766 protein-coding genes, 10 tRNA genes, 3 rRNA genes, 1 other RNA gene and 8 pseudogenes (1 of these 788 cut by a window edge) are annotated in these 922,746 nt (G+C 32.3%); 347 read left to right on the forward strand and 441 right to left on the reverse strand.

Annotation, left to right across the window (positions count from 1 at the left end):
* Window positions 1-429: 429 nt before the first annotated feature.
* The 4 genes from FBFL15_RS08220 to FBFL15_RS08235 form a co-directional block, all read right to left on the reverse strand.
* The gene (locus tag FBFL15_RS08220; protein ID WP_014084150.1) at window positions 430-663 is read right to left on the reverse strand and encodes a helix-turn-helix domain-containing protein; all 234 of its coding nucleotides are present in this window, start codon (window positions 661-663) and stop codon (window positions 430-432) included.
* 3 nt (window positions 664-666) lie between these two features.
* Entirely contained in the window at window positions 667-5,088 is a 4,422-nt protein-coding gene (cas9, locus tag FBFL15_RS08225; RefSeq protein ID WP_014084151.1) for a type II CRISPR RNA-guided endonuclease Cas9, read from the reverse strand.
* 738 nt (window positions 5,089-5,826) lie between these two features.
* On the reverse strand, window positions 5,827-7,125 hold the full coding sequence (locus FBFL15_RS08230; RefSeq protein WP_014084152.1) for a DEAD/DEAH box helicase: 1,299 nt from the start codon (window positions 7,123-7,125) through the stop codon (window positions 5,827-5,829).
* Window positions 7,126-7,253: 128 nt separating this feature from the next.
* Entirely contained in the window at window positions 7,254-8,792 is a 1,539-nt protein-coding gene (locus FBFL15_RS08235; RefSeq protein ID WP_014084153.1) for a DEAD/DEAH box helicase, read from the reverse strand.
* Window positions 8,793-9,158: 366 nt separating this feature from the next.
* Here FBFL15_RS08235 and FBFL15_RS08240 point away from each other — a divergent pair, with 366 nt between their 5' ends.
* The 4 genes from FBFL15_RS08240 to FBFL15_RS08255 all read left to right on the forward strand — a co-directional run bounded on the left by FBFL15_RS08240 (window position 9,159) and on the right by FBFL15_RS08255 (window position 12,555).
* A complete protein-coding gene (locus FBFL15_RS08240) occupies window positions 9,159-9,437 on the forward strand; it encodes a DUF3817 domain-containing protein (RefSeq protein ID WP_014084154.1) in 279 nt (92 codons plus the stop codon).
* Window positions 9,430-10,683 (forward strand): mechanosensitive ion channel family protein, encoded by a 1,254-nt coding sequence (locus tag FBFL15_RS08245; protein WP_014084155.1) that lies wholly within the window; start codon window positions 9,430-9,432, stop codon window positions 10,681-10,683. The genes FBFL15_RS08240 and FBFL15_RS08245 overlap by 8 nt, the downstream gene beginning before the upstream one ends.
* A 114-nt stretch (window positions 10,684-10,797) precedes the next feature.
* The gene (locus FBFL15_RS16325) at window positions 10,798-11,262 is read left to right on the forward strand and encodes an SRPBCC family protein (protein ID WP_014084156.1); all 465 of its coding nucleotides are present in this window, start codon (window positions 10,798-10,800) and stop codon (window positions 11,260-11,262) included.
* A 6-nt stretch (window positions 11,263-11,268) separates the two neighbouring features.
* Window positions 11,269-12,555, forward strand: a complete 1,287-nt coding sequence (locus FBFL15_RS08255) for a cryptochrome/photolyase family protein (protein WP_014084157.1) — start codon at window positions 11,269-11,271, stop codon at window positions 12,553-12,555.
* On the opposite strand, the gene FBFL15_RS08260 is transcribed toward FBFL15_RS08255, so the two are convergent.
* The 5 genes from FBFL15_RS08260 to folE are packed head-to-tail and all read right to left on the reverse strand — an operon-like array spanning window position 12,547 to window position 16,410.
* Entirely contained in the window at window positions 12,547-13,044 is a 498-nt protein-coding gene (locus FBFL15_RS08260; protein WP_014084158.1) for a GNAT family N-acetyltransferase, read from the reverse strand. The two genes, FBFL15_RS08255 and FBFL15_RS08260, sit on opposite strands and share 9 nt — an antisense overlap.
* Before the next feature lie 6 nt (window positions 13,045-13,050).
* Window positions 13,051-13,995, reverse strand: coding sequence for a prolipoprotein diacylglyceryl transferase (lgt, locus tag FBFL15_RS08265; protein ID WP_014084159.1), 945 nt, complete (start codon window positions 13,993-13,995; stop codon window positions 13,051-13,053).
* Window positions 13,996-14,018: 23 nt separating this feature from the next.
* On the reverse strand, window positions 14,019-14,234 hold the full coding sequence (gene yidD, locus FBFL15_RS08270; RefSeq protein WP_044032221.1) for a membrane protein insertion efficiency factor YidD: 216 nt from the start codon (window positions 14,232-14,234) through the stop codon (window positions 14,019-14,021).
* An 11-nt stretch (window positions 14,235-14,245) separates the two neighbouring features.
* On the reverse strand, window positions 14,246-15,724 hold the full coding sequence (gene cysS, locus FBFL15_RS08275; RefSeq protein WP_014084160.1) for a cysteine--tRNA ligase: 1,479 nt from the start codon (window positions 15,722-15,724) through the stop codon (window positions 14,246-14,248).
* 14 nt (window positions 15,725-15,738) lie between these two features.
* Complete coding sequence (gene folE, locus FBFL15_RS08280) at window positions 15,739-16,410, reverse strand: GTP cyclohydrolase I FolE (protein WP_014084161.1); 672 nt, start codon at window positions 16,408-16,410, stop codon at window positions 15,739-15,741.
* Between the two features lie 495 nt (window positions 16,411-16,905).
* Here folE and FBFL15_RS08285 point away from each other — a divergent pair, with 495 nt between their 5' ends.
* The 10 genes from FBFL15_RS08285 (at window position 16,906) to FBFL15_RS08330 (ending at window position 25,244) form a co-directional block, all read left to right on the forward strand.
* Complete coding sequence (locus tag FBFL15_RS08285) at window positions 16,906-17,859, forward strand: isopenicillin N synthase family dioxygenase (protein WP_014084162.1); 954 nt, start codon at window positions 16,906-16,908, stop codon at window positions 17,857-17,859.
* A 6-nt stretch (window positions 17,860-17,865) separates the two neighbouring features.
* Window positions 17,866-18,546: a VOC family protein gene (locus FBFL15_RS08290; RefSeq protein ID WP_014084163.1), complete on the forward strand. Its 681-nt coding sequence runs from the start codon at window positions 17,866-17,868 to the stop codon at window positions 18,544-18,546.
* Between the two features lie 16 nt (window positions 18,547-18,562).
* Window positions 18,563-18,895, forward strand: coding sequence for a translation initiation factor (locus FBFL15_RS08295; protein ID WP_014084164.1), 333 nt, complete (start codon window positions 18,563-18,565; stop codon window positions 18,893-18,895).
* A 31-nt stretch (window positions 18,896-18,926) separates the two neighbouring features.
* Complete coding sequence (locus FBFL15_RS08300; RefSeq protein ID WP_014084165.1) at window positions 18,927-19,793, forward strand: nucleoside phosphorylase; 867 nt, start codon at window positions 18,927-18,929, stop codon at window positions 19,791-19,793.
* 4 nt (window positions 19,794-19,797) lie between these two features.
* Complete coding sequence (locus FBFL15_RS08305; RefSeq protein ID WP_014084166.1) at window positions 19,798-20,325, forward strand: GNAT family N-acetyltransferase; 528 nt, start codon at window positions 19,798-19,800, stop codon at window positions 20,323-20,325.
* Between the two features lie 24 nt (window positions 20,326-20,349).
* Complete coding sequence (locus FBFL15_RS08310) at window positions 20,350-21,201, forward strand: substrate-binding domain-containing protein (protein ID WP_014084167.1); 852 nt, start codon at window positions 20,350-20,352, stop codon at window positions 21,199-21,201.
* Between the two features lie 15 nt (window positions 21,202-21,216).
* On the forward strand, window positions 21,217-22,149 hold the full coding sequence (locus FBFL15_RS08315) for a hypothetical protein (RefSeq protein ID WP_014084168.1): 933 nt from the start codon (window positions 21,217-21,219) through the stop codon (window positions 22,147-22,149).
* A 138-nt stretch (window positions 22,150-22,287) separates the two neighbouring features.
* A complete protein-coding gene (locus FBFL15_RS08320) occupies window positions 22,288-23,307 on the forward strand; it encodes a quinone-dependent dihydroorotate dehydrogenase (RefSeq protein WP_014084169.1) in 1,020 nt (339 codons plus the stop codon).
* 79 nt (window positions 23,308-23,386) lie between these two features.
* Complete coding sequence (locus FBFL15_RS08325) at window positions 23,387-24,253, forward strand: beta/alpha barrel domain-containing protein (protein WP_014084170.1); 867 nt, start codon at window positions 23,387-23,389, stop codon at window positions 24,251-24,253.
* Between the two features lie 157 nt (window positions 24,254-24,410).
* Complete coding sequence (locus FBFL15_RS08330) at window positions 24,411-25,244, forward strand: GIN domain-containing protein (RefSeq protein ID WP_014084171.1); 834 nt, start codon at window positions 24,411-24,413, stop codon at window positions 25,242-25,244.
* Window positions 25,245-25,544: 300 nt separating this feature from the next.
* Here the strand turns inward: FBFL15_RS08330 and trxB are convergent, their stop codons facing one another.
* Window positions 25,545-26,486: a thioredoxin-disulfide reductase gene (gene trxB, locus FBFL15_RS08335; protein ID WP_014084172.1), complete on the reverse strand. Its 942-nt coding sequence runs from the start codon at window positions 26,484-26,486 to the stop codon at window positions 25,545-25,547.
* Between the two features lie 317 nt (window positions 26,487-26,803).
* Between trxB and FBFL15_RS08340 the strand changes: the two genes are divergently transcribed.
* The gene (locus FBFL15_RS08340; protein WP_014084173.1) at window positions 26,804-27,370 is read left to right on the forward strand and encodes an LOG family protein; all 567 of its coding nucleotides are present in this window, start codon (window positions 26,804-26,806) and stop codon (window positions 27,368-27,370) included.
* Between the two features lie 69 nt (window positions 27,371-27,439).
* On the opposite strand, the gene FBFL15_RS08345 is transcribed toward FBFL15_RS08340, so the two are convergent.
* From FBFL15_RS08345 to FBFL15_RS08410, 14 genes are all read right to left on the reverse strand, one after another.
* Window positions 27,440-27,514 (reverse strand) — tRNA-Pro (locus FBFL15_RS08345).
* A gap of 167 nt (window positions 27,515-27,681) precedes the next feature.
* A complete protein-coding gene (hisIE, locus tag FBFL15_RS08350) occupies window positions 27,682-28,281 on the reverse strand; it encodes a bifunctional phosphoribosyl-AMP cyclohydrolase/phosphoribosyl-ATP diphosphatase HisIE (RefSeq protein WP_014084174.1) in 600 nt (199 codons plus the stop codon).
* Between the two features lie 327 nt (window positions 28,282-28,608).
* Window positions 28,609-29,364: an imidazole glycerol phosphate synthase subunit HisF gene (hisF, locus tag FBFL15_RS08355; protein WP_014084175.1), complete on the reverse strand. Its 756-nt coding sequence runs from the start codon at window positions 29,362-29,364 to the stop codon at window positions 28,609-28,611.
* 47 nt (window positions 29,365-29,411) lie between these two features.
* Entirely contained in the window at window positions 29,412-30,140 is a 729-nt protein-coding gene (gene hisA / locus FBFL15_RS08360; protein ID WP_014084176.1) for a 1-(5-phosphoribosyl)-5-[(5-phosphoribosylamino)methylideneamino]imidazole-4-carboxamide isomerase, read from the reverse strand.
* Window positions 30,141-30,218: 78 nt separating this feature from the next.
* The gene (gene hisH / locus FBFL15_RS08365; RefSeq protein WP_014084177.1) at window positions 30,219-30,803 is read right to left on the reverse strand and encodes an imidazole glycerol phosphate synthase subunit HisH; all 585 of its coding nucleotides are present in this window, start codon (window positions 30,801-30,803) and stop codon (window positions 30,219-30,221) included.
* Window positions 30,804-30,889: 86 nt separating this feature from the next.
* Window positions 30,890-32,023: a bifunctional histidinol-phosphatase/imidazoleglycerol-phosphate dehydratase HisB gene (hisB, locus tag FBFL15_RS08370; RefSeq protein WP_014084178.1), complete on the reverse strand. Its 1,134-nt coding sequence runs from the start codon at window positions 32,021-32,023 to the stop codon at window positions 30,890-30,892.
* A gap of 4 nt (window positions 32,024-32,027) precedes the next feature.
* The gene (hisC, locus tag FBFL15_RS08375; RefSeq protein ID WP_014084179.1) at window positions 32,028-33,077 is read right to left on the reverse strand and encodes a histidinol-phosphate transaminase; all 1,050 of its coding nucleotides are present in this window, start codon (window positions 33,075-33,077) and stop codon (window positions 32,028-32,030) included.
* A 122-nt stretch (window positions 33,078-33,199) separates the two neighbouring features.
* A complete protein-coding gene (gene hisD, locus FBFL15_RS08380; RefSeq protein ID WP_014084180.1) occupies window positions 33,200-34,492 on the reverse strand; it encodes a histidinol dehydrogenase in 1,293 nt (430 codons plus the stop codon).
* A gap of 49 nt (window positions 34,493-34,541) precedes the next feature.
* Window positions 34,542-34,889 carry a cupin domain-containing protein gene (locus FBFL15_RS08385; RefSeq protein ID WP_014084181.1) on the reverse strand — a complete coding sequence of 116 codons (348 nt, stop codon included), beginning with the start codon at window positions 34,887-34,889 and terminating at the stop codon, window positions 34,542-34,544.
* 298 nt (window positions 34,890-35,187) lie between these two features.
* Window positions 35,188-36,045, reverse strand: a complete 858-nt coding sequence (gene hisG, locus FBFL15_RS08390) for an ATP phosphoribosyltransferase (protein ID WP_014084182.1) — start codon at window positions 36,043-36,045, stop codon at window positions 35,188-35,190.
* 532 nt (window positions 36,046-36,577) lie between these two features.
* Entirely contained in the window at window positions 36,578-37,090 is a 513-nt protein-coding gene (locus FBFL15_RS08395) for a DinB family protein (protein ID WP_014084183.1), read from the reverse strand.
* A 41-nt stretch (window positions 37,091-37,131) separates the two neighbouring features.
* Window positions 37,132-39,717, reverse strand: a complete 2,586-nt coding sequence (locus FBFL15_RS08400) for a phosphoenolpyruvate carboxylase (protein ID WP_014084184.1) — start codon at window positions 39,715-39,717, stop codon at window positions 37,132-37,134.
* A 98-nt stretch (window positions 39,718-39,815) separates the two neighbouring features.
* The gene (locus FBFL15_RS08405) at window positions 39,816-40,295 is read right to left on the reverse strand and encodes an Lrp/AsnC family transcriptional regulator (RefSeq protein WP_014084185.1); all 480 of its coding nucleotides are present in this window, start codon (window positions 40,293-40,295) and stop codon (window positions 39,816-39,818) included.
* Window positions 40,296-40,342: 47 nt separating this feature from the next.
* Complete coding sequence (locus FBFL15_RS08410) at window positions 40,343-41,503, reverse strand: M14 family metallopeptidase (RefSeq protein ID WP_014084186.1); 1,161 nt, start codon at window positions 41,501-41,503, stop codon at window positions 40,343-40,345.
* Window positions 41,504-41,825: 322 nt separating this feature from the next.
* On the opposite strand from FBFL15_RS08410, the gene FBFL15_RS08415 reads away from it, so the two are divergent.
* The 3 genes from FBFL15_RS08415 (at window position 41,826) to FBFL15_RS08425 (ending at window position 47,891) form a co-directional block, all read left to right on the forward strand.
* Window positions 41,826-42,302, forward strand: a complete 477-nt coding sequence (locus FBFL15_RS08415; RefSeq protein WP_014084187.1) for a helix-turn-helix domain-containing protein — start codon at window positions 41,826-41,828, stop codon at window positions 42,300-42,302.
* 250 nt (window positions 42,303-42,552) lie between these two features.
* On the forward strand, window positions 42,553-44,325 hold the full coding sequence (gene rpsA / locus FBFL15_RS08420) for a 30S ribosomal protein S1 (protein ID WP_014084188.1): 1,773 nt from the start codon (window positions 42,553-42,555) through the stop codon (window positions 44,323-44,325).
* A gap of 608 nt (window positions 44,326-44,933) precedes the next feature.
* Window positions 44,934-47,891, forward strand: coding sequence for a VIT domain-containing protein (locus FBFL15_RS08425; RefSeq protein WP_014084189.1), 2,958 nt, complete (start codon window positions 44,934-44,936; stop codon window positions 47,889-47,891).
* 36 nt (window positions 47,892-47,927) lie between these two features.
* Here the strand turns inward: FBFL15_RS08425 and FBFL15_RS08430 are convergent, their stop codons facing one another.
* From FBFL15_RS08430 to FBFL15_RS08440, 3 genes are all read right to left on the reverse strand, one after another.
* Window positions 47,928-50,828: an FAD-binding and (Fe-S)-binding domain-containing protein gene (locus FBFL15_RS08430; protein WP_014084190.1), complete on the reverse strand. Its 2,901-nt coding sequence runs from the start codon at window positions 50,826-50,828 to the stop codon at window positions 47,928-47,930.
* A gap of 135 nt (window positions 50,829-50,963) precedes the next feature.
* Window positions 50,964-52,304 (reverse strand): DEAD/DEAH box helicase, encoded by a 1,341-nt coding sequence (locus FBFL15_RS08435; protein WP_014084191.1) that lies wholly within the window; start codon window positions 52,302-52,304, stop codon window positions 50,964-50,966.
* Between the two features lie 35 nt (window positions 52,305-52,339).
* Entirely contained in the window at window positions 52,340-52,924 is a 585-nt protein-coding gene (locus FBFL15_RS08440; RefSeq protein ID WP_014084192.1) for an NUDIX hydrolase, read from the reverse strand.
* A gap of 7 nt (window positions 52,925-52,931) precedes the next feature.
* Between FBFL15_RS08440 and pyrE the strand changes: the two genes are divergently transcribed.
* Window positions 52,932-53,573 (forward strand): orotate phosphoribosyltransferase, encoded by a 642-nt coding sequence (pyrE, locus tag FBFL15_RS08445; protein WP_014084193.1) that lies wholly within the window; start codon window positions 52,932-52,934, stop codon window positions 53,571-53,573.
* 34 nt (window positions 53,574-53,607) lie between these two features.
* The gene (locus FBFL15_RS08450; protein ID WP_014084194.1) at window positions 53,608-54,000 is read left to right on the forward strand and encodes a hypothetical protein; all 393 of its coding nucleotides are present in this window, start codon (window positions 53,608-53,610) and stop codon (window positions 53,998-54,000) included.
* A gap of 47 nt (window positions 54,001-54,047) precedes the next feature.
* Here FBFL15_RS08450 and fsa read toward each other — a convergent pair whose 3' ends face one another.
* Window positions 54,048-54,704 (reverse strand): fructose-6-phosphate aldolase, encoded by a 657-nt coding sequence (fsa, locus tag FBFL15_RS08455; RefSeq protein WP_014084195.1) that lies wholly within the window; start codon window positions 54,702-54,704, stop codon window positions 54,048-54,050.
* A gap of 49 nt (window positions 54,705-54,753) precedes the next feature.
* Window positions 54,754-55,554 (reverse strand): SDR family oxidoreductase, encoded by an 801-nt coding sequence (locus FBFL15_RS08460; protein ID WP_014084196.1) that lies wholly within the window; start codon window positions 55,552-55,554, stop codon window positions 54,754-54,756.
* A gap of 155 nt (window positions 55,555-55,709) precedes the next feature.
* Between FBFL15_RS08460 and FBFL15_RS08465 the strand changes: the two genes are divergently transcribed.
* Entirely contained in the window at window positions 55,710-55,922 is a 213-nt protein-coding gene (locus FBFL15_RS08465; RefSeq protein WP_014084197.1) for a hypothetical protein, read from the forward strand.
* A 435-nt stretch (window positions 55,923-56,357) separates the two neighbouring features.
* On the opposite strand, the gene FBFL15_RS08470 is transcribed toward FBFL15_RS08465, so the two are convergent.
* Genes FBFL15_RS08470 through FBFL15_RS08485 form a run of 4 tightly spaced genes read right to left on the reverse strand, consistent with a single transcriptional unit; the run spans window position 56,358 to window position 60,454 of the window.
* Window positions 56,358-57,644, reverse strand: coding sequence for an O-antigen translocase (locus FBFL15_RS08470; RefSeq protein WP_014084198.1), 1,287 nt, complete (start codon window positions 57,642-57,644; stop codon window positions 56,358-56,360).
* Window positions 57,645-58,736 carry a DegT/DnrJ/EryC1/StrS family aminotransferase gene (locus tag FBFL15_RS08475; RefSeq protein WP_014084199.1) on the reverse strand — a complete coding sequence of 364 codons (1,092 nt, stop codon included), beginning with the start codon at window positions 58,734-58,736 and terminating at the stop codon, window positions 57,645-57,647. It lies immediately after the preceding gene.
* A gap of 7 nt (window positions 58,737-58,743) precedes the next feature.
* The gene (locus tag FBFL15_RS08480; RefSeq protein ID WP_014084200.1) at window positions 58,744-59,688 is read right to left on the reverse strand and encodes a hypothetical protein; all 945 of its coding nucleotides are present in this window, start codon (window positions 59,686-59,688) and stop codon (window positions 58,744-58,746) included.
* Between the two features lie 22 nt (window positions 59,689-59,710).
* Window positions 59,711-60,454 (reverse strand): RDD family protein, encoded by a 744-nt coding sequence (locus FBFL15_RS08485; protein ID WP_014084201.1) that lies wholly within the window; start codon window positions 60,452-60,454, stop codon window positions 59,711-59,713.
* A gap of 21 nt (window positions 60,455-60,475) precedes the next feature.
* Between FBFL15_RS08485 and FBFL15_RS08490 the strand changes: the two genes are divergently transcribed.
* From FBFL15_RS08490 to FBFL15_RS08520, 7 genes are all read left to right on the forward strand, one after another.
* Window positions 60,476-61,465 (forward strand): stage II sporulation protein M, encoded by a 990-nt coding sequence (locus FBFL15_RS08490; RefSeq protein WP_014084202.1) that lies wholly within the window; start codon window positions 60,476-60,478, stop codon window positions 61,463-61,465.
* Between the two features lie 136 nt (window positions 61,466-61,601).
* Entirely contained in the window at window positions 61,602-62,390 is a 789-nt protein-coding gene (locus FBFL15_RS08495; protein WP_148267907.1) for a hypothetical protein, read from the forward strand.
* Window positions 62,383-63,123 (forward strand): hypothetical protein, encoded by a 741-nt coding sequence (locus FBFL15_RS08500; protein WP_014084204.1) that lies wholly within the window; start codon window positions 62,383-62,385, stop codon window positions 63,121-63,123. The genes FBFL15_RS08495 and FBFL15_RS08500 overlap by 8 nt, the downstream gene beginning before the upstream one ends.
* The gene (locus FBFL15_RS08505; protein ID WP_014084205.1) at window positions 63,116-64,306 is read left to right on the forward strand and encodes a DUF4350 domain-containing protein; all 1,191 of its coding nucleotides are present in this window, start codon (window positions 63,116-63,118) and stop codon (window positions 64,304-64,306) included. The genes FBFL15_RS08500 and FBFL15_RS08505 overlap by 8 nt, the downstream gene beginning before the upstream one ends.
* Before the next feature lie 22 nt (window positions 64,307-64,328).
* Window positions 64,329-65,315: an AAA family ATPase gene (locus FBFL15_RS08510; protein ID WP_014084206.1), complete on the forward strand. Its 987-nt coding sequence runs from the start codon at window positions 64,329-64,331 to the stop codon at window positions 65,313-65,315.
* Window positions 65,316-65,326: 11 nt separating this feature from the next.
* A complete protein-coding gene (locus FBFL15_RS08515; RefSeq protein WP_014084207.1) occupies window positions 65,327-66,655 on the forward strand; it encodes a DUF58 domain-containing protein in 1,329 nt (442 codons plus the stop codon).
* A gap of 88 nt (window positions 66,656-66,743) precedes the next feature.
* The gene (locus FBFL15_RS08520; RefSeq protein ID WP_014084208.1) at window positions 66,744-67,532 is read left to right on the forward strand and encodes a TrmH family RNA methyltransferase; all 789 of its coding nucleotides are present in this window, start codon (window positions 66,744-66,746) and stop codon (window positions 67,530-67,532) included.
* Between the two features lie 38 nt (window positions 67,533-67,570).
* On the opposite strand, the gene FBFL15_RS08525 is transcribed toward FBFL15_RS08520, so the two are convergent.
* The 4 genes from FBFL15_RS08525 to FBFL15_RS08540 form a co-directional block, all read right to left on the reverse strand.
* Entirely contained in the window at window positions 67,571-68,011 is a 441-nt protein-coding gene (locus tag FBFL15_RS08525) for a hypothetical protein (RefSeq protein WP_014084209.1), read from the reverse strand.
* A gap of 100 nt (window positions 68,012-68,111) precedes the next feature.
* Window positions 68,112-69,230, reverse strand: coding sequence for a VIT1/CCC1 transporter family protein (locus FBFL15_RS08530; protein WP_014084210.1), 1,119 nt, complete (start codon window positions 69,228-69,230; stop codon window positions 68,112-68,114).
* Between the two features lie 8 nt (window positions 69,231-69,238).
* Entirely contained in the window at window positions 69,239-70,351 is a 1,113-nt protein-coding gene (locus FBFL15_RS08535; RefSeq protein WP_231847456.1) for an efflux RND transporter periplasmic adaptor subunit, read from the reverse strand.
* 12 nt (window positions 70,352-70,363) lie between these two features.
* Window positions 70,364-74,707: a CusA/CzcA family heavy metal efflux RND transporter gene (locus tag FBFL15_RS08540; RefSeq protein WP_014084212.1), complete on the reverse strand. Its 4,344-nt coding sequence runs from the start codon at window positions 74,705-74,707 to the stop codon at window positions 70,364-70,366.
* 221 nt (window positions 74,708-74,928) lie between these two features.
* Between FBFL15_RS08540 and FBFL15_RS08545 the strand changes: the two genes are divergently transcribed.
* The 8 genes from FBFL15_RS08545 (at window position 74,929) to FBFL15_RS08580 (ending at window position 83,985) form a co-directional block, all read left to right on the forward strand.
* A complete protein-coding gene (locus FBFL15_RS08545; RefSeq protein WP_014084213.1) occupies window positions 74,929-75,708 on the forward strand; it encodes a Rossmann-like and DUF2520 domain-containing protein in 780 nt (259 codons plus the stop codon).
* A complete protein-coding gene (locus FBFL15_RS08550; protein ID WP_014084214.1) occupies window positions 75,701-76,210 on the forward strand; it encodes a KdsC family phosphatase in 510 nt (169 codons plus the stop codon). The genes FBFL15_RS08545 and FBFL15_RS08550 overlap by 8 nt, the downstream gene beginning before the upstream one ends.
* 36 nt (window positions 76,211-76,246) lie before the next feature.
* The gene (locus tag FBFL15_RS08555) at window positions 76,247-77,191 is read left to right on the forward strand and encodes a geranylgeranylglycerol-phosphate geranylgeranyltransferase (RefSeq protein ID WP_014084215.1); all 945 of its coding nucleotides are present in this window, start codon (window positions 76,247-76,249) and stop codon (window positions 77,189-77,191) included.
* A complete protein-coding gene (locus FBFL15_RS08560; RefSeq protein ID WP_014084216.1) occupies window positions 77,184-77,768 on the forward strand; it encodes a Maf family nucleotide pyrophosphatase in 585 nt (194 codons plus the stop codon). Before FBFL15_RS08555 ends, FBFL15_RS08560 begins: the two co-directional genes overlap by 8 nt.
* Window positions 77,769-77,905: 137 nt before the next feature.
* On the forward strand, window positions 77,906-79,636 hold the full coding sequence (locus FBFL15_RS08565; protein ID WP_014084217.1) for a sodium:solute symporter family protein: 1,731 nt from the start codon (window positions 77,906-77,908) through the stop codon (window positions 79,634-79,636).
* Window positions 79,637-79,704: 68 nt separating this feature from the next.
* A complete protein-coding gene (locus tag FBFL15_RS08570; protein WP_014084218.1) occupies window positions 79,705-81,636 on the forward strand; it encodes an LTA synthase family protein in 1,932 nt (643 codons plus the stop codon).
* A 22-nt stretch (window positions 81,637-81,658) separates the two neighbouring features.
* A complete protein-coding gene (locus tag FBFL15_RS08575; protein WP_014084219.1) occupies window positions 81,659-82,861 on the forward strand; it encodes an LETM1-related biofilm-associated protein in 1,203 nt (400 codons plus the stop codon).
* Between the two features lie 179 nt (window positions 82,862-83,040).
* Window positions 83,041-83,985, forward strand: coding sequence for a hydrogen peroxide-inducible genes activator (locus FBFL15_RS08580; protein WP_014084220.1), 945 nt, complete (start codon window positions 83,041-83,043; stop codon window positions 83,983-83,985).
* 31 nt (window positions 83,986-84,016) lie between these two features.
* Here the strand turns inward: FBFL15_RS08580 and FBFL15_RS08585 are convergent, their stop codons facing one another.
* The 8 genes and pseudogenes from FBFL15_RS08585 to FBFL15_RS08620 form a co-directional block, all read right to left on the reverse strand.
* Complete coding sequence (locus tag FBFL15_RS08585) at window positions 84,017-85,030, reverse strand: COX15/CtaA family protein (protein ID WP_014084221.1); 1,014 nt, start codon at window positions 85,028-85,030, stop codon at window positions 84,017-84,019.
* Window positions 85,031-85,042: 12 nt separating this feature from the next.
* Window positions 85,043-86,461 carry a CCA tRNA nucleotidyltransferase gene (locus FBFL15_RS08590; protein ID WP_014084222.1) on the reverse strand — a complete coding sequence of 473 codons (1,419 nt, stop codon included), beginning with the start codon at window positions 86,459-86,461 and terminating at the stop codon, window positions 85,043-85,045.
* Window positions 86,462-86,514: 53 nt separating this feature from the next.
* Entirely contained in the window at window positions 86,515-87,081 is a 567-nt protein-coding gene (locus FBFL15_RS08595; RefSeq protein ID WP_014084223.1) for an L-threonylcarbamoyladenylate synthase, read from the reverse strand.
* Window positions 87,082-87,401: 320 nt separating this feature from the next.
* Window positions 87,402-87,482 (reverse strand) — tRNA-Tyr (locus tag FBFL15_RS08600).
* Window positions 87,483-87,893: 411 nt separating this feature from the next.
* Window positions 87,894-88,280 (reverse strand): annotated as a pseudogene (locus FBFL15_RS16790) (TlpA family protein disulfide reductase); the annotation flags it as partial.
* Between the two features lie 18 nt (window positions 88,281-88,298).
* Window positions 88,299-89,063: a DUF4369 domain-containing protein gene (locus tag FBFL15_RS16795; RefSeq protein WP_014084225.1), complete on the reverse strand. Its 765-nt coding sequence runs from the start codon at window positions 89,061-89,063 to the stop codon at window positions 88,299-88,301.
* A gap of 65 nt (window positions 89,064-89,128) precedes the next feature.
* On the reverse strand, window positions 89,129-89,569 hold the full coding sequence (locus FBFL15_RS08615; protein WP_014084226.1) for a KTSC domain-containing protein: 441 nt from the start codon (window positions 89,567-89,569) through the stop codon (window positions 89,129-89,131).
* A 197-nt stretch (window positions 89,570-89,766) separates the two neighbouring features.
* Window positions 89,767-90,015: a hypothetical protein gene (locus tag FBFL15_RS08620; protein WP_014084227.1), complete on the reverse strand. Its 249-nt coding sequence runs from the start codon at window positions 90,013-90,015 to the stop codon at window positions 89,767-89,769.
* Window positions 90,016-90,121: 106 nt separating this feature from the next.
* Between FBFL15_RS08620 and FBFL15_RS08625 the strand changes: the two genes are divergently transcribed.
* Window positions 90,122-90,664, forward strand: coding sequence for a hypothetical protein (locus FBFL15_RS08625; RefSeq protein ID WP_014084228.1), 543 nt, complete (start codon window positions 90,122-90,124; stop codon window positions 90,662-90,664).
* Window positions 90,665-90,708: 44 nt separating this feature from the next.
* Here FBFL15_RS08625 and capA read toward each other — a convergent pair whose 3' ends face one another.
* On the reverse strand, window positions 90,709-91,749 hold the full coding sequence (gene capA, locus FBFL15_RS08630) for a cysteate synthase (RefSeq protein ID WP_014084229.1): 1,041 nt from the start codon (window positions 91,747-91,749) through the stop codon (window positions 90,709-90,711).
* Window positions 91,750-91,828: 79 nt separating this feature from the next.
* The gene (locus FBFL15_RS08635; RefSeq protein ID WP_014084230.1) at window positions 91,829-93,889 is read right to left on the reverse strand and encodes a S9 family peptidase; all 2,061 of its coding nucleotides are present in this window, start codon (window positions 93,887-93,889) and stop codon (window positions 91,829-91,831) included.
* A gap of 155 nt (window positions 93,890-94,044) precedes the next feature.
* Between FBFL15_RS08635 and FBFL15_RS08640 the strand changes: the two genes are divergently transcribed.
* Window positions 94,045-94,365 carry a YbaB/EbfC family nucleoid-associated protein gene (locus FBFL15_RS08640; RefSeq protein ID WP_014084231.1) on the forward strand — a complete coding sequence of 107 codons (321 nt, stop codon included), beginning with the start codon at window positions 94,045-94,047 and terminating at the stop codon, window positions 94,363-94,365.
* Between the two features lie 432 nt (window positions 94,366-94,797).
* Window positions 94,798-95,391, forward strand: coding sequence for a murein L,D-transpeptidase catalytic domain family protein (locus tag FBFL15_RS08645; protein ID WP_014084232.1), 594 nt, complete (start codon window positions 94,798-94,800; stop codon window positions 95,389-95,391).
* A 12-nt stretch (window positions 95,392-95,403) separates the two neighbouring features.
* Here FBFL15_RS08645 and FBFL15_RS08650 read toward each other — a convergent pair whose 3' ends face one another.
* Complete coding sequence (locus FBFL15_RS08650) at window positions 95,404-96,171, reverse strand: sulfite exporter TauE/SafE family protein (protein ID WP_014084233.1); 768 nt, start codon at window positions 96,169-96,171, stop codon at window positions 95,404-95,406.
* An 81-nt stretch (window positions 96,172-96,252) separates the two neighbouring features.
* Between FBFL15_RS08650 and FBFL15_RS08655 the strand changes: the two genes are divergently transcribed.
* A complete protein-coding gene (locus FBFL15_RS08655; protein WP_014084234.1) occupies window positions 96,253-96,774 on the forward strand; it encodes a DUF7935 family protein in 522 nt (173 codons plus the stop codon).
* On the opposite strand, the gene FBFL15_RS08660 is transcribed toward FBFL15_RS08655, so the two are convergent.
* The 3 genes from FBFL15_RS08660 to FBFL15_RS08670 all read right to left on the reverse strand — a co-directional run bounded on the left by FBFL15_RS08660 (window position 96,767) and on the right by FBFL15_RS08670 (window position 102,182).
* Window positions 96,767-97,657, reverse strand: a complete 891-nt coding sequence (locus FBFL15_RS08660) for a patatin-like phospholipase family protein (RefSeq protein WP_014084235.1) — start codon at window positions 97,655-97,657, stop codon at window positions 96,767-96,769. The genes FBFL15_RS08655 and FBFL15_RS08660 overlap by 8 nt on opposite strands.
* A complete protein-coding gene (locus FBFL15_RS08665; protein ID WP_014084236.1) occupies window positions 97,654-99,717 on the reverse strand; it encodes a M1 family metallopeptidase in 2,064 nt (687 codons plus the stop codon). Before FBFL15_RS08665 ends, FBFL15_RS08660 begins: the two co-directional genes overlap by 4 nt.
* Window positions 99,718-99,794: 77 nt before the next feature.
* Window positions 99,795-102,182 (reverse strand): heavy metal translocating P-type ATPase, encoded by a 2,388-nt coding sequence (locus FBFL15_RS08670; protein ID WP_014084237.1) that lies wholly within the window; start codon window positions 102,180-102,182, stop codon window positions 99,795-99,797.
* Window positions 102,183-102,335: 153 nt separating this feature from the next.
* On the opposite strand from FBFL15_RS08670, the gene FBFL15_RS08675 reads away from it, so the two are divergent.
* Window positions 102,336-103,019, forward strand: a complete 684-nt coding sequence (locus tag FBFL15_RS08675) for a Crp/Fnr family transcriptional regulator (RefSeq protein WP_014084238.1) — start codon at window positions 102,336-102,338, stop codon at window positions 103,017-103,019.
* A 41-nt stretch (window positions 103,020-103,060) separates the two neighbouring features.
* Window positions 103,061-104,758, forward strand: a complete 1,698-nt coding sequence (gene ggt, locus FBFL15_RS08680; RefSeq protein WP_014084239.1) for a gamma-glutamyltransferase — start codon at window positions 103,061-103,063, stop codon at window positions 104,756-104,758.
* 44 nt (window positions 104,759-104,802) lie between these two features.
* Here ggt and FBFL15_RS08685 read toward each other — a convergent pair whose 3' ends face one another.
* Window positions 104,803-105,477, reverse strand: coding sequence for an SCO family protein (locus FBFL15_RS08685; RefSeq protein WP_014084240.1), 675 nt, complete (start codon window positions 105,475-105,477; stop codon window positions 104,803-104,805).
* 173 nt (window positions 105,478-105,650) lie between these two features.
* Between FBFL15_RS08685 and FBFL15_RS08690 the strand changes: the two genes are divergently transcribed.
* Both FBFL15_RS08690 and FBFL15_RS08695 read left to right on the forward strand, forming a co-directional pair.
* A complete protein-coding gene (locus FBFL15_RS08690; RefSeq protein WP_014084241.1) occupies window positions 105,651-106,904 on the forward strand; it encodes a DEAD/DEAH box helicase in 1,254 nt (417 codons plus the stop codon).
* 474 nt (window positions 106,905-107,378) lie between these two features.
* Window positions 107,379-108,530 (forward strand): IS110 family RNA-guided transposase, encoded by a 1,152-nt coding sequence (locus FBFL15_RS08695; RefSeq protein ID WP_014083827.1) that lies wholly within the window; start codon window positions 107,379-107,381, stop codon window positions 108,528-108,530.
* Between the two features lie 678 nt (window positions 108,531-109,208).
* On the opposite strand, the gene FBFL15_RS15760 is transcribed toward FBFL15_RS08695, so the two are convergent.
* The 8 genes from FBFL15_RS15760 to FBFL15_RS08745 all read right to left on the reverse strand — a co-directional run bounded on the left by FBFL15_RS15760 (window position 109,209) and on the right by FBFL15_RS08745 (window position 122,381).
* Window positions 109,209-113,555: an SMI1/KNR4 family protein gene (locus FBFL15_RS15760; RefSeq protein ID WP_014084242.1), complete on the reverse strand. Its 4,347-nt coding sequence runs from the start codon at window positions 113,553-113,555 to the stop codon at window positions 109,209-109,211.
* Window positions 113,556-113,671: 116 nt separating this feature from the next.
* Window positions 113,672-114,271 carry an SMI1/KNR4 family protein gene (locus FBFL15_RS08710; protein ID WP_014084243.1) on the reverse strand — a complete coding sequence of 200 codons (600 nt, stop codon included), beginning with the start codon at window positions 114,269-114,271 and terminating at the stop codon, window positions 113,672-113,674.
* Window positions 114,272-114,304: 33 nt separating this feature from the next.
* On the reverse strand, window positions 114,305-117,397 hold the full coding sequence (locus FBFL15_RS08715) for a DUF6493 family protein (protein ID WP_014084244.1): 3,093 nt from the start codon (window positions 117,395-117,397) through the stop codon (window positions 114,305-114,307).
* A gap of 222 nt (window positions 117,398-117,619) precedes the next feature.
* The gene (locus tag FBFL15_RS08720) at window positions 117,620-118,954 is read right to left on the reverse strand and encodes an SWIM zinc finger family protein (RefSeq protein WP_014084245.1); all 1,335 of its coding nucleotides are present in this window, start codon (window positions 118,952-118,954) and stop codon (window positions 117,620-117,622) included.
* Window positions 118,955-119,223: 269 nt separating this feature from the next.
* Window positions 119,224-120,183: a DUF6620 family protein gene (locus tag FBFL15_RS08730; RefSeq protein WP_014084246.1), complete on the reverse strand. Its 960-nt coding sequence runs from the start codon at window positions 120,181-120,183 to the stop codon at window positions 119,224-119,226.
* A gap of 27 nt (window positions 120,184-120,210) precedes the next feature.
* Window positions 120,211-121,155 (reverse strand): hypothetical protein, encoded by a 945-nt coding sequence (locus FBFL15_RS08735; RefSeq protein ID WP_014084247.1) that lies wholly within the window; start codon window positions 121,153-121,155, stop codon window positions 120,211-120,213.
* A 21-nt stretch (window positions 121,156-121,176) separates the two neighbouring features.
* Entirely contained in the window at window positions 121,177-121,428 is a 252-nt protein-coding gene (locus FBFL15_RS08740; RefSeq protein WP_014084248.1) for a hypothetical protein, read from the reverse strand.
* A gap of 5 nt (window positions 121,429-121,433) precedes the next feature.
* A complete protein-coding gene (locus FBFL15_RS08745) occupies window positions 121,434-122,381 on the reverse strand; it encodes an SPFH domain-containing protein (protein ID WP_014084249.1) in 948 nt (315 codons plus the stop codon).
* 90 nt (window positions 122,382-122,471) lie between these two features.
* On the opposite strand from FBFL15_RS08745, the gene FBFL15_RS16330 reads away from it, so the two are divergent.
* Entirely contained in the window at window positions 122,472-122,663 is a 192-nt protein-coding gene (locus FBFL15_RS16330; protein ID WP_148267908.1) for a hypothetical protein, read from the forward strand.
* Between the two features lie 787 nt (window positions 122,664-123,450).
* Here the strand turns inward: FBFL15_RS16330 and FBFL15_RS08750 are convergent.
* From FBFL15_RS08750 to FBFL15_RS08765, 4 genes are all read right to left on the reverse strand, one after another.
* Window positions 123,451-125,052, reverse strand: coding sequence for a helix-turn-helix transcriptional regulator (locus tag FBFL15_RS08750; protein WP_014084250.1), 1,602 nt, complete (start codon window positions 125,050-125,052; stop codon window positions 123,451-123,453).
* 71 nt (window positions 125,053-125,123) lie between these two features.
* A complete protein-coding gene (locus FBFL15_RS08755; protein WP_014084251.1) occupies window positions 125,124-126,569 on the reverse strand; it encodes a leucyl aminopeptidase family protein in 1,446 nt (481 codons plus the stop codon).
* Between the two features lie 12 nt (window positions 126,570-126,581).
* Window positions 126,582-127,622 (reverse strand): RluA family pseudouridine synthase, encoded by a 1,041-nt coding sequence (locus tag FBFL15_RS08760; protein ID WP_014084252.1) that lies wholly within the window; start codon window positions 127,620-127,622, stop codon window positions 126,582-126,584.
* The gene (locus FBFL15_RS08765; protein ID WP_014084253.1) at window positions 127,612-128,229 is read right to left on the reverse strand and encodes a PASTA domain-containing protein; all 618 of its coding nucleotides are present in this window, start codon (window positions 128,227-128,229) and stop codon (window positions 127,612-127,614) included. The genes FBFL15_RS08760 and FBFL15_RS08765 overlap by 11 nt, the downstream gene beginning before the upstream one ends.
* Before the next feature lie 70 nt (window positions 128,230-128,299).
* On the opposite strand from FBFL15_RS08765, the gene FBFL15_RS16990 reads away from it, so the two are divergent.
* The 4 genes from FBFL15_RS16990 to recQ all read left to right on the forward strand — a co-directional run bounded on the left by FBFL15_RS16990 (window position 128,300) and on the right by recQ (window position 132,158).
* On the forward strand, window positions 128,300-128,434 hold the full coding sequence (locus FBFL15_RS16990) for a hypothetical protein (RefSeq protein WP_262493550.1): 135 nt from the start codon (window positions 128,300-128,302) through the stop codon (window positions 128,432-128,434).
* 22 nt (window positions 128,435-128,456) lie between these two features.
* On the forward strand, window positions 128,457-129,425 hold the full coding sequence (locus tag FBFL15_RS08770) for a D-alanine--D-alanine ligase (RefSeq protein ID WP_014084254.1): 969 nt from the start codon (window positions 128,457-128,459) through the stop codon (window positions 129,423-129,425).
* Window positions 129,426-129,576: 151 nt separating this feature from the next.
* Entirely contained in the window at window positions 129,577-130,032 is a 456-nt protein-coding gene (gene coaD / locus FBFL15_RS08775) for a pantetheine-phosphate adenylyltransferase (protein WP_014084255.1), read from the forward strand.
* 17 nt (window positions 130,033-130,049) lie between these two features.
* Window positions 130,050-132,158: a DNA helicase RecQ gene (gene recQ / locus FBFL15_RS08780; protein ID WP_014084256.1), complete on the forward strand. Its 2,109-nt coding sequence runs from the start codon at window positions 130,050-130,052 to the stop codon at window positions 132,156-132,158.
* On the opposite strand, the gene FBFL15_RS08785 is transcribed toward recQ, so the two are convergent.
* The 6 genes from FBFL15_RS08785 to FBFL15_RS08810 form a co-directional block, all read right to left on the reverse strand.
* Window positions 132,155-132,895, reverse strand: a complete 741-nt coding sequence (locus FBFL15_RS08785; protein ID WP_014084257.1) for a M15 family metallopeptidase — start codon at window positions 132,893-132,895, stop codon at window positions 132,155-132,157. The two genes, recQ and FBFL15_RS08785, sit on opposite strands and share 4 nt — an antisense overlap.
* A gap of 2 nt (window positions 132,896-132,897) precedes the next feature.
* Window positions 132,898-133,716, reverse strand: coding sequence for a DUF4846 domain-containing protein (locus FBFL15_RS08790; protein ID WP_014084258.1), 819 nt, complete (start codon window positions 133,714-133,716; stop codon window positions 132,898-132,900).
* A 5-nt stretch (window positions 133,717-133,721) separates the two neighbouring features.
* Window positions 133,722-135,749 (reverse strand): hypothetical protein, encoded by a 2,028-nt coding sequence (locus FBFL15_RS08795; protein ID WP_014084259.1) that lies wholly within the window; start codon window positions 135,747-135,749, stop codon window positions 133,722-133,724.
* Window positions 135,750-135,795: 46 nt separating this feature from the next.
* Window positions 135,796-136,542, reverse strand: a complete 747-nt coding sequence (fabG, locus tag FBFL15_RS08800) for a 3-oxoacyl-[acyl-carrier-protein] reductase (RefSeq protein WP_014084260.1) — start codon at window positions 136,540-136,542, stop codon at window positions 135,796-135,798.
* 162 nt (window positions 136,543-136,704) lie between these two features.
* Window positions 136,705-137,142, reverse strand: coding sequence for a hypothetical protein (locus tag FBFL15_RS08805; RefSeq protein ID WP_014084261.1), 438 nt, complete (start codon window positions 137,140-137,142; stop codon window positions 136,705-136,707).
* Between the two features lie 77 nt (window positions 137,143-137,219).
* Window positions 137,220-138,239 carry a helix-turn-helix transcriptional regulator gene (locus FBFL15_RS08810; RefSeq protein ID WP_014084262.1) on the reverse strand — a complete coding sequence of 340 codons (1,020 nt, stop codon included), beginning with the start codon at window positions 138,237-138,239 and terminating at the stop codon, window positions 137,220-137,222.
* A gap of 396 nt (window positions 138,240-138,635) precedes the next feature.
* On the opposite strand from FBFL15_RS08810, the gene FBFL15_RS08815 reads away from it, so the two are divergent.
* From FBFL15_RS08815 to FBFL15_RS08855, 9 genes are all read left to right on the forward strand, one after another.
* Window positions 138,636-139,964 (forward strand): reverse transcriptase domain-containing protein, encoded by a 1,329-nt coding sequence (locus FBFL15_RS08815; RefSeq protein ID WP_014084263.1) that lies wholly within the window; start codon window positions 138,636-138,638, stop codon window positions 139,962-139,964.
* 1 nt (window position 139,965) lies between these two features.
* A complete protein-coding gene (locus FBFL15_RS08820) occupies window positions 139,966-141,066 on the forward strand; it encodes a hypothetical protein (RefSeq protein WP_014084264.1) in 1,101 nt (366 codons plus the stop codon).
* 1 nt (window position 141,067) lies between these two features.
* The gene (locus FBFL15_RS08825; RefSeq protein ID WP_014084265.1) at window positions 141,068-141,766 is read left to right on the forward strand and encodes a hypothetical protein; all 699 of its coding nucleotides are present in this window, start codon (window positions 141,068-141,070) and stop codon (window positions 141,764-141,766) included.
* Window positions 141,738-142,973 carry a response regulator transcription factor gene (locus FBFL15_RS08830; protein WP_014084266.1) on the forward strand — a complete coding sequence of 412 codons (1,236 nt, stop codon included), beginning with the start codon at window positions 141,738-141,740 and terminating at the stop codon, window positions 142,971-142,973. The genes FBFL15_RS08825 and FBFL15_RS08830 overlap by 29 nt, the downstream gene beginning before the upstream one ends.
* Window positions 142,974-143,399 carry a hypothetical protein gene (locus tag FBFL15_RS08835; RefSeq protein WP_014084267.1) on the forward strand — a complete coding sequence of 142 codons (426 nt, stop codon included), beginning with the start codon at window positions 142,974-142,976 and terminating at the stop codon, window positions 143,397-143,399.
* Window positions 143,400-143,578: 179 nt separating this feature from the next.
* Window positions 143,579-148,165 (forward strand): DEAD/DEAH box helicase, encoded by a 4,587-nt coding sequence (locus FBFL15_RS16800; RefSeq protein ID WP_014084268.1) that lies wholly within the window; start codon window positions 143,579-143,581, stop codon window positions 148,163-148,165.
* Between the two features lies 1 nt (window position 148,166).
* On the forward strand, window positions 148,167-149,141 hold the full coding sequence (locus FBFL15_RS08845) for a hypothetical protein (protein WP_014084269.1): 975 nt from the start codon (window positions 148,167-148,169) through the stop codon (window positions 149,139-149,141).
* 74 nt (window positions 149,142-149,215) lie between these two features.
* The gene (locus FBFL15_RS08850) at window positions 149,216-151,339 is read left to right on the forward strand and encodes an ATP-dependent DNA helicase (RefSeq protein ID WP_014084270.1); all 2,124 of its coding nucleotides are present in this window, start codon (window positions 149,216-149,218) and stop codon (window positions 151,337-151,339) included.
* Window positions 151,329-152,828, forward strand: a complete 1,500-nt coding sequence (locus tag FBFL15_RS08855) for a DUF7017 domain-containing protein (protein WP_014084271.1) — start codon at window positions 151,329-151,331, stop codon at window positions 152,826-152,828. The genes FBFL15_RS08850 and FBFL15_RS08855 overlap by 11 nt, the downstream gene beginning before the upstream one ends.
* Window positions 152,829-152,964: 136 nt before the next feature.
* Here FBFL15_RS08855 and FBFL15_RS08860 read toward each other — a convergent pair whose 3' ends face one another.
* The 25 genes from FBFL15_RS08860 to FBFL15_RS08980 form a co-directional block, all read right to left on the reverse strand.
* Window positions 152,965-155,001, reverse strand: coding sequence for a M3 family metallopeptidase (locus FBFL15_RS08860; protein WP_231847457.1), 2,037 nt, complete (start codon window positions 154,999-155,001; stop codon window positions 152,965-152,967).
* A gap of 747 nt (window positions 155,002-155,748) precedes the next feature.
* Window positions 155,749-156,600 (reverse strand): BadF/BadG/BcrA/BcrD ATPase family protein, encoded by an 852-nt coding sequence (locus FBFL15_RS08865; protein WP_014084273.1) that lies wholly within the window; start codon window positions 156,598-156,600, stop codon window positions 155,749-155,751.
* A 221-nt stretch (window positions 156,601-156,821) separates the two neighbouring features.
* The gene (gene gap / locus FBFL15_RS08870; RefSeq protein WP_014084274.1) at window positions 156,822-157,826 is read right to left on the reverse strand and encodes a type I glyceraldehyde-3-phosphate dehydrogenase; all 1,005 of its coding nucleotides are present in this window, start codon (window positions 157,824-157,826) and stop codon (window positions 156,822-156,824) included.
* Window positions 157,827-157,872: 46 nt separating this feature from the next.
* Window positions 157,873-158,859: a 6-phosphofructokinase gene (gene pfkA / locus FBFL15_RS08875; RefSeq protein ID WP_014084275.1), complete on the reverse strand. Its 987-nt coding sequence runs from the start codon at window positions 158,857-158,859 to the stop codon at window positions 157,873-157,875.
* Between the two features lie 620 nt (window positions 158,860-159,479).
* On the reverse strand, window positions 159,480-160,142 hold the full coding sequence (locus FBFL15_RS08880) for a spermidine synthase (protein ID WP_014084276.1): 663 nt from the start codon (window positions 160,140-160,142) through the stop codon (window positions 159,480-159,482).
* Window positions 160,143-160,162: 20 nt separating this feature from the next.
* The gene (locus FBFL15_RS08885) at window positions 160,163-160,783 is read right to left on the reverse strand and encodes a hypothetical protein (RefSeq protein WP_044032226.1); all 621 of its coding nucleotides are present in this window, start codon (window positions 160,781-160,783) and stop codon (window positions 160,163-160,165) included.
* 119 nt (window positions 160,784-160,902) lie between these two features.
* A complete protein-coding gene (locus tag FBFL15_RS08890; RefSeq protein ID WP_014084278.1) occupies window positions 160,903-161,382 on the reverse strand; it encodes a DUF1648 domain-containing protein in 480 nt (159 codons plus the stop codon).
* A gap of 214 nt (window positions 161,383-161,596) precedes the next feature.
* Window positions 161,597-161,827: a pepsin/retropepsin-like aspartic protease family protein gene (locus FBFL15_RS08895; protein WP_014084279.1), complete on the reverse strand. Its 231-nt coding sequence runs from the start codon at window positions 161,825-161,827 to the stop codon at window positions 161,597-161,599.
* 346 nt (window positions 161,828-162,173) lie between these two features.
* Window positions 162,174-162,776: a hypothetical protein gene (locus FBFL15_RS08900; RefSeq protein WP_014084280.1), complete on the reverse strand. Its 603-nt coding sequence runs from the start codon at window positions 162,774-162,776 to the stop codon at window positions 162,174-162,176.
* A 164-nt stretch (window positions 162,777-162,940) separates the two neighbouring features.
* Window positions 162,941-163,429, reverse strand: coding sequence for a DUF5984 family protein (locus FBFL15_RS08905; RefSeq protein WP_044032227.1), 489 nt, complete (start codon window positions 163,427-163,429; stop codon window positions 162,941-162,943).
* The gene (locus FBFL15_RS08910) at window positions 163,410-163,742 is read right to left on the reverse strand and encodes a DUF5984 family protein (RefSeq protein WP_044032228.1); all 333 of its coding nucleotides are present in this window, start codon (window positions 163,740-163,742) and stop codon (window positions 163,410-163,412) included. The genes FBFL15_RS08905 and FBFL15_RS08910 overlap by 20 nt, the downstream gene beginning before the upstream one ends.
* A gap of 292 nt (window positions 163,743-164,034) precedes the next feature.
* Window positions 164,035-164,523 carry a hypothetical protein gene (locus FBFL15_RS08915; protein WP_014084281.1) on the reverse strand — a complete coding sequence of 163 codons (489 nt, stop codon included), beginning with the start codon at window positions 164,521-164,523 and terminating at the stop codon, window positions 164,035-164,037.
* A 291-nt stretch (window positions 164,524-164,814) separates the two neighbouring features.
* A complete protein-coding gene (locus FBFL15_RS08920) occupies window positions 164,815-165,675 on the reverse strand; it encodes a carboxypeptidase-like regulatory domain-containing protein (RefSeq protein WP_014084282.1) in 861 nt (286 codons plus the stop codon).
* 967 nt (window positions 165,676-166,642) lie between these two features.
* Window positions 166,643-167,389, reverse strand: a complete 747-nt coding sequence (locus FBFL15_RS08925) for a hypothetical protein (RefSeq protein ID WP_014084283.1) — start codon at window positions 167,387-167,389, stop codon at window positions 166,643-166,645.
* A gap of 972 nt (window positions 167,390-168,361) precedes the next feature.
* Window positions 168,362-170,104 carry a DUF262 domain-containing protein gene (locus tag FBFL15_RS08930; protein WP_014084284.1) on the reverse strand — a complete coding sequence of 581 codons (1,743 nt, stop codon included), beginning with the start codon at window positions 170,102-170,104 and terminating at the stop codon, window positions 168,362-168,364.
* Window positions 170,105-171,078: 974 nt separating this feature from the next.
* Complete coding sequence (locus FBFL15_RS08935) at window positions 171,079-172,302, reverse strand: peptidylprolyl isomerase (RefSeq protein WP_014084285.1); 1,224 nt, start codon at window positions 172,300-172,302, stop codon at window positions 171,079-171,081.
* Window positions 172,303-172,370: 68 nt separating this feature from the next.
* Window positions 172,371-173,447, reverse strand: a complete 1,077-nt coding sequence (locus FBFL15_RS08940; protein WP_014084286.1) for a peptidylprolyl isomerase — start codon at window positions 173,445-173,447, stop codon at window positions 172,371-172,373.
* Window positions 173,448-173,491: 44 nt separating this feature from the next.
* Complete coding sequence (gene gldI, locus FBFL15_RS08945; RefSeq protein WP_014084287.1) at window positions 173,492-174,031, reverse strand: gliding motility-associated peptidyl-prolyl isomerase GldI; 540 nt, start codon at window positions 174,029-174,031, stop codon at window positions 173,492-173,494.
* 163 nt (window positions 174,032-174,194) lie between these two features.
* Window positions 174,195-175,190, reverse strand: a complete 996-nt coding sequence (locus tag FBFL15_RS08950) for a DHH family phosphoesterase (RefSeq protein ID WP_014084288.1) — start codon at window positions 175,188-175,190, stop codon at window positions 174,195-174,197.
* A gap of 88 nt (window positions 175,191-175,278) precedes the next feature.
* Window positions 175,279-175,941: a thiamine diphosphokinase gene (locus FBFL15_RS08955; protein ID WP_014084289.1), complete on the reverse strand. Its 663-nt coding sequence runs from the start codon at window positions 175,939-175,941 to the stop codon at window positions 175,279-175,281.
* A gap of 58 nt (window positions 175,942-175,999) precedes the next feature.
* On the reverse strand, window positions 176,000-176,833 hold the full coding sequence (locus FBFL15_RS08960) for a DUF4249 domain-containing protein (RefSeq protein ID WP_014084290.1): 834 nt from the start codon (window positions 176,831-176,833) through the stop codon (window positions 176,000-176,002).
* A gap of 94 nt (window positions 176,834-176,927) precedes the next feature.
* Window positions 176,928-179,297, reverse strand: coding sequence for a TonB-dependent receptor (locus tag FBFL15_RS08965; RefSeq protein WP_014084291.1), 2,370 nt, complete (start codon window positions 179,295-179,297; stop codon window positions 176,928-176,930).
* Between the two features lie 464 nt (window positions 179,298-179,761).
* Window positions 179,762-180,694 (reverse strand): peptidylprolyl isomerase, encoded by a 933-nt coding sequence (locus FBFL15_RS08970; protein ID WP_014084292.1) that lies wholly within the window; start codon window positions 180,692-180,694, stop codon window positions 179,762-179,764.
* Between the two features lie 95 nt (window positions 180,695-180,789).
* The gene (locus FBFL15_RS08975) at window positions 180,790-183,330 is read right to left on the reverse strand and encodes an ATP-dependent Clp protease ATP-binding subunit (protein WP_014084293.1); all 2,541 of its coding nucleotides are present in this window, start codon (window positions 183,328-183,330) and stop codon (window positions 180,790-180,792) included.
* Between the two features lie 185 nt (window positions 183,331-183,515).
* Window positions 183,516-185,750: a M20/M25/M40 family metallo-hydrolase gene (locus tag FBFL15_RS08980; protein WP_014084294.1), complete on the reverse strand. Its 2,235-nt coding sequence runs from the start codon at window positions 185,748-185,750 to the stop codon at window positions 183,516-183,518.
* 389 nt (window positions 185,751-186,139) lie between these two features.
* Here FBFL15_RS08980 and FBFL15_RS08985 point away from each other — a divergent pair, with 389 nt between their 5' ends.
* Both FBFL15_RS08985 and FBFL15_RS08990 read left to right on the forward strand, forming a co-directional pair.
* Window positions 186,140-186,616, forward strand: coding sequence for a DinB family protein (locus tag FBFL15_RS08985; RefSeq protein ID WP_014084295.1), 477 nt, complete (start codon window positions 186,140-186,142; stop codon window positions 186,614-186,616).
* A 155-nt stretch (window positions 186,617-186,771) separates the two neighbouring features.
* Window positions 186,772-187,134 (forward strand): DUF2200 domain-containing protein, encoded by a 363-nt coding sequence (locus FBFL15_RS08990; RefSeq protein WP_014084296.1) that lies wholly within the window; start codon window positions 186,772-186,774, stop codon window positions 187,132-187,134.
* Between the two features lie 334 nt (window positions 187,135-187,468).
* Here the strand turns inward: FBFL15_RS08990 and hutH are convergent, their stop codons facing one another.
* Window positions 187,469-188,974, reverse strand: coding sequence for a histidine ammonia-lyase (hutH, locus tag FBFL15_RS08995; protein ID WP_014084297.1), 1,506 nt, complete (start codon window positions 188,972-188,974; stop codon window positions 187,469-187,471).
* 435 nt (window positions 188,975-189,409) lie between these two features.
* On the opposite strand from hutH, the gene thrA reads away from it, so the two are divergent.
* The 6 genes from thrA to FBFL15_RS09025 all read left to right on the forward strand — a co-directional run bounded on the left by thrA (window position 189,410) and on the right by FBFL15_RS09025 (window position 197,692).
* The gene (thrA, locus tag FBFL15_RS09000) at window positions 189,410-191,857 is read left to right on the forward strand and encodes a bifunctional aspartate kinase/homoserine dehydrogenase I (protein WP_014084298.1); all 2,448 of its coding nucleotides are present in this window, start codon (window positions 189,410-189,412) and stop codon (window positions 191,855-191,857) included.
* A 328-nt stretch (window positions 191,858-192,185) separates the two neighbouring features.
* Entirely contained in the window at window positions 192,186-193,109 is a 924-nt protein-coding gene (locus FBFL15_RS09005) for a homoserine kinase (RefSeq protein WP_014084299.1), read from the forward strand.
* A 28-nt stretch (window positions 193,110-193,137) separates the two neighbouring features.
* Entirely contained in the window at window positions 193,138-194,430 is a 1,293-nt protein-coding gene (gene thrC, locus FBFL15_RS09010) for a threonine synthase (RefSeq protein ID WP_014084300.1), read from the forward strand.
* A 316-nt stretch (window positions 194,431-194,746) separates the two neighbouring features.
* On the forward strand, window positions 194,747-195,841 hold the full coding sequence (gene gcvT, locus FBFL15_RS09015; RefSeq protein WP_014084301.1) for a glycine cleavage system aminomethyltransferase GcvT: 1,095 nt from the start codon (window positions 194,747-194,749) through the stop codon (window positions 195,839-195,841).
* Between the two features lie 67 nt (window positions 195,842-195,908).
* Entirely contained in the window at window positions 195,909-196,940 is a 1,032-nt protein-coding gene (locus FBFL15_RS09020; RefSeq protein ID WP_014084302.1) for an LIC11966 family surface protein, read from the forward strand.
* Between the two features lie 41 nt (window positions 196,941-196,981).
* Window positions 196,982-197,692: a YebC/PmpR family DNA-binding transcriptional regulator gene (locus tag FBFL15_RS09025; RefSeq protein ID WP_014084303.1), complete on the forward strand. Its 711-nt coding sequence runs from the start codon at window positions 196,982-196,984 to the stop codon at window positions 197,690-197,692.
* 264 nt (window positions 197,693-197,956) lie between these two features.
* Here FBFL15_RS09025 and FBFL15_RS09030 read toward each other — a convergent pair whose 3' ends face one another.
* The 3 genes from FBFL15_RS09030 to FBFL15_RS09040 form a co-directional block, all read right to left on the reverse strand.
* Window positions 197,957-198,952 carry a hypothetical protein gene (locus tag FBFL15_RS09030; RefSeq protein ID WP_014084304.1) on the reverse strand — a complete coding sequence of 332 codons (996 nt, stop codon included), beginning with the start codon at window positions 198,950-198,952 and terminating at the stop codon, window positions 197,957-197,959.
* Between the two features lie 35 nt (window positions 198,953-198,987).
* Window positions 198,988-199,968 (reverse strand): GSCFA domain-containing protein, encoded by a 981-nt coding sequence (locus FBFL15_RS09035; protein WP_014084305.1) that lies wholly within the window; start codon window positions 199,966-199,968, stop codon window positions 198,988-198,990.
* A gap of 91 nt (window positions 199,969-200,059) precedes the next feature.
* Window positions 200,060-201,226 carry a proline dehydrogenase family protein gene (locus FBFL15_RS09040; RefSeq protein ID WP_014084306.1) on the reverse strand — a complete coding sequence of 389 codons (1,167 nt, stop codon included), beginning with the start codon at window positions 201,224-201,226 and terminating at the stop codon, window positions 200,060-200,062.
* A 341-nt stretch (window positions 201,227-201,567) separates the two neighbouring features.
* Between FBFL15_RS09040 and FBFL15_RS09045 the strand changes: the two genes are divergently transcribed.
* The 9 genes from FBFL15_RS09045 (at window position 201,568) to acs (ending at window position 212,448) form a co-directional block, all read left to right on the forward strand.
* Entirely contained in the window at window positions 201,568-201,987 is a 420-nt protein-coding gene (locus FBFL15_RS09045; protein ID WP_014084307.1) for an IS1/IS1595 family N-terminal zinc-binding domain-containing protein, read from the forward strand.
* Between the two features lie 104 nt (window positions 201,988-202,091).
* Window positions 202,092-203,381, forward strand: coding sequence for a hypothetical protein (locus FBFL15_RS09050; protein WP_014084308.1), 1,290 nt, complete (start codon window positions 202,092-202,094; stop codon window positions 203,379-203,381).
* A 50-nt stretch (window positions 203,382-203,431) separates the two neighbouring features.
* A complete protein-coding gene (locus tag FBFL15_RS09055; RefSeq protein ID WP_014084309.1) occupies window positions 203,432-205,000 on the forward strand; it encodes an MFS transporter in 1,569 nt (522 codons plus the stop codon).
* A 36-nt stretch (window positions 205,001-205,036) separates the two neighbouring features.
* On the forward strand, window positions 205,037-205,264 hold the full coding sequence (locus tag FBFL15_RS09060; protein WP_014084310.1) for a DUF6814 family protein: 228 nt from the start codon (window positions 205,037-205,039) through the stop codon (window positions 205,262-205,264).
* Window positions 205,265-205,320: 56 nt separating this feature from the next.
* Window positions 205,321-205,515 carry a hypothetical protein gene (locus tag FBFL15_RS09065; RefSeq protein ID WP_014084311.1) on the forward strand — a complete coding sequence of 65 codons (195 nt, stop codon included), beginning with the start codon at window positions 205,321-205,323 and terminating at the stop codon, window positions 205,513-205,515.
* Entirely contained in the window at window positions 205,508-208,219 is a 2,712-nt protein-coding gene (locus FBFL15_RS09070; RefSeq protein WP_014084312.1) for a sensor histidine kinase, read from the forward strand. Before FBFL15_RS09065 ends, FBFL15_RS09070 begins: the two co-directional genes overlap by 8 nt.
* Window positions 208,216-208,578, forward strand: coding sequence for a response regulator transcription factor (locus tag FBFL15_RS09075; RefSeq protein WP_014084313.1), 363 nt, complete (start codon window positions 208,216-208,218; stop codon window positions 208,576-208,578). Before FBFL15_RS09070 ends, FBFL15_RS09075 begins: the two co-directional genes overlap by 4 nt.
* A 30-nt stretch (window positions 208,579-208,608) precedes the next feature.
* Window positions 208,609-210,504 (forward strand): acetate--CoA ligase, encoded by a 1,896-nt coding sequence (locus tag FBFL15_RS09080; protein WP_014084314.1) that lies wholly within the window; start codon window positions 208,609-208,611, stop codon window positions 210,502-210,504.
* Window positions 210,505-210,540: 36 nt separating this feature from the next.
* Window positions 210,541-212,448: an acetate--CoA ligase gene (acs, locus tag FBFL15_RS09085; RefSeq protein ID WP_014084315.1), complete on the forward strand. Its 1,908-nt coding sequence runs from the start codon at window positions 210,541-210,543 to the stop codon at window positions 212,446-212,448.
* Between the two features lie 137 nt (window positions 212,449-212,585).
* Here acs and FBFL15_RS09090 read toward each other — a convergent pair whose 3' ends face one another.
* From FBFL15_RS09090 to FBFL15_RS09165, 17 genes are all read right to left on the reverse strand, one after another.
* Window positions 212,586-215,624: a type I restriction endonuclease subunit R gene (locus FBFL15_RS09090; protein ID WP_014084316.1), complete on the reverse strand. Its 3,039-nt coding sequence runs from the start codon at window positions 215,622-215,624 to the stop codon at window positions 212,586-212,588.
* 6 nt (window positions 215,625-215,630) lie between these two features.
* Window positions 215,631-217,463: a DUF262 domain-containing protein gene (locus tag FBFL15_RS09095; protein ID WP_014084317.1), complete on the reverse strand. Its 1,833-nt coding sequence runs from the start codon at window positions 217,461-217,463 to the stop codon at window positions 215,631-215,633.
* A gap of 19 nt (window positions 217,464-217,482) precedes the next feature.
* Window positions 217,483-218,766, reverse strand: a complete 1,284-nt coding sequence (locus tag FBFL15_RS09100; protein WP_014084318.1) for a DUF262 domain-containing protein — start codon at window positions 218,764-218,766, stop codon at window positions 217,483-217,485.
* A 1-nt stretch (window position 218,767) separates the two neighbouring features.
* A complete protein-coding gene (locus FBFL15_RS09105; protein ID WP_014084319.1) occupies window positions 218,768-220,045 on the reverse strand; it encodes a restriction endonuclease subunit S in 1,278 nt (425 codons plus the stop codon).
* A 1-nt stretch (window position 220,046) separates the two neighbouring features.
* Window positions 220,047-220,916, reverse strand: coding sequence for an ORF6N domain-containing protein (locus FBFL15_RS09110; RefSeq protein ID WP_014084320.1), 870 nt, complete (start codon window positions 220,914-220,916; stop codon window positions 220,047-220,049).
* Window positions 220,907-221,242 (reverse strand): DUF1016 N-terminal domain-containing protein, encoded by a 336-nt coding sequence (locus tag FBFL15_RS09115; protein ID WP_158309094.1) that lies wholly within the window; start codon window positions 221,240-221,242, stop codon window positions 220,907-220,909. The genes FBFL15_RS09110 and FBFL15_RS09115 overlap by 10 nt, the downstream gene beginning before the upstream one ends.
* Window positions 221,243-221,253: 11 nt before the next feature.
* Window positions 221,254-223,602 (reverse strand): type I restriction-modification system subunit M, encoded by a 2,349-nt coding sequence (locus FBFL15_RS09120; protein WP_014084322.1) that lies wholly within the window; start codon window positions 223,600-223,602, stop codon window positions 221,254-221,256.
* A gap of 398 nt (window positions 223,603-224,000) precedes the next feature.
* Window positions 224,001-224,085 (reverse strand) — tRNA-Ser (locus tag FBFL15_RS09125).
* Between the two features lie 146 nt (window positions 224,086-224,231).
* A complete protein-coding gene (gene ribB, locus FBFL15_RS09130; RefSeq protein WP_014084323.1) occupies window positions 224,232-225,365 on the reverse strand; it encodes a 3,4-dihydroxy-2-butanone-4-phosphate synthase in 1,134 nt (377 codons plus the stop codon).
* Entirely contained in the window at window positions 225,358-226,797 is a 1,440-nt protein-coding gene (locus FBFL15_RS09135) for an LptF/LptG family permease (protein WP_014084324.1), read from the reverse strand. Before FBFL15_RS09135 ends, ribB begins: the two co-directional genes overlap by 8 nt.
* Window positions 226,798-226,805: 8 nt before the next feature.
* Window positions 226,806-227,447 (reverse strand): outer membrane lipoprotein periplasmic chaperone LolA1, encoded by a 642-nt coding sequence (gene lolA1 / locus FBFL15_RS09140; RefSeq protein WP_014084325.1) that lies wholly within the window; start codon window positions 227,445-227,447, stop codon window positions 226,806-226,808.
* A gap of 6 nt (window positions 227,448-227,453) precedes the next feature.
* Complete coding sequence (locus FBFL15_RS09145; protein WP_014084326.1) at window positions 227,454-229,877, reverse strand: DNA translocase FtsK; 2,424 nt, start codon at window positions 229,875-229,877, stop codon at window positions 227,454-227,456.
* Window positions 229,878-229,896: 19 nt separating this feature from the next.
* Window positions 229,897-230,271, reverse strand: a complete 375-nt coding sequence (locus FBFL15_RS09150) for a diacylglycerol kinase family protein (RefSeq protein ID WP_014084327.1) — start codon at window positions 230,269-230,271, stop codon at window positions 229,897-229,899.
* 3 nt (window positions 230,272-230,274) lie between these two features.
* Entirely contained in the window at window positions 230,275-230,772 is a 498-nt protein-coding gene (gene tpx, locus FBFL15_RS09155; RefSeq protein WP_014084328.1) for a thiol peroxidase, read from the reverse strand.
* A gap of 150 nt (window positions 230,773-230,922) precedes the next feature.
* A complete protein-coding gene (locus FBFL15_RS16625; RefSeq protein WP_165766325.1) occupies window positions 230,923-231,066 on the reverse strand; it encodes a hypothetical protein in 144 nt (47 codons plus the stop codon).
* A gap of 50 nt (window positions 231,067-231,116) precedes the next feature.
* Window positions 231,117-231,701: an RNA polymerase sigma factor gene (locus tag FBFL15_RS09160; protein WP_014084329.1), complete on the reverse strand. Its 585-nt coding sequence runs from the start codon at window positions 231,699-231,701 to the stop codon at window positions 231,117-231,119.
* A 306-nt stretch (window positions 231,702-232,007) separates the two neighbouring features.
* Window positions 232,008-233,867 (reverse strand): SPFH domain-containing protein, encoded by a 1,860-nt coding sequence (locus tag FBFL15_RS09165; RefSeq protein ID WP_014084330.1) that lies wholly within the window; start codon window positions 233,865-233,867, stop codon window positions 232,008-232,010.
* A gap of 1,191 nt (window positions 233,868-235,058) precedes the next feature.
* Between FBFL15_RS09165 and FBFL15_RS09175 the strand changes: the two genes are divergently transcribed.
* From FBFL15_RS09175 to FBFL15_RS09190, 4 genes are read left to right on the forward strand one after another with little or no spacing between them, the layout of a single operon-like run.
* A complete protein-coding gene (locus tag FBFL15_RS09175) occupies window positions 235,059-236,381 on the forward strand; it encodes a histidine kinase (protein WP_014084331.1) in 1,323 nt (440 codons plus the stop codon).
* A gap of 5 nt (window positions 236,382-236,386) precedes the next feature.
* Window positions 236,387-236,677 carry a 2TM domain-containing protein gene (locus FBFL15_RS09180; RefSeq protein ID WP_014084332.1) on the forward strand — a complete coding sequence of 97 codons (291 nt, stop codon included), beginning with the start codon at window positions 236,387-236,389 and terminating at the stop codon, window positions 236,675-236,677.
* A 19-nt stretch (window positions 236,678-236,696) separates the two neighbouring features.
* On the forward strand, window positions 236,697-237,452 hold the full coding sequence (locus tag FBFL15_RS09185) for a LytR/AlgR family response regulator transcription factor (RefSeq protein ID WP_014084333.1): 756 nt from the start codon (window positions 236,697-236,699) through the stop codon (window positions 237,450-237,452).
* 47 nt (window positions 237,453-237,499) lie between these two features.
* Window positions 237,500-239,935: an alpha-L-rhamnosidase-related protein gene (locus FBFL15_RS09190; RefSeq protein WP_148267909.1), complete on the forward strand. Its 2,436-nt coding sequence runs from the start codon at window positions 237,500-237,502 to the stop codon at window positions 239,933-239,935.
* Window positions 239,936-240,229: 294 nt separating this feature from the next.
* On the opposite strand, the gene tnpA is transcribed toward FBFL15_RS09190, so the two are convergent.
* From tnpA to FBFL15_RS09205, 3 genes are all read right to left on the reverse strand, one after another.
* Window positions 240,230-240,691, reverse strand: coding sequence for an IS200/IS605 family transposase (tnpA, locus tag FBFL15_RS09195; protein WP_014084335.1), 462 nt, complete (start codon window positions 240,689-240,691; stop codon window positions 240,230-240,232).
* Window positions 240,692-241,111: 420 nt separating this feature from the next.
* Window positions 241,112-241,351: a DUF7149 domain-containing protein gene (locus tag FBFL15_RS09200; protein WP_044032230.1), complete on the reverse strand. Its 240-nt coding sequence runs from the start codon at window positions 241,349-241,351 to the stop codon at window positions 241,112-241,114.
* A gap of 267 nt (window positions 241,352-241,618) precedes the next feature.
* Window positions 241,619-242,308, reverse strand: coding sequence for an NUDIX hydrolase (locus FBFL15_RS09205; RefSeq protein ID WP_014084336.1), 690 nt, complete (start codon window positions 242,306-242,308; stop codon window positions 241,619-241,621).
* 322 nt (window positions 242,309-242,630) lie between these two features.
* Between FBFL15_RS09205 and FBFL15_RS09210 the strand changes: the two genes are divergently transcribed.
* The gene (locus FBFL15_RS09210) at window positions 242,631-243,608 is read left to right on the forward strand and encodes a YitT family protein (protein ID WP_014084337.1); all 978 of its coding nucleotides are present in this window, start codon (window positions 242,631-242,633) and stop codon (window positions 243,606-243,608) included.
* A 22-nt stretch (window positions 243,609-243,630) separates the two neighbouring features.
* On the opposite strand, the gene recG is transcribed toward FBFL15_RS09210, so the two are convergent.
* A complete protein-coding gene (recG, locus tag FBFL15_RS09215; protein WP_014084338.1) occupies window positions 243,631-245,736 on the reverse strand; it encodes an ATP-dependent DNA helicase RecG in 2,106 nt (701 codons plus the stop codon).
* 562 nt (window positions 245,737-246,298) lie between these two features.
* On the opposite strand from recG, the gene FBFL15_RS09220 reads away from it, so the two are divergent.
* From FBFL15_RS09220 to trpS, 3 genes are read left to right on the forward strand one after another with little or no spacing between them, the layout of a single operon-like run.
* On the forward strand, window positions 246,299-247,777 hold the full coding sequence (locus tag FBFL15_RS09220) for a lipopolysaccharide biosynthesis protein (RefSeq protein ID WP_014084339.1): 1,479 nt from the start codon (window positions 246,299-246,301) through the stop codon (window positions 247,775-247,777).
* Window positions 247,774-248,208, forward strand: a complete 435-nt coding sequence (gene dut / locus FBFL15_RS09225; RefSeq protein WP_014084340.1) for a dUTP diphosphatase — start codon at window positions 247,774-247,776, stop codon at window positions 248,206-248,208. The genes FBFL15_RS09220 and dut overlap by 4 nt, the downstream gene beginning before the upstream one ends.
* A gap of 28 nt (window positions 248,209-248,236) precedes the next feature.
* The gene (trpS, locus tag FBFL15_RS09230) at window positions 248,237-249,226 is read left to right on the forward strand and encodes a tryptophan--tRNA ligase (protein ID WP_014084341.1); all 990 of its coding nucleotides are present in this window, start codon (window positions 248,237-248,239) and stop codon (window positions 249,224-249,226) included.
* Between the two features lie 397 nt (window positions 249,227-249,623).
* On the opposite strand, the gene FBFL15_RS09235 is transcribed toward trpS, so the two are convergent.
* The 3 genes from FBFL15_RS09235 to porQ are packed head-to-tail and all read right to left on the reverse strand — an operon-like array spanning window position 249,624 to window position 252,740.
* On the reverse strand, window positions 249,624-250,949 hold the full coding sequence (locus FBFL15_RS09235; protein WP_014084342.1) for a nucleoside permease: 1,326 nt from the start codon (window positions 250,947-250,949) through the stop codon (window positions 249,624-249,626).
* Window positions 250,950-251,009: 60 nt separating this feature from the next.
* Window positions 251,010-251,699: a (d)CMP kinase gene (gene cmk, locus FBFL15_RS09240; protein WP_014084343.1), complete on the reverse strand. Its 690-nt coding sequence runs from the start codon at window positions 251,697-251,699 to the stop codon at window positions 251,010-251,012.
* Window positions 251,700-251,717: 18 nt separating this feature from the next.
* Complete coding sequence (gene porQ, locus FBFL15_RS09245; protein WP_014084344.1) at window positions 251,718-252,740, reverse strand: type IX secretion system protein PorQ; 1,023 nt, start codon at window positions 252,738-252,740, stop codon at window positions 251,718-251,720.
* 401 nt (window positions 252,741-253,141) lie between these two features.
* Between porQ and FBFL15_RS09250 the strand changes: the two genes are divergently transcribed.
* The 4 genes from FBFL15_RS09250 to FBFL15_RS09265 all read left to right on the forward strand — a co-directional run bounded on the left by FBFL15_RS09250 (window position 253,142) and on the right by FBFL15_RS09265 (window position 260,146).
* The gene (locus FBFL15_RS09250) at window positions 253,142-254,077 is read left to right on the forward strand and encodes a malate dehydrogenase (RefSeq protein ID WP_014084345.1); all 936 of its coding nucleotides are present in this window, start codon (window positions 253,142-253,144) and stop codon (window positions 254,075-254,077) included.
* A 223-nt stretch (window positions 254,078-254,300) separates the two neighbouring features.
* Window positions 254,301-257,315 (forward strand): protein translocase subunit SecDF, encoded by a 3,015-nt coding sequence (secDF, locus tag FBFL15_RS09255; protein WP_014084346.1) that lies wholly within the window; start codon window positions 254,301-254,303, stop codon window positions 257,313-257,315.
* A 239-nt stretch (window positions 257,316-257,554) separates the two neighbouring features.
* The gene (gene dnaK / locus FBFL15_RS09260; RefSeq protein ID WP_014084347.1) at window positions 257,555-259,435 is read left to right on the forward strand and encodes a molecular chaperone DnaK; all 1,881 of its coding nucleotides are present in this window, start codon (window positions 257,555-257,557) and stop codon (window positions 259,433-259,435) included.
* 132 nt (window positions 259,436-259,567) lie between these two features.
* The gene (locus tag FBFL15_RS09265; RefSeq protein ID WP_014084348.1) at window positions 259,568-260,146 is read left to right on the forward strand and encodes a hypothetical protein; all 579 of its coding nucleotides are present in this window, start codon (window positions 259,568-259,570) and stop codon (window positions 260,144-260,146) included.
* On the opposite strand, the gene FBFL15_RS09270 is transcribed toward FBFL15_RS09265, so the two are convergent.
* Window positions 260,147-260,833 (reverse strand): carboxypeptidase-like regulatory domain-containing protein, encoded by a 687-nt coding sequence (locus FBFL15_RS09270; protein WP_014084349.1) that lies wholly within the window; start codon window positions 260,831-260,833, stop codon window positions 260,147-260,149. It abuts the gene before it with no gap.
* Window positions 260,834-261,133: 300 nt separating this feature from the next.
* Window positions 261,134-261,667 (reverse strand): DUF4136 domain-containing protein, encoded by a 534-nt coding sequence (locus tag FBFL15_RS09275; RefSeq protein ID WP_014084350.1) that lies wholly within the window; start codon window positions 261,665-261,667, stop codon window positions 261,134-261,136.
* A gap of 294 nt (window positions 261,668-261,961) precedes the next feature.
* Between FBFL15_RS09275 and FBFL15_RS09280 the strand changes: the two genes are divergently transcribed.
* Window positions 261,962-262,261 carry a c-type cytochrome gene (locus tag FBFL15_RS09280; protein WP_014084351.1) on the forward strand — a complete coding sequence of 100 codons (300 nt, stop codon included), beginning with the start codon at window positions 261,962-261,964 and terminating at the stop codon, window positions 262,259-262,261.
* 6 nt (window positions 262,262-262,267) lie between these two features.
* The gene (locus FBFL15_RS09285) at window positions 262,268-262,621 is read left to right on the forward strand and encodes a tRNA-binding protein (RefSeq protein WP_014084352.1); all 354 of its coding nucleotides are present in this window, start codon (window positions 262,268-262,270) and stop codon (window positions 262,619-262,621) included.
* Between the two features lie 63 nt (window positions 262,622-262,684).
* Here FBFL15_RS09285 and FBFL15_RS09290 read toward each other — a convergent pair whose 3' ends face one another.
* Together FBFL15_RS09290 and FBFL15_RS09295 are read right to left on the reverse strand one after the other, a co-directional pair.
* Window positions 262,685-263,053 carry a PUR family DNA/RNA-binding protein gene (locus FBFL15_RS09290; protein ID WP_014084353.1) on the reverse strand — a complete coding sequence of 123 codons (369 nt, stop codon included), beginning with the start codon at window positions 263,051-263,053 and terminating at the stop codon, window positions 262,685-262,687.
* 76 nt (window positions 263,054-263,129) lie between these two features.
* The gene (locus FBFL15_RS09295; protein WP_014084354.1) at window positions 263,130-264,890 is read right to left on the reverse strand and encodes an ABC transporter ATP-binding protein; all 1,761 of its coding nucleotides are present in this window, start codon (window positions 264,888-264,890) and stop codon (window positions 263,130-263,132) included.
* Between the two features lie 212 nt (window positions 264,891-265,102).
* Here FBFL15_RS09295 and nusB point away from each other — a divergent pair, with 212 nt between their 5' ends.
* Together nusB and yajC are read left to right on the forward strand one after the other, a co-directional pair.
* Window positions 265,103-266,014 (forward strand): transcription antitermination factor NusB, encoded by a 912-nt coding sequence (gene nusB / locus FBFL15_RS09300; RefSeq protein ID WP_014084355.1) that lies wholly within the window; start codon window positions 265,103-265,105, stop codon window positions 266,012-266,014.
* A gap of 54 nt (window positions 266,015-266,068) precedes the next feature.
* Window positions 266,069-266,335, forward strand: coding sequence for a preprotein translocase subunit YajC (gene yajC, locus FBFL15_RS09305; protein ID WP_014084356.1), 267 nt, complete (start codon window positions 266,069-266,071; stop codon window positions 266,333-266,335).
* A gap of 32 nt (window positions 266,336-266,367) precedes the next feature.
* Here yajC and rimK read toward each other — a convergent pair whose 3' ends face one another.
* Window positions 266,368-267,741 carry a 30S ribosomal protein S6--L-glutamate ligase gene (rimK, locus tag FBFL15_RS09310; protein WP_014084357.1) on the reverse strand — a complete coding sequence of 458 codons (1,374 nt, stop codon included), beginning with the start codon at window positions 267,739-267,741 and terminating at the stop codon, window positions 266,368-266,370.
* Between the two features lie 864 nt (window positions 267,742-268,605).
* Here rimK and prs point away from each other — a divergent pair.
* The 7 genes from prs to FBFL15_RS09345 all read left to right on the forward strand — a co-directional run bounded on the left by prs (window position 268,606) and on the right by FBFL15_RS09345 (window position 275,442).
* Complete coding sequence (gene prs / locus FBFL15_RS09315; protein ID WP_014084358.1) at window positions 268,606-269,433, forward strand: ribose-phosphate diphosphokinase; 828 nt, start codon at window positions 268,606-268,608, stop codon at window positions 269,431-269,433.
* Between the two features lie 96 nt (window positions 269,434-269,529).
* Entirely contained in the window at window positions 269,530-269,907 is a 378-nt protein-coding gene (locus FBFL15_RS09320; protein ID WP_014084359.1) for a GxxExxY protein, read from the forward strand.
* 743 nt (window positions 269,908-270,650) lie between these two features.
* Window positions 270,651-272,141 carry an O-acetyl-ADP-ribose deacetylase gene (locus FBFL15_RS09325; protein ID WP_014084360.1) on the forward strand — a complete coding sequence of 497 codons (1,491 nt, stop codon included), beginning with the start codon at window positions 270,651-270,653 and terminating at the stop codon, window positions 272,139-272,141.
* On the forward strand, window positions 272,128-272,664 hold the full coding sequence (locus FBFL15_RS09330) for an NADAR family protein (RefSeq protein WP_014084361.1): 537 nt from the start codon (window positions 272,128-272,130) through the stop codon (window positions 272,662-272,664). Before FBFL15_RS09325 ends, FBFL15_RS09330 begins: the two co-directional genes overlap by 14 nt.
* 11 nt (window positions 272,665-272,675) lie before the next feature.
* Window positions 272,676-273,230 (forward strand): RNA 2'-phosphotransferase, encoded by a 555-nt coding sequence (locus FBFL15_RS09335; RefSeq protein WP_014084362.1) that lies wholly within the window; start codon window positions 272,676-272,678, stop codon window positions 273,228-273,230.
* A 4-nt stretch (window positions 273,231-273,234) separates the two neighbouring features.
* Complete coding sequence (locus FBFL15_RS09340; protein WP_014084363.1) at window positions 273,235-273,963, forward strand: metallophosphoesterase; 729 nt, start codon at window positions 273,235-273,237, stop codon at window positions 273,961-273,963.
* A gap of 24 nt (window positions 273,964-273,987) precedes the next feature.
* Entirely contained in the window at window positions 273,988-275,442 is a 1,455-nt protein-coding gene (locus FBFL15_RS09345; RefSeq protein WP_014084364.1) for a nicotinate phosphoribosyltransferase, read from the forward strand.
* 607 nt (window positions 275,443-276,049) lie between these two features.
* Here the strand turns inward: FBFL15_RS09345 and FBFL15_RS09355 are convergent.
* The 13 genes from FBFL15_RS09355 to FBFL15_RS09415 form a co-directional block, all read right to left on the reverse strand.
* Window positions 276,050-276,754, reverse strand: a complete 705-nt coding sequence (locus FBFL15_RS09355) for a response regulator transcription factor (RefSeq protein WP_014084365.1) — start codon at window positions 276,752-276,754, stop codon at window positions 276,050-276,052.
* Between the two features lie 3 nt (window positions 276,755-276,757).
* Complete coding sequence (locus tag FBFL15_RS09360) at window positions 276,758-278,341, reverse strand: sensor histidine kinase (RefSeq protein WP_014084366.1); 1,584 nt, start codon at window positions 278,339-278,341, stop codon at window positions 276,758-276,760.
* A gap of 127 nt (window positions 278,342-278,468) precedes the next feature.
* Complete coding sequence (gene coaE / locus FBFL15_RS09365; protein ID WP_014084367.1) at window positions 278,469-279,050, reverse strand: dephospho-CoA kinase; 582 nt, start codon at window positions 279,048-279,050, stop codon at window positions 278,469-278,471.
* Window positions 279,050-280,048, reverse strand: a complete 999-nt coding sequence (locus FBFL15_RS09370; RefSeq protein WP_014084368.1) for a glycosyltransferase family 2 protein — start codon at window positions 280,046-280,048, stop codon at window positions 279,050-279,052. Before FBFL15_RS09370 ends, coaE begins: the two co-directional genes overlap by 1 nt.
* Window positions 280,049-280,136: 88 nt before the next feature.
* Window positions 280,137-282,563, reverse strand: a complete 2,427-nt coding sequence (locus tag FBFL15_RS09375; RefSeq protein ID WP_014084369.1) for a T9SS type A sorting domain-containing protein — start codon at window positions 282,561-282,563, stop codon at window positions 280,137-280,139.
* Between the two features lie 457 nt (window positions 282,564-283,020).
* The gene (gene fabV / locus FBFL15_RS09380) at window positions 283,021-284,217 is read right to left on the reverse strand and encodes an enoyl-ACP reductase FabV (RefSeq protein WP_014084370.1); all 1,197 of its coding nucleotides are present in this window, start codon (window positions 284,215-284,217) and stop codon (window positions 283,021-283,023) included.
* A gap of 20 nt (window positions 284,218-284,237) precedes the next feature.
* A complete protein-coding gene (gene recN / locus FBFL15_RS09385) occupies window positions 284,238-285,893 on the reverse strand; it encodes a DNA repair protein RecN (protein WP_014084371.1) in 1,656 nt (551 codons plus the stop codon).
* 21 nt (window positions 285,894-285,914) lie between these two features.
* Window positions 285,915-286,799, reverse strand: coding sequence for a type IX secretion system protein PorD (porD, locus tag FBFL15_RS09390; protein ID WP_014084372.1), 885 nt, complete (start codon window positions 286,797-286,799; stop codon window positions 285,915-285,917).
* Window positions 286,792-288,003 (reverse strand): bifunctional phosphopantothenoylcysteine decarboxylase/phosphopantothenate--cysteine ligase CoaBC, encoded by a 1,212-nt coding sequence (gene coaBC, locus FBFL15_RS09395; RefSeq protein ID WP_014084373.1) that lies wholly within the window; start codon window positions 288,001-288,003, stop codon window positions 286,792-286,794. The genes porD and coaBC overlap by 8 nt, the downstream gene beginning before the upstream one ends.
* Window positions 288,004-288,018: 15 nt before the next feature.
* On the reverse strand, window positions 288,019-288,324 hold the full coding sequence (locus FBFL15_RS09400) for a DNA-directed RNA polymerase subunit omega (RefSeq protein WP_014084374.1): 306 nt from the start codon (window positions 288,322-288,324) through the stop codon (window positions 288,019-288,021).
* A 4-nt stretch (window positions 288,325-288,328) separates the two neighbouring features.
* The gene (locus FBFL15_RS09405; protein ID WP_014084375.1) at window positions 288,329-289,126 is read right to left on the reverse strand and encodes an outer membrane protein assembly factor BamD; all 798 of its coding nucleotides are present in this window, start codon (window positions 289,124-289,126) and stop codon (window positions 288,329-288,331) included.
* A gap of 127 nt (window positions 289,127-289,253) precedes the next feature.
* Window positions 289,254-290,132: a 4-hydroxy-tetrahydrodipicolinate synthase gene (gene dapA / locus FBFL15_RS09410; protein WP_014084376.1), complete on the reverse strand. Its 879-nt coding sequence runs from the start codon at window positions 290,130-290,132 to the stop codon at window positions 289,254-289,256.
* A 1-nt stretch (window position 290,133) separates the two neighbouring features.
* Window positions 290,134-290,652, reverse strand: a complete 519-nt coding sequence (locus FBFL15_RS09415; protein WP_014084377.1) for a DUF6913 domain-containing protein — start codon at window positions 290,650-290,652, stop codon at window positions 290,134-290,136.
* 47 nt (window positions 290,653-290,699) lie between these two features.
* Between FBFL15_RS09415 and FBFL15_RS09420 the strand changes: the two genes are divergently transcribed.
* Entirely contained in the window at window positions 290,700-291,488 is a 789-nt protein-coding gene (locus FBFL15_RS09420) for a 5'-nucleotidase C-terminal domain-containing protein (protein WP_014084378.1), read from the forward strand.
* A gap of 54 nt (window positions 291,489-291,542) precedes the next feature.
* Entirely contained in the window at window positions 291,543-292,457 is a 915-nt protein-coding gene (locus FBFL15_RS09425; protein WP_014084379.1) for a bifunctional metallophosphatase/5'-nucleotidase, read from the forward strand.
* On the opposite strand, the gene FBFL15_RS09430 is transcribed toward FBFL15_RS09425, so the two are convergent.
* From FBFL15_RS09430 to rpsF, 6 genes are all read right to left on the reverse strand, one after another.
* On the reverse strand, window positions 292,443-293,123 hold the full coding sequence (locus FBFL15_RS09430) for a hypothetical protein (protein WP_044032233.1): 681 nt from the start codon (window positions 293,121-293,123) through the stop codon (window positions 292,443-292,445). The two genes, FBFL15_RS09425 and FBFL15_RS09430, sit on opposite strands and share 15 nt — an antisense overlap.
* Before the next feature lie 2 nt (window positions 293,124-293,125).
* Window positions 293,126-295,120 carry an NAD-dependent DNA ligase LigA gene (gene ligA / locus FBFL15_RS09435; RefSeq protein ID WP_014084380.1) on the reverse strand — a complete coding sequence of 665 codons (1,995 nt, stop codon included), beginning with the start codon at window positions 295,118-295,120 and terminating at the stop codon, window positions 293,126-293,128.
* A gap of 58 nt (window positions 295,121-295,178) precedes the next feature.
* Window positions 295,179-295,652 (reverse strand): DUF6495 family protein, encoded by a 474-nt coding sequence (locus FBFL15_RS09440; protein WP_014084381.1) that lies wholly within the window; start codon window positions 295,650-295,652, stop codon window positions 295,179-295,181.
* Between the two features lie 70 nt (window positions 295,653-295,722).
* Entirely contained in the window at window positions 295,723-296,166 is a 444-nt protein-coding gene (gene rplI, locus FBFL15_RS09445) for a 50S ribosomal protein L9 (protein WP_014084382.1), read from the reverse strand.
* A gap of 15 nt (window positions 296,167-296,181) precedes the next feature.
* A complete protein-coding gene (gene rpsR, locus FBFL15_RS09450) occupies window positions 296,182-296,478 on the reverse strand; it encodes a 30S ribosomal protein S18 (protein WP_014084383.1) in 297 nt (98 codons plus the stop codon).
* 5 nt (window positions 296,479-296,483) lie between these two features.
* Complete coding sequence (rpsF, locus tag FBFL15_RS09455; protein WP_014084384.1) at window positions 296,484-296,825, reverse strand: 30S ribosomal protein S6; 342 nt, start codon at window positions 296,823-296,825, stop codon at window positions 296,484-296,486.
* Window positions 296,826-297,616: 791 nt separating this feature from the next.
* On the opposite strand from rpsF, the gene FBFL15_RS09460 reads away from it, so the two are divergent.
* The gene (locus tag FBFL15_RS09460) at window positions 297,617-298,429 is read left to right on the forward strand and encodes an FRG domain-containing protein (protein WP_014084385.1); all 813 of its coding nucleotides are present in this window, start codon (window positions 297,617-297,619) and stop codon (window positions 298,427-298,429) included.
* Between the two features lie 115 nt (window positions 298,430-298,544).
* Here the strand turns inward: FBFL15_RS09460 and FBFL15_RS16810 are convergent.
* Both FBFL15_RS16810 and FBFL15_RS09465 read right to left on the reverse strand, forming a co-directional pair.
* Window positions 298,545-298,805 (reverse strand): annotated as a pseudogene (locus tag FBFL15_RS16810) (group II intron reverse transcriptase/maturase); the annotation flags it as partial.
* Window positions 298,806-299,004: 199 nt separating this feature from the next.
* Window positions 299,005-299,202 carry a hypothetical protein gene (locus tag FBFL15_RS09465; protein ID WP_044032234.1) on the reverse strand — a complete coding sequence of 66 codons (198 nt, stop codon included), beginning with the start codon at window positions 299,200-299,202 and terminating at the stop codon, window positions 299,005-299,007.
* Window positions 299,203-299,406: 204 nt separating this feature from the next.
* On the opposite strand from FBFL15_RS09465, the gene FBFL15_RS09470 reads away from it, so the two are divergent.
* The 3 genes from FBFL15_RS09470 to FBFL15_RS09480 all read left to right on the forward strand — a co-directional run bounded on the left by FBFL15_RS09470 (window position 299,407) and on the right by FBFL15_RS09480 (window position 301,516).
* The gene (locus FBFL15_RS09470) at window positions 299,407-299,961 is read left to right on the forward strand and encodes a hypothetical protein (protein ID WP_014084386.1); all 555 of its coding nucleotides are present in this window, start codon (window positions 299,407-299,409) and stop codon (window positions 299,959-299,961) included.
* A 307-nt stretch (window positions 299,962-300,268) separates the two neighbouring features.
* Complete coding sequence (locus tag FBFL15_RS09475; protein ID WP_014084387.1) at window positions 300,269-300,778, forward strand: Pycsar system effector family protein; 510 nt, start codon at window positions 300,269-300,271, stop codon at window positions 300,776-300,778.
* Window positions 300,779-301,516, forward strand: a complete 738-nt coding sequence (locus FBFL15_RS09480) for a nucleotidyl cyclase domain-containing protein (protein WP_014084388.1) — start codon at window positions 300,779-300,781, stop codon at window positions 301,514-301,516. It abuts the gene before it with no gap.
* A gap of 373 nt (window positions 301,517-301,889) precedes the next feature.
* Here the strand turns inward: FBFL15_RS09480 and FBFL15_RS16505 are convergent, their stop codons facing one another.
* Window positions 301,890-302,039, reverse strand: a complete 150-nt coding sequence (locus FBFL15_RS16505; protein ID WP_158309095.1) for a hypothetical protein — start codon at window positions 302,037-302,039, stop codon at window positions 301,890-301,892.
* A 411-nt stretch (window positions 302,040-302,450) separates the two neighbouring features.
* Between FBFL15_RS16505 and FBFL15_RS16700 the strand changes: the two genes are divergently transcribed.
* The 13 genes from FBFL15_RS16700 (at window position 302,451) to FBFL15_RS09540 (ending at window position 312,116) form a co-directional block, all read left to right on the forward strand.
* Complete coding sequence (locus FBFL15_RS16700; protein WP_083839246.1) at window positions 302,451-302,723, forward strand: cupin domain-containing protein; 273 nt, start codon at window positions 302,451-302,453, stop codon at window positions 302,721-302,723.
* 18 nt (window positions 302,724-302,741) lie between these two features.
* Window positions 302,742-303,287, forward strand: coding sequence for a helix-turn-helix transcriptional regulator (locus FBFL15_RS09485; RefSeq protein ID WP_083839247.1), 546 nt, complete (start codon window positions 302,742-302,744; stop codon window positions 303,285-303,287).
* A 228-nt stretch (window positions 303,288-303,515) separates the two neighbouring features.
* Entirely contained in the window at window positions 303,516-304,916 is a 1,401-nt protein-coding gene (locus FBFL15_RS09490; protein WP_014084389.1) for an anthranilate synthase component I family protein, read from the forward strand.
* Between the two features lie 61 nt (window positions 304,917-304,977).
* Window positions 304,978-305,595, forward strand: a complete 618-nt coding sequence (locus FBFL15_RS09495) for an anthranilate synthase component II (RefSeq protein WP_014084390.1) — start codon at window positions 304,978-304,980, stop codon at window positions 305,593-305,595.
* Between the two features lie 173 nt (window positions 305,596-305,768).
* On the forward strand, window positions 305,769-306,761 hold the full coding sequence (trpD, locus tag FBFL15_RS09500) for an anthranilate phosphoribosyltransferase (RefSeq protein ID WP_014084391.1): 993 nt from the start codon (window positions 305,769-305,771) through the stop codon (window positions 306,759-306,761).
* A 76-nt stretch (window positions 306,762-306,837) separates the two neighbouring features.
* Window positions 306,838-307,620 carry an indole-3-glycerol phosphate synthase TrpC gene (trpC, locus tag FBFL15_RS09505; protein WP_014084392.1) on the forward strand — a complete coding sequence of 261 codons (783 nt, stop codon included), beginning with the start codon at window positions 306,838-306,840 and terminating at the stop codon, window positions 307,618-307,620.
* Window positions 307,621-307,675: 55 nt separating this feature from the next.
* Window positions 307,676-308,080, forward strand: a complete 405-nt coding sequence (locus FBFL15_RS09510) for a hypothetical protein (RefSeq protein ID WP_148267910.1) — start codon at window positions 307,676-307,678, stop codon at window positions 308,078-308,080.
* Window positions 308,081-308,091: 11 nt separating this feature from the next.
* Window positions 308,092-308,760: a phosphoribosylanthranilate isomerase gene (locus tag FBFL15_RS09515; RefSeq protein WP_014084394.1), complete on the forward strand. Its 669-nt coding sequence runs from the start codon at window positions 308,092-308,094 to the stop codon at window positions 308,758-308,760.
* 8 nt (window positions 308,761-308,768) lie between these two features.
* Window positions 308,769-309,956 carry a tryptophan synthase subunit beta gene (gene trpB, locus FBFL15_RS09520; protein ID WP_014084395.1) on the forward strand — a complete coding sequence of 396 codons (1,188 nt, stop codon included), beginning with the start codon at window positions 308,769-308,771 and terminating at the stop codon, window positions 309,954-309,956.
* Between the two features lie 362 nt (window positions 309,957-310,318).
* Complete coding sequence (locus tag FBFL15_RS09525; RefSeq protein ID WP_014084396.1) at window positions 310,319-310,639, forward strand: gamma-glutamylcyclotransferase family protein; 321 nt, start codon at window positions 310,319-310,321, stop codon at window positions 310,637-310,639.
* A gap of 88 nt (window positions 310,640-310,727) precedes the next feature.
* Window positions 310,728-311,489, forward strand: a complete 762-nt coding sequence (trpA, locus tag FBFL15_RS09530) for a tryptophan synthase subunit alpha (protein WP_014084397.1) — start codon at window positions 310,728-310,730, stop codon at window positions 311,487-311,489.
* Window positions 311,490-311,499: 10 nt separating this feature from the next.
* Window positions 311,500-311,784: a DUF2752 domain-containing protein gene (locus FBFL15_RS09535; protein ID WP_014084398.1), complete on the forward strand. Its 285-nt coding sequence runs from the start codon at window positions 311,500-311,502 to the stop codon at window positions 311,782-311,784.
* An 11-nt stretch (window positions 311,785-311,795) separates the two neighbouring features.
* Window positions 311,796-312,116: a CCC motif membrane protein gene (locus FBFL15_RS09540; RefSeq protein WP_014084399.1), complete on the forward strand. Its 321-nt coding sequence runs from the start codon at window positions 311,796-311,798 to the stop codon at window positions 312,114-312,116.
* On the opposite strand, the gene truA is transcribed toward FBFL15_RS09540, so the two are convergent.
* Entirely contained in the window at window positions 312,117-312,863 is a 747-nt protein-coding gene (truA, locus tag FBFL15_RS09545) for a tRNA pseudouridine(38-40) synthase TruA (protein ID WP_014084400.1), read from the reverse strand.
* Between the two features lie 218 nt (window positions 312,864-313,081).
* Between truA and FBFL15_RS09550 the strand changes: the two genes are divergently transcribed.
* The 6 genes from FBFL15_RS09550 (at window position 313,082) to FBFL15_RS16510 (ending at window position 318,472) form a co-directional block, all read left to right on the forward strand.
* A complete protein-coding gene (locus tag FBFL15_RS09550) occupies window positions 313,082-314,092 on the forward strand; it encodes a DUF2157 domain-containing protein (RefSeq protein ID WP_014084401.1) in 1,011 nt (336 codons plus the stop codon).
* Window positions 314,073-315,212 carry a hypothetical protein gene (locus FBFL15_RS15765; RefSeq protein WP_014084402.1) on the forward strand — a complete coding sequence of 380 codons (1,140 nt, stop codon included), beginning with the start codon at window positions 314,073-314,075 and terminating at the stop codon, window positions 315,210-315,212. The genes FBFL15_RS09550 and FBFL15_RS15765 overlap by 20 nt, the downstream gene beginning before the upstream one ends.
* A gap of 167 nt (window positions 315,213-315,379) precedes the next feature.
* Window positions 315,380-315,919, forward strand: coding sequence for an IS1096 element passenger TnpR family protein (locus FBFL15_RS09560; RefSeq protein WP_014084403.1), 540 nt, complete (start codon window positions 315,380-315,382; stop codon window positions 315,917-315,919).
* Between the two features lie 36 nt (window positions 315,920-315,955).
* The gene (locus tag FBFL15_RS09565; protein ID WP_014084404.1) at window positions 315,956-317,014 is read left to right on the forward strand and encodes a nucleoid-associated protein; all 1,059 of its coding nucleotides are present in this window, start codon (window positions 315,956-315,958) and stop codon (window positions 317,012-317,014) included.
* Between the two features lie 47 nt (window positions 317,015-317,061).
* Window positions 317,062-318,255, forward strand: coding sequence for a pyridoxal phosphate-dependent aminotransferase (locus tag FBFL15_RS09570; protein WP_014084405.1), 1,194 nt, complete (start codon window positions 317,062-317,064; stop codon window positions 318,253-318,255).
* A 52-nt stretch (window positions 318,256-318,307) separates the two neighbouring features.
* Window positions 318,308-318,472: a hypothetical protein gene (locus FBFL15_RS16510; RefSeq protein ID WP_158309096.1), complete on the forward strand. Its 165-nt coding sequence runs from the start codon at window positions 318,308-318,310 to the stop codon at window positions 318,470-318,472.
* Window positions 318,473-318,503: 31 nt separating this feature from the next.
* On the opposite strand, the gene FBFL15_RS09575 is transcribed toward FBFL15_RS16510, so the two are convergent.
* Window positions 318,504-319,730 (reverse strand): chloride channel protein, encoded by a 1,227-nt coding sequence (locus FBFL15_RS09575; RefSeq protein WP_014084406.1) that lies wholly within the window; start codon window positions 319,728-319,730, stop codon window positions 318,504-318,506.
* Between the two features lie 150 nt (window positions 319,731-319,880).
* On the opposite strand from FBFL15_RS09575, the gene FBFL15_RS09580 reads away from it, so the two are divergent.
* Complete coding sequence (locus FBFL15_RS09580) at window positions 319,881-321,263, forward strand: radical SAM protein (protein ID WP_014084407.1); 1,383 nt, start codon at window positions 319,881-319,883, stop codon at window positions 321,261-321,263.
* A 41-nt stretch (window positions 321,264-321,304) separates the two neighbouring features.
* Window positions 321,305-321,484 (forward strand): hypothetical protein, encoded by a 180-nt coding sequence (locus FBFL15_RS09585; RefSeq protein WP_044032235.1) that lies wholly within the window; start codon window positions 321,305-321,307, stop codon window positions 321,482-321,484.
* A 20-nt stretch (window positions 321,485-321,504) separates the two neighbouring features.
* On the opposite strand, the gene FBFL15_RS09590 is transcribed toward FBFL15_RS09585, so the two are convergent.
* The gene (locus FBFL15_RS09590) at window positions 321,505-321,720 is read right to left on the reverse strand and encodes a VF530 family protein (protein ID WP_014084408.1); all 216 of its coding nucleotides are present in this window, start codon (window positions 321,718-321,720) and stop codon (window positions 321,505-321,507) included.
* 63 nt (window positions 321,721-321,783) lie between these two features.
* Here FBFL15_RS09590 and smpB point away from each other — a divergent pair, with 63 nt between their 5' ends.
* Window positions 321,784-322,236, forward strand: coding sequence for an SsrA-binding protein SmpB (gene smpB, locus FBFL15_RS09595; protein WP_044032519.1), 453 nt, complete (start codon window positions 321,784-321,786; stop codon window positions 322,234-322,236).
* Window positions 322,237-322,296: 60 nt separating this feature from the next.
* Window positions 322,297-323,343, forward strand: a complete 1,047-nt coding sequence (locus FBFL15_RS09600) for a Fic family protein (RefSeq protein WP_014084410.1) — start codon at window positions 322,297-322,299, stop codon at window positions 323,341-323,343.
* Window positions 323,344-323,405: 62 nt separating this feature from the next.
* Here the strand turns inward: FBFL15_RS09600 and FBFL15_RS09605 are convergent, their stop codons facing one another.
* Window positions 323,406-324,047 (reverse strand): protein-L-isoaspartate(D-aspartate) O-methyltransferase, encoded by a 642-nt coding sequence (locus FBFL15_RS09605; RefSeq protein ID WP_014084411.1) that lies wholly within the window; start codon window positions 324,045-324,047, stop codon window positions 323,406-323,408.
* Between the two features lie 144 nt (window positions 324,048-324,191).
* Between FBFL15_RS09605 and FBFL15_RS09610 the strand changes: the two genes are divergently transcribed.
* From FBFL15_RS09610 to FBFL15_RS09640, 6 genes are all read left to right on the forward strand, one after another.
* Window positions 324,192-325,160 carry a Gfo/Idh/MocA family protein gene (locus tag FBFL15_RS09610; protein WP_014084412.1) on the forward strand — a complete coding sequence of 323 codons (969 nt, stop codon included), beginning with the start codon at window positions 324,192-324,194 and terminating at the stop codon, window positions 325,158-325,160.
* 486 nt (window positions 325,161-325,646) lie between these two features.
* Window positions 325,647-326,537, forward strand: coding sequence for a 3-hydroxyacyl-CoA dehydrogenase family protein (locus tag FBFL15_RS09620; protein ID WP_014084414.1), 891 nt, complete (start codon window positions 325,647-325,649; stop codon window positions 326,535-326,537).
* Between the two features lie 336 nt (window positions 326,538-326,873).
* The gene (locus FBFL15_RS09625) at window positions 326,874-327,536 is read left to right on the forward strand and encodes a YggS family pyridoxal phosphate-dependent enzyme (protein ID WP_014084415.1); all 663 of its coding nucleotides are present in this window, start codon (window positions 326,874-326,876) and stop codon (window positions 327,534-327,536) included.
* A 76-nt stretch (window positions 327,537-327,612) separates the two neighbouring features.
* Window positions 327,613-328,974, forward strand: coding sequence for an exonuclease domain-containing protein (locus tag FBFL15_RS09630; RefSeq protein WP_014084416.1), 1,362 nt, complete (start codon window positions 327,613-327,615; stop codon window positions 328,972-328,974).
* Window positions 328,975-328,990: 16 nt separating this feature from the next.
* Window positions 328,991-329,911 carry a tRNA (adenosine(37)-N6)-dimethylallyltransferase MiaA gene (gene miaA / locus FBFL15_RS09635; RefSeq protein WP_014084417.1) on the forward strand — a complete coding sequence of 307 codons (921 nt, stop codon included), beginning with the start codon at window positions 328,991-328,993 and terminating at the stop codon, window positions 329,909-329,911.
* 7 nt (window positions 329,912-329,918) lie between these two features.
* On the forward strand, window positions 329,919-330,665 hold the full coding sequence (locus tag FBFL15_RS09640) for an acyl-[acyl-carrier-protein] thioesterase (RefSeq protein WP_014084418.1): 747 nt from the start codon (window positions 329,919-329,921) through the stop codon (window positions 330,663-330,665).
* A gap of 115 nt (window positions 330,666-330,780) precedes the next feature.
* Here FBFL15_RS09640 and FBFL15_RS09645 read toward each other — a convergent pair whose 3' ends face one another.
* The 5 genes from FBFL15_RS09645 to FBFL15_RS09665 all read right to left on the reverse strand — a co-directional run bounded on the left by FBFL15_RS09645 (window position 330,781) and on the right by FBFL15_RS09665 (window position 334,439).
* Window positions 330,781-331,452, reverse strand: a complete 672-nt coding sequence (locus FBFL15_RS09645) for an HAD family hydrolase (protein WP_014084419.1) — start codon at window positions 331,450-331,452, stop codon at window positions 330,781-330,783.
* 22 nt (window positions 331,453-331,474) lie between these two features.
* Window positions 331,475-332,215 carry an LPS export ABC transporter ATP-binding protein gene (gene lptB / locus FBFL15_RS09650; RefSeq protein ID WP_014084420.1) on the reverse strand — a complete coding sequence of 247 codons (741 nt, stop codon included), beginning with the start codon at window positions 332,213-332,215 and terminating at the stop codon, window positions 331,475-331,477.
* A gap of 109 nt (window positions 332,216-332,324) precedes the next feature.
* Complete coding sequence (locus tag FBFL15_RS09655) at window positions 332,325-332,672, reverse strand: carboxymuconolactone decarboxylase family protein (RefSeq protein ID WP_014084421.1); 348 nt, start codon at window positions 332,670-332,672, stop codon at window positions 332,325-332,327.
* Window positions 332,665-333,474 (reverse strand): twin-arginine translocase subunit TatC, encoded by an 810-nt coding sequence (gene tatC, locus FBFL15_RS09660; RefSeq protein ID WP_014084422.1) that lies wholly within the window; start codon window positions 333,472-333,474, stop codon window positions 332,665-332,667. Before tatC ends, FBFL15_RS09655 begins: the two co-directional genes overlap by 8 nt.
* Window positions 333,474-334,439: a KpsF/GutQ family sugar-phosphate isomerase gene (locus FBFL15_RS09665; protein WP_014084423.1), complete on the reverse strand. Its 966-nt coding sequence runs from the start codon at window positions 334,437-334,439 to the stop codon at window positions 333,474-333,476. Before FBFL15_RS09665 ends, tatC begins: the two co-directional genes overlap by 1 nt.
* Before the next feature lie 87 nt (window positions 334,440-334,526).
* On the opposite strand from FBFL15_RS09665, the gene FBFL15_RS09670 reads away from it, so the two are divergent.
* A complete protein-coding gene (locus tag FBFL15_RS09670; RefSeq protein WP_014084424.1) occupies window positions 334,527-336,722 on the forward strand; it encodes a RecQ family ATP-dependent DNA helicase in 2,196 nt (731 codons plus the stop codon).
* A gap of 46 nt (window positions 336,723-336,768) precedes the next feature.
* On the opposite strand, the gene FBFL15_RS09675 is transcribed toward FBFL15_RS09670, so the two are convergent.
* The gene (locus FBFL15_RS09675; protein WP_014084425.1) at window positions 336,769-337,599 is read right to left on the reverse strand and encodes a glycoside hydrolase family 25 protein; all 831 of its coding nucleotides are present in this window, start codon (window positions 337,597-337,599) and stop codon (window positions 336,769-336,771) included.
* A gap of 9 nt (window positions 337,600-337,608) precedes the next feature.
* Window positions 337,609-338,322, reverse strand: coding sequence for a CDP-alcohol phosphatidyltransferase family protein (locus tag FBFL15_RS09680; RefSeq protein WP_014084426.1), 714 nt, complete (start codon window positions 338,320-338,322; stop codon window positions 337,609-337,611).
* Between the two features lie 107 nt (window positions 338,323-338,429).
* Here FBFL15_RS09680 and FBFL15_RS09685 point away from each other — a divergent pair, with 107 nt between their 5' ends.
* Window positions 338,430-339,497, forward strand: a complete 1,068-nt coding sequence (locus tag FBFL15_RS09685; protein WP_014084427.1) for a putative type IX sorting system protein PorV2 — start codon at window positions 338,430-338,432, stop codon at window positions 339,495-339,497.
* A 17-nt stretch (window positions 339,498-339,514) separates the two neighbouring features.
* Entirely contained in the window at window positions 339,515-340,666 is a 1,152-nt protein-coding gene (locus FBFL15_RS09690) for a lipoprotein N-acyltransferase Lnb domain-containing protein (RefSeq protein ID WP_014084428.1), read from the forward strand.
* Here FBFL15_RS09690 and FBFL15_RS09695 read toward each other — a convergent pair.
* From FBFL15_RS09695 to FBFL15_RS09770, 16 genes are all read right to left on the reverse strand, one after another.
* Window positions 340,625-342,019, reverse strand: coding sequence for an exopolysaccharide biosynthesis polyprenyl glycosylphosphotransferase (locus FBFL15_RS09695; RefSeq protein ID WP_014084429.1), 1,395 nt, complete (start codon window positions 342,017-342,019; stop codon window positions 340,625-340,627). The two genes, FBFL15_RS09690 and FBFL15_RS09695, sit on opposite strands and share 42 nt — an antisense overlap.
* A 59-nt stretch (window positions 342,020-342,078) precedes the next feature.
* A complete protein-coding gene (locus tag FBFL15_RS09700; protein ID WP_231847459.1) occupies window positions 342,079-342,828 on the reverse strand; it encodes a glycosyltransferase family 4 protein in 750 nt (249 codons plus the stop codon).
* Between the two features lie 271 nt (window positions 342,829-343,099).
* Window positions 343,100-344,446, reverse strand: coding sequence for an O-antigen ligase family protein (locus tag FBFL15_RS09705; protein WP_014084431.1), 1,347 nt, complete (start codon window positions 344,444-344,446; stop codon window positions 343,100-343,102).
* Window positions 344,447-344,473: 27 nt separating this feature from the next.
* Window positions 344,474-345,556, reverse strand: a complete 1,083-nt coding sequence (locus FBFL15_RS09710) for a glycosyltransferase (RefSeq protein ID WP_014084432.1) — start codon at window positions 345,554-345,556, stop codon at window positions 344,474-344,476.
* On the reverse strand, window positions 345,549-346,673 hold the full coding sequence (locus FBFL15_RS09715) for a glycosyltransferase family 4 protein (protein WP_014084433.1): 1,125 nt from the start codon (window positions 346,671-346,673) through the stop codon (window positions 345,549-345,551). Before FBFL15_RS09715 ends, FBFL15_RS09710 begins: the two co-directional genes overlap by 8 nt.
* Before the next feature lie 2 nt (window positions 346,674-346,675).
* Window positions 346,676-347,437, reverse strand: a complete 762-nt coding sequence (locus FBFL15_RS09720) for a hypothetical protein (protein ID WP_143394613.1) — start codon at window positions 347,435-347,437, stop codon at window positions 346,676-346,678.
* A 125-nt stretch (window positions 347,438-347,562) separates the two neighbouring features.
* The gene (locus tag FBFL15_RS09725; RefSeq protein ID WP_014084435.1) at window positions 347,563-348,996 is read right to left on the reverse strand and encodes an MBOAT family O-acyltransferase; all 1,434 of its coding nucleotides are present in this window, start codon (window positions 348,994-348,996) and stop codon (window positions 347,563-347,565) included.
* A 3-nt stretch (window positions 348,997-348,999) separates the two neighbouring features.
* Entirely contained in the window at window positions 349,000-350,100 is a 1,101-nt protein-coding gene (locus tag FBFL15_RS09730; RefSeq protein ID WP_014084436.1) for an HAD hydrolase family protein, read from the reverse strand.
* 34 nt (window positions 350,101-350,134) lie between these two features.
* The gene (locus FBFL15_RS09735; RefSeq protein ID WP_044032522.1) at window positions 350,135-351,175 is read right to left on the reverse strand and encodes an NAD(P)/FAD-dependent oxidoreductase; all 1,041 of its coding nucleotides are present in this window, start codon (window positions 351,173-351,175) and stop codon (window positions 350,135-350,137) included.
* Between the two features lie 71 nt (window positions 351,176-351,246).
* Complete coding sequence (porN, locus tag FBFL15_RS09740) at window positions 351,247-352,233, reverse strand: type IX secretion system ring subunit PorN/GldN (protein ID WP_014084438.1); 987 nt, start codon at window positions 352,231-352,233, stop codon at window positions 351,247-351,249.
* A 47-nt stretch (window positions 352,234-352,280) separates the two neighbouring features.
* A complete protein-coding gene (gene porM / locus FBFL15_RS09745) occupies window positions 352,281-353,822 on the reverse strand; it encodes a type IX secretion system motor protein PorM/GldM (protein WP_014084439.1) in 1,542 nt (513 codons plus the stop codon).
* 50 nt (window positions 353,823-353,872) lie between these two features.
* On the reverse strand, window positions 353,873-354,508 hold the full coding sequence (porL, locus tag FBFL15_RS09750) for a type IX secretion system motor protein PorL/GldL (protein ID WP_014084440.1): 636 nt from the start codon (window positions 354,506-354,508) through the stop codon (window positions 353,873-353,875).
* Between the two features lie 47 nt (window positions 354,509-354,555).
* Entirely contained in the window at window positions 354,556-355,944 is a 1,389-nt protein-coding gene (gene porK, locus FBFL15_RS09755) for a T9SS ring complex lipoprotein PorK/GldK (RefSeq protein ID WP_014084441.1), read from the reverse strand.
* A 181-nt stretch (window positions 355,945-356,125) separates the two neighbouring features.
* A complete protein-coding gene (locus FBFL15_RS09760) occupies window positions 356,126-357,277 on the reverse strand; it encodes a formimidoylglutamase (protein ID WP_014084442.1) in 1,152 nt (383 codons plus the stop codon).
* A 3-nt stretch (window positions 357,278-357,280) separates the two neighbouring features.
* Entirely contained in the window at window positions 357,281-359,815 is a 2,535-nt protein-coding gene (gene topA, locus FBFL15_RS09765; protein WP_014084443.1) for a type I DNA topoisomerase, read from the reverse strand.
* A gap of 74 nt (window positions 359,816-359,889) precedes the next feature.
* On the reverse strand, window positions 359,890-360,663 hold the full coding sequence (locus tag FBFL15_RS09770) for a hypothetical protein (protein ID WP_014084444.1): 774 nt from the start codon (window positions 360,661-360,663) through the stop codon (window positions 359,890-359,892).
* A 300-nt stretch (window positions 360,664-360,963) separates the two neighbouring features.
* Here FBFL15_RS09770 and miaB point away from each other — a divergent pair, with 300 nt between their 5' ends.
* From miaB to groL, 9 genes are all read left to right on the forward strand, one after another.
* Entirely contained in the window at window positions 360,964-362,409 is a 1,446-nt protein-coding gene (gene miaB / locus FBFL15_RS09775; protein WP_014084445.1) for a tRNA (N6-isopentenyl adenosine(37)-C2)-methylthiotransferase MiaB, read from the forward strand.
* An 80-nt stretch (window positions 362,410-362,489) separates the two neighbouring features.
* Entirely contained in the window at window positions 362,490-363,125 is a 636-nt protein-coding gene (locus tag FBFL15_RS16165; RefSeq protein ID WP_014084446.1) for an ApaLI family restriction endonuclease, read from the forward strand.
* Entirely contained in the window at window positions 363,115-363,495 is a 381-nt protein-coding gene (locus FBFL15_RS09790; protein WP_050881291.1) for a DNA methyltransferase, read from the forward strand. Before FBFL15_RS16165 ends, FBFL15_RS09790 begins: the two co-directional genes overlap by 11 nt.
* A gap of 124 nt (window positions 363,496-363,619) precedes the next feature.
* Window positions 363,620-364,879, forward strand: coding sequence for a sigma-54 interaction domain-containing protein (locus FBFL15_RS09795; RefSeq protein WP_014084447.1), 1,260 nt, complete (start codon window positions 363,620-363,622; stop codon window positions 364,877-364,879).
* Between the two features lie 14 nt (window positions 364,880-364,893).
* Entirely contained in the window at window positions 364,894-365,397 is a 504-nt protein-coding gene (locus FBFL15_RS09800) for an LptE family protein (RefSeq protein WP_014084448.1), read from the forward strand.
* A 22-nt stretch (window positions 365,398-365,419) separates the two neighbouring features.
* Window positions 365,420-366,355: a hypothetical protein gene (locus tag FBFL15_RS09805; RefSeq protein ID WP_014084449.1), complete on the forward strand. Its 936-nt coding sequence runs from the start codon at window positions 365,420-365,422 to the stop codon at window positions 366,353-366,355.
* A gap of 5 nt (window positions 366,356-366,360) precedes the next feature.
* Window positions 366,361-366,693 carry a preprotein translocase subunit SecG gene (gene secG / locus FBFL15_RS09810; RefSeq protein WP_089080435.1) on the forward strand — a complete coding sequence of 111 codons (333 nt, stop codon included), beginning with the start codon at window positions 366,361-366,363 and terminating at the stop codon, window positions 366,691-366,693.
* A 234-nt stretch (window positions 366,694-366,927) separates the two neighbouring features.
* A complete protein-coding gene (locus tag FBFL15_RS09815; RefSeq protein ID WP_014084451.1) occupies window positions 366,928-367,203 on the forward strand; it encodes a co-chaperone GroES in 276 nt (91 codons plus the stop codon).
* A 77-nt stretch (window positions 367,204-367,280) separates the two neighbouring features.
* A complete protein-coding gene (groL, locus tag FBFL15_RS09820; RefSeq protein ID WP_014084452.1) occupies window positions 367,281-368,912 on the forward strand; it encodes a chaperonin GroEL in 1,632 nt (543 codons plus the stop codon).
* 95 nt (window positions 368,913-369,007) lie between these two features.
* Here groL and FBFL15_RS09825 read toward each other — a convergent pair whose 3' ends face one another.
* Together FBFL15_RS09825 and FBFL15_RS09830 are read right to left on the reverse strand one after the other, a co-directional pair.
* Window positions 369,008-369,244 carry a hypothetical protein gene (locus FBFL15_RS09825; protein ID WP_014084453.1) on the reverse strand — a complete coding sequence of 79 codons (237 nt, stop codon included), beginning with the start codon at window positions 369,242-369,244 and terminating at the stop codon, window positions 369,008-369,010.
* Between the two features lie 3 nt (window positions 369,245-369,247).
* On the reverse strand, window positions 369,248-370,411 hold the full coding sequence (locus tag FBFL15_RS09830) for a THUMP domain-containing class I SAM-dependent RNA methyltransferase (protein WP_014084454.1): 1,164 nt from the start codon (window positions 370,409-370,411) through the stop codon (window positions 369,248-369,250).
* 127 nt (window positions 370,412-370,538) lie between these two features.
* Between FBFL15_RS09830 and FBFL15_RS09835 the strand changes: the two genes are divergently transcribed.
* From FBFL15_RS09835 to FBFL15_RS09855, 5 genes are all read left to right on the forward strand, one after another.
* On the forward strand, window positions 370,539-371,300 hold the full coding sequence (locus FBFL15_RS09835; protein WP_014084455.1) for a class I SAM-dependent methyltransferase: 762 nt from the start codon (window positions 370,539-370,541) through the stop codon (window positions 371,298-371,300).
* 11 nt (window positions 371,301-371,311) lie between these two features.
* Window positions 371,312-371,980, forward strand: coding sequence for a ZIP family metal transporter (locus tag FBFL15_RS09840; protein ID WP_014084456.1), 669 nt, complete (start codon window positions 371,312-371,314; stop codon window positions 371,978-371,980).
* A gap of 35 nt (window positions 371,981-372,015) precedes the next feature.
* Window positions 372,016-372,840 carry an N-acetylmuramic acid 6-phosphate etherase gene (gene murQ / locus FBFL15_RS09845; RefSeq protein WP_014084457.1) on the forward strand — a complete coding sequence of 275 codons (825 nt, stop codon included), beginning with the start codon at window positions 372,016-372,018 and terminating at the stop codon, window positions 372,838-372,840.
* Window positions 372,830-373,057, forward strand: a complete 228-nt coding sequence (locus FBFL15_RS09850) for a DUF6095 family protein (protein ID WP_014084458.1) — start codon at window positions 372,830-372,832, stop codon at window positions 373,055-373,057. Before murQ ends, FBFL15_RS09850 begins: the two co-directional genes overlap by 11 nt.
* 100 nt (window positions 373,058-373,157) lie before the next feature.
* On the forward strand, window positions 373,158-374,462 hold the full coding sequence (locus FBFL15_RS09855; RefSeq protein ID WP_014084459.1) for an MFS transporter: 1,305 nt from the start codon (window positions 373,158-373,160) through the stop codon (window positions 374,460-374,462).
* Window positions 374,463-374,563: 101 nt separating this feature from the next.
* On the opposite strand, the gene FBFL15_RS09860 is transcribed toward FBFL15_RS09855, so the two are convergent.
* Window positions 374,564-376,663 (reverse strand): LTA synthase family protein, encoded by a 2,100-nt coding sequence (locus FBFL15_RS09860; RefSeq protein ID WP_014084460.1) that lies wholly within the window; start codon window positions 376,661-376,663, stop codon window positions 374,564-374,566.
* A gap of 161 nt (window positions 376,664-376,824) precedes the next feature.
* Here FBFL15_RS09860 and FBFL15_RS09865 point away from each other — a divergent pair, with 161 nt between their 5' ends.
* From FBFL15_RS09865 to FBFL15_RS09890, 7 genes are read left to right on the forward strand one after another with little or no spacing between them, the layout of a single operon-like run.
* Window positions 376,825-377,259 (forward strand): thioredoxin family protein, encoded by a 435-nt coding sequence (locus FBFL15_RS09865; RefSeq protein ID WP_014084461.1) that lies wholly within the window; start codon window positions 376,825-376,827, stop codon window positions 377,257-377,259.
* Window positions 377,260-378,255, forward strand: a complete 996-nt coding sequence (locus FBFL15_RS09870; RefSeq protein ID WP_014084462.1) for an FAD:protein FMN transferase — start codon at window positions 377,260-377,262, stop codon at window positions 378,253-378,255. It abuts the gene before it with no gap.
* Window positions 378,256-378,269: 14 nt separating this feature from the next.
* Window positions 378,270-378,479 (forward strand): DUF4266 domain-containing protein, encoded by a 210-nt coding sequence (locus FBFL15_RS09875; RefSeq protein WP_014084463.1) that lies wholly within the window; start codon window positions 378,270-378,272, stop codon window positions 378,477-378,479.
* Between the two features lie 27 nt (window positions 378,480-378,506).
* A complete protein-coding gene (locus tag FBFL15_RS17140; RefSeq protein ID WP_338030102.1) occupies window positions 378,507-379,142 on the forward strand; it encodes a DUF3570 domain-containing protein in 636 nt (211 codons plus the stop codon).
* Window positions 379,139-379,948, forward strand: a complete 810-nt coding sequence (locus FBFL15_RS17145) for a DUF3570 domain-containing protein (RefSeq protein ID WP_338030103.1) — start codon at window positions 379,139-379,141, stop codon at window positions 379,946-379,948. Before FBFL15_RS17140 ends, FBFL15_RS17145 begins: the two co-directional genes overlap by 4 nt.
* Before the next feature lie 10 nt (window positions 379,949-379,958).
* Complete coding sequence (locus FBFL15_RS09885) at window positions 379,959-380,630, forward strand: response regulator transcription factor (RefSeq protein ID WP_014084464.1); 672 nt, start codon at window positions 379,959-379,961, stop codon at window positions 380,628-380,630.
* Window positions 380,627-382,015: a sensor histidine kinase gene (locus FBFL15_RS09890; RefSeq protein WP_014084465.1), complete on the forward strand. Its 1,389-nt coding sequence runs from the start codon at window positions 380,627-380,629 to the stop codon at window positions 382,013-382,015. Before FBFL15_RS09885 ends, FBFL15_RS09890 begins: the two co-directional genes overlap by 4 nt.
* A gap of 226 nt (window positions 382,016-382,241) precedes the next feature.
* Here FBFL15_RS09890 and FBFL15_RS09895 read toward each other — a convergent pair whose 3' ends face one another.
* The 3 genes from FBFL15_RS09895 to FBFL15_RS09905 all read right to left on the reverse strand — a co-directional run bounded on the left by FBFL15_RS09895 (window position 382,242) and on the right by FBFL15_RS09905 (window position 385,242).
* A complete protein-coding gene (locus FBFL15_RS09895; protein ID WP_044032239.1) occupies window positions 382,242-382,844 on the reverse strand; it encodes a hypothetical protein in 603 nt (200 codons plus the stop codon).
* Between the two features lie 345 nt (window positions 382,845-383,189).
* Window positions 383,190-383,813, reverse strand: coding sequence for a CatB-related O-acetyltransferase (locus FBFL15_RS09900; RefSeq protein WP_014084467.1), 624 nt, complete (start codon window positions 383,811-383,813; stop codon window positions 383,190-383,192).
* A gap of 697 nt (window positions 383,814-384,510) precedes the next feature.
* On the reverse strand, window positions 384,511-385,242 hold the full coding sequence (locus FBFL15_RS09905) for a hypothetical protein (protein ID WP_014084469.1): 732 nt from the start codon (window positions 385,240-385,242) through the stop codon (window positions 384,511-384,513).
* 120 nt (window positions 385,243-385,362) lie between these two features.
* On the opposite strand from FBFL15_RS09905, the pseudogene FBFL15_RS09910 reads away from it, so the two are divergent.
* The 3 genes and pseudogenes from FBFL15_RS09910 to FBFL15_RS09915 all read left to right on the forward strand — a co-directional run.
* A pseudogene (locus FBFL15_RS09910) lies at window positions 385,363-386,946 on the forward strand (type I restriction-modification system subunit M); the annotation flags it as partial.
* 45 nt (window positions 386,947-386,991) lie between these two features.
* Window positions 386,992-387,564 carry a restriction endonuclease subunit S gene (locus FBFL15_RS16815; protein WP_231847507.1) on the forward strand — a complete coding sequence of 191 codons (573 nt, stop codon included), beginning with the start codon at window positions 386,992-386,994 and terminating at the stop codon, window positions 387,562-387,564.
* A 1-nt stretch (window position 387,565) separates the two neighbouring features.
* Window positions 387,566-388,978 (forward strand): annotated as a pseudogene (locus tag FBFL15_RS09915) (type I restriction endonuclease subunit R); the annotation flags it as partial.
* Between the two features lie 249 nt (window positions 388,979-389,227).
* Here FBFL15_RS09915 and FBFL15_RS16590 read toward each other — a convergent pair.
* Both FBFL15_RS16590 and FBFL15_RS09925 read right to left on the reverse strand, forming a co-directional pair.
* Window positions 389,228-389,470 carry a hypothetical protein gene (locus FBFL15_RS16590; protein WP_044032015.1) on the reverse strand — a complete coding sequence of 81 codons (243 nt, stop codon included), beginning with the start codon at window positions 389,468-389,470 and terminating at the stop codon, window positions 389,228-389,230.
* Window positions 389,415-390,566 (reverse strand): IS110 family RNA-guided transposase, encoded by a 1,152-nt coding sequence (locus FBFL15_RS09925; protein WP_014084471.1) that lies wholly within the window; start codon window positions 390,564-390,566, stop codon window positions 389,415-389,417. Before FBFL15_RS09925 ends, FBFL15_RS16590 begins: the two co-directional genes overlap by 56 nt.
* A gap of 259 nt (window positions 390,567-390,825) precedes the next feature.
* Between FBFL15_RS09925 and FBFL15_RS09930 the strand changes: the two genes are divergently transcribed.
* From FBFL15_RS09930 to FBFL15_RS09940, 3 genes are all read left to right on the forward strand, one after another.
* Window positions 390,826-392,244 (forward strand): type I restriction endonuclease subunit R, EcoR124 family, encoded by a 1,419-nt coding sequence (locus FBFL15_RS09930; protein ID WP_083839249.1) that lies wholly within the window; start codon window positions 390,826-390,828, stop codon window positions 392,242-392,244.
* 83 nt (window positions 392,245-392,327) lie between these two features.
* Window positions 392,328-393,359, forward strand: a complete 1,032-nt coding sequence (locus tag FBFL15_RS09935; RefSeq protein ID WP_014084472.1) for a hypothetical protein — start codon at window positions 392,328-392,330, stop codon at window positions 393,357-393,359.
* A 313-nt stretch (window positions 393,360-393,672) separates the two neighbouring features.
* A complete protein-coding gene (locus FBFL15_RS09940; protein ID WP_014084473.1) occupies window positions 393,673-393,963 on the forward strand; it encodes a thermonuclease family protein in 291 nt (96 codons plus the stop codon).
* A gap of 71 nt (window positions 393,964-394,034) precedes the next feature.
* Here FBFL15_RS09940 and FBFL15_RS09945 read toward each other — a convergent pair whose 3' ends face one another.
* The 5 genes from FBFL15_RS09945 to gltB all read right to left on the reverse strand — a co-directional run bounded on the left by FBFL15_RS09945 (window position 394,035) and on the right by gltB (window position 405,265).
* Window positions 394,035-397,211, reverse strand: coding sequence for a T9SS type A sorting domain-containing protein (locus FBFL15_RS09945; protein WP_014084474.1), 3,177 nt, complete (start codon window positions 397,209-397,211; stop codon window positions 394,035-394,037).
* A 157-nt stretch (window positions 397,212-397,368) separates the two neighbouring features.
* Window positions 397,369-397,872: a hypothetical protein gene (locus tag FBFL15_RS09950; protein ID WP_014084475.1), complete on the reverse strand. Its 504-nt coding sequence runs from the start codon at window positions 397,870-397,872 to the stop codon at window positions 397,369-397,371.
* 10 nt (window positions 397,873-397,882) lie between these two features.
* Complete coding sequence (locus FBFL15_RS09955; RefSeq protein WP_014084476.1) at window positions 397,883-398,422, reverse strand: Riean_0653 family protein; 540 nt, start codon at window positions 398,420-398,422, stop codon at window positions 397,883-397,885.
* 826 nt (window positions 398,423-399,248) lie between these two features.
* Entirely contained in the window at window positions 399,249-400,703 is a 1,455-nt protein-coding gene (locus FBFL15_RS09965; RefSeq protein WP_014084477.1) for a glutamate synthase subunit beta, read from the reverse strand.
* 56 nt (window positions 400,704-400,759) lie between these two features.
* Window positions 400,760-405,265 carry a glutamate synthase large subunit gene (gene gltB, locus FBFL15_RS09970; RefSeq protein ID WP_014084478.1) on the reverse strand — a complete coding sequence of 1,502 codons (4,506 nt, stop codon included), beginning with the start codon at window positions 405,263-405,265 and terminating at the stop codon, window positions 400,760-400,762.
* Between the two features lie 472 nt (window positions 405,266-405,737).
* On the opposite strand from gltB, the gene sucC reads away from it, so the two are divergent.
* Window positions 405,738-406,931 carry an ADP-forming succinate--CoA ligase subunit beta gene (gene sucC / locus FBFL15_RS09975; protein ID WP_014084479.1) on the forward strand — a complete coding sequence of 398 codons (1,194 nt, stop codon included), beginning with the start codon at window positions 405,738-405,740 and terminating at the stop codon, window positions 406,929-406,931.
* Window positions 406,932-407,241: 310 nt separating this feature from the next.
* On the opposite strand, the gene FBFL15_RS09980 is transcribed toward sucC, so the two are convergent.
* From FBFL15_RS09980 to FBFL15_RS10035, 11 genes are all read right to left on the reverse strand, one after another.
* Window positions 407,242-407,787: a YceI family protein gene (locus FBFL15_RS09980; protein ID WP_014084480.1), complete on the reverse strand. Its 546-nt coding sequence runs from the start codon at window positions 407,785-407,787 to the stop codon at window positions 407,242-407,244.
* Between the two features lie 265 nt (window positions 407,788-408,052).
* On the reverse strand, window positions 408,053-408,391 hold the full coding sequence (locus FBFL15_RS09985) for a hypothetical protein (RefSeq protein WP_014084481.1): 339 nt from the start codon (window positions 408,389-408,391) through the stop codon (window positions 408,053-408,055).
* A 191-nt stretch (window positions 408,392-408,582) separates the two neighbouring features.
* On the reverse strand, window positions 408,583-409,449 hold the full coding sequence (locus tag FBFL15_RS09995) for a DUF5777 family beta-barrel protein (protein WP_014084482.1): 867 nt from the start codon (window positions 409,447-409,449) through the stop codon (window positions 408,583-408,585).
* Window positions 409,450-409,557: 108 nt separating this feature from the next.
* Window positions 409,558-409,941, reverse strand: a complete 384-nt coding sequence (locus FBFL15_RS10000; protein WP_014084483.1) for an OB-fold protein — start codon at window positions 409,939-409,941, stop codon at window positions 409,558-409,560.
* A 67-nt stretch (window positions 409,942-410,008) separates the two neighbouring features.
* Window positions 410,009-410,755 (reverse strand): T9SS type A sorting domain-containing protein, encoded by a 747-nt coding sequence (locus FBFL15_RS10005; RefSeq protein ID WP_014084484.1) that lies wholly within the window; start codon window positions 410,753-410,755, stop codon window positions 410,009-410,011.
* 3 nt (window positions 410,756-410,758) lie between these two features.
* Window positions 410,759-411,295 carry an ankyrin repeat domain-containing protein gene (locus FBFL15_RS10010; RefSeq protein WP_014084485.1) on the reverse strand — a complete coding sequence of 179 codons (537 nt, stop codon included), beginning with the start codon at window positions 411,293-411,295 and terminating at the stop codon, window positions 410,759-410,761.
* A 522-nt stretch (window positions 411,296-411,817) separates the two neighbouring features.
* A complete protein-coding gene (locus tag FBFL15_RS10015) occupies window positions 411,818-412,492 on the reverse strand; it encodes an ABC transporter ATP-binding protein (protein WP_014084486.1) in 675 nt (224 codons plus the stop codon).
* A 4-nt stretch (window positions 412,493-412,496) separates the two neighbouring features.
* On the reverse strand, window positions 412,497-413,720 hold the full coding sequence (locus FBFL15_RS10020) for an ABC transporter permease (protein WP_014084487.1): 1,224 nt from the start codon (window positions 413,718-413,720) through the stop codon (window positions 412,497-412,499).
* 2 nt (window positions 413,721-413,722) lie between these two features.
* Window positions 413,723-414,811, reverse strand: coding sequence for an efflux RND transporter periplasmic adaptor subunit (locus FBFL15_RS10025; protein WP_014084488.1), 1,089 nt, complete (start codon window positions 414,809-414,811; stop codon window positions 413,723-413,725).
* Between the two features lie 362 nt (window positions 414,812-415,173).
* Window positions 415,174-416,517 carry a TolC family protein gene (locus FBFL15_RS10030; RefSeq protein ID WP_014084489.1) on the reverse strand — a complete coding sequence of 448 codons (1,344 nt, stop codon included), beginning with the start codon at window positions 416,515-416,517 and terminating at the stop codon, window positions 415,174-415,176.
* Window positions 416,518-416,537: 20 nt separating this feature from the next.
* Window positions 416,538-417,119, reverse strand: a complete 582-nt coding sequence (locus FBFL15_RS10035) for a TetR/AcrR family transcriptional regulator (protein WP_014084490.1) — start codon at window positions 417,117-417,119, stop codon at window positions 416,538-416,540.
* A 578-nt stretch (window positions 417,120-417,697) separates the two neighbouring features.
* Here FBFL15_RS10035 and FBFL15_RS10040 point away from each other — a divergent pair.
* From FBFL15_RS10040 to FBFL15_RS10055, 4 genes are read left to right on the forward strand one after another with little or no spacing between them, the layout of a single operon-like run.
* Window positions 417,698-419,299, forward strand: coding sequence for a T9SS type A sorting domain-containing protein (locus tag FBFL15_RS10040; protein WP_014084491.1), 1,602 nt, complete (start codon window positions 417,698-417,700; stop codon window positions 419,297-419,299).
* A 7-nt stretch (window positions 419,300-419,306) separates the two neighbouring features.
* On the forward strand, window positions 419,307-422,804 hold the full coding sequence (locus tag FBFL15_RS10045) for an RHS repeat domain-containing protein (protein ID WP_014084492.1): 3,498 nt from the start codon (window positions 419,307-419,309) through the stop codon (window positions 422,802-422,804).
* Window positions 422,805-422,815: 11 nt separating this feature from the next.
* The gene (locus FBFL15_RS10050) at window positions 422,816-426,427 is read left to right on the forward strand and encodes a DUF6443 domain-containing protein (RefSeq protein ID WP_014084493.1); all 3,612 of its coding nucleotides are present in this window, start codon (window positions 422,816-422,818) and stop codon (window positions 426,425-426,427) included.
* A gap of 2 nt (window positions 426,428-426,429) precedes the next feature.
* On the forward strand, window positions 426,430-426,639 hold the full coding sequence (locus FBFL15_RS10055) for a hypothetical protein (protein WP_014084494.1): 210 nt from the start codon (window positions 426,430-426,432) through the stop codon (window positions 426,637-426,639).
* A gap of 12 nt (window positions 426,640-426,651) precedes the next feature.
* Here the strand turns inward: FBFL15_RS10055 and FBFL15_RS10060 are convergent, their stop codons facing one another.
* Both FBFL15_RS10060 and FBFL15_RS10065 read right to left on the reverse strand, forming a co-directional pair.
* Entirely contained in the window at window positions 426,652-427,146 is a 495-nt protein-coding gene (locus FBFL15_RS10060; RefSeq protein WP_014084495.1) for a hypothetical protein, read from the reverse strand.
* A 95-nt stretch (window positions 427,147-427,241) separates the two neighbouring features.
* Window positions 427,242-427,493, reverse strand: coding sequence for a helix-turn-helix domain-containing protein (locus tag FBFL15_RS10065; protein WP_014084496.1), 252 nt, complete (start codon window positions 427,491-427,493; stop codon window positions 427,242-427,244).
* Between the two features lie 219 nt (window positions 427,494-427,712).
* Between FBFL15_RS10065 and FBFL15_RS17205 the strand changes: the two genes are divergently transcribed.
* From FBFL15_RS17205 to FBFL15_RS16520, 24 genes and pseudogenes are all read left to right on the forward strand, one after another.
* A complete protein-coding gene (locus FBFL15_RS17205; RefSeq protein ID WP_083839250.1) occupies window positions 427,713-427,868 on the forward strand; it encodes a CHC2 zinc finger domain-containing protein in 156 nt (51 codons plus the stop codon).
* The gene (locus FBFL15_RS16515) at window positions 427,834-429,504 is read left to right on the forward strand and encodes an RHS repeat-associated core domain-containing protein (protein ID WP_044032243.1); all 1,671 of its coding nucleotides are present in this window, start codon (window positions 427,834-427,836) and stop codon (window positions 429,502-429,504) included. Before FBFL15_RS17205 ends, FBFL15_RS16515 begins: the two co-directional genes overlap by 35 nt.
* A 3-nt stretch (window positions 429,505-429,507) precedes the next feature.
* Complete coding sequence (locus FBFL15_RS10075; protein WP_014084497.1) at window positions 429,508-430,080, forward strand: hypothetical protein; 573 nt, start codon at window positions 429,508-429,510, stop codon at window positions 430,078-430,080.
* Window positions 430,081-430,377: 297 nt separating this feature from the next.
* The gene (locus tag FBFL15_RS16820) at window positions 430,378-431,682 is read left to right on the forward strand and encodes an RHS repeat domain-containing protein (RefSeq protein WP_044032244.1); all 1,305 of its coding nucleotides are present in this window, start codon (window positions 430,378-430,380) and stop codon (window positions 431,680-431,682) included.
* Window positions 431,682-432,287 (forward strand): hypothetical protein, encoded by a 606-nt coding sequence (locus tag FBFL15_RS10085; RefSeq protein ID WP_014084498.1) that lies wholly within the window; start codon window positions 431,682-431,684, stop codon window positions 432,285-432,287. The genes FBFL15_RS16820 and FBFL15_RS10085 overlap by 1 nt, the downstream gene beginning before the upstream one ends.
* Before the next feature lie 150 nt (window positions 432,288-432,437).
* The gene (locus FBFL15_RS16825) at window positions 432,438-433,553 is read left to right on the forward strand and encodes an RHS repeat domain-containing protein (protein WP_050881293.1); all 1,116 of its coding nucleotides are present in this window, start codon (window positions 432,438-432,440) and stop codon (window positions 433,551-433,553) included.
* Window positions 433,554-433,573: 20 nt separating this feature from the next.
* Complete coding sequence (locus tag FBFL15_RS10095) at window positions 433,574-434,197, forward strand: hypothetical protein (protein ID WP_014084499.1); 624 nt, start codon at window positions 433,574-433,576, stop codon at window positions 434,195-434,197.
* 468 nt (window positions 434,198-434,665) lie between these two features.
* Window positions 434,666-435,838 carry an RHS repeat domain-containing protein gene (locus FBFL15_RS10100; RefSeq protein ID WP_044032245.1) on the forward strand — a complete coding sequence of 391 codons (1,173 nt, stop codon included), beginning with the start codon at window positions 434,666-434,668 and terminating at the stop codon, window positions 435,836-435,838.
* Between the two features lie 702 nt (window positions 435,839-436,540).
* Window positions 436,541-437,812 carry an RHS repeat protein gene (locus FBFL15_RS16830; RefSeq protein ID WP_231847460.1) on the forward strand — a complete coding sequence of 424 codons (1,272 nt, stop codon included), beginning with the start codon at window positions 436,541-436,543 and terminating at the stop codon, window positions 437,810-437,812.
* A gap of 567 nt (window positions 437,813-438,379) precedes the next feature.
* The gene (locus FBFL15_RS17150) at window positions 438,380-438,667 is read left to right on the forward strand and encodes a hypothetical protein (protein WP_050881294.1); all 288 of its coding nucleotides are present in this window, start codon (window positions 438,380-438,382) and stop codon (window positions 438,665-438,667) included.
* A gap of 18 nt (window positions 438,668-438,685) precedes the next feature.
* A pseudogene (locus tag FBFL15_RS17155) lies at window positions 438,686-439,570 on the forward strand (RHS repeat-associated core domain-containing protein); the annotation flags it as partial.
* Window positions 439,570-440,223: a hypothetical protein gene (locus FBFL15_RS10120; protein WP_014084502.1), complete on the forward strand. Its 654-nt coding sequence runs from the start codon at window positions 439,570-439,572 to the stop codon at window positions 440,221-440,223. The pseudogene FBFL15_RS17155 and the gene FBFL15_RS10120, both read left to right, overlap by 1 nt.
* A gap of 485 nt (window positions 440,224-440,708) precedes the next feature.
* The gene (locus FBFL15_RS16840) at window positions 440,709-441,896 is read left to right on the forward strand and encodes an RHS repeat domain-containing protein (protein ID WP_044032248.1); all 1,188 of its coding nucleotides are present in this window, start codon (window positions 440,709-440,711) and stop codon (window positions 441,894-441,896) included.
* A gap of 15 nt (window positions 441,897-441,911) precedes the next feature.
* On the forward strand, window positions 441,912-442,400 hold the full coding sequence (locus FBFL15_RS10130) for a hypothetical protein (RefSeq protein ID WP_014084503.1): 489 nt from the start codon (window positions 441,912-441,914) through the stop codon (window positions 442,398-442,400).
* Between the two features lie 396 nt (window positions 442,401-442,796).
* The gene (locus tag FBFL15_RS10135) at window positions 442,797-443,003 is read left to right on the forward strand and encodes a DUF2683 family protein (protein WP_044032249.1); all 207 of its coding nucleotides are present in this window, start codon (window positions 442,797-442,799) and stop codon (window positions 443,001-443,003) included.
* Complete coding sequence (locus FBFL15_RS10140) at window positions 442,994-443,257, forward strand: Txe/YoeB family addiction module toxin (protein WP_014084505.1); 264 nt, start codon at window positions 442,994-442,996, stop codon at window positions 443,255-443,257. Before FBFL15_RS10135 ends, FBFL15_RS10140 begins: the two co-directional genes overlap by 10 nt.
* Before the next feature lie 15 nt (window positions 443,258-443,272).
* The gene (locus FBFL15_RS16845; protein ID WP_044032250.1) at window positions 443,273-443,929 is read left to right on the forward strand and encodes a hypothetical protein; all 657 of its coding nucleotides are present in this window, start codon (window positions 443,273-443,275) and stop codon (window positions 443,927-443,929) included.
* An 18-nt stretch (window positions 443,930-443,947) separates the two neighbouring features.
* On the forward strand, window positions 443,948-445,075 hold the full coding sequence (locus FBFL15_RS16850; RefSeq protein ID WP_231847461.1) for an RHS repeat domain-containing protein: 1,128 nt from the start codon (window positions 443,948-443,950) through the stop codon (window positions 445,073-445,075).
* A 512-nt stretch (window positions 445,076-445,587) separates the two neighbouring features.
* Entirely contained in the window at window positions 445,588-446,925 is a 1,338-nt protein-coding gene (locus tag FBFL15_RS10160) for an RHS repeat domain-containing protein (RefSeq protein WP_148267911.1), read from the forward strand.
* Window positions 446,903-447,688 carry a toxin-antitoxin system YwqK family antitoxin gene (locus tag FBFL15_RS10165; RefSeq protein ID WP_014084507.1) on the forward strand — a complete coding sequence of 262 codons (786 nt, stop codon included), beginning with the start codon at window positions 446,903-446,905 and terminating at the stop codon, window positions 447,686-447,688. Before FBFL15_RS10160 ends, FBFL15_RS10165 begins: the two co-directional genes overlap by 23 nt.
* Before the next feature lie 674 nt (window positions 447,689-448,362).
* On the forward strand, window positions 448,363-449,964 hold the full coding sequence (locus tag FBFL15_RS10170) for a T9SS type A sorting domain-containing protein (protein ID WP_014084491.1): 1,602 nt from the start codon (window positions 448,363-448,365) through the stop codon (window positions 449,962-449,964).
* 7 nt (window positions 449,965-449,971) lie between these two features.
* Window positions 449,972-453,436 carry an RHS repeat domain-containing protein gene (locus tag FBFL15_RS10175; RefSeq protein ID WP_014084508.1) on the forward strand — a complete coding sequence of 1,155 codons (3,465 nt, stop codon included), beginning with the start codon at window positions 449,972-449,974 and terminating at the stop codon, window positions 453,434-453,436.
* 11 nt (window positions 453,437-453,447) lie between these two features.
* On the forward strand, window positions 453,448-456,924 hold the full coding sequence (locus FBFL15_RS10180; RefSeq protein WP_014084509.1) for a DUF1990 family protein: 3,477 nt from the start codon (window positions 453,448-453,450) through the stop codon (window positions 456,922-456,924).
* Window positions 456,925-457,257: 333 nt separating this feature from the next.
* Entirely contained in the window at window positions 457,258-457,431 is a 174-nt protein-coding gene (locus FBFL15_RS16520) for a hypothetical protein (protein ID WP_158309097.1), read from the forward strand.
* Window positions 457,432-458,095: 664 nt separating this feature from the next.
* On the opposite strand, the gene FBFL15_RS10190 is transcribed toward FBFL15_RS16520, so the two are convergent.
* Window positions 458,096-459,589, reverse strand: a complete 1,494-nt coding sequence (locus tag FBFL15_RS10190) for a sodium:solute symporter (RefSeq protein ID WP_014084511.1) — start codon at window positions 459,587-459,589, stop codon at window positions 458,096-458,098.
* A 63-nt stretch (window positions 459,590-459,652) separates the two neighbouring features.
* The gene (locus FBFL15_RS16525) at window positions 459,653-459,814 is read right to left on the reverse strand and encodes a hypothetical protein (RefSeq protein ID WP_158309098.1); all 162 of its coding nucleotides are present in this window, start codon (window positions 459,812-459,814) and stop codon (window positions 459,653-459,655) included.
* 1,064 nt (window positions 459,815-460,878) lie between these two features.
* Here FBFL15_RS16525 and ccoS point away from each other — a divergent pair.
* The 6 genes from ccoS (at window position 460,879) to FBFL15_RS10235 (ending at window position 467,146) form a co-directional block, all read left to right on the forward strand.
* Window positions 460,879-461,046 (forward strand): cbb3-type cytochrome oxidase assembly protein CcoS, encoded by a 168-nt coding sequence (gene ccoS, locus FBFL15_RS10205; RefSeq protein WP_014084512.1) that lies wholly within the window; start codon window positions 460,879-460,881, stop codon window positions 461,044-461,046.
* A gap of 24 nt (window positions 461,047-461,070) precedes the next feature.
* Window positions 461,071-463,248 (forward strand): cytochrome-c oxidase, cbb3-type subunit I, encoded by a 2,178-nt coding sequence (gene ccoN, locus FBFL15_RS10210; RefSeq protein WP_014084513.1) that lies wholly within the window; start codon window positions 461,071-461,073, stop codon window positions 463,246-463,248.
* A 286-nt stretch (window positions 463,249-463,534) separates the two neighbouring features.
* Window positions 463,535-464,437, forward strand: coding sequence for a cbb3-type cytochrome c oxidase N-terminal domain-containing protein (locus tag FBFL15_RS10220; protein ID WP_044032254.1), 903 nt, complete (start codon window positions 463,535-463,537; stop codon window positions 464,435-464,437).
* Window positions 464,438-464,512: 75 nt separating this feature from the next.
* Window positions 464,513-465,925 carry a cytochrome c oxidase accessory protein CcoG gene (gene ccoG, locus FBFL15_RS10225; RefSeq protein ID WP_014084516.1) on the forward strand — a complete coding sequence of 471 codons (1,413 nt, stop codon included), beginning with the start codon at window positions 464,513-464,515 and terminating at the stop codon, window positions 465,923-465,925.
* Between the two features lie 18 nt (window positions 465,926-465,943).
* Window positions 465,944-466,420 carry a FixH family protein gene (locus FBFL15_RS10230; RefSeq protein WP_014084517.1) on the forward strand — a complete coding sequence of 159 codons (477 nt, stop codon included), beginning with the start codon at window positions 465,944-465,946 and terminating at the stop codon, window positions 466,418-466,420.
* 24 nt (window positions 466,421-466,444) lie between these two features.
* The gene (locus FBFL15_RS10235; protein ID WP_014084518.1) at window positions 466,445-467,146 is read left to right on the forward strand and encodes a sulfite exporter TauE/SafE family protein; all 702 of its coding nucleotides are present in this window, start codon (window positions 466,445-466,447) and stop codon (window positions 467,144-467,146) included.
* Window positions 467,147-467,153: 7 nt separating this feature from the next.
* Here the strand turns inward: FBFL15_RS10235 and rlmH are convergent, their stop codons facing one another.
* The 6 genes from rlmH to FBFL15_RS10265 all read right to left on the reverse strand — a co-directional run bounded on the left by rlmH (window position 467,154) and on the right by FBFL15_RS10265 (window position 473,683).
* Window positions 467,154-467,627 carry a 23S rRNA (pseudouridine(1915)-N(3))-methyltransferase RlmH gene (gene rlmH / locus FBFL15_RS10240; protein WP_014084519.1) on the reverse strand — a complete coding sequence of 158 codons (474 nt, stop codon included), beginning with the start codon at window positions 467,625-467,627 and terminating at the stop codon, window positions 467,154-467,156.
* Between the two features lie 415 nt (window positions 467,628-468,042).
* The gene (locus tag FBFL15_RS10245) at window positions 468,043-468,774 is read right to left on the reverse strand and encodes a DUF2490 domain-containing protein (RefSeq protein ID WP_014084520.1); all 732 of its coding nucleotides are present in this window, start codon (window positions 468,772-468,774) and stop codon (window positions 468,043-468,045) included.
* Window positions 468,775-468,783: 9 nt separating this feature from the next.
* Window positions 468,784-469,275, reverse strand: a complete 492-nt coding sequence (locus FBFL15_RS10250; RefSeq protein ID WP_014084521.1) for a DUF6691 family protein — start codon at window positions 469,273-469,275, stop codon at window positions 468,784-468,786.
* Window positions 469,276-469,291: 16 nt separating this feature from the next.
* Window positions 469,292-469,861: a YeeE/YedE family protein gene (locus tag FBFL15_RS10255; RefSeq protein ID WP_014084522.1), complete on the reverse strand. Its 570-nt coding sequence runs from the start codon at window positions 469,859-469,861 to the stop codon at window positions 469,292-469,294.
* Between the two features lie 386 nt (window positions 469,862-470,247).
* Window positions 470,248-472,830: a TonB-dependent receptor gene (locus FBFL15_RS10260; RefSeq protein WP_231847462.1), complete on the reverse strand. Its 2,583-nt coding sequence runs from the start codon at window positions 472,828-472,830 to the stop codon at window positions 470,248-470,250.
* Window positions 472,831-472,906: 76 nt separating this feature from the next.
* Entirely contained in the window at window positions 472,907-473,683 is a 777-nt protein-coding gene (locus FBFL15_RS10265) for a GLPGLI family protein (RefSeq protein ID WP_014084524.1), read from the reverse strand.
* A gap of 1,186 nt (window positions 473,684-474,869) precedes the next feature.
* Between FBFL15_RS10265 and FBFL15_RS10275 the strand changes: the two genes are divergently transcribed.
* Both FBFL15_RS10275 and mfd read left to right on the forward strand, forming a co-directional pair.
* Window positions 474,870-475,472 carry a hypothetical protein gene (locus FBFL15_RS10275; RefSeq protein WP_014084526.1) on the forward strand — a complete coding sequence of 201 codons (603 nt, stop codon included), beginning with the start codon at window positions 474,870-474,872 and terminating at the stop codon, window positions 475,470-475,472.
* Between the two features lie 17 nt (window positions 475,473-475,489).
* A complete protein-coding gene (gene mfd / locus FBFL15_RS10280) occupies window positions 475,490-478,819 on the forward strand; it encodes a transcription-repair coupling factor (protein WP_044032539.1) in 3,330 nt (1,109 codons plus the stop codon).
* A gap of 78 nt (window positions 478,820-478,897) precedes the next feature.
* Here the strand turns inward: mfd and FBFL15_RS10285 are convergent, their stop codons facing one another.
* The 3 genes from FBFL15_RS10285 to FBFL15_RS10295 form a co-directional block, all read right to left on the reverse strand.
* Window positions 478,898-479,389, reverse strand: a complete 492-nt coding sequence (locus FBFL15_RS10285; RefSeq protein WP_014084528.1) for a hypothetical protein — start codon at window positions 479,387-479,389, stop codon at window positions 478,898-478,900.
* 219 nt (window positions 479,390-479,608) lie between these two features.
* The gene (locus FBFL15_RS10290) at window positions 479,609-482,374 is read right to left on the reverse strand and encodes a hypothetical protein (RefSeq protein ID WP_014084529.1); all 2,766 of its coding nucleotides are present in this window, start codon (window positions 482,372-482,374) and stop codon (window positions 479,609-479,611) included.
* Window positions 482,375-482,441: 67 nt separating this feature from the next.
* Window positions 482,442-482,738, reverse strand: coding sequence for a hypothetical protein (locus FBFL15_RS10295; RefSeq protein ID WP_014084530.1), 297 nt, complete (start codon window positions 482,736-482,738; stop codon window positions 482,442-482,444).
* Between the two features lie 850 nt (window positions 482,739-483,588).
* Here FBFL15_RS10295 and FBFL15_RS10300 point away from each other — a divergent pair.
* A complete protein-coding gene (locus tag FBFL15_RS10300) occupies window positions 483,589-483,879 on the forward strand; it encodes an antibiotic biosynthesis monooxygenase family protein (protein WP_014084531.1) in 291 nt (96 codons plus the stop codon).
* 30 nt (window positions 483,880-483,909) lie between these two features.
* Here FBFL15_RS10300 and FBFL15_RS10305 read toward each other — a convergent pair whose 3' ends face one another.
* A complete protein-coding gene (locus FBFL15_RS10305; RefSeq protein ID WP_014084532.1) occupies window positions 483,910-486,303 on the reverse strand; it encodes a M28 family peptidase in 2,394 nt (797 codons plus the stop codon).
* A 72-nt stretch (window positions 486,304-486,375) separates the two neighbouring features.
* Window positions 486,376-486,729, reverse strand: a complete 354-nt coding sequence (locus FBFL15_RS10310) for a DNA gyrase inhibitor YacG (RefSeq protein WP_014084533.1) — start codon at window positions 486,727-486,729, stop codon at window positions 486,376-486,378.
* Between the two features lie 240 nt (window positions 486,730-486,969).
* Between FBFL15_RS10310 and FBFL15_RS10315 the strand changes: the two genes are divergently transcribed.
* A complete protein-coding gene (locus FBFL15_RS10315) occupies window positions 486,970-487,305 on the forward strand; it encodes a single-stranded DNA-binding protein (protein ID WP_014084534.1) in 336 nt (111 codons plus the stop codon).
* 636 nt (window positions 487,306-487,941) lie between these two features.
* On the opposite strand, the gene FBFL15_RS10320 is transcribed toward FBFL15_RS10315, so the two are convergent.
* Together FBFL15_RS10320 and FBFL15_RS10325 are read right to left on the reverse strand one after the other, a co-directional pair.
* On the reverse strand, window positions 487,942-494,223 hold the full coding sequence (locus FBFL15_RS10320) for a T9SS type B sorting domain-containing protein (protein ID WP_014084535.1): 6,282 nt from the start codon (window positions 494,221-494,223) through the stop codon (window positions 487,942-487,944).
* 2 nt (window positions 494,224-494,225) lie between these two features.
* Complete coding sequence (locus FBFL15_RS10325; RefSeq protein ID WP_014084536.1) at window positions 494,226-494,597, reverse strand: hypothetical protein; 372 nt, start codon at window positions 494,595-494,597, stop codon at window positions 494,226-494,228.
* A 407-nt stretch (window positions 494,598-495,004) separates the two neighbouring features.
* Between FBFL15_RS10325 and FBFL15_RS10330 the strand changes: the two genes are divergently transcribed.
* From FBFL15_RS10330 to secA, 3 genes are all read left to right on the forward strand, one after another.
* The gene (locus tag FBFL15_RS10330) at window positions 495,005-495,574 is read left to right on the forward strand and encodes a cob(I)yrinic acid a,c-diamide adenosyltransferase (protein ID WP_014084537.1); all 570 of its coding nucleotides are present in this window, start codon (window positions 495,005-495,007) and stop codon (window positions 495,572-495,574) included.
* Window positions 495,575-495,763: 189 nt separating this feature from the next.
* The gene (locus tag FBFL15_RS10335) at window positions 495,764-495,985 is read left to right on the forward strand and encodes a DUF2795 domain-containing protein (RefSeq protein WP_007138072.1); all 222 of its coding nucleotides are present in this window, start codon (window positions 495,764-495,766) and stop codon (window positions 495,983-495,985) included.
* Between the two features lie 84 nt (window positions 495,986-496,069).
* Window positions 496,070-499,423 carry a preprotein translocase subunit SecA gene (gene secA, locus FBFL15_RS10340; RefSeq protein WP_014084538.1) on the forward strand — a complete coding sequence of 1,118 codons (3,354 nt, stop codon included), beginning with the start codon at window positions 496,070-496,072 and terminating at the stop codon, window positions 499,421-499,423.
* A 75-nt stretch (window positions 499,424-499,498) separates the two neighbouring features.
* Here the strand turns inward: secA and FBFL15_RS10345 are convergent, their stop codons facing one another.
* The 8 genes from FBFL15_RS10345 to fahA all read right to left on the reverse strand — a co-directional run bounded on the left by FBFL15_RS10345 (window position 499,499) and on the right by fahA (window position 511,323).
* Window positions 499,499-500,074 carry a PhnA domain-containing protein gene (locus FBFL15_RS10345; protein WP_014084539.1) on the reverse strand — a complete coding sequence of 192 codons (576 nt, stop codon included), beginning with the start codon at window positions 500,072-500,074 and terminating at the stop codon, window positions 499,499-499,501.
* A 175-nt stretch (window positions 500,075-500,249) separates the two neighbouring features.
* On the reverse strand, window positions 500,250-501,098 hold the full coding sequence (locus tag FBFL15_RS10350) for an alpha/beta hydrolase (protein ID WP_014084540.1): 849 nt from the start codon (window positions 501,096-501,098) through the stop codon (window positions 500,250-500,252).
* A 7-nt stretch (window positions 501,099-501,105) separates the two neighbouring features.
* Entirely contained in the window at window positions 501,106-501,582 is a 477-nt protein-coding gene (locus tag FBFL15_RS10355; protein WP_014084541.1) for a GyrI-like domain-containing protein, read from the reverse strand.
* 5 nt (window positions 501,583-501,587) lie between these two features.
* A complete protein-coding gene (locus tag FBFL15_RS15795) occupies window positions 501,588-502,382 on the reverse strand; it encodes a transposase (protein WP_014084542.1) in 795 nt (264 codons plus the stop codon).
* Window positions 502,383-502,532: 150 nt separating this feature from the next.
* Window positions 502,533-505,976 carry a methylmalonyl-CoA mutase family protein gene (locus FBFL15_RS10365; protein ID WP_014084543.1) on the reverse strand — a complete coding sequence of 1,148 codons (3,444 nt, stop codon included), beginning with the start codon at window positions 505,974-505,976 and terminating at the stop codon, window positions 502,533-502,535.
* A 63-nt stretch (window positions 505,977-506,039) separates the two neighbouring features.
* Complete coding sequence (gene bshC, locus FBFL15_RS10370) at window positions 506,040-507,638, reverse strand: bacillithiol biosynthesis cysteine-adding enzyme BshC (RefSeq protein ID WP_014084544.1); 1,599 nt, start codon at window positions 507,636-507,638, stop codon at window positions 506,040-506,042.
* Window positions 507,639-507,751: 113 nt separating this feature from the next.
* Entirely contained in the window at window positions 507,752-509,851 is a 2,100-nt protein-coding gene (locus FBFL15_RS15800; protein ID WP_158309099.1) for an ATP-binding response regulator, read from the reverse strand.
* 188 nt (window positions 509,852-510,039) lie between these two features.
* Window positions 510,040-511,323 carry a fumarylacetoacetase gene (gene fahA, locus FBFL15_RS10380; RefSeq protein WP_014084546.1) on the reverse strand — a complete coding sequence of 428 codons (1,284 nt, stop codon included), beginning with the start codon at window positions 511,321-511,323 and terminating at the stop codon, window positions 510,040-510,042.
* Window positions 511,324-511,433: 110 nt separating this feature from the next.
* On the opposite strand from fahA, the gene FBFL15_RS10385 reads away from it, so the two are divergent.
* From FBFL15_RS10385 to FBFL15_RS10400, 4 genes are all read left to right on the forward strand, one after another.
* Window positions 511,434-512,708, forward strand: coding sequence for a serine hydroxymethyltransferase (locus FBFL15_RS10385; protein WP_014084547.1), 1,275 nt, complete (start codon window positions 511,434-511,436; stop codon window positions 512,706-512,708).
* A 288-nt stretch (window positions 512,709-512,996) separates the two neighbouring features.
* Window positions 512,997-513,494 carry a GNAT family N-acetyltransferase gene (locus tag FBFL15_RS10390; RefSeq protein WP_014084548.1) on the forward strand — a complete coding sequence of 166 codons (498 nt, stop codon included), beginning with the start codon at window positions 512,997-512,999 and terminating at the stop codon, window positions 513,492-513,494.
* Window positions 513,495-513,498: 4 nt separating this feature from the next.
* Complete coding sequence (locus tag FBFL15_RS10395) at window positions 513,499-514,386, forward strand: OmpA family protein (protein ID WP_014084549.1); 888 nt, start codon at window positions 513,499-513,501, stop codon at window positions 514,384-514,386.
* Window positions 514,387-514,399: 13 nt separating this feature from the next.
* Complete coding sequence (locus tag FBFL15_RS10400; protein WP_014084550.1) at window positions 514,400-514,840, forward strand: DUF4268 domain-containing protein; 441 nt, start codon at window positions 514,400-514,402, stop codon at window positions 514,838-514,840.
* Between the two features lie 87 nt (window positions 514,841-514,927).
* On the opposite strand, the gene FBFL15_RS10405 is transcribed toward FBFL15_RS10400, so the two are convergent.
* From FBFL15_RS10405 to FBFL15_RS10415, 3 genes are read right to left on the reverse strand one after another with little or no spacing between them, the layout of a single operon-like run.
* Window positions 514,928-515,674, reverse strand: coding sequence for a head GIN domain-containing protein (locus FBFL15_RS10405; protein ID WP_014084551.1), 747 nt, complete (start codon window positions 515,672-515,674; stop codon window positions 514,928-514,930).
* Between the two features lie 4 nt (window positions 515,675-515,678).
* Complete coding sequence (locus FBFL15_RS10410; RefSeq protein ID WP_014084552.1) at window positions 515,679-517,412, reverse strand: PspC domain-containing protein; 1,734 nt, start codon at window positions 517,410-517,412, stop codon at window positions 515,679-515,681.
* Between the two features lie 2 nt (window positions 517,413-517,414).
* Entirely contained in the window at window positions 517,415-517,747 is a 333-nt protein-coding gene (locus FBFL15_RS10415) for a PadR family transcriptional regulator (protein ID WP_014084553.1), read from the reverse strand.
* A 203-nt stretch (window positions 517,748-517,950) separates the two neighbouring features.
* Between FBFL15_RS10415 and FBFL15_RS10420 the strand changes: the two genes are divergently transcribed.
* From FBFL15_RS10420 to FBFL15_RS10505, 18 genes are all read left to right on the forward strand, one after another.
* Window positions 517,951-518,421 carry a DUF4442 domain-containing protein gene (locus FBFL15_RS10420; RefSeq protein WP_014084554.1) on the forward strand — a complete coding sequence of 157 codons (471 nt, stop codon included), beginning with the start codon at window positions 517,951-517,953 and terminating at the stop codon, window positions 518,419-518,421.
* Between the two features lie 4 nt (window positions 518,422-518,425).
* Complete coding sequence (locus tag FBFL15_RS10425; RefSeq protein WP_014084555.1) at window positions 518,426-519,331, forward strand: TIGR01777 family oxidoreductase; 906 nt, start codon at window positions 518,426-518,428, stop codon at window positions 519,329-519,331.
* A gap of 730 nt (window positions 519,332-520,061) precedes the next feature.
* Window positions 520,062-520,679 (forward strand): GNAT family N-acetyltransferase, encoded by a 618-nt coding sequence (locus FBFL15_RS10430; RefSeq protein WP_014084556.1) that lies wholly within the window; start codon window positions 520,062-520,064, stop codon window positions 520,677-520,679.
* A 26-nt stretch (window positions 520,680-520,705) separates the two neighbouring features.
* Window positions 520,706-521,893 (forward strand): argininosuccinate synthase, encoded by a 1,188-nt coding sequence (locus FBFL15_RS10435; protein WP_014084557.1) that lies wholly within the window; start codon window positions 520,706-520,708, stop codon window positions 521,891-521,893.
* 323 nt (window positions 521,894-522,216) lie between these two features.
* Window positions 522,217-523,194, forward strand: a complete 978-nt coding sequence (gene argC, locus FBFL15_RS10440; protein ID WP_014084558.1) for an N-acetyl-gamma-glutamyl-phosphate reductase — start codon at window positions 522,217-522,219, stop codon at window positions 523,192-523,194.
* A 124-nt stretch (window positions 523,195-523,318) separates the two neighbouring features.
* On the forward strand, window positions 523,319-524,449 hold the full coding sequence (locus tag FBFL15_RS10445; protein ID WP_014084559.1) for an aspartate aminotransferase family protein: 1,131 nt from the start codon (window positions 523,319-523,321) through the stop codon (window positions 524,447-524,449).
* Window positions 524,450-524,520: 71 nt separating this feature from the next.
* Window positions 524,521-525,717: a glutamate-5-semialdehyde dehydrogenase gene (locus tag FBFL15_RS10450; protein ID WP_014084560.1), complete on the forward strand. Its 1,197-nt coding sequence runs from the start codon at window positions 524,521-524,523 to the stop codon at window positions 525,715-525,717.
* Window positions 525,718-525,857: 140 nt separating this feature from the next.
* Window positions 525,858-526,619: a glutamate 5-kinase gene (gene proB / locus FBFL15_RS10455; RefSeq protein WP_014084561.1), complete on the forward strand. Its 762-nt coding sequence runs from the start codon at window positions 525,858-525,860 to the stop codon at window positions 526,617-526,619.
* 42 nt (window positions 526,620-526,661) lie between these two features.
* Entirely contained in the window at window positions 526,662-527,612 is a 951-nt protein-coding gene (locus tag FBFL15_RS10460) for an N-acetylornithine carbamoyltransferase (protein WP_014084562.1), read from the forward strand.
* A gap of 370 nt (window positions 527,613-527,982) precedes the next feature.
* Complete coding sequence (gene argB / locus FBFL15_RS10465; protein ID WP_014084563.1) at window positions 527,983-528,777, forward strand: acetylglutamate kinase; 795 nt, start codon at window positions 527,983-527,985, stop codon at window positions 528,775-528,777.
* 60 nt (window positions 528,778-528,837) lie between these two features.
* Complete coding sequence (locus tag FBFL15_RS10470) at window positions 528,838-529,908, forward strand: M20 family metallo-hydrolase (protein WP_014084564.1); 1,071 nt, start codon at window positions 528,838-528,840, stop codon at window positions 529,906-529,908.
* A 120-nt stretch (window positions 529,909-530,028) separates the two neighbouring features.
* Window positions 530,029-531,309, forward strand: coding sequence for an argininosuccinate lyase (gene argH / locus FBFL15_RS10475; protein WP_014084565.1), 1,281 nt, complete (start codon window positions 530,029-530,031; stop codon window positions 531,307-531,309).
* A 203-nt stretch (window positions 531,310-531,512) separates the two neighbouring features.
* Window positions 531,513-532,361 carry an Rpn family recombination-promoting nuclease/putative transposase gene (locus FBFL15_RS10480; protein WP_014084566.1) on the forward strand — a complete coding sequence of 283 codons (849 nt, stop codon included), beginning with the start codon at window positions 531,513-531,515 and terminating at the stop codon, window positions 532,359-532,361.
* 61 nt (window positions 532,362-532,422) lie between these two features.
* Complete coding sequence (locus FBFL15_RS10485; protein ID WP_014084567.1) at window positions 532,423-533,295, forward strand: Rpn family recombination-promoting nuclease/putative transposase; 873 nt, start codon at window positions 532,423-532,425, stop codon at window positions 533,293-533,295.
* A gap of 262 nt (window positions 533,296-533,557) precedes the next feature.
* Window positions 533,558-534,712, forward strand: a complete 1,155-nt coding sequence (locus FBFL15_RS10490) for an aminotransferase class V-fold PLP-dependent enzyme (RefSeq protein ID WP_014084568.1) — start codon at window positions 533,558-533,560, stop codon at window positions 534,710-534,712.
* A gap of 106 nt (window positions 534,713-534,818) precedes the next feature.
* Window positions 534,819-535,148 carry a membrane protein gene (locus tag FBFL15_RS10495; protein ID WP_014084569.1) on the forward strand — a complete coding sequence of 110 codons (330 nt, stop codon included), beginning with the start codon at window positions 534,819-534,821 and terminating at the stop codon, window positions 535,146-535,148.
* 13 nt (window positions 535,149-535,161) lie between these two features.
* Window positions 535,162-535,800 (forward strand): alpha/beta hydrolase, encoded by a 639-nt coding sequence (locus tag FBFL15_RS10500; protein ID WP_014084570.1) that lies wholly within the window; start codon window positions 535,162-535,164, stop codon window positions 535,798-535,800.
* A gap of 192 nt (window positions 535,801-535,992) precedes the next feature.
* A complete protein-coding gene (locus FBFL15_RS10505) occupies window positions 535,993-537,165 on the forward strand; it encodes a cytochrome-c peroxidase (protein ID WP_014084571.1) in 1,173 nt (390 codons plus the stop codon).
* Between the two features lie 175 nt (window positions 537,166-537,340).
* Here FBFL15_RS10505 and sucD read toward each other — a convergent pair whose 3' ends face one another.
* The 4 genes from sucD to efp form a co-directional block, all read right to left on the reverse strand.
* Window positions 537,341-538,213 carry a succinate--CoA ligase subunit alpha gene (gene sucD / locus FBFL15_RS10510; protein WP_014084572.1) on the reverse strand — a complete coding sequence of 291 codons (873 nt, stop codon included), beginning with the start codon at window positions 538,211-538,213 and terminating at the stop codon, window positions 537,341-537,343.
* A 105-nt stretch (window positions 538,214-538,318) separates the two neighbouring features.
* Window positions 538,319-539,458 carry a hypothetical protein gene (locus FBFL15_RS10515; protein WP_014084573.1) on the reverse strand — a complete coding sequence of 380 codons (1,140 nt, stop codon included), beginning with the start codon at window positions 539,456-539,458 and terminating at the stop codon, window positions 538,319-538,321.
* Window positions 539,459-539,469: 11 nt separating this feature from the next.
* Window positions 539,470-540,402, reverse strand: coding sequence for a UDP-3-O-(3-hydroxymyristoyl)glucosamine N-acyltransferase (locus tag FBFL15_RS10520; RefSeq protein WP_014084574.1), 933 nt, complete (start codon window positions 540,400-540,402; stop codon window positions 539,470-539,472).
* Window positions 540,403-540,509: 107 nt separating this feature from the next.
* A complete protein-coding gene (gene efp, locus FBFL15_RS10525) occupies window positions 540,510-541,076 on the reverse strand; it encodes an elongation factor P (protein ID WP_014084575.1) in 567 nt (188 codons plus the stop codon).
* A gap of 351 nt (window positions 541,077-541,427) precedes the next feature.
* Here efp and FBFL15_RS10530 point away from each other — a divergent pair, with 351 nt between their 5' ends.
* Window positions 541,428-543,206 carry an AMP-dependent synthetase/ligase gene (locus tag FBFL15_RS10530; protein ID WP_014084576.1) on the forward strand — a complete coding sequence of 593 codons (1,779 nt, stop codon included), beginning with the start codon at window positions 541,428-541,430 and terminating at the stop codon, window positions 543,204-543,206.
* A gap of 10 nt (window positions 543,207-543,216) precedes the next feature.
* Window positions 543,217-543,717, forward strand: coding sequence for a DUF456 domain-containing protein (locus FBFL15_RS10535; protein WP_014084577.1), 501 nt, complete (start codon window positions 543,217-543,219; stop codon window positions 543,715-543,717).
* A gap of 621 nt (window positions 543,718-544,338) precedes the next feature.
* On the opposite strand, the gene FBFL15_RS10540 is transcribed toward FBFL15_RS10535, so the two are convergent.
* The 3 genes from FBFL15_RS10540 to alaS are packed head-to-tail and all read right to left on the reverse strand — an operon-like array spanning window position 544,339 to window position 547,468.
* Complete coding sequence (locus tag FBFL15_RS10540) at window positions 544,339-544,638, reverse strand: hypothetical protein (RefSeq protein ID WP_044032257.1); 300 nt, start codon at window positions 544,636-544,638, stop codon at window positions 544,339-544,341.
* Complete coding sequence (locus FBFL15_RS16530) at window positions 544,638-544,805, reverse strand: hypothetical protein (RefSeq protein ID WP_014084579.1); 168 nt, start codon at window positions 544,803-544,805, stop codon at window positions 544,638-544,640. The genes FBFL15_RS10540 and FBFL15_RS16530 overlap by 1 nt, the downstream gene beginning before the upstream one ends.
* Before the next feature lie 14 nt (window positions 544,806-544,819).
* Window positions 544,820-547,468, reverse strand: a complete 2,649-nt coding sequence (gene alaS, locus FBFL15_RS10545) for an alanine--tRNA ligase (RefSeq protein ID WP_014084580.1) — start codon at window positions 547,466-547,468, stop codon at window positions 544,820-544,822.
* A 344-nt stretch (window positions 547,469-547,812) separates the two neighbouring features.
* On the opposite strand from alaS, the gene FBFL15_RS10550 reads away from it, so the two are divergent.
* From FBFL15_RS10550 to FBFL15_RS10570, 5 genes are all read left to right on the forward strand, one after another.
* Window positions 547,813-548,793: a M23 family metallopeptidase gene (locus FBFL15_RS10550; protein ID WP_014084581.1), complete on the forward strand. Its 981-nt coding sequence runs from the start codon at window positions 547,813-547,815 to the stop codon at window positions 548,791-548,793.
* A 26-nt stretch (window positions 548,794-548,819) separates the two neighbouring features.
* Window positions 548,820-549,152 (forward strand): MerR family transcriptional regulator, encoded by a 333-nt coding sequence (locus FBFL15_RS10555; RefSeq protein ID WP_014084582.1) that lies wholly within the window; start codon window positions 548,820-548,822, stop codon window positions 549,150-549,152.
* A 28-nt stretch (window positions 549,153-549,180) separates the two neighbouring features.
* The gene (locus FBFL15_RS10560; RefSeq protein ID WP_014084583.1) at window positions 549,181-549,765 is read left to right on the forward strand and encodes a LemA family protein; all 585 of its coding nucleotides are present in this window, start codon (window positions 549,181-549,183) and stop codon (window positions 549,763-549,765) included.
* A 71-nt stretch (window positions 549,766-549,836) separates the two neighbouring features.
* Window positions 549,837-550,277, forward strand: coding sequence for a TPM domain-containing protein (locus FBFL15_RS10565; protein WP_014084584.1), 441 nt, complete (start codon window positions 549,837-549,839; stop codon window positions 550,275-550,277).
* The gene (locus FBFL15_RS10570) at window positions 550,274-551,065 is read left to right on the forward strand and encodes a TPM domain-containing protein (protein ID WP_014084585.1); all 792 of its coding nucleotides are present in this window, start codon (window positions 550,274-550,276) and stop codon (window positions 551,063-551,065) included. Before FBFL15_RS10565 ends, FBFL15_RS10570 begins: the two co-directional genes overlap by 4 nt.
* Before the next feature lie 628 nt (window positions 551,066-551,693).
* Here the strand turns inward: FBFL15_RS10570 and FBFL15_RS10575 are convergent.
* From FBFL15_RS10575 to xrtF, 9 genes are all read right to left on the reverse strand, one after another.
* Complete coding sequence (locus FBFL15_RS10575; RefSeq protein ID WP_014084587.1) at window positions 551,694-552,389, reverse strand: YiaD family glycine zipper/OmpA-like lipoprotein; 696 nt, start codon at window positions 552,387-552,389, stop codon at window positions 551,694-551,696.
* Between the two features lie 17 nt (window positions 552,390-552,406).
* Entirely contained in the window at window positions 552,407-552,877 is a 471-nt protein-coding gene (locus FBFL15_RS10580; RefSeq protein WP_044032258.1) for a lipocalin family protein, read from the reverse strand.
* Window positions 552,878-552,977: 100 nt separating this feature from the next.
* Window positions 552,978-553,433 (reverse strand): tRNA (cytidine(34)-2'-O)-methyltransferase, encoded by a 456-nt coding sequence (locus FBFL15_RS10585; RefSeq protein ID WP_014084589.1) that lies wholly within the window; start codon window positions 553,431-553,433, stop codon window positions 552,978-552,980.
* 3 nt (window positions 553,434-553,436) lie between these two features.
* Window positions 553,437-554,009, reverse strand: coding sequence for a pseudouridine synthase (locus FBFL15_RS10590; RefSeq protein WP_014084590.1), 573 nt, complete (start codon window positions 554,007-554,009; stop codon window positions 553,437-553,439).
* Window positions 554,010-554,062: 53 nt separating this feature from the next.
* Complete coding sequence (locus FBFL15_RS10595; protein ID WP_014084591.1) at window positions 554,063-554,704, reverse strand: O-methyltransferase; 642 nt, start codon at window positions 554,702-554,704, stop codon at window positions 554,063-554,065.
* 12 nt (window positions 554,705-554,716) lie between these two features.
* Complete coding sequence (locus FBFL15_RS10600) at window positions 554,717-555,871, reverse strand: 5-(carboxyamino)imidazole ribonucleotide synthase (protein ID WP_014084592.1); 1,155 nt, start codon at window positions 555,869-555,871, stop codon at window positions 554,717-554,719.
* Between the two features lies 1 nt (window position 555,872).
* Window positions 555,873-556,541, reverse strand: coding sequence for a DedA family protein (locus tag FBFL15_RS10605; RefSeq protein ID WP_044032543.1), 669 nt, complete (start codon window positions 556,539-556,541; stop codon window positions 555,873-555,875).
* A gap of 164 nt (window positions 556,542-556,705) precedes the next feature.
* Window positions 556,706-557,134, reverse strand: a complete 429-nt coding sequence (locus FBFL15_RS17210) for an exosortase F system-associated membrane protein (RefSeq protein WP_014084594.1) — start codon at window positions 557,132-557,134, stop codon at window positions 556,706-556,708.
* Complete coding sequence (xrtF, locus tag FBFL15_RS10615) at window positions 557,131-557,667, reverse strand: exosortase family protein XrtF (protein WP_044032259.1); 537 nt, start codon at window positions 557,665-557,667, stop codon at window positions 557,131-557,133. The genes FBFL15_RS17210 and xrtF overlap by 4 nt, the downstream gene beginning before the upstream one ends.
* A 70-nt stretch (window positions 557,668-557,737) precedes the next feature.
* Between xrtF and FBFL15_RS10620 the strand changes: the two genes are divergently transcribed.
* The 10 genes from FBFL15_RS10620 to ftsY all read left to right on the forward strand — a co-directional run bounded on the left by FBFL15_RS10620 (window position 557,738) and on the right by ftsY (window position 564,549).
* Window positions 557,738-558,202, forward strand: coding sequence for a GAF domain-containing protein (locus tag FBFL15_RS10620; RefSeq protein ID WP_014084596.1), 465 nt, complete (start codon window positions 557,738-557,740; stop codon window positions 558,200-558,202).
* Between the two features lie 283 nt (window positions 558,203-558,485).
* A complete protein-coding gene (locus FBFL15_RS10625) occupies window positions 558,486-559,259 on the forward strand; it encodes a 3'-5' exonuclease (protein WP_014084597.1) in 774 nt (257 codons plus the stop codon).
* Window positions 559,260-559,299: 40 nt separating this feature from the next.
* Window positions 559,300-559,911 carry a fumarylacetoacetate hydrolase family protein gene (locus FBFL15_RS10630; RefSeq protein WP_014084598.1) on the forward strand — a complete coding sequence of 204 codons (612 nt, stop codon included), beginning with the start codon at window positions 559,300-559,302 and terminating at the stop codon, window positions 559,909-559,911.
* Window positions 559,911-560,258 (forward strand): Hpt domain-containing protein, encoded by a 348-nt coding sequence (locus FBFL15_RS10635; RefSeq protein WP_014084599.1) that lies wholly within the window; start codon window positions 559,911-559,913, stop codon window positions 560,256-560,258. The genes FBFL15_RS10630 and FBFL15_RS10635 overlap by 1 nt, the downstream gene beginning before the upstream one ends.
* Before the next feature lie 8 nt (window positions 560,259-560,266).
* Window positions 560,267-561,517, forward strand: a complete 1,251-nt coding sequence (locus FBFL15_RS10640; RefSeq protein WP_014084600.1) for a competence/damage-inducible protein A — start codon at window positions 560,267-560,269, stop codon at window positions 561,515-561,517.
* A gap of 74 nt (window positions 561,518-561,591) precedes the next feature.
* Window positions 561,592-561,828 carry a 50S ribosomal protein L28 gene (gene rpmB / locus FBFL15_RS10645; protein WP_014084601.1) on the forward strand — a complete coding sequence of 79 codons (237 nt, stop codon included), beginning with the start codon at window positions 561,592-561,594 and terminating at the stop codon, window positions 561,826-561,828.
* A gap of 27 nt (window positions 561,829-561,855) precedes the next feature.
* Complete coding sequence (gene rpmG / locus FBFL15_RS10650; protein ID WP_008253902.1) at window positions 561,856-562,038, forward strand: 50S ribosomal protein L33; 183 nt, start codon at window positions 561,856-561,858, stop codon at window positions 562,036-562,038.
* A 9-nt stretch (window positions 562,039-562,047) separates the two neighbouring features.
* Window positions 562,048-562,200, forward strand: coding sequence for a DUF4295 domain-containing protein (locus tag FBFL15_RS16180; RefSeq protein ID WP_014084602.1), 153 nt, complete (start codon window positions 562,048-562,050; stop codon window positions 562,198-562,200).
* Between the two features lie 80 nt (window positions 562,201-562,280).
* A complete protein-coding gene (locus FBFL15_RS10660; RefSeq protein WP_014084603.1) occupies window positions 562,281-563,522 on the forward strand; it encodes an MFS transporter in 1,242 nt (413 codons plus the stop codon).
* A 73-nt stretch (window positions 563,523-563,595) separates the two neighbouring features.
* Complete coding sequence (ftsY, locus tag FBFL15_RS10665) at window positions 563,596-564,549, forward strand: signal recognition particle-docking protein FtsY (RefSeq protein ID WP_014084604.1); 954 nt, start codon at window positions 563,596-563,598, stop codon at window positions 564,547-564,549.
* A gap of 11 nt (window positions 564,550-564,560) precedes the next feature.
* Here ftsY and FBFL15_RS10670 read toward each other — a convergent pair whose 3' ends face one another.
* The 10 genes from FBFL15_RS10670 to proS form a co-directional block, all read right to left on the reverse strand.
* The gene (locus FBFL15_RS10670) at window positions 564,561-566,066 is read right to left on the reverse strand and encodes an ATP-binding protein (RefSeq protein ID WP_223302253.1); all 1,506 of its coding nucleotides are present in this window, start codon (window positions 566,064-566,066) and stop codon (window positions 564,561-564,563) included.
* A 319-nt stretch (window positions 566,067-566,385) separates the two neighbouring features.
* Entirely contained in the window at window positions 566,386-567,735 is a 1,350-nt protein-coding gene (locus FBFL15_RS10675) for an ATP-binding protein (protein WP_231847463.1), read from the reverse strand.
* A gap of 391 nt (window positions 567,736-568,126) precedes the next feature.
* Complete coding sequence (locus tag FBFL15_RS10680) at window positions 568,127-569,563, reverse strand: response regulator (protein WP_044032261.1); 1,437 nt, start codon at window positions 569,561-569,563, stop codon at window positions 568,127-568,129.
* A 9-nt stretch (window positions 569,564-569,572) separates the two neighbouring features.
* Window positions 569,573-569,905, reverse strand: coding sequence for a hypothetical protein (locus FBFL15_RS10685; protein WP_044032262.1), 333 nt, complete (start codon window positions 569,903-569,905; stop codon window positions 569,573-569,575).
* Between the two features lie 144 nt (window positions 569,906-570,049).
* Window positions 570,050-571,810 (reverse strand): ATP-binding protein, encoded by a 1,761-nt coding sequence (locus FBFL15_RS10690; protein ID WP_014084607.1) that lies wholly within the window; start codon window positions 571,808-571,810, stop codon window positions 570,050-570,052.
* A 79-nt stretch (window positions 571,811-571,889) separates the two neighbouring features.
* Window positions 571,890-573,686 carry a translational GTPase TypA gene (gene typA / locus FBFL15_RS10695; protein WP_014084608.1) on the reverse strand — a complete coding sequence of 599 codons (1,797 nt, stop codon included), beginning with the start codon at window positions 573,684-573,686 and terminating at the stop codon, window positions 571,890-571,892.
* A 400-nt stretch (window positions 573,687-574,086) separates the two neighbouring features.
* Window positions 574,087-574,338, reverse strand: coding sequence for a 30S ribosomal protein S20 (gene rpsT, locus FBFL15_RS10700; RefSeq protein ID WP_014084609.1), 252 nt, complete (start codon window positions 574,336-574,338; stop codon window positions 574,087-574,089).
* Between the two features lie 35 nt (window positions 574,339-574,373).
* Window positions 574,374-574,445 (reverse strand) — tRNA-Glu (locus FBFL15_RS10705).
* 34 nt (window positions 574,446-574,479) lie between these two features.
* Window positions 574,480-574,551, reverse strand: a tRNA-Glu gene (locus tag FBFL15_RS10710).
* 356 nt (window positions 574,552-574,907) lie between these two features.
* Window positions 574,908-576,386 carry a proline--tRNA ligase gene (gene proS / locus FBFL15_RS10715; protein ID WP_014084610.1) on the reverse strand — a complete coding sequence of 493 codons (1,479 nt, stop codon included), beginning with the start codon at window positions 576,384-576,386 and terminating at the stop codon, window positions 574,908-574,910.
* 100 nt (window positions 576,387-576,486) lie between these two features.
* Here proS and FBFL15_RS16630 point away from each other — a divergent pair, with 100 nt between their 5' ends.
* Entirely contained in the window at window positions 576,487-577,569 is a 1,083-nt protein-coding gene (locus FBFL15_RS16630; RefSeq protein WP_014084611.1) for a hypothetical protein, read from the forward strand.
* A 341-nt stretch (window positions 577,570-577,910) separates the two neighbouring features.
* The gene (locus tag FBFL15_RS10725; protein ID WP_014084612.1) at window positions 577,911-579,452 is read left to right on the forward strand and encodes an OmpP1/FadL family transporter; all 1,542 of its coding nucleotides are present in this window, start codon (window positions 577,911-577,913) and stop codon (window positions 579,450-579,452) included.
* Between the two features lie 73 nt (window positions 579,453-579,525).
* On the opposite strand, the gene FBFL15_RS10730 is transcribed toward FBFL15_RS10725, so the two are convergent.
* From FBFL15_RS10730 to FBFL15_RS10755, 5 genes are all read right to left on the reverse strand, one after another.
* Window positions 579,526-579,993, reverse strand: coding sequence for a hypothetical protein (locus FBFL15_RS10730; RefSeq protein ID WP_014084613.1), 468 nt, complete (start codon window positions 579,991-579,993; stop codon window positions 579,526-579,528).
* A gap of 70 nt (window positions 579,994-580,063) precedes the next feature.
* Window positions 580,064-581,365, reverse strand: coding sequence for a 30S ribosomal protein S12 methylthiotransferase RimO (gene rimO, locus FBFL15_RS10735; protein ID WP_014084614.1), 1,302 nt, complete (start codon window positions 581,363-581,365; stop codon window positions 580,064-580,066).
* A gap of 542 nt (window positions 581,366-581,907) precedes the next feature.
* Window positions 581,908-581,990, reverse strand: a tRNA-Leu gene (locus FBFL15_RS10745).
* Window positions 581,991-582,023: 33 nt separating this feature from the next.
* Window positions 582,024-582,099 (reverse strand) — tRNA-Lys (locus FBFL15_RS10750).
* 25 nt (window positions 582,100-582,124) lie between these two features.
* Window positions 582,125-582,197, reverse strand: a tRNA-Lys gene (locus FBFL15_RS10755).
* 126 nt (window positions 582,198-582,323) lie between these two features.
* On the opposite strand from FBFL15_RS10755, the gene FBFL15_RS10760 reads away from it, so the two are divergent.
* On the forward strand, window positions 582,324-582,842 hold the full coding sequence (locus tag FBFL15_RS10760; RefSeq protein ID WP_014084615.1) for a shikimate kinase: 519 nt from the start codon (window positions 582,324-582,326) through the stop codon (window positions 582,840-582,842).
* Here the strand turns inward: FBFL15_RS10760 and FBFL15_RS10765 are convergent.
* The 4 genes from FBFL15_RS10765 to FBFL15_RS10780 form a co-directional block, all read right to left on the reverse strand.
* On the reverse strand, window positions 582,834-583,331 hold the full coding sequence (locus FBFL15_RS10765) for a phosphoribosyltransferase family protein (RefSeq protein WP_014084616.1): 498 nt from the start codon (window positions 583,329-583,331) through the stop codon (window positions 582,834-582,836). The genes FBFL15_RS10760 and FBFL15_RS10765 overlap by 9 nt on opposite strands.
* A 73-nt stretch (window positions 583,332-583,404) precedes the next feature.
* Entirely contained in the window at window positions 583,405-584,172 is a 768-nt protein-coding gene (locus FBFL15_RS10770) for a HincII family type II restriction endonuclease (protein ID WP_014084617.1), read from the reverse strand.
* Window positions 584,163-585,770 carry an HsdM family class I SAM-dependent methyltransferase gene (locus tag FBFL15_RS10775; RefSeq protein WP_014084618.1) on the reverse strand — a complete coding sequence of 536 codons (1,608 nt, stop codon included), beginning with the start codon at window positions 585,768-585,770 and terminating at the stop codon, window positions 584,163-584,165. Before FBFL15_RS10775 ends, FBFL15_RS10770 begins: the two co-directional genes overlap by 10 nt.
* 102 nt (window positions 585,771-585,872) lie before the next feature.
* Window positions 585,873-586,256, reverse strand: a complete 384-nt coding sequence (locus tag FBFL15_RS10780; protein WP_014084619.1) for an RNA-binding S4 domain-containing protein — start codon at window positions 586,254-586,256, stop codon at window positions 585,873-585,875.
* A gap of 81 nt (window positions 586,257-586,337) precedes the next feature.
* Here FBFL15_RS10780 and FBFL15_RS10785 point away from each other — a divergent pair, with 81 nt between their 5' ends.
* The 3 genes from FBFL15_RS10785 to FBFL15_RS10795 all read left to right on the forward strand — a co-directional run bounded on the left by FBFL15_RS10785 (window position 586,338) and on the right by FBFL15_RS10795 (window position 589,362).
* On the forward strand, window positions 586,338-587,279 hold the full coding sequence (locus tag FBFL15_RS10785) for an FKBP-type peptidyl-prolyl cis-trans isomerase (RefSeq protein WP_014084620.1): 942 nt from the start codon (window positions 586,338-586,340) through the stop codon (window positions 587,277-587,279).
* Between the two features lie 62 nt (window positions 587,280-587,341).
* Window positions 587,342-588,274 carry an ABC transporter ATP-binding protein gene (locus tag FBFL15_RS10790; protein WP_014084621.1) on the forward strand — a complete coding sequence of 311 codons (933 nt, stop codon included), beginning with the start codon at window positions 587,342-587,344 and terminating at the stop codon, window positions 588,272-588,274.
* 77 nt (window positions 588,275-588,351) lie between these two features.
* Window positions 588,352-589,362: a 3-oxoacyl-ACP synthase III family protein gene (locus FBFL15_RS10795; protein WP_014084622.1), complete on the forward strand. Its 1,011-nt coding sequence runs from the start codon at window positions 588,352-588,354 to the stop codon at window positions 589,360-589,362.
* Between the two features lie 2 nt (window positions 589,363-589,364).
* Here the strand turns inward: FBFL15_RS10795 and FBFL15_RS10800 are convergent, their stop codons facing one another.
* Window positions 589,365-590,525 (reverse strand): lycopene cyclase family protein, encoded by a 1,161-nt coding sequence (locus FBFL15_RS10800; protein ID WP_014084623.1) that lies wholly within the window; start codon window positions 590,523-590,525, stop codon window positions 589,365-589,367.
* Window positions 590,526-590,652: 127 nt separating this feature from the next.
* Here FBFL15_RS10800 and FBFL15_RS10805 point away from each other — a divergent pair, with 127 nt between their 5' ends.
* The 4 genes from FBFL15_RS10805 to FBFL15_RS10820 are packed head-to-tail and all read left to right on the forward strand — an operon-like array spanning window position 590,653 to window position 594,374.
* Entirely contained in the window at window positions 590,653-591,549 is an 897-nt protein-coding gene (locus FBFL15_RS10805; protein ID WP_014084624.1) for a MerR family transcriptional regulator, read from the forward strand.
* Window positions 591,550-591,603: 54 nt separating this feature from the next.
* The gene (locus tag FBFL15_RS10810) at window positions 591,604-593,061 is read left to right on the forward strand and encodes a phytoene desaturase family protein (protein WP_014084625.1); all 1,458 of its coding nucleotides are present in this window, start codon (window positions 591,604-591,606) and stop codon (window positions 593,059-593,061) included.
* Window positions 593,062-593,077: 16 nt separating this feature from the next.
* A complete protein-coding gene (locus tag FBFL15_RS10815) occupies window positions 593,078-593,917 on the forward strand; it encodes a phytoene/squalene synthase family protein (protein WP_014084626.1) in 840 nt (279 codons plus the stop codon).
* A 13-nt stretch (window positions 593,918-593,930) separates the two neighbouring features.
* Window positions 593,931-594,374, forward strand: coding sequence for a sterol desaturase family protein (locus tag FBFL15_RS10820; protein WP_014084627.1), 444 nt, complete (start codon window positions 593,931-593,933; stop codon window positions 594,372-594,374).
* Here FBFL15_RS10820 and FBFL15_RS10825 read toward each other — a convergent pair.
* From FBFL15_RS10825 to FBFL15_RS10835, 3 genes are read right to left on the reverse strand one after another with little or no spacing between them, the layout of a single operon-like run.
* A complete protein-coding gene (locus FBFL15_RS10825; protein ID WP_044032264.1) occupies window positions 594,371-595,219 on the reverse strand; it encodes an alpha/beta hydrolase in 849 nt (282 codons plus the stop codon). The two genes, FBFL15_RS10820 and FBFL15_RS10825, sit on opposite strands and share 4 nt — an antisense overlap.
* Window positions 595,220-595,266: 47 nt before the next feature.
* The gene (locus FBFL15_RS10830; protein WP_014084629.1) at window positions 595,267-596,046 is read right to left on the reverse strand and encodes a zinc ribbon domain-containing protein; all 780 of its coding nucleotides are present in this window, start codon (window positions 596,044-596,046) and stop codon (window positions 595,267-595,269) included.
* A 5-nt stretch (window positions 596,047-596,051) separates the two neighbouring features.
* Window positions 596,052-597,167: a Nif3-like dinuclear metal center hexameric protein gene (locus tag FBFL15_RS10835; protein WP_014084630.1), complete on the reverse strand. Its 1,116-nt coding sequence runs from the start codon at window positions 597,165-597,167 to the stop codon at window positions 596,052-596,054.
* Between the two features lie 318 nt (window positions 597,168-597,485).
* On the opposite strand from FBFL15_RS10835, the gene lpxK reads away from it, so the two are divergent.
* Complete coding sequence (gene lpxK, locus FBFL15_RS10840) at window positions 597,486-598,556, forward strand: tetraacyldisaccharide 4'-kinase (RefSeq protein WP_014084631.1); 1,071 nt, start codon at window positions 597,486-597,488, stop codon at window positions 598,554-598,556.
* On the opposite strand, the gene FBFL15_RS10845 is transcribed toward lpxK, so the two are convergent.
* Genes FBFL15_RS10845 through lipA form a run of 3 tightly spaced genes read right to left on the reverse strand, consistent with a single transcriptional unit; the run spans window position 598,498 to window position 601,908 of the window.
* Complete coding sequence (locus FBFL15_RS10845; RefSeq protein WP_014084632.1) at window positions 598,498-599,973, reverse strand: ATP-binding protein; 1,476 nt, start codon at window positions 599,971-599,973, stop codon at window positions 598,498-598,500. The two genes, lpxK and FBFL15_RS10845, sit on opposite strands and share 59 nt — an antisense overlap.
* Window positions 599,974-600,011: 38 nt before the next feature.
* Window positions 600,012-601,019, reverse strand: coding sequence for a type I glyceraldehyde-3-phosphate dehydrogenase (gap, locus tag FBFL15_RS10850; protein ID WP_014084633.1), 1,008 nt, complete (start codon window positions 601,017-601,019; stop codon window positions 600,012-600,014).
* Between the two features lie 22 nt (window positions 601,020-601,041).
* Window positions 601,042-601,908 (reverse strand): lipoyl synthase, encoded by an 867-nt coding sequence (gene lipA / locus FBFL15_RS10855; protein ID WP_014084634.1) that lies wholly within the window; start codon window positions 601,906-601,908, stop codon window positions 601,042-601,044.
* A gap of 569 nt (window positions 601,909-602,477) precedes the next feature.
* On the opposite strand from lipA, the gene FBFL15_RS10860 reads away from it, so the two are divergent.
* The 5 genes from FBFL15_RS10860 to FBFL15_RS10880 all read left to right on the forward strand — a co-directional run bounded on the left by FBFL15_RS10860 (window position 602,478) and on the right by FBFL15_RS10880 (window position 606,157).
* Entirely contained in the window at window positions 602,478-603,041 is a 564-nt protein-coding gene (locus FBFL15_RS10860; RefSeq protein WP_014084635.1) for a hypothetical protein, read from the forward strand.
* A gap of 317 nt (window positions 603,042-603,358) precedes the next feature.
* The gene (locus FBFL15_RS10865; RefSeq protein ID WP_014084636.1) at window positions 603,359-604,381 is read left to right on the forward strand and encodes a hypothetical protein; all 1,023 of its coding nucleotides are present in this window, start codon (window positions 603,359-603,361) and stop codon (window positions 604,379-604,381) included.
* A gap of 21 nt (window positions 604,382-604,402) precedes the next feature.
* Window positions 604,403-604,975, forward strand: a complete 573-nt coding sequence (locus FBFL15_RS10870) for a hypothetical protein (protein WP_014084637.1) — start codon at window positions 604,403-604,405, stop codon at window positions 604,973-604,975.
* Window positions 604,976-604,980: 5 nt separating this feature from the next.
* A complete protein-coding gene (locus tag FBFL15_RS10875) occupies window positions 604,981-605,544 on the forward strand; it encodes a hypothetical protein (protein ID WP_014084638.1) in 564 nt (187 codons plus the stop codon).
* A 34-nt stretch (window positions 605,545-605,578) separates the two neighbouring features.
* Window positions 605,579-606,157, forward strand: a complete 579-nt coding sequence (locus FBFL15_RS10880) for a hypothetical protein (RefSeq protein ID WP_014084639.1) — start codon at window positions 605,579-605,581, stop codon at window positions 606,155-606,157.
* Between the two features lie 72 nt (window positions 606,158-606,229).
* On the opposite strand, the gene xrtN is transcribed toward FBFL15_RS10880, so the two are convergent.
* Together xrtN and FBFL15_RS10890 are read right to left on the reverse strand one after the other, a co-directional pair.
* A complete protein-coding gene (gene xrtN, locus FBFL15_RS10885; RefSeq protein ID WP_083839257.1) occupies window positions 606,230-607,465 on the reverse strand; it encodes an exosortase N in 1,236 nt (411 codons plus the stop codon).
* Window positions 607,465-609,957, reverse strand: coding sequence for an XrtN system VIT domain-containing protein (locus FBFL15_RS10890; protein ID WP_014084641.1), 2,493 nt, complete (start codon window positions 609,955-609,957; stop codon window positions 607,465-607,467). Before FBFL15_RS10890 ends, xrtN begins: the two co-directional genes overlap by 1 nt.
* 486 nt (window positions 609,958-610,443) lie before the next feature.
* Here FBFL15_RS10890 and FBFL15_RS10895 point away from each other — a divergent pair, with 486 nt between their 5' ends.
* Window positions 610,444-613,215: a bifunctional aconitate hydratase 2/2-methylisocitrate dehydratase gene (locus FBFL15_RS10895; protein WP_044032547.1), complete on the forward strand. Its 2,772-nt coding sequence runs from the start codon at window positions 610,444-610,446 to the stop codon at window positions 613,213-613,215.
* Window positions 613,216-613,455: 240 nt separating this feature from the next.
* Here FBFL15_RS10895 and FBFL15_RS10900 read toward each other — a convergent pair whose 3' ends face one another.
* Window positions 613,456-614,619 (reverse strand): iron-containing alcohol dehydrogenase, encoded by a 1,164-nt coding sequence (locus FBFL15_RS10900; RefSeq protein WP_014084643.1) that lies wholly within the window; start codon window positions 614,617-614,619, stop codon window positions 613,456-613,458.
* Between the two features lie 752 nt (window positions 614,620-615,371).
* On the reverse strand, window positions 615,372-615,662 hold the full coding sequence (locus tag FBFL15_RS10905) for a PD-(D/E)XK nuclease family transposase (protein ID WP_044032267.1): 291 nt from the start codon (window positions 615,660-615,662) through the stop codon (window positions 615,372-615,374).
* 199 nt (window positions 615,663-615,861) lie between these two features.
* On the opposite strand from FBFL15_RS10905, the gene FBFL15_RS10910 reads away from it, so the two are divergent.
* Window positions 615,862-617,838 (forward strand): alpha-ketoacid dehydrogenase subunit alpha/beta, encoded by a 1,977-nt coding sequence (locus tag FBFL15_RS10910; RefSeq protein ID WP_014084644.1) that lies wholly within the window; start codon window positions 615,862-615,864, stop codon window positions 617,836-617,838.
* A gap of 417 nt (window positions 617,839-618,255) precedes the next feature.
* Here the strand turns inward: FBFL15_RS10910 and FBFL15_RS10915 are convergent, their stop codons facing one another.
* From FBFL15_RS10915 to rlmD, 3 genes are read right to left on the reverse strand one after another with little or no spacing between them, the layout of a single operon-like run.
* Window positions 618,256-618,999, reverse strand: a complete 744-nt coding sequence (locus FBFL15_RS10915) for a DUF6048 family protein (protein ID WP_044032268.1) — start codon at window positions 618,997-618,999, stop codon at window positions 618,256-618,258.
* Entirely contained in the window at window positions 618,971-619,522 is a 552-nt protein-coding gene (locus FBFL15_RS10920; protein WP_014084646.1) for a DUF6452 family protein, read from the reverse strand. The genes FBFL15_RS10915 and FBFL15_RS10920 overlap by 29 nt, the downstream gene beginning before the upstream one ends.
* A gap of 7 nt (window positions 619,523-619,529) precedes the next feature.
* Complete coding sequence (rlmD, locus tag FBFL15_RS10925; protein ID WP_014084647.1) at window positions 619,530-620,945, reverse strand: 23S rRNA (uracil(1939)-C(5))-methyltransferase RlmD; 1,416 nt, start codon at window positions 620,943-620,945, stop codon at window positions 619,530-619,532.
* A 490-nt stretch (window positions 620,946-621,435) separates the two neighbouring features.
* Here rlmD and pyrR point away from each other — a divergent pair, with 490 nt between their 5' ends.
* From pyrR to FBFL15_RS10945, 4 genes are read left to right on the forward strand one after another with little or no spacing between them, the layout of a single operon-like run.
* Window positions 621,436-622,002: a bifunctional pyr operon transcriptional regulator/uracil phosphoribosyltransferase PyrR gene (gene pyrR, locus FBFL15_RS10930; RefSeq protein ID WP_014084648.1), complete on the forward strand. Its 567-nt coding sequence runs from the start codon at window positions 621,436-621,438 to the stop codon at window positions 622,000-622,002.
* A complete protein-coding gene (locus tag FBFL15_RS10935; protein WP_014084649.1) occupies window positions 622,002-622,928 on the forward strand; it encodes an aspartate carbamoyltransferase catalytic subunit in 927 nt (308 codons plus the stop codon). Before pyrR ends, FBFL15_RS10935 begins: the two co-directional genes overlap by 1 nt.
* Before the next feature lie 45 nt (window positions 622,929-622,973).
* Window positions 622,974-623,792, forward strand: a complete 819-nt coding sequence (locus tag FBFL15_RS10940; protein WP_014084650.1) for a DUF3822 family protein — start codon at window positions 622,974-622,976, stop codon at window positions 623,790-623,792.
* Window positions 623,789-624,352: an RsmD family RNA methyltransferase gene (locus FBFL15_RS10945; protein ID WP_014084651.1), complete on the forward strand. Its 564-nt coding sequence runs from the start codon at window positions 623,789-623,791 to the stop codon at window positions 624,350-624,352. The genes FBFL15_RS10940 and FBFL15_RS10945 overlap by 4 nt, the downstream gene beginning before the upstream one ends.
* A gap of 81 nt (window positions 624,353-624,433) precedes the next feature.
* On the opposite strand, the gene rnpB is transcribed toward FBFL15_RS10945, so the two are convergent.
* The 11 genes from rnpB to FBFL15_RS10995 form a co-directional block, all read right to left on the reverse strand.
* Window positions 624,434-624,753: RNase P RNA component class A (gene rnpB, locus FBFL15_RS15965), an RNA gene on the reverse strand.
* A 132-nt stretch (window positions 624,754-624,885) separates the two neighbouring features.
* Entirely contained in the window at window positions 624,886-625,827 is a 942-nt protein-coding gene (locus tag FBFL15_RS10950) for a polysaccharide deacetylase family protein (RefSeq protein ID WP_014084652.1), read from the reverse strand.
* A gap of 45 nt (window positions 625,828-625,872) precedes the next feature.
* Window positions 625,873-626,895 carry a cytochrome-c peroxidase gene (locus tag FBFL15_RS10955; protein WP_014084653.1) on the reverse strand — a complete coding sequence of 341 codons (1,023 nt, stop codon included), beginning with the start codon at window positions 626,893-626,895 and terminating at the stop codon, window positions 625,873-625,875.
* Entirely contained in the window at window positions 626,892-627,593 is a 702-nt protein-coding gene (locus tag FBFL15_RS10960) for an MbnP family protein (protein ID WP_014084654.1), read from the reverse strand. Before FBFL15_RS10960 ends, FBFL15_RS10955 begins: the two co-directional genes overlap by 4 nt.
* Window positions 627,594-627,651: 58 nt before the next feature.
* The gene (locus FBFL15_RS10965) at window positions 627,652-628,992 is read right to left on the reverse strand and encodes a T9SS type A sorting domain-containing protein (protein WP_014084655.1); all 1,341 of its coding nucleotides are present in this window, start codon (window positions 628,990-628,992) and stop codon (window positions 627,652-627,654) included.
* A gap of 225 nt (window positions 628,993-629,217) precedes the next feature.
* Window positions 629,218-629,973, reverse strand: a complete 756-nt coding sequence (locus FBFL15_RS10970) for a LytR/AlgR family response regulator transcription factor (RefSeq protein ID WP_014084656.1) — start codon at window positions 629,971-629,973, stop codon at window positions 629,218-629,220.
* Complete coding sequence (locus FBFL15_RS10975; RefSeq protein ID WP_158309100.1) at window positions 629,970-630,656, reverse strand: sensor histidine kinase; 687 nt, start codon at window positions 630,654-630,656, stop codon at window positions 629,970-629,972. Before FBFL15_RS10975 ends, FBFL15_RS10970 begins: the two co-directional genes overlap by 4 nt.
* Window positions 630,657-631,019: 363 nt before the next feature.
* Window positions 631,020-633,356, reverse strand: a complete 2,337-nt coding sequence (locus FBFL15_RS10980; RefSeq protein WP_014084658.1) for a TonB-dependent receptor — start codon at window positions 633,354-633,356, stop codon at window positions 631,020-631,022.
* Window positions 633,357-634,455: 1,099 nt separating this feature from the next.
* Window positions 634,456-635,100: an SCO family protein gene (locus FBFL15_RS10985; RefSeq protein ID WP_044032270.1), complete on the reverse strand. Its 645-nt coding sequence runs from the start codon at window positions 635,098-635,100 to the stop codon at window positions 634,456-634,458.
* Complete coding sequence (locus FBFL15_RS10990; RefSeq protein WP_014084660.1) at window positions 635,069-635,638, reverse strand: toxin-antitoxin system YwqK family antitoxin; 570 nt, start codon at window positions 635,636-635,638, stop codon at window positions 635,069-635,071. Before FBFL15_RS10990 ends, FBFL15_RS10985 begins: the two co-directional genes overlap by 32 nt.
* Window positions 635,639-636,403 (reverse strand): YHYH protein, encoded by a 765-nt coding sequence (locus FBFL15_RS10995; RefSeq protein WP_014084661.1) that lies wholly within the window; start codon window positions 636,401-636,403, stop codon window positions 635,639-635,641.
* 415 nt (window positions 636,404-636,818) lie between these two features.
* On the opposite strand from FBFL15_RS10995, the gene FBFL15_RS11000 reads away from it, so the two are divergent.
* A complete protein-coding gene (locus FBFL15_RS11000; protein ID WP_014084662.1) occupies window positions 636,819-639,788 on the forward strand; it encodes an Eco57I restriction-modification methylase domain-containing protein in 2,970 nt (989 codons plus the stop codon).
* Window positions 639,789-639,982: 194 nt separating this feature from the next.
* Here FBFL15_RS11000 and FBFL15_RS11005 read toward each other — a convergent pair whose 3' ends face one another.
* Both FBFL15_RS11005 and FBFL15_RS11010 read right to left on the reverse strand, forming a co-directional pair.
* The gene (locus FBFL15_RS11005; RefSeq protein WP_014084663.1) at window positions 639,983-640,345 is read right to left on the reverse strand and encodes a hypothetical protein; all 363 of its coding nucleotides are present in this window, start codon (window positions 640,343-640,345) and stop codon (window positions 639,983-639,985) included.
* 791 nt (window positions 640,346-641,136) lie between these two features.
* Entirely contained in the window at window positions 641,137-641,634 is a 498-nt protein-coding gene (locus tag FBFL15_RS11010; protein ID WP_014084664.1) for a hypothetical protein, read from the reverse strand.
* A gap of 237 nt (window positions 641,635-641,871) precedes the next feature.
* Between FBFL15_RS11010 and csx27 the strand changes: the two genes are divergently transcribed.
* Both csx27 and FBFL15_RS11020 read left to right on the forward strand, forming a co-directional pair.
* Window positions 641,872-642,561, forward strand: a complete 690-nt coding sequence (gene csx27, locus FBFL15_RS11015; RefSeq protein ID WP_014084665.1) for a type VI-B CRISPR accessory protein Csx27 — start codon at window positions 641,872-641,874, stop codon at window positions 642,559-642,561.
* Between the two features lie 15 nt (window positions 642,562-642,576).
* Window positions 642,577-646,029, forward strand: a complete 3,453-nt coding sequence (locus FBFL15_RS11020) for a hypothetical protein (RefSeq protein ID WP_014084666.1) — start codon at window positions 642,577-642,579, stop codon at window positions 646,027-646,029.
* 1,106 nt (window positions 646,030-647,135) lie between these two features.
* Here FBFL15_RS11020 and FBFL15_RS17215 read toward each other — a convergent pair.
* The 6 genes from FBFL15_RS17215 to lysA form a co-directional block, all read right to left on the reverse strand.
* Complete coding sequence (locus tag FBFL15_RS17215) at window positions 647,136-647,444, reverse strand: hypothetical protein (protein WP_420834434.1); 309 nt, start codon at window positions 647,442-647,444, stop codon at window positions 647,136-647,138.
* A 580-nt stretch (window positions 647,445-648,024) separates the two neighbouring features.
* A complete protein-coding gene (locus FBFL15_RS17220; RefSeq protein ID WP_415711131.1) occupies window positions 648,025-648,492 on the reverse strand; it encodes a hypothetical protein in 468 nt (155 codons plus the stop codon).
* A 419-nt stretch (window positions 648,493-648,911) separates the two neighbouring features.
* Window positions 648,912-649,037: a hypothetical protein gene (locus FBFL15_RS16995; RefSeq protein ID WP_262493558.1), complete on the reverse strand. Its 126-nt coding sequence runs from the start codon at window positions 649,035-649,037 to the stop codon at window positions 648,912-648,914.
* Between the two features lie 149 nt (window positions 649,038-649,186).
* Window positions 649,187-649,426, reverse strand: a complete 240-nt coding sequence (locus FBFL15_RS11025; protein WP_014084667.1) for a hypothetical protein — start codon at window positions 649,424-649,426, stop codon at window positions 649,187-649,189.
* Window positions 649,427-649,717: 291 nt separating this feature from the next.
* Window positions 649,718-650,137, reverse strand: a complete 420-nt coding sequence (locus tag FBFL15_RS11030; protein ID WP_014084668.1) for a nucleoside-diphosphate kinase — start codon at window positions 650,135-650,137, stop codon at window positions 649,718-649,720.
* Between the two features lie 275 nt (window positions 650,138-650,412).
* A complete protein-coding gene (gene lysA, locus FBFL15_RS11035) occupies window positions 650,413-651,618 on the reverse strand; it encodes a diaminopimelate decarboxylase (protein ID WP_014084669.1) in 1,206 nt (401 codons plus the stop codon).
* A 183-nt stretch (window positions 651,619-651,801) separates the two neighbouring features.
* On the opposite strand from lysA, the gene FBFL15_RS11040 reads away from it, so the two are divergent.
* The 17 genes from FBFL15_RS11040 to FBFL15_RS16535 all read left to right on the forward strand — a co-directional run bounded on the left by FBFL15_RS11040 (window position 651,802) and on the right by FBFL15_RS16535 (window position 661,219).
* Entirely contained in the window at window positions 651,802-652,428 is a 627-nt protein-coding gene (locus FBFL15_RS11040) for a hypothetical protein (RefSeq protein WP_014084670.1), read from the forward strand.
* A 295-nt stretch (window positions 652,429-652,723) separates the two neighbouring features.
* The gene (locus tag FBFL15_RS11045; protein ID WP_014084671.1) at window positions 652,724-653,077 is read left to right on the forward strand and encodes a hypothetical protein; all 354 of its coding nucleotides are present in this window, start codon (window positions 652,724-652,726) and stop codon (window positions 653,075-653,077) included.
* A 12-nt stretch (window positions 653,078-653,089) separates the two neighbouring features.
* Window positions 653,090-653,560: a hypothetical protein gene (locus FBFL15_RS11050; RefSeq protein ID WP_014084672.1), complete on the forward strand. Its 471-nt coding sequence runs from the start codon at window positions 653,090-653,092 to the stop codon at window positions 653,558-653,560.
* 274 nt (window positions 653,561-653,834) lie between these two features.
* Window positions 653,835-654,080 (forward strand): hypothetical protein, encoded by a 246-nt coding sequence (locus tag FBFL15_RS11055; RefSeq protein ID WP_044032271.1) that lies wholly within the window; start codon window positions 653,835-653,837, stop codon window positions 654,078-654,080.
* 11 nt (window positions 654,081-654,091) lie between these two features.
* Window positions 654,092-654,649 carry a hypothetical protein gene (locus tag FBFL15_RS11060; protein WP_148267912.1) on the forward strand — a complete coding sequence of 186 codons (558 nt, stop codon included), beginning with the start codon at window positions 654,092-654,094 and terminating at the stop codon, window positions 654,647-654,649.
* Window positions 654,609-655,163, forward strand: coding sequence for a hypothetical protein (locus FBFL15_RS11065; protein WP_014084673.1), 555 nt, complete (start codon window positions 654,609-654,611; stop codon window positions 655,161-655,163). The genes FBFL15_RS11060 and FBFL15_RS11065 overlap by 41 nt, the downstream gene beginning before the upstream one ends.
* Window positions 655,105-655,719, forward strand: a complete 615-nt coding sequence (locus FBFL15_RS11070; RefSeq protein ID WP_044032273.1) for a hypothetical protein — start codon at window positions 655,105-655,107, stop codon at window positions 655,717-655,719. Before FBFL15_RS11065 ends, FBFL15_RS11070 begins: the two co-directional genes overlap by 59 nt.
* A 2-nt stretch (window positions 655,720-655,721) precedes the next feature.
* Window positions 655,722-656,462, forward strand: a complete 741-nt coding sequence (locus tag FBFL15_RS11075; RefSeq protein ID WP_014084675.1) for a hypothetical protein — start codon at window positions 655,722-655,724, stop codon at window positions 656,460-656,462.
* Between the two features lie 93 nt (window positions 656,463-656,555).
* Window positions 656,556-656,762, forward strand: a complete 207-nt coding sequence (locus FBFL15_RS11080) for a hypothetical protein (RefSeq protein WP_148267913.1) — start codon at window positions 656,556-656,558, stop codon at window positions 656,760-656,762.
* Between the two features lie 11 nt (window positions 656,763-656,773).
* The gene (locus FBFL15_RS11085; protein WP_148267914.1) at window positions 656,774-657,286 is read left to right on the forward strand and encodes a hypothetical protein; all 513 of its coding nucleotides are present in this window, start codon (window positions 656,774-656,776) and stop codon (window positions 657,284-657,286) included.
* Window positions 657,286-657,945: a hypothetical protein gene (locus FBFL15_RS11090; RefSeq protein ID WP_044032275.1), complete on the forward strand. Its 660-nt coding sequence runs from the start codon at window positions 657,286-657,288 to the stop codon at window positions 657,943-657,945. Before FBFL15_RS11085 ends, FBFL15_RS11090 begins: the two co-directional genes overlap by 1 nt.
* Window positions 657,946-657,952: 7 nt before the next feature.
* Complete coding sequence (locus tag FBFL15_RS11095) at window positions 657,953-658,138, forward strand: hypothetical protein (protein ID WP_014084679.1); 186 nt, start codon at window positions 657,953-657,955, stop codon at window positions 658,136-658,138.
* Window position 658,139: 1 nt separating this feature from the next.
* Entirely contained in the window at window positions 658,140-658,697 is a 558-nt protein-coding gene (locus FBFL15_RS11100) for a hypothetical protein (protein WP_014084680.1), read from the forward strand.
* A 148-nt stretch (window positions 658,698-658,845) separates the two neighbouring features.
* Window positions 658,846-659,520 (forward strand): hypothetical protein, encoded by a 675-nt coding sequence (locus FBFL15_RS11105; RefSeq protein ID WP_014084682.1) that lies wholly within the window; start codon window positions 658,846-658,848, stop codon window positions 659,518-659,520.
* 85 nt (window positions 659,521-659,605) lie between these two features.
* On the forward strand, window positions 659,606-660,088 hold the full coding sequence (locus FBFL15_RS11110) for a hypothetical protein (protein WP_148267915.1): 483 nt from the start codon (window positions 659,606-659,608) through the stop codon (window positions 660,086-660,088).
* 13 nt (window positions 660,089-660,101) lie between these two features.
* Window positions 660,102-660,719, forward strand: a complete 618-nt coding sequence (locus FBFL15_RS11115) for a hypothetical protein (RefSeq protein ID WP_014084684.1) — start codon at window positions 660,102-660,104, stop codon at window positions 660,717-660,719.
* A 350-nt stretch (window positions 660,720-661,069) separates the two neighbouring features.
* Entirely contained in the window at window positions 661,070-661,219 is a 150-nt protein-coding gene (locus FBFL15_RS16535) for a hypothetical protein (RefSeq protein ID WP_014084685.1), read from the forward strand.
* Window positions 661,220-661,364: 145 nt separating this feature from the next.
* On the opposite strand, the gene FBFL15_RS16540 is transcribed toward FBFL15_RS16535, so the two are convergent.
* From FBFL15_RS16540 to FBFL15_RS11145, 5 genes are all read right to left on the reverse strand, one after another.
* Entirely contained in the window at window positions 661,365-661,541 is a 177-nt protein-coding gene (locus FBFL15_RS16540; protein WP_158309101.1) for a hypothetical protein, read from the reverse strand.
* 334 nt (window positions 661,542-661,875) lie between these two features.
* The gene (locus FBFL15_RS11130; protein WP_014084687.1) at window positions 661,876-662,361 is read right to left on the reverse strand and encodes a hypothetical protein; all 486 of its coding nucleotides are present in this window, start codon (window positions 662,359-662,361) and stop codon (window positions 661,876-661,878) included.
* Between the two features lie 89 nt (window positions 662,362-662,450).
* Window positions 662,451-662,906 carry a hypothetical protein gene (locus FBFL15_RS11135; protein ID WP_014084688.1) on the reverse strand — a complete coding sequence of 152 codons (456 nt, stop codon included), beginning with the start codon at window positions 662,904-662,906 and terminating at the stop codon, window positions 662,451-662,453.
* A gap of 24 nt (window positions 662,907-662,930) precedes the next feature.
* On the reverse strand, window positions 662,931-665,033 hold the full coding sequence (locus tag FBFL15_RS11140) for a hypothetical protein (protein ID WP_014084689.1): 2,103 nt from the start codon (window positions 665,031-665,033) through the stop codon (window positions 662,931-662,933).
* Window positions 665,034-665,099: 66 nt separating this feature from the next.
* Complete coding sequence (locus FBFL15_RS11145; RefSeq protein WP_014084690.1) at window positions 665,100-666,608, reverse strand: GH3 auxin-responsive promoter family protein; 1,509 nt, start codon at window positions 666,606-666,608, stop codon at window positions 665,100-665,102.
* A gap of 136 nt (window positions 666,609-666,744) precedes the next feature.
* Here FBFL15_RS11145 and FBFL15_RS11150 point away from each other — a divergent pair, with 136 nt between their 5' ends.
* The gene (locus FBFL15_RS11150) at window positions 666,745-667,542 is read left to right on the forward strand and encodes a DUF2797 domain-containing protein (RefSeq protein WP_014084691.1); all 798 of its coding nucleotides are present in this window, start codon (window positions 666,745-666,747) and stop codon (window positions 667,540-667,542) included.
* A 228-nt stretch (window positions 667,543-667,770) separates the two neighbouring features.
* Here FBFL15_RS11150 and FBFL15_RS11155 read toward each other — a convergent pair whose 3' ends face one another.
* The 8 genes from FBFL15_RS11155 to FBFL15_RS11190 all read right to left on the reverse strand — a co-directional run bounded on the left by FBFL15_RS11155 (window position 667,771) and on the right by FBFL15_RS11190 (window position 677,898).
* The gene (locus FBFL15_RS11155) at window positions 667,771-669,171 is read right to left on the reverse strand and encodes a PepSY-associated TM helix domain-containing protein (RefSeq protein ID WP_231847464.1); all 1,401 of its coding nucleotides are present in this window, start codon (window positions 669,169-669,171) and stop codon (window positions 667,771-667,773) included.
* 194 nt (window positions 669,172-669,365) lie between these two features.
* The gene (locus tag FBFL15_RS11160) at window positions 669,366-671,513 is read right to left on the reverse strand and encodes a TonB-dependent receptor (RefSeq protein ID WP_014084693.1); all 2,148 of its coding nucleotides are present in this window, start codon (window positions 671,511-671,513) and stop codon (window positions 669,366-669,368) included.
* A 90-nt stretch (window positions 671,514-671,603) separates the two neighbouring features.
* Complete coding sequence (locus tag FBFL15_RS16375; RefSeq protein WP_148267916.1) at window positions 671,604-671,816, reverse strand: hypothetical protein; 213 nt, start codon at window positions 671,814-671,816, stop codon at window positions 671,604-671,606.
* A gap of 168 nt (window positions 671,817-671,984) precedes the next feature.
* Entirely contained in the window at window positions 671,985-672,938 is a 954-nt protein-coding gene (locus FBFL15_RS11170; RefSeq protein WP_014084695.1) for a transporter family protein, read from the reverse strand.
* Between the two features lie 757 nt (window positions 672,939-673,695).
* Window positions 673,696-674,733 (reverse strand): cytochrome-c peroxidase, encoded by a 1,038-nt coding sequence (locus FBFL15_RS11175; protein WP_014084696.1) that lies wholly within the window; start codon window positions 674,731-674,733, stop codon window positions 673,696-673,698.
* Between the two features lie 52 nt (window positions 674,734-674,785).
* Window positions 674,786-675,586 carry an MbnP family protein gene (locus FBFL15_RS11180; RefSeq protein WP_014084697.1) on the reverse strand — a complete coding sequence of 267 codons (801 nt, stop codon included), beginning with the start codon at window positions 675,584-675,586 and terminating at the stop codon, window positions 674,786-674,788.
* A 114-nt stretch (window positions 675,587-675,700) separates the two neighbouring features.
* Entirely contained in the window at window positions 675,701-676,072 is a 372-nt protein-coding gene (locus FBFL15_RS11185; RefSeq protein WP_014084698.1) for a hypothetical protein, read from the reverse strand.
* Window positions 676,073-676,137: 65 nt separating this feature from the next.
* Complete coding sequence (locus FBFL15_RS11190; RefSeq protein ID WP_014084699.1) at window positions 676,138-677,898, reverse strand: response regulator; 1,761 nt, start codon at window positions 677,896-677,898, stop codon at window positions 676,138-676,140.
* A 463-nt stretch (window positions 677,899-678,361) separates the two neighbouring features.
* Here FBFL15_RS11190 and porG point away from each other — a divergent pair, with 463 nt between their 5' ends.
* The 6 genes from porG to murI all read left to right on the forward strand — a co-directional run bounded on the left by porG (window position 678,362) and on the right by murI (window position 684,871).
* Window positions 678,362-679,042 carry a type IX secretion system protein PorG gene (gene porG / locus FBFL15_RS11195; protein WP_014084700.1) on the forward strand — a complete coding sequence of 227 codons (681 nt, stop codon included), beginning with the start codon at window positions 678,362-678,364 and terminating at the stop codon, window positions 679,040-679,042.
* Window positions 679,043-679,045: 3 nt separating this feature from the next.
* Entirely contained in the window at window positions 679,046-679,786 is a 741-nt protein-coding gene (locus FBFL15_RS11200) for an isoprenyl transferase (protein ID WP_014084701.1), read from the forward strand.
* Window positions 679,719-682,445 (forward strand): BamA/OMP85 family outer membrane protein, encoded by a 2,727-nt coding sequence (locus FBFL15_RS11205; protein ID WP_050881302.1) that lies wholly within the window; start codon window positions 679,719-679,721, stop codon window positions 682,443-682,445. The genes FBFL15_RS11200 and FBFL15_RS11205 overlap by 68 nt, the downstream gene beginning before the upstream one ends.
* Before the next feature lie 43 nt (window positions 682,446-682,488).
* Complete coding sequence (locus FBFL15_RS11210) at window positions 682,489-683,499, forward strand: OmpH/Skp family outer membrane protein (RefSeq protein ID WP_014084703.1); 1,011 nt, start codon at window positions 682,489-682,491, stop codon at window positions 683,497-683,499.
* A gap of 20 nt (window positions 683,500-683,519) precedes the next feature.
* Window positions 683,520-684,017, forward strand: coding sequence for an OmpH/Skp family outer membrane protein (locus tag FBFL15_RS11215; RefSeq protein WP_014084704.1), 498 nt, complete (start codon window positions 683,520-683,522; stop codon window positions 684,015-684,017).
* 74 nt (window positions 684,018-684,091) lie between these two features.
* The gene (gene murI / locus FBFL15_RS11220) at window positions 684,092-684,871 is read left to right on the forward strand and encodes a glutamate racemase (RefSeq protein ID WP_014084705.1); all 780 of its coding nucleotides are present in this window, start codon (window positions 684,092-684,094) and stop codon (window positions 684,869-684,871) included.
* A gap of 210 nt (window positions 684,872-685,081) precedes the next feature.
* On the opposite strand, the gene FBFL15_RS11225 is transcribed toward murI, so the two are convergent.
* From FBFL15_RS11225 to FBFL15_RS11245, 5 genes are all read right to left on the reverse strand, one after another.
* The gene (locus FBFL15_RS11225; protein WP_014084706.1) at window positions 685,082-686,002 is read right to left on the reverse strand and encodes a geranylgeranylglycerol-phosphate geranylgeranyltransferase; all 921 of its coding nucleotides are present in this window, start codon (window positions 686,000-686,002) and stop codon (window positions 685,082-685,084) included.
* Between the two features lie 9 nt (window positions 686,003-686,011).
* Window positions 686,012-686,950: a mevalonate kinase family protein gene (locus FBFL15_RS11230; protein ID WP_014084707.1), complete on the reverse strand. Its 939-nt coding sequence runs from the start codon at window positions 686,948-686,950 to the stop codon at window positions 686,012-686,014.
* Window positions 686,951-686,978: 28 nt separating this feature from the next.
* The gene (locus FBFL15_RS11235) at window positions 686,979-688,076 is read right to left on the reverse strand and encodes a diphosphomevalonate decarboxylase (protein ID WP_014084708.1); all 1,098 of its coding nucleotides are present in this window, start codon (window positions 688,074-688,076) and stop codon (window positions 686,979-686,981) included.
* Window positions 688,077-688,254: 178 nt separating this feature from the next.
* On the reverse strand, window positions 688,255-689,154 hold the full coding sequence (locus FBFL15_RS11240) for a helix-turn-helix domain-containing protein (protein WP_014084709.1): 900 nt from the start codon (window positions 689,152-689,154) through the stop codon (window positions 688,255-688,257).
* 33 nt (window positions 689,155-689,187) lie between these two features.
* Entirely contained in the window at window positions 689,188-689,928 is a 741-nt protein-coding gene (locus FBFL15_RS11245) for a hypothetical protein (RefSeq protein WP_014084710.1), read from the reverse strand.
* Window positions 689,929-691,080: 1,152 nt separating this feature from the next.
* Between FBFL15_RS11245 and FBFL15_RS11250 the strand changes: the two genes are divergently transcribed.
* Window positions 691,081-691,266, forward strand: a complete 186-nt coding sequence (locus FBFL15_RS11250; RefSeq protein ID WP_044032278.1) for a hypothetical protein — start codon at window positions 691,081-691,083, stop codon at window positions 691,264-691,266.
* A gap of 313 nt (window positions 691,267-691,579) precedes the next feature.
* Here the strand turns inward: FBFL15_RS11250 and FBFL15_RS16190 are convergent, their stop codons facing one another.
* From FBFL15_RS16190 to FBFL15_RS11310, 12 genes are all read right to left on the reverse strand, one after another.
* Window positions 691,580-692,338, reverse strand: coding sequence for a DUF2806 domain-containing protein (locus FBFL15_RS16190; RefSeq protein ID WP_083839258.1), 759 nt, complete (start codon window positions 692,336-692,338; stop codon window positions 691,580-691,582).
* 865 nt (window positions 692,339-693,203) lie between these two features.
* Window positions 693,204-694,427 (reverse strand): BaiN/RdsA family NAD(P)/FAD-dependent oxidoreductase, encoded by a 1,224-nt coding sequence (locus FBFL15_RS11260; RefSeq protein ID WP_014084712.1) that lies wholly within the window; start codon window positions 694,425-694,427, stop codon window positions 693,204-693,206.
* A gap of 207 nt (window positions 694,428-694,634) precedes the next feature.
* Window positions 694,635-695,312, reverse strand: a complete 678-nt coding sequence (locus FBFL15_RS11265; protein WP_014084713.1) for a glycerophosphodiester phosphodiesterase — start codon at window positions 695,310-695,312, stop codon at window positions 694,635-694,637.
* A gap of 4 nt (window positions 695,313-695,316) precedes the next feature.
* Window positions 695,317-695,544, reverse strand: coding sequence for a hypothetical protein (locus FBFL15_RS11270; RefSeq protein ID WP_014084714.1), 228 nt, complete (start codon window positions 695,542-695,544; stop codon window positions 695,317-695,319).
* Window positions 695,534-696,076 carry a DUF420 domain-containing protein gene (locus FBFL15_RS11275; protein WP_014084715.1) on the reverse strand — a complete coding sequence of 181 codons (543 nt, stop codon included), beginning with the start codon at window positions 696,074-696,076 and terminating at the stop codon, window positions 695,534-695,536. The genes FBFL15_RS11270 and FBFL15_RS11275 overlap by 11 nt, the downstream gene beginning before the upstream one ends.
* Window positions 696,076-696,759, reverse strand: a complete 684-nt coding sequence (locus tag FBFL15_RS11280; RefSeq protein ID WP_014084716.1) for an SCO family protein — start codon at window positions 696,757-696,759, stop codon at window positions 696,076-696,078. Before FBFL15_RS11280 ends, FBFL15_RS11275 begins: the two co-directional genes overlap by 1 nt.
* A complete protein-coding gene (locus tag FBFL15_RS11285; RefSeq protein ID WP_014084717.1) occupies window positions 696,746-697,402 on the reverse strand; it encodes a hypothetical protein in 657 nt (218 codons plus the stop codon). Before FBFL15_RS11285 ends, FBFL15_RS11280 begins: the two co-directional genes overlap by 14 nt.
* 225 nt (window positions 697,403-697,627) lie before the next feature.
* The gene (locus tag FBFL15_RS11290) at window positions 697,628-697,978 is read right to left on the reverse strand and encodes a cytochrome C oxidase subunit IV family protein (RefSeq protein ID WP_014084718.1); all 351 of its coding nucleotides are present in this window, start codon (window positions 697,976-697,978) and stop codon (window positions 697,628-697,630) included.
* 18 nt (window positions 697,979-697,996) lie between these two features.
* Window positions 697,997-698,971, reverse strand: a complete 975-nt coding sequence (locus tag FBFL15_RS11295; protein WP_014084719.1) for a cytochrome c oxidase subunit 3 — start codon at window positions 698,969-698,971, stop codon at window positions 697,997-697,999.
* Between the two features lie 42 nt (window positions 698,972-699,013).
* On the reverse strand, window positions 699,014-699,598 hold the full coding sequence (locus FBFL15_RS11300) for a cytochrome c oxidase subunit 3 (protein ID WP_014084720.1): 585 nt from the start codon (window positions 699,596-699,598) through the stop codon (window positions 699,014-699,016).
* A 2-nt stretch (window positions 699,599-699,600) separates the two neighbouring features.
* Window positions 699,601-700,470 (reverse strand): heme o synthase, encoded by an 870-nt coding sequence (gene cyoE, locus FBFL15_RS11305; RefSeq protein ID WP_050881346.1) that lies wholly within the window; start codon window positions 700,468-700,470, stop codon window positions 699,601-699,603.
* Window positions 700,471-700,695: 225 nt separating this feature from the next.
* Window positions 700,696-702,936, reverse strand: a complete 2,241-nt coding sequence (locus tag FBFL15_RS11310) for a carboxy terminal-processing peptidase (RefSeq protein WP_014084722.1) — start codon at window positions 702,934-702,936, stop codon at window positions 700,696-700,698.
* Between the two features lie 220 nt (window positions 702,937-703,156).
* On the opposite strand from FBFL15_RS11310, the gene surE reads away from it, so the two are divergent.
* From surE to FBFL15_RS11350, 8 genes are all read left to right on the forward strand, one after another.
* The gene (surE, locus tag FBFL15_RS11315) at window positions 703,157-703,927 is read left to right on the forward strand and encodes a 5'/3'-nucleotidase SurE (RefSeq protein ID WP_014084723.1); all 771 of its coding nucleotides are present in this window, start codon (window positions 703,157-703,159) and stop codon (window positions 703,925-703,927) included.
* Window positions 703,928-703,967: 40 nt separating this feature from the next.
* Entirely contained in the window at window positions 703,968-704,240 is a 273-nt protein-coding gene (locus FBFL15_RS11320) for a hypothetical protein (protein ID WP_014084724.1), read from the forward strand.
* A gap of 5 nt (window positions 704,241-704,245) precedes the next feature.
* Window positions 704,246-705,358, forward strand: coding sequence for a lipid-A-disaccharide synthase (gene lpxB / locus FBFL15_RS11325; protein WP_014084725.1), 1,113 nt, complete (start codon window positions 704,246-704,248; stop codon window positions 705,356-705,358).
* 49 nt (window positions 705,359-705,407) lie between these two features.
* Window positions 705,408-706,034 (forward strand): C40 family peptidase, encoded by a 627-nt coding sequence (locus FBFL15_RS11330; RefSeq protein WP_014084726.1) that lies wholly within the window; start codon window positions 705,408-705,410, stop codon window positions 706,032-706,034.
* 241 nt (window positions 706,035-706,275) lie between these two features.
* Window positions 706,276-707,022 carry an electron transfer flavoprotein subunit beta/FixA family protein gene (locus FBFL15_RS11335; protein ID WP_014084727.1) on the forward strand — a complete coding sequence of 249 codons (747 nt, stop codon included), beginning with the start codon at window positions 706,276-706,278 and terminating at the stop codon, window positions 707,020-707,022.
* 46 nt (window positions 707,023-707,068) lie between these two features.
* Entirely contained in the window at window positions 707,069-708,034 is a 966-nt protein-coding gene (locus FBFL15_RS11340) for an electron transfer flavoprotein subunit alpha/FixB family protein (protein WP_014084728.1), read from the forward strand.
* 294 nt (window positions 708,035-708,328) lie between these two features.
* Window positions 708,329-708,949, forward strand: coding sequence for a bifunctional nuclease family protein (locus FBFL15_RS11345; RefSeq protein ID WP_014084729.1), 621 nt, complete (start codon window positions 708,329-708,331; stop codon window positions 708,947-708,949).
* A complete protein-coding gene (locus FBFL15_RS11350; protein ID WP_014084730.1) occupies window positions 708,946-709,770 on the forward strand; it encodes a thymidylate synthase in 825 nt (274 codons plus the stop codon). Before FBFL15_RS11345 ends, FBFL15_RS11350 begins: the two co-directional genes overlap by 4 nt.
* Before the next feature lie 14 nt (window positions 709,771-709,784).
* Here FBFL15_RS11350 and FBFL15_RS11355 read toward each other — a convergent pair whose 3' ends face one another.
* The 14 genes from FBFL15_RS11355 to FBFL15_RS11420 all read right to left on the reverse strand — a co-directional run bounded on the left by FBFL15_RS11355 (window position 709,785) and on the right by FBFL15_RS11420 (window position 728,986).
* Window positions 709,785-710,861: a glycosyltransferase family 4 protein gene (locus FBFL15_RS11355; protein ID WP_014084731.1), complete on the reverse strand. Its 1,077-nt coding sequence runs from the start codon at window positions 710,859-710,861 to the stop codon at window positions 709,785-709,787.
* Window positions 710,862-710,867: 6 nt separating this feature from the next.
* Complete coding sequence (locus FBFL15_RS11360) at window positions 710,868-712,079, reverse strand: DUF1972 domain-containing protein (RefSeq protein WP_014084732.1); 1,212 nt, start codon at window positions 712,077-712,079, stop codon at window positions 710,868-710,870.
* A gap of 169 nt (window positions 712,080-712,248) precedes the next feature.
* Window positions 712,249-713,328, reverse strand: a complete 1,080-nt coding sequence (locus FBFL15_RS11365; protein ID WP_014084733.1) for a glycosyltransferase family 4 protein — start codon at window positions 713,326-713,328, stop codon at window positions 712,249-712,251.
* A 2-nt stretch (window positions 713,329-713,330) separates the two neighbouring features.
* The gene (locus FBFL15_RS11370; protein WP_014084734.1) at window positions 713,331-714,551 is read right to left on the reverse strand and encodes a glycosyltransferase family 4 protein; all 1,221 of its coding nucleotides are present in this window, start codon (window positions 714,549-714,551) and stop codon (window positions 713,331-713,333) included.
* Window positions 714,552-714,556: 5 nt separating this feature from the next.
* Window positions 714,557-715,243, reverse strand: a complete 687-nt coding sequence (locus FBFL15_RS11375; protein WP_014084735.1) for an acyltransferase — start codon at window positions 715,241-715,243, stop codon at window positions 714,557-714,559.
* On the reverse strand, window positions 715,243-717,621 hold the full coding sequence (locus tag FBFL15_RS11380; protein ID WP_014084736.1) for a nucleoside/nucleotide kinase family protein: 2,379 nt from the start codon (window positions 717,619-717,621) through the stop codon (window positions 715,243-715,245). Before FBFL15_RS11380 ends, FBFL15_RS11375 begins: the two co-directional genes overlap by 1 nt.
* Window positions 717,622-717,718: 97 nt before the next feature.
* Complete coding sequence (locus tag FBFL15_RS11385; RefSeq protein ID WP_197535527.1) at window positions 717,719-718,993, reverse strand: O-antigen ligase family protein; 1,275 nt, start codon at window positions 718,991-718,993, stop codon at window positions 717,719-717,721.
* Window positions 718,994-719,031: 38 nt separating this feature from the next.
* Window positions 719,032-720,153: a glycosyltransferase family 4 protein gene (locus FBFL15_RS11390; protein WP_014084738.1), complete on the reverse strand. Its 1,122-nt coding sequence runs from the start codon at window positions 720,151-720,153 to the stop codon at window positions 719,032-719,034.
* Window positions 720,144-721,376, reverse strand: coding sequence for a lipopolysaccharide biosynthesis protein (locus tag FBFL15_RS11395; protein ID WP_014084739.1), 1,233 nt, complete (start codon window positions 721,374-721,376; stop codon window positions 720,144-720,146). Before FBFL15_RS11395 ends, FBFL15_RS11390 begins: the two co-directional genes overlap by 10 nt.
* Window positions 721,376-723,550 (reverse strand): exopolysaccharide transport family protein, encoded by a 2,175-nt coding sequence (locus FBFL15_RS11400; protein ID WP_014084740.1) that lies wholly within the window; start codon window positions 723,548-723,550, stop codon window positions 721,376-721,378. The genes FBFL15_RS11395 and FBFL15_RS11400 overlap by 1 nt, the downstream gene beginning before the upstream one ends.
* Before the next feature lie 9 nt (window positions 723,551-723,559).
* The gene (locus tag FBFL15_RS11405; protein WP_014084741.1) at window positions 723,560-724,309 is read right to left on the reverse strand and encodes a polysaccharide biosynthesis/export family protein; all 750 of its coding nucleotides are present in this window, start codon (window positions 724,307-724,309) and stop codon (window positions 723,560-723,562) included.
* 14 nt (window positions 724,310-724,323) lie between these two features.
* Window positions 724,324-724,764 carry a response regulator gene (locus FBFL15_RS11410; RefSeq protein WP_014084742.1) on the reverse strand — a complete coding sequence of 147 codons (441 nt, stop codon included), beginning with the start codon at window positions 724,762-724,764 and terminating at the stop codon, window positions 724,324-724,326.
* A gap of 25 nt (window positions 724,765-724,789) precedes the next feature.
* Window positions 724,790-727,840 carry a PAS domain S-box protein gene (locus FBFL15_RS15810; protein WP_014084743.1) on the reverse strand — a complete coding sequence of 1,017 codons (3,051 nt, stop codon included), beginning with the start codon at window positions 727,838-727,840 and terminating at the stop codon, window positions 724,790-724,792.
* Window positions 727,841-727,843: 3 nt separating this feature from the next.
* A complete protein-coding gene (locus FBFL15_RS11420) occupies window positions 727,844-728,986 on the reverse strand; it encodes an FIST signal transduction protein (RefSeq protein WP_014084744.1) in 1,143 nt (380 codons plus the stop codon).
* A gap of 564 nt (window positions 728,987-729,550) precedes the next feature.
* Between FBFL15_RS11420 and FBFL15_RS11425 the strand changes: the two genes are divergently transcribed.
* Together FBFL15_RS11425 and FBFL15_RS17225 are read left to right on the forward strand one after the other, a co-directional pair.
* Window positions 729,551-730,246 (forward strand): PH domain-containing protein, encoded by a 696-nt coding sequence (locus FBFL15_RS11425; RefSeq protein ID WP_014084745.1) that lies wholly within the window; start codon window positions 729,551-729,553, stop codon window positions 730,244-730,246.
* A gap of 17 nt (window positions 730,247-730,263) precedes the next feature.
* Window positions 730,264-730,428: pseudogene (locus tag FBFL15_RS17225) on the forward strand (GNAT family N-acetyltransferase); the annotation flags it as partial.
* Between the two features lie 36 nt (window positions 730,429-730,464).
* Here the strand turns inward: FBFL15_RS17225 and FBFL15_RS11430 are convergent.
* From FBFL15_RS11430 to mnmA, 4 genes are all read right to left on the reverse strand, one after another.
* Window positions 730,465-731,274: a lysophospholipid acyltransferase family protein gene (locus FBFL15_RS11430; protein ID WP_014084746.1), complete on the reverse strand. Its 810-nt coding sequence runs from the start codon at window positions 731,272-731,274 to the stop codon at window positions 730,465-730,467.
* A gap of 51 nt (window positions 731,275-731,325) precedes the next feature.
* Window positions 731,326-731,967, reverse strand: a complete 642-nt coding sequence (locus FBFL15_RS11435) for an NUDIX hydrolase (RefSeq protein WP_014084747.1) — start codon at window positions 731,965-731,967, stop codon at window positions 731,326-731,328.
* Between the two features lie 83 nt (window positions 731,968-732,050).
* Complete coding sequence (locus tag FBFL15_RS11440) at window positions 732,051-733,694, reverse strand: S8 family serine peptidase (RefSeq protein ID WP_050881303.1); 1,644 nt, start codon at window positions 733,692-733,694, stop codon at window positions 732,051-732,053.
* An 88-nt stretch (window positions 733,695-733,782) separates the two neighbouring features.
* Entirely contained in the window at window positions 733,783-734,970 is a 1,188-nt protein-coding gene (gene mnmA, locus FBFL15_RS11445) for a tRNA 2-thiouridine(34) synthase MnmA (protein ID WP_014084749.1), read from the reverse strand.
* 294 nt (window positions 734,971-735,264) lie between these two features.
* Between mnmA and FBFL15_RS11450 the strand changes: the two genes are divergently transcribed.
* Window positions 735,265-735,888 (forward strand): hypothetical protein, encoded by a 624-nt coding sequence (locus FBFL15_RS11450; RefSeq protein ID WP_014084750.1) that lies wholly within the window; start codon window positions 735,265-735,267, stop codon window positions 735,886-735,888.
* Window positions 735,889-735,975: 87 nt separating this feature from the next.
* On the opposite strand, the gene FBFL15_RS11455 is transcribed toward FBFL15_RS11450, so the two are convergent.
* Window positions 735,976-736,173, reverse strand: a complete 198-nt coding sequence (locus tag FBFL15_RS11455; protein WP_014084751.1) for a hypothetical protein — start codon at window positions 736,171-736,173, stop codon at window positions 735,976-735,978.
* A 93-nt stretch (window positions 736,174-736,266) separates the two neighbouring features.
* On the reverse strand, window positions 736,267-736,935 hold the full coding sequence (mnmC2, locus tag FBFL15_RS11460; RefSeq protein ID WP_014084752.1) for a tRNA (5-methylaminomethyl-2-thiouridine)(34)-methyltransferase MnmC2: 669 nt from the start codon (window positions 736,933-736,935) through the stop codon (window positions 736,267-736,269).
* A 376-nt stretch (window positions 736,936-737,311) separates the two neighbouring features.
* Between mnmC2 and FBFL15_RS11465 the strand changes: the two genes are divergently transcribed.
* Complete coding sequence (locus FBFL15_RS11465; RefSeq protein ID WP_014084753.1) at window positions 737,312-738,376, forward strand: branched-chain amino acid aminotransferase; 1,065 nt, start codon at window positions 737,312-737,314, stop codon at window positions 738,374-738,376.
* Window positions 738,377-738,530: 154 nt separating this feature from the next.
* On the opposite strand, the gene FBFL15_RS11470 is transcribed toward FBFL15_RS11465, so the two are convergent.
* Window positions 738,531-739,217 carry a DUF4294 domain-containing protein gene (locus tag FBFL15_RS11470; RefSeq protein WP_014084754.1) on the reverse strand — a complete coding sequence of 229 codons (687 nt, stop codon included), beginning with the start codon at window positions 739,215-739,217 and terminating at the stop codon, window positions 738,531-738,533.
* Window positions 739,218-739,301: 84 nt separating this feature from the next.
* Between FBFL15_RS11470 and FBFL15_RS11475 the strand changes: the two genes are divergently transcribed.
* The gene (locus tag FBFL15_RS11475) at window positions 739,302-740,390 is read left to right on the forward strand and encodes a M42 family metallopeptidase (protein WP_014084755.1); all 1,089 of its coding nucleotides are present in this window, start codon (window positions 739,302-739,304) and stop codon (window positions 740,388-740,390) included.
* Between the two features lie 371 nt (window positions 740,391-740,761).
* Here FBFL15_RS11475 and FBFL15_RS11480 read toward each other — a convergent pair whose 3' ends face one another.
* The 3 genes from FBFL15_RS11480 to FBFL15_RS11490 all read right to left on the reverse strand — a co-directional run bounded on the left by FBFL15_RS11480 (window position 740,762) and on the right by FBFL15_RS11490 (window position 744,411).
* The gene (locus tag FBFL15_RS11480; protein WP_014084756.1) at window positions 740,762-742,810 is read right to left on the reverse strand and encodes a T9SS type A sorting domain-containing protein; all 2,049 of its coding nucleotides are present in this window, start codon (window positions 742,808-742,810) and stop codon (window positions 740,762-740,764) included.
* Between the two features lie 145 nt (window positions 742,811-742,955).
* The gene (gene ribH, locus FBFL15_RS11485; protein ID WP_014084757.1) at window positions 742,956-743,531 is read right to left on the reverse strand and encodes a 6,7-dimethyl-8-ribityllumazine synthase; all 576 of its coding nucleotides are present in this window, start codon (window positions 743,529-743,531) and stop codon (window positions 742,956-742,958) included.
* A gap of 76 nt (window positions 743,532-743,607) precedes the next feature.
* Window positions 743,608-744,411: a tetratricopeptide repeat protein gene (locus FBFL15_RS11490; protein ID WP_014084758.1), complete on the reverse strand. Its 804-nt coding sequence runs from the start codon at window positions 744,409-744,411 to the stop codon at window positions 743,608-743,610.
* Between the two features lie 142 nt (window positions 744,412-744,553).
* On the opposite strand from FBFL15_RS11490, the gene recF reads away from it, so the two are divergent.
* Window positions 744,554-745,633 carry a DNA replication/repair protein RecF gene (recF, locus tag FBFL15_RS11495; protein ID WP_014084759.1) on the forward strand — a complete coding sequence of 360 codons (1,080 nt, stop codon included), beginning with the start codon at window positions 744,554-744,556 and terminating at the stop codon, window positions 745,631-745,633.
* Window positions 745,634-745,636: 3 nt separating this feature from the next.
* Here recF and FBFL15_RS11500 read toward each other — a convergent pair whose 3' ends face one another.
* Window positions 745,637-746,371 (reverse strand): shikimate dehydrogenase family protein, encoded by a 735-nt coding sequence (locus FBFL15_RS11500; RefSeq protein ID WP_014084760.1) that lies wholly within the window; start codon window positions 746,369-746,371, stop codon window positions 745,637-745,639.
* Window positions 746,372-746,444: 73 nt separating this feature from the next.
* The gene (locus tag FBFL15_RS11505; protein ID WP_014084761.1) at window positions 746,445-747,851 is read right to left on the reverse strand and encodes a tetratricopeptide repeat protein; all 1,407 of its coding nucleotides are present in this window, start codon (window positions 747,849-747,851) and stop codon (window positions 746,445-746,447) included.
* Between the two features lie 188 nt (window positions 747,852-748,039).
* On the opposite strand from FBFL15_RS11505, the gene FBFL15_RS11510 reads away from it, so the two are divergent.
* The gene (locus FBFL15_RS11510) at window positions 748,040-748,414 is read left to right on the forward strand and encodes a DUF779 domain-containing protein (protein ID WP_014084762.1); all 375 of its coding nucleotides are present in this window, start codon (window positions 748,040-748,042) and stop codon (window positions 748,412-748,414) included.
* A gap of 1 nt (window position 748,415) precedes the next feature.
* On the opposite strand, the gene FBFL15_RS11515 is transcribed toward FBFL15_RS11510, so the two are convergent.
* From FBFL15_RS11515 to FBFL15_RS11610, 19 genes are all read right to left on the reverse strand, one after another.
* Window positions 748,416-749,336: an AraC family transcriptional regulator gene (locus FBFL15_RS11515; RefSeq protein WP_014084763.1), complete on the reverse strand. Its 921-nt coding sequence runs from the start codon at window positions 749,334-749,336 to the stop codon at window positions 748,416-748,418.
* A 296-nt stretch (window positions 749,337-749,632) separates the two neighbouring features.
* Entirely contained in the window at window positions 749,633-750,742 is a 1,110-nt protein-coding gene (locus FBFL15_RS11520; protein ID WP_014084764.1) for a HigA family addiction module antitoxin, read from the reverse strand.
* A gap of 24 nt (window positions 750,743-750,766) precedes the next feature.
* Window positions 750,767-751,087 (reverse strand): type II toxin-antitoxin system RelE/ParE family toxin, encoded by a 321-nt coding sequence (locus tag FBFL15_RS11525; protein WP_014084765.1) that lies wholly within the window; start codon window positions 751,085-751,087, stop codon window positions 750,767-750,769.
* A 531-nt stretch (window positions 751,088-751,618) separates the two neighbouring features.
* Window positions 751,619-753,523 carry a DUF3732 domain-containing protein gene (locus FBFL15_RS11535; RefSeq protein ID WP_014084767.1) on the reverse strand — a complete coding sequence of 635 codons (1,905 nt, stop codon included), beginning with the start codon at window positions 753,521-753,523 and terminating at the stop codon, window positions 751,619-751,621.
* The gene (locus tag FBFL15_RS11540) at window positions 753,520-753,975 is read right to left on the reverse strand and encodes a three component ABC system middle component (protein WP_014084768.1); all 456 of its coding nucleotides are present in this window, start codon (window positions 753,973-753,975) and stop codon (window positions 753,520-753,522) included. Before FBFL15_RS11540 ends, FBFL15_RS11535 begins: the two co-directional genes overlap by 4 nt.
* On the reverse strand, window positions 753,962-755,164 hold the full coding sequence (locus FBFL15_RS11545) for a hypothetical protein (RefSeq protein WP_014084769.1): 1,203 nt from the start codon (window positions 755,162-755,164) through the stop codon (window positions 753,962-753,964). Before FBFL15_RS11545 ends, FBFL15_RS11540 begins: the two co-directional genes overlap by 14 nt.
* Window positions 755,165-755,255: 91 nt before the next feature.
* The gene (locus tag FBFL15_RS15815) at window positions 755,256-759,134 is read right to left on the reverse strand and encodes an Eco57I restriction-modification methylase domain-containing protein (protein ID WP_014084770.1); all 3,879 of its coding nucleotides are present in this window, start codon (window positions 759,132-759,134) and stop codon (window positions 755,256-755,258) included.
* A 232-nt stretch (window positions 759,135-759,366) separates the two neighbouring features.
* Window positions 759,367-760,083, reverse strand: coding sequence for a hypothetical protein (locus FBFL15_RS11555; RefSeq protein WP_014084771.1), 717 nt, complete (start codon window positions 760,081-760,083; stop codon window positions 759,367-759,369).
* A gap of 12 nt (window positions 760,084-760,095) precedes the next feature.
* Entirely contained in the window at window positions 760,096-762,582 is a 2,487-nt protein-coding gene (locus FBFL15_RS11560) for a DEAD/DEAH box helicase (protein WP_014084772.1), read from the reverse strand.
* A gap of 1 nt (window position 762,583) precedes the next feature.
* Entirely contained in the window at window positions 762,584-763,378 is a 795-nt protein-coding gene (locus FBFL15_RS11565; protein ID WP_014084773.1) for a Hachiman antiphage defense system protein HamA, read from the reverse strand.
* A 91-nt stretch (window positions 763,379-763,469) separates the two neighbouring features.
* Window positions 763,470-764,369, reverse strand: a complete 900-nt coding sequence (locus FBFL15_RS11570) for a hypothetical protein (protein WP_014084774.1) — start codon at window positions 764,367-764,369, stop codon at window positions 763,470-763,472.
* 426 nt (window positions 764,370-764,795) lie between these two features.
* Window positions 764,796-766,100: an ATP-dependent DNA helicase gene (locus FBFL15_RS11575; protein ID WP_014084775.1), complete on the reverse strand. Its 1,305-nt coding sequence runs from the start codon at window positions 766,098-766,100 to the stop codon at window positions 764,796-764,798.
* Between the two features lie 67 nt (window positions 766,101-766,167).
* On the reverse strand, window positions 766,168-767,055 hold the full coding sequence (locus tag FBFL15_RS11580; RefSeq protein ID WP_014084776.1) for a hypothetical protein: 888 nt from the start codon (window positions 767,053-767,055) through the stop codon (window positions 766,168-766,170).
* The gene (locus FBFL15_RS11585; RefSeq protein WP_158309102.1) at window positions 767,048-767,380 is read right to left on the reverse strand and encodes a helix-turn-helix domain-containing protein; all 333 of its coding nucleotides are present in this window, start codon (window positions 767,378-767,380) and stop codon (window positions 767,048-767,050) included. The genes FBFL15_RS11580 and FBFL15_RS11585 overlap by 8 nt, the downstream gene beginning before the upstream one ends.
* Window positions 767,381-767,844: 464 nt before the next feature.
* Entirely contained in the window at window positions 767,845-768,852 is a 1,008-nt protein-coding gene (locus tag FBFL15_RS11590) for a hypothetical protein (RefSeq protein WP_014084778.1), read from the reverse strand.
* Between the two features lie 63 nt (window positions 768,853-768,915).
* The gene (locus FBFL15_RS11595) at window positions 768,916-769,989 is read right to left on the reverse strand and encodes a site-specific integrase (RefSeq protein ID WP_014084779.1); all 1,074 of its coding nucleotides are present in this window, start codon (window positions 769,987-769,989) and stop codon (window positions 768,916-768,918) included.
* A gap of 285 nt (window positions 769,990-770,274) precedes the next feature.
* Window positions 770,275-771,114, reverse strand: coding sequence for a hypothetical protein (locus tag FBFL15_RS11600; protein WP_014084780.1), 840 nt, complete (start codon window positions 771,112-771,114; stop codon window positions 770,275-770,277).
* A 448-nt stretch (window positions 771,115-771,562) separates the two neighbouring features.
* Window positions 771,563-771,832, reverse strand: coding sequence for a helix-turn-helix domain-containing protein (locus FBFL15_RS11605; protein ID WP_014084781.1), 270 nt, complete (start codon window positions 771,830-771,832; stop codon window positions 771,563-771,565).
* 110 nt (window positions 771,833-771,942) lie between these two features.
* Window positions 771,943-773,082 (reverse strand): tyrosine-type recombinase/integrase, encoded by a 1,140-nt coding sequence (locus tag FBFL15_RS11610; protein WP_014084782.1) that lies wholly within the window; start codon window positions 773,080-773,082, stop codon window positions 771,943-771,945.
* An 865-nt stretch (window positions 773,083-773,947) separates the two neighbouring features.
* On the opposite strand from FBFL15_RS11610, the gene FBFL15_RS11615 reads away from it, so the two are divergent.
* A complete protein-coding gene (locus FBFL15_RS11615) occupies window positions 773,948-774,952 on the forward strand; it encodes a hypothetical protein (protein WP_014084783.1) in 1,005 nt (334 codons plus the stop codon).
* Here the strand turns inward: FBFL15_RS11615 and FBFL15_RS11620 are convergent, their stop codons facing one another.
* From FBFL15_RS11620 to FBFL15_RS11630, 3 genes are all read right to left on the reverse strand, one after another.
* Window positions 774,953-775,285 carry a helix-turn-helix domain-containing protein gene (locus tag FBFL15_RS11620; RefSeq protein ID WP_014084784.1) on the reverse strand — a complete coding sequence of 111 codons (333 nt, stop codon included), beginning with the start codon at window positions 775,283-775,285 and terminating at the stop codon, window positions 774,953-774,955.
* 264 nt (window positions 775,286-775,549) lie between these two features.
* Entirely contained in the window at window positions 775,550-776,953 is a 1,404-nt protein-coding gene (gene mnmE / locus FBFL15_RS11625; RefSeq protein WP_014084785.1) for a tRNA uridine-5-carboxymethylaminomethyl(34) synthesis GTPase MnmE, read from the reverse strand.
* A 200-nt stretch (window positions 776,954-777,153) separates the two neighbouring features.
* The gene (locus tag FBFL15_RS11630; protein ID WP_014084786.1) at window positions 777,154-778,908 is read right to left on the reverse strand and encodes an ABC transporter ATP-binding protein; all 1,755 of its coding nucleotides are present in this window, start codon (window positions 778,906-778,908) and stop codon (window positions 777,154-777,156) included.
* A 180-nt stretch (window positions 778,909-779,088) separates the two neighbouring features.
* Here FBFL15_RS11630 and FBFL15_RS11635 point away from each other — a divergent pair, with 180 nt between their 5' ends.
* On the forward strand, window positions 779,089-779,532 hold the full coding sequence (locus tag FBFL15_RS11635) for a nucleoside deaminase (RefSeq protein ID WP_014084787.1): 444 nt from the start codon (window positions 779,089-779,091) through the stop codon (window positions 779,530-779,532).
* A gap of 1 nt (window position 779,533) precedes the next feature.
* Here FBFL15_RS11635 and FBFL15_RS11640 read toward each other — a convergent pair whose 3' ends face one another.
* The 4 genes from FBFL15_RS11640 to FBFL15_RS11655 all read right to left on the reverse strand — a co-directional run bounded on the left by FBFL15_RS11640 (window position 779,534) and on the right by FBFL15_RS11655 (window position 782,125).
* Window positions 779,534-780,160, reverse strand: a complete 627-nt coding sequence (locus FBFL15_RS11640) for a chloramphenicol acetyltransferase (protein WP_014084788.1) — start codon at window positions 780,158-780,160, stop codon at window positions 779,534-779,536.
* Between the two features lie 494 nt (window positions 780,161-780,654).
* Window positions 780,655-780,948: a hypothetical protein gene (locus tag FBFL15_RS11645; protein ID WP_014084789.1), complete on the reverse strand. Its 294-nt coding sequence runs from the start codon at window positions 780,946-780,948 to the stop codon at window positions 780,655-780,657.
* 143 nt (window positions 780,949-781,091) lie between these two features.
* Window positions 781,092-781,274: a hypothetical protein gene (locus FBFL15_RS11650; RefSeq protein ID WP_044032280.1), complete on the reverse strand. Its 183-nt coding sequence runs from the start codon at window positions 781,272-781,274 to the stop codon at window positions 781,092-781,094.
* 413 nt (window positions 781,275-781,687) lie between these two features.
* Window positions 781,688-782,125 carry a barstar family protein gene (locus FBFL15_RS11655; protein WP_148267917.1) on the reverse strand — a complete coding sequence of 146 codons (438 nt, stop codon included), beginning with the start codon at window positions 782,123-782,125 and terminating at the stop codon, window positions 781,688-781,690.
* Window positions 782,126-782,291: 166 nt separating this feature from the next.
* On the opposite strand from FBFL15_RS11655, the gene FBFL15_RS11660 reads away from it, so the two are divergent.
* Window positions 782,292-783,188 carry an IS1595-like element ISFbr1 family transposase gene (locus tag FBFL15_RS11660; RefSeq protein WP_014082661.1) on the forward strand — a complete coding sequence of 299 codons (897 nt, stop codon included), beginning with the start codon at window positions 782,292-782,294 and terminating at the stop codon, window positions 783,186-783,188.
* Between the two features lie 310 nt (window positions 783,189-783,498).
* On the opposite strand, the gene FBFL15_RS11665 is transcribed toward FBFL15_RS11660, so the two are convergent.
* The 11 genes from FBFL15_RS11665 to FBFL15_RS11710 all read right to left on the reverse strand — a co-directional run bounded on the left by FBFL15_RS11665 (window position 783,499) and on the right by FBFL15_RS11710 (window position 792,600).
* A complete protein-coding gene (locus FBFL15_RS11665; protein ID WP_014084792.1) occupies window positions 783,499-783,729 on the reverse strand; it encodes a hypothetical protein in 231 nt (76 codons plus the stop codon).
* A gap of 409 nt (window positions 783,730-784,138) precedes the next feature.
* Window positions 784,139-784,648 carry a hypothetical protein gene (locus FBFL15_RS11670; protein ID WP_014084794.1) on the reverse strand — a complete coding sequence of 170 codons (510 nt, stop codon included), beginning with the start codon at window positions 784,646-784,648 and terminating at the stop codon, window positions 784,139-784,141.
* Window positions 784,645-785,286 (reverse strand): hypothetical protein, encoded by a 642-nt coding sequence (locus tag FBFL15_RS11675; protein WP_014084795.1) that lies wholly within the window; start codon window positions 785,284-785,286, stop codon window positions 784,645-784,647. The genes FBFL15_RS11670 and FBFL15_RS11675 overlap by 4 nt, the downstream gene beginning before the upstream one ends.
* Window positions 785,283-786,347, reverse strand: coding sequence for an RHS repeat-associated core domain-containing protein (locus FBFL15_RS16710; protein WP_197535529.1), 1,065 nt, complete (start codon window positions 786,345-786,347; stop codon window positions 785,283-785,285). The genes FBFL15_RS11675 and FBFL15_RS16710 overlap by 4 nt, the downstream gene beginning before the upstream one ends.
* A 148-nt stretch (window positions 786,348-786,495) precedes the next feature.
* Window positions 786,496-786,750 (reverse strand): hypothetical protein, encoded by a 255-nt coding sequence (locus FBFL15_RS11685; RefSeq protein ID WP_014084796.1) that lies wholly within the window; start codon window positions 786,748-786,750, stop codon window positions 786,496-786,498.
* A gap of 108 nt (window positions 786,751-786,858) precedes the next feature.
* Entirely contained in the window at window positions 786,859-787,035 is a 177-nt protein-coding gene (locus tag FBFL15_RS16545) for a hypothetical protein (protein ID WP_158309103.1), read from the reverse strand.
* A gap of 318 nt (window positions 787,036-787,353) precedes the next feature.
* A 5S ribosomal RNA gene (gene rrf / locus FBFL15_RS11690) occupies window positions 787,354-787,462 on the reverse strand.
* Between the two features lie 172 nt (window positions 787,463-787,634).
* Window positions 787,635-790,514, reverse strand: a 23S ribosomal RNA gene (locus FBFL15_RS11695).
* Window positions 790,515-790,743: 229 nt separating this feature from the next.
* Window positions 790,744-790,817 (reverse strand) — tRNA-Ala (locus FBFL15_RS11700).
* A 95-nt stretch (window positions 790,818-790,912) separates the two neighbouring features.
* Window positions 790,913-790,986 (reverse strand) — tRNA-Ile (locus FBFL15_RS11705).
* A 102-nt stretch (window positions 790,987-791,088) separates the two neighbouring features.
* A 16S ribosomal RNA gene (locus FBFL15_RS11710) occupies window positions 791,089-792,600 on the reverse strand.
* The 16S, 23S and 5S rRNA genes sit together here with 2 tRNA genes alongside, the layout of an rRNA operon.
* Window positions 792,601-793,537: 937 nt before the next feature.
* On the opposite strand from FBFL15_RS11710, the gene FBFL15_RS11725 reads away from it, so the two are divergent.
* The 4 genes from FBFL15_RS11725 to FBFL15_RS11740 are packed head-to-tail and all read left to right on the forward strand — an operon-like array spanning window position 793,538 to window position 797,600.
* Window positions 793,538-794,473, forward strand: coding sequence for an ABC transporter ATP-binding protein (locus tag FBFL15_RS11725; protein ID WP_014084797.1), 936 nt, complete (start codon window positions 793,538-793,540; stop codon window positions 794,471-794,473).
* A gap of 29 nt (window positions 794,474-794,502) precedes the next feature.
* On the forward strand, window positions 794,503-795,792 hold the full coding sequence (locus FBFL15_RS11730; protein WP_014084798.1) for an ABC transporter permease: 1,290 nt from the start codon (window positions 794,503-794,505) through the stop codon (window positions 795,790-795,792).
* A 9-nt stretch (window positions 795,793-795,801) separates the two neighbouring features.
* Window positions 795,802-796,965 (forward strand): sigma-54-dependent transcriptional regulator, encoded by a 1,164-nt coding sequence (locus FBFL15_RS11735; RefSeq protein WP_014084799.1) that lies wholly within the window; start codon window positions 795,802-795,804, stop codon window positions 796,963-796,965.
* A gap of 8 nt (window positions 796,966-796,973) precedes the next feature.
* Complete coding sequence (locus tag FBFL15_RS11740; RefSeq protein WP_014084800.1) at window positions 796,974-797,600, forward strand: DEAD/DEAH box helicase; 627 nt, start codon at window positions 796,974-796,976, stop codon at window positions 797,598-797,600.
* Between the two features lie 475 nt (window positions 797,601-798,075).
* Here FBFL15_RS11740 and FBFL15_RS16595 read toward each other — a convergent pair whose 3' ends face one another.
* A complete protein-coding gene (locus FBFL15_RS16595) occupies window positions 798,076-798,318 on the reverse strand; it encodes a hypothetical protein (RefSeq protein WP_044032015.1) in 243 nt (80 codons plus the stop codon).
* Complete coding sequence (locus FBFL15_RS11750) at window positions 798,263-799,414, reverse strand: IS110 family RNA-guided transposase (protein WP_014084471.1); 1,152 nt, start codon at window positions 799,412-799,414, stop codon at window positions 798,263-798,265. Before FBFL15_RS11750 ends, FBFL15_RS16595 begins: the two co-directional genes overlap by 56 nt.
* Window positions 799,415-799,920: 506 nt before the next feature.
* Here FBFL15_RS11750 and FBFL15_RS11755 point away from each other — a divergent pair.
* Window positions 799,921-800,139: a putative signal transducing protein gene (locus tag FBFL15_RS11755; protein ID WP_014084801.1), complete on the forward strand. Its 219-nt coding sequence runs from the start codon at window positions 799,921-799,923 to the stop codon at window positions 800,137-800,139.
* A gap of 38 nt (window positions 800,140-800,177) precedes the next feature.
* Here FBFL15_RS11755 and FBFL15_RS11760 read toward each other — a convergent pair whose 3' ends face one another.
* The gene (locus FBFL15_RS11760) at window positions 800,178-803,264 is read right to left on the reverse strand and encodes an SbcC/MukB-like Walker B domain-containing protein (protein ID WP_014084802.1); all 3,087 of its coding nucleotides are present in this window, start codon (window positions 803,262-803,264) and stop codon (window positions 800,178-800,180) included.
* Entirely contained in the window at window positions 803,261-804,505 is a 1,245-nt protein-coding gene (locus FBFL15_RS11765) for a metallophosphoesterase family protein (protein WP_014084803.1), read from the reverse strand. Before FBFL15_RS11765 ends, FBFL15_RS11760 begins: the two co-directional genes overlap by 4 nt.
* A gap of 151 nt (window positions 804,506-804,656) precedes the next feature.
* On the opposite strand from FBFL15_RS11765, the gene FBFL15_RS11770 reads away from it, so the two are divergent.
* Window positions 804,657-805,565, forward strand: coding sequence for a hypothetical protein (locus tag FBFL15_RS11770; protein ID WP_014084804.1), 909 nt, complete (start codon window positions 804,657-804,659; stop codon window positions 805,563-805,565).
* A 663-nt stretch (window positions 805,566-806,228) separates the two neighbouring features.
* Window positions 806,229-806,666, forward strand: a complete 438-nt coding sequence (locus tag FBFL15_RS11775; RefSeq protein ID WP_014084805.1) for a VOC family protein — start codon at window positions 806,229-806,231, stop codon at window positions 806,664-806,666.
* A gap of 472 nt (window positions 806,667-807,138) precedes the next feature.
* On the opposite strand, the gene FBFL15_RS11780 is transcribed toward FBFL15_RS11775, so the two are convergent.
* Both FBFL15_RS11780 and FBFL15_RS11785 read right to left on the reverse strand, forming a co-directional pair.
* Window positions 807,139-811,740: a T9SS type B sorting domain-containing protein gene (locus FBFL15_RS11780; RefSeq protein WP_014084806.1), complete on the reverse strand. Its 4,602-nt coding sequence runs from the start codon at window positions 811,738-811,740 to the stop codon at window positions 807,139-807,141.
* Window positions 811,741-811,956: 216 nt separating this feature from the next.
* Window positions 811,957-816,537, reverse strand: a complete 4,581-nt coding sequence (locus FBFL15_RS11785) for a T9SS type B sorting domain-containing protein (protein WP_014084807.1) — start codon at window positions 816,535-816,537, stop codon at window positions 811,957-811,959.
* Window positions 816,538-816,844: 307 nt separating this feature from the next.
* Here FBFL15_RS11785 and argS point away from each other — a divergent pair, with 307 nt between their 5' ends.
* The 8 genes from argS (at window position 816,845) to FBFL15_RS11825 (ending at window position 827,296) form a co-directional block, all read left to right on the forward strand.
* Window positions 816,845-818,644 (forward strand): arginine--tRNA ligase, encoded by a 1,800-nt coding sequence (gene argS / locus FBFL15_RS11790; RefSeq protein WP_014084808.1) that lies wholly within the window; start codon window positions 816,845-816,847, stop codon window positions 818,642-818,644.
* Between the two features lie 62 nt (window positions 818,645-818,706).
* A complete protein-coding gene (locus tag FBFL15_RS11795; RefSeq protein WP_014084809.1) occupies window positions 818,707-820,188 on the forward strand; it encodes an SGNH/GDSL hydrolase family protein in 1,482 nt (493 codons plus the stop codon).
* The gene (locus tag FBFL15_RS11800) at window positions 820,188-821,612 is read left to right on the forward strand and encodes a LysM peptidoglycan-binding domain-containing protein (RefSeq protein ID WP_014084810.1); all 1,425 of its coding nucleotides are present in this window, start codon (window positions 820,188-820,190) and stop codon (window positions 821,610-821,612) included. The genes FBFL15_RS11795 and FBFL15_RS11800 overlap by 1 nt, the downstream gene beginning before the upstream one ends.
* Window positions 821,612-823,306, forward strand: coding sequence for an MBOAT family O-acyltransferase (locus FBFL15_RS11805; protein ID WP_014084811.1), 1,695 nt, complete (start codon window positions 821,612-821,614; stop codon window positions 823,304-823,306). The genes FBFL15_RS11800 and FBFL15_RS11805 overlap by 1 nt, the downstream gene beginning before the upstream one ends.
* An 825-nt stretch (window positions 823,307-824,131) precedes the next feature.
* Window positions 824,132-825,481 carry a signal recognition particle protein gene (gene ffh / locus FBFL15_RS11815; RefSeq protein WP_014084812.1) on the forward strand — a complete coding sequence of 450 codons (1,350 nt, stop codon included), beginning with the start codon at window positions 824,132-824,134 and terminating at the stop codon, window positions 825,479-825,481.
* 58 nt (window positions 825,482-825,539) lie between these two features.
* Window positions 825,540-825,911 carry a DNA adenine methylase gene (locus tag FBFL15_RS16855; RefSeq protein WP_231847465.1) on the forward strand — a complete coding sequence of 124 codons (372 nt, stop codon included), beginning with the start codon at window positions 825,540-825,542 and terminating at the stop codon, window positions 825,909-825,911.
* A gap of 178 nt (window positions 825,912-826,089) precedes the next feature.
* Entirely contained in the window at window positions 826,090-826,245 is a 156-nt protein-coding gene (locus FBFL15_RS16860) for a hypothetical protein (RefSeq protein WP_231847466.1), read from the forward strand.
* Between the two features lie 163 nt (window positions 826,246-826,408).
* Entirely contained in the window at window positions 826,409-827,296 is an 888-nt protein-coding gene (locus FBFL15_RS11825; protein WP_014084813.1) for a bifunctional 5,10-methylenetetrahydrofolate dehydrogenase/5,10-methenyltetrahydrofolate cyclohydrolase, read from the forward strand.
* Window positions 827,297-827,384: 88 nt separating this feature from the next.
* Here the strand turns inward: FBFL15_RS11825 and FBFL15_RS11830 are convergent, their stop codons facing one another.
* The 12 genes from FBFL15_RS11830 to FBFL15_RS11885 all read right to left on the reverse strand — a co-directional run bounded on the left by FBFL15_RS11830 (window position 827,385) and on the right by FBFL15_RS11885 (window position 846,132).
* A complete protein-coding gene (locus FBFL15_RS11830) occupies window positions 827,385-827,651 on the reverse strand; it encodes a hypothetical protein (RefSeq protein ID WP_014084814.1) in 267 nt (88 codons plus the stop codon).
* Window positions 827,652-827,780: 129 nt separating this feature from the next.
* Window positions 827,781-827,975: a 30S ribosomal protein S21 gene (gene rpsU, locus FBFL15_RS11835; protein ID WP_014084815.1), complete on the reverse strand. Its 195-nt coding sequence runs from the start codon at window positions 827,973-827,975 to the stop codon at window positions 827,781-827,783.
* 250 nt (window positions 827,976-828,225) lie between these two features.
* Entirely contained in the window at window positions 828,226-829,365 is a 1,140-nt protein-coding gene (locus FBFL15_RS11840) for an acyl-CoA dehydrogenase family protein (protein ID WP_014084816.1), read from the reverse strand.
* Window positions 829,366-829,380: 15 nt separating this feature from the next.
* Window positions 829,381-830,259, reverse strand: a complete 879-nt coding sequence (locus tag FBFL15_RS11845) for a ComEA family DNA-binding protein (protein ID WP_014084817.1) — start codon at window positions 830,257-830,259, stop codon at window positions 829,381-829,383.
* Between the two features lie 10 nt (window positions 830,260-830,269).
* Window positions 830,270-830,491 carry a hypothetical protein gene (locus FBFL15_RS11850; RefSeq protein ID WP_014084818.1) on the reverse strand — a complete coding sequence of 74 codons (222 nt, stop codon included), beginning with the start codon at window positions 830,489-830,491 and terminating at the stop codon, window positions 830,270-830,272.
* 2 nt (window positions 830,492-830,493) lie between these two features.
* Window positions 830,494-831,765, reverse strand: coding sequence for a DUF2851 family protein (locus tag FBFL15_RS11855; protein ID WP_014084819.1), 1,272 nt, complete (start codon window positions 831,763-831,765; stop codon window positions 830,494-830,496).
* 125 nt (window positions 831,766-831,890) lie between these two features.
* Window positions 831,891-833,252 carry a pyridoxal-phosphate dependent enzyme gene (locus tag FBFL15_RS11860; RefSeq protein WP_014084820.1) on the reverse strand — a complete coding sequence of 454 codons (1,362 nt, stop codon included), beginning with the start codon at window positions 833,250-833,252 and terminating at the stop codon, window positions 831,891-831,893.
* Window positions 833,253-833,285: 33 nt separating this feature from the next.
* Window positions 833,286-835,217: a putative porin gene (locus tag FBFL15_RS11865; protein ID WP_014084821.1), complete on the reverse strand. Its 1,932-nt coding sequence runs from the start codon at window positions 835,215-835,217 to the stop codon at window positions 833,286-833,288.
* A gap of 256 nt (window positions 835,218-835,473) precedes the next feature.
* Window positions 835,474-838,368, reverse strand: coding sequence for a M4 family metallopeptidase (locus tag FBFL15_RS15830; RefSeq protein ID WP_014084822.1), 2,895 nt, complete (start codon window positions 838,366-838,368; stop codon window positions 835,474-835,476).
* A 140-nt stretch (window positions 838,369-838,508) separates the two neighbouring features.
* A complete protein-coding gene (locus tag FBFL15_RS11875) occupies window positions 838,509-841,253 on the reverse strand; it encodes a T9SS-dependent M36 family metallopeptidase (protein WP_014084823.1) in 2,745 nt (914 codons plus the stop codon).
* A 159-nt stretch (window positions 841,254-841,412) separates the two neighbouring features.
* Window positions 841,413-842,972 carry a SusD/RagB family nutrient-binding outer membrane lipoprotein gene (locus tag FBFL15_RS11880; protein ID WP_014084824.1) on the reverse strand — a complete coding sequence of 520 codons (1,560 nt, stop codon included), beginning with the start codon at window positions 842,970-842,972 and terminating at the stop codon, window positions 841,413-841,415.
* Between the two features lie 19 nt (window positions 842,973-842,991).
* Complete coding sequence (locus FBFL15_RS11885) at window positions 842,992-846,132, reverse strand: SusC/RagA family TonB-linked outer membrane protein (protein WP_014084825.1); 3,141 nt, start codon at window positions 846,130-846,132, stop codon at window positions 842,992-842,994.
* Window positions 846,133-846,302: 170 nt separating this feature from the next.
* Between FBFL15_RS11885 and FBFL15_RS11890 the strand changes: the two genes are divergently transcribed.
* Window positions 846,303-846,974 (forward strand): ribonuclease HII, encoded by a 672-nt coding sequence (locus tag FBFL15_RS11890; RefSeq protein WP_014084826.1) that lies wholly within the window; start codon window positions 846,303-846,305, stop codon window positions 846,972-846,974.
* A 25-nt stretch (window positions 846,975-846,999) separates the two neighbouring features.
* Here FBFL15_RS11890 and gldC read toward each other — a convergent pair whose 3' ends face one another.
* Together gldC and gldB are read right to left on the reverse strand one after the other, a co-directional pair.
* The gene (gldC, locus tag FBFL15_RS11895) at window positions 847,000-847,329 is read right to left on the reverse strand and encodes a gliding motility protein GldC (RefSeq protein WP_014084827.1); all 330 of its coding nucleotides are present in this window, start codon (window positions 847,327-847,329) and stop codon (window positions 847,000-847,002) included.
* Window positions 847,329-848,291 (reverse strand): gliding motility lipoprotein GldB, encoded by a 963-nt coding sequence (gldB, locus tag FBFL15_RS11900; protein ID WP_014084828.1) that lies wholly within the window; start codon window positions 848,289-848,291, stop codon window positions 847,329-847,331. The genes gldC and gldB overlap by 1 nt, the downstream gene beginning before the upstream one ends.
* Before the next feature lie 242 nt (window positions 848,292-848,533).
* On the opposite strand from gldB, the gene nadE reads away from it, so the two are divergent.
* Both nadE and FBFL15_RS11910 read left to right on the forward strand, forming a co-directional pair.
* The gene (gene nadE / locus FBFL15_RS11905; protein WP_014084829.1) at window positions 848,534-849,325 is read left to right on the forward strand and encodes an NAD(+) synthase; all 792 of its coding nucleotides are present in this window, start codon (window positions 848,534-848,536) and stop codon (window positions 849,323-849,325) included.
* A gap of 102 nt (window positions 849,326-849,427) precedes the next feature.
* The gene (locus FBFL15_RS11910) at window positions 849,428-850,057 is read left to right on the forward strand and encodes a LuxR C-terminal-related transcriptional regulator (RefSeq protein WP_014084830.1); all 630 of its coding nucleotides are present in this window, start codon (window positions 849,428-849,430) and stop codon (window positions 850,055-850,057) included.
* Here the strand turns inward: FBFL15_RS11910 and dnaG are convergent.
* The 5 genes from dnaG to FBFL15_RS11935 form a co-directional block, all read right to left on the reverse strand.
* Window positions 850,054-852,036 carry a DNA primase gene (gene dnaG, locus FBFL15_RS11915; RefSeq protein ID WP_014084831.1) on the reverse strand — a complete coding sequence of 661 codons (1,983 nt, stop codon included), beginning with the start codon at window positions 852,034-852,036 and terminating at the stop codon, window positions 850,054-850,056. The genes FBFL15_RS11910 and dnaG overlap by 4 nt on opposite strands.
* A gap of 274 nt (window positions 852,037-852,310) precedes the next feature.
* A complete protein-coding gene (locus tag FBFL15_RS11920; RefSeq protein ID WP_014084832.1) occupies window positions 852,311-854,338 on the reverse strand; it encodes a M3 family metallopeptidase in 2,028 nt (675 codons plus the stop codon).
* Between the two features lie 208 nt (window positions 854,339-854,546).
* Window positions 854,547-855,026 (reverse strand): 5-(carboxyamino)imidazole ribonucleotide mutase, encoded by a 480-nt coding sequence (gene purE / locus FBFL15_RS11925; protein ID WP_014084833.1) that lies wholly within the window; start codon window positions 855,024-855,026, stop codon window positions 854,547-854,549.
* A gap of 900 nt (window positions 855,027-855,926) precedes the next feature.
* Window positions 855,927-856,898 carry a J domain-containing protein gene (locus FBFL15_RS11930; protein ID WP_014084834.1) on the reverse strand — a complete coding sequence of 324 codons (972 nt, stop codon included), beginning with the start codon at window positions 856,896-856,898 and terminating at the stop codon, window positions 855,927-855,929.
* A 65-nt stretch (window positions 856,899-856,963) separates the two neighbouring features.
* Complete coding sequence (locus FBFL15_RS11935) at window positions 856,964-858,946, reverse strand: urocanate hydratase (RefSeq protein WP_014084835.1); 1,983 nt, start codon at window positions 858,944-858,946, stop codon at window positions 856,964-856,966.
* 212 nt (window positions 858,947-859,158) lie between these two features.
* Here FBFL15_RS11935 and FBFL15_RS11940 point away from each other — a divergent pair, with 212 nt between their 5' ends.
* Both FBFL15_RS11940 and FBFL15_RS11945 read left to right on the forward strand, forming a co-directional pair.
* Window positions 859,159-859,614, forward strand: coding sequence for a hypothetical protein (locus FBFL15_RS11940; protein WP_014084836.1), 456 nt, complete (start codon window positions 859,159-859,161; stop codon window positions 859,612-859,614).
* Window positions 859,615-859,682: 68 nt separating this feature from the next.
* Window positions 859,683-860,033 carry a hypothetical protein gene (locus FBFL15_RS11945; protein ID WP_014084837.1) on the forward strand — a complete coding sequence of 117 codons (351 nt, stop codon included), beginning with the start codon at window positions 859,683-859,685 and terminating at the stop codon, window positions 860,031-860,033.
* Between the two features lie 86 nt (window positions 860,034-860,119).
* Here the strand turns inward: FBFL15_RS11945 and FBFL15_RS11950 are convergent.
* From FBFL15_RS11950 to FBFL15_RS11975, 6 genes and pseudogenes are all read right to left on the reverse strand, one after another.
* Window positions 860,120-861,196, reverse strand: a pseudogene (locus FBFL15_RS11950) (peptidase domain-containing ABC transporter); the annotation flags it as partial.
* 205 nt (window positions 861,197-861,401) lie between these two features.
* Window positions 861,402-863,771 (reverse strand): outer membrane beta-barrel family protein, encoded by a 2,370-nt coding sequence (locus FBFL15_RS11955; protein ID WP_014084838.1) that lies wholly within the window; start codon window positions 863,769-863,771, stop codon window positions 861,402-861,404.
* A gap of 559 nt (window positions 863,772-864,330) precedes the next feature.
* Window positions 864,331-865,617 (reverse strand): glutamate-1-semialdehyde 2,1-aminomutase, encoded by a 1,287-nt coding sequence (hemL, locus tag FBFL15_RS11960; RefSeq protein WP_014084839.1) that lies wholly within the window; start codon window positions 865,615-865,617, stop codon window positions 864,331-864,333.
* A gap of 1 nt (window position 865,618) precedes the next feature.
* Window positions 865,619-867,043, reverse strand: a complete 1,425-nt coding sequence (locus FBFL15_RS15835; protein WP_014084840.1) for a glucosaminidase domain-containing protein — start codon at window positions 867,041-867,043, stop codon at window positions 865,619-865,621.
* The gene (locus tag FBFL15_RS11970; RefSeq protein WP_014084841.1) at window positions 867,040-867,942 is read right to left on the reverse strand and encodes a 1-aminocyclopropane-1-carboxylate deaminase/D-cysteine desulfhydrase; all 903 of its coding nucleotides are present in this window, start codon (window positions 867,940-867,942) and stop codon (window positions 867,040-867,042) included. Before FBFL15_RS11970 ends, FBFL15_RS15835 begins: the two co-directional genes overlap by 4 nt.
* Window positions 867,939-868,271 (reverse strand): hypothetical protein, encoded by a 333-nt coding sequence (locus FBFL15_RS11975; RefSeq protein WP_014084842.1) that lies wholly within the window; start codon window positions 868,269-868,271, stop codon window positions 867,939-867,941. Before FBFL15_RS11975 ends, FBFL15_RS11970 begins: the two co-directional genes overlap by 4 nt.
* A gap of 23 nt (window positions 868,272-868,294) precedes the next feature.
* On the opposite strand from FBFL15_RS11975, the gene FBFL15_RS11980 reads away from it, so the two are divergent.
* Window positions 868,295-868,474: a C1orf53 family protein gene (locus tag FBFL15_RS11980; RefSeq protein ID WP_044032288.1), complete on the forward strand. Its 180-nt coding sequence runs from the start codon at window positions 868,295-868,297 to the stop codon at window positions 868,472-868,474.
* A gap of 16 nt (window positions 868,475-868,490) precedes the next feature.
* Here FBFL15_RS11980 and FBFL15_RS11985 read toward each other — a convergent pair whose 3' ends face one another.
* Window positions 868,491-869,468: a polyprenyl synthetase family protein gene (locus FBFL15_RS11985; RefSeq protein WP_014084843.1), complete on the reverse strand. Its 978-nt coding sequence runs from the start codon at window positions 869,466-869,468 to the stop codon at window positions 868,491-868,493.
* Window positions 869,469-869,659: 191 nt separating this feature from the next.
* Between FBFL15_RS11985 and FBFL15_RS11990 the strand changes: the two genes are divergently transcribed.
* The gene (locus FBFL15_RS11990; protein ID WP_014084844.1) at window positions 869,660-870,538 is read left to right on the forward strand and encodes a hypothetical protein; all 879 of its coding nucleotides are present in this window, start codon (window positions 869,660-869,662) and stop codon (window positions 870,536-870,538) included.
* 549 nt (window positions 870,539-871,087) lie between these two features.
* Here FBFL15_RS11990 and FBFL15_RS11995 read toward each other — a convergent pair.
* Window positions 871,088-874,114 (reverse strand): T9SS type A sorting domain-containing protein, encoded by a 3,027-nt coding sequence (locus FBFL15_RS11995; protein WP_014084845.1) that lies wholly within the window; start codon window positions 874,112-874,114, stop codon window positions 871,088-871,090.
* A gap of 626 nt (window positions 874,115-874,740) precedes the next feature.
* Between FBFL15_RS11995 and FBFL15_RS12000 the strand changes: the two genes are divergently transcribed.
* The 3 genes from FBFL15_RS12000 (at window position 874,741) to FBFL15_RS12010 (ending at window position 877,614) form a co-directional block, all read left to right on the forward strand.
* Window positions 874,741-875,721, forward strand: a complete 981-nt coding sequence (locus FBFL15_RS12000) for a LuxE/PaaK family acyltransferase (RefSeq protein WP_014084846.1) — start codon at window positions 874,741-874,743, stop codon at window positions 875,719-875,721.
* A gap of 49 nt (window positions 875,722-875,770) precedes the next feature.
* A complete protein-coding gene (locus FBFL15_RS12005) occupies window positions 875,771-876,388 on the forward strand; it encodes a hypothetical protein (protein WP_014084847.1) in 618 nt (205 codons plus the stop codon).
* Between the two features lie 320 nt (window positions 876,389-876,708).
* A complete protein-coding gene (locus FBFL15_RS12010; protein WP_014084848.1) occupies window positions 876,709-877,614 on the forward strand; it encodes a pseudouridine synthase in 906 nt (301 codons plus the stop codon).
* Between the two features lie 275 nt (window positions 877,615-877,889).
* Here the strand turns inward: FBFL15_RS12010 and FBFL15_RS12015 are convergent, their stop codons facing one another.
* From FBFL15_RS12015 to FBFL15_RS12050, 8 genes and pseudogenes are all read right to left on the reverse strand, one after another.
* Window positions 877,890-878,558 (reverse strand): DNA alkylation repair protein, encoded by a 669-nt coding sequence (locus tag FBFL15_RS12015; RefSeq protein ID WP_014084849.1) that lies wholly within the window; start codon window positions 878,556-878,558, stop codon window positions 877,890-877,892.
* A gap of 56 nt (window positions 878,559-878,614) precedes the next feature.
* Window positions 878,615-879,808, reverse strand: coding sequence for an ATP-binding protein (locus tag FBFL15_RS12020; protein ID WP_014084850.1), 1,194 nt, complete (start codon window positions 879,806-879,808; stop codon window positions 878,615-878,617).
* Between the two features lie 219 nt (window positions 879,809-880,027).
* Window positions 880,028-881,863, reverse strand: a complete 1,836-nt coding sequence (locus tag FBFL15_RS12025; protein WP_014084851.1) for a glycoside hydrolase family 13 protein — start codon at window positions 881,861-881,863, stop codon at window positions 880,028-880,030.
* A gap of 10 nt (window positions 881,864-881,873) precedes the next feature.
* Window positions 881,874-882,782 carry an alpha/beta hydrolase gene (locus FBFL15_RS12030; RefSeq protein WP_014084852.1) on the reverse strand — a complete coding sequence of 303 codons (909 nt, stop codon included), beginning with the start codon at window positions 882,780-882,782 and terminating at the stop codon, window positions 881,874-881,876.
* Between the two features lie 143 nt (window positions 882,783-882,925).
* Window positions 882,926-885,229 (reverse strand): glycoside hydrolase family 65 protein, encoded by a 2,304-nt coding sequence (locus FBFL15_RS12035; protein ID WP_014084853.1) that lies wholly within the window; start codon window positions 885,227-885,229, stop codon window positions 882,926-882,928.
* A gap of 81 nt (window positions 885,230-885,310) precedes the next feature.
* Window positions 885,311-885,964: a beta-phosphoglucomutase gene (gene pgmB, locus FBFL15_RS12040; RefSeq protein ID WP_014084854.1), complete on the reverse strand. Its 654-nt coding sequence runs from the start codon at window positions 885,962-885,964 to the stop codon at window positions 885,311-885,313.
* A 6-nt stretch (window positions 885,965-885,970) separates the two neighbouring features.
* A pseudogene (locus tag FBFL15_RS12045) lies at window positions 885,971-887,308 on the reverse strand (MFS transporter).
* A gap of 204 nt (window positions 887,309-887,512) precedes the next feature.
* Window positions 887,513-888,550: a LacI family DNA-binding transcriptional regulator gene (locus FBFL15_RS12050; protein WP_014084855.1), complete on the reverse strand. Its 1,038-nt coding sequence runs from the start codon at window positions 888,548-888,550 to the stop codon at window positions 887,513-887,515.
* 488 nt (window positions 888,551-889,038) lie between these two features.
* On the opposite strand from FBFL15_RS12050, the gene FBFL15_RS12060 reads away from it, so the two are divergent.
* The 4 genes from FBFL15_RS12060 to FBFL15_RS12075 all read left to right on the forward strand — a co-directional run bounded on the left by FBFL15_RS12060 (window position 889,039) and on the right by FBFL15_RS12075 (window position 897,874).
* Window positions 889,039-892,098: a SusC/RagA family TonB-linked outer membrane protein gene (locus FBFL15_RS12060; RefSeq protein WP_014084856.1), complete on the forward strand. Its 3,060-nt coding sequence runs from the start codon at window positions 889,039-889,041 to the stop codon at window positions 892,096-892,098.
* Between the two features lie 98 nt (window positions 892,099-892,196).
* The gene (locus FBFL15_RS12065) at window positions 892,197-893,771 is read left to right on the forward strand and encodes a RagB/SusD family nutrient uptake outer membrane protein (RefSeq protein WP_014084857.1); all 1,575 of its coding nucleotides are present in this window, start codon (window positions 892,197-892,199) and stop codon (window positions 893,769-893,771) included.
* 19 nt (window positions 893,772-893,790) lie between these two features.
* Window positions 893,791-894,900, forward strand: a complete 1,110-nt coding sequence (locus FBFL15_RS12070; protein ID WP_014084858.1) for a SusE domain-containing protein — start codon at window positions 893,791-893,793, stop codon at window positions 894,898-894,900.
* Window positions 894,901-895,027: 127 nt separating this feature from the next.
* On the forward strand, window positions 895,028-897,874 hold the full coding sequence (locus tag FBFL15_RS12075) for an alpha-amylase family glycosyl hydrolase (protein WP_014084859.1): 2,847 nt from the start codon (window positions 895,028-895,030) through the stop codon (window positions 897,872-897,874).
* A gap of 363 nt (window positions 897,875-898,237) precedes the next feature.
* Here FBFL15_RS12075 and FBFL15_RS12080 read toward each other — a convergent pair whose 3' ends face one another.
* Window positions 898,238-905,653 carry a T9SS type B sorting domain-containing protein gene (locus FBFL15_RS12080; RefSeq protein ID WP_014084860.1) on the reverse strand — a complete coding sequence of 2,472 codons (7,416 nt, stop codon included), beginning with the start codon at window positions 905,651-905,653 and terminating at the stop codon, window positions 898,238-898,240.
* A gap of 1,097 nt (window positions 905,654-906,750) precedes the next feature.
* Window positions 906,751-907,827, reverse strand: a complete 1,077-nt coding sequence (gene prfA, locus FBFL15_RS12090; RefSeq protein ID WP_014084862.1) for a peptide chain release factor 1 — start codon at window positions 907,825-907,827, stop codon at window positions 906,751-906,753.
* A 705-nt stretch (window positions 907,828-908,532) separates the two neighbouring features.
* Here prfA and FBFL15_RS12100 point away from each other — a divergent pair.
* A complete protein-coding gene (locus FBFL15_RS12100; RefSeq protein WP_014084863.1) occupies window positions 908,533-909,021 on the forward strand; it encodes an RNA polymerase sigma factor in 489 nt (162 codons plus the stop codon).
* Between the two features lie 2 nt (window positions 909,022-909,023).
* Window positions 909,024-909,632: a hypothetical protein gene (locus tag FBFL15_RS12105; RefSeq protein WP_014084864.1), complete on the forward strand. Its 609-nt coding sequence runs from the start codon at window positions 909,024-909,026 to the stop codon at window positions 909,630-909,632.
* A gap of 301 nt (window positions 909,633-909,933) precedes the next feature.
* Here the strand turns inward: FBFL15_RS12105 and rlmB are convergent, their stop codons facing one another.
* From rlmB to pdhA, 3 genes are all read right to left on the reverse strand, one after another.
* Window positions 909,934-910,671, reverse strand: coding sequence for a 23S rRNA (guanosine(2251)-2'-O)-methyltransferase RlmB (gene rlmB, locus FBFL15_RS12115; protein WP_014084865.1), 738 nt, complete (start codon window positions 910,669-910,671; stop codon window positions 909,934-909,936).
* 101 nt (window positions 910,672-910,772) lie between these two features.
* A complete protein-coding gene (locus FBFL15_RS12120; protein ID WP_014084866.1) occupies window positions 910,773-912,359 on the reverse strand; it encodes a dihydrolipoamide acetyltransferase family protein in 1,587 nt (528 codons plus the stop codon).
* 4 nt (window positions 912,360-912,363) lie between these two features.
* Window positions 912,364-913,365 carry a pyruvate dehydrogenase (acetyl-transferring) E1 component subunit alpha gene (gene pdhA, locus FBFL15_RS12125; protein ID WP_014084867.1) on the reverse strand — a complete coding sequence of 334 codons (1,002 nt, stop codon included), beginning with the start codon at window positions 913,363-913,365 and terminating at the stop codon, window positions 912,364-912,366.
* Window positions 913,366-913,675: 310 nt separating this feature from the next.
* On the opposite strand from pdhA, the gene pyrF reads away from it, so the two are divergent.
* On the forward strand, window positions 913,676-914,503 hold the full coding sequence (gene pyrF / locus FBFL15_RS12130; protein ID WP_014084868.1) for an orotidine-5'-phosphate decarboxylase: 828 nt from the start codon (window positions 913,676-913,678) through the stop codon (window positions 914,501-914,503).
* A gap of 12 nt (window positions 914,504-914,515) precedes the next feature.
* On the forward strand, window positions 914,516-915,316 hold the full coding sequence (locus tag FBFL15_RS12135; RefSeq protein WP_014084869.1) for an ABC transporter substrate-binding protein: 801 nt from the start codon (window positions 914,516-914,518) through the stop codon (window positions 915,314-915,316).
* 385 nt (window positions 915,317-915,701) lie between these two features.
* On the opposite strand, the gene FBFL15_RS12140 is transcribed toward FBFL15_RS12135, so the two are convergent.
* The 5 genes from FBFL15_RS12140 to FBFL15_RS12160 form a co-directional block, all read right to left on the reverse strand.
* Window positions 915,702-916,451, reverse strand: a complete 750-nt coding sequence (locus tag FBFL15_RS12140; RefSeq protein WP_014084870.1) for a DUF4197 domain-containing protein — start codon at window positions 916,449-916,451, stop codon at window positions 915,702-915,704.
* Window positions 916,452-916,649: 198 nt separating this feature from the next.
* Window positions 916,650-917,162, reverse strand: a complete 513-nt coding sequence (locus FBFL15_RS12145) for a hypothetical protein (RefSeq protein WP_014084871.1) — start codon at window positions 917,160-917,162, stop codon at window positions 916,650-916,652.
* 209 nt (window positions 917,163-917,371) lie between these two features.
* The gene (gene lpxD / locus FBFL15_RS12150; protein WP_014084872.1) at window positions 917,372-918,358 is read right to left on the reverse strand and encodes a UDP-3-O-(3-hydroxymyristoyl)glucosamine N-acyltransferase; all 987 of its coding nucleotides are present in this window, start codon (window positions 918,356-918,358) and stop codon (window positions 917,372-917,374) included.
* Window positions 918,359-918,839: 481 nt separating this feature from the next.
* The gene (locus FBFL15_RS12155) at window positions 918,840-919,178 is read right to left on the reverse strand and encodes a hypothetical protein (RefSeq protein WP_014084873.1); all 339 of its coding nucleotides are present in this window, start codon (window positions 919,176-919,178) and stop codon (window positions 918,840-918,842) included.
* Between the two features lie 105 nt (window positions 919,179-919,283).
* Window positions 919,284-919,895, reverse strand: a complete 612-nt coding sequence (locus FBFL15_RS12160) for a hypothetical protein (protein ID WP_014084874.1) — start codon at window positions 919,893-919,895, stop codon at window positions 919,284-919,286.
* A gap of 128 nt (window positions 919,896-920,023) precedes the next feature.
* Here FBFL15_RS12160 and FBFL15_RS12165 point away from each other — a divergent pair, with 128 nt between their 5' ends.
* Together FBFL15_RS12165 and FBFL15_RS12170 are read left to right on the forward strand one after the other, a co-directional pair.
* Window positions 920,024-921,613 (forward strand): glycoside hydrolase family 32 protein, encoded by a 1,590-nt coding sequence (locus FBFL15_RS12165; RefSeq protein ID WP_014084875.1) that lies wholly within the window; start codon window positions 920,024-920,026, stop codon window positions 921,611-921,613.
* 51 nt (window positions 921,614-921,664) lie between these two features.
* On the forward strand, window positions 921,665-922,746 hold the 5' portion of the coding sequence (locus FBFL15_RS12170; RefSeq protein ID WP_014084876.1) for a sugar porter family MFS transporter. 259 nt of this gene lie beyond the right edge of the window; the window shows 1,082 of its 1,341 coding nt (coding positions 1-1,082); its start codon is at window positions 921,665-921,667; the stop codon falls past the right edge of the window.

Raw genomic sequence — 922,746 nt, forward strand, 5'->3', positions numbered from 1 at the left:
TATAAACTATTATAGCCTTTATTGTGATTAATAGGTGTTTATTCTTTAATAATAAGCATTTATAACAAACATCAACTCCCTTCCTCTAAACTAATAAGTGTTTATAATAAATGCTCACTAGTTACTTCTAAACTAGTAAGCGTTTATATTAAACGTTAGCTCATTATCTTTAAAGGAGTAGGCGTTTATTAGAAACTTTAATTACTATCTTTTAAAACAGTAGTCCTTTACAAGAAACATTAGCTACTTTCTTCTATACTAGTAAGCGTTTATTAGAAATGTTTAGAATTTTTTTCTAAACTAGAAAGCTTTTTTAAAATTAATATCTAAACTTTAAAGAACTTTGTATTATTGCATTCAATATTTTAATTAAATTATATTTATTTAATCAGAACAGCTCAAATTCAATATATAGAGAAAAAAAACAGTTTAAATCTTAAACTCCTTTCCTTTAGCTAAAATGGTACATTCTAGATTTTTCAAAATTAACAACAATAATTCTGCATTAATTGAAAATTTACCTTGTTCTATTCTAATCATTGTGTGTTCTTTAATTCCTATTTTATTTGCTAACACTTCTTGAGAAATTCCATTTAATTCTCTAAGATGTCTGATTAACAATGCTAATTGATTTCTTAAAATTATTTTATCTTCTAATTCCATAATCTATATTTTTTCAAATTTACCTGAAGGTAAAACTTTAAAATCAATTCCCTCAACAAAGGCTGTAAATTGATTATGATTCATTTTTCTTGTAGGTTTGTTTTCTCCTAATTTAAAAACACCATCTGGCTTAAAATTATCTTGTTTAATATCATCAGCTTTTCTAGCTTCTTTGAAATATCTTAACATAATTACACCATATTCATCAACTTTTCCTGACGGTCTAACTATTCTTTGAATAGACAAACCTTCTATTATGTATATTCTTCCTTTAAAATCAACTATTTCAGAGATGTCTTTTGGATTTTCAACTTCCTTGTCATAAAAAACAACCTGTTGACCTCTTTTTAAAACAACATCTCTTTTGTTTCTTTTTTCTATAGGAACAAAAACTATTTTTCCTTTTATTTCTTTCTTTTTATGTAAAGGGTAAAATCCTTGTCCTTGTTTAATCAATTTTGCTAAATTGAAAATATTAATTAATTCAAAATCTCTTTTACCATCTAGCTCATAAATAGCCATTGCATAATTTTCATCGTTTTGCCCATACACTTTCTGTTTGTGTACGTGTTTGGACTTTGATAACAAACTATGTTCTTTTATATGTAGCGGGTTTTTAACGGAATTTGCATAAATTCGAACTTTATTAATAGCTATTCTTTTTTCTTCATTCATCCAAACCGTGCCAACAAGTTTGTTTTTTTGTTGTGCATTTGATGAAAGCAATAAAACTTTGTTTGCAATTGCCTCTTTTATCTTTTCTTTTACCACTTCGTCCACAATACTTTCAACATCTGAACCTTTGATGCTTTCTAAATCTTTTCGGATAACATATTTTATTTCATCTGTATTTAATGGGTTTTTAATCGCTCCATAAATACTATCCTGGTGCAAAGAACCCCGAATGGTGTCTCCTTGTTGTAATCTTGGGAGTTTTTTACCTTCTCCATCAAGTTTGTAAATTGTTTTACCTGAAGCAGCTTTTTTTGGAACAGCTTTTCCGTTTACATCTCTTTCAACTTCTGCTACAAACTGTTTCTTTCCTCTAACTCTAACAATTTTTTTAGCTTGTTTCTTAACATTATCTGGCGTGTAATGTGATACTAAAATTTCCTCTTCAATTTTTAATAAATCTTCTTTAAAAGTTTTCCAAGGTTTTGATGCCTCAATTATTGAACGAGCTTCTTTTTTATTTTGTTGGTCTTCTAAAGTCCAAGCGTGAGCCAAAACATCATATTTCTCTTTGGTCATACAAGCAATAGTGATGGCATCAATAGTATGATGCGTATGCTTGCTTCTATCCTTTACTTTATAATGTTTCATTCCGTTTTCGTCAATAAAACTTTCTTGAATGCCCCATATTTTTCTAAATTCAGCCACCATTCCGCCTTTTACGCTTTCTACTTTTTTAAAGTATGATTTTAAATAGGCTTGTGCATATTTTGTAATGATTCCAGTATCTGGAATTTGACTATTTTTAAAACCTACTTTAGGCTCTTCCCAAATAAAACGGTCATACTTGCCTTGTAAATAATCTCGTTTTAAAGTTAAATAATGCCTTCTTCTTATTTTTTTGTCTTTTATTTCTTTTGTTGCAGCCGCTTTTATTGAACGAGAAATAATTTCAATTTCTCTAGTTAAGTTATCGGCTTCTTCTTTCCAATGTGCTATTCTAGGTAAAATTTCCAAATGATTATTTAATTCAATTGGCATACTTTGTTTTTTAACCTCTCTATTAAATCGTTGGCTGCATAAAGTTTTATTCATTTGCGAATTATCTTGCGAACGGCTCCTTGGAATAGTATGCTCAATATCATAAGCTGGATTGCTACCTATAATATCGCAAATACTTATGTTTTTTCCTTCTTCGTAAATTTCGCTTCTGTTTTGTTCCATCCACAACTGGTATCTTAAAATATCGTCTTCGGTAGGCTCTACTTCTTTTTTACAATCTTCAAAATAAAGTTTCTTAATTTCTTTGATAGCATCTTCTCTGAACTTTTTATTATCATTTTGATAATCTTGTATTCCTTTTCTTTTGTTGGCATCATTTAATTCACGTGCCATTTCAATGTGAATAATCGTTTTTTCATCTATTTGACCTTCTAAAATTAAAGCATTTAGCACTTTACGTAATTGGTGTAAAGCTCTCATTGCCATTGGGTTTTTAATTGAGGGTGTTAATGGACTTCCTAAAACTATTTTTTCATTTCCAAACTCATCTTTAATTATTTTCTTTTTGAATTTTTCAATATCTGATGGATGGTAAAGTTTTTTTAATCTGTTTTTTATCTTCTTTTCCTTTTCTTCAGCTGTTCCCTTCTCCTCAGTACAAAAAATTTGACCTGTTTCGTTTTTCCCTTTCAGAAAAATTAACACTTTTTGATCAAGGCGTTGAATTTTAATAAATTCATAATCTTTTAATTGCTGAATGAAAATAGGTAACAACTCATTAAAAATAGTTTCTTGTTGTTCTTTATTTTCTATCTCATTAGACTTATAAAATAAAACAAGTTTTTTCTTTAAATCATTTTCAAAACTTTGTTCTGCTTCCTTTGAATAATAAACTCTTTTTCCATCTTCATTTTCTGATTTGTATTCTTTGAGTAAGCCGTTTATTATTTCAAATCGACTTTTTTCCAAAGTATAGTTTTCTATAATTTCAGAAATTTGTGTTTTAATGTAGTCTCTTTGTTTTTCATCTTTCCAAATATTTTCATCAACAATGTTTTCAATATTTGCAACAAAAACAGCATGAGAATACAACAATCCTTCTTTTAAATAAGGAAGAATTTTGTTAATTGCAGACAAACTCAAACTTGCAAAATCTTTTTTGAGCTTAGTTTTGCTAAATGCTTTTGCGTTTTTCTCATCTAAGCCTAATTTATCTATAGCAAATTCATATAAATAAACATCAGATGTTGCTACAGTGAGCAAATGCCATAAATCCTTGTAATCAACTGTTCTTGAAACTTGTTCTTTGTTAGAATTTATTGTTTGATATTTAAATGATTTTGTTTTCCAATCTTCACCTATAGCATTTTTCAATGAAGCAGCGACTTGACATGCAGCTACTGTATCTGTCGGCTTGTAATTAAACCAATAAAAAAAATCATTCTTTTTGGATGATTTGTAAAAACCAAAACTTGAACCTTTTTCAATTAATTCTTTGGCTAATACATCAAAATTAAAATCATTTTTTCTGTAGAATTTAGGCACCAATTTTAATTTTTCATCTTGGGTTAAAAATCGTAATTTTTTATCCGATTGTGTACCAATTTTTATGGTATTCAAATAAGTCCACATTCTATACTCTTCAAAATCAGGATGCGAAATTGCACATCGAGATTTGCTTTTCTCAAAGGAACACTTTCCAATTAATCCTTTTTGAGATTTTAAAGGTCTTTGGAAGAAGATAGCTTTGTATAAATCTTTGGCAAGACCATCAAATTTCTTTTCATTTATTTTTTCTTCTTCATTAATTTGATCAATGCCTTGAACTTTACAAATTGTTATGAATTCTGAAAGATAATGCTCTTCTCTTGAAGTATATTGATTTCTTATTTTTTCTTTGCTATACAAACTATAAAAGTATTGACCTAATGTTTTATAGTTTCCATCAAGCATAGCTTGTGAAATATCTTTTATTTTACCTTTTACTTTGCCTAAAACATCTTTTTTATTTAATCGTTCAATAATTTCACTTTTACAATTTTCAAAATCCGATTCATTTTTTTTCAGAATAGCCAATAAAGATTTATATAAAGAAACTAATTTTTTATCGCCTTCATCTAAATCTTTGGCATAACCATTTTTTTCATTACTATCTAAAATTCCTGTTTCAAAAAAATAATCTGTTATGTTTGTTGAAATTTCATCAATTGAAATTAAATCTTCAACAATTGCTTCTATTTTTGGGCAATGCTCCTCCAAAATTCCTTCTGCTGATTGATCCAATCGATTACTCAAAAAACCACGTCTTTGTGCGATATGGTAAAATGCTCTACCTAATTCAAATAAAGATACTTTGTGTTTGCTTGCTCGGTCTCTAAAAAAATATGGATTAACATTTGATTCTTCGTCAGTACTCAACCATTTCAAAAATTCTGGATTTAATGGATAATCTTTAAACCCAGATTTTTTCCATTCTTCAACTTCTTCAATTGAAAGCGGACACATTCTATTTAAAGAAAGTACTTTTAGAGTCTCATATTTTCTTAACTTTCTTCTGTACTTTATTTTTCTAGCACTTCTGTAACCAGTTCGTTCAGCTGCTCTTGAACTTTCAATCCCTTTTTCAGATTTCACTCCTTCAGAAAATATTCTAACTCCCTTGTCAATTAAAGAAAAATCAATGTTTTCTCTTTCAACCACCGCCCAGCCAATGCTGTTTGTGCCTAAATCTAATCCTAATATTTTTGCCATTTTTGTGTTTTCATATTTTTTGTAAATATATTGGAAAAAATATTTTAAAAAAAAAGTTTTTTCGCTATATACATTTAAAAATGTTTTATATATTTGCAGCATGATTAATATTTCTAATCTTTAATCTTATCACAATAAGGCTATATGCCGTAGATGAAAATCTTTAGTCCTGCTTCGGTGGGACTTTTTTTTGTAATAAAATACCACGAAAAGAGTAGGGGGGGGCAGCTTTTTTGGGGTAGTTTGTTGTGTTATTTTTACCTTGTTTCAACTGTTTTTTTATCCATTTCTCATAAAAAAAAGCTCCTAATCAATTGCTTTATACTTTTGTAAAAAACAGCTAAATATTAAATTCAAATATAAAAGATAAATAAATTCGATATTATAGACTCATTTCACATTTGCAAATGATTTCCTGATAAAAAAATGAAATCAAATAAGTTAGATTTAGGTAAATATAAATTTACTATTACATTTATAATTGAAATCATGTGAAAAATCAAGTTTTGAGTTACACAAATTTTCAAAAAAGCATTTATTTATTGATAATGCTATCTTTATAAAATTGTATTTATTTTTTTAACTATAATTTTAAAATAAATCTGTAACAATGCTCTGTATCATGTGAAAGGCATGCGATAGGCAAAATGGATAAATGTAATTTTCTATTTTACATAATATTAATTATAGTTCAAAATAATAGAACCAAAAATAGGAGCACATTGGCTTTGATATTGGTTACTTTTTAGCGTTTTGTTGCAAGTGATTCGCCAAAATTTTATCAATCAATTCATCTTTTGTTAAATGATGAAAAATTGCTTTAATGTCGTTTTTCAATTCATTAGATATTTGATGATTGGGTTTGGTTTTAAAAATTTGTTTGGCCCATATCATCGTATTATTATCTTCAATACTTTTATTGTCAGGTTTTTCATATTTTAAAATGGGCAACTCAATCGCTTTTTCAATAGTTTGCAATTGGGCTAATTCCTCTTCTTGTATGATATTGTAAACCAAGCCTTTGTGAGTATTTCGGGCACTTCTACCACTGCGGTGAATGTATGTTTCTAAAGTATCTGGTAAGTGATAATTTACAATATATTGGATGTCATCTATATCGATACCACGTGCAGCCAAGTCTGTGGCCACTAAAATAGGAATATGTCCTGCTCTAAATTGCGACATCATTTTGTCTCTTATAGGCTGTGTCAAACTACTGTGAATGGCACCCGAGGTAAACTTTTTGATGGCTAAATTTTTGGCTAATTTATTGACAGCTGCTTTTGTTTTACAAAAAATAATTCCTTTTTGATTTGGTTTTGAATTTAATAAATGTAATAATACTGCTAATTTTTCTATTGGATCTACTATTACATAATGGTGTTTGATGTTTGTATTGGTTTTTGTACCTACAACCGATGTAATAATAGCAGTATTTTTTGAAAAATTTTGTTGTACCAACTGTTTTAATCCCACCGAATATGTTGCTGTAAACAAAAACTGTCGTTTATTTTTGGGCAAATATTGTTCGATTTTGGTCAAACTGTCGTGTAATATGGCCATCATTTCGTCTGCTTCATCCAAAACTACAAATTGCACGTGTTGCAAGTTGAGTACCTTTTGTTCGAGTAAATCTAGCAATCGCCCTGGCGTAGCCACCACAATTTGAGGGTTATTTTGCAAGGCCGCAATTTGTGGTTTTATTGGATTGCCTCCACAAGTAGCCAAAATGTTGATTGACGAATGATGTTGAGCAAATTGTTGTAGTTGGTGCGTAATTTGTTGTCCAAGTTCTCTGGTTGGTGCTAATATAACAGCTTGAACATGAGGGTTTTGCACGTCTATTTGTTGCAAAATGGGTACACCAAAAGCAACTGTTTTTCCGTGACCAGTGTGTGCTATGCCTACTACATCATGTTGTGCTTGTAGGATTTGTGGAATAACTTGTTGTTGAATTTCAGTTGGAGTATTGATATTCAGGCTTTTAAGCGTTTCAACAAAAGCATTTGTTAAACCTAAATCGATAAAATTTGACATGAAAATATTGTTTTAAGAAAGCGTTACTTTTGAAAATGAATCTAGCCCCGATTGTAGTGAAAATCCTTTTGTGGCGGGGTTCGCCACAAAAGATTGTAACGAAAAGCGGGATCAAGCTCCCTAAAAAATTAATCTGGTTCGTTCATAATTTTTTCACGATACTTCTTCCCTATCAATAAATTGAGGTTTTTAATATAATCATCGACTAGCCATTCTCTATAATTTTTACTACATTGACTCAAACAATTTGAATATTTTTTTATTCTACTTTCTATATCTGCTAATAATTCTTTGGCTAATGCACGGGCTTCTTGAAGTGTTTCGGTATTATCTACACACATGGCCGCATGCTGGTCGAGCGATTTTTCGAGTACAATTTTTGAACGCAAATTGAACTTGATGGCCAATTTGTGTTCGTCGTCCACATCAAAAGTAACATCGGGAGTTTTACTGAATTTTTGACGTAATTCATCAGGCATTACATATTTAAAATTCATTTCAATTTCGGCATCGTCTCTTAGATTTTCGAGGTAAAACTCTGGCGATTTAAAAATATGTTGCCAATTGATGGGCTCGTTCCACAAACCAAATCGGGCAGCATTGTTACCCAAATCGATTACCGTAAAACTGTCTTTGTTGGGCAATCGACGAGAGCCCCGCCCTATCATTTGGTAATATAACGTTAATGATTTTGTAGCCCTATTTAGGATGATGGTTTCTACGGTAGGTTCGTCAAAACCTGTTGTCAAAATTCCAACAGAAGTAAGAATAGCATGAGGCGTTTTTTTAAACCAATGCAAAATTTCTTTACGTTCTTCGTTACTATTGGTATTATCTAAATGTCTAATGTCATAGCCTGCTTCTCTAAAAGTTTCATAAACATATAGCGAGGTGTTGATACCGTTGTTGAAAATTAATGTTTTTTTGCCTAAAGATTTCTCGGTATAAGCATGCAATAATTTTTCCTGCATTGCCATATTAGTATATAAATCATCTGACGATTTTACTGTATAATCGCCATTTATACCTACTTTTAATGAAGTAAGTCCAACATCATAACTATAGGTAGTAGCTTTTGCTAAAAAACCATTATCTATCAAGTTTTGTATGGTATCTCCTACGATTAATTCATCATAATTTTCGTGCATGGGAAGCCCAACATTGGAACTTAAAGGAGTGGCCGTAACGCCAAGAATAAAAGAATTTTCAAAAGAACTAAATAATTTTCTAAAAGAATTATAATGAGCTTCGTCAATTATTAATAAACCTACATCATCTATCAATAATTTTTCATCATTTAACCTATTTTTTAAGGTTTCTACCATGGCTACAAAACAAGAATATTCATGCTGGTCTGGCAAATCTTTGATTTTGCTGTTTACAATTTTATTTTTTACACCAAAACCCTTGAGCATTTTTGAAGTTTGTTTGCAAAGCTCTATTCTATGAGTTAAAATTACTACTTTTTTATTATTTTTTTTAATATACCTTCTAACTATTTCAGAAAAAACGACTGTTTTACCACCACCCGTAGGCAATTGGTACAGCAAATGAAAGTTGTTTTTTTGGTTGTCTATTCTTTCAAAAATGGCATCAATATCGTATTCTTGATAATCATATAAAACTTTTTTTTCGTCTAATTCGGCTTCAACTAATGGGTATGACATTTGATAAAAATTGATTTTTGCAAAAGTACGTTTAAAAAACCTATTATTTGATAATAATTTAAAAAAAGTGATTTAAAGCAGATGTAAAATCAATAAATTTTATAAATAATGTTAAATTTATGTATATATATTATTTTATTGAACTATTATCAATATAAATTTTAATTTTATTTAATTATTGATGAATTATACTCAATATAGTATTATTATTTGTATTTTAAAATAAAAACAATAAGTATAATATTATATTATTATAAACAAATTTGATTTTGCTGTTTAGGAATCAATTATTAAATAATTCATAAAAAACAGCTAATTAGCAGCAGAGTTGATTGCAAATTATTAATTTTGTACTCAAAAAAAACTATGTTAAAATTATTTAAATACATTGCTATTTTAGAAGGGTTGTCGTTGCTTGCCTTGTTTTTCTTTGCTATGCCCATGAGACGTTTTTTTCAAAACGATGCCTATATTAGACCTATAGGTATGGCACATGGTATTTTGTTTATTGCTTATATTTTGCTTGCAATTATAGTAAAATACAAACAAAATTGGTCATTTAAAATATTTTCGATAGTATGTTTGGCTTCTTTTGTACCGTTTGGAACATTTTATATTGAAAATAAATATTTAAAAAATGCTTAAATTTATAAACAAAATATTTGGGTGGTGTTATCCGCTTTTCAAAAAAATAGGATGGCATGATACGGTTGCATCTTATAGTAGTTTGATAGTGAATATCATTATTTTATGGTTGTTTGCCTATCTAATTTATAAAATTTTTAGATTTATTTTAGTAAGTGTTTTGGCAATAATTGCACAAAAAACCCACTCAAAGTTTGATGATTTTTTAATTGCAAACAAAACAGCAAAATACATTTCCTATTTAATACCACTTTTATTTATTTATAAATCAGTTCCTATAATTTTAAATGATTATGTATATTGGGAAGGTTTTTTTGGTAAATTTATAGGTATTTATATTGTTTTGCTTACTTTATGGATCATCAGAACCATATTCAATGCGTTAAGAGATTATTTAAAATTAATACCCCAATATAGCGATAAACCCATAGACAGTTATATTCAAGTATTTATGATCATCCTTTGGATGATAGGATTATTTGTAATTATATTAGAATTATTTGAAATAAAAACAAATACTTTATTTACAGCTTTTGGAGCTGTTTCTGCTGTTATATTATTGATTTTTAGAGATACTATTTTGGGTTTTGTAGCTAGTGTTCAGGTGTCATTAAACGATATGGTTCGCATTGGCGATTGGGTAACATTCGACAAATTTGGTGCAGATGGCGATGTGATTGAAATTAATTTAGCTACGGTAAAAGTTCGTAATTTTGATTTGACTACTACAACTATTCCTACATATAGTTTGATATCAGATTCATTTAAAAACTGGCGAGGGATGCAAAATTCATCTGGAAGGAGGATAAAACGTTTTTTATTGATTAAATCGCATAGTGTTCATTTTTTATCAGACATAGAAATCGAAAATTTATCAAAAATTCAATTGATTCATCATTATATTTCCCAAAAACAATCAGAAATTGACATCTATAATGCGAATCATCAAATTAATAAAGACGTATTAGTAAACGGAAGAAATCTTACTAATTTGGGTTTATTTAGAGTTTATATAACAAAATATTTAGAAAGACATGCCGCAATCAATCAAGATATGTTTTTGGTTTGCAGACAATTACAACCCACACAACATGGAATTCCGCTTGAAATATATGCTTTTTCAAAAGATAAAAAATGGGAAAATTATGAATATATCGTATCTGATTTATTCGACCACTTTATTGCTGCCGTGCCCTATTTTAAATTAGAAATTTTTGAGTTGCCTTCTGAAAAGCATGATGTTTAAAAAAAAATATATTGTTTAATCTTTTTGTGTTTTAATTAAACATTTTTATTACTTTTACACCAAAAATAGATTCTTAAATTCATTTTAATCATTTTTGACCCAATAAAAGTAACCATGAAAATATACAGATTAGAATCCAAACAAAAACTTCCTATTAGTTTAGATCAAGCTTGGGAGTTTTTTTCAAATCCAGCCAATTTAAAAAAAATAACGCCTCCATATATGGGTTTCAAAACCCTATCGGGCGATGACAAACCCATGTTTGCAGGACAAATTATTCAATATATTGTAACCCCCATTGCAGGAATACCTACAAAATGGGTTACAGAAATTACTCACGTAGATGATAAACATTATTTTGTAGATGAACAGCGATTTGGCCCTTATTCATTATGGCATCATAAACATTTTTTCAAAGCAATTCCAGGAGGAATAGAAATGGAAGATATAGTAGATTACAAATTACCATTAGGTATTTTAGGACAAATGGTACATCCCATATTAGTAGCACCTAAACTTAAGGAGATTTTTGAATTTAGAAAAGCGATTTTAACAAGCATGTTTGGCGAATTAAAATAAAATAATATGACAATATTTTGGTTTAGAAGGGATTTAAGATGGACAGATAATGTTGGTTTGTATCATGCGTTACAAGAAAACCAATCCGTATTCCCGATATTTATTTTTGATCATAACATTTTGCAACAACTCGAAAAAAATGATGCAAGGGTTGATTTTATACATGATTCATTACAAAAAATGAATGATGAATTCCAAAAATACAATAGTTCAATTGCAACTTTTTATGGTGACCCTATTGAAATATGGAAAGAATTAATTACAAATCATAATATTACATCAGTATATATAAACAAAGATTATGAACCTGCTGCTCGAGAACGAGATAAAAAAATTTATTATTTATTACAAGAACATCAAATTCCATTAAAAGCTTATAAAGATCAGGTCATTTTTGAAAAAAATGAAATTGTCAAAGAAGATGGCAGCCCGTATGTTGTTTTTACACCATATTCAAAAAAATGGAAGCAGAAATTCGATAAAAATTTAATTAATGTAGCATATTCTGAAGATTATTTGCAACATTTACAACCTCACTCCTACCCTTTTTTATCATTAGAAAAAATTGGGTTTAAAAAATCATTGCAGAAAGTTTTACCTATTGCTATTGGCCATGAATTGGTTGATAACTATGAATTGAATAGAAATTTTCCACATCTTGCAAAAACTTCTAATGCAGCGCCTCACCTACGGTTTGGGACAATATCTATAAGAGAAATTATTAGAAATATCATTGATATTGAAAATGAAACTTATCTTAATGAATTAATTTGGAGGGAATTTTTTATGAATGTTATTTGGCATTATCCACACACAACCCACTTATGTTTTAGACCAAAATATGAAAACATACCATGGGATAACAATGAAATGTATTTTGAAAAATGGTGTTTAGGACAAACTGGTTACCCTATTGTGGATGCAGGCATGCGTGAGTTAAACGCCACAGGATACCTACATAATAGAGTTAGAATGATAGTTGCAAGTTTTTTATGCAAACATTTACTTATAGATTGGAGATGGGGAGAAGCCTATTTTGCATCAAAATTATTAGATTATGAGCAATCAAGCAATGTTGGAAATTGGCAATGGGCAGCAGGTTGTGGTGTAGATGCTGCACCCTATTTTAGAATATTTAACCCAATGGAGCAAACCAAAAAATTTGATGCAAATTGTAAATATATTCAAAAATGGGTTCCAGAATATCAAGAATTAAATTACCCAAAACCTATTGTAAACCATCAAGAAGCCAGAGCAAAATGTTTGAAAGTGTTTAAAGAAGCGTTATTGTAAAATTAATTGCATCAAAACCAAATCCAGCCATTGGTTAAATTTAAAACCTACTTCTTTGATATGACCTGATATTTGGAATCCAAATTTTTGATGAAATTGAATACTATTTTGGTTTGTTGCATCGATAGCCCCAATCATGCAATGATATCCTTGTTTTTTTGCAAGATAAATTAATTTTGATAATAATAACTTACCAATACCTTTTCCTATATAATCATCTATTACATAAACCGAATGTTCTATGGTATATTGGTAGCCTATTTTTTCTCTAAAACTTCCATAAGTTGCAAAACCAAGCACTTGATTTTGAAATTCGGCAACCAAAATAGGTAACCCTTTATCTTTTTTATCGATAAACCATTTTTTTTGATCAGCTAAAGATTGAATATCATAAGAATAATTTGAAGTAGTATGTAAAATAGCATGATTGACAATTTTCAAAATGGCCTCTAAATCATTTTCAACTGCATTTCTGATAATTATTTCCATATTGTATTAATATATTTCATCTTTTTTTGTATTATTTCTAAATACATACACCAAACCTAAAATAATAAAAGGAATACTTAACCATTGTCCAGTTGAAAAATGACCTAAAGTATTTTCAAAACCTCCTTGACTGGCTTTTACAAACTCTACAACAAATCGAATGGGCCAAAGTGTGATTAAAAACATACCAAACAAAAATCCCTCTTTTTTGCGAGCATCTGTTTTCCAATAAAGAAAATATAATATAAAAAACACAAAAATATAAGCAAAAGATTCGTATAATTGAGATGGATGTCTGAAAGGTATTTCATTTAAAACTTCAGTAAATTTTGAGTTATTGGCAATTACATTATAGGCCTCATTTTCTGATTGTGCTTGAGTCATTTCCATCAAATTATGGTTTTGCCAAAATTCTTCTTCTCTTACAAATTTTATAGCATAAAAATGATTACCATCTGTTGGTTTTCCATAAATTTCTGAATTAAAGAAATTTCCAAGTCTTACAAAAATAGCACCACTTGCTACCGGAATAACTACCCTATCCAAAACCCATAAAACAGATTTTTTCATGATTTTTTTGCTAAAAAAATACATCATAATTATAATAGAAATAGCAGCTCCATGACTTGCAAGTCCTGCAAATCCAGTAAATTTAAAATCTGGTTGCGTTCTTATTGGTAATAAAATACTTAAAGGATCGTCTAAAAATAATTCTGGCTGATAAAAAATAACATGACCTAGTCTTGCACCAAGCAAAGTAGCAACAACTGTCCATACAAATAAGCTATCCAGTTTATCAATAGATTCGTTTTCTCTATCAAATATTTTTTTCATGATCCACCAGCCTAATCCAAAAGCAACGACAAACATCAAACTGTAAAACCTAATCATAAAAAAACCCAAATCTATTCCTTCAGAAGGATTCCAAACTATACTAAAAGCTGTATTCATTATTAATATTATTATTTAATTTATTATTTTATTGGATCATATCCTGATTTTCCCCAAGGATTACACCGAAAAATTCTTTTGATACCATAATATCCCCCTTTTATTAATCCATGCTTTTGCAGGGATTGAATCATATAAGTAGAACAAGTTGGTTCAAACCGGCAAGAGGCTGGAGTAAATGGTGAAATGGCCACTTGATAGAACCTAACTAGAAAAATAAAAGGTTTTGTTACATTCATCAAAATTATTTTTAAACACTAAAAGTTGTGCCTTCTTTACCGTCTTTAAGTTGAATACCTATGGCTAACAATTGGTTTCTGATTTGATCAGACAAAGCAAAATCTTTATTGTCTCGGGCTTCTTTTCTCATTTCGATGAGTATTTGAACCACATTTTCAAGTTTGTTACTATGATTGGTACTTGCTTTTGTGTCTTCGAGTCCTAAAACATCAAAAACAAAGGCATGTAACGTTTTTGTAAAATCGGCTAAATCGTCTGAATGAATTGTTTCTTTTTTGTCGTTGAGCCAATTGATATATTTTACAGCTTCAAATAGATTTGCTATTAAAATTGGGGCATTAAAATCGTCGTTCATAGCCTCATAACAATTTGATTTCCAAGTTTTTAAATCGATAGAGGTTTGCTTTTGAGGTTGAATATCTTTTAGCAAATGTAATGCTTCCATCAATCGATTAAATCCTTTTTCGGCAGCCAAAATGGCCTCGTTTGAAAAATCTAAATTGCTACGATAATGGGCTTGCAACATAAAAAAACGAGCGACCGTAGCAGGAAAAGCTTTACTTAAAAAAGGATTTTCTCCTGTAAGTATTTCGCCAGGTAATATATTATTACCTGTTGATTTCGCCATTTTTTTACCATTTAAAGTCAGCATATTGGCATGCATCCAATAATTGACTGGTGTATGGCCTGTTGCGGCTTGATTTTGAGCTATTTCACATTCGTGATGCGGAAATTTTAAATCCATTCCGCCGCCGTGAATGTCAAAATGAGTGCCTAAATATTTGGTACTCATGGCAGTACACTCTAGGTGCCAACCTGGAAAACCATCGCTCCAAGGCGAAGGCCACCTCATGATGTGTTCGGGTTCGGCCCGTTTCCATAAGGCAAAATCTTGTTGGTTTTTTTTATCAGATTGGCCATCAAGCTCTCTTGTATTGGCTAACATGTCTTCGATATTTCGTCCACTTAGCTGTCCATAATGGTGTTTTTCATTAAATTTGATTACATCGAAATAAACAGATCCGTTAATTTCATAAGCAAATCCTTTGTCTATAATGGTTTTGATGATTTCTATTTGTTCAATAATATGCCCTGTTGCGGTGGGTTCTATGCTTGGTGGCAAAAAATTGAATGCTTTTAGAATTTGATGAAAATCAACAGTATAACGTTGAACAACTTCCATTGGTTCAAGTTTTTCTATACGTGCTTTTTTTGCAATTTTATCTTCTCCTTCATCTACATCATCAACAATATGTCCGACATCGGTTATATTTCTTACATATCTAACTTTGTAACCCAAATGTTTGAAGTAACGAAAAATCAAATCAAAAGACATAAAGGTGCGTACGTTTCCTAAATGTACATTGCTGTACACAGTGGGGCCACAGACATACATTCCAATGCTGCCTTCGTTTATGGGATTGAAATCTTCTTTTACTGCTGTAAGTGAATTATATATTTTTATTTTATTTATTTTATATAATGACATTATATTTTTAATTTTTAAAATTTTGTATCAAATTTTATATAATCTAAAAATTCTCGTTTGGTTTGTTCATTTTTGAATTTTCCACCAAATTCTGAGGTAACCGTGCTGCTTTCTATGTCTTTGATACCTCTTGAATTGACACATAAATGTTTGGCATCTATTACACAGGCTACGTCATCGGTGTTTAATACTTTTTGTAGTTCTTGAACAATTTGCATAGTCAAACGCTCTTGAACTTGTGGTCTTTTTGCATAATATTCTACAATTCTGTTCATTTTTGAAAGTCCAACTACTGTGCCGTTGCTGATATAAGCTACATGTGCTCGACCAATAATGGGCAATAAATGGTGTTCGCAGGTAGAATAGACTACAATATTTTTTTCGACCAACATTTCTCCATATTTGTAATTGTTTTCAAAAGTTGAAGCGCTTGGTTTTTTGTTTGGATTTAATCCACCAAATATTTCATTAACAAACATTTTTGCTACCCTATTTGGTGTTCCTTTCAAACTGTCGTCTGTTAAATCCATACCTAAAGTTTGTAATATATTTGTTACGTCTTTTTTTATAGATTCAATTTTTTCTTCGTCTGAAAGTACAAAGGCATCGGGTCTGATGGGATTTTGAGCATTTGTTGCAATATGATTATTACCTATTTCGTCGTTGAAATTTTCAGCGTTTTTCATTTATTTTAATTGCTAATTTATGTTATATATGAATTTTCAAAGATAAAAAGAATATTTAAAATGATTCTATTTAAGTTTTGTTTTTTTATTAAAATTTCCATAAAATTTGGAATTGGAATTTATTATACAGTAATAGACTAAAATTCAGTGAATTAAAAGGAAAAGAAATATAGATTTTGGAACCATTAAAATTTTATATTTTGGTGGCACAAACGGAAGTTGCGATTTAGCCCCGACAGCAGCGATATCCTTTTTGTTTTTTCTTTAAAAACAAAAAGATAAAGCGAATGGCGGGAACAGGCCATGGTGAAAATGCCTGTACATGATGCTTCTTATTCAAAAAATGGGTATTGTTTTGGAAAATATACCCATGGTGTTGGTTTTTGAAATTGATATTTTCACAAGATTTTGGAGATATTATTTGAAAAATTAAAATAAAATCTATTATATTTGCTTATCTTTTAAGAATAAAAAAAATAAATTAAGTATCGTATTATGCAACAGATTCCAAGTGTTGATTTGCGTGATTTCCTTTCGGATGATCCGAAACGTAAACAAAAGTTTGTAAATGAAATCGGAAATGCTTACGAAAATATAGGTTTCGTAGCTTTAAAAGGTCATTTTTTAGATGACGAATTGGTAAACAATTTGTATGAAGAAGTTAGAAATTTTTTTTCGCTTCCAATAGAAGTCAAAGAAAAATATGAGATTCCAGGCATTGGAGGTCAGCGGGGTTATGTATCGTTTGGGAAAGAGCATGCCAAAGGAAGATCTGCTGGAGATTTGAAAGAGTTTTGGCATTTTGGTCAGTATGTGGCGGAGGGTTCAAAATATAGTGAAGCATATCCATCGAATGTTGAAGTTGCGGAATTGAAAAATTTTAATACAATTGGCAAAGAAGCATATAAAATGCTTGAAAAAACAGGTATTTATGTACTACGAGCTTTAGCCTTGCATGTGGGATTGGATGAATATTATTTTGATGCTTTTATAAAGGATGGTAATAGTATTTTGAGGCCTATACATTATCCGCCGATAACGGATGAGCCAAAAGATGGTGCTGTGAGGGCTGCTGCACACGGAGATATTAACTTGATTACTTTATTGATGGGGGCTCAGGGCAAGGGGTTACAGGTTCAGAATCATGCGGGGGTTTGGCTAGATGCCATGGCAGCTCCAGATGAATTGATGATAAATGTTGGCGATATGTTGAGTAGGCATACCAATAATAAATTGAAATCTACGATACACCAAGTGGTAAATCCGCCAAGAGCGTTGTGGGGTACGTCTAGATATTCTATCCCGTTTTTTATGCATCCGGTGAGTGATATGCCTTTGAATTGTTTGGAAAAATGTATAGACGAGGCCCATCCGAAACAATTTGAAGACATTACTGCAGGTGATTATTTGAATGAACGATTGATTGAATTGGGGCTGTTGAAAAAATAAATATATATGCACAATTACATTGCTCATGTTGCTATTGTAGTACAAGATTATGATGAAGCGATTGCTTTTTATACTCAAAAATTAGGTTTTGAATTGATAGAAGATACTCCACTTACAGCTGAAAAAAGGTGGGTTTTGGTTAGACCAAAATATACAAAGGGTACTGCCCTATTGTTGGCCAAGGCTTCAAACGATAATCAAAAAAAATATATTGGTAACCAAGCTGGTGGTAGGGTATTTTTGTTTTTATATACTGATAATTTTGATATTTTTTATCAAAATTTACTAAAAAATAATATAAAAATTATAAGACAACCAAAAGATGAAAATTATGGTAAAGTGGCTGTTTTTGAGGATTTGTATGGTAATTTTTGGGATTTAATAGAATCTAAATCCTATAAAAAATTGTTTTATACAAATGCCATTTTGCAAATTAATGAAACTGTACCAATTGAAGTAGCGCTTGAGGCTTTAAAAAATTTACGAGAAGCAACCCTACTAGAATTGGGTTGCCTTTCGTTTGAAATACATCAAATGAAGGACAATCCTAGAAAAATGGTTGTAATGGAATGTTTTGATGACGAATCGCATTTTCATCAGCATTTGAATTCCCTACATTTGCAAAATTTTTTAGCTCAAAATATAGTAAGTATTGAAAAGACTTATGAAACCCAAAATATAATGTAACACCAATTGAAACTATATGGACTTGCAAGACCAATTGAAAAAATTGTTTCCAGAACATGTTGAAAGTGAAACAAAAACGGAAGATATTGAAGAAAACATCAGCCTTTTTATTCAAAAAGAACCCATAATTTGTAAGTATGAAAAACGAAAAGGGAAAGCAACAACAATTATTGAAGGCTATACAGGGGCTGCTGCTGACTTTAAAATATTAGCTAAAGAATTGAAAACAATGTTGAGTGTAGGCGGCACTTTTAAGGATGAAGCCATCATTATACAAGGAGATTATCGGGATAAAATTATGAATTTTTTGAAAGAAAAAGGATTTAAAGTAAAACGTGTTGGTGGCTAATAGACTATTAATTTAATACATTATACATATTATGATTGCACAATCGGAACTTATACTTAATGCAGATGGTAGCGTGTATCATTTGAATTTGAAACCAGAAAATATTGCAAATGACATTATATTTGTGGGCGATCAAGATAGGGTTGAAAAAATCACATGCTTGTTTGACAGTATAGAATTTACACAACAAAAAAGAGAATTCAAAACCCAAACGGGTTGGTATAAAGGCAAAAGAATTACTGTATTGTCCACAGGAATTGGTCCAGATAATATAGATATTGTAATGAATGAATTGGATGCTTTAGTAAATATTGATTTACAAACAAGGACTATAAAACCTGAATTAACCTCGTTGAATATCATTAGAATAGGTACCTCAGGATCGTTACATGCAAACATACCCGTTGGTAGTTTTGTGATGTCAAAATTAGGTATAGGACTAGATAATATGTTGCGATCGTATCAAATAAGTGCCGTTTCTAGACTAGATTATGAAGAAGCCTTCATTCAACAAACACAATGGGATAGCAAAAAAGGACGTCCTTATGTGATTGAATGTTCAGAAAAATTAGAAAAAAAAATTGAATCTGAAAATATTTTCAAAGGAATAACGGCAACATGTGGTGGGTTTTATGGGCCACAAGGAAGGATTTTAAGATTGCCCATTCAAGATGAACATTTGAATACAAAGATGGATCAATTTTTGTATGAAAATTATCAAATTACAAACATGGAAATGGAAACAACCGCTATTTATGGCTTGTCTGCATTGTTAGGCCATCATGCCCTTTCGTTAAATGCTATTATTGCCAATAGAGCTTCGGGAACTTTTAGTGAAGATCCGTTAGCCGCAGTAGATCAATTAATTGAATATATTTTAAATAAAATAACAGCTTAAAAATATGGCAATAATTGAAACCAATAGGCTAATTTTAAGACCTTTAGCATTAGATGATGCTCCTGCGATGTTTGAAATGGACAAAAATCCAAAAGTGCACCAATACCTTTGGAACAAACCTGTATGCCACATCCAAGAAACTTTGGACACCATTACTTATGTTAGGCAACAATATGTAGATTATCATATTGGTAGATATGCCGTTGTTTTGAAAGAAACTATGGAATTTATAGGTTGGGCTGGACTGAAATGGAATTCCGAAGAAGTGCAAGAACAAATCCATTTTTACGATATTGGCTATCGATTATCAGAGCCAAATTGGGGTAAGGGTTATGCGACCGAAGCCTCAAAAGCATGGATGGAATATGGATTTAAAACCATGAAAATCAATATCATAAAAGCTGCAGCACAATTGGAAAATGCAGCCTCAAATCAGGTGCTGAAGAAAATAGGAATGCAGCATACTTTTCCTTATACCGAAAATAACGTAGTTTGGAATTGGTACGAAAAAGTTAATAGTTTTATAGAATAATACAAAACAAACAGTAGTTTTAAAATGATAAAAGTAAAAATTGCAGGAGTTCCAGAGCATTTTAATTTTCCATGGCAAAAAAGTATTTCCGAAGGACAGTTTGAACAACACCAAATAGACTTAGAATGGACTTCTGTGCCAGAAGGAACAGGAAAATTATGCGAAATGCTACGCCATAACGAAACAGATATTGCTATAATACTTACAGAAGGCATCATAAAAGATATTATAGCTGGCAATTGTTCAAAAATTGTTCAAATTTATGTGGATTCGCCCCTTTTATGGGGTATTCATGTGTCTGCATCGTCCAAATTTCAAACCATTTCAGATTTATACCAAACTAGAGCTGCCATTTCAAGAAAAGGATCTGGGTCTGAATTGATGACGTATGTACATGCAAAGGAACAACATTGGCCCATTGATACTTTGCAATTTGAAATTGTTCATACGATAGACGGTGCAGTAAAAGCTTTAATAGAGGAAAAAGCAGATTATTTTATGTGGGAACATTATATGACAAAACCACTTGTAGATAATGGAATTTTCAGACGATTAGGAGACTGCCCTACTCCATGGCCCAGTTTTGTAATTGCAGTAACCGATAATTTTTTAGAAAAAAATACTGAAATTATAAAAATAATTTTAAATATTATTAACGATGTTACTTCAAAATTCAAATTAATTCCTAATATAGATCAAATAATAGCTGAAAAATTTTCATTGCAACAAGCAGATGTTGCTGAATGGTTAAAAATTACCAATTGGTCAGACAAACAAATAGCACCAGAAATGTTAAATTCTATTCAAAATCAATTAGTAGCATTACATATTATCAATAAAAAAGGTACATTTGCTGAAATTATTAAAGCCATTTAGCTTTTTTAAAATACAATGAACCTATCCACCCAAGACAAGTATAACCAAATCATAAACCAACTCAAGGTAGCTAAACCTTGGGATAATATCATTATTTTTTTATTAAATATATTGATAACCATACCTGTATTTATTATTGTCCATCAAAATACAATGTCGTTTGATGGATATTATAATTTAGACAGAATTTTATTATTTATACTTATACTTGTAGTTTTTCAATTGATTTTAAGAGCAATGAGAAAAATTACATTCATTAGTATTTTTTTGTACATTATTGCTTTAATTTATGGAACATTATTTGGCGGTTATGGTTTTGAAAGTGTATATGAAGATTACCAATCTATATTATATTCAATGAATGAAAATCCGTATCCACAAGATATAATAATTGAAAAATTATTACCTTTTCCAAATAAAAATAAAATAATTGCTGCAGTTGAATTTGAAAATCCAAAAGTTAGAAATTTTGCAATGAAAGCCATTAATAAAAATTTTAAAAATATTAAAGGCTATTCAAAATACCGCACCATTATTCAAAGTTTTGCTGTATTTAAAGAAATTAACAGCCAATGGCATTATGTGAGCGACCCCAAAGGACATGATTATATTGCCAAAGCAAGCGAGTCCTTGTTGTATTTTTCTGGTGATTGCGATGATTATTCGGTTTTGATGGCCGCAAGTATCAAATCAATTGGTGCCATTCCACGCATCATCCATACAGGAGGACATGTGTATCCCGAAATTTTAATTGGCAACAATATAGATTTAGAAAACATCAATTATTTAATAAAAAAAATATTATTTAATTCTGAAAGTTTAAACAAAAAAATACATTTTCATAAAGATGAGCGAGGGCAAATATGGGTTAATTTAGATTATACCGCCAAACATCCTGGTGGCCCATTTTTGCATGAAGAAATATTAGGAGCCTTAACTTTAGAGTAAAAATAGATTAAATTTATTGAAAATGTGTTTTTATATTACAAAAAAATTATAAATGAACCTACTCAAAATACAATAATTAAAGCCAAAAAAAATAATGTTACCAAAATATTTATTACTTTTGCCCGATAAATTTTTTGTATGTATCAATCTATTATAAGACCAATACTTTTTAAGTTCGATCCAGAAAAAGTACACCATTTTACTTTTTCATGCATCCGTTTTTTTTCAAAAATACCAGGTTTTACAACGTTTGTCAAGTGGAAGTATCAAGTAGAAAATCCAAAATTAGAACGAACCGTTTTTGGATTAAAATTCAAAAATCCTGTGGGTTTAGCTGCTGGATTTGACAAAGATGCCAAACTATATCAAGAACTATCACAATTTGGATTTGGATTTATAGAAATTGGGACACTCACACCAAAACCGCAAGAGGGCAATCCAAAAAAACGATTATTCAGACTTCAGTCAGACCAAGCCATCATCAATAGAATGGGATTCAATAACGGAGGAGTTTTGGAAGCCGTTTCAAGATTAAAAAAAAATAAAGGAGTGCTAATTGGCGGCAATATTGGAAAAAATAAATTGACTTCAAACGAAGAAGCCAATACAGATTATGAAATATGCTTTGAAGCCCTTTTTCCGTATGTAGATTATTTTGTAGTAAATGTGAGTTCGCCAAATACTCCAAATTTGAGGGCCTTACAAGAAAAAGAACCTCTAAAAAAGCTATTATTGCAATTGGAAAATAACCCATTGCAACATCAAAACCACAAACCTATTGTACTAAAAATTGCTCCCGATTTATCAAACGAACAATTGATAGACATTATTGAAATAGTACAAGAAACACAAATTGCAGGCGTAATAGCAACTAATACTACCATTGCTAGAGACGGATTAACTTCAGAAAATAGACATGAAAATGGTGGTTTATCAGGAAAACCTTTAAGAGATAGAGCAACCGAAGTTATTCGTTTTTTATCAGAAAAAAGCAATAAATCATTTCCAATTATAGGCGTAGGAGGTATTCATTCTGCTGCTGATGCACTTGAAAAACTCGAAGCAGGAGCCAGTTTGGTACAGCTTTATACAGGATTTATATATGAGGGGCCTGCTTTAATAAAGCAAATCAACAACGCTTTATTAAACAAAAAATAATTTTTGCCTAAAAATTTGATAAATCAATAGAAAAGTATTATTTTTATACCAAAATTTAGGAAATTTAAAAATTGTAGCATTGTCAAAAATAGTCAAAATAATCGAATGTCCTCGAGATGCAATGCAAGGCATCAAACCTTTTATTCCTACTACTGAAAAAGTAGCCTATTTGCAATCATTACTTCGTGTAGGTTTTGACACTATCGATTTTGGAAGTTTTGTATCACCAAAGGCCATTCCACAAATGCAAGACACTGCTGCCGTATTGTCGCAATTGGATTTGTCGCAATCTAACAGTAAATTACTTGCCATTATTGCCAATACTCAAGGGGCTATTGCAGCAGCTCAATTTCCTGAAATTCAGTATCTTGGATTTCCTTTCTCAATTTCAGAGAATTTTCAAATGCGAAATACACACAAAACAATTTCAGAAAGCATAATAACTTTACAAGAAATTTTAAATATTGCACACCAAAATAATAAAACAGTTGTTGCCTATTTGTCTATGGGATTCGGAAATCCGTATGGCGACCCCTGGAATGTAGAAATTGTAAGCGAATGGACAGACAAATTATCTGCTATGGGAGTTCCAATTTTATCATTGTCAGACACAATTGGTAGCTCAACTCCAGAAGTTATTCAATATTTATTTTCCAATTTAATACCAAAATACCCCAATATCGAATTCGGAGCACACCTTCATACCACGCCCGACAAATGGTTTGAAAAAGTAAATGCCGCTTACATATCAGGTTGTAACCGTTTTGATGGGGCTATTCAAGGATTTGGTGGCTGTCCTATGGCAACCGATCATTTGACTGGAAATATGCCAACTGAAAAATTATTATCCTATTTTACAACACAAAAAGCCTATACCAATTTAAACCCAATGAGTTTTGAAAGTGCTTATAATGAGGCAACTAACTTGTTTAGCCTGTACCATTAATACAGCCATCATACAAAGTATTTACTTAAAGTATTACATCAACATAAAGCTTTACTTAAATAAAAAAAAGGGACTCTACAAGTCATTTTTTTGATTTTATAACATTATTTGATTTTTTTTTTTATTTTTGATAAAAATAATTTAAATAAATAATCAAATGAAAAAACTGTATGCAATCCTTTTGGCTTTTGCAACTTGCATAGCAATGGCCCAACAAAAAGAAAAAATCAAAGGATCAAAAAATGTAACCATCGCATCCAAAACGCTTACCGATTTTGAAAATGTAGAAATTGGCGACGCATTAGAAATTACCATCGTTAAAGGGATAAGTCCTAGCCTAGATATTGAAGCTGATGACAACTTACACGAAATTATTATTGCCGAAATCAATGGCAAAACACTAAAATTAGGCCTAAAAAAAGACATTTCAAGTTCAAAAAAGTGCTTAATCAGATTGAATTATACCGCATCATTAAAACAAATTCTTGTCAAAAACGAGGCTAATGTAACTGCAAATGCCCGTATAGAATTGCCAGAAATTTACATCAAAGCAATAGATGAATCTAAACTCAATTTGAATATCGATTGCAAAAATGTAACTTTAAACTTAAGTGATAAATCTGAAACAGAACTGCACTCTAAATCAGAAAGCATGACTATAGAAGCCAGCAAATCGGCCGAATTAAAAGGAAATTTAGTAAGTCAAAATTTAAAATTTGATTTATATCAAAAAGCCGAAGCCAACGTAGAAGGCGAAATTTCAGATTTTATATTAAGATTAGACGCAGATACAAACCTGAAAGCAAAAAAATTATTGGTTAAAAATACCAATATCCTAGCCGAAGGTGATTCAAAAGCCAGTATCCAAACGGCTAATCAACTTACTATAGAGGCCACTGGAAGTTCAGAAATTGAAATTTATGGCGATCCTAAAATAGATTTAAAAAGATTTGCTGATAATGCTAAATTAATCAAAAAAACTACAAAATAAAATTAGAAACAAAACAGTATTAATTAATTATACATGAATTTTGATTCAAATAATAATTTTTTTTAAGTAAATTTTTCAATTAATTCATTTTGTGCTTATAGATTTTTTTCAAAATCCTTGTCAAAACTATAAATTTTGACAAGGATTTAGTATTTATACTTTGTAAGTAAAATATATAATTTTTAATTTAAGTAAAATTTACAAATAATAACATTTTTTTTATAAAAAAGTTTATATTTTTAATAATAATTACTGAAATTACTTTAATTTTAGATTATAAAAAATCACCTTTTTTACTATTTATAATGATGCTAAATACCGTTCAGCATCCAATGCCGCCATACATCCTGTACCTGCAGCCGTTATCGCTTGTCTATACACATGATCTGCTGCATCACCTGCCACAAAAACACCTGCTACATTGGTTTTAGAACTTCCCGCAATATTTTTTATATAACCCGTTTCGTCCAAATCAATAAAATCTTTAAAAATAGCAGTGTTCGGTTGATGTCCAATAGCAACAAAAAAACCTGTGGCTGGTATTGTAACCAACTCGTTTGTTGTTTTATTTTTGGCCAAAATAGACGTTACAACTTGACCATCGCCCTGAACTTCTACCGTATCATGATGCATTAAAATTGTAATATTTTCTGTTTTTCTTACACGTTCCTCCATGATTTTCGAAGCTCTAAATTTTTCACTTCTTACCAACATGGTTACTTTTTTACACAATTTAGACAAGTAATGTGCCTCTTCACAAGCAGAATCGCCAGCACCAACAATTACTACCTCCTGATTTCTATAAAAAAATCCATCGCAAACCGCACATGCAGAAACACCTCCACCCAGTTGCAAATAATGTTGCTCCGATGGCAAACCCAAGTATTTTGCCGAAGCTCCAGTAGAAATAATCACCGTTTCGCACTGTAATGCTACCGTATCATTAATCCAAACTTTGTGTAACCCTCCCGAAAAATCGACTTTCGTGGCCCATCCATCTCGGATATCAGCCCCAAATCGTTTAGCCTGAGCTTGTAATTGCAACATCATTTCAGGCCCTGTTACACCATCCACATATCCTGGAAAATTTTCAACCTCATTGGTTGTTGTCAATTGCCCGCCTGGTTGCATTCCCTGATACAATACGGGATTCAAATTGGCTCTCGAAGCATAAATCGCAGCCGTATAACCTGCTGGCCCCGAACCAATGATCAAACATTTTACTTTTTCTATTGTTGCCATTTGTTCAAATTTAATTTAAACCGTAAAATTACATTATTAATTGAATTATAAAATATAAATCCTATTTTTTATATTGAAATTTCAATCAATTGTCTATCACACACCAATCATCCCACCTACATTGCACCCGATTTTAATTTTTATTTGTAATTAAATTATTATAAATAAAATAATAATTACAAATGTTTTATGATTTTAAAATAAACAAGTTATTCGTATTTTTAATATCGTTTTCAAAAAAAAATCAAAATCATTTCATTACAAGCAAATTATTTCACAATTAATACTTATTTTTGAATATCAAAAAATGAAATGAAATGAAAAGAATCTGTATTTTTTGCGGCTCAAGCACAGGAACAAATACTAATTATGAAATTCAAGCAACATTATTAGGAAAATATTTAGCTCAACAAAACATCGAATTGGTATATGGAGGTGCAAATGTAGGATTAATGGGAGCCATTGCTCATGGTGTATTAGATAATGGTGGAAAAGTAATAGGTGTATTACCTATTTTTTTAAAATCAAAAGGAATAGCTCACAATAATTTAACAAAACTTATTGAAGTAAAAACCATGCACGAACGAAAAGCCAAAATGTTTGAATTGAGTGATGCCTTTGTTGCTTTACCAGGAGGATTTGGCACAATTGAAGAAACTTTTGAAATGCTCACATGGGCACAATTAGGTTTGCATCAAAAACCAATAGCGCTTTTAAATCTCAATGGCTTTTATGATGGACTAATTAATTTTATTCAAAATATAGCAAACAATGGTTTATTAAAACCTGAAAATAAAGATATGCTTTTAATATGCAATAATATTGAAGAATTGTTTGAAAAAATAAACCATTATAATCCAAAAAAAGTTACAAAATGGATTTGAATTTGGTTATTTGAACTTTCTGATATTTTAAAAAAATAAAACCTGTTAAATAAAATTTAACAGGTTTTGTCGGGGTGGCAGGATTCGAACCTGCGGCCTCCTGCTCCCAAAGCAGGCGCGATAACCGAGCTACGCTACACCCCGTATTCGCATGGCAAATATACAACTTTATTTAATTAGAACAAACATATTTTAATAAAAATATTTTTTTTCTTATGTAATTCAATTACAATGAGTTAGCAACAAATGTATGTAACATTTGAGCTCTTACTATGGACTTATTTTATATTTGAAACCTAAAAAAACTACTTTTACTTCTGTCTTTTCTTCAAAACTTCAATGACATCATTCATTTGAAAACCTTTGGCTTGTAATAAAATAAGGTAATGAAAAAGTAAATCGGCACTTTCGCTTAAAAACAAATCATCATTATCATCTTTGGCTTCGATTACCACTTCTACTGCTTCTTCGCCAACTTTTTGAGCTATTTTATTAATTCCTTTTTCGAATAAAGAAGCCACATAACTTTTTTCAGCATCGGCATTGTCACGACGGGTTTTGATGGTTTGTTCCAAAGTTGAAATAAAACCATAATTCGGTTGGTTTTCTTCTGCCCAACAAGTATCGGTTCCGTTATGACAAGTTGGTCCAACAGGCTGTACTTGAATCAGTAGCGTATCGTTATCACAATCTTTTTTGATACTTACTAAGTTTAAGAAGTTTCCGCTTTCTTCTCCTTTTGTCCAAAGACGTTGTTTGGAGCGACTATAAAAAGTTACTTTTTTTATTTCTTGTGTTTTGGCGAAAGCCTCTTCGTTCATATAGCCCAACATTAATACGGCTTTGGTTTCACTATCTTGAATAATGGCTGGGATTAATCCGTGAGCACTTTTTGAAAAATTGATGTTCATGTGATTTAAAGTTAGAAATTAGAGGTTAGAAATTAGAGGTTAGAGGTTTAAAGTTTAAAAGTTATAAATCGTTACTTTCCTGTTTCGGCTCCCTCTCCTTCGGGTGCCAGTCCCGACTTCTCGGGAAGGGCTGGGGAGGGGTAAAAAAGGTTAGAAATTAGAAATTAGAGGTTAGAAATTAGAAAATAGAGGTTTAAATCTAAATTCCTTTTACTTTTTTTTACTTCGTATTTCCCACTTCTAAATTCTAACTTCAAAAGGTTAGAAATTAGAGGTGTAATTCTAATTTCCTTTTCATTTTTTTTTTTTACTTCGTATTTCCCACTTCTAAATTCTAACTTCAATATGATTATTTTGTAATTCTTTTTTTAAGGTCTTAATTTCAATTTCTTTGAAATGGAAAACACTGGCTGCCAAAGCGGCATCTGCTTTTCCTTCGACAAAGGTATCAATAAAATGCTGCATATTCCCAGCTCCACCTGAGGCAATAATAGGAATATTTACCAATTGCGACAATGTAGCCAAAGCTTCGTTAGCAAATCCATTTTTAGTTCCGTCATGATCCATTGAGGTAAACAAGATTTCTCCTGCACCACGCGCTGCTACGTCTTTTGCCCAATCGAAAAGTTTAATTTCAGTAGGCACCTTCCCTCCTACTAAATGCACCATCCATTCACCATCAATTTTTTTCGCATCAATGGCTATAACTACGCATTGGCTGCCAAATTTCTGAGCGATATCTGTGATCAATTGTGGATTTTTTACCGCTGAAGAATTGATAGATACTTTATCCGCACCGTTTTGCAGCAATATTTCTACATCTTCAACCGATGCGATTCCGCCACCCACAGTAAACGGAATATTAATTGTAGCCGCTACTTTACGAACTAAATCCACCAAAGTTTTACGGCGTTCTTCTGTAGCCGAAATATCTAAGAAAACCAATTCATCCGCACCTTCATCAGAGTAGATTTTCGCCAATTCGACAGGATCTCCCGCATCGCGTAAGTCCACAAAATTGACCCCTTTGACCGTTCTTCCGTTTTTGATATCCAAACAAGGAATGATTCTTTTTGTAAGCATAGTATTAATGTAACAATTGATTAATTTAAAATTGTTCAATTGTTGAATTATTTAGTTTCTAAAATATAATTTTCTAATTGTTTCAACGAAATTCTGCCTTCGTAAATCGCTTTCCCAATAATAGTTCCTTCACAACCTAACTCGGCTAATTGTGGTAATTCATCAAAAGTAGAAATGCCACCCGATGCAATTAATTTGATTCCTTTGGCTGTTGCCAAAATTTTAGCATATAAATCAAAACTTGGCCCAGCCAACATGCCGTCTTTGGCAATATCAGTGCAAATAACGTATTGAATTCCTTTGTTTTGATAGTCTTCAATGAATGGTACTAAGTCTTCATCAGAATCTTCTAGCCAACCTGAAACCGCCACTTTTTCATTGGTTGCATCAGCTCCTAAAATGATTTTATCCGAACCATATTCGGCAATCCATTGTTCAAAAATAGCCCTGTTTTTCACAGCAATACTTCCGCCTGTGATTTGGTTCGCTCCAGATTCAAAAGCAATCTTCAAATCAGCATCGGATTTCAAGCCACCACCAAAATCTATTTTTAATTTGGTTTGTGTAGCAATCTGTTCGAGAATTTTATAATTCACAATTCTACTTGACTTGGCACCATCTAAATCAACAAGATGCAGATATTCAATCCCATGTGCTTCAAATGATTTGGCTACTTCAAGCGGATTTTCGTTATAAATGATTTTAGTGTCGTAATCCCCTTTGGACAAACGAACACATTTTCCGTCAATGATATCTATGGCTGGTATTATTCTCATATTAGCCCCCTAACTCCCCAAAACTCGGGACAAGCTCCCAAAGGGGAACGCCTACTAGGGGTGAGTAGGTTTATTTAATTATTTTAATTTCAAAAAATTCCCTAAAATTTGTTCGCCCACATCGCCACTTTTTTCTGGGTGGAATTGCGTGCCGTAAAAATTATTTTTTTGCAAGGCTGAAGCATACTCTACATCATAATTGGTATTGGCAATGGCCTCACTGCAATTGGGAACATAATAACTGTGTACTAAATACATGTATTCGTTATCGTTAATTCCTTCAAACAAAGGCGATTTCAAATTGTATATTTGGTTCCACCCCATTTGAGGTACTTTTACATTGTTAGAAAACCGAATGACATTGGCATCAAAAATACCTAAGCCTTCTGTATTTCCTTCTTCAGAATGTTGACACATCAACTGCATACCCAAACAAATTCCTAAAACGGGTTGTTTTAATGTTGGAATCAAACTATCCAATCCGCTTTCCTTGAGTTTTTGCATAGCATAACTCGCTTCGCCAACTCCAGGAAATATGACTTTATCCGCTCGTTGAATCTCGTCTGGATTATTAGTTAACACGGCTGAATATCCTAAACGCTCTATAGCAAACAGAATACTTTGGATATTTCCTGCACCGTAATTGATAATTACTATTTTCATTTGTTTTTTTGTTTCAAGTTTAACGTTTCAAGTTTAACGTTTCAAGTTAATTGAGTTAACCTGAAACGTTAAACTTGAAACAATTTTTATAGCATCCCTTTTGTACTTGGTAAAATCATTTTCTCGGTATCCCGTTTCACGGCTACTTTAATCGCTTTGGCGAATGCTTTGAAAATAGCTTCAATCTTATGATGTTCGTTAGTTCCTTCTGCTTTGATGTTGATATTCGCTTTGGCACCATCAGAAAACGATTTGAAAAAGTGGTAGAACATTTCTGTTGGCATTTTACCGACCATTTCGCGTTTGAATTCGGTTTCCCAAACCAACCAATTTCTTCCTCCAAAGTCAATGGCTACTTGCGATAAGCAATCGTCCATTGGCAAACAAAAACCGTAACGTTCAATTCCTAATTTGTTTCCTAATGCTTTCGCAAAAACTTCTCCTAAAGCAATCGCAGTATCTTCAATCGTATGGTGTTCGTCCACCTCTAAATCGCCTTTTACCGTAATTTCTAAGTCCATTTGACCGTGACGTGCAATTTGGTCTAGCATGTGATCAAAAAAGGCAATGCCAGTGTCGATTTTACTTTTTCCAGTTCCATCTAAATTCAGATTGATAAAAATATCTGTTTCGTGTGTTTTTCTTTCAATAGTAGCAGAACGGGCTTCTAGTTTTAAAAACTCATAAATGGTTTTCCAATCGGTGGTTTGTAATGCAATAACATCGCTAAAATCTTCATTCTCTTTTAATTCGTCACTTCCTAAACCTTCTTGTTGTTTTAGAAATATAGCTTTTGCTCCTAAATTCTTTGCTAAGGCAACATCGGTAATTCGGTCGCCCAATACAAATGAATTGGCTAAATCATATTTCGGATTGTCAATGTATTTGGTCAACATTCCAGTACGTGGTTTACGTGTTGGTGCATTGTCCGCAGGAAACGAGCGATCGATAAAAATATCATCAAATAAAACGCCTTCGTTTTCAAACGCTCTTAAAATAAAATTTTGCGTAGGCCAAAACGTATCTTCTGGAAAACTATCCGTTCCCAATCCGTCTTGGTTGGTTACCATTGCCAATTCGTAATCCAATTCGTTGGCAATTTTAGCCAAATACTGAAACGCTTTTGGATAAAATTCTAATTTATCTAAACTGTCCAACTGAAAATCGGCAGGTTCAATTACGATAGTCCCATCACGATCTATAAATAATACTTTTTTCATGTTTTTATTTCAAATTTTTTAAAACGTACATTAAAATCTTATTTTCCTCTTCTGTTCCAATAGTCAAACGCAAGGTGTTTTCACATAGCGGCTGGGTCGTTCTATTTCGAATCACAATTCCTTTGGCGATTAATTCGTCATAACGTTGGTTCGCATTATCGACTTTAATTAAGATAAAATTGGCCTCTGTAGGATATATTTTTGAAACAAAATTTACTTCATTCAATACTTTAAGTAACTGTTCTCTTTGTCTTATTATTAAGCTAATTTCTTCTTTTATTTGATTTGGATTAGCCAAACGTTCCAATGCTCGTTTTTGTGTCAATTCGTTAACGTTGTAGGGTGGTTTTATTTTATTCAAAACCCCAATAATGGCAGCCGAAGCGTAACAAATTCCCAATCGAATTCCAGCCAATCCGTATGCTTTTGACAAGGTTTGGGTAATAATTAAATTTGGAAAATCATTGATTTTTTGAATCCAAGAGGCTTTGTCTGAAAAGTCAATATACGCCTCGTCAATGACCACTAATCCATTGAAATTTTCCAATAAATAGTGAACACTTTCTTCAGAAAAAGAATTCCCAGTTGGATTGTTGGGCGAGCAAAGGAAAATCATTTTGGTGTTTTCGTCCACCGCTTTCATAATCGATTCCAATTGCGGTTGAAAATCTTCCGAAAGCAAAATTTCTCTATTTTCAATCGCATTCAAATTGGCCAAAACGCCGTACATTCCATAAGTTGGCGGTAGCGTAATCACATTGTCTATTTTCGGTTCGCAAAAAGCACGGAACAATAAATCCAAGACTTCATCGCTTCCATTTCCTAAAAGGATTTGATTTTTATCCACACCATTTTGTTGGGCCAAAACCGATTTAACCGTCGCTTGTTGTGGGTCTGGATACCGATTCACCCCATTTGCAAATGGATTTTCATTGGCATCCAAAAAAATCATGTCCGCCGTGTCAAAATCTTCAAATTCATCACGTGCCGAAGAATAGGGTTTCATGGCTTTGACGTTTTCTCGAACTAATTTTTGTATATCAAAATTACTCATCTTTTTATCTTGTATTCCTGCAAGGTTTCATAAAACCTTGTAGGTTTGATTTAAATTGTTTCATTTTTATTTTTTATCTTATACCTACAAGGTTTTAAAAACCTTGTAGGATTAGGCTAAACTTACAAAGTTTTTTTACATGATAAAAGACGTAATGTAACCGCATTTTTATGCGCTTGCAATCCTTCTTTTTCTGCCATAATTTCAATGGCTTTACCAATGTTTTGAATTCCAGTTTCTGAAATTTTCTGAAACGTCATCGATTTCATAAAACTATCCAAATTCACACCGCTATAATTTTTAGCATAACCATTCGTTGGTAAGGTATGATTGGTCCCAGAAGCATAATCACCTGCACTTTCGGGCGTATAATTGCCAATAAAAACCGAACCCGCATTTTCGATATTATCGACATAAAAATCATTGTTCTCGGTACAAACAATAAAATGTTCTGGGCTATATTCATTAATTAAATCTAAGGCTGTTGCTGCATTTTCGACAAAAATCAATTTGGAATTGGCTATGGCTTTTTCGGCAATTTCTTTTCTTGGCAAAACCGTCAATTGCGATTGCACTTCTTGCTCTACAGCATCGATCATTTTTTTAGAAGTTGAGACTAAAATTACTTGACTGTCTGTTCCGTGTTCGGCTTGACTTAATAAATCAGACGCTACAAAAGCAGGAACAGCACTATCGTCGGCTACGACTAACAATTCCGAGGGACCCGCTGGCATATCGATGGCAACACCAAATTGAGTTGCTAATTGTTTGGCAACCGTTACATATTGATTACCGGGACCAAATATTTTATACACTTTTGGAATGGTGGTTGTTCCAAAAGTCAGACCAGCTATCGCTTGAATGCCGCCTACTTTTATTATTTTGGTTACTCCACATAAATTTGCAGCATACATAATGGCAGGATTCAGATTGCCAGTTGCATCGGGTGGCGAACACAAAACCACTTCTTTGCATCCAGCAATTGCAGCAGGAATAGCGAGCATCAAAACCGTTGAAAACAAAGGTGCTGTTCCGCCAGGAATGTACAATCCTATTTTTTGAATAGGACGTTTTTCTTGCCAACATTGTACTCCTTCAGTAGTTTCGACACTAACACGATTGGTTTTTTGGGCTGTGTGGAATTTTTCTATATTTGATTTGGCTAATTGAATTGCTGCTTTCAATTCATCATCAACTGCAGCAATAGCTTGTTCTATTTCGGCATTGGAAACCAAATTATTTTCCAAAGCAATTCCGTCAAATTGAGCCGTATAGTGTTGTACCGCTTCATCTCCTTTGGAATGTACCGCAGCAAAAATTTCTTTTACCGTTGCTTCAATATCGTTCACTGTTTTAGTGGGTCTTTCTAATAAAGCAGCCCAGTTTTCCTGTTTTGGATTGTATATTTTGTTCATTAATTTTTATTTAAAGATTGAAAAATATAAAAATTTAAAGATTCAAAGACTATTCAACTATTATTCTATCATTATTTGTTGTAGGTTGCGAGATTACCAAAAAATGGAGTACTTCCTCGCTTTCATTTGCAATATAATGTTTTGACTGTGGTTCAATTTGTATTCCTTTGGACGAACCAACTATAAATTGATTTCCATCAATATAAAAAGTTGCCAAACCTTTCAAAATATAAAAAAATTGTTTAGAATTAGTATGAAAATGTAGTTTTTCTTTAGTACCAATTGGCATACTTTCTTGCTTGATAGATAATTCTTGCGAATCCATCAAAACCCAGCTGTCGCAATTATCTCCCCAAACATAATGTTTTGAAGTTTCAATTTCTATAATTTTCTGCATTATTATTTTTTCTCTATTTTAATACGTGCCATGTTCAATTGCTACTCCGGCAAGGTCTTTTTTTGACCTTGTAGGTGTTAAAACTATCTATATCGATTCCAACCAAATATTGAAAACCTCATAGTCTTACATTTGTTTACATCTATACCTACAAGGTTTTGAAAACCTCATAGACTTACATTTGTTTACATCTATACCTACAAGGTTTTGAAAACCTTGCAGGATTAAAATTTTAAAATCAGTGTTTTATTAATCCAACTCTGTTTTTTTGTCATTCCCCCTTCGGGGGTTTGGGGGCTTACAATACCATTTTTTCAATTGGGCAAACCAAAATACCTTCTGCACCCGCTGCTTTTAATTCGTCGATTACTTCCCAAAAACGGTCTTCTTCAATCACGGTGTGAACACTGGACCAACCTTCTTGGGCTAATGGCATCACCGTTGGACTTTTTAAAACGGGTAAAATAGAACTAATTTCTTTTATTTTTTCGTTCGGTACATTCATTAAAATGTATTTTGATTTTCTTGCTCTCAAAACCGATTGGATTCGGAACTGTAATTTGTCTAAAATCACTTTGTTTTCAGGAGTCATTTTTGGTGAAACTGCTAAAACTGCCTCACTTTTAAATATCACTTCAACTTCCTTTAAATTGTTTTTAAACAAAGTACTGCCGCTAGAAACAATATCTACAATAGCATCCGCCAAACCAATGTTTGGTGCAATCTCTACCGAACCTGAAATTTGGTGCAAATCAACGGTTACATTTTTAGAATTGAAGAAATCCAAAACAGTAATGGGATAGGAAGTGGCAATTCGCAAGCCGTCTAAATCCTTAACCGAAGTATAGTTGAAACTTTTAGGTACAGCCACCGAAACCTTGCATTTTGAAAAACCTAATTTCTCTGCAACTACAATGTTTTTTCCTTTTTCAACTAAAAGATTATCGCCTACAATAGCCACATCTACCACACCATCAATCAAATATTGAGGAATATCTGAATTTCTAAGGTATAAAACTTCTAAAGGGAAATTAGATGCGGTGGCTTTTAGTTGGTCATTTCCGTTGTTGATAGAAATCCCGCAGTCTTTTAGGATTTGGATGCTGTCTTCGTTGAGGCGTCCTGATTTTTGAATGGCAATTTTTAAAGTACTCATGGTTTACATTGATTGGATTTGAGTACAACTATAACTCGTTTTTTTTAATAAAAAACCCGCTTGAAGTACTCAAACGGGTTTTAAATTATTGTATAATTATACACATCACATTAACACATCGCTTGAGAGCCATATTGTAAATGATGATGATGCAAATTATTTGTTGTCATTGTTGTTGTTGTTTTCGTCAATTGTTTTGCAAATGTATTGAATAAAATTTAATAAACAAGTTAAAAACGACATTTTTTTTCAATTATTTTCAATAAAAATAGCGAAAACGATATAGAATAATATATTAATTTAAAAATCATTGCATTTTTATGAATTCAATAAAAAAAATGAAAAAAAAATGAAAATTGATAATCGATTGTTGATGGTTTGAAAGGAGTATGTTTTAATTTTGGTTTTTTGCATGAGGGATTGAGCAAGGTGCCATGCACTCGTGAAAGCCCGACGGCTCAAAAGAAAAGGGCCTTATCGACAGTATTGCTGATGAGGCCCTTTTTTTTTGAGGCGGCATGCCCTACTGTACTTAATAACGCTCTTGAAACACTTTTTGATGGTGTTTTTGATGTCCGATGGTAATAAATCCGATAGCCCTAACACTGATTTTGTTGTTGGAAGCTGTACCCTCTCTGAGTAATTGGTCTTGACTAAAACTTTTGAACAACAACAAAGTAGCTTGTCTGACGGCTGCAAACTCTGATAATAAATCTTGTACACTTCTCAAATTTGCATCGGAATATGTTACAAAATCATTTTCTTCAAAACCAGGCAAAGGGGTTTGATCGTTGCGAGAAAAACGAAGTGCTCTGTATGCAAAAATACGTTCAGTATCAATAATATGTTGAATAATTTCTTTAATTGTCCATTTGCCTTCGGCATAGCGGTAATCGAATTTTTCTAAAGGAACGTTTTGAACAAATTTAATAAAATCATGTCCGCTTATTTCGAGTTCTTCTAGCAAACTGACATTATCGAGGGCATTGATGTAGGTTTGAAAAAAGCCTGCATATTCTTTGATGGGCAATTGATCGAGTTTCATAATTTTAGGAAATTTATTATTAATATTTTATATTATTGATGTTAAGCAGAATTTCTACTTGCATTGGTATTGCCAAATAATGAACGAGTTACAATTTTTTCATATACTTGAATCAATTCAAGATTTGGCTGGGTTTCTGCAGATAACTCTTTGATTTTCAGCAAAGCATATTGTTGAATGGTTAATAAGGGCATCACAATTTTTTCTCTCATTTCGATAGATGCTTTACCGTCTGGATAATTTTCCATGAGTGATTGGTGATTGGCAATTTTGAGTAACAGTCGTTTGGTTTCTAAAAATTCGTTGTAAATAATTTGCCAAAAATCGCCAAAAACGGGGTCATTTTTCATATATTCAGTAAGAGGGAAAAAAGATTTGGCAAGAGCCATCATACTATTCTCCAAAAGTGTTTTAAAAAACAAAGAATTATCATACAAATTTTGGACTTCAATCCAACGATTTTCGTCTTCAAAAAATTTGAGGGCTGCCCCTACTCCAAAAAATCCAGGAACGTTTTGTTTGAGTTGGCTCCAAGATCCAACAAAAGGAATGGCTCTTAAATCGGCAAAATCCAAATTTTCTGATTTGCTTCTTTTAGAAGGTCTGCTACCAATATTGGTTTTGGCATAATATTTTAGGGTACTCATTTTTTCCAAATAAGGGATAAATTGAGGGTGGTTTTTGAAATTGGTATATTTTTCGTAACCTTTTTGAGCCAATTCGTCCAAAATATTTTTATCTTTTTCAGACAAAATATTGTCTTCTTTATTAAAAACCTGATTTGCAACACCGGCACTTAATAAATTTTCGAGGTTGTATCGGCAAGAATCTAAAATACCAAAATTGGAACTAATAGTTTGACCTTGAACAGTAACTTGAATTTCTTGGTTTTCGATGTTGGGGCCTAACGAGGCATAAAACTTGTGAGTTTTGCCACCACCACGGGCAGGAGGGCCACCACGACCATCAAAAAAGATGACTTTGATGTTGTATTTTCTAGAAATTGCCGATATGGTTTCTTTGGCTTTATATATACTCCAATTGGCCATGAGGTAGCCACCATCTTTTGTTCCGTCTGAAAAACCGAGCATAACCGTTTGCTTGTAGCCTCTATTTTTGAGGTGTTCAGCATAGGCTTTATTGGTGTATAATTGTTCCATAATTTTGTCGGCACTTTGCAAGTCGTCTATCACTTCAAAAAGTGGCACAATATCTACGGTAGGATTTTGCCAGCCGCACAAACGGAACATGGCAAAAACTTCCATCACATTGAGGGCACTTTCATTGTTGCTAATGATGTATCGATTGGCACCAAATTCGCCATTTTTGTCTTGAATTTGTTTGATTGCATAAATGGATTCGATAGTAGATTGTACAATTTTATTATCTGAAAAATGAATATCTGTTTTGGCTTGTACCCTACCTAGTATATCTAATTTTTCGTTTTCGGACAATTCAAAATAATTTTTTGGGAAAATATTTTGAACAGATAAACGGTAATAATCGACTAAATTTGTGAAAACTTCGTTGTGAATTTTGCTGTTTTGACGAATATCTAAAGTAGCAAAATGAAATCCGAACAAATTTACTTTAATTAAAAGTGCTTCGAGTTCGTCCAAATAAAGCGATTGATGTTCGGCAATAATTATGTTTTTGATGAGATTTAATTGGGTTAGAAATTCCTCCAAAGTAATAAAAATATCGCCTTTAGAATAAAATACAGAACGATAAAGTTTTTCTTCAATATCGGACATCAAAGTCTCTATGTTATAGAAAGTTAGCTTACGTTTGAGTTTTCTAATTTCGAGGTAATAACACTTTAAGATAGAAGTTCTTAATCGATCTGCTACTTTAAGTGTAATTTCGGTAGTTACAAACGGGTTTCCATCTCTATCGCCACCTGGCCAAAAGCCTAATTTGATTAATTTATTTTGAATAGATTGGCCTTCAAAAATATTTTTTTGCAAATAATGAACCATTTCGCCCGAGGTTTCATAAAAAACATTTTCGAGATACCATATTAAACTTACTGCTTCGTCAAAAGGGGTTGGTTTTTCTTTTTTAATAAAAGGTGTTTTGCCCAATTGTGCCAAAAGTTGTTTGATGTATAGTAAATCGTTGGCTCTAATGGCATCGGTCAAATCGTTGATGATACCTAAAACAGATCCTGGATAAAATTGCGTGGGGTGCGCTGTTAAGACAGTTCTAACGCTAAAATTTTCAAGAAAATCAATTAACTCCGTTTGTTTGTTTTTTACATCGGCTTTTTCTTTGATATCCCTCAAAGAGCCCCTTCCTTCCATATTGTTTACAACAGGAAAAGCGGCATCTTCAATAGCATCAAACAAAACAATTTGTCTTTCGATGTATTGAATAAATCTAAACATCAATTCGATGCGTTGGGCTTCGTTGTTGTGGTCTAAATACTTGGCAGCAAAAGTTTCTACAATTTCAACGGGGGTTTGATGATTTTTGAAACCATTTTCGCAAATATCTGAAAATAAGGGTAATAATGCCCCTGTATTGTTGATAGAATCAAAAGGCAAGGTAATAAACACACTATTATAAATGTGGTATTTAGACAATACACCTTGATTGAAACGTTCGATTTTGGGTAATGTGTACATGAGTTGTTTTTATTGTTGTTTAGTTGTGGATAAAAATAATAAAAAAACCTCAAGTAGCAGCTTGAGGTTTGAATAATTTACAAAATATATAAAAAAAGTTAAATATCTTTGAAAATAGTGTGCATCAAACGTTTTTTGTCGTTGATGCTTTCCTCAAGAGAAATCATGGTTTCGGTTCTGTAAACGCCTTCTATGGCATCGACCATAAAAATTACATCCTTGGCATGTTTGGTATCTTTGGCTCTAATTTTACAAAAAATATTGAATTTACCAGTAGTAATGTGAGCAACCGTTACAAAAGGAATTTCGCTAATTCGTTCCAAAACAAATTTGGTTTGTGAGGTATTATTTAAAAAAACACCTACATAAGCTATAAAAGAATAGCCTAATTTTTCGTAGTCCAAAGTCAAAGAAGACCCCATTACAATACCAGCATCTTCCATTTTTTTGACACGAACGTGAACAGTACCTGCCGAAATTAGTAATTTTTTGGCAATGTCTGTAAATGGAACACGTGTATTATCAATCAACATATCTAAAATTTGATGATCTACTTCATCTAAACGGAATTTACTCATAAAAACTGATTTTATATTATTTAATTTATTAATTTAAAAAAATGAAATCATAACTCCTCGATTAGAACTCCATTTTTAACTTCGATTTTATTACCAATAGTAAAGGTAGCAGGATTATCTATAATAGGACAATTTCCAAATTGGTCTTTGTATAATTGATGTTGAGCATCGACTTCAATATGACCAAAAATGCCTTCTAAATCGTCAATCCGAACTATGTAAGAATTAAAATAGAGCTTGTTATCTATTAATTCTTCCTTGTACTGCGATGCAAAATTCGTAATTTTTTCGATACAATCATAATTTATTTTAACTTTTTTACAAACAAAATCATAAAAACACACGTTATTTTGAGGAATATTCAAATAATCATCAATATTATTAGCAACTAAATCGTTTTCGCTAATACAAATAAAACTCGAAATCAGTGCAATAAATATCATTTTACGGGTTACTTCTCTTTCATAATCATTAGGAAAATGTCCAGCTTCAAATAAAATTGTAGGAATACCAAGCTCTTGAAAGCAATCGCCAACACAATTATTGTTAAATGAATCGTCAAAACGGCCCACCTGACCTGGAATTATTTTTTGAAGGGTTACATTCATGGCATTTATAACCCCAACGGCTTTTAATCGGGTGCTATTATAGTCGCAAGAAGGATTGTAGGCAGGAGCCAAAAATGAAACAGTAGCTGGCTTTCCCGTTGTACCTACTCCAAAAATAGTGCGTTGATCATGCAAATTATAACAAAAATGGGGTTTATAATCATCAAAAATGGTTCTTAGCAGTTGACTTTCGGGCTGTGAAAGGTTTTGAAAATCACGATTTAAGTCAATTTGATTGGCATTGACACGGGTATATGCCAACGCCCCATCTGGATTGAGCATGGGAATACAGCAAAAAGTAAAGTCTTGTAACCATTGTTGGACTAATGGTATATCAGATTGCAACATTTGCAAAAAATCAATCAAACCTTTTGTAGTAGTACTTTCGTTTCCGTGCATTTGAGACCAAAGTAAAATTTTAGTAGGGCCAAAGCCCATTTTATATTGGTAAATTGGTTTGTTTTGAACCGAATAACCAATAATACTTAACTGGTTTTGAGTGTTTAAAGATTGTAAAATAGGCTCAATATCGGACAACGTAATGTAACGTCCAGAAATGTTTTGAGCTTTAAAGTCGAGGTGTAGTTGATCCCAATTCATAAGTTGTATTTTAATTTTACAAATGTAAATATCTTTAAGTTTACATTTGTAAATATTTAAAAACAATCCGATTGTTACATTTGTAAACTGTATGAAATGTCAAAATCCCTAATTATACAAGCAGGTCATAAAGAAATGTAACAAATGTTAATAAGTTGTTATAAAACTATATAAAACACTCATTTTCAGTACATTAAACCCAATTAATTAAAGTAAAATTAAGGTTGTTTAGTGTATGAATTTACAATTTACAACTGTAAATTTGGTGGTTTCAATTAAAATGATTACATTTGTAAAATGAACGATTTAAAACAAGTTTACAATGTTAAACATAGACGAGTTTACAAAAAGATTAGAAAAAATATTTGATTATTATAGTATATCAGCCTCAGGATTTGCAGATAAAATTGGTGTACAACGCTCAAGTTTATCGCATTTGTTATCTGGTAGAAACAAGCCCAGTTTAGAATTTATCCTAAAAATAGTAGATGTTTTTCCTGAAGTGGATTTGTATTGGATATTAAATGGAAAAGGGACATTTCCAAAAACCATTACCCCTCCGCCCCCACCGGTTGAAAAAAAATCTATACCACAAACCACGCCAAAGGTTATTCAAGAAACCTTGTTTGATACAACCACCGATTATCCAACAATCGAACCAACCCCAATCAAAAATCCCGTATTTGAAAAAAAACAAGATTCAATTTCAAATACGGCAACTATGGAAGGGTCTCTTGAAATAGAAAAAATTGTATTTTTTTATAAGAATGGCACATTCAAAACCTATCAACCGCAATAGAACAATAGTGAATGATAGACCTATATATAGGTTTAAAGTTGTGAAATAAATAGGTCGAAAATAAAAAGTGTACAAAATCAATTATAATTAGGATAAAAAATTTGTAACTATCTAAAAAAGAATTATCTTTGCACACCATTTTGCGATTAGAGTTTCAATTTGGTAATCAACACATTATGTAAAACACTTTTGATTTTACTTTCGCATTAAGAAACTCGGCTAAAATTCAAAATACAAATTTATTATCAGCATGTCTGAACAAGTACCATCACAAGAATCGTTTTTAGAAAATTTTAACTGGCACAATTTTGAAGAAGGAATTGATGCAATTGATCAAAAAAATTTAGAAGAATTTGAAGCATTAGTGTCTAAAACATTTATTGCAACAGATTTAGAAGAAGTTGTAGAAGGAGTTGTTGTTAGAATTACCGATAGAGACGTAATTGTTGACATTAACGCAAAATCAGAAGGAGTAATATCTTTAAATGAATTTCGTTACAATCCAAATTTAAAAGTAGGAGACAAAGTAGAAGTATTAATTGATATTCGTGAGGATAAAACAGGACAATTAGTATTATCTCACAAAAAAGCAAGAGCTACCAAATCATGGGAGCGTGTTATCAATGCCAATGAAACAGGAGAAATTGTTAATGGTTTTGTAAAATGCAGAACAAAAGGCGGTATGATTGTAGATGTTTTTGGTATAGAAGCATTTTTACCAGGATCGCAAATTGATGTGAAACCAATCCGTGATTATGATGTTTATGTAAACAAAATGATGGAATTCAAAGTTGTAAAAATCAACCACGAATTTAAAAACGTAGTAGTTTCTCACAAAGCATTGATAGAAGCTGATATTGAAGTTCAGAAAAAAGAAATCATTGGTCAATTAGAAAAAGGTCAAGTATTGGAAGGTGTGGTTAAAAACATTACATCTTATGGAGTATTTATAGATCTTGGAGGCGTTGATGGATTGATTCATATTACAGATTTGTCTTGGTCTAGAATTAATCATCCAAGTGAAGTATTAGAATTAGATCAAAAACTAAACGTTGTAATCCTTGATTTTGATGATGAAAAAACAAGAATTCAATTAGGTTTAAAACAATTGAACGCTCATCCATGGGATGCTTTGAGTGCCGATTTGAAAATTGGAGACAAAGTTTCAGGAAAAGTAGTAGTAATTGCAGATTATGGAGCATTCATTGAAGTAGCTGAAGGTGTAGAAGGATTGATTCACGTATCTGAAATGTCTTGGTCGACACACTTAAGATCTGCACAAGATTTTGTAAAAGTTGGCGATGTAGTTGAAGCAGTTGTATTAACTTTAGATAGAGAAGATCGTAAAATGTCTTTGGGTATCAAACAATTGACTCAAGATCCATGGACAGATATTACGGCCAAATATCCTGTAGGTTCTAAACATTTAGGAACTGTAAGAAACTTTACAAATTTTGGTGTATTTGTTGAATTAGAAGAAGGTATTGATGGATTAATTTACATTTCTGATTTATCTTGGACTAAAAAAATCAAACATCCATCAGAATTTATTGCAGTAGGTGAAAAATTAGATGTTGTAGTTCTTGAATTAGATGTTGAAGGACGTAAATTATCTTTAGGTCACAAACAAACTACTTCAAATCCATGGGATCAATACGAAGATTCATTTGCAGTTGGAAGTATCCATAGCGGAGAAATTTCTGAAATTGTGGACAAAGGAGCAACAGTTGAATTTGGAGATGATATTGTAGCATTTATTCCTACACGTCATTTAGAAAAAGAAGACGGTAAAAAATTGAAAAAAGGAGATACTGCCGATTTCAAAGTTATCGAATTTAATAAAGAATTCAAAAGAGTTGTAGCATCACACACTGCTATTTTCCGTGAAGAGGAAGAGAAAAATGTGAAAGCTGTTCAAGAAGCAGTTTCAAATAATACCAATGCTCCTGCTGCTACACTAGGAGATAACAACGACATTCTTGCTGGTTTGAAAGCAAAAATGGAGAAAAACGAGAAAAAATAATTTTTTTAAATAAAATTATACCTCAATAACTGCCCATATATTGGGCAGTTTTTTTTTGTTTTAAAATACCAAAAATAGTTATTTATTATTATTAATATAAAATCAATAACTAAAAACAATGTATTTTAAAATAACGGATTAGAAAAAAAATGTGAAATAAAATAAACAAAGCTTGATAAATTATAATTTATTTTGAACCTAATATTTTTCAAATATATAATAGTTTCAATAAGTTTCTAAAAAAGTATTACTAAAAAATATGCTATAAAATTGACAATCAAATACATAGCAATATAGTATAAACATAAAAAAATACAATAATAATTGTTTTACGACATGAAACTTGCCATGATTGTTTATAACGTTACAATGATATAAAATATGTAAATAAAAATTCGTTGAATACCAAATAGTAATACACATTTATTTTAATACCAAATATACATTTAAAAAATATATTTGGTATAAATTAAAAAAAAATTAAAAAAAAAATTTTTGTCCCAACCTTTTTACTATTTTTATCATCTTAAATTATAGTACCAATAGGTTTGTCTAGTATGAAATCAATGTACTAATGATTTATAATATCAACTTAATTATACAAAAACATGAAAAATATTAGAATTATTATTGTTTTATTATTTGTCAATTTTTCATTTAGTCAAAGTCCAAAAGTAACCATTAAATCTGGAGACACACTAAAGGTAAAGATGAATAAAATGATTACAAATGTAAAAATAGTAGGAAATATTGCCTATACTACTACTGAAATGCACTTTGTAAATACCAGTAACAGACAAATGGAAGCAGCGTTAGTTTTTCCATTACCCGAAGGTGTTACAGTGTCGAGATATGCAATAGATATTAATGGCAAGTTAAGAGAATCGGTTCCTGTAAATAAAAATAAAGGCAAACAAGTGTTTGAAGCCATAGAACACCGTCGAGTAGATCCTGGATTATTGGAAAAAGTAGATGGAAACAACTTTAAGACCAGAATTTACCCTATTTTACCTAATACTGAAAGAATTGTTGTAATCGGATACGAACAAGCTTTGCAGCAAACAGAAGGAAATCAACTAGATTATCACATATTAAGTACATTTTCAAATGCATTGGATCGTTTTGAAATCAATATAGATATTTTAAATCCAAGTAAAAAACCAGAAATTCATCAAGAAAGTTCAGAAAATAATATAATACTTACTGAAAATTCATTTACAAATAGCTATCAAACCAAAATAATAAAAGAAAACTATAAACCAAATGAAAATATTAATATAAAAATACCTATTAATAAAGACATACCCAACGTATATTGTCAAAATAAGAATGAGCAAGTATATTTTTATGGGAATATATTTTTAAATAAACAAAAAATAGCAAGAAAAAAACCAAATACTATTGCTCTAATTTGGGATAATTCATTAAGTTGCAAAAACAGAGATTTGAACAAAGAATTTGCATTATTGGATGCTTATTTCAAAAATTTGAATCAAGTACGAGTTCAATTGTATTATTTGAATTATAAATTTCAAAAAAATGAATCATTTGAAATAACTAACGGAAATTGGGAGGCCCTAAAAAATACTTTAAAAACTGCAATTTATGATGGTGGTACCCGATTTTCTGAAATACAATGGGGTACTGAAGACGAAATATTATTTTTTACAGATGGATTATCTAGTTTAAGTAGTTCCGATTTGCCAAAAACCAATAAACCTTTATACACGATTTCGAGTTTGGCATCATCAGATTTTGCTTATATGAATTACCAATCATTGGTAAACAAAGGAGCATTTATCAATTTGAATCAAATCAATACCAACGAGGCTATTGAGGAATTAACTTACCAAAAATTAAAATTTTTAGGAATCAAGGAAAATAATTTTATTACAGAATTATACCCTATTGCTGGTGTAAATGTATCAAATAATTTCAATTTTAGTGGCATTTCGTTAAAAAAACAACAAGAATTGACATTACTTTTTGGTTATCAAAATGAAATTGTACTAGAAAAAACAATTGTACTAGATGCTGAAAAAACCGCCACACAGGATATAGACATCGAAAAATTATGGGTTCAAAATAAAATCAGTAGTTTAGACTTACAATACGATAAAAATGAAGAAGCAATTGAGATTTTAGGTAAGAAATATGGCATAATAACAAGAAATACATCGTTGATCGTATTAGAAACTGTAGAAGATTACATACGATACGATATTGTACCACCGGTAGAGTTAAAAACTGCTTATGACCAAATAGCCAAACAAAATAAAGAAGCCATGTTAGCCCAACAGAAAAATAATTGGATTAATATTGCACAATATAATAAAGAATTAGATGACTGGTGGAATAAAAACTTAAAATTTGTTAGCACAAAAGTACCAAAAAATAAAAAAGATAATAAAGAAGTTGTTGTTGGCTATGGATATAGTAGAACAAATGCAGGTGAAACTATAAAAGGTGACGCTGATGCTCTGACTGTAACAGAAGCTCCTAGTTTAGCAAATAAAATAACAACATCAAAAAGTGAACTACAAGAAGTAGTAGTAAGTTCATCAAATAATAAAGACGGAATTGCCGATGAAATAACAAATAAAAGCAAAGAAGTAGCTGTAATAGCACCAAATGCTACGTCCAACACAACAAAAAAACCTAAAACAAAGGTTACTTCTTGGAGCCCTGATCGGGTGTATTTGAAAGTTTTAGAACAAACACCAGCCGAAAATAAATATGCAGTGTATTTAGAATTAAAAGAAGAACAAGAAAATAATCCAAACTATTATTTTGATGTAGCACAATATTTTTATCGTCTTGGACAAAGAGATAAAGCATTACAAATACTAAGTAATATTGCAGATTTAGGATTAGAAAATCACCAATTATACAAGACTTTAACTTATGTTTTTAGACAATGGAAATCATTTGACGATGCTGTGTTTACTGCGAGTACTGTTGCAAAATGGCGAACTATAGAACCACAAGCCCATCGAGATTTAGCGATGGCACTGGAAGACAACAAGCAAATTCAAGCTGCATTTGATGAATTAATTAAAGCATTAAAAACCAATTATTTACAAGAAATGAGTGGTCAATATGAAGGTATTGAAGATATAATATTGATGGATTTGAACCGATTATCAGCCGAAAATCCTAGTTTGAACACCAATCAAATTAGTAAAAGATATTTGAACAGTAAACCTATTGACGTACGAATTATATTAAATTGGAACATGATGGACACCGATATTGATTTGCACATCATAGAGCCAACAGGCGAAGAATGTTATTATGCCCACAAAGAGACCGCTTTAGGAGCAAGATTTAGTAAAGATTTTACACAAGGTTATGGACCAGAACAATATTTACTTAGAAACGCTGTAAAAGGTAAATACCAAATAAAAACGAACTATTTTGGAGAATCTAGCCTTACAGAAAATGGCCCTTCAACGGTAATGGTAGAAATATATACTAGTAAAAATGGTAAAACCGAAAAGAAAATTCATACTATTCAACTAGGTAAAGTGAAAGAAAATCATAATTTAGCCGAAATAAATTTTTAAAACATGAACAAAAAAAGCCCTTTATGAGGGCTTTTTTTATTTGATAAATTGTAGTAAAATTGTAGCAGGATGCACCGCTTTTCTGTTAGTGCCATCAAAAATTTGATGTCGACAACTTGTTCCAGCAGCCACAATGATAGTATCTTGGTTGGTATTTCTAACTTTACTAAATATAGACTCCTCCCCTATTTTCATGCTTATCGAATAGTGTTCTTTCTCATAACCAAATGAACCAGCCATTCCACAACATCCTGAATTATAAATAGTTACATTTGTATTTTGAGGCACATTTAACATGGCAAATGTAGCTTGAATGGTACTCAAAGATTTTTGATGACAATGTCCATGTATTTTAATATTTTTACATTCTTCGGAAAAATCATTAGAAGTAATTCTTTTATTTTCAATTTCTTGTTTAAAAAATTCTTCAATAGTAAATATATTTTTTGATAGATTTTCTGCTTCTTTTTTATTATCTGCCAGTCTAATGTACTCATCTCTAAAAGATAAAATAGCAGAGGGTTCTATCCCAATCAAAGGGGCATCACTCGATATAATGTCTTTAAAAATATTAATATTGGCATTGGCTATTTTTTTGGCTTGTTCTAAAAAACCTTTAGATATCATTGCTCTTCCACTTTCTTCATGATCCAAAATGATGACTTGATATTGTAATGCAGTTAATAAATTATATACATCAATACCCACATTTACATCATAAAAATTAGTAAATTCATCACAAAATAAATATACTTTTTTCTCAAAATTACTATAATTTCTATTTTTTTGATACCAAGTTCTAAATGTTTGTGGTGCCAATTGGGGTACTTGCCGTTCCGGTGCAATACCTAACTGTTTTTTTACAAAATTAGTATTTTGAATCCAATTGGTTAATTGTGGAAAAACACTACCCAATTGATTTAACTTAGCATTATTTGCAAAAATTGTATTTCTAAAAGTATAACCATTTTCTTTTTGATATTGGTATAAAAATTCAGCTTTTAGAGCAGCCATGTCCACATTACTTGGACATTCACTTGCACAAGCTTTACAACTTATACATAATTTAAGAATATCATACAACTCTTTGTGATTGAATTTATTTTCTTTTTCAGAATGAGTAAGGTAATTTCTAAGCATGTTTGCTCTTGCTCGGGTAGTGTCTTTTTCATCTCGAGTGGCCCGATAACTAGGGCACAAAGTACCACCTGCGGAGTACATTTTTCTACAATCGCCAGAACCATTACATTTTTCTGCCGCTCGTAGTACCCCTAAACTATCCGAAAAATCTTGAATGGTTGCAATATTGGGTTCAACCCTACCCGATTCAAATCGCAAATTTTCATCCATTTTTGGCGTATTTACAATTTTACCTATGTTAAATACTTGATAAGGATCAAAATAATTTTTTACTCTTTTCAGTAATTCATAATTTTTTTCTCCAACCATAAATGGTATAAACTCACCTCTTACCATACCATCACCATGTTCTCCACTCAAAGAACCCTTGTATTTTTTTACTAAAATGGCAACTTCAGTAGCAATATTTCTAAATTGTTTTTTTCCTTCGAGTGTTTTCAAATTCAAAACAGGTCTCAAATGCAATTCACCTGCACCAGCATGTGCATAATAAATGGCTTTTTGTCCATGTTTGTTCATCATTGCTGTAAAATCTGCAATATAATTAGGTAAATCACTCAATTCTACCGCAGTATCTTCTATAGAATCGGCCGCTTTATTATCGCCAACAATACTACCTAAAAGCCCTAACCCTGCTTTTCTGAGTTCATTTACTTTATTAATATCATCCTGATATAATTTTACAGAAGCATATCCAAAATGATTATTATTTAAGTCTTCAATTAAGTTATTTGCTTGATTTTCAGCATCTTCAATAGTATCAGATGCCACTTCAAACATCATTATTGCTTTTGGATTACCTTGAATAAAAAATCTGTTTTTGGCTTGTTCTCTATTATTTTTAGTACAGTCAAGTATTACATCATCAATCATTTCACAAGTATATAACTTATGTTTCATGGCTATCATAACTGCCTTCAAACTCTCTTGAATATCATTAAAATGTGTTACAACCATAATATTATGAGCAGGGGGCAAATCATCAACTTTGAGCGTAATTTCTGTAGAAAATGCAAGAGTACCTTCGCTTCCACATAACAACTTGGCAACATTAATTTCAGTTTCGTACCCTGCAAACAAATCTGATTTCAACAAAACATCAACTGCATAACCTGTGTTTCGGCGATGAATTTCGGGTTTTGGAAATTCTTTAATTATTTCTTGTTGTATATTTTTATCAGAAAGTTCTTCATATATTGATTTATAAATATTATTTTCTAACAAATTACCTTTTGTTTTTTCAATAAAAGCTTCAGATTTTAAGGATTCAAAATTGGCAATAGAACCATCACCTAAAACTGTTTTGATTTGTATTACTTTATCACGTGTAACGCCATATCTAATAGAGGTTGTACCCGATGAATTGTTGCCAACCATACCGCCAATCATACATCGATTTGTAGTAGAAGTATTAGGACCAAAAAATAAATTATACGGTTTTAAAAACAAGTTTAACTCATCTCGAATAACACCAGGTTGAACAGTAACTGTTTTGTTTTCAATATCTAACGAAAGAATTTTATTAAAATACTTTGAAACATCTACAACAATTCCACTTCCAACAGTTTGACCCGCAAGGGATGTTCCTGCAGTTCTGGGTGTAAGAGATATTTTATTATTTTTAGCAAATAAAACCAATTTTTGAATATCAGAAACCGATTTTGGGGTTGCTACAGCCAATGGTTTTATTTGATAAGCAGAGGCGTCTGTGGCATAAATTGTTTTATGAATTTCATCACAATACAACTCCCCTTCTAATGATTTTTGTAAGTCTAAAAAAATGTTATTTTGCAACATTGTATTTATTTTTTTAATTTTAATATTTTTATTTTAATATTAAATAATAATTTTATTTGTAAAAATTATATGTTAATATTGATTTATATTTAAAATAATACTTTACTTTTTTTATTTTTTTTTAAATTTTAAATATTATTTATAATCGGTTGCTAAAACTTTTCTAGCAATATTGATTTTGTATTTTTTGCCTTTTATTTTATGATTAGAAATATTTTGCAATAAAATAGAAGACTTTTTTGCATTAATAGCCACAAAAGAAATAAAATCTTTGACTTCTATCAAACCAATATCAGTTTTTTCCAATTGACCTTTTTGTAATATAAAACCAACAATATCAATTTTATTTAATTTGTTTTTTTTACCACCACTTATATATAAAGTTTGAAAATCTGGTTTTTTAGGTAATTGGATGGTTTTTGAAAGATGTTGAATTGGTATATTTTCGTCTAAATATAAAACGTCCTTATCGGATTCATGAGCAATAATGTAAGCGGTTCCACTTGCAAGCATTCTTGCCGTACGACCATTTCTGTGTGTAAATTCTTCTTTTTTTGAAGGTAAATGATAATGAATCACATGGTTTAATTCGGGTATATCCAACCCTCGTGCAGCCAAATCTGTTGTAATTAAATATCGAATACTCCCGTTTCTAAATTGTATTAATGCCCTTTCACGTTCTTCTTGTTGCATACCTCCATGATAAAATACGGTATCTATTCCTTTGTCTATCAATATATTGGATAATCGCTCGGCTGCTTCTCTGTGGTTACAAAAAATAATGGCAGACTCAGAATTCAAAGAACAAATCAATTCAAAAAGGGTATTGACTTTGTCTTTATCTTTTGAAATTACTTTTTTGAGAGTCAATTGAGGAGGCTCTTGATTGTCATTTAGAAAATCTAAAATATTTGGATGCCAAACACCCGTATATTTAGGAATTTTAATATTTGATGTAGCCGATACCAAAACTCTTTTATTAATTTTAGGTAATTTACTAATTATATAAGACATTTGTTCATGAAAACCCAATTCGAGTGCTTTGTCAAATTCGTCTAAAATCAAAGTTTGCACCTGACCAAATACATCATAATTTCTATCAATGTGATCGGCAATCCTACCAGGAGTACCTATTAAAATTGCGGGTGGATTGCTCAAATTTTTGATCTCAATCTCAATATCATGACCACCGTAACACGTATTTACTTTAAATTGAGTACTTATTTTTTTACAAACTTGTTCAATTTGCAATGCTAACTCTCTAGAAGGCACTATAATCAAGCATTGAATATTTTGAATTTGCGGTTGCAACATTTGAAAAACAGGCAATAAATAAGCCAAAGTTTTTCCAGAACCCGTTGGAGAAAGCAATAAGGTATTTGTTTCAGCTAGAATGGATTCCTGAGCTAAAACTTGCATTTCGTTTAAAAAATTGATACCCAAATTTTTTAATAAATCACAATCGTTATATTTCATTGAAACATTTTTTGTTTAAGTTTTAGCTTATTTTTTTACTCAAAAAGTAATTTAATATTTTCGTATGAATTTTGCAAAGCCTCCTTTATTTGATCGTCATTGAGCCATGCTACTTTTTCTATGCCCTCTTCAATTTGACCATGAGGCAATCCTTCAAAATCAGAATACATTTCATACCAATGTGTAATCTTAAGTTTATATATACCATTTCTTTTAAAAATATGATAAGTTTTTTGAAGTTTGTTTATAATTTTAAGTTTATTTACAGCTGTTTCTTCTTCAACTTCTCTTAAAGCTGTATCTTCAATATCTTCCCCTTTTTCTATTCCACCTTTGGGCAAATCCCATTTTCCATTTCGAAAAATAAATAAAACTTCGCCTTTTTTGTTGCGAACCAAGCCACCTCCAGCCTTGCAAACAGGTATTTTAGCCTTCAAAGTCTTCATTATTTCCTTCTCATCAGGATGATATAGATAGGCTTTTTGAATTTTATTTTGAAATATTTTTACAATAAGTTGCTCAATATCAATACTTTCGAGCAAAAATAACTGGAAATCAGTTTCTTTACTGATTTCATTTGTTAAAAAAAGTGGTTTGTCGTTTATAAAAACTTTGTACATTTGCAGTATGATTTTTAATAAAGATACAGCCGAAAAAACAGCCGAATTGCTTTTGCAAATTAATGCAATTAAATTGAATCCACGAAATCCTTTTTTATGGGCTTCGGGTTGGAATTCACCAATTTATTGCGATAATAGGCTAACTCTTTCATTTCCAGCCATTAGAAATTATGTGCGAGATGAATTTGTAAAAAATATTGAGAAAAAATTTGGGAAACCCGATGTAATTGCAGGTGTTGCCACTGGTGCAATTGGAATTGGAATCCTTGTGGCAGAGAGTTTAGGACTTCCGTTTGTATATGTAAGACCTGAACCTAAAAAACATGGAAGACAAAATCAAATTGAAGGGTTTTTGCAAAAAGGACAGAATGTAATTGTAGTGGAAGATTTAATTAGCACGGGCAACAGCAGTTTACAAGCCGTTGAAGCTTTAAAAGCTGCGGGAGCAAATGTTAAGGCCATGGTGGCTATATTCAACTACGGATTTGATGTAGCAAGTAACAATTTTAAAAATGCCAATTTAGACTTATTTACTTTGAGTAATTATGAAAGTTTATTGACACTTGCTGTTTCAAAACAATACATTACCGAAGAAGAAGAGGAAACTCTTAAACTTTGGAGAGAAAACCCAGCAACATGGGGTAAGTAAAATTTATTTTAATTTAAAATTTTAAAAAAACAATATGAATTTACAAAGTCCTTGTGTAACAGTTCAAAAATCTAGTCAAGAGATGTTTGAAATGTTAAGTGATGTTAAAAATTTTGAAACTTTAATGCCAGATGATATGGCAAAATTTGAAGTGATTGGTACAGATGCTTTTATTTTTGGATTGAAAGGAATGCCCGAAATTAAACTAAAAATGAAAGAAAAAATTGCTCCAAATAAAGTTATTTTAGGTGCTGCTAGCGACAAGTTACCATTTACATTAACTGCAAACATTAAAGAATTATCTGAAAAATCATCTGAAGTCCTTTTAGATTTCAATGGCGATTTTAATCCGATGATGGCCATGATGATTAAAGGACCTATTGGAAAATTTTTAGAAACCCTAGCAGGAAATATGAATAAATTATAATTAAAAAAAAGCATTAAAATTAATTTAATGCTTTTTTTTATTATGAATTATTTATTGCCTTTTTCAAAATCAGCTACAAATTGTGCTAAACCAATGTCTGTTAAAGGATGTTTTAATAGTCCCAAAATGGCAGACAATGGTCCTGTCATGACATCTGCTCCTATTTTGGCACAATTAACAATGTGCATTGTATGTCTTACAGATGCTGCTAAAATTTGTGTTTCGTAACCATAATTATCATATATTTCTTTGATTTCTTGAATTAAATTCAAACCATCCGTAGAAACGTCATCTAACCTACCAATAAAAGGTGACACATAAGTAGCTCCAGCTTTTGCAGCCAAAAGTGCCTGACCAGCAGAAAATACTAACGTAACGTTGGTTTTAATACCTTTTTCAGAAAAATATTTAGCCGCCTTAATGCCTTCTTTTGTCATTGGTAATTTAACTACAATTTGTTCGTGCAAATCTGCTAATTCTTCTCCCTCTTTGACCATCCCTTCAAAATCTAAAGCATTCACTTCAGCACTCACATCGCCTGCAACTAAATTACATATTGCTACATAATGTTTCAAAATGTTGTTTTTGCCAGTAATACCTTCCTTGGCCATCAAACTTGGGTTTGTAGTTACACCGTCCAAAACTCCAAGAGCTTGGGCTTCTTTAATTTGTGCCAAATTGGCTGTATCTATAAAAAATTTCATACAATAAAAAGATTTGATTATAATTTTTAAAATTTATTTGTGTGCAAAATTACAACTTATAATGATTCATCAACATTTTTTCATACCATTTATCTGGTAATATGCGTTTGAGTACAATTGAAAATTTTTGTAACTTGGAACCAATTTTATAGTGTATTTTTGGTTTTGGACATGTTATGATTTGTAAAATAGCTTTTGCCATCAGTACAGGATGTTGCCCACTATGAACATGATTATTCATCAAATCGAGTGTTTTTTGATATGTTTTTTCATAATCAGAGCCAGAAATAACGGGAGCATGATAACGTCCCGAAGCAATATTGGTAGCAAAATCGCCAGGCGCTACATTGACTATATTAATACCAAAAGCTTTAACCTCCATGTTCAAGGCTTCAGAAACTAATTCCAAAGCCCCTTTAGACGCCGAATAAACGCTTCTAAAAGGCAATCCCATATAACCCGCAATAGAGGTTATATTGATAATCAAACCGCTTTTTTGACTACGCATACTAGGCAAAACCGCTTTTATCACTTCGATTGGGCCAAAAAAATTAGTTTCAAAATTATTTTTGATTTCAGTTGTAGGTATTTCTTCCAAAGCACCTGTAATACCAACTCCAGCATTGTTAATCAAAACATCTATTTTACCCTCTTTTGCTATTACTTTTTGTATAATTAAATGGATGTTGTTTGAATTTCTAACATCCATTTGATACAATGGAAAAGAAGTTTGTGGGTATTTTTCAGGGTTTCTACTTGTGCCAATTACTTTATAACCAGCTTGTTGCAAATATTCGCCTATGGCTTTTCCAATTCCTGATGAACCACCTGTTATGAGTATTACTTTCATATTCAAATTTTATTTTCAACAAAAATACAAAATAGAAGTCGTAATAATAAATGAAATTTAAAAATTAATTTTTACTTAAATTTTTCATAAAAAAGCTTGTAAAATTAAAAAATGTGTTAAATTTGTAACTATATTCTAACCTTAAAAATTCAAAAATGAAAAAATTAATTTCCATTTTGGCTGTTGCTGCATTTTTATTTTCTGTAAATATCAATGCACAAGAAACTACTCCAAAACAAAAAGAGAAAAAAGAATGTTGCAAAGGAAAAAAATCTTGCGATAAAGATAAAAAAACTTGTTCTGCAGAAGAAAAAAAGTCTTGTGAAAAAGACGGAAAAAAAGCAGGAAAATGTTGTAAAAAAATGTAATATTCAATATTTTTATAATAAAAGCCCGATATTATTTCGGGCTTTTTTTGTATTAAAAATCTAAAAATTCTTTCAAAATAATTAAGAAAAAGCTATTTTTTTTTGCAATAAATATATTTTTATATATAAAAATATATTTAACCGTAATTATCTATTATATTAATCAAATTATATATAAAAAATAAATTAAATGAAGCTTGTTTTGGGCGTTCCCTAAGGTTTGGGCTATCCGTTTCAAACAATGTTCATTAAACTCCAAAAGAAATATAATATTGTGAAATAATCTTTTTTTTTAGTCAGATAAAGCCTCAAAAAAGTAATTTCCACTACTATCCCTATCGCAAAAAATGCAACAACTAACAGCATTTAGTCATATCATTAAATATTCTTTTAAAAAAAAAATTTATTGATATTAAAAAAATAATAAATGTTTTTTTAGATATTTTTCATAAAAATAATCTTTCTAAAAACAAATAACAAAACAATAAAATAACTTACAAATGTTATACAATGACCAATAACGATACCTTGAAAACCAAAATATTGTATGGCAAATAATGTAGAAAAATACATCACTGCTAACGAAACTAATTCTGTAACAATATACGTTTTAGTCATTTTTTGAGCCAATAAATTATAACCCAAAATAAGCGATGCAACCTTGAAAACATCTCCAATAAGTTGTCCCAAAAACAAATTTTCAACGGGTTGAAATTCAGATGTAAATAGCCCATTGATGATATAAAATCTAAATAAATATATAAAAACACTACCAATAATAAAAACAGGTAATAATGTTTTGTAATATAACATAAATGTTTTTTTAATGTCTTTATTACTAGGAAAAGCGGCTAATTTAGGCAAAAAAAACAAACTTAAAATAGTTGTAATAAACATCATATAATAATTTGATATTCTAGTCATAGTTTCCCAATACCCCGCATATTGCAATCCTATTTGCAATACAACAACATTTCTTAATGTAAGTAAAACAATAGGTGTTCCAATAGCTGAAACTAAAGACATTAAAGAAAAATCTAACAAATTAATTAATAATTGACTATTAAAAAAAGTCCATTTACAAGATTTTATGATATTAATTTGTTGATTTAAATAATAATAAGCAATAAAAAAAAGTACTGTTGGTGCAAAAATACTTGCAAGTAAACCACCATAAACATGCCAATTTCCTACTAAATAAACTGTAAAAACCAACCCTAGAACATTGCCAATCATATTGAGATAAATGATTTTTTTGAAAGCACCTAATCCATTTAAAAATGCCATCATGACAATTGACAAGGCATATAACGGCAAAACCAATGCTAAAACACGAATAATCGAAATAAAATCAAATGGATAGCCAAAAATTTGGTTTTGAATATAATTTGCTAAAAAAAATAGTAAAAATGATAGAAAAATTGATAAAAATATAGTAGAAAATAGTAAGGTAGAAAGAATTGATTTCAATTTATCATCCTCTTTTTGATGCGTTGCAGCCAATTTGATAATACCATTAGATGTACCAAATGTAGAAATACTTTCAATTACATTTAAAAAATTTCTAAAATTACCTATCAAAGCCATACCAGAAGCCCCAACTGCAACGGCTAATATTTTTGATGAAATAATTCCTATTACAATTTTTATTAAAACACTAATACTATTTAAAGAAGTAACTTTAAACAATTTAGATTGTAGTATTTTATGTCTTATTTTCAATTAATATTGATTTAGAGTTTGAATAATATAATGGATTTCATTTGATGTCAAAACAGGACTCATAGGAATACTAAGCACTTGATTATGAATCATTTCAGTAATAGGAAATGAATTTGAATTCCAACATTTAAAAGCCAATTGTTTATGAGGTGGTATGGGGTAATGGATCATGGATTCTATCTTTTTTTCTGAAAGATAATTTTGTAAATCCAATCTGTTTGCAGTTCTAATTACAAAAAGGTGGAAAACATGTTGGGTTTGATAATCCCATTTTGGCAATATTATTTTATCATTTTTAATATTTGTTAGATATTCTTTTGCAATATTTTGTCTAATTCTATTATCTTCATTCAAATTTGGTAATTTTATATTCAAAAATGCAGCTTGCATTTCATCTAACCTAGAATTAACACCAATAATTTCGTTTTGATATTTTACTTTTGAACCGTAATTTCTTAATAATTTTATGGTATTTGAAAGCTCAGAGTCGTTTGTCAAAACGGCTCCTCCATCGCCTAAAGCCCCTAAATTTTTTCCAGGATAAAAACTAAAGCATTTTGCACTTCGTATATTGTCATCTATTTCAAAAAATGTTCCTACTGCTTGTGCCACATCTTCCACAATTACAAGTCCGTTATGATGTGCTATTTTCTGTATTTCAGACATTTCTGCTAATTGACCATATAAATGAACAACTAAAATGGCTTTCGTATTTGGGGTTAAATGGGTAATTATTTCATGAGGATTTATATTATACGTGTCTAAACAAGGTTCTACCAACACAGGAGTTAAACCCGCTTCAACAATACTAATAATACTTGCAATATAAGTATTAGCAGGAACAATTACTTCGTCTCCAGGTGCTAATATTCCCAACTGAAGATAGGCTTTAAAAGTTACTATCAAAGCGTCTAAACCGTTGCCAACGCCAATAGCATGATTCATATTATAATATTTTGCAATACTATTTTCAAAATTTATAAGCTCTTCACCCAAAATATACCATCCATTATCTAAAATTTCTTTAAACTTAGATTGAAACATTTTTTCGTACGGTTTGTTTATTTGATGTAAATCAAGAAATTTTATCATGTTTTTTTTATGAAATATTTATCTTATAATATTCTTGTAAGTACACACTACATCCTAATTCTTCTTTTTGTTGAATCAGTCCAATATTGTAACTTTTTCCTTCATTTTCATTGACGGTACCCATATCAAAATATTTTTTTTGATGTTGAAACATGTCAATTAAAGCAATAAATGCAAAATCTAATGCTCTGTATTTCATACCTTTAGATGTTGTGGCACCATATTGAGATTTGACAACAAAACCAAAGTCAAACAATGTGATGCCCGCTAACAATTCGTTTTGTAAATACACATTATATTGCAATATTTTATCTGGAAATTTATCATGCAAATAAGATATTTCTTCAACTGAATGTACTGGCTTGGTTTGGTACTTATCTGCTAATTTTGGGATCAAAACTTGATTCCAAAAGCTATCAAATGTAGTTTCTTTTTTTAGAATTAAACCATTTTGAACCGCTTTTTTATAATGTTTCCATTTGCTTTTGGAGCCATGCCAATTAGCAAAATCAATGGCCAAATTCATTTCTTTTCGGTATAAAACACCTTGGTTTTTAACCATTAAATACTCCATTCCGAAATCTATTTTTTTCTTATAAATTTGAACTATGGGTTTGATATACAATTGTTTAAAATGTGCCTCTCGCAAAAAAGATAAAACTTTTTGAAGTATTTTTTCTTTATCAACTGTGGGCAATGTTTTAGAAAACACGAATCCCCCATAAGTTAAACCAAAATGGGAAAACAAATTATTTTCTAAAGAAAAAGCTGGCAGTATTGCAACCCATGCCTTATTTGTATAGATAATTAAAGAATAATCTGTAAATCTATTTTTATGGTATTCCATATAATTTCGATCAAATAAAAAAGACGATTCTGTAGCATCTGCAACAAAATTATTCCATTTTTGAAAATCTGAAGGTTCGTACAACCTAATGTTTAGTTCTTCCAATTGCTCTTTTTTTTATTTGACATTACATATTTTGAGTATAAAAATTGTAATCTTTCAACACTGTTCTTATGAAATCAGTTACATTTCCAGATTGATTTTTGATACCTGAAACAGATTCAATTTTTGAAACTAATTTTTTCAATGTTTCATAATCGCCTTTTACACGAGCATTTTCAAAAGTTTCCTTAATAATTCGCATATCGTTATCAGAAAGTTTGATGACTTGAGGGTAAATTGGCACGTATTGATTATCAATATTTTCTAAAATAGTGCTATTAATTGTAATATTATTTTTTAGAGTAATAACCGCCGTTCCAGCAGCCATATCGCCAAATCGTTGCACTTTTTTGCTGATTATCATGGCTATTAAACCAATTAATCCACCCATTAAGTTATTTTCTACAATTCTAAAAAGCCACCTAATAAAAAAATCACCAATATGGGCTTGATAGCCTTCCATTTTTACAACTTTTATTTTTACAATTTTTTTTCCAATGGTTTGCCCTTCAAAAATACTTTCTAAAACTAAAGAATAAATCAAAATCGGAAAAAAAATCACGATATAAATAGCAAATTTCGACCAATTATCCCATGTTTGCATCCAATTATCAAAATTAAAAACATCAAAAACTACATAAGAAACAGCTATACCGTAAGCTATTTTTATCAGTAAATCCAATAGACTTGCCAACATTCGTTCGCCTATGGAAGCAGCCGTAAAATTGATTGTAACATTTTGTGTAGTATTTATTGTTAAATCTGACATAATTTTATAATTTAGCCCTCTATGAGAGAGATTGCATTTATTAAACAAAATAAAGAAAAATGGCTTGATTTTGAGCAAGCTATTTTTGGTAAAATTAAAAAAAATCCTGATGAAATGGCTAGTTTGTACATTCAAATTATGAATGACTTAGCTTATGCTCAAACCTATTACCCAAAAAGTAAGACGGTTTTGTACATCAATTATTTGGCTTCGCAAATTTATCAAAAAATTTATAAAACCAAGCGAACAGAGCAAAACAGATTGGTATATTTTTTTAAAACAGAAGTTCCGTTGTTGTGTTATCAGTATCGGTATTACATTTATTTTGCATTTACTACCTTTATGATTACCACTTTTATAGGCGTAGTATCTGCCAAATATGATCCAGATTTTGTACGTTTAATATTAGGTGATGAGTATGTTAATACCACTTTAGAAAACATTAAAAAAGGAAATCCAGTGGCTATTTACAAATCTGGTAGCAATTGGGGTAGTTTTATTGGTATTACCATAAACAACTTATATGTAGGAATGTGTTGTTATATTTTTGGCATTTTTGGCGGTTTAGGAACCTTTTATTACTCGTTAAATAACGCCATCATGCTCGGATCTTTTCAATATTTTTTTGTTCAGCAAGGTGTTTTTATTAAAAGTGTTCGAGGCATTTGGATACATGGAGCTATGGAAATTTTTGCCATAGTTATAGAAACGGCTGCAGGCTACATTTTAGGGGCGTCCATATTGTTTCCTCAAACCTATTCTAGAATGAACGCTTTCAAAATTGGTTTAAAAAACAGCATCAAAATCCTGATTAGTACCATGCCTTTTACAATTGCGGCGGGTTTTTTGGAAGGTTTTATTACAAGATATGCACTAGAAATGCCCATGAGTTTAGGTTTTTTTATTATTATTTCAACATTGTTTATTATTACCTATTATTATTTAATCTATCCAATAATTATTAACAAACAAATACATAAAAAAAATGTTTCAACTATACAAAAAACGTAACTTTAACGATTATATTTCTGATAATATATCATTTTTTAAAATATATGGTAAAAATTATTTTAGTAATTTTATAAAAATTAATGGTATTTTTATAATAATATTAGTATTTACTCTGTATTTTTTATCTAAATTTTATATGGAAATCATCATGAAATCCATGAATACAGGTGAAAGTCCTAGTGTAATAAATGACTATTTTCAGAATAATGCTCCATTATTTTTTAGTGTATTGGCTATTTTTATCATTTTAACACTCTTTTTATCAATAGTCAATTATACTTTTCCAATTATATATTTAGAACTTTTAAATCAAAATAATGAAAAGGAAATTTCTGCAAAATCCATTATCAAAGCATTAAAAGAACAAACCTTTAAAATGATAAAATTTACTTTAGGTATTATATTTATCATCATGCCTTTAGGTTTTATCTTCTTTGGAATATTGATATTGCTGTGTTTTATTATAATTGGAATTCCATTATTGTTTATTATGCTACCCGCATTTATGTCGTGGATATCAATTAGTTATCATGAATATATTGTAGATGATTGCACATTTTTTGAATCATTAAACAACGCTTTAACCACGGTGAGGTCGCAATTTTGGCCAATAATCGGATCTACTCTTACCACTATATTTTTAGTACAAACCATTCAAGGATTTATTACCGTGATACCCTATATAATTACGGTAGTTTGGATGATGTTTTCTTTAGAAAATATTGAAAATAATCCCAAAAATGATTTATTTTCTATTATTTCTATTATATTTACAGTCATTATCATATTTTCATTTTTATTAAGTATAATATTTCAAAATTTTATATTTATTCAACAAAGTTTGATATTTTATAGTCATAAAGAAATGAATGAAGCACACAACGTAACTAGTCAAATTGATTTAATTGGTACTGATTTTGAATAAATTATTAAAAATAACATCGATTTTTTTATTGGTTTTGAATTTTGGATTGGTTTTTTCAAAAAATTTAAAAACAAATCCAATACAAAATGATACAGCACATATAAACATACGTCAATATAAACCATTATTTAAACAAGAATATACAGATAAGGAATTTATTTATGAAAATAAATCTTCTGAAAAAAATATTTGGGATAAATTTATAAATTGGCTGCATGAATTATTTGGAGGTAGCAACCATAATCAACATTCAGTCCTAAATTATGCTACAATTGATGTTATATTAAGAATTTTATCTATAATATTAATCATTTTTGTAGTGTATATGATTGTTAAATCATTTTTAAATAAAGAAGCTCAATGGATTTTTGGAAAAAATTCTGAACAAAAAGTAATACAGCAAGAAATGTTTACACAAAATATCCATGAAATTGACTTTGAAAAATTGATTCAAAAAGCCATAAAAAACAAATCCAATCGATTGACGATCAGATATTATTATTTGTGGTTATTGCAAACATTATCAGACCAAAAATTAATTGAATGGGACAAAGAAAAAACCAATTCAGATTATATTTATGAATTAAAATCTACCAAACATAAAAATGATTTTTCTTACTTATCTTATTTGTACAACAATATTTGGTATGGCGAATTTCAAATAACCGATTATACGTATGAACAAGCTATTCATACATTTAAAAAAGCCCTAAAAGAATTTAAAAATGAGTAATACTTTTAAAATATATTTTGGACTTTTGCTAATCATTATTGTAGGTATTATAATTATAGATAGTAATATTCCTAAACCAATTGATTGGACAGCAAGCTATGATACTGATGACAAAATTCCTTATGGATTATATGTATTTGACAAAGAAATAGTTGGGTTTTTTAAGGATCAAAAGGTAGAAAAAGTAACCGAAACCCCTTACGAGTTTTTTTCAAAACATGAATCAGAATCCAGCAAAGTTGCAAAATATACTATTTCGGGAACCTATATTTATATTAAAAATTATTCTGATTATGATACAGAATCATGTAAATCATTATTGCAATTTGTAAAAGAGGGTCATACTGTTTTTTTAAGCCATAAAGTATTTCCTAAAACAATATTGGACACTTTACATGTGGTATTAAAACAAGATTTTCATAAAAAAAACAGTACTTGGATGGCCAATCCTAATGTAAGTTCGGTAAAATATGCCATAGCAGAAGGATCAGGAAATTATTATTTTTCTAAAATTGATACATTGAAAACGTTGGTTTTAGGATACCAATCGGGCGATAGTACAAGAGTAAACTACATCAAAGTGCCTTTTGGTAAAGGTCAGTTTTTATTACATTCTTTACCCATTTCATTTACTAATTTTTATTTATTAAAAAATAACAACTATGAATATTCAGAAAAAGTGCTTTCCTATATTCCAAAATCAACAATATATTGGCATACAAAAAACCAAAAACGAACGAGCATTTCGTCATCGCCCATGCGATTTATATTAAGCAAGCCTGCACTTCAATGGGCATGGTATTTTGTATGGATTGGATTACTTTTATTTGTTATTTTCAATTCAAAACGCAGGCAACGTAGCATTCCAATACTAGAACCACTTACAAATAGTACTATAGAATTTACACAAACCATTGGAAATTTGTATTTTCAAGAAGGAGATATTAATTATATTTTTGACAAAAAAATAATTTATTTCTTAGAAAGAATCCGAACCGAATTTTTGATTGACACCACCCATTTAGATGAACATTTCATAAAAAAATTACAACAAAAATCAAATAAAAACTTGATTGATATTGAAAAAGTAGTGTTTTTAATACAGCAATTTAACCAAACAAACCGAAATGCTACACAAGATGATTTGATAGCATTAGATCGAGCAATAGAAAAAATTATATAAACAAAATTAAAAATGATAAACAATGGAAAATATTGAAAACGTCAATTTTGAATCTAGAATTAATTTAAGTCCGTTATTAGACAGTATTCAAGCCATAAAAGCAGAAATCGGCAGCGTCATTGTAGGGCAAGAAAAAATGATTGATCAATTGTTGGTTGCCATTTTGTCTAACGGCCATGTGTTGTTAGAAGGAGTGCCTGGAGTTGCAAAAACGATTACAGCCAAATTATTAGCCAAAACATTGAATATCCATTTTAGTAGAATACAATTTACACCAGATTTAATGCCGTCTGATATACTAGGCACCTCTGTATTTGACTTGAAAAAATCGGTTTTTGAATTTAAAAAAGGCCCCATTTTTTCTAATTTGGTTTTGATAGACGAAATTAATAGAGCCCCTGCCAAAACACAAGCCGCTTTGTTTGAAGTAATGGAAGAAAGGCAAATAACGATAGATGGAAACGAATACCAATTGGAGGCCCCATTTTTAGTTATTGCTACGCAAAATCCTATAGAGCAAGAAGGAACTTATCGGCTTCCAGAGGCACAATTGGATCGGTTTTTGTTTAAAATTGCGGTTCATTATCCTAATTTAGAGCAAGAAATTGCTATTGTTCAGAAGGAACATTTGCTTCAAGATAAAAACAAATTGGCCAATATACAGTCTATATTGTCCCACTCCAACATCATGGAATACCAGCATTTGGTAAAAAAAATAATTGTAGAAAATCAACTTATTTCCTATATTGCACAAATTGTAATCAATACCCGTCAGAATGCATTATTATATTTAGGAGCCTCGCCAAGGGCATCTATCGCTATTTTAAATGCTGCTAAAGGCTTTGCAGCAATACGAGGCAGAGACTTTGTAACGCCCGAAGATATTAAGGAAGCCGCTGTTCCCGTTTTGCAACATCGAGTAATTGTGGCACCAGAACGAGAAATGGAAGGAATAACTAGCATAGCAATTATTAAACAAATCATTGAAAGTATCGAAATTCCAAGATAACCAGCCATTATATGAATTTTTTCAAAAAAACCTATATAAATAATTTATTTTTTTATATAATATTAGTTATTATAAGCATTTTTGTATTGTCATTTATTTTTCCAGCATTATATAGAGCAACATGGATAATTGTAATTGCGGTAATAACATGTGTTGTCATAGACGGCATACTTTTATACAGCATTACGGGGATAAACGCCCATAGAAGTATTCCTGAAAAACTATCAAATGGCGATGAAAATGAGATAGTTATTACTATTAAAAATAAATATTCATTTACAATACATATTAAAATAATTGACGAAATTCCATTTCAATTTCAAATTAGAGATTTTGAAATAAATAAAAAAATAAAACATGCAAAAGACCTTAATATCAAATATTTTTTAAGACCAACAGAAAGAGGGGCTTACCATTTTGGACATTTGAATGTATATGTAAGTTCCCCTTTGCGATTGATTTCAAGAAAATTTGTTTTTGATTCAGATAAAATAGTGCCTACATACCCATCATATATTCAATTAAGGAAATACGATTTGATAGCATTTTCGAATAATTTATTTCAATATGGAATAAAAAAAATAAGAAAAATTGGTCATTCTATGGAGTTTGAACAAATAAAAGAATATGTAACTGGAGACGACATTAGAACATTAAATTGGAAGGCCACAGCCAAAAAAAATGCTTTGATGGTCAATCAATTTCAAGACGAAAAATCGCAAACAGTATATATGGTAATAGACAAAGGAAGGGTTATGAAAATGCCTTTTAATGGTTTAAGTTTATTAGATTATGCCATCAATGCCACTTTGGTATTATCAAACGTAATTTTGAAAAAACAAGATAAGGCAGGAATGTTTACGTTTTCAAAAAAAGTAGAAAATAGGGTTTTTGCGGAACGAAGAGGCTCGCAAATGAATCAAATTTTGGAAACCTTATACAACATCAAAACAGATTTTTTTGAAAGTGATTTTGGTAGGTTGTATGTGGATATTAAGACAAAAATTAACCAAAGAAGTTTGATAGTTTTATATACCAATTTTGAAACATTAGAAGGCTTGCACCGTCAAATGCCATATTTAAAAGGAATTGCCAAAAACCACTTGTTAGTAGTTGTATTTTTTAATAATACAGAGTTAAATAATTTAATACATAAAAAATCAAAAAATATACAAGAAGTTTATGATAAAGTAATTGCTGAAAAATTTGCTTTTGAAAAAAAATTAATTGTCAATGAATTAAAAAAATATGGCATCCATGCTTTGCTAACGTCTCCAGAAAATGTAACTTTAGATACCATCAACAAATATCTTGAAATCAAATCAAGAGGCATATTATAAAGCAGTAAAACAAATATAAACGCAACTGGCTAAACAAATACCCCTAATAATATTACAAGATATAACTTCCAAAAAAATTAATATATTTATGAAAAAAATTACTTCTATACACAATAGTTATATCAAATCGTTGGTTTTATTACAAGAAAAAGCCAAAAGTAGGAAGCAAACAGGTTTGTTTTTGATTGAAGGTAAAAGAGAAATTGAATTAGCTATAAAAGGTGGTTATCAAATAGAAAATATTTTATTTGTACCCGAATTGGCTTCCATGGAATCCTACAAAAACGTGATAAAAAACGAGGATCAAATCATTGAAATAAACAAAGAAATTTATCAAAAATTAGCCTATCGAGACAGTACAGAAGGCATTATTGCGGTGGCAAAAACCAAAAAAATGTTGCTTTCTGAATTAAATCTTTCAAAAAACCCTTTAATTTTAGTGGCAGAATCGCCAGAAAAACCAGGAAATATTGGAGCATTACTTCGAACCGCCGATGCTGCCAATTTAGACGCAGTTATTATTGCCAATCCAAAATCGGATATGTATAATCCTAATATAATAAGATCAAGTGTGGGCTGTTTATTTACAAATCAAATAGCAACTGCAACTACTTCTGAAATTATCGACTATTTGAGTACACATAATATTGCCATTTATGGGGCTACATTGCAAGATGCTACCAGTTATCATACCGAAAATTATACCCAACCTACCGCAATTGTTGTTGGTACAGAAGCAACAGGGCTTACAGCCGAATGGCGTTTAGCTGCAAAGCAAAACATTTGTATTCCAATGCAAGGAGCAATAGATTCCATGAATGTATCTGTGGCAGCTGCCATTTTGATTTTTGAAGCCAAAAGGCAGAGAGGTTTTTAAAATATACTATTAAGTTAAAAAATAATATAATTTTGTATTTATTTTCTTAATTCAATGTGTCGAATAGCTCCACCCGTAGTACCAACTTGGGTTGCAATGGCTATTCCAATTATCCCTAAAACTGCTGCAATATAGCTTATGATATGGGCTCTAACATGGTTTTTCAAATTGAGAAATAAACCAAAAATAGCTACCAATCCCAATATATTCAAAGTAAGTGCTAATTTTTCGGCAATTTCTTCGTGCTCATGTATGATTTCATGACCAATATTAGGCAATTTTTCAACCAATTCTTCTGCTTCTTCGCCAGTGGACATACTTGCTATTCCAAACAAAGAAGATATAATAAAAATGATGTATGCTGTATTTTTTAGAGTATTATTTTTTAAAAAAATACCTATTAATAGTATTCCAAACCCCAAAATAGGGCCAATGATTGGAAAATGATTGATGACTAAATGTAAATGGGCTTCATTCATAATATATAAATTTAATTAATAAAAAACTAAAAAATTGGTATAAATATAATACAAAATTTGAAATAAATATCAAAATTTGAAAACTTTTTTAAAAAAAATACTAACCCGCCAACGAAACTCCAATTAAAGATCCAATGCCATAAGTTATAGCAGCAGCGGCCAGACCAAAACCAACTTGTCTGAATCCAGAAAACCAAATATTTTTGCCTGTCAATAAAGTTATAGAGGCTCCAATTCCAAAAAGACCTACGATACTACTTGCAATACTTAATAAAATAGCAGATTTACCTTCAAAAATTATAAAAGGATATAACGGAATTATAGCACCAATAGCAAATAAAAGGAAGGAGGCTATTGCCGCCTCCCAAGCCGACCCTCCAAGTTCTTCTTTGTCTATGCCTAATTCCTCAGTAATAATGGCATCAAGAGCCGTTTCGGAGTTTTCAAATGCTTTGTCGGCTAGTTTTTGTGCCTCGTGTAATGACATGCCCTTTGCTTGATACAACAATACCAATTCTTTTTTCTCTTCTTCGGGTGAGGCTTCCAATTCTTCCATTTCTAACTCTATTTGTCTCATATTCAACTCTCTAGAACTTTGAACAGACAACCATTCTCCTAGTGCCATCGAAATAGCCCCTGCAAGCAAACCCGCACAACCTGTAAGTAAAATAGAATTATTTGAAACAGCTGCCCCTGCCACTCCCATTACCAAACTCATATTGGAAACCAAACCATCGTTGGATCCCAAAACGGCAGCCCGCAAGGCATTGCCACCAACAGATTTGTGTCTGCTTTCAAATTTTGATAAAAATCCGCCCGATACATTTAAGGCTTCATTTTGATTAATGGCCTCAATGATATTCAAATGATTGTGTTCAAACCCTGTTAATTTTTCTCCAGTTTTGATTTTATTTTTTATAGTATTTTCAGCAAATTGTTTTTCAATACTAGACAAATTAGTAATAATAGAACTATATCCAAATATTTTACCTACTTTTAATTGTATTTTTGCTCTTCCAGATTCTGCAGGCATAGATACCTCTGGATGTGTCAATTTGATTTTTGTCAAAAGATGATTGGCATGTCCCTCTTCTATTTTGGCCAAACTTAATAATACTTTTTTTAAGTTTTCGTCGTTTTGAATAGTTGCAATACTGGTATATAAAAAAGCAGTATCTACTTCTGTTTGTAACTGATCTTTAAGTTTTTTTATATTCATTTTGTTTTTTATTCGATCACATCAAATACACCTGTTGTCAATATTTTAGATGATTTGCTAAGTAATGCGTTTGGAATTATTTCTATATATTTATCATTTTTAGCACCAATTTTCACAGATACTTTTTGAAATTCATAATTTGTTTTACTATTTTTTAGTAAAAGTACATAATTTTTATTGTTCTCATTGATTACGGCTTCTTTTGCCACCGCTAATCCTTTTTGAGCATCGACAACAATTTGTGCTTCAACAAACATTCCGGTTAATAATTTTTGTTTCAATTTGTCGTCTAAATGACCGTGCACATTTATAGTTCTATCAGGACCTTCTATAGATTTTCCAATCAAATGCACACTCCCTTTGAAAAATTCTTTTGATGCTTCGGGTACTTGAAACCAAATGGCTTGATTGGCTTTTATTTTGAGGATGTCTTTTTCAAAAACGTTCAATTCGACATGCAAATCATTGTTATTAATTATTTCAATCATCACATCCGAAGGGGCTACAAATTGGCCAACATTTGCATTAACAATAGTTACATCACCTGATATTGGAGCATAAATAGTGATTTCTGAAGTTAATTTTCCATTTTGAACCTGTTGTGGATTGATATGCAACATGGTTAATTTAGCTTTAAGACTTTGATACATTCCTTTTGCCTTTTTGTAATCACTTTCTGCTTTTAAATAGTTTTTTTGAGAAGTAATTTTTTCGTCAAATAGCGTTTTTTGCCTATCATATTCTGATTTTAAATATTGAATTTGTTCTGAAATTTCCAAAAACTCTTTTTGAATATCTAAATACTCTGTGCTTGAAAGGGTAATCAATGCTTGCCCTTTCACCACTTTATCTCCAACTAAAAGTTGGGTTTTTTTAACATATCCTCCAATAAATGTAGTTATTTTAGATCTATTTTGTGGCGGAACATCAATTCTTCCTGATGTTTTTACAACAACATCAAAGTCTTGCTCTGTAGGAGTACTGATGATCATTTTTGCTGACTCAAATTGTTGTTTTGTAACTTTTATTAATCCATCATTAACAATTATTTCTTTTTCACTTGTGTTTTCCTTACAAGAAAAAATGATTGCTAAAGCTAATAAACACCCTATTTTTTTCACTTTTTGTTTCATTTATAAATTATTAATGTTTTGAGTATATTGTATTTCTAATTGTATCTTATTGAATTCTAATACATTATCCAAGTAATCTGATTGAATATTGGTTACATTTTCTAAACTTTGAATGTATTGGAAAAAATCAATTTCGCCATGCTTGTAACTGCTATTGGCTACTTTTAAAATTTCGTTTGCCAATTTTTTTCCAACTTGATTATAGTAATTTATGCCTTCTTGAAATTTATTTAGTTCATTGATTTTCTGAAGGTTAATTTGATTTATTTGATTTATTTCATAGTCTTTTTGGTATTCAAATCGATCTTTTTCTAATTGAGCCACTTTTATTTTTGATTGATGACCAAAATATAATAATGGTACCGCAATCCCAATTTGAAAACCATGCACTGGGGATGTAGCACGGTTTTTACCTTGAAAATATTCTAAATTGATTTCTGGTAATAATTGTTTTTTATGCCAATTCAATTGGGCTTTATTTTGGTTTGAAATACTTTCTAAATAATTGATATACAATTGTTTATTACCCATTTGTTCAAGATTAGATATTGGCTCTATGGATTGATTAACAATTACAATAGGTTCATTTTGAGGTACATACACTTTTATCAATTCATATTGAGCCTTTTTTTCTTGATTGATTTGAGCCAACACTGTTCTGATTTTTCTAAATTTAGCTTGAGCAGTCATTTTTTCAAGATAATTGGTTTCGCCCAATTCAAATCGTCTGTCGCTGGCTTTTGAAAAATTCTGATACAAACTATCCAAATAAATATACAATTTTTCTTTATGTTGAAGATAAACAATTTGATGATACAAAGAGGCAATTTGCCATTTTAATTTATTTTTTTGAATGTCAAATCGGGCTTTTTCAGTTGCTGATTCGGATTCAAGCCATTTTTTTTGAGCATTATACACACTGGGCAAACTCCATCTTTGTTGAATCCCCAAAACATTCAAGGGAACATTATTGAGACCTAAATTATTTTGATCGTAGCCATAATACAGGTTTGTTTTATCAAATGTATAAGCTGATTTGACATTTTCATTCATTTTTTGAATTTGCAATTCACCTGCTTTTATCATTTTATTATGTTCTAAAGCATTGTTAATCAATGAGTTTAATTCTGTATTAGAGGATTGAGAAAACCCAAAAGAAGAGAATAGCATCAATAAGACTACCATTAAAGTAGGTTTTTGAGTATTTAATTTTGAAAATTTAAGTGTTTTTTCATTCATTACTTTAAATAATATAGGTAAAACAATCATCGTTAATATGGTTGCAGAAAACAAACCACCAATAACCACCGTGGCAAGTGGTCGCTGTACTTCTGCACCTGCCGATGCCGAAATGGCCATAGGCAAAAATCCTAAAGCTGCTGCGGCAGCGGTGAGTAAAACGGGTCTTAATCTATCAGAAGTTCCTTTCAAAATTAAGTCATCCATTGTTTCAAAACCTTGATGTTTAAGTTCTTTAAAATGTTCTATCAAAACAATTCCGTTTAAAACCGCTATGCCAAAAAGTGCAATAAAACCTACACCAGCAGAAATACTAAAAGGTAAATCTCTTATCCAAAGTAATAAAATGCCTCCAACAGCCGAAAGTGGAATGGCAGAATATACCATTAACGCCTCTTTGATAGAACCAAAAGCAAAATAAAGTAAGATAAATATTAAAAATAAAGCAATCGGTACAGCAATCATCAAACGGGCTTTGGCACTTTGTAAATTTTCAAATTGACCGCCATAAGCTATCCGATAACCTGTAGGTAATTTTATTTTGGATTCTATAATTTGTTGTATATCAACTACTACACTTTGCATATCACGGTTTCTGACATTGATACCAACTACAATTCTGCGATTGGTATTGTCTCTGGAAATTTTGGCGGGCCCTTCGGTATAGCTAATCATAGCCAGTTCATTTAACGGAATTTGATGGCCAGATGGGGTTGTAACATACAAATTTTGAATGTCTTCGATGCTGGTTCTATTAGATTTGTCCATACGGATGACCATGTCAAAACGTTTTTCACCTTCAAATACATTGCCCACCGTTTTACCAGCAAAGGCCAAGGCAATGTGGTCGTTCAAATCGGCAATGTTCATGCCATAACGAGCTATTTTAGACCGGTCATATACAATAGCCATTTGAGGCAATCCTTCTGTTTTTTCGACAATAATATCAGAAGCCCCTTCAACATGTGCGATTGCCTTTTTAATTTCGTCTGCTTTTTGTGCCAAAATTGACAAATCTTCGCCAAATATTTTTATAGCAACATCTGATCTTGTACCAGAAATCAATTCATTAAACCGCATTTCTATGGGTTGTGTAAATTCTATATCCATATTTGGAATTTGATTTGTAATAGCTTTCTTTATCATATCGGCCAATTCGTCTTTTGAACTTGTAGAAACCCATGCTGATTTGGGTTTTAGTTTGACAATTATATCACTTTCTTCCATGCTCATAGGGTCTGTTGGCACTTCTGCAGCACCAATTCTACTGACAACTTGATTGACTTCAGGAAAATTTTTCAAAATAATATTCTCTATTTTGGTAGTTGTTTCGATTGTTTTACTCAAAGTGGTGCCTGTTTTTAAAACAGGTTGAATGACAAAATCGCCTTCATCCAATGTAGGAATAAACTCTCCACCCATGGTAGAAAATAATACAATAGACAAAATTAGTAAACCCAATGCAGCATACAACACTTTTTGAGTATGAGCCAAAGCCCATGTTATAATAGGCAAATACCATCGATTTAGTTTTCGTATAAGCCTGTTTGACAAACTGTTATGATTTTCTACCGTGGGTTTCAAAAACAACGAGGCTACAACGGGTACGTATGTAAAACAAAACAACATGGCACCTAACAATGCAAAACTAAATGTCATGGCCATTGGTTTAAACATTTTGCCCTCGATACCCGACAATGATAAAATTGGAATAAAAACTATCAAAATAATTAGTTGTCCAAATACAGCAGAATTCATCATTTTTGATGCACTTTTGTATGTAATTTCATCTATTTTTAATTGTTTGTCCTGTTTTGTTAGCGTGTTTAGTTGGTGTGATTGGTGGGCAATTTGAAACGCAATAAACTCCACAATGATGACTGCACCGTCTATAATAATACCAAAATCAATGGCACCTAAACTCATCAAATTGGCATCTATTCCAAAAATGTTCATAAATGAAATGGCAAATAGCAAACACAAAGGAATTACCGAAGCCACAACAAGTCCTGAACGCCAATTTCCAAGCAATAATACTACTACAAATATGACAATTAAACAACCTAATATTAGGTTTTCTGCCACTGTAAATGTTGTTTTACCAACCAATTCGCTTCTTTCTAAAAATCCGTTGATATAAACACCTTCAGGTAAGGTTTTTTGTATAGTTGCAATCCTATTTTTAACATCTGTAATTACTTGTTTTGAATTGCCTCCTTTTAGCATCATAACTTGACCCAAAACTTTTTCACCTTCGCCATTACCTGTAATTGCCCCAAAACGGTTGGCACTTCCTAGCTGCACTTGAGCCACATTTTTTATATAAATTGGACTACCGCTATGGTTTTCAACTACAATATTTTCAATATCTTCAATCGATTTCACCTTGCCTTCTGCTCTAATAAAATAGCTCTGATTCACTTTTTCGATATAAGCTCCACCTGCAATTCCATTGTTTTTAGACAAGGCTTCAAATACTTTGGCTACACTAATATTCATTGCTTTCAATTGGCTTGGATCAATTGCAATTTCATATTGTTTTAAAAACCCACCCCAAGTATTAATTTCCACAACTCCCTTTATACCAGACAATTGCCTTTTGACAACCCAATCCTGAAGCGTTCTTAAATCGGTAACAGTATATTGAGCCTTAAATTCTGGTCGTACCTCTAATGTATATTGATAAATTTCGCCTAAACCAGTAGTAATAGGCCCCATTTCGGGAGTGCCAAACCCTTCAGGTATTTTTTCTGAAGCCGATTTTATTTTTTCAGCTATCAATTGTCGAGGCAAATAGGTACCCATGTTGTCATCAAAAACAATTGTAACCACAGACAATCCAAATTTTGAAATAGACCTAATTTCATGAACGCCAGGCAAATTAGCCATCTCTATTTCAACAGGATAAGTGATGTATTGCTCAATGTCCTGTGTAGATAAATTTCGAGACGTCGTAATCACCTGAACCTGATTGTTTGTTACATCTGGAACTGCTCCAATAGAAATTTGCGTAAGTGAAAATAGCCCAAAACCAAGCACAAAAACAGTAAATAAAAGCACAATGAGCTTATTTTTTAGACTAAAAGCAATGATTTTTTCGAGCATTGTATATTTGATTTATTTTTTTACAAAATTATGTCATTTTTTTAATTTTTATCTTAACAATTGCTTAAGATAATAGTTCAAAATAAAAAAATAAAACCTAAAAATAAATAATCAGAAATAAGTATAAAAAAGAAATTTGACATGGCATTGTTTATCTTTGGATATTAATGTAAATTTGCGACATACATATTTAATAAAGTTTATAAAAAAATATCAATATTTTGTCAAATTTGGATCCCTTAAAACCTTTATATACCATTTCAATAATTGGTTATGGCAATGTGGCACAGCAACTTATAACTGCTTTTTCAGCTATTAAAACCATAAAAATAGTACAATTATTAGTAAGAAATCATAATAAAACTACTATTTCACATAATCAAATTGAGATCATTTCAGAAATGCATCAACTAAAACCAGTAGATTTGATGATTATTGCCGTTACAGATGAAGCAATTGCTAGTGTTTCTGAACAAATACCTATTGAAAATCAGCTAGTTGCCCATACATCTGGCACTGTTTCTATCAACAAATTAGCCAACCATCTTCAAAAAGCCGTTTTTTATCCATTGCAAAGTATTTCTAAAAATATAAAAATGAATTTCAAAAATGTTCCTATTTGTTTAGAAACAAAAGATGAATCAAAAATGGATCTATTGAAACATATAGCACAAAAAATTAGCGATAACACTGTAAAAATAGATTCCAAACAACGAAATACACTACATATAGCAGCTATTTTTGCAAATAATTTTACAAATTTAATGTATGATATTGCTCATGAAATATGTAAAGAAAACAACATCCCTTTCAGTATTTTAAAACCATTAATTCAAGAAACAGCCTTGAAAATCAATGACTTAAATCCTAAAGAGGCACAAACAGGTCCAGCAAAAAGAAAGGATTTTGAAACCATTGAAAACCATATCAATATGTTGCAGAATGACACCTATAGAAAAATTTACCAAATATTAACCCAAACAATTATAGACAATGCCTAAAAGTTATAAACAAATCATGAATCAAATTACTACATTTATTTTTGATGTAGATGGTGTTTTAACAAATAATATGATACAAATTACCAGTCAAGGTGAATTATTAAGACAAATGAACGTACGAGATGGGTATGCAATGCAAAGAGCCTTAGCATTAGGATATAAAATTGCAATTATATCAGGAGGTAAAAATGAAGGGGTAAGAGAAAGGCTTAAAAATTTAGGTATTTATGATATATATTTAGGAGTTCTTAATAAATTAGAAATATATGAAGAATTTATAGACATATATAAAATAAATTCAGAACATATTTTATATATGGGTGATGATATTCCTGACTATGAAGTGATGAAAAAAGTTGGTTTAGCCTGTTGTCCACAAGATGCTTGCCCAGAAATAAAAAATATTTCGCATTATATTTCACACATCGAAGGGGGAAATGGAGCAGTAAGAGATGTAATTGAACAAGTATTGAAAGTTCAAGAAAAATGGACAATATTATAAATAAATAAAAATATTATTCTATTTTAATTATTTTAAATGAAATATTTAGTACTCATACGGTATCAAAATTTATTGATGTTGGCCCTGATGCAATGGCTTTTTAGATTTGGAGGTTTTGATGGAATAGGATTCTTAAAAAACCATAATAATCCATTGGCATTAAACGATTTTCAATATTATTTACTAATTATGGCAACAGTTTGCATTGCGGCAGGCGGATACATCATCAATAACATCCATGATGTGGAAACCGATTTAAAAAACAAGCCCCATCAAGTTGTAGTAGGAATAGCAATTAATGAAAATTTAGCTTATAATTTATATTTCTTATGCACAATAATTGGTGTTTTAATTGGTTTTTACATTTCAAATATAGTAAATAAGCCAAATTTAGCTATAATTTTTATAATTATATCATCTTTATTATACTTTTATGCAACCAATTTAAAACAAAGTTTGATAATCGGGAATATTCTCACTGCATTTGTTTTATCAATGAGTGTCATCATTATTGGTATTTTTAATTTATATCCCATAATCAATAATAATAATATTATATTGATGAAAGTTTTATTTTCTATAATATTTGATTATGCAATATTTACATTTATCATAAATTTTATAAGAGAAATAATTAAAGATATAGAAGATATAGAGGGAGACCGTGAGCAGGACATGCAAACCATACCTATATATTTTGGAATTTCAATTACATTAAAATTAGTATTTATGTTGTTTATTATTTCAATACTAATGATAATATATTATATATACTATTATTTATATGAAAATAATTTATTTTATGCTACTTTTTATAGCTTAATGACTATTTTAGCACCATTATTATATGCAGCAATCAAAACAAGTTTTGCAAAAAACAAACAAGATTATAGTCATTTAAGTTGGGTTTTGAAATGGCTACTTTTATTTGGCATTGGATCAATTGCAATTATTACCTTAAACATACAACAAAATGCTTAAAGAAAAACTTTCAAAATATAACATCATCTTGGCTTCAGGTTCCCCCCGAAGACAACAATTTTTTAAGGAACTTGATATCGATTTTACAATCAAGGTCAAAGCAATTGATGAAATATATCCGAATGAATTAAAAGCAGCTGCAATAACCAATTATTTGTGTAAATTGAAAGCCAAAGCCTATGAAAATGAATTAGAACTAAACGATATCGTAATAACCAGTGATACGATTGTATGGCTAAACGGGGAAGCACTTGAAAAGCCAAAAAATGCTGAGGAAGCAATGACAATGTTACAAAAATTATCCAATCAAACACATGAAGTCATCACATCTGTTTGTTTTAAAACATGTCAATCAGAAATCGTCGTAGAAGACAAAACTTATGTTACTTTTGCAAAACTAAACCAAGAGATGCTAACTTATTATTTACAAAATTATAAACCTTATGACAAAGCAGGAAGTTATGGCATTCAGGAATGGATAGGTTTGGTTGGAATTACAAAAATCGAGGGCTCTTACTGTAATGTTGTAGGACTTCCTACTCACAAAGTATTTGACTATTTTTATCATTTAGATTAAATATTTATTTAAAATAGTTTATGATTATGAACAAAAAAAGTGATAAAAAATGGAAATCTAGCTATACATGGGTGCTTATAATAAATACCCTTTATATTGTTATTTTTTATATTATCATGCAAATTTATGCTTAGACTATGCAACAAATCGATTGGATTGTTTTAATATTAACCTTATTATTTATTGTAATTTATGGAACATGGCGTACAAAAGGAAGTACAAATGTTCAAGATTACCTGTTAGGCAATAGACAAACCTCTTGGAAAGTTGTCGGATTGTCTGTTATGGCTACTCAAGCCAGTGCAATTACTTTTATATCTACTCCAGGACAAGCCTATCAAGATGGTATGGGTTTTGTTCAATTTTATTTTGGTTTACCATTTGCTATGGTAGTGATAGCCATGACATTCATACCTATTTTCCACAAATTAAAAGTTTATACTGCTTATGAATACCTCGAAAAAAGATTCGATTTAAAAACCCGAACCTTAGCAAGTGTACTTTTTTTATTACCCAGAGGTTTAGGAACAGGACTTACAATATATGCACCTTCTATTATATTATCAACATTATTAGGGTGGAATATTACATATTTAAATATAATAATAGGTATTTTAGTAATTATCTATACCTATACCGGTGGTACAAAAGCACTTAATATTACACAAACACAGCAAATGTTTGTTATCATGTTGGGCATGTTTATTGTATTTTATTTGGTTTTACATTTTTTGCCCAACGACATGACGTTTATCAATGCCTTACAAATTGCAGGTGCCAATGATAAAATGAATATTTTGGATTTTTCATTAGATCCCGAAACCCGTTATACCTTTTGGAGTGGAATTACAGGTGGGTTTTTTCTAATGCTTTCTTATTTTGGTACAGATCAATCGCAAGTTGGACGGTATTTAACGGGTAAAACAATATTAGAAAGCCAGAAAGGACTTATTATGAACGGTTTTTTGAAAGTACCAATGCAATTTTTTATTCTTTTAACAGGTGTTATGGTCTTTGTATTTTATCAGTTTAATAATGTCCCCTTAAACTTCAATCCGAATAATAAAATAATAGTTGAGAAAAGTAAATATAAAGAAGAATATAATCTATTAGAAAAAGAATTAACTGCACTAAACGAAGAAAAAAAGGAATATAATTTGCTTTATATAGACCATTTAAAAGAAAATTATGATAATCCAATTTTAAGAAAAAAATTAATTTCATTATCTGCAAAAGAAAAAGATTTACGAGATCAAGCTAAAGAAATTATTTCGAAGGCAGATGATAAAGCAGAAACAAATGACAAGGATTATGTATTTTTACATTTTATATTGCACAATTTGCCAAAAGGTATTTTAGGGTTGCTTCTTGCCGTAATTTTTTCGGCTGCCATGTCTGGTACAGCCTCTGGCATCAACGCTTTGGCCACATCTACTACTTTTGATATTTTTAAAAGAAATATAAAAACAGAAAAAGATGATCAATATTATGTAAAAATAACAAGAATTTTTATATTAATTTGGGGCATAATTGCCATATTGTTTGCCTGTATTGGGTCTTTATTTGAAAACTTGATTCAACTTGTAAATATTATTGGTTCAATATTTTATGGAACCGTTTTGGGCATTTTTATAGCTGGTTTCTATTTTAAATTCATACAGTCAAAAGCCATTTTTTATAGTGCAATTATCAGTCAATTAATAATATTTGTAATCTATTACTTTACTTTTTATAGTTATCCAAACGGACAAGAAAAATTAGGTTATTTGTGGCTTAATTTTATTGGTGCCGTATTAACTTTAGGTTTTGCAAGTTTGTTTCAACTCTATTTAATAAACAGAAATTCAGTATTAGATAAAACCAATTAATTCCATTATACAAATATTTTAATTTATATTTGCATCTATTTTAATTACAATTACAGTATTGCAAATACATGACAAAAAATTTTAGAATTTCAGAATATAAAATCTTATTTATAAGAATATTACTTGCCTATTTATTTTATTTTGTAGCAAGATTATTGTTTTTTATTTATAATTTAGATCTATTAAAAATCAATTCAATTGCAACATTTTTTGAACTATATTATTATGGACTAGCATTTGATACAACAGCCATTCTATATGCCAATAGCCTTTTCATTTTATTATCTATTATTCCGTTTTGGACAAATACAACTCCCAAATACCAGCAAATTTTATTTTATATCTATTTCCTATTCAATAGTATAGCTTATTCATCTAATTTTATAGATTTTATTTATTACAAATATACATTTGCAAGAACAACAATAGTTGTAAAAAATATATTAGAAAATGAAACAAATAAACTCAAACTTTTTAGTGGTTTTCTGATTCACTATTGGCATGTTTTTTTATTATTAATCATTACGTTGTATTTATGGGTTTATATTTATAAAAAAATTAATATAAAAAAATATTTACCCTCAAATAAATTTCAATATTTTGGATCTTCAATAGTTAGTTTTTTAATCATCGTAGCCTTTGTAATAGCTGGAATAAGAGGAGGTGATTTTGATAAATCTACTCGACCAATAAATATTCTTGATGCCAGTAAACATGTAAAATATCCCGCACATTCCGATTTTGTTTTAAATACACCATTTGCAATAATTAGAACCATGTTTAGCAATAGCTTTCAAAAAACTAATTATCCAGAAATAAACCCAAATCTGATACAAAAAACCATTCGGCCTATCAAATTTTACAAAAATAATCCAAGTACTAAGCCAAATATTGTAATATTTATATTAGAAAGTTTTGGTAAAGAATATGTTGGGGCTTTTAATAAAAACACTACAATTCCAAAATATGAAAGCCATACTCCATTTATTGATTCGTTGGCAAAAAATAGTCTAATATTTACAAATGCTTATGCTAATGGAAGACAATCCATACATGGCATGTCGTCTGTTTTGGCAGGAATTCCTTCATTTAAAGATGCATTTACATCATCGCCATATCCTAAACAAAAAATAGAATCTTTGGTATCTACATTAGAATCAATAGGTTACGAAACAAAATTTTTTCATGGAGCAGCCAATGGTTCTATGGGGTTCTTAGGTTTCTCAAACATATTAGGAATCAACCAATATTATGGAAGGACAGAATATCAAAATGAAGCAGATTTTGATGGATTTTGGGGCATTTGGGACGAACCTTTTTTACAATTTATGAAACGTAATTTAGATAATACTAAAAACCCTTTTTTGGCAACAATATTTACAGTAAGTTCTCACGAACCATATAATATACCAAACCAATACAAACAAAAATTTACAGAAAAGCAATTACCCATACACAAATGTATTGCCTATTCTGATTATAGTTTGAAGCAATTTTTTAATACTGCCAAAAAGACTTCGTGGTTTCAAAACACTATTTTTGTGTTTGTGGCAGATCATTGCAATCAAATTTATTATGAAGAATATCAAAAACCAATCAATCATTATGCCATTCCAATCATGTTTTATAAACCTGGAAATCAATATGTTGGTGTAAATGATGACTATGCCCAACAGATTGATATTTACCCAACCATATTGGACATGATAGGTTATCCAAAACCATTTAGAAGTTGGGGGCGCAGTTTAGTTGCACAATCAGAAACTCCTTTTGTAATCAATTCAAACGGAACTTATTATCAATTTTTAGAAGGGCCTTACATTTGTATTTTTGATGGTAAAAAAGCAATTGGGTTTTATGACAAATCAGATAAATCATTGTCTATCAATTTGATAACCAAAAGAAATGCCACGATGAATCAAATAGAAACCAAATGTAAAGCCTTCATTCAAGATTATATGGAGCGAGTTATTGACAAAAAATTAAGTAGTAAAAATTGATTTTTATATATAAATTAGTAATATGATTAATCCATCGGCACCTGGTTGGGTAGAAAAATTTTTTCAGGAACAAAATTTTGAAAACATAAATACAGAAATATCTACTTTCAAATTTTATGAAAATATCAGAAAAACAGGATTAATTTTTGGACACATAGTCTCATTTGATACACCAAAGCAAATGGATAGTTTGCATTGGAAACCCGATGAAAAAACAAAAATTGCTTTGTTAAATACGTTGTATCAGTTGTACTTACGGAATTCAAATATTAAAAATCATACTGATTTTTTGAAAATAATTTCAAAATATTATCTAGAAATTATTCCAAATTCAAATAATATTATTACAAAATTATTTTCAACACAAGATCATAGTTTAAAGTTAGAACAAATTATAGATAGTCGTGTACAAACCAATCAAGATCTTTTAAGTAAAAATTTTTCCAATATTTTAACAAATGCACTTTTATTTATCGACGTATTGGGTTTTGAAAGATATATACATAACGGCTTTATATCTAACAATTATTTTCAAAAAACTGAAGAAATTATTACAAGTATTATATCATTAGCATTAAAATTTAAGCAGCATAAAAGTAAAAATGATGAATTAATTTCAAAATTATTTGAATCTTCTGTAAGATATACCAAATTTTCTAAAATTAATGTTCAAAATATGGAACAACTAGAAGTTGGGTATTTTGATCATATTTTGGAAAAATATTATATGATAGATTTAGCTGGACTGTCGATGTGGAGTGATTTTCAAATAGAAAATGATGAAATCTATTTTTTACATAAATTAGCCGAACTGATGCAAATTGATGATTCATTTGTTGAAAATAGTATTGAGGAAACAAAAATCTATTTTCAACAAAATAAATCTGAAATTCCTTATTTTAATGATGCCAATCCCGTCAAACATTTCTATGACAATACAGCTTTGACTATTGAAGTTTTGATCATTCGCAATAAAAATAGATTATTAAAAGAATTATCTCAAAGCAAAGAATTATTGAAATTATTGGCTATTTCAACACAAAGGGATTTAGATGAAAAAGAAAAAAAGAAAATTAAATTACAACTATTAGATTTATGCAAAACAATTCCTTCTTTAACAATTTTTTTAATACCTGGAGGCAGTTTGATTTTGCCGCTTTTAATTAAATTTATCCCTAAATTACTCCCTTCGGCATTTAATGAAAATTTAACAGAAGAAGATTAAATTTTCATTTACATTTTAAATTACATTAAGATATTCATATCTACCTCAAGCTGTTTTAAGATTTTTTAGTTGCCTTATGTTCACAAAATATTTTAAATTTTTATTGAACCAAAATAAAATTGATTAAAGTATCAATTAAATTGATTTGTTTATATATTTGCATCAAAATACTTTATTTTATGACAATCACACAATTGAAATATGTTTTAGCAGTAGCTGAGCATAAAAATTTTACTTTGGCTGCAGAAAAATGTTTTGTTACCCAACCAACTTTAAGTATGCAAATACAAAAGATTGAAGAAGAATTGAATATTCTTATTTTTGATAGAAGTAAAAAACCCATTCAACTTACAGATATTGGTATTAAAATAGTGTCGCAAGCAAAAAACATTGTAAATGAAGCAGATAGAATTCAAGATATAGTTGAACAACAAAAAGGCTATATTGGTGGTGAATTCAGATTAGGGATTATACCCACCGTAATGCCTACTTTGCTACCTATGTTTTTAAATAATTTCATAAAAAAATACCCTAAAATAAAATTAATAATAGAAGAACTTAATACAGACGAAATTATAACTAGATTAAATTCTGGCACTCTTGATGCAGCAATTGCCGCTACCCCTTTGATGGAGGAAAAAATAAAAGAAATTGTTTTATATTATGAACCTTTTGTAGCATATTTACCAGAAAATCACACCCATACAAATAAAAAAGAGATAGAAATATCTGATTTGAATATTGAAGAAATTTTATTATTACAAGATGGACATTGTTTTAGAGATGGTATTTTAAATTTATGTAAAAATGACAAGAATTTTAACACAAATCATTTTCAAATTGAAAGCGGGAGCTTTGAAACTTTAATAAAATTAGCCGACGAAGGTTTAGGTATGACCCTCCTACCCTATCTACATACTTTGGATTTGAATGAAAATAACAAACTAAAATTAAAACACTTTTCAGAACCGAAACCGGCACGAGAAGTAAGTTTAATTTTTCCTAAAAATGAACTCAAAATCCATATTATAGAGGCGCTTCGTGCTTGTATTTCTGGTGTAATCAAAGGTGCAATTGCATTTCAAAACGTGCAAATCATTAGTCCTTTACAAAAAAATAAATAGTTTGATGTTTTCAAAATGATAATTTGGTTAATTATTTTTTTATCAATTGTATTACTAATTGATATTGTAATCCAAACAAAACAGAAGCAAATACCAAATGTACTGGCTGTGAGGCAAATGGAAAATGTAAGTAGGTAATAATGATGCCGCTTAAAGCTTCAAAAACAACTGCAAGCATGATCCAATTAACCAATTTTAATTGTACTGCAAAGCTTTTGTTTTGAATATAAAGATAAATTGTTGAAAACAAAACCAACATTGACAGCGTTCGATGGATATAGAATGTAATAGTTGGGTGTTCTAATATTATGTGCATTTGATCATACCCCAACATTTTTATTTGATCATCAACAAATTGTCTTACTTGTGTACCTAAAATAATTTGAATTAGTGTTAAAAATATTGATAATATTAATATTTTTTTAAATAAAATATTATTCTCATGTTGAAAAACTTGCTTTTTTGCAGCATCAATTGCTGATAACATAACAGCTACTATGAGCAATGCCACAAAAGTATGTAAGGTAATTTTTATTGGATTTAATACAGAATAAACCACTTTTGCCCCTAACCAACCTTGAAATCCCATTAAAATTACTGTAATCCATGACCAAATGGTAACTTTTTTGTTGGTTTTCCAAAATCCAAATGAGCAAACAGCCATCAAAAAAACTACTATTCCAGCCAAGGCACCTGCTAGTCGATTAAGGTATTCGATCCAAGTGTGTTTGGCATTAAATATTGCATAGTCATGTTTAGTATATGGTCGCCATTGTGTTGGGTCAAATGTCGTTTGGGTTTTAAAATTGGCCACTGCAACATACAACTTTTCGTCTTTTATAATCACTTGATTTTCAAGATATAGATGTTGGGGTTGCCACAACAACTGTTTGATGTCTGTGGGTGGAATGTAATAACCAAAGCATTTTGGCCAATCTGGACACCCCATTCCTGAGCCTGTCATTCGTACTAAAGCTCCCGCTATGATAACTAAATAAACCAAAATCAGGGCAGTTTTTGCCGTTTTTATATAATATTTTTGCATTCCAATTGTATTTTATTTTATAATGTGTAATCCTAGTTTTGCTGCTTTTTTAATAACAAAATCGTATGCTTGATCATAATTATTGGGTATTTCTCCATCTAAAATAGCTTCTTTTACAGCTTCTTTTAATATTCCTATTTCTTTTGAAGGTTTTATATCAAATATTTTCATAATTTCCTCGCCCGATATGGGTGGTTGAAAATTTCTTATGGCATCTCGTTCTTCAACTTCTTGAATTTTTTGTCTTACTATTTCAAAATTTTTATGATATTTCTTATATTTAGATGGATTTTTAGTTGTGATATCTGCCTCACATAATGTCATTAAACTTTCAATATCATCGCCTGCATCAAAAACCAATCGCCTTACAGCCGAATCGGTAACTAAATCTTGTGATAAAACAATTGGTCTGGAACTCATTGCAACCATTTTTTGTACAAATTTTAATTTATGATTTAAAGGCAAATGCAACCTTTCAAAGATTTTTTTTGTCATTTTTCCGCCTAAAAATTCATGCCCATGAAATGTCCATCCTTGTTTTTTATGGAACTTTTTTGTTGGTGCTTTGCCAATATCATGCAATAAAGCCGCCCATTTTAGCCAAACATCTTCAGTATTTTGACTTATATTATCTACAACTTCTAATGTATGATAAAAGTTATTCTTATGTGTATGTCCTTCTATTTCTTCAACTTCATTTAGGCTTGTTAATTCTGGCAAAATGTAATCCAATAGTCCTGAATGGTATAATAATAAGAACCCAATTGATGGTTTTGAGGTATCTAATATTTTATTCAACTCATCGACAATTCTTTCGCCTGAAATAATTTTAATACGTGAGGCATTCTTTTGAATTGATTCGAATGACAGGCTGTTGATGTCAAAATGCAATTGTGTGGCAAATCTAATTGCCCGAAGCATCCTTAATGGATCGTCAGAAAAAGTAATGTCGGGATCTAAAGGTGTTTGAATAATTTTATTTTTCAAATCATAAACACCATCAAACGGGTCAATTAAATCGCCATAGTTTGATTGATTTAAAGACAGAGCCAAAGCATTAATAGTAAAATCCCTACGGTTTTGATCATCCTCAAGCGTGCCATTCTCTACAACTGGGTTTCTACTTTCAAAATGATAGCTTTCTTTTCTTGCACCAACAAATTCAATATCAGTATCTTTAAAACGCAGCATGGCGGTGCCATAAGTTTTAAATACTTGAACTTTTGGATTATTGGGCAACATTTCGGCAACTTTTAGAGCTAATGCAATGCCACTACCAACGGCCACAACATCGATGTCTTTTTTAAAAGCTCTATTTAATAATAAATCCCTTACAAATCCACCGATTACATAACATTCTATTCCCAAATGGGTACTAGCTTTAGTAATTATTTCAAATATAGGGTGACTTAATGATGCTTTATAATTCATTTTTTTTTAAACTATTTTATTTTAAATATAAAAAAATACTTGCAATTTAATATTTATTTTCTTATGATTTTAACTTGAGCGTCCAACGATATTTTAATAATCGTAGAAGGCTTTGTTGTTTTTTTATCTCTATTAAAATCGACAACATAATCAACTCCATTGATAATTTCTTTTGAAATTTCGAGAAAGTTTTGAGGTGTTGGTTGTCCAGTAATGTTTGCAGAGGTTGAAACTAATGGTACTTTCATTCGTTCTAATAGTTTAAAACAAAAAGGTTCTTTAACCATCCGTATGGCCAAAGTTTGGTCTTGAGCCATGAGATTGGGTGCTACATTTCGGGGTTTGTCTAATATCAATGTTGTTGGTTTTTCGGACAAATCGATAATTTGCCAAGCTACTTCTGGAATATCTTTAAAAATATTATACATCATTTTTTCGCCATTTACTAAACAAATCATGCTTTGTGTTGCGGCTCGTTTTTTGAGCTGAAATATTTTATTTACAGCATTTTCGTTTGTTGCATCACAGCCAATACCCCAAACCGTATCGGTAGGATATAATATAATCCCTCCGTTTTTAATAATTTCGTAAGCATTAAATACTTCTTGACTCAAGTCCATTTTAAAAAAATTTGTGTATATGAATTAACCAACAAAAGTACGGCTAACTATTAAACAAAAAAAATGTTTCTAAATATTTTAGTTGTAATTTTTATTATAGGCTTATTTGTAGCATTATTTTAGAATATTTTATACATTCGATGTTTTGATGCTAACTCGTTTTGTTGAACGAAATATAATAATTGCAGATGATCTTTGTCAAAGTTTAAAACTTTGACAATGATGATTGATTTGAATAATGCTTAACTATACGACATTGATTTATAATGACATTTTAAAATAGGATATAAAAAAAGCTCCATATAATATGGAGCTTTTTGTGGGGAGAGCAGGATTCGAACCTGCGAAGTTTTCACAGCAGATTTACAGTCTGCCCTCGTTGGCCGCTTGAGTATCTCCCCAAATTGTTGGTTTCTCAAAAGCCGTTGCAAAGATACATTTGTTTTTTGTTTTTGCAAATAAAATTGTTGTTTTTTTTCAATTTTATTTGTTTTTAATACTATCTGTTTGATAATTAATCAACTAGAGTTGTGCTGATTTTTTGCATTTGGGTTTTTTTTAGGAAACTTAAAATGAAGGATGTTTGTATTTTGAAAATATGGCTTGTAATAATCATTTTTCTATATTGAAAAAAGGTTCTTTGAAAGGAGGAATGCGTTAGGGATAGTAGCGGCATCCTTTTTTTATCTAGGCTTTTTTTTGGGCCTAGATAAAAAAAGATATAGCGAATAGCCCGACCCCTTGTGGGTAACGCCCTTTTTATACATATTGTTTGAAGCTAAAAAAAACTCCTTTTTAGGGGAGTTTTTATTTTATTTGGATAGTAGTTCTTGAATTTTATTTCTGAGTTCTTGTCCTCTTAAATCTTTGGCTACTATATTGCCTTGGCTATCGAGGATAAAAGTGGCTGGAATGGCTTCTACTTGATAGGCTTTTGCGATGGGATCTTGCCAACCCATGAGGTTTGAAACTTGATTCCAAATGAGGCCGTCTTTAGCAATGGCATTTTTCCATTTTGCAGCATCTTCATCTAAAGAAACACCAATTATGTTCAATCCTTTTGAATGAAATTCCTTATAAATAGCCACAACATTTGGGTTTTCGGCTCTACAAGGACCACACCAAGAGGCCCAAAAATCGACAATGGTTACTTTTCCAGCTATCGATTGTAATGAAATGGTTTTGCCTTCAGGCGTTTTGGCTTCAAAATTGGCTCTTCATTTGCCTTGTGGCTGTGGCCCAACTTGAGGGGCTGCAGCTTGAGGGGCTTTGTAATTATCAATAGCTGTTTTGATTATTTTTCCAGATTTGGTATTTTTTAGTTCCTCTGTTAAGCTGTTGTATATTTTTTTTCCTTTTTCAAAATCTAAACCTGGTTGTTTGAACATGCCTTCAACAATAAGTACACTTATAAAAGATTTTGGATGCGATTCGGCATAAGTTAAATATTTATTTGTAAGCGATTCTTGAATTTTACCATATTCTTTCATCAATTTGTTGATAACTACCGTGTCTTTATTTTTTTGAGCATCGGTCATGGCTTGCATATTTTTGGTTTGAAAGTCCATCATTTCTTTTTGAACTTTTTTGCCAACAGTTTTCATTTCTTCGTTGAATTTTGTAAATTCATCGTTGTTATAGGTACCCGACACTTTTGATTTTTGGATGCTGTCTTTGTCTATGGTTACTTTGATTTCTTCGTTTTCGATAATCACAGGTACTTTGCCTTGTGCTTTGTCTAATTGAATGGTATAAATAGACAATTCTGTAAATTTTCCAGATAATTCAAATTTACCGTCTTTTACTTTTGCAGTATCTACGGGTACTAACGACATGCCTGCTTCGTCTTGTTTTTCTAATACTATAGATGTTCCGTCTGCTACACCTTTTGCTTCGCCTGTGATTAAAAATTCTCCTTTTTTTACTTTGCTACAAGAGAAAATCGCTACAGAAATAGTAGCTAATAATAATATTTTTTTCATTTGTTTGGTTAAAATTAATTTTTGTAAAGTTACTTGAATAAATATTGTTTTTTCTAAAAATTTTGTTAATCTTGGTTAATTGTTTTTCTATATGGATAGGCTGAAAGTATGTGTCTTTTGGCATAACGTGCTGGTGAATCGGCATTTACCATTTTTACATAGATGGCTCTTGGCACGCTGATGTACTCGTAAACACTACCGTTTGAAAAATTAATTATCAATCGGCTATCTACATATTTATAGTCGGTTATTGTTGCATTTGCAATGGTATCTTTGTATTCTGGTAAATTTTGTTGAATGGTTTCGGCATTGATGCTTACTAAAAAGTGATAGGCTTCAATTATCGTTTTACTGTTTTCTTCTGCGGCTTTTAATCCTGCATCGTCTCCCTGAAATTTATCTGGATGTGCTTCTTTCATCGCATTTCGATAAATATTTTTCAACTCTTTAAGGGTTACTGTTTTTTCAACATTTAGTAACTTTCTGTATTCAACTATTTTTTTCATAAATAAAAATTAAATGGCTTTTGAAGTTTTGTTGTACTTTTAAGGGTTAGTTTATTGTAACACAAACTTCATAACTTATTGTCTTTTAATTGTTTAACATTTTTTTTAGCTTTAAAAATGCACAATTGGGTGCAAAGGTACATTTTTTTGTTTTGAAAGCAAATTCAATTTAGCAATATCCTAAAATTTAGATCAATTTATTGTTTTGGTTTTCTGTTGGCCAAATCAAATCGTTTGGATTTTTTAGGGTATTGGTTGTAGCTTTTATCGCTTGGATTTTCGATTATGGTTTTGATGGTTATCAAATCGCCTACTTGAAAATTTTGTGTAACTTGCTTGTAATCTAATAAATACTCTCCACAAAAATAGTTGTTATCGTTGTCTTTTTCGATGTTTCCTGTATAAATCCCTTTTTGCAGTATGTCGTTTTCTTGTAATTTGGTCATGGTTTTTTAATTTTTTGCAAATATACGTTTTTATGTTTAGTTTCAATCCATTACTTTTGCCATACAATATGGCTTGTTGCAATTTATTTTTTAAAACTTGTATTTAATGAAACCTTTCAAACCCAGCGCTAAAGCATTCAAACACACTTTTTGTGTTTTTGAAGAAGTTCCTACTTCGACTATTACCCACATAAAACCTGATTTTATTAGTTTGTCTGGAAGTCAATATTTTTATCATTCGGATGGAATGTTTCGGTTGTCTAATCATTGGGGGCGATTGGCCAATAGCAAATGGCGGTTGATTAACAAAGGTTTTTCTGACGGGAAATTCAAATTAGGCTTTGCCAAATGGGAGGCGTTTTTTGAAGATAATGATCATGACAAATTGTATTATTTGGAATTAGATATTAATCAAAATGACATCCATTACCAACATAAAAACAATTCTAATTATGATGGAAAAGCCATTTTGAGAACGAGCTTTGAAACGGCAAAACGACTCAAACAAGCAAGAAACATTTGGACATTAACCAATTGGTTTAAACATTTTGAGCATTTTGAACTTGAAGATTTGAGAATTAAAATAGTCCTAGATTTGATATATACAAACAAGACTTTAGAAGCTATCAAACGACATTATATTACATAAAAAACTCCAAATATTGGTTTGGAGTTTCTTATTTTCTTATTTTTTTATTTGATAAATTCAATTTTTTGAGCTTCTTCTGCATTGATACTATCAAAAAAACCTTGCTCATTCATCCAGTCATCGCTATAAATTTTACTCATATATCGAGAGCCATGATCTGGAAAAATAGCTATTACATTTGCGTTTTTGTCAAATTCGCCCTCGGCAGCATATTGTTTGATGGCTTGTAAAACTGCTCCAGAAGTATAGCCTACAAACAAACCTTCTTTTTTTGTAATTTCTCTGGCTGCATGGGCACTTTCTTCGTCGGAAACTTTCATAAAACAGTCAATTACATCAAAATCAGTAGCTGTTGGAATCAGATTTTTGCCTAATCCTTCGATTCGATAAGGATAAATTTCGTCTGTATCAAATTCTTTAGTTTCGTGGTATTTTTTTAAGACCGATCCGTACGCATCAACACCTAAAATTCGGATGTTTGGATTTTTTTCTTTTAAATATTTAGCAGTGCCCGAAATAGTACCGCCTGTACCACTACAACACACAAGGTGTGTAATTTTTCCATTGGTTTGTTCCCAAATTTCGGGACCAGTAGAATTATAATGTGCCTCGATATTCAATTCATTGAAATATTGATTGATATACACTGAACCTTTTGTTTCCTCATGTAATCTTTTAGCTACATTATAATAAGAACGTTCATCATCTGCAGAGACATGTGCAGGACAAACATACACTTTTGCTCCTAAGCTTCGCAGCATATCAATTTTATCTTTAGAGGATTTTGAACTTACTGCTAAAATACAATTATACCCTTTGATGATACTTACCATTGCCAAACTAAATCCAGTATTTCCAGAGGTAGTTTCGATAATTGTATCGCCAGGGGTTAAAATACCTCTTTTTTCTGCGGCTTCAATAATATATAAAGCAATTCTATCTTTTGTAGAATGTCCGGGATTGAAAGCTTCTACTTTTGCAAAAAAGTTGCCTTCCAATCCTTCTGTTACTTTTTTTATCTTAATAAGTGGCGTATTACCTATTAATTCTAGTATATTATCGTATGCTTTTATTTCTTCTTTCATAAAAAAATACTTAATCTAAGGTTTTATTTTTCATTTTGCAACCTCTGAATATGTGCAAAAATAAGTAATTTATTTTTAATTAGTTATTTATTTTTTCTAAATCTAATAAAAAAGTAAATTCTTTGGCCAATTCTCTCAATGCTTCAAACCTTCCAGACGCTCCTCCATGTCCTGCAGACATGTTGGTATCCAAGTATAATTGGGTATTATTGGTTTTCATTTTTCGTAGTTTTGCTACCCATTTGGCGGGTTCCCAATATTGTACTTGCGAATCATGCAAACCTGTAGATACATACATATTAGGATAATTTTGAGCTTTTACATTATCGTAAGGCGAGTATGAAAGCATATAATCATAATAAGTTTTGTCATTTGGATTGCCCCATTCGTCATATTCGCCAGTTGTAAGCGGAATAGCATCGTCGAGCATGGTAGTTACAACATCTACAAAAGGTACCTGAGCAATTACACCTTGATATAATTCGGGTGCCATATTAACAACTGCCCCCATCAAAAGGCCGCCTGCCGAACCGCCTTCGGCATATAAATGGTCTTTTGAAGTATATTTTTGATCGATTACATATTTTGAACAATCAATAAAATCTGTAAAAGTGTTTTTCTTTTGCAATAATTTCCCTGATTCATACCATGTTCTACCCAAGTCCTCTCCGCCTCTAATGTGTGCAATGGCATATATAAAACCTCGGTCGAGCAAACTCAATCTAGTTGAAGAAAAATAAGGATCCATAGAGCTGCCATAAGAGCCATAAGCATACATCAAAAATGGGTTTTTACCATTTTTTTGCATCCCTTTTTTGTAAACAACAGACATGGGTACTTTGGTTCCATCTGTAGCTGTGGCCCAAATACGCTCTTCTATATAATTTTTTTTATCAAATTTGCCTCCCAATACTTCTTGTTCTTTCAATATTGTTTTGGTTTTTTTACTCATATCAAAATCAATAATAGAAGGGGGCGTAGCCATCGATTGGTATCCATACCTTAATATCGACGTGTCAAAATCAACATTGGTTGTTGTATAGGCGGTATAGGTTTCTATTTCAAACGGCAAATAATAGGCTCCTTCCCCACTCCATGGTCTTATATTGATTTTATTTAATCCATTAGAACGCTCTTCTACAACCAAATAATTTTTAAAAATTTCAATTCCTTCTATCAATACCGCTGCTCGATGCGGAATTAAATCCACCCAATTTTCTTTAGAAGTTTGTGTTTCGGGTGTTTTCATTACTTTAAAATTGGTAGCTTTATCTTTATTCGTAACTATATAAAAATCAGAACCATAGTGAGATATACTGTATTCTAAACCTCGAGTTCGTTTTTGAAATATTTGAAAATTTCCATTTGGGTCATTGGCATTTAAAATTTGATATTCTGATGTTAATGTACTAGACGACCCAATAACCAAATATTTTTTGGACTTCTCCTTATATATATATGTAGAAAAAGTATCGTCTTTTTCATGATAAACCAATACATCTTGTGATGCCTCTGTACCCAATTGGTGTTTGTATATTTTGTCTGAACGCAACGTTACCAAATCTTTTCTGGTATAAAACAAGGTTTTATTGTCATTTGCCCATGTAGAACCGCCTGTGGTTTTTTCTAATTTTATGGGCAATATTTCATTGGTTTCCAAATTTTTAATCATAATAGTATATTCTCGTCTGGAAACGGTATCTACACCAAAGGCACACCATTTATTATCTTCGCTAATGTTTAGTCCCGATAATTTGAAATAGGAATGTCCTTTTGCCATTTCATTACAATCAAACAAAATTTCTTCGGCTGCACTTAACGTTGCTTTTTTTCTAGAATAAATAGGGTAATCTTTACCTTTTTCGTATCGGGTAATGTAATAATATCCATTGTATAAATAGGGTACGGAGCTATCATCTTCTTTGATACGGGATTTCATTTCTAAAAATAAATTTTCTTGAAATGCTTTAGTATGCAAAGTAGCAGCTTTATAATAGTCATTTTCTTGATTCAAATAGTCAATAACTTCAGGATTTTCTCTTTCATTGAGCCAATAATAAGGATCTATCCTTACATCGCCGTGTTTTTCTAATTGCTTTTCTATTATTTTTGCAACTGGAGCTGTTTGTGGGTTTGTCATTGCTTTTGTTTTATTTTGTGCATTTGAAGGGGCAAAAATAAGGGATAAAATCAAAATAATAGGTAGCGTTTTCATAAATATTGCTTAAAATTTGTTGCAATGTACTAAATTTGTCAATTGAAAAAATTATTTATTAATAAAAAAGTAAAAAAAAGATGGATTTAATGGGAATGATGGGTAAATTGAGAGACACCCAACAAAAAATGGAAGATACAAAAAAACGCTTGGACCAAGTGTTGATTGATCAAAAAAGTTCCGATGGCTTTCTAAAAGTTAGTGTTACTGCAAATGGTAGCATCAATAGTTTGACTATTGCCGAAGCACTTATGGAAGACAAAGACCAATTAGAAGATTATTTGATACTGACAATCAATAAAGCACTTGCTGAGGCCAAAAAAGTAAACCAAGCCGAAATGGATGCCGTTACTAAAATTGATATGCCAATGATGCCTGGTATGGAAGATTTATTTAAATAATATTTTAATTATTTATTTTATAATAATTTTATTTAAAATAAATATAAGTCAAATATTTTTATAAATATTTTTATACCTAAATAAATTAAGCTACAAAATAGAGTGTAGCTTAATTTATTTTTGATTGTTTTAATGACTTCATTTTATTATTCACCGTATTTTGCGTTAGGAATAGCAGTGAAAATCCTTTAGAAGCCCACCAGCCCCACAAAGGGGTTTTGTAATAAATAGTTTATATAATTTGCTGTTTTATTTGACATTTAGTCTTTTTTTTTGAATAAATAAGTCGGTTTATAGCAATAAAATACTTTGAAATTCGTTGAATTAAAAGTTGGTTTTTGTTATGAAATCTCTATTAACAACAAGTTTGCATAAGCGGACTTTTATAAATAAAAGGCGGTAGGATAAATGGCTGCAAAAAAATAAGTTTTTATGAAAAATATGATATTCTTAATGTATTTTATGAGCTGGACTTGCCATCAAGCACAAAGTAAAATGCCTGAAAAAAATTACAAAAAATTTCATCTTGAAGCTCAAAATTATTGTAAATCCCATGAAATGAATACTGAATATTATTTTTTGTTGGATTTGAGTTTGCATCCAGGTCGTAATCGTTTTTTTGTAATCAATATAAAAGAACAAAAAATTATTGATCGGAATTTAGTTACCCATGGAAGTTGCGATGTTTTTTCGGACAATCCAAATAAATGGGAAAAATCCAAATTTGACAATCGATTAGACAGTCATTGTTCTATGAAAGGCAAATATAAAATTGGGAAAAGAGATTGGAGTGCATGGGGAATTAAGGTCAAATATTGGCTTGAAGGTTTGGAAGAGTCTAACCAAAATGCAGTAAAAAGGGTGGTTGTGTTACATTCATGGGAGGCCGTTTCCAATACTGAAATATATCCAGAAGTTAGCCCACTTAGCTGGGGTTGTCCTGCAGTATCGGATGTTTTTATGCAAAAATTGGATGCTAAATTAAAAGCCTCCAAAAAACCCGTTTTGCTATGGATTGTCGATTAAAATTGGTTTACATTATTGATAAAAAACATCATAACCAAATCGGAACAAGGTGCCAACTACTACAATTATAAAAAATATTCTTATAAAAGCATTTCCTTTTTGAATTGCTAATTTGGATCCTAAAAATCCACCAAAAGCGTTGCAAATTGCCATAGGCAAAGCAATACTCCAAATAATTTTGCCTTTACAGCTAAACAATATGATAGACCCTAAGTTGGTAGCTAAATTGACCATTTTGGCATTTGCCGATGCTTCTAAAAAATCATAACCCAAAAGTGAAATAAATGCCAAAACAAAAAAACTTCCTGTGCCTGGACCAATAAAACCATCATAAAAACCTATCACCACACTGCTAACGATGGCTCCTTTAATCTGTTGTTTTTTTGTAAGATTTAAAATACTTTTTTGACCAAAATTTTTTTTAGTATAAGTGTATATCAAAAGGCCTACTAAAATGATCAGCAAAATGGGTTTCATAAAATTGTTATTGACTTTTGTTAGTAATAATGAGCCCAAAAAAGCAGCTGGAATTGCCAATAAAATCATGATAATCAGTAAGTTCCATTTTAGTTTTACTTTTTTTAAGTATTGAATAGCTGCCAAAAATGTTCCTGAAAATGAAGGAATTTTTACACTTCCAATGACCGTTGCTACTGGAAATTGAGGCAATAATACCAAACTCATAGGCGTTTGAAGCAAACCACCTCCTCCAACAATAGCATCTATAAATCCTGCAACAAAAGCAGTACAACACAATATAAACAAAACAGTGGCATCCATAAAAAAAAATTTGCTCAAAAATACTCAATAAATGCTTCAAATGATTTGTTTTTTTGTTTATTTGCATTCAAATTCAAAATCATGACACCAACCCCATTTATTCAAATATTAGCCTATACCTTACCCTCCATAATTACAGGATGTGTGGCCTATTATTTATTTAATTTACATTTCAAAGAACAACAAAAAATCAGGAAATGGATGCTTCAAAAAGAGAGTCAAAAATCGGTTTTGCCATTGCAATTACAAGCTTTTGAAAGAATGATTTTGTTTTTAGAGCGTATATCTTTATCTCAATTACTAATTAGAATTCAGCCTATATCCGAAAATAAATGGGATTATGAAAATTTTGTTGTTGCACAAATCGAACAAGAATTTGAACACAATTTAACCCAACAATTGTACCTTTCTGAAGAGGCTTGGACTATCGTTATGGCTGCTAAAAATACAACCATTCAAATTATTAGAAACACCAATAAAGAAACTTCAATAACAAATGCCAACCAACTTAGGGAGTCGATTTTGAAAGCACTTTTGGATAAAAAATCACCAAGTGTAGAGGCAATTTCTTTTATTAAAAATGAGATAAAAAGTATTATTTAATACCATTATTTTTGCTGGTAGCATATTGAAACCCTTCGTCCCACCAGATTTTCATTTTATTTTTATTAAATATCAATGGATTGTTTGTTAAAGAAGAAGGAGTGTAATATAAGTTTAATTTTACATTTTTATTATTTGCTGCGAGTTTACCAATGGTAATATCGTGTTTTTCAATTTGGTCTAAAAGGGTTTGAAACAAATCAACCATCAACGAAAATGGGTTTTTTCCGATGTTTCTGGGTTGTAATAATTTTTCTGTTTCCAAAATAATAACATCTATTTCTGTGGCTCCTCTATTAATAGCCTCTCGGATTGGAACTAAGCTAGAAAATCCGCCATCGCCATACAAAGAGCCATTTCGTGAGCTTAAACTCATAAATGGTATATAATTACAAGAAATCCAAACCCAATCACAAAAATCTTGATAATTAAAATCTTTAATCGATTTGTATTCTACTTCGTTTTTAGACAAGTTGGTAACTGTAACTACAATATCTTTTGAGGAGTTTTTAAGTAGATTAAATTCTTCTTTTGTAAAATTATCTTTAATGTATTTTCTCAATCTTTGGCTTTCGCCAAAAGTTCGTCGGCCTCTAAAAAATTGTTTGATTACATTAAAGTGATTGATGCTAACTACTTCTATTCCATTCTCCATTTTAATTTTAAACGGATTGATGTCAAAAATTTTCGACATATCAACACTTGTATAAATGCCAAAAATTTTGTCCACTTTGCTTAATGCCAAATGTGGAATTAGCAAACTGCCGGTAGAAGTACCTAAAAAAAGGTCGTATTCAAACCCCCTATTTTCGATAAGGTATTGGGCTACTCCGCCCGCAAAAGCCCCTTTGCTGCCGCCGCCTGAAATTACTAATGCTCTCATTTTTCTAATAATAAATGATTTAAAATTGTTTTTTGATCATTTGGAAGTGTAACCAATAAAGTTTGAAAATAACTTCGATGGGAGCTATTTTTGAGCATCAAACGGATTTTTTCTCTTGCAAATTTTGAAAATTGCCATTTATGACTGGTCAAAGCTTGAACTAAATGTGGCAAATAATTGAAATCATTTTTGTTTAAAAAAATCAAATTATTTAAAGCATTTTGTCGGGTAGCACTTTCATATTTTTCGGACGAATATTCAATTAACTCGTCATAATATGAAGTTTTGATTTGAGGGTTATAATTAGACGTTTTTAATGCCAAGGTAAGCCACAAAATACGTAAATTTTTATCATTAAAACCTATCCATTCCTGGGTTTGATTTAAGAGTGCGGTTTGGTCTTCGGGAAATTTTCGCCATAAATTAGTCAATACAATTTCTTTTGTAATATAGGAATTATCATTTAATAATTGAGTATAAAGCGGTTTAAAATCTTCCGAATGAATACCCAGTCGGGCAATATCTTGTTTGATAGACAAGTTTTGTGTTGCAAAAGCGGCTTGTATAATGTCTGATTTTGACTCGTAAGGAATATCTTTAATTTGAAACAATATTTCTGATTTGATAGGGTAAAAAGCATTGGACTTCATAAGCTCTAAAAAGGTACTTTTTTTGTCTAAATAACTAACATTTTCCATAGAAGCCACATCAAAATATTGATTCATGAACGGGCTTTGATTTAAAATTTTCATGGCTTCAATGATGTCAAATTTGCCGTTTTCGAGCCATTTTTTCTTAAAAACAGCCTGATCAAATGGAGCTACTTTGTTCATTTCATCTAAAAATTCATTTGTATTGACATTTAAAAATTGATATTTTTGTAAATAATTTTTTATTCCTTTTCGAAATGCTTCTGGCCCAATTTGATGTTTTAGTGCATGAAGTGCCCATGCTCCTTTTTTATAATAGGTTAGCGAACTGGCCTTGTTACTTAAAATGGGTATCGAATCCGTTTCAGATGCTTTTTGTAATTGTTCGGCCATGTTGTATAATTCCCAATCCATTTCATTTTGACCATACAAATGTGCTTCTGCCAAAAGGGCATAATATGTTGCAAATCCTTCGTGTAACCAATGATCTACATCTGATTTTGAAGTAATTAAGTCTCCAAACCAATGATGGGCCAATTCATGTGTATTGACATTGACATAACTTTTATCATGAAAACCAATAGCATCTATAACAAAATCTTGCGAAAAAATAGTTGCTGTAGTATTTTCCATACCTGCATATAAAAAATCTTTCACGGGAATTTGTTTGTAAACAGACCAAGGATAGGGAACTCCTATTTCTTTTTCAAAAAAGTCAAATATTTCTTTAGAATACCGGTAAGTGGCTTCATATTTTGAACGGTCTTTGGGCTGATAATACAATGATAAAGGAATGCCCGATGAAGTATTTATTTTTTGATGTTCAAATTGACCAATTGCCAACATCAACAAGTAGGAACTCATGGGTTTTTGCATCTCATAAGTCCAATATTTTTTATTTTTTTTGAAAAAAGTCTTTTTTAGTAAGCCATTTGAAATGACTTCAAATTTTTTGTCAAATCCAATCGTGAGATTAAAAATCAATTTTTCGTTCAAATCATCAAAACTTGGAAACCAAGCGCTGCTATTTTTGCCTTGCCCTTGTGTCCAAATTTGCAAATCGTCATTATTACCTACAAAATACATGGTTTGTTTGGGCTGTACTTCATATTTAAATGTAAGGTAATTGGTAGCCCGTTTGATGTTGTCAAACAAGAGAATTTGTTTATTGGTAACTAAATATTTAACTTTTTTGTTATTTAACCGAACATCATCAACTTTCATATTGACGGCATCAATTTTTATAGTATCTATTTCATTCAATACCTCAAATTGAAAAGCAACATGCCCTATAACTTTTTTAGTTGCTACATCTAAGTCTAAGTTTGCTTTAACAGATTGAAAATCAACATTTTTTAATTGTTGGGCCTGAGTTCCAATTGCGATAAATAACCAAAGAAAATACTTCATATTGCTACTTTTTTTCATCAAAACAAATATAGCAAAATTTAGGTTTTATTGATAAAAAAAATAATAAAATCGTTTTTTTATAATTTTTTTGCAAAATAAGTACTCATTATCGTTACAAAACTTACAATGGTAATGGTGCTTAAAGGCATAATAATGGCTGCAACTAGAGGTTGCAATTGTCCCGTGAGTGCAAAACCTAGCCCCACAATATTATACAATATTGAGAGTGTAAAACTCCATTTGATAGTAGTCATGGCTTGCTGTGAATATGCTAAAAATGCAGGAATTTTTTCAAACTTTGAAGCCGCTAAAATAGCATCGCAAGCAGGAGAAAAAACATTGACATCTTCGGAAATTGAAATACCAACGTGACTTTGAGCCAATGCTCCTGCATCATTTAACCCATCGCCAATCATCATGACCCGTTTTCCTTCGATTTGAAGCTGTTTGATAAAATCAAGTTTTTGCTCGGGTTTTTGGTTAAAAACCATTTCAACATGTGGAGGCAACCATTTTTCTAAACGCTCTTTTTCGCCTTCGTTGTCTCCAGAAACTATTTTTAACTCAAATTGTGTACTCAATTGTTGAAAAAGCTTGGTTAAACCCTTGCGGTAATTATTTTTGAAAACAAATTTACCTTGATAAACTCCAGAAATGGCTATATGAACGGCTGTTTGCAGGTGGTTTTCATTTTCAATAATAGAGGCTGCTCCAACAAATGATTTAGAACCCAGTGTGATGGTTTTATTTTGGAATGTAGCTTTCAATCCTTTGCCCGTAACTTCTTCATAATCAGTTAATTTAATAGATGGAAATGCAGGTAAAAAATCATATAACAACCTACTCAATGGATGGTTTGAACTTCTCAAAGTACTTTTTACAATTGCCATATCGGCATCCAATATAGTGCTACCAATATATGAAATTTCTGATTTTAAATTGCTCGTTATGGTGCCTGTTTTGTCAAAAACAATAGTGTCTATTTGTGCCATTTGCTCTATTACTAAAGCATTTTTAAGATAAAATTCATTTTTTCCTAATATTCGTAATACATTGCCAAAAGTAAACGGTGCAGTAAGTGCCAATGCACACGGGCAAGCAACTATCAAAACGGCCGTAAAAACGTTGAAAGCGGTATTGGTATTTTGAAAAATCCAAAATACAAATCCTGCAAATGCCGTGATTAATAATATAGGAGTAAAATATTTGCTAACAGTATCTGTAATTGTTTTATACTTTTGATTGACCGTTTTTTGAAAAACATCGTTGCTCCACAATTGTGTCAGATAACTTTGCGAAATCGTATGTAAAACCGTCATTTCTATTGGTTTTCCTATTTGCTTGCCTCCTGCATACAGGGTGTCGCCAGATTTTTTAAAAACGGGTTGCGATTCGCCTGTTACAAAACTATAATCAATAGCCGCTTCTTCAGACAATAAAATACCATCAACAGGTATCAGTTCTTGATTGCGTATGAGCAACATATCGCCTTTTTGAATATCATATACCGCTATACTTTCCTCAAGGGTATGGGTTGGGTTTACTTTGGTAACTGCAATAGGAAAATAGGATTTGTAATCTCGTTCAAAACTTAAAAAATTGTAAGTTTTAATTTGAAACATTTTACCCAAAAGCATAAAAAATATCAACCCTGTTAAACTATCAAAAAAACCCGATCCATAATCCATTATAATGTCAAAAGTACTACGAACAAACATGACAATGATGCCCAACGCAATTGGGATATCCATATTGAGCATACCGCTTTTTAGGCTTTTGAATGCTGAAACATAATAACTACTGGCCGCATATACAAAACTAGGAATGGACAAAGCAAAAATAAGCCATCTGAAAAAATTACGATATTGGTTGAGCCAAAATTCATCAACCTCAAAATATTCGGGAAAAGACAATAACATGATGTTGCCAAAACAAAAAAAGGCTACTCCAAGTTTGTAAGTCAATGATCTATCGATAGATGGAGTTCCTGTTTCATAATTTTCGAGACTGATGTAGGGTTCATAGCCAATTGAACACAAAACAAGTACAATTTCATGAAGAGAAACAAGATCATTATCAAAATGAATTCTTACTTTTTTTTGATTAAAATTGACTTCAGATTTTGAAATGCCTTGATTTAATCGTTGTAAGTTTTCTAAAACCCAAATACACGAGCTGCAATGAATGTGAGGAATAGTTAAAGTTATGATACAGTTTGAATTTTCTTTAAAATCTAATATTTTTATAATAATATCTTCATTTTTTAAGAAATCATATTTGCCCTGAATGTCATTGGGTGTACTGCCAGGTGTTTTTTCAAAATCATAATAACAGCTCATGTCGTTGATGGAAAATATTTCGTACACTGTTTTGCAACCATTGCAACAAAATTTTTTTTGATCAAATTCAATTTCATTATTTGCATCCGTATCCAAGCCACAATGAAAACATTTTTTGACAACCATAAAAAGCATTTTTAGTATAATGCAAATATTCAAAAAAACATTCTAAAAAATGATGATAATTATCATTAAAAGTTATATTTTTGTTATAAAATTTAGAATAATTATTTTTTAAATATATTACTTACAAATATTTCAACACTTAATACATCAAATATGACAATCTGCGAACAATGCGATGTAAGAAAATACAGTTCTTTAAACGCTCTAACCGATACTGAATTGGCGAAAGTTGCCATTTGTAAAACGACATACAATTTAAAAAAAGGGGATGCCATATTTAATGAAGGCGATGCAACAAATGGGGTGTTTTGTGTTAAAGAAGGAGCTTGTAAAATGACCAAACTTGGCACAAATGGCAAAGACCATATAATAAAAATTGTCAAATCGGGCGAACTACTGGGGCAACGCTCGATGATTAGCGACGAAAATGCCAATTTAAGTGCAGTAGCTTTGGAAGAAATGAAAGTATGTTTTATACCCAAAAGTGAGATGATGCCCTTTTTTCAGGAAAATCAAAAATTTTCGATGGCGGTACTCAAAACAATATGCAACGATTTGAAAGAAGCCGACGACCACACCATTTCATTAGCTCAAAAAACAGTCAAGCAACGGTTGGCAGAAACATTGATTTATTTGTATGAAAATTTTGGCGAAAATCCAGATGGCAGTCTCAAAATTCAATTGTCGAGAGAGGAAATGGCTGGCATGATTGGTACGGCAACAGAAAGTTGCATCAGGTTATTGTCGGAATTTAATAAAAATAATGATATTGATATTATTGGAAAAAAAATAATCATTTTGAACGCAAACAAATTAAAAATGTTAGCATTAGGTTAAAATCCTGACTACTATTTTTTTAAATCTCACCCTTATTTTTGATGACTATACCTACTAAAAATACATTTTTTATATTTATTTTTTTATTAATTAGCAATTTCATTTTGGCACAAGACCAAACACCAAAAGGATTGATTGCCTCCAAAGCCATGGTGGTTGCTGCTCGGGAAGAAGCGGCACAAATAGGAACAGCTATCTTACAAAAAGGGGGCAATGCTTTTGATGCTATGTGTGCAACAGAATTGGCTTTGGCAGTAGCATATCCGTATGCCGGCAACATTGGCGGAGGCGGTTTTATGGTTTATAGAAAAGCAAATGGGAGTGTAGGCACGTTAGATTATCGAGAACAAGCACCTTTAGCCGCTCATCGGGACATGTATTTAGATGCAAACGGCAATGTTATTCCAAATTTAAGCGTACATGGTGGACTTGCCATTGGAGTTCCAGGCACTATTGCTGGCATTTTTGCAGTACACAAAAAGTTGGGTTCGTTACCCTTGTCCGATATTTTTCAACCCGCAATTCAATTGGCACAAAAAGGAATTGTAATAACCGAAAAACAAGCGGCTCAATTTCAAAAACATCAAAAAGATATTGCAGCTATTAGTGGCATAAATGTAAAAATGGCCAGAGATTTTCAAAAAGGAGATACCTTAAAACAACCCGAATTGGCAGCAACGCTCTTACGAATTTTACAAAAGGGTCAAAAAGAATATTATCGAGGCAAAACAGCTCAACAATTGGTAGCCTTTATCCAAAAAAATAAGGGTATTATTACTTTAAAAGACTTAAAAAAATACCGTGTCAAATGGCGGCAACCCATTGTTTTTCCTTATAAAAATTTGAATATTATTGCTATGGCACCACCATCTAGCGGCGGTATCACTTTAGCCCAAATCTTAAAACAAATAGAACCCTTCGATATACAAACATTAGGGTACCATTCTACACAAAGTATGCAATTACTTACAGAGGCCGAACGTAGGGCTTATGCAGATAGAAATTATTTTTTAGGAGATCCTGATTTTGTAAAAATTCCTCAAAACACCTTGCTCAACGAAAATTATTTAAAATTGAGAATGAAAGATTTTAGTTTTGATAAAGCAACCAAATCTTCTGAATTGAACCATGGAACTATCTCATTTTCAGAAAGTAATGAAACTACACATTATTCTATAATAGACCCTTTTGGAAATGCAGTTGCCGCTACTACCACTTTAAATGGGGCATTTGGCTCCAAATTATACTCAGAAGATTTGGGATTTTTTTTGAATAACCAAATGGACGATTTTAGTATAAAACCAGGTGTAGCCAATATATATGGGCTAATTGGTGCAAAAGCCAACAGTATTGCTCCTCAAAAGCGGATGCTCAGTTCCATGACACCAACTATAGTTGAAAAAAATGGCCAGTTGTATATGGTTCTTGGTTCACCTGGAGGTTCTACGATTATCACTTCGGTATTGCAAACGCTGTTAAATGTTTATGAATACAATATGAGTATGCAAGAAGCTGTGGATGCTCCACGATTTCATCATCAATGGTTACCCGATGAAATTTTGGTTGAACCTCATCGTTTTGACCCTCAAATATTAAATGAGTTAGTCAAAAAAGGCTATCTCATAAACGAAAAAACAGCACCCGTTATAGGAAAAGTTGATGCTATTTTGGTTTTGCCAAACCAGCAATTAGAAGGCGGTGCAGATTTTAGAGGAGATGATAAAGCAGTTGGATTTTAATAAAATCCTACTTTCAAAACATAACGTTTATTTATTTGTAATAATTATTCGTTATTTTCCAAAAGCCAATGGATGTCTTCAATAAGTTTTTGAATTTCCTCTGGTTTTGTTCCATCATAAAACCCCCTTACCCGACGTTTGGTATCCACTAAAACAAAATTTTCTGTATGTACCATGTCATACAATTCATTGGGTTTGCCCAACTTGACTGCCAAATAGGATTTACGAGCCATCGTATAAATATCTTTCTTGTCGCCCGTTACTAAATGCCATTTTAAATCGTTTACGCCATTTTTCAAAGCATATTTTTTTAATGCTTTTACATCGTCTGTATCTGGCAAAACAGAATGAGATAGTAACATTACTTGAGGATTATTTGCGAATGCTTTTTGGATTTCAACCATATTTGTAGTCATTTTTGGACAAATAGAACCGCAAGTCGTAAAGAAAAAATCGGCAACATATATTTTGCCCTCAAAATCTTTTTGAGTTATGGTTTTACCATTTTGATTGGTAAATGAAAAATCCGAAATTGTATGATATTTACTTATATATTGAACAGTAGAATCTACCAATTCAGGATTTACCATATCTGGGTTATAAACTGTTAAGTGTTTTTTGGGTTTCAAAGCCATATAAAAAGCCCCTATGGTAAGTGTAGAAAAAACAAACAATATAATAAAAAACCATCTGTATTTTTTTATAAATAATAAAACCATAATCTTAATAAATTTAAGGCAAAATTAGTTTTTTTGCTTGAAATAAACAATTAAAATTCCATAAAACCATTCAAAACAATAAGTGTCCTTAAATTCAACACCTTCTTTTGTTTAAAAATCACTATATTTGCCCATAATTTAAGTAATATACTTAAAAATCTTAATCAGACACCATGTTATTCGAAGCATTTTCACTATCAAAAAGTATTCAAAAAGCCATTGTCGAGCAAGGCTATACCACTGCAACTCCCATTCAAGAACAATCGATACCCATTATATTAGCAGGAAACGATTTGGTTGGATGTGCTCAAACAGGTACAGGAAAAACTGCAGCTTTTGCCATTCCTATCATCCATCAACTACATCGAATTGTGGGTTCGTCAAAAAAACCAAAAGTGATAAGAGCACTAGTTGTAACCCCAACTCGTGAATTGGCAGTACAAATTGGTCAAAATTTTGATAGCTATGCTCAATATACCAACCTAACGCAACTCACCATTTTTGGCGGGGTGTCGCAGTTGCCGCAAGTTGAAACCTTAAAAAAAGGAGTAGATGTTTTGATAGCAACGCCTGGGCGATTATTAGATTTGCATAAACAAGGCTTTATACATTTGCACGATTTGCACACCCTTGTATTGGACGAAGCAGACCAAATGCTGGATATGGGATTTGTAAACGATGTAAAAAAAATTGTTAAATTAACACCAAAAAACCGACAAACCTTACTTTTTTCAGCCACTATGCCCATTGCAATTCGGGAATTAGCCGAAATGTTTTTAAACAATCCCGAATCTGTAACGGTGTCGCCTGTATCTTCTACCGCAGAAAAAGTATCGCAAAAAATATATTTTGTAGATAAAACAGAAAAAAGAAATTTATTATATCATTTAATAAAAAATGAAAATATTTCTGACGTGTTAATTTTTTCAAGAACCAAACACGGGGCAGACAATGTTGTCAAAGCGCTCAGAAAAAACAATATTCCTGCAGAAGCTATTCATGGAGACAAATCGCAAAATGCCCGTCAAAGGGTTTTAGAAGCATTTAAAAATAAAGAAATTGGTGTTTTGGTTGCCACCGATATTGCTGCAAGAGGTATAGATATCGACCAATTGCCGTTTGTTATCAATTTTGATTTGCCTAATATTCCCGAAACGTATGTACACAGAATTGGTAGAACTGGCAGGGCCGGAAATGGTGGTATAGCCATCTCTTTTTGCAGCAAAGATGAAGAACCATACTGGAAAGACATCCAAAAATTAATCAAAGTTGATGTTGCCATCGTAACCGATCATCCTTACCCTTGGCATAGTGGTAGCCCAAAAAGTGTGCCCGAAACTGCACCAAAAAACAGCAATCGAAGCGGCGGTGCTCACAAATCAAGAAAATCTGCTGGCTCTAAACAGAATAAAAAAAGATGGTACTAAAAGCGTCCAGTAAGTTTTATGCCTCAATATCTTAAATTTATATAAAAAATTTTACACACTTTTTTAGGACAGTATCAAAGTATTTTTATTTGAAGCTATTCCCGCTTTTTGTTTCAAGTCCTCACAAAAAAAGGGGTGGTTCTAAGGCAAAAAAAGAGCTTCTTTGGTCGCTTTTTTTTGCCAAGAACCACTCCCTTTTTTTGTTCCGGGCTCATATCTTTGCATCTGATAATAATTTACAAAAAAAATGTATTTTTGAAAATTAAAAATTGATAATAGATAACAAAACAAAGTTGCATAATTGTTTGCGGGCTAAATACATTTAATGATATTCATGCGAAAGGAAAATCAACTTTGTTTTTATTACAAAATAACCACAATTAGTACTTAAGCACTATACTATTTAGTTTAGATGTTGTATAAAAAATGAGCAAAGGTAAATGTAATATTTTGTTATCCTAAAAAGAAATAATTATGAGCATTAAGTATTCAGTAGGATTGGACGTTGCAAGTAAAAAAATTGATATTTGCATGTCTGTAATTGATTGTAATCAAAAAGTAACTGTAGTAGCAAGTACTTCATTTCCAAACACTTTGAAAGGATTTCAGAGCATGGACGAATGGATTGTCAAAAAGAAAAAGTTGCAAGAAATTCCCTTGGTTATGTGCATGGAGGCTACAGGTGTTTATCACGAAAATTGTGCCCTTTATTTTTCAGAAAAAAAGTATGCCGTTTCCATTATTTTGCCAAATAAGGCAAAGCATTATTTAATTTCTTTAGGATTAAAATCTAAAAACGACAGCATTGATGCCAAAGGATTGTCAAAAATGGGAGCAGAACAATGTTTGGAACTTTGGCAACCCATGGGTAAGTTGTATTATGAATTGCGACAATACACAAGACAGTATCAAAATTTACAAGATCAAAAAACAGTCATTAACAATCAACTCCATGCTTTAGAAAACAGCATGTATATGAGTGAAATGATGATAAACCAACAAAAGGCAATCATTGAATTGTTCAACGAACAGCTTAAAGAGCTTGAAAAATTAATGAAAAATTTGATTAATTCAGACCAGGTTCTAAAACAAAAAGTGGACAACATTTGCAAAATAAAAGGGATTGCATTGCTTAGTGTATCAACCATTATAGCTGAGACAAATGGCTTTGAATTGTTCAAAAATTACAAGCAATTAGTGTCGTATGCTGGATTTGATGTTGTTGAAAGAGAATCTGGGATGAGTGTTGGAAAGACAAAAATTTCTAAAAAAGGAAATAGTCGTATTCGTAGGGCTTTGTTTATGCCAGCATTTGTAGCTATAAAATATAAAGAAAAACCATTGGTGAGTTTATATGAAAGGACATTTGCAAAACATGGCATAAAGATGAAAAGCTATGTAGCAGTTCAAAAAAAACAATTGGTTTTAATATATCATATTTGGAAGAAAAATGAACCCTATAATCCTGATTATAAAAAAGATAGCCCCGAAATGAATTCCGAGGCTATACAAGATAACAGCTTAAAAAGCGGTTTCTCAGAGGTGCAAAATTATGAAAAAAAAGAAGATAATGAAACAAAAGATAAAAAAAAAGAAAAAATACATAGCCATTGTGAAGTTGCGTAACAACGCTGATGGAACAGCAAAATGTCTAAAATACAGGTTCGATGATTTAATAAAATTCACACTATTTTTAGACACAAATTGGTCAGAGTGGAAGTGGTTTAATTTATATTCAAATAAAGAAGAAAACAAAGGAATGCAGATTGGCAATTATACAAAAAATAACAAACCAACAACAAGAAATGTCTAATTCTTTTTTAAACTCTTATAAAAAAACTGCCCAATTAATAAATTAAAGGAGCAGTAAAATGAATTTCATTTTTGCATGGCAAAAGTACAAAAAAATAGAAAGTATGACCTGAAATGATTCAATTAATGACATTCATTTTTGCACCATCCATCAAAAAAACAATATTAAAAACGAATTAAATGAAAATAAAAAAAAGTCAATTTTTTATGAAAATTATGGAAAAAAATTTGGATTTTAAGATAGTACCTTTACACTTCAATCGGGGCTAGAAAACCCGTTTTCAGCAGAATAATTTATATTAAAAAGAAATAAATCATTAAAAAGTAATACCAAATATATTTATAAAATAGTCCAAAGATGCGTAGTTATTTTTTAGAAAAAATTTTCAAAAAAAATCGTTGCATAGCTGGGCTACGGAACTATTTTTTATGAATAATTTTAGCAAAAAAGAACAAGTAGATTGGACTATTTTATATGTATATTTGGTATAATTACAAAACCCACTTCTCAGCCTCCCGAAAAATGCGTTTGGCAACTAATGTGGTGATGTAATCGTCTTCTAATTTGGTTTCAAAGGAATATTTCAAAGTGCTGTTATCGTCTTGATAATAATTGACATTGAGCAAGGTTTCTTCTTCATAATAATGTGAAATATAAACCGCAATGTGCTGATTCAGAAACCATTTGCCTATTTGGAAATAATTATCTGCTTTGAAGAAATAATAATTTTCTCCTTCTAAACCTTTGTACAATATATCATTTACATTTAAGTTTTTTATTTCGGTTTGGTCCAAAATGGCTTGGATTCGGGACTCAAAATTATCCACAAGTTCATCGTTTACCGCATTGAGTTTGTCATAGTCCATGGGGCTTCCGCCTTTTTCGATAAACTCAACAAAAGTTTCTTCCTCTTCGCCATATTGATTTTCTCGAAGGTAGCCATGATCTTTGATTTTGAAACCATATTCATCTTCATATAGAAAGCGGTCGTGAAGCACTTCTTCTAAATTATGAGTAGCTAAATACTGATTCTGAACGGGTATTTCTTCATTTTTTTCGTTCAAAACGGTATCAAAAGCCGTTACATCATATTCATCACAAACCAGTGCCCAACAAACAATTTTATTGAAATTCATTCGGAAATCATCGGCATAAATCAGGTTGATGGTGGCTTTTTGTTTTACATACAATTCGCCGTGGTTGTAGTGCCCTTGCAAGAATTCGGCATCTAAATTTTGATGAAAATAATGGGTAGTTCCACTAAGATACATACTGAAAATATCAGCATCGGCAAGGCAAATAATTGGTGGTGAAAAGTCTAAATCATAAGCACTTAGATGTTTTTTGATCGTGATTTTTTCTTTAAAAATATACCCTAAAATGTATAAATCTTCAAAATCATCTAAATAGGTGTCCAAATACAAACTTTCGAGTTCCATTTCATTTTCTGCCAAAAGGAAAAAGCTGTTTTTCATATACGCTTCATCGCCATCAATAGAAAACATATTAAAAGCATCATAAATTTCATTTCCTTCAAAATCCGTGCATTGCTTCAAATACATTTCGGCTTCTTTTCTGTGAATCACCTTGAAAGTTTGCCCTTGAATGCTAACGGTTTCAAAAGGTTTATGATTCCCATAAAGTGAAATATAATTCGCAATTCGTTGCTTGTAGGATTCAAATTCTTTTTGTTCTTTTTTGGCTTCTTTTTTCAACCGTTTTTTCTCTTTTTCAACAAATTCCAGCAGCTTGAAAAGCAAAAATTTCATGTTTTTTTGAGGTGAAAAATCCTGTTTGGAATTATGCCACAACGTCACATAATTAGTATCATCAATTTCGATATCATAATCCAAAGCGGCATAATTTTCTTCATTAGTATCATTGCCAAAAGGTTCGTCCAGAATAGCCAAACGGAAGAGATTGTTATAATCTGGCTCTTTGCGCTTAACAGAAATCCTATGATTTTCTCGAATAATTGTGAAAAAATCATATTTATAATTTCGATTTTGCTTTTCACAAAAATCAGCTATAATTTGCAAGTTTTCACAAATCAATTCGGCTTGTTCTTCATCTGAAAAAGGCTTTTCTTCATAATAACTATGGTATTTTCCTTGAATGTTTTTGAGTAGATATTTTTCATTATCTTTTTGAATTAATTGCTCGCATGCTATAAAATTTTTGGTCGCTTTTTTAATCAAATCATAATCCAAAAATTGAATGGCTTTGTTTTCATTTGTATAAATATCATTGGTTGCCTGATTTTGACTTGACCAATACCGAAAGCGAGAATCTCCATCTGTAAATGCATCAAAGTAAAAATGTTTGGCATCAAATTCGGAAGAACTTTCTATTTCTTCAGAAATTCTAAAGGTTACATAATCCGTTAGCGACCAATCGAAAGACAAATTGTAATCGCCCAGCCAAGGCATTTTGTCGGCATCTTCGTAATCATTGTATTTTTCCTGCACCACCTCCAAATTTATGATACTTCTAATGCGTTCAGGAGTTGCAATTTGCTGTAATTGAGTGAAATAAAAATGACTTCTTTCTACATGAATTAAAAATTCTGCCCAAATTGGTGTAAAACGTTCTAAAGCATTTGGCACCTCTTGAATCGTTTTAAATTCATATATCTTTTCATCGGTATTTTTATATATAATTTCAAAATGATCTGTTTTTGAAAAGAGTTTTTGCAGCATTTTTTTTGGTGAAACCCAAATGTAAATTTCTGCTCCATCTTCCAATAAAAAAAAGATACTTTGTGGCACATCGGCACCATCCGAAGCTCGTTGATGTGGCTTGTTTACAAACACATTGGTTCTTGAAAGCGGTAAATAGAGAGCCACTTCGTTATGATGCGCTTCCTGATAATTTTCAAAAAAACGATTGTAATTTTCAAGAGTAAGTGCTTTGTTTTCAAATAGAATCGGAATATTTTTATGATTGTGCGCCTCCAAAAAGTCCGAATCGTGAAAATAACTTTCAAACCCTAGTGCATCTAAAATACTTTCTACGGTCCATTTATCTAATTCGTGATGTAAAACAATAAAATAGGAATCGGTATCGGTTTCTAAAAAAGTCAATTGTAAACGGGAATCAATCTCTTTTAAAGCCAACTCAAAATCAATCCAAATGTCCTTTAAAACATAAGGAAGCCCATGGTAGTCGGCTTTTTTTGGAAGTGTAAAATCATGTAAATCAAAATTTTCTTGTAATGTTTTTGAAATATTAAATGCCACATCTTCCACCGAAAATTTATGGTCTATAGTGATGAAAAGATGAGGCCATTCTGGATCTAAATGATCACAAATAGCATCCAAAACTTCCTGCGGATTATCCAAAATAGCTTCTTCGATTTCAAAATTTTGAATCCATTGATAAAGTCGGTTTTTCTTTTCACTATTTTTGACACAAATCGGAACTAATTCTTTCAAAGTGGCCTTGATTTTTTCTAAAGGCGTTTTATCTTGATACGATTCAACGCCATCAAAAACCGTTTTTAGTACATTTTTGTCTTGTTTCAGACTTTCAATAACCGAATCCCGATTGACAATATTGCCCCAAAACACAATATCTTCCATTTCTTCATCGGTTATAGTTGCGATGGAATAATATAAATGTTCGGGTTCAAACAAACTTTCGGCAGCTTCGATATAATATTCGGTGTCGTCTTCATAATCTGCACTGTTTTCGTTGAAATAATATTCCGATCTGTATGACGATTGCTCTTCGTCAAAATGGTATTCTTCACTGAAAATAATGACTCTAGCAAAGATTTCCAAATCAACATATAAACTCCCATGATTGTAATTTCCCCAAAGTAAATCGGACACCTTGAGGTCTTGTAAAATATGAATTTCGCTTCCGCCTACAACCATATTTTGGACTTCGACATCTCCCAAAACGACCAAACCAAAAGCGCCATCATCATTGCTCGAAAAGAGATTTTTGGCTTTCAAATCGCCTGTAATTAATAGAAACATTCCCGTTTGTTCCCTCAAATAGGTTTCATAATCTTCAGTTCGACGTTCATATTCAATGAAAGGTTGTGCCAAATCGATGTAATCTATTTCTAAATCGCCTTCATAAAAATGAACCATCATCTCGTTTTCAGTAGCTTTTGAACATTCTTTGTATAACCAAGAATCCTCAGGAACAAGATGTTTTACGTCATTAAATGGAACTGTTTTTAGCAGGTTTTTGAGTTCGGACGCAGGAAGAAAAAGGGTAGTTGTTTTGGTTTCATTTTTATGAGTTAGAAAATCAAAAAAATCTTTTGGTTCTCTTTTATTTACTTTTTCAATTTGCGATTCGATTAATTCTTCGATAGAATTCGCAATTACAATTCGTTCCCAAGATTCATTTTCGAGAAGGATAATTTGACCATACTTGCCTTCATCACTTGGGTCGGTATCAAAAAGCAGGTAATCGCCATTGTCGCCATCTGCAAAAGGGATCCAACGCGGATTAGCATAGTCGTCTGCTTTTACTTTTGGGTCAAAATTTTCTAAATTGCCTTCTTCAAGACTATCTTCAAAATACAAATTTTGAATGCCTTCCCATTCTTGTTTTATTTTTTTGAATGGAATCAATTGATACCAGCCCCCGTTTTCTGGTGTAAAACTGAAAGCGGAGGCAACATGGTTATCTTTTACATTATATATTTTGTATAAATGGATTAATTCAACGGGAATTTCAAGTCCATTTTCGAGGGTTTTATGTGTTTCAATTTCCATTTCCGAAATACCAGAAGTCAAATTGAAATACGGATTGTGTTCCGGAACGATTTTATGGATTAAGTCAATCCAATTGGTGAAGAGTTGGGATAGGATTTGCATGTTTTCATTTTTTAAATCATTTTTTTATTTTGAACCATTAAGATATTAAGTTTCATTAAGTCTTAATTACCTTAATTTCTTAATGGTTTAAATTTTCGAATAGTTGTTTTTTATAATTACTCCATCATATCATCCACAATAAACTGAAAATCAGCCTCAATTAGCATTTTTAAATAAGCATCAAAACTATCTTCAATAACAATCAATTCATCGGGATCGTGGGTGTAGCGAACAATTTGACCTACTTTTCCTTTTGCCGAAGGAGAAAAATCTATATACAATTGCGAAGTACCTCCATTGTTCATACAATTGGAAAAATGAAGCCAATTGAGTGCTTTGGAATCCGAAATAATGCGATTATCTACTTCAATAAAGGCATTTACTCTGTTGATATATTCACCAAAATAGATATAATCTTTACTAGTCATCATCTCTTCGGCACTCAAAATATAATACGGATATTCAAACATATCCGATCCCAAAAAGAAAAAGGCAATTTTTTCATTTTGAAATTTTCTCCAATGTGTGCCATCTACAAATTGCAACAATGCAATTAAACTTTCGGGAATTTGTGGGAAAGCCTGCTTCAATCGTTCTTCATCTTCTTTATGAATTCCGTGTTTGATAGACTCAAAATGTTCCCAAATCTCTTGTCCTTCTCGGTCGTAGTAGGCTTTTTTTAAACCATTGATGTATTTTTTTGATAAATTTTCCATTGTTTATAATTTTTAAAAATAATTTATCAAATATTATTTTGTTAGTGCTTGAACCAACTTCTTCAAACTCGTATTTTCTTGAAAAGGCATCAAAAATTGCTTCGCTTTATCTGATGGTTTTTGATTTAATTTGGTTGCCAAATCATAATAATTCTCCATAAATTTTTTGAAATTGGTTGGCAATTTTTCAACTAAAGTCCAATTGGAAAGTACGCCATCTAGCAACAAAAACAACGCCTGATTGTGTAATGGCGAACTGTCTTTAATGCTCAAAACTGCATCGGAAAACCGTCCAAACACCCCATAATTATTTGAAATTAAATAGGCAAATACCAAATACAACTGTTCCATTGGAAGGGTTTGATTTTCAATTTTTTGATACATCACTTCCGATGCCAAAAGCCGAACATCTTTTTTATCCATAAAGAAACAACAGGCAAAAACGGTACTACAATAATTTGAAAACACAAAATCGGTACGGTTTGCCAAATGCAAAAAGGCAGTAAGTATATCGGAACCTGAACTGGTATTCACACAAGCAGCAAGCAATAACTTCAGTGCTAGTGGTTCTTTGTTTTGTGGCATCAAATCGTTCCAATAGTAAACCGAATCGCCCCCATACAAATGGTGGTACCAACTGTTTTTTCCAACAAAATAGCAATCCAAACTATACAACAAATGATTTGGAATTTTTTTATAACCTGGCAGTTCCACAGCCAACTCCATCCAAGAATGACGCATTTTTTCTTTGGTGCGATAATCCACCCATTCATTGTGTTTTTCAACAAAATTGATCGGATTTTGAAAGGGTTTCCCCGCAAATGCAACTCCTGCAATAGTCGTTTTCTCAAAGGCTTCAAAAGTTTCATTCGGATAAAACGTTTGTGCCGCCACTGCCCAAAGTGCGGTATATTTTGATTGCAACGTTTCGCCTCCCGCTTTTTGAAATAAAGTATTCAAAATACCTTCTTTCGGAATTTTTATCTCTTTGTGCATCCCAAAACAAAATTCAAACAAATTTTTCATCTCGGTTTCCAATTGGGACAGTAGCGGTATCGCATCTTCAACCTGTTCCAAAGGCATTCTCGAAATGGCCAAGGTCAAATCATTAAAATCTATAGTTTCATTTGCGTTTTGATAAGCAATTAGGCGTTCCAAAATCGTTTTTGGTGCTACCCAATGCGGTTCGTGGGTTGGAAAACTCAATAAAGGCAACGCACGTTTCGATTGGATTTTTTCATCGATGCATTCTAAAATGGAAATATAGAAATACATCGTTTTCACCGTATTATAACTTTTAAATTTGGTATCGGCTTTTTTATCCAAATGCATTATTTTTTGGGTCAAATAGCCTTTTACAAAGTCTTTTGCGGCACAACTAAAATACGTTTTATGTAATTGTTTTTCATAAGGCTCCAATTGTTTTTGGTAATCCGCTGGAAACAAATGCCGCTGCAACACCAACGAATGCATCAAGATTTCTGCATCTAAAATGCCCTCATTAGTTATGAATTTTCCAAATTGAAACAAAATTTCGTTCCAATCGGTTGGTAAATGTACCTCACTTACTAATTTGTTGACCTTCTCAGGTTGATAATGGTACTTTTCAACTTCAAAAACGGCATTTTCATCGGCTTCATTGCCTAAAAAATCGCCCAATTGCAATTTTACCGAACCTTGCATTTGACCCACATATTCCAATAGTTTTTCTTTAATCGTTTTATCTTTTTTATTGGCAGTTTTTAGTAGGGTTTTCAAAGCGCGTTCTTGCAAAGTCAAATCGGAAATCACAAAAACGTTGCTTACCAAATGGGCAATTCTCGTGCTGGTTTTGGTATTGGTTTTTGAAATTTTTTCCAAGATTGGCAATAGTTTTTTAATGCTTCCTTTGGCGTCTTCTCTATAAAACATAGGTTCTAACCATTCCAAAAAATCGTTGATTTTGAATTTCTTATCTTCAAAAATTGTTTTGCACAAGTCCACTCCAAACGTGATTATTGGAGCATAAGCATTTTGCAAAAAAGTAAAGATAACATTTTGGTTCGCAATCAATTCTTCTGTCGTAGGTTTTATTTCTTCAACTACTTTTTTGAAGAATGTTTTTATTCCGTTGTTCCATTCTTTGGTCTGTATCAACAAACTATTCTCAATAATGGTGGCTCTTTTCAAGTTGCCATCGTTCACAAATTGCAATAAAGCAACATGCCACAATTTGAATTGATTATAGGGTTGATCGTTATTGGTTCGGAAATACACATTGTTTATAGCGGTTTCATATTCAAACAATAAAGGCACATCGCGTTGCAATGCAAGGGCATCTAGTGCCAATTTTTTGATGAAATTTTGTGCCGAATCCTTAACTTGATATTCGTTGTATTGTGCCAAACTAATGGCATACAATTCTGCATGAAATGCTATTAATTTTTCCTGTTCCAAATAGCGCAAGGTGTAATAGGAAATGGAAGCCCATTCGTTTCTTTTTACCAAATTCAACAAATATTCGGCAATCCAGTTGGGTTTTGCCCAAAAAATTAGTTCTTTAATTATAGCATCGGTTGTCATGGCTTCCAAATACGAAGCAATTCCATCAAAAGCATTGATTTCGGTCTTGTCCACTACCGCCATTGCTGTCAAATTGATAATTTTGGTTTGGATTTCATCGCCGCGTCTTCCCCAATTATAGCTTGCCTTCTTTTTAAATTCAGGTTCATTGGTCAAATCGGCATAATCACACCAATATTTTTTACATTTTTTCAAATGTTTTTTGAACTCGGTTACATTTCCTTTTACTTTTTCTTGTAAAAAAGGCAACAACGCTTCCATTCTTTTTTCTTTGATGAGCTGGTCATATTCCGCTGTGATTTCTTGAATTGCTGTTTTGGCTTTTCCTGCTTTGCTACTGCTGTCCACAATCACTTCGCCCGATTCGGAATAGCCTTTTTTTATTTTTTCAGCTACTAATTTCTCAGCCATTTTCAAGCATTCGGCTTCGGTCGAAAATGTTTTGGTTTGTGAGGTACCAGAAGTGCCATTTTTGCCATAAGTTACCGTAAATTGAATCCCTTGTGCTTCAATTTGCCAAAATTTATCCGATGTACCGTCTATATATTTTAAATGTTTTTTCATGTTTATTTTATTTTTAATCTATTTTTTTTTGGCATTCCCCTACGGGTCGGGCTTTTCGTTGCAATCTTTTTGTTACAGTGTTATTAGATATTTATATAAATTCCCGTACAACAACTCCCCCTTCGGGGGCTGGGGGGCTCAAAAAGGATTTCCACTTCAATCCCTAATGCGACCCCTTCATAATAGAACCAATTTCTAATTATGGAAGCTTTTTTCTATATATTATACTTCATTTTCTAATAATTTAACACCCAATATGTGTTTGCAAATCCCTCTTTTTCCTTGATATGAAGAAAACCAATCACAAGTGCATCTCGCTTCTCCATTTTGAATTACCACTTTGTGTTGCACACCTGTCCCTTTTACAAATGCTTCAATCAAGGTGTCATTTTTTGTAATAAACTGAATATCATTGTTTTCAATAAGTTTTTTAGCATTTTTCAATCTTGGGTTCAAGCTCAATATGCGTTCGGTTTTAAATGGCAAGCGTCTGTAAAAATGAGAATTATCTAGCAAATCAAAACCCAAAAGCCCCATTGATGACAAACTAGCGCTGAGGTTGTCCATTGTACCGAAATCAATATCATTTTCAATGGATAACAAAGTAGGGTTGAAGGTTTCGTTGGCTTTCAACAAGGAATTTAAACCATACACCCATTCCAATGGCAAGTTTTCGGTCATCTGTTCCAATGCCTTTCCTTCTCCTGAAAACCCTCTATAATTATCGGGTGAAAACGCCATTAGCAATTGCATACTCCCAAACTCACACACCAAAGCACAAGTCTCTTTATCCGAAGATTCATAGATAAATACCTTATCCAATAGTGGCAAAACGCCTTCCAATAATCGCAATCGTTGCACCCCGCCTATACGAACACAATCGGCACTCAACAAAGTAGAAAACATCATTTTACCTGCCCGTTTCGATATGTAAAAATCGCCTTTCACATTTCCTTTTGGCAAGGAATTAAAGAGTTGAATGGTTTGTAATTTGTTTAATTCATATTTTTGTTCCATGTCTGCCAAATACAATTGCACACTTGTCAAACCCTTAATCCATCGGATGGGTAGTGTTACTTTCCGTTCGGTAACTTTGGCTTTTGTTGTGATTACTTGTAGCTCTTGTTCGCCCACCGCAAGGGTAACTTTTTCCGATTTTTGTATAGCATTCAATGCATTAAGCATGGGTTCGTTAAAATCTACATTGGTTGTGCCACTTGCAATAAATTCTCCATCAATGGCATTGGGTTTCATGTCCAAACGCACATACACACCATTGCAAGACGAAAATCCTTCAAACCGAATTTGTTTTTCACCTGCCGTAACAATTGGGTCACGCAAACTTGCAGGAATGGGACCAAAACTTGACCGCACCACTTTGGCAATCGTGCTCCAACATTTAGCCGTTAAATACGGTTGTGTCAAATTGCCCCAAAAAAAGCAAGGAATGTTATTCACTTCCTGCAATTCCGATTGATGTGCCAGCACCAAATTATGAATACCCTTGGTTTTGCTTATCGTAGAAGCGGTTTTGAAATCAAATGCTAAGTCGTTCATTTATATAGGTTTATTAGGTTTGTATGTAAAAATAAAAGTTGAAATAGAAAATGGTTTAAAGATAAGTTGTTTTTTTCTTTTGGCAAAATATATCCTTTTACCGTAAACTGCGTTAGGGATGGAAGTGGAAATCCTTTTTTTTATGGTTGTTTGAATTTGTTTTGTAAAAATGATTTTTGTTTTTATCGAAATCATTCAACTGAAAACTACAACCATAAAAAAAAAATTGAAACGGACAGCCCGACCCTTGTGGTAACGCCCAAAAACAATTAAAACTCTACATCATCTGCCACATTTCCGCCTTGTTCTGCTGCGAAAATTTTGGCATATTCCTCTTGTTTTTGATTTTGATAATCTAGGTAATGTTGGATGTCGTTTGAGTTGAAATTTTGGTTTTGAATCTCCATATATTTCATAGCTACGCCTTGAAAATCGCCCAATCCAATGCCATAATTATCCAAAATCCACTGCGCACCGTCCATGCCATATTCATAAGCGGCTTGGCGAGCACCCGTTAGTTCATAATAAAAATAGATATCATTTTTCAAACGTTCCAAATTGGCCTCTCCCTCTTCGGATAGATTGGTTTTAACTCCTTGAAGTTTAGGGTGTTGGTCGGCTTCAGCATAATATTGTCCAAACAAAACCGAAACGCTAAAAGTGGTGTCTTCTGCCATTCGAGCAGGCCAAACCGTGTTCACTTCGCCCCAAATTGTGGCATCAATTCCGAAAGCTTTGTAGATATCTTCTTCGGCAACGCTAGAACCTAATTTGGCACAAATAGCCGAATAATCTCTAAGTGAAATGCCGTGAACAGGCGCTAAAAGTGGGTTGTTTTCGTCCTCTTGCATGTTGTTGCCCATTTGTGCAACGCCGTGGTGTGCCAATGAATTTCGGTTGTCAAAACGGATATATTGGTCGGAGTCGCACTCGTTCCAAGCCATATAAACGTCTCTTCGATAGTTGTGATACACATTGTTGATTTCAGATTGGCTGGTAATGCCTTCTTGTTCAATCCAAGCTTGGGATAAGCGTTCTACTTCTTCATCAAAATCTTCAACATCATAATGCGTTCCGTGGAGGGTTTCTGGGTCGTATTCTTCATAGTCTTCGTCCTCATAATCCTCTTCATAAGATTCATTTTGGGTGTTTTCAAATACTTGATTTTGAGTATTTTGCACTTTTTTTTCTTCGTTGCCTGTAATAGAGCCAAATAGTTTTTTGAACATAATAATAAAATTTTAGGGGTTAATGAATTAAATATTTGATAAATCGTTTTGTAATCTGGTTTCGAGATGGGCTTCCATATCGGGGGTGATTTTTTTCCATTCGGCATATTTTTTATGCAAATAGTCTTTGTGAAAAATGGGGGTGTTTTGAATAGATTCTTGCCTTTTGGCTTCCAAATCAGCAATTTTTGATTCAGTTTCGGACTTTATTTTCGCATCTTTTTCAAAATTTAAACTCAATTTCAGCGGGTGCATTTCGTGATAAAACAAACGTTCTTTTTCGGATTCTATTTTGTATTTTTCATATAAATCAGCCGCTCTTTGGTGGGCCAAATCTTGTGCAAAATGTTGTACCATTCTGGCTTGAGTACTAGGCTCAAAGGTATTTTGGGTTTGACAGGCGGAACAAGCCAAATGCACATTGATAAAAAATATTTTCTCAATAGAAATGGGACTTCCGCATTGTTTGCAATGAAATTTATCTTTGATAGCGGCATATTCGTCTAGCACTTTTTGATAGGCAATTTCATAATCTTCATAATCGGTTGCGTCTATTGCCTCCCTTGCTGCTTGATACTTTTCTTCAAAGAGATTGTATCGACTTCTACATTCATTTCTAAAGGTGTCTAGTACCTCTTTATCTTTGTCTTTTGGCGAATAATCGTGTTTGATTTCTTGGTATAAATCTAATATTTTTTCGTTGTGAACGTCATAGACTTTCTTACGAATATTCTCTAATTGCCCGTCTATACCTGATTTCATACGATGAAAATCCATTTTGAAGCTTTCTTCAGTGCTGTTTCTCATTTCAGTCAATTCGGGAATGGCCGCATCGGTAAGTTCTTGCATTTTTATTTCTAATTTGTCCAAAAAATCAAAAAAACGTTGTTGGTTTTCTTGAATTTGGGGCAGCCATTCACTCGATTGCGAATGGGAGGAAGAATTGTCTTTTTTGTTGAATAATCCAAACATAATTTTTAATTTTTTATGAATTTAAGAATTGGAATTGTCTTCTTTTTTGATAAAAATGCCATCGGTTAATTTGACAGCTAAAAATTCGTGACCGCAGTAAGCACAATGGGTTAAACCCTCTTGTTTTGCTCTACCTGCTCCACAATTTGGGCAATCGGCAGCATCCATTTTTGCTTCTTTAAACGCATTATTTTCGTCTATCCCATACGTTTTTTGACTTTGGGCTTTTAATTTCATTTTCTCAACAAATGAAAGTGGTTTTTTATCCTCCATTCTGATTAAAGTTTGCTTAATAAATCGGCTTTTTTTGCTTTAAAATCATCTTCTTCAATAATTCCTGCATCAAACAAATCTTTCAGTTGTTTTAATTTTGCTGGAATGGCTTCGGTTTGAGTAGTAACTAGCTGATTTTGTTGCATTTGTTGCATCATCATATTGAGCATAGCACCTTGTTGTACTGCATCATTTAGCCCGCTTTTTCCATCGCCAATAGCGGTAGCGGTGTTAAATTGGGTAAATTTATCCATATCTTTCACCATATTGATATTGGTCATTTTGTCATAATGAGCAGTAACTTCTTCGGGCAGCGTTACACTGGTGATGATGAATTGTGTCAGTTCAATTCCCAATTGTGAAAAATAAGTTTTTAGTTCTGGTTCTACTCTTTTGCTCAAATCTGAAATATTGCCTGCTACATCGGTGACAGCAAGGTTTTGATTGGCCAAAACTTCGCCAAATTTTGGTGCAACAAAATCACGCAATTGCGATTGCAATTCAAATAAAGTCAACTGAAAATATGTGCCACAATATTGACGAAAAAAGGTAGCAACATCGGCAATTTTGAAGTCAAAACTTCCAAAAGCACGAATGCGTACTTGACCAAAATCAGGGTCTTTCATCAAGATTGGTGCGGGTGTTCCCCATTTGTTATTGATGAATTGATGGGTATTGAAGAAATAAATATCGGCTTTAAACGGACTTTCAAAACCGTATTTCCAGCCTTTTAATTGACTTAAAAGCGGAATATTTTCGGTAGAAAGGGTGTGTAATCCTGGTCCAAAAACATCTGCCAATTGTCCTTCATTGAGGAACATAGCGTGTTGGGTTTCTCTAACGGTTAGTTTTGCGCCGTTTTTAATTTCTTTGTCTTCGTCTTCATATTTCCACATCAAAAGATTGGGGTCGGGAGTGGTGGCTTCAATAATTTCGATAAAAGGAGCTTTCATAAAGTTTTGATTTTAATTAAAATTAGAATTAACTTTAAATTAATTCACAATTACATTTTTGAACATCATCAAAAATGTATTGCCAAAACTATGAATACTTTAGAATTATACTGTTTTTCTTTAGTCTATTGTGCGTCTATGCAAATAGAACCATTGTCTATTTGGCGACTACATGCTTATTTGTATCAGAAAATCAGAAAGTTACATTTTGTAATGCCAAATAAAATTTATAGTATTTTAATCAATTCAAACAGCTTTATTAATAATCAATTAGATCATTAAAAAAAATTTATTTAATGATAAATGATTTTTTCATATAAACTTATGAAATTCTTACTTTAATTTCATTAAAATTAGTAAGTTAATAATAGTATTTGAAAATAGAAAAATATATAAATGAAGTATTTCTGAATGTTAAACATTGTTCATTATAGTTGACAATGAATTTCATTTGAGGAGTAAATTGAAAGAATTAGTAATTTCAACAAATCATATTGTTGATACCATTTGTTTGAATAAATTAAATAATATTATAATATAAAAATATTTGTAAGATAAAATTTAATAATTCATATTTTACAAAACAGGATATTAAGAGGGGTTATTCCGTAGGTCGTCTCATTTATTAATTTATAAATCAATTATTCAATTGAAAATTCTACAAAACAATTTTAATAATTTTAATATTAAAAATTAATAAATGAGAAATTCAAAGCAAATTTTGGGGCAAAGTTTTATTGCTTTCAATGTTGTTTGTATATTGCAAATGTAGGTTAGTTTTCGGTTTCAATAATAAAACTAAAATTCAATTATAACTTTTGAGTGTCTATTAGGCGACTACAAAAAATTAAGTTGCTGATTTACAGTTATTTAAAAAAATAACAAAAAGTAGCAATTGTTTTTTTGATTTAAAAAAAATAGAAAAAATTAATAAAATAATTGATTCCATTTTGTAGTAACAAAAAAATAAATATAATGATTTAAAACCCAATTTTGAAAGTAATTAATTAACAAGAATTATAATATTAAAAAAAAATGAAATTGCTTTTAGGCTCCAACATAAAAAACTTTATTCAATCGTATTTTGAATAAATTCATCTAAATCTTCCTCTTTCGATAAATTTAATTTTTGTTTAATTCTGTATCTAGCCATTCTTATACTTTTGGGTTCTACATTCATTTGCGAAGCCATTTCTTTGTTTGTAACTTTCATTAAAATAAAACCACAATATTTTAAATCCAATTGAGTAAGATTATTAGAAGCTTTTTGTTGTAATTTATCAAAAAATTCAGGGTAAATAGTGTTAAAATTATTTTTAAATTTCTGAAAATCATCATCAATCACCAATCCTTCATCTATTGTTTTAAAGATAACATTATTTATAGTAGCATTTTGCTCTTTATTTTGAATTAATAATTTATCCTTGAGTTCATTTAAAATTTCATTTTTCTTTTCTAAATGCAATACACTATTCATTAACTCTTTTTGGGTTTGTTGTTTTTCTTTTTCTAACTTTATCCTATTTTGTTCAAAATATTTTTGATTCATTTTTATGTTTTTATAATAATAAAAAAACATACCTGCACCTAGCAAAATAGCCAAAAGTGAAGCTATTATCAAGGCATCTTTTAGTTGATTTTCTTTAGATAATAATGTGATTTTTTCTTCTTTTGATTTTAAATCATACTTGGCAGTTGCATTTTGAATCAAGCTTTCTCTTTCACTTTCATTTGCTAATGTAGTAGCTTCTTGAAATAATAGATCATATTCATAATATTGTTTGTAATTATTATTATACATAGCTATTAATTTCAAATCCTGATAAAACTTTTTTTCTGTTGGATAGTCTTTAAATGGGAGTTTTTTTAAATATTGGATTCCTTCTTTAAACGAAAGCGCTGCTTGGTCATATTTTTTTTGTTCTAATAAATATAGCCCCCTAATGCCATAACAATTTCTTACTACACTTACTATGCCAAATTTTTCAGCATAATATAAGGCTTTTTGTATTAATGGTAAAATTTCGTTCGTTTTTTGATGAGTAGATGCCAAAAAATTTGCGTAGTTCAAATAGGAAACCGCTACATTCATTTTATTATATGTTGGTTTTTGAGCAAGTACTATAGCTTTTTGATAAGCCTCAAAAACCTGATTGATTTGTAATTTTGAATTAGGAGCTTGGTATTTTTCTTTCAAATAAGTAGCATGACAAATTTGGGTTTCTAATTGAATATCATTATTTGTTGTTAATTTTGAAAACTGGGTGGCTTTCTCCAAAAAATGAACATCAATTGTAGCACCAGAATTGGCAATACCCAAAGCCGCTAATGCAGCAAAATCATAATTTTTAGATTTTTCAAATAAATCTAAGGCTTTCAACAAATCATTTTCATAACCAAGTACATCTATATACAGTTTATATCTATACAATGCGTAATAATAATATCCTAAAACAGTATTATTAGTAATTTTTGGCAATATTAAACTTGCATTTTCTATATGTTTTTGAGACAAAGGAAGTTTTTTAAACCTCAAATATGTTAATGACAAAAAGCAATTTGACATCAATTCGGTTTCTGTATTTGATGTTGAAACTGCTTCTTTATAAATTTTTTGTTGTAATTGTATAGATTTAGAACTATCTATAAATCTTAAATTTATAGGCTTCAATAATTTGATTTTGTTGTGCAAATGTGCTCAACGTCAAACCTATAAAAATAAAAAAAAAGTAAAAATATTTTTTATAAATTAGCATTTTCTATTGTTTTTTCAATAAAATTTAATAATAATTGTACTCCAAAAGCCGTAGCGTGTTTTGTTTTCGCAAATTCATCATCCACAAAACTTACACCAGCAATATCGATATGAGCCCATGCTGGGTGCTTTTCTGTAAAAAATTCCAAAAATTTTGCTGCTGAAATAGCTCCAGCAAATGGTTTTCCTGAATAGTTTTTTACATCTGCAAATTCACTTTCTATATCTGATTGATAACAATCCCATAGTGGCAATGGCCATAATTTTTCATTAATAGATTGTCCTATTTCTTGCAAATTTGCTAGTATTTCTTTATTGTTTGAAAATAAAGCTGCTGTTTCAAACCCAAAAGTACCAATGCAACTGCCTGTTAAGGTAGCCAAATCTATAATAATTTCGGGTTTATAATTTTGAATCAAATAGGATAAACCATCTGCCAAAATCAACCTTCCTTCCGCATCGGTATCTACTATTTCGATAGTATGACCGCTGTAACTTTTGATAATATCGCTAGGCAAAAATGATTTTGCATCTACCGCATTTTCACACGCAGGCACAATGGCAGTTACACAAACATCCAATCCCAAATCAGCAATCAATTGCATAGCTCCAATAACGGCAGCACCTCCTGCCATATCTGTTTTCATTTGTACCATTGCAGCTGTTTTGATATTCAAGCCGCCTGTATCAAATGTAATCCCTTTACCTACAAGTCCAATGTGTTTTGTTTTTTTACTATAAGTTTTTGGAACATATTCCATGATGATAAATTGAGGCTCATGCTGACTTCCTTTTCCAACAGATAAAAAAGCCTCTAAACCCGCTGTTTTACAGGCATCAAATCCTAAAACTGTTGTTGTAAAACCAACTTTGTCTGACAGTTCCTGAACATGTTGTGCTAAATATTTTGGTGTTACTACATTGGGTGGCAAATCAACCAATTTCATGGTGTCTATTTGGGCTTTTGCTATTTTAATACTCTTTTCAATAACACTTGTATTAGCATTTTTAGCATGAATGTTCAGTACAAAGCTTGGGTCTAAAAATGGATGTAATGGATTATTTTTATAAAATCCCAAATCATAAGTACCCCAATACAATCCAATGAAAATAGCTTCTATTTGATTGTCATTCATAGAATCTGGCAAAACCAAAAGGGTTTTTTCCTCAAATAAGGTTTTATTTTTTCGAGAAACATTACGAAAAATTTTGCGTAAAATGTCATATTCTTGCCCCACTCCTACTCCAACTAATAATACAATATTTTGAGGGGTTTCTATACAATATTGAGTATCTTTTTTTCCTGAAAATATTTTTTTATTAACTTTAATATCCTGATAAACAATATGTTGCTCTTCAGATACTTCAAAAAAGGGCATAATAATGGTTCCTTCAAAATTTTGATCTATTGGGTTTATAATGGAGGTCTTCATATTTTTTTTGTGTTATATTTCGTCTTCAACTAAGTGGTTATTAGAATATTGTCGCCATTTTTCAATACAATTTTTCATATCAATGGGCAATGCAGTGTCAAACCGCATCATTTCATTGGTAGTCGGATGAACAAAACCTAATGTTTTGGCATGCAAAGCCTGCCTTGGCAATATTTTAAAACAATTGTCTATAAATTGCTTGTATTTTGTAAAAGTAGTCCCTTTCAATATCAAATCGCCGCCATATCTTGCGTCATTAAACAACGGATGTCCTATATGTTTTAAATGAACCCTAATTTGATGGGTTCTTCCTGTTTCCAACTTACAAGATATTAAAGTAACATAACCAAATCTTTCCAAAACTTTATAATGTGTAATCGCTGGCTTACCAACATCTGGATCGTCAAAAACGGCCATTTGCATTCTATCTTTCAAATGACGGGCTATATTTCCTTCTATAGTCCCAAAATCTTCTTTCAAATTTCCCCAAACCATAGCTATATATTCCCTTTCAGATGTTTTTTGTTCAAATTGTTTGGCCAAATGGGTCATGGCGGCCTCGGTTTTTGCAATCACTAACAAGCCCGAAGTATCTTTGTCTATCCGATGGACCAGTCCTGGCCGTTCACTACTATTCATAGGCAAATTCTGAAAATGAAATGCCAAGGCATTCACCAACGTACCCGTATAATTGCCATGTCCTGGGTGTACTACCAAGCCAGCAGGCTTATTGATAAGCAACAACGCTTCATCTTCATATACAATATCTAGCGGAATATCCTCTGGATCTATCCTGTTTTCAAATGGTGGATGCGACAACATGATTTGAACCAAATCCAAAGGCTTTACCTTGTAATTCGATTTTACAATTTTTCCATTTACATAAATATTACCCGAAGTTGCTGCTGTTTGTATCTTATTTCGGGTAGCATTTGGAATCAAATTCATCAAAAATTTATCTATCCGCAACAGCAATTGCCCCTTTGGCACTTCAAATTTAAAATGCTCAAATAACTCATCCTCAGGCTCAAAAACGGCCATATTATTGTTCATCTGCAGGTTTTTCTGTAGTTTCTACTTTTGTACTATCCAGTTCACTTTCGTCAAAAAGGGATTTCCCGTCCCCAACAAACAAATCAATTTTTGACGATTTCAATACCTTGTCGCCTGGTCGCAACACTTTGCCATTCAATCGCATTTCCAAAACCATGTCTTTTCCAATATCTGGCACATACGTTTTGGTTCCCTCGCTCAATCCCATAGCTCGCAACGTAGGAACGGCTTGTCGATACGTTTGCTGAATCAAATTCGGAATCCTAACCATCGTATAGCCATTATCATTTATCCGAATATACACTTTTCTGCCCTCTTTTACCTGCATACCCGCAACAGGATCCTGCTCCAAAACACTCAATTTTGGATAATCAGGATTATAATCCATCGTATCCAAAAGGACATATTCCAAATTCAATCGATCCAATTTTTCTTCTACCTGCTCCTCACTCAATTTCGACAAATTAGGTACAACAACCACTTCACCATGTTTTGTAGCATATTCCAACCAATACATAAACAAAAATCCAATCACCGCAAAAATGCCAATAGCACTCCATATTTGGACAAAAAAAACCTTACTTGTTAAATATTTTCTTAAACTCATAACTCAATATTAATTTTATCGCAAATATATAAAATACTATGTGCATTTCTTTTCAAAAAAAATGATAATTTTGTTTAAATTTTTATTAGGAGCCATTTCCAGCTATCCGTTGCAATCTTTTGTGCCAAACCCTGGCACAAAAGGATTTCCACTACTATCTGGGCTAGGGCAATCCTTTTCAAAAGCAACATTTTTTATAAAATAAAATTCATAACAGCAAAACAACCATGAAAAACATTGCCATCATCATGGGAGGTTATTCCTCCGAATACAAAATTTCTTTAATAAGCGGAAACGTTGTATATAATTATATAGATAAATCAAAATTTAACGCCTACAGAGTCCATATTTTTAAAGACAAATGGGTATATGTAGATCCTCAAGACCAAGAATTTCCCATAGATAAAAACGACTTTTCTACAACTGTCGATAACAACAAAATTACTTTTGATTGCGTTTTCAATGCCATACATGGCACTCCTGGCGAAGACGGTTTGATGCAAGCTTATTTTCAACTCATCGGACTCCCTCAAACTTCTTGCGATTATTATCAAGCTGCACTTACTTTTAATAAACGAGATTTGCTCTCTGTCTTAAAACCTTATGGAATCAAAACAGCCACTTCCTATTATCTAAATAAAGGCGACCTGATTGAAACCCAAAAAATTGTCGAAAAAGTAGGTTTACCTTGTTTTGTAAAACCCAATAAATCTGGATCTAGTTTTGGCATTTCTAAAGTAAAAACCGCTGCCGAACTCCCAATAGCCATCGAAATGGCCTATAGAGAAGACAACGAAATCATCATCGAAAGTTTTTTAGATGGTACCGAGGTTTCTGTTGGAGTAATTAATTATCAAGGAGTTACAACCGTATTGCCCATCACAGAAATTATTTCAGAAAACGACTTTTTTGATTACGAAGCCAAATACCAAGGCAAATCAAAAGAAATTACTCCAGCCAGAATTTCTGAAGAGCTTACGCAAAAAATTGCCGAAACAGCCAAAAAAGCGTATGACATTCTAAAAATGAAAGGCTTTTCTAGAAGCGAATTTATTATTGTAAACAACGAACCTTATATGCTCGAAATGAACACCATTCCTGGACTTACCACCGAAAGTTTATTGCCACAACAAGCCCGTGAAGCAGGAATTTCATTACAAGATTTGTTTACAAACGCTATCGAATTGGCATTATAATTGAAATAATTACACCATAATCAACCAAACCTATTGTAAATTTGTCAAATCATTAATTTTCAACTATTATTTACAAAAAAATATAATTTGTTATTATAATTTTATTTTAAAATCAAAAAATAAAATTTATATTTGCATAAATACAACATCTATGACTAGAAAAGCCATATTTCCAGGATCTTTCGACCCAATTACGCTGGGACACGAAGACATCATCAACAGAAGTCTGCCGTTATTTGACGAAATTGTTATTGCCATTGGTGTAAATGCCGATAAAAAATACATGTTTACCTTAGAAGAACGTTTGCATTTTATCAAAAAAACATTTGAAAAAGAACCAAAAATTTCAGTAATTACATACGAAGGACTCACCATAGATTTGTGCAAAAAACTACATGCCTCATTTATATTGAGGGGCTTACGAAACCCCGCCGATTTTGAATTTGAAAAAGCTATTGCACACACCAACAGGAAGTTGGCCAAAATTGAAACTGTATTTTTACTTACAGCTGCCAAAACGTCGTTCATCAGTTCCAGCATCGTAAGAGATGTTTTACGAAATGGAGGCCACTATGAACTTCTTGTACCTGAAGCCGTTAGAAAATAACCCTATATAATAAAGCCATGCAAACAATAACACTAAAACAAAAACTAAAAGATCATTTTGGATTTGAAAATTTTCGCCCCAACCAAGAAGCCATTATCCAATCTGTTCTCAACGGACAAGACACCGTAGCGATAATGCCTACAGGAGGTGGAAAATCGATTTGTTTTCAGCTTCCAGCCCTCATATTTCAGGGGCTAACCATTGTAGTTTCGCCCTTAATTGCCTTGATGAAAGACCAGGTAGATAGCCTTAAAGCTAACGGCATCAACGCTTGTTTTATTAATAGTTCGCAACAGGCCATGGAGCAACATTATTATTTAGAACAAATTCACAACGGCAACATCAAATTGGTATATGTAGCGCCCGAAAGTTTGAACTATTTAGAACCCCTATTTGCCAGCATCCAAGTGAGCCTTATAGCCATAGACGAAGCCCATTGCATTTCGGCCTGGGGACATGACTTTAGACCCGCATATTGCAATTTAGGATACCTAAAAAATAAGTTTGCCAATACACCCATTTTGGCTCTAACAGCCACTGCCGATAAAGCTACCAGACAAGACATTTGCGATCAACTGAATTTGCAAAACCCTCATGTTTTTGTAGCCTCATTCGACAGAAAAAACCTAAGTCTCGAAGTAAGACCAGCCCTCGATAGGGTGAAACAAATTGTACAATTTATTGATAAAAAAGCCGATGAAGCTGGTATTATTTATTGTTTAAGTCGTAAAACTACCGAAGAATTATCAGAAAAATTACAATCAAAAGGTATTTCGGCTATGGCCTATCATGCTGGTTTGGACAACCACAACCGAACAAAAGTGCAAGATGCGTTTATTAATGATACCTGCCAGGTAGTTTGTGCCACAGTTGCCTTTGGTATGGGCATAGATAAGTCCAATGTGAGATGGGTGATACATTATAATTTGCCCAAAAATATCGAAGGCTATTACCAAGAAATTGGCCGTGCCGGCCGAGATGGACAACCCGCAGAAACAATCTTATTTCAAAGTTATGGCGATGTCATTCAGCTTCAAAAATTTGCACTTGAAGCCCAAAATGCTGAAATTCAATTAGCTAAACTAGATAGAATGAAACAATTTGCCGATGCCCAAAGTTGTCGTCGCAAAATATTATTATCCTATTTTGGAGAGCTCGTTTCTGAAAATTGTGGCAATTGCGATGTGTGCAAAAACCCTCCTGCTTTTATAGATGGCACCATAATTGCCCAAAAAGCATTATCTGCTATTTACCGTTTAAAAGAATCAGAACCCATTGGAGTAGTTGTCGATTTTTTGAAAGGGTCAAAAAATGCAAACATCTATGACAAATCATACCAAAACTTAAAAACTTATGGAGTGGGTGCCGATATCGCTTGGTTTGATTGGAGCCAATACCTTATTCAATTGGTAAATTTAGGTTATTGCGAAATAGCATTTCATCAAAATAACCAACTAAAACTAACATCTAATGCAAAAAATGTGCTTTTTGAAAATGAAAAAGTACTGCTAACCAATGTTCAAAAAGTAAAATTTGAAACGCCAAAAAGTAAAGAAAAAGCAGTTAAAAAAATTACAAATACTCAATCTTTATTTGACATTTTAAGAAAATTAAGAACCGATTTAGCACAAGAAGAATCAATTCCAGCTTATGCTGTATTTAACGATGCTACTTTACGACAAATTGAAGCTGAAAGACCCATGAGCGATGAATCATTTTTGGCCATTGACGGTGTTGGTAGAGCCAAACTCGAAAAATATGGCACTATGTTTATTGAAGCCATTAGACAATTTCAAAGTGATAAAATTGAAAAACCAAAAAAAGAAAATACATACAAAATTACATTAGAAATGTTTCAAGCAGGCGAAAGTGTTGCGGCCATTGCAGCCAAAAGAGAACTCAATCCTGCAACTATTATGTCGCATTTGGCCAAGCTATATTTAGATGGTAATGCAATCAATATCCATCAATTTATTGATAAATCCGAAATAGAATTGATAAAAAATGCCAAAGAAATATTGGAAAATCCAGCACAACTTAAAACCTATTTTGATTATTTTGAAGAAAAAATTCCTTATGAAAAAATCAGAATCGGTTTAAGTATTTTAGAAAAAGAAGCACTTTAAAACAATTCGGGGCGGTATTCAAAGTGCATTGTATCATAATGTTTCCACCTTCCGCCCCAAATAAAACCATTTTTTTCAAAAATTTGAACCAACCCCATTGGTATGGCATTTCGGTATTTTAGTTTTGTAAATTCATTTTTACACTTACAATCCCACTGCCAATAATGGGCATTTTTTATATTAATATCTATTGTTATTCCAAAACTATGATTGCTTAAACGGTTTGTACCCGCTATTTTTCGCCATACAAAGGTGCCCGCAATATTGGTCAGATACGCTTTCCATTCTGGGTGTTCATCTAATGCTTTTGAAATATTTTGCATTTTTTCGGCAACACCATTTATTCGACTAACCAACAATTTTTGACCAACCAATTTAGGACACCATGTGATGCTAACTAAATTCTTGCGAACCTTATTTTCAGTATCTCCATACATTTTTTTAAAAAAAAGTTCATTTCTAACCCTTCCCGCATCGTTATGATCTGTTTTGGACGTATCATATCGATAAGCAAATTGATCTTCGACATCTGGATTGTCCAATAATTCTTGACTGTTTTTAGTTTTAAAATCATCATAAATCAAAAATGATTTGTCTGCAAAAAAAAGTTTATTATCTCGAAATTCAATAATTTGATCAGGATAGGCTTGCATCAACTTCAATACTTGAGGGGGTGGTTGTTGGCCCATCAATGTATTTGACATCGTAATTAGTATAGATATTAAGAATAATTTCATATTTAAAACCTTTTGAGTTGCGATGAATCAAAACGCCATTCTGGAGTTTCCAATGTGGTTCCAAAATCCAAATCGTACCAAGGACTTCCGTTGGCCCGATTGGGATTTTGTAAAACTTGTAATTCTTGAGCGGGCATATAGCTTTGTGCTAACATAAATATCGTATGATTATTTTGAATATTTATTGCTTTATCTACAACTATTACTGCATGTCCTGGAAAACCACCCTTTATAAAAACATCGCCAATTTGAATATCTTTAACAGCAATGGTTTTCAATTCTTTTTCTAATGAGGCTGTGCCCGCATATTGAAAAATTTGTTCCAAATATTGCCAATATACATTTTGATCTGCTGCTGGAACAGTGGCTTTTTTCCAATAAGTTTTGTTGCCTTGCAAAACAATTCTTTTTCCTTTAATCCATTCCGAAAAATCAACTCTAAAACCATTTGTAAAGTTAAAATGAATGGCATTAAAGTCCTTTTTTTGGTACAAATAATCAGCTCTCAATCGCATAACAGCATCAGCACATTGGTGCAAATCTTTATTGCCAATTGGCAAATCTATAACAGCTACATACACATTGGCTTTATTTTTATAAGTCCCATTATAATATTTAACAAGACTATTTTGAGGTTTTAATTTTAAATTTCTTAAATAATTAGCAAAAGAATTGGGGTTTTCTTGAGTTCTAACAAAACCCTGAGGCACAGGAAAACGATGTGCTATGGTATTATAATTTTGATTTAAATACGGAACAAAATTAACAGAAGGTAAATAAATAACTACTAATATTAAAAAAATATATGTTTTATTTTTCATAAAATCTATAATAAACCATTATACTTACGAACAAACCATTCTACAGACAATACTATAGCTAATAATGCCAAAAGCCACTCCCAATCAATCAACGGTGTTTTTTTGACAATCGCTTTTTCGGTAGGTTTATAATTGGGGTTATCCAATAATTGTTTGATTAATGCAGGTGTTTGCGTTGGATAAAAGCATTTTCCGCCATAATTTTGAGCGAGTTGTTGCAACTTGAGCACCTCTGGATTTACAAATTGCTTTTCAATATCAAAAGGAGCAATTTCAAAAAAACTATTATATACTGCATTTGTATTAATTTCTTTGACAATAAACTGGTAATGGCCTGCTTCCAAACCTTCTAAATTTACTTTAAAACTATTGTTGTTTTTTAAGAAATCATATTTAATTTGTTTTTTATTGTCTTTATTTATTATCGAAATAGTCAACTTTGCTTTTTCGTCAAACTCATAATTTTTATTAAAAAATTCTGCCGTAATCTCAATCAAATCAGAGGCATTATAAAAATGTTCATGATGAACAATTAACGATTTTTTTCGGTCGTTTGAAGCTAAAAATTGGATGGTTTTGTCTAAAAACTGATCAAATTTTTCAAAACTTTTTTGATTTAGATGTTCTTGCAAACGCCATTTCCAAATATTTTCTCCAAAGAGGTAGGCATTTCGCTGGGCTGTATAGGATACAAAGGTGAACAAAGGTTGCTGCGTATTAATATTCCTTATTTTAGCATTCAAAAGTACTTGATTTGGTGCTTTTGAAATAATTTTTCCAAAAGGATTTTGTAATGGTGGTAACTCGTTAAAAATGTGGGGCTCTATGGCAAATAAATTAAACTGCTCTTCAAAAGCAGCGAGATAATCCTCTTTTTGAGTAGTCATTTGAAACACAAAATCTGTTTGGTTTTGATTCAAAAAATTAAAATCGGTATGTAAACCCGTAATAATCAAGGCATTTAACTTCATTTTTGCCTTTAAATCAAAAATATTTTTAAAACTTTCGTTTGGTTGATATAAAAGTAGCACATTAAAATCCTGCAACGATTGGATGGCTGTGGGTTTTAGGATGGTAACTTTTCTTTGATTATTGGTTTCGATGGCCCTTTTTATAGCTCCTAAATCAGGATGGCTGATTGCAGAAACCAAGGCAATATTGGTTTTTTGATCAATAATATCAATAGCAAAATTCTTAATGTTATTATGTATATTACGTTCTTTTTCTGAAGAATTTATTTGAGCTTTATATATTTGAAGGCCCATTTTATCTGCTGGCAAAAGTACTTGTAGAACTGCCGATTTTTTGTTTTTTGAAAATGAAATGGCTTGTTTGACTAATGTATTGTTGCCATTTGTTATACTAAAATTAGCATGAACAGGCTTATTCCCAGAGTATTGTAAAAACACCTCTACAGGAAATTTATTTTTATAAAAAGCATATTTATTGACATTCAGTTGATTGATTTTCAAATCTAAAAAAGTAGTCGTATCGCCAACAACTATGGGCAAAATTTGAGCGTGTTTTGGAAAACTAAATGTATAATCATTGCCAGATGTTTGATTTCCATCTGTAATAATAACCGTAGGAAAATAATTGTTTTTTAAAATATTTTTTAAATATGTACCAACTCCATCAATATTAGTTTTAGTACCTTTGAAATCAATTTGTTGCGACATTTCGGTTTTGTCATCAAATTTCAATAATTGCACATCAAATTTGGTTTTCAAATCAGCGTTTTGAGCCAATTGTTGGTAAACGTCTGTAGCTGTTTTTTGTGCAAATAAATTTTTAATAGAGCTAGAATTATCCATAACAATTGCCAAAGGAGTTTTGACAATTTCAAAAGTATTTCTTGAAATTACTGGATTTATTAACAATAAAAGGAGTATAAAAACGCTAAAAAAACGCAAACAAGCCAAAAACAAAATGGTTTTTGACTTGTTTGTATTTTTATATATGTATTGGTAAAAAGCAATCCCAATTGCTATAAGTACAGCTAAAAAAATGAGCAATATTGTAGTAGTATTCATTAATATATTGGGGTTTTTACCTTAAATTACAACTTATAACTTCAAATTAAGTAAGCATACCTCCGCAAACATTCAATACCTGACCAGTAACAAAACTGCTCATATCCGAAGCAAAAAACAAGCAAGCATTGGCCACATCTTCTGTAGTGCCGCCACGTTTCAATGGAATGCCATCTCGCCATCCCTGAACCACATCTTCGTTTAATTTTGCAGTCATTTCTGTTTCAATAAAACCTGGTGCAATGGCATTACAGCGAATGTTTCTTGACCCCAATTCTAAGGCAATCGATTTTGTAAAACCAATAACTCCCGCTTTTGAAGCTGCGTAATTGGTTTGTCCAGCATTACCTTTGACTCCCACTACACTACTCATATTGATAATAGAGCCTTTACGGTTTTTCAAGAATGTTTTTTGAACGGCTTTGGTCATGTTAAAAACAGATTTCAAATTGACATCTATAACTTGATCAAAATCATTTTCGGTCATTCGCATCAACAAATTATCCTTTGTAATTCCTGCATTATTAATCAAAATATCTATGTTTCCAAACTCTGCCAATACGGCTTCTACAAAAGTTTGAGCCTCATTAAAATCAGCGGCATTAGATTGATACCCTTTTGCTTTTATGCCCAATTGGTTCAATTCATTTTCTAATTCTTGAGCAGATGCTGCCGATGAACTATAAGTAAAAGCTATATTTGCTCCATTTTTTGCAAATATTTCCGCAATTCCTTTTCCAATTCCTCTGCTGGCACCTGTAATAATGGCCGTTTTCCCTTCTAGTAATTTCATTTTTAAATAATTATAATTGATTCAATAATTGAAGTGTCAAATATAAACAAATAATTTAAAACCAATACAAAACCTAAATCAATAAAATCAAATTTTTAAAAATATAGTAAAAATAATAAATTATGATTCAAATTTTAACTAAAATCTTAAATATATAGTACACTACCCCTTAAACTTCCAATCAAATTCGTTTTCATTTTTAATCATAGCACCCAATTCCAACTTGACTACTTCGTCAAACTCTACCTGAAACAACAACCAATTGTCTTCATTAAAAAAATTATGGAAAGAGTCCACTTGTTCTTCAGCAAAATGATTGATTTTTTTTGAAGCTAAAAATTTTTTTACATCACTTATTTTTCTTCCCATTATTTTTTCGCCAAAAAGAGTTAAATCTTGGCTAGATGCCACCAAATAACCTAACTTAAAGTCTTCCTCTTCATAAAAAGTTAACCTTATTTTGTATTGATTATATAAATAAATTCTGTTTTGATCATCATCCAAAAACGACAAATCTGGCTTTCCATATTTTGCCATTACATCAGCTTCTTTCATGCCAAAAATTAAGGAATCGATCCCATTTTTTAAATTAACCTGCATATAAAATTGTTTAAATAAGTGTTGATTTTAGCTTACAAATGTACTGCTTTTTTGATAATGATAAAATAACTACTGAATTATAATTTGTATAAATTTTGGGCACCATTTATTTTATTTTTAATTAAATCCACCAAATGAAGCGGTGCAATTACTTTTACACTATCGGCATAACTCAAAATAAACCTTACTAATTCGTAATTAATTATTATATTTAGCTTAATTTCTAAAGTATTTTCATCAATCCATTTATTTTTTTGAGATTCATGAATTGGCTTATTCACCATATATTTACCCGTTAAGGGTTCAAAATGCAGGATTACAGTTTCAATAATTGAATTTTCGGGTTTAGAAACACCAATCATGTCTGAAAAATATTCCTTAAAATCAATTTTTTCATTTTCTATAAAACCCTTATCAATACATTTGTAACTTACAATTCTATCCAACGCAATATTCCAATCATACTTATTTTTGGAAGGATTTAAACCCAATATAAACCATCTGTTATTATATTGTTTTAAATAATATGGGTGGAATTCAAATTTATAAGACTCTGGAAACGAAAAATCTTTATATTCAATTTCTAATGTTAGTTTATCTTTCACTGCTTGAAACAACATACCAAAATTGTCTATACCCTTCAAATCTGCATTTTGTTCAAACCCAATAAATGGTTTTTCTATAATATTATTTTTAAATTTCATATCTAGTTTTGCAATAATTTCAGAAATCCCTTCAAATTGAGGCATTCCCTCAAAATGGCTTAAAGTTAATAATGCAGCTTGAAATTCGTTGGTTTCTATATCATTTAAAGCTAAGTTGTTGATAGAAAAATTAATGTTTTCGTAGCGGTAAATTTTTTTTTTACCATCACTTAAATCTGCAAATTCTATACCCCAACCTTCAGTAGATTTCATAAAGGCAATATCTTCTTGTAGTTGTCTTAACTTTATGGCGTTCTTGTGATTGTCAAAAATTTCAAATAATTTATCGTTTAACTCTTGAAGTAAAACATCAATAGTATAAATCTTAAACGGATGTCGAAAAAAAGAGTCTAAAATTTTATATCTTATAAAAGGATTTTTTGTAATTGCCATATTAAAAAAATGGTTTAATTTTGCTTGAATTTTGGTGCAATATAAAAAATATTTTGCTATGCAGCAAAAATGCAGAGAAGGAATATAAATTTGCAGCATCAAAATAAGTTCTTTGAAAACCGTAGTTAAGATATTGAATCGCTCGTTTTTATAACGGGCTTGCTTGCTGGATTTTTTGTTTCCAATATGTTGTAAACAAAATATCAAATCGGCAAGTTCTATAACGCAAGTTATAATGGAATGTTTAGTAATGAACTAATTATAATATATTTATTATTTTATGTTGGATACTAATCAAGACCCTAACTTCTAGTATTTATTGATGAAAAATTTGTTGATGAAGAAAAAGAATATACACTACGGTTTTTCAAAACATATAAAACAATGTAAGTTACCATGAAAACAAATGTAGATCAACAAACTGAGATTAAAGAATTATTTCAGAATATGAAAAAAGAAGCTGATTTGTGGCATTTAATCAATGTAGCCAAAAAACATATTCATGGAACAAAAGCCTCAAACTTTAAACCTAAATTATTACAACACCTCATTTTAAAAGATGCGAAAGAGTTCAATTTAGAAAACTCAACTTCTGTTTTTTATCATCAATTTGAAATAAAAAAGAAATCTGGGGGTATTAGGACTATACATGCACCACATCCAAAATTAAAAGAAGTTCAAGAAGCCTTGAATTATATTTTTCAATGTGTATATCTACCTCATCCCAATGCAACTGGATTTGTGGTGGGCAAATCAATTGTAGATAATGCCAAGAAACATGTCAACCAAAAATATGTTTACAATCTTGATTTGAAAGATTTTTTTCCGAGTATTGATAAATCAAGAGTTTGGGGAAGACTTTTAATAGCTCCGTTTAATTTAAAAAACAGTCCCAAAGGTATTAAAATAGCCAACATGATTGCCTCTATTTGTTGTACAAAACTTGATGTAGAACGAATTAAAGATGGTGTTAGTCATACTATTTTGACATCGGTTTTGCCACAAGGTGCACCAACATCTCCTACATTAACAAATGCTATTTGCGAAAAAATGGACATTCGACTAGCAGGTGCAGCCAAACGATTTGGTTTGCAATATTCTAGATATGCAGACGATATTACCTTTAGTAGCAACCACAATGCTTGTGAGTATGCAAAAGGAAAATTTGAAAAAATATATAAAAAAAATAGTGTTTTTGATAAAGAAGTTAGAAGAATAATTACAGATCAAAATTTTCGTATAAACGAAAGTAAAGTTCGATTGCAGGTAAAAAATGTAAAACAAGAAGTTACAGGTATAACGGTAAACGAAAAGTTGAATGTTTCTAGAGATTATATCAAGCAGTTAAGAAAATGGTTGTATTATTGGGAATCCTATGGATTTGACAAAGCAAGTACTTTTTTCACACAAAATTATATGGCAGAAAAAGGGCATTTAGTTTCAAAAAAGCCCAATATGACCCATGTTTTAGAAGGGAAATTGTTATATTTAAAGATGGTAAAAGGCGCTGAGGACAGTACTTATATAGGGTTAAAAACCAGATTTGAAAAATTATCAGGAAGAGTAAACAAAATTGATCAGTTGCTAGACGTTTGGGAAAAAGAAGGTGTTGAGGCAGCGATTTCATTTTACAATTTTGGAAAAAAGGCAAAAAAGATAGCTACAATTGTTGACTTTGAAAGTTTTTTAATTGATAATATAAATATAGATAACAAAATTTTATAAAATGATACAAGATTCATTTGATTTAGTCCATCATTTATTAGCCGATAAAAAATTAACACTCGCTCAAAAAGAGCGGGTTTTTCAGCTTTCAAGCAACTTTATGAAAACCGATTCGGAATTAATAAAAACCTTAGACAAGCAGTTGAAAAACATCAATGAAAAAGTGGAGGGGTTGGAGAAGAGGAGCGGTTTGGGTGAAGTATTGGGTGGAGCAAAGAAAGGTGAAAAAAAAATAGTTGTAAAAAAACATAAACCTAAAGATGTTGCCAATTTCATGTATTTATTTAACAATCCAAATGGGCTAAAATATCTAACACATGATTTTGACCAACAAAAGGATTTCGATATAGAACTATTTTTAGAAAACACAAAGAAAGTTTTTGAGAGAGAAACTAAAAAACTAAAAATACCATCTTATTTGTATAGCATTGTAAATGAATTTTCATTTAATGAAAATCCAAATTGGGGAAACGGTATGAACGAAGGGTTTTCATGTAATAAATGGAAAAATTGGTCAAAAGAATATAAATTGTCACCATTTAGAAATCCAGAATTTATAACTACTATAAATGAATTCAGAAAATTGACGAGGATAGAGGCTCCTGATTTAAAAAATTATACAGAGGATATAATCCAGGAAGTGTTTCAAAATACAGATGTGGAGTATTCTTTAAATAGATTAGAAAACGCGGATTTTTATACAAATACACCTTTTTTTATATCCGCAATAAAAAGTATTTTAGAAATCATACGGGATAAAAGTTCAAAATTGCCTATTGCAAAATTCAACATTACATATAAAGGCACATTAATAGACAATTATTATCAAATTCAAATTCAAATTTTGCATTTTAATTCTTTTCCTACCAAAGATTTCAACCAATTACACCCTGAATGGAAAAGTGGAAAAGGAACAATTGGCGAAATAAAAGAGAAACTTTTTGGTTATTGCAATTGGTCAATAGAATCTAAATTTGACAATGGACATTATAGAATTAATTTATTAAAAGACACTAATGATCCTGACTATGAGTTAATTTCCGACGAAAATTGCATTGGAACAAAACACATTTTAACATTTTACTATAAAACTTCAGAATAAAATGATATACTTGATAGACGATAATCGACACAACCAACAAGTAAATAATTATGGAATACATTATATCAAAAATAATGATTTTTCAGATATTTTGATTTACATTGAGAAAATTGAGAAAAACCAAGATTTAAGTTTTTTAAATGAGGCAAGTTGTGTATTAATTCATGCAACAACTGCTGATGTGCTTAATGGTGAATTTATTGATGGATCCAAAAGTAACGTAATAAAAATTATGGAAACTATTTGTGAAAACGGCGATAAAATACCTTTGGTGACCTTTAGTGAAGGAAACACAAAACCAAATCTAGAACCAATTAGCAACAAACGAATTGATTTAAAAAAATCATTGTTTTATTCTAATTTATATGATTTTTTGATACATTACAGAGAAAATAAAGAATTTGAATTTGAAATACTATTGAATGGAAAGCATTATAAATCCATTAAAATAGTAAGAAAATCAAATCTATTAATTGAAATGCTACAATTCAAAGACCAAAATGAGATTTTGAAATTAAGAGACATTAATCTTATTGCTTTTAAGGAAATTATAGAAATGGCTTCTATTTCAATTAGTTTTGATGAACTACTTGAGGAATTAGAAGATAATCCAATTACGGTTTTGAAATTTATTGACAATTTAAACACTATAAATAACAGCTTTACAAAATATGGAAAAAACATATACGGTTGGCTTTAGCCAAGAACAAGTAAATTATTTAGGTTTTAAAAACCTAGACTTACCCATTTTGCATGAAAACGACACAGAATATCACAACTACATCACTAGTATTTTTGCAAATAACGACATTGACGTAATTGTTTTCGATCTGAATAAAAACCTAATTCAAAGTTTGAAACTTTCACTTCATATACGATTGTCGTTAGCCGAACTTAAAGAAAAAACCCTTATTCCCATTGTATTTCTCACAACTCAAAGTTTAGAGAGTATTATCAAATTAAGTGATATTTGGTATCAAATTATTGCTACTGGCAGTGTTTATTTTACAGAGCTAAAATTAGTAAAGCATGATGTGCAACATGTGGAAGGTTTAAACGAAAGTTCCTATAAAAATTCATTTCTAAATAAAATTACTATTCGACCCGACGAAAGCATTGGCAAACATTCTATTGCAAATGAATGGGGTGCGTTTTCACTCGATAAAGCAGCACATACCGAAGTTTTGAAAAGCAATGAAAACTTAAAACAGACGTTTCATAAACTGTATTTCAAATACATACAAGCCCTTCAATTTGATTTGGAAACATTAAACAAAAAATCACACATCAAAGGGTATATTAATGTAGAAAAAGCCGATTTAATTGAATCCAATGGCAAAAAAATTGTTTTGATAGACGACGAATCCGAAAAAGGATGGGGTTTGGTTTTAGGAAAATTATTTAAAAACGCTGATTTTAAGGTTATTAATGAAAAAATAAAGTCTTTTGAAGATTTATCTGACACCTCAAAAAAAATGATTTTAGAGGAAGAAATTGATTTGTTTCTAATTGATTTAAGGTTAAATGGAGTTGATGAAGATGATAATTTACCAATTGAGAAATTTTCGGGATATGATGTTATTTCAAAAATAAAAAAACAAAACAAAGGCAATCAAATCATTGTATTTACAGCATCAAATAAAGTTTGGAACATAAAGCCATTATTAGATTTTGGTGCAGATGCGTTTTATGTAAAAGAATCTCCAGAATATTTATTTTCAAAGGAAATCTCACAAAATAATTATCAATCCTTCAAAAAAAATGTGGCATTTAGTTTAAACCGTTCCTATTTGAAAGCCATTTATTCAAGAATAGACAATCTTATTTCAATCTTGGCTATTAAAAAAACAGAGCAAAATGGAGATTTTATAGAAGAAATTTTGGTTTTATTAAATCAAGCAATATAAATGCATGATTACGCCAAAACAGAAAAACAATTTGCTTATGCTTATGTTACGCTATATATGATAATTGAAATTATGAATAAAGAATATGCCAAAGAAAACGAAGAAAAAAACTGGTGCATTGATGGTGAAAATATAAAGAAATGGAGGAAAATAGATCATACAATTGATTTTGATGATACAGATGAAAAATATAGATCGGAAGCAAATAAAATTCTTGGAATTGCCATACAAAAATTAGAAATAGAAAAGACAAATGAAATTCTTTTGACAGTGAATAGATGTGTAACAAGGCGTACAATTTTTATTCACCCTAAGGCAACAAATAAAGAAGGGGAGTTGATGAAAGCTGATGGCAAGATTTATACAAAAGATGGTTTTATAGAGCTTTTTAACCTAATTGAATTGCTTTTAACAAAAATTAACTAACTCACCAAACCCATATAAAATTTAACTATTTTTGCATAAAATTGAGAAACTATGGCTAATATTATATACCCTTATCAGAAATCAAATGAATTATTGAAACAATCAAAATGTCTTGGGGTTGATTATAGTTTGAAAAGTATTTATTGATATAATGAAAAGTATTTATAAAAAAATATAAAATGAAACAATTTAAAGCAGGATATATAGTAGATGCAATTAGCAATTTAATTACCGACAACTTCAAAACATTGAATTATTTCAATGAAAAAGAAAATAATGAAATCAACAAAGTTAAAGGGTTACTTCAAAACTTGAGTGCATTTGATGTACAATTCCCATATACCCATAAAGTTGATTACAACAATATCCATCCCGTTTTAGCTACTATAAATAATATCATAACAAGAGGTTTACCTACTAAAGCGCCCATTAATGTAGAAGATATATTTACTCAAATAGGATTGACAAAAAAAACAAAAGACGATTCAAAATTAGAATATTCCAAATCAATAAATGAATTAAATTACAATACAATTTTTGAATTATTACATGTAATTGAATCTGGATTATCCTTTGAAAAAGCTAATTACTGTGGCGATTTAGGAAGTAAATTAGAAGAGAAATTTTTAAAAAAGAATCCTTTTGTTTTTCAATTGTTTCAAGCCCAAAGGGATTTTTCAACTATTACTCCCCAATTAGCTGGAGGCAAAACTGTAGATTTTAGTTTTACTTCGCCTTATTTACATTGGAATGAACAAAATAATAGTACCGATTATAAAACTAGGTTTTTTGAAATAGATGGACCACATCATTTATTAGAAGAGTATGTTTTTTATGACACTAAGCGGGATTTAGCTGCAATTGATGCAGATGTTGAAACTTTTAGATTAACTGAAAACAATCTTGCAAAAAATGAAATATCATACGAAACTTTGTTTTCTAAAAATTTATATAAAATTTTTGAAAAGAATTTCAATCGTAACCCAAATGATTTTTTAAACGAATACAGCTTAATTTTTATTCCATTTGCAGTTGCAAGAATACAAAAAACGCTAATTGAATATTTCATAACTAATAGTGAGCAATTAAAAGAAAAAACACTTAAAATTGCGATAATTGAACGTGATTTTCCATGTGGTGCATTGGCAATTGAAGGATTAAAAGATTTGTTTGTAAATCTAAATGCACTCCTCGAAGAAAGCGATAATTTAGAATTCCCAGAAATTGAATTAAATATTTTTGAAAACCAAGAATGGGTAATCCATCCCGATTTACATTGTGGCTATTTCCCAAAAAATGAAATTTATTTTGGGTCAAATGATTTTGATGTAATTTTAGATCATTCTATTTTAAGACGTTCCCACATATATAAAGAAAAAAATTTTACATTACGTAATGCAATTATAATTCGTTCTGTTCATTATTTTGAAAACAATTTTGAAAATGGAAAGAAAATTTATTGTGCCAATCTTCTAAATTATAAAAACTTAGCTAACAAAAAAGGAGACGGTGCTTATGAGGAAATCCCTGAATTTAAAAAAAACATCGACTTTTTTATTCAAAATATTTTTAGAAAGAAATCTTTCCGACCTGGTCAATTACCTATTATTTCTAGATCATTACAACGGAAACCTGTGATTGGATTACTACCAACAGGTGGCGGAAAATCATTAACCTATCAATTACCAGTTTTCTTGCAACCTGGAATATGTTTGGTTGTTGATCCTATTAAATCCCTAATGGAAGACCAAGTTAGAGTCTTAAATAACAATTGGATAGATTGTTGTGATTTTATAAACTCCAATTTAAAACGAGAAGAAAAGCAAGCTAAATTTATTGATTTTAAATTTGGTCAAACCCAATTTTTATTTGTTTCTCCTGAAAGATTTGTAATGGAAGAATTTAGAAATTTGGTCGAAAATATTGATAATACAAAACACGCTATGGCTTTTTCTTATTGTGTGATTGACGAAGTACATTGCTTGTCTGAATGGGGTCATGATTTTAGAACAGCATATTTAATGCTTGGGAAAAATGCGCAAAAATTTATTAAAACTAAAAAAGACAAAGTCACTTTAATTGGCTTAACCGCTACAGCTTCATTTGATGTACTTACAGATATTGAAAGAGAATTAGATATTAAACATGAAGATGCTGCCGATGCTGTAATTTCTATTGACAACACCATTAGAAAAGAACTGTTTTATGATTATGTAGAATGTAATAAGAATTTTAAATTAATTACTATTACAGATTTGGATATTAAAAAAACTATTGGCGAACATAAACAATCCCATTTAAATAATTATGTTAAGAATGTAAATATTGAATTATCAAACATTAACAATGGAGTAATAATAAAATCATTAAAACAACATTATAACGAGTTTGAAGAAATCAAGAAAAAAGATGAGGAAATCGAAAAAGAAGCTATTGAAATTTGCAATTTAGAAGAGATAAATGACTTTGAAAAAATGCCTTCAATTATTTTCTGTCCTCATAAATCTGGTAGTTTAGGGGTTACATTTGAAGCAGGTAAAAAAAAGGCTCCCAGTGCAACTGAAGTTTTTGAAAATTTAATTGTAACAAAACCCAATAAAGGTTTTTTTATTGGAAGCGATGAAGGAAGTAGTTTACACAAAGATATTCAAAGTCATTTTCAAAATTTCCTCAGCGGTCATATTAACTATATGGTAAGCACAAAAGCTTTTGGAATGGGAATTGATAAAGAAGATGTACGACTTGTTTATCACATCAATTATTCGTCATCACCCGAAAGTTATATTCAAGAAGCAGGAAGAGCAGGTAGGGATAAGAAAAAAGCCTTGTGTGTGAATTTAATAAATTCGCAACAATTTTATAGTTTAAACCCCTTGTTTATCAATAGATATACAAATTCTGAAGCAAGAAGCAAATTGAGACATTTGATGGAAATTTTTAATATTAATTTTGAAGGTAAATATATTTTTAACCAAAAAAGATATGTAAACAAAGAAAACTTAATTAACGAAATAAAATTAATTGTTCCAGATTTTGCAGAAACTTTTGAGATTGCCTCTAAATACGAAAAGGATGAAAATGGTGAACCAAAAAAAGAAAAAATCTTTACGATTTTAGAATACAATCTTGATGAAAGTGTTCATGATTATTTTCATCAAAATAGTTTCAAAGGAATAGAAACGGAAATATACCATTTAGAACGTTTTTTTACTCGTAAAGAAGAAGTTGAAAAAACGGTTTTCATGCAATTATCTGAAATTTACAACAAAGAAAACGATAGGAATATTGATTTTTATATAACTCCTCCGGGTCATGATTATGAAGGAAATATCTGGTTGAAAACGGAAGAAAAAATAAAATTTGGTAGAATAATTAATACAACCGGATTAGGGAAATTAACTGTTGATTTCAACCATATTTTACCTGAAGGAGTTATTGATGTACCACTAACAAATAATATCTTCGATTTTATTACTGAAAATTGGAGAAAAGACAGTCCTGACACTACACTTTTTGAATATTTAAACAGCCCTGTTGTAAATGTTATAAATAATGGATTGTCGTTAGAAGAGTATTATGACAAATACGACAAACAACTCGAATTTTTTATTGTTCCTTTAGATTTAACAAATGACAATTTAGCAAATCTTTTGATAGAAGATTTTGGGTTAATTCCAACACCTCCTATTGCCGATATCGAAAAATATCTTAAAACATTAGAAAATCAATCTAATAATTTTAAAGATTTTATACAAAGAATAGAAGAAACATGGAACTTTTCTATTTTTGAGCATGATACTTATAAAAAGAATAAAAATAAATATCGAATTTGCTATTATTCTAATATGTCATCTCAAGATGTTTTGCGTGTTATTTATCGTTTGTATAGTATTGATTTTATCTCTGATTATACTTTAGATTACAACAAAGGTTTGGTCAAGATTTTTATTAACAAAAAAGACAAAGATTTTTATTTTAGAGCAACAGAAAAACATCTTTTAAAATATTTATCCAAAGTGAATACAAATAAAATAATCGTAGATCTTGAAAAACTATGTGAAAAAGAAAATGTTTTTGCTTCAATAAAACAAGCTGTTAAAGTTAATTTGCTATTTACATATTCTGACATTGCAGGAAAAAGAAAATTAGCCATAAAGGATATTAAAGATTTTATAAACGAAAGTATTGAGCAAAATGTTTCAAATGGCGAAAGTTTTAAAAGTGAAAATTATAATAAAAATTTTAAGCAGTTAATGTTTTACTATTTTAATGCAAAATATGCGAAAGTTGGGTTTATCGAAAAAAGCGAAAATAGATCATTAATTGATGATTGGAAAAACAAAATAATTGATGATTGGGATATTTTTATAAAATATTCCAAAATCCTTAATTCAGAAAATTCTTTTATAAACGAATGTAAAATGATGCGTGGTTCGTGCAAAAGAATTTGGCGATCTGTTGCTTTAGAAGACACTAAAGATGATTATGTTTTAAATTTGCTTTATGCTTATGCAAGTTTTGGTTTAAATAATCCCTATTATTTTGAAGAAGCAGAAAAATATTTTTTAATAGGTTTTGAAAATTTATATTTAAAAAGCAATTATAGAAACTTAGAAAATAAATTAAATGAATTTTTAGAAATATTATCAAATAGTGTGAAATATGAATATTCGAATGAGTATATGAGACGAATCAAACATAAATTAATGCTTAAAATTTCAACAATAAACACTCAAAATTTAATTAAAGAACTAAACAATATATAAAATGAATAATATAGATCAAATATTAGAAAAGAATTATGAACAATTAGATATTCTTAAAAATGAATTGACAAATCTAAAAGAAATAAAAGCTAAAATTACTGAATTAAGCGAATTACCACTAATTTTTAATGAAAGATTTAAAAAAATAATCAAAACAACAAATGATTTTACTACTACTTTGGGAGGCTCTGTTAATGTTTTTTTAAAAGGTAATAATGATTTATTAGTGAAAAACAACTCTAATTTTACCAACAAATTAAATGAACTCAATTCAGAAATAACACGTCTAAATAAAGTAGATTTCAAAGATTTTTTTAAAGATTTAGAAAGAAAATTTTTAGAAAGTACCAAAGTAGAAATAAGCAAAGAATTAAAGAAATTTGATGAGAAGGTAGCAAATTTTCAAATGAAAATTTCAGAACTCAATTCGGAAATAACACGACTAAGTGAAATAGATTTCAATGCTTTATTTGAAGATTTAGAAAGAAAATTTTTAGAAAATTCTAAATTTGAAATCGGAAAAGAATTAAAGAAATTTGATGAGAAAGCAACAAATTTTCAAACTAAAGTTGATGATTTAGGGAAAGAAGTTTCTCGATTATCTAAAATTGACTTAGAAAAACATTTCAACAAACATCAAAATAAATTGTCTGAAATTTTTATTGCAATAAATGGCATTAATACCATAATTGCAAATATTTCTCATAACATTAATTCATTGATACAGAAATTTGGTGATATTGAACAAACACTTTCTAAAAATCAAAAGGAAATTAATAAAGGTTTTGATTCCCTAACCCAAAGTCATGAAAAAACAACAAACGATTTATTAAATAAAATAAAAGAATCAGATAGCAAATTAGATGCAATAGTTTCTCAAAATGAACTATTAAAAAAAGAACTAGATTTCAATAAAAAATTAAATTTTGCAATTATTATTTTTGTTATAATTTCAATTATTGTAAAGTTTATTTAATTATATTTTCAATTTATTAAGTACGCACCAAATCTGCACAACTACAAATTAATTTTGCATCAAATAATAAAAACATGAGCATTTTCAACTATTTTCATAATTTAAAATTAAGTGAAGGGCAATCGACTGCATTGACAAAGTTGGAACAATTTATCAACGGAACCAATCAAATCTTTGTATTGAAAGGCTATGCTGGAACTGGAAAAACAACACTCTTGGCAGGTGTTACAAAATATTTAGAAAACGAGAAGAAAATGTTTCAAGTTATGGCTCCTACAGGTAGAGCCTCAAAAATTTTAAAAGAAAAAACAGGACATGGCAAAACCATTCATAGTTCCATTTATAATCTTGAGAAAATAGATTTTAAAAACCAAAAGGAAGTTATTGAAAAACAATCATTTTTATATTCCTTTCCGATTCGAGAACTTGAGTGCGAAACGATTCTGATAGTTGATGAAAGTTCCATGATTTCAAGCCGTGAAAACAAACAAGAATTGTTTTCGTTTGGCACAAATATATTACTTCAAGATTTGCTAACATATTCAAAAGTTAAAACAACAAACAATAAAATAATTTTTGTTGGTGACCCTGCCCAATTACCTCCTGTTGGGGATAATAAATCTTGGGTGTTTTTTAAAGAACTATTCCAGAAAAAGGGATTGTCTTATGAAGATTATGAGCTTACCGAAGTAAAAAGACAAAAAGACAATTTAATTCTTAAAAACGCAGGTGTTTTTCGTGATTGTATTCATTCCGAGAATCCAACCACGCTTGAATTATATTCAGATACTGAAAGTTTTATAAAAATAAAACCTGAAGAAGCTATTGATACTTATGTTTCTCTTAGCCCAATTCCCGAAGTTGATAGTAGCGTAATTATTTGTTATTCTAACAAACAATGTTATGATAACAATATTGCAATCCGAAATAGAATTTTTCCAAACAATCCTAAAGTATGCCCAGGTGACATCATTCAAATCATACATAATAATTATAGAACCTATGGAATAGATATAATGAACGGTGATTTTGCTAAAATTTTAAAGGTGTCAGAAGAAATAGTCAAATTAACCGCTCCTGTATGGAATGAAAAAAATGGAACTGCAAAAGCAGAGAAAATACAAGTTACAAATACGTTTAGAAAAGTAACTATAAGAATCAATAATATCGAAATTGAAGCAATGGTATTTGATGATTTGTTGCATTCAATAGATAGGGATTTGTCTGTTTTGCAAATGAAATCACTTTATATAAATTTTATCATGCGTTTTGATGAAATACAAAATGAAAGAGAGAAGAAAGGACTAGTCAAACACAAAAAATATAGCCAAGAATTTTCAGATATGCTTGTTAATGACAAATATTATAATGCATTAAGATGCAAATTTGGTTATGCTATAACTTGTCACAAAGCCCAAGGTGGAGAGTGGAAAAATTGTATTGTTGATTATTCAGGGAGAGTAAGTTTAAAAAAAGACCCGCTTAGATGGTCTTATACAGCCACAACACGTGCTTCAGAAAAATGTTTTGCTATTAATGCACCTCAATTTAATCAGTTTTCTAAATTTGAAATACTGGAAATAGATCAAATCGCTAATTTTCCTAAAAACGCTTTGGATTTTAGTAATACTCTTTTTTCGCCTATTCATTTGGAAAGTGCTCCTTTGTGTGTTCATCATAAATATTGGGAAATTATTGAAAAATTAGAAGATACCAATTTTAGAATAAATACCGTAAACTCGTTTCCTTGGCTCGAAAGATACCAATTAATGTATGATGAAGATACGTTAATAACTTTAGATGGTTCATATAACGGTGCAGGCTTTTTCAAAAATGGATTTGTGGTAACTTCTGCTTGTGAAAAATCAATTAAATTAGAAATTGAAACTATTTTTAACAAAAATTATATTTTTAACACCAATTTAAAAATTGAATTTAATCAAAAGCAACTAATAGAATTATTTGCTGTTATGCAGGATTTCTGCGACGAACTAAACATAGTTATCACAAATATAGCTCATAATGAAGGACAATTTTATGTTAATTATTACCTAAAAACAGATGCTATTTGTGCTTATATTCAATTTTATTATAACATCAACTTTCAACTTACAATAGCAATGCCTAAAAGCATTGAAGGAAAAGAAGATGAAAAATTAGTTCAATTAATAGAAAAATTAAAGAATTATGCCTGCTAAAGAAATTAAAGAACTAAAACTAGCTGGTAAGTTAAAAGAAGCTTATGCAATGGCTAAATCAGAGCTTGACTTACAACCTGAAAATATTTATGCCAAACGAAATATCAGTTGGGTATATTATGAATATTTGAAAATCAATGCAAGTGCAGAAAAGATTGATAATTTTCACACCTCATTATCAGAAATAATAAAATTAAATTTACCTGAAGAAGACAAATTACTTGGTGATACAATATCCTTTCAAATTGGTAAGTTCTTTTTCAATTTATTAAAAACTGAGAAGTTTAATCATGATAAAGCGTTTAAGATTTACGAATTAACAAAAAGATTATCCTTTAGCGGGAAAACAGATGGATATAGTTTTTTATTCAAAAGCCTTCATAAGTTTCATAAAGACAGTAATAATTATATATCTTTTGCAGATTGGTGGGATTTTGATAATTTTAGAACAGAAGATTTTCAAAAAGAGAAACTTCCTGATGGTAAAGAGGTAATGTCTATTGTGGAACAAGCATATATTGCTTATGCAAAACATTTGTTACCAAAACAAAATGGTGATGGAACTATAAGCTTTGACAAAGAAAAAGCATTAGTATTTATTGAAAAGTTATCAGCATTAGAAAATTCACATACAGAATATGAATATCCCCCATTTTTCAAAGCCAAATTGTTATTGGCATGTGGAAAAAGAAATGAAATGTTAGCTACTTTTATTCCATTTGCAAAAACAAAAAGAAATAACTTTTGGATTTGGGAACTTTTTGCAGATGTTTATTCTCCAGAAAAAGATATTGTTTTTGCTTGTTACTGTAAAGCATTAACTTGTAAAAGTCCTGGTGAAATGCTTATTGGTTTACGTCAAAAAATGGCTAAAGAACTTATTTCAAGAAATCTACTTAATGAAGCCAAAACAGAGATTGAAGCTCTTGTAAAAATTAGAATTGAAAAAGAATACAAAATACCAAACGAAGTTTTCACTTGGCAATCTCAAGATTGGTATAAAAATGCCGTTGCACTGAAATCAAATTTTAAACTTTATGAAAAATATGCACATCATGCGGAGTCCGTTTTATTTTTTGATATTCAAGAAGAACTTATTTTTGTTGAATTTGTAAATTACGATAAAAAAATATTGAATTTTATTGCTTCTGAACAAAAATTTGGTTTTCTAAAATATGATAAATTTTTCAAAAATATAAATGCAGGCGATGTATTGAAAGTCCGTTTTCAAGAATCTTCAAAAGATAAATTCTACAGTTTATATACTGCTGAAAAGTTTCAAAATGAAGAATTTAAGAAGAATTTTTATAAAGATGTGCAAGGTAAAGTCAATATTCAAAACAATAAAAATTTTGGATTTGTAAATGATATTTTTATTCATCCTTCGTTAATTATCAAATATAATCTAGTGGATGGTATGGATTTTATTGGAAAAGCGATTAAATCATACAACAAAGAAAAACAAAAGTTTACTTGGAAATTAATTTAGTTTTTATATTTCTAAATTCGTTATTGGCTCCTCCACAACAACAAACACCTTTTTATTAATAGAAATCAAAATCAATTTGTTTTTTATAATTCCATCTAAAAAAAAACCAGTAATTTTTGTTACTGGCTTTTTTTTGTTAGTTTTTGCTTAATCCTCGTTTTTTTAATAGGGGTTGAACGCTTGGCTCGGCACCTCTGAAACGTTTGTATAATTCCATTGGTTCTTCAGTGCCTCCTTTTTCTAATATGTTTTTTCTAAAGGATAATGCTTTCTCGGGATTGAATAAACTCGTGGTTTTGAACACTTCAAAAGCATCGGTATCCAAAACGCCTGACCAAATGTAACTGTAATATCCCGCTGAATAGCCTCCTGCAAATATATGATTGAAATAGGTTGATTTGTATCGTGGAATTATAGCATCAATCAACCCGATTTTTTGCATTGCTGTTCTTTCAAAAGTAGCGGCATCTGTTGTAATTGCTTGTTTTTGTGTGTGGTATTCCATGTCTAACAACGATGCTGCTAAATATTCAACTGTAGTAAATCCTTGGTCAAAAGTGCCTGCTTTTTGCATTTTTTGTACCAAAACATCTGGAATTATTTCGCCCGTTTGGTAATGTTTGGCATACATTTTCATTACTTCTGGCTCAGAAGCCCAATTTTCCATTATTTGCGATGGTAATTCCACAAAATCTCTAGGCACACTTGTTCCGGCTAAACTCTCGAAAGTTACATTCGACAACAACCCGTGCAAAGCGTGTCCAAATTCATGGAAAAAAGTACTCACTTCATCAAATGTTAATAAAGCTGGTGCATTTTCAGTTGGTTTTGTGAAATTACAAACTATAGAAACCACCGGTGCAATGCGTTTTCCATTTTCGGTTTTTTGCTCTCTATAAGAAGTCATCCAAGCTCCACCGCGTTTCGATGCTCTCGGATGAAAGTCCATATAAATGACCCCAACGTGGTTGCCGTTTTTCTCGGTTACTTCCCACACGGTTACATCTTCGTGGTATTTTGGAACATTTTTCAACTCTTTAAAATGCAAGCCATATAATTTTTGACAAACCGTAAATACACCTGCTCTAGTTTGCTCCAAACTAAAATAAGGTTTCAGTTCTTGTTCGTCCAAATCAAAACGTTCTATTCTGATTTTTTCGGTATAATACCGCCAATCATAAGGTTGTACCGCTTCGTTTATTCCATCTTTTTGCATCATTATCGCAATATCTGCTGCTTCTTTTTTTGCCATTTCCAATGCAGGTGTCCATAAATCTTGCAACAATTTCATTGCTGTTTCCGGATTTTTTGCCATCGATTTTTCCAAAACATAATCGGCATGTGTTGCATATCCTAATAATTTGGCTTTTTCCAAACGTAAATTTGCAATTTGTATTGCTAATTCTTTATTGTCTTTATCATTTCCATTGTTCGCTTTTTGTTGGAAAGCATTCCAAATTTCTTGACGTAATTTTCTATTGCTGCTATATTGTAAAAACGGCATCACACTAGAATTGGCAAGTGTAAACACCCATTTTCCTTCTAATCCTTTGGCTTTTGCATCAGCAGCAGCACTTTCTACCAAACTTTTTGGCAAACCTGCTAACTCTTTTTCATCAGAAATAACTAATTTATACGAATTGGTTTCCGAAAGTATATTTTGACCATATTTTAATGTGGCAACTGCTAATTTTGAATTGATTTCTCGCAATTTTTCTTTTTCAGCAGCATTCAAATTGGCACCACTTCGAACAAAACTTTTGTATAAATTATCTAAAATTTTGGCTTGCTCTTTGCTCAATTTCCATTTTTTTTGATTGTCAAAAACGGATTTTATTCGAATAAATAAAGCTTCATTCAAACTAATATTATCACTATGAGCTGATAATTTCGGAGCTAATTCTTTGGCTAAAGCTTGCAATTCATCATTCGTATTGGCACTGTTCATGTTTGAAAAAACGGTGCGAACTTTTGATAAAAATTTACCTGAATTTTCCATGGCTAAAATGGTGTTTTCAAAATTTGGCTGTTCTTTGTTTGATACAATCGCCTTGATTTCAGCTTCTTGCTGCTTGATACCTTCTAAAATAGCTGGTTTATAATGTTCATTTTCAATTAAATGAAATGGTGGTACCTGAAAAGGTGTTGTGTACGCTTCAAAAAAAGGATTCATAACTTGTTTTTTTTCTTGGGATTGAACTGACATTGCTTGGCAAATAACAATAAGTAGTAGTATTGATTTTATTTTCATAGGACATATTTATTTGTTTTCATAGCTCAAATGGAATCGCCTTTTTTTCATTGGTGTTTGCAAGCAAACATGTTTGTTTTTGGTGATTTCATATTTTTATTTTTTTGTAAATTTATAAAAAAAAACACAACTATTCTTTTTTAAAATTAATTTTTGAACCAACATTCATTTTTTTAGTTTTTGCAAAAATAAAATATTTCTCAATTAAATATCTTTTTTAAAAAATAATAGATATATTTTAAATTAACTGGTAATAAATATTTAAGTGCAGCAAACAGTCTGTGTAAATTATTTGAGGGTGACCATTTTCTTGAAGATTCATTCATTTTTTATGGGATTTCATTTTAGGTTGAAAAGTGAATCTTAAAAAATTATGGTACTAATATCAAATATTCATATAAAATAGTCCAATCTATTGGTTCTTTTTTGCTAAAATGAGTCAAAAAAAATAGTTCCGTAGCCCAGCTATGTAACGATTTTTTTTTTAATTTTTCTCTAAAAAATAACTACGCAGCTTTGGACTATTTTATAAATATATTTGATATAAATTTAGATTGAATTATACGGCAGGCTCCATTTTTTAATTTGAAGCTGTATGGGTTTGTTGGGTGCAAAAAAAAGGGCAAACCTTTAGTAAAAGTGTTTGCCCTCAAAAAAAAAATATAACATTTATTTATTCAAAACGTGGTATTGGATCAAACCGTCTATGGGTCTTCTTAATACTGTTCCTAATTTTATTCCGTGTTTGTGAAGCATTTCTGCCAATTCGTCTTTCAAGTAGAAAGCTATTGATCCTACAAAATGCACGGGTACTTCTCTGCAATTGTCGAATTGCATGATGTAGTTTTCTACAAAATCTTCAAGTTCTAGGTTGATGTATTTTTTGCAAAAATCTGTTTCTTTGTGTCTGATTAAAAATTTGGCAAAAGTGGCCAAATAAGCGTTGGGGTTGGGTTCTTTGTACAAATTGTGTTTTACGTAATCGGCATCTACGTTGTATTCTTCTTCAAATTCTTTGGCCAATTCGGTGGGCATTTTATTGAAGAAATAGCCTCGTAAGAGGTGTCTTCCAAAACGGTTTCCGCTACAATCGTCCATGGCAATATAGCCTAGCGATTGTACTTTTTGATGCAATATTTTGCCATCAAAATAGCTGCAATTGGATCCTGTTCCAAGGATGCTTACAATGGCTTTTTCGTCTTTTGGGGTGGTTGCAAAAACTGCTGCATAAGTATCTTCGTACACGTGTACTGAAGCGTTTGTAAAGTAAACCTGAAAAACTTCTGCCAAAAAGTTTTTCATTTTATCGGTGCCACATCCTGCACCATAAAAATAGAGTGCCGAGGCTTTGTCTTTGTTTTGAAGTATATCAAATTTGTCATTGAGTCGGTGGATGATTTCTTCTTTTTCTAAAACTTCGGGGTTTAGTCCGAGGGTTTGGGTGGTGTATAATACCTTTCCGTTTTCGTCTATGGCTATCCAATCAGCTTTTGTTGAGCCACTATCTACAAGTAATTTCATAATTTTGTTTTTTAAGTTTTTAGTTAGTAGAAAACTAATTTTTGGTTTGTCTTGTTTTTTGGTTTGTTGCTAGTATTGGTTTTTAGCCCCGATAGTAGCGGCATCCTTTTCTTTTTTTTCTTTAAAAAAAGAAAAGATATAGCGAATAGCGGGATTGGCTCCAAATAAAAAAACAACCCGTCAAATGATTCATAATCAACGGGTTGTTATGTTTTGTATTGTTATTGTATTGCGGCAATGTGTACTGCCAAATCGATTAATTTGCTAGAATAACCGTATTCGTTGTCGTACCAAGATACGATTTTGAAGAAGGTAGAGTTGAGTCCTATACCTGCTTTTTCGTCCACGATAGAGGTTCTAGAATCTGAAACAAAATCTTGAGATACTACGTCGTCGTTTGTATAACCCAAAATGCCTTTCATGGTAGTTTCAGACGCTTTTTTTAGTACGGCCATGATTTCTGAGTATGAAGTTTCTTTGGCCAATTTTACGGTCAAATCTACTACAGATACGTCTGCGGTGGGTACTCTCATAGACATTCCTGTAAGTTTGCCATCGAGTGCTGGTATTACTTTTCCTACTGCTTTTGCAGCACCTGTGCTTGAAGGAATCATGTTTACCAAGGCAGAACGACCGCCACGGAAATCTTTTCGAGAAGGACCATCGTTGGTCATTTGTGTAGATGTTGTGGCATGTACTGTTGTCATCAAACCTTCTACTATTTCGAAATTGTCGTGTATCACTTTTGCTAAAGGAGCCAAGCAATTGGTAGTACAAGAGGCGTTTGAAACTACTAAATCTTGAGCGGTTGCAGTAGTATGGTTTACGCCCATTACAAACATTGGAGCGTCTGCAGATGGGGCCGAAATGATTACTTTTTTGGCACCTCCAGTAATGTGGGCAGCGGCAGTATCTTTTGTTGTAAAAAATCCTGTACATTCTGCTACTACATCTACACCTACTTCGTCCCATTTGAGGTTGGCAGGGTCTCTTTCGGCAGTGATTCTGATGTGTTTGTCGTTTACAAAAAGTTTGCCGTCTATTACTTCAACTTTTCCTGCAAATCGACCGTGTACTGAATCATATTTTAATAAATAAGCCAAGTGATCTACTTCTAATAAATCGTTGATGGCTACTACTTCAACATTGTCTCTGTTGAAAGTTTCTCTGAAAACGATACGTCCGATACGGCCAAAACCGTTGATTCCTAATTTTACTTTTGACATTTTTTTTAGTTTATAGGTTTGCGTTACAATTTTGTTTTTAAATTTATTACGTGGACATGATGTCTGATACTCGAAGGAGTTCTCTATCTATTTCGCAATGTCCTTTGATGGCTTGTTCGAGCGGCGTTAGGCAAACGGCGTCGCAAAGTATGCCCACCATAAAGTTTGATTTGCCTTCTATTAAGGATTCTACAGCTTTGACACCCAATCTGGAGGCCAAAACCCTATCAAAACACGAAGGCGACCCGCCACGTTGCATGTGTCCTAGTACAGAAACTCTTACATCGTATTCTGGTAAATTTTCTTCGACATAGTCTTTGAGTTCAAAAACATTTTTGCCAATTTTGTCGCCTTCGGCAATAACTACTATGCTCGAAGATTTTCCTGAGGCTTTGCTTTTGCGTAGCGATTCTAAAAGCCTTTCTAGCCCTAAGTCTTCTTCTGGAATAAGTATTTCTTCGGCACCAGCTCCAATACCTGCATTTAGGGCAATATGGCCAGCATCTCTACCCATAACTTCGACAAAAAACAAACGGTTATGAGAACTTGCTGTATCTCTAATTTTGTCGATTACTTCGATAACGGTGTTGAGTGCGGTGTCGTATCCTAAAGTATGGCTGGTTCCAAAAATATCATTGTCGATAGTTCCTGGAATTCCCATTACAGGAAAGCCATATTCTGCATTAAAAACTTCGGCCCCCGTAAAACTTCCATCGCCACCAATTACAACAAGGGCATCAACACCTGCAGCTTTGAGGTGGTCATACGCTTTTTTTCGTCCTTCAACGGTCATAAATTCTTTTGAGCGTGCAGATTTTAATATAGTACCCCCTTTGTTTACGATGTTGTTTACAGAACGAGGTCCCATTTCTTTAAAATCGCCTTCAATCATACCTTGATAGCCTCTGTATATTCCAATACATTCAATATCATGAAATGCACAAGTTCTAACAACCGATCGGATGGCAGCATTCATGCCTGGTGAATCTCCACCCGATGTTAAAACGCCTATCTTTTTAATTGTATTTGACATATTTTGAATTTTAAAGTTGTAAAATTAACAAACATGAATCATTTTACGAACGTATTTTTAATTATTTTTAGATATTCATCAAAATTCAAACGTTTTCGTTAATAAGTTTTCAATAATGAAGGGGTTTTATGCGTAATATTTTAATTTTGAGTGATGATGCAAACGTTGTAGTAAATTTGTTTAGCAGCATATTGTTGCAACCATTTTGAACTTCTTCTTAATTTTTTGAAGGCAAATTTGATAAAATAGCTCAAAGTTGGTTCAATCTATTGGTTGAATTATACTTTGGATAGTTATATTTTGGGCGTGTCCCTTCGTAAAAACTTCGGGTCGGGTTTTTCGTTTCAAACAACGTTCATTGAACTCCAAAAGAAATATAATATGTGAAATAATCTTTTTTGTTTTTAAAGAAAAAACAAAAAAGGATTTCCACTGCAATCCCTCACGCAAAAAAAAATAATAATAACGTTACATAATGATTACATTCCTGAACACTCCTTTTCAAAAAAAATAGTTGCATAGCTGGGCGACGGAACTATTTTTTTTATTCATTTTAGCAAAAAAGTACCAATAAATTGGGCTGTTTTATATGTATATTGGGTATTATACATTAATAACGTTTATTTTTTCTTTAAAATAAACAATTCATTGTACTTTTCGAGCTTTGCTATTTTTTGAATTGACTCAAAATGTTGTTCCCAGTAATTGGCTAAGGCTTGGTTTCTTTTTTGATGTATGTCATGCAAAACAATAGTGTTGAACACTACAAATCCGTTGCTATTTAAGGCGTCTTTTACATTATTCCAAAATTGATGTTCAAATAAAAAAGCAGGCATTTCCAAATCATGAAAAACATCAATGATAATCAAATCATAAGACCATTGTTTTTTTTGAATAAATACAGACGCATCGGCCAATTCGAGTTTTAAATTATGGTATTGGCTTAATTTAAAATATTTTTCAGATAATTGAATCACTTTTTCATCTATTTCTACGCCCGTAATGCAACCCTTATACCCCACTTCGTCCACCAACGTTTTAATGACAGAGCCCCCTGCAACACCCAACAACAAAACATCATTCATCTTATTAATAGTCTGATAACCAATCACTTTCAATCCTTTTTTTAAAATCCTTTGCAAACTACCGTAAGAATAATTAGCATTTTTTGAATCTAAAACCAATGTGCCATTGTTCCAAGTAACCTCGAGTGTTTTGCTAATTGCTGAACGTTCTTCCCAAACTTTGATTGGAAATAAATAACTTGCTATTTTTTTGAACATCGTTTTATATATTTTTATAATTATTCTTCTTCCGTAATTCCATATTTTATACCACTTTCTTCAAAAATTTTTTTAATTATATCAAATTTTTGTTTGCAATATGTGCCAAAATTAATATTTACGTTACTAGATCTTAGATGCTTGCAACTGAAACAAATTTCAATATAACCAATTATTATCTTATTTTTGTCTAAAAATAAGATAGCATTTCTTGGATTATAACATTTCATATCCTCAATACTATAAAATTTTGATTGGTATCCATAATTAAAAATAACATCTGTAAGTGCCTCAATTTGTTTACTAGTTAGATATTTTAATTCCAAAAAATCATTCTCGTTAATTATTTCTTGAGCTACTTTTATTGAATTAAAATAATTAATCATTTCCTTACCCACGATTTCATTTTTATTTTTATTTTGAAATGAAACAATTAAAATTTCAACTGCCTTGTTGTATGGGAAAATTTTTTTTCGATCGTCAAATTTGATATGCCTTTTTTTGATACAATTAGCATTTTCATCAAAATTAGGGTAATTATTTTTTTTTACTTGCGATATAGACAAATGATGTAAAAAAAAGAAAAGAAAATATATAGGGTACAAAATGAATGTATTGTTTGTTTTATGTATCAAATTCATGATCTAATTCATTTTTATGTTTTTAACGAATGGAAAATACTTTTTTTGTGAGTTATTTTTTTCAAATAATTAAAAATTATTATTACAATAATATTTTATTTAACAATTAAATTCTTTTTTTATTTGAATTTTAAATAGCTTTTATAACCAAAATATACAATAGGAATTAATAAAATCCCACACATTATCATCAAAAACCACTTACCAAGCCCTTGTGATTTTCCCAAGGCTGATTCAATTGTAAAATAATCAATTGAAAAAAATATAATGATAATTATTATTTTAACAAATCTTACTAATTTATCAATATTTACATCATTTTCAAAAGTATCTAAATCTTTATCCTTATTTTTTTTATTTAAAATTAAAGGCAAAATATATAGTAAAATAGCCATAAATGGCAATATAAAGATTGTATTTTTTGAACCATAATGGTCTATTTCGCCTTTTATATTATAATGAATTGGGATTCTAGCTGGTAATTTATGATATGAAATATAAATTGTACTACAATAAGCCAATAAGAGAATGAAACCCAAAACTTCAATCATTTGTTCGGTTGGGTTTAGTTTTGATGTTATTTTAAATTGATTCTTCATTTTAATTAGTTTCAAAATTAATCTTTACATGATTTGATTACAGCATTTTATAACAAATGATGCGTCAATTTTTAAACTTACGAATTTAAGTATAATTTTTTGGACAATATCACACAAATTGGTTTTAATTTTTAATCATGTTTTTTTTATAAAAACAACCACAGAGGAGTGGTGCATTTGTTTCATGAACTATGGATGCTTGTATATTAAACAACTATAAGCCTCCTAGTTCAATTTCTGTAATGTTTAGTTTTGTTCCTTTAGCAGAAGTTCCATTTGCGACACTATAATCCGAGATCTTCATTTTTAAGAAATCCATTCTTATCATAAATGATGCTTCCGTCAAAGATATAGACACATCAGTTGACCCCATATTAAACATGAAATTTAGTGGAATTCCATTTACTTTACAAGGAATAGGGTAAACATCGTTATTTCTTTCCATTTGTAAAACTGTTTGAAACAATGTTTATAAGGAAAAAATGCAGATAGAAAAAAATAATAATTTCTGTTTTATGCGTTTTTTTGGCAAACTAGCCACTAACGTCAGTCTGTGAAAAAACTGCCGTTAAATATTTTTTAAATATAATAAAAAAATTATGAAATAAAATAGTTTTTATTTACAAATTTTGATAAAAAAAGAGGAACTAAATCCTCTTGAAATGCAAACAAAAAACTTTTCGACAAACCCATAAGGGGTGTGCATGTAATCGGTTTAACTGATGGATTTTATTTTTTATAGGTATTCGTTGATTACAATTTATTGCTCGGCTTGCAGCCGCAACGAGAGGCTAGCTGTTATGTGCAGTATTTTTCTTTAGTCTTATTATGCGTCCAAATTCATCACCTTGAGGAATTAATTTTATTATTCTGTCTGCTGTAATTGAATTAGATAATACAATTTGATAGTCTTCTAGTGAATAAGTCATAAAATCAAGGTCATTTAGTTTTTCATTTAAAACACTTGGATTTTTTTCAAGTTCCTTTTCAACGAGTTCTAAATATAGTTCTGTCCTTTTTTCGTGATCAAAAATGTCTTTTCCAATATTTTCTTTTTCTGCAAGTTCTTCACCAAGTCTCCATATAATTGTTTGTTTGAACTCTTTTCCAAGTTCTTTTAAATTCGTTATTTCTTTTTTGAAGTTGTCTTTATTTGTTGCACTTATCCAATGTCCAAAATATGCAGGCAAATCACTTTGTTTAATTCTAAAAACAACACCATTGTATTTTTTTCTTTGTCTAACACTACATTGATTAAAAAAATAAATCCACCATTTATCCAATGATTTGTGTCCTGTCAAAGGAAAGCAGTAAAGTCCTTTCTTTGATTTTGTAATTCCGTTTTTTAGAATATTTTTTGTCTTACCTACTGGTGTCCAATGAACTGCTAGCATAGTTTTGTAGGTTTTTTCTAATATGACACATAACGTTTTGCATATTTATGAAGTAGCGGTTTTTGAAAACTGATGCTTCATTTTAGCACTTAACTTTCTTTGATTCACAAAGTTTACTTTTAGCACTAAACCCGCCATTTCATAAATATGCGGTGAGGCGATCGTTATTTAAATTCGCTTTCCATTCGATTAAATATTTGTTCAATTTCTTTCCAGTTAGTTTTATTAGTAGGTGCTTTGTCAAGTAGCAAAAGTTTTGAGTAAAATTCTTCTTTTCTTTCTTTATGCTCTTCAACTAATCTTTGTTTGTCTATTTTTATAGGTCCCCACTCTTTAGAAACAGTTAACTCAACTTGCTTGTCCATTTCAGCAAAGAAAGACTGACCAAATATTTTAATTTTAGTTACAAAATCAGAATAGTCCATTTCGAAACTGCCGTCCTTCGCTGTCCACAAATTTATTCCATTTTCTAAAGTATGTTCTGTCTCCCAAACAAGTCTCACTATATCATTTCTTCTAAAAAAAGACAAATTTGGTCCGCCAATTAAGTGTATAGAATTAAAAGATCTTTCACAAGTCCAAGAAATTAGTTTTTCGTATTCGTCAAAATAAACATCATTATTTTCTTCTTTGTCAGTGTCTAATATTTCCAACCATTTTTTTTGCGTCAGTTTGAATTTTTTTTAAATCCTCAGTCAAATCGTAAAGTTCTTTGGGAATTGTCTCTCTTATTTTGTCAAAAATCCCAGTGAAGTCCTCTATAAATCTCGACAACTGATAGTCATTATATGGTGTAGGTTTATCTCCCCAATAATTCATTACCTCTAATGAATATTCATAAATTATTTCGTTTCCGAATTTCAACCATAAGTCTCCATCTGTTAATGCAAACCAATGTAATGACAATTCAGTCTCTTGTCCCCAAGGAATAATGTTTTCTAATTCTCTTAATTTAAAATTTATCACTGTCGTTTTTTATAATATATCCAACGTCAGTCTGTGAAAAAACTGCCGTTAAATATTTTTCAAAAATAATAAAAAACATTGAAATAAAATAGCATTTATTTATAAATTTTCATAAAAAAAGAGGAACTAAATCCTCTTGAAATGCTAGCAAAAACTTTTTGATTAACCCATAAGGGGTGTGCATGTAATCGGTTTAACTGATGGGTTTTATTTTTTATAGGTATTCGTTGATTACAATTAATTGCACGTCTTTCAGTCGCAACGAAAGGCTAGCTGTTGGTGGCAGTAGCTTTTATTTTTTTCTAAATAGTAGTCTTTCACCAGAATCTGGATCTCCAACAAAATGCCACAGAATCAATTTTTCTTCTTCCATAAATAACTCGAATTCAATTCCAAAAGCATCTTCTTTTTTAAGACTATTTTCAAAATTTAGAAACAAAATCCAGTTTTCATCTTCAAAATCTTTTCCTATTTTCCAAGTTCCTTTTTTATTTATAAAATCTTTATTTTTATTCTCTCTAAATACTTCTACAAAGTTTGGTAAATTTGTTGTTTCAAATTCTCCATTGCTATTTAAACTCAATTCAACTTTTCTATTTTCATATTCCATTTTATTAATCAATGCGTAACTATATTTATCTATTTCCCAAGTTCCAATAAAATCTCTTTCCACTGGTTTTTCAGTTAGATTTTTTGTAGTAATTCCGTTAACTGGACTTACATTAAAATATCTACAACTTGTGATTGACAAAATAACAATTACAAATAATAATTTTTTCATAAGTTTCTGTTTTTAAGCATTTTGGGTAAACTTACTGCCAACGGCAGACTGTGAAAAAACGAACTCAAAAAGAGAAAGAATTCGGATACCTGTCGGAGAAAAATTCCATACAGCCAATTCTCAAAGACTCATTTTGAGTTTTTTCACAGTCTGACGGTCCTCGGCTTGGCGATGTGGCGGATAATAAGCACAAATGTACATAAAAAATCCAAATGTTCGAACTGGCACTAATGTTTCTAAAAAAGCACTAAACCCGCCATATCGCCAAACCGATGTTGTGCGTTCGTTTTTTTATTTACACATTGCATTTAAATAAAAACTTAAACTTTGTCCACTTTTTTTCCAACTATCCATTGATTTTTCTCTGAAAAAGCTTGTTTCTGTCGCTGACATTGCCGTTGATATTCCAAAATATTTGCTTTTCTCGTTTGCTTTTTTGCTTTCAACCCATTGAATTGTAATTGCAATATCTTCTGTTTCCTTATCTAAATAAATTTCATATGGTTTTAAGTCTAAATTAAACCAACCTTTAAATTCATCTTTGATTTCAAAAACAATATCTTTTTCAACAATAAGTTCTGCTGGAAATCCATTTTCTATTTTATAAAAATTCAACCTAAATTTTAGAGAACTAAATTCATTAGAAGTTATGTTGAAATTTAAATCATTTATTTTGCAATCTTTCTTTAGTTTGAATTTCATTCCTATTTCTTTACTCAATCGGTCATCAACATCTTTTTCGTAATAATTATAAAAATTAAAGTGCATAAGTCCAAAACCTTTTGAATTTCTTCCAAGTGTTTTTGGTTTTGGTTTTACAAGTTTCACTACAACTTCATCTAATTGGTTTTCTTCTGGTTCTAATTCAATTACGTTATTTGAAAGATTAAGTTTTGATATTGCAATTGTTTTAGTTTGATAGCCAACATAAGAAAATGAAACTAAATCATTTTCATTAATCTTTTCATTAATTTTTAAAGAAAATTTACCGTCAGAATTTGATACAGTTCCTGTATTTTTATTTGAAATTCCAATATTAGCATATTGTAAGTTAGTTTTGTTTTCAGCATCTTTAATTTCTCCGTTTATTATTTTTTCTTGAGAAAAAGAATTAATTGATATTGCTAATAAAAGAAAAATGTATAATTTCATAAATTGTTGATTTTCTGTTTCGTTCAGCTAAAATAACGCACAATCGAGTCACGCAGGGGAATTTCACCCCTACGTTCTCACGGAACCGTGCTTGAAAGTCTCCCTTCACACGGCTCTTCATAGTATTAAATCACACAAATATAAATATATTTATGGATGTACCAATAACCAATGTAAGAATAAATTAGTTATTGGCTGTGATTTTGTTTCGTAATAATCAATCATCCCATTTCTGGTTGTTAATTGTTAGTAAAACTTACTATGCCTAGCCCTTTGCTCCATACTCATTACAAGTACTTCATCACTACTACGACTAGGTCTGCCCCCTATATCTCAACCACATCCTTTGTTGTCTGTTTCCTCTTGCGATTTGGCAGAACGATATAGAGTTCACTTGTTCCTTAAAACAGCCTATTGATGCGTCTTGCCAACTTAACCCCGGATGCCGTGTATTCAGTAATCAGGTTTCCAATACACTCTATCATAGGTACAAACGTAACTACCTATTTTTGACATCGCCTTTTGCGCTTACGAGGCTTCATCATTGGTTCAGAGCTACGCTCGCCTCCTTCTAAATAAAGTGTTTTTACACATTATTTCTCGGACATGTTCAACTCACATAAACACACCTACAGCAATCTTGTTGCCGTTTTTCTTTGTCGCTCACCACACCATAGTTTCCTAATAATGCAGCACAAAGTGGTTTACGGATTATTTTTTAATGTTTTTTTGGTATCCGTGCATCCGCTTCGCTCAAGTAGTAACTACTCCTGAAAGTCGTCACTGAGAGACCTACTCTCATCTGTTTTAAAGCATCAACAACTACGTTGTTGTTCAAGTCACACACGTTTTGCATATTTATGAAGTGGCGGACTTTTGAAAACGGATTTTTCAGTTTAGCATTAATGTTTATTTGAAAACCAAATGTTCAATTTAGCACTGAAGCCGCCATTTTGCCAAACTGCTGTTAGCCGTTCGTTGTTTTTTCGTTCGTTATAAATTCTGTTTTATATTTCATTAATTGTCTAATTGAAGTCAAGTGTCCAAATAATACGATTGGTACAATAAAAGTCGGCAACCAACTAAATGGAAAATTTAAAATCGCAATGTTCGGTTGGTCAAAAGCAAATTTTTGAATAGGTGAAGGTGCTGAAAATAAAGCATTCAGAACAATGTTTGCTAAAAGCCCAAGGCATATAAAATTCCATAGTAAAATTGTTTTTTTGTTCAGTTTTGTTTTCGTCAGTCCGAAGTACGCAATAATTGGTGCAGAAAATCCAGCAAGAATGTCAAAGTTTCTACCTTCAAAAGTCATCAGTTCTGGAATAGCTTTGTTGATAAATAGCCAAAATAAAACTATTTCAACTGGTATTCTCACAATGTTTATGTAAGTCAAGTTTTTAAGTGGTAAGCTGTCAATAAATTGTCTGCCTTTTGACGTTGCGAACAATAAAATAATTGTCAAAATTGTTGGCAAAATTCCTGTCAATATAATTTTTGGTGGAAACGTTTTTGTGTCAGAGTTGTAAATATTTTTTAAAGTCAAAACTGCTTGAATTGTCAACCAAATTGTTAAACCGATAAAAATTGGCATTGCTTTTTTTCGTGTTAGTTCAGAATTTGAGTTCTTAATTGTCCAAATAAATAGGAACAAAGTTGTAACTGTTGTCAGTCCAAAAGTCAACGAAATATATGTCGGTAAATTCTCAATCATTTTTCTCTTTGTTTAATTTTGGCAGTGTCGTTCTACAATGACGGCTAATCGAGTCACGCAGGGGAATTTCACCCCTACGTTCTCACGGAACCGTGCTTGAAATGAAATTCGACGTAGTCAAAGACTCCCTTCACACGGCTCTTCATAGTATTAAATCACACAAATATAATTATATTTATGGATATACCAATAACCAATGTACAAATAAATTAGTTATTGGCTGTGATTTTGTTTCGTAATAATCAATCATCCCATTTCTGGTTGTTAATTGTTAGTAAAACTTACTATGCCTAGCCCTTTGCTCCATTTCCATTACAGAAACTTCATAACTACTACGACTAGGTCTACCCCCTATATCTCAACCACATCCTTTGTTGTCTGTTTCCTCTTGCGATTTGGCAGAACGATATAGAGTTCACTTGTTCCTTAAAACAGCCTATTGATGCATCTTGCCAACTTAACCCCGGATGCCGTGTATTCAGTAATCAGGTTTCCAATACACTGGGTCATAGGTACAAACGTAACTACCTATTTTTGACATCGTCTTTTGCGCTTACGAGGCTTCGTCATTGGTTCACTCACGTTCAACTCACATAAACACACCTACAGCAATCTTGTTGCCGTTTTTCTTTGTCGCTCACCACACCATAGTTTCCTAATAATGCAGCACAAAGTGGTTTACGGATTATTTTTTAATGTTTTTTTGGTATCCGTGCATCCGCTTCGCTCAAGTAGTAACTACTCCTGAAAGTCGTCACTGAGAGACCTACTCTCATCTGTTTTAAAGCATCAACAACTGCGTTGTTGTTCAAGTCACACACGGTTTTCGGCTTTAAGAAGTTGGGGATTTGTAAGCCCGAAACTTTCGATTAATCACTAACTTCAAAAGTACAAAACAAACTTTAAATTAAGCCCGAAAACCCCAATTTCTTAAAACCGCTGTTACCAGCTGTTTTTTTTCTGAACGTGAATTTAAAATTTAAGTTCCTTTTCTAATTTAGATTTTAGCATTTCCCATCTCGTATCTACAAATTCTACAAATTTTTCAAAATCAGTAATTTTAGGCAAAATTTGTTTTTCAAAATCAACTTTATTTGTTTTTGCCCATTCTTCAAAAGTTTTGTCTCCTTTTGATTTATTCTCATTACTATCTAGCATTTGCAGATTTACGATTCCATTATAACACCAACTTTCAGTGTAATATTCTCCATTTTCTTGGTTTAAATTAATTCCAACTTTTTTTAAGTTTTTATTACTGAAATGGCTAATTGGAAAAATATGGTCTTTGTTAAAGTCGTTATTTTTATAATCTAAATGTGGATATAATAGTGCTAATATTGGAAAAGCATACCTGTCTTCGTAAGTTGTATGTAATAAATTATGGATGGATTCTTCATCCATTGTTATAGATTTTCTAGTTTTTGATAATCTTTTAGCTATTTCTTTTGCTGGAAATATATCTATTCCTTTTTTTACTTCTTCTTTTACAACATCACGAATAAGCTTTAGTATAATATCTGCTTGTCCTCCAAAGATTCTTTTCAAAAGAACTGTATGAAACCAACGTTTTATCATTTCTCTATCTTCTTTGTAAGCGACTTTAGTAGTAAATTGGTTTGTACGTTTATTGACATACAAATAATGGATTATGGGAAGTAGAGCATTTTTTGATGTTATTGTTCTTTCTACATATCCAAAATCCTTAACTAATTCTAAAGTTTCTACAATTGCTTCACGAATATCTGTCCAATTGTCTTTAAATTCTTTAGCATTTGCAAGTGAAAAATTTGTTACTCGAAATTTAATATCATCACTAAAGATGAGTAAGTAGGCTCTAATTATTAAGTCTTTGTCAATTACAACTTCTGTAGAATTCCAGATTTCATCAATTAAATTGTTGAATTCGTCTCTTGCCGAGACTGTTTTTGAAGACCAACCTGAAATAAGTGTTGACATTATTAAGTCTGAATATGATAACTTTTCCCCACCGCTGTTAATACGAATGAAAATGTTTAACGCTTTATCATAATCTTGTTCTAGTTCCAAGTAATAATTTATTAAAGTTTTAACGTGAATCACGTCGAAAAGTTTTGATAATGTATTACTTATATATTCGTTCGAATCCCATTCTTTTGTTTTAAGATATTGATTTAATTCAAATGTTCCATTTAACTGTAATATTTGACCAACTTCAAACCAAATTTTTTCTGAATTTTCTAACTCCTCATTGGTTAGAAATCTGAAATCAAAAACTCTTCCATCTTCATTTTCATCTTCATCAATAGAGTTTTTGGTTAAGCAAAGATATAATTTCTTGTTTGGCAACGAATGTTCATTATCTTTCCACGCAAAATTTTTCTTTTTGTTTGCGTATGACCCTTTTAGTCCAATATATAATGCCGTAAGTCTTTGTTGACCGTCTAACACTGCTTCAAAGTCAGGAATTGAATTTGTGTTTACTTCTTGACAATGTACATTATATTTTTCTCTATAATTCTTCAAAACACTATAAAAACGAAGGTCTGTTTTGTTTTCTCCTTGAACTTTCCACATTAATAACGAACCAATAGGATAGTTTCTCATTAGACTGTCAAATAACAATTCTATTTGGTGTGAACTCCATACAAATTCTCTTTGTATTGCAGGAAGTAAGTATTGATTATAATCTATTTTGTCGATAGCTTGTTTTATAGAAATTGGTGGATAATAACTCATTGTCTTAATTGATTTTCTTTTGTTTATATATTATTTTCTATCGAGTTTTTTTAGCAAAATAGCTGGTAACTAGTAGATATACGAAAGTTATTGCGTTTTTAACATTCTATATCCACTTCACAAAAGTACAAACAAAAAAAATACTTTGCAACTTTTTTATAAAAAAGCCACATGAATAAATATTATCGTAAAACAAACGTATCATTACAACTTATTTATTTTCAAAAAAGTGCCAGCAGTTTGTTGCTGTATGTTCAGGGTTACTCTTGTGGAGTCTAACTGAAGGTCGCCCTTGGGCTATGGATGAAAGGTCGCTACATTTTTTGTAGGTCATCTTGTTTTTGAAAAAAAAGCTGCTTGAATAGGGTTTGTTAAAAATGGTTTGCTAACTTTAATTTATTTTTAATGTAAAATTTGCTTTTGCTTTTATCACTCGTATATCCACTACAAACATAAAACTATTTTTTTATTTCTGAAAACTATTTTTACATTTTTTTGTTCCAATACCATGAGGGAAGTTAGAGGTAAGAGGTACGAGGTTAGAAATTAGAAGCAAGAAGTTAGAAACAAGAAGTTAGAAACAAGAAGTTAGAAACAAGAAGTTAGAAATTAGAAGTTAGAAACAAGAAATTAGAAGTGGGAGAACGAAAAGAAAGAAGTTTGAAAAAAACTTTGGTGAGTGGAGACTGTCTGTTGGGGGTTGCCCGCATGAGGGATAGAGCAAGGCACCATGTGCTCGTGATAGCCCGACGGCAAAAAAAGGAAGCCCCGCCTGAAGGGTTTGGGGCGTGGGGGCTTTCTTTTTTTTGCCGGCATGCCCTAATGGTTTTGGTGTTTGTTTGATACTGTCCTAAAAAAGTGGTAGTGTACTAAATAGCTTATGTCTTTTAACTTGATGGATACAAACTAAAAAAACCTTTGTCATTTTTTGTTGAAAAATAGACAAAGGTTTTGTGCTTCATTTTGGTGTAAGGCTATTTTGTTGGGGGTGTTTCAACTATTTCTAGTTCAAAAATGATGTTTGAATTTGGCGGAATAATGTTTCCTGCTCCTCTTTCGCCATAAGCTAATTTTGATGGGATAAAAATGGTGGCTTTGTCGTTGTAGTTGAGCAACTCAATGGCTTCTATAAAACCTGGTATCAGGCCTTGTTTGTTGCCATATTGAAAAGGAAAAGGTTGGTAGCCGTTTTGATTGGCTCTGTTTTGGTCGAAGGTGCCAAACTCTTTGGTTACGGCTTCGTAGTTACTGTCAAACAGGGTGCCGTCTTCTAAATAGCCCGCATAATATACATAAACATTGGTACCTGTTGTTGGTTTTTTGGCTGCGGCATCTTTTTTAATTACATATTGAAGCCCCGACTCGGAGGTAGCTGCAGTGGCTTTTATGGCTTTTAAGGCCATGGCTTTTTGTGCCAAAACAGCTCCATATTGTTCAAGGTACAATTTTTTGGCGGCCATGTCGGCTTCTGCTTTCTTTATTCGGGCTTCTTCTTGTATGGCTGCTTGTTTTTTGTCTTCTTCTGCTTTTCCTGCGTAATAAGCGGCAAATACTTTTGAGGCATCAAATTTGGTGGCAGCTATTCCTTTGCGTTTGATGGTTATTTTTTTGATGACATCGTCTTGTGCTATGCTATTTACAACGTTTTGTCCGCTGGTTACATAACCAAAAATGGTGTGTTTGCCCGTAAGCCAAGGAGTGTCTTTGTGTGTAATAAAAAACTGTGACCCGTTTGTAGCGGGGCCTGAATTGGCCATGGCCAAAATACCTGCTTTGTCAAATTTGGCATCGGTTATTTCGTCTTTAAAGCTGTAACCTGGTCCACCAGAGCCATTGCCTAGAGGGTCGCCCCCTTGAATCATAAAATCTTTGATGACTCTATGAAATTTTAATCCATCATAAAAAGGTTTGTTTTTGACATTGGGTGTTGTTACATATTCATTTTTTCCTTCGGCCAAAGAGATAAAACTGGCAACTGTAATAGGGGTTTTTGTAAATTCGAGTTGAACTACTATTTTACCTTTGGAGGTTTCTATTTCTGCAAAAATTCCTTGGTTGGTTGTTTTTGAAGGCATTACCGCTTTTTTTGCAACTCCTTGTGTAGGTGCTGCTTTTTTTGGACCTGGTTTGATTTTGTTTTGAGCTTGTAGTCCTGCAAACCCTAAAAATAATAGGGCTAATAAAAATTTGTTTTTCATATTTTGGTGTTTTTTATGTTATTATTATTTTAATATATACCTAAATTCAGGGCAACTTTTTTGCTGGATTATTTGTTTTCTTTTAATTGTACTTCAAAAATAATATTGGCATTTGGAGGAATAACATTTCCTGCACCTGCCTCGCCATAGCCTAAATTAGCTGGAATAAATAAGACCCATTTATCGCCAAAATTCATTTTTGAAACCCCTTCGTTAAATCCAGGTATAAATGGATAATTACCCGCAATACATTCAAAAGGAAGATACTGATGGGCATCGGCACGACCTTGATCAAACTTTCCATTTTCTTTTGCGGCACTTTCCATACTTGTATCAAAAAGGGTTCCATCTTCTAAAAAACCTGCATAATCTACATAAACTGTTGCTCCATTATTTGGTTTTTTGCCTGTTCCTTTTTGAATAATACAATATGATAATCCCGAACTTGTTTTGATGGCTTTTGCTTTTAAGGATTTAAAATAGTTTACTTTTTCTGTTTGACTGATTTTAGCATTTTCGGTATTGCTTTTTTTCAATTGGGTTTCTGAAGCAAAATAATCACTAAAAACTTTTACTGCATCAAATTTTTTAGCAGACTCGCCTACTCTTATAATACTTACTCTAGAAATAACATCATTTGTAACAATTTTATTTACAACTTCGATCCCATTTTCTATTACTTGCCCAAAAATGGTATGCTTGTTGTCGAGCCAAGGTGTTGGAACATGAGTTATAAAAAACTGTGAACTATTGGTTGCAGGTCCAGAGTTTGCCATGGCCAAAATACCTTCTTTATCAAATTTTAAATCACAAAATTCGTCTTTAAAACTATATCCTGTGCCTCCTGCACCAGTGCCATCGGGGTCTCCACCTTGTATCATAAAATTAGGAATCACACGATGAAACAAAAGTCCATCAAAAAAAGGTTTTCCCTTGCGATCTCCGTTTACAAAAGTGTTTTTACCTTCGGCCAAAGTTACAAAATTTGCCACGGTAACAGGAGCTTTTTGATAATTCAAGTCTAATAAAATGGTACCTTTGCTGGTAATGATTTCAGCATACAGTCCATCTTTCAAATTTTTGTGCTCTTCTTTACAAGAAAATAAAGCAATTGTTAAAAATAATAATAATCCTATTTTTTTCATATTTTTGTATTTTTTGTTTGTGTTTTCAATTGTATAATTGATAATTATTTAATGTCATTTAGAGTAACAGTACAAATCAATGGCTGGTTACTACCAATTTTATGATTATCGCCATGGTATCCAAAAGCAATATGAGATGGAAAAATAAATTTAACCGTTTCGTTTTTGTGCATTAATTTGATTCCGTCTCGAAGTCCCATCATGATATTTTGTTTATCCACAAGATAATTTTGGGTTTGTAATTCGTTTTTAGAATATATAACTGCCCCATTCAATTGTTTAATTTCATAATCAAAAATAGCAACATTACCCCTTTTTGGCTTGAGAGTATCCTTTGTATTTTGATTTTCATAAGCATACCAATACCCTTTTGAAGAGGCTATGTAATGAGATGCTGTATCGGCTTTTATCAGTTGGGCAATGGCACTTTCTTCTTGAGCAATTAACTTTTTGTTTCGTTCTGCGGATTCTTTCATAAAAGTTCCAGACGATTGCGATACGGGTTTTCTGGCCTGCTGCTGTTGGGAACAATTGATAAATAAACAACTAGTTATGGCACAAATTAGGACTGTTTTTAAACTCATCTTTTTTTTATTTTATTTATAAAGGGTATTCTGTTTCATACATTTAAATGCTTTTTTTGCTAGTGTAACAACATTATAAATCCCATTTTTGATTATTGATTTCAACTTCAACAGAACAAAAATACACTTTTGAATTGAAATTTACAAAAATGAATCTGGCAAATTACATATTTTGAATAATAGCGATAAATCGTTGGATGGTTTCGTTTAATGGAAGTACCGATTTGCCACCTGCGGCATTGATGTGCCCGCCACCATCAAAATATTGTCGAGCAAATTGATTGACATCAAAACTACCTTGGCTTCTAAACGAAATTTTTATCAAACTTTCGTCTTGTTGTTCTATAAAAATGGCCGAAAAATGTATGCCTTTGATAGACAAACCATAATTGACAATGCCTTCTGTATCTCCTTTTACATAATTAAAGGCTTTCAAATCTTGATGTGAAAGTACAAAATAAGCTGTTTTTAGCTCTGGCAAAACAATCATTTTTTGCAAAGCTCTACCTAATAATTGTAGTCTATCATACGAATTGTTATCAAATAATAGTACCGGAATTTGGGTATTGTCTGCACCTAAATCTATCAATTCTGCTACAATTTGATGTGTTCGACCCGTAGTTTTTGGAAATTTAAAACCGCCAGAATCTGTCAAAATGCCAGTATAAATACATGTAGCTATAATTTGATCTAAAAAATGTTTTTGATTTAAACCTACAATAAAATCATACACCATTTCGCACGTAGAACCTTTACTGGTATCCGAAAATGTAAACTCAGCATAGTCATCTGGCGTTTGGTGGTGGTCTATCATTACAAAAACGGCTTGTAATGTTTTCAAAACCTGTTCCATATCGCCCGTTCGGTGAAACGCATTAAAATCTAACGTAAATATAACATCCGAAGTATTTAATATATTTGAAGTAAATTCTTTGTTTTCTTCATAAATCAGTACCGCATCTGCACCAGGCATCCAGGCTAAAAAATCAGGAAAACGGTTTGGAGCAATCAAATATACGTCGTGTCCCCATTTTTTTAAAAAATGATACATGGCCAATGTAGATCCCATGGCATCGCCATCTGGGTTGCGATGTGGTATTATACTTATTTTTTGTGGAATTGATAGCTTTTGTTGTAAGGCTGTAAATCTGTTTGTCATTAGTTAAATATTTTTTGCAAATGTAATACGAAATGGAATGAATTTGCCAATGAATTGAATTTGTATGAAAAAATTAACATCCTATTTATCAATCAGTACATTCCATCAAGAGTAAATCTCCTTCGGAATGACTAATGGTTACGATGCCATCTGATGCTACATGATTGCTATTTCCTGCCCGATAGCCTAAAATTAGCGTGTCGTCTTGAAGGGAATAAAATAAATTTTGTGTATGAATTCCTTTTACAACTCCAATGGGAATTAATGAAATAATGCTGTCTTTGGGATACCATTTTTTAAACTGTTTGGGCAATAAAAATATTTTGGAATAATCGTCCAAAATCACAATTTTAAGATATTCTCTATACCTTACAATATTAGATATATTTGTAAAATTATGATCTGCTCTTCTACCAGTTGCCCAAACCACATTTACAGCCGTAAATTGTGCTGCTATCAAATAGTCAAATGCTTTTTCTAAATCGGTTTTATTTTGATCAGGTGTTGAAATTATTGTAATATTATCTTGTAAATTTTGGTAATAATTAGCGTCAAAATTTCTATCAAAATCTCCTAATAATACATCAATTTTTATATCTAAACTCAAAACTCTCTCAATTGCAGCATCTAGCACAATAACTTTGGGCGACCATTCTAATAATTGTGCTAACAACTCCATACTACACGAAGCCCCATTTGCAATGATTAATGCAGGCTCTTGATCGCCTTTGATGATGTGGTGTGAGGACATGTATTAATATTAATTCAGAGTTTAAAAAAAAGGTTAAATATTGATAAAAAAAATCACTTTATTGAACCGTATAGGTTAAATTATCAGTTTCGCCCAAGGAAAAATAGCCTAAAGGATAGTTTGATTCGTTGGTTTGATTTGTAATATTACCCCTCAAAGTAGCAGGAGGTGTACTAAAAGGGCTACCACCACTTGAGCCCGAAACTTCTATCAATTTATTCATATAATTATAATATTCTAATGAAATACCTTGCAAACTGTATTGCAAAATGGAGCCTGTTTTCAAATCTATATCAGTATAAAAACGAAACATTTGATTGCCTTGAAAAAATTTGTCGTCTATGGCTCTATAATCCGTTGTTACTTTAATATCTTGTTTGACACCCGTCAAATAATAATTATTTTCAAGAGGATTGTCTTGAAAAAAACATTTCACTTGAATAACATTTGTACCTCCAAACCCCGGTAATTCTATTTGTTCTACATTAGTATTAAAACTTGGTGCTGCCATCAACCTGTCAGTTGCAGAATAAGTTTCGCCTTTATATAGGATATACAATTGATAATTTTGATTTATAATTGGTACAAAATTATTACATATATACACACCCGTATTAGCATTTGTTTCAATAAAGTTAAAGGTTGTTCCATTATTTGTAGTTATATACACCGTAGCTCCCGAAACTACAGGCACAGTATTGCTATAATAATCATTTGTTGTAGATAATTTAATCATTTGTGTAGCTCCAGAAGTGCCTTTTTGCCATTTGATTACAGCATCAACTACTAATTTTGGAGTGGCAGTATCCAACTTGACATCTACAACATCTTGGCATCCGATCAACCAAAACAAACTGAACAAAATGCTCGTTTTTAGAAATATTTTTTTCATAATTAATGTTATTTATTATTATTTTATTTAAAACAAAATATTCTTATTTTTTTTATATTTATCATCCTAATTTAAGGTATAATAAATGTAATAATTAAAATTTAAAATTATACGAAACAGAAGGTACAATTCCAAAAATAGAAAGTCTTACAGCCTCGTTATTGCCCGTTTCACTATTTTGATTAAAACTCATCGAAGCTGTATTTTTTCGTCCATATACGTTATAAATACTAAAAACCCATTCGCTTTTCCATTTATTTACACTAGCCGATTTTGGAGTGAGTGTGGCCGATAGATCCAAATGGTGGTAAGCAGGCAATCTATTTTCGTTTCTGGCACCATAACTAGGCACTACAATGCCTTGAAATTGGTATTGTCCATTTGGATAGGTTACGGGTTGTCCGCTTTGCAATGTAAAATTGGCACCAAAAGTCCATTTTTTGTTCCAATTATACGAAGCTGTTACAGCCAAATTATGCAGTTTATCATAAGCTGATTTGTACCAATTGCCGTTGTTGATTCCTATTTCGCTTGCCGTTCTTCCTGGAGTTTGTTGTTCTGATTTTGATATAGTATATGCCAACCAACCATTTAATTTACCAGTGTTTTTTCGTATTAAAAATTCCAAACCATAAGATCGCATTTTACCATTCAAAATCACTTGTTCTAATGCCTCATTTGCTACCAAATCGGCTCCATCTATGTAATCAATTCTATTTTTAATTTTCTTATAAAAAGTTTCTAACTCAAGTGAATAAGCATCGTCCTTAAAATTTTTGAAATACCCAATTGCCACTTGATCTGCTAGTTGCGGGTGTATATAACGGTCGCTTGGTGTCCAAACATCTAGCGGTGTTGGCGATGCCGTATTGGAAATCAGTTGTAAGTATTGCACCATTCTATTATAACTTGCTTTAATAGATTCGTTGTCGTTGATTTCATAAGCAGCAGCAAATCGGGGTTCTAAATTGTTAAAAGAAGCCATGATTTGATTTTTGCTAAAATCCTGTGAAGCAATTGGTGTTGCTTTTTGATAAATTTTCAAATTAGCATCATATAATACAGGATTGTCGTTTGAGTAAATATTTTCTTTGGAAGCACCAATTCTGTAAAACATACTATAGCGTAATCCATACTGAATGGCTAACTTTGAATTGATTTTTTGCTCTGCATCAAAATATACTGCTGGTTCAAATGCGTATTTTTTGTCTAATTGTCTGAAATTAATAAACGAATTGCTGCCAGATGGAGCAATTGTTCCTGGATTAAAATGATAATAAATAGCATTGGCTCCAAAATTAAATTTGGTTTTATTTGATAAATAATATTTAAAATCGTATTTAACATTTACATTTTTAATGCCAGAATCCCAATTGAATCCAATAAAATCTAGTATTAAACCATAATAATAATCACTATAAATTAATGATAGATTTGAAAATAATTTATCATTAAATAGATGGTTCCATCTCAAATTTAAAGTAGCATTCCCATAAGTATTTGTAAATGATTGATTTAACGAAAAAACATCACGACCAAAGTAGCCCGATAAATATAAACTGTTGTTTTTGTCGAGTTTGTAATTTAATTTGGTATTCAAATCATAAAAATAGGCTACATTTTTATTGTTTGCTAATTTCAAAAACAAATGTGCATACGACGCTCTACCTCCAATTAAAAAAGATCCTTTGTCTTTTACTATGGGTCCTTCGGCTAATAATCTACTGGTAATCAAGCCAATACCTCCATTCATTTCAAACTTTTTGCTGTTGCCATCTTTTTGATAAATATCCAAAACGGCCGAGGCTCTGCCGCCAAAACGGGCAGGAATTCCTCCTTTATACAATTTTAAATCCTTTATGGCATCAGGGTTAAAAACAGAAAAAAATCCAAAAACATGTGATGAATTATAGATGGTTGCTTCGTCTAGCAGGATTAAATTTTGGTCTGCCCCCCCACCCCTAACATTAAATCCAGAGGCTCCCTCGCCCGCATTGGTTACACCAGGCAAAAACAATAATGATTTGATTACATCTACTTCGCCCATAACCACGGGCATTTTTTTGATGTTTGCGATAGACAGTTTATTGACACTCATTTCTGGTTTTCGGGTGTTGGTGGATGTTTTTTCAGCAACTACTACTTCTTTCAAAACCTCTTCGCTTGGCAACAATGCAACATTCTTTTTGGTGTTTTGAGTAAGTTCAATTTGTTGCTCTATCGTTTGATAGCCAATAGCACTTATACTTATTTTGTATGTTCCTTTGGGCAATGTTATCGAGTAAAACCCATACTCGTTGGTAACAGCAGTAGATTTTGCATTGACCACTACATTTACACCAATCAAAGTTTCGTTATTTTGAGCATCGGCAACAATACCACTTAGGGTATATTTTTCTTGTGAAAATGCTTCAAATGAAAATAATATTACCGTAAGTAAAAATACTATTTTAATAAATTTCATAATATATTTGATTTTAATATTTTAACATTCATATAGCAATGACGTTTGGTTAAGCATTAATTTATATCAGTAATCTTTGTCAAAGTTTTTATCATTTACAAATATTAAGTACAATCATTACTTTATTTCATTTTACCAAACAACATTAAAATTTAATGGTATTGTTAATTAATTTATAAGACTTCAAGCTTCACTCCTATTATAATGATAAAGGTTAGTTCCATTATAGCAGTGTTTTTGCGTTGAGGAAAGCAGTGGAAATCATTTTTTGAGGCTTTTTCTGCCACAAAAAAGATTATTTCACAATATTTCATTTCTTTTGGAGTTCAATGAACGTTGTTTGGAACGAATAGCCCGACCCTTGTGGTAACGCCCAAAAAATATTAATGCTATTTGTTTCTTTATTTAAAATTTAGCTAAAAAAACCTAATCAAGAAATGATTAGGTTTTATAAGCAACATTTATTATTTTACATCCATTAATTCTACATCAAAAATAAGGGTAGCATTTGGAGGAATTACCCCCCCTGCTCCGTTGGCACCATAGCCAAGGTGAGAAGGAATTACAAATCGGGCTTTGTCGCCAACTTGCAATAAGGCAATACCTTCGTCCCAACCTTCAATAACATGTCCACGTCCCAGCGGAAATTCAATTGGTTTTTTGCGAGTATATGAACTGTCAAATACTTTACCGTCTTCTAATTGACCCGCATAATGAACAGAAACCGTTTTGCCATTTTCGGCTTTTTTTCCAGAGCCTTTTTGAATCATTTGATAACGTAAACCACTTGCTGTTTTTTCAAATCCTGCGGCTAATTTTTCCATTTTAGCCTCAGCCTCTGCTCTCAATTGGGCTTCTCTTTTAGCTCTTGATCCTTCAAAAACTCTAAAAGCTTCCACAGCATTCCACTTTTGGGCATCGTCGCCTTGACGAATAATTTCTAATTGTTCCAACACATCACCTTGTGCAATTGCATCTACAATATCCTGACCTTCAACTACATGACCAAAAACGGTATGTTTGTTATCTAACCAAGGTGTTGCTACATGGGTTATAAAAAATTGAGATCCATTGGTGCCAGGGCCTGCATTTGCCATAGACAAAACGCCTGGTTGATCGTGTTTCAAAGTGGGATGAAATTCGTCATCAAATTTGTATCCAGGGCCGCCTGTTCCAGTACCTTGAGGGCATCCTCCTTGAATCATAAAATCAGGAATGACTCTATGAAATTTCAATCCATCATAATATTTTGTACCTTGTGGTTTGATGCTATTTTCTAAATTACCTTCGGCCAAAGCAACAAAATTGCCTACTGTTCCTGGTGTTAGATCATGTGTAAGTTTTACTAAAATACTTCCTTTTGAAGTGTTGAATTTAGCATATATTCCGTTTTCCATTGCTAATTGTTTATTGTTTTTTTTAAAAAAGGCAAATTTAGTATTATAAATATGAAAATAAAAATTTATGTAAAGATTATTGAGCAAAAAACCTACTAATTAGTAGGTTCTTCTGCTTTTTGTACCTGAACAAACAAAGTTTGATTGGCTTCGTCTAAATCCATAAAAATGTCGTCGCCACTGTCTATTTTTGAGGTAATGATTTCTTCAGCTAATGCGTCTTCTACATATTTTTGAATGGCTCTTTTAAGCGGTCTGGCCCCAAACTGTTTGTCAAAACCTTTGTCGGCAATATAGGACTTGGCTTTGTCAGACATCGTTAATTGATAGCCTAAATCTTTGATTCGAGCATATAATTTGGACAATTCAATATCTATTATTTTATCTATATCATGTTTTTCCAATGCGTTAAAAACAATGACATCGTCTATTCTATTTAAAAATTCAGGTGCAAATGCTTTTTTTAGTGCATTTTCTATGATGCTTTTAGAATTGTCATCGGCTTGTGAAATTTTGGCTGCCGTACCAAAACCAACGCCTTGTCCAAAATCTTTCAATTGTCTGGCACCAATATTAGAAGTCATGATAATAATGGTATTTCTAAAATCAATTTTTCGCCCTAAACTGTCTGTCAAATAACCATCATCGAGTACTTGGAGCATCATATTAAACACATCTGGATGGGCCTTTTCTATTTCGTCCAAAAGTACTACACAATATGGTTTTCTTCTTACTTTTTCTGTCAATTGACCACCTTCTTCATAACCAACATAGCCTGGAGGAGCACCAATTAATCGAGAGATAGCAAATTTTTCCATATATTCACTCATATCGATTCTGATTAAGGCATCGTCTGCATCAAATAATTCACGGGCAATCACTTTGGCCAATTGTGTTTTTCCAACACCTGTTTGTCCTAAAAAGATGAACGATCCAATGGGTTTGTTTGGGTCTTTAAGTCCTGCTCTATTGCGTTGAATAGACCGTGCAATTTTCATGACAGCATCGTCCTGTCCAATTACCTTACCTTGTATGAGTTCTGGTAATTTGGCTAATTTGTTACTTTCTGTTTGGGCTATTCTGTTTACAGGAATACCTGTCATCATGGATACTACATCTGCAACATTATCTTCTGTAACTACAATTTTATTATTTTTGGCATCCGTTTCCCATTGTTCTTGAGCAATAGCCAATTCTTTTTCAATTCTTTTTTCGTCGTCTCTCAATCGTGCTGCTTCTTCATACTTCTGTTTTTTCACGACTTCATTTTTCAATACCTTGATGTCTTCTAATTGACGTTCAAAATCAATTATTTGTTTTGGCACTTCTATGTTTGTAATGTGCACTCTCGATCCTGCCTCGTCTAGTGCATCAATCGCTTTGTCTGGCAAAAACCTTTCAGACATATAACGGTCTGTTAATTTTACACATGCTTCGATGGCTTCAGACGTATAAGTTACATTGTGGTGGTCTTCGTATTTGTTTTTGATGTTGTTCAATATTGTAATCGTTTCTGGCACAGTTGTAGGTTCTACAATTACTTTTTGAAAACGTCTTTCCAAAGCACCATCTTTTTCTATATATTGTCGGTATTCGTCTAGAGTAGTAGCACCAATACATTGAATTTCGCCACGAGCCAAAGCAGGTTTAAACATATTAGAAGCATCCAACGATCCTGCGGCTCCACCAGCTCCAACAATGGTATGAATTTCGTCTATAAACAAAATAATATCATCATTTTTTTCAAGTTCGTTCATTACTGCTTTCATACGCTCTTCAAATTGGCCTCGGTATTTTGTTCCTGCTACAAGTGTTGCCAAATCTAGTGTAACTACACGCTTGTTGAACAAAATTCGAGATACCTTTTTTTGAATAATTCGCAATGCCAAACCTTCGGCAATTGCAGATTTACCTACTCCAGGTTCACCAATCAATAACGGGTTGTTTTTTTTACGACGGCTTAAAATTTGAGACACTCTTTCGATTTCTTTTTCTCGACCAACAACTGGGTCTAATTTGCCTTCTTCTGCCATTTCGGTTAAATCTCTTCCAAAATTATCTAAAACAGGGGTTTTCGATTTTTTATTGGTTCTAGATACTGGATTATTAAAATTAGCTTCACGGCTGTTGTCATCGTTTCCAATGTTGTCGCCAAAAGCATCATTTTGAGGTAAATTCTCTAAAAATTCTTCTTGTTTTGGGGTCATATTGATATATTGTTCTTTTGCTGCATCATAATCGATATTCATTCGATTGAGTAATTTTGTGGTGGCATCTCCATCATTTCTTAAAATACATAACAATAAATGGGCTGTATTGATGGATGAACTCTGAAAAACTTTTGCTTCTAAATAGGTAGTTTTCAAAGCACGCTCGGCCTGGCGGGTTAAGTGCAATTTTTTATTCAAATTTGTTTCAAAAATTGGATTTGCCGGACTTAAAATTTCAAACTTATGTTTTAAAATTTCTAAATCAACATCTAAATTTTTTAAAATTTCAACCGCTTTTCCTGCTCCAATATGCAATATTCCAAGCATGAAATGTTCTGTTCCAACAAAATCATGACGCAAGCGTAAAGCTTCACTTTGACTAATTTCAATAACGTCTTTTACTCTAGGCGAAAAGTTTTCATCCATGATAATTTATTTCTTGATGTGATTTGATTTAATTTAATACAAATATACAAAAACCATTCCTTATTCAAACATGCTTTTGCTTTCTATCTTTTAATATATTGAATTTTCCCAAATTTGTATTACTAAAAACTGTTTGATAAATAAAATTGTGTATGCTATTTTAATTTAAAAAAAACTTAATTAAATTAAAATTTCACAAGAAAAGTTTTTATTTCGAAACCTCTTTTAACAGTAACACTTACTTCATCTCCTGCATTATATAATGCCAAACATTCCATATAACTATACACTTCTTTTATTTCGCAAGTACCGATTTTTGTAATGACATCTCCAGACAAAATACCTGCCAATTGGGCAGGTCTGCCATCTGTAACCCCGTCTATATGAAGTCCATCGCCATGGTCTGTATAATCTGGCATAACGCCTAGTGTTACTTTATATTTTGCGGTTGTTTTTCCTGCATTTAATTTTGTTTTAGTAAATGGAATTTCAGGAGCATTTGCTAACATATCCGTTATTCTAAAAACATAGTCGATAATAGTCGATACCCCAAAATAATTGATTTTGTCTTCGTCGTCACTTGGCTTGTGATAGTCTTCATGAGTACCCGTAAAGAAAAATAAAACTGGAATATCCTTCAGATAAAAAGAGGTATGATCTGATGGCCCTACGCCGCTTTCGTCTAAAGTGATATGAAATCCCGCTGGTTTATTTTTTTCGATTATACTTTTATACAAAGGACTAGTACCCGTTCCTCCAATTGTAAGTTCTTTTTTAGCATTAAGCCTTCCAATCATGTCCATATTAAGCATCGAAACACAATTTTGATAATTACTTTTAACTTGTTCCGCAAAATGTTTAGAACCCATTAACCCGTCTTCTTCTCCAGAAAATAAAACAAATACAAAATTGGCTTGTTCTTGCGTTGTATTGGAAGCTAGTATTCTGGCCAATTCCAAAACTCCAGCTACTCCAGACGCATTGTCATCTGCTCCGTTATGAATTTCGCCTTCTGAATTGGCTTTTGTAGAATGATGGTGTTCATTTAAACCTAAATGATCATAATGTGCTCCAATAATAATTGTTTTGGAGGCATGATTGTCTAAATAGCCTATGACATTTTGTCCTATAATTTCTTGGCCATTTGATACTGATGTATCGTGTGGATTTGTATTGAACTTATAATGAAATTTTTGACTATAAGACTTGTCTTTCAATGGTTTTAAACCTATTTTTTTAAACTCATTTGCTAAATATTGTGCCGCAATTGCTTCTTCCTTCGACCCCGTCAATCTGCCCTTCAAGGCGTCGGAAGCTAAATAACTGATATGTGATTTTACATTTGTGCTATTTACTTGTTCCATAACGTCTGTTTCTACCCAATCTGCAATAAAAACGTTGGTTTCTCTGGGTTTGTCTTGTTGTCTATTACTCGAAAAAACCAATTTTTTACCATCGGGCGAAAACATAGGAAAGGCATTAAACTCGCTTTCAAAAGTAATTTGTTTTAAATTTTCACCATTTGTATCTATCATATACAACTGAAAATCATAGCCTCTTGTGGCATGATGGTTGGAAGAAAATATTATTTTTTTGTCTGATGGATGAAAAAATGGAGCCCAATTGGCTTTGCCTAAATGTGTAATTTGCTTCAAATCAGAGCCATCAACATTGCAAGTATATATTTCCATTTCAGTAGGTGCCACTACATTTTCGCTCAACAACGATTTATACTCTTCGATTTCTTGGGTTGTTTTGGGTCTTGATGATCTAAAAACAAGTTTTTTACTATCATGCGAAAAAAAACTGCCTCCATCGTATCCTAAACCGCTTGTGATTTGTTTTAAATTTGATCCATCAATATTCATAGTCCATAATTCCAAATCACCACTTCTAATGCTTGTAAATGCTATTTTTTTTCCATCGGGCGACACCACAGCTTCCGCATCATATCCTGGAGAGTTGGTCAATTGTTTAACTATATTTCCTTGTAAATCAGCAATATAAATATCAAATTCAGGATATACAGCCCAAAGGTATTTACCATCTTTAGCCTTTGGTGGTGCAGGACATTGCTCTGAAACTCCGTGGGTAGAAGCATATAATATATGTTTGCCATCGGGCATAAAATAAGAACAAGTAGTCCTTCCTTTGCCGTTTGAAATGCGTTGCAAACTATTGGTATTAAGGTTTTTTTGTTGTAAATCCAGTAAATAAATTTGATCACAAGCAGCTCCAATTGTAGTATTGGTAACTTGTAGGGTTAGTTTTTGACTATCTGGGCTAAAATACGCTTCTGCATTATCGCCACCAAAAGTAAGTTTTTTGATATTTTTTAAATTCTTTTCTTGTGAATAAGAAATATTAATAATATTAAATATTAATAAAATACATACAAATACTATTTTTTTTAAGTTCATAGTTTATAAATTTTAATTCAAAATACAAGACCTCGGTGGTTATATTGCAAAATTATTAAAAATTATATAATATTTCAATTTTTTAAAACAAATAATTCAATAGCAAAGGACATTTAAAATAAAATTTTTATTTTTTTCCTGTATAGTCGCTTTTTTTAATCTTTAGCATGATTTCAAAAGACCCTATCCTTTTTTTAATTAAGACATTATTTGTATTTTTGTTAAAAAAATATCAATTTATTAATTAAATATATTTTTCTTACTAAATACTGTGAATAATATGTGTTTAAAAAAGTAAAAAACAACAATTAGGTTGATAATATACAATACAAAAATTAAACAATTAAACCATAAATTGATTTATTTATAAAATAATTTATACAAAAAATATGAAATTAAGTACCTATTTATCGGATCGACTTCGAGCGGTTTATTTAGACGGATATTGGATAGCCAATACCAATTTTAAAACGCAATTGGAACTTACCAATTGGCAACAGGCAACACAAAAATTAGACAATCTCAATACCATTGCGGCATTAATATTTCATATTAATTATTATTTAGAAGGATTGTTAAATGCATTTGACAGCGGAAAAATTGAAATCAGCGATGCTTTTAGTTTTGATTGTCCGCCCATACAATCTGATGCTGATTGGAATAATATGATAAGAATATTTTTAGATCATGCCGAAAAATTTTCTGTTTTAGTTGAAAATTTAGATGAAAGTGTATTTGAACAACCATTTTTTGACGATCAATATGGAAGTATGATCCGAAATATTGAAGGGGTTATTGAGCATAGTTATTATCATTTAGGACAAATTGTTTTGATTAACAAATTATTACAAAAAAATAATAAGTAACAGCTTAATATGATAAAAAAATTTAATTTTTTATCATTATTAGTTAATAAATTATCACTTTAGATACGAATTAGACTAAAATAAATTTTTATTTTTTCATCATAAAAATAATCTAAAATTTATTAATACATTAGAAATATATTAAATAAAAAAATATGGTTGATTTAAAAAAACAAGAAGAACGCATAGCAAAAATGACATTTGCAAAAGTTTATCCACTATATGTAGCAAAAATTGAAAAGAAAAACCAAACCAAAAAAGACTTGGACCACATCATTACTTGGCTTACTGGTTTTGATGAAAATTGCATACAACAGCACGTAAAAAACAACATTAATTTTGAAACTTTTTTTGATCATGCAGTACTAAATCCAAATGCAAAACTTATCAAAGGGGTTATTTGTGGCTATAGAATAGAAGACATTGCAAGCCCATTAGTTCAAAAAGTTCGGTATTTAGATAAACTTGTTGATGAATTAGCCAAAGGAAAATCATTAGACAAAATATTAAGAAAATAGTATTTTTAATTTTAAATTAATAAATAATTATTTTATTTAATGAAAATATTATAAATTTCATTTTAAAATATTTGACAAAATAAATTGCTTCCTACAGGACATCCAAAGTGCCACTTTCGATGCCAATAGCACTTTATTCCCGTTTTAATATTTTGATATGGCCTCTATTGATATGGGTTCCGTTTGCAATATTAAAATAGAAATTAACCACGTAAATACTTACATTAATTTTAATTAAAATAAACTTACAAATACATATAGCAATGTCCTTTTCGATACCATAAGGTAATCGAATGCGTTTTTTATGTAAAAAATTTCTTAAAAAAATTCCATTTTACAAATCCAAATCATCTATTTGAAAACTATTCAAAAAAGCTATTGCATTTTCAATATCATAATGCAATATCCTATCTTGCTCAACAATTGGCACAACTTCTCTAAATGATTTTACAAACATTTCAATAAAACCAGACGATTTTAAAGGGTGTCTAAAAGTCAGAGCCTGTGAAGCGTTCATCAATTCGATGGCTAAAATTCGTTCTAAATTTTGCATGATTTTGAAAGCCTTGGTGGCAGCATTTGCCCCCATACTCACGTGGTCTTCCTGCCCGTTTGACGATACAATACTGTCTATACTGGCTGGAGTTGCCAATTGTTTGTTTTGACTTGCAATGCTTGCAGCGGTATATTGCGGAATCATAAACCCTGAATTTAATCCTGGATTACTTACAAGAAAAGAAGGCAAACCTCTTAATCCAGACACTAATTGAAATATTCGTCTTTCAGAAATACTTCCTAATTCAGACAATGCAATAGCCAAAAAATCAAGTGCTAAAGCCAATGGTTGTCCATGGAAATTGCCTCCTGAAATAATTTGATCCTGATCGACAAAAATGTTTGGATTGTCTGTAACAGCGTTAATCTCTGTTTTAAAAACTTTCTTACAATAATCAACTACGTCTTTTGATGCTCCATGTACTTGGGGCATACATCTAAAAGAATATGGATCTTGGACATGATTTTTCTCTTGAGCAATTATCTCACTTCCTTCTAAAAATGCAAGGATACGGTTTGCCGTAACAATTTGTCCTTTATGCGGCCTAACCAAATGGATCAATTCATTGAAAGGGTCTATTCGTCCGTCAAAAGCTTCAAGAGAAATGGTGCCAATCAAATCGGCCAAATAAGCCATTTTTATTGACTTTAAAGTTAAATATATACCATAAGCACTCATAAATTGGGTCCCGTTTAACAAAGCCAACCCTTCTTTTGATTGCAAAACAATAGGTTGCCAACCAAAATGATGCAACACCGTGGCTGCTGGTGTTTTTTGACCTTGAAAAACCACTTCGCCTTCGCCCAAAAGTGGTAATGCTAAATGGGCCAAAGGAGCCAAATCGCCAGAGGCACCAAGTGAACCAAGGGTATATATTACGGGCAAAATATCATGATTATAAAAATCAATTAGCCTTTCAACGGTTTGAAGCTGCACCCCCGAATGTCCATAACTTAAGGATTGAATTTTTAAAAACAACATGATTTTAACAATTTCAGTTGGAACAGGATCTCCCGTGCCACAAGCATGTGATTTAACTAAATTTTCTTGTAATTTTGTTAAATTTTCTTCTGAAATTTTCACATTACACAACGAACCAAAACCCGTGTTGATCCCATAAATTGGGGCTGTATTTTGAGCCATTTTCTCGTCCAAGTAGGTTCTACACTTTTTTATTTGAAAAGCGGCCTCTTCAGACAATGCTATTTTTTTTGATTCCAATACCAGATCCTGAATTGTTTGAAGCGTTAGTATTTCGGATGAAATATAATGTGTGTTGTCCATTTTTTTGATTGAATTAAAGTCCAAAATTCCATAAATCTATCCAAATAAACAAATAATATGTTAATTATATTTAAAAATATTTTCGCTTTCTATATTTATTAAGGAGTTAAATTTACATATACTTAAAATAACTACTTTATAACCAATCAATTTTAATATATTCGCAAAAGTAAAGTGAATGTTTTTGAAAACAAAAATTAAACCCTACTTTTGCTTCATCAATTTTGATATCCTAGAAATGAACTTTTGTAGCAACTTTTTTACTTCTTATAATGCAGCCACTATTTTGGTTGCCATTATTGCTACAACAATTATTATTACCCCATTAGGGGTATAAATTCATCATATAATCCATTTTATGTATTTTTTCAACAAACGAAAAAATCAATTCGACAGTATGATATACTTAATAAATCCTTTATATAAAAAAATAAAATGAAAGTTTTAAAATTTGGCGGTACATCCGTAGCAAACGCAACAAATATAAATTTAGCCCTTGATATTGTAGAAAAAAAATCGGAAAATGACCGATTGGTCGTAGTAGTTTCTGCTTTAAGTGGTGTTACAGACTTGTTAGTACAATCGGCACAATTGGCCTCTGCTAATAATAAAGATTACGAAAAAATTGTAGAACAAATTTTACAAAAACACCAAGAAGCCATTTTGAATTTGATTGACAAAGAGGCACAACAAGCGCTATTAGAGCTCATTCAAAAAAACATATCCCATCTCAAAACCCTTTTAGACGGTTGTTACCTCCTTGGTGAATTATCTGCAAAAACAGCGGATACAATTTTAGGATTTGGCGAATTATTTTCATCTCAAATCATTGCAAAATCATTACAACAACGTCAAAATAATGCCACTTTCAAAGACAGTCGCGAGCTCATAAAAACCAACAACCATTTTGGAAAAGCAGCCGTTGATTTTGACATTACAAATCCATTAATAGCATCCTATTTTAAGGAATCAAATGCTAACATAACATTAATGCCCGGTTTTATTGCCTCATCTGTAGATGGATTTGCAACAACTTTAGGCAGAGGAGGTTCTGATTATACCGCAGCCATCATAGCGGGTGCCATACATGCTGCTGAGTTAGAAATTTGGACAGATGTAAATGGTATGTTTACTGCCAATCCAAAAATAGTCAAGCAAGCCAAACCCATCGATACTATTTCCTATCAAGAAGCTATGGAATTATCACATTTTGGGGCCAAAGTCTTGTATCCGCCAACTATTCAGCCTGTTTTGAAAAAAAACATTCCAATTTGGATTAAAAACACTTTCGATCCAGAAGCTGCTGGAACATTAATTACTTTGAAAGCTGCAGATAATGAAAATCCAATTAAAGGAATTTCACACATAGACGGCATCAGTTTATTAACTTTGGAAGGCCCAGGAATGATTGGAGTTTCTGGTTCGTCTAAACGTTTGTTTGAAGTTTTGTCCCATGAAAATGTAAATGTCATTTTTATTACTCAAGCGTCTTCAGAACATTCCATTTGTATTGGAATTTTAAATAACGATGCTCAAAAAGCCGAAATAGCCATCAATAAAGCCTTTGAAATTGAAATCAACCAACATAAAATCAACCCTTGTTTGGTAGAACAAAATTTATGTATCATGGCACTTGTTGGCGAAAACATGAAAAACCATCAAGGTATTAGTGGCAAAATGTTTAGCACTCTTGGCAAAAATAATGTAAACATTAGAGCCATTGCACAAGGAGCTTCTGAAAGAAATATCTCTGTTGTAATTGAGGAAAAAGATGTAAAAAAAGCACTAAACGCAATCCATGAAACTTTTTTTGAAGATAATGCCAAACAATTGAACCTTTTTGTGATGGGAGTTGGCAATGTTGGTGAAAAATTTATAGAACAAATAAGACAACAAAAGAAATTTTTAAAAGAAAATCTTAGAATTAATTTGAGAGTTATTGCCTTGTCAAATTCTCGAAAAATGCTTTTTGACGAAGAAGGTATTGCTTTAAAAGATTGGCAAAATAGTTTACAAAAAGGTGAAATAGCAAATCAAGAAGTATTTATTGAACGAGTAAAAAACTTGAACTTTAGAAACAGTATTTTTGTGGACATTACTGCCAATGCTGCCATAGCTCAAAACTATAAAGATTATTTGAAAAAAAATATTGCTGTAGTTACTTGCAATAAAATTGCTTGTTCGTCTCAATATCAAAACTACAACGAACTCAAAACATTGTCTCGAAAATTTAATGCCCCATTTTTGTTTGAAACCAATGTGGGTGCGGGTTTACCAATAATAGATACACTAAAAAACTTGATAGCTTCGGGCGATAAAGTACACAAGATTCAGGCAGTATTGTCGGGAAGTTTGAATTTTATCTTTAATAATTTTAATGAGAATAACCCATTTCATGAAGTTGTAAAAGAAGCTGGTGTTCAGGGTTTTACAGAGCCCGATCCAAAAATTGATTTGAGCGGAGTAGATGTGGCCCGAAAAATTCTAATTTTGATTAGAGAAAGTGGTTATCAAATGGAAATTGAAGACATTGCAAACGAATCGTTTATTCCACAAGAATGTTTAGCAACTACCTCAAATGAACAATTTTTTGAAACTTTAATTAAAAATAACGAGCATTTTCAAAATATTTATAAAAATGCCGTTTCAAAAAACTGTCGATTAAAGTATGTAGCCCAATTTGAAAACGGAAAAGCAAATGTCGGATTACAATTAATACCTTCAGATCATCCATTTTATAATTTGGAAGGCAAAGACAATATCGTGTTATTTTTTACAGACCGTTATGTCGAACAACCTTTGTTGATAAAAGGAGCTGGAGCTGGGGCAGCCGTTACGGCATCTGGAATATTTGCAGATGTCATTAGAATTGGCAATAGATAAGCTAATAAAAAATTGTAACTAGTGTATTACAAAAAATTAACATCCAAAAACACAATATTTTACGTAAGAAAAATTACAAATTAATTTTAAATATAATATTGTGTTTTTTGAAAAAATTTGTTTTTTTTGCAAAATAAAAATATGTAAGTAAAAAATAATGGTTTTCTATTCCTAATTTATGAAATTGAAAATCGTTATATCAATCAATTAGTATGGTATTTTATTTATAAATACAACACAATTAATGTAATTATAAAGTATAATACATTATTAATGAAGGATTTAAAAATAAAATAATAATATAACATGCTATAAAATATATTCCATTATGAATGAAATAAAAATATTTTGCCCTGCTACCATAGCCAATTTATCATGTGGGTTTGATGTATTAGGACTTTGTTTAGAAAACATTGGCGACGAAATGGTTATCCGAAAAACCACAGCAAAGGGCATTAAAATTTCAAAAATAGAAGGGGCACAATTGCCACTAGAAACAGAAAAAAATGTGGCTGGAGTAGCAGCATTGGCTATCTATAATGCCGTAGATGTAGCTTATGGTTTTGAAATTGAAATTTATAAAAAAATAAAAGCAGGAAGCGGTATTGGAAGTAGCTCTGCTAGTGCAGCAGGAGCCGTTTTTGGAATAAATGAACTTTTGGGTAGGCCGTTTACCAAACACCAATTGGTAGATTTTGGAATGAAAGGCGAGGCAGTGGCTAGTGGTAGCGAACATGCCGATAATGTTGCACCATGTGTTTTGGGTGGATTTACGCTTGTTCGGGGTTATAACCCGCTAGATGTCATTCGGATAGATAGTCCAAATGAGTTATGGGCTACGGTCATCCATCCGCAAATAGAATTAAAAACCTCTGAAATGAGGGCCGTATTACAACCCATGATTTCCTTAAAAAGTGCCATTACACAATGGGGCAATGTTGGAGGATTAATTGCTGGATTGTACACCTCTGATTATGAACTCATTAGCCGTTCATTACACGATGTAGTAGTAGAACCGTTGAGAGGTAAATTTATTCCAAATTTTGAAGAGGTTAAAAAATTGTCTCTCGAAAACGGAGCTTTAGGAGCTGGTATTTCTGGCTCTGGCCCCTCAATTTTTGCTTTAAGCAAAGGATTTGACACGGCTCAAAAAGTAGCCAATGGCATGCAAACAATTTTTGAAAAAACTACCATTCCGTTTGAAATTCATGTATCCAAAATCAATGCGGCTGGCGTTACTATAATTGAATAAACACAACTAACACAAATTATTTTTTACAATGAAATATTATAGCTTAAATAGACAAGCAGCCCAAGTAAGTTTTCAAGAAGCTGTTATACAAGGACTTGCACCAGACAAAGGGTTGTATTTTCCTGAAAAAATTACCCCATTATCGACTACTTTTTTTGAAAATATAGAAAATTTGTCTAACGAAACCATAGCTTTTGAGGTCATTAGGCAATTTGTTGGTGACGAAATTCCTGAAATGGATTTGAAACAAATTATCAAAGAAACATTGTGTTTTGATTTTCCGACTGTAAAAGTAGAAGAAGGTATTTATTCATTAGAACTCTATCATGGGCCAACTATGGCTTTCAAAGATGTTGGTGCCCGATTCATGTCGAGATGTATAGGCTATTTTAATAAAAATAATGCCAACTCAAAAAATACAGTTTTAGTAGCCACATCGGGCGATACAGGTGGAGCTGTTGCAAGTGGTTTTTTGGGTGTAGATGGCGTAAAAGTAGTGATTTTGTATCCTTCGGGAAAAGTAAGCGACATTCAGGAACGACAATTGACTACCTTGGGACAAAACATTCAGGCGCTAGAAGTGGCAGGTGTTTTTGACGATTGTCAGGACATGGTAAAAAAAGCCTTTTTAGACGACACCTTGGCCCACCATAACTTAACTTCGGCCAATTCGATTAATATTGCACGTTGGTTGCCACAAATGTTTTACTTCTTTTTTACTTACAAACAGTTAAAATCTATGGGCAAGCAAATGGTTTTTTCATGTCCTAGTGGCAATTTTGGCAATATTTGTGCAGGTATCATGGCCAAAAAATTAGGATTGCCAATCAAACATTTTGTTGCGGCTACCAATATAAATGACACAGTGCCCGAATATTTATCCACAGGCATTTACAACCCAAAGCCATCCAAAGCTACAATGTCAAATGCAATGGATGTTGGTAATCCAAGCAATTTTGTTAGAATCCAAGAAATGTACCAACATGATTTGAATGAATTTTCAAAAGATTTTTCGTCTTTTTCCTATAATGATTTAGAAACAGCGCAAATTTTAAAGGACGTTTATAGTAAAACAGGTTATGTTGCAGAACCACATGGTGCTGTAGGTTATTTAGGTTTGAAAAAAGAAATGCCCAATCATGAAGGAGCAATTGGAATCTTTTTAGAAACAGCACATCCAATCAAATTTTTAGATGTTGTAGAACCCATATTAAATACCAAGTTAGACATACCTGAACAAATTGAAAGCGTATTGAACAAGGAAAAAGTAAAAACACCAATAAGAACATACAACGATTTGAAAAATTTCTTAGATTTATAACACACAAAAATAGGTGTTTGATTAATGATTTCTTAATAAAATATATTAAAATTGATTATTAAAAAAAAAAATCCATATTTTTAAATAATTGATTAAAATTCGATAATTTTGCAAAAAAAATCAACCTTAGTTTTTAGGTATTTGAAATTAAAAAAAAGTTTAAAATTTAACAAAAAAAAACCTCTTATTTAAAAATAAATAATATTTTTGAAAAGTTAAAAAAAAAGTTTTTTTTGGACCCAAATAGCACAAAAAACTGTTGGTACAATAAAAAGAGAATATAAAAAAACAACCTATAACGAATAAAGATACATTTATGAAAAATACTGCTTTAACAACTATACATGAAGCTTTAGGTGCAAAAATGCTTCCATTTGCTGGATTTAATATGCCAATATTGTATGAAGGAGTCAATGCAGAGCACGAAATTGTAAGAAATGGAGTTGGTGTATTTGATGTGTCTCACATGGGTGAATTTTTGATAACAGGAAAAAATGCTTTAGATTTAATTCAAAAAGTTACCTCAAACGATGCTGCTGTACTTACAAACGGACGAGTACAATATTCGTGTATGCCAAATGAAACGGGCGGTATAGTAGATGATTTGTTGGTATATAAAATAGCAGATGAATCCTATTTATTGGTTGTAAATGCGTCTAATATAGAAAAAGATTGGAATTGGATATCCAGTCATAATGATATGGATGCCAAAATGGTAAACGCATCAGACGACTATTCATTATTGGCCATTCAAGGACCAAAAACCATAGAAGCCATACAGTGTTTGACGAGTGTTGATTTGTCTCAAATTGCCTATTATCACTTTCAAATAGCAGATTTTGCAGGATTTGAAAATATCATGATTTCGGCAACGGGTTATACGGGAGCTGGTGGATTTGAAATATATTGCAAAAATTCAGAAGTAGAAACCATTTGGAAAAAAGTATTTGAGGCAGGAAAACCTTTCAATATCAAACCAATTGGGTTAGCAGCACGCGATACTTTAAGATTAGAAATGGGTTTTTGCTTGTATGGCAACGACATCAACGACACCACTTCGCCATTAGAAGCAGGATTAGGATGGATTACAAAATTTAATAAAAAATTCATCAATTCAGAAGCATTAAAATTACAAAAAGAACAAGGAGTTTCAAAAAAGTTAATTGCATTTGATATGCAAGAAAGAGCAGTTCCAAGACATGATTATGAAATTGTAGATGCACAAGGCAATCAAATAGGAATTGTAACCTCGGGAACAATGTCGCCATCTCTGAATAAAGGCATTGGATTAGGATATGTAACCTCACAAAATAGCACAATAGGTCATGAAATTTTTATTAAAATTAGAAAAAACAATGTTTTAGCAAAAGTAGTTAAACTACCTTTTTTAAAAATAATAGAAAGTCAATAATAATAAAATAATTCAAATCTAAAGTTCTGTTACGTTATGTTACTCTTAAAATTAAAAAACACTTATTATGAAACAAGTAGTACTTTTTATTGCCTTATTTATTAACTTTACCATATCTTGTTTGGGACAAGATTATAAAAACCCGACGGTTTATTTGAATAGAATAGGAGAAATTCAACAAGTAGTAGCCATGCACACTTGGCAATTGAACAAAACATTGGCTACACTAAACCATGATCGGATTGAAAAAGAAAGACTTTCATTTGTAAGAAGTTTAGAGGGTATCAAAATCAAAATTAAAAATTTAGACAGAGGTTTTGAAGGAGACGTTACTTTTAGAGACAAATTATTAATTTATTTGAATAATATTCAATTGTATATCAAAAATGATTATGGTGAATTGATAAATACATATCCTGCTTCTACACTTTCATTAAAAAATATGGAAACCTATATTGAGGCCGAAAATATTTTTAAAAAGAAAATGTCAGCTGAAGTAGCAAAACTAAATGAAGAGCAAAAAATATTTGCTCAAAATCATGGCCTAAAAATTATTAAAAACAATTCTGAAGTAGGTAAAAAACTTGCCGAATCTAATGAATTTTTTGATTATTCAAAATCATTATATCTTATATTTTTTAAATGTAATATTACTGAAAGTCAAATGACTTCCGATTTTGACAGTAAAAATTATGAAGAATATCGTAAAAATGCTGACTTTTTCAAAAAATATGTAGAAGATGCTAAAGTAAAATTAAACAACATTGGCGATTATAAAAATGACAGTACACTGAAAAAAACCGTATTGAACATTGTAACCATGTATGATAATGAAATTAAAATGTTGCTCCCAACTATTAATGAATATATTACAAATTATAAAAATTTTACAGATTACGATAATATTTTTAAAACAAAAATAAAAAATAAAACACAAACTGATATCCTCATGTATAACGATTTATTAAAAAAATTAAATACTTCGATTACAAATTACAACAGTTTGAATTCCAGATTCAATGTGCAAAGAAAAGTGATCAAACAAAGCTGGGAAGAAAATCAAAAATCATTTATAGATAAATACACTCCTTTAGATTAACATTAAAATAATTTATAATAAAATACATAGTATAACACAAGATGGGAAGAGCGTTTGAATTTAGAAAAGGTAGAAAAATGAAACGTTGGTCTGCAATGGCCAAAACATTTACAAGAATTGGAAAAGACATAGTGATGGCCGTTAAAGAAGGTGGGCCAAATCCTGATGCCAATTCCAGATTACGAGCCGTTATTCAAAATGCAAAAGCGGCAAACATGCCAAAAGACAATGTAGAAAGAGCCATTAAAAATGCCAGCAACAAGGATACTGCCAATTATAAAGAAATTCTTTTTGAAGGATATGCTCCACACGGTATTGCATTATTAATTGAAACCGCCTCTGACAATAATAATAGAACTGTAGCCAATATTAGAAGCTATTTTAATAAATGTAATGGAACACTGGGAACTCAAGGCTCCGTAGAATTTATGTTTGATCATACTTGCAATTTTAGAGTGCCTAAAGATAATTTAGATCCCGAAGAATTAGAATTAGAATTAATTGACTTTGGTGCAGAAGAAGTATTTGAAGACGAAGATGGTATTTTGATTTATGCCCCGTTTGAAAGTTTTGGAGCCATTCAAAAAGAACTGGAAAACCGAAAAATAGAAATTTTATCTTCTGGTTTTGAAAGAATTCCTCAAATTACAAAAGAATTGACAGAAGATCAAATTGCTGACGTAGAAAAACTTATAGAAAAAATAGAAGAAGATGATGATGTTATGAACGTTTACCATACCATGCAAGAATAAAGACATTTAAAAAAAAATCCCAATTTTTATGTAAAATTGGGATTTTTTTTTGACAAACATTCAAAAATTCAGTACGTCATATCTATTATATTTTGGGGCGTTCCCCAAGGGTCGGGCTATTCGTTTCAATCTTTTTTGCCCCAAAAAGAGGGGCAAAAAAGGATTTCCACTGCTATCCCTAACGCTATTGAACGTATATAATAAAGTTATTAGTATCAAATAAATATTCTTTTTTCGATATAATTTTAAGGCAAATCTTTTTTTTTAATTCAACTTCCAAATCAATGAAGGAGTGATGAAAAATTTTCGCTCTAAACTATCAGTATATAAATCTTTCTTTACAATTGGTACACCAGCATATACTCTAATTTCTATTTGATCTTTCAATTGATAATTAAATTGAACCACCCCATTTGCTGATAAACCTTTTGTGCCTTCAACATCGTGGTAGCCATTTCCTGGATAATAGGGATTGGTTCCATTATTTGTATTGTTGTACCGATCATTTCTCAGTCTATAAAAACCAGTAATACCCAAGTTCAAAAACATGTCGCTAGTATTGATGACTTTATATCCTAATCTGGTATAAAAATCGCTAGAATATTTAATTTCGTTTGTAGCATGATAATAATTTGAAACTATGGCTTGATCTTCAGGATTATTTTTATCCAACCCAAGTCCCCAATAGCTTGGAAAAAAATAATTTCGATTTCTAATAGTCAAAGGCTGAATGTATCCAAAACTGGCATTAAAATAGTCATTTGCAAATGTATAACCCACAAAAATGTCTAATGTACCTCTATTCCCTTGGTATTCCATAGGCAAAATGGTTTTTTTACCATTAGCTGGGTTTTCTACTTCTTTTTTGGCAAAGTTCAAAGTAATAAGCGTTCCAAAATTAATATCGCTAATAAAATCACCATTTTTATTCAAATGATAATCACTATTAAAATTGATCTCGTTCAAAGTAAATACTTTTGCCAAAACACCAGATGTATAGCTTGTTTTTAGTCTGAATTGTGTAGCAAAATTTTCTTGAAAATTGTTTGAATATGTAAATGATTGGCTAATTAATGTTACATTGTTCTTACCTGTTGCATAGCCTAAATCGACACTTACAAAATGCTCGTCATTTTGAAAACTATTGGATGGTACTATCGACCCCATACTCGTAACACCCTGGTCTCCAGAACCTTGTGCAAAGTATTTTGGTGTAATAAAAACTAGTATTAATGTAAATTTTAGTATAAATTTGGTCATTGGGATTATTTTATCTGATTATTAATTTTGCAAATTTACACTATTTTTTTATTTGATGTTATTTCAAAATCAATAAATCCGTATATTGTTTGCAATTGTTTGATTTCGGATGATAATTTCTTTAAAAAATTTTGATGCGATTCAGAATTGATATTAAATGGTTTATGAAGTAAGCCTTTTTGAATTTTATATACTTGTTGCATCGTTTTTTCACAACTTTTTGATATACAAGTGTTTACAAAATGATTCCAAATATATTCAATAGCTAATTCATTGGGATGCAGCATGTCATTTGCATAAAATCTATAATCCCGCAACTCATCCAAAAGGATTTCAAATGCTGGAAAATAATAGTTTTTGGGGTTGTTTGTTTCAAACAATACCTGGTGCAAGGCTGCAATTAAATGCGATTTACTGATTTGATTTTCGATAAATCCATCTTTCAAATGCCTAACAGGCGATATTGTAAATATAAAATTACAATTAGGATTTAAAAAACGGATCATTTCTATTGTTTTATGAATGCTTTGTGCTATATCTGCTATGGATAATATTATTTTTTCAAAAAGTTGTTGAGGCATTTTATGGCAATTGGCAACCACAGTGGCAGTTTCTTTCAATTGATATACCCATGATGTGCCATAAGTAATTACTATATGATTTGCAATTTGCACTTGGTTTTTCAAATCCAATAGTTTTTGGTTACAATTTTTTAAAAAATCCATGGCATTTGGATGATTTAGTTCCGAATGTATTTCATAACAATGCCAACAATCATTTTGAAAAAACACATCATTTTCTGTAAATTCTACATTATTGATCGCTCTTTCTAATAAATTTTGAATTGAAATGGGATTGAAAATTATGCCGAATGGATTACAAACCGATTTGAATTTATAAAAATCTAATTGTTGAGCTATATTTTGAGCAAAACAAGACCCCAACAATAACAAGTTGGAGTGATACTCTATTTGAAAAGTATTGGGCTGGATTTGTATTTTGGTAGAAAATTGCATATTTTGATAATTCAGAATAAATCACAAAGAAACAACAGAAATTTACAATAAAAAAGCCTTTGATATACAAAGGCTCTATAATTGTTGGTGTTTATTTTTTACGCCTATTGCGTTCTGTTTTAATCAAATTCAATTCACGACTGGTTTGACCTGCCACCGATGTATTTTCTTCTGCCCGTCTGATCAGATAGGGCATAACATCTTTTACGGGGCCAAAAGGCAAATATTTTGCTACATGATAGCCATTTGCAGCTAAATTATAAGAAATATTATCGCTCATACCATACAATTGACCAAACCAAATTTTTGTAGATTGGCTTGGAATGTTGTTTTGTTGCATCAAATCCATTAATTTATAGGACGAAATTTCGTTATGGGTGCCTGCAAAAATAGCCATTGTATCCAAATGTGCCATCATGTAAGCAACTGCTGCATCATAATTTTGGTCTGTGGCTTCTTTTGAGCTGCAAATTGGCGATGGATATTGATGGTCTAAAGCACGTTGGATTTCTTTTTCCATATAAGCACCTCGAACGAGTTTCATACCTATATGAAAATGGTGTGCTTTTGCTTTTTCATGTAATTGTTTTAAATAATCCATTCTATCCCAACGGTACATTTGTAAAGTATTGAATATCAATGCTTTATTTTTATTAAATTGTACCATCATTTTTTCGACCAATGCATCTGCAGCATCTTGCATCCAGGATTCTTCACCATCAATCAATAGAGCAACATCATGATCAAATGCGGCCTGACAAACTTTTTGAAAACGGGCTTCTACCCTATCCCATGCCGCACTTTCTTCGTCAGAAAAAGGAATGTTGGCCCCTTTTTTTTCATATAATTCAAATTTTCCAAAGCCTGTTGGTTTAAAAACGGCAAATGGGATGGATTTTTTTTCTTGGGCAAAAGAAATGATTTTGAGGGTCATATTCATGGCATCGTCAAAATGCTGTTCGTCTTCTTTGCCTTCAACAGAATAATCTAAAACAGATGAAACTCCTTTAGCATACATTTTATCGACAACGGGCAAACAATCATTTTCATTTACTCCACCACAAAAATGGTCAAAAACGGTGGCTCTAATCAAACCTTCTACGGGTAAATTTGCTTTTAAAGCAAAGTTTGTTACAGCAGTTCCAATGCGAACTAGTGGTTGGCTGTCGATCATTTTGAATAAAAAATAAGCTCTTTCGAGTGCTGTATCACTCTTTAGTGCAAAGGCAACTTGGGTGTTATCAAAAATTTTTTCCATAAAATATATTATTGTAACAACAAATATAAAGATGTTTTTTAAATAATTGCAACAATTCAAACGATTTCGGTTGATAAAAATGAAATGAATAGTCGAATTAATTTTTGATAATAAAAATAAAATGAAAAAAAATAAGGATTTAAAAAATATTGCATAAAAATCAATTATTGTTAATAAAGGAACGTCATAAACGATGTAATTTGATATTTTTGCAAAATTATTTAACAATATTCAATAAAAAGCACAAAAAATTAATTGTTCAATAAAAATAAAATTAAATCATTGAGAATATTATTTTTGTATATTTGCAAAATTAATATATTTATGCAAAATTTATATACATGGAGATTTTAGCCTGCCCAAAATGTCAAAACACTACGTTGTCTAAAAGTGGTGTAATTAATAGCAAACAAAGGTACTTATGCAAAAAGTGTAATTATTATTTTACAGTAAATAAACTAGGGAAAAAGATAGATGATTACTATGTTACAAAATCGTTACAACTCTATTTGGAGGGGCTTAGTTACCGTGAAATTGAGCGTATTATAGGGGTTTCACACGTTACGATAAGCAATTGGGTAAAGGCTTTTAAGATCAAAAAACCGTCTCATGGCAACTACCACCCCACTTATAAGATATTTAACCATACAGAGTTGGTTGAATTCATCAAAAAGAAGGAACAATTGTCTGGTGCGGGGATGATAATTACAGAGCTTGGGGACAAGTTTATGCTAATAAAATGGGAACGTTTCAAGGATTAACTATATCATTTTACAAAATAATATATATCTTTTTTTTTAATAAATAAAAATGTTGAATTTGGCACTGTTAAAACAAACCAAAACAATAACTAAAAATTTTTAAAATGAAAAAACGTTACTTAGTACTTTTAGCAGGTTTAGCGTCTCTAAAAGGAATTTCGCAAACAGCTCCAGCTGCTCCAGCTGCTGCACCTGCGGCAAATGATTATAGCCTTTCTTGGTATGGATTTGTTCGCACAGACTATATTTGGGATACCCGAAAATCTGCTCAAGTAAGAGAGGATCATTTGAATTTATATCCATTGGACGAGTCAATCAATGGTGGAGATGGTAAAGACGCTAATGCTGTTGGGCAATCAAACTTTTTATCTGTTGTATCAAGACTAGGAGTAAAAGCCAAAGGACCAGATGTATGGGGAGCAAAAGTGAGTGCTACTTTAGAAGGAGATTTCTTTGGAAACTTTGAAAATGCAGCTGCAAATTCTTCATCAGTTGGTTTATTAAGATTACGTCATGCGTATGCTCAATTAGATTGGAAAAAAACCTCTTTGACAATGGGTCAAACTTGGTATCCGACTTTTATTCCTGAAGTATTTCCTGGAGTAGCTAACTTTAGTACAGGAATTATGTTTAATCCTTTTGGATGGGCATCACAAGTAAGATTGAAACAAAGTTTAAGTAAAGATGTTGCTGCTGTGTTTACAGCTTATAAAGAAAGAGAATTTACAACTTCTGGCCCTGGAACACAAAACTCGGCATCTATCAATTCTGCACTTCCATCTTTAAATGCACAATTGCAATATAAAAATAAAAACTTATTTTTAGGAGCTGGTATTGAATACAAATCATTACAACCAAGAACCGACAATGGTTTAACTGGTACAAGTAAAATGATGACAACTAAAAAAGCCAATAGCACTACATTTTATGGATATGGAAAGTATGCAAACGACAAAATTACCATCAAAGCTTATGGAATATCTGGTGGCAACATGTTCAATATGGTAATGCTTGGTGGATATATTGGTTCTACAACTAATGGAATTGAAACATACGAAGCTACAAAAGCAACTGCTTTTTGGATTGATATTGCAAGTAATGGTAAATCTGTGGCTCCAGGATTGTTCTTTGGTACAACAAAGAATAATGGTGCAGACAACGCAGGAACAGTGGCTTATGGAAGAGGAATTGGTGTAAACGGTGCCAGAATGGTAGATAACGTATGGAGACTTTCTGGAAGAGTAGATTTTAAGAAAAATAAATTTAGAATTTCACCAGAATTAGAATTAACTTCAGCAGATTGGGGCGCTTCAGATGCTTTTGGAAAAGTAACAGGTGCTACTACATCAGTAAGCAATTTTAGAACTATGTTATCTTGTGTATATACTTTCTAATAAAAATATTAAAAATAAACCAACTAAATTAAATTAAATACATTAACATTATGGAAGAGAATAAAAAAAGCTCCTTGTGGTCAGTAATCGGGGCATCTTCGGTAGGTACCATGATCGAATGGTATGATTTTTACATCTTTGGTAGTTTAGCTACTATTATTTCAACTAAGTTTTTCCCAACAGACAATCCAACTGCGGGATTCTTATCAACACTAGCAACATTTGCTGCTGGATTTGTAGTTCGTCCGTTTGGGGCATTGTTCTTTGGTCGTTTAGGCGATTTGATTGGTCGTAAATATACTTTCATGGTAACATTAGTGTTAATGGGGGGTGCTACTTTCTTAATTGGATGTATTCCTAGTTATGCTACTATTGGATTTATGGCTCCTACATTAGTATTAATCCTTCGTTTGCTTCAAGGTTTGGCTCTTGGTGGAGAGTATGGTGGTGCTGCTACTTATGTGGCAGAACATGCTGGAACAGGTCAAAGAGGATATTGGACTTCTTGGATTCAAACTACGGCTACTATCGGATTGTTTATCTCTCTTTTAGTTATCATGAGTACCAAAGCCTCTATGAGTAAAGAAGCTTTTGAAGATTGGGGTTGGAGAGTACCGTTTTGGGTATCTATCTTGATGATTTTTGTATCGTACTTGATTCGTAAAAACATGGGAGAATCTCCTGAGTTTGCAAAAGTAAAAGCTGAAGGTAAAGTTTCTACAAATCCATTAAAAGAAAGTTTTGGTAACAAATTGAACTTCAAATTTGTATTGTTAGCTTTATTTGGAATCGTTATGGGGCAAGGTGTTGTTTGGTACACTGGACAATTTTATGCCATGAGTTTCATCGAAAAAGTAATGGGTGTATCAGACCAAGTTGGAGATATTATGATGTATGCTATTTTGATGGCTACTCCTTTCTTTGTAGTATTTGGATGGTTATCTGATAAAATTGGAAGAAAATGGTTGATGCTTGTAGGAATGTTAATTGCTGTGGTGATATACAGACCAGTTTATAGAGCGATGTACGAAACTTCAAACATCAAAAACAAAACTGAAATCGTTGAAAAAACAGTTAAATTAGCTGAGTTGAAAGAAAACAAAGACAAAGCAATGGATTCTGTTTATACAACTACAAAAGAGTTTACCGATGGTGCTACTTATAAAGAAGTTAAAACTGTAACTTTAGAAAATGGAAAAGCCAAATTGGGCGATGATGGAAAAGTAAAAGCAGTTACCAAAAAAACTGTTAAAATCAATGATTCAGACAAATGGACTTTGGTTTGGTTAGTATTCATTCAAATCTTTTTAGTAACTATGGTTTACGGGCCAACTGCAGCTTTCTTGGTTGAAATGTTCCCAGCAAAAATCCGTTACACTTCTATGTCATTGCCATATCACATCGGAAATGGAATTTTTGGAGGATTATTGCCAGCAGTAGCTACATCTCTTGTGGCAGCCGCTACAAAAGCCAACGAAGCAGCCACTGCAGCTGGTGAAGCATTGCCAGTAGCCGAACCATATTTACAAGGACTTTGGTATCCAATCATCATTGGTGCTGTATGTTTTGTAATCGGAGTTATTTATGTAGATGGTAAAAGTTCTGCTCATAAAAACTAATCAAAAAAATATTTATAACTTATAAAATTAAAAATTATGAACTCCATAAAAAAATTATTAGGCATCGTATGGATTATCCTTGGATTAGCTGCTACCTACTTCTTATTAGTTGATCAAGCAATTCCAAAATTCAAATCAGGAAAACCAGAAGACATGATTCCTGCAATTATCTACAGTTTTGTATTGGCACCAATTATTGTTGGTGGATTAGGAATCTTTGGATGGTACTCATTATCTGGAGAATACAACAACTTAGAAGAATAAATTTTTATCACAAAACAATCTCTACAGCAATGTAGGGATTGTTTTATTTAATATAAATGAAAAAAAGACACCAACAAAAGCTCATTATTTTATCAGTGCTCGTTATTTTAGCATTGAATATGCCTCTTGTACTGTTATTTGACAGTTCAAAACCTTTTTTAGGTTTTCCTGTTGTCATCATTTATATTTTTTCGGCTTGGCTCTTTTCTATTGGTTTTACTTTTTTAATTATCAAAAAATACAATGAGTAGCCTTGGCCTTTTAATTATTTTGGCTTTATACCTGTCTATTCTATTTTATATAGCTTATTGGGCAGAAAAAAGAAGTCAAACCAAATGGACTAACAATCCATATATCTATTCTTTTTCGCTTGCCGTATATTGTACTGCTTGGACATATTATGGAAGCATTGGAGTAGCTGCCAATTCGGGTTTAAATTATTTACCCATTTATTTGGGTCCCATAATGATTGTTCCTGTTTGGTTGATTATATTAAAAAAAATTATCCGAATTTCGAGAGTAAATAAAATATCTAGTGTTGCCGATTTTATTTCGTTACGATATGGAAATAGCAGATTTCTTGGCGCTTTAGTTACCATGATATGTATCGTTGGAATCCTTCCATACATATCATTGCAACTCAAGTCTATATCTGAAACATTTCATATAGTTACCAAAACACAGTCTAATTCATTGATATTTAGTGATACCACCACTTATGTTTGTCTAACCTTGGCACTTTTTGCTTCGTATTATGGCACTCGATATGTGGATGCTTCCGAAAAACGTCGTGGTATTGTAACGGCCGTGGCCATGGAATCTATTTTGAAATTGGTCTTTTTTTTAATCATAGGTATTTATGTAACCTATTTTGTATATGATGGCTTTGAAGACATTTACATCAAAGCTTCCGTTCTTAAAAATTTTGATAAAAAAAATACAATTGGAGGACTATCCAACGCAATCAATTGGTTTTTCTTGTGTGTTCTTTCTATGTTTGCCATTTTTTTGTTGCCCAGACAATTCCAAACTACAATTGTCGAAAACAATAAAGAATCTCACATCAAAACCGCCATTTGGTTGTTTCCGCTTTACTTGCTTTTGTTTAATATTTTTGTTTTTCCAATAGCTTGGGGAGGCAACATTTTATTTGAAGGTAAAGGGTTCAACTCTGATACTTTTTCGTTGCTTATCCCACAACATTTTAACAACAATATTTTAACTGTATTGGTTTTTTTGGGTGGTTTTTCTGCGGCTATTTCAATGATTATTGTCTCGTCAATTGCACTTTCAACTATGCTTACAAACAATCTTTTAATTCCTTATGGTTTTATAGGATCGCTAGAAAATGTATCGCAAGACAAAAACAATCAACGAATTATCATCAGTAGAAAAGTAGGTATTTTTTCGTTAATAATATTAGCCTATATCATTTATAGGTTTTATATTGTTGATTATTCGTTGGTATCAATCGGATTGGTATCGTTTGTAATTATTGCACAACTAGCTCCTTCTTTTTTTGGAGCTTTGTTTTGGCGAAGAGGTTCTCAAAAAGGTGCCATAATAGGTATTCTTTTAGGTTTTTTAATTTGTGTTTATACCTTAATTGTACCATACACCATTGGCATTTCAAAATCAACGAGTCACTTTATTCAGGATGGGCCTTGGAGTATTGCTTTGTTAAAACCATTTCAATTGTTTGGGTTAAATTATTTAGATCCTATCCCACATGCAGTATTTTGGAGTTTTTTCTTTAATATATTGAGCTATTTAGCCATTTCTGTAAGTTTTAAAGGCAATTATAGAGAACGAAATTATGCCGAAATGTTTGTAGATATCAACCGTTATATATCAAACCACGAAGATGCATTTATTTGGAAAGGAACCGCTTATATATCTGATATTCAGAAAGTATTAGAACGTTTTTTGGGTGTAGAAAGAACCAAAAGGGCATTAAGCATTTTTAATGTAAAGTACAACATCAATAAAGGCGAAACTATGGCCGATGCTCGTTTTATTAAATTTGCCGAAAATTTACTAACAGGACACATTGGAACTGCCTCGGCCAGAATATTGATATCAAGCGTTGTTAAAGAAGATAAAATTTCCTTTACAGAGGTTTTGAATATATTGGAAGAGTCCAAGGAAAATATTATAGTAAACAAAAAATTGATTGAAGCTTCAAATGAATTGACTAAAATTTCCAATCAGTTGAAAATTGCCAATCAAGAATTGATTAACAAAGACATTCAAAAAGACGAATTTTTAGATACTGTAACACACGAATTGCGAACCCCCATAACAGCCATAAGAGCAGCCAGCGAAATTTTGCATGACGATGATGATGTACCAGAGGAAATAAGAAAACAATTTTTGCAAAACATCATTTCAGAATCTGATCGTTTGAATAGATTGATTGATAAAATATTGGATTTGGAAAAATTTGAAACGGGTAAACAAAAAATATATTTATCCAAAAATAATATTGTCAAAACCATTAAAAAAACATTGGCATCTGTCAATCAATTGATTATAAATAAAAATATAAGTGTTCATTTTAATGATGAAAACCACGAAATAAAAGCTTTTTATGATGAAGAACGCATAATACAAGTGGTCAACAATTTATTATCTAATGCAATTAAATTTTGTTCGCCCACATTTGGAATGATTATCATCAGCATCAAAGAAAAAAAAGATCATATAGAAATACAAATATATAACAATGGAAAACCAATTAATCCAGAAGATTTTGAAGCCATTTTTGATAAATTTTATCAGGCTCGAAATCAAAATGTCAAAAAACCGATTGGAAGTGGGTTGGGTTTAGCCATTTGTAAACAAATTATTGAACATCATAAAGGAAAAATTTGGGCCGAAAACAATGAAACTGGAGGTGTTACTTTTTCATTTACATTGCCCAATTATATCACTTTAGAAAAAAATAAAACATGAAAAAAATATTAATCGTTGATGACGAACCCAACATCATCATGTCGCTTGAATATACTTTCAAAAAAAATAATTTTGAAGTATTCATTGCCAGAGATGGACAGGAAGCCTTAGATTTATTAGAAAATCAGCTTCCAGACCTCATCATTCTCGACATCATGATGCCTATGGTTGATGGATATGCAACATTGGAACAAATTAAAAAAAATAAAAGTTTAGAAAATTGCAAAGTCATATTTCTAACTGCAAAAAATAAAGAAAAAGATATTGAAAAAGGGCTATCATTAGGTGCTAATTTATATATGCTTAAACCTTTTTCTATAAAAAAGTTAGTAGAACAAGTACAATTTCTATTAAATTAATAAACAAACAACAAAAATTAAAACAAAAAAATGAATTACAAAAATTTCTATTCTGAAAGTGTTGACAATCCAGAAATTTTTTGGAAAGAGCAATCGGACAATATTGAATGGTTTAACAAACCAAGCACTATTTTATCTAAAGACGACAATGGGTACCCCCTTTGGTTTGAAGATGGTGAACTGAATGTTTGTTATTTGGCCATCGACAAGCATATTCAAGACGGATATGGAGATCAAACTGCCATTATTTATGATTCACCCGTTACGCAAACCATCAAAAAATATACTTTTTCCGAAGTAAAATCTGAAGTTGCCAAACTTGCTGGCGGTTTACTTTCTTTAGGATTTAAAAAAGGAGATACTGCTGTTATATATATGCCAATGATTCCTCAAGCTGCTTTTGCAATGCTGGCTTGTGCAAGAATTGGGGTTACGCACTCTGTAGTTTTTGGAGGTTTTGCGCCACATGAATTGGCTGTTAGAATAGACGATTGCAAGCCTCGAGGCATCATTACTGCATCGTCTGGAATTGAAATCGAAAGATTAATTGCCTACAAACCTTTGGTGGACGAAGCAATAGAATTGGCATCTCACAAACCTAAAAAAGTGGTAATATTGAATAGAAAATTAGGAGCCAAAATTCCTTTCAAAAAATATGATGTTGATTATGATGCCTTGGTTTATGGCTCAGAAGAAACCCCTTGTGTACCCGTAGCGGCAAGCCATCCATTGTATGTTTTATACACCTCTGGAACTACAGGAAAACCAAAAGGAATTGTAAGAGATACTGGTGGATATGCCACAGCTCTTAAATTTTCGATGGAAAAAATTTATAACTCAAAACCCGATGAAGTATTTTGGGCGGCCTCGGATGTAGGCTGGGTTGTGGGGCATAGCTATATTGTATATGGGCCATTAATTAATAGAAATACTACCATTATTTTTGAAGGAAAACCCATCAAAACTCCAGATGCTTCAACTTTTTGGAGAATCATTGAAGAGCATCAAGTAAGCACCATGTTTACGGCACCAACTGCTATTCGTGCCATCAAAAAAGAAGATCCTAATGGCGAGTTTATCAAAAAATTTGATTTAAGTTCATTGAGAACCCAGTTTTTAGCTGGCGAACGATGTGATGTAGCTACTTTAGAATGGTACCAACAACACATTCCGGTTCCTGCTATTGACCATTGGTGGCAAACAGAATCTGGATGGCCCATGATTGCAAATTTAATGGGGGTTGAATATTTACCTATAAAACCAGGCTCTGTTGGAAAAGCTGTTCCTGGATATGACATTAGAATTTTTAGCGAAAGTGGCGACGAATTAGGTCCAAATCAAGAAGGATTTGTGGTCCTAAAACTGCCTTTGCCTCCTGGAGCATTATTGGATTTATGGAAAGATAATGGCCGTTTTGTAGATGGTTATTTAAGTATTTTCCCAGGCTATTACTTCTCTGGCGATGGTGGATTTAAAGACGAAGAGGGGTATATTTATATTACAGGTCGTGTAGATGACGTGATAAATGTAGCGGGACACCGCCTTTCTACTGCCGATATGGAAGAGGCTGTGGCTGCTCATCCATCGGTTGCAGAGTGTGCTGTGATTGGTATAAACGACGAATTAAAAGGACAAAATCCGCTGGCTCTTGTAGTAACCAAACATGGCGAAGTTATCGAACATTTTCAATTAGAACAAGAGGTAGTAAAATTGGTACGAAACCAAATTGGGGCAGTTGCTTCGCTTCGCAATGTTGTAATTGTGGACAGATTGCCTAAAACACGATCTGGAAAAATATTGAGAAAACTCATGAGAGGCATTGCCGATGGCGAAAATGTTCAGGTACCTTCTACAATAGACGATCCTGCTATTATTGATGAAATAAAAGCAGTTTTACAAAAAAATAAAATTGGATTTTTCAAATAATACATTAATTTTACACATCAAATAAATATTTTAAAAATGAGTTACTATACAATTGATAATTTAGAACAATATTTCAAGCATTATAACAAATCTATTAGAGAACCAAGAAAATTTTGGGGCAAAATAGCCGAAGAAAACTTTACTTGGTACCAACAATGCGACAAAGTAATGGAATTTGATATGGCCGAAGCCAAAATCGAATGGTTTAAAGGGGCTAAAGTAAACATCGTAAAAAACTGTATTGACAGACATTTAGCCAAAAGAGGCGATAAAACTGCCATTATATTTGAACCAAACAATCCAGACGAAGCCGCTCAACACATTTCATACAACGAATTGTATGTAAAAGTATCTAAAATGGCCAATGTATTGCGTGAACAAGGCATCAAAAAAGGCGATAGAGTTTGTATTTATTTGCCAATGATTCCTGAATTAGCCGTATCTGTATTGGCTTGTGCCAGAATTGGAGCTATTCATTCTGTGGTATTTGCTGGATTTTCTTCTTCGGCAGTAGCATCAAGAATTATGGACAGCGAATGTAAAATGGTCATTACATCAGATGGTGGATACAGAGGCAACAAATCTATTGATTTGAAAGGTATTGTAGATGAAGCCCTAAACAGTTGTCCAAGTGTTGAAAAAGTATTGGTTTGCAAAAGAACCCATACCGCTGTAAACATGAAAGAAGGCAGAGACCAATGGGTAGAGCCACTTTTGGAAGCTGCAATGGACAATAACGTGGCCGAAATTATGGACGCAGAAGACCCATTGTTTATCCTTTATACCTCTGGTTCTACAGGAAAACCAAAAGGAATGGTACACACAACTGCTGGCTATATGGTTTATTCAGCATATACATTTAAAAATGTTTTCAAATACGAAGACGATGATATTTTTTGGTGTACTGCCGATATTGGATGGATTACAGGACACTCTTACATCCTTTACGGGCCATTGTTAAACGGAGCTACCACGGTAATTTTTGAAGGAGTACCTTCTTACCCTGATTTCAGCCGTTTTTGGGAAGTAATTGAAAAACACAAAGTTACACAATTTTATACTGCTCCAACTGCCATTCGTGCTTTAGCCAAAGAAAGTTTGGATTATGTACAAAAATTCCCTCTAGCATCCTTAAAAGTAATTGGATCTGTGGGCGAACCAATTAATGAAGAAGCTTGGCACTGGTACAACGACCATGTGGGTGGCAAAAAATGCCCTGTAGTGGACACTTGGTGGCAAACCGAAACGGGAGGTATTATGATTGCACCTTTGGCTTTTGTTACACCTACAAAACCTACTTATGCCTCGTTGCCGTTACCTGGAATTCAACCCGTATTGATGGACGAAAAACGTAATGAAATAGAAGGCAACCAAGTAACGGGTAGCTTGTGTATTAAGTTCCCTTGGCCTGGAATTGCCCGTACTATTTGGGGCGACCACCAACGATATAAAGAAACCTATTTTAGTGCTTTCCCAGGCAAATATTTTACAGGTGATGGAGCTTTAAGAGATGAAGTGGGCTATTATAGAATCACTGGTCGTGTGGACGATGTCGTTATAGTATCTGGACACAACTTGGGTACTGCTCCTATCGAAGATGCCATCAACGAACATCCTGCAGTGGCCGAGTCTGCCATTGTTGGTTTCCCTCACGACATCAAAGGAAACGCCCTTTATGGTTATGTAATACTTAAAGAATCTGGCGAAAATAGAGACCGAGATAATTTGGCCAAAGAAATCAACCAACACGTGTCAGACCACATTGGTCCTATTGCCAAATTGGATAAAATTCAATTCGTTTCTGGATTACCAAAAACACGTTCTGGTAAAATCATGCGTAGAATATTGAGAAAAATTGCCGAAGGCGACTTCTCTAATTTTGGTGATATTACCACATTATTAAATCCTGAAATTGTAGATGAAATTAAAGACGGCAAACTTTAATCTTTTTTAAATCTTATTTTATGTTTTATTAAAAACCGATTTGTAATTAGCAAATCGGTTTTTTTTCATATTTACATGTGAAATCTCATAACTTTTATAACAAACACAAGACTTACATATCATTTTTCAATACTGAACTAAGCACTCAAAATCCTTTTCAAAGTATCTTGCATCGCAATTCTAAAAGAATCGTCTTGGGTTACTTTTTTGTATAAATCGAGTTCTATTTTTCGTTGTTGTGCCATAACCTCATCGAATATTTTTCTAAATGCAATTTCTCTGTTTTGAACATCAGTATTTTCAGAATATTTTTCTAAATAATCGGGATGAGCTTTTATGCTTTTGGCTAATGTAACAAATTTTACTCTTTGTTCTTCTGGCGTTGCTTCCCAACCTTGAAACCATCGTTCATTAAAACTATTGATAATTAAATCCAAAGGATCTTCTTCTTTGTCAGTACCGTGTGCTCCTCTTGGATTTGGATTTTGTGGATCCAATTCTGTTTCGGAATCATCTAAACCAATGCTGGAATTTAGTTTTACTCTTTCTAAACCATACGTTGACAAATCTACTGAATTTAATAGTTCATCTAAAGCATCAATATTACCATCAACTATAATCAATTTTGGAATTAAAAATTTTAAAAACCAAAATAGCTTTTCCCAATTTACTATTTCATAAGGCAATATCGAAGCCATTTGACCATAAATCTTAACAAATTGTTTGGCTTTGATTTTGAAATCGGCTTTTTCGCTGTCTTCTAATTCTAATTGAAAATTGAATCGATCAGCGGCTATATCAATGATTGGACTTAGGAGTTGTGCATCTACTTTTTTGAAATATTTATCTACAAAATCTTCTACTTCCGACCATTCGTAAACACCAACATCGTCTAAAATGGCTTTTATTTCGTGTAAAACATTTACATCTGTAGCTTTGTTTAGTGAAGTGGCAGTATAAAATGGGTCAAATGCATCTTTCATATCTTCCGTAGAATTAAAGAAGTCCAATACAAATAAATCTTCTGTTTTCTTCCCTAATTTATTGGCTGCACGGTTTAGTCTGGATAAGGCTTGCACGGCTAAAACACCTTGCAACTTTTTATCCACATACATGGCTGTTAATTTGGGTTGGTCAAAACCAGTGAGATATTTGTTAGCCACAACTAATATTTTATAATCGTCGCTATCAAACTTATCTCTGGTGTCTTTTTCTGCAAAACCATTGATACTGTCTTCCGTATATTCGATACCATCTATTTTTTTCTTTCCAGAAAAAGCAATTACTGCTTTGAAAGGTGTTCCTTTTTCTTGGAGTATTTTTTGTATAGCAAAGAAATACTTTATAGCCGATTCAATACTTTGTGTAACCATCATGGCTTTTGCCTTGCCTTTTAACTTTTTAGTATTGACAATCTTAGTAATAAAATGATCGACCACTATATCTGCTTTAATGGCAATAGTTTGTTTATGTTGTTCCACAAAAGCACGAAGCTTTTTTTGGGCTTTATTCGTGTCAAACAAAGGATTTTCTTCTATTGATTTTTCAATTTCATAATAACTTTTGTAGGTAGTATAGTTTGCCAAAACATCAAGAATAAAACCTTCCTCAATGGCTTGTTTCATGGAATACAAATGGAACGGTTTGAATTTTCCATCTTCTTGTAACTCCCCAAATTTCTCTAATGTATTTGATTTTGGTGTTGCTGTAAATGCTAAATAAGAGGCATTCTTACTCATTTTGCGTGAACGCATAATTTCCAAAATCTTATCTTGTGGGTCTTCTTCGTCTTCTTCTGAACTATTACTCCCCATAGCACGGTTCATATTATCGGCAGCAGAACCACTTTGACTGCTGTGTGCTTCGTCTATGATTACTGCAAAACGTTTGTCGCTTAAATCGGCAATTCCATCTACAATAAATGGGAATTTTTGAATGGTGGTGATAATAATACGTTTCCCGCTTTCTAAATTTTCTTTGAGTTCTTTGGAAGAATAAGCTGGAGCGACTATGTTTTTTACTTCAGAAAATTCTTTGATATTTTCTCTAAGTTGCTTGTCTAAAAGTCGTCTATCAGTAACCACAATAACAGAATCAAATAGCGGATTATTTACACCTCTGCTTCCTGGTGTGGTTTCACTTTCTGGATAGGTTTCTATCAATTGGTAGGCTGCCCAAGTAATGGAATTTGATTTACCAGAACCCGCAGAATGTTGAATTAAATAGGTTTGTCCAACGCCATTTTTGCTGGCATGGGCAATTAGTTTTCGCACGACATTCATTTGATGGTAACGTGGAAAAAACAAATTCTTTTTGCTCAAAACATCGGTTTCTTTACCGTCAAAACGAACAAAATGCTGAATGATATTTGCCAAACTTTCACGTGTTAAAACCTCATCCCATAAGTAAGCCGTTTTGTGACCAAATGGATTGGGCGGATTGCCTTTACCATAATTGTGTCCTAAATTGAATGGCAAGAAAAAAGTATTTGCACCGTCTAGCTTGGTTGTCATGTAAACTTCGTCAGTATCTACTGCAAAATGCACTATACAACGCCCAAAGTTTAATAAGGGTTGGGTAATATCTCTTTTGGTTTTGTATTGATTTTGACCATGCAATTTGGCATTTTGCCCAGTCCAATGGTTTTTGAGTTCCATAGTTGCAATAGGCAAACCATTTACAAAAACAACCATATCTATTTCTTCACGAGGATTTAGCAATGAATACCTAATTTGTCTGGATACGCTGAACTCATTATTTTCAAAATTTGTTTTTGCTGCTGCACTGCTACTTGCTAATGGCAAAACATACATCAATGTAAAATGAGCATCATCAACCTCCAAACCTTTACGTAGTAAACGCAAAATACCATACTTTTTGATCATTCTATCCAAACGGTCTAGAATTTTGAGTTTCCAGTCGTTTTGTTTTTGGATTTTAGCCAGTTCTTCTTTTTGAGTGGTTTCTAAAAAATGCCAAAAACGCACTTCATCAATGGCATATTTTGCATTGAAATCATTGGCAAACCCTATGTAATAGCCTTTGCCAGAGCGGTATAGTTCTACTCGCTCATTAACGGTATTTGAACTATCGCTTTTTAATTCTTCAAGACAAGTACCTGTGAGTTTTTTTTGTATGGTGGCTTCTAGAGCGGCTTCGTTGGTTTGGGTAGGCATGTTATTTTAGCTTTTATTGGTTATAAAATTATTTAACTGTTTCTTAATATCTATATAATTATCAGAGAAAGAATTTATTAGAATAGATACCATTACATCGTTATGATTATTCAAATTTTCATCGTTCCATGTATCATAATTATAAATATGTAACATTTTCAAACTTTCAATTGTTCCATTCCTTCCAGTGATAAATTCTTTAATATGTGCTTTTTTCACTTCAAATGATTCATTTTGAAGTGATGAATTTTGTCCGGATGAAATCATAACTAGGTTACCAAAAGTATCTAATTTTTCATCACTAATTCTTCGAGTATCACCTTCCATTATAGTTTGAGGTGAAATATGTTCGATAGACCTATTCGCCTTAAATAAATATTTATCCGCAATATCTAATAAGGGTTTATTATCTTTAAACCAATTTTTTCGATTTTCCCAAAAATAATAATCTAGACGCCAAAACCAATAACGATCTATTAATCTATAGTTTAGTGAAATAGATTTGTTTTTGAGTCGTTCATTATCCCAATTTTTCAAGAATTCAAGTAAGCTGAAATCTTTAGAATTGTTGCAATTTTCTTTAATCTCATTCAGTAAAGGTGTAAGCCATAAATAGTAAGAAATGCTAACATACAACATAGATTGAAATTGAATCAACTTTTTGTTTTCTTCCGTTTCATCCTCAGTATAGTTTATGAAATAATTTGTAATACTTTGTTCATCGTGAGATATTCTTAGAATATAATGATCAAATATTACTCTATACCTCAATAAATTATCAATAAATGTCGATGCTTTATTCTCATTTAAATATAATTTAAATGTTTGCAACAATTTATTTGTGTTAAAGAAGTCAATAGAATTTGATTTTTCTTCTTGAGTGATTTGTAACCATAAAACTTGTAATAAAAACTCAGTAAAACTTAATATTGCTCTTTCATTTCTAGTTGCCAGTTTTTTATCAGGTCGTTTATTACTTGGAGCAATATTTTTAATACTATCTATGTTGTCATTGATTTCAAATGATACTAAATCGTTACATTTTTTACATAAATCATCAATTGAATTTATAAAAAGGGCTTCTTTTCTTCTTTGGTTAAACACATCCATGCCTTCATTACTCCAAGTTTTTTGGCGAATGAGACATTTGTCCATTTCACTGATGGCATTCCATATTTTTGTATAAAATACTTTTTTGTCGTTTGGTACTTTTTTTAAAATTTCTACTTTTAAAATTTCATGGTTTTCAAGTCCTCTTCCAGTTGCATTCATTGCTTCAAAATACCGATTCAAATCTTGCATTTGATAATTTTTGGGCAATTCTGAAATGAAGAAAGTTGCTTTATTATAGATGTAATTAATAAATTCTTTTTTTCTTTCGACTCTTTCTGAATTTTCAATAAAATCTGTAATGGTTTTAATGCCATTAGCCATTTTAACATTTTCATACAAAGGATCAGATAAACCATCAATTTTATATTTCAAATAATCAGTATCTTTTTTTCGTGCAAAAAAGCTTAATCGAGGATTATCGTTAATTTTTAAAAAATGAAGCCATTCTTCTGTTTTAAATGCAATAGCCATTAAGGTTAATACAGTAAATCGTTGTTGCCCATCAACAAGACTGTATTGGTTGTTATTTTTTTCGTTATAAACGGTAAACATTCCGATATAGTATGGCTTATTTTCAGGTTCATTTTGCTCGAAATTTTCATATAAATCATTCAAAAGTTGATTGATTTGAGATGTTTCCCATTCAAATAATCTCTGATACAACGGTATTGAAAATTCTAAATTTCCTACTGTAGATGGCGTAAATTTATTTGTATTCTGTTCCATTTTGATTTTTGATTATTTATTAAGAATGAGAATTCTGATCTATTTCTTTTTCTATTTTTTTGATGGCATCATTGTACCTAAATCTTGTACCGTTAAGATCTTTTGGAATTGAAAGTGTTTTTGCTGTATTTTTTAGTTCTGCCAATATAAAAGTTGGAGATGTAGCCTGATCAATCATCATAGCTATTTCGATTTCTCCAGCATATTTTAATAATGTTTTTAAATATGCTCTGCTGTTATTGTATCTATGATCAGAAACGATAATAGCTATACACTTTAAGGCTTCACCCAGATATATCGTTCCAAATTTTAAATAATAAGCAAATAAAAATGCTTCTATTACATCTCTATACCACCAATGATTTTCATTTGATAAATGCTTTTTTAATAAATTATATTCACTTGTTTGAGAGAATGTTTTGAATTTGTAAATAAACGAATCTGTGTAAGCAAAAAAATGAGAACCTCCTTGAATTGACTCATAATAATTAAATTGCTCTCCAAAAGCTGGAATCTCTTTGATTACGGATGCAGCTTCAAATTCTGCTTTTACTTTGTATTTCTCGTCATTACTCCACTCTCGTTTTCGCATCCATTTCCGCAATCTAAACAAGTAAATACCTAAAGTTCTAGCCAAATCTTTGGTGCTGTCATCGTTGTCAGAATTTATTATGATAGAATCCCAACGAGTAGCTAAATGTTCGGCTTGTTCCTGAATATGAACAAATCGTAAATGATGTGCTTTCAAGAGGTCATAATCTGTAAGTGCTTTTCCTCTTGAGTTTTGATTTGAAAAAAAAGTATATGCTAAATCCAATGAACCTTCTTCAATGATTAACACACTAAATTGAATATTCGTAATTAATTTAGAAGTAAGCTCTTTGATACGTAAATTATTCTCGATATAGTTTCTAATCAAAAATTTATTGTAAGCGATATAATCTCTTGCTTCTTCAGATTGAAAACATTCATCTAAAAGCGATGTTTTAATATCTGGCTGTAAAATAGATAGTAATAAGGTTAAAGTAACTAAACGTTGTTGTCCATCAACAATATTGTATTTAATATCGTTTTCAAAACCTGTTTTGTGTAAGATAATATTTCCTAAATGATAGTTAGAATCTGTAAAATCAGAAATATCATCTAACAACTTTAAAACATTTTTTTCTTCCCAGCAATAAATTCGTTGATAGTCTGGTATACTTAATAAATAAGTTGATTGTTGGGTTGCTAAACTTTCATTTTCGAATTTTAACCCTAATAAATCACTAAGGTTTTCGGTTTTTAATAATACTTCTTCCATACTAACAAACCTTTACCTTCCCACTCACAACCCCATCTATCAAACTCATTTTATACTCCTTCAACTTTTCTATCTCTTGCTCTTTTAATGAAATAGCGGTGGCGATTTTGGTAGTGGCGGTTTCTATGTATTCTACAATTTCTTTTTGTTCTTCAATTTTTGGTTTTATCAATCGAAACGATTTGAAGAATTCATTATTTAATATTGGTAAAGTAGTATAACTAGCTGTGTTCAACATCACTTTTGATAAGCTATGAAATAAATAGAAGTAATATTTATTATACTGCTTATGGCTATGAAATCCTGTTATTTGTTGATTAAAAGTGCCCGTATTAATAAGATAAGATGTTTTTCCAGTGGTACCACCGATACCAACAATCAAAATTGAATCAGATGGGAATAAACTAATTTCTTTTCGATTAATTGCAAGTTTACTTATTTTTTTTTCTGAGTAATTCAAACTTTCATTGTTTAAATCTTTGGGATTGTACCAATCTATTTCTCCATCATAAAATTTGGGATTACTTGTGCTTGGTGTAGTTCCAGTTTTAATTTGTTCAAATATGTGCTTTATTTTCTTCACCTCCCAACCCTCCGGAATCTCCCCAATCCATTCCACACCGCTGTCTTTAAACTTTACAGTATCATTTAAACCTCTGGTAACGGCTTTGTGAATGAGTATTTGTCGGCGTTCTTTGAGCAGTTCTATTTGTTGTTGCTTGATGGCAATGGCTTGGTCTATTTTGGTGGTTTTGTCGTCAAGGAAATGGGCAATGGCGGTTTGTTCTTCGAGTGGGGGAAATGGAAAAGAAAACCTTCTAAAATCAAGATAGCTAATATTTTGGCGAAGACCAGAACCCAAGCCATAAATGATTTTATTATTATCTATTGAACGAAAAAAGTAATGATAAAATTTTGAATCCGCTTTTGATTTAAAACGTAAATTTAAATAAGCATTGGTTATAATTCCATCATATTCAGAAATTGAACTTCTTAAGCTTACTGTGTCATTTTGTAAATCAGTAGGTCTAAATATTAAATCGCCTTTGTTTACAAATTGATAAGTTTCAAATGATTCAGGAACAAGTCCAGTTAATTCATTTTCTCCTTTAACTCGAATGTTTCCATAACTTAATGAAAGAACAGTATTTCTAACCATTCCTTTATTTCTGTCTTTATTCTCGTAAATAAAACTTAATCCAGGTAGAATTTCCCAATGCTCAGGAATTTCTCCTAACCATTCCACTCCGCTGTTTTTGTAGTTGTTGTATTTTTTCATTTTATTTTTTTAGTTGGTTGAGAATAGTTTCTGTCAAATGATCCATTTTAGAAAAAGCAAACCATTTCTTTCCCAAATCTTTTAATGAAGCTCCCAAATGATAGAGTTCTTGGCGATCGATGATTAAAAAACGATCGTGGCTTGATTTAAGCTCAAAGCCTTCAAAGCTATTGCCATATTGCTCGTTGGCTTTTTGGAGGTCAAGCTCCAATTGTTTACTAATTGTTTTGGTGTATAAAACCACATTTACATACTTGGTTTTTTTTGCCAAATGGGTAATTGTGCTTTCATCTATGTAATTGTCTATCAAAATGATTTCTTTTTTGGCTTTCTTAATCAAGTCAGATGCAAACACATAAGCGTCAAAAATTTGACCATCAAAGAAAATGCCTTGTTTGGTTTGGGCTTGTCCTGTTTCTAGAGCCTGAAAAATCTGTTCCATTTTTTCATCTGTTTTGAGTAGCTTCAATTCCACTTGGTCTAATCGCTGAAATAAAGAGGCATTGCTCATCAGAAATTTGCGCATACCTACAAATGCACGAGCTATCGCCACACTAACTTCATCTGCCTTTTCGCTTTTTAAAACACCTGAAACCGCTGCTACCCCTTGCTCGGTAAAAACCAAAGGCATAGCACCTCCGAGACTTTGCTTAGAAGGTATCGCATTTTGCGATACCATGTAATCAACCTCTTTTTCCTCCAAAAAAAATACAAAATCTTCAGGAAAACGACCTGGGTTTCTTTTCACTTGCTCACGAAGTCGTATGGGTTTAACACCAAAAAATGATGCCAAGTCTTTGTCTAATAGTACCTGAACACCTCTAATCGTAAAGATTCTATTTTGTATTTTTTCTAATGATATTAATTCCATAAGTACTTTGTTTTAAAACTAAAGTTAATACAAATAGATAGTTCCTGTGATATTTCTTTGAATAAATGCCTTATCTTTTTCTTTAAATTAGATCCTGAAAAACCTCTTAAACCAGGCAATTCTTGTTGTAATTTTTGAGAAATCGTTTCTAATACTTTTGAACCCCAATCTTCATTTTTAGCTTGAATCTCTAGCTGTTTTCCAATAGTGTAATATAATTTCAAAGATTCTGCATTTGCAATTTTAGCAACAATAAATCTGATTTTTAAAATTTGTTGTTTAAGTTGTAAAATAAAATCAATAGATATGTTTGTTGCAGCTTCCATATTCATTACAATTATAAGGCTAAAATTTCAGCAATTAACCCATCGCTTTCTTTTTCCAATGCTAATATATCAGCTGTTACTTCTTCAATGCTTCGCAAGGGTTTGTGTTGGTAAAAATATTTATTAAAACTAATTTCATAACCAATTTTTGTAGCATCAAGGTTAATCCAAGCTTCTGCTACATGCGGTTTTACTTCCCGTAAAAAGTAAATATAAATGTCTTCTTTTAAAGGGATGTTTTCGGTGTCACGTAAATCACTTTCGGTTTCGTAGGTGATGTATTCGCCTTTTTTATCCGTTGGAAAATAGCCGTAATCTGCTAATTCATTTTCGGTACAACCCAAATGAATTAAAAGTTTTTCTAGTTTGTCGCCAGTTAGTTTTACGGTGCTTTTAACTACTTTTTCGGCATCGGCATCGTACCAACTTATTGCATTGAGGATTGCATTTTTTTCAGAAGCTGAAAGTTTTAGTTTTTTTGCTTTTACAACTTCATCAACCTTGTCTTTGAAGGTATTAAAATCAGTAGATAAATCGGTTCCAATCTCTTTTAGCAGTACTTGTGCATTTTCTAACAAAAACAATTGTTTGTTCCAAAGTGTTTCACTACACAAAGCTTTTAACTGTTTGGTATTGAGGTTTAATTCTTGTTTTTCAGCCCAATCAGTCAGTTCTTTTTCGTGTTTTGCAATTTCGGTATATACTTTTTCGCCATACATTTTATAAGCATACACCATGGCTTCTTTCAAGGTTTTGTCAAAACGCAATTCAGCTATTCGTTCTTCAGTAAATTGGGCATTCAATCGTTTTGGTCGTTCAATAGTTACTTTATGATACCCAAAATCGCTATTGTCAAAAACTTTAGACGCTATACTATCATCGGTAGTACGTTCTATCGCTTTTAAATCGGTATAGGTTTTTACAATTTCGGTAATGTGTTCGGGAGCAAATTCACAGTTTTTATTCCCTAAATTTTTACGGAGTTTACGATACAATTGTCCTGCATCAATCAGTTGCACTTTTCCTTTTCGGTTAGCCGTTTTGTTGTTGCTTAAAATCCAAATGTAGGTGGTAATTCCAGTATTGTAAAACAAATTGTTGGGCATTTGCACAATGGCTTCCAACCAATCGTTTTCTATAATATAACGACGAATGTTGCTTTCGCCACCACCTGCATCGCCCGTAAATAAACTACTTCCGTTATGAACCGAAGCGATTCGGGTTCCTGTTGGACTTTGCGAAAGCGGTTTCATTTTGCTCACCATTTCCATCAAAAACAGCAATTGACCATCAGAAGAACGTGGAATTGCATCAGCATCATCGGCAACACCCCAATAATTTTTTAATTGAATTTGAAAGCGTGTGTCAATCACGTCTTTCCCATCTTTGATGTATTTTTGCTCACTCGCCCATGATTTTCCATAAGGCGGATTAGAAAGCATAAAGTCAAAAGTTGTACCCGCAAATTCATCAGTTGAAAGCGTAGAACCCACACGAATATTTTCAGGATTATTTCCTTTAATCATCATATCCGATTTGCAAATGGCATAAGTTTCGTCATTGATTTCCTTACCATACAAATACACGTCTGAATTAATAGCTCGTATTTCGCCTTCTTCATCTTTGATGAAATTTTGTGCTTCGGTCAACATACCGCCGCTACCACAAGCAGGATCATAAATCGTCATTACTGGAGGTAAATTGTTTTTGATTGGGTCAAAAATAATATGTGTCATCAAGTCGATTACTTCACGAGGCGTAAAGTGCTCTCCAGCTTCTTCATTATTATCTTCGTTAAATTTTCTGATTAATTCTTCAAAAACATAGCCCATTCCTAAATTAGAAAGTGCGTGTAATTTTCTGCCATTACTATCGTTTTTATCGAAAGGCGTTAGATTAATATCAGGCGAAGTAAATTTTTCTAAAACATCCAACAACACATCTTTAGCTGCCATGTGTTTGATTTGGCTTCTTAATTTGAATTTTTCTATGATTTCTTTTACGTTGGTACTAAAACCATTCAAATAATCTTCAAAATTAGCTTGTAGCAATTGTTGACTATTGGTTGCGGTGTCGTGTAAACGTTGTAAAGTCCATTCACTTGTATTATAGAACACATAACCTGAAGCAGCACACATTCCGTTTTCTTCCCATTCTGTTAATCCTGCTTCATCTCTTTGAAAAGCTAACTCTTCCATGACGGCATCTTTAGTAGGTTCTAGTAAGGCGTCTAATCTTCTTAATACTACCATTGGTAAAATTACATCACGGTATTTTCCACGAACGTAAACGTCTCGCAAACAGTCGTCCGCGATAGACCAAATAAAAGAAACTAATTTATTGTGTACGGATTGATTCATTTGTTTTTATTATGGATTCAAAAATGTAAAAATACAAAAAAAAAATAGCTTATAAAAACCTAATTATTTAAAAAAAACAATTTCTAATACTATTGTAGTACATATAATTCAAAAATAATTATTATTTATAAGGTTTTATTACACGCCATAATGAATTTTTTAAATTGACACCAAATGATACTAAATTGAACTTATCTTATAATAGTTTTCAGAGCAGCTTCTGATTTTAGGATTTCATTTCCGTAAAAATGAAAATTGTTTCGTAGTAGGTAAATATTTTTTTTATTCATTATTATAAATAAATTACTATAAATAAGTGTAATAAAATACAAGAACAATAAAATTACCTTAAATAAAAAAAGCAACTACCTAATAATAAGATAGTTGCTTTTAATTTGCGGAGAAAGAGGGATTCGAACCCCCGGACCTGTTACAGTCAACAGTTTTCAAGACTGCCGCAATCGACCACTCTGCCATTTCTCCAATATGATTCGCTTTACTTCCGTATTGCGAGTGCAAATATAAGACCTTTTTTTGATTTTCAAAAACTTTTTAGCAAAAAAATTATTTTTTTTTACAATTATTTTATAAGTTACTTTAAATGAAATTGTTATAAAAAAATATTTTTTTTAATACGAAATATATTCTGATATTTCTAATCCATATCCTATCATCCCTACTCGCTTGGTTTGTTCGGTATTGGTTATCAATCGAATGTTTGTAAGGTCTAAATCATGTAATATTTGAGCTCCAATGCCAAAATCTTTTTTATCCATCTTGAGTTGAGGTGCATGATATACCCCAGAGCCTTGCAAAACTTTAAGTTCTGTTAATCGATGCAATAAATCCGACGACTGAATTTCTTGGTTGATAAATAAAACAGCTCCTTTTCCTGTTTGATTAATTAATTGAAATACATGGTCTAATTTTTTATCGGCATCATTGGTCAAAGTACCTAATATGTCTGTGTTTACGGCAGTAGAATTAATTCTGGTCAAAATAGGGTCGCCTATATTCCATGTCCCTTTTGTCAAGGCCAAATGCACTTGTTGATTGGTGGTTTGTTTATAAGCTCTTAATCGGAAAACACCAAATTTTGTAGTTATTTCAAAATCTTCTTTTTTTACAATTAAGCTATCGTGCAACATTCGATAAGCCACCAAATCTTCGATAGATACCAATTTCAAATGAAATTTTTTGGCTACTTCTACCAATTGTGGTAGTCTTGCCATTGTACCGTCTTCGTTCATGATTTCTACAATTACACCCGCAGGTTTCAATCCTGCTAGTCTTGCAAAATCAATTGCAGCTTCGGTGTGTCCTGTTCGTCTTAAAACACCACCTTGTTTGGCAACTAATGGAAATATATGACCAGGTCTGGCCAAATCGGCAGGTTTTGTATTTGAATTAACCAAAGAGAGAATGGTTTTGGCTCTATCTGCAGCAGATATCCCTGTAGTTACTCCATGCCCTTTCAAATCTATCGAAACCGTAAAGGCAGTTTCCATGTGGTCGGTGTTGTGAGCTACCATGGGTTTTAAATCCAATTCTTTACACCTACTTTCAGTTAAGGGGGCACATATCAAACCTCGTCCGTGAGTAGCCATAAAATTAATCATTTCGGGCGTTACTTTTTCAGCGGCTGCCAAAAAATCGCCTTCGTTTTCTCGATCTTCATCGTCCACTACTATGATAATTTCTCCTTGTCTAATGGCCTCTATGGCCTCTTCGATGGTATTGAGTTGAATGTTTGATTCAGACATTTTTTTGTTTTTTTGATGGTATTATTTTTTTGAAAAAATTTGAAATAAAACTTAATTTATTAAAAATTTTGATTTCTCCCATATCATTCGTTGCCTTATAGGTCAGAAAAATAGCTAATGGCAATAGTACCATTGTGGACATCCAGGTGCCTAAAAATGGGGTCATGCCGTTTTCTTCGGCTACTTTTTTGCCAAAAGTATTTATAAAATGGAAAATGATAAATATTAAAACTGCAAATACTATTGGCAAACCTAATCCGCCTTTTCGGATAATTGCACCCAATGGAGCCCCAATAAAAAACATCAAAATACATGAAAACGAAATCACAAATTTGACGTATAATGAAATCAAATGGCTGTTAATATTGCGTTGTTTGTATTCTAAATCGTTTTTTGAACTATCAATAGAAAAATTGATGCTTGTCAGATTGTTTAAAGCTATTTTTACAATTTCTGCTTGTTCTGTTGGGCTAAAGTTATCTAAAATGGCTTTTTTTTCAGATGTTACCAAAGGATTTGTTTTAGACAAAAATACAATTCCTGTTCGTTGGTATATATTATCAGTAAATGAGATTACATCTTTTTTATAGTTTTGATTTAATGAATCAAGTGTGTACTTTAATTCGCTAACATTGAGCATGTTATCTGAATTTACCACACTTTCATCATTCAAATTCACATTATCAAGTTTGGTCAAATCAATGTTGATAACATCAGTTTTAAAACTGGCTTTTGCAAATGGAACTTTGTTTCGGTCTTCGTATTTAGTAGGAACAATGTCTTCATAATAATATCCATCATGTAATTCTAGTTTGAGCAAGTTAGATTTTTCATTGCTTACTAAAATGCCATCTTTTGCTTTAATTACCACTCGCAATCCTTCGCCATTGGCTGATTTTTGATGTATCGTTACCCCTTTTAAAATATTGCCATCTTTGCCTAATTTTTTTTCAACCTTAATGGTATAGAGCCCAATATTGCTAAATTGACCTTCGGCAATGGCCAAAGCTGGTTTTTTTTGAGCTATATTTTTCCTAAAATTCACAAATTTAAAATCTGCATAAGGTATGATATTATTGGCAAAAAAAAAGGTGGCAATTGTCAATAATAGTATAAAAACGGTACTGCTATATAAAGCTCTTTTCAAAGAAATACCAGAGGATTTCATGGCTGCTAGTTCATAATTTTCGGACAAATCTCCAAAAGTCATAATAGATGCCAACAAAACCGAAAGCGGCAAGGCTAAAGGCACAAGACTAGGCATTTTAAGAAGTAAAAACTTAATAATCAATCCCGTATCTAAATCTTTTCCAGCTAAATCAGCTATAAAAAGCCAAACGGTTTGGAGTATAAAAATTAAGATTAATATAGCAAATACTGTAAAAAAAGTAAATGCAAATGTTTTTAATATGTATTTATCTAATATTTTCACGCTTGTGTTTAGTCAATTTTGTTTATATAGTAATTTTTATATTTACTAGCCACAAAGGTAAATTGATTTTTTGATAATGGTTGATTTGTTTTGAAAGAATTAACAGTTAATGTGGTTTTGGTGCCATTTTTTCCAACTTCGATCAAATTATAGATGTTTTTAGTTTGGATGTCTATGCCCAATAATATTTCTTTTCTATGGTCTTTTGGATTGTTAGCGTTCAATTTAATATACTGTATTTTGCGTCCTTTTACATTTTGAACAATATCCCAAGTGTATCTGTAACCCGTATTAAAAAAAGTTAACATTTTTGAAGGAGTAATGGCATTATCTTCTTTTTCGTTTACTTTCGAAATTGTTACTTCTTCGTCTTCTGGATTGATGGTATAACTTTTTGATCCATCAAATATTTTGGTTACTCCCATAAGATTCAATACATATTGATTGCCTTGCATCATGACAGTGCCTTTGCTTTCTTGATTGATGTTTTCTTTTTGATTATTCAACACATATTTAAAATCAATAACAATATTTTTATACGTTTTGATTTTTGAAGTAACTTGGTCTAAAAGTTCTTTTGCTTTTTTGTCTTGAGCCTGAGCTGCAAAACTACATACTGTTAATAAAAAAACAGAAATGATTTTTTTCATTTTTAATTAATTTTGTTCGTTTTTAAAAAATTCATCTAATGCGGTCATGTCCAAAATATTTACAGATCGTGCTTTACTACCTTCAAAAGGGCCCACTATTCCAGCAGCTTCTAGCTGATCTATCAATCGTCCGGCTCTGTTATAACCTAGCTTTAATTTTCTTTGCAATAATGATGCCGAACCTTGTTGCGAGGTAACAATTATTTCGGCTGCTTCTCTAAACATCGAATCTCGTTCTGATATATCAAACTCTAATTTTGAGGCTCCTTCTTCGCCAACAAATTCTGGCAGCAAATAGGCATCTGGATATGCTTTTTGAGCCCCTATATATTCAGTGATTTTTTCTACTTCGGGTGTGTCTATAAAGGCACATTGCACTCGCACTACATCGTTACCATTGGTATATAACAAATCTCCTCTACCAATTAACTGGTCGGCTCCTTGGGTATCTAAAATAGTTCGAGAATCAATTTTTGACGATACTCTAAAAGCAATTCGAGCAGGAAAATTGGCTTTAATCAATCCCGTAATGACATTTACCGATGGTCTTTGTGTTGCAATAATCAAGTGAATCCCAATGGCACGTGCCAATTGAGCCAATCTGGCAATGGGCACCTCAACTTCTTTGCCCGCCGTCATGATCAAATCGGCAAATTCATCAACTACCAATACGATATAAGGCAAAAACTGGTGTCCTGCTTCTGGATTCAACTTCCGAGCTTTAAATTTGTCATTATATTCCTTAATATTTCGTACCATGGCATCTTTCAATAACAAATAACGGTTGTCCATTTCCACACAAAGTGAGTTCAATGTAGCCACAACTTTAGCATTATCTGTTATTATAGCTTCCTCTGTATCAGGGAGTTTTGCCAAATAATGTCGCTCTATCTTACTAAATAAAGTTAATTCAACTTTCTTTGGATCTACCAACACAAATTTGACTTCTGCTGGATGTTTTTTATACAACAACGACGTTAATACCGCATTTAAACCAACAGATTTTCCCTGTCCTGTAGCTCCTGCCATCAATAAGTGAGGCATTTTTGCTAAATCTACAACAAATGTTTCATTTGAAATTGTTTTGCCTAATGCAATAGGCAATTCCATTTCGGCTTCCTGAAATTTTGCAGAACCAATAACACTTCGCATCGATACTACCGATGGATTCTTGTTTGGCACTTCAATTCCAATTGTACCTTTTCCAGGCATTGGGGCTATGATACGAATACCTAGTGCAGCTAAAGAAAGTGCTATATCATCTTCCAAACTTTTTATTTTTGAAATACGGATACCCGCTTCAGGTACAATTTCATATAGCGTTACCGAAGGCCCAACGGTTGCCTTTATTTGTGCAATTTCAATTTTATAATTGCGAAGGGTTTCTACAATTTTATTTTTGTTTTCTTCTAATTCTTGTTGATTGATTGTTATACCGCCTGATGAATGTTCTTTCAACAAATCTAAATTTGGAAATTTAAAATTGGATAATTCTAAAGTAGGATCAAATAATCCAAAGTCGGCCACTAGTTTTGAGGCCAAATTCTCTTCAATTATGGTTTCCTCTGCTACCTTTTCAATCAAAAATTCTTCTTCAACAGGAATATTGATTTCTAACTCTGAATTGGTTATTTCGAGTTTTGTTTGTTTGTTTGCCCCAATTGTCAAATCTGATGGATTTAAAATGGTGGGTTTCAAATCGTCTTTATTGATTTCAAATTGCGATTTTTTGGTGGCAAAATTGTCTGACTCATCCAAATCATCTACTGCAAATTCTTCTAAATTATATTTGCCAGAAGTACTCGTTTCAGCTTGAGACTGATTGATTTCATTGGCAATAGACGTTTTTTGTTGGGTAATAAATGAGGTGATTTTTTCTGGCGAAATTTTCAATTTCAATACAAGATATAGTAAAATGGTAAATAGTAAAACAAAAAAAGTACCCGTTTTTCCAATAAAATCTTGCAATATCATGTTCATTTCATAACCAACTGCGCCTCCTAGTTCTGGTAATGAAGTCGCAAAAAAACCCAAAACAATCGACAAAATCATGATGGCAAAAATATCCCAAAACCATACGTTTTTTAATTTTTTGAGTGGAATATCTAAAAATAAAAACGCACCTGTTGTAAATAAAAGTTTAACAAATATAAATGATGCTATGCCAAACCCTTTAAAAATAAACAAATCTGCGATAAAGGCACCTAGTTTACCAATCCAATTTTCAACGGCTGCGTTTCTATCAGCTACCAAGGCTACAGCACTTTGATCAGCTTGTCCATTTATAAAAAATGACACAAAAGCAATACCCAACGCTATCGACAGCAATACTAAAAAACTACCCCATAACATTTTTTTTTGTCGGGGTGAGGTTTGTATTGGTGTAGCATTTTCGTTGTTGGAATTTTTTTTATTTGCTTTTTTTGCCATTATTTACTTTTTTTAACACTTATAAGAACCTTGGAACATAAATAAACATGCCTATGGCTATGGCTGTCATAGCTGCAAAAAATACAGCACCCGCAGCAATATCTTTGATAAATCCAATTCGGCTATGAAATTCTGGATGAATAAAATCGGCTATTTTTTCAACGGCCGTATTAAGTCCTTCTATGCTCAACACCAATCCAATAGCCATCGTTTGAAACATCCATTCTGTTTTGGAAATGTCAAAATAAAAGCCTGCAAGTGTCATAACAATTCCTATTGAAAATTGCGACATTACACTGTGTTCGGTTGTAATTAACTTGAACATACCTACAAAGGCATATTTGATACTTTTTAACCTTCCCGTAAAAAAACTATTATCTTTTTTAAATTCCATTGCTTAAAGTACTTTTAAAGCAGCTTCATAATTGGGTTCATTTGCTATTTCTGAAACTTGTTCTGTATATACAATTGTTCCTTTTTCGTCTATAACAATTACTACTCTGGAATGTAATCCTGCTAATGGACCATCTACAATTTCTAAACCATAATTTTTTCCAAAATCACCATTTTTAAAATCAGATAAATTGTGCACGTTTTCTAACCCCTCTGCACCACAAAAACGTTTTTGGGCAAAAGGCAAATCTCTAGAAATACACAATACTTTTGTATTTTCCAATTGACTGGCTTGTGCATTAAATTTTCTAACTGATGTGGCACAAGTTCCCGTATCGATACTAGGAAAGATATTTAAAACCAGTTTTTGACCTTCAAAATTAGACAAACTTACCTCTGATAAATCATTGCTAATTAGTTTAAAATCAATTGCTTTTGAACCTACTGTTGGCAAATTGCCATTTGTATTAATAAGATTTCCTCCAAGTGTAATTGTAGCCATAATGTATATTTTTTAGTTTGCAAAAATAATCATTTTAGGTTTATAATTTTAAAGCACAAAATTTCTTTTTCAACAATTATTAATTTATGGAATAATCAAGCAAAAAAAAAGAGCTATCAAATTGGTTTTGATAGCTCTTTGCAATACAATTTAGTTTCTAATCACTTCTATTTGAATACCTTTTGCAGTAACAACCTCTAAAGCTTTAGAATAATTGAGCAAAAAATCAATGGTTTTTTTTGGTGGTTTCATTTCTTTTGCCACAACTTTTTTGGGTGTGTAAAGTTTTGCCATTTAGCGTTTATTTTAGTTTTTATACTAACGCTAATGTTTTGAAAATATTGTTAGTTTGTCAAAATTATTTGTTTTTCTTCCATAATTTTTCTAATTTTCAAAATGGCATAACGCATTCTGCCCAATGCTGTATTGATACTAACGCCCGTATGTTCTGATATTTCTTGAAAACTCATATCTTGATAGTAGCGAAGCAGCAAAACTTCCTTTTGATCCTCGGGCAATTCTTGAATTATTTTTCTTAAATCAACATCAATTTGCTCTTTAATCATTTCATTTTCAACATTTAAGGCACTGTCTGTAATTAGATTAAATATTTGAAACTCATCTGTTTCTCTGGACAAAGGCATTTTTTTGTTGTGTCTGAAATAATCAATTACTAAATTATGTGCAATCCGCATGACCCAAGGCAAAAATTTGCCTTCTTCATTATACGTTTTTGATTTTAAAGTTTTGATTACTTTTACAAAAGTATCCTGAAAAACATCATCGCAAACTGTTCTATCTGGAATTTTTGAATAGATAAATCCATAAATGCGGGATTGGTGTCGTTCAATTAATGCAGCCAAAGCTTGCTCATTACCAGCTACATAATTTTTTATCAATAAAGCATCGGAGGTTTGATTAATTGCCATAACATTACTTTTTTTAATTAATATTAAAATTTTAAGAAATTTTCTATAAAATAAAGTAATGTTTTGCTATAGGCTTTTAGTGTTTTTATTATGGTGTAAAGATTATAAAATTTATTTTGATTTTCCAAATTTTAAGTTAAAATTAACTTAAAAAATATAATAAAATGGTTTTTTATAAATAATTTGACTAATTTTTGTGTATATTTTTTTTATTTTTCTTAAAAAAAAGGCTTGAAAGCAACTTTTTTGTCAATTTGAAAAAAGTTGATTCAAGCCAATTTAAACCAAAAAACTAAAAAAATACGATTATTTGTCTTTTTTGCTATCCATCATTTCCATCAATTTCATGCCTAAAAGACCAGATATGGAGCCATCAGCACCATTGGCACCCGAAATTAATACATCAGGAATAACTTTTATGTTGCCTTTGCCAATTTCTTCTGTGATTTTATATTTTGTAAAATTGTCGCCACCCATAGCCGCTACTTGCAATTGATATGATTCTGCAGTAGATTTACCAATAGCCATAATTTTTTCGGCTTCGGCTAGTCCTGTTTTAGATATTTTTTCGGCCTCGGCGCTGGCATTCAATCTGGTGGCTTCGGCTTGTGCCCCTGCTCTAGCTTTTGTAGCTTCGGCTTCGGCATTAACGTTTAATTTCAAACTGGTGGCATCACCTTCGGCTTTTTTTACAGTGGCATCGGCAGTACGTTGTGCAATTTCAACACTTTGAGATGCTTTTACAATTTCTCTTTGCATATCGGCAATGGCGGTTTCTTTTTCTACGCCTTGTCGTTGTTCTTGAGCCATTTTTTGTGTTTGATAGGTTTTTTGCTCTTCTTCTGCAATTTTTCTATCGGTTAATGTTTTCATTAACGATTCTGGTGGCACAATATCGCCAATTAAAGTATCTACAGCGTTTACATTATACTCGTCTAAAACGGCTTTGATGTGTGTTTTTGCAGATTCTTGTCTTTCTTTTCGGGTTGATAAGAAAGATATTACATCTGAATCTTGTGCCGAGTTTCTGAAATAGTTTCCAATGGTTGGTTCCAAAACTTGAGATACTAAATTGGTCATGCTTCCAAATCGTGCAATGACTTTTGGAGCTTCATTTGCCGGCACATGAATTATTTGAGCAACATCTAAATTGAATGGAAAACCATCTTTTGAACGCACAGTAATGGTAGATAAATTTTTATCTAAATCGTGCGATTCGCTGCGGGCATTGGCCCAGTTTAGCACCAAATTGGTTGTTGGCACGGGTTCGAGTTTTGTGGTATATTTGTTCAAAGCATATTTACCTGGACCAAGTGGCTCCATCCAAACCCCTCTTTGTCCTTTTGAAACTATGTTGCCGTGTTTAAAGGTGTCGCCTGTAACATCTTGTCCGTCTTCGCCAATGTATGAAATGACTACCCCAACATAGCCAATAGGTACATCGGTCATGGGGTTTTGTTCTATTTGTACAGCCCATGTGTTGATGTAATATGATCCTGCCAACATTACTTGAGGTTGCAATCCACGGTTGCCCCCATGTTTTAAAAACTGGTCAAAATCCTGAAAATTGTTATGTCCTTCTACATATTTACCCGCAATTTGACCAATTGGAATGGGTTCACCGTCCATGGCGGTTACGATACCTACCATGTTTTCAAAAATAACGGTTTGTGGAGCTAAAACTACTTCAAATAAATAGGTGTTTATTCTATAAGATCCTGTTGTAATAAAAGCAGATTGTCGGCCTTTTTGTCCACCGTTGTTTAAAAATAAGGTGGCATCCTGAAAATTATCTGAATCAATTTTTTGGGCTAAAATCCTTCCTGTTGGTATTTCGGCACCGTCTTTACTTAATACCAATCCGATGTTGCCCTCTGGAATAATTGTAAAAGGTGTCATATCTACACCATATTGCCATGGCCACATCATCCAATATAAACCAGGTGCCAATGTTTTGGCCTGAAATCCTGCCTCGCCTTTTGTAGCAATTATCCTGCCATCGGGCAATGATTTTTCTGCTCCAAACAAAACAAATTTTTTGGTTACTAATCCAATTCTGTTTTCGGGAACGATGACCATACCAAAAAACACACGCAATACAAATTTGTAAAACACGATAGAAAGTATCAAAACGATGACCCACCAATTAGATAAAATATCTGTCATTTTAATGTTATTTATAAATTAAAAATTAATTTTTTTTGAATAAGATATTTTCTTGAAATCAATAATAATTCTAATTATTTATTTTAATAATTTTATTCTATATAAAGAATTTCTATTTTTTGAATTATTCACAATCTGTGTTATCTTTCTAAAAAATATTTTAGGTTCAAATTCCTTAATTATACGAAGTCTTGAAATAAATGTTACAAAATAGTATGTTTTTTTTGTAAAAAAAGTGTAAGTCTAGTAAAAGCTTGTTTGTGGGCAAGTTAGCGTTTGTGATTGGTTTGTAGTCGAGCAAGCCGCTTGGTAGGAGTTGCGGATAGTTGTAAAACGTATTTTGGGAAAAATTTAAGTGGCTTTTGTTTTGCGAGATTGTCCTGTTGGGGTTTTATACCAAATATACCTACAAAATATCCCAATCTATTGGTTGTTTTTTGCTAAAATCATTCTAAAAAAAATAGTTCCGTAGCCCAGCTAAGCAACGATTTTTTTTGGACATTTTTTTTCTAAAAAATAACTAGCCTCTTTGGACTATATTATAAATATATTTGGTATTGGCAAAGTTCAAAGGTTTGAAAAAATTTGTTTTTTTTAAATTTAGCTTTAATATTACAATGGTAACAGGTACTGCAGCTGCAATATAGCCCCGACTGCAGTGGAAATCCTTTTTGTTTTTTCTTAAAAACAAAAAGATTGAAACGAAAGGCGGGAACTGACCCAGCGTGAAAATGCCTATTGTGGCTGCTTCTAATAAAGGACATGAATTTGATATGTACTGAAATTTGGTATAAATTGCATTTCAAATGGTTTTTTTGACTCTTGAATTTGTACTGATACTGCTTTTAGAAATAGGGAAAATAGGGTTGAAACAAAGGATTGAAGTACTGTTTTTTGGCAATTGGGTCGTTTAAATTGACAATTGGGTAGAATAAAATAGTTTGTTTGAACTGGCTGTATTAGTTTTGCTTCAAAATAGTAACCTAAAATAACAAATGATGGTAAAATGTATTACAATGTTGATGGTGTTTTGTTGTGGTTTTATTTGTAAGGAAGATATGAATAAAAAAACTAACAGCAGGGCAACGATTAAAAAAAACTTAATTTTGTGTAAAAAAAACGGTTTGGAGCAAGAGTCCTGTGGTGGGAGCATGAAAAATAAAAAAAAAGTTACAAATAAATATACAATTTATGAAAAATAATTATGATTATTATTTAAAAATCATCCTAAAAGGTTTTTTAGTAAGTATTTTTATAGCGGTAGCAATAATAACATTCGAAATTTTATTTGGAAGAAAAATAATATTTAATAAAGAGTTTTATACAGAAATAGGCTATTACATTTTGTTTGGTAGCGTTTTGAATTTTGTAAACACCCTCTATTTTGATTATTTGAATCATCAATTGGTTTGGGACAAATTCAAGCGCTTTAGAATGTTAATTGGAGCATTTGGGAGCATGATGCTGTCTATGTTTGTCATATTTTTATTGCGGCTGTTGGTTGCGGTATTGGTTTATAATCAGGATGTTAGCCGTTTTTTATTGCATGAAAGTGCAAGTGTTTATGGGGTGTATTTGATGATTGTATTGGTAGTATCCCTTTTTTTTCATGCTGTATATTTTTACAAAAAAAGCAAAGATACAGAAGTTCATACCCATAAAATTATGGCTGTTACGGCATCGGCAAAATTTGAAAGTTTGAAGAATCAGATAGATCCCCATTTTTTATTCAATAGTTTGAATGTGTTGAGTGCATTGATAGAAGAAAATCCTACAATGGCACAGAAATTTACAACATCGTTATCCAAAGTATATCGGTATGTTTTGGAGCAAAAGGATAAGGAATTGGTTACGGTTTTGGAAGAATTGGATTTTGCAAAAACCTATATGAGTTTGTTGCAAATGCGATTTGAGGATAGTTTGACGTTTGAGATATTTAATTATGAAGAATTTTCAGATGAAAAAATAGTACCGTTGGCATTGCAATTATTGCTAGAAAATACCGTAAAACACAATATTGTGAGTGAGCAAAAGCCATTGCACATACAAATATATGTTTCGGAAGGGTATTTATGTATAAAAAATAATTTACAAATAAAGAATAATTTAGAGAACAGAAAAGGGGTAGGTTTGCAAAACATCCAAGAAAGGTATGGTTTGATTTGTATGCAAAACATTCAAATACTGAAAACCAACGATTCGTTTGAAGTAAAACTACCCTTGTTGAACCAATTAATTTTAAAAAACGAAGTAATGGAAAAAGCCACACAAAATGCTTATTGGAAAGCAAAAACTAGAGTAAAGGAGTTGAAAGAATTTTATGTTAATTTACTTTCATATTGCTGTGTAATACCCGTGTTAGTGATAATTAATTTAGTAGTAATGCCACATTTTCATTGGTTTTGGTTCTCGGCTTTGGGCTGGGGTTTTGGATTAATTATGCATGCACTGCGGGTATTTGGATTTAGTAGTGCGTGGGAAGAAAGAAAAATGAAAGAAATATTAAATAGATAAAAAAAATGGAAAATTACAATCAAATAGACGAGCGCTATATTGCAGCTCAAAAAAGAGTACAAGAAATTAAAGGATTTTATGGTCATTTGGCCTCTTATGTATTGGTTAATTTATTTTTGCTTATATTAAATTTGGTAAGCTCTCCTGGACATTTATGGTTTTTTTGGCCAGCATTGGGTTGGGGAACGGGCTTATTGGCTCATGGAATTAAAGTATTTCAGATTATGCCATTTTTGGGCAAAGATTGGGAAGAACGAAAAATAAAAGAATTACTTAACAAAGAGGAATATAAATAATATTTTTAAAACATTTATTTTGAGAGCCATAATAATAGAAGACGAAAAACCAGCTGCCCGATTATTGCAACGCAAATTACAAAAATTGGAAGTAACCATAGAAACCATGTTACATTCTGTAGAAGATGCTTTGACTTGGTTTGGCAGTAACGAACAACCCGATTTGATTTTTTTAGACATTCAGTTGTCCGATGGTTTGTCGTTTGAAATATTTGAAAAAATAAACATTCAGTCGGCCGTTATATTTACAACGGCTTATGATGTTTATGCGCTTAAAGCCTTTAAATTGAACAGCATAGACTATCTTTTGAAACCTATAGACGAGGTAGAATTAGAGCAAGCATTGTCAAAATTTAAAACTCGAGTTCAAAATAAAGAAGCCTTAACGTTTGATTTAGACTTGATACAAAAATTATTATTACCACAAAATGTTAAAACTTACAAAAAAAGATTTACGATAAAAATTGGGCATCAAATCAAAATCATTGTAACAACAGACATAGAATGCATTTTTAGCGAAAATAAAGGTACCTATATTCATACGCTCGATAACCGAAGTTATTTGATAGACAGTACATTAGAAGTTTTGGAAACAGAACTGGATCCGCAACAGTTTTATAGAGTTAGCCGAAAATTTATAATTCCAATGGCCGTTATCAAAGAAATTCAAGTACATTCCAATTCAAGATTAAAAATTATTTTGCCAACATATCAATCAGAAGACATTGTGGTAAGCAGAGAAAAAGTGCATGATTTTAAAAATTGGCTTGGCTAAACGATAGACATTTGAAATTGTAAAAGATATTGAAAAAAATGTTATATTTGAAAACATTAAAAAATGGAATAAACATGCTTCAAAAAAAACAATTTCGGGTTTTTATTTTTTTATTTTTTATTACATATATGGTTGTGGCTCAGCATGGTAATGTACATTTATTTCGCAGTTTTTTTGAACAATCTGAAGGAATAAAAGGACAGTCTAAAAATTTATCAACCCCTTTCAACACGGCAGGTAATAAGTTGTATATGATTGGGCATCAAGATGGTACTTTTCCTGATATGGGCTGGCATATCCCTGGCGAAATGGGGGGCATTTGGCACCATCCAATCAAACTAATGGATGGTTTTGAGGTGGCTATAGCATTAAATGGAAGTACCTTAAAACTAGACAAAGCCCATTCGTTTATTAATTTTCCATTTGGCAATCAGCAGCTTTATACTCCTGTATCAGATGTTATTGAAGTAGAGAGATTACAATTTGTACCAGACAATATGAATGGTATTTGTATTTATTTTTATATAAAAAATAAATCAAAACAAGTAATCAACATAAAATTTGAAATGACCAATCAAGTCAATTTGCGACCAGTTTGGCTTGGTGAAAGAACAAAAATGATAGATTCTGAGGATATTTCGACGTTTGATGAACGCCAACAATATTGGATCTCAAAAGACCAAAACAATCCATGGTATGTAGTTTGTGGCAGTACATTGCCTGCTGTTTCCCATCACGTTTTAGGCAGTAAACCTAACAAACCCAATACGTCTATCATAAAAAGTGTATATGAAATTCAAATTCAACCCCAAGAAATGTTTGAAGTGCCCTATTTTATTGCGGGTTCCTCTACTGGACTTTTAGAAGCTACACAAACTTATAAAACCATTAGTAGTACTACAAACCAACTTTTGATAGCTAAAAAAAATAGGGTTTTGTCTTTAGACCATTACTCAACTTTAACTATAGACGACAAAGCATTAGAAAACACCTTTAGATGGCTCAAGTATGCATCTGATTGGCTTACACAAGAGGTGTCGGGCGTTGGTCGGGGTATTGTGGCAGGATTGCCTGATTATCCATGGTGGTTTGGTGGCGATTTGAGTTATACCCTAAAAGGTTTGATCCGAATGGGACAGAAAGATTTGGTGTACAGTTCTATCGATTTAATTTTAAATATTTCTGATAAAAATAATGGTAATGGACGAATTGTTCATGAAGTATCTACCAATGGGGCTGTTTATAATTTAGGAAATGTATGCGAAACGCCACAATTTGTTTCATTAATTTGGGATGTATATTGTTGGACAGGCGATGAAGCTTTTTTGAAGAAATATTTTCCAAAAGTAACAAGTGGACTCACCTGGTTGATGCAAGAAAATGATTTTGACAAAAATGGATTGCCCGATGGCAATGGCATGATGGAAATACATGGTCTGAATTCTGAAATGATAGATGTGGCGGCTTATAGTCAAAAAGCATTTGATGATGCCTCTAAAATGGCATTGGTTTTAAATAATGAAAATCTTTCAAAAAAATATAAAAAACAAGCTGTTTATTTGAAAAATAAAATCAATAACGACTTTTGGGTAGCAAATTTTAATTCGTATGCCGATTTTATTGGTACCAAACAAGAGGCTTTGCATTTAGCAAAAGATGCCATCGTAAGGGCAGACACCCTTCAAAATGATTGGGCAGTAAAAGAATTGCAACAGAGCCAATCGATCATTGAAAACGAAACATCAAATCAAAAAAAAGGATTTGTATTATTTCATAATTGGGTGGTCAATACTCCAATGGAAACAGGGATTGCCAGTTATAACAACGCCATTAAGGCCTTAAACACTGCCTCGGCCTATACCAATCAGTATGGCATGTATGTAACGGGTATTGATAAAAATAAATTATCAGAATCAGAAAATACAATCAACAGAAAATCGTTTACCTATACAGGCACCGTAATGACCTTGCCAACAGGTGTACAAATTATAGCCGAAAACAACTACGGAAGACAAGATAAGGCTTATGAATTAATGAAAAAAGTAGTTAAAACTTTTAGTTATGCATTACCTGGCTCGATGTATGAAGCCTCGCCAGATTATGGAATGATGACACAAGCATGGAATGTTTATGCGTTTGGCACCCCAATTGTTTCGCAATTTTTTGGAATTCAACCATTGTCATATAAAAAATTTGTTTCAATATCTCCCCAATTGCCTTCTGTTTGGCAGCATGGGGCCTTGGAACATATTTGCATGGGGCAAAACGAAATTGATATCCGTTTTGAAAAACATCAAAATAGACAAACCTTTAAGATTATTCAAAAAAAGAAAGATTGGACAATACATTTTGAACAACCAGCAGGCAACTATAAAATATGGATTCTTAACGGAAAAAATGTTAAGCCTATAAAAAAAGGTACTAAAGAATACATTGTATTAAAGGGAAATAATACAAAAACAATAAATTTATATTATAATTAATAAATATTTTAATTATTATACAAAATTTTTCATAACAAAAACAAATGAAATCCGTTGAAACAACATATCTTTCAACGGATTAAAATCCGTTGCTACAAAATGCGTCATCCCTACGGGATTTATATGTTGCAAATTAGAGCCGTAGGCTCGACCGATATTATAAGGCTGGACTTTAGTCCAGTCGATACAAAATGATAAACGATAAAAGAGCCGTAGGCTCGACCGATATTATAAGGCTGGGCTTTAGTCCAGTCGATACAACATGCTAAACGATAAAAGAGCCGTAGGCTCGTTCTATTTTAAATCCTCAAAAATATATCGTTCATCAAAAGGAATTTCAAATTTCTCCAAATAGTTTAAATACTCTTCTTTAAAACTTTCTTTTTGATGGTGCTTTTCTTGATTTGCTACATAATTATAAACTTTTTTTATATGAGATTGACTATAAGAAAAAACCCCATAACCTTCTTGCCATTCAAAACGGTTTGATAAAAGTCTATTATCATTAATATATTTTGAAGATTTAGCTTTAATCGTTTTCATTAATTCTGATATAGAAACAGTTGGTTTCAATCCTAAAAAACAATGTACATGGTCTTCAACTCCATTTACTATAATGGTTTTGCAACCTGTTTCATTGATTAGTTTCCCAATGACAGCAAAAACGTCTTTTCTCCAGTCTTTATGAAGAACAGCTTTTCTGTATTTTACCGCAAAAACAGCTTGAATATATACTTGGTGATAGGTATTTGCCATATCTTTAAATTAATAAAATTATTTATTTCTATTTTTTTTCATCCCAACGGATTAAAATCCGTTGTTACAAAATGCGTCATCCCTACGGGATTTATACGTTGCATATTAGAGCCCTAGGCTATTTTCAACGGATTAAAATCCGTTGTTTCAAAATGGTTCATCCCTACGAGATTTATACGTTGCATATTAGAGCCCTAGGCTATTTCAACGGATTAAAATCCGTTGTTACAAAATGGTTCATCCCTACGGGATTTATACGTTGCATATTAGAGCCGTGGCTCGATTCATATTATAAGGCTGGACTTCAGTTCAGTCGATACAACATGTTACACGATAACAGAGCCATAGGCTCGATCCATATTTATTTCCCACGGATTAAAATCCATTGTTACAAAATGCGTCATCCTATAAGATTTTTTTTCATTTCAACGAATTAAAATATGTTACTACTACATGTTTGATTTCAAGGTTTTTGTGGGTAATGCGTTCCCGCAAAAAGTACAAAGCGAGTTCTTGCAAGGCTTTGTTATTGAGCTTGTCCTCGGTGAGCATTTCTGCTTTATTACTCGGACTTTTTGCTTCAATAATCACTCCAACATTGGTTTTGGCGTCCTTGCCTGTATGAATTACTAAGTCGTTTCGGCCTTTATTCTTTTTCATCTTAAAAAGGGGTAATCATACATTAATGAACTACAAAAAAAGAATATTAAAAAAGTAAATTATGTATTTAATTACTTCGCTAATTAGTCTTGTGGTCGAAGTATTTTTTATTTTATTTTTGAAACCAAATGTTGTTTCAAACATAAAAAAATTTTTATCTTAAAAAAACATCAGTAAATACAGTTTATAAATTATTAATGGAAAATATTTTAGTAAAATTAATCTATAAAATACACTTTTTTTTAGATAATATTAGAATGAGATTGATTAAGTAAAATTTATTTCAAAATGAAACCCTTTTACTTCTAACGCTTTATAAATCATATTATTAAATCGAAATAATTTTGCTGGCCTGCCACTTTTCAATTGTGGTGCTATTTCGTTTGTTTCAACTACTATCCCAAAACTCAATATTTTTTTTCTAAAATTTCTACGGTCTATTTCTTTTTCTAAAATGATACAATATAAATTTTCGAGTTCAGAAAAAAGAAACTTTTTAGGAAGCAAATCAAATCCAATGGGCTGATAAGTCAATTTGTTTTTTAGGCGAAGATGTGCCATTGCAACAATTGATGCGTGATCAAAAGCTAGTTTTGGTATTTCGTTTATGGCTATCCATTGTGCATTTACGGCGTCTGTTGCTGCCACGAGTTGAAATTTTGAAGGATCGACCAAACCAAAATAAGCTACCGAAATAACCCGATTTCGATGGTCTCTTTGTACATCATCTCCAAAAGTATATAACTGTTCAAGATAATTAACTTCTACATTGGTTTCCTCTTTCAATTCTCGTAAAATGGCTTCGTGCAAAGTTTCATCATTTTGAACTAATCCGCCTGGTAATGCCCATTGCAAAACAGCTGATCCAAATTTCTGTTGAATTAATAGTACATAAAGTTGGTTATTTTTAAACCCAAAAACCACAGCGTCCACAGCTATTCTTATGTTTTGCATCATCTTTTTTAAACTATTTTGAAAAAATTAAATTTCAATAGCAAATATACTAAAAACAAAAATACCTAACCAACCTACTAATCATAAAAAAATAGAAACTACAAAACATTGGATTTCATATATCAGAAGCTCAAAAATGTATTGGCATATCATGAAATCCATTTCACCTCAAATATTTAGTAATATGCCTATTAAAGGTATCAATATAATATTAAATAAATACAAATTAAAATTGTATATGTATGAAAAAATATTATATTTGTTAAAATTCAAATTTTTTTTATAACTCTGAAATTCAGATTTTTAGAAATTAAAACATCACATTATGAACCATATCTGGAAAAAAATTATATTAAAAACCACTTTAAGAGATCAAAAATATACTACCCTTGGAGCAGATAAACTGTCTAATTTTATTTTAGCAAAAGGATATCGTAAATTTGTAGTAATATTCAAACATTTTATAAAAGATATTTTATTAATTGGATTAGGCATTTTGTCTGCTGCTTTTGGATTCAAAGGGTTTTTATTAAATAATCATTTTATTGATGGTGGGGCTACAGGTATTTCATTATTGTTGGCATCTTTAACAAATATTCCACTATATATTCTTATTTTATTAGTAAATATTCCTTTTATTTTTTTGGCATATCATGTAATTAGCAAGGAATTTGCAGTCAAAACAGCACTTTCCATCACAGGTTTGTCCATAGCATTAGCTACTATTTCGTTTCCAGCGGTTACAAACGACAACTTATTAGTGGCCCTTTTTGGTGGTTTTTTTCTTGGGGCAGGCATCGGATTTGCCATCAGAGGCGGTGCAGTTATCGATGGCACAGAGGTTTTAGCCATATTTTTAAGTCGAAAATTGGGCATGACCATTGGCGATATTATTATTCCTATCAATGTTTTAATTTTTGGGGTAGCTGCTTATTTTTTAGGGGTCGAAATTGCCCTATACTCTATGATTACCTACTTGGCCGCTTCAAAAACACTCGATTTTATTATAGAAGGTATAGAAGAGTACATTGGCGTTACCATTGTATCTACCTACAGCGATCAAATCCGACAAATGATTATAGACGTCATGGGGCGGGGTGTTACGGTATATAGTGGCAAACGAGGACATGGAAAAAACGGCGAAACCAAGGATACCGACATTATTTATACGGTAATTACCCGATTAGAACTCAATAAACTCATAACTGAAATTGAAAAAATAGAACCCGCCGCATTTGTTGTCATGAACAGCGTAAAGGACACCAAAGGAGGCATGATTAAAAAAAGACCCTTAAAACATTAATTAAGGTATAAATACTTAAAATCTAACTAATATAGTTCCATATATTCTTTTTCTTTGTCATTTCGATGTAAGCATTTTTTAGGCTAAAATGGGCTTGTTTTTGCATCTGAGGATCGTCTTTTAGCAATTTCATTGCTTGGTTTCGGGCCAATAGTAATATATCCTGATCTCGAACCAAATCGGCTATTTGCAAATTCAAAACCCCACTTTGTTGTTTGCCCATAATGTCGCCAGGGCCTCTTAATTTCAAATCTACTTCTGCAATTTCAAATCCGTCATTGGTTCTTACCATAGTGTCCATACGTATTTTACTATCATTAGACAATTTTACAGACGTCATCAAAATACAATAACTTTGCTCGGCACCTCTACCCACCCTTCCTCTCAATTGGTGCAGTTGCGACAAGCCAAATCGTTCGGCACTTTCAATAATCATAACACTGGCATTGGGTACATTTACCCCAACTTCTATCACAGTTGTAGCAACTAAAATTTGGGTTTTGCCCTCGGCAAATCGTTTCATTTCTGATTCTTTTTCAGCGGGTTTCATTTTGCCATGAACAATCGAAATGGCATAATCTGGTAGCGGAAAATCCCTCGAAAGCCCTTCAAAACCATCCATCAAATCCTTGTAATCCATTTTTTCCGATTCCTGAATCAGCGGATATACAACATATATCTGGCGGCCCTTGGCCATTTCTTGTCTTATAAAATGCCACACTTTGAGCCGATTACTATCAAACCGATGTACGGTTTGAATAGGTTTTCTGCCAGGAGGCAATTCATCAATAACTGACACATCCAAATCGCCATACAAACTCATCGCTAAAGTTCGTGGTATAGGAGTGGCTGTCATAACCAAAATGTGGGGCGGAATGTTGTTTTTTTTCCACAACTTTGATCGTTGTTCTACTCCAAATCGATGTTGCTCATCAATAATAGCCAATCCCAAATTCTTAAAAACCACTTTGTCTTCCAATAATGCGTGTGTGCCTATAATTATTTGAAGTGTACCATCTTCCAACGATTCATGTATTTGTCGTCGTTCTTTTATTTTGGTTGAACCAGTCAATATTTTGATTCGAATATCCATTTTCAAAGCCAATTCTGACAAGCCTACAAAATGCTGGTTGGCCAAAATCTCTGTTGGTGCCATCAAACAAGCCTGAAATCCATTATCCAATGCCAACAACATACTCATAAATGCCACTATCGTTTTGCCCGAACCCACATCGCCTTGCAACAACCGATTCATTTGTGCATGGCTCCCCATATCGTTCCTAATTTCTTTTATCACCCGTTTTTGGGCATTTGTCAAATCAAATGGCAAATGATTTTTATAAAATTCATTAAAATAAAGTCCAACTTGTGTAAAGGAATGTCCTTTTATTTTATATTTTTGAATCAAATTTTTGGTAATTAATTGCAATTGTATAAAAAATAACTCCTCAAACTTCAATCTAAATTGAGACTTTGCTAACGAATAGGCATCCTTTGGAAAATGGATATTAAAAATGGCCTCCTTCTTAGACATCAATTGCAACTCTTCTATCAAATACAATGGCAAATGTTCCGTAAAATAATGTTGAGTTTCTATCCATAATTGCTCCATCATTTTGCCAATAACTTTATTTGTAACCCCTCTGTTTTGCAAGCTTTCTGTAGATGGATAAATGGCTTGCATAGCCGATCGGAGGCTCTTTTGATGCTCTGTCATGAGCTCCATTTCTGGATGAGACATACTAAAATGCTGGTTAAATTTTGTAATTTTCCCAAACACAACATACATCTCATTCAGTTTAATGCTGTCCTTTATCCATTTAATCCCCTGAAACCAAGTGAGTACGATTTGTCCAAAATCATCTGCAAATGTAGCCACAAGCCGCTTCTGGTTTTTACCATATTCAACCGTTTGTAAATGAATTATTTTTCCTATAATTTGAACTTCAGCTGTCGTATTTTGCAACTGATTTGTGGTATAATATTTAGTTTTGTCAATATACCGATTCGGAAAAAAATGAACCAAATCGCCATACTTAAAAATGCCCAATTCCTTTCGCAACAAAGCCCCTCGAGCAGGACCAACGCCCTTCAAAAATTCTATTGGAGTATCAAAATAATGGGACATACGTCAAATAATATTAATAAAGTAAACAAAATCAAAAGACTACAAATATACAAAAATATACCATAATAAGCAGCTTCAACATAATTTTTTGGGCACCTCATCCGCCCTCCACTCCCGCTTTTTTTTCTTGCCGCAAAATCAACAAACCGCTTAGCGGCAAGAAAAAAAGAGCTCCGTTCAGGTCGGGGTGCAAAATACTTTCTTACAAATTAACATATTACCTAATCAAACAGCCATTTTCTCTTAAATTTACAAATAAATTCCTAATTTTTCAAAACCAACATCTCTGAGTATAATTGCCTTACATGCTAATCATTTTCAAAAAACAAAGCCTCCCCTACCCTTGCAATAAATTTTGATAATACATTCGTTAGATATAATGTAATAATATTTATAATTTTAAATAAAAATAACAGCTTATATCATCAATAAATAAGCAAATATTTATATTATTAAAAAAATTGTTGCAATATACCAAATTTCCATTTTGGTATTGTTTGAATAAAAAAAGGATACATTCAAAAAAATGATTATTTTTGTCGATTATTTAAAAAAATGTATTTTGAGCTTATTTAAAAATCTTTTCAAACAAACCATGATTTATGGGCTTGCTACGGTGTTGCCCAGAATGTTTAGTTTTATCTTGGTTCCGCTTTATACTACACAGTTGCCTCGTGGCGAATACGGACAAGTTACGGTTTTGTTTGCATATTTGGTTTTTTTAAATGTTATCCTTTCTTATGGCATGGAAACGGCTTTTTTTCGGTTTTACAACACCGAAACCGACAAAAAAAATGTCATTGCCACCAGTACCATAAGTATTTTTTGGACCTCGCTTTTATTTTTACTTTTAGGACTGGTTTTTAGAAAATCAATTGCCAATTTTATAGACAAAGAGGTGCAATACATCACCTATTCCATTTGGATATTGGTGTTAGATGCCTTAGTTATTATTCCTTTTTCTAAGCTTCGGGCCACACAAAAACCTATTGTATATGCCCTAATTAAAATTGGTAATGTATTGATAAACATGGGGTTAAATATTTTTTTATTAATTTACTTACCCCAATTGGCCGCAGCCGATCCTGAGGGCTTTTGGAATACAGTATATCTTGAAAATTTTCAAATTGGATATATTTTTATGGCCAATGTAGTGGCGAGTTTAGCTACATTTATCATATTGTCCCCACATTATTTTACCCTAAAATGGCATTTTGATGTCCGTTTATGGCTCAAAATGATGCAATACGGGCTGCCCATACTAATTGCAGGCATCGCTTTTGCTATCAATGAACATTTGGATAAAATTATTTTAGAGCACATGTTGCCCAAAAATAGTTCCGAAGTTCAAGTGGGTATGTATGCCGCTTGTTACAAAATTGGCTTGTTTATGGTACTGTACAGAACGGCTTACTCTCTTGGCATAGAGCCTTTCTTTTTTAGCCATGCCAATTCAGATAATCCTCAAAAAACCTATGCTACAATTACCAAATATTTTGTCATTTTTGGATCTTTAATTCAACTGACCGTCATTGTTTTTGCTGATTTACTTAAAATTTTCATGATTCGAGACGCCTCTTATTGGGAAGCCATGGATGTAGTGCCGCTTATTATTTTGGCAAACTTTTTTTTAGGCATCTATACCAATCTTTCGGTTTGGTACAAGCTAACCAATCAAACCCACTTTGGTGCTTATATTTCCATTGCTGGAGCTGTTATTACATTGATTCTCAATTATTTATTAATACCAAAAATCGGATATTACGGCGCTGCTGTTGCTACCATTGCAGCTTACGGAACTATGATGTTTATATCCTATTATTATGGCAATAAATACTACCCTATTCCTTACGAATCCCAAAAAATATATGGCTATTTGGCAGTTTCTATTGTGTTTTCTATCCTGTCATTTTATGTTTTTAGAGCCAATTATTTTGTAGGAATACCACTTATTTTTATATTTCTTATTTTCATTTATGTCAATGAAAAAAACACCCTTTTAAGCCTGCTCAATCGAAAAAAAAATAACAACATCACATGAACATAGCTATTATCAACCAATCATCAAACGAATTGCCTCATTACGAAACTGCTTTTTCTGCAGGAATGGATTTGAGAGCCCATACCACAGCAACTATTTTACTAAAACCCTTAGAAAGAGTAATCGTAAAAACAGGACTTTTTATTGCCTTACCTCAAGGCTACGAGGCTCAAATTCGACCTCGAAGTGGTTTAGCAGCCAAAAATGGCATTACCGTTTTGAATGCTCCAGGCACTATTGATGCCGATTATAGAGGAGAAATTGGTGTCATTTTAATCAATTTATCATCAGAAAATTTTGAAATAAACAATGGCGACCGCATTGCTCAAATGGTTATTGCCTCACACGAACGAGCCACTTGGAATGTAGTAGATACACTCGATCAAACCGATAGAGGTACTGGAGGTTTTGGTAGTACAGGGGTTCAATAATATTATTAATTTACCAAAAGACTTTAAAATGTCAAAAATACTTACAGGTGTTCAAAGCACAGGAACACCACATTTAGGAAATTTATTAGGTGCCATAATGCCCGCCATTGCCCTATCTAACCAACCCGAAAACGAATCGTTTTTATTTATAGCCGACCTACATTCTGTAACGCAAATCAAAGATGGCAATACCCTTAGGGCTAATACTTATAGCACTGCAGCCGCTTGGTTGGCCTGTGGTTTAGATGTAAATAAAGTGGTTTTTTACAGACAGTCTGATGTGCCTCAAACCGCCGAATTATCTTGGTACTTGAGTTGCTTTTTTCCGTTTCAACGATTAAGATTGGCACACTCTTTCAAAGACAAAGCAGATAGATTAGACGATGTCAATGCGGGTTTATTTTCCTATCCAATGCTCATGGCCGCAGACATCCTTTTATACGATGCCAACATTGTTCCTGTGGGCAAAGACCAATTGCAACACCTCGAAATTACTCGAGATGTAGCCTCAAGATTCAACCACTTGATGGGGGAAACTTTTGTAATACCTGAATCAAAAATTCAAGAAGAAACCATGTATATTCCTGGAACAGACGGTCATAAAATGAGCAAGTCCAGAGGCAATATCATCAATATTTTTCTAAACGACAAAGCCCTCCGAAAACAAATCATGAGCATCGAAACAGACAGCACCCCGCTCGAAGCTCCCAAAGACCCGCAAACTTGCAAAATTTTTGCCATTTATAAATTGTTGGCCAACGAATCGCAAATCAACGATATGTTGTTAAAATACCAAAACCTTCATCAAGATTTTGGATACGGTCATGCCAAACAAGCGTTGTATGATTTGATCATCGAACAATTCAAAACCCAACGTCAACTATATAATTATTATATGTCAAATCTCAACGAAATAGACCATGTATTACAAATTGGAGCCCAAAAAGCCCAAAAAGTAGCCCTTTCCGTGTTGCAAAAAGTACGAACCAAGTTGGGTTTTGAAAACCTAAACAGCTAAAAATGTCAAATCAAAAGTGCAATCAATTTGGGCGTTACCCACAAGGGGTCGGGCTTTTCGTTACAATCTTTTTTGTTTGAAAAAAACAAAAAAGGATTTCCACTTCAATCCCTAACGCAGTCTTGGGTTTTAAACAACAGCAGACAAAAAAAACACCATAATTCAAACAAGAATTAATGGTGTTTTTTATTAAAATATGTAATACCCTAACAAGGCTTTTCAAGAAATCATACCAAACACTTATATAAAATAGTCTAAAAATGCAATGCTATTTTTTTTCAAGATTTTATAAAAAAATCATTTCATAGCTGGGCTACGTAATTATTTTTTTGTGAAATATTTGGAGAAAAAGAGCTAGCAGATTGGGCTATTTTATATGAGTGTTTGGTATTATAGTCTAATGTTGAACCACCAATGCATCCTGACTTTGATGCTTGTGTTTAAAAAACAAGGCAAACAATATGGCAATGATCAAAGCATAAATGGCAAACGAAAACCATATTTGATGCCAATCTTTTTCAGTACCCTTAGTAAAAAAAGCATCTATAACCTGACCACTGATTTTACTGCCCAAAAAAGCCCCCACACCATTTGTCATCATCATAAATAAACCTTGAGCACTCGATCTAATATTAGAATCGGTAGTAGTTTCTACAAAAAGGGAACCCGATATATTGAAAAAATCAAATGCCATTCCATAAACAATATTGGAAAGGATAATCATCCAAAGCCCGTCTAAAGGATTGCCATAAGCAAATAGTCCAAACCGCAACACCCAAGCAACCATCGAAAAAAGCATAACCTGCTTGATTCCAAACTTTTTTAGAAAAAAAGGAATCGCTAAAATAAATAACGTTTCGGATATTTGTGAAATTGACATGATCATTGTTGAAGAATTTACAACAAAAGAATCTTTATAAGCAGGTATATTTTTAAAATCATTCAAAAAAGTATCGCCATACATATTTGTCAATTGCAAAGCAGCTCCCAAAAACATTGAAAATATCAAAAATAAAGCCATTTTATAATTCGTAAATAATGTAAACGCATGAAGCCCCAATTGCTCCATAAAAGTAGCATTTTTTGAAATGAGTTTTTGTGGAGGGCATGCAGGCAACGTAAAGGCATAAATACCCAGAAAAATAGCAAAAAAGGCAGCAAAATAAAATTGATTGGCATAAATCAAACTACCAAACTGGCCAGCTATGGCCTTGCCTACAGACAACCCAAAATCATGAATAAACAAAGGTGGATTTTCTGAACTAAAAATATTGGTAAACCACATAGCCAAAATAAATCCAATGGTTCCCCAAACTCTAATGGGCGGAAACACCTTAACCACATCAAAATGGTTGTTTTTTAAGATATGATAGGCTATAGAATTTGAAAGTGAAATCGTGGGCATGTAACAAATCATGGCACCAAAAATAACGTAATACAAAGTTTCTGGATTATTTACTTGCGGTACATATAACATGATTAAACCATACAATATATGTAAAACACCGTACAATTTCTCGGCATTGATCCATTTATCTGCAATAATTCCTGTAATTGCTGGCATAAATAAGGAAGACAAGCCTAATGTAGAAAAAATAGCACCAAATTGGTTTCCTGTCCAACCTTTTGCATTAAAACAATAGGTTCCAATGGTAATCAGCCAAGCGCCCCAAACAAAAAACTGTAAAAAGCTCATGACTATTAATCTGTTTTTAATTCCCATAATTTTTTCGTTAAAATAGATTGTAAAACTACTATTTATATTGAGAAAAACAAAAAAATATCACATTTTAGTCTTTTTTTTTGCCAAATCAAAAATAATATCAAATTGTTGCTCTTTTGTCAATGTGGAATTGTCTATCAAAATAGCATCTTTTGCTTGAATCAATGGCGAATCTTCCCGATGAGTGTCTATATAATCACGTTGTTCAACATTATCCAATATTGCTTCAAAAGTAACATCTTCGCCTTTTGCTATCAATTCGTCATACCTCCTTTGGGCTCTTGTGGTGGCACTAGCAGTCATAAAAATTTTGAGTTCGGCCATTGGAAACACCACCGTACCAATGTCTCGTCCGTCCATTACAATACCTTTTTGCTGTCCCATAGCTTGTTGTTGTTCAACTAATTTACTCCTAACTTCCGATATTTCTGCTACTTTACTTACATAATTTGACACTTTCAATGTGCGAATGGCTGTTTCTACGTTTTGATCATTCAAATAAATTTCACCAAAACCAAGGGTTTCATTCCAAACAAATCGCAATTTTATAGCTGGTAAATGTGTTATTAATAATGGAATATCAAAAAATTCGTTGGAAATAATTCCTTGCTCTAATGCATACAAGGCAACTGCCCGATACATGGCACCAGTATCTACATAAACGTAACCTAATTTTTGAGCCAATTGTTTAGCTATTGTACTTTTTCCTGTAGAAGAAAACCCATCAATGGCTATGATTATTTTGTTCATTTTATCATGTAAATTTACTTATTCATTAAAGTTTATGGTTATTCCAAACAAACTGGTATTGGCAGCAAGCGTATATCTTGAATAGGAATAATTGAATTTTAAATTATTAATTTTTAGGCCAAACCCCAATGAAACTCCCGAAAAATTTCTTTGATCTATAATTCTTAGCTCTTCGGCCCTTCTAAAATTATATCCTAATCTTAAATTAATTCCTTTTTGTGGAAACAATTCAGCTCCAATAATGACATGTCGCAAAGCATTGTTTAAAAACGAAACTCTTTCGGGTGTGCTGCTGCCATCCAACGATCCAATGGCCCTATTGGGATTAGAAAAAGCAATATTCCATTGTTGTAAATTTTCAAGGGTCAAATGCCATCGTAAGGGTACATTTTCAACTTCTTGAGATATACCAATCATGATTTCGGTAGGCAATTTTTCATAAACTCCCGCATAAGTTGTAAATTGAGTGCCTAAATTTCGGATAGATAAAGCCCAATTGACATCATTTTTTTCGTCGATAAATAAAAATCCTAAATCGACTGCCCCGCCAAACGAACTGTAGTTTTCCAATCCAGAGGTTATCAATTTAGCATTTGCACCTATATATATATTAGAAAACGGAAAGTTATAAGCATATCCAAATGACAAAGCCCCCTCGCTACCCGAAAAATTATTGGTTTTTTGGCCAATTTCATTATAGCCATCAAAATTGCCATAATTAACAAAATTGGCTCCTACAAAAAATGTTTGAACATGCCTGTCAATAGTATAAGCATAGGCAGCAGTCCCATAATTTACTTGACCAAAATAACTTCCATAATTAACTGCTAATTTATTGTCCATTGCTTCATTGATTGTAGCAGGATTAAATTGGGCCTGATTGACATCGTCGTCAAAAAAAGTAACCACTTTGCCACCTAATGCAGCTTGACGAGGCGAATTTACTAAACTAAGAAATTGATAAACAGACCGCCCACCCACTTGTCCAAAAACAAAAGAGGATGTAAAAAAAAGCAAATTATAAATAAGAAATTTTTTCATTATTGGGTTGAAATAAATGCTTATAACGGCTTTTCAAAGATAAAATTATATTTTTGAAATCAAATAAAAAAGAACATCAATTTATAAACAACATTTTAAATAATATAATACTTAAAATTTATTATAAAAAGTAATAAATAATAATAATAATTATCAAATTCTTTTTTTTATATCCTTAATTTTGTTACTATTTTAAAAATTACTATAATTATAGTAATTTGATGATGGCCATATATAAAGGCTTAGATTAAAAGAATATTTTTTTTGAAATGATCATAAAAAAAGGAATAAAAAATTGTATTTTAAAAAAAATAACCTTATATTTGGAGCAAAATAATTAAATTTGTATAGGACCAATTTTTTATTTTTAAAACATAACTTAAACAAAAAATCAAATTATAATGAAAGTAACAATTGTAGGAGCAGGTAACGTTGGGGCTACCTGTGCAGACGTAATTTCGTATAGAGGAATTGCAAGTGAAGTAGTATTATTAGATATTAAAGAAGGATTTGCCGAGGGTAAAGCATTAGATATCATGCAATGTGCTACCAATACGGGTTTTAATACCCGAGTAAGCGGAGTAACCAACGATTATGCCAAAACAGCGGGCAGTCAGGTAGTAGTAGTTACGTCTGGAATACCAAGAAAACCAGGCATGACACGTGAAGAACTTATTGGTATTAATGCAGGAATCGTAAAAACAGTTGTAGAAAATGTATTGGCCCATTCTCCAGAGGCTATCATTGTAATAGTCTCTAACCCAATGGATACTATGACTTATTTGGCTTTAAAATCGACTGGACTACCAAAAAACAGAATCATTGGTATGGGTGGTGCCCTAGACAGTTCAAGGTTTAGAACTTATTTATCATTAGCATTAGACAAACCAGCCAACGATATTTCGGCTATGGTAATTGGAGGACATGGCGATACCACAATGATTCCACTTACACGATTAGCTTCTTATAACGGTATTCCAGTTTCAGAATTTTTATCAGAAGAAACCTTAGCAAAAGTAGCTGCAGATACCATGGTGGGGGGTGCAACTTTAACAGGATTATTAGGAACATCAGCTTGGTATGCTCCAGGAGCATCTGTTGCTTATTTAGTAGATAGTATTTTGAACAACCAACGAAAAATGATAGCCTGTTCAGTGTTTGTAGAAGGAGAATATGGACAAAATGATATTTGTATTGGTGTACCTTGTATTATTGGTCAAAATGGTGTAGAAGAAATTGTTGATATACAACTCAACGACAACGAAAAAGCATTATTTAGCAAAAGTGCCGATGCTGTAAGGTCTATGAACGAGGCTTTAAAAGATATTTTAAGCTAAAATGGCTATAAAAAACATGAAAGACTGCCAAGTGCAGTCTTTTTTTTTATTTTTATTTCAAAATAAATTGGTATATCATAACGTTAATTATATATTTGCACGTTTAAAAAATCATTAAACGAATTTTATCTCTATATTTACATCCAAAATATACCAATAAAAAAGCGTTTATTTTTTTTTAGAGGATATTAATCAAAAACAAAAATTAATTAATTTTTTAGTAATGCAAAATAAAGGACTTATTAAATTTTTCGCAATTCTATTTGCATTGGTAAGTATTTACCAACTTTCTTTCACGTTTGTTTCAAATAAAGTAAAATCTGATGCAAAAGCATTTGCAAAAGGTGATTCTAAAAAAGAATTTAACTATTTAGATTCTATTGGAAAACAAAAAGTCTTCTTAAACTATTTTACATTTAATGAAGTAAGAGACAAACAAATCAACAAAGGTCTTGATTTGGAAGGCGGAATGAATGTTATCCTCGAAATATCTGTAAAAGATATTCTAAAAGGATTGGCAAACAATTCAAAAGACCCTGTTTTTAACAAGGCCCTTGCCGATGCAACTGCAGAAAGACAAGGAAATGAAGATTATTTAGATGTATTTTTTAGAGTTTTTGAAAGAGAAGCTGCTGGAAAAACACAATTATCATCGCCAGATATTTTTGCAAACAAAAATCTAGGAGAAGAGATTAATTTTAAAATGACAAATGCTCAAGCTCAAAAAGTAATTAAGAAAAAAGTGGACGAATCCATTATATCTGCATTTGAAGTTTTGAGAAAACGTATTGATAAATTTGGGGTAACCCAGCCAAACATCCAACGATTAGGTGAATCTGGTCGTATTTTAGTAGAATTACCAGGAGTAAAAGATGCCGAACGTGTGTCTAAATTATTGCAAAGTACAGCCCAACTAGAGTTTTGGGAAACGTATAAAGTTGCAGATATGGGTAATTTTTTGATGGCTGCCAACGAAGCATTGAAAGCTACAGAAAAAGCAGCACCAGTGGCTAATAATACACCAAAAACAGCTAACGACAAGAAAAAAGATTTAACAGCACTTTTGGTAGATGAGAAAAAAGACAGCACCAAAGCAGCGAAAGATAATGGCCCCATTTTAAGTAAATTTGTGGCTTATAGTCCTGGTGGACCCGTTTTAGGATATTTTAATCCAAAAGACACTGCAACAGTTGGAGGGTATTTTAAAAGAAATGAAATCAAAAACTTATTAATTGGCGAACAAAGATATGCTAAATTTTGTTGGGGAAAACCAACAGAAATACATGTGAAAGACCAACAAATAGTAGATCCATTAAAAGTTAAGGATGCTGCAAAAGTACAAGTTGTAGAGTTATATGCTTTAAAAGGCAATAGAGAAAACTTGCCACCAATGAGTGGCGGTGTGGTTGTAGATGCAAAAGATACATTTGATCAATTAGGTAAACCAGCCGTATCGATGCAAATGAATAGCAAAGGTGCCAAAATTTGGGAAGAATTAACAGGCAAAGCTTATACCACACAAGGTAACATTGCCATTGCATTAGACAATGTAGTCTATTCTGCCCCTGGTGTAACAAGTGGTCCTATTGCAGGTGGAAATTCTGAAATTACAGGTAATTTCACTTTAACAGAATCTAAAGATTTAGCAAATGTTTTAAGAGCGGGTAAATTACCAGCAGCAGCAGATATTGTTCAATCAGACGTAGTGGGGCCTTCTTTAGGCCAGGAAGCTATAGACAATGGAACTTATTCCTCAATATTTGGATTGTTATTAGTATCCTTGTGGATGATGATTTATTACGGAAAATCAGGTTTTTATGCTAACATTGCATTGGCCGTAAATTTATTATTCTTGTTTGGTGTATTATCTAGCTTGGGTGCTGTACTAACCTTACCAGGTATTGCAGGTATCGTTTTAACCATGGGAACTGCAGTGGACGCCAACATTATTATATATGAAAGAGCCAAAGAAGAATTGCGAAGAGGACAATCATTAGCCGATGCAATTGTAACTTCATTTGGTTGGAAAGGAGCTATGCGATCTATAATTGATGCGAATGTAACCCACGTATTAACAGGTTTAGTTTTGTATATTTTTGGATCAGGACCAATTAAAGGTTTTGCAACAACCTTGTTAATTGGTATATTTACATCGTTGTTTACCTCAATTTTTATTACTAGAATTTTATTAGATTGGAGCGTAAAACGTGGCAATGTATTGACATTTGTAACTGGTTTTTCAAAAAATTGGTTTACCAATATCAATATCAATTTCTTGAAAATGAAAAAAGGATTTTATGCTTTTTCATCATTAGTTGTAGTAGTAAGTTTGGTTTCTATTTTTATGAACGGTTTCAATCAAGGTGTTGATTTTGTTGGTGGAAGAACTTACCAAGTAAGATTTGATAAAGCAGTAGAGGCAGAAAAAGTAAAAGCCGATTTGACTAGTGTTTTTACAAATATTGAAGCCAAAACATTTGGAAATAGCTCTCAATTGAAATTGACTACCAACTATAGAGTTAAAGAAAATGGAGCTGAAGTTGATGCAGAAATCAATAGAAAACTTTATGAAGGATTGAAAAAATATTATTCAAACGGCATGACTTATGAAAAATTTGTTAATGCTTATGACGGTAAAACATTGGGTATTTTACAATCTTCAAAGGTAGGACCTAGCGTTGCTGATGATATTAAAACGAATGCTTATTGGGCAGTTATTGGTGCCATGCTAATAGTATGTTTGTATTTGATGGTAAGCTTTAGAAAATGGCAATACAGCCTTGGTGCCATTGCTGCTGTGGCACATGATGTGATATTTGTATTAGGAATTTATTCTTTATTATGGAAATACATGCCATTTGGAATGGAAATAGACCAACATTTTATTGCTGCTATTTTAACAGTTATTGGCTATTCTATGAATGATACTGTAATTGTATTTGATAGAGTTAGAGAATATTTAGCAGGAAAAACAAAAGGAACATTTGAACAAATTGTAAACGAGTCTATTAATACTACCATGTCTCGAACAATCAATACTTCGCTTACCATGATTTTAGTATTATTAATCATGTTTATATTTGGCGGAGAATCTATCCGAGGATTTATTTTTGCAATGTTAATTGGTATTGTAGTTGGAACATATTCTTCTTTATTTATTGCAACTCCAGTATTAGTGGACACTATATCTGCTGCAGATAAAGATATTATAGAACACCAACACAATGATGCTGAATAATTAAATTTCAAATTATACTCTTTAAGCCCAACAAAAGTTGGGCTTTTTTTATGTCAGGCCTAGTCACACTAACAAACTTTGTCAGCATAGATGCTTATTATGATGACAAAATGACACAAAAATAATGGTCATTAAATAGAAAATATGACAATTATAATAAAAAAACTATTTGGCACAAAGATTGCATTTCGGACATTGAGTTTTTAATCGAATATATCATTAAATTAAATATAACAAAAATGGGTAAAATAATCGGAATCGATTTAGGTACAACTAATTCATGCGTTTCTGTAATGGAAGGTAATGAAGCTGTTGTAATTCCAAACGCAGAAGGAAAAAGAACAACTCCATCTATCATTGCATTTGTAGAAGGTGGCGAAATTAAAGTAGGTGATCCTGCAAAAAGACAAGCAGTAACCAATCCTACTAAAACAATTGCTTCTATCAAACGTTTTATGGGACAATCTTTCTCTGAAACTACAGGCGAAGCTTCTAGAGTTCCATATTCAGTAGTAAAAGGCGACAACAATACTCCACGTGTAGATATTGACGGTCGTTTATATACTGCACAAGAATTGTCAGCTATGACACTTCAAAAAATGAAAAAAACAGCTGAAGACTATTTAGGTCAAACAGTTACTGAAGCAGTTATTACTGTTCCAGCATATTTTAACGATGCACAACGTCAGGCTACAAAAGAAGCAGGTGAAATTGCTGGTTTAAAAGTTATGAGAATCATCAATGAGCCAACTGCAGCAGCTTTGGCTTATGGATTAGACAAAAAAGGAAAAGACCAAAAAATTGCAGTGTACGATTTAGGAGGAGGTACTTTTGATATTTCTATCTTGGAATTAGGAGACGGAGTTTTTGAAGTATTATCTACAAACGGAGATACACACTTAGGTGGAGATGACTTTGACCAAACAATCATTGACTGGTTGGCAGACGAATTCAAAGCCGAAGAAGGTGTAGATTTACGTCTAGACCCAATGTCGTTGCAACGTATTAAAGAAGCAGCTGAAAAAGCAAAAATTGAATTGTCTTCTTCAGCCGAAACAGAAATCAACTTACCTTATGTAACAGCTACAGCATCTGGACCAAAACACTTAGTTAAAAAATTAACAAGAGCTAAATTTGAACAATTGTCTGATACTTTAGTAAAACGTTCTATGGAACCAGTAGCTAAAGCTTTGAAAGATGCAGGTTTATCAACTTCAGATATCGACGAAGTAATCCTTGTTGGTGGTTCTACTCGTATGCCAAGAATTGCTGATGAAGTAGAAAAATTCTTTGGTAAAAAAGCATCAAAAGGAGTAAATCCTGACGAAGTTGTTGCTATTGGTGCAGCTATTCAAGGTGGCGTTTTATCTGGAGATGTAAAAGATGTATTGTTATTAGACGTAACACCGCTTTCATTAGGTATCGAAACTATGGGTGGGGTTTTTACAAAATTAATTGAGTCTAACACCACAATCCCAACTAAAAAATCACAAGTATTCTCTACTGCTGCTGATACTCAACCATCTGTTGAAATCCATGTTTTGCAAGGAGAAAGAACTATGGCTGCCGATAACAAAACCATTGGTCGATTCCATTTAGATGGTATTCCACCAGCACCAAGAGGAGTTCCTCAAATCGAAGTTACTTTTGATATTGATGCAAATGGTATTATCAAAGTTTCTGCAACCGACAAAGGAACTGGAAAATCTCATGATATCCGTATCGAAGCTTCCTCTGGATTGACTGCCGAAGAAATCGAAAGAATGAAAAGAGATGCTGAAGCCAATGCCGATGCTGATAAAGCTGCTAGAGAAAAAGCTGAAAAATTGAATGAAGCTGACAGTATGATTTTCCAAACTGAAAGCCAATTGAAAGAATTAGGAGATAAAATATCTGACGATAACAAAGTAGCTGTAGAATATGCTTTAACTGAATTGAGAATGGCTCACCAATCACAAGACGTTGCTGCAATTCAAACTGCTTTAGACAACATCAATGCAGCTTGGAAAAAAGCTACTGAAGCGATGTATGCTCAAGGTGAACAAGCTCAAGCAGCTCAACCACAAGCAGAAAACCAAGGAGATAACGTAGAAGATGTTGATTTTGAAGAAGTAAAATAATATTTTCTTTGATTATATTGACAATCATACTATAAAAACCGAGTTATTACTAACTCGGTTTTTTTTTATATTAAAATCACTAAGTATCTTATTTTTTTGTACCTTGCTTCTCTAAAAACCATTAAAAAAAATATGAAATATTTTAGTATTGTTTACCTCGTTTTGTTTTGTGCCTTACATTCATTTTCACAAAAGAAAAAACAAATTCCAAAACCTACACTAAATCTTATTGCAAAAGCAGATCCCGCAAAAGCAGCAATAATCAAAGATAATTTGTATTTTTTTATTTTAAATAAAACGGTAAATGATACCATTTTTATAAAAAAAATGGATGCTATTCTACCCATAGATGCAGCTATAACACCATTTAATGCAAACGGAACCAAATTATATTTGCTTACTTGGGCTGAAAAATCAACAACGAAAACCAATTTAAAATCAGAAGATAAAACCTTGAAATATTTTTATATTTTAGAAGAAAATACTAGTAAAATTGTTTTTAGTAACATACAATTAACTAACATCATTATAGAAAAAGTTTTTTTAGACCAAAATAAAAATGCTTCAGAAACACAAACCCGCAGCCGCAAAGAAGGTTTTGAATGTATATTAAATCCCGATGGAACAATTACTCAAAAAACGACAAAGCAAGTCAATATTTTGAAATACAATGCGGTAACTAGCTCATTTGTAAGTAGTAACAAAAAATAACTAACGAAACCAATTGCCAATGGAGTGAAAAATCCTACCCAAAAAAGTTCGTTTTTTGCAAATTATCAATTCGCCCATTAATTGATTTTCAGATGGCTTTAATTCAATTTTGTAAAAATTATTTTCATCAACTTTTTGCTCAATTGTAGTAAGCCCTAAAAACGAAACCACTATCACGTCATTTTCTTTGGCTTCTATACTAAATTTACCATCCATATCCGTTTGGGTACTGGTTTTGGTACCTTTTATCACCACATTTGCTCCTGGAATTGGACCAACATTATCGCTCACAACCCCTTTTATCACTTTAGTTTGTGGCTTCACAGGAGCTATCATTTTGCCTTTTACATACCCATCATTTTGCTCGGTTTTTGGTTTTTCTTGAGCCAAAACCGCACTACTTTCAACCCCCACAAGCGTCATAATTGCACTTGTAGTTGCCAACCAAACGGTCGATTTTTTTTCCAAAACCTCAATATCTCTGTTTAGTTGGTCTGCTTTAAATCGGCCACAAAGTTTGGCATCTTTTGTATAGGCTTCCAAAATCTCACGGTCGGTTTTTGTGGTAAAATCTACCACATTTTTCATACACTTATCACAAAAACGCCCTTTTGTAGCAGGTGTCATCGCTTGCCAATCTTCGTGGCAAGGTTGCGGGATCGATATTTGAAGCATCGTATTTTTCATATCTAATTTTTTAAGTTGGCCTTTTATATATAAAGAGTACTTTTTATTCAAAAAGGTTGGTAATGTTTATTTTTAACATTTGCTAATTTTAAAATAAAGATATACGAAATAAAGATATGTAGAAGCATGAAAGATATACGTAATATTTACAATATAGAATGATTTGTAATATAAATAAAGTACAATAATATATATCTAAAATAATAATAATAAATTATTTTTTTAAATACATAATACAGTACTTTCAATTATATTCAAAAAAAAAGGCTATCTAAATGAATTGATAGCCTTTATTTATGATTAATTTTTGATCATTGGAGGATATTGTTCTAATATTTTGGTAACAAAACCTTTTATATTTTCGTCTTTTTTGTCCACGTTTTGAGTTAAATTGCCTGTTCCTTCTCCTTGCCAAATCAATTCTTTTTTGGAAGCATCTATCAAATCAATTGTTAAAATGCCTTGAGTAGATGTTGAAACCATATTGGAAGTACCAAAATATGGATTCCAACCCATACCCCAACCGTATCCAAATCCAGCATTAAACTGATTTATATTGATGTTTTTTTCTGCCTTTGTATTGATGTTTATCAACAAATCGGGCGTTTCGCTAAGGGTAAATCCTTTTGCAATCATTTGATTTTCAATGGCATGCAAAATTCTTTTCTTATCTAAATCAGAAATTTCAACTTTATCAATTCCTGCTTTATAAAAAGCAAATGTTTTAAATTTTGAAAAGTCAACTTTTTTATCATAATCAGTATTGACCCTAACTGAGTTGCAAGAACTAAGTGCTAAAATTAAAACAAAAGTAAGTATTTTAATTGTTTTCATAAGAAATTATATTTAGGTTTATAATAATGTTGAGTTAATAATTGTTTTATATTTATAAAATTATTATCATATCAATAAATTATTCTCAAATGTTATGCCAAATGTATAAAAAATAGGTTCATCTTTATTAATTTTAACATTTTAAGTTGTAATATAATATATTACTTATTAAAATAAAAAGATTGATTTTTTTTAAGATATTATTTAGTAGAACTTTATTTTTTTTTAATGATAAATAAAATAAATTGACTACATTAGCCCATAAAATAATGTATTAATCAAAAAAAAATTAGGATGAAAAAAGGGATTTTAATTTTAGGTTTATCAATTGTATTGGTATCCTGTAACAGTTCAAAAAGTACAACAAGTTCCGCAAGTGCAAACCCTTCAGAAAAAGCTATGGTATTGACTCCGGCATTGGCAGAAGGAAAATCATTGTATGAAAATAATTGTGCCAAATGTCATAAATTGTATGCTGCAAGCGAATATACTAAGCAAGAATGGAAACCGATTTTGTTGAAAATGCAAAAAATGGCTAAAATAGATGATGCACAATTGGCCAGAATATCAGAATATATTGATGCTCAATTATAATAAATCATGGAAAGTAGTATTGATGCAACAATCAATTGGCATGATTTTGAAAAAATCAACCTAAGAGTAGGTACTATCATTGCAGTTCAGGATTTTCCTGAAGCCAGAAAACCTGCCTATCAATTGACTATTGATTTTGGTTCGGAAATTGGAATCAAAAAAAGTTCAGCCCAAATTACAAAAAGGTATGAAAAAGACATTTTATTGCATCGTCAAATAGTAGCGGTAGTAAATTTTCCAAAAAAACAAATTGGAAAATTTATGAGTGAGTGTTTGGTATTAGGCTCTGTGGGATTAGAAAACGATATTGTACTGCTAGCTCCTGACTATAAAGTTGCAAACGGTTTGAAAATTGGATAAAAAAACCTCGCTATCTATAAGCGAGGTTTTTAATTTACTAATTAATATAGTATTTTGAATATATTAAATATCATCAAAATCTACATCAGTAAAATTTTTGTTTTTTGGGTAATCAAATTCGTCGTTTGATTCTTTTTTATAGTCTTTTTGATGCCGTTCCGAAATGACTTCTTCCCCTTTGTTATTCCAAACAAAAGCGGTCATTTGGTTTAAAATATCTGTAAAAGCATTAAAATCTTCTTTATACAAATATATTTTGTGTTTTTTAAAATGAAAAGAACCATCTTCTTCAGTAAATTTTTTACTTTCAGTAATTGTAATATAATAATCGTCTGCTTTTGTTGATCTTACATCAAAAAAATAAGTTCTTCTGCCGGCTCTTAAAACTTTAGAAAAAATTTCTTCTTTTTCTAATAAATCATTTTCTCTCATATTCCTATTTTTCAAAATTTGTTATATCATGTAACCAAGCCCAAAAATGCTAAAATTTATCTAAATAAACAAATATTTAGGACATTTCTTTTTCAGAAAGTTGCTTGAGATATAAATCTTGATAATACCCTGTTTGGTTTACTAACTGATTATGAGAGCCTTCTTGAATGATTTGTCCATCTTCGATGATGATAATTTTATCTGCATTTTTAGCAGACGACACCCGATGGCTTACTATAATTGTAGTTTTATTTTTGCAAATTTCTAATAAATTATGTAATATTTGCTCCTCAGTTTCTGTATCTACTGCCGATAAACAGTCGTCAAAAAGCAATATTTCGGGATTTTTTATCAAAGCTCGGGCAATAGACACTCGTTGCTTTTGACCACCAGAAAGTGTAATACCTCTTTCGCCCAATATGGTTTGGTAACCGTTATTAAATTCAATGATATTTTGATGCACTACTGCCATTTGTGCAGCATTTTCTACTGCCGCAAAGCTTGCCTTTTCGTTGCCAAATTTGATATTATTTTCAATTGTATCGCTAAACAAAAAGGCATCTTGTGGCACAACGCCAATGTTATTTCGCAAATCAAACAAATTTATTGTAGAAATGGGTTTTCCATCAATGAGAATTTGTCCAGAATTTACATCATACATGCGACTGATTAGCCCCAGAATGGTAGATTTTCCTGATCCTGTTTTGCCTAAAATGGCCAATGTTTCCCCTTTTTTGATGGAAAAACTGATGTTTTTTAGCGCAGTTATTTGTGTATCATTATAAGTAAATGAAACGTTTTCAAATGCGATTTCGCCATGTATGTCTGTTTTTTCTGTACAATTATTTTGTATTTCTGGCACAATTTTCAAAAATTCGTTTATTCTTTTTTGAGATGCTTCGGCTTCTTGCACCATCGACGAAACCCACCCCAGCGAGGCTACAGGCCATGTGAGCATATTGACATATAAGATAAATTCTGCAATGGTTCCTATGCTGGCGATACTACCATTGATGTACATAAGACCACCAAAATAGATGACCACCAAATTACTAATACCTATTAAAGCCATCATTAAGGGACCAAAAAGGGAATTGACTTTTGCTAAATCCAAACTTTTTTGCTTGCTTTCGTCTGAAAGTTGGTTCATATTGTCTTGGAACTGTGCTTCTAATGAATAAGCTTTGATTACCCGAATACCAGAAAACACTTCTTGTGTAAAACTAGAAATTTTTGACAAATATTGTTGAAAAATACTACTTCTTTTATTAATTTTTTGACTTAATTTGAATATAAAATAAGATAAAATAGGAAGAGGTAGTAAGGTATAGATGGTTAATTTTGTAGAAACATTTAACATATATGTAATAACAATTGCAAATCTAATAAAGGTATTGATGGTGTACATCACAGCGGGTCCAGCATACATGCGTACTTTGGCTACATCTTCACTTATTCGATTCATCAAATCACCTGTTCTATTTTTTTTATAAAAATCTTGCGTTAAATTTTCATATTGTAAAAAAACTTCATTTTTCAAATCAAACTCGATATGTCTGGACATGACAACTAAAGTCTGACGCATTAAAAAAGTAAGTATTCCTGCAATAATTGTAGTACCAATGACTAATAATATGTTGTGTAACAATTCTTGTTGGATAAGTTGTGTATTTTCTGGATTGGTTTTAACATATTCTTCAATAGTTTTGAACGATTTACTAATTAGTTTAGGAGTAAAAAGCGAAAAAAATTGGGCAACAATTGTAATGAAAATGCCTAATAAAAATTTTGATTTGTATTTAAAAAAGTATTTATTGATATACTGTAATTCTTTCATTTGGATGTGATTAATTTAAAAAAATTAAAAAAGCAAAGATACAAGATTGTGATCAATATCTGTACAATCAAATGACAGTTTTCAAATAAATCAATTTTGTTTCAATAAATTCAAACAATTGTATTATTTTTGCACCGCAAATTATTTTTGCAGTTTTAATTTTTAAATGTTCTTATCAAGTGCTAAACAGACGACATATCCGTATTAAAGTGATGCAAACCATTTTTGCCATGCATCAAAATGGTTCTGATGATTTATTAAAAGAAGAAAAGTTTTTGAAGTACAGTATTGATAGTATAAAAGATTTATATTTGACAATATTGGCTGCTTTAATTGAATTGAAAAAAACAGAAGCCGTTTTTCTTCACAAAAGTAGCCTTAAACATTTGGCAACCAAAGATGAAAAAAATCCTAATAACAAATTTATTAATAATGGTATATTGTTGTTTTTGGAAGAAAATAATCCATTAGGTATAGCCCTCGAAGGCCGCAAAATTAATGATTGGTCTATGAATAATGATGCTATTTTGATGCTTTTAGAAGATGTAAAAAAATCTGAAATTTATCAAAATTACATGTACAATAGGGTAAATAATTTTGAAGAAGACCGAAATTTTATACTGAATTTATTTGAAAATATTATTGTTCCAAATGAAAAATTTTACAGTTATTTGGAAGAAAAAACCCTTACATGGGTAGATGATATTCCGCTTGTAAATACCTTTATTTTAAAACAATTGGCAACTATACGAGGCATAGAGGATCCAAAATTTAAAATCCCAACCATTTACAAAAACGAAGATGATAAGGAATTTGCCCAGCATTTATTTAGAAAAACAGTATTAAATGAAGCAACATTTGCTAAGGAATACCACGATAAAACACCAAATTGGGACATTGAACGTATAGCAGAAATGGATACTATCATTTTGAAAATGGCCATTTGCGAGTTTTTAAAATTTCCATCAATTCCTACCAATGTTACCATAAACGAATATTTAGAATTAGCCAAAGAATATTCTACACCAAAAAGTAGTGTGTTTATCAATGGTATTTTAGATAATATTTTGAAAGATATGAAAAATACCGACAGACTTCAAAAAATAGGCAGAGGTTTGATGTAATTATTTATATTTTACATTTAATAATAATAATAATAACAATTAAATTACTATAATATGAATTATCCTATAATAATCCAATTAGGTTTGGTGGCCTTGGTTTTTTATTTTTTTATGATCAGACCTCAACAAAAAAAGATAAAAACAGAAAAAGAATTTGAAAAATTACTAAAATTAGGAGATAGAGTGGTTACCAAAAGTGGCATACACGGTAAAATTGCAGAATTGGGCGAAACAACTATTGTATTAGAAACAATGTCGGGAAAATTAAAAATGGAACGGTCCTCAATTTCGTTAGAGTTGAGTGCATCATTAAAAAAATAAATATAAAAAAACCTCTTTTAATAGAGGTTTTTTTATTGATTTTTCTCAAATTTACGCTCTATTGCAGCAATCATTTCGCCTGCAATATCTTTATTAGTAGCAGATTCAATACCTTCCAATCCAGGAGAGGAATTGACTTCTAACAACAAAGGCCCTTTTGAAGATCGGATAATGTCCACTCCTGCTACTTTTAAATCCATTGCTTTTGCTGCTTTTATAGCAATTTTTTTCTCTTCGGCAGTAATTTTAATTACAGATGCAGTGCCCCCCAAATGTATATTGGCTCTAAACTCGCCAGGCAAAGCCTCTCTTTGTATGGCAGCAACAACTTTGCCGTCTATAACAAAACATCGAATGTCTTTGCCATTTGCTTCTTTTATAAATTCTTGAACTAATATATTGGCATTGAGGCTTTTAAAGGCATTGATAACACTTTCGGCTGCTTTTTTGGTTTCTGCAAGTACAACACCTTTACCTTGTGTGCCTTCCAATAATTTGACAATTAAAGGAGAACCACCAACCATTTTGATCAAATCATCTGTATCCAAAGGCGAATTGGCAAAACCCGTTGTTGGTATTTCTACCCCATTATTAAGTAGCAATTGCAACGAAAAAAGCTTATCTCTTGATTGGGTTATGGCAGCTGCAGAGTTTAAACAATATACTTTCAAAGCTTCAAATTGTCGGGTTAAGGCACATCCATAAAAGGTAATACTAGGTCTTATTCTTGGAATTATTGCATCAAAATTGTCTAAAACCCTGCCCCCCCTATAATGAATTTCTGGAGTTGTAGCATCCAGTTTCATATAACATTCTTTGATATTCAAAAAGTGCATTTCGTGTCCTCTAATAGTTCCTGCCTCCATAATCCGCTTGTTGCTATACAGTTCGGGGTTGCTGGCCAACAAGCCAATGCGAAGGCCTTGTATGTTTTTATTTGCATTTTTATAATATAAATGTAAATTTTCTGACGTAGGTTGCCCTAATAAATATTTTTGCTCTGGATCAACTAATATTCTACCACTCATGGCTTCTCGACCTAAAAGCATTCTAAATCCCATGGAGTCTCTATTGGTTAGCGTCAGTTCGATACTCCAATTTTTGCCACCAATTTCTAAATCGGCACTAATAACATAACGTTGTTCTCTAAAACCGCTCGAACTTTTTACAACCCGTTTATCTATCAATTTTGATTCGCAATGGATAATGGTTTTTACATTATTTTGAATGGGATTGATATCGAACTTGACCCAATTTTCACCATTTTTAATAAAAGGAGCAATATTAATGGCATGCAAAGCCGATGTTTTTGCTCCAGAATCAACACGAGCTTTAATTGTTGGTATTCCCAAATTTGGAAACGAACACCACTCTTCACTACCCACTATCACTTTTTCTTGAAACATAGTATCTTATTTTGATTTGAAGTCAAAAATATTTAATTTTTTGCCAATATCAATCCTATTTTGATTTTATTTTATTTTTTTTAAAGTAGTGTGCTATGCTCATTAAAAATCCCTTTTATTTTTAAAAATTAATACTACATTTTTGAATAAATTATAATTTTAAAAGTAGCTTATAACTTTCGATATTGCGAGTTACTTTTTAAGCAATAGTTTAGAAACTCTAAGCAAATGATGAAATTTGACTATTTTGGTATGGATACCAAATATACATATAAAATATATTTGGTATGAGTTATGGTTAGTTATAAAAATTATTTCTTTTTTGTAATGGAAATATGTATTGATAGTCCAAATAATTGAAGTACATTTTGTTATATTTCTTAATATCTTTGAATAATTAAATTTTATAAATATTTTTGAAATACAATTAAAAATAAATAGTATTTATTTTATTTATTTAAAATAAAATACATTAATATTTGTTATAATAGAATTATAGTTCTTCATTTAATTTAAAAAAAAATTAAAAATTATAAAATTACTTTATTTTTAAAATTACAGGAAATCATTTATAAAACGGTTCATATAAGATTATTCATTTTAATTTACCTAAGACTATTGAAATCACATTGCATGTAAATATTTACTATATAATTAGCAGTATAAAATACACTTAAAATTAATAAGTTATTACTTGAAAAAATAATTAATACATATTTTTAGTTTAATAAAATTATTACATTTTTTTTCAGCCATGTTTCAAAAAAAATAAAATAAATTTTTAGTGTAAAATATACACAAAACATTTGGTGGTTTCAAAAAGTAGTTTTATCTTTGCGTAATAATAACACAAAATAGAAAATTATGTTACTCCATTTAGACCCCAATTTCAAACCATTTGCAGGAGAAGAAATTCAATTTGAGAAATTTACTTTTTCGGGTGGCGAACCTCATATTAAAATCAATCCCAACTTTGATTTGACTGAAAAAGTAACCGTTACACACCGCATGCAATCCTTTAATGATCTTGGTTTTTTGTGTTTGGCTGCCGATGCTTTGCAACGTATGGGGGCAAAACTCGGTACTTTGTTTATTCCTTATTTTCCAGCGGCTCGACAAGATCGGGTGATGGTAGCGGGCGAACCCCTTTCGGTAAAAGTATATGCCCAGATTATCAATAGTTTAGGTTTTGAAAAAGTGATGGTTTTTGATGCCCATTCGGAAGTAACACCCGCAGTATTAGATCATTGTGAGGTCATTCCGAATCATGATTTTATTCAAAAAGTAGTTGAAAAAATTGGTAATGAGGTACTTTTGATTTCGCCAGATGGTGGTGCTTTGAAGAAAATATACAAAGTATCCGAATTTTTGGGAGGCGTAGAAGTGATAGAATGCAGCAAAAGCCGAGACGTAAAAACAGGTAAATTATCCGGATTTAAAGTTTACAAAGACGATTTAGAAGGGAAAAATTGCCTCATTGTAGATGACATTTGCGATGGTGGCGGCACTTTTGTTGGTTTGGCACAAGAACTCAAAAATAAAAATGCAGGCAAATTATACTTAGCCGTGAGCCACGGAATTTTCAGCAAAGGTTTTGAAGCCTTGCAAGACTTTGAACACATTTTCACAACCAATTCATTTAGGGATATGGAGAATGAAAAGGTGGAAGTGATAAAAATTGAAACGAGATGAATCTAAAAATAATCAAATAAACATAAACCTTTTTTTAAATTAGCACACGGATAAACACAGATGTAAACAAACACGGATTTATTTAATATTAAAAATATGTTAAAAGAACAAGAACTAACAGAACAAATCATAAAAGTATATTATGATGTTTACAACGAACTAGGATATGGTTTTCTCGAAAAAGTATATCAAAATGCAATGTATTTAGAACTCAAATCAAGAGGTTTTTATGTAGAAGCACAAAAACAAATTAAGGTAAAATACAAGGGAATTGAAGTTGGAGAATATTTTGCAGACTTAGTAGTAAATGAAAAGATAATAATAGAATTAAAAGCAGCTGATTATTTAGTAAAAGAGTTCGAAGCTCAACTATTAAATTACTTGAGAGGAACACAAATTGAGTTAGGACTTTTATTTAATTTTGGTAAAAAACCTGAATATAAAAGAAAGATATTTAGTAATGATAGAAAGTAAAAAATCCGTGTTTACGAAGTATCCGTATAATCCGTGTTCAATTATTAAGCACGCAGATAAACACAGATGTAAACAAACACGGATTAAAAAAAACAGATAAAAATCCGTGTTTACGAAGTATCCGTGTAATCCGTGTTCAATTATTAAGCACACAGATAAACACAGATATAAACAAACACTGATTAAAAAAATACAGATAAAAATCCGTGTTTACGAAGTATCCGTGTAATCCGTGTTCAATTATTAAGCACACAGATAAACACAGATGTAAACAAACACGGATTAAATAAAAACAGATAAAAATCCGTGTTTACGAAGTATCCGTGTAATCCGTGTTCAATTATTAAGCACACAGATAAACACAGATGTAAACAAACACGGATTAAATAAAAACAGATAAAAATCCGTGTTTACGAAGTATCCGTGTAATCCGTGTGCAATTATTAAGCAGACGAATAAACACAGATATAAACAAACACTGATTAAAAAAAAACAGATAAAAATCCGTGTTTACGAAGTATCCGTGTAATCCGTGTTCAATTATTAAGCACACAGATAAACACAGATGTAAACAAACACGGATTAAATAAAAACAGATAAAAATCCGTGTTTACGAAGTATCCGTGTAATCCGTGTTCAATTATAAAGCACACAGATAAAAAAACAAAGAAAGATAAAAAATAAGCATAAAAATATTGAGATAATGTATAAATAAATCAATAAATTATAGAAAAATTTCAAAAATGAAACTCAAAATAATTAAAGACGACATAACTAAAATAGCAGTAGATGCCATTGTTAATGCTGCCAACTCATCACTTTTGGGTGGTGGAGGTGTTGATGGTGCCATTCACAGTATTGGGGGAAAACAAATTCTGGAAGAATGTATCGTTATAAGAAACAAACAAGGTGGTTGCAATACAGGTGAAGCGGTGATAACTTCTGCTGGAAATTTACCTTCAAATTTTGTTATTCATACCGTTGGACCTGTTTGGAATGGCGATAAAGAAGAAAAGAAATTACTTTTGGAAAACTGTTATCGGAATGTTTTAGAATTGGCAGTTTCAAACAATATAAAAACGATTGCTTTTCCAAATATTAGTACTGGAATTTATCATTTTCCAAAAGATAAAGCAGCAGAAATTGCAATAAATACCGTTACTAATTTTATTCAAAAAGATAAAATTGAAGAAGTTATTTTTGTTTGTTTTGATGAGGAAAATTATGAAATATATGATAGTTTACTGAAAATAGTTCTTAAAAAGAAGAAATTAGTACATGCCGCTTTATTCGGATTAGCAGTTGGAGATGCCTTAGGCGTTCCTGTGGAGTTTAAAAGTCGAGAAAGTCTAAAAATGAATCCCGTTAAAGGTATGCAAGAGTTTGGTACACATAATCAACCCAAAGGAACGTGGAGCGACGATAGTTCATTGACGTTTTGTTTGGCGGAAAGTTTATGCAAAGGTTATACTATTGAATCCATAGCGAAGAATTTTTTGCAATGGTATAATTCCCAAATATGGACTCCACACGGTGAAATTTTTGATAATGGAATTGCAACTTCTATAGCAATGCATGCTCTGAATCAAGGTGTTGTTCCAACGCTTGCAGGAGGTAAAGATGAAAACAGTAACGGTAATGGCTCTTTAATGCGAATTTTACCATTGGTATTTTATAGTAAGGATTTTAGTATTGAACAACGATTTCAGATAATAAAAGAGGTTTCATCAATAACACACGCACACATTCGTTCTGTTTTAGCATGTTTTATGTATATTGAATTCGCTTTACAAATAATAAAAGGTAATGACAAATGGATTTCATTTAAAAATATGCAATTAGAAGTAGCTCATTTTTTAGATAACAATGCAATATGTTCTCAAGATGAATTTGATAAATTCCATAGAATTATGTATATTCATAGTAATCTAGATTATAAAATAATACCTATTCATGAATATTCAGAGGCTGAAATTAATTCTTCGGGATATGTTTTACATAGTTTAGAGGCGAGTATTTGGTGTATTTTAAATTCAAATTCGTATCAAGAAACGGTTTTGAAAGCAGTCAATTTAGGTGGCGATACCGACACAACGGCTGCTATAGCAGGTGGTTTAGCAGGTTTAATTTATGGTTATGATGCAATTCCAAAAGAATGGATTCATGTACTAGCTCGAAAAAACGATATTGAAAAATTATGTGATAAATTAAGTGAAAAATATGAAATACACTAAAGAAAACATCCATCCTGAAAATAAATTTTTGTTTTTTTGGGGACATCAACCTTCCAAAGATGGGACTTTAAGCAAAACGTGTTTTAGTCAATGGTGGGAAAGTCCGTTTGTAGTGGATGGCGTGGAATACAAAACCGCCGAACATTGGATGATGGCAAAAAAAGCAGCATTATTTGTAGATACTGCAACTTTAGAAAAAATTCTTGCTTGCAATTCACCAGCTGAAGCCAAAAAACTGGGTCGAGAAGTAACAAATTATGATGAACAAAGATGGTTAAATAATAGATTTCAAATTGTTAAAGAAGGCAATCTTCATAAATTCAGTCAAAATAAAAAACTAAAAGAATTCCTTTTGAATACCAAGGATAACATTCTTGTAGAAGCAAGTCCCGTAGATGCTATATGGGGAATTGGAATGGCTAGCGACCATAAAGATTGTACACATCCTGAAAGATGGAGAGGTCTCAATCTCTTAGGATTTGCATTAATGGAAGTTAGAGACGAGTTACATAATCCTTTTTAAAATTTAAAAAAATGAACGAAAAAGAAAACAAAAATACAAGTAAATTTTTAAGCCTTGTTTTACGACATGCTCCAGAAACAATAGATTTAGCTTTGGATGAAAATGGATGGGCAAACGTAGCAGAATTAATTGAAAAGTGCAATAAAAATCATAACAAAATAGATTTTGATAATTTGGTTACCATTGTTGAAACCAATGATAAAAAAAGATTTGCCTTCAATGAAGACCAAACAAAAATTAGAGCCAATCAAGGGCATTCTATCGAAGTGGATTTGAATTTAAAAGAAGTAACTCCTCCAGATATTTTATATCATGGAACGGTTGCCTCTGCATTATCAGAAATTAAAGAATTTGGTCTTAAAAAAATGAGCCGACAACACGTGCATCTAAGTAAAGATATTGAAACTGCTATAAAAGTTGGGGCAAGACGTGGAAAACCAATTATTTTAGAGATTGATTCTAAAAGGATGAAGGATGAAAATTTTATATTTTATGTATCCGAAAATGGCGTGTGGCTAACAGATGCTGTGCCTTCTCAATTTATAAAATTGTTGAACGAAAATTGAAACCATGAAACGAACACTAGTAATTGGCGACATTCACGGAGGGTTAAAAGGGTTGCAACAAGTAGTGCAAAAAGCAACTATAACTCCCGATGACACCTTAATTTTTCTCGGGGATTATGTAGATGGGTGGAGTGAATCTGCTCATGTGATTGACTATTTAATTGATTTAGAAAAAAAACAATCTTGTATTTTTATAAAAGGAAATCACGATGTTTGGTGTGAAGAGTGGTTAACATTTGAAAAACAGAATGATCTTTGGTTATTTCATGGAGGAAAATCTACTATAGAAAGTTATCAAAACTATTCATTAGAACAAATCAATAATCATTTGAATTTCTTTCGAAAAATGAAGGATTATTATATAGATTCTGAAAATAATTTGTTTATTCATGCCGGATTTTCTTCCATGCATGGGCCAAGTAAAGAACATTATTCTTCCAATTTTTCATGGGATAGAACATTGTGGGAAACTGCTGTGGCAATGGATAAACAGTTGAAAAAAAACAGCGAATTTTTTCCAAAAAGGTTGCTACTTTTTAAAGAAATCTATATTGGTCACACACCCACATTAATTTATAAAATAGAAACCCCTATGAATAAAGCTAATATTTGGAATGTTGATACAGGAGCAGCATTTACGGGTAAACTTTCAATTTTAGATATTCACTCAAAAGAATATTGGCAAAGCGACAACTTACCGTCATTGTATCCAAACGAGAAAGGTAGAAATTAATAATAATAAAAACCAACCAAACCCATGAACCCACTACTCCTAACAGACGGCTACAAAGTCGATCACCGCAGACAGTACCCAAACGGGACCACATTAGTATATTCCAACTGGACACCTCGAAAAAGCCGTATTGAGGGCGTTGATGAAGTGGTCTTTTTTGGCTTGCAATACTTCATCAAAAAATACATTTTGGAAGACTTTGAAACCCATTTTTTCAAGCAACCCAAAGAAAAAGTCGTTGCCCAATACGCCCGAAGAATAAATAACTACTTGGGCGAAAACCAAGTAGGAACCAAACACATCGAAGACTTGCACGATTTGGGCTATATTCCAATGGTTATCAAAGCTTTACCCGAAGGAGCTAGCGTGCCAACTCGTGTGCCTATGTTCACGATGTACAACACCTTGCCCGAGTTTTTTTGGCTCACCAACTATTTTGAAACCCTCGTTTCTGCCGTTATTTGGATGCCTTGCACCTCAGCGACTATTGCCAAACAATACCGCAAAGTGTTGGATCATTTTGCTGCCGAGACATCAAGTTTGCCCGAGTTTGTAAACTGGCAAGGACACGATTTTTCGATGCGTGGCATGGCAGGAATCGAGGCTGCAACTTGCTCTGCCATGGGGCATTTGTTGAGTTTTAATGGCACCGACACCATTCCTGCAATCGATTTGTTGGAGCAGTATTACAACGCCAATTCCGATGCCGAACTCATTGGTGGCTCCGTTGCCGCTACCGAACATAGCGTGATGTGCATGGGTACCATCGAAGACGAAATTGGTACGTTCAAACGACTGATAACCGAAGTGTATCCAAAGGGAATTGTGTCCATCGTTTCCGATACTTGGGACTTGTGGAAAGTGCTCACCGATTATTTGCCAAAACTCAAAAACGAAATCCTAAACCGTGAGGGCAAAGTAGTAATCAGACCCGATAGTGGCGACCCAGTTGATATCATTTGTGGCAATCCCAACGGAAAAAACAGCCACGAAATCAAAGGCGTTATCGAGTTGCTTTGGGACACTTTTGGCGGCACAACCAACAGCAAAGGCTACAAAGAATTGGACCCACACATTGGTGCTATTTATGGCGACAGCATCACTGTGGCTCGAGCAACACAAATTTGCGAACGTCTGCAACAAAAGGGGTTTGCCTCTACCAATGTTGTTTTGGGCATTGGTTCGTTTACCTACCAATACAACACCCGCGACACCTTTGGGTTTGCCATGAAAGCCACTTATGGCGAAGTAAACGGTGAGGGAAGAGCCATTTTCAAAGACCCCATCACCGACGATGGTACCAAAAAATCAGCCAAAGGATTGATGAAAATAGAGCGACAAAACAACACCTATATCCTAAAAGATGAAGTAAGTTGGGATGAAGAACAACAAGGCGAATTGAAAGAAGTTTTCAGAGATGGAAAACTGCTTCTTGATCAAAACTTTCAAGAAATCAGAGCGAGATTACAAGAAAAATAAGTATTTTTAGGAGCTATTTCCCGCTATCCATTACAAGTCCACCACAAAAAAAGGGGTGGTTCTAAGACAAAAAAAGAGCTTCTTAGGTCGCTTTTTTTTGTCAAGAACCACTCCCTTTTTTTTGCGGCGTCCTTTCCATTACTATCGGGGCTAGGGCATCGGTTTTAAAAATGAAATAAAAGTTTTATTAGAGGCAATTGCATATTAATACTTCAAATTTCAAAAAACAATATCAATTTTAATAAAAAATTAATTACAAATAATTAATTATTTACACATTATATATATATAATAGTCAAAAAAAACATTTTAATTGTAAAATTCAAATCAGTGCATCTGTGGAAAAAAAAAACATCCATGCAATTTTAGCAAAACAAATAAAACATCTGTGCATCTGTGGCCAAAAAAAAGTAAAACTTCCGTACAATTCTGAAAAAATATCAGTGCATCTGTGGCCAAAAAAAAGCAAAACTTCCGTACAATCCTGAAAAAAAATCAGTGCATCTGTGGCCAAAAAAAAGCAAAACTTCCGTACAATTCTGAAAAAAAATCAGTGCATTTGTGGCCAAGAAAAAGGCTGCTCAAAGTGGCAGCCTTTTTTATGTTATTATTTTTTTACAACTAATCTAAAACCCTCACCATGTATATTAAAAATTTCAACATTTGGATCTTGTTTTAAGTATTTACGTATTTTTGCAATATAAACATCCATACTTCGTGAAGTAAAATAATTGTCATCTCTCCATATTTTGGTCAATGCCAACTCCCTAGACAACAAATCGTCTTCATGCAAAATTAGCATTTTCAACAATTCGTTTTCTTTTGGCGAAAGCTTCACAGGATCTTGGCCTTTGAAAGATAAAAATCTTAATTTAGAATTCAAATTAAAATCACCAATTTGAAATTCAAATTTGGTATTTTCAGTTTTAGCATCTTGAGACTTGCGTTGCATGATGGCTTTAATTTTCATCAACAAAACTTCAGAATCAAATGGTTTGTTCAAATAATCATCTGCTCCAACTTTGTAACCTTTCAACACGTCTTCCTTCATAGATTTTGCAGTTAAAAATACAATAGGTACTTCCGTATTTTTTTCTCTAATTTCTTTGGCAAGGGTATAACCATCTTTATAAGGCATCATGACGTCCAGGATGCACAAATCAAAATTGTCTTTTTTGAATTTTTCAAAACCTTCCATTCCATTTTTGGCCAATACTACATCAAAATCGTTTAAGATTAAGTAATCTTTTAAAATAGCACCAAAATTCTGATCATCTTCTACTAATAGGATTTTTTTATTTACAGCTTCCATATATTAATTTATTAAGGGGATTTTTATAATAAAGGTAGTTCCACTACCCTTTTCACTTTCAACATAAATTTGACTATTATGGTCGTCAACTATTCTTTTTACATAAGCCAAGCCCAGTCCGTGTCCTTTTACATTATGAACATCGCCCGTGTGTTCTCTATAAAACTTTTCAAAAATACGTTTCTGAGTAGCTTTATTCATGCCTATTCCATTGTCTTTTATTTTGACAATTACAAAATCTTTAATGTTTTCTGTTGCAATATGAATAACGGGGTTTTCGACAGAATATTTTATGGCATTGTCTAAAATATTAACCATAACATTCGTAAAATGTACATCATTTAACAAAGCAACGTTGCGGGTTGATTTGAAATTTGTGATTATCTTCCCCCCCCTATCTTCTAATATCAAATGCACATGATCAATAGCATCTTCTATAATTCCCTGTATATCAAGTGGTTCTTTGTTTATTTCTAATTCTTTCTTTTCTAATTTTGATATTCGTAATACATTTTCAACTTGAGCATGCATCCTTTTATTTTCATCTCTAATCATTTGCAAATACCTCAAAATCGTATCTTTGTTATCTATCACTTTGGGGCTTTTAATTGCATCTAAAGCCAAATTGATGGTAGCAATTGGGGTTTTAAACTCATGCGTCATGTTATTAATAAAATCTGTTTTGATTTCAGATATTTGCCGTTGTTTTATTAATTGATTTAATGCACTTGAATAAGCAATAATTATAATGATCGTAAAAACAATTGACAATAATGTTATGGCCGCAAGTTCTGAAAACAAGTATTTTTTCTTGTTTGGAAAACTCAAAAACAATTTATATTTTTCGTTGCCATCGCTATCTACAAAAATAGGCATCGAAAATGTAGCATTTTCCTTAACTTTAAAATTTTCAGACTTGATGTCGGTCAATTTGGAATTTTCATATATCCCAAATTCAAAATGGGTTTTTACACCATTTTCTTGCAACTTCTGGGCTAAAATTTCTGTCAATTTGTCTTTTGAAATTCGTTCTTGTATAGGTAATACAGACGAAATATCTTTGTAGGCTATTTCAAATTGTAAGTTTTTTAACAAATCTAAACTCCCCGTTTTTTGAATGGTAACATCGGGAGTCAAATTTGTTTTAGTCAAAGAATTATCTAAAACACTGCCTGAATAGACTTCTGTTTTTCTTTTTGCTGAAAAATTCAACAATTGTAAACTGTCTTTCTTTAAATTAAATAAAGAGGGGTTCAAGTTGTAATTTTCGGATATTATGCTATTTGAATATACGATCGTTTCGTTTGTAACATTATTCTTTTGAACATAATAAAACTGCAGTAAATCTTTTTTTTCTGGTATTTTACCCGTGCTGTCCTTTAATTTTTCGTATTTATTTATAAAACTTTTAAGTTCTTTTTTATCTAAATCATGCGAAACATCTGCAATTACTTTTTGAATATGAAAATTAAATTGCTCATCATTATTTTCAAATGATGTTTTGAACCAATACAACTGTACAAGTATAATGCCAATTAAGGAAATACTCATCAAAAATACTAATAGTCTAAAAAAAAGTTTGTTCATCAATTGGAATTATAAATTGAAAATATTACTTGCAAAATTTGTGCCAAAATGTTTAATTTTAACAATAACAAATTTACAAATTTAACATTTACAAAAAATGATATTAACCAAAGATTAACAATTTGATTTATTTAAGTTGCTTGATAATATCTCTAACTTGTTGATTTAAGGTACTTAAGTCTGTATTTTCAATAATAAAATTGCTCTTTTCAATTCGTTGTTCGTCTGTCCATTGATTGTTTATTCGTTCTAAAACGGCCGCTCTAGTGGTTTGATCTCTTTGTATTACCCTTTGAATTCGAGTTTCGAGCGGACAAATTACCGTAATAATCAAATCACAATCTTTGTAACTGCCACTTTCAAACAAAATGGCTGCTTCTTTTATGATATAGCGTGCCGAAGGGTATTTGAGTAACCAATTTTGAAAATGAATTTGCAAGGCGGGATGAACAATTGCATTTAATAACGCTAATTGTGTTGGGTTTTTAAAAACTAAGGAAGCTAATTTGGCTCTATTCAATTGATTGTCTTCTATAACTTCGTTACCAAAAGTTTGGACTATTTGAGCTAATATTTCAGGTGATTTGGTCAATAATTTGGCCTGATCGTCAGCAATATATAATGGAAAGCCCATTGTTTCAAAAAGTTTGGCAACTGTCGATTTGCCACTGCCAATACCACCTGTTAGTCCAATTATTTTTGGTTTCATTATATTTTATAAAAAAGTTCAGGAAAAGCTTCTTCTGGTGTTTGTTTTTTAATATTTAATTTATAATATGATTTAATAAAACCATATCCGTAGCCAAAAAACTGCTTCCATGTTGCAATTACTGATAAATATCCAATAATTACACTTCTGTTTTGAATAGAAGAAACAATAAAAATTAAGACAAAATAAAAGAAATATAATTTTATAAAAATGTCTAACAAAAAGAACAATGCTATAATTGATAAATAAAATCCTATTACAAAAAAAGCAGGAACAAAATAAGTGATTTTACTATAGTTAGGATGCCATAAATTTAAAATTGGTCTTACTTTACCAAATTTTTTTACCTGAATATAAAATTTATCCCAATTAATTCTGCGTTTATGAAAAACGGCAGCCTCTGATATAAGTTTTGTTTTATAACCTAATTTCCAAAGTCTGATAGACAAATCTGGGTCTTCGCCTGGGTGTATATTTGAAAAACCTTTTGAAGCGATGAAGGCTTTTTTGGAAATACCCATATTAAAACTTCTGGGCTGAAAAGTATCAATTTTTTCAGATCCGCCTCTAATGCCACCTGTGGTTAAAAAAGAAGTCATTGAAAAATTTATCGCTTTTTGAATAGCCGTAAACGATTCGTGAGCAGTATCTGGACCTCCAAAACAATCTACATATTGGTTTTCTAAAGACGTAGCCACTGTTTGCAAATAATGGTTTGGAATGATACAATCTGAATCAAATATGATAAAATAGTCTCCTTTTGCAAGATTCATTCCAAAATTTCTTGAATCGCCAGGCCCCGAATTGTATTTTAAATAATATGCAATGTTCAATTTATCTTCAAATTGATGTACAACATTTTGACATGGAATCGTTGATCCATCTTCAATGATGACAATTTCAAATTCATTTTTGTACTGTTGATTAGCAAGACTTTCTAACAATTCTTGAATTTCATCGGGTCTGTTGTAAACAGGAATAATAATTGAAAAAAACATGTGCTTTATTTTTTAAACGGCAAATATACGAATTTTATAAAAAACAAAAGCCACTCTTGGAGTGGCTTTTGAAAATTTTAAAATTTAATTATTGTTTTAAAACCTTAATTGTTTTTGTTTGATTGTCTGACGTTACTTTAAGGATATATGATCCTGCACTTAAATGAGACATATCTACTTGTGATTGGGTCGTATTTGTATTTTTAGTTAATACTTCTTGACCTAATAAATTATAAATTGCAATGCGATCGATATTTTTGAAATATGAAATATTTAATACATCTTTTATTGGATTTGGATACACTACATATTTTTTAATGTCAAAAGTTTCATTAGCTAAATTGGCTGATATAGCAATGTCATCAACATATAAATTGTATTGGTTTGCAGCAGAATAGGCATTGAAACCAAAATAATAAACCCCCGTTGTTGTTGGTGTAAAAGTAACTGTATTTGTAGTAGCAGCACTTGTATTGATAGTTGGATGATTTGCTAAAGCAGTGGTCATTCCAGTAGCTGATGCAGTAGTTCCGTAAGCTATTTTAAGTTTTTCGATATAAGTTGTACTGTTATTTCCATATTTATACGAAATATCATAAGCAGTACCTCCTGTTAAATTGATACCCGCAGTAAAAAACCAAGCATTGGCAGCATTTGCACTATTATAAGCATATTTCAAAGTTCTATTGGTAAAACCGTTTCCAGGATTGTTTACTATTGTCCAATTGTTGCCTGTTCCTGCATTTTGTGTAGTTGTACAAACTGGTGTAGTTGTTCCTGTAGTACCTTCAAAATTCATTGTATATGGTGCTTCATAAGTATTACATGCCGCTGCAAACAAAGTAGTTTGAGACCAAGAAGACATTGTAGCAGTTGCACATACTGAGTTTACCCAAACATAATAATTAGTAGCAGCTGTAAGTCCTGTAAGATTTACCGTAGTTGTACCTGCGGCTATTGTTCCAGTTGGAGTTGTAGTAGCTGTTGGTGCAGTACTTGAAGTACTTAAATAATAAGTATAGCCGTTTGCTGGTGCATTTGCTGGTGCAGTCCAAGAAATAGTTGCTCCAGTTGTAGTGATATTGCTAACCATAATTGCTGTTGGTTCTGTACAAGCTGGAGTAGTATCTAGTTTAAAATCATCAAAAGCAACATACCATGGTGCTAAACTTGATTGGTTTACTCTTATTGCAAAGTAATAAGTTCCAGAAGTTGTAGGAACAAATGTTCTTTTCATTTTTACATAAGATTGAATAGCAGCTGTTGAAGCTCCTGCTGGCGAATAAGAAGCTCCCATTTGAGTTGCTGATGTAGCATCTATTTGAGTGTTATAAAACATATCTACATTCCAACCACTATAACCATCGCCTTGTACAAATGTACTAAAATCATAAGATGTTCCAGCTACTAAATCAAAACCTGGTGTCCAAATATATTCATTAGTTGCACTATAAGCGTCTCTCAAATAATTTGCACCTGAATTAGAAGTATTGTAAATAGTTTCATTTGAAGTGGCCCAATCACCATTTTGTTTTACCCAACAAGTTGGGAAATTAGTTGAACCTAAAGTTGTTAAACTATCAAAATTTTCTGTCCAAGGTAATGTCGTAATAGGATTACATCTAGTCTGGAAAGTATTTACTAAATTCCAAGATGATTTACTAGAAGTACTACATACAGAACGAACCCAAATAGAATAAACAGTGTTTGGTGTTAAAGCAGTTAAATTTGAAGTTGTTGTAGTTGTAGCACCTGTTGCAACAGTAGCACCTGTTGGGGCAGTTCCAGTGGTGTTGTAATAATATTCATATCCATTTGCTGGTGCTGTAACTGGTGCTGTCCAAGCAATAGTGGCGGTAGTATTTGAAATATTAGAAAACACTACTGCTGTTGGTGCAAAACAAGTAGCAATATTTCCAATGGCTATTAACTGTGGTTTTATGTTGAGCAAAGTTCCTGATGTAGTAGGACAAGCAGCTGTACCATCACTAATATAAGTATTTGAACTCGCATAACTAGTATTGGTAAAAGTTGTAACTACATTTGTAGTATAAGCTCCTGTAGTAGCCCCTTCGCAAATTTCGATAATAATGTTTGATGTACCGTCCCATGCAAATGGTGTTGTTAGGGTAAACATTACAGCTCCCGTGGCACTTGGAGTAAAATCTGTTGGACCATAAACTACACTTGTACCTGTTTCAAAGGTAGTTGTAAGTGCTGCTGTTGTAGTGCCTTTCATCGAAATAGTGTATCCCTCTTCTAAACCACTAGTACCAATAGAAGTAGCATTCCAACCAATGGCGGTAATATTTCCTGCTACAAAACCTGCTGCTGATAATTCTGCTGCAGTATAAAGGTATTGTGTACGTGAGTTTTTGAAATAATCTTGCAAAGGTGCAGGATTAGAACTTGTGGTGTTGGCACCATCATTTGTGCCAACTGTTAAAGTACCTGTTTGTGCAAAACCGATACAAAAAGTAAAGAATATTGCAAAAATTAGTGTAATTTTTTTCATAAATGTTTGTCTTTTAAAATTTTGTTAAAATTATACATTTTTATCAAAATCACAAAATTATGATGTAAAATTTAATTTTATTTTTTTTTAATGTTAAAAAATTAAAAGAAACACAATAAAACAAAAAAACATATACTTAAAAGTAGTACAAAATTTTTAAAACAATTTCAATTTTACTTATTTTAAAAAAAATGCACTCTATTTTTCTTAAAAAAAAAACAAACACCATGAATTGCCCCCGACAGTAGCGGCATCCTTTTGTTTTTTTTCTTTAAAAAAACAAAAGATATAGCGAATGGCGGGTACAAGCCATGGGTGAAAATGCCAAATGCTGGGGCCCAAATAAATGAGATGTTACAAAAAAAAGCCCCTTTGGAAGAGGCTTTTAGAATAAATTTATATCAATTTTAACTTTTGTTTCTTGCAAAACAAAAAAAAACATTATTTTGGTGTCATTTTACGATACATTGATACTTAATATATTAACGATTTCGTTGGTGTCTTTTTGATAGTCGATTTCTGGGAAACCAAAACCAAATAGTTGGTGAAAATCTGAGGTATATCCTGCTAAATCGCCTATTTCTGGTAGGTTTTCTGTGGTGGCTAATTCCCAAAGATGACTTACTTGTTCTTGTACATCGTTGCTCATTTCCCAATCATCGATTCTAATTCTACCGTTTTCATCTGTAGGAATTGGTTGATTATTATATAATCTTTCGGCATACAAACGTTGGATTTGCTCGATGCAACCTTCATGTAAACCTTTGGCTTTCATGGTTTTATACAGCAATGAAATGTATAATGGAATAACAGGAATGGCTGAGCTAGCTTGCGTTACAAGTGCTTTATTGACAGACACATAACCTTTTCCGTTGATGTCTTTTAGCTTTTCGGTAATTTCAAAAGCGGTTGCTTCTAAGTGGTCTTTGGCTTTACCAATGGTTCCTTTTCTGTAAACAGGTTCTGTTACAGCTGGTCCAATGTAAGAATAAGCAATAGTTGTAGCACCTGGAGCAAGTAAATCTTGAGCTTTAAGAGCATCTATCCACATGGCCCAATCTTCGCCACCCATTACGGCAATGGTGTTTTCTATATCGGCAGGTTCGCTAGGATTGATGCTTACGGATGTAATTTTTCCTGTATGAAAATCTACTGTTTTGTTGGTATAGGTGTTGCCAATTGGTTTGAGAACCGAGCGGTGGAGCACTCCGGTGTTTGGGTGCATACGAACAGGCGAAGCCAAGCTGTAAATGATTAAATCGATTTGTCCTAAATCTGCTTTAATCAAATTGATGGTTTGCTGTTTGATGTCGTTTGAAAAAGCGTCGCCATTGATACTTTTGGCATATAATCCTTCTTTTTGTGCTTCTTTTTCAAATGCAGCTGCATTGTACCAACCTGGCGAAGCCGTTTTGCCTTCGGAAGCTGGTTTTTCAAAAAACACGCCAATTGTGCTGGCATTGCAACCAAATGCACTTGTAATTCTGGAGGCCAAACCAAATCCTGTTGAAGCACCGATTACTAAAACTCTTTTGGCTCCTTGTATGTTGCCTTTAGATTTTACATAAGCTATTTGATTTTTTACGTTTTGTTCGCAACCGTCTGGATGGGCAGTCAAACAAATAAATCCTCTCATTCTTGGTTCGATTATCATATTTTTTTGATTTTAAAGTTTTAATAATTCAATAATGCTTTAGCATGTGTTAGTGCAGATTCGCTAGGATTTTTTCCTGATAGCATTTCGGCAATTTCGATGATACGGTCGTCTTTGGATAATAATTGTAATTCGGATATGGTATTTTCGCCAATATTAGATTTGAAAACCTTGTAATGTTGTAAACCTTTTGCAGCAATTTGTGGCAAATGTGTAATTGCGAATACTTGCATGGACTGGCTCATAGTTTTCATGATTTCGCCCATTTTATTGGCAATTTCGCCAGAAACTCCTGTGTCAATTTCGTCGAAAATGATGGTGGGCAACTTGGAGTATTGTGCTAAGATGGCTTTTACGGCAAGCATGATTCTGGATAATTCACCACCAGAGGCCACTTTTTTGAGCATTCCAAAATCAGTTCCTTTGTTGGCTGCAAATAAAAATAATAATTCTTCGTTACCGTTTGGCAGGAATTTGTCCTTTGGTAATAATTCAATTTTAAAATCGCTATTGGGCATACCAAGTTGTACCAATATTTCTTTGGCTTTTTGGACTAAAATAGGTATGGCAATTTGACGTTTTTGGGAAATTTCTTGTGCTAAATGGGATAATTCATCGCTACATTTTGCAATAAAATCAGATCCTTTTTGAATTCTAATATCTAAATCACTTACAGAAAGTATTTTTTGGTTGAGGCTATTTTGTATATCAATTAATTGTGAAACTGTAAGAACTTGATGTTTTTTTTGTAAATTATATATATTTTGAAGTTTTTGATTTACTTTTATTAATTCCTCTGGATCGTTTTGTAACATATCTGAAGCTTGGTCAATTTCGTCTAAAACATCGTTCATTTCTATCAAAATACTATCTATTCTTTCTAAAAATTGGTTGTATTTTGAGGCAAAAGGGGCAATTTTTTGTAAAGATACTTTTATTTCTCTCAAATTTTGTTTGGCTCCTATTTGCTCTTCGTTTGCAATAGTTCCAATTTTTTCTAAATTTTCTTTTATTATTTCTACATTATTCAACTGTTCAAAAGATTCTTCTAACAACTCTTGTTCGCCATCTACAAGTTTTGCAGACAATAATTCTTCTAATAAAAAGGTATTATAATCGTGCTCTTTTAAGCTATTCTTTTGTTCGTCAAGGAGTTGCGAAAGTAAATTTTGAGCTTTTTTGTATTCTTTCAATTTAGATTGATAGGCCGCAAGACCCGTTTGATTTTGAGCAATGGCATCTAAAATCATAAATTGATACGATTCTTCCGACAATTCGCTCGTTTGGTGTTGAGAGTGTATGTCTATCAAAAAAACTGAAATCTCTTGTAAAACTTGTATAGTTACAGGGGTGTCGTTTATGAAAGCCCTTGATTTACCTGAAGGTAATATTTCACGCCTAATCAATGTAAGGTCTTGATAATCAATATCATATTGGTCAAAAAAATTCAATAAATTGTATTTAGCTACATTGAAAGTAGCTTCTACTATACATTTTTCTTCTTTATTTTTTAAAGAAGTTAAATCGGCTCTTTTGCCTTGTATCAATCCCAAAGCTCCTAGCAATATAGATTTACCAGCACCTGTTTCGCCAGTGATTATTGAAAATTTATCAGAAAAATCTATATTTAATTTTTCTATCAAAGCGAAATTTTGTATAGATAATGATATTAACATATTTTTTTTAAAATTAAAAATTTAATTTTTTATAGTAGCCCATTTCGAGGCATTTAAAGGTGAAATAGTATTGATGTTTTGTAGTAATTTTTGAATGTCCATTTTGGGTCCACCCGAAAAAATCGAAACAATTTCATCTGATTTTGCGTCAAAAAAAGTACGAGCCAAATAGGAATTGGGTCTGGTTTGGTGTAATGACAGCAATTCGTTTATGGCTAAACTTATTTTTTCTTTTCCTATAGCAGCATTTTTTGACATTACATCAAGTCCATTTCTATGGTATTGATACATGGCATTTCTATAAGCACCAAAAGTGGGCGACAAAATATCATTAATCAACGCAAATCTGTTTTGGGTTTTGTCATTAGACCAGCCTTTATAATTGCTGCCTTGAGCTAAATTCAAAATATTAAGAGCTGCTTCAAAACTTTTGTTCCCACCATTTTCTACAAATGTATCTTGATCCAAACCAATAATCATATAACAATAAAAAGCCACAACAGCCACTAAATTTGAATCAAAACTCGTTGGATTATATGTTAAATTTTCAAATTCGTAATATTTGAAGTTAAAATTTTTATCATTTATATTTAATATTGGTGCGGCATAACTGGTATCAAAAACGGGTCTTGAAGACTGCACTTGTAGGGAAGCAGCGTATAAATCAGATGTTACAGACTCGAGAATTATAGTAAAAGTACAATTGATTTTTTCTGATGCTTCATACTTATCTGAAGTCCAATTGGTTTTATTGATCAATTCATTTAAAGATGTTTCTAATGTTTTAAACACTTTTTGATTTGTTACACCTAATTTTTCAGAATTAACGATAACATTACATTTCAGCTCTTGAGCATAAAAAATAGAACTTGAAAAAACGAGTAATATGCTAAAAATTTTATTCATTGTAATGAGCAATTATTTTGTTGATAATATCTAGTGCAACGGCTTCTTTGGACTTCAATTCGTGCGATTCTATTTCAAATTGCTGGTTGATAAACGTTACTTTGTTGGTTGATTTTCCAAAACCAGCTCCTATATCATTAAGTGAATTTAAAACAATCAAATCTAAATTTTTCTTTTGAATTTTTAATTTGGCATGTTCAATTTCATTTTCAGTTTCTAATGCAAAGCCTACTAAAAATTGTTTTTTTTTAATGGCTCCCATCGATGCTAGTATGTCTTTTGTTTTCTCTAATTCAATGGTAAAACTGTCGTCGTTTTTTTTAATTTTTTGTTGTGCAACCCATTTGGGTTTGTAATCTGCAACAGCTGCCGCCGCAATGGCTGCATCTACAGTATCAAAAACTTGATGACAAGCCTCGAACATTTCTTGTGCCGAAGTTACGGCAATTAATTGAATTTGATTTGATTTAATTTGACAATGAGTGGGTCCCGAAATTAAAATTACTTCTGCACCATATTGAGCCGCTTGATGGGCAATATCAAATCCCATTTTGCCCGATGAATGATTGCCAATAAACCGAACAGGGTCTATGGCTTCGTAGGTTGGTCCTGCTGTAACAAGTATTTTTTTGCCTCGTAGAGGTAATGATTTGGCAAGGTCTGCCTCGATAAAAGACACTATATTTTCAGGCTCTGCCATTCTACCTTCGCCAACTAATCCACTGGCTAACTCCCCTTTTTCGGCAGGAATGATGATATTCCCAAATTTTTGCAAAGCTTCAAAATTGGCTTTAGTGGTTTGGTGTTGGTACATGTCTAAGTCCATAGCAGGAGCTACAAACACCTTTGATTTTGAAGATAAATATGTGGCCATCAATAGGTTATCACACACCCCGTTGGCAATTTTAGCAATAGTGTTGGCCGTTGCAGGTGCAATGACCATCAAATCGGCCCAAATGGCTAAATCAACATGATTGTTCCATACGGCATTTTCATTACTTTCGTCAAAAAAAGTACTATAAACAGGATTTTTAGACAAAGTAGCAAGCGTAAGGGGTGTAATAAAATCTTTGGCAGCAGGTGTCATAATGACCTGAACATTTGCTCCTGCTTTTACAAAAAGCCTTACCAAATGAGCTGATTTATAAGCGGCAATTCCCGCAGAAATTCCAAGCAATAGGTTTTTACCGCTTAATACAGACATTGTTTTATATTTTGATTATTTATGAAAAATTTTTCCTTCTAACCATTCTTGCACTGCTAATGCGTGAGGTTTTGGGAGTTTCTCATAAAATTTAGACACTTCGATTTGTTCTTTATTTTCAAAAATTTCTTCCAAACTATCGTTATAAGTAGCAAACTCTTCTAATTTTTCTGTAAGTTCTTTTTTAATTTCAGAATTGATTTGATTTGCTCTTTTAGCCATAATAGTGATGGCCTCATACACATTTCCTGTTGGTTCTTCGATAACACTTTTATTATAAGTGATTGTGTTTACAGGCGCATTAACTTTTTTTAAATCCATGACTTTATTGTTTTGAAAATTGTTGTAATTCTTTGTTAATTTTTTCAAGCATTGCATCTGCTTTGTCTTTAAAGGCAGTATTTGAATTGAACTTCATTAAATTTTGATAAGCTATTTTTGAATTGTTCAAACGTTCTTCCATTTTTGAAGGTACACTGTTTATAGCTAATTTAAAGGCCGAATCGAGTTTTAAAAACAAGGCCTTTTCTTTTAATGGTGTCCCTGGAAAGTCGGCAATAAAATTATCAAATGCTACTAAAGCTGCTTTATAATCTGAAATAGTATTGTATTGTTTGGCATTTTCAAAGGCCTTCACTTCAATTTTTTCTCTTAACGTTTTTACTATTTCATTGGCCTCAACCAAATAAGATGAAGTTGGATAGGCATCAATAAAAGTTTGCATTTTATCAATCGCTTTTTCTGTATCTACTTGATCTAAAGAATAAACTGGAGATAATTTAGAAAAACTTTTAGCACCTAAATAAGCGGCTTCTTCTATTTTTTCGCTTTTGGGATAGCTTGATACAAATTTTTCAAATTGATAACCCGACACATGAAATTGTTCTGTTTTGTACAACGCTTGTGCATAGGTATAAAACATTTTTTCTGCTTGTGGTTTGCCTCGATAACTGGGTGCTATTTGTTCAAATAATCGAATGGCTTTGTTGTATTTTCCATTATCATATTGCTTGTTTGCCTCTTCATATTTTACAGCAATGTCTTCTGTTTTTAGCGCTTTTTGATAAGGACTGCAAGAAAATAGTGCAATCGAGAGCATCAATAATAATAAATTTTTCTTCATCATATCATTTTTAATCGTTTTTAGGTTTGTATTATTTCTAAAAACGAACTGCAAATTTAGTTAATAATTTAACGACATCAAAATATTTTTTATTATTAACAAAATCTTATGTTTTTATCAAAATACATTAACTGTTTTTTCGTACAAAATCTTGAAGTCTATTTACTAAATCTGCATCCACATTGACTAATGGCAACCTTACAAAGTGGTCTGACAAGCCAAGTGCTTTGTGAATTTCTTTGATGCCTGCCGGATTGCCTTGTTCAAAAATCATATCGATACATTCGGCCATTTGATAATGAATTTGATAGGCTTGATCTACTTGGCGTTGCAATCCAAAACGAACCATATCTGAAAATTGTTTTGGAAACCCCTCGCCTATTACAGATATCACCCCTTTTCCTCCTGCTAAAATCATTGGTAATGTAAGCATATCATCTCCTGAAATAACAAGAAAATCCTTAGGCGTTTGTTGAATTAATTTCATAGCTTGAACCATGTCGCCTGCCGCTTCTTTGATGGCTACAATGTTTTCAAAATCTTGTGCTAGTCGTGCCACTGTGGCCGGAAGCATGTTGCTAGAAGTTCTGCCTGGTACATTATATAATATTATAGGTTTTGGACTTGCTAGTGCAATGGCTTTAAAGTGCTGATAAATACCCTCCTGAGTTGGTTTATTGTAATATGGCGAAACCGACAAAATAGCCTCAAAAGCTGTCAGATCACGGGTTTTCAATTCGTGAATGATTTGTTGGGTATTGTTGCCGCCAACTCCCAACACAAGCGGTAGTCTGCCATTGTTGGCCTCTATAATGGTTTGGATAACAAGATCTTTTTCAGTTTCATTTAACGTTGCATTTTCTGCTGTTGTGCCTAATATGACCAAATAATCGATACCATTAGCTATTTGATACTCAACTATTCGTACTAATGCCTCTGTATCTACTGAAAAATCTGATTTGAATGGGGTAACTAGTGCAACACCCGTGCCTATTAATGATTGCATTTTATATTCGTTTTAATATTTTTAAATATTTGAAAAGTTCGTTAGTAAAAACTTCATAATCTGTTAATTTGGAACTAATGATCAAATGGTTCAAATTTGTATTGATGGTTGAAAAACCAGCTTTAAATCGAGCTTTTGATTCATTTGTCAATAATACCAATGCCATTTTTTCAATATCGTAATAACTTATCAAAAGGTCAAATGGTGTTTGAATAAAGTCATTAACAACTTGAGGCCTAAAAAGACCGTTGGAATCCAAATGGTCGAACCCAAATGTGGGATCTGAATACACTTCGTTTTTATTAATTTTATCCTTGTACACGATGATTTTTATTTGATGTTTGTCTATTCCATGACGAACAAGCAAATCTATCAACAAATTTTTATTCAAATTAGTTGAATCATCCAACAACAAACCTACTGATTTTGTTGTAGTTACAACCGAATTACATTTTGAATTATGCAATTTATTTTTTAATATTTTTTTTAGCCAAATATTTTTTATATAATTCAAAAACATATTACCTTTACTAGATTACAAAATTAATTAAATAAGTTTCATTTCAAATGGTAAAATTAAAAAACTATATCGTTGTATTCAAACATTTTGTTATATTTCTAACAATTTTTATTTTTCTATCCTGTCAGCATCAAAGGTATTATATTACAAAAATTGAAGCAAAAAAAATTTCTTTATCTGAAAAAGACATTCAAAATCCTGATATTGAACAATTTATAAAACCATATAGAGAACACATCAACAAGGACTTATCAGAAATTTTAGCTTATAATCCAGAAAATTTAGATAAAAAAGATGGTGATTGGCAAACCGCCATTGGTTGTTTGTTAGCCGATATAACATTTGAAAAAGGCAATAAAGTATTTCTTTCAAGAGAAAACAAACCAATTGATATGTGTTTGTTAAATCATGGAGGTATCCGATCAAATTTGCCTCAAGGCAACATCACTTCTAAAAATGCTTTTCAGCTTATGCCTTTTGAAAATGCTTTGTATATTGTGGCTTTAAAAGGGGAACAAATATTGGAAATGACCCAATATTTAATTGCCGAAAAAAAACCACACCCATTATCTGGAATGACATTTACAATAGATAAAAACAATCAAGCTAAAAACATAGAAATTCAAGGTAAACCATTGGATACCAATAAAATATACTTTGTAGCTACCTCTGATTATCTTTCTGGTGGCGGCGATAGCATGGAGTTTTTTAAAAAATCCACTACCAAATATGATATGAATTACAAATTAAGAAATATTGTTATCGATTATTTAAAAGAGGTTGATACCATAAAAGTAACTAAAAACAAACGCATTATCAAAGAAAACACTATGTAATATATTGTATCATGAAATCAAATATATTATTGAGAAAATACAAAAATTAACAATATGAAAAGACGAGATTTTATACAAAAAACTACTGCCAGTACAACATTTTTAACCATGGGTGGACTGTCGTTAAGTAGTTTTAATCAAAAAAACACCAAGCACCTTACTATTTTACATACAAATGATGTACACAGTTATATAGATCCTTTTCCGGCAGACGATCCCAGAAATCCAAACATGGGAGGCGTTAGCCGTCGAGCAGAAGTGATTCACCATATTCGAAAAGAAAATCCAAATGTGCTTCTTTTAGATGCTGGTGATATTTTTCAGGGTACACCATATTTCAATTATTATGGAGGTGAATTGGAATTCAAATTGATGAGCATGATGCAATATGATGCTGCTACCATTGGCAATCACGACTTTGATAACGGTTTAGATGGTTTACTAGCTCAAATGCCACATGCCAAGTTTGATTTTTTGTCTGCAAATTATGATTTTTCAAAAACCCAATTGGATTCTTTTGTAAAACCCTATAAAATTTTTATCAAAAACGGAATTAAAGTAGGTGTTTTTGGCTTGGGTGTTGCATTATATGGACTTGTGGACAAAAAAAATTACAAAGAAACGGTATATTTAGACCCTTTTGAAATAAGTCAGGATATGGTTAAAATTTTGAAACACGAACAGCATTGTGATCTTGTGATTTGTTTGTCGCATTTGGGATACCAATATAAAAATGAACCACAAAAACCTTCTGATTTACAATTGGCCGCTGCCTCAAAAGGAATCGATTTGATTATTGGTGGACACACCCACACCTTTTTAGACAAACCTACAATTGTAAAAAATGCAGAAGATAAAGACGTTATTGTAAATCAAGTGGGTTGTTATGGGTTGAATATGGGAAGAATTGACTTTTATTTAGATCAAGACAAATCATTTGCTAGTAAGGCTACATTAATTAGCATTTAATTTATTTATTGTAATAAATGACCAACAAAAAAAGAAATTTTGAGTAGTGAAAACTATAAATTCTAATGGTTCAAATATAAATAAACTTAAATAAAAATTATTAATTAAAATAATAAAAACATTTACAACCGAAAACGAAAAAGCGATAACAAGCAGTGTTATGGCTTTGTTTTCGTTTGTAAAATAGTGTGGCAATACCAAACTCCCAAGTACAGAACTAAAAATCATTAAATTCAATATTGGAAGTAATTTGAGCGAAATATGAAATCCCATTAAAAATAAAAAAATTAAATTTAATGACAAAAAACCAATTACAATTTTTATAGAAAGCCACGAAAATTTGAATTTGATATGTTGATAGGTGTAAACCAAAAATAATAAATACATCAAACAATTAAAGCACATTGCTAAAAAATAGTATTTTTTTGTACCTTCTAAAAACAAAATATTACAAATAAACATAGATATTATAGACAATATATATACCATGCTTGTTTCGTTTGAAAACCGATAATAAAATATCAATAAAGTAGGTGCGATAAGGAGTTTAAAAAAATATTTGAAAAAAATAACATCATTAGCTTCGCAAATAATATCTAAAAATACTAGCGTAAAATAAGCAATTCTAATATTATTAAACGTCAAATATTTTTTTAAACTATTCATAATCAAAGTATTAAATTCAAAAAATCATTTTCACTAATTATTTTAATTTGCAACTTTTGAGCCTTCTCTAGTTTTGAAGGCCCCATATTGTTACCTGCAATTACAAAATCGGTTTTAGAAGAAATAGCACTTCCAATTTTGCCACCATGAGCTTCTATAGCTTTTTTCAAATCGTCTCTCGAAAATTGTTCAAAAACTCCCGACACTACAAATACCTTATCTAATAATTTATCTGAAAGGTTGCCGCTATTTTTTTGATCCAATTCAAATTGAATTCCGTGAGATTTCAGTCTTGCAATATTACGTAAATTTTCTGAATTATCAAAAAAATCAACAATACTTTTAGCGGTTTTTTCACCTATATCGTCTGTTTGCAACAATTCATCGAGTGGAGCTTGTATCAGTTGGTCGATATTTTGCCATTTCTTAGCCAGTTTTTTGGCACTCGTTTCGCCCACAAACCTAATGCCCAAAGCATATAACACATTTTCAAAAGGACGGTTTTTAGAGGCAAGTACCCCATTGATAAGGTTTTCTGCCGATTTTTGAGCCATTCTTTCCAAGGGCAATAATTGTTCAATAGTTACATCATACAAATCTGCATAGTTTGTTACCAATCCATTTTCATACAACAAGGCTACTGTTTCGCCACCAAGACCTTCTATATCCATGGCTTTTCTGGATATAAAATGTTGAATTCTTCCTATAATTTGTGGCGGACATTGGTAAAAATTTGGACAATAATGGTTAGCTTCACCATCTGTTCGTATAAGTGCTGTGCCACATTCAGGACATGTATCGATATAGGTTATAGGACCCGAATGATTGGTTCTTTTTTCTAAATCAACACCTACAATTTTTGGGATAATTTCTCCTCCTTTTTCTACAAATACAACATCACCCAAACGAATATCTAATTTTTGTATTTGATCTGCGTTGTGCAACGAAGCCCTTTTAACTATGGTTCCTGCCAATTGAACAGGAGCTAAATTTGCAACGGGAGTAATAGACCCCGTTCTTCCAACTTGATAAGTTATTGATGTTAGTATAGTAGTAGCTTGTGCTGCTTTGAACTTATATGCCATAGCCCAACGAGGCGATTTGGATGTATAGCCCAACTCCTCTTGTTGTTGAATTGAATTAACTTTAATAACAACCCCGTCTGTTTCATAAGGCAATTCTATTCTTTTTTTGTCCCAATATTCAATAAACTCAAAAACTTCTTCAATGTTTTGAGCTAAAATAGATTGATTTGGAACTTTGAAACCCCATTTTCGGGCAGATGCTAAACTTTCAAATTGGGTTTTAAAAACGTTATTTTCGCCAATGATGTAATACAACAAACAATCCAAAGGCCTTTTGGCCACTTCAGCACTATCTTGCAACTTTAAACTTCCAGAGGCTGTATTTCGAGGATTTGAATATGGAGTTTCGCCAATTTCAATCAGTTCTTGATTCATTTTTTCAAAACCCTCAAATGGTAAAATGATTTCGCCTCGAACATCAAATTTAGATGGATAATCATGTCCTTGCAAAACCAATGGAATCGATTTTATGGTTTTGATATTTGGCGTTACATCATCACCCTGAATCCCGTCGCCACGTGTAACTGCCCGAACTAGTTTACCGTTTTCATACGTAATACTAATAGACGCTCCATCATATTTTAACTCACAAACATACTCCAATTTTACATCGCCCAAAACCCTTTGGATACGGGCCTCCCAATCCAACAAATCTTCTTTAGAATATGAATTATCCAACGAGTACATTCTGTGATTATGTACTACCGTTTGAAATTGTTTTGAAATATACCCTCCCACCCGTTGCGTTGGCGAATTTTCATCAAAATATTCAGGATATTTCAATTCCAACTCCTGTAATGATTTGAGTTTCGTATCAAATTCATAATCCGATATTTTTGGATCATCTAGTACATAATACTCATAGTTGTACTGATTGATTTCGGCTCTTAATTGTTGTATTTGTTGTAGCATGTATGGTTGTTTTAAGAAAAACAAAAATACAAATATTTACTTAAAAAAAACAAATTTTTTAAGATTGAATAATCGAATCTATTTGATTATACAAATGGCCATCGCTCAAAATAGCCCCTTGCTGAATCAATTGAAATAAAGCAACATTTCGTTCTTCTTCAAAAAATTTCTTGCCAATTTTCATTTCAATTAAATCCGTAAACAATTGATCGCTTACATATTGCAACCCTTCTTTTGTAAGAAAATCTACATTTTTATCTAACGACTTCAATACAATCGATTCAATGAATTGAACATCACTCTTGAAAAGAAAAATATGATTTTTAGAAAAATGTTCTAAATATACGGCTCTTGTAAGCACACCTTCCCAAATCAAATCAGAAAATACATCCAATTCTTGTTCGGCAACATCTGGATTTTCTATTTTTAATTGGTCCCACTCTGCTTTATCAATTGCTTGAGTGGCTAAAAAGTTGGTGAATTCTGGATGCAATTCTTCAAATTGTTCTTTTGTCAAACGGGTATATTTCATTATAGTATTTTAAAAAATTACTAAAAAAAAATCCCGATTTTCATCGGGATTCTATAACTTATAATAGTCATTAAGCTCTTTCTGCAACAATTTCATAAGGCAAATCCACTACAACGTCTCTATGCAATCTGATAGAGGCAGAGTATTTACCAATTCTTTTGATAATACCAGATGTAATAAATTTTCTTTCAATTGTATGACCTGCTTTAGCCAATTCTTCGGCCAAATCGTTATTGGTAATAGAACCAAACAATTTTTCGCCACCTGCTTTTGCAGCAATTTTAATTTCTAATGTTTTTAGGGCTTCTGCAACTGCTTTTGCGTCGTTTACAATTTTAGCTTCTTTATGAGCTCTTTGTTTTAAGTTTTCGGCTAGCACTTTTTTTGCAGATGGAGTTGCTAAATGAGCAAAACCTTGTGGGATTAAATAATTGCGACCATAACCTGGTTTTACTGCAACTACATCATCTTTAAAGCCTAAATTTTGTACGTCTTTTCTTAATATAATTTCCATAATTTTGCTTCTTTATTATTTTAGTAAATCAGCCACATATGGCAGTATTGCTAAATGTCTGGCTCTTTTTACTGCAACAGACACTTTTCTTTGATATTTTAATGACGTTCCAGTTAATCTACGTGGCAAAATTTTACCTTGTTCGTTGATAAATTTCAACAAGAAATCTGCATCTTTATAATCGATGTATTTGATTCCAGATTTTTTGAAACGACAATATTTTTTGGTTTTGTTGGTTTCAATGTTCAAAGGCGTTAAATATCTAATATCTCCGTCTTTTTTTCCTTTTGATGATTGTTCTAATGACGACATAATAATTACGCTTTAGTATTTTTTAATTTTGCTCTTCTTCTTTCAGCCCATGAAATAGCGTGTTTGTCTAAACTTACAGTCAAAAATCGCATCACTCTTTCATCACGTCTAAATTCTGTTTCAAACGCTAATAATACTTCTCCTGCTACTTTAAACTCGAACAAATGGTAAAAACCACTTTTTTTGTTTTGAATTTCATAAGCCATTTTTTTTAGGCCCCAGTCTTCTTTTGCAACCATTTCTGCTCCTCTAGAAGTAAGAAATTCCTCGAATTTGCTTACTGTTTCCTTTACCTGAACGTCAGATAAAACGGGATTTAAAATGAAAACAGTTTCATAATGATTCATAAATATTTAATTTAATGTTAATTTGGGTGCAAAAGTAATGTTTTTTTTTAAATCTACAACTTTTATTTTATTTTTTATTCCAATAAAAAAAGTAAGTCTTTATAGACTCCATTTCCTAACGGATTTTACCCTCTACTTTATACCAAATATATTGTTAAAATAGTCCAAAGATGCGTAGTTATTTTTTAGAAAAAAATTTCAAAAAAATTCGTTGCATAGCTGGGCTCCGAAACTATTTTTTTTGAATCATTTTAGCAAAAAAAAACCAATAGATTGGGCAATTTTATACGCATATTTGGTATTACCTCCTTTAACAAAGATATAATACTATAAAAACAAACCCTTTAAAATCCAATAGCAACACTGCAAAACAAATCAAAAAAACTACAAAAACAAACCAACAAAAACCCTAAAAGCCACTTCAAAATTGGGCATGCCGCCAAAAAAAAGCAAGCCCCCACGCCCCAAACCCTTCAGGCGGGGCTTCCTTTTTTTGCCGTCGGGCTATCACGAGCACACGGTGCCTTGCTCTATCCCTCATGCGGGCAACCTCCAACAGACAGTCCCCACTCACCAAAGATTTTTTTTAAACTTCTTTTTTTTCGTTCTCCCACTTCTAATTTCTTGTTTCTAACTTCTTGCTTCTAACTTCTTACTTCTCATTTTTATTCTTGCAATTTTTTTTTATAAAAAAAGTTGCAAAATGTTTTTTTTTTTGTACTTTTGTGATGTGGATATAGAATGTTAAAAACGCAATAACTTTCGTATATCTACTAGTTAGCTACAATTTTATGAAGACCATAATCGCAAAAAACATAAATGAATTTTTAAATATCATTCATCAGAATGAAAACTTTAAAAATAATTGGTACAGAGGTCATAAAGAAACTTCTTATAGACTTGAACCAACTCTATATAGAAATAAAAAAGAAGTTATAACAGGAGAAAAACCAGTTCAATTTAGATATTATGAAATAAATGATGAGAATTTATCTATTAAAGAATTTAAGAAATTTTTTAAAGGGAAAACTGACAATTATAAATATAGTGATATTGACTACTTATATATGATGCAACATAATGGAATTGAAACACGATTATTAGATTTCACATCCAACCCATTAATTGCTTTATTTTTTAGCGTAGTTGACAAGAAACAAGTTAATATAGAAAAAGAAAATTATCAAAGTGATGACGAATTAGATGAAGAATGTTCTGCAATATTTTGTATCGACCCTATTTCTGTAAATAAAGTTTCATTTAACACAGAAAGTATAATAGACTTATCTTTTGTAAAATTCAATAAAATCAAAAATTTACGGACACCAATTTGTATAGAACCTAAAAATACAAAAATTGACAAAAGACTTGAAAATCAATATGGTAAATTTGTATTATTTGGAAGTGAAGTTAATCCACTAGACTGGTATGACATTACTCGAAAATCTATACTAAAAATAATTATTCCAAATTCAAAGAGACCTCAAATATTAAAAGAATTAAATAACAGGTTCAAAATTAATTATTCATATGTATATCCAGATAATGAGGGACTAAAATTACAAGTGAAAAAGAAAGTTGAAGATAAATATAAAAAACTGTAGCTAATCGAGTAGACTGCCCTGCTCCAATCGGAGCAGGGAGAGCCTCTCAAATGTTCACATTCACGAAATCCTAAAAAAACAAATAAAACTTTGAGTACACCACCGAGCATACGGGTCACGTACTCGGCGGTTCGCAAAGAGATGGGTTGAGTTGGATGTAAAGTTCTGTTAATGAAACGTATCCTCGTTTCTTCAAGCGTTGTAAAGTAATGGTTGTGCCTAAAATAGGGCTCTGTGCAATTGCCCAACCGCCTTTCCGTGTTCTGCTCCATGCGTATGCGTGGTCGGGGTCAACGCCTAATCGAATGAGGTTTTTCCTCTTGCGTTCGGGTTTCTTCCAGTTGTGCCAAATGCAGTAGCGTAGTCGGTTGCGTAACCCCCGCTCCGCAAAGTCTCCCGACTTTGTGGGAAACTGTTTTCGATTATATTAACTTCAAAATTAAAATTTATTGTTTGTATTATTTATTATTCTGCAAAGTGAGGAGACTTTGCGGAGCATTTCAGATGGAACTCGTTGGGGAGCTGGGCGATTTCGTATAAAATAACCTTCTTTCATATTTCTTGTTCTTTTTTAATTATGCCTCAAAGTCGGGAGACTTTGAGGAGCGGGGGCGTCCTTCTTTTTTCATAGTTTTAAGCTGAAAACCCAATTTTTCGAGGTTAATAACCCCGACAAAAGCATCAATAAAACGCACCGAATTATCGGCAGTGATTTTATCTTCTAAGCTACCCATTTGTAGCTGATTACGAGAAATTCCTTGAATATATTGCATGGTTAAAAATACGAAATATATTTTTTTTAACCAAATAAATTTACTTATTTTTGCTAAAAAAGATTGTGGGGTTTTTTCACAGTCTGACGTTAGCCGCCATTGTATCGCAGAATCCCTGAATTCAAGAATCTAACGTAACTTTAGGAAAAAAATTTAATTTTTATCATGAAAACAACTTAAAAAAAATAAAAAAAGAGAAATAAAATGAAAATTGTAAAAAAAATATTGATTTTTTCTGGATTAATAATATCACTTTTTTTCTTGTTTATATTTGGAATTACAACTGACTTTTTAACTGATAAAATCGATGTTGATAAAATAACAAAATGCAAAGAAATTGTAAGTATTGTTGAAAGAAATAAAGAATTTATTAAAGATAGTATTTCCAAAGATGCTGCAGGAAATGGAGAATGTATCAGATATTATATTAAAAAAAGTAGTGATATTGACAAACTCTTTTCAAAAATTAATAATGAAGATAAAAACAAATTCTCAGAGCTATTTGATAGCAATTTTTGTGAATATATTGAAATTAGTGAGCCAAAAAACTGCATAATGTTTTGCATGAAAACTTCTTTGAATAATTTACCAATTATTGGAAAATATAAAGCAATATTCATAATTTATGAAGATAAACCAACTTGTAATTGTAAAGACAATCCTATTGGAGATCCAAATTATGCAGAATATGTTAGAAAACTCTCTGAAAATTGGTATCAAACCAAAGTTGGAATATCAAAAAGACATTTTGGATGTTAAATAACAGTAAAATATAAAACAACGACGGCTAATCGAGTAGACTGCCCTGCTACAATCGGAGCAGGGAGAGCCTCTCACACCACCGAGTCCCGAAGTTTCGGGAGGTCACGTACTCGGCGGTTCGCTAAGAGATGGATTGAGTTGGATATAAACTTCAGTTAATGACAGACATTCTCATTTCTTCAATCTTTTCTGGATTAAATTATTTTTTTTAACCAAATAATTTTACTTATTTTTGCTAAAAAAGATTGTGGGTTTTTTCACAGTCTGACGTTATAGGCAAGCTTAAAAAGACAAACGACAACAAATGGATAAAATCAATTACGCTTTAGAATCATTTAAGAACATACAAGACTTAATAAAATTTGCTGACCAAAAGGCAGGAGCAATTCTTGTTGTCATTGGTTTAATATATACTGCTTTTGTTCAATATTTGGAAAACTTGGTATTCTCACTAACCAATCCGACTTTTATCGGTGTCTTTACTTTTGTAATGGGTATTGGAACAATAGTATGCCTTTCGTTTGTGCTTTATTATTCACTTTTTAAAATTCTAAAGCCACGTCTTTCGAAAAACTATCGAGAAGAGGACCTTTCAACTTTTTACTTTGAGCATATTTCAAAAGAATCGAAAAATATCCATACAAAATTTGAAACAATTACTGAAGAAATAATGCTTAAAGATATTCTTGACCAGAAAATAGAAGTTTCTAATATATTAAATGAAAAGAATAAGAACCTTTCAATTTCCTTTGTTTGGTTGTTCTTTTCACTAATTTCTTCAATGATATTTATTTTACTTTCAATTCAATTATAAATGGCACTAAAAGACGACATTAAAACAAAAGTAAAGGCAATACTTGATGAAAAGTTTGAAGTTAAGGACGTGACATATGTTCCAAAAATTGACAACTCAAAATTGACATTTGGAAATACAGGTTTGAAATTTACAGGTTCTTCACTTTTCATTGACCTACGTGGTTCAACCGCAGTTTTAAACACTCATAACAAGCCAATAGTCGCTAAATTACATATGGCTTTCTTTCATACAATCGTGAAAATTGCAAATAGTTTAGACGGCAATGTTAGAAGTTTTAACGGTGATAGTGCTTTAATATTTTTTCAAGGTAACTTAAAAGAAACTTTGTCTACAGCAGTTAAATGTGCAATGAAAATAAAGTATATGATTGACAATTCAGAAGGTGGCATAAACGAGCTTTTGAAAAAATATTCAAAATTAGATTTTGGAATAGGAATTGACCACGGAAATATTCTCTGTACGAAAGTTGGTGTTGGTGGTGAACACAACAGAGACATATTTTGGATTGGTAATCCTGTTAACAAATCAACTGTTTTGGGTGACAATAGTAAAGCTCCAAATCATATTGCAATATCAAGTTACGTCTATTCTAATCTTTTAGATTGGGCTAAATATCATACAAGAAAAAATCCTTGGGGACAAGAAGTAAATGTGGATATGTGGACACGTGGATTATTTACATACAACGGAAAAAATGAATACTATTATTATACAAGTTATCATTGGGAGGTATAGTAAGCCAGCCCATAACAGCATATTTATGAAATGGCGGGTTCAGTGCTAAAATGAAACATCCATTTTCAAAAGCCGCCACTTCTGCAAGCTGCGACATGTCAGGCTGTAAAAAAAACCTGTTTATTATCCAAAAAACCAAAAAATTGCTGGTTTTTGAATGTAATAGAAGCCATTTGCGAAAGGGTTATTTTTAAGCCGCATTATTTTGTTGCCAAATAATGTGGGCTGTAAAACGATGTTTTGAGGTGGGTTTAGAACAAAAAACAAGTTTTGCCTTGTAGGGTGAGTTCCATTTTTGAAGTTTGGCAATCAATTCTGGAATTCCTAAAATATTGATACTTCGCTTGATGTTGTAACTCGGTCAACCTTCTTTTTAAATCGTTTTTACTTCAAAACCAATTTCTGATAGATTTAAAACCTCCACAAATACATCGATAAAACGCACTTGATTTTCGGAGCCAATAGTGTCCTCCAAACTAGAAAGACGCATTTGTAAACGGGCTATTCCTGTGATATGTTGCATGATTAAATGTACAAAAAATAATAATAAAAAACACTATTTTATTTTATTTTTTTATTATTTTTGAGAAATATTTAACGGCTTTTTTTTTTAATTGTTAATCTTGGAAGCAACAATATAACCAAAATCGAAGAATACATATTAATTTAAAAAGAGTTTTGATAAAGCTAAATCATTTTCATTTTTACTTCATTTTAAAATTATTTTATCCAATATCATCTAAAAAAAACTGTTTTTGCAAGAAATCAATAAAAAATAAATGGAAAAGAAGTGCAACCACCAACAACTAGAATTTCGTTGCAACTAAATGACAAAGTATGAAATTTTAGCACTGAAATCCTATAAAAAATAAAAACTATAAGGTAAATCGTTGCCATTTTTGACAACTTATATTACAAAAAAACTTTTACAAAAATGAAAATAGCTTTTGAAAACATTCAACGTGAAAGCAACAGCTCGTTTAGAATACTGGTAAATCCCAAACTAAATGATTTGTATTATTGGCATTGTCATCCCGAAATTGAGCTTACTTACATTATTGCTCCAAAAGGAATTATAAAAATTGGCACCCACACCCACCCTTTTCAAGGCAGTGAACTTATACTTATTGGGCCAAATATTCCACATCTAAATTTTGATTATGGCATTAAAACAGAGTACCAAAAAATTGTTTTACAAATTAAGTAAGATTTTTTAAAACACGATATGGCCCACACCCCCGAGTTGCAATCTGTTTGTGAATTGCTAGAAAATGCCAAAAAAATAATCTGTTTTGAAGGAAAAACCAGAGACATCATTGATGAAAAATTATTACAAATCAACAACTTAAGTCCTTTTCATCAATTTTTAGAAGTGCTTCAAATATTAGAAATTTTAAATCAAAGTACCTCATGCTATTGTTTAGAACAATCTGCATTTCCATTAATCAAAAACCACAAAGATCAAAATCGTTTACAAAAAATTTATCGATATATCGAAATTCATTATCAAAATCCTATTCCAATTACTTCAATTGCTCAAGAAGTAGCTTTAACAGAGGAAGATTTTTGTAGGTATTTTAAAAAACATACTCAATTAACTTTTACGGCTTTTTTAAATCAATATCGGATTGTACATGCCAAAAGCCAGTTGCTATTGGGCAAAACGATATCTGAAGTATGTTATCATTGCGGATTTGAGAGTTTATCATATTTTAGTAGGATTTTTAAACGAATTGTTGGAAAAAATCATCAAAAATTTCAAAATAACTAAAAAGAGCATCAAATCAAAAATTTATTTTGATGCTATAAAAAAACATTATAAATTTGCATCAAACAAAATTCAGAAAATGTACAATTTAAACAATATTTGGTGGTGGAGCAACTTACGTCAATCGTCGTGAAGCAATATCCTATAAGTATATTTTAAATACTAAATATCTATAAAGGCTTGTCTATCACGACAAGCCTTTATTTTTTTTAACATTAAACAACTACAACATTGAAATCTTTTATTTTAAGTACAAAATACAAACAAATTCTAGCCGACACCATCACACCCGTGAGTGTTTACTTGAAAATTCGTGATAAATTCCCTAATAGTTTACTCTTAGAAAGTAGCGATTACCACGGAAACGACAACAGTTTTTCATACATCTGTTGCAACCCGATGGCGTCTTTCAAAATAGAAAATGAAACGATTATCAAAAACTATCCTGACGGAAGCATTGAAAAAATGGCAATAGATGCCAAAACCAATATTCCAGCTGTAATTCAAGCTTTTTCAGAACAATTTGAATCCGAAAAGAATGATTTCAAATTCATTAATAATGGCTTATTTGGTTATATTTCTTATGATGCTGTTCGTTATTTTGAGAAAGTAAATATTGCCAAAAAAGAAAATAGCAACACCATTCCTGATGTGTATTATGCAGTATATCAAAACATTATTGCCATCAACCATTTCAAAAACGAGGCCTATATTTTCTGTCATAGTTTGGATGGAAAAAATAATATTGGAGAAATTGAACAATTATTGCAGTCCAGAAATATAGCATCTTATTCGTTTTCAAAAGACGGCGAAGGATTTTCAAATTTAACCGACGACGAATTCAAACACCATGTAGCATTAGCCAAAAAACATTGCTACCGTGGTGATGTGTTCCAATTGGTTTTATCCAGACGTTTTACACAAGGATTTAAAGGCGACGAATTCAATGTTTACAGAGCCTTGCGAAGCATCAACCCTTCTCCTTACCTCTTCTTTTTTGATTATGGTGATTTCAAATTATTTGGTTCTTCGCCCGAAGCCCAAATTATTGTCAAAAACCGTAAAGCAGAAATTCATCCGATTGCGGGAACTTTTAAAAGAACCGGCGATGATGAAAAAGATGCGGTTTTGGCCAAGCAATTATCCGAAGACAAAAAAGAAAATAGCGAACATGTGATGTTGGTCGATTTGGCTCGAAACGATTTAAGCCGAAACGGACACGATGTACAAGTTGAAAAATACCGAGAAGTACAATTTTTTTCGCATGTGATTCATTTGGTATCCAAAGTTACAGGTCATTTACACGACAAAGCCTCCACGATGCAGGTGGTTGCCGATACTTTTCCTGCGGGAACTTTGAGTGGTGCACCAAAACACCGTGCCATGCAATTGATTGAAGAGTATGAAAAAACCAATCGTAATTTTTATGGAGGTGCCATCGGATTTATGGATTTCAATGGCAATTTCAATCATGCCATTATGATTCGAACTTTTTTAAGCAAAAACCATCAATTGCATTGTCAAGCGGGTGCTGGAATCGTAGCCGATTCGGATGAAGAAAGTGAAATGCAAGAAGTGTATAACAAATTAAGAGCCTTGAATACGGCTTTGGATTTGGCAGAAACGATATAAGCCCCCTAACCCCCGAAGGGGGAATTTGAAGTAAATTGAAATAAATAAAAAAACAACAACGATGAACAATACTTATGCTAATTCTATTGCCACTGTTCCCACTTCAGGGGCTAGGGGGCGAATCCTAGTCATAGACAATTACGATAGCTTTACTTACAATCTAGTCCACTATTTAGAAGATTTAGATTGCGAAGTAACAGTGTATCGAAACGATGAATTTGAGTTGGACGAAATTGCTCATTTTGACAAAATTTTATTATCACCAGGCCCTGGAATTCCAGATGAAGCGGGATTATTGAAACAAGTGATTCAAAAATATGGGGCAAGCAAAAGTATTTTTGGTGTATGCCTCGGACAACAAGCCATTGGCGAGGTTTATGGTGGTACGCTTTCCAATTTGGACAAAGTGTATCATGGAGTGGCTACCAACGTTACCAAATCAGTCAATGACGAATTGCTTTTTGAAGGATTGGAAAATGAATTTGAAGTGGGGCGTTACCATTCTTGGGTCGTGGACGCTAATTTACCAGATTGTTTAGAAGCCACCTCTTTTGACGAAAACGGACAAGTCATGTCACTTCGCCACAAGACCTATGATGTTAGAGGAGTTCAATTTCACCCCGAAAGTGTTTTGACACCTAACGGAAAAAAAATGTTAGAAAATTGGGTGAGGAGTTAGGTTAGAAATTAGAAGTTAGAGGTTAGAAGTTAGAGGTTAAAAAATAAATTATTTCCTGTTTCGGCTCCCTCTCCTTTGAGGAGGGGTTAAAAAAATCAGAAGACAATAAATAATACACCTAAAATATAAATCTTCGCACCTTTGTGCCTTTGCGGCAAAAAATGAAATAAAAAATGAAAAACATACTCAACAGATTAATCAATCACGAAATGCTTTCCAAAGAAGAGGCTAAAAATGTCTTGGTTAATATTTCAAACGGGGCATACAACAGTAGTCAAATTGCTTCATTCTTAACCGTTTACATGATGCGAAGCATCAGCATCGAAGAATTAGCGGGTTTTCGTGAAGCCTTATTGGATTTGTGTATTCGTGTCGATTTATCGGGCTACAATACCATCGATTTGTGCGGAACGGGTGGAGATGGAAAAGATACGTTCAACATTTCGACCCTAGCCTCTTTTGTAGCGGCTGGTGCGGGAATTAAAGTCGCAAAACACGGAAATTATGGTGTTTCGTCAATTTCGGGATCGAGTAATGTGATGGAAAAAATGGGGATTAAATTCAGTAATGATACGGGGTTCCTTGAAAAATGTATGGAAAAAGCAGGCATCTGTATTTTGCACGCCCCACTCTTCCACCCTGCTATGAAAAATGTAGGACCGATTCGAAAAGAATTGGGCGTAAAAACCTTTTTCAATATGTTAGGCCCCATGGTGAATCCAGCCTTTCCGCAAAATCAGTTGGTTGGGGTTTTTAACTTGGAATTGGCTAGAATGTATGCGTATTTATACCAAAATACGGATAGAAATTTCACGATTTTACATTCTTTAGACGGTTATGACGAAGTTTCCTTAACCTGTCCGACCAAATGTATAACCAATACCAAAGAACAGATGTTGAATCCAGATGATTTTGGCGTTCGACTTTTGTCACAAACAGAAATTGAAGGCGGAAAAACAATTGAAGAATCAGCGCAATTGTTTACCTATATCATCTCTGGAAAAGGAACAGAAGCCCAAAATAATGTAGTCTGTGCCAATGCAGCCATGGCAATTGCTACGGTTACAAAATGCAGTCCACTTGAAGGTTTTGAATTAGCCAAAGAGAGTTTATGCTCTGGAAAAGGATTGCAAGCCTTACAAACTTTACAGGAATTAAGTAAGTAATATTTGGTTTCAGGTTTCAAGTTTCAAGTTAGCACAAACCTGAAACTTGAAACCTGAAACCCGAAACAAAATAAAAATGAACATACTAGACAAAATCATACTCGACAAACGAAGAGAAGTAGTCCTCAAAAAATCGATTATTCCGGTTGCACAATTGGAAGCTTCGGTATTTTTTGGAAAACAAACTATTTCATTAAGTCATAATTTACGAAATAGCAATTCGGGAATTATTGCTGAACACAAACGCCGTTCTCCTTCCAAAGCGGAAATCAATTACGGTTTTACTGTTGAAGAAGTAGTCAAAGGCTATGAAACAGCGGGTGCTTGTGGCATTTCGGTTTTGACGGACGGCAAGTATTTTGGTGGTTCTTTAGACGATTTATTATTGGCAAGAGCAAGCGTAAACATACCGCTTTTGCGAAAAGAATTTATTGTGGACGAATACCAAATTTTGGAAGCCAAAGCCCACGGCGCCGATTTAATTTTGCTAATCGCAGCAGTTTTAAGTCGGGAAGAAATCAAAAATTTATCTGAATTTGCACATGGTTTAGGCTTGGAAGTTCTTTTGGAAGTACACAATCAAGAAGAATTAGAAAAATCGATTATGCCTAGTTTGGATATGATTGGAGTCAATAATCGAAATTTAAAAACCTTTGAAGTGAGTTTGGATTTCAGTAAGACATTGGCTGACCAAATTCCGAATGAATTTGTAAAAGTCTCCGAAAGTGGTATTTCGTCAATCGAAGCTATAAATGAATTAAAACCCTTTGGATACCAAGGTTTTTTAATTGGCGAAAACTTTATGAAAACGGATAATGCGGGGGAAGCGGCTAAGGCATTTATTGCACAATTAAAGTAAGTTTGAAACTCAAAATATGCGGTATGAAAAACATTTTTTTTTATTTTTAATACTAATGGCACAATCAGCAAAATCACAATTTGAATCAAATCAAATAAAAGTAAATTTTGGGGAAGGAATTAATAGTAAAATAACTTCTATAAACGTTTCTCAAGGCATTGGCTGGAAAGTAAAAATATTTCCTTTATTTACTCAAAATCAAATAATTACAAATGCAATACCAAATGATGCTGGTATATATCGTTTGACAATCAATTATGCAGATCAATTAATATACCAGGAAATATTTATATATAGAAACACACCTAAAGATGAAAAATTAAAATTTGATTTATATATAGAGCAAAATAGGATATTTTGTAAAATAAAATCAGAATATGCTATTGAATTAAATAAAGAAATTGTGTTATATCCAATAAATGAAGAGATGAACAATATTTTAAATCAAATAAAAGAGTAAATAACAACAAAATGTCAAATTTAGTAACACCATTCTTTAATTTTCCTATAGAAAAATCTGAAGTTAGACTAAAAATCTGCGGCATGAAATACCCCGACAATATCCTCGAAGTAGGCTCGCTCCTACCCGATTATATGGGTTTTATATTCTGGAAAAAATCAGCGAGGTATTTTGATGGACAAATGCCTGATTTGCCTCAAAGTATCAAAAAAACAGGAGTGTTTGTCAATGCTAATAAAGAAGAAATTGAAGCGACGGTAACAAAATACGATTTGCAAGCGATTCAATTACACGGGAACGAATCGGTAGCATTTTGTCATGATTTAAAAAATACATTGGCGAAAAAAATCGAAATCATCAAAGTATTTTCGGTTGATGATGCCTTTGATTTTCAACAATTAGAAGATTTTGAAACGGTTTGCGATTATTTCCTTTTTGATACCAAAGGAAAACTGCCTGGAGGCAACGGGACGACTTTTGATTGGAAAGTACTCGAAAAATATCCTTCGGAAAAGCCCTTTTTTTTAAGTGGCGGCATCGGATTAGACGAAATGAATTTGGTGAACGAAATATTAAAAACCAATTTACCCATCCATGCTATTGATGTAAATAGTAAATTTGAAGTTGCAGCGGGATTAAAAGATAAAGAATTGTTACAAAAAATATTTATAAAAAAATAATTAAACACATGACGACATACAACGTAAACGAACAAGGATTTTATGGCAATTTTGGAGGGGCATTTATTCCTGAAATGCTGTATCCAAATGTAGAAGAATTAAGACAAAATTATTTAAAAATGATGTCTGAACCAGATTTTCAATTGGAGTTTGAAGCATTGCTAAAAGACTATGTAGGAAGGCCAACCCCACTATATTTTGCAGCCCGTTTATCCAAAAAATACAATACCAAGGTCTATCTCAAACGAGAAGATTTATGCCATACAGGGGCACATAAAGTAAACAATACGATTGGGCAAATTTTGTTAGCCAAACGTTTGGGCAAAAAGCGAATTATCGCCGAAACAGGTGCGGGTCAACATGGGGTGGCTACGGCAACCGTTTGTGCTTTGATGGGCTTGGAATGTATTGTGTATATGGGCGAAATCGATATTAAACGTCAAGCTCCAAATGTGGCCCGAATGAAAATGCTAGGTGCCGAAGTCCGTCCTGCACTTTCGGGTTCCAAAACATTGAAAGATGCTACAAATGAAGCTATTAGAGATTGGATAAATAATCCAGTAGATACCTATTACATCATTGGTTCTGTAGTGGGGCCACACCCTTACCCAGATATGGTCGCCCGATTCCAATCGGTGATTTCAAAAGAAATTAAAAGTCAATTATTGGAAAAAGAAGGCCAAGAAAATCCAGACTATGTAATCGCTTGTGTAGGTGGAGGCAGTAATGCTGCGGGAGCATTTTACCATTTTTTGGATGAAAAAGAGGTAAACATCATTGCTGTGGAAGCCGCTGGATTAGGCGTTGATTCGGGCGAAAGTGCCGCCACATCGGCTTTGGGCAAAATAGGTATTATTCACGGAAGTAAAACCCTTTTGATGCAAACACCTGACGGACAAATTACAGAGCCATATTCGATATCGGCAGGATTGGATTACCCAGGAGTTGGACCAATGCACGCCCATTTATTTGAATCGCAAAGAGCTGAATTTATTTCAGTTACAGATGATGAGGCCATGCAATGTGGATTGAATATTTCCAAAACAGAAGGTATAATTCCGGCTATCGAATCGGCACATGCGTTTGCGGTTTTAGATAAAAAAGCATTTGAACCCAACGATATAGTTGTTATCAATTTATCGGGACGTGGCGATAAAGATTTGAATACTTATATAGACTATTTCAAATTGGGTTAGATTTTAATATTAGCATCAATTTGTGTTAGGGATAGTAGTGGAAATCCTTTTTTATGGCAGAAAAAGCCTCAAAAAAGATTATTTCACAATATTATATTTCATTTGGAGTTCAATGAAAGTTGTTTGAAACGGATAGTCCGACCCTTGGGGAATGCCCAAAAAAGGCGCTATCTCAAGTGCTATTTTGTTTAGCATGGAGCTTTTTATCTTAAAACAAAAAAAAAGTTAGTGTATATCAAAACATTTTTTATCTTTACCAAACTTTTTATGTTAATTTATTATCAAAAAATGAGTTGTACTTTAATTTTTTAGCATTAAAACAAAATTAAAGTAGTTTAGATTAAAATTTAAAAAAAATACTTATGGAACATTTATTTGCTTATGGAAGCTTGCAAAGTCAAGAAGTTCAGGAAACTATTTATGGAAGAATTTTGAAAGGACAGCCTGAAACTTTAGTAGGTTATGCTGAAAGCGAAATCAGCATAGAGGAAGAATTTGGAATTGTAAAATATCCAATCATCAAACCTACAAACAACCCAAACGACACCATCAAAGGGGTTTTATATACATTATCTGAAGCTGAATTAAAATTGACAGACAATTATGAAGGTATTCATTACAAACGAATTGAAGTTCAGCTACAATCCGAACAAACGGCATGGGCATATAGTGCCAAATTTTAATACAACGACCTAAAATGAAAAACGATACTTGATGATGACCAAAAATTTTGAATGGTCATGATCGAATTATTTTCAATTTTTTAAAAAAATGAACAGAATAAAACAAAAATTACAAGAGAATAAAAAAATACTTTCAATATATTTTTCTGCTGGATACCCCAATTTGAACGATACGGTTGCAATAATTCAGGATTTAGAAAAAAATGGTGTTGATCTGATAGAAATTGGGTTGCCTTTTAGCGATCCATTGGCCGATGGCCCTACCATTCAAGAAAGTTCTACAAAAGCCATAGAAAACGGCATGACGACTGTCAAATTATTTGAACAATTATCAAACATAAGACAATCTGTACAAATACCATTAATCATCATGGGGTATTTTAATCCAATCATGCAATATGGCGTAGCGGCATTTTGCGAAAAATGTGCCGAAATTGGCATTGATGGGTTAATTATTCCCGATTTACCCGTAGATATTTATGCTCAAAACTATCAATCCATTTTTGAAAAACATGGATTGTTGAATATTTTTTTGATCACACCACAAACATCAGACGACCGCATACGATATATAGATAGTGTTTCGGAAGGATTCATTTATATGGTAAGTTCTGCAAGTGTTACGGGATCTCAAACAGGTTTTGGATTGGAACAAGAGGCTTATTTTGAAAGAATTGCAAATATGAATTTGAATAACCCGCAAATTGTTGGCTTTGGAATAAGTGATGCTGCAACATTTAATCAAGCAACAAAACAGGCAAAAGGAGCTATTATTGGCAGTGCATTTATCAAATATATCACCCAACATGGCATCCAAAATGTAGGACAATTTATTAAAACAATCCGATAAAATGATTGTTTTGGATTTAGAAAAATACATGTTACCTTGTCTCAACAAAAAACTTTTTGGTGTAGAATGTTTTGGCTGTGGTGCTCAACGGGCGTTTGTTTTGGTTTTGAGAGGAGATTTCCAAGAAGCCTTTACATTGTTTCCTGCCATTTATACCACCATCTTGTTTTTTGTTTTATTATCATTAACATTTATTGACAAAAAAAGAAATTATTATACAATAACTTATATTATGGCTATTATTAATGCTATAATAATGATTTTTTCATATTTTTATAAACATTTTTATTACTAAACTATTTTACTATGGACAAAAAACAATTACCCAATGCTATGCTTGTATTGGTTTTAGGAATCCTTTCAATCATTACTTGCTGTTGTTACGGAATTATAAGTATTATACTTGGTTCTGTAGCCTTATTTATGGCACACAAAGATTTAGCATTATATCAAGCGAATCCCGAGGCATATTCCAATTATGAAAAATTAAAACTGGGTCGTATATTAGCCATAATTGGAATTGTATTAGGCGTTATATATATGATTTATTTAATTGTATTATTTAAAAATTTGGGAGTTGAAGGCGTTATGCGATTGAACGAAGAATTTATGAGAAAATACCAATAATTATAACGTATTATTTTCAAAATCATAACAAATTTGTGTTAAATATAGGCCATGAGCAGGCACAGAAAAGCCTGCTTTGGTTCTATTTTTACTAGCAATTATAGCTTCAAATTGCTGAATATCAATCTTTTGCAAACCCACATTGATTAATGTGCCTACAATGGCACGAACCATATTTCTCAAAAACCTGTCAGCCGAAATTGTAAATACAAGCTGGTTTTCGTGCAACGTCCAAAATGCCTCATATATCTTACAATTGAATGTTCCAACATCGGTATGTACTTTTGAAAAGGCTTCAAAATCAGTATGTTCCAATAATTTTGTTGCCGCTTGATTCATCAATTCTAAATTTAATTTTTTCTGAAAATACCAACTTTGATTTTCCAAAAAGGCATTTTTATAGGTATGTAAATGGTATTCATAAGTACGTTTTTTTGCATTAAACCTTGAATGAAATGCAGCTTTTACTTCAAATATATCAAAAATTACCAAATCATGTGGCAAAAAAGCATTTAATTTGTATATCAAATTTGATTTGTTCAATGCTTCCTCTACATCAAAATGTGCATACATTTCTTTGGCATGCACCCCAGTATCAGTTCTACCTGCTCCGTGTATAAAAATGTCTTTTTGTAAAATAAGGGATAATGCTTTATTTAATGTTTCTTGAACAGAAATAGCATTAGGCTGAATTTGCCAACCATGGTAATGAGTACCGTTGTATGAAAAATGAATAAAATACCTCATTTGTAAAATTAAAAGACAAAGATACTATTTTTTAAATGTTATATAACAGTGGAGGAACTTTCTGCTAAAAAAACATCAAATAGGCATAATAATGTGTTCGTAGATTTTGAAATATATTTAAAAAAATAAATAAGAAAAAAACATCTTTTTTATTTTTTTTCAAAATATTTAGTTATATTTGAGGGCTGTAATAGCCTTTCGTATCAAAAAAATAAAACATGACTCATTTTCATCAAGAATATACTCAAAAACTGTTGAATCGCAATTATATTTCTGAATCGCAATATCATCAAATCGAAACTTTTAGAGCCAAACCCTTTTTTTCGATTAGGCACGAAACACTGTTGCTATTATATACTGCTATTATGTTATTTACATCGGGGGTTGGTTTACTCATTTATGAAAATATAGACACCATAGGACATTCTATTTTATTAGTTGGTTTATTTTTAATAACGTCAGTTGGTTTTTATTTTAGTTTTAAAAAAGCACCAAAATACAGCCCTTTACATACCGAATTTGAAAATCCAGTGTACGAATATTTAGTATTGGGATCCTTTTTATTGTGTTGTATTTTTATAGGATACTGGCAATTTCAGTATCATTTTTTAGGAAATTCGTATAAATTTGCAACCCTCCTCCCTACCATTGTAGGTTTTGGCTGTGCCTACTATTTTGATCATAAAGGGATTTTGTCTATTGCTATTTCTGGACTTACTGCATTCATTGGATTACAAATTAGTATAACAAATATATTCCATTTTGATTTTTTTAATAACCTTCAACTATATCATTACGGTATTATTTTGTCGTTTGCATTGGTTTTTTGGAGCTTATTTGCTGATCTAAAAAACATTAAATCACATTTTTCAATAGTATTTCAAACCTTTGCTTTACATTTGGTGTTTTGGTGTTCTATTGGAGGATTGTGTTCAGAAGTATTTGGATATTTTGTAATCATACCTATTGTGTCTGGATTTTATTTTTATAATAAAAGTTACAATTCAAATTCTATTATGATGTATATATTTACAGTAATTTACACCTATATTTGTTTCAATATCATTTTCATTCGATTGGTAGATATATTTAATATTCAGTCAGATTTATTTCAATTGTTTATCATTATTACGCCCTTTTATATTATGGGTTCTATTGCATTGTTTCTATATGGAATAAGAAATTTCAACAAAAATATCAAAAAAAATCATGAAAATATACCAAACTGATTTATTAGAAAATACTTATATTTTAGACGAGGCTACATCATTACATCAGGCCAAATTTTTAGATACTTCTACTTTTAAAACCATTGAAAATCAATTAGAAACACTGAAAAGATCTCGCAATTTACTTATCAGATTGTGGTTTTTTATTTTGGGCTGTTTGATGTTTGCTTCGGCTTTTGGATTTTTTTCATTGTTTGCCATAGATAACCAATTCGCTTTAAAAATCATGTTGTTTTTTTACACAATCATTGGTTTTTTTGCCACAGAAATGTATAAAAAAACTAACGTTTTTGGCAATGGACTTGACGATGCTTTGGTGTTTTGTAGTTTGATGGTGTCGATGGTGTTTTTTGAAATGGTATTTTTTACAAATTTTATTTACGAAACTACCGCTTTTTTGCTTACATTGAGTGTTTTATCATGGGTATGTTACTTTAGATATTTGCATGGCTATTTGATTTTGGCTAGCCTAATAAGTATTGTTGGGGCATTAATGCAAATAAACAGTCCGTATTTGTGTTTTATTGTCATGTTGTTTGGTATTTTATTGTTTTTTATATATTATAAAATAAAATTAAAAAACAAGTATATATATTACAAAAATGGGTTAAATATCACTAAATTTTGTGCTTTATTTATTTTTTACCTGGCAGGTAATTATGGAATAATAAGAGAATACAGCAACGAACAAGGTATATTACCCGATAATACAGAAATTCCATTGGCATGGTTTTTCAATTGTTTTATGTTTATAGTACCCATAATTTATTTATATGCGAGTATAAAATTCAAAGATCGCATGTTACTTTGGCTCGGAATAGGGTTATTTGCAGGCTCAATAATTACTTTTAGAACCTATCATCATGTGTTGCCCACAACGTTGGCCCTTACATTAGGTGGACTTATCTTATTAGTCCTATCAATGTATATTATCAAAAAATTCAAAAATTCGCAAACGGGTTTGAGTTTTATGCCCGATCCATTTCAAGGAAATGCCCTTCAAAAAAAGATGGAAACACTTACAACTCTTGCCACCAATAGTATAGAAACTACAAGTACATCGCCCATGGAATTTGGAGGTGGTGGTTTTAGTGGAGGAGGTTCTGGAAGTAACTTTTAGAATTTTTTGTACTTAAAAATCGAAAAATATAACAAATTGGCTTTCAAATTTGATAAAAAATAAAACTACATCTCGCAGTTTTAAATTTTATTAACAAAAACAGTTTCTAAAATCGTAAATCAAAAATTAAATTTTACCTTTGTGGTTTATATAAATAAACAAAGATTATGGTTTACAAATTTAGGGTAATTCTAGATGCCGAAGAAGATATTTTTAGAGATATTGCCATTCTCGAAGAGGATTCGTTAGAGGATTTACACAATGCAATATACAATTCTTTTGGATTTGATGGTTCAGAAATGGCCTCCTTTTATACGTGCGACGAAACATGGAATCAGGATGAGGAAATTTCATTATTTGATACTGGCGACATACCAGGAGAACAAAAAATAATGAGTGATTATCAAATATCTGAAATCGTAAACGAAGAAAGTACGAAATTGATTTATGTGTATGATTTTATTAATATGTGGACATTTTTGATAGAATTGGCAGCCGTTGAAGAACAAACAGCGGGTGCAACCTATCCAGAGACCTTATTTTCTCATGGCGAAATGCCAGCCGAAGCCTTTGAAAAAAACTTTGATTCCGAATTTGAAGAAGAAAATTTCAATGAATTTGAGGACGATTTTGATGAAGAAGATTTGGAAATGTATGACGACCACGACAGCTTTGAAGACTATGGATTTGAAGAAAATTGGAACTAAAATTTAAAAAAAAAACACTTATTTCACACCTAATCAATGATCAATCTTTTTAATACACATATAGACACACTTTCTATCCATCGTGTTGGCAACAAAAGTAGGAATGAAGCCTATTTTTTATCCGAACAACCATACAAATTAAACGACGAAATTCTTCCATTAATAAAAGAATTCTTCTTTAAACCCTTTAGAGAAAAAGAGGAAAATTACTTTCAATTTGCTCATGAAGTAGATTTAGATTACAATGAAATGTATAATTTTTCTACAGAAATATTTGATAATCCTAGTAATTTTCATGAAGTTTCAAAAAAAATTACGAAACATCTTTACGAACAATCAAACCATCCGCATATAAAAAATGGCGAAGTGTATGTAACTTATTTGACAAACGTCAATATAGACAACAACAATGTCGATGCCATTGGCATTTTTAAGAGCGAAATGCAAGCAGATTTTTTACAATTTGAAGAAAAAGAAAGCAATCTTGAAATGATTTTGCAACAAGGCGTAAGTTTAAACAAATTAGATAAAGGTTGTCTTATATTTAATTACAAAAAAGAAGAAGGTTACAAAATTTTAACAGTTGATAGCAATCGATATGATGCTCGGTATTGGTTAGAACATTTTTTATCTGTAGATGCTTTTGAAGATGAAAATTTCATTACTAAAAAATACCTTAAATTTTGTCAAAATTTTGCGAAAGATGTAGTACTTCCTGCTGAAGACAAAAAAGAAGAAGTGATGTTTATGAACCGATCTGTAAACTATTTTGCAAAAAATGATCAGTTCGAAGAAAGTAATTTTTTGAACGAAGTATTGGACAATCCTGATTTGATACCCGAATTTAAAAACTACAAAGTAGATAAAGGCGAAAAATATTCGATAGAAGACATTACCTCGTTCCCAATTGCCAATGCAGCAGTTACCGATGCTAGAAAATCTATAAAAAACGTCATCAAATTGGATACCAATATTCAAATAAAAATGGATTTTATCAATCCAGAAAGTGCAGAAAAATTTGTTGAAAAAGGATGGGACGAAGAAAAACAAATGTATTATTATTTAGTTTACTTTAACAAAGAAGAAAAATCATAACAATATCAGTTTATTTTATTATATAAAATAAGAAAACAAAGAATATCATGCCGAAAATATCAAAAAAAGGACAAAATATGCCAGAATCGCCAATCAGAAAATTGGCACCTTATGCTGAAAATGCTAAAAAAAATGGCAAAAAAGTATATCATCTGAATATTGGACAACCCGACATTAAGAGCCCAGAATTAGCCATTAATGCGATAAAAAACACCACATTAGACGTGTTAGAGTACAGTCCTTCGGCAGGTTTTGAAAGTTTTAGAAATAAATTATCTAATTTTTATAAGAAAATAAATATTCCCGTAGAATCCGATGATATTATTGTTTCTACTGGAGGTTCTGAAGCATTGGTATTTACAATGGGTAGCATTATGGATCCCGAAGACGAAGTAATTATTCCAGAACCATTTTATGCCAATTATAACAGTTATGCAGTAACTATGGGAGTAAAAGTAGTTCCTGTAATTTCTACTTTAGAAACAGGTTTTGCCTTGCCACCAATTTCGGAAATGGAACAATTGATAACAAATAAAACCAAAGCCATTTTGATTTGCAATCCAGGCAACCCAACGGGTTATTTGTATTCTAAAGAAGAGTTATTACAATTGGGCGATTTGGTTCGAAAGCATGATATATTTTTAATAGTTGACGAAGTTTACAGAGAATTTACTTATGATGGAGATACCCATTTATCAGTAATGAACCTTCCCAATTTGGAACAAAACGCTATAATGATTGATTCTGTGTCTAAAAGATATAGCATGTGTGGAGCAAGAATTGGCTGTATTGTTTCAAAAAATAAGGCTTTGATGGCTACCGTAATGAAATTTGCACAAGCCCGTTTGAGTCCGCCAACAATAGATCAAATAGCCGCAGAAGCAGCCTTGGATACACCACAAATATATTTTGATAATGTAATAAAAGAGTACAAAGAAAGGCGAGACACGTTGATAAATGCTTTGCAAAAAATAGACGGAGTTCGTGTAGCAAGTCCAAAAGGGGCTTTTTATTGTATTGCAGAATTGCCCGTTGATGATGCAGATGCGTTTGCACAATGGATTTTAGAGCATTATGATTATAAAAATCAAACCGTTATGATAGCTCCTGCTGCAGGATTTTATGCTACTCCAGGTGTGGGCAAAAAACAAGTTAGAATTGCTTATGTTTTAAAACAAGAGGATTTGATTCAAGCAGTTGAAGTAATTAAAAACGCTTTAGTAGCTTATAATAAAATATAATAATTTACTATTTTTAATATAAATATATCATTTACTTATAAATAATATAAAAATGAAGTTTTTATCCCATTTTAGTTCCATTCAATTGTATTTGGGCAGTATGATTTGTTTTGCAGTAGCACATTATAGCCGAAATCAAATGGCCATTTACAGTGTGATGCTTATTTTAGGGATTACATTGCTGGTTTTAGGATTTAAAAACAGAACAAGAAAATAAATACAAACAGTAATTAAAAATAATATTCAAATTATTTCTTAATGATTTTATATTGTTGATTACATATTAATTGGGAGGTATAAATTCCTGTTTTTCCAGAAAATAAATAAGCAATATAACAAGATAAAAGAGCAAAAAAGGCTATAGGAAAACCAAACATTTCTATAGCCATAATACTACAAGCTAATGGAGTATGTGTGGCTCCAGCAAAAACAGACACAAAGCCTAAAGCGGCCAAAAATGAAAGTGGCAATGGCACAAAAACTGACAAACAACTGCCTAATGTAGCTCCAACAAAAAATAAAGGGGTAACTTCTCCGCCCTTAAATCCCGAACCCAAAGTAAGTCCTGTGAGCAATAATTTTAATATAAAATCTTGATTATTAGCCTTTTGTACAAAAGCCTTTTGAATGTATTCCATTCCTAAACCTTGGAATTTGAAGTCTAAAATTAAAAAAAGTCCCAATAAAACCAATCCTCCAACAAAAGGTCGAAATGGATCAAAGGCTATTATTTTTTTGAAAAAATGGTTCCAAAAATGGAGGTTTTTTGAAAAAAACAAAGCGGTTATTCCAAATACTACACTTACAATTGCTGTCCAAAAAACACTATATAAATCAATATTTGGAAAGTTGATCAATGTATAATTGGTATGGTGTATGCCTATAATTTCGACAGTAAAATAGGCGATGTAGGCTGTATAAATTGTGGGCAAAACAGCCAAAAGTGCAACATTTGAAAAACAAACCAATTCAAATGCAAAAAATATCCCAGTGATTGGAGTGCCAAATACCGATGCAAAACCAGAAGCAATTCCTATTAAAATAATTGTTTTTTTATTTGTTTTGAATGTTTTAAAAGTACTTGACAAAAAATCGGCTAATGAAACCCCCATTTGAACAGCAGTGCCTTCTCGGCCCGCAGATCCACCAAAAAAATGTGTTAAAAGTGTCGTAATCAATACAATAGGAGCCATCAAAATAGGAATGTGTTGGTATTTTTGATAGGATTCTAATATCAAATTATTGCCTTTTGCTACTTCAGAATTGCTTTTTTCATAAATAAAACCTATCAATAAACCACCAAATGGCAAAAAATAGATTAACCAATCATGAGTTAAATGAAACTCGGAAATATTTTTTAAACTTACTAAAAATAATCCCGATGCCAAACCAATTGCAATACCAATAACTGAATAAAACAATAAATACCTTACAAAATTAACACTTGTAGCATAAACAGATTTTAGATTTAACATTAAATTTCCTTTTCTGCAAAAATATTATTTTTTATCAAGATAGCTCAAAAATAATACCTAAATTATTTAAGAAAAAAAAAGTAGCATAACATATTATTTTAAAATAAATACTTATATTTGTACAAGATAAAGTAGCAAAAAAAACAGATTATGCCAAACAGACCTTATATATATTATGATTATACCAAAAGCCTTTGCCCAGAATGTTTGACACTGGTAGATGCAAAAATTGTTTTTGAAAATGAAAAAGTTTGGTTACTAAAACATTGCAAATCCCATGGCGATAGCAAAGTAATGATTGCAGATGATGTTAATTACTATAAGCAAATTCGTAATTTTAACAAACAATCTGAAGTTCCATTAAAATTTAATACAAAAGTACACTATGGTTGCCCTTATGATTGTGGCCTTTGTACCGATCATGAACAACACTCGTGTTTGACGATAATAGAAGTAACAGACAGGTGCAACTTGTCTTGTCCTACTTGCTATGCAAGTTCCGGGCCAATGTATGGCTCGCATCGAACGTTGGTGGAAATCGAAAAAATGTTAGACGTAGTTGTAGCCAATGAAGGTGAACCAGATGTGGTTCAAATTTCGGGGGGAGAGCCCACAGTGCATCCGCAATTTTTTGAAATATTGGATATCGCCAAAAGTAAACCCATTAAACATTTGATGCTCAATACAAATGGCATTAGAATTGCAAAAGATGTTGCATTTGTTGAAAAATTAGCTACTTATATGCCTGATTTTGAAATTTATTTACAATTTGATAGTTTCAAAGCAAATGTATTAGAAAAAATGAGGGGTGCAGATTTGACTCAAATACGAAAACAAGCCATTGACAATTTGAATCGATTCAATCTTTCGACTACACTGGTGGTTACCCTTCAAAAAGGGGCAAACGATGATGAAATTGGGGCCATTTTAGAGTATGCCTCCAAACAAAAATGTGTTAGAGGAGTAACATTTCAGCCCACACAAGTAGCTGGTAGAAACGACCATTATAACGACAGTAATGCCAGAATCACGCTAACGGAAGTAAGACGTAAAATTGTGGAACAATTTCCCGTTTTTACTCCCGAGGATTTAATTCCTGTTCCTTGTAATCCAGATGCCTTGTGTATGGGATATGCCCTAAAATATGATGAAGCACTGCTTCCAATGACTCATTTGCTGAATCCTGACGATTTATTGAATGCAACAAAAAACACGATTGTTTATGAAAATGATACGGAATTAAAAACCCACCTTGTTGAACTTTTTAGTACAGGTATTTCTGTGGATTGTGCCGAAACAAAAATGGGAGCTTTGATGTGTTGTTTGCCAAAAATACAAAGTAATAATTTGCAATATGATCATTTGTTTAGAATTATTATTATGAATTTTATGGACGCATTTGATTTTGATGTAAGAGCAGTAAAAAAATCGTGTGTGCATATTGTGGACAAGCGGTATAAAATTGTGCCATTTGAAACGATGAATTTGTTTTATAGAAATGATAAAATTAATGAAATCCGAAAAAATTTATAATTTTTTTGAAAAAATAATATTTACATAAATATTTTAATAAAATGAGAGGTTTTTTAGCAACATTAGGAGGTTTTTTAGCATTAGTATGCTTATTAGCCTTTGTAGTAGGCATCATCATGCTGTTTTTTGAATCAAGCAGAAAATTAGCGGGCAAGTTAATTTTATATGCCGTCATTGGTTTTGTTATAGGTTTTGGGACTTGTGCAGCAAATTTAGGTTAGGCGGAATTTAGTAAAACAGATTATTTTTTTATAGTTTTTAAATACAATTTTTCTAATTTTTGCCGTGCCCAATCGGTTTTTCTTAAAAATTTTAAACTAGAATTAATGCTTGGATTTTCTATAAAACATTTCATTTTGAGGTTTTTGCCTAAAGTTTCATATCCGTAATGAGCTACTAAAAATTCGATGATTTTTTGAAGTGTGATGCCGTGAAGTGGGTTGTTTGAATTTTGCATGAGCAAATTTATATAAAATATTGGAAAATCAATCATTAGTTATTACATTTGCGATTAATTATGATACAGAAAACCATCAACATATTAAACAAACGAGCCCGTTTTGATTATGAAATAATCGAAAAATATACGGCAGGAATTGTTTTGGCAGGCACAGAAATCAAATCGATAAGAGCAGGAAAGGCCAATATTACTGAAAGTTTTTGTGAATTTAATCAACAAGAACTTTTTGCAATCAACACTTATATAGAAGAATATGCCTTTGGGAATCAATTTAACCACAAAGCACGAAGCGAAAGAAAATTATTATTAAATAAGCGAGAATTAAAAACTTTATCCCGAAGTGTACAAGCTAAAGGACTGACAATTATACCGCTCAAACTATTTACCAACGAAAAAGGATTGGCCAAACTTGAAATTGGACTTTGTAGAGGGAAAAAAACTTACGACAAACGAGAATCTTTGAAAGAACAAGACACTAAACGAGACTTGGACAGAATCAAAAAAAACTTTTAATAAAAGTTTTTTTTTACGAAAAAAAATGTCTAAATTTGTCATGAAAAAAATTGTCATAAAATGAAAACCCTAATTAAAAATGCTAGATTACAAAAACAGCTCAAAACCAGAGAATTAGCACAGGCATTAGCAGTTGATCAATCGCTAATTAGCAAATTTGAAAATGGTACTCGAAAACCAACAAAAGAACAAATCATGAAGTTGTCATTGATTTTAGAGATAGATTTTGAAATATTAATGGTGGCGTGGCTCAAAGAGAAAATTTATGATGAAATTGGTTATGACACATTAGCTACAAAAGCTATAAATCTTGTAAGAGAAGAAATGCTTACATACAAAACAACTTCAGAAAATCATTTATCAGAACACATCATAAGTCTTTTAGAAGCAATAGATTCGTTAAAAAACAAATTAAATCAAAAAAGACATTTAGATAGTTTTAAAATTGTTGAAGCCTTGGAACTAGAATACACTTTTGAGAGCAATAGAATTGAAGGAAACACATTTACATTAAGAGAAACCGATTTGGTTGTAAATGAAGGACTTACAATTTCTGGAAAGTCAATGAGAGAGCATTTAGAAGCCATAAACCATCAAGAAGCAATTGGCTACATTAAATATATGATGGATAAAAATACAACACTTAATGAAAGGGAGTTGTTGACCCTTCATAACCTCATTTTGAGAGGTATTATGCCAGAAGATGCGGGAAAATACCGAAATTTACAAGTAATGATAAAAGGTAGTTCGCACACTCCGCCTCAACCTTTTCTTGTTGCAAAACAAATGGAAGACTTTTTTATTTGGTTTCAAAGTCAAAAAAACAAATTACATCCAGTGGTTTTAGCGGCAGAAGTTCATGAAAAAATTGTAAGTATTCATCCGTTTATTGATGGCAATGGAAGAACATCAAGATTGGCAATGAATTTAATTTTGCTTCAAAATGGGTATGTAATTGCCAACATTAAAGGCGATTATGATACTCGAATGCAATATTATAGCGCTCTAGAAAAGGCTCAAACCACTGATAATAAAAATGAATTTATAAAATTTATAGCACAAACAGAAAAAGAATCTCTTGAAAGGTATTTGAAAATTATTGGCTAATTCAAAAAACAATTAGTAAAAATAATTTAAATTTTTGATACATTTTTATAAAAAAATAATTATCAATTTTTATTTTCTAAAAGTGGTACAAATCTAAAATTTCCAAATTCTTGTTTTTCAAATTGGGTTTCGCTAATTCGAATGAACAAAGTCATGATTTGATCGTTTTCGCCCAGCGGAATCACGAGCCTCCCCCCTATTTTGAGTTGAGTCAATAAGGGTTTTGGAATTATTGGAGCACCAGCTGTAACAATAATTCCATCAAAGGGGGCATGCGTTTCTAACCCTTTATAGCCATCGCCAAAGGATAGATGTTTGGGTCTTATGCCTATTTTTGGTAAAAAAATAGAGGTTTGTTTAAAGAGTTCTTTTTGCCGTTCCACACTATATACTTTGGCTCCCATTGTACATAAAACAGAGGTTTGATAGCCAGAACCTGTGCCAATTTCAAGAATTTTATCGTCTTTTTTAATATTTAACAATTGACTTTGAAAGGCCACTGTATAAGGTTGAGATATTGTTTGACCAGATAATATAGGAAATGCCTTATCTTGATAGGCAAAATCTTCAAAGCTTGAATTTAAAAACAAATGTCGAGGGATTTTTCTAATGGCCTCCAACACATTTTTGTCTTTAATTCCTTTTTCTATTAATTGTGCTACTAACTGATTACGAAGTCCTTGATGTTTGGCAGTATCTTTCAAAACGTGTTTTTTTATTTTTTGTAAAATTAGTAAAGAAAAAACAAAAGTCAATATTGGATTTTAATTTTTAATTACTTAAAATTTCATGTCAATAGATTTTTTAATTTTAAATTATTTGCTATTTTTGTTGAAAATACATTTATCATGTTAAAAGTAGGCGTTTTGGGTGCGGGTCATCTTGGAAAAATACATTTACGATTATTGGCTCAATCTGAAAAATACGAATTAGTAGGTTTTTATGACGAAAACCAAGACAATGCAGAAAAAATTGCTAAAGAATTTGGTTATAAAAATTTTAAAACCATTGCTACATTAATTCATGCTGTGGATGTCATTGATATTGTTACACCAACATTATCACATTATAAGTGTGCAAAAGTAAGCATCAAATCGGGCAAGCATGTTTTTATAGAAAAACCCATTTCAAATTCGGTTTCTGAAGCTGAAGAAATAATGGCATTGGCCAAAGCGTTTGGTGTAAAAGGACAGGTAGGGCATGTAGAAAGGTTTAATCCTGCTTTTATTGCAACCAAAAATATGATTGAAAACCCAATGTTTATTGAGGCTCATCGGTTGGCCGAGTTCAATCCTCGAGGCACCGATGTACCAGTTGTTTTGGATTTGATGATTCATGATATTGATGCCATTTTGAGTGTTGTAAAGTCAAAAATCAAAAATGTTAGTGCAAGTGGCGTTTCCGTTATTTCGGAAACTCCTGACATTGCCAATGCCCGACTTGAATTTGAAAATGGCTGTGTTGCTAATATTACTGCAAGCCGTATTTCATTAAAAAACATGAGAAAATCTCGTTTTTTTCAAAAAGATGCCTATATTTCTGTTGATTTTTTAGAAAAAAAATGCGAAGTTGTTAAAATGAAAGACGCTCCTGAAGTGCCTGGCGATTTTGATATGATTTTGCAAAATGCGGAAGGTGTTAAAAAACAAATTTATTTTTCTAATCCTGAAATACATCAAAATAATGCTATTTTGGATGAATTGGAAACCTTTGCTGATGCAATTGTGAATGATACAACTCCAATCGTAACCTTAGAAGATGGAACGGAAGCATTAAGAGTGGCTTATATGATTATTGATTCGATGAACGAAAAATAAGACCCCTAACCCCCGAAAGGGGGAATTGAAAAACAAAGTAAAATCATCTAAAATTTATTTTATTCAAATATTAAATAGATATGGATAGAAAAGAATTTATATTAATACTTTCAAAAAAGTATATTTTACTAATTATCCTATTCTCAATTTTAAAATACTTTGGGTTTTTATTTTATAATGAAGAAAATAAATTAGAAGTAATTAAAGGTACATTTATATATAGCGGTTTTGCATTTGCTTTTTTTAATTTTTGGATATATCAGATTATTATTTGACAGATATAAATTATTAAATTATATATATGCTACTTATAACGTTTTCGAAAATGATATAGGGAAAACCATAATAATAATCATAATTTCATTTTCAATATTAATTGAAAATTATAAATTTATTATCAAAAAATTAGACAAAATAATTTAAAAACAAACTAATCCCTACTCACCCCTAGTAGGAATTCCTCCTTTGGGGGTTAGGGGGCTTTTTATGAAACAAATTGCAGTAATAGGCGCAGGAACCATGGGCAACGGAATTGCTCACACCTTTGCTCAAAGCGGGTTTACCGTTAAATTAATCGATATTTCTGAAAAATCTTTAGAAAAAGGTATGACAACAATTGCCGCAAACCTTGATAGAATGGTAGCTAAAGGCAACATTACCGAAGACGACAAACACAAAACCATTGGGAACATTATCACTTACACTGATATTAAGGATGGTGTGGTGGGGTGTGATTTAGTAGTGGAAGCAGCTACCGAAAATGTAACCTTAAAACTCAATATTTTCAAGCAATTGAGCGAGGTTTGCGATCATAATGTAATTCTGGCAACCAACACGTCATCTATTTCTATAACCCAAATTGCTGCACAAGTAGTTCATCCAGAACGGGTTATTGGAATGCATTTTATGAATCCGGTGCCGATTATGAAATTAGTAGAAATTATTCGTGGCTATTCTACTTCGGATGAAGTTACAAAAATTATCATGGATTTATCGGTAAAATTAGGAAAAACACCAACGGAAGTAAATGATTATCCTGGATTTGTTGCAAACCGAATTTTAATGCCAATGATTAACGAATCCATCGAAACTTTATTTCATGGTGTTGCTGGTGTTCAAGAAATTGATACGGTAATGAAATTAGGTATGGCACACCCGATGGGACCTTTGCAATTAGCTGATTTTATTGGGCTTGATGTTTGCCTTTCGATATTAAATGTGATGTATGATGGCTTCAAAAATCCAAAATATGCCCCTTGTCCGTTATTGGTAAATATGGTAATGGCAGGTAAATTGGGTGTAAAATCTGGAGAAGGATTTTATGATTATGCTGAAAGTAAAAAAGCAGAAAAAATTTCTAACCAATTTAAAAAATAATTATTTCCTGCAAGGTTTCCAAAACCTTGTAGGTGTAAAATGCTAAATAATGACAATTTCCAAAACATTTAAAAATGTATTTTTTTGTTTCAAAGGAGATTGTTATAATGATTTAAGGAAAAAATCATGAAGTAACCGTAAAATAAATTTATTCTTTTTTGATAAAGCACTTTAGTATTTTTTTTCAAAATATTTAAAATAATGGTCAAATAATTATAACTTAAATTAAAACCAACAAGGTTCTAAAAACTTCGAAGGTTCAAAAAAACATATAATAAAAAAAGACAAAATTGAATTAGGAATAATTTCCATTTTGAAAACAGTAAAAAAATTAACATGCCAATAACCCAAAATCTCAATAACATAAAATCCCAACTGCCACCTCACGTTACATTGGTAGCCGTTTCAAAAACCAAACCTGTAGCTGATTTGATGGAGGCTTACAATGCTGGACAACGCATTTTTGGCGAAAATTATGTCCAAGAAGTAGTAGAAAAACAACAAGAACTGCCTCAAGATATTCTGTGGCATTTTATTGGTCATTTGCAATCCCGAAAAGTAAAAAATATTGCCCCTTTTGTGGCATTAATTCACGGCGTGGATAGCTTCAAATTGCTACAAGAAATCAATAAACAAGCCGAAAAAAACAATCGGATAATTGATTGTTTACTTCAAGTGTATATTGCCGAAGAAGACACTAAATTTGGCTTGGATGAAAACGAATTAAATACCATTTTCAATTCTGAGGAATTCAAAAATTTGAAAAACATCAAAATTGTTGGCTTCATGGGAATGGCTACTTTTACTGAAAATCAAATGCAAATTAAAAAAGAATTTTTATATTTGAAAGCTATTTTCGATAAATATTGTAAATTGCAAGCTGCTAACTTAAAATTAGAAACACTTTCCATGGGCATGTCGGGCGATTATCAAATTGCAATTGAAAATGGCAGCAACATGGTTCGCATCGGAAGCAGTATTTTTGGAACAAGAAATTAAAAAAAATGAAAAAATCTAAAAAATCTAAAAAAAATCTTATTGATAGTTTTAATTTTTTGGATACTTAGATTAAAAGATGTACGCAATTATAGATATAGAAACCACCGGTGGACAATTTAACGAAGAAGGAATTACAGAAATTGCCATTTATAAATTTGATGGGCATGAAATTGTAGATCAATTCATTAGTTTGGTGAATCCACAAATACCAATTCAACCATTTGTTGTAAAACTAACGGGCATCAACAATTCGATGTTGCGAGGGGCACCAAAATTTTTTGAAGTCGCTAAACGAATCATCGAAATAACCGAGGGTTGCATTATAGTAGCCCATAATGCTAGTTTTGATTATAGAATTTTACGTACAGAATTTAAAAGATTAGGATTTGATTTCAAAGCCAAAACATTGTGTACAGTAGAACTTGCAAAAAAATTATTACCAGAGCAACCCTCCCATAGCTTAGGCAAATTAGTTAGGGCATTGGGCATTCCTATGACCGATAGGCATCGGGCATCTGGAGATGCAATGGCTACTGTAAAATTATTTAAAATGCTGTTGGACAAGGATTTAGAAAAAATAATTTTAAAAGAATTAATCAAAACAGAAATCATAAAAGGGCTTGCCCCACAATTTTTAGACCTTATAGAAACCTTACCTTCCAAAACTGGCGTATATTATTTGCACCGACAAGATGCTAGTATCATGTATATTGGCAAAAGTAAAAATATAAAAAAAAGAGTACACCAACACTTAACAGGAACGAGTAATAAAGCTAAAAAAATACAACATGAAATTAGGAATGTCTCTTTTCAAGAAACGGGCAGCGAACTTATTGCTTTATTAAAAGAAAGTGAAGAAATAAAAATAAATAAACCAATATATAATAGAGCACAACGTAAAACTATATTTAATTGGGCTATTTATATTGAAAAAAATATAGACGGATATAATGAATTAAAGTTACAAAAAACAGACGGCAGAAAGCGAGAAATTAAAGCCTATTCGAGTTTGCAAGAAGGCAAAGATGCTTTATTTAGAATTACGGCACAATTTAAATTATGTCAGAAATTTACTGGGCTTTATGAGACGCAAAAAGAATGTTTTCAATATAAAATTAAAGAATGTGACGGTGCTTGTATTGGCAAAGTTACTGCAAATGAGTACAATACAAGAGTGCAAGACTTTGTAACTGCATATAGTTTTGAGAATCAAAATATGATTATAATAGACAAAGGCAGAAAAGTAAGCGAACGAAGTGCTGTATTGATTGAAAACGGGATATACAAAGGCTATACGTATTATGATTTGAATCATCAAATAATAAATATTGATATATTAAAAAATATCTTAATACCTATGCAAAATAATAGAGATACCAAGCAAATTATTCAAAATTATATCAAAAAAAACAGTCAAATAAAAATAATATCTTTTTAGCAAAAATCAAAAAAAAGTGAAAAAAATTTTGGTAATAGTAGGTCCAACAGCAATTGGCAAAACAGCCTTGGCCATACAATTGGCACAGTTTTACAATTGTAAGATTATATCCTGTGATAGTAGGCAATTTTATAAAGAAATGACCATTGGAACAGCTGTACCTAGCAAAGAAGAATTAGATGCAGTGGAACATTATTTTATTCAAAATAAATCAATTTTTGAAAAATATACTGTAGGTGATTATGAAAAAGAAGCGATAAATCTTATAACATCGCTACACAAAACAGATGAATATGTCATTGTAGTTGGGGGTTCTGGATTGTATGTATCGGCAGTTTTAAATGGCTTTGATGCTTTTCCTGAAATTTCAAATACGGTTCGAGAAAAAGTAAAAATGGCGTTTGGACTATATGGCATTGGTTATTTAGTGGAACAGTTACAAATTTTGGATTTTGAATATTATGAAAAAATAAAGACTGAAAACCCACAAACTTTGCAAAATCCGCAACGAATGATGCGATTTGTAGAAGTTTGTTTAGGTACAGGCCAATCATATTCGAGTTTTTTGAATCGGAAGGCAACCCAAAGAGCATTTGAAAGTATCGTTATTGGATTAGAGGCTGAACGCTCTGTTTTGTACGACAGAATCAATCAAAGAGTAGATTTGATGGTGGGTGCTGGATTAGAAGCAGAAGCATTACAACTACATGAATATCAATCACTTAATGCTTTGCAAACCGTAGGTTATAAAGAGTTTTTTGATTATTTTGAAGGCAAAATTAGTCGTGAATTTGCAATTGAGGAAATTAAAAAAAATACCAGACGATTTTCAAAAAGACAACTGACATGGTTTAAAAAAATGGATGATGTACATTGGTTTGATTATTTAACAAGTACTAAAAATATTATTGAGCACATCAATTTACAAATAAAATAAGAACAAAATGCCAATATCAAAAGAATTCACTTCCATTTATTGTAAAAAATGGGAAATTAATTTTGCCCAATGTGCTCCAAATGGGTATTTGAAATATACAGATTTGTGTCATTTGCTGCAACTTACGGCTGCAGCCCACTCTGAAATTGGGGGAATTAGTTTTAGCGACATGCAGGTGCATCAACAGGCGTGGGTTTTGAGTAGAATGTGTGTAGAAATAACGGCATTGCCAAAATGGAAAGATGAAGTAACGGTAAAAACATGGATCGTTTCGTTAGAAAATTCGAGGTCGGTGAGGGCATTGGAAGTGTATGTTGGGGGAGTAAAGTTAGTTGGAGCTGAAACGTTTTGGGCGGTTTTGAATACTACAACTCGTAGGCCAGAGGCTTTGGCATTGCCATATTCTCATTTTGAGTTGTTTCCAAATGCGTTTGGCACTCTAAAGAGGGTAAAAAAGATACATTTGCCTGATGATATTGCAGAAATTACATCAAAAAAAGTATTGCTTTCAGATTTAGATTTGGTAAATCATGTAAATAATGTCAAATACCTGGAATGGTGTATGGATTTGCTGCCTCCTAATGAAATATTAAATCAAAAAATAACCCGATTTGATATGAATTTTATGCGTGAACTTGTATGGGGTGATCAATTTTCGATAGAAATTTGTAATAATGAATCTTATTTTTTTCAAATTATTAAAGAAAATAAAGCTTGTTTTGTATTGGAAATTGAATCAGAGTCAAAAGAATGACCAATCGATTCTAGCCCCGATGGAAGCGGCATCCTTTTGTTTTTTTCTTTAAAAAACAAAAGATATAGCGAACAGCGGGAACGGAACATTGGTGAAAAAGCCAAAAGATAGTGCTTCAAATGTTGGAATGCGTATTAATATTTTTAATTACATCCAAAGTTAATTCGTCAAAATGTTGGATAATTTTGTTGGCTAGGGTGTAATCTTGTTTTTTTGAATTGGGACTTTTGTAGCCAATGCAATAAATTCCAGCTGCATTTGAGGCTTTGATGCCGTTGGTACTGTCTTCGATGATGATGCAATTTTGAATTGGTGTTTGGGCTAATTGAGCGGCATGTAGGAAAATAGCTGGATTTGGTTTGGAATTTTGGAAATCTTCGCCTGAAACTATATGAGAAAAATATTGATTTAAACCAAATCTATTAAAAACTCTCTGAATAGTTACTTTGGCTGCCGACGAGGCTAAAACGAGTTGGTATTGGTTTTGATGTAAGTTTTTGATGAGATTTAGTACACCATCGAGTAGCTGTAAGTTTTCTTTTTGGTCGAAAGCGTTGTTGAAAATTTCACGTTTTTTTTGAACAAGTTCCTGAACATTTTCTTTCAAGTCATACAATTGTATTAGTTTTTCATATACATTTTTAGTAGAATTACCAGTAAATGTGGTATATACTTCGTGAGGAACATGGATTTGTAATTGTTCAAAATGTTGGTAATAGGCAGCATGGTGTACGGGTTCTGTATCTACAATTACCCCGTCCATATCAAAAATTACTGTTTTTATCATTTTATTACTAAACTTTTATTTATTAAAACTCTAATTTCTTTTTTCTAAGTTCAAAATTCTGACCTAAATACACTCTTCTTACCATTTCGTCCTCAACCAGTTCTTCTGGAGTACCTGCTTTGAGAATTCCGCCTTCAAACATTAAATAAGTTTTATCTGTAATAGCAAGTGTTTCTTGTACGTTGTGATCTGTGATCAAAATACCAATATTTTTGTTTTTGAGCTGTGCAACAATGCGTTGAATGTCTTCTACGGCAACAGGATCTACGCCTGCAAATGGTTCGTCCAATAGGATAAATTTGGGGTCGGTGGCTAAGCAACGGGCAATTTCGGTTCTACGTCTTTCGCCTCCAGAAAGCAAATCGCCTCTGTTTGTACGAATATGTTGCAAACTAAATTCGTCTATAAGGCTTTCCATTTTGGCTTCTTGTTGGGCTTTAGTTAGTTGGGTTAGTTGTAAAACGCTCAAAATATTATCTTCTATACTTAATTTTCTAAATACAGAAGCTTCTTGTGCTAAATATCCTATTCCGTATTGGGCACGTTTGTACATGGGGAAATTGGTAATTTCCTGATTATCAAGAAATATATTGCCAGAATTGGGTTTTACAAGTCCTACAATCATGTAGAAAGAGGTGGTTTTTCCGGCACCATTTGGCCCCAAAAGTCCAACAATTTCGCCTTGATTGACTGCTACAGAAATGCCTTTTACGACGTTTCGACCTTTGTATGTTTTGATTAAATTATCGGCTCTTAATATCATTTTGAAAATAAATTAATCCTAAAATTGATTTAGGTGTTTGGATTTGCAAAGCAAGTTAAAAAAACAACTGCATGTAGCATTATTAACTTTGTTTTAAGAAAATAGGTTTTTAGGATTGTTGTTCGAGAGCTTCCCAAAATTCGTACGCACGTCGTAAGTGAGGGATTACAATAGTGCCACCAACTAATGTTGCTACACTCATGGTTTCCATCATTTCTTGTTTTGTAACCCCTTGATTATAAGCTGTTTCTAGGTGGTATTTGATACAATCGTCACAACGCAATACTGTTGAAGCTACTAGTCCCAGTAGTTCTTTGGTTTTGACATCCAAGGCTCCTTCTGCATAGGTATTGGTATCCAAATTAAAAATTCGTTTGATGACTTTGTTGTCATCTGCCAATAATTTGTCGTTCATTTTTGAACGATAATCGTTAAATTCTTTTACTAAATCAGACATTTTGTTGTTTTTTATTGACCATAATGGCTATTAATATACTTGCTTCATATAAAACCAGAAGCGGAATGGATACTATAATTTGACTTAAAATATCGGGTGGCGTGATAATTGCGGCTACAATAAGTATGATGACAATGGCATAGCGTCTGTATTCTCTGAGGCTTGCGGCGGTTACCAATCCTAATTTTGTAAGGAAATAAATGATTATTGGCAATTCAAAAATGAGTCCGCATGAAATTACAGATGTTTTGACCATGCCCATATAATTGTCTAAATTGAATTCGTTTTGAATTACTTTACTTACATTGAAAGCCCCAAAAAATTGTACAGAAAGAGGTAATATTAAAAAATAGCCAAATAAAACGCCAATAAAAAACAAAATAGAAGAGGTTGTTATAAATAGAATCGCATTTTTCTTTTCGTTTTTGTACAAAGCAGGGCTAATAAACTTCCAAATTTCCCATAATATATATGGAAAACCCAAAATAAACCCACAAGTGATACAAGTCCAAATAAATACAGAAAATTGTCCCCCCATATCAGTGCTTTGAATAATAAATGGCATTTCTGTTACGCACATACCACCATCGTCTGTATGTAGATAAGTAGTTAATTCGCAAAACAATTTATAGGTGATAAAATCTGTACGAATTGGAGCAAATATAACATCTTCAAATATAAAATCAATAATAAAATAGGACAAACACGCAATTACAATAACTGCAATTGTAATTCTAATTAATAGCCATCTTAAATCTTCGAGATGGTCTAAAAATGACATTTCTTTAAGTTCTTTTTCCATTATATTATGCCTTCTTTTAAAATATCATGTAAGTGTAAAATTCCTTGGTAGGATGTTCCGTCTGCAACTACGAGCTGTGTAATGGCATTGTTTTCTAATATATGAAAAGCATCAATAACCATGTCATTTACTTGGATTATTTTGGGGTTTTGTGTCATGATGTCTTGAGCTTTTAGATCTGCAAAAGTGTCGCGGTTATTGAGCATACGTCTCAAATCGCCATCAGTAATAATACCAACAACTTGATTATCAGCTACTACTGCTGTTACACCAAGTCTTTTTTCGGAAATTTCAAAAATGACTTTTTTAATGCTGTCATCAGGAGCAACAGCTGGTTTTAGAGCATTTTGAAGCATGTCTTTTACTTTGAGTAATAATTTTTTGCCCAAAGCTCCACCAGGATGGTAAATGGCAAAATCTTCTGCAGAAAATTGTCTTAAATGCATCAAAGCTACAGCTAGTGCATCGCCCATTACAAGTTGCGCGGTTGTACTGTTTGTTGGTGCTAAATTATTCGGACAAGATTCTGAATCAACAGTAGTATTCAATACATAATTTGATTCTTTTGAAAGAAAAGAACTCATATTTCCAGTTATAGCAATCAATTGATTTCCAAATCTTTTGAGCAAAGGTACAAGTACTTTTATTTCGGGACTATTGCCCGATTTTGAAATACAAATCACTACATCGCCTTTTTGAAGCATTCCCAAATCGCCATGAATGGCTTCAGAAGCATGTAAAAACATGGCGGGAGTACCCGTAGAATTGAAAGTTGCAACGATTTTTTGGGCAATAATAGCACTTTTTCCAATCCCTGTAACAATAATTCTATGAGGGCAATTAAAAATAAGTTGAACAGCATTTGCAAAGCTATCATCAAGTAAATCAGCTAGTTTGGCAACAGAAAGGCTTTCAGAAATGATGGTTTCTTTAGCCGATTTTAAAATGTTTTCTATATTTTTCAAAATTGTATTGAAATTTAATTTGTGTAATTAAAAAGTTTGTTGTATCTTTATATGGTGCAAATTTATGTAAAATACTATTAAAAAAGAATGAATTCGAACGAAATTGACATCCATAAGGAATTAAAAAAATATTTTGGCTTTAGTCAGTTCAAAGGACTACAAGAACAAGTTATCAGAAGTTTGTTGGCAAAAAACAATACCTTTGTTATCATGCCAACAGGTGGCGGAAAATCGTTATGCTATCAGTTACCCGCTTTAATGCTTGAAGGCACAGCCATTGTGGTATCACCATTAATCGCTTTGATGAAAAATCAAGTAGATGCTATCCGAAGTTTATCATCGGAGGTGGGCGTGGCACATGTGTTGAACTCTTCATTAAACAAAACAGAAATAGCACAAGTAAAAAGCGATATTGTTGCTGGAAAAACTAAATTATTATATGTTGCTCCAGAATCTTTAACCAAAGAAGAGTATGTCAGTTTTTTGCAAACCGTGCCACTTTCTTTTGTGGCTATTGACGAAGCACATTGCATCTCGGAATGGGGACACGACTTTAGACCAGAATACCGTAATTTGAAAAACATCATCAAACAGTTAAGCGATGTTCCTATTATAGGATTGACCGCCACAGCAACACCAAAAGTTCAAGAAGATATTTTGAAAAACTTGGATATGCCAGATGCGAAAACCTTTAAGGCTTCATTTAACAGACCCAATTTGTTTTATGAAGTGCGAACAAAAACTAAAAATATTGAATCTGATATTATTCGATTTATCAAACAAAATAAAGGAAAATCAGGTATTATTTATTGTTTGAGTCGCAAAAAAGTAGAATCAATTGCCGAAGTTTTAAAAGTAAATGGTATTAGTGCCGTGCCTTATCATGCGGGATTAGATGCTAAAACAAGGGCCAAACATCAAGACATGTTTTTGATGGAAGATGTTGAAGTTGTAGTGGCCACCATTGCTTTTGGTATGGGTATAGACAAACCAGACGTGCGATTTGTTATACATCACGACATTCCAAAATCATTAGAAAGTTATTATCAAGAAACTGGTAGAGGCGGACGAGATGGTGGCGAAGGGCATTGTTTAGCCTATTATTCATATAAAGATGTAGAAAAACTGGAAAAATTCTTGACTGGAAAACCCGTTGCAGAACAAGAAATTGGGTTTGCATTGTTACAAGAAGTAGTGGCTTATGCCGAAACATCGATGTCTAGACGAAAATTTTTGTTGCACTATTTTGGAGAGGAATTTGATAGCGAAAATGGCGAAGGTGCCGAAATGGACGACAATGTACGGAACCCAAAAGTAAAAGTAGAAGCACAAAAAGAAGTAGTGAAGCTGCTTGAAATTGTAAGAGATACCAAACATTTATATAAATCAAAAGAGATTGTATTTACATTAATTGGCAGAATCAACGCCATGATCAAAGCTCATAGAACAGATGCTCAACCATTTTTTGGAACTGGTGCTAATAAAGATGAAAAATACTGGATGGCTTTGCTACGTCAGGTGCTGGTTGAAGGGATGTTGTCTAAAGATATTGAAACTTATGGTATAGTAAAAATTACGGACAAAGGGTTAGACTTTATAAAAAATCCTCATTCGTTTATGATGTCTGAAGATCATGAATACAATCAAACTGAAGACGATGCTATTGTAACTGCTTCAAAATCAACAGGTACTGCAGATGAAGCCTTGATGCTGATGCTTCGTGATTTAAGAAAAAAAGTAGCCAAAAAATTAGGTTTACCTCCTTTTGTTGTATTTCAAGATCCTTCGTTGGAAGATATGGCCTTAAAATATCCCATCACTTTATCGGAATTAAGCAATATTCATGGTGTTGGCGAAGGTAAAGCAAAAAAATATGGCAGTGCTTTTGTTGATTTAATAAGTAAATATGTAGAAGAACATGATATTACCAGACCAGATGATTTAGTTGTAAAATCGACGGGGGTTAATTCTGCAAATAAATTATACATCATTCAAAATATTGACAGAAAACTGCCACTAGACGATATTGCTGCTTCAAAAGGGCTTTCGATGGATGCTTTATTGAAAGAAATGGAGCAAATTGTAAATTCTGGTACCAAATTAAATATTAAATATTGGATAGACGAACTTTTGGATGAAGACCAACAAGAAGAAATTCATGAATTTTTTATGGAATCAGAATCAGATAACATTGAAGATGCCTTAAAGGAATTTGATGGGGATTATGATTTAGAAGAACTGCGGTTGATGCGAATTAAATTCATCAGTGAAGTAGCTAACTAAAATTATATACTAAAAAAAACCAACAATCAATTTGTTGGTTTTTTTTTTAATTGTTTATTGTATAATATTGTAACATTTTTGGAGTACCGTTAAAAATATTAACATCAACTTTGGATTTTATTCCTCGAATTTTTGCTTTTTCAGTAAATTGCCAAAAGAGCCAATCGTCATTTATTGTTGCAGTTGTAATATTATAATTAGCAATCCAAAAAGGATAATCATCAAATTCGTCTTTCAAAAAATTATTATAATAATTTTCACCAGAATAAATAATGGGTTTCACTTGATAATGGGCCTCTATTTTTTCGAGCCATCGTCTAAGTCCCACCTTCAAACTATCGATAGATTGTTGTTTTGGTAGTTTTTCAATATCTAAAACAGGAGGCAAATCACCTTTTTGAAGTTTGACATTTTTAATAAATAAATTGGCTTGTTCAATAGAATTTTCGTTTGGTCTATAATAATGATAAGCTCCTCTAATAAAACGATGTTTTTTGGCTTGGCTCCAATTATAAAAATATTTGGCATCTACGCCATCGTTTCCAGTTGTGGCTCTAATAAACACAAATCCAATTTTATAAACTTCATTTACAGTAGAAACTCTGTCCCAACGAATAGTTCCTTGATAATGAGAAACATCAATACCTACAACATGATCTTTATTTTTCTTTAAAATCCATTCATTTTTGGCGTTTACAGATTTGTCTTTTAAAGATATTTCTTCTTCATTCCATAAATTATAAAGTAACGTTTTATATTTAAATCCAAAATAAAAACAGGATAAAATTATAATAAATACAAATGCAAATCTAAAATGGTTATATTTTTTTCTTGTAACACGCTTTCGAACAGTAGATTTTCGAATTGTTTTAGCCATATACCCCAATTATTTACTAAAATTAAAAGCATTATCGAAAATAGAAAGCAATACATACAATAAAATTATAAGTGGCACTGCAATTTCAAGCAATACAATAAACAATATCAATGCAATGCAAACAAAAATAATTTGAAGTTTATATTTTTTTAAACTAAAATTTTTAATTTTCAATGAAAACAATGGAATTTCAGCATTCATAATATAAGCACTTACGATTGAAATACCAATTAATGTCCAAGTATTAAACAAATAGTTCAACCAAATGGCATCTTGATAATGATTGATAACAAATGGCAAACTCATAATAAACAAAGTATTTGCAGGTGTTGGCAAACCAATAAACGAATCGGACTGGCGAGTATCTATATTGAATTTGGCCAACCTAAAACAAGCTCCTAAAGTGATTATAAAACCAAAATAGGGTAAAAAAATCATCAAAAATGGATCGGAAATGCTGTTTTTTATGAAAAAAAACATCATAAAACCAGGCGATACACCACTTGTAACCATATCTGCCAATGAATCAAGTTGCAAGCCTAATGGCCCCGAAACGTTGAACATACGAGCAAAATAGCCATCAAAAAAATCAAAAAATATGCCTAAACAAATCATATAAAATCCCAGGTCAAACTGCTTGTTTGCCACAAAAACTATGGCTAAACAACCACAAAAAAGATTTAATAATGTAATACTATTTGGGATATGTTTTTTGAAATTCATTATATTTGGATTTTGTTTTAAAAGTTTACAAATTTATATAATAAGTTATAGACATCAACGTTTTTTATTAGAGATTTTTAACGGATATTTGCAAAAACTATTTTATTTTGAAAAAAATTATTTTATTTATCATATTTTTATTTAGCTTATGTATTCAAAGTCAGGTTGTTAGAAAATATTCTAACGATTTTATGAATATTGGAGTAGATGCTGCTGCATTAGGCATGTCAAACGCTGTTGTGTCTAGTGTTCAGGATGTTAATGCAACTTACTGGAATCCAGCTGGTTTGATGAATTTAGAAGACAAACAAATGAGCCTGATGCACGCCAGTTATTTTGCTAATATTGCACAATACGATTTTATGGCCTATGCAGCTCCAATTGACAAAAACAGTGCTTGGGGGATTTCCGCCATTCGGTTTGGTGTAGATAATATTTTAAATACTACTCAATTAATTGATAATCAGGGTAATATAGATTATAACAGGGTCAGCTTATTTTCGGCAGCAGATTATGGCTTTACCTTTTCTTATGCCAGAAATATGCAAGTTCAGGGATTACAATATGGTATCAATTCGAGAATTATTCATAGAATAATCGGTGATTTTGCCAATTCGTGGGGCTTTGGTTTTGATTTTGGCATACAATTCCAACGCAATGATTGGAAATTTGGTTTGATGCTTAAAGACATTACAACAACTTATAACATTTGGAATATCAATCAAGAAAATTTTGAAACAATTAAGGATGCTATCAGTGGACAAAATCAAGAATTGCCAGAAAATACCGAAATCACATTGCCTAGAGCACAATTTGGAGTGTCTAAAAAAATAGCTTTTCATAGTGATTTTAGTTTGCTAGCTGCGGCCCAATTGAATATGCAATTTGCCAAAACAAATGATTTAATTTCTAGCAATATTGTAAGTATCGATCCAGCTTTAGGTTTTGAAGGAGGGTATAACGATTTGGCTTTTTTAAGAATTGGAGTTGGTAATTTTCAAAATATTACTCAATTAGATAAAACTCAAAAATTAAGTTTTCAACCAAATTTTGGATTGGGTTTTAAGTATAAAGGCATTCAAGTAGATTATGCTTTAACTGATTTAGGTAATCAAAGTGCAGCATTGTACTCTAATATTTTTTCTGTTAAAGTTGATTTAAGTATATTTAGATAAACTATTTTTTTTACATAATGAAAGAAAAATTACATTTTTTATTTGCTTTTTTTATAATTATTTTTGCGATACACAGAAGTCAATCACAATGTATCAAATTATCTGATGATGCCAAGGTTAGTGTTTTAACTTGTGGTAGTGGTAATGAATTATACAGTATTTATGGCCATACAGCTATTCGATTTTTAGACCCACAAAACCAATTAGACATTGTATTTAATTATGGCTATTTTGATTTTAATACCGATCATTTTTATTTAAAATTTGTAAAAGGAGATTTAAAATATTTTGTTGCAAGTAATACCTACCAGGATTTTATTTCGGAATATGTTGAAACCAATAGAGATGTTTTTGAACAAACTTTGATATTAAATACAAATCAAAAACAACAAATATTTGAACAAATAAGTATGTCTTTATATTCTGATGAACGATTTTATACCTATAAATTTATCGATCGTAATTGTACAACAATGGTTTTGAATAAAATTAATGGTATTATAGGAAAAAACATAACTCATAAAACATTAAACAATACACTTTCTTACAGAAGTATTTTATACAGCTATCTAAACAATCATTTTTTTGAAAACTTAGGCATCAATATTCTTTTTGGAGCCAAAACAGATCAAACGGCTTCTAAACTTTTTCTTCCAAAAGAATTAATGGAACAACTTGAAAATACAACTATCCATCAAAAAAAATTAGTCGAAAGCACTAAAGTTTTAAATGTAAAACACCTTACAAATGATGACAATCCATTGTGGAATAACATTTATTTCTTGTCATTAATATTAATAGTAATGACCATATTAAATAGTAAAATAATTAATAATATATATATTATATTAATGGGAATTATAGGTTTTGTATTGCTTTTTGTTAGTTTTTACTCCAACCATCAAGAAGTTAGTTTAAATTACAATATATTACTTTTTAATCCATTATACTTAATATTATTTTATTTTAAACACCTAAAAGATACATATTTTAAATTACTAATATATATTTGCTATGCTTTCATTTGCATATATATTATTATATTATTAAACAAAGCTTATTTAATAATGATTTTACCAATAATAATTACAACAGTGATAATGCTTTACAAACAACAAAAGTCTGTTTTACTGCCCTCTGTAATACAAAACGGTGCTCAAAGTTTTTAGTATAATATTGATATCTAAATAAATACTTCGGTGTTTGATATAATATAAATCATATTGAAGTTTTACAAGACTATCTTCTAATTTGTCTCCATAAGAATAATTAACTTGAGCCCAACCAGTCAAACCAGGTTTAATAATATGCCTGGTGCTATAAAAAGGCATGATTTCTATTATTTGATCTACAAAAACTTGACGCTCTGGTCTAGGACCAATAACACTCATATCGCCAATCAATATATTAAAAAATTGTGGTAATTCATCCAAACGTGTTTTTCTTAATATTTTTCCAAAAGGTGTAATTCTAGCATCATTTGAAGCTGCAAAAACAGCTCCGTGCTTTTCTGCGTTGGTAACCATGCTACGCAGTTTGAATATTTTAAATAATTTACCGTTTTTGCCTACTCTTTCTTGAGAATAAAACAAAGGGCCTTTATTAGCAAACAAATTTATAATATATATAAACGGTATCAAGCTTGAAAATAAAATTATACCTATAATAGATATTGATAAATCAAAAATTTTGATATAAAATAAATAAAGTCGATTTTGATTATTAAAGCTAAATGGAAAATACCTATAAAAATCTCTTGATAAATATTGTACCGGAATGCGTTGAGAAATATTTTCATAAAGCTGTGTATATTCTTTTATAGGATATTGATTTTGAAGTATTTCAAGCAATTCCTTATATAATTCAAAAGTAATCATTTCTGTTTTTTTAACATCAATGACAATTTCAGAAATATTTCTTTCTATTAAAAAACTTTTTAAATCATCTAACTTGAGGTTTTTAATACCATTCAAATTAAATTGAAATGGGTTTTCTGTATCGGTATTCAAATAGGCTTTCACCTTTGTATGTGGATCTGCTTGTTCTAAACCTAAAACCAATTCTTCTAATTGCTCAGGGTCGCATATTAGCACAACTTTTTTCTTAAACTTTTGTTTTGTAAATAAATACAAATAAAACATACGCCAAGATAATAAGGAAAATAATACGGTGAACAAGAAAAGTAGTATATAAATTCTATTATTTGGTAGAGAAGGGGAATAAATAGGGGTAAATAAATAACTAATAACAATGGCAAATGAAGTCATCAAGACACTTTTAGTAATTTGATTAAAATTACTAGCCACTTGCAAATTATACATTTCAAAAATGGCACCATATCCAAGAATATAACTCAATAATACAAAAACATATGAAATTTGTGTGAAAAAATTTAAAAAATATTGCATATTAAATATCAACCCTTCTAAATATAAAGATATAAATATGACTATTATATCAAATAATTTTAATAGGATTTTACGTTCAGAGATTTCAAAATGTATTTGATTGTTTGATTCCATGTAAAATGCAAAATTTGAATTGGAATGGCAAGATAACAAATATTTTGACAAATGTAATATTATTTTTTTAAAATTTCAAACCATTTGTATTTAACTTCTCCCCAATAAAATTGTGATGCAGATAGCTGAGCGTTATGAGCAATTTTTTGATATAAAACACTGTTATTCAACAAATTAGAAATTTGAAAGACCATTTCATCAACATCATTTTTATTGACTAAAATACCTGTTTCCTGATGATTTATTAAATAAGGAATGCCACCTACGTTCGTTGAAACAACCACAAGTCCTAAACTCATAGCCTCTATTAAAGAAACAGGCATATTATCAAAATTTGTAGTATTTATAAAAAAATCAAACTCTTTTGATAATTGAATCCATTCTTTTTTTGACAATTTCCCTGTAAACTTTACTGATAATCCCAATTCATTAGCTAATTTTTTTGAACGTTCAAAACTTTCATCTTTTTTGGGCCCCACCATACATAATGTAGCTTTTGGATAGCTTTGTTGTAATTTTTCTAAAACATAAAGTGCCATTTCTGGGTTATATGTTTGATCAAAAGCCCTTACCCAAAGGAGTTTTGGTGCTATTTCATTTCTAAGTAAAAATTGATAATCATTTTCATTTATAGTATTTGGTATTAAAACCAAATTATTAAACTTTTTTTTAAATTCATCATATAAATAAGCAGAAGGAGCTACATTGCAATATGAATTTTTGAATATTAGATTACATAGTAGAGGATTAATTTTCAATCTTTTAGGTAAATTACCGCCGTGCAAAATAGGAATATATTTTAATTTCAATAATCGACAACATTGGCTTGTACACAAAACATACCAAAATCCAAAAGTACTATAGGTATCAATTAGCACATAATCTATTTTAAATGAATATTTTATTACAGAAAATAACATGTCCAGTATCCTTATCAACCAATTTTTATATGTAGAAGCATATTTTACAACATAATGCTCATCAGTCAATTGCTTACCTAAAGTGTCAATTGTTGTAGGATTTGAACCTTTTGAATTCAATTTATTACCAATATATAAGATAAAAGCCATTTATAGATATTTATGTATTATATTTTTCTTTAACTACAAATAATAACGACAACCCATACATAAAAGCCGGAGCTGCTATTCTCATTGCTGCATGATTGATGGTAAAAAACCAAAAGAAAATAAACGGAAGTAAATATAAATGGTTTTTATTTGGAATGTACATGTAAATTGGAACAAAAATTAAAATAATTATAGCTAAAATACCAAATATACCGTGTTCAGCTAATAATCTTGTTATTTCGCTATGAGACGCAAGATCAATTCCAAATTCATCAGCCCGTTGTTCTTTAACTTTTCCAACACCAATTCCCCAAATTGGGTGGTCTAAAAAAAATCCTAATTCAATATCTGCCAATTTTTCACGCCCTGTAAATTTACTTTTTTTAACACGTCCTAAAGCATCTTTATTTTCATATCTATTTTCTAAAAGTCCATTCGTTTGAGAAACGCTATAAATCCAAACAAAACTAAAAAGCATTATTAATACACTTAAATAGGCTACAATTTTTGTTTTTAGAACAACATTTGCTCTTTTGAATAATATGATAATCAATGTTAAGATAACGAAAATACCACATAAAACACCGCCTCTTGAAAAAGTAATAAAAGCACGATAGGACAAGATAAAAAATAAGGCTAAATTGAGAATTAAAACCAATTTATTCGTTGAAAAAAAAAGAATTCGTACAAAAAAAACAAACATGCCTAATCCTAGAATTGTCGAAACTTGATTTGGGCCATATCCTCCTGATGTTGTAAAATTAGATCCTGTAGAATTAATTACTGTACTAAAATCAATATTTAACGAGAAAAAGATAATATAAAATAAAGTAGAGACTATTGGAAAACCAATTAACATTAAAATATTATGAATTTCTTCTAAGGTTATTTTTTTATTAAGGCAATAAATAGAACAAAATCCTAAACATAATGAACCTGATATGTTAAATAAAATCGCATTTTTTACATTAATTTCTAAACCTAATGTTTCAGCACCAATTAATATACCAGGAATTAATAAAAACATAAAAAAAACATAAAAAATACTCCATCTTGTAACTCCATTAAACAAAATACCTACAAACATTAACAATATTACAGCATATTTAACAAATTCATATAAAACAACACCTTCAGTCATCCTCAAAAAAACTTCTGCACCTACTAAATAGGCTGCTGCATATAAAACTTCGTTGTTCATATTTTTTTTATATAAAACATACCCTAATCCTACAATAAAAATTAAAACTCCGTATAATAAAGAAATTTTTTTTTCATAATTAGCTAAAATTCCTAGAAAAGCATGTAAAATAATCAAAAAAACATACAAGAGATTATTATTCTTTTTTTGAATCATTTATTTTATTTTTTTATTAATTAATAATCATTTCAAAAGTAATAAATATTGTTTAATTATTGCAGCTTCAGACATGTTATTCAAAATATCAAAATGTAATTTATTTCCTAAATTATTTGATAAAAATTTATCATTTATTAGTTTTACCAACATTTCATAAAAATGTTTTACATCTCCTGGCATAATCAACAATCCATTATCTTCGTGTTTGATAATATTTGGAATTTCGCCAACTTTTGTAGCAATAACGGGCAAAGAGCAACTGCCATATTCTAACAATGCTAAAGGCAGTCCTTCTGAATTTGATGTAAGAATTCCAATAGCAGCTTGTTTTAATATTGGTAAAATATCTTTTCTCGACCCGTATAAAAAAATTGTGTCTTCCAAATTATTTTCTTTAATAACATTTTGTACTGAAGAAGAATAATCATCTTCAAAATCTTGACCTATCAAATGAAATGTCCAATCAGGATTGCTTTTTCTTAAAAGTTTTGCCGCTTCAATGATTAAAAAATGATTTTTTTGAGGTCTCAAATTTGCTAAACAAACTATTCTTTTACCTATTGTACCTTTTAAAACAGTTGTTGAAGGGATTAATTTTGATAATTGTACAAAATTTGGTAAATAATAAATGTCATGTTTTGTGAATTTTTTTTTATGCCAATGTAATAATTGCTGATTTACTACAATATTTCGATTTACAAAATAATTTGCTATTTTTAAAAAAAAATATTTGCGGGTATCTAAAAATTCGCTTTGTCCAAAATGATCGTGCCAAATAATTTTGATACTTGGTTTCAAAAATTTTATCATAACTGCAAAAAAAATCGAGCTACTATGAGCATGTATCCAATTTATATTATTTTTATTTAAAAATTTTAAAAATTTTATTATTGCAAAAAAATCTAAAATTCTTTTTCTATTTAAAAATAAATAAGATATTTCACTTTTTAGCTGCGATTTTAACAAACCTTCTTTTCGAGTAACAACAAGACCTGAAAAAGCAATTTCAGACATCAAAACATCTGCATAGTTTACGGCCATGCGTTCTGCTCCTCCTGCATCTAAGCTGTCTATCAATTGTACAATTCTTAATTGTTTATTATTCATTTTTTTGTAAGATATTTTTTATTTCATTTTCAAAATAATCCAAAGTATAAAGACGAGACCAAGTCATTGCAGCATTAGAAGTCGTTTGATATAAAACTTCATCATCAATGAGTAACTTAATTTTATTGGTATCAACATCTAAATCTTCTTGCAATAAAATACCTCTTGCACCGTCTTGCAACATATTTGGTACACATGAAACGGGTGTCGATATAGGAACACATCCCCAAAACATGGCTTCAGCAACTGCTTTTGGCCACCCTTCACTTTGCGAAGGTAACACTAAAAAATGACTTTCTTGATAGGCTTTTTTTATCACTTCTAATGATTGATTCCCATTTAATCGGATATATGAATTTAGCGATTCATTTTTTATATATTGTGCTAAGTTATGGCGTTCAGCCCCTTCACCATACAAATTTAATTGCACATTGTATCCAATTTTATACAATTTTTCTACTAACTGAATAGCATAAATTGGCTTTTTTCCTATTGATAATGTACCCACAAAAATGAATTGTATGGTATTTGTCAAATTCTTTGGTGCAACAGCTAACTTATCTTTGTCGAAATAAGTTGCAGTAAAAAAAGATTTTATATTTTTTGAAACTTTTGGCCACTCACCATAAACCAAAACAGTCATATTTTTAGTCAAAAATGTATTATTTAATATCCATTTTTGAAGTCTATAACTCAAAGGTTGCTTGGAATTAGGATCCCAATTTCCAGCATATTTGGCTGTTTTTATTTTTTTTGGAAAAAATACTTGCACAATACATCCTAACAAGCCCATGTTTCCTGGACATCTTAAATGTATATGGTCGGTAGATTTCATGGCCTTATATAAAGTAAACATGATTATAGGTATTCTAAAAACAGCTTGTACACGTGACTTAATTGTAAGAAAATCAAAAGAGGCAACTTCAGAATAATTTATGTTATTCATTGTATAAGGCAAATCTATAGCCGAAATAACCTGGCTACTTTTTGGTGCAATTATAGTAAAGGAACTACAATAATTACCCCAAATATTCATTTCTCGAACATAAGGTCCATACGAATATATTGATTCATCATGGTATCGATGTTTAGCGTGGGTAACAATTAACATATTCATAATCAATTACTTGATTTATTAAAAAAGTCATGTATAATTCTAGATGTAAAAATTCTAGCTCCTTCGTCATTCAAATGTCCGCAGGACGAAAACAAGTTATCATCAGTAACAACATTTTCATAATTATGAATTTCAGGATATAGTTTTTGCACTTTATCCAAATAATCAATTCCTTTTACATTTGAGCAGATTGGTGTCATTACAGATATTAATCGAATGCCATTTCGCTTACAAATTTTTTTAATATCTTCATAATATTTATTTTTCAATGGATTCAATTTTGTGTAATTATTCTTCATATTTCCTTTCTTAGAATTATATAAAGGATAATAACCGTTATGCGCTAAATATACTGTAGAATCTTTAATTGCTGAATTATATGTTTCTCTAAAACCAATTTTATTATCAAATTTAATATATCGATAAAAAGGTATATAATAAAGAGCCATAAAGTCAGATTCATTTTCATAATGTTTTTTAATTAATGTAGATTGATGTAAAAATGGCATAAATCGTGAAGAAATACCTTCATCTCTATGTTCATTGGCAAGATTCAAATCGACTTCTATAATAATTGTTTTAATCTTAAATTGACGCTCTTCCATCAATTTTAACAACAAATCTGCTTCAAATAAATGAGAGGCACTAATGCCATAATTAAATGTTTTTAGCCCTTTTTGTTCAAACATTTCAGCAACAAAATGATTATTTGCTCTTGACGAACCTAAAATAATTACATCATAATTCAATTTTTTTGAATTCATTACAAACTCAATTTTATTTCTATATTTTGAAGTACTCAATACTATTGAATATACAAGATCTAACACAATACCTGCTAGAAAAATGATTATGATAATCTTTAAAATTAATTTAAAAAAAGTTGTCATTAAAACTGAAAATATATAAAATTTTTATAATCCGTAAACACTCCAAACATAATGATAGTCACTAAAAACAAAACCAATTTTAGTTGTTCATATTTTCCAGAAATAGGTTCAATTTTATACTTATTAAACCATTCTACCATAATAAAAGCAATAATTAATATTAAGATTTCATGATTTTGACGTTGATTTTTCAAAAACTGTAAAGAAAAATGATGATTGGTAAACATCCTTTCAATATATCCAAAGGCTTGATGCAAACTCTGAGCTCTAAAAAAAATCCACGCAAATGAGGTTAATATAAATGTTATAAAGATGTTTGAAATAGTATGGAAACCGTTTTGAAAATTAGTGATAGTAATTTCACCAATATTCTTACGATTTTTTTGCAATAACAATAATGGTAAAAAATACAAAGCATTTAAACCACCCCAAACAATAAAAGTCCAATTGGCTCCATGCCAAAAACCACTTACAAGAAAAATTATAAATGTATTTTTAATTTGCATCCATTTTCCGCCAACACTACCACCCAATGGAATGTATAAATAGTCCCTAAACCATGAAGAAAGCGACATGTGCCAACGCCTCCAAAACTCGGCTATGTCCCGTGAAAAATAAGGAAAATCAAAATTTTTCAAAAGTCTTATGCCAAATAATTTAGAAACTCCAAGGGCTATATCAGAATAACCTGAAAAATCGCCATATATTTGAAATGAAAAATAAACAGCACCTAAAATTAAACTCAAGCTATTCATTTGTTCATAATGATCAAATATAGCATTGGCATAAGTTGCACAACTATCCGCAATCACAACTTTTTTGACAAACCCCCACACAATTTGATACACCCCTTCTTTTGCTAAATGGTAATCAAACTCACGCTTGAATTTAACTTGAGGGAGTAAATGTGTAGCCCTTTCGATAGGTCCAGCAACAAGCAATGGAAAATAACAAACAAAAATAGAATAATCTATAAAATTTTTCTCTGCTTTTATACGTCCATTATAAATATCAATAACATAAGATAAACCATGAAAAGTGTAAAATGAAATCCCTACGGGAAGCATAATATCTAATAGCAAAGGGTTGCATTTGAATCCAAAATGCAACAACATTTCTGTAAAGGAAGCAACAAAAAAATTAAAGTATTTAAATACACCTAAAAAACCAAGATTAATACCAATACTAGACCAAAACCAAAATTTTTTAATTTTTACACTTGAAGCATTTTCAATTTGTATAGCACTGTAAAAATCCAATAAAGTAGAAAAAACTAATAAAAATAAAAAATGCCAATTCCAAAAGGAATAAAAAAAATAACTTACAAGAATCAATAATAAATTTTGATTTGTCTTAGATTTATTAAAAACAAACCAATGCAGTATAAATACAGTAATTAAAAAAAAGCAAAATGCAAATGAATTGAAATACATATACTAAAAAATTCTTTGATTATACTTTATAATAAACGACGTTAATTCACGAATTGCACCATTACCAGAATCATTTTTCAAAACAATATCCACATTATTTTTAACAACATCGGTTGCGTTTTGTGGTGAAAAAGACCAACCCACCCTACATAAATTTGCCAAATCATTTACATCATCTCCCATATAAGCTACATTTGAAAAACATATTTGTTGATCGATAACAAAGCGATTCAAAAATGAAAACTTATCTTTTACGCCTAAAAACACATGTTTTATTTGTAATTTTTCCATTCTTTTGGCTACTAAAGCAGAATTTTCCGAAGTCATAACAACAATTTCTACATCAAACTGTCTTACTATTTCAAGCCCCATACCATCTCTCATATCAAACTTTTTGGCTAATTCACCATGTGCATCATAATACACACAACCATCAGTAAATACCCCATCAACATCTAAAACCAAGTGCGATATTTTGGCACAATGTTTTTGTTTTTTTAATTTTTCAATTAATTTTAATTCTATTATAGTAAAATTATCATAATTAATAGTGTCTATTTTATTATCAGAAAGTGGAACAAAACCAGTAACATTCCTCGAAATGTCATTTGAAAAAGCATAAAATATATTTATTATTTTAAAATTATCTATATGTTTTGGTGTAAATTGGTTGTTCAAAGTACATTCCTGATTTGTAAAACCCTGAATAGAATATACATCTTTACATTCATTTTTCGTTAATGTATCAATACAATTATTTATATCAATACTTTCAATGATTACTCCAAACGGATTTATACAAATTACGTTTTGATAATTAAAGTTATATTCATCTAAAATAGCACTTATATTAACTTCATTACTAATAAATTGGTTTGTTTGTATGTTTATAAAAGACACATTGGATGCCCAATGGTATTCTTTTTCAAGAGTTATTTTAAAACTATCATTAGAAACAAGAACAACTATTTGGTCTAACTTTGAAAAAATAGCCGTACCGAGTGTCCAAGAAAACAAAGGTCTTCCAACTAACTTTCGTGTGACCAAATCATCTAACTGTTTTTCAGAAAAAACCAAAGAAATAAAACCAATATTCTGACACATAATCTTAAATAAAAAAAACAAAGTTAATAATAATCTATATATAAAATCGTTTAATATCTATTTCTTTATCCAATTCTATATTTTTTTCTATATGCAAAAATAAATGCTTTGCTAAATAGGGTGCTAACATAACCCCCCTAGTACCTAAACCATTTAATAGATGCAATTGTTTATGCAATGGATGTGTTCCAACTAAAGGGCGGCGGTCTTTAACGGTTGGCCTGACCCCAGCAAAATGCGACACAATTTCAAAAGAACAATTTAAAATGTCTTTTAATTTATCTATTAATTCTATTTTAGCTGCTTCAGTAGGAATATTGGTTTTATCAGACCAATGATAAGTAGCACCTACTTTAAATAAATCAGATCCTAATGGCATAATAAAAATACTCGTATTAACAATTACTTTTAAGTCCAATTCCGATGATTTAATAACCAACAACTCCCCTTTTGTGCCATCTAAAGGTAAATCATTAAAATATGGATTTTGATGTAATCCAAAACCATCTGCAAAAACGATATTTTTGGCCTTAATTGTTTTATATGATATAAATTCATCATGAATTTGAAGTTGCGAGTAATCAAACTTTTCATACACAATTTTAGACTCCATTTCAAGATAACGGTGATAAGTATGCAACAAACTTTGAGTATCTAAAAAACCAGTACCATTTACACAACCATAACCAAAGGGAGCTTCAATATTTTTGATTTGATCAAATTGAATTACAGGATTTAAAAAAGGTACTAAAAGAGGTTTATCTGCTGCAACAAACCAATTGTTTTGTTCTTCAATGGAAAAAAATTTTCTATAAACGGGAATTTTATAATCAAATGACACATTCAATTTTTGTTCGATAGATTTATAAAAATCATGGGCGAAGTCTAATTGTTCTTTTGCATTCCAAACAGCTGTAAAACGTTTGAGTACAACAGGATTATACATACCCCCAGCCACTAATGAAGCTTGGTGAGAATGATCATCAAAAACAATTATATTTTTTTGGTGCTGTAGTGCAATTTCAGAAAAACTAATCCCTGCCAAACCACTACCTACAATGATATAGTCTAGTATCAAAATACATGTTTAATAACAAAAAACTCTTACTAAAAGTAAGAGTTTTTATAATTTATAAATATTTTTTTTTAATAATTCCACATATCAGATTCAAAATCACGTATTTTTTCTTTTACACGATTTGATTCTAATAATTGTTTTTGAGCATTATCTTTCATATAATCTTTAATTTCTCTATCGCCAAAAACATTTTCTTCTTTGTAAATCAAAGCATTAAATCTTCTTGAATTGAGTAAGTGATCATAAGAAAAAGGCATTGCTGTATTCTTATCGTTAAAAGCTAAAGCATCATGCAACACATCTCTAATTGATGGAAAATAAATCCAAAACAAGTCAATCGTATCAGGATTATCTTTACCTATGTCACGAGCTTCAGGAGCTATAGGACATATAGCCAACAATCGGTATTTTAATTCGCTTTGACGTTTGTCAAAATACCAAAAACCTTTAATTCTGTAACCTACCAAATCAATAGCTGTTAATTCTCTTTCGTTGATATATTGCGGATCTAAAACTTTTGCAACAGGTGTAGAAGCTGGTGTTTCAGAAATTATCTTACCTTTTTTGTTTTTCTTTACAACAGCTGGTATTGGTTTTGGAAAATAATCATCATAATGATTGTTTATTTCTTCTTTACCCGCATCAGTGGTGTCTCTAAACTTAAATGTAGATTGCATATCTTTCAAACTTTTTTTAGTATTGAAATAATCATCTGCATAAACTTCTGTTATCTTACCATTTTTAATGTTTTTAATCAAAACATCAAAAAGTGATCTTCTATCTTTACCGATATTGGTCGTATCAATTGGATAATATAAAGGAAAATTAACTCTTTCATCCAAATCAATAATTTCCCATGTAGTCTTACCCATCAAAACATCTTTATCATGCACATAACCATAAGGTAACGGTTTGTCGTTATCTGAAATCAGCTGGGCTGGTGTTTTTTTTCCAATTTGACTAGGTGTTTTTGCATTAAGCAAATTAGATTGCGCATTAGAAACTACTGTTCCTGCAAACAAAGAAACCACCACTAAAAGAGATTTAATTTTCATCTTTATTAATTTTTTGACTATTTAAGATAAACGTAAAACGTAAATTATTATTGTATTTCGTAAATTACTGGAGCTGTTGTTGGCAACATAATTGGAGAACCTGCAACTTTCACTTTGATATCAGAAATCGTTATTTGATCGCCTCTTGTTGATTTTGCCATAGCAGCCTTACATTGTGCATTTACTCTATCTCCAGATACAATAACAGCAGCCTGTCCAGTTGCTTTAAATGTAAAACCAACAACTTGTAGATTTACATCAAAATCAAAATCAGGTAATTTTGCAGATACTTGAGATACTTCTAAACGTGATTTTGCACCTTTAACAATACCATCTGTACCACCAATTGCTCCAACAGGTCTTGGTATATTTTTTACTCTAAATAGTTTTTTATCAGATACAGTTCCACTAGTTCCAGGTAATTTTGCAGTAACATTAATAGTAACCTCAGTTCCAGATCCTGGCGACATGGTGTATTTGCCATTTCCAACTTTTGACAAACCAGGTGCGCTTGCATTTACACTATTGTCTGCCACTCCAGCAAACGAAATGGTCATGGGGTTTACAACACCTCTATATACTACGTTCATTTTATCTGCAGAAATAGTTGCAGAATTAGGTCTAGGTACAACAACATAATTTCCTTCAAATGGTACAGGTATTGTTTTTCCATTTTCAACAAATGTAAATTGTCCTTTTAATGTTCTTTCTCCAATAGAACCAGCCGTTTCAGAAATCACTGCTTGACCATTTTCTAATCTACCTGGTCCAGTAAAACTAGTTGGTTTTGTATTTGGATCATATTTTCCTAATACCACAGTACCTTTTACAGATTCACCTTGAAAATAAGCATTTTTTTCTAATACAACAAAACCTTTAAAATTAGTATATGATGCAGCATCTTGAGCAGCTTTTCCTAATAAAGTATTGTAAATATCTGTTTCTGTTTTTTTAATGTCATTTTGCCAAGCAGTTAATTTAGTTAAAGAAGCAATTGCTGGAAAATGTTCAAAATGATAAGACAAATACTTTTTAGTAATACCTTCTTTATCCTTTACATCTGCCGTGTTGAATTTTGATTCCACTTCTTTTATTACACCTGATAAATTAGCTTGACCAGCAGTTGCAGCTTTCAATGCAGTAACATACCCATTAATTTTAGCCACAATTTCATTTCCTTTTGCTGAATAATTATCACCCGAAAACCAAGTTTCGTCTATATGAGGCCCTTTATCCATGGCTTCATAAGGTAATTTTCCAGTTTCTTTATCTAGTTCAACACCATTTGTAGCATCTGCTTTCAGCGTTTCTACATAAGCATAAAAATCTTTAGATATTTGAGCAACTTTACCTGCAATATCTTTGGCTTTACCAAATTCACCTGCATTTTCTGAACCTTTTTGATTCAAAGTTGATAACAATTGTTCGTTACTTGACATGGCAACTTTATTTGCACTATCAAATTTTTCATTCATAAGTCCAAAAGCCGATAACACTTCTTTTGACATATTTAATGCCAACATTGCGATGAAAACTAAATACATCAAGTTAATCATCTTCTGTCTAGGGGTTAATTTTCCTCCTGCCATTTTTCTTAATTAGTTTATTAATAATTGATTTATTAGTCTGAAACTAATTATTATTTGTTACTCATTGCAGAAAGCATTCCGCCATAAACATTATTCAAAGAAGTTAAATTTGAAGTTAAAGATTGCATTTGATCTTTCAATTTCAAATTATTGGCTGCAACCTCTTCGTTTATTTGAGCATTTTTCTCAGCACTTTGTAATTGTAATTTGTATAAACTATTTAAAGACTCCATTTGAGACGCGGCCAATGTTAACTCTTCGCTGTATTTTTTAGTTGAGGCAATCGAATCAACAGTTGGAGCAATTCCTTTTGCAGCAGATTCAAAGTTTTTGATGCTGTTTCCTAAACTTGCCATCAATTCACCATCAATTTTTGCATCTTTCAATAAAGAATCTAATTTTTGTGAAAGCAAACCTTGAGCTTCAGTTGGTGTTTCTTGTTTTTTAACATCTTTCTTTTTAGCTTCTCCACCAGCTAATTCTGGATATACTAAAGACCAATCTAATTCTTTTTCAGCAGGTTCAAATGCTGATAATGCAAAAATAAACGCTTCAGTAATAAGTCCAATTTTAAGTAATAAACTTGCACCTGGTAGGTGTTCTATCTTAAACAACGCTCCAATAATTACTACTGCAGCCCCCATTCCGTAAGTAAAGTTCATTACTTTTTTATTAATCAATGCCATAACTTTTTTTTTTAATGTTAATTTTAATTTATTTTGGTTTTAGTTAATTATTTCTTGGTTTTTCCTGTAGTTTGTGTACCCATATAATCTTGTACTGTTCTGAATCCAATATAACTTCTTGATGTATCTGCATATTCATTATCACGAGTAGCCACTTGAATCATATAAGAAACGTCTTTCCATGAACCTCCTCTTACAACTTTTCTCATGTTTTTTACATCAGAAACGTTAGGGTTCATTGTAGATACAAATTCGTAAGCAGTTGCATCATAAGCAGAGTCTGTCCATTCTGCCACGTTTCCAGCCATATTATACAAATTATATCCATTTGGCTCATAAGACTTTGCTTCTACTGTATATAAGGCCTGGTCTGCTGCATAATCCCCACGATCTGGTTTAAAATTGGCCATAAAACAACCTCTATCGTTTTTGGTATAAGGACCACCCCATGGAAAAGTAGCAGATTGTAAACCACCTCTTGCAGCATATTCCCACTCTGCTTCTGTTGGTAATCTAAAAGAGTTTACGTTGTCTTGGTGTTTTTTCAAAGACTTAATATATATATTTTTCAACAACGTTCTCCAAGCACAAAAAGCTTTAGCTTGTTTCCAATTTACTCCTACAACTGGATAATCACTATATGCTTGATGCCAAAAATAATCATTGTGCATTGGTTCATTATAGGAATAGGTAAAATCTTTAATCCAAACTGTAGTGTCCGGGTAAATTTCTTCTTTTTCAGTTTTAATAAATTTACTTCTTTTTCCTACTTTGGCTTTTGCGGCTGCTTGAATATCCATCCAAGAATATCTAAATTTCAATTTCTTAACATCAATGGTTCTTAAACCATTATATGACTCAGAAACAGGCACATACATACTATCCATTACTTCAGAATAATATTCATCTGGGTATTTTTTTGGATCGGTAATAAGCTTTATTTTTCTATTTAATTTTCTACCCGCATAAGGATCTTCATCTGTACCAACACTATAATAATTTTCGTACATATATTTATCGTACGGTGTTTGTTTTGCTGGATCTACATCATTAAATGCAAAATCACCAATACTTCCTTTATTTTTACTGCCTTTTCCTGGTTTTGAACCCACTTCGTCTGCTAAGATGGCTAATCTTGTTCTGATAGTTGAATCTTTTACCCATTCCACAAACTGACGGTATTCACTATTTGTTATTTCAGTTTCGTCCATATAAAACGATCTTACAGTAACCGTTTTGGTGGGAGCATCTTGTACGTTTGCTAAATCGTCATCAGATTTACCCATAATAAAGGCGCCACCTGGTACTAATGTCATTCCATAAGGCTTTTCTGGATTCCATTTTTTACCCTTTACTCCTACTAGCTCTCCTTTATCGCCGGAACTACAACTCGCTAAAGTTGCTAAAATAACTGAAAATGCTACGAATTTCTTCATATAATTGAGGTTGTTAATATAATCTATAATTTAATTCTTAATTGCACATTACGTCAATAATAAACGATTCTTTCACACTTATTTTGATAAGCAAAAGTAATAAAAATTATTTCAAATCCAAATTTATTTAATTTTTATAAAAAATTTTTATTTTTTTATGCTTTTTTCTTATTTATTCACATCAAAATACATTTTTCCTTTGCGTTTTCCACCATCTTTCGGGAATCTCTTGATTAGTTGCTTGAATATATTCTTCATACGAACATGGTAATAACGTATGTTTTTTGAGTTTATTGTGTTGATCTGAAAAAAAAGGGATTTCAATCCACCATCTTTCTGATTTGTTACTTTTATAAAATACAATTGTTTCACTGTCTATTGGAACAATGTATTTTGTATAGTGATTTTTGGAACCATAAGGATAATCATTTGACCTATAATTGATGCCTTCTATAAAATACCATATCATTTGTGCTATTAAATGGGACTCTGATATAAAATTTTGATGGTTGAAAATTCCTAATAAACTTACTTTATCACTAATTCCTGCATATCGTGTTAATCCACAAATTTGTTTGCCATCTAAACCATTAGGAATAAATTCATTTAGGTTGCCAGAATCTGATGATTTTACAACATTCATATCAATACTAACCACATCAGCATCTCTCAAAACAGGTTCTGCAATTGTTAAATTATTTGACACCTCGCCTAGTCTATAAGCTTCAAAATACATTTTCTCTATCAAATCAACATCTTCTTGAGGGTTGTAATAAGATTGATACCCTATGTTGCTAAAGTTAAATAAATTATGTGGCTCGTTGATGATGATTTTTGATAAATAGCTATCGTAAGTTATATGGCTTTGGTTGCTACCAAAATCAAACTTTGAGTCGATACAAACCAAATTTACCATTTGGTCTAAATTGTCAAACGCCCTATACATGGGATAGGTTAAATCCTGCGTACCGCCAATTATAATAGGAATAATTTTTTTCTTTAACAAATTTTCTATTACTTTTTCTAATGCAAAATAAGTATCTGCTAAAGTATTTCCTTTTTTGATATTGCCCAAATCGGCCATTAAAACATCCCAATTGCCAGGAAACAAACTATAAAATGATTTTCTAATGTTTATTAAATCATGATAGTGAATTTCTTGATGGGCTCCTCTTCCATCCAAAACACCAATGATAGCAATTTTTACATCGTCTAAATTTGGAACTGCATTTGGTGTGTGTATAGAAACTTTACTACCCAAATGATTAGGAGACAATTGTTTGATGAATGTTTGTACTTCTATTTCTATTGGGGTTAAAAATTCAAATTGCATGTTTTATTTCTTTTTGGATACCGTTTTTTTTGTGGTGGTTGCTTTAGTTGTTGTTGATTTATTTGCTGGTGCTTTTTTTACGGGTGTTTTTTTTACGGGTGTTTTGGCGGCAATCATCTCTTGTACTTGCAATAAAGTCAATTTACTAGCATCAATATCTTTGCTTAATTCAATTTTTATTTTACCTTTTGTTATAACCGATCGACCCCAACGGGCTTTTTCGACTAAAATACCTTCAGACTCCCAATGGTGTATTACTTTATCAATATTTTTTTGCAATTTATCTTCAATCAATGCTTCGACATCGGCTTGGGATAATCTGTCAAAATCGTATTTTTTACTTACATTAATAAAAATGCCATTCCATTTGATGAATGGGCCAAATCTACCTGTTCCTTTTTGTACATTTTCGCCTTTGTAAGTTGCAATAGGAGCATCGGCCAAAGCTTTTTCGTCTATGAGTGTTTTGGCTCTTTCAAAGGTTACATCTAATGGGTTTTCGCCTCTTGGCAGGGATATAAAGGCTGCACCATGACGTACATAAGGGCCATATCTACCGTTGCTAACTTCTATTTCTTCGTCTTTGTAATTTCCTAAAATTTTTGGTAACAGGAATAAATTCAAAGCTTCTTCTAAAGTAATATTGCCAATATTTTGATCTTTATTCAAACTGGCAAATTTTTTATCTTCATCATCTGCATGGCCTATTTGAGCCATTGGTCCAAATTTTCCTAATCGAACCGAAATGGGTTTTCCAGATTCTGGATGAATACCTAAAACTCTTTCGCCCGATTCTCTATCTGCATTTGCTTCAACATCTTTAACATTTGGATGAAATTTATCATAAAAATCTTTCATCATTTTAGCCCATTCGATATTGCCTTCTGCTATTTCATCAAAATCTTGTTCTACTTTGGCCGTAAAATGGTAATCTAAAATGTTTCCAAAATTTTTAACTAAAAAATCGGTAACTATTGTACCTATGTCTGTTGGTACTAATTTTCCTTTATCAGAACCCGTATTTTCTTTCAATATTTTTGCGCTAATTTTACCCGCTTTCAAAGTCATTTGATTATAAATACGCTCTTGTCCTTCCAAGTTTCCTTTTTCGACATAATTTCTATTGATAATTGTAGAAATAGTTGGTGCATAAGTGGATGGTCTTCCAATACCCAATTCTTCTAATTTTTTTACCAAAGATGCCTCTGTATATCGTGCTGCCGGACGGGTGTATCTTTCTGTTGCAGTAATGTATTGATTGTTCAAACTTTCGTTAACTCTCAACGCAGGCAACATCCCTTCTTGCTCTTCGTCGTCGTCGTCATTTCCTTCTAAATAAACTTTTAAAAATCCTTCAAAAAGTAGTACTTCGCCCGAAGCTGTAAAATATTCTTTATGATTATCTGCAATTATTTTTACGTTTGTTCGTTCTAGCTGGGCATCGCTCATTTGCGAAGCCAAGGTTCGTTTCCAAATTAAGTCATATAAGCGGGCTTGATCTCTGTCTATAGCCACCGTATGTCTGGACATATCTGTGGGTCTTATGGCTTCGTGAGCCTCTTGTGCTCCTTTGCTTTTGTTGGCAAACACCCTTGGTTTAGAAAAATCTTTACCATACGACTTGATGATTTCGGCTTGTGCTGCATTCATGGCTTCTTGAGACAAGTTTACACTATCAGTTCTCATATACGTAATCAAACCCGCTTCATACAAGCGTTGGGCTAACTGCATCGTGATGCCTACTGGCAAATACAATTTTCGAGCGGCCTCTTGTTGTAAAGTCGAAGTTGTGAAAGGTGCTGCCGGCGATTTTTTAGTTGGTTTGGTTTCAATATCGGCAATTGTATAATTAGAATTGCTGTTTTGATTCAGGAAATCCTCGGCTTCTTTTTGAGTTGCAAAGTTTTTAGGCAATTTTGCTTTAAATGATTTCCCTGCTTGATTGACAAACTCGGCAACAATTGAATATGAGGCTACTGCTACAAAGTTTTGAATTTCACGTTCCCGCTCTACTATCAAACGAACAGAAACAGACTGTACCCTTCCTGCAGATAGGCCACCTTTTATTTTTCGCCATAACACTGGCGACAATTCATAGCCCACTAACCTGTCCAAAACCCTACGGGCTTGTTGGGCATTTACAAGATTATAATCTATTTCTCGTGGGTTATCGATGGCTTTTAAAATGGCATTTTTTGTAATCTCATGAAAAACAATTCGCTTTGTTTTCTTTTTGTCTAACTTTAATTCTTCGGCCAAGTGCCACGAAATAGCCTCTCCCTCTCGGTCCTCATCGGATGCTAACCATACCATTTCTGCTTTTTTTGAAAGGGCTTTTAGTTTTGCTACCAAGGCACGTTTGTCTGCAGATACTTCATATCGGGGTTTGAATCCATCTTCGACATCTACGCCTATTTCTTTTGAAGGCAAATCGGCTATGTGTCCATAACTGGATTCTACTTGAAAATCTGCTCCTAAAAACTTTTCAATTGTTTTGGCTTTTGCAGGAGACTCAACTATAACTAAATTCTTTGCCATCGGAGTTTTATTTTTTTTTTGGGGACAAAAGTAATTATTTTTTATATATTAATTTTCAAATTCATTTTTTAAATTCAATTTGAATCATCAGTTCCAATGAGATCAATTTCAGAAGTGTCTTCAAAACCAATCATTTGTTTGTAAATTAAATATTGCGGAATAATGGCAATACTAAATGTAGCAAGAAGACCTACGCCACATAACAGCAAGCCTAATATTGTTGCTAATATCCCAAGCACCATGCGTAATAAAAATTTTTCAATCCAGTTTTTATTTCCAATTGCAAATGACAATTTTACGATTTCAGTTATAGTTAAATCAGGGTTGAAGGCATATACAACCACTATATAACTAATAGGAACAACGGCATAAATTATTGGCAAACAACACATTAAATAAAAAGCCAACATCAAAACAACTTGAGCCAAACCTATTTGAAATGTTTTGGCAAAATATTGTTTTTTCAACAAATAAAAAAAATCGTTGGTCGAATGTTGTTCGTCGTGATCTATTTTTTTATAAATGATAAATAAGCCCCCGATTAGGCTGGTGCTTATGGTCATGATTAATGAAAAAAAGGTAACCGCCACAAAAACCATCAAAAGAATAGTTAAAAGCGATATATCCGAAAAATCGTTTGGACTTGTAAACTGCATGACTCCAAAAAAGAATGAAATGGGGAACATAACAAGCATTTCTATGGCAAAAACCGCAATAATTAAAAATACCATACATAGCAATCCTTGTACCCAAGTGGCTTGAAAAAATTCTAAAGTTTCGCCAAAAATATAGCCAAAAGATATACCTTCTGATTGATTTATTTTTTGTTTAATTTCATTAAAATTCATAATAATTTAAAATATTTAGTTGATCATATACTTCATTTGCAATATTCAAAAAAAAAAAAGAAAACATACGGGTTACATTAAAATTTTGGTCAAAATTATACTTTAAACAAAAATGAAGTAACGGGGTATTTTCGGTTTCATAAAATTTGAAAACCAAACATTAAAACAAAATTAAAGCTTGATTTTTTTTGCAATAATACTAATTTTAAGTTAAAAAACAACTGCCAAGTTGTCATATTTTAGCAAAATTGCACTATCTTTGCAAAACCTATTCAGAATAAAATTTATTTTAAAACTTTTATGGAAAAAGAAATTGACGAAAAAGTACAAGGTAATAGCTTGATAATCAATAACAAAGAAGGTAATTTGAAAAAATTATATATAGAAAGTTATGGTTGTGCGATGAATTTTGCTGACAGTGAAATTGTAGCTTCAATTTTATTAGAAAATGGATATAATACCACTTCAGAATTAGAAGAAGCGGATCTTGTATTGGTTAATACTTGTTCTATAAGAGACAAAGCAGAGCAAACTATCCGAAAAAGATTAGAAAAATACAATGCTGTTAAACGAAAAAACAGTCAAATGAAAGTGGGTGTTTTGGGTTGTATGGCCGAACGATTGAAAAATCAATTTTTGGAAGAAGAAAAAATTGTTGATTTGGTTGTTGGTCCAGATGCTTATAAAGATTTGCCCAACTTGTTGAAAGAAGTTGAAAGTGGTAGAGAGGCCATTAATGTAATATTGTCTAAAGAAGAAACTTATGGCGACATTTCGCCTGTAAGGTTGATGAGCAACGGTGTTACTGCATTTGTTTCCATTACAAGAGGTTGCGATAATATGTGTACGTTTTGCGTAGTGCCATTTACAAGAGGGCGGGAACGCAGCCGAGACCCACAAAGTATTTTGAAAGAAATTTTAGATTTGCAAAACAAAAATTATAAAGAAATTACATTACTTGGCCAAAACGTAGATAGTTATTTATGGTATGGTGGTGGGTTAAAGAAAGATTTTGTTAATGCTTCAGACATGCAAAAAGCAACTGCCGTTGGATTTGACCAACTTTTAGAGATGGTAGCTACTACTTTTCCTAAATTGAGAATCCGATTTTCTACATCAAACCCACAAGATATGCACGATAATGTGTTGCATGTAATTGCCAAATATGATAATATTTGTAAACACATCCATTTGCCTGTGCAATCTGGAAGCAATAGGATATTGAAAGCCATGAACCGACTACACACCAGAGAAGAATATATCGGTTTGATAAGAAAAATAGAACAAATTATTCCAAATTGTGCTGTAACTCAAGATTTAATAGCCGGTTTTCCAACAGAAACCGAAGCAGACCATCAAGATACATTGCATTTGATGGAAAGTGTCAAATACAGTTTTGGTTATATGTATGCCTACTCTGAAAGACCAGGTACCTTGGCAGGGCGAAAAATGGAAGATGATGTGCCAGAAACAGTAAAATTAAGAAGGTTGCAAGAAATAGTAGATTTGCAACGCATTCATAGCGGCTTTAGGACCCAAGAATTTTTAGGTCAAACCGTTGAAGTTTTAATAGAAAAAACATCTAAAAAGTCTGAAAATGATTGGTCTGGAAGAAATTCACAAAGTATTATGGTTGTTTTTCCTAAAGAAAAGTATCAAATTGGTGAATTTGTAAATGTAAAAATAACCCATTGCACTAGCGGTACTTTAATTGGGAATGCTGTTGGTTATAGTGATATGAATTAAGACAATCAAACTTTAAGAGTATAAAAAATTGTAGTTCCCAACTGATTTTTAAATCGAAACTACAATATTATTTAAATAAAATGGACGAATTAATACAAAATATAAAGAATCTAGCCGAAGTTTATTCTGCAAATTTGAAAGGAAAAATTGAAGCAAGAACAGAAGAAATGAAAGCCGATGACAACTCTCATTATCTTATTTATCGTGTTTTAGGTATTAACTTACAAGAAGAACAATTGATTGACCAATATCAGAACACAGGACGATTTCTTTATAAGTATGCAGGTTCGTTTCTTGAAGAAGCAGCAAGTTTATGTTTAAACTATAAATATCCTGTTGGAATAAAAACTAAAGTAGAAAACACGATAGGGCACCGACCAAAAACATTTGAAATTGATTTTCTAAATGCCAATGACGCAATTGAAGTTAAATGGAGAGTCGCTACTACTGACGGAGACCATATTACAAAAGAACATACGAGAGTTCAAGTAATACGAAATCACGGATATAAACCTATTAGAGTTATGTTCTATTACCCACAAAGAGAACAGGCTATTAGAATTCAACAAACTCTAAAAACACTTTATGCAGGTGTGGAAGGAGCATATTATGGCGGTGATGAAGCTTGGGAATACTCGAAAGCTTATTCAGGAGTTGACCTAAAAGCTATTTTGACACAGAATGCTAACGAGAGGACACCCGAAAATGGAAACTAATAAAATTTATCACGGAAATTGTGTTGAAAAACTCAAAGAAATGGAAGACAACAAAGTGGACTTGATTTACTTTGACCCACCTTTTTTTACGCAACGCAAACACAGTCTTACGAATAAAGACAATTCTAAAACGTATGAATTTGACGACAAATACAATTCTATTAAAGAGTATTTAGAACTTGTTGAAAATGTTTTACAAGAATCAAAAAGGGTTTTAAAAAATACAGGAAGTGTATTTCTTCATTGCGACAAAACGGCATCACATAATATTAGAGTGGTGATGGACAAGATTTTTGGACGTGAAAATTTCCAAAGTGAAATTATTTGGTCATATAAAAGATGGTCTAATGCAAAAAAAGGAATTAAATAAATGGTTTGAAATAACAAAATTCATTACTTTTTATATTACTCATTAAAAGTATTTATAAAAAAATACTCTTTTTATCATTTAAAAATAATACCATTATATAAAATAATTTGGCCTCAACAAAAAAATGGAAACAGTACAAAATATTAAACAACGGTTTGAAATTATAGGCAACGATCCCAAACTCAACCGTGCTATTGAAAAAGCGATACAGGTGGCTCCAACCGATATTTCGGTATTGATTACGGGTGAAAGTGGGGTAGGCAAAGAAAACATGCCCAAAATTATACATGCCTTGTCTCATAGAAAACATGGCAAATATATAGCTGTAAATTGTGGTGCCATACCCGAAGGAACAATTGACAGCGAACTTTTTGGACACGAAAAAGGAGCTTTTACAGGGGCAACCAACACCCGTGAAGGTTATTTTGAAGTAGCCAACGGAGGTACTATATTTTTAGACGAAGTGGGCGAATTACCCCTTACAACACAAGTTCGCTTGCTTCGGGTTTTAGAAAATGGTGAATTTATCAAAGTAGGTTCTTCGCAGGTTCAAAAAACAAATGTAAGAATTGTAGCAGCAACCAATGTCAATTTATTTGAAGCTATTGATAAAGGAAAATTTAGAGAAGATTTGTACTATCGATTAAGTACCGTAGATATTACCTTACCTGCTTTGCGAGACCGCAAAGACGATATTCATTTGCTGTTTAGAAAATTTTCGGCAGATTTTGCTCATAAATACAAAATGCCTCCTTTGAAATTAGAAGATCAAGCCATACATTTGCTTCAAAAATTTAGATGGAGTGGCAACATCAGACAATTGAGAAATGTTGCCGAACAAATATCTGTGCTAGAAACCCATCGAGACATTTCGGTCCAAACCTTGCAAAGCTATCTTCCTATAGAGGGCAGCCATTTGCCATCGGTAATTAAAAACAAAAAATCTGATAGCGATTTTAGTACAGAAAGAGATATTTTGTATAAAGTGTTGTTTGATATGAAAAGTGATTTGAATGATTTGAAAAAATTAACATTAGAATTGATGAAAAATGGAAGCAGCAAAACCCAAGAAATCAATTCAAATTTGATTCAAAAAATATATGGTTCAAATGAATTGGATAGCGAAATTAGCTACGAAACATCGCCTACAACCACAGTGATTGCTACACAAAATAATGAAAATAATTTTGAAGACAATGACGATGACTATCTATTTGCAGAAACAGTAGAGGAAGAAGAAGAGATATTAAGATTGGAAAAAAAAGAAATCGAAATGATCAAAAAATCATTAGAAAAAAACAAAGGCAAACGCAAAGCGGCAGCTGATGAATTGGGCATTTCTGAAAGAACTTTATACAGAAAAATCAAACAATTTGATTTATAAAATACCTAAAAAAGATGAAAAAAACAAACTTATTGATGCTATTTATTGTTTCGCTTTTGGTTTGTAGCTGTGGGATTTACAATTTTACGGGTACAGGCACTATCGATGCCAAAACGTTTCAAGTAAATAATTTTCAGAACAATGCCTTGCTTATAGAACCTGGAATAGATAGACGATTGACACAAAAATTACAAAATTTAATTCAAGATCAAACCAATTTGAATTTGACCAATTCAGGCGGTGAACTCTTGTATGAAGGCGAAATTACAGAGTACCGCATCAGTCCGATGTCAGCAACTGCCGATCAAACGGCGGCACAAAACCGACTAACCATAACTGTAAAAGTAAAATTTTCTAACAAAAATAAAGAAAAAGACGATTTTGAAAAATCTTTTTCGTTTTATCATGATTATGCCGGAACCGCACAATTGACAGGAAAACAACTCAATGATGCACTCGAAGATATTTTTGAAAGAATTACACAAGATATTTTTAACGAATCGTTGGCCAAATGGTAATGCTCAATTACAAAAATAAAAAATGACCTTAACAGAATTTACAACATTGATTAACCAACCCGATGCCATTGCCGAAGAGCATATTGATTTATTGGGTAAAATACTAGACGATTTTCCTTACCTTCAAAGTGCTAGAGCCTTGAGGCTTAAAGCTTTGTATAATCAAAATAGTTTTAAATACAATTTTGCTCTTAAAGTTACAGCGGCCCACACCACAGACAGAAGTGTGTTGTTTGATTTTATTACATCCTCTGATTTTGTAAAAGCTTCGCAAATAAATTTATCAGAAAAAACAGATGCAAAATCAATACCAACAGTTGAGCAACCTCAAGCAGTTGAAGAGGTAAAAACAGCAGCCAATGAACCAATTATTGCAGCCGCAGCCGATTTTGAAATTACAGAAAAAACCGATGCCGATGTGGTAAACGACATACCATTAACAACCGTTAATCCTACATTTTCAAAAGCCGAACAATCCATAATCGATTCCATCAACATTTCTGAAAAAAACGGGTTATCGTCGCCTTTAGAGGAAAAATTAGAAATTGGAAAACCGTTGCCATTTTCAAAAAACGAGAAACATTCGTTTCAAGAATGGCTCGAACTAGCGAAATTTCAGCCCATAACACGAGACGAAAAGCCAGAAAACAGCCAAAAAGAGGTGCCTTTAGACCCAATTAGAAGAAAAAAATTGGCCTTAATTGACAAATTTATTGAAACAAGTCCAAAGATACCTCAAATAGACAAAACCACCGCCATCACCCATATTCAGAGGCCTAAAGAAGAAAACAACACCCATTTGATGACCGAAACGTTGGCTAAAGTGTACCTTGAACAGAAAAAATATTTAAAAGCAATTCAAGCTTATGAAATATTAATTTTGAAATATCCAGAAAAAAGTAGTTTATTTGCAAATCGAATTTTGGATATTAAAAATTTACAACAAAATAACAATTAATAAATATCATTATGTTTTCAATTTTTTTAATTTTAATCACAATTGTTTGTTTACTACTTATCGTAGTTATTATGGTTCAAAACCCAAAAGGTGGCGGATTATCATCGTCAATTGGAGGTTCTCAAATGTTGGGTGGAGTACAAAAAACCACTGATTTTTTAGATAAAAGTACTTGGACATTAGGAGCCGTTTTGCTCGTTTTAATTTTATTGTCGAGTTTGAGTTTTATTGGCAACGATACTGCATCAAAAATTATTGATGAAAAAGAAATTGCAGCGCCAAAACCAACAACTCCTGCAGCACCAGCAGCACCTGCTCCAGCTACAGAAAAAAAATAATTCATAAAATAGCTTAAGTTCAAAAAAAACAAATAAAAGCATTTCATTAGATTTACTTTATATTTTTTTTGTGGCAACACATGCTACCTTATAGTATTTTAAAAAATGATTAAAAATGCCAATTTTGACAAGTTGGCATTTTTTTATGCTAAAATGTCAGTAATTTGAACTTGGCACAATTTCTGATTTGAAAAAAGAAACATAACCAAATATTAATTTTAAAATATAAAAATGATGACACAAAACATTAAACCATTAGCAGACAGAGTACTTATAGAACCTGTAGCTGCCGAAACACAAACTGCGTCAGGAATTTTTATTCCAGATACTGCCAAAGAAAAACCACAAAAAGGCACAGTAGTAGCTGTGGGCAACGGCAAAAAAGACCAACCCCTAACCGTAAAAGTGGGCGACACTGTTTTGTATGGTAAATATGCAGGAACAGAATTGAAACACGAAGGTAAAGATTATCTTATCATGCGTGAAGACGATATTTTAGCAATAATATAAGTTTATAACTTCAGGCTAGAAGTTTTGACTCTTAAAAAAAACAACTTTAAACATTTAACCTTAAACAAAAAATTAAAATGGCAAAAGATATAAAATTTGATATTGAAGCACGTGACGGATTAAAACGTGGAGTTGATGCGTTAGCAAATGCAGTAAAAGTTACTTTGGGACCAAAAGGACGAAATGTAATAATAGGAAAATCATTTGGTGGTCCAAATGTTACTAAAGATGGTGTAACAGTGGCCAAGGAAATAGAATTGAAAGACCCATTAGAAAATATGGGAGCTCAAATGGTAAAAGAAGTTGCTTCTAAAACCAATGATTTGGCAGGAGACGGAACCACTACGGCAACAGTATTAGCACAAGCCATTGTAAAAGAAGGATTGAAAAACGTTGCTGCGGGTGCCAATCCAATGGATTTGAAAAGAGGTATTGATAAAGCCGTTGAAGCTATTGTTGCCGATTTGAAAAGTCAAGCAAAAGTGGTGGGTAGCGATTCTGAAAAAATCAAACAAATTGCATCTATTTCTGCCAATAATGACGAAGTTATTGGAGAATTAATTGCAACTGCTTTTTCAAAAGTAGGTAAAGAAGGTGTTATTACGGTAGAAGAAGCTAAAGGAACAGACACATTTGTAGATGTTGTCGAAGGGATGCAGTTTGACAGAGGATACCTTTCGCCATACTTTGTAACCAATCCAGAAAAAATGGAGGCCGAACTAGACAATCCTTATATTTTATTATATGATAAAAAAGTATCGTCGTTAAAAGAATTGTTGCCTGTTTTAGAGCCAGTTGCACAATCAGGAAAACCCTTATTGATTATTGCAGAAGATGTAGATGGCGAAGCATTATCTACCTTGGTAGTGAATAAATTGCGTGGAGCTTTAAAAATTGCTGCCGTAAAAGCCCCTGGTTTTGGCGATAGAAGAAAAGCCATGCTAGAAGATATTGCCATTTTAACAGGTGGTACAGTCATTTCTGAAGAAAGAGGCTATACCTTAGAAAATACCACCATTGAAATGTTGGGAACTGCAAAAAGAGTGAGTATCGACAAAGACAACACCACCATTGTGAGCGGTGCTGGAGATGCCGATAACATTAAAAACCGTGTGAATCAAATTAAAGGTCAAATGGAAAGCACAACCTCTGACTACGACCGAGAAAAATTGCAAGAGCGTTTGGCTAAATTAGCTGGAGGTGTGGCGGTATTGTATGTGGGCGCTGCTTCTGAAGTAGAAATGAAAGAGAAAAAAGACCGTGTAGATGATGCCCTTCATGCCACACGTGCTGCAGTAGAAGAAGGAATTGTAGCTGGTGGAGGCGTTGCCTTGTTGAGAGCCAAAGCTGTTTTGAGCCATATAAAAGCAGACAATGCCGACGAAGCAACAGGTATTCAAATTGTATCTCGAGCAGTAGAAGCACCTTTGAGAACCATTGTTGAAAACGCTGGTTTAGAAGGCTCGGTAGTAGTAGCAAAAGTGGCCGAAGGCTCAGGTGATTTTGGATATAACGCCAAAACCGACGAATATGTGGATATGCTAAAAGCAGGAATCATTGACCCTAAAAAAGTAACTCGTGTAGCTTTAGAAAATGCCGCTTCGGTAGCTGGAATGATCTTAACTACAGAATGTGCATTGATCGACATTAAAGAAGATGCTCCTGCTGGTGGAATGCCAATGGGCGGTGGAATGCCAGGCATGATGTAATTCTTTTTTTTAAATAACACTTTAATCCCCCTAAAATTTAGTTTTATAAAACTATTTTTTAGGGGGATTTATTTTTTAAGTGCTAAAAGATAGTATTATCCTATTTCGCGAAGCCCTTTTAAAAAAATCCATTTCATAAACAATTTTTCGCCTTCTTTGGTTTTTGTAGCCATAAATTTGGGTCCCAATAATGTAACACAAATAAAGCCCAAAATTGAAATGAAAATTCCCGTTTGATGAAAATAGTTATAAGCTACATAACGAAACGTGCCAAACAATAAAATAAAGCTAAGTAACTGATAAACAAATGCTTTGAGTTGTAATTTTGTCATTTTTTAAATATTTTTTTCCTGAAATTTGGTTCTTTTGCTACCCGAATACATTTCATATTTAACCAATCTGGATTCGATACTGGCATTAAACAACTTGATTTTTCGAGAAGGTTTTAGCCCAACGTGTTTTAATGCATCGAGGTTTCCTGTAATAAACCAAGCGTTTGTAGATGGGTAATTTTTTTTGAGGGTATTGCCTATTTGTTTATAAAATTCTTCCATGTGTATGTCCAGTCGTTCATCATAAGGCGGATTAAATACAATATGTAATGGAGCGTTAGTTGTTTTTTCTGTTTCAAAAAAATTGGTGTTTTCTACAGTAATATATCCGTCTAAATTGGCATTTTTTATGTTTTCTTTAGCTTTTAATACAGCACTTGGAGCTTTGTCATAACCCACAATATTATAATTAAATTCTTTAGTTTTTTTTAATAAACTAGCCATAATTTCGTCAAATAAATCATTATCCCAATCTTTCCATTTTTCAAAAGCAAACTCTTTTCTATTAATATTTGCTGGAATTTGGCAAGCAATCATTGCGGCCTCTGCCAAAAATGTTCCAGAACCACACATAGGATCTAAAAAATCGGATTGTCCGTTCCAGCCAGATAACAACAAAATACCCGCAGCCAATACTTCGTTGATTGGTGCAATGTTGGTTGCCGTTCGATAGCCCCGTTGGTGCAATGATTGTCCTGAAGTATCCAAGGCCACCGACACTTGATCTTTGGCTATATGAATATTAATTCTCAAATCGGGAAACGATTTGTCAATGCTTGGTCGTTGTCCTGTGCGTTCTCTAAACTGATCCACAATGGCATCTTTACATTTTTGCGATACAAATTCTGAATGGTTAAAATATTCAGAATGTACCGTGGTATCAATAACAAATGTTTGATTGGCATGTAAAAATTTGGCCCAATTCATACTCGAAATGCCTTTATACAATGCTTGTTCGTTATTGGCCTTAAAGTGGTAAATGGGTTTTAAAATTTTCAAAGCCGTTCTCAAAGAAAGATTTGCTTTATACATAAAACCTTTATCTCCAACAAAACTTACCATTCTTATACCAACTTCTACATTTTGAGCACCTAAATTTTTCAATTCGGTTGCCAATATCTCTTCAAAGCCAAAAAAAGTTTTGGCAATCATTTTAAAATTTTCCATATTGTATTGCTAAAAACAACATTTTGAAAAGGTTGTTTGTTTTATATTATTTTTTAAGACTAAAAAATTAATTCAAGTGCAAAAATACATTAAATTTGCAAGCTATAAATCGATTATAACTAAAATAATGTCTGAACAATCAAAATCAAATACCTTGCAGCAAAAGGATACCCCAGATTGGTTTGCCTCGTGGTTTGACTCTCCTTATTATCATATTCTTTACCAACATCGAAATGATGAAGAAGCTCATTTTTTTATGGACAATTTAACCCAATATCTGAACATGGATGAGGGGTCAAAGGTGTTGGATTTGGCTTGTGGCAAAGGCCGCCATGCCGTTTATTTGAATCAATTAGGTTATGATGTTTTAGGAGTTGATTTGTCAGAAAACAGTATCCAAATTGCAAAAAATAATGAAAATGATCAATTGCATTTTCGGGTACACGATATGAGAGAACCTATTGGAGAAAAATTTGATGCCGTATTGAATTTATTTACAAGTTTTGGTTATTTTGAAAACAAAAATGATAATTTAAAAACACTTCGTGCTATACAATCAAGTGTTTCCGAATATGGTTTTGCGGTTATCGATTTTATGAACGTGCCTTATGTTGTAGAACATTTGATAGCCCATGAAACCAAGATTCTGAACGATATTACGTTTCACATTCATCGCTATCTTGAAGCAGGATTTATACATAAAGAAATTCGATTTGAAGACAAAGGACAATCTTATTTTTTTGTAGAAAAAGTAGCTGCATTAACTTTATCAGATTTTGAATTGATGATGGAAGAAGCAGGAATATATTTATTAGACATTTTTGGCGATTATAAGCTAAAAAAATACCATAAAACCGAAAGTCAAAGACTGATCATGATTTTTAAATAAGCCAAAAGCAAATGTATTATATTTTACCTTTATTTTCAGTAATAATTGGCTATTTGGTAGCTTTATTTTTGAAACCAAAAAACAAGAAAAACCTTAAACTGTTATTGGCATTTTCTGGTTCCTTTTTGCTTTCTATAACTGTAATGCACTTGCTACCAGAAGTTTATGAACAGCACGAAGGCCACGCAGGTTTATGGATTATGATGGGGATATTGTTTCAAATCATTTTAGAATTTTTTTCAAAAGGAGCTGAACACGGGCATGTTCATGGCCATCAAACGATAGATAACATCCCTTGGTTGCTTTTTGTTAGTTTGTGTATTCATGCCCTTTTAGAAGGATTTCCAATTCAAAAATCGCCAGATTTGGCCATAGGCATTGCCATTCATCATTTGCCAATAGCTATTATTTTGACAACTTTTTTTGCACAAGCACAATTAAATCAAAGGGCTATTTTTATTTTTATGATTGTTTTTGCTATCATGACCCCGTTAGGTACTTTTTTATCTGCCTACATCCTACTTTTACAACAATTACAAATGCCATTAACCGCCATAGTTATAGGGATTTTATTTCATATTTCATCAACTATTATTTTTGAAAGTAGCGAAGGACATAAATTTAACATTGCTAAAATTACTATGATAATTTTAGGAATTGGTTTAGGTTTTTTTATCTAAAAAATGATTTTTTACAACACCTATCTATTATCAATATGGATTTCAATAAAATTACAGAACAAACATCAAAATACAATCATTTAGAACAAATGAGTGTTCAGGATTTGCTTGCCAATATGAATAAAGAAGATCAAACTGTACCTTTGGCCGTTGCACAATCTTTACCACAAATCGAAAAATTAATCCATCAAGTTGTGGACAAATTGCAAAACGGGGGCAGGTTGTTTTATATTGGTGCAGGAACTTCGGGCAGGCTAGGTATTGTAGATGCTTCGGAGTGTCCGCCCACATTTGGAGTGCCTTTTGATATGGTACATGGTATTATTGCTGGTGGCGATAAAGCCATTAGAAAGGCTGTAGAAAATGCCGAAGACAGCACCACCCAAGCATGGGAAGATTTAATGTTGTTCAAAATTAATGAAAATGATGTGGTCATTGGTATTGCTGCTTCTGGCACAACACCTTATGTTATTGAAGGTTTGAAAAAATGCAACGAAAACCACATTATTACAGGAAGTATTGCTTGCAATGCCAATAGTCCGCTGTCTCAAGTGGCACAATTTCCAATAGAAGTTATTGTGGGCCCCGAATTTGTAACGGGTAGTTCCCGATTGAAAGCGGGTACTGCTCAAAAACTAGTACTCAACATGATATCGACAGCAAGTATGATTCGATTGGGCAGGGTTGTAGGAAACAAAATGGTTGATATGCAACTGACAAACAACAAGTTAATAGACAGAGGCACCAAAATGATAATGGAAGAAACCACGCTTTCCTATACTGCTGCTGCCACTTTATTAGCACAACAAGGAAGCGTTAGAAAAGCAATTCAATATTTCAAAAAAAATCATGGCAATTAATAAAAAACTACTCTCAAAAGGCATACAATATTTATCTGGGGCACTGCCGCTTTTTTTTATTGGCCCATTCATGATTTATAATGCCTTAATGAACAAGCAAAACCCTTGGCATTACCTCATTCTTGGATTAGGGATTTTATGCTGCGGTATATCTATGTGGTTGATGGCCAAAGGATTAAAAAAAGTTGTAGATGGTATTTTTGAAGAAAAATCCTAAATTTTTATTAAAATCTAATAAAAATAAACAAAAATACTTATTTTTTGAATTTATATCGAGTAAATTATTATTTTAGCCCACTTCTATAAATACAAATAAAATGGAAAATTTACATAAAGGCGACAAAAAATTAATTAACGCCTGGGCCATCTATGATTGGGCCAATTCTGTGTATAGTTTAGTAATTGCCACCGCTGTTTTTCCTATATATTACGAATCTGTTACTAGTCAAAACAACGGAATGGTCATTTTTTGTGGTATTTCATTTCACAATACCACTTTACTTTCATACAGTTTATCATTTTCCTTTTTAGTTGTCGCGTTTTTATCACCTATTCTATCTGGTATTGCTGATTATACTGGGAACAAAAAAAGATTTCTTCAATTTTTTTGTTATTTAGGTTCTTTGTCTGTTATGTGTTTGTATTTTTTTGAAGGACAAAGTACAGTATGGATTGGAATAGTATTTACCATTTTGGCAAGTATTGGATTTTGGGGAAGCATTGTGTTTTATAACTCCTATTTGCCCGAAATTGCCCCACCCGAGGACCACGATAGAGTAAGTGCCAAAGGATTTATGTTTGGTTATACGGGTTCTGTTTTATTGTTGAGTTTTAATTTGACTATGGTTTTGCACCCCGAGTGGTATGGCATTACAGACCCTACCCTACCCTCTCGCATCTCTTTTTTGTCTGTTGGAATTTGGTGGATTAGCTTTGCTCAAATTACTTTTTATTATTTGCCAAACAATGTTTTTCAAAAAAAACCTGAAAAAGATTTTATCTTCAAAGGCATTAGAGAATTGAAAATAATATTAATGAATTTGAAAAACCATCCTGCTTTAAAGCAGTATTTAATAGCTTTTTTCTTATACAGTATTGGCGTGCAAACCATTATTTTATTAGCAGGAATTTATGGCAAAAAGGAACTTGGAATAGATACTAGCAAGTTGATAATCACTATTTTATTAATACAAATTGTAGCTATTTTTGGTGCCTTTTTATTTTCTAGGATTTCAGAAAATATTGGTAATATCAAAACATTAAAACTGACAATTGCCATTTGGGGGTTGATATGTTTTGCGGCATATTTATTAGATGCTCGAAACAAGTATATCAATATACAATTTTATGCTCTGGGTGCCATGATAGGAATGGTTTTGGGTGCCATACAATCTTTGTCTAGATCTACTTATTCCAAACTGTTACCTCATACAGAAGACCATACAACTTATTTTTCTTTTTTTGATGTAACCGAAAAATTAGCCATTGTTTTAGGAACCTTTATCTTTGGTTTAGTGGGTGCCATAACCGAATCCATGCGAAATTCTATATTTATATTGGCCGTTTTCTTTTTGCTGGGATATATCGTATTGAGTTTTATGAAACCAATTGACAAACATTAGATTAAAAAAATATTTACATATATAAATATTAATTATAATTTTATATATGTAAATTAATTTTTATATTGTAACTAATGATGGTTACATTCAAATCATTTTACTTATTTATGAGAATCATATTGTTTATTTTTCAACAATAACGATGCTGTTTGGTAATATGAAATGGTTTCTTTTTCTAAATCCAAACGGGGTTTGGTCATTGGTAATTGCTCATACATCAATTGAAAATCGTTACTCAAATTTTTGTTGTATTGCACGTGCAAATCGTATTGTTTAACTTGTTGTTTTGGAGCTATTATCGTTAGCTTATTGTCTTTAATTAAACCTAAATTTTGATAAGTAGCAATAAATGCACGAGGTTTGTAACTGGATTTTAAAACATCTTGTCCATAAAATTTACTTTTATAATTAAAATGTAAAAGACCAAATAATGTTGGCATAACATCAATTTGGGACATCAAAATATTGATATTTTGAGGGGCAACAAAATCCGGTGCGTAAATCATGGCTGGAATTCGGTATTTATCAAGCGGCAATTCTGTTTTACCAGAACTCGAAGCACAATGATCGGCTAAAATCACAAAAACGGTTTCTTTAAACCACGGTTGTTTTTGAGCCATTTTAAAAAATTGTTTTAATGCAAAATCTGTATATTTTACGCCACCTTCTCGTGATTTGGAGTTACTTGGTATATCAATTTTACCATTTGGATATGTAAAAGGGCGGTGATTACTTACAGTCATCCAATGGTTAAAGAATGGTTTTCCTGTTTTGGCTTCCGCATTCATTACTTCTATGGCTTTACGGGCCATGTCTTCGTCGCACACCCCCCATACGTTGGAAAATGTAATGGCCTCTGGCTTCAATGAATTTTTATCAACAATATGATAATTATTTCCTTCAAAAAAATCTTTCATATTATCAAAATAAGCATCACCACCATATAAATACTTAGTTTGATAGCCTTTTGATTGGAATACAAAGCCTGTGGCAAATTTATTTTTGTTGTCTTTGCGTTTTACCACACTTTCGCCTGCTGTGGGTGGAAAACAAAGCGTAACGGCCTCAAGCCCTCTAACGGTTCTATTTCCAACAGCATATAAATTGGTAAATTGCATGCTTTGTGTAGCCAAACTATCTAAAAATGGGGTAATGTTTTGATCGTTTCCATAACATTTCATAAAGTCGGCACTCAAACTTTCAATCGTAATCAAAACTACATTTTTATGCAATTCTGGTACATTATCATGCAGCATACGAGTGGTATTATCTTGCTGAATATCAGGTATTTGATTTTTTAAAATAGCAAATGCTTCTTCATTTGGTATCGTTTTATAAAACTTAAAATAATCCAATTCACTATTTCTAAATGCTTTATAAAATTTGTAAACCCCATTGGATTGTAGTTCATTTACAAATATATTTTGAGCATTTTCTTTGTTGGATAAAATGGGAATTATCCACAATGCCAAGGCAAATAAAGTAAAGTAAAGGGCCGTAATTTTTATTTTTTCTGAAAATGTTGGAATTTGTTCTATGTAAATTTTAGATTTTTTAATGATAAAATAAGAAATAAAACCAACAATAACAAATAACAATGAAAAAATTGGCACAACAGGATAAGATTGCATGATATTCCCTATAACTTCGTTAGTATATACCAGATAATCCACCGCAATAAAGTTGTATCTTACACCAAATTCATTCCAAAAAAAGTATTCGCTGATAGTGTTTTGTAAAATAATTAATACATATAAAAAAATCACAAAACTAAATAACCAATACCTTAATTGAGATCTGTATTTTGGAAGCCACAACATTAAACCAAAAAAAATGGTTTTTATGGCAACAAAAGTAATTCCAATTTCTGGCAAAACGCCACCATATTCATTAAGAATAGTATTAAAAAAAGTAACATAAATGAGTAACAAAACCAATAAGAAAAAAACGATGTAACCGAATGGTTTGTAATATTTTGAGTTCGAAATAAAAATTAAATACAACCATAAAAAGAAAATTCCTACAATAGAAACTGCAACATCAGAACATAAACCCCAGAAAAGCAGGGTAAATGTTTCTATTATTTGAAATTTTGATTGCGTTATTGGATGAAAAATCAATATTATTCTTAATAAGAAAGACATGATGACATACAATATACTCAAATTGATAAATGGGGCTAATTTTTTTAAATCGAACATACATTTTTTAATTTGCTACAAAAATATTCATTTTTTATCAAAGTAAACTAGAAATCGTTAGAAAATTGCTTTCTTAAAATTCACTTAAAAAATAGGCGTTGTCAAAATAATATCATGAAATAACAGTTATATTTGACATATAAATCAATACTTTTTTAAAAATGAAAAAAATAGTTGTAATCACATTCCTATTATTAGGACAAATAGGTATTTCGCAAACTTGGAAAACCAATTTTGAAGAGGCAAAAAAACAAGCTATTGCTGAAAATAAAAATATTTTATTAGTCTTTTCTGGAAGTGATTGGTGTGGGCCATGCATAAAATTAGATAAAAATATTTGGCAATCGAACGAATTCAAAAAGGAAGCCGATAAAAGTTGGGTACTATTAAAAGCCGATTTTCCAAAGAAAAAAGCCAATCAGTTACCCGCTGAAGTAACGGAAAACAACAACAAATTGGCCGAAAAATACAACAAAGACGGAAATTTTCCTTTAGTTGTACTTTTAGATAAAACAGGAAAAGTGTTGGGCATGACGGGGTATCAAAAAATGGATGCCGCTCCATTTTTAGAAAACATTCATAAATTTGAAAAATAAATGAAAAATATAATTGTTTTTTTAATTTTAACAATCACTTTTAATAGTTTTAGTCAAATCATTGTTCGTAGAAAACTAACCATGCTAACGAGTCCATTTGAAATGACTGTTGTAGCAAAAGACAGTTTAGAAGGGCATCGGTATATAGATGAGGCCATTGCCGAAGTAAGGCGAATTGAACTTTTAATTTCGGATTGGATACCAACTACTCAAATTTCACTAGTAAATCAAAATGCTGGTATTCAACCTATTAAGGTTGATGAAGAAGTTTTTGAATTGGTCAAACGTGCCATCAAAGTATCCAAACTTACCAATGGAGCTTTTGACATTTCGTATGCATCGATGGATAAAATTTGGAAATATGATGGCTCGATGACCGCACTGCCCTCTGATGAAGCCATAAAAAAATCTGTTGCCAAAATAGGGTATCAAAAAATAATTTTAAATGAAACCGAGAAAACTATTTTTTTAAAGGATAAAGGAATGAAACTTGGTTTAGGAGGCATTGGACAAGGGTTTATAGCCGATAAAATTAAACAATTATTGAAAAAAAAGGGATGTTTGTCAGGAATTGCAAATGTATCTGGCGATATTGCGGCTTGGGGCAAACAACCTAATGGCGAACCCTGGACTGTTGGTATCATTAATCCGATGAATAAAAACAAAGTATTTGCCACTTTTCCGTTGGTAGATGCCTCGGTAGAAACCTCTGGAACGTACGAAAAATATGTGGTTTTTAATGGGAAAAGATACAGCCACATCATCAATCCAAAAACGGGATGGCCTGCACAGGGTATTGTAAGTGTAACGATTTTTGCAAAAGAAACCGAAATTGCCGACGGATTAGCAAAAGGAGTTTTTCTATTTGGAGTTGAGGCTGGCATCGATTTGGTCAATCAGCTAAAAGGGGTTGAGTGTATTGTTGTGGACGATTTAGGCAAAATCCATGCGTCTAAAGGGATTAATATTGAAAAAATGAGTTTGAATTATAAATAAATAGACCTTAAAGAATGAAAAAATTAGTAATTTTATGTTTATCTGGAATATTTTTACAGTCGTGTACCAGTGTAAAAGAATACGAAAAAGCGAAAATTAACGATCCAGAAATGAAACTTTCTGCACGTAAAGTAGAAAAACACGAAACCGCATTTCAAATATATAGAGAAGCTGCGGCAGGAGCAAATGGCGGAAAATCAGGCGGAGGCTGCGGATGTAACTAAATGGTAAAAGATATTAAAACTACAAAAATGAAGATTCAATTATTGGCATTATCGGCTTTTTTTATGAGCCTTATGATGCATGCACAACAAAAAGACAGTACCATTGTATTCAAAAAGAAAGTTTTAGAAAATACAGAAGTTGATTTTATATCCAGTTATTATTCACAAGACGGCTCTCATTCTGCAGTAAGTGGAGGGATTGGTTCAGAAAAATTAACCGACATTGCTTCCAATATTGTCATTGCAATTCCATTGAATACAGACGATATATTGACGGTAGATGCAGGATTATCCGCCTATACCTCGGCGTCGTCTAGTAATATCAATCCGTTTAATAAAACGGGAGCATCTGGAGCTGGAGGTGATGATGACCGATTAGACAATAATAATGGTACAACTACCCCAATAGGTACTCCATGGCAAGCTTCGTCTGGAGCTTCAAAAAGCGATCAATTAATCTCGTTATCAGCAAGTTATAGTCATTCAACAGACAACCGAAATTTTATTTGGAATGTAGATGCTTCTGTTTCTAGCGAATATGATTATAGCTCTACAGGATTTGGTGCTGGTGTTACAAGATTATTTAATAATAAAAATTCGGAAATTTCTGTAAAAGCCAATGCTTATTTAACAATTGGAGACCTATATATGCTACAGAATTGAGCGAATATGGAAAATATGGAAGTGGTTTTTATGTTAATGGTTATTTTAATGGAATAACAGTATATAATCAAAATGGCGTGGCTACAACGGCTTACCTGCCTTCAAAGTTTAAAGTTTGGGACTCAACGGGCAGAAATTCATTTGCGTCTATGTTTAGTTTTTCGCAAGTAGTTACTAAAAACTTACAATTTTCAGTCTTTTTTGATATCTTAAAACAAGAAGGTATGTTATCAACTCCATACCAAAGAATTTATTTTGCAGATAAAGCTAATTTCTATATTGGAAATAAAAGTTTTATACCGGTTTATGAATCATCAAGTAATACTGGGGTTTATAGACTAGCAGACGACATTGAACGATTGCCAAACACACGTTTCAAACTGCCTATGGGCATGCGATTGAATTATTATATCAACGAAAAATTCATTTTCAAAACCTATTACCGTTATTATCAAGACGATTGGGATATAAAAGCACATACTTTTTCTGCAGAATTACCTATAAAACTTACAGATGCTTTTACTATTTATCCCATGTATCGTTTTTATACACAAAATCAATCTAAATATTTTGCTCCATTTGAAAAACATCTTTCAACTGAAACTTATTATACGTCCGATTATGATTTGTCCACGTTTCAAGCTAACCAATATGGCATAGGTTTTGATTATACAGACCTTTTTGCAAGTACAAAAATATTTGGTTTAGGTATAAAAAATATTGATTTTAGATTCAATCATTATTCCCGAAACGATGGTTTGACTGCCAATATTGCTACGATAGCTTTTAAATTTACAACAGATTAACAAATAAATTTTGGTTAAAATATTAATTATTGAAGATGAATTGGCAATTGCAAACTTCCTCCAACAAGGATTGGAGGAAGAGCAATACCATGTCATCATTGCCAACGATGGATTGGAAGGCTTGGCTTTATTCAAACAAGAAAATCCCCATTTGGTGCTATTGGATTGGATGTTGCCCAAAATGTTAGGACTAGATGTTTGCAACGCTATTCGATTGATAAACCATGATATACCCATCATTTTTTTGACAGCAAAAGACACTTTATCAGAAACAATAGACGGGCTAAAAGCAGGTGCAAATGATTACATCAAAAAACCTTTTTCGTTTGAAGAGTTACTATTGCGAATCAAAATACAACTTAAAAATGTTGATTTTGATACCAAACTAACGTTAGGAAACATAGAAATAGATTTGAAAGAATACCGTGTATTTAACAATAAAATAGAAGTTTTGCTTACACAAAAAGAATTTTCATTGTTGGCTTATTTAATAAAAAACAAAGGCAAAGTGTGTACTAGAGCTCAAATTATTGAAGATGTTTGGGACATCCATTTTGATTATGACTCGGGGGTTATTGATGTTTTTATTAATGCTATTCGCAAAAAATTAAATCTAAAAAAAGATTTAGATTACATAAAAACCATTAGAGGCATTGGCTATATTGCAAACGAAATTTCATGATGATGTTTAGATTTTCATACAAAAACAGAATGGCATTTTACTACATTCTCTCTACGGCTTTATTAATATTTGCCGTATTTTTTGTAATATATTACACCGTAAGCATGAGTGTTTACAATCATGTAAATCAAGATATTGAAAGCGAAGTAAGCAAACATTTGTCTGAAATCGAAATCAAAAATGGACAAATTCGACTGTTGCACCACAACGAATGGCTAGAACGAGAACACAATACTGTGGCTGTAAATCCAGTATTTGTACAGTTTATGAATAGCAATAAAATAGTTGTTGAAAAATCTCCAAATTTGAATCGGATTGAACTTCAGTTTAACAGCAAATATACTGAAAATCAATTATTTAACACACAATTAGCTAGCAAAAAAATCAGGCAAATTCAGGTTCCTATTTATAACAAAAATCAAAAAATGGGTTATTTGTTAGTAGCCATGTCGTTAGAAGAGGCTCTGATGGTACTTCAAAACCTGTCGCAAATATTAATTTTGGCTTATCCATTAATTTTGATACTTTTATTTTTCATAGCCCGATTTATTACGGGTAAAAGTATTAAACCCGTACAAACCATCATCGATACATCAAAAGAAATTACCAAGGATAATTTGCACAAAAGAATTAAATTACCAGATAATAAAGACGAATTGTATATTTTATCTCATACAATTAACGATTTATTAGATAGAATAGAAAATGCCATTGTCAGAGAAAAACAGTTTACCTCGGATGCTTCTCATGAATTGAGAACGCCTCTTACTATTATCAAAGGTACTTTGGAAGTTTTAGTAAGAAAACCTAGGTCGCAAAAGGAGTATGAAGAGAAAATTATTTTTTCGATAAGCGAAATAGACCGTTTAAATGAGTTGATTACAGAGTTATTATTTTTGGCTCGTGTCGAAAACGGTTTACAACAAATTGACAATCAACTATTTCATATTAATGCTGTTGTCAGCGAGTATCTGTCTAGGCATCAAAAGAAAATTAATGAAAAAGAACTTAAAGTAATATCACTTTTGGAACATGATTTTGAAATCTTTTCGGACAAATATTGGGTAGCCATTTGTATCAATAACATTTTGTCTAATGCGATTAAATATTCCAAAACAAAATCTGTAATCCAAATTTCAGTTCAAGAAACACCCTTTTTTCATATATTGACTATTGAAGATAATGGTATTGGCATCAAATCAGAAGATTTAGAAAAAATATTCCAACCCTTTTTTAGATCAAATGCCATTGAAAATCCAGATATTAAAGGTAGTGGATTGGGACTTTCAATTGTAAAAAAAATATGCGACTTACTTCAAATTGACATTTCTATTCAAAGTATTGAAAATCAAGGAACTAGCATTAAGTTGTACTTCAAAAAATAGACAAGCGTTTTATTATTTATTTCAAATTTATTTACAAAAAACAATTTTTTCTTAAAAAATCATTAATATCATTTTGATAAATCCATAAGAGGCATGAAAGGAATTGGTGCTAGATTCAACCCGAGCTTATTTCATTATGTATTTATTTGTATTGGAATTCCGTAATTTCATTTCATTGCTAGGTTTGCAGTTGCAAGGGAACTCTAGGTTTTTGTGAAATTGCCTTTTACTTATAATAATTTTTAAATGTAAAAAATATCAATAACAAATAAGCAATTATTGGTAAATAATATTTTTTTTCAATTTCTTCTATATTAAGCAATTGATTTTCTCGTTCATTTCGGTTTATGTGTATTGGTCTATAACTACAAGTCATCATTCTAATTGGATTTTTATTTGGTTTTGGTTTACTTGGATTTGCAAACCAAATATCATTTTTATATAGCAAATAAAATTCAGCTTTTTCAATAGCTAAAATTTCTAAAACTCTGATAAAAGTCCAATATTCAGATTTTTTTTCAAAATGAAATTTAACACCAATTAATGAGTCGTTTGAAATAATTAACTTATTTATCGTTTTTTCGGCATTATTTAATTTGATTTTGTCTGTTTTATTATCACCTGTCAAATTTACATGATAAATTTTTTTTGATTTTAGAAACGTTGTAATTTCTTTATGATATTCTTTTCCGTCCCAAATATGTATGTCAATTGAGCTATATTGTTTGAATGCGTTGATGTTTTTTAAATATAAAATACACAAAATCGGTAGCATTATTATACTTATTAATCCCGCCGTATAATGAATTTTTCTGCTGTTTTTTCTCATTTATAACGTTTTTTTGTTTGAAGGAATCGCATAATATCAGTCTGTAAAAAAAACTGTTGTTAAATGTTTCTCAAAAATAGTAAAAAAAAATGGAACTAAAAATTATTCTTTGTGCATTTTACCATACATCATATTCAAATAATCTGCTAAAGACTTCAAAAAAAGTGGTTACTAAATCCTCATAAAATGCTATTTAAAAATTTTTCGATAAACCCGTAAGGCAATGAATGGATTGCTTTACTTCACTAATTTTATTTTTTAAAGACACTTGTTGAATTTCAATACATTGCTAGGTTTGCAGTTGCAAGGGAGGATTAGTTGCTTTATAATCATCTTTTTTATTTATTAAAATTTCAAATAATCTATATTTTCACTTGTTAAATTTTGAATGTTTTCAGTTATTTTTTCTATATTCCAATTCCACCATTTTATTTCTAACAACTTTTCAATTTGTTCTTTTGTAAATCTTTTTTTAATTTCCTTTGCTGGATTTCCACCAACAATTGAATATGGTTCTACATTTTTGGTTACTGTAGAATTGGTCGCAATTATTGCTCCATCTCCAATTTTTATTCCTGGCATTATTGTCGAATTAAATCCAATCCAAACATCATTTCCAATTTCTGTATTCCCTTTTGTTGGGTAGTTTTTTCCATCCATTGCATTTTCCCAATCTTCTCCAAAAATTGCAAAAGGAAATGAACTTATTGATTTTGTTAAGTGATTTGCACCATTCATTATAAATTTTACGTCAGAAGCAATCATACAAAATTTTCCAATTATTAATTTATCTCCAATAAACTCAAAATGATATTTAACATTTTTCTCAAAATTAGTTACGTTTTCAAAATCGTCATAATAAGTATAATCTCCGATTATAATATTCGGGTTTTTAATTATGTTTTTCAAAAAACAAAGTTTATCATAATTTTCTAATGGGAATTTGTTGTCTTTATTTGGGATTTTCATTTTTATAATTCTGTTAATTCTTTTGTTTTTCTGTCGCACGAAACTGTCGCACTACAGCAGTCTGTAAAAAAAACTGTTGTTAAATATTTTTCAAAAATAGTAAAAAAATGGAACTAAAAATTATTTTTTTGTATATTTAAACTCTACTTAATCAATATCGTTTTGTTAATCGTAATATAGTGATAATTGCACTTAATCTTTGTCAAAGTTTAAAACTTTGACAAAGATGATTGATTCAAATTAGTATATTATGCCTCCATTTTTATTAGTTGATTGCTTCTGTTTTTCAGTTAGGAGTATCATACCTTAAGTTAGGAATATCATACCTTAAGTTAGGAATATCATACCTTAAGTTAGGAATATCATACCTTAAGTTAGGAATATCATACCTTAAGTTAGGAGTATCATACCTTAAGTTAGGAATATCATACCTTAAGTTAGGAATATCATACTTTAAGTTAGGAGTATCATACCTTAAGTTAGGAATATCATACCTTAAGTTAGGAATATTGTACCTTAAGTTAGGAATATCATACCTTAAGTTAGGAATATCATACCTTAAGTTAGGAATATCATACCTTAAGTTAGGAATATCATACCTTAAGTTAGGAATATCATACCTTAAGTTAGGAGTATCATACCTTAAGTTAGGAATATTGTACCTTAAGTTGGTGCTAACTTAAATTATTTATTGCTTTTAGGCTTTGATTTTTGTAAACTTCAGACCGCTTATTTGTTTGTATTGTGGGCTTGTTGTTCCAAATACTGATTTAACGTATTTTTTTACTTCTAAGGCAATGTTGCACAAACCAGTATCCGTACTATAAAGAGCCGTATTTCTAGCAATGCGAGAATTGCTTACATTGGTATATGCTATATTAACAGCTATATTTTTAGCAGTTAGGTCATTTTGTTTTGCGATTAAAGTTGCAACTTTCAAATCATTTTCGTTTGGAGCATAACTTGGTTCAGATTGTAAAATAGAAATGATACCCGCTAAATGTTGGATTTGTTTATCATAAGATTGTTGACTAGTTGAAATGCTTTTTGGAGCTGGATTGTTTGGGTCGTTCATTGTTTCTTTAGTCTTTGCGGTTGTACCCTGCATTTTTTTATTAAAGCCTTTTGCGTCTGCCACTTTTTGGGTGGGTGCATCGGTAGTTTGTAAAGCATTGATTACTCTTGTTGAAAGAGATTTGAGGTTGATGAAAGCGATAGCCCTTTCGTTCACTTTGTTGTTGAATACCGTGTTTTCGGTAACAACATCAGCTAATGCTGTTTGAGAAGCAGTAAGTAATGCCGAGAGTTGTGAGAGTTTGAGAGCGTTTTTAGATGGGTTGTAGATTGCACCGTAACCTGTTACAAATGAAATAAGTTGTTGGAAATTTGCTACATTTTTAGCGTGTCCAGTTTCTGATGTTGATGCCATATTTTTTTTGTTTATAATTAATACTATACCAAAATTAATAAAAAAAAATTTTACTAAAAGATTTTAAACCTAAAAAAAATTTTTTTTTCTACATTTACACCCTGAAATAAAAAGCCAACAATGTCAGACGAACAAAAGAAACTATTAGAACAACAGCTTTGGGCTATTGCCAACATATTAAGAGGTAAAATGGATGCCGATGATTATAGAAACTATATTCTCGGCTTTATCTTTTTCAAATATCTATCCGAAAAATTAGAAATATATGCTAAAGAAATTCTTGAACCTGATAATTTAAAATATACAGATTTAGAAGAAGAAAAAGACAAAATGTATATTGATGCAGTAAAAAAAGCATGTATCAAAAAGTTAGGTTATTTTCTTAAACCATCAGAGTTGTTTTCAAGTTTAGCAAACAAAGGGAATAATTTAGTTGATAATGAAACTAATGATAATGACGAAGCTACTCAATTTTTTATTCTTGAAGATTTAGAAAGAATATTAAATAACATTGAGCAAAGCACTATGGGTACAGATAGTGAAGACGACTTTGTACGTTTGTTTGAAGACCTTGAATTAAACTCTTCTAAACTTGGTAAAACAACAAAAGCAAGAAATGAAATTATTGCTAAAATACTAAATGCACTTAATAAAATTGATTTTCAATTAGAAGATACAAACGCTGATGTTTTGGGCGATGCCTACGAGTATTTAATCGGAGAGTTCGCAGCAGGTGCAGGTAAAAAAGCAGGTGAATTTTACACACCACAACAAGTTTCTACAATATTAGCAAAGATAGTTACAACAAGAAAAAAACGTTTAAAATCAGTATATGATCCAACGTGTGGTAGTGGTTCACTATTACTTCGTGTAGCTAAAGAAGTTGAAGATGTGGGGTATTTTTATGGACAAGAGCTAAACAGAACTACATACAATTTAGCTCGTATGAATATGATTTTACATGATGTTCATTATACTAAATTCGATATTAAACAAGGAGATACCCTCGAAGACGATTTACACGAACAATTAAAAGCAGAAGCCATTGTCGCAAATCCTCCTTTTTCAGCAAAATGGAGTGCTAAACAAATTTTTGCATCTGATGATAGATTTAGTCAATATGGTAGATTAGCACCAAGAACTAAAGCTGATTTTGCTTTTGTACAACACATGATACATCATTTAGACGATAATGGTATTATGGCTTGCGTTCTTCCTCATGGGGTTTTATTTAGAGGTGCAGCAGAAGGACATATTAGAAAATATTTGATTGAAGACAGGAACTATTTAGATGCTGTTATAGGATTGCCTTCAAATATATTTTTCGGTACAACTATTCCAACTTGTATTTTAGTATTTAAAAAATGTAGAGAAGTGAATGATAGTATTATATTCATAGACTCTAGCGAATATTTTACTAAGAATAAAAACAAAAATATTTTAACAGATGATAATATAAATGATATTGTTAACGCATATAAAGAAAGAAAAGATATTAATAAATTTTGTCACAATGCTTCTTTAGATGAAGTAAGAGCCAATAGTTACAATATCAATATCAGTAGATATATAGATAATTTTGTTGAAGATAAAATTTATGATATAGATATATTAGTAAAAAAACTTAAATCACTAAGTCTAGAAAACGAACTAAACAATAAAAAATTAGCTCAATATTGCACTGATTTGAAGATTGAATATCCTGAAGGAAATAATTTACATTTACTGAGGAATTTCAAGAAAACTGTTATGTATAAAATTTTAAACAGAGAAATAAAATTTGAAAATGACAATGAATGGATTAATGTTAAGTTGGGGAATTTAGTAACATTTTCAAAAGGCAGTGGCTTATCTAAAGATGATATTGTTTTTGATGGTGCCTATAAATGTGTTCATTATGGTGAATTATTTACAACATACCATGAAGTAATTGATGATATTTTATCGAAAACAAATGTAAATTTTGGTGTTAAATCTATTGTAGGTGATATTCTGATGCCTGCATCGGATGTTACACCTTTAGGCCTTGCTACTGCCAGCTTAATTAATGAAAGTGATGTTGTAATTGGTGGTGATATAATAATACTTAGAAAGAAAAAGAATTTTAATAATGCATTCTTATCTTATTTAATAAATTTTGAAAAAAAGAAAATAATTAGATTAGTTACAGGTTCTTCAATTAAGCATATATACAGCAAAGATTTAGAAACAATTAATGTTAATATCCCAAAAGATATAAAAGTTCAAGATAAAATTTCTGATTTTTTTATATGCATAGATAAAAAAATCAATTTTATTGATAATGGTAATTTAGTTTTATAGTATGACCACTCAACCAGAACAAGTACTTGAAAATAACCTTGTAAAACAATTACAAGATTTAGGACATAAATTCGTAAACATAAAAGACGAAAAGGATTTATATGCAAATCTAAAAACACAATTAGAAAAGCACAATAAAACAACTTTTTCAGATAATGAATTTAACAAAATACTTATTCATTTAAGTAAAGGTAACATCTTTGATAAAGCTAAAACTTTAAGAGATAGTTATGGCTTAAAACGAGATGATAATACTACTTTTTATGTAGAGTTTATCAATCAGAATTTTTGGTGTCAAAACGAATTTCAAGTATCTAATCAAATAACAATAGAGGGTAGTTATACTAATCGCTATGATGTTACAATTTTAATTAATGGGTTGCCTTTGGTTCAAATAGAATTAAAGCGTAGAGGTATAGAATTAAAAGAAGCTTTCAATCAAGTAAATCGTTATCATAAACATTCATATAGTGCAGCTAACGGTCTATTTCAATACGTTCAAGTATTTGTTATTAGTAATGGTGTAAATACAAAATACTACGCTAATAATCCTAAACAATCATTCAAGCAAACATTCTTCTGGAGTGATGAAAACAATAAAAACATTACCCAGTTAGAACAATTTACAGCAAGGTTTTTAGATCCTTGTCATATTGCTAAAATTATAACAAAATACATAGTACTTCACGAAAGCGATAGTATTCCAATGGTAATGCGACCATATCAGTATTATGCAGTAGAGCAAATTATCGAGAGAGTTAAAAACAGTACTAAAAACGGCTACATTTGGCATACAACAGGTTCAGGAAAAACGCTTACATCATTTAAGGCAAGTCAAATATTAACCAACAATCCAAAAGTACATAAAGTAGTTTTCGTAGTAGATAGACAAGATTTAGACGAGCAAACAGTAAGAGAATTTAATGCTTTTCAAAAAGACAGTATAGACGGAACAGAGAATACAAAAATGTTAGTCAATCAGTTTTTAGATGATACACCTTTAATCGTTACTACTATTCAAAAATTAAATACTGCAATATCAAAAGTTCGTTTCAATGATAAAATGAAACAGCTACAAGATAAAAAGATAGTATTTATTTTCGATGAATGTCATAGAAGTCAATTTGGAGATACACATAAAAAGATAGTTGAGTTCTTTAAAAATCATCAAATGTTTGGTTTTACAGGAACACCAATATTTGCAAAAAATGCAGTGGCCAAAGAAAGCAAGAAAAACACAACAGCAATGTTGTTTCACGATTGCTTACATAAATATGTAATTACAGATGCTATTCGTGATGAAAATGTTTTAAAATTCTCTATTGAATATATTGGTAGATATAAAGAAAATGAAAACTCAATAACCAATGTAGATATAGAGGTTGAAGCCATTGATACAAAGGAGCTAATGGAAAGGTACTATCTTAAAATCCAAATTTTTTTTCCATAATTTTCATAAAAAATTGACTTTTTTTTATTTTCATTTAATTCGTTTTTAATATTGTTTTTTTGATGGATGGTGCAAAAATGAATGTCATTAATTGAATCATTTCAGGTCATACTTTCTATTTTTTTGTACTTTTGCCATGCAAAAATGAAATTCATTTTACTGCTCCTTTAATTTATTAATTGGGCAGTTTTTTTATAAGAGTTTAAAAAAGAATTAGACATTTCTTGTTGTTGGTTTGTTATTTTTTGTATAATTGCCAATCTGCATTCCTTTGTTTTCTTCTTTATTTGAATATAAATTAAACCACTTCCACTCTGACCAATTTGTGTCTAAAAATAGTGTGAATTTTATTAAATCATCGAACCTGTATTTTAGACATTTTGCTGTTCCATCAGCGTTGTTACGCAACTTCACAATGGCTATGTATTTTTTCTTTTTTTTTATCTTTTGTTTCATTATCTTCTTTTTTTTCATAATTTTGCACCTCTGAGAAACCGCTTTTTAAGCTGTTATCTTGTATAGCCTCGGAATTCATTTCGGGGCTATCTTTTTTATAATCAGGATTATAGGGTTCATTTTTCTTCCAAATATGATATATTAAAACCAATAGTTTTTTTTGAACTGCTACATAGCTTTTCATCTTTATGCCATGTTTTGCAAATGTCCTTTCATATAAACTCACCAATGGTTTTTCTTTATATTTTATAGCTACAAATGCTGGCATAAACAAAGCCCTACGAATACGACTATTTCCTTTTTTAGAAATTTTTGTCTTTCCAACACTCATCCCAGATTCTCTTTCAACAACATCAAATCCAGCATACGACACTAATTGCTTGTAATTTTTGAACAATTCAAAGCCATTTGTCTCAGCTATAATGGTTGATACACTAAGCAATGCAATCCCTTTTATTTTGCAAATGTTGTCCACTTTTTGTTTTAGAACCTGGTCTGAATTAATCAAATTTTTCATTAATTTTTCAAGCTCTTTAAGCTGTTCGTTGAACAATTCAATGATTGCCTTTTGTTGGTTTATCATCATTTCACTCATATACATGCTGTTTTCTAAAGCATGGAGTTGATTGTTAATGACTGTTTTTTGATCTTGTAAATTTTGATACTGTCTTGTGTATTGTCGCAATTCATAATACAACTTACCCATGGGTTGCCAAAGTTCCAAACATTGTTCTGCTCCCATTTTTGACAATCCTTTGGCATCAATGCTGTCGTTTTTAGATTTTAATCCTAAAGAAATTAAATAATGCTTTGCCTTATTTGGCAAAATAATGGAAACGGCATACTTTTTTTCTGAAAAATAAAGGGCACAATTTTCGTGATAAACACCTGTAGCCTCCATGCACATAACCAAGGGAATTTCTTGCAACTTTTTCTTTTTGACAATCCATTCGTCCATGCTCTGAAATCCTTTCAAAGTGTTTGGAAATGAAGTACTTGCTACTACAGTTACTTTTTGATTACAATCAATTACAGACATGCAAATATCAATTTTTTTACTTGCAACGTCCAATCCTACTGAATACTTAATGCTCATAATTATTTCTTTTTAGGATAACAAAATATTACATTTACCTTTGCTCATTTTTTATACAACATCTAAACTAAATAGTATAGTGCTTAAGTACTAATTGTGGTTATTTTGTAATAAAAACAAAGTTGATTTTCCTTTCGCATGAATATCATTAAATGTATTTAGCCCGCAAACAATTATGCAACTTTGTTTTGTTATCTATTATCAATTTTTAATTTTCAAAAATACATTTTTTTTGTAAATTATTATCAGATGCAAAGATATGAGCCCTAAAAGGCTTGAAGCAATATCAAACTACATAATAAACAATCATTCGAGAAAAACACATAACAGGTCATTTACAGCGATGTTTTGTGTTAGTAGTGTTGATATATTAATTAAGTATTACGAGTTATTAAGAGCAAGTAAACAAGCAGGAAATCATAATTTAAACATAGCTACTATATTTTCTTTTAATGCCAATGAAGATGATAAAGATGCAAATGGTTTTATTCCAGATGATGAATTTAGCGATACATTACCAATCAATAAACATTCAAGAGATAAATTAGAAGAGTTTATAAAAGAATACAATGCAACTCATAAAACTAACTTTTCTACTAAAGACAGCGAGAGTTTTTTCAATTATAAAAAAGATATTTCAAAGAGAGTTAAGAACAAACAAATTGATATACTATTAGTTGTAAATATGTTCCTTACAGGTTTTGATAGTAAAACATTAAATACTTTGTATGTAGATAAAAATTTAAAATATCACGGATTAATTCAAGCCTATTCAAGAACAAATAGAATAATAGACGAGAAAAAATCACAAGGTAATATTGTTGTATTTAGAAATCTAAAACAGGCAACAGATGATGCAGTCGCTTTGTTTTCTAATAAAGATGCCTTAGAAACTATTATTATTCAACCATACGAAGATTATGTAAAAAAATTCAATAAAGCATATAAAACATTAATGGCTATAACTCCAACAGTTGATAGTGTTAATGATTTAGAAAGCGAAGAGGAAGAAGTAAACTTCGCAAAAGCTTTCAGAGAAATAATAAGATTACGTAATGTATTATCTTCATTCTCCGATTTTACTTTTGACGATGTTTATATGGAGGAACAAGAGTTTGACGATTACAAAAGCAAATATCTTGACTTACACGAAAAAATTAAAACTAATTCACAAAAAGAAAAAGTATCTATTATAGATGAAATTGATTTTGAATTAGAGTTAATCCACAGAGACGAAATAAATGTAGCTTATATATTGAGATTATTAGCTAATCTTAAAAATGCAACAGGCAAAGATTTAGATAAAAAGAAAAAAGAAATTGTAGATGCTTTAGCTGGTGAAACACAATTAAGAAGTAAAAAAGAATTAATTGAAAAATTCATTTTAGAAAATTTACCGTTAATTAATGATGATAATGATATAGTAGATGAGTTCAATTCATTTTGGGATATTGAAACGAAAAAAGCACTAGACAATCTTTGCACAGAAGAAAATCTAGATAAAGAAAAAGTAGAAACAATAATCAATGATTATCTATTTACAGAAAGAAAACCAAACGAAGAAGAAGTAATCAAAGCACTTGAAAAACAACCAAGTATATTACATCGTGATACAATAGGTGTAAGAATTACCGATAAAATAGTTAACTTCGTCAAAACATTTATTGATGGTATTTAATACATTTATCTAATAATAAATTATTTTCTAATATATTTGACGCAAATTAATTATGATGCGTTTAATAATAAATAAAATTTTTAATGTCCAATATTAAAGAACAAATTTCTAATTTAATTTCAAAAATTGACAATATTTCATCAGAAAAAAATTATTGGTTAATTCGAACAGAAGCAGGAAATCATTTTGAGAGTTTTAATAGCTTTAATTTTATTGCTTTAGGTTATGAAGAGATTACCTATAAGATAGTTAAAGATATTAAGGAAAAATCTGCGTCTGATTTGGATTTTAAAAATCAGTTAAAAGAATATGTTGCAAAAATTTATCCAGATAAACAACAAGGTCTTATTACTAATCAAATACTAAGATTTATCTTTGAAGTTAAAAGGGGCGATATAGTTGTTATTCCATCTGAAAATTCTGATTATATTTCAATGGGTGAAATTGCAGATACAAATATTTTAGTGCAATCAGAAAGTATCTTCAATTCAACAAATTGTGATTATACTAAACGAAAATCTGTAAAATGGATTAAAACTTTTACTAGAAAAAATTTAGACCCATATTTATATAAAACTTTTCAAGCACATCAAGCTATAAATAATATTTCTAGCTACGCTAACATTATAGAACGTTCTTTAGGTGATTTTTATAAAATTGGTGATGAAGTAAATTTAGTGCTAAATGTAAATCAAGAAAGTAATATAAAAGCAACCGATTTACTATTCTTTGGGAGCGATTTATTAAAATTAGTAGATGGTTTCATTAAAGAGTATGATTTAGATTTTGATATTAAAGATATTGATGTTAAAATCAACATTAATTCTAAAGGAAAGTTGCAATTTTTATCAAAATCTGGAAAAAATTTATTACTTTTGGGTATAGTTGTAATTGGTTTAAATGGTGGTGGTTTAAAGGTTGATAGACCTGGTTTTAAACTTGATTTATCTACCGATGGCTTAATAAAAACAATCAGTGATTACCTTGATAGGCAACAAGATCGTGAAATGAAAGTTAGACTTATGAATAGTGCCAAATCATTAGAAATAAAAACACCAGAAGACCTAATTAAATTAACTAAGCAATTTTCAGAAAACAAAGATTTACCAAAGTAAATATGCTAAATTTAATTTCAATATTATCCACATTTTTAGTCGCTCAGATAATAATGATGTTTGTTTTAAACTTATTTTTGGGTAGGATTACTTTTTTAAATTTTAATATAATTAAAGGTATATTATTAAAACATATTTTGTTTTTTTTATTCAATACCTTTATTCTTTTGCACTTTACAACTTTTTATTTACCACATTAATACTATTGTAGTGGTTATTTATTTTTTAACTGTGTTTTAAATAAAAATTTTTCTAAGCAAGCTTACTCTTTAATAAAGAAAATTGGTTTAACTTTTTTATATTTTTATTTCCTATGAAGAAGTATATTATACTTTTATTTTTACTATTTTCTATAAGTTATTCTTTCTGCCAAACTATTTTAAATGCTAAAGTTGTAGGTATAAAAGACGGTGATACAGTTGTCGTTTTAGATAGTTTAAATAATCAAACCACATTAAGATTAGCAGAAGTAGATTGCCCAGAAAAAAGCCAACCATTCGGCACAAAAGCAAAGCAATTTACATCAGACCAAATATATCTTAAAACAATAAAATACATTGTTACAGATACAATATTCCACTTCAAAAGACTTGGCAAATTTTGAAATAAAAGCCAGAGAAGATAAAATAGGTTTGTGGGTAGCTAAAACTGCTTTTATTACATTTATTTTGACAGTTATTCTACTGCTATTTGATGGCTTTTGATGGTGTTGCTGATGTAAATTTTTAAGACATAAATACCTTTGTTTAGTCCACGAACTGAAAAGGTTGCTTTGTTGTTGTTTATTTCAACTTTTGATTTTGATTGTCCCATTATATCAAAAAGTTCTCCTGAAATTGTTGCTCCTTTTTCGGGTAGATTATTTGCATCTCTAATTTCAATATTTACTATGTCGTTTGAAGGGTTTGGATGTATTGTAAAAATAGTTGTATTAGAAATTCTATCGGTATGAGGGTCGTGATCACCATCAGGGTTGTTGTAAGTTCTAATTATTTCAGTTGTTCCACAAGAATTTGTAATTGAAATTTTTATAGTGATTGTCCAAGCTCTTGTGGGGCTACCATCTACTCCTGCATAATAACCATTTCCACTTAAAACTCCATTACCTGATAATTTTGTCCATGTTATGCTTGTTATGCCTTGCGTTGAAAAATTATTATTTGTAGGGTCGGTTAGAGTTAAATCCCAAGAACTAACAACTGGTTCTTCAACTAAATTAACATTAGGCTTACCAATCCAAATGGTTTTGACTATAGTAATGTTACCACATTTTAAGTTACCATCGCCCATATTTAAAGAAAGTATTAATTGTCCTGTGGCATTTGGCAAGGCTGTTAAAGTAACATTTGGGGTGCCGTTGCCTGATAGAGTAACTAAACTTGCCCCTTGTGTAATTGTCCAGTTGTAGAATGTTCCACCGCTTGGTGCGGTATAGGTTGCTGATGTGCATAGTAAATTTGCTCCTGTAATTTGTGTGCTTGCACACATATAAGAGCAGTTGGAATATTCATCTGCAATTCCTGTATTCAACTCTGTTCTTAACCAATTGCCGTTTCTACGATTAAAACTAATGTGTCTTGAATTGTTATTATTTGGGTTAAATTGGTCAAAATGTGTTACAAAATTTTGAAATGGTGAGTTTTTCGGTAATGCTGGAGGCAATGCACCAACATAAGATTTTCTGTAATCTACATCATTAATCACTGTTGTTCCTTTGCCAATATCTAATGCACTTGCAGTTGGAATAAAGCCAAATGTATTAGATGTAATTCCGCTTAAAGGTAATTGGGATGAACTTGTTTTTTGTTGACCTCCTCCATAAATGTCATAAGGTAAAACACCTGCTGGTTGATTTACGTTTTTTTCTGTAATGGTTATTGATACAGGAATAAACCAAAATATTTTTTTCTTATACTTTATGCTACCATGATAAATGTTTTTATTTTCATTAAATGTTGTCATATATTTTGATTGAAAATCAATTTGCCAATAAGAATTTCCTGGAAAAAGTGCTGTGATAACTACTAATGGATTGGTTATTAACGTGCCATAGATAGCGTCCATAATTCCAATATAATTAGACAAAAAGGTGTTTCGTCCTGCATCTTTAACGTAACTCATAATGTTTCCATTATCAATTTGAGTAACACCACATTCGCTACCGTTTGCAATTGCAATGTTTCTAATTGGTTTACCTTGTGCTGGATAGCCAACAGGATAGCCTAAATTTGATAGTTCTTGTTGCCAAGCATCGTGAATGGTATTGTTCATTTGATAACTGTTGCTAACCCAAGTAAATTGCATCTGTCTTGCGGCAGGAACATCTGCAAGTGAAAATGCTTGAAGTGGCGTAATAAAAGGATCTACATTTGTATTACCGCCAAAAAAGTTGATAATTGCAGAAAAACCTTCTGCAAAATTATAAATTAATGGTAAAACTACTTCTCCCGCTAAAAGAGGAATGGGAGTGTTTATGTACATATTGCGCAAATGTCTAGCAGAATGCTGAACGCTTAAAGGAGTATTTGCTCCAAGATGAGGAGCATCGTGAGAAACATACATCCTTGTCTGATGATTTAAACCTTTGTTTTCCATATCTTTTAGAGCATAGCGAGCTATTAAACCGCCCATACTTTGCCCTAAAACAACGTTTTGCTGTGAACCACTTTTGTTTTGATTAACCCATTTTATAACATCTTCTAAAACAAAAGCATTACGTTGTAAAAAATCTACACCGTTGTTCCAATCTACATATATTATGTCATAAGTGTTAATTTCTCCCTCCAATGCAGATGAATTTGACCTTATAAATTCTGTACTCTTTATAAATTGGTCGATATTGTTATCTCCTGCTTCCTGTTCTGGATTTAATATTATGCCTGTATCAAATCCTTCGGCAACAATTAATGGTTTGGTAATAGTTGTGCCACTGGCGTAACGAATATATACTGTTGCACTACCATAATATCCATTATATAAAGTAGTTGAAGTAATTGTTGTTTTATAGAATGGAGATAAATTTGTTGCTTGTTGTGCAGTTGTTTGAGCCATTGATTGTGGGCAAGATACACAAGGTGCTGTTATTTCTCTTGCGTTTAATCCTGTTTCAATTTCTATTTTGGAATGGCTTAAAAGAGTTTGACCGTTGGTTAATGTAATTTTATATTTCCAAGTATAAATATTTGCTTGGGTATAATTTACATTGATTAATTGATTTTGTGCTACAATTCTATATCCTAAACCATCAGAAAAATCAACTTGAATGTTTTGAACAGTTGCAGGATAATTTGTTAAAAAAAGATTTGATGGCAATTTTACTTGAAAATTTAATCCTTTGTATTTTGCAATTGATGTTGTCATTGCAAAAAGTTGTTTTTCTTCGTATGGATTTTGCCAAACTGAACCTACAAACTTGTCTGAAAATTGATTGTTGCTGTAATTTATTTTGTTAGGATAAGCATTGTCTGCAAAACGGTTATACTTAAAATATTGAGCACTTAATGTAATTACTCCTTTTGTTCTTTGCGAATACCAACGAGTTGCATATTCTTGTGGAGTTATAAAACCAGTTGTAACATTACTTCTTACTCTACACATTAGCAATGTTTTGTAAATATCCGACATTGTTTGTGAATTAGTATAAGTAGAGTCGGTAAGTGTGCCGTTGAAAGCTTGTAAATTGGTAAATTCCATACCGAAATCAAGTAAAATACCGTGTGGAACACGGTTTTTGTCTAAATTTTGAAAAACCTGTAAGGTTTTTGTTTTGAATTCTGTATTGTTTACTTGTTGTGCAACACTAAAATAGGAAAGCATTGCAAAAAATAGCGAAAAAATAAATTTGAATTTCATACTTTTGTTTTTTGAATTAATAAAATTTTGAAGGTTTTTTTAATTTGACTGTGGAGGATTTCTATCTAATAGAAGTCCTTCCTTTTTTATTTTTTACTACATACTTTTGCTTTTTAGTTGTTTTTATGATAGCCTACACCGAGTGAAATACCTACACCTACGAAACTATTTTTTGAGATACTTCCAAATAATTTAAAACCAAATTTGGGTGTAATTGCATTTCCAATTGTGTTTTTTTTTTTGAAGAAAACCAAATTATGTTTGCTTCTAACGGCAAACCAATATAATCTGAATTTGAAGTATTTGAGATAAAGTGATTATAACTTAATCCAGAAGAAATGCTAAAAGAATGATTGCTTTGTAACCATCGTTTACCATACAAAAAAGCATATTCATTATTGTGATTTGTTCTAGTATATGAAGGTAAATAAGCCGTTTCAGCATCTTTTGAATATCCAGCAACTTCAATAAGTCTAAAACTAAAAAGGTCTTTTTTATTTTGGTAATTGATTTCAAAACCTCCACCAAAACCAGCATCTGTAATAACAGAGAATCCGCCAAATGCTTCAAAATAAATTATGCTATTAGGTGATTTTGTTTCTTGTGCATAAATGATATTTGTAAAACCAAGAATAATCAGTAATTTCAATAATCTTTTCATTTTTATTTTTTTAATAATTCCAATCAAAACGCCCACTTCTTATTTGTACTATTTCGCCATTTGAGTTTATCGCATCAAACCAAAAAGTACCCGAAATGATGGAGTTTGATAAATCGACACGAGTTATTTTAAGTTCTCCCGTTTTTATAGCGTTTGTATAATATTTGTTTGTTGAACTTAATCTGTAAGCACCACTACCACCTGTAAAATCTCCGTTATCAATTGAATTTTTATTTAATATATATGTTTCGCCCTGTGAGAGGTTAATTCTCAAAGTTTGAACACTTACATTTGGCCCAGAATTTTTATCGTCTGAAAAAGACATAATGAAAAAGAATTCATTATTAATATATTCATATTGGCAATTTATTGGAGAATTTATCCCACTTTGAGAAGGTAAATAAACTTGTCCATTTATTAAACAACCAACAGTATTTGCCCCTGTTTGGGTTTCAGCTGGTAGTTGATCTTTACTTGAAGATGGGTTGTCATCTTTATTGCAACACGAAAGTGTAAGTGTTAATGCAAATAATAAAATTAAATTTTTCATAGTGTGTTGTTTTTATAATGTTCATCAAATATAGTACTCTTTTGTTATGAGAATGTTATGTCTCTTTTTTGTGCGGTTTATTTGCGTTTTGTGTAGCTCAATGGTTTCCTCCAACAACTAAATAAAAGAAAGTTATTTCGTTTTTAACATAGTGTGTCTGTTTTGCGAAAGTACAAACAAAAAAAATACTATGCAACTTATTTATAAAAAAGCCACAAGAATAAAAATTATCGTAAAACAAACTTATAGAAGTTTTTAAGTAGGAATTATGAAGTATGAAGTATAAAGTTTGAAGTAGGAAAACGAAAAATAAGAAGTTTTAAAAAATCTTTGGTGAGTAGAGACTGATTATTGGGGGTTGCCCGCATGAAGGATAGAGCAAGGCACCATGTGCTCGTGATAGCCCGACGGCAAAAAAAGGAAGCCCCGCCTGAACGGTTGGCTTGGTGGGGGCTTTCTTTTTTTTGCCGGCATGCCCTAATGGTTTTGGTGTTGGTTTTTTATACCAAATATACATATAAAATAGTCCAATCTACTTGTTCTTTTTTGCTAAAATTATCCAAAAAAAATAGTTCCGTAGCCCAGCTATGCAACGATTTTTTTTGAAAATTTTCTCTAAAAAATAACTACGCATCTTTGGACTATTTTATAAATATATTTGGTATTATTTTTTGTTTGGCTTTTGGTGGCAACGCATGATGAAGTAGCATGTGTGCAAAATTTGTGCTGTGCTATTGATACTCCATGTTTTTTTGAAGTTCCTTATTTGAACTAAAAAACCCGTTTGTTTACAACGGGTTTTTTTTATATTAGTCATTATTTTGTATTATAATGTTGGCAAATCGCCTTTGCCTTTTGTTGGCAAATTGGTAGAGCCCATCAAATATAAATCTACTTCACGAGCGGCTTCTCTTCCTTCGGAAATAGCCCATACGATGAGTGATTGCCCACGACGCATGTCGCCTGCGGTAAAAATATTGGGTATGTTGGTTTTGTAATTGTTTGCTTGATAATTATTTCGAGCATCGATTTCGATTCCCAATTGGCTGCTCAAAGTTTTTTCTGGTCCGGTAAAACCAAGGGCTAAAAGGGCTAAATCGCATGGCCAAATTTTTTCGGAACCTTCTTTTTCTATCAATTCTGGGCGTTGTCCTGGTAGGATTTTCCAAGAAACCTCAACGGTTTTTAGTCCAACTAATTCTCCTTTGTCGTTTGTTAAAAATTCTTTGGTGTTGATCAACCAATTTCGGTTGCAACCTTCGTCATGGGATGACGACGTTTTGAGTTGCAATGGCCAATAAGGCCAAGGGGTAGAGGCGCTTCTGCCAACGGGTGGTTTTGGCATGATTTCAAAATTTGTAACCGATTTGGCTCCTTGTCTGTTTGATGTTCCTACACAATCAGAGCCTGTGTCGCCGCCGCCAATCACGATAACATCTTTGCCTGTGGCAACAATTTGATCGGGAATTACTTCGCCATAAAGGGCTTTTGTTTGTTGTGTTAAAAAAGTCATGGCTTGTACCACGCCTTTGCTGTCTGCTCCTTTGGTTGGCAATCCACGTCTGTCTGTGGCACCTCCACATAGTACAACGGCATCAAAAGCTTTTAGTTCTTCTGTACTATAATTGACTCCTACATGGACATTGGTTTTAAAAACAATGCCTTCTGCTTCTAATATGGCCACTCGTCTGTCTATAATCCCTTTTTCAAGTTTAAAGTTTGGAATACCATATCGTAACAAGCCACCAATAGCATTGTCTCTTTCAAAAACTGTAACGGTGTGTCCGGCTCTGTTGAGTTGTTGTGCGGCTGCTAATCCTGCTGGTCCAGAACCTACAATGGCCACTGTTTTTCCTGTTCTTATAGCTGGAATTTGAGGTTTTATCCAACCTTCGGCAAATCCTCTTTCTACGATGTTTTTTTCTATGTTTTCAATCGAAATTGGGTCTTTTATGATGCCTAATACACATGATTTTTCGCAAGGAGCTGGGCATAATCTTCCTGTAAATTCTGGAAAATTATTGGTAGATTGCAAAATGTTTAATGCCCCTTGCCATTCTTCTTCATGCACCATATCGTTAAAATCGGGAATTAAATTTCCCAATGGGCAAGAACTGTGGCAAAAAGGTATGCCACAATCCATACATCTCGAACCTTGTTGTTTGATATGGTTTGGTGCTAATGGTATTGTAAATTCATTATAATTGTTTACACGCTCAGCAACTGCCAAATTGCTTTCGTCTATTCTGTCAAATTCTTTAAATCCGCCTATCTTTCCCATGATATTTTATGCTTTACTATTCGTTATTGTATTTTTAATTTAAAAGTCAAAAATGATTATCCCACTAATTCTTTTTCTTTAGCTAATCGCTCTAATGCCTTTTTGTAATCTACGGGCATTACTTTGATAAAATGCTTTTGTTGGTTGTCCCAATCTTCCAAAAGTTTTTTTGCCAAAGGACTGTTGGTATATAACGAATGATTTTTTATTAATTTTCTTATTAAAGTTACATCAGATGCTTCTAATGGTTCTAGTGCCACCATTTCTTTGTTGCACAAACCGTTTTCAAATTGTTTTTTGTCGTCAAAAACATAAGCTACGCCACCGCTCATTCCAGCTGCAAAATTGCGACCTGTTTTTCCTAAAACAACTACAACTCCGCCTGTCATGTACTCGCAACCGTGGTCGCCAATACCTTCGACAACCGCAGTTGCCCCCGAATTTCTAACGGCAAAACGCTCTCCTGCCATACCATTGATGTAAGCTTCGCCCGTAATAGCACCATATAGAGCCACGTTTCCGATGATGATGTTTTCCTCTGGTTTAAAAGTAGCTGTTGGTGGTACTTTGATAATTAATTTACCTCCAGACAATCCTTTTCCTAAATAATCATTACAATTACCATGAATTTTAAACGACAATCCTTTTGTTGCAAATGCTCCAAAACTTTGTCCTGCCGAACCTGTAAAATCTACCAATATGGTATCGTCTGGCAATCCTTGAGCCCCATATATTTTTGAGATTTCGTTACTCAAAATGGCCCCAACAGATCGGTCTGTATTTTTGATATTAAAAGTAACTCTTGTTTTTTCTTTTCTATAAATAGATGGAATAGCCGCTCTGATGATATCAAAATCCAATACATTTTCTAGGGCATGGTCTTGGGTTGTGGTATTGCAATTTGGAACTTCTTTGGCTTTTTCTGGTTTGTATAAAATAGTGGACAAATCCAAACCATTGGCTTTATAATGATCAATGGCTTTATTAACATTTAATTTTTGGGACTGCCCTACCATTTCTTTCAATGTTCTGAAACCCAACTGGGCCATAATTTGTCTTAACTCTTCTGCAATGAAATACATAAAATTGATGACATGTTCTGGAGTTCCTTTGAAGTTTTTTCTCAATTCAGGATCTTGTGTAGCAATACCCACAGGGCAAGTGTTCAGGTGGCAAGCTCTCATCATGATACAACCTGATGCAACAAGCGGTGCAGTGGCAAACCCAAATTCTTCTGCTCCTAATAAAGCTGCAATGGCAACGTCACGACCCGTTTTTAATTGTCCGTCGCACTCTAAAACAACCCGACTTCTTAAATCGTTCAAAATCAACGTTTGTTGTGCCTCGGCCAATCCTAGTTCCCACGGAATACCGGTATGTTGCAAGGAAGTCAAAGGAGCAGCACCCGTACCGCCATCGTATCCAGAAATTAAAATCACATCTGCTTTGGCTTTGGCAACTCCAGCAGCTATCGTTCCTACACCCACTTCCGAAACCAATTTTACATTGATTCTGGCTTCTCTATTGGCATTTTTTAAATCATAAATCAATTGCGATAAATCTTCAATCGAATAAATATCGTGGTGTGGCGGTGGCGAAATCAATCCTACATAAGGTGTAGAATTTCTGGTTTGTGCAATCCAAGGTACAACTTTATCGCCTGGCAACTGCCCGCCTTCTCCTGGCTTGGCTCCTTGTGCCATTTTGATTTGAATTTCTCTTGCATTGGACAAATAATTGATAGAAACTCCAAATCGTCCTGAAGCTACTTGTTTGATGGCACTGTTTTTAGAATCGCCATTCAATTCTTTTTGAAAACGTTTTGGGTCTTCTCCACCTTCTCCCGAATTGGATTTTCCACCAATTCTGTTCATGGCAATGGCTAAATTTTCGTGTGCCTCTTGGCTAATAGAACCATAAGACATGGCTCCAGTTTTGAAACGTTTTACAATTTCTGTCCAAGGTTCTACTTGGTCAATGTCAATAGGATCTAAATTATTAAATTCAAACAATCCTCTAATGGTCATTAAATTTTCAGATTGTTCATTGACTGTTTTAGCATATTCTTTGTAGGCTTCTGGACTATTCAATCTTACGGCTTGTTGCAATTTTGCAATAGTCGTAGGGTTAAACATGTGTCTTTCGCCATTTCTTCTCCAGCGGTATATTCCTCCTATTTCAAGGGGTAATAAGTTAGCAATTTTTGAATTCGGAAAAGCTTTTTGATACCTTTTTTTAACTTCTTTTTCAAGTTCTATCAATCCAATTCCTTCAATACGAGATGGTGTATATGGAAAATATTTTGAAGTAAATGTTTTATTTAATCCTAAAATTTCAAAAATTTGAGCAGCTCTATAAGAATGTAAGGTAGAAATACCTATTTTGTTCATAATTTTCAGAATTCCTTTTGCTATGGCTTTATTAAAATTCTTAACTGCATAATCTGCTTTTACGCCTGTTATCAATCCTTTTTGTACTTGATCGTGTATGATTTCATTAACCATATATGGATTGATTGCAGAAGCTCCATAACCGAATAATAAAGCAAAATGGTGGGGTTCACGAGGTTCTGCAGACTCGATGATGATTCCAAATTTAGATCGTACCCGTAACTTGTTTAAGGAATGATGGATATAAGAACAGGCCAATAACATTGGAATTGGGGCTAAGGCATCTGTTGCACCTCTGTCTGATAGAATAATAATATTAGCCCCATTTTCAACCGCTTTGAAAGTAGCTTGAACACATTTTTCTAAGGCTCTTTCAAGTCCATTGACTCCTTTTTCTATTTTATATAATGTAGTAATGGTTTCCGATTTAAAATCGGCATGTTCAATGGTGCGTATTTTATCCAAATCTTCATTTGAAATAACAGGATTTTGAATTTTTAGTTTTTTACATTGTTTGGCTTCAATGTCAAAAATATTAAAATCGCCTCCAATAGCAAGGCTAATGTCTGTAATGATTTCCTCACGAATACCATCCAATGGCGGATTGGTAACTTGTGCAAATAATTGTTTGAAATAATTATACAACAATTGAGGTTTGTCCGACAACACTGCAAGTGGAGTGTCGTTACCCATAGAACTGATGGCTTCTTGACCCGTTTCTCCCATTGGATTGATAATGGTTTTCAAATCCTCGTTGGTGTAGCCAAACAAACGTTGTCTGGTTTCAAAGTCTAAATTTTCGGTTGGTAACTGGTATTCTTTATAAGGTATGTTTGATAATTGCAACAAATTATCGCTAACCCATTGTTTGTAAGGTCTTTTTGTAACAATATCGTGTTTTACTTCGTCGTCTTCTACAATTCTGCCTTTGTTCATATCCACCAAAAACATTTTTCCAGGTTCCAAACGACCGTGCAACACCACATCTTCTGGCTTAATATCTAAAACACCAATTTCTGATGACATGACTACAAATCCATCTTTGGTAAGTGTATATCGAGAAGGACGCAATCCATTTCTATCCAACAAAGCACCAATAACATTTCCATCTGTAAATGGTATAGAAGCGGGCCCATCCCAAGGTTCCATTATACAAGAATTGTATTCATAAAATGCTTTTTTCTCTTCAGACATGGTTTGGTGTTTTTCCCAAGCTTCTGGAACAACCATCATCATGGCTTCTGGCAGCGTTCTGCCTGTCATCAATAACAATTCAACCACCATATCCATCGAAGCAGAATCGGATTTACCTTCAAGAATTATGGGGAATAATTTTTTAATATCATCACCAAAAACGGCACTCTTCATCAATTCTTCTCTCGATCTCATGCGGCTAATATTGCCTCTCAACGTATTGATTTCGCCATTATGACACATGTATCTAAAGGGTTGAGCCAAGTCCCAAGAAGGGAAGGTATTGGTAGAAAAACGTTGGTGTACCAATGCCAGTCGGGTTACCAAATCCGAATCGGCCAAATCTACATAATACCTGCTGATGTCTTCTGGCATGAGCAAACCTTTATATATAATGGTAGTGGTAGAAAGGCTCGAAAAATAAAAACGGTGGCTTTCTGAAATTTTAGATTTAATAATTTGATGCTCGGCAATTTTTCGGGCAGCAAATAATTTGGCATTAAATTGTTGTTCGGTTAATTCTTGGTTATTTTTACCAATAAATACTTGTTTTACCGTGGGTTCTTTTTCGGCAGCAATAGCCCCAAGGTTTGAAGCATCAACAGGAACCGTTCTCCAACCTAAAATTTGAAGGTTTTGATTTTTGATTTCTGTTTCAAAAGTATCCATACAAAAAGTCATTTGATTTTTGCTTTTTGGCATAAAAACCATACCTACACCGTATTCTTTAGGTTCAGGAAGGTCAAAAGTACATACTTTTCTGAAAAAAGCGTGAGGAATATCAAACAAAATACCAGCACCATCGCCCGTCCTTCCGTCCGAACTTACAGCACCACGATGTTCTAATTTTATAAGAATATCTAATGCTTTATGAATAATATCATTTGATTTTATGCCATTCAAATTGCAAATAAACCCTGCTCCACAGTTGTCGTGTTCAAATTCTGGTAAGTATAACCCTTGTTCCTTAACTCTCATTTTTTTAAATTTTTATTTTAATTTTTAATAATCAAATAAGATTTATATGATACAAATCACAGCTCTATTTTCGATAATAAATTTTTACTAAAGTAGCTATTTTAACATTATGTTAAAAAAAAAAATTGAAATTCCATTCATTTTTGTTTATATATCAATTTAATTTCGAGAAAATATTAAAAACATAAAATAGATGGAATTCAATTAACAAATTGATAATTTTAATTCTAAAAAATTCTCTGAAAAAGGCTCAAAACGATAAATTATTCTCAAATAAAATAAAAATTTCAAACGATATAGTGCCAAAAAATGATTTTTTACATCAAAAAACATAATTTTAGTTAAAGAAAATCGAGATTTTGAATTAAATTCAAAGTTTTTGTAAATTTTATAATTTTTATTCGCAAAAACATTTCTTTTTTAACATAAAATAGTTAATTTTGTTGCTTTAAAACAAGTCATAAAAAAAAATATGGACATACACGAATATCAAGGTAAAGAAATTTTGGCCAGCTATGGCGTAAAAGTTCAGCGAGGTTATGTGGCAAACAACCCACAAGAAGCCGTAGCCGCTGCAAAACAATTAACAGCCGAAACAGGAACAGGCTGGCATGTTATCAAAGCTCAAGTACACGCAGGTGGTCGTGGAAAAGGTGGCGGTGTTAAACTTGCAAAAAATTTAGAACAAGTGGAGCAATTAGCAGAACAAATTATTGGAATGCAATTGATTACACCTCAAACCTCTGCCGAGGGTAAAAAAGTACACAAAGTACTTGTGGCTGAAGATGTTTATTATCCAGGCGAAAGCGAAACTTCTGAATTTTATATGTCAGTTTTATTAAATAGAGGTAAAGGCCGCAACATGATTATGTACTCTACCGAAGGTGGAATGGATATAGAAGAAGTGGCAGAACATACTCCTCATTTAATATTTACTGAAGAAATCGACCCAACTGTTGGTTTACAAGCTTTTCAAGCCAGAAGAATTGCATTTAATTTAGGTTTATCTGGAACTGCATTTAAAGAAATGGTGCAATTTGTAGGTGCTTTATACAATGCTTATATAGGTTCTGATGCTTCGATGTTTGAAATTAATCCTGTTTTGAAAACATCTGACAACAAGATTATTGCTGTTGATGCTAAAGTGAATTTGGACGACAATGCCCTTTACAGACACCCTGCTCTTGCCGAAATGAGAGACGTTCGTGAAGAAAACCCTATCGAAGTTGAAGCTAAAGCCGCTGGATTGAACTATGTAGATCTTGACGGAACTGTAGGTTGTATGGTAAACGGTGCTGGATTGGCAATGGCTACCATGGATTTGATAAAATATGCTGGTTTTGAGCCTGCTAACTTTTTGGACGTTGGAGGAACTGCAGATGCCAAACGTGTAGAACTAGCCTTTAGAATTATCCTAAAAGATCCAAACGTAAAAGCTATTTTAATCAATATTTTTGGTGGAATTGTACGTTGCGACCGTGTAGCTCAAGGGGTAGTTGATGCTTACAAAAACATGGGAGATGCTATTAAAGTGCCTATTATTGTTCGTTTGCAAGGTACCAATGCTGAAATTGCTAAAGAATTAATTGACAATTCTGGTATGCCTATATTATCGGCTGTTCAATTTCAAGAAGCGGCAGACCAAGTTCAAAAAGCTTTGTCTTAACGAAAATAAAACCTTATCATTTGGTTTCAAATAATCAAATGATTTTCTAAAAAAAATAGATTAAACCTATTACAATGGTTTAATCTATTTTTTTTTCTCACTTTAAAATCGTTTTAAAATCAAAAAATCCCGAATGTACATTCAGGATTTTTCTTTTTATTAATCTTAAAATTACGGTTCCGACGAAAAAAGAGTCTCTTCAAAGGGTCAAACACTTATTGCTTTTTTTGCGAGTTTTCTTTTTTCGCCGGAACCTTATTATGAGCGACAAAGTTATAAATAATTAACTTATAAAAAAAGTATTTAATACTTATTTTTTTTGTTCTAAATTAAAATTCAAGCTAATCTTAACATTTTCAGCTATTTTGCCTCTTACTATACTAGGAATTTCTATTTTATAATCTTGTGGTTTTACCGTCAAATTACCCATTAATTGGGTTCTATCACCTGAATTGGTTACTGTTAATTTGGTTTTAACATGCTTGGTAACACCATGAATGGTCAAATCACCTTCTACTTCATACAGTTTATTGGAAGTTGATTTAGCGCCAGCATAGTTGTTGATTTTTCCTTTGAAAGTAGCTTTTGGAAATTGAGAAGACTCCATATAATTTTCATTAAAATGCTCTTCCATCAATGGAACTTTAAATTTGAATGATTTTATCAAAACCAACACGGCAATTTCACCATTGGACTCGTCCAAAATGCAAGAGGCACTGTTGTTTTTTGCGGCAATCTCTTCAAAAGCGGGCATCGATGCTTCAAACTTGATTTCGCCATTTCGGGTCATCATTTTTTGTGCCAATACCGAATGACCGATACAAAGACAACAAATAATTTGTACTATAGTTTTCATAAATTTGGTTTTTATTTTGTTAATCAAGGCATTTTTGTTTAAATAATTTTCAAACCGTTTGGTCCATTAAGCTTTAGCTCATTTGGTATAATTATTAGATATTATATCAAATATACATATAAAATAGCCCAATCAACTTGTTCTTTTTTGCTAAAATGAGTCAAAAAAAATAGTTCCGTAGCCCAGCTATGCAACGATTTTTTTTGAAAATTTTTTCTAAAAAATAACTACGCATCTTTGGAATATTTTATAAATATATTTGGTATTAGTTGGCAAAACCTTGTGTTTTCCATAATTTTATCATATCAATACTGGCTTGAGGCAAAGGATCGCCTGGAGGCATCACACTGCCACATGATGCCTCAATTCTACATATCAAATTGCCCGAATTGGTAGCTGTTTTCACGGCACTATAACTGTCTAAGGCTGGCAATTGTGCTCCTGTGGCATGGCATCCTACACATTTTGCATTGATAATTGACGCTACGTTTGTTGTATAAGTTGGTGTAGCCACTGCAACCGAAATGTCTTGATAAGTATTAGATTCACAAGAGGTTAGCAAAGCTAAAAAGAAGCAAAATACAAGCTTTTTTATTATTTTCATATAGGTAAAATTTATTGGTTATTAATTATACATGTCATCGCCTTTTATTTTTGGTGTTTGTTTAAACAATCCCATTGTGGATGACGATTTCATAGTTATAAAATTTTTCATTTTTTATCAAAAAAAAAGATGGTATTACATTGCAACTAAGCAAAACCATTTATTTAGCAAAGTCAAATATACAATTGCAATTAAAAAACCCTGTACATATTGAAACCAAAAAAGATGCCTTTGCCAGCTGTAATTCCTGTGGCATTGGTTAAAAATGAAACATCGTTCATGGCTTGGCTGTTGGACAAAACCATTTGAAATACATGTCCTCCAGTTTCAATATCTAAACCAATTGAAAGTGGATTGTGGTAGATGGAAGTATAACCTTCGGGCAAATTGAGTCTTGCGGCATACTCGGCATTCAGGCTCAATCTTTTGGTGAGTTTGTATCGGGCACCTGTGGCCAAAAGGAATTGATTTTTTTGGTCGGTTATGCCGTCATACAGGTTTTTATGAATAAAAATTGGAGCCAATTGTAAGGAAAATTCATTGGTGAATTTTTTAGAAACCAATAATTGTGTGGTATAGGCCAATCGGTTGGTAGCTTTTAGACCTGGATACAAATCGGTGTTGAGTGCCGAGTTGATGTCTAAAGTATGATATGCAACTATTGAAACAGGAAAGCCATTATCTTGTTGGTTTGCTAACTTATATTTGGCTGCTATTTCATACGTTTTGTTGAGGGTGTGTCTGGAAAGTCCAACAGAAAAACCATCTGTAACACCATATATGCCTCCTATTTTGGTAAAAGCGTTATCCAATCCAAAAAAATTATTGATTCCGTTTGACAAATCCCCAAATCGATGCGATATTAAAATATAAATTTCGCCTTTGGCTGGCAATTTGGTAGATTGCATGTTTACAATTTGCAGGGCTTTAAAAGCCGATGTGGTAGTGTTTTTTTCGGTCTTTTTAGTATCCAATTCATTCAACAAATCGTCTTGAGCCATGGCTCCCCACGAACTCAAAATTAAGACACTTAAAACTATTTTCTTCAAATTAATCATATTACATTCTTTTAATTTATTATTTTTTCATACGTAAAGGCAAAAATAAAAAGGATATTACTATTTCCAAACATATCTATTTTAAGTATTATTTATAAATAAAAACTGTTATTGATGGACAAGCTCACACTGGTCCAAATGGACTTCTTCTAACAATTCGTCATAGCCTACTATTCTGCCTTTTATAGTTACTTTTTGGTTTGTACTGATGCCCAAAATTTCACTGTTAAAAGTAGCATTTACACCTTGCTCTAATTGAATAGTTTGGTTTGTAAAAGCCACTACCATTCCTGTAACAGCAACCGGTTTTTCTAAATATTTTGTATTGGCTTGTGTTGTATTTTTTGAAAATTCTTCTTTCAATGTTGCAGCACTTACCTCATAAAGGGCTTTTTCAGACGCTACGTTTCTAGCCCCGCCAAACATCATATAATAATAGCCCAATGCAGCCAAAATAACTAATGCTACTAATGCAAAAATAAATTTTTTCATAAAACAATAAACTTTAAAGTTAAAAAAAAAACTCCAATTTGAATTGGAGCTTTATAAGGGTTTGGAATTATTCTTTAATGATTTTTTTCCAAACTTTGCTTTCTTTGCTTTCCAATTCTAACATGTATATACCTGAACTTAAATCAGATAAATTAATGGCTTTTTGAGCATTTTGATCTTCAATTGAAATGGTTTTGATAAAAGTTCCAATTTGTGAATACACATTAATTTTTGATAAACTTATTGGTGTTTCGATATTGAAAATACCCGTTGAAGGATTTGGAAAAATAGCAGCGGCAGTTAATTTTGAAAAATCGTCGTTGCCCAATGTTGTAGTTATGGTTGCAGATCCTTTGTTTGAACTAGCGTGTTGAGCAATAGAAGTACTGCTGCCTTTTGCATATATTACAGAAATGTTTGCTGCTGCATTTGTAAACGTGTAATTTCCTGATGCAGACAAAGCTCTTGTGGCTACTACCGTTCTTGTAGAACCTGAAACAGTATCTGAAGTTACAGTCCAGTTTTGTGTGGCATCGGCTGTTGGTGCGCTATAACCACTAAGGCTGTAATCTCTACTCGAAGAGGCATTCCAAATAAATAAATCTGACACTGAAGACATACTTGTTCCGCCAAATCCTATGGCCAAATAAGAGGTGCTTGGTCCCGTTAGGGTTAGGGTAACAGTGGTAGCATTGGTATCAATTTTGGCAGTCATCCCGGTACTCCCTAAAGAGGTGGCGCTAGAGGAATAGCTTTGAGCCATTGTGCTCCCCATACCCAATAATAATGTTAAAGCAAGTAAAGTTTTTTTCATAATCTATAGTTTTAAAAGTTTTAATATTTGTTCATTTCCTAACGTTGTGGCATATTCAAATGCGGTTTTATTTTCAGAATTTACTAGCGACTTGTCTGCTTTATAATCTAATAAAATTGAAACCATTTGACTATTATTATTTTGTACGGCATACATCAAGGGCGTCATCCCTTTGGTATCTGTCAAATTTGGGTTGGCTTTATTCTTTAATAAAACCTCAACCAAGTGTACATCATTTCTAAATACAGCTGCCGTTAAGGCAGTACCATATTCTGAAACATAATTGACATTGGCCTTATGTGCTATCAAAAATTGAGCCACAGCGGTATTGCCTTTATAACAAGCCAATATCAGAACACTCATTTGTTGTTCATTGAGGGCATCTACGCAACTTGGATTTTGCCGATAACAATCGGACATTTCTAAAACGGTGCCTTTTCTTGCAATATCAAAAATGTTTTTGGTTTGAGAAAAAACATTTATTGAAATTAAAACAACAAAAATAAACAATGATTTTTTACATGCCATATTATTAGTCATTTTATTTTCTACAAATATACAATTAAAAATAATTGCAACATGTTAGATAGCTAACATTCTGTTATTTTAACTTTTTTTTACGTTTATTGGTATTATTATTCGATATAATGCTTATTAATAGACCATTAGTTCGTTCAGCATCTTGTATTATTGATTCAATTTAAATTATTTTTTAAGAAAAAACTTGTATTTTTGAATACTAATTTGTTTGTTAGCCCGATTAAATGGCAATATTTTTTTTTATTTTGAAACAAGCAATACTTTGTAGGGCAAAATAGTGTGTTCATGTATTCGACAGGTTATACCAAAATATACATATAAATATATTTGGTATTATTTGTTGCAGTATTTGCGTTAGGGATAGCAGTGGAAATCCTTTTTTGCCCCACTATTTGAGGCAAAAAAGATTATTTCACAATATGATATTTCTTTTGGAGTTCAATGAACGTTTTTTGTAACGAAAAACCCGGCCTTTGTGGGAACGCCCAAAAATAGCATGTTTTGTTGTATATTATTGGCCCATTATAAGATACTGCCGTCTTTCATTTCGATAATTCTATCGCTTTTTTGTGCAAAATCGTCGTCATGGGTTACCGCAATTATTGTTTGTCCATAATTTTGTGTGAGTTCTTGGAAAATATCAAACACAATATCGGTGTTTTTACTATCTAAATTGCCTGTTGGCTCGTCGCCCATGATAATTAACGGGTCGTTTATCAGGGCTCTGGCAATGGCAACCCGCTGTTGTTGGCCGCCCGAAAGTTTGCTTGCAGGTTTTAGGGCTTGATCTTGTAAGCCCAGTATTTTGAGTTTGTCATAAGCCCTGGCTTCTATTTCTTGTTCGGACAATTTTCCTAGTTTTAAGGCAGGAATCATTACATTTTTTAAACACGAAAATTCGGGCAACAAATAATGAAATTGAAAAACAAAGCCTATTTTTTCATTTCGCAAGGCGGCCAAGCTGTCTTTTGTCATGCCTGTAGTGAGCTGGTTATCTATATACAAATGGCCTTTGTAGTCGGTGTCCATGGTAGATAAAATATACAACAAGGTTGATTTGCCACTCCCCGATTTGCCTATCATCGACAAAAATTCGCCTTGTTTTACCTCAAAATGAATGTTTTTTAGCACTTGAAATTCGGCTGGCTCATAAAAATATTTATCAATATTTTCTGTTTTTAATATCGTTTTTATCATTTTATTACTTTCTTAAAATTGAAACAGGATCCACGTTGGCCGCTTTTTTGGCTGGAATATATCCCGCAAAAAAAGTGATAACTAGGCCAATAACAATGCCTTGTACAAACTTGAGGGCTTCATAGTCTATAGGGAAATACCCTATATCGCCACCTACGTACACTTTTTTCAAAAAAGTTATCAGTATTATTGCAGCTATAATACCGCCAATAACCCCCATAATTCCAATGGAAACGGCTTGTGTTACAAATATTTGAATCACATCTTTGCCCGTAAAACCCATGGCTTTGAGGATGGCTATATCGTTTATTTTTTGCGACACCGTCATGTTCAAAATGTTATAAATGCCAAATCCTGCCACCAATAAAATAGTGAGCGACACAAACGTAATGATGATTTTTCGCATTTTGTTGGCTGCCATTAAGGTTTCGTTGGCTTGTTTCCAGCCTTCGGCTTTGTAGCCCGTAATTTGGGTCAATTTTTGGGCCGTTTGTTCGGCTTGTTCGGCATTGGTAGTATTGACATTGATTTCGGTAATATAAGAACTGCTTGCTTTGAGCAATTGTTGGGCAGCGGCCAGGTTGATATAGGATTTTGTTTTGTCCAAGCCTGCATTATTTGTTTTAAAAATACCTACAATTTTAAATGTTCTGTTTATGTTTTTAGACGAAGTCAAATTCAAGTTATCGCCTATCCGCAAATTCATCTTTTGCGATATGCCACTCCCAATAACAATGCCATTCGAATGGGTTTTTAGCATGTCAAACTGTCCTTCTACCATAAACGTGTTGATGTTGAACATCGCATTGGCCTCCTCTGGAATGACCCCAACAGCCTGACCCGAAATTTGACTTTTGCCGTTGTTATAAAACACACTGCTCCCCACTTGTGGAGTGGCAATCAACACTTCTTTTTGTCGTAAAATAGTAGCCAACACCCACTTGGGGTTGATTATAATATTGTTGTTGGGCACAATTTTTGGGTTAATTATCACATAATGTTGGCTAGTGTCTGGACTCAAAACCTTACAAATTTCGTCGTCTTTATAAAGTCTAATATGGGCATTGTTTCTAAAAATAGAGGTATTACTACTTGTATCAAACCCCACCAACAAACAATTCATAAAAATATATACACTCATACCCAACAAAACCCCTAAAACCGCTACGGCAGTTAGTTTTTTATTAGAAAAAATGTATGTTTTGGCTATAGTATTATTGATTGTCATGTTTATGGTTTTAAGGGGATCAATACATCATCTGGGCCTATGCCCTCCAAAACTTCCACATAATCAGATGACACGATGCCTGTTTTGATAATAACATTTTGGTCTCGACCTTTTACAGACACTTTGTTGCCAAATCCTACATATTCGCGAGGTATTAGCAAGGCTCTCTTTTTTTCGCCTACCAGCACATTGGCCTCCAATTGAGTACCAAACAAGGTGGAAGGCAGCACCTCATCAAACAAAACTTTGCATATAAACGACTGGCTTTTTTCGTCGTAAGCCGCCAATATTTCGGCTATTTTACCTTTATAAACCTTTGATTTGTTTGTATTCAATTGCACAAAAACAAGTTGACCAAGCTGCATTTTGCCAATGTTGTTTTCGTCCACATGCAGCACACCTTCTATTTTTTTATCATTAGCAATCACCGCTACCACATCGCCTTTTCGTACAAAATCGCCCGTTGTTTTCAGTTTCTTCACTACCCTACCCGACTCGCTTACCACCAATTGATTGTACTGTTCATAAACTTTGTTGTTGTCAAACTGTCCACGAGCCGAAAGCTGCTGCTGTTTGGCTTGCTGCAACAGTTGTTTTTTTTGTTCCCGCAACGCATTCCAGTTCGACAACGCATTTTGAGCCATCAATTGGGCATTTTCATACTCCACTTTGGCCACACTTTGGCTCCCATACAACCGCTCATACCGTTCGGCTTGCTGTTGGTCTTGCTTGTACTTTTGTGCCGCATAGCCTATTTGCTGCTCCAATTGTTGCAGTTGGGGCGCTTGTGCAGTTGTATTTTCATTTGCTATAACCAATTGTCCCGCAGCTACTTGCGAGTTAATTTTGTTGTTCTCATTGTCTATACTCCCCAATAGGGTGCCTTTGGCAACCACTGTACCCACATCAAAACTTGCCGCTCTCAAAACACCATCTGTTTGAGCCGTCAAATTATAAGCATCGTCCCACTCCAACTCCCCAGAGGCAAATACCAACTCTTTTATATCCTGTACCACTGGTTTTACATCAGTCGATTTGCCACACGAAACCAACAAAAATACCAGCAAAATCCCATTTATTGTTCTAAACATCTTACTATCATTTTAAAAATTATCTTATTCTATTTTTGGGCATGCCACAAGGGCCGGGCTGTTCGCTATATCTTTTGCTTTTTTAAAGAAAAAAAGCAAAAGGATGCCGCTTCCATCCCTCATGCAATCCCGTTTTCAATGTATATTTTGTGCCAGCAAGCATCATATCATACCAAATATAGTTATAAAATTGTCCAAAGATGCGTAGTTATTTTTTAGAAAAAAATTAAAAAAATCGTTGCATAGCTGGGCTACGGAACTATTTTCTTTGACTCATTTTAGCAAAAAAGAACCAATAGATTGGGTTATTTTATATGTATATTGGGTATCAACTTGCCCTCAAGCCGCTTCTTTGTACTACATCATTTGGTTTCTTTGGCCAAAAATTGGTTGTTTATCCTAATCCGCCACCAGCAATACCCAACGTTGGACAAACCCGCAACCCACTGCAACTGACTGTTCAACATATCGGTTTGCGAAAGCAACAACTTGTCCAACGGCAAAATATTTTCCTTAAATTGATTGAAATTTTTCTCATAACTATCTTTTTTCAATTCAAATATTTGCTTCAAAAAAACCACTTGCCCTTTGGCTTTTTCAAATTCCAATTGCATTTGTTTGTTTTTATGGTCTTGCTCTTTTTGTACATGTTGTGCCTGATTTTCAAGCTGTTCCAGCTGTACACTTTTGCTTTTTAGGTTTGCTATTTTTTGTACGGTAGTCGGAAAATCATAACTCAACTTGAGCCCCACATAATGATAACTTACCCCATTGGACGAGGCAGCAAAAAAACCATCATTACTCAAATTTTGCCAATTGAACGACGATACAAACGACAATACAGGCACGTTTTGCAACATCAAAACCCTCTTGTCCTGCTGGGCCATTTGTTTTTGTAACTCGGCATTGTCTATCCACAAGGGGTTGTTTGCCACTTGCAATGGAGCTGTTTTTTCAAACTCCCACACCGTTTCTATCACCTCCGACTGCACCCGATTTTCAAAATACAAATCCAATATTTGATGTTGTATTTTCATATTCCACTCCAGTTGTTGCATCTTGTCTTGCAGCCCCAATAAGTTTGACAAAGCTTCGTTTAAATCTTGTTTGCGGGCCAGTCCTTCCTTAAATTTGTTTTGCATAATCAAGGCTACATTTTGAGCCAATTGTATATTTTCTTTCAAAATTTGCTGTTGCCCTTGCATCGAAATCAGGTTAAAATAAGTCATATTGATTTGATCATACAGCTTTTGCTCGTTCATTTGGTTTTGATTGTCAACCAAATCTTGATTGATAGAAGCACTTTTTATCTGTGCCCAACTCGACAAATTCAAAATATCAAATTGAGGCTGCACACTCAACGTACTTGCATACTGTTGCCCCATCGTAATGGCCTTAAAAGTACCTTCTGGCATCCCAAAGGCTTGTCCTGGCAAAAAACTCACCTGCTGCTTGATGTGATCCAAAACTTGAACCGAGGCAGGGACCCTCGGATTCAACACATTGCCAATGGCCGTTTGCTTGGTAAGTTTGGCCAATTGGCTTTGCAAAGCCGCTTGTTCAAAACTACTGTTTTGGGTTTTTGCAAAACTCAAAACGGCATCCAAATTGGCAAATGTTTTCACCTCTTGCCCTATTGACTTTGCAATGGATAACAGCCAAAAACAAGAAACCCATGTTGAATGAAAAATTGTTTTTTTTGTCATAAATTTATTATTTTTAAATGTTATTTTTTATACAAAACCAGCAAGTTTTGCATCGTTTCCATACCTTTTTGTTCTATATCAAAACTAAAATTAGACAATTTCCATTGCAACATTTGCAATCGAAAAGTTCCCATTGTAACATGCACAAAAAAAGGCAAATCTAAATCGGATCTAAAAATGTGGTCTTGCTGCCCTGCAGCAATTATTTGTTTAAAAATACTTGCATTCGTTTGCATCAAACTCATGATTTCTTGCTTAATACTTTCGGAATTGTCCAAAATACCATCAGACAAAACAATGACAATAAAATGGGGATTGTCCTTAAAAAAAGTAAATTGGCTTGCAAAAAGGGCCAATAACTTTTGCTCAGGATCCAAATGTTGTTGTACAATGTTGGAAAATCTTTCCTTGATGTTGTGCGACAAATACCGAATCAGCAACGAAATAATAGCTTCTTTGTCTTTAAAATGTCGGTACAAAGCACTTTCAGAAAAATTCATTTCAAGAGCTAAACTTTTGGTTGTAAGCCCTTTAACTCCTTTTTGCATCAAAATTTTCCCCGAAGCTTCAATAATTTCAATTTGTCGAGCCGTTAGGTTCATAACCTTTCAATTATAGTTAGTGAATATTCACTCTGCAAAGTTAGAAAAAAAAATATAATAAACAAGAAGTTTTTTTGGAAGTTTGAAGTTAGAGGTTAGAAGTTAGAGGTTAGAAGTTAGAAGTATGAAGTATGAAGTTTGAAGTATGAAGTTTGAAGTATGAAGTTTGAAGTTGGTAAATATATCTGAAACTCGTTTCTTGTTTCTTGTTTCTTGTTTCTTGTTTCTTGTTTCTTGTTTCTTGAAACCCGTATCCCAAAAACTGTAAACATAAAAGAAGCCAATCAAAAAAAAAACTACCCGTATAACCACAAAAAAACATGCTAAGACAAAGATTTTCAACCTTAAAAAAATACATTTCGTCTATTTGGCTTTATTTTACATCCCTGATTTATGGTATTTTTTACATTTATTTTGGCTCGAATACTTTTTTATATTATATTTGAAAGGAATTTTAAGTAAGAAAGTGGAAATTTGAGGTTTGAATTATCAATTAACCATTGTCAAACAACAAACAACAAACAACAAACAACAATCAACAATCAACAATTATCAATTAATACTAAATTTTAAACAACATGACACAAAAATGGTTGTGGCTGCTGGGACTTGGATGGTCTTTTGGTAGCCTGAATGCTCAAGACATTCAGTGGGAACGGTCTTATGGTGGGGTGCATGCCGATTATTTGATGGATGCACTGCCTACGCCTGATTATGGCTTTATTTTGGCGGGGAGTTCTTTGTCCGAAAAATCGGGAAACAAATCCGAAAAAAACAATGGCGATTTAGACTTTTGGGTCTGGAAAATGAAAGAAAATGGCGATTTAGATTGGCAAAAAAACTTTGGCGGATCGGCGCAAGATTTTTTACAAAGCGTGGCCCTTACTAAAGATGGCGGCTTTGTACTTGCAGGAACTAGTGCCTCATTTATTGTTAATCTAAACAAAAAACCTTTGCCCAGTGCCGATTTTGACAAGAAAGAACCTGCTCGTGGCAACGACGATTTTTGGATCATCAAACTCAATGCTGCTGGGCAGGAAGAATGGCAAAAAACGATTGGCGGCACCGGACAAGAAAAATTGTTGAGCATCAAGCCAACTCCAGACGGCGGCTACATCATTGGCGGCTCCTCGGCATCTGAACCCAAAGACGATACCAACACCCTCAACGACAAAACCAGCGAAGCTTTTGGCAACATGGATTATTGGCTAGTAAAAATAGACCGAAATGGACAATTGATGTGGCAAAAAACCTTTGGCGGACAGTTTTTTGACGAACTCAGAAGCCTTGTTGTTACTGCAGACGGAGGCTTCCTTTTGGGCGGCTACTCTAACTCGCCCACAAGCGGCAACAAGCTAGAGGACAACAACGGCATTGGCGATTTTTGGATCATCAAAACAGACGCTAACGGCAACATGATTTGGCAAAAAACCTTGGGCAACAAAGGCGACGACCAGCTTTATGTAGTGCACCAATGCCAAGACGGCAACTTTTTGGCGGGGGGCAGCACAACCCTTGCCGAAAATGGGGCTGACTTTTGGGTTATCAAACTCGATACCAGCGGACAAATGATATGGCAACAAACATATAACACCGACACTACCGACATACTGACCTCGATGGTAGAAAACAAAGACCAAAGCCTATTGCTTGGTGGCTATAGCCCCACAACCCCAGTAAACAATCAAAAAACCGATGGTGGCGACTACATCATGATAAAAACCAACGCCATGGGCGAACCGCTGTGGCAACGAACCGTGGGCAGCAAAGGCGACGACTTGCTAAAAAAAGCCATCGAAACCAGAGATGGCGGCTATTTGATGGCTGGCACCTCCAACGCAAAACCCTCGGGAGACAAATCGCAAACTATGGGAAGCAACGATTTTTGGGTAGTCAAACTCAAAGACAACAACAAAACACAAACCCAACGTAACAGCCTAGAGGCCTACCCAAACCCCACTACGGCTTTTACAAACATTATTGTGGGCTACCCTTACCAAGCAGGCACTGCAAGCCTATACGACCTTTCGGGCAAACAACTTCAAAGCTTTGCCATTACCAGCAACACCATACCGCTCAACTTGGCACAGTATCCAAACGGAATCTACATCATCAATATAGATACCGACAAACAACACGACACTGTCAAAATTATTAAAGGAACTAACCTAAAAAATTAATTTGATTATGATAAAGAAAATATTTATAATAGCCTGCACCTTTACACTTCAAATAGCTTTGGGGCAAGTAAACGTTGATTTAAAACCACAAGTAAAATCTCCAGAAGTTAATAAATTTGAGCAATATATGAATATGCCAGTTAATTTAGTATCTGGAACTCCTCAAGTTAGTATTCCTATATATACACTTAATTATGGAGGTATGACACTTCCTATTTCTTTAGAATATGACGCATCTGGTGTAAAAGTAGAATCTATCGCATCTTGTGTCGGTCAAAACTGGACTTTAAATGTAGGAGGAACTGTTAGTAGAATTATTAAAGGAGCTCCTGATGAGGGAAACCCTTATAATTGGCAAGCGCAAAGTCAAATTGACATTGATGGTTACTATCAGGATTATGGGTTAACTAAATTAGAAAGTCAATTAAATAATTACCCTAATAATCAATATGATAGCAATCAATATTTTAATAAATTTATAGCATTTAGAAAATGGGTAAATGATGTTGCAAATGGTTTTAAAGATTCGCAGCCCGACCTTTTTTATTTTAGTACTCCACAAGGAGGTAGCAAGTTTGTATTTAATGACCAAAGGCAGGTAGTATATCTAGAAAATACCGATTTTCAGATTAAAGAAAATTTTTTAAATAATGATTTTAAATCTTGGGATGTAACTTCTCCTAGTGGTATCAAATATAAATTTGGTATTGATAATGCATCTGGGTATCAAGGTCAAGGAAATAATGTAGAATCAAGTTATACACTTTATGAATCTCCGAATTCTTTAAATGGAGGTGCAGTTAATAGATTTATTGCCAACTCATGGTTTTTATCAGAAATAAAGAATGCGTTAAACAATAATTTTATAAAAATTACATATATAAATAGTTCTTACAAACAAATAATTAATAACCAACAAAGTATGTATACCGAAAATTGTAAAAACATCAGTACGTCCAATGGTTTTGGATCAAATTTTGGTTGTAATTCTGAACAAATACAATATACTTCATATGTTGAAACCCCTTACTCATTAGGCAATAACGTTTCACAAGCAAATATGCAATCAACACCTAGAATAAGTAATTTTGTTAATTCAAAAGTAGTCAATAAAATAACAGCAGGAGATACAGAAATTATTTTTCTATATGATGATAGAATTGACTTATCTAATGATTATAATTTAGAATCTGCAAAAAAATTAAAAGAAATTACAGTTACACAAAATGGTATTTGTATAAGAAAGTTTTTATTTGATTATATTCATAAAACTTCAAGCGAATCCGAATCCTTTAGTTCAACACCTATTCCAAATGAATCAAAAATAAGATTTTTTTTAGTAAATTTTAATGAAATTAATTGTCAGAACAATGAATCTAAAACTTATAAATTTATTTATAATGAGGTAGAATTACCTAATAGATTGTCATATGCCCAAGATAAATGGGGATATTATAATGGTAAAGTTTCAAATCGAACTATTTTTCCAAAATATAAATTTTTTCAAAATCCATTATACTATTCAAATAAAAATGTAGATTTTAATTTTGCACAAGCAGGAAGTTTAGTTAGAATTATTTATCCAACGAAAGGGAGTGTTAATTTTGAATATGAAACTCACACTCCAAATGTAGCAACTGATTTTAATTATAATCAAACGCCAACTAGTTATGTAAAATCAATTTTTGGTACTAATTTATTAGCATTTCAACCTTTACCTAATTATTCGGATCCAAATACAAAAACAAATAGTGTTGAATTTATTTATAATTTAAATGCTAACCAAATATTATCTTTCTCAACAAGTTCAATTTTTCCTGCACCAATGCATTCGTTAGGAGGATATTGTAATAATGTTCAAAATTATGGTGTAGCTTCAGAGATTATTGATACTGTTACTAATTTAGTTATAGCATCTAATTCATATAATTCATTTACAAGTAATACTAAAGTATTATATATTGATCCTGACAAATTTGTTTTAGGAAGGAAATATAAATTAAAGGTTTATGGAAATCAATGTTATCATAGCACGACAACATTAGGTATTCATAATATAGATCCAATTTTTGAAATGGGTGGATTACGTATAAAAAACATAATACATAAAAATCATGATAATAATATTATAAAAACAAAAAATTATACTTATTTAGACCCAAAAATAAATTCAAATCCAGAAAAAATATTTAAAGTCAACTTTAATTTTTCTCAAAGTTTAGGTTCTTTAAATGGAATTATAAGTAATACAAATATTCAATACTTAAATAATTATGGCAAAGCTCAAGCAGGTTATAATTGGGATTATACATCAGAATATTTTTATTTTTTATCATCTGGACATGATTTTTACAATTTTAATTTTGTAGGTCCAAATATTAGTTATTCAAAAGTTATAGAAAATGATGGTAATGGAAAAATAGAATACAATTTTAATAGATATTTGTCATATCAAGATTTAAATGCTTATACTCAAATAGTATTTCCAAATCCACCAAAATTTCAAAGTTTATTAGCTGGTGAAAAAAATAGCGAGTTAAAATATAATTCAAACTTATCTAATATTAGTACTATATATAACGACTATAATTATCTTAAAACATCAACCAATATAAAAGGTATAAATTTTATATCATTTAATAGTTATAATGATCAGTCACCAGGAGTAATTATAAACACCTACACCCTTCAAGGACAAACAAAAACCTTAAAAAAGGAAACTGAAACTAGTAATTTTAATAACAATTTATTATCGGTTACAAAGGAATACGAATATGAAAATCTAAATCATAACCAGCCTACAAAAATAACGACAACTGATAGTAAGGGCGTGGCTCATATTAACAAAATGTTTTATCCATCTGATTTAGCAAACGAACCTTATATGGCTGAGTTAATTTCACAAAACAGAAAAGATACTCCTATTAAGGTAGTGTCTTATTTGAATTCAACGCTGCCAGCAGACAAAATTTCGGAACAAAAAACAACCTATGCAAAAGATGCAACTACAAACAATTTCTTATTACCTAAAAGTGTATATGCAGCTAAATTTCCTAATAACTTACCCAATATTTTAAATGTAGGCAATTTAGAATTAAAAGTAACATCAGACTTTTACGATACAAGTGGCAACCTCACACAATATACGCCAGAGTCGGGCATGCCGGTTACCATTATTTGGGGGTACAACAAAACGCAGCCTATTGCCAAATTTGAAAATGCTACAAATGCACAAGTAGCTGCCGCCTTGGGTGTTGCCAATATTAGCAGCCTTACAGAAGCCAATTTGCCTGCCATTGATGCCTTGAGAAACAGCAGCAATACTGCAATACAAAAGGCAATGATTACAACTTATACACACAAACCGCTTATTGGGGTGAGCACTATTACCGACCCAAAAGGCGATGTCATGAGGTATAACTATGATACTTTTGGTCGTTTGCAAAACGTAACCGACAAAAATGGCAACAAACTCTCTGAAAACGAATACCACTACAAACCTTAATTCCAAAAGATATGAAATCGACAACTGTAAAAAAACGCCAATCGGCATGGCTTTTCAAAGCCTTTGTGGCTCTTTTGGTAGGTTTGCCTGCGTTGCTTGAGGCTCAAACACAGTCTCAAAACTACATCAAAACCACTACCTACAAAGTGCCAACCACCCTAGTGCCTGCTCCTACTGCGGCTCAAAAAGTGGAAAACATTACTTATTTTGACGGATTGGGCAGACCCATACAACAAATTGCAGGGCAACAATCCAACTCGGGAAAAGACATCATTACACACATCGAATATGATGCCTTTGGCCGGCAAACAAAAGAGTATTTGCCCTACGCCTCGGGGCAAAACAACCTGGAGTACCTGGACGGCAACACGGTCAAAACCAATTTGATAACCCAATACCAAAACTGGTATGGCGACCAAAATCCGTATAGCGAAAAACAATTGGAGGCCTCGCCCCTAAACCGTGTAATGCAACAAGCAGCACCCGGCAACGAGTGGGCCCTGAATGGCAACAAAACCATCAAGTTTGACTATCAAACCAACACCGCTACCGAAGTAAAACTATACACGGCCACCGCCACTTGGAATGCCGCCTTGGGCTTGTATGAACCGGTGCTAAACAACGCTACGGGCAACACCTATTATACTGCAAACCAGTTGTATAAATCCGTTACTAAGGACGAAAACTGGACGGCGGGCAACAATAATACGACCCAAGAGTTTAAGGACAAGGAAGGCAAAGTGGTGCTCAAACGGTCGTTTAACAGCGCCGTGGCTCACGACACGTATTATGTGTATGACCAGTATGGCAACTTGAGTTTTGTGCTGCCACCACTGGTTACCAATGCCAGCATAACGAGCCAAATGGCGGGCTTGTGCTATCAATACCGCTACGACTACCGTAACCGATTGGTCGAAAAAAAGCTGCCTGGCAAGCAATGGGAGTTTATTGTATATGACAAACTAGACCGCCCTGTGGCCACAGGCCCTGCTTTTTCGCCTTTTGGCGAGGGTACTACGGGCTGGATGATTACCAAATATGATGCCTTAAACCGCCCTGTATATACGGGTTGGCAAGCCAGCACAACTGTTACGACATCGGGACGGTTGGTACTTCAGAATGCTCAAAACGGGGCTACGGTACTCAACGAATCCAAAACCACCGCTGGCACGATAGACGGCATAAGCGTGTGGTATAGCAATGTGGTGGCACCTACGGGGTTCAAAATTTTGTCGGTGAATTATTATGACGATTACAATTTTCCGAATGGGCCAACGGTTTTTGGTACGGCTTATTACAACAACAGCCTAAAGCCCAAGGGATTGGCCACGGGGGCATGGGTGCGGGTGTGCCAAGGGGCAACCGACAAGAAGGGCGAAACGAGTTATACGCTGTATGACTACAAGGCCCGAGCGATTCAAACCAAAACGGTGCATTACCTGGGGGGCTACACGCAAACGGACAGCAATTTGGACTTTGTGGGCAAGCCAATCAGCACCGAAACCCGCCACAAACGTACGGTTACAGACGCAGAAATACGTGTAAATGAAGTATTTACATACTCGGCACAAGACCGTTTGCTGACGCACACCCATCAAATAAACGGGGGGGCAATACAGCTATTGGCCAACAACTCGTATGACGAATTGGGAAAACTAACGTCTAAAAAAGTGGGGGGTGCTGCTACTGGCACTGGCTTACAAAACGTGAACTATTCGTACAACATTAGGGGGTGGCTCATGGGCATCAACGACATCAATAGCTTGAGCAAAGCGGGCGATCCGATGGATTTGTTTAGTTTTAGAATCAATTACCAAAAACCCGAGACAGCAACGCCTTTGTTTAACGGCAATATTTCGGAAACTTTTTGGCGGACTTCATCGGACAATGTATTGAGAAAATACAGCTATTCTTATGATCATTTGAATAGGTTGCTGGAAGGAAAATACGAAAAACCGCAAAGTACAAACCCTTTTCCTGGTTCGTATGATGAGCGATTGGAGTATGACAAAAATGGTAACATCTTGAATTTGAGACGTAATGGCGATTTGGATTCTGATTCGTCGTTTATGTATGCTCAAGAAATGGATGTTTTGGGATATGCTTACAAACCTGATTCAAATTTGCTGTTGTCGGTTACAGACGACACGGCAAATCCAAAGGGTTTTAACGACGGCAACACCCAAAACGATGATTTTGAGTATGACAACAACGGCAATATGACTGTGGATTTGAACAAAAACATCAAAAATATTACTTATAATCACTTGAATTTACCTACAAAAATTTTATTTGGTAATTCCAATTACATTACGTACCTTTACACCGCAAGTGGGCAAAAAGTGAACAAAGTGGTAAACGAGGCAGGAGTAATTACAACAACCGATTACATTAACGGGTTTCAGTACAAAACCTTGCCTTCTGGCGATGGTGGGTTGGTGTTTTTTCCGCATGCTGAAGGTTATGTAAATGTGAATAAATCTTACAAATTAACTGAAAGTAGTTTGTTTAATTACGTGTTTAATTACACAGACCATTTGGGGAATATCAGGATGAGTTACACGCAAACGCCCACGGGAGCCTTGTCGATTTTGGAAGAAAACCACTACTACCCTTTTGGGCTCAAACACACCAACTACAACTCCGACAAGCGGTTGTATGTGCGTGAAAGTGTTTCCTCCAAAATAAAACCCGTAACGCCTTTGTTTCCTTTGGTTTATAATTATAAGTACAATGGGAAAGAGTATCAAGATGAGTTGGGGTTGAATTGGTACGATTATGGAGCAAGATTTTACGACCCTGCTAGAGCTGGTTGGACTAATATAGACCCTTTGGCGGAGAAAATGAGAAGATTTTCTCCTTATAACTACTGTTTTAACAATCCTTTAAGATTTACTGACCCTGATGGGATGGCTCCTACTGATTGGGTTTTAGGCAATGATAATCAATGGTCATGGAGAAGCGATGTTAATTCAGCTTCGCAAGCAGCTGATAAAGGTTATGTTGGTTATTCTGATGGAAGAACTAATAATGTTCACACTGTTGGAGGAACAGGTAGTACGCTTACATTAAAAGAAAATGCAAAATGGGTTGATAGTAGTAATGGTGTTGAAAAAACCGCTCCAGATAAAGCAGAACCAACTGCAATAGCTGAAGTAAAAGTCAGCGGAGAGATAGCAACAAATACACCTGCTCCAGAATACGAATTCTCGGGAGAGATACTCATGGACATGGTCGGAAACATGGGAGATGCCATGTCTGAAGGCAGTACATATGCAAAAGGAGGTGGTATTGCATTAGCTGTAGCAGGAGCTTTAAGCGGTAATCCAGCATTAGTCTCATTTGGTGTAGAAGCTTATGAATTTGGTTCAGCTTTGGATGACATAGGAACTGGAATGTCAGCAGCACGAGATTTTACAACAGGTGAGCCTGGAGATGTTACAAGAGGTCTCATAAAGGCGACTGCTATTGGCGCAGGAAAATTAACAGATGGAATTATGGACGCTAAGGTACCCGCATCTGGTTTTGGAGGAGCGACAAATGCTACCTTTAAAGCAGGGGCAGGAGTTGTTACAGACGGTGTAAAAGGTGATGCTTTACGTTCAAGTTATGAAAGACATTAAACATGGATAACTTGTATAATTTTTTATTAATTATTATATTTATGTGTATTGGTTTATATTTTTTATACACCACTTACAAGAAACCCGCACCATACTACAGTACAGATATAAAAGGATATGTAGCAGGGATTCTCTTTGTAATGATGGCATTGCTTAGTCTTTTTGGTAAATTCAGTATTTTGGAAGCCATACAAGGACTTTTTAATAAATAAATTTAATAGAAATTATTGGATTACTTTTTTCAAAACCTTTAAATCATCCGATTGTAAATATTTGTAAATGTCAATATTTCCATCGGATGATTTTTTTATTTTTTTGGAAAAATAACGTGAATTATAATCAAACTCCTTTTCCACATTAAAATCATTCAATTTAGTAACCGAAATACTTATAGATTGTTCGCCGTTATTTGGCGGTGTAGCCACCGTTGGAGGTCCATTATAGGCAGGTTCTTTTACCAATTTTTCTACTTTAATAAATTTATTTATCGCTTTAGCAAAGGCATTAATATCAACTTTACTTTTGATATTTTGCCCATTAACAATTAGACTACCATCTTGGTCAATAATAACAACTTTTTTTTGCTCTTCTCCTTTTTCATTTTTAACCCATTTAAAGATGATAACTTTATATAATTGATTATCGTCACTTTGCTGAAGTGGTTTGAAAGAACTAAATATAATTAAACAAGTAAATAGCAATAAGATTTTAGTTTTCATAACATTTTTTATTTATCGAAAGTTTTTTTAGTTTTATAGTTCTGAATAACATTATCAACCAAAAAGAAAAGATGTTTTTTAATGTCTTTATCAAGTTAGTCAATATTTTCAATTCTTTTGATAATCTCTTTATCATAAGTAGAAAACTCACCTACACCAATTAAAAAATCAACAGTAACTTCAAAGGTTCTAGCCATTTTAATAATTACATCAATAGATGGTGTATTGGTGTTACGCACGTAATTACCAAACATTACACGAAAAGAATTAATCTTTTTTGCAAGGTCTTCTTGCGACCAACTTTTTGCTTTACGCAACTGTGTTATTTTGTTTCCTATGTCTAACATCTTTATCTTGTGTATAGTGTTTTTAACTAATTAGGGCAAATATAGTAATAGATTTTTATCAAAAGAAATAATCATTAATTGTTTAAATGAAATATAATACATTTGCAATAAATATTTATCATTATAAAAGTTTTCAACAATAGAAATAGCTGACATCAAACAAAACTTATCCTTAACCAAAGTATTAGAAAATTACAATTTAAAGTAGGAAAAAACAATATGCTACGTTTTCCGTTCCACGAGGATAGCACAGCAAGTTTACAAGTAAGTTTTAGCCAAAATAAATACAAGTGCCACGCTTGCGATAAAAAAGGAGATGTTATTCAGTTTGTACAAGACTATGAAAAGTACAAACCCTTTTCCTGGTTCGTATGATGAGCGATTGGAATATGACAAAAATGGTAACATCTTGAATTTGAGACGTAATGGCGATTTGGATTCTGATTCGTCGTTTATGTATGCTCAAGAAATGGATCTTTTAGGATATACTTACAAACCTGATTCAAATTTGCTGTTGTCGGTTACAGATGACACGGCAAATCCAAAGGGTTTTAACGATGGCAACACCCAAAACGATGATTTTGAGTATGACAACAACGGCAATATGACTGTGGATAAAAACAAAAACATCAAAAATATCACTTACAATCACTTGAATTTACCTACAAAAATTTTATTTGGTAATTCCAATTACATTACGTATCTTTACACCTCAAGTGGGCAAAAAATGGAAAAAATAGTGTATGAGAACAACGACCGTACAACAACCGATTACATTAACGGGTTTCAGTACAAAACCTTTCCTTCTGGCGATGGTGGGTTGGTGTTTTTTCCGCATGCTGAAGGTTATGTAAATGTAAACGAATCTTACAAATTAACTGAAAGTAGTTTGTACAATTATGTGTTTAATTACACAGACCATTTGGGTAATATCAGGATGAGTTACACGCAAACGCCCACGGGAGCCTTGTCGATTTTGGAAGTAAATCACTACTACCCTTTTGGGCTCAAACACACCAACTACAACTCCGACAAGCGGTTGTATGTGCGTGAAAGTGTTGCCTCCAAAATAAAACCCGTAACGCCTTTGTTTCCTTTGGTTTATAATTATAAGTACAATGGGAAGGAGTATCAGGATGAGCTGGAGTTGAATGTTTATACTATGGATGCTCGCAATTACGACCCTGCCATTGCACGTTGGTTTGTAATAGATCCCATAACTCATTTTAGTGCAACTACTTATGGAGCTTTTAATGACAATCCTATATTTTGGGCAGATCCAAGTGGAATGGCTGGTGAACATTACGATTGGGAAAAAAAATCTTACGTTGATAGTTCAGGGAAAACTGTTTCTTTTGAACAAGCAATGGCTGGAAATGGATTGAATTCAGATGGGAGTGAGAAAAAAAATGCTAACAATGAAACAGAAAATACATCAGATAATACTTCAAACATACATCCTAAAGATGCTTTTGGTTATGAAGCAAAATATCCTAGAACTGTTCAAATTATGAAACAATTACATGATTTTGTTAAAAAAAACCCATCTATTTTAAAATCTTTAAATAAATATTCAGGATATTCTACTATGCAAATTCTTGATCAATTAAAATACTCCGAAGGTCGCTTGGTTTTAACTATTGAAGATTTATCTTGGCATAAGTTACAACCAGATGGAGTTACAATGGGAAATTCTACGGATTCTAGAATTGAAATTGAAATTGTAAAACATTTAGAAATTTTAAGTAATAATGAGGACATTCAATCTTATTCTTTTTATGTTGCAACTATTATTTTACATGAATTTGTACATGCAGGCCGGATTGCAAATAAACTTGACAAATATAATGAAACAGAGGAAATGGGAACTGCATGGGAACGCAAGACATTTAACGGGAATACGATAAATCATATTACTTCTAAAGATTTTTATCATAAATTCAACTGGAATTTAAATAATTATAAGAGCATCACATTACCTATAAATATAACTCCTTTTTTAAAAAATTAAACCATGAAATTAAATAATATTTTAATTTTTATTCTTTTTTGTATTTTTGTAATGTGTTCAAAAAACAATAAAATTGAAGATGAAAGACAACAATTTATTGAAGAAAATTTTCTTGAAATAATTGGAAAAGAAGCTTATTATAACGGTTCATTTATTCATTTTGGAAATGACTCTTTACAATATTATTCAAAGTTATCTGTGAAACTCGATCCTGAAGTTACATATAATCCAAAGATGGAGTCTTTATTATTGGAATATTTTGAGAATAAAAAAGATTTAAAAAAAGATTTTAACAATGTTATTCATAAAAATTATAAAAACAATCTTCTTCTTGATTCTAATTTCAATAAAAAAATAGGTAATTATTATATTTTTTTTAATGACACAGAACAAAATAAAAAAATAAAATATGCTGGGGAAATTTATATTGAAAATTTAAAGATAGACAATGGAAAAGCAGTTTTAATAATTACAAAATCAACTCAAAAAAAAGGTATAACTTACGTTATGTTATTTAATAAAAAGGGAAAGCAATGGGATACTATAAGCAATGAAGTACTAATGTATATTAATTAATCATATAAATTTTAAATTTAATTATTTTAATACCTCCGAAAGTGGCAACCTAGCCCCGACAGTAGCGGCATCCTTTTTGTTTTTTCTTTAAAAACAAAAAGATACAGCGAATGGCGGGAACTGCCCCTGCGTGAAAATGCCAAATGTGGCGGCTTCTTGTAAGTGGGAAGTATGAAGTATGAAGTATGAAGTATGAAGTTAGAGGTTAGAGGTTAGAGGTTAGAAATAAGAAGTAAGATGGGATTACCTTTGTCAAATTTTGAAAATTTGACAAAGGTTTTTTTTAAAAAATAAAATTTGCCTACAAAAATTTTATTTGGTAATTCCAATTACATTACGTATCTTTACACCGCAAGTGGGCAAAAAGTGAACAAAGTGGTAAACGAGGCAGGAGTAATTACAACAACCGATTACATTAACGGGTTTCAGTACAAAACCTTGTCTTCTGGCGATGGTGGGTTGGTGTTTTTTCCGCATGCTGAAGGTTATGTAAATGTGAATAAATCTTACAAATTAACTGAAAGTAGTTTGTACAATTATGTGTTTAATTACACAGACCATTTGGGGAATATCAGGATGAGTTACACGCAAGCTCCAACAGGTAGTTTGTCGATTTTGGAAGAAAACCACTACTACCCTTTTGGGTTCAAACACACCAACTACAACTCCGACAAGCGGTTGTATGTGCGTGAAAGTGTTTCCTCCAAAATAAAACCTGTAACACCTTTGTTTCCTTTGGTTTATAATTATAAGTATAATGGGAAGGAGTGGCAAGATGAGTTGGGGTTGAATATGTATGATTATGGTGCGAGGAATTATGACCCAGCTATAGGTAGATGGATGAATATGGATCCGATGGCAGAGAAGTATTATCAAATTTCTCCATATGTCTATGTAGCAAATAATCCTTTATTATATATAGATCCAACAGGAATGACTATTGAAGATCCTGACAAACTAGTGGAAAAACAAAAAGCTAATCTTAAAAATTCTATAAGTACTCTTCAAGGCTTTATTAAAAGTGGGGGAATGAGTGAAGAATTAGGAAACAAATTAATTGGCTTTTTTAATGATAATTTAACTGAAATTTCTGTTATGGAAAAATCCGATCAAGTATATAATGTTTATAAAGACAATAGTACAAGTGGTAGCGGTGTAAGTTATGATAAAGCAACGGATAAAGTAATGATTGGAATTGATAAAGATGATTATGGAATTGTAGGTCATGAATTAAAACATGGTTATCAATTTGAAAAGGGTAAAATATCTTTAATCACTGATAATTCTGGTTATGGTTCATTATATGATGTTGGAGATGAAACAGAATCTTATAACAGAGAAAGACAATTTAAAAGTGGACGAGATTATTTTGAAAATCCAAGTGCTTTTGTATGGCAAAATTCAGATGTATTAAACTTTGGTAAATCCATGACTCCTTCAGCTTATCAAAATTTACCACTAGGACCAATTAATATTAACTCTAAAGAGGGTAAAGCTTTGAGAAATAGAACCATCGAAGCAGGTAAAAATGGGCAAACTGTTAAAGAAGTTTACAAAGGATGGAAGAAAAATTATGAAAAAGGAGCAAAAACTACAAGATAATGAGAACGATTTTTTATATACTTATAATAGTATTATTTTCTTCTTTAATCAATAAAGACCACTATATAGGCAAGTATACCTATAAATCAAGGTATTATTACGAGAGTATAGATTTAAAAAACAACAATCAGTTTATTTACAACTTTAAGAATGAATTTGTAAATTATGAAATAAAAGGCAATTACAAAATAAATAGTGATAGTCTTATTTTAGACAGCAACCCTCAAAGAGATAAAATAATTGTAAAGGAGAAAAATAGTGGTAATAAAAACAGTAATTTAATAATTGTAAAAGACAAAGAAGGTAACAATTTGACTTACCATATTTATCTAATCCTTGTAGATGATGCAGTAATTTGTTTAAAAGATCAATGGGAAAAATCAAAAATTAAAAATCAAACAATAAAAGGTTTTTATCTAGTTGACACCAAAGGATTAAAATCACCAACATACTTAAAAAAAGGAAAATTTTCTAATCATTTTGAAGTACAATTTGAAACAAAGCGTGTTTTTGAAGATGAAACTTGGTATCTAGAAAAAGGCAAAATAAAACCAATCGGAATGGATGGTGAATGCCAAAAATATTATTTAGAAAAAAATAATTAAGCACAAAAACCTCAGCTGTCCGAAGTCTTCTCTAAAACGAAAAGGTTATTAAAAGTTGGGCGTGCTGTGCGAATGTCTCCGCTCACCGAAGTGTTCTCATGAAAAAGCTCCGCAAATGTCACTTGACTTTGCGGAATTTTTTTTATTTTTTTGCCCAGCATAACCTACAACCACCTGAACCTGCCAACCAAAATAACATTTGGAAACTCGGGAACTATTACCTACATTTACAACGCAACGGGTCAAAAAGTACAAAAAGTGGTTGCCCAAACTGGCAAAACAACCATAAGCACGGATTATTTAGGTGGTTATCAGTATAAAAATGCGGTTTTGCAGTTTTTTCCAACCGCCGAAGGCTATGTAGAACCACTTGGAAGTTCTTATAAATATGTGTATCAGTACAAAGACCATCTTGGCAATGTACGCCTGAGTTATGACAAAAGCTTAACCGTTCAAGAGGAGAATAACTATTATCCTTTTGGTTTGAAACACCAAGGCTATGGCGCTCCAATTGTTTCTACAAATGAGGCGTTGAGGTATAGGTTTCAAGGGCAGGAACGCCAAGACGAGCTAGGCTTGAACTGGGACAGCTTTAAGTGGAGAAATTATGATTATGCTATAGGACGTTTTATGTCAATTGATCCATTGACGGAAGATTATATGGATTGGGGACCATATGTCTTTAGTGGTAATAGAGTTATCGACAGTAGAGAACTTGAGGGGCTTGAGCCTGTTTCAGTAAAAGCACAATGGAATGGTGCTTTTAAAGAAATGGGACAAACATTTGCTGGGGCATTTGATAAAATAGGTATAGAGATTAAATCATTGTTTACTGTTAGTACAGAAATCGCACCATTAACAACGTATAATAAAACAACAGAATTTACAGAAGGTACAAACTTTTTAAATTATGTTAATGCCAAGCAGTTTGACCAATCAACAAAGGTAAGTCCAATTACAACTAAAGTAGAAACTAAAGTAGAAGTAAAGGCAGAAGTAAAAGGTTCAGCAAAAGCAGGTGTTTTAGATGTAGCAACTAAAAATACTACAACTAAAAATGTTAATTCTGGAAAAACCACAAATGAAACTAAAGTAGTTGTTGGTAAAGAGGGAAATGGTGTTTTTGCTTCTAACAAAACAAATCTTAAAACAGGAGAAAACACAACTAGAGTGGGGGTTCAAGTAGAGGCTAAAACTCCAGCAGTAAATTCGACTACTATAAAAGTAGGTGCAAGTTTTTCTGTAGGTCAAAAAGAAAAGCCATAGTAAAAAATACTATTTAAATTATGAAAAATATATTATCATATTTGATGCTGCTATTTTTGATTGTCAGTTGTAAAGAAAAAAAAATAAAATTAAATACAGTGGTTAATTATAAAGTTGTTAGCAAGAGCGTGTTGTTGAAAGGATGGAAAACATATAATTATAATGATGTAAAGATAAATATACCATCCAATTGGAAACCTAATGACATAAAAGATGCGTTGTTATATACGTCTTTAAATAAAGATGGAAATGATTTTTATTACGTTATTTTAAATTATAACACATCACAAATTAATAGCATCAATTATTTAAAGGAAATATTTAAGGAAGTTTCAACAAAAGATTTAAAATTTAAATACAGCTTAAAAAAAATTGCATTTAAAAACACAAATAAATGTTATTATTTAGAACTTTTTACTAACGAAAATAATGTTAAATACAAAATATATAGTCTTATCTATGAAGAAGGTAATCAAATTTATGATTTTAGTTATAAAACATTAGATGATAAAAAAATGAATGCTCAAAATTATCAAACATTTTTTACAATATTATTTAGTTTTGAATATAAATACGATAATATTATTGATTCGGAAAAATTTATTATTGATGATGCTAAAATATTAAAATACGAAGATTTATGAATTTTAAGTTGTCATAAAAACTACTCTTATAAAATAGAGTAGTTTTTATCATTTAAAAATTATAAAATCGAAAATGAAAATATCTGTTTTGACTTAAAAGATACTTTACAAAGTAATAACCACCGTAACTCCTCCCAAAGCTGCAACCTAGCCCCGACAGTAGCGGCATCCTTTTTGTTTTTTCTTTAAAAACAAAAAGATACAGCGAATGGCGGGAACTGCCCCTGCGTGAAAATGCCAAATGTGGCGGCTGCTTGTAAGTGGGAGGTATGAAGTATGAAGTTAAAGGTTAGAAATTAGAGGTTAGAAGTTAGAAATAAGAAGTAAGATGGGATTACCTTTGTCAAATTTTGAAAATTTGACAAAGGTTTTTTAAAAAAATAAAATTTACCTACAAAAATTTTATTTGGTAATTCCAATTACATTACGTATCTTTACACCTCAAGTGGGCAAAAGGTACAAAAGGTAGTGTATGAAAATGAAGTACGAACCACTACTGATTACATCAATGGGTTTCAGTACAAAATTACAGATGCTGGATGTGTACTTGAGTTTTTTCCGCATGCTGAGGGTTATATAAAACCCAACGAAAGTTCTTACAAATATATATTTAATTATAACGACCATTTGGGTAACGTACGCTTGAGTTATAGCGATACTAATAATAATGGTTCGATTTCAAATTCTGAAATTTTAGAAGAAAATCATTATTATCCTTTTGGACTAAAACATAGGGGCTATAATGCTAATAGTTTGCAACCAAATTATAAGTATAAGTACAATGGGAAAGAGTATCAGGATGAATTGGGATTGAATATGTATGATTATGGTTGGAGAAATTATATGCCTGATATTGGACGTTGGGGAGTAATTGGTTCAAAAGCAGAAGCGTATTATCCTATTACCCCATATCAGTATGTTTTAAATAATCCTTTAGTAAATGCAGATGTTAAAGGTCAGTGGACAATTACAAGACACTACAATTTGACTTATAACTCGTTATCAGCCGCAGGTATAGGTAAAGAACAAGCGGATTTACTAGCTCATTACGCATCAGTTTACGCTGATAATCCTGGAGGGGTTATAACATTAAATAATATTTTTCATCCAACAGATGAAAACTATTATAGATATGCAACTATCGATTATTCTGGAACTAAAGATTCGCAGATTACCGATTGGAATGGCAAAAGATATAATCATAATATTTGGCATTCTATGCGTTCTGGTTGGGAAAAAGATAATGATAAAATTTCTGCTCACGATGCTACTGAAAGAGGAATGGAATTTGGTTGGGGTAAAGTATTTGAATCAGCTAAATCGGGCAAGCTAAATGATTTGATAGCAAATAGTAAAGGCATTCAAGCATTTGGTCAAGGAGTACATGCTTTACAAGATGCTTATGCTCATAACGGGACTACAATGGAAGAGCATAGTGCATATAATGATAGGTATGGGAATACTTCTGGAGCTAAAAGAATTACAGACTCAGCAGTAACAGTTCATAATATATTATCGGGTAACTGGAGTGCTTTTGATGGTAAAAACACTATTAAGTTTGATGCTCAAGGTATGTCTAGGGACCAATATAATACAGTTATGAATGCGATATATGATTATTTAAAAAAAGAAAAGAAATAATGAACAAGACTATATTAATGTTAGATAAAATACTTTCAGCTATATTGTTTATAATATCAATTGCTGTTATTGGATTATACTTGAATACATATTATTTTAATCCTGGATACAAAGGAATTAGTAATAAAGATTTATCGCAAATTTGCATCATTTTTTGTTGCCTTTATTTAATTAAATATCTTCTTCAAATATTTTCGTCAAGAAAACAATAAAAAAATAAATATACAAAAAAAACCAGTCCAATTTGAACTGGTTTTTAATTATAAATATGTATCAAAGTACAAATAAGTAAATTAAAAAAATGATTAATATACAAAAAATAGATACTCTCCTAAAAAAAATTGTGCTAAGTAACAACCACCGTAACCCCTCCCAAAGCTGCAACCTAGCCCCGACAGTAGCGGCATCCTTTTTGTTTTTTCTTTAAAAACAAAAAGATACAGCGAATGGCGGGAACTGCCCCTGCGTGAAAATGCCAAATGTGGCGGCTTCTTGTAAGTGTGAAGTGTGAAGTATGAAGTTTGAAGTTAAAGGTTAGAAATTAGAGGTTAGAAGTTAGAAATAAGAAGTAAGATGGGATTACCTTTGTCAAATTTTGAAAATTTGACAAAGGTTTTTTTTAAAAAATAAAATTTGCCTACAAAAATTTTATTTGGTAATTCCAATTACATTACGTATCTTTACACCGCAAGTGGGCAAAAAATGGAAAAAATAGTGTATGAGAACAACGACCGTACAACAACCGATTACATTAACGGGTTTCAATACAAAACCTTGCCTTCTGGCGATGGTGGGTTGGTGTTTTTTCCGCATGCTGAAGGTTATGTAAATGTAAACGAATCTTACAAATTAACTGAAAGTAGTTTGTACAATTATGTGTTTAACTATACAGACCATTTGGGGAATATCAGCATGAGTTACACGCAAGCTCCAACAGGTAGTTTGTCGATTTTGGAAGAAAACCACTACTACCCTTTTGGGCTCAAACACACCAACTACAACTCCGACAAGCGGTTGTATGTGCGTGAAAGTGTTGCCTCCAAAATAAAACCCGTAACACCTTTGTTTCCTTTGGTTTATAATTATAAGTACAATGGGAAAGAGTGGCAAGATGAGCTGGGGTTGAATATGTATGATTATGGGGCGAGGATGTATGACCCTGCCCGTGCAGGTTGGAGTAATATTGACCCTTTGACGGAGAAAATGAGAAGATTTTCTCCTTATAACTACTGTTTTAACAATCCTTTGAGATTTACTGACCCTGATGGGATGGCTCCTACTGATTGGGTATTAGGTCAAGACAATAAAATTCGTTGGGATAATAATGCTAATTCGCAGGCTACTACAAAATCTGGAGAAATTTATTTAGGAAAAACTCTAACTTTTAATTTTAATAGTTATATAGACAATAAACTTTGGGATGGACCTATGGGTGATTCTCCCGCAGGAGACAAACTAACAACAACTGTTAGTTTGACAGGAAATGAAAATGAAAAAGGAGAATTAACTAGTATATCTGCAACTAAATCTGTTAAAGTTGGTGACACACCAATTGGAACATCAAATGGTTTTTATCCAGGTGATGGTGGAAGTAATAACGTTCTAACAGCGACTTCAACTTCAACAGGTGTAAATGTAAATATGGAACAACACGCTAGTGTTTCTCCAATTGAGGAACTTGGAATGAACTTGATGGGGTATAAAATTGTTGATGTGGCACAAAAACTTAGTATTAATTATAATAGTAATAATAAAAGTCTTTCAATTGATGCTTATACAGGTATATTTCCTTCTTCAACTTTGACGATGACTGCTAATCAAGGTTTTGTCAATCATCAAATGATGCAGTATAATCAACCTTCGTTTGTTAAAACACATACTGCACCATCCACAGACCCAGGTACTTCATATTTACCTGGTTCAGCAAAAAAGTATGATTTCTCATATTATCCAACCAAATTTTATAAAAGATAAAAATATGTTTAAACCAAATAATTTAAGTATAATAATTTATATACTTTCAAAGTATTTATTTTTCTACATTTTTATGATGTTTAAAAATGATAATTACGCATTAATTTCATTAGGAAATTTAGAGAATTTTCAAGATATATTTTATTTTTTATTCATTTTTCTATTATTGCCTATAACTAATATTATTTTCTTGTCATTACCTATCTATTATTCATTTAAGGTTAAAAACTTATATTATTTCTTGATAATAATCTTTTTAATTTTGGCTGTAGAGTATACTCTATATACATATATGGCTTCACAGTCTAATTTATTGAATGGAATTTATAATGGTATTTTAAGTTTATTCTTTTTATTTTTATTCTTTTCAAGAAGTATTTTTGAGATTTCTAAAAAAAACAACTTGTCGGATATATAAAATAATAGTACTAATTTGTAAGTGTGAAGTTAGAATTATGAACTATGAAGTTATAAGTAATGATAGTTTTGCCTTTGTCAAATTTTGATATTTTGACAAAGGTTTTTTTAAAACAATAAAATTTACCTACAAAAATTTTATTTGGAGATATGAATTCTATTTTGTACTTTTACACGGCAAGCGGGCAAAAGGTACAAAAGGTAGTGTATGAAAATGAAGTACGAACTACTACTGATTACATCAATGGGTTTCAGTACAAAAAAACTGACGCTGGATGTGTACTTGAATTTTTTCCTAATGCGGAGGGTTATATAAAACCCAACGGAAGTTCTTACAAATATATATTTAATTATAACGACCATTTGGGTAACGTACGCTTGAGTTATAGCGATACTAATAATAATGGTTCGATTGCAAATTCTGAAATTTTAGAATAAAATCATTATTATCCTTTTGGACTCAAACATAGGGGCTATAATGCTAATAGTTTGCAACCAAATTATATGTATAAGTACAATGGGAAAGAGTATCAAGATGAGTTGGGGTTGAATATGTATGACTATGGGGCGAGGAATTATGACGCGGCTTTAGGGCGTTGGATGAATGTTGACCCATTGGCTGAAATTTCAAGACGCTTTTCTCCTTATACCTACGCTAATAATAATCCAATTTATTTTATTGATCCTGATGGGATGATAGTTATAAATGGAGATCAAGCTGCTCGAGATGAAGCTAAAAAAAATCAGGAAGCTGCCCAAGCTAATTTTGATAGTAAATCTTCTGGATATAATAAAAAGACCGCTTCGAAAGATGAAAAAAGAGCTTACAATGATGCAAAGAGCGATTTAAATAAAGCAAATAGAGCATTTGACCGAGCCGATTCTAAATACCAACATACACAAAAAAGTATTGATAATTTTAAAACTATTGACCCAACCAACTTTGCAATTGCTGATAATTTAACCTATAAAAATAATGCTGGAGAAACTAAGAATTTAGATATTGTTGTATCAACTGCAGATGCTTCGGATTTTGGGGGAGGTGTCACAACCTTTTCTTTGGATAAATCAAATGGAAATATAGGTGAAAATAAAACATATACAACCATAGGTGCAAGTGCAGATATAACCTCAAATATACTACCACACGAGTTTGGTCATAGTGTTTCTATAGCAGCTGATCCCGTAGGATATTCAAATATATTTGGTAAAGGTGAGGGCTCTTCTCATAATTGCCAAGATCCTGCTAATCGAAACAGTATAATATCCAAAACTGCTTTAGATTATCAAGAACATTATGATACTAAATTTAGAGAAAACAAAAAAAAAACAAAAAAATAATGAAGAAATTAATTTATATATCTATTGTGTTATTAAATTTTTATAATTTATCTGCACAACTTAAAACAGATGCTGTTTCTATTTTTAAGATGCACTTATTTTTAAATAATAAAAATGTAAAATTTAGAGGAATGGATTCTACTGTTGTAAAAAATGATTCTTTGTATAAAACCTTTACAGATGTAATCAATTTAAAATTAGATACTTTAAAAATTAAAGGTTCTTTCAATCTCACAACTTCAGTATTTGCTCCCAAATTTGCATTTTATAAAATTAGTCTAAACGATAGAGAAAATAAGGATTTTACAAATAATATTAGCTATAAAAGGAATCTAACAAGTGGTGAAGATCAATTTTTAGGTATCTTTTCTGGCGTCTTTACGTCTTTTATTCTAGCTATAAACCGAGAAACAGGAGAAAGTTATAGATTAATAGGATTTGATACAAATGATTTTTTAGGATTTTTATCAGATTTTAAAGAAGAATACAAGGAGAAAGATGGAAATATTATTTCTACAAATAATTTTTTAAAGAATTATCAAGTAGAGGGAATTGATTTTAAATGTTTATATGAGGGTTTAAAATCAGATAAAATAGAAAGAAAAAAATATCCTTGTTTACAAAGAGTAAGTGATCCTATTTGGATAAAATAGAAGTATTATTATGTAAATAATATGGTTAATACAAAAACCCGAGCAAATTGCTTGGGTTTTTTATCTAACTGAATAATCTTATGATACTGTTCTAAAAACATCACTAACATACTCCGAAAGCTGCAACCTAGCCCCGACAATAGCGGCATCCTTTTTGTTTTTTCTTTAAAAACAAAAAGATACAGCGAATGGCGGGAACTGCCCCTGCGTGAAAATGCCAAATGTGGCGGCTTCTTGTAAGTGGGAAGTATGAAGTATGAAGTTAAAGGTTAGAAATTAGAGGTTAGAAGTTAGAGGTTAGAAGTTAGAGGTTAGAGGTTAGAAGTTAGAGGTTAGAAGTTAGAAATAAGAAGTAAGATGGGATTACCTTTGTCAAATTTTGAAAATTTGACAAAGGTTTTTTAAAAAAATAAAATTTACCTACAAAAATTTTATTTGGTAATTCCAATTACATTACGTATCTTTACACCTCAAGTGGGCAAAAAGTGAACAAAGTGGTAAACGAGGCTGGAGTAATTACAACAACCGATTACATTAACGGGTTTCAGTACAAAACGTTGCCTTCTGGCGATGGTGGGTTGGTGTTTTTTCCGTATGCTGAAGGTTATGTAAATGTGAATAAATCTTACAAATTAACTGAAAGTAGTTTGTACAATTATGTGTTTAATTACACAGACCATTTGGGGAATATCAGGATGAGTTACACGCAAACTCCAACAGGTAGTTTGTCGATTTTGGAAGAAAACCACTACTACCCTTTTGGGCTCAAACACACCAACTACAACTCCGACAAGCGGTTGTATGTGCGTGAAAGTGTTGCCTCCAAAATAAAACCCGTAACGCCTTTGTTTCCTTTGGTTTATAATTATAAATACAATGGAAAGGAGTTGCAAGATGAGCTTGGACTTAATATGTATGATTATGGAGCTAGGAATTATGACCCTGCTATAGGGCGTTGGATGAATATTGACCCGTTGGCGGAGAAGTATAGACGATGGACTCCATACAATTATTGTGTTGATAATCCAATGAGGTTTATTGATCCTGATGGAATGCAAGTTGTTGACCCTACTTATACAATAACTTATGCTATTCAAAATAAAGATAAAAGAATGGTAAATCATGAAACATATACAAAGACAAATCACAAGAATGGTAGCTTTACTATAGCAAAAACAACATTATCAACTCAAATTAATTCTGAAGGAACTATAGGTAAAACCACTTTAACAAATTCGAATATTACTTATACACCTGAAGATAAAAATTATACAGATGCAATGGGAAATCAGGTGAAATACACTGATTACAGCGAAAAAGTAAATTCATCTTCATCTAGAGAGGCAACTAAAGAAGAAAAATCAAATGCTGATGGTGGTTTTTTTGAATCTAAAGTTAAAGTTATTGCTGAAAAAGTAAATAATAGTAGCGATTTTATTAAAGATGAGTCAAGAGATCAAAAAAGCGGACAAAGTGAATATAAAACTGGCGATATAAATCAGACATTTACTGAAGTGGGTATTCCAATTTCTAAAGTTTTTCCTGAATTGCAAATTGATATAACGGTTGGGCAGGCTCAGAAACTAGTAACTTTAGCTCTAGATTTTCTAACAGGTAAACATTCTGGAGAAGGATCTCCTCTAGTACTTACACCTCTACAAATACGTGAATAAAAAAAAACACTAATTATGAAAAATAAAATTATTGCATTTATTTCGTTTATAGCAATTTTTTCAACTTTAATCTATCGAGTTAATACTACTAGAACTACAATTAATGGAGAAAGTTTTTATTTCGGATTTTATAAGTTTGAAATAATAAAATCAAAAGACACAAATAATAATAAAATAAAAGAAATTAACATTATTGATTACACTTATTCAACTTATTACAACCAATATCATATTGATTTTAGGGTTCCTTTAAATGATGTTCTTTCTTCTGATTTCATAAATTTTGGTGAAAAAAATAATACGAATTATTTAATTAAAAATTTTTTAATTAGAAACAAATATAATACTCTGTATTTTGAACCAAAAAATAATAGTTTAAAAATGAGAATAGAAAAGATTTCAAATCATAAATATAAATTTTATTTCGATGGTTTACTTTACTCCATAAATAACAAAGATTCAATAAAATTAAATAGTTTTATGTTTTTTAATGTTGAGGATTAATAAATTAACCAGCTCTCCAAAATTTGAAAATGCTCTGTAAAGCCTCCAGACTTTGAAGAATACTAAAATAATAATCATTTTTTTATAACACCCTGTAAACCAAAAGTTTATAGGGTTTTTAAAAATTAAAGTAAAAAAACTAAATTTAAAAGTTTTAAATTGCTCTGTTTTCAACTTAAATTAAAGGTTGCGTTAGGGATTGAAGCTGCATCTCCCGATGGATAAAAACAAGGGCTTTGCTCGTAGCTTTATACCAATCGGGAATATAGCGCAAAGCCCGACCTGAAAGGGAACGCCCAAAAAAAAGATAAAAAAAAATGTAATTTATTTAGAAAAAGACTTGTGTACTAATTTAAAGTTTATTACATTTACGATTCTAATTTCAAGATGAATAGCATGACAACCTTAACTGTAAAGCCAAAAAACAAAAAAGAACTTGCCGCAATAAAGAAAATATTAGTTGGCTTTAATGTTGATTTTGATACTAATGACGACATTGAAAAGCCTTATAATCAAGATTTTGTGGATAAGATTCTGCAATCTAAAGAAGAATTTAAACAAGGTAAATTTAAGACAATTGAAAGTGCTGATTTATGGAAATAAATTATTCAGATCGTGCTCTTATTGATGTTGAATATTGGAAAAAATCAGGAAATAAACAGGTTCAAAAGAAAATTAATTTGTTACTTGAAGCAATAAAAATAGCGCCTTATCATGGAATTGGAAAACCTGAAGCTTTAAAATATGATTTGGCAGGCTTTTGGTCTAGAAGAATTACACACGAAGATCGGCTTGTTTATTCAATCACTGAAGAAAATAGTATTCAAATTCATTCATTGAGAGGTCATTATATTTAAGACTAATTTATAAAATTGGTTTTTACCGCTTTGTTTAACGGCAATATTTCGGAAACTTTTTGGCGGACTTCATCGGACAATGTATTGAGAAAATACAGCTATTCTTACGATCATTTGAATAGGTTGCTGGAGGCGGTGTATGAAAAATCTGGAGTTGTAACCAAAATGTACAACGAAGGTTTGTCTTATGACAAAAATGGTAACATTAATACTTTAGTTCGAACAGGTGATTATGATGCTCAAATGGGAGCTATTGTAATAGATAAGTTAAATTATAAATACTTACCCAATTCTAACAAGCTTATGGGTGTTTTTGATGGTACAAACAACTCGAGCGGTTTTAATGATGCCAATAATGCAATTGACGATTATGATTATGACAACAACGGCAATATGACTGTGGACAAAAACAAAGACATCAACAATATCACTTATAATCACCTGAATTTACCTACAAAAATTTTATTTGGTAATTCCAATTACATTACGTATCTTTACACCGCAAGTGGGCAAAAAATGGAAAAAAGAGTGTATGAGAACAACGACCGTACAACAACCGATTACATTAACGGGTTTCAGTACAAAACCTTGCCTTCTGGCGATGGTGGGTTGGTGTTTTTTCCGCATGCTGAAGGTTATGTAAATGTGAATAAATCTTACAAATTAACTTAAAGTAGTTTGTACAATTACGTGTTTAATTACACAGACCATTTGGGTAATATCAGGATGAGTTACACGCAAACGCCCACGGGAGCCTTGTCGATTTTGGAAGAAAATCACTACTACCCCTTTGGGCTCAAACACACCAACTACAACTCCGACAAGCGGTTGTATGTGCGTGAAAGTGTTTCCTCCAAAATAAAACCTGTAACGCCTTTGTTTCCTTTGGTTTATAATTATAAGTTTAATGGAAAAGAGTGGCAGGATGAGCTGGAGTTGAATGTTACGGCGATGGACTTTAGGCAATATGATAGTGCAATTGGTAGGTTTTACGGGATGGATGGATTAGCAGAGTTGGCACCTGGAATTTCTCCATATCGTTTTGCATTTAACAATCCAGTTTTTTGGAGTGATCCTACCGGTTTAAGTGAGGAAAGGGGTAGTAATATTACGGGATGGGTTAATAATGGTAAGACAATCTTTTGGGATCCAAAAGTTAATAACCAAGAAGATGTTAATAGAATATATGGAGGAGGAAATACTTACGTGCCTGATAATACTGAAGTTGTTGATATTAACGGAAGTACAAAACGATTAAATCCCGATGGAACTACGACAACAATTTTAAATGAAGTTGTTGTTACAGGAACGAGTAACACACAAACTTCAAATAGTTCTGTGTTGTCTGACCCACTTTTTTGGATTAATTCTTCCTTAGGCTTCGGCTCTTTATATGTTGGATATAAGTCGAATTTTCATTTACAAAATGAAGTATGGCATCAATCTAAAAACGGTATAATTAATAATGTTTTTGAAAAATCGTGGAGTAAATTAAAATATAAAAATGTTAGAACTCACCAGACAGGTAAGCTTCAGTTACCAAGAAATATTAATAATGGTTTAGCAGTAGCATCATTAGTAATGACAGGCGTTAATGTTTATAAAAATGGTGAATTAAAAGCTTCTGATGTTTTTAATGCAAGCATGGCAGCTATTTCATTTACTGGCGTAGGTTCAGTAGTGGCGGGAATTTATTTTGTGGCAGATTTAAGTACAATGGGAGTTTCTTATTTAACAACTGGAGAAGCCAAAGGTATTGGAACTTATTTAGATGAAAACACTAATGGTGGTGTAATATTAAATAAAAATGACTTTTAAATATGAAATTACTTATTTATATACAAAATTACATATACAATGTATTTTACAAACGAATTGGTAGCAACAAACATACTTCTTTTAGTGCCTCATTAAGTATAGTAACTCTTATTATAATTGTAATTTTTCTAATTATAATTAATCTTTTATCTATCTTATTTTATAAAATTGACATAATAAAAGATGTGAATGAATGGCTAATTGCAATTACAATATTGCTAGTATATATTTTGATATTCTATAATTTAAGTAAAATATTTAAAAAAAGAAAGTAATTTTTATAATTCTGTAATTATGATATAAAAATTAAAATCAAAGTCTTCAGACTATGCGAAACCTAAATAAAACAAAAAGCACACCCTAAAAGTGTGCTTTTAAAAATATTTAAAAAAACGGAAATATAAAAATCTCTTTTTCGAAACGGAGGCTTGGGCACAGTTGGTTATCAATTTGCTAATCCAATAGATCATTCGACCTATTTGTATGATACCGTTAATAAAAATTTGTTACTTATGGTGTTTGATACACCCCCAACCTACATGGGTTTTAACGATGGCAACACCCAAAACGATGATTTTGAGTATGACAACAACGGCAATATGACTGTGGACAAAAACAAAGACATCAAAAATATCACTTACAATCACTTGAATTTACCTACAAAAATTTTATTTGGTAATTCCAATTACATTACGTATCTTTACACCGCAAGTGGGCAAAAAATGGAAAAAATAGTGTATGAGAACAACGACCGTACAACAACCGATTACATTAACGGGTTTCAGTACAAAATTACAGATGCTGGATGTGTACTTGAATTTTTTCCTCATGCGGAGGGTTATATAAAACCCAACGGAAGTTCTTACAAATATATATTTAATTATAACGACCATTTGGGTAACGTACGCTTGAGTTATAGCGATACTAATAATAATGGTTCGATTGTAAATTCTGAAATTTTAGAAGAAAATCATTATTATCCTTTTGGACTAAAACATAGGGGCTATAATGCTAATAGTTTGCAACCAAATTATAAGTATAAGTACAATGAAAAGGAATACCAAGACGAGTTGGGGCTTTACTTTTACGATTATGGAGCGAGAAATTATGATCCTGCGATTGGGAGATGGATGAATATTGACCCACTAGCGGAAAAGATGAGAAGGTGGTCTCCTTACTGCTATGCTTATGATAACCCGATGAGATTTGTTGATCCCGATGGTATGAAGCCAGTAGATTGGTATTTAAACAAATTTACAGGAAATGTTACTTGGAAAGAAGGTACAGGAGATAAATTTGGTTATGTAAATTTAGGATATGCTTGGGGAAGCACTGATGTAAACGGAAATAGGTTTTTGATGGACGGAGAAACCAAAAAAATAAGTTATAACGGAAAAGTTCTTAAAGATTTTAATACTAATAAATCAGCTTTTGATATCACAAATGGTTTTACTATTTGGGGTACTGACAGGTCAGGAGACACAAGCGGACAATCAGGAATTACAACAGACTCTTTTGAATCATCAGTCATTCCAGCCATTGGAGGAAGTGCACCACGTCTAAGTCAAGTATCAGCTTTAGGTAAATTTGCTACTATGATTAAGAATTTTTTATATGGTTCTAGTACTACTTGTGTTACTTCTGGTGTTGCAGGAAGAGTAGATACAGTAAACTCAACAACTAATTCCACAGGAGAAAGAAATAAAGAAGAAACCAAACCTAGATCAACCAGTGCAACAGAATTTGTAAGAACTGCTTATGATGCTAAAACAGGCAATAGTACATATGTAAGGAAAGATATTTATGATGCACAACAAAAAAGGAATAATGAAAAAGAAACTAAACAATAAAGTAATATTTTTAATATTATCAATTTTAATATTGGGTTTTATAATTGCTTTTTATTATTTTAAAGAAAATAAAGTTTACACTTTAAAAGAATATAATTCAGCTGGTCAATTAATTGGGACAAATGAATATATCATTAAAAGTGGTGACACTATTTTAAATGGTAAATTTATAAACTATAACGAGAAAGGTACTAAAATATCTGAAGGACAATTTGTTAATGGTAACATTAATGGAAAATGTTCATATTATTATGATAATAGTAAAATAGAAGAAATTCATTTTCGCAAAAACAAAGATGTAACTTTAGAAAGTACCTTTTATAATCCAAACGGATTACTCGAAAAATACGTAGTGTATGATGATTTAGGAAAATCATCTTTTATTATTCATTTTGATGAAAAAGGAGTAACTAAATATGATGGATATTTTCAAATAGAAACTTATCAATATAAATACGCAAACAAATCAAAATTTAATATTGCAGAAGACCAGAATTTAAAAATAGGCGACACATTAAAGTACAGTTATATAGTTGCTAATATACCAAATGCGAAACGTAGTTTTACAATAGAAAATGTGGGTCTTGATAATGCAAAAGTAAAGCGTACAACTAAAAAAGTTGATCCTTGTCAAATAGATGTAAAAGAAGTTTTAACAAAAAAAGGTAGAAACATTATTAGGAGTATAGTAAAATATGAGTTTAATGATAGAGTTACACCTGTTTTTACTGATACACTTTCTTTTGATGTTAATGTAAATTAATAGTTCAATAACAAAACCAAAAACCCGAGCAATTGCTTGGGTTTTTTATCTAACTGAATAATCTTATGATACTGTTCTAAAAACATCACTAACATACTCCGAAAGCTGCAACCTAGCCCCGAAAGTAGCGGCATCCTTTTTGTTTTTTCTTTAAAAACAAAAAGATACAGCGAATGGCGGGAACAGCCCCTGCGTGGAAATGCCAAATGTGGCGGCTGCTTGTAAGTATGAAGTATAAAGTATGAAGTATGAAGTATGAAGTATGAAGTTGGTAAATTTATCTGAAACTCGTTTCTCGTGTCTCATTTCTCGTTTCTTGTTTCTTGTTTCTTGTTTCTTGAAACCCGTATCCCAAAAACTGTAAACATAAAAGAAGCCAATCTAAAAAAAAACTACCCGTATAACCACAAAAAAACATGCTAAGACAAAGATTTTCAACCTTAAAAAAATACATTTCGTCTATTTGGCTTTATTTTACATCCCTGATTTATGGTATTTTTTACATTTATTTTGGCTCGAATACTTTTTTATATTATATTTGAAAGGAATTTTAAGTAAGAAAGTGGAAATTTGAGGTTTGAATTATCAATTAACCATTGTCAAACAACAAACAACAAACAACAAACAACAATCAACAATCAACAATTATCAATTAATACTAAATTTTAAACAACATGACACAAAAATGGTTGTGGCTGCTGGGACTTGGATGGTCTTTTGGTAGCCTGAATGCTCAAGACATTCAGTGGGAACGGTCTTATGGTGGGGTGCATGCCGATTATTTGATGGATGCACTGCCTACGCCTGATTATGGCTTTATTTTGGCGGGGAGTTCTTTGTCCGAAAAATCGGGAAACAAATCCGAAAAAAACAATGGCGATTTAGACTTTTGGGTCTGGAAAATGAAAGAAAATGGCGATTTAGATTGGCAAAAAAACTTTGGCGGATCGGCGCAAGATTTTTTACAAAGCGTGGCCCTTACTAAAGATGGCGGCTTTGTACTTGCAGGAACTAGTGCCTCATTTATTGTTAATCTAAACAAAAAACCTTTGCCCAGTGCCGATTTTGACAAGAAAGAACCTGCTCGTGGCAACGACGATTTTTGGATCATCAAACTCAATGCTGCTGGGCAGGAAGAATGGCAAAAAACGATTGGCGGCACCGGACAAGAAAAATTGTTGAGCATCAAGCCAACTCCAGACGGCGGCTACATCATTGGCGGCTCCTCGGCATCTGAACCCAAAGACGATACCAACACCCTCAACGACAAAACCAGCGAAGCTTTTGGCAACATGGATTATTGGCTAGTAAAAATAGACCGAAATGGACAATTGATGTGGCAAAAAACCTTTGGCGGACAGTTTTTTGACGAACTCAGAAGCCTTGTTGTTACTGCAGACGGAGGCTTCCTTTTGGGCGGCTACTCTAACTCGCCCACAAGCGGCAACAAGCTAGAGGACAACAACGGCATTGGCGATTTTTGGATCATCAAAACAGACGCTAACGGCAACATGATTTGGCAAAAAACCTTGGGCAACAAAGGCGACGACCAGCTTTATGTAGTGCACCAATGCCAAGACGGCAACTTTTTGGCGGGGGGCAGCACAACCCTTGCCGAAAATGGGGCTGACTTTTGGGTTATCAAACTCGATACCAGCGGACAAATGATATGGCAACAAACATATAACACCGACACTACCGACATACTGACCTCGATGGTAGAAAACAAAGACCAAAGCCTATTGCTTGGTGGCTATAGCCCCACAACCCCAGTAAACAATCAAAAAACCGATGGTGGCGACTACATCATGATAAAAACCAACGCCATGGGCGAACCGCTGTGGCAACGAACCGTGGGCAGCAAAGGCGACGACTTGCTAAAAAAAGCCATCGAAACCAGAGATGGCGGCTATTTGATGGCTGGCACCTCCAACGCAAAACCCTCGGGAGACAAATCGCAAACTATGGGAAGCAACGATTTTTGGGTAGTCAAACTCAAAGACAACAACAAAACACAAACCCAACGTAACAGCCTAGAGGCCTACCCAAACCCCACTACGGCTTTTACAAACATTATTGTGGGCTACCCTTACCAAGCAGGCACTGCAAGCCTATACGACCTTTCGGGCAAACAACTTCAAAGCTTTGCCATTACCAGCAACACCATACCGCTCAACTTGGCACAGTATCCAAACGGAATCTACATCATCAATATAGATACCGACAAACAACACGACACTGTCAAAATTATTAAAGGAACTAACCTAAAAAATTAATTTGATTATGATAAAGAAAATATTTATAATAGCCTGCACCTTTACACTTCAAATAGCTTTGGGGCAAGTAAACGTTGATTTAAAACCACAAGTAAAATCTCCAGAAGTTAATAAATTTGAGCAATATATGAATATGCCAGTTAATTTAGTATCTGGAACTCCTCAAGTTAGTATTCCTATATATACACTTAATTATGGAGGTATGACACTTCCTATTTCTTTAGAATATGACGCATCTGGTGTAAAAGTAGAATCTATCGCATCTTGTGTCGGTCAAAACTGGACTTTAAATGTAGGAGGAACTGTTAGTAGAATCATTAAAAGTGGACCCGACGAAGGTAATATTTCAAATGTAAACTTAAGTTTAGTTGATGTAAATGGATACTACCTAAATTATGGATTATCAAAATTAGATATAGAACTAAATAAATTTATACCTAGTGATAGATATACTCAATTCGTAAAATGGATACAAGATGTAAATTATGGTAATAAAGATGGACAGCCTGATTTATTTTATTTTAGTACCCCTCAAGGTGGTTGTAAATTTGTATTTAATGACCAAAGACAGGTAGTTTATCTTGAAAATTCAGATTTCATCATTAAGGAAGATTTTGTTCCTAATTTTTTTAGAACATGGAAAGCCATCTCACCCTCAGGTTTAATTTATAAGTTTGGTAATGACAATGGTTTAAATTTTGGTTTAAATAATGCTGTTGAAAAAAATTATAGCTCTCAAATTGGTGAAGTTTTAAATGAGAATAATTATAAAATCAATTCATGGTTTTTAACTGAAATTTCAAATTCAAATAATTCAAAAAAAATTCAATTAGATTATATTGAAAACAATTACACACATAAAATTGTTAATATACCTACAAAAAATACTGTATATTGCCTTTCTTCATTACCAAATGGTAGTCAGTGTTATGATAATGCAGACTATCAATACTATAATTTTGTACAGAGTCCATATTCAAGTGATTCACCTGAAAGCATGACAAATACTGCTACTTATCTTCAAAATCATGTAAAATCTAAATTAGTAAATAAAATTAAAGCTGATACAATAGAAATTATATTTACATATAGCAATAGAGATGATTTAGAAAATGAAGGAAATTCTTTTGCAAAAAAATTAGACGAAATTTCTATTTATGATGGTCAAAATTGTATAAAGAAAATATCATTTTCATATTCAAATATTATATCAACAAATCCCAATATACAAAATATAACTAATTCTGATTTAAAAAGACTTCAACTCAATAGTGTTATAGAAAAAAGTTGTGATAATATAATAGTTAAACCCTATGTATTTGAATATAATAATACTTTACTTCCACATAAATTGTCATTTTCTCAAGATAAATGGGGATATTTTAACGGTAAGAATAACACCACAATGTTTCCTAAAAAAAATTTCTATGATAATTTTAATTTTGTTGCAGATAGAAGTGTTGATTTAAATTTTGCAAAAGCTGGCGCACTTGAGAAAATTACTTATCCTACAAAAGGAACAATTAATTTTGAATTTGAAAAACATATTTCAAATAGCCCCACTGATTATAAAATTAATACAAATACAATGTATGATGTAATTAATATAAATCCAAATCCAACATTAAATGGATCATATAATATAAAAAGTTTTACTTATAATCAAACTGCTAATAATGAAATTTTAATATTAAACTCTTCTTTAATGTTTCCAAGTCCACTTAATGGAAGTTATAATCCAACTGGTTTAGCTCCAGCATATTGTACTCCTTCTAATTCAACTGCTGTAGAATTAATAGATGCTACTAATAATAATCAGACAATTCAAACTATTTCATATTCTGAATTAAGTTTAAACCCTATTTATAATTACGGACAAATAAATTATTACGCTACAACTAAACAAATTCGAAAAGTAATTAATCCAAATTTATTAATAAATGGACATACTTACATTGTAAAAGTTTATGGTTATGGTAATTGTTTTTACAATTCTACTCAACTCAAAATTTGTAAATACGATCCCATATATGATGTTGGTGGATTAAGAATAAAGAAAATTACTAACAAGAATTATGATAATACAATAATTAAAGAGACGTTTTATAATTATAATTACCCAAAAATAACTACTAATCCCGTAACAACGAACAAAGTTGCTTGGAATTTTAATTCTACATATCCTTCTAATTATCACTTAAACTTTTATAATATAGTGCCAAGTAATGCAAGTTCGTTATACAGTCAATTAATTCAAAATGTGAATTTTAATGGCGGACATTATATGTCAGGATTTTATTATACTATTTCATCTGGAAGGGATCCTTTAGATTTGAATTTTGCAGGTCCTAATATTAGTTACGGTGAAGTAACTGAAACAGATAATTCTAATGGTTTTACTAAAAACACCTTTAATACTTATAAAAACTATCTTGAACTTAATAATTTCATGATAGATGATAAAATGCCACCTTTACCTAAATTTCAAACAACTTTAGCAGGAGAAAAAACAAGTATTTTAATTACAAATAACAACGGATTAGTTACAAAAATAAATAATTTTGAACATAATTATACATTAAAAACAACAAATGTTAAGGGCATTATTACTAATGTTTATGATTCTGGTTTACAATTTTTCAACACCTACACCCTTCAAGGACAAACAAAAACCTTAAAAAAGGAAACTGAAACTAGTAATTTTAATAACAATTTATTATCGGTTACAAAGGAATACGAATATGAAAATCTAAATCATAACCAGCCTACAAAAATAACGACAACTGATAGTAAGGGCGTGGCTCATATTAACAAAATGTTTTATCCATCTGATTTAGCAAACGAACCTTATATGGCTGAGTTAATTTCACAAAACAGAAAAGATACTCCTATTAAGGTAGTGTCTTATTTGAATTCAACGCTGCCAGCAGACAAAATTTCGGAACAAAAAACAACCTATGCAAAAGATGCAACTACAAACAATTTCTTATTACCTAAAAGTGTATATGCAGCTAAATTTCCTAATAACTTACCCAATATTTTAAATGTAGGCAATTTAGAATTAAAAGTAACATCAGACTTTTACGATACAAGTGGCAACCTCACACAATATACGCCAGAGTCGGGCATGCCGGTTACCATTATTTGGGGGTACAACAAAACGCAGCCTATTGCCAAATTTGAAAATGCTACAAATGCACAAGTAGCTGCCGCCTTGGGTGTTGCCAATATTAGCAGCCTTACAGAAGCCAATTTGCCTGCCATTGATGCCTTGAGAAACAGCAGCAATACTGCAATACAAAAGGCAATGATTACAACTTATACACACAAACCGCTTATTGGGGTGAGCACTATTACCGACCCAAAAGGCGATGTCATGAGGTATAACTATGATACTTTTGGTCGTTTGCAAAACGTAACCGACAAAAATGGCAACAAACTCTCTGAAAACGAATACCACTACAAACCTTAATTCCAAAAGATATGAAATCGACAACTGTAAAAAAACGCCAATCGGCATGGCTTTTCAAAGCCTTTGTGGCTCTTTTGGTAGGTTTGCCTGCGTTGCTTGAGGCTCAAACACAGTCTCAAAACTACATCAAAACCACTACCTACAAAGTGCCAACCACCCTAGTGCCTGCTCCTACTGCGGCTCAAAAAGTGGAAAACATTACTTATTTTGACGGATTGGGCAGACCCATACAACAAATTGCAGGGCAACAATCCAACTCGGGAAAAGACATCATTACACACATCGAATATGATGCCTTTGGCCGGCAAACAAAAGAGTATTTGCCCTACGCCTCGGGGCAAAACAACCTGGAGTACCTGGACGGCAACACGGTCAAAACCAATTTGATAACCCAATACCAAAACTGGTATGGCGACCAAAATCCGTATAGCGAAAAACAATTGGAGGCCTCGCCCCTAAACCGTGTAATGCAACAAGCAGCACCCGGCAACGAGTGGGCCCTGAATGGCAACAAAACCATCAAGTTTGACTATCAAACCAACACCGCTACCGAAGTAAAACTATACACCGCCACCGCCACTTGGAATGCCGCCTTGGGCTTGTATGAACCGGTGCTAAACAACGCTACGGGCAACACCTATTATACTGCAAACCAGTTGTATAAATCCGTTACTAAGGACGAAAACTGGACAACGGGCAACAACAATACGACCCAAGAGTTTAAGGACAAGGAGGGCAAAGTGGTGCTCAAACGGTCGTTTAACAGCGCCGTGGCTCACGACACGTATTATGTGTATGACCAGTATGGCAACTTGAGTTTTGTGCTGCCACCACTGGTTACCAATGCCAGCATAACGAGCCAAATGGCGGGCTTGTGCTACCAATACCGCTACGACTACCGTAACCGATTGGTCGAAAAAAAGCTGCCTGGCAAGCAATGGGAGTTTATTGTATATGACAAACTAGACCGCCCTGTGGCCACAGGCCCTGCTTTTTCGCCTTTTGGCGAGGGTACTACGGGCTGGATGATTACCAAATATGATGCCTTAAACCGCCCTGTATATACGGGTTGGCAAGCCAGCACAACTGTTACGACATCGGGACGGTTGGTACTTCAGAATGCTCAAAACGGGGCTACGGTACTCAACGAATCCAAAACCACCGCTGGCACGATAGACGGCATAAGCGTGTGGTATAGCAATGTGGTGGCACCTACGGGGTTCAAAATTTTGTCGGTGAATTATTATGACGATTACAATTTTCCGAATGGGCCAACGGTTTTTGGTACGGCTTATTACAACAACAGCCTAAAGCCCAAGGGATTGGCCACGGGGGCATGGGTGCGGGTGTGCCAAGGGGCAACCGACAAGAAGGGCGAAACGAGTTATACGCTGTATGACTACAAGGCCCGAGCGATTCAAACCAAAACGGTGCATTACTTGGGGGGCTACACGCAAACGGACAGCAATTTGGACTTTGTGGGCAAGCCAATCAGCACCGAAACCCGCCACAAACGTACGGTTACAGACGCAGAAATACGTGTAAATGAAGTATTTACATACTCGGCACAAGACCGTTTGCTGACGCACACCCATCAAATAAACGGGGGGGCAATACAGCTATTGGCCAACAACTCGTATGACGAATTGGGAAAACTAACGTCTAAAAAAGTGGGGGGTGCTGCTACTGGCACTGGCTTACAAAACGTGAACTATTCGTACAACATTAGGGGGTGGCTCATGGGCATCAACGACATCAATAGCTTGAGCAAAGCGGGCGATCCGATGGATTTGTTTAGTTTTAGAATCAATTACCAAAAACCCGTGTCGGCAACGCCTTTGTTTAACGGCAATATTTCGGAAACTTTTTGGCGGACTTCATCGGACAATGTATTGAGAAAATACAGCTATTCTTATGATCATTTGAATAGGTTGCTGGAAGGAAAATACGAAAAACCGCAAAGTACAAACCCTTTTCCTGGTTCGTATGATGAGCGATTGGAATATGACAAAAATGGTAACATCTTGAATTTGAGACGTAATGGCGATTTGGATTCTGATTCGTCGTTTATGTATGCTCAAGAAATGGATGTTTTAGGATATGCTTACAAACCTGATTCAAATTTGCTGTTGTCGGTTACAGATGACACGGCAAATCCAAAGGGTTTTAACGATGGCAACACCCAAAACGATGATTTTGAGTATGACAACAACGGCAATATGACTGTGGACAAAAACAAAGACATCAAAAATATCACTTACAACCACTTGAATTTACCTACAAAAATTTTATTTGGTAATTCCAATTACATTACGTATATTTACACCGCAAGTGGGCAAAAAGTGAACAAAGTGGTAAACGAGGCAGGAGTAATTACAACAACCGATTACATTAACGGGTTTCAGTACAAAACGTTGCCTTCTGGCGATGGGGGGTTGGTGTTTTTTCCGCATGCTGAAGGTTATGTAAATGTGAATAAATCTTACAAATTAACTGAAAGTAGTTTGTACAATTATGTGTTTAATTACACAGACCATTTGGGGAATATCAGGATGAGTTACACGCAAACGCCCACGGGAGCCTTGTCGATTTTGGAAGAAAACCACTACTACCCTTTTGGGCTCAAACACACCAACTACAACTCCGACAAGCGGTTGTATGTGCGTGAAAGTGTTGCCTCCAAAATAAAACCTGTAACGCCTTTGTTTCCTTTGGTTTATAATTATAAGTACCAAGGACAAGAACGCCAAGACGAGTTAGGATTAAACTGGGATAGTTTCAAATGGAGAAATTATGATTATGCTATTGGGAGATTTATGTCAATTGATCCTCTTGCTGAGAAATACGTTTATAACGGTGTATATAATTTTGCTGAAAACCGTGTTATCGACGGTAGGGAGTTAGAAGGTTTGGAATGGGAAAACTTTAGAACAACCGGATCTAATCCAGGTAGCTTAAAACAGAAGACTCCATCGGCAGATGCACAAAGGCAACATTATTCTGTTACAGTAGCAAATTCTAAAAAATCATTTTCTGATTTTAAATCTGATTTTAAAGAGAATCCACAAGATTTCTTGACCAATTCTAAAGCTACATTTAATTCTCCAGTTGATGGAGAAGGTAATTCCTCTGATTTTAAAATAGGAAGCTTTATTAAAATTAATATTGACGGGCCAATGAATGATGGGTATGTAAAGGTTATAGGAATGGGAGAAAAAAAGGATAACTTAGCTGCTACTTTTGGAACAATGGAAGGTCATATTGAAAAAGGTAAAATCACATTTAGACTTCAAGAAAATAAAGATGGTAGTATAAAATTCTCAATAGATAGTAAATCTGAAGTAGATATGGGTATGGCACCAGAAAAATTCTCAAGAGAACAACAAAAGCAATCTTGGAAAGAGGTGTTGGATAATATTACAAAATATCTTGGCGGAGAGGAAACAAAAAGAGAAGTCAAAACAATAGAAACAAAAAAGAAAGAGTAATGATGTTTTATTTTTATAGTATTTTGATACCTTTTTTAATCTTTTATATAGGATTTTATTTAGAAGGTAAACCCAAAAGAAAATTGGGAGTAGTAGATTATTTTTTTAAAATGTTTTTGACTTTAGTTTTCTATACTTTATTGATATATTTTTTAGAAACAGAACATTATATTAATTCTAGTTGGACTTTTTATACATTGCTATTTTTTTTAATCCCATTCGCATTAATAATAATCCCTTTTAAATTGTTTTATTTTTTTCAAAAAAAATAAGCAACAAAAAACCGAAAAAATTGCTCGGTTTTTTTATTAATTAGCCTCAAAATAAAACTTTATGCACTTTTTTGGAAAGTATCGAATAATTAATAACCACCCGCATCACAACCCAAAGTGGCAACCTAGCCCCGACAGTAGCGGCATCCTTTTTGTTTTTTCTATAAAAACAAAAAGATACAGCGAATGGCGGGAACTGCCCCTTCGTGAAAATGCCAAATGTGGCGGCTCCTGATTTTTTGGCTAGCAATTAGTGTATTGTATTGGCTAATATGTTGGTTTTAAACTCTTTATTTTTCTTTCAAGTGTGGACGTTAAAATTATACTACGTCCAATTAACAAGTACTTACAATTTATTGAGCCTTATAAGAAATAGAATGTTGATTTAAAGAATACCTAGACTATTTTTTAACCGTGCAGGGCTGTGTAGATTTTGTAGATATAATACCTACAAGGTTTTTAAACCTTGCAGGAAATAGAATGTTTGGTTTAAAGAATGCCTAGACTATTTTTTAATCGTGCAGGGCTGTGTAGATTTTGCAGATATAATACCTACAAGGTTTTTAAACCTTGCAGAAAATAGAATGTTTGATTTATAGAATGCCTAGACTATTTTTTTAAGCGTGTAGGGCTGTGTAGATTTTGCAGATATAATACCTACATGGTTTTTAAACCTTGCAGGAAATAACATGTTTGAATTAAAGAATAACCACACTATTTTTGACTTTTTTATTAATTATTTAATATATTTTCTGCTCTTCAAAACTTCAAGTCTTTCAACTTGCTTCTTTTATCTTACATCATTTATCTTTCATCTTGCTTCTTTTATCTTTCATCTTGCTTCTTTTATCTTTCGTCTTGCTTCTTTTTTGACTTAAAAACTTTCGACTTCAAAAAAATTATATCTTGGTTTTGCTTATGGTAAAAAGGCCAATAAATGTGATCATCATGTTGAGGATAATGAGTTCGTTATCAAAAACATAACCTCCAAATAGGGTTTTAGAATTGTCGTTGATGATAAAGGTTATTGCAGGCGAAAGTAAACAAATAAATGGTACCCAGCGGTCGTTTACGGTTTTGGATTTCATGAACAATCCAAACGCATAAAGCCCCAAAAGAGGGCCGTAAGTATAAGAGGCTACCTTGAAAATCATGCCTACTACGGAGCTGTCGTTGATGGCATTGAAGACTAAAATTACTAAAAATATGATGCCCGAAAAGGCAAAATGAACCAAGTGTCGGGTGCGAACCATATTGGTTTTGTGTGCATTTGCTTGTTTGTCCATGCCTAAAAAATCAACACAAAACGAGGTTGTTAAAGCCGTTAGGGCGGAGTCGGTGGTGGCAAAAGTGGCCGCAATGAGTCCTAATAAGAAAACGATGGCAGGAACTATTGTCAAATGGTTGAGGGCAATTTCTGGAAAGAGTAAATCTGTTCGTGGCTTGCCCGACACATAATCGAGTGGGGTTTGTATGTTGTATTTTTGGGCATAAAGGTATAATAAAGCCCCTACACTTAGAAAGAATATATTGATAATTACAAAAATACCTGTAAAAGTAAACATGTTTTTTTGTGCATCTTGAATGTTTTTGCAGCTTAGGTTTTTTTGCATCAAATCTTGATCTAGTCCTACCATGGCAATGGTAACAAAGATGCCTCCCAAAATTTGTTTGACAAAATGAAATTTGCTTTCTACAAAATTGTCGAAGAAAAATACTTTTGAATATTGGCTGCTTTTGATGGCTTCAAAGGCGGTTATGCTATTGAAATCCAAACTATTACATATAAAATAAATGGTCATAAATACAGACGATACCAGAAAAAATGTTTGTAAGGTATCTGTAATAATAATAGTTTTGAGTCCGCCTTTATAAGTGTAAGAAAAAATCAACAACAATGAGATCAAAACGGTGAAAGCAAATGGGATATGGTAAAAATCGAAAACGAATCTTTGTAAAACAATTACTACCAAATATAATCTAAAAGCAGAACTTATTGTACGGCTAATTAAAAAAATAAGGGCCGCTGTTTTGTAGCTTCTTACGCCCATTCGGTGTTCGATATAACCATAAATGGAGGTTAAATTCATTTTATAATAGAGGGGCAAGAGCACTTTTGTAATGATGATAAACCCTAGAGCATTGCCCAAAATAAACTGAAAATATTTGAATTGTTCGCCTGTTGGGGCACCAACTTCGCCTGGAACAGAGATAAATGTAACTCCAGAAAGTGCAGTACCTATCATGCCAAAGGCTACAAGATACCATTTTGAATTTTTATTGGCCTTAAAAAAAGCGTCGTTGCTGTTGTCGTTTTGGCTAGACAAAAAAGAAATCATAAACAACATTCCAAAATAGATAATAATGAGTAAAAGTATGGCACTTGGAGTCATAAATTGTATTAGTTTTTGTTAATATTAAATGTTTTTTAATGAGCGAAAGGTACTTACATTTTGTTATTTTTGTAATAAATAAGCTACTTTTGCCTCGTTTGTTTTTAATTCTTCCACAATGATTTTGACGCCTCGTTTGAATAATTTTTTGTTAGACCATTGCAAGTCTATCGTTTTACTGCCTTTTACCCGTCTGAGTTTGATCATAACTGTTGTAGAAATCATGTTGTGTTCTAATTTTTGAGCTGTTCCTGCTTTTATACGGATGTTTCCTGTATGAAATTACAACCCAAAAACCAATTCAATAGAAAAGTTGGCAATTTCGGAAATTTTTCCTTTACTATTACAAGATATGGCCACGGTTGTGATAATTATTTTCTTTGACGTGCGTTTAACCGGCCATACCATAAGCTGTTCTAATTGGGGTTTGATGATTTTTTTTGATAAAAATATTTTTTGGTGGACTGCAATGTGCTGTTTTGAAGCAAGATGTTTGTATGATTGTGTTGTTGTTTTGCGTGAGGGATAGCAGTGGAAATCCTTTTTTGTTTTTTTTCTTTAAAAAAACAAAAAAGATTGCAACGAATAGCCCGACCCGTAGTTTTACGGAGGGGCACGCCCAAAAATATAAGATTTTATGTTGGTTTTCAATTGGTTCTTTTTTGCTAAAATGAGTCAAAAAAAATAGTTCCGTAGCCCAGCTATGCAACGATTTTTTTTTTTGAAAATTTTTTCTAAAAAATAACTACCCATCTTTGGACTATTTTATAAATATATTTGGTATTATTTAGTTTGATTTAGCAAATCGTAATAACATTTATATTAAAAATAAATAATTATTCATAAACAAATCAATCAAATAGTCATTTTTACTTACATAATCAAATATTATTTTGGGCGTGTCCCTCCGTAAAAACTTCGGCTCGGGTTATTCGTTGCAAACAACGTTCATTGAACTCCAAAAGAAATATAATATTGTAAGATAATCTTTTTTTTCCAAAAAAGTGGGGCATAAAAGGATTTCTACTGCTATCTTTCATGAAAAACTTCTAACTTCCAATTCGATATTTAGTTTATTAAAAAAACAGCTTTATTTCAATTCTAAATAAAAAGCAAATGGACTGAAAATCAAATATTTTATAAAACACATTCGTCAATTATAATTAATAACTGTATTTTGTCTATTAAAAAACACCATTTGACTGTTAAAAATTTTAAAAACATGACAAATATCATATTTTGTTATACATAAAAATAGTAACTTTGTGGTATCAAAACCGCAAATAATCATGAGTGTCATCTACCTATTAATATCCATCAGTATAATTGTAGCCATCGGATTTTTGGCAGCTTTTATAAGAGCAGTCAAATCAGGCCAATTTGACGACGATTATACCCCTTCTGTTCGTATGTTATTTGACGACGAATTAGTAAAAAAGAACCTTTCAAAAAAGTAAATTTTAAATCAATCATTATATTTTATGGAAATGCAACAATTTTATTACGACAACAAAATTGTAAAGAAGTTTCTCTATGCCACTATTTTATTTGGTGTTGTAGGAATGCTTGTGGGGCTAATTTTAGCCTTGATGTTTATTTTTCCAAATTTAACCGAAGGGATTTCCTGGTTAAGTTTTGGAAGATTAAGACCCTTACACACCAATGCTATTATTTTTGCATTTGTAGGAAATTCAATGTTTGCGGGCGTATATTATGCCTTACAACGTTTACTCAAAGCCCGAATGTATAACGACACTTTAAGCAATATCCATTTTTGGGGTTGGCAACTTATCATTGTTGCTGCGGCTATTACATTGCCATTAGGAATTACTACCTCGAAGGAATATGCCGAGCTGGAATGGCCAATAGATATTGCTATAGCCTTAATTTGGGTTGTTTTTGGTATCAACATGATTGGTACCATGATCAAGCGACGTGAAAGACACTTATATGTAGCCATTTGGTTTTTCCTTGCCACTTTTGTAACAGTAGCCGTATTGCACATTTTCAATAGTTTAGAACTTCCCGTATCGGGACTAAAAAGTTATTCTGTATATGCAGGCGTTCAGGATGCCTTGGTACAATGGTGGTATGGTCATAATGCAGTAGCATTTTTCCTAACCACTCCATTTTTAGGTCTAATGTATTATTTTTTACCTAAAGCCGCCAACAGACCCGTATATTCTTATAGATTATCTATCATTCACTTTTGGTCTTTAATATTCATTTATATTTGGGCTGGCCCTCATCATTTGTTGTATTCGGCATTGCCAAATTGGGCTCAAAATCTTGGAGTCGTTTTTTCAATCATGCTTATTGCACCGTCTTGGGGCGGAATGATCAACGGCCTTTTAACCCTTAGAGGGGCTTGGGACAAAGTAAGACAAGATGCTGTGTTGAAGTTTTTTGTTGTGGCCATTACTGGTTATGGTATGGCTACTTTTGAAGGGCCAATGTTGTCTTTAAAAAACGTTAATGCCATTGCCCATTTTACCGATTGGATTATTGCCCACGTACACGTTGGAGCATTGGCTTGGAATGGTTTTATGGCATTTGGAATGATTTATTGGTTGATTCCTCGCATGACCAATGGCAAATTGTATTCAGAAAAATTAGCTAATTTCCATTTCTGGATAGGTACTTTAGGAATTATTTTATACACTTTACCAATGTACGTAGCTGGTTTCTTGCAAGCTTCGATGTGGAAACAGTTCAATCCAGATGGTACTTTAACCTACGGAAACTTCCTCGAAACTGTCAAAGAAATCATGCCAATGTATGCCATGAGAGCCGTGGGAGGTACTTTGTATTTGATAGGCATGTTGGTGTTGGTTTACAATATCATCAAAACCATCAAAGCCAATGCCAGCATCGAAGACGAATTGGCCGCAGCACCTGCTTTACAAAAAATAAGCAGCAGCCGATTGAAAGGTGAAAAATTCCATCCTTGGCTAGAACGTAAACCCATTCAACTTACAATTTTGGCAACCATAGCCATTTTAATTGGAGGTATTATTCAAATTGTGCCTACCGTAATGGTAAAATCCAATATCCCAACCATTGCAAGTGTCAAACCATATACCCCTTTAGAACTCGAGGGTAGAGATTTGTATATCCGTGAAGGATGTGTAAGCTGTCATTCGCAAATGATCAGACCATTTAGAAGCGAAGTAGAACGTTATGGGCCACAATCAAAAGCTGGAGAATTTGTTTATGATCATCCGTTTTTGTGGGGGTCTAAACGTACAGGTCCCGACTTGCAAAGAGAAGGTGGCAAGTATAACGACAACTGGCATTTCAACCACTTTTGGAGTCCGCAAAGCATTTCCGAAGGGTCCATTATGCCATCATACAAATGGTTGTTTGACAACAAAGCCATGGACTTGTCATTAACCGAAAAGAAAATGAAAGCCATGCAAACACTAGGGGTTCCCTATACAGACCAGCAAATTGCTCAAGCTCAAAAAGATTTGAGAGCTCAAGCATTGCAAATTGAAAATAATTTGAAAAGCGACCCCGACTTTGTAAAAAGCGATGAAGCAAGTAAGAAAAAAGCTATTGCAAAAGGCGAAAAATTTGTTCCAATGAACGAAAGAGAAATTGTGGCCTTGATTGCTTATGTACAACGTTTAGGAATTGATACTAAAGAAAAAAAATAACATCATGTTTGAACAAATAAAACACAATTTAGAAACCATATCGGGAGTGTCTATTTACCCAATTATGTCATTACTCTTGTTCTTTATCTTTTTTGTCACATTGGGAATATGGGTTTTTTCATACAAAAAAGAAAAAATAGATGAATTAAGTAAAATTCCGTTAAATGATTGAAAACAAGGTAGTTAAATATTATTTGTACAGGAATTATCAAATACCAAACGATAATCTAATACACCATAAAACCTAGTTTTCTAAAAAAAAAATTCAATAATAAAATATATGTTTATGAATAAAATATTTCCTGCTTATTTACGAGTACCAGTGTTTTTTTTCCTCACATTTGGTGCTGTGGAATATTTTATAGATTCGGGCAACCAACCTGCATTTATCAAATATCCAATTGTATCTGTATTTTTACTGGTATTGTTATTTGTATTAATAGCTGTTGAAGTTACATTATATGCCGTGGACAACGTGATGTTTCAACTGCTTACAGATGAAGAAAAACAAAAAGCCATTGCCGAAAGTCAATTGGGCATAACACAGCAAAAATGGTATAAAAACCTGATGCAAAAACTAACCAAAACCTCGCCAATTGAAAGCGAAAACGATTTGTTGTTGCATCATGACTATGATGGAATCAAAGAATTAGACAACAATTTGCCACCATGGTGGGTTGTCCTTTTTTATGCCTGTATTGCTTTTGCCGCCATTTACTTGGTGCGATACGATATAATGGGCGCAGACAATCAAGAAATGGAGCTTCAAAAAGAAATGGCTCAAGCAAAAATTGATGTTGAGGAATATCTTAAAACAGCTCCAGATTTGATGACCGAAGAAAAAGTAACTTTACTTACCGAAAAAGCCGATTTGGAAAAAGGCAAAACCATTTTTACAGACAATTGTGCCGCATGCCATAGAGCAGATGGTGGTGGCCAAATTGGACCAAATTTGACCGATGCCAACTGGATTTTTGGGGGCTCTATCAAAAATTTGTTTCACACCATAGCAAACGGTGGCCGAGATGGCAAAGGAATGATTGCCTGGAAAACTACCTTAAAACCCAAAGAAATTCAGCTTGTGGCCAGTTATGTATTGTCGCTTCAAGGCAGCAATCCAAAAGAGGGCAAAGCTCCTGAAGGCGATTTATATAAGCCCGATCTTGCTGCAACTACTGTTGTAAAATAATGTCAAATACAAAGCATTTTGATACATTTTCAAAATGCTTTTTCAATATCATAATTTGTAGTAACAATTTTCAAAATGTCAAATTCCAATCAAAGTTTTAGAGACTCCATAGGCACAATAGACGACAAAGGAAAAAGAAAATTTATTTTTCCAAAAAAACCATCTGGCAAATGGTATAATTACAGAAAAATAGTGAGTTATTTTTTATTAATTATATTAATTTTAAATCCATTTATCAAAATTAATGGCAACCAATTGATGATGTTTAACGTTTTGGAAAGACGTTTTAATATTTTTGGATTTCCTTTTTGGCCACAAGATTTCTATATTTTTGTACTGTTTATGATAGTGGGCGTGGTATTTGTCATTTTATTTACGGTTATTTTTGGACGTATCTTTTGTGGATGGATTTGCCCGCAAACTATATTTTTAGAAATGGTTTTCAGACGCATCGAATATTGGATTGAAGGCGACAGAGGGGCTCAAATTCGATTGAACAAACAAGAATGGAATGCTGAAAAAATAAGAAAAAAAGCCTTCAAATGGTTGTTGTTTTTATTAATTTCATTTGGAATTGCCAATGTGTTTTTGGCCTATTTAATCAGTAGCGACAACTTGATACAAATGGTTCAGGATGGGCCCCAACACCATGTGAGTACTTTAATTTCGTTGTTGATTTTTACAGGTGTTTTCTATTTTATTTTTGTTTGGTTTAGAGAGCAAGTGTGCATTATTGCTTGCCCTTATGGCCGGTTGCAAGGGGTACTGCTCGATAACAAATCTATCAATGTAGCCTATGATTTTGTTAGAGGCGAAAAAGAATTGGGCAGAGCCAAATTTAATAAAAACGAGGATAGAGCCACCACAGGAAAAGGCGATTGCATCGATTGCGGATTGTGTGTAAACGTTTGTCCGACAGGTATCGACATCCGAAACGGTACCCAATTAGAATGTACCAACTGCACGGCTTGTATAGACGAATGTAATACCATCATGACCAGCGTTGGACTACCAAAAGGGCTTATCCGATATGCCTCTGAAGACGAAATAGAAAAAAAAGAAAAATTCCAATTCACAAACAGAATGAAAGGATATTCGGCTGTTTTGTTTATTTTGATGGGCATATTAATAGGCTTACTTTTTTTAAGAACCGAAGTAGAAACCACCATTCTTCGACTACCAGGACAATTATTTCAGCACAAAGGCGATAAAATTAGTAATATTTTTACTTATAAAATAATTAATAAAACAAATAATGACTTTAATCACATTCATTTTAAGTTGAAAAATATTAAAGGAAGCATACAAATGGTGGGCAAAAACGATATTATTGTTCCCAAACAAGGCATGAACGAAGGAACACTTTTTATAGAAATTGATGCTTTTCTGTTAGAAAGCGATAGAACAAAACTCGAAATAGAAGTATTTGATGGCAATCATAAAATTGAAACTACCAAAACCAGTTTTTTAAGTCCAAGAAATTTTTAACTATAAATATTAAAAACGATGAATCAGTCTGATAATCAACAAAATAGCCTATTTAAAGTAAGTTGGGGAACGGGTATATTTTTGGCTTTTGTAGGCTTCATGAGCTTTATTTTGTATTTTGTTATCAAAGTGCAATCCAATGCCAAATACGACAACGAACTGGTTGTTGCAGAATATTATAAACATGATGCTCATTTTCAGGACGAAATGCAAAAAGAACAAAACGCTTTTGACTCTAATTCAAAACCTCAAATCATGGATAATGCTCAAACAATTGATATTTTGTTTCCAAATACAATGGATTTTTCGAGTTTAAAAGGGACAATTTCGTTTTATAGACCTTCTAACCAAAAATTAGATTTTACGGTTCCCATTTCTGGACAAAAAATGGAAATTCAGAAACAAAATTTGGTTGCTGGCCGATGGAATATTAGTATAGAGTGGCAGTATAAAAACAAGACCTATCTTTTAAAAGAAAATTTATACATAAGATAATATTTATATCTATAAAAAACGAATATGTTATTTACAGCTTTCATATTTGGACTTCTCAGTAGTTTGCACTGCATCGGAATGTGTGGGCCAATAGCCCTTATGCTCCCTGTGGACAGGCACAACGAAGCTAAAAGGGTTTTACAAATCTTAACCTATCACACAGGCCGCCTTACCGCTTATAGTTTGATGGGCTTGCTGTTTGGACTATTAGGCAAGGGGCTATATTTGGCAGGATTACAACAAAGTCTGTCTATTTTTATTGGAATAGCCATGATTTTATTTTTTTTAATTCCCGAAAAAAAAATCAATGCTATTCCTTTTTTAAAATTTTTCTTCATTTTTATATCAAAAATCAAATCAAAATTAGGGCAACAATTCAAACAAAAAACCTATAAATCGTTGTTGAGTATTGGTTTTTTAAACGGTTTTTTACCTTGTGGCATGGTATATTCGGCCTTATTTGGTGCCATTGCACAACAAAACGTTGTACATGGTATGTTGTTCATGTGTTGTTTTGGATTGGGTACCATACCATTAATGAGTGGCGTGGTTTTGTTTCAAAATTGGATAACACTTTCCGTACGAAATAAGATACAAAAAATAATTCCTATTATTGGAATTTGTATTGGTTTTGTATTTATATTAAGAGGTTTAGGTATGAATATACCATATATATCACCATCTAATATGCAATTATTTATACAAGAAAACGCCAATTGTCATTAAAAAACATTTATTGATGGTGATAAGGTTCGTTTTTCAAAATGGTAAACGACCTATATAATTGTTCAACAAAAAATAATCGAATCATTTGGTGAGAAAAAGTCATTTTTGAAAGCGATATTTTGCCTTGTGCTTTTTGATAAACGGCCTCCGAAAAACCATAAGGACCACCAATAACAAAAACCAAATTCTTGATACCGGCATTCATTTTTTTTTGAATTTCTTCAGAAAAAGCAACACTCGAAAACATTTTGCCATTTTCGTCTAACAAAATCAATTGATCACTTGAAGTTATTTTTGACAAAATCAATGTTCCTTCTTTTTCTTTCTGAATTTTCTCCGAAACATTTTTGAGGTTTTTCAAATCTGGAATAATGTCTATTTCAAATTTGATATAAAATCCCAACCTTTTTTGATAATCATCTATCAATATTTGCAGGTTTTTATTGTCGGTTTTGCCAATGGCAATCAACTTGATGTTCATAAATAGAGTAAAATAATAAGGGCAAATTTATACATTTTTTACGTATTGAAAAACACCAAATGTAAATAAGTTCAATTATTGAAAGTGCTTTAAATTCTCTTTCCTTTTTTTATCTATTTTATTGAAATAAATAAAAAACTTTAACCATTTTATGAATAAAAAGGGTTAAAGTTATACCAAATATATTTATAAAATAGTCCAAAGATGCGTAGTTATTTTTTAGAAAAAATTTTCAAAAAAAATCGTTGCATAGCTGGGCTACGGAACTATTTTTTTTTAATAATTTTAGCAAAAAAGAACAAGTAGATTGGACTATTTTATATGTATATTTGGTATTATAACTGAGAATTGAGTTAAAATGATGATTTTTATAAATATTTAGCCTCTCTGTTTTTTATAATTATAGCAATTTTATTTATTTTTTATTCTTATTTTTTTGTATTGAATATGTAAAATTGGCTATTAAATTATTTTCTTCAATAAGTATTCCGTTTGTTTTTGGCAACCTAGAAATGTGCATATACCCCAAATCCAGTTTCATCGAAGGGTTTATTTTATAACCCAGATTAAAAAACAATCGGTTGTGATCAAAAAAATGGGTAGCGTCTGTGTGTGAAGCATTTATTAAAATTTCGTCGCCAACGCTACAATTTATTTTAGAATTGACATCGTATCTTATTGATAATCTATTTCTTGGTCGTAAAACATCTGGCGTTGAACCATCAAAAATACGGTATTCTAATGCTGTTCGATTCACTAAAAATGTTTTTTGAAACATTTCGTGTTGCCATTCTAATGCTACTGCCATTCGGTATTCTTTTGAAGGCATGGCATCAGCATCGGCAATATTTTGAATGATTTTATAATTTTCAAAATAAGCAAAAGGCGATACTGAATAAGTAATTTCTTTATTTGGTTTATAATACACCCACGTTCTGATGGAATTCATCAATACTTTATCGAATCGATTGAGGTTGTTAAACCCATTTTGACGGCGGTGTTGGCACTCGAGTTCTGTTTTTATTTTTTCGTTTACTGGCACACTCAAAGTAGCTCTAAACCAGCTGTTTGAGTGTGCTTGAGCATGAAGCATTATGCCTTGAAAAAGCAGTATCCAAATTAAAATTAAGGCAGTTTTTTTCATCATAAAAACAGATTAATGAGGCAATTTATTTCTAAAATAGCCATAAACCCATGTGCCTACAATGGCAAAAAACAGGGTAACAATCATTACAGTTACACCAGTGCCAATTTGTGCAAAAATGGGTCCTGGGCAAGCTCCTGTAATGGCCCATCCAAGTCCAAAAATAAGGCCTCCAATAACTTGTCCTTTGTTGAACGTTTTGTCGTGAAACTCAATTGGCTCGCCATAAATGGTTTTGATATTATATTTTTTGATAATCAAAACAGAAATAATTCCAACCACAATGGCACTTCCAATCACGCCATACATGTGAAAAGATTGAAAGCGAAACATTTCTTGGATGCGGTACCAGCTAATGATTTCGGCTTTGATAAAAACAATGCCAAATAAAAAGCCTACTATCAAATATTTAATATTGTGGTACCATTTGTGTTGCAATTGACTTTCGTTTACACAAACGGTGTCGAGCGAACGGGTTTCAAAATCGGTATTTTGGTTTTGCATGATCTATTTTTTAAAATTATAATGAAAGTATGAAAGGTAAAATGAAATTTGCCATAATTAAGCCACCAATAAAAAAACAACAAGTAGCAATTAAAGAAGGTAATTGAAGGTTAGAAATGCCCGAAATAGCATGACCGCTAGTACAACCTCCCGCATACCTAGAGCCAAAACCAATTAAAAAGCCACCAACAACCATCATCAAAAAACCTTTGATTGTAAACAAATTGGCCCACGAAAATAAGGCTGATGGCAACATTCCGTCGATGTCTGTAATGTTGTATAAAGCTAATTCTGCTCTTAAACCAGGGTCGATTTCAATTGGATTTGGGTTTGCCAATAGTGTAAAAGCCACAATTCCGCCCAATAATATACCAATAACAAAGAAAAAATTCCAAATTTCTTTTTTCCAATCATAATCAAAAAAAGGAATTTTGGCCGGCATACAAATGGCACAAGCATGACGCAAGTTGGCACTAATTCCAAAATGTTTGTTGCCTAAAATTAATAAAGCGGGAACTGTAAGTCCTACTAAAGGCCCTGCAACATACCAAGGCCAAGGCTCTTTGAGCATCGAAATGAAATCCATTTTTTTATTTTTTTTATTTTATGAGGCAAAAGTAATGACGCATAAATGAATGAATTGTAATTTATGTTACATAACTAAAAAAAAATTGACGAATCATGGTTTAATACGATGAATGCTATATTTTATAGCATTTTGCGTTTGGGATAGTAGTGGAAATCTTTTAGAAGCCCCCCAGCTCCCAAAAGGGGGGTGTTGTATTGCACGAATATAGTTTCTGAATGTGGTAGATTATTTCACAATATTTATTACTTTTGGAGTTCAATGAACGTTGTTTGGAACGGATAACCCGACTCTTGGGGAACGTCCAAAATATTGTAATGCTTTTTATTGTTTTATTTAAAATATCTTTTTTATTTACAAATAAATATAAATTTGTAATTTAAGTATTAAAATTTATATTCCAATTTCAAGAGCATATATCTAGGCATCAATCCAAATTCTGTTTTGGTAATATATACGTCTGAAACAGTATAATTTTTAAATACTTTAGTGTTAAATAGATTATTTGCAGAAATAAAAAATGTAATTTTATTATTTTTTAAAGTGTATTTACCTTCAAAATCTAAAAAATAATATTCTTTATTTGCGTTGTCTAAATTACCAAAATAATAACGCTCTGACTGAACTTGAAAATTTACCTTTTTATTCCAAATAAATGATAAGTTTAAAAAGCTTAGATTATCTGTAAATGAGTTTGTTGCGTTTGAAACTACCTTGCTAAAACTATATTTGGTTCCAATATGAAAATTGAAAAGACTTTTAAACCCTGAACGTAATTCAACTCCTGTTGAAGTATTATTATTCATTACTTTTCTCAAATCAGAGTTATTTACAACGTTTTTATAATCAATTACAGAAACATTAAAAAAAACTTTCATGTTTGATTTTATTGCTCGGAAATAATAATCAATATCTGATGACAAAGAAATGAAATTTTGATTTTTTATTAATATTTTTTCAGAAATATTATAATTCTGTGTAATGGTTGAATTAGTACCTAAATAATCATGATTCTTTGAAACAATTATTAATGTATTGAAGAAAAATGTATCATTCCAATTACCATTTGTATAATTTATAGTTCCAACGGTTGCACGAAGTTGATTAAATGCGGCTACTCCTTTTGTTAAATCTCGAAAAGCGGTATGTATAAATCCGCTGTATAAATCTGAAACATTGTTATTTTTAGAGTTGTATGCCCCTGTTAGGATTATTTTACTTTTGTCATTTATCTCCCAATCAAATGTAAATTTAGGATTAATAAATAAAGGGGTTTGATTGCTTTTGGTGTTATTTTGAAGTAATTGATTAAAAAGTTGATGTATATCAAATTGAGGTGCTATTGAAATTGTTTTGAATTTAAATTGTTGTTTTACAGATATGTATAAGTCATTTGAGGTGTAACTCAAGTTGTTTTTGTAATTATCTAATAAAGCTATATTTGAATTTTCAGGAAACAAATCTAATCTTGTGTCGAGTTCGTCTTTTCGAAATTGATTCCCAATTTTAAGTTCAAACAAATTACCGTTTTCCAATTTATTAAACAAATGAGATTCTATACCCGCAAATTGCATTTTGTTTCGACTATATTGTTTAGTATTATTGGCATTTTCAGGAAACAAACCTTGGAAAACAAATTGATTAACGGTATAGTCTTGTGGAGTAGCCTCGTTAATATATCTACCAGTAAAAATAATTACTTTTTTTGGTTTATATTTATTAGTAAAAACTATTTTTTGGTCTAAAAGATGGTTGTAAGAGTTAAGGTTTTCATTGAGGAGCGTGTTGTTAAATTTTAAATCACTGTTAATATTATCATTAGTTTTGTTAATTTTAAATGAAAGTTCTAGGGTTTTAGTTTTTGAAATTTCGCTTGTATAGTCTAATTTTGCAAAACCAGTAATTTGCTTATTTTTGATTATGTTTTTTTCCAAATTTTGAAAATTTGTATCTCCAACATTGTAATATTGTTCTTTATTCCTTACAATACTATTTTCGTCAGTATTTAAAAGCAATAGCACTTTTAATTTATCTTTTTTTGAAAGTGTAAAAATACTGTTCAACGAAATCATTTCGTCGTTATTGATTTTGATTCTTTTGAGTTTTAAATCTGGTAAAAAGGGATTTAAAGTGATTATCGAAAAAGCCGATTGGTTATCGCCAATATGAGAAACTTCATCATATCGATTGGGTCTTATTAAGTGATTGATGTCTCCTACGGCATCAAAACCAACATTATTTAGATTGCTCAAGAAAAAATATTTGTTTTTCTTTCCAAAATTCATCACATTTGTTTTAAATTCATATCTGTTTGCAGATACCAATCCGTAACCCAAAAGAGTATTTCCAAACCAAATATTTTTGGCATTTTCTTTTAGTGTCAAATTTAAAGCTACTTTCTGACTATTTTCAATTCCTTTCAAATGTTTATTGTTTGAATAGTTTTGAAATAATTCAATCTTATCAATTGGTTTTACAGGCATGTTTTTTGATAAAATTTTATAACCACTTTCTAATAAATCGTCACCATCAATCATCAATTTTTCAATTTCCTGATTACCAATTTTAATAGTTCCGTCTGATAAAACCTTGATGCCAGGTATTTTTTTTAACAAATCTTCAACAACTTGTTCATCTCCTTTTAAAAATGATTTTGCATTAAATATTATAGTATCCTTTTTTATTTTTATTGGCAAAGATGTCTTGACAACCACTTCATTTAATGAAAAAGGCATTTCTTTCAAATTCATGTCCTGTTGCAATTCCTGTTTGGATTCTTGTATCTCTATCTCAACGGTTTTAGTTTCGTATCCTAAATTTGAAAAAGATATTTTATACAATCCGCTAGGTAAGTTCAATTTATATGCACCTGTTTCGTTTGTGTAGGTATAGTGTAACACTGCAATAGAACTCCCTTTTTTTACAACTATGTTTGCAAATGCAATGGGTTCTTGTTTTGAATTTCTCACAAAACCTTTCAAAATTATTTGCGAGGCACATAAGTTAGTACTAAATATAAACCCTAACAAAATTATAATCAGTTTATTAGCGTTTAATCTTTTCAATATCTTCGCTGCAATCATCACAGTTTTCGTCATATACTATTTTTTCATATCCTTTCGGTAATCTACTTGACACTTTTTCAAATTCTTCTTTAATTAGTGCTTTCTTTTTGTCTAAATACTCTATCAATGTAATTGGATTTTCTAGTTTTTTGGAAGCCATTATTAGTTTTTCGTTCGAGTTATTAGAAACATCTATTTTTTTTGCAGTTATATGAAAAACACCATCTGCATCGTATATTTCCAAAATAATCCCTGATAACCCCTGAAATTTCCATGGTCCGAACGGTACAGGAATTTGAGTTGTAAACCATGCCGTATAAGTACGTCCTCTAAAATCTATTGTAGCTTTTTGACATTCAAATCCACCAATTTTTTTTACCTCTTCACTTAAATTCCACTGCCATTCAAATGAGTCTTCTTTTACGAGTAACTCTTTGTCAAACCAAATTTCCATGAAATAAAAATTTTTCCTATCATTATAAAAAAACTCAGGGGTTTTATTGTTTCTGACTACATCAAAACTTAATATTTGCCCATCATCAGTATTGGTTTGTTTCATTTTGCCGTTCTCTTTCAATATCACTTTTTCTTCGTATAACGAGTTTTTCATATCAAATTTCAATGAAAAATTTCGATAAAATGTTGTCGAAAAATGAGTTGATTGTTCATATTCAATTTTTCCAAAAACACCTGTCTCTTGCGAATGTAAATTTTGACAAAGAAATGTTATTATTAGTAAGGCGGTTATTTTTTTCATTTTAGTATTATTTATACCAATTGGGTTATAAATAACCCAATTGGTATTTTAGATTTACTTCAATTATGCGTTTTTTCTAAATATAAGAAAAACAAATTATTTGGTTTTAATTACAACTGTATCTAAACATTCTCCATAAGTCCATGCAGAGCAGCCAATTAATGAACCGTTATTGTAATAACATACTCTCCATCTACAAGGATAATCCTCATTTGAAATCTTTTCAACTTCCACAAATGAAGCCGAATTATTTTCACTCTTTAAATTATTTTTTTCATTTTTTAAATTATTTATGTGCCATTTTTTTTGGACTTGCACGGTTAGATTTCGTCCTAATGCTGAAAATGATCAGCTAAACGTTTTCATTTTTTTTTGGGAATGAAAAACCCGCAATTATTGGCCAAATAATATTGTTAAAAAGCTTTTTAAATTATTCATTAATATAAATACTTGTAAAATAATATTTTTATAAGCGTTTAAAACTAAAAATTTTTTAATATTATTATACTAATTAAATAATTTTATGTATTATATAACTGTAAAAGCTGTAATTTATTATATTCAAAATGTACTTGTTGATTTTTAATTATAAATTATAATAAAACCATATTTATTCCAAAAGCAACTAAAATGGATGTAAAAAAAAATGCGTGGTACTTCGTTTATCGTCAATAGAGGTGCTGGTAAGGGCCTTGAACACGAATAAACAAAGCCCACGCAAAGCATGGGCAAAGTCCATTCTTGTGTTCAATCCTAAGAAAATTACCAGTTTTCTAATTGACAAGAATAAAGCATTACTTTACATTTTGTAGTAAAGTAAGAGCGTTTTTAATTATTTAAAGACAAAAATAATGAATTAATAAATAAACACAAAATAAATTGTAATAAATATTCTAAATTAGTTTCAATTAATTCAGCTACAAGTTAAACAGCTATCTTAATATGTATAATTTACAATAATATATATATTGCATTCTTGAAATGTTGGTTGATATTAATTCTAAAATAAAGATTTTAAAATATTTAAAACTAAAATATAATTTTAGTATCATTTTATTTAGGTTGTATAAAAAAGTAAGATTAACAACTTTCAAATTATTTTTGTTTGATTTAACAAATATTTTAAGCTCAAAAAACGCTACTTTTTTTAATTTCTGATTACTTTTGCATCATTAATTCAAAAAAAATGATGCGACAATATATTTGGACGGGCTTGCTGCTTACTACGGTTTTTTTTTCGTGCCAAAACAACAATGAAACCCTAATTATAGAAAAGGAAAAAGCAGCCCAACGCAATGAAGTGATTTTTAAAAACATCAACAAGGCTTGGTTTTTTGAAAAACAACAAAATAATTTGACTTCGAGAAATTTGACCAATACTTGGACCGAATGGCGGATTTTTTTAAACGAATTGGAACAAAAACCCAAAAGTACGATTGGAGCTTTTCAGCAAAAAGCCAAAAATTTATCAAAAAAATCAGCCGATTTGAACCAAAACATTCCCGAAAAATGGGCTACAACGGCCATCAAAAGTCGGATTATGGTGCTAATTACGGTCATCAATTCGTTGGATTTGTACATTCATTTGAACCCAATTCCCGATAAAAAAGTAGTTGCCATTATTGCCGAAATCAATAAACAATCTATTGCCTTACAGGATCAAATGGACGAAATTGAAATCAAAACCAAAATTCAGGCAGAGGCTGGCGAAGGCGATTTGATCAAAATGTTGGACCCTTCCAGAGCCGTACCTACCCTTTCGTCGGACACTTTAATCAAAAAACATTGAGCAAAAAATTTTTAAATATCCTAGAGCAAGCGCCAAAAGTCAAACAAATTGTTTCGAGTTTGCAAATTGCAAATGCCAAACTGCATCTTAAAGGGCTTATCGGGTCGTCGGCATCATTTGTATTGGAAGCCCTTTACAAACAACAAAGTAATCCTTTTTTGGTAATTTTAAACGATAAAGAAGAAGCCGCTTATTTTTTAAATGATTTAGAACATTTGATAAACGATCAAGAGGTTTTGTTTTATCCTGCTTCCTACAAACGACCTTACCAAATGGAACAAACAGACAATGCCAATGTGCTGTTGCGGGCAGAGGTGCTGAATGCCATTAATGGAGTTGCTAAAAAAAAGGTAATTGTTACCTATCCTGAAGCACTTTTTGAAAAAGTAGTTACCAAAAAAGATTTGGATAAAAACACGTTGAAAGTACAAATTGGCGACAAAATTTCGATCGATTTTGTAAACGAAATGCTATTTGAATATGAATTTAAACGGGTAGATTTTATTACAGAACCTGGCGAATTTTCTGTAAGGGGCGGTATTGTAGATGTGTTTTCGTTTTCTAATGATTTTCCTTATCGCATCGAATTTTTTGGAAACGAAGTCGATTCTATCCGAACTTTTGATGTAGAAACCCAATTGTCTGTCGAAAAACAACAACAAATTTCGATTATTCCCAATGTAGAAAACAAAGTTTTTCAACAAAATAGAGAAAGTTTTTTAGACTATATCCATCCGCAAACGGTTATTTTTATTCAAAATACAGAAATGCTTTTGAGTGCATTGGATCAATATTTTGACCGTGCCATTCAAATATTTGACCGTTTAGACGGAGGCATCAAAAGGCTTTCACCAATAGAATTATTCATCAATCAAGAACAATTCGTTCAAAAAAGTAAAGCTTTTTCAGTAGTAGAAATGGCTTCAAAAGCCGTATATCGTACCACCAAAACGATTGAATTTCATATACAACCACAACCTTCTTTCAATAAACAATTTGAATTGTTGTTGCAAAACTTGAATGACAATCAAACCAACGGCATTCACAATTATTTGTTTTGTGCCAATGAGGCTCAAGCCAAACGTTTTCACGATATTTTTACATCGTTAGACGAGGTGAACTCCGAACATATTCGCAAACAATATTCGTGTATTACTTTGCCTATCTATCAGGGATTCATTGACTTAGAACATCAAATAGCTTGTTATACCGACCATCAAATATTTGAACGTTATCATAAATTTAACATCAAAAATGGTTATGCCAAAAAACAAACCATTACCCTCAAAGAATTGACAACACTTGCCGTGGGCGATTATGTTACCCATATCGATCATGGCATTGGAAAATTTGGAGGTCTTCAAAAAATACAAGTCGAGGGCAAAACCCAAGAAGCCATCAAACTGGTATATGCCGACAATGATATTGTATATGTAAGTATTCATTCGTTGCATAAAATTTCGAAATTCAATGGCAAAGATGGTTCGCCTCCAAAAATTTATAAACTAGGGTCAAATGCTTGGAAACTTTTAAAACAAAAAACCAAAGCACGGGTAAAACATATTGCGTTCAATTTGATACAACTGTATGCCAAACGCCGATTGGACAAAGGTTTTCAGTGTGCTCCAGACAGCTACTTGCAAGCCGAGCTCGAAAGTTCGTTTATATATGAAGATACTCCAGACCAACTCAAATCGACACAAGAGATAAAGGCCGACATGGAAAGCGATAGCCCCATGGACAGGCTTGTGTGTGGCGATGTGGGTTTTGGCAAAACCGAAGTAGCCATTAGAGCCGCTTTTAAGGCTGTGGACAATTCCAAACAAGTGGCTGTACTCGTGCCAACAACCATTTTGGCCTATCAGCATTACCGTACTTTTTCGGAAAGGCTCAAAGACATGCCTGTATCTGTCGGCTATTTAAACCGATTTAGAACTGCCAAACAAAAAGCCGAAACCCTCAAACAACTAGCAGAAGGCAAGTTAGACATCGTTATTGGTACCCATCAGCTCGTTAATAAAAATGTAGTTTTCAAAGATTTGGGTTTACTTATAGTGGACGAAGAACAAAAATTTGGAGTAAACGTTAAGGACAAACTTAAAACCATAGCGGCCAACGTGGATACCCTAACACTTACGGCTACCCCTATCCCAAGAACGCTTCAGTTTTCGTTGATGGCTGCCCGTGATTTGTCTGTTATCAGCACACCACCGCCAAACAGGTATCCGATTGAATCACAAGTAGTTGGGTTTTCTGAAGAAACCATTCGTGATGCCATTAGTTTTGAAATACAACGCAACGGACAGGTTTATTTTATCAATAATAGAATAGAAAACATCAAAGAAGTAGCAGGCATGATTCAACGCCTTGTGCCTGATGCAAAAGTGGGCATTGGCCACGGCCAAATGGACGGAAGCAAACTCGAAGAACTCATGCTGGCCTTTATGAACGGTGATTTTGATGTGTTGGTGGCCACAACTATCATAGAAAGTGGCCTCGATGTACCCAATGCCAATACCATTTTTATCAATAATGCCCATCATTTTGGACTATCCGATTTGCATCAAATGAGAGGACGAGTTGGACGAAGCAATAAAAAAGCTTTTTGCTATTTTATTTGTCCACCCTATTCGGCCATGACAGACGAAGCCCGAAAGAGGATACAAGCTTTAGAACAATTTTCTGAACTTGGAAGTGGGTTTAACATCGCAATGAAAGACCTCGAAATAAGAGGTGCAGGCGATTTGTTAGGCGGCGAACAAAGTGGTTTTATCAATGAAATTGGTTTTGATACGTATCAAAAAATCATGAATGAAGCCATAGAGGAACTCAAAGAAAATGAATTTAAAGACCTGTATGAAAACGAAGACAAACCCGAAAAAGTGTATGTTAAAGATTTGCATTTGGATACCGATTTTGAGCTTTTGTTTCCAGATGACTACATCAATAACATATCCGAACGACTTAATTTATACAACGAATTGAGCCTTATAAAAGACGATTTGACCCTTGAAAATTACCAACAAAAACTCATAGACCGCTTTGGTCCTTTGCCCAAACAGGCAGTATCGTTGCTCAACAGCATCAAAATAAAATGGATTGCCACACAACTAGGCATCGAAAAACTGGTTATGAAACAAGGTAAAATGATTTGTTATTTTGTGTCCGATCAACAAAGTAGTTATTATAGTTCTACAACATTTACAACTATATTACAGTTTGTACAAAAAAACCAAAAATTAGCAAGTATGAAAGAAAAACAAACTCCAAACGGACTGCGGCTTTTACTTACATTTGATCAAGTAAAATCAATCCAAAAAGCCCTGGAGCTCATGTCTATGATTTAATGCCATTGATAATATTCATAAAAAAAACTGTTCTATATGTGTAGAACAGTTTTTTTTATGAATGAAAAAATAGTTTTTTTATACTTGGTCGTTTCCTTTTTTGCCAACATTGCCTTGAGCCTCAAAACGAACTTTTAGTTTATTAAAACTTGTTGTAGCATTTGGAATACCACTTTCGTGTGCCTGTTTAAAACTATTATAAACATTGGTGGCTTGTGCATAAGCTTCATGTCCTGCAATACGTTTTGCATCTTCAATACGCTGAATAGCATTGCTCAAAGCACTCGAAATGGCATCTAGCTGATTAAAAACAGTTAGGTCGTTTTGTAAGTTTACTAGATTTATAAAGCCAGGCAATATGCCTGCTCCGTTGGATTGAGCCTCTGCAAGACAGTCGTCTGAAAAAACCTTGTTGGCAACATTAATGGCATTATAGCTCAGTCGTTGCTCGTCTGTGAGGGTGGTGTTGGCGGGCACTTTTGATAAAATAGTTGCAATACTAGCATTTATAGCCGCTACATCTGCTACGGCTAAAATTACATTTAACCTGTTTTCTGATAAATTACTCATAAAGATTGTGTTTTAATACGTTGTAATTTTTTTTTATATTTACTTCTCACAAATATATTATTTTTTTTAATTCCAAAATTTTTTTTAGCTTTTTTTCTACTCCTTTTTTTCTACTCCTATTTTTCTATCAGCAAACCTAACTGCAACTTTTATAATCTATTTTTGAATGGCAGATATAAGGGTTTTATTATAATTTTTTTCTTTTGTGCCTATTATTTTTTATTCAAAATATTTAAAATCTTCAACCAACATCTTGTAGATTTCTTCTTTTACTAATTTAGTTTTTTCTGAAATTGTTGTTATTTTTTCTAATAAATCGGAACAATCATTTACATCGGCATATTTTTTAATTTGAATTAAACCACTGTCTTTGGTTACAAAATCTGGATAATCAAAATATGTAAAATAGGCTTCTTCATGCAACCCTACATTTTCTAGTATTTGCCCCTTGGTATAATTCAAATTCCAATATTGATAAAATGCTTCAATAGTTGTTGCTAAATCTACCCCCACCCCAGCCCTTCCCGAAGGAGAGGGAGTAGATTTTTTGATTTCTTTTTGCAAAATAGTTCTATAAAAACTCTCTTGATTGTTTGGACTCATGGGGTTATCTACCCAAACTTCTGGTGCACCCTCAACAGGGTTGTCTTTTTCAAACTTGGTAACCACACAACGGTTTTCTGCTAAGCCAAAAGCATAACACAACGCAAACCAATCTTCTTTTAAATGGTCTGAAATATTGGGTTGCCATAAATCATATTGATTTGCCCAAGTTGGATATTTTCCAACCAAACATTTAGAAATTGCGAACCATGTGAAAGTTCCTTGGGAACTGAATAAATCAAATGCACAATAACTTCTATTATCTGTTGCACCACTCTTAATATTTGACTTATTTATATCTTTTATTGATGTATCTAATCTGAACCATACACTTTTTAAATTATTTTCTGAAAACCTATCGATATTACCTCTACTTCTAATTCTTACAGGAGTTAAATTATCCATAAACCCAATTATGATAGAATTAGGAATTCCATATGTCTTTTTATTACCACGTCTATCATCTTTTAATGGTAAACCACCAATAACACCATTACTCTTTAATTCCGAACCTGTTGGTGTTCTAATAAAATCATAAAGTTTTAAATCGTATTCATCTCTAATACTTTTTAAATTCTTATTGAATGGAATTTTCGTTGAATTAGCAATTAGAATATTTATTTGATTTGAGAGTTCTTCATCATTAATATTCCAATTAAAAGCCAAATCGGATTTTTTAAATCCTGTAAAATCAAATATATTTATTTTGTTTGCATTACTTTCTTCTTTATAATTATATTCCCAAATAGTAAAAGCAAGTGGCCATTTTCCATCCAATTTAAAAAACTCATTACTTGTTACAATAAATCCGTTTATATATTTAAAATGTTTATCCCATGTTTTTCTAAAATTAACAAAAGCTGGTCTCGGAATTAACCAAGATGTTGGTGTGAAAATTAATACTAATTGTTTTCCATTCGTTTTAATTTGTTGAGCAAGAGAAATATTAATAATCTGCCCTAAAAAAGCTAAGTACCTTTCAATTGAGGCATCTTCTCCTGCAATATCAATAATTGATTGATGAATCAAATAATTTGCATCTTTTTCCTCACGAGTGACAACATTTTCTTTAGTATTTTTATACGGCGGATTTAGTAAAAAAGCCAATGGTTTGTCTAGTGGTTTTTTAGTACTTTCCAATACAGCATCTTCTAATATTTTATAATAATCTACACCATTTTTCTCAATAAAATTCAATCCTTGGTTGGTGCTAGTTTTTGGCACAATCGTAAAGCCTGTTTCAATATGCCAAGGGTCGGCTTTCATCCGTTTTTCAATAATTTTCAATAAATCGGGTTGCAGTTCCGATATTATTTTGTGCTTTAATTTACCTTTATAACTGCTAATTAAGTTGCCCGAACCACCAGCAGGGTCAAAAACTACATAATTTTCGTGTATGCTTTCAAATACTTCATTTTTGGCAAACCATAGGGCAAACTTACTCAAGTTGTCGTCTGTAAAAAAGATACCGTGTTGTTTTACATATTCTGGATCTATCACTGCCAATACTTCATCAAAACGAGAAAAGTAATAATCAACGGTTAAGCCACTGCCTTCATTGGTAAAAATATATTGCGTTTCAATAAATTTAGTAAACTCTTTTTTATATTTAGGTATAATTTTTATATCGTCAGAAAACTTTTTGCCTGAAAAGCCAATAATTCTAATAGTTTCAGATATTTCGTTTTCGGCAACAGACGAAGTAATATCCCAATAGGGAATAATAGAATAAAACGCATGTACCGCCTCTATTGGCGTTTCAAAAAATAATTTTAATCGTTCAATTGCATGAATAAAATTGTGTTTATTCACTTGAATTCTTTCCGAATCTAAATGCGTTAAAACTTTTAAAATTTCATAAGTTTCTGTAATCAAACTTTTTTTACCTTGAAATAATTCGCCTTTTAAATCTTTTGGGTCAAGCCAATATTGAGCTGCTTCTTTAATCAAAAGTATATTTGGCTTTGCTGTTTTTCGAGCATTTTCTTTTCCAATAGTGCTTGGTGCCATGTTTGCATCGGCAGTATTTGATATTACAACAGCAAATTCTGGGAGATTTTTTATTTTCCAAATGGCACAAAATTCATGGGCAATTACCATGATAGAATTATAAGACAAGCCAAATTTCTTTTTATAATGAAGTGCCTGATAAAAGCCATCAAGCCATTGTGTATAGTTTGTTTTGGCTTCTATAATAATTTGACCTTCAACATATCCGTCTGCTCCATGTGTGTTTTTTCCTGATTCAATGGAAAACTTGTCTTTAAAAAGTTTTGTAAACAATGGGTATAAGAGTTGTCTTTTTGCATCTTCGTTTTCATTACTTTCAATATATTTTTGTAAGCTGCGAAGTTCTTGGTCGAATGTTTGTGTTTTTGCCATTATTTTGATATTTTCAAGAAGTTGTCAAAGTTAAAACTTTTTTTGATTTTTTGCCATTGAATTTTTCTTATGTTTTTATTTTCAGCAATACATCTCTTTCGATAGTTAGTTTTTCAACTTCTTTTTTGAGTCTCGCTATTTCTTGGTCTTTTTCTTCAAAAATGTCTTTGTTTGTGGTAAATGTTGCGGGCAGGGTTTGGGCTATGTCCATAAAAAAGTTGTGTTGCAAGTGGGTGCAAAGTTCATAGAGCCTTGCGGTTTGTAGGGATTGTTTTTTTTCAAAACTCAAGACAGTAGCCAATTGTACCTGCATTTTTCGAGCAAGAGCAGCTCGTCTGGTGCGTTTTTGTTCAAAATAAGCCACTAATAAATTGCCTATGTGTATCGTATTATTTTAGTTTATAGATGCAAATGTATATAAAATAGTGGATTATACAATATTTTATATGGCATTTAACAGTATTTTATATGGCATTTTACAATATTTTATATTGCATTTAACGGTATTTTATATTGTATTTAACGGTATTTTATATGGCATTTAACCATATTTTATATGGCATTTAACAATATTTTATATGGCATTTAACAATATTTTATATGGCATTTAACGATATTTTATATGGCATTTAACAATATTTTATATGGCATTTAACAATATTTTATATGGCATTTTACAATATTTTATATGGCATTTAACGATATTTTATATGGCATTTAACGATATTTTATATGGCATTTGACAATATTTTATATGGCATTTAATGATATTTTATATGGCATTTTACATCAATGACTATATATTTTGCGATAATATTTGTTGTATGATGTATTAGTAAGATGTATTTTTCAAATTTGCCAGCTGTTTTTTGAGACACGGATTTTACGGATGCTTGCAAACACGGATTTTGTTTTGGTGTTGAGGTTGTTGGGACTCGGGTTTTGTGTTTAGGTTATACCAAATATATTTATAAAATAGTCCAAAGATGCGTAGTTGTTTTTTAGAAAAAAATTTTCAAAAAAAAACGTTGCATAGCTGGACTACGGAACAATTTTTTTTGATTCATTTTAGCAAAAAAGAACCAATAGATTGGACTATTTTATAGGTATATTTGGTATAATCAAAAATTTATACTATTTTTAGCATCAAATTCAAATAAATCTCAATCAATAATATTATAAAACTTAATATTTAACAAATTAATTAAAAAAATATGATAGTAGAAGTAGCTCAACTACATGTCAAATACGGACAAGAAGTTCAATTTGAACATGATTTTAACACAGCAGGACAATATATAAGCAGCATCAATGGTTATATCAAACATACTTTATTAAAATGTTTAGAAAAAGAATGTCAGTATATATTACTTGTTGAATGGAACCAACTTGAAGACCACACCATTGGATTTAGAAATTCTGATGCATACCAACATTGGAAACAATTGTTACACCATTATTACGAACCTTTTCCAACAGTTGAACATTATAAAGTAATTTTATAACCATCTATAAATCTATTTATTTAAAATAATTTATGGTGTTGTTGGAGTAGTTGTTTTCGTACTATCAATAGCTATTTTTTTCTTTTTATATTGATTTTTTTGTATTGGATCGGGTTTTGTATAACCAATATTTTGGCTTATTTTTTGTTTAATTACCACTGCATCATTAAGTACAAAGGGCAAAGGCATAGAGTTGGTAGGTCTTTTATCGATATGTAAGTCTTTATTTTGCATCAAATCAAACGAACTTTCCATTAAATCCATATCCAAAACTTTCGAGGCTTGGATACTAAATTGTAGCTCTAGCGGAATTTGATGTACAACATAATAAGAAATGATTTTTTTTCCATGTCTTGGATAAATACCCTTCGTTGTGCCATTCAATAGAACCCCATTGGCCATTAAGTGATGAAATTCCAATTCTTCGTTTGCAAAAATATCGTATCTATTAACCAATCTATTAGGAGTAATTCTTATTTTTAAGAACCTGTTTTTGCCAACGATACTATCTTGTACAAACGCTATGCTAGGTTTGCTAAGATTTATTTTTGTAGCTTCTTTAATATACGTAAAATCAGAATTATATTTGCTATACAAAGGTAAATGATTGAATTCTGTAGCTATTTTTGGGTTTTTGCCTAAATATTTTTGTGTCCAGTCATCTAAATTTTGGTCATAAGTAGTATAATATGCTTTATTATGATCCGCATCAAATATGTATAACAAACTATTGGGTTTTGCAATGCCATAAGCAAAATCTGCGTTAACATGTGCCTGAATACCAAACACGATCGAAAACACCAACAATATACCAGACAATATCCCCTTATGTTTTGTGTTATGAAAAATAGGCAACATCAATCCAAATATAAAAACCACAAGTATTACACTGACATACAACATTTTAAGTCCTAGTCCAACAGGAAACATATATACAAATGGAGCTAATATAATTAAGGTAGGAATGCTTACTAGTATATTAAAAAATCGATTGGTACGCTGAGTAAAAACAAAATAAGTAAGCATCAAAATCCCTGAAATGGCAGGTAGGATTAAAAAGCCGGCTCCCTGCAACTGAAATGCAATGCCTAAATTGATGACAATCCAAATAAATAATGGAGCAATATAAAGACTCATATAATTTTTTTCGACAGATTTTTTATGGTAACCATAAAAGCATATACTTAAACTTAACAAAATAAAACTTAACATATAATCATGTCCATTATAAGTAAATCCTTGCGGAATTTGTTTATAATTAGAATAAATTTCCAACAGGAATTTCCAACCAAAATAGGTAATCAAACCACATGTAAGTAGGCAAACAAAATAAAATAAAAAACCTTTTATAATTTCATCTAAATAAAGTAATCTTTTAGACAAACCCAGAAATATTATAAGTATAAAAAAGGCCATTGTAGCAATAGCCATAGGTTTTACCCATTCAAAAGGGTAACTAATAAAAGCAAAAGGAGTGTTAAAATAAACATCGTCTGTAGTTGCCGCTAAATTTTCTAAGGGGGCATTAGAAAAATAATTCAACAAAGGCACCAAATAACTGCCTTGGTGTGTTATCGATTTTTCGTTAACATGAAAAAAATCATCTTGCTGGGTGTGGTAATTAAAATGGTCGTCTATAAAGGCAAAATTAAACCCCTGAACCCCACCTTGTTCTCTAAAAACCGTCAAATCTGTATCATTAGGCAACATTTTATAAATGCTGTACATCAAGGAGTTAGCAACGGGATAACTTGGATTGGATGCAGTAAAGGCTTTTACCATTTGTTGATTACCTTGATTTACCTCCATCAGCATATAACTTGGCCCAGAAGTACCTCTTGCCTCAAAATTAATCACCAGTCCTACCTTTTTTAGCAATGGGTTTTTTTCTACAAATAATGCCGCACCATTTAATCCCAATTCTTCTGCATCAGAAATTAGTATGTATATATCGTTTGTATGTTTTTTTTGATTGTGTATAAATGCTCTTATACCTTCTAAAATTGTAGCCACCCCCGACGCATCATCACTTGCTCCATGCGAAAACGAATGTGGGGCACTATCATAATGTGCTAATAAAAGTAAAGCTTTTTGGTTTGTCGTTCCTTTTAGTTGTGCAATAATATTCTTACTTTGTGTTAAAGTACCTTTTTCTGTAAGAGAAAAACCCGTTTCAAATGCTGGATTCAAACCTAATTTTTGCAACTCTGTATATATATAGTTTGCTACTTCATCATGATTTTCAGAACCCACATAATGTGGTTTTTCAGCTATATTTTCTATGTGTTTCAAGGCTCTCGTTGTCGAAAATTCTGAAAGAGCTTCGTTTTTTGAGGTGATAGAAGGGAGCATTGTAAAATAAATCCAACCTAAAATAATAAATATACCAACTATAGATATAAAAACCGTTTGTAATTTTCTCATGTATTTTTTTTATAATTATTTAGTTATTTTAACTAATAACTTATTAATATCTTTTGTATAATTTTAAATCTTTTAATGAATATCTTTTTTAACAAGCATGATATAATCGTTTTCTAGTATCAAATATCCCTGATCATATACAAATCGATAGCTATTTCCTGTTTTGGTGTTCAATATAGTGGTAAAATAGTCAAAGTCAAATCCCAAGTTAAGCAATTTTGATTTGCTAATTTTCGTTTTACCCTCTGGGTTTGATTCTACTAAAATTCTGTAATTTTTACGTAATTTATTATTAATATTTCGCATATAATTTGTGGTATCCTTATTAATTTTATTATTAAAAGCATTCCTACAACTATCACTACAAAACTTTTTATCTTCTCGGCCAATTATTTTTTCACCACATTCTGGACATTGCTTATTCATTTTTCAAATATATATAATTTTATTAATAAAAATAATTTTTTGATTAAAATTCTATAAATCAGTCAAATATATGAATTTATTTCCAATTACAAACGGTTACAATTATTTACAACCGAAAATAAATACTTATTAACCATATTATCTCCAAAAACAGTAGCATTTTTGCACCGTCAATCAACAACAAATCTTATTATTGACATTTAAAAATAATATATAACAACAACATTAAAATTTAAAGCCATGAACAACTTAAGAAACAGAGTACAACTTATTGGAAACGTAGGAAACGACCCAGAAATCAAATCATTTGATGGTGGAAAAAAGTTAGCCAATCTAACAATTGCAACCAACGAAACTTTCATCAACGAAAAAAGAGAACGAAAAACAAACACCGAGTGGCATCGAGTGGTAGCTTGGGGCAAAATCGCAGAAACGATCGAGCAATTTGTCAAAAAAGGGAAGGAAATTGCCATCGAAGGCAAATTAACCACTAGAAGCTATGACGATAAAAATGGAGAAAAAAAATATATAACAGAGATTATCGTTCAAGAAATACTGTTATTAGGTTCAAAATAATGCTATATTAATCCTGAAAAGAGATTGGTAGTTTAGATATTAAAATTTTAACCAAACCCATCAAGTGTTTGAAGGTAGCTTTATTAATACTGTAGTTTTTGATTCATCAATAAATTTATCTTTTTAAAAAAATTTGTAAAATAATACACTTAAATACCAACTCTTTTCTATTTTATGGCCTTACAAAAAATGAACAAAGATGTACCTATAATTTAGTCAAAATCCTGCTACCGTTTTCTGTTTATTGCATTTATTATAGGGCATGCCGCCAAAAAAAAAGAAAGCCCCCAATCAGCCAAACTGTTGATTCGGGGCTTCCTTTTTTTGTCGTCGGGCTATCACGAGCACATGGTGCCTTGCTCTATCCCTCATGCAAAAAAAAAGGTCGAAAACAACATTCTTCATAAAATGTTGTTTTCAACCTCAAATGCAATATTTAAAACTTCCTACTTATAGTCAAAGTATGTCATCTACTTATCCTTGGCATGAAATGAACCCCCCAGAAAAAATAACGAATCCATCATTATAAAAACCTTGAAACTAACTTATAATTTATTGAAACAACACTAATAAGCTAGCCATTTCATACTTAATACTTATTACTTAATACTTAATACTTCATACTTAAAAAAAGTACTACCTTTTAAGTGAGAAATGGGCTTTAAATTGTTTAGCTAAAGTTTTTTCAATATAATCTACTGTAAACCAGTAATCTGTGGAAGGGAGTTGTGCTCCGTTTAGGGTTCCGTCCCAACCTTCGTTTTGATTTACAGAGGTAGCACTCAATTGTTTGAGTAGTTTTCCGTTGCGGTCAAAGATATAAATTTTTGTGTTAGGTTGCGATTTTAAACCCGTAATATTCCATGTATCATTAAATCCATCGCCATTTGGTGTAAAAAAGTGCGGATAATCAATGGTTTCTACATCCAATATCGTGTAAGGATCACAACTTTGATTTCCTCCCTCAATGTCCCATACCCAAAGGGTGTGCGAGCCAAGGCTCACATTTTCAAATTTAGGACTCACCTGTTGTGGCCCATCGTCTAGGCTGTACAAGTAAGTTCCATAACCCGCTACGGTGGCCTCTATAATTTGATTGCTCTCAAAAGCATTGGTTATCGTATAAGACACCCCAGCTATTGGAGCCGCTGGCCCTGATTGATATACATCAAAACCAACAGAGGTAGTCGTGCAGCCCAAAGTACTGTTGCTAATAACTTTGACACTAAATGTTCTTACGGCATCATTCACAGAGATGTCCCCGTTTTCGATGGTGTATGTAGCCCCCGTAGCTCCAGGTATTACCTGCGGAACGGCCGCTCCCTCCTTGACATACCACACATAGGTATAATCGCCCGTTACCTGACTGTCTAGCGTAAGGGGTCTTACTACTTTTTTGGTTAAATAATCCACACAAATGTAGTTGTAGCCATTATTGGTTTGGATGATAGGATTAGGATAACGCTCTATTTTGATGTTGATGGTTGTAAAATCTGTACATTTTGGCAAATAAATATTGTTGGTGTTGGTTACTTTTACATATATCGTGGACAACACAGGGTTTACACCCGCACTACTTGGGGCAGGCGTAACGTAATTTTGAGCCTGAACCAAAGTCAATGCGTTGGTGTCATTGGCCAAGTCGGTAGGGTTTGTAAAATAGGACAATACAAAAGTAGCAGGATCCTGGCCATTGAGTATTAGACCATCAAATTGTGTCAAATCAACTTTGCCAATACCGTCATAAGGATCGCCATAGTTGTCGCAGGTTGCAAAATTTTGAGGCCCAGTGGCTCTGGCTCTGTCTTCTACAATAAGGGTTAGGGTGCCAATTTCGTTGGTACAACCCGTGGCATTATTTACGATTCTTACATAAATGGTTTGGCTGTGTGGCGTAGTGTTGGTAAACAACAACGGCAAAGCATTAGTTCCATTTTGTGCCTCGGTTTGCAAGGCATGAAAGGTAAGGGTAAAGTTAGCGGGCAACTGCGATGTGCCTAATAATAAAGCTATTTTGGGTTGCAAATCAAACTGAGCCAAACCATCGCTGTTGTCGTCACAAATTTTATAAACAGGCAATGTAGCCACGATAGGTCTTGGGTTTACCGTTAGTGTTTGTTTTACCATCACAAAACAATGTTGCCCTTGGTAATCTGTTCGGGTATTTTCTACACGAATCCACACATCGCCAGCCACGGCGGCGGCTGTTGGGTTCAGGATTTCGTTTACAGGAGGCACGGCTGTTGCCTCTGCATAAGAACGGAAATACCTCAAGATCAAGTTCGGATCGCCATTCATAATATAAGTAGCATTAACCGTCAAATTGAAAACCGACAATGGCACATCCAACGGGTTGTTGGGATCGGTGTAATTGTAAGCACATTGAGTACCAAGGCTAGGAATACCCGTTGTTCTTGGTGTTGGTATTGGCAAGACTCTTATGTCGAGTTTGGTCCAGCTTTTGCATCCAGTAGCATTGTTGGTAACCATTACACCCAGCGTTTGAGCAAATGGTGTGGTGTTGGTATAAGCCGTTGGATTGGCAATAGGTGTTCCCGTTTGCGGGTTGCTGTAACTAGGATAATATGTTACGGTATAGCCCGTCAAACCTTGGGTAATTTCGTTGTTTTTAAGGGTCAAATCAAAGGTATAAAACTGGTCGTTTGGATTGGCATCGGTGTCGCAAACACTCAAAGCCGTAGGGATAGTCAAAGCCAAAGGCAAATTGACAATCAAATCAAAACGGGTAATGTTTCTACAATTGGTGCTGTTTCGTTTGATGCTGGCCCAAATGGTTTGCGGGTTGCTTATGTTGTAATAAGCAGCTGCATTTACAATTGGATTGGCTCCCGTTAGGGCATCGGCTTGGGTCAAATGATAAGTAACAGTATAGTTGCTAGCGGCACTGGTTTGCAAGGCTAATAAACCTGCCGTTTGTTGGGTCAAATCAAACAAGGTTAAACCATCTTGGTTGTTGCTATCGGTTTGATCGCATTTTGTCAAGTTGGCAATACTTCCCGAACCAGGAACGATTGGTGCAATATTGACATTCAATTCTATCGTAATGGCTTTTCTGCAACCGTATTGGTTTACGGCACTGGCATAAATAAATTGTACCAAAGCCCCACTGTTTTCATAATGTTGCGGATTGGCAATAGGATAAGATCCCGTTTGGGCATCGCTCAAGGTTTCGTGGTAAGTTATAGTAACGTTTATAGCACCCGCCAAAATATTGGCCGTAAGGGTTGTCAAATCAAAAAAGTATTGTCCATTTTGATTGGTATCGCAAATGGCCAAAGGTGTTGTCGGTACAACAGGCATAGGCAACGGATTGACAATCAAATCCATAGTGCTAATATTAGAACAACCTGTAATGACATTGGTTAATTTTATACCCAAGGTTTGCGAATATGCCAATACATTGGTATAACTGCTCCAGTTGGCCGGCAAAATGGCATTGGTATTGGCATTGGCATCTGGCAAACTAGGATAAAAAGTAACATTCATGCCTGTTTGTCCATTCAAAAGGGTGGTAATTTGGCTGGCCAAGTCAAAATTTTCAAATCCCAACGGAGCGTTAGCATCGCAAAGGGTCATTGATGTAAAGCTCGAAGGTACAAGGGGTAATGGTTTTACAATTAATTTAAAATTGCCAATACTAAAACAACCCGTTCCAGGATATTGTATTCTGAAATAAACCATTTGTTGGTTGGGGCTAGTGGTATTGGTATAAAAGTTAGGTAAAGCATTGGTTTGGTTTTGAGCATCGGCTAGGGAGCTGTAATATTTGATAACCGTTCCAATAAGGCCATTGGCAATTTCAGCATCTTTGGCGTGCATGTCAAAGGTTTCAATCCCATCGTTTGTAGGAGCGGTGTTGTCGCAAAGCACATAATCGGTCAGATTCACATTTGGAATCGGACGCGGATTGACAATCAGTTGCAAGGAGCTTGTAGAGAAACAAGCAGGAGCTAAAGGATCGAATATTCGTACATATATGGTTTGAGAAAAAGGCGTGGTAATGTTGCAATAGGTGTTGGGCAAGGGTTGCTCGCCTGTTTGAGCATCGGTTAGCGTTACGTGGTAAGTAACGGTTAAAGAGGCGTTGTTGTTGGTAATTTGTGGTGTAGCATTGCTTAGCGTAAAACAAGCAACACCGTCGTTATTGTCGTCGCAAACCTGAAGGGCAACGGGTGTGTTAAAGGCTGGAGCCGATAAAATGGTAACCGTGGCCAGAGCCGTGTCGTCCACACAAGGAGCTACACCTGCAACGGTGTAAGTAAAACTGCTCGAAGCCCCTGGCGCTGGCACAAATGTACCGGCAGCAGCATTGAATGTGCCACCTGTGCCAGAGGTTCTTGTCCAAACCCCGCCTGATTGTTCGCCCAACAAAATGTCTGCCAAGTTGATGGTAGTGGTGCTGGTTTCGCAAATGGTTAGTGTACCGTCTGTACCGGCATTGGGCACTTCGTTGATGTTGATGGTGGCCATACTAAAATCGTCTAAACAAGGAGCGCTACCGGCCACTGTATATTTGAATTGGCTTGTTGTAGCCCCCAAACTAGAGGTAAAAGTACCCGTTGTGGCATTGAAAGTACCACCAACCCCGCTGGTTCTGGTCCAAACCCCGCCTGTTTGCTCGCCTGTAATCAAACTGAATAAATTAACAGCAGCAGTAGCATCAACACAAATGGTGGTGTTGCCATCGGTACCTGCATTGGCCACCGCATTAACATTTACAGTAGCCAAACTGGAATCGTCTGGACATGGAGAAGTACCCGTAATGGTATAAGTAAAGGTGCTATTGGTAGCACTAGTAGGAACAAAAGTTGCCGATGCAGCCGTAAAAGTACCGCCCGTGCCGCTGGTTCTGCTCCAAACGCCACCCGATTGTTCGCCTGTAATCAAATCAAATAAATTGATAGCAGTGGTACTGTTTTCGCAAACCGTAGTGTTGCCATCGGTGCCGGCATTGGATGCTGGACTGATGTTTACAGTAACTTGACTTGAATCATCAACACAAGGTGAAGCGGCAGTTAATGTATAAACAAAGGTGCTATTGGTAGCATTGGTAGGAACAAAAGTACCCGATGCAGCCGTAAAAGTACCGCCCGTGCCGCTGGTTCTGGTCCAAACGCCGCCTGTTTGTTCGCCTGTAATCAAGCTGAACAAATTGATGCTGGTGGTATCTGTAATACAAACTGTGGTAGTGCCATCGGTACCTGCGTTTACAGGGTTGTTTACCGTTATAGTGGCCGTTCCAGATTGGGTTTGGCTTTGAGATGGACTTCCAGAATCGGCAACAGAAACCAAATTGTAAGCAAAAGTTCCTGCTGAAGTTGTAGGCGCAGCCACTGTTACAGAATTGCCCATAGTGGTGCTAACGGTTTGATTGGCACCTCCATTAATATTGTATGTAAAAGTGTAAGGAGCTACGCCATTGGCACCTGTAAAAGTAATATTAGGTGATGCGTCGTTCAAACAAGTGGCTGTTGTGCCAGCAATAGTAGCTGTTGGCAACGATAAAACAGTAACTGTAGCCGTTTGACTCACCGCTTTAGGGCAGTTATTGGCACTGGTAACACTTGTTATGTTGTAATTGAAAACCCCTAAAGTATTGGTAGGCACAGTTATGGACACGCTATTGCCAGTAGTAGTGGTTATTTGTTGGCTTGTGCCTCCATTAATATTATAGGTAAACGTATAAGGAGCTACGCCACCACTCCCCGTAAAAGTAACCGACGGACTGCTGCTGTTTAAGTTTACAGTAGCCGTACCGCTTACAACGGCATCGGAAAGGGGGTTGATAATCAATGTCATTGGAACAACATTTGTGCAATTTGCTCCATTAATATCTACAACACTTAGATATATAGTAGTATTATTAGGGGCTGTATAATTAGTTGGATTTGTAATTGGATTTGCATTTGACATAGCATCAGACGAAGTTAAATGATATGTTATTTCGAAATCTGATGGGTTTAATCCATTCAAAACATTACTGTTATTGGAAGTTAAATTAAACGTACTTTGAGGACTACATATGTTAATTTGTGGAGGAGAAAAATTTAATGAGGGTGTAACGTAGTTTGTAATTTGAATTGATGCGGGATTAATAATACACCCGGGCTTAATAACTGAAACAGTATAAATTCCTTCTGTTGAAACGTTTATACTTTGAGTATTTCCGAGAATTGGACCAGCAATAGAAGATGACCAGCTATAACTTGTAGCTCCTGAAATTGATGCAGTCAAAGTAGTTGTTTGTCCTGGACAAAGTTGAATATCAGGACCTATTGTTAAAGGACATTCAACATCACAATTTAAAGCATCTGGATGAGCATTAAATATTGAACCTTGAAAAGATAAAGTAAAACCATGATTAGTTGCAGAATAATTATTAATTAATAGCATGTAAGTCTGACCAGCGCTTACATTCAACCAAGGCTGATAAGGTGTAGTTTGACTACCAGTTACTGGGTTTATACCTACACCGGTATTACCATTACCCACTGTTGATCCACTGTAATTGCAACTAGCAATACCATTAGTAGAACTAGCATTAGCAATAGCTCCACAATTACCTGTAACTGACGAAAATGGTCCATACAAAGCAAAATCCCAATCTTCAGTATTAATATTTGGATCAATTGTAAAACCAAATTGTCCACCAGCTGTAAATGAAAAAGTGTACCATGCTGAATTTGACTCAACCGTAGATACACCACCACCACCATTTCCTAAACAACCTGAAGCACTATGACCATTAAAATCATCATTCCCTAATCCATTAACATTGCCACCAGATGAAGTAGTGGAGCATATATGAATTGGATTTGAACAATCAGCTGAAACTTGACTATATAATAGATTAGTTAGTAAAAAAAATACTGTGTTTATGTAAAATCTGACTTTCATAACTAATTATTTTGCAAATTTTCGATTTCTGTTTGAAATAATACCTCAGATTTCTCATTTTTAACATAAAAAATATACTTACCCGTAGCAAAATCTTCCATACTCATTTTTGAGAAATATTTTTTAAGTTTACCTAATTTTTTTTCTATCAATGTATTATTATTAAGGTCAGTTATTATAATTTTAATTTCTTCTAGTTGTTCTAAATTAAGTTGTACACTAAAAGTTCCATAAAATGACTTTGGAGAAATTATAAAATACGGCTTATTTGAATCAAGGCTCTCATTCTTAATTGGTGAATTGACTTTTTCAATTAATTGGCAAAAAGCTGATTGAAAAAAGATTAACGACAGCACTAATAATGTTTTTTTCATGATATAAATATTTTAATATTTAAAAATCTACATTTTTTCATTTCAAAAAATGTTTATAATTTATTTTTAGGTGCGAAAATTACAAAAAAAAATAATAATAACCATAATTTGAAGCTATAAATTTAATAGATGAATAAAATACAAATCTAAATTGTATTTATTTTTCTTTGTCCAATTCTTTAAAAATATTTTATAAGTGTTATTTATCGTTTAATTAACACATTATAACTTTAAAAAAGTAAAAAAAATATAAATTTTGTCGATTTTTAAATATTTTAAAATAATTAAATAAAAAATATTAGCTATTCAATTCATTATTTTGAGTTAATTTTGTAGCTGGAAAGTATTTATGAAGGATCAATTAATTTTAAGATTTCATAAAAAAAATATGGTTATTTAAAAATGTTATGAAAATATATACAAAAACAGGGGATAATGGAACGACTGCTCTTTTTGGTGGTACTAGAGTTCCCAAAGACCATGCTAGGATAGAGAGCTATGGCACAGTAGATGAACTCAATTCGTACATAGGATTGATAAGAGATCAAGACATTAACGAAGCATATCAAAAGGTGTTGATTGAAATTCAAGATCGGTTGTTTACTGTTGGTGCCATTTTGGCAACACCTCCAGAAAAAGAAATTAAAAAAAATGGAGAGCCAAGATTGCAAAAATTAGGCATTATTGAAAGTGACATACTTTTTTTGGAACAAGAAATGGATCAAATGGATGCTTTATTGCCTCCAATGACACATTTTATATTGCCAGGTGGACATGTTATAGTGTCATATTGTCATATTGCACGTTGTGTTTGTCGCAGAGCCGAACGTTTGGCGGTACATTTAAGTCATTTTGAAGGGGTGTCTGCGCTTGCTATTGCTTATTTGAACAGACTATCTGACTATTTGTTTGTATTGGCACGGAAATTGAGTTTTGACTTGCAAGCCGAAGAGGTAAAATGGATACCTAGAAAATGATTATTACATGGATGTTTGATCTGGTTTATAAGCAACCAAAAAGACATCATTTTTATGAAAAATAAGGTAGAAGATGCCGCTATTTTGGTTTACAATGTGATGTTCTTAAAAAAAATTGAAAAATAAATGTAAATTTACTTGATTTTTTCGGTAAAAAAATTATTTTTGCACAAATTAAAATCTAACAAGATGTATTGGACTTTAGAATTAGCATCTTATTTAAGTGATGCACCGTGGCCTGCTAACAAAGATGAGCTTATCGACTATGCGATTAGAGCTGGAGCTCCACTTGAAGTTGTAGAAAACCTTCAATCTATTGAAGATGAAGGAGAAATTTACGAATCGATGGAAGAGATTTGGCCAGATTATCCAACAGACGAAGACTATCTTTGGAACGAGGATGAATATTAATAGAATAAAAGAAGAAAAGTCTCAAAAGAGGCTTTTTTTTTCGTTAAAATAACTAAATAAAAACAAAAAGTAAAACAATAAATTATGAGTTTCATAAACAGTATATTGAAAGTTTTTGTAGGCGATAAGTCCCAAAAGGATGTTAAAGCTACACAACCTTATATAAAAAAAATCAAGGCATTGGAGGAGGCATTCAGTAGTTTGTCTCATGATGAATTAAGAGCTAAAACAACAGAATTTAAAACGAGAATTCAAAATGCAAGAGCCGAAAAAGATGCCAAAATTGCAAGCCTGCAAATTGAAGTAGAACAAACGGAAGACATTGATAAAAAAGAAGATTTGTATTTGGCCATTGATGCTTTAGAAAAAGAAGCTTATGAATTATCTGAAAAAACATTGTCAGAAATATTACCAGAAGCATTTGCAGTTTTAAAAGAAACCGCCAAAAGATTTAAAGAAAACACCAGTGTTACCGTTAGTGCAACCGCAAAAGACAGAGCACTTTCGGCTACAAAACCATATATTACAATTGTGGGCGACCAAGCCAACTGGGCTAATTCATGGAATGCCGCTGGAAAAGAAATAACTTGGGATATGGTGCATTATGACGTGCAACTTATTGGTGGTATCGTTTTGCATGAAGGAAAAGTTGCCGAGATGCAAACAGGAGAAGGAAAAACTTTAGTTGCTACATTACCACTTTATTTGAATGCCCTTACAGGCAATGGAGTACATTTGGTAACCGTTAATGATTATTTGGCCAAACGAGATAGCACTTGGAAAGCTCCTTTGTTTGAATTTCATGGTTTGACTGTAGATTGTATAGACAATCATGAGCCAAACTCCGAAGGTCGAAGAAAAGCTTATGAAGCTGACATTACTTATGGAACAAATAATGAATTTGGATTTGATTATTTGAGAGACAACATGGCCCATTCGCCAGAAGATTTGGTTCAAAGAAAACATAATTTTGCTATTGTAGATGAAGTAGATTCGGTTTTAATTGATGACGCTAGAACACCATTGATTATTTCTGGTCCTGTGCCACAAGGCGACAGACATGAGTTTAATGAATTGAAACCTAAAATTGAAGGTTTGTATAATTTGCAAAGACAATTGGCCAATGGATTTTTGACAGAAGCCAAAAGGCTCATCAAAGAAGGTAACACAAAAGATGGTGGTTTTCAATTACTTAGAGCATACAGATCTTTACCAAAAAACAAAGCTTTGATAAAATTTTTGAGTGAAGAAGGGATCAAACAATTGCTTCAAAAAACAGAAAATCAATATATGCAAGATAACAATCGCGAGATGCCAAAGGTAGATGAAGCATTGTATTTTGTGATTGAAGAGAAAAATAACCAAGTTGAGCTAACAGAAAATGGTTTCAAATATTTGTCCTCGGGGTCTGAAGATGAAAACTTTTTTGTGTTGCCAGATATTGGAACAGAAATTGCTCGAATTGAAAAATTAAATTTAAGTAAAGAAGAAGAATCTGAAGAAAAAGAGCATTTATTTCAGGATTTTTCTATTAAAAGTGAACGTATTCACACCTTAACACAGCTTTTGAAAGCCTATACCTTGTTTGAAAAAGATGTGGAATATGTGATTATGGATCATAAAATTTTGATAGTAGATGAACAAACGGGCCGTATTATGGATGGCCGTAGGTATTCTGATGGTTTGCATCAGGCTATAGAAGCCAAAGAAAATGTAAAAATTGAAGCAGCGACTCAAACATTTGCAACCATTACCCTTCAGAATTATTTTAGAATGTACCGTAAGCTGGGCGGTATGACTGGTACTGCTGTTACCGAGGCAGGGGAATTATGGGAAATTTACAAGCTAGACGTTGTGGAAATTCCAACAAACAGAGGATTATCCCGAATTGACAAGGAAGATTATATTTACAAAACTACACGAGAAAAATTTAACGCAGTTATCGAAGATGTAACGCAATTGAGTCAAGCTGGTCGTCCAGTTTTGATTGGAACAACGTCTGTTGAAATTTCGGAATTGTTGAGTCGTATGTTGAAAATGAGAGGTGTAGCGCATAATGTATTGAATGCTAAAATGCACAAACAAGAAGCTCAAATTGTTGAAGAGGCAGGAAAACCAGGTGTAGTAACTATTGCAACCAATATGGCAGGTAGAGGAACCGATATCAAATTGACACCCGAAGTAAAAGCGGCGGGCGGATTAGCAATTATTGGTACAGAAAGACATGATTCCAGACGAGTAGATAGACAACTACGAGGAAGAGCTGGCCGACAAGGAGACCCTGGAAGTTCTCAATTTTATGTTTCTTTGGAAGACAATTTGATGCGTTTATTTGGATCTGAAAGAGTTGCCAAAGTTATGGACAGAATGGGACTAAAAGAAGGCGAGGTGATCCAACATTCGATGATGACTAAGTCTATTGAAAGAGCTCAAAAGAAAGTAGAAGAAAACAATTTTGGTACACGAAAAAGATTATTGGAATATGACGATGTGATGAATGCCCAACGTGAGGTGGTTTATAAACGTCGTCGTCATGCACTTTTTGGCGAACGATTGAAACTGGATTTGGCCAATATGCAATATGACACTTGTGAATTGATTGTTAATACCAATAAAGGTGCAAATGATTATAAAAATTATGAGTTTGAATTGTACCGCTATTTAGGTATCGAAAGCCCAGTTTCGGAAGCTGAGTTTGCTAAAATGAACGCAAATGACATTACGGCCAAGGTATATAAAGCTACTGCTACTTATTATCAAGAAAAAATAGATAGAACTGCCAAAGCGGCAATGCCAATCATAAAAAATGTTTTTGAGGATATTAATAATAGATATGAAAGAATTGTAATTCCATTTACAGATGGCATTAGAGAACTGAATATTGTAACCGATTTGAAATTGTCTTACGAGTCTGAAGGGAGTAACTTGATTGCTGATTTTGAAAAAAATATTACGCTTGCTATTGTTGATGAAGCTTGGAAAAAACATTTAAGAAAAATGGACGAACTTAAACAATCCGTTCAATTAGCAGTGCACGAACAAAAAGATCCGTTACTTATTTATAAATTAGAAGCATTCAAATTGTTTAGTAATATGCTTAATACCGTAAATAAAGAAGTAGTTTCGTTTTTGATGAAAGGTGATTTGCCTCAATTGCAATTGCAAGTTGCACCACCTCCAACTACTGCTCCTGTAAAAGTAAATTATACAACAAGCAGAGAAGAAATTGCTTCTAAAGAGGTTACATCTGAATCCCCTATTGAAGAAACCAATACCCAACAACGTCAGGTAACAGAAACCATTGTAAGAGATGCACCAAAAATAAATCGAAACGACAATGTTACCATTCAACATGTTGCAACAGGTAAAACAGAAATTATGAAATACAAAAAAGCCGAAAATTTATTGTCCTCTGGAGAATGGATTATTGTAAATTAATACTTGTTTTAATAAATAAAAAAGCCAAAATATAGCAATATATTTTGGCTTTTTTATTTTTTAAGAAAGATACAATTATTTTGTTTTCTTTACATATTGTGTTAAAATATAAATATTTTGATTTTCTACTCTTCCTTCGATTAAATTGGCATCGTCCCAAACCAACTTGATATGATGTACAGCAGCGCCTCTTTTTGCAGTAAAAGTAGCTCCTTTTACATCCAAATCTTTAATTAATACTACCGAGTCGCCATCTTTCAAAACAGCACCATTACTGTCTTTATGTACAACTTTGTTTTCGTCTTCCTCTTCGCCTTCGCCAGTTGCTTTTGCCCAGTTTAAGGCTTCTTCTTCCAAATACATCATCTCAAGCAAATCATTATTTTTTAATCGAGCAAGCATCCGATAGGATAAAATTTGAACAGGTAAATGCTCACTCCACATGCTTTCTGATAAACCTCGCCAATCTTTTTCGTCGGTAGTTTCTGGATTTTCTATTTGATTTTTTAAATTTTGGGCTATTAATACCGAATGTTCTAAACTTTCAGCCGTATAAGGTGCTAGTGTATAAACGACTAAATCATGTTCTGTACCACTAATTTCACAAATTGCACCACTGCGGTCCTTCAGTTTTTTTTCTATTACACTCATTGGATATGATTTTTTTAAATTTTGGGCAAAGGTAAAAATTGCAACCTAAAAAGAAATAAAATTAATAACAATTTGCAAAAAAAAGGAAAACTTTGCATTAAAAATCAAATAAAGTAGCCTATTGATATTATCAGGTAGCCCAACATAAATATTAATCTTTATTTATTTACAATTATTATTTTTTATTTAAAATATTATTAAAAAACAGCATTTGATAAGGCAAAGCATTTTCCCAATATTCCCACGTATGTGCACCAGGTCTTTCGATATAGTCGTGAGGTATTTTATTATACAACAAGCGCCTGTGAAATTCGTTATTTATTTCATATAAAAAATCATCTACACCGCAGTCAATTATCAAAGGTATTTTATTATTTTTAATATTTTCTATTTGATCCATAATTGTATATGGTTTGTATGCTTCTGGATTTGTAACTTCTTTTCCTAATATTGGTTCAAATAATGATTTTGTTCTCTCGATACGCTCAGGACTAATCATAATAGTCATATCCACTACTCCACTCATACTCCCTGCTGCACAAAACAGGTCTGGATGTTTAGTAGCTAAATATAAAGCTCCATGTCCTCCCATAGAAAGACCTGATATTACTCTTCCATTTTTATTTGAAATCGTTCTGTATGAAGCGTCAATTTTTTGGATAACTTCCTGACTAATATAGGTTTCAAATTGGCTGGCTCGATTTAAAGGACTATTGATATAAAAACTAAAAGTTTCTCCTTCAGGCATTACAATAATGATGTCGTATAAATCTGATAAATTTTTAACCAAATTAGGGTTTGGTGTAGATTGTAACCAATTGTCAAAATGTCCATAAGCTCCATGCAATAAATACAAAACAGGATAATTATTTTTACTTTTTGAATAATTATTGGGTAACACAATAGCAGCTTTGTAACTTTTATTCATGCTTTTTGATGCTATTAGTAAAGTATCTACTGTAGCAGCAAATGATACTGTAACATTTAGCATCATAAAAAATAAAAAAAATAAAATCTTTTTCATGTTTTTTTTAAAGTTTATGTTTAACCGGAATCCAAATCTCTTCCTCGGAATTGGGGTCGTTATTTTTATATTTTTCGCCTAAAATTTCAAATTGAGGCCTATTTTCCAATTCATATCCCGAGGAAGGCAACCATTCCATATAAATCGATTTGAAAAAAGCTGCAACTCCTTGTTGATCTCCCTTATATTGAAAAACGGCATACAAACCTGATTCAATTTCCAATGTTTCCATATCGTTCGGAATATTTGCAAAACTAGAAACTTCCACCGCAGCCCATTTCACAAAAAGTGTATTCGGCTGAAAATCATAGTTTTCAGGATTCACTTGAATGTTGTATAAATTAGTACCAATTGCATTTTCAATTTCTTTTCGTCTTGGCATAAAACTACTCCATAATTCAAATGCTCGATAATCTGCATAAGAAAACGAAAGATTTTTACCAACAAATTTGGTGGTTGGAAAGGTTTTTAGGGTTGGATTCATAATTCTTAATGGTTTAATTCGTTATAAAATGTATCGTTTTCCCATTTTAATGGATTTTGTTCAATATAATTTTGAATGTTATCAAATGATTTTGAATTTCGTATAACATGATCATGAAATCGTGATTGCCATCCATAATCGGGTTTATTTTTTTTGATTTCAAATGAACATCGCCCTTTAAACCATCGGATGACTCTAGAAATGTTATCATGTAACATTGGATTTTTATCTCCAGAAAATCCACCAACCTGGTTTGCCCCGACTAATTGCGTCTCTTTCTCATTTGAATTTTCTGTTGAATTTTCTGTTGAATTTTCTATTGAATTTTCTATTGAATTTTCTGTTGAATTTTCTGTTGAATTTTCTGTTGAATTTTCTGTTGAATTTTCTGTTGAATTTTCTATTGAATTTTCTATTGAATTTTCTATTGAATTTTCTATTGAATTTTCTATTGAATTTTCTATTGAATTTTTCGACGCAATATCGGTTGGGTTTGGAGACGCGATAAATCGCGTCTCTACTGCGGATTGGTTAATTATTAAAATACCATGCACATGATTTGGCATAATAACAAAATTTCCTAATTCAATAAACGGGAAATGATCCGGAATTTCTTCCCATAATTGATATGCTATTTTCCCTGCTTCTGTTAATTGCATCACGCCATTATGAATTTTTCCAAAAAAATGACGCCTGTTTTTTGTACATATCGTAATGAAATAGGCTCCGTTATTGGAATAATCCCAATTTTGCAATCGTGCAGATGGAATTCGGTATTTGTTTTGAAATTTATTTTGCATGGCTGTTATTTATTTTAATATTGTATCGTATCGTAGAGACGCGATAAATCGCGTCTCTCTTATTTTTTGACGCAATAAATCGCGTCTATAAAACAGACGCGATAAATCGCGTCTCTAAAACAGACGCGATAAATCGCGTCTCTACGGGGATTACATATTCCGTCTATATTGCCCTCCCACTTCAAACAACGCACTGGTGATTTGTCCTAATGAACAAACTTTGGTGGCATCCATCAATTTCTCAAAAATGTTTTGGTTTTTAATGGCTGCGTCTTGAATGCTATTCAATTGTTCCGCTACTTTCTCTGCATTGGTTTGATGTAAATTCGCTAACATTTCAATCTGATATTGCTTTTCTTCTTCTGTGGCACGAATCACTTCTGCCGGAATAACCGTTGGCGAACCTTTGGAACTTAAGAAAGTGTTTACCCCAATAATTGGAAATTCACCCGTGTGTTTCAAGGTTTCATAATACAAACTTTCTTCTTGAATTTTAGATCGTTGGTACATCGTTTCCATTGCTCCCAATACACCACCACGTTCTGTAATTCGGTCAAATTCTTGTAAAACAGCCTCTTCTACTAAATCGGTTAATTCTTCAATAATAAAAGAACCTTGAATTGGATTTTCGTTTTTCGCTAAACCTAATTCTTTATTAATAATCAACTGAATGGCCATTGCTCTTCGCACAGATTCTTCTGTTGGTGTAGTAATCGCTTCGTCATAAGCATTAGTATGCAAGGAATTACAATTATCATAAATTGCATACAATGCTTGTAAAGTCGTACGAATATCATTAAAATCAATTTCTTGTGCATGCAACGAACGCCCCGAAGTTTGAATGTGGTATTTCAACATTTGGGCTCTTTCATTGGCTCCGTATTTGTTTTTCATAGCTTTCGCCCAAATTTTTCGAGCCACTCGACCAATAACTGCATATTCTGGATCCACTCCATTCGAGAAAAAGAACGATAAATTCGGACCAAAATCGTTGATGTTCATTCCTCTGCTTAAATAATATTCCACATAAGTGAAGCCATTAGATAATGTAAAAGCTAACTGCGTAATTGGGTTCGCCCCTGCTTCAGCAATATGATAACCTGAAATAGAAACCGAATAAAAATTACGAACATTTTGTTTGATGAAATACTCTTGCACATCACCCATTAATCGCAAGGCAAATTCGGTAGAAAAAATACAGGTATTCTGTGCTTGATCTTCTTTCAAAATATCGGCTTGAACCGTACCACGAACTTGTGCTAAGGTTTTGATTTTTATATCTTGATAAATATCTAAAGGTAAAACTTGGTCGCCAGTTACACCCAAAAGCATTAACCCTAAACCATTATTTCCTTCTGGTAAATCCCCTTGATACGATGGACGTGTTACACCTTTTTGTTTATAAATTTCGTTGATTTTAGCTTCAACTTCTTTTTGCAAACCATTTTCAATAATGTATTTTTCACAATTTTGATCAATAGCCGCATTCATAAAAAATCCTAACAACATTGGTGCGGGTCCATTTATCGTCATGGAAACAGAAGTCAGCGGATGACTTAAATCGAAACCAGAATACAATTTCTTTGCATCGTCTAAACAACAAATCGAAACTCCGGCATTTCCAATTTTTCCATAAATATCAGGACGAATGTGAGGGTCATTTCCATATAAGGTAACCGAATCAAAAGCCGTTGACAAACGTTTTGCTGGCAATCCCGCTGATACATAATGAAAACGCTTATTTGTTCGTTCTGGCCCACCTTCTCCTGCAAACATGCGGCTTGGGTCTTCGCCTTCTCTTTTAAATGGATATAAACCTGATGCAAAAGGAAACTCACCAGGTACATTTTCTTGTAAATTCCATTTCAAAATATCGCCCCAAGCTTGGTATTTTGGTAAGGCTACTTTTGGAATTTGTGAATGCGAAAGCGATTCGGTATGTGTCGCAATTTTAATTTCTTTATCACGAACTTTAAAACTATATACCGGATTTTTGTATTTGTTCACTTTTTCATCCCAAGTTAAAATAATTTCCCAATTGTATGGGTCTAAATTCATTTTTACTCGGTCGAATTCTTTTGTCAATAACGAAACAAAATCCTTATTATCAGCAGTAATTTTCAAAGAACTTTCAACAATTCCTGCTTTATCTAATTGAGGTAAACTTCCATTAACCGATTCCACAGTTTTGAAAATTCCATATAATTTTTGCGCTACTTCAACTTGCGAAAGTGTCGTTTCATCGTATTTTCTATTATTTTCGGCGATTTCTGATAAATATCGGGTTCTATGTGGTGGAATTACGAAAATCTTCTCACTCATTTCACGGGTAATTTCAAAAGTCGATTGTAAATCAGCACCTGTTTTTTCTACAATCTTATCCATGATGGATTTGTAGAGTGTATTCATACCTGGATCGTTGAATTGTGAAGCGATTGTTCCAAAAATAGGCATCTTATCGGTATCCACATCCCACAAATTATGATTGCGTTGGTACTGTTTTTTCACATCGCGAATGGCATCTAAAGCCCCACGTTTGTCGAATTTATTCAACGCGACTAAATCGGCAAAATCCAACATATCTATTTTTTCTAACTGTGTTGCAGCACCAAATTCAGGTGTCATCACATATAACGAAACATCCGAATGTTCTAAAATTTCGGTATCCGATTGGCCAATTCCTGAGGTTTCTAAAATAATGATATCATATTGAGCTGCTTTTAGTACTTCAATTGCTTCAGCCACATATTTCGATAAAGCCAAATTGGATTGACGAGTTGCCAACGAACGCATATAAACTCTAGGATTATTAATCGCATTCATTCGGATTCTATCGCCCAACAAAGCACCACCAGTTTTACGTTTGGATGGGTCAACCGAAATTAATCCAATCGTTTTTTCAGGAAAATCAATTAAAAATCTTCGTACCAATTCATCCACTAATGATGATTTTCCAGCACCACCTGTTCCTGTTATACCTAAGACGGGAGCCCCCCCCGCCCCCGAAGGGGGAGCTTCTGAAGATTGTGGAAATAGAGTATGAAATTTATCTGGATTATTTTCAGCTAAAGAAATTAATCGGGCAATAGTATTTACATTCTTATTCTTGAGATTTTCAGTCAAATTTTCTGCAGCCATTTCAGCTCCCCCTTCGGGGGTTGGGGGGCACCTTTTCACCAAATCATTAATCATCCCTTGTAATCCCATGGCACGACCATCATCTGGAGAATAAATTCTTTCAATGCCATATTCATGTAGTTCTGAAATTTCTGAAGGCAAAATTACACCTCCACCACCACCAAATATTTTGATATGTCCAGCTCCTTTTTCTTTCAATAAATCATACATGTATTTGAAATATTCATTGTGACCTCCTTGATAAGAAGTCATCGCAATGGCATTCGCATCTTCTTGAATGGCAGTGTTTACAACCTCTTCCACACTTCGGTCGTGTCCAAGGTGAATCACTTCAACGCCTGTGGCTTGAATAATTCTACGCATGATGTTAATGGCTGCATCGTGACCGTCAAAAAGTGAAGCTGCAGTAACAATTCTTATTTTATTTTTAGGAATATAGGGTGTTTGTTGAATCATTGTGAATTTTAGATTAAATTAATGGGTGCAATTTACGAATATTTTAAAAAATATAAAAAATAATTAAAATGAAATCATTTCAAAATTTTGTTGAAAAGGATTTAGAGTATCCAATAATTTTTGAATAAAATTTGGACCATATTCTATATAAAATTCTGAAAAATTTAGTTGTCTTTCTTGCAAACTTCCATTAGGAAAAATTTCGTTTTGCAATGCTTGCATACGATCTAATTCCGAATGAAATTGTTTTTTTTGGGCATTTAACAATTTTTTTTCTAAATTGTCCAAGCCTTTTAATTGCTTCATTTCTTGAGCTTTTACAGCTCCATAAAAAGATTTATTTGTTTGATGAGCTAATACATATAGTGCTTCAAACTGTTTTTCTAAAAACTTTTTTTGTTGCGAAAAATCAATAGGAAATTCGGAAAGTTCTTTGGTTTTTTGGGTTAATAATTCTTGTTTTGTTAAAAATAAATCATGTGCCGAAACATGCCATTTTTTCATTTTTGAAATTTGTTTTTGAGATAAAACAACAACTGAATTTCTAATTAATAACATTGGAAAAACAACATGATGGGCTTCAAAAGTAGATTTTAGTTCTAACCAATAAGCCAATTCTCCTCCCCCTCCAATATAGCACAAATTGGGTAAAATCACTTCTTGATACATGGGCCTCAAAACCACATTTGGGCTGAATTTTTCTGGATTAGTTTCTAATAAATCCAATAAGGCTTGTTTTGTAAAGGACAAATGGGTGTTTAGTACCTTAAAATTGTTACCATCTGCTACAATTCGTTCTCTGATTTGATGGTCTAAATAAAACAAATTGATTTCACGAGGCGTAACTTGAGGTTTGTAATTTTTAAAATGTTTACAAGTTTCAGAAATTTTCTTATAAGATATTTGTTCTAACAACTCCATTTTTACAAAAGGAGAAAAAATTTGTTTCAACTTGGTTTCATTGGCATCTAAAATAACTAAACCTTGTTCGCCAAAAAGTTCGTTGGCTAAATATCGGGTAGCATCTGCCAAATTATCATGTTTTAAATAGGCATTTTCAAACCATTTTTTTATGGTTTTAGCATGAATATTAGTTCCCATTTCTTTTTCAAAAGTGGACAAAAAAGCGGCTAAACCTTCAGTTGAAATGGAACCTACAGCTCCTGAAACGGTTTTGTCCCAACGGAATTTTTTTCCTTTAAAATTAAAAAAATTGATTTCTTCAAAATCATGATCTTCTGTGGCCATCCAATAAACGGGAACAAAATGTTGTTGTGGAAATTGTTGTTTTAAAGTCTTACAAAGATTAATAGTAGTTATAATTTTATATAAAAAATATAATGGCCCAGTAAACAAGTTCAATTGATGCCCTGTAGTTATTGTAAATGTATTTTCACACAATAATTGGTTAATATTATGACTAGTTGTTGCAGAAACATTTACATTTTGATATTGATTGTTTAAAACATCAACTAAAATTGATCTGTTTTTTAATTGAAGATTGTCAAAACTGGCTTTTTTTTCGTTGATTTGACTTTGAAAATTTTCGATATTTGGAAATCTATTATACAAATGAGCCATTGCATTATTTTGATTCAAATAATCGACAATAATGGGTTGAAAAAAACGAGATTCTTGATAAGCAACACAATCTGATGACATAGTAAATGGGTTGATAAATAAGTTACAAATCTAAAAAAAATAATGATTAATAAAGTATTTAATTCGTTTAATTGGACGGATATATTTATTTTTTTTAAAAGATATTAATACAATTAATCAATAGCATATTTTAAAATAGTTTCAAATAAAACTTCAGAATCAACAGGTTTTGTTAAAAAATACGACATTTTAGCTTTTATAATATTGTTTTTGTTGATGTTTTCTGCAACGGCCGAAAGGGCTATTATGGGAACTTCAGGCTGAAAGGTTTTTATTTGAACAGAAGCCTCAAAACCATTAAGTATCGGCATCATGATATCCATTAAAATTAAGTTGTATTTTTTAGATCGTGCCATTTTTACTGCTTCGGCACCATCATTGGCTACATCACAATTGAAACCGTCATTTTCAAGGATTTTTTTGGTCATTAATTGATTGATTTTGTTATCTTCAACTAATAGAATATGGAGGTTTTTTTTCTTATCTATCTGATTATCAACAACTATTTTTTTTGGTTTGACAATTTCAAAAATCAATTCAAAATAAAAAGTAGTGCCTTTATTTTCATTAGAAATAACATGAATGTCAGAGTGAAACAAATTTAAAGTTTTTTGAACAACAGACAAACCTATTCCGTTTCCGCCATAATCTTTTTTGATATTATCCTTGCCTTGAAAAAAGGGTTCAAAAATTTTTGATAGCATTGCATTTGGAATTCCTATACCTGTATCGCTAATATGAAAATTAATTCGTGCTTTTTCATTATTTTTGTCAATTAATTTTGTATGTATAATAATATCTCCTTTTTTAGTAAATTTAAGTGCATTATCAATCAAATTTAATATAATTTGAGTTATTTTCATTTTGTCAATAAGTAATAAATCGGGGGTGGCATCATCCAAATTCAAATGTACGGTATTGTCGTTTGAGTGAATAAATTTTAAGGAATTTGAAATATTAATAATTAATTGATTCAAATTGGTTTCTTCATAATGAAATTCTTGTGTTTTGGATTTATTCAATGTATTGAAAGCAATTATATTATTTACAAGATTTAACAAATAATCTGACGAAAATTTCAGGGTGTTACTCAATTCTCTCTTTTGATCTTCGGCTTGCTTGTTCATTATCAAATAAGCAATACTTTTTATGGTGTTAAGAGGCGTTCGCAATTCGTGAGAAATGGTATCCAAAAATCTTCTCTTCGTTTTAATAGCTTGTTTTAAAACGGTATTGGTTTTTCTTAATTCAAGGTTTCTCTCTTTTAATATTTTATTTATTTTTGTTTTATAAATAGCATTTTTATATTGAAAAATTGAAAAAATAATTAAAATTAATATGATTAAAAAACTTAAAATTAATATATAATATTGGTATTTTGATTTTATTTTGTTGGCTTTATTTTCTTCTTCTAGTTTTTTATTTTCATAATAATTTTTAAACAATTTGAGTTTCAAATATAACAATCCGCCAGAATCATTATTTTTTTGAAGTTCAATTTTATTTTGTATTTCAATCGATTGTTGAAAATGATAAGCTGCCTCTTGATATAGTCCTTTCTTCAAACTAATATCTCCTTTCAATTTATGGAATCGGGTATCTGTAACATCACTTACTAATTTACGTTCTTTCAAGTTTTGAACATACAATTTAAAATACCTTTCAGCCTCGGACAAATGGTTTAAATTTAAGTGAGAAGAACATAAAAAAACGTATAAAAAAGTTTTTCTTTTTACCTTTTCATTAGAAATATCTATGTTTTTGATACATTCATTAGCAAAATATATGGATTTTTTCCATTTTTTTGATTTATAAGCATATAACGACGAATTATAATTGACATCTATTTTCTCTTCTGGTTTGCCATATTTATTCAAATAATACAGTGCCAAAATATTCCATTTTTCTTTCAATTCTGATTCAGCTTGATAACTGTATAGCACCGATTTCATTTCGCAAAACAAACCAAATTCTCTTGGATTGGGTTGTTTTTTTAATAAATTAAATCCTTTGTTTATGTAAACGTTGCATCTATCGTATTCGCTATTTTCCAAATAAATATCATAAACTTCCCTATAAAATACCAATATTTGATTAATATTTTTTGTAAGTAAAATTTGTTTTTCTAAACTATTTATCCATTTGATTCCTTTAGAATAGGTGTTATATTCTCTTGAAGCAACTAATTGTTTCGTTTGGTTTAGCTCGTCCATTGTTGATTTTGGAAGCACTTGAGCCATACCTATAATAGGTAGAAAAAGAAATAATAAAATATATAAATATTTTTTACACATAAAAGTACGACATGAATGGTTGAATAAACTAAATTGTTGGGGCAATTGTTAGTCGTTTAAATAAAACAACCACACCGTTTCTATTCAAAAAAAGTGTGGTTGTTTGTTTATTTCCTTACAAAAGGTGGTAAAAGTTTGCTAGCTACTTCCCCAAAACCTATTCTAACTTCGTTGTTAAAAGCAAAACCTTTAATAATCACGGTGTCATAATCATTGATAAACTTTCGTTCAGAGCCATCGTTCAATTGTATGGGATTTTTGCCACCCCAAGTTAGTTCAAGCATAGATCCAAAACTATTTGGAACTGGTCCAGAAATAGTACCCGAACCCATCATATCGCCAGAATTTACCCTACAACCGTTGCTTGTGTGGTGTGCCAGTTGCTGGCTCATTGTCCAATACATGTATTTAAAATTAGAGGCCGTTACAAGTGTAGGATGGGCATTTTCTGGCTGAATGAAAACTTCCAAATGAATATCAAAGGCATGTTTTCCTTTTTGTTGCAAATAGGGCAACGGAGCGGGATCTTGTTGAGGACCTTTGGTTCTAAAAGGTTCTAAAGCATCCATAGTAATAATCCAAGGTGAAATAGAAGAGGCAAAATTTTTGGCCAAAAAAGGTCCTAACGGAACATATTCCCATTTTTGAATATCTCTAGCACTCCAATCATTAAGAAGTACCATACCAAAAATGTACTCCTCTGCTTCATGAACGGGAATATTTTCGCCCAATAAATTGGCATCGGTAGTGATAAAAGCAGTTTCTAATTCAAAATCAATGAATCGAGACGGGCCAAAAACGGGAGATGTAGCACCCTCTGGCAAAGTTTGTCCCATGGGTCTGTGCACAGGAACTCCAGAAGGAATAATAGACGAACTCCGACCATGATAACCAACAGGAATATGTAACCAATTGGGCAACAAAGCATTAGCAGGGTCTCTAAACATTTTTCCTACATTGGTAGCATGTTCTTTACTGGAATAAAAGTCTGTATAATCGCCAATGAGTACCGGCAACTGCATTTCAACATCGGCAACATTAAAAATAATTTGATTGCGATGGTTTTTATTATCTCTTAAAAGGGGATTTTCGGCATCAAAAACAGAGGCAATGCGGTTTCTAACCAATCGCCAAGTCTTTTTTCCGTCCGAAATAAAGTCGTTCAAAGTATCTTGCATGAACATATCATCGGTCAAATCGATACCTTCAAAGTAATTTAAGCGTTGAAAAGCACCTAAATCGATGGCATAATCACCAATTCGAGTACCAATGGTAACTTCATCTTTTTGTGTTAAAAAAACTCCAAAAGGTATATTTTGAATAGGAAAATCACTATTTTCAGGCACATCAAGCCATGATTTTCGGTTAATTTGATTGGCTGTTATTGGCATTATTTATGGGATTAAAATTTTTATTATTTGAGTTATCAAATATATTATAAAGAATTATTGTAGCAAATCTTTTTTTGTATTTTTGCAAAGAATTTAATGAAAAATTAGAAATGCAAAACGACACACAAATTTTTGATCTTATTGTAGAAGAACAAGACAGACAAATACATGGCATTGAGCTTATTGCCTCAGAAAATTTTGTTTCCGACCAAGTGATGGAAGCAGCAGGAAGTTGTTTAACCAACAAATATGCCGAAGGTTATCCTGGTAAAAGGTATTATGGTGGTTGCGAAGTAGTGGATATTGTAGAGCAAATTGCCATTGATAGAGCCAAAGAATTGTTTGGAGCAGCTTATGTTAATGTGCAACCACATTCGGGTTCGCAAGCCAATACTGCGGTATATCATGCTTGTTTAAAACCTGGAGATACCATTTTGGGGTTTGATTTGTCTCATGGTGGTCATTTAACGCACGGTTCGCCTGTAAACTTTTCTGGAAGGTTATATACACCCGTATTTTATGGCGTAGAAAAAGAAACAGGACAATTTGATTATGATAAAATTCAAGCAATTGCAACAAAAGAGCAACCAAAATTAATAATTGCTGGGGCATCTGCCTACTGTAGAGACATGGATTTTGCTCGTTTCAGACAAATAGCTGATAGTGTTGGTGCTATTCTTTTGGCAGATATTTCTCATCCTGCAGGTTTAATTGCAAAAGGATTGATGAACGACCCCATTCCACATTGTCATATTGTAACTACTACAACCCACAAAACACTAAGAGGGCCAAGAGGTGGCATGATCATGATGGGTAAAGATTTTGAAAACCCATTTGGACTTACAACACCAAAAGGTGAATTGAGAATGATGTCGTCTTTATTGGATTTGGCGGTTTTTCCTGGTAATCAGGGGGGGCCATTGATGCACGTTATTGCTGCAAAAGCAGTAGCATTTGGCGAAGCATTGAAAGACGAATTTTTTACGTATGCCCTTCAAGTTCAAAAAAATGCAAAAGCCATGGCAAAAGCATTTACAGACAGAGGCTACGATTTGATTTCGGGTGGAACAGATAACCACATGATGTTGATTGATTTACGTAATAAAAACATTACAGGAAAAGAAGCTGAGAATGCTTTGGTTAAAGCAGAAATTACAGTAAACAAAAACATGGTGCCTTTTGACGACAAATCGCCGTTTGTAACTTCGGGAATTCGTGTTGGTACGCCTGCAATTACGACTCGTGGTTTAGTAGAATCGGATATGGAAACTATTGTGGCATTGATAGACAGAGTACTTACAAACCATACAGACGAAGCTGTAATAGAAGCCGTTGCACAAGAAGTAAATGACATGATGGGCGAAAGACCCATGTTTGTTTATTAAGACAGCATATTCTTATTTAGAGTGTTTGCGTTAGGGATAGCAGTGGAAATCCTTTTTTGAGGCTTTTACTGCTTCAAAAAAGATTATTGCACATTATTATATTTCTTTTGGAGTTCAGTGAACGTTGTTTGTAACATATAGTCCGACCCTTGGAAACACCCAAAATATATTCATTAAAATGGCTATTTTTTTATATAATATAGCCTTTTAATAAAAACATCCTAATATTCTTATAAGGTTTCTAGCTTTTTTCAACTGTTAGAAACCTTTTTTCAATAGTAATACAATATGATTACGCTACAAAAAGCCAACCGTCAAGATATAAAAATAATACAAGATATTGCTTATAAAACTTGGCCATCGACTTATCAAAATATCATTTCAAAAGCCCAAATTGCATTTATGTTGGACGCATTTTATAATGATAAAACATTAACAGACAATATTTTAAATAAAAATCATCATTTTGTTTTAGCTTATGAAGGGGAACAATGTTTGGGATTTGGGTCTTATGAATTTGATTATCAAAACACCCAAAAAACCCGTATTCATAAACTGTATTTACTGCCTAATTGTCAGGGAAAAGGAATAGGGCAAGAATTGCTAACTTACATTACAAATGAAGCCTTACAACAACATAATATTGGTTTGCATTTGAACGTTAATAAATACAATCAAGCTGTTTTGTTTTACAAAAAACAAGGATTTGAAATTACAAAGGAATACGATTTAGAAATTGGGCAAGGTTATTTGATGGAAGATTATATTATGGAGAAAAAAATTTAAAACAATGAAAAAAATTTTGTGTTTCATGTGGATGTGTTTTGGCGTTGTGGTGCACGCTCAAGAATCGTTTTCGGTATATTTTGATAGCAATCAATATAAGCTTAATGTGTTAGAAATCAAAAAATTAGATACTTGGATGCAACAAAACCATGAGGTTAAAATTGTTGGTGCCAATGGCTTTTGCGACGAAGATGGCAGCACGGGTTTGAATGACACATTAGCCCAAAAACGAATTGACTTTGTGTACCAATATATGCAATCCAAAATAAAATTTAGAGCCGATTTTAAAACCCGAAATTTTGGAAAACTGCATCAATTGTCCAAAATCAAGGCCCAAAACAGACGGGTAACCTTGTATTATATTTTGGCAAAAGATTTAGATAAAGAAAATGATATTTTGGGCATTAAAAAAGAAGAGGTCCCATTGATTAAGAAAAAAATACAATTTCCAGAAAAATTAATGTTTGAAAACCCCAATGGCAGCAAAACCGAAATGGCAATGGACACTTTGTTTATGAAAAAAATAAATGAAGCACAAGTGGGTGAAAAACTTAAAATAGAAAATTTGAATTTTATTATCAATACCTTTGCAGTTGTAAATGAATCTAGGGTAAAATTATATGAAATACTATTTGTATTACAAAATAATCCGCAACTCAAAATTGAAATTCAAGGACATATTTGCTGCATGCCATCGGACAAACAAGATTTATCTACACAGCGAGCAAAGGCTATTTATCAATTTTTAGTAGCAAATAATATTCCAAAATCGCAATTGTCTTACAAAGGATTTGGAAGTACCAAACCAATATTTAGCATACCCGAAACCCATGAAACAGAGCGGGCTGCCAATAGACGAGTTGAAATAGAAATTTTAGACAATAGACCGTAAAAGCCCTTTTGATATGTATTCTAAACAAGAAAACCAACGACTTAAACAAGAATTTTGGATTGCATTTGCTCAAAAATACCCAAGAAAATGGCTTTTGTATGATACTAAAATAAAAGATTTTTCATTTAAGTTTTTGGGCGAAAACAAAAAAGTTCAAGTTTTAATAGACATTGAACACAGAAATGAATCTAAAAGATTACAGTATTTTGACAAAATAAAAGCACTTCAACATATTTTAGAAGAAGAATTTATTCGAGATTTAGTTTATGAAAAAAATTATATATTAGATAATGGTAAGACAATTTCTAGAATTTGGATAGAAAAAAGTCCTATTTCTATTTCAAATAGACAGCATTGGGACGAGATATTTGATTTTTTTAATGAAAAAATGTCGGCTTTTGAACTGTTTTTTGCCGAATATGATGAATTTATCAAAGATATTGATGACAACTAAAAACAACATTTCCCAACAATAAATAAATCCATGATTTGTAAATTGCTGGGAAATGTACTATTTATAACTATTATATGTAAAAATTTATTATTCAGAAGCTCTGTTGGCTATGTTGCCCCCTGAATTTTTTTCAATATCGATGGTTTTAGGATTATGATAATAATCAATGCTTCCACCACTCGAAACGTTGGCGTCCAAATTTAAAATAGGATATACTTCTACATGCCCTCTGCTCGATGCTTCTGCTTCTATATCATTCACTTTCAGTCTGTTACCTTCAAAAACACCACCGCTAGATGCCGTAGTTTCTAAATGCAGTGCCAAGCCTCTTATATTGACAATTGCGGCACTCGACACATTGACATTGACATTTTCTGATTGAATATCCATTTTAACATTTGCGGCACTCGAGGCTTCCAACGAAAAATTTGATGTAACAATTTGGTTTTGTGTGGTTACATTACTTGCCGCATTGGCCTCAATTGCTTCTAATTTTTCAATATAAACCATCACTTTTATAGGTAATTTATTGTTTTTTATATAAATTTTGTCTGAAATATATACTTTTAAAACATCGCCCTTAACTACCGTTCGTATGTTTTGAAGCATATTTTCGTCAGATGTTACGATAATTCGTTGTTGCTTGCTCTGCACAATAACCAACTGAATGGCATTACTAACTTCAATATTTGTAAAATTTTCTTTTACTTTTCTAGTTTCTGTTTTGATTTTGCCACTTGCTTTAAATGTTTTTCCTTCATGACAATTTGAAAACAGTATGGCTAAAAAAAAGGCTAAAACCCAACGTGTGATTATTAAAAATATTCGTGTCATAAGGCTATTTGGTTTTGATTATGATGCCGTCTTTGCTGATTTTCAATTCTTTTAAATCGCCTTTCGTATTAGAAATCGTATCGGTTTTGATGTTGATTTCCTTTTCGTTGATGTTTACCTCGGGTATGGCCATTTCGTCTAAATCTTCGTCATAGTTTACATCATCATAGTCATTTTCATCATCTGGACAGTTGGTGCAAAATACTTTGGATTTGCCAACTTTATAAATATAATCGGAAGAAGAATAATGCAAATTAAAGAAATCGTTGTCAGATTCGTCATACTCTTTTACATTTTCATCTACTTTAAATATTAGTCCTTTTGGAACATATAAAATGATATTAACTTCTTGATCTCTAAATTTGTTGTCTAAATTTGTTGTCAAATAATTATCCAACCATATTTGATTTCCTTCCATTTTAAATCCATAATTGATCCGTTCTGCCCGTTGTTTGGCATCCGACAATGAACTGCCGTTGGCTTGTTTTTCAATTTGAATATAAACCATTTTATCGTTAGACTTTTTTATTTCAAAATGAACATTGTTGCTAAAAATAATTTTGTTTTTTAAAGAATCTTCGGTAATATTTAATTCATTCTGTTGGATATCGTTTGCAAAATTTTCGTTGTATCTAAATTTAATTTGCAGTGTATCATTGGGTTGCAAAGAAATGTTTTGTTTTTTGACCACTCTACCTTCATTCGAGTAGGCACCAATTTGTTGTACACCAACGGCAATGGCAAAAGTGAGAGACAAAATCCAAATGGCCAATAACGTATTTTTGGCTATATTCCCGATAGATTTTGAACTAGGAGATACCAGTTTTAAACCCAATAAAATCAAGACAAAAAACGGGATGCCCACCACAAAAAACATGGTTAAACCAAATGTCCAAATAGGATAATCATAATTGCCCGTTTCGATAAATGTTGTCCAAGGAAATTGAATATTATGTATATTTCCTAAAGTAAAAACACCAATTAGCAATGCAACAATTGTTACAAATCCTGTAAATATTAACATCCCTCCAATAAATTTAAGAAAAATATTTAATAATGTAAGGATGAAATCACCCAAAGAATTGGTAAAATTTTGATTTTTTATTTTATTTTTTTCTTGAAAATCTGAAAAAGTATGAGAAACATTTTCAAATTCCTGACGTACTTTTTTTTCAATATTAGAAATAGTAACGGGTTCTCCGGTCATTTCTAATTTTTCGGTAGTAGTTACAGCTTCAGGAATAACAATCCAAAGTATAATATATACCAAAAAACCAGTGCCATAAAAAGAAATCATACATAAAAATATCAGTCTGAACCAAGATTTATCAACACCAAAATAATGCCCCAAACCTGCTAAAACACCCCCTACCATGGCATGATCTTTGTCTCGATACAATTTTTTTAGCCTTGTTTTATCGCCATTTATATTGGTAAATGCAAATCCAGTTTGTTGATTTTCAGATTGTTCATCGTCTATTCTGTAATCTTCTGGTTGTCCCATTACAGCAATAACTTCGTCCACTTCTTTCAAACCAATAACATGCTTGTCTGATTTTTGTTTTTCAGAAAACAATTCAGAAACCCTAAGTTCAATGTCTTTGATGATTTCGTCTTGTCCATTAGAATTTTTTAAAGACCGTTTGATGGCATCAAAATACCTACTTAATTTTTGATAAGCATCTTCGTCTATATGGTAAAAAAATCCTCCTAAATTAATGTTTACTGTTTTGTTCATGGCTAAAGTTTTTTATGGGTTATTAAGTTTACGGCATCGGATAATTCTGTCCATGTACCGGTTAATTCATTCAAAAATATCTGACCTTCTTCTGTAAGTCCATAATATTTTCGAGGTGGTCCAGAGCTACTTTCTTCCCATCTGTAGGTAAGTAAACCATCGTTTTTCAAGCGGGTTAAAAGCGGGTACACGGTGCCTTCTACAACTAATAATTTTGCTGTTTTGAGTGTATCCAAAATTTCGGATGTGTAAGCATCTTTTTCCTTCAATACGGATAAAATGCAAAACTCCAAAACTCCTTTTCTCATTTGAGCTTTTGTGTTTTCAATGTTCATAAATTTGTTTTTTTACTATTCGATTTTTGATTGATGATGATAAAAACAGAGCAACAATAGTATGCCTATTAATTTCTTATGCAAAGATACGGCTAAAAAACAGTATCTTGTTTTGCATAGTACTTAAATTTAACATTTATTTAACTATTGTTGATTGTTTGTCAATTGAAAAATAAACCTTAATTTTACAAAAAATTAAAGACATGCTCAGTAAAGCTTCCAAAATCAATTTATTTTTGGCCTTAAAACTTCCAAGTGCTTTTTTTAGTGGTGTTCGACTCAAACATATTGACAATCAACAATGTATTACAACCGTAAAACACCGCTGGATCAATCAAAACCCATTTCAATCTTTGTATTTTGCTGTTCAAGCCATGGCTGCAGAACTCTCCACGGGTGCATTAGTAATGTCGAGTATAGAAAAATCAGGGCAGCCCATCTCTATGTTGGTAGCCAATAACAAAGCAACATTTACAAAAAAAGCGGTTGGTCGCATCCAATTTTGTTGTTCTGAAGGATTAAAGGTAGAACAAACCATTGCACAAGCCATTGCTACTCAAACAGGACAAACGGTTTGGCTCAAGTCTATTGGCACAGACGAAAAAGGGCAACAAGTGTCGGAAATGGATTTTGAATGGACCGTAAAATTGAAAGTATTCAAACCAAAAAAATAAGTAAATGAAAGTATTACTAACAGGTGCTACAGGTTTAATTGGACAAAAACTAACAGAATTGTTATTGGAAAAAGGCCATCAAGTTAATTTTTTGACTACTTCTGTAAATAAAATTAAAGATGAACCCCATTTGAAGGGATATTTTTGGAATTTAAAATATGGCAAAATAGATGATAGTTGTTTTAATGATGTAGATGCGATCATCCATTTGGCGGGTGCAAGTATTGCCAAAAGGTGGACCCAGCATTATAAAAAAGAGATTTTAAATAGCCGAGTAGCAAGTACACAATTGCTATACAAAGGATTGAATAAAAAAACCAATCATATCAAACACATTATTGCAGCATCAGGAACGGCCATTTATCCAGACGATGATCAAAACATTTATTATGAGGGTAGTACTGAAAAAGCGACAGGTTTTTTAAGCGATGTTGTACAAAAATGGGAAGAAAATGTAGATGTTTTTAGTAAAAATCAAATTATAGTGTCTAAAATTAGAACTGGAGTGGTTTATGCAAAACAAGGCGGTGCCCTTCCTGAAATATTGAAACCCATAAAAAATGGTTTAGGAGCTCATTTTGGAGACGGTAACCAACAACAATCGTGGATCCATATAGATGATTTGACGCAATTGTATTATTTTGTTTTGACACATCATTTGAGCGGTGTTTATCATGCAGTAGCTCCAGAAGTTGTAAGCAACAAAGTACAAAACAATACTATTGCCCAAATTTTAAACAAAAGAATTTGGCTGCCCAATATTCCAAAATGGTTTATGAAATTGATTTTAGGCGACATGCACGAACTTTTATTTAACAACAAAAACATCAGTTCTGAGAAAATTCAAAAAGCTGGATTTCAGTTTCGGTTTCCAACAATACATGCTGCCTTAGTAGATATTTTGAAATAATTTAGAATCATTTTGAAATAAAACAAATACAATTCTTAAAAATTATATACATATTTACATAAAAATTATAAAAATACCTTAATTATACAAAATAAGCTAATTATTTTATATTATAATCATAAATTTAATTATTATCTAAATTAAAATACTAGTAAAACATTACAAATAAATATTGAGTTCTATTTTTTTATAAAATATTTTTCAATAAATAAATTTTACTATTCTTGCAACTATTTTCAAAACTATGTGACCTTTTTTTTATAAATGAAATAGAAAAAAAATCAGGAGTTCAAGAAAAATGTGGCCATATCATAAAAAAAAGGGGGTAAAATGAATAACTCCTATTTTTTGATTCAAAAAAACAACATTTACACAAAAATTTGTTAGAAATTTAGAAATCATTTTTATATAAAAATAAATGTTGTAATTTCGCACCCGATGAAAAAAAGAAATGCACATATTACTCCTTTTGCATTAAGGAAAACTTTGATTGCTTCGCCCGAAGTAAGGGTACTCTTGTTGTAGTACTCTAACCCAATAGTTTTAGCTTTTTTAATCCTTTTATTTTATTTGTTTTGAATTTTTTTCAAATTTCCAAAAGATTTTTATCTACAATAAACCACACTAAAAGTATTGTTAAAATACATTTTAGTTGTTTGTTATGGCCCCAAATCATCAAGGCAAAACAATTCAAATTTCCAACAACCAACATATAAATCGACATCTTAAAATGAATCTTAAAATCATAGTAGCCCAAGAAGAACATTTTCAGTTTGCCCAAGAAATTTGCGACACCATAGAAACCTCAGCAAAACTAAGAGGTACAGGCATTGCAAAACGAACACCCGAATATATACAAAAAAAAATGATACAACATGATGCTATAATAGCATTAGTGGAAGGGCAGTTTGCAGGTTTTTGCTATATCGAAAGCTGGGAACATGGCAAATTTGTAGCCCATTCTGGCTTGATAGTACATCCTGATTATCGGAATTTAGGTTTGGCCAAAAAAATTAAAACTAAAGTATTTGATTATTCATTAGAGAAATATCCCGAGGCCAAAATTTTTGGTATCACCACAGGATTGGCGGTGATGAAAATTAATTCGGATTTAGGTTACAAGCCAGTTCCATTTTCAGAACTAACCACCGATCCCAGTTTTTGGAAAGGATGTCAAACTTGTACCAATTATGAAATTTTGAAAAGTAAAGACAATAAAATGTGTCTTTGCACAGGAATGTTGTATGATCCAAAAGAAAAACCAAAAGATCCACCAAAACATCCATTTAATATTAAGATTTTAAATCGATTAAAATCGATAAAACAAGCCCTTTTCTTAAAAAAATAATAACAACACAACATAAATATATACAAATGAAAAAAGTAGTTTTAGCATATAGCGGAGGATTGGATACCTCCTATTGTTTGAAATATTTAAAAGACGACCAAGGTTTTGAAGTACACACCGTATTGGTAAACACTGGCGGATTTGATGCAAACGAATTGGAAGCTATTGAAAAAAGAGCTTACGAATTAGGGTCGGCCAAGCATGTTAATTTAACCATTTTGGACGAATATTACGACAAAGCTATAAAATATTTGATTTTTGGAAATGTATTAAAAAACAATACCTACCCCCTATCTGTAAGTGCCGAGAGGGTTTTTCAAGCAATAGAGGCCATACAGTATGCTAAAAAAGTGGGGGCATCTGCTATTGCACATGGGAGCACGGGCGCTGGTAATGATCAAATTCGATTTGATTTGATTTTTCAGACTATTGCACCAGAAATTGAAATCATTACCCCTATCCGTGATTTAAAATTATCTAGGCAAGAGGAAGTTGCTTACTTACAAGCTAAGGGTGTTTCATATTCGTGGGAAAAAGCTCAATATTCTATCAACAAAGGCCTTTGGGGAACGAGTGTGGGTGGCAAAGAAACATTAACATCAAATCAGGCTTTGCCAAGTGAAGCCTATCCTTCGCAGTTGCAAAGAACTGACGAAGAGCAAGTAACACTTCATTTTGAAAAAGGGGAACTCGTAGGACTAAACCATCAATTTGACAAGCCGTCTAATAATATTGTGGCATTAGAAAAAATAGCAAGTGCCTTTGCAATAGGTAGAGATATTCATGTGGGCGATACGATTATAGGCATCAAAGGAAGAGTGGGCTTTGAAGCTGCTGCCCCTTTAATCATCATCAAAGCACATCATTTACTCGAAAAACATACTTTGGGCAAATGGCAACAATATTGGAAAGAACAATTAGGTAATTGGTATGGGATATTGTTTCACGAAGGGCAATTTTTAGACCCTGTGATGCGAAATATTGAAACTTTTTTGACAGATACACAACAAACCGTAAACGGTACTGTAACTGTTTCTTTAAAACCCTATCATTTTTCGCTCAATGGAATTGAATCGCCTAATGATTTGATGAATACAGGATTTGGTCAGTACGGTGAAATGAACAACGCTTGGACATCGGATGATGCAAAAGGTTTTATTAAAATTTTAGGCAATGCTCAAAATATTTTTTCGACGGTAAATCATTTAAAATGAGAATCATAAAGGGAGGTTAATGGTTGATGGTTGGTGGTTGATGGTTGGTGGTTGATGGTTGGTGGTTGATGGTTGATGGTTGGTGGTTGATGGTTGATGGTTGATGGTTGATGGTTGATGGTTGATGGTTGATGGTTGATGGTTGATGGTTGATGGTTGATGGTTGATGGTTGATGGTTGATGGTTGATGGTTAAAAGTTAGAGGTTAAAGGTTAAAGGTTAGAGGTTAAAATTATAATTTAAATTTTTAAATTTTTCAATCTTTAAATCTTTAAATTTTTAAATCTTTTCAATCTTTAAATTTTTTTAATAAAAATATAATTATGATAAATGTAGGAATAATAGGTGGTTCTGGATATACGGCTGGGGAGCTTATCCGTATTTTGATGTTTCATCCACAGGCTACAATCGATTTTGTTTATAGCACTACAAATGCCGGCAAGTCTTTGTCTGTGGCCCATCAAGATGTATTGGGCGATATTGAAATGAATTTCACAAATCAAATCAATCCAAATGTAAATGTCGTTTTTTTATGTTTAGGTCATGGCAAATCAAAGGCTTTTCTGGAAGCTCATACTTTTGCAAATCATACTAAAATTATCGATTTGGGAAATGATTTTCGTTTGGCTGCCGATGCCATTTTCCAAGAAAAACAATTTGTATATGGGTTGCCCGAATTGAATAGAAAACAGATAAAAGAAGCTCATTATATAGCAAATCCAGGATGTTTTGCTACGGCAATTCAGTTGGCATTGTTGCCTTTGGCACAAAAACATTTGTTGCAAGCCGATGTACATATCAATGCTACAACAGGAAGCACGGGTGCTGGTGTAAGCCCGTCAGACACTACCCATTTTAGTTGGAGGGCCAATAACATGTCGCATTACAAAGCATTTACTCACCAACATTTGGGCGAAATCAAACAAAGTTTGAAACAATTTCAACAACTTTTTAATAAAGAATTGTTATTTATACCCAATAGAGGCGACTTTGCACGAGGTATATTTGCAACTTTATATACAAAATCAGACAAAACTATAACGGAATTATATGAAATTTATTCCGACTATTATCAAAGTGAACCTTTTGTAACGGTTACACAAACAGACATTAATTTAAAACAAGTAGTACAAACCAACAAGTGTATCATAAGTATAAAAAAACACGGCGATTATGTACTATTAACGTCTATTATTGATAATTTAAGCAAAGGTGCATCTGGTCAGGCTATAGAAAACATGAATTTGATGTTTGGATTAGAGGAAACCATGGGGCTAAAATTAAAACCAAGCGGGTTTTAAAAGAGCTGCTTTTTGAAAGCATGCTATTTGAACTTTACTTACATTATAATTTAAAAAAAAACGAGCAAACCAGCCTTACAACCTGAAGAAAAAAATTAAAAAAATAATACAAAATTAAAAATAAATGAACTTATTTGATGTTTATCCATTATATCCTATAACCCCCGTAAAAGCGAAGGATTTTACAATTTATGACGAAAATGGCACAGCTTATCTCGATTTTTATGGGGGGCATGGTGTCATTTCTATTGGTCATGGTCAAGACGATTATGTAGCCATGCTCAAAAACCAATTGGATCAAATTGGTTTTTATTCCAATGCCATTCAAAATCCATTGCAAGTAGCATTGGCAGCCAAGTTAGGGCAACTATCGGGTTACGATAATTACAGTCTATTCTTATGTAGCTCTGGTGCCGAAGCCAATGAGAATGCTTTAAAATTAGCCTCATTTCACAATGGCAAAAAAAGAGTTATTGCTTTCAAAAATTCATTTCACGGGCGCACATCGGCGGCAGTAGCAGCAACAGACAATCCAAAAATTGTAGCTCCAATAAATGCCCAACAAATAGTAACTATTTTACCCCTAAATGACGTCGAATTGCTAGCTACCGAATTGGAAAAAGGCGATGTTTGTGCTGTAATAATTGAAGGAATTCAAGGAGTTGGAGGTTTAGACGAGGGAACAACTGCTTTTTTTAAAGATTTGGAAAAATTATGTAACCAACACAATTGTGCTTTGATTATTGACGAAGTACAATCAGGATATGGTAGAAGTGGACAGTTTTTTGCCCATCAACATCATGGTGTTTTGGCCGATATTATTCCAATTGCAAAAGGTATGGGCAATGGTTTTCCTATTGGAGGTATATTAATTTCTCCCAAATTCAAAGCAAGTTATGGACTATTGGGTACCACTTTTGGGGGTAGTCATTTGGCCTGTGCTGCCGGAATTGCTGTACTGGATGTTATAGAAAAACATGATTTAATAGACAATGTAAATAACATATCTCCTTATTTTGTTGAAGCCCTCAAACAAATTCCTGAAGTAAAAAAAATAAAAGGCAAAGGATTGATGTTGGGTGCCGAATTTGATTTTGATGTAAGCGAATTACGTAAAAAATTAATATTAGAAAAACATATTTTTACAGGAAATGCCAATAACAAAAATTTATTACGAATTCTACCGCCTTTAACCATCACCAAAGAAGCCGTAGATACTTTTATCATTGCCTTGAAAGAAGTTTTAGAAATGTAATTTTAAATGGTTGGTGGTTGGTGGTTGATAGTTGGTGGTTAATTGATAATTGATATTAAATAATTAAAAAAATGAATAAAATATTACCTATTGAAGATCGAAATGCTGTTTTAGCTACCATGTCGATTTTGTTAGAAAGGGATAGAGCGGAATTGAAGTGGATCAATCAACAAGACTTGGATCAATATTTAGGAGGTGATTTGGCCATGGAAAAACGGTTATTGGTAAACGATGCTAAAATAGACGGTATGATTTTGTCATTGAAACAATTGGCTGTTCAAGATGACCCCGTGGGTGTAGAGCAATTTCATTTTGTACACGAAAATGGTTTGCAAATTAGCAACAAAACGGCCGCTTTTGGAACGGTTTTAATCATTTATGAATCCAGACCCGATGTAACAGTCGAAGCAGGTGGTATTGCTTTCAAATCGGGTAATAAAATTTTGCTCAAAGGAGGAAAAGAATCCTTACAATCCAATATGAAAATTGTAGCCCTTTGGCACGAAGCCCTTCAAACTCATGGTATAGACAAGCAATGGGTTCAATATTTGAACATGAATAGAGCAGCAACGCAAGCTTTTTTGGAAAAACCAACTGAAAAAATTGATTTAATAGTTCCTAGAGGTGGCGAAAATTTAATAGCCTTTACAAAAAAACATGCCACTTGCCCCGTAATTGTAAGCGGTAGAGGCAATAATTTTATATATATTTCGCAATTTGCCGATTTAGAAAAGGCCCTTTCTATCATTATCAATGGTAAAACCTCTAACATTTCTGTTTGCAATGCTTTGGATAAAGTACTGATAAACAGAAATTTACCCGAGCTAAAAGATTTTATGCAGCAATTGGTTTTGTCTTTACAATCATTTGATGTCCAAATTTTGGGCGATGCTGATTGTGTAAATCTTACAAATGTGTATCCAATTGAAGAGGAAAACATTTGGTATGAAGAGTTTTTGGATTATAAAATAGCTATCGGATTGGTAGATGACCTCGACGAAGCCATTTCAAAAATCAATCAATATTGTGGAGGACATTCGGCCAGCATTGTTACAAAAAATACAGCCGAAGCCACTACATTTATGGCCGCAATAGATTGTGCAGCTGTTTATCATAATGCTTCGACACGATTTACAGATGGTGGTCAGTTTGGATTGGGAGGCGAATTGGCGATCAGCACCGATAAATTACACCAACGTGGCCCAATTGGGTTACAACATTTGGTTACTAATAAATGGTATGTTTATGGCAACGGTCAAATTAGGTAATGTGCTCATTTTTAATTTATTGACATTTGAAATGGATATTCATTTAATGATGCTCAAAATTTTTCAATAATCAATACAGGGTTTAAAGCATTTTTTTAATCAAATCGCTTTGTAAACCAAATTTCAACAACACAACAACAATGTCTAAGAAAAGAATTTTATTAAAAATTGGTAGCAACACGCTTACCAAAGAAAGCAACCATATATCGAGAGGTAAAATCGAGGATATTGGCGTTCAAATTGCCGCTTTGCAAAACGATTTTGAATTTATTATTGTAAGTTCGGGGGCCATTGCTGCAGCCAAACAATTTGTAAAGCTAGACAACAATGACAAAGATGTTTTTGTAAAACAAGCATTAGCCTCTATTGGCCAGCCCCATTTGATGCGAATTTATCATGAAAATTTTAGCGATTTAGGACTACATATTTCTCAATGTTTGCTTTCTTATTCTGATTTTGAAAAAAAACAATCTAAAACCAACATCGTCAATACGATAAATGTTTTGGTACAAAATAATTATATTCCAATTATAAACGAAAATGACACCGTTGCCACAGACGAAATCAAGTTTGGCGACAACGACAAGTTGGCCGCCCTAACTGCCGTTTTGTTGCAAGCCGATTTATTGATCATTGCCACCAATACCAATGGAATTTATACTAAAAAATCCATAAACCACTCCATACCTGAAACCATCAAAATTGTTACAGATTTAAGCCTCCTGCAACAAGAGGTAGGCGACAGCAAATCGACTCATGGCACGGGTGGGATGCAATCGAAAATTGATGCCACAGCCATTGCAAAAGCAGCCCATATCGAAACATGGATTGTTAACGGATTGGAAGATAATTTTATCATAAAAGCTTTAAATAATGAAATTAATTTTACAAAAATAATATAAAACAGTTTTCCTAAAATAATTTAAAAATAAAACACAACTCCCATGAATTTCACAACTATACAACAAATAAACAATCTCGAGCAATGGGTAAAAGAGGCACTAAAAATAAAGAAAAACCCACTTAAAAATAAAAAATTAGGCAAAAATAAAACCCTCGGAATGTTGTTTTTCAACCCGAGTTTACGAACCCGATTGAGCACTCAAAAGGCGGCACTCAATTTGGGTATGAATGTTATTGTAATGAATTTTAATAACGAAGGTTGGACACTCGAGTTTGAAGACGGAGCCATCATGAACCAAGGGGCTTCGGAACACATCAAAGAAGCGGCCGAAGTCGTATCGCAATATTGTGATATTATTGCCATTAGAGCATTTGCAGGTTTGGTGGACAAAGAAAAAGACCAAGCCGAAACTGTTATGTCGGGGTTTTTAAAATATGCCACCGTACCCATTGTCAATATGGAAAGTGCCACTGGACACCCGCTTCAATCCCTTGCAGATGCCATTACAATGGCTGAACACAAAACCAAACACAAACCAAAAGTAGTCCTCTCATGGGCACCTCATCCAAAAGCATTGCCTCAAGCCGTGCCCAATTCGTTTGTAGAAATGATGCTGCTTCAAGAGGCTGATTTTGTTATTACACACCCCGAAGGCTACGAACTAGACCCATCTATTACCAAAAATGCAACCATAGAATACAACCAAAACAAAGCCTTTGAAAATGCCGATTTTATTTATGCAAAAAACTGGAGCAATTTTACCGACTATGGTAAAATTACAAATTCAGATCCCAGCTGGACCATCAATGCCGAAAAAATGAAACTTACCAATAATGCCAAATTCATGCACTGTCTGCCCGTTCGCCGAAATGTAATTGTAGCCGACGAAGTCCTCGACAGCAACAATGCCATCGTTATCGAACAAGCCAACAACCGCACCTTTGCCGCCCAATTGGTATTACAAAAAATATTAAAGGAAGTTAGAAGTTAGAAGAAAGAAGAAAGAAATTAGAGGTTAGAAATTAGAAGTTAGAAATTAGAAGTTAGAGGTTAGAAGTTAGAGGTTAGAAATTAGAAGTTAGAGGTTAGAAGTTAGAGGTTAGAAATTAGAAGTTAGAAATTAGAAGTTAGAAGTTAGAAGTTAGAGGTTAGAGGTTAGAAGTTAGAGGTTAAAGGTTAAAATTATACTTTAAATTTTTTAAATCTTTCAAATTTTCAATCTTTTAATCTTTCAATCTTTCAATCTTTTCAATCTTTCAATCTTTTAATCTTTTAATCTTTCAATCTTTTTAATCTTTTAATCTTTCAATCTTTTTAATCTTTTAATCTTTCAATCTTTTTCAATAAATCAATATAAAACAATGAACTCAAATACCCCAAAAACCCCGCTGACTATCGTAAAAATTGGCGGAAATATTATAGACAATCCCGTTGAATTAGCGCATTTTCTAACTGATTTTGCTACCATAAAAGGCCAAAAAATAATCGTTCATGGAGGTGGCAAATCGGCTACAAAATTAGCCCAGTCTATGGGGCTTGTACCCCAAATGGTAGAAGGACGTCGCATTACAGATGCGGCCATGCTTGATGTCGTTGTGGGAGTATATGCAGGACAAATCAACAAAAATATAGTAGCCCAGTTACAAGCACAAAACACCAATGCCATCGGATTTTCGGGTGCCGATGGCAACACCATTTTGTCCGAAAAACGAAATCACCCCACTATCGATTTTGGTTTTGTAGGCGATGTCGTTAAAGTAAACACCCAGCTACTCAACACACTGATTACCAACAATATTACGCCCGTTTTTTGTGCCATTACACACAACGGAAAAGGACAATTACTCAACACCAATGCCGATACAATTGCTGCAGAACTCGCCATTGCATTGTCCGAAATATATGAAGTAACATTAACTTACTGTTTTGAAAAACCAGGAGTGTTGCTCAATGCTGAAGACGATCATTCGGTTATCGAATCCATCAATGCCAGTTTGTATCAAAGCCTCAAAAACCAAAAAACCATCCATTCTGGCATGATTCCAAAACTCGACAACTGCTTCCATTGCCTTTCAAAGGGTGTCAAATCCATCAAAATAGGCCACCACCACATGTTGCATCATCCCAATAACAAACACACCACCATTGCCCTATAAAATTCTGTTTTTTAAACACAAAAAATCAATAGCACACCAATTTTTATAAAAATATCAAGCATGAAAACAATACAAACCCTTACAAACGAAGCCATTGAGCTACTCAAAAATCTCATTGAAACCCCTTCGTTTTCTAGCCAAGAAGACCAAACTGCTTTGTTAATCGAAAATTGGTTTACCACAAATAGCATCCCTTTTCAAAGAGAAAACAACAATATTTGGGCTTTCAACCAACATTTTAACCCCTCAAAACCCACGTTTTTACTCAATTCGCACCACGACACCGTAAAACCCAACCAAGGCTACACCCTCGACCCCTTTAAAGCCATTGTACAAAACGACCAACTTTTTGGCCTTGGTAGCAACGATGCAGGTGGCTGTTTGGTATCGCTAATGGCCACTTTTACTTACTTTTACAACCATCAAAACCTGTCGCACAACTTGGTCATCGTATGCTCTGCCGAGGAAGAAAGCAGCGGCAAAAATGGGCTAAACAGCGTACTCAAACACCTACCCGAACTCGATTGTGCCATTGTGGGCGAACCCACAGAAATGCAACTTGCCATTGCCGAAAAAGGCCTCTTGGTGCTCGATGTCATCGTGCCCGGAACCGCTAGCCATGCCGCACATACCAACAACGACAACCCCATATACAACAGCATCAAAACCATCCAATGGTTTCAAAACTTCCAATTCGACAAAGTTTCAGATGTTTTAGGCCCCGTCAAAATGACCGTTACACAAATCAATGCAGGCAAACAACACAACGTGGTTCCCGCAGCATGCCACCTCGTTATAGACATTCGTGTAAACGACAAATACACCAACCAACAAGTCTTAGATATTGTAAAACAGCACGTTACCGCAAACATAGCCCCACGTTCCATGCACCTCAACGCCTCGGCTATCAATAGCAACCACAAGCTCGTTCAAGCAGGCATTGCCCTCGGCAGATCCACTTATGGCTCCCCCACCCTATCAGACCAATCGGTACTATCCTGCCAATCACTCAAACTCGGACCCGGCTTATCCCTTCGTTCTCACACCGCAAACGAATTCATTTTGCTCTCCGAAATTCAACAAGCCATACCTTTGTATATCAACATCCTAACCAATTATTTAACCCTTTAATTTTCAGGAGCTTATCCCGCTATCCGTTGCAATCTTTTGTGGGCAAACCCTGCCCACAAAAGGATTTCCACTTCTATCGGGGCTAGTCAAAATATAAATCAACATCTAATTTCAATCAACATGAAACTCTGGGAAAAAGGAATACCAACCGACAAACAAATTGAACAATTTACCGTTGGCAACGACCGTGAACTCGATTTAGTACTGGCCAAATACGATGCCATGGGCTCTATTGCACACGCCAAAATGCTACAACAAATTGGATTACTCACCTCCACCGAATCCTCAAACCTCGAAGCTGCACTCCTCGAAATCATATCCGATATCCAACAAGGCAACTTCCAAATTGAAGACTCCTTCGAAGACGTACATTCTAAAATAGAATACCTACTCACAAAAAAACTAGGCGACGCAGGTAAAAAAATTCACACCGCCCGCTCCCGAAACGACCAAGTACTTGTAGATGTACACCTCTATCTCAAAGACGAAATACAATACCTCAAAACACAAGTCAAAAACCTTTTCGACCTGCTCATGCAACGTGCAGACCAACACCAAAACGTACTCCTACCAGGATACACCCACCTACAAATTGCCATGCCGTCGTCCTTCGGATTATGGTTTGCTGCCTATGCCGAAAGCCTCATCGACGACATGACAATGCTACAAGCAGCCAATAAAATTGTCGATCAAAACCCTCTTGGTTCTGCCGCCGGATATGGAAGCTCCTTCCCCATAAACCGCACTTTTACTACCACACAACTGGGTTTTGCAACACTAAAATTCAATGCCGTAGCCGCTCAAATGAGCCGTGGCAAAGCCGAAAAAACAATCGCTTTTGCCATGAGTAGCATTGCTGCAACACTCTCAAAACTGGCCATGGACGTATGCCTTTATATGAGCCAAAATTTTGATTTCATCAGCCTACCTCCACACCTAACTACAGGTTCCAGCATCATGCCTCACAAAAAAAACCCCGATGTATTTGAACTCATCCGTGGCAAATGCAACAAAATTCAAGCACTACCCTACGAAATAACACTCATTACAAACAACCTGCCCAGCGGCTACCACCGCGATTTGCAATTATTAAAAGAAGGCTTGTTTCCATCCATTCAAACCCTCAAGGCCTGCTTAGACATGGCACATTTTGCCATCAAAGACATACAAGTAAAAAACCATATCCTTGCCGATTCAAAATACGACTACCTCTTTACAGTGGACACCCTCAACGAAATGGTCGTAGCCGGAATCCCGTTCAGAGACGCCTATAAAACCGTTGCCGAACAACTCGAAAATGGCACGTACCAATCGCCAAAAGCCACCAAACACACCCACGAAGGCAGCATCAACAACCTGTGTCTTCAAGACATCAAAAACAAAATGGAAGCGGCATTATAACTCCAAAAAAAACTGTCAAACACAATGACAGTTTTTTTTTGCCCCACTCCCACAATAACTTTCAACATCAAAGATACCCACCTAAAAAAGTGTGTAAAGTTTCTTGTTGTTAAACACCAACCATGAATTAAAAAAAATAAAATTTTAATGACAATACATGCAAATTGAAGATTAAATTGTATTTTTGTTATAAAAATATTGAAATGAAGGCAAAGTACATCAATCCATTTACAGATTTTGGATTTAAAAAAATATTCGGAGAGGAAGCAAGCAAACCGTTGTTGCTTGACTTTCTGAATGCCCTTTTGCCCGAAAACGACAAAATTATAAGCCTTTCTTTCAAAAATATTGAACAACTTGGACAAACAGAATTTGACAGAAAAGCCATTTATGATATCTATTGCGAAAACGAAAATGGCGAAAAATTTATAGTCGAATTACAAAAAGCAAAGCAAAATTATTTTAAAGAAAGAACCATTTATTACTCCACTTTTCCCATACAGGAACAGGCAGAAAGAGGCGAATGGAACTACAATTTGAAAGCAGTTTATTGCATTGGTATTCTGGATTTTACCTTTGATGATTATGAAACCGAGCCCGAAAAAAGCGAAGTAATTCACACTATAAAACTCAAAAATCAAAACGGAAAAACATTTTATGATAAATTGACTTACATTTATCTCGAAATGCCAAATTTTGACACAAAAGAAGCCGAATTAAAAACCAGAATTGAGCAATGGTTGTATTTTATCAAACATTTAGAAGACTTTCAATCTATTCCAACTATTTTTAACGATGATGTTTTTCATAAAGCATTTGAAAAAGCAGAAATAGCCAAATATGGTCCAAACGAACTGATGAAATATGAAGACAGCCTGAAAAATTACCGTGACTTAAAGGGCGTTATAGACACCGCTTTTGACGAAGGAAAAATTGAAGGAATTTTAGAAGGAAAACTAGAGACAGCTAAATCTTTGAAAAAACTAGGCATTTCTATTGACTTAATTATAGAAGCAACGGGACTTTCTAAACAAGAAATCGAAAAATTATAAGAAAACAACGATCATTCAGGAATCAAAAATATATTATATTTTTGTTATAAAAATATTGAAAATGAAGGCAAAGTACATCAATCCATTTACAGATTTTGGATTTAAAAAAATATTCGGAGAGGAAGCAAGCAAACCGTTGTTGCTTGACTTTCTGAATGCCCTATTGCCCAAAAACGACAAAATTGTAAGCCTTTCTTTTAAAAATATTGAACAACTTGGACAAACAGAATTTGACAGAAAAGCCATTTATGATATCTATTGCGAAAACGAAAATGGCGAAAAATTTATAGTCGAATTACAAAAAGCAAAGCAAAATTATTTTAAAGAAAGAACCATTTATTACTCCACATTTCCCATACAGGAACAGGCAGAAAGAGGCGAATGGAACTACAATTTGAAAGCAGTTTATTGCATTGGTATTCTCGATTTTACCTTTGATGATTATGAAACTGAGCCCGAAAAAAGCGAAGTAATTCACACTATAAAACTCAAAAATCAAAACGGAAAAACATTTTATGATAAATTGACTTACATTTATCTCGAAATGCCAAATTTTGATACAAAAGAAGCCGATTTGAAAACCAGAATTGAGCAATGGTTGTATTTTATCAAACATTTGGAAGACTTTCAATCTATTCCAACTATTTTTAACGATGCTATTTTTTATAAAGCATTTGAAAAAGCAGAAATAGCCAAATATGGTCCAAACGAACTGATGAAATATGAAGACAGCCTGAAAAATTACCGCGACTTAAAGGGCGTTATCGACACCGCTTTTGACGAAGGGAAGCTTGAAGGGAAGCTTGAAGGGAAGCTTGAAGGAATTTTAGAAGGCAAACTAGAGACAGCTAAATCTTTGAAAAAACTAGGCATTTCTATTGACTTAATTATAGAAGCAACGGGACTTTCTAAAGAAGAAATCGAAAAATTATAAGAAAAGCACTTCTAATGAAGTTTGTGTATTGATCGTTTTATGGTGCAAGTTACCAACAATGAATTAAAAAAAATATAATTCCAATGACAATAAATGCAAATTGAAGATTCATTGAAGTCATTTTCTATAAAGTATTGGTAAAAAAATCCAAAAGAAATTAATTTTTTATTACTTTTGAAGCGTCAATTTACTTTAAACATTGTCTCTAGTTTTTCATAAAGGAGCTTGCAAGTAGCATCAAATTTTTCAAAACATCACAACAATGAAATCACAATTTTTATTAAATCCTGATATTACATTCTTAAACCATGGCTCGTTCGGAGCTTGTCCAAAACCCGTTTTTGAAAATTATCAGTTTTGGCAATTGGAATTAGAAAAAGAACCCGTTCAGTTTTTACAAAAAAAACAAGCCATTTATTTAAACCAAGCAAAAAACGCATTAGCCGCCTATATTAATTGCGAGGCAGACGATTTCTTTTTTACTCAAAACCCAACATTTGCCATAAATGTTGTCATGCGAAACTTGAATTTACAAGCGGGAGACGAAATTTTAACAACCAATCACGAATATGGTGCAATGGATAGAACATGGCACTATTATTGCAAAAAAACGGGTGTAAAATATGTTAGACAACCCATTTCATTACCAATTGTAAGTCAAGAACAAATAGTAGAAGAGTTTTGGAAAGGTTATACTCCAAAAACTAAAGTTGTTTTTATCAATCAAATGTCGAGTGCAACGGCTTTGCTATTTCCTGTCAAAGAAATCATTGCAAAAGCCAAATCACTTGGTTTGATAACTATTGTTGATGGTGCACATGTACCAGGTCATATTGATTTGGATATCAAAGATTTAGACCCTGATTTTTATACCGGAACCACTCACAAATGGCTTTTGGCTCCAAAAGGCAGCTCTTTTTTATATGTAAATAAAAAATTTCAAAAAAATTTAGACCCTTTAATCGTTAGTTGGGGTTACGAAAGTGTTATGCCTAGTTCAAATCCTTTTTTAGATTTGCACGAAATCCAAGGCACACGCGATATTGCTGCTTTTTTGAGTGTGCCAACAGCAATTGAATTTGTAACTCAAGCCAACTATTTAGAACAACAAACTGCTGCCAAACAATTGGTTTTGGACCAATACCATTCCATTTGCCAACTATTAGATACTTCTCCTTTATGTCCAGTAAACAATACATTTTTAGGACAAATGGCCAGTGTACCTATACAAACCAAACAACCGATGGTGTTAAAAGAAATGTTGTATAACGAGTATCAAATTGAAATTCCTATTATGAATTTGAATGATCAAAATTATATTAGATATTCTATTAATGTGTATAATACAATTGATGATTTAGAAAAACTTAAATCAGCATTGCTCGATATAAAAAATAAAAAATCAGAATTATTATAAATCTTTGGAATGATGTTATGGAATAACTGTTGTAAATTTTGCAACAACGTTGGGTCATAATTTTTATATTTACACAAATTCCAAACGGAATTAAACACGAAATTTTATGGAAAAAAGTACGATCGAATCTGGTAAAAATAGGGCCATTATAAGTTATATATTTATAGTTGGAGTTTTTATAGCGATGTCTATGAATTCAGAAAATAAAAATTCATTTGCTTCATTTCACATCAGACAGGCTTTAGGTATATCAATATTATTTATTTCATTAGGGCTCCTAGTAAGTAATTTTGGTTCTGTTTATATCACAATGTCAATGTGGATCGGAATTTCTGTATTGTGGGTTTACGGGATGTTTAGTGCGGTAAATGGATCTACAAAACCAATGCCTATTGTTGGAGATTTATTTCAAAAATATTTAAAAACCATCAGTTAAATCATATTTAATTATGTCATTACAATACCTAGTTAGAGAACCCAAAATAAAATTAGAAAAAAATCCCCTATTATTGTTGCTTCATGGTTATGGAAGTAACGAGCACGATTTATTTTCGTTTGCTAATGAATTGCCAGACCATTATTATGTAGTATCTGTTCAAGCTCCATATTCGTTACAATATGGAAGTTATGCTTGGTATGCCATCAATTTTGATGCAGACGAAAATAAGTTTTCCGACATCGAACAGGCCAAACAGTCGAGAGACTTAATTGTAACTTTTTTAGACGAATTGTTCAAACTGTTTGCTATAGACAAACACGATGTCAATTTGATTGGTTTTAGCCAAGGGGCTATTTTGAGCTATGCAATAGCCCTATCTTATCCACAAAAAATTAAAAAAGTTGTAGCCATGAGTGGCTACATGATCAGCGATACATTTTTAGAAGGATTTGATACTCATGACTTTAGCCATTTGAGTATTTTTCATTCACACGGAACTGTAGATCAGGTAATACCAGTGGAATGGGCCAGAAAAGCAGGCCCTTTTTTAGACACACTACATATTCATCATGTATATAAAGAATACCCTATTGGTCATGGTGTTTCGCCTCAAAATTTTTATGATTTTAAAAATTGGTTAATCGAATAATACCTTTTACCAAGTCATCTTAATAACTTCATTTGATAAAATTTTGCTTTTTTAATAAAATTTTATGAGTTTTTAAAAAATATATTTAAAAAAAAATACAATATTTATCGTTTTTAACCGTTTATTGTTAAATTTGTAAAATCATTTTAATATTAATTAATAACGATGGCTAAACTTTTAAAACCCAACAAGATGAAAAAAATTTTATTGCTCATACCCATTTTTCATATTTTATGCTCCTGTAATAAAAGTGAAGATTATCAAGAAGTAGAAACCTATCCAAATGTAAAAGCTGCTTTTGGAAACAAAATTGACTTGACCAATTTATACAATTATGCCAATCAAACTGTTCCTGCCTATATTACTAAAAACAATGTTGGTGGCAATCCGATAACTGACAAAGGAGCTACTCTGGGTCGGGTTTTATTTTATGACAAAAATTTATCTTCAAACAATACCATTTCATGTGCCAGTTGTCATATTCAGGCCAATGCTTTTTCAGATCCAGTAGTAGCAAGTGTTGGTGTAAATGGTACTACGGGTCGCCATGCCATGCGACTTATCAATACACGATTTGCCAACGAAACCAAGTTTTTTTGGGACGAGCGTGCTTCTTCATTAGAAATTCAAACTACGCAACCGATTCAAAATCATATCGAAATGGGATTTAGTGGCACCAATGGCGATGGCACTATGGCTACTGTAATTGCAAAACTGCAAAACATTGGCTATTATAAAGAACTCTTTAAATTTGTATATGGATCTGAAACCATTACGGAATCCAAAATACAATTGGCATTAGCACAATTTATCAAAAGTATCCAATCCTTTGACTCAAAATATGATGCAGGCAGAGCATTAGTTGCCAATGATGGCCAGAATTTTCCAAATTTTACAACTCAAGAAAATCTGGGTAAAAACATATTTCTTACACCTCCCGTTTTTGATGCTACAAGTACCAGAACAAGTGGCGGTTTTGGTTGTGCAGGTTGCCATGCAGCACCAGAATTTGACATAGATCCCAACACTAAAAACAATGGAATAGTAGGAACAATTGGCAGTAATGTTTTGGATTTGACCAATACCAGAGCACCTTCGTTACGAGATTTGGTTAACCAAGCTGGTAACCCAAATTCGCCAATGATGCACACAGGAGTAATCACTACGCTAAATGCTGCAATTGGTCATTATGGTACCATAAACACACCTCCAGGCAATACCAATTTAGACCCTCGATTGAAACCAAATGGTGTTGGACAAAAATTAAATGTTACGGCAACTGAAGTACAAGCCGTTGTTGCATTCCTAAAAACGCTTTCAGGTAACAATGTTTATACAGACCCGAAATGGTCTAATCCTTTTTAACCTAAAATATATTTTAAATATATAATAATACCTAATATACATATAAAATATTTTTGATATAAAAAAAGCGGCATCAAATAATGCCGCTTTTTTTATTCGTGTATTTGACCTGTTTTAGAATCAAAAAAGCCCGTACGAATACGGGCTTTTTATATATTTAAATTTTTTTAGCAAACTAACCTAAAACTTCTTTTACTTTTTTTCCAATTTCAGCTGGAGAATCTACTACATGAATACCACATTCTCTCATGATACGTTTTTTAGCTTCAGCCGTATCATCTGCACCACCAACAATAGCACCCGCATGTCCCATAGTTCTTCCTTTTGGAGCTGTTTCGCCAGCAATAAAACCTACAACAGGTTTTCTATTTCCATCAGCTTTGATCCATTTTGCTGCATCAGCTTCCAACTGTCCGCCAATTTCACCAATCATTACAATACAATTGGTTTCTGGATCGTTCATCAACAATTCTACTGCTTCTTTAGTAGTTGTACCAATGATTGGATCACCACCAATTCCAATAGCAGTAGTTATTCCTAAACCTTGTTTCACAACTTGATCCGCAGCTTCGTAAGTTAAAGTTCCTGATTTAGAAACAATTCCAACACTACCTTTTTTGAAAACAAAACCTGGCATGATTCCTACTTTTGCTTCTTCTGGTGTAATTACACCTGGACAGTTTGGCCCAATTAACCTACAATTTTTATCTTTAATAAATTCGTATGCCTTAATCATGTCTGCAACAGGAATTCCCTCTGTAATGGCAATAATCACTTTAATGCCTGCATCGGCTGCTTCCATAATAGCATCGGCTGCAAATGCTGGTGGAACGAAAATAATTGTTGTATCGGCACCTGCTTGATCGACTGCGTCTTTTACAGTATTAAAAACTGGACGATCTAAATGGGTAGTACCACCTTTACCTGGTGTAACACCACCTACAACGTTTGAACCGTATTCAATCATTTGCGAAGCATGAAAAGTACCTTCACTTCCTGTGAAACCTTGCACAATGATTTTTGAATCTTTATTTACTAAAACACTCATGATATATTTTTATTTGTTTTTTATGAATAATGATGCAAAAATAAGGTATTAAGGTTAATATTTAAACATTTTTACAATTATTTTTGCTAAAAATTGAATGTTTTTTTATTGATACGTGAATATATCATTTTTTCGATACGGATATTTGTAAATATGAAACACTGCTTTTGCATTTGGATTTGAAAGTTTCCACTTTTGTATGATTTTTTCGTACACTCTTTTTTCAGGATAAACCACTATGTGTAACTCTTTCAAAGCCCAATCATCACTTTGAATTACAGATTGGGTTTTGCAAAATGTTTTTTTTGAGCTGTAATAGGGTTCGTATTGCTTTGTTTCCTGTGGATTTTCTATACAAATTTCCATTTTCATACTGCTTCCAGAATACAAATTGAAAGATAAAAAATGATCCCAAATGCCAAAAAAATTAGTTAATGGCATTATACCTAATAAAACAAATAAAATCATGTTTTTTCCTGAAAATAGCTTTATCCAATTTAATGTTTCGGTTTGTACTTTTTTTACAAAAATAAGATATAAAAGTCCAATCATCAATACATTCCATGGCCAAACAATTACATTATAGTTTAAACCTATGGGTGTTATCAAAACCAAAATAAAAACATGCATCCCTATCATGAGCCATGCTGCCCTATTTTGAAATCGAGTGAAGCAAAGGGCTATACCTGCAAATGTTTCTATCAATCCTAAAACATAACCTGATTGATAGAGCCAAGGTGATTGAATTGTAGTATAATCAAGTCCTATGAAACGGTGTAATATCATATTTTGCCAAACATTGTACAAAAATCCTGAATTTAATTTATGTAAACCGCTATTAAAATAAATGACAATTAACAAAAATTGCAGTAAATTTATAAATTTAATATTTTTTTTAAAAAAAATTCCTGCAAATAAAAAAATTAAAATATACTGATAAATATAAGGTTGCCATCTGTTTTGATCTAATGCACAACTCAGAATTTCAAAAAAAATGGTAGAAAAATATATCCATCTACAATTAGTGTTTATTAATGTAAATATTAAATTACATAAAACTACTATATATAAAAATAAATGAACACTATTTGGGATGTTTTCTAAAAACGCAAACGGTGGAACAAGCGGCAATAACCTGTCTGCAGTCCATAATTTGAAAGTACCTATTTTGGCTATTAACCAAAAAACAGCTGTCAAACGGATGGTCCATTGGGATTTTTGATACCAAATGTGTGGAATTGTCATTTTTTAAAGTTTTACAAATCTAATTTAGATATAATTTGTGGGATTTTTTTGATATTTGCCAATTGTTTTAGCTTTTCTCTTGACTCTTCAATTGGTGTTCCAAAATAGGATTTGCCACCATCTACTGATTTTGTAACTCCCGTTTGCCCCATAATTACGGCTTTTGTTCCAATAGTTATGCCACTTGTTGTACCGACTTGCCCCCAAATTGTTACTTCATCTTCAATAATTACACAACCCGCAATACCAGTTTGCGATGCAATTAAACATTTTTTACCAATAATTGTATCGTGCCCAACATGAACTTGATTGTCTATTTTGGTGCCTTCGCCAATGGTTGTGTCGCTAGACACCCCTTTGTCTATAGTGCATAAAGCTCCAATTCCAACATGATTTTCTATAACTACCCTACCTCCCGAAAGCAATTGATCGTATCCTTCGGGTCTTTTTTTGTAATAAAAAGCATCTGCTCCTATAATAGTTCCTGCATGAATAATTACATTATCGCCAATAACAGTATGATCATAAATGGTTACATTTGGATGAATAATACAGTTATTTCCTATTGATACATGATGTCCGATAAAACAATTGGGCTGAATTATAGTATGTTTTCCTATTTTGGCTGTTGCAGCAATGGCTACATTCGAGGGTTTAAAAGGATTAAAATACTGCGTTAATACATTAAAATCTCTAAAAGGATCTTCTGAAATAAGTAAGGCTTTACCTTCAGGACAATCCACTTTTTTATTAATTAAAATAATAGTGGCTGCAGATTGTAGTGCTTTGTCATAATATTTTGGATGATCGACAAAAACAATATCCCCAGCTGTAACAACATGTATTTCATTCATTCCTAAAACTGGAAAATCGGGCGATCCTACATAGGAACAATTTAATATTTGAGCAATGGCTTGTAATTTTTGTGGTGTTTCAAATGTCATACTATTTAGTTTGAAAATGTTTTATTTTTTAACAAAAAAATCATTATAAAATTTGAAAATATTCAAAAATTATAATGATTCTTTAAAATTTTTTTAGGGTTAAGAATTTATTCTTTAACACGTTCCATATAATTTCCAGTAGCCGTTTCAATTTTAATTTTATCACCTTCATTGATAAACAATGGCACGTTTACTTGAGCACCTGTTTCAACTGTTGCTGATTTGGTTGCGTTGGTTGCTGTATTCCCTTTTACCCCAGGCTCTGCATACGTAACCTCTAAAATTACCGAAGCAGGCATATCCACAGAAAGCGGTAAATCTGTTTCGGTATTGATGCTAATCATCACATTTTCACCTTCTTTTAATAAATCGGGGGCGTCCAAAACGTTTTTGTTTAATGAAATTTGCTCGTAAGATTCTACATTCATAAAATGAAACAATTCTCCCTCTGGGTATAAAAATTGAAATTTATGATTCTCTACTCGAATATCTTCAATTTTATGACCTGCCGAAAATGTGTTATCTAAAACTTTTCCATTGGTCAAACTTTTTAATTTTGTTCGTACAAATGCTGGTCCTTTTCCTGGTTTTACGTGCAAAAATTCGATGATTTTATAAATATCATGATTAAACTTTATACACAATCCGTTTTTAATATCTGCGGTAGTTGCCATATTGTAATTTTTTTTATAATTATAACTTTTCAGGCTGCGAATATAAAAAAACTATCTTACATACGAATTATGAGACAGCAATTAAGTGAAAAAAAATATGAAATAAATAAATTTATTATTCAATTCATGGTCGATTTTTCATTTATAAATCAAAGCCGTTTAGTTAAGCCTTAATGGGTTATCTCGCATCTCTATCAAAGTTTAAACTTTGACGTCTGATTACAACTTTATTATTAAATTGAATTACAATCAAAATAAATAGTTAAATTTTTAAAAAAAATCAATAAAAAATTGCTATTTTATTAAATTTTATTAAATTTGAAACCAACTTTAATTTTTATTAATGCTGTTATGACAACAATCAAGAGGTTATTCGATTTTCCATATTATCAACTAGAAAAATTTAATATTGAAGACGCTCTAGTAACCAAACAAAATGGTAGCTGGGTTAAAACATCAACACAACAATATATCAACAAAGCAAATGCTATATCCAGAGCTTTACTACAACTTCAGGTACAAAAAAATGATAAAATAGCCATTATTTCTTCTAATAATCGTACGGAATGGCATATTATGGACGTTGGAATATTGCAAACGGGTGCTCAAACCGTGCCTATTTATCCTACTATATCACAAGAAGATTACGAATATATTTTAAATCATTCAGAAGCATCCTATTGTTTTGTGTCGGATGCCGAAGTGCTTCAAAAAGTGTTGAACATCAAGTCTAATACTCCTCATTTGAAAGGTATTTATTCATTTAACGAGCTCGACAATTGTACCAATTGGGCCACGTTATTGGATTTAGGGCACGATGATTCTTTGCAAAATGAAGTTGAAAACAGAAAGAATGGAGTTTTGGAAACTGATTTGGCCACAATAATTTATACCTCTGGCACAACAGGCAAACCAAAAGGTGTCATGCTCTCGCATCAAAATATCGTATCAAACGTTTTGGATAGTGCCCCTCGAATACCTTTTGAGCAAGGAAAAACAAGAGCATTAAGCTTTTTGCCCATTTGTCATATTTTTGAAAGAATGATTTTATATTTGTATCAATATTATGGTGTTTCTGTTTATTTTGGTGAATCTATAGAAAAAATTAGCGACAATTTAAAAGAAGTTCAGCCCAATGTAATAACCGCTGTACCTAGATTGCTTGAAAAAGTATATGACAAAATTATTGCAAAAGGCACAGATTTGAAAGGACTAAAAAAGAAATTGTTTTTTTGGGCTATTGATTTAGGTTTGAAATACGAACCCTATCAAGCCAATGGTTTTTGGTATGAATTACAATTGAAAATAGCACGAAAACTAATCTTTAGCAAATGGAAAGAAGGATTGGGAGGCAATATTGAATTATTGGTTTCGGGTAGTGCCGCATTGCAACCCCGATTGACACGGATTTTTGCTGCAGCCAACATACCTGTAATGGAAGGCTATGGTTTAACAGAAACGTCCCCAGTAATATCTGTAAACGATATGAGAAACAAGGGTTTTAAAGTGGGCACCGTTGGAAAAGTTATTCAAAATGTAACCGTAAAAATTGCCGAAGATGGCGAAATATTATGCAAAGGACCCAATGTAATGCTGGGATACTATAAGGATGAGGAAAAAAGTAGGGAGGCATTAAAAGACGGTTATTTTTATACAGGAGATATTGGAAACATTGATAGTGAAGGGTTTTTGAAAATAACGGACAGAAAAAAAGAAATGTTCAAAACATCTGGAGGTAAATATATAGCGCCACAAATGCTAGAAAATGCTATGAAACAATCTCGTTTTATAGAACAAATTATGGTTATTGGCGATGGAGAAAAAATGCCAGGAGCTTTTATTCAAATTAATTTTGATTTCATCAAAGAATGGGCTGCATTGCACCATATCGAAATAGGAAATTCGAATAGTGAAATAGTTGAAAACAACGATGTGATCAAGAGAATTAAATCTGAAGTTGAATTGATCAATCAAAAATTTGGCAATTGGGAACAAATCAAAAGATTTGAATTAACCCCCAATATTTGGTCCATAGATGGTGGCGAATTGACACCAACATTGAAATTAAAACGTAAAATTATATTAGAAAAATACAATTATTTATATGAAAAAATTTATAAAAATATATAAATAATTTATAATGGAATACGTTTTTTTGATACTTGGTTTTATATGTGTTCTCATAGGATTGTTTGGTAGTTTTTTGCCAGCGCTTCCTGGACCGCCTTTAAGTTGGGTTGGTTTATTATTGTTGTATTTTTGCAAAGGAATGGCATATAATTTTTGGATTTTAGGTATTACCTTTTCTATTGCTGTTGCTATTGCTGTATTAGATTATATCATTCCTGCCAAAGGAACTCAATATTTTGGCGGGAGTAAATATGGTATTTGGGGCACAAATATCGGTATTGTATTAGGTTTTTTTATCCCAATTCCATTTGGTTTTTTAATTGCTCCATTTATTGGTGCTTTTATTGGCGAATTGGTATTTAATGCACAAGATCAAAATAGGGCCTTAAGGGCTGCAACTGGTTCTTTTTTAGGTTTTTTGGCAGGTACATTTATGAAAATAGTTGTTAGTTTGATTTTTTTTATTTTATATATTATTTTAGTTTTTCAAAATCAATCTGTATGGTTTTAATAGATTTCAAAAGGGTTTGAATTTTAATCTTTAACGCATTTTTGAATTAAAATACTATATTAAAGATGTCATATTATAAAGTTAGTTTGTCATTTTTAGTACAAAAAAAATTAAATAAAAGTAATATTTCATTTGTAATTTTTTCCTTTTTTTGGCAAATAACATAAAAAACGATTTATAATTTTTCAGATGTAATCTTCTTTTTGGTTACAAAATTATACCAAATATATTTATAAAATAGTCCAAAGATGCGTAGTTATTTTTTAGAGAAAATTTTCAAAAAAAATCGTTGCATAGCTGGGCTACGGAACTATTTTTTTTGAATAATTTTAGCAAAAAAGAACAAGTAGATTGGACTATTTTATATGTATAATTGGTATTATATTTATATTAACACTTTTTCATTCATCTATTGGTATTGTATCCTCCATAAGATGAGTTAAATAAAAAAAGAGGCACAAATACCTCTTTTTTTATAAAAATCTAAATTTGGATAACAACTCTAATAATAATATTTAAATTGCTTGAAATTAAATGAAAATTTGTCTGTTTTTTGGAAAAATATTTGACAAAGCTATGTCATGATCCTTTTCGATTTAAAGGTGTTTTTTTACCCAAACTTCAATTGCTATCTTTTTTAAGCTGTTCTAACCGTGTTTCTTTTTCTTTTATACGGTCTGTTAATAAAGCAATATCTTGTTCAATTTTGTTGATTTTCTTTTTATTTTTTTCAATTTTAGCAGTTACTTGATCTATGTTTTTCTGTATTTTTTCGTTCTTATCATCTGTTTTTTGCAACGCTTTCAATTGAGCCAATTCAATCTCCTTTTTTTGATTTTTTGATTCTAATTTTGCTTTCTTAAATATCTGGTTTTGTACTTCGTTTGACAATGAAAATTGATTTCTTTGCATTTGCATCATCAATCGAAATGTTCTTGTTGCATCCTCATTTGTTGCTGTTGCATCAACATTTGTTGATTTTGTTGCATCATGCGATATTGGTTCTGAAGCTGATTGTTTAAATTGTAATTTTGTGAAAACACATTGGCTGAAATCATTAAAAAAAGGGCGAATACTACGTTTTTCATATTGATGACTTTATTTATTTTATAAAATCAACCACTTTAGATAAAGCCTCAGCGATTCCTGCGACATGCTTCCCGCCAGCGGTAGCAAAGAATGGCTGTCCTCCTCCTCCACCTTGAATGTATTTCCCTAACTCACGAACTACTTGACCGGCATTTAGATTTTTGGCAGCTACTAATTCTTTTGATATATAGCAGGTTAACATCGGTTTGTTTTCTTCGGCTGTTGCCAATACTAAAAACAAATTAGCACCTAAATTACCCAATTCATAAGCCAAATCTTTAGCACCTTCTGGGTTCAAATCGACTTGTGTTGCCAAGAATTGAACGCCATTAACCTCTTGAATTTGAGCAGTTAAACTCGCTTTCAAATGTTTCACTTTGTCTCTCATCAAAGCTTCTATTTGCTTCGACAACTTAGCGTTTTCTTCTTGCAAATGATGAACAGCTTTCAAAATATCTTGTGGATTTTTCAACGCCCCTTTTATCTCATTCAATGTGTTTTCATACGAAGCAAAATGTGCTTTTACTGCATCACTTGTAATCGCTTCAATACGACGAATTCCAGCTGCTACCGCACCTTCGGAAACAATTTTGAAATGCCAAATTTCAGCGGTGTTGTTTACGTGTATTCCACCACACAATTCCATGCTTTCGCCAAATTTAATCGCACGAACGTTATCTCCATATTTCTCACCAAACAAGGCCATCGCACCTTCATCTAAAGCCTGCTGAATTGGAATACTTCTTCTTTCTATCAAAGGCAATTGCTCTTGAATTCGAGCATTTACAAAATTTTCCACCGCTTGCAATTCTTCATCTGTCATTTTAGCAAAATGAGAAAAATCAAAACGCAAGTAATTTGGGTTAACCAAAGATCCTTTTTGCTCTACGTGAGTGCCTAAAATACTTCTCAAGGCTTGGTGCATCAAGTGGGTAGCCGAGTGATTGCGAGACGATAAGGCTCTTAAATCGGTATTTACTTTTGCCACAAAGCTAGCCGATACATTTTCAGGCAATTGCTTCGCTATATGCAAAATCAAATTATTCTCTTTTTTGGTATCGATAATTTCAATCGCTCCCTCTCCTTTGGAGAGGGCTGGGGTGAGGACTCCTTTATCTCCCACTTGTCCACCCCCTTCAGGGTAAAACGGTGTAGCATCCAAAACGATTTGGTACAAAACCCCGTCTTTTTTACTGTCAACTTTTCTGATTCTCGAAATTTTAACTTCATTTTCTGTTTGGTCGTAACCAACAAATTGCTCCACATTTCCAGGAATCAAAACAGTCCAATCTTCGGTTGAAACTTCTGAAGCAGCACGGGAACGTGATTTTTGCTCCTGCATCGCTTTCTCAAAACCAGCTTCGTCTAATTGGTAGCCTCTTTCTCTTAAAATCAAAGCCGTTAAGTCAATTGGGAATCCGAAAGTATCGTACAATTCAAACGCTTTTTCTCCTGAAATTTCAGTTCCAGCAGTTTGATTCATTACATTTTCCAATAACTGCAATCCTTGATCCAAGGTTCTTAAAAAAGAAGCTTCCTCTTCGCGAATAACGTTGGTTACTAAGCTTTGTTGCGATTTGATTTCAGGGAAAAATTCACTTAATTGATTTGATAATACCGCTACCAACTCATATATAAAAGGTTCTTTGGTATTCAAAAATGTAAATCCGTAACGGATGGCACGACGTAAAATACGACGTATAACGTAACCCGCACCTGTATTCGATGGCAATTGACCATCGGCAATAGCAAACGCTACCGCACGAACGTGATCAGCCACCACACGGATAGCAATATTGGTTTTATTTTGCTCTTCTGAAATGTTTTGAATTTCGTTTGAAGTATATTGTAAACCTGTAATTTGTTCTACTTTTTCAATTAGCGGACCAAAAACATCAGTGTCATAATTAGACGTTTTTCCTTGTAACGCCATACACAAACGCTCAAATCCCATTCCGGTATCCACGTGCTGCGCTGGTAATTTTTCTAAAGAACCATCCGCTTTACGGTTGAATTCCATAAATACATTGTTCCAAATTTCAACCACTTGTGGATGGTCGTTATTGACCAAACTCTTACCAGAAACCAAAGCTTTTTCTTCTTCTGAACGCAAATCCACATGGATTTCAGAACAAGGGCCACAAGGTCCTTGGTCGCCCATTTCCCAGAAATTGTCTTTTTTATTTCCTAAAATAATGCGGTCTTCATCAACCAATTCCTTCCATAAATCCCATGCTTCTTGATCAAAAGGTACATTTTCGTCGGGGTTTCCCTCAAAAACAGAAACGTACAAGTTTTCTTTTGGAATTTTATATACCTCAGTCAATAATTCCCAAGCCCAGTTGATGGCATCTTTTTTGAAATAATCTCCAAAAGACCAGTTGCCTAACATTTCAAACATGGTGTGGTGGTAGGTATCAAAACCTACATCCTCTAAATCGTTATGCTTACCCGAAACACGAAGACATTTTTGGGTATCGGCAATACGTTTACTTTTTGGGGTTCCGTTGCCTAAAAAGTATTCTTTGAACTGCGCCATTCCAGAGTTATTAAACATCAGGGTTGGGTCGTCTTTTAGAACGATAGGTGCCGAAGGAACGATTAAGTGTCCTTTGCTTTGAAAAAAGTCCAAAAATTGTTTGCGTACGTCTTGTGATTTCATGGTTTTATTTATAAGAGTCAATTGATTTATGCTAAAATATATTTTAGGCACAAAAATACATTTTTTTATCAAATGAAAAAGTAAAATTTAAAATAGAAATTATAGCAATAAATGGAAATATTATTGATTGAATGTGCTTTGCGAAAAATGGTTATCTATTTAAATAACAGCTATTTATAATAAATAAAAAGAATAATAGCTCAAAGCAAATGGTTTTACCAAAAGGTGTCTCAATATAAAACATGACCACAAAAAAGAGCATTTATAACAAATTTAAGAAAAAAAGTGAAACATTTTTAAATTTTATTCGTATAATTGTAAAATTAAAAAAGTTACAATAAAAAATGTCAAAAAAAGTCAAATATTATTACGATTCTGAAAGCTTGGCTTATCGCAAAATAACTACCAAAAAAGGCAAAAAAATAGCCTATATTGGATTATTTTTACTTTCGTCTGCGTTATTTGGTTTTTTAAGTTTTTTGGTTTTGTTAAACACTCCTTTTTTTGAAACACCAAAAGACAAAGTCCTGACACGAGAAACTGACAATTTGAAGATTCAATATGCCATTTTGAGCAAAAAATTAGAACAAGCAGAGGAAGTTTTGGCAGATATAGAAGATAGAGATAATAATTTGTATCGGGTATATTTTAACACGGCAGCCATTTCTAATGAAGAACGCAAGTCTGGCTTTAAAGGAAAAAACAGGTACAAAGAATTAGAAGGTTATGACAATTCCGAATTGGTAATAAGCACATCAAAACGGTTAGATGTTTTGTCAAAAGCTTTAGCAATTCAATCAAAATCATTAGATCAAATTTTTGCGTTAGCCAAATCAAAAGAACAATTGCTAACAGCTATTCCGGCTATACAACCTGTAAAAAACGAACATTTAAAACGAATGGCTTCGGGATTTGGATATAGAAGTGATCCGTTTACAAAGGTAAGAAAAATGCATCAAGGTATGGATTTTTCCGCAGCAACTGGAACGCCTGTATATGCCACAGGCGATGGTATTGTAGATAGAGCAGACAATAGAGCCTCTGGCTATGGCAACCACATCGTTATCCGACATGGATTTGGTTATGAAACCCTATATGCCCATTTGAGTAGGTATAATAGTGGTGTGGGCAAACATGTAAAAAGAGGAGATGTTATTGGTTTTGTAGGTAGTACAGGACGATCTGAAGGACCACATTTGCATTATGAAGTACATAAAGATGGTAATGTTGTCAATCCATTAAACTTTTATTATGGTAATATTTCGGCAGCAGATTATGTAGCTATTTCAAAAGTAGCCAATCAAGAAAATCAATCATTGGATTAATATTTTATCTATTTAAAAAAAAGAAAATGCACCTTGATTTAGCACCTGACAAAAGATATTTTAGTATTGGAGAATTAGCCAAAGCATTTGATGTAAATGCTTCGTTGATTAGATTTTGGGAGAAAGAATTTGATGTTTTAAAACCCAAAAAAAATGCAAAAGGCAATAGAATGTTTACCCAAGAAGATGTTCAAAATTTGAAATTAATCTATCATTTAGTCAAAGAAAGAGGCTTCACTTTGGATGGAGCCAAAACACATTTGAAAGAAAAACAGAAAAAAACATTAGACAAATTTGAAATTATTAGTAAACTAGAATCGATAAAGGCACAATTATTGCAAATCAAAAATGAACTATAACAAATAATAAATTAAAAAAACAGAAATTATGAAAAGATGGTTATTACCCGTAGGAATTATTGTTGGTCTAGTTGTTATAATTGGACTTTGGGTTATGGGAATTAAAAATTCGGCTTTAAGTTACAACCAAGCCAATGAAAAAGAATGGGGCAACGTACAAACAGCTTATCAACGTCGTAACGATTTGATAGGCAATTTAGTAAACACTGTAAAAGGAGCTGCAGAGTTTGAAAAAGGCACTTTGACAGCCGTAATAGAAGCCCGCTCTAAGGCAACAGCTGTAACAATTGATCCTAAAAACATTACACCAGAGCAGTTAGAAGAATTTAACCAAGCACAAAGTGGTGTATCTAGTTCATTATCAAGACTTTTAGTAAGTGTAGAAAGTTACCCAACTTTGAGAGCCAACGAAAATTTCATGAAACTACAAGATGAATTGGCTAGTACCGAAAATCAAATTTTGACTGCAAGAACTAGATTTAACGAAACAGTTCAAGAATATAACAATTATGTTTTGAAAATGCCAAATAGTTTATTTTTGAGCGAATACAAAGAAAAACCTTACTTTAAAGCAGTTGCTGGAGCAGAAAAACCAGTAGAAGTTAAATTCTAATTGTTTTCAAATCAACCAATACACTACCCATTTCATAGATTTTGAATGGGTAGTTTTAATTTATTTTAGCCATGTCAAAAGTAGAAGATTTTTTGAGCAAAGAAGAAGAGCAAGCCATAATTGATGCCATTTGCAGGGCCGAAAAAAACACCTCGGGCGAAATTAGGGTTCATATTGAAAGTAAAACTACTTTGAATCCCATGCAAAGAGCCATAGAAGTTTTTAACAAGCTCGAAATGTATCAAACTGCTGCTGCAAATGCGGTTTTGATATATGTGGCAGTAGTTGATAAAAAATTTGCTATATGTGGCGACAAAGGAATCAATGAAGTAGTACCTCCAGATTTTTGGGAAAGTACCAAAAATGCGATGGCTGAACAATTTAAGCAAGGCTATTTCAAACAAGGATTAATTGATGGCATTACGATGGCAGGACAACAATTACGACAATATTTTCCATATCAGGACAACGATAAAAACGAATTAACAAATGAAATATCCGTAGGACAATGAAAATAATCTTAAAAATCAAACATGTATTTCCTATTTTATTTCTCTTTTATAGCATTTGGTGTTCAGCTCAATTAACCATTCCACCAAAACCATCGTTTCAAACATCGGTTTATGATTATGCAAATGTATTAGAGCCAAATGACAAAGCCAGCCTCGAACAAAAATTAATACACTATGCCGATAGTACCACCACACAAATTGTGGTAATTACAATTGAAAGTTTGAAAGGAGAAGACATAGGCATATTAACCCCAAAATGGGGACAAGCTTGGGGTATTGGAGGTACAAAAGCTAATGATAATGGTGTGATCATTTTATTGGCAAAAGCCGAAAGAAAAATTTGGATATCGGCAGGTTATGGACTCGAAGATCGATTAACAGCTGGAATTGGTGGCGAAATTACCCGAAAAATTATCATACCCGAATTTAAAGCTGGAAGTTATTACAATGGTTTAGATAAAGGTACTGATGCTATTATTGATGTTTTTAAAGGCAAATATAAAGGTACTCGCCAATCAACAGAAGATCAATTGCCCATTTCAGTAATATTTTTAATCATTATTGTTTTAATCATTTTAATGATTATCATTTCTAAAAAAAGTGGCGGCGGTCGAAGTGGTGGCATGGGTAGTACTCCAAACTTATTAGATTTCATTATTTTAAGTAATATTGGAAGAGGTGGTGGATTTGGTGGTTCATCTGGCGGATTTGGTGGCAGTGGTGGTGGATTTGGCGGAGGATTTGGCGGAGGCGGTTTTTCTGGTGGTGGCAGCGGCGGTGATTGGTAAAAATCAACGCTACTATTTGTTGTAAATATAATTTCAAGTAATAAACATAATTACAAATGAAAATTTTATTAATATATTTACATTAATTGTAATTAAATAAAAATAATCAGAAAATAAGCCGAAAAACCTTTAATATTTCATCTTTTTAATTTAAAAAAAAAATGTTTTTTCTTTCAAAAAATAAACAACTCAATCCATCCGAGTTGAACTGAAAAATAGATAAATGGTTGAAGTTTATAAAATAATCAGGGGGGTTCAAACAATTCTAACTATTTGGGATGGTGCTAATTTTTCTAAAGCATTTGAAAAAGTCAAAATTGAAAATAGGTGCAATCAAACTCGAGCATTATGAAACCAGTTTAAAATCCTCTCATGATGCAAAAGTCGATATTGGCAAGGCATTTTTTTGAAGGAAAATTAAAAATAGCCCATCTAATTCCAAATATACATATAAAATAGTCCAATCTATTGTTCTTTTTTGCTAAAAAGAGTCAAAAAAAATAGTTCCGTAGCCCAGCTATGCTACGATTTTTTTGAAAATTTTTTCTAAAAAATAACAACGCATCTTTGGATTATTTTATAAATATATTTGGTGTTAAAAATATTTAAGGTTTTTATAAAAAAGCTGTTAATTACCACTTTCTTTTTTGGCTTGTTCTACCATAGTAGCGTTTGCAGTTATGGCAAATTCAACCCTTCTGTTTAATGATTTTCCTTCAGGAGTTTCATTTGAGGCAATTGGATCGGCAATTCCCATCCCTTGAATTCCAAATCGTGTGGTGGCAATTCCTTTTGATTCCAAATAAGACTTTACAGCTAAGGCTCTTTGTTCAGAAAGTGCTAGATTATACTCTGGTTTTCCTGTACTATCAGTGTAACCAAATATTGAAATATTTGTTTGAGCATATTCTTTAAACACAGGAACAAGTTTGTCCAAATTGGCTTTGGCAGTAGTTGTTAGTGTAGATTTATTAGTGTCGAACCGTACAGCATTTTCATTCAATGTAAGTTTTATACCCTCACCTACTCTTTCCACATTGGCTCCAGGCAAAGCATCTTCAATTTGTCGGGCTTGTTTGTCCATTTTATTTCCAATTAAAGCTCCTGTTCCGCCGCCAATAGCCGCCCCGATAGCCGCTCCCAATGCTCCATGTCCTCCGCCTCCAATATTGTTTCCAATAACGGCTCCTAAAATACCCCCTGCCAACACCCCAATTCCGGTTCCTCGCTGTGTGTTATTGCTGTTTTTTACACTATTGCAACTACTTAATATAAAAGATGATAGCACTAAAAATGCCATTATAAATGTTGTAAATTTTTTCATTTTATTGATTTTTTAAGTTACTGGATTTTTTCAAATTGATACACAATGTCAGATAATTTGCCACCAACATCCATTTTATCTATCAACTGAAAACTGGTTTCGGTTTGATTGGCAAGTTTCAAAAAATAACCTTCTTTCACTTTTTGAGCTTTCAATCCAGCTTTCAAAATTTTCAAGCCAAACATCCCTTCTTGATTAACACTCCAAACAATGTCTGACGAAAAGTTGGCACACTTAGTATCTTTCAAATTCAGGCTGCCTTTGTTATTATTAGAAATAAAAAACCACTGACTACCTACAAAACACTGACTATCTGCTATTTGAAATGCATTAACTTTAAAATATTCCTGACCAACATAGCTTACTTTTGTAATCTGCCAATTGCCTTTGATGGTAACTTGTGCTTTTTTGTCCAAAGCGGTTTGTGGGTTTGTCTTACAAGACATTATGGATAGTAAGACAACCATTCCCATTAAAAAATTTTTCATTTGTTTTTGAATTAAATTAATTTATTTGGGTACAAAATTAGTCTTTAAAACAAATGGCAACAAACAAAATAGGTTTTTTAACAAATTTAAAATTTCAAAATCAATATTGTTTTTCAATTTGCCTTTTAGCTTCTCCAATTACAAAAGCACAAGCATTTGCTAGATTATAGCTTCGAACAAGAGGTGAAATTGGTATTTTTAGATGGTTTTCAAATTTTGATAATATTTCCTTGCTTAAACCTACGCTTTCTTTACCAAAAACCAGCCAATCACCATCTTGAAACTGGGCTTCTAAATACGATTTTTCAGCATGAGATGACATCAAAAAAACCCTTGATACATCGTCTATTGCTTTCATCCAATCTGCAATTGAATCATATTCGTTCCAATCCAAATGTACCCAATAATCCAAACCCGATCGTTTTAGGTGTTTATCTGAAATTTCAAACCCATAAGGTTTAATTAAATGCAACCTGTTTTCGGTGCCAACACACAAACGACCAATATTTCCTGTATTATTAGGAATTTCGGGTTCTATCAATACTATATTTAACATTTTTTATAAATTTAATTTATATGATGTAATTTCTTGCACATCGCCAGCTTGCATCCCATTTAGCAAAAAATCACCTATTCGTACACGAACCAATCTAAGTGTAGGAAATCCAACGGCAGCGGTCATTTTTCTAACCTGTCTAAATTTACCTTCTTTTAATGTAATAGATATCCAAGATGTTGGGCCATGTCTGTCGTCTCTTATTTTTTTGGCCCGAATGCCAAAATCAGGTATATTGTTTATTTTCAATACTTTACAAGGTTTTGTTAAATATTTTCCACCATCAAGACCTATCAAAACACCCTGCTGTAATTGTTCCAAAGCGGTTGCGGTTATCAATCCATCTACTTGAACGTAATATTCTTTTTCTACTTTTTTACTCCTTATCAGCTCGCTCATATTGCCATCGGTTGTAAGCATCAACAAGCCTTCCGAATCTTCATCTAAACGACCTATAGCCATTGTACCTTCGGGAAAATCGTATAATTCGCCTAACAATTTTTTGTTTCTTTTCAAATTGTATTTGAATTGGCTTAAATATCCATAGGGTTTAAATATCAAATAATGGTAGTCCATTTGATTATAATTGAATGTTTTGAATGGAATAAATTATATATTGAATATCGTTTTTATATTATTTTTGTAAGCATTAAACCATCTCTTATTGGTAATAAATAAGTGGTTACGCGAGGATCGTTTTTGATAAGCGCATTATATTCTAAAAGAATTTTGGTGCTTTTGTCGTTTTTTTGTAGAGGCTCAACAACTTTACCACTCCACAAAACATTGTCAGACAGGATAATACCACCTTTGTTCATTTTTGGTACAATAAGTTGGTAGTATTGAATATAATTTTCTTTGTCGGCATCTATAAAAACCAAATCAAAAGTAACATCCAACGTGGGAATGATAGACAAAGCAGGCCCTAAATGTTGGATAATTTGGTTACCCCAAGGGGATTTATCAAAATACTTTCGTTGAAAATCAACCAATTCCTCTTTAATATCTATGGTGTGTAACTGGCCATTTGCTTGCATTCCTTCGCACAAACACAAAGCCGAATAGCCTGTAAATGTGCCAATTTCGAGTATGTTTTTAGGAGCTACTAAATTTGAAATAAGGCTCAAAATCCTACCTTGAAAATGACCACTCAACATACGAGGCAAAAGTATTTTTTGATAGGTTTCTTTTTGCAATTCTGCTAATAAACCAGGTTCATTTTCAGTATGTTGCTCAATATATTCTTCTAATGCTTCAGACAAAAAGTGCATAAAATAATGGGGTTACAAACTAATTACTTTGATTTGATTTTTGACAATTTCAGCAACTTTGCGGGCTTCGTCCATGTTTTCATTTATTATTGTTACATGTCCCATTTTTCGGAAGGGTCGTGTTTGTTTTTTTCCATAAATATGAGGCGTAACCCCCGAAATAGACATGATTTTATCTATATTTTGATACACCACTTGACCTTCGTAGCCCTCTTCGCCTACCAAATTGACCATAACTCCTGCTACTTTGCTAGCCGTATCGCCCAAAGGCAAATTGAGTACTGCCCGCAAATGATTTTCAAACTGAGAGGTATAACTGGCTTCGATACTGTAATGTCCCGAATTATGAGGTCGAGGCGCTACCTCGTTTACTAAAATGTCGTCGGACTGGGTTTGAAACATTTCAACGGCCAAAAGTCCAATATGATTAAATTGTTCCGATACTTTTAAGGCTATTTGTTGTGCTTTTTCGGCAATTGCTGCATCAATTCGTGCAGGACAAATAACATATTCAACTTGATTGGCTTCTGGATGAAATTCCATTTCTACTACAGGATACGTTACTACCTCTCCCGAGGGATTTCGACAAACCATAACGGCCAATTCTTTTTTAAAATCAACCATTTGCTCTGCAATACACTCGGTTTCTGGCAAATTTTGCAAATCGTTCATTGCTTTTACCACTTTTACACCATAACCATCATAACCAAATTCTGTACATTTCCAAACAAATGGCAAGTTAATTTGCTGATTTTCAAGAGCTAATTTCAAATCGGCTAACGATTCAAAACGACAAAATGGTGCAGTTGGAATTTGATTTGCAGTATAAACATTTTTTTGAATGGCTTTGTTTTGAATGCGCTTCAACGTTTGATATGAAGGATAAACTTGTAGTCCTTCTGATTCTAATTTTTGAAGTGCTTCTAAATTTACCAATTCAATTTCTACCGTCAAAACATCTACTTTTTTGCCAAATTCATAAACCGTTTCATAATCCATCAAGTTTCCTTTAAAAAATTGATTACAAGCTATTTTACAAGGTGCCTCCTCACTAGGATCCAACACATAGGTCTGAATATCAAACTTTCGGGTTTCGGAAAGCAACATTTTTCCGAGTTGTCCGCCACCTAAAATACCAAGTTTAAAATCTGAAGAAAAAAAGTGCATATTATTTTTGGGTTTTGAATAATTTTAAAAATACGGGAAGTGTCGTTACAAAAACAATTCCTAAAACTAACAATTCTATATGTTTTTTGAGGTCGAAACCAAATTCGTCCAATATCAACTTTGATAAGTAATGTCCCGCAAAAATCAAACTAAACGACCACAAAATAGAACTCAACACATTGAAAAACATGAATTGTTTTTTGTCCATAGAAACAATGCCGGCAATTACAGGTGCAAATGTTCTAACAATTGGCAAAAATCTAGCATATATAATAGCTTTGCCCCCGTATTTATCAAAAAATGCTTTTGATTGATACAAGTATTTTTTCTTAAAAAACAAGCTATCCTCTCTGTTATATAGGTAGTTACCACTTTTTGCTCCAAACCAATACCCCGTCATGTTCCCTAAAATCCCCATAAGTGAAACCAAACTGGCTAAAATGAAAAGATTTAAAAAATCGCTACCAGAACTTATTTGTAACATGAGTGTTTCGCTGTAAATTCCAGACAAAAATAGCAAACTGTCGCCAGGAAGAAAAAAACCTGCTAACAAACCTGTTTCTGCATACACGATAAATAACACTACAAATAAACCAATTTGAAAGCCGCCTATTTTGAGCAGTATATAAAATTCTGGGTTAAAAAGTTGTTTCCAGTCAAAGTCCATCATCATGAGTTTCATTTAAAATTAAGCCGTGAAATTACTAAAAATTGGCTAATGGTACAATTAATTATCAATATTTTAAGAAAAATAAAACACCTTTTTATATTAATTGATAAAGAAAATGTATATTTATTTAATATTAATTACTTATTAATCAATATTTTAGATCATTATTTTTGTTTTTTTTGATAATAAAAAGCAGGTAAAAATAAAAGCAAAAAAATGGGCTGAATCAAAAAACGTCTGACATAAAAAAGGAACATTTTTTGATTATTGGCATCAAAATGGAGTAATGTAAAAAAGGTTATTATTAATAATATATAAAAAAAAAGATACAAAATTGCACTGAATTTGGTTAAATTTAAGTCTTTAAAAACCAAAAAAAGTATGATTATAGATAATAAGCTATTACAAAAATACCTCAATGTTAAACCAAAATACAAAGCCATTTGATCCATATTTGGAATGGGATTATTGTAAAAATCATTTTTAAAATAATGAATTAATGGGTCGTAAAACCATTGATTTTCAAAAACCCTCACTGCTATGATACCCAAAATGCAAATCATAACATATACTATTTTTATATTATTTTTCATTTTTTAATGGTATTTGAAAAAGATTTAACCCAAAAAATCCATAATACTAATACTGTACCATATATAATTAAAGGAAACAAAATATCGTGCCAAAAATGCTCGTAGGTTGCATATTCAAATAGTAAAACCGCAAGTAATGCAATTCGTACGATATTTAAAACATGAATGATCAAAATTCCAAATAAAATATATCTCAACGTGTTTTTTAACTGTCCTTTAAATGCGATAATAAAAGCTACAAATAAAATGATGATACTAAGCCCATTACAGCCTTCGATAACCCTTAAAATATAATTTTTTTTATAAAAAAATTGAACGCAAGCCGATTTTATATCGTTTTGGATGTAAACATTTGGCGAAAATAACGATAAAAAGTCCTTGCTTTGTTTGGCTACCATTTGAGTAATGGGGTCTATTGTCATCACATATTGCGACAAATAAAAATGATAGGCAAAACTCATCAGGCTGTATGTAGCCAAAAATTTTAAAACAAAAACTAAAAAAGGTTTATAGAGCGTAAAATAATTTTTCAAAAGCTTCAATTTTTTAGACAAAATTAGTTTTTTTTTGTATAATACTATTATATTTGTTCAAAAAAAAATTATGATTTTTGAAGCATTAAAGCCCAAAGTAGCTACTATTGTTGGTGAAAACCAATGGTCATTTGACGAAAAATTATTGGCCATTTGCCAACTATTAGAACAAAATATAGCCCATTATAATTGGGTTGGATTTTATTTTAGAAATGGACAAAAAGAAGAATTGATTTTGGGTCCTTATGTTGGTGCCCCAACAGACCATACGGTGATTCCATTTGGAAAAGGCATTTGTGGTCAGGTGGCTGTTTCCAATCAAAATTTTGTAGTTCCAGATGTTGCGGCACAGGACAATTATATTGCTTGTAGTTGGAGTGTAAAATCGGAAATTGTAATTCCACTATTTGTAGATGGCAAAAATATAGGACAAATAGATATAGACTCTAATCAATTAGACCCTTTTACAGAGGACGACGAGCGTTTTTTAGAGTTTGTCAATCAAGCCATTTCAAAAATATATCCCAAATCATAATTTAAAGTTTTTATTGAAATAAATAGTAAAAAAAACACAATTAAACCTGATTTTTGTTGTTATTTTTTAAAATTAATATAAAATAATAGGTTTTTTTTGTAAAAAAAACAAACCTAAAGAAGATAAACTCAAGCAGGTTTTTGATTTTGATTGTATTTAAACAATTGATACAAAATACGGCTAATGTGTTCAGTTTGAATCATTTTGAAAAAACAAAAAGATTTGTTAAAAAAAATAAAACTTTTAAGATGAAAACAATATATTTGTACCAATTAAAGAATCTATGGAACTAAAACTAAATAAGCCGCTTTGTTTTTTTGATTTAGAAACAACAGGAACTGACATTGGAAAAGACCGAATTGTAGAAATTTCAATATTCAAAGTGTATCCAAATGGCAATAAAGAAAGTAAAACTTGGCTTGTGAATCCCACAGTTATGATTCCTGCACAAACAACAGCAGTACACGGAATTACAAATGAGCAAGTGGCCAATGAACCCACATTCAAAGAATTGGCACCGCTAATTCACAACATGATTAAGGATGCCGATTTGGGGGGATATAATTCCGACAGATTTGACATTCCGCTATTGGCAGAAGAAATGTTGCGAGCAGGATTGGATTTTGATATGAAAAATAAAGTATCCATTGATGTTCAAACTATTTTTCATAAAATGGAAGAGCGTACGTTGAGCGCTGCATATAAGTTTTATTGCGGCAAAAGTTTAGAAAATGCCCATTCTGCCGAAGCAGATACAATGGCAACGTATGAAATTTTGAAGGCTCAATTAGACCGTTATCCAGAATTGGAAAATGATGCCAAATTTTTATCAGGATTTACCACACGAAAAAAAATAGCTGATTTTGCAGGAATGATTGCATTTGACAAAGATGACGAAGAAATATTTACATTTGGCAAACACAAAGGAGTCAAAGTAGAAAAAGTACTAGACTCAGAACCAGGGTATTTTAGTTGGATTCAAAACGCAGATTTTCCTTTATATACAAAAAAAGTACTGACTGCCATAAAATTAAGAAAATTCAATAATAAATCATAAAAAAACAATTTAGAAATTGTGCGATTAAAATAGACAAGCTATGAAAATAATTTGTATTGGTCGAAATTATGTAGAACACATCAAAGAGTTGCACAATGAACGACCAACGGAACCCGTGGTGTTTATGAAGCCCGACTCGGCTGTATTGTTAAAACAACATCCGTTTGTGATTCCTGAATTTTCAAACGATGTGCATCATGAAATAGAAGTTATTGTAAAAATTTGTAAAGTTGGTAAATACATCGACGCCAAATTTGCACACAAATATTATGATGAAATTAGTATAGGTATCGATTTTACAGCTCGAGATTTGCAAGACACTTTAAAAGCAAAAGGTTTGCCATGGGAAAAAGCAAAAAGTTTTGACGGATCGGCTGTTGTGGGTGATTTTGTTTCAAAAAATAATTTTACATCATTAGAAAATTTGCATTTTGAATTAACCAACAATGGCAAAATAGTTCAAGAAGGCCATACACAAAATATGATGTGGAAAATTGATGAATTAATAGCCTATATTTCGCAGTATTTTACTTTAAAAATAGGTGATATCATCTTTACAGGAACACCAAAAGGAGTGGCAGCTGTTCGACCAAATGATGTTTTGGAAGGATTTTTAGAAGGAAATAAATTATTCAGAATAAATATAAAATAATGGCAATACACTACAATTTAGCAAAAGTGCATCAAATTTCGGAAAATGATGATGAATTTGTAAAAGAAATTATCAATTTATTTGTTAGCGAAATTCCTGAAGATTTAGAAAAAATCAAAGATGCAATAGAAATCAAAGATTATAAAAACGCTTATGCATTTGCCCACAAAATAAAACCAACTTTTGACTTATTAAGCATGAGTTTGGCACATACCGAAATTTTGCAAATTGAAGCTTGGGCAAAAGCCGAAGGCAAACGCAAAGAGGTGAAAGAAATATTCAAAAGCATTAAAAATCAGGTGGATAATGCCGTGAAAGAAATTAAAAAAGATTTTAATTTAAAATAATCAAACATTTGAAAGCAGCAATTGTAACCATTGGCGACGAAATATTGATTGGTCAAATAGTGGATACCAACTCTAGTTTTATTGCCAAATCATTAGATAAAATTGGCATTGAAATATCTGAAATGTTATCAATATCCGACCAAAAACAAGCTATTTTGGATACATTAACGTGGTTTCAGAACAAAGTTGATTTGGTTGTCATTACAGGTGGACTAGGCCCGACAAAAGACGATATTACCAAAAAAACTTTTTGCGATTATTTTGATGATCAATTGCAAATTGATGTAAAAGTATTGGCACATGTTACCCAATTGATTGAAGGTTTTTATCAACGTCCAATAACTACAATCAATAAAGAGCAAGCCCTTGTACCCACCAGATGTACTGTTTTGCACAATCAGGTAGGTACGGCTCCTGGAATGTGGATGCAAAAAGACCAAACCGTTTTTATTTCATTACCTGGAGTGCCCTTTGAAACCAAATATTTAATGGAAAACGAGGTTATTCCAAGGTTGATTTCAAAGTATAAAAGGCCTTACATCCTGCATAAAACCATCTTAACTTATGGCATGGGCGAAAGTTTATTGGCAGAAAAATTGGAAGATTGGGAAAACAATCTGCCCGAGTATATCAAATTGGCCTATTTGCCTAGTCCTGGGAGGGTTCGCTTACGCTTGTCGGCACGTGGCACAGACAAAGCATTATTAGAAAATGGGCTTGCAACACAAATACATTTGCTGCATGAACTCATTGGCGATACCATTGTAGGCTACGACGATTCGGAAACCATAGAGGTAGTTGTGGGGCAATTATTAAAACAACAAAAGGCTACAATTGCAACTGCAGAAAGTTGTACGGGAGGCAAAATAGCCCAATTATTAAGTTCCGTTGCAGGAGCCTCTGGTTATTTTAAAGGAAGTATCGTGTGTTATGATACGGCTATAAAAACAACTGTTTTGAAAGTAGCCGAAAGCACATTGGCAACTTATGGTGTTGTTAGTCAGGAAGTTGCAGAGGAAATGGCTCATAAAGTAAAACACTTATTAAATACAGATTATGCCATTGCTACAACCGGCAATGCGGGACCATCTAAAGGTGATTTGGAAAAAAAAATAGGGACAGTTTGCATTGCTATTGCAGGACCAAAAGGAGTCTTTTCAGAGACATTTAACTTTGGGCAACCACGAGAAAAAGTTATAGAGCGTGCCAGCATAAAAGGATTGGAAATGATACAGAAAGAAATTTTAAAAAATATATAATAAAGTTTTGGAAAATCATTTTAAATTTCTTTTCTTTGCACCCTCGATTTGAATAACGATAAAAGATAAGCATAATGTCAAGAGTTTGTAGCCTTACAGGTAAAAGAGCGATGGTAGGAAATAACGTTTCCCACGCTATGAATAAAACCAAAAGAAAGTTTTCTGTAAACTTACTAAAGAAACGTTTTTATCTTCCAGAGGAAGACAGATGGATTACTCTTAGAGTAGCTGCATCAACAATAAAAACTATTAACAAAAATGGAATTTCTGCTGTTTTGAAAAAAGCACAGTCAAAAGGGTTAGTAAAATAATCTTTTCAATAAATAAAGAGAAAAAAAATGGCAAAGAAAGGTAATAGAATTCAAGTTATTTTAGAGTGTACAGAACACAAAACATCTGGTGTTCCAGGAACTTCTAGATACATTACTACAAAAAACAAAAAAAATACTCCAGATAGATTAGAAATTAAAAAATTTAACCCTATCTTGAAACGTGTAACTGTTCATAAAGAAATAAAATAATTATTAGTCATGGCAAAGAAAACCGTAGCATCGTTACAAACAGCTTCAAAAAGATTATCAAAAGCCATCAAAATGGTAAAATCGCCAAAAACTGGTGCATATACTTTCGTTGAAGCAATTATGGCTCCAGAAGCTGTAGATGAATTTTTGAAAAAACAATAATTCAATACGTATAAAATCACAAAGCTACTTTCTATTTTGAAAGTGGCTTTTTTTTGTTGTTATAAAATTTTAAAATCTATATGGAAAACCCACCTATTCCTATTAAAAATGGCTATCAACACTTGTGGAGTGTTCCTGTAATTGTAGCCGCTTTAGGATATTTTGTAGATATTTACGACTTGTTATTATTTGGTATTGTAAGAGTTCCTAGTTTGAAAGCATTAGGACTGTCTGAAACCGAAGTGTCTAGCATTGGAACAAGTATTTTAAATTATCAAATGACTGGTTTGCTTATTGGGGGTATATTTTGGGGCATTTTAGGTGACAAAAAAGGCAGATTGTCTGTATTATTTGGATCTATTGTAACGTATTCATTGGCCAATATTGCTTGTGGCTTTGTTATGGATCCTACTGTTTATAAATGGTTGCGATTGTTAGCTGGCATAGGATTGGCTGGCGAACTTGGTGCAGGCATTACCTTGGTTTCAGAAATTTTGCCTAAACAAATTAGAGCTATTGGCACATCTTTAGTAGCAGCAATTGGGTTGTTGGGCGCCGTTGTTGGCTATTTTACAGTACAATTATTTGACTGGAGGATTGCATACTTTGTTGGTGGAGGAATGGGAATTGTACTATTATTATTAAGGATGAATGTGTTTGAATCGGCTGTTTTTGAAAAATTAAAGTCAAATAATCAAATCAAAAAAGGTCATTTTGGGATGTTGTTCAACTCAAAAAAAAGGTTTATTACCTATATAAAATGTATAGGCATTGGTGTACCAACTTGGTTTGTCATTGGTATTATGGCAACATTTAGTAATGAAATTGGGGCCGAAATGGGATTGCAAATACAACCTGGATTATCAATATTGTGGGCTTATGTTGGACTTTCTATAGGCGATTTAGCAAGTGGATTGATCAGTCAATTTTTAAAATCAAGAAAAAAAGCTGTATTGTATATGATGTTATTTACATTAGCCATCAATACATTATTAATTTTTATTACTGTTGCAAGTGATATACTTTTTTATCTATTGATGTTATTGTTAGGACTTGGAATTGGCTACTGGGCAATGTTTGTAACAATTGGAGCCGAACAATTTGGTACTAATATAAGAGCTACTGCCGCTACTACCATACCCAATATGGTTAGAGGAACAGTAGTTTTGATGACTATGTTTTTTAGTTTTTTGAAAAATAATACATTTTCAATCCTAGAATCTTGTTTGATTTTGATGATTATTTGTTTTTTTATAGGGATTTTTAGCATATTAACAATTCCAGAGACTCACGATAAGGATTTGGATTTTATTGACGAATAAATTAAAAAAATATTAAATACATCATAAATTATTAATACTTTTGTAATAAATAATAACATAGAAACCATAAAAAATGAATTTTTTTCAAAAAATATTTTCTTCAGACAAAAAGCAAACGCTTGACAAGGGATTGGAAAAAAGTAAAAACAGTTTTTTTTCAAAACTCACAAAAGTTATTGCTGGAAAATCAAAAGTAGATGATCAAGTATTGGATCAATTAGAAGAGATTTTGATTGGTTCGGATGTTGGGGTTCAAACAACTTTAAAAATTATAGAAAGAATTGAAAAAAGAGTTGCTTCGGATAAATATTTGGGTACATCGGAACTTAATCAAATATTGAGAGACGAAATTGGGAGTTTGCTCTCGGAAACCAATATGGGTACGGCAACAGATTTTGTAATTCCAACACCATCCAAACCTTATGTATTGATGGTTGTAGGAGTAAATGGAGTGGGTAAAACCACTACGATTGGAAAACTGGCCTATCAATTAAAGAAAAAAGGATTTAAAGTAGTATTGGGTGCTGCAGACACATTTAGAGCTGCTGCCATAGATCAATTACAAATATGGGCCGATAGGGTTCAGGTGCCACTTGTAAAACAACAAATGGGGAGCGATCCTGCCTCGGTAGCTTTTGATACGTTGCAATCGGCAGTAGCACAAGATGCCGATGTAGTCATCATAGACACTGCTGGACGTTTGCACAATAAAATAGGGTTGATGAATGAATTAACCAAAGTTAAAAGAGTAATGCAAAAAGTAGTTGCCGATGCCCCACATGATGTGATGCTGGTATTAGATGGCTCGACAGGACAAAATGCTTTTGAGCAAGCAAAACAATTTACTGCAGCTACAGAAGTAAGTTGCTTGGCTGTTACAAAACTAGATGGCACTGCAAAGGGAGGTGTCGTAATTGGCATTTCAGATCAGTTTCAAATACCAGTAAAATATATTGGCATTGGCGAAGGAATAGAAGATTTGCAAGTATTTAATAAATTTGAGTTTGTTGATAGTTTTTTCAAATAAAAATCCGATTATTACTTGATATTTTCATACATTTTTTTAAAAACATCTTCAATTTCAAAGGGTTTAGTAATCACTTCGTTGATACCAATTTGGTAGCATAAATTATAATCATATTCTAATACGTTTGCAGTAATAGCAATGATGGGAATATTTTTAAGTTTATCGTTGTTGGAAGCTCTAATAATTTTTGAGGCTTCGTATCCGTCCATTATTGGCATAATGATGTCCATCAAAACTACATCATACTCTTGGTTTTTTTCAAGTTCTTTGATAGCCTCCAAACCATTTTTTACTATTTTTACTTGACAATTTTGTAAATTTTTTATTAACAATTTTTTTAAAACTAATTGATTGATTTGATTATCTTCTACAATTAAAACATTTAAATTCATTAAAAAATGGGAATTAAATTCAGAAGTTACATGATTTAATGATGCCAAATTAGCTATTTCAAATGGAAGTGTAATGTCAAAAACAGTTCCACTCCCAACTTTGCTCGACACTTGAATTTGGCCGTTCATTAAGTTAATGATCATTTTTGAAATATATAAGCCTAATCCAATTCCTAAATTGCTTTCTTGGTTTTTAGCTTGATAGTATTTATTAAAAATATTGTCAAGATGTTCCTTTTCTATACCAATACCAGAGTCTTTTATTGAGACTTTCAATAAAAAAATACTATTATTATCCGTTGAAAAATGGCCCCCAAAAGTAATTTCTACAAATCCAGAATGTGTAAATTTTATTGCATTAGAAATTAGATTCATCAAAATTTGATTAAACCGTTGAACATCACCTATTACCATCATTGGAATTGTATTCCATTTTTCGATGGTATAAATTAACTGTTTTTGATTAGCAAAATTTCTATTGACATTATAAACAAATTGAATGCTTTCTTCTAAATTAAAACTTTTTTTTGACAAATTAAATTCTCCTAAATTAATTTTGGAATAATCCAAAACATCATTTACCAAACTTAATAAATGATTGGAAGAGTAGTTTAGTGTTTTTTGAAATTCGACCACCTCTTCCCTACTCAATTGCTGAGAAATTAACAAATCTGAAATCCCTTTGATGGCATTTAAGGGGGTTCTCATTTCGTGGCTAATGGTTGTAAAAAAATTGTCTTTAACGTTTTGAATATTGAGTTGATTGATTTTATAATTTTCTAATTCGATATTTTTGTTGAGCATATCGCCAAATATTCGTTCAAACATGCTAGCATTTACAAATTCTAAAACAATAATTGCACCAAAAATTAACCCTAAGTGGCTGTATTTCCAGAATTGAAAATATTGTATCTGTTCAGCATACACAGAAAAATCTAAAAAAGGAACAAAGTAAATGGCTAGCATTACAAGTACCACAAGTCCATGTAGTAAAATGGCTCGATTTTGAAAATTTACAATATTAATATTATAAAACAATATAGCAAACCAAAAAAAGAGAAATTCATGTTGGTGATCATATATTATTCCTGCAAAAAAGAACTCATATAACAATGAAAAAATCATAATATAAGCTATTCTTATAGTAATTATTAATTTTTTATGAGTTAAATAACTTTTTATGAAAACAATTAAGGCAGGTAAAAAAGCTGTAAATGTAAAAAAGGCAAAAATGTATGCACCACAAATAATATTTACTATGGTAATATAGATACTTCCCCAAAAAAATAATGCGAAATTTTGGGTAAACTGTTTAATATAAATCGCAACAATCTGTTCTATTTCCTTGTGGAATGATTTGCTCTTTTTTTGCATTATATTCTTCTTGTGTTTAATTTATTACAGTATGTTTAAACAAAAATATAAAATTTAAAAATATCCACATTCAATTTGATGTTAATTGAATTAAACTATACATTTTTACAATTACATCATGAATTTCATACGGTTTTGTAATTACTGCATCAAATCCTACTTTTTGGCAAGTATAAAAATCTTGGTTTATTGTGTTTGCTGTTAGCGCTATTATTGGTATTTTTTTTAAATTTTCATCTTTAGATGTTCTAATTTGTTTTGTGGCTTCAATACCATTCATAATTGGCATTAAAATATCCATCAAAACAATATCAAACTTATTTTCGATAAGCAAATCAATTGCTTTTTTTCCATTTTCAGCAATTATTATAGTACATTTTTTTAAATTATTTAGCAATAATTTTTGAAGTATTTTTTGATTTATTTTATTATCTTCAACTATCAATATTTTTAAATTGGATAAATTTTCGATTATTACATCGTTTACATAACTTGAAGTTGATTGAATTTGAGCAATTTCAAAAGGAATTTGAATTACAAAACAAGTTCCTATATTTAATGTACTTTTAACAGAAATAGTACCCCCCATTAGATCGATAATTTCCTTTGTAATGTAAAGCCCTAATCCAATACCGTTGCTAGTAATGTTGTTTTTGGATTGGTAATATCTTTCAAAAATTGCGTTCAAATTTTCGTTTGCAATACCAATTCCGGTATCAATAATTTCTATAATCAGATTGATTTTATTTTTTTCAATTACTACTTTATTCATAATAACTTGAACCGATCCTTTTTCTGTGAATTTTATAGCATTAGAAATAATGTTCATCAAAACTTGATTGAAACGTTGGGTGTCGCCATAAACATATTTAGGAAAATCCGACTTTTTAATTAATTCATACATTAATTTTTTTTGATTGACCATATTTTGATTGATCTTAAAAATAAAATCTACATTTTCCTCAATACTAAATGTATTTTGAGTCAATTTGAACTCACCAAGATTAATTTTGGAATAATCTAAAACGTCATTTATTAAACTCAAAAGATGATTGGAGGAATAATTCATAATGGTTTGATATTCAATTACTTCACTATTTACAAGTTTGTCCGAAATGAGTAAATCAGATATACCCTTAATGGCATTCAAAGGTGTTCTCATTTCATGGCTAATAGTTGCAAAAAAATGGTCTTTTACTTTTTGAATATGAATTTGTTTTTGTTTATAATCTTCAAGTTCAATATTTCTAACTAACATTCCTCCTAAAATTCTTTCAAAAAACCTATTATTTATTGTTTCTAAATAAATTATAGCACACACTATCAACGCAAAATGAGAAAATTTCCAAAAAAAATAATAATGTATCTGTTCACAATATTCAGAAAAATCTAAAATAGGAGCATAATAAATCATAAACATGGTGAATATTATAAATAAATGTAAACTAATAGCTTTTTTTTGAAAAATGATTGTATTTAAATTATAAAATAATAAAATAAACCACCAAAATAAAAAGGGATGTTTCCTGTCATAAATTATTGCAACGAAAAAAAAATCAAGAAACAAGCAACAAATTACTAATATGATGTCATTTGTAGTACTTGCAATGGGAAGTTGGTTTATTTTTCTATATATTACTAAAATTATAGAAGGTAATATAAATAATATATTAAAAAACGCAAAAATATAGGCACCGCAAATCATATTGATTATTGACGATGCAAGGTTACCAAAAATAAAAAGCATCAAAATTTCTTTAAACTGGATAATATACAGTTTAACAATTTTTTGAACTTCGTTATTATAGGCATTAGAATTCATCTTTAACAAATACTTTTTGTTTCATTAAATAACTAATTTTGCCTAGAACATCATCTATTTCAAAAGGTTTTGTAATGACATCATTCACACCAACATCATAACATTCTTTGAAATTATTTTCCCAAACATTGGCCGTAATTGCTATTATTGGTACATTTTGCATGTCCCAGTTTGTCATAGTTCGTATATGCTTTGTAGCGTCTAATCCATTCATAATGGGCATAATGATATCTAATAAAACAATATCGTATGGTTTTTTTTCTAATTCTGCTATAGCTAATTTACCATTATCAACAATTGTTATTTTACAGTTTTTCAAATTGTTACTTAATAATTTACTCAACACAATTTGATTTACTTTATTATCCTCTGCAATTAATACGTTTAAATTGGATAAAAAATCATAATCAATTTGAGTAATAAAATTATCTTTGTCATGAGTCTCTAAAAACTCAAACGGAATATCTAATTTAAATATAGTTCCAATCCCAACTTGGCTTTCTACGGTTATAGTACCTTCCATTAAATCAACAATTTGTTTAGTTATAAACATTCCTAAACCAATACCACTTTCAGAATGTGCTATTTTGGCACGGAAATATTTGTCGAAAATAAAGGCCAAATTAGTCTCCGAAATACCCATTCCAGAATCTGTAATAGTAAGATTGAGGCGATAACATTTGGGTTTATCTGGATCATAATATCCTTGATATACTATATTAACAAACCCTTTTTTGGTAAATTTGATTGCATTTGAAATCAAATTCATCAATACTTGGTTAAATCGTTGGGCATCGCCCATAACAAATTTTGGTAAGTCCGATTTTCTTTCTATCGTATAATTTAATTTTTTTTCTTTAGCTCCATTTTTATTAGTATTATAAACAAATTGAATATTATCTTCCAAATCAAACTGCCCATGAGACAAACTAAACTCTCCTAAATTAATTTTTGAAAAATCCAATACATCGTTAACTAAATTCAAAAGATGATCCGAGGAGTAATTCATTATTTTTTGATAATCTTCTATCTCTTTTTGAGTTAATTTTTTAGATACTAATAAATCTGATATGCCTTTAATTGCATTAAGCGGCGTTCGCATTTCATGACTAATTGTGGTAAAAAAAGTATCTTTTACTTGTTGAATATTAATTTGATTGGACTTGTAAATTGCTAATTCATTTTTTTCAATTAATATTTCATCAATATGTCTATCAAATACTTTTCGGCTAACAGTTTCTATATAAACTATCGACATTAATATCAATATTATATTTGCATCTCTTACCAATTGAGGGTTTTTATTGACTTCTTGTATGCTATCATTAAGATTTAAAAACTCAAAGGTATTGATGGCATAAACTGTAATAATTATAAATATATAAAAATAAACCGCTTTTTTTTGAAAATTTATGGGCTTTACCATAAAAAAAAACTATAAAAACCAAACATTCATATAAGGGTAAGTTACGTTATAACAAACTCCAACTATAGTAAAATTGATAAAAATAAATATTAATACAAAAATGGCTTGGGTTATAGATATTTTTAATTTTTTATGTTTAATTATACTATAAAATATAATAAACAAGGTTGGAATTACACAAATTAAATTTACTTTCGCAACAAACTTTAGTCCTAAATAATAATCAATAGCAGATATAACTATTGCAATTACCACATAAAAAACCACACTTGTAGGAAAATAAGATACAAAATGTTTAAATATATTATCAATTTCATTTTTAAACGTTATTTCTTTTTTCATTCTTTTAACTTTATTTAGAAAATTTTTCTTAAAGTACTTTCATTTTAAATGTCATAAAATGTAGATTTGAAGTTTATTCAATTTAGCTACATTTAATAATTTATGTCATTATTAGCTTGTATTATATAATAAAACAAAGCTAATTTATTCTTTTGTATTTAATGTTAATTTTTCCATTTTTTTAATAATATCGTTAATTTCATAGGGTTTTGTAATTACATCGTTAATACCCGAAGCATAACATGATTTTAAATCATTTCGCCATATATTAGCCGTCAAAGCGATAATAGGCAACTGATTAATCAAGCTACTTTTATGATTCCTAATCCATTTTGAAGTATCTAAACCGTTCATTTTTGGCATAATCAAATCCATTAATACGATATCAAAATAATGAACCCCCATTTTTTCGATAGCTTCTAATCCATCATTTGCAATCAAGATGCTACTATTTTTTATATTATTTTGTAACAATTTATGCAAAACTAATTGGTTAATTTTATTGTCCTCAACTATCAAAATACGTAAATTTTCTAATTTATTTCTTGTATTTATCAATTGAGTAGCTGCATCTTCTATTTTTTCTATTACAACTTTCAAAGGCAACTCCATTTCAAAAGATGTTCCTACATTTAGATTACTTCTAACTTTAATTTGCCCTTTCATCATTTCGATTATTTTTTTTGTAATAAACAATCCTAAACCTATACCACTACTACTTGAATTATTTTTTGCTTGAAAATATTTATCGAAAATCAATGGTAAATTTGCTTCGTCTATACCAATTCCTGTATCAACTACTTTTATATTGAGCATAAACACAGTATTTTCTTTTGTATAGTTACCTCCATAAGACACTTTTACTTCTCCTTTATTTGTAAACTTTATAGCATTAGATATCAAATTCATCAGTATTTGATTAAACCTTTGAATGTCTGATAATACTAATTTTGGAATTGCAGTCTCTTTAACTAATTCATAACTTATGCCTTTATTTTGTGCAGTATCTTTATTGATATTAAATGCAAAATTGATGTTTTCTTCTACATTCAAATTTTGTTCAACTAATCTAAACTCACCTAAATTAATTTTGGTATAATCAAAAACATCATTTACCAAATTTAATAAATGATTTGCAGAATAATTCATAATCCGTTGGTATTCTGTAATTTCCTCAACTGTTAGTTGCTCTGAAATGAGCAAATCCGAAATACCCTTTAAGGCGTTCAAAGGCGTACGCATTTCATGGCTGATGGTAGAAAAAAAAGTGTCCTTTCCCTTTTGAATATTATTTTGATATTCTTGAAATAACTCTAATGCTTTATTTTTGAACATTAAATCCACCAAAAACACCCTAAACATTTTAAAATTAGACCATTTTATAATACAAACAGCAATAAACAATATTATAATATGAAAATACTTCCATATTATATAATATTTTACAACTTTTTCTGAATATTTTGAAAAATCAAAAATTTCAAAATTCCATAACAAAAAAACAGTAGCGGCTAATATAGCATAGAAAAAAATAGCTGTCTTTTGAAAATTCAAAAAATCAATCAAAAATAAAATTATAAGAAAATAGGTATATAAAAATGGGTGTTTATTAAAATAAATGGTTGCAATAATCACTATAGACGCATACAAACAAAAAATTAAAAGATAAACTTGATTAATGCTAATAGCAAAATTCTTTCTTTTGTAATAATTTACAAACATTAATACACATGGTGGTATTAAAAAAGCGGTTAAAATTATACCCCCTAAATATTGACCACAAATAAAATCTACTATTATTATAATAATACTTGACAATATATATGCAAAAAGTAGATAAATGAATTTGTCAGAATATCCATTTATAATACTTTCATACTCTTTTTTAAACGAATGGTCGTCCATAAATTTTTTTTTCTAAAGACAAATATAAAAAAAAATGCTATACTTTTTAGGTATAGCATTTTTTATCATTTAAAATAAATTAAAACTTGAATCGTTTTCTATCATTTTCAGTTAAATATATTTTTCTCAAACGAATACTTTTTGGTGTAACTTCAACATATTCATCTTTTTGAATGTATTCTAATGCTTCTTCAAGTGAGAAAATAATAGGCGGAATAATTCTCGCTTTTTCATCATTCCCAGAAGAACGAACATTTGATTGTTTCTTAGCTTTCGTTACATTGATACACATATCATCGCTACGAGAGTTTTCTCCAATTACTTGTCCTTCATAAATTTCATCATTTGGATTCACAAAGAATTTACCACGATCTTGTAATTTATCGATAGAATACGGAATGGCTTTTCCGTTTTCCATAGAAATTAACGACCCATTATTTCTTCCTGGAATTTCACCTTTGTAGGGTTCGTATCCAATATAACGGTGAGCCATAATGGCCTCACCAGCTGTTGCAGTCAATAATTGGTTACGCAATCCGATAATTCCACGAGATGGAATATTGAATTTTACAATCATTCGTTCTCCTTTGGCTTCCATAGATATCATTTCTCCTTTTCGAATAGAAACAAATTCTACAGCACGACCCGAAAGATTCTCTGGCAAATCGATAGTTAATTCCTCAATTGGCTCACATTTTTTACCATCAATTTCTTTGATAATAACTTGTGGCTGACCAATTTGCAATTCATAACCTTCTCTTCTCATAGTTTCAATAAGAACAGATAAGTGCAATACCCCACGACCAAAAACCATGAATTTATCAGCCGAATCGGTTTCACCTAGCTTCATAGCCAAGTTTTTCTCTAATTCTTTTGTCAATCTTTCACGAATATGACGAGAGGTTACAAATTTTCCTTCTTTTCCAAAGAAAGGCGAATCGTTGATTGTAAACAACATACTCATTGTTGGCTCATCGATGGCAATGGTTTGCAAAGCTTCTGGGTTTTCAAAATCGGCAATAGTATCACCAATTTCAAAACCTTCGACACCTACAATGGCACAAATATCTCCTGCTATTACTTGAGCTACTTTTTTTCGACCCAAACCTTCAAAAGTATGCAATTCTTTTATTCTGGATTTCATCACTTTCCCATCTCTTTTCACTAATGAAATAGGCATACTTTCTGTCAAAACTCCTCTTTCCAATCGACCAATAGCGATACGACCTGTAAAAGAAGAAAAATCCAAAGAAGTAATCAACATTTGAGGTGTTCCTTCAGATACTTTTGGTGCAGGCACATTGGCAATAACCATATCTAACAATGGTTCGATGTTTTCGGTTTGGTTTTTCCAATCGTCGGACATCCAGTTGTTTTTAGCCGAACCATAAACTGTTGGAAAATCCAATTGTTCTTCGGTAGCACCCAATTCAAACATCAAGTCGAAAACTTTTTCATGCACTTCCTCTGGCGTACAATTTTCTTTATCTACTTTATTGATTACTACACATGGTTTTAAACCAAGGTCTATGGCTTTTTGCAACACAAAACGGGTTTGTGGCATTGGTCCTTCAAAGGCATCTACTAACAAACAAACACCATCGGCCATGTTTAAAACACGCTCTACCTCTCCACCAAAATCGGCGTGACCAGGTGTGTCGATAATATTAATTTTGGTTCCTTTATAATTTACCGAAACGTTTTTTGAGGTGATTGTAATTCCTCTTTCACGTTCCAAATCATTGTTGTCAAGGATTAAGTCGCCTGTGTTTTCGTTTTCACGAAATAATTGGCAGTGGTACATAATTTTATCAACCAAAGTCGTTTTACCGTGGTCAACGTGGGCAATAATTGCAATGTTTCTAATAGATTCCATCTGTGATTTTTAATGGGTGCAAAGGTACACTTTATTTTAATATAAAAAATTAATTTTTTTTATTTTAAATTGGAACATTTTTGAGACTACATGGCAGCATCAATTACATTTAATGTGTTGAAAATCAATATATTTATAAAAAATTAATAGATCCTAGCAAAAGGGGGCATTGGGCAACCATTTTTTGCAAAAAAGGGTAGTTTATTGGAATACAAAACATTTTAATTAAAAAAATAATTAGCACTTTTTATATTGAACAACATTTTTTAAAAAGCAAATAAATATAAAAAATTATATAGTAACTTTATAAACAACATCCATTTGATATTGTTTTTTTCAATACATTGATACAAAAAACGCTCCATAAAGGAGCGTTTTTAATTTATACTAAATTGTTGAATTACAATTTTGATACATGCTTTGTTAATTTAGACTTCAAATTAGAAGCTTTATTATCATGAATGATATTTTTCTTAGCTAATTTATCAATCATAGATATTACAGATGCTAATTTAGCAGCTGCTTCAGATTTGTCAGTAGCCAATCTTAATGCTTTGATAGCATTACGAGTAGTTTTATGTTGGTATCTGTTTAATACTCTTTTCTTTTCGTTGCTTCTAATTCTTTTTAAAGCTGACTTATGATTTGCCATTTTTTTGTTTTTTTTCTTTTAATAATTTTTTTTTGTAGCCCGTAGGGGAATCGAACCCCTCTTACCAGGATGAAAACCTGGCGTCCTAACCGATAGACGAACGGGCCAATGGGCTATTTTTTATTTGCTTTACAAAATTAGTAGCCCGTAGGGGAATCGAACCCCTCTTACCAGGATGAAAACCTGGCGTCCTAACCGATAGACGAACGGGCCATTATTCTGTATTGCGGTTGCAAAGGTACAATTATTTTTTATTCGTGCAATAGTTAGACTAGTTTTTTTTATATTTTTTTGACATTTGTTTTTAAAAATACAATTCGTTCTTTATAACAAACTGATATTGTGATTTTTACTAATTGATAATCTTTCGCTCTCAAACTGATTATTTGATTATTAGTCGATTGATTAGTTTTCAATTACCACATCTATCATGATAAAAAAATAGTTGTTTGACGGTATTTTTTGGGTCAAAATGTGGTATTTTTACATGATATAAAAAATGACTAACACAATTCAGGTTGGTTAAAACAAACATTATTTTGTTATTAAACTAGCCCCTTTTTTTATATTTAATATGCTTTTGCAAACAAAACCCTTCCATTTGAAGGTTTGCCTGTAAACATACATTCCCCTTGCTCCTCTACCCTATCTAATGGAATGCATCTGATAGTAGCTTTGGTTAGTTCCTTAATTTTTTCTTCTGTTTCGGCAGTTCCGTCCCAGTGAGCTGCAACAAAACCTGTTTTGTTTTCCAAAACCTCTTTAAATTCTTCAAACGAATTTACTTCGGTAATATGATTATTTCTGTATTCAAAGGCTTTGTTAAACATCTCTTTTTGAATTTGCTCCAACAATTGTTCAATGTATGAAGTGATGTTGTTTTTTGCCACTACTTCTTTAGTTAAAGTATCTCGACGAGCCACTTCAAAAGTACCGTTTTCGATGTCTTTTGGGCCTACAGCTACTCGCACAGGAACGCCTTTTAACTCCCATTCTGCAAACTTGAAACCTGGTTTTTGAGTGGTTCTATTATCATATTTGACGGCGATTTTCAATTTTTTCAAGGCATCAATCAGTTGGTTGGCCTCTTGAGTGATGCTTTCTAATTGTTCGTCATTTTTATAAATTGGTACAATAACCACTTGAATTGGAGCTAAATTTGGAGGTAAAACCAATCCATTATCGTCAGAATGGGTCATAACTAAGGCCCCCATCAAACGTGTTGAAACACCCCACGATGTTCCCCATACATATTCTTGTGAGCCGGCTGCGTTAGCAAATTTTACATCAAAAGCTTTGGCAAAATTTTGTCCTAAAAAATGCGAAGTACCCGCTTGCAAGGCTTTTCCGTCTTGCATTAATGCTTCGATACAATAGGTTTCTTCGGCTCCTGCAAAACGTTCTGTTTCGGTTTTCAACCCTTTAATTACTGGAATTGCCATAAAATTTTCGACAAAATCAGCATAAACGTTCATCATTTGTTCGGCTTCTTCTACGGCTTCTTGTCGGGTAGCGTGTGCGGTATGCCCTTCTTGCCATAAAAACTCGGCGGTTCTTAAAAACAAACGGGTTCTCATTTCCCATCGTACGACATTGGCCCATTGGTTTATTAATAAAGGTAAATCACGGTAGGATTGCACCCAACCTTTGTAGGTACTCCAAATGATGGCCTCGCTAGTTGGTCTAACAATGAGTTCTTCTTCGAGCTTGGCATTTGGATCTACCATTAATTTTCCAGGACGGTTTTCGTCGGTTTTTAATCGATAGTGGGTAACAATGGCACATTCCTTGGCAAAACCTTCGGCGTTTTTCTCCTCGGCTTCAAACATACTTTTGGGTACAAACAACGGAAAATATGCGTTGCTATGGCCTGTTTCTTTGAACATGCTATCGAGTTCGGCTTGCATTTTTTCCCAAATGGCATAACCATACGGCTTGATAACCATACAGCCACGAACCCCTGAATTTTCTGCCAAATCTGCCTTGACAACCAGCTCGTTATACCATTTTGAATAATCTTCATTTCTTTTTGTTAAATTCTTGCTCATATTGTTAAGTTTGGCATAAAAATTGTTTAACTAATTTTAACATAATAGTTCGACAAAACTAACTATTTTTGTATTGTCCAACAACAAAAATTTAAAGGATATGAAAACAAATTACTTTTCCAGCAAAAAATCGGTTATTTATACACTATTTGGTTTGATTTCTGTGATGATAACGTCTTGTGGTACTTATCAAAATAGTACTTATTATGATCATGATGGCATATATGGCAATGAATCGCAAAAGCCAGTTGTACGTACAGAAAACAATTCAAAATATCAAGATTATTTTTATAATTTACAACAAGAAAGTGGTTTGGCTACAACAACTGCCGATACTTATACTTCGACACCAAATGCTTCGGCAACAACCACATCAAATACTACGCAAACGGCAACACCAAGTTATTCTAGCTGGGGTAGTAATCCTAGTACCGTAAACATTACTTACTATGGTAGCGGATGGGGATTGGGTTACAACAGTTGGGGTTTTAATACCTACTATGGTTGGAATCCCTATTATTATGGCTACTCTCCATATTATGGCTATGGAATGTATAACAACTGGCATGGATGGGGTTGGGGTTGGAACTATCCATACGCTTATTATAACCCCTATTATGGATATGGCTACTATGGTAATTACTACAATAACTATTATGGAAGTTATCATAATAATGGCTATGGTTATAGCTACAATCATGGCAACAGACGAGGTGCTGCAGGAAATTTGGGAGGAGGGCTTTATGGCAACTCGAATTATAGCAATGGAGGCAGAAATAGAACGACAGATACATATCAATCGCCAAGAAGTGGAGTTCGAAACGATAGTTATGGCAATACAGTAGCCCCACGAGGCAGTATGGCCAATCCGAGAAATTATTTGCCAAGAACAGATGCTGCACCTAGAAGTTATCAGCCAAGACAAACATCTGAAACTACCAATCAGCCAAGAGGTTATCAGCCAAGAACCAACCCGAATACCAATGAGGGTACACCAAGGCCAACTTATACTCCTCGAACATATACTCCATCTGAACCATCTACAAATTATAACCCAACTCGTGCTGACTCTGCACCAAGAAGTTATACGCCTAGTAATAATGGTGGCGGAAGCTATGGCGGCGGTGGTGGTGGTGGCAGATCTGGCGGTGGCGGTGGTGGCGGTGGCGGCGGAAGAAGATAGCCATTGTATTATTAATGGTTCTTATAAAAATATTTAAGCCATTATCTTTTTGAGCAAAAGGGTTGTTGTTTGCAGGAGTGTTTTGCGTGAGGGATAGTAGTGGAAATCCTTTTTTGACCCACTGTTTGGGGCAAAAAAGATTATTTTACAATTTTATATTACTTTTCGTGTATAATGAACGTTGTTTGAAACGGATAGCCCGACCCAAAGTTTTTACGAGGGGCAAGCCCAAAGAATTGGCAACATATTGCAGGAGGTACATTAATTTATGTTGCATATTATTGTGTACTTACGAGGAACCATTTTTTTAAAATTTTTCTTATTAATTTTAATTCAATCAAATGAAAAAATATATTTCTTTATTGCTTATTGGAGGATTTATTTCCAATAGTCAGGCACAGGAAACTACGGATGCCCTTCGGTTGTCGTTGGACAATTTGAACGGGACGGCCCGTTTTAGAGCAATGAGTGGTGCTTTTGGGGCATTGGGTGGCGACTTGTCTGCTATTAGTGTAAATCCTGCTGGATCGGCGGTATTTTCAAATAATCAGGCGGCGGGTTCTATATCTAGTTTTAATACAAATACAGAGGCTACTTATTTTGGAAAAGCCGCAAAATCGAACCATAATGCTTTGGATATTAATCAAGCTGGGGCGGTTTTTGTGTTTAAGAATTGGGATAAAAAAAGTGAATGGACTAAATTTTCTGTGGCTATTAATTATGAAAATGCGGCCAATTTGAGCAACAAAATATTTACGGCGGGTACCAATCCGACCCATTCGCTTGGTAATTATTTTTTGACTTATGCCAATCAGGGTTCTATTTCTACTAATGATTTGACATTGCAAACGAATGAAACGGTGGCAAGTTTGTACAGTTATTTGGGGTCGAATCTTGGGTTTGGTGCCCAGCAAGCCTTTTTGGGCTACAATTCTTATGTGATAGACCCTGCAGCCGACTATAATGATGCTACCAATAGAAAGTATATTTCGCTTGTTCGACCAGGAGGTAATTATTATCAGGAAAACACTATGAGTGCCAAGGGATACAACGGAAAATTGTCGTTTAATGCTGCTGCCTCTTACAAAGACAGGTTGTATATTGGGTTGAATTTGAACTCGCACTTTACGGATTTTAGACAAAAAACAACTTTTTTTGAACAAAATAGCAATCCTAATACAACTGATATTCGGGTGAGACGCATGATTTTTGAAAATGAATTGTACACGTATGGCAATGGGTTTTCGTTTCAAATGGGTGTTTTGGGTAAAATTACCAACGAATTTAGGGCTGGACTTGCTTATGAGTCGCCCACGTGGTTTCATTTAAATGACGAGTTTACGCAAAGTTTAACAGCTGTATCGTCTGATAATGTGGGGGAGCTAAATCCAGATGTAACCAACCCAAGGGTTACAAATATTTATGATCCATATACTTTGAAAACCGCTGGAAAATGGACAGGAAGTTTGGCTTATGTGTTTCATAAAAAAGGATTGTTGAGTTTGGATTATGCTATAAAAGATTATAGTGCGGTACAATTTGGTCCAAAAGATCAATTTTCGGACATTAATAATTATTCCCATTTGGTACTGAATCAAACGTCTGAGTTGCGAATTGGGGGCGAATATAAAATAAACAAATGGAGTTTGCGAGGAGGCTATCGAACAGAGCAAAGCCCGTATAAAGACAAAACAACGCTTGGCGATTTGAAAGGATATTCGGCAGGATTTGGATACAATTGGGGTGGTACAAAACTTGATTTGTCGTTTGCCCATAGCGAAAGAACTGGTAAGTTGCAATATTTTTCGACAGGTTTTACAGACAGTGCCTTGCTGAAATCGATCCAAAACAACATTACGGTAACTATGTCGTTTGAGTTGTAAATGTTATTTTGTACCTAAAAAAAAGCCCCAAATTTTTACAATTTGGGGCTTTTTTTAGGTGTTTATTAAAGGATTAAACTTTCTTTTTCTTTTTATTATTTTTAAGTTTTTCGGGATTGTCTTTCAATAAAGTGTATTTTTCTTTTTGCTCTTTGTTGAGCATTTCCATAATTTTTCTGTCTGTAGTATCCGAAAGGGCTTTGATGTCGTTTGTTTTGTCTTCGTCAGATGCTTCTTTTTTCAAAATAACACCTTGAGCTTTGATACTCGAGGTTAAAATATTAGCAATTGCAATGCTTTGCAATTCGTCGAGGTTGAGTTCGGGTTTTAGTTTTTCAATAATTTGGGCTGCTGTTTCTTCGGCAGGAATTTCTTTAGGCTTTTCGGGTGTTCGGCCTTGTTGCATGCCGCCGCTTCCCATTCTGTTCATACCGCCGCCATAACCTTGGTTGCCACCGCAATAGCCGCCACCATATTGAGCTGTTGCTTGCATACTTGCAAAAAATAGCCCTAGTACCATTATTTTATATCTTATTTTCATTTTATTTATTTTAAAAATTAAAATCAAATTTCTACATTTTAATTAATATATACAATAGTTTGCCTTTTTTTTAACCAACTGTTCCATATAAATCAAATTCGGTAGCCTCTGTAATTTGTACATCCACAAACGAACCCGTTTTTAAATAAGTTGTTGTGGCGTCTATCAATACTTCGTTATCTACATCGGGGCTGTCAAACGCTGTTCTGCCCACAAAATAGTTGCCTTCTTTCCTGTCGATAACACATTTGAAAGTTTTGCCAATTTTTTCTTGATTCAAATCCCACGAAATTTGCGATTGGAGTTCCATGATTTCGTTGGCACGTTGTTGTTTGGTGGCTGCAGGCACATCGTCTTCCAACAGGTAAGCATGTGTGTTTTCTTCGTGAGAATAGGCAAAACAACCCAATCTGTCGAATTTCATTTCTTGAACAAAATCTTTTAGAGCATCAAAATCGGCTTGTGTTTCGCCAGGATAGCCAACAATAAGGGTAGTTCTGATGGCAATACCGGGTACCATTTTTCTAAAATCTTGAATCAACTGGGTGGTTTTTTCTTGTGTGGTGCCACGCCTCATCGATTTCAAAATATTGTCGGACACGTGTTGCAACGGAATATCTATATAATTGCATATTTTAGGTTCACGACACATGACCTCCAAAACATCCATTGGGAACCCCGAAGGATAAGCATAATGCAACCTAATCCATTCTATACCATCTACTTGAACAAGTGCTTCAAGCAATTGGGCTAAATTTCTTTTTTTGTAAATGTCTAAACCGTAATAGGTTAAATCTTGAGCAATCAAAATGAGTTCTTTAACCCCTTTTTGAGCCAAACCTTCGGCTTCTTTGACAAGCTTTTCGATTGGTTGCGACACGTGTTTGCCACGCATAAGTGGTATGGCACAAAAGCTACAAGGGCGGTCGCACCCTTCGGCAATTTTCAAATAGGCATAATTTTTGGGTGTGGTGGTGAGTCGTTCGCCCAAAAGTTCGTGTTTATAATCGGCACCTAGGGCTTTTAATAAACTGGGCAACTCTGTGGTGCCAAAAAACTGGTCCACGTTTGGGATTTCTTTTTCCAAATCTGGTTTATAACGTTCAGACAAGCAACCTGTTACAAAAACTTTATCTATCAAACCTCTTTCTTTTTTGTCGGCATATTCTAAAATCATATTCACCGATTCTGCTTTTGCATTATCAATAAATCCACAAGTATTAATGACAACAATATTACCCTCTTGCTCATGCACTACGGCTTTACCGCTTGCTTTTAATTGTCCCATCAATACTTCGCTGTCATATACATTTTTAGAACATCCCAGCGTAATGACGTTTATTATGTTGTTTTTGATAGATTTTGTTCTCATCTAAATGTTTTTAGTTTGGATAAAAATTTGGATTATTTTTTTGCAAAAATACATTAATTTAGGATTGAATGTCATTTTGATTTATAAAATGCTAAAAAAATGGATTTTATACCAAATATACATATAAAATAGTCCAATCTACTTGTTCTTTTTTGCTAAAATTATTCAAAAAAAATAGTTCCGTAGCCCAGCTATGCAACGATTTTTTTTGAAAATTTTTTCTAAAAAATAACTACGCATCTTTGGACTATTTTATAAATATATTTGGTATTATTTTGGTTGTTGGTGTTTGTTTGGGACACGGATTTTGCGTTAGAGATAGCAGTGGAAATCTTTTAGAAGTCCCCCGTCCCCCAAAAGTGGTGTTGTATTGCACGAATATAGTTTCTGAATGTGGTAACCAAAAAAGATTATTTTACAAATATTATATTTCGTTTGGAGTTCAATGAACGTTGTTTGAAACGGGTAGTCCGACCCTTGGTGAACGTCCAAAAATCATGTAGTTTTATTTGAAATTGTATGTTAGAATTTAACAAAAATAGTGACCACGGTGGGATTTGAACCCACACGCCCTTACGAGCACCACCCCCTCAAGATGGCAAGTCTACCGTTTCTCCACGTGGCCCAATAAAAAAAGCATCCGCAGTGCGAACGCTTTTGGTGACCTGACTGGGGCTCGAACCCAGGACCCCATCATTAAAAGTGATGTGCTCTACCAACTGAGCTATCAAGTCGATGCTTGAATGGATGAAAAAAAAGTGACCTGACTGGGGCTCGAACCCAGGACCCCATCATTAAAAGTGATGTGCTCTACCAACTGAGCTATCAAGTCGTTTCATTTCTTCAATGCGGGTGCAAATATACAAACATTAAATTGATAATGCAAAGCTTTTTTGTATTAAATTTGCATTTTTTTTACAATTGGACTTAATGTCTTAATTTATAACATTTTAATATCATGAAAAAAATTGTATTAGTAGGCTACATGGGCTCTGGCAAATCACATATTGGTCAATTATTGTCAAAAATGTTGCACCTTCATTACTTGGATTTAGACGATGTTATTGAAAATCACGAAAATAAAAGCATCAAAAACATCTTTGAAACACAAGGTGAAATTTATTTTAGAAAAATAGAACACCAAATATTGAATGAATTGATGCAAAATGCTAACGATATGGTGCTGAGTTTGGGCGGTGGCACACCGTGCTATTATGACAACTACCATTGGCTCGAAAATCCAAAAATACAGTCCATTTATTTAGAAGCATCTGTTGCAACATTGTTCGAACGACTTCAAACTCAAAAAGCCAAAAGACCCATTTTAGCTCCGTTATCTGACGATGAGATGTCGTCTTTTATAGCCAAACATTTGTTTGAACGAAATGAATTTTATAGAAAATCGCAACACATTGTTAGCGTCAATCAAAAAACGCCCGAACAAATCGTTCAGGAAATCCTGTTATTGTTAGCTTAAATAAGCACAGCTGTTGTTGTCTGAAAATTCTACACAAACATGTTCTAGCATAGAGGTTGAAAGCGAAATGCCTTTAAAATCGACTTTTACAGGATATTTTTTGTGGTTTCTATCTACCAAAACGGCCGTTTTGAATTTAGAAAGAGGCACATCTAAAAAATGTTTTACGCCATATATCAGTGCCGTTCCAGAGTGTAACACATCGTCCACTAAAACAACCCCTTTGTTTTGATAGTCTGAGGCTGGTATTGATGTTGTAATTGGCAATCGAGGGGCTTCTTTATTGATGAATACTTTGCATAAAACTACTTTCAAAGGAGTTATTTTCATCAAATGTAAAGCTATTTTTTCGGCAAAAATATAGCCGTTATCGGCTATTCCAGCTATTACAATTTCTTGTTCATCTACAAATGTTTCATATATTTGATAGGCAATTCTTCTAATTTTATGCTCAATTTCAAGAGGGGTCAAAATGATTTTTTTAGTCATGAGGGTATTTTTTTATTGTTTTTAAGTCTATTATTAAAAGTGTAGTTAGTATTTTTTATAAATAAAAACTGTACTAATTGATGTATTTTTCAAAAGGTATGACAAACTTGGTAATCATATCACTTGCACGTTTTTTAGCTTGTGCTACAAAATGTTTTAAATAAGCCACTGCCCATTCCTCTAGGTTTCCTTTAAATTCTTGGTCTAAATCGCAAATATGGAATTGTAATTGCATAGCCGCAGCCCAATTGATATATAAATTACTTGGGTTGCATCTAAATAAACTTGCAAAATGAGCGTCCTTGCAAACTAATTTTTCTTTATTTAATTCCCAATCAATCTCAAAATAGTTGATAGTAAATTTATCATATTCTTTGTTGTCAATCATTTTACTACAAACTTGGGCTAATTTGAAAGCAGAAATTATGTTAGGTGGCTGAGCTGATTTTGATAAATTACGAGTTTTTATATCAATAATTTCATAGAAATTATCTTTTACAACTAAAATATCTGCAGTATCATTTTGTTTTTCATCAAATGGATTTTCACTACTCCATTTATTTGTAACATCTTTCCCTCTTGCTAATAAAAAGTGTACAGAAGGTGATTTAAACAATTTTTCTCTTGCTTCATAACCTATGACATCTGAATTTTGAGTATATAAATCGTTTAAATATTCGTATTGTCTAAAGGTACAATTGGGTAATTGTTTTTTTATTTCATTATAAACATGTTTATCAAAAGGCTCACCTGCGGCATGACCAGATAAAGTTCCTGAAAGTGGTTTTGGTACAAATGCACCCTTTAGATTTTTAATTAATTCGGGATAATTTACGTGCATTGTGTTAAACTAAATAATGTGTTAAATGATTCATTTATCGATTCAATATAAGATTTATCTTGATTTTTTAGATACTTTTTGGTTTGTTCAGAAATGGAATCATGTAATGAAACTTCATTTTCATTTGCCCAATCAATCACTCTAAAAGGGATGCTAGAAATTGGTTTTTCAGAAAACTCAACTATATTTCCTTTTACAATTCCATTGCATTTTAGCCAATCAAAAATAATTGGATGGTTCAAATATGCTAAAATATATTCGATACTTTCTTTTGTGATTGGTTTTCTAAACAGTGCTGTTACATCTTGTGTTGGAAAAACACTTTCATCTACCAATGCAAAACGAAAATAATTTTTATTTGAAATTCGTTCTTTGCAGGGTACAAAAATACGTTTTTCATTTTTTTTGAAAAGATTAAAATTTCGCAAGAAAACCCATTCCCAATAATTAATTTTTCTATTGTATTGGTATCTTTTGTCTAAATCCGATTTGTATTTTTGAAAATGATTATAAAAATTTGGATAATTTTCTTTAAAATTTTCTTCTTCTAAGCCTTCGTTAATATAAATGTATTTGGTCATATTGTCGATTATGAAAGGATTCAAATCTTTTGCTTTAACCACGTTGATTGTTGCAGCCTGTTCATTTTCATTTAAAGCATGACCATTAACTTGAAATGCCTTGTCCAAACCACTAACTAAGCCATTACCAATATCACAAAAATCACCAATAGTATGAAATTGTTGTTTGTGGTCTTCAAACAAATTCAAAACATTATTTTGATTCTTCTTGAAACAATTCTTTTCTAATATTTTTAGCTCTTTTCTTATTTCATCTGATTGTAAAAGCCATCTTTCATTGTATTGAAATTGCGAAACAGTTAAAAATTCTGCATCTTTAAAAGTAATTTTATTTTTTAGATTAAATAAGGTTTCAACTGTCAATTTTTGATTAGCATAAAATTTTGAAACATCAATTTTTTCTTTTTTTTCTTTGCTTTTCACAAACTTAAATATGATTATTGAAACCGTAACTTTGTCAAAAATGGGTGTTTCATTAAAGTGGTAAATTGTTTCAAAATAACCATTTTGTACCATGTAATTTCGCAATGAAAGCGAATGTGTTGTATTCATCCAATATTCTGGACAAATAAAAATTAATTGACCGTTTTCATTTAATAATTCAATAGATTTAAGAATAAAAATATAAAGATAATCACAAAGTGAGTTAAAATATTTATTCCAAATTGGATGTGTTGAAAGCTCTTTTTTTAATTCATTTTCAAGATTTTTCCATCGTATATATGGTGGATTTCCAATAATTAAATCAAATTTTTGATTGATAGAAGCAGTAACAAAACTTTCATATTTTACACAATCAAATTGATTTGCTAAATCTGTGTCTATTTCATAAGCCATTATATTTTGAAACCCATTTTGTTTTAATATTTCTAAAAAAACACCTTCGCCACATGAGGGTTCCAATATTTTTGAATCATACTGAATAGTTGCCAAATCAATCATAAACTCAGCCACTACTTTTGGGGTAAAGTATTGACCAAATTTATTTTTTTTACTTTGTTTAGTTGTTATTTCCATTCCTACAAATTGATATTGGACAAAGATACATTTTTAGTTGTTTGTTTGTAATTCCTAAACTATGTTTTGGCACTACACTTTGGACTGTATTAATGTTAATTACTAGTCTGCATTTTGATCATTTTCCATTCCATAATCTTCAATATCCCTTCTATCCTTTTTGGTTGGTCGTCCTTCACCTGTTTTTCTGTAGTGTTCTTTAGACAATTTGAGCAGTTCCAAATGCTGGTACACCGCAGGGTCGGTATCATTTCGGCGGTAAATATCCACTAATTTAGCTGCAACTCTGTTATCGGGAATATCCAAAACTGTAATTTTTTGTGTAATTTGATCTTTTCTAAAAGTAATCACATCCGTTGGAAAAACCTCTTTTGATGGTTTTGCAACTTGTCCGTTTACTGTAATATGATTTTTTTTACAGGCCTCTGTAACCATATTTCGGGTTTTGTAATACCGAACACACCATAAAAATTTGTCGATTCTCATATTTTTTCTAAAATCTACGTTAAAATTGTTTACAAAAATAAACGAATATTGTATCTTGCACGCCTTAAACAAAACAAAAAAATGAAAAATTTGCAAAAAATATTTTTTATCTCTCTAATTACTTTATTTTCAGTAAGTTGCAGCAAAAGTCCTACTCCAGAACCCGAAGCTTTAAGAGATTATACCGAACAATATACAGCGGATAAAACCACAATTGAAACATTTTTGAAAACCCATAAAATGACAGTGGATGCTAATTTTGATGTCAAATTCGACAAAACTACAGTACCCACAGAATCCATTTGGGGTGCTGGTACTACACACAATGCCAATATAAAAGAAAGGATTTATACAGAAAATAGTGTCAATTATACCATATACTACATTGAATTTCAACAAGGTACTGGCACAAGACCTTGCAATTTAGATGGAGTTTTAGCCGCATACAAAGGACGATTGATGGACGATGTTGAAGTAGCCACTGGCGATTTGGGTACGGTTTTTGATTCCAATAATGCTCCACAATCCTACTTGAATTTAGACCAAGTTATTAGAGGTTGGTCTGAAATATTTCCACAATTCAAAACAGGAACCTACACCGCCAATGCCGATGGAACTATATCTTATAACAATTTTGGAGCAGGTGTTATGTTTGTACCCTCGGCATTAGCCTATTATAACAATTCTACAGGCTCTATACCAAGTTATTCTACCTTAATATTTAGTTTCAAATTGTATGAAATCAAACGAAATGACCAAGATTTTGATGGAGTGCCATCATGGAGAGAAGATTTGAACAATGATAATTATATTTATTATTTGGATTCTGGAGTTACCAATATTGATGATACAGACGGTGACTATATTCCAAATGCTTATGATATTGATGACGATAATGACCGGGTTCAAACCAAATTTGAAATTAAAAATCCATTAAACGGACAGCCCTATAACTTTGATGCCATCCCTTTATGTCCATCAGACAATAAAAAAATTCATGTAAGTACTGCTTGTCAAAACTAAAATTTAAAAAAACCGTTTTCATCTAGTAAAACGGTTTTTTTTTCATCAAAAATCATTTTTTTATGTTAAAAATAGAAAACCTATATTTTTCGTATCAAGATACCTTAACACTCGAAAACATCAATATCGAATTGTCTAAAGGGGCTGTTTTGTCTGTAATTGGAGCCAGTGGCTCTGGAAAAAGTACCCTTTTGAAACTCATTTATGGACTATACGATTTGGACAGTGGACAAATAATGTGGAAAAACAAACCCATTTTGGGGCCTAAATTCAAGTTATTGCCAGGCGAAGAATATTTAAAATATTTGGCCCAAGATTTTGACTTGATGCCTTATATTACTGTTTCAGAAAATGTAGGTGCATTTTTATCTAACATGAATCCTATAAAAAAACAAAAAAGGATTCAAGCCCTGCTCGACGTTGTAGAACTTACAGAATTTGCTCATCAAAAAGTGCAATATTTGAGCGGCGGACAAATGCAAAGAGTCGCATTGGCAAGGGTTTTGGCACAAAAACCAGAGTTATTACTATTAGACGAACCCTTTAGTCATATAGACAATTTTAAAAAAAATACACTTCGCAGAAAGCTTTTTACTTTTTTGAAAGCCCAAAAAATCACCTGTATCATGGCCACTCACGATACAAACGATGTACTCCCCTACTCCAATTTGGTTATGATTTTGGAAAATGGTCAGCCAATTCGATTGGATACCCCAATGAATATTTATCATCAACCCAATTCAAATTATGTAGCAGGATTATTTCATGAAGTATCAGAAATACCAACAACTTATTTTGAAACGGCTCACAAAACTTGGTTTTATCCTCATGAATTGGAAGTTGTGCCTTTATCAAAATTAAAAGTACAGGTAGAGAATGTTTATTTTAAAGGCAATCACTATGTAATAGAAGCCACTTTTGAAGGCGGAATATTATTTTTTGAAAACAAAACGCCCCTCGATTTGAATGAAATGGTTTATTTGAAAAATAAATAACACTTTTTTGAGAACTAAATCAACATCATTATCTAAAATTGATTATTTTTGATACATAATTTTAAAAAAACTCGAAAATGTATCACTCAAAAATATCAGGATTGGGCTACTTTGTACCCGAAAATATTGTAACCAATGACGATTTATCTAAAATAATAGACACAAATGATGCTTGGATTCAAGAAAGAACCGGCATTCAAGAACGTAGGCATGTAGTAAAAGGCAGTGGCGAAACCACAACCTCAATGGGGGTAAAGGCAGCAAAAATAGCCATTGAAAGAGCAGGAATTGATAAAGATGCAATTGATTTTATAGTATTTGCAACGATTTCGCCCGATTATTATTTTCCAGGCCCAGGAGTTAGCTTACAAAAAGAGCTAGGTTTAAACACCATTGGAGCCTTAGATATTCGCAATCAATGCTCAGGATTTGTATATGCCTTGTCCATTGCAGACCAATATATCAAAACAGGTATGTATAAGAATATTTTGATTGTTGGTTCTGAATTACAGTCGGTAGGATTAGATATGACCACAAGAGGTAGAGGTGTTTCTGTAATTTTTGGCGATGGTGCTGGAGCTGCTATTATAAGCCGAGAAACAGATTTGACCAAAGGAGTGCTTTCTACACACCTACATTCTGAGGGCGAACATGCTAAAGAATTGGCCGTTTTAGCACCTGGTATGGGAGGCAGATGGGTTACCGACATCATTACCGATCAAAATCCAGATGACGAAAGTTATTTTCCGTATATGAATGGGCAATTTGTATTTAAACATGCCGTGTCTCGTTTTAGCGAAGTCATTCACGAAGGACTCGTTGCTAATAATTTACAAATTTCAGATATAGACATGCTCATTCCCCATCAAGCCAATTTGAGGATATCACAATTTATACAAAAAAAATTCAATCTTTCAGACAGTCAAGTGTTTAACAATATTCAAAAATATGGCAACACCACAGCAGCGTCTATTCCAATTGCATTGACAGAAGCTTGGGAATTAGGTAAAATAAAAGAAGGCGATACTGTTGTACTAGCCGCTTTTGGCAGTGGATTCACATGGGCTAGTGCTATAATCAAGTGGTAAAATTATATTTTTTTAAAATTTTTAAATAAAACTTTTAAAAAAGCTTTTATAAAAGGCCTTTTAGGACATGCCCAAATGATTTGAAGCTCTTCCCAAAAAGTAGAGGATTCATCAAGAAAACGAAGAATAGAAGCAACATCCGATTTGGCAAACATTTTAGTAAATATTAACTTACCCAAATGATTAGAGTTGCTTAAAACTTCAATCAAAATTTGATCATAAAAATAATATCTCGATGTCGAATGAAAAATTTTGAAATCGGGATTTTGTTTTTTTTGTAAAAACGTAACAACTTGTAAAGCTTTTTTTCGAGAATTAGAAAAAGTAAAACCCGTACTGGCTTTTGTCCATCCACCAGCAGTTCCAATATTTAAAATATTTTCTGTATTGTGTTTCCAAAAAGGATAAGCCGTCATTGGGATGCAGCCTTTTTCTTTTCGTTGAATTGTGTAATCAAATATTTGCTTACTATTCAAATATTGTTTAATTTCTGATTCATATTCAGAATCATGAAGTAAATTTTTAGAAAAAAGAGTGTATTCTATCAAAACTTGGTTATTAGCACAAGGCAAAACATACATAAACCGAGTGTTGTGGTGTTGCATCACATTAAAATCCATAAATATAGCTGGCATTGATGCTTTATATTTATCATCTATTGCTACAAACCACCCCAAAAAATGCTGGTTAATTAAGGGATATTGCTTATTATTTTTAAAATAATTATCAAAAATTACTGCATTAAATACTTTTGAGGCACGATACATGGAGGCATCCGTTTGAACAATAACCTCGTTTTTAGTATCAGAAATTGATGTAACCGACGAGGATACCCACTCCGTTTGAAGATTTATTTTAATAATATTCTTAACAAAAGCATATAAATCATCAGACTCAATCATTTTATAAACAACGTCTGTCTTTAATATATTCAATTCAATTTCTCCCGATTGGAACCATGCAGATTCCCATTTGTTTTTCAATAAAAAATCCCAAGCCCCATTTGAAGTTTCCCAATAACACCAAGTGCGGTCTTTTTCAGTTTTAGACTGTGGCTCGATGATTAGAATTTTTTTGTCAAAAAAAAATTTATTTTTAGACATTTCAAATAATACTAACATTGATGACAAACCAAAACCCACAAAAATATAATCGTATTTCATAGTCTAAAAAAAAAGTAAATAACGTTAGAAAAAATTCATCCGGATACAAAATAATGAAAAATAAAATTAAAAAACATGGTTTAGTAAAAACAATTTGATACATTTGTTTAACAAAAACAAACGAACGATGAACAATATTAAAAATCAATTCAGTATCAAAGATTTAGAAAATATATCTGGCATCAAAGCACACACGATAAGAATATGGGAAAAAAGATATAATATTTTAGAACCCATGAGAACTGATAGTAATATTAGATATTATGATACAGAAAATTTGCAAAAATTATTAAACATTACATTATTGCACAATTATGGATACAAAATATCTAGGATTGCAAAAATTCAAGAAACGGAAATTCCAAAAATAGTCAATCAAATTATTACTGAAAAAAGCAAAAAAAATCATGCAATCAACGATTTCAAACTATCGATGATGAATTTTGATCAGCAATTGTTTCTTCAAACTTATCAAAATTTACTATCTAATAAATCTTTTAAAGAAGTTTTTTTTGAAATATTTATTTTGTTATTAGAAGAAATTGGATATTTATGGCAATCCAATACCATAACACCCGCTCATGAGCATTTCATTTCTTATTTGATTAAACAAAAACTATTAGTTGAAACAGAAAAACTTCAAATTGTGAATGCACTTCCTGATTCCAAAGTGTATATTCTATTTTTACCAGAAAATGAGATTCACGAATTAGGATTGATGTTTATCAATTATGAATTACTTTCAAAAGGCTATCGAACGATATACTTAGGAGAAAGTATTCCTGTAGAAAATTTAAAGGAAATGAAAAAATATTATGACGAAATTGTATTTATATCGCATTTCACCATTCAACCGCAAAGAGACCAATTAGATAGTTATGTAGAAGAAATCAGAACAAATATTTTAGATGCAAACACTAGTTTTTGGATATTTGGAAGACTAGCAGCCCATATCAATCTAGAAAATGACACGAATTATATCAAAATATTTGAAAGTTTAAAAGATTTAACTGAAAATGTGTAGTTATAATTTTGTTTTGTTTAAATTTTTTGTATTTTTGTTAAACAATTTTAAACCATGAAAAAAACAATACATATTATTGGATCTGGATTTGCATCATTATCTGCAGCTTGTTATTTAGCAAAAGCTGGACATGAAGTAAGCATTTTTGAAAAAAACGACAGTATAGGCGGTCGTGCCAGGCAACTAAAAGCTGAAGGATTCACATTTGATATGGGGCCAAGTTGGTATTGGATGCCCGATGTTTTTGAACGATTTTTCAATGATTTTGGTAAAAAAACATCCGATTATTATGAACTTATAAAATTATCACCCGCTTATAACGTTTATTTTGGTATAAATGATACAATAACTATTGAAGATGAATTATCAAAAATAAAAGAAAAATTTGAAACCATCGAAAAAGGGAGTGCTTCAAAATTACAAGAATTTATAGACAAAGCAAAATCAAATTATGACATTGCAATAAAAGATTTGGTGTATCAACCTGGTGTTTCTCCTTTAGAATTGATATCGAGTAAAACAATACCCAAACTGGGGCAGTTTTTTGGTAATATAAAAAATGATGTGCGAAAAAATTTTAAAAACAAAAAATTAGCTCAAATTTTAGAATTTCCAGTGCTATTTTTGGGAGCAAAACCAGCAGACACCCCATCGTTTTATAACTTTATGAATTATGCAGATTTTGGATTGGGTACTTGGCACCCTAAAACAGGGATGTTTGATGTAGTGATGGCCTTACAAAAACTGGCATTAGAGTTGGGAGTTTCTATAAAAACGAATGCCAACGTTTCCAAAATAATTGTTGAAAACAAAACTGCTAAAGGCTTGATTGTTAATGGAATAAAACACTATGCAGATGTTGTTTTGAGTGGTGCAGACTACCACCACACCGAAACTTTGTTGGAGGAGTCCGAAAGAGCTTATTCTGAACACTATTGGAATAGTAGGGTTTTTGCACCAAGTTCATTGCTGTTTTATGTTGGGTTTAATAAAAAAATAAACATTTCGCATCACGCTTTGTTTTTTGATGTTGATTTTGAAGCTCATGCTCAAGACATTTATGACAACCCCAATTGGCCAAAAGAGCCTTTGTTTTATGCAAACTTTCCATCAAAAACAGATAAAACTGCGGCTCCAGATGGAATGGAAACGGGTTTTTTTCTTATTCCATTAGCACCTGGAATTATTGATAGTCCTGAATTGCACGACAAATATTTTGATATTATCATGTCGAGATTTGAAAAAATTACACAACAAAGTATTAAAGACAGCATTGTATATAAAAAATCGTATTGTAAAAATGATTTTATAAACGATTACAATTCTTACAAAGGCAACGCTTATGGTATGGCAAATACCTTATTACAAACTGCTTTTTTGAGGCCCAAAATAAAGAGTAAAAAAATAAAACATTTGTATTTTGCAGGACAATTAACCGTTCCAGGGCCAGGAGTGCCACCAGCATTGATATCAGGTAAACTAGCTGCTGCATTGATCAACAAGCATATTTAACTAAAAAACAGAACCAATGAAATCAATATTTGAAAACGTTTCAAACAAATGTAGTATTATAACTACTAAATTATATAGTACTTCCTTTTCAACAGCAGTCAAACTGTTGTCGCCAAGTATTAGACAAGACATATACAACATTTACGGTTTTGTAAGATTTGCAGACGAAATTGTTGATACATTTCATGATTATGATCAAGAAAAATTATTTACTAAATTTGAAAACGATTTAGAAGAAGCGCTATCAGACAAAATTAGTTTGAATCCTATATTAAATGCTTTTCAAGCAACGGTTCACAAACATCATATTCCTAAAGAAATGATAGATTCATTTATGAAAAGTATGCGATTAGATTTATATAAAAAAACATATAATACGAAAGAAGAATACGAAAATTATATTTACGGATCAGCAGATGTAGTAGGATTGATGTGCTTAAAAGTATTTGTAAAAGGCAACGATACCCAATTTAACGAACTACAATCGGCGGCTATGAAATTAGGTTCTGCATTTCAAAAAGTAAATTTTTTAAGGGATTTGAAAGCCGATTATGAAGATTTAAGCAGAAGTTATTTTCCGAATACAGATTTGAATCAACTGGATGATTTGTCGAAGAAAAAAATAATAGACGAAATAGAAGCCGATTTTAAAGCTGGTTTTGACGGAATTGTACATTTGCCCATTGAAGCAAAATTTGGTGTTTATACTGCTTATATTTATTACAAAAAATTACTTTCAAAACTTAAAAATACTCCTTCGTCTGAAATTAAAAATACCCGAATTCGAGTTCCCGATTATGAAAAATATGGCTTGTTTGCCAAATGCTATTTCAATTATAAATTCAATTTAATTTAAAAATTTACATAAAATGTTTTTACATATATCAGTTTTTATCTGCACTTTTTTTATTATGGAATTTATGGCTTGGTTCAGCCACAAATACATTATGCACGGTTTTTTATGGGTTTTACATGCCGATCATCATAAAAAAGACCATGATTCTTGGTTTGAACGTAATGATGCTTTTTTTATATTTTATGCTGTAGTTAGTATTGTTTTTTTCTTACTATGGCAACATCAAATTTTAAAAATCGGGTTGGCCATTGGGTTGGGTATTTTTGCTTATGGATTGGCTTATTTTATGGTGCATGATATTTTCATTCACCAACGATTCAAACTTTTTAGAAATGCGAATGGCAAGTATGCCAAAGCTTTGAGAAGGGCTCATAAAATGCACCACAAACATATAGGTAAAGAAGATGGTGAATGCTTTGGTATGTTATTGGTTCCTAAAAAATATTTTAATTCTTAGTTTAAAATAAAAGCCTCCATTTTTTGATACAAATCTTCGTCGTGCAAGCCATGACCAAGATTTTTTGTTTTTATAAAAGTAGCTTTTGGATGCCCTTTTACTATTTTATAAGCCTCATTTACGTGCACAATTGCATCGTCTTCATCATGTATGATTAAAGTTGAAGTGTTGATATTTTGTGAAAATTTTGCCATAGAAAAATCATCAATACTGGTTTTTATTTTAGTCAAAAAATGATTTTGTAAATGTTTTTTCAACACATTTTGATACCCCATCATGGTACAATAATGATCAATTAAAGTTTGTAAATCAGATGGTGCACCCAACAAAACCATTTTTTTTATCGATGGATTTTGATTCAAATGCTGGTAATGAATACAAGTTGCCCCTCCAATAGAGTGCCCAATTAGAATAGTTGGATTGTATTTTTGTGTACATACCTCTAAAAATCGAGTATATTTAGGTACATTAAACTCATTTCCCGACGACATTCCATGTGCAGGAGCTTCAATTGCTACAATGGTTTTGCCTGTTTTTTTCAGAAAAGGCAACATTTTTTTCCATCGAGCGGGATTACTTTCCCAACCATGAACCAACATGATGATGTCCGCATTGCCTTTCCAAATATAGGCATGAAAAGTTTCCCCGTCCGACAGAAATTGTTCTATAAGACAAGATTGTAATGTTTTGGGTAATTTATTGGAATTGAATTTTCCTTTTCGGGGCCTACTGAATAATTGATAGGCTATTAAAGCTGCTTTTTTGGGTTGAACAATACTTAACAAATTTAAGGATTGACCAATCACTTTGATGAATATTTTTCTACTAATCGTTTTCAATTTCACTTTAAAAATCAGATAAAAAAACCCCGAAATTAACGGGGTTCAAATGATTAAATTTTGGAAAATAATTGTTCCATTTTTTCTTTTTCTTCTTCGGCTAAAACGCTATCAACCAAAATTCTTCCTGAATGTTCGTCAATTAATATTTTCTTTCTAGCTGCAATTTCAACTTGTGTTTGTGGCGGAATAGTAAAAAACGAACCCGCAGATGCTCCTCTTTCAATAGATACAACTGCCAAACCATTTCTTACACTAGAACGAATCCTTTTATAGGCAGACAACAATCTGTCTTCAATTTGAGCTTCAAATTCTGCTGATTTTTCCATCAAAAAGCTTTCTTCTTTTTGCGTTTCGGCCATTATATCATTTAACTCTGCTTTTTTGTGTGTCAAGTGGTTGCTTTTTTGTTCTAATCTTTCTTTTGATTCTGCAATTACTTGTTTTTTATGTTCCATCGAAGCTTTCATTTCTTTGATGTGCTTTTCAGCCAATTGTATTTCAAGTTCTTGATATTCAACCTCTTTGGTTAGCGAGTTAAACTCTCTGTTATTTCTAACTGTTTCTTGTTGTTTGGTATATTTTTTAATTGACTCTTGATGTCCCAAAATGGCATTTTTTTTGGCTTTGACTTGTTCGTCAATCACTTCTAAATCACTTTTTAGTTTTTCCAATCTCGAACTCAAACCAGCAACTTCATCTTCCAGATCCTCTACTTCCAAAGGCAATTCACCTCTAACATTTCGAATTTCATCAATTCTTGTATCAATTAATTGTAAATCATAAATGGCTCTTAATTTGTCTTCGACACTTAATTCTTTTGTATTTCCCATAATCTTTATAAGTACTTAACTGGATTTGTATTTTCTTTTGATAACATGATACCGCCTTTGGGCAATAATTCTGCAAAATTAATGATTTTTTTCGTAAGATAATCAAATATATAATTTTTTGTGAATCTTTCGCTCTCAAAATGTCCAATATCTACTAAAATCAACTTGTTTTCTGCTTCATAATATTGGTGGTATTTCAAATCGGCAGTCAAAAACACATCTGCCCCAGCACTTATGGCATTAGAAATTGCAAAACTACCCGAACCGCCCAAAACAGCAATTTTTTGCACTTTTTTGTCGGTGTTACCAGAGTATCTAATCCCTTCTGCTCCCATTAATTGCTTTACCTTTTTCAAAAATGCAAGTCCGTCCATTGGTTTTTCTAACTTGCCAATCATGCCTAAACCTATATTTTGATGTACATTTTGGGTTTCGTAAATTTCATAAGCCACCTCTTCGTATATGTGATTTTGTAATAAAGTTTTGATGATTTTTTGCTCCAAATGTTTTTCAAAAATAACTTCAATTTTTACTTCGTCTGTGGATGTTACTATGCCTTTTTGTCCCACTACAGGTCGGCTGTTTTCATTGCCTCTATAGGTAGAAAACCCTGAACTATTAAAACTACATTGATCATAATTACCTATATTTCCAGCTCCTGCTTCAAATAATGAATGACGGATTAAAGCTGCATTTTCTGGCGTAGTATAAGTTATTAATTTTCGGATGTATTGCTTTTTTGGTATCAAAATAGAAGTGTTTTGTAGCCCCAATTGGTTACAAAATATTTTATTAACTCCTTCTTGGTGGTTGTCTAAAGCTGTATGCACGGCATATATTGCAATATCGTTTTTGATGGCTTTCATCACGGCTCGTTCCACATAATTTTTGCCTGTCCATTTTTTAATGCCCGAAAACAGAATGGGATGAAAGCAAACAATCAGGTTACAATTGCAGCTTATTGCCTCATTTACAACACTTTCAAGAGCATCATGACAAACTAAAATTCCGGTAGCTTCTAAATCAGCATGCCCTACAATGAGTCCTACGTTATCAAAATCTTCGGCATAGCTTAAAGGAGCCATATCCTCTAAAATCGAAATAATTTCTGAAATTTTCATATCTAAATAAAATACAAATTAACGAAAAATTCTGTTATATATTGTAAAAAAAAGCTAATTTCGTGGTTTGAAATATTTTTTATTTGAATTAGATTAAAAAAACTATCTTAGAACCATTTTGATAGTAATACGACATGTCGTTGGGTTAAAATTAAATCAAATATATGAAATACATTACATTTTAACTACAATGACCATTGCATCAAAATTTAATGTAAATGATTAAACTTAGTTAAAATTTGGATTAAAAAATATTATTTAACCTACAAATATAACGTTATTGATTCAAATTATTTACTTTTAAATATAAATATAATTATGATACTGCTTATTAGATTTTTATTATTCCCAATTGCAATTCTATATGATATGATTACACGGCTAAGAAATTTTTTATTTTACAAAAATATATTAAAATCTTATTCGTTTGATATTCCTATAATTGCAGTAGGCAATTTGAGTGTTGGAGGAACGGGCAAATCGCCTCAAATAGAATACTTAATCCGTTTGTTGGCACCACATTTTAAGCTTGCAACTTTGAGTCGTGGCTATAAACGACGAACAAAAGGGTTTGTAATTGCCCGTCAAGGAATTGATTATCAAGACATTGGAGACGAACCATTTCAATTTTTTCATAAATTCAAAAACATAAATGTTGCTGTAGATGCTCATAGAAAAAATGGTATTGAACAGTTGTTACACCTACCAGAAAAGCCTGAAATTATTTTATTGGACGATGCCTATCAGCACCGAAAAATAAAGGCTGGATTGTATATATTGCTAACAACTTACGACGAATTATATTACAAAGATTGGATGTTGCCAACAGGACATTTAAGAGAATCAAAATCTGGAGCAGAAAGAGCTCATATTATTATAGTTACTAAATGCCCTAGCCAACTATCTGATTATGAAATGAATACTATAAAAAATGCCCTAAAATTAAAGCCCCAACAACAACTATTTTTTAGTAAAATACAATACCATGAAGCTATTTGTTCAGACAAACAAAACATTCCAATATCGAACATTAAAGCTGAAAAAAAATTATTACTAGCGGGTATTGCCAAACCAAAGTTCTTTTTTGATTACTTGAAAAATGAAAACGACATTTTATTGACTTATCCAGACCATCATGCATTTAGCAAAAAAGATATTGATTTAATACTCGAAAAAGCCAACGGCATGAAAATCATCACAACAGAAAAAGACTACGTTAGATTGATGGATAAATTGCCTCAAAACCAATTGTTTTATTTGCCCATTCAATCTGAATTTCTACAAAATGCAACTCAATTTGACCAATGCATTATCCATTTTGTACAAACATTTAGCTCAAATATTGGAGCATCGTATTGTATAAATCATCAGGAGCAAAGGGTTTTGTAACCACGTCGTTAAGCCCATAAGACAATAACATTTCTTTATTTTCGTTTAAAGAAATAGCTGTTAGTGCAATTACGGGAATTTCCTGATTGAATTCTCTTATTTTCTTTGTAGCAATAGTCCCGTTAATACCTGGCAAATGGATGTCCATCAAAACCATATCATAATGATTATTTTGTACTTCGGTAATAGCATCTTCACCATTATCTACAATGGTGCACAACACTTTTTTGCTTTCAATCATTTTTTTGGTGATCATCTGATTGATCTTATTGTCTTCAACCAAAAGAACCCGTTTACAATTCAAATTGGAGTGGTCAAAAACTTGTTTTGGAGCTTCTATTTGGCTCTGATTAACCATAAAATCCAAATTGAAAGTAAAACAAGCCCCATGTCCTATTTGACTTTCTAAACGAATAGTACCCCCCAATATTTGTATTAAATTTTTTACAATAGTTAAACCCAATCCTGTTCCTCCATACTTTCTATTAATTTCTACAGAGCCTTGAGAAAAACTTTCAAAAACAGCATCCAACTGTTCTTCTGCAATGCCAATTCCAGTATCTTTTACCTGAAAACTAATGCTTGCTATCCCATTATCTAGTCGATGCAATTTGGCAGTTAATACAATCTCGCCATTTTGTGTAAATTTGATAGAATTATTGATTAAATTTATAAATATTTGAGATAATTTAGTAGAATCACCTATAAGATTCATAGGTATTCTATTATCAATATCTAAACTAAAAACATTGTGATTTTGAACTGCTATTTTGTGTAAAGAATTATAAATATTATTGACAAGTTCTAGCAAATTAAAATTAATTTTTTCTGTTGTAATATTTAACGATTCTATTCTACTAGTTTCTAAGATTTCATTTATAAAAGTCATTAAATAATTTCCTGAAATTTTTAAAGAATTCAAATATTCCAATTGAGATTCTTTTGGGTTTTCTTCAAGCAGCAAATGTGTAATACCGTTTATGGCATTTAAAGGAGTTCGAAGTTCATGACTTACTGTTGATAAAAATTCGGAACGGGCTTTACTTGCTTTTTCAGCTTTTTCTTTCGAAAGCAATAATTCTTTATTCTTTTCTTCCAATAACAAGTTTGTTTGTATTCTTGTTCGGTTGTTTTTGTATAAAGTCCAACTCAAAAAAGACAGTATGGTAATCAAAAATACAGACAATATATTGATTAATTTTTCTGATTTTGTAATCCTTACCCTTTGATTTTTATCAAAAAAATTATTTTGGGGCATCATTTGAATACTGTCTTGTTGGATGAGCTTGTGAAAACCGATTTTTACTGGAATTGCATTGTTTTCTATAAAATACGTACTAATACCTTCGCAAGAAAAAGTTTTTTTTGCGTAAGAGTTAAAACAAATTATTAAAAATATGTAAATAATTTTATTCATTAAAAATACATTTATAGAACAAAAATAATAAAAAAAAATTACTTTTGGGCAATTAATAAGATTAAATTGATTAATCTTGATGAATATCCGATTTCGTTGTCATACCAGCCCACCACTTTTACCATTTTGTCGATTACAGAAGTTAATTGAGCATCAAATAAGCATGAATGGGTGTTGCCCAAAACATCTACAGAAACTATAGGGTCGTTTGTATAGTCTAAAATACCTTTCAAATAAGTATTCGAAGCTTCAAAAAAAGCTTTATTAATTTCTTCTATGCTTACATTTTTTTTAACATTACAGGTAATATCGGTAAGCGATCCATCTGGAACAGGAACACGAATACCACACCCTCCTATTTTACCATCTAAATCGGGAAAAATTTTGGTAAGAGCCTTTGCTGCTCCCGTTGTAGTGGGTACTATGGATTGACTAGCCCCCCTAGCCCGTCGCAAATCCTTATGGGGTTGGTCGTGTAAACTTTGGTCTGTTGTAAACGAGTGAATTGTAGTAATATAAGCCTGCTCTATTCCACATAAGTCATTGATAATGTGTATCATTGGTGCGGCATTATTGGTTGTACAACTGGCATTAGAAACTATCAATTCTGTCCCGTCCAAAATGTATTCATTTACTCCTAAAACAACTGTTTTGATATTTTCTACTTCAGAAGGAGCAGACAAAATGACTTTTTTGGCACCAGATAGGATGTGCTCATACAATTCGTCGTACCATTTGTATTTGCCTGTTGCTTCAACAACAAAATCAATATCTAGAGCCTTCCAATTGAGGTTTGAAATCATTTTTTCGTGACAAAAAACAATTTTATGGTTGTCCACCAAAAGGTGTTTCTCATCAAACGAAACAGGTAATTTTAACACCCCATGAATACTGTCGTATTTTAGCAAATGAGCCATCGTTTTGTTATCGGCAACATCGTTGATAGCCACCACTTCTATGGCTTCATGTTGCCACAGTAGCCTAAACAGATTACGACCTATTCGACCAAATCCATTAATAGCTACTCTAATTTTCTTTTCTTTCATTAATAATTTAATAAATTATTATTTACAATACATGTTTAGCGGCTCGATAAGACGATCGGACTAAAGCTCCACTTTCGACGTGTCGAAAACCAAGTTCTAAACCTATTTTTTCGTATTTTTGAAACTGTTCGGGGGTAATAAATTCCTTGACTGGCAAATGTTTTTTGCTTGGTTGCAAATACTGACCAATAGTAACAACATCCACCTTTACTGCTTTCAAATCGTGTAGAGTTTGTATGACTTCTTCTTCTGTTTCACCTAAGCCAAGCATAATACCCGATTTGGTTCTGGAAGCTCCATTATCTTTTAGATATTGTAATACAGCCATGCTTCTATCATATTTGGCTTGTATTCGAACTTCTCGGGTTAATCGTCTTACCGTTTCGATATTATGGGAAATGACTTCAGGTTTAGCGGCCAATAAGCGGTCTAAATGTTTTTCATTTCCTTGAAAATCAGGTATCAATGTTTCTAGCGTGGTGTTTGGGTTCATGCGTCTTACGGCTTTGATGGTTTCGTTCCAAATGATAGACCCGCCATCTTTCAAATCGTCTCTGTCCACGCTGGTAAGCACGGCATGTTTGATATTCATGATTTTGATAGATCGGGCTACTTTTTCTGGTTCGTCCCAATCTACCGTTTCTGGACGACCCGTTTTTACGCCACAAAAACCACAAGAGCGGGTACAAATATTGCCCAAAATCATAAATGTTGCTGTACCTTCGCCCCAACATTCGCCCATATTAGGACAACTCCCAGAGGTACAAATGGTGTTGAGTTTATATTGATCGACTAGGCCACGTAGTTCGGTATATTTTTTACCAATTGGTAGTTTTACTTTCAGCCATTTGGGTTTTCCGGCAGTGGTGTTTTCTAAAAGTGAGTCCATAAAATTAGTTTTATTGGGCAAATATACGTAAGTTTCAAACTATATTTTCAAAATCTTATTTACATTTTTTTATTTTTTTGGCAAATATTGAAATACTTTATTATTGTTAAAATTTAAATAATTTACTTTCAAAAAAATAATATAAAGCAAGTTCTTGAATCAGAAAAAGAAATCGTCTATGTTGGATTTCTTAAATAAATCTTAATTTATTGTTTGATTTTGGTTATTTTATTTTTTTTTGATATTTTTGTTTTATAAATAAGAATTTTAAAACTAAGCTTGTTGTAAATGGAAGTGGATTAAGTGATAGTTGGTTTGTTCCGAGGTAAGGTTTACATGAGGGATAGTAGTGGAAATCCTTTAGAAGCCCCCAAGCCTCCAAAAGTGGAGTGAATCTGGCATTTGAATGGGGTAATCAAAAAAGATTATTTCACAGTATTATATTTCTTTTGGGGTTCTAGGAACGATCTTTGAAACAGATAGCTCGAATCGTAGTTTACCGAAGGACACACCCAAATGATTAAGTGGAATAATTAATAATATTGTAAATTTTTAATTAAAGTTGAAAAATGAAAAAAATATATTTCATAATGGTTATTTTAACTGCTTGCTTTTGTCAGGCACAACAAAAAACAAAAAAATTTACTGTGGAATATCTAAATATGTCAGCTATTTCGATAACAAAAAACACCGAAGGCTATTTTTCTAATTATGGTTTTAATGAAAGCCGATCGATTACAAATGGTTTTGATGTAGGGATTAGTACTTTGCATGGTGCCAAGCTGTTTGGTTATGTGTCTGTTATGGCGGGCATTGGGGTAGATTGGAACATTAATAAAACTTTTTTGGCAACTCCTTTTATTGTTGATTTGCGGCTTTTTTCGAGCAAACGTACCGAAAACAGTGGCTTTGTGTATTTGCAAACAGGACACAACATCAAATGGAATGATACATTTAACGGAGATGGTGTAACAGCTAAAATGGGTATTGGAGGTATATTTCAGTATGATGGCAATACGGCTTATTATATTGAGTTGTATAAAAAATCAAGGCATATACATTTAGATGAACTACAAAACAGAGGTTTTTATAAGACTTTAGGATATGGAGTTTCGATAGGAGTTATTTTTTAGAATTTTAATTGTTTAATTTTTAAAAAAGTTGCATCTGACATTGAAAACAATAGATGATATGTATAATATAGGGATAAAATGTATGTGAAATAAGAATAAATAAGTTTTTTGATATAAAAATAAAAATAAATTATAAAAAACTTTTTTTAATTAAAATTAAATAATAATTTTACTCTAAATTAATAACAAATTATGAAAACTAAACAAAAAGTATTTCCGAATTATACAAGTAATTTATTTAATTTGGTTAAATTACTTGTAATCAAAAATCTTGCCAATAAAAACACAATAATATTTTAATTTAAAATCAATTTACTATGAAAAACTTTAAAATTATAACATTTATTTCATTTTTATTAATTCTTTTTTCTTGTGAAAAAGAGGAAAATATAAAAATACAAAATACTAATATTGATAATGTTTCTATAAAAGACGGAAGGTTATCCTTCCAAAGTATAGAGTCTTTACAGCGTGTCTATAAGGAATATGCAGATGCAACAGATGAAAAATTAGCTTCATACCTTCAACCTCTTTACAAAAAGGGATTTTACTCTTTAAGACCTATTGTAACTGAAAGTAATGAGAATTTTCTTTATTATCATTATACAAAAAACGATAGTACAATGAGGAAATCAAATCACAGAAGTCAAGAGGATGTGTTTGATTATTTAGATGATCTTGAGGATATAATTGGAGACGATACTTTTTCTGCTTTTTTAAATAACAATGCAGAAATATTAGTTGCTGATAAGATATATAAATATACAGATGTAGGTTTGTTTATATCAAATGAAGACAAGTATAATAATTTATTATCTTATTTAGATGAAAAAAATGTTTCTCAAAATATAATAGAAGAGACACCCTTAAATATTAAGACAAATTTATTTAATGAATTTCCTTCTGATGGAATAAACACTATTAATCCAGATATAAAATATTTTAAAGTTGCTCCAATGGATCCAGATACAGATGGAGGAGGATCTGGAGCACCATATACACCAACTCCAGGCTCTCCAGCCTCAACAGATCCAAGTTATAATGCCTTCCTAAATAACCTTGGAAGTTGTCAAATACAACACGGGTTATTTACAACATGGTTTGGAGAGAATGATGTTTGTATTGATAAATATGAAAGTAGAAGAAGGGTTAAAACAAAGGCTTTTAATTATAATTATTTAATTGTTTACCACATGGGGGTTAAATGTGTTCATCAATATAGAGGATGGACTGGTTTCTGGAGATTAGAAGCAACGGATGAAATTCGGTTAGTAGTTGAGGCAGCACAATTTGAATATGATTTAGACGCTCTTCTTGGTAATAATGCAATAAATAATTAAACAAGAGAGCAAATCTATTATATGAATAATCAAAAGGCTTATTTTGCAGGACCAAATACCATAACTTTTAACAATCAATGGGGATTACCAACCATTACCTATTATAACTTAAATAGTTTACCTGCAATTTTTCAGGATAATTTATCATTTGAATTTTTCGGAACAGGAATAGATTGGTTAGATAATCAAATTCAAAATGGTATCGATACAAATTTAGAGGCTTCAAATTTGAATCAACAATTTTATAGTACTTTATATTCTACATTAAGTTCTCAATTACAGAAAGCGTTCGGAAATAACACACAAGTACCACAAAATAGAACATTTGTTGCGAAATTTCCGCAAAATGGTAAAATGATATTTCAAAAATCAGTAGCATTAAAAGAATACAATGTAGGGTATTCAGAAAAAACTTTTGATTGGGGTGCAGAATTTAGTTTTAACGCATCAACTTCTGGAGATAGCGGATGGAGAATGTCAGGCGGAGCTGGAAATGTTTTAGTAAGGCCAAAGAATTTTAGAGTAAAAATAATTGGAGCAGCAAGACGTGGTGATGTTTGGCATGGAAGCAAATTCAATAATGGAATAAATTAAATCAAATGAAAAAAGTTGCTTTTGTTTGGTTCTTTCTTATGTCGTGTATCAGTCAGGCACAACAAAAAACAAAAAAATTTACTGTGGAATATCTAAATATGTCAGCTATTTCGATAACAAAAAACACCGAAGGCTATTTTTCTAATTATGGTTTTAATGAAAGCCGATCGATTACAAATGGTTTTGATGTAGGGATTAGTACTTTGCATGGTGCCAAGCTGTTTGGTTATGTGTCTGTTATGGCAGGCATTGGGGTAGATTGGAACATTAATAAAACTTTTTTGGCAACTCCTTTTATTGTTGATTTGCGGCTTTTTTCGAGCAAACGTACCGAAAACAGTGGCTTTGTGTATTTGCAAACAGGACACAACATCAAATGGAATGATACATTCAACGGAGATGGCGGCACTACAAAAGGTGGCATTGGAGGTATATTTCAGTATGATGGCAATACGGCTTATTATATTGAAGTATTTAAGAAAACGAGAAGTATTTTTTTGAATGGGCTACAAAACAGAGGGTTTTATGAGACTTTAGGATATGGAGTTTCGATAGGAGTTATTTTTTAGAATTTTAATTGTTTAATAAATAAAAAAAGTGTTGATGAAAAAAATGATTGGTTGTATGCTGGCAATATTGGCATTTCAAAAACAGAATGCCCAAAACACGGCAGTTGAAAAAGGGGTAATTAATGTTGAAACAGGAATTTTTGGAGCGTGGATCAGCCATGAAGCCAAGCTGGGGTCGGAGTTTGCTTTGCGAAGTGAGTTTGGATTAGATGCGGGTTTATTTGGCAATGCTTATTCGAACGGCACGGGTTATATTATGGTGCCTGTGCTAAAACTGGAGCCAAGATGGTATTATAATATTGACAAAAGAGGTCATGATTCTAAAAATACTTTGCATAATGCTGCCAATTTTTTGACGTTGTCTGTGCAGTACCATCCTGATTGGTTTGTTATTACAAACGGTAGCCAAACTGGGATTTACAATCAGGTGAATTTGATTCCCAAATGGGGTATTCGTCGCAACATTGGTAAGAGTAATTTTAACTATGAGGCTGGATTTGGTGTAGGATTACGTTATGTTTTTTTGAACGCTACCCAAAATAGTGCCATCAAATCGGAAACGGCAGTTGATGTTCATTTAAGAATTGGATATACTTTTAGGAATAAAAAATAAGTAAATAAAAAAAACCGTTATTCTACAAGAGTAACGGTTTTTTTATATTTTACAATATTGATAATCAAACTATTAAGGCAAAACCGTTACTTCGTTAATCAATCGAACGGGTTGGTTTGTGAATAATTTATAAGTCATTACTTTTAAAAAAGAATCTGTTTTTTGGTTTCCACATTCGTACCACCACAAAGATTGGTAGCGTTTGTTGTTTTTTTCCATAATGTTGCACCAAATTTTTTGTTGTCCTACTTGTTTTTCTTCAGATTTTATAATTTTATAACCATCTCCAGTCCAGCAAATTAACGGTTTGTGTATGGGTGTTTTGATGTAGATGAGCTTGTTGGGTGTGGCTATTTTAAATACCTCGTTGTTGATCCAAATGCCTTTTGAGATTGGGTATTGGGTATCTAAATTTGTAAGAATATTAGCTTTTGTTTCTATTTGTACGGCAAGGCTAGTGATGAAAAAAACTACAAGTACGATTACTATTGTCGTGATAGGAAAACGCATGGGTTGGAGGACAGGATGTTGTTTTTTTGGAACAAAAAACCGAATCAAATACAGCATGGGCAGTAATTGATAAATTACAAAACACAGCAAGCCAAGGGCATGATGGAGTGGATTATTGGTAGTGCAGTTTAATAAAAGTAACACTATGATTCTGAAATAGTTGGATATAATATTGAGTATAAAAGCCAACAAACAAAATGTTATAATGCTTGAACAATCGAACTGTTTTTGTAGTTTTTTTTCTTGAATAATTAACAAAAAAGAGGCTGCCAAAAAACCCATTTTGAACATAGACAATCCCATACAAGCCGTATCGACACTGACTTTTGTTTGATTGATAAAAAAATTGACTCCCTCGATACGCTGGATGTTTAGAAAATGTTTTAGAGATTCGTACACTATTTTGCATAAAAATTGTTTGATTTCGACGGTAAAATTTTCAAAAAAAGCATTAAATATGGTCGAAAACAACAATAAATTGATTAGGGCCACAAACGAAAATTGGCTTGTAATATAGTAATATACCAAACACAACAAGAGCATAAGTGCCAGCAAATGAAGGGCTTTTGTATGGAGTTTGAAAGCAATAAATTCTAAAATAGCCAAGCAAGGCAGCAGTAGATAAGCTATTTTGAAACTTGTTTTTTGACTGCCCCAAACAAAAAGCGTCATAGACAACAGGATTCCATAAAAATCGGTGTTAAAACATTTTTTTATAGTATAATAATTAATACATACTAATGTAAAAAGTAGTATTAAAGTTGCATTTTTGAAGTGTTTGGTATATGACAACATCATTAGTAAGTGGTTTGTTTGTTTTTATTATAATAGATTCCAAAAACGATAAACATGATACCCAAAAGAGCCCATTCGTGAGGTTCAGGAACGGCTCCATGGTTGTTTATAGAGGCGTTTCCGAGGGTGTTCACATTTTTTTCGATACCATTATTTTTATAATCTTCGTCGGTTTCAAGTACAATAAGCGAAGAAATGGGCGATACAATATTGGTTTCTTTTGCCAAATAAACATAACGATTTTGAAGGGTTGTATCTGCCTGAATGGCAACTTGTTCGTTCAAAATTTGATTAAAGGCAAAAAGTCTGTACAAATGGTCTGAGCCTGTTGTGGGAATTTTAGAATTTGTGGCTGTTTCTGAAATGGACATTTGAGCTGGCAAAACCGCAATGGCGTTGGGCTGCAAAGGATAATTTATAAAAGCCTTTTGAGCTACAAGCTTGACGGCATGTTGCAAATTGGTTTGTAAAACATCGGCATATTTTTGTTCTTTGATGGTTTGCCAAAATGGGTTCAAGTTGGAAGAAAATGCTACCACTTTCAGCCCTTTTTGCTTGGTTCTGTTTTTGATTTTTGAAAGGTATTTGGAGTCTGCCAACTCTTCAAAATTGGCCGAAAATGTATTCGATTTAGTAACAATCAAGCTGTTGTTTGAACAATCGTACAAAGGCAAAAGGCTGTAATTTAGGGTTTCAAATCGGGCAAAAATATTTTTGTAGTTTTGTTTGGTTATCGCTGTTTTTTCTTGGTTTAAAAACACAAAAAACTTTTTATCTTCTTGATTTACAAATTGTTCTATTTCATACAGTGTCCATTGTTGGTTCAAATCCAAAATGATTTCAGATGGTACAAAAGGGTAATGAACTGATTTGATAGGGGCTGTTTGATAGGATTTGTTTTTCCAATTGAAAGTGTGCGATTCAAAATTTTGTGCAACTGGGATTTCCAATTGCCAATCCTGAAGCCCTGTTCCTTCGTGGGTTAGGAAACCGTTTTGAAGTTCAAAATTTTTGGTGGCTTCAAATGAGCTGTTGTCTGTAATTTGAAGACGAGAAATGGTCGCTGCATGAGACAAGCTTGGCCCCTGAATTTTGATGTTTTGGTAGCGTACTTTTTGATTTTCAAAAGTAAGTGGGGTTGTAAAACCGCATTTGAAAGTTCGAGGCAAATCTTTGTTTATAGGAAAAACCCGCACAACAATACGATTTCCTTCTCTCCATTGCATCAACGAGGGGTCTCTATACTCTACTCCAACAATTTGATTATAAGCCTTTTGAGCTTTTTCTTTTGTAGTTAGCACTCCTTTACGCTCAACTCCATTTACCCACAACGATAGCGATGTGGCTACTGCTCCCTCGGGCAATTGAAATGAATAAATGCCTTCTTTATCAGACCACGAATGGTTTGTAGTGGCTACATCCAAAGTCAATTCGGTGTAAGCCAATCTTTCTGCAGGAAAAATTTTAATGTCTTCTTTTATGTTTTGGGTAATCAAGTCTTTGCCATCCCAAAGGTGCTCTTCTGTTTCCAATCTTTTATCAAAATTTGCTTTCAAAATAGCAATTCTATCCGAAATGGGCATTTCAATCGGAGTTGATAATAAATATCCTAAATTGACAATAGGGTTGTGTGTTTTTCGTTCGTTGTATTGTTTTGAATCAAAATCTCTAAATTCGTCTAGGTCGAAAAATTTTTCATAACCTATATACACAACGTCTTTTTTGAGCAAAATTTCGTTGAAAAAATTAGGCTTCAAATTTTGAGAAAGCTTGATATAATTAGGCAAATGGTCGTCTGTTTCAAATGTTTTGGTTACTTGAAATCCGTTCATTTTGAGGCTTTCGTTATTTAACTGATAAGCAAAAAAGGCAATCCCTATCATGATAGACAATAGACCCGAAACAAAATAAAGAGATTCTTGTTTGATTTGGTTGTAATTTTTACATAAAAAAACAATGTGATAGCCCATCACTATAAGTGGTACTAAGCCATAAAAACCCATGCCAAGCCCTAACATACCTATAAATGAAAATGGCAAAATTGGAATTAAATAGATGACATAATAAGCTATCAAAGCAAACGTAATGCCATTAAGTAAAAAAGCTAATTTACTCACAAAATTATTGTTTATTTTTACGTAAACAATAAAATTTGTAAAACAAAATAAGAATGTACACAAATAGACCCAAATAGGTAAATTTTCAAACACATTGATAAACATATTTGCCGAAAAACAACCAACAAACCAATTTAGAAATAAAAATGGGATAAGGTCGTTGTAAGTGTTGGTTTTCAGCACTTTGTAGGTGTAAAACACCCCAAATCCAAAAATAACGACCAGATTGATGAAACAAAGAGAGATTACTTTGTCATTGTCAAACGAGAGTCCAATTAGGGTAAAGAACAGTAAAAGCAGCGTAAAGGCTGAAACAGATAAGGCTATTTTTATATCTTTATGATCAAAAGAAAATAAACTTGAAAAAATTTTATTCATAAATAATTATAATTAATGGTTTTTTTATAAAATGATTTTACTTTTTTTAATTCTTGTTAAGGTCTTGCCGATGAGGCATTTTTGTAAGATGTTGGTATTTATGTCATGAGCCTTTTTATTTTAAAATGAATTTTTTGTTTGGTTTCATTTTTGGTTAAAATTGTTTTCATAGTTATTGATTTTTTAAAGTACTTTGAAATGCAAAGTTATTTAAAATTAATTATCAGCCAAATAAAAAAGCGTTTTTTTTATAAAAAATACAATAGCATTTGAATTGGAGTTCAAATAGCATTATTAAAATTTTAATATTAACAAAAAATCGAATAAATTTTAACAAACTATCAACAAAAAAGTTAAAAAACAGTTGTTTTGATAAATTATTATCAATAATAAAGATATTCTATTAAAAATTTTTTAATAGTATAACGTTTTCGTAAATTTGCCCCATAACATTTAAAAACATTAATTATGGCTTTTGATAATGAAATGAAACTTTATAACGAATACATTAACGAAATAGTAGAAAGAAAAGGTCAAGGTCTACATCCAAAACCAATTGATAGCGCTGACTTGTTGAGCGAAATTATCGAACAAATAAAAGATGTGAATAATCCTAATAGAAAAGATTGTTTGAACTTCTTTATTTACAATACATTGCCTGGTACCACTAGTGCAGCGGGTAAAAAAGCTTATTTTTTGAAAGATATTGTTCTTGGAAATGAATCTGTAAATGAAATTACTCCAGCTTTTGCCCTAGAATTATTGTCTCACATGAAAGGTGGAACATCAATTGAAGTATTACTTGATTTGGCATTAGGAAATGATGTGGCCATAGCAAAACAAGCTTCGGATGTGCTAAAAACACAAGTGTATTTGTATGATGCCGACACCGATAGATTGAAAGAAGCATACGCCAACGGAAATGCTACGGCTGCAGCTATTTTAGAAAGTTATGCCAAAGCGGAGTTTTTTACACAATTGCCTGAAGTGCCAGAAGAAATTAAAGTAGTTACTTTTATTGCTGGCGAAGGGGATATTTCTACCGATTTATTGTCTCCAGGAAATCAAGCACACTCTCGTTCTGACCGTGAATTGCACGGAAAATGTATGATTACGCCACAAGCACAAGAGGAAATTAAAGCACTTCAAGCACAACATCCTGATAAATCAGTCATGTTGATTGCTGAAAAAGGAACAATGGGTGTTGGTTCTTCAAGAATGTCTGGAGTTAATAACGTGGCATTATGGGCAGGTAAACAAGCAAGTCCTTATATTCCATTTGTAAATATTGCTCCTATTGTTGGAGGAACTAACGGAATTTCACCCATTTTCCTTACTACTGTTGATGTTACGGGTGGTATCGGAATTGATTTGAAAAACTGGGTTAAGAAAACAGATGCTAATGGAGAAGCCGTTCGTGATGATAATGGGGATGTTGTTTTAGAACAAGCCTATTCTGTTGCAACAGGTACCGTTTTGACCATTAATACCAAAACCAAAAAATTATATAATGGCGATCAAGAATTGGTTGATATTTCAAGATCTTTCACGCCACAAAAAATGGAATTTATCAAAGCAGGTGGTTCTTATGCTATTGTTTTTGGTAAAAAAATTCAAACTTTTGCTTGCAAAGTATTGGGAATTGATATTCCAGCAGTTTTTGCTCCGTCAAAAGAAGTTTCAAAAGAAGGACAAGGGCTTACTGCTGTTGAGAAAATTTTTAACAGAAATGCCGTTGGAAATACTCCGGGCAAAGTATTACATGCAGGTTCAGATGTTCGTGTAGAGGTTAATATCGTTGGTTCGCAAGATACCACTGGGTTGATGACTGCACAAGAATTAGAATCGATGGCAGCCAAAGTAATTTCGCCAATTGTAGATGGAGCTTACCAATCAGGTTGTCATACTGCTTCTGTTTGGGACAAAAAAGCACAAGCCAATATTCCTAAATTGATGCAATTTATGAATGACTTTGGTTTGATTACCGCTCGTGACCCTAAAGGGGTTTATCATTCCATGACAGACGTTATTCATAAAGTTTTGAACGATATTACTATTGACGATTGGGCTATCATTATTGGTGGTGATTCTCATACTAGAATGTCTAAAGGAGTTGCTTTTGGTGCGGATTCTGGTACGGTGGCTTTGGCTTTAGCAACAGGAGAAGCTTCAATGCCAATTCCTGAATCAGTAAAAGTTACTTTCAAAGGAACCATGAAAGAATACATGGATTTCCGTGATGTGGTTCATGCAACCCAAGCGCAAATGTTGCATCAATATGGTGGTGAAAATGTGTTCCAAGGTAGAATTATCGAAGTACATATCGGAACTTTAACTGCCGATCAAGCCTTTACATTCACAGACTGGTCTGCCGAGATGAAAGCTAAAGCATCTATCTGTATATCTGAAGACGATACTTTAATTGAATCTTTAGAGATTTCAAAAAGAAGAATTCAAATTATGATTGACAAAGGCATGGAAAACAACCAAAAAGTTCTTCAAGGTCTTATCAATAAAGCAAATAAAAGAATTGAAGAAATCAGAACGGGTGATAAACCAGCATTGAGACCAGATGCCAATGCTAAATATTATGCTGAAGTAGAAATAGACTTAGACATCATCAATGAGCCTATGATTGCAGATCCAGACGTCAATAATAAAGACGTTTCTAAAAGATATACACACGATACCATTAGACCACTTTCTTTCTATGGCGGAACTAAAACTGTAGATTTAGGTTTCATTGGTTCTTGTATGGTTCACAAAGGTGATATGAAAATATTGGCTCAAATGCTTAAAAACATTGAGAAACAAGAAGGTAAAGTGGCTTTTAAAGCCCCTCTAGTAGTTGCTCCACCAACTTACAATATTGTGGATGAATTGAAAGCAGAAGGTGACTGGGAAGTATTGCAAAAATATTCAGGTTTTGAATTTGATGACAATGCCCCAAAAGGAGCAGCACGTACAGAGTATGAAAATATGTTGTATTTAGAGCGTCCAGGTTGTAACCTTTGTATGGGTAACCAAGAAAAAGCAGCTAAAGGTGACACGGTAATGGCAACATCAACCCGTTTGTTCCAAGGACGTGTTGTAGAAGACTCTGCTGAGAAAAAAGGGGAATCATTATTATCTTCAACTCCAGTAGTGGTATTATCAACTGTTTTGGGAAGAACTCCAACCATTGAAGAATACAAAAAAGCAGTGGAAGGCATCAACTTAACCAAGTTTGCTCCATCGCATAAATTATTGGTTGATTAATACAATTGATAAATATTACAATAAAAAAAGCTTGAGTTAAACTCAAGCTTTTTTTTTAATAGATTATAGTGGAAAATTATACCAAATATATTTATAAAATAGTCCAAAGATGCGTAGTTATTTTTTAGAAAAAATTTTCAAAAAAAATCGTTGCATAGCTGGGCTACGGAACTATTTTTTTTGAATGATTTTAGCAAAAAAGAACAAGTAGATTGGACTATTTTATATGTATATTTGGTATTAATAAGCTCTTTCTACAATATTTTTGACTTTTTCCAAAGTGATGTTTTGACGTTCGCCCATAGCTACCCAGCCTCTCTGCTCAAAACGTTTTACGATAAAATCTGCTGTTTTCTCGTAATCTGTTGTGTTTTCAGAAAGCTTGATTTTCATACCCATCAATTGATAAAAGGCTTTCGTTTTTTCTATGGCTTCCAAGGCTACTTGCTCCGTAGTTCCTTCTAATCCAAACACTCGAGTGCCATATTGAGCTAATTTTTCTTTCTTGGTTTCAAACATTTCCAAATACAAATTAGGCCCAATAATAGCCAAAGTTCTTGCATGGTCTATGTCAAATAATGCGGTTAACTCATGTCCAATCATGTGTGTTGCCCAGTCAGATGGTACTCCTTTTTGCAACAAACCATTCAAAGCCATGGTACAGCACCACATATAATTTGAAGCCAAAGTATAATCAGAAGGATTTTGTACAATTTTTGGACCAATTTCAATGAGTGTTTGCAAAATACTTTCGGCAAAACGGTCTTGTAAAAAAGCATCGTGCTTGTATGTGATATATTGTTCCAATACATGAACAAAAGCATCAATAACCCCATTTTGCAATTGACGTTCTGGCAAAGAAGCTATAACTGTTGGGTCGCAAATGGAGAACTTAGGAAACATGGCAGCCCCTCCAAAATCCAATTTTTCATGTGTAGCTTCAATGGTAATTACTGCACCAGAGTTCATTTCGCTGCCCGTTGCCGGAAGCGTTAGTACCGTACCAAAAGGCATCACATTTGAACCTTGTTTAAAAATGATACGCTTTTTCAAAATATCCTCGGCAGGTCCTTCATAACAAGAGGCTGCCGACAAAAATTTGACACCATCTATTACACTACCCCCACCAACAGCCAAAATAAATTGAATTTTTTCGTTTTTTATCACCTCAACTGCCTTCATCAAGGTTTCAAATTTTGGATTAGGTTCCACCCCACCAAATTCCACTACCTCAACATCTTTTAGAGCATTTTTTACTTGGTCATAGACCCCATTTTTAAAAATACTGCCGCCGCCATACACCATCAATACCTTTTGATTAGGTGGTATTAAATCCTTCAATTTGGACATCTGCCCTTTTCCAAACACCAAATGGGTTGGATTAAATAATTCAAAATTATTCATAATATAATATTTATTAAATTTATAATATTAAAATCAAACTGTAGTCTATACCAAAACTCCATCAACGCTCACTTTAAATTCTTCGGCTATTGCATCTACCCAAAACCCGCCTCGTTCAAGTGCCTTTAAAATAATTTTCTTTCATATTTCCTTGCTCAATTCCAAATGTTTTTCCTTTTTCAAAACCTTTTGGAGTACCTCCTACTTTGCTCTATATAATAAGTTTTTACATATTTTATCCTCTATCCCAATACTTCACATGCTTGCAAAAGCTTTTAGTCTAAACGAGGTTTCGGTTAATATTGCTAGGGCTTCATTTACCCAACTTGCCAAAATCCCAACCTAAATCTTTGATTATCAACAGCTTTATTTTATCAATGGTACACTACATGAACTTTTTTTGATTTCAAATCATTTGCTGCATAAAACTTGGGCAATATTATAATACCAAATATACATATAAAATAGTCCAATCTATTGGTTCTTTTTTGCTAAAATCATTCAAAAAAAATAGTTCCGTAGCCCAGCTATGCAACGATTTTTTTTGAAAATTTTTTCTAAAAAATAACTACGCATCTTTGGACTATTTTATAAATATTTTTGGTATAAAAAAAAATTTCAATTCATATAGTGTTACGATTAAATTATTGTTTTGTAATAATATCGAAATACCGATGTACTGGGTTCAACCACATGATTGATGATGTTTAACAAATAAACGGGTTGCAAAATGGCATATTTCTGACCTTTGTTCAACTGTTTGACCTAGCTGTTGAGGCATTAAAAAGTAATCGCTGCTTGAAACTATTAGTCCAAAAAAATGGCGTTGTTACTCTAAATTGCCTTTGATTTTTGCAACGCACCTCGATAATAGAATTTGTAAATCCAACAATTTCAAGCACTTGCTCTCTTGAAATATACACTATGGACTCTATAGGTGCATTTATTGGCAACAAAACCTTCCAAAAACTAATGGTTAAATGCTTGTGTTTGCCAAATATTTTTTTGAATGTCAAATCCACTTTGGAGTCTAAATATTTCATTTTGATGTGTTTATTATAAAGAAATATCTTTAATACAAAGATACAAAAAATACATTCATATTAATTTATATAAAATATAATTTACAGAAAGAAAAATGAAAAGTTGTTTCAAAAATGTGTTCAAAAATATTTTTATAACAAATACTATTTGATATGTTATTTTTTTATATATTTGAAAATGAATTTTAAATAATAAAAAATGAATTTTAACATCAAAAACCTAAGCCACGATGTACTTTTAGATTTGTATAAAAAAATATTAAAACCACGGTTAATTGAAGAGAAAATGCTGATTTTGATCAGACAAGGCAAAGTATCGAAATGGTTTTCTGGAATAGGTCAAGAGGCTATTGCTGTTGGGGTAACTGCTGTTTTAGATAGTGATGAATACATTTTGCCTATGCATCGAAATTTAGGGGTTTTTACTACCCGAAATATTCCTTTGTACAGATTGTTTTCTCAATGGCAAGGCAAAGCCAATGGTTTTACAAAAGGTAGAGATCGCAGTTTTCATTTTGGTACACAACAGTATAATATTGTAGGAATGATTTCTCATCTTGGCCCACAGCTTGGGGTAGCAGATGGCATTGCATTAGCCAATCTGTTGATGGAAAATAAAAAAATAACTGCCGTTTTTACTGGCGAAGGTGCCACATCGGAAGGTGATTTTCATGAGGCTTTAAACATAGCTGCGGTGTGGAATTTGCCGGTAATGTTTATAATAGAAAACAATGGTTATGGACTGTCCACTCCTACAAATGAGCAATACAAATGTATGGATCTTGCCGATAAAGGCGTAGGTTATGGCATAGAAAGTCATATTATTGATGGTAATAATATTTTGGAAATTTACCACAAACTTACAGAGTTGAAAGCGGACATGCAAAAAAATCCTAAACCAGTATTGCTGGAATTTAAAACGTTTAGAATGCGTGGGCATGAAGAAGCCAGTGGTACCAAATATGTGCCTCAAGAGGAATTAGATTTTTGGGCCATGAAAGATCCTGTTGAAAATTATAGAAAATTTTTATTAGAAAATAATATTTTAACGTCTGAATTTGATGAAAAAATCAGACTCGAATTTAAAACAGAAATTGATGAGCATTTGCAAATTGCAAATCAGGAACCAGAAATAAAAGCATCGGTCGAAACAGAGTTACATGATGTATATAAACCCTTTGATTTTCAAGAAGTTGCCCCTAATGAAGCAACAGAAAAAATGCGATTTATAGATGCCATTTCTGATAGTTTGAAAGCATCGATGACAGTTTATCCAAATCTAATTTTGATGGGACAAGACATTGCAGAATATGGTGGGGCTTTTAAAATTACAGATGGTTTTGTTGCTTTATTTGGCAAAGAAAGGGTACGAAATACGCCCATTTGCGAAAGCGCTGTGGTGTCTGCTGCCATGGGTTTGAGTATCAACAAACACAAAGCCGTTGTGGAAATGCAATTTGCAGATTTTGTTTCAACGGGCTTCAATCCTGTGGTCAATTTGTTGGCAAAATCGCACTACCGATGGGGCGAAAATGCCGATGTAGTCATCAGAATGCCTTGTGGTGGCGGTACTCAAGCAGGCCCTTTTCATTCTCAAACCAATGAAGCTTGGTTTACTAAAACTCCAGGACTTAAAGTCGTGTATCCTGCATTTCCATTTGATGCAAAAGGATTGTTGAATACCGCAATTGCAGACCCAAATCCTGTAATGTTTTTTGAACATAAACAACTCTATCGAAGCATTCAGCAAGAGGTACCAACAAATTATTATACCCTCCCTTTGGGCAAAGCCGCTACTATCCGTACGGGCAACCAAATTTCTATTATTAGTTACGGTGCAGCCGTTCATTGGGCCTTGGCTTTTTTAGATGCAAACCCTCAAATACAAGCCGATTTAATAGATCTAAGAACCTTACAACCACTGGATTACGACACTGTTTTTGCCTCTGTTTGCAAAACAGGAAAAGCCATCATACTACACGAAGATACACTTTTTGGCGGTATTGCCAGCGATATTGCTGCTGCAATTATGGAAAATTGTTTCCAATATTTGGACGCTCCTGTTCAAAGAATTGGAAGTTTGGAAACGCCAATACCATTTACAAAAGCTTTAGAAGATCAGTATTTACCCAAAAATCGATTTGAAAAAGCCGTAGTCGATTTATTGAAATATTAATAAAAAAACCGCATCCAAAGATGCGGTTTTTTTGGGTTACTATCCTTAATCATTCAAAAGCAATTGAACTAGTACGTCAACTATTTTTTGGAATCATTTAACAAAAAAAACCAATAGATTGAGCTATTTTATATGCATATTTGGTATAAAACAGCCTATTAGATTAACATTTTTTTGGGCATTCCCACAAGGGTCGGGTTATCCGTCGCAAACAACGTTCATTGAACACCAAAAGAAATATCATATTGTGAAATAATTTTTTTTGATTATACCCATTTAGAAACTATATTCGTGCAATACAAAACCCCTTTTGGGGGCTGGGGGGCTTCTCCACTTCTATCTTCCACGCAAAACACGGCAAACAACAGCATCTAACCATTACTAGAATCTATGATGTAGAAAAGTTAAAAAATACAACTATTTTTTCTTATTTTTTACATTTTTATCAACTATTTTCTTTTTAAAAATTGGAATAAAGTACGAAACAGTATAATTAAACCCAACACCAAACTTGCCATTATACGTCCTATTGAAGCCAGGAATATACAAATTGTCAAATGTTTCGGGCGTGTTGTTTAGAGTCAAATAATGTATCCGAGCACTAAAACCAACAAACAAATTTCGCAATACTTCGGCCTTGATGCCTCCCACAATTTCAAGCCATTGGGCAGACAAACCATTGAATTTTTCGCCAGAAACAATGGGGGTAATTTCGCCAAAATACGGACTTGTATTGTATATTTTATAAGTATTTAGCTCCTGACTAAAAGTGCTAATGCCGTATCGCATCCCCAAATAAATCATGTTTTCCATATTGAGCCAGTTGTCAAAACAATTGTAATCAAACCCTGCTTTGAGGTAACTGCCTTTGGTAGTAAAATTGAGCCGTACATCGTCGGTAGTTTTATTTTCGTTGCCCAATTCGGCAGCCAAAAAATAATTTTTTGTCAACCGATAATCCCCAACCAATTCCAATCCTTTGTAATTTGTATCATAAAAAGATTTGGACAATTTAAACAAGTCAATTCCCAGTCGGAGGCCATACCGTTCGGTTTTGGTTTTCAATGAATCTTTTTTGGAATCTTTTTTTTCTTGTCCAAAACCTATACTAGAAAAAAATAGTAAGTTTGTACTAAAAATAAATATCAATATGTGTTTCATTTTCTGATGTAATGTTATATTTTTTAATAGTAATACCATCTATCCAATTGCCTGTAGTATTGGTTTCTAAATTGTTTAAGATTACTGCCTTGGATAATCCCGCACTATTATTCAAATCAAAAATGGTTTTATAACCACATGCTCTCGAAATGTATTCGTTTTTTCGGGTATAATTAAAGGTTAAAATATCTGTAAAAACGGTGCTGGCATTACTGCTTCCAAAATTGTAAATCAAGGTATATTTAGTAGCGTCGGCAGTGGTTTTAAGCGGGATTTTAATGCTCGAAACCCCATTGGCCAAATACTTTTCATCTGTTGTTAGGCTGCTATTAAACACAACACCTTCCGACATTCCGTCAGCTATCACTTTGAGATTGACTACATTTTTAGATAAATTTGTAGTAGAATCATAAAAATGAATGACCAATTTTGGTGTAGTAACTGTAGCAGCATCGCAAATATCGTCTTTTTCGCAACCTAAAAATCCGAATGTGATGAGCAATAGTGCAATTATTTTTTTCATTGTCTAATTAATTTCGTCTTTCTAATAACACTACGTTTTCTACATGATGTGTTTGCGGAAACATATCTACGGGTCTTACCCTTGTTACTTTGTATTTTTCGTCCATAAGGGCTAAATCTCGGGCTTGTGTAGCCGAATTGCAACTTACATATACTACTTTTTGAGGGGCTATTTTCAAAATTTGTTCCACTACGTCTTTGTGCATCCCATCTCGAGGGGGGTCTGTTATTATTACATCGGGTTGTCCATTTTGAGCAATAAAGGCTTCATTGAAAACCACTTTCATATCGCCAACAAAAAAGTCGCAGTTGGAAATATTATTGCGTTTGGCATTTACTTTTGCATCGGCAATAGCTTCGGGCACCGCCTCTACTCCTATTACTTTTTTGGCTTTTTGAGATACAAATTGAGCAATTGTACCGGTACCCGTATATAAATCATAAACGATTTCGTTGCCCGTAAGCCCCGCAAAATCACGTGTTATTTGATACAATTGGTATGCTTGTTCTGAATTGGTTTGATAAAATGATTTGGCATTGATACTAAATTGTAGTCCTTCCATTTCTTCTAAAATGTAATCTCTGCCTTTGTACAAATGCACTTTTTGGTCGTAAATAGTGTCGTTTTGTTTGCCATTTATAACATATTGCAACGAGGTTATGTCCGGAAAAGTGGCGGCCAAATAATCTAAAAGCAACAATCTGTTGGTGGTTTGCTCTTCAAAAAATTGAATTAAAACCATAATTTCGCCTGTAGAAGCGGTTCTGATCATTAAGGTTCTTAAAAAACCTTCGTGAAGTCGGGGGTTAAAAAAAGTCAAATCATGTTCTATTGCAAAGGTTCGAATTGCATTTCGGATGTCGTTAGAAGGGTTTTCTTGCAAATGACAATGATGGATGTCTAAAATTTTATCCCACATTTTTGGAATATGAAATCCCAACGCATTTTTATTGGAAAGCGTATCTTGGCTTTGAATTTCTTCTTCGGTCATCCAACGGGCATTAGAAAATCCAAACTCCATTTTATTTCTATAAAAAAAGGGTTTTTGTGCCCCTAAAATGGGTTCAAAATCGGGTAATGCTATTTTACCAATGCGTTGCAAATGGTTTAGAACTTCGTTTTGCTTATAAAACAATTGTTGTTCGTATGTCATGTTTTGCCATTTGCAACCTCCACACACTCCAAAATGTTCGCAAACTGGCGTGGTGCGGTGTTCAGAAAATTCATGAAATTTTACTGCTTTGCCTTCATAATAGGCTTTTCTTTTTTTAAATGTTTGAATATCAACCACATCGCCAGGAACGACGTTGGGTATAAATATTACTTTACCATCGGGTGCTTTTGCAACCGACACTCCTTTTGCTCCTGCATCTAGTACTTTTATTTGATGGAAGACTATTTTGTTTGTTTGTTTTTTTGCCATAATGCAAAATTAGTTTTTTATTTCCATTTTTTTTAATCTGAACTTATTTTTTACATTCAAAACGAAATTTCTTTTAGTGAACACCTATTTTAAACCCTAAAAAAAATGTCAAAAGGCAAATGAAGCTGTAAATGGATAATATGATTTGGATGAACTTGATTGTTTGCCAGAATTTGCGTTTGGGATAGTAGTGGAAATCTTTTAGAAGTCCTCCAACCCCCAAAAAGGGTGTTGCATTGCACGAATCTAGTTTCTGAATGTGGTATTCAAAATAAAATTATTTCACAATATGATATTTCTTTTGGAGTTCAATGAACGTTGTTTGAAACGAGTAGCCCGACCCTTGTGGTAACGTCCAAAATAGCGTAATGCTCTTTGTTGTTTTGTGTCGCTTTTAGTCAATTATTCTAACATTTTATTTTAATTCATCATTTTTGACCAAAAATAAAGTGATAAATACTATCTTTGCCAAGCAAAAATAAGAGTTGTTATGAGTCAGAAAATATTGCTTACCTCAACAGAAGTGAACATCATCTTGCATCGATTGGCTTGTCAATTGATAGAAAAACATTTGGATTTTCAAGAAACTATATTGATAGGGATGCAACCCCGTGGCATTTTTTTGGCCGAAAGGTTAAAAAACATTTTAGAACAACATTATCAAGTGCCCAAAATAGTGATGGGATATTTGGATATTACTTTTTTTAGAGACGATTTTCGAAAAACCGAAAAGCCATTGGAGGCCAACAAAACCCAAATTAACTTTATAGTAGAAAACAAAAAAGTTATTTTTATAGACGATGTTTTATATACGGGCAGAAGTATTCGGGCAGGATTAACGGCCATTCAATCCTTTGGTCGTCCGTCTGGAATTGAATTATTGGTACTTATCGATCGCAGATTTAGCAGAGATTTACCCATACAGCCTGATTATCGGGGTCGCCAAGTAGATGCTTTTGACAGCGAAAAAGTAAAGGTATCCTGGCAAGAACAAGAGGGAGAAGATGCGGTATTGCTTATCCCATCGGTTAATAATAATTTATCAAACCATTTATAATGAGCGAGTTAAGTGTAAATCATTTGTTAGGTATCAAATATATAAATCCCAAGGATATTGCCCTTATATTTGAAACAGCCGATCATTTTAAGGAAGTCATCAATAGGCCTATCAAAAAAGTGCCTTCGTTGCGAGACATTACGATAGCCAACATATTTTTTGAAAATAGTACCCGAACGAAACTATCGTTTGAGTTGGCTCAAAAAAGACTTTCGGCAGATGTGATTAGTTTTTCGGCAGCACAATCGTCTGTCAAAAAAGGAGAAACGTTAATAGATACTGTAAACAATATTTTGGCCATGAAAGTAGATATGGTTGTGATGAGGCATAGTGCTCCGGGAGCGGCACATTTTTTGTCGAAAAACGTTAAAGCCAGTATTGTAAATGCAGGCGATGGGGCCCATGAACACCCAACCCAAGCCCTTTTAGACAGTTATACCATTCGAGAAAAACTGGGCGATGTTGCGGGTAAAAAAGTTGTTATTGTGGGCGATATATTACACTCTCGTGTGGCATTGTCTAATATATATGCCCTTCAAATGCAAGGTGCCGAGGTACAAGTTTGTGGCCCTAACACCCTGATTCCAAAACATATAGAAGCACTTGGTGTACGGGTAGAGCCCAATTTAAGAAAAGCATTGGCTTGGTGTGATGTGGCCAATATGTTGCGGGTTCAAAACGAACGTATGGACGTCAATTATTTTCCTTCGACTAGAGAATATACCCAACAATATGGATTGACCAAAAATATTTTGGATAGTTTAGACAAAGAAATTGTTGTAATGCATCCAGGCCCCATCAATAGAGGGGTAGAAATTACCTCGGACGTGGCAGATTCCAAACAATCTGTTATTCTGAATCAGGTAGAAAACGGAGTGGCTATTAGAATGGCGGTTATATATTTGCTTGCCTCAAAAATTCAATAAATCCCCTCCCAATTATTAAAATTTGATTGCTGTTTGACTAATTATATGAACCAAAACAAAACGATTATCGAAAAAAATGATCAGAAACTCATTGTTCAAGTTGGCCTTGACGGAGTTACTTTTTGTGCCAAAAATGCACTCACTCAATCTGTTGTATGGGTAAAAGAATTGGATTTCAAATTAGATAAAACAGAAAACAATGTTCGTCATTTATTCGAAAAATTATTTGAAAAATTTCCAGAATTGCATCAAAAATACGAAGATATTGTAGTGTTACACAACAACAATTTGTCGGCTTTTGTTCCAAAATCGTTGTTTGACGAAAATCACATTGCCGATTATATCAAATTTAATACAAAGGTTTATGAAACAGATGCTTTTAATTTTGATCCAATAGAAAACCACGATTTGACACTTATATATATTCCATTTATCCACTTTAATAATGGATTTATTGATTATTTTGGCTCATTCGATTACAAACATACTCATGCCATTTTGGTTACTCGATTGCTAGAAATTTCAAAAAACAACCTTACCAAAAAAATGTTTGTACACAAGCAAAAAGGGCTATTTGAAATTATTGTAATTCAAAATCAAAAATTATTGCTATTCAACACCTTTGAATACCGTACTCCCGAAGATTTTATTTATTATATTTTGTTTACTGCAGAGCAATTGCAAATGAATCCTGAACTTTTTTGTTTGGAGTTGTTGGGCGATATCACTACAGATGATGTTTATTTTAAAATTGTATATCAATACGTTAGAAACGTTAATTTACTAGATATCAATTTATTACAAGAAGAAAATATTTTTTCGATACACGAAAATTTAAAACATTTTATCCTTTTTTACGCATGAGAATTATTTCAGGAAAATTCAAAGGCAGACGGTTATCGCCTCCCAAAAACTTGCCCGTTCGGCCCACAACCGACATGAGTAAAGAAGCTTTGTTCAACGTTTTGAACAATCATTTTCATTTTGACGAATTAAAAATTTTAGATTTATTTGCAGGTACTGGCAACATCAGTTACGAGTTTGCCTCAAGAGGTAGTAACAACATTACGAGTGTTGATGCTGATTTTGGTTGTATCAAATACATCAAACAAACTACTGCCGAATTTGATTTTGACATTGCAGCCGTAAAAAGCGATGTGTTTGCCTATATCGAAAAATGCAAATCTACTTTTGATGTGATTTTTGCCGATCCGCCGTATGCTTTGGATCAAAAAATTTTTGAAAAACTGGTCGTATCAATTTTTGATAAAGCCATTTTAGATCCCGAAGGCATGCTTGTAATAGAACATTCCAAACATACCACTTTGAACCACTTGGATCATTTTTCGTTTCAAAAAAATTATGGAGGCTCTATTTTTAGTTTCTTTGAAATGGTTGAAAATGAAGATATTGAAGCCGATTAAGTATCAATTGACTTATTGCATGAATCATTTGTAATACACGTACAATATTTATTTGCAATTACAAATCGAAAAAAATAATTAAAAAAAAGCAGACCTATAAGCCGGATTCTGTCATCAAATGGCTTTGATGCCTTATCATTTATCTAGGCAATCAATTACTCAATTGCTCCATCTTTCTACCCTTCGACAACGGACGAGAAACCCTTAAATGCCGATATACTTGAAATTTCACCGCATAGAGTTTACCTGGTTTCACTACAGCATTACCTGTACTTGCTTTCTGTTGCACTTGTCCTAAATTGTTTGCACAACCCGACGGGTGTTACCCGCTATGCTTCTCTGTGGTGTCCGGACTTTCCTCTCTTTATCTATCGATAAACAGCGATAAGGCGGTCTGCTTGGCAAATGTAATGCAAAACAACTTATATTTTTGGTAAAAAGTAGTTTTATTTTTTTTCCAAATGGAGGACTTGTCGCTTTTTATATTTATTTTAGTTATACAAATACTAATTTTATAAATTTTTATTTAATATTTATTTATTAATATCCAAAAATAAATTTGCTCCAGCTGGTATGGAATAAATCCTATTGTTTATTTTGCAAGTAACATTTGTGCTAGAGGAATTGTAAACTACGTTTTTATTGACACCAAATTTTAGATTTCTAAATGCCTTAATATAATCGACTAAATCGATTTGCTTGGTGTAGTATATGTCATCATTATTTGCCAATAATTTGAAGAATTTTTCGGTTTCTTCCCATTTATTTTGGTCAGTACCCATTTCCCAACTATGTCCCCAAATATCTAATAGTGCAAGCTCTTTTGTTTGCAAAAAGTTGTTTAATATTTTATGAAAAAATTCCAATTCTTTTGTATCTTTTTCAGGTTGATTAGGCTCCCAATAGGCTTTTGCAAATTGATGTATGGTAGGATGCCAACGCAAAAAATCTAAAGGAATTTCAAAATTATAGGTATCACCAACCGTTCTTGCATATTCAATCCCCAGCCCATTAATTGCATCAATTACTGCATCGTTAGTATTGCCAAATGGGTAAGCCATGCCACGCACGGGATAACCTACCAAGCGTTCGAGTTCTCTTCGATCATCTACAATTTCATAAATAATGTCGATGGTATTCATATCTGGCAAGTTGGGATGATTGGCAGTATGAACCGAGACTTCATGCCCTTTATAAAGTTCTTTTATTTCTTCTTTATTCAAATAGTCAAAATAGCTATTGGTACTTAATTTATTTGAATTCAAATGAAAAGTTCCTATCAAATGGTACTTATTCATGAGTTGTACCAATTGTCGGTCTTGTTTTGCACCATCATCATAGCTTAAAATGAGTGCTTTGGATTTCCCTTCTGGAAAAAGCATTTCGATTTTAATGGCACTTTTAGCTATTTCTGGTTTGGTTTGTGCTGTTGCATAAAAAGCTATATATAAAAGGACTAAAGTTATTTTCTTCATTGAGTTGATTTTTTTATTGACTTATTTTTTGTTGATTTTAAAAATTTATTCCTTTGGGAAACTAAATCGTTCATTAAATAAAAAATCTTTGTCGGTTAAAGTAAGCAAAAAAGTCAATAAATCAACACGATCATTTTCTGATAGATTCATTGGGTTTTTCAACTCTTTGGATAATCTATTATTGTGTCCCAATGAATTGTAGTGTTTTATTACTTCATTTAATGTTTTGAATCTGCCATCGTGCATGTATGGAAATGTGAATTGTATGTTACGTAATGTAGGAATTCTAAAACGCAAGTAATCTTGTTGTTTACCCGTGATTTTTATTCTACCTAAGTCATTTAAAGTTTCGTCTAGTTGTAAGCCATTATTCTCAAATTTATCATCATTAAAGAGTGGTTCTTTATGACAGGAAGCACAGTTTTTTTTAAACAAATCATACCCATGTTGTTCATTTTTAGCAAAATAGCGTTCTTTTCGCATTACTTTATCGTACTTAGAATTAGAAGATTTTAGCATTACGGTAAATTGAGCTAATGCTTTTAAAAGTCGCTGACTTGTTACTCTATCATCGCCAAAAGCTTTAGTAAATAACGATTTGTACTTTTCACTCCGTTGCAATTTGGCAATAACATGTTCTAAAGTTTCATCCATTTCTGCAGGATTTGTGATAGGATTTAACGGCTGAACTTCCAGATTATTGACACCTCCATCCCACATAAAATCTTTGTTCCAAGCCAAGTTGATTAACGTCAAAGCATTTCGTATACCTATTTTGCCGTCAACTCCATGGCTCAGTTGATGATCAACATGAGTAAATCCAGTTTGTTGCAGATGACAACTGGCACAGGAAATGGTGCTATCACGAGACATCATTGGGTCGTAAAATAAATTTCTACCCAATTGAAATCCCTCTTCAGTTAAAGGATTTTTTTTGAAATCATAATGAGGTTTTGGCCAATTTTTTGGAATTTCAAAATATAAAGGAGTTGTCAATTCATGAGAGAATGACAAACAAATAAGTGTAGGAAATATTAATAATACAAGGTAGCGTATAGGTTTTCTCATTCTATATAAAATAATTTTGTACTATAATCGGCTAATTTCATTGCAAGTTCACCAGGTATCATGATACTGTTAGTTTCGGCAAGCATTATATTTGCAAAGAATTTATTTAAATCCATTCCAATGTTTATTTGGGTTGTTTTTTTATCATAAAGCAATTCTATTTTCCGTATTGTATTAAAAGGATTTCGATACCCTCCAATATGAAAGTAAAACTCGTTCTTTCTGGTTTTACAACTTGGACTTTTACCTTCCATCTTCAAATTGATATAACCACTTTGCCAAGCCCAATACATTCCATTTATGGGATCTAAATCGCCAGTCATAGCTCCAGTTGTATTGGTTAAACTATCAATTCCTATGTTGAAAGTAACTTTTGAAATAATTTTATCATTTACCGTAGTAATCGGAATCAGAAACGAACTTGGATGCTCCAAATCGAGCAAGTGAAAACTATCTTTTTGCTTAAAAATAGTGTGGTCTGTATAATAAATTTGTATAGAAGTAATATAGCATTTGAACGTTTCAATGGCAATCGTGTCTCTATTTGATGTGATGTATTGTTTGTGATTTGCTAAAGTTTCATTTTTAAATTTTAGTTTAAAATTAATGCTCAAGGTATCTATTTTACTTTGAGCATTACCAATTAAATTTAACATTACAAATAAAAATACCACTATTGTTTTTTTTCCCATTTTCATATTTTAATATTTGTATAACTATTTTTATTACTTAATACATATTTTATTAACAACAATTTTAATGAGAAACAACAAGTTTTTTTGTAATCGAATTTTTATTATCAGATATTTTAACAAAATATAGTCCAGAATATACAGTTTCTAGATTAAGATAACACATTGTACTACCTTGTTTTAAAGTATCTTTTAAGATTAATTTACCGTTTACATCAAACATTTCAATTTTTAAATCACTAACCGTTGGTGCATACGTTTGAATCACTGCTATATCGTTTGAAGGATTTGGAAATAAAGACAAGCCAATTTGCTCTAAATTGTTATTAGCTATAGATAAAGGTGCTGTGTATGTTGTTACCGGTTCACTGATAGTTGCATGTGTTGAAGCTTGAACTGTACCATGATAATATTTCCCTAAAAGGTATGGATAAACAGGTTTGTTATTGGCATCAATTGTAGCAAAATAACAATAAATTCCGTTTGGATATTCAGGAGTTTTACAAAATCTACCGTTGCTTTCATCCAAATCGCCCAACCCTGCAACATATTCAAAATCTTCTAAATATGCACCCAAAACCGCTTGAATTTGTGGAGCACCTGGACCCATTATCTGAACCATTTCGGTTAACGTTGGACCTACTGCAGCTGTTCCATTAGGCAATGTAGTTCTAGACGTAATATTTCTTAATTGATAACTAGGAGTAATTCTCTTTATTGGACTTGTAGCGTCTAATGGATTGGTATAACCATAAGCACCATATATTGGATACCCATCTGCTGCAAAACCAATAAGTGGCCCGTGAGTGGAAGCATTTGGAACATAAAGACCATCTGCTAAATATACATTGCATATTGAAGATGTAGGTACTGTTTCTATATTAAAAGCCGAAGGATTTTGATGGTGATGATAATCAGATGTCATTGGGCCAGGATGTCCATGAGCACAATCAAAACCAATATTTTCAAAATAAACTGCGTTAGAATGCCATTGATTTTGATTGTTATACGACCCACCATCTCCTGCTGTATATGCAACCGTTCCGTTAATAAAAGCTGCTACTGCACCCATACCAACTAATGTATTGGTTGTAGCTACTGTAGGATTTAAAGGTAATTTAATGACGTAATTATTATTTAATGCTGTAGAAACTGGTCCAGTAGCAAAAGGTCCTGTAACAAATGCTGGAACTCCAGTGGCTGTTACATAAACATAGTTGGTAGAATATTGGACTTGCTGAACATTGGCATCAATAGTAGTATTTATAGGGGTTGAATTACCCGTGAGATAATATCTTCCTTTTGTATTATTGGTGTTTTGCAACCAAGATGTAATTGCGGGATTAGTTTGAGCAAAAGCATCAATAGTTGCAATGAACAATAATAAAATTAGTTTTGATTTCATATATAAATATTTATTTGTTTTTAATAGGTTATATGGTATCGCTTTATTTTCATTGGTGTTTGTTTGCAACAAACTTTTTGTTAATGGCGATTTCATATTCTAAAGTTTTATTTAAATTAATATGGGCAAATATACTTTTAGAACAAAAGGATAAAAAATGAAAATCGGTTGAGTTGTAGATAAAATGTATTGAATTGTAATAATAAATGGAAGTTGAGTAATTCCTTAATTATCCAACCATTTTTTAAAATCATTTACTCGTTCACGACTTACAATTCTTGCTTCATTAGCTAAAAATTTTGTAGTTATTGAAAGTCGGCTATTAAAATAGGTGCTTACTTTTTCAATGTATTGAATATTAAGAATAATCTTCCTGTTGATACGGAAGAATTGTTTTGGTTGTAACAACGTTTCTAATTGGTCTAATGTATAATCAATAGGATAGTGATTTCCTTTATTGGTTACTAAAAAAGACAAACTTTCTTTGGTTTCAAAATGGTGTATCTCATCTGATGGAATGGTATCTATGGTTTGCCCTAATTTTACAATAAATCGAGATTTGTATTCTTTATTCATTTGTTGATAAGCACTTGTGATACTTAAAACAAGATCATTGTTTACTGATTTTTGCTGTTTTTTAAATTTTTCTATAGCAAATTTTAAATCTTGAAATGCAATGGGTTTTAACAAATAGTCGATGCTGTTTTGTTTAAAGGCTTGTATAGCATAATTATCAAATGCAGTTGTAAAAACAACAGGAATTTCAAATTTTACTTGACTAAAAATTTCAAAACTATTGCCATCTGCCAAATGAATATCCATAAAAATTAAATCAGCAGTAAGTCCTTCATTAATAGCAGTTACTGAGGCAGAAATGCTGTCAAAATAGTTTGTAACAACCATTGAAGCATCTACTTTTTGCAATAATGCAGCCAAATGTTCTGCCGATAATTTTTCGTCTTCTATTATTACAACGTTCATTTTTTTGGAATTAATGGCAAAATTACTCTAAAAACGGTTCCGTTGTTCTCAATAATTACTTTTTCGTCTGTAAAGAAAGAATATCTTTTTTGAATATTTTTCAAACCTGTTTTGGAACTGTTTACTATTTCTTTTCTGGGTTTAATAGGATTTTCAATAATCAAAGCGTTATTTTGAGTATAAATTTTAACTTTTAGTGGATTAGTTTGCGAAGTTTCGTTGTGTTGAATGGTATTTTCAACTACCATTTGCAAGCACATGGGTAATAAAAAATCATTTTTTTTACTTTCTTCCACATTAATTTCAAATAAAAAACTGTCTTCAAAGCGTATTTTTTGCAAATAAATATAATGATTAATAAAATCTAATTCTTGGTGCAATGTAACCAATTCTGAATTTTTTGTATCCAAAACATAACGATAAACTTTTGATAATTCGTTGATAAAATCTGCAGCTTTGTCTTGATTTTTATATACTAATGATGTCAAAACACTCAAATTATTAAATAGAAAATGAGGATTTAATTGGTTTTTTAAGTTTTGTAATTGTGCATGAGCAGTCTCGGTTTTGTATCTTTCAAATTCGATTAAACTTAATTTCCATGATTGAAGAAACTGATTTCCAATTTCTATAGACAAAACTACAAAAGTGATCATTATAGTAGGAAAAAAAACTTGTTTCATTTTTGGATTAAAAACCTCGAGTGAACCAAATTTGAAATAATTGATAATTAAAATACAAATAATTAATGTAAAAATGGTGTAACATAAACTCAATGTAAATTGAAGTAATAAACGCTTTTTAGCATATTTTATCCAAGAATATTTTTGATTTAAAAAAAAATCAATTCTTAAATTCCCTTCACAAATAAGAGTTGTAATGATGGTAACAAATAAAATCTCATCATTAAAATAATGATGACTATTTTTAAAAATAAAAAATTTAAACAAGAATGCCATAGCAAAACCTGTTGCAATAATGTAAGCTAATCTATGTTTTAAATTTTGCAAAATGTAAAGATTCTATTTATTTTATAAAATTACTTCTTAAAACTGAATTTTGTATAATAAATTAGGAAAAAGTCCTAATTGATAGGTATAATTTATGGTATTTCTTTGTCTATCATAAGACTGTGAAAATACATTTTGATGATTGGTAACATTTTGAATATCCAATGAAATAGTTTGAGATAGCTTTTTATTTTTGCTATTGAACACAAATCCTGCTTTGATATCTAAACGATAGTAATTCTTATAAAAATCGGAATATACATTAGAAGATAACACTTCATTACCAGCTGCCTGCGAACTTGCCAAATCAATTGGCGTATAAGCACGACCACCCGCATTGGTAAATTTGGCATCAATTGAAAAAACATTTTTATTCTCTTTGCCTACTTTCCATTCTTTTCCACCCAAAATATTAAACACATATTTTCCATTAAAAGCGGTGTTTCTTTCCACATCATCACTTGCTGTATATTTAGAATCGTATATTGATGATGTAAATAATCCATAATAACCATTACTAAAGAATTTTTCAATAGTGAGTTCTACACCATAATTTTTACCAGTTCCAGCGTTCACTAAATTATCTTCTAAATCTAATTTAAAACTAGCTCCGGTATTCAAAATAGAATAATCACTTGAAAAATTATTGACAGGAACATCATATAAATATTGATAATATACCTCTGCTTTTATGCGCCAATCTTTGAATGGGTTGATGTTGTATCCCATAACGATATGATGGCTTTTTGTAAAGTCTAAATTTTTATTAGTTTGCGTAATAACGCCATTTGCATCCGTATTTTGAACAAAATAGGTGGCAATAGGTTGGTTTTGTGCATGTAATCCGTATCCGAAATTCAGACTACTTTTATTATTAATACTATAAATAAGACCCAATCTTGGTTCTATTGCAAATGAACTATTTAAATGAAAAAACTGTGAATGTAAACCAGCATTTAAAGTTGTTTTTTCGCCAAATCTATATTTCAAATGGGCAAAACCTTGACTTAAACTTGTATTGTTTTTTCCGTCTAACTGCTTCGTCCAAGGCTCCAATTCGTTCTTTCTATATCTATAATATTGGTCGGTTCCAATAAATTCGTTTTGTAATCCAGCTTTTAAAAATAAATTTGAATTTAATTTAGAATTATAATTTGTAGCGATAACAATTCCAGAATTTTTAAAATTAATTTCCTCTGTTTGAATAGAAACATTTGTCATTTTATTTGTATCTGAATTGTTTTGTTCTGATTCTGAGTAATTTAATCCAATAGTAGTACTAATATTAGAATTGGCATTAATTTGTTTGAAATGATTTACTCCAAAAATCCCTATTTTACTTCCTAAATCTACAGAACCATTCCCACCAAAAAGACCACCTCCATTATCCAAACTTATTGATGATGTAGCCAAAATTCCAAAAGCCGAAAATTTGCCAATAGACGATGTACCACCATTAATTTTAAACGACAAATCTTGAAAAGAAGGAGTTGCTGTAGTCCCAATGTTTACCCCTACGGCTTGGGTCAAACTAGCCAAGGTGTAGCGATAGCCAACCAAATAAGAAGAGCCTTTTTCTTTGCTTATTGGCCCTTCGGTAGTGATTTCAGCACCTGTTATAACCCCCAGTTGAATAGTAGTCTCTCTTTTTTTATTGTTTCCGTTTCTAAAACCCAAATCAAAAACACCAGCCGTTGCATTGCCATATTCAGCAGGAAAAGCAGAAGTAAAAAAGTCGGAATTTTTTAAAAAATTGGTATTAATTGCACTCACAGCTCCTCCAGTTGTTCCAGCTGTTGCAAAATGATTTGGGTTGGTAACCGACATACCATCTATACGCCACAAAACTCCAATGGGTGAATTTCCTCTAATTACAATATCATTTCTATTATCATTTGTGGCACTTACACCAGCAAAATTAGCTGCCAAACGAGCTGCATCACTTCGCCCACCAGCATATCTGTTTACTTCTTCAGTAGAAAAAGTCCTTGCACTTACAGAGGCCAACTTATTTATTGTTCCTGAACTATTTTTTGAATTGACAACTACTTCATTCAATTGTTTGTATTCGTCTTCCAACATTATTTCCAACAATACTTCCTTGCCCGATGTAACTATGATATTGCTTAGCAAAACCTCTTTGTATCCCGAAAAAGTAACTTTTAGGGCATACCGATCTGGTGCCAATTCTGTAAGCACAAATTGTCCTTTATCGTCGGTTTGGGTTTGTTTTTCTGAATTTTGCACCTGAATGTTTGCCCCAGCTATGGGGGTTTGAGATAATTTATCGAGTACAATTCCACGAATATTTTGTTTGTTATTTTGTGCTATCGATAGGGTTGTAAAGAAGATAAGTATTAAATATTTTTTCATTTTCATTTTTTTTAAACATTAAATTATTTTTTTAAACATTAAGGCATTAAGATTCATTAAGGTTTTATGTTCATTTTTTTTAACAATAAATCTTAATAAACTTAATTTCTTAATGTTCATTTTTTTAAAACAATAAATTATTTTTTTTTAAACATTAAGGCATTAAGATTCATTAAGGTTTTATGTTCATTTTTTTAAAACAATAAATCTTAATAAACTTAATTTCTTAATGTTCATTTTTTTTAAACAATAAATCTTAATAAACTTAATTTCTTAATGTTCATTTTTTTTAAACAATAAATTATTTTTTTAAACATTAAGGCATTAAGATTCATTAAGGTTTTATGTTCATTTTTTTTAAACAATATATCTTAATAAACTTAATTTCTTAATGTTCATTTTTTTAAAACAATAAATTATTTTTTTTTTAAACATTAAGGCATTAAGATTCATTAAGGTTTTATGTTCATTTTTTTAAAACAATATATCTTAATAAACTTAATTTCTTAATGTTCATTTTTTTTAAACAATAAATTATTTTTTTTTAAACATTAAGGCATTAAGATTCATTAGGGTTTTATGTTCATTTTTTTAAACAATAAATTATTTTTTTTTAAACATTAAGGCATTAAGATTCATTAAGGTTTTATGTTCATTTTTTTTAAAACAATAAATCTTAATTAACTTAATCTCTTAATGTTCATTTTTTCAAACAATAAATTATTTTTTTAAACAGTAAGGCATTAAGATTCATTAAGGTTTTATGTTCATTTTTTTTTAAAACAATAAAACTTAATTTCTTAATGTTTAATTTTTTTTAACAATAAATTTTTTTTTTTTTAAACATTAAGGCATTAAGATTCATTAAGGTTTTATGTTCATTTTTTTTTAAACAATAAATCTTAATTAACTTAATCTCTTAATGTTCATTTTTTAAAACAATAAATCTTAATAAACTTAATTTCTTAATGTTCATTTTTTTAAAACAATAAATTATTTTTTTAAACATTAAGGCATTAAGATTCATTAAGGTTTTATGTTCATTTTTTTTAAAACAATAAATCTTAATTAACTTAATTTCTTAATGTTTCATTTTTTTTCAATCCGACTCGTTTTTTAATGTTTTGATGTCTTCCACTAATTGCAGCATTTCTAATGAAAGGGTACCGTTGTAAATACCTCGAATCCGTTTGGTTTTGTCCACTAAAATAATATGTTCGGTGTGCAAAAATTCCGTGCTGTCTTTGGTAAAACCCAAATCTTCCTCAGCAAAATAGGATTTTCGGGCTAGTTTGTAAATACCGCCTTTAGTGCCCGTCAAAAAATGCCAATTCGGATTTTGAATCCCGTTTCGTTTTTTATATTCCCTTAAAACCAAAGGAGTATCAATCCAAGGAGTTACAGAAAAAGACAGCAAAACAACATCAGTATCTTTGCCCAAACTATCGTTTACTATTTTCAAATTGGTAGTCATCACAGGACAAATACTGCCACACGACGTAAAAATAAAATTGGCTACCTGAATTTTTCCTTCCACATTTTTTTGCGAAATGCAGGTACTGTCTTGGTTTATAAAAGAAAAATTGGCTATTTGATGCTTGATTTTGGCTTCAATCTCCGAATCGTCTTCTATAAACAAAGGCGTAAAATCGGGTGTGTTGTAATAAGGCAGTTTTACAACTTCTTTTTTATTGCAACTAATTACCAAACAACTACTTAACAACAAAAATACTATCCGATACATTCTTACAGTTTTTAGTACCCAACAATCCATATCTTTTTCCGTTTTTTATTACATAATTGGCCCTAATTTTGCCCGTATCATACCACATTTTTTGGCTTCCCTCCTCTTGTCCCTCCTTGAAATGGCCAACATGACTAAGTTTTCCATCAAACGACCACTCTTTCAATTCGCCTTGATAAGCATCATCTTTGGCTACAAACTCAAATCGTTTGTTGCCATTGTCCCAATAAGCGGTTTGTGTGCCGTTTTTTCGACCTTGATAATAAAATCGCTCCTCCATCAATTGTTGGTTAGGATACCATTTTCTACAACGTCCCCACAATTTTCCGTTGATAAAACCTTCAACAGAAACCGTGTCTTTATTAGGATACAAATCATACAAATAGCCCGAAAATTTTTGTTGGTTTACAAAAGCTACATCGTTTACAAAACGAACCATTTTGGCTGATTTCAATTGAAAAATATGGGGTACTTTTGGCTCTCTCTTTGTACAAGAAAAAGCCAAAAACATTGCCACAAAAAAAACGAGTCTTTTCATTTATTGCGAAACCGTTCCTGGAGTACCATAAAACCCGTTGCCATTCAAATAAGGGGCTTCGGCAGTAAAATGATAGTGATAAATTCCATTTGGATAATCAACCGTGGCGTGGGTATGACCATGATAAACATCTAAAGTACTGTTGGTTACAACCGTACCATTTTCCTCATTGGGGCCATACACAGGAAAACCATCTAAAAGAAAACCCATCAAACCAGATTTGGTCGATTTTACGGTCGTCAAAAACAATGGTTCCACATGATAATGGTACATCCCTTGATTTTGTGGATGCCCATAATATTTGTCAAACGAATTAATTTCGCTGGTCAATGCTTGATTATTGGGCCCCGCATATTGATTAAAAAAAGGTACTCCATTGAGAGCAACTCCTATGGGGCCTAGTGGTGTAGCAGCATGAGTAGTAGCAACAACAGGATTCAACGGTATTTTGATGGTTCCCGTTTGTTGCACAATGCTGTTAGGGTTTTGTGCAAACGTATTGCCGCCAAAAGTAGTACCCGAATAGGCTTCGTACAAGGCATTTGTTGTAGCATAATAGGGGCTTTTGTGATCTGGCAAACAATTGGTTTTGATATATACATAAGTGCCGTCGGTGGTGATGCTTGTTGCTCCGTATATTTTTTGATAAATTGCTGGCACAGTTGCACTTCCTCCCGATGTATCTGTTGTTGTAGCATCGTCTTTACTACAACTTATGGCAAAACTAGCCATTATTATCAAAGCAAAATTTTTTAAATCTTTCATTGTTTTTAATTAAATTAGATGGGCAAACATAATCCAATCGCCCCAAACATTCCAAACACCTCAACCGTTAGCTGTTCAAATATACACCTGAACTGTCATATAAACCATTTGAAGTGTTTGAAAGATTCAAAGATTCAAAGATTGAAAGATTGAAGGATTGAAAGATTGAAAGATTGAAAGATTCAAATATTCAAAGATTGAAAGATTCAAAGATTGAAAGATTCAAAGATTCAAAGATTCAAAGATTGAAGGATTGAGGGATTGAGGGATTGAGGGATTGAGGGATTGAAGGGTTGAGGGATTGAATGGTTAATTAATAATTATCAATTGATTTGTTGTTTTTGGGTAAAGTGCCATGATAACTTTTTATATTTGCAGGAATTATTGCAAACGGACATTTAATATATACCAAAAAATGAAGCCAACTCAAATTGAAATTGCTTTTGAAAACATCCAACAACTGATTAACCATTTTGAAGCGGGTATCAAACATTACCTTTCGCCAAATTATCAAGAAGCAGAAGTACGTAAAGAATTTATAGATAAATTTTATACCTTTCTGGGATGGGATGTCAATCATGACCATCAAAAAAATCCGTTTGAGCAAGAAGTTAAAATTGAAAAAGCACAAAGACAACAAGGGGCTTTGGGACAGAAAAGAGCCGATTATGCTTTTTTTCTTGCTCCAAATTTCAAAAAAGAACAATTTTTTGTAGAAGCAAAAAAGCCCTCTAGAACCCTGAGGCAAAACAAAGACGACTATTTTCAGACTGCAAAATATGGATGGAATGCAGGAACTGGTGTATCTATTTTAACTGATTTTGAAGAAATTGTGATTATAGACTGTCGTTTTCGTCCTGATTTTGATACCATTCTTCAAAACGAAATCAAGTATTATAAATATACCGATTTTAGAGATTTTGAAACTTTTGAATCCTTTTATTGGATATTTTCGCACGAGGCATTACTAGCTGGCAATTTGCCTAAATATATTGACCTACTCCAAAAACCCAAAGGAAAAACAGCACAACTCAAACTTTTTGGCGGAAAATACCAATCCATAGACGAAAGTTTTTTGAATTATATAGATGACAAACGTGCTGATTTGGCCAAAGCTTTTTATCAAAATAGCTTTGATGCAAACGGCAACCCGCTGCCCAATACTCCTTTTGTGGGCTGGGACGCTTCCTATTCTTTGACCGAAGCTACTCAAAGAACCATAGACCGTATTGTTTTTATTCGTTTTTTGGAAGATAAATTAATTGAAACCGAAAACATCATGTACAATATTGCTACTGCTACACATCCGTGGGCAAAATTTGTAGAATATTCCAAATATTTAGACGGAAAATACAACGGTATTGTTTTTAAACCCCTTTTTATTGACGATAAAAATTTTGTTGGTGCCCATGATGATTTGTTTCGTGCCTTGTGTGCCGATTTAGACCATACCAACACCCCTTACGATTTTAACTATATTCCCATTCATATTCTTGGTAGTATTTACGAACGTTTTTTGGGCAAAGTAGTAGTAATAAAACCTACTACCAATGGCAAGTTTGAGGTAGAAATCGAAGTAAAACCCGAAGTTCGTAAAGCCGGTGGGGTGTTTTATACCCCAAAATATATAGTAGATTATATAGTAGAAAATACCATTGGTAAAATTCTAAATAATAATGGCAAACCTATTCCTCCTTCGGGGGTTACGGGGCTTCACTTTGCCGATATTGCCTGCGGATCTGGTAGTTTTTTGATTGGTGTGTTCGAATATTTGCTCGATTATCATAACAAATGGTATAATGACAACCCCGAAATAGCTATAAAAGATGGTTGCAAGTACAACGAAGACAAAGGAGTATATGTGATGTCTATACATCAAAAACAACACATTTTATTAAACAATATTTATGGGGTAGATATCGATTTGCAAGCTACCGAAGTAACCCAACTGTCGTTATTCCTAAAAATGCTCGAAGACGAAACCACCAGCACCGCCAATGATATGATGGTGTTGTTTCACGAAAAAATATTGCCCAACCTTACCCACAATATCAAATGTGGCAACTCGCTTATTGGCACCGATATATTAACCAACAAGCTAGACCTAGACCTAGAGCAAGAACGCAAACTAAACCCCTTCGATTTTAAAATGGCGTTTCCAAAAGTGTTTAAAAAAGGGGGCTTTGACGCTATTGTGGGGAATCCGCCGTACTATAAGATTACAGACAAAATGCAAACCGATTATTTTGCTATAAAATACATACACCAAAACTATCAATACGATTTGTATTTACTTTTTATGGAGCGATATCAAGATTGGTTAAAGCCAAATGGCATTTTAGGAATTATTATTCCAAACACTTGGTTGCAATCTATCACTTTCAAAAACATTAGACAACATTTGGCAACCAATTATTTATGGCAAAAAGTATTACATATTGCCGAACATATTTTTAAAGCTGTTGTAGATACTCATGTTTTGATTTTTGAAAAAAACAATCAAATAGATAACAACCTTGTAACGATTGAAAAATATGAAAAAAATAATTTTTCTGATTATCAAACCATCAACCAAAACAATATTCCTAAAGATGGTGCAATAATCAACCTTTTGGCAAAACCCGAAGAAATTAATTTGTTTAATAAAATTAAAAAGAATTCTAAATCTATAAATGAAATTTGTCAAGTTTATAATGGAGTTAAACCATTTGAAAAGGGAAAAGGAATTCCTGCTCAAACAGAGCTGGTAATGAAAGATAAACCTTATGTAAAGGAAAATCAGTCAAAACCTGAAGGTGAAAATTGGTTACCCTTGTTAAGAGGTAGTTTGATGCATAAATACGAAAACAGATGGAACAATGACAGTTGGGTTTTATATGGTAAAAATTTAGCCGCACCAAGAGATCCAAAAATATTTGAAGCTAAAGAAAAAATCATCATACGTCAAACAAGCGATAGAATAATAGCAACTATTATTGGAAAAGAGATAATAGCTAGAGATAATCTACACATTGTAATTTCTAATAAAATAAGTCATCAATTTATTTTAGGTGTCTTAAATTCAAGATTGACCGATTTTTATTATTATCAAATCAATCCCGAACAAGGCGAAGTTTTGGCACAAGTAAAAAAAATGCACGTGGAGCAACTCCCCATCCCATTGCTAACCAAATCCAATCAAGAAACACATGATGCTATTGTAAACTTAGTGGAGCAATTGCTACAAACCAAACAACAACAACAAACGGCAGTAACCGAGCGAGACAAAATTTATTTGGACGAAAAATGCCAACGCATAGACCAACAAATAAACCATTTGGTATATGACCTGTATGGTTTGAGCCAATCCGAAATAGACCTCATAGAGCAATCCCATGTCAAATAATACCAAATATATTTATAAAATAGTCCAAAGATGCGTAGTTATTTTTCAGAAAAAAATTTCAAAAAAAATCGTTGCATAGCTGGGCTACGGTACTTTTTTTTGACTCATTTTAGCAAAAAAGAACAAGTAGATTGGACTATTTTATATGTATATTTGGTATTATATGTATATTTGGTATAATTACCCCTCTCCTACTATTTGCCCGCCTGATGCAACCCTCTCAAAATCCGAATTTCGGTTTCGAGGGCCTGTATGTGGGCATTTTGTTGCTCTATTGTGGCCCGTAGTTCCTGTTCGGCTTTTGTTTGATACGGTATTTTCAAATACTCGCCCAAGTGTGCCACAAAGTTATACTCCAGCACCTTGCTCAAACGCCACAAAACGCCAAACTGCAACGACTGCTGTTTCAAATAACCTAAAACCGTTGTATGTTTTACCCCCATTTTTCGAGACAGCTCGGCTTTACTAATTTTATTTTGACTTATATAATAATGCACAAAATTGCCATTTGCTGGAAATTCTGTGCTGTTTGTTAGGTTGTGCTTCAAATTTTTCATACGGAATTTTTAATAGTTGATGGTTGATGGTTGATGGTTGTTGGTTGTTGGTTGATGGTTGATGGTTGACTAAATTTTGTTCAAATATACAAAAATAATGGTTTAACCTACATTGATAATGGTTTAACCTACGTAAATAATGGTTTAACCTACGTCAATAACGGTTTAACCTACGTCAATAACGGTTTAACCTACGTCAATAACGGTTTAACCTACGTCAATAATGGTTTAACCTACGTTAATAATGGTTTAACCTACGTAAATAACGGTTTAACCTACGTTAATAATGGTTTAACCTACGTTAATAATGGTTTAACCTACATTTTTGAAGCAAGAAGCAAGAAGTTAGAGGTTAGAAGTTAGAAGTTAGAAGTTAGAAGTTAGAAGTTAGAAGTTAGAAGTTAGAGGTTAGAAGTTACAAGAAGTTAGAAGTTAGAAGTTAGAAGCAAGAAGTTAGAAGCAAGAAGTTAGAAGTTAGAGGTTAGTAGTTAGAGGTTAGAGGTTAGAGGTTAGAGGTTAGAGGTTAGAGGTTAGAGGTTAGAGGTTAGAAGTTAGAGGTTAGAAGTTAGAGGTTAGAGGTTAGAGGTTAGAGGTTAGAAGCATCAAGTAGCAACTCAATTAATACTTAATACTTAATACTTATTACTTAATAATTAATACTTAATAATTAATACTTACAAAAAAAGCCTCTCCTTTAGATGGAGAAGCTTTTGTAATAGCGGTGTTAATTTGAATATTGATGGCAAAAAACGGGGGTTCGGCATACGATTATGCCGCTACCCAACGTACAATTACAAACTAGGCGGTGCTTGTGGAGCGTTCTTGGCAGTTGTACCCTGATTTGCAAAGCGGCTGCCCAATTGTTGAACAATAGTGTCGGCACCAGGCACCCCCGCTTCGGCAGCCGATTGGCATGCTTTATAAAAAAGTCGGGCCCCATTAAAGGCTTCCGATCCTGCAATGAGTTTGGTATCGTCGAGTTTTTCGGCCAACTGGTTTACCATTGTATAAAGCTCGTCGAGCTGCGAAAAAAGGGTTAAATCAGCTTGCAAGTTGGGCAAGGCAATATAAGCAGGCACCAACGTAGGATTGTTGATGGCTGCATTTATGGCATCTTCTGTAAACACTTTGTTGTTTACATCAATAGCGGGCAACGCCACACGCTCCTCGGTAGTTAAACCAATCAGAAAAGGCAAATTGGTATTAATAGTTTGTAAAGCCGCTTTTACAGCAGTAATTTGAGCTGGTGTAGCGGTAATGTTTAAACGATTGTTTTGTAAATTTGGCATGATAAAAAAATTTATAAATTACTAATAAGTGGTGCTATCAATACAATATCGTAATGATGCTGTACAAAAATAGTATATTTTATAAATAATAGAAAAAAAAGACATAAAAAATAAGATAAAAATAACTATTTTAGGAGCAAGTAGTTAGATAAAAGGCAAATGACAATAGGCCTATAAGAAAAAAAGAAAATACCAACATAAAATGTTATATTTGCCAGAAACCAAAAAATAAAACCAATGGAAAAATTATCACTTTATGAAATCTTATCGTTTGTAGTGCCGGGGTATGTACTACTTGAATTATCAAAATGGTTTGGGTCTTTTTTTATAGATGCCAACTTCAATCTTGACGAAAGTCTATCCAATAGTTTACTTCAATTTATTATCGCTTTGTTTCTTGGTATTATCATTCATGTACTCACATTCAAAATCTTTATGAAAATAAAATGGTATAAAGATTTGATTTATAAATCAGTACAAAAAATATCGGTTGAAAATGATTTTATCCAGAAGGCAATTCCTTTTTTGAACGAACATTATATTGCACATCGAAAACATACAGAAAAACCTGTAAACGAAAACGAAGCAGAAAATAATTTGTTTGATTATGCTTATTATTATTTAGAAATAAATGACAAAATAGCAGCAGCAAAAAGTTTTCAAAGTTTGTATTTTTTGTTTAGAAATTTCTTTACCATTACTTTGTTTTTTTTACCCATATCCGTGATTACAATACTGATTCTTTATACACAAAATTATTGTTGTTGCTTACAAAGAACAGCACTCACAGCCTTTATTCTATTAATTATAATAGCATTTATACTGGTATATATAGGAAGATGGTTAAGAGAAAAAACAGTAGAAAAAGTAATTTGGAGCTATTATGTAGCTATAACACACGAAGAGAATAATAATAAAACAAAGTAAGAAAAATTAAAGGAGATGGAAAATTTAAATAAAATATTAGATAAGGAAAACGAAATTTGTATTAGTAAAATATTTAATACTAAAGGTATTGCTGCGCCTATTACTGAAAAAGCTTTAGATAATATAAAAAGTAAACAAAAAAACGATTTGAATAAAGAAGCAAGATTGCATTATTTTTCAATAGGTCATTCTTTTAAGCAGATAGATACAAAAAAAGTATTTGATTATGTTTTGATTGAAGAACTCAAAGATGAAAAACCATTAAAGTTCATAACACTACAAAAAGATTTTTTCACAAAAGAATTTAGCATAAAACTTCAAAAATTAATAAATTCTATCAGAAATATTAATAACCATTATGTTCATAATTTTAATGATATAAATTTAAACAAGATAGATTCTAATGTGTTTCATTTTTTAAAAGAAAGTTTTGAATTAGCAATTATTGAGAAATATTATAAAGTAAATAAAAAATATCCATTAGACAATGAAATTGTTTTATTTTTAAAAGAATTATTTATTAAAGATGAAAATACAGCATTGCTAAATTATTTTACTAATTTATCAAAAGACGAAGCCATTGAATATATTTTAACTTTTACAATTACTGAAAATAAAATTTGGAATATAAATAATGAACACAACATTTTAAATATTGAAAAGGGAAAGTACTTAACCTTTGAAGCAATGCTGTTTCTAATAACAATCTTCCTTTATAAAAATGAAGCGAATCATTTATTACCAAAATTGTATGATTTTAAAAATAACAAATCAAAACAAGAGTTGTTTACATTTTTTTCAAAGAAATTTACAAGTCAAGATATTGATGCCGAAGAAGGTCATTTAATAAAATTTAGAGATATGATTCAGTATTTAAACCATTATCCGACAGCATGGAATAACGATTTAAAATTGGAATCTGAAAATAAAAACAAAATAATGACTACAAAACTAATAGATAGCATTATAGAATTTGAACTAAATAGTAACTATCCAAGTTTTGCAACAGATATTCAATTTAAAAAAGAAGCAAAAGCGTTTTTATTTGCTTCAAACAAAAAAAGGAATCAAACTTCATTTAGTAATAAATCATACAACGAAGAGATTAGACACAATCCGCATATAAAACAATACAGAGATGAAATTGCAAGCGCTCTTACGCCAATTTCTTTTAATGTAAAAGAAGATAAATTTAAGATATTTGTCAAGAAACATGTTTTAGAAGAGTATTTCCCTAATAGCATTGGATATGAAAAGTTTTTAGAATATAACGACTTCACAGAAAAGGAAAAAGAAGATTTTGGTTTAAAATTATATTCAAATCCGAAAACAAATAAATTGATTGAAAGAATCGACAATCATAAACTAGTAAAGTCGCATGGAAGGAATCAAGACAGATTTATGGATTTTTCCATGCGTTTTTTAGCTGAAAACAATTATTTTGGTAAAGATGCTTTTTTCAAATGCTACAAATTTTATGATACTCAAGAACAAGATGAATTTTTGCAAAGCAATGAAAACAATGATGATGTAAAATTTCATAAAGGAAAAGTTACTACTTATATTAAATATGAAGAGCATTTAAAAAATTACTCCTATTGGGATTGTCCATTTGTAGAAGAAAACAATTCTATGAGTGTAAAAATAAGTATTGGTAGTGAAGAAAAGATTTTAAAAATTCAACGAAACTTAATGATTTATTTTCTTGAAAATGCCTTATACAATGAAAATGTAGAAAATCAAGGTTATAAATTGGTAAATAATTATTACCGTGAATTAAAAAAAGATGTTGAAGAAAGTATAGCCTCTTTAGATTTGATAAAATCCAATCCAGATTTTAAAAGTAAATACAAAAAAATTCTTCCCAAAAGACTTTTACATAATTATGCTCCTGCAAAACAAGATAAAGCTCCAGAAAATGCTTTTGAAACATTATTAAAAAAAGCAGATTTTAGAGAAGAACAATATAAAAAACTCTTAAAAAAGGCAGAACATGAAAAAAACAAAGAAGACTTTGTAAAACGAAATAAAGGCAAACAATTTAAGTTGCATTTTATACGAAAAGCTTGTCAAATGATGTATTTTAAAGAAAAATACAATACTCTGAAAGAAGGTAATGCTGCATTTGAAAAAAAAGACCCAGTTATTGAAAAAAGAAAAAACAAAGAACATGAATTTGGACATCATAAAAATTTAAACATTACACGAGAGGAGTTTAATGATTATTGCAAATGGATGTTTGCCTTCAATGGCAACGATTCCTATAAAAAATATTTAAGGGATTTATTTTCTGAAAAACATTTTTTTGATAACCAAGAGTATAAAAACCTATTTGAAAGTTCTGTTAATTTAGAGGCTTTTTATGCTAAAACAAAAGAACTATTTAAAAAATGGATTGAAACAAATAAGCCAACAAATAATGAAAACAGATATACACTTGAAAACTATAAAAATTTAATATTACAGAAACAAGTTTTCATCAATGTATATCACTTTTCAAAATATTTAATTGATAAAAATTTATTAAATTCAGAAAACAATGTGATTCAATATAAATCATTAGAAAATGTAGAATACTTAATCTCGGATTTTTATTTTCAAAGTAAATTATCAATAGACCAATATAAAACCTGTGGTAAATTATTTAACAAGTTAAAATCAAATAAATTAGAAGATTGTTTGCTCTATGAAATTGCATACAATTATATTGACAAAAAAAACGTTCATAAAATTGATATTCAAAAAATACTAACATCAAAAATAATTCTTACTATAAATGATGCTAATACTCCTTATAAAATATCGGTTCCCTTTAATAAATTAGAGCGATATACAGAAATGATTGCAATAAAAAATCAAAACAACCTAAAAGCTCGATTTTTAATAGATTTGCCTTTATACCTTTCAAAAAATAAAATAAAAAAAGGAAAAGATAGTGCTGGATATGAAATAATAATTAAGAATGATTTAGAAATTGAAGACATTAATACAATAAATAATAAAATTATAAATGATAGTGTAAAGTTTACAGAGGTATTGATGGAACTAGAAAAATATTTTATATTAAAGGATAAATGTATTTTATCAAAAAATTATATTGATAATAGTGAGATACCATCATTAAAACAATTTTCAAAAGTTTGGATAAAAGAAAATGAAAATGAAATAATTAACTACAGGAATATAGCTTGTCATTTTCATTTACCTTTATTAGAAACTTTTGATAATCTTTTATTAAATGTGGAGCAAAAATTTATCAAAGAAGAATTGCAAAACGTTTCTACTATAAACGACTTATCAAAACCTCAGGAGTATTTAATTTTATTATTCATTAAGTTTAAACATAATAATTTTTACTTGAATTTATTTAATAAAAATGAAAGTAAAACAATAAAAAACGATAAAGAAGTAAAAAAAAATAGGGTTTTGCAAAAATTTATAAACCAAGTTATTTTAAAAAAAAAATAAACTAACCACATCCAGCTCTTTGAAATCTTGAAATCTTGAAAACTACAATTAAAAAAATGACTATATTAGCACCCAACAAGAAAATATTTGCCCATTTTATTTAATAAAAATGAGCTTTACCACTTTGAAATACAAGGCATTACAACGTTACTGTTGTAACTGCCCTTATTTTGAAGGGTAAACACAACCCACGTAATTGATAACAAGCCATTTTATTGTTGTAACTGCCCTTATTTTGAAGGGTAAACACAACAGAAGGAACTCAATACAAAAAAATACATAAGTTGTAACTGCCCTTATTTTGAAGGGTAAACACAACTAATTTCATACGCAAAATAACCGCCTTCATGTTGTAACTGCCCTTATTTTGAAGGGTAAACACAACAGTTTTGGTAGATAATATCTTTCTGTTTTTGTTGTAACTGCCCTTATTTTGAAGGGTAAACACAACGGTGAGGAAGGAACGATTTCATTCATAATTGTTGTAACTGCCCTTATTTTGAAGGGTAAACACAACCAATAGTTGATCCTCGTCATCAGCCTTGTAGTTGTAACTGCCCTTATTTTGAAGGGTAAACACAACTCTGCACCTACAACTTTTACTAGTTGCCTGTTGTAACTGCCCTTATTTTGAAGGGTAAAAACAACTACCTAGTGCATCGGTGTCAGTATTTTCAGTTGTAACTGCCCTTATTTTGAAGGGTAAACACAACCTCTAGCTCTTCCTTCAGACAAGACCTGAGTTGTAACTGCCCTTATTTTGAAGGGTAAACACAACCTCTAGCTCTTCCTTCAGACAAGACCTGAGTTGTAACTGCCCTTATTTTGAAGGGTAAACACAACTTTGTCCAGTGCTACCATAGTGGAATGTCGTTGTAACTGCCCTTATTTTGAAGGGTAAACACAACAAAAAGCCCCCCAACCCCCGAAGGGGGAGCTACCAACTTTGCGTGTAAAATGGTCTTTGAAATTTTGTATTTAGAAATAATTATCTTTTTACATTTCAATGTTCCCCCTTTGGGGGTTAGGGGGCTAATGCCCTTATTTTGAAGGGTAAACACAACCTATTCTTGTGTTGTTACAAATTGAGCTGGTTGTAACTGCCCTTATTTTGAAGGGTAAACACAACAAAGAAGCCCCCCAACCCCCGAAGGGGGAGCTACCAACTTTGCGTGTAAAATGGTCTTTGAAATTTTGTATTTAGAAATAATTATCTTTTTACATTTCAATGTTCCCCCTTTGGGGGTTAGGGGGCTAATGCCCTTATTTTGAAGGGTAAACACAACAATCAACCCATATATATTGGGTGTTTTAACGTTGTAACTGCCCTTATTTTGAAGGGTAAACACAACACCAATCATTTTTACTTGCCAAACAACTCCGTTGTAACTGCCCTTATTTTGAAGGGTAAACACAACCCAAGCCAGCAATTTGTAAATAAAATACTGTTGTAACTGCCCTTATTTTGAAGGGTAAAAACAACTTACAAACGTCGATCATGTAAGATTTCTGAGTTGTAACTGCCTTTATTTTGAAAGGTAAACACAACTGTACGGAAAAGACCAATACCCTGTGCACCGTTGTAACTGCCCTTATTTTGAAGGTTAAACACAACAGGTTCTGCCAAAGTAAGAGCAGCTATAATGTTGTAACTGCCCTTATTTTGAAGGGTAAACACAACGTTGTAAAATACCATTTACTGTAGCAAATGTTGTAACTGTCCTTATTTTGAAGGGTAAACACAACTAGTGCCATCACAATCAACCCCAAAGCTAGGTTGTAACTGCCCTTATTTTGAAGGGTAAACACAACTAGTGCCATCACAATCAACCCCAAAGCTAGGTTGTAACTGCCCTTATTTTGAAGGGTAAAAACAACAAAGAAGCCCCCCAACCCCCGAAGGGGGAGCTACCAACATTGCGTATAAAATGTTCTTTGAAAATTTTTTATTTTGAAAAAAATGTCTTTTACCTTTCATTGTTCCCCCTTTGGGGGTTAGGGGGCTAATGCCCTTATTTTGAAGGGTAAAAACAACTCTGCGTCTATAAACATTATTTGTGCTACTGTTGTAACTGCCCTTATTTTGAAGGGTAAACACAACTTTTCTTCTCGTATTAATTGAATTTCTTCAGTTGTAACTGCCCTTATTTTGAAGGGTAAACACAACTTTGGAACGTGAATATTACGTTTAAATGTGGTTGTAACTGCCCTTATTTTGAAGGGTAAAAACAACCCATTATTATTGATATATACAATGATACTGTTGTAACTGCCCTTATTTTGAAGGGTAAACACAACCGTTCCCCAAATAGGGTCAACTACTTTTTTGTTGTAACTGCCCTTATTTTGAAGGGTAAACACAACAAAAAGCCCCCCAACCCCCGAAGGGGGAGCTACCAACTTTGCGTGTAAAATGTTCTTTGAAATTTTGTATTTAGAAATAATTATCTTTTTACATTTCAATGTTCCCCCTTTGGGGGTTAGGGGGCTAATGCCCTTATTTTGAAGGGTAAACACAACAAAAAGCCCCCAAAGAAGGAACTGCTATTATTGCGATTCAAATTTGTAATTTTTTTGCAACACCCAAATAAAAAAGCCTCTCCACTTATTGGAGAGGCTTTTTTTATGTCTGGTTCACATCTACGTTTTGGAGGTTAGGGTGCACTTTCAATATTTTGAACAGCAGTTGTTGCTATTTCTAAAAGGTCTTGTATTGCGGTGCTACTTTGTAGTGGTCGTATTTCAAATTTTATAATTTGGTCATTTCTATATACGCTTTTAATTTTACCTATAAAAAATGATCCGTTTTTCAAAAATACTAGTCAGTTTGGGGCTGTGGATTGAAAAAAAAAATCTAGTTTATCAAAAATAGTTCTCATGCCTTAATGGTGTTTTCGGTTCAAAATGACGTTGCCAACTGGCTGATATACCAAAGGAATATACTCGAGTGCCGCATCACTTTTGTCGAGTCCAAAGGCTTTCTCATATACATTGATATTGATACGCACTGCTTTATCTTAGGTAAATTCCGATATTTTATACAAAAAAATATCAAATGCACGATTCCAATAAAATCAATCTTATATTGATAAAATATTGGTTTTGAATAAAAATGTCGAAGGTGTTTGATGTTATTCAAAATGCAATTTGTTCAAATTTATTCTTCAAAAACCACAGCCCGGTGGGGTTTAAGGGCATCCCTAACAGCTAGCATATCCGATTGATACACCACCATAAATGCCGTGGCATATAACGATGAATGGGTTTCAAAACCAGTTATTTGAAGTGGCAACTCGTTTATTTTGATGTATTCGTTTAAATGCACTACATGATGTTGGGCAATAGGTGTGGCTGTTTGTCCTCTAAAATCCCAAATCAATTTTATTTTTGCTGTCATTAGTTTAGTTGTTTTTGTTTTTTTTTGACAATGCAAAGATACAATGTTTGGATTTATAAAACTAGTAACTAATATTTATCAAATTAGCAAAGATGATTGCTACAAATTTAAAGTATAACTAAATATAACTGTTATTTTATACAAAATATAATTATAAAAAATATTTGGTATAACCTCTATTTTGAAATAGTAGTAAAAATGACAAGCCATTTGAGATACTGTTTTTAAACAAAAAAAGTTGAAAACAAGGGGTGTTTTCAACTTTTTTATAGCTTATCAAAAAAATATTTTTTAAAACTGCTCTCTGCCCGAAAAATGGAAAGCGCTTTCAATAGCCGCATTTTCGTCGCTATCTGATCCATGAACGGCATTTTCGCCCATAGAAGTTGCATAAGCCTTACGAATTGTTCCTTCGGCAGCTTCGGCAGGATTTGTAGCACCAATTAGGGTTCTAAAATCGGCTACTGCGTTGTCTTTTTCAAGAATGGCGGCCACTATGGGACCTCTAGACATAAAAGCAACTAATTCGCCATAAAATGGTCGTGCTGCATGTACGGCATAAAAAGCCTCTGCATCTGCAACTGTTAGTTGAGTTAGTTTCAAGGATACAATTTTAAACCCAGCTTGGGTAATCATTGCCAAAATATTTCCGATATGTCCATTTGCTACTGCATCTGGTTTTATCATTGTAAATGTTCTATTGGTTGCCATTTTTTTATTAATTTTTAATTTATAACTGCAAAAATAACACTTTTTTTGAATAATTCTTAATTACTTTCAAAAAACATAACTTACATCCAATACTTAGGTTGATAGCATAAATTTTTAATGAAAATATTTTTAACAAAAACGATACAATATCATTAAGCAGCTAACTATTTTTTACAAAAACATCATTTTACAAAACTAAAATTTCAACTAAAATTTAGTACAATAATTACTATTTTAATGTGGATAAATACAAAAAAGACTACAATTTATTTTTTTTACAAATCCAATACAATTTGATTTTTCAACAAATCTTCAAAAGTTTCTCTTTCACGTATCAAATGGGCTTGTCCGTCTTTCCAAAGCACTTCGGCTGGTTTGTACCTAGAGTTATAATTGGACGACATACTAAAGCAATAGGCTCCTGCATTTCTAAAACATAAAATATCGCCTTCTTTGATTTCAGATATCCGTCTATTATTACCAAAAGTATCCGTTTCGCATATATAACCTACAACGGTATAAAAACGTTCCTTGCCTTTTGGGTTTGAAATATTTTCGATATGGTGTTGCGATCCATAAAACATGGGTCTAATCAAATGATTAAAACCACTATCGATACTGGCAAATACGGTAGATGTGGTTTGTTTGACAACATTTACTTTGGCCAAGAAAAATCCAGCTTCGCTAACTAAAAATTTGCCAGGCTCAAAAGCCAAAGTCAATTCTTTGCCATACTCTTTTTCAAAGGCCAAAAATCTTTTGCTCAATTTTTTGCCCAACTCTGCAATGTCGGTTTCAATGTCCGATTTGTTGTAAGGCACTTTAAACCCGCTTCCAAAATCAAGAAAATCGAGGTTTTTAAAATTTTTGGCGGTATCAAATAAAATTTCTGCAGCATATAAAAACACTTCGATGTCTAAAATATCAGAACCCGTGTGCATGTGAATGCCGTTGATGTGCATTTTGGTATTTTCTACAATTCTCAAAATATGTGGCATTTGATGGATCGAAATACCAAATTTACTATCGATATGGCCCACAGAAATATTGGCATTGCCCCCTGCCATTACGTGAGGATTAATGCGGATACAAACAGGAATATTAGGATATTTTGTACCAAAGTGTTCCAAAACAGATAAATTATCGATATTTATTTGTACACCCAAGTGTGCGGCCTCTTCTAGCTCTTCAAACGAAACACCATTTGGGGTATAAATGATTTGATGGGGTTCAAAACCTGCATGTAAACCTAGTTTTACCTCTTGGATAGACACCGTATCCAGGCAAGAACCCAGGCTTTTTAATAATTTTAATACCGAAACATTGGAAAGTGCTTTTGCGGCATAGTTTATCCGAAGTCGCTCTACTTTTGCAAAAGCATTTTTCAAACGATTGAATTGGAATTCTATTTTTTCGGCATCATAAACGTATAATGGACTTCCGAAAGTGTCTGCTATATGTACTAAATCTTTTGGTTGCATGATTGTATTTTTTGATGCAAATTTAAAATACAAATCCATACTTTCAAAGAAAAAAGCGAATAATTAACAAATTATAACAAAATGTTTGAAATATAACATTCGGTATTAATTTTTATTAATAAAAAATGATTTATATCTTTGTAACACTCATTTTTTTTAATTGAAATAACATAAATTACGTCTATGAAAAAAAACACAATATTTCTTATTAATTTATTAGTTTTATTAGTCTGGAGTTGCCAAAACCCGACCAACAACTTACAATACAATGCTACATTGTTTGAACAAGTTGTGTATCCAAACCAGGTATTTGAACCCATTACAATAAAAAAAGTTGGTCTTGTAGATACCTTGAATTTTGATTCTTGCACTCCCGTTTTGAATTTAAAAAACAATAAGAATATAAAAAAATACTTCTTTAAAAACAGGTTTTTTACTCACCAATATTATTACGGAAGCCTAGCCATTTCGAATAAAAACTTGCATTTTGTAGCTTTTGAACAATCTGAAAACGACATGGTTTTTAGTAAAACAGTTTATGCTTTGCTGCCAAATTCGAGTGCAAAAAACAATGTAGCAGTAAAAGTTTTTGAAACTGAATTGGATAATCCACAAAGATGTATTTCTTATATATATAAAGAATATATTATATTAATAAAAAATTATAATTCTTATGCTGATATTATAAATAAAGGTGCTACAAATAAATCTATAATAAATTATGCAGTGGTAAAAATTACAGATGATGGGCGTTTGCAACTTTTAGGGTCTAATCAAAGCCAAAAGGTATATCAATTATTTTTCAAATAAAAGTTTCGTTTGATAAACAATAACGGAATTTTAATTATATTTGTCTGATTTTTGTTACTAACAAATGGAATGTGACACTTTACATTTTCGTTACAAAAAAATTGTCAATGTTTTAAAATTTGACAAAACAAGTGCTAAATCATTTTTGCTTATCAATTAACGAGTGTATGTATTTTTTTGTGAAAAAAATAAAAAGATTTTGAATTTCCATTTTTAAATAAAAATTATTAACAATATTATTTGTAGAGCATTTTCTGGAGCAGTAACTTTTGGTATTGGGTGTGGTGCCGAGAATTTGTTTACCAATTTTTGGTCACGTGCCACGTTTCAAGCCTTGGCACATGGCACGTTACAGGGGAGTATGACTGCCGTAAACGGAGGTAGTTTTTGGAATGGCTTTGCCGCTGGAGCTTTGAGCAGTATAGCAAGTAGTTTATACAACGGAGGCACAAGCGTAGATGCAAATGGTGTTGCGATAAAAGACACAGGATTGAATAGCCTTGGCGACAATTTTGGCGACATTGGCACAATAGCCTTTGGCACCCTTAGCGGCGGTGCAGGTGCCGCCCTTACAGGAGGTAACTTTTATCTCATCGATAATTGTTTTCAGCGGTATTCGATGAATCTTCGATTTACCAAGTTACATTAATACAGGCTTAAAATGAGAAAATTAATTTTTGTACTTTTATTTTTATTTATCTCTTGCTCAAAAAAAGAAATAAATTACGTTTTAATACAAAATGACAAATCATCTGAAATTAACCTTTTTAAAGGTATTTATAAAGTTCATTTTATGGACAAACAAGACGGAATTTATAATTTTTCTATAAAAAAACAAGAATTATTTAATATAAAAGAGACATACAATAATGAGAATATTATAAAGTACGGTAAAGAATTTTTGGTAATTGATGAGAAAACTAAAGTTATGCCTAGTTTTGACGTAAAATATGTTATTGGTTTTACGAGTGGTGATGAACAGGTTATCACAATAAGGTCTGACTTTAGACAAAACCCATTGGATAATGAAAAATATAAAAACTTAAAAGTTTTTATTGACAAGATTAACAATATAATTAAATCAAAAGAAGAGATTAATAAAGCTGAAAAATCAAACGCTTTATATTTTTAAAATTACAATAATGTTTTTGGAATAAAAGTCAAAATAGTTGAACAAAACCCGAGCATTGCTCGGGTTTTCTAATTTACAAAAAAGCAGCGTTATTATTAAAAAAGTCTTTAAACTTTTTAGGGCTTAGTATTTCATCAATAATTTTAAAGACGGTTGTTTTATCGCTATTAGTCCAATTGTTTTTAAAATTTTCATCAATAAATTTCTAAAAAAAGAGCTTTTAAAAGAATTATTTATTATTTTTGTAGATATAAATGGCTTTGCCGCTGGAGCTTTGAGTAGCATAGCAAGTAGTGCCTGGCAAGGTGGTAGTACTTTTGAAACATTAGGCGATGTTACGACTGAAACAATACATAAAGGTATTAGTGGTGCAACAGGATTAAGTAATGGTTTTGGCACTATTGCCTTTGGCACCCTTAGTGGCAGTGCAGGTGCCGCCCTTACAGGTGGTAACTTTTATCTCATCGATAATTGTTTTCAGCGGTATTCGATGAATCTTCGATTTGGCAAGGTGCTGTAACAGGGCTGGTGGTGAGTGGACTCAATCACACGTTTCATTCGATGCAACTTAAAAGTGAGATTGAGAGCAAGTACCCTGGATTATATAAAACACTTTCAAAATTGAAATCATTTGTAAAGAATAATGAAACTGTAATGAAATATTTTACAAAATTAAGTGGATTTACTAAAGCTGAAACATTAAAACTCTTATCAGTAAAGAATTTAGCAAATATTGTAAAGGTTGGAGGTATTAGTGATTGGGGGCAATTTTTTGGAGATAAATCAGATTCTACTTTTGACCCAACTCATATACACATTCGTAATGATGTTGCTAAAAGCCTCGATAGAGGCGGTTATTGTGATGTTTTTGGTACGAAAGTAGGATTATATGGGTCTTCATTTTTTGCTGCAGTTACAGTTTTACACGAGTTAGTGCATTATGGAAGGTATTGGAATAGTATACCAAGTAATTACTCACAAGGCAATATTTCAAATTATGAAGTAGGTCAAGTTTTCGAAAGATGGTCTTTTGGATCAATACAAACTTATGGAAGTTCAACAAATAGTGCGACTAGAAATGGATGGTAAATATAAAATTATACTATTAATACTGCTTTTTTTAAGTATTTGCAATTGTAAAAATCAAGTAAAAACTGAAAACAGTGGCAAGGAATTGATCATTCAAAATATTAATTTTTTAATCGATTCTGTTGAACGGTTTGATATGAGTAAAATTCCTGTATCGGAAAAATTTAAAGATATAAAAATCGAAAAGATAACTGTTGGTATTTTAGATTCTGTATTAATTGATAACGAAGGAAACTTAAATAAAATTAATCCATTAAAATATTCAAAATTTAAAATGTGTCCAAACGATTTGGTTAAATTCAAATCTGAATATAAAATAAAACTTGTTAAAATAAATAATTACGATAGTAATATATTATTTGTGAAATTTTCAAATTTAAAAATAGAAAATAATGAAGCCACTATTGATGTGAAAAAAAATATTGGTATAAGCATGATTAAAGAACGATATTATTTTGTTAGAAAAAATAATTTTTGGCTTTTTAAAAAGAAAATACTTACAGGTTCGGGATAACTTTTGGCAAGGTGCTGTAACAGGGCTGGTGGTGAGTAGGTTGAATCATGTGGCACATAAAATCAATACAATTCAAGAAACAAAAACGTATAATTTACCAGCAACCGCAAGTTCACCAGACGGTAATTTACCAATACACCAGCAAGTAGATCCAGAAGTTGGTTGTACCCAAGAAGTTATGGAATCCATAATAGAATACAAAACAGGACAAGTACTTAATTTAGATAAAAGTGCTGGAGCTGATTTTATGCAATTATCAAAAACAGATGTTTTAAGTAGTTTCAATTTAAATGTTACTAATTCTACAAATAATATCCGAACGATTGGTACTAATATGGAAAGTGAAAATCCGTCAGTAATTACATATAAAAATGGTGATGTTATGCATACAGTTGGTATAAATAAAATAACCGTTACGCAAACAACAAATACTCGAGGTGTTATTAGTTATCAAACCACTATTCAAGTTATGAATCCATTAAATAGCACATATCAAACATTACCCTTGTCGGCTTTTAACAATGGTCATATAAGAACCGTAAATTTTAATAAATAAAAATGAAAACTATTTTAAATTTTTTTATACTCTTTTTGGCTTTTTCATTCTTTAAAACCTATTCGCAAAATTATAATCTTAATTACTTTTTAGTTGGTTTTGTAAGTGATTATATGGGTAGAAATATTGAAAAAGGCCAAAGTGAAAATATTAATTCAATTGATTATCATTTTCACAAAACAAGACTCCACAGCCTTTATAGGCTTGATACTTTGATCAAAATTCATATTAAAGGGAATGAAAAGATAGTTTACGAAATAAAAAGAGAAGTGACAGTCCCATATTGTAAAAATTATAATGAATTTTATATTTTAAATTCAGAATACCTTAAAAATAATATTAATAGTTTTTTTATATTTAAGAAAATTGAAGAAAATAGCAATATTAAAGTACAACAATACAACGGTACATTGAATGAAAATAAAATTTTATTTTCGAAAAAGTCAAATATTATTTCATTTTTAGCAGGAGCTTTTTACACATTTGGTGATAAAGATTCTACGGGATATTTTTATAAGTTTTCGAATTCAACTAATAAGAGAAAAATTATTTATAAAATACTAAAAAAGTATAATTGCAAAATAGTAAAAGAATTTGACAATCAAGTAAAAGGTCAATTTGTTAGTCCATATATTTATACAATGTATTTTATACCTTCAGATGAAATGAAAATTAAATTTGATTACGAACTAGATATTCGGCAAAAAATAAAAAAACTAAAATCAAAACCAGAATGGGAGTAATTTCTAATCTTTAAAATACCGTTCCAGCCCAAATTTTTTCGTGTGAGATGCCGTTAAAAGTATTTTTTGTTATATTTTTATTAAAATTAAGCCGTGTTTCAGGGGAGTATGACTGCCGTAAACGGAGGTAGCTTTTGGAGTGGCTTTGCCGCTGGAGCTTTGAGTAGTATAGCAAGAAGTTTTTACAACGGAGGCACAAGCGTAGATGCGAATGGTGTTGCGATAAAAGGCACGGGATTGAACAGCCTTGGCGACAATTTTGGCGACATTGGCACCATTGCCTTTGGCAAGGTGCTGTAACAGGGCTGGTGGTGAGTGGGTTGAATTATGCGATGCATCAGATTCAGAATAACCAGTTTATTGACAAACGATTAGTTGCTTTAGGCAAGAATCCTAACGCTACTGCTCAAATAGAACAAAGTGAATTAGGAGACTTTGCAGAAAATATGTATCCTAACATGATGGCTCAAGCAGATGACCCAGCGTTTCTTTTGAAAGATAAAATAATATCGCCAAACGGCGAGGCTGCTTATGGACAAACTGTGGCTACTACTAGAAATGGTGTTACTCATGCTAGTCAAATAGAAATTAGTCGAGCTGCACTAAGCAGTTGGCATACATTAGCTTCTACGATAGGTCATGAGTTGAATCATTACATTTATTTTAATACAGGAATTTATGACAGTTGGGTTAGTAAGTTTGGTGTAATTAGAGCAGATGCACTTGATGAATACAAAGCACATTATTGGGAGAAACAAAGGGGAGGATCTCCAAGTATAAATATAATGAATAGCAATTTGAGAACGTTTAATACTGTTAAATAATGAAACTTATTATAAATAAAAGAATAATAATGTTATTATTAGGATTAACAATAATAGCATGTGATAAAAAAACAACAATAAAAAATAATGTTTTCTTTTTAGTAGAACCCTTCAATGTAGTTAATGATTCCGTTTTAAAAGTACTGCTAATAAACAATACAGCCAATAACTATTTTATTACATTGGATACTACTAGAACTTATGACTACCCTGATTTTAACCCTAAAACAAATAGTAGTTTTATATTAAAGCCTTTTATTTACAATGAGGATAAATTGATTTATATGAAAGGAGAAGGCACTGTACAAAAAACAATAGGCATCGACAAAGGCAAAATGGAATGTATCAAGAAGGAGATTTCCCAATCAGATGCTTTTTATAAAGATTATATCTTATTAAAGAATGCCATTTTTATAAAAAAGAAAAGTTCAAGATATTTAGAAATACCATTTTTTTTAAGTCATAAATTAGGTGTTTTTACATATCATTACGATTTAGAAAAAGGTAAGAAATATGAACTACAATTGGAATATCAAATGCTAAAAGAAATAACAGAAGTACGGATTAGTAAAGGAAAAATAGATACTTTACAAGAACTAGGATATGCTCCTTATTATGAAAAGATAGTTTCGAACAAAGTATCGTTAATTTTTGACTAAAATTTAAATGAACAGTTTAAAAGGTGCAGAAGGGAATAATGGATTTATTGCAATTGCCGGAGGACGAAGTATGTGGAATCAACTTAAAAGCTACATGTCTCAATTAAGTTTCAATAGCGATTTATCAAATGCTGCAAGAAATGGTAGTATTAGATTAAATATTCAATATGCACCAACCCCAAAATTATTTTGATATGAGAAAAATATTTTTAACTATACATATGCTGTTTTCATTAGCTGTTTTGGCTCAAAAAAACAATAACATTAAAATAGATACATTATTTTTTAGTGGAAAAACACCAAAGATATATGATTCTAAAATGAAAAGCATTTTAATTGGAGTTGAAAATAACTGCGATGCTACTCAACAAGAAGTTTTCGATGCCAAAATAGAATCAAATAGAGAATTTAGAACAATCTCCAATCTTAAGATTTTTAATAAAGAATCGAAAACTTCTATATTTACAGATGCAGACGCAATTATAATATCTTATTTTTGTCAAAACATTGATTATATTAATGAAATTGAGTTCTATGAATTTATTTTTCAGGATGAGAAATCAGCACAAATTTTAGTAGAGAAACTTACTTTTTTAAAGTACAAAAAAGGTTTTAATGATTATATCGGTTTTAAAAATTGGTATTACAAAAGAATAAAGAATAAAGTTTATTTTATTGATTATAAGGAAGAAAACATGTATAACTTTATTAATAATAAATTGAAAACAAATATCGATTTGATTGTTAATTAAAATGCTTCTTGTACATTATGTGTTTGAGAGGTATAAAATTGCATAACGCATATACCGATTATTTTGAAAAAGGGGCGTTTAACTTTGTTAGAGGTCTAGGTGCTTCAAATGACAGTAATTATTTTTATGACCCTAAATTGTACCACAGATGAGAAATATATTAATATTTATTTTCAGCCTTTCTGTATTAAATTGTTACTCACAGAAAAAAGATTTAACAATAACAGCAACATCGAATTCCGAGTCAGAAGTTGTTATAAGAATAATTAATAATACATCCAAAAAAAAATATTTATTTTTAGATGTAAAAAATCTAGGTGTCTTTTACCAAAGTAAAAAGACATTTACTAATATTAATTCTTCAAAAATGTATTTAGATTTTTTAGAATTGAATGGACATAAATCTTTCATACCTGTATCGACATTTAATAACTATAATTCTGGTATTAAAGATGAAGAGGATTTTAAATCTAAAATAAAAAATAATACTATTCTGTTTTTACCAAATGAAGAAAAGCGATTTGTAATTAATCTATATAAACAAGATGAATCGGATTATTTGAAAGCATATAAAGTTTTGCCCTCAAGATACTATAAAGTTTCACTGAAAATATGTGGAAATCAAATAAAAGAAAAAATAAAAAACACAAATATAAATGAACAAGAATTTAGAAATATCATTTCAAAGTATGATTTTAACGATTATCAGTCGAATGTGTTTAGGCTAAAAATTAAAACGATAAAGAGTCCTCCACCTCCGCCTTTACAACCAAGCAAAAAATATAGTAAATATTCTTTCAAGGAACTTATGATGATGAAGTAATTTGCGAAAGTTTTGGAGTATTAACGGGCTTGTAGTTAGTGCACTGAATCACACTTTTCATGGTACACCTCATAAAAGTACAGGATTGTCATCGAGGAGATATACTAAAGATTCAAATGGAAATATAACAAGTGAAAGTTTGAATTATTTTAGCCCTAAGAATGATACGGATTTATTTAATAGAGCTGAGTCAGAACCGTTAAGAATGGGAGAATTAACTATATATGCACATGGAAATCAACATGGTTTTGCGAATATTAACCTATTAGCCAATAGTAATCTAATTGTTAAAAAATTATATACTGATAGTGTTATGTATAGAAATTTTAAAAATGGTCAAACTAAAAATTTAACAATGAATATTAAACCATGTACTACTGGAGAAACTAGTTATGGTAGAAATATTGCAAATATCTTATCGATTCCACATGGAATTACTATTTATGCCGCTGCAGGATATGTTTTTCCGAGTGGTATGTCTGGTTATCATAGTGGCGGAGTTTTTCATAATTTAGGTTATAATAAATTTCAAGATGGTAAATATAAGTACAACGTTAGTAATCAATAATAATTCTAAATATATGTTAAAATTAAAAAAAATAATCCTTGTTACATTATGCTTTTTTATAATATTAGGATGCCAAAATGAAAAAATAGAAAGTTCTGTAACTGACGTTACATTATTTGAGCTACAGGAAAAAACTATAACTAAAGAATCGTTTAAAAAATCCAGATACTTTAAAGAAGATCGAGTTAAAGATGATAAATTTGATGTAATACAGCATGGAAGCGAGTCAGCATACAATGAACTTTGTTTGTACTATGGTTATAATCTATCAAAAAAGCATGAACTTCTTCCATATACTTTGATTATGATTGAAAAACATAAGAGGTACAATTATTGTACGAATGCTTTTGATAATTTATACGAATTTTACATTGGTAAGGATATTAATCGGTTTTATAATGGTGCAGATGCGAGTTATATTCCATATTTTAGATCGATTAATGTTTTAGAGCCAGAAATAAAAAATTATTGTTTGTATTTCTTAAAATTGGGATATAAGAATAATGATGTAATGAGTATAAAATATTTAGAAATTCTTTATAGAAATGGTTTTGGTCTCAATAAAGATATTAACAAAGCTAATGTTTTAAAAGAAAAATACGAACAATTATCTTCTTTACCAAAAATATAGCCTTTAAAATGACAAACAAATTATAAGGTTGTTGAATATATTAATTTCAAATTGAATAACATTTTTTTAATAATAAGAGGCTTAAATATTTTATTTTGTAAGAATTTAATCCTGAATATTTTTAAAAATAGATGGAGCAAAACTCGTAACATCTAAAGTTTTTTATTACAAAACATAAATAATCTAAACAAAAAGTGATGTATTTAAAATTTATTTATTATTTTTGTAAAAAAAAGCTATTTATTTGAGATTTAAAATTTTATCAACCATCTTTGTCAAAGTTTTAAATTTGTATCAACCATCTTTGTCAAAGTTTTAAACTTTGACAAAGATATAACTTTCTAAAAAAATTGATTACCATAGCAAGTAGTTTATACAACGGAGGCACGAGCGTAGATGCAAATGGTGTTGCGATAAAAGGCACGGGATTTAACAGCCTTGGCGACAATTTTGGCGACATTGGCACCATTGCCTTTGGCACCCTTAGTGTAGGCCATTGAATTGCATAACATTGGTCTTGGGCAGGCTTGCACCCCGACTTGAACGGAGCTCTTTTTTTCTTGCCGCTCGACGGATTGTTGGGTTTGCGGCAAGAAAAAAAAGCGGGAGTGGAAGGCGGAATAGGTGCCCAAATGATTTGGATATTTATACTTGTTTATATGCTTTTGTTGTTTGATTTTGAATGTGTTTTGGGCCTTTTTTGTTAGGTTTATATACTTCTACACATCGTTTGCCACATCCGCCGCCACATACTCTATTGCTTGTTGAACAGGCTGCCATGCTAAAAAGGATGATGCTGGCTATCAATAATTTTGTTTTCATGTATGTAAAATTTATTTGTTATGGCTCCTTTATGTTATCGCTTGGTGATTTATTGGTGTTTGGTTCTTCAAACTTGTTTTTTTACCAAATATATTTATTGGCTGTAAATATAAGCCTATTTTTTGAAATTATAGGGAGTTTTTTTGTTTTTATACCCTTGGTTTGTAGTTGTTATACCAAACACTTATATAAAATAGTCTAAAAATGCAATGCTATTTTTTTTCAAGATTTTATAAAAAAATATTTTCATAGCTGGGCTACGTAATTATTTTTTTGTGAAATATTTGGAGAAAAAGAGCTAGCAGATTGGGCTATTTTATATGAGTGTTTGGTATTATTGCCAAAACGACCATTCTTTTCCGTTGTAGATACACAGTACTTTATTGGTCAAATCATAACAAATGGTACCCGCTTCTGGGTTTGGAATGTTGAGGTGTGGTTCGTTCATTCTTGGCAATACTAGGGCTTTTGTTGTGGATTCTAATACTAAAACTCCTGGTGCTGAGGAGGTTGTTTTTCCTATAATCATGCCTGATTTGATGTCGTTATTGGCATTTAGGGTTGTGGGTAGTTCGCCTGTTTTGGTTAAACTTTTCCAAATGCCATCAAAGTATTGTACCGTTTTTGTAGTACGGTCAAATGTAAGGGTTCCTTTTACGGGGGTAGTAACGGTGGTGGTTGCTGGCAAAATAATGCCTCTGTAATCGTTGTCGTTGAAATTTAAAATACTACTTTGAAAAACAGTTTTGGTGCCAATACCTACTTGGGCGTTTACGGCTAAAGCTATAGTTAATACATATAAAAACATCAATTTTTTCATCTTTATTTGATTTAATTTGTAATTTCATGATTTATATAGATTAAATTTAATAGTTTTTTGGGTTGGGGATTTGGGGTGTTTTACTTATGTTATGGGACACAAACTTGTTTGATACAATTCCAAGTGGTGCCGTTATACAGTTTTAAGCAGTTTTCGTCGGTATCGAAAACGAGCATACCTTCTGATGGGTTAAGGGCATTGATTTGAGTAGTTGTTTGCCTCGTGATGACGAATCCTTTTGTTTTGGATTCTAGTACTAATGCCCCGTTTTTGGAATTTGTAATGGCGTTTGCGGTTTGATTTTGTGTTGAAACTGCTACAAGGTATGCTTTTGGAGTTCCAGAAATGGGCAACTTTGTTTCTGCAATTTTGGTAACGGTTACACTAACGGTTTTGTCTATAAAACAAGGGGCTTGAGTGGTAACGTGTACAGAATATTGGTTGTCGCCATTGCTCATATCGGTTACGTTTATGGCGGGGTTTCTTTGGGTTTTGTTGGTGGCATTAATGCCTGGCCCCGTCCAGTCGTAAACGGCATTATTCAAATCGATAAATAAATTGACTTGATTTTATGAAGCTCCACAAAAATTGGTAATATCGCTACTGGCAACAGGCGAAGAGGCCGATCCTATTTGAACAATATCTGTTACAACATTACCGCAACCGTCTTTTATTTGATAGGAGTATAAACTATTTGTGAGCCCCTCGAAAGTATTACTAGATTGGAATGGACCAAAAGTACCACCAAATCCATTGGCAATTCGATATTCTAAAACATTATTGGGTGCAGGAGAAGAGGATGTGGCGTTGATGGTTAATATGGCGTTTGTTTCACCATCGGCACATGTATAGCCGCCTGTTGTGGCTTTATCTATTGCAATGATGGAACTTGCGTCAAAATTTACTGTTTGTGTATAAACGTTTCGTGTACCGCCTTTAATACGCAGTCCAAATACATAATTACCATTGGTTAAACCTTCAAACAAAAGAGATTCTGTGGTGCTGGCTAAATCTTTTGTTAGTCCTACATTGGATGGGCCAGAAACAATTACAACTTCATAAGCAGCACTATCGTCAAAATTACCAATCATTTTATAATCAAATCCACCACAAACATTTACAGTTGAAAAGCTAGATATAGAAGCCGTTCGGCCGTTTACGGTTACTGTTTTAGACCCATTGCCGCAAGACGAGGTAAAAGAAAGGGTGTAAGTACCTTTTGGCCAATATCCTGATGGATCTGTAATATTGACACTTGGGACATCTGCATCAGATAATGTAGATCCGGTTGTGCCAACGGGAACTAATGGACTGTTTGATGCTGTTACGGTATAATTAATAACTGAGTTTGAGGCTACACCAGAAAATACTAATCGTAAAGTGCCATATTCTAAATAATTGCTACTTACAAACGAAGTAGCCTGATTGACAACTAAAGTAGTAGAATTAGCTGGCAAAGCTACACTTGTTACAGAAAACATATTTGATGTGGTTCCATTTGCATCGTTATAAGTAAATGAATACGTTTTTCCTGCTGTAAATCCAGTAAAATATTGGCCATCGGTTGTTTGAGTAAATTGCAACACATCCGCTGCATTTGTAGTGTTGGTAAAAGTATAAGTAATAGGAAAACAAACTAGTGCAGGATTTACTACGGGTCTTACCCTACTCCCATTTACACAATCAGTAGTAGCACTAATGATGCCATTCAAATAAGTAGTGCTTACTTCTTTTGAATTGCCACATGCGTCTAAAATAACTACTTTGATGCTAGAAATATTAGTAATGATGTTTTGTCTGGTTACACCAATGGGCATGTTTACAAATGTTGAAGATAATGAATATCCAGGACTATTCAAATCGCTATAGCCATCTCCATCAATATCTTTTCCATAATAAGCTCCATTGTATTTAATTTTCCAAGTAAATAAAGCTGCTTCTGCCGCAGATAAGTTGGAGCCATTTGTATTACCAAATCCACTTTGAATAAATAATTTTATGGGAGAAGAACAGGAGCTTGCATCTTTTTGAAAATAATTTGTGGCCTTTGTTTTTACACTACTCACAGTTACACTTGGATTAGAAATGGTTGTTGGCGAAATAATCGTTTGTCCACATCCATCTTCTACAGTTACGGTATAACTACCTATTGGCAATGCGGCAAAAGAAAATGTGGTGGCCGTGGTTGAAGCACTTGTTTCTAAAACAGTATTGGTAGCATTGTTTTTTATGCTATATACAAATGGTGATTTTCCTCCAGATAAAGTAACTGCAACCACCTTTGACTCTCCTACACAAGGCAAAGATAGTGAAGGGTTTGTCAAACTCATATTGGTATAACCATCTGATACAGCAATTGTTGCCGAAGAAAACACGGTAGTATTTGAAGTTGATTTTCCTTTTATGATATAACTTCCTGTAGCCAAGCCCGAAAAAACATTTGACGATGTAAATTGATTGACGTCGCCAGCAATGGGAGCTAAAACGGTACCATCTGATTTTTGCAATTGGTACACGGGACCTGTACCCAATCCCGTACTACTTGCCGTTAATTTTCCTGAGTTTTTACACCCTAAATTACTAGCAACTCCTGTAACTGTTTGAGCATTAACAAAATTAATTAATAAAATAAATACAATAACAAATAATTTGTGTATTTTTATATAACGCATTGATTTTCAGTTTAATAAATTATTTTTTGCAAATATATTATAAATTTATGAATGATTACAAGAAATTTATAAAGATAATAACGCTTCCAAATAAGTCCTGCTATTTGACAGTCGTGGAATTTTGTGCTGTCCGCCAAGCTTGTTTTTTTGCTTGAGCCAATCATAAAATAAATTGGGGCGGGCCACATGAATTTTTAATGGATTCAAAGTCATATTATTGTAACGTTTGGCTTCGTAATCAGAATTGATGGCTTGAAGATTTTGGTCTAAGATTTCTTCAAATTGCAACATGTTATTGGGCAAAACATCAAATTCTATAATCCATTCATGAGCACCTTTTTCTTTTTCTGTCATAAAAATGGGTGCCACAGTATAATCTTTGATGGACGACTGGGTTGATTCGCAGGTTTTTGCCAATGCTTTATCCGTATTTTCTACCATTAATTCTTCGCCAAATACATTAATAAAATGTTTGGTTCGTCCAGAAACTCTTATTCTGTAAGGATTTAACGATGTAAATCGAACAGTATCGCCAATCATGTACCGCCAAAGTCCAGAATTGGTTGTAATGACAATGGCATAGTTTTGAAATAATACCACTTCCGATAGCGGAATAATGGTTTGATTGGATGTGCCAAAAGTGTCCATGGGTATAAACTCATAAAAAATACCATAGTCTAACATCAACAATAAATCGTTGGAATGATTTTGGTCCTGAATAGCAAAAAAACCTTCGGAAGCATTATATATTTCATAATATTTAAAATCGCTATCGGGCAACATTTTTTGATATTGTACTTTATAGGGGTCAAAACTAACACCTCCATGAAAATAAACTTCCAAATTAGGCCAAACCTCTTTCAAATGGGATTTGCCTGTTTGTTCCAATACCCTTTGCAACAGCACCATCATCCAAGAGGGAACCCCCGCAAAACTGGTTACATTTTCTGTCAATGTTTCTTTGATAATGGCATTCATTTTTGTTTCCCATTCGCTCATCAACGATACTTTGCTGCTTGGAGTACTGCTAAATTCTGCCCAAATGGGCATGTTTTCAATTAAAATGGCCGACAAATCACCAAAAAAAGTGTTGTTGTTTTCATAAATTTGCGAACTTCCACCAAGCCGTAAACTTTTGCCTGTAAACATTTCGGAATTTTCGTTATTATTCAAATACAAACACAACAAATCTTTACTTCCTTTATAATGACAGTCTTCCAATGCTTCTGGGCTTACAGGGATAAACTTGCTTTTTGCATTGGTAGTGCCACTCGACTTGGCAAACCATTTGATGGGCGTTTCCCAAAATACATTTTGATGGCCTTGTCGGGTTTTTTCTATCATGGGTTCCAAGTCTTCATAACTTGACACAGGTACTTTTTCGGCAAATGCCCGATAAGTTTTGATATTTACAAAATCATAATTCTTGCCAAATTCTGTATTTTCTGACGATTTTATTAAATTCATCAACAATTCTTCCTGAACTTCGTGTGGGTATTTCAAAAACAATTCTATTTGATGAATCCGTTGTTTGAGAAACCAACTGGCAACTGAATTTAAAAATGGAAAAAGCATGAGGTATGTGTTTTTATTGTTTTTTAGTTGCTTATTAGTATGAAAAATAAAAAAACAAATACTAATTTTACATCGTTATCAAAAATAATCAAAATTTATAAAACCGCAAGTAAAATTTAAAAAAATAACTGTTTTTATGAAATACCAAGGAATACTCACAAAAATGCAAACTGAAATAGGCTCGCCCATTCAATATTATATGGTTTTTGAAAATAGTTTTCTAAATGTTAATCAACTGATAAACAAAACAATACAAGTGCAACATTTGGGTTATCAATGTTTGAATTGCAATAAAAAAAAGAAAATTTTCAGACAAGGGTATTGTTATGATTGCTTTATGAGTTCGGCTGCGGTTGGCGATTGGATCATGCGACCAGAACTGAGTAAAGCCCATTTAGGCATAGCCGATAGGGATTTAGTATATGAAAAAGCCGTACAATTGCAACCTCACATTGTTTATTTGGCCCTTTCGAGCGAAATAAAAGTGGGGGTTACTCGAAAAACGCAAGTACCCACTCGATGGATAGACCAAGGAGCTACAGAAGCCATTCCCATAATCGAAGTACCCAATAGGTATTTGGCTGGCATCACCGAGGTGGCACTAAAAAACCATTTTGCAGATAAAACCAATTGGCAAAAAATGCTCAAAAACGATGTTGTTTCTGGTCATTTAATGGAAACTCGACAACAAGTAAAACCTTGGTTGCCGCTAGAAGTTCAGCCTTATTTTGATGATTACCACCCTGTTTTATTACAATTACACTATCCTGTAACACAATATCCTAGTAAAATAAATAGTTTGAATTTAGAAAAAAACAATGCCTATACTGGAATTTTAAAAGGAATCAAAGGGCAATATTTAATTTTTGAAGACGGTACTGTTTTTAACGTCAGAAATGCGGAAGGTTTTGAAGTTTCGATTGGTGTTGTATAAAATAATCAATATCATATTATTTTCAAAATTTTATAAATCAAAGATGCAATTGGAAAACATAAACCTGCATTCTCAAATTTGTTTCAAATCAAAATCAAAAATAATTAAATCCGCAGACCAAGCCCGAAAGAAATTATTTGAACAATACAATTCAACTTTAACAGAGGGAAACTATTTGATTATTTAAAAAAAAGAGCCTCAATCGAAGCTCTTTTTTTATTCAAATTACTATTTATTTTTTCTCAGGAATAACAATAACCCTAAAATACAAACGGTTAATAATCCCATTGCAGCGATTACTGTTACCAAATCACGAATGCCTTTTCCTGCCCAATCCATGAATAAAAATTTATGAAAAATGGCAAAGGAATAGCCTTCCAAACGTTCCGAATTGGTAATTACGGCTGCCAAATGTGAAGAGGAAGGTTCGATATAATAAGTGGCTTTTTCAGGCGTATCATAAGCTAACTTAACTACTGGCAATCGCTTGTTGACAAAACCATATTCCCTTTTTTCAAAATCATATAAGGTTTTAGTTTCAAGTATTTTTGCCTCAGAAATATCTGTTGAAGCTTCACATTCTTCAGGTTCTTGCATATCGCAACAAGCTCCTTTTCCGTTCAATTTATCTGAAAAATGATGCGCTAAAAATTCTACATACTCCAACTCGGTATTCTTGTTTATTGTTCCATTTTTAGCATTGATGTAAATGGTTTTCGATTGTTTTTCCTCGCCTTTCAACACCACTTGGTAATACACATCATTCTTTAATTGGATTATCGAACTATTTAAAAACGCAGTCCAATCAATTACCAACTTGTTGTTTTCTAAGGACAATTTAGCTACATCAATTGTTGGCTCATAAACCATACTACTCAAATTGTTGGGTTTCAATTTTGAAAAAGCATGATACGCTCCACTCAATGCAAATGTCAGGGTAACAAAAGCAACAGCAATACCAATTTTTCTGTGGTTGAAACGAAGTTTGGTTGTTGCATCCGCTGTGGGAACTTGCTTTTTGAATACTTTCCAAAACAATCCATAGATCACAATACCGCTCAAGGCAGAAAGTACAATAATGGACAATAATAAAATCATTGTCCAAACGCGAATTGCATTATTTGTAATCGCATCTAAAAATGACCAGTTGTGAAACACATCAAAAAACCAAATGAAAAACTGACGTGACTTTGGGTTAAATGTGGCCAATTTACTGGATGAAGTTTCAACATATACTTGCATCTCATCGTCTCTTTCAAAGCTCAGTTTATAAACTGGCAAATAACGATTCACGTATTTGTATTGCGAGTCAAATTCAGTAAGCACTTCTGAGGAAACCACTTTGCTTTTTTGGTCATCCAAAAAGTAACGCGATAAATATTCCGCATATTTCGCATCGCCATTTGCTAATTCGGCTGCAGTTGCCGCATTATAATAGTGAAGCATATTATCAACCGTTTTTACTTGATAAAAATGGCCGTTGTTAAAAGATACAATCCTGAAATTTTTAATTTGTTTCAAATTGTTTTTAGCCAATACCGTTTGAATTGATAACGGAATGTCCCCTGGAGCGATCGTGGTTTTTTCTAATCGTTCATTGGCTATTGTGGGTTTAAAGAAATGCGCCATAAATGGGTGCATTATCCCTGACAAACACCAAAATATAACCGGTATAACCGTTATAATTCCAATCGTTCTATGCCAAGTATAGATTTTTTGTTTGAGTTTTTTCACCCATTTGGAATCCCTCTTTTTAGGTATTTTATTTTCCATAATTAAAAAATTAAAGGCGCATCAAATGGACACGCCTTTTGGTTTATACTTTATTTTTTAAAAGATAAATTATACTGTATTCCAAAAAGAAAAGTTCTTGGAGCAGCAGCAGTATACGTAGGCTGAGAAGTTGATGTATTAGCTCTAGTTACGTTATACGCATATAATTTGTCCGTTAAATTCAAGACATTGGTAAACAACTCAATAGATTTCCATTTGTAACCGAATCTAGCATTAAAAATACTATATCCACCATATTTAACGGTATTGATTTGGTCTTGGTAATAGCTGCCAACCAATTGGTATTCAAGAGAAGTTCTGAAATTTGGCAACCATTTTGGGTAATAACTCAACTCTGAATTTCCAACCCAACGAGGTCCAGAAGGCATTTCTTTACCATTCAAATCTTTTAAAACATCTGAAGATTTTTCTGAAACTTTAAAGTCAATAAAAGTATGTTCAGAAACTGCACCTCCAAATCTGAAACTCAATTCAGCCGTTGGTTTGTAATTGAACCCAAATTCAATTCCTTTGTGTCGTGTTGCTCCCGCAGAGCGATAATCAGTACTGTTATCGGCTAATTTTACACTGATTAATTCATTTTTTCCATCTAAATAATAGAAGGCATAATCCAAATAAAGTTGGTTTTTAAAAACCGAAAGCCAACCTCCAATTTCGTAATTCACAAAAGTGGCTGGCTCTAAATTATAGTAAAAATTAGCTGGAACACCTGTTGTACCGCCAGTTCCTGGTTTGGTTCTAAAAATGGCTGAAACGCCTGGAGGGGCAAATCCTTGTGAAAAATTAGCATAAAAACCCGCAACTGAAAATGGATTGTAATTCACCCCAATTTTAGAGGTTAACTTGTCATATATTTTTGTTCCTGTGCCGTTGTCTAAGTCATTGTGGTAAGCCACTTTCATATTGTCATAGCGCAAACCAGTAGTGACAATTGCATTTTTGAATGGTTTAAAACTCAACTGCAAAAATTCAGCTGAATTGTAAATATCTGCTTGGTATTGAGCGTTTTTAATGTCTGGTCTTTCTTCTACAATTTGATAATTGTTCACGGTTAAACCACCCGGATTTAAGTTTGCTTTTAAATTGATTCTGTATGACCAATAATCAGATGGCGAATAATCATACAAAACTCCAGCTACTATTTTTGATTGTAAAAAATCAAATTGTTGGGTATGTTGAGCCAAAGCGCCATAACTCTTAAAGTTACTAGAGTTTATCTCCCCAGTTGCGGTAGTACTTTGTGATGTCCAACGAATTCCATACGCAGGATTTTGTCCTAGTTTATTATCTCTATAATATGCCGATACCGAAGTACTAGACAAGGCATTCCAATCATGTTCTAAAGTCAAACGCGTTCTTAAAGCATCTGATTTACGATAAGTAAAATCAGTAGTGCTGGTATAAGTTCTATTATTGAAAGCGTCTTCATTGACACTACCGCTCATGTCAGAATAGTATTTACCAAACATGGTATTACTGATTAAACGCGTTTTGGAGTTGAATTTGTAATCAAAACGAGCATTAAAATTGTCTTTTTTATAATCTGAAAAGGTCATCCAAGAATTTTTTTGCTCACTTGTAATTCCAGCAATATGAAAACCAAATTTACCTACAGTGGCTCCTCCAGCGGCTTGCACTCGGTAGTAACCCCATTGATCCGCTTGAACTCCAAATTTGAATTCAGGGTCGTGTGGCGGTTTTACCGAAATCAAATTGATGGCACCACCAACAGCTTCTGGACCATAAAGAGAGGAAACAGGACCTTTCACCACTTCTACATTTTCTACATTGAATTGGTTAATTTCTAACAAAGCATTGTGGTTGAAAATCCCCATCGGGCGAATTGGCAATCCATCTTCTAAATACAAATAATAAGCATTTGTCGTTATTGGTTGCCGAATAGCAGTCATGTGTTGTTCATTTCCAATGTTTGACATATACACCCCTGGCGTTTTGTTTACAATTTCATACATGGCTGTTGCCTTAGTCTCATCTATGGTTTTGGCATTCAACTTACTAATTGCCACAGGAGTTTCTATCCGTTTGGTGGCGGTTCTATTTGCAGTAACAAAGACTTCTTTTAAGGAGTTGGTTTTGGTTGTATCTACAACCGTTTTATTTTTTTGGGCATAACCCATTTGCCCCAAAACTAAAAGGGCGAAAAGTAATTTTTTCATTGTATTATTTCTAAATTAATTGTATTTATTCATAGTCAATATTCCTCCATAAGATTTCTAATGGGAGACACCGACATTTTAAATCCTAAATTAACTTAGCATTGCGGGTGGCCGAAATAAAAAATTGGGTTTTAAATAAGCATATAAATTTTGATAATCTAAATTCATCTCAGGTACTTCTTCAACAATCAAAGATAGGTTGCAATAGCGACAAATTTTCTCATAAAACATTACTTCTTTTTCTAATGGATTTGCTTTTTTCTCGGATGGTTGAGATGAATTGGAATCTGAATTTTTTTCCAAATTTTTCATCAAATGACACTTACCATTACATTGAAGTTTAGGTTTATCTTTGTTTTCACAAAGTACCGTTGTTATATAATCATAATTGATCGCATAATCAATTAACGGAAAAACCGGTTTGATTATGAAAGAAAGTATTATGATACAAACTAGTTTTTTCAACTTATTTTACAACGAATAATTCAAATTAATACTCCAACGGTAATTGGCTTCCACATTGCCTCCGGTTAAATTTTGCTTAATAGGCAGCATCACATTGGCACCAAAAGACAAAGCATTGCGACCAACTTCAAAACCGATTTTTCCAAACAAGGCATTTCCTGAGGTTTCGTTTAGTTGAATACCGTGTTGGTAATTATTTTGATAGGTTTCGCCAGCAAGACCAAGTTGGGGAGCAAAAGACAAAGCATCTTTTTCATACAAATAAAAAAAAGTGGTTGCATAATTCCATTGGTTCCCAAAACGGTAGTTTTTTTGATTTTCGGTTTTAATCACGTAATTAAACATGGTATTCAAACCAAATTGTTTTCTTCTCAAAATATATTCGGTTGCCAAAAGGTAATCCCAACTCCCTGTTCCTACTTGAAAACTTGGATTGATTGTGCCTGAATTGGCGTCGTTATATTTTCCAGTTGGTAATTTCAGTCCGCCTCCCATTTGCAAGGTGTGTGCAAAAAAAGTACTGTCCGTTTGGGTTTGATACAAACGATACATGGCTAAAACCGTGAGGTCGCCAATGCCATTTATTGATTGTTTTCCAGTTGATGTTTCCCTATTGTGTGCATGATAAGGAATTAAAACTGAAATCTGAATATTCTTCTTTATAGGAATTCTTGCCCAAACTTGTGTGGTATTGAAATTTTCGGTGTACCAAGGTGAATTGGTATATAATCCGTCTGTGGATTTATATTGTTGGTTAAAATAGCGAATACCAACAAAATTGGAATTGAGCATCGAAGCAAATCCCATACTGCCACCACTAGCAGAACAACCACAAGCATCGCAATCATCATCCAAAAGATCATAAAATTTAGTAAACGGATTTTTGAATTGCAAACTGTCTTTTTCGGTGGCATTTACCATTTGGAAAAATAGTATAAAAAGGATTATTGTTTTTTTCATTTTGAGATTTTTTTTTCAACCTTTTTTTAATATTAAGTTGTTATTGTTTTTAAACCATTAAGACATTAAGTTTCATTATGCTTTAATTTAAATCAAACATTTTTATTTTTTTAAAACCATTAAGACATTAAGTTTCAATATGCTTTAATTTAAAATCAAACATTTTTATTTTCTTAAAACCATTAAGACATTAAGTTTCATTATGCTTTAATTTAAAATCAAACATTTTTATTTTTTTTAAACCATTAAGACATTAAGTTTCATTATGCTTTAATTTAAAATCAAACATTTTTATTTTTTTAAAACCATTAAGACATTAAGTTTCATTATGCTTTTATTTAAATCAAACATTTTATTATTTTTAAACCATTAAGAAATTAAGTTTCATTAAGCTTTTATTTAAATCAAACATTTTATTATTTTTAAAACCATTAAGACATTAAGTTTCATTAAGCTTTAATTTAAATCAAACATTTTATTATTTTTAAACCATTAAGAAATTAAGTTTCATTATGCTTTTATTTAAATCAAACATTTTATTATTTTTAAACCATTAAGAAATTAAGTTTCATTATGCTTTTATTTAAATCAAACATTTTATTATTTTTAAACCATTAAGACATTAAGTTTCATTAAGTCCTGTATCTTTAGATTTAAATAATACTTTAGATCTTTTTGATTTTTTAGATCTTTTTGATTTTTTAAATTCTTTAGATTTTTTTAAATTCTTTAGATTTTTTTAGATTATAAAAAAGAATTAATATTCCGAAAATCGTTTATCGGTTAAATATTGTGTATCTGTTAATGTTTTTAGAAAAGCAATTAATGCTGATTTTTCAGTGACAGACAAGGCAATTCCCAAAGTTCCATTTTGCTTTAGAATTGGGTCTAATGTTGCAGAATCTATAACCTCTGAGCTGTAATGATCCAATACACCTTCTAAGGTGAGCAATCGTCCATCGTGCATGTAAGGTGCCGTTTTTTCTACGTTTCGAAGGCTTGGTACTTTAAACTTGTGCAAGTCTTGGTCGAGTTCGGTTACTCTATAGCGTCCCACATCATTCAGGGCAGGATTGACAGACAAGCCGTTATTTCTAAAAGAATTATCGGTAAACAAATCGGTTGCATGACAACTGGCACATTTTTGATTGAAAATGGCATAACCACTCAACTCTTGCTGCGTCAAGTCACCTCCTGCTTCATTGCGTCGGTATTTATCAAAACGAGAGTTGGATGAAGTTACCATCAGCATGAATTGTCCCAAGGCTTTGAGCATGTTTTCAGAGTTGATTTGTCCATCGGCGAAAGCCAATTTATATAACTTTTGATACTCGGCATCGCCTTTCATCATAGTTATAGCAGCACTAAAATCGCCATTCATTTCTACCGGATTTGTAAAAGGCAAAATTGATTGCAAGTCCAAATGATTGACGGCTCCATCCCACATAAAAGAAGTTTGATAGCCCAAATTTTGAATAGAAGGCGTATTTCTTGTACCTACAGCATCGTTTACACCATGACTAAAAGTGTGTCCGTGGTGCGTAAAAGCATTTTCTTGAATATGACAAAAACCACACGAAACCACACCGTCTGATGCCAATCGACCGTCATAAAACAATTTTTTACCCAGCTCAAAACCTTTTTGCGTAGGCGGATTATTTGAAATATTATATGCTAATGGCGGAAAATTTGAAGGAACTTTAAACTCTAAAGGCAAATTGGTGTAATCTTCGTCATCGTTGGTACAACTCCATAGCAAAGGTAAAATGAGCAACAATATTATTTTTGTTTTCATTTATAAAAATATTAAAGCGGTCAAAATAATTGACCGCTTATTAATAAAAAAATTAGTCGTTATGCACGTGATCTACCGTAAACATTTTAGAAAGATTAGTCGTAACCAATGCCAATCTATCGCCTCCCATAACATCCCCAGAAGTTCCTGCAGTAAGTGCTATTTTATTATCGCCATCAACAATGTTTTTAGCATCAGCCAAAATATGAATTTGAGGTGTAATTGTAGTTCTTACTTTTGCAATAGAAGGCAAAGTTATGGTAACTTCGGCATAATTGTAATTTTCTACATTATTTACCATCGTTTTACCCGTGTGTACTCTATAATTTCTTGGAGTTGTAAGCGTTGATGAAGTAACTGATCCTTCAAAATTTACAAATTTATACCCTCCAGTCCAGCTCCACATCATGCCAGCAGTTTGAGCAGTAGCTAAAAAATCACCTTGACCTGTTGCTCCAAGCTCCCATTGGGCTCTATCAACACCAATTCCGAATTTAATTTTGGTATAATTTCCTGCAGGCACATTTGTTAAATTTAAAATTTGACTTGCTGCAGTTGCCTCATCTACAATAAAATAGCTGCTCGATTTTGGGTATGTAAATGTAGTTCCGTCTTCTTTTGTAAGCACAACATTACTTACAATATATTTCAGTTGCGAAGCTTTAACTTTTTCACCATTTGAGTTAGTATATTCTGTTGCAAAAGCAAAGTTTGCACCGCCATATATGTTGTCGTATTCTACTTTTAATGTTCCGTTTCCAGAAATTACTTCTTCATCGTTATCTTTTGAACAAGATAGTAAACTCATTGTAGCTATTGCAATAGCAAATATATTTTTAAATTGAAATTTCATTTTTTTTAAATTTTTATGTATATGTTAAATAATTCATGCTGATTAAATAAAAAGCATAGCAAATTTATTTCGTTTCAAAAAAAGAAACAAAATGACACCAAAGTGTTTTAAAATTTAAAAAATGAAAATGGGAGGATGAAAAAAATCAAAACCAAATAAATGCTGATATAGATTCTTGTATATATAAATATTTTTTGTGGTTACAAATTTTGATTTTTTATAGATTTCCAAATAAAAGGTAGCTGTATAAAACCATTCAGATTCAAAAACACTTATTTTTTTATCGTTTTGAACTGGTTTTTCCGTTTCAGAAGATTGGGCTAATTGCTTCATCAAATGACATTTCCCGTTACAGTGCATTTGGGGTTTGGCTTTGTTGATACAAAGTTCTTTTGCAATATACTCATAATTAGCCATATAGTCTAAAACGGGTATTACGGGTTTTAGAAAAATAAACAAAGCTAATATAATTACAATCTTTTTCACGGATGCAAAATTACAATATTTTTAAAAACTAACAAGGCAAAAAAAGTTAATTTTTTCAATTCAAATTAATTTTTCTTAATCAAATTGCTTATTTTTAACAACAATTCATCAACATTATAAGGTTTTGTTATAAAATCGTTAATGCCAATATCTAAACAGGTTTGTAAATCATTTTCCCAAACATTGGCCGTAATGGCTATTATTGGTATTTGACTGATGCTTTTGTCTTCAAAATTTCTAATCATGATTGTCGCTTGATTGCCATCCAAAACGGGCATCATCAAATCCATCAAAATAATATCATAACTGTTTTTGGTTAATTCTGTTATTGCTTCCTGACCATTATTTACAATGGTTGTTTTACAATTGTTGATGGTATTTCTAAGCAATTTCTCAATCAACATTTGGTTAATTTTATTGTCTTCAGCAACTAAAATTTTACAATTTGAAAGTACCCGCATCATGTCTTCGTCTATCAATTTGTTTTCCTTCGTAGCTTTATGCACTACTTTTAAGGGTATTTCGATATTAAAAATAGTTCCAATACCTACTTGACTAGATACTTTAAGAGTTCCTTTCATCATCTGAATAATATTTTTTGTAATAAATAAACCGAGTCCAATACCTGAATTGGTTTGATTGTTTTTTACTTGAAAATATTTTTCAAATATTTTATCTAAATTTTCTGCATTTATTCCAATACCAGTATCTTGTATTTTGATATTGAGCATAAATATTTCATTCTTTTCATCAATAAAACTACCACCATATAGCATAGAAACATAACCAACATTGGTAAATTTAATAGAATTTGAAAGGATATTCATAATTATTTGATTCAATCGCTGGGCATCTCCCTTTACAAATATTGGAACATCGCTAACTTTTTTTATTACAAAACCAAGGTTTTTGGCAAATGCTACTTTTTTATTAATATTAAAAGACAAATTGATGTTTTCTTCTAATTTAAAATTATGAGTATTCAAACTAAAATCACCATTATTAATTTTGGTGTAATCCAATACATCATTAACCAAATTGAGTAAATGATTTGAGGAGTATTTCAATATCTTATTATAATCATTTATTTCGTTAAATCCTGTTTCTTTATCTACAATTATATCCGAAATTACTTTAATTGCATTCAAAGGTGTACGCATTTCATGGCTAATTGTAGCAAAAAAACCATCTTTAATTTTCTGAATATTGGTTTGTTCTTCTTGAAACTGTTCCAATTTTTTATTTTTAGACAACATGTTGTTTAAAAGACTATTGATAATTTCAATTTTCATCATTTCCATAAACAAAATACACAAAGTTACATTGATGATATTGATATTTTTCCAATATTCAAAGTATTTAATTTCCTCAGAATACTCGGATAAATCTAACCACGGTACATAATGTATGCCTAAAAATGTAACAATTACCACAACATAAGCTAATAATGAACCACGTTGAAAATTTACAGCATTGATAGACAATAATAAGAAAATAACCCATAAATACAAAAAGGGATGCTTGTTAAAATAAAAGATGCCGCCAACAGCCAATTCAAAATACAAACCAAATATAATCATATTGGCTTGATTCAATCTAATTTTAATTTCACTGTGGGTTATAACACTTTTTAATACCATATAGATCATCGGAACGATAACAATCAAATTGATAATGGCATAAATTTTGGCTCCACATATATAATTAAAAATAGAATAACAAAACAAGGCCGTAACATATAAACCAAGATAATCTGCCAATCTAGTAACATAGTGTGATACTAACTCGTCTTTTTCTTTTTTAAATAAGTTACGGGGTTTTTTCATAGATTATTTTTTTTCAATTACAAATATAAATAACTAAGTGCGAAGTTTTTAAATATTTTGAAAAAAAGACAGATTTATATTTATGATCAAAATTATAATAAATACAGAATTCCGTAAAATCATTAATTCAAAAAGCATCATTTAAAATATTTAGGATATAACAACATAAATATTTATATTAATCTTATTTTACTTAAATTATTAATCATATTGACAAATTTATTCATCAAAAAATAAATCAAAGCAACAAAAAATGAATTAAAAAAATGGGGCTGTAAAAACAAAAAATCCGAATTGATATTTAAAAAATAAATAAAACTGATGTGTCAATTATATTAAAATGATTGAAATTGCGTTTGATAAATGAATTAAAATCGTCTAAAATCATAAAAATTGATATAAAACTGATTTTGATAGTAAATAAGTTTACATAATTGTTATATTTGCACGCTATTTTAAAAACATGAATAAATTATACATCTTAATAACCCTTTTTAGTTTGAATTGGATGCAAGCTCAAACACATGAAATTGGTATTTTTGCTGGAGGTAGTAATTATATGGGCGATATTGGACCAACAGATTTTGTTGCACCTAATAAGTTAGCCTACGGTTTTATATACAAATGGAATAAAAGTCCAAGACATTCCTATCGTTTTTCTTACACTCAATCCACTATTAATGCTTCAGACTTGGATTCTGGTGTGCCAAGTCGGTATTTACGAGGATTGTCATTTAGCAACAATTTGAAGGAGTTTTCTGTTGGTTTAGAATTTAACTTTTTTGATTTTGATTTGCATCAAACAGGTTGGAAAACGACTCCTTATGTATATTCTGGTATCAATTATTTGATATATGATGAACAATTTTTTTTAAACAAAGAATTAAAATTCGATTATACAAGCAGCAATTTTAGTGTACCAATGGTTGTTGGTGTAAAAACAAACCTTACGAATCATCTAATTTTAGGATTGGAAGTAGGAGTAAGATATGCTTTTACAGACAACCTTGATGGCACAAAACCCAAAAATGTGAATTTGAAAAGTTTGCGTTTTGGCAATACACAAAGTAATGATTGGTATGCTTTTTCGGGTTTTACCCTAACCTATACCTTTGGTAGAAAACCATGTTATTGTAACAACTAGATTATGAACTTATTAGAAAAAATAGATATTGAAAATTTGCCAAAGCATATTGCCATCATCATGGACGGCAATGGCCGATGGGCCAAACAACGGGGTTTTATGCGGGCTTTTGGCCATGAAAATGGTACAAAATCTGTGAGGACAACCATTGAAACCTGTGCTAGAATGGGCATTCAAAACTTAACATTGTATGCTTTTTCAACAGAAAATTGGAACAGACCCAAGCTAGAGGTGGATACACTAATGTCGTTGTTAGTCAAATCTTTAAAAAACGAATTTAATACCCTACAAGAAAACAATATCCGATTTAATACTATTGGAAATATTGAAATGCTGTCTAAAAACACACAACAAGAGTTACAAAAAGTGATGGAAGGAACGGCCAACAATACTCGAATGACCTTAACTATTGCCTTAAGTTATGGATCGCAAGAAGAAATCATTCATGCAGTTAAAAAAATCAGCGAAAAAGTTAAAAATAATATAATTTCGATAGATAGTATTGATGAATCCATAATTAATAAGCATCTTTACACCCACAATTTGCCCGATGTCGATTTATTGATAAGAACAAGTGGTGAACAACGTATAAGCAATTTCCTTCTATGGCAAATTGCTTATGCAGAATTATTTTTTACAGATGTATTATGGCCAGATTTTAAAGACGAGAATTTATATGAAGCAATTATCAGCTATCAAAAAAGAGAACGCAGGTTCGGAAAAACAAGTGAACAAATTAAATAATAAGTTAGTGTTACAAAAAAGTTTAAAATTAGTTATTACCCTATTGGTTTTTGGAATTTCAATAGTAGCAAATGCCCAAGACAGAGTACCTTATGATCAGGGTACCAAATATATTTTAGCCAAAGTTGATGTAACAGGCAAAATCAATTTCAATGCACAAACCGTAGTAACCTTTGCCGGTTTAGAAAAAGGTCAGAACATTACTGTTCCAGGAGAAGAAATCAGTGCGGCTATCAAAAAGCTAGGCAAACTTGGTTTATTTAGCGATATAGATTTTTATGTAAATAAAGTTGTTGGCGATAGTATTTATTTAGAATTAAACATCAATGAATTGCCAAAATTGAGCGAAGTTAAAATTAATGGTGTCAAAAAAGGAAAAATAGAAGCCTTAATTAAAGAAAATAGCCTTACAAAAGGCAAAATTGTAAATGACAATTTAATAACAACTACTAAAAATTATATTGAAAATAAATATAAAAAAGAGGGGTATTTTAACACCAAAGTTTATATCAATCAAATAAAAGATACTACTACCATCAACGAAGTAAAACTCTTGGTAAACATTGATAAAGGCGATAAAATTAAAATTGAATCTATTGATTTTGAAGACAATAAGCAATTGAACGATGCTAAATTGCGATCGGCCATGAAAGATACCAAACAAATTAATCGATTTAGAATTTTTAAAGGTTCCAAATTTATTAATGCTAAATACAAAGAAGATTTGGTAAAAGTAATAGACAAATACAAAGAAAATGGGTATAGAGATGCACGAGTAATTTCTGACACCATTAAATATAATGACAAGACCAATAAATTAGCCATAAAAGTAAAAGTAGAAGAAGGGCATAAATATCATTTTGGAAACATCAAGTTTATAGGAAACACCGTTTATCCCGATCAATTATTGCAACGCATTTTAGGAATCAACAAAGGAGATACATACAATGGAGTATTATTACAAAAAAGAGTTGAAGACAAATCAAAACCCGACGGAGAAGATATTGCCAATTTATACCAAAACACAGGGTATTTATTTTCAAAAATCAATCCAGTAGAAGTACGCACTGCCAATGATTCGATTGATTTTGAAATCCGTGTTACAGAAGGGCCAATTGCTTACTTTAACAAAATTACGGTTGTGGGTAATGACAAAACAAACGACCATGTGATTTACAGAGAATTACGCACAAAACCAGGTCAAAAATACAGCAAAGAAGATTTAGTTCGAACAATCCGAGAGATTGGGCAATTAGGCTTTTTTGACCCAGAATCTATCAAACCCGACTTTAAAAATGTAGATGCCGCAGCAGGAACAGTAGATATTCAATACAATTTGGTTGAAAAAGGAGCCAGTCAAATAGAGCTTCAAGGAGGCTATGGCGGCAGTGGCTTTATTGGAACATTAGGGCTTTCGTTCAATAACTTTTCTGCTAGAAATATGTTTAAAAAAGAAGCTTACAAACCATTGCCAATGGGCGATGGACAAAAATTGGCACTTAGGTTACAGGCCAGTACTTTTTATAGAACTTATAGTTTGTCTTTCTCAGAACCTTGGTTTGGCGGCAAAAAACCTGTAAGTTTTTCAGCATCTCTCGCAAGTAGTAAACAATATTTATTTACAGGTGGTACAACTTCAGACAAAAGTAGAAGTTTTGACATTACCTCATTATCCGTTGGTATAGCCAAAAGGCTTACCGTGCCAGATGACTTTTTTGTGTTGTCTCATACTTTATCATTTCAATATTACAATTTAAATAATTACAACACAGGGTTATTTACTTTTGGAGACGGTTCGTCAAGAAACTTATCTTACACTATAGGATTAAGCAGAAATAACAAAGGTGTAAACCCTATTTTTCCTACTTATGGATCAGAATTTAGTTTGACAGCCAAATTTACACCACCTTTTTCATTATTTGATAAAATTAATGTAGATGATTTAGCAAAACTAGAAGAGTATAAATTACGAAATGAAGGTGATGGGTATTTTAGTCCAATAGATGGCAATTGGATTAATAACAATGATTATATTAAAGTAAAAACAACTGCAGCAGGAACAGGATATGTAAAAGCAGCCGACTATACAGAGGCCGATGCAAATGCAAGTAAGATTGATCAAAAACAATTCAAATGGCTCGAATATTATAAAATTAAATTCAAAGCAGATTGGTACACAAAATTGTATGACCAATTAGTTTTAAGAACCATGGGCGAATTTGGATTTATGGACAAATACAGTTCAGGCAAAAATTTAGTTCCTTTTGAAAGGTTTTATTTAGGCGGCGATGGGTTGGCAAATTTCGCATTAGATGGTCGTGAGGTAATTGGTCTTAGAGGGTATCCAAACCAATCCTTGTCTAATTCAAATGGATCTACAATATATAATAAATTTTCATTAGAATTGAGGTATCCACTAACATTAAAATCGTCGGCATCTATTTATATGTTAGGATTTATGGAGGCTGGTGCTGCCTATAGCTCGTTTCAAAACTACAATCCTTTCCAACTGAATCGTTCGGCAGGTGTTGGTTTAAGAATTTTTATGCCTGCATTTGGTTTATTAGGGATTGATTTTGGACACGGTTTTGATTCATTACCAGGCGAAACAAAAGCCCATGGATGGGAAACCCATTTTATAATTGGACAACAATTTTAATGAATTTTATGATTTATTATATCTAATTTTATATTTTTGAACTATGAAAAAGCAAATTTTAATTTTAGCAACCATTTTCTTATCATTGATGGCAAATAGCCAATCAAAAGGAATAAAAATTGGATATATTGATATGGAATATATTTTAGAAAATGTTCCAGACTATAAAGATGCCAAAAATCAATTGGAACAACGTGCTCAAGTTTGGCAACAAGAAATTGAGGCCAAAAAAAATGAGATAACCAAATTGAAAGAATCATTAGCAACAGAAAAAGTACTGCTTACTAAAGAGTTGATAGATGAACGAAATGAAGAAATCAAATTTCAAGAAACGGCTTTAAATGATTACCAACAAAAAAGATTTGGCCCAACTGGAGATTTGATTGTTCAAAAAAAATTATTAGTTCAACCTATTCAAGACCAAGTTTTTACAGCAGTTCAAGATATTGCAGAGTCTAAAAAATATGATTTTGTTTTTGATAAATCGTCCGATTTAACCATGTTGTTTGCTTCCAAACGTTATGATATTAGCGACAAGATTGTGAGTATCATCAACAGAAGTACCAAAAAAACGGAGATGACCAAAAAACAAATTCAAGAAGAGGAAGAAAAAGAACGTAAAAAAGAACTCATCGAAGACAATCCAGCCCTTTCTGAAAGACAAAAAGTGATGGAGGAAAAAAAATTGGCTCGAGAGAAAATGATGGAAGATAAAAAATTAGCCGCTGCCGAAAAGAAAAAAGCACAAGAAGAAGCAAAAGCTAAATTGAAGGCAGATCATGAAGCTAAAAAACTTGGCACGATTTCTGATAATAGCAATAATGAGAAAGAAAAAGATGCTATTAACCTTGAAAAAACTACCTCAGATGACAGCAAAAAAGAAATTGTACTAGAAAAACAAGAAATCAAAAACAGGGCTTTTGAAGAAAGAAAAAAAGCCATTGAAGAAAGAAAACAAAAAGTAATGGCAGAAAGAGAAGCCGCCAAAAAAGCAAAAGAAGCCGAAGTAGAACGAAAAAAAGAACAAAAAAACCAAATAAAAGAAAATAATTAATTACTAAATACTTTACAAAAATGAAACAAATCAAAACTTTATTAGCTGCTGCCATATTATTTATTGGTGCACAATCTATGCAAGCACAATCAAAAATGGCACACGTTGATACAAACGAAATCATGTCGAAAATGCCAGCAATGCTAGAGGCTCAAAAACAATTGCAACAAATTGGCAAAACTTATGAAGATACTTTCAAAACTATGACAGACGAGTATTCGGCAAAATTAAAAAAATATGATGCGGAAGTAGCTACAGCTGGCGAAAAAGTAAACGAAGAAAGAGCCAAAGAAGTGCAAGACATGCAAAAAAGAATTTCTGATTATAGAGAGAATGCTCAAAAAGAATTAGAAACCAAACAAGCAGAATTGACCAAACCAATTTATGAAAAAGTTAAAGCCTCTATCAAAAAAATTGCTAAAGCCAAAGGGGTTCAATACGTTTTAAATGCTGATGGTTTATTAGTTGCAGACGGATTAGATTTGACTGCAGATATCAAAAAAGATTTAGGTTTCTAAAATATTTTTTATACATATCAAAAAACTGTTCCTTTTTTATTGAAATTGGAACAGTTTTTTTTTATTTTTGTTCCATGATTCAAACAAACGCAATTGGACTTTTCGATTCGGGTATTGGTGGCACTTCTATTTGGAAAGCCATACACCAATTGTTGCCTCACGAAAACACCATTTATCTGGCAGACAGTAAGCATGCTCCTTATGGACAAAAATCTAAAAATGACATTATAGATTTGAGTTTCAAAAACACAGAATTGCTTTTAAAACACCATTGCAAACTCATTGTCGTGGCCTGCAACACTGCTACTACAAATGCCATTAAAGAACTTCGTGATCATTTTGACGTTCCTTTTATTGGCATTGAGCCAGCCATAAAACCAGCAGCTACAAATTCTAAAACCCAAACTATTGGCATATTGGCCACTCAAGGTACTTTAAATAGCGACCTGTTTCATAAAAATGTTGCACAATTTGAACATACAAAAATAATAGAACAAGTGGGACATGGATTGGTTCAATTGATAGAAAATGGACAAATAGAATCTGATGACATGCACTATTTATTGCAATCGTATTTAAAACCAATGATTGCAGCCAATATAGACTACCTTGTTTTAGGCTGTAGCCATTATCCGTATTTGATGCCACAAATCCGTAAAATAGTTCCAAAACACGTTCAAATTATCGATTCGGGCGAGGCAGTTGCCAGACAAACCAAAAAAATATTAGACGATTTACATCTCTTAAACACCCAAACATACATACCTGAATGTATTTTTTATACCAATGCCAATACTTCGGTTTTGTCTGGGATTTTAGACAATCAATATAAAGTACAATATAAAGATTTTTAGCAATAGAAATTAAAATATTATTTACAAAAAATATTTTTGACTTTTTTTATACCAAATATATTTATAAAATAGTCCAAAGATGCGTAGTTATCTTTTAGAAAAAATTTTCAAGAAAAATCGTTGCATAGCTGGGCTACGGAACTATTTTTTTTGACTCATTTTAGCAAAAAAGAACCAATAGATTGGACTATTTTATATGTATATTTGGTATTATTTGCCCAAAATATAATTTCTACCATGTATCAATACACTAGGTTCGATCAAAATAATACTAAAAACACCCGCTAAAATTAATACTTTTAAAATATTATGGGTGTTTAAAAAAGCTTCCTGAGTATGGGCTTTCCAAAGGCTGATGCTTAAATATATAAAAAAAATGAAGCACATATAGAAATAAATATCCATATAACCTACCGAGTAAACATTTACCAAAAAATATACAGGAATTACTGTAAGAATGAGTAAGGAAATAATGATTCTTTTAGACCAATTTTCGCCATATACATTTGGAATTGTTAAATAATTATTAGCAAAATCTCCTTTCATATTTTCTAAATCTTTGATCATTTCTCGAACCAATATCAAAAGAAAAAGGAAACTGGCATGAAAAAAAATAACTTCATAAAAATTTTTAAAATACAATAATATACCAAAAAATGGCAAAACCGCCAATATAGATGCTAAAATGTTGCCTACAAACGGTATTTTTTTAAATTTATGACAATAAATCCAAATTAAAAAAATGTATGTTGAATAAAATAATACGGCTCGCCAAGAAACGATAAAGGCAATAATAGCAACTAAAAAATTTAAACCAAAATAGACTTGTAATTTTGTAGATTGACTTACTAGTCGGTCCAATTTGGATTTATTGGGCCTGTTGATTAAATCTTTTTGACTGTCATAAAAATTATTGATGATATAACCCGAGGCAATAGTCATGCTTGAAGCCAATACCAATATAAATAAATCTACATCCAAAATTACACTTAACGCCCTTACTTCTGGAGCTAAAATAAAAATAGCGGCAAGATATTGAGCCAAAATAATCACGATAATATTATAGGCTCTGACAACCGAAAAAAGACTTACAAACTTCAGTATCAACCATTTACTTTTTCGGCTCAACATAAGTAGTAATTAAAATTGGTACACCACTTCAAGTTTATAATCTTTTAGTGCTGTTTGTGCTTTTTCCAAATCTTCGGTAAAGCCTAAAATGTAGCCTCCGCCTCCAGAACCGCAAAGTTTCAAATAATAATCGTTGGTATCTATGCCGTTTTGCCAAACACCGTGAAAGGCTTCAGGAATCATTGGTTTGAAATGGTTTAAAACTACTTTTGATAATTTTTTAGTATTAGAAAATAGGGATTTCATATCGCCTCCCAAAAAATTTTCTACACAAGCATCGGTATATTTTACAAACTGGTTTTTCAACATCACTCTAAAACCTTGATCTTTAAGGTTTTCCATAAAAATATTTACCATTGGAGCTGTTTCGCCAACAATGCCAGAATCTATCAAAAATACAGCCCCTTTTCCGTTTATGGATTGGGTAGGAATACCTGCCGTTTGAATATTGTCTTTAGAATGTATCAAAATAGGAATACTCAAATAGCTGTTTAATGGGTCGAGGCCAGAACTTTTTCCATGAAAAAAAGATTCCATTTGACCAAAAATATGTTTTAAAGTAAGTAATTTTTCACGTGTTAAGTTTTCTAACACGGTAATTTTATCATAAGCATATTTATCATAAATAGCGGCTACCAAGGCACCACTACTCCCTACTCCATATCCTTGAGGAATACTAGAGTCAAAATACATGCCCCTTTGAACATCTTCTTGCAACAATTCCAAATGAAATCGAACCAAATTTGGCTGTTCAATTTGTAAATTTTGCAAATAACTTACATATCGTTTCAAACTTTCGTTGGATTTTACAGCTTCGGCACTAGGATTTTCATCAACTTTTAATGCTCCGTTATAAAAATTATACGGTATTGACAGTCCTTTAGAGTCTTGAATGATGCCATACTCTCCGAAAAGTAATATTTTTGAATAAAAAAGTGGTCCTTTCATCTTATTTTGTTGATTAATTTGGGGTTCATTAAATCATTTGTGTAGCTCCATGGCCTACTTCGTCGCAAATATACTGCCCTTTTTGACAATAAACAACTAATTCTTGTTGAATAAATGTTTCAACTGCTTTCAAATATTTTTTTGGATACAAAACATGCACATTTGCCCCCGCATCTAACGTAAAACAGACTGGAATTTGGGTCGTTTTTCTAAATTGCCAAATCGCATTAATTATGGCTAATGTAGGGGGTTTCATTAAGATAAAATAAGGCATCGAAGTCATCATCATAGCATGTAAGGTTAGTGCTTCGCTTTCTACAATGCCAATAAAAGTTTCTAAATCTCCTTTTGAAATGGCTAATGATAATTGATGTAGTTGTAGTTTTGCTTGTTCAAATCGTTGTGCTGCAAATGGATGGCCGTGCATCAAATTGTGACCAAGTGTGCTCGATACTTGTTTTTCGCCTTTATCTACTAATAAAATTGTATCTTGAAAATCTGTAAACACTTCGTGTATTTGATTTGGAAATGGTATTCCAAACACATCCGAACTATCAAAATGAGGATGCTGACCCCAAATGACCAATTGTCCTTTGATGCTTCTGCACGCACTACCAGAACCCAATCGAGCCAAAAACGAGGCTTTTTTGTAAAAATATTCGTCTGTTATTTGCGGGTTTAATAATTTTTCCAAACTCATTATATTCATTGCCAAAGCTGCCATTCCTGAAGCTGAAGACGCTATACCCGAACTGTGTGGAAAAGTATTTTGTGTATCTATTTGAAAATGATATGCCTTCAAATAAGGACAATATTTGACTATTCGTTCAAAAAACTGTAAAATTTTGGGTTTAAATGCTTCCTTGGGTTGGCCTTCAAAAAGCAATTCAAAAGAAAAATCATGGGTATGGGCTTTTTTTTGAAAATGTAATTGGGTTATGGTTTTACAATGATTTAGTGTAAAACTTATAGAAGGATTTGCAGGAATTTGAGGGGTGCTTACCTCTTGCTTGCCCCAATATTTAACCAATGCAATATTACTTGGGGCACTCCATTGAAGGGTTCCTTCTTGAATGTTTTCTAAAAATGTTGTTGCTACAAACTGATTTTCTGATTGGATAATCATGCGGATTAATTACAAATTTATCATGCAAAGGTAGTCAATTTGGAGATTGAATAAACAACAAATAGTAAATTTTTCTTAACTTAAAAAAATAACAAAACTGTTTTATTTAATTGGCAAAAAAAATAGGGCTATGGGTCGTTTTATCATGGTTTCATGCCATAATTTAATTTACATTAATTTATTGTGTTCTAAATTGAGAAGGCGATATACCAACATGTTTTTTAAAAAAACTATTAAAATGGGTCCCTTCCTGAAAACCTAAACTATATCCTACTTCGGAAATGTTCCACAAACTGTGTTTTAATAATATTTTGGCCTCCTGCACTTTCCTTTCGGCAATAAGTTGCGAAGTGGTTTTATGGGTTACTGCTTTTATGGCTCGGTTCAAATGGTTTACGTGTACATTGAGCTGGTTTGCAAATTCAGATGCTGTGCCAATTTGCATGCTTTGGTGTGCATCGTCTATGGGAAATTGGCGTTCCAACAATTCTAAAAATAAAGTTGCTATGCGTTCGGAGGCATTAATAGAATGTACGTTTATTCTGGCTTTTGGTTCTAATTTCATTGCAAAATGCAACAACTCATAAACCAAATTTCTTAACAAATCGTATTTAAAAACATAATCTGCATTGATTTCGTCTAGCATTTTAACGAAAATGGGTTCTACTTTGGCCAACTGTTCATCGGTCAGTTCAAAAATAGGTGTGCCATTGGGTTGAAAGACCGTATATTGGTTAAGATTGCCAAATTGATGAAAAAAATGGGTATTGAAAATGCAAAAATAACCCGCTCTATATTCTTCTAAATGATCCCATTTGTAAGGAATTTGCGGATTTGAGAAACAAAGTGCCTGCTTTTTTACTTCGACCACCTGATCTGCAAAATAGACATTGCTGTTCCCTTTGGCCAAACTAATTTTAAAAAAATCCCTACGTTTATAAGGAATCGGCTGTGCTTTGTCGCCCACAAAAGGGGCTAATGTAAACACATTGAAATGCCCTAATTCGTTTTTGAGATTTTCGGGCATCCAATTGAATTTATTTTTATAAAAATCAGCTAATGTTTCTGGTTTTTCCATAGTCAAAAATAAAAAAAAATAGATTATATTGCATCAATAATTATAGGTTAGAGACAAATTCCATATAAAAGCTTTGCCAGGAATAGCAGTTTGAATCGATTGATTTACAATTGAAGACAAAACAAAAGGTGTTTTCTTATTATACAAACTTACTGTTGTGGAACAATAATAGCCCGATTTATTATCCATTTTCAAATAATAGATTTGAGGTTGCCATTTCAAAAAAATTTCGGGTACCACTTTGATATTAGAAAACGTACTATTCAGTGTAATAAAATGGGTGTTATTTGTTGTACCAAAATCCCATCCGTGCGAATATAAGTAATACAAACCAATACTTGCATTTTTAGTAAGCGTCAAAGTAGGAACAATTTCAGTGGCAGTGTATCTGTTTGTAATGAGGCTATTTTTAACAACACCATGCTGATCCAATACAGTTTCTTCTTTGAAAGCGATGGCTGGATGTGCTCCCAAGCTTAATTTAAACCGTGAATGAGTTACTATTTTATACCTTCCCCAAAAAATAAACGACCAAGGTTGTGCCTCTAATGAAAAACGCAATTGAGGGTCGAAGCTCCAACGGGAAGCATGTATAGAAAAATCAAAAATTGCGGCTGGTTTTCCTAAAGAAAAAGTAGGCAAAAGCGAAATGCCATTGTTTGTAGCAGTAATGGCTCCAGAAAACGAAGTAGTTGTAGCAGCTTCTTGAGAAAAAATACTGTTAGTAAAAAGTAAAATAAACAAAACCCATTTGGAAAAAATACCATGTTGCATAAATCAAATAATTTTAAAAAGATGACTTGTGCAAAATTGTACCATTTATAATTGTTTCAATGATATATTTCAAATTTAATATGGCAAAAATCAAACCATTTGGAAGTCTTAAGATGTAAATTGCAAACACTAAAACGAAATATGTTCTTAATTTTTATTTGTATATATAAATAAATATTTCAATATTAACAAACAAATTATTTCAAATCAACTAATTTAGAATTTGTATTTCTATAAAAAAATGCCGTTAAATGTTTTTCAAAAAAAATAATAAAAAAAAAAGATTATAAAAAAGTGGAACTAAATTCTCTTACAATCCTAACAAAAACAATTTTTCGATAAACCCATAAGGGGGGTGCATGTAATCGGTTTAACTCATGGTTTTTATTTTTTATAGGTATTAGTTGGATTTAATTTGTTTTAACTATATTTTAACTTATATATTTTGTTTTTTTTAAGTATTCATTGATTAAAATTCATTGCTTGGTTTTAAGATGCAAGGAAACTCTAGCTGTTGTAGGTAGTTGTTTTTAACAAACTAATTCAAATTTAATAAGCAAATATTTTATGTTAAATGTTTAGGTTTACTTATAACTAAATAGTATATTTGCGCTTAAAAATTAAATAATTGAGAAAAAGTAATTGACTTAGTAATTTTTAGCGTCGCACGACTCTTTTGATGTCGTGTTTTTTATTGACTTTTTATTAGCTATACCTAGTAGCTAAAATTTTTATTGCTTTTTGCGAAGCAATTCTTTTTGCCGAGGCAGACGTGAGTTTCTGTCCATTCTAACGTTAACAACTATTGAAACTAAACATAAATGACCTAGTTGAGGTGGACTATAATACCTAAACATAAACAAAAGTGATTCTAACTATTTTATGTATCTCTTTCTACGCTCTATGTAGAAGGGTAAAAGATGTCTTGGATTTTATCTATAGACTAATTAGGTTAAACAAATGCGGGTGTGACTGCTAAAGTTTAACTTGTCGTAAGGACAAATTCTGAATGTTTAACATGAGAGGTCATTTGTTTTCGACGACGGCGACTTCTCATAATTAGCACAAAATTAAATAAATTAATTTATTGTACAATACTTTTTCTCAAAAATTTCAAAGAATTTAATTTAACCTTTAATAACACATAATAATATGAAATTTATAAATGTCACAGAAAACGGCTCAAACAAAATCAAAACAATAGCAACCGATAAAATTAAAACTTTAGAGTCTTTCCAATTTAAAAGTGGAATAGATGGTTGTATTATTTATTTTACTGATAAAACTGAACTTTGGGTTAATCAAAGTAAGGCAGATATTATAAATCTTGTTGGCTAACTTAAAACCAACACTCTTTCTAAATTGCGTTTAACATATTCAAGTCTGTATTGCGTTTGAGTATGTTAAACCTTTTAGTTTTTCGGTTAATTCCTTGATTAGTTTTTCATTTTTAGTTTTTTTTCTACATCTACCATTCTCTAGTTGTTTTTTAACGCTTTGCTTTTTACAATTACCTACAACGTTTCTCATATTTGCGAAGGCGGGGATTTTTAGCACAAATGTTCATTTGAAAAACTGAATTTGAACCTTGCACTAAACTGTCATAGAAGCACCAAACCCCCGCTTTTGCAAATATGATGTTAGCGGTAGTTTAGTCAACATTGTCATGTAAAAACATATTATTTGGCCTTATCATGCTTACTATTTCCATATTTTTTTTCCTAAGACTTGTTGTCAAATTGGAGAAATAAATTTCATCCCTTCCAATTTTCAGTATCCTTTTCAATTCTTTTCCAGCCGATGTCAATAAGTAAAACTTGAGTTGATAATCTGTAGAACTGCGGTTTTCAATAAAGTTGATGGTTCCATCAGGTAAGACTATTTCTAAGTCAGATTTAACAGGTATGCAAATGTTTGCGATTTCAGAATTATTTAAGAGTCCGAGGTCACACAAATGAATAAAAGAACTAAAGTCAAAATTGTAGGAGTCCTTAAAGCTTGTATTTTCACTAATCTTAATTATTATTGAATTATTCTTTGTGTTTATTACTCTTAAGCATAAATTTTCAAATAATTTGCAGTCATCAGCAGTCATGACTTTTAGTTTGTCCAAAGTCATTTTGGAAAAGCTATTTTTTGCTAGACATTCTTCAGCAAGAATTTTTGCCCATAGTTTTTTAAGCTCATCTTCAGATACATCTTGTGATGTCGAGATGAAATAATTTAACCAGTCTTTACTTATATTTTCTGGTTTAGATTTTTCATCTAATTGGTTTATTGTGTTCTGAACAATGCTTTCCAGATTTAGTTGTCGTTGAATTTCCGTTTCATAAATTCTGATAGTTGTTCTATTGAAAATGTTAATTTTATCAATTTCTAACTGCTTAATAGCTTTTCTTTTTTCAATTATTAGGTCAGTTTCAGATCAAACAAGTTTTCTAACAGGGTCAATAACTATTCCAACAGTGTCTCTTACTACTGATGAAAGTTTGTCAATCGCATTTCCTAAGTTTGATATATCCATGTCTGTTATTTAAATTACCGCTAACTAGTAGATATACGAAAGTTATTGCGTTTTTAACATTCTATATCCACTTCACAAAAGTACAAACAAAAAAAATACTTTGCAACTTTTTTATAAAAAAGCCACATGAATAAATATTATCGTAAAACAAACGTATCATTACAACTTATTTATTTTCAAAAAAGTGCCAGCAGTTTGTTGCTGTATGTTCAGGGTTACTCTTTTGGGAGTCTAACTGAAAGTCGCCCTTGGGCTATGGATGAAAGATTGCTACATTTTTTGTAGGTCATCTTGTTTTTGAAAAAAAAGCTGCTTGAATAGGGTTTGTTAAAAATGGTTTGCTAACTTTAATTTATTTTAAATGTAAAATTTAATTTTGCTTTTATCACTCGTTTATCCACTACAAACATAAAACTATTTTTTTATTTCTGAAAACTATTTTTACATTTTTTTATGTTTTATATAAGTACTGCAAAAAAACTTAAAATAGTAATAGGGCTAATTGTAAGTCATACCAAAATAGTCCATGTTGTTTCTTCAACTTCCTAATGTCTTTTTGCGTTAGGGATAGTAGTGGAAATCCTTTTTTGTTTTTTCTTTAAAAACAAAAAAGATTATTTCACAATATTATATTTCTTTTGGAGTTCAATGAACGTTGTTTGGAACGAATAGCCCGACCCTTGGGGAACGCAAAAAAATATTATATTACGAGTTTTTCTTATAAAATAGGATTATATATCAGATAAAAAAATTATATGTATTCTTTTACAATAGCACGTGCAACTACATGTCCTGTTGTCCAGGCATTTTGGAAATTGAATCCTCCTGTTACGGCATCTATATTTAAAATTTCACCCGCAAAATATAAGTTGGGGTGTAGCTTACTTTCCATTGTTTTGAAATTAATTTCTTTCAAATCTATGCCTCCAGCGGTTACAAATTCTTCTTTAAAGGTGCTTTTTCCATTGATTTGAAAGGTGCTTTGTAGTAATTGTGCTAGTAGTTGCTGCAATTGTGTTTTGGTACAATCGGCCCATTTTAGGTCTGTTGGTATGGCTGCTGCTATAACTTTTTGTTCCCAAAGTCGATTGGGAATTTGAAAAGGGCATTTTTTTGAAATGGCTTTTTTGGCATGATTTTTTTTGGTTTCTAATAAAATTTCAAAGGCTGTTGTAGTATCGGTATCGAATAGCCAATTGATTATGATTTCAAATTTGTAATTTATTTCTGCTAAATAACGTGCTGCTATGGCCGAAAGTTTTAATATTGCTGGGCCACTCAAACCCCAGTGGGTAACTAACAAATCGCCTGCAACATGAAATTTTGTACCTTTGATTTGTATTGTTGCTTTGGTTGCTACGCCTGGTAGTGTTTGTATGCGTACATCTCGGGTGTTGAATGTAAATAACGATGGCACGGGTGGTATGATGGCATGGCCTTGGTTTTGAAGCATTTCCCAAATTTTTGGATTGCTTCCTGTGCATAAAACCAAAATGGGCGACCAAAATTGGGCTTGATGGGTTTCGATTTTCCAACCTTCTCGACTCTTAAAAATATGCTGAACACTATGGTTTGTTAAAACTGTTATGGCATATTGCTGTGCTTGTTTTAAAAAACAATCGATAATGGTTTGTGCACTATTTGATTCTGGAAACATTCTGCCGTCGGGTTCTGTTTTAAGGGTAACTCCATGATTTTCAAACCATTCTACTGTATCTCCTGAACAAAATTGATGAAAGGGTCCTTTTAATTCTTTTTCGCCCCGTGGATAAAATTTGACCAACTCGTTGGGTTCAAAACAAGCGTGGGTTACATTGCATCGGCCTCCGCCAGATATGCGTACTTTTGATAATACCTCTTTACCTCTTTCTAAAATGGCTATTTTTATATGTGGTTGTTGTTCGGCAATATTGATAGCGGTAAAAAAACCAGAAGCTCCTCCCCCAACGATTATTACATCATATTGTTGATTCATCTTTTATTTGACGTATAAAATTTTAATATTTATTGTAAGTTTTATATTATTCAATATAAATATAAAATAGCCCAATCTTCATACTCTTTCTAGCTAAAATGAGTCAAAACAAATAGTCCCGAAGCCCAGCTATACAACGATTTTTTTGAACATTTTTTCTAAAAAATAACTACACATCTTGGGTCCATTTTATAAATACATTTGGTATTAAATAATGTCTGGAAAATCGGATATGATACCAGAAACACCAAACTGTTTCATTTGATTGACCTCTTCTATATGATTTACTGTCCAAGTAATAACTTTAATATTTTTTTGTTGTATTGTAGCAACATTCTCTTGGTTTAATAAATGATAATAGGGATGCAAATTTTCGGCTTTCATAAATTTTGCAAAATGAAAAGCAAGGTCTAAATTGGTTTCTGTTAAAATGCCAATTGGTATTTGATGGTTTTCAAAACGCAATTGTTGCAATAGTTGCCAATTGAAACTTGAGAGGAGTAAATTTTTGTATGAAATAACTTGTTTTTTTATTTTTTTATTTAACAAATATAGCAATACATCCACCCCATCGACTGCTTTTAGTTCAATGTTCAACAAAGTAGTAGTTCCAAAATGAGTGAGTACTTGTTCTAAACTTGGAATTGGGTGCTGGTTATTGATGCGAAGCGATTGGATTTCTTTAAACAAAAAATCTTTAACCAATCCAGTACCATTTGTTGTGCGGTCCACACTTTCGTCGTGCATGACTACCAAAACATTGTCTTTAGTCAATTGAACATCCAATTCTATACCGTTTGCCCCCAAAAGCAAAGCTTTTTGAAAAGACACTAGTGTATTTTCGGGTTCATACCCCTTTGCTCCACGATGACCCAATTTTAGCATGTATTTACTTTTTTTGGTACATTTTGTAAATAATGTATGCCAATCCTGCGGCCAATAGATATGGAATTACCATCAAATAAACAATGCCGTCGTTTACGGCTTGTGCTTTTATATTGTTGCCATTACTTTCCAAAGACGCTCTACACATAGCACACTGAGAGTCTGCATAATAGGGCATCAATACCAAAAAAAAGGCCAATATATATTTTGTATAAAAACGCTTAGTTGGCATAATAGGGAGCAATCATCAAATAAACAATAACACCTGTTACAGCAACATATAACCAAATTGGAAAAGTTATTATAGCAATTTTTTTATGTTTATCAAATTTTTCTGATAATGCTCTAACATAAGTAATTAAAACCAAAGGTATTACAGCATTAGACAATATAATATGTGTAATTAAAATAAAATAATAAACATATTTTATGAAACCTTGTCCACCAAATTTTGTTGAATCTGAAGTTAAATGATAGGCTACATACATTGCAAGAAAGGATACAGATAAAGCAATGGCCACTTTCATTAACAATTGATGTTGTGCCACGTTACCTTTTTTAATAGCCCCTACGGCCGCTATTAATACCACAGCAGTTATGCCATTGATGGTTGCATATATGGGTGGTAAAAACGACAGTGGTGCAACTTGGATACCAAAATCTTTTAACTTTACTGTAAAAAGTAGGGCCACTACGAGCGGTATGGCAACCGAAAGTAAAATTACCCATTTGTTGTACTTTTGTTCTACATTTTTTTGTTCCATTACTCTTCTAATAATAAATTAATGTCTTGCATAATTGCTTTTATTCCTTCTTTTTCCAACCCATCATAATAGCCAATTGGGTTTCCGTATCCATCTTTTCTACATCTTATTTGACCTTTTTTATCAATTAATGCAAAAAGTCCAGAATGTTCAAAACCTCCATTGACATTGATGTTTTCGCCTGCAAAAATATTAAATCCTTTGTTAGCAATACCATAAATATACTCTTTTTTTCCGGTTAAAAATTGCCAATTTTTAGACACAACTCCTATTTTTTGAGCATGTGTTTTCAATACTGCTGGGGTATCATTTTCTGGATTGATGGTAATAGAAGCTATGGCAAAATTAGGATTTCCAAAAAATTTTTTTTCAATATCCAACATATTTTTATTCATTTTAGGACAAATAGAAGGGCATGTTGTAAAGAAAAATTCAACCACATATACCTTTCCTAAAAAATATTGATTTGAAATTGGCTGGTTATCTTGATTGAGCAATTCAAAGTGAGGTGCAGGTCCTAACACTATCAAATCGCTGTTTTTTTTATTGGATTCTATTAAATCCAAATCATTGCCTTTTACAACATTACCAAGTTTTACTCTTTCAACTATTTTTGGAACTACTATAATTCCAAAAACTAAAACGATAAAAGCTATGCCTATAAATGATTTATTTTTTAACATTTTCAATGTCTTTTAGTTTGTTATGATTTTTTTTTAGAGCCAAACGGTACTCTGCCAAAATGATCTTGACATCGTCCACCATATTGTTATGCAAATCTGAAGGTGATTTGGTATCATATCCTTCTTTATAATCTTTTTTGTCTTTTCTACCTCTTATATTTAATTTTTTATCTACTATAAAAACAAAATCAGAAGATTTATTGTTATCTAATTGATTTTTTAATTTCAATTTTGAATAAAATGCCTCTATTTCATTTGACGGTGCAAATATAAAATGCCAGCTCGAAATAGAACCCAATTTTGCTATTTTTTTTATAAACTCTTGTGTTGCCTCTTGGCTTCCATCGGGACAAACGATAACACATTGAAAATCATGAAATGCTTCGTATCTACGGTAAATTTGTTCTATTAAATTAAAGTACTGACCTTGTTTGGACAACGGTTGGTTTCCTAAAAAAGTAAGTAGCGTGATTTTATTATCAAATGTTGCAGGTTTTCCATCTAAGGTTTTCCATGTATTAATGTTGGGAATGTTTTTTGTAATTATGGGAAGTTTGCCAAAGCTATTGATACCAGAAGCAAAAAACAAATAAGCCACAATTGGCAATACAAAAAGCACAAATAAAACGATATTTTTTTTCATTAGGAGTTGGTTTATTTATTTCTAGTTTCAATACTACTTGATAATTTTATTTGAAGTATTGATGATAAATGTTATATAATAAAATAATATTATCTATTTAAATAATTTTTTATTTACAAATAAAATTATTGTTTAGTACAAAACAATAAACAATTGATTGCGATTCAATGCAAAGGTAAAAAAAAAGGCACGCATAGCGTACCTTTAAAAATATATTATTTTATATTAGAAATTCCATTTGATTGTTGAATTTTTGAATACTTCAAATATATAATTGGCTTCTATTAAATAAAGTGCAACAATATAAATTACTAAAAATACAACTGGTGCCACTACTGCCCATCTGAAACTTGATTTTTCGCCTTCCATGTGCATAAAAGCCCATACGATATAATATGCTTTTACCAAAGTAAGGATGATGAAAATCCAGTTTAAAATATTAACATGAAAAAGATTATTCATATATAGTGCATCAGGTTTTGCAAGACCTAGAGCAACTTCAAAAATTGTAATTGCAGACAAGTAAATAAATACTGTCCATATTCTTTTAGTGTTTGATTCGTGTGCGTGAGACATAAAATTAAATTTAAATAATTAAACTAAATAGAAGAAAGTGAAAACAAATACCCAAACCAAATCAACAAAGTGCCAATAAAGTCCCACTTTTTCGATCATTTCATAACTTCTTCTTTTTTCGTAAGTTCCTAATAATACATTAAAGAAAATAATGATGTTAATTAAAACTCCTGTAAATACGTGGAATCCGTGGAATCCTGTAATAAAGAAGAAGAAATTAGCAAACAATCTTTGTCCGTATTCGTTGTGTTGTAAATTGGCACCTTCTACTACATTTACAGCATTGGCCAACATTTTTTCAGATTCTGCACGAGATAAAATGGTTTTTTTCTTGTCAGAAGTAATTTTTTCGGTACGAACTAATAGTTCAGGATGCGATTTGAAAGCGGCTTGTACTTCGGCAACAGAAAATGCTGACAATGAAGCCTCTTCCATAAACCATTTGGCTTTGTTTCTGGTTAATTGTTCTCTATCTTCTGGCAATTGAGTTACAAATTTATCCAAAGCAACACGATGTCCGTCTTTGTTTACAAATTGTAAAATACTTCCACCTTGTGTTTCTACTGCACCATAACTACCGTGTATAAAATTTTTCCATTCCCAAGCTTGAGAACCTAAGAAAATTAATCCACCAATGATTGTCAAAAACATATAGGTGGCTACTTTTCCTTTTTTCAATTGATGTCCAGCATCAACGGCTAATACCATAGTTACCGAAGAAAAAATCAAAATAAATGTCATTAACGCTACATAGAGCATGGGCAAATCTTGTCCGTGCATAAACGGAAAGTGATTGAATACCTCATCAGCAAGAGGCCAAGTTTCAATAAATTTGAATCGTGAAAAACCGTAAGCGGCTAAAAACCCAGAAAAGGTTAAAGCATCTGATACGATAAAAAACCACATCATCATTTTACCATAGCTTGCACCTAGTGGTTCTCCTTCTGTCCAAGCATTTTCGTTTGTAATTCCAGTTGTTACTGTATGTTCCATATTGATTATCTGTTAAAAAGTTCCCAAATTTACAATTTTTTATTATTTATTTAAAAATAAAAATAAAAATAAATATATCCAAAGGATATCTAAGAAATGCCAAAACATTGCACCTAGCTCAATACCAAGGGTTTGCGAAGCATTATACTTTTGTTTAAAATGTTTATAAATTATGATTAATAGTGCCATTAGCCCTCCAAATAGGTGTGCCAAGTGTGTTACGGTTACAATATACAAAAACGTTGTAGTAATGGAACTTTGTGGTCCTGTAAAATAATGTCCCGCAGCTATTATTTGCCCAAATCCTATGAATTGCAAATAAACAAATATTAGACCTAATACTAATGTGAGTAATAAATAATTAGTTGTGGCTTTTCTATCGTTTTTTCGAATGCTTTTTTTAGCCAAATGAAAGGTCAAGCTGCTTATAATGATAACCAATGTACTCCAAAAGAAGGCCGTTGGAAATTCAAAATCTTTCAACCAATCTTCTCTTGATTTACTAACAACATAAGCACTTGTAAGTCCAGCAAAAACCATTACCATGCTTACCATAGAAACCCACAACAATAATTTATAAGATCTGTCGGTACGAGCTTTATGCTCTTCAAAAGTCATTTGTTCCATAATTATCTTAAAAATTTATCTATTATATATATGATTTGCAAAACAGTGATGTAACCTACACTTGCCAACATCAATCTTTTGGCAGCTTGAGAGGTTTTTAATTGAAATAATCTTACTGCAAAATAAAGCATTGATAATCCTAATAATAATACCAATAGTGCCGAAAATGGTTTGATGTACAATTTTCCGGTGTAGCCACTCATGGGCAACAACGATGCAATAATGAGCCAAATGGTGTATAAAAGCGTTTGGGTAGCAGTAGCTTTGTCTTTTTTGCCAGAAGGCAGCATAAAAAAACCTGCTTTTGCATAATCGTCATATAAAAACCAGCCTATGGCCCAAAAATGAGGGAACTGCCAAAAAAATTGTATTAAGAATAACGTTCCTGCCTCTATACCAAAACTTCCTGATGCGGCAACCCACCCCAGCATAAAAGGGATAGCACCTGGAAAAGCCCCTACAAAAACTGATAACGGTGTTATTGTTTTTAAGGGTGTATATAAACATGTATATAAAAATATAGAAATTGCTCCAAACATTGCTGTTTTAGCATTGATGTTGTAAAGTAAAACTATACCAATAATAGTTAAAAGTGTAGCAATCATCAAGGCAGTATTGACACTCATTCTGCCTGCGGGTATGGGTCTGTTTTTGGTTCTATCCATCAAGGCATCTAAATCTTTTTCGATAACTTGATTATAGGCATTTGAAGCACCTACCATGCAGTAGCCCCCAATCATTAATAAAAATAGTACAGACCAACTGAAAGGATATTTTGTGCTAACACCCAACAAATATCCTGCAATTGATGAAAACAAAACGCTTATGGCCAGTCCAGCTTTGGTAATGGCTTTCAAATCGTTGAGCATCATTTTGAATGATATGGTTTGTAAAGTGTCCAATGATTAAGTGTTTTCTCTTTTTTAAAATTTGGTGCAAAGGTACAAATAAGATTGTGAATTTTTCAAATTTTTATCGCTTTTATTCTTTATGTTTTGTGTTTTTTGACAATAAGCTGTTTTTTATTCAATAAAAAACGTTCAAAAAACACTTGGCCTTTTGAACGTTTCATTTTTATATTAAATAAAATCAAGTAATTACATTTTTATTGATTTGCCATTAGGCATTTTTTTCAAAGGAGCTGTTTTGGGATTTTCTGTTTGTAAATCGTTCAAAACACTAATTGCTTCTTCTATATAAACATCTTTTGCAAGGTTTTCATGCCATCTTTTACGTTTTTCTCTTAATGCCTCATCGTTTTTTAACAATGCTACTTCGTCTGGCAATGAATTGAAACGCATTTGATTGTTGTATTTTGATAATACTTTGTATTTTTTTGAAATGGCTTCAAGCTCCGATTGTTTTTTTCTAAAATCATCAATATTTAGACTATAAACATATTCATTGCTTCGTTGTTCAACCCATTTGGCGTTTTCTTCAATTAATTTGAGTTGGTTGTTTTGTTGCATTCTAAGTTTGCTATTGGCAAGTGCTTTTTCAAATTGGGTGTGTTTGTCCCATTCTGTAAATTTGGCTGGTTCAATTTTGTCCCACGGCATAGCATTATCAATATCTCTTTCGCCCATTTTCAAATACATGTATCGGTCTGGCATGGCAACATCGCTACTTACTCCTTCCAATTGTGTAGAACCTCCATTGATTCTATAAAATTTTTGAGTGGTTGTTTTCAAAGCTCCTAAATCACCTAAACTGTTTGTACGAACAAAATTATTCAAATCCACTACATTTTGAACAGTTCCTTTGCCATAGGTTTGTTTGCTACCAATAATAATACCACGTTTGTAATCTTGGATTGCTGCAGCCAAAATTTCGGAGGCCGAAGCTGAAAAACCATTTACCAAAACTACCAATGGGCCGTCCCACTCTATTTTATTGTCTCTATCATATAATACTTCTTGCTTTTTGCCAGCTGATTTTACTTGCACTATAGGTCCTTCAGTTATAAATAATCCTGCTATATCCACCACCGTTTTTAGGGATCCACCACCGTCGTCTCTAACATCGACTGCAATTCCATTTACTCCTGCGGCTTTCAATTTTTTTACTTCAATAGCCATATCTTTTCCAGCATCTCTGCCGTCTCTGTTTTCAAAATCAATGTAAAATTTTGGCAAGTAAATAATTCCAAATTTCAAACCATTTTTTTCAACTATGGTCGATTTGGCATAGGTTTCTTCAATTTCTACAATATCTCTTACAATGGTAATCACTTTGATGGTGCCATCTACTTTTTTTACGGTCAATCGAACTTCTGTGCCTTTTGGTCCTTTTATTTTTTTGACAACGTCGTCCAATTTCATCCCAACAACTTCTACTGGTTGGGCATCGGCTTGAGCCACTTTTAGGACTACATCTCCTGCTTCGAGTTCTTTACCTTTCCAGGCCGGACCACCCGAAATGACTTCGGTAATTTCGGTAAAGTCATTTTTCTTTTGAAGTCTTGCTCCAATTCCTTCAAGTTTGCCACTAATGCTGGTATCAAAACGGTCTTTGTCGTCTGGTGCAAAATAAGTAGTGTGGGGGTCAAATCGTTCAGCAATACAATTTACAAAAAACGAAAACCACTCTTCTCTGTCTATATCTTTTACCAAATCGAAATATTCGTTCATCGATTTTAGGGCACTTTCACGAGTTTCTTTTTCAAGTTCGGCAAAAGTTTTTATTTTGTCATCTTCGGGTTTTACTGTTTTAGGTTGTACAGGAACATCCAATGAATCTTCCGATTTTTCTTCTTTAATGCCTTTGATTTTGTTTTCTTGAATTTTCAATCTATCGGATAACGAGGATAAGGTAGAAAGTTTTATTTGCTTTCTCCAACGTTCTTTCAGGTCTTTTATAGAGGATGCAAAGGCCATTTTTTCATAATCTGTTTCAATTGTTTCGTTTACCGTATAATCGATAGGTTTTTCTAAAATAGCTTTATAATATGTACTGCTTTCGGCCATTCTTTTGATCAATCTGTCATAAGTGAGGTTGAAAAAAGATAAATCTTTATTTTTAATTTGATCATCTAATTGGGTTTCATATTTTGCAAATTCATCAATATCTGATTGTAAAAAAAATCTTTTTGATGGGTCTAGGGTGTTCAAATAACTTTTGTAAACTCCTTTTGAAAACGAATCGTCGATAGCTGCAGGGCTATAATGGCCACGTTCTATAACAAAAGTGAGCAGTTCTAAAAGTAATTTGTCTTTGTCTGTTTTAGGATCGACTGCTAGTAAACTTTTAGGATAATAACTCCAAAGTGCTACTGACAGCGTTAGAATTATTACAACTATTTTATAATTTCTTTTCATAAATTGAAATATTGTGTTCATTAATTTTTTAATACAAAAATACATTAATTTTATTGTTCATTTATTGTTGATATTATAATTTTTTGTTAAAGCTTAAAATGATTTCAAACAATAATAAATTTTATGAATCAAAAGTAGAATAAATTTCTTTATTTTGCTAAAATTTAGGACACGAAAAAAATAAATTTTAATAACCTAAATACCTAATATTATACTTAAAAAATAAATAAGGAAAAAAATCATGAAAGATAAACCTTTAATATTAGTAACCAACGACGATGGTATTTCGGCCAAAGGGATACAAACATTGGTAGCCGTAATGTCTGAAATTGGCGATGTTGTAGTAGTGGCACCAGACAAGCCACAAAGTGCCATGGGGCATGCTATTACCATCAATAACATGCTGTATTTGAACAAATTAGAACATAGTACACCCGATATTATACAATACAGTTGTTCTGGTACTCCCGTGGATTGTGTAAAAATAGCTATAAGCGAAATACTACCCAAAAAGCCTGATTTGTGCGTTTCTGGTATCAATCATGGATCAAATTCATCAATAAATATTATTTATTCTGGCACGATGAGTGCTGCTGTAGAAGCAGGAATTGAGGGTATTCCGGCCATTGGATTTTCATTTTTAGATTACAGTTGGGATGCCAATTTTGAGGAAATCCAACCTTTTGTAAAACAAATAGCTCAGGAAGTATTGAAAAATAAGCTACCTGAAGGAGTTGTTTTGAATGTTAATTTACCTAATTTAAAAGCAAATGAAATTAAAGGAATTAAAATTTGTAGGCAAGCCAAAGCCGTTTGGGAAGAAAAATTTGACAAACGAAAAAGTCCTTTTGGCAAAGATTATTATTGGTTATCTGGACAATTTGTAAACCACGACAAGGGCGAAGATACAGATGAATGGGCATTGGCACACGGATACATATCGATAGTTCCTGTTCAGTTTGATATGACGGCTCATTTTGCCATTCAACGTTTGAACGAATTTGACTTTTAGCTACTATTTTTATTTATAACACATTCAAGACAAGCCATTTATGAATAGTAAAGAATTTTTTATTGGTATTTTATTAGGCATCATAGCCTCGTGTATAGGCAGTTACTTATTTATCACATTGGTTGTACAAACTGAATTTTGGACTGGTTTAGAGTATATGAAATCACAACATGCAATGGGCAAAATTATTACATTAGGTGCCGTTTTTAATTTGATAGTATTTGGAATATTATTAAAATTTGATAAAGAAATAATGGCAAGAGGTGTTGTGTTGGCAACTATATTATTATCAATAATCACTTTATTTATATAAAAAAAATGAAATATTATATTATAGCAGGTGAGGCTTCTGGCGATTTACATGGGTCAAATTTAATGAAAGCCCTGATTCAAAAAGACAAGCATGCAGTCATTAGATTTTGGGGTGGAGATTTGATGCAACAAGCAGGAGGAACATTAGTCAAACATTACAAAACATTAGCCTTTATGGGCTTTGTAGAGGTGTTGATGAACCTGAAAACCATTTTAAACAACATTAGATTTTGTAAAAAAGACATCAAGGAATTTAACCCCGATGTGATTATTTTTATAGATTATCCGGGTTTTAATATGCGAATTGCACAATGGGCTAAAACGCAGCACATTAAAACACATTATTATATTTCGCCACAAATTTGGGCCTGGAAAGAAAGTAGGATAAAAGCTATTAAACGAGATTTTGACCAATTGTATGTAATATTGCCATTTGAGAAAGATTTTTATGAAAAAAAACATCATTTTCCAGTTGCATTTGTTGGGCATCCATTGATTGATGCGATTCAAAATATTGAAAAAATAAGTAGAGCAACATTTTTAACAGCACACCATTTAGATGACAAACCCATCATTGCGTTATTGCCTGGAAGCAGAAAACAAGAAATCAGCAAAATGTTGCAAGTGATGCTGTCTGTTGCCAAATATTATCCTGATTATCAATTTGTTATAGCAGGAGCACCAAGTCAAGATTATGAATTTTATAAACCTTTTTTAGAAAATAATACTATTAAATTTATTTCCAATAAAACATACGATTTGCTGTCCCATGCCGATGCAGCGCTTGTAACATCTGGAACGGCCACACTTGAAACGGCATTATTTAAAGTACCCGAAGTGGTTTGTTATAAAGGCAGTTGGATTTCGTATCAAATTGCCAAAAGGATCATTACTTTGAAATACATTTCGTTAGTCAATTTGATAATGGATCAAGAAATAGTTGTGGAATTGATACAAGATGCCTGTACCACAGAAAATATTAAAAAAGCACTAGACCAGCTGTTTGAAACCAATAAAAGAGACCAATTGTTAAAGAATTATGAGGCATTAGAAACAAAACTTGGCGGGCCAGGAGCCAGCGAAAAAACAGCCCAACTCATTTTTAACGCTTTGAAATAATTGCATTTGAGAAATTAAAATATTAAATTCGCCAATTAAATAATACATTTTGAAAAAAATAACACTCACCCTCCTTTCGATAAGCATTTTATCTTGTAATACGACTAAAAATATAGTTTATTACAAGAAAAAAGACAGCGTACAAGCTTTGCCCAAAAATACCGAAATGACAAATAACACCAAAGTTACCAAAAAATCTGTTGGCTATCAATTAGCTGATGATTATTATCCAGATGAATTTTCGACTGAATCAAAATCATCAACATTTGATGGTATGGTGGTTCATAACGATAAAATAATTATGGATGTTGTAGAGCAAGCCAAACAAAATATAGGAAGCAACTACAGAACTGGTGGCACAACAAAAAGTGGTTTTGATTGTTCGGGATTGATGTATGCTACCTTTAAATCATTTGGTATAACCTTGCCTAGAACATCAAATGAACAATCCAGAATTGGTATAAAAATAGCACCAAAGGATGCACAAATTGGTGATTTGATTTTTTTTAGAACCAATGGACGTGGAAGAATCAATCACGTGGGTTTGATTACAGAAATAACAGAAGACGAAATTAAATTCATACATTCTTCTATTCAAAAAGGTGTCATCATATCATCTACCAAAGAAACTTATTATAAGAATGATTTTGCAGTTATTAAACGTATTTTTGATTAATTATAATTAGTTTTTATCCATATCTACTTTTGCAATAAAAATAATTTGTAATTAAAACAAATAATAATGCAATAATTAACAATTAAACACATATAAAAAAATTGAAAAACAACAGATAAATGTACAAAATTATAGTTAAATTGAAGTTGTAAAAAAATTAAAAAAAAAATATTATGCTTGCATAGTATTTTAAAAAAAATGTGTAATTTTGTAAAACCTAAACAAGTAATAATAAAAAAATATGAATATATTAGTTTGCATCAGCCATGTGCCTGATACTACCTCAAAAATCAATTTTAAGGACAATGATACTGCATTTGACACCAATGGAGTGCAATTTGTAATGAATCCAAATGATGAATTTGGTTTAACCAGAGCCATTTGGTTTCAAGAACAACAAGGAGCCCATATTACGGTATTGAATGTAGGCGAATCGGACTCAGAACCTACCTTGAGAAAAGCCTTGGCTATTGGAGCCAACGAAGCCATTAGGGTAAACGCACTGCCAACAGATGGTTATTTTGTAGCACAACAAATTGCAGCTGTTGTAAAAAATGGTCAATATGATTTAATCATAGCTGGAAAAGAATCATTAGATTATAATGGCGGTATGGTACCTGGAATGGTAGCGGGATTACTAAACTATCAGTTTGTCAATTCGTGTGTATCACTTCAAGTGGAAGGAACTGCTGTAACCGCTGCTAGAGAAATAGACGGCGGTAAAGAAATTTTATCTACTAACTTGCCATTAGTAATTGGCGGCCAAAAAGGGTTAGTTGAAGAAAAAGATTTGAAAATACCAAATATGAGAGGTATTATGAATGCCCGAACAAAAACACTAACCGTTGTAGAACCTATAACAATTGATCAAGCAACCAACGCAGTAAGATTTGAAAAACCTGCTGCCAAATCGGCTGTTAAAATAATTCCAGCAGACCAATTAGATCAATTGATTGCCTTATTGCACAATGAAGCAAAAGTGATATAACTTGTAGTACAAAAACATTTACCCCACCCCTCAAAAAACAAAACTTATGTCAATCTTAATATTTGCAGAATCAACAGACGGAAAATTAAAAAAAGTGGCCTTTGAATTGGCTTCTTATGCAAAAAAACTTTCCGAAACATTAAATACAACAGTTACAGCATTGAGTATCAATGCAACAAACAGCAGCGACCTTGGCTTATATGGTGTATCAAAAGTACTAAAAGTAAATGATGCATCCTTGCAACAATTTTCGGCAAAAGCCTATGCAGACGTCATCCAGCAAGCAGCCATCAAAGAATCGGCTACAATACTATTGGTTTCATCAACAACAGATAGTTTGTATTTGGCCCCATTATTAAGCATTGGATTGCAAGCAGGATTTGCATCTAACGTAGTAGCATTGCCCGAAAGTACGAACCCGTTTTTGGTAAAACGAAATGCTTTTTCAAATAAGGCCTTTCAAATAACAGAAATAAATACAGAAGTTAAAATATTATCTATTGCTAAAAACTCATTTGGAATTATAGAAAACAACGTAACTATAAATGAAGAAGATTTTAATCCAAACGTTTCGGACTTGGATTTTGGAGTAAAAGTGAGCAGTATAGAAAAAGCAACTGGCAAAGTTACCATTGCCGATGCAGACGTTGTAGTATCGGGCGGACGAGGCTTGAAAGGACCAGAAAATTGGGGCATGATAGAATCGTTGGCACAAGTTTTAGGAGCGGCAACCGCTTGTTCAAAACCCGTTTCAGATTTAGGTTGGAGGCCACATAGTGAGCACGTTGGTCAAACTGGAAAACCCGTGGCAACAAATTTATACATTGCAATAGGAATATCTGGAGCCATTCAACATATTGCGGGTATCAACTCCTCAAAAGTGAAACTTGTTATCAATACCGATGCCGAGGCACCCTTTTTTAAAGTGGCAGACTATGGCGTTGTGGGAGATGCCTTTGAAATAGTGCCGCAATTGATTGAAAAATTAAAAGCATTTAAAGCCAATCATTAATAAGAAAATATCAATCGTATATTAGTATCAAATAAATCATAAAAAAAATACTATTTTATTTAATATTTTACATAATAAATTAATATACAACATATAAAATCAATAAAATTTTATATAAAAATGAAAACGAGCCATAATTATGACTCGTTTTTTTATTTGACAGTAGCTCAAATAAATTTGTATTTTGATATGAAAATTTAGAAAAAATGAAAAAAAGAGTTTAAATTTGCATTTTAATTTTTGTCAAAAAAAATTGTATTAAAACTACGATATTATCGTTATAACTATTTACAAATGAGTTTAGTAAAACTAACCATAAAAGGAATATCATACAGTCAAACCCAAAATGATGCTTATGCACTTATTTTGAATGAAGTAGATGGAGAACGAAAATTGCCCATCATTATTGGAGCTTTTGAGGCACAATCAATTGCTATTGCATTAGAAAAAGAGATAAAACCTCCCAGACCTTTAACACACGATTTGTTTAAAAATTTTGCAGATCGGTTTGACATTCAAGTCAAGCAAGTCATAATTCATAAACTGGTTGATGGTGTGTTTTTTTCGAGTATTATTTGCGAACGCGATAAAATAGAAGAAATTATAGATGCCAGAACTTCAGACGCTATTGCCCTTGCCATACGTTTTCAAGCACCAATATTTACCTACAAAAATATTCTCGATAAAGCAGGTATTTATTTATCTTCAAATGTAATAGAGTCTGAAAAAGAAGACGAAATATTGACCCCTCTCGAAAATTATGAAGATGAATCTGAACCCAATATGCTTAATAGTATTTATTCAAATCATAATTTATCAGAATTAAATGCGTTATTAGACGCTGCGGTAGCAGAAGAAGATTATGAGAAAGCAGCCAAATTGAGAGATGAAATTTCAAAAAGATCCACACTATGAAACCATATCATGATTTAGTACAGCATATATTTGAAAATGGTGTTCAAAAAGGCGATCGTACAGGCACAGGCACTAAAAGTGTCTTTGGTTATCAAATGCGATTTGATTTGAATGAAGGATTTCCATTATTAACCACAAAAAAAATTCATTTAAAATCAGTTATTTACGAATTGCTTTGGTTTTTAAAAGGAGACTCAAACATTCATTACCTACAAGAAAATGGAGTAAAAATATGGGACGAATGGGCAGATGAGCATGGAAATTTAGGCCCCGTATATGGACATCAGTGGCGAAATTGGAATTCGGAAGAGATAGATCAAATAGCTGAAATTATCGAAGATTTGAAACACAATCCCAATAGTAGAAGAATGTTAGTCTCTGCATGGAATCCCTCGGTTTTGCCAGATACCAGAAAAACTTTTTCGGAAAATGTTGCACTAGGAAAGGTTGCCTTGCCTCCTTGTCATGCATTATTTCAATTTTATGTAGCAAACGGACAACTATCGTGTCAATTGTATCAACGCAGTGCCGATGTATTTTTGGGAGTGCCCTTCAATATTGCATCCTATTCGTTATTGACTATGATGATGGCACAAGTTTGTGGTTTGAAAATAGGAGAATTTATTCATACTTTTGGCGATGTACATATTTATAATAATCATTTTGAGCAACTCAAACTTCAGTTGAGTAGAACACCAAAAGCATTGCCAAAAATGGTTTTAAACCCAAATGTTACCTCACTATTTGATTTTCAATATGAAGATTTTACTTTAGAAGGATACGATCCTGAACCCCATATTAAAGGAGCTGTTGCCATATAGCAACAGCTTTTTTTTTAATTGTCTTCTAATTTTTTTAATTTATCTTTCCATTCATACATTTTATTTATCATTAACAAAATTTTGATGATAAACCAAAAAGTAGCCATAATGGCTAAAATCACAATAGATGTAGATTGATAAGTAATTAATCCGAAACCAATAAAAAATAAAACCATACTAAAAGCTACAACAAAAATAGATACTTTTTTGTGTGTAAGACCCGCTCTCAATAATAAATGATGCAAATGAGACTTGTCTGGGCTAAAAGGGGATTTACCATTTTTGATTCGGCCCATATAAACCCTTAATGAATCTAAAACAGGAATTGAAAAAAACACAACCAATAGCAAAAAGCCATAAGCAAAACTGTTGTCTTTCATAATTTCTTTTTCCATAAATTTAATTCCCATTGTAACCAAAACAAAACCTAGAAATAAAGAGCCCGAATCGCCCATAAATATCTTGTTTTTTGATAAATTAAATCTTAAAAATCCAACAATAGCACCAATAAAAATAATACTAATTTTACCTAAAAAATAATCATTAAAAAATATTGAAGCTAATAAAAACATGGTAAATCCTAATAATGATAGTCCACCAACTAAACCATCTACACCATCCATCAAATTAAAAGCATTTACAACCCCGGTAATCACAATTATTGTAAGTATATATTGTATATAAATATTAATTTCGTAAATACCAAATAAACCAAACATCGACGAAATTCTAACTCCAGAAAGGGCAACAATAAAAGATAAAAGCAATTGAATGATCAATTTGTATTTTGCATTGACATCATTTTTGTCATCAATAACACCTACAATTAATATAGTGATGGCCGAAATAATAATAGTAACATATTCTTTGAGCAACGGAAAGCGTTGTCCGGAAACCAATATTACAATAATTACCGCCGTAGCAATAGAAATTCCGCCAATAAGAGGAACAGGCTTTGTGTGTACTTTTCGATAATTTGGTTTATCGACAAGGCCAATAATAATAGCTATTTTTCTTATAATTGGAATAAAAATTAAGGTTAAAAACAATGACAATACACAAAAAATAAAATATTCTACAGGAGTTTTCATGGTTTTCTATCTTTTTTGATGAAACAATTCGTTATTTTTTAAATGCGATAAATTCAAATCATCTAAAAAGGTATCATCTAATTTATCAACTTCGGCATAAATACTGGTTTTTCTTTTCATAATAAGAGATTCCTTAATAAGCATATCATACTGACCAGCAATTACTTGCCACAAATACCTACTGTTTGCAATATTTTTCATAGATTGTCTGTTTTTTTGAATGTCCACTATAGAAATAGTATTTAGGATTGTAACCAATTGGGTAATATTTCTAAAATAAACTGCTTTATTTTCAGTCGTTGTAATATTATAAGACACTTTAAATGCAATTACAGGAAGGCCTAAATACATGGCTTCTACCAATGAAGGGTTTGTACCTCCTGCAGAATGTCCATGTATGTATAAATTGGCATTGCTCCTTATTAAATCGATTTCACGTTGCTCATATATTGGATCCAGCATGATAATATTAGGAGTATTGGCATATTGTAATTTTAACGACTTTCCGTATTCGCTATTTTGCCAATTACCAACCAATACTATCTTTTTAACCCCTTGTTTTTCAAAGGCTTCTAATACCACATGAACATTATTTTCAGGTTCAATCCTACATACTTTTACGGCATATCCTTCTCGTAGAAATGGGTATTTTATAAAATCTGCTTCATTGGCTTGTACTTCTAACGTATGATCTGCACCATAAGCAATTACTTTACTTAAAGTTTCATATCTAAGTGCCGTATAATCTTGAATAGATTCATTATCAGAAATATCAATATGTGAATATTTTACGGCTACACTTTCTGCCCACCAAAGATACAGTTTGGCCAATAAAGACCATTTTTCTCTTTTCCATTCAATACCATCAATAGATATGATAATTTTTTTATTTGTGAAATATTTTACAAAAGGTAAAATCCAAGCGCCAGCAACGCCCAGTATAAGTAAAACATCGCTATTAAAAACAGCATGAATAATCGAAATCGTATCGTATGGAATACTCTGTACCCCGTTTGCTTGAAGCGGAATGTATTTTAGTTGGGCTCCATTATACGTATTTCGGCGTTCGGATTTGGCATATTTTTTCCCAGAACAATACACCGTAAAATCATATTTTAATGATAATTGATCTATCAAATGCGTTGCCAACGTTTCAAAACCGCCATATTTTGCTGGTAAACCAACAGTGCCAATAATAGCTACTTTAATTTTTTTCATAAATGTAAAATTTATTTGTTAAAGGTCATATATATTATCACCTTTTATATATTAATGTTTGGTTGCCACAAATTTACTTAATATCAAATTCTTATATTATTTTTTCAATTATTCTTATGAAATTAAAACTCATTTATATCATGTTGAATAGCTTTCATTTACAAATAATTTAAGATCTATTTATCAAAATTTTCATTGATTCTTTTTCAAAATTTTCTTCACTAAATGTTAAGCTTTTTTGATAAGCTGCACGGCTTAAATCAAAATACAACACATTATTTGACAAAATTTTATTTATTTTTTCAATAATTTCATCGGTATTTTTACTATCTATTAAATAACCGTTTATCCCATCATCTACTAATTCCGTAACACCTCCAATTGGTGGAACAATTGTTGGCAAGGCATAAGCCATAGCTTCCAAAATAGTCAATCCAAATGTTTCTACCCAGAGCTTAGTATCGGATAAATTCAAAACCAAACTCGCATTGTTATATAAAGGATGTAACACTTTTTGAGTAGCATAAATTTTAAGATTTTTTGGTAAATTTTTATTCATAAAATAGCGATCAATCTCAGCTTGAGAAGCATTTACTACCAATTGAAAGTGAAATTTATGCAATTGTTGGGCCAAATATACAAAAACATCTACACCTTTATAAGCTTTCAAAGAACAAATCATCAACACATTTTTCTGTTTTTTTTCTTCTCTACTTTTCCTATTTTCAGCTAGTTGAACAAAATCGTTTTCTAAAACATTGTGTAAAATATGATGTTTTACGGCTAATGGTTCTTGCTTTGCCAAAAAATGAGACACATATACTACTTCTGTTGCTGTTAATTGTACGATACCAAATAAGAATTTTTTTAAAATTTGAGGTTTCATCGAAGTTTCATGTATATGATATATTACCTTACATCCTTTTAATTTCCCAGCAAAACCTGCTGCAAAAGGTAAAACAGTATTGACATATACTACATCTGATTTTTCTAAAAATAATAATAATTTAAAAAAAAGAAGAAATTGGCTAAAAAATAAGGAGAAAAATCGTAGTATAACATTACTATAAAACTGATACCAAAAATAATGATATGTGATGTTTTTTTGTCCTGACAAAAAACCTTCTCGTCCAAAAGCAGTAAATAAATGAACATTTATTTTATTTTTTTGCCAAATGTTTAACAATTGTTTCAAAACTTTTGGACTACCACTATAATCATTTAATAAATGGATGGCAATAATTCTCATAATTAACAAATATTTTGATAGGTTTGTTGTAAAATGTCTCCTTTTTTATCCCAAGTTAAGTTGTCTAAATAATGAGCTCTGGCTGCCTTACTCATTTGGTTCCTTAACGAAGTATCTAAATACAATTGTTGTATGGCATTAGACAAGCCATTAACAGTTCCTTGATATGTAGTCATTGGAATTTTAAAACCACATTGATTCGATATCAGTTCACCCGGACCGTCGTTGTCCAAACACACAACAGGCAAGCCAAAAGACAAGGCTTCGGCTACTACCATTCCCGCTCCTTCGTGTGAAGGAAATAAAAAAATAGCTGATTTTTCATACAATTTCATGAGTTTAACACGATCAATCCATTCAATTATTTGAACATAATCCGTTAGTTCATAAGATTTTACCATTTTTTCCAATGTTGCTTTTTCAGGTCCTGACCCTATGAGAGTCAAGCTACAATTTGAAAGCTGGTCCTTTGATATCGAACGAACAAAGTCGTTAAAAGCATTGATTGTCAAATCAAACCCTTTTAATGGCACAAACCTCCCTACACTTATGATATTAAAATTTTCATTAATAAGGTTGTCTTTATAAAAATCTTCTGTAGCTACGGATGGCATTATAGAAAAAATATTTGAAGGTAAATTCAAAACTTTTGAACTACTAGAATTCATACAAAAAATATGATTCGCTTTTGAAATGGAAGTTTTTAAATTTAAAGAAACATTCCAAAACACTTGCTTGATAAACCAAGTGGCATATTCTTTAATTTTGTAAGTAAATTTATATTTTAATAAATATTGATTAGGGATTTTAGAGTGGTGCCCAATTGGCCCCCAAACAAAAGGTTTATTCAATTTCCATAAAAAACTAGGTGTCCAATCATTATGAAAATTGACGTTGTGAACTATATCATAATTAAGATTTTTTTTATTAATAAAGTTAATTATTCCATATTGCCACATATAATAATACAACATGGCCCCTCTACTCCCTTTTTTCCAAAACCGCATCCAATAAGGCCTATCAAAATACAAAAATGATATATTTTGATAATTAGGATTAGGATTTTCGAGCATGAAGGTATCAATTGCCGGTTGATTATTAGCTCGAGTAATAGCTATAACCTTTTGATAACGAGCTATTTGACAAATAAAATTCCACCCCATTCCATCTTCAGAACCTTTATAAGGGTTTATAGCGTAACAAGTTGCTAATATTGTTTTCATATTATCTATCGGGTTTTTAATAATTTTGCTGGCACACCACCAATGATAGCACGATCTCCAAAAGATTTTGTTACTACACTACCTGCGGCAATTACACAACCATGTCCAATACTAACACCATCCAGAATAGTAACTTTACTTCCTATCCAACAATCATTGCCAATGTCTATACCTTTTCTAGTAACTCCTTGATTTCTAATAGGTTGATTTACATCTGTAAATACATGATTTTCTGGATGACAACTAAAATATTGCCCAACAATACAATCATTACCAATGGTTAAACCTCCTGCACCACCCAAATAGGCAAACTCCCCAATGCCAACATTGTTGCCAATTTTGATATAGGTTCCTAATTGATTCAAAGATGTTGAAATAACAATACGACTAAAAGCTCCAATCCCTACATTGTTACCCAACTGAATCCCATCTAATCCTAAGGCTGAAAGTTGAACATGTGATCCCAATTTTAAGAATTTTCCCCATTTTATTTGGCTAATATTAAAAAAAGTAACAGATGTACCCAACATCATGCCTTTTGGGTTTCTTAAAAAAAACAAAACTTTTAAGCCACGGCATAAATTGCAAAATTGCACCCCAATAAAATACAATAATGTAGTACTATTCAAATTTTGATCAAATTCAAAATTGGGATTTCTCAATTGAATTATTTTTTGTAGGATCGTTTTCATTATGATTTTAAAATTACAGTTTTCATAATTCTGTTTAAAGTTTCATCTAAATCGACATTATTTATGGGCATATAAATATTTTTATCTGAACTTTCTTGCAATCTATCAAATAATTTGGTGTATTCAAACGTCAATTCTGTTATTGTTTTAGCATCTAATTCTTTCTTTCTACTTAAAATAACTTGGGCATCAGCATAAAGAAAGAAATTAAATTTTGGTTTCAATACAAAAGCATAACCCAATAGTGTAATACTTTTTGGTAAAACTATATTACTTCTTTTACTATCGTTGATGAAATCAAAATAATATCTATCATAAATTACTACATAACCTTTTAAAATATACTTAAAATAGATAAAAAATTGCCCGAAAACATAATCCATATAATAATACATAAACCTAAAAAGGGAAGACATAAAACTAACATTTTTCCCTTGTCTTGGTAGATTTTGGATAGTGTCTAGGTGTGCTTGCTCTTTTCCTTTAGTCCAAACACTTAATATAGGCAAAACAGAAGGTCTGTGCCTTAAAACTATTACTTTTTTACGAAGTTGTTTTTCAACACTGTATTTTATTTTGTCAATAACCGTCGTTTTTCCGGCTCCATCTACCCCACTAAAAGTTATCAAAAATCCTCTATTATTAATAATATTAATTAGTGTATCTATGTAGTAATTTATTGTATTAACAATATTAAACGGAAATTTATTTTTTATATCCAACCGAACATAATTCAATAATATGTTTCTATTTTCTTTTGTGTTTTTTAAATATTTATTTATAGTTAAATCCAATGGATGAGTAGAATTTCTAGTAATAGATATTACTTTTGAAAATTTATCTGGTATAGCTGCATGATTCAATGTATAAAATAGGGCAATATATCTTGCTGTATCTTTTTCTGAAGCCATTTTTACAGCATATTCATTGATATAGCTATTTCTTAATAATTGTTTGACATTCAAATATTCTATATTTTTTCGCTTCATTTTCCAAATGGCATCAATTGAAAGCATACTACCATCTTCCATAAATAGCTGGATGGTATTCATAAAAGATCTTTTATTTTCAGAAAATTTATAAACTAATGAATGATTTTTAAAAAAATTTGTTAGTTTTTCATTCAATTCTTCCTTTATAATAATATCGATATCCGAATTCACATCCAATTTTTCTGGATAAGCATAGTCAAATTTCAAGGTGGCATACTCTTCTTTTTGCAAAAAATCAAAGAAATCCATGATAAGTAATTCTCTTAAAGTATTTTTCTTGGTCATAAATATATTCAGTGCTTCGTCCCAAATTTTTAACAACCAATCAATTTGTGGGTGCCATTTGAGTTGTTGCGAATATACAACAAGATAATTCATACAATTAATTAATAAATACCATTTTAAATACGAATGTAATGTATTAAAATCGTCATTGAATAGTTGTTTTCCAAAATCATTTTTACAATTTTTAAGAATATCGTTATAAATTTCATTCCATGTTTTACGTTCCACTAAAATTCCTTGTTGAAAATGGTAATGAAAATAATCAAATCCTATGGGCATGTCTGAGTTTGCCAGTTCCCAATCGTATAATGCCAATTTATTTTTGCCTTCAAACATATTCCACTGCGTAAAATCACCATGAGCCAATGATATAGAAAGGGTATCTTCGGGTTGGATATCCTCTATAAGCGATTTCAATTTTCTTAATAAATTTTTTGGAATCCTGCTGTCATCAATTTGCAGAAATTTTGATTTTAAGGTATTAAAAACGTATAAATATTCTGTTTTGATGATTTTGTTGTCCATCAAATTCATTTCGGCTAAAGCAAAAAGATGAGTAGAACCAAAGTTTGTACTCCGAACATCGTTTGATGAAATATCTGACAAACAAATAACATCTGTACTTTTATCTACAACATTTGGAGTGTAAAACAAACTAGTATTATTTTGGATTTTATTCAGAATTTTAGCTTCATTTATAATTAATTGTGAAGCAGATTCTGTAGTAGCTACTTTATAAAAAAGCTGATCTGAATATAATATGGCCTTATTATTTGGGCCTACTGTGCCTGTAAAAAGTGCCCACGATTTAGTACAATCGATCATTGGGGATTGTGCATCAAAATAATATTCTTTCGATTTAAAAATAAATCGCTGTAATTTTAAATAAAAAATGGTCCTTATGAATTCTGCAATAAACTGAGCCCTTTTGCTCCCTACGTTATAAAATTTTAAGAATAAAGGGGTACTACAATTGGCATTCCAAATCCATCTAGGTGTGCCATTTGGATTATTGATATACAATATTCTTACAGCAATATCTGATTTTTTGCTGCGTTTACTATAGACATGATAACCCAATTTTTTAAAAATAATTTTCATTTTTTTATATTTTAAAATTATTAATCTTATTATTTTTTTGATCTATGATAAAATATAATAAGAAAACTTTATGCGATGTATTGATAATTAAAATCAATTAAGTAGCATTTTTTTTAAACATCTTTTCAATATCAATATCAGGTCTTCGTTTTTTTAGGTGAAGCCTTTGAAATGACGTTATTAAATTATGGTTTCGAAATGAAACCGAAAAAATCACTAGTTGATAAAACAAAATGCCATAATTACTCTCTCCAAAAATGCCAAATTCTGTAAACGAATTGATAACAATAGGTATCATTATACCAATAAGCATTAATTTTGTTTCGCTATTTTCTTTAAAAAATGCTGAAATAGTAAAATATAACTGAAAAATCACTATTACTAAACCAATAAAACCTAAACTCATCAGTACTTGCATAAATGTATTATGAGTCATTTTTCCTGGATAAGTATGAACACTTTGAAAAAATTCTTTGTAATCAATTCGCATAAATCCAAAACCAAAAAGTGGCTCACGAGGCAATCCTTCTGTTATTAAAGCTTGCCAAAAAGGTAATCTTCCTGTCAAAGTTAATATCTCTTCTAACCTTTCTTTGTCGCCACCCTTCAAAATAATTTCGTTTACAGCAAATGGTAAAACCATCAAAACCCCTCCCACAATGGCCAACTTTAGTCCTTGTCTTTCTGTTTGATTGATGTGAAAAAAAATAATCAATAAAGCCCCTATCAATGAAGATCGAGAACCTGTATAAAACAAGGCATAAAAAATGACTAAAATTTTAATTATTGTCCAAGTTTTGCTTTGTTTTCTATATAAATCAAATATTAAGCAAGCAATCCCCACACCTGCTAACATCCCTAATTCATTCGGATTCATAATGATGCCACCCAGTCGGGCTTCTTCACCACCGTTTGTAAGTCGAAAAAACGTAACCGGATCGACCCACATACCAATCACAAAAATCAATTGCAATCCAAAAACCGTGTTTCCTAACAAATGATACAACCTTATTTGATGACCTTCAAAAAAAACATCTAATAGTTTTAAACTTTTTATAAAATAATAAGCAAAAACAAAACTTTGAAAAGTCATAAACCATTGCAAAGCACTAAATCCAGGATTGGTACTCCATGAAAAGGAGATTAATCCTTCAAATAAAAAAAATATATAAAAAAGTGGAGCGTAAATATTTTTGTGTTCCAAGGTATTTACAGCTCCATAGGCCACTATTTTTTTATAGGCCACAATAGAAGAAATCATTACTCCCATCCTACCCACAACTTTTATGGCACGAGTAATGTTAACATTTTCGCTCCAAGTAAAAAAACAACCTACCATCAAGAACAATATTATGAATAAATAATTATTCATATATTTTAAAAATGGCTCATGATTTATAGCATTTACTTTCATTTTAACAAATATAATTTCTCATTAAAATCAGATAAAATTTTATCCCAATTAAAAGTTTCTGCAACCATTTTTGTTGCATTTTGTTGCATTTGAAAAAATGTTAATGTTGGTTGCTTCCAAATTTTATAAGCATTACAAAACTTATCATACAATTGCTCCTCACTTTGATTGTCAATTGTAAATCCTGCATTAAAATCTGATACTAAATTTGCAATATTAGTAGCTTTTGTTACAATAACAACTTTTCCAATTGCCGCTGCTTCAATGACCGACATAGGCAACCCTTCGTTACGAGAAGGATGTACAAAAACATCCATTTGCTTTAAAACGGCCTCTTTTTCTGTGCCAAACAAACTTCCAAAAAGTGTTACATTTTGCGACAAGTTCAGTTTAAAAATATCATTTTCGAGTTTTGTTCTTTCTTCACTATCACCTACTATCCACAATTTTGCATTGGGACAAACGGTTAAAAATTTTTCAAATGCAATTAGTAAAGTATCCAAACCTTTTGTATAAATATCTAATCGTCCTATAAACCCCAAAGTAAAAATGTCGTTTTTAAAGGGATTTATGGGGACATTATAATCAAATTCATAACCATAAGGAAGCAAAACCGTTTTATTTGTTGGTAATATTGCATTTATTCCTAAAACCTCGCTTTCACCTATGCAATGTATTTTTCTTGTATATTGTAATAATTTTTTTTCAAACAAATTAAAATATACTTTTTTCATAATATTACTTCGCTCCATTGCAATGGTATTGTAAGCACCATGTGGTGTAAAAACAAAATCAATTTTATGCTCGTGCAAAACAGTAGCAATGGCATAAAATACTGGAATCCATCCACCGTGTATATGAAAAATTGCTTGATTTTTTTTACTAATCAAAGCTTTTTTCAATTGTTTTGAAATAGCAAATGGATTTTTCTTTTTTAAAAAAATGCGGGTGTCAAACAATCGATCTGCATAATTGATATGGTTGTTATTGGCTAATCCCCAAACCGATGCTTGCATTCCATACTCAACCTGTTTACTTACTAATTGAAAAACCACTTTATTGACACCATTCATCCGTTCTGGATTGGCTTTGCCCAAAACTATATGTATTATTTCCATAACTTAAATTGATGTTTGATTAACTGAGATTGCCAATACAATATCATTACTATTTGATTGATTATCAACCCAATAACAGCTCCGTACAGTAGGTAATTTTTCAACAAAAAATGAAAAAATAATAACGAAGACACAAAAGACAACACATATCCTATAAAAAATATTTTGTTTAAAACTAACACTCTTACTGCAATTCGAACTGGGTAACTTATAAAAATAAATACGTATAAAATTGCCATAATTTGAACCACATAAGCATATTGTTGATATGCTACGCCACCTGCTAAGGTGATGATTTTTGAGGCAAAAACAATTAAGACGGTCAAAATAATGGCGAAAAATATACCCGCATAAGCCGTTTTTTGTTTAAGAAAAAAAGTAGCTTTTTGTCTGTTTTGCTGGTATAAATGTGCTACTTTTGGTAGATAAAAATTTTCTACTGTTTGTAAAGCAATATTTAAAAGTCCAAAAAAAGATTGGACCAACCTTAATGCACCTAACGATTCGATACCCAGATAAATGCCCGAAACTAGAACAAAAAAATTGCTTGACAACCACTGAAGAACGGCTACCATAAGCAACCACTTTCCTTGATGAAAATGCAGATTATTGAAGCGTTTCCATTGATTTGGGAACTCATAATTGGTGCAAATAAATATAATTCCAGGTAACGAAGACAATACATTTGCGATTCCGATGGTGAATAAAATCATTTTCAAATTCAATGATTGCATATTTATTACAAAATAAGCAGCAACCAAAATTAAAAAAAATACATCTATAAGTAAATTTTCTTTTAATTGTCTGATACCTAATAATAATTTTCTGAAAAAATCTTGAAATAGCAATCCTATGATATAAACTACCGACGGCCAAATGATGCTTTGGATTAAAATTTGTTTTTTGAAAACAAATTGCAATACAAAACCTATATTTATAATAACAATTAATAATGCAATCAAAAAACATAACATCCAAATGTAATATTGTTTTTTGTGAAACTCTTTTGAAATATGTACTTGAAAAGGTTGAATAACCAAAGCATTTGTTATACTCATCGATAAATAGCCCAACAAAACTATTGATGAAAATAATCCAAAAGCTGCAATAGACAATTTTTGTGCAAATAATAATGTTAAAACAAAATTTGTTCCGCTAAAAATGGCTTGGTCTGAAAAAACCAAAAACGTATCCGATAACAAATAGTTTTTTAATTTATCCATTACTTTAGATATTTTTTTAACAAGTTTATATTTATAAATTTTATAATTAAATCTTTAACTTCTATCACAACATTGGGGTTATAACCTGCTTTATTCAATACAAACCAAAGATTTGGCAATGTGTATTCGTCTCTTAATAATTCTATTAAAACTATTCTTTTTTCGGGTGTTTTCCTGCTATCTACTACAAATAGATTGTGGTTTGCCAAGCTCATAAACATTAAGGCTAATTTTTCCGATACAATAGCTTGATTATGAACAATACACAAATCATAATCAGACATTTTAAGATCGATGATAGCTTGAAAATGATTTTTTGTATAGGACAAATATTTTTTATCCGAAAAATCCACATAATTTTCATCTTCAAAAAAAGATTTCAAATGGCCAGTTACATCAACCAATAACACCTTTCTTCCTTGTTGCATGAAAGCCTTTGCCATGTTGATGGCATGAAATTCATGATGAGAGACTTTATCAAAGGAAGTAAAAGTAAGAATATTTCTAGGTTTAATCATTTCTTTCAATTCCAATTTCATGGCTTCTTTCAAGAAGTTTTCTTTGAGATTGGTCCTGTTTTTAATATATGGCGTAGAAAGTGCTATTGGGATTGTTCCGTTTTTTTCAATCGTATATTCATCATTAACTTTGGCTTTGGCAAAATGTACCAAATAAATCAATACGATAGAGCCAAACATTCCCAATATGGCCGCAACAATGATGATAATGATTCTAATGGGCGAAATGGGCGTTTTAGAAACCGATCCAAAAGTGATTATTTTGTGAAAAGCTATTTTGGCTGATTTTGCAATTTCTGCATCAATTCGCTTTCCATTCAAAAAATTATAGTTGTTTTCATATAAATTAAACTCTCGATTTAAAATGGCCAACATTTTTTCTTTTTCAGGTATTCCCACAAATACTTTTTGAGCCTCTTCTATATCTTGCGTTAATTCGTTGTATTTGATTTGCAAATTTCTTTCGGTATTTTTAATACTTTCTATTTGATAATCAATTAAATCCTGCATTTTTTGATCTACAATTTTTACTTTTTCATTTTCTGGAGTGTAGGTTAATAATAAATCTTTTTTATCGGCTTGTAGCTTTTTCATGGCTTTTACCATTTCTGTAGATAACAAATCTGTAAAAGCTTCAAAGTTGGGAGCTAATTCTAAATAATTAAATTTTCCTTTGTCTATATAAGTATTCAACTGTTTAATGGCATCCAAACTCATCCTTAAGTTGGTTTGTTGTATTTTTAATTGAGATATTTTTCTTAAATTAGTTTCATTTTCCTGAGTAAAATTTATGATATTATTATCGTCTCTAAACTTTTGTATATTATCTTCAGATTCTTTCAATCGTTTGTTCGACTCCGTAATTTCGCTTTTCAAAAACTCAACTGTAATATTTGCTGCATTAAATTTGTTTTCAATATAATCCTGAATATAACTTTCTGCAAGGGTGTTCACAAAAATTGCGGCTTTTTCGGGGATATTACTTTTAAAATTAATCCGAATAACTGGAACATCTTTGTCAACTGGTACAATATCTAAATTAGTTTCTATTTTGTCCATCAATTTTTGATCGCTCAAAAATTCAAACTCATATCGATCAATAATTTTAGTATTCCTCTTAGTTTCTAAGTAATCCTGATTCAAAGTAATTAAAAATGTAGCCTCATTGATGGTAAAAGGTCTTCCAAATTGGCCTTTGAAACTTTTAGAGGCTTCTTTTTCTTTATAAATAAATTCTTTATCCGAAACAACATCCAAAGAGTATCTTTTATCATAAGCTTTGTCTGAACCAAATGTTCCTTCTATTAAAATTGGGGATTTATTATACAATTCTTCCAATCTAAAAGCTCCTTTTCTAAATATTTCGACCTTAAAAGGGAGCTTGTCTAAAACTTTTTTTAATAAACTCGACGATTTCAACACTTCTATTTCAGAGGCTATTTTGTTAGTCGAAGCAAACAAATCCAAATCTTTATACAAGTTGGCATTTGAAATGCCCTCGTGTACGTCGGCCAATTTAATTTTTGCTGTACTTTCGTACATTGGAGTTACATAATTCAAATATTTTTTTGCCGAAAATACAGCCAAAACCATCACCAAAATAACAATTGGCGAGCCTCGAAATAACGGTTTTAAAAGCCTTAAATTTTCGTTCATAGTTGAATATTATTTGAAAAAACCTAAAATTACAGCCGCCGCAGTAACGGTGGTTGTAAATGGTACGATAGTTGAAATTCTTTTGTCAAATTCTTTGAATTTTTTGGAAGGAACTATCACTATATCGCCTGGCAATAATTGTATATTTTTATTCAAAATATCTCCGTCTTTTGTCAAATCAATATTGGTTATTTTAACATTTTCACCTTCTTGTCTTAAAATTTTTATTTTAGTTAAATTAGCATAAAATTCGAACCCTCCTGTTTTACTGATCATTTCTAATAAATTCACGTGGTCTTTGTCTATTTGTACAACATTAGGATTTCTTACTTCTCCTAAAATGGTGATTTCTTTGTTCAAAACCTTGACATCGACAATTGGATTTACTAAAAATTTTTTTAATTTATCTTTGATTTCTGTTTTTAAAACAGGAATTGTTTTGCCTAAAACATTTGTTGTGCCTAGTTTGGGCAATTCTATATTTCCATTATGATCTACCATGAGCCATTTGCCATACACTTCGTTTGAATTGTAAATACCGTATAAGGATCCTACACTAAACTCGTCTTCGCCCCAAACCGAGATAGATATTTTATCATCTACTCGTATTTTGTATTCGTATTTTGGATTATAGGCAAAGTCTTTTGCATCTTGCTTTTGTTCTGCAGCAGACTTTTTTGATTTAGACTCTAGCAAATTTTGTGTTTTACATGCAAAAAGCAAAATGGATAAGGAAGTAACAAGAAAAAATTTTCTCATTTTTTATTTATTTATTAAAAATTTGAAATAATTCTTTGGAATAAAGAAGGGTTTTTCTTTCTTAATTCTTCCTTTACCTTTATTATTTTGTCGATAATAATAGCCATTTTATCGCTAACATTTGTATCTTTAATTACATAATCAAAAGCACCATATTTTAAGGCATCTACTGCTGTTTTGATATTATCCTGACCAGAAACCATCACTACAAAGATATTTGGGTTTGTTCGTTTGATTTTTTTCAACACATCAAATCCTGTCATACCATCCATATTATGGTCTAAAAAAATGATGTCTGGATTTTTATCTAAATTGTTCAAACAATCATTACCATTATCATAATAAGTAATGTCTTCATAATTTAAGTTTCGCAAATATTGTTCATGCATACTCGCACAAAAAACATCATCATCTACAATAAAAAATTTGAATTGGTTGTCATTTGGATTTTCCATATTTTTATACAATTTAATTGGTTTATTATTTATTTACTTCGTTTTCGTATAATTCGACTGCTGCTTTTTCTAAAACTATTTGTATTTCGTCAAATAGTGCACTAATAAGCACTTTATCTGTTGATTCGAGGGCTATTTTTTCGAGTAATTTTACTTTATCTAAAATACTTAAAATACCTAATCCTTCGATACTTGGCTTAATTTTGTGAATCAATCGGCTTACTTCTTCAAAATCATCTTGTTCAATTGCTTGTCTTATTTTTTGAATGGTAATTTTGGATTGTTCTATAAACAATTTGATCATTTTTAGAACAAAATCTTGATTGCCACGGCTCATTTTTTCGATGGCACTCAAGTTATACACCTTTTGGCTAGACAGTTGGAGCGGCATTATGACTTCTTTTGGTGTGTCGTGGACAACTCTTTTTTTAGCTGCATATTTTGATACTATTTCGTACAAAACATGTTCTTCAAAAGGTTTAGAAATATAGTCTGTCATCCCAGCATTTTTACATTTTTCAATTTCAGTTTTAAATGCATTGGCCGAAAGTGCAATGATTGGTGTGTTTAGGTGCAATTCATTTCGAATGATTTTGGTTGCCTCAATCCCGTCTAATTCGGGCATTTGAATATCCATCAATATAATATCAAATGATTTTTTCTTCAACAGTTCAATAGCTTGAAGCCCGTTTACGGCTTCTGTAACATCACATTTAAAATATTGCAAACTATTTTGAGCCACCATCCTGTTCATTTCATTGTCTTCTACTAAAAGTATTGAAACACCGTCTAAATTAATTTCAATTTGTTCTGTTTTGGCTTCCAATAGTTTATTCACATCACCTTTTGGAAATTCAAAAACTATCCGAACAATAGTACCAATTTCTTTTTCGCTTTCAATATTAATGTGGCCTTTCATGAGCTGAACAAGCTCTTTGCTGATGGACATTCCTAGTCCTGTTCCTCCAAATTTTCGTGTAACTTCTTTATCTTCTTGCGAAAATTTCTTAAAAATAGAGTCAATATACTTTTTGTCCATACCAATTCCTGTATCGGCAACGGCAATTTCTATTTTTTGTTTATCGGGATGGTTTGCTAACAATTTGCACGTTAGGTTGATGCTGCCTTTTTTGGTAAATTTTAATGAATTTCCTACCAAATTAAACAACACTTGTTCTATTCTTAGTGCATCGCCTTTAAAAACTTTAAATACTGATTTTGATATATTGGCTTCTAAAATCAAACCTTTTTCTTCGGCTTTTGGCAAGAGTACTGTTACAACTTTATGAAGGGTATTTTCAATGCTAAAATCTACTTCTTCCAATGACATTTCACCTGCTTCTATTTTGGAAATATCCAAAATATTATTGATAATGGCCAACAAATGTTTGGAAGCCACGGTACTATTTTCTACATGTTTTCTTTGAAAATCGTTCAACTCTTGTTTTTTCAATTCTCTTAAAAATCCTATGATCGCATTCAAAGGCGTTCGGATTTCGTGACTCATATTGGCTAAAAAAGCTTCTTTTGCTTTTGAGGCTTCCTCTGCTTTTGTTTTTTGGGCTTCTAAATCTATTTCCAATTGTTTTTGATCGGTTATATCCAAATGGATTCCAATAGATCCTATTAAGTTGCCTTTGTCATCAAAATTTGGAGCACCACTTATGGCCCACCATCGTTGTTCCCCATTTTTATTAATAATAGGAATTCTATAAATATCCGAAACTCCTTTTGTTCGAAGGTCTTTTTTCTCTTCTATCAAGGCTTCGTTTTCTTTCAAACTAAACAAATCTGAGGGTCTTTTGCCAATAAGTTCATGATAATCAAAACCTGAAATGTCGCAAAAACTTTGATTCGTAAACACAATATTTTCCTCTACATCTACCTCTAATAGCCCCAAATTCATGTTGGCAATAATATTTCGATACTTTTCTTCTTGATATTTTAATTTTTGTTCTGCTTTTTTTCTTACAGAAATATCTTGAATAAATGAACAGAAAAAGGTTTCTCCGTTTTGAATTACAGGTATAATTGAAATTTCTATAGGAAACTCTTGATTGTTTTTATTCACAGCAGATAGCTCCATTTGTTTGTTTAAAACAGTGGTTTTACCCGTTAATAAAAATCGGTCTATACCATGGTTGTGGCTGGCTTTATGCACTTGTGGAATGATTGTTTCAGACAATTTTTTGCCTAAAACTTCCTCTCGGTGCCAGCCAAATATTTTTTCGGCTTGGTCGTTCCAAAATGTAATATTGCCCAAAGAATCAATTGTAATAATGGCATTCAAAGCAGAATTCATTATCAATCTATTCCGTTCTTCGCTTTGTTCTAATAAGTTTTTTGTTAGCATTCGCTTAGAAACATCTGTATATTTCCACAAATGACCTTTGTAAACATTTTTGATGAATACGGGTATAAAATCTCGTTCAAAATAGCGACCATCAACCGTTTGCAATAATTCGTTAGTTACAATTTCTCGTTTACTAACAATTTCTTTTGTTCGGTTTTCAAAACTTTCAAAATCTTTAAAAACTGCTTTTTCTCTAAAATCATCACAATATTTACCTACTAAATCATCAGCTTTAACAGATTTTTCAAAAATTTCGCAAAATAAATCGTTACAAAACAATATTTTGCCATCTTCGTCTTCTACTAAAATGCCCGATTGTAAATTGGCAAACAATTTTTTTAATAATTCAATTGTTCGCAACAAGGTTGTTGCAACTTCTTTTCGTTTGGATATTTGTTCTTTTAAATAATTGGAAACAAATAACAAATCTTTTTTATCATTTGTAGGAATGGCTTCAAATTCATTATTAAACTTGCTAATACTTTCAAACAAATTTGCTATAGATTTTTCCTTTAAATCATATTCTTTTTTTAAGTTTTCATTTACTTCTACAAATTCTTTTTCGCTTTCGATAAAGGCATGACTCATCAACTCTCTGTCTCTTTCGTAAGACAAATAAGAATCATTAACTGCGTTGATAAATTTTTTAAACCGTTCGTCTGTTATGATTTCTGGGTCTAAATATTTATTAATTTGTTTTTGTAAATGTTTATGAAAACTCATATATTATTCAATTTCATTTATTCCTGTTATTGTCATGGTTTGATTGTGCAAACCACAATTGCCCATAGGGGTTAAAGGCGAAATTTCTCCATAAGAATAAAAACCCGTCAGTACCGTATCTGTTCCAAAAATGTCTTGTACAGCTTCTACCTCTTCTTCTATTCTAGACCCTAAAATTAATTTTCTACCAACACAACTCACTAAAAAGGCCAAAGCAGGTTTGTGGCTCAATAGCTCCAAACTGTTGCTGGCGGCATCGCTGGCGGCATCTATCAATTTATCAAAATTAGCTTTCATAAACCTAACCTTACATCCTTCTGGAATGTCGCCTGCAAATGTCATGGATTGATGCTCTTCGTCTATTGCTAAAATAGTGCGAACGATGGACTCTGTTCCTTTTTCTAAAATGATAGATAGCGGGAACAAAAGTGCCGAACTTGGCAAATCATTTGCATATTTTCCTAGATAGTTTTTATACAAATCCAAAGCATTTTTTCCATCAATTTCATATAATATATTTTCTTTCGATCGGGTAACCACTCTTTCTAATCCAAATGATTCCCAGCCCCCAAGGCTTCCGTGTGTTACTTCTAAATTTTTGCCTCCTAATCCAATAGCTATCAAATTTCCTGTTTTTGGCACTTCGTTGAGTCCTACAAAAGTTTTTTCAAAATGCGTTCCATCTCCTGCCAACCCGCCTGTAATGAGCAAATGAGGAGCTTTGACACTGTTCATGCCTTTTACCAATTCGCTTCCATTAACATGGCTCCCATCAGATAAAATAAAAACTAATTTTAGAGCTGATTGATCCATTTTGAGGAGTAATTGTTTGCCAGCTTCAAAACTGTTCTGATAATCTGCTATCAAAACGCTCGATGTTTGCATGATACTACTACCCCACTTTATTGCTACCAACGAAATGGTATCATCTAAAACCTCGGTGCCAAATATTTCTCCAGCCGTAGAACAAAGGGCAATTTGAGCTTTTGGAAATTTACGATAAATTGTATCGTAAACATCTGAATTTGAAACTAAATGTCCTGATCCAAAACCCAAAACCAAATTTGAAGATTCAAAATCAAAATCTCGATCTTTTTCTGATACTGTAAAAGTATCATTTCTAAACAACAAAGCTACTTTTTTCATAAATATTTGATTTTAATGCACAACGCTTCTAAAAATTCATTACTTTTTTTAGTGAATAACAATCTAATATTGTTATTATTCTTTCATTTTCAAACATTTACCAAACTTGATTTTAATATTCTTCAAAAGTCAAATTTAATAAAAATTTTCAATTTTAAACTTTTTTTTTATCTTTTGTAAAAAAAAATCATAATGTCGTTAAAATTATATATTATCTAAATTTTAAAATATTTTAAAATAAAAAATAAAAACATCATAATATACTGATTAACAATTATTTAAAAATACATTTCGTTTTTTTAACAATTAAAGTATTTTACTATTTTATAGATATATTACAACAACTATTTCATTTTATCGGACAAAAATAAAAAATTAATTTGAATTAAAATGTTTTTTTATCGACAAAATGATTATTTTTATCGATATAATGATTTTTTGCTCATTTTAAACATTTTGCCACTTTTTGGACAACACTTACATTTTTTTATTATATTCGCATCATCAAAAACAATGATTGTAATATTAAAATAAAATAAACTTTTCTATATCTAAATTAAAAAAATGAAAGAGCAGTTCAGAAAATTTCTCAATGAAGAACAAGACCCAAAAGCCATCGAAAAAATATCGGCCAAACTATCTGATTTATTAATGAAAAATGAAGAGGTGGGCTATATTGGTGTTCAAAAAAAACCAGCTTTAACCGTTTTTCCTGAAAGTGTGGTTTTAACAAACAAACGCATCATCATTTGCCGACCTAAAAATTTAGGCCTTTCGATGGAATTTATCGATTTTAATTGGGAAGACGTAGTGGCCACCTTTATTAAAGAAAATATTTTAGGTTCTGATTTCTCGTTTTCAACCAAAAATGATATTCAAGTTACCATTGATTATATCCCAAAAATTCAAGCTCGAAAATTGCATACATTTGCAAAAGAGCAATTAGAGATCATCAAAACAGGAAGTGTAGTTGCTCAAACGATAGCACCAGAAACTACAACACCAGCCCAATGGATTTCAGAAAAAATTGAAGAAATAGAAACAGAGGAAGTAACCAATTATGCCGAAATTATACCAAACAATTTACGGGTAGAAGAGCCAGAACCCGTAGCAAACACAGCTGTAGAAGCACCAAATCAGCCCTTGAGTCAAGATGAATTGTTTGCAAAATTACAAAATTACAAAAAATTATTAGACAACGGGCTGATACTTCAGGGCGAATATGATACTTTGAAAAAAGACATTTTAAGCAAAATGTAAGCGAGTATTGCAATGAAAATGTTTCAGGTTTTGTTACCCTAGACCACCCAACTTCTATTGATTTGTTGTATGTATTGCCCCGTTTTCAAAGGCAAGGGGTTGCTACACAATTGTTTGTAGCTATTGAACAAATAATACCAAATATACATATAAAATATATTTGGTATAATTTCATAAAATAATATTGTAAAATATTACGTTATATCAATTTAAAAAAATCAATACTCCCATTTTCGAGTTTTATTGAGCTTTTCTGCCGCTTCCATTTCTTCAACAGGAATCACTTTCAAAAATGAAGGGTGTTGCTCTATTGCATATTCTACTTTTTCGACAATTTGTTCAATCGTTTCGTTGTCATAATCAATATCCAAAGGCGGTTTGATGATAAATGATTGTAAAATACCTTTTTTCTTGAGTCTCAATCCTTTTTTATCAAAAGACCGTCTGAAACCATCAATTACAATTGGTACAACAATGGGTTTGTGTTGTTTGATGATGTGTGCAGTTCCTTTTCTTACAGGTTTAAATGATTTTGTAGTGCCTTGAGGAAATGTAATTACCCAACCATCTGAAAGGGCAATTTTGATATTTTCAGTATCATTCGGATTAACATCTCGTTTTTCACATACATCTTTACCTTTGGATCGCCAAGTTCTTTCAACTGTAATGGCACCAACGTAGGCTAAAATTCTGGGCAACAAACCTGCTTGCATGGTTTCTTTGGCGGCAACATAATAGATATTCATTTTGGGTTGCCAAATGTATCCAAGGTTTTTAATGGTGTCTTGTCGTCCTTTCAAACTGGCATTAAAAACATGAAACATGGCTACAACATCTGCAAAATAAGTTTGATGATTTGAAATAAATAAAACATTAGTATTGGGCAAATTTTTTATAATTTCAGACCCTTCAATTTGCAATTCGTTAAAACCTCTGTATCTTTTGTGCGTAAGCACTGCAAATATACGGATTAACCATTTTTTTATAAATAATATATGTCCAAAAGGATTGCGTTTGAATAGCCCCATGGTATTGAAAATTAATTTTTATAGGTTGCAAACATACAAAATCTTAATTAATTAAAGGACACTTTTTAAACACTCTTTCAATTCAGATAGGATCATTGCCGTAGCCCCCCAAACAAAATGTTCGTCTATCAGAAATCCTGGTACCTCAACAGCTTGCATGTAGGAAGTTTGCATTAGTTTTTTACCAATTTTGGTTTCATCTAAAATATGCTTCAATGGCCATTCAATAATTTGAGCTACTTCGTTAGCATCGGGTACAAATGACAAGCTACGGTTTGCAACACCCAAAAAAGGATGAACCCAAAAACGACTTGGCGGAATATACAATTGGCTTAAAGGCTTGATGATGTTTATGTCGTTTGCAACAATTCCTATCTCTTCAAAAGTTTCTCTAAGTGCCGTATGGGCTAGGGATTTGTCGGTTGTTTCAACTTTTCCTCCTGGAAAAGCAATTTGAGCAGAATGCACTCCTTTGTAAGTATTTCTAACAATCAAAACCAAATGAGCTTCTTCGTCTTTTGGATATATTAAAGACAATACCGCAGCCGTTTTAGCCTCGTTCCAAACGTTTTGTCCTTGTTTTTGCAACATTTCGTTTCGCTCGGGTGGACACATTTTGTCATGTGCTACGGAACCTTCTAATGGTGCCACTTGTATTTTTGAAATAAGTGCAGTAAAATCTGAAAACTTCATATCGAAAAGTCGTTTGAGATAATAATTATTTATTATTAAAAAAAATAAGTATTAGATTATAAATTTGAATTATTGTGAAACTATTATTTTGCAAATTTACCATAGTGAAAGGCATACTGATTTTTTACAACATACATATAAACACCTGATTGTAAATCACTTATATCAAACTGGTTGTAATTTTGTTCTAAATTCAATACTTTTACCAATCGGCCTTGAACATCAAATAGTACTATTTGGTCTTTTGTCAAATTACCAAACAATTGTACGTTTAAATTTTGATTTTCTACATTATAATACACTAAAGATTTGGTGTTTTTAGATTCTTTTTCAGACAAGTTTGCTTGATTACTGGCCAATAAAAAATTGGGGATACCATAGCCGCATTGTGCATTTGGACTGTTATACCTATCGGCCGATTGTTTGATATAATCTACCACTTGTTGATTGGTTAAAGCTGGATATGCTTGCCAAAAACAAGCCAATAATCCCGCCATTATAGGACATGCAAACGATGTGCCGTTGCCCCCAACAATGCTGCCTTGAAGGTTTGCAATTACTGCATTGACCCCTTGAGCCATCAAATCGGGTTTTATGCGTTGATCAAAACTAGGCCCAATAGAACTAAAATTAGCATACTCCTGATTAGCCGCTACTGCCCCAACGGCTAAAGCATGTGTGGCATCGGCAGGAACACCAATATGTGGATGAGCAGATTGACCTGAATTGCCCGCACTTACTACAACAATAATGCCTTTGGTAAAAGCAATATTGGCTCCTTTTGAGGCAAATGCCTTGTTGCCAGTCATGTCCGAATAAGCATAGGAATAACTAGGATTGTCATAAATAAAATACCCTAACGACGACGTAATAACATCTGCTCCTACCCTATCGGCTGCTTCGGCTGCTGCCACCCAATACGATTCTTCTACTGGGTTTTCAGAGGCAGTATCTTCTGTAACATACAAATAATAAGACGCATCTGGAGCCGTTCCAACTAGCTGCTCCGAAACATAGCCTCCCATACACGACAAAACCGATGTTCCATGACTATTACCCGAATAAAACAGAGGGTTTTGATCTACAAAATTATAGCCTCCTAATATCAACCCGTGGTATTGCAAATATTGAAAAGCTGGCAAAGTATCGACACCTGGAAATCCTGCATCTAACACCGCAATTATTTTTCCAAAACCCGTTTTATTTTGTTGGTGCAAAGATTGCCCGCTGAGCATTTGAATTTGATTTAATGAATTGCCGTAGGGCAAATCTGAGGTTATTTCAAACGTTTTTTGGATTGCAAAAGGCGGTTGCAGTTGGCTTGTTTTACTATTTAAAGTAGGATTAGCAAATTCAATATGGCTTACAAACGACAAATTGGCCAGTGCATTTATTTGAGACACGCTCCCTCGGACATGCACACAATTCATCCATTTTGAACTTGTTTTTATTACTATACCATTGGCATTGGCAATAGTGTCCCAATAAGGCTGGTATAAAGGAACGTCTTGAACAGAAAGCGGTATATTTTGTGCCAATCGCCTGTCCAAAGCCCTCTGAGACAACATCAACAGCGGATTACTCAAATAAACAGACGCATTGGGTTTGTCTGCAAAATAAACCCTTGCATCCTCTTGTGCCATCCCTTTTTCAATTATAAAAAACAGAATAGCAACCAACCAAATTGAACCAATACATTGCTTTACTTTTTTAACCACTACCCCCATAATACAATATTAATAATTCATACACCAAACTTCATACTTAAAACTTCATACTTAAAACTTCATACTTAAAACTTCAACCCTCCCCCATTTAAGCAATTACCCCCGAGCCCAAAAGTTCTTCACCATCATACCAAGCTACAAACTGCCCTTCGGTAATGGCCGATTGCGGGTGTTCAAAAACAACATACAAACCATTTTCAAACTGATACAAGGTTGCTTGTTGCAACGCTTGCCTGTAACGGATTCTGGCCATTACCGACCTGCTTTCGCCAACCTGTAAAGCCAAGTCGGTACGAATCCAATGGATTTCATTATTGCTAACCAACAAAGCTTTTCTAAACAAACCAGGATGTTGAGCCCCCTGCCCCGTATAAATAACATTCTGATTTACATCTGTAGCAATAACAAACAATGCTTCTTTTGTTCCCCCAACATTGAGTCCTTTTCGCTGTCCGATAGTAAAATAATGAGCCCCCGAATGTTGCCCTACTTTTTTACCCATTTCGGGCGTATATTGTTTTTTATGAGACCAATATTGTAATTCATGTTCCCAATTTTCAAATACGGGTGTTGCCGTTTCATATAATGCCGCATTTGCAGGAATTTCGATAATCATACCTGCTTTGGGTTGCAATTTTTGTTGCAAAAACTCGGGCAATCGTACTTTTCCAATAAAACACAAACCCTGAGAATCTTTTTTCTCGGCCGTTACCAGTTCCATTTCGGCTGCTATGGCCCTTACTTCAGGTTTTGTTAAATGTCCAATAGGAAACAATGCTTTAGACAATTGCTCCTGAGATAATTGACACAAAAAATATGATTGGTCTTTATTTACATCTTTACCCGCCAAAAGGTGGTAGGTTGTTTGATGGTTGATGTCGCTTTCTTTTTTTTGACAATAATGCCCTGTTGCTACAAAATCTGCCCCCAAATCGAGGGCTATTTTCATAAATACATCAAACTTGATTTCTCTATTACACAAAACATCTGGATTTGGTGTACGTCCTTTCTCATATTCGTCAAACATATAATCGACAATTTTTTCTTTGTAGGCTTCGCTCAAATCAACCGTTTGAAAAGGAATTCCCAATTTTTCAGCAACCAAAACAGCATCATTACTGTCTTCAAGCCACGGACATTCGTTTGAAATGGTTACCGAATCATCGTGCCAGTTTTTCATAAAAAGGCCAATAACTTCATAACCTTGTTGTTGCAACAAATAAGCCGCAACACTAGAATCTACACCGCCCGAAAGCCCTACAACAACTCGTTTCATATAACTAGGTATAAATTATTTTAGAATAAAAAAATATTTGAAATTTTTAGCAAAGATATTGAATTTTAAAATATAAAAAAAAAGAACCAATGTCTAATGATAGCCCAATCATAATACATCTGTTGGCATTGTAAGGCATAATTGCAATTTGTAAATAATAATTATTTATAAAACAATAAAGTTAAAAATTACGAATAAAAATTATAAAACACCTTTATTTTGTATATTTGTAATCTAAAAACAAGGGAAACCTATCATTTTTAATTACAAAAAAACATTAAAACCATCCCATTTATGAAAAAAATGCTATTTTTCGTTTTATTCGCTTTCCAATCTTATACTTTGTTTGCTCAAGGTCTTATTATTGGATTAGCCTCCGGACCAGCAGCTTATATACCAAAAGCTACCGTTTTGAATGACTACCCATTGTATGAAACTGTCAAAAAATTTGATTTTAGCAAAAAGAAAGTTACAATAAAATTCGATGATTTAAGAGACTCTCTAAAGCTAAAAAAACTGGCTTGTGCTTCAATTGAATTGGAAAACAAATCAGAATTTAATGCCGAATTGGGTGCTCAAGTTGTAAAAGCATATATTGACTCATTATGTGTTAGATCCAATTTTATAATTACCGAAAGCCAAGACTCCGAACAAATCACTGCAAAACTTGAAGCGTTAGATTGTAAAAAAACAGGATTTATGATACCCAATGTTCATGGCATTTGTCAAATTCAGTTTGCATATCAAAATTTTTCAAAAACCTATTGTGTAGATATCAAAGATGGCGATTTGAATGCCCCTGTTGGTAGAATGACTCCTATTTCTGTAAAAAAAGCCAAAAAATTAATGGTTTGTGCCTCTATTAGAAATGCCGTTGAACTGTTTTTAATTGATCTTCAAAACGAAATAAAAAAATAACATTTTAATTGAAATGCTCTAAAAAAACAAAAGAGAAAAGTCATTTTTAATTGGCTTTTCTCTTTGTTGTTTTTACAAAATTTGCTCTTATCTCAAATACACCAAACATTGTTTGAGTTCTGGTTTTGAGGCCGTAAATTTCAAAACCCATTCGTGTAGTTGTTCCAACTCATAAGGCAAAAGCAACTGAACTGCTTTGTTCAACTCCTTACAAAATAGTTTGGGGTCGAAGCTAACGTTTTCTAAAATTTTTCTAGTAAAATCAAAACTGTTTGTGAGCATCATTCTGAAATTTTTAGTGGTTGTTTTTATTAATATGTTTATGTAAAATTACATTTTTTTTGAAACAAAAAGGACTTTTTAACAAAAAAATAACTTTTATTTAACCTCTTTAATGGCTCTAAAAAGTTCTCTTTTTCCAGGTGCTCCAGGGTGTTTTTCTACCCTAAAGCCAGCTTGTTCCATGTTTTTTTTAATGATGCTTCGGGCTGCATAAGTTACTAAAACCCCCTCAGGATGAAGTGCTTGATACATTTTTTCAAATATTTCAAAACGCCATAATTCTGGCTGCACCCGATAACCAAAAGCGTCAAAATAAATCAAATCAAATTTTGAAATATCCTGAATATTTTCAAAAAAATCCTGCCGTTTCTTTAAACAAAAATAAGGACTTAATGTAACTTCCTCCTCCCATTTGCATCGATGTATTTCATCAAATAACACCTTTTTTGAAGTGCTTTCTAAAATCACATCATAATTAAGTTGTTGCCGTTCCGATTCCAAAATGGGATAAGCCTCTACGCCCTGATAGCTAATGTTTTGCTGCCGCTTATTGGCCTCTAGCAGCGTAATCAAGGCGTTTAACCCCGTACCAAAACCAATTTCCAAAATAGCAACTTGTTGTTGCTCAAATAAATCCAATCCATTTTTGATAAACACATGATAAGCCTCCTGAATGGCACCGTGTTTTGAGTGGTAACTTTCGTTCCACTCTGGAATGTGAATGGTACTAGAACCATCATTTGTAAGAATAACTTCTCTTTTCATAAAATTTTAAGGCTTTGTAATTGGCTTCCAAAAAAACACCAAATCTATGGAATTGAGGTATAACTGAGATATAAAAAATTTAAAAAATTTAAAATAGCCCTCCAATTGCCCTCCAAGAGAAGTCAATCAAGCACTTTTAATCCGCAATAAAACAGCTTTTAGGTGTCAAATGTTTCACTTTAAACGCTATTTTCATAAAAAATTATATTATTCCTATTTATTTCTTTGAAAATGCGATATAAATAAAAAAATAACAAAAAAAGCAATGTTTAATATATAAATCAAACAAAAATTACTATTTTTGTATCAATCATACAAACAAATACAAAATTAAGGCATTAAAAAACCTTAATACAAATAATAAATTGACGCTCAAATGAATCAAAGTACTCCAAAAATCGACATCAGAAAAGCCACTGAATCCAAAATCAATACCATAAACTTCGACAACCTTGCTTTTGGTGCGGTGTTTACAGACCACATTTTAGTTTGCGATTATATAGATGGTGCCTGGCAAACACCCGAAATTAAACCTTACGAACCGTTTGTGTTGGACCCTTCGGCAAAAGTTTTCCATTACGGACAAGCCATTTTTGAGGGCATGAAAGCTTATAAAGATGAACAAGACCAAGTGTGGCTTTTTAGACCACAAGAAAACCACAAACGTCTAAACAAGTCTGCAACCCGATTGTGTATGCCCGAAATCCCAGAAGCCATTTTTATGGACGGACTCAAACAATTGATCGATTTAGACCGTGAATGGGTAAAAAAAGGCGAAGGCAACTCATTGTATATCAGACCTTTTATGATAGCAATTGGTCCTGGAGTTATAGCGGCTCCTTCTAGCCAATACCGCTTTTCAATATTGCTATCGCCCGTAAAATCTTATTATGCTGGCGAGGTAAAAGTACTAATTGCCGAACATTATAGCCGTGCGGCCAATGGCGGTATTGGTGCAGCTAAAGCAGCTGGTAATTACGCAGGACAGTTTTACCCTACAAAATTAGCAAACGATGCTGGTTTTCAACAAATCATTTGGACAGACGATGCCACCCACACCAAACTCGAAGAAGCAGGTACCATGAACTTGTTTTTCAACATCAACAACACCCTTTTTACAGCTCCCGTTAGCGAGCGTATTTTGGACGGGGTTACCCGAAAAAGCCTTATTGCCTTAGCTCAAAAAGAAGGAATTGCCGTAGAAGAACGTTCTGTATTGGTGTCTGAGCTCGTAGAAGCCGCTCAAAACGGAAGTCTAAAAGAAGTATTTGGTGCCGGAACAGCCGCCGTTATCACCCCAATTATTGGATTTTCTTATCAAGATACCTATTACGAATTACCAAAATCTGACAATTCTTTGGCACAAAATCTCAAAACAAAACTGACCAATATACAAACCAAAACTGCCGAAGACCCTTTTGGCTGGACCGTGAAAATATAGTTTAAACATACGTTACCACAAAAAAAAACGTCTTTGCTACACCGTAAAGACGTTTTTTATATCAAAAAGAGGGGCAAAAAAGGATTTCCACTGCTATCCCTCACGCAAAACAATACCGAAGAAACCAACGTTTTCAAAAACATCCACTGCTTTTTTATTGTGCTTTTGAGCTGTTTTGTTGTTTGGCTTTGTTTTCCCATATTTGTTGCAATTCATCATAATCTATTGGCAAAGCGGCTTCTTGTTTTACCAATCGGCCCGAATTAAAAGCCCTATATAAAATGGTTTCTATAAAAAAATCTTCATTGTTTTCTGTAGGATTGTATTTTGTTTTCAAATTTATATCAAATACTTTGGCTGTCGTATTCGACCAAAAAGCCTTCCAGCCACTTTTATAATCTTTGATCAATTCAAATGTTGTAAAACCCGTTTGACGGTGAATCAATTTCACTAAAATCTGGCCTTGCTTGCGAGACAATTTTTTTAATTGATCTGTAAATTCTTTTTCTAAATATTCTTGAATTATTTTGGAATATTTACGTTTTTCTCGTTCGGTTTTTAAATGTTCTAAATTTTGATTCAAAATAGTCAATCGTTCTGTACCAATTTTGGCAAACGGATACACTTTATAAACCCTGTTTTGCAACAATAAAAATTGTTTTTTAGTCTCGGGATCCAGCTTTTCTTTTTGGATAACTACTTCTTCCAAAAGTATAGGTTCAGACAAAATTGTATCGTTTTCCTGAAGGGTGTATCCCATTTTTTCGCTGTCTTGAATTACTTGTGCGTGTGCAGAAAATGCAAATAAAACAAGGACAAACCCGTATTGTAATAACTTCATATTTATTTCATATTTAAAAGGTCAAAAATAGAAATAAATGATGCAATTTTGATGCCAATTTAATAATTTAGCCAAAAAAATTTTATGAGTACAAAATCAATATTAAATGAGGCATCGCTTACTTTTTTAGAAACCTATCTAAACACCGCCTCGCCAACAGGTTATGAATCTGAAGGGCAAAAAATATGGATGAATTATATCAAACCCTACGTAGATACTTTCATTACAGACACCTATGGAACAGTCGTTGGAGTTATTAATCCAGAGGCCCCTTTCAAAGTTGTGATAGAAGGACATGCCGACGAAATTGGGTGGTATGTCAATTACATTACCGATGATGGATTGATATATGTCATTCGAAACGGGGGTTCCGATCATCAAATTGCCCCTTCAAAACGGGTAAACATCCATACCAAAAACGGTATTGTAAAAGGTGTTTTTGGCTGGCCTGCCATTCATACTCGCAACAGAGGCAAAGAAGAGCCTGCCAAACAAGATAACATTTTTATAGACTGTGGTTGTGCTACTAAAGACGAAGTGGAAGCATTGGGTGTACACGTTGGCTGTGTGATTACCTATCCAGATGAATTTATGATTCTTAACGATAATAAATTTGTATGTAGAGCCATCGATAACCGAATGGGCGGCTTTATGATAGCCGAAGTGGCCCGTTTGCTACACGAAAACAACATCAAATTGCCATTTGGCCTTTATGTAACCAATGCTGTTCAAGAAGAAGTTGGACTGCGTGGTGCCGAAATGATTACCCAAACCATCAAGCCCCATGTGGCCATAGTAACCGATGTGTGCCACGACTCTACCACGCCAATGATTGACAAAAAAATTGAAGGCGAAACCAAAATTGGTCGTGGTCCCGTCATTACGTATGCCCCTGCCGTACAAAATAATTTGAGGGAACTCATAATAACTGCCGCACAAGAAAACGACATCCCTTTTCAACGATTGGCATCGAGCAGAGTTACTGGCACAGATACTGATGCATTTGCTTATAGTAATGGAGGTGTGGCTTCGGCACTTATTTCGTTGCCCCTTAGATACATGCACACAACCGTAGAAATGGTACACAAAACAGATGTTGAAAATGTGATTAGACTGATTTACGAAAGTATATTGAAAATAGAAAACCAAGAAACTTTTTCGTATTTTAAATAATATTTACCAAAAAAACAGTTTTTTAGCATGGCTTTAAAACTGTTTTTTTTATTATATATTTTTATAACGACCCGAAACGGGTGCAATTATATAAATTATAAGTTGATTTTTAATTATTTTATAAAATTTTTAATGTTTTATTTGTTAAAAATTAATAAAATACGGTTGTTATTTTGGTATCAGTTACGAACATTCGTATTAATAATACCAAATATACATATAAAATAGTCCAATCTACTTGTTCTTTTTTGCTAAAATTATTCAAAAAAAATAGTTCCGTAGCCCAGCTATGCAACGATTTTTCTTGAAAATTTTTTCTAAAAAATAACTACGCATCTTTGGACTATTTTATAAATATATTTGGTATAATTTCAATTGCTTTTTATCAACTTTTTTATCAATCGGCCATTGTTTTGATCTTGAATTTCTAAAAAATAGGATCCATTAGTCCAATGATGTGTAGGTATCGTATATTCAAAATCTGAAATGGTTTTGCTAAACAATATTCGTCCTGTATTGTCGTATATTTGGATTTTCTTAATCGGACTAGGAGATTGCACTTGAATTTCGTTTTGAAACGGATTTGGATATAAAACAATATTTGGTTGGCTATTGGGCGTTTGTATCTGTAAATTTGGGTCAAGTTTTATAGACAATCCAATACTAGGTTGCAAAAAAGTTCCACAACCAGAAACTACCTTTTTGATGGCTTTTACCATATACCAATGGGAACTAGAAGCATTAGGCAGTTGATAAAATGTATTGGAAATCAAAGTATTGGAGATTTGCTGGAATTTTCCAAATTCAGTAGCCGATTCATATACATGGTATCCCAAAATAGCCTCATCATTGGATGCAGTCCAAGTTAAAGTGGGTACCCCATTGGTTGTTTCAAAAGCCAGATTAGCTATTGGCTTTACTTGATACAAATTGATCGTTGGATCGCCCCAAATATCAAAATGTGTTCTATTCCACCATTGGGGTGTATCATATTGTTGGGGTGGCTTTTCTAAATATTGATTAGTTTCATTATGGTTGATGATGTCTTTCATGGCTTGTCCAATATTTTTTCCATAACAAGCTTGATGAAAAATATTGAGTCCCATTGTGGTCCATAATGCCAATAAGCATTTGGTGTTTAAACCTAATAAAACTCGAATACGACTATAAGCCCCACTAGGTTGAGGCACATCGCCAAAGCCCCAATAACTTTGATCGCTAGAAAAAACGGTAGCATTCATTCCATACGTTTGCCAATCGCTGATGCTGGGGGTAGAAACATTTTGCATGTATATTTTAAACGGGCCATTATTTTGTACCCATTGGTTGTGGTTTGAACTATCTGTTTTTTGAAATACATTTTCGGGTTTTGCTATATTGCATAACGTGCGATAAGAACCGTCGTTGGAATTGTTGTATCCCAAAAAAAAGGCTGCTTTTTCGCCCATGTCAAAACCAGTGGCCACGTTTTTATATTGGCTCAATCTGTCTAAATATTGCTCTAGCAAGGTATGCTCTGCTGTATTGATTTCTGATAAATCTGCAAAATCTATACGTCCAAACGACATTTCTACATCAGATGGAAAAAAGTCTTGATCCCATTTATAATCGTTGGGCATATTTTGAGCTAAAGTAGTAGATAAACCGCTTGGATTATAAGTGGCAGTATCTGTATAAAGGCCGTCAATATCTGCATAATATCCATCGCAGCCTCTGGCACCTGTATTCTGACTGTGATCGTCTGGAGCAACTACATTAGAAGCACCACAACGTGGCATAGGAACATGACCCAATATTACGATCGATTGGGGTTTGTCATCTAATGGTGCATTATTGTATATTGAAATGATGTCATTTTTAATGTGATATACTGCAACGCCACTATCCCAACTCGTTGCCCTTGGAACGGTTAATTCATTGACATACCAACCATCATTTGTTAGCTCTTTTTTGAATTTTGTATATTTTTCAGGCAATTGAGCTACAACATCATTGGCTACTAATAATATCATTTGTCCTTTATAGTTTGTATTGTCATACAACAATGCTCCCATTGTATAGCCCACAGCATCATAATTTGTTCCTGAAAAGGTCCATGTGTGGTGGCGTTTTACTTGATACTCCCAAACTTGTCCTAAACTGGTATTGAAGTCTGTCCAATGGCCAGTTCCAGCGGCAATTTGGGTAGCTACAGTACTCCATGTATGGGTTCCAGCCAACCGTCTGTGAACAGAAAGAGCCTCTGAAGTATTGGACAACGAATCATGAAAAATTAATTTGACACTTTGATTGACTACATCAACTTTTGAGGAAACCAAACAAACCCTTCTACCCACGGTATTAAAATTAAAAGAAAAATTTTGTGCCTTGGATTGCCCCATTATAAAAAAGCCGATAATCAAAATTATAGTATTTTTCATATATTTATTTTGTTTTTTTATTTAATTAGACAAAATGGCACTATAAGTAGAAGTTTAATTTATTTATAATAATATTACTTTTTTTTATAAAAAAAGTTTCAAACTTGCATCTGGTATGAGCATACAAATTTGAAACTTTTAATGATTATTGCTGGCTTATTTTTGGTGTTCCATCCTCTAGGTGGTGTTGTCCTGAGGTTAGAATTTTTTGCTCCGCAAAATGATAGCCTATATTAGCTTGCTGTCGCAAAAAAGCCATTTTGATAGCGGCAATGGCTGCTTCGGTTCCTTTGTTGCCGTGTAGGCCACCACTTCTGTCTATCGATTGTTGTTCGTTATTGTCTGTCAATACGCAAAAAATAACGGGTACGTCGTACTTGACATTCAAATCTTTGATACCTTGTGTTACGCCTTCACATACAAAATCAAAATGTTTGGTTTCGCCTTTAATGACACTTCCAATGGCAATGATGGCATCGGGTTTTTGGGTTTCAATCATTTTTTTTGCGGCATAAACAAGTTCAAAACTGCCCGGGACATTCCATCGTATTATATTTTCAGCAATTGCCCCACAATCCAATAGTGCTTCTGTAGCCCCTAAAAACAACCCTTCGGTTATGTGTTCATTCCATTCAGAAACAAGAATCCCAAATCGAAAATGTCTCGAATTTGGGATTAAAGTTTTGTCGTAATTTGATAAATTTTTATTTGCTGTTGCCATTTTGTTTCCATTTTTTAATACACAAATGTAGTGTATTAATTCAAAAAAAACAACACCAAAAACCTAAAATATATGTTTATTGAGCTAATCCAATATAAGCATCAACTGTTGAGGCCTCTTGCGAAGCTTCATATTTATCTTTGATTTGATTAAAGTATTTCAAAGCCTCTTCTTTTTGATTTAAAGACAATGCAGTTTGTCCTGCTTTTAATAAAAATCTTGGAGTTGTAAGCTCATTTACATTGTTTTCTGAAGCTTTAATATAAAATTCTAAAGCTTCTTTTGCTTTGTTTTGTTCCATATAAGCATCGCCAATAGCTCCAATAGCAAGTGTTTTTAGCATAGAATCTTCGGATTTGAATTGTTCTAATTGAGCAATTGCATCAGCATATTTTCCTGTATTTAGCAATGCCAATCCCGCATAATAATGCGATAAATTACCAGCATCTGTTCCAGAATATTCATCGGCCAATTTGATAAAACCATATTGTCCTTCGCCTCCATTTAGAGCTAATTTGTACAATGAATCTATTTTTTTAGGCTCAGAGGCATCTGTTGCTTGCTTAAAATATTGTTGGGCTTGAAACATATCGTTTGCAGCTTTGTCCTGATTAGGTTCTGAAACGAATTTGCCATACAAAATATATCCAACGGTAACTAATGCTACTGCACCCAAAATACCAAAAATAATTTTTTGATTTCTTTCAACCCATTCTTCAGTTTTAGAAGCCGTTTGGTCTAATGAATTGAATACTTCTGCAGTTGTACTGTCTTTTTCGTCAATAACTACCTCTTCAATTTCATTGTTGTCAAATTCATTTTCAGTCTTTTCTGCTTTTGGTTTAGGGACTTTGTATCCTCTTTTATTGAAAGTTGCCATTTATTAATCATTTAGTGAGGTGCAAAAATAAAATTTTAATTCAAATTTAAAACCTTTTGCGTCAATATTTTTCAATTATTTGTTTTTTCATTGAAAAATAAGTCTAAATTTGGCCAAAATTTAAACTCCAGTCGGCATTTTGATGTATTTAAAATCCATTTCCTTATTTAATTATAAAAATTTTTCTGAAATCAGTTTTGATTTTAACGAAAAAATAAATTGTTTTGTAGGTAAAAACGGTGTTGGAAAAACTACTGTTTTAGATGCCATTTACCATTTGGCCTATAGTAAAAGTTATTTTAATCCATTGGCCACTCAAAACATTAAACATGGTGAAGATTTTTTTGTGATTGATGGGGTGTTTAACAAATCAGATCGGGACGAACAAATTGTATGTAGTTTGAAAAAAGGGCAAAAAAAAATTTTAAAAAGAAATGGAAAGCCTTATGAAAAATTTTCTGAACATTTGGGACTAATTCCGTTGGTAATTATTTCGCCTGCCGATTCAGATTTGATTATTGATGGAAGCGAAACCCGTCGAAAATTTATTGATCAAATCATTGCACAACAAGATAAATATTATTTATTGCATCTTATCCAATATCAGAAAATAATGGCACAACGCAATGCCTTACTCAAGTATTTTGCACTCAATCAAGTGTTTGATTCTGAAACTCTAAGTGTTTATAACGACCAGTTGAGTGTGTTGGGTCAGGATATTTTTGAAAAAAGAAAAGCCTTTTTAGATGTTTTTTTACCTATTTTTCAAAAACATTATGCCATTATTGCAGGAAATTCTGAAAATGTTGCTATTGTATATGAAAGTCAATTGTTTACAAGCAATTTAGATCAATTATTAACGTTGCACATTCAAAAAGATAAAATTTTACAATATACCAGTGTTGGCATTCATAAAGACGACTTGAATTTTTTGATTCATGACTATCCTGTGAAAAAATTTGGCTCACAAGGCCAGCAAAAATCATTTTTAATTGCACTAAAACTTGCCCAATTTGAGTTTATAAAAAACAAAAATAACATAAAGCCTATCTTACTTTTTGATGATATTTTTGATAAATTGGACGAATTTAGAGTAAGTAAAATAATACAAATGGTAAATGATGCTGTTTTTGGACAGTTATTTATATCAGATACACACCCAGAAAGAACAGAAAATATTGTAAAATCTACGCTTCAATCTTACAAAATATTTAAAATATAATATTTATTTATTCCAAATTTTCCAGGCTTTTTCGGCTTGACGGATCAACATTTCTAAACCGTTTTTAGTTACCGCTCCATGTTCTTTTGCTTTTTTTAGGAACAAGGTTTCTTCTGGATTGTAAATCAAGTCGTAAGCAATATGTTTTTCCGTAAAAAATTGATAAGGTATATCAGGGCATTGTGCTACATTTGGACTTGTTCCTAAAGGGGTACAGTTGATTACAATTTGGTAATTATCAAAAGTTGTTTCGTTAAGTCGTTGATAATCAATCGCGTTTTCTTTATATTCTCTGGAAACAAAAGTAGCTATAATGCCCAATTCGTTTAATGCAAATGCCACAGCCTTAGAAGCACCTCCTGTGCCTAAAATGAGTGCTTTTTTGTGATGGGGCTGAAGTAAGGGTTTTAATGATTTTTTAAAACCATAACTATCTGAATTATAGCCTTTTAAATTTCCTTTCTTGTTGATTTTTATAACGTTTACAGCCCCAATTTGCTGGGCTTTTTTAGACATTTGATGTAGATAAGGAATCACACTTTGTTTGTAAGGAATTGTTACATTCAAACCTTTTATTTGGGTGTCTTTTACAACATTTAAAAATTCGCTAATCTCTTGTAGGTCAAAATTTTGGTATTCGCAACCTTCAAATAAACTGTCTTTAAATTTTTCTGTAAAATAGCCTTTGGAAAAGGAGTAACTTATATTTTTTCCGACTAAACCATATATTTTTTTCATCTTAATTTTTCTTGAAATTTAAAATAACCTCATCAAATTTAACACCATTGTATTAGGTAAAAAATGAGGAAAATTAATCATAAAAATGATGTTTAAAATTAAAAAAAACTTGTTGTACATGTTCATCTTGATAAAAATCAGGAAATAATTTTTTCAATATTGAGCGTTTTTTATAATCTATTTTTAGGGCATTAACCAAATGAAATTGTGTTTCTATTGCACAATCTAACTGATCATACAGGCCTGCTAATCGGTATTCGATTTCACAATGATCTGGAAAATATTCTGTGGCTAATATCAATGTTTGAATAGCCAGTTTGATTTCATCCATTTTATATAAAACATCTATCCAATAAAGCCACGTATCCAGCTGATAATCACCATTTTCCACTGCTTTTCGATAGCCAAATTCTGCTTCTTCATGTCGTTTCAAGTACCTGTTTGCAGTAGCAAAACGTTTCCAATACAATTTATTTTTATTATCAATTGCCAATGCTTTATTGATATAAAATATAGATTTAGCATATTTTTTTTGAGCCATAAAAAAATCAGCCATTGCAATCCATGCTTTGTCTAATAGCGGATCTTCGTGTACTGTTTTTTCATAATATTCAAAAGCTTTTGTTTTATGGTCTAATTTTTCGTAGCATCTGCCAATGCGGAGCAAGGCAAACGAACTCGGATCGCTCAATTCTAATGTTATTTGGTAATTGACGATGGCTTTTTCGTAATTTTTAATTTTTTCGTAGGCCTTTGCTATTTCTATATAGGCTCCAACAAATTCATCGTCTATATATGTTGCAAATTCAAAAGCTCTTATGGCTTGTATATAGTTTTTTAAACCAAATTCTAATCTGCCAATTTGATGCCATGCAATTTCTGAATAAGGATTTTTTTCGGTATAATTTTTTAAATAATCAATTGCCTCTTGATTTTGTTCTAAAATTTCGAAACAATATACGATGTTATACAAGCTCGATTGGTCTTCGATATCGCTTTCAAGGCATTGAATAAAATGAAATTTGGCTTTTTCAAAATTATCCATAAACAAATATTCCATTCCAATCAAATTATATACATCGGCCAAATCGTCTGTATATTTCAAAGCCATTTGAAGGAGCTCCACAGCTTTTTCGTGCTGGTCTTTTTTGGAATATATATTGGCTTTCAAGATGTAGATTTCTTCGTTGTGAGGTTCTATGGCATATAATTCGTGCAACATTTTCTCGGCAACATCTAATTTATCTTCAAATATCAACATTTCTACTTGCACTAATTTTAATCCCGACGATTTTGGATGCTGCTCCAAAGCCAGTTTCAATGCTTTTTTTGCCAAATTTAATTTTCCAATATCCAAATAATGTAGTATTATCTCTTCAAATTCTTCTGAATCAAAAAAAAGTACTTTATTGGTTTTGAGCATGGATTCAAATTTTGATAACGATAAGTTATAATCTTCTTCTTCTTCGCTTAATTGCATTTTTTGATATTTGATTTTTCGCTATAAAAGTATATTTTTTTTTAATCGGTTGTCATTTTTTAAATTAAATTTTTTAACAATTTAATCAACTTGTTTTCTTGGCCTTTGGCTGGCTTTTTAATTTAATTTTTTCTTTAAAAAGTATTGTTTTAGTATTGATTTTTATATTTTTACAAAAAAAATAAATGATGACAAATAGAGTTCATGTTACCCAAAAAGCAATTGATTTGATTGCACGTTTAAAAGACACTTATGGCCCGTTGATGTTTCATCAAAGTGGCGGCTGCTGTGATGGCTCGCAACCCATGTGTTTTGAAAAAGGCGATTTTAAACTTGGTCAAAATGATGTTTGTTTGGGGGTGATTGAAGATTGTGAGTTTTGGATGAGCAAAGACCAATTTGAGTATTGGCAATACACCCAACTTACCATAGATGTGGTAGCAGGGCGTGGCTCTAGTTTTTCGTTAGAAATTCCGCTTGGTTTTCGATTTATCACCCAGTCTAGAATGTTTACAGCATCCGAATTAAAAGCGCTTAATCCGCTACAATATGTGGTAGATTAAATTAATAGATAAAACTACTTTGGTATTGTTTTGGTGTAATACCTTCTATTTTTTTGAATATTCTAATAAAATAATTACAATCCTCAAACCCCGAAAGATAGCAAACTTCATTGATATGGATTGTTGGGTTTTTTAACAACGTTTTGGCATATTTTATTTTTTCATTCAATATAAAAGCCAACGGACTAACTCCAAGCTCACGTTTGAAATACCTGTAAAAAGATGTGGAACTCATGCAGGCTTTTTCGCTCAAGATTTTCATACTGAAATTTTCTTTCAAATTGAGTTTTATAAACGCCACTACATGCGAAATGGGGTTTTCGGAATCAGAAAAAACCCCTTCATCAAATGATTTTGAAGTTTGTGTTTGAATAATTCTTATCAACAATTCTTGCAATGTCAAGTCGGCCAAAGCATCTTTAGTAATGGAATTGCTCATACATTCTTTTATCAACTTATTGATAGTTGATGCCAATTCGATATTGTTGTAAAAAAAATAATTTTGATAATCCAATTGCCAAGTCGAGCTGCCTTCTTTTGGATAACGTTCGTTTAAAAATGATAACGTTTCTGAAATTTTATTTTGATCAATTGCCAACGCCAAACATTGTGTGGGATTGGTTAATGAGGCTTCGGGAAAATCGATTTTCATTTCAACATTAGATGGAATTACTACTGTTTCGCCTGGCAAATAATCAAAACTAGGCTCTTCAAAAAGGTGCATCACCTTCTTGCCTCGCAACATACTGGTTACAACCAAATCGTTAAATTTTAGAGGAACCAACTCTGATGTTTGATAGGTTTCAAATAAATTCAATTCGCAATGATTCAAATTATATATGGTACGGTTTTCTACCAACGTTTTAAGCGACTTTTGGCTAGAGAGTTGTGGCGTGTGCAGTAAATTTCGAGGGGTATCCATGTGATAATCAATTCGTTTATTTCAAAATTTAAAATTAAATAAAAAACAAATCCCTTTTACAAAATACTACATTTTTTTTGAGGCCACTGCGTTGTGAGGGCTAGACCCACGTAAAAAAGCCGTGCTAGCCCCAATTTTTCAGTCAATTCAGGTTGTGTGAGTTAAAGTAGCTTCAGTTTTTTATTACAAAAATAGCTAATGAAGGGGTAATAGCAATGTCATATATAAATAATTTCATCTATTGATTCTTCATGCTAAAAATAACCTGTTTAATAAGTAATTTCTATCCATAAATATTAATTGATATCGTGGCTAATTTGTGAGAATGAGCGATAATCATTTAATGTATAACAAACTCTACCTCTAACAATACATGGATGTGTTTTTACTTTTTTTGCAAAAGTTTTTATAACGATATCATTGTTTTTGAATGTGAGATTTTTGTTAAATTCTTTCCACTCTATTTCGTCAATTAATCCATTCTGAGCAAATACATTTGCTTCCTTTTCTTCGGATGATTTTTTATATTCTTCCTCTTCATTTTTTATTTCAAGGTCAATAAATTCAGCAGTATTATTATTTACTAAATGCTCATAAATATGCCCCAATTCATGAAAAAGAGTAAACGCAAAATTGTCTAAACGATTGTGTCTTAATGTCATTCCAATGGCAGGATTTCCTTCACTCCAAAAGGAAACACCATCAACAGGAGTTTTTTCTCCTTTTGCTTGATACACGAGTTTAATGCCATATTCTTCTAATTTCTCTTGTACTTTATTTAAAACATCATTATTCATTAAAATAATGGACCTCAATTCAGATAGTAATTCCGCTTTATTTTCATGATTAAAAGGAGGTACAACTACTTGTTTGGCTTTATATTGAACCAATTTAACCCAACCAATAATGTTAACTACATCATATTTTAGCTTTGTTGATTTCTTGAAACGAGCATACGTACTTTGTACTCTTAATGCCGCTAATTGATCTATATTAGCCACACCATAAATAGCTCTAATTTTTTGATTATCAATTAAAGGGTTTCCAGTAATTATTTTTTCTTTCTTAAAAAAAGCCACTGATATAAATTCTTTTGCTGCTTTCCAAATCTCAATGGCCTCTAGTTGTTCTTTGTTTTTAACATCTATTCGAGCTTTATCCAAGTCGAAGTTCTTTTGTGCCTCCATCCAATATTCTGCATCTATACCTAAAGTTTTTTCTAGAAGTAAGGCTAAATCTGCATTGATGTTTCTTTTACCTTTAATTATTTCATTTAATTGACTTCTATTGTATCCTATCATTTTCGCAAAATCTATTTGTGAAAAATCATTAGCAACAATTTCATCTAAAAGTATTTCGCCTGGATGTGTGGCAAAAGCAGGAATGTTTGTGTTTTTTGGTTTCATTTTTTCAATTGTTTTTGGTTCTTACTATTCGTAATGCTTACTCAAATCTTCGATTTCTAAAATATCGATTATAAGTTCATTTGAAGTGGAAGCTACTTCCTTAAAGATGATTCTGTATTGCATATTTACAGCTACAGAACTCAATCCATTTAAATTACATGTAAGTTTTTCATATCGTAATGCTTTTAATTGAAATAATTGATGTATTTGTGTTATTGATTTTAGTTTATTGACTGTTTTGACATACTGAGCCACGAGTTGCCTATTCGACTTGTATTCTTTATAAGGCTTTGTATTTCCTTCGTAGAGGTCTTGTAAATATGTTTTTTGAAATTTAATTTCCATACTATTGGTGAAATGCTTTTGCAAAGATATAAAATTGTTCACAAATAGGTGAACAATTTTGTAAATATTTTTTAAATTAAGGTCATAGGTTTGAATCCAGTTTATGCTTTATGTCTTGTAAAATAAGCAAAGTTTATGACACGCTAAAATTTGTGTGTCAAAAAAAAATAAAAAAAGTTTTTTTAAAAAGAGAAAATATAGGTGTATCATTTTTAGCCGCTACTATAATGGCTACTACATTTGCTAGGATTGCTATACTATTTTCTAGGTTCATGATTAAACAAACTATTTATTTTGTACTTCTTTTTGGTGGTTTTAAAGAAGGGGTGTTACCTGGTGGTTTTGTTACTGTTTTTTGGGGATGTTTTTTTTTGTTATTTGTTTTTTGATGGGATAGGATTTGTGAACGAGCGGTGAATTATCTAATTTGTATTTTACATTTCTTAATTGTTGCATATTTCTGTTATTTTAATAACCCTTTTACTAATATTAATAAGAGAAAAATTGAAAAATATTCTTTACTCACATAAATTAGATGTTTTCTGGATTTACTAATTTATTTCCATTTTTAAACTCTCTTTCATCAACTAAATGAAAATTATTTAAATCTTCTTCAATCCAAACATTTTGTGGTATATGTTCTAGAAGAATAATCTGAAACTGTTTCTTTTTATTAATAAATTTTGAAATAAAATCGTCCAAGAAAATCAACGCTTTATTTAATTTATCTCTATCTGATTCTGAGAAATCATTAATATCAATATCATCAATTCTTTTAACCTTTTTCTCTTTTTTAGTTTGATCATAATATGGTGTACTGACTTGATCAAGTATTAAAAAAGATGGAACATATAGATTATTCTTCTCTAAATTGATAAATTCATGTAATCCTCCAAAAAAAGCTAAATGAAGATATAAATAAATTGAAGCACTCCCTAACTGTTGCCATTTAATAATTTCCTTTGTTTCTAAGTTAATTAAATCTATTTTATTTGTAGATTCATTATAAAATGGTTTATAATCTACATAATTCTCTATTTTTAAAGTAATTAAAGACTTATTTATATAATCATATAGAAAACTTAGTATTAGTCTATTAAATTCTGGATTTTCATCTAACTCATTTAATTTTTCTTCAATTTTTTCACTAATTGATTTACTTAACTCATTATTCTTTTCTGCTTCAGAGTTATCCTCAAAATCTTCTAGCTTACTTTTTACATAACCTAAATGTATATACTTTTCTCTTTCCGATGAAATCTTACTAATAGAATCAGGATGCTGTTCAATTTTTTTATTAATTTCATCTAATTCCTTTTTTAATATTTTGATTTCCTTACTTACATCGACTGTTAAAGAATTTCCAATCTTAGTATTTTTGGTTAAATATTGTAACTTTTCAAATTCGTTTTCAAGATTTTCAATCAGATTTGAAGATGTATTAGAAATTAATAAATCATTAAAATTGTCTTTAAGATATTTTATTGGAAACAAACTATCCATATCAGTTTTCAAATATTCTTTATACTCTTTATCTTCCTTTAAATATTGATTCAGATTTCTTAACTTTAATTGAATTTCAACTTTCTTTTTTCTTAAAATACTAATTTCTGAAGGCGTAGTTTCAACATCTCCTAAACCATTAACTATTAAACTCTTTAATTTCTCTACAATTTCTCCATCCTCGTATAAATTTTGACTTATTAAATTTAATTGTTTTGTTTTTAAATATAAATCTCCTAATAATTCTTTGAATTTTAATTTGTTTGATTCTTCAATATTTTTTCTTTTCTCAAGTTTTTCTAAATCAGTCTCTAATTTTTTTATATCATTTTTTAAAATAATATTTTTTGGAGTTTGTGCTCCAATAACCCAATCCAAAATCTTCATTATTGACAAAGATTCTTTATATCTTGTCTCTTCATGCTTATCAAACAAATAATATCCACTAGATAAAGTTTCTTGCCTTTGAATACAAAATAACCAAAGAAAGTATCTAAACGAAATTTTAGAACCAGCTTTAATATTGCTTGAACCAGTAAAAATTGTCTCTGAATCAATACCAAATTCTCTACTTAATATTTTTTTTAATTCAGTATCTTTAATATTAGATTCTGGATTCTCTGGCATTAATCCAATATCTGAAAAGTAAAACTTCTTTTTTGTGTCATTATTTGTAATTGCCCCTCTTATAATAACATAATCTTTGTCATTAATACAAAATGATATTCCATACCATTTAACATTTTCCCCTATGAATTTGGGAGAGATGTCTGTTTCACTAGATAAAAAACAATAGTCAATTATTCGAATAATTGAAGATTTACCTGTAGTACTATCTCCTGTTATTACATTAATTTTATTTGGTAAAAAGTCTAAATCTCGAGTGGTTGAATTATTAAACCAAAGCTTAATTTTTTTTATATAAAAATTCATATTCTGATTTTTAAAGTTGAATATAATTGAATAGCATCTATTTTTAAAACATTTATGATTTTAGTTGAAGCCATAATAATATTTGAAGCTCTATCTCCAAAGTTAATTGATTCTATATCAAATGCATTGTCAATGTAGACTATCTCATTTTTCTCAAATCTTATTAGCTTTAATTCCTCTGCAATGCAAATTGAGTTGAATGTAAGTGTAAAAAAACTTTCATATGATTTATTGAAATTTGTAAAACTCTCAACTCTTCTAGAAACAAGGTCTTGAATACCAATAACAGTTGATTTTTTATTTTTTACAAACGATACTATATTGTCATTTAATAATAATGGTAAAATTAAAAACACTTTTGGATAGTCTAATTTTTCCATTTTTGATAATACTCCCAGGATTGCAATTATAGCAATTCCCTCATTGTTATATAGGAATTTATTGTCTTTCATATGCTTCCTCCCATTCTTTTACCCAACCTATTTTGAGAATATCACTTAAATGAATATATGCACCATTTGAAATGTCATCATCCATTCTTATTGAACATAAATATAAATTTTGCATCATACAATCAGAATGGCAATCCAAAGAATTATTTAACTCAAAATCCTGCTTTCTGTGATTTTTGCCATGCAAGTGTTTCCAAGTTTTAATTGCGCTTTTAAAAAAGGCTTCTCTGTCTTCAGAAAATATTAAATTATCTCTTTCTTCCCATCTTTTCAAGTTAACCAAACATATTTGCATTGAATATGATAATTCTCTTATATCTTCAAGGCTAATATTAATATCAAGTAATTGTTTTGCAAAAATTTCCTCTTCTAATTTTAAATATGGCTTATATTTTTCTTTAATAACATGAAATTTAGTACTTCTTATTTTTTCTAAAACAGGAGTTAGTATTTTTTTTGAAAAATCAACTTTAGAATACAATATCTTTTCATGATTTTTTATGGTCAAATAATTTAATACTCTCAATCTTCCCTCTATCTCATAAAAAGCATCCTCATAGTTTTTAACTGCTAAATTAACTTTTATATAATTTTTAATCTGATTAATTAAATCATCAACATTTAAACTTATTTCAATTCTCTTTAGCAATAATTCACAGTGCTCAAATCCTAAAAACTTATTTATATAATTATCAGAAACACTATCAGATTTAGATTTACCTTTCTTCTCAGTTAATTTTTCAATATTAATTTTAAATTCATCAATTTTTATTTCCCCATCTTTATATTTGATTAAATTCTCTAAAAACAAATTATCATTACTTTTAGATTTATTTGTTACTAAACTGAAAATAGATGTATTAATAAACTCTATTTGCTTTTTACTTTCGCTTCTTCCATCATCCTCATCTGAAATCAATTGTATCCAATTATCAATTGTATGCCACAATGAATAATCTTTAGATGACAAATTTTTTGACTCTCCGTCTTTTTTATTCTGTAAAGTGTGTTTAAGTTGAATTAATCTTATTCCTTTTTCATTAAAAATTACAACATCATCTTTCTCCTCAATACTTAAATATTCATTTGAATCTAATTTCAATAATGAAAATAAAGCGAAATAATGCTGATAATGAAATCCTATTTCCTTTTTATCAGCAGCTGTCCTATCTTGAAATTTTACTGCCATAACTTATTATTATTAATTCTATATTTAATTCTTGTTTTTCAAAAATTTTATCAACTTTTGCTGAAAGTTCTTTTATTTCTTTTTCCATACCCTAAATATTTTCTACTATTAATACCTCCTCCTCACTCAACCCATACAACTCATACACCATTGCATCAATGGCTTTATCTGTTGTATCAATTTGCGCTTTTAAATCCAAAGCCTTTTTACTTTCTTGCATGAAATAATCCTCCCATTCTGCTTCTTCAGATAGGGAAAGTTTTACTTTCTTTTTGGTTAGCTCAATTATAAATTGTGAATATGAAAGCATATACCACTCTTGGAGTTTCTTTGGCAATGGAGCAGGATTAGGCAATGGAGCAGGATTAGGCAATGGAGCCTGCTCCATTGTTGTAACAGCAGGACTAGGCAATGCAGCAGTATTAGGCAATGGAGCCTGCTCCATTGATGTAACAGCAGGACTAGGCAATGGAGCTGGACTAGGCAATGGAGCTGGATTAGGCAATGGAGTAGGCTCCATTGTCGGAACTGATGAGAAAAACTTTCTTTGCAACATGCGCTGGAATTTTTGAGATATTTCTTGTAAATCCTTGTTTAGAGAAAGCATAAGGTCTGCTTTTTCTATGAAGGGTTGTTGGTTTTTTGAAAGTATAAAAGGTAATTTTTTTACATTAACTGTTTTCACTTGTGCAAATGCCCTGCCTAATTCTTCTGTAGACAATCTATAAAAATAGTTTAATAGTTTGCTGTTGAAAATTGTCATTAAATATAAATAATTAATTGTAATATTATCTTTATTTACAATAATATGAACTGTTTTATCACAATAATTACTTTCAAAATCAACTGTTGCAATTAGTGAACTTGATGTTTGTCTGTATATTAGTTTAGGATTTGTTTTTAAAAATATTTCTGAAAATCTAAAAGTATCATTTTCATTTAAAAAATCTTTATAATTAAATTTTAAAAAATTTTCAATTTCTATACCCGTATATCTATTAAAATTACTTCCTTTTGTGTAAGGAATGTCTTCGTTTTTTTGCTTAATTCCTTTATATAAAACTCTATCTCCAATTGAATTTCCTCGTTTTTTTTCACCACCAATTGACCAATAATTAAATCCAACATCTTTAATGTGGAAAAAATCTTCGAAAACTTTTTCTTTCGAAAACTTTTTTAATATTATGTTATCTTGAATAAATGTAGAAGTACCAATCTCTATCTCTCCTTTAATGGTTTCTAAATCACTTTTTAATAGCCAGTTTTTAAAGGGTTTTTTCTTTTCTAAAATTAAAATAGCTGAAAAAACATTAGCATCATCAAAAACAAGAAAATTATTAAAATCAACTATAGAATTAATTTGATATTTAATAAAAAACTCTCTTAGGTTTAAAAAATAATCCCCTTTAACAAAACTATTTGGAGTAATAAAACCAAGTATTCCATTTGGTTTTAAAATATTTATGGAAAGTTCATAAAATGAGCTGTATAAATCATTATTTCTTCTGAAAACTTCATACTTCATTTCTAATTCTGCTTTCAAAACAAAATCATAAACCAGAACATAAGGCGGATTCCCAATAACCACATCAAAACCACCTTTATATTCAGTTTCAAAAGCTTCCTCTAGAGTGCAAAGCATGTTTTCTAAATAATATTGCGTTTGTTTGTCGTGTGGTGGTAATTCGTGTTTCTCTCTGTTGCGTTTTATATAGGCTATCGTGTTATGCAAATATTCGGCAGTATTTATTTCACTGCTTCCAAATTTTTGAGTCCACAAACTATTTTGTTTTTCGCCTCGCTTTTTTCCGTTTTCTATCGTTTCGTTTACTTCCGACAAGGGAGCCTGCTCCCTTGTTCCTACTATAGTCGTATCTTCGTCTCTCGTCGAGGGAGCCTGCTCCCTAGTTGTAGCAGTAGAAGGTTTGTTGATTATAGTAATACCCCTATGTATATTTACCGTTCTCGCTGTTTTGGCTTTTATTTTTTGTACAATTTTGGAAAGTTCGTTTTCTTCACATACTAATAAAATATGGATATGATCTCTACAAACATTAAACTCTACTATTTTTAGATTATCGGCTTTTACAATATCATGTATTTCTTTTACAATGATATGCTCTTCTTGACTTGTAAGATATTGCACATTAGGATATGGGTTTGTTCCCATATCTCGCTTTTCTCTAACCTTGTAATCAATCATTCGTTGCGATGTTCTGCTATCATGAAGTGCTGTTGTAATATGATATGCTTTTTTATTTTTTTCCTGAAATACTTTAGGAAACGCTTGTTGCCAATTAAACGCTTTGTTGCCAGCAATGGCTGGGTCGTCTATTAAGGAGTTGCCACATTTAATATTGCTGTTGAGGTCGTTTAGCTTACGGTTGGGTTGTGCCGTTCGCAACCAAAGGGAGAGTTTAGCAATCTCTACACTTTCTTCGTTCAAGTCCACCCCAAACAAGTTGTGTTCTAAAATACTCGTGGCTATATCGCTCAAAACCATGGCATCGCCAAACAACTTGGCTTGAAGCTCGTCTATATATTGGTGTTCGGCAATCAAAAAATCCAAGGCTTGGTTCAAAAAAGCACCAGAGCCACAAGCGGGGTCGCAAATGGTGAGTTGCAACAACCAATTTCTATATTCTTGAATATCTTTTAATAATTGTTCTTTTTGTTTTTTGGGAAGTTTGGACAAAATTCCACCTTCGGGGGCTAGGGGGCGTTTTTCTTCACACAATTTGCCAACCGTATTTTCTACTATGTATTTGGTAATGTATTTTGGGGTATAAAAAACACCGTCTTTCTTGCGTTTGGTTTTGGTTTTGTCAATTTCGGCACCTTCCAATTGGGCTTTTACTTCGTCTAATTCGTTTAACGAATTTTCAAAAATATGTCCTAAAATATTCACGTCCACCTCGCTAGCAAAATCGTAATTACTCAATTTTTGGGTGTGTTCAAATAAAATGGCATCGCCAATATTCAGGTTGTTTAGTAAGTCGTCTGGTTTGAACAATCCGCCATTGTAGGCAAAAATGTGATGTTCTTCTTTGTCAATAGCATTGGTTTGGCTAAAGGCAGGCAATTGCACTTTGGCACCTGTATTCAAGTCGTTAAAATAAATTTTATAACGATCATACAACGATACTTGTATTCGCATTTGCTGCAATTGTTGCCACTCTTTGTTGATTCTGAAAATCAAGTTGGTAGGCAATAAATTGCGGTCTTCGGCAAAGAAAATAAACAGAAAGCGGTCGAGTAGTTTTTGCGATTTCTGAAACATTTCTAGCGGGTCATATTGCGGGTTGAGTTGCACCAAATTCTGAAACAGTTCTCGTTTAAAAAGCGAGTAATCTTTGTAGAGTTTTTTGGTTATGGTATCTTCTTCACTTACCGATTGGTCTTTGATGGATTTGGCAACATTGTTTTTAATATTGTCATAAGCCAAACACAAATACAACAATTCAAATTCGGCTTTGCTCAATTGGAACAAGTTAAATTCTAGGTATTCAATAGCATTGTCAATATAAAAACGTAATTTTTCAAAGTTGGATGTAATGACATACACACATTCGGGTTGGTTGTTTTTATAACCAAATGCCTGTGCTTCAATTTTGCCTAAATCGGTGGTGTTGGTGCCTTTGAGTTCAATAACGCCAATTACTTTATTTTTCAATGGGTCATCACCCATTGGAATTAAGATTGCTCCATCAGCTTTCTTACTGTCTTTGACATTTTTGTATTCGGTTGTAAGGTTGAAATGAGGTGCAGGATTAAGGGTGTAGCCCAAAATGGTTACAAACAATTCTCGCAGAAAGCCTTCCTGAAATTGTTCTTCTTTGCTGTTGCGAATGTTTTCCTGTATAGCCGAATGATGAAAATAGGCAGCATATTCAGTATAAGCGGTCGTGATTTTGGCAGTATCTTGTTGGCTCAAATATTTCTTGAGTACTGAGGTTTGAAATAATGGCATTACAGTTTTTATTTATGTCTAATAGATTATAAAAATAATCATTTTTATTTCCCGATACAAAATGTAATGCAACCTTTGTTTATGTGGGGTTTTGAGACTGGCTCAATGAATACTCAATAAAAGCTACTTTATTATTTATTTTTCAAATATTTTTAAATTGCTATATTTTGGAAATATTGTTATTAGATTTTATAACTTCATTTGCAAATCCTAAATATATCTACAAATAAAATTATTCTTTTTTCATAGTCCATAGTTGATTAGTTTTTTTAGTCAAAATTTTTATAAGTATTTCAAAAAACAACTTAACTAAAGCTAAAAGTTCTCTAATGAAAGTTTTACTAATCTCATAAATATAATAAGAATCTATGCCTTCATAAAATGATATTCCATTAAAGTTTTTTAATTCGTTATATTGTTTAATATCTGCGATTGAATTTTGATGAACAATTATATTTCTTAAAGTATTTCTATTATAAATTGGTGTAAAGTGTTTTTCTAAAGGTCTAATATCTTCTTGTAAAAATGAATTGAGAAAATGCCAATGTTTATGAATAATTGAGTTTATTTTTCTTGGTTCAGGATTGTATTTAAATTCAGAACTTATATTATCACAAACTAATTTTAGTTTGCTTTCAAAAATTGAAAAAATAGTTGTGATTTGTGAAGAGTCTTGAATTCTTTCAAACTCCAAAATAATTCTTTGTTCAATACCATGTAAATGCTCTACATACATGTCTAACGTCATTTCATCTAAATCACCATTGGAACGTTCAGTATTCTTTATTTTTCTAAATAAATCTTCTTCAACTTGATGTAAAGCTTCATCTTGAACTTCTATAAGTTTTTCAAGTGCATAAATTGAATTGGTTATTTCTAAATCTATCCAATTAATCTCTCCCCATTTGGGAAAGCTATTTAAATCAATTGAAAATTTCTTTTTTGTCATTTATTACTTTATTTATAGGTGATTTATGTGATACTTTATTTCAAAAATTAAAATTCTATTTTCTCCATTTATTTCCATTTCATTAACTATTTTTTCATTAATTAAAATCTCATCCACTTGATTATTAAGTGTTATGAAACTTGAATATTTTACATTAACAATACATTTAGCCAATTCTATAGAAAACCCATTCTTTAATAAGGTAATAATATTTTTATCTGAACTACCATATTTTATTTTTTCATAGAAGTTACTTTCAATTAGTTCTAACTCTGCTAAAATTTCAATGTATTTTAACAAATTAAATTCAACAAAATCTTGTTCCTCCTTAATTTTAAGTATTGCCAAATTAATTTTTTCGATATTATCTTTTTTTCTTAAGTCTACATATAGTTTTTTAATATCTGTAACTTCCCTTTTTTCTTCTCCCCATTTTTCCCCTATATATATATTTTGTGCATCACCTGTTAAAGTGCTCCAATATCTCATAAAACTACCAATCATTTCTTTATAAGAATAACTAGAACTTCTCCACTCTAAAATCATTGAATAAAATTTTCTTGCTGGAACATTTTTCAATCGTTTTAAGTTATTATCTGTAATTTCTATATTTTGTAGAAAAATTAGAAATATTGCTTCAATTAATTCATTACTTGTAGATATTAAATTTCTATTATCTAATAATTTATAAAGATTTAAATTTCTTAATAGTAAAAATTCATTTTCTTTTATATCGAAATCGTAGATGTTATTTTTATAACATAACTGAGCAATTTCAGATTGTACATAATTAACATTCTCAAGCCTAGTTGAATTTGGTTCTATGTTTTCTAAGTATTCTAACGACTTTTTCAATTCTACTTTTTGAGTTTCATTAAGATTTATTTCATCTTTTAAAAATAAATTATTTACGTCATCATCAAATTGAATTTCTGTTTTAGCTCTTTCACTAATAAATTTTTCAATATTAGCACGTTTGTTTTCATAATCAGTTTTAACGATATAAATATTAGGTTCTAATAATTTTAAATTACCATTCTCATAATTAAATATTTCGCTAAAACGGTTTATTCTTCCTATAAGATTTTTAAATTGAGACACTGATAAATTTCCTCTTCCTTTTTTAATTGACAATAAGAATATTTTTTCTGCTGGAATATTTACACCTTCTAATAGCGTAGAACTGGTAATAACAAAGTTTAAATCACTTCTTTTTGAAAATATATCTTCAACGTAAAGTCGAATAATTTCAGGCATTCCCCCATGATGATATACAATTCCTTTTTTTATACAATTTATTAAATTGTAATCAGGGTGAATAAAATCTGAAATTGTTGTAGATACTTCTTCAATCTTTAAAGTTGTGTTTTGAATACTATTAGCAAATTCTCTTGAAAATCTTTCTATATGCTTTGGGCTATTAAAATAAATAATATTTTTATTAGCCATTTCGCTGTTTAATAATTGGAATATATCATCATACTTTTTACTTGTTTGTAAAAAAGTATTTGAAAATTGATTATATATTTTAAGTTCTCCATCACTATTAAATAAATTACAAGTAAAATACTTTTCAGATTTTATGAACTCATCTGTATTCTGTGAACTCAAATTATAATTTGATTGTTTTATCTTAAGGTTGTTTGGATTTGCTATAAAAGGAGAAAAGAAATTTAGAATAGTATTTTGATTTCTTTTCATTAGAATCATAATTGTTTGTGCTAATAATGTAGCTCTACTATTATCGCTTTTTTCACCGAATAAATTATGTGCTTCATCTATTAAAACTAAATCAAACTTAAGCGAACCATTTTTTTGTAATAATCTAAGAAGTCTTTCTTGGGTTAGAACTGCAACAAAATTTTGCTCATTGCCTTTATACATTTCTGGATGCGTAATAATTCTTTGAATATTAGTTTCTTTATTACTATTTAAAAGCCTTTTTTTTGTTTGTGCTAATAATGCTTTACTAGGAACTATTATACAGGTTTTTTTATCAATATTAGAATATATTTTATCTACTATTATTTCAGATTTACCATAAGAAGTAGGGGCTATTAGTACAAAATTTGAATTATTTTGATTTGAAAATTCGATTAGTTTTTTTTGACCGCTTGATATATAATAATTTTTTTCTTTGAAATTTTCTTGATAAACTGAGAAAAATAAGTTAAAAAAATGCTTCTCAAATTTGTTTGAATCTGTATGTTTTAATTCAACCATTTTTGAAATTGGAATATAACCTTTATTTATAGCAAAATCATATAAAGGTTTGTAATCATTATATTTTATCGAATAGTTTATTAAAATTTTATACCCTAATTTTTGAAGGTCAATATCTCCAAAGTTTACAAACAATATTGCATTTTTGAGTAAAGCGAAAATCTCTTTTTCCTCTAATTCTTTATTTAGAATCAAAGAATCAAATACTCTTTTGAAAAAAGGAGATTTATTTATTTCTTTCCTATAATCTTTAAGGGTTAATATATTTGTAATCATACTAAGTAATTGTTATTTCATCTCTTAAAAAATTTTCGACAACATTATAAGTTTCTTTTTGAATAGAAATTACAATTATCTCTTCAAACAAATTCTCTGTGGCGGTCGAATTGTAAAAGTTAGAAACACTACTTTCTAATAATTCATCGCTTAAATCGTGATATAAACAAGAGATTAAGATAACGTTTTTCTTTTGGTTTGAATTAACAATTGGAGAATCATCTGCTAATAGTTTACTTAAATTTAATTTACCATCACTTTGTTTTATGGTTAATGTAACATCAATTAAGGCACTTTCCCATAATGATTGCCTTTTTTCTTCAATCATTGAATTAATTCCACTTTTTGACCTATTGAGAAGTATTGTGTTGTAGGAAGTTGAATTTTCTACACCTGTTTCACTTCTTCCAGACTTTACTTCAGAATACCAAAGTTTATTATTTTCGATGTGGCAATAAATTATATCAAATCCTTTTTTTATACTTCTATCTTCCTTATTTTTCAGTATTGATAAAGAAGTTAAATTATTATCTTGATGATTTAGTAAGATATGAGAAAGAAGTTCACCAATCATTCCCTTTTTGGTTTCTTCTGCTTTATCTTTGTATCTGTCAATAAAAGAGCTTAACGTATTTTTATATGAGTAGAATTCAGGCATTTCATCTACAGTTGAAAAACCGTACCAAATACCTTGTAATTGTTCTCTAATAATCTGTTTTAATTCATCTGAAAAAGTTTCAATATAAAATATTGAGTAGTTTGATGATTCTATATGTTTAATTCCATTTATTGGCATATTTGAAGTAATTGAAATTTAACAAATATAAAAAAAGTAACCGTTATTCAAGGGTTACTTAATTTAAAAGTTGAGCAATAACAATAAAGGATTATTGGTTCATTTTAATATCACTTTTTAAAACAAAACCATAATAAACTTTACCTTTAGAATCGAAATAAATACATTTTAAGAAGTCATTTTGTTCTATATTATTTTTAATTAACACTTCTCCTAAAGCAGATTTTTTCTTCTTTTTAAGAGAGATTATTTTTTCTTCTGAATATATTTCTCTGTCTTTTTCGATTATTAATATTTTTTGCCCATTTATACTTGTTGAATTGTAAAGATAACTTGTATTTGTAATTATATATTTATTTAAGTTTGCGATAAGTTCTTCCTTTTTTAAAACAGTTGTATAACCTTCTTTATTTTCTTTCTCAACTACTGTATTATTTGGAATACTATCCTTTTTTACTTCATTATTTGATGAGGAAACGGAATCTTTTACAATAGGTTCTGAAAATAATTCTCTTTTGCCCTTAAATTCTAGGTAATAGTTTTCAAAAAAGAGAGGTTTTTTAAAATCTCTATCCGTAAAACTTGCTAATTGGAGAATGTTATCATATTTAACGTTCTCTATAACTCCTTTTTTACGAGTTATAATAATAACATTGATTCCTGTAAAATTAGGGTCTCTAACTACTACATAATAAAAGCTATCTCCTTCGGATTTTAAATATTTAATTTCATAACTAAATGAAACATTTCTTGATGTAATGTTAACTATTCCATTAGGTAAATTTTCAAATTCTGTATATTCTGAAAAAATTTGTTTTGGATCTTCAAATTTGATTAAAAAATATTCTTTTTTTGGAAGCAAATCTCCATTTTCATTTTTGTAAATGCTTAAATTAGAATTATATTCAAATGTTACTTTTTCAAGTTTTTTCTGTGATATTGCTGTAGTTGTAATTAATAACGTAATAAGAAGTGTTTTTATTGTTTTCATACTTAATTAGGATTAAGCACTTCTATGAAAACTATCCAAAAAAAGAGCTTGGGTTAGTTAACCTTACAATGCCCTTGAGGGAGTCGAAGCCCTGTAATACAAAGTAAAGCAACGCCCAAGCCGTAACTTGAGCATTTTGCTAAACTTTTCTGTATTACTGATGAATTTTCGACTTTTCAAGGACAGAAATAAGTTTGCGAAATGCAATTATTATAATTTGTTAATTATTTGTTCTTTATATCTATAATTTTAAAATTTTTGGTAAAATTAAATGTTTTATTTCAAATTCCATCAACCTTTATGCCAAAGACTTTGATTTTTTAATATTTAGCTTAAATCTCCGCAATGCTTTTTATTTTTTAATATCAATTATTAGATATGCTTTTTAAAACAGGAAAGGCGAGGGGATTAACCTCGCCTATATTATTAATATATACTTTTGTAAAAGTTTATTAATCTTGGGTCAACGAACACATCTTTTTTTAGAATAGGAGTTGAAGTAGTGATTTTTTCAATAGATTTACATCTACTAAATGCAACATATGTTTGCCCTGTTGAAAAAGCACCCCATCTAAAATCCAAATGAATACTATCAAAAGTTAATCCCTGACTTTTATTGACAGTTATTGCCCAACCTAATTTTAAGGGGAATTGACTAAAAATTCCGATTTCATTCTTTTCAAATTCTCCTGTTATTAGATTGATTCCATACTTGTATTCAATCCATTCTTCTCTCAAAACATTGATAATTGCATTGTCTTCGGTTCTTACAACAATAACATCTTCATATAATTCCTCTACTATTCCTAAAGTGCCGTTTGTATAACCTCTAAACTTATTGTTTTTTATAAACATTACTTTAGAACCAGTTTTAAGTTTTAATAATACTTCTGCATTACAATCATTTTTATTAAATGTACCAGCTTCTAATGAGATATATTCAAATGTTTTACCTTTTATCTTATTTAATCTATTTTGATTCTCAAACCTTGCTATTTTATTATGTGGAGTTATAAGGATACTTTTATTAGAATTAATAGTTTCATTATTTTCTTTGCATATTCTGTTTAAAATTTCAAATTCGTTATCTGCTAATGTATTTGTTCTCATTCCATCTAAAATATTTATAAAAAAAGAATCATTTTGTCGATAACAAATTGTTAATTCAAAAATGTTTTTTATTGCATTTTTAAAACATTTAGAATCGAAAAAATAAACACTATCCCAATGGTTTTTAATTATTCTTAACTCCTCATCTTTTACAATAGGAGGTAATTGAAGAGGGTCGCCAATTAATAATATTTGTACTCCACCAAATGGCTTCAAACTATTTCTATGTTTTCGTAACAATCTATCAATAACGTCAAGCATTACAGAATTCATCATTGAAACCTCATCAATTACAATTAATTCAAGTTCACGAATTAATAAAAGTTCTTCTGTTTTGTAAACAATCTCATTTACTAATTTGAAATTTGAAGTTATTAAATGATAAGGTATTTTAAAAAACGAATGAATAGTCAAACCTTCAACATTTTTAGCTGCAACTCCCGTAGGTGCTAATACTATAAATTTCTTTTTAACATCTTTTAAAATGCACTTTAGTAAAGTTGATTTTCCTGTTCCTGCTTTACCTGTTAAAAATAGAGATTTATTCGTGTTTAATATAATATCATATACTTTATTTGCAATGATATTATCTTTAAAAATTTTAATGTTTATATTTTTCATAATGATACTTTTTAATGTTAAGTTTTACCCTATATAATACAAGAGATAAAACTTGATTGTTTTTGTTTCAATTTAATAACAACTTTTGATAGTTATGAATTAATCCATCTCTAACCATACTGTGAGGGTTACTAGAAGAATTTTTAATAGTATCGTGAGCGATTTTTAACTCGCCGATTATTTTATTCAAATGACGTTTGTAGTCTTTGTTTAAGGTAGCAAAACTGTAACAAAGTGACTTTGTATAATTACTTACGCCATCGCATGGGAAACCTAACATTCTTATTGAATCATAAGAATTTATCATAGATTTATGACAATTATCCCAAGTTGATTTATCTAATAAATCTTCAAGAGAAACATCTTTTTTTCCAAAAACCTGCTTCGTTCTAACTGATGAATGATTTACAATTTCAAATCGTAATATATTATCCCCTGAAACTCCCATTTCTTTCATTTTATCATAGCATTTGACTGTGTAATGAGTGAATGAGCAAAATTTGCACGTCGATTTTTGAAATCTTCTGTACATTAAGTTAAAACTATTAGTGGCAGTCGTTACTATTGACTGATACCGGTCAATTATATCAAATGGCTTAACAGATTGAGTATTAATATTTAAACCATACTCAAATCTACCTAATAGTTTCATTTCTTTGGAACTTCTATTAAAGGCATTTTCAAAGTAATTTATAGTTTCATTAACTTGTTCAAAAGTAAAATCATTATGATTAAATCTTCCTAATCCTGCAATTTCTGAATTGTAAAATTTGTGGAGTGAATTAGAAATTTTAATCTTTTTCTGATTAGGAAAATAATTTATCCTCAAATTCTGCCAGTCTGTTTGGTACCAATCCCCTTTATCTAAAGGAGATTTTTGTATAAAATCTGAGATAAGTTTATTGAAGTCTTTTCTCTCAAAATTTTCAACCTGAAATGATAATGAATCAAACAAAACCTCCTCCTCTCTTATTTTGAAAGAAACTTTGAGTTTTAGCTTCCATTTCTGTTTTACTCATAAAACGGTTTTCTGTCATGTAAGCATTTAAGTCACTCCTTTTAAAATAAACCTTTGTACTTCCCTTAGGTTTAAAATATGAAATGGTCTTGCGGGAACACATTTTATTAATTGTTCCTTTTGATACGCCTAATATAAAAGAAGCGTCCGAAACATCCACGATGTCTTTTTGTATACTTAATAAGTTTTTGAATTTCTTATCGATTAATTTTTCGATAGCTGATAATAATTCGTCATTTATTGACGGCGAATTGTCTTTCATTTCTGATTCTTTTTTAATTATAAACATGCATCACATAGAAAAATTCTACATTTTGCTCATTTGCATTGGTTCAAATATCGTATCTACAGGCGATAATCGAAACACAAGCATTTTGTTTATACTCATTAGAGTTCAGATTTTTAGGACAAGACCTTGGCAATTTGGTAAGCCTTTTTTTTTGTTATTAACGATGCCTCAATGTCTGGGTTGATGTCTTTACGACGATATATAATGACGGGCTGTTAATAACTATATAAGTGATTATATTTAATCATTACAAACTTAGAGATTTAATTTTACTTGAAGAAATTTTTTGATGATAAATTAGTGATTGTCCTAAACTGTAATCTAAAAGAAGCAAAAAGAATATTTACCTACTAGGATTATTTAATTTCAAACAAAAAAGACAAACTAAAAAGTCTGTCTTCATTTATATTTTTAAGAAATAACAAAATTTGATGGTTTCATCGCCAAGTAACTTTTTTTAGCTCTTCGGAAATTAGTTTTACATCCATATAATCCTGCATCGTCAAATAATCTCTTAAATCCTTATATCTGTGACCTTGTATGCCTCCGTGGGAAACTTTTTTAAAGTTAGTTTCAAAAAACTTATCGTTAGGAAATATGTAATATTTCAATCCATTATGTGTTTCACCTAATTCACTTAAACCTAAATGTAGTCTATTAATTTGTTCTTGACTATGTCCTTTACTGTGAATATTCAATTTCTTTGTATTAGAATCAAAGTCCGCTATTATTATAGTTTCGATTTCAGAAATAGTCCTGACTGATTTATTATTATAAAGACCTAAAAATTTAAAATTTTGACTATGCCAATTTTTAGGGCAGTAGTATATTTTATTCTTCATATTCCATTTATATGAAAATCCAGTTGGTACAATCAATAAATTATATTCTTCATTAGAAACTAAATTACTTTCATTACAGTAATTACAAAAATCTTCAATTAGTAACTTTAATTCTGTGTCGTGAGTATGCTCTTCATAAATACCTTCAAGATTTTCGATTAAATCATTAAATAGCAAGTTATTGAATTGAATTTTTATGTTTGGATATAATTCTTTTAATTTATTGTTAATGTTTATTACTTCATTATCATCAAATTTTTTTGAACTTAAATGCCATAGTTGGTTTTGACTATTCTCTATAAATACCTTTCCATATTTTACAAGTTTATTCTGAATTTCTTTATGATTTAATTTTGTTTCAATTAATATTTTTGAAGCTCTTACTTCAATTTGTCCATCAATAATTCCGTTTCCTATGCCAATTTGTTGAGAAAAAATAGGTTGAGGATAATAGGATTGTTGCTCATTACCTTCGTTTAATCGCTCTATTATTGATTTATAATAATTAATATTCAAGTCATTAAGTCTAGAAAACATCAATAGAACATTATTTGTTACTGTATTTTCTTTTTGTGAATATTTTTGAAATTGACTTATTCTCATAGTTTCTTTTGAATTTTAATTATCAAACTTACATAACAAATTTATAAACATCATTTTTATTTTTTAAAAATTAAAACTCGGTAATTTATTTACTGCATCAATTTTAGTTTGATTTAAAACTTTTGCATATATAGACGTGGTCTTTAACTCCCTATGCCCTAGCATTTTAGAAACCGTAAAAATATCAACTCCATTATTTAATAGTAATATCGCATTTGAGTGTCTTGCACAATGAAAAGTTATATGCTTTTTAATTCCTGCATTAGTTACCCAAGTGAATAATGCAGTATTAAAATAAGAACTATATCGTAATCCTACAAACACTCTTTCGTTTTCATCTCCTCTTTCTGAAAATAATTCTGTTGCATTTTCTGAAATTGGTAATACTTCTGCATTTTTAGTTTTTCTTTGAGTGAATATTATATGAGTAATTCCGTCTATTTCTCTAATATCTTTCCATTTTAAATTATGAACATCACTCCAACGTAAACCAGTTAAACAAGAAAATAGAAATGCTCGTTTTAATACTTCATATCTGCAAGAGGTTTCAATTAGACTTTTAATTTCATCGATTGATAAATATTCTCTATGGGTATCAACTTGTTTTATACACTTAACTCTATCGGCTGGATTCTCTTTCATTAATCTTCTTCTATATGCTTCATGTATGGTGTGCTTTACTATATTGAAATATGAAGATGCCGAATTTATTTTTACTTTGCTTAATAAATAGGATTTGAATTCTTCCAAATATCTTTCAGTAATTTCAGTAAATAAAATTGATTTATTGTAATTATTCAAATGTCTATATACACTTTCCCAAGTACATTGATTTATACCTGTTCTTCGTCTTTCTTTTAGAAGTTCAAGAAAATATTCATTATAAGTAAAATATTTTTTTTCGGGTATTTTAAAACCAAACGCATCATTTTGTATTTGATATAATCTTTCAACTCTAATTTTTTCTGCAATTTCAAGAGTTTGCTTATTCATCTGTTTTGCAGTTGAATTACCTTTCTCACTTTCTAAATACAATTTCAAGTTTTCTTGAATTTGTTTTTTATCCATGTAGATGTCTAAATAAAGTGCAAATCTACCTTTGTCTTTTAGTTCTCTTTTTCGAAGTGTAACTGTCATTTTGTATTAATTTTTATTGAGTTTATTGAGCATAAAATTATAATCAATAAATAATCAATACAACTTTTGGATTATTTTCAATCCTAAAGAATCAAAAAGAAATTTTAATCACACGGAATCCGTTGTACTTTAAGGGGTAAATTTTCTATTTTAATCTTTTGGATTCCTTTTGTGGACGTGCTTTACTTTCCGATACAGAAATCAACTTTACACTAAAATAACGGAGAATTTAAGAAGTAGTAGCCCAATTAGTAAAAATCACTGTTTCAAAATGTAAATATTTCACTAATTCCAACAACCAAAATTAATTTCTGTAATAATTCCATCAACGGAGGAGAACATACAAATTTCATCGTTCTTTTTTGAGATGTGTCTTTCTCTGTTTTTTATTAGATAATCGGTCTCCGCTATGGTTCTACAATTATTATCCTTAATTTTTACATTCTCTAAAACTTCAAAAGTTCTAATTTTAGAATTTTGGTTAAATATCTTATAATCGGTTTGGTTTATATATCGAATTTGTACAATATCCAAAGAAATGTAAGTTTTCCCATTCTTATCAAAAATATCTTTTATTAAAGCAGGCTCATTTTCTTTGGTTTCTTTCTCTATTAATGTTTCTTTGGTATTTACTCTTTTTGTTTTACTACTCCCTACATTGCTCAAAGTAAATGAAATCATTCCTTTTTGTAAATTCGGTTGTGTTTTAAAAATAGATACTACAAATCCTTTTTCAATAGATTTAGAGGTAAAAACTCCCAAATAATCATTAGTTTTTGTTTCATCAATTTTATAACTGACATCATTACCTATATCACTCACTATAAACTGACCTCTATTAATTACATCATTCCAACCAATTATTTTTAATTTATCTCCCTTAAAAACTAAATTTACAGCAAATGTATAAACAGAATTTTTCTTTATATAGGTAATAGTTCCATCTTTATCTTTAGATTTCAACCTATACCCATTTTCATTTACAATTTTATTCTCAACTTCTTTTTTAGTAAGTTTAAAGAATTCTTCCACATTACTAAAATTACTAAATTCCTGCCCATAGCTTATATTAGAGAGCAAAACCACCACTAATAAAGTCTGTAATAATTTAATTTTTGTTTTCATACAATTTTATTTTTAAAAATTGCATTTCGAAAACCCTAAAATAAAAAGGCTTGAACCATCACAATACTCGCATCCGAGGGAGTCGAAGCCCTGTAGTACAAAGTAAAGCAACGCCCAAGCCAAGCTCGAGCGTTTACTAAACTCCCCTGTACTACATTTGAAATTTCGACTTTTCGGATACAGTTAGTTTGCAAAACGCAATATTATATTTTACTTATTTTTAGATATTTACATAAACCTTTTTATTTTCTGCAAAATTACATTTTTTTCTCTTATACAATAGACATCTCTCTTAAAAAAGAAACCCAAACACCTTTCAGTATTTGGATTTACACTCTGTTACAATGGTTTCGACTCCCTCATTTATTTTGTAAATTCCCTACTTATTATTGGAATACACAACAACTTTTTTATTTAATTAAGCCACTACCTTAAAGCACCAACTACATTATTTTTTACTAAATAAATATTTCGACGCTTTTTGTGCGATTTTTTCGTTACTTATTCTTCGGTTACTCAAAAGGAAATTATCTAAATCTTCTACCTTAAAATAAATACATTTTCCGTTTGGTTTAAAGGAGTTTATCACTTTATCTTTTGCTAATCTCCTAATGTAATGTACACTTAAACCTAAATAAATAGAGGTTTCTTCGGTATTGGCAAAACCTCTTATTTTAATAAGTTCTACTACTTCTTTTGGACTACTTTTAACTACCATAATTTTTTGATTTTAATATTTACGATTTCGATTTTTCGATTAAATATTATCTTTCAAAAACTACGGTAGTTTTCAGATAATCGGAACGATTTTACAATAGAGAATTTACTTTATAAATTCAAATCAGGCATATTAGCTACTGCGTTTATTTTCTTTTTATCAATAACCTTTGCATATATTTCAGTGGTTTTTAAATGTCTATGTCCTAACAATTTACTAACAGTATAAATATCCGTATTCATTGTTAATTGTAAAGTAGCAAAACTATGTCTTCCACAATGGAATGTTATATGTTTATCAATCCCCGCTTTTTCAATCCATTTATGTAATATTTTGTTGTGGTACGCACTATAAATTAAATTTTCAAAGATAAAATCCTCCTCATTTTTTCTTTCTCCTATTATTTTTATAGATTGTTCACTTATAGGGAGGTGTTCTACTCCTTTAGTTTTTTGTTGTATAAACTTTATCATATATCCGTTTTGGTTATCAAAGGAGATATTTTTCCACTTTAACGATTTTATATCCGAAAAACGTAATCCCGTTAAACAACTAAATAAAAAAGCGTCTTTCATTATCGGATAATCACAATCCGTTTTTACCAAAAGTTGTAATTCTTCCAAAGTCAAATATTGTCGGTCGGTCTCTTTTTCTTTTATTCCTTTTACTCTATTTATCGGATTTTCAACAATCATTTTACTATGGTACGCTTCTTTTAAAGCAGTTCTCACTTTATTAAAATACGATAAAGCAGAGTTTTGGGATAACCTTTCATATCGCGATGATATTTTATTCGTCAAAAGGTAAACTTTAAAACTCTCCAAAAACAAATCATCAATTTTCGATAATTGAACATCTTTACCTTTGCAAAAGTTAGTTAAATGTTTCAAAGTACTTAACCAATTTCCATGGTTTCCACTACTTTCACATTTATTCTCAACTACTAATTTAAAGTATTCCAAAAATCCAATTTTACCACTAACACTACTTACAAAACCGTGTTTTCTACTTTGTAAATCCAATATTTTTTGGGCTCTTATCGATTCTGCTAATAGTTGCGTTTCTTTATTATGTTCCTTTTCTAAAAAGTTCTTTGGTTTATCATAAAGGTATAATCTCAAAAACTCATAACTTCTTTTTTTATTTTCCTCATCATTATACATCAAAAGCAAACTATTCATTTTTGGTTTACCTTTTTCAGCATTTTTTTTAGACTGTTGCCCTTTTCTTACGGATAAATATATTTTCATCGTTTACTCTTTTTCGGTTACTAATTATGGTGTAAAGTCCCGCCTAATTAGTAACACAAACAACAGTAAACCCTATAAAATAACCTACTTTGTAAATTCTATAACCTATTAGTTACTTTCTAAACACAGAATATAACAGACATTTCAAAGGTTAATAAGGCTATTTATTCCTTCTCAAATTTTCGTTATTATTCAAACTTTGTATTGAATCTATCTTTTTAAAATCATCTACAATATCGTTTTAAAGAAGTTACAATAATTATTATCTCAAATGCGATACTTTATACCAAAAATAAATTTTACGATGTACAACATTGCTATTTTTAATTCAAAGGGCAAATACACCTCTTTATTTTGTATAAAAACATTATTATTCAAAGAGTAAATAGGTTGTTATAATATTGATTATTAGTTAAATATAAATTAAATTAGTATTAATCTCAAATGTTGTTTTCAATGAAAATGAAAATTACATTTGAGATTAATGGTAATCAATTTCAAAGGAAAAAGGATAATCTATAATTTTACAAAAGTAGTAGTGTGGTAAAGTAAAATAGGATATTCTAATGTAGTCTTTAATTCAAAGGAAAAGGAGTAGAAAAAAATAAAGAGCAACGATGTTAATCGTTTGCCTATTTGTTTTATTATTTAATCTTTTTAACTAATCTTATTGAATATATTATTATATATAAGAGCAAAATTGGTGAGAAAGAAAAACAAAAAAAGTGATTTAGAAGTACAAAATTGGTGAAGTAGTAAACTAAAATTAGTTAGTTAGAAAAACAAATTTAGTGATATTTTTATATCTTTGTACCTTTGAATATGGGGTATTACCATTTTGTAGTAGTAAAAGTAGTCGTTTTTTATGGAAAATAAAAGGAAATTTAATAAAAAGTTAAATATAAAAGTATCGCCTAAAATACTAACAAATAGAGAGTTATCGGACAACGAAAAACTAATTCTATCTTTGGATTATACATTTTATCTAAAAAATGGATATACTATTTATACCAATGTAGATATTGGAGAATTATTATCGTTACACCAAAATATTGTTGGACTTTGTAGAAAAAGTCTAATTAAAAAAGGATATTTAGTAAAAGACGAAGAAGATAAGCGAATACATCGTTTAACCGATAAATTAAAGAGTTTAGAACTTTTAATAATCGAAGAAAAAGATGAAGAGACTAAAATATACGATATTGTTTGTATTCTTCCTTTTGAAATATATAGTAATTCCAAATTGAAAACGGGTGCAAAATTACTATGGGGAGAATACAATACTTTGAGTAGAACTAAAGAAGGATATTTTAAAAGAAGAGAAACAACCGCAAAAATAATGAATGTAAGTGTGGGTAGTATTACCAATTGGACAAAACAATTATTTGAGTGTGATTTTCTAAAATTGTATGCTGTAAATTACGGATATTACAAAAATCAAAAAGTAGTCCGAACTATTGAATTTAGCAGAAAAAAAGAGGACTTTATTGATGATTTTGACGATATTTTTGAAGAAGAACAAAATAATCTAAACGATAATTTAGAGATAAAAACTAAAAAAGGAGCTACAAAAAGTATCTCTAAAAAAGATGATTTTAAAACGGAAGAAGAAATTAAAATACTTCCTTTAGAGGCAGTAGATACTTCGCAATTATATGATGTAAAACAAAGTAAAAATAACATACCTAAAGAAGACGATTTTATTAAAAAGGCTGAAAAAAAAGGAGGAGCAATAAGGTTTCCCGATTTGCCAATTGCTAAAAAGGGAAAGAAAGAGGAGGAGGAGGATTTTAACGAAGAATACGATGAAGATAAAGATTATGATAGAGATTATAATAATAGTTTTGATTTTGATGATTGCAAAGAATAATTAGATAACCCTCTCTAAATCTGACTTTAAAAACAAAAAATTATTTTTTATACAAACGTAATTTAGTGTATTCTCTTTTATTTTTCTACGTAAAGTAACTTCTGAAATTTCAAAGAATACAACTGCTTCTTTAACGGATAAATAGTGTTTTGAGATTAAATCCTCTTTGGTAATAATCGGTTTTACCTTTGGAATTACAACCGTATTTTCTTTTTGTAGTTTTCTATAATTTCGTTTGAAACAAATTTTAGAACAATAAATCCCCTTACTACTTTTTGCGGTAAATTCTTCGTTACAAACTACACAATTTCTTTTTATTGTTAAATGACTCATTACTTCTATTTTATTTAGTTACTACATTGAAAACCATTGATTTATCGGTAAACTAAAATTGGAAAGTAACTTTCCTTTGTTTATAAGGGTTTACAGACTATGGTAGCATAAACTTCCTAAAAATTCTCTAATTCACAAAAGTAGTAGTACAATTAGTAGACTAAATAGGGTAAATAAGGGTAAACAAAGTAACTTATAAATATAGAGAAATCCCTTTGTTAATAGCACTTTACATATAGAAATATAGTACTTTGAAATCGTTAGTTATTTTCCGATACAAAAATTTGCAAAAATATTTCCTAAAAGTTCGTCGTTTGTAACTTCGCCTGTAATTTCGCCAAAATAATATAATGCCGATTTGATGTCTATAGCCATCAAATCTGCTGAAATGCCCGAATCCAAGCTCCACTTCACTTTTTGGATTTCTTCCAATGCTTTCAACAAAGCATCATAATGACGAGAATTGGTAATGATGGTTTCATTATTCCGCAAAGTTCCCGTGTTTACAAACGATAAAAGGGTGTTTTTCAGCTCGTCGATACCTGTTTTTTCTTTGGCAGAAATGAAAATTTGTTTCAGGTTTAACGTTTCAAGTTGTTGGTTTAGCTTTTTGCTTTCTTCAATTGAAACTAAATCTGATTTATTGATAACAATAATAATAGTTTTAAGGGGATACTTATTTTTTATTTTTTCAATTTCAATGTTCAAAACCTTCAAGTCAATTCCCCCTTTGGGGGCTAGGGGGCTCATATACAGCACCACCTGTGCTTGCTCTATTTTCTCAAAAGTTTTTTGAATTCCAATGCTTTCCACCACATCTTTGGTTTCTCGAATTCCGGCGGTGTCTATAAACCGAAAACCAATGCCGCCAATATTCAATTCGTCTTCAATAGTATCTCTAGTGGTGCCCGCAATGTCAGATACAATGGCTCTTTCTTCGTTTAATAATGCGTTCAACAATGTCGATTTGCCCACATTGGGTTCGCCCACAATAGCCACTGGAATTCCGTTTTTTATCACATTTCCCACGGCAAACGAGTCAATTAATCGTTTCAAAACAAATTCGATTCGGGTGAGCAACGCATGAAATTGGGTTCTGTCGGCAAACTCCACATCTTCTTCTGCAAAGTCCAATTCGAGTTCAATTAACGAAGCAAAATTCAACAATTCTTCCCTCAATTTGGCAATTTCAGTACTAAATCCGCCCCGCATTTGTTGCATCGCAATTTGGTGTGAGGCTTCATTGTCTGACGCTATTAAATCGGCAACGGCCTCTGCCTGAGACAAATCGAGCTTTCCGTTCAAAAATGCTCGTAGCGTAAACTCGCCAGGTTGGGCCATTTTGGCTCCGTGGCGAAGTATCAATTGTATGATTTGTTGTTGGATAAATGTTGAACCATGACACGAAATTTCGATCGTGTTTTCGCCCGTATATGAATGAGGTCCTTTGAAAACAGACACCAATACTTGGTCCAAAATTTTGCCTTCGTCAATAATATGACCTAAATGTAAGGTATGCGATTTTTGAAGGGTTAAGCTTTTATTTTTAATAGATTTAAAAATACTATCTCCTATATGAATGGCATTCTGCCCAGAAATTCTGATAATTGCAATCGCTCCAGCTCCAGAGGCCGTGGCCAGTGCTACAATGGTTTCTTGTGAAATCATAATCTATTTATTGTATGAAAAAGGTTTGAACTACGGGCCAAATGCTAAATAAAAAAGCCTATTAGCATTATTTTTTTGGGCGTTACCACAAGGGTCGGGCTATCCGTTTCAATCTTTTTTGAGGCCGAAAAAAGCCTCAAAAAAGGATTTCCACTGCTATCCCTAACGCAAAATACGGTAATCAAGAGCATTTATACAAATTAAGCAATACTCGAAAACTGCGATTCATACAGGTTTTTGTAATAGCCATTGGCTTTTACCAATAGCTCCTGATGGGTGCCTTGTTCCACTATCAAACCTTTGTCCATTACTACAATTTGATCCGCATTTACAATAGTTGCCAATCGATGTGCAATAACAATCGATGTTCTGTTTTTGGTAATGGTTTCTGTTGCTTTTTGTATTAATTCTTCTGAATAAGTATCTATCGACGAGGTGGCTTCATCCAATATTAATATGCTAGGCTGGCTCACATAAGCCCTCAAAAAAGCAATCAATTGGCGTTGTCCGCTCGAAAGCATTACCCCTCGTTCTTTTACATTATAATCAAAACCATTTGGCAAACTCATGATAAATTCATAAACACCTATTTTTTTAGATGCTTCTATTACTGTCTCTCTGCTAATGGCTGGGTTATGCAACGTAATGTTGTTCAAAATACTGTCGGCAAACAAAAAAACGTCTTGCAATACCACTGCAATCTGTACCCGCAACGACTCGAGTGTATAATTTTTGATGTTTTCGCCATCAATAGATATATTGCCACTATCAATATCGTAAAACCGATTCAACAAATTGATAATCGTAGATTTTCCAGCACCAGTAGCCCCCACAATGGCAACCATCTGACCGGGTTTAACCTCCAAATTGATGCCTTTTACCACTTCCTCGCCTTCAATATAGCTAAACCTTACTTGTTCAAATTGTATATCTCCAGCAAATTTTGGAGCCTTCATGGTCCCTAAATCCTGAATCTCATCTTTTGTATCCAAAATATCAAAAACCCTGTTGGCAGCTATCATACCCATTTGCATTTCATTAAATTTGTCGGCAATTTGTCGCAAGGGGTTAAACAGCATACCAATAAACATGGTGTAAGAAAATAAATCGCCAAAGGTTGTAAATTGATCGCCATTCAAAATATTAAAACCTCCATAAAGCACTACAAAACCAAGGGTAAAAGAGGAAATAATATCTGCAATTGGAAAAAAAATAGAATTGTACCAAACCGTTTTTATCCATGCTTTGTTGTGTTTGGCATTGATGGCCTTAAATTTGTCATACTCTATCTTTTCTCTGTTAAAAAGCTGCACAATTTTCATTCCTGTTACTCTTTCTTGTACAAAAGTATTCAAATTGGCCACCTGATTCCGTACTTCTTCAAAAGCTATTTGCATTTTGCGTTGGAATATTCTTGTAAAAAAAACCAATACAGGCATTGCTACTATAACAATCCAAGTCAATTTCCAATTCATATAAAGCATAAATCCTAAAATAACCACCATTTTCATCAAATCACTCCCAATCATAAACAGCCCTTGGCTAAATATTTTGGCAATAGATTCTATATCCGAAACAGATCGGGTAACAAGCTGACCAACAGGAGCATTATCATAATATTTCATACGAAAACCCATCATGTGTTGGAATAATTTTACCCTAATATCCTTTACAATATCTTGCCCCAACCAATTGGCCCAATAAACAAAATAGAAATTTGAAAAGGCTTCTAATAATAATACAACCCCCATCAAAATTATATAGAGCAACAGCCCATATTGATCGTGTGTCTTGATATAACCATCTACTGTTTGTTTAAGTAAATACGGACGTAGTGCTGAAAAAACAGACAGCAAAACTGCAAACACAATCACCGAATTGAATCGAAAACGATAAGGCTTAGTAAATTTTAATATTCTAGAAAAAAGTTGGATGTCAAATGCTTTTGCTTTCATTTTATTATTTCTTAGGAAATGCAAAGTTAGTTTAAAAAATTCATTTTTATTTCAATAAGTAGCTTCACAATGCATCCATTTTCAAAAATTACAATTTCAAATAAACTTCAAAATGGGTAGCAAACATTCCGAAAGTATAAATCTAGCCCAAAATAATTCAAAAATAAGTATATTTGCAACATGATACAACCATTTGACGACCACTATTTTATGAAAAAAGCCCTTGAAGAAGCCGAAATAGCTTTTGAAAAAGGCGAAGTACCCGTAGGTGCAGTAATAGTAATTCAAAACAAAATCATAGCTCGAAGCCATAATTTAACCGAATTACTACACGATGTAACCGCACATGCCGAAATGCAAGCCATTACTGCCGCTGCAAATTATTTAGGAGGCAAATACCTCACAAATTGCACACTCTATGTCACCCTCGAACCTTGTCAAATGTGTGCGGGAGCTTTATATTGGAGTCAAATTTCAAAAATTGTGTTCGGAGCTCCAGATGTCAAAAGAGGTTTTGAAACTTTACAAACACAAATCCACCCCAAAACAACAATTGTAAGAGGCATAATGCAACATGAAGCCTCGGCACTAATGAAACGCTTTTTTGAAAACAAAAGAAAATAACCTATTGTTCGTCAAATAATTCTTGCAATCGGTTCAAAAACAAGCCAACATGGTACCCATCAACCAAACCATGATGTACATGTACCGAAACAGGCATAACTTTTTGATCAAGAATAGAAATCATTTTTCCAAATGAAATTTTCGGACAACTGTCTGGCCAAGAAAAACTTCGTGCATGCGATAACGAAGTAAAATGAAGCCATGGAAGCACCGAAAAATGAATTAAATTGTCAGGATAATCAGTCGTAAAAATTCCAGTTGTAGTTTCAATACGAGCCATTTCTATTTTCAAAAGTGCATCAAAAGCCAATAAATCCGCAGTAAATGGAACATACGAAAACCCAAAAGTTTTATCAGATCTCAATACAGTTGCCGAAGCATCAATACAGTCAAACACATACACGTCATCATCAATAATGCGGTATCTAAAATTTTCAATTTCATTTACAGCCCTTAAAGTTTTATGCAAATAAAAAGAAAAAAAAGACACATTCATATCCTTTGCTTTACGATAAGCCAAAGTACAATCCAAATTCACACACACCCCATGAAACGGCTCCTCCATTTGATTAAAAAAATTAAAATGGTCTTTCCTATTCCAAGTTTCAAAATTTATTTTCTTTCTCATCAATTATGTTATATTACAAAAGGCACAAGGTAAAAAAAAAATATAACCCCAGAAAAATATATTTAATAAAACCAACCACAAAATCTATAATTTATAATTCCTACTTACAACTTCAAACCACTAACCTCATAATTCAAACCTCTAATTTCTAACCTCTAACCTCATAATTCAAACCTCTAATTTCTAACCTCTAACCTCATAATTCAAACCTCCAATTTCTAACCTCTAACCTCATAATTCTAACCTCTAATTTCTAACCTCTAATTTCTAACCTCTAACCTCATAATTCTAACCTCTAATTTCTAACCTCTAACCTCATAATTCTAACTTATTTGAAGCCGCCACTTTTGGCATTTTCATGCTGGATCAGTTCCCGCCTTACGCTACAATCTTTTTGTTTTTAAAGAAAAAACAAAAAGGATTTCCACTCCAGTCGGGGCTAGATTGCCACATTGTGTAATCCTCAAAGGTTTCCACACCAACAGTGAGCTGGTTCATTTTAATGTTTTTATCATATTAACTAGAGCTAATGCTTTATTTTTCTTTATCCTTAATCCAAAACACCAAATATTTTTACAGCCAGAAATAAGAATAGGATTTTCTTCAATAAAATTTTCTTCAATTAATCTAATCTTATCATTCAAAGAAAAATTATCTATTGTTGTAATATCAAGATTTTCTAACCAAGATATCATTGCTTCTCTTTCATTTGTTGCTTCTACTTGAGAAATATAACTTCCGTCGTCATATTCCATAATAAAGCTATATAAATAAGTACTCTTTTTCATTAGTTTGACCCTTTTGCTTTTTGACTATGATTTTCTCCCGTTTCCTGTGCCTTTTTATGCCAATGCTTCATTTGCGTTTCGGATTTTGTCATAGCTTGTTTGTCAGCTTTAGTTTTATTTGGTGTAGATTTTAATTTATAATATTAATCTTTAAATTGCTCATACTTTTCTTGGGCACTTTGTTTTGCTTTTTGATTTTTATGTTGTGCATTTTTACCTCCTCCGTGTTGTGAAGTTGAAGTATTTGATTCTGTTGAACTACCCGAAGCTGAAGGTTCATCATTAGAATTTGCATTATTACTTGCTTGTTCTAGTGCTATTCCCATTTTTAGGAGCATTCCCAATGAAAGCCCTAAATCTACTGACCCTTTTAAAGCTATTCCTTGTCCTTATAACTCTGCCAAAACTCCTAGAGTAGAAATTACAGGTGCTCCTGGTCCAGTTCCAAGTCCCGCTAAAGCAAGTGTTGCGCCTCCCGCAGAAGTGCCTTCACCAATAGAAATCATTTTGATGAATCCTATTTCCCTGCCAATATAATAAGAAATTAAATTACCTAAATTTCCTCTAAATTGTTAAGAATGATCTGACCAGCCACAAATGTCTGAAATTCCTAAAGAAATAGCTCCATAAAACGCATCTTTTGCACCTATAGCGGGTTGTGGTTTTTGGTTTTTATTATCCCTCAAAGTCGGGGAGACTTTGCGGAGCTTTTCAGTAGAACTCTTTGCGGAGCTCGGGTTTAGTTATAGATTATATTCATTTTAGTTTTTGACAATATTAATGTTAATAAATCTAAATCAAAATATTTTTCTAAATTTTCATAATTTAAAAATTCTATTGAATATCTTTTAATTAAAGAATATTCATTATCTCTGTGAAAATCAATAATAATATCTTCTAATGAATCGAGATTACTGCCGAAATATCCTCTATCTCCATAAAGACCTTTTCCTAATAAAAAATAAAAATCAAGATCCGATTTAACGAAAAAACAATCAATTAATATTTTGGTATTTTGGTTTAATTTGAAGTTGTCAAAATTCCATAAAAAACAACATAATAAATATTGTAATTTAAAATCCTCATCAGAAATTTTAATTAAATCATACTCAATTCCTTTTGACCAATTATTAAAAATGTCAAAATCAAATTGATGAAAAACTCTACTATCCTTCATACTTCTTAAAAAACCAAACATTTCAACAACATTACCATTTCTATCGAAATATGAATTTTCATTGATAAATAATAATTTTGTATAATTAATTATTTTTTTATTTTTATTAATTAATTAGAGTTATCCATTTAAATACTTATATTTGTAATAACTAAAACAATAGGCTATGGAACAATTCTTAGGTCAAGGAATAATAGAGTATTTTGATAAATTCAAAACAGATTTAGATTGTCTAGAATATCTAGCAGATCGGAAATGGTCAAACGGTTATAAGTGTGTAAAATGTGGCAATAGTAAATATACTGTTAGAAAAGCAAATTTTGCAAGAGACTGTAATAACTGTCATCACATCGAAAGTCCATCGGCTAACACTATGTTCCATAAAGTTAAATTTGGTATGAGAAAAGCTTTTACAATCGTTTTTGAAATGAGTGCAACCACAAAAGGTATTTCTTCAAATCAGATGGCAAAGCGATTAAATATAAGGCAATCTACGGCTTGGTTGTTTATGAGTAAGGTTAGAAAAGCAATGAAAAGTAGCGAGTGTTATCCCATTAAAGGTACTGCAATCGTTGATGAATTCGTTTTTGGTGGTAAAGAAACACTCAAGCAAGGAAGAAGTACAGATAGTAAGAAAAAGAAAATTGTGGCTGCAGTTGAAATAGATAAAAACGGTGGTGTAAAAAGAGCCTATTTTAAGCTAATAAATGATTATTCTTCGGTATCACTAGAAAAAATATTTGATGCACATATATCCACTGAGGCAAAAATAATAACTGATGAATGGACAGGATACAAACCATTAAAAGAGATGTATGATATAACCCAAATTAAGAGTAATAGTTCTGATTTTTTTGAGATAAATACAATTATACATCAAGTTAAGGCTTGGTTAAGAAGCACTTTCTCATGGATGCATGAAGAACATATTGAAAAATATTTGGACGAGTACAGCTACAGATTAAATAGATCAAATAGCAAACAAACTATATTTGATAACTTAATTAAAAGGATGGTAATTACTAAACCCCTTAAATATAGTGAGATTATAGTAAGTACCTAAACGGATAACTCTATAATTAATTTAATTTTAATAATATTTCTATTTTGAATTACAATATCAGTATCAAGATTTTGTTCTAAAAATTCTAAACTTAAATAATCTGATATTGTATTTTCATTACGCCTTATTTTTATATTCTTTAATTTAAAATTATTGAATTTAGTAATTAATATCATGGTTTTTTCTTTATTTCATGTATTACCTTATAGTCACTTTCTTTTGTCCAGCCATAAGATGTCGAACCATCAGCATTTGTTCTCTCTAAAATTCTTAATTTAGAATTGTTTTTATCCGAAGGTACTTCCCACTCCTACGATCCTACCCATTTTTTCTGACTACCATATCCGGGTTTATCTTTCTTATCCCCTCTAAAAATCTTTTGCTCGCCAGTACTTTCAGTCCTAGCTTTTCCTTTTCCACTTTGAATATTTTTTAATTCTTTATTAACATTAGCATTGCTGGTTGATTCATAACTACCCGAAGCTGAAGGTTCATCATTAGAATTTGCATTATTACTTGCTTGTTCTAGTGCTATTCCCATTTTTAGGAGCATTCCCAATGAAAGCCCTAAATCTACTGACCCTTTTAAAGCTATTCCTTGTCCTTATGCCTCTGCCAAAACTCCTAGAGTAGAAATTACAGGTGCTCCTGGTCCAGTTCCAAGTCCCGCTAAAGCAAGTGTTGCGCCTCCCGCAGAAGTGCCTTCACCAATAGAAATCATTTTGATGGATCCTATTGCCTTGCCAATATAATAAGAAATTAAATTACCTAAATTTCCTCTAAATTGTTAAGAATGATCTGACCAGCCACAAATGTCTGAAATTCCTAAAGAAATAGCTCCATAAAACGCATCTTTTGCACCTATAGCGGGTTGTGGTTTTTGGTTTTTTTATTCCTCAAAGTCGATAGACTTTGAGGAGCTTTTCAGTAGAACTCTTTGCGGAGCTGGGTTACAGCATATCATTAATTATTAATTTTTTAAATAATTCTGTTTTTTCTACAAGTTCATCTTTAGTAATTTTAAAAACATTAATGTTTTTTTTTGCAATTTTTATATCATTAAAATTTGATTTTGTATTAGTAATCTTCCAAATTATATAAATATATTCCTCATATTTAAAACTAAATATTAAAAAATCATCAGTAAATGTTCCTAATGAATTTTTATATTTATATGAATTCAATTCTGCATTATCATTATTAAGATTTCTTTTAAAATAGTAATAAATTTTTTTTAAATCATAATTATTAAAAACATTAAATAAGCAACTATCTATTTCATCACAATTTACTAAATAATCTAAACCGTTAAATAAATAACCTTTAAAAAATATTAAATCTTCAATAGTCCCAATAAAATTATTACTTAACCATATTTTTGAATATCCAATAAATTGTTTTTTATCTTTAACTTTATATTCAATTGCTATTTTACTTTTATTACCTATTATTTTCATCATAATTTTTTAATTTCATTTGAAACCTTTATAAATACATTATAATCATTCTTTAATCTAATCGAACTTAGAAAATCTTTAGCAGCACTTTCTTTTTTTTCATCAATTATTAAACAACCAAAGCCAGTTTCTTCAGAGTGAGGATAAACTATAATATTTTTAACTAAAGAAATAAAAAAACAATGTCCGTCTTGATAGCTCATATTTGAATCACACATCGCAATTAATGAAATATCCTTTATCAACGTTGGGGTGCCTTTAATAAATTTAAATTCTTTTTCTAATTTATTTACTTGTAATTCAAAAATATTATCTTCTTCATAATTAAAGTAATTAGAAAAATCAAAAACAGAAATCAAATGTTTTTCAATCAATTTTTTTTCAGCGTTTAGAACATCTTTATATATGTTTTTCTCAGACTCATCATTCAATTTATTCTTATCTATATAATATGAAGAAGCAATAACAAAATTGCTTAAATCTTCTTTAAAATAGTCTAAAAATATAGAAATTGTTTTATTAACAATTCTTTTTGAATAACCCCCATTTCTTTCAAAATAACCAAACCAATTTTCACTGGTACTATAGCTGTTTAAATTGATTGATTTTGAAATTGTTTGAAAATAAATAGAATTCATCATTTGTTATCAATTTTTAAAACTTTTCTATCAGAGGCTGTAACAGTTATTTTTTTATTTGGAGTAGGTTCATTTTTACCTAAACCAACTTTCCATTCAGATTCTCCACTATGTTGTGTATTACTCTTCTGCCATTTTTCGCCAGTATTTTTATTCGTATAATTTTTTCCCTTTTTTGTAAAATTATCTGGATGAGAATCAGGTGTTTGAAGAATATCTCCTTTAGAACTTGAATTTGCTTTTCTTTTAGAATTTGAAGAATAATCATTTGGATTAGAACTTCCCGTAGCCGAAGGTTCATCATTAGAATTTGCACTATTACTTGCATTGTCTAAATCTACACCCATTTTTAACAAAATAGCTGTATTTTGAGCCAGATCTACAGTACCTGCTATGGCTACTCCAGTACCATACGCCCCAATTGCTGATCCAATAGTTGAAATTACTGTAGCACCAGGTCCCGTTCCTAGACCCGACAATGCAGTTGAAAATCCTCCTGTTGCGGTTCCATCTCCTGATGATATCATTGCAATATCACCTATTACTCTTCCAATATAATAAGACCGTAGTGCTGAAGGATTTCCTCTAAACTGTTGAGAATAATCGGAACAACCAATAAGGTCTGTTATACCAATACTAGAACCCGAAGCAGCAGCATCAAGTGAACCTAAAGCTGCAGCATGTGTATTTGTAATTAACCTATTACCATTTCTAATAATAGCCTGAAAATTACTTTGCTTCCCGTTTGGATCAACTAAATTTATAGGATTTTGATAACAATACCCATAACTATTATGGTTAAAGTGGTTAAACACACCACCGTTGTGGTCTCCGTCTATATAATGCTCATCATCCATAAAAGGATTAAAGTTTGCCAACGGATCCACACTCGCCCAAATACTTATCCTCGCATCATAATACCTCGCCCCATAATAATAAAGCCCACTTTCTTCAACAAGCTCCTTACCGTTAAACTTATACGGTGAGTTATGGCTATTTTTATGTTCCTCTACAAAACTTTCTCCAAAGGCAAAGTACTCCATGTGTTGGCTTACTTCGCCCACAAAGTTAGTAATATAATTGGAACTTCCAAAGCCCCCCAGCCCCCGAAGGTGGAGTTTAAAGTTATTGCTTTTTTTGATTTTACTTTTTAACTAACACCAAGAAAGATTCGGATAACAGCGTGAAATAACAGACATTTCATTTCTATTATTATATCCTCTTATTCCAAATACCTTCTTCTATCCTATACATTATAGGTTCTTCATCAAAGCCACTTTCAAAAACATATAATCTCTTACAAGTATCACATCTTACTACCATCATCATTTCTTCATACAATTCTTCGGCATCTATTTTTTCGAAAAACTTATCATAATCTACATCTTCAATCATCAATAATTGATTTGGACTAGGTATATCACTAAGGTTGATAGGATTTCCACACTTACATTTATATTTAGGCATACAAATTAAAATTTATTAAGGCAATATTTTATATTTTTAACTCCAGCTCCTTGACCTCTTTTTAGTGAAAACCTCGAACGTTTTGGAAAGCATTCACTTTCTCTTACTTCAATTCACTTTCTCATCTCCTAAATTCACTTTCTCCCATCTGAAATTCACTTTCTCACTACTGCCATTTACTTTTTCGCATCTGACATTCACTTTCTCGCTACTACTATTAACTTTCTCCAATCTAAAATTCACTTTCTCGCATCCGCCATTCCTTTTTTCGTATCTGACATTCACTTTTTCGCATCTGACATTCACTTTTTCGGATTTGAAGCCGCCACTTTTGGCAGTTCCACGCAGGGTCAGTTCCCGCCTTACGCTACAATCTTTTTGTTTTTAATAAAAAACAAAAAGGATTTCCACTCCAGTCGGGGCTAGATTGCCACTTTTGGTGGTGTTCCCAAGGGCAATCCTTCTAGTATTACATCTGACATTCACTTTCTTGCTACTGCTATTCTTTTTTAAGGATATTAACTTACAAAATTCTAAAACCAATAGTAGCCAAAAGTATTAAACAACAAAAAACCCGTTTCGATTGAAACGGGTTTTCTAAAAGAAAGGCGGCGACATACTCTCCCACAAAATGCAGTACCATCTGCGCAGGCGGGCTTAACTTCTCTGTTCGGGATGGGAAGAGGTGAGCCCCGCCGCAATAACCACCTTAAGGTCTTTGTTAGCGGTTGTTGGTTTTTGGTTGTTGCTGTTGCCATCAACTACCAACCTTCAACTATCAACTGCAGTTTTACTGCTAATATCTTAACATATTGAGATAAAAATTTAAAAGAAAGTTTTACCAGCCCCACATATTGCTCTTTTGGAGCTTAGGGGGCTGTTTTATACATAAGCTTACGGGTTATTAGTACTACTCGACTATGACATTACTGCCTTTACATCTATAGCCTATCAACGTGGTCATCTTCCACGACCCTTAAAAGAAATCTCATCTTGTGGTGGGTTTCGCGCTTATATGCTTTCAGCGCTTATCCCTTCCAAACGTAGCTACTCTGCGGTGCCCCTGGCGGGACAACAGATACACTAGAGGTTTGTCCAATTCGGTCCTCTCGTACTAGAATCAGATCCACTCAAATTTCTAACGCCCACAGTAGATAGAGACCGAACTGTCTCACGACGTTCTGAACCCAGCTCGCGTGCCACTTTAATGGGCGAACAGCCCAACCCTTGGGACCTTCTCCAGCCCCAGGATGTGACGAGCCGACATCGAGGTGCCAAACCCCCCCGTCGATATGAGCTCTTGGGGGAGATCAGCCTGTTATCCCCGGCGTACCTTTTATCCTTTGAGCGATGGCCCTTCCATGCGGAACCACCGGATCACTATGCTCTACTTTCGTACCTGATCGACCTGTATGTCTCTCAGTCAAGCTCCCTTATGCCATTGCACTCTTCGCACGGTTACCAAGCGTACTGAGGGAACCTTTAGAAGCCTCCGTTACTCTTTTGGAGGCGACCACCCCAGTCAAACTACCCACCAAGCAATGTCCTCCCTAATTGGGAGTTAGGCCTCAGATAAACAAAGGGTTGTATTTCAACAATGACTCCACAACGCCTAGCGACGCCACTTCACAGTCTCCAACCTATCCTACACATCATTTATCCAAGGTCAATACTAAGCTATAGTAAAGGTGCACAGGGTCTTTTCGTCCCACTGCGGGTAAACGGCATCTTCACCGTTACTACAATTTCACCGAGCTCATGGCTGAGACAGTGTCCAGATCGTTACACCATTCGTGCAGGTCGGAACTTACCCGACAAGGAATTTCGCTACCTTAGGACCGTTATAGTTACGGCCGCCGTTTACTGGGGCTTCAATTCAATGCTTCGCCTAAACTAACATCTCCTCTTAACCTTCCAGCACCGGGCAGGTGTCAGGCCCTATACTTCATCTTACGATTTTGCAGAGCCCTGTGTTTTTGATAAACAGTCGCCTGGACCTCTTCACTGCGGCCAGCTTGCGCTGGCGACCTTTCTCCCGAAGTTACAGGTCTATTTTGCCTAATTCCTTAGCCATGAATCTCTCGAGCACCTTAGGATTCTCTCCTCGACTACCTGTGTCGGTTTACGGTACGGGTACTGTTAATCTAAGTTTAGAGGGTTTTCTTGGAAGCCCTTAGGTGTACTATCTCGTCAACCGAAGTCTCTGAGTACTATCAGCCTTTGCCAAAATCTACGGATTTGCCTATAAATTCTTTAGCTACAGCCTTCAACGAACTATTCCGTCAGTTCGCGACACTTTCATCACTCCGTCGCCCCATCACAATTAACACTAGTACGGGAATATTAACCCGTTGTCCATCGACTGTCCCTTTCGGGTTCGCCTTAGGTCCCGACTAACCCACAGCTGATTAGCATAGCTGTGGAAACCTTAGTCTTTCGGTGGCGGTGTTTCTCGCACCGCTTATCGTTACTTATGCCTACATTTTCTTTTCTAACCAGTCCAGCTCCCCTTACGAAAAACCTTCAACCCTGTTAGAATGCTCCCCTACCACTTGTATCTAAATACAAATCCATAGCTTCGGTAATATGTTTATGCCCGATTATTATCCATGCTCGTTCGCTCGACTAGTGAGCTGTTACGCACTCTTTAAATGAATGGCTGCTTCCAAGCCAACATCCTAGCTGTCTATGCAAACAAACCGCGTTCTTTCAACTTAACATATATTTGGGGACCTTAGCTGATGGTCTGGGTTCTTTCCCTCTCGGACTTGGACCTTAGCACCCAAGCCCTCACTGCTGGTAAACATTATATAGCATTCGGAGTTTGTCAGGAATTGGTAGGCGGTGAAGCCCCCGCATCCAATCAGTAGCTCTACCTCTATATAACTTATAACCAGCGCTGCACCTAAATGCATTTCGGGGAGTACGAGCTATTTCCGAGTTTGATTGGCCTTTCACCCCTACCCACAGGTCATCCGAAGTCTTTTCAACGACAACCGGTTCGGACCTCCACACTGTGTTACCAGCGCTTCATCCTGCCCATGGGTAGATCACACGGTTTCGCGTCTAACACTACTGACTAAAGCGCCCTATTCAGACTCGCTTTCGCTACGGTTCCGTGACTGAATCACTTAACCTTGCCAGCAACGTTAACTCGTAGGCTCATTATGCAAAAGGCACGCCGTCACCCAACGAATGGGCTCCGACCGCTTGTAGGCGTATGGTTTCAGGATCTATTTCACTCCGTTATTCACGGTTCTTTTCACCTTTCCCTCACGGTACTGGTTCACTATCGGTCTCTCAGGAGTATTTAGCCTTAGCGGATGGTCCCGCCAAATTCAGACAGGGTTTCACGTGCCCCGCCCTACTCAGGATACCACTATCCTTTACACTCATTACCTATACGGGACTATCACCCTCTTTGGTTCTACTTTCCAGTAGATTCTAATTCTTTGTGCAAGAAATATCGTGGTCCTACAACCCCAATATTGCCGTAACAACATTGGTTTGGGCTTATCCGCGTTCGCTCGCCACTACTTACGGAATCACTTTTGTTTTCTTCTCCTCCGCCTACTTAGATGTTTCAGTTCAGCGGGTTTGCCCATCTATCGATGTACTATGTCTTCAACATAGTGGGTTGCCCCATTCGGATATCTACGGTTTTGCGGTTGTGTGCACCTACCCGTAGCTTTTCGCAGCTTATCACGTCCTTCTTCGCCTCTGAGAGCCTAGGCATCCCCCATACGCCCTTATTTTGCTTATGTACATCCTATTCATATCAATACAAATAGGAATTGTTTTTAAATATGCAATAAATTGCTTATTTACGTTATACGCGATAAATCGCATATTTACGTTATACGCGATAAATCGCGTATCTACTTTCTACTTTTTAAATGTTTTTATCTCAATATGTCAATGAACTTTCCAGCCCCCTAGCTCCCAATGAGAAACTAGTTGTCAACTCCCCCTTCGGGGGTTGGGAGGCTTTTGTGGAGAATATCGGAGTCGAACCGATGACCTCCTGCGTGCAAGGCAGGCGCTCTAGCCAGCTGAGCTAATCCCCCAATTTAATTATGAATTGTGAATTATGAATTAGGAATTTTTTGTAATTCGTAATTTTTCAACCCTAGAATTTCCTTCTTTTGTATATGAACGTTTGTAGTCCCGCCCAGACTCGAACTGGGGACCCCTACATTATCAGTGTAGTACTCTAACCAGCTGAGCTACGAGACTCTGTTTTTTTTTATTATGTTGAACTAACAGCGAGAGTAATGTTTTGTAATCTTATTTACATCTTTCTCTTATTGTTGCTTGCGCTATCACAATAAGCTCTAGAAAGGAGGTGTTCCAGCCGCACCTTCCGGTACGGCTACCTTGTTACGACTTAGCCCTAGTTACCAGTTTTACCCTAGGCAGCTCCTTGCGGTCACCGACTTCAGGCACCCCCAGCTTCCATGGCTTGACGGGCGGTGTGTACAAGGCCCGGGAACGTATTCACCGGATCATGGCTGATATCCGATTACTAGCGATTCCAGCTTCACGGAGTCGAGTTGCAGACTCCGATCCGAACTGAGAACGGTTTTGTAGATTCGCTCCTACTCACGTAGTGGCTGCTCTCTGTACCGTCCATTGTAGCACGTGTGTAGCCCAAGGCGTAAGGGCCGTGATGATTTGACGTCATCCCCACCTTCCTCACAGTTTACACTGGCAGTCTTGTTAGAGTTCCCGACTTCACTCGATGGCAACTAACAACAGGGGTTGCGCTCGTTATAGGACTTAACCTGACACCTCACGGCACGAGCTGACGACAACCATGCAGCACCTTGTAATTTGTCTTGCGAAAGATCTGTTTCCAAATCGGTCAAACTACATTTAAGCCTTGGTAAGGTTCCTCGCGTATCATCGAATTAAACCACATGCTCCACCGCTTGTGCGGGCCCCCGTCAATTCCTTTGAGTTTCATTCTTGCGAACGTACTCCCCAGGTGGGATACTTATCACTTTCGCTTAGCCACTGAAGTTGCCCCCAACAGCTAGTATCCATCGTTTACAGCGTGGACTACCAGGGTATCTAATCCTGTTCGCTACCCACGCTTTCGTCCATCAGCGTCAATCCATTAGTAGTAACCTGCCTTCGCAATTGGTATTCCATGTAATCTCTAAGCATTTCACCGCTACACTACATATTCTAGTTACTTCCTAATAATTCAAGTCTAACAGTATCAATGGCCGTTCCATCGTTGAGCGATGGGCTTTCACCACTGACTTATCAAACCGCCTACGGACCCTTTAAACCCAATGATTCCGGATAACGCTTGGATCCTCCGTATTACCGCGGCTGCTGGCACGGAGTTAGCCGATCCTTATTCTTACAGTACCGTCAAGCTTCTACTCGTAGAAGTGTTTCTTCCTGTACAAAAGCAGTTTACAATCCATAGGACCGTCATCCTGCACGCGGCATGGCTGGATCAGGCTTGCGCCCATTGTCCAATATTCCTCACTGCTGCCTCCCGTAGGAGTCTGGTCCGTGTCTCAGTACCAGTGTGGGGGATCTCCCTCTCAGGACCCCTACCCATCGTAGCCATGGTAAGCCGTTACCTTACCATCTAGCTAATGGGACGCATGCTCATCTTTTACCGTTGGTACTTTAATGTGAAAACCATGCGATCATCACATACTATCAGGTATTAATCCAAATTTCTCTGGGCTATCCCTATGTAAAAGGTAGATTGCATACGCGTTACGCACCCGTGCGCCGGTCTCTAGTATTGCTACTATACCCCTCGACTTGCATGTGTTAAGCCTGCCGCTAGCGTTCATCCTGAGCCAGGATCAAACTCTTCATCGTATATTTTTTATATTATTTGCGATGTACGTCTTTTTACTAAACGCTTACTCTCTTTTTTTTGTGTTTTAACATTGCTGTTAAAACGGCTGTCAATTCAATATGTCTATGAACATTTCTTCTTATTTTTCGCCCCTCTCGAAGCGGGTGCAAAAGTAATAATCTTTTTTGTCTCTGGCAAACTTTTTTTGATTTATTTTTAAATCTTTTTTGCCGTGATTTCAAATTTTTTATCGCTCTTTTGCGGGGTGCAAAGGTAATAATCTTTTTTATTTCTGGCAAACTTTTTTTGATTTATTTTTAAATCTTTTTTGCCGTGATTTCAAATTTTTTATCGCTCTTTTGCGGGGTGCAAAGGTAAATAACTTTTTTGTTTCTGGCAAACTTTTTTTGATTTATTTTTAAATCTTTTTTTGCCGTGATTTCAAATTTATTATCCCTCTTTTGCGGGGTGCAAAGGTAAACCTTTTTTTTATTCTGGCAAACTTTTTTTGACTTTTTTTAAATCTTTTTTTTACCCTTATTTCAAAAATGCTTATCGCTTATTGCGGGTGCAAAGGTAGCACTTCTTTTGGCTTATACAAGCTTTTTTTAACCTTTTTTTTGCTTTTTTTTTATTATACCTCGTTTTCAATATGTTACAGCTTATTTCTCGCTTCTTGTAACCCCTGGTTTTGGTTTGAAAAAAAGGTACTCCCTAAAATAGCCCCGATTGTAGTGGAAATCCTTTTGTTTTTTTCCTTTAAAAAACAAAAGATTGTAACGGAAAGCGGGAATATGGCTCTTTGTAAACCGCAGGGCTCTGCTACTATTGTTTAGGTTTTGCGGTTACCTATATATATAGGTGGGATTTGTATTGGGGCGGTTGTTAGTTTTTTTTTGGGGTGATTGAAATGTGGATCGTATAAAATTGTTTACTTTTACGGCAAATTTTAAGTTTATGTCGAGTAACATTTTAGAAGTTGGTAACGTTATTAAAAAATATGGGGATTATACGGCATTGAATGATGTCTCGTTGCGGGTTCCGAAGGGTAGTATTTATGGGTTATTGGGTCCTAATGGAGCTGGAAAAACATCGTTGATACGAATTATTAATCAGATTACGATGCCTGATAGTGGTGAAGTGCTTTTGGATGGAGAGCCGTTGCAGCCAAAGCATGTGCAGCATATTGGTTATTTGCCAGAGGAGCGTGGATTGTATAAAACGATGAAGGTGGGAGAACAGTGCTTGTATTTGGCACAAATGAAGGGCTTGTCTAAGGCGGAGGCGACGCAGCAGCTGGAGTATTGGTTTGACAGGTTGGATATAAAAGGTTGGTGGCATAAGAAAATACAGGAATTATCGAAGGGTATGGCACAGAAAATTCAGTTTGTTGTGTGTGTGTTGCACCGTCCGAAGTTGTTGATATTTGATGAGCCTTTTTCGGGTTTTGATCCTGTGAATGCTAATATAATAAAAGACGAAATACTGGCTTTGAGAGACCATGGTGCTACGATTATATTTTCGACACACCGAATGGAAAGTGTTGAAGAGCTTTGTGATCATATTGCATTGATACACCAATCGAACAAGTTGATTGAAGGAAAAATAGACGATGTGAAGCGGGCACATAAAACGAACAGATTTGAAATTGGCATATTGACAGATAACGTGGAGGGTTTGATGTATGATTTGACACAACAATTCCAGATTTCGCCAGCTCATTTTAAATCGCTTCAAAATGAATTGAAATTGGAGGTTGCATTAGATGCTCGATTGCCAAATGACTTGTTGCAGGTATTGACACGGCGAGGGCAAGTAACCCATTTTGTAGAGAAGATACCTAGTATCAATGATATTTTTATACAGACAGTGGCACCAAGTATGCAATTGTAAACCATTAATAGACCAAAACATTATTTTATATGAGTATATTATCGATTATAATAAGGAGAGAATTTATAGCAAAGGTAAGGAATAAGTCCTTTATTATCATGACTTTTTTGAGTCCGTTGATGATGATTGGGTTGGCGTTTTTTGTGGGTTATTTGGCCAGTATGAAATCTGACAAGAAAACGATTGCTATACATGATGAAACGGGATTGTTTTATTCGGAGTTTGAGAGTGATGAGCAGTATCAGTATGTTGATTTTTCGATGATTTCGGTTAGTTTATTGAAGGATAGAATGCTTCGGGATAGTTATGAAGGCTTGTTGCTTATTCCAAAAACGGGTTCGGAAAAAATGTCGTATATATCTAAGGACAGTCCGAGTTTGGAGTTTGTGAATACAATAGAGCAAACTATTGCTCGAAAAATTACGAATCAGAATTATGCAAAAGCCCATTTGGATTTGGAGGCGATAAAGCAAGCGCAGGCAAAAGTATCGATACAATTGATAAAATCGTCTGGAGAGGCAACGGTAAAAGGGTTGAATGAATTGAAAGTTGGGATTGGAGCAGGATTTGGGTATTTGATAATGATGTTTATTATTATATATGGGAATACCGTTATGCGAAGTGTGATAGAGGAGAAAACGAATCGCATCATAGAAATCATTATTTCGTCTGTAAAACCATTTACGTTGATGATGGGAAAAATCATTGGGAATGCTTTGGCAGGTTTGCTTCAGTTTATGATTTGGGCCTTATTGGGTGGGCTATTATTTTTTGTGTTGTCGGTAATTTTTCATGTGCCGTTGGGGGCTGCATCTGCCCTAGAGCCAGAAATGATAGGGAGTTCCAAATCGGAGTTGGCACTACTGATTCAGACTTATTTTTTAGAGATTTGGAAATTGCCAAAACTTACAATTTTAAGTTGTTTTGTCATATATTTTACGGGAGGTTATTTTTTATATAGCTCTATATATGCTGCAATTGGGGCGGCGGTAGATTCAGAAACAGATTCTCAGCAATTTTTATTGCCCATCATTTTGCCCTTGATGCTAGGAGTTTATGTTGGTTTTTTTAGTGTTTTGAATGATCCAAATGGCACCGTAGCCCTTGTGTTTTCGATGGTGCCGCTTACATCTCCAATAGTGATGATGATGCGAATACCCTTTGGAGTGCCTTGGTATCAAATTGTACTATCGGTAGTAATATTATATGCTACTTTTGTATTTGTAGTATGGTTTGCAGCCAAAATTTATCGTGTTGGTATATTGATGTATGGTAAAAAACCAACATGGAAAGAGTTGTATAAATGGTTGAAATATTAGAAAAAAATTATGAGTAAAATATTAATAATAGAGGACGAAGCAGCTATTAGACGGGTGTTAGTAAAAATATTATCTGAGGAAAATGATAGTTACAAAGTAGAAGATGCGTCAGACGGAATAATAGGATTGGAAAAAATAAAAAATACGGATTATGATTTGATTATATGCGACATCAAAATGCCGAAAATGGATGGAGTAGAACTATTAGAAGCCGTAAAAAAGATAAAACCCGAGATACCTGTTGTAATGATTTCTGGTCATGGCGATATGGAAACAGCCATTCAAACGATGAAGTTAGGTGCTTTTGATTATATATCGAAACCGCCCGATTTGAATCGGTTGTTGAACACCGTTAGAAATGCGTTGGACAGAAAACAACTGGTGGTAGAGAATAAAATATTGAAGAAAAAAGTAAGTAAGCATTATGAAATGATTGGACATAGCGAAGCTATCAACCATATTAAACTCATGATTGAAAAAGTGGCACAAACAGAAGCACGGGTTTTGATAACGGGCCCAAATGGAACAGGAAAAGAGCTGGTTGCCCATCAATTGCACGAAAAAAGTGATCGATCGGGATTTCCGCTGATTGAGGTAAATTGTGCGGCAATACCATCTGAACTTATTGAGAGTGAATTGTTTGGACACGTAAAAGGGGCTTTTACCTCGGCTGTAAAAGACCGAGCGGGCAAGTTTGAAGCAGCAGATGGCGGTACACTGTTTTTGGATGAAATTGGCGACATGAGCCTTGCAGCACAGGCTAAAGTATTGCGGGCTTTGCAAGAAAATTTAATTCAAAGGGTGGGTGCCGACAAAGACATTAAAGTAAATGTTAGGGTTGTTGCAGCAACAAACAAAGATTTGAAAAAAGAGATTGCCGAAGGGAGATTTAGAGAAGACTTATATCATAGACTGGCCGTAATTTTGATAAAAGTGCCGTCACTAAACGACCGTCGAGAAGATATTCCATTGTTGATTGAACATTTTTCAAAAAAAATATCGGAAGAGCAAGGTAATGTACCCAAAATATTTATGCCCAATGCCATCCAATTGTTGAAAGCATACGATTGGACGGGCAACATTAGAGAGTTACGAAATGTAGTAGAACGTTTGATCATATTGGGCGGACAAGAAATATCGGAACAAGATGTTAATCTTTTTGCGAGCAAATAAACCATAAAATGAAATTGAAAAAAATAAACGAAAAGCTGCAACAAGCCTTGATAGAAAATGGCTTAGCAACAGCCAATGATTTGCAACAAGAAACATTTTCGGCCTTAAAAAGTGGCGCAGACTGTATTGTAATTGCAGATCCAGCCAGTGGCAAAACGACAACTATTGTAATTCATGTTATCCAACGATTGGTGGACGAAGGAGAAGAATCGCCAAGAGCCTTAATCATGGTGGCCGATAAAGCCAAGGTTTTGGAAATGGAACAACTTTTTGAACAATTGGGACGCTATACCAATTTGAGGGTATATGGCGTGCATGACAAAGGCGATTTGGATTATGATAAAAATTATATTTCGGCGGGTATTGATGTGTTGATTGGTACCCCTACCCGACTCAACGACATGTTTTCGACGGCTGGATATAATGTTAATAGGCTCAAAATGTTTGTTTTAGACGATGCCGATAGTCTGTTGAAAATGAGGCACGACACCAAAATTATGCGGATTTCAAATAGCATTGCCAAAACACAGCGTATCCTGTTTTCGGATTTATATACGGAGCGAATAGCTATTTTGGCCGATAAAATGATGCTAGAGCCATTGGTGTTTGAGTTTGATTCGTTGGAAGAGGAATAATACCAAAATTTGGTATAGCATTTGTGTTTTTATATGAAAAAAATGAAATTTACTAGGGGATTGAAATTAGATTTTGACAACTATTTTTCAAAAAATAAGTGTCTAGTTTTTTAAGGAGCTCCTTTATAAATATATCTGATAAAATTTACTAAAGAAAATATTATATGATTGCAAAATTTGGATTTGATTTGAAAACGGGAACACACTAGCCCAGAATGTAGTGTAAAGGTACTATCTTAAAATCCAAATTTTTTTTCCATAATTTTCATAAAAAATTGACTTTTTTTTATTTTCATTTAATTCGTTTTTAATATTGTTTTTTTGATGGATGGTGCAAAAATGAATGTCATTAATTGAATCATTTCAGGTCATACTTTCTATTTTTTTGTACTTTTGCCATGCAAAAATGAAATTCATTTTACTGCTCCTTTAATTTATTAATTGGGCAGTTTTTTTATAAGAGTTTAAAAAAGAATTAGACATTTCTTGTTGTTGGTTTGTTATTTTTTGTATAATTGCCAATCTGCATTCCTTTGTTTTCTTCTTTATTTGAATATAAATTAAACCACTTCCACTCTGACCAATTTGTGTCTAAAAATAGTGTGAATTTTATTAAATCATCGAACCTGTATTTTAGACATTTTGCTGTTCCATCAGCGTTGTTACGCAACTTCACAATGGCTATGTATTTTTTCTTTTTTTTTATCTTTTGTTTCATTATCTTCTTTTTTTTCATAATTTTGCACCTCTGAGAAACCGCTTTTTAAGCTGTTATCTTGTATAGCCTCGGAATTCATTTCGGGGCTATCTTTTTTATAATCAGGATTATAGGGTTCATTTTTCTTCCAAATATGATATATTAAAACCAATAGTTTTTTTTGAACTGCTACATAGCTTTTCATCTTTATGCCATGTTTTGCAAATGTCCTTTCATATAAACTCACCAATGGTTTTTCTTTATATTTTATAGCTACAAATGCTGGCATAAACAAAGCCCTACGAATACGACTATTTCCTTTTTTAGAAATTTTTGTCTTTCCAACACTCATCCCAGATTCTCTTTCAACAACATCAAATCCAGCATACGACACTAATTGCTTGTAATTTTTGAACAATTCAAAGCCATTTGTCTCAGCTATAATGGTTGATACACTAAGCAATGCAATCCCTTTTATTTTGCAAATGTTGTCCACTTTTTGTTTTAGAACCTGGTCTGAATTAATCAAATTTTTCATTAATTTTTCAAGCTCTTTAAGCTGTTCGTTGAACAATTCAATGATTGCCTTTTGTTGGTTTATCATCATTTCACTCATATACATGCTGTTTTCTAAAGCATGGAGTTGATTGTTAATGACTGTTTTTTGATCTTGTAAATTTTGATACTGTCTTGTGTATTGTCGCAATTCATAATACAACTTACCCATGGGTTGCCAAAGTTCCAAACATTGTTCTGCTCCCATTTTTGACAATCCTTTGGCATCAATGCTGTCGTTTTTAGATTTTAATCCTAAAGAAATTAAATAATGCTTTGCCTTATTTGGCAAAATAATGGAAACGGCATACTTTTTTTCTGAAAAATAAAGGGCACAATTTTCGTGATAAACACCTGTAGCCTCCATGCACATAACCAAGGGAATTTCTTGCAACTTTTTCTTTTTGACAATCCATTCGTCCATGCTCTGAAATCCTTTCAAAGTGTTTGGAAATGAAGTACTTGCTACTACAGTTACTTTTTGATTACAATCAATTACAGACATGCAAATATCAATTTTTTTACTTGCAACGTCCAATCCTACTGAATACTTAATGCTCATAATTATTTCTTTTTAGGATAACAAAATATTACATTTACCTTTGCTCATTTTTTATACAACATCTAAACTAAATAGTATAGTGCTTAAGTACTAATTGTGGTTATTTTGTAATAAAAACAAAGTGGATTTTCCTTTCGCATGAATATCATTAAATGTATTTAGCCCGCAAACAATTATGCAACTTTGTTTTGTTATCTATTATCAATTTTTAATTTTCAAAAATACAATTTTTTTGTAAATTATTATCAGATGCAAAGATATGAGCCCGCAGCCCCAAAAGGGATTTTTTTGTTGCTGCAAAAGAGCGACCAGCGGAAGCTCCTTTTGTGGCAAACAAAAAACCCTTTTGGGGCGAGGACTTGAAACGGAATGCTGGATGGGCTACAACAAAAAGCTATACAACCAAAAAAATGACACATTTGATGTTGAAAATTGTATAAATATCGTGCTGAATATCAAGTATTTACAATAATATTATAAAAAATTAATCTATAAAAATAAAGAAGATGGCATTAATCAAGATATTTTCTGGGAGCGAAATTTTGGCTCAAGCACTTCAAACAAAAATTGAGGCTGCGGGAATTGCAACGGTGATAAAAAACAATATCCAATCGGCAAGGTTGGCGGGTTTTGGCAATACAGATTTGGCCGTTGAAGTATTTATACAAGAAACAGACTACAATAAAGCAAATCCTATCATAGAAGCTTTTAGAATGAGTTTGTAAAAAAAAAGGGATTTACAAGTTTTTGTAAATCCCTTTTTTTAATAACTGGTATCTATAACGCTCGATTTTGAAGCGTCGTTGCGGATGTGCAAAAACACATCTACCTCTTGCTGCAAGTCTTCTACGTGTGATATTAGCCCTACAATTCTATTTTCTTTTTGCAATGATTTCAATGTTTCTAAAACAATTTGCAAACTATCTTTGTCCAAACTTCCAAAACCTTCGTCTAAAAAGAAAAAGTGCTGGTCGATATTGGCATTTTTCTGAATACTTTCGGACAGGGCTAAGGCCAAGCACAAGGCGGCCTGGAAAATTTGCCCCCCCGAAAGGGATTTTAACAAACGGGTTTTGCCACCGTTTAAAAAATCACGAACCAAAAAATGGCCATTTTCGTCCATTTCCAATTGGTATTTTTGTCGCACCATAATATGGAAACGGCTGTTTGCCAAGGCAATAACATTTTTTAGATAGCGTTTTGAAACAAATTCTACAAAACCATTGGCACGAAAGAGTTTTGATAAAATGTTTAAATTCTCGGCCCTGATTTCCAATTGATGGAGTTGTTGTTCTAATTTGTTTTTTTCGATAAGCTGTGATTGTAGTGTTTTGATATTATCCGCAATTTTGCCAATTTTTTGATTGGTTATATCCAAATCCGTTTTCATGGCCCTGTATTGGGTGTTTTGTTTTTCAAACAATTCATTATCAAACACTTGAGTATCAACAACTTTTTGAAGTGCTGTTATTTCCCCTTCAAGTTTATGATAAGTAGCTCGGGTTTCGGCTATTTTTTTTCGTTCTTCAACTGTGTTCCATTTTTGTTTCAAAACACGTACAACTTCTGCCCTATCCAATTGATTTTCAGCTAATTTTAGTTGTAATGTTTGGTTGTGTTTGGATTCTTCAAATTTTATTTCGGCCAAAATATGTTCCAAACTTTGCAATTGCCCTTTTAATATTAAAAGTTCGTTTTCTGCTTCATATTTTATTAAAAGTAATTGTTTTAAGTCGCTTTCGTTTTGTGCTATTTGGGCAATAATTTGATTTTTTGCTGCAATAATTTGGTTTTTATCTTGGTTTGAATAGTCATTTACGTTTAAGATACGAACTTCCGATTTTTTGATAGCCATGGTTGTTTCGGCGGCATTGATTTCCAATTTCAACTCGTTCCAACGATCGATAGCGGTGGCCAATTCCTTTTGTTGTGCTACTAAAGCACTCGTGGCTTCGTCAATTAAAGTTAGGTTTTGATTTAATTTTTTTTGATTTTGCTGAGATTCTTTTTCAATAACAATCAATTTTTCTTCGTCTTCAGGCGCAAAATTGGGGTCGGGCATTTGAGTTATCAAAACTGTTTTTTGATTTTCCAAGCTACTTATTTCATTTTGAATTGTCAGCAATTTTGATTGTATAACTGTTGTTGTTTCCCAATTTTGCCTCATTTTTTGGTTCCAAACCCATAAATCTTGGATGGCTTTTTCGAGATGGTTTATTTTTTGTTCCAAATCAAGTATTTCGTCATGGTTGTCTATTGGTTTCAACGGATTGGGATGCGTGGTGGCACCACACAACAAACAAGGTTTTCCGTCGTGTAAATGTAAAGAAAATACACTTAACTCGTGTTTGATTTGTGTTTTTGAAAGATTGTCTTTCAAAACATAAACCGCATCTTGCCATTGCTTTTGAGTAATTGCTACTATTTTTTCAAACTCATCATAAGTATAATCTTCTGAAAGTTGTGCGAAATTTGGTTCAAAAACCCCAAAGTTAGTCACTTGAAGCCACTCCTTTACAGCAACTTGTTGCTTTTGTAAGTTGTCCCATTCGGTGTTGTGCTTTTGAATATTTTGATTGATTTGCCTCAAAGCATCATACCAAATTTTTAATTGATACCACATTGATTCTGGAAAAATGGCAGTTTTGAGCTGCATATTGCTTTCCATTAATTGTTGTATAAATCCTTGTTTGTATTGGATTTCCTGTTGTATGGCTGTTATTTTTTTGGAAAAATCGGCATTTTTAAGATTCAAAGTCAATTGTGTTTTTAGCAAATCTATAATTTCCGACATTTTATCAAGTTCAATTGCTTTTTGTTTTTCACTTTCATGCGTTTGATTCTGTGCTTCAAGTGTTTCCAATTGGGGCAAAATTTCAGCTATTTCTTGTTCCTTGCTCAAAATAGCTGCCCCAACATGATTGTAACTTTGTTGTTTACTTTCAAAATGATCCCGAACTTCTCTTAAAGACACAAAAACTTGATTGAAAATAGATTGGTATTTTTCAAACGTGTCAATCTCCTTTTCTAAGCTATCATCTTGTTTTTTTTGTATTGCATTTTTTTCAAAAACAAGTTTCAATGCAGCTAGTTTCGACCTGTTTTCTTTAAGGATAGTGTTTTGATGAATCACCTCCTCTAATACTGACAAATCGTTTTTGAGTTTCAAAAAATGATGTTCTACACCCGATAAATCTATCTGAAGCTGGTTGATATTTGCTGTATTCACATGCAAAAACGATTGCAAATGTCCCGCAATTGTGTCTCTTTGATGGTTATTGGTCGCTTGGAGTTTGTTTGTTTTATCGGAAAAATCGTATTTATACAAACCAAAAAGTTCTTTAAGCATTTTGGTTCTTTCGCTAGGTATCAGTTCCAAAAACTCTCTAAACTTACCTTGCGGAATAATAATTGTTCGTTTAAAATTGTTATAAGAAACCCCAACTTCGTGCAATATCACCTCGTGTTCAACGGGAACTTGCTGGTTATCTATAATTTCATAAAATTGAGTTGGTTGGTTTTTTACCTCATCAAATTTTGTTTTATGCCTTTTAAAGATGCTAATCGATTGGTATGTTTTATTGGCTTTTCCAGCTACAAAGGTAAAATCTATTTTAGTTTCGTTGGATTTAAGGTTCATCATGTTGTAGTACCTATCGTCGCCCGTGGTCGAAAAACGTTCTGTTTTACCAAAAATCGCAAACGAAATGGCTTCTAAAATGGTAGATTTTCCAGAGCCCACAGCACCAAAAATACCAAAGAGTTGGGCCTCGATAAGTTTTGAAAAATCAATGGTTTGCTCTTCTGTAAATGAATATAAGCCTTTTATTTTTAGTATTTTAGGTATCATATTGTATCGTTTTGATGGATAACTTCTTTCAATAAATCCAATAAAGCATCCGTTGGCTCGGCATTGTTGTGTTTGTATTTAAAATAATCTAAAAACAGCTGTTCCATATTTTGGGTTTCGTCTATCAAAAAAGGGTTGATGGCCGTCAAATGGTTATTGTCATTACTCCCCACAATTTGCGGAATAACATCTATAATATATGGATGTGCATCGGCCAATTGCTTTCTGTCGGCACCATCTATATAATTTTCGGTTAAAATGGTTAGTTCTACATAAGCATTTTGATGGTTCAATAACCAATCTACTGCATCGGCAATAGCACTAAAGGTTCGACGCAAAAGAGGCCGCCCTTGTTTCAAATCAACCGAAAAATAGGTGGCCTTTTGGTTGCATTCGGCTTCTATAATCACTACTTTTTTGGTTTGCCCTGCCTCAGAAAAACTATAACACAAAGGCGAAGAGCTATACAAAACAGGGGCAACGCTATCATCTACACATTGATATTGGTGCAAATGTCCAAGCGCTGTATATTGAATTTGTGGCGGAATTTGATCTGTAAACACAGGAGGTGCCCCGCCAATGTGCAAAATAGACTTTTCGCCATCGGGCTCTGCTTCCATTGGGCCATTTTTTTTCATAAAATACAAATGAGCCATCAAAAAATTTACTCCTTCGGTATCACAATATGCAGCTGCCAACAACTGCCATTTTTGTTGCAATAAATCGCCCAACGCTTGCTCGTTAGTAGCGGTATTCAAGGCTGTTTTTAGCCTTATTTCATTGGCATAAGGCGTAAAAATCAGTCGAAAAGGCGTTGGGTTATGTGGCATTTTCAGTTCCAAAAAACCTTCGTCAGACCGTGTAACCGCCATGCCCGAATCTGTTGTAAAAGGTTGAATAACCGTATTTGGAAAACCACAAAAAAGAATTCCATTGGCTTCTGCCAAGGGGTGCGGTGCCTCTATACGCTCGGGCTTGTCGTGGTTGCCCGCTATTGCAATTACGGCCCTCGAACCATTTTTAGACAATCGATGTACCGTTTTGTAAAACAAATCCTGAGCCTCTGCCGAGGGGTTAAAAGTGTCAAACAAATCGCCCGCTATCAACACTATATCCACTTGATTGGCATCTGCAATTTGACATATTTCGTCCAAAACCAATTGCTGTTCTTCCAATCTTGAAAAATCATCCAACTTTTTTCCTAAATGCCAATCGGCGGTATGCAAAATTTTGAGTCCCATTTTGATAAATTAAAAAACAAAAATAGTATTTTAAATCTTCAAAAAACCACCATATTCAATCGAATATGTTAAAAAATACCTAAATAAACCTTTAGCTTTAAACCAAATCTTATTTCAAACGTCTAAAAGCTATTACTAAAAATGATAAGCCATGAAACTACCACTCCTTTGTATGCTCATTATGGGCTGCTCCACAATTGGACTTGCTCAAGAATATCAAAATCCTTCCCTAGCTGGGGACCAATTCAGCTTAGAAGGGGCTTTGGCCGTATTTAAAAACGCCCATTCACTAGAAAATTTCGAAACATTAATCAACGACCAACAACAAGGCATCAACAATTTGGATTTGAACCAAGACGGTCAAATCGATTACATTCAAGTAGATGAAATGATAGACAACAACGCACACGTTGTAGTTTTGAGCACCTATTTGTCCAACACAACCAACCAAGATATTGCCACCATTGGCATAGAACGCACTGGAAACCAAGAAGCCATACTTCAAATCATGGGCGACGATCAATTATATACCCCCAACACCATTATCGAACCCATAGCAATAAATGAATCGTATAACCCCATAGGCAAAGGCCCAAATGGATTTGACATACAAACCACCACATTTGGCATAAATGTTTGGTTTTGGCCATGCGTCCAAATCATGTTTGCACCACGCTACGTCCCTTGGACATCGCCACACTACTACGGCTACTACCCCCGCTGGTGGAAACCTTGGCGCCCATTTGGATACACCATTTTTTACAACCGCTGTGCCCCTCATCGATACTACTATCAGCCTTGCCACACCCTAAGGGTGACCTATTCCCGAAATCTATATTTGCCAAATAGACACCAAACAAATGTTTATTACAAACCACATCCAAACAACGGATATAACCACAGAGACAACAGACAGAAACAAGAAAATACATACCATTATTCAAATCAAAACAGAGGCAACAACAGACCATATAGTACAGGCAATTATGGAGGAGGACAAAGAAGACAAAAAGGACAAAGAGAACAAGGCGGAAGCCTTGGACATGGAAGAAGAAGGTAATTATTAGTTGATAAAAAAGCTACCGTACTAACAATCAATACGGTAGCTTTTTGTTTTATACAGTACTAATGAGCTTCATTCCTAAAAAAAAAATCAAAACAACAATTATTAGAAGCAGCTACTTTTGGCCTTTTCACCCATGGACAGTTCCAGCCGTCCGTTATATCTTTTTGTTTTTGCCCCAAAAAAAAGCGGGGGCAAAAACAAAAAGGATGCCACTGCCGTCTGGGCTAAACCGCTGCAACAGTCTGTGATACCAATGGTTTTGAAAAAGATTGAAAGATTCAAAAAATTGAAAAATTGAAAGATGGAATGATTGAAAGATTGAAAGATTGAATGATTGAAAAATTGAAAGATGGAAAGATGGAATGATTGAATGATTGAATGATTGAAAAATTGAAAAATTGAAAGATTCAATGATGGAATGATGGAATGATGGAATGATTGAAAAATTGAAAGATTCAATGATTGAAAGATGGAATGATGGAATGATTGAAAGATTCAAAAAATTGAAAGATGGAATGATGGAATGATGAAAAATTTTGGTTTTACAAAAAATTCAAAAACTAAAAATTGTACCTCAAATAAAAAATCCATTATATATTCCATTTTTATTTATATTTGTAAAACACAATAATATGTCAAACTATTTAAAATAAAATTATGGCACTCATAAATCCTTACATCAATTTTAATGGCAATGCCGAAGAAGCATTCCTTTTTTATCAATCCGTCTTTGGTGGTTCTTTTGCAAAAATCATGCGGTTCAAAGACATGGCCAGCCCAGAATTTCCTGTGTCAGAAAAAGAAGCTAATAAAATCATGCACATTGCATTACCAATTGGCAATAACGTTTTAATGGCCAACGATGTACCCGAATGTATGGGTACCACCAACGAAAACGAACACAGAAGCAAAATTTCTATCAGTGCCGAGAGCAAAGAAGAGGCCGACAAATTATTTCATGGCCTTTCGGCAGGAGGCCAAATCGAAATGCCAATAGACAACAGCCCTTGGGGGTCCTACTTTGGTATGTTTAGAGACAAGTATGGCATAGAATGGATGGTGGACTACGACCCCAATTATAAAGGACAACTTTAAAAAAAAACAACTCGATTACACAATACCACCTTTTTACTTATACCAAATATATTTATAAAATAGTCCAAAAATGCGTAGTTATTTTTTAGAAAAAATTTTCAAAAAAATCGTTGCATAGCTAGGCTACGGAACTATTTTTTTTGACTCCTTTTAGCAAAAAAGAACCAATAGATTGGACTATTTTATGTGTATATTTGGTATTATTATTTTCTTTCAAAATTAACGCCCCACCCTTGAGGATATAATAAAGTTTTGAAAGCCAAAATGTATTGATAAATAGTACACCTCAACCTCCAAAAAAAAACCTTTGCCAAATTAATCCAATTCGACAAAGGTTTATTCCCATATTTTATTGCTATAAAATCTTTCAATCAAAAATCATTTCAACTTTAAATTTCTAAATTTTGTGTAATTTTTCAATTTAAATTTTTTTTTAATTCTTCAATCTTTCAATTTCAAAATTCTTTCAACCCTATCTTTTAATTGCAAAATGCGATTGATAAACCTTGTTGGTGTTGTTTTCCTTATAAAAAACAGCAAACCAAAAATCGTCTGCGGGGGCCAAACGCCCATTTATATTGCCATCCCAACCAGAACCACTTGGTTTTATTTCGATTAAAAATTTACCATATTTGTCATAAATATTAATATAAGCATCGGGTTGATCGTTTAGGTTGTTGATGTTCCAAGTGTCGTTGATTCCATCACCATTAGGTGTAAAAAACCGTGGATAATCGGCAACAATAACTTCTATGGTGCTGTTGCTGCAACCATTTTTATCTTTGACGGTTACGTAATGCAATCCAAAAGATACATTATAAAAAGTAGGACTCGATTGAAAGGCTGCATTGTCCAATTGGTATTCATAATTGTCGTTTGTACCTGTGCCAGTAGCAGTTATAGTTATGGTTTGGTTTTCCGAAAAAGCATCGCCTGTGGTATAAGTTACCAAGGCTGGTTGAGAAACAATAACTTGAACAGGAGTAAGTGCAGAAACGCAGCCCGTTTGCACATTGGTAGCTATCAAATTGTAAGTGCCAGGTTGGGTTACCGTTATAAAACTGTTTGTACTTATTGGTGTAGTACCCAAAAACCATTGAAAGGTGTGCAAACTAGGGTCTAAACCACTCAAAATGGTATAACCCGAGGTTACCGCTCCTGTTTGATTATCTATACAAATAGTGCCATTTTTTAATTCAGGTTCTGGTCGTTTTTTTACAAACAAGTCTATTTGTTGTATCAACGTACAATTAGGAGTAAGTGTGCTAGACAATTTAACAAAAACATGAGGCAAAGTCGTATTAGTTAAGCTATTTTGATTGGCCAAAAGATCTTCCATGTTGGCAAAATATTGCAAAGTAAATTGGGCAGGATTTTGGTTGCCCAAAATAATCGTGTTTAGGGTAGTTAAATCAAAATTAGCAATGCCGTCGTTGGGGCCATCATTATCGCAAATGGTGCTGTTTGCAGCAGGTATGGCATGGATAATTGGAGCAGGCACAATGGTAATGTCAAACGGATATACATCTATACAAAATGGGGCGTAAGGCGATTGTGCAATGATATATAATGTTTGCGACTGGGTAATGGTTGTGCCAGGTTCTATGGGTTGTCCTGTGGCATTTGGATTGTTATAAAATTGTCCTCTTGCTACAGTTGGCAACACATAAGCACTACAGTTGGTTACATTGGGCAGTTCAGACACGTTATATACTGTAATATTAAAAAATTCTTGTGCCGTACAATTGGGTACCGTACCCGTTTCGGCATATACATACAGCGTTTTAAAAGGTTCCGTTATTTCATCCAATGCCTGATAGGGTTGTCCTGTACCATTTGGTCCAGAAAAATAATTACCCACTTCTAGTGGAGGGAGTATGTATTTATCACAAGTAAATACATCGGCAATTGGATTGATAACGGGAGTGTGGTTGATGGTTACAACAAAACTTTTTTCGTCTTCGCAATAAAAATCTTCACGAATGTTGTCTTTTTTATAAATATAAATGGTTTGGGTTGTTTCTATTACATCACCTTCAAATTTTTCAATACCTTGTCCGTTTTGACCATTCATTTGACTGTGTGTAAAATAACGGTTTCCTGGATTTAGGGCTTCTAAAACATATTGATCGCATTGTGTTACATTCGGTTTTGTGTCGGCTACGGTATGGGTAATGGAAACATTAAAACTATTAGAGGCAGGGCATCCCAAACTGTTTACAGCATAAATATGAACCGTTTGCGATTGGTTTAAAACCGTATTAAAAGGTATCAAATTGCCACCTCCATTACTTTCAGTATAATAATTTCCAATGGTTAGTGGTGTAAGGGTATAAGTGTTGCAGGCCGAAACATCGCCCCTTGGGTCTAAAACGGGCAAAGGTTTTATAGTAATAGCAACAGGAATAGTATGCTGGCAACCAAGTCCGTTGTTGATATACACATATACCGTTCTGCTATTGGTAACAGGATAGTTAAATGGGAGTTGTACACCTCCACCATTTGGCAGTGTATAATAATTACCCGCATTAAGTTCGGGCAAATTATAAACCCCACATTCGCTAACGGTTTGTGGCACTACAACAATAGGTAAAATGATGTCGACATGAAAAGAAACTTCGTCGGCACAACCACTTGCCGAGGTGGCTCTAACATATATATCTTGAGAATACGTTACTACATAACCTACGGGCAGTTCTACACCGCCGCCATTGGATTGTGTATAATATTTTCCGAAAGTTAATGCAGGCAATGTATAAGAAACACATCGACTAACGTCTGGTATAGGGTCTAACCCAATACCAACTTTAAAAGAATCGCTGTCTGTACACGGTGGTGTGGTGTTTGTAGCAGCATAAACATAAATGGTTTGCGAATTATTAAGGATTGTCAAAGCGGGAATCATGGTGCCACCGCCATTGGGTTGTGTATAATAATTGCCAACTGCTAATGGAGGTAGTTGATAGCTCGTACATTCAAAAACATTGGATACAGCTTGTAATACTGGTGCATTATTAATGGTAATCGTAATGGCTCTTTCTTGTTGACAAATGGGTGGAACGGTAGATTGAAAATTGAGGTAAATGGTTTGCGAACTGGTAATAACCGTGCCGGCTGGTATCAAAGGCAATCCCGCATTTGGTCCTGTATAATATTTAACATTTGGAACTAAAGGAAGGGTATAACTATCACATGCTGTTGTAGATTGTGGTCCAACTTGATTGATGTCTATAATGGTAACTGTAAAACTAGTTTCTGAATTGCACGAACCATTGCTATTATAAATGTAAATAGTCGTTGTGCCAATTGTATTGATCAAATCATTTTCAAACAAAGGAGTTCCTGTTCCATTTGAACCCGTAAAGTAATTGCCCGAAGTTAAATGTGGCAACGGATAACCAGAACAAACTACTACACTTTGAAGTGTGGGTACACTAGGTTTTGGTTTGACAATTAAATGAAAACTGGTTGTGGCAAAACAAGTAGTATCTGAAAAATTTTGGATTCGAGCATAAATAGTGGTGCCTGTTGTTCCTAAAAATCCGCCCACAATTGGATTGATACCCAAATTGGCATTGGCTTGTGAGGTGTAGTAAGAAATGACATTGAGCGTAGCAGATTGTGTACCTAAAATGGTGGCATTTTGAACACTAAAGTCAAAAATGGCATCATTGGAACCCAATGTTCTTTCACATTTGACTAAATCGTTGAGTTGATTGGCAACTGGCGGGCTAGAAACTAATAGATTAAAAGATTTTACTGTAAAACAACCCGTGTTATTATTTTTAATTCTAATGAAAATGGTTTCGTTTGTAGCACTAGTCGAATATGGGCTAGAAAGTGGGTTGGCATTGGTATTGGCATCCAATAAAGTATTGTGATACGAAATACTAAAATTGGGATTATTTGTAGGATTGACAACGGAGGTGTTGGCAGCTAAATTAAAACTATTGGTTCCGGTTCCTACATCGCATTTTCCAAGATTAATGGGATTTGGAGTAATGATTTCGGGCAGAAAGTCAACCACAATAGAATCAGAATTGACATCGCAAGGGCTAATAATTTGGCTATATGTAAGGGTGTAAGTACCTGGACCAATAACCGATAGCGAAGGGCCTGTTTGACCACTTAAAACAACACCATTTTTTTTCCAAATAAAATTGTAAATTGCAGGATTTAATCCCGAGTTGATGGTGTGTGTACTACCAAAACAAATGGCATTGTTGCCCGTAATATCTGGGCCTAAAACATTTTGTGCAAAATTAAAACTATTAGACGACAAAAAAATGGCCGAATCAGACATGGAGTCGGAACGGTCGGCAACAACAAGTTTGATATGATAAGGCGTATTGGGAACTAACACGGCCGAAGCATTCATCAAAACCGTTTGCCCATTAAAATTGGTTGCCGAACTGGCAGCTGCTGCTCCACCATTGTAACTGCCAAAATATTGGGCATTTGCCGAGGCACAATTAGAATTAAAGGCATTATTTCTAATGGTTACTACCGAAATGGGTAAATTTGTATTGGGTACAACCGCTAAATTAGTCGTTACACCTGTGAGTGTATTGGTAAGTAAAAATGCAAACGAATCTGAAAACTGACATTGAAAATTGCCATACTCTTCTGAAGCAAAAACAAAATCAAAAGTAAAATTGGATGCAATGGGCGTAAAATCAAACTCGAGCATCGAGGCATTGGCAGATTGCATGGTAATACCCGATTGAGCTAATGTGTTTTCCAAATCGGAGTCGCCAATCCAGCTGGCATTGCCATCATTGAGGCTCATATTATTTGGTCCAACAGCGTTTAAGGCATTTCCAGTACTCAAAATTACACCGCTTTGAATGGGAAAGTTAGGGTTGGTATTTTGAAAGTAGCCTATACCATTTACAGAGCCAAAATTTGTACCTGTTTTGGAACTAATGTTCGTGGCCGAAACACAATTTGAATTAATCAAAACATTGTTTACGAGCTGGGGTATGGTATGGGTTGTTGTACTTACAGAGATGCTTTGTGAATGGAGTTCAAATGTAAATAAAAACGCTATTAGAGTGTAAAAAATACCTTTCATAATTAGTTTTATTGTTTATATCAAAATTACGATACTATACGATATATAACTAGCAAAAATGCTAAAATTTTCAACTAGGTATTGAAAAAAAATATTTTAAATATTATAGTGAATATATAATATGCGATAAAATTATAGCTTACAAAAAAAGCAACTATAAAAGTAATTATGTTTATAAAAACTTTTATAGTTGCTATAGGTTATCGGCTCCCGCCATTATCTTTTCATAGTAAAGTGAGATTTGAATTCTTTGGCTTCTCCTTTTTCTATATAATGTGCTACAAACCAGTAGTCATCAGATGGTAGTAAAGCTCCATTAAAGTTACCATCCCATCCCTCTCCGTTGGTTTTTATTTGGATGATAAATTTTCCTGTTCTGTCAAAAATATCTACTGTTGCGTTAGGTTGGTCTTTCAATCCGACTACATTCCAAGTATCGTTGATGCCATCTGCATTTGGAGTAAAATATTTTGGATGATTGGCCAATATTACAACTTTTGTAGTAATACCGCATCCATTTTTGTCTCTAACACTAATGATGTGGTCGCCAAATGTTGGGTTATGAAATACAGGCTCATCTTGAAATTCGCTGTTGTCCAATTGGTATTCATAATCGCCACTTCCAGTTGCAATCACGGTGATGTCTTGGTTGTCATCAAATGCTTCTCCCATGGTATAGGCCACAAGTGCTTTTTGAGATTTTTCTACAATTGCTTGTGTAGGTTTTGAGATACATCCTGTTTGCAAATCGGTGGCAACAACACTATAAACACCTGGTTCAGAAACAGTTATAAAGCTTTGATTTCCAACAGATACTCCGTTTAAAGTCCAATTAAAGCTGTATTGCGTAGGGCTCAAAGTACTCATAATAGTATAAGGATTTTTGATAGCACCTGTCAATTCATCTACACAAATTACTCCATTCGTTGGGTTTGGTTCTGGTAGTTTTTTTACATTCAATTTAAGTTGTTTATATTCATAGCAATCTGGGGCAAGATTGTTGATTAGTTTTACGAAAACAGAATGGAGTAAAGTTGTAGAAAGTGGATTTGTGTTATGAAGCAAGTCGTCCATATTGCCATAATAAGCCAATTCAAATTCAGATCCCGTTTGATTTCCTAATATTATTGAATTTAAACTTGTTAAGTCAAAACTGGCTTGTCCATCATTTGCACCGTCGTTGTCGCAAATAGTTCTGTTGGCCTCTGGTACATTATGAATCTCTGGCATTGGCAATTTGATTACATCAAAAGAGCTTTCATCTGAACAATTTGGATTTAATGGAGAGTGTCCAAAGATGTAGATTTTTTGAGTACTTGTAATCATGGTACCTGGATTTAATAATGTTCCTGTTCCATTGGTTCCTGTATAAAATTTTCCTTTTTCGATGCTTGGCAATACATATCCTGTGCATACATATTTGTTTGGCAATTCACTAACATTGTAAATGTCTATATGAAAGCTTTTCTCGTCAAAACAATTTGGAACTGTGTTAGTTTGTGCAAACACATACAAATCTTGATTGGTTGTAATAATGTCGCCAGCATGTAGCATTGTTCCTGTTCCGTTTGGTTGTGTAAAATAGTTTCCTACTGTTAAGTTAGGTAATGTGTACGAGTTACAAGCATTAACATTTGGAATGGTGTTGATGTATGGTGTATGGTTTATTGTTACTACAAATGAATGCTCGTCATAACACATAAAATCTTGACGGATAATGTTTTGTTTATATACCCAAACCGTTTGTGTGCTTGTAATGGCACTTCCTGCCAATAACCCTATTCCTGTTCCATTTGGTCCTCCTGCTTTAGTATAATATTTATTGTTTGCAGTCAATGCTGGCAAGGTATAAGTATCACATTGTGTTACATTTGCAGGAGCATCTGCATTGGTAATATAAATGTTTACCGTAAATTGATTGTCAGATATACATCCAAAAGAGCTTACTGCGTGCATATAAATCGTTTGTGTAGTTGTCAAAACTGTGCCTGCTGCTATAATGCTGCCTCCTCCATTTGGAGCTGTATAATAGTTTCCAACTGTCAATGGCGTTAATTTATAAGTACCACACACATCCATATCAGAACGGGCATCTAACACAGGATTTGGATGAATGGTTACAACAAAAGATCTTTGGTTATGGCATCCGTCATTGTTGTTTACATATACATAAATGGTTTTTGTGCTCGTAATTACATCACCTGCATGAAGCGCTACTCCAGATCCATTGTTTCCTGTATAATATTGCCCAACACTTAATTCTGGCAAAGTGTAGCTGGCACACGCTTCAACATTTGGAGTTGCTAATAATATAGGCAAGGCAATATCTACTGTAAACGCTTCATTGTCATAGCATCCTGTATTTGAAATAGCATATACATACAAGGTTTGTGTGCTAAAAATGGCATCTCCAGCATGTAATTGTTCGCCTGTTCCATCAATTCCTGTATAATAATTCCCTATTGGCAAAGCTGGCAAGGTATATTGTACACAAGTGTTTACATCTTGCATTTGATCTAAACCAATATACACTTTAAAATGTTTTTCAGATGTACAATTTGGTGTTGTATTGCTTTCAGCATAAATATAAATGTCTTGTGTATAATTAATTACTGTAAATGGAGGGATCATACCGCCTGTTTTATTTGGCCCAGCATAGTATGTTCCAACGGCAAGTTCTGGCAACATATAAGCATCACAAGAAAATACGTTTGATGGGTTTGTAATTACTGGCGATGGTACAATTGTCAATTGAATTTCTCTTTCTCTGTGGCAAAATGTACCTGTTGTTGATTGGTAGTACAAATAGATCGTTTGTGATGTGCTTATTACATTTCCTGCAAACAATTGTGTACCGCCTCCATTTGGTAAGGTATAATATTTGGCATATTGAGATGATGGCAACACAAAATTATCGTAGTATGTACCTGAGTTTGGCCCAACGTGGTTCAAATCAACAATGGTTACAGTAAAGTGCGATTGTGTAGCACAATATCCGTTATTAGCATAAATGTAAACCAATTGACTTTCTGTCAAAACATCGCCTGCATGCAACATATCGCCTGTACCATTTGGGCCAGTATAATAAGTTCCATAGCTTAATGCTGGCAACACATAAGGATCACATTGTAAGATACTTTGCAAAGTTTGTGCTACTGGAACAGTATGTACAATAATTTGAAAATGTGTAATAGAATAACATGCTCCATCGGTATTATTTTGCATTCTTGCATAAATGGTAGTGCCATTTGAAGCTAAATAATTTGTGGTGTACATCGGAGCTGTTCCTGCATTTGCAGCTTCTAAACTTGTATAATAAGTTACAGTATATTCTGCTGCTGGCAAACCATTCAAAATACTTGGTGTTTGCGAATGAATGTTAAAATAAGCATCATGCGAGTTCAACTCTCTTTCACATTTTTCTAAATTGTTTGGTTGGTGTGCTGTTGGCGGTGTAGTTACTTTCAATTGAAAAGATTTGATGGCTACACATCCTGTAATACTACTTTTTACTGCTACATAAATGGTTTGATTGCCTGCACTTGCATATACAGTACTCAAAGCATTAATTCCATTTTGTGCATCGGCCAAATTGCTGTAATAGCTTGCACTTAATGTATTGTTGTTTAATGGAATGATGTAACTTGTATTGATGTTAAAATCAAAATCATAACTTGCAGCTCCTGTATTGCATTTGTTTAAATCTTTTGGATTTGGAAAAGTAATTTGTGGTGTATATTCAACTTCAATGCTATCGGTTACGGCATCACAAGGCATTACAATTTTGTTATAAGTCAAGCTGTAAGTTCCTGGTGTAGTTACTGTCAAGCTTGGGCTTGTGGCTCCAGGAATTACAACACCATTTTTTTTCCAAACAAAGCTATAAATTTGAGGATCCAATCCAGAGTTGATCACTTGATTGGTACCATAACAAACGGCATTTTGCGTTGCATTTGTCAAATTGGCACCCAAAACATTTTGTCCAATATTAAAACTATTTGATGACAAAAATATAGCAGAATCTGATAACGAATCCCCTCTATCTGCAATTACAAGTTTGATGTGATAAGGCGTATTTGGAATCAAAGTGGCACCTGCTGTCATCAATACGGTTTGTCCATTAAAGTTGATTGCTGATCCTGCTGCTGCTGCACCTCCGTTGTATTTGCCAAAATAATTGGCATTAGCAGAATCGCAAGTAGAGTTATATGCTGCATTTCTGATGGTTACAACAGATATTGGCAAATTGGTCCCTGGTATTACTGCCAAGTTAGTGGTTTCGCCTGTAAGTGTATTTGTCAATAAAAATGCAAAGGCGTCTGAAAATTGACATTGAAAGTTGCCATATTCTTCTGAAGCAAATACAAAGTCGAAGCTAAAATTGGCACTAATTGGCGTAAAATCAAATTCCAAAACACTTGCATTTACAGAGTGCATTGTTATGTTGGATTGTGCCAAAGTGTTCTCCAAGGCAGCATCGCCTGTCCAAGAAGCATTGCCATCGTTTAACGAACTGCTATTTGGCCCTCCTGCATTCAAAACGTTTCCGGTGCTCAAAATAACACCGCTTTGTATAGGAAAGTTTGGATTTGTATTTTGGAAATATCCAATACCATTGGTTGAACCAAATTGGGTTCCTGTACTCCAGCTGATATTTGATCCTGAAACACAATTTGAATTAATCAATACGTTATTAACTAATTCTGGTACTGTATGTGTGTTGGTATTAACAGTAATACTTTGAGAGAAAGTGGTCATTGTTAATAATAGTGCTAGTAATGTTGTTAAAGTTTTCATGACTATTATGTTTAATTTTGTTGAGTCAAAGATACTAACATTTTTCATAAATAATCGATGAAATGTATATTTTTATCGATGAAATGCAATTGAAAATTATATATTTTATCGCTAAATGATTTTTTGAACACAATTCATTTTTTAACTTATCATTTTAATTGGTATTTTATCGATAAAATAAAGCTTTTTATCGATATTTTAAAAGATATTTTTAAATGTAAGTATAAACCTAAGATTTAATTTATGACTTATTTTTCATCTTTTTTTATAATAAAATTTTATCTTTGACCTCTCAAAAACATTTAAAATGAATATTCAAGCCATACTTTTACCAAAAATCCAACTTGCTATCCAACAAATTTTCGACCAAAACGTCGAGAAAATCGAATTTCAAGCCACACGCAAAGATTTTGAAGGAGATATAACTATCGTAATTTTTCCATTATTAAAAATAATAAAAGGAAATCCAACCGAAATTGGAAACAAAATAGGACAGTATGTAACAGAAAACACACCCGAAATTACACAATACAATGTGGTATCGGGCTTTTTGAATCTTGTAATTGACAACAGTTTTTATTTGAATGCTTTTAATGAAATCAAAAACAACCCAAAATTTGGTTTTGTAACACCCGATTCGTCCGAAAAAGCCATCATGGTCGAATATTCTTCGCCAAATACCAACAAACCCTTACACCTCGGACACGTTCGAAACAACCTTTTGGGCTATTCCGTTGCCGAAATTTTAAAGGCATCGGGCAAAAAAGTGTATAAAACCCAAATCATCAACGACCGAGGCATTCATATTTGCAAATCTATGCTGGCTTGGCAAAAGTTTGGAAACGGCGAAACACCACAATCATCTGGTTTAAAAGGCGATAAATTAGTAGGAAAATATTATGTAGCGTTTGATCAAGCTTTTAAATCTGAAATTGACGAGTTGGTTCAAAAAGGACTTACATTAGAAGATGCCAAAAAAGCAGCCCCCATTATTATAGAAGCCCAACAAATGCTACTAGACTGGGAAGCTGGAAAACCAGAAGTTATCGAGCTTTGGAAAACCATGAACCAATGGGTGTATGACGGTTTTGCTGAAACATATCAAAACTTAGGGGTCGATTTTGACTCCTATTATTATGAATCGAACACCTACCTTTTAGGCAACGAAGTTATTGATAATGAATTGGCTAAAGGCAAAGATAAAAGCCTTTTTTATGAAAAAGAAGATGGCTCGGTATGGGTAAACTTAACCGAAGATGGATTGGACGAAAAAATTGTTCGTCGCTCCGATGGTACTGCCGTATATATGACACAAGACATTGGCACAGCCATTCAACGTGTAAAAGATTGTCCTGATGTGGGCGGTATGGTTTATACCGTAGGCAACGAGCAAGATTATCATTTTAAAGTATTGTTTTTAATTCTTCAAAAATTAGGCTTTGATTGGTCTAAAAATTTATACCACCTTTCGTACGGCATGGTCGATTTGCCTTCTGGCAAAATGAAATCCCGAGAAGGTACCGTGGTAGATGCCGATGATTTGATGACAGAAATGACCCAAACCGCTCAAGAATTGTCTGAAGAGTTGGGTAAATTAGAGGGTTATTCGGAGCAAGAAAAACAACAACTTTACAAAACTATTGGACTTGGAGCGCTTAAATATTATATTCTAAAAGTAGATCCTAAAAAACGTATTTTGTTCGACCCCGCAGAATCGGTTGACTTTGCAGGAAACACAGGCCCTTTTATTCAATATACATTTGCTCGAATCCAATCTATTTTAAGAAAAACTGATTTTGATTATGCTGATGGTGTTCAAATCCAACAATTGGAATCGCTCCACGAAAAAGAAAAAGAAATTATCAAAAACATCATGCTTTTTCCTGAAATAATTCAAAATGCCGCACAACATCATAGTCCAGCATTAATTGCTAATTATGTTTATGATTTAGTCAAAGAGTACAATTCGTTTTATCAAACTGTTTCTATTTTAGGCGAACCGCATCTTTATAAAAAAACCATTAGAGTACAAATTTCCGAAAAAGTAGCTCAAACCATATCAAATGCTTTTGCATTGTTGGGTATTGATGTTCCAGAAAGAATGTAATATTAAGGTCTGTTCAAATAAAAATCTATATACACCTATATATATATATAACAAAATTTAAAGTGAATCCATCCAAATCTTATTTCATACAATCTTTTTTAATTGTATTTTTAGCCGCCATTTTTTTTATCGGATTGAAAAATGTGTTGCCAAAAAAAATTTTTTCTGAAAAAACGGGACTTACTCAAAACGTGCTGATAGACAGCATGTTATTAGAAGCCTTTAATGCCGAAAAAAAAGCCAAAAAAACCATTTCAAAAGATACTTTAAACCAACAAAATATCCATTTTTTTGAAACCAATGGCATTGCATTTCCTTCAGAAAATTTTGAAAATTATAAAGGGTACCAATATTTAATTCCATTTTACGAAAAATTATACCAACTAGAAACCACCAAAAAAGGCCATGTACGGATAGCTTATTTTGGCGATTCGATGACAGATGGCGATATGATTGTTCAGGATGTTAGAGCTCAATATCAAAATCAATTTGGAGGAAATGGTGTAGGTTTTGTAGCCATTACAAGCGAATCGGCCGCCTCAAGGGGGTCTGTATTGCACGAATATGCTACAAATTGGAAAACACTTTCCTATTTGAATGTCAAAAATCCATCCAAACCATTTGGTGTAAACGGTCATGTGTTTTTTGCCAATGACACCTTGCACAAAGCCTGGGTCAGATATAAAACTAATATTGTAAAACCCATTTCGTGGCTCAACAACCCAACCCTTTTTTATGGATATGCCTCAAACAATCAAGCAGTTATTTCTTACACAATAGGAAAAGATACCATTTCCAAAAACTTAACACCACATCATTTGTTAAATACTTTGGTTTTGTCTCAAAACCCATTAAAATCATTAAAAGTCGATTTCAAAAAAGCCAAATCCATACCTATTTATGGCTTCAATTTTGACGATGGCAAAGGGGTACATGTAGATAATTTTTCGCAAAGAGGCAATTCTGGCATCCCCATTTCTAAGTTTGATGTTGCTTTGATGCAATCTTTTCATCAAAAGTTGAATTACGACTTAATAGTACTTCACTATGGTACAAATGTATTAAATTACGGAACATTCGATTATGGTTGGTACAACAAAAGCATGTCAAAAGTAGTGCAACGCTTGAAGGAGTGTTTTCCTGGTACAGCCATTTTGGTGATTTCAACGGCAGACAAAGCCACAAAATACGAAACACAAATGAAAACCGATTCGGCCGTAGTACCCCTTACTTTGGCACAAAAACGGTATGCACTAAACAATCAGGCGGCTTTTGTAAACTTATATACCCTAATGGGAGGCGATGGTTCCATGACCAAATGGGTAGAAGAAATACCCGTTTTGGCCAATAAGGATTACACCCATTTTAACCAACGTGGAGCCAAAAAAGTAGCTGGTATTATTTATAACCAACTCCAAACAGGGTATGAACAATACAAACAATTACGAAAAAACAAAGCCACTGCAAGCAAAACGGCAGCCCCAAAAGTGGCTCCTATTCAACCAGATAGTCTTTTGTCAAACCCTAACGAACAACACCCCTAATGTTTAAAAAAATAAGTATCATTGTGGGTTTGTTCTGGACAATTTTTCAGTCCAATGCCCAATTAGTTGGCACCTCTGATGGGGTAACAGACACCCCCTCGACAGACAGCATCAAGCTACCTGACAATCGATTGATTAATGCAATGGCATTGGAAATTTTTTGGAAAAAATTAATACTATTACAAAAAAACAATACTGGTAAATTGAACATCGTTCATGTTGGAGATTCTCATATTCAAGCTGATTTGATGACGGCCGTTATTCGAAAAAATTGTCAAAATAGGTTTGGAAATGCAGGTCGAGGATTTGTGTTTCCTCACCAATTAGCCAAAACAAATGGTGCGTGGGATGTTCGATTTTCGAGCAATGCCACGTGGGAATGTCATAAAAACATAGCACAACCCAACGGAAGTGCCGTAGGTTTGAGTGGCATAGCACTACAAACCAAAGCTCAAAACGCTTACATTGAATTAACCGTCAAAGACCCAGAAAATTTTTTTAATACCATCAAAGTCATTTCTCCCAATAACAACCATGATTTTGATTTGGCACTAAACAAACAAAAAACAGCTATTGAAACAAAATTGCCAAAAAAAATATCACACAAAGTAAAAAAAGGAGAAGCTTTATCTACAATTGCTGAAAGTTACCATTGCTCAATGGCCGAAATCAAGGCATTGAATCGTTTGAAGTCCAACAACATACAAGCTGGAAAAACACTCAAAATACCAACAACCGAAACAACATCAAAAATAAGCTATACAACTTCATATATACCAGAAAAATCTTATAATTCAAATCAATATTTTTATTATAAATCAGAAAATTTATTATCTAAAATTGCTATAATAACTCAAAACGACAATCCCGAAAAAATATTAAGTGGCTTGGTTTTAGAAAACAATAATTCCGGCATTTTGTATCATAATATTGGTGTCAATGGAGCAAAATATGCCGATTATAATAAATACCCCCTATTTTTTAGTCAACTCAAATCATTAAATCCAGATTTAATTATTGTATCACTTGGTACCAATGAATCTTTTGATAGAATGAGTTCAGAATCCTATATGCAACAAGTGTTTCGTTTTATCAATAATATAAAATTATGGTATCCAGATACGGCCATTCTACTCACAACGCCACCACCATCATTACTTTACAGAAAATTACCCAACACCTATATTGCAGATTACACCGAAAAATTAATTACTTTTGCAGCCGAAAATCGATATGCCATTTGGGATGCTTACACACAACTCAGAGGCATGCAAGGAGTTTCAATAAATGCCCGAAAAGGATGGATGGCTCCCGATAGGGTTCACTATACTAAGTTAGGCTACGAAATTCAAGGCAAAATGTTGTTTGAAGCCCTACTCCAATCATTTGAAGATTATCAAAATAACCCCAACAAGAAAAAATAATGACCTTTTCAGACATCAACAATTGGATGATTAAAAACATTGGTACTATTACCCCAGAAACCATCAACAATTGGGTAACCTACAATCCTAAATCTCCTATTTTATTCAACACCCCCCTTTTTTTAGGTATGTTTTTAATTTTTTATCCACTATATATAGTAGCGATAAAACCCAAAACTCATTTTTACAGAAATTTATATGTCTTCTTATTTTCATTATTTTTTTATTATAAATCCAGCGGCATCTATTTTGCTTTGCTTCTTGTTTCTGGAGTTGTAGATTACAATATTGCCAAACTTTTATATGAAGAAGCATTAGAAGGATACAGAAAATTTTATCTTATATTAAGTATTGTACTAAATTTATGCTTTTTAGGCTATTTCAAATACACCAATTTCATTATCCAAAACCTCAATGAAGTTTCTGGCCAACAATTTATGATGCAAAACATCATACTTCCTGTAGGAATATCTTTCTATACTTTCCAATCAATGAGTTATATCATCGACATTTATCGAAAAGAGCTAAAACCTACAAAAAACATTTTAGACTACATGTTTTTTGTATCTTTTTTCCCGCAATTAGTAGCAGGGCCAATTGTGAGAGCTTCAGAGTTTATCCCACAAATATACAGCAAATTACATCTTTCTCGCAACGATGTAAACCGTGCATTATTTTTAATCATTGGCGGACTTATCAAAAAAACCTTCATATCAGATTACATTGCACTCAACTTTGTCGATAGGGTTTTTGATGCTCCAAAATCCTATACCGCCTTCGAAAATCTAATGGCCGCTTATGGCTATACCATTCAAATTTATTGCGATTTTTCTGGCTATTCAGACATGGCCATTGGCATAGCCCTCCTCATGGGTTTTCAATTATCAACTAATTTCAAAACCCCATATCAATCTACATCACTAACCGAATTTTGGCGGCGTTGGCACATCTCCCTCTCCACATGGCTAAGAGATTACCTATATATTTCCATTGGCGGTAACAGACAAGGTTCTGTAGGAGGTTTTTTATTTCCTACCTTATTTTTTGTCGGTTGTATTGCATTTGGCTATTATTATTATCCCATAAACGCCCTCCCTTTATGGACAGCCCTAGCAGCATTACTACTGTTTTTGTCCACGGTCATTTTAGCAAAAGACAAGAAAAAAACACTTTATACCAACGTCAATTTACTAACCACCATGCTCCTCGGCGGCTTATGGCACGGCCCTAGTTTTCGTTTCATTTTGTGGGGTGCACTACACGGCATAGGCTTGGCAGTACACAAAATATTTTCAGAAATTTTTCCTTCGTCTAATACTAAAAAACTTACCTTTTTCAAAATCATGGGTTCCAGTATTTCTTTACTACTTACCTTTCATTTTGTAGCTTTTTGTTGGATATTTTTTAGAGCCAAAGACTTTTCCCTAGCCTTCGATATCCTACAAAATATCAGCAACCTTACCTTCAATATACAACAGTGGCAAACCATCATCATGGGCTACCAAAATGTGTTTTTAGTCCAGTTTTTGGGCTACGTTTGGCACTTTTTACCCACCAAAATTACCAACGCCAACCAATGGGTTTTCAACAAAATGCCCATCGTTTTAAAAGCCCTCGTCCTTGCCTTGGCCTTTTGGGTCGTATATGCCACATCATCCTCTGGACCACAACCATTTATTTATTTTCAATTTTAAAAAAAAAACATCTTAAATAAGCAAAATCTCCATAATTTGGGCGTGCCCCTCCGTAAAAACTTCGGGTCGGGCTATTCGTTTCAATCTTTTTTGGCCCAAAAAAAAGGGCCAAAAAAGGATTTCCACTGCTATCCCTCACGCAGCACAACACCATTTTCAAAACAAACACCCCACTCCTACCAAACCTTCCACACAAAAAAAACAATACCAAATATATTTATAAAATAGTCCAAAAATGCGTAGTTATTTTGTAGAAAAAATTTTCAAAAAAAATCATTGCATAGCTGGGCTACGGAACTATTTTTTTGGACTCATTTTAGCACAAAAGAACCAATAGATTGGGCTATTTTATACCAAATATATTTATAAAATAGTCCAAAGATGCGTAGTTATTTTTTAGAAAAAATTTTCAAGAAAAATCGTTGCATAGCTGGGCTACGGAACTATTTTTTTTGAATAATTTTAGCAAAAAAGAACAAGTGGATTGGACTATTTTATATGTATATTTGGTATTATACCAAACACTTCTATAAAATAGTCTAAAAATGCAAGGCTATCTTTTTTCAAGATTTATAAAAAAATCATTTCATAGCTGGGCTACGTAATTATTTTTTTGTGAAATATTTGGAGAAAAAGAGCTAGCAGATTGGGCAATTTTATATGAGTGTTTGGTATTATATGTATATTTGGTATAAATCTTACACTCCAAAAAAACCATTTACAAAACCAACTTGATTAAATCCTCAAAAAAAACAAACTTTGATTGCTTGCTATTTTGTAGCTATGGCTGTTTATATTATATTTGCAAATCAAAATTAAAAAATCATGTTTAGTAATTTAAGCGAAAAATTAGATAAAGCCTTTCACGTATTGAAAGGACACGGAAAAATAACCGAAATCAACGTAGCCGAAACCCTCAAAGAAGTAAGAAGAGCCCTGCTGGATGCGGATGTTAATTTTAAAATAGCCAAAGATTTTACTACAAAAGTAAAAGACAAAGCCATTGGTCAAAACGTATTAACAACCTTACAACCAGGACAATTATTAGTCAAATTAGTCAAAGACGAATTGACAGAATTAATGGGAGGCGATGTAGCTGGCATCAACCTTTCGGGCAATCCTAGCATTATTTTGATGTCTGGATTACAAGGATCTGGTAAAACAACTTTTTCAGGAAAATTAGCCCATTACCTCAAAACCAAAAAACACAAAAAACCACTTTTAGTAGCTTGCGATATTTACAGACCCGCAGCTATCAACCAACTACACGTAGTGGGAAAACAAATAGACGTTGAAGTATATTCTGAAATTGGCAACCAAAACCCCGTAGAAATTTCGCAAAATGCTATTAAATATGCAAAAGAAAAAGGGTTCAACGTAGTTATTATAGATACCGCAGGCCGTTTAGCAGTAGATGAGGAAATGATGACCGAAATAGCCAATGTTCATCAAGCCATCAAACCAAATGAAACCTTGTTTGTGGTAGATTCCATGACGGGTCAAGATGCCGTAAACACTGCAAAAGCCTTTAACGATAGATTGAATTTTGACGGGGTTATTCTTACAAAATTAGATGGAGATACTCGTGGTGGTGCGGCTTTGTCTATCAAAACTGTTGTCAATAAACCCATCAAATTTATAGGAACAGGCGAAAAAATGGATGCCTTGGATGTATTTTATCCAGAACGTATGGCCGAACGTATCCTTGGAATGGGCGACGTGGTATCGTTAGTAGAAAGAGCACAAGAACAATTTAACGAAGAGGAAGCCCGTAAAATTCAGAAAAAAATTGCCAAAAACGAATTTGGTTTTGACGATTTTTTAACCCAAATTCAACAAGTGAAAAAAATGGGTAATATGAAAGATTTGATAGGCATGATACCAGGAGCATCAAAAGCCATGAAAGATATAGAAATTGAAGACGATGCCTTCAAACATATCGAAGCCATTATCCATTCCATGACACCAATCGAACGCAAAAAACCAGCCATAATTGATGTTAAAAGAAAAACAAGAATAGCAAAAGGATCGGGTCGCAAAATAGAAGAAGTCAATCAATTGATGAAACAATTTGACCAAATGAGCAAAATGATGAAAATGATGCAAGGTCCAGGAGGCAAAAATTTAATGAAAATGATGGGCAACATGAAAGGCGGAGGAGCCATGCCAAGATAAATAATATAAACACAAAGGTTGAAAAAGACTAATTAAGTTTTTTTCAACCTTGTTCCATTTGAAATTAATAAAATACATACAAAACACTGTCATGCTGTTTGAAGAGTATCAATATTTAGGCACAAAGCATACTTTATTGTCTTGGCTATATCAGTTTATTACTAAAATTATAAACGCTGCAATTGATGCCTTTGCCGGATCGCAATCTGTTGGGTATTTATTGAAACAACAAGGATGCAAAGTAATTACTAACGATTTTTTAAATTTTAATAATCAAAATGTTAAAGCTTTAATTGAGAACAAGTCCACCAAATTAGACAAAACAGATTTAGATACTCTTTTTCACGCTTCAAAAAACAAAAACGAATTTGAATTATTTAAAAGTACATTTACCAATGTATTTTTTGAAAAAAAGAGGCACAATTTTTAGATAATTTCAGAGCAAATATCCCATTATTAGAAAATGAGTTGAAACAAGCGCTTGCTTTTACGGTTATCAATAACAGCATGACCCGAAAAATTACCATGGGCATTTTGGTCATACACAAGCTTTGGTTTATGCAAACAACCCAGAAAGTATCAAACGTAATAGGAGTTTAATTAGACCCGTGAAAGAAATTTTTGAAGAGTTACTTCCAAAATACATCGAAGAATTGGAAAAATTATTTTCAAAATACCGAAATGTAACAATTGAAGCAAAAACATATCTAAACAATAGAGGTGGAAAAGGAAGTATTTCGTTTCAAGTAATTATAAAGAATTAGTAAAAGAAGGCCTTTAATTATTGGAACAAATTACTTAAAAGCGAAGAACTCGAAGCGTTTAGTAATATATTATATTTGTTACAAAATAACAAAATCAACACCAATAACAACAATTAAATAATAAATTTGAATCATTTATTTACATACTAAAACCTAAAATAACATGCAACTATTAGACGGAAAAAAAATATCAAACGACATCAAAAATGAAATCAAAGCCGAGGTTGATTTGATGAAAAAAAACAACGAAAAAGTGCCACATTTGGCAGCTATAATCGTAGGAAACGACGGAGCAAGCCTAACTTATGTGGGCAGCAAAGTAAAGGCTTGCGAAAAGGTGGGTTTTGACTCTACTTTGATCAACATGCCCAATACCACATCAGAAATTGAGTTGTTGAAAAAAATTAAGGAACTCAATCAAGACGATCATATTGATGGATTTATTGTGCAACTGCCTTTGCCAGAACAAATTGACACTCAAAAAGTGCTTATGGCCATAGATCCTAGCAAAGATGTTGATGGATTTCATCCTGAAAATTTCGGAAAAATGGCTTTAGATATGACTACATTTATTCCTGCCACACCATTTGGTATCATGGAATTGCTCGAAAGATATAAAGTAGAAACCAAAGGAAAGCACACCGTAGTTATTGGACGAAGCCATATTGTGGGCAGACCCATGAGTATTTTGATGGGACGAAAAGGTTTTCCTGGCAATTCGACTGTAACTTTGACTCATAGTTATACCAAAAATATCGAAGAAATTACCGTTCAGGCAGACATTATCATAACGGCTTTGGGTGTTCCTAATTATCTGAAAGCCAATATGGTAAAAGATGGTGTTGTAGTAATAGACGTTGGCATTACAAGAGTTGAAGACCCCAATTCAGAAAAGGGATATGTGATTACAGGCGATGTAGATTTTGAAGAAGTAAGCAAAAAAGCTTCGTTTATTACCCCTGTACCAGGCGGTGTAGGCCCTATGACAATAGCCATGCTACTAAAAAACACGCTTTTGGCACGTGATTTAAGAAAGTTAGCCAAAAATTAATCTTTTTAAACCGCTAGAGTAAATATCAAAAAAAACAGTTCATTGAAATAACAATGCAACTGTTTTTTTTATAGAAAACACATCAATATTAATATAAATTTCTTAATTTTACTTCATTTTTATAAGCTTTATATTTTTCATTGATTTTGCTTTTTTTATTCTGATTTAAAAGGGTTAAAACAAAGAATAAAGGAAAAAAAGTAAAAAAACCTATGCCTTTTTTTACGGTACTATACAAACCAACTCCTATCAAAAAGCCAATTAATAGAGCATTGGTAATTTGAGTAGATTTCATTTTTTTAAAAGCCTTTAGTAATTCAGCGTCATTTAATGCTGATAAATTATCTTCTTGCATCTGTCTATTTTATAATATTTGTAAATAAAAAAAGAATATTCGTAATTTATATAAATCTAAAAAAACCAATACTTTGTATAATCAAAGTATTGGTTTTTAATTTTTAACATGCTCTAAAATTCGAAAATATTAACTTTCTAAACTATCTTTCATGTTTTGTATGTAAGCAGCTTTCTGAATTTTCATTCTATTGGTTACAGATGGTTTAATAAAAGCTTGACGTGCTCTTAATTGACGAACAGTTCCTGTTTTATCAAATTTTCTTTTGTAACGTTTCAACGCTCTATCTATATTTTCTCCGTCTTTAATTGGTATAATTAACATAATTTTGACACCTCCTCTCGTTAAGGGTGCAAAACTACAACTTTATTTCTAATAAAAAAAATATTTCTTTGATTAAGCGATTTAAAATATAATTATCGTATTTAGTAATCAAAAAAAATTAATTTATAAATATAAAATGCTTTTTACCATAAAATAATAAAAATAATCTTTTATATTTAACAAGCTTACAACTTAAAAAACATATTTATTTTATAGTTGTTAATATCAAAATGCTGGCTTCATTACTTAATTATTTCAATAAATTTTTAGCTATAACCACTTTTTGAATTTCCGTAGTGCCTTCGCCAATGGTACAAAGTTTTGCATCGCGATAAAATTTTTCGACAGGAAAATCTTTTGTATAACCATATCCGCCATGAATTTGAATGGCTTCAGAGGCTACTTTACAACAAACTTCGGAAGCATACATTTTGGCCATGGCCCCCATAGTGGTTACAGGTAAATGATTTTCTTTCAAATAAGCAGCCTTGTGTAATAACAATTCCGAAGCTTCAATTTCTGTTGCCATGTCGGCCAATTTAAAAGAAATTCCTTGAAAATCCGAAATTGGTTTTCCAAATTGATGCCGCTCTTTTGAATATTTCAAAGCTGCTTCATAAGCACCTTTTGCTATTCCAAGTGATAGAGCACCAATAGAAATGCGGCCTCCATCAAGTATTTTCATAGCCTGAATAAACCCCTGCCCTACTTCGCCTAGCCTATTGGCATCTGGCACTTCACATTGGTCAAAAATCAGCTCGGCTGTTTCCGAGGCACGCATGCCTAGTTTATTTTCTTTTTTACCAGATGTAAATCCTTTCATACCTTTTTCTAATACAAAAGCCGTCATTCCTTTGGAGTCGCCTTTCTCGCCCGTTCGGGCAATTACTACTGCAATATCACCAGAAATAGCATGGGTTATAAAATTTTTGGCTCCATTCAATATCCAATGATCGCCAGATTTGATGGCTGTCGTATTCATCCCTCCTGCATCAGACCCCGTGTTGTGTTCCGTGAGTCCCCACGCTCCAATACTTGCTCCTGAAGCCAAACTTGGTATCCATTTTTGCTTTTGTTCATCGTTGCCAAATGTAAGGATATGATTGGTACACAACGAATTATGTGCCGCAACAGACAAACCTATTGAAGAATCGACTTTTGAAATTTCCTCAATAATTGTAATATATTCATGATAGCCTAAGCCAGAACCACCTAAAGATTCGGGTACCAATACGCCCATAAAACCCATTTCTCCTAATTTTTTAAACAAATCTAAAGGAAAAAACTGCAATTCGTCCCATTCCATCATAAAAGGACGGATGTTTTTTTCGGCAAAATCTTTAATAGATTGTGCAATCATTTGTTGTGTTTCGTTGTAACTAAAGTCCATATTGATGATAATTTTTTAGAATTCCAAATATACAGCAATTATTTTTAATTTATCAACAGAAATTCCATTTATTTTTGACAAATCGTCAATATTTTTAAAATCACCGTTCATGGTTCTATACTTCACGATGTCTTTTGATATGGAATAGTTGAAATATGGGAACTGTGCTAATTCTTTTACAGATGCCATATTGATATTTATTTTAACAGCGTTTGTTGTTGTAGTTATTTTAAATTGTTGTTTCATTTTTTGAACTACTTCAGGCGATATTCCCCAAATGTATGATAGTTGTTCCATAGACACAAAACAGCCAAATTTGGCTTTTTCATTCAAAATCCTATCTGAAATGGCATCTCCAATGCCGTAAACTTCCATCAAATCAGCCTTTGTAGCCCCATTCAAGTCCTTGATTACAACATTTACATCCTTATTTTTGGAATATTTTGTTTGATCATAGTTTTTTGATGTTGATTGATTTACCCAGTCTGGAAATTTAAAATACGGTTTCATTTGGTTCAATACAGCATCCGAAACCTTTGTAACTTGCTGAAATTCTGCGGCCGAATTGACAAATTTGTTTTGTTTTCTAAAGGCAAATAGCCGATCTATTTCGGTAGTGGTCATGCCAAATTTGTATCCTTTATAATCTGTTAAAAAATTAGGATTAAACGGATAAATGATCACTTTGGTTTTAAAATCGGTACCTCCATTGGGTAAAGCTTCTAACTTGACAGAAAGCCAATGGGCATCTTGTGGTGGAGCGGGTTGAGTCCACCAAAAATGATAAGAAAAATACAATATCTGCAATAAAATAATCAACAAAAATAGGCCAAATAGCCCTTTTCGTTCACCGTTTGTAAAAACTAATAATTTTTGTACTTCTTGTGTATTCATACCTTTTATCTTACAAATCAAAAACAGAAGTTCGTTTGGCTTTTATCATATCTTTCAATTTGATCCAAAAAGCCAATGTCAAATACATTCCAAATCCAAGTCCAATGGTTACAAATGAAATGTAGATAAAAAACAACCGAACATTTGAAGCTCGCATACCTAATTTGTCTGCTAATCTGGAGGATACATGAAAACCATATCGTTCTAAGAAATATTTTAATTGATTGATCATTTTTATTTATTTTTTAATATTGTAGTCCCAATGGCACAATCCAAACATTTTTTTGACTCGCAATAGGCATTCTTCAATTGTAAAAGCGATTGTGACTCGAAAGCATTTTGAGCATCGATACCAAAGGATTTGAACTTGGTTATTTTTGCATTTTTTTCGGGTGAAATTTGCATCAATAACCCAATTAAATTTTCAGAAATTTCTTTGCCAATGCTTTTAAAATAGGCAAACTGAATAGGTACTAAAGTATTGATTATCAACAAATCTATGAATGATTTGGTTAAACTTTTATTTTTGAAAACACTTGACTTGTCAAATTGATAATGTGTTTTCCAATAGTCCGAAACCGACACTTGAAACAACTCATAAATCGTTTCTAAATCTAAAGTACCAATTATTTTTGAAAACAAATTTTGTTGTTTGTGATATACATTTGCCCATTGAGATATTCTAATTGTAGGGAAATTATCTGGTCTGTGTTTAAAAAATTGTAATGGAGCCACTATTTGTTGTTCTAATTGGTATTTGTGAAGCAAATAATAATATCGAAATTTCATATCTTTAAAATATACATCTTCTTTATCAGCATCTAATAGTCCGGAAGTTCCAAACAACAAAGCCTCAATATTTTCTACTTCAAACGACTCTTTTCTTATAATTTGAAAAGGTATTGCTTGTGCCATCTGTTGAAAAGTGTCACCGTTTGTATTGAGGCCAAAATTTTTGGCCAACATGTGAAACAGGACTGTCTCCCAGTCGTTATTCCATTTTGTTGCTAGTTCTAAAATGGGTTTTGATTTGCGTTCCAAGCGTTCATAAAACAAGCGTTCGAGCCAATTTTTAAACATAAATTCATCAATATGTTGCAAATGATTTTCGCAAAAAATCCAAGTTTTAGGCGAAATCAAAGCCTGGTATTGATGTATTAAATCTGAAGAAACATAATTTTTAAGTTCCAAAACAGGTATTTCTGAGTTGTCTTTACGGTATATTTCGGTATCGTGTTCCCAAACAACATGCAGGATTATATTTTGATAAACTTCATTATCTTCATGATGATGCGCATACCAATCCGATGATTTAAGATGTATTTCAATGTTGCCTGCCCATTTTTGCTGCCCTATAATCATTTGGGCATTAAAAAAATCAGGTCCAGCCAATTGCAAATACTGACCAACATTTACAATAACAACCTCCTCTCCAGTAGTAGTTTGGAGATGGGTAAAATTAAATTTCTTAAACTTCCATATATAATGTAAAAAGTCTTCTTTCATCAAAACAATAATAGGAAGTGCAATTTATAAAATATTTTTTATACAAAAAAATATTTTATAAAATAAAAAACAGCTATTGTTTTTAGATAAAAACACACAGCTGTTAATTTTAAATAATTAAAATATTATTTTATTGACGCTATCAAATCAGATTTTGTAATAATATGATGATTACCATTAGCTAAATCTACTAAAACCGCTTGATTTTCTTTATTAAAAAGTTTTGAAACCTCTTCAAGAGTTGTAGTCAATGTTACAATCGGGTAAGGTTTGCCCATAATATCTTTGATGGGTTTATCGGCCACATTTTTATCTAAAATAAAACTCTGAAACAAATCAGATTCATCAATTGAACCTACAAATCCAGTAGTGTCTATAACAGGAATTTGTGAAATTTTGTGCTTTCGCATTCTATCAATAGCATGCGAAACGAGCTCTTCTGTACGAGCAATTACTAGTGGCGATTGGATATTGTTTTTGATAATATCGGCAGCTTTTGAAACGTCTTCGTCCAAAAATCCCCGTTCTCTCATCCAATCGTCATTAAACATTTTGCCAACATATCGGCTGCCACTATCATGAAAAAGAACAACTACTACGTCGTTGGGTTTAAAATGTTCCTTTAATTGTAAAACCCCTTTGATGGCAGAACCAGCAGAATTACCTACAAATATACCTTCTTCCAATGATATTTTTCTTGTATAAACGGCTGCATCTTTATCCGTTACTTTTGTAAATCCATCAATCAATGAAAAATCGACATTTTTTGGCAAAATATCCTCTCCAATACCTTCTGTTATATAAGAATAAATTTCATTTTCATCGAAAATCCCTGTTTCGTGGTATTTTTTAAATACAGATCCATACGTATCTACTCCCCAAATTTTGATATTTGGATTTTTTTCTTTTAAATATTTGGCCACTCCCGAAATGGTGCCGCCCGTACCTACACCAACCACAAAGTGTGTAATTTTTCCATTGGTTTGTTCCCATATTTCAGGGCCTGTTTGTTCATAATGAGCTAGTGCATTGGATGGATTGTCGTATTGATTGACATACCAAGAGTTAGGAATTTCAGTTCCCAAACGTTTGGATACAGAATAATATGATCGGGGGTCAGTGGGTTCTACATCTGTAGGGCAAACAATTACCTTTGCACCAACTGCTCTAAGAATATCCACTTTTTCTTTAGACTGTTTGTCTGTAATTACACAAATTAATTTATACCCTTTTACAATAGCTGCCAATGCCAATCCCATGCCAGTATTGCCCGATGTGCCTTCAATTATTGTACCTCCAGGTCGAAGTCGGCCGTCGGCTTCGGCATCTTCAACCATTTTTACGGCCATTCTATCTTTTACGGAATTTCCTGGATTAAATGTTTCCACTTTTGCCAATACAAGTGCGTCTATGTCTTTGGTAATTTTGTTTAATCGCACAAGTGGAGTATTGCCAATGGTTTCGAGTATGTTTTTTGCGTAGTTCATTTTATATTTTTTATATTAAAAAAAAGAGACTTTTTATTGAAAGAAATTCCATACTAATCCAAATCGTACCATAAAATCACGGTAAGGATAGTTTGGAGCTGTTAGATAATTGTAACCAGAAAAACTAGCATTAAAATGTTCGGCTATCAAAAATATTCTGGTTTGCCTGATACGGCCATTGATAAAAAAATCTAAATTTGGATAGCCTCCAATTTTAGTTTGTTTTTGTACAAAAAACTCAGACACAACAGGGTTGTAATCGTTGGCATAGTATTTTGAAAAATAATTAACGGTAACTCCTGTTTGCAAAAACAAAGCCTTTTTGAAATAATAATCTGAAAAATACAAAGAATTTCTTGTGATTATTGAAGGCAAATTTAAAATTTTCTGATCTTGATTCACTTCCTGAAACATAATAGTATTGTCCAAAGCCCATTTTTTGTATTTCAATTCACGGCTTAATTTTAATGAATAATATTGGATGGTGCCTTGAAATTGTTTTGGCGATATAATTTGAGAACTAATGCTATCGTTGCTAAAATACAAATGATCGTTCAAAATACTGGCTTGCAATTGGGCATCAACCCATTTTGTTTTTGCCACAAGGCTTAAATTTTTGGTTTTTTCATTTTGAAATTGATTTGACCAATTGTAACTCAAATAACTACTTTGAAATAAATTATAAGTATTATCAGGTATTTTATTGATATTCTGAATTTTTACAGCCAAATAATTTTGATCTTTTAGTTGGTATTGTAATTGCCCTTCTGTATTAGAAGTCCTTTGCTGCGACATATCGTTAGAAAACTTAAAGTAGCCACTCCATTGGTTTTTTTTGAAGGAATACTGCCCGCCAATACTGTTGATTTTATGTTTTAAAACACTGCTAATTGTATTTCCATTAATTATAAGGATTTTATTATAATAAGAATTATCTCTGAAATCATCAATAAACACATTTATTTTACCTATTTTATTTGATTCAAATACTAATCCAACTTGGTTGTACAGTTTATTATAATTGGTATCGTCGTTGATATTATGAGACAAATAAGATGTCCCAAATCGATTGACACTGCTGTTTCCAATAGTACTAGGGACTGTGGCCTGATTGTAATTGTAAAATTTATTTTCGTAATTGACTTGATGATGCAATGCTAATGTAATATCTTTTTGATTTACCAAATTGAATGTATGGTCTAGAAAAAATCTTTTGCCTTTCAAAATTGTTTTGGCATCGGTTAGATAGACGTTAAGTCGGGCTCTGTTTTTGAAATCATCACTTCCAGATGTAAAATCGGTAAGTGTTGTTATACCGCCATTTTCGCCATTCGTAAAATCCTGTCCCGTAAAATGAGCATGGGCCACATAGCGGTTATTTTTGGTTTTATAACTTGTTGTAAATACAAAATTCCCCGTACTAGATAGCTGATTGATGTATTTGCCCAAAGACCGTAAACCCTTGAAACCAACAGAAAAATTGAGCCTTTCGGAAGTATTTATGGCTATCAACGCCTCTACCGTTTGACCTTGTTCCATCACGGTTTTAAAATACAAATCAGTGAGTGGGGTAGCAACAGAATAGTATTTGACCTTTTGAGCGGATACAAAATTAAATTGTTTAGCATTAAACCCAATTTCTGGCAATACAGATGTGGGTGCCGCATTGAATGTGAGTGAATTATAAGTTTGTCCTTCGTTTGCAAATGGCAATAATCCGAAAATATCTTTTCTTAAAAAATTAAATTTATACAAACTTTTAATTGTCAATGACGTATCTAAATAAGTAGTGTCTTTTTGAAGGGAAATTATTCTATATTGATCTATTTTGGCCTTTGGCTTATCATTATCATGATTGATTATCAATGATTTACGACTACCAGAAGGTGATTTTTCATTTAAATCTGTTTGGGAAAAAATCCAAATTGGAAATAATAAAAAAACGATGATTAAGATTTTTTTCATTTAAAATTTATAAAATTATTGCGTCAAAAGTACTATTTTTCAAATGGAGCCTTGTTAAACAAATGTTATTTTGTGTCTTGTAAATTATTCTCCTTTTGACATATAATACCATATATACATATAAATATATTTGGTATAAGTCATCGAAAAGCTATTCCGCAAGATATTAAAAAAGCAAAGATAAAGGATTCGATAGATATTATAAAAAAACACCCTAATAAATTAGAGTGTTTTTTTTGGTTTTGATGAATATTGTTTAATTTTTGATTAATTTTTGAGAAAAATTAAAATCGTTACCCGAAATTTTCAATACATATACTCCTGATTGAAAAGCGCTTAAATTTATGGTTTTTTCGTTATTAAAATCTTCATTTATTTGATTTAAAATTACCCTTCCGTTAATATCTACAATTTGAATATTGATTTTACCTACAAATTTAGGAATTTTCAAATTATAAATACCATTTGATGGATTAGGATAAACCTCAAAAAGTTTGCTATCAAACGTATTGTTGGACAAACTAGAGGTTGTAATTTGAAAATTGTCGATAATTACACCGTCTTCCTCCACCGCGGGATCAGATTGAAAAACAAATCTAAATACTATATTAGTATTAGCAGCTAAAGCATTCAAGTTATAACTGTACTCTTTTTTTGTACCGTTTGTATTGCTTCCATTTGCTAAATTGGCTTCACCTGTCCATTCGCCACCAACACAATTATCACATAACGCATTGCTGTTGTACCAATTGGCATCATTTACAGTTCCAAGCAAGTTCCATGTGGTGCCATTTGTAGAATATTCCATATATAAAATATCAAATTCGTTTTCCAAATCAAAAGCCATATCAAACTTTAAAATTGGATTTGACATTTGACTCAAATCATAGCAATGAGAAACCAAATACGATTTGGTTTCGGCTGGATAAGTACCCGTTAATGATGTAGCATATACTTGAGAACCCGCAATGGTATTGGTAAGTGTTGTTTTAGAAGAAGTTCCACGTTGCCACAATACTCCCGAAGTACCATCGTTGTAGGCTATAAGATTGTCTGATGCCGCTTCAAAAGTATTGATACTATTGGTTGCAACTGCCGTATTTTTGAAAAAAGGTATTGCAATAGTATTATTCGCTACATTCAAATCTCCTGTAAGATTTCCTGTGATATTTAATACATGTGCACCATAAGGAACGGCACTCAAATTAATAGAAATTGGCACCGAACTTGCTGTACAAGCAGCCATATTTCCTGTCCAAGAAACATTAGTATTCGTACCGCCATCAATATTGTAGGCTAAAGTGGTTGCATTAATGCTATTCAACCCGTGGTTTTCTATTGGAACTGTAATAGCAAACGTAGTATTACTACAGCTTAAAGTTGTGGTAGTAGTAGGTTTTTTTACGGCTAAATCTGTAGTATAACTTACATAACTTGAGCCAACATTAACAGAAAACCAAGCATTAGTAACCGATTCAGCTTCGGTACTTGTTGCACAATACAATTCGTTTACTACATTAAGTGTTGCTTCTCGAACATCAAAATAGGTAGCATTGGGTGTCAAATAATCTCTTTCTGCAAAATAAGCAATCTTGGCTGCTTTTTGAATACCAATTCCTGTTACCGAATAAGTATCCGGTATAGGAGCATTATTAGTGCCAGAGCCACCTGCTGACAAAATATAAAACCATCTGTTCAACACCCCACTATTGGTATGTACCCCACAATGATCGTTATTAGAATTTGGCGAACAAGTGCCTTCATCGGCAGTTTCAACCCAATTGGTCCCCATAAAAGTATCTGGATCCCCTTTAGACAAAGGATTGTTCATCGATCTAAAGCCACCGCCACCAAGATCTTCGCCAACTTGCCAAACTGCAACTACGGGAGTTCCAGTAAACGACCCTGTGCGACCAAAATGCTCAATGCAAGCCCCCCATATATCAGAATATCCTTCGTTTATTGCTCCAGATTGATTTTGATAAGCCAAATTTGCTGTATGTGTACAAACCGCATGTCCAATTTCATGACCACATACATCAATAGTTGTAAGTGGTTTTGCATTGCCATCGCCATACGTCATAAAAGATCCATTCCAAAAAGCGTTGTTATAATTGATTGTAGATTTTCTGTAATGCACATAACTTTTTATTTGAGCATTATTGTTGTCAAAACTATTTCTATTAAAAATTGTTTTCCAAAAATCATAAGTCATTGCTGCACCCCAATGGGCATCCAGAGCCGCATTGTCCCAAAAGGTATTAGCATGTTCTGCGGTAGTCCAATTATTATCATTATCTTTAAAATGAACATTTTGATACGTTCCTGCCAAACGTTCACAATTGTAGGTTACAATACCATTACCCCTTGTAGCATCAGCTAAAACATATTTATTTAAACTAGCATTAAAAGTAGTTTCAATAGATCTAGTACCGCTGTATTTTGTATTTGCAGTTCCTAAAATTAAATTGCTCATTTGATTGATTTCTGTAACTTCATTTTCAATCTTCTTTATAGTATTGGCATGTTTAATAATAGGGTTTTTATATAAAATATTCCCGCTATGAGCATCAATATATACCTCTTCTCGAGCAATTGGGTCGATGGAATAGAGGTCAAATTTGTAAGCTAGCCTTACTTCATTTTGCAATACTAATGGAAAAATGAGTAACTCCCCTTTCGGTTTTGAGTAAGCAACCAAATTGGCCTGTTCAGCATCTTCCCATAAGTATTTTTTAGCTTTTTGATTTTTTAAAACCAAATCAAAAGCTTCAATAGCTGTCAAAGTTGGAACAAGGTTCAATTGTTTTGGGTTATACAATTCACCATTTATCATAGACACAAATCCTTTAGAATTGATATGTGTGATTACTGTACCAAACTCTACTTTTAGATTTTGGTAAAACTGTTGTTTTCGTTGATGTACTGTTCCTTTGTCATCTTTATTTTCTTGTATCGATTTAAAATGTCCTTTTTTGTCCAAATCATAAAGTTGCATAAATCTACTTTCTGCCTCTCGAACTGTTGTATTTTGATCAAATTTTAAACTTTTTTGATACGTTTTATCAGACACATACTTTGTATTTTGAGCAAAACTCAAAGTGGAACAAAGTATCATAATAATACATAAGGTACTTTTTTGAAATTTCATAAATAAGTGGTTTTTAAATTTTTTATTAAGAATGTTTTAGTTTTTTAGGTAAATTGGGATTTTATAATTTGAAACAAATATATAAAAAAACACTCAAAAAGTAGAGTGTTTTTAAAAATTTTAATTAGTTAAATTTTAAATCAATTTTTTATAATTTTAGTAGCATAATTTATTTTTTCTCCCATGATTTTCAATATATAAATACCTGATTGTAAGCTACTAATGTTCAATTCTTTTTCAATATTAAAATCTTCAGTGGTGTTCAAAACTATTCTACCATTAATATCTACTACTTGAGTTGTAATTTTTCCGACAAAATTATTAATTCTCAAATTGTAAATTCCATTTGATGGGTTGGGATACACTTCAAATAATGAATTTTGATCAAAATTAGTTGTTCCTAAGGTACAATTAGGACCTGCAGGAGGTGTTGTAAAATCAGCAACTTGGTCGTTACCTACATTAGTATCGCCAGCACTAGCATTGACACCTAGCCCTCTTCGTGCAAAAACTTCCCAAATCATACAATAATCTACTCCACCAGTGATGGCTTGATCTGCTGCAATAATAGCATTTCTTGAATCGACAAATGACGGACTACATGGTTGCAATTTTAAACCATCCAAAACAATTCTCATCAATTTATTATTACCGCCAGTACCCGTATATTTATTGTCATTATATCCATATTTGTTAATATATGCCCATGTTAAATCCCATAATACAGTTGTCCAAACAGAACCAGTTCCATGAATTTCTGTCTGTTCTAGACCATTCGTGTCCATATATTGATAACTATTGGTAGTGTTATAAGTCATTGGATTAACTGTCATATCTGTTGTATAAGGATAATCTCTTATACCACCGCCTGTTACAGGTTCCGAATAAACAAATGTTCCTATTCCGTGAGGTGTAGTACTAACATCGCCTGGTTTTAATTGAAGCATTAAGGCAAACCAATCAGACCAACCTTCGCCAGCTTGATCTGTGTTTTGGAGGCAACTTGAATTGTTTTTTCCACCAGTCAAACGTGTTGAAATGCCATGTCCGTATTCATGAGCAATAATACCATTGTCAAAATCACCATCAGAATTTACAAAAGGGGTGTAATTAGCTGGTAATTGTAGTTTTACGTTTACAGTACCTAAAGCCATTTTTGCAAAAATTAAATCACCAACTGCTTTGGTTACTGCAATAGCAGGAATAGTAATTGTAGCATCGGCGCCAGACATTCCTATTGGGTACGTTGCATCAACATTATCAACAATAATTACAGCAATGGCTCCCGCATTTTGAGCATTTTTCACTTTTTCAGTAAAAGCACAAGGTGCACCACCATTTGCTGCAGATGTAGAACGTCTAATGATGGCAATATGCCCATTAATGGCGGCAGCATTTACAGCAGCTCCACAACCATCTGCATTATCTGTTTGACCCACATCTGGGGTACCATCATCATATTTTACGAGATCAGATTGTATAAAGTTTGGTGCCAACGGCAAATCCACATGTCCTGGCGAAAAAGAGTTTTGTTTGGCATAATAATCCCCTGCAATTACACTTGGTGATGTTACAATTAATGGTTTCAATTGGGGTGCAACAGACCATAAGAACATTTGCATTCTTGGTTTTTGTCCATCAACAGGAGTAGAAAAATTTGCATTATTCATTGATGGTGTTGGAGACAATGTAGAACCATCTTGAGCATCTCCATAAACGAAATCAGAGGCACCTGAAACATTCGAATAATTAGTTTGTTGAAAATTGCCACTCGCTTCATCAAAACCGTAGTGTTGCCATACGTCATGAGATATATTATTCATATAAAATAAGTTTGTACAAGCTGCTTTTACCGAATTGTTGGCCGCAACGCTGGTACCAGAATATGGAAAATCAAATACCAAAGAGGCTCCTCCGTCTGGACTATATCCATTTGCGGTAATGGTTGTAGAACCAACAGTCGGGTTAGTAGCACTATAATCTGTACGGGACCAAACATTATTGCCACGAGTTATAGTATATTTAAACGAGGCTACATTACCTGTTAGTGTATTGGTATCATGCCAACCTTTTGGCGAAGCTGTTGCATCCTCTGGATTGGTAACCAATTGAAATGGTGAATGAGAAGGGCTTTCGTAATTAAAAGGGATTACTCTATATGAACCACCCAAAACATTAGTAGTATTTAAAATGCTATTATTTTTTTTATGAAAATTCAAATCAAAAGTATTTTTTTCAAATGAACTTTCGTGGCATGAATTTGTTTTGTCAAAATGACAAGAAATTACAATATCATTTTTCTCTAAAACCTGACCATTTGTAGCGTCTATTCTAACGCTCCAACCATGGTCGTGTTTTGGTGTATAAAATGTAAAATCCCAAGCCAATTTTAAATTCTGCTTGGTTTGTTGAAAAACCAAATTGGCCAATACGGGTTCCTCAATACCTATGCCGTTTGAAAGAGTTGCCTTATGATTGGAACCAGACTCTAAAACAAGAAATGGTTCGTGGTTTGTAATCCCCGCATCAATATAAGCTTTGTTCAATGCTGTTTGCATGGAAATAAGTGGTGTAGTAGTATTGATTTTTTCTGAAACATGAGAAACAAATCTATTGCCTACATAAATAACATCGCCATTTTTAATAGCAAAATTGGACAAACCTCTAAAAATTTCAATACCTTGATAGCGTTGTAATACATAATAGATATCTACATTAGAAGCCGTTGAATTTGAAGTACTTTCAACAACCCAATCAGATACATCAGCTTTTGTAAGATCGAATTTTTGATGGTTTTCGTTTAAATAAGATTGAATTTTATCAGTATTTGACTGTGCAAAACTTAAAAACGAACTTAAAACAAACAATAACGTAATTTTTTTCATTTTTATTTTTTTTTTGGTTAGTTAATGGTAAAAATAGTATTTTTCAACAACTATATATATTATTGTTACAAATATAATTATATTTTTTGAATTACTTAAAAAAACTTTAAAAAAAAAGCCTTCAATAATTGAAGGCCTTTTAAAAAAACTAATTCTCAATTACTGTAAATAAAAAGGAGTTTTTGAATTTACAGTGAATAAATCACTTTGTAAAACTGTTGGTACGTTTGTTGAATTTGATGAATATTCACTTGTTGGATATATTAAACGATTTGGTCTCTTCGTTTGAGAAACCCCCTGAGGGACAGGAAATTTAGGATAACCTGTACGTAGATGGTCAAAATAAGGTTCAATACCAGTCCATTGCGATAATGCTAACCATTTTTGAGTCATGATAGCATTAATTTTATCAGTACTTCCAGACCATCCTAATCCTTGTTTTGAATTAGTAGTTGCAATATAAGATGCTGCATTCAAAGCAGATAATGTAAAGTCACCAAATCCAGTACTATAAAAAGTAAAAGATGCTGTAATACCTTGATTAAAAAGCGTTTGAGCGTTTCCAGAAATATAACCTCTTTGAACCGCTTCTGCTTGAAGGAAATAAGACTCCGCAGCTAACATTGCATAAGCATTTCTTCTAGTACCATTTGCATACAAATCACTCGTAGCAGCCCCCCAATAACCATGTATAAAATTATGTAACCTAGATTTTGCAACTGAAGTTTCCGTTCCTTGAACAGCTCCAGAAACAACACCACCTACTAATGAAAACATTCTTGAACGTCTTGGATCAACAACTCCAGTTGTTACTAAATCAGTTGATGACATTGTTCCATTCAAAACCTTTGCAATAAAATCACCCGCCGCATTAGCTCTATTAGATGATGTCCATGCTGTTTGTGCTACGTTTGTACCATAAACCCTAAACATTGGATTTGATTGAGCAGAAGTAGCTCCTGTAAAACCGGGATTATATGTAACATCTGAATCTATAAAATTCAAATCTAAAGCTGCAAATCTAGCATTTCGTAGAGCTATTAAAGTTGCATCAGTCGTATTTGAAAGTTTTAACAACATTCTTAACTCTATTGTATTGGCATATTTAATCCATTTATTCATATCGCCGTTAAATACAATATCTTCACCATGTGGTGTTACTGCATCTGAAGTAGCATTACTAATTTGAGTTCTTGCATCGTCTAATAATAATAATAAATTTTTATAGATTGCTTTATCATCATCATAAGCTGGCTGACTAATTGCTGTATTAAAAGCTTGAGAATATGGAGCATCACCATATAAGTTGATTATTTTCTCCATACCTTGTACTTTCATTATTTTAGCAATAGCAAAATAATTGGTATAATTAGGATACTTAACTTCATCGTCAATAATATCTTGCATATTATCAGTGTATAAAAATGTATCTTCCCACAGAAAGTCATAGGATCCTGAAGTGAAATTAAAATTATACGCTACATCAGAAGATGTAAAACCAGAATTCAATCCATACGTATAACTCATTTTGTTACCATACGAATTCATGGATATTACTTCTGTATTAAGTAAATTCAATTGGGCAGTTGCTAATCGTTGTGCGGGATTAATTTTATCAATCAAAGGATTGTTTGAAAAATCTTTATTTGGTTGATCTAAGTAATTTTCGCATGAAAAAAGAGTAGTTACTGCAATTAATGATAAAAATATTTTTTTCATATTGTTTTTTTTTATTTAATTAAAATCCTACATTTAATGCAAAACCAAATGTTCTTGTAGATGGATATTGAGCCACTTGAGAAAATCCTGAAGCTGCTGCATTTGTATTTGCTGCAGACGTTGTTCTCCTAGCTGCATTCGTAGTTGTTGCGTCATATACGCTTGATGCTTCTGGATCAGTATATCCTTTATTATTATTAGCTAAAATAATAATAGGGTTTCTAGCGTTAATACTAAACTTTAATGTTGTTAAACCTAATTTATCCGTATATTTAGCTGGTAATGAATAACTTAAAGACACTTCTCTTAATTTAAAAGCAGTTGCGTCAACTACATTATGAGCACCCAAACCAGCCAATGTATTGGCATAAGCAATACTACCATTTGATCCATATCCAGCCGCTGTGTAAACACTAGTATTTGGTTGTCCAGTTGTTGAAAGTACAGAATTGGGATAAATAAACCCTAAATCTCTGTCATAGTCTGCAGTTTCTTCTAAATGCCCAGACCATGTCATATTGTAAATTGTTTCAGAAAATAATTTTCCACCTTTTCTATAATCCATTGTAAACGATAATCCTATCCCTTTGTAATTGATAGAATTTGTTAACCCTAAAGTATAATCAGGTGTTACACGTCCTAAATTTTGTTGTACAGGATTAACAGATGGTAAACCCGTAGTAGCATTGATAATTACTCTTCCTTGATCATCTCTTAACCAATCTGACCCTTGTAAATATGGAAAAGGTTGACCTACAGTAGCTACAATTGCCCCATTAATACTTGAATTTGCGGCATCATTTACATTATATAATGTAACTGTTTTATTAGACCCTTCTAAACTTAAAACTTCATTTCTGTATGTCGAAAAATTTACACTTGTTGTCCAATTAAAATTATCTGTTTTATATGGTGCAAATGTTATACTAGCCTCTAATCCTTTAGTTGCAATGCTTCCTACATTAGCTAACTTTGACAAATTACCTGTTGATGTAGAAGTAGATACACTACTAATAGCATTCTTTGTATCTGTCTTAAACGCAGCAAAATCTAGTGTAACTTTATCATTAAACATTCCTAAAACAAAACCAGCTTCAATAGTTTTATAATATTCTGGTTTAATATTTGGATCTACAAATGAAAATTGATCATTAAATGAATTCCCCGTATTTGAAAATGGGAATCCAGTTCCTAATGATCCATAATTTAGTACTCTATAATTAGAAACTGCCGATGTATTTCCTACGTTAGTATAATTTGCAAAAATTTTCAAATAACTTATGTTGGCAGAAGTTAAGTCTTTCCATTTTGTTGGCATAAAAGAAACTCCCGCAGAAGGGTAAAAATAATCTCTATTTCCTGGTAATAATTGAGAAACATGTTCATATCTACCAGTTAAATTTAAAAATAAATAATCTTTATAAGAAAAATCAAAATTAGCAAATTCAGCAGTTGAAGTATATTCTGAAACTGAATTAACCAAACTACTAGGTGAATCTGGACTTAAAACATTTTGAATATGATACCAACCTGGAATATCTAAATTTTGCCCACCTTGAGATATAGTATTTGAAGTGTTTTTTCTCATATTATGACCAATCAAACCACTTAATGATAAATTATCTGTTAAATCATATTTTAAATCTAACATTAAATCTCCATAAAAATTTCGTGAATTTTGAACATATTGATAAAAGCTTGATACCTGTCCTATAGACCCAACACCATCAGCAATTGTTTCTATTAATTCATTTTGATATGACAATTGTTTAGAAATAGTATTTCTTATTCCTCCATTATATTTTAATGTTAAATTTTTATTAACATTGAATGAAATATTGGCCACAGTGTTATAAAAATCAACATTATCTTCTATTCTATTATTATCTCTTCTCCAAAAAGGATTGTTATAATACACTGTCCAACCTGCTTGTCCATCTCCATTATCAAATTGCCCAATTGGAATGTTTGCAGCTCCTTGTTGTAATTCTAATAAAGTAGTTCCAGCATTAGATTGATTTGTTTTAGACGTTCTATAATTGAATTGCCCATCTAACGCCCATCTCTTACCAGTTACTCCACCTTTAAACAAGAAATTACTTCTTTTAAAATTATCACCTTTTACTACGAAATCTCTCAATTGATTATCTGCACTAAAATTAGCATAAGCATTTTCAGACCCAACTCTAACAGCTACACCATTTTGAATGATACTTCCTGATTTATAAAACTGTTTTAAATTATCTTTAATACCAGTATAAGGAGCTTCAATAAAAGTTCCGTTTGGTTGTTGTAAACCTACTTGTCTAATAGATCCGTCAAATAATTCACCCCAACCTCCATTTTCCAAAGGATCCCATGCACCGCTCCATCCTTGTCCATACTTTAATTGTTTTTTAGGAACAAAAGAAATAGTTTCAAAATCAACTGCTGAATTGTACTCAACCGAAACTTTATCGCCTTTGACAGCTCTTTTTGTTGTTACAACAATTACACCACCAACTCCTAATTCTCCATAAATTGCCGCACCTTGAGCTCCTTTAATTACGTTCACACTTTCAATCATTGAAGGTGGCATAGAAGCAAAATTTTGTGCATTTGAAGGTACTCCGTCAATAATTATTAAGGCATCACCAGATGTGGAAAAAGATATAGGTGTTCTTAATTTCACAGTAGTATTACCATTAACACCATTAGATACATTGTTAATTTGTAATCCAGCTACTTTACCTGTTAAACTCCTAATTGCATTTGGATTAGCAGCTACACCCATCTCTTTAGCAGAAATTACAGTAAATGAGTTTGTAACTCCATCTTTCTTTTTCTTAATACCTAATGATCCTGTTACTACAACAGTCTCTAATTCCTTACCAGAGGCTAATTTTACATTATAATTGTTTGAAGTACCAACTTTAACAGTTGAATTGTTCATTCCAACATAAGAAAAAACTAAAACATCGCCTTGTTTGGCTTTAATAGTATATTTCCCATCTAAATCTGTTTGTGTGCTGTTTTTAGTTCCTTGAACTACAACATTTGCACCAGGTAATGTACCCGTAGCATCAGACACTACACCCGTAACAGTTTTCTCTTGTGCAAACGAAAACTGCATTGCCAACGCTAACAATAGCGTATAAATCCATTTGAATTTTGATCTCATACTTTTTTTATTTGAGTTAGTATTATGCAAACTTCTTAATTATTTCTTAATTAACCAAATATTAACACTCTTTTTTGTGTTTTTTTGAAATAATATTTTTTTATAAGGTTATAGTTTTTAATAATTGTTTAAAATTTATTATCTATTTTTGCCAAATATTCTATTTCTCAATGCTCAAATCCCATTATTACTCCATAATACTTGAAGCTGGCACAGATGAAGCTGGAAGGGGGTGCTTGGCTGGGCCTGTTACGGCTGCCGCAGTGATTAATCCCAATATATCTTTGGATATTGAGGCTGATTTGGATACAACTTATTGGTCTAAAATGAATGATTCCAAACAAATGTCGGAAAAAGATCGATTTTTTTTGAGACCTATTATCGAAAAACTGGCTGTTGCTCATGCAGTTACTCATATTGAACCAAACATTATTGACGAAATCAATATTTTGAACGCATCTTTATTGGCCATGAGAACTTGTATAGACAAATTAGAGCCACAACCTATATATATTATAGTAGATGGCAATAGGCCTTTAATCAAAAGTCCCATGGATGAAAATGGCATGAGACACTATAACAACATTCCTTTTTCGAGTATAATAAAAGGTGATGCAAACTATTTGAGTATTGCTGCGGCTTCTATTTTGGCCAAAACTTATCGTGATGATTATATGAATGTGATACACGAAGAATATCCGATGTATCATTGGGATAAAAACAAAGGATATCCAACAAAAGACCACCGAGAAGCCATAGCCAAATATGGTTTATCGCCCTATCATCGAAAAAGTTTTAAATTAAAATCCGACAACGCCATACAATTGGGTTTAGATTTTTAATAATATATAGGAGTAATAGAAAATTTTATAATTGTAATTTTTCTGCAAAATAATCACAAAAATCTTTCATTGTAGCTGCCATTTTTTCGTCGCCAGTAGCACGTTGAAAGGTGTCGGACATAGCCACAAGTGTTTGATGAAAAAACATTTTCATTTCGTCCACTGGCATATCTTTTGTCCAAAGGTCTATCCGCAACGACTCTTTTGCCTTACTATCCCAAATAGATAGCATGATAGCTTTTGACTCTTCCATAGAAACACCGCCGTCTCGGGCTGTCCAAAACAATTTTTCGGGTACTCTGTTTTCGTCTAAATCAATTAAAAATTTTATTTCGGAAGTATTTGAATCGCTCATTATTTTTTGGGTTTATATTTAGATTTTTCAAAAATAGCTTTGGCATCCATTGCCATGACGTCAGTTAGTTTGGTATCGTTATTTTCCATATATGACCTTACGATTTGCCAGCCTATCCAAGCACCTACACTACCAGGCGATTCGTTGTCTATTTCCAAATAAAATTTAGAAAATGGGGCAGGATTTACAAATCGAGGGGCCAATTTTGGATCGGTGTCATATAATAAATTATTGTCTATAAAAAACCGCCAAATATAGTTTTCGTTTTCCAAACACCAATTGATTTGTTCTTTTTTATATCCCATTTTGTCTTCGTCTGTCATATTGGGCAAAAATTTATCTTTCATATACAATATTTTTCCAGCATATATCATATAGGATAACAAATCTTTGTTGGATGGTGGTGCTATTTTTTGAATGGCAAAATTCTCAACTAAATCGGCAGGAATGCGCTGCGGTTCAAAATTTTGTTTGATATAATCAGGAAATTCATTTTGGTAAAAGCGATGGTCTTTTCCTAAATACAATTCGAGCGGAACAAGTATAATACTATCTGCATATATTGTTTTGAAATTATAATCCATTTCAGAAATAAGTGTAATTACTTTTGGATTTTGCGATTTAGGATAATAATATTTTATATGTTGTACTACATTTTCAATATCCGATTGCAATTTATCTGTATTGGGATATTTTTTTTGCACTTCCTTATAAAGTTCTTGCCAAAGTGGATTTGTCATTTTATTAGTCCAAACGGTATCAGGATTTCCGGCTGGGAAAAAATAAGGAAATTCAAGTTTTAATTTAGTCAAATTTGAGGGTTTTGATTCAAAAAATAATTTATCAAAACGAGTAATCTTAATGTTTACAACCGTTTTTTCAATGTCTTTTTCGTCTTTTGATTTATGATTACATGAATTAAGAAATAATGCCAATGCAATTAAAAAAAATATTTTTTTCATTATTTTAAATAAAAATTTGTTTTATTAATTTATTTTTTTGTTAATTTGTACTATAATTAATTTTCTTTTTAATACTAATCAATATAATTATGTATCAAAAAGTCTTTTTGCCTTAAAAAAGTTATTGTCTGAACAGAACTTTTATATATAAAATAAGCTTTGTAATCCTATAATAAGGAAGCTGATAAATAAATGATTATTTTTGCAAATATACAAAGCGAATTTTTAAAAAATAAAACATTATGACAAAAAAGAGTAAATTAAATATTGAATTAGTCAATAAAAATATAGTAGCATGGTTGAAAGACTATGCAACGAATGCAAAAATGAACGGATTTGTAGTTGGCATTTCGGGTGGTATTGATTCTGCCGTTACCTCTACATTATGTGCACAAACAGGATTGGAAGTATTGTGTGTAGAAATGCCTATCCACCAAGACCCCAATCAGGTGAGTAGAGGCAAAAAACATATTGACGATTTAAAAAATAGGTTTTCAAATGTTTCCTCAAAATTGGCAGATTTGACACCCGTTTTTGAAACATTTAAAAATCAAGTGCGTCAAGAAGTGGCCGATGACAAACAACAATTAGCATTAGCCAATTCAAGATCTAGGTTAAGAATGACAACTTTGTATTATTATGCAGGTATCTATGGATTATTGGTTGCTGGTACGGGCAACAAAGTTGAAGATTTTGGTGTTGGCTTTTTTACAAAATATGGAGATGGTGGTGTGGATTTAAGTCCGATTGCAGATTTAATGAAATCAGACGTTTACGAATTGGCATCATATTTAGGAATCGATGAAAAAATACAAAAAGCAGCCCCAACAGATGGCCTTTTTGGAGACGAAAGAACCGATGAGCAACAGCTTGGAGCTACTTATGAGGAACTTGAGTGGGCTATGTTGTTCATTGAAAACAATAATAATAAAGAAATACTCACAGAAAGAGAACAAAAAGTTTTGGAAATTTATAAGAAATTAAACACTACTAACAAACATAAAATGAGAGAAATTCCTGTTTTTAGACTTTAATCGTTTTTTTTTAACTTTTTAACGATAAAAATTTGTTTAGTAATATTTTATTATATACATTTGTAATCAAATTCTACTTATTAATAATTAAATGATAATACTATGATTAAAGTTTGTATTGCCGACAATTTTCCTATAGTGCATTATGCAACTAAGGCGTATTTTAAAGACAGCATTGATGTTACTTTGGTAGCCAATGTTAATTCATTTGCAGAAGCAAAAGCTGCAATAACACAATTCGATTACAATGTACTTGTAATTGATTTGAACATTCATGATTTGTCAAGTATTTTGGAAATCAAAGCTATGTTGAAAGACGATCCACAAATTAAAGTGGTTATCTACAGTGCTCTTTCAGAAAACATGTATGCTCCAAATGCATTGAAAATTGGTGTTAAAGGGTATGTTTCAAAAACAGAGCCTATCGAAAAATTAAGAAATGCAATTATCAGAGTGGCTCAAGGGGAAATCTTCGTTAGCGATGATATCCTTGAAACGATTGAAACTAATGCAAAAACTCCAAAAAGCGAAAGATTATTCAAAAAATTATCAACTCGCGAAATAGAAGTTTTACGTTATTTCAGTGCAGGTAAGAAAAACAAAGAGATTGCTCAAATTCTAGACCTTAACGAAAAAACTATTGGTACATACAAATTGCGTTTGTTGCAAAAATTAGATGTTACTAATTTAGTTGATTTGGTACACAAAGCTAAAGATTTAAAAATAGTTTAATTACTTGTTCGCATTCTTCCAATGCGGCGAGTTATAGTAACTTTTAGCTTATTATATTCATTAATCATAGATAAAATTTCGGTTTTGTCTATGATTTTTGGATTTAATACCTCTTGTATTAATTCTGTATTCACCTGTGTTATCAAGTGTTCTCTGTATGCAATTATAGTATCTGTAACTAATCTTTGCAAAACTTCTTCATTGTGCTTGTCTTTTACTACAACTTGTTTTTTGTCAAACCAGCCATGTAATTGGTATTTTTCATCGTCCATTAACAAATCTGTTAATACTTGCGAATATGCTGGCTGAACCGTATGGATATAATTTTTTGAATCCAATTGTTCATTTCTAAGATAAATCCCAACCAAATCTTCATAAATTCCTCTGAAAATATCATTTGAAAAGGCTACTTCATCTTCCTGAAGGTTCATATAAATGATTTCAAATATTTTGTTTTCAATTTTTTCGACTATCCATTTTTCTTTTCCTGTTTCGTCAATTTTTAAAAAAACATTGTCGTATTCAATTTTTTCATTTCCATAAAGCAATAATATCCCAATAATAGATTTTTCTAACTGATGCAATAAATCAACTTTGGATTCTTGTACCACTGGAGTGGCTTTTTGAACTTCAAATGTTTTGGTGTTTTTGATTTGTTTTTTTTGATCATCTGATAGGTTTTTTTGAAACATTTGTGCCAAAGTATTTTGCAATACTTGTTCAGAAATATCCATAATTCTAGAACACTCTTGGATATAAATTTCTCGTTGGATACGATCTGGTATTTTAGAAATACTAACGACCATATCCCTAATCAAATCCGCCTTTTTGATGGGGTCGTTTTGTGCTTCATCCATCAATAACGAAGCTTTAAATTGAATGAAATCTTTTGCGTTTTTTTCTAAATAAGAAGTTAAAACTTCATAAGTATTTTTTTTTGCAAAACTATCTGGATCTTCTCCATCAGGAAAAGTGCATACTTTGACATTCATACCCTCTTCTAAAATCAGGTCGATACCTCTAATCGAGGCCCTTAATCCAGCAGCATCACCATCAAAAAGTACCGTAATATTTTTGGTTAAACGGTTAATTAATCGGATTTGATCGGGTGTTAATGCCGTACCCGATGAGGCTACAACATTTTCAATACCCGATTGATGAAATTGAATAACATCTGTATATCCTTCGACTAAATAACAATTATTTTGCTTAGAAATGGCTTGTTTTGCCTGAAAAATACCATACAAAACTTTTGATTTATGATATATTTCGCTTTCTGGTGAGTTTAAATATTTGGCTGCTTTTTTGTCATTTGTCAAAATTCTACCGCCAAAACCTAATGTTCTGCCCGACATACTTTCTATAGGAAACATGACTCTGCCTTTAAATCTATCAAAAGGTCTGTCGTCTTTTGGAATGGATAGGCCTGTGCTAATCAAAAAGTCCAATTTGTAGCCTTGTCCTAGAGCTTCTTTTGTAAAGGCATCCCAAGTTTCGGGAGAATACCCAAGACTAAATTTTTTGATGGTTTCGAGTGTAAAACCCCTTTCTTTGAAATAAGTTAAACCAATTGCCTTACCTTCTTCGAGGTTTAATAATGTATTTTGGAAATATTTTTTTGCAAATTCAGATACTAAATACATACTTTCTTTAGCATCAAATTTCATTTTATCATCGTCGGATTGTATGGTTTCTTCCAATTCGATATTGTACTTTTTGGCTAAATACCTGATGGCTTCTGGATATGTAAAATGTTCGTGTTCCATCAAAAAGGTGACAGCATTGCCCCCTTTGCCTGAACTAAAATCTTTCCAAATTTGTTTGACTGGCGACACCATAAAAGACGGCGAACGTTCGTCTGAAAAAGGGCTCAATCCTTTTAAATTGGAACCAGCCCGCTTTAAATTTACGAAATCGCCAATTACCTCCTCTATTCGAGCAGTTTCAAACACGGTTTCTATTGATGATTTTGAAATCATATTTTTTTTTTTAGGACTAAATTCTATTTTAATTTGGCATTTTATAGGGATAGCATTGGAAATCCTTTTAGACCCCCCCCAGCCCCCAAAAGGGGTGTTGTCTTGCACGAATATAGTTTCTGAATGTGTAATCAAAAAAGATATTTTCACAATATTATATGTCTTTTGGAGTTCAATGAACGTTGTTTGAAACGGTTAGCCCGAGCCTTGTGGTTAGGCCCAAAAGCTGTTAAGCCTATTTGCTTTTTTAATTAGAATTTAGCCGATTTTAGTATTAAATTAGTCCTGCTCTTTTCAAAAGAGCTTCGGGTTTTGGTTCTTGTCCTCTAAATTTTTTGTACAACTCCATTGGATGCTGCGTTCCACCCTGCGAAAGTACATGATCTTTAAATAATTGTGCTATTTTTGGATTAAAAACACCATTTTCTTTAAAAAATTCAAACGCATCGGCATCTAAAACCTCTGCCCATTTGTAGCTATAATAACCCGAGGAATAGCCTCCTTGAAAAATGTGTGAAAAAGACACGCTCATGCAGTTTTCATCTACATCTGGATAAAATGTTAATGGATCAAATACTGTTTTTTCAAATGCTTTAATATCTTGAATTTTGGACGGATCATTGGCATGAAAAGCCATATCCAACAATCCAAAACTTAACTGACGCATGGTGGCCAATCCTTGTTGAAAACTGGCACTTTCTTTAATTTTTTCGATATATTCTTGTGGAATCACTTCGCCTGATTGATAATGTTTTGCAAATAGGCTTAAAGCCTCTGGTTCATAGCACCAATTCTCCATGATTTGACTAGGCAATTCTACAAAATCCCAATATACAGATGTTCCAGACAAGCTCGGATAGGTAGTATTGGCTAAAATACCATGTAATCCATGTCCAAATTCATGAAAAAGAGTCGTTACCTCGTTGAATGTAAGCAATGACGGTTTGGTATCGGTAGGTTTTGTAAAATTGCAAACATTTGAAATGTGAGGTCTTTCGTTGGAGTGGTTTTGAATCATTTGACTTTTAAAAGAAGTCATCCAAGCACCATTTCGTTTGCCTTTTCTTGGGAAAAAATCTGCATAAAATAAAGCTACAAAATTGTCATCTTGATCGACAACTTTATACGTAATTACATCTTGATGGTATTTTTCTATATCGAATATTTCTACAAATTGTATTCCGTATAATTTTTGGGCAATGGTAAATGCACCTTGTAAAACATTATCGAGCTTGAAATAAGGCTTCAACATTTCGTCGTCTAATTGAAATAATTTTTGTTTCAATTTTTCGGAATAATAAGCACTATCCCATTTTTCGAGGGTTTGAATACCGTCTAATTCCAAAGCAAATTGAGATAATGCTTCAAACTCTTTTTGGGCTGCAGGTTTTGCTTTTAATACCAAATCATTAAGAAAAGTAATGACTGTATTAGGATTTTTAGCCATTCTTTCTTCCAAAACAAAATCAGCATGTGATTGATACCCTAATAATTGGGCCCTTTCAAAACGTAAATTGGCAATTTGTAACGTAATTTTTTGATTATCAAATGGGTTGTTTTGAAAAGCTTTTTTGCCTGCTGCAATCGTTATTTCTTTTCGCAACTGTCTATTTTCAGAATAGGTTACAAATGGAATATAACTTGGATGGTCTAATGTAAAGACCCATCCCACAACATTTTTTGCTTTTGCTTCAGCCTGGGCTGCTTCAATTACTCCTTCGGGCAAGCCTTTTAAATCCTCGACATTTGTAATATGCAGCATATAGTTGTTGGTTTCCGCCAATACATTTTCGCCAAAAGTCAATTTCAATGAAGACAATTGAGTATCAATTTCACGTAGTTTTGATTTTTGATCTTCGTTTAACAAAGCTCCATTTCTTACAAAATTTTTGTATTTGTTATTCAAAAGTGTCAATTGCTCTGAATTTAGGTTTAATTGATTGATTTGGCTGTAAACGGTTTTGATTTTTTCAAACAATTGTACATTTAAAGTGATATCATTACTAAACGCTGTTAATAAAGGTGCTATTTCTTGGGCCAATTGTTGCAAGGCATCGGACGTTTCTGCTGCATTAAGGTTGAAAAAAAGACTTGAAATTCGGTCTAATTTGGCACCCGAAAATTCCAATGTTTCTATCGTATTCTGAAAACTAGGGCTTTCATTTTGATTCAAAATTGCCTCTATTTCGGCTTTTGCTTCCTCAATAGCTTGTAAAAACAACGGTTTAAAGTCGTCAATTGCTATTTTAGAAAATGGAGTACTGTCAAATTTAGTTTGATAAGGAAAAGTTATTGGCGTCATTTTCATTTTTTTTATTATTTTTCAAAAAAAAGTCATTAAATTGTTGTTTAATAGATAAAACTTTTTATATTTGTACCGAATTATTTTATTTATTATTTTTTTTTAAATTAATTTTGAAATTTATTTTTTTTACACCCAAATAAAAGATATTTTAATTTCATTATTAATAGATTTTCAGGAAGTCCCTAATTAATTTTAGGGACTTTTTTTATTTTAAACTTTTTGATGCCTTTATTACGGATTCTTTTAATGTTTCTTTGTACAAAATTATTTTATCTAAAACTCTATTGTTTTGACTTCCAATAATTTGTGCGGCTAAAATGCCCGCATTTTTTGCACCATTAAGTGCTACAGTAGCCACAGGAACACCGCCTGGCATTTGCAAAATGGACAAAACAGAATCCCATCCATCGATAGAATTGCTAGATTTTACGGGTACTCCGATTACGGGCAACGGACTCATGGAAGCGACCATTCCGGGCAAATGTGCTGCACCACCAGCCCCTGCAATAATGACAGAAATGCCTCTTGTATGTGCGTTTTTACTGAAATCAAATAATTTTTCGGGCGTTCGGTGTGCCGAAACAATATCGACTTCCGTTTCGATTCCAAATTCTTTTAAAATGTCGATGGCGTCTTGCATAACGGGCATGTCCGAGATGCTTCCCATGATGATGGCTATTTTCATATCAGCCCCCTATCCCAAGCCCCCCATCCCCCGAAGGAGGAGTAGCTACACTGGGAAATCCTACTAGGGGTGAGTAGGGTTTTTAATGGTTTTAATTTTATGGAACAATGTTCCAAATATCAATATTGAATTCTTCTTGAATGGCTCTTAAATAGGAATACGTTTTTTTTTATATTTTACTTTCTTTTGAAAGTAAAACAATTAAATCATTGGTATCAACCTCATTGGTTTGGCAAAATATTTTTCTCCTGAATAAATTGTCCTATTTTCAAAATCTTTATGAAAAAAGTTGGTAACAAAAACAACAAGGCTAAAAAATGACTACCCTTGTTATTTTTGGTTATATTCTAATTAGTACAGCAAATTAGATGAAGCCAATTTTAGGCATTCCTACAAGGGTCGGGCTATCCGTTTCAAACAACGTTCATTGAACTCCAAAAGATATATAATATTGTGAAATAATCTTTTTTGACACCCATTCAGAAGTTGTATTTGTGCAATACTCCTTCCCTTTTTTTGTGTAATGTCATTAGGTTAAGTAATATTTTGTCATTTCGACCAAAGGGAGAAACGTTAGTTCAGCGAAGCTAATTCACATAACGAGAACAACTAATGCGATTCCTCCTTCGTCGAAATGACAAAACAGTGTCTATATTAACTTAATGACATTGCCTCTTTGGGGACAGGGGGCTTCTAAAGAATTTCCACTACTTTCCCTAACGCAAAATGCTGTTAATATTAGAATACAACCTTATTGTTTTAATGCTCACTGCTGTTGAAAAAGCTTAATAATTCGTCAAAATCCAAATCGTATAATTGCATTTGCCGTTTCTTTTCTTTCAATTTGGCTTTTATGGCTTTGGTAAATCCATTTTTTAATTTATATTTTTTTAATAATTGTTATGTTATTTCAGTTTTTTCTTCTAATTCAATATTAAATTTTTTGATTTTGTTTAAAATTGTTTGTTCTTTTATCGCATAAAAATTTTGATAATAAAAAGACGTGTCTTCATAATTGTTTTTAATTTTCCAATTTTCAACTTCCAAAAGATTGATTTTTTCGTTTAATTGTTTGATAATATTTTTTTGATTTTTTTCATTTAATGTCAACCCCACTGTATTTTCTGGGTCAATCATGATCCAAAGTGATAAAATTTCATAATAATCTCTGTTTTCCCAAGCTGTGGTTAAGCTTTTCATCAAACTTTCTTTTGCTAGTTTATCTTCATCAGACTTGCATAAATCAGGATGCACTATTTTGGCTAATTTTTTATACAATTTTTGAAAATCAATATCTGTTTTTTCAACCTTTTCCTGTGCTGCTTGTTGGGTTTCAAAAGCGGCTTTTTCGTTGATTTTTTCGTGAATTTTTTGTTTAAATTCTGGCGAATTAAAGTCATTACAATCAAAATCATCTGGATCCACATCTAAACCCATTTGTTCCATCATCATTTCGAAAGCTATTCTATTAAGGTCTTCGTTTTCTTGTTCTTGATTTATCAATAATTGTTGAAAAAATACCGTAGTTTTTTCTCTTAATTTATCAGAAACACCACCAAAATTTTCTATAAAAATCAATTCATTTTGAATAATTTCTATTATTATTTCCACTTCATCTTCAGAAAAAAGATCTTCTGATGTGTTATCAATTAAAAACTCAATATGTTGTTCCTTGATTGCTAAAAAAGTGGTTATTTTATCTTTTGCAACATCATTAAAAAGGTTTTTTAAATAGATAATTTTACCCAATAATTTTTCATTATCTGCTTTTAATTTTTCTATTTTGAGGCTTTTTTTGGCAATGTCTTCCATTTTTTTGTTCTTCTTTTCGCCTTCAGATTGCTTCAGAATAATTTGAATTTTATCAGTCATGTTATTGGGTTTATGAATTGAAATATGATTTTACAAAAATAATAATTAAATGTTTAACCCCACTATTACAAACTCAAAATATCTTCGGCTACTATATTTGGAAGTGTAACTTTGAGCAACGGCTGTTGTTGCATAGCCCGTTTGATGGCAAAAATAGCCCCTTCGTTTCTGGCCCAGTTTCTACGAGCAATGCCGTTGTTTACATCCCAAAAAAGCATGTTTTCTAGTTTACGGGAAGCTTCGGGAGTACCGTCGAGCAACATACCAAAGCCCCCATTGATAACTTCGCCCCACCCTACTCCACCACCATTGTGGATAGACACCCATGTGGCCCCTCTAAAGCTGTCGCCAATAACGTTTTGAATGGCCATGTCGGCGGTATAACGAGAGCCATCGTAAATATTTGAGGTTTCTCTGTAAGGCGAATCTGTACCAGATACATCATGGTGATCCCTACCCAAAACAATATAACCAATGTCGCCACGAGCAATAGCTTGGTTAAATGCTTCGGCTATTTTTATACGACCTTCGGCATCGGCATAAAGGATTCTGGCCTGTGAACCAACAACCAATTTGTTGTTGCTTGCTCCTTTAATCCATTGGATGTTATCGGCCATTTGCTGTCGGATTTCTTGGGGAGCATTGGCCATCATGCTTTCCAAAACCTGACAGGCAATAGCATCTGTTTTGTCTAAATCTGCGGGGTCGCCCGAGGTACAAACCCATCTGAAAGGGCCAAAACCATAGTCAAAACACATGGGCCCCATAATGTCCTGCACATAGCTAGGGTATTTAAAATCTATATTATTGTGTGCCATTACGTTGGCTCCTGCTCTGGAGGCTTCGAGCAAAAAGGCGTTTCCATAATCAAAAAAGTAAGTTCCTTTTGCAGTATGTTTGTTTATAGCTTCGGCATGACGGCAAAGAGAAAGTTGTACGGCTTGTTTGAACTTTTCGGGTTCGTTGGCCATCATTTCGTTGGCCTCTTCAAAAGAAATTCCTACGGGATAATAGCCTCCTGACCAAGGGTTGTGCAACGATGTTTGGTCGGAACCTAAATCGATAGTTATATTTTCTGCATCTAACTTTTCCCAAACATCTACCACATTACCAAGGTAAGCAATAGAAACCGATTCGTGGTTTTGTAAAGCCAATCGAACCCGAACTACGAGCTGATCCAAATCGGAAATTATTTCGTTTATCCAACCTTGAGTATGCCTAATGTTGGTAATTTTTGGATTTACCTCGGCACAAATGGTAACACAGCCCGCAATATTTCCAGCTTTTGGTTGTGCTCCAGACATGCCGCCAAGTCCAGAGGTTACAAATAAACCGCCTTTTGGTGATTTTTTAATTTTTCTGAAACCATTTAAAACCGTTATGGTGGTGCCATGTACTATGCCTTGAGGGCCAATGTACATATAACTACCCGCTGTCATTTGACCATATTGCGACACACCTAGAGCATTCATCCGTTCCCAATCGTCTGGTTTTGAGTAGTTTGGAATTACCATCCCGTTTGTAACCACAACCCGTGGAGCATCAATATGTGATGGGAAAAGTCCCATTGGATGCCCCGAATACATGACAAGCGTTTGTTGGTCTGTCATTTCAGACAGGTATTGCATAGTAAGCAAATACTGAGCCCAATTTTGAAAAACAGCTCCATTGCCACCATAAGTAATCAACTCGTGGGGATGTTGGGCAACGGCATTATCCAAATTGTTTTGAATCATTAGCATAATGGCCTTTGCTTGAAGAGATTGACCTGGATATTCTGAAATTGGTCGGGCATACATTGTATAATCTGGTCGAAAACGGTACATATATATCCGTCCAAATTGTTCTAATTCGGCCTTAAATTCGGGTAATAACTCGGCATGATGTTGGGCATCAAAATAACGAAGTGCGTTGCGAAGAGCCAATTTTTTTTCTTGATCAGTTAAAATATCTTTCCTTTTTGGAGCATGGTTGATAGTTGCATCAAAAGGTTTTGGATTGGGCAAACTAGATGGAATACCTTGTTTGATATGGTCTTGAAAATTCATAACAAAATGTTTATTTTTTGTTTCAAATATAAACATTTTTTTTATTTTAAATTTTTTAACAAAAGGCTTTTTGAAAAAATTAACTATTAGGGATAGCCAGGTATAAAAATGTCTGATTAATAAAACGACTAACTCACAAAATTTTGTTAAGGATTAAACTTCTTAAACTATTGATTGTCCTATGTCTATAAATTTTAATTAATACTTAAATAATGAAAAAAATCGTTTTATTAGCAATGATACTTGTTGGGACAACAGGTTTTGCACAAGAAAGAAAACACCGACCAGAAAAAGGTGGTATGGAGCAAATGTCTCCTGAAGAAAGAGACGAAATGCGGTTGAAAAGGCTAACAAAAGACTTGAATTTGGACACCAAACAACAAGACCAAGTAAGGCAATTGATGGCAGAGCAAGGCAAAAAAAGAGCGGCAATGATGGACGAAAGAGCCAAAATAATGGAAGCCAAAAAAGCCGAAAGAAAAGCCATGAGAGACCAAATGCAAGCAGAAAGAGATGCCGCAGACCAACAATTGAAAACTATTTTGAATGCTGACCAATGGGCCAAATTTGAAAAAATAAAAGCCGAAAGAAAAGACAAAAGAGAAGCTTTTAAAGCCGAAAAACGAGACCGTGGTCACGAAAAAAAAGAAGCCATGATGGAGAAATAAAAAATAAATTTTGATTTTAATGAAATATTTTTTAATTTTGATTAATTATTTCACTAAAAAAATATATTATGAAAAAAATAATAGCTGCTTTTACATTATTTATGGCTTTTTCGATGGGGGCTTTTGCACAAGAAAACAAAGCTACCAACGAACAATTAGCTAAAAATCAAGCCGTTACGATGGTAAAGTTTTTGAATTTGGACGAAAACAGAATTGAAGAGTTCAAAAATTTGTTTTTAATGAAAGAAGAGTTGATGAACAATCCAGAAGCTTCAGACGATCGTAAAAACATTATGAGCCAAGTGGTTGCTGCAAAAATTCAGGCTTCGATAAATGGCAAACAATTAGAAAAATTAGTTGCCAACACAGCCTTGTACAACCAACTAGTGGGTACTGATAAATTGAAATCTAAAAAATAATTTGGTGTCGTAACACCCCATTTTTTACTGATGTCTTTGTCAAAGTGTAGCACTTTGACAAAGATTTTTTTTTATACCAAACGGCGTTAATTTCCCAATTCTAGTTGATTTTTTACTAAATTGAAATAATCGGCTTTGTTTTGTACTAGTTGTGCGTGGTTGCCTATTTCTGCAATTTCTCCATTTTTGAGTACTATAATTTGGTCGGTATTTTTAACGGTGCTTAAACGATGGGCGATTATTAGAACGGTTTTTCCTTTAAAAAATAGTTGCAAATTATCGTGTATGATTTTTTCGTTTTCGGCATCAAGTGCCGATGTGGCTTCGTCAAAAAATATATAATGAGGGTTTTTATAAACCGCTCTTGCAATAAGAATCCTTTGCTTTTGACCGCCTGAAATTCCATTGCCCGATGCTCCAATTTTAGTATTATAGCCCAATGGTAATGCGTTTATAAAACCTTCTATATTGGCTATTTTTACAGCGTTTAGTAGCTTTTCTTTATTGATGTTTTCATCGCCTGTGGCAATATTTCTTTCGATTGTATCAGAGAAAATGAAACCGTCTTGCATGACTACACCACAATTTTTACGCAAACTTTTGGGCGAAATGTGGTTGATGTTTTCGGAATTAAAAAATAAATCTCCTTGTGTGGGCTCATAAAATTTTAACAACAATTTCATCAAAGTGGTTTTTCCGCTTCCGCTTGCTCCAACTATTGCGGTTATTTTTCCATCGGGAATTGTGAAATTAATATCTTTTAGTACAAATGGAGATTTTGGCCCTTCGTATTGGAATGATACGTTATTAAATTTTATTTCTGATTTTTGAATATGATTGTCAGATATTAAAATTGTTTTTTGATTTTCTGATTGTTCTTCGGTTGGGTGGTTTTGAACCTCATTTAAACGCTCTAAACTCAATTTTGCATCTTGAAGCGAGCGGAAGAAACTTACTAATTGATTGACTGGGGAATTCATTTGACCAACGATATAGGAAACGCTCAATAGTTCGCCCAATGTCATCTTGCCTTTTACAACTAATGTGGCCGCAAGAAAAGTAACCAATATGTTTTTTATTTGATTAATAAACTCAAAGCCTGTAAGCTGAATTTGGTCAATTTTTAAAATTCTAATATTTATTTTAAAAAGTTTATGTTGTATCTTCCTGTTATTTGTTTTTTTTAGGGGTTACAAATTTTATCAATCATTCCCATTTATTATATAAAAAATTATTTTATTAATACCCAATTCTCGATTTTTCGTCTTCGTTGGAAGTTTTTCTTTGTTTATCTTTTATTTTTCGATTTCCGCCATTTAATAATCATATTTTTCGCATTGTACACTACAAATACTCAACAGTTCAATTTTATTTAATTCTTCCTTTTTCTTCTAAATTAGAATCCTTTTCTTCAATATTAATTTTTTTATTACCGAATTTATAAATAGCAGAAAGCTTAAAATATCTATTATCGCTAAATTCGTTAAAGGTATATAATGTATTATTTGATACAATTCTTGAATCAGAAAAACTTGTTTTAAATAAGTCATAAACATTAAAAGAAATTTGTAAATTTTTATCTAACATAAAATATCTTACTCCAAAGTCTAAACTATAATTACTATCTTGATCAGCAATTAAAATACTCATAGGTCCTTGGTAATTAAAACTTACTTCTGCTGTTAATGTTTTATTTTTATTTAATATAAATGAGTTATTAGTGGAAATATTATATGTAAAACCATTTAATGGTTTAAGTTGAATTCCTTCCGAAATTATTTTGGAATCAGTATAAAAAGTATATAACGTATTTTGTGATTGCCACCATGAGAACTTATTAAATATATATGTTTCAGAAATACCAATAGTGTAGTAATTATAGAAATTTTTTCTTAATATTGCTAATTCAAGATCTTTATTTACTGGTACTTGACCAAAACCATTAGTGTTATACTGAAAAAACATTGTGCTTATAAGTTTACTTTTATAGATATGTGTAAACTCAAAATTGTCTGCAAAAGAAGGTTGTAAAAAAGGATTGCCCTCGGCATAAGAATATTCGTTAATATACCATCTAAATGGATTTAATTCGCTAAATGTAGGCCTTTTTATTCTCTTACTATAATTAATATTGAATATATTGTTTTCATTGGCAGTATGTTGTAAATAAAAAGTAGGAAAAAATTGATTATATTTGAGTTTATTATTCTGAGCTAATGTTATAGACTCACCTAAAGTTTGTGTAAATTCGTATCTTAAACCTAACTGGATACTCCATTTTTCAGAAATATTTTTATTTCCATTAATGTATAAAGCTTGTGTATTTTCTGTATAAAGAAAATTATCCGTTTGAGTCAAATCAATAATTGGCATACCGCTTGTTGTTTCGAAAAAACTAACATCATTATTTGTTTTGGTTGTTGAAATTTTAGCTCCATAAGATAAATTAAAGTATTTATTAGGATGTTCAACATCAACTCTAGCACTATATATATCAATTTTCTGTGATCCATTGTTTAAACCAGAATATAAATTTGTTTGAATTTGATTAATATCAAAATTTCTTGTTAAAAAATTTCTATCTCTACTTGATTTATAATTTACATAATCTAATTCAACACCAACTTTTTTACCAATAGTATCTAATGTCTGATATAAATGAACATTAAATGAATGATTAATATTGTTTTGATTAACGTTGCCATTTGATAAAATACTTGAAACTCCACTTAAAGAATTAATTTTAGCAATGTAATTGTCATTAATATTAGGTATACTATTGTTTAATATATAATTAAACCCTATTTTTGATTTCTTTGAAATATATTCAATGAATATGTCAGAAGAATAAAAGTTTTGAGATATCTTTCTATTGTTTGTTGTTTCCCATTTTTGGTCTGCATATTGAATATCTATAATATCTATACCAAGCTCATTACCAACTTTTCCATCTACAGTTGCTCTTATATTAAACTTATTTTTAGAATAATTTAATGTGTTGCCCATACTTACTGAAGGGTACGTCGTTTGAATATAAGCACTCCTAATGGAATTTGACCATGAATTAAGAACACCTTGTTTAAGAACAATATTAATTAAACCACTATTACCCTCTGCATCATATTTAGCTGGCGGTGTTGTTATTACTTCAATTTTTTTTATGTCGTCTGATGATAAAGTCTTTAAATAATTAACCACGTCTTCACCTCTTAATTGTATAATTCTATCATTAACCATAACTGCCATACCACTTTTGCCAATCATTGAGATTGCATCATTTTGTACTCTTATACCTGGTGTGATTTTTAAGGCATCAATAGCATCGCCACCCGAGGCTGAAATGCTGTTTTCTACATTGAAAACTAGTCTATCTACTTTGCGTTCGATGAGTTTCTTTTTGGAGTTTACAACTACTTCTTGCAGTTGTTGTGGGGTGTCGTTTAGGATAATAATGCCTAAATTAACGTCTTGAGAGGCATTTATTGTTTGTTCTTTCAGTACTTTGCCCAGATGTTTTATCAACAAAGTATATGTGCCTTTGGGTGTTGTGAGGCTAAAGTTGCCCTTGCTGTCTGTCAAATCGCTATGGGTTATAAGGGCTTGATTGTTTTGCAGTTGCACTTCTAATAACTCAAGAGGTTTGTTTTGTGAGTCTGTTATTTGTCCACTGATTTTTACTTGTGCCAAAACTCCAAATGGTAATACAAATAGCCATAAAAAAATTGTGAATTTAGTCATTTTTTACTTTTTTAATTTATTCTGGTATATTATATAGCATATAATACGTTTTTTTAAAACATCACATCTTCATAATGCGAAATATTCTGTTATATGTATATCTTTGTACTTCTGATTCATTATTTGATTACAAACTTAAAACAAAAAATATACAAACCAAATATTTTTCTCTATTTTTATTTTTTTTTTTTGAAAATTATTACAATTTATTCATTTAATTCATTGAAAATCAATTGCTTTGTAATTTGTAATCTTATCTATTATTGTTTATAATTATTTGAGGAATATTCTATACATTCAATTAAATATACTCATGATTTTATTTTACTGTTCTTTTGCGTGAGGGATTGCATTGGAAATCCTTTTTTGCCCCACTTATTGGGGTAAATAAGATTATTTCACAATATTATATTTCTTTTGGAGTCCAATGAACATTGTTTGGAACGGATAGCCCGACCCGTAGATTACGGAGGGGCACGCCCAAATGTTAATTGTATGGAATATTTATTATGATTCAAAAAAAAACCGTTTCATTTGTATTGAAACGGTTTTTATTGTTTTAAAAATTTTTGGTTACTTTATCAATGGCTTTGATGGTAAAATCCAAATCGTCATAAGTGAGGGCATCGGTTATAAACCAAGTTTCGTAGGCCGATGGTGCAATATAAACCCCTTCGGCCAACAATCCGTGAAAGAATTTTTTGAATAATGGGTTGTCGCCATTTTTGGCTGTTTCAAAATTGGTTACGGGTTTCGCATCAAAATGAACCGAAATCATCGAGCCTACTCTGTTTATCGTAAAATCGATTTGATTTTGAATCAATACATTTTCGATGCCGTTGTGCAAATAGGCTGTTTTTTGTTCTAATCGTTCAAATAAATGTTCGTCGTTTTGAATGGATTGGAGCATGGCAAGTCCTGCGGCCATGGCCAAGGGATTTCCAGAGAGTGTTCCTGCTTGATAAACAGGGCCCATTGGGGCTAGGTAGTTCATGATTTCGTTTCGGGCTGCAAAAGCCCCAACAGGCAAGCCGCCACCTATTACTTTGCCAAAACAAACGATGTCGGCCTGGATGTCAAATAGTTCTTGGGCACCCCCTTTTGCTAATCGGAAGCCCGTCATGACCTCATCAAAAATAAGCAAAATGTTGTTTGTGGTACACAATTGTCGTAGGCCTTCTAAAAATCCTTTTTGTGGCGGCACACACCCCATGTTGCCTGCTACAGGCTCTATGATGATGGCTGCAATTTCGTTTGGATTGGCGGCAATCAAGTTTTGTACGTTTTCTAAATCATTGTAATTTGCTAGCAAGGTATCTTTTGCGGTGCCTGCTGTAACTCCGGGGCTATTGGGTGTGCCAAAGGTACTGGCACCGCTACCCGCCTGAATTAAAAATGAATCTGAATGTCCGTGGTAGCACCCCGCAAATTTGATAATTTTGTCTCGTTTGGTGTAGCCTCTTGCTAATCTGATGGCACTCATGCAGGCCTCGGTACCCGAGTTTACAAATCTGATTTTATCGATGTTGGGTACCATTGCAATGGCCAATGTGGCAATTTCGGTTTCGAGAGCCGTGGGCATTCCAAAGGAAGTTCCCAATTTTGCTTTTGCTATTACTGCTTGAACAACGGGCTCAAAGGCGTGACCCAAAATCATGGGGCCCCATGAATTGATGTAGTCTATCAATCGGTTGTTGTCTTCGTCTAATAGATAAGCTCCTTTGGCACTTTTTACAAAAATGGGCGTTCCCCCTACTCCTTTAAATGCTCGAACAGGCGAATTAACTCCTCCTGGAATTACGGCTTCGGCTTCGGCAAATAAGGCACTACTGCGTTTGTATAACATGTTATTTGACTTTTAATTTGAAACCAACAGAAAGTTTTCCGTCGGTAATTTGATTTATTTCTTGTAATTTTTCTATGGTTAGATTGAATTTTTTGGCTATCGAATACATGGTGTCTTTGGGCTGTACTACATAATATACTACATCTGGTTTTGCATCATTTGTAGGTAATGCCGTATCTGGTTTGACTGCCGTTGGGTTTTCGGGTTTTGGCAAAACAGCGGTTTGTATGTCTGAAGCCACTTTTAACGACATGCCAATAGAGAGTTTGCCATCGGTAATGTTGTTGATTTGTTGCAATTGTGCTACGCTCATGTTGTGCTTTTTGGCAATGCCATAAAAGGTGTCTTTGGGTTGCACTTTGTACCAAATTGTTTTTGCAACTGGCTCATGTACAGCTACTTCGTTGGGATTTACAACGGTTGGAATACTGTCTTTTACTACCTCCATTGGAGTTGTAGTGGCTATACTTTCTTTTGGTGCCACTGTGGTTGTAGTGTCTTTTGGAGTCATACTTGGAGCTTGTACTGCACTTTTTTGACTTGGATCGACATTTAATGTCATTCCAATATTTAATTTGCCATCGGTAATGTTGTTGATTTGTTGTAATTGAGCCACCGTCAAATGGTATTTTTTGGCAATCGAATAAAAAGTTTCTTTGGGCTGAACTGTATGAAAAGTTTTGTTTACAACGGTTTCTTGTGGGTTGTTAATTGGGTTGTTGGTTTTTGGTGTTTCTGTTGGTTTTGGATTTATGGGTGTTTTTATGCCCAAAACAGCCTCGTCGTACTGATACAATTTGTATTTTTCGATAATAGAAATTAATTTTTCGGGATATTTAACATCTGTTGCATAGCCCGCTTGTTTAAGTCCTTTGGCCCAAGCAGTATAATCATTTTTTTCAAGCAAAAATAGTCCGGCATAACGGTCTCTTTTAGACAAAAACTGAGAATGGTCGTCAAAGGATTGGCTCGGATTTTCATATTTTCTAAAACATTCGTTAGGCGAATCGTCGTTGTACAATATGCTAGCTCCTGTCCATTCAGTATGGCATTTTATTCCAAAATGGTTGTTTGCCTTTACACTCAATGGACCAGTACCCGCACCTGACTCTAATATGGCTTGTGCCAATGTGATACTGGCAGGAATACCAAATTTTTTCATATCGTCTTGAGCTACATTTTTATAGGTTTTAATGTAATTCAAAATCATTTCCGTAGTTACTTTTACTCGAGTTGTAGCCTCTAGCACTTCTGCATCAGATCGCATTTCGATAGTGCCGTCGTCGAGTGTTTTTGGAATGGCAGTAACGGCTTGCACTTTTTTGTTTCTATTATTCAAATTAGTCGAATTTGGTGCATAATTTTTACTTGATTTGCAACCCATTGCTAAAATAACAAGGCCGAAAAAAGCAATTTTCTTAATCATTTTATATTTATTTTATTTATTTTTTTCTTTTCTAAAACCCGATTCATACCTTCAATACCCTGAAGACCACCAGTATGAATCATCAATATGGTTGCATTGTTTTCAAAATATTGTTTTTCAATTAAATCAAAAACGCCAAAAACCATCTTTGCTGTATAAACAGGATCTAAAAGTATTTGATAGGCTTCCAAAAATTGGTTCATAAACGCAATTAAGGCAACAGTCATTTTGCCATAGCCTCCAAAATGATAATCCTGAATAAGTTCCCAATTGTTTTTGGTAGTCCATTGCTGTATGTCGTCATTTAAAAACGATCCTTTTAAAGCTGGAAATCCCAAAACTTTTTGATGGGCTTCGGCACTATTAATCAATCCAGAAATGGTACCTCCAGTGCCAACAGCGGTGCAAATATAATTAAAATTTTTGTCATTAAAATCAAGAATTTCTTCACATCCTTCTATGGCCAATGCGTTTGTTCCCCCTTCGGGAATGGTGTAGAAGGATCCCAATTTTTCGTTTAGAGTTGCTAAAAATTCGGATGTGTTTTTGTTTCTGTAGGTCTCTCGCGATACAAATTCAAATGTCATGCCATACTCTTGTGCTTGTTTTAGGGTTGGATTTTCGTGTATTTTGTGGGCCAATTCTTCGCCTCTTATCACGCCAACGGTTTGTAAACCAAGCGATTGACCCGCAAAAGCAGTTGCCGCTATATGATTTGAAAAAGCCCCCCCAAAGGTGAGCACCTTTTTGTGGTTTTCGGCCAATGCTTGCTTCAAATTGTAGTGCAATTTATAAAATTTATTGCCCGATATTTGTGGATGTATCCTATCGATTCGTTTCATATATACCGCAATATTTTTAGCCTCGTCTTTGCATATCAATTGATTTATTGGGGTCATTTATTTATATATTTCAAAAAATTATACATTTTTCTTTCGGTTAAATAATTCAAATTTTGTTCGTTTGCATAAGCTTCTTTTTCAAAAACAATATTTCTGTATGCTGCATTTTTGTTTTTGAATCGGTAATATTGAATAAAAAAATCAATCAAATACCATATAAAAAACGGAATGATAAGAAGTTCTAGTTGTTGTTTGAGATGGATTTTTTCGTGGTTGATCAAGCATTTATTGTTTTTCAATTGCTTGTTTTTCAAAAACACAAATGGGAAAATGGTTATACCAACATAACCTTTTGGGACAAAATATTTAGAAATGAGGACTAGCATTATTTTATTTGTAAATTTGCATCATGGAAAAGTCTAACAACAACAATAAATTAATTCTCAACGAAGATTACTATCTTTCGGAAATGGGATATAAAGTTTTTACGGCTCAATACCATTTAAAACGTGGTTATTGTTGCAAAAATGGTTGCAAACATTGTCCTTATCATTTTGATAAAAAAACCAATACTTTCAAAAAAACATAAAAAGTAAATCTTTTTATTATTTTTTTCGTTCAATTACATAATTAACCATCAAAATCAAAGCGGCTTTGTATTCTGAATTTGGAAAATGGTCTAACAAGGCTAGGGCTTCGTTTTGAAATTCTATCATTTTGTTTTCGGCATACTCCAACCCTTTTTGAGCAATAACAAATGCGATGACTTCTTTTACTCGTTTTTTATTTTTGTTGTGGTTTTTTATAGAATTGATCAGCCAAGATTTTTCAGATGCAGTACAATGATTGAGCACATATATAAGTGGCAGGGTCATTTTTTGCTCTTTGATGTCGATACCTGTTGGTTTGCCAATGGCATCGTCTGTATAATCAAACAAATCATCTTTTATTTGAAAAGCCATTCCAATTAATTCGCCAAATTGCCGCATTTTTTCAACCAAAATCGTGTCGTCAATGACCGATTGAGCGCCTAATGCACAACAAGAAGCAATAAGTGTAGCTGTTTTTTTTCTGATGATTTCATAATAAATAGCTTCCGTAATGTCTAATCTTCTGGCTTTTTCTATTTGCAACAGCTCTCCTTCGCTCATTTCTCTAACGGCTACTGAAATGATTTTCAACAAATCAAAATCACCATTATCTATTGATAAAAGCAATCCTTTTGACAGCAAATAATCGCCAACTAAAACAGCAATTTTGTTTTTCCAAAGGGCATTTATCGAAAAAAAACCACGTCGTCTGTTACTGTCATCTACCACGTCGTCGTGTACTAATGTAGCGGTGTGTATCAGCTCTATGACTGCGGCACCTCTATAAGTGCGTTCGTTTATACTGCCTTGATTGAGCATTTTAGCGGTTAGAAATACAAACATGGGTCGCATTTGTTTGCCTTTTCGGTTTACGATATAATACGTTATCCGATTGAGCAGTGCCACTTGCGATTTCATAGAATCATAGAACTTTTTTTCGAAAAGTTCCATTTCTGATTGTATCGGTTTTTTTATTTGTGCTGTTGTATTCATCAAAGTTCAAAGGTACTTATTATGTTTAATAGTAACAAAACTAATTTTGGTTTTTTTTGGATGTCTATTAAACTTTTTGCCTTTTTAAGAGTCTATTATTCAAAATATACTAATTTTGTTAAAAAATCGTTATAGGATTTGAAATAAAATAGTAAGTCAACAAATTTTTAACTTTAAAATTGATAAAAACCATGAAATTAAAACTTTTTACCTTAGGGTTGGCCATCGTGCTAACGGCTGTGAGTTGTACGAAAGACAAAGACGATACGTCTAATATTACAGCAGATGAAGCCGCTGTAAATGCAAAAATTGATGTTGCCTCAGACGATGTGTCGCAACTTATTGAAGATCAATACGATGCTACTATGGCCAATACGGCAAACAAAACCACACCAAGTTTAGAAAACAATACCTTGCCTCCTTGTGCTACGGTTACTCGAGTACCAGCATTTGGAACCCCCATTACTGCAGGAACCACAGTTACAAAAACAGTCGATTTTGGTACAACAGGCTGTGCTATCAACAATGGAAATATTTTGAAAGGAAAAATTATCATGACCTTTGTTTATCAGCCAACAGCAACAACACACACGGTAACTTATACGTTTGAGAATTTTTATCACAACGACAATATGCTAAGTGGCAGCAAAACATTTACAAGATCACTAACCCCTGCAACGGCTACATCGTTACCACATCCAATTGTTACAATGAACATGGATTTGACTTTGACAAGACCAAATGGAACAACGTTTACTCGTGTAGGACAAAGAGTTAGAGAAATTGTTGAAGGATACAGTACCCCATCTTGGACAGACAATATTTATAAAGTAACAGGAGCCTGGACCACCACTTTTCCAAACACTACAGTTCAAACGAGCACCATAACCACACCATTGATGATAAAAATGAGTTGTGTAGCCGTAAACAAACCATTGATTGTAAAAGGTGTTATTACCTTTGTTCGCAACGACCATACCGCCACATTAGATTATGGCACGGGAGAATGTGATAATACCGCTATATTTACAAGCAATGGTGTTTCGACAGTAATTACTATTGGAAATTAAATAAAACAAGGTCATACAAACAAAAACCCTAATTTATGGAATATAAATTAGGGTTTTTTGATTTGAATAATTGTAAATAAAATTGATTTTTATATTACATTAACCAATATAAGATTGTAAAAATATTTCAATAAAATTTAATAAATTATTTACAACTATTTATTTTTTATAAATTTTAATTCTATATCATAAAAAACACCCCTACAGCAATCTTGTTGCCGTTTTTCTTTGTCGCTCACCACACCATAGTTTCCTAATAATGCAGCACAAAGTGGTTTACGGATTATTTTTTATTGTTTTTAGGTATCCGTTCATCCGCTTCGCTCAAGTGATAACTACTCCTGAAAGTCGTCACTGAGAGACCTACTCTCATCTGTTTTAAAGCATCAACAACTGCGTTGTTGTTCAAGTCACACACGTTCCCGCGCTTTGCGAGGTTGCGGACTTTTAGCACTAAAGTTTCTAAAAATTCCTAAACTTTGATTAAGCACAAATGCTTCTAAAAAAGCACTTACCCCGCAATCTTGCAAAACGCTTGTTGACAGATCGTTATTCTTTAATTATTTTAGTGTTCATTATACCTTTTTCTGTATAAAGTTTTAGAATATAATTTCCTGTCTTCAAATTACTTAAATCAATTTTATTTTCACGAACCGAATTTGAACTTAAAATTCTTCCTGCAATATCGTAAACTTCAACTTTTGATATATTGTGCTCTGTTTTGAAGTTTAAAAAATCTTTTACCGGATTTGGATATACAGAAATTTCATTTACTAATACACTTTCTTGTAAACCTAATGTATTTTGTATAGTTGTTCCAAAATTATTTGTGATAATTGGTGCATTGTAATCAAAATATATATTAGCATTATTGTAAAATGAATTTCCAACTACTAGATTTGACTTTAATTTAATTTTGAACACAATGTAGCCATATCTTTCTTCACTTGGTGAAAACGGCAAATCAATTCCCTCAAAAAAGAATTCTACTTTATTATTATCCGTAACAGTCATTCGAAAAGGATGACTTGCATCTAATGGAAAGATACTGCTAATGTCAAATTTACTTATATTGATTAAATCTTTAATTACAACATTTGTAGCATTGGCATTTCCATTATTCTCGAAACGAATAATATAATGAACATAATTGCCGATTTTTTCAGATGTAACTGTTGTACCTTCTAAACAAGTTTTATCATTTGGGTCAAATGCATTAACAACTGTTTGATTTAAAATAAATGTATTATCGAAAACTGTTTCATCCGTAAAAGTATTCGTGATTGAAGCAGTATAATTTAAAACATCTCCACTATTTACAGGGTTTGAACTTGTAGGAGAATTTACGGTAAATTCAACAATAAATTCTTGAGTATTAAATGGGTTAATATTTGAAAAATTAAAGCCTAATGTATTTGCATTAGTGAAATTTGGAGCAATAGTTGAAGAAGTATAAACTACTTTAGAATTATCAAAACTGATGCTCACATTTCCAGAAAGGGTTGAAGTACCTTTGTTTTGTAATAGTACTTTGTATTTTGAAACAAAACCTGGTCTTGCAGCATTTATTGGAATTAAAACTATACTTAAATCATTATAATTACCATTTGGAGTAATGCAAATATCTTGATTTTGAGTGTTTCCATAAGTGGTGAAATTAGAACTAAAAGTGGAAGGTGTAGCTGTAAAATAAGTGGGATTTTCAAAAATTATAGAATGGTTGATATTTCCAGTATTTATATATTGTAAATAATTTCCATTTGAGTTAGAAAAAGTAAAATCATTGATGTTGTTTAGGGTAGATTTTACTTTTATATTTGAAGCATTTATGTCAGTAGAAGTGCAACCATTTAAGTCTGAATCAAATTTGATATTACCTGTTAAAGTATTAAATAAACCATTTGGAGAAAGTGTGCAATATGTTGTAAGTGTATAATTTGATGGTACATCCCAATCAAAAAGTTGTCCATTAAAAAGTGTAACTTCATTATTATCATGGCAGATTACTAAACCTTGATTATCATTACTTAAATCTACACCAAAAGTATCTTGAGTGATTCCATTTTTTAAAGATATAAATCGAAGTTTTGGATAGAGAACATCTAATGATGTTAGTAAAGGACAACCACTTAAATCTAAACTTAAATCATTGGTTATTAAATTATTGATATATGAATTTACAGAAATATTCAAATGATTTAAACTTGGCAATGTTCCAAAAGTAAGATTGTTATTAAAAACACAATCAGAAACATCAAAGTAATTAAAATTATTACTATTTAATATTAGTGGTTGAATTAAAATACACTTACTTAATTCCAACCTCACAAGATTTGAACTATTATTAAAATTGATTAAATTTAAACCCCTAGGATTATCACTCCAATTTGCACGATAAGGAATATTTATTTTTATTTTTTTTATATTATTCAATGGAGCAAAGCTAATATTGACATCTGCCGATACTTGATGATAATAAGTAGCATTTGAATAAACTTCTAATTCTTCCAAATTAGGATTTCCAGAAAAATTTAAAGTTGTAGTTGGCAAATCTGCTATAATAACTTTTTTTAAATTAGTGTTGTTTCCAAAGTTTATTGTAAATAATGAACCGTTATTAGCACTTCCTAAACTGGTTTCATAAGTTTGAAATGTTTCTAAATGCGTTAAAGTTGATAAATCTAAATTTTGAATACCGTTATAATTTCTAATAAACTTTAGGGATTTTAAATTCAGAAAATTAATTGGATTAAAAACTTGACAATTACAAGGGTCGCCAGTGTTGTATGTTGGACTAATTGAAATAAATTCTAAATTTTCTATTGATTGTAAGTTCAATACATTTAGGGAAGTTGGCAATCTATTGATTATTAGAGTTTTTATATTTTGTGGATATAATGGATTATCTAAAGCGTTGTAGTTAGTAAATACTAAATCTGTATAGTTAGTTAATCCTAAATCTAAAACTCTTAAATTATACATATACTTTAGAGCAGAATAATCTAAATCATCTGATTGAGTTGTAGAACCTGAAATTTTTATTTCTTCTAAATTAATTTTTAAAAGATAATTAATGCTTAAAAACAAGGCTAACCGTGATGATATTTTTTTTAAAGTTGCACTAGTAGAATTATAAATAATAGAACTTGTATTTATAGCATATAAAGTTTCTAAAAGATTCTTTTGACCTAAATTTAAAGTTCCACATTTAATATCAATATAATTTATTTGATTTAGACCTGTTAAATCAGCAGTATTTAATCCAACATTTGAAAAAGAACCATTATCAAATTCAAATCGAGTCAAATTTACAAAACTATTAATTCCTTCAATGCTTGAAATATTAGTTGAGTTTAGTAAATTTAATTCTTTTACTTGTAAAGCTTCGGTTTCTTGAATTTCATTATCATTGTTTGTATCAATGTCAATAAAATTTCCGCTTAAATCTTTGGCAATAGTATTTGTAGCATTTGCAGATAAAAGCCTTGCTTTAAAATTCGCATCAGGAATGTTAACAATTTGTGCATTACATAAAGTTGTAAAAGCAATTATAATAAAAAGGATTTTTTCTTTCATTTATTTTAGATTTAATTTTTATCAGTTTCGTTTGTCAATAATGTCTGCCAACTAGTAGATATACGAAAGTTATTGCGTTTTTAACATTCTATATCCACTTCACAAAAGTACAAACAAAAAAAATACTTTGCAACTTTTTTATAAAAAAGCCACATGAATAAATATTATCGTAAAACAAACGTATCATTACAACTTATTTTTTTCAAAATTGTGCCAGCAGTTTGTTGCTGTATGTTCAGGGTTACTCTTGTGGAGTCTAACTGAAAGTCGCCCTTGGGCTATGGATGAAAGGTCGCTACATTTTTTGTAGGTCATCTTGTTTTTGAAAAAAAAGCTGCTTGAATAGGGTTTGTTAAAAATGGTTTGCTAACTTTAATTTATTTTAAATGTAAAATTTGCTTTTGCTTTTATCACTCGTATATCCACTACAAACATAAAACTATTTTTTTATTTGAATTTACAACTATTTCCCCGTTTTTATTGTGCTAATCCCAAGTGTTTTGATTGGCATACGGGGGAACTGTATAGGTTGGGTTGGTCAGGGATTGTGATTGTATATAGTGATTATAATTTTTTTCTGATATTATTGTGCCGTTTTTTTGCTATCTTTGCCACCAAAAAAAACCTTGATACCATCGGATGCTATTTTTAATATCAAAAATCAGAAGCAATTTGAAAAAATAGCTTTACAAGTTTTTCGTTATCAATATGAACATAATGTAGTGTATCGGGAATTTTGTAACCACTTGAAAATAAATGTTTTAGAAATAAAATCGGTTCGGAAAATTCCATTTTTGCCTATTTCATTTTTCAAAACTCATCAAATCATTTCTGGTTCAAAATCTATTGAACAAGTATTTACAAGTAGTGGTACCACGGGGGCAACAACAAGTAGTCATTTTGTTAGCGATGTTGCTATGTACGAAAAAAGTTACCGTTATGCTTTTACACAGTTTTATGGCAACATTCAGGATTATACCATTTTAGCCCTTTTGCCTTCGTATTTGGAACGAACGGGGAGTTCGTTAATATATATGGTGGCCGATTTGATAGCACAAAGTAACAATCCAGACAGTGGTTTTTATTTGAAGGACCACAACAAATTAGTAAGTAAGATTCAAGAACTCGAAAAACAAGGAAAAAACACTTTACTTATTGGGGTTACGTTTGGGTTATTGGACGTTTTGGACCAGTACCAGCTGGAGCTACACAACACTATTGTAATGGAAACTGGAGGCATGAAAGGCCGCCGAAAAGAACTGATTAGGGAGGAGTTGCATGGGATTTTGTGTAAGGGGTTTGGGGTTTCTGGTATTCATTCTGAATATGGGATGACCGAGCTTTTGTCGCAGGCCTATTCGTTTGGTCATGGGGTGTTTGAATGTCCAGCTTGGATGCAAGTATTGGTTCGAGATACCGAAGATGCTTTGAGCTATGTGCCAAACGGCAAAACTGGGGGTATTAATGTGATTGATTTGGCCAATATCCATTCGTGCTCGTTTATAGCTACCCAAGATTTGGGCAAAAGGTATGACAACGGAACGTTTGAAGTATTGGGCAGGTTTGACCATTCGGATATTAGGGGTTGTAATTTGATGGTGCTTTGAAATCGTATCCATTGGCAATTCCTTTAATTGATTTTAATAAGTGTAGTAAATGAAAAAAAACGGGATACGAACGGTTTTTATGATGCTAGGGCTGTTTGTTATACAGGTACATGCTCAAGATTTTGAAGGTAGAAAATGGAAGCCTTCTTTTCAATTGGACAACCGTTTTTCGAGTATCAATTCGATAAACATCACCATTTTTGGGGCAAAAGTGGGCATGCAATACAACAAACTGGCTAGAATTGGAATTGGTGGATCATTTATTGTCAATCCTGTAAGTTTTGATTATTACAATAAAAAGAAGAAGATAAATGAAACAAATGTGTTGCATTTTTGGTATTTGAGTGTTTTTAATGATTGGATTATTTATAAAGACAATCGATGGCAGGTATTTGCAACGGAACAAATTGGCTATGGAAAGCCTCGTTTTCAGAAAGAGATTAATGACGAAATTGTAAGTAATGTTAATCGGAATTTGATTGTAAATGAGTTTTCTGCACAAGTAAATTATAAGGTTGTTCCGTGGTTTGGTTTAGGCACGGGCATTGGCTACCGCCATATTTTGAATGGCGAGGCAACGCTGAAACAAACATTTGACGCTCCAATATATATTGTAAAAGTAATAGTGTATCCTGAAAATATCATTAGATTGAAACGAAAAGAGTAGCTGTTTGAAAGTTGGGGTGGCGGTGTTGATTGAAAATTGTTGGTGCCTTGAACTGCACCCCGACCTGAGTGGAGCTCTTTTTTTTGGCCGCTCGACGGTTTGATAGGTTTGCGGCCAAAAAAAAAGCGGGAACGGAGGGCGGAATAGGTGCCCAAATAAAAAAATATGTTTTGTAGCTCCTTGATTAGATACATTTTGATTAACATCTTATTTTTTTATTTGAAATAAATCCTAACTTCTTGAAATCAAAATGCTTTCCCAAAATATATGATGTTTTACATTTGAAAAAATACACTATCTTTGCCAAAATTAATGTTTAGATGAATAATAGAGCTGGAAAAAAGGATAAAACAACAGGACGGTCTAATAGTACAAGACCTCATTCTAATAAGCCCAAACCTCCAATGGCCAAAAGGGCTCAGGGGAAAAAAGCGAAACCAAAAAATGGAGAGGAGGCTGCAAAAGTAACTGTGATGGACAAAAAACCACAACAGGCTGCAAAACGGCAAAAGTTATCGGACGAGATTCGATTGAATAAATATATTGCCAATTCTGGGGCTTGTTCTAGGCGAGATGCCGATATTTATATCCAATCGGGGAATGTGAAAGTGAATGGTGTTGCGGTTACCGAAATGGGCTATATGGTAAAGCCTGGCGATGTAGTGAACTTTGATGGAAGTGTGATAACGCCCGAAAAAAAGGAATATATTTTATTGAATAAACCCAAAAATTTTACTACATCGATGGACGAAGGGCAAGAGCATCGACATGTTTTGGACCTTTTGCGAGGGGCTACTACGTCTAAAATTGCAGCTGTTGGACGGATGGACAAAAATACTACGGGCTTGCTATTGTTTACAAACGATACGGATATGATTCGGAAATTTTCGTTACCAAATCAAAAATCGCCTAAAATATATCAAGTTTCGTTGGATAAAAATTTGAAATTTGAGGATTTAGAAAAAATCAGCAAAGGAATGGTGCTTGAAGGACATAAGGTGTTTGTAGAAGACATTAGCTACATAGAAAACGAACCCAAATCGGAAATAGGTTTGAAACTTCGGACAGCGAATGTAAAAGTTGTTCGGGCCATTTTTGAACATTTTAGTTACGATGTTTTGAAAATAGACCGGGTGTCGTTTGCGGGATTGACCAAGAAAAATTTGCCTAGAGGAAATTGGCGTTTTCTTACAGATCAGGAAGTGATCAATTTGAAAAATGCTTAACAAAAGCTGATTTATATACAACAATAATGCTATAAATGTTTGTTTGGGCGTTCCTCAAGGTTAGGACTTCTGTTGCAAACAACGTTCATTGAACACCAAAAGAAATATCATATTGTGAAATAATCTTTTTTGATTACCACATTCAGAAACTATATTCGTGCAATACAACACCTTTTGGGAGCTTCTAAAAGATTTTCACTACTATCCCTAACGCAAAACACGTTACATAATAAGCAATTCAAAAAGCTGTCCAAACAAAAATTGGACAGCTTTTTTTATTTTATGTTTCGTAAGGCTTCTCTTTTGCTTAATGGTTTTAAATTTGTATCCGCAACATAATTCAAAACTCCATTTGGATTATAACGGCTATACTCTCGCAAGGCCCAACCGATGGCTTTTTGAATAAAAAATTCTTTTGATGTTTTGTGTTTTTCACATTCGGATTTTAGTAGTTCAAAATCTGTTTTGTCCTTGTAGCTCAATTGAAAAATGATGGCACTGCGGTTGAGCCACATCTTGTGGCTGTTGGAAAAATTTTCGATCACTAAAAACTTTTTTTCTGGAAAATGTTGTAGGTATCCACCAAGTAAATATTTTGCCACTACATCGACAGAATCCCACCACGAATGGGTAGTAAGTAAATACGCTATTGTTGAAATATCAGATTCTTGGTAGTTTTTTTTGAAATATTTCATACCAATTTCTATGGCACAATAATGAAACTCTCTCGACTCTTTTTCAAACAAAGTTGTTATTATTTGTCTGAAATTGTTGATCAATTCGGTTTGGTATTTCTCGAACACTGTTTTTTGAAGACTCCTTCTAAGTTCGGTTTTAATTCCAATAAATTTAAAATTATCTTTCATATAGGCTTCCATTGACAATGCCTGCTCTGGATTTTTATGTTCTAAAAATACGTTTTCTAAGTGTGTGATAAAATCCATTTTCTTACGGTGCTATTTTGTTTTTTTTTAATTATTGGCTTTTTTAATCGTTTAAATTAGTACAAAAAGCCGAATAACCAAAGCGGAATCGAATTTTTGTAACCTGTTTCTATCTCGTCTTTTACCAAAAAAGAATTGGATATGTCTTGTATTTGTCGGGCTGTTTTGTTGCGTCCGCCAATTTCAAAAACATATTTTTCGTTTACACAAAAATCGCCTTTTGAGGTATAAGTAACCGTATTTTGATTGCTTTCTACCATATTGATAAAAAAAGTCTCTCTCAAAGTGCCTATTTCTGGTTTTTTTTCGCTCAAGGCAAACATCAAATTGGTATTATGCAAAAATATTTTTTCGGGTTTGTTCAAAATCGAAGTAGTATTCACACTATGAAAAAGTCCGTAAATCAATTTTGCAGCACGCAACATGCCTATCATTTCGTAGAGTTTTGTTCGGCTACAGCCCACTTGTGCTGCCAGTTTTGTTACATTTGGAGTAAACGGCACCGACTGGGCAATGATGTACAACAACTTTTTTACTTGATGCAAAGTTGCAAATTCAATAGGGACAATACTAGGCAAATCGGTATCGATAATCAAATTGATGGTTTGCTTCAACCGTTGATGAACAAATTTAGTTTCTTTAAAAATAGGGTACGAACCCCATTCTAAATATTGTTTGAAATAAAAAAGCGGTTTTTCAATTTTTTGTATAATTTCTTCTGCAATATTTTCATGATTTTGTATCAATTCTTCAAATGTAAAATGAGGCAAATCCATAGCATATTTAATGCCTAGAAATTCTCTAAAAGAGAGTTCTGGCAAATGAAAATGAAGCACTCTTCTACTCAAATCGGCTCCAGATTTTTCTAATTCTAGAATAGAGGAACCCGTGATAAGCATCTTCAATTCTGGAATTAAATCGTATATATTTTTGACTTCTCTACTCCATTCTGGGTATTTGTGAACCTCATCTAATAATAGAATTTTTCCGTTGTTTTGGGCAAATGCTCTAGCCGTATCCACCAATGTATGTTGTCTGAAATATATATCGTCTAGGGTAACATATAAAGCTTCGTTGCCTTTGTATGTGTCTTTTAAATGTTGTAAAAAAAGCGTTGTTTTGCCCGAACCTCTCGATCCAAAAAGCATAATAGCCCTTTCGTCCCAAGGAAGGTTGTGCTGTAATGTACGATGAAAATCAGTTGTAAGATTTCGTATCAGCTTTTTTTGAGTTTCAAATAATGTTTCCATTTCTGTCTTTTTTAACAGACGCAAAGGTATAAAAATTGTTATATATAAATAACATTTTTTGTATTTTTTTGTATTTTATAAATAACAATTATTGTATTAATATGTATTTTAGAAATAACAATATAAATTAAAAAATGTATTTTATAAACTACAAATAATATCTATTTTTGTAATTTATAAAATACACTTTTATTTCTTAATTAATTTAATATCAATAGTTTAATTTTTTAATTCTAAAATTATTACAGATTTAGAATCTATACTGATATCATTTTTTAAATCTATTTTTTGATTGGTAAAAATGTCTTTGCCAGTAGTGAAATTTTGAATATTTTCTGCAAAACGTTTGGTGCTAATGGTGCGTTTTTCATCGGCATTATTCATAATTACCATCACCGATTGATTGTCATCATATCTGAAATAAACATACACATTTTGCTCTGGCAAGTAGTGTTTCATTTTTCCAAAAGCCACAACAGGGTTGTTTTTTCGCCAGTTGAATAATTTGGATGTAAAGTCAAAAAATTGATTTTGGACGGCACTTCGCCCCGACTTTGTAAATGCATTTTGAGCATCGCCATCCCATCCGCCAGGAAAATCTTGTCTGATGTCGGCATCGCCTTTGCCTTTATCGCCAGCCATACCAATCTCTGATCCATAATACAACTGCGGAATACCACGCACGGTGGCTAGCAAAGACATCGCCATTTGGTATTTTTTGAAATCGTTTTTATAGATTTGATTGAAACGATTGGTATCGTGGTTCTCGGCAAAAGTGAGTATATTATTGGTATTTGCATATAAAAAATCATTTACAAAATTTTCATATACCTTGTACATGCCATCGTTCCAATTGGTTTTGTCTTCGTTGAAAACCGACCCAAAAGCATCGTGCAAAGTAAAGTCCATTACGCTTGGCAAATAGCTATTGTAACTTTGAATTTTGGCAATTGGGCTGTCTTTTTGCCAATAAGAAATTTGGGCTTGGTCGTGCATCCATACTTCGCCAACGATATTAAAATAAGGATATTCGTCGGTAATGGCTTTGGTCCATTTGGCAATGCCTTCTTTGTCGTTATACGAATAGGTATCTACTCTAAAACCATCCAAATCGGCATATTCTATCCACCAAATCGCATTTTGAGTTAAATAGTTCAATACCAAAGGGTTGGATTGATTCAAATCAGGCATTGAAGGCACAAACCAACCGTCCATACATTGTTTTTTGTCGATAGCCGCAGCGTTGGTGTCATATTGTGTCGTCATGCGATAATTGGATTGCGAATAACCCGGAAACTGGTGGAACCAATCGTAAGTTGGCATGTCTTTAAACATCCAATGTTCTGCTCCCCAATGGTTTGTAACATAATCTTTGATCAATTTCATGCCGTTTTGGTGCAAGGTAGCCGCCAATTTTACATACTCTTCGTTGGTACCATATCGAGGGTCAATTCTATATACGTCCGATTGTCCGTAGGTGTGGTACGAATAGGTTTTGTCATTGTCTTCACACATTGGCGTACTCCATAAAGCGGTAACTCCCAGTTCTTTTAAATAATCAACATGCTTGATAATTCCCTCAATATCACCACCATGGCGACCTCCTGGATTTTTTCTATCCGCTTTTTCTACTACCGAATTATCGCTATCGTTGTTGGGATTTCCATTGGCAAAACGATCGGGCATGATTAAATACATCATGTCTGAAGCGTCAAAACTTTTTCTGAATCTTGAGTTTTCTTTTCGTTTGCGAAGTTCATATTTTTGAGTAAAAGCTACTTTTTTATTTTTTGAAAAAGAAAATGTAAGTTCTTGAGCCGCAACATTTTTGGTGTCTATGGTTACAAAAAGATAGTTTGGGTTTTCTGTTTTTCGGATGTTGTTGATGATAACATTATTAGAAACAGATACTTCATTTTGAGCAATATTTTTGCCATAAAATAAAATTTGTACTTCTGGATTTTGCATATTGGCATACCAAAAAGGCGGTTCAACACGGTCTATTTGTGCAAATAAATTGCTACTAACTAGTAATAAGAAAATGATTTTTTTCATGATAATTATTTTATTTTTTTAATAAAAATTCAAATGGAATAGGCAGTCGCTCCGCCCACGATTTTTCAGAATGGTCTTTTCCTTCAAAAAATTGGGTAGTCCAATTGGTTTTTTTAAATTTCTTTTTTTTCATAAGAATATCAACTTTTTTCTGTAAATCAGGATACAAGGCATCGAGGGTTTTGTTGCCATAATCAAAATAGAATTTATGCGTTTTTGGATTGGGTAAATGCGACTCCATATAGTTGATAAAAGCATCTGGAATTGGGTTGTTTTGACTGCTAAATGTGCCTGGCCAATGGGTAGAAATACAAGCTGCTCCGCCAAAAACCTCAGGATATTCGCAGATAGCATACATAGAAATCAATCCGCCCATACTGGAACCCGCAATTACAGTATTTTCTCTGTTTTTTAAAGTAGAAAAATGTTCGTCGATGTACGGTTTTAATTCCGTTACTAAAAATTTCAAATACAAATCAGAAATGGGTTGAAAGACTTCTTTGGTTCTCCCTGCTTTTTGCAACTGAGCCGTTATGGTGTCTTTTTGAACTAGATTCAAACTTTCATAAGGCTTTTGCGGAAAATATTCAGGATGCCGTTTTTGTCCATTATTCCAAATTCCTACTACAATAAAAGGTTTGGTTTTTCTTTCTTGTATCAATTTACCAGCTATTGCGTCAACTTCCCAAGCTTGTTTGTTCCAAGTTGTTTCGGCGTCATATAGCATTTGTCCGTCATGCATGTACAAGACGGCATATTTTTGACTTTCGGAATACCCATCCGGAAGCCAAACATCGATGTTTCTTGAATCAACGTAGTTGGATTTAAAATTTTCAAGACGTTGAATCGTGCCTGAACTTACTTTTGGAATTTGCCCAAAAGCGATGGATGTTAGGAGTAAAAAGAAGAGTTTTTTCATGGTGATTTTATTTTTACCTAGGCAACCAACGGATTAAAATCCGTTGTTAAACAATGAGTCGTTCCTACGGAACTATGGCATATTTCCAAGAGCCATAGGCTCGACCCATTTTGTAAGGCAGGATTTAATCCTGTTGTATCAGGTTATACGTTAACCAAACCATTAGCCTCCAGAACCACTTCTTTTTCATGAACCATAACAGTAATCGAATTGTTCCCTTCTAATGCAATTTGAGTTGCTTTTTGGTTCACGGTAACTTTCACAATTTGGTTTCTGAAATTGATTTTAAACGAATATCCTTGCCATTCTTTCGGAATTTTTGGTGCAAAATGTAAGGTGTTATCTTTAACACGCATCCCGCCAAAACCTTCTACAATGCTCATCCAAGTTCCCGCCATAGAGGTAATATGACATCCTTCTTCTACTTCTTTATTATAATCGTCTAAGTCCAAACGAGAGGTTCTTAAATAGAAAGTGTATGCCATTTCCATTTTATCCAAAACAGCAGCTTGAATAGAGTGAACACAAGGCGAAAGCGAGCTTTCATGCACCGTAAACGACTCGTAAAACTCAAAATTATTTTTCAATTGTTCTTTTGAGAAATGATCTTCAAAGAAGTAGAAACATTGCAATACATCGGCTTGTTTGATGTAAGGCGAACGTAAAATTCTGTCCCAAGACCATTTTTGGTTGATTGGGCGTTGGCTTCTATCTAAATCGGCAACGCGAACTAATTCTTTATCCAAGAAACCGTCTTGTTGTAGATACACTCCCAATTCTTCCGATTGAGGGAAGTACATATTGTCCGCTACTTTTTTCCATTCTTGTAACTCGGCATTCGATAAATTTACTTTTTCGATAATGCGTTTGTGATCGGATGGGTATTCTAAAGATACTTTTTGAATTTGTTCTGCAGCATAATCAATACACCATTTAGCAATATAATTGGTATAAAAATTATTGTTGACATTATTTTCGTATTCGTTTGGCCCGGTAACGCCTAAAATTACATACTTATTTTTATTCGTTGAGAAAGTCGCTCTTTGGTGCCAAAAACGTGCAATACCAATCAACACTTCCAATCCTTTTTCAGGAATATAACTGTAATCTCCTGTAAAACGGAAATAGTTAAAAATAGCAAAGGCAATCGCCCCATTTCGGTGGATTTCTTCGAAGGTAATTTCCCATTCGTTATGGCATTCTTCTCCGTTCATCGTTACCATTGGATACAAAGCCGCACCATTGGTAAAACCTAATTTAGCTGCATTTTCAATCGCTTTGTCCAATTGGTTGTAGCGATAGGTCAATAAATTACGGGCTACTTCTTGGTCTTTGGTTGCCATATAAAATGGGATACAATACGCTTCGGTATCCCAATACGTTGAACCACCATATTTTTCTCCTGTAAATCCTTTAGGCCCAATATTCAGACGAGAATCTTTGCCTAAATAGGTTTGGTTCAATTGGAAAATGTTGAAACGAATTCCTTGTTGCGCTTTCACATCGCCTTCGATGGTGATGTCTGACATTTCCCAGATTTTAGCCCAAGCTACTTTTTGTTCTTCTAATAGCGCTTCGTATCCTTTGGCTAAAACCAATTTTATGACATTTTCAGCAGCGGTTTGGGTGTTGGCATGATTCATTGAAACGGTGTAGCCACCAATTTTCTGAATCGTCGAAGTTTGACCTTGTCCAATTACGGTTTCGTAACTGTGTTGGATTTTTTCGTTGGAAGCATCAATGGCAACGGGTGAAATGTTTTCATTTTTCCCATTGGCCCAAATGCTATTGTGCATGAAAGTAGTCACTTTAAAGTGCGTTTTGAACGTTTGAGCCGTTACAAAAGCTTCATTACTACCTTTTTTCACCTCTAATGGTTCCCAAAATTTTTCTTCCCAGTTGGCATCTTCATTGGTTACGCCCGCATCAATATAGGGTTTATATACAATTTTAGCATCTTTGTTCAAAGGTGAAATCTCATAGTGTATGATTCCCACCTCGTCCAAATTTAAAGATAGAAAACGTTTTACGTTGACCGCAATTTCGGTTCCGTTTTGCAAAGTAGCCTCAAAAGATCGGTGGTACCAACCTTCTTTCATGTTCAATTCCCGACGAAAATCTCGAACTGAAACACAACTGTGTAAATCTAAATTTTCACCATTGATTTCAATGTCGATTCCAATCCAGTTGGGAGCATTCAATACTTTGGCAAAATATTCTGGATAGCCATTTTTCCACCAACCCACTTTGGTTTTGTCAGGGTAGTAAATCCCGGCAATATAACTTCCTTGAAAAGTTTCGCCAGAATAGCTTTCTTCAAAATTGGCACGTTGCCCCATGGCTCCGTTTCCAATACTAAAAAGACTTTCGGATGATTTTACTCTTTCTACATCAAATCCTTCTTCAATAATCGACCAGTTGTCTGGTTTAATATAATCTTGGTTCATGCTTTTTTTAGTTTTAAAAAAGTTTCAAGTTTCAGGTTTCAAGTTCCTAATTAACTTGAAACCTGAAACTTGAAACAAAATTTATTTTATCATTGAATTTAAAAAGGCTTCATCTATAAAAGTGAAGTCTTTAAAATTGTATTTGGCTTCGTTTAAAATGCCAGCGTCTCCAATGCCAATACTAGTCATTGTCGCAATATTAGCTGCTTGAATTCCGGCAACTGAATCTTCAAAAACAATAGAATTTTCATTGGTAATGCCCAATTTTTGTGCCGCTTGAAGAAATACTTCAGGGTCTGGTTTGGCGTTACTCACGTCATTTCCATCGACAATTACATCGAAGTAAGAAAGAATACCTGTTTTTTCTAAAATAGGTCGTGCATTTTTACTTGCTGATCCTAAAGCGATGGGTTGGTTATTGGCTTTTAAAAATTCCAATACCTGCATTACTCCAGGAAGGATTTCGCTTTGATCCATATCGACTAGATAGGTCAAATACTCTTCGTTTTTTTGAACCAACCATTGGTCTTTTTGCTCTTGAGAAGCTTCGACCTTCCCGAGGCCTAAAATAATATCGAGTGAGCGCACGCGGCTCACTCCTTTTAATAATTCGTTGTGTTCGTGTGTGAATTCGATACCCAATTCGGTTGCGATTTTTTTCCAAGCCAAAAAATGGTATTTAGCTGTATCTACAATTACGCCGTCTAGGTCGAAAATAAAAGCTTTTTTAGTCATTAAAATTTATTTTTTTATTACATCATCTACATCTTTAACCCTTGTAACTAAAAGTGCGGCAATAATAAAACTAACTCCGCTGGTTACAATAGCATAGATGGCGTTGTCTTGATACACATATTTTACAAGAGGACCACCAATTAAGGCATTCACAATTTGCGGTAATACCACAAAAAAGTTGAAAATCCCCATGTATACTCCCATTTTAAAAGGAGAAATAGAACCTGCAAGAATGGCAAATGGCATCGATAAAATACTTGCCCAAGCAATTCCTACGGCTACCATAGATAGAATAAGCCAATTTTCATTGGGCATAAAATAGATAGAAATCAATCCTAATCCGCCTATTACTAACGAAATCGCATGAGTTGATTTTCGACCAATTTGTTTGGCGATGTAAGGCAAAGCAAAAGCATAGATGGCAGATACTAAGTTGTACACCCCAAATAATACACCAACCCAATCGCCTGCGTTTTGATAGGCATCACTTGAATTGTCACTGATAGGTAAACCATAAATATGGTGTGCGATGGCCGGCGTGGTAAAAACCCACATACCAAACAATCCAAACCAAGAGAAAAATTGCACAAAAGCCAATTGCCTCATAGTAGTTGGCATTTGTCTGAAATCATCAATTACATCAAAAAGACTGGATTCTTTTGTATTTGTTTCTTGTACATCAGCAAATTGAACTAATTCGGCTGGAGAATATTCTTTGGTACTGAAAATAGAAATCAGTACAGATCCCACTAAAATTATTGCCCCAATGATAAAAGATAAGATTAAATTGTAAGGCACTCCGCCCTCTTCATTTTTGTTGGAAATGCCAAACCAATTGGTTAAAACATAAGGAAGCTATGATCCAATAACCGCTCCAAAACCAATTAAGGCAGTTTGAACGCTAAATCCTGCTGTTCTTTGGTCGGTTCTAAGATTGTCTCCCACCAAAGCTCTGAAAGGTTCCATGGCAATATTGAAAGACGCATCCATAATCATTAACATACCAGCACCAACCCATAAAGCAGGAAGCACGGCAATAAAAATTTCGGCTTGCGGCATTAGGATTAACCCGAATGATGCCAAGATTGCACCTGCAAAGAAAAAAGGTTTTCTTCGTCCAAATCGACCCCAAGTTTTGTCGCTATAATAACCAATTATCGGCTGAACAATCAATCCCATTAAAGGAGCAATTATCCAAAACCAAGAGAGTTCGTGCACATCGGCACCAAAAATTTGAAGAATCCGGCTTGCATTAGCATTTTGTAATGCAAATCCCATTTGTATCCCCAAAAAACCAAAACTCATGGTCCAGATTTCGGCGGTACTTAATCTACGCTTTTCCATTATCGTAATTTTAAAAATTGATACGATAAGCGCTATGCTTATCAAAACTTTTTATCTTGTTTTCGAAGTAAATACAAAAAGATTTGATTAGGTTGTAAATGTATAAAAAAAATTGAAACTACATTTTTTTTTCCAAAAAAAAATAAAAATGATTCAAAAAGCTATCTTTTTTTGCATTAAAAATAAGTGCATCAACCCAACAGGTTATGCTGTAGATTCTCTTTCAATCAATTGGGTTTCAATAACTTCTGTTCTATAATGCTCGTTATGTTCTTCGTCAAAATTTTCTTCTTCGGCCGCTTCTATTCGATCTATCAATATTTTGGCCGCCTTTTGTCCCATTTTTATTCCATTTTGACTCACCGTTGTTATGGTTGGGGTAGAATATTTTGAAATAATGCCATCTGTAAAGGCAATTACAGACAAATCTGAAGGCACATCTAACCCTAATTTTTTGGCAGCTTTTATAATCATTACAGCAAATAATTCATTGACGGCCAAAACGGCATCAATAGATTTGTGGTCCATTAATTGCTGGATAATGGCTTCGCAATTTTCTATATCTTCAATTCTAATTATTAGTTCTTCGTCAAACACGATATCGTTGTCCAACAATGCTTTTATGTATCCGTCCGTTCGCAATTTGCCCACACTTACATAATCGACTGTTGTTATAAGCGCTATCTTTCTTTTTCCTTTGTTAATTAATGACTGAACTGCTTCATAAGCGGCTTTTTTGTCGTCGATAATTACTTTGTCGCACAAAACTTCGTTTGTAATCCTATCAAATAGCACCACGGGCATCCCTTGATTGATAACTTCTGTCAAATGATGAAAATCTTTTTTCTGTTGGGTTTCTTTAGACAACGACATGATAAAACCATCAATACTGCCATTGGCCAGCATTTCCATATTGATCACTTCTTTGTCAAACGATTCGTTGGACAAACATACAATAACGGTATAGCCCATTTTGTTGGCTTCTTCCTCTATGCCCGAAATTACGGTTGCAAAAAAATGGTGTACAATTTCGGGAATGATAATTCCGATTGTTTTCGTTCGCCTATTTTTCAAACTCAATGCAATATTGTTGGGTTTATAATGGTATAATTTGGCAAAAGCTTGTACTTTTTGGCGGGTATCTTCGCTAATTTCTGTGCTATTTTTGAGTGATTTTGAAACTGTTGAAATGGAAATATCCAATTCTTTGGCAATTTGTTTGAGTGTGATTTTTTTCCGCATGGCAAATGTGTTGTTGATTTAACAAATATATGCTTTTTTTTATGCAAAACAATTTTGTTGACTATAAAAAAATGGTTGATGGTTGGTGGTTGGTGGTTGATGGTTGGTGGTTGGTGGTTGTTTGCGTGAGGGATAGCAGTGGAAATCCTTTTTTGGCCCTTTTTTTGGGGCCAAAAAAGATTGAAACGAATAGCCCGACCCGGAGTTTTACGGAGGGGCACGCCCAAAAGATGTTGTATGTGAGGAGAGGGATTTTGTTTGAGATTGTATTGAAAATATGGTATGCTAGCCAATGTGTATAAATAGAGGGTGTTTTGGGGTTGAAAAAAAAATTTTGATGGCGAATGTATAAAACTTTTCAACACGCAAACGTTTTCGGTGGTGGTTTTAAAAAGGCTTTGTTTTTTTAACATTTTTTTATATTAAGTTTACGGCTCGAAGTAAATATTAAAAGCAAATTAACACAATTATTAACTTAAACAAAATGTATGAGAACAATTTTTAGAAAGTTGTTAATTTTATCCCTCTTGTTGCCGTTTAGCGTTTTGGCTCAAAATGTGCTAAATGGAACAGTTTTGGATAAAAAGTCGAAGCAACCCATTCCTGGTGTAAACGTAGTGGTACAAGGGAGTAGCAAGGGAGTTTCGACAGATTTTGATGGTAATTTTAAGTTACCAAATGTAAAGAAAGGCGACAAAATCGTGTTTTCATTTATAGGCTACAAAAACACGATTGTAGCTTATGAGGCACAGGTAAGTCTTCAGGTAATGCTAGAAGAAGATGCCAATGAATTGAAAGAAGTAGTGGTTCAAACGGGTTATGGAGCAGTAAAGAAAAAAGATGCTACGGGCTCTGTAACATTAGTTACTTCTAAAGATTTTAATAAAGGGGCTATTGTATCTGTAGATCAATTGTTGGCGGGTAAAGCTGCTGGGGTTCGAATTACAAACAGTGGTGGAGCACCAGATGCTGATCCTAATATTAGAATTAGAGGTGGGGCTTCGTTAAGTGCAGAAAACAAACCATTGATTATTATTGATGGAGTTGCTATTTCTAATGATAATCCAGCTGGGGTTAGCAATCCATTATCGTTAATCAATCCAAATGATATAGAAAGTTTTTCGATATTGAAAGATGCTTCTGCAACAGCTATTTATGGTATTAGAGCATCGAACGGTGTGATTATTATTACCACCAAAAAAGGAAGTTCGGGAGCGGCACAGTTTAACTATTCGTCTAATATTTCTGTTGGAAATGTTACCAAAAAAGTAGATGTTATGACTGGTGCAGATTATGCTAGATTTATTGGAGAGTATTTTCCGTCTCGTGTCAATTCGTTAGGGATTCAGGATCCAAGCAATCCAACCAAAAGAATTTTGTATGACACCGATTGGCAAGACCAAATTTTTAGAACTTCGATTTCTACGGACCACAACTTTAGTGCGAGAGCTAATTTGTATAAAAAAATACCTTTTAGAGCCTCTATTGGTTACAACCGAACTGAAGGTTTGATTAAAACATCTGATTATCAACGGTTTAACTATTCTATCAAATTAACGCCAAAATTGTGGGACGATCATTTGAAAGTTGATATTAATGCAAAAGGAACTTTGACCGACAAAAACGCTGTAGATGAAAGTGGAGCCATAGCTGGAGCCATCAATATGGATCCTACAAAACCTGTTTTGGATCCTTATTCGAACAAATTTGGTGGGTATTATCAAAATACCATTTTGAATGGAAATTATGATAGATTAGATGGTTCGTCAAATCCACTAGCTTTGTTAGAACAAAGAACCAGACCAGAAAGAGTGATTAGAATATTGGCCAATGCTGAATTGGAATATAAAATGCACTTTTTGCCAGAATTAAGAGCAATTGTTAATTTTGGTATTGACGCATCAAGATCTAAAATTGTAGAACAATATACCAATAATGCCATAGCTAGTTATCAATTTAATCAAAATAATAGCAACCATAATACCAATTATGTATTTAATCCAGGCGTAAATTATGTTGAAAACCAATCGGTTACAAACAAATCTATGGATTCCTATTTTGCCTATACAAAAGCATTAAATGGTTTTGTAACAAAAGTAGATGCACAAGCTGGATATGCCTATCAAGATTTTAGAATTGATGGTACAAAGGAGCTTTACCGCTATAATACTACAACAGGGGTAAGAGAGTCTTATGTGGATAATGTGGCCAATCCTACAAACAGGTACTTTAGTCCTACCAACTTACAATCTTTTTTTGGAAGAGGAAATATAGATATTTTAAACAAATATTTATTTACAGCCACCATGAGAGCAGATGCTACCTCGTATTTTAAGAAAGAAAACCGTTGGGGCTATTTTCCAGCAGTAGGTATTGCATGGAAAGTAAAAGAAGAATCGTTTTTGAAAGATTTATCATTTGTACAAGATTTAAAAATCCGTTTGGGCTGGGGAAAAACAGGACAAAATAGCATTTCGGGCATTGTGGGTTATTTCCCATCAAGACCCTTGTTTGTAGTTGGTACATCGGCAAGTCAGTATTTACCTGGAATCAATTTATATAGTGCCAAAGCCTATAATGCCGATTTGACATGGGAAAAAACCACAACATACAACGCAGGAATTGATTTTGAGTTTTTCAAAAAAGGAATTGTATCAGGAAGTTTTGATATTTATAAAAGAGAAACCACCGATTTATTATCGCAATATACCTTGCCACCAGGCCAAGGACTTACAGACCAATTTATTGGCAACGTAGGATCGACAGAAGGCAAAGGATTTGAATTGAATTTGAATATAAAATTGGTACAACAAGACCAACTGAACATTGGAATAAATGGAAACGTAGCTTATAACTATACCAAAGTAACAGATTTGAACGGAGTGTCTCAAGTCAATTCGCCAAATGGTGGAATTCCAACGGGTACAGGAGCTTATATTGCATTTAATGCTCCAGGGCAACAAGCCCATTCTGCTTGGGTATATCAACAATTGTATGATGCCAATGGTGCAGCCATTATTGGTGCTTATGCAGACTTGAATGGCGACCATCAAATAGACAACAACGACAGGTATTATAAAGCCATGAGACCTAATTGGACATTTGGATTTGGCACCAGCATCAACTATAAAAAATGGGATTTATCGGCCAATTTCCGAGGACAAATTGGTGGTCAAACTTATGATACCAGACAAATTACTAATGGATTTATCGAACATGCTACTATTGGTACCTCACAAGCATTAAATAACGTATTGAATTTCTATAACGGAAGTGCCAATATGTTATTAAATAACTTGAATCAAAACATGGCTTATTCTGACTACATGCTTCAAGATGCTACTTTTTTAAGATGCGATAATATAGCACTTGGATACAAGTTTGCTAAATTTATCAAATCCTCATCTTTAAGAGTTTATGGTGCGGTTAATAACGCTTTTATTGTTACAAAATACAAAGGACAAGATCCAGAAAATTTTAATGCAATTGACACCAATTTCTATCCACGACCAAGAACTTATACATTTGGACTGAGTTTGGATTTTTAATAAAAGTTTAAACGGCTTTAAACAACAATTGTTTAAAAAAATTATTTTTTAACCCAATGAATTGATTAAAAAAGCCTTTATAAATAAATTTTACAGATATGAAAAATTTTAAATTAAATATAATAAGATTCGGTTTAGCCGTATTATTATTTTCAAGTTGTACTAATGATTTGGACACAGAACCAAAAGTAGAACTAACGCTAGAGCAACTTTTAGCACAAGATCCAAATGCCATTCAAGGATTGTTGTCCAAGGCTTATGGAGCCTTTGCCCTTTCTGGTCCAAATGGCCCTGGTAGTTCAGACATTAGCGACGATCCTGGTGAATCTCCTTTTTTGAGAGGGATTATCAACCTACAAGATTTTACGGCAGATGATATGAAAAACAGATGGGGCGACAATGGATTGGATCAATTAACAACTACCTCTAGCTGGGATTCTAACAACAAATTCTTCCGTTATTTATACAATCGTGTGTATTATACAGTGCCTTTATGCAACAATACTATAAGCGTTTTAAATAATGTTAGTATAGACAATAAAGAACAATACATTAGCGAATTACGTTTTCTACGATCATTGGCCTATTATTATATGATAGATTGCTTTGGAAAAGGAGTATTGGTAACCGAAGCCGATTTGGGAAGTGGAGTGCCTAAACAGCAATCAACCCGAACAGAAATGTTTAACTATGTTGAATCGGAATTGAAAGATATTGAAAGTAAAATACCTACTACCAATACTTACGGACGAGTAAACAAAGCGGGCGTTAGAATGTTGTTAGCCAAATTGTATTTGAATGCCGAAGTATATACAGGTACTGCACGTTACAATGATGCTTTGACTTATACTAAAAAAGTTATAGACGAAGGAGGCTATACATTGGCTCCTAGTTTTGTAAGTCTTTTTTCTGGCGATAATCATGTAACTGCCGCAAAAAACGAAATCATTTATGCCTTGATAGCAGATCCAATAAGCAGTCAAAGTTATGGCAACACTACCTATTTGGTTAATGGAAGTTTGAACTCTCAAACCATGAATTTATCCACTTATGGAGCCAACGGAGGCTGGGGAGGCCATAGAGCAACCAAAGCATGGTATGGCAAATTTGGAGCTTCTGCAAGTGCTTTGGCAGCTTCTACCGATGTTAGAGCACAATTGTTTTGGACAAATGGACACAGCTATGAAATGAATGATTACAAAAATTGGACAGATGGGTATCCTTCTATCAAATTTAGAAATTCTAATGCTGTGGGCACCTCTATCAATACTGATTTTTCTGGCACAGACTTTCCTTTGTTCCGTTTGGCAGATGCTTATCTGATGTATGCAGAGTGCGTGTTGAGAGGAGCAACAGGAGGTACTATGAACCAAGCATTTACTTACGTAAAAGCAGTTAGAGACCGTGCAAATGCTCCAACAGCCCAATTCAACAGTGTAAGTGATTTGACACTTAATTTTATTTTAGATGAAAGAGCACGAGAATTGAATTTTGAAGGACACAGACGCAGTGATTTAATTCGATTTGGAAAATTTGGTGGCAGTGCTTACATCTGGCCTTGGAAAGGTGGTACAGCAGCAGGAAGTGCTATTCCTACACATTATAACTTATTCCCAATTCCTCAATCGGCTATTGCAGCAAATCCAAATCTAACACAAAACCCTGGATATTAATTTTAAAAATTTATAAACAATGAAAAATATATTTAAAACCTCATTTTTTGCCTTATTGTTGGTGCTTTTAGGCGCTTGTACAAATGACACAGAACCCGTTGCAACTGCAAATGGCGGATTAAAATTATTAGCACCATCTTCTGGTTCAAGTTTTGTTTTATCGCCAGCAAACGCTTCGGCTGTAGTTACCACTCTCGTATGGGATTATGCCGATAATAGTGTTCAATCTGCTTCAACATATACCGTTGAAATAGCCAAAACCGGCACAAACTTTGCTTCAATTATTTCTGGAGGAACCACTTCAAATCGTTTCTTAGCATACACTGTTGAGCAACTTAATGGTTTTTTAGCACCAAACGTTTTTACACCTTATGTACAAGCAAGTATTGACGTTAGGATTAAATCAACTTTAGGAACAACTGCAAATGCTATTACACAATATTCAAACGTAATTACTTTAAAAGTTACGCCATATTCTACTGCATTACCAAAAATTGGTGTACCAGGCAACCATCAAGGTTGGGCACCAACAAATGCTTCAACACTACCATTAATGGCATCTTCTGGATACGGAAAAACAAACTATGAAGGCTACATGAATTTAAATGGAGAATTCAAATTTTTGTCTCCAAAACCAGACGGAACCTTTGACTGGGGTACAACAGACTGGGGCGATGACGGATCTTTTTCTGGAATATTAAAAGAAGTAAATGAATCTAACTGTAATACCACAGCTGGATACTATCTGGTAAAAGCCAATACTGCTGCTACTGGTGCTGGAGCCTTACAATATTCTGTAACTCCAATTACAACTTGGGGGGTTATTGGCGATGCAACTCCTGGCGGATGGAACTCTAGTTCTGCTTTAACCTATAATAGTACAACTAAAAAATGGTCTGCTACTGTGGCTCTTGTTGGTGGAAAACAACTCAAATTTAGAGCTAATAATTCTTGGGATATTAACTTAGGTAAATTTGATGCAGGACAAACAGGCGATAATTTTGCTGGAGAAAATCTAACATATAATGCTGCTAGCAATTTAGATGGCCCAGCAACATCTGGTAACTATTTGATTACTTTAGATTTAAGCAATCCAAGAGATTACAAATACACCATAACGTTACAATAGTTTATTTTTTACAATACATGAAAAGGCTTTCTTTTTGGGAAAGCCTTTTTTTGATTTTTTTTGTAAATAATATGGCTTTCCTAAAAAATGGACATGCCCAAAACAGGGCATAATAAAATTTAAACTTATGAAAAAAATTTTCCTCTTACTATTCATTTTAGGGCTACAGGCCACTGCTCAAGTATCTTGGCAAGGTGGAACAATTCCAAATGCCAACGCTTCGGCCACCCTTCTTTTTGACAAAACAGGCACCAATTTAGCTTCCTATACAGGCACTATATATGCCCATACAGGGGTTACACTAAATGGCAATAGCTGGCAAAACGTATTAGGACAATGGGGCAGCAATAGCCAACCAGCCCTTACATTTGTGTCTGGTAATATTTACAAATTAGTCTTATCTCCTACCATCGAAAATTTTTATGGTGTAACAACTGGAACAATTACAAAAATAAATATTGTTTTTAGAAATGAGGCTGGCAATGCTCAAACAGCAGATTTGACCCTAGATGTAGGAGCATTTCAAACGAGCTTGTCGCAACCTGCAGAAAACAGTACTACAATGCTAACCTCTGGTCAGAATTTTAATATTGCAGCATCCAATACTAATGGCAATGCAACTTATACACTCAAAATAAATGGTGTAAGTCAATCGCCTGTAAGCACCAGTTCTTTTTCATATAACGATAATAATATTACTACAAATAAAAACTATGTACTCGAAATAGTTCAAGGCACTACTACATTTACCAAAAAATTTAGTGTATTGATAGTACCTACTACCAGTACCGCTGCGATACCAACAGGTTTAGAGGACGGCATCAACTACCATAACACAGATGCCACCAAAGCGACCTTAGTACTTAATGCTCCTGGCAAAGATTTTGTTTATGTTGCAGGGAGTTTCAACAACTGGCAACCAGACAACAATTATGCCATGAAAAAAGACCCTACATCGGGCAAATTTTGGTTAGAAATCAATAACTTAACCTCTGGTCAGAATTACACTTATCAATATTGGGTTGCCGATCAAACCCCTACAAATGGCTCACCGGCGTTAGTAAAAACAGCCGATCCATTTTCAACCTTGGTATTGTCTCCGTTTGACGATGCAGGGATACCAGCAACTACATATCCAAACATGCCCCCTTATCCTACAGGACAGGAACGAGAAGTTACTGTTTTGAAAACAGGACAAACACCTTATAATTGGAGTGCTGCAACAACCAATTTTGTAAAACCAAGCAAAGACAATCTTGTGGTATATGAAGTTTTGATTCGTGATTTTGATGCCTCTCGAAACATTCAAAGCCTGATAGATAAAATAGATTATTTTAAAAATTTAAAAATCAATGCCATCGAACTTATGCCAATAATGGAATTTGAAGGCAACGAAAGTTGGGGTTACAACACAGCATACCATTTAGCATTAGATAAATTTTATGGTACAAAAGCCAAAATGCAAGAGTTTATCGATTTGTGTCATCAAAATGGCATTGCAGTTATTTTAGATGTGGCCCTCAATCATGCTTTTGGCCGAAATCCAATGGTTCGCATGTGGATGAAAGATGCCGATGGCGATGGCTGGGGCGATCCTGCCTCGGACAATCCCTATTTTAATGAATATGCCAAACACAGTTACAGCGTTGGGAGTGATTTTAATCATGCCGCTACTGTAACCCAATATTATACAAAAAGAGTAGTCAAACATTGGATTGAAGAGTTCAAAATAGATGGCTTTAGATGGGATTTGACCAAAGGTTTTACTCAAGAATGTGCCGCTGGCGATGATAGTTGTACCAATGGCTACCGTGAAGACCGTGTGGCTATTTTAAAAAATTATGCCGATTATTCTTGGTCGCTAGACCCTAATCATTATGTTATTTTTGAACATTTAGGAGCAGACAACGAAGAACAACAATGGGCCAATTACCGCCTAAATGAAACCCCAAGCAAAGGAGTCATGATGTGGGGCGAGCTTACTTATCCTTATACTCAATTGGCTCAAGGTGTTTCTACCGGTGCCGACATTTCCCGTATGGGAGCCAACGCTCACGGATTTTCGGGCAAAAGACTTTTGGGCTATCCAGAAAGTCATGACAAAGAACGATTGATGTATTCTGCTATAAATTATGGCAATGCAAATGGTACAAGCCCCGTATTTGGCAACTTGAACAATGCTTTGTTTAGAATGTCTGCCATTGGTGCCACCAGCTTGTTAATACCAGGACCCAAAATGATATGGCATTTTGCAGAACTTGGTATGAATAATTCCATTTACACTTGCACAGACGGCACTGTCAATACCGAATCTGATACTGCTTCGGGTGATTGTAAATTGAGTACCAAACCGCAACCTCAATGGGCAAACAACTGGACATCAGTATCCCAACGGTCTAAAATTTATACCGATTGGGCCAAAATGATTGATTTGAAAAAAACGAATCCCGTTTTTAATGGCAATTATACCATCAGTCCCGATGGCAACAATATCAGACAACGAATATATGTTTTTGACGATGCATTGCCTTCCTCTCAATTGAAAAATGTGGTTATTTTGGCCAATTTTTCGGTAGCAGCTCAAAATGTTATCCCAGATTTTCCATACACCGGAACTTGGGTCAATTTGATGGACAACACCACTATAAACGTAACCAATACCGCCACTGCCATCAATATTGAATCGGGTGGATTTAGAATTTATGGCAACCAATCGGCCACACTTAGCACTCATGACTATTTATTGCAAGACGTTGCCCTTTTGCCAAACCCTACACAAAATCAATTTAGCCTCAATAAAGCCATCACAAAAATGGATATTTATGCTTTAACAGGGCAGTTGATCAAGCATTTTGAAGGCTCTTTCGACACACAATCTGTTTTTAACATTCAAGACATGACTGCAGGAATATATCTTGTAAAAATTTGGGACAATAACCAAAACCATCAAACCTTAAAATTAATCAAAGAATAGTTTTTATTTTTTTTGTTAGCGAAACTCCTTTCAAATAATATTTGGAAGGGGTTTTTTTATATAGGTTTGATAAAAATTATAATATATAATTACAAATATACATATAAAATAGTCCAATCTATTGGTTCTTTTTTGCTAAAATTATTCAAAAAAATAGTTCCGTAGCCCAGCTATGCAACGATATTTTTTTTGAAAACTTTTTCTAAAAAATAACTACACATCTTTGGACTATTTTATAAATATATTTGTTATAATTTGAATTTGTTTGCAACTAATTCAAATTTATGCAATTAAATTATGTAACTTTTAAAAAAAAACATAGTTCATTTTCAAGGGGTTATTAACTCCGAAACTTTATTAAAATTATCTTTTAAGTGTAAAATGGCCTTTGTATTCTTTTCCGTTTTCTCTTTTTACAACAAACCAATAATCTGAAGAAAACTGTTGTACTCCATTGTAATTTCCGTCCCAACCAATACTATTTCCGCCAAATTGTGTGATTAATTTTCCATATCTATCAAAAATAGTTACTACTAAATTTGGTTCGTTTTCTGAAAATTTAATTCTCCAATAATCGTTAAATCCATCGCTATTTGGTGTAAAATATTTTGGATACATCAGTAAATATACCTCTTCTGAACCTATTACACAGCCATTTTTGTCACGGATATAAACGGTGTATTCGCCGTTTTCTAATCCGTAAAATGTATTACCAACTTGAAAATCAAATCCGTTCAATGAGTATTCGTAATTTTCAACACTATTTGATGATACTAAAACAGTAATTGTATTTTCATTTTGAGTCCAATCTGATGTCATTATTTCAAAGGTAGTTCCAATATTTGGATTTACAACAGTGAAGTTTTTTGTTGTTGAGCATGTTACCGCACCATGATTTTCGGAAACGGTTACAGAAAAAGTTCCTGGTTGCGTAACAATTATTGATGGAGTTGTTTCATTTGTTGACCAAAGGTAATTGTCAAAACCTATACCAGCATTAATTGTGATAGCACTTCCTTTACAAATTGGCAATATGTCATTAATGGTTACAAATGGTTTTTTAATTAATGTTAAATTTAAAGTTACAATTTGAAAACAAGTATTTGGCGATTCAATTCTAATATAAAACAGGTTATCTCCTATTGATAAATTGTAATTTGAAGTATTTGATATTTCATTAGATGGTATTTGGTTTTGAGCTCCGATTAACGAATTATAATATTTAAAAACATTTCCAGTAGCAGAAGTCAGAAACGAATTATAATTTGAAAGGTTTACGGTTTCAAAGCCATCATTCAAATCATCGCACATTGATTCTGCATAATTAGTTGCGTTTAATGTGCTAATTAATTGTATAGAAATGGCAACTCTTGCTGTGCTTTCACAACCATTTATCGTTTGAGAAGCATAATAAGTTACTCCATTTTGCAATAGTGTAGAATTTGATAAAACAGTAGTTCCTGTTGAACTACTATACCAAATAATATTGTTTCCTGTTATAGCTACACTGTTCAAAGTAGCATTTTCTGTACTACAAAAACTTTGATTTGAGTTTCCTGTTGGTGCAGCTGTGTTTTGAATAGTTATTAAAACTGGAACCCTATTGCTTTCGCAACCACTAATTGTTTGCGAGGCATAGTATGTTATTGCATTTTGCAGAAGTGTTGTATTTGGAAGTAAATTTCCGCTTGTTAAGGCATCATACCATTTGATATTTTGCCCCGTCATTGCAATGTTGTTTAGCGATGCGTTTTGCTGTATGCAGAATATTTGTGGGCTTGTTGATGCAGGGAGTGGTATATTGTTGATATAAGTATTAATTGTAGCAATTGAAGGATTAGAAATACAACCTAAGTTGTTTTTAATTTTCAAGGAATAGCTACTTGGTATAAGATTAGTAAGCGTATTACTACTTGTCCAACTAATTCCATTATCAAAACTATATTCATTTGCGTTTGTTAAAATGGTAATGCTTCCGTTAGGGTTATTACAATCAGGCTGAATTATTGAAAAAACTGGAATTGAAGGGGTGTCAATTATTTGATTGATTGTAACAAGAACAGCATCTGATTGACAATTGAAATTATTTTTAACCCTTACTTGATAAGTTCCAATTGCTAAAGGCCCTGAAATTGAGTTGTTTGAATAGGTTACGCCATTATCAAAACTATATTGAAAAGCAGCACTTGTAATACTTATTGAGCCAAATGGATTGACGCAGCTAGTAGGTTGTGTAACTACAACTGTGGGAAGTAAAGGAATATCAGGTGGTGTATTTATAGTAACATTGGTGGGCAATGAAGCACATCCATTTGCCACTGTTTTTATTAGAACAGCATAATTTCCAGGTGCTAAAGGATTGGAAATAGCACTATTAGACCATGTGTTGCCATTATCAAAACTAAAAGAAACACCTGTACTTACCACGGTTAAAACACCTGTTTGGCTGTTGCAATTTACAGGATGAGCAACAGTTACAATTGGTTGATTGGGTATATTTGGTGCATTATTTATAGTAATAGTGGTTGCATTAGAAATACAACCATTTGAGTCTTTTATCTTAATATTATAATTCCCAGAAGAAAGACCAGAAAGTGAATTTGAAGTTGAAAATGTAGTTCCATTATCAAAACTATACAAATCTGAAATTGTGTTTATTGTTATAGAACCAGTTGCAACAGTACAATCAGGTTGTAAAACGGAATAAGTTGGTGCGGGTAAATTAGTTGAGGAGTTTATTGTTGCAGTGCTAGAAGCTGAAATGCAACCAGCAGCATTTTTAATTTTAATAGTATAGATTCCAGGAGTTAAGTTTGTTTTTGTGTTTGAACTTACAAATGATATTCCATTATCAAAACTATAAAAGGCTGCGGCTGTAGTAATTGTAATTGAACCATTTTGATTGCTACAACCTGAATTTACAACGGTAAAATCAGGTGCAGCAATTGTTGTTCCAGAATTTAGGTTTACAATAGCGGCTAAAGATTCACATTGATTAGTATTATTTCTCATTTTTATATAATAAGTTCCGGCTCCTAAATTTACTTTTGAAGGGCTTGTTGTCCATGTAACGCCATTATTAAAACTATATTCAAGAGCTGATGTAACTACAGTAATGCTTCCATCTGTTGTTCCGCAAGTAGATGGTTGCACAAATGTTACTGCTGGTGCATTAGGAATATTGGGAGCAGAATTTACGTAATTATAAATACCCTCAGATTCACAACCTAATGAATTTTTTATTTTAATATAATAACTTCCAGATGCCAAATTAGTGGCGGTTGAATTTGATGTCCAGGTTAATCCATTGTCAAAACTATATTGATCTGCAGGAGTATTAATAGTTATACTGCCTGTTGGTGTGCTACAAGTGGGTTGGGTAATTGTGGCACTTGGTGGTGGTAAGTTGTAAGTGCTTATATAAACATATTGACTTCCAGAAACGCATCCTAAATTGTTTTTGATTTTTACATAATAACTTCCTGGTGTCGGATTTGCTAAAACAGGATTCGTTACCCAAGTTGTTCCATTGTCAAAACTATAAAAATCTGAGGCTGTTAAAATTGTAATATTTCCAGTTACAGAACAGGTTGGTTGTGTAATGGTTACTAATGGATTTGGCAAATAATATTCATGAATATACACATATACTGCGTATGGATTTGAAGTACATCCCTGGCTGTTTTTGATTATTACATTATAATTTCCTGAAGTCAAATTATTTAAGATAGGATTTGTTGTCCAGGTGTTTCCACCATCAAAACTATACTGAGAGGCTAAAGTGGCAACAGAAATACTCCCATTATTACCACATGTAGGTTGCACAATTGTAATATTAGGATTAGGTAAATAAAAGGGTTCAGTTGATACATTTATCCCTTGAGAGATGCAACCTTGGCTATTTTTCACAACAATTGTATAATAATTATTAGAATTCAAATTTGAAAATATTGGACTAAACTGCCATGTGGTTCCATTATCTATACTATATTGATTTGCAGTTGAAGTAATTGTAATGATGCCACCCACTCCACACGTAGGTTGAGTAATAGTATAACTAGGATTAGAAATATAAGGTTGTTGAAGTATTGCATATTGTGAAAAGGAACTACAGCCCGCAATATTTTTTATAGTTACATAATAATATCCAGGAGCCAAATTTGAAAAAACAGGATTTGTACTCCAAGTGTTTCCTCCATCTATACTATAAAAGGCAGCAGAAGTAGTAATTGTTATTGAACCATTTGTTCCACATACTGGTTGTATGGCAGTATAACTTGGGTTTGGTAATGTATAATTTAAATATATATATTGATATCCTGATTCACAACCTAAGGTGTTTTTAATTTTTAAATAATAATCTCCAGAACCTAAATTTGAAAAAACAGGATTTGCACTCCAAGTTGTTCCATTATCAATACTATAAAATGCAGCAGTTGTAGTAAAAGTTATACTACCATTGGCACCATTACACGGTTGCACTATTGTTAAACTAGGATCTGCTAATTGATAGGTACTTAAATGGACATATTTTGGTTGGGAAATACAACCCGCATTATTCTTCACTAAAAGATAATAAGATCCAGATGTTAAATTTGAAAAAACAGGATTTGTACTCCAAGTACTTCCATTATCAATACTATAAAAAGCTGCAACAGAAGTAAAAGTTATATTGCCTATATTTCCGCAATATGGATTAATATAAGTATAAGTTGGTTCTGCTAAATAAGTCGTATTTAAATCTACATTTTGATTTACTGATTTACATCCTAAATTGTTTTTTATTATAACACTATAATTTCCACCTGCTAAATTATTAAATACAGGATTGTTAGACCATGTTGTTCCGCCATCGATACTATAAAACGAAGAAACCGTATTAAATGTTATGCTTCCTGTAGTTGAGCAATTTGGTTGTACAATGGTATAAAGAGGAATAGGAATAGTTGGTTCAAATAAATAAGCATAATTATCATTAGATACACAGCCTAAATTATTTTTTATCTTTATATTATAGTTTCCGACTGGCAAACTCATAAAATTGTTTGTTACCCAAGTTAGTCCACCATCAAAACTATAAAAATCAGATAGGGTATTTACGGTTACACTTCCATTTACACCACATTGAGGTTGAGTGATTTGTAAGATTGGATTATCTAAATAGGGTGGATATAAACCAACAAAGTTAGTTTGAGATATACAACCTGCTGCATTTTTTACTTTTATTATATAATCTCCAGGAGCTAGATTTGTTGCAATATGATTAGTTGTCCAAGTAACACCGTTATCAAAACTATAAAAATCAGCAATTGTTGTAATTGCAATGCTACCGCCAGCTCCACAAACGGGTTGAACAGCAATTACATTTGGATATGTGTTTTGCAAATCATTAATGTATGCGAAAGAAAATTCAGAAGTGCACCCTAGACTGTTTTTGATTGCAATAGAATAATTACCAGAAGTTACGTTTGTTTTTATATTTGAGGTAACCCATGTTGTGCCACCATCAAAAGTATATAAATCAGATACAGTGTTTATGGTAATACTTCCACCAACACCACATGCTGGGTTGATAATTGTATATTGTGGGGCTTCGAGTGTCGTACTACTCAACAACACATTATTCAAGTTTGATATACATCCTTGTGCATCTTTGGTTCTAATAAAATAGTTTCCTGGAGGAAGATTTGTTGCAGTAGGATTTGTAGTCCAAGTGACTCCATTATCAAAACTATAAAATGAAGCTGGTGTTGTGATCGTAATACTGCCCACATCACCACAAAACATAGGATTGGTATAAGTGTAATCTGGATAGGAAGTAAAAACTTGATTGATCACTACTTCCAATGGATATGAAATACAATTATTTATAGTTTTTATTTTTACATGATAGGTTCCTGGATTCAAATTATTAAGGGTAGCATTAGTAGTCCATGTTGCTCCATTATCAAAACTGTATTGTGCTGCAACAGAGGTTATTTGAATGCTACCTGTGGTTGTAAAACAGCTTGGATGTGTAATGATCACATTGGGTGTGGTGGCAGTTTGTGTAGGTTCTATTGTAACTGTAGCCGAATTACTGCAGCCACTCGCATCTGTAACTGTAACTGAATAGGTTCCTGTTGTTGTGGGTGAAATACTTTGTGTTGTGGCTCCTGTATTCCATAAATAACTTGCTCCTGAAGTAGCTGTGAGAACGGTACTACCTGAACATACATTTAAAATGCCACTAATATTTACATTTGGATTTCTTACTTCTAATGCTATCGCTATTATTTTAAAACAACTGGCATCTTGGGCTACTCTTACATATAATGTGTTACTTGTGCTAGTATATGCAGTGGTGTTAGAAATAGGATTTGTGTTTGAATTAGCATCTGAATAAGTAAGAAAATAACTAAACGAAAGACCCGTTGTAGAGGTAACAATATTTGCGTTTGCATTGGTTAAATTAAATACCTCACTACCATTATGATTACTATCACATAATGACAATGTGGTGGTATTTACATTAAAATTACAACTTGGTGAACAGTTTTGAAATGAAATATCCCAACCCGCATTTGCATCAGGATCACTGGCAGAATTAAAAACCGTTCCTCCACATCCTGCTGCACCTTGGGTGTTATAAGTTGCAGTTACTCCCACATTATAATTTGCATTGATACTATTTGGAAAATTAGCAGCATTTAGTGTAAAACAAAACTGATGAGTGGATGTGTTTAATGTTGTAGGAACATTGGTGCTGTATATAGAAGTGCCAGTTTCATTATATAAATTTAAAGTTAATGTGTTTAAAGTAGCCGTTATTCCGCCTGAGTTTGGAATTGTATAGCTTCCACAAACATTTATTGGTAACGTAGGACATACTTCATTTACTGGATTTAATTCTATTGACCCTTGAAAATTTTCATTGGAATGCAACAAACAAATATCATCTACATACATATAGCCAAAATGACCACCAAATCCACATCGAGAAGCCATTAATTCCACCGTAAATGCTTCATTATTTGGTATAGAAGAAATATCTAATAATCCTGATTGCCAATTTGCAGTATATAAAATAGCTGCATCACTTCCTGGAATCTTTGTAAAAATGCAATTGGTTTCATCGCCAACTAAACAAAATTCACTTACAACAGTACCAGCAGCATTAATAATTCGTGCTTTTACAAAGGGTTGATTGTCTGTGTGCCCAGACTCATAGACAGTCATCAGAACTGCTTTATAATTAAATTTTAGTGTATTTTCATTATTGGTTTTAAATCGTTTTCCTTGTACTATGGAACCATAGGTGTAAGATTCAGCATAATTTATTTTTAGTGCATATTGGTCAAAAGCATTTATATTTCCAATAAATGGATCTATAATGTTTGCTGGCACACTCGTTGCCATAACATTGGTATTATTTGGGTTGTAAATATCAATATAGGCATCAGCAGTATTTGAAATAGACTGGCACTGCGTAGGCCCAGGAGGATCTCCAATAGTATATAAAAAATTTTTTAATTTTTGTGCTCCACTTATTGTTTCATGTTGTTCAAACCCACCATTAGTACACAACTCAACTGGTGTTTGTTGAGTAGTTGTATTTAAAAGTTGACTCTTTTCAAACACCTTTTTGTTTTTTATTTTAGTGACAAAAAAAATCTTTTCTTCCGTGTTTGTAATTACTCTTCCTTTTTCGTCTTCAATAATTTTTTCATTACTTAGCGTTTTTTGCGAATAACCCTTCATAGCAAAAAGAAAGAGTAGTGCAAATAGGGCATTTCTCATGTTTGTAAAATTTTATTGTTTGTAAATTTATAATAATTTTGTTTCAATTTTTTCGGCGATTTAAAATAAATATTTATTAATTTTATTCGCAATTATCACAATTTTGTAATATTAATTTTAAAATACAATTAAATTTATTTTTTTAATTTATTATTCCGCAAATTCGAAAGACTTTACGTAAAGATAAAATTATTAATTGCAAATATATCAAAAATCTTAACTAAAATAATTTTTCCAAGTATTTTTCTTTAAGTAGTCAATAACTGCTGGTTTAGTCGTTAATTTTTTTAAATTTTTATTATCGTGGACAAATATAAGGCAGGTTTCATTTTGGAATACCCGTATTTTTTATAAAAAATTAATTATTAATTTATTTTAAATTATGTTTTTATACATATTAATTTTAAATTTAAAGATTAGTATTACAATATAAAACCACTTGATTCTTTTGAATTTATAGTTCTTTTGAACAAAGCTGGTTTATGTATCAATACTTCGCTAGAAAATCATTTATCATCTGGATTTTCAATAATATAAGTAGTTAAAAATATGGTAGTATTCGTATATTTTTGTATATTGTAAGATTATTTAGTAATCATACAATAATGAATCCTCAAGCAAACCAAAATGTTTAAAATACGGATTACCAACACTTTAAAAGCAGAAGTGTTCATTTCTTTAAACAAAAGTAGAAAAAAAATTATGAATCACGTGCTACATACTGTTTTAGGCATCAAAGGACGAGTACATTTTCTTCTAATGGAGTGTTATGGGCATTATTGTGAACAAAGTTATCGAGAAGAATTTAATTTTTTTGAATTTAACAAATCATTGTTTGCAATGATAAATACATTCATTTGCAAGTTCGGTATTAACCCAATCAAACCTATAAATAAAATTATAATTCAAAAACTACTGAATTTTGGTAATATTGTAGCATAGTAACAAAGTGTTGTCGTTTGAAAAACAATCTATTTTGCTTTCTGTCATGTACTTATAGGTTTGAAAATAAAATGGTGTCAGCTATTTCAAAACAGCACAAAAAAAAGAGGCTATTAGTCAAATAGCCTCTTTTTTTTATTCCATTATGTCAAAACTTAAAAAACTTCGCTGGCTTCTTTAAGTTTTTCCATATTATTTACCAATTGTAATTCATCCACAATTTTTTGAATGTCGCCATTCATAATATTCCCCAAATCATACAGCGTAAGACCTACCCTATGGTCTGTTACCCTACCTTGTGCATAATTATAAGTTCGTATTTTTGCAGACCGATCGCCAGAACTTACTTGCGACGTTCGTTTTGACGCATCCTCTTCTTGTTTTTTGGCCAATTCTTGTTCATACAATCTCGAACGCAATACCGTCAATGCCTTATCTTTATTTTTGTGTTGCGATTTTTGATCTTGACATTGAGCTACCAAACCCGTTGGAATGTGTGTCAATCGAACGGCCGATTTGGTTGTGTTTACAGATTGTCCGCCTGGCCCCGAAGAGCAAAAGAAATCAACACGAACATCGTTCATATCTATCTGAACATCAAACTCTTCGGCCTCTGGCAAAACCATTACCGTAGCCGCAGATGTATGCACTCGCCCTTGAGTTTCTGTTTGCGGTACACGTTGCACACGATGAACTCCTGCTTCAAACTTGAGTGTACCATATACATCTTCGCCTGTTACTTCAAATATAATTTCTTTAAAACCTCCCGATGTGCCTTCATTCATATCTACTACAGATGTTCTCCAACCTCGACCTTCGCAATATTTGGTGTACATACGAAACAAGTCGCCCGCAAAAATACTAGCTTCATCTCCACCTGTACCTGCTCGAACCTCAACCATCACGTTTTTAGCATCTTCTGGATCCTTTGGTATCAACATGAATTTAATTTCTTCTTCCAATTCTGGCAAACGTTCCTTTGCTTCTTCCAATTGCATTTTGGCCATTTCTACCATATCTGCATCGCTTCCATCACTAATAATGTCGTTTGCCTCATCAATATTGGCTATCAAAAGTACATATTCGTCTCTTTTTTCTGCTAATGCTTTAAGGTCTTTATATTCTTTATTCAATTGTACATACCTTTTTTGATCTGCAATTACATCTGGTTGTATAATTAAATCCGAAATTTCATCGAATCGTTGCTTTACTATTTGAAGTCTATCTAACATCGTTTTAAACTTTACTTTTTGGTTGGCAAAAATACAAAAAACTTTGCAAAAATGAACATTGCTATTTTTTAATTTTAAATATCCATCAAAAACACAATTATTTCAAATAGCCAATGACGTTTCATCAATGATAGCCAATATAAAGTGAAAAAGCTATGTCAAACAATTGACCAATGGCAAAAATAGGCCAGCTTGCAGCCCGTTTTTTCATGAAATAGTATCAAACCAGAATTTGAACCTTGTACAAAAACATTATACCACCATCATCAATTGGTACATCGTTTAGAATCCAATCTAAAAATAGAACGATTGGAATTGCTTTTTATAAAATTACAAAATTGTCATGCCATCCCTACTTTAGACAAAAAAAATGCCAATAGGGTAGCTGTGTTTTTAATCCGAAATAATACCAAATGTATTTATAAAATAGTCCAAAGATGCGTAGTTATTTTTTAGAAAATATTTTCAAAAAAAATCGTTGCATAGCTGGGCTACGGAACTATTTTTTTTTGAATGATTTTAGCAAAATAGAACAAGTAGATTGGACTATTTTATATGTATATTTGGTATAAAATGCGAAACACAAGAAATAGTCAAAGATTTTGATGTACTTTTGAGTATGTTTTGTTATTGAAAAGCATCTCTATTAAAATTTAACATATTGTATTTTGTAACAAAAAGTGCAATAGACACACCTATTAGGTTATGACTTTAGAACATCAATTTATCACGCAATTAAAGGCAAACCAAAATATAATCCACAAAATTTGTAGGTTATATACACGTGGTGAAGATGCTCACAATGATTTATTTCAAGAAATTACCATCCAACTTTGGAAGGCTTTCCCAAAATTTAGAGGCGATAGTAAATTTTCGACTTGGGCCTATAGAGTAGCCTTAAACACGGCCATTTCGTTGTATCGAAAAAGTACCAAATCTATAAAAACAGTAGATTATGACCAACAACCCTTTATCATCAGTTCTGAAGATTATAATTATGAAGAAGAAGAGCAATTGAAATTGATGTATGAAGCGGTATATCAATTAAACGACATTGAAAAAGCATTGATTTTTATGTATCTTGAAGACAAAGATTATACAGAAATAGCCGAAACATTAGGAATAAGCGAAGTAAATGCTAGGGTAAAAATGAATAGAATCAAGGGGAAATTAAAAAAAATATTGAATCCGTAAATATGAAAGAACTGGATTTGTTAAAAAGAGATTGGCAAAAAACAGAACATACCTTTGAAAGTATTTCTGACAAAGATATTTATAAAATGATACATCAAAAGTCTTATTCAACTGTACGTTGGATTCTGATTTTTAGTATCGTTGAATTTGTTGTTTTTAATGGTATAGGATTGCTATTAGACAGCGAAAATATCGAAAAAATCATTGCTCATTATCCTTTTTTGGGCTATTTAGATAAATTGAACTATATAGTAATTATAGGATTTATCGTGTTATTTTATTTGAATTATCGATCCATTTCGGTATTAAATTCTTCTAAAAATTTAATCAAACACATTCTAAAAACCAGAAAAATTGTACGATTTTACATCATTTGGAATATGGTTATTGGATGCTTGTTTGGCATCTATGGCATTTTAGAAAGCTTTGAAAGCATGTACCAAACCAATCAAAGCCACATGGCATTGCCCTCTATTGCGGCCCAAATCATTACATCTATCATTATTTTAGGCCTTTTGATTGGTTTTTTATTCCTGTTTTACAAATTGGTTTATGGCCGATTGTTAAATAAATTGAAAAAAAATTATGAAGAATTGAGTAAAATGGAATAAAAAAACATTAACATTTAACCCACAAAAAAACAGTTTAGATGTAAAACTAGCGTTTTTGCAAATAGCGTTTTCAATCATACCATAACAACTATTTTTTGGGCGTTCCCCAAGGGTCGGGCTATTTGTTCCAAACAACGTTCATTGAACTCCAAAAAAAATATAATTTTGTGAAATAATCTTTTTTGCCCCAAAAAGAGGGGCAAAAAAGGGTTTCCACTGCTATCCCTAACGCAAAATGGCACATCAAATTTCATGAGCCAAACAAATCCTACCGTGATACACTCAAAAAATGATACTACTTTTAACCATTTCTTTGTCTGACGGCTTCATACAAAAAAGCACCGCATGCCACAGACACGTTTAAAGAACCAATAGAGCCAAACATTGGTAATTTGGCTTTTGCATCAATCACTTTCAATACCGATGGATTGATTCCTCTATCCTCAGAACCCATAACTATGGCAACCCCTTGATTCAAATCAATATCATACAAATTTTGAGTGGTTTTTTCGGTTGCTGCAACCGTAAGAATGCCCGAACCTTGCATATAAAAAATAGCATCTTTGATGTGTTCTACTTTACAAATTGGCACATTAAATACTGCACCAGCCGATGTTTTAACCGTATCGCCATTTACAGGCGCCGAACCCGATTTTTGAATGATAATACCATGTGCGCCCGTACACTCGGCCGTTCTAATAATGGCTCCAAAGTTTCGTGCATCTGATATTTGATCTAATATCAAGAACAAGGGTTTGGCATGTGCTTGCAACGTAGAGGACACCAAATCCTCCAACTCCATAAATCCTATTGGCGATATAGAAGCCACTGCCCCTTGATGGTTATTAACCGTCAATCGGTGGAGTTTTTCTACAGGTACATACGAAAAATTAATGTTGGCTCTTTTCATCACTTTCATCAAATCTTTCATCAACTCGCTCGATATTTCTTTCTGAATAAATACTTTATCAACAGCCGTTCCTGCTTGTATCGCCTCTATGATGGCTCTAATTCCAAATATTATATTATCTTTTTCCATGATGCAAAGGTATAAATTATTGTTTGTTTTGAATTCAATTCAACAAAAAATCCCAAAAATGACTATCATTTTTGGGATTTTATCAAATATACATGAAGCATTTATGCCAACATAGTAACTGGATTTTCTATAAATTGTTTTAATGTTTGCAAAAATTGTGCTCCCGTAGCACCGTCTATGGTACGGTGGTCACAAGCCAACGTCAATTTCATGGTGTTGCCAACAACTATTTGTCCATTTCTTACAACTGGTTTTTCTACAATTGCCCCCACCGATAAGATGGCAGAATTTGGCTGATTGATAATAGATGTAAATTCGGTAATACCAAACATGCCTAAGTTAGAAATTGTAAATGTACTGCCTTCCATTTCAGAAGGTTGTAATTTTTTATTTTTGGCCTTGCCAGCCAAATCTCGAACACTACTTCCAATTTGAGTAAGGCTCATACTGTCTGTAAATGGTAATACCGGAACTACCAATCCGTCTTCTACGGCTACGGCTACACCAATAGCCACATGATAATTGATGGTAATCGCATTTTCGCTCCATTGAGAATTTACTTTTGGATGTTTTTTCAAGGCCATAGCACAAGCTTTGATAACCATATCATTAAAAGAAATTTTTGTATCTGGAATAGAATTGATGATAACCCTAGAGTTCATTGCCTCGTCCATGGCAACTTCTATTGTCAAATAAAAATGAGGTGCTGTAAAAATCGATTCCGAAAGTCGTTTGGCAATTACTTTTCGCATTTGCGAATTTTTAATTTCCTCCGTTGCCACAGTCCCCGAAGCTACAAATGGTTTGCTATTTTGAGTTTCGGCCTTTTTTTCTGCAACAACAGCAGGTGCTGCTTGCGGTGCTGGGCTATAATTTTCTACATCACTTTTAACAATTCTGCCATTTTCGCCCGACCCTTTGATTTGGCTCAAGTTTACCCCTTTATCAGCCGCAATTTTTTTAGCCAATGGCGATGCCAAAACCCTTTCGGTAGAAGCATTTTGGGCTACAACAGGTACCGCTTGAACTGGAGTTTCGGTAGTGGCAGCAACAGGACTTGATGGTGCTTGTCCAAAATTTTGAGCAACTCCAGATACATCTGTTCCAGCAGGGCCAATAATAGCTAAAAGGCTGTCCACAGGTGCCGACTCTCCAGCTGCAATGCCAATGTATAATAAAGTACCAGAGTTGAAAGATTCAAATTCCATGGTGGCTTTATCAGTTTCAATTTCTGCTAAAATATCGCCTTCAGAAATGGTATCGCCTACTTTTTTAAGCCACGTGGCTACAGTTCCATCGGTCATGGTGTCGCTCAATCGAGGCATGGTTACAACGATAACACCGTTGGGTAATGCTGTTTTTGCAGCGGCAGGAGCTTCGTTTGCTACCATGGGTGTGTCTTGCAATGGAGCTGCAGTTTGACCGCCAATCAGCCCTGAAATATCTTCGCCTTCGTTGCCAATAATGGCCAAAAGGGCATCTATTGGTGCCGATTCCCCTTCTGGAATTCCTATATACAAAAGTGTTCCAGAGTTAAAAGATTCAAATTCCATGGTGGCTTTATCTGTTTCAATTTCTGCTAAAATATCGCCTTCAGAAATGGTATCGCCTACTTTTTTTAGCCACGATGCTACTGTTCCTTCCGTCATAGTATCGCTTAGTCGCGGCATAGTTATAATTGTTGCCATATTTTTAGAGTTTGTGAGGTATAAATGGATAATTTTCTTGTTCGTACACTACATCATACAATTGTTGTACTTCTGGAAAAGGTGATTCTTCTGCAAATTTTGCACATTCTTCTACCAAATTCTTAACCCTTTGATCAATTGCTTCGATTTCGGCATCGGTAGCATATTTTTGATCTTTTATAACATCCAAAACTTGTGTAATTGGGTCGATTTTTTTATATTCCTCAACCTCTTCTTTAGTTCTATATAATTGAGCATCAGACATAGAGTGTCCTCTATATCGATAGGTTTTCATTTCTAAAAAAGTAGGGCCATCACCTCGTCTGGCTCTTTCTACGGCTTCGTGAACGGCTTCGGCTACTTTTACTGGATTCATTCCATCTACTGGGCCACATGGCATTTCATAACCCAATCCTAGTTTCCAAATATCAGTATGGTTGGCAGTTCTTTCAACAGAAGTTCCCATGGCATATCCGTTATTTTCTACAATAAAAACAACAGGAAGTTTCCAAAGCATTGCCATATTAAATGCTTCGTGCAACGAGCCTTGACGGGCTGCACCGTCTCCAAAGTAGGTAAGTGTTACCCCACCCGTATTAAAATATTGATCGGCAAAAGCCATTCCTGCTCCTACTGGAATTTGAGCTCCAACAATTCCATGACCTCCATAAAAACCATGTTCTTTAGAAAAAATATGCATAGAACCTCCCATCCCTTTTGAAGTTCCCGTTACTTTTCCTAATAATTCGGCCATTACTTTTCGAGGATCAACACCCATTCCAATTGGTTGAACGTGGTTTCTGTAGGCCGTAATCATTTTGTCTTTTCCGCCAAGTTCTATGGCGTGGAGTGCACCCGCCAAAACAGCCTCCTGACCATTATACAAGTGAAGAAATCCTCTTACTTTTTGTTGAATATAAAGCGCTGCTAATTTGTCTTCAAATTTACGCCAAAGTAGCATGTCCTCATACCACTTTAAATAAACTTCTTTTGTAATTTCTTTCATTTCCGTGTTTTAAAAATGTTGTCGTATTTATTTTAGTTGCTTGCAAATTAGCCTCCTCACCCCAAATTGCGAAATGCAAATATAGGAAATTTCAATTTAGTACTAAAATTTAAAATAGTATTTTTAACCAAATTAGTGTCTTTCTCTTCTATTCTAAGTACTTTTTTCCTTTCATAGGTTGTCAATTCCATAGATTTTTTAGGTTTTCATTATTTATTTAGAATCAAATTTTTCAATTTTATCTAAAAAATGATTTGTTTATCGGTAGAATTTCCGAAATTTGCAAAAACAACTAAAATTCATCACCACCTTGACTACAAAAGATTTAACTGCTCAAATTATTCAAAAAAAATCATTCCTTTGTATTGGTTTAGATGTCGATTTGGATAAAATTCCCGATTTTTTATTAAACACCGAAGATCCTATTTTTGAATTTAATAAAGCCATTATTGATGCAACGCACGACCTAGCCGTTTCCTACAAGCCCAACACCGCTTTTTATGAGGCTTATGGCATTATGGGCTGGCAATCTTTGCAAAAAACAATTCAGTATCTTAATACCAATTATCCCGAAATTTTTACCATTGCCGATGCCAAACGTGGCGATATTGGCAATACTTCTAGCCGATATGCCAAGGCTTTTTTGGAAGATTTGGCCTTTGACAGCATTACCGTTGCCCCTTATATGGGCAAAGACAGTGTAGAACCTTTTTTAGCTTTTGAAAACAAGCACACCATCCTATTGGCACTAACTTCAAACGAGGGAGCATTTGATTTTCAAACCCTTCCATTGGCTCAAAATCAATTGTATCATCACGTTTTAGAAACATCCAAAACTTGGAAAAATGCCTCCAATTTGATGTATGTTGTTGGGGCTACAAAGGCTTCTTATTTTTCGGAAATTAGAAAAATTGTTCCCGATAGTTTTCTTTTGGTGCCAGGGGTTGGGGCTCAAGGTGGCAGTTTGTCCGAGGTATGCCGGTTTGGAATGAATCAAAATATTGGACTGCTCATCAATTCTTCTAGGGGTATTATTTATGCCGATGCCACTTCAAATTTTGCTCAAAAAGCCCGTGAAGAAGCAGTAAAAATACAGCAAGAGATGCAACAAATTCTCGAAAAAAATTCGTTTATATAATATATTTTGGAAATGAAAACCTTAATCGACCAGCTGGGTTTTGCCCACACTTTTAATGCGGTACCCAACAGAATTGTGTCGCTTGTACCCTCGCAAACCGAATTGCTTTTTGAAATGGGATTGGAACAAAAAATTGTTGGAATAACCAAATATTGTGTGCATCCTTTGCATTTTAGAGCTACGAAAACATCGGTAGGCGGAACCAAAAAAGTGCATTTTCAAAAAATTAAAAATTTAGAGCCCGATATTATCATTTGTAATAAAGAAGAAAATACAGCCGAAATGGTTGATGAATTACGAAAAATTTGTACCGTTTGGGTAACTGACATTGCTGATTTGAAAGCCAACAAAACCATGATTTCAGATTTTGGTGCTATTTTTAATTGTAGAACCGAGGCTCAAAAAATAAATGACAAAATTGAGTTTGCTACACTTGATTTTGAACAATTTATGTCCAATATAAAACCACAAAAAGCAGCCTATTTTATATGGAAAAACCCCTTTATGGCGGCGGGTGGTGCCACTTATATTGATGCCATGTTACAGTTAAACGGTTTTGACAATATTTACAAACAAAAAGGCCGTTATCCAGAGGTTGAAATCCGAAAAATGAGAATACAAGGCGACCCTGATTTGATACTTTTGCCAAACGAACCTTACGAATTTACAGAAGAAGATGCCTTTGAATTGGGCAGGTATTCCCATCATGCCAAAACCATTTTTGTGGACGGACAAATGTTTTCGTGGTATGGAACAAGGGTGTTAAAAGCTTTTGAATATTTTAAAAAATTACAAAATAGGATTGCTACCTAAACAAAATGCACAATCCATTATTTAAAAAAAAAAAGAAAAAAATTAAATGGAATACATCCGCAAAACAACTTAAAGATGCGTAGTTTTTTTTGAAAAAATAGTGGCATGGCTGGGCTACAACACAAGTAAAGGCTCCCAGCGAAGCAAACTCTTTTTCTGGAGATTTTGGCAAAAAAGATGCGGTATATATAGCTTGTTTTATAAGTCTAATTGAGCTAATATCAATATTAGGTATTGTTTATTATACAAAAAAGTCAATGTTTTGATCCATTGACTTTTTATTCACTAATTCGTTGATTTAAAAACTATTTTATTACTATGCAAAGCTACTCTATTTTTTTTAATTGTATGTTAATTTTTTGTTATATTACTCATTTTTAATCAATTAAGATTGTTTTTTGTCTTGCATCGAAAATACTTTTTTCAACAAGTTTGATGTTCTAGAACCCAAATCGGTTCGGATGCTTTTTTCTTCAACAGCTATCATTTTGAACACTCCTTTCAAGGCTTGTTGGGCCACATAATCTGTCAAATCAGGGTTTGCTTTACTTACAAATGGTATGGCATTGTATTTGGAAATAAGGTTTGCCCAAATGGCATCGGCACCCACTTTTGCAAAAGATTTTTTAATTACTGGATTAAATTGGAGTAACAACTCTTTTGAAGTATTGGATTCTAAATAGGTTGTTGCAGCATTTTCTTCGCCCATCAAAATGTTTTTGGCGTCGGTTATGTTCATTTTGGTAACGGCTTTTACAAAAATGGGGGTGGCTTGTTTTACAGCGTCTTCGGCAGCATTGTTCATGGCTTTAATGCCTTGGTCTGCCAAGCTGCCAAGTCCAATGGCCCGCAATCCAGAATCGACTTTTCTGAGCTCTTCTGGCATCAAAATTTTAACTGCTTCGTTGCTATAAAATCCGTCTTTTGCTGTTAGTTTGCTTACTTGATTGCTAATGCCTTTGTTGAGTGCTTCTTTGAGCCCTTTTGATATATCCAATCCAGAGAGGGTTCCCGTGGCCGGAGGGGCAGTAGTTATTTTATTAGTAATTGTTGTTATTTGGTCCAAAATTTTGTTTTGGGCCACTAGGCTATTTACTCCTATTAGTAGTAATCCGAAGGCCAGTTGTTTTTTCATGGTGTTGTTTTTTTTGCGGTACATTATGGTTTACGATATTTTGCGTTAGGAATAGCAGTGGAAATCATTTTTTTCTTTAAAAAACAAAAAAGATTATTTCTCAATATTATATTTCTTTTGGAGTTCAATGAACGTTATTTGCAACGTATAGCCCGACCCTTGGCGAACGCCCAATATATTGCAGGATTTTGTTGTGATTTAGTTGAGGCTTTTTACATTTGTATCATTTATTTTAAAAGCTTTGATCACGGCATGATAATCGCTATAATCTACTGCAACTTTGTTTGAAAAATAGCCTGGTACAATTACAATTCTAAAGGTTTGATTGTTGAGATAACTTGGCGTGAGGGCAAGGTTGTAGTTGCCTCCTGCATAGATGGTAAAATCTTGTTTGCTAAAATCAAAGTCATAATCCAACTCGCCTTGTGTCAAATAAAGCGTGCGTGGAATCAGTTGCCAAATTGGGGTATTACTGTTGATGGTGCCAGACAATCTGTAAATTAATACCACGTCAGAAGCATAAATATTAGGATTTAATGTACGATATATATTGTATCCATCTACATTATTGTAAGCGAAATTTACATTTTTTAATTCAAACACTTCGCTAATCGTATCGTTATCTGTGGTGTTAGAAACCACTTCGGTTTTGGTGCAGCCTAGCATAACGCATGCTATGATAAAAGCCACAAGTAAGGTAATTTTTTTCATATATTTAAAATTAAAAGGTTAAAGGTTCTATATGGTATCGCACTATTTATTGGTATTTGATGGCGATTTCATACTTTTGAATTTTAAAATGTTATTACATTAATTGTGCCAAAGTGGTTTGAAATATCAAAAAAGTGGTGGTTAGAAAATTTGACCTTAAAAATTGATAGTCGTTTTGTTTTTTTCAAACCAAGTTTAGACCTATTTTTTTATGTTGTCATCCTTTTCAAAATGGCCCATTGTTTCAAAGCATTTCGGGCTTCTACGGCAGGATAGCCCAACATGGTTTTGCCAGCAGGCACATCGGCAGTTACGCCCGACCCCGCACCAATGATGGCACCATCGCCAATGGTTGTGTGGTCTTTTATAGAGGCACTCCCTCCTATAATCACACCATTGCCCAACGTTACAGAGCCCGCCAAACCTGAATTTCCTGCCATAATACAGTATTTTCCTAGCTTACAATTGTGCGCTATTTGAACCAAATTATCTATCTTACACCCATCGCCAACAATGGTCGAACTAAACTTGCCTCGGTCCACACACGAGTTGGCTCCAATTTCTACATCTTTGCCAATAATCACATTGCCAATTTGTGGTATTTTTACCAAACCTCTTTCAGGACAAGGTCTAAATCCAAAGCCATCGGCTCCAATGCTGGCATTGGGATGCAAAATGGTTCTGTCGCCAATTTCACATCTTTCTCTTACAACTACACCAGGCCAAAAGGTTACTTGTTCGCCTATAATACATTGATCTAATATGGTTACATTAGCATAAATGGTAGTGTTTTTTCCAATTTTTACGTCTTTTCCTATATATACACCCGCTCCTATTTGACAATTTTCGCCCATGTGTACCGAAGGATCTATCTGTGCCGATGGGTGAATTTTGGTACTAAAAACAGGCATCGGTGGTGCAAACATTTCTAAAATTTGCGACATGGCCAAATCGGCATTTTTCACTTTTATAAAAACCCTGTTTGGGCCAGGAGCAATGCTAATATTTTCATTAACAACTGCTGCACATGCCTTGGAATTTTGCCACATTTTTTCGTATTTGGCATGTCCTATAAAAGTAATTTCAGTAGCTGTGGCCATTTCAAGTTGCTCTGGTGCCGTTATGTGATGGGTCGTTTCGCCCTCTATAGTGCCCTGCAAAATGTGGTTGATTTCGGTGATGGAAAACGTTTTCATATTTGGTAGTTTTTTTAGTGGTGCTTGTTTGGTTTGGAAATCATTATCCCGCTGCTTCCAAACAAACTTTGGTTGTAATTGGTTCAAATAAAGTAAATTATGCAACACAAAACTAATTTTTGGCCTTCTTTTTTCAAAAATATTAGTCCGTGTTTTTTTCTTAACAAAAATTACAATAAGTCCTATAGGCTAGATGTTCAAATGCTAAATAGCATTTTTTCTAGCTATTAAAAAGGGCGTTAAAATTTGTATGATGCAACTTCTACACTTTCAAGATTTAACTTTCAAGATTTAAAAAAAAATAATAAGGAGCTATTCCAGCTTTCGTTTCAAGTCCTCGGCCCCAAAAAAGTTTTTTGTACACCACAAAAGGAGCTTCCGCTGGTCGCTCTTTTGTGGCTACAAAAAATCTTTTTGGGGCTTTCGGCCTTTCCACTACAATCTGGGCTAAAATAAATCCGTTTTCAAAAGAAGCATTGTTTTAAAAATCAATTTTTATGATTTTTTCCAAATAACTTTCGGCTATGTTGTTTTTATTTACTTTTAAAACCATCATAAAAGGAGCATCAAGCAAAGGAATATCTCGATCAAAATCACACTTTTGTTGCAATGATGTCCAATTTTGACACAAAAAATTGGTAATGGCCCACGTGCCTTTGTTTTCCATACCGCATAAAAAATAACAATTTATAGTTTCTGCCCCAAACTTTATGGCAAGTTTCAGCAAAAAACCCGTATCAAAATTTGAATTAGAATCATAATAATCCGTCCAAACGGGCTGTTTCAAATGTTCATTAAAATACCGCACCCTAAACCGCATAGGATCGTCAGTATATTCTATATAATGATGGGCGTGGTTTTCTAAAACCCATCGAAAAAAATAATTGGAATAAAACCCAATCGAGAATATACAACTTGGTTTATTTTAGTTCAAAACTGTTTCATTAATAGATAAAATTCCATCCTCAAGCTGAATGATCTCTTGGTCGTAAATCCTTTTTGGCAACGTTTGATTGTAATTGTGAAATAAATGAATGAGTTCCAAAAGACATTCGGTATCTCGAGAATCGACCGTTTGTTCATTTATTAACGGAAATTTACCTTTGACAACCGAGTTTGAAAAAGCCAAATTAGAATCAAAAATGGGTTGAATGACCAAAATTTTGCCTTCTTTTTTTATCCCAAAAAAAGTATGCAAAGTCAATGAAAAAGCCGAAATATAATCTTGCGGATTGGCATAACCAATAAATTTGATAAAAATCTGCAAGTAATCTTCCTGAAAATTAACCACTTCCACCGATTTTGCTTCATTCCATTTCCGCCACAAATACATGCTATTAAAGGTCGTAGAAAAAGAAATTCCGGTAGATTCTTCTATTATTTTTTGAAAAAAAGTCTTGCCTCCAAAGCCATCATTCAATTTCCAAATAGAGGTTTCAGACCCCTTAAAAGTCATGCCTCGTTGTATAAATGCTTCTTGTAGTTTGGTTTTTACTTCAAAGTATAATTTTTCGCAAAGGTTTTTATTCAAATTCATGTGGCTTATTTTATTCCGTTATGTTCCAAAATTGTTCCAAATTTAAACTAAATAATTTATAAAAATAACATAAATACAAAAATAAAAATGGTCTAATAATTCTATTTTTGTATCATAAACCAACCAAAATGACTATCAAAAAAACCAATTCTTTCGTTTCTGTACTTGGCTTACTTTTTATTTTTGTAGTCCATACATTACAAGCCCAAAACAACAACAGTGTTTTGATTCCTGCTAAAATGCCCATAAAAATTGACCCTTCCCAATATTACAAAGAAGCATACCGACCACAATTTCATTTTTCGCCCGAAAAAAAATGGATGAATGACCCTAACGGCATGTTATATTACAAAGGAACTTATCATTTGTTTTACCAATATTATCCCGAAGACATCGTTTGGGGACCCATGCACTGGGGACACGCCACGAGCACCGATTTAATCCATTGGCAACACAAAAAAATAGCTTTGTTTCCAGATGAACTGGGCTATATTTTCTCCGGTAGTGCTGTGATGGATTTAGACAATACTTCGGGGCTAGGCAGCAAGGAACATCCCCCAATGGTGGCTATTTTTACGTACCATAATATGGAATTTGAAAAAGCTGGCAAAACCAATATGCAAAACCAAGGGCTCGCATACAGCTTGGATGCTGGCGAAACTTGGACAAAATATACAGGAAACCCAATTATCAACAATAGCAGTTTGCGTGATTTTAGAGACCCAAAGGTTTTTTGGAACAACGAAATTAAACTATGGAATTTGGTTTTGGTAGCAGGAGACAGAACCCAAATTTACAATTCTAAAAACTTGACTAACTGGAAATTAGAAAGCGAATTTGGAAAAGAATATGGTGCTCACGGAGGCGTTTGGGAATGTCCTGATTTGTTCAAAATAAAAGTAAACGGCAGTTCAGAAGAAAAATGGGTCTTGCTCGTTAGCCTCAATCCAGGTGCACCAAACGGTGGATCAGCAACCCAATATTTTGTTGGGGATTTTGACGGTAAAGTATTCAAAACCAAGCAAAAAGACACCAAATGGGTCGATTATGGCACCGATAATTACGCTGGTGTAACTTACAATGATGCCCCGAATGGCAATCGCATTTTCTTAGGCTGGATGAGCAATTGGAATTACGCCCGAAACACGCCGACTTCTACTTGGCGAAGTGCCATGACTTTACCAAGAACACTTGCTCTTACTGCCATCAACGGGGAGTATTTTTTACAAAGCAAACCCGTTCCACAAATAAAATCTCTTTTGGTTTCGGACTATTCAAAAAAAGAAATAGTGCTGAAAAAAGGAGAAAAATTGACTTTTGACTACCCTAATTTGAATCAATCGCAAATCCAATTTCAATCCGAAAACAAAAACTTGAAATTGATTTTTTCAAATGAAGTAAATGACAGTCTGGTAGTCCATTACGACGCAAAAAAACAGCTGTTTTCAATCGACAGACGGCATTCAGGAAAAGTAGATTTTGAAAAAAGTTTTGGCGAAAAAATACACCTTACTCCTACTCCATTGCTTCGTTCAAAAACAATCGATTTTCAAATTATTTTGGATTGGTCGTCTATAGAAATTTTCCTAAATGGAGGGGTTTATACTTTTACAGAACAAATTTTCCCTAACCAAGTTTTTACCAAATTAACAATTCAATCTGCTGAAAATCAAAATATTAAAAATATAACTTTCGATTCTATCAAAGGAATTTGGTAAAACTTACTTTATCAACCAACATCATTAACTAAACCACAAAAACTAAAAAAAATGAACAACAAAAAAATTCTCTACTGGTCCATTGTAGTCGCTCTGGCGGGATTCTTATTCGGTTTTGACACCGTTGTAATTTCGGGTGCCGACAAACAATTGCAACAATTATGGGGCTCTTCGGATTTGTACCACGGCTTGGTAGTTATGTCGTCTGCCTTATGGGGCACCGTGATTGGTGCTATATTTGGCTCCTATCCAACCAATATTTTAGGTCGAAAAAAGACCCTAATCATCATTGGATTATTGTTTTTTATCTCGGCAATCGGAACCGCTTTTGCCAATGATTCTATCATTTTCTCAATATTTAGATTCCTTGGCGGTATCGGAATTGGGGCTTCAACCATTGCAGCGCCTACTTATGTTTCTGAAATTGCACCTGCCAAAGACCGTGGAAAATTAGTGGCTTTGTACCAATTCAATATCGTTTTTGGGATTTTAATTGCCTTTACTTCTAATTTTTATTTACAAGATATTGGGGAAAATTCTTGGCGTTGGATGCTTGGAATTCAGGCGTTTCCCGCTTTTGTTTATACCCTTTTGGTTTTTGGAATTCCCGAAAGTCCACGTTGGATTTTTGAATACAAAAAAGACCGTGCACAAGCCATTTCAATTTTAAAACAAATCAATACCGACGCTCAAGCCGAAGAAGAAATGGCTGCTATTGAAAAAGAAACATCCCAAGAAATCAAAAACGAATCGATTTTTATGAAAAAATACAGAACGCCTTTGCTTTTGGCTTTTTTCATTGCCTTTTTCAACCAATTGTCAGGAATAAACGCCTTTTTGTATTATGCACCACGTATTTTTGAATTGGCAGGATTAGAAAAATCAGCTTCTTTTTTAAGCAGCATCGGAATTGGTATCATCAACTTATTATTTACCATGGTCGGGATTTCATTAATTGACAAATACGGCCGAAAAACCTTGATGTATCTGGGTTCTGTGGGGTATATCATTTCGTTAGGATTAGTAACCACCGCTTTTTTCTTTGAATGGAAAGGCATGGCAGTACCACTCTTTTTCTTTTTGTTTATCGCCTCGCACGCCATTGGTCAAGGTGCTGTAATTTGGGTGTTTAT

The organism is Flavobacterium branchiophilum FL-15 (assembly GCF_000253275.1).
GTDB classification, from domain to species: Bacteria; Bacteroidota; Bacteroidia; order Flavobacteriales; family Flavobacteriaceae; genus Flavobacterium; species Flavobacterium branchiophilum.

Coding starts and splice junctions, on each gene's coding strand:
- fabG (WP_014084260.1), bottom strand. CDS start 136,542: ATGAAATTACTAGAAGGGAAAACGGCCATTATTACAGGTGCCAGCAGA.
- FBFL15_RS08685 (WP_014084240.1), bottom strand. CDS start 105,477: ATGGTTTTATTATTTATAAAAAAATACAGATGGTTTTTTATTATATTG.
- FBFL15_RS09790 (WP_050881291.1), top strand. CDS start 363,115: ATGGAAACTAATAAAATTTATCACGGAAATTGTGTTGAAAAACTCAAA.
- FBFL15_RS12140 (WP_014084870.1), bottom strand. CDS start 916,451: ATGAAAAAACAACTGGCCTTCGGATTACTACTAATAGGAGTAAATAGC.
- FBFL15_RS08405 (WP_014084185.1), bottom strand. CDS start 40,295: ATGAGTAAATTCCGTTTAGATGAAGTAGATCATCAAATTTTAGATATG.
- FBFL15_RS09280 (WP_014084351.1), top strand. CDS start 261,962: ATGAAAAAAGGGATTTTAATTTTAGGTTTATCAATTGTATTGGTATCC.
- hemL (WP_014084839.1), bottom strand. CDS start 865,617: ATGTTATACAAACGCAGTAGTGCCTTATTTGCCGAAGCCGAAGCCGTA.
- FBFL15_RS09075 (WP_014084313.1), top strand. CDS start 208,216: ATGAAAAAAATATTAATCGTTGATGACGAACCCAACATCATCATGTCG.
- groL (WP_014084452.1), top strand. CDS start 367,281: ATGGCAAAAGATATAAAATTTGATATTGAAGCACGTGACGGATTAAAA.
- FBFL15_RS10250 (WP_014084521.1), bottom strand. CDS start 469,275: ATGCAAAACCAAAATACCGATTTTGAAACCCGTTCGCTCGACACCGTT.
- FBFL15_RS09400 (WP_014084374.1), bottom strand. CDS start 288,324: ATGGATTTAAAAAAAGTTAATGCGCCTGTAAACACAATCACTTATAAT.
- rpsF (WP_014084384.1), bottom strand. CDS start 296,825: ATGAATCATTATGAAACTGTTTTCATTTTAAATCCCGTTTTATCTGAC.
- FBFL15_RS09705 (WP_014084431.1), bottom strand. CDS start 344,446: ATGATTCAAAAAAAGAATAATAATCTCTTGTATGTTTTTTTGATTATT.
- FBFL15_RS11365 (WP_014084733.1), bottom strand. CDS start 713,328: ATGAGAATTATTGCCATCCATTTATTAAATGATTATAGTGGTAGTCCA.
- rpsT (WP_014084609.1), bottom strand. CDS start 574,338: ATGGCAAATCATAAGTCAGCTTTAAAAAGAATTAGAAGCAACGAAAAG.
- hisC (WP_014084179.1), bottom strand. CDS start 33,077: ATGAGTAATTTTGATATACAAAAATTAGTTCGAGAAAACGTCAAAGCC.
- FBFL15_RS09325 (WP_014084360.1), top strand. CDS start 270,651: ATGAAACTCAAAATAATTAAAGACGACATAACTAAAATAGCAGTAGAT.
- porL (WP_014084440.1), bottom strand. CDS start 354,508: ATGGCATTGATTAATAAAAAAGTAATGAACTTTACTTACGGAATGGGG.
- FBFL15_RS11955 (WP_014084838.1), bottom strand. CDS start 863,771: ATGACTAAATTCACAATTTTTTTATGGCTATTTGTATTACCATTTGGA.
- FBFL15_RS11750 (WP_014084471.1), bottom strand. CDS start 799,414: ATGAGCATTAAGTATTCAGTAGGATTGGACGTTGCAAGTAAAAAAATT.
- FBFL15_RS11755 (WP_014084801.1), top strand. CDS start 799,921: ATGGCATTAATCAAGATATTTTCTGGGAGCGAAATTTTGGCTCAAGCA.
- lpxK (WP_014084631.1), top strand. CDS start 597,486: ATGATACTGCTTATTAGATTTTTATTATTCCCAATTGCAATTCTATAT.
- efp (WP_014084575.1), bottom strand. CDS start 541,076: ATGGCAACTACCGCAGATATTAAAAACGGATTGTGTATAAAGTTTAAT.
- FBFL15_RS08690 (WP_014084241.1), top strand. CDS start 105,651: ATGTTATTCGAAGCATTTTCACTATCAAAAAGTATTCAAAAAGCCATT.
- FBFL15_RS11215 (WP_014084704.1), top strand. CDS start 683,520: ATGAAACAAATCAAAACTTTATTAGCTGCTGCCATATTATTTATTGGT.
- FBFL15_RS16630 (WP_014084611.1), top strand. CDS start 576,487: ATGAAAACAAATTACTTTTCCAGCAAAAAATCGGTTATTTATACACTA.
- FBFL15_RS08590 (WP_014084222.1), bottom strand. CDS start 86,461: ATGAATTATAAAGCATCATTAAGTCACCCTATATTTGAAATAATTACT.
- FBFL15_RS10690 (WP_014084607.1), bottom strand. CDS start 571,810: ATGGACGACCATTCGTTTAAAAAAGAGTATGAAAGTATTATAAATGGA.
- FBFL15_RS09670 (WP_014084424.1), top strand. CDS start 334,527: ATGAATTCGAACGAAATTGACATCCATAAGGAATTAAAAAAATATTTT.
- FBFL15_RS11510 (WP_014084762.1), top strand. CDS start 748,040: ATGACAAATAGAGTTCATGTTACCCAAAAAGCAATTGATTTGATTGCA.
- FBFL15_RS08560 (WP_014084216.1), top strand. CDS start 77,184: ATGCTTAAAGAAAAACTTTCAAAATATAACATCATCTTGGCTTCAGGT.
- FBFL15_RS10315 (WP_014084534.1), top strand. CDS start 486,970: ATGAACAACTTAAGAAACAGAGTACAACTTATTGGAAACGTAGGAAAC.
- FBFL15_RS11590 (WP_014084778.1), bottom strand. CDS start 768,852: ATGAGAATAAGTCAATTTCAAAAATATTCACAAAAAGAAAATACAGTA.
- FBFL15_RS16625 (WP_165766325.1), bottom strand. CDS start 231,066: ATGGCAAAACTTTACACACCCAAAAAAGTTGTGGCAAAAGAAATGAAA.
- FBFL15_RS09710 (WP_014084432.1), bottom strand. CDS start 345,556: ATGAATAATAAACAATTAAGAATTGTACAATTGATAGACAGCTTAGAT.
- FBFL15_RS11295 (WP_014084719.1), bottom strand. CDS start 698,971: ATGGAACATACAGTAACAACTGGAATTACAAACGAAAATGCTTGGACA.
- FBFL15_RS11910 (WP_014084830.1), top strand. CDS start 849,428: ATGATTAAAGTTTGTATTGCCGACAATTTTCCTATAGTGCATTATGCA.
- FBFL15_RS09580 (WP_014084407.1), top strand. CDS start 319,881: ATGCCAAACAGACCTTATATATATTATGATTATACCAAAAGCCTTTGC.
- FBFL15_RS10500 (WP_014084570.1), top strand. CDS start 535,162: ATGTCATTACAATACCTAGTTAGAGAACCCAAAATAAAATTAGAAAAA.
- rpsR (WP_014084383.1), bottom strand. CDS start 296,478: ATGTCGTCATTAGAACAATCATCAAAAGGAAAAAAAGACGGAGATATT.
- FBFL15_RS10320 (WP_014084535.1), bottom strand. CDS start 494,223: ATGAAAGTCAGATTTTACATAAACACAGTATTTTTTTTACTAACTAAT.
- FBFL15_RS08890 (WP_014084278.1), bottom strand. CDS start 161,382: ATGAAGAATCAATTTAAAATAACATCAAAACTAAACCCAACCGAACAA.
- FBFL15_RS10285 (WP_014084528.1), bottom strand. CDS start 479,389: ATGAGTAATTTATCAGAAAACAGGTTAAATGTAATTTTAGCCGTAGCA.
- FBFL15_RS08230 (WP_014084152.1), bottom strand. CDS start 7,125: ATGTCAAATTTTATCGATTTAGGTTTAACAAATGCTTTTGTTGAAACG.
- FBFL15_RS09210 (WP_014084337.1), top strand. CDS start 242,631: ATGAACCATATCTGGAAAAAAATTATATTAAAAACCACTTTAAGAGAT.
- coaE (WP_014084367.1), bottom strand. CDS start 279,050: ATGAAACCAAAAATAATTGGACTAACAGGTGGTATTGGCAGTGGCAAA.
- FBFL15_RS08820 (WP_014084264.1), top strand. CDS start 139,966: ATGATACAAGATTCATTTGATTTAGTCCATCATTTATTAGCCGATAAA.
- FBFL15_RS08615 (WP_014084226.1), bottom strand. CDS start 89,569: ATGAAAAAAATAGTTGAATACAGAAAGTTACTAAATGTTGAAAAAACA.
- FBFL15_RS09335 (WP_014084362.1), top strand. CDS start 272,676: ATGAACGAAAAAGAAAACAAAAATACAAGTAAATTTTTAAGCCTTGTT.
- bshC (WP_014084544.1), bottom strand. CDS start 507,638: ATGTCATCAGATTGTGTTGCTTATCAAGAATCTCGTTTTTTTCAACCC.
- FBFL15_RS11205 (WP_050881302.1), top strand. CDS start 679,719: ATGAAGCAATTATCAGCTATCAAAAAAGAGAACGCAGGTTCGGAAAAA.
- fabV (WP_014084370.1), bottom strand. CDS start 284,217: ATGATAATCGAACCAAGAATGAGAGGATTTATTTGTTTGACTGCCCAT.
- FBFL15_RS11375 (WP_014084735.1), bottom strand. CDS start 715,243: ATGAAAACGATCCTACAAAAAATAATTCAATTGAGAAATCCCAATTTT.
- FBFL15_RS16180 (WP_014084602.1), top strand. CDS start 562,048: ATGGCAAAGAAAACCGTAGCATCGTTACAAACAGCTTCAAAAAGATTA.
- argB (WP_014084563.1), top strand. CDS start 527,983: ATGAACTCAAATACCCCAAAAACCCCGCTGACTATCGTAAAAATTGGC.
- FBFL15_RS08310 (WP_014084167.1), top strand. CDS start 20,350: ATGATAAAAGTAAAAATTGCAGGAGTTCCAGAGCATTTTAATTTTCCA.
- FBFL15_RS08960 (WP_014084290.1), bottom strand. CDS start 176,833: ATGAAAAAAATATTTCTAAAAACGAGCATTTTGTTCAGTTTGTTTTGG.
- FBFL15_RS10310 (WP_014084533.1), bottom strand. CDS start 486,729: ATGAATAAGCAATGTCCAGAATGTGGTGAAAAAATAATTGGCCGAGAA.
- FBFL15_RS09460 (WP_014084385.1), top strand. CDS start 297,617: ATGAAGACCATAATCGCAAAAAACATAAATGAATTTTTAAATATCATT.
- FBFL15_RS15835 (WP_014084840.1), bottom strand. CDS start 867,043: ATGATTAAGAAAATTGCTTTTTTCGGCCTTGTTATTTTAGCAATGGGT.
- FBFL15_RS11575 (WP_014084775.1), bottom strand. CDS start 766,100: ATGAAAAATATAAACATTAAAATTTTTAAAGATAATATCATTGCAAAT.
- FBFL15_RS10175 (WP_014084508.1), top strand. CDS start 449,972: ATGATAAAGAAAATATTTATAATAGCCTGCACCTTTACACTTCAAATA.
- FBFL15_RS09930 (WP_083839249.1), top strand. CDS start 390,826: ATGAGCCCTAAAAGGCTTGAAGCAATATCAAACTACATAATAAACAAT.
- FBFL15_RS11440 (WP_050881303.1), bottom strand. CDS start 733,694: ATGGGGGTAGTGGTTAAAAAAGTAAAGCAATGTATTGGTTCAATTTGG.
- xrtN (WP_083839257.1), bottom strand. CDS start 607,465: ATGATGTTGTCATATACCAAACACTTCAAAAATGCAACTTTAATACTA.
- FBFL15_RS10425 (WP_014084555.1), top strand. CDS start 518,426: ATGAAAGTATTACTAACAGGTGCTACAGGTTTAATTGGACAAAAACTA.
- FBFL15_RS11805 (WP_014084811.1), top strand. CDS start 821,612: ATGACCTTTTCAGACATCAACAATTGGATGATTAAAAACATTGGTACT.
- FBFL15_RS08850 (WP_014084270.1), top strand. CDS start 149,216: ATGAGCATTTTCAACTATTTTCATAATTTAAAATTAAGTGAAGGGCAA.
- FBFL15_RS08900 (WP_014084280.1), bottom strand. CDS start 162,776: ATGCTAGCAGTTCATTGGACACCAGTAGGTAAGACAAAAAATATTCTA.
- FBFL15_RS10515 (WP_014084573.1), bottom strand. CDS start 539,458: ATGACAATTCCACACATTTGGTATCAAAAATCCCAATGGACCATCCGT.
- FBFL15_RS09640 (WP_014084418.1), top strand. CDS start 329,919: ATGCCAATATCAAAAGAATTCACTTCCATTTATTGTAAAAAATGGGAA.
- FBFL15_RS11155 (WP_231847464.1), bottom strand. CDS start 669,171: ATGGCGCATTTCTTTAAACCCACAATAGCCAATGAACGATTAGAAAAA.
- FBFL15_RS10140 (WP_014084505.1), top strand. CDS start 442,994: ATGGAAATAAATTATTCAGATCGTGCTCTTATTGATGTTGAATATTGG.
- FBFL15_RS10055 (WP_014084494.1), top strand. CDS start 426,430: ATGGATAACTTGTATAATTTTTTATTAATTATTATATTTATGTGTATT.
- FBFL15_RS11865 (WP_014084821.1), bottom strand. CDS start 835,217: ATGAAAAAAATCTTAATCATCGTTTTTTTATTATTTCCAATTTGGATT.
- FBFL15_RS09145 (WP_014084326.1), bottom strand. CDS start 229,877: ATGGCAAAAAAAGCAAATAAAAAAAATTCCAACAACGAAAATGCTACA.
- FBFL15_RS10490 (WP_014084568.1), top strand. CDS start 533,558: ATGAAATCACAATTTTTATTAAATCCTGATATTACATTCTTAAACCAT.
- argS (WP_014084808.1), top strand. CDS start 816,845: ATGAATATTCAAGCCATACTTTTACCAAAAATCCAACTTGCTATCCAA.
- FBFL15_RS08815 (WP_014084263.1), top strand. CDS start 138,636: ATGAAAACAAATGTAGATCAACAAACTGAGATTAAAGAATTATTTCAG.
- FBFL15_RS11515 (WP_014084763.1), bottom strand. CDS start 749,336: ATGGATACCCCTCGAAATTTACTGCACACGCCACAACTCTCTAGCCAA.
- FBFL15_RS11850 (WP_014084818.1), bottom strand. CDS start 830,491: ATGATCAATCAATTAAAATATTTCTTAGAACGATATGGTTTTCATGTA.
- gap (WP_014084274.1), bottom strand. CDS start 157,826: ATGTCAAAAGTAAAATTAGGAATCAACGGTTTTGGCCGTATCGGACGT.
- FBFL15_RS08450 (WP_014084194.1), top strand. CDS start 53,608: ATGAATTTACAAAGTCCTTGTGTAACAGTTCAAAAATCTAGTCAAGAG.
- FBFL15_RS11230 (WP_014084707.1), bottom strand. CDS start 686,950: ATGAAAGGACCACTTTTTTATTCAAAAATATTACTTTTCGGAGAGTAT.
- FBFL15_RS08675 (WP_014084238.1), top strand. CDS start 102,336: ATGACAATCTGCGAACAATGCGATGTAAGAAAATACAGTTCTTTAAAC.
- FBFL15_RS08695 (WP_014083827.1), top strand. CDS start 107,379: ATGAGCATTAAGTATTCAGTAGGATTGGACGTTGCAAGTAAAAAAATT.
- porK (WP_014084441.1), bottom strand. CDS start 355,944: ATGAAGAAATTCGTAGCATTTTCAGTTATTTTAGCAACTTTAGCGAGT.
- FBFL15_RS09045 (WP_014084307.1), top strand. CDS start 201,568: ATGGAGATTTTAGCCTGCCCAAAATGTCAAAACACTACGTTGTCTAAA.
- FBFL15_RS10585 (WP_014084589.1), bottom strand. CDS start 553,433: ATGTTAAATATAGTATTGATAGAACCCGAAATTCCTAATAATACAGGA.
- lipA (WP_014084634.1), bottom strand. CDS start 601,908: ATGGACTCACTTTTAGAAAACACCACTGCCGGAAAACCCAAATGGCTG.
- FBFL15_RS17205 (WP_083839250.1), top strand. CDS start 427,713: ATGCTACGTTTTCCGTTCCACGAGGATAGCACAGCAAGTTTACAAGTA.
- FBFL15_RS10390 (WP_014084548.1), top strand. CDS start 512,997: ATGATTACGCTACAAAAAGCCAACCGTCAAGATATAAAAATAATACAA.
- FBFL15_RS11065 (WP_014084673.1), top strand. CDS start 654,609: ATGGAAGTTCAACAAATAGTGCGACTAGAAATGGATGGTAAATATAAA.
- FBFL15_RS11830 (WP_014084814.1), bottom strand. CDS start 827,651: ATGCAAGAAGATAATTTATCAGCATTAAATGACGCTGAATTACTAAAG.
- FBFL15_RS08410 (WP_014084186.1), bottom strand. CDS start 41,503: ATGAATTGGGATCAACTACACCTCGACTTTAAAGCTCAAAACATTTCT.
- FBFL15_RS09290 (WP_014084353.1), bottom strand. CDS start 263,053: ATGAGAGAAAATGATTTATTAGAAAAAGAAGAAATTTTTTCTAAAGTT.
- ligA (WP_014084380.1), bottom strand. CDS start 295,120: ATGCTACAACAAATACAACAATTAAGAGCCGAAATCAATCAGTACAAC.
- FBFL15_RS11940 (WP_014084836.1), top strand. CDS start 859,159: ATGAAAAAAATCGTTTTATTAGCAATGATACTTGTTGGGACAACAGGT.
- porM (WP_014084439.1), bottom strand. CDS start 353,822: ATGGCAGGAGGAAAATTAACCCCTAGACAGAAGATGATTAACTTGATG.
- FBFL15_RS10910 (WP_014084644.1), top strand. CDS start 615,862: ATGAATTTTAACATCAAAAACCTAAGCCACGATGTACTTTTAGATTTG.
- hisB (WP_014084178.1), bottom strand. CDS start 32,023: ATGAAAAAAGTATTATTTATAGATCGTGATGGGACTATCGTAATTGAA.
- FBFL15_RS11225 (WP_014084706.1), bottom strand. CDS start 686,002: ATGTTGAGCCGAAAAAGTAAATGGTTGATACTGAAGTTTGTAAGTCTT.
- FBFL15_RS11390 (WP_014084738.1), bottom strand. CDS start 720,153: ATGGAAATAATACATATAGTTTTGGGCAAAGCCAATCCAGAACGGATG.
- FBFL15_RS08950 (WP_014084288.1), bottom strand. CDS start 175,190: ATGACAAACAGATTTACAGCCTTACAACAAAAGCTATCAATTCCACAA.
- FBFL15_RS09825 (WP_014084453.1), bottom strand. CDS start 369,244: ATGACAAAATTACAACTCAAAGCATTTGTTTATCAGTTACTTAGCTTT.
- FBFL15_RS08895 (WP_014084279.1), bottom strand. CDS start 161,827: ATGGAAAGAAATAACGATGTTTACCCTATTCCTTGTAAAGTAAATGGA.
- FBFL15_RS10415 (WP_014084553.1), bottom strand. CDS start 517,747: ATGAACATTGAAAACACAAAAGCTCAAATGAGAAAAGGAGTTTTGGAG.
- FBFL15_RS08285 (WP_014084162.1), top strand. CDS start 16,906: ATGCAACAGATTCCAAGTGTTGATTTGCGTGATTTCCTTTCGGATGAT.
- FBFL15_RS08565 (WP_014084217.1), top strand. CDS start 77,906: ATGCAACAAATCGATTGGATTGTTTTAATATTAACCTTATTATTTATT.
- FBFL15_RS10725 (WP_014084612.1), top strand. CDS start 577,911: ATGAAAAAATATATTTCTTTATTGCTTATTGGAGGATTTATTTCCAAT.
- FBFL15_RS09060 (WP_014084310.1), top strand. CDS start 205,037: ATGAACTCCATAAAAAAATTATTAGGCATCGTATGGATTATCCTTGGA.
- FBFL15_RS15830 (WP_014084822.1), bottom strand. CDS start 838,368: ATGAAATTTCAAAAAAGTACCTTATGTATTATTATGATACTTTGTTCC.
- FBFL15_RS09515 (WP_014084394.1), top strand. CDS start 308,092: ATGTCAAATTTAGTAACACCATTCTTTAATTTTCCTATAGAAAAATCT.
- FBFL15_RS09420 (WP_014084378.1), top strand. CDS start 290,700: ATGGTAAAATTAAAAAACTATATCGTTGTATTCAAACATTTTGTTATA.
- FBFL15_RS08530 (WP_014084210.1), bottom strand. CDS start 69,230: ATGAATATAAAAAAACTTAAAGATCAGTTACAAACAGAAGTAGATACT.
- FBFL15_RS09160 (WP_014084329.1), bottom strand. CDS start 231,701: ATGGCAATTAATCAAACCTCCGATGCTTTATTGATAAAAAATTATGTA.
- gldI (WP_014084287.1), bottom strand. CDS start 174,031: ATGAGTTTAAAAACAGTCCTAATTTGTGCCATAACTAGTTGTTTATTT.
- FBFL15_RS10015 (WP_014084486.1), bottom strand. CDS start 412,492: ATGATAAAAACGATATTAAAAACAGAAAATATTGATAAATATTTTTAT.
- FBFL15_RS15765 (WP_014084402.1), top strand. CDS start 314,073: ATGAAAATATACCAAACTGATTTATTAGAAAATACTTATATTTTAGAC.
- FBFL15_RS10480 (WP_014084566.1), top strand. CDS start 531,513: ATGAAGGCAAAGTACATCAATCCATTTACAGATTTTGGATTTAAAAAA.
- FBFL15_RS10300 (WP_014084531.1), top strand. CDS start 483,589: ATGATAGTAGAAGTAGCTCAACTACATGTCAAATACGGACAAGAAGTT.
- nadE (WP_014084829.1), top strand. CDS start 848,534: ATGACAAAAAAGAGTAAATTAAATATTGAATTAGTCAATAAAAATATA.
- FBFL15_RS11980 (WP_044032288.1), top strand. CDS start 868,295: ATGGAAAAGTCTAACAACAACAATAAATTAATTCTCAACGAAGATTAC.
- FBFL15_RS16520 (WP_158309097.1), top strand. CDS start 457,258: ATGCACTTTTTTGGAAAGTATCGAATAATTAATAACCACCCGCATCAC.
- FBFL15_RS11920 (WP_014084832.1), bottom strand. CDS start 854,338: ATGACGCCAATAACTTTTCCTTATCAAACTAAATTTGACAGTACTCCA.
- FBFL15_RS11885 (WP_014084825.1), bottom strand. CDS start 846,132: ATGAGATCAAAATTCAAATGGATTTATACGCTATTGTTAGCGTTGGCA.
- FBFL15_RS11990 (WP_014084844.1), top strand. CDS start 869,660: ATGAAATTAAAACTTTTTACCTTAGGGTTGGCCATCGTGCTAACGGCT.
- FBFL15_RS11385 (WP_197535527.1), bottom strand. CDS start 718,993: ATGAATAATTATTTATTCATAATATTGTTCTTGATGGTAGGTTGTTTT.
- FBFL15_RS11465 (WP_014084753.1), top strand. CDS start 737,312: ATGAATCAAAGTACTCCAAAAATCGACATCAGAAAAGCCACTGAATCC.
- FBFL15_RS10900 (WP_014084643.1), bottom strand. CDS start 614,619: ATGAATAATTTTGAATTATTTAATCCAACCCATTTGGTGTTTGGAAAA.
- FBFL15_RS08970 (WP_014084292.1), bottom strand. CDS start 180,694: ATGGAAAACGGAATATATGCTAAATTCAACACTTCAAAAGGAAGTATT.
- FBFL15_RS09165 (WP_014084330.1), bottom strand. CDS start 233,867: ATGACAGATATTTTATCTAATTGGTGGGTCATCGTTTTGATACTTTCT.
- FBFL15_RS08620 (WP_014084227.1), bottom strand. CDS start 90,015: ATGACCAAATTACAAGAAAACGACATACTGCAAAAAGGGATTTATACA.
- FBFL15_RS11200 (WP_014084701.1), top strand. CDS start 679,046: ATGAACTTATTAGAAAAAATAGATATTGAAAATTTGCCAAAGCATATT.
- dnaG (WP_014084831.1), bottom strand. CDS start 852,036: ATGATTTCAAAATCATCAATAGAAACCGTGTTTGAAACTGCTCGAATA.
- typA (WP_014084608.1), bottom strand. CDS start 573,686: ATGGAATCTATTAGAAACATTGCAATTATTGCCCACGTTGACCACGGT.
- FBFL15_RS10630 (WP_014084598.1), top strand. CDS start 559,300: ATGAAAATAATTTGTATTGGTCGAAATTATGTAGAACACATCAAAGAG.
- FBFL15_RS11555 (WP_014084771.1), bottom strand. CDS start 760,083: ATGACAAAAAAGAAATTTTCAATTGATTTAAATAGCTTTCCCAAATGG.
- cysS (WP_014084160.1), bottom strand. CDS start 15,724: ATGTCATTATATAAAATAAATAAAATAAAAATATATAATTCACTTACA.
- FBFL15_RS09095 (WP_014084317.1), bottom strand. CDS start 217,463: ATGGAACAGAATACAAATAAATTTACGCCATCTACAGTAGGAAATTTA.
- porN (WP_014084438.1), bottom strand. CDS start 352,233: ATGAAAATTAAATCTCTTTTAGTGGTGGTTTCTTTGTTTGCAGGAACA.
- FBFL15_RS09760 (WP_014084442.1), bottom strand. CDS start 357,277: ATGCAATTTGAATTTTTAACCCCAATAGAAATAGAAGTACAAACATTC.
- secA (WP_014084538.1), top strand. CDS start 496,070: ATGAGTTTCATAAACAGTATATTGAAAGTTTTTGTAGGCGATAAGTCC.
- FBFL15_RS09890 (WP_014084465.1), top strand. CDS start 380,627: ATGATGATGTTTAGATTTTCATACAAAAACAGAATGGCATTTTACTAC.
- FBFL15_RS08525 (WP_014084209.1), bottom strand. CDS start 68,011: ATGAATGAAGCCCATTTACATTTAGTCATCAATCATTTTCCAATCATT.
- FBFL15_RS11400 (WP_014084740.1), bottom strand. CDS start 723,550: ATGAACGAAAATTTAAGGCTTTTAAAACCGTTATTTCGAGGCTCGCCA.
- FBFL15_RS12005 (WP_014084847.1), top strand. CDS start 875,771: ATGAAAAAAAACGGGATACGAACGGTTTTTATGATGCTAGGGCTGTTT.
- FBFL15_RS09840 (WP_014084456.1), top strand. CDS start 371,312: ATGTATTATATTTTACCTTTATTTTCAGTAATAATTGGCTATTTGGTA.
- FBFL15_RS11265 (WP_014084713.1), bottom strand. CDS start 695,312: ATGCTAAAATTGGGTCATCGTGGAGCAAAGGGGTATGAACCCGAAAAT.
- FBFL15_RS11620 (WP_014084784.1), bottom strand. CDS start 775,285: ATGAGTCATTTAACAATAAAAAGAAATTGTGTAGTTTGTAACGAAGAA.
- FBFL15_RS10045 (WP_014084492.1), top strand. CDS start 419,307: ATGATAAAGAAAATATTTATAATAGCCTGCACCTTTACACTTCAAATA.
- rimO (WP_014084614.1), bottom strand. CDS start 581,365: ATGAGAACAAAATCTATCAAAAACAACATAATAAACGTCATTACGCTG.
- FBFL15_RS09525 (WP_014084396.1), top strand. CDS start 310,319: ATGGAACATTTATTTGCTTATGGAAGCTTGCAAAGTCAAGAAGTTCAG.
- FBFL15_RS12120 (WP_014084866.1), bottom strand. CDS start 912,359: ATGGCAACAATTATAACTATGCCGCGACTAAGCGATACTATGACGGAA.
- dnaK (WP_014084347.1), top strand. CDS start 257,555: ATGGGTAAAATAATCGGAATCGATTTAGGTACAACTAATTCATGCGTT.
- FBFL15_RS08825 (WP_014084265.1), top strand. CDS start 141,068: ATGATATACTTGATAGACGATAATCGACACAACCAACAAGTAAATAAT.
- FBFL15_RS11610 (WP_014084782.1), bottom strand. CDS start 773,082: ATGAAAATATATTTATCCGTAAGAAAAGGGCAACAGTCTAAAAAAAAT.
- FBFL15_RS10035 (WP_014084490.1), bottom strand. CDS start 417,119: ATGAACCTAACGGCTCGACAAATTGAAATTATTGAAGCTTCGGGGAAA.
- FBFL15_RS08935 (WP_014084285.1), bottom strand. CDS start 172,302: ATGAAAAACAAATTTTTATTAGCCCTATTATTTTTAGGGTTTGCAGGA.
- FBFL15_RS09965 (WP_014084477.1), bottom strand. CDS start 400,703: ATGGGAAAGATAGGCGGATTTAAAGAATTTGACAGAATAGACGAAAGC.
- FBFL15_RS08640 (WP_014084231.1), top strand. CDS start 94,045: ATGGATTTAATGGGAATGATGGGTAAATTGAGAGACACCCAACAAAAA.
- FBFL15_RS09675 (WP_014084425.1), bottom strand. CDS start 337,599: ATGGCTAAAACAATTCGAAAATCTACTGTTCGAAAGCGTGTTACAAGA.
- recF (WP_014084759.1), top strand. CDS start 744,554: ATGTATTTAAAATCCATTTCCTTATTTAATTATAAAAATTTTTCTGAA.
- FBFL15_RS10325 (WP_014084536.1), bottom strand. CDS start 494,597: ATGAAAAAAACATTATTAGTGCTGTCGTTAATCTTTTTTCAATCAGCT.
- FBFL15_RS08395 (WP_014084183.1), bottom strand. CDS start 37,090: ATGAAACTCGATCAATTGCCCATCAAAGAATATGCAGGCTTTTTTCAA.
- FBFL15_RS10410 (WP_014084552.1), bottom strand. CDS start 517,412: ATGAACAAAACAGTAAACATTAATTTAGGAGGATTTTTTTACCATATA.
- FBFL15_RS08805 (WP_014084261.1), bottom strand. CDS start 137,142: ATGCAGGTTAATTTAAAAAATGGGATCGATTCCTTAATTTTTGGCATG.
- FBFL15_RS10230 (WP_014084517.1), top strand. CDS start 465,944: ATGAATCAGTCTGATAATCAACAAAATAGCCTATTTAAAGTAAGTTGG.
- FBFL15_RS08670 (WP_014084237.1), bottom strand. CDS start 102,182: ATGGTTGTCAAAAAATGTTTTCATTGTGGCTTGGATACGGATGCAAAT.
- FBFL15_RS11685 (WP_014084796.1), bottom strand. CDS start 786,750: ATGCCTAAATATAAATGTAAGTGTGGAAATCCTATCAACCTTAGTGAT.
- FBFL15_RS08765 (WP_014084253.1), bottom strand. CDS start 128,229: ATGAGTTTAAGAAAATATTTAACAAGTAAGGTTTTTTTTGTCCAAATA.
- FBFL15_RS08490 (WP_014084202.1), top strand. CDS start 60,476: ATGAGAGAGATTGCATTTATTAAACAAAATAAAGAAAAATGGCTTGAT.
- FBFL15_RS10085 (WP_014084498.1), top strand. CDS start 431,682: ATGAGAACGATTTTTTATATACTTATAATAGTATTATTTTCTTCTTTA.
- FBFL15_RS10810 (WP_014084625.1), top strand. CDS start 591,604: ATGAAAAAAACAATACATATTATTGGATCTGGATTTGCATCATTATCT.
- FBFL15_RS08425 (WP_014084189.1), top strand. CDS start 44,934: ATGAAAAATATTAGAATTATTATTGTTTTATTATTTGTCAATTTTTCA.
- FBFL15_RS09275 (WP_014084350.1), bottom strand. CDS start 261,667: ATGAAAACAATTAAAATACTTACTTTTGTTTTAATTTTAGCACTTAGT.
- FBFL15_RS12015 (WP_014084849.1), bottom strand. CDS start 878,558: ATGGATTTTATCACACACTTAGAAAACGTATTTTTAGAACATAAAAAT.
- FBFL15_RS09865 (WP_014084461.1), top strand. CDS start 376,825: ATGAAAAAAATAGTTGTAATCACATTCCTATTATTAGGACAAATAGGT.
- FBFL15_RS08515 (WP_014084207.1), top strand. CDS start 65,327: ATGAATTTTTTCAAAAAAACCTATATAAATAATTTATTTTTTTATATA.
- FBFL15_RS11450 (WP_014084750.1), top strand. CDS start 735,265: ATGAAAAAAATGCTATTTTTCGTTTTATTCGCTTTCCAATCTTATACT.
- FBFL15_RS09940 (WP_014084473.1), top strand. CDS start 393,673: ATGAAGAAGTATATTATACTTTTATTTTTACTATTTTCTATAAGTTAT.
- recQ (WP_014084256.1), top strand. CDS start 130,050: ATGCAAACAATAACACTAAAACAAAAACTAAAAGATCATTTTGGATTT.
- FBFL15_RS11520 (WP_014084764.1), bottom strand. CDS start 750,742: ATGAAACCAAAAAACACAAACATTCCTGCTTTTGCCACACATCCAGGC.
- FBFL15_RS08975 (WP_014084293.1), bottom strand. CDS start 183,330: ATGGATGAAAACTTTTCGCCTAGAGTAAAAGACGTTATTGAAATTAGT.
- FBFL15_RS16595 (WP_044032015.1), bottom strand. CDS start 798,318: ATGAAACAAAAGATAAAAAAAAAGAAAAAATACATAGCCATTGTGAAG.
- lptB (WP_014084420.1), bottom strand. CDS start 332,215: ATGATATTAAGAGCCGATAATTTAATCAAAACATACAAAGGTCGAAAC.
- FBFL15_RS10355 (WP_014084541.1), bottom strand. CDS start 501,582: ATGAATCCAACCCTAAAAACCTTTCCAACCACCAAATTTGTTGGTAAA.
- FBFL15_RS11285 (WP_014084717.1), bottom strand. CDS start 697,402: ATGAAAAAAAATATCGTTTTATTTGTGCTTTTTGTATTGCCAATTGTG.
- FBFL15_RS10075 (WP_014084497.1), top strand. CDS start 429,508: ATGAAATTAAATAATATTTTAATTTTTATTCTTTTTTGTATTTTTGTA.
- FBFL15_RS11340 (WP_014084728.1), top strand. CDS start 707,069: ATGTCAATCTTAATATTTGCAGAATCAACAGACGGAAAATTAAAAAAA.
- FBFL15_RS10570 (WP_014084585.1), top strand. CDS start 550,274: ATGAAAATAATCTTAAAAATCAAACATGTATTTCCTATTTTATTTCTC.
- FBFL15_RS11525 (WP_014084765.1), bottom strand. CDS start 751,087: ATGGAAATTAAATTTCAAAAAACATATTTACAAGACCTCTACGAAGGA.
- FBFL15_RS11310 (WP_014084722.1), bottom strand. CDS start 702,936: ATGAACACAATATTTCAATTTATGAAAAGAAATTATAAAATAGTTGTA.
- trpB (WP_014084395.1), top strand. CDS start 308,769: ATGACGACATACAACGTAAACGAACAAGGATTTTATGGCAATTTTGGA.
- FBFL15_RS10400 (WP_014084550.1), top strand. CDS start 514,400: ATGTATTCTAAACAAGAAAACCAACGACTTAAACAAGAATTTTGGATT.
- FBFL15_RS10895 (WP_044032547.1), top strand. CDS start 610,444: ATGAAACTTTATAACGAATACATTAACGAAATAGTAGAAAGAAAAGGT.
- FBFL15_RS10635 (WP_014084599.1), top strand. CDS start 559,911: ATGGCAATACACTACAATTTAGCAAAAGTGCATCAAATTTCGGAAAAT.
- FBFL15_RS09050 (WP_014084308.1), top strand. CDS start 202,092: ATGAAAAAACGTTACTTAGTACTTTTAGCAGGTTTAGCGTCTCTAAAA.
- hisH (WP_014084177.1), bottom strand. CDS start 30,803: ATGAAAATAGTAATTATCAATTACGGTGCAGGAAATATCCAAAGTATT.
- FBFL15_RS08635 (WP_014084230.1), bottom strand. CDS start 93,889: ATGACAAACCCACAAACAGCTCCAGTTGCAAAAATAATAGAAAAGCAA.
- fsa (WP_014084195.1), bottom strand. CDS start 54,704: ATGAAATTTTTTATAGATACAGCCAATTTGGCACAAATTAAAGAAGCC.
- FBFL15_RS08580 (WP_014084220.1), top strand. CDS start 83,041: ATGACAATCACACAATTGAAATATGTTTTAGCAGTAGCTGAGCATAAA.
- topA (WP_014084443.1), bottom strand. CDS start 359,815: ATGGCAAAGAATTTAGTTATAGTTGAGTCTCCTGCAAAAGCCAAAACA.
- FBFL15_RS10675 (WP_231847463.1), bottom strand. CDS start 567,735: ATGTTTATGATTTATTATGCTCCTATTTTAGATTTTTCTGAATATTGT.
- FBFL15_RS11095 (WP_014084679.1), top strand. CDS start 657,953: ATGAACAGTTTAAAAGGTGCAGAAGGGAATAATGGATTTATTGCAATT.
- FBFL15_RS08575 (WP_014084219.1), top strand. CDS start 81,659: ATGATTAATCCATCGGCACCTGGTTGGGTAGAAAAATTTTTTCAGGAA.
- FBFL15_RS09480 (WP_014084388.1), top strand. CDS start 300,779: ATGGCACTAAAAGACGACATTAAAACAAAAGTAAAGGCAATACTTGAT.
- rlmH (WP_014084519.1), bottom strand. CDS start 467,627: ATGAACATCAAGTTGATTGCCATTGGCAAAACCGACAATAAAAACCTG.
- FBFL15_RS09590 (WP_014084408.1), bottom strand. CDS start 321,720: ATGCAAAATTCAAACAACCCACTTCACGGCATCACACTTCAAAAAATC.
- FBFL15_RS11970 (WP_014084841.1), bottom strand. CDS start 867,942: ATGACCCCAATAAATCAATTGATATGCAAAGACGAGGCTAAAAATATT.
- FBFL15_RS10350 (WP_014084540.1), bottom strand. CDS start 501,098: ATGAAAAAGATTTTATTTTTTTTATTTTTTATGATGCTAAATGTTACA.
- FBFL15_RS09950 (WP_014084475.1), bottom strand. CDS start 397,872: ATGAAAAGATTATTGAAATTACTGATTATTCTTGGTTTTACAAATATC.
- FBFL15_RS10965 (WP_014084655.1), bottom strand. CDS start 628,992: ATGAAATCAAAACTAATTTTATTATTGTTCATTGCAACTATTGATGCT.
- gldC (WP_014084827.1), bottom strand. CDS start 847,329: ATGAGCGATTCAAATACTTCCGAAATAAAATTTTTAATTGATTTAGAC.
- rpmG (WP_008253902.1), top strand. CDS start 561,856: ATGGCAAAGAAAGGTAATAGAATTCAAGTTATTTTAGAGTGTACAGAA.
- FBFL15_RS08790 (WP_014084258.1), bottom strand. CDS start 133,716: ATGAAAAATAAAACATATATTTTTTTAATATTAGTAGTTATTTATTTA.
- FBFL15_RS08735 (WP_014084247.1), bottom strand. CDS start 121,155: ATGTTTGGATTATTCAACAAAAAAGACAATTCTTCCTCCCATTCGCAA.
- FBFL15_RS11350 (WP_014084730.1), top strand. CDS start 708,946: ATGAAACCATATCATGATTTAGTACAGCATATATTTGAAAATGGTGTT.
- FBFL15_RS10445 (WP_014084559.1), top strand. CDS start 523,319: ATGAACTTATTTGATGTTTATCCATTATATCCTATAACCCCCGTAAAA.
- FBFL15_RS11675 (WP_014084795.1), bottom strand. CDS start 785,286: ATGATGAATTCTATTTATTTTCAAACAATTTCAAAATCAATCAATTTA.
- FBFL15_RS11780 (WP_014084806.1), bottom strand. CDS start 811,740: ATGAAAGGTATTTTTTACACTCTAATAGCGTTTTTATTTACATTTGAA.
- FBFL15_RS11360 (WP_014084732.1), bottom strand. CDS start 712,079: ATGAAAAAAATTAAAGTAGCTATTATTGGCACTGTTGGTTTACCAGCA.
- FBFL15_RS11535 (WP_014084767.1), bottom strand. CDS start 753,523: ATGAATTTTTATATAAAAAAAATTAAGCTTTGGTTTAATAATTCAACC.
- FBFL15_RS09955 (WP_014084476.1), bottom strand. CDS start 398,422: ATGAAAAATTTAATTTTATTATTTGCATTAACACTTACACTTTCGTGT.
- FBFL15_RS10870 (WP_014084637.1), top strand. CDS start 604,403: ATGAATAATCAAAAGGCTTATTTTGCAGGACCAAATACCATAACTTTT.
- FBFL15_RS09250 (WP_014084345.1), top strand. CDS start 253,142: ATGAAAGTAACAATTGTAGGAGCAGGTAACGTTGGGGCTACCTGTGCA.
- FBFL15_RS10025 (WP_014084488.1), bottom strand. CDS start 414,811: ATGTTTAGAACAATAAATGGGATTTTGCTGGTATTTTTGTTGGTTTCG.
- murQ (WP_014084457.1), top strand. CDS start 372,016: ATGGATTTCAATAAAATTACAGAACAAACATCAAAATACAATCATTTA.
- FBFL15_RS11380 (WP_014084736.1), bottom strand. CDS start 717,621: ATGAAAATTATTTTTAAAAAATTGGGTTATCATGTCTATAGTAAACGC.
- FBFL15_RS11760 (WP_014084802.1), bottom strand. CDS start 803,264: ATGATACCTAAAATACTAAAAATAAAAGGCTTATATTCATTTACAGAA.
- FBFL15_RS08235 (WP_014084153.1), bottom strand. CDS start 8,792: ATGTCATACCCATTAGTTGAAGCCGAATTAGACGAAAAAAAAGTTTTA.
- FBFL15_RS08980 (WP_014084294.1), bottom strand. CDS start 185,750: ATGAACTTAAAAAAAATAGTATTTGTATGTATTTTATTAATATTTAAT.
- FBFL15_RS10460 (WP_014084562.1), top strand. CDS start 526,662: ATGAATTTCACAACTATACAACAAATAAACAATCTCGAGCAATGGGTA.
- rpsA (WP_014084188.1), top strand. CDS start 42,553: ATGTCTGAACAAGTACCATCACAAGAATCGTTTTTAGAAAATTTTAAC.
- miaB (WP_014084445.1), top strand. CDS start 360,964: ATGGAAAAAGAAATTGACGAAAAAGTACAAGGTAATAGCTTGATAATC.
- FBFL15_RS10890 (WP_014084641.1), bottom strand. CDS start 609,957: ATGAATAAAATTTTTTCAAGTTTATTTTCTTTTGATCATAAAGATATA.
- FBFL15_RS10975 (WP_158309100.1), bottom strand. CDS start 630,656: ATGAAACAAGTTTTTTTTCCTACTATAATGATCACTTTTGTAGTTTTG.
- FBFL15_RS11145 (WP_014084690.1), bottom strand. CDS start 666,608: ATGCTTTTTCCATTTTTAAATTCAGTTGCCAGTTGGTTTCTCAAACAA.
- FBFL15_RS09430 (WP_044032233.1), bottom strand. CDS start 293,123: ATGAATAGTTTAAAAAAATATTTGACGTTTAATAATATTAGAATTGCT.
- yajC (WP_014084356.1), top strand. CDS start 266,069: ATGAATTATCCTATAATAATCCAATTAGGTTTGGTGGCCTTGGTTTTT.
- FBFL15_RS09065 (WP_014084311.1), top strand. CDS start 205,321: ATGAAAAAAAGACACCAACAAAAGCTCATTATTTTATCAGTGCTCGTT.
- FBFL15_RS16330 (WP_148267908.1), top strand. CDS start 122,472: ATGAATACTTTAGAATTATACTGTTTTTCTTTAGTCTATTGTGCGTCT.
- FBFL15_RS11395 (WP_014084739.1), bottom strand. CDS start 721,376: ATGGATAAATTAAAAAACTATTTGTTATCGGATACGTTTTTGGTTTTT.
- FBFL15_RS10135 (WP_044032249.1), top strand. CDS start 442,797: ATGACAACCTTAACTGTAAAGCCAAAAAACAAAAAAGAACTTGCCGCA.
- FBFL15_RS08930 (WP_014084284.1), bottom strand. CDS start 170,104: ATGAGTTATTATCCACCAATTTCTATAAAACAAGCTATCGACAAAATA.
- FBFL15_RS08920 (WP_014084282.1), bottom strand. CDS start 165,675: ATGAAATTATACATTTTTCTTTTATTAGCAATATCAATTAATTCTTTT.
- FBFL15_RS11975 (WP_014084842.1), bottom strand. CDS start 868,271: ATGCTAGTCCTCATTTCTAAATATTTTGTCCCAAAAGGTTATGTTGGT.
- pfkA (WP_014084275.1), bottom strand. CDS start 158,859: ATGTCAAATACAATTAAAAAGATAGGCGTTTTAACATCGGGTGGAGAT.
- FBFL15_RS11300 (WP_014084720.1), bottom strand. CDS start 699,598: ATGGAACAAATGACTTTTGAAGAGCATAAAGCTCGTACCGACAGATCT.
- hisF (WP_014084175.1), bottom strand. CDS start 29,364: ATGCTTACAAAAAGAATCATTCCTTGTTTGGATATCAAAAACGGAAGA.
- FBFL15_RS10050 (WP_014084493.1), top strand. CDS start 422,816: ATGAAATCGACAACTGTAAAAAAACGCCAATCGGCATGGCTTTTCAAA.
- recN (WP_014084371.1), bottom strand. CDS start 285,893: ATGTTAATATCATTATCTATACAAAATTTCGCTTTGATAGAAAAATTA.
- FBFL15_RS11785 (WP_014084807.1), bottom strand. CDS start 816,537: ATGAAAACTTTAACAACATTACTAGCACTATTATTAACAATGACCACT.
- FBFL15_RS09100 (WP_014084318.1), bottom strand. CDS start 218,766: ATGGAAGAAGTATTATTAAAAACCGAAAACCTTAGTGATTTATTAGGG.
- ffh (WP_014084812.1), top strand. CDS start 824,132: ATGTTTAGTAATTTAAGCGAAAAATTAGATAAAGCCTTTCACGTATTG.
- FBFL15_RS09550 (WP_014084401.1), top strand. CDS start 313,082: ATGACTCATTTTCATCAAGAATATACTCAAAAACTGTTGAATCGCAAT.
- FBFL15_RS11000 (WP_014084662.1), top strand. CDS start 636,819: ATGAAGCCAACTCAAATTGAAATTGCTTTTGAAAACATCCAACAACTG.
- FBFL15_RS09425 (WP_014084379.1), top strand. CDS start 291,543: ATGAAAAGACGAGATTTTATACAAAAAACTACTGCCAGTACAACATTT.
- FBFL15_RS10275 (WP_014084526.1), top strand. CDS start 474,870: ATGATGCGACAATATATTTGGACGGGCTTGCTGCTTACTACGGTTTTT.
- FBFL15_RS11735 (WP_014084799.1), top strand. CDS start 795,802: ATGAGTAAAATATTAATAATAGAGGACGAAGCAGCTATTAGACGGGTG.
- FBFL15_RS11040 (WP_014084670.1), top strand. CDS start 651,802: ATGAAAAAAAACACAATATTTCTTATTAATTTATTAGTTTTATTAGTC.
- FBFL15_RS10550 (WP_014084581.1), top strand. CDS start 547,813: ATGTCAAAAAAAGTCAAATATTATTACGATTCTGAAAGCTTGGCTTAT.
- FBFL15_RS10600 (WP_014084592.1), bottom strand. CDS start 555,871: ATGCACTTTTTTTCTTCAGATTTTAAACTTGGTATTTTAGGTGGCGGA.
- FBFL15_RS09040 (WP_014084306.1), bottom strand. CDS start 201,226: ATGGAAAAAATTTTTGATAACACCCAAGTTGCCTTTGCACTAAAGAGT.
- FBFL15_RS11075 (WP_014084675.1), top strand. CDS start 655,722: ATGAAAACTATTTTAAATTTTTTTATACTCTTTTTGGCTTTTTCATTC.
- FBFL15_RS10730 (WP_014084613.1), bottom strand. CDS start 579,993: ATGAAAATAAGATATAAAATAATGGTACTAGGGCTATTTTTTGCAAGT.
- lolA1 (WP_014084325.1), bottom strand. CDS start 227,447: ATGAAAAAAATCATTTCTGTTTTTTTATTAACAGTATGTAGTTTTGCA.
- FBFL15_RS09850 (WP_014084458.1), top strand. CDS start 372,830: ATGGCAATTAATAAAAAACTACTCTCAAAAGGCATACAATATTTATCT.
- FBFL15_RS10620 (WP_014084596.1), top strand. CDS start 557,738: ATGATTTTTGAAGCATTAAAGCCCAAAGTAGCTACTATTGTTGGTGAA.
- hisA (WP_014084176.1), bottom strand. CDS start 30,140: ATGAGAATAATACCAGCCATAGATATCATTGACGGAAAATGTGTTCGT.
- trpA (WP_014084397.1), top strand. CDS start 310,728: ATGAACAGAATAAAACAAAAATTACAAGAGAATAAAAAAATACTTTCA.
- FBFL15_RS09375 (WP_014084369.1), bottom strand. CDS start 282,563: ATGAAAAAAATTACACTAATTTTTGCAATATTCTTTACTTTTTGTATC.
- FBFL15_RS10395 (WP_014084549.1), top strand. CDS start 513,499: ATGAAAAAAATTTTGTGTTTCATGTGGATGTGTTTTGGCGTTGTGGTG.
- FBFL15_RS11890 (WP_014084826.1), top strand. CDS start 846,303: ATGCTCAAATCCCATTATTACTCCATAATACTTGAAGCTGGCACAGAT.
- FBFL15_RS12025 (WP_014084851.1), bottom strand. CDS start 881,863: ATGAAAAAAATCATTTTCTTATTACTAGTTAGTAGCAATTTATTTGCA.
- FBFL15_RS10010 (WP_014084485.1), bottom strand. CDS start 411,295: ATGACTAATAATATGGCATGTAAAAAATCATTGTTTATTTTTGTTGTT.
- thrC (WP_014084300.1), top strand. CDS start 193,138: ATGAAATATTATAGCTTAAATAGACAAGCAGCCCAAGTAAGTTTTCAA.
- FBFL15_RS08570 (WP_014084218.1), top strand. CDS start 79,705: ATGACAAAAAATTTTAGAATTTCAGAATATAAAATCTTATTTATAAGA.
- FBFL15_RS09630 (WP_014084416.1), top strand. CDS start 327,613: ATGTACGCAATTATAGATATAGAAACCACCGGTGGACAATTTAACGAA.
- FBFL15_RS08290 (WP_014084163.1), top strand. CDS start 17,866: ATGCACAATTACATTGCTCATGTTGCTATTGTAGTACAAGATTATGAT.
- FBFL15_RS09265 (WP_014084348.1), top strand. CDS start 259,568: ATGAAATATTTTAGTATTGTTTACCTCGTTTTGTTTTGTGCCTTACAT.
- FBFL15_RS15760 (WP_014084242.1), bottom strand. CDS start 113,555: ATGCAAATCCTATCCCAACTCTTCACCAATTGGATTGACTTAATCCAT.
- FBFL15_RS10995 (WP_014084661.1), bottom strand. CDS start 636,403: ATGAAAGATTTAAAAAATTTTGCTTTGATAATAATGGCTAGTTTTGCC.
- dapA (WP_014084376.1), bottom strand. CDS start 290,132: ATGCAATCATTAATAGGCACGGGTGTTGCACTAGTTACCCCATTCAAA.
- gcvT (WP_014084301.1), top strand. CDS start 194,747: ATGAAAAATACTGCTTTAACAACTATACATGAAGCTTTAGGTGCAAAA.
- FBFL15_RS11475 (WP_014084755.1), top strand. CDS start 739,302: ATGAGTACAAAATCAATATTAAATGAGGCATCGCTTACTTTTTTAGAA.
- FBFL15_RS08385 (WP_014084181.1), bottom strand. CDS start 34,889: ATGCAGAAAATTATAGAAATTGAAACTTCAAAACATTATGTTTGGGGA.
- proS (WP_014084610.1), bottom strand. CDS start 576,386: ATGAGCAAGAATTTAACAAAAAGAAATGAAGATTATTCAAAATGGTAT.
- FBFL15_RS11180 (WP_014084697.1), bottom strand. CDS start 675,586: ATGAAATTTCAATTTAAAAATATATTTGCTATTGCAATAGCTACAATG.
- cyoE (WP_050881346.1), bottom strand. CDS start 700,470: ATGATGCTCAACGATTTGAAAGCCATTACCAAAGCTGGACTGGCCATA.
- FBFL15_RS11160 (WP_014084693.1), bottom strand. CDS start 671,513: ATGAAAAAATTACTTTTCGCCCTTTTAGTTTTGGGGCAAATGGGTTAT.
- lysA (WP_014084669.1), bottom strand. CDS start 651,618: ATGCAACCAAAAGATTTAGTACATATAGCAGACACTTTCGGAAGTCCA.
- FBFL15_RS08510 (WP_014084206.1), top strand. CDS start 64,329: ATGGAAAATATTGAAAACGTCAATTTTGAATCTAGAATTAATTTAAGT.
- FBFL15_RS12135 (WP_014084869.1), top strand. CDS start 914,516: ATGAAAACCTTAATCGACCAGCTGGGTTTTGCCCACACTTTTAATGCG.
- FBFL15_RS11875 (WP_014084823.1), bottom strand. CDS start 841,253: ATGAAAAAAATTACGTTATTGTTTGTTTTAAGTTCGTTTTTAAGTTTT.
- FBFL15_RS10905 (WP_044032267.1), bottom strand. CDS start 615,662: ATGAAATATTTAGACTCCAAAGTGGATTTGACATTCAAAAAAATATTT.
- FBFL15_RS11345 (WP_014084729.1), top strand. CDS start 708,329: ATGAGTTTAGTAAAACTAACCATAAAAGGAATATCATACAGTCAAACC.
- FBFL15_RS08645 (WP_014084232.1), top strand. CDS start 94,798: ATGAAAAATATGATATTCTTAATGTATTTTATGAGCTGGACTTGCCAT.
- FBFL15_RS11635 (WP_014084787.1), top strand. CDS start 779,089: ATGATACAACCATTTGACGACCACTATTTTATGAAAAAAGCCCTTGAA.
- FBFL15_RS09805 (WP_014084449.1), top strand. CDS start 365,420: ATGACCTTAACAGAATTTACAACATTGATTAACCAACCCGATGCCATT.
- FBFL15_RS09465 (WP_044032234.1), bottom strand. CDS start 299,202: ATGCAATATATTCAAGGAATTTCTCGTAATCAGCTACAAATGGGTAGC.
- FBFL15_RS10985 (WP_044032270.1), bottom strand. CDS start 635,100: ATGTATCGGATAGTATTTTTGTTGTTAAGTAGTTGTTTGGTAATTAGT.
- FBFL15_RS11775 (WP_014084805.1), top strand. CDS start 806,229: ATGGCACTCATAAATCCTTACATCAATTTTAATGGCAATGCCGAAGAA.
- FBFL15_RS09875 (WP_014084463.1), top strand. CDS start 378,270: ATGAAAAAATTAGTAATTTTATGTTTATCTGGAATATTTTTACAGTCG.
- nusB (WP_014084355.1), top strand. CDS start 265,103: ATGCAAACCATTTTTGCCATGCATCAAAATGGTTCTGATGATTTATTA.
- FBFL15_RS08740 (WP_014084248.1), bottom strand. CDS start 121,428: ATGGAGGATAAAAAACCACTTTCATTTGTTGAGAAAATGAAATTAAAA.
- FBFL15_RS08715 (WP_014084244.1), bottom strand. CDS start 117,397: ATGAAAAAACATTTAAAATATATAGACGGTACATCGGATAAATTTTGG.
- FBFL15_RS16800 (WP_014084268.1), top strand. CDS start 143,579: ATGAAACAATTTAAAGCAGGATATATAGTAGATGCAATTAGCAATTTA.
- FBFL15_RS11020 (WP_014084666.1), top strand. CDS start 642,577: ATGGAAAATTTAAATAAAATATTAGATAAGGAAAACGAAATTTGTATT.
- FBFL15_RS11370 (WP_014084734.1), bottom strand. CDS start 714,551: ATGAAAACAATATTAGCAACTTGTTACGCTATAAACCCTTATAAAGGT.
- FBFL15_RS08795 (WP_014084259.1), bottom strand. CDS start 135,749: ATGAATACTACTACAATATTGCTCATTTTTTTAGCTGTACTTATAGCA.
- FBFL15_RS10800 (WP_014084623.1), bottom strand. CDS start 590,525: ATGAAATACGATTATATTTTTGTGGGTTTTGGTTTGTCATCAATGTTA.
- pgmB (WP_014084854.1), bottom strand. CDS start 885,964: ATGACTAAAAAAGCTTTTATTTTCGACCTAGACGGCGTAATTGTAGAT.
- ccoN (WP_014084513.1), top strand. CDS start 461,071: ATGGAAATGCAACAATTTTATTACGACAACAAAATTGTAAAGAAGTTT.
- prs (WP_014084358.1), top strand. CDS start 268,606: ATGTTACTCCATTTAGACCCCAATTTCAAACCATTTGCAGGAGAAGAA.
- FBFL15_RS10565 (WP_014084584.1), top strand. CDS start 549,837: ATGTCAAAAGTAGAAGATTTTTTGAGCAAAGAAGAAGAGCAAGCCATA.
- FBFL15_RS08315 (WP_014084168.1), top strand. CDS start 21,217: ATGAACCTATCCACCCAAGACAAGTATAACCAAATCATAAACCAACTC.
- FBFL15_RS10330 (WP_014084537.1), top strand. CDS start 495,005: ATGAAAATATATACAAAAACAGGGGATAATGGAACGACTGCTCTTTTT.
- FBFL15_RS09815 (WP_014084451.1), top strand. CDS start 366,928: ATGACACAAAACATTAAACCATTAGCAGACAGAGTACTTATAGAACCT.
- pyrE (WP_014084193.1), top strand. CDS start 52,932: ATGATTTTTAATAAAGATACAGCCGAAAAAACAGCCGAATTGCTTTTG.
- FBFL15_RS08330 (WP_014084171.1), top strand. CDS start 24,411: ATGAAAAAACTGTATGCAATCCTTTTGGCTTTTGCAACTTGCATAGCA.
- FBFL15_RS10065 (WP_014084496.1), bottom strand. CDS start 427,493: ATGTTAGACATAGGAAACAAAATAACACAGTTGCGTAAAGCAAAAAGT.
- FBFL15_RS10030 (WP_014084489.1), bottom strand. CDS start 416,517: ATGACAAAAAAAACAATTTTTCATTCAACATGGGTTTCTTGTTTTTGG.
- FBFL15_RS11545 (WP_014084769.1), bottom strand. CDS start 755,164: ATGGCAGTAAAATTTCAAGATAGGACAGCTGCTGATAAAAAGGAAATA.
- FBFL15_RS10000 (WP_014084483.1), bottom strand. CDS start 409,941: ATGAAAAAATTTATTTTTGCATTAGTAGCATTAGTTATTTTGGCTGCA.
- FBFL15_RS11640 (WP_014084788.1), bottom strand. CDS start 780,160: ATGAGAAAGAAAATAAATTTTGAAACTTGGAATAGGAAAGACCATTTT.
- FBFL15_RS11170 (WP_014084695.1), bottom strand. CDS start 672,938: ATGAAAAAAACAATAATCCTTTTTATACTATTTTTCCAAATGGTAAAT.
- FBFL15_RS10165 (WP_014084507.1), top strand. CDS start 446,903: ATGAAAAAGAAACTAAACAATAAAGTAATATTTTTAATATTATCAATT.
- FBFL15_RS10950 (WP_014084652.1), bottom strand. CDS start 625,827: ATGAAGAAAATAACTTTAGTCCTTTTATATATAGCTTTTTATGCAACA.
- hisIE (WP_014084174.1), bottom strand. CDS start 28,281: ATGAACATCAATTTTTCAAAAAGTGCTCACGGATTAATCCCAGCCATT.
- FBFL15_RS17210 (WP_014084594.1), bottom strand. CDS start 557,134: ATGAAAAATAATATAAAAATAGTATATGTTATGATTTGCATTTTGGGT.
- FBFL15_RS11605 (WP_014084781.1), bottom strand. CDS start 771,832: ATGGTAGTTAAAAGTAGTCCAAAAGAAGTAGTAGAACTTATTAAAATA.
- FBFL15_RS08965 (WP_014084291.1), bottom strand. CDS start 179,297: ATGAAATTTATTAAAATAGTATTTTTACTTACGGTAATATTATTTTCA.
- FBFL15_RS10775 (WP_014084618.1), bottom strand. CDS start 585,770: ATGGAAATAACAACTAAACAAAGTAAAAAAAATAAATTTGGTCAATAC.
- FBFL15_RS08240 (WP_014084154.1), top strand. CDS start 9,159: ATGTTAAAATTATTTAAATACATTGCTATTTTAGAAGGGTTGTCGTTG.
- FBFL15_RS10760 (WP_014084615.1), top strand. CDS start 582,324: ATGAAAAAAATTGTATTAGTAGGCTACATGGGCTCTGGCAAATCACAT.
- FBFL15_RS09080 (WP_014084314.1), top strand. CDS start 208,609: ATGAATTACAAAAATTTCTATTCTGAAAGTGTTGACAATCCAGAAATT.
- FBFL15_RS09610 (WP_014084412.1), top strand. CDS start 324,192: ATGTTAAAAGTAGGCGTTTTGGGTGCGGGTCATCTTGGAAAAATACAT.
- FBFL15_RS10815 (WP_014084626.1), top strand. CDS start 593,078: ATGAAATCAATATTTGAAAACGTTTCAAACAAATGTAGTATTATAACT.
- FBFL15_RS09565 (WP_014084404.1), top strand. CDS start 315,956: ATGATCAATCTTTTTAATACACATATAGACACACTTTCTATCCATCGT.
- thrA (WP_014084298.1), top strand. CDS start 189,410: ATGAAAGTTTTAAAATTTGGCGGTACATCCGTAGCAAACGCAACAAAT.
- FBFL15_RS10575 (WP_014084587.1), bottom strand. CDS start 552,389: ATGAAAAAATTTACAACATTTATAATGGCATTTTTAGTGCTATCATCT.
- FBFL15_RS10970 (WP_014084656.1), bottom strand. CDS start 629,973: ATGAACGTTGTAATAATAGAAGACGAAAAATTATCGGCAGAACATTTG.
- FBFL15_RS16830 (WP_231847460.1), top strand. CDS start 436,541: ATGGAAAAAATAGTGTATGAGAACAACGACCGTACAACAACCGATTAC.
- FBFL15_RS11435 (WP_014084747.1), bottom strand. CDS start 731,967: ATGAAGTTTTCAGATTTTACTGCACTTATTTCAAAAATACAAGTGGCA.
- FBFL15_RS10685 (WP_044032262.1), bottom strand. CDS start 569,905: ATGAAAAAAGAAATAACGTTTAAAAATGAAATTGATAATATATTTAAA.
- FBFL15_RS11765 (WP_014084803.1), bottom strand. CDS start 804,505: ATGGGACTCAAAATTTTGCATACCGCCGATTGGCATTTAGGAAAAAAG.
- FBFL15_RS09200 (WP_044032230.1), bottom strand. CDS start 241,351: ATGAAAAAGAATAAAGGCCGAAACGACTTAGTAATTCATACAGGCAAG.
- FBFL15_RS09055 (WP_014084309.1), top strand. CDS start 203,432: ATGGAAGAGAATAAAAAAAGCTCCTTGTGGTCAGTAATCGGGGCATCT.
- FBFL15_RS10940 (WP_014084650.1), top strand. CDS start 622,974: ATGAACCAAAACAAAACGATTATCGAAAAAAATGATCAGAAACTCATT.
- FBFL15_RS09030 (WP_014084304.1), bottom strand. CDS start 198,952: ATGACCAAATTTATACTAAAATTTACATTAATACTAGTTTTTATTACA.
- FBFL15_RS11585 (WP_158309102.1), bottom strand. CDS start 767,380: ATGAAAGACAATTCGCCGTCAATAAATGACGAATTATTATCAGCTATC.
- FBFL15_RS12010 (WP_014084848.1), top strand. CDS start 876,709: ATGAATAATAGAGCTGGAAAAAAGGATAAAACAACAGGACGGTCTAAT.
- FBFL15_RS15795 (WP_014084542.1), bottom strand. CDS start 502,382: ATGCAAAATAAATTTCAAAACAAATACCGAATTCCATCTGCACGATTG.
- folE (WP_014084161.1), bottom strand. CDS start 16,410: ATGAAAAACGCTGAAAATTTCAACGACGAAATAGGTAATAATCATATT.
- FBFL15_RS08710 (WP_014084243.1), bottom strand. CDS start 114,271: ATGGAAAATTTATCAAAAAAATACATCAATGGTTTAAAAAAAGCCTAC.
- FBFL15_RS10305 (WP_014084532.1), bottom strand. CDS start 486,303: ATGAGAAAATTACAAACGGTTTTTATATCTATAGTTGGTATATTTATT.
- FBFL15_RS10335 (WP_007138072.1), top strand. CDS start 495,764: ATGTATTGGACTTTAGAATTAGCATCTTATTTAAGTGATGCACCGTGG.
- FBFL15_RS11260 (WP_014084712.1), bottom strand. CDS start 694,427: ATGAATCAACAATATGATGTAATAATCGTTGGGGGAGGAGCTTCTGGT.
- FBFL15_RS10535 (WP_014084577.1), top strand. CDS start 543,217: ATGGAATACGTTTTTTTGATACTTGGTTTTATATGTGTTCTCATAGGA.
- FBFL15_RS11800 (WP_014084810.1), top strand. CDS start 820,188: ATGTTTAAAAAAATAAGTATCATTGTGGGTTTGTTCTGGACAATTTTT.
- FBFL15_RS10430 (WP_014084556.1), top strand. CDS start 520,062: ATGAATCTTAAAATCATAGTAGCCCAAGAAGAACATTTTCAGTTTGCC.
- FBFL15_RS11405 (WP_014084741.1), bottom strand. CDS start 724,309: ATGAGAAAATTTTTTCTTGTTACTTCCTTATCCATTTTGCTTTTTGCA.
- FBFL15_RS08770 (WP_014084254.1), top strand. CDS start 128,457: ATGAAAAACATTGCCATCATCATGGGAGGTTATTCCTCCGAATACAAA.
- FBFL15_RS08400 (WP_014084184.1), bottom strand. CDS start 39,717: ATGTACACATTACCCAAAATCGAACGTTTCAATCAAGGTGTATTGTCT.
- FBFL15_RS09180 (WP_014084332.1), top strand. CDS start 236,387: ATGGAAAATTACAATCAAATAGACGAGCGCTATATTGCAGCTCAAAAA.
- FBFL15_RS12050 (WP_014084855.1), bottom strand. CDS start 888,550: ATGCGGAAAAAAATCACACTCAAACAAATTGCCAAAGAATTGGATATT.
- FBFL15_RS08460 (WP_014084196.1), bottom strand. CDS start 55,554: ATGAAAGTAATACTCATAACAGGTGGTTCATCAGGAATTGGAAAAGCC.
- FBFL15_RS09175 (WP_014084331.1), top strand. CDS start 235,059: ATGAAAAATAATTATGATTATTATTTAAAAATCATCCTAAAAGGTTTT.
- FBFL15_RS09470 (WP_014084386.1), top strand. CDS start 299,407: ATGAAAATTGTAAAAAAAATATTGATTTTTTCTGGATTAATAATATCA.
- FBFL15_RS10060 (WP_014084495.1), bottom strand. CDS start 427,146: ATGAAAACTAAAATCTTATTGCTATTTACTTGTTTAATTATATTTAGT.
- FBFL15_RS11245 (WP_014084710.1), bottom strand. CDS start 689,928: ATGCAACATGGTATTTTTTCCAAATGGGTTTTGTTTATTTTACTTTTT.
- FBFL15_RS09340 (WP_014084363.1), top strand. CDS start 273,235: ATGAAACGAACACTAGTAATTGGCGACATTCACGGAGGGTTAAAAGGG.
- FBFL15_RS16530 (WP_014084579.1), bottom strand. CDS start 544,805: ATGAAAAACGTAGTATTCGCCCTTTTTTTAATGATTTCAGCCAATGTG.
- csx27 (WP_014084665.1), top strand. CDS start 641,872: ATGGAAAAATTATCACTTTATGAAATCTTATCGTTTGTAGTGCCGGGG.
- FBFL15_RS08435 (WP_014084191.1), bottom strand. CDS start 52,304: ATGAAATATAACGATTGTGATTTATTAAAAAATTTGGGTATCAATTTT.
- FBFL15_RS12165 (WP_014084875.1), top strand. CDS start 920,024: ATGACTATCAAAAAAACCAATTCTTTCGTTTCTGTACTTGGCTTACTT.
- alaS (WP_014084580.1), bottom strand. CDS start 547,468: ATGAAATCACAAGACGTACGCAAACAATTTTTGGACTTTTTTCAAAGC.
- FBFL15_RS10820 (WP_014084627.1), top strand. CDS start 593,931: ATGTTTTTACATATATCAGTTTTTATCTGCACTTTTTTTATTATGGAA.
- FBFL15_RS10265 (WP_014084524.1), bottom strand. CDS start 473,683: ATGAAAAAAATAACCGCCTTACTAATAATAACATTTCTTTGTCAAAAT.
- FBFL15_RS10345 (WP_014084539.1), bottom strand. CDS start 500,074: ATGAGTGTAATAGAAAAAAAACTGAAGGACCGCAGTGGTGCAATTTGT.
- FBFL15_RS10770 (WP_014084617.1), bottom strand. CDS start 584,172: ATGCACGTAAATTATCCCGAATTAATTAAAAATCTAAAGGGTGCATTT.
- FBFL15_RS11090 (WP_044032275.1), top strand. CDS start 657,286: ATGAAACTTATTATAAATAAAAGAATAATAATGTTATTATTAGGATTA.
- FBFL15_RS10670 (WP_223302253.1), bottom strand. CDS start 566,066: ATGATTTTTTCATTGTTATATGAGTTCTTTTTTGCAGGAATAATATAT.
- FBFL15_RS11660 (WP_014082661.1), top strand. CDS start 782,292: ATGGAACAATTCTTAGGTCAAGGAATAATAGAGTATTTTGATAAATTC.
- FBFL15_RS11505 (WP_014084761.1), bottom strand. CDS start 747,851: ATGCAATTAAGCGAAGAAGAAGAAGATTATAACTTATCGTTATCAAAA.
- FBFL15_RS09405 (WP_014084375.1), bottom strand. CDS start 289,126: ATGAAGAAAAATTTATTATTATTGATGCTCTCGATTGCACTATTTTCT.
- FBFL15_RS10435 (WP_014084557.1), top strand. CDS start 520,706: ATGAAAAAAGTAGTTTTAGCATATAGCGGAGGATTGGATACCTCCTAT.
- FBFL15_RS09355 (WP_014084365.1), bottom strand. CDS start 276,754: ATGGAAGCTGTAAATAAAAAAATCCTATTAGTAGAAGATGATCAGAAT.
- FBFL15_RS12030 (WP_014084852.1), bottom strand. CDS start 882,782: ATGAAAAAACTCTTCTTTTTACTCCTAACATCCATCGCTTTTGGGCAA.
- FBFL15_RS11420 (WP_014084744.1), bottom strand. CDS start 728,986: ATGAAAAAAGTAGCTTTGTTGTTTAGAAATGATACTTTTACAGTATCA.
- FBFL15_RS08760 (WP_014084252.1), bottom strand. CDS start 127,622: ATGAACAATAATATGGCCGTTTTTGAGCCTGAGGATGAGTTATTTGAG.
- mnmE (WP_014084785.1), bottom strand. CDS start 776,953: ATGATTTCACAAGAAACCATTGTAGCACTGGCCACGGCCTCTGGAGCT.
- FBFL15_RS11655 (WP_148267917.1), bottom strand. CDS start 782,125: ATGAAGGATAGTAGAGTTTTTCATCAATTTGATTTTGACATTTTTAAT.
- dut (WP_014084340.1), top strand. CDS start 247,774: ATGAACATAGCTATTATCAACCAATCATCAAACGAATTGCCTCATTAC.
- FBFL15_RS11825 (WP_014084813.1), top strand. CDS start 826,409: ATGCAACTATTAGACGGAAAAAAAATATCAAACGACATCAAAAATGAA.
- FBFL15_RS11355 (WP_014084731.1), bottom strand. CDS start 710,861: ATGAAAACTCCTGTAGAATATTTTATTTTTTGTGTATTGTCATTGTTT.
- FBFL15_RS12035 (WP_014084853.1), bottom strand. CDS start 885,229: ATGAACCAAGATTATATTAAACCAGACAACTGGTCGATTATTGAAGAA.
- FBFL15_RS10680 (WP_044032261.1), bottom strand. CDS start 569,563: ATGGTAAAGCCCATAAATTTTCAAAAAAAAGCGGTTTATTTTTATATA.
- FBFL15_RS11240 (WP_014084709.1), bottom strand. CDS start 689,154: ATGGAAAAACCAGAAACATTAGCTGATTTTTATAAAAATAAATTCAAT.
- FBFL15_RS10540 (WP_044032257.1), bottom strand. CDS start 544,638: ATGATGCAAATGCAAAGAAATCAATTTTCATTGTCAAACGAAGTACAA.
- FBFL15_RS08915 (WP_014084281.1), bottom strand. CDS start 164,523: ATGAAAAAATTATTATTTGTAATTGTTATTTTGTCAATCACAAGTTGT.
- FBFL15_RS10095 (WP_014084499.1), top strand. CDS start 433,574: ATGAAAAATATATTATCATATTTGATGCTGCTATTTTTGATTGTCAGT.
- FBFL15_RS10040 (WP_014084491.1), top strand. CDS start 417,698: ATGACACAAAAATGGTTGTGGCTGCTGGGACTTGGATGGTCTTTTGGT.
- FBFL15_RS10880 (WP_014084639.1), top strand. CDS start 605,579: ATGAAAAAAATGATTGGTTGTATGCTGGCAATATTGGCATTTCAAAAA.
- FBFL15_RS09205 (WP_014084336.1), bottom strand. CDS start 242,308: ATGATGCAAAACATAAGAATAGCTGTGGACGCTGTGGTTTTTGGGTTT.
- FBFL15_RS09925 (WP_014084471.1), bottom strand. CDS start 390,566: ATGAGCATTAAGTATTCAGTAGGATTGGACGTTGCAAGTAAAAAAATT.
- FBFL15_RS10160 (WP_148267911.1), top strand. CDS start 445,588: ATGGTGTTTGATACACCCCCAACCTACATGGGTTTTAACGATGGCAAC.
- FBFL15_RS09600 (WP_014084410.1), top strand. CDS start 322,297: ATGAAAACCCTAATTAAAAATGCTAGATTACAAAAACAGCTCAAAACC.
- FBFL15_RS09715 (WP_014084433.1), bottom strand. CDS start 346,673: ATGAATATGTTAATTGTTACCCACGCTAAACATCGATACCATGATGAA.
- FBFL15_RS11860 (WP_014084820.1), bottom strand. CDS start 833,252: ATGAACTACGCAAAAAACATACTCGAAACCATTGGCAATACTCCACTT.
- FBFL15_RS11945 (WP_014084837.1), top strand. CDS start 859,683: ATGAAAAAAATAATAGCTGCTTTTACATTATTTATGGCTTTTTCGATG.
- FBFL15_RS08320 (WP_014084169.1), top strand. CDS start 22,288: ATGTATCAATCTATTATAAGACCAATACTTTTTAAGTTCGATCCAGAA.
- rpsU (WP_014084815.1), bottom strand. CDS start 827,975: ATGTTAATTATACCAATTAAAGACGGAGAAAATATAGATAGAGCGTTG.
- FBFL15_RS09345 (WP_014084364.1), top strand. CDS start 273,988: ATGAACCCACTACTCCTAACAGACGGCTACAAAGTCGATCACCGCAGA.
- FBFL15_RS11595 (WP_014084779.1), bottom strand. CDS start 769,989: ATGACAGTTACACTTCGAAAAAGAGAACTAAAAGACAAAGGTAGATTT.
- FBFL15_RS08245 (WP_014084155.1), top strand. CDS start 9,430: ATGCTTAAATTTATAAACAAAATATTTGGGTGGTGTTATCCGCTTTTC.
- FBFL15_RS16515 (WP_044032243.1), top strand. CDS start 427,834: ATGAAAAGTACAAACCCTTTTCCTGGTTCGTATGATGAGCGATTGGAA.
- ribH (WP_014084757.1), bottom strand. CDS start 743,531: ATGGCAACAGCAAATAAAAATTTATCAAATTACGACAAAACTTTAATC.
- FBFL15_RS09695 (WP_014084429.1), bottom strand. CDS start 342,019: ATGGAATCAAACAATCAAATACATTTTGAAATCTCTGAACGTAAAATC.
- FBFL15_RS09360 (WP_014084366.1), bottom strand. CDS start 278,341: ATGAACAAACTTTTTTTTAGACTATTAGTATTTTTGATGAGTATTTCC.
- ftsY (WP_014084604.1), top strand. CDS start 563,596: ATGAATTTTTTTCAAAAAATATTTTCTTCAGACAAAAAGCAAACGCTT.
- FBFL15_RS09575 (WP_014084406.1), bottom strand. CDS start 319,730: ATGTTAAATCTAAAATCTGTTTATGCTACAAGTGTTAATTTTGTAAGG.
- FBFL15_RS10590 (WP_014084590.1), bottom strand. CDS start 554,009: ATGGACTACCATTATTTGATATTTAAACCCTATGGATATTTAAGCCAA.
- FBFL15_RS11250 (WP_044032278.1), top strand. CDS start 691,081: ATGAAATTTATAAATGTCACAGAAAACGGCTCAAACAAAATCAAAACA.
- FBFL15_RS10130 (WP_014084503.1), top strand. CDS start 441,912: ATGAAAAATAAAATTATTGCATTTATTTCGTTTATAGCAATTTTTTCA.
- FBFL15_RS08885 (WP_044032226.1), bottom strand. CDS start 160,783: ATGAATTTGATACATAAAACAAACAATACATTCATTTTGTACCCTATA.
- FBFL15_RS10845 (WP_014084632.1), bottom strand. CDS start 599,973: ATGAATAAAATTATTTACATATTTTTAATAATTTGTTTTAACTCTTAC.
- FBFL15_RS16815 (WP_231847507.1), top strand. CDS start 386,992: ATGTATAAAATTTTAAACAGAGAAATAAAATTTGAAAATGACAATGAA.
- FBFL15_RS16700 (WP_083839246.1), top strand. CDS start 302,451: ATGAAAATAGCTTTTGAAAACATTCAACGTGAAAGCAACAGCTCGTTT.
- FBFL15_RS10020 (WP_014084487.1), bottom strand. CDS start 413,720: ATGACAATCAATAATACTATAGCCAAAACATACATTTTTTCTAATAAA.
- rimK (WP_014084357.1), bottom strand. CDS start 267,741: ATGTTTCAAGAAAAAGTGATAGTGGGTAGTGAAGAGTGGTGTTCGTTT.
- FBFL15_RS08720 (WP_014084245.1), bottom strand. CDS start 118,954: ATGAACGACTTAGCATTTGATTTCAAAACCGCTTCTACGATAAGCAAA.
- cmk (WP_014084343.1), bottom strand. CDS start 251,699: ATGAACAAAATAATCATAGCCATTGATGGGTTTTCTTCTACAGGAAAA.
- FBFL15_RS12020 (WP_014084850.1), bottom strand. CDS start 879,808: ATGGAAACATTATTTGAAACTCAAAAAAAGCTGATACGAAATCTTACA.
- FBFL15_RS16510 (WP_158309096.1), top strand. CDS start 318,308: ATGAAGTTTTTATCCCATTTTAGTTCCATTCAATTGTATTTGGGCAGT.
- FBFL15_RS09560 (WP_014084403.1), top strand. CDS start 315,380: ATGGTTTACAAATTTAGGGTAATTCTAGATGCCGAAGAAGATATTTTT.
- FBFL15_RS08520 (WP_014084208.1), top strand. CDS start 66,744: ATGAAAAAAATTACTTCTATACACAATAGTTATATCAAATCGTTGGTT.
- FBFL15_RS09680 (WP_014084426.1), bottom strand. CDS start 338,322: ATGAATTTCAAAAAACATATCCCAAATAGTATTACATTATTAAATCTT.
- recG (WP_014084338.1), bottom strand. CDS start 245,736: ATGTCCCATTATTTTGATACTCCAATAGAATTTTTGAAGGGCGTTGGT.
- FBFL15_RS08865 (WP_014084273.1), bottom strand. CDS start 156,600: ATGAAATTACTTGTAGATAGTGGCTCAACAAAAGCTGATTGGATAGCC.
- trxB (WP_014084172.1), bottom strand. CDS start 26,486: ATGGCAACAATAGAAAAAGTAAAATGTTTGATCATTGGTTCGGGGCCA.
- FBFL15_RS11210 (WP_014084703.1), top strand. CDS start 682,489: ATGAAAAAGCAAATTTTAATTTTAGCAACCATTTTCTTATCATTGATG.
- FBFL15_RS09035 (WP_014084305.1), bottom strand. CDS start 199,968: ATGCAATTTTCTACCAAAATACAAATCCAGCCCAATACTTTTCAAATA.
- FBFL15_RS08440 (WP_014084192.1), bottom strand. CDS start 52,924: ATGTACAAAGTTTTTATAAACGACAAACCACTTTTTTTAACAAATGAA.
- FBFL15_RS09025 (WP_014084303.1), top strand. CDS start 196,982: ATGGGAAGAGCGTTTGAATTTAGAAAAGGTAGAAAAATGAAACGTTGG.
- coaBC (WP_014084373.1), bottom strand. CDS start 288,003: ATGTCTGTATTAAGCGGTAAAAACCTATTGCTTGGAATTTCTGCGGGA.
- gldB (WP_014084828.1), bottom strand. CDS start 848,291: ATGAAAAAAATATTTTTTTTAATTGCATTGGCATTATTTCTTAATTCA.
- FBFL15_RS09870 (WP_014084462.1), top strand. CDS start 377,260: ATGAAAAATATAATTGTTTTTTTAATTTTAACAATCACTTTTAATAGT.
- FBFL15_RS10180 (WP_014084509.1), top strand. CDS start 453,448: ATGAAATCGACAACTGTAAAAAAACGCCAATCGGCATGGCTTTTCAAA.
- FBFL15_RS11275 (WP_014084715.1), bottom strand. CDS start 696,076: ATGGAACAAAAAAATGTAGAACAAAAGTACAACAAATGGGTAATTTTA.
- FBFL15_RS09570 (WP_014084405.1), top strand. CDS start 317,062: ATGCCGAAAATATCAAAAAAAGGACAAAATATGCCAGAATCGCCAATC.
- FBFL15_RS16590 (WP_044032015.1), bottom strand. CDS start 389,470: ATGAAACAAAAGATAAAAAAAAAGAAAAAATACATAGCCATTGTGAAG.
- trpS (WP_014084341.1), top strand. CDS start 248,237: ATGTCAAAAATACTTACAGGTGTTCAAAGCACAGGAACACCACATTTA.
- FBFL15_RS10405 (WP_014084551.1), bottom strand. CDS start 515,674: ATGACACGAATATTTTTAATAATCACACGTTGGGTTTTAGCCTTTTTT.
- FBFL15_RS11770 (WP_014084804.1), top strand. CDS start 804,657: ATGAAACTACCACTCCTTTGTATGCTCATTATGGGCTGCTCCACAATT.
- FBFL15_RS08550 (WP_014084214.1), top strand. CDS start 75,701: ATGCCTAAAAGTTATAAACAAATCATGAATCAAATTACTACATTTATT.
- FBFL15_RS11320 (WP_014084724.1), top strand. CDS start 703,968: ATGAATAGTAAAGAATTTTTTATTGGTATTTTATTAGGCATCATAGCC.
- FBFL15_RS09070 (WP_014084312.1), top strand. CDS start 205,508: ATGAGTAGCCTTGGCCTTTTAATTATTTTGGCTTTATACCTGTCTATT.
- FBFL15_RS08810 (WP_014084262.1), bottom strand. CDS start 138,239: ATGGCAATTACAAAAAATCCTTTTATAAGATATAAAATTTTAGACTCT.
- pyrR (WP_014084648.1), top strand. CDS start 621,436: ATGAGTCAGAAAATATTGCTTACCTCAACAGAAGTGAACATCATCTTG.
- FBFL15_RS08415 (WP_014084187.1), top strand. CDS start 41,826: ATGTTAAACATAGACGAGTTTACAAAAAGATTAGAAAAAATATTTGAT.
- FBFL15_RS08990 (WP_014084296.1), top strand. CDS start 186,772: ATGGTTGATTTAAAAAAACAAGAAGAACGCATAGCAAAAATGACATTT.
- FBFL15_RS15800 (WP_158309099.1), bottom strand. CDS start 509,851: ATGGACGAGCTAAACCAAACGAAACAATTAGTTGCTTCAAGAGAATAT.
- FBFL15_RS10980 (WP_014084658.1), bottom strand. CDS start 633,356: ATGAAAAAATATTTAATACTTATCTTCTTTACAACCCTATCGATAGCA.
- FBFL15_RS08985 (WP_014084295.1), top strand. CDS start 186,140: ATGAAATTAAGTACCTATTTATCGGATCGACTTCGAGCGGTTTATTTA.
- FBFL15_RS10605 (WP_044032543.1), bottom strand. CDS start 556,541: ATGATGGACTTTGACTGGAAACAACTTTTTAACCCAGAATTTTATATA.
- FBFL15_RS11630 (WP_014084786.1), bottom strand. CDS start 778,908: ATGAAAGCAAAAGCATTTGACATCCAACTTTTTTCTAGAATATTAAAA.
- FBFL15_RS09620 (WP_014084414.1), top strand. CDS start 325,647: ATGAAACAAATTGCAGTAATAGGCGCAGGAACCATGGGCAACGGAATT.
- FBFL15_RS17150 (WP_050881294.1), top strand. CDS start 438,380: ATGAATTCTATTTTGTACTTTTACACGGCAAGCGGGCAAAAGGTACAA.
- fahA (WP_014084546.1), bottom strand. CDS start 511,323: ATGCCAATAACAGCCAATCAAATTAACCGAAAATCATGGCTTGATGTG.
- FBFL15_RS08495 (WP_148267907.1), top strand. CDS start 61,602: ATGGAAATCATCATGAAATCCATGAATACAGGTGAAAGTCCTAGTGTA.
- FBFL15_RS09320 (WP_014084359.1), top strand. CDS start 269,530: ATGTTAAAAGAACAAGAACTAACAGAACAAATCATAAAAGTATATTAT.
- FBFL15_RS09020 (WP_014084302.1), top strand. CDS start 195,909: ATGAAACAAGTAGTACTTTTTATTGCCTTATTTATTAACTTTACCATA.
- FBFL15_RS09105 (WP_014084319.1), bottom strand. CDS start 220,045: ATGAAAAAATACAACAACTACAAAAACAGCGGAGTGGAATGGTTAGGA.
- FBFL15_RS10495 (WP_014084569.1), top strand. CDS start 534,819: ATGGAAAAAAGTACGATCGAATCTGGTAAAAATAGGGCCATTATAAGT.
- pdhA (WP_014084867.1), bottom strand. CDS start 913,365: ATGAAAGAAATTACAAAAGAAGTTTATTTAAAGTGGTATGAGGACATG.
- FBFL15_RS11500 (WP_014084760.1), bottom strand. CDS start 746,371: ATGAAAAAAATATATGGTTTAGTCGGAAAAAATATAAGTTACTCCTTT.
- rlmD (WP_014084647.1), bottom strand. CDS start 620,945: ATGGCAAAAAAACAAACAAACAAAATAGTCTTCCATCAAATAAAAGTA.
- proB (WP_014084561.1), top strand. CDS start 525,858: ATGTCTAAGAAAAGAATTTTATTAAAAATTGGTAGCAACACGCTTACC.
- FBFL15_RS09985 (WP_014084481.1), bottom strand. CDS start 408,391: ATGAAAATAATAAAAAAGCTTGTATTTTGCTTCTTTTTAGCTTTGCTA.
- FBFL15_RS08295 (WP_014084164.1), top strand. CDS start 18,563: ATGGACTTGCAAGACCAATTGAAAAAATTGTTTCCAGAACATGTTGAA.
- FBFL15_RS12100 (WP_014084863.1), top strand. CDS start 908,533: ATGACTTTAGAACATCAATTTATCACGCAATTAAAGGCAAACCAAAAT.
- FBFL15_RS08585 (WP_014084221.1), bottom strand. CDS start 85,030: ATGCAAAAATATTATATAAAAACGGCAAAAACTGCCCTGATTTTGGTT.
- FBFL15_RS09900 (WP_014084467.1), bottom strand. CDS start 383,813: ATGAAAATCCCAAATAAAGACAACAAATTCCCATTAGAAAATTATGAT.
- coaD (WP_014084255.1), top strand. CDS start 129,577: ATGACTAGAAAAGCCATATTTCCAGGATCTTTCGACCCAATTACGCTG.
- FBFL15_RS11100 (WP_014084680.1), top strand. CDS start 658,140: ATGAGAAAAATATTTTTAACTATACATATGCTGTTTTCATTAGCTGTT.
- FBFL15_RS08655 (WP_014084234.1), top strand. CDS start 96,253: ATGACACCAACCCCATTTATTCAAATATTAGCCTATACCTTACCCTCC.
- FBFL15_RS10255 (WP_014084522.1), bottom strand. CDS start 469,861: ATGGATTTCATTTCGATGCTCAAAGAGCCTTGGCCTTGGTATGTTGCA.
- FBFL15_RS11410 (WP_014084742.1), bottom strand. CDS start 724,764: ATGGAAAATCCAAATGACAACCAATTCAAATTTTTTATTGTAGATGAT.
- FBFL15_RS09995 (WP_014084482.1), bottom strand. CDS start 409,449: ATGATTAATTTGAAGAAAATAGTTTTAAGTGTCTTAATTTTGAGTTCG.
- FBFL15_RS10875 (WP_014084638.1), top strand. CDS start 604,981: ATGAAAAAAGTTGCTTTTGTTTGGTTCTTTCTTATGTCGTGTATCAGT.
- mnmA (WP_014084749.1), bottom strand. CDS start 734,970: ATGAAACGAGTTGTTGTAGGGCTTTCGGGCGGTGTAGATTCTAGTGTT.
- FBFL15_RS09770 (WP_014084444.1), bottom strand. CDS start 360,663: ATGAATTTTAATGAAATTAAACAAAAAATAAATCAATCAGAAGGTATA.
- FBFL15_RS16525 (WP_158309098.1), bottom strand. CDS start 459,814: ATGATTTCTACAACAGTTATGATCAAACTCAGACGGGTAAAAGGCAGT.
- FBFL15_RS11645 (WP_014084789.1), bottom strand. CDS start 780,948: ATGAAAAAGAGTACTTATTTATATAGCTTTATTATGGAATATGACGAC.
- FBFL15_RS08625 (WP_014084228.1), top strand. CDS start 90,122: ATGAAACCTTTCAAACCCAGCGCTAAAGCATTCAAACACACTTTTTGT.
- FBFL15_RS10805 (WP_014084624.1), top strand. CDS start 590,653: ATGAACAATATTAAAAATCAATTCAGTATCAAAGATTTAGAAAATATA.
- ribB (WP_014084323.1), bottom strand. CDS start 225,365: ATGTCTGAATCAAACATTCAACTCAATACCATCGAAGAGGCCATAGAG.
- FBFL15_RS08505 (WP_014084205.1), top strand. CDS start 63,116: ATGAGTAATACTTTTAAAATATATTTTGGACTTTTGCTAATCATTATT.
- FBFL15_RS16540 (WP_158309101.1), bottom strand. CDS start 661,541: ATGAAAACAAAATTATTGATAGCCAGCATCATCCTTTTTAGCATGGCA.
- porQ (WP_014084344.1), bottom strand. CDS start 252,740: ATGAAAAAATTTCTTATTTATAATTTGCTTTTTTTTACATCCTCTTTT.
- FBFL15_RS11115 (WP_014084684.1), top strand. CDS start 660,102: ATGTTAAAATTAAAAAAAATAATCCTTGTTACATTATGCTTTTTTATA.
- FBFL15_RS08595 (WP_014084223.1), bottom strand. CDS start 87,081: ATGGACTTGAGTCAAGAAGTATTTAATGCTTACGAAATTATTAAAAAC.
- FBFL15_RS11840 (WP_014084816.1), bottom strand. CDS start 829,365: ATGGACTTTAGTTACAACGAAACACAACAAATGATTGCACAATCTATT.
- gap (WP_014084633.1), bottom strand. CDS start 601,019: ATGAAAGAAAAGAAAATTAGAGTAGCTATTAATGGATTTGGTCGAATA.
- FBFL15_RS10170 (WP_014084491.1), top strand. CDS start 448,363: ATGACACAAAAATGGTTGTGGCTGCTGGGACTTGGATGGTCTTTTGGT.
- FBFL15_RS11540 (WP_014084768.1), bottom strand. CDS start 753,975: ATGAAAGACAATAAATTCCTATATAACAATGAGGGAATTGCTATAATT.
- tnpA (WP_014084335.1), bottom strand. CDS start 240,691: ATGGCAAATACCTATCACCAAGTATATATTCAAGCTGTTTTTGCGGTA.
- FBFL15_RS11150 (WP_014084691.1), top strand. CDS start 666,745: ATGAAATACCAAGGAATACTCACAAAAATGCAAACTGAAATAGGCTCG.
- FBFL15_RS10865 (WP_014084636.1), top strand. CDS start 603,359: ATGAAAAACTTTAAAATTATAACATTTATTTCATTTTTATTAATTCTT.
- FBFL15_RS11565 (WP_014084773.1), bottom strand. CDS start 763,378: ATGCCAATAAATGGAATTAAACATATAGAATCATCAAACTACTCAATA.
- lpxB (WP_014084725.1), top strand. CDS start 704,246: ATGAAATATTATATTATAGCAGGTGAGGCTTCTGGCGATTTACATGGG.
- FBFL15_RS12075 (WP_014084859.1), top strand. CDS start 895,028: ATGAAAAAAATTTTCCTCTTACTATTCATTTTAGGGCTACAGGCCACT.
- FBFL15_RS08540 (WP_014084212.1), bottom strand. CDS start 74,707: ATGCTCGAAAAAATCATTGCTTTTAGTCTAAAAAATAAGCTCATTGTG.
- FBFL15_RS10470 (WP_014084564.1), top strand. CDS start 528,838: ATGAAAACAATACAAACCCTTACAAACGAAGCCATTGAGCTACTCAAA.
- FBFL15_RS11670 (WP_014084794.1), bottom strand. CDS start 784,648: ATGATGAAAATAATAGGTAATAAAAGTAAAATAGCAATTGAATATAAA.
- prfA (WP_014084862.1), bottom strand. CDS start 907,827: ATGTTAGATAGACTTCAAATAGTAAAGCAACGATTCGATGAAATTTCG.
- FBFL15_RS10120 (WP_014084502.1), top strand. CDS start 439,570: ATGAAGAAATTAATTTATATATCTATTGTGTTATTAAATTTTTATAAT.
- FBFL15_RS10220 (WP_044032254.1), top strand. CDS start 463,535: ATGAATAAAATATTTCCTGCTTATTTACGAGTACCAGTGTTTTTTTTC.
- FBFL15_RS11650 (WP_044032280.1), bottom strand. CDS start 781,274: ATGGGAATAGCACTAGAACAAGCAAGTAATAATGCAAATTCTAATGAT.
- FBFL15_RS09090 (WP_014084316.1), bottom strand. CDS start 215,624: ATGCCTACCCAAACCAACGAAGCCGCTCTAGAAGCCACCATACAAAAA.
- yidD (WP_044032221.1), bottom strand. CDS start 14,234: ATGAATGTAACAAAACCTTTTATTTTTCTAGTTAGGTTCTATCAAGTG.
- FBFL15_RS10190 (WP_014084511.1), bottom strand. CDS start 459,589: ATGACTCCAAGTGCCATACTTTTACTCATTATTATCTATTTTGGAATG.
- FBFL15_RS11490 (WP_014084758.1), bottom strand. CDS start 744,411: ATGGCAACTTTCAATAAAAGAGGATACAAAGTCCCTAAACCAAAAGCA.
- FBFL15_RS10835 (WP_014084630.1), bottom strand. CDS start 597,167: ATGAAAATTTCAGAAATTATTTCGATTTTAGAGGATATGGCTCCTTTA.
- FBFL15_RS10830 (WP_014084629.1), bottom strand. CDS start 596,046: ATGGGAAATACAAAAGAATTAAGTGTCGAAGACAAATTAAGAGCCATT.
- FBFL15_RS10915 (WP_044032268.1), bottom strand. CDS start 618,999: ATGAAACACATATTGATATTTATTTTTAGTACAAACTTACTATTTTTT.
- FBFL15_RS10290 (WP_014084529.1), bottom strand. CDS start 482,374: ATGGCAAAAACACAAACATTCGACCAAGAACTTCGCAGCTTACAAAAA.
- FBFL15_RS11845 (WP_014084817.1), bottom strand. CDS start 830,259: ATGAATACACAAGAAGTACAAAAATTATTAGTTTTTACAAACGGTGAA.
- FBFL15_RS11480 (WP_014084756.1), bottom strand. CDS start 742,810: ATGAAAAATACTATAATTTTGATTATCGGCTTTTTTATAATGGGGCAA.
- FBFL15_RS08465 (WP_014084197.1), top strand. CDS start 55,710: ATGAAAAAATTAATTTCCATTTTGGCTGTTGCTGCATTTTTATTTTCT.
- tatC (WP_014084422.1), bottom strand. CDS start 333,474: ATGGAAAAAGAACTTAAAGAAATGTCATTTTTAGACCATCTCGAAGAT.
- surE (WP_014084723.1), top strand. CDS start 703,157: ATGAAAGATAAACCTTTAATATTAGTAACCAACGACGATGGTATTTCG.
- FBFL15_RS09440 (WP_014084381.1), bottom strand. CDS start 295,652: ATGAAATATACCCGTTTGACAAAAGAACAATTTGAAGAATTGCATCCA.
- FBFL15_RS11615 (WP_014084783.1), top strand. CDS start 773,948: ATGGAAAATAAAAGGAAATTTAATAAAAAGTTAAATATAAAAGTATCG.
- FBFL15_RS09295 (WP_014084354.1), bottom strand. CDS start 264,890: ATGAAAGAATTACAGTATATCAATAAATACTTTTTTAAATACAAATCA.
- FBFL15_RS10385 (WP_014084547.1), top strand. CDS start 511,434: ATGCAAAACGACACACAAATTTTTGATCTTATTGTAGAAGAACAAGAC.
- FBFL15_RS09370 (WP_014084368.1), bottom strand. CDS start 280,048: ATGTTTTTTTCAATTATTATTCCTGTTTACAACAGACCCGATGAAATT.
- FBFL15_RS12145 (WP_014084871.1), bottom strand. CDS start 917,162: ATGAAAAAAATTACCTTACTTGTGGCTTTTATCATAGCATGCGTTATG.
- FBFL15_RS10580 (WP_044032258.1), bottom strand. CDS start 552,877: ATGAAAAATTTTTTAATGGGAATGGTTGTCTTACTATCCATAATGTCT.
- FBFL15_RS11175 (WP_014084696.1), bottom strand. CDS start 674,733: ATGAAAACAAAAATAATATTGTTGCTCATTTTACCTTTGCTATGGAGT.
- FBFL15_RS10935 (WP_014084649.1), top strand. CDS start 622,002: ATGAGCGAGTTAAGTGTAAATCATTTGTTAGGTATCAAATATATAAAT.
- FBFL15_RS11050 (WP_014084672.1), top strand. CDS start 653,090: ATGAGAAAATTAATTTTTGTACTTTTATTTTTATTTATCTCTTGCTCA.
- argH (WP_014084565.1), top strand. CDS start 530,029: ATGAAACTCTGGGAAAAAGGAATACCAACCGACAAACAAATTGAACAA.
- FBFL15_RS08830 (WP_014084266.1), top strand. CDS start 141,738: ATGGAAAAAACATATACGGTTGGCTTTAGCCAAGAACAAGTAAATTAT.
- FBFL15_RS11190 (WP_014084699.1), bottom strand. CDS start 677,898: ATGAAAAAACCCCGTAACTTATTTAAAAAAGAAAAAGACGAGTTAGTA.
- FBFL15_RS09795 (WP_014084447.1), top strand. CDS start 363,620: ATGGAAACAGTACAAAATATTAAACAACGGTTTGAAATTATAGGCAAC.
- FBFL15_RS09270 (WP_014084349.1), bottom strand. CDS start 260,833: ATGAAAAATACGATGCTTCAAATATCGATCCCGCAACCTTGCCACGAA.
- secDF (WP_014084346.1), top strand. CDS start 254,301: ATGCAAAATAAAGGACTTATTAAATTTTTCGCAATTCTATTTGCATTG.
- FBFL15_RS11665 (WP_014084792.1), bottom strand. CDS start 783,729: ATGGGAATAGCACTAGAACAAGCAAGTAATAATGCAAATTCTAATGAT.
- FBFL15_RS08745 (WP_014084249.1), bottom strand. CDS start 122,381: ATGAAAGCTCCTTTTATCGAAATTATTGAAGCCACCACTCCCGACCCC.
- sucD (WP_014084572.1), bottom strand. CDS start 538,213: ATGAGTGTTTTAGTAAATAAAGATTCAAAAATCATTGTGCAAGGTTTC.
- mnmC2 (WP_014084752.1), bottom strand. CDS start 736,935: ATGAAAAGAGAAGTTATTCTTACAAATGATGGTTCTAGTACCATTCAC.
- hisD (WP_014084180.1), bottom strand. CDS start 34,492: ATGAACAAAATATACAATCCAAAACAGGAAAACTGGGCTGCTTTATTA.
- FBFL15_RS17140 (WP_338030102.1), top strand. CDS start 378,507: ATGAAGATTCAATTATTGGCATTATCGGCTTTTTTTATGAGCCTTATG.
- FBFL15_RS11930 (WP_014084834.1), bottom strand. CDS start 856,898: ATGACTGATAAAATTCAAATTATTCTGAAGCAATCTGAAGGCGAAAAG.
- FBFL15_RS09510 (WP_148267910.1), top strand. CDS start 307,676: ATGGCACAATCAGCAAAATCACAATTTGAATCAAATCAAATAAAAGTA.
- FBFL15_RS08260 (WP_014084158.1), bottom strand. CDS start 13,044: ATGGAAATAATTATCAGAAATGCAGTTGAAAATGATTTAGAGGCCATT.
- FBFL15_RS12065 (WP_014084857.1), top strand. CDS start 892,197: ATGAAAAATTTTAAATTAAATATAATAAGATTCGGTTTAGCCGTATTA.
- FBFL15_RS09895 (WP_044032239.1), bottom strand. CDS start 382,844: ATGAGAAAAAACAGCAGAAAAATTCATTATACGGCGGGATTAATAAGT.
- murI (WP_014084705.1), top strand. CDS start 684,092: ATGATTCAAACAAACGCAATTGGACTTTTCGATTCGGGTATTGGTGGC.
- lpxD (WP_014084872.1), bottom strand. CDS start 918,358: ATGAAAACGTTTTCCATCACCGAAATCAACCACATTTTGCAGGGCACT.
- FBFL15_RS10765 (WP_014084616.1), bottom strand. CDS start 583,331: ATGACTAAAAAAATCATTTTGACCCCTCTTGAAATTGAGCATAAAATT.
- FBFL15_RS10450 (WP_014084560.1), top strand. CDS start 524,521: ATGAATAAAATATTACCTATTGAAGATCGAAATGCTGTTTTAGCTACC.
- FBFL15_RS09540 (WP_014084399.1), top strand. CDS start 311,796: ATGGACAAAAAACAATTACCCAATGCTATGCTTGTATTGGTTTTAGGA.
- FBFL15_RS09725 (WP_014084435.1), bottom strand. CDS start 348,996: ATGTATTTCAATTCATTTGCATTTTGCTTTTTTTTAATTACTGTATTT.
- FBFL15_RS10560 (WP_014084583.1), top strand. CDS start 549,181: ATGAAAAGATGGTTATTACCCGTAGGAATTATTGTTGGTCTAGTTGTT.
- FBFL15_RS11740 (WP_014084800.1), top strand. CDS start 796,974: ATGAAATTGAAAAAAATAAACGAAAAGCTGCAACAAGCCTTGATAGAA.
- FBFL15_RS08660 (WP_014084235.1), bottom strand. CDS start 97,657: ATGAGAGCATTAGTAATTTCAGGCGGCGGCAGCAAAGGGGCTTTTGCG.
- FBFL15_RS11725 (WP_014084797.1), top strand. CDS start 793,538: ATGTCGAGTAACATTTTAGAAGTTGGTAACGTTATTAAAAAATATGGG.
- FBFL15_RS09855 (WP_014084459.1), top strand. CDS start 373,158: ATGGAAAATTTACATAAAGGCGACAAAAAATTAATTAACGCCTGGGCC.
- trpC (WP_014084392.1), top strand. CDS start 306,838: ATGAACATACTAGACAAAATCATACTCGACAAACGAAGAGAAGTAGTC.
- FBFL15_RS10780 (WP_014084619.1), bottom strand. CDS start 586,256: ATGAGAATCGACAAATTTTTATGGTGTGTTCGGTATTACAAAACCCGA.
- FBFL15_RS11130 (WP_014084687.1), bottom strand. CDS start 662,361: ATGAAAAAATTGATGTTTTTATATGTATTAACTATAGCTTTAGCCGTA.
- FBFL15_RS10920 (WP_014084646.1), bottom strand. CDS start 619,522: ATGAAAAAAATAATTGCACTATTGCTCATCACATTCGGATTTTTAGGT.
- FBFL15_RS16165 (WP_014084446.1), top strand. CDS start 362,490: ATGGACGAATTAATACAAAATATAAAGAATCTAGCCGAAGTTTATTCT.
- FBFL15_RS11270 (WP_014084714.1), bottom strand. CDS start 695,544: ATGCCAACTAAGCGTTTTTATACAAAATATATATTGGCCTTTTTTTTG.
- gltB (WP_014084478.1), bottom strand. CDS start 405,265: ATGAGAGTTAAGGAACAAGGGTTATACTTACCAGAATTTGAACACGAC.
- FBFL15_RS08860 (WP_231847457.1), bottom strand. CDS start 155,001: ATGAATCCTTTTTTTGAAGCGTACACAACACCTTTTCAGGTACCACCA.
- FBFL15_RS09980 (WP_014084480.1), bottom strand. CDS start 407,787: ATGAAAACTATAGTACAAATTATTTGTTGTCTTTGTATCGGTCATTCG.
- FBFL15_RS11600 (WP_014084780.1), bottom strand. CDS start 771,114: ATGAAAACAAAAATTAAATTATTACAGACTTTATTAGTGGTGGTTTTG.
- FBFL15_RS12105 (WP_014084864.1), top strand. CDS start 909,024: ATGAAAGAACTGGATTTGTTAAAAAGAGATTGGCAAAAAACAGAACAT.
- FBFL15_RS09115 (WP_158309094.1), bottom strand. CDS start 221,242: ATGGAAGCTGCAACAAACATATCTATTGATTTTATTTTACAACTTAAA.
- FBFL15_RS11455 (WP_014084751.1), bottom strand. CDS start 736,173: ATGATGCTCACAAACAGTTTTGATTTTACTAGAAAAATTTTAGAAAAC.
- FBFL15_RS08730 (WP_014084246.1), bottom strand. CDS start 120,183: ATGTTCAAAAAACTATTTGGCTCTATTACAGGCAACGAAGAAAAAAAA.
- FBFL15_RS10005 (WP_014084484.1), bottom strand. CDS start 410,755: ATGAAAAAAACTTTACTTGCTTTAACATTATTATTGGGTATGGGGAGC.
- truA (WP_014084400.1), bottom strand. CDS start 312,863: ATGAGGTATTTTATTCATTTTTCATACAACGGTACTCATTACCATGGT.
- FBFL15_RS12155 (WP_014084873.1), bottom strand. CDS start 919,178: ATGCGGTTTAGGGTGCGGTATTTTAATGAACATTTGAAACAGCCCGTT.
- FBFL15_RS11235 (WP_014084708.1), bottom strand. CDS start 688,076: ATGATTATCCAATCAGAAAATCAGTTTGTAGCAACAACATTTTTAGAA.
- FBFL15_RS08855 (WP_014084271.1), top strand. CDS start 151,329: ATGCCTGCTAAAGAAATTAAAGAACTAAAACTAGCTGGTAAGTTAAAA.
- FBFL15_RS08430 (WP_014084190.1), bottom strand. CDS start 50,828: ATGTTGCAAAATAACATTTTTTTAGACTTACAAAAATCATTAGAAGGG.
- FBFL15_RS15815 (WP_014084770.1), bottom strand. CDS start 759,134: ATGCCATTATTTCAAACCTCAGTACTCAAGAAATATTTGAGCCAACAA.
- argC (WP_014084558.1), top strand. CDS start 522,217: ATGATAAATGTAGGAATAATAGGTGGTTCTGGATATACGGCTGGGGAG.
- rpmB (WP_014084601.1), top strand. CDS start 561,592: ATGTCAAGAGTTTGTAGCCTTACAGGTAAAAGAGCGATGGTAGGAAAT.
- FBFL15_RS08665 (WP_014084236.1), bottom strand. CDS start 99,717: ATGAAGTATTTTCTTTGGTTATTTATCGCAATTGGAACTCAGGCCCAA.
- FBFL15_RS09475 (WP_014084387.1), top strand. CDS start 300,269: ATGGATAAAATCAATTACGCTTTAGAATCATTTAAGAACATACAAGAC.
- porG (WP_014084700.1), top strand. CDS start 678,362: ATGAATAAATTATACATCTTAATAACCCTTTTTAGTTTGAATTGGATG.
- FBFL15_RS09690 (WP_014084428.1), top strand. CDS start 339,515: ATGAAAGAAAAATTACATTTTTTATTTGCTTTTTTTATAATTATTTTT.
- hutH (WP_014084297.1), bottom strand. CDS start 188,974: ATGGACAACACACATTATATTTCATCCGAAATACTAACGCTTCAAACA.
- FBFL15_RS11010 (WP_014084664.1), bottom strand. CDS start 641,634: ATGCCAAATTTACAAAACAATCGTTTAAACATTACCGCTACACCAGCT.
- capA (WP_014084229.1), bottom strand. CDS start 91,749: ATGAAAGAAGAAATAAAAGCATACGATAATATACTAGAATTAATAGGT.
- FBFL15_RS12060 (WP_014084856.1), top strand. CDS start 889,039: ATGAGAACAATTTTTAGAAAGTTGTTAATTTTATCCCTCTTGTTGCCG.
- acs (WP_014084315.1), top strand. CDS start 210,541: ATGAGTTACTATACAATTGATAATTTAGAACAATATTTCAAGCATTAT.
- FBFL15_RS11005 (WP_014084663.1), bottom strand. CDS start 640,345: ATGAAAAATTTGAAGCACAACCTAACAAACAGCACAGAATTTCCAGCA.
- FBFL15_RS09120 (WP_014084322.1), bottom strand. CDS start 223,602: ATGAATCAATCCGTACACAATAAATTAGTTTCTTTTATTTGGTCTATC.
- FBFL15_RS09330 (WP_014084361.1), top strand. CDS start 272,128: ATGAAATACACTAAAGAAAACATCCATCCTGAAAATAAATTTTTGTTT.
- lgt (WP_014084159.1), bottom strand. CDS start 13,995: ATGAATACAGCTTTTAGTATAGTTTGGAATCCTTCTGAAGGAATAGAT.
- FBFL15_RS10520 (WP_014084574.1), bottom strand. CDS start 540,402: ATGACATTTGAAACACCACAAAAATTACAAGCCATTGCTCAAATATTA.
- FBFL15_RS09860 (WP_014084460.1), bottom strand. CDS start 376,663: ATGTTCGATTTAAAAAAATTAGCCCCATTTATCAATTTGAGTATATTG.
- FBFL15_RS10365 (WP_014084543.1), bottom strand. CDS start 505,976: ATGATTCAACAAACACCCTATATTCCTAAAAATAAAATAAGAATTGTT.
- FBFL15_RS10420 (WP_014084554.1), top strand. CDS start 517,951: ATGCTCAGTAAAGCTTCCAAAATCAATTTATTTTTGGCCTTAAAACTT.
- FBFL15_RS10625 (WP_014084597.1), top strand. CDS start 558,486: ATGGAACTAAAACTAAATAAGCCGCTTTGTTTTTTTGATTTAGAAACA.
- FBFL15_RS10860 (WP_014084635.1), top strand. CDS start 602,478: ATGAAAAAAATATATTTCATAATGGTTATTTTAACTGCTTGCTTTTGT.
- FBFL15_RS11105 (WP_014084682.1), top strand. CDS start 658,846: ATGAGAAATATATTAATATTTATTTTCAGCCTTTCTGTATTAAATTGT.
- FBFL15_RS09730 (WP_014084436.1), bottom strand. CDS start 350,100: ATGTGTCAGAATATTGGTTTTATTTCTTTGGTTTTTTCTGAAAAACAG.
- FBFL15_RS11335 (WP_014084727.1), top strand. CDS start 706,276: ATGAATATATTAGTTTGCATCAGCCATGTGCCTGATACTACCTCAAAA.
- FBFL15_RS11470 (WP_014084754.1), bottom strand. CDS start 739,217: ATGAAGTTATTACAATACGGGTTTGTCCTTGTTTTATTTGCATTTTCT.
- FBFL15_RS08940 (WP_014084286.1), bottom strand. CDS start 173,447: ATGAAAAAAATAGGATTATTATTATTTTTAACAATTGCTTTATTTTCT.
- FBFL15_RS10790 (WP_014084621.1), top strand. CDS start 587,342: ATGTTAAAAATAGAAAACCTATATTTTTCGTATCAAGATACCTTAACA.
- FBFL15_RS08845 (WP_014084269.1), top strand. CDS start 148,167: ATGAATAATATAGATCAAATATTAGAAAAGAATTATGAACAATTAGAT.
- FBFL15_RS09625 (WP_014084415.1), top strand. CDS start 326,874: ATGCCAATAACCCAAAATCTCAATAACATAAAATCCCAACTGCCACCT.
- FBFL15_RS08340 (WP_014084173.1), top strand. CDS start 26,804: ATGAAAAGAATCTGTATTTTTTGCGGCTCAAGCACAGGAACAAATACT.
- FBFL15_RS08955 (WP_014084289.1), bottom strand. CDS start 175,941: ATGTCCTCACACCACATCATCAAAGGCGATCAAGAGCCTGCATTAATC.
- FBFL15_RS08755 (WP_014084251.1), bottom strand. CDS start 126,569: ATGAAGACCTCCATTATAAACCCAATAGATCAAAATTTTGAAGGAACC.
- FBFL15_RS11425 (WP_014084745.1), top strand. CDS start 729,551: ATGAAAGAGCAGTTCAGAAAATTTCTCAATGAAGAACAAGACCCAAAA.
- FBFL15_RS08925 (WP_014084283.1), bottom strand. CDS start 167,389: ATGATTGAGAATTTACCGACATATATTTCGTTGACTTTTGGACTGACA.
- FBFL15_RS08300 (WP_014084165.1), top strand. CDS start 18,927: ATGATTGCACAATCGGAACTTATACTTAATGCAGATGGTAGCGTGTAT.
- cas9 (WP_014084151.1), bottom strand. CDS start 5,088: ATGGCAAAAATATTAGGATTAGATTTAGGCACAAACAGCATTGGCTGG.
- FBFL15_RS11030 (WP_014084668.1), bottom strand. CDS start 650,137: ATGGCAACCAATAGAACATTTACAATGATAAAACCAGATGCAGTAGCA.
- FBFL15_RS09235 (WP_014084342.1), bottom strand. CDS start 250,949: ATGGGAATTAAAAACAGATTAATAGTCATGAGCTTTTTACAGTTTTTT.
- FBFL15_RS11430 (WP_014084746.1), bottom strand. CDS start 731,274: ATGGGGCTATTCAAACGCAATCCTTTTGGACATATATTATTTATAAAA.
- rlmB (WP_014084865.1), bottom strand. CDS start 910,671: ATGGAAAAAGATAATATAATATTTGGAATTAGAGCCATCATAGAGGCG.
- porD (WP_014084372.1), bottom strand. CDS start 286,799: ATGAATAAAATTTTTAGCATATTACTCGTTTTTTCAAGTTCTATTTTT.
- FBFL15_RS10955 (WP_014084653.1), bottom strand. CDS start 626,895: ATGAGAAAACCTATACGCTACCTTGTATTATTAATATTTCCTACACTT.
- FBFL15_RS09495 (WP_014084390.1), top strand. CDS start 304,978: ATGAACAATACTTATGCTAATTCTATTGCCACTGTTCCCACTTCAGGG.
- rplI (WP_014084382.1), bottom strand. CDS start 296,166: ATGGAAATTATATTAAGAAAAGACGTACAAAATTTAGGCTTTAAAGAT.
- FBFL15_RS11570 (WP_014084774.1), bottom strand. CDS start 764,369: ATGAAAACAATAAAAACACTTCTTATTACGTTATTAATTACAACTACA.
- FBFL15_RS10960 (WP_014084654.1), bottom strand. CDS start 627,593: ATGAAAATGGGAAAAAAAACAATAGTGGTATTTTTATTTGTAATGTTA.
- tpx (WP_014084328.1), bottom strand. CDS start 230,772: ATGGCTACAATTACACTTGGAGGAAATCTTATTAATACAAATGGCAAT.
- FBFL15_RS09835 (WP_014084455.1), top strand. CDS start 370,539: ATGTCTGAACAATCAAAATCAAATACCTTGCAGCAAAAGGATACCCCA.
- FBFL15_RS08650 (WP_014084233.1), bottom strand. CDS start 96,171: ATGGATGCCACTGTTTTGTTTATATTGTGTTGTACTGCTTTTGTTGCA.
- FBFL15_RS10785 (WP_014084620.1), top strand. CDS start 586,338: ATGAAAAATTTGCAAAAAATATTTTTTATCTCTCTAATTACTTTATTT.
- ggt (WP_014084239.1), top strand. CDS start 103,061: ATGACTATACCTACTAAAAATACATTTTTTATATTTATTTTTTTATTA.
- FBFL15_RS09585 (WP_044032235.1), top strand. CDS start 321,305: ATGAGAGGTTTTTTAGCAACATTAGGAGGTTTTTTAGCATTAGTATGC.
- FBFL15_RS11280 (WP_014084716.1), bottom strand. CDS start 696,759: ATGTTAAAAAATAAATCATTTATAGGCATAGCTTTTATCGTTTTAGTT.
- FBFL15_RS12080 (WP_014084860.1), bottom strand. CDS start 905,653: ATGAGAAATGCCCTATTTGCACTACTCTTTCTTTTTGCTATGAAGGGT.
- FBFL15_RS10795 (WP_014084622.1), top strand. CDS start 588,352: ATGTATCACTCAAAAATATCAGGATTGGGCTACTTTGTACCCGAAAAT.
- FBFL15_RS09485 (WP_083839247.1), top strand. CDS start 302,742: ATGGCCCACACCCCCGAGTTGCAATCTGTTTGTGAATTGCTAGAAAAT.
- FBFL15_RS10235 (WP_014084518.1), top strand. CDS start 466,445: ATGTTATTTACAGCTTTCATATTTGGACTTCTCAGTAGTTTGCACTGC.
- FBFL15_RS08220 (WP_014084150.1), bottom strand. CDS start 663: ATGGAATTAGAAGATAAAATAATTTTAAGAAATCAATTAGCATTGTTA.
- FBFL15_RS09645 (WP_014084419.1), bottom strand. CDS start 331,452: ATGATAAAAACAGTAATTTTTGATATGGACGGGGTAATTGTAGATACA.
- FBFL15_RS08785 (WP_014084257.1), bottom strand. CDS start 132,895: ATGAAATTATTCTTAATATCTATACTAATTACGATGTCAAATACATTG.
- FBFL15_RS15810 (WP_014084743.1), bottom strand. CDS start 727,840: ATGAGTTTTCATAAACATTTACAAAAACAAATTAATAAATATTTAGAC.
- FBFL15_RS11985 (WP_014084843.1), bottom strand. CDS start 869,468: ATGAATACAACAGCACAAATAAAAAAACCGATACAATCAGAAATGGAA.
- FBFL15_RS10990 (WP_014084660.1), bottom strand. CDS start 635,638: ATGAAAAGACTCGTTTTTTTTGTGGCAATGTTTTTGGCTTTTTCTTGT.
- FBFL15_RS08485 (WP_014084201.1), bottom strand. CDS start 60,454: ATGTCAGATTTAACAATAAATACTACACAAAATGTTACAATCAATTTT.
- purE (WP_014084833.1), bottom strand. CDS start 855,026: ATGAAAATAGCCATCATCATGGGAAGCATCTCGGACATGCCCGTTATG.
- hisG (WP_014084182.1), bottom strand. CDS start 36,045: ATGAGTACTTTAAAAATTGCCATTCAAAAATCAGGACGCCTCAACGAA.
- FBFL15_RS09285 (WP_014084352.1), top strand. CDS start 262,268: ATGGAAAGTAGTATTGATGCAACAATCAATTGGCATGATTTTGAAAAA.
- FBFL15_RS08880 (WP_014084276.1), bottom strand. CDS start 160,142: ATGTTCAAAAAAATAGCAAGTTATTTATTTCCAATCAAAGTTTGGGAA.
- FBFL15_RS09110 (WP_014084320.1), bottom strand. CDS start 220,916: ATGGAATTAATATCATTAGAAAAAATACAAAATAGAATCTTTACGATT.
- FBFL15_RS11995 (WP_014084845.1), bottom strand. CDS start 874,114: ATGAAAGAAAAAATCCTTTTTATTATAATTGCTTTTACAACTTTATGT.
- FBFL15_RS12160 (WP_014084874.1), bottom strand. CDS start 919,895: ATGAATTTGAATAAAAACCTTTGCGAAAAATTATACTTTGAAGTAAAA.
- FBFL15_RS11025 (WP_014084667.1), bottom strand. CDS start 649,426: ATGACAGCAAAAATAAAATTGATTTGGGATTTTAGAGGACAAACAGCC.
- FBFL15_RS10595 (WP_014084591.1), bottom strand. CDS start 554,704: ATGCACTTTTTGTCTGAAGCATTAGAAGAATATATTGAGCAACATACT.
- FBFL15_RS10485 (WP_014084567.1), top strand. CDS start 532,423: ATGAAGGCAAAGTACATCAATCCATTTACAGATTTTGGATTTAAAAAA.
- FBFL15_RS09655 (WP_014084421.1), bottom strand. CDS start 332,672: ATGTCTGATTTAGTAAAAGAATTTAACGATTATCGTTCAAAAATGAAC.
- FBFL15_RS16505 (WP_158309095.1), bottom strand. CDS start 302,039: ATGCAACATATCACAGGAATAGCCCGTTTACAAATGCGTCTTTCTAGT.
- FBFL15_RS10505 (WP_014084571.1), top strand. CDS start 535,993: ATGAAAAAAATTTTATTGCTCATACCCATTTTTCATATTTTATGCTCC.
- FBFL15_RS11935 (WP_014084835.1), bottom strand. CDS start 858,946: ATGAATTTTCAAGACCATATCAAACAAGGTATTCCATCTAGTTTGCCC.
- trpD (WP_014084391.1), top strand. CDS start 305,769: ATGAAAAACATACTCAACAGATTAATCAATCACGAAATGCTTTCCAAA.
- sucC (WP_014084479.1), top strand. CDS start 405,738: ATGGACATACACGAATATCAAGGTAAAGAAATTTTGGCCAGCTATGGC.
- FBFL15_RS16795 (WP_014084225.1), bottom strand. CDS start 89,063: ATGAAAAAAATATTATTATTAGCTACTATTTCTGTAGCGATTTTCTCT.
- FBFL15_RS09415 (WP_014084377.1), bottom strand. CDS start 290,652: ATGTTTTTGAATTATATAAAAAATATTTGGCTAAAAAAAATATTAAAA.
- ccoG (WP_014084516.1), top strand. CDS start 464,513: ATGTCAAATTCCAATCAAAGTTTTAGAGACTCCATAGGCACAATAGAC.
- FBFL15_RS10660 (WP_014084603.1), top strand. CDS start 562,281: ATGGAAAACCCACCTATTCCTATTAAAAATGGCTATCAACACTTGTGG.
- FBFL15_RS09830 (WP_014084454.1), bottom strand. CDS start 370,411: ATGGAAAATTTTAAAATGATTGCCAAAACTTTTTTTGGCTTTGAAGAG.
- FBFL15_RS10555 (WP_014084582.1), top strand. CDS start 548,820: ATGCACCTTGATTTAGCACCTGACAAAAGATATTTTAGTATTGGAGAA.
- FBFL15_RS08475 (WP_014084199.1), bottom strand. CDS start 58,736: ATGATAAAATTTCTTGATTTACATCAAATAAACAAACCGTACGAAAAA.
- FBFL15_RS09905 (WP_014084469.1), bottom strand. CDS start 385,242: ATGGCATCAACATCAGAAACTGGACACGCTAAAAATGTAGCAAATTTC.
- FBFL15_RS10530 (WP_014084576.1), top strand. CDS start 541,428: ATGACAACAATCAAGAGGTTATTCGATTTTCCATATTATCAACTAGAA.
- FBFL15_RS12070 (WP_014084858.1), top strand. CDS start 893,791: ATGAAAAATATATTTAAAACCTCATTTTTTGCCTTATTGTTGGTGCTT.
- FBFL15_RS09005 (WP_014084299.1), top strand. CDS start 192,186: ATGAATGAAATAAAAATATTTTGCCCTGCTACCATAGCCAATTTATCA.
- FBFL15_RS16325 (WP_014084156.1), top strand. CDS start 10,798: ATGAAAATATACAGATTAGAATCCAAACAAAAACTTCCTATTAGTTTA.
- FBFL15_RS09935 (WP_014084472.1), top strand. CDS start 392,328: ATGTCCAATATTAAAGAACAAATTTCTAATTTAATTTCAAAAATTGAC.
- FBFL15_RS10245 (WP_014084520.1), bottom strand. CDS start 468,774: ATGATGAAAAAAACTGCCTTAATTTTAATTTGGATACTGCTTTTTCAA.
- FBFL15_RS08555 (WP_014084215.1), top strand. CDS start 76,247: ATGAAATATTTAGTACTCATACGGTATCAAAATTTATTGATGTTGGCC.
- FBFL15_RS10945 (WP_014084651.1), top strand. CDS start 623,789: ATGAGAATTATTTCAGGAAAATTCAAAGGCAGACGGTTATCGCCTCCC.
- FBFL15_RS08305 (WP_014084166.1), top strand. CDS start 19,798: ATGGCAATAATTGAAACCAATAGGCTAATTTTAAGACCTTTAGCATTA.
- FBFL15_RS09720 (WP_143394613.1), bottom strand. CDS start 347,437: ATGAATTCAAAAAAATTGAATTATGATGTAATTATTTTAGGTTCGTCA.
- FBFL15_RS11560 (WP_014084772.1), bottom strand. CDS start 762,582: ATGATTACAAATATATTAACCCTTAAAGATTATAGGAAAGAAATAAAT.
- FBFL15_RS08255 (WP_014084157.1), top strand. CDS start 11,269: ATGACAATATTTTGGTTTAGAAGGGATTTAAGATGGACAGATAATGTT.
- FBFL15_RS09150 (WP_014084327.1), bottom strand. CDS start 230,271: ATGGAATTTAAAAAAGATAATAGTTTTTTTACGGGAAGGTTAAAAAGT.
- FBFL15_RS11855 (WP_014084819.1), bottom strand. CDS start 831,765: ATGAAAGAAGACTTTTTACATTATATATGGAAGTTTAAGAAATTTAAT.
- FBFL15_RS11290 (WP_014084718.1), bottom strand. CDS start 697,978: ATGTCTCACGCACACGAATCAAACACTAAAAGAATATGGACAGTATTT.
- FBFL15_RS09800 (WP_014084448.1), top strand. CDS start 364,894: ATGAAAAAAACAAACTTATTGATGCTATTTATTGTTTCGCTTTTGGTT.
- FBFL15_RS11880 (WP_014084824.1), bottom strand. CDS start 842,972: ATGAAAAAAATATTTTTATCATTAATTGCAGTAACTACTCTTTTTTCA.
- FBFL15_RS11730 (WP_014084798.1), top strand. CDS start 794,503: ATGAGTATATTATCGATTATAATAAGGAGAGAATTTATAGCAAAGGTA.
- FBFL15_RS11140 (WP_014084689.1), bottom strand. CDS start 665,033: ATGCGTTATATAAAAATACACAAATTATTTGTTATTGTATTTATTTTA.
- ccoS (WP_014084512.1), top strand. CDS start 460,879: ATGAGTGTCATCTACCTATTAATATCCATCAGTATAATTGTAGCCATC.
- FBFL15_RS09945 (WP_014084474.1), bottom strand. CDS start 397,211: ATGAAATTCAAATTTATTTTTTCGCTATTTTTTGCAATGCTTTCCTAT.
- FBFL15_RS08835 (WP_014084267.1), top strand. CDS start 142,974: ATGCATGATTACGCCAAAACAGAAAAACAATTTGCTTATGCTTATGTT.